Source organism: Emticicia sp. 21SJ11W-3, assembly GCF_024138715.1.
Classification (GTDB): Bacteria; Bacteroidota; Bacteroidia; order Cytophagales; family Spirosomataceae; genus Emticicia; species Emticicia fluvialis.
The window spans coordinates 807401-1730146 of the sequence record NZ_CP092074.1; the positions used below are offsets into that span (position 1 = coordinate 807401).

General features: G+C 41.4%; 794 protein-coding genes, 6 tRNA genes, 2 pseudogenes and 3 riboswitches (2 of these 805 only partly in view). Of the genes and pseudogenes, 374 read left to right on the top strand and 428 right to left on the bottom strand.

What is annotated here, in order from left to right; genetic code table 11:
- Positions 1-105, bottom strand: partial view of a hypothetical protein gene (locus MB380_RS03320; RefSeq protein WP_253533305.1) — the 5' portion only. The gene continues 1206 nt to the left of window position 1, outside the view; only the first 105 of its 1311 coding nucleotides appear in the window; the start codon lies at positions 103-105; its stop codon lies off the left edge, out of view.
- A 140-nt stretch (positions 106-245) separates the two neighbouring features.
- Here MB380_RS03320 and MB380_RS03325 point away from each other — a divergent pair, with 140 nt between their 5' ends.
- Positions 246-773 carry a DUF2911 domain-containing protein gene (locus tag MB380_RS03325; RefSeq protein ID WP_253533307.1) on the top strand — a complete coding sequence of 176 codons (528 nt, stop codon included), beginning with the start codon at positions 246-248 and terminating at the stop codon, positions 771-773.
- An 839-nt stretch (positions 774-1612) separates the two neighbouring features.
- Here the strand turns inward: MB380_RS03325 and mtgA are convergent.
- Together mtgA and MB380_RS03335 are read right to left on the bottom strand one after the other, a co-directional pair.
- Positions 1613-2392: a monofunctional biosynthetic peptidoglycan transglycosylase gene (gene mtgA / locus MB380_RS03330; RefSeq protein ID WP_253533321.1), complete on the bottom strand. Its 780-nt coding sequence runs from the start codon at positions 2390-2392 to the stop codon at positions 1613-1615.
- A 63-nt stretch (positions 2393-2455) separates the two neighbouring features.
- The gene (locus MB380_RS03335; RefSeq protein ID WP_253533323.1) at positions 2456-3340 is read right to left on the bottom strand and encodes a PhzF family phenazine biosynthesis protein; all 885 of its coding nucleotides are present in this window, start codon (positions 3338-3340) and stop codon (positions 2456-2458) included.
- Positions 3341-3640: 300 nt separating this feature from the next.
- On the opposite strand from MB380_RS03335, the gene MB380_RS03340 reads away from it, so the two are divergent.
- Positions 3641-5521: a peptidase M61 gene (locus MB380_RS03340; RefSeq protein ID WP_253533325.1), complete on the top strand. Its 1881-nt coding sequence runs from the start codon at positions 3641-3643 to the stop codon at positions 5519-5521.
- A gap of 84 nt (positions 5522-5605) precedes the next feature.
- On the opposite strand, the gene hisC is transcribed toward MB380_RS03340, so the two are convergent.
- Both hisC and MB380_RS03350 read right to left on the bottom strand, forming a co-directional pair.
- Positions 5606-6652: a histidinol-phosphate transaminase gene (hisC, locus tag MB380_RS03345; protein WP_253533326.1), complete on the bottom strand. Its 1047-nt coding sequence runs from the start codon at positions 6650-6652 to the stop codon at positions 5606-5608.
- 44 nt (positions 6653-6696) lie between these two features.
- Positions 6697-7464 carry a 3-hydroxyacyl-CoA dehydrogenase gene (locus MB380_RS03350; protein ID WP_253533328.1) on the bottom strand — a complete coding sequence of 256 codons (768 nt, stop codon included), beginning with the start codon at positions 7462-7464 and terminating at the stop codon, positions 6697-6699.
- A gap of 78 nt (positions 7465-7542) precedes the next feature.
- On the opposite strand from MB380_RS03350, the gene hemF reads away from it, so the two are divergent.
- Both hemF and MB380_RS03360 read left to right on the top strand, forming a co-directional pair.
- Positions 7543-8439 (top strand): oxygen-dependent coproporphyrinogen oxidase, encoded by an 897-nt coding sequence (gene hemF, locus MB380_RS03355; RefSeq protein WP_253533330.1) that lies wholly within the window; start codon positions 7543-7545, stop codon positions 8437-8439.
- Positions 8440-8501: 62 nt separating this feature from the next.
- Complete coding sequence (locus MB380_RS03360) at positions 8502-9902, top strand: chloride channel protein (RefSeq protein WP_253533332.1); 1401 nt, start codon at positions 8502-8504, stop codon at positions 9900-9902.
- Between the two features lie 7 nt (positions 9903-9909).
- On the opposite strand, the gene MB380_RS03365 is transcribed toward MB380_RS03360, so the two are convergent.
- Positions 9910-11664 (bottom strand): DUF885 family protein, encoded by a 1755-nt coding sequence (locus MB380_RS03365; protein WP_253533334.1) that lies wholly within the window; start codon positions 11662-11664, stop codon positions 9910-9912.
- A gap of 88 nt (positions 11665-11752) precedes the next feature.
- Positions 11753-12592 (bottom strand): AraC family transcriptional regulator, encoded by an 840-nt coding sequence (locus MB380_RS03370; RefSeq protein WP_253533335.1) that lies wholly within the window; start codon positions 12590-12592, stop codon positions 11753-11755.
- Positions 12593-12709: 117 nt separating this feature from the next.
- On the opposite strand from MB380_RS03370, the gene MB380_RS03375 reads away from it, so the two are divergent.
- Positions 12710-13582 carry a DUF1080 domain-containing protein gene (locus MB380_RS03375; RefSeq protein ID WP_253533337.1) on the top strand — a complete coding sequence of 291 codons (873 nt, stop codon included), beginning with the start codon at positions 12710-12712 and terminating at the stop codon, positions 13580-13582.
- A gap of 43 nt (positions 13583-13625) precedes the next feature.
- A complete protein-coding gene (locus tag MB380_RS03380; RefSeq protein ID WP_253533339.1) occupies positions 13626-14039 on the top strand; it encodes a Dabb family protein in 414 nt (137 codons plus the stop codon).
- 76 nt (positions 14040-14115) lie between these two features.
- Here the strand turns inward: MB380_RS03380 and MB380_RS03385 are convergent, their stop codons facing one another.
- Positions 14116-15675: an FMN-binding glutamate synthase family protein gene (locus MB380_RS03385; protein ID WP_253533341.1), complete on the bottom strand. Its 1560-nt coding sequence runs from the start codon at positions 15673-15675 to the stop codon at positions 14116-14118.
- Positions 15676-15871: 196 nt separating this feature from the next.
- Here MB380_RS03385 and MB380_RS03390 point away from each other — a divergent pair, with 196 nt between their 5' ends.
- Together MB380_RS03390 and MB380_RS03395 are read left to right on the top strand one after the other, a co-directional pair.
- Complete coding sequence (locus MB380_RS03390; protein ID WP_253533342.1) at positions 15872-16900, top strand: exo-alpha-sialidase; 1029 nt, start codon at positions 15872-15874, stop codon at positions 16898-16900.
- Between the two features lie 932 nt (positions 16901-17832).
- Positions 17833-18123, top strand: coding sequence for a hypothetical protein (locus MB380_RS03395; protein WP_253533344.1), 291 nt, complete (start codon positions 17833-17835; stop codon positions 18121-18123).
- Between the two features lie 26 nt (positions 18124-18149).
- On the opposite strand, the gene MB380_RS03400 is transcribed toward MB380_RS03395, so the two are convergent.
- Together MB380_RS03400 and coaBC are read right to left on the bottom strand one after the other, a co-directional pair.
- Positions 18150-19055 carry a DUF4835 family protein gene (locus tag MB380_RS03400; RefSeq protein ID WP_253533346.1) on the bottom strand — a complete coding sequence of 302 codons (906 nt, stop codon included), beginning with the start codon at positions 19053-19055 and terminating at the stop codon, positions 18150-18152.
- 15 nt (positions 19056-19070) lie between these two features.
- Positions 19071-20273, bottom strand: a complete 1203-nt coding sequence (coaBC, locus tag MB380_RS03405; protein ID WP_253533348.1) for a bifunctional phosphopantothenoylcysteine decarboxylase/phosphopantothenate--cysteine ligase CoaBC — start codon at positions 20271-20273, stop codon at positions 19071-19073.
- A 136-nt stretch (positions 20274-20409) separates the two neighbouring features.
- On the opposite strand from coaBC, the gene MB380_RS03410 reads away from it, so the two are divergent.
- Both MB380_RS03410 and MB380_RS03415 read left to right on the top strand, forming a co-directional pair.
- The gene (locus MB380_RS03410) at positions 20410-25347 is read left to right on the top strand and encodes a translocation/assembly module TamB domain-containing protein (RefSeq protein ID WP_253533356.1); all 4938 of its coding nucleotides are present in this window, start codon (positions 20410-20412) and stop codon (positions 25345-25347) included.
- Positions 25344-27707, top strand: coding sequence for a BamA/TamA family outer membrane protein (locus tag MB380_RS03415; RefSeq protein ID WP_253533358.1), 2364 nt, complete (start codon positions 25344-25346; stop codon positions 27705-27707). The genes MB380_RS03410 and MB380_RS03415 overlap by 4 nt, the downstream gene beginning before the upstream one ends.
- A 76-nt stretch (positions 27708-27783) precedes the next feature.
- Here the strand turns inward: MB380_RS03415 and MB380_RS03420 are convergent, their stop codons facing one another.
- The 4 genes from MB380_RS03420 to MB380_RS03435 all read right to left on the bottom strand — a co-directional run bounded on the left by MB380_RS03420 (position 27784) and on the right by MB380_RS03435 (position 31071).
- Complete coding sequence (locus MB380_RS03420) at positions 27784-28089, bottom strand: DNA-directed RNA polymerase subunit omega (protein ID WP_253533360.1); 306 nt, start codon at positions 28087-28089, stop codon at positions 27784-27786.
- 86 nt (positions 28090-28175) lie between these two features.
- Positions 28176-29075 (bottom strand): outer membrane protein assembly factor BamD, encoded by a 900-nt coding sequence (locus MB380_RS03425; protein WP_101727351.1) that lies wholly within the window; start codon positions 29073-29075, stop codon positions 28176-28178.
- A 72-nt stretch (positions 29076-29147) separates the two neighbouring features.
- Positions 29148-30440, bottom strand: a complete 1293-nt coding sequence (hemL, locus tag MB380_RS03430) for a glutamate-1-semialdehyde 2,1-aminomutase (protein WP_253533362.1) — start codon at positions 30438-30440, stop codon at positions 29148-29150.
- Positions 30441-30615: 175 nt separating this feature from the next.
- A complete protein-coding gene (locus tag MB380_RS03435) occupies positions 30616-31071 on the bottom strand; it encodes an Lrp/AsnC family transcriptional regulator (RefSeq protein WP_101727349.1) in 456 nt (151 codons plus the stop codon).
- Positions 31072-31363: 292 nt separating this feature from the next.
- Between MB380_RS03435 and ald the strand changes: the two genes are divergently transcribed.
- Both ald and MB380_RS03445 read left to right on the top strand, forming a co-directional pair.
- On the top strand, positions 31364-32476 hold the full coding sequence (gene ald / locus MB380_RS03440; RefSeq protein ID WP_253533364.1) for an alanine dehydrogenase: 1113 nt from the start codon (positions 31364-31366) through the stop codon (positions 32474-32476).
- Positions 32477-32557: 81 nt separating this feature from the next.
- Positions 32558-33187: a viroplasmin family protein gene (locus MB380_RS03445; RefSeq protein WP_253533366.1), complete on the top strand. Its 630-nt coding sequence runs from the start codon at positions 32558-32560 to the stop codon at positions 33185-33187.
- Between the two features lie 70 nt (positions 33188-33257).
- Here MB380_RS03445 and MB380_RS03450 read toward each other — a convergent pair whose 3' ends face one another.
- On the bottom strand, positions 33258-34175 hold the full coding sequence (locus tag MB380_RS03450) for a PfkB family carbohydrate kinase (protein ID WP_101727346.1): 918 nt from the start codon (positions 34173-34175) through the stop codon (positions 33258-33260).
- A 134-nt stretch (positions 34176-34309) separates the two neighbouring features.
- The gene (locus MB380_RS03455; protein WP_253533368.1) at positions 34310-35494 is read right to left on the bottom strand and encodes a hypothetical protein; all 1185 of its coding nucleotides are present in this window, start codon (positions 35492-35494) and stop codon (positions 34310-34312) included.
- A 220-nt stretch (positions 35495-35714) separates the two neighbouring features.
- Here MB380_RS03455 and MB380_RS03460 point away from each other — a divergent pair, with 220 nt between their 5' ends.
- Both MB380_RS03460 and MB380_RS03465 read left to right on the top strand, forming a co-directional pair.
- On the top strand, positions 35715-36305 hold the full coding sequence (locus tag MB380_RS03460) for a hypothetical protein (protein ID WP_101727344.1): 591 nt from the start codon (positions 35715-35717) through the stop codon (positions 36303-36305).
- A 133-nt stretch (positions 36306-36438) separates the two neighbouring features.
- Positions 36439-37185, top strand: coding sequence for an NIPSNAP family protein (locus tag MB380_RS03465; RefSeq protein ID WP_253533370.1), 747 nt, complete (start codon positions 36439-36441; stop codon positions 37183-37185).
- 56 nt (positions 37186-37241) lie between these two features.
- Here MB380_RS03465 and MB380_RS03470 read toward each other — a convergent pair whose 3' ends face one another.
- Positions 37242-38864 (bottom strand): amidohydrolase, encoded by a 1623-nt coding sequence (locus MB380_RS03470; protein ID WP_253533372.1) that lies wholly within the window; start codon positions 38862-38864, stop codon positions 37242-37244.
- Positions 38865-38882: 18 nt separating this feature from the next.
- Positions 38883-40025 carry an amidohydrolase family protein gene (locus MB380_RS03475; RefSeq protein ID WP_253533374.1) on the bottom strand — a complete coding sequence of 381 codons (1143 nt, stop codon included), beginning with the start codon at positions 40023-40025 and terminating at the stop codon, positions 38883-38885.
- 200 nt (positions 40026-40225) lie between these two features.
- On the opposite strand from MB380_RS03475, the gene MB380_RS03480 reads away from it, so the two are divergent.
- Positions 40226-40864, top strand: coding sequence for a vancomycin high temperature exclusion protein (locus MB380_RS03480; protein WP_253533376.1), 639 nt, complete (start codon positions 40226-40228; stop codon positions 40862-40864).
- A gap of 94 nt (positions 40865-40958) precedes the next feature.
- On the opposite strand, the gene ispF is transcribed toward MB380_RS03480, so the two are convergent.
- The 3 genes from ispF to MB380_RS03495 form a co-directional block, all read right to left on the bottom strand.
- On the bottom strand, positions 40959-41441 hold the full coding sequence (ispF, locus tag MB380_RS03485; RefSeq protein ID WP_253533378.1) for a 2-C-methyl-D-erythritol 2,4-cyclodiphosphate synthase: 483 nt from the start codon (positions 41439-41441) through the stop codon (positions 40959-40961).
- Between the two features lie 185 nt (positions 41442-41626).
- On the bottom strand, positions 41627-42247 hold the full coding sequence (locus MB380_RS03490; protein WP_253533380.1) for a hypothetical protein: 621 nt from the start codon (positions 42245-42247) through the stop codon (positions 41627-41629).
- A gap of 24 nt (positions 42248-42271) precedes the next feature.
- On the bottom strand, positions 42272-42877 hold the full coding sequence (locus tag MB380_RS03495) for an RNA polymerase sigma factor (RefSeq protein ID WP_253533382.1): 606 nt from the start codon (positions 42875-42877) through the stop codon (positions 42272-42274).
- A 600-nt stretch (positions 42878-43477) separates the two neighbouring features.
- Between MB380_RS03495 and MB380_RS03500 the strand changes: the two genes are divergently transcribed.
- From MB380_RS03500 to MB380_RS03510, 3 genes are all read left to right on the top strand, one after another.
- Positions 43478-44617 carry a hypothetical protein gene (locus tag MB380_RS03500; RefSeq protein ID WP_253533384.1) on the top strand — a complete coding sequence of 380 codons (1140 nt, stop codon included), beginning with the start codon at positions 43478-43480 and terminating at the stop codon, positions 44615-44617.
- A gap of 41 nt (positions 44618-44658) precedes the next feature.
- Positions 44659-47439 carry a CHAT domain-containing protein gene (locus MB380_RS03505; RefSeq protein WP_253533386.1) on the top strand — a complete coding sequence of 927 codons (2781 nt, stop codon included), beginning with the start codon at positions 44659-44661 and terminating at the stop codon, positions 47437-47439.
- A gap of 100 nt (positions 47440-47539) precedes the next feature.
- Positions 47540-48775 (top strand): pitrilysin family protein, encoded by a 1236-nt coding sequence (locus tag MB380_RS03510; protein WP_253533388.1) that lies wholly within the window; start codon positions 47540-47542, stop codon positions 48773-48775.
- Positions 48776-48856: 81 nt separating this feature from the next.
- Here MB380_RS03510 and MB380_RS03515 read toward each other — a convergent pair whose 3' ends face one another.
- The 8 genes from MB380_RS03515 to tilS form a co-directional block, all read right to left on the bottom strand.
- Entirely contained in the window at positions 48857-49183 is a 327-nt protein-coding gene (locus tag MB380_RS03515) for an iron-sulfur cluster assembly accessory protein (protein WP_253533390.1), read from the bottom strand.
- A 76-nt stretch (positions 49184-49259) separates the two neighbouring features.
- The gene (locus tag MB380_RS03520; protein ID WP_253533392.1) at positions 49260-50795 is read right to left on the bottom strand and encodes a glycosyltransferase family 39 protein; all 1536 of its coding nucleotides are present in this window, start codon (positions 50793-50795) and stop codon (positions 49260-49262) included.
- Between the two features lie 88 nt (positions 50796-50883).
- Positions 50884-51954 carry a M42 family metallopeptidase gene (locus tag MB380_RS03525; protein WP_253533394.1) on the bottom strand — a complete coding sequence of 357 codons (1071 nt, stop codon included), beginning with the start codon at positions 51952-51954 and terminating at the stop codon, positions 50884-50886.
- Positions 51955-52068: 114 nt separating this feature from the next.
- Positions 52069-52929: an alpha/beta hydrolase gene (locus MB380_RS03530; protein ID WP_253533396.1), complete on the bottom strand. Its 861-nt coding sequence runs from the start codon at positions 52927-52929 to the stop codon at positions 52069-52071.
- A 21-nt stretch (positions 52930-52950) separates the two neighbouring features.
- Complete coding sequence (locus MB380_RS03535; protein ID WP_253533398.1) at positions 52951-54096, bottom strand: hypothetical protein; 1146 nt, start codon at positions 54094-54096, stop codon at positions 52951-52953.
- Positions 54097-54125: 29 nt separating this feature from the next.
- Positions 54126-54701 (bottom strand): hypothetical protein, encoded by a 576-nt coding sequence (locus tag MB380_RS03540; protein ID WP_253533400.1) that lies wholly within the window; start codon positions 54699-54701, stop codon positions 54126-54128.
- Positions 54691-55236: an RNA polymerase sigma factor gene (locus MB380_RS03545; RefSeq protein WP_253533402.1), complete on the bottom strand. Its 546-nt coding sequence runs from the start codon at positions 55234-55236 to the stop codon at positions 54691-54693. The genes MB380_RS03540 and MB380_RS03545 overlap by 11 nt, the downstream gene beginning before the upstream one ends.
- Positions 55237-55337: 101 nt before the next feature.
- Positions 55338-56675, bottom strand: coding sequence for a tRNA lysidine(34) synthetase TilS (gene tilS / locus MB380_RS03550; RefSeq protein ID WP_253533404.1), 1338 nt, complete (start codon positions 56673-56675; stop codon positions 55338-55340).
- Between the two features lie 73 nt (positions 56676-56748).
- On the opposite strand from tilS, the gene MB380_RS03555 reads away from it, so the two are divergent.
- From MB380_RS03555 to MB380_RS03565, 3 genes are all read left to right on the top strand, one after another.
- Positions 56749-58380: an OstA-like protein gene (locus MB380_RS03555; RefSeq protein WP_253533406.1), complete on the top strand. Its 1632-nt coding sequence runs from the start codon at positions 56749-56751 to the stop codon at positions 58378-58380.
- 172 nt (positions 58381-58552) lie between these two features.
- On the top strand, positions 58553-59155 hold the full coding sequence (locus MB380_RS03560; protein WP_253533408.1) for a T9SS type A sorting domain-containing protein: 603 nt from the start codon (positions 58553-58555) through the stop codon (positions 59153-59155).
- A 132-nt stretch (positions 59156-59287) separates the two neighbouring features.
- A complete protein-coding gene (locus MB380_RS03565) occupies positions 59288-60262 on the top strand; it encodes a glycosyltransferase family 2 protein (protein ID WP_253533410.1) in 975 nt (324 codons plus the stop codon).
- Here the strand turns inward: MB380_RS03565 and MB380_RS03570 are convergent.
- From MB380_RS03570 to MB380_RS03590, 5 genes are all read right to left on the bottom strand, one after another.
- Positions 60259-61581, bottom strand: coding sequence for an MFS transporter (locus MB380_RS03570; RefSeq protein ID WP_253533412.1), 1323 nt, complete (start codon positions 61579-61581; stop codon positions 60259-60261). The genes MB380_RS03565 and MB380_RS03570 overlap by 4 nt on opposite strands.
- Positions 61582-61809: 228 nt before the next feature.
- Positions 61810-63048, bottom strand: a complete 1239-nt coding sequence (locus MB380_RS03575) for an MFS transporter (RefSeq protein WP_253533414.1) — start codon at positions 63046-63048, stop codon at positions 61810-61812.
- 7 nt (positions 63049-63055) lie between these two features.
- Complete coding sequence (locus tag MB380_RS03580; RefSeq protein WP_101727320.1) at positions 63056-63271, bottom strand: hypothetical protein; 216 nt, start codon at positions 63269-63271, stop codon at positions 63056-63058.
- Positions 63272-63308: 37 nt separating this feature from the next.
- A complete protein-coding gene (locus tag MB380_RS03585) occupies positions 63309-63908 on the bottom strand; it encodes a TetR/AcrR family transcriptional regulator (protein WP_253533415.1) in 600 nt (199 codons plus the stop codon).
- Positions 63909-63956: 48 nt separating this feature from the next.
- Positions 63957-64463: a YdeI/OmpD-associated family protein gene (locus MB380_RS03590; RefSeq protein ID WP_253533417.1), complete on the bottom strand. Its 507-nt coding sequence runs from the start codon at positions 64461-64463 to the stop codon at positions 63957-63959.
- A 66-nt stretch (positions 64464-64529) separates the two neighbouring features.
- Between MB380_RS03590 and MB380_RS03595 the strand changes: the two genes are divergently transcribed.
- Complete coding sequence (locus tag MB380_RS03595) at positions 64530-66290, top strand: ABC transporter ATP-binding protein (protein WP_253533419.1); 1761 nt, start codon at positions 64530-64532, stop codon at positions 66288-66290.
- An 81-nt stretch (positions 66291-66371) separates the two neighbouring features.
- On the opposite strand, the gene MB380_RS03600 is transcribed toward MB380_RS03595, so the two are convergent.
- Positions 66372-66563, bottom strand: a complete 192-nt coding sequence (locus tag MB380_RS03600) for a cold-shock protein (protein WP_101727316.1) — start codon at positions 66561-66563, stop codon at positions 66372-66374.
- 225 nt (positions 66564-66788) lie between these two features.
- On the opposite strand from MB380_RS03600, the gene MB380_RS03605 reads away from it, so the two are divergent.
- Positions 66789-69572: an outer membrane beta-barrel family protein gene (locus MB380_RS03605; protein ID WP_253533421.1), complete on the top strand. Its 2784-nt coding sequence runs from the start codon at positions 66789-66791 to the stop codon at positions 69570-69572.
- A 54-nt stretch (positions 69573-69626) separates the two neighbouring features.
- Here the strand turns inward: MB380_RS03605 and MB380_RS03610 are convergent, their stop codons facing one another.
- The 5 genes from MB380_RS03610 to MB380_RS03630 form a co-directional block, all read right to left on the bottom strand.
- Positions 69627-69854: a VF530 family DNA-binding protein gene (locus MB380_RS03610; RefSeq protein ID WP_253533423.1), complete on the bottom strand. Its 228-nt coding sequence runs from the start codon at positions 69852-69854 to the stop codon at positions 69627-69629.
- Positions 69854-71098 (bottom strand): DEAD/DEAH box helicase, encoded by a 1245-nt coding sequence (locus MB380_RS03615; protein ID WP_253533425.1) that lies wholly within the window; start codon positions 71096-71098, stop codon positions 69854-69856. Before MB380_RS03615 ends, MB380_RS03610 begins: the two co-directional genes overlap by 1 nt.
- Positions 71095-71445: an RNA-binding protein gene (locus tag MB380_RS03620; protein ID WP_101727312.1), complete on the bottom strand. Its 351-nt coding sequence runs from the start codon at positions 71443-71445 to the stop codon at positions 71095-71097. Before MB380_RS03620 ends, MB380_RS03615 begins: the two co-directional genes overlap by 4 nt.
- Before the next feature lie 128 nt (positions 71446-71573).
- A complete protein-coding gene (locus tag MB380_RS03625; protein WP_253533426.1) occupies positions 71574-72953 on the bottom strand; it encodes an HAD-IB family phosphatase in 1380 nt (459 codons plus the stop codon).
- A 349-nt stretch (positions 72954-73302) separates the two neighbouring features.
- Positions 73303-74046 carry a GLPGLI family protein gene (locus tag MB380_RS03630; RefSeq protein ID WP_253533428.1) on the bottom strand — a complete coding sequence of 248 codons (744 nt, stop codon included), beginning with the start codon at positions 74044-74046 and terminating at the stop codon, positions 73303-73305.
- 195 nt (positions 74047-74241) lie between these two features.
- On the opposite strand from MB380_RS03630, the gene MB380_RS03635 reads away from it, so the two are divergent.
- Both MB380_RS03635 and MB380_RS03640 read left to right on the top strand, forming a co-directional pair.
- Positions 74242-75915, top strand: a complete 1674-nt coding sequence (locus MB380_RS03635; protein WP_253533430.1) for a cell wall metabolism sensor histidine kinase WalK — start codon at positions 74242-74244, stop codon at positions 75913-75915.
- 12 nt (positions 75916-75927) lie between these two features.
- Positions 75928-76617: a response regulator transcription factor gene (locus MB380_RS03640; protein ID WP_253533432.1), complete on the top strand. Its 690-nt coding sequence runs from the start codon at positions 75928-75930 to the stop codon at positions 76615-76617.
- On the opposite strand, the gene MB380_RS03645 is transcribed toward MB380_RS03640, so the two are convergent.
- From MB380_RS03645 to MB380_RS03670, 6 genes are all read right to left on the bottom strand, one after another.
- A complete protein-coding gene (locus MB380_RS03645) occupies positions 76614-77309 on the bottom strand; it encodes a response regulator transcription factor (protein ID WP_253533434.1) in 696 nt (231 codons plus the stop codon). The genes MB380_RS03640 and MB380_RS03645 overlap by 4 nt on opposite strands.
- On the bottom strand, positions 77264-78985 hold the full coding sequence (locus MB380_RS03650) for a sodium:solute symporter (protein ID WP_253533435.1): 1722 nt from the start codon (positions 78983-78985) through the stop codon (positions 77264-77266). Before MB380_RS03650 ends, MB380_RS03645 begins: the two co-directional genes overlap by 46 nt.
- Positions 78982-79131 carry a hypothetical protein gene (locus MB380_RS03655; RefSeq protein ID WP_253533445.1) on the bottom strand — a complete coding sequence of 50 codons (150 nt, stop codon included), beginning with the start codon at positions 79129-79131 and terminating at the stop codon, positions 78982-78984. The genes MB380_RS03650 and MB380_RS03655 overlap by 4 nt, the downstream gene beginning before the upstream one ends.
- Positions 79132-79154: 23 nt before the next feature.
- The gene (locus tag MB380_RS03660) at positions 79155-81335 is read right to left on the bottom strand and encodes a tetratricopeptide repeat protein (protein ID WP_253533447.1); all 2181 of its coding nucleotides are present in this window, start codon (positions 81333-81335) and stop codon (positions 79155-79157) included.
- Positions 81336-81436: 101 nt separating this feature from the next.
- Entirely contained in the window at positions 81437-82195 is a 759-nt protein-coding gene (locus MB380_RS03665) for a patatin-like phospholipase family protein (RefSeq protein ID WP_253533449.1), read from the bottom strand.
- Positions 82196-82264: 69 nt separating this feature from the next.
- The gene (locus MB380_RS03670) at positions 82265-83098 is read right to left on the bottom strand and encodes an MBL fold metallo-hydrolase (RefSeq protein ID WP_253533451.1); all 834 of its coding nucleotides are present in this window, start codon (positions 83096-83098) and stop codon (positions 82265-82267) included.
- A gap of 90 nt (positions 83099-83188) precedes the next feature.
- Between MB380_RS03670 and MB380_RS03675 the strand changes: the two genes are divergently transcribed.
- The 3 genes from MB380_RS03675 (at position 83189) to MB380_RS03685 (ending at position 86542) form a co-directional block, all read left to right on the top strand.
- Positions 83189-84565 (top strand): HAMP domain-containing sensor histidine kinase, encoded by a 1377-nt coding sequence (locus MB380_RS03675; RefSeq protein ID WP_253533453.1) that lies wholly within the window; start codon positions 83189-83191, stop codon positions 84563-84565.
- A gap of 169 nt (positions 84566-84734) precedes the next feature.
- The gene (locus MB380_RS03680) at positions 84735-85190 is read left to right on the top strand and encodes a DUF4920 domain-containing protein (protein WP_253533455.1); all 456 of its coding nucleotides are present in this window, start codon (positions 84735-84737) and stop codon (positions 85188-85190) included.
- 71 nt (positions 85191-85261) lie between these two features.
- Positions 85262-86542, top strand: a complete 1281-nt coding sequence (locus MB380_RS03685; protein WP_253533457.1) for an amidohydrolase family protein — start codon at positions 85262-85264, stop codon at positions 86540-86542.
- Between the two features lie 122 nt (positions 86543-86664).
- On the opposite strand, the gene MB380_RS03690 is transcribed toward MB380_RS03685, so the two are convergent.
- From MB380_RS03690 to MB380_RS03715, 6 genes are all read right to left on the bottom strand, one after another.
- On the bottom strand, positions 86665-87390 hold the full coding sequence (locus tag MB380_RS03690) for an SDR family oxidoreductase (protein ID WP_253533459.1): 726 nt from the start codon (positions 87388-87390) through the stop codon (positions 86665-86667).
- Between the two features lie 60 nt (positions 87391-87450).
- A complete protein-coding gene (locus MB380_RS03695) occupies positions 87451-87669 on the bottom strand; it encodes a DUF3820 family protein (protein ID WP_101727298.1) in 219 nt (72 codons plus the stop codon).
- Between the two features lie 154 nt (positions 87670-87823).
- Positions 87824-89197: a Gfo/Idh/MocA family protein gene (locus tag MB380_RS03700; protein WP_253533461.1), complete on the bottom strand. Its 1374-nt coding sequence runs from the start codon at positions 89195-89197 to the stop codon at positions 87824-87826.
- A 139-nt stretch (positions 89198-89336) separates the two neighbouring features.
- Positions 89337-89720, bottom strand: coding sequence for a DUF3037 domain-containing protein (locus MB380_RS03705; RefSeq protein ID WP_253533463.1), 384 nt, complete (start codon positions 89718-89720; stop codon positions 89337-89339).
- Positions 89698-90495 (bottom strand): HipA family kinase, encoded by a 798-nt coding sequence (locus MB380_RS03710; RefSeq protein ID WP_253533465.1) that lies wholly within the window; start codon positions 90493-90495, stop codon positions 89698-89700. Before MB380_RS03710 ends, MB380_RS03705 begins: the two co-directional genes overlap by 23 nt.
- 234 nt (positions 90496-90729) lie before the next feature.
- Positions 90730-91407, bottom strand: coding sequence for a TatD family hydrolase (locus MB380_RS03715; protein WP_253533467.1), 678 nt, complete (start codon positions 91405-91407; stop codon positions 90730-90732).
- A 36-nt stretch (positions 91408-91443) separates the two neighbouring features.
- Between MB380_RS03715 and MB380_RS03720 the strand changes: the two genes are divergently transcribed.
- Positions 91444-91917 (top strand): GNAT family N-acetyltransferase, encoded by a 474-nt coding sequence (locus tag MB380_RS03720; protein WP_253533469.1) that lies wholly within the window; start codon positions 91444-91446, stop codon positions 91915-91917.
- 3 nt (positions 91918-91920) lie between these two features.
- Here the strand turns inward: MB380_RS03720 and MB380_RS03725 are convergent, their stop codons facing one another.
- On the bottom strand, positions 91921-93561 hold the full coding sequence (locus tag MB380_RS03725; protein ID WP_253533471.1) for a CotH kinase family protein: 1641 nt from the start codon (positions 93559-93561) through the stop codon (positions 91921-91923).
- A 28-nt stretch (positions 93562-93589) separates the two neighbouring features.
- The gene (locus MB380_RS03730; protein ID WP_253533473.1) at positions 93590-94498 is read right to left on the bottom strand and encodes a DNA/RNA non-specific endonuclease; all 909 of its coding nucleotides are present in this window, start codon (positions 94496-94498) and stop codon (positions 93590-93592) included.
- 215 nt (positions 94499-94713) lie between these two features.
- Between MB380_RS03730 and MB380_RS03735 the strand changes: the two genes are divergently transcribed.
- Genes MB380_RS03735 through lptC form a run of 4 tightly spaced genes read left to right on the top strand, consistent with a single transcriptional unit; the run spans position 94714 to position 98179 of the window.
- Positions 94714-95511, top strand: a complete 798-nt coding sequence (locus tag MB380_RS03735; protein ID WP_253533475.1) for a ThiF family adenylyltransferase — start codon at positions 94714-94716, stop codon at positions 95509-95511.
- Positions 95508-96293, top strand: coding sequence for a type III pantothenate kinase (locus MB380_RS03740; RefSeq protein WP_253533477.1), 786 nt, complete (start codon positions 95508-95510; stop codon positions 96291-96293). The genes MB380_RS03735 and MB380_RS03740 overlap by 4 nt, the downstream gene beginning before the upstream one ends.
- Positions 96268-97569, top strand: coding sequence for a hypothetical protein (locus tag MB380_RS03745; protein WP_253533478.1), 1302 nt, complete (start codon positions 96268-96270; stop codon positions 97567-97569). The genes MB380_RS03740 and MB380_RS03745 overlap by 26 nt, the downstream gene beginning before the upstream one ends.
- Before the next feature lie 10 nt (positions 97570-97579).
- Complete coding sequence (gene lptC / locus MB380_RS03750) at positions 97580-98179, top strand: LPS export ABC transporter periplasmic protein LptC (RefSeq protein ID WP_253533480.1); 600 nt, start codon at positions 97580-97582, stop codon at positions 98177-98179.
- Here lptC and MB380_RS03755 read toward each other — a convergent pair whose 3' ends face one another.
- From MB380_RS03755 to recN, 4 genes are read right to left on the bottom strand one after another with little or no spacing between them, the layout of a single operon-like run.
- Positions 98180-98596: a cytochrome c gene (locus tag MB380_RS03755; RefSeq protein WP_253533482.1), complete on the bottom strand. Its 417-nt coding sequence runs from the start codon at positions 98594-98596 to the stop codon at positions 98180-98182. It abuts the gene before it with no gap.
- 4 nt (positions 98597-98600) lie between these two features.
- Complete coding sequence (locus MB380_RS03760; RefSeq protein WP_253533484.1) at positions 98601-99206, bottom strand: SCO family protein; 606 nt, start codon at positions 99204-99206, stop codon at positions 98601-98603.
- Positions 99207-99260: 54 nt separating this feature from the next.
- A complete protein-coding gene (locus MB380_RS03765; protein ID WP_253533486.1) occupies positions 99261-99653 on the bottom strand; it encodes a hypothetical protein in 393 nt (130 codons plus the stop codon).
- 26 nt (positions 99654-99679) lie between these two features.
- Entirely contained in the window at positions 99680-101338 is a 1659-nt protein-coding gene (recN, locus tag MB380_RS03770; protein ID WP_253533488.1) for a DNA repair protein RecN, read from the bottom strand.
- A 433-nt stretch (positions 101339-101771) separates the two neighbouring features.
- Here recN and MB380_RS03775 point away from each other — a divergent pair, with 433 nt between their 5' ends.
- From MB380_RS03775 to MB380_RS03805, 7 genes are all read left to right on the top strand, one after another.
- A complete protein-coding gene (locus MB380_RS03775) occupies positions 101772-102326 on the top strand; it encodes a C40 family peptidase (RefSeq protein ID WP_253533490.1) in 555 nt (184 codons plus the stop codon).
- A 71-nt stretch (positions 102327-102397) separates the two neighbouring features.
- Complete coding sequence (locus MB380_RS03780; protein WP_253533492.1) at positions 102398-105523, top strand: tolB protein precursor; 3126 nt, start codon at positions 102398-102400, stop codon at positions 105521-105523.
- A 72-nt stretch (positions 105524-105595) separates the two neighbouring features.
- Positions 105596-105672: transfer RNA gene (locus MB380_RS03785), tRNA-Ala, on the top strand.
- Positions 105673-105813: 141 nt separating this feature from the next.
- Positions 105814-106113, top strand: coding sequence for a hypothetical protein (locus tag MB380_RS03790; RefSeq protein WP_101727390.1), 300 nt, complete (start codon positions 105814-105816; stop codon positions 106111-106113).
- Positions 106114-106659: 546 nt separating this feature from the next.
- The gene (locus tag MB380_RS03795; RefSeq protein WP_253533493.1) at positions 106660-107301 is read left to right on the top strand and encodes a DUF1080 domain-containing protein; all 642 of its coding nucleotides are present in this window, start codon (positions 106660-106662) and stop codon (positions 107299-107301) included.
- Positions 107302-107413: 112 nt separating this feature from the next.
- Positions 107414-110320 (top strand): PVC-type heme-binding CxxCH protein, encoded by a 2907-nt coding sequence (locus MB380_RS03800; RefSeq protein WP_253533495.1) that lies wholly within the window; start codon positions 107414-107416, stop codon positions 110318-110320.
- A 27-nt stretch (positions 110321-110347) separates the two neighbouring features.
- Positions 110348-111532: a VCBS repeat-containing protein gene (locus tag MB380_RS03805; RefSeq protein ID WP_253533497.1), complete on the top strand. Its 1185-nt coding sequence runs from the start codon at positions 110348-110350 to the stop codon at positions 111530-111532.
- A gap of 59 nt (positions 111533-111591) precedes the next feature.
- On the opposite strand, the gene MB380_RS03810 is transcribed toward MB380_RS03805, so the two are convergent.
- From MB380_RS03810 to MB380_RS03825, 4 genes are read right to left on the bottom strand one after another with little or no spacing between them, the layout of a single operon-like run.
- Positions 111592-112023, bottom strand: a complete 432-nt coding sequence (locus MB380_RS03810) for a lasso peptide biosynthesis B2 protein (RefSeq protein WP_253533499.1) — start codon at positions 112021-112023, stop codon at positions 111592-111594.
- The gene (locus tag MB380_RS03815) at positions 112011-112277 is read right to left on the bottom strand and encodes a PqqD family protein (protein ID WP_253533501.1); all 267 of its coding nucleotides are present in this window, start codon (positions 112275-112277) and stop codon (positions 112011-112013) included. Before MB380_RS03815 ends, MB380_RS03810 begins: the two co-directional genes overlap by 13 nt.
- A gap of 19 nt (positions 112278-112296) precedes the next feature.
- Complete coding sequence (locus MB380_RS03820; RefSeq protein ID WP_253533503.1) at positions 112297-113175, bottom strand: sulfotransferase domain-containing protein; 879 nt, start codon at positions 113173-113175, stop codon at positions 112297-112299.
- Complete coding sequence (locus MB380_RS03825) at positions 113175-114119, bottom strand: hypothetical protein (protein WP_253533505.1); 945 nt, start codon at positions 114117-114119, stop codon at positions 113175-113177. The genes MB380_RS03820 and MB380_RS03825 overlap by 1 nt, the downstream gene beginning before the upstream one ends.
- A gap of 128 nt (positions 114120-114247) precedes the next feature.
- On the opposite strand from MB380_RS03825, the gene MB380_RS03830 reads away from it, so the two are divergent.
- Complete coding sequence (locus MB380_RS03830) at positions 114248-116086, top strand: asparagine synthase-related protein (RefSeq protein ID WP_253533507.1); 1839 nt, start codon at positions 114248-114250, stop codon at positions 116084-116086.
- On the opposite strand, the gene MB380_RS03835 is transcribed toward MB380_RS03830, so the two are convergent.
- The 8 genes from MB380_RS03835 to MB380_RS03870 form a co-directional block, all read right to left on the bottom strand.
- Positions 116055-116207, bottom strand: a complete 153-nt coding sequence (locus MB380_RS03835; protein WP_253533508.1) for a hypothetical protein — start codon at positions 116205-116207, stop codon at positions 116055-116057. The genes MB380_RS03830 and MB380_RS03835 overlap by 32 nt on opposite strands.
- Before the next feature lie 32 nt (positions 116208-116239).
- A complete protein-coding gene (locus MB380_RS03840; protein ID WP_253533517.1) occupies positions 116240-116767 on the bottom strand; it encodes a phage tail protein in 528 nt (175 codons plus the stop codon).
- Positions 116768-116949: 182 nt separating this feature from the next.
- Complete coding sequence (locus MB380_RS03845; RefSeq protein ID WP_253533519.1) at positions 116950-117480, bottom strand: phage tail protein; 531 nt, start codon at positions 117478-117480, stop codon at positions 116950-116952.
- A gap of 57 nt (positions 117481-117537) precedes the next feature.
- Positions 117538-118065, bottom strand: a complete 528-nt coding sequence (locus tag MB380_RS03850; RefSeq protein ID WP_253533521.1) for a phage tail protein — start codon at positions 118063-118065, stop codon at positions 117538-117540.
- Between the two features lie 166 nt (positions 118066-118231).
- Positions 118232-118762 carry a phage tail protein gene (locus MB380_RS03855; protein ID WP_253533523.1) on the bottom strand — a complete coding sequence of 177 codons (531 nt, stop codon included), beginning with the start codon at positions 118760-118762 and terminating at the stop codon, positions 118232-118234.
- 187 nt (positions 118763-118949) lie between these two features.
- Complete coding sequence (locus MB380_RS03860; protein ID WP_253533525.1) at positions 118950-119471, bottom strand: phage tail protein; 522 nt, start codon at positions 119469-119471, stop codon at positions 118950-118952.
- A gap of 55 nt (positions 119472-119526) precedes the next feature.
- Entirely contained in the window at positions 119527-120054 is a 528-nt protein-coding gene (locus MB380_RS03865; RefSeq protein WP_253533527.1) for a phage tail protein, read from the bottom strand.
- Positions 120055-120969: 915 nt separating this feature from the next.
- Positions 120970-123528 (bottom strand): TonB-dependent receptor, encoded by a 2559-nt coding sequence (locus MB380_RS03870; protein ID WP_253533529.1) that lies wholly within the window; start codon positions 123526-123528, stop codon positions 120970-120972.
- Positions 123529-123842: 314 nt separating this feature from the next.
- Here MB380_RS03870 and MB380_RS03875 point away from each other — a divergent pair, with 314 nt between their 5' ends.
- Genes MB380_RS03875 through pstB form a run of 4 tightly spaced genes read left to right on the top strand, consistent with a single transcriptional unit; the run spans position 123843 to position 127161 of the window.
- Positions 123843-124682, top strand: coding sequence for a substrate-binding domain-containing protein (locus MB380_RS03875; protein WP_253533530.1), 840 nt, complete (start codon positions 123843-123845; stop codon positions 124680-124682).
- A 5-nt stretch (positions 124683-124687) separates the two neighbouring features.
- Positions 124688-125560 (top strand): phosphate ABC transporter permease subunit PstC, encoded by an 873-nt coding sequence (gene pstC, locus MB380_RS03880; protein WP_253533531.1) that lies wholly within the window; start codon positions 124688-124690, stop codon positions 125558-125560.
- Positions 125557-126402, top strand: coding sequence for a phosphate ABC transporter permease PstA (gene pstA / locus MB380_RS03885; RefSeq protein ID WP_253533532.1), 846 nt, complete (start codon positions 125557-125559; stop codon positions 126400-126402). The genes pstC and pstA overlap by 4 nt, the downstream gene beginning before the upstream one ends.
- 3 nt (positions 126403-126405) lie before the next feature.
- On the top strand, positions 126406-127161 hold the full coding sequence (pstB, locus tag MB380_RS03890) for a phosphate ABC transporter ATP-binding protein PstB (protein ID WP_253533533.1): 756 nt from the start codon (positions 126406-126408) through the stop codon (positions 127159-127161).
- A 10-nt stretch (positions 127162-127171) separates the two neighbouring features.
- On the opposite strand, the gene mnmE is transcribed toward pstB, so the two are convergent.
- Positions 127172-128617 (bottom strand): tRNA uridine-5-carboxymethylaminomethyl(34) synthesis GTPase MnmE, encoded by a 1446-nt coding sequence (mnmE, locus tag MB380_RS03895; protein ID WP_253533534.1) that lies wholly within the window; start codon positions 128615-128617, stop codon positions 127172-127174.
- 173 nt (positions 128618-128790) lie between these two features.
- Between mnmE and MB380_RS03900 the strand changes: the two genes are divergently transcribed.
- The 31 genes from MB380_RS03900 (at position 128791) to MB380_RS04050 (ending at position 150045) form a co-directional block, all read left to right on the top strand.
- Positions 128791-131508 carry a hypothetical protein gene (locus MB380_RS03900; protein ID WP_253533535.1) on the top strand — a complete coding sequence of 906 codons (2718 nt, stop codon included), beginning with the start codon at positions 128791-128793 and terminating at the stop codon, positions 131506-131508.
- 767 nt (positions 131509-132275) lie between these two features.
- On the top strand, positions 132276-132896 hold the full coding sequence (rplC, locus tag MB380_RS03905; protein ID WP_101727411.1) for a 50S ribosomal protein L3: 621 nt from the start codon (positions 132276-132278) through the stop codon (positions 132894-132896).
- A 116-nt stretch (positions 132897-133012) separates the two neighbouring features.
- On the top strand, positions 133013-133639 hold the full coding sequence (gene rplD, locus MB380_RS03910) for a 50S ribosomal protein L4 (RefSeq protein ID WP_101727412.1): 627 nt from the start codon (positions 133013-133015) through the stop codon (positions 133637-133639).
- Positions 133640-133673: 34 nt separating this feature from the next.
- Positions 133674-133961: a 50S ribosomal protein L23 gene (gene rplW / locus MB380_RS03915; protein WP_101727413.1), complete on the top strand. Its 288-nt coding sequence runs from the start codon at positions 133674-133676 to the stop codon at positions 133959-133961.
- A gap of 83 nt (positions 133962-134044) precedes the next feature.
- Complete coding sequence (gene rplB / locus MB380_RS03920; protein ID WP_101727414.1) at positions 134045-134869, top strand: 50S ribosomal protein L2; 825 nt, start codon at positions 134045-134047, stop codon at positions 134867-134869.
- Positions 134870-134897: 28 nt separating this feature from the next.
- Positions 134898-135176 (top strand): 30S ribosomal protein S19, encoded by a 279-nt coding sequence (rpsS, locus tag MB380_RS03925; RefSeq protein ID WP_101727415.1) that lies wholly within the window; start codon positions 134898-134900, stop codon positions 135174-135176.
- A gap of 20 nt (positions 135177-135196) precedes the next feature.
- Entirely contained in the window at positions 135197-135541 is a 345-nt protein-coding gene (rplV, locus tag MB380_RS03930) for a 50S ribosomal protein L22 (RefSeq protein WP_101727416.1), read from the top strand.
- Positions 135542-135622: 81 nt separating this feature from the next.
- Entirely contained in the window at positions 135623-136489 is an 867-nt protein-coding gene (gene rpsC, locus MB380_RS03935) for a 30S ribosomal protein S3 (RefSeq protein WP_101727417.1), read from the top strand.
- Between the two features lie 109 nt (positions 136490-136598).
- Positions 136599-137027 carry a 50S ribosomal protein L16 gene (gene rplP, locus MB380_RS03940; RefSeq protein ID WP_101727418.1) on the top strand — a complete coding sequence of 143 codons (429 nt, stop codon included), beginning with the start codon at positions 136599-136601 and terminating at the stop codon, positions 137025-137027.
- Between the two features lie 67 nt (positions 137028-137094).
- Positions 137095-137277: a 50S ribosomal protein L29 gene (gene rpmC, locus MB380_RS03945; RefSeq protein WP_253533536.1), complete on the top strand. Its 183-nt coding sequence runs from the start codon at positions 137095-137097 to the stop codon at positions 137275-137277.
- 41 nt (positions 137278-137318) lie between these two features.
- On the top strand, positions 137319-137573 hold the full coding sequence (gene rpsQ, locus MB380_RS03950; protein ID WP_101727419.1) for a 30S ribosomal protein S17: 255 nt from the start codon (positions 137319-137321) through the stop codon (positions 137571-137573).
- A 51-nt stretch (positions 137574-137624) separates the two neighbouring features.
- The gene (gene rplN, locus MB380_RS03955) at positions 137625-137993 is read left to right on the top strand and encodes a 50S ribosomal protein L14 (RefSeq protein WP_101727420.1); all 369 of its coding nucleotides are present in this window, start codon (positions 137625-137627) and stop codon (positions 137991-137993) included.
- Between the two features lie 103 nt (positions 137994-138096).
- Positions 138097-138435, top strand: coding sequence for a 50S ribosomal protein L24 (gene rplX, locus MB380_RS03960; RefSeq protein ID WP_253533537.1), 339 nt, complete (start codon positions 138097-138099; stop codon positions 138433-138435).
- Positions 138436-138507: 72 nt separating this feature from the next.
- Complete coding sequence (gene rplE / locus MB380_RS03965; protein ID WP_101727422.1) at positions 138508-139056, top strand: 50S ribosomal protein L5; 549 nt, start codon at positions 138508-138510, stop codon at positions 139054-139056.
- A gap of 50 nt (positions 139057-139106) precedes the next feature.
- Positions 139107-139376, top strand: coding sequence for a 30S ribosomal protein S14 (rpsN, locus tag MB380_RS03970; RefSeq protein WP_101727423.1), 270 nt, complete (start codon positions 139107-139109; stop codon positions 139374-139376).
- 191 nt (positions 139377-139567) lie between these two features.
- Positions 139568-139969, top strand: a complete 402-nt coding sequence (gene rpsH, locus MB380_RS03975) for a 30S ribosomal protein S8 (RefSeq protein WP_173830556.1) — start codon at positions 139568-139570, stop codon at positions 139967-139969.
- 129 nt (positions 139970-140098) lie between these two features.
- On the top strand, positions 140099-140659 hold the full coding sequence (rplF, locus tag MB380_RS03980; RefSeq protein WP_253533538.1) for a 50S ribosomal protein L6: 561 nt from the start codon (positions 140099-140101) through the stop codon (positions 140657-140659).
- A 56-nt stretch (positions 140660-140715) separates the two neighbouring features.
- On the top strand, positions 140716-141063 hold the full coding sequence (gene rplR / locus MB380_RS03985; protein WP_101727425.1) for a 50S ribosomal protein L18: 348 nt from the start codon (positions 140716-140718) through the stop codon (positions 141061-141063).
- 18 nt (positions 141064-141081) lie between these two features.
- Positions 141082-141585, top strand: coding sequence for a 30S ribosomal protein S5 (gene rpsE / locus MB380_RS03990; RefSeq protein WP_101727426.1), 504 nt, complete (start codon positions 141082-141084; stop codon positions 141583-141585).
- Positions 141586-141669: 84 nt separating this feature from the next.
- Complete coding sequence (rpmD, locus tag MB380_RS03995; RefSeq protein WP_101727427.1) at positions 141670-141849, top strand: 50S ribosomal protein L30; 180 nt, start codon at positions 141670-141672, stop codon at positions 141847-141849.
- 93 nt (positions 141850-141942) lie between these two features.
- Positions 141943-142425: a 50S ribosomal protein L15 gene (gene rplO, locus MB380_RS04000; RefSeq protein ID WP_253533539.1), complete on the top strand. Its 483-nt coding sequence runs from the start codon at positions 141943-141945 to the stop codon at positions 142423-142425.
- A gap of 298 nt (positions 142426-142723) precedes the next feature.
- On the top strand, positions 142724-144058 hold the full coding sequence (gene secY, locus MB380_RS04005; RefSeq protein ID WP_253533540.1) for a preprotein translocase subunit SecY: 1335 nt from the start codon (positions 142724-142726) through the stop codon (positions 144056-144058).
- Positions 144059-144073: 15 nt separating this feature from the next.
- Positions 144074-144895, top strand: coding sequence for a type I methionyl aminopeptidase (gene map / locus MB380_RS04010; protein WP_253533541.1), 822 nt, complete (start codon positions 144074-144076; stop codon positions 144893-144895).
- Between the two features lie 47 nt (positions 144896-144942).
- Entirely contained in the window at positions 144943-145161 is a 219-nt protein-coding gene (gene infA / locus MB380_RS04015) for a translation initiation factor IF-1 (protein WP_101727430.1), read from the top strand.
- A 144-nt stretch (positions 145162-145305) separates the two neighbouring features.
- Positions 145306-145422 (top strand): 50S ribosomal protein L36, encoded by a 117-nt coding sequence (rpmJ, locus tag MB380_RS04020; RefSeq protein WP_015027349.1) that lies wholly within the window; start codon positions 145306-145308, stop codon positions 145420-145422.
- 6 nt (positions 145423-145428) lie between these two features.
- Complete coding sequence (rpsM, locus tag MB380_RS04025) at positions 145429-145803, top strand: 30S ribosomal protein S13 (RefSeq protein ID WP_101727431.1); 375 nt, start codon at positions 145429-145431, stop codon at positions 145801-145803.
- A 126-nt stretch (positions 145804-145929) separates the two neighbouring features.
- Positions 145930-146325, top strand: a complete 396-nt coding sequence (gene rpsK, locus MB380_RS04030) for a 30S ribosomal protein S11 (protein ID WP_101727432.1) — start codon at positions 145930-145932, stop codon at positions 146323-146325.
- Positions 146326-146535: 210 nt separating this feature from the next.
- A complete protein-coding gene (rpsD, locus tag MB380_RS04035) occupies positions 146536-147141 on the top strand; it encodes a 30S ribosomal protein S4 (RefSeq protein ID WP_101727433.1) in 606 nt (201 codons plus the stop codon).
- Between the two features lie 119 nt (positions 147142-147260).
- Complete coding sequence (locus tag MB380_RS04040) at positions 147261-148250, top strand: DNA-directed RNA polymerase subunit alpha (RefSeq protein WP_101727434.1); 990 nt, start codon at positions 147261-147263, stop codon at positions 148248-148250.
- A gap of 157 nt (positions 148251-148407) precedes the next feature.
- Positions 148408-148998, top strand: coding sequence for a 50S ribosomal protein L17 (gene rplQ, locus MB380_RS04045; RefSeq protein ID WP_253533542.1), 591 nt, complete (start codon positions 148408-148410; stop codon positions 148996-148998).
- 177 nt (positions 148999-149175) lie between these two features.
- Entirely contained in the window at positions 149176-150045 is an 870-nt protein-coding gene (locus MB380_RS04050) for a glycosyltransferase family 2 protein (RefSeq protein ID WP_253533543.1), read from the top strand.
- Here the strand turns inward: MB380_RS04050 and MB380_RS04055 are convergent.
- The gene (locus MB380_RS04055; RefSeq protein WP_253533544.1) at positions 150042-151283 is read right to left on the bottom strand and encodes a hypothetical protein; all 1242 of its coding nucleotides are present in this window, start codon (positions 151281-151283) and stop codon (positions 150042-150044) included. The two genes, MB380_RS04050 and MB380_RS04055, sit on opposite strands and share 4 nt — an antisense overlap.
- A gap of 266 nt (positions 151284-151549) precedes the next feature.
- Here MB380_RS04055 and MB380_RS04060 point away from each other — a divergent pair, with 266 nt between their 5' ends.
- From MB380_RS04060 to MB380_RS04075, 4 genes are all read left to right on the top strand, one after another.
- Positions 151550-152194, top strand: a complete 645-nt coding sequence (locus MB380_RS04060) for an Ig-like domain-containing protein (protein ID WP_253533545.1) — start codon at positions 151550-151552, stop codon at positions 152192-152194.
- 151 nt (positions 152195-152345) lie between these two features.
- Positions 152346-152894: an RNA polymerase sigma factor gene (locus MB380_RS04065; RefSeq protein ID WP_253533546.1), complete on the top strand. Its 549-nt coding sequence runs from the start codon at positions 152346-152348 to the stop codon at positions 152892-152894.
- 10 nt (positions 152895-152904) lie between these two features.
- Positions 152905-154143, top strand: a complete 1239-nt coding sequence (locus MB380_RS04070) for a hypothetical protein (protein WP_253533547.1) — start codon at positions 152905-152907, stop codon at positions 154141-154143.
- 219 nt (positions 154144-154362) lie between these two features.
- Positions 154363-155307 carry a DUF1080 domain-containing protein gene (locus MB380_RS04075; protein ID WP_253533548.1) on the top strand — a complete coding sequence of 315 codons (945 nt, stop codon included), beginning with the start codon at positions 154363-154365 and terminating at the stop codon, positions 155305-155307.
- 72 nt (positions 155308-155379) lie between these two features.
- Here the strand turns inward: MB380_RS04075 and MB380_RS04080 are convergent, their stop codons facing one another.
- From MB380_RS04080 to MB380_RS04095, 4 genes are all read right to left on the bottom strand, one after another.
- Entirely contained in the window at positions 155380-156420 is a 1041-nt protein-coding gene (locus MB380_RS04080) for a serine hydrolase (protein WP_253533549.1), read from the bottom strand.
- Positions 156421-156616: 196 nt separating this feature from the next.
- The gene (locus MB380_RS04085) at positions 156617-159184 is read right to left on the bottom strand and encodes an outer membrane beta-barrel protein (protein ID WP_253533550.1); all 2568 of its coding nucleotides are present in this window, start codon (positions 159182-159184) and stop codon (positions 156617-156619) included.
- Positions 159185-159609: 425 nt separating this feature from the next.
- Positions 159610-159828 (bottom strand): helix-turn-helix transcriptional regulator, encoded by a 219-nt coding sequence (locus MB380_RS04090; RefSeq protein ID WP_101727445.1) that lies wholly within the window; start codon positions 159826-159828, stop codon positions 159610-159612.
- 28 nt (positions 159829-159856) lie between these two features.
- Positions 159857-160414 (bottom strand): DUF2975 domain-containing protein, encoded by a 558-nt coding sequence (locus MB380_RS04095; protein WP_253533551.1) that lies wholly within the window; start codon positions 160412-160414, stop codon positions 159857-159859.
- A gap of 258 nt (positions 160415-160672) precedes the next feature.
- On the opposite strand from MB380_RS04095, the gene nadE reads away from it, so the two are divergent.
- Together nadE and MB380_RS04105 are read left to right on the top strand one after the other, a co-directional pair.
- Positions 160673-162700 (top strand): NAD(+) synthase, encoded by a 2028-nt coding sequence (gene nadE, locus MB380_RS04100; RefSeq protein WP_253533552.1) that lies wholly within the window; start codon positions 160673-160675, stop codon positions 162698-162700.
- Positions 162701-163173: 473 nt separating this feature from the next.
- Positions 163174-164451, top strand: a complete 1278-nt coding sequence (locus MB380_RS04105) for a citrate synthase (protein WP_253533553.1) — start codon at positions 163174-163176, stop codon at positions 164449-164451.
- 53 nt (positions 164452-164504) lie between these two features.
- Here MB380_RS04105 and MB380_RS04110 read toward each other — a convergent pair whose 3' ends face one another.
- Positions 164505-165134 carry a riboflavin synthase gene (locus MB380_RS04110; RefSeq protein WP_253533554.1) on the bottom strand — a complete coding sequence of 210 codons (630 nt, stop codon included), beginning with the start codon at positions 165132-165134 and terminating at the stop codon, positions 164505-164507.
- Positions 165135-165248: 114 nt separating this feature from the next.
- Here MB380_RS04110 and MB380_RS04115 point away from each other — a divergent pair, with 114 nt between their 5' ends.
- Positions 165249-165839 carry a DUF1684 domain-containing protein gene (locus tag MB380_RS04115; RefSeq protein ID WP_253533555.1) on the top strand — a complete coding sequence of 197 codons (591 nt, stop codon included), beginning with the start codon at positions 165249-165251 and terminating at the stop codon, positions 165837-165839.
- 329 nt (positions 165840-166168) lie between these two features.
- Positions 166169-168643, top strand: coding sequence for a zinc-dependent metalloprotease (locus tag MB380_RS04120; RefSeq protein WP_253533556.1), 2475 nt, complete (start codon positions 166169-166171; stop codon positions 168641-168643).
- Between the two features lie 62 nt (positions 168644-168705).
- On the opposite strand, the gene MB380_RS04125 is transcribed toward MB380_RS04120, so the two are convergent.
- The 9 genes from MB380_RS04125 to MB380_RS04165 all read right to left on the bottom strand — a co-directional run bounded on the left by MB380_RS04125 (position 168706) and on the right by MB380_RS04165 (position 180513).
- On the bottom strand, positions 168706-170031 hold the full coding sequence (locus MB380_RS04125; RefSeq protein ID WP_253533557.1) for an alpha-L-fucosidase: 1326 nt from the start codon (positions 170029-170031) through the stop codon (positions 168706-168708).
- A gap of 108 nt (positions 170032-170139) precedes the next feature.
- Positions 170140-171456 (bottom strand): PAS domain-containing sensor histidine kinase, encoded by a 1317-nt coding sequence (locus MB380_RS04130; RefSeq protein WP_253533558.1) that lies wholly within the window; start codon positions 171454-171456, stop codon positions 170140-170142.
- Positions 171437-172810, bottom strand: a complete 1374-nt coding sequence (locus MB380_RS04135; RefSeq protein ID WP_253533559.1) for a sigma-54 dependent transcriptional regulator — start codon at positions 172808-172810, stop codon at positions 171437-171439. The genes MB380_RS04130 and MB380_RS04135 overlap by 20 nt, the downstream gene beginning before the upstream one ends.
- Positions 172811-173016: 206 nt before the next feature.
- On the bottom strand, positions 173017-174174 hold the full coding sequence (locus MB380_RS04140) for an ABC transporter permease (RefSeq protein ID WP_253533560.1): 1158 nt from the start codon (positions 174172-174174) through the stop codon (positions 173017-173019).
- A 34-nt stretch (positions 174175-174208) separates the two neighbouring features.
- The gene (locus MB380_RS04145) at positions 174209-175462 is read right to left on the bottom strand and encodes an ABC transporter permease (RefSeq protein ID WP_253533561.1); all 1254 of its coding nucleotides are present in this window, start codon (positions 175460-175462) and stop codon (positions 174209-174211) included.
- A 103-nt stretch (positions 175463-175565) separates the two neighbouring features.
- Positions 175566-176231 carry an ABC transporter ATP-binding protein gene (locus MB380_RS04150; protein ID WP_253533562.1) on the bottom strand — a complete coding sequence of 222 codons (666 nt, stop codon included), beginning with the start codon at positions 176229-176231 and terminating at the stop codon, positions 175566-175568.
- 194 nt (positions 176232-176425) lie between these two features.
- Positions 176426-177883, bottom strand: coding sequence for a TolC family protein (locus MB380_RS04155; protein ID WP_253533563.1), 1458 nt, complete (start codon positions 177881-177883; stop codon positions 176426-176428).
- A 28-nt stretch (positions 177884-177911) separates the two neighbouring features.
- Positions 177912-179159, bottom strand: coding sequence for an efflux RND transporter periplasmic adaptor subunit (locus MB380_RS04160; RefSeq protein WP_253533564.1), 1248 nt, complete (start codon positions 179157-179159; stop codon positions 177912-177914).
- A gap of 580 nt (positions 179160-179739) precedes the next feature.
- Entirely contained in the window at positions 179740-180513 is a 774-nt protein-coding gene (locus MB380_RS04165; protein WP_253533565.1) for an AMP nucleosidase, read from the bottom strand.
- Positions 180514-180599: 86 nt separating this feature from the next.
- Here MB380_RS04165 and MB380_RS04170 point away from each other — a divergent pair, with 86 nt between their 5' ends.
- From MB380_RS04170 to rplI, 4 genes are all read left to right on the top strand, one after another.
- A complete protein-coding gene (locus tag MB380_RS04170; protein WP_253533566.1) occupies positions 180600-181049 on the top strand; it encodes a type I restriction enzyme HsdR N-terminal domain-containing protein in 450 nt (149 codons plus the stop codon).
- Positions 181050-181199: 150 nt separating this feature from the next.
- A complete protein-coding gene (rpsF, locus tag MB380_RS04175) occupies positions 181200-181601 on the top strand; it encodes a 30S ribosomal protein S6 (protein WP_101727461.1) in 402 nt (133 codons plus the stop codon).
- 14 nt (positions 181602-181615) lie between these two features.
- On the top strand, positions 181616-181870 hold the full coding sequence (gene rpsR / locus MB380_RS04180) for a 30S ribosomal protein S18 (RefSeq protein ID WP_101727506.1): 255 nt from the start codon (positions 181616-181618) through the stop codon (positions 181868-181870).
- 139 nt (positions 181871-182009) lie between these two features.
- Positions 182010-182453, top strand: coding sequence for a 50S ribosomal protein L9 (gene rplI / locus MB380_RS04185; RefSeq protein WP_101727462.1), 444 nt, complete (start codon positions 182010-182012; stop codon positions 182451-182453).
- Positions 182454-182536: 83 nt separating this feature from the next.
- Here rplI and nspC read toward each other — a convergent pair whose 3' ends face one another.
- The 5 genes from nspC to MB380_RS04210 form a co-directional block, all read right to left on the bottom strand.
- Complete coding sequence (nspC, locus tag MB380_RS04190; protein ID WP_253533567.1) at positions 182537-183673, bottom strand: carboxynorspermidine decarboxylase; 1137 nt, start codon at positions 183671-183673, stop codon at positions 182537-182539.
- A gap of 262 nt (positions 183674-183935) precedes the next feature.
- Positions 183936-184745, bottom strand: a complete 810-nt coding sequence (locus tag MB380_RS04195; protein ID WP_253533568.1) for an energy transducer TonB — start codon at positions 184743-184745, stop codon at positions 183936-183938.
- Positions 184746-184994: 249 nt separating this feature from the next.
- On the bottom strand, positions 184995-185735 hold the full coding sequence (locus MB380_RS04200; RefSeq protein WP_253533569.1) for a hypothetical protein: 741 nt from the start codon (positions 185733-185735) through the stop codon (positions 184995-184997).
- Between the two features lie 90 nt (positions 185736-185825).
- Positions 185826-187037: a saccharopine dehydrogenase family protein gene (locus MB380_RS04205; protein WP_253533570.1), complete on the bottom strand. Its 1212-nt coding sequence runs from the start codon at positions 187035-187037 to the stop codon at positions 185826-185828.
- 409 nt (positions 187038-187446) lie between these two features.
- Complete coding sequence (locus MB380_RS04210) at positions 187447-188637, bottom strand: phosphoglycerate kinase (protein WP_253535521.1); 1191 nt, start codon at positions 188635-188637, stop codon at positions 187447-187449.
- 346 nt (positions 188638-188983) lie between these two features.
- Between MB380_RS04210 and MB380_RS04215 the strand changes: the two genes are divergently transcribed.
- Together MB380_RS04215 and MB380_RS04220 are read left to right on the top strand one after the other, a co-directional pair.
- On the top strand, positions 188984-189832 hold the full coding sequence (locus MB380_RS04215; RefSeq protein ID WP_253533571.1) for a hypothetical protein: 849 nt from the start codon (positions 188984-188986) through the stop codon (positions 189830-189832).
- 71 nt (positions 189833-189903) lie between these two features.
- Positions 189904-191061: a hypothetical protein gene (locus MB380_RS04220; RefSeq protein WP_253533572.1), complete on the top strand. Its 1158-nt coding sequence runs from the start codon at positions 189904-189906 to the stop codon at positions 191059-191061.
- Here MB380_RS04220 and MB380_RS04225 read toward each other — a convergent pair.
- A complete protein-coding gene (locus MB380_RS04225; protein WP_253533573.1) occupies positions 191051-192328 on the bottom strand; it encodes a glycosyltransferase family 4 protein in 1278 nt (425 codons plus the stop codon). The genes MB380_RS04220 and MB380_RS04225 overlap by 11 nt on opposite strands.
- 153 nt (positions 192329-192481) lie before the next feature.
- On the opposite strand from MB380_RS04225, the gene MB380_RS04230 reads away from it, so the two are divergent.
- The 3 genes from MB380_RS04230 to MB380_RS04240 all read left to right on the top strand — a co-directional run bounded on the left by MB380_RS04230 (position 192482) and on the right by MB380_RS04240 (position 194885).
- On the top strand, positions 192482-192967 hold the full coding sequence (locus tag MB380_RS04230) for an RNA polymerase sigma factor (protein WP_253533574.1): 486 nt from the start codon (positions 192482-192484) through the stop codon (positions 192965-192967).
- Positions 192964-193596, top strand: a complete 633-nt coding sequence (locus MB380_RS04235; protein WP_253533575.1) for a hypothetical protein — start codon at positions 192964-192966, stop codon at positions 193594-193596. Before MB380_RS04230 ends, MB380_RS04235 begins: the two co-directional genes overlap by 4 nt.
- Positions 193597-193685: 89 nt before the next feature.
- A complete protein-coding gene (locus tag MB380_RS04240) occupies positions 193686-194885 on the top strand; it encodes a sorbosone dehydrogenase family protein (RefSeq protein ID WP_253533576.1) in 1200 nt (399 codons plus the stop codon).
- Positions 194886-194939: 54 nt separating this feature from the next.
- Here the strand turns inward: MB380_RS04240 and MB380_RS04245 are convergent, their stop codons facing one another.
- Together MB380_RS04245 and MB380_RS04250 are read right to left on the bottom strand one after the other, a co-directional pair.
- Entirely contained in the window at positions 194940-196439 is a 1500-nt protein-coding gene (locus tag MB380_RS04245; RefSeq protein WP_253533577.1) for a lipopolysaccharide biosynthesis protein, read from the bottom strand.
- 6 nt (positions 196440-196445) lie between these two features.
- A complete protein-coding gene (locus MB380_RS04250; RefSeq protein ID WP_253533578.1) occupies positions 196446-197999 on the bottom strand; it encodes a glycoside hydrolase family 10 protein in 1554 nt (517 codons plus the stop codon).
- A gap of 195 nt (positions 198000-198194) precedes the next feature.
- Here MB380_RS04250 and MB380_RS04255 point away from each other — a divergent pair, with 195 nt between their 5' ends.
- The 6 genes from MB380_RS04255 to MB380_RS21895 all read left to right on the top strand — a co-directional run bounded on the left by MB380_RS04255 (position 198195) and on the right by MB380_RS21895 (position 201229).
- On the top strand, positions 198195-198890 hold the full coding sequence (locus MB380_RS04255; RefSeq protein ID WP_101727477.1) for a DUF4290 domain-containing protein: 696 nt from the start codon (positions 198195-198197) through the stop codon (positions 198888-198890).
- 41 nt (positions 198891-198931) lie between these two features.
- Positions 198932-200236, top strand: coding sequence for a UDP-N-acetylglucosamine 1-carboxyvinyltransferase (gene murA, locus MB380_RS04260; RefSeq protein ID WP_253533579.1), 1305 nt, complete (start codon positions 198932-198934; stop codon positions 200234-200236).
- Positions 200237-200477: 241 nt separating this feature from the next.
- Positions 200478-200561 (top strand) — tRNA-Leu (locus MB380_RS04265).
- A 121-nt stretch (positions 200562-200682) separates the two neighbouring features.
- Positions 200683-200901 carry a hypothetical protein gene (locus MB380_RS04270; RefSeq protein ID WP_253533580.1) on the top strand — a complete coding sequence of 73 codons (219 nt, stop codon included), beginning with the start codon at positions 200683-200685 and terminating at the stop codon, positions 200899-200901.
- On the top strand, positions 200891-201064 hold the full coding sequence (locus MB380_RS21890) for a hypothetical protein (RefSeq protein WP_310587366.1): 174 nt from the start codon (positions 200891-200893) through the stop codon (positions 201062-201064). The genes MB380_RS04270 and MB380_RS21890 overlap by 11 nt, the downstream gene beginning before the upstream one ends.
- A gap of 33 nt (positions 201065-201097) precedes the next feature.
- Positions 201098-201229, top strand: a complete 132-nt coding sequence (locus MB380_RS21895; RefSeq protein ID WP_310587367.1) for a hypothetical protein — start codon at positions 201098-201100, stop codon at positions 201227-201229.
- Positions 201230-201301: 72 nt separating this feature from the next.
- Here MB380_RS21895 and MB380_RS04280 read toward each other — a convergent pair whose 3' ends face one another.
- The 17 genes and pseudogenes from MB380_RS04280 to MB380_RS04360 all read right to left on the bottom strand — a co-directional run bounded on the left by MB380_RS04280 (position 201302) and on the right by MB380_RS04360 (position 220153).
- A complete protein-coding gene (locus MB380_RS04280) occupies positions 201302-202873 on the bottom strand; it encodes a recombinase family protein (protein ID WP_253533581.1) in 1572 nt (523 codons plus the stop codon).
- Between the two features lie 123 nt (positions 202874-202996).
- A complete protein-coding gene (locus tag MB380_RS04285) occupies positions 202997-203374 on the bottom strand; it encodes a hypothetical protein (protein ID WP_253533582.1) in 378 nt (125 codons plus the stop codon).
- A gap of 3 nt (positions 203375-203377) precedes the next feature.
- Positions 203378-204415 carry a hypothetical protein gene (locus tag MB380_RS04290; protein ID WP_253533583.1) on the bottom strand — a complete coding sequence of 346 codons (1038 nt, stop codon included), beginning with the start codon at positions 204413-204415 and terminating at the stop codon, positions 203378-203380.
- 32 nt (positions 204416-204447) lie between these two features.
- Positions 204448-205254 (bottom strand): hypothetical protein, encoded by an 807-nt coding sequence (locus tag MB380_RS04295; RefSeq protein WP_253533584.1) that lies wholly within the window; start codon positions 205252-205254, stop codon positions 204448-204450.
- Positions 205255-205285: 31 nt separating this feature from the next.
- Positions 205286-206137: a conjugative transposon protein TraN gene (gene traN, locus MB380_RS04300; RefSeq protein ID WP_253533585.1), complete on the bottom strand. Its 852-nt coding sequence runs from the start codon at positions 206135-206137 to the stop codon at positions 205286-205288.
- Positions 206138-206165: 28 nt separating this feature from the next.
- Complete coding sequence (gene traM, locus MB380_RS04305) at positions 206166-207425, bottom strand: conjugative transposon protein TraM (RefSeq protein WP_253533586.1); 1260 nt, start codon at positions 207423-207425, stop codon at positions 206166-206168.
- Positions 207426-207661: 236 nt separating this feature from the next.
- Entirely contained in the window at positions 207662-207949 is a 288-nt protein-coding gene (locus MB380_RS04310) for a hypothetical protein (RefSeq protein WP_253533587.1), read from the bottom strand.
- Between the two features lie 13 nt (positions 207950-207962).
- Positions 207963-208571, bottom strand: coding sequence for a conjugative transposon protein TraK (traK, locus tag MB380_RS04315; RefSeq protein ID WP_253533588.1), 609 nt, complete (start codon positions 208569-208571; stop codon positions 207963-207965).
- Positions 208572-208605: 34 nt separating this feature from the next.
- Positions 208606-209811 (bottom strand): conjugative transposon protein TraJ, encoded by a 1206-nt coding sequence (gene traJ, locus MB380_RS04320; RefSeq protein ID WP_253533589.1) that lies wholly within the window; start codon positions 209809-209811, stop codon positions 208606-208608.
- A gap of 12 nt (positions 209812-209823) precedes the next feature.
- Complete coding sequence (locus MB380_RS04325) at positions 209824-210465, bottom strand: TerB family tellurite resistance protein (protein ID WP_253533590.1); 642 nt, start codon at positions 210463-210465, stop codon at positions 209824-209826.
- Between the two features lie 5 nt (positions 210466-210470).
- A complete protein-coding gene (locus tag MB380_RS04330; protein ID WP_253533591.1) occupies positions 210471-211118 on the bottom strand; it encodes a TerB family tellurite resistance protein in 648 nt (215 codons plus the stop codon).
- Positions 211119-211153: 35 nt separating this feature from the next.
- The gene (locus MB380_RS04335; protein WP_253533592.1) at positions 211154-211843 is read right to left on the bottom strand and encodes a conjugal transfer protein TraI; all 690 of its coding nucleotides are present in this window, start codon (positions 211841-211843) and stop codon (positions 211154-211156) included.
- 13 nt (positions 211844-211856) lie between these two features.
- Positions 211857-214322, bottom strand: a pseudogene (locus tag MB380_RS04340) (TraG family conjugative transposon ATPase).
- Between the two features lie 41 nt (positions 214323-214363).
- The gene (locus MB380_RS04345; RefSeq protein ID WP_253533593.1) at positions 214364-214687 is read right to left on the bottom strand and encodes a DUF4133 domain-containing protein; all 324 of its coding nucleotides are present in this window, start codon (positions 214685-214687) and stop codon (positions 214364-214366) included.
- 11 nt (positions 214688-214698) lie between these two features.
- Positions 214699-219180 carry a helicase-related protein gene (locus tag MB380_RS04350; RefSeq protein ID WP_253533594.1) on the bottom strand — a complete coding sequence of 1494 codons (4482 nt, stop codon included), beginning with the start codon at positions 219178-219180 and terminating at the stop codon, positions 214699-214701.
- 120 nt (positions 219181-219300) lie between these two features.
- A complete protein-coding gene (locus MB380_RS04355; RefSeq protein WP_253533595.1) occupies positions 219301-219846 on the bottom strand; it encodes a transposase family protein in 546 nt (181 codons plus the stop codon).
- Complete coding sequence (locus tag MB380_RS04360; RefSeq protein WP_253533596.1) at positions 219776-220153, bottom strand: hypothetical protein; 378 nt, start codon at positions 220151-220153, stop codon at positions 219776-219778. The genes MB380_RS04355 and MB380_RS04360 overlap by 71 nt, the downstream gene beginning before the upstream one ends.
- 171 nt (positions 220154-220324) lie before the next feature.
- Between MB380_RS04360 and MB380_RS04365 the strand changes: the two genes are divergently transcribed.
- Together MB380_RS04365 and MB380_RS04370 are read left to right on the top strand one after the other, a co-directional pair.
- A complete protein-coding gene (locus tag MB380_RS04365) occupies positions 220325-221950 on the top strand; it encodes an IS1182 family transposase (RefSeq protein ID WP_409014670.1) in 1626 nt (541 codons plus the stop codon).
- A 757-nt stretch (positions 221951-222707) separates the two neighbouring features.
- On the top strand, positions 222708-224318 hold the full coding sequence (locus tag MB380_RS04370; protein WP_253523758.1) for an IS1634 family transposase: 1611 nt from the start codon (positions 222708-222710) through the stop codon (positions 224316-224318).
- A 440-nt stretch (positions 224319-224758) separates the two neighbouring features.
- Here the strand turns inward: MB380_RS04370 and MB380_RS04375 are convergent, their stop codons facing one another.
- From MB380_RS04375 to MB380_RS04410, 8 genes are all read right to left on the bottom strand, one after another.
- A complete protein-coding gene (locus MB380_RS04375; protein WP_253533597.1) occupies positions 224759-226708 on the bottom strand; it encodes a TonB-dependent receptor in 1950 nt (649 codons plus the stop codon).
- A 195-nt stretch (positions 226709-226903) separates the two neighbouring features.
- The gene (locus MB380_RS04380; protein WP_253533598.1) at positions 226904-228073 is read right to left on the bottom strand and encodes a DJ-1/PfpI family protein; all 1170 of its coding nucleotides are present in this window, start codon (positions 228071-228073) and stop codon (positions 226904-226906) included.
- A 66-nt stretch (positions 228074-228139) separates the two neighbouring features.
- Entirely contained in the window at positions 228140-228427 is a 288-nt protein-coding gene (locus MB380_RS04385) for a hypothetical protein (protein WP_253533599.1), read from the bottom strand.
- 60 nt (positions 228428-228487) lie between these two features.
- On the bottom strand, positions 228488-229204 hold the full coding sequence (locus MB380_RS04390; protein ID WP_253533600.1) for a DJ-1/PfpI family protein: 717 nt from the start codon (positions 229202-229204) through the stop codon (positions 228488-228490).
- Positions 229205-229306: 102 nt separating this feature from the next.
- Entirely contained in the window at positions 229307-231622 is a 2316-nt protein-coding gene (locus tag MB380_RS04395) for a TonB-dependent receptor (protein WP_253533601.1), read from the bottom strand.
- 310 nt (positions 231623-231932) lie between these two features.
- Positions 231933-233177 (bottom strand): PepSY domain-containing protein, encoded by a 1245-nt coding sequence (locus MB380_RS04400; RefSeq protein ID WP_253533602.1) that lies wholly within the window; start codon positions 233175-233177, stop codon positions 231933-231935.
- A 64-nt stretch (positions 233178-233241) separates the two neighbouring features.
- Positions 233242-235599, bottom strand: coding sequence for a TonB-dependent receptor (locus MB380_RS04405; protein ID WP_253533603.1), 2358 nt, complete (start codon positions 235597-235599; stop codon positions 233242-233244).
- A gap of 727 nt (positions 235600-236326) precedes the next feature.
- A complete protein-coding gene (locus MB380_RS04410; RefSeq protein WP_253533604.1) occupies positions 236327-236704 on the bottom strand; it encodes a hypothetical protein in 378 nt (125 codons plus the stop codon).
- Between the two features lie 992 nt (positions 236705-237696).
- Between MB380_RS04410 and MB380_RS04415 the strand changes: the two genes are divergently transcribed.
- The 12 genes from MB380_RS04415 (at position 237697) to MB380_RS04470 (ending at position 260683) form a co-directional block, all read left to right on the top strand.
- Entirely contained in the window at positions 237697-239676 is a 1980-nt protein-coding gene (locus tag MB380_RS04415; protein WP_253533605.1) for a tellurite resistance TerB C-terminal domain-containing protein, read from the top strand.
- Positions 239673-240986, top strand: coding sequence for an ATP-binding protein (locus MB380_RS04420; RefSeq protein WP_253533606.1), 1314 nt, complete (start codon positions 239673-239675; stop codon positions 240984-240986). Before MB380_RS04415 ends, MB380_RS04420 begins: the two co-directional genes overlap by 4 nt.
- Positions 240986-243112, top strand: a complete 2127-nt coding sequence (locus MB380_RS04425) for a DEAD/DEAH box helicase (RefSeq protein ID WP_253533607.1) — start codon at positions 240986-240988, stop codon at positions 243110-243112. Before MB380_RS04420 ends, MB380_RS04425 begins: the two co-directional genes overlap by 1 nt.
- A 508-nt stretch (positions 243113-243620) precedes the next feature.
- A complete protein-coding gene (locus tag MB380_RS04430; RefSeq protein WP_253533608.1) occupies positions 243621-244868 on the top strand; it encodes an exonuclease SbcCD subunit D C-terminal domain-containing protein in 1248 nt (415 codons plus the stop codon).
- A 2-nt stretch (positions 244869-244870) separates the two neighbouring features.
- Positions 244871-248599 (top strand): AAA family ATPase, encoded by a 3729-nt coding sequence (locus tag MB380_RS04435; RefSeq protein ID WP_253533609.1) that lies wholly within the window; start codon positions 244871-244873, stop codon positions 248597-248599.
- Between the two features lie 16 nt (positions 248600-248615).
- The gene (locus MB380_RS04440) at positions 248616-250634 is read left to right on the top strand and encodes an ATP-dependent endonuclease (RefSeq protein WP_253533610.1); all 2019 of its coding nucleotides are present in this window, start codon (positions 248616-248618) and stop codon (positions 250632-250634) included.
- The gene (locus tag MB380_RS04445) at positions 250621-252471 is read left to right on the top strand and encodes a UvrD-helicase domain-containing protein (protein WP_253533611.1); all 1851 of its coding nucleotides are present in this window, start codon (positions 250621-250623) and stop codon (positions 252469-252471) included. The genes MB380_RS04440 and MB380_RS04445 overlap by 14 nt, the downstream gene beginning before the upstream one ends.
- A 390-nt stretch (positions 252472-252861) precedes the next feature.
- Positions 252862-254184 carry a hypothetical protein gene (locus MB380_RS04450; protein WP_253533612.1) on the top strand — a complete coding sequence of 441 codons (1323 nt, stop codon included), beginning with the start codon at positions 252862-252864 and terminating at the stop codon, positions 254182-254184.
- The gene (locus MB380_RS04455) at positions 254154-254834 is read left to right on the top strand and encodes a hypothetical protein (RefSeq protein ID WP_253533613.1); all 681 of its coding nucleotides are present in this window, start codon (positions 254154-254156) and stop codon (positions 254832-254834) included. The genes MB380_RS04450 and MB380_RS04455 overlap by 31 nt, the downstream gene beginning before the upstream one ends.
- The gene (locus MB380_RS04460; protein ID WP_253533614.1) at positions 254824-258111 is read left to right on the top strand and encodes a hypothetical protein; all 3288 of its coding nucleotides are present in this window, start codon (positions 254824-254826) and stop codon (positions 258109-258111) included. Before MB380_RS04455 ends, MB380_RS04460 begins: the two co-directional genes overlap by 11 nt.
- Positions 258104-259048, top strand: a complete 945-nt coding sequence (locus tag MB380_RS04465; protein WP_253533615.1) for a hypothetical protein — start codon at positions 258104-258106, stop codon at positions 259046-259048. Before MB380_RS04460 ends, MB380_RS04465 begins: the two co-directional genes overlap by 8 nt.
- Before the next feature lie 363 nt (positions 259049-259411).
- Positions 259412-260683, top strand: a complete 1272-nt coding sequence (locus MB380_RS04470) for an IS256 family transposase (RefSeq protein ID WP_409014594.1) — start codon at positions 259412-259414, stop codon at positions 260681-260683.
- 23 nt (positions 260684-260706) lie between these two features.
- On the opposite strand, the gene MB380_RS04475 is transcribed toward MB380_RS04470, so the two are convergent.
- The 3 genes from MB380_RS04475 to MB380_RS04485 all read right to left on the bottom strand — a co-directional run bounded on the left by MB380_RS04475 (position 260707) and on the right by MB380_RS04485 (position 263697).
- Complete coding sequence (locus MB380_RS04475) at positions 260707-261255, bottom strand: hypothetical protein (protein ID WP_253533616.1); 549 nt, start codon at positions 261253-261255, stop codon at positions 260707-260709.
- Positions 261256-261427: 172 nt separating this feature from the next.
- Entirely contained in the window at positions 261428-262771 is a 1344-nt protein-coding gene (locus MB380_RS04480; RefSeq protein ID WP_253533617.1) for a neutral/alkaline non-lysosomal ceramidase N-terminal domain-containing protein, read from the bottom strand.
- A gap of 62 nt (positions 262772-262833) precedes the next feature.
- Positions 262834-263697 (bottom strand): hypothetical protein, encoded by an 864-nt coding sequence (locus tag MB380_RS04485; protein ID WP_253533618.1) that lies wholly within the window; start codon positions 263695-263697, stop codon positions 262834-262836.
- A gap of 285 nt (positions 263698-263982) precedes the next feature.
- Between MB380_RS04485 and MB380_RS04490 the strand changes: the two genes are divergently transcribed.
- The gene (locus tag MB380_RS04490) at positions 263983-265995 is read left to right on the top strand and encodes a M13 family metallopeptidase (RefSeq protein WP_253533619.1); all 2013 of its coding nucleotides are present in this window, start codon (positions 263983-263985) and stop codon (positions 265993-265995) included.
- A 93-nt stretch (positions 265996-266088) separates the two neighbouring features.
- Here MB380_RS04490 and MB380_RS04495 read toward each other — a convergent pair whose 3' ends face one another.
- The 4 genes from MB380_RS04495 to MB380_RS04510 all read right to left on the bottom strand — a co-directional run bounded on the left by MB380_RS04495 (position 266089) and on the right by MB380_RS04510 (position 274071).
- The gene (locus MB380_RS04495) at positions 266089-269868 is read right to left on the bottom strand and encodes a leucine-rich repeat domain-containing protein (protein ID WP_253533620.1); all 3780 of its coding nucleotides are present in this window, start codon (positions 269866-269868) and stop codon (positions 266089-266091) included.
- Positions 269869-269982: 114 nt separating this feature from the next.
- On the bottom strand, positions 269983-271986 hold the full coding sequence (locus MB380_RS04500; protein WP_253533621.1) for a M1 family metallopeptidase: 2004 nt from the start codon (positions 271984-271986) through the stop codon (positions 269983-269985).
- A gap of 99 nt (positions 271987-272085) precedes the next feature.
- On the bottom strand, positions 272086-273003 hold the full coding sequence (locus MB380_RS04505) for a carboxypeptidase-like regulatory domain-containing protein (protein WP_253533622.1): 918 nt from the start codon (positions 273001-273003) through the stop codon (positions 272086-272088).
- 54 nt (positions 273004-273057) lie between these two features.
- Complete coding sequence (locus MB380_RS04510) at positions 273058-274071, bottom strand: LacI family DNA-binding transcriptional regulator (protein WP_253533623.1); 1014 nt, start codon at positions 274069-274071, stop codon at positions 273058-273060.
- A gap of 312 nt (positions 274072-274383) precedes the next feature.
- Between MB380_RS04510 and MB380_RS04515 the strand changes: the two genes are divergently transcribed.
- On the top strand, positions 274384-274746 hold the full coding sequence (locus MB380_RS04515) for a DUF4180 domain-containing protein (RefSeq protein WP_253533624.1): 363 nt from the start codon (positions 274384-274386) through the stop codon (positions 274744-274746).
- 52 nt (positions 274747-274798) lie between these two features.
- Here the strand turns inward: MB380_RS04515 and MB380_RS04520 are convergent, their stop codons facing one another.
- From MB380_RS04520 to MB380_RS04535, 4 genes are all read right to left on the bottom strand, one after another.
- Positions 274799-275503 carry a DUF1080 domain-containing protein gene (locus tag MB380_RS04520; RefSeq protein WP_253533625.1) on the bottom strand — a complete coding sequence of 235 codons (705 nt, stop codon included), beginning with the start codon at positions 275501-275503 and terminating at the stop codon, positions 274799-274801.
- 165 nt (positions 275504-275668) lie between these two features.
- Positions 275669-276721 carry a sugar phosphate isomerase/epimerase gene (locus MB380_RS04525; protein WP_253533626.1) on the bottom strand — a complete coding sequence of 351 codons (1053 nt, stop codon included), beginning with the start codon at positions 276719-276721 and terminating at the stop codon, positions 275669-275671.
- A gap of 42 nt (positions 276722-276763) precedes the next feature.
- Entirely contained in the window at positions 276764-277165 is a 402-nt protein-coding gene (locus MB380_RS04530) for a four helix bundle protein (protein ID WP_253533627.1), read from the bottom strand.
- A 44-nt stretch (positions 277166-277209) separates the two neighbouring features.
- On the bottom strand, positions 277210-278358 hold the full coding sequence (locus MB380_RS04535) for a Gfo/Idh/MocA family protein (protein ID WP_253533628.1): 1149 nt from the start codon (positions 278356-278358) through the stop codon (positions 277210-277212).
- A 649-nt stretch (positions 278359-279007) separates the two neighbouring features.
- On the opposite strand from MB380_RS04535, the gene MB380_RS04540 reads away from it, so the two are divergent.
- The 4 genes from MB380_RS04540 (at position 279008) to MB380_RS04555 (ending at position 284483) form a co-directional block, all read left to right on the top strand.
- Complete coding sequence (locus MB380_RS04540) at positions 279008-280363, top strand: sugar MFS transporter (RefSeq protein WP_253535525.1); 1356 nt, start codon at positions 279008-279010, stop codon at positions 280361-280363.
- Positions 280364-280543: 180 nt separating this feature from the next.
- The gene (locus MB380_RS04545) at positions 280544-281617 is read left to right on the top strand and encodes a galactokinase family protein (RefSeq protein ID WP_253533629.1); all 1074 of its coding nucleotides are present in this window, start codon (positions 280544-280546) and stop codon (positions 281615-281617) included.
- Between the two features lie 198 nt (positions 281618-281815).
- Positions 281816-282955, top strand: a complete 1140-nt coding sequence (locus tag MB380_RS04550; RefSeq protein ID WP_253533630.1) for an FIST signal transduction protein — start codon at positions 281816-281818, stop codon at positions 282953-282955.
- A gap of 4 nt (positions 282956-282959) precedes the next feature.
- Positions 282960-284483 carry an ATP-binding protein gene (locus MB380_RS04555; RefSeq protein ID WP_253533631.1) on the top strand — a complete coding sequence of 508 codons (1524 nt, stop codon included), beginning with the start codon at positions 282960-282962 and terminating at the stop codon, positions 284481-284483.
- Positions 284484-284530: 47 nt separating this feature from the next.
- On the opposite strand, the gene MB380_RS04560 is transcribed toward MB380_RS04555, so the two are convergent.
- Positions 284531-285475: an OapA N-terminal domain-containing protein gene (locus tag MB380_RS04560; RefSeq protein ID WP_253533632.1), complete on the bottom strand. Its 945-nt coding sequence runs from the start codon at positions 285473-285475 to the stop codon at positions 284531-284533.
- A gap of 254 nt (positions 285476-285729) precedes the next feature.
- On the opposite strand from MB380_RS04560, the gene MB380_RS04565 reads away from it, so the two are divergent.
- The 5 genes from MB380_RS04565 (at position 285730) to MB380_RS04585 (ending at position 290383) form a co-directional block, all read left to right on the top strand.
- Positions 285730-286995 carry an McrC family protein gene (locus MB380_RS04565; protein WP_253533633.1) on the top strand — a complete coding sequence of 422 codons (1266 nt, stop codon included), beginning with the start codon at positions 285730-285732 and terminating at the stop codon, positions 286993-286995.
- Positions 286996-287071: 76 nt separating this feature from the next.
- Complete coding sequence (locus MB380_RS04570; RefSeq protein WP_101727524.1) at positions 287072-288379, top strand: gluconate:H+ symporter; 1308 nt, start codon at positions 287072-287074, stop codon at positions 288377-288379.
- A 6-nt stretch (positions 288380-288385) separates the two neighbouring features.
- Positions 288386-288856, top strand: a complete 471-nt coding sequence (locus tag MB380_RS04575) for a RidA family protein (protein WP_253533634.1) — start codon at positions 288386-288388, stop codon at positions 288854-288856.
- A 4-nt stretch (positions 288857-288860) separates the two neighbouring features.
- Complete coding sequence (locus MB380_RS04580; RefSeq protein ID WP_253533635.1) at positions 288861-289250, top strand: VOC family protein; 390 nt, start codon at positions 288861-288863, stop codon at positions 289248-289250.
- Positions 289251-289276: 26 nt separating this feature from the next.
- On the top strand, positions 289277-290383 hold the full coding sequence (locus MB380_RS04585) for a D-TA family PLP-dependent enzyme (RefSeq protein ID WP_253533636.1): 1107 nt from the start codon (positions 289277-289279) through the stop codon (positions 290381-290383).
- A 66-nt stretch (positions 290384-290449) separates the two neighbouring features.
- On the opposite strand, the gene metF is transcribed toward MB380_RS04585, so the two are convergent.
- Positions 290450-291409 (bottom strand): methylenetetrahydrofolate reductase [NAD(P)H], encoded by a 960-nt coding sequence (metF, locus tag MB380_RS04590; protein ID WP_253533637.1) that lies wholly within the window; start codon positions 291407-291409, stop codon positions 290450-290452.
- A 255-nt stretch (positions 291410-291664) separates the two neighbouring features.
- Here metF and MB380_RS04595 point away from each other — a divergent pair, with 255 nt between their 5' ends.
- The 6 genes from MB380_RS04595 to MB380_RS04620 all read left to right on the top strand — a co-directional run bounded on the left by MB380_RS04595 (position 291665) and on the right by MB380_RS04620 (position 296191).
- Positions 291665-292024: a hypothetical protein gene (locus MB380_RS04595; protein WP_101727529.1), complete on the top strand. Its 360-nt coding sequence runs from the start codon at positions 291665-291667 to the stop codon at positions 292022-292024.
- A 123-nt stretch (positions 292025-292147) separates the two neighbouring features.
- Positions 292148-293407 carry an ATP-dependent Clp protease ATP-binding subunit ClpX gene (clpX, locus tag MB380_RS04600; RefSeq protein WP_253533638.1) on the top strand — a complete coding sequence of 420 codons (1260 nt, stop codon included), beginning with the start codon at positions 292148-292150 and terminating at the stop codon, positions 293405-293407.
- Between the two features lie 118 nt (positions 293408-293525).
- The gene (locus MB380_RS04605) at positions 293526-294068 is read left to right on the top strand and encodes a hypothetical protein (protein WP_253533639.1); all 543 of its coding nucleotides are present in this window, start codon (positions 293526-293528) and stop codon (positions 294066-294068) included.
- A 27-nt stretch (positions 294069-294095) separates the two neighbouring features.
- The gene (locus MB380_RS04610) at positions 294096-294848 is read left to right on the top strand and encodes an alpha/beta fold hydrolase (protein WP_253533640.1); all 753 of its coding nucleotides are present in this window, start codon (positions 294096-294098) and stop codon (positions 294846-294848) included.
- Between the two features lie 274 nt (positions 294849-295122).
- A complete protein-coding gene (locus MB380_RS04615) occupies positions 295123-295356 on the top strand; it encodes a helix-turn-helix domain-containing protein (protein WP_253533641.1) in 234 nt (77 codons plus the stop codon).
- Positions 295357-295525: 169 nt separating this feature from the next.
- A complete protein-coding gene (locus MB380_RS04620; RefSeq protein ID WP_253533642.1) occupies positions 295526-296191 on the top strand; it encodes an MCP four helix bundle domain-containing protein in 666 nt (221 codons plus the stop codon).
- An 82-nt stretch (positions 296192-296273) separates the two neighbouring features.
- On the opposite strand, the gene glgB is transcribed toward MB380_RS04620, so the two are convergent.
- Positions 296274-298241 (bottom strand): 1,4-alpha-glucan branching protein GlgB, encoded by a 1968-nt coding sequence (gene glgB / locus MB380_RS04625; RefSeq protein ID WP_253533643.1) that lies wholly within the window; start codon positions 298239-298241, stop codon positions 296274-296276.
- 162 nt (positions 298242-298403) lie between these two features.
- Here glgB and MB380_RS04630 point away from each other — a divergent pair, with 162 nt between their 5' ends.
- Entirely contained in the window at positions 298404-299666 is a 1263-nt protein-coding gene (locus MB380_RS04630; RefSeq protein WP_253533644.1) for a replication-associated recombination protein A, read from the top strand.
- Positions 299667-299955: 289 nt separating this feature from the next.
- On the opposite strand, the gene MB380_RS04635 is transcribed toward MB380_RS04630, so the two are convergent.
- From MB380_RS04635 to MB380_RS04645, 3 genes are all read right to left on the bottom strand, one after another.
- Positions 299956-301671 carry a GMC oxidoreductase gene (locus MB380_RS04635; protein ID WP_253533645.1) on the bottom strand — a complete coding sequence of 572 codons (1716 nt, stop codon included), beginning with the start codon at positions 301669-301671 and terminating at the stop codon, positions 299956-299958.
- A 35-nt stretch (positions 301672-301706) separates the two neighbouring features.
- Positions 301707-302228: a gluconate 2-dehydrogenase subunit 3 family protein gene (locus MB380_RS04640; RefSeq protein ID WP_253533646.1), complete on the bottom strand. Its 522-nt coding sequence runs from the start codon at positions 302226-302228 to the stop codon at positions 301707-301709.
- Between the two features lie 146 nt (positions 302229-302374).
- On the bottom strand, positions 302375-305059 hold the full coding sequence (locus MB380_RS04645; RefSeq protein ID WP_253533647.1) for a DUF1553 domain-containing protein: 2685 nt from the start codon (positions 305057-305059) through the stop codon (positions 302375-302377).
- Positions 305060-305524: 465 nt separating this feature from the next.
- Here MB380_RS04645 and MB380_RS04650 point away from each other — a divergent pair, with 465 nt between their 5' ends.
- From MB380_RS04650 to MB380_RS04660, 3 genes are all read left to right on the top strand, one after another.
- Positions 305525-306178 carry a hypothetical protein gene (locus MB380_RS04650; protein ID WP_253533648.1) on the top strand — a complete coding sequence of 218 codons (654 nt, stop codon included), beginning with the start codon at positions 305525-305527 and terminating at the stop codon, positions 306176-306178.
- Positions 306179-306282: 104 nt separating this feature from the next.
- The gene (locus tag MB380_RS04655; RefSeq protein ID WP_253533649.1) at positions 306283-307266 is read left to right on the top strand and encodes a hypothetical protein; all 984 of its coding nucleotides are present in this window, start codon (positions 306283-306285) and stop codon (positions 307264-307266) included.
- A gap of 107 nt (positions 307267-307373) precedes the next feature.
- Positions 307374-308417, top strand: a complete 1044-nt coding sequence (locus MB380_RS04660) for a hypothetical protein (RefSeq protein WP_253533650.1) — start codon at positions 307374-307376, stop codon at positions 308415-308417.
- A 66-nt stretch (positions 308418-308483) separates the two neighbouring features.
- Here the strand turns inward: MB380_RS04660 and MB380_RS04665 are convergent, their stop codons facing one another.
- From MB380_RS04665 to MB380_RS04705, 9 genes are all read right to left on the bottom strand, one after another.
- The gene (locus MB380_RS04665) at positions 308484-309491 is read right to left on the bottom strand and encodes a Gfo/Idh/MocA family oxidoreductase (protein WP_253533651.1); all 1008 of its coding nucleotides are present in this window, start codon (positions 309489-309491) and stop codon (positions 308484-308486) included.
- Between the two features lie 98 nt (positions 309492-309589).
- A complete protein-coding gene (gene thrC / locus MB380_RS04670; RefSeq protein WP_253533652.1) occupies positions 309590-310909 on the bottom strand; it encodes a threonine synthase in 1320 nt (439 codons plus the stop codon).
- A 159-nt stretch (positions 310910-311068) separates the two neighbouring features.
- Complete coding sequence (gene carA, locus MB380_RS04675) at positions 311069-312172, bottom strand: glutamine-hydrolyzing carbamoyl-phosphate synthase small subunit (protein WP_253533653.1); 1104 nt, start codon at positions 312170-312172, stop codon at positions 311069-311071.
- 217 nt (positions 312173-312389) lie between these two features.
- Entirely contained in the window at positions 312390-313106 is a 717-nt protein-coding gene (locus tag MB380_RS04680; protein ID WP_253533654.1) for a carboxypeptidase-like regulatory domain-containing protein, read from the bottom strand.
- Positions 313107-313175: 69 nt separating this feature from the next.
- Positions 313176-314009 carry a phosphatidate cytidylyltransferase gene (locus MB380_RS04685; RefSeq protein ID WP_253533655.1) on the bottom strand — a complete coding sequence of 278 codons (834 nt, stop codon included), beginning with the start codon at positions 314007-314009 and terminating at the stop codon, positions 313176-313178.
- The gene (locus tag MB380_RS04690) at positions 313981-314208 is read right to left on the bottom strand and encodes a putative signal transducing protein (protein WP_253533656.1); all 228 of its coding nucleotides are present in this window, start codon (positions 314206-314208) and stop codon (positions 313981-313983) included. Before MB380_RS04690 ends, MB380_RS04685 begins: the two co-directional genes overlap by 29 nt.
- 119 nt (positions 314209-314327) lie before the next feature.
- Complete coding sequence (locus MB380_RS04695; RefSeq protein WP_253533657.1) at positions 314328-315407, bottom strand: dipeptidase; 1080 nt, start codon at positions 315405-315407, stop codon at positions 314328-314330.
- 30 nt (positions 315408-315437) lie between these two features.
- Positions 315438-315908 carry a GNAT family N-acetyltransferase gene (locus MB380_RS04700; RefSeq protein WP_253533658.1) on the bottom strand — a complete coding sequence of 157 codons (471 nt, stop codon included), beginning with the start codon at positions 315906-315908 and terminating at the stop codon, positions 315438-315440.
- 15 nt (positions 315909-315923) lie between these two features.
- Positions 315924-316841 carry a sugar phosphate nucleotidyltransferase gene (locus MB380_RS04705; RefSeq protein WP_253533659.1) on the bottom strand — a complete coding sequence of 306 codons (918 nt, stop codon included), beginning with the start codon at positions 316839-316841 and terminating at the stop codon, positions 315924-315926.
- A gap of 117 nt (positions 316842-316958) precedes the next feature.
- Between MB380_RS04705 and MB380_RS04710 the strand changes: the two genes are divergently transcribed.
- From MB380_RS04710 to MB380_RS04725, 4 genes are all read left to right on the top strand, one after another.
- A complete protein-coding gene (locus tag MB380_RS04710) occupies positions 316959-318662 on the top strand; it encodes a PA14 domain-containing protein (RefSeq protein ID WP_253533660.1) in 1704 nt (567 codons plus the stop codon).
- 62 nt (positions 318663-318724) lie between these two features.
- On the top strand, positions 318725-320713 hold the full coding sequence (locus MB380_RS04715) for a plastocyanin/azurin family copper-binding protein (RefSeq protein ID WP_253533661.1): 1989 nt from the start codon (positions 318725-318727) through the stop codon (positions 320711-320713).
- Between the two features lie 234 nt (positions 320714-320947).
- Positions 320948-322069: a UDP-galactopyranose mutase gene (gene glf, locus MB380_RS04720; RefSeq protein WP_253533662.1), complete on the top strand. Its 1122-nt coding sequence runs from the start codon at positions 320948-320950 to the stop codon at positions 322067-322069.
- A 141-nt stretch (positions 322070-322210) separates the two neighbouring features.
- Positions 322211-323101, top strand: coding sequence for a beta-1,6-N-acetylglucosaminyltransferase (locus tag MB380_RS04725; RefSeq protein WP_253533663.1), 891 nt, complete (start codon positions 322211-322213; stop codon positions 323099-323101).
- Between the two features lie 14 nt (positions 323102-323115).
- On the opposite strand, the gene MB380_RS04730 is transcribed toward MB380_RS04725, so the two are convergent.
- The 5 genes from MB380_RS04730 to cmk form a co-directional block, all read right to left on the bottom strand.
- On the bottom strand, positions 323116-324171 hold the full coding sequence (locus MB380_RS04730) for a winged helix DNA-binding domain-containing protein (RefSeq protein ID WP_253533664.1): 1056 nt from the start codon (positions 324169-324171) through the stop codon (positions 323116-323118).
- A gap of 169 nt (positions 324172-324340) precedes the next feature.
- Positions 324341-324898 (bottom strand): hypothetical protein, encoded by a 558-nt coding sequence (locus MB380_RS04735; protein WP_253533665.1) that lies wholly within the window; start codon positions 324896-324898, stop codon positions 324341-324343.
- Positions 324899-324989: 91 nt separating this feature from the next.
- Positions 324990-327314, bottom strand: coding sequence for a hypothetical protein (locus MB380_RS04740; protein ID WP_253533666.1), 2325 nt, complete (start codon positions 327312-327314; stop codon positions 324990-324992).
- Between the two features lie 63 nt (positions 327315-327377).
- Positions 327378-328448: an FAD-binding oxidoreductase gene (locus MB380_RS04745; protein WP_253533667.1), complete on the bottom strand. Its 1071-nt coding sequence runs from the start codon at positions 328446-328448 to the stop codon at positions 327378-327380.
- Between the two features lie 4 nt (positions 328449-328452).
- A complete protein-coding gene (cmk, locus tag MB380_RS04750) occupies positions 328453-329154 on the bottom strand; it encodes a (d)CMP kinase (protein WP_101727556.1) in 702 nt (233 codons plus the stop codon).
- Between the two features lie 109 nt (positions 329155-329263).
- On the opposite strand from cmk, the gene MB380_RS04755 reads away from it, so the two are divergent.
- A complete protein-coding gene (locus tag MB380_RS04755; protein WP_310587368.1) occupies positions 329264-329875 on the top strand; it encodes a DJ-1/PfpI family protein in 612 nt (203 codons plus the stop codon).
- 397 nt (positions 329876-330272) lie between these two features.
- Here MB380_RS04755 and miaA read toward each other — a convergent pair whose 3' ends face one another.
- The 7 genes from miaA to MB380_RS04790 all read right to left on the bottom strand — a co-directional run bounded on the left by miaA (position 330273) and on the right by MB380_RS04790 (position 338757).
- Positions 330273-331202, bottom strand: coding sequence for a tRNA (adenosine(37)-N6)-dimethylallyltransferase MiaA (miaA, locus tag MB380_RS04760; protein ID WP_253533668.1), 930 nt, complete (start codon positions 331200-331202; stop codon positions 330273-330275).
- Positions 331203-331278: 76 nt separating this feature from the next.
- Positions 331279-332490, bottom strand: a complete 1212-nt coding sequence (locus MB380_RS04765; protein WP_253533669.1) for an acyl-CoA dehydrogenase family protein — start codon at positions 332488-332490, stop codon at positions 331279-331281.
- 36 nt (positions 332491-332526) lie between these two features.
- Positions 332527-333747 carry a diaminopimelate decarboxylase gene (gene lysA / locus MB380_RS04770; RefSeq protein ID WP_253533670.1) on the bottom strand — a complete coding sequence of 407 codons (1221 nt, stop codon included), beginning with the start codon at positions 333745-333747 and terminating at the stop codon, positions 332527-332529.
- 120 nt (positions 333748-333867) lie between these two features.
- Positions 333868-334245: a DUF3127 domain-containing protein gene (locus tag MB380_RS04775; RefSeq protein ID WP_253533671.1), complete on the bottom strand. Its 378-nt coding sequence runs from the start codon at positions 334243-334245 to the stop codon at positions 333868-333870.
- An 87-nt stretch (positions 334246-334332) separates the two neighbouring features.
- The gene (locus MB380_RS04780; RefSeq protein ID WP_253533672.1) at positions 334333-335331 is read right to left on the bottom strand and encodes a DUF4249 domain-containing protein; all 999 of its coding nucleotides are present in this window, start codon (positions 335329-335331) and stop codon (positions 334333-334335) included.
- Between the two features lie 8 nt (positions 335332-335339).
- Positions 335340-337736, bottom strand: coding sequence for a TonB-dependent receptor (locus MB380_RS04785; RefSeq protein WP_253533673.1), 2397 nt, complete (start codon positions 337734-337736; stop codon positions 335340-335342).
- Between the two features lie 130 nt (positions 337737-337866).
- Complete coding sequence (locus MB380_RS04790; protein ID WP_253533674.1) at positions 337867-338757, bottom strand: diacylglycerol kinase family protein; 891 nt, start codon at positions 338755-338757, stop codon at positions 337867-337869.
- A 79-nt stretch (positions 338758-338836) separates the two neighbouring features.
- On the opposite strand from MB380_RS04790, the gene MB380_RS04795 reads away from it, so the two are divergent.
- Both MB380_RS04795 and MB380_RS04800 read left to right on the top strand, forming a co-directional pair.
- Positions 338837-340156: an alkaline phosphatase gene (locus MB380_RS04795; RefSeq protein ID WP_253533675.1), complete on the top strand. Its 1320-nt coding sequence runs from the start codon at positions 338837-338839 to the stop codon at positions 340154-340156.
- Between the two features lie 160 nt (positions 340157-340316).
- The gene (locus MB380_RS04800; protein WP_253533676.1) at positions 340317-341825 is read left to right on the top strand and encodes an McrB family protein; all 1509 of its coding nucleotides are present in this window, start codon (positions 340317-340319) and stop codon (positions 341823-341825) included.
- Positions 341826-341847: 22 nt separating this feature from the next.
- On the opposite strand, the gene MB380_RS04805 is transcribed toward MB380_RS04800, so the two are convergent.
- The gene (locus MB380_RS04805; RefSeq protein WP_253533677.1) at positions 341848-342936 is read right to left on the bottom strand and encodes an o-succinylbenzoate synthase; all 1089 of its coding nucleotides are present in this window, start codon (positions 342934-342936) and stop codon (positions 341848-341850) included.
- Positions 342937-343057: 121 nt separating this feature from the next.
- Between MB380_RS04805 and lpxK the strand changes: the two genes are divergently transcribed.
- Positions 343058-344107 (top strand): tetraacyldisaccharide 4'-kinase, encoded by a 1050-nt coding sequence (lpxK, locus tag MB380_RS04810; protein ID WP_253533678.1) that lies wholly within the window; start codon positions 343058-343060, stop codon positions 344105-344107.
- On the opposite strand, the gene MB380_RS04815 is transcribed toward lpxK, so the two are convergent.
- Positions 344088-344705, bottom strand: coding sequence for a hypothetical protein (locus MB380_RS04815; protein WP_253533679.1), 618 nt, complete (start codon positions 344703-344705; stop codon positions 344088-344090). The genes lpxK and MB380_RS04815 overlap by 20 nt on opposite strands.
- A gap of 166 nt (positions 344706-344871) precedes the next feature.
- On the opposite strand from MB380_RS04815, the gene queG reads away from it, so the two are divergent.
- Positions 344872-345810: a tRNA epoxyqueuosine(34) reductase QueG gene (queG, locus tag MB380_RS04820; RefSeq protein ID WP_253533680.1), complete on the top strand. Its 939-nt coding sequence runs from the start codon at positions 344872-344874 to the stop codon at positions 345808-345810.
- 7 nt (positions 345811-345817) lie between these two features.
- Here the strand turns inward: queG and MB380_RS04825 are convergent, their stop codons facing one another.
- From MB380_RS04825 to MB380_RS04845, 5 genes are all read right to left on the bottom strand, one after another.
- Entirely contained in the window at positions 345818-346441 is a 624-nt protein-coding gene (locus MB380_RS04825) for an ATP-binding cassette domain-containing protein (protein ID WP_253533681.1), read from the bottom strand.
- On the bottom strand, positions 346431-347231 hold the full coding sequence (lpxA, locus tag MB380_RS04830; RefSeq protein WP_101727571.1) for an acyl-ACP--UDP-N-acetylglucosamine O-acyltransferase: 801 nt from the start codon (positions 347229-347231) through the stop codon (positions 346431-346433). Before lpxA ends, MB380_RS04825 begins: the two co-directional genes overlap by 11 nt.
- A gap of 58 nt (positions 347232-347289) precedes the next feature.
- Positions 347290-348681, bottom strand: a complete 1392-nt coding sequence (locus MB380_RS04835) for a bifunctional UDP-3-O-[3-hydroxymyristoyl] N-acetylglucosamine deacetylase/3-hydroxyacyl-ACP dehydratase (protein ID WP_253533682.1) — start codon at positions 348679-348681, stop codon at positions 347290-347292.
- A 32-nt stretch (positions 348682-348713) separates the two neighbouring features.
- Positions 348714-349772, bottom strand: coding sequence for a UDP-3-O-(3-hydroxymyristoyl)glucosamine N-acyltransferase (gene lpxD, locus MB380_RS04840; RefSeq protein WP_253533683.1), 1059 nt, complete (start codon positions 349770-349772; stop codon positions 348714-348716).
- A 132-nt stretch (positions 349773-349904) separates the two neighbouring features.
- Positions 349905-351143, bottom strand: a complete 1239-nt coding sequence (locus MB380_RS04845) for an HD domain-containing protein (RefSeq protein WP_253535528.1) — start codon at positions 351141-351143, stop codon at positions 349905-349907.
- A gap of 407 nt (positions 351144-351550) precedes the next feature.
- Between MB380_RS04845 and MB380_RS04850 the strand changes: the two genes are divergently transcribed.
- Positions 351551-352909 (top strand): vanadium-dependent haloperoxidase, encoded by a 1359-nt coding sequence (locus tag MB380_RS04850; RefSeq protein ID WP_409014672.1) that lies wholly within the window; start codon positions 351551-351553, stop codon positions 352907-352909.
- A gap of 62 nt (positions 352910-352971) precedes the next feature.
- Here MB380_RS04850 and tsaD read toward each other — a convergent pair whose 3' ends face one another.
- Entirely contained in the window at positions 352972-353970 is a 999-nt protein-coding gene (tsaD, locus tag MB380_RS04855) for a tRNA (adenosine(37)-N6)-threonylcarbamoyltransferase complex transferase subunit TsaD (RefSeq protein WP_253533684.1), read from the bottom strand.
- Positions 353971-354055: 85 nt separating this feature from the next.
- Here tsaD and MB380_RS04860 point away from each other — a divergent pair, with 85 nt between their 5' ends.
- Complete coding sequence (locus MB380_RS04860; RefSeq protein ID WP_253533685.1) at positions 354056-358654, top strand: translocation/assembly module TamB domain-containing protein; 4599 nt, start codon at positions 354056-354058, stop codon at positions 358652-358654.
- Here MB380_RS04860 and MB380_RS04865 read toward each other — a convergent pair.
- The 3 genes from MB380_RS04865 to MB380_RS04875 all read right to left on the bottom strand — a co-directional run bounded on the left by MB380_RS04865 (position 358651) and on the right by MB380_RS04875 (position 364828).
- Positions 358651-359967, bottom strand: coding sequence for a porin (locus MB380_RS04865; RefSeq protein ID WP_253533686.1), 1317 nt, complete (start codon positions 359965-359967; stop codon positions 358651-358653). The genes MB380_RS04860 and MB380_RS04865 overlap by 4 nt on opposite strands.
- Before the next feature lie 131 nt (positions 359968-360098).
- Positions 360099-361514: an inorganic phosphate transporter gene (locus MB380_RS04870; protein ID WP_253533687.1), complete on the bottom strand. Its 1416-nt coding sequence runs from the start codon at positions 361512-361514 to the stop codon at positions 360099-360101.
- Positions 361515-361648: 134 nt separating this feature from the next.
- A complete protein-coding gene (locus MB380_RS04875; protein WP_253533688.1) occupies positions 361649-364828 on the bottom strand; it encodes a PAS domain S-box protein in 3180 nt (1059 codons plus the stop codon).
- Between the two features lie 326 nt (positions 364829-365154).
- Here MB380_RS04875 and MB380_RS04880 point away from each other — a divergent pair, with 326 nt between their 5' ends.
- Both MB380_RS04880 and MB380_RS04885 read left to right on the top strand, forming a co-directional pair.
- Positions 365155-365850 (top strand): gamma-glutamyl-gamma-aminobutyrate hydrolase family protein, encoded by a 696-nt coding sequence (locus tag MB380_RS04880; protein WP_253533689.1) that lies wholly within the window; start codon positions 365155-365157, stop codon positions 365848-365850.
- Between the two features lie 22 nt (positions 365851-365872).
- Positions 365873-367432, top strand: a complete 1560-nt coding sequence (locus MB380_RS04885; protein WP_253533690.1) for an NAD(P)/FAD-dependent oxidoreductase — start codon at positions 365873-365875, stop codon at positions 367430-367432.
- 36 nt (positions 367433-367468) lie between these two features.
- Here MB380_RS04885 and MB380_RS04890 read toward each other — a convergent pair whose 3' ends face one another.
- Entirely contained in the window at positions 367469-369148 is a 1680-nt protein-coding gene (locus MB380_RS04890; RefSeq protein WP_253533691.1) for an amidohydrolase family protein, read from the bottom strand.
- Positions 369149-369257: 109 nt separating this feature from the next.
- On the bottom strand, positions 369258-369758 hold the full coding sequence (locus MB380_RS04895) for a dihydrofolate reductase (protein ID WP_253533692.1): 501 nt from the start codon (positions 369756-369758) through the stop codon (positions 369258-369260).
- 131 nt (positions 369759-369889) lie between these two features.
- Between MB380_RS04895 and MB380_RS04900 the strand changes: the two genes are divergently transcribed.
- The gene (locus MB380_RS04900; RefSeq protein ID WP_253533693.1) at positions 369890-370771 is read left to right on the top strand and encodes an EamA family transporter; all 882 of its coding nucleotides are present in this window, start codon (positions 369890-369892) and stop codon (positions 370769-370771) included.
- Positions 370772-370827: 56 nt separating this feature from the next.
- Here the strand turns inward: MB380_RS04900 and MB380_RS04905 are convergent, their stop codons facing one another.
- From MB380_RS04905 to MB380_RS04935, 7 genes are all read right to left on the bottom strand, one after another.
- Complete coding sequence (locus MB380_RS04905; protein WP_253533694.1) at positions 370828-371577, bottom strand: hypothetical protein; 750 nt, start codon at positions 371575-371577, stop codon at positions 370828-370830.
- Positions 371578-371710: 133 nt separating this feature from the next.
- Entirely contained in the window at positions 371711-372847 is a 1137-nt protein-coding gene (locus tag MB380_RS04910; protein WP_253533695.1) for an iron-containing alcohol dehydrogenase, read from the bottom strand.
- A 110-nt stretch (positions 372848-372957) separates the two neighbouring features.
- The gene (locus MB380_RS04915; RefSeq protein WP_253533696.1) at positions 372958-373656 is read right to left on the bottom strand and encodes a zinc metallopeptidase; all 699 of its coding nucleotides are present in this window, start codon (positions 373654-373656) and stop codon (positions 372958-372960) included.
- A gap of 53 nt (positions 373657-373709) precedes the next feature.
- Positions 373710-374189, bottom strand: a complete 480-nt coding sequence (gene rfaE2 / locus MB380_RS04920; protein ID WP_253533697.1) for a D-glycero-beta-D-manno-heptose 1-phosphate adenylyltransferase — start codon at positions 374187-374189, stop codon at positions 373710-373712.
- 254 nt (positions 374190-374443) lie between these two features.
- Positions 374444-375433 (bottom strand): lysylphosphatidylglycerol synthase transmembrane domain-containing protein, encoded by a 990-nt coding sequence (locus tag MB380_RS04925; RefSeq protein ID WP_253533698.1) that lies wholly within the window; start codon positions 375431-375433, stop codon positions 374444-374446.
- Entirely contained in the window at positions 375430-375780 is a 351-nt protein-coding gene (gene panD, locus MB380_RS04930) for an aspartate 1-decarboxylase (RefSeq protein ID WP_101727585.1), read from the bottom strand. The genes MB380_RS04925 and panD overlap by 4 nt, the downstream gene beginning before the upstream one ends.
- Positions 375781-375947: 167 nt before the next feature.
- On the bottom strand, positions 375948-376850 hold the full coding sequence (locus MB380_RS04935; protein ID WP_253533699.1) for an alpha/beta hydrolase family protein: 903 nt from the start codon (positions 376848-376850) through the stop codon (positions 375948-375950).
- A 351-nt stretch (positions 376851-377201) separates the two neighbouring features.
- On the opposite strand from MB380_RS04935, the gene MB380_RS04940 reads away from it, so the two are divergent.
- The 3 genes from MB380_RS04940 to MB380_RS04950 all read left to right on the top strand — a co-directional run bounded on the left by MB380_RS04940 (position 377202) and on the right by MB380_RS04950 (position 381094).
- Positions 377202-379409, top strand: coding sequence for a carbohydrate binding family 9 domain-containing protein (locus MB380_RS04940; RefSeq protein WP_253533700.1), 2208 nt, complete (start codon positions 377202-377204; stop codon positions 379407-379409).
- 1 nt (position 379410) lies between these two features.
- Positions 379411-380115 carry a hypothetical protein gene (locus MB380_RS04945; RefSeq protein ID WP_253533701.1) on the top strand — a complete coding sequence of 235 codons (705 nt, stop codon included), beginning with the start codon at positions 379411-379413 and terminating at the stop codon, positions 380113-380115.
- 121 nt (positions 380116-380236) lie between these two features.
- Positions 380237-381094, top strand: a complete 858-nt coding sequence (locus MB380_RS04950) for a hypothetical protein (RefSeq protein WP_253533702.1) — start codon at positions 380237-380239, stop codon at positions 381092-381094.
- An 80-nt stretch (positions 381095-381174) separates the two neighbouring features.
- On the opposite strand, the gene MB380_RS04955 is transcribed toward MB380_RS04950, so the two are convergent.
- Positions 381175-382383: a chorismate-binding protein gene (locus MB380_RS04955; protein ID WP_253533703.1), complete on the bottom strand. Its 1209-nt coding sequence runs from the start codon at positions 382381-382383 to the stop codon at positions 381175-381177.
- A 424-nt stretch (positions 382384-382807) separates the two neighbouring features.
- On the opposite strand from MB380_RS04955, the gene MB380_RS04960 reads away from it, so the two are divergent.
- Both MB380_RS04960 and MB380_RS04965 read left to right on the top strand, forming a co-directional pair.
- Positions 382808-385633 carry a c-type cytochrome gene (locus tag MB380_RS04960; RefSeq protein ID WP_253533704.1) on the top strand — a complete coding sequence of 942 codons (2826 nt, stop codon included), beginning with the start codon at positions 382808-382810 and terminating at the stop codon, positions 385631-385633.
- Positions 385634-385674: 41 nt separating this feature from the next.
- Positions 385675-386724 (top strand): sugar phosphate isomerase/epimerase, encoded by a 1050-nt coding sequence (locus MB380_RS04965; protein WP_253533705.1) that lies wholly within the window; start codon positions 385675-385677, stop codon positions 386722-386724.
- Between the two features lie 150 nt (positions 386725-386874).
- Here the strand turns inward: MB380_RS04965 and MB380_RS04970 are convergent, their stop codons facing one another.
- Positions 386875-387177: a PqqD family peptide modification chaperone gene (locus MB380_RS04970; protein WP_253533706.1), complete on the bottom strand. Its 303-nt coding sequence runs from the start codon at positions 387175-387177 to the stop codon at positions 386875-386877.
- Between the two features lie 216 nt (positions 387178-387393).
- On the opposite strand from MB380_RS04970, the gene msrB reads away from it, so the two are divergent.
- From msrB to MB380_RS04985, 3 genes are all read left to right on the top strand, one after another.
- On the top strand, positions 387394-387957 hold the full coding sequence (gene msrB, locus MB380_RS04975; RefSeq protein ID WP_253533707.1) for a peptide-methionine (R)-S-oxide reductase MsrB: 564 nt from the start codon (positions 387394-387396) through the stop codon (positions 387955-387957).
- Between the two features lie 67 nt (positions 387958-388024).
- Positions 388025-388834, top strand: coding sequence for an AraC family transcriptional regulator (locus MB380_RS04980; protein ID WP_253533708.1), 810 nt, complete (start codon positions 388025-388027; stop codon positions 388832-388834).
- Positions 388835-388903: 69 nt separating this feature from the next.
- Positions 388904-390547: a serine hydrolase gene (locus MB380_RS04985; protein WP_253533709.1), complete on the top strand. Its 1644-nt coding sequence runs from the start codon at positions 388904-388906 to the stop codon at positions 390545-390547.
- 67 nt (positions 390548-390614) lie between these two features.
- Here MB380_RS04985 and MB380_RS04990 read toward each other — a convergent pair whose 3' ends face one another.
- From MB380_RS04990 to MB380_RS05000, 3 genes are all read right to left on the bottom strand, one after another.
- Entirely contained in the window at positions 390615-390992 is a 378-nt protein-coding gene (locus tag MB380_RS04990; RefSeq protein WP_253533710.1) for a co-chaperone GroES family protein, read from the bottom strand.
- Positions 390993-391108: 116 nt separating this feature from the next.
- Positions 391109-393217: a ferrous iron transport protein B gene (feoB, locus tag MB380_RS04995; protein WP_253533711.1), complete on the bottom strand. Its 2109-nt coding sequence runs from the start codon at positions 393215-393217 to the stop codon at positions 391109-391111.
- Positions 393218-393254: 37 nt separating this feature from the next.
- Entirely contained in the window at positions 393255-393500 is a 246-nt protein-coding gene (locus MB380_RS05000; protein ID WP_253533712.1) for a FeoA family protein, read from the bottom strand.
- Positions 393501-393748: 248 nt separating this feature from the next.
- Between MB380_RS05000 and MB380_RS05005 the strand changes: the two genes are divergently transcribed.
- Genes MB380_RS05005 through MB380_RS05035 form a run of 7 tightly spaced genes read left to right on the top strand, consistent with a single transcriptional unit; the run spans position 393749 to position 397934 of the window.
- Positions 393749-394411: a heme exporter protein CcmB gene (locus MB380_RS05005; RefSeq protein WP_253533713.1), complete on the top strand. Its 663-nt coding sequence runs from the start codon at positions 393749-393751 to the stop codon at positions 394409-394411.
- 33 nt (positions 394412-394444) lie between these two features.
- Positions 394445-395107: a cytochrome c biogenesis protein CcsA gene (gene ccsA / locus MB380_RS05010; protein WP_253533714.1), complete on the top strand. Its 663-nt coding sequence runs from the start codon at positions 394445-394447 to the stop codon at positions 395105-395107.
- Positions 395108-395121: 14 nt separating this feature from the next.
- On the top strand, positions 395122-396420 hold the full coding sequence (locus tag MB380_RS05015; RefSeq protein WP_253533715.1) for an AAA family ATPase: 1299 nt from the start codon (positions 395122-395124) through the stop codon (positions 396418-396420).
- 3 nt (positions 396421-396423) lie between these two features.
- The gene (locus MB380_RS05020; protein WP_253533716.1) at positions 396424-396888 is read left to right on the top strand and encodes a hypothetical protein; all 465 of its coding nucleotides are present in this window, start codon (positions 396424-396426) and stop codon (positions 396886-396888) included.
- Between the two features lie 4 nt (positions 396889-396892).
- Entirely contained in the window at positions 396893-397099 is a 207-nt protein-coding gene (locus tag MB380_RS05025) for a CcmD family protein (RefSeq protein ID WP_253533717.1), read from the top strand.
- Positions 397096-397548, top strand: a complete 453-nt coding sequence (locus MB380_RS05030) for a cytochrome c maturation protein CcmE (protein WP_253533718.1) — start codon at positions 397096-397098, stop codon at positions 397546-397548. Before MB380_RS05025 ends, MB380_RS05030 begins: the two co-directional genes overlap by 4 nt.
- Complete coding sequence (locus MB380_RS05035; protein ID WP_253533719.1) at positions 397545-397934, top strand: thiol-disulfide oxidoreductase DCC family protein; 390 nt, start codon at positions 397545-397547, stop codon at positions 397932-397934. Before MB380_RS05030 ends, MB380_RS05035 begins: the two co-directional genes overlap by 4 nt.
- Before the next feature lie 62 nt (positions 397935-397996).
- On the opposite strand, the gene MB380_RS05040 is transcribed toward MB380_RS05035, so the two are convergent.
- Positions 397997-400282, bottom strand: coding sequence for an ATP-dependent helicase (locus MB380_RS05040; RefSeq protein ID WP_253533720.1), 2286 nt, complete (start codon positions 400280-400282; stop codon positions 397997-397999).
- A gap of 244 nt (positions 400283-400526) precedes the next feature.
- On the opposite strand from MB380_RS05040, the gene MB380_RS05045 reads away from it, so the two are divergent.
- The gene (locus tag MB380_RS05045; protein WP_253533721.1) at positions 400527-402878 is read left to right on the top strand and encodes a family 20 glycosylhydrolase; all 2352 of its coding nucleotides are present in this window, start codon (positions 400527-400529) and stop codon (positions 402876-402878) included.
- Positions 402879-403059: 181 nt separating this feature from the next.
- A tRNA-Arg gene (locus MB380_RS05050) sits at positions 403060-403131 on the top strand.
- An 83-nt stretch (positions 403132-403214) separates the two neighbouring features.
- Here MB380_RS05050 and MB380_RS05055 read toward each other — a convergent pair.
- Complete coding sequence (locus MB380_RS05055; protein WP_253533722.1) at positions 403215-404084, bottom strand: SDR family oxidoreductase; 870 nt, start codon at positions 404082-404084, stop codon at positions 403215-403217.
- 136 nt (positions 404085-404220) lie between these two features.
- On the opposite strand from MB380_RS05055, the gene MB380_RS05060 reads away from it, so the two are divergent.
- From MB380_RS05060 to MB380_RS05075, 4 genes are all read left to right on the top strand, one after another.
- Positions 404221-404643 carry a helix-turn-helix domain-containing protein gene (locus tag MB380_RS05060; protein WP_253533723.1) on the top strand — a complete coding sequence of 141 codons (423 nt, stop codon included), beginning with the start codon at positions 404221-404223 and terminating at the stop codon, positions 404641-404643.
- Between the two features lie 276 nt (positions 404644-404919).
- Positions 404920-405303 (top strand): VOC family protein, encoded by a 384-nt coding sequence (locus tag MB380_RS05065; protein WP_253533724.1) that lies wholly within the window; start codon positions 404920-404922, stop codon positions 405301-405303.
- Positions 405293-405733, top strand: coding sequence for an EVE domain-containing protein (locus MB380_RS05070; RefSeq protein ID WP_253533725.1), 441 nt, complete (start codon positions 405293-405295; stop codon positions 405731-405733). The genes MB380_RS05065 and MB380_RS05070 overlap by 11 nt, the downstream gene beginning before the upstream one ends.
- The gene (locus MB380_RS05075) at positions 405726-406199 is read left to right on the top strand and encodes a MarR family winged helix-turn-helix transcriptional regulator (RefSeq protein WP_101727610.1); all 474 of its coding nucleotides are present in this window, start codon (positions 405726-405728) and stop codon (positions 406197-406199) included. The genes MB380_RS05070 and MB380_RS05075 overlap by 8 nt, the downstream gene beginning before the upstream one ends.
- Before the next feature lie 87 nt (positions 406200-406286).
- On the opposite strand, the pseudogene cydB reads toward MB380_RS05075, so the two are convergent.
- Both cydB and MB380_RS05085 read right to left on the bottom strand, forming a co-directional pair.
- A pseudogene (gene cydB / locus MB380_RS05080) lies at positions 406287-407321 on the bottom strand (cytochrome d ubiquinol oxidase subunit II).
- Complete coding sequence (locus MB380_RS05085) at positions 407321-408691, bottom strand: cytochrome ubiquinol oxidase subunit I (protein ID WP_253533726.1); 1371 nt, start codon at positions 408689-408691, stop codon at positions 407321-407323. The pseudogene cydB and the gene MB380_RS05085 overlap by 1 nt, the downstream one beginning before the upstream one ends.
- Before the next feature lie 359 nt (positions 408692-409050).
- Here MB380_RS05085 and MB380_RS05090 point away from each other — a divergent pair, with 359 nt between their 5' ends.
- The 3 genes from MB380_RS05090 (at position 409051) to MB380_RS05100 (ending at position 413662) form a co-directional block, all read left to right on the top strand.
- Positions 409051-409800, top strand: a complete 750-nt coding sequence (locus MB380_RS05090; protein ID WP_253533727.1) for a LytTR family DNA-binding domain-containing protein — start codon at positions 409051-409053, stop codon at positions 409798-409800.
- A 29-nt stretch (positions 409801-409829) separates the two neighbouring features.
- On the top strand, positions 409830-412463 hold the full coding sequence (locus MB380_RS05095; RefSeq protein WP_253533728.1) for a TonB-dependent receptor: 2634 nt from the start codon (positions 409830-409832) through the stop codon (positions 412461-412463).
- Positions 412464-412585: 122 nt separating this feature from the next.
- A complete protein-coding gene (locus tag MB380_RS05100) occupies positions 412586-413662 on the top strand; it encodes a hypothetical protein (protein WP_253533729.1) in 1077 nt (358 codons plus the stop codon).
- A gap of 39 nt (positions 413663-413701) precedes the next feature.
- Here the strand turns inward: MB380_RS05100 and MB380_RS05105 are convergent, their stop codons facing one another.
- The 4 genes from MB380_RS05105 to MB380_RS05120 all read right to left on the bottom strand — a co-directional run bounded on the left by MB380_RS05105 (position 413702) and on the right by MB380_RS05120 (position 419408).
- Entirely contained in the window at positions 413702-414235 is a 534-nt protein-coding gene (locus MB380_RS05105) for a nuclear transport factor 2 family protein (RefSeq protein ID WP_253533730.1), read from the bottom strand.
- Positions 414236-414309: 74 nt separating this feature from the next.
- Positions 414310-417669 (bottom strand): PAS domain S-box protein, encoded by a 3360-nt coding sequence (locus tag MB380_RS05110; protein ID WP_253533731.1) that lies wholly within the window; start codon positions 417667-417669, stop codon positions 414310-414312.
- Positions 417670-417760: 91 nt separating this feature from the next.
- Positions 417761-418624: a hypothetical protein gene (locus tag MB380_RS05115; RefSeq protein ID WP_253533732.1), complete on the bottom strand. Its 864-nt coding sequence runs from the start codon at positions 418622-418624 to the stop codon at positions 417761-417763.
- A 109-nt stretch (positions 418625-418733) separates the two neighbouring features.
- Positions 418734-419408, bottom strand: a complete 675-nt coding sequence (locus tag MB380_RS05120; protein WP_253533733.1) for an OmpA family protein — start codon at positions 419406-419408, stop codon at positions 418734-418736.
- 163 nt (positions 419409-419571) lie between these two features.
- Here MB380_RS05120 and rsmA point away from each other — a divergent pair, with 163 nt between their 5' ends.
- The 3 genes from rsmA to dtd are packed head-to-tail and all read left to right on the top strand — an operon-like array spanning position 419572 to position 422176.
- Positions 419572-420351 (top strand): 16S rRNA (adenine(1518)-N(6)/adenine(1519)-N(6))-dimethyltransferase RsmA, encoded by a 780-nt coding sequence (rsmA, locus tag MB380_RS05125; RefSeq protein WP_253533734.1) that lies wholly within the window; start codon positions 419572-419574, stop codon positions 420349-420351.
- A gap of 10 nt (positions 420352-420361) precedes the next feature.
- Positions 420362-421717: a magnesium transporter gene (gene mgtE, locus MB380_RS05130; RefSeq protein ID WP_253533735.1), complete on the top strand. Its 1356-nt coding sequence runs from the start codon at positions 420362-420364 to the stop codon at positions 421715-421717.
- A gap of 6 nt (positions 421718-421723) precedes the next feature.
- Entirely contained in the window at positions 421724-422176 is a 453-nt protein-coding gene (dtd, locus tag MB380_RS05135; protein WP_253533736.1) for a D-aminoacyl-tRNA deacylase, read from the top strand.
- Between the two features lie 50 nt (positions 422177-422226).
- Here the strand turns inward: dtd and MB380_RS05140 are convergent, their stop codons facing one another.
- Together MB380_RS05140 and MB380_RS05145 are read right to left on the bottom strand one after the other, a co-directional pair.
- The gene (locus MB380_RS05140; RefSeq protein WP_253533737.1) at positions 422227-423591 is read right to left on the bottom strand and encodes an aldehyde dehydrogenase family protein; all 1365 of its coding nucleotides are present in this window, start codon (positions 423589-423591) and stop codon (positions 422227-422229) included.
- Between the two features lie 206 nt (positions 423592-423797).
- A complete protein-coding gene (locus MB380_RS05145; RefSeq protein ID WP_253533738.1) occupies positions 423798-424403 on the bottom strand; it encodes an FMN-dependent NADH-azoreductase in 606 nt (201 codons plus the stop codon).
- 120 nt (positions 424404-424523) lie between these two features.
- Here MB380_RS05145 and MB380_RS05150 point away from each other — a divergent pair, with 120 nt between their 5' ends.
- The 3 genes from MB380_RS05150 (at position 424524) to scpA (ending at position 427950) form a co-directional block, all read left to right on the top strand.
- Positions 424524-424895 (top strand): helix-turn-helix domain-containing protein, encoded by a 372-nt coding sequence (locus tag MB380_RS05150; protein WP_253533739.1) that lies wholly within the window; start codon positions 424524-424526, stop codon positions 424893-424895.
- Positions 424896-425198: 303 nt separating this feature from the next.
- Positions 425199-425624: a helix-turn-helix domain-containing protein gene (locus MB380_RS05155; RefSeq protein ID WP_253533740.1), complete on the top strand. Its 426-nt coding sequence runs from the start codon at positions 425199-425201 to the stop codon at positions 425622-425624.
- Between the two features lie 178 nt (positions 425625-425802).
- The gene (scpA, locus tag MB380_RS05160) at positions 425803-427950 is read left to right on the top strand and encodes a methylmalonyl-CoA mutase (protein ID WP_253533741.1); all 2148 of its coding nucleotides are present in this window, start codon (positions 425803-425805) and stop codon (positions 427948-427950) included.
- A 15-nt stretch (positions 427951-427965) separates the two neighbouring features.
- Here scpA and MB380_RS05165 read toward each other — a convergent pair whose 3' ends face one another.
- A complete protein-coding gene (locus MB380_RS05165) occupies positions 427966-429270 on the bottom strand; it encodes a TolC family protein (protein WP_253533742.1) in 1305 nt (434 codons plus the stop codon).
- A gap of 296 nt (positions 429271-429566) precedes the next feature.
- On the opposite strand from MB380_RS05165, the gene MB380_RS05170 reads away from it, so the two are divergent.
- The 3 genes from MB380_RS05170 to MB380_RS05180 all read left to right on the top strand — a co-directional run bounded on the left by MB380_RS05170 (position 429567) and on the right by MB380_RS05180 (position 432060).
- The gene (locus MB380_RS05170) at positions 429567-429971 is read left to right on the top strand and encodes a hypothetical protein (RefSeq protein WP_253533743.1); all 405 of its coding nucleotides are present in this window, start codon (positions 429567-429569) and stop codon (positions 429969-429971) included.
- Positions 429972-430146: 175 nt separating this feature from the next.
- Entirely contained in the window at positions 430147-431022 is an 876-nt protein-coding gene (locus MB380_RS05175) for an aldose 1-epimerase family protein (RefSeq protein WP_253533744.1), read from the top strand.
- A gap of 273 nt (positions 431023-431295) precedes the next feature.
- On the top strand, positions 431296-432060 hold the full coding sequence (locus tag MB380_RS05180; RefSeq protein WP_253533745.1) for an alpha/beta fold hydrolase: 765 nt from the start codon (positions 431296-431298) through the stop codon (positions 432058-432060).
- Here the strand turns inward: MB380_RS05180 and crtD are convergent.
- Positions 432057-433532: a 1-hydroxycarotenoid 3,4-desaturase CrtD gene (crtD, locus tag MB380_RS05185; protein WP_253533746.1), complete on the bottom strand. Its 1476-nt coding sequence runs from the start codon at positions 433530-433532 to the stop codon at positions 432057-432059. The genes MB380_RS05180 and crtD overlap by 4 nt on opposite strands.
- A 213-nt stretch (positions 433533-433745) precedes the next feature.
- Between crtD and MB380_RS05190 the strand changes: the two genes are divergently transcribed.
- Complete coding sequence (locus MB380_RS05190; protein WP_253533747.1) at positions 433746-434909, top strand: sigma-54 dependent transcriptional regulator; 1164 nt, start codon at positions 433746-433748, stop codon at positions 434907-434909.
- A 59-nt stretch (positions 434910-434968) separates the two neighbouring features.
- On the top strand, positions 434969-436369 hold the full coding sequence (gene lpdA / locus MB380_RS05195; RefSeq protein ID WP_253533748.1) for a dihydrolipoyl dehydrogenase: 1401 nt from the start codon (positions 434969-434971) through the stop codon (positions 436367-436369).
- A gap of 103 nt (positions 436370-436472) precedes the next feature.
- On the opposite strand, the gene MB380_RS05200 is transcribed toward lpdA, so the two are convergent.
- Both MB380_RS05200 and MB380_RS05205 read right to left on the bottom strand, forming a co-directional pair.
- Entirely contained in the window at positions 436473-437159 is a 687-nt protein-coding gene (locus tag MB380_RS05200; RefSeq protein WP_253533749.1) for a hypothetical protein, read from the bottom strand.
- Between the two features lie 51 nt (positions 437160-437210).
- Positions 437211-438938: an IlvD/Edd family dehydratase gene (locus tag MB380_RS05205; RefSeq protein ID WP_253533750.1), complete on the bottom strand. Its 1728-nt coding sequence runs from the start codon at positions 438936-438938 to the stop codon at positions 437211-437213.
- A 119-nt stretch (positions 438939-439057) separates the two neighbouring features.
- On the opposite strand from MB380_RS05205, the gene MB380_RS05210 reads away from it, so the two are divergent.
- On the top strand, positions 439058-440329 hold the full coding sequence (locus MB380_RS05210; RefSeq protein ID WP_253533751.1) for a DUF937 domain-containing protein: 1272 nt from the start codon (positions 439058-439060) through the stop codon (positions 440327-440329).
- 78 nt (positions 440330-440407) lie between these two features.
- On the opposite strand, the gene ffh is transcribed toward MB380_RS05210, so the two are convergent.
- Positions 440408-441724: a signal recognition particle protein gene (ffh, locus tag MB380_RS05215; protein WP_101727642.1), complete on the bottom strand. Its 1317-nt coding sequence runs from the start codon at positions 441722-441724 to the stop codon at positions 440408-440410.
- Positions 441725-442089: 365 nt separating this feature from the next.
- On the opposite strand from ffh, the gene estT reads away from it, so the two are divergent.
- Both estT and MB380_RS05225 read left to right on the top strand, forming a co-directional pair.
- Positions 442090-443016, top strand: coding sequence for a macrolide hydrolase EstT (estT, locus tag MB380_RS05220; RefSeq protein ID WP_253533752.1), 927 nt, complete (start codon positions 442090-442092; stop codon positions 443014-443016).
- A gap of 81 nt (positions 443017-443097) precedes the next feature.
- The gene (locus MB380_RS05225) at positions 443098-443649 is read left to right on the top strand and encodes an AAA family ATPase (protein ID WP_253533753.1); all 552 of its coding nucleotides are present in this window, start codon (positions 443098-443100) and stop codon (positions 443647-443649) included.
- On the opposite strand, the gene MB380_RS05230 is transcribed toward MB380_RS05225, so the two are convergent.
- Entirely contained in the window at positions 443639-444007 is a 369-nt protein-coding gene (locus MB380_RS05230) for a helix-turn-helix domain-containing protein (RefSeq protein ID WP_253533754.1), read from the bottom strand. The genes MB380_RS05225 and MB380_RS05230 overlap by 11 nt on opposite strands.
- Positions 444008-444143: 136 nt before the next feature.
- On the opposite strand from MB380_RS05230, the gene MB380_RS05235 reads away from it, so the two are divergent.
- Positions 444144-444494, top strand: a complete 351-nt coding sequence (locus MB380_RS05235) for a DoxX family protein (protein WP_101727644.1) — start codon at positions 444144-444146, stop codon at positions 444492-444494.
- 78 nt (positions 444495-444572) lie between these two features.
- Here MB380_RS05235 and MB380_RS05240 read toward each other — a convergent pair whose 3' ends face one another.
- Together MB380_RS05240 and MB380_RS05245 are read right to left on the bottom strand one after the other, a co-directional pair.
- Positions 444573-446258 carry a RagB/SusD family nutrient uptake outer membrane protein gene (locus MB380_RS05240; protein WP_253533755.1) on the bottom strand — a complete coding sequence of 562 codons (1686 nt, stop codon included), beginning with the start codon at positions 446256-446258 and terminating at the stop codon, positions 444573-444575.
- Positions 446259-446270: 12 nt separating this feature from the next.
- Positions 446271-449321 carry a TonB-dependent receptor gene (locus MB380_RS05245; RefSeq protein ID WP_253533756.1) on the bottom strand — a complete coding sequence of 1017 codons (3051 nt, stop codon included), beginning with the start codon at positions 449319-449321 and terminating at the stop codon, positions 446271-446273.
- 652 nt (positions 449322-449973) lie between these two features.
- On the opposite strand from MB380_RS05245, the gene MB380_RS05250 reads away from it, so the two are divergent.
- Complete coding sequence (locus MB380_RS05250) at positions 449974-450171, top strand: hypothetical protein (protein WP_253533757.1); 198 nt, start codon at positions 449974-449976, stop codon at positions 450169-450171.
- Here the strand turns inward: MB380_RS05250 and MB380_RS05255 are convergent, their stop codons facing one another.
- From MB380_RS05255 to MB380_RS05270, 4 genes are all read right to left on the bottom strand, one after another.
- Complete coding sequence (locus MB380_RS05255) at positions 450172-452493, bottom strand: penicillin-binding protein 1A (RefSeq protein ID WP_253533758.1); 2322 nt, start codon at positions 452491-452493, stop codon at positions 450172-450174.
- 274 nt (positions 452494-452767) lie between these two features.
- Complete coding sequence (locus MB380_RS05260) at positions 452768-454066, bottom strand: M20/M25/M40 family metallo-hydrolase (RefSeq protein ID WP_253533759.1); 1299 nt, start codon at positions 454064-454066, stop codon at positions 452768-452770.
- A 22-nt stretch (positions 454067-454088) separates the two neighbouring features.
- A complete protein-coding gene (locus tag MB380_RS05265) occupies positions 454089-455054 on the bottom strand; it encodes a glycosyltransferase family 2 protein (protein WP_253533760.1) in 966 nt (321 codons plus the stop codon).
- A gap of 13 nt (positions 455055-455067) precedes the next feature.
- Positions 455068-455796 (bottom strand): tRNA1(Val) (adenine(37)-N6)-methyltransferase, encoded by a 729-nt coding sequence (locus MB380_RS05270; protein WP_253533761.1) that lies wholly within the window; start codon positions 455794-455796, stop codon positions 455068-455070.
- Positions 455797-455989: 193 nt separating this feature from the next.
- On the opposite strand from MB380_RS05270, the gene aspS reads away from it, so the two are divergent.
- Positions 455990-457741 carry an aspartate--tRNA ligase gene (aspS, locus tag MB380_RS05275; protein ID WP_253533762.1) on the top strand — a complete coding sequence of 584 codons (1752 nt, stop codon included), beginning with the start codon at positions 455990-455992 and terminating at the stop codon, positions 457739-457741.
- A gap of 78 nt (positions 457742-457819) precedes the next feature.
- Here the strand turns inward: aspS and MB380_RS05280 are convergent, their stop codons facing one another.
- The 3 genes from MB380_RS05280 to MB380_RS05290 form a co-directional block, all read right to left on the bottom strand.
- Positions 457820-458854, bottom strand: coding sequence for an MlaD family protein (locus MB380_RS05280; protein ID WP_253533763.1), 1035 nt, complete (start codon positions 458852-458854; stop codon positions 457820-457822).
- A gap of 3 nt (positions 458855-458857) precedes the next feature.
- Entirely contained in the window at positions 458858-459613 is a 756-nt protein-coding gene (locus tag MB380_RS05285; protein ID WP_253533764.1) for an ABC transporter ATP-binding protein, read from the bottom strand.
- Between the two features lie 111 nt (positions 459614-459724).
- Complete coding sequence (locus MB380_RS05290; RefSeq protein ID WP_101727657.1) at positions 459725-460510, bottom strand: ABC transporter permease; 786 nt, start codon at positions 460508-460510, stop codon at positions 459725-459727.
- Positions 460511-460762: 252 nt separating this feature from the next.
- Here MB380_RS05290 and MB380_RS05295 point away from each other — a divergent pair, with 252 nt between their 5' ends.
- The 4 genes from MB380_RS05295 (at position 460763) to MB380_RS05310 (ending at position 465724) form a co-directional block, all read left to right on the top strand.
- Positions 460763-461224 carry a (2Fe-2S)-binding protein gene (locus MB380_RS05295; RefSeq protein WP_101727658.1) on the top strand — a complete coding sequence of 154 codons (462 nt, stop codon included), beginning with the start codon at positions 460763-460765 and terminating at the stop codon, positions 461222-461224.
- A 13-nt stretch (positions 461225-461237) separates the two neighbouring features.
- Positions 461238-463376 carry a xanthine dehydrogenase family protein molybdopterin-binding subunit gene (locus MB380_RS05300; protein WP_253533765.1) on the top strand — a complete coding sequence of 713 codons (2139 nt, stop codon included), beginning with the start codon at positions 461238-461240 and terminating at the stop codon, positions 463374-463376.
- A 372-nt stretch (positions 463377-463748) separates the two neighbouring features.
- The gene (locus MB380_RS05305) at positions 463749-464813 is read left to right on the top strand and encodes a saccharopine dehydrogenase C-terminal domain-containing protein (protein WP_253533766.1); all 1065 of its coding nucleotides are present in this window, start codon (positions 463749-463751) and stop codon (positions 464811-464813) included.
- On the top strand, positions 464813-465724 hold the full coding sequence (locus MB380_RS05310; protein WP_253533767.1) for a DUF1338 domain-containing protein: 912 nt from the start codon (positions 464813-464815) through the stop codon (positions 465722-465724). The genes MB380_RS05305 and MB380_RS05310 overlap by 1 nt, the downstream gene beginning before the upstream one ends.
- An 84-nt stretch (positions 465725-465808) precedes the next feature.
- Here the strand turns inward: MB380_RS05310 and MB380_RS05315 are convergent, their stop codons facing one another.
- Genes MB380_RS05315 through MB380_RS05335 form a run of 5 tightly spaced genes read right to left on the bottom strand, consistent with a single transcriptional unit; the run spans position 465809 to position 469504 of the window.
- On the bottom strand, positions 465809-466813 hold the full coding sequence (locus MB380_RS05315) for a zinc dependent phospholipase C family protein (protein ID WP_253533768.1): 1005 nt from the start codon (positions 466811-466813) through the stop codon (positions 465809-465811).
- Entirely contained in the window at positions 466813-467697 is an 885-nt protein-coding gene (locus tag MB380_RS05320) for a phosphatase (RefSeq protein WP_253533769.1), read from the bottom strand. Before MB380_RS05320 ends, MB380_RS05315 begins: the two co-directional genes overlap by 1 nt.
- A gap of 48 nt (positions 467698-467745) precedes the next feature.
- The gene (locus MB380_RS05325; RefSeq protein ID WP_310587382.1) at positions 467746-468033 is read right to left on the bottom strand and encodes a LytTR family DNA-binding domain-containing protein; all 288 of its coding nucleotides are present in this window, start codon (positions 468031-468033) and stop codon (positions 467746-467748) included.
- Positions 468034-468060: 27 nt separating this feature from the next.
- Positions 468061-468459: a LytTR family DNA-binding domain-containing protein gene (locus tag MB380_RS05330; protein ID WP_253533770.1), complete on the bottom strand. Its 399-nt coding sequence runs from the start codon at positions 468457-468459 to the stop codon at positions 468061-468063.
- Positions 468446-469504, bottom strand: coding sequence for a sensor histidine kinase (locus MB380_RS05335; RefSeq protein ID WP_253533771.1), 1059 nt, complete (start codon positions 469502-469504; stop codon positions 468446-468448). Before MB380_RS05335 ends, MB380_RS05330 begins: the two co-directional genes overlap by 14 nt.
- A 331-nt stretch (positions 469505-469835) precedes the next feature.
- Between MB380_RS05335 and MB380_RS05340 the strand changes: the two genes are divergently transcribed.
- A complete protein-coding gene (locus MB380_RS05340) occupies positions 469836-470612 on the top strand; it encodes a hypothetical protein (protein WP_253533772.1) in 777 nt (258 codons plus the stop codon).
- A 144-nt stretch (positions 470613-470756) separates the two neighbouring features.
- On the opposite strand, the gene MB380_RS05345 is transcribed toward MB380_RS05340, so the two are convergent.
- Positions 470757-471869: an acyltransferase gene (locus tag MB380_RS05345; protein WP_253533773.1), complete on the bottom strand. Its 1113-nt coding sequence runs from the start codon at positions 471867-471869 to the stop codon at positions 470757-470759.
- Between the two features lie 515 nt (positions 471870-472384).
- Positions 472385-474007, bottom strand: coding sequence for a sodium:solute symporter family transporter (locus MB380_RS05350; protein WP_253533774.1), 1623 nt, complete (start codon positions 474005-474007; stop codon positions 472385-472387).
- Between the two features lie 221 nt (positions 474008-474228).
- Here MB380_RS05350 and MB380_RS05355 point away from each other — a divergent pair, with 221 nt between their 5' ends.
- Positions 474229-475482 (top strand): sensor histidine kinase KdpD, encoded by a 1254-nt coding sequence (locus MB380_RS05355; protein WP_253533775.1) that lies wholly within the window; start codon positions 474229-474231, stop codon positions 475480-475482.
- A 35-nt stretch (positions 475483-475517) separates the two neighbouring features.
- Complete coding sequence (locus tag MB380_RS05360) at positions 475518-476201, top strand: response regulator transcription factor (protein ID WP_253533776.1); 684 nt, start codon at positions 475518-475520, stop codon at positions 476199-476201.
- A 77-nt stretch (positions 476202-476278) separates the two neighbouring features.
- On the opposite strand, the gene MB380_RS05365 is transcribed toward MB380_RS05360, so the two are convergent.
- Positions 476279-477946, bottom strand: coding sequence for a glutamine--tRNA ligase/YqeY domain fusion protein (locus MB380_RS05365; protein ID WP_253533777.1), 1668 nt, complete (start codon positions 477944-477946; stop codon positions 476279-476281).
- Positions 477947-478186: 240 nt separating this feature from the next.
- Here MB380_RS05365 and MB380_RS05370 point away from each other — a divergent pair, with 240 nt between their 5' ends.
- A complete protein-coding gene (locus tag MB380_RS05370; RefSeq protein ID WP_101727671.1) occupies positions 478187-478552 on the top strand; it encodes a VanZ family protein in 366 nt (121 codons plus the stop codon).
- 314 nt (positions 478553-478866) lie between these two features.
- Positions 478867-479325: a PA2169 family four-helix-bundle protein gene (locus MB380_RS05375; RefSeq protein ID WP_253533778.1), complete on the top strand. Its 459-nt coding sequence runs from the start codon at positions 478867-478869 to the stop codon at positions 479323-479325.
- On the opposite strand, the gene MB380_RS05380 is transcribed toward MB380_RS05375, so the two are convergent.
- On the bottom strand, positions 479326-481737 hold the full coding sequence (locus MB380_RS05380) for a penicillin acylase family protein (protein WP_253533779.1): 2412 nt from the start codon (positions 481735-481737) through the stop codon (positions 479326-479328). It lies immediately after the preceding gene.
- 543 nt (positions 481738-482280) lie between these two features.
- Here MB380_RS05380 and MB380_RS05385 point away from each other — a divergent pair.
- Positions 482281-484206, top strand: a complete 1926-nt coding sequence (locus MB380_RS05385) for a histidine kinase (RefSeq protein WP_253533780.1) — start codon at positions 482281-482283, stop codon at positions 484204-484206.
- Positions 484207-484208: 2 nt separating this feature from the next.
- On the opposite strand, the gene MB380_RS05390 is transcribed toward MB380_RS05385, so the two are convergent.
- The 4 genes from MB380_RS05390 to MB380_RS05405 form a co-directional block, all read right to left on the bottom strand.
- Positions 484209-485744 carry a T3SS effector HopA1 family protein gene (locus tag MB380_RS05390; RefSeq protein ID WP_253533781.1) on the bottom strand — a complete coding sequence of 512 codons (1536 nt, stop codon included), beginning with the start codon at positions 485742-485744 and terminating at the stop codon, positions 484209-484211.
- A gap of 84 nt (positions 485745-485828) precedes the next feature.
- The gene (locus tag MB380_RS05395) at positions 485829-486956 is read right to left on the bottom strand and encodes a phosphotransferase family protein (RefSeq protein ID WP_253533782.1); all 1128 of its coding nucleotides are present in this window, start codon (positions 486954-486956) and stop codon (positions 485829-485831) included.
- Between the two features lie 29 nt (positions 486957-486985).
- Positions 486986-487375: a hypothetical protein gene (locus tag MB380_RS05400; protein WP_253533783.1), complete on the bottom strand. Its 390-nt coding sequence runs from the start codon at positions 487373-487375 to the stop codon at positions 486986-486988.
- Between the two features lie 28 nt (positions 487376-487403).
- Positions 487404-488057: a response regulator transcription factor gene (locus tag MB380_RS05405; protein WP_253533784.1), complete on the bottom strand. Its 654-nt coding sequence runs from the start codon at positions 488055-488057 to the stop codon at positions 487404-487406.
- 519 nt (positions 488058-488576) lie between these two features.
- On the opposite strand from MB380_RS05405, the gene MB380_RS05410 reads away from it, so the two are divergent.
- The 4 genes from MB380_RS05410 (at position 488577) to MB380_RS05425 (ending at position 491932) form a co-directional block, all read left to right on the top strand.
- Positions 488577-489368, top strand: a complete 792-nt coding sequence (locus MB380_RS05410) for a hypothetical protein (RefSeq protein ID WP_253533785.1) — start codon at positions 488577-488579, stop codon at positions 489366-489368.
- On the top strand, positions 489365-490009 hold the full coding sequence (locus MB380_RS05415) for a response regulator transcription factor (protein WP_101727682.1): 645 nt from the start codon (positions 489365-489367) through the stop codon (positions 490007-490009). Before MB380_RS05410 ends, MB380_RS05415 begins: the two co-directional genes overlap by 4 nt.
- A 101-nt stretch (positions 490010-490110) precedes the next feature.
- Positions 490111-491073: an alpha-E domain-containing protein gene (locus MB380_RS05420; protein ID WP_253533786.1), complete on the top strand. Its 963-nt coding sequence runs from the start codon at positions 490111-490113 to the stop codon at positions 491071-491073.
- A 124-nt stretch (positions 491074-491197) separates the two neighbouring features.
- Positions 491198-491932 carry a peptidase gene (locus MB380_RS05425; protein ID WP_253533787.1) on the top strand — a complete coding sequence of 245 codons (735 nt, stop codon included), beginning with the start codon at positions 491198-491200 and terminating at the stop codon, positions 491930-491932.
- Positions 491933-492003: 71 nt separating this feature from the next.
- Here MB380_RS05425 and glmM read toward each other — a convergent pair whose 3' ends face one another.
- The 7 genes from glmM to MB380_RS05460 all read right to left on the bottom strand — a co-directional run bounded on the left by glmM (position 492004) and on the right by MB380_RS05460 (position 501586).
- Positions 492004-493410 carry a phosphoglucosamine mutase gene (gene glmM, locus MB380_RS05430; RefSeq protein ID WP_253533788.1) on the bottom strand — a complete coding sequence of 469 codons (1407 nt, stop codon included), beginning with the start codon at positions 493408-493410 and terminating at the stop codon, positions 492004-492006.
- Between the two features lie 157 nt (positions 493411-493567).
- Positions 493568-494407, bottom strand: a complete 840-nt coding sequence (locus MB380_RS05435) for a transglutaminase family protein (RefSeq protein WP_253533789.1) — start codon at positions 494405-494407, stop codon at positions 493568-493570.
- Between the two features lie 44 nt (positions 494408-494451).
- Entirely contained in the window at positions 494452-495636 is a 1185-nt protein-coding gene (locus MB380_RS05440) for an efflux RND transporter periplasmic adaptor subunit (protein WP_253533790.1), read from the bottom strand.
- Between the two features lie 12 nt (positions 495637-495648).
- Positions 495649-496860, bottom strand: a complete 1212-nt coding sequence (locus MB380_RS05445) for a TolC family protein (RefSeq protein WP_253533791.1) — start codon at positions 496858-496860, stop codon at positions 495649-495651.
- The gene (locus MB380_RS05450) at positions 496857-499979 is read right to left on the bottom strand and encodes an efflux RND transporter permease subunit (RefSeq protein WP_253533792.1); all 3123 of its coding nucleotides are present in this window, start codon (positions 499977-499979) and stop codon (positions 496857-496859) included. Before MB380_RS05450 ends, MB380_RS05445 begins: the two co-directional genes overlap by 4 nt.
- 110 nt (positions 499980-500089) lie before the next feature.
- Complete coding sequence (locus tag MB380_RS05455) at positions 500090-500473, bottom strand: hypothetical protein (protein WP_253533793.1); 384 nt, start codon at positions 500471-500473, stop codon at positions 500090-500092.
- A 120-nt stretch (positions 500474-500593) separates the two neighbouring features.
- On the bottom strand, positions 500594-501586 hold the full coding sequence (locus MB380_RS05460) for a glycoside hydrolase family 43 protein (RefSeq protein WP_253533794.1): 993 nt from the start codon (positions 501584-501586) through the stop codon (positions 500594-500596).
- A 310-nt stretch (positions 501587-501896) separates the two neighbouring features.
- Between MB380_RS05460 and MB380_RS05465 the strand changes: the two genes are divergently transcribed.
- Positions 501897-504218, top strand: a complete 2322-nt coding sequence (locus tag MB380_RS05465) for a PQQ-dependent sugar dehydrogenase (RefSeq protein ID WP_253533795.1) — start codon at positions 501897-501899, stop codon at positions 504216-504218.
- A 62-nt stretch (positions 504219-504280) separates the two neighbouring features.
- Here MB380_RS05465 and MB380_RS05470 read toward each other — a convergent pair whose 3' ends face one another.
- The 13 genes from MB380_RS05470 to MB380_RS05530 form a co-directional block, all read right to left on the bottom strand.
- Positions 504281-505312, bottom strand: a complete 1032-nt coding sequence (locus tag MB380_RS05470; protein ID WP_253535537.1) for a Gfo/Idh/MocA family protein — start codon at positions 505310-505312, stop codon at positions 504281-504283.
- A gap of 315 nt (positions 505313-505627) precedes the next feature.
- On the bottom strand, positions 505628-506821 hold the full coding sequence (locus MB380_RS05475) for a M20 family metallopeptidase (RefSeq protein WP_253533796.1): 1194 nt from the start codon (positions 506819-506821) through the stop codon (positions 505628-505630).
- Positions 506822-506984: 163 nt separating this feature from the next.
- The gene (locus MB380_RS05480) at positions 506985-508499 is read right to left on the bottom strand and encodes a flotillin family protein (RefSeq protein WP_253533797.1); all 1515 of its coding nucleotides are present in this window, start codon (positions 508497-508499) and stop codon (positions 506985-506987) included.
- A 23-nt stretch (positions 508500-508522) separates the two neighbouring features.
- Positions 508523-509086, bottom strand: a complete 564-nt coding sequence (locus tag MB380_RS05485) for an NfeD family protein (protein ID WP_253533798.1) — start codon at positions 509084-509086, stop codon at positions 508523-508525.
- 219 nt (positions 509087-509305) lie between these two features.
- Positions 509306-510565: an asparagine synthetase B gene (locus MB380_RS05490; protein WP_253533799.1), complete on the bottom strand. Its 1260-nt coding sequence runs from the start codon at positions 510563-510565 to the stop codon at positions 509306-509308.
- 193 nt (positions 510566-510758) lie between these two features.
- On the bottom strand, positions 510759-511166 hold the full coding sequence (locus tag MB380_RS05495; RefSeq protein ID WP_253533800.1) for a VOC family protein: 408 nt from the start codon (positions 511164-511166) through the stop codon (positions 510759-510761).
- A 25-nt stretch (positions 511167-511191) separates the two neighbouring features.
- Complete coding sequence (locus MB380_RS05500) at positions 511192-512046, bottom strand: ThuA domain-containing protein (RefSeq protein WP_253533801.1); 855 nt, start codon at positions 512044-512046, stop codon at positions 511192-511194.
- A 39-nt stretch (positions 512047-512085) separates the two neighbouring features.
- Complete coding sequence (locus MB380_RS05505) at positions 512086-512310, bottom strand: DUF4287 domain-containing protein (RefSeq protein ID WP_253533802.1); 225 nt, start codon at positions 512308-512310, stop codon at positions 512086-512088.
- 131 nt (positions 512311-512441) lie between these two features.
- Positions 512442-512900, bottom strand: coding sequence for a hypothetical protein (locus MB380_RS05510; RefSeq protein WP_253533803.1), 459 nt, complete (start codon positions 512898-512900; stop codon positions 512442-512444).
- 99 nt (positions 512901-512999) lie between these two features.
- Positions 513000-513401 (bottom strand): DoxX family protein, encoded by a 402-nt coding sequence (locus tag MB380_RS05515; RefSeq protein ID WP_253533804.1) that lies wholly within the window; start codon positions 513399-513401, stop codon positions 513000-513002.
- Positions 513402-513446: 45 nt separating this feature from the next.
- Positions 513447-514388, bottom strand: a complete 942-nt coding sequence (locus MB380_RS05520; protein WP_253533805.1) for an NADP-dependent oxidoreductase — start codon at positions 514386-514388, stop codon at positions 513447-513449.
- 124 nt (positions 514389-514512) lie between these two features.
- Positions 514513-515100: a phosphatase PAP2 family protein gene (locus MB380_RS05525; RefSeq protein WP_253533806.1), complete on the bottom strand. Its 588-nt coding sequence runs from the start codon at positions 515098-515100 to the stop codon at positions 514513-514515.
- Between the two features lie 11 nt (positions 515101-515111).
- On the bottom strand, positions 515112-515669 hold the full coding sequence (locus tag MB380_RS05530; protein ID WP_253533807.1) for an acyl-CoA thioesterase: 558 nt from the start codon (positions 515667-515669) through the stop codon (positions 515112-515114).
- A 341-nt stretch (positions 515670-516010) separates the two neighbouring features.
- On the opposite strand from MB380_RS05530, the gene pfkA reads away from it, so the two are divergent.
- Complete coding sequence (pfkA, locus tag MB380_RS05535; RefSeq protein WP_101727705.1) at positions 516011-516985, top strand: 6-phosphofructokinase; 975 nt, start codon at positions 516011-516013, stop codon at positions 516983-516985.
- A gap of 19 nt (positions 516986-517004) precedes the next feature.
- Complete coding sequence (gene upp / locus MB380_RS05540) at positions 517005-517649, top strand: uracil phosphoribosyltransferase (protein WP_253533808.1); 645 nt, start codon at positions 517005-517007, stop codon at positions 517647-517649.
- A gap of 3 nt (positions 517650-517652) precedes the next feature.
- On the opposite strand, the gene MB380_RS05545 is transcribed toward upp, so the two are convergent.
- From MB380_RS05545 to MB380_RS05555, 3 genes are all read right to left on the bottom strand, one after another.
- Positions 517653-518252: a DUF4230 domain-containing protein gene (locus MB380_RS05545; RefSeq protein WP_253533809.1), complete on the bottom strand. Its 600-nt coding sequence runs from the start codon at positions 518250-518252 to the stop codon at positions 517653-517655.
- Between the two features lie 62 nt (positions 518253-518314).
- Positions 518315-519253: an MlaD family protein gene (locus MB380_RS05550; RefSeq protein WP_253533810.1), complete on the bottom strand. Its 939-nt coding sequence runs from the start codon at positions 519251-519253 to the stop codon at positions 518315-518317.
- A gap of 101 nt (positions 519254-519354) precedes the next feature.
- Positions 519355-520113, bottom strand: coding sequence for an N-acetylmuramoyl-L-alanine amidase (locus tag MB380_RS05555; RefSeq protein WP_101727709.1), 759 nt, complete (start codon positions 520111-520113; stop codon positions 519355-519357).
- A 188-nt stretch (positions 520114-520301) separates the two neighbouring features.
- Here MB380_RS05555 and MB380_RS05560 point away from each other — a divergent pair, with 188 nt between their 5' ends.
- The 5 genes from MB380_RS05560 to MB380_RS05580 all read left to right on the top strand — a co-directional run bounded on the left by MB380_RS05560 (position 520302) and on the right by MB380_RS05580 (position 526448).
- Complete coding sequence (locus tag MB380_RS05560) at positions 520302-523268, top strand: putative LPS assembly protein LptD (RefSeq protein ID WP_253533811.1); 2967 nt, start codon at positions 520302-520304, stop codon at positions 523266-523268.
- An 18-nt stretch (positions 523269-523286) separates the two neighbouring features.
- Positions 523287-524141: an N-acetylglucosamine kinase gene (locus MB380_RS05565; protein WP_253533812.1), complete on the top strand. Its 855-nt coding sequence runs from the start codon at positions 523287-523289 to the stop codon at positions 524139-524141.
- A complete protein-coding gene (locus tag MB380_RS05570) occupies positions 524141-524767 on the top strand; it encodes a carotenoid biosynthesis protein (RefSeq protein ID WP_253533813.1) in 627 nt (208 codons plus the stop codon). Before MB380_RS05565 ends, MB380_RS05570 begins: the two co-directional genes overlap by 1 nt.
- A gap of 11 nt (positions 524768-524778) precedes the next feature.
- A complete protein-coding gene (locus MB380_RS05575; RefSeq protein ID WP_253533814.1) occupies positions 524779-525606 on the top strand; it encodes an amidohydrolase in 828 nt (275 codons plus the stop codon).
- A gap of 95 nt (positions 525607-525701) precedes the next feature.
- Positions 525702-526448 (top strand): glycosyltransferase family 2 protein, encoded by a 747-nt coding sequence (locus MB380_RS05580; protein ID WP_253533815.1) that lies wholly within the window; start codon positions 525702-525704, stop codon positions 526446-526448.
- A gap of 122 nt (positions 526449-526570) precedes the next feature.
- Here MB380_RS05580 and MB380_RS05585 read toward each other — a convergent pair whose 3' ends face one another.
- Positions 526571-527014: a GreA/GreB family elongation factor gene (locus MB380_RS05585; protein ID WP_253533816.1), complete on the bottom strand. Its 444-nt coding sequence runs from the start codon at positions 527012-527014 to the stop codon at positions 526571-526573.
- Positions 527015-527017: 3 nt separating this feature from the next.
- On the bottom strand, positions 527018-528124 hold the full coding sequence (moeB, locus tag MB380_RS05590; RefSeq protein ID WP_253533817.1) for a molybdopterin-synthase adenylyltransferase MoeB: 1107 nt from the start codon (positions 528122-528124) through the stop codon (positions 527018-527020).
- Positions 528125-528255: 131 nt separating this feature from the next.
- Here moeB and MB380_RS05595 point away from each other — a divergent pair, with 131 nt between their 5' ends.
- Entirely contained in the window at positions 528256-529005 is a 750-nt protein-coding gene (locus MB380_RS05595; protein WP_253533818.1) for an FKBP-type peptidyl-prolyl cis-trans isomerase, read from the top strand.
- A 170-nt stretch (positions 529006-529175) separates the two neighbouring features.
- A complete protein-coding gene (locus MB380_RS05600) occupies positions 529176-531242 on the top strand; it encodes a carboxy terminal-processing peptidase (protein ID WP_253533819.1) in 2067 nt (688 codons plus the stop codon).
- A 68-nt stretch (positions 531243-531310) separates the two neighbouring features.
- On the opposite strand, the gene MB380_RS05605 is transcribed toward MB380_RS05600, so the two are convergent.
- The 6 genes from MB380_RS05605 to MB380_RS05630 form a co-directional block, all read right to left on the bottom strand.
- Complete coding sequence (locus MB380_RS05605) at positions 531311-531760, bottom strand: hypothetical protein (RefSeq protein ID WP_253533820.1); 450 nt, start codon at positions 531758-531760, stop codon at positions 531311-531313.
- Positions 531761-531826: 66 nt separating this feature from the next.
- Positions 531827-533305, bottom strand: a complete 1479-nt coding sequence (locus MB380_RS05610; protein WP_253533821.1) for a hypothetical protein — start codon at positions 533303-533305, stop codon at positions 531827-531829.
- A gap of 35 nt (positions 533306-533340) precedes the next feature.
- Complete coding sequence (locus tag MB380_RS05615; protein ID WP_253533822.1) at positions 533341-533880, bottom strand: RNA polymerase sigma factor; 540 nt, start codon at positions 533878-533880, stop codon at positions 533341-533343.
- Between the two features lie 83 nt (positions 533881-533963).
- Entirely contained in the window at positions 533964-535394 is a 1431-nt protein-coding gene (locus MB380_RS05620) for a PepSY-like domain-containing protein (RefSeq protein WP_253533823.1), read from the bottom strand.
- A 79-nt stretch (positions 535395-535473) separates the two neighbouring features.
- Positions 535474-535698, bottom strand: coding sequence for a DUF2905 domain-containing protein (locus MB380_RS05625; protein WP_253533824.1), 225 nt, complete (start codon positions 535696-535698; stop codon positions 535474-535476).
- A 10-nt stretch (positions 535699-535708) separates the two neighbouring features.
- Positions 535709-536164 (bottom strand): hypothetical protein, encoded by a 456-nt coding sequence (locus MB380_RS05630; RefSeq protein WP_253533825.1) that lies wholly within the window; start codon positions 536162-536164, stop codon positions 535709-535711.
- 171 nt (positions 536165-536335) lie between these two features.
- On the opposite strand from MB380_RS05630, the gene MB380_RS05635 reads away from it, so the two are divergent.
- A complete protein-coding gene (locus MB380_RS05635) occupies positions 536336-537013 on the top strand; it encodes an NUDIX hydrolase (protein WP_253533826.1) in 678 nt (225 codons plus the stop codon).
- A 59-nt stretch (positions 537014-537072) separates the two neighbouring features.
- Here MB380_RS05635 and MB380_RS05640 read toward each other — a convergent pair whose 3' ends face one another.
- Entirely contained in the window at positions 537073-538536 is a 1464-nt protein-coding gene (locus tag MB380_RS05640) for a Gfo/Idh/MocA family protein (protein WP_253533827.1), read from the bottom strand.
- 466 nt (positions 538537-539002) lie between these two features.
- Here MB380_RS05640 and hslU point away from each other — a divergent pair, with 466 nt between their 5' ends.
- On the top strand, positions 539003-540397 hold the full coding sequence (gene hslU, locus MB380_RS05645; protein ID WP_253533828.1) for an ATP-dependent protease ATPase subunit HslU: 1395 nt from the start codon (positions 539003-539005) through the stop codon (positions 540395-540397).
- Positions 540398-540464: 67 nt separating this feature from the next.
- Here the strand turns inward: hslU and MB380_RS05650 are convergent, their stop codons facing one another.
- The 3 genes from MB380_RS05650 to dnaG form a co-directional block, all read right to left on the bottom strand.
- Entirely contained in the window at positions 540465-541361 is an 897-nt protein-coding gene (locus MB380_RS05650) for a PE-PGRS family protein (RefSeq protein ID WP_253533829.1), read from the bottom strand.
- 118 nt (positions 541362-541479) lie between these two features.
- Complete coding sequence (gene arfB / locus MB380_RS05655) at positions 541480-541887, bottom strand: alternative ribosome rescue aminoacyl-tRNA hydrolase ArfB (RefSeq protein ID WP_101725474.1); 408 nt, start codon at positions 541885-541887, stop codon at positions 541480-541482.
- Between the two features lie 19 nt (positions 541888-541906).
- The gene (gene dnaG / locus MB380_RS05660; RefSeq protein ID WP_253533830.1) at positions 541907-543880 is read right to left on the bottom strand and encodes a DNA primase; all 1974 of its coding nucleotides are present in this window, start codon (positions 543878-543880) and stop codon (positions 541907-541909) included.
- A gap of 72 nt (positions 543881-543952) precedes the next feature.
- Between dnaG and MB380_RS05665 the strand changes: the two genes are divergently transcribed.
- The 18 genes from MB380_RS05665 to folE all read left to right on the top strand — a co-directional run bounded on the left by MB380_RS05665 (position 543953) and on the right by folE (position 564491).
- Positions 543953-544564 (top strand): trimeric intracellular cation channel family protein, encoded by a 612-nt coding sequence (locus tag MB380_RS05665; RefSeq protein ID WP_253533831.1) that lies wholly within the window; start codon positions 543953-543955, stop codon positions 544562-544564.
- A gap of 128 nt (positions 544565-544692) precedes the next feature.
- Positions 544693-545166, top strand: coding sequence for a hypothetical protein (locus MB380_RS05670; RefSeq protein WP_253533832.1), 474 nt, complete (start codon positions 544693-544695; stop codon positions 545164-545166).
- 255 nt (positions 545167-545421) lie between these two features.
- The gene (locus MB380_RS05675; RefSeq protein WP_253533833.1) at positions 545422-546342 is read left to right on the top strand and encodes a hypothetical protein; all 921 of its coding nucleotides are present in this window, start codon (positions 545422-545424) and stop codon (positions 546340-546342) included.
- 74 nt (positions 546343-546416) lie between these two features.
- Complete coding sequence (locus tag MB380_RS05680; RefSeq protein ID WP_253533834.1) at positions 546417-547955, top strand: phosphatase PAP2 family protein; 1539 nt, start codon at positions 546417-546419, stop codon at positions 547953-547955.
- 49 nt (positions 547956-548004) lie between these two features.
- A complete protein-coding gene (locus tag MB380_RS05685) occupies positions 548005-549075 on the top strand; it encodes a hypothetical protein (protein WP_253533835.1) in 1071 nt (356 codons plus the stop codon).
- Positions 549076-549077: 2 nt separating this feature from the next.
- Complete coding sequence (locus MB380_RS05690) at positions 549078-549620, top strand: carboxymuconolactone decarboxylase family protein (protein ID WP_253533836.1); 543 nt, start codon at positions 549078-549080, stop codon at positions 549618-549620.
- 98 nt (positions 549621-549718) lie between these two features.
- Entirely contained in the window at positions 549719-550279 is a 561-nt protein-coding gene (locus MB380_RS05695; protein ID WP_253533837.1) for a carboxymuconolactone decarboxylase family protein, read from the top strand.
- Between the two features lie 50 nt (positions 550280-550329).
- Positions 550330-553095 (top strand): TonB-dependent receptor, encoded by a 2766-nt coding sequence (locus MB380_RS05700; protein ID WP_253533838.1) that lies wholly within the window; start codon positions 550330-550332, stop codon positions 553093-553095.
- Between the two features lie 70 nt (positions 553096-553165).
- The gene (locus tag MB380_RS05705) at positions 553166-555424 is read left to right on the top strand and encodes a CRTAC1 family protein (protein WP_253533839.1); all 2259 of its coding nucleotides are present in this window, start codon (positions 553166-553168) and stop codon (positions 555422-555424) included.
- A 35-nt stretch (positions 555425-555459) separates the two neighbouring features.
- Complete coding sequence (locus tag MB380_RS05710) at positions 555460-556314, top strand: hypothetical protein (protein WP_253533840.1); 855 nt, start codon at positions 555460-555462, stop codon at positions 556312-556314.
- Positions 556315-556341: 27 nt separating this feature from the next.
- A complete protein-coding gene (locus tag MB380_RS05715; protein WP_253533841.1) occupies positions 556342-557583 on the top strand; it encodes an MFS transporter in 1242 nt (413 codons plus the stop codon).
- An 11-nt stretch (positions 557584-557594) separates the two neighbouring features.
- The gene (locus MB380_RS05720) at positions 557595-558164 is read left to right on the top strand and encodes a carboxymuconolactone decarboxylase family protein (RefSeq protein WP_253533842.1); all 570 of its coding nucleotides are present in this window, start codon (positions 557595-557597) and stop codon (positions 558162-558164) included.
- Positions 558165-558395: 231 nt separating this feature from the next.
- Positions 558396-558929 (top strand): hypothetical protein, encoded by a 534-nt coding sequence (locus MB380_RS05725; RefSeq protein WP_253533843.1) that lies wholly within the window; start codon positions 558396-558398, stop codon positions 558927-558929.
- Between the two features lie 161 nt (positions 558930-559090).
- Complete coding sequence (locus tag MB380_RS05730; RefSeq protein WP_253533844.1) at positions 559091-561259, top strand: TonB-dependent receptor domain-containing protein; 2169 nt, start codon at positions 559091-559093, stop codon at positions 561257-561259.
- Between the two features lie 58 nt (positions 561260-561317).
- Positions 561318-562508 carry a DUF3179 domain-containing (seleno)protein gene (locus MB380_RS05735; protein WP_253533845.1) on the top strand — a complete coding sequence of 397 codons (1191 nt, stop codon included), beginning with the start codon at positions 561318-561320 and terminating at the stop codon, positions 562506-562508.
- A gap of 109 nt (positions 562509-562617) precedes the next feature.
- Entirely contained in the window at positions 562618-563109 is a 492-nt protein-coding gene (locus MB380_RS05740) for a gamma carbonic anhydrase family protein (protein WP_253533846.1), read from the top strand.
- A 301-nt stretch (positions 563110-563410) separates the two neighbouring features.
- A complete protein-coding gene (locus MB380_RS05745; protein ID WP_253533847.1) occupies positions 563411-563830 on the top strand; it encodes a 6-carboxytetrahydropterin synthase in 420 nt (139 codons plus the stop codon).
- Positions 563790-564491 (top strand): GTP cyclohydrolase I FolE, encoded by a 702-nt coding sequence (folE, locus tag MB380_RS05750; protein ID WP_253533848.1) that lies wholly within the window; start codon positions 563790-563792, stop codon positions 564489-564491. The genes MB380_RS05745 and folE overlap by 41 nt, the downstream gene beginning before the upstream one ends.
- A 50-nt stretch (positions 564492-564541) precedes the next feature.
- Here folE and MB380_RS05755 read toward each other — a convergent pair whose 3' ends face one another.
- Entirely contained in the window at positions 564542-566323 is a 1782-nt protein-coding gene (locus MB380_RS05755) for an ABC transporter ATP-binding protein (RefSeq protein ID WP_253533849.1), read from the bottom strand.
- A gap of 259 nt (positions 566324-566582) precedes the next feature.
- On the opposite strand from MB380_RS05755, the gene MB380_RS05760 reads away from it, so the two are divergent.
- Together MB380_RS05760 and MB380_RS05765 are read left to right on the top strand one after the other, a co-directional pair.
- Positions 566583-567869: a Gfo/Idh/MocA family protein gene (locus MB380_RS05760; protein ID WP_253533850.1), complete on the top strand. Its 1287-nt coding sequence runs from the start codon at positions 566583-566585 to the stop codon at positions 567867-567869.
- 192 nt (positions 567870-568061) lie between these two features.
- A complete protein-coding gene (locus tag MB380_RS05765) occupies positions 568062-569285 on the top strand; it encodes an alkaline phosphatase family protein (protein WP_253533851.1) in 1224 nt (407 codons plus the stop codon).
- Between the two features lie 14 nt (positions 569286-569299).
- Here the strand turns inward: MB380_RS05765 and MB380_RS05770 are convergent, their stop codons facing one another.
- From MB380_RS05770 to MB380_RS05785, 4 genes are all read right to left on the bottom strand, one after another.
- Positions 569300-570802, bottom strand: coding sequence for a malate:quinone oxidoreductase (locus MB380_RS05770; RefSeq protein ID WP_253533852.1), 1503 nt, complete (start codon positions 570800-570802; stop codon positions 569300-569302).
- 48 nt (positions 570803-570850) lie between these two features.
- Positions 570851-573352, bottom strand: coding sequence for a DEAD/DEAH box helicase (locus MB380_RS05775; RefSeq protein WP_253533853.1), 2502 nt, complete (start codon positions 573350-573352; stop codon positions 570851-570853).
- Positions 573353-573416: 64 nt separating this feature from the next.
- On the bottom strand, positions 573417-574871 hold the full coding sequence (locus tag MB380_RS05780; RefSeq protein ID WP_253533854.1) for a S41 family peptidase: 1455 nt from the start codon (positions 574869-574871) through the stop codon (positions 573417-573419).
- A gap of 87 nt (positions 574872-574958) precedes the next feature.
- A complete protein-coding gene (locus tag MB380_RS05785; RefSeq protein ID WP_253533855.1) occupies positions 574959-576452 on the bottom strand; it encodes a S41 family peptidase in 1494 nt (497 codons plus the stop codon).
- A gap of 307 nt (positions 576453-576759) precedes the next feature.
- Between MB380_RS05785 and nusB the strand changes: the two genes are divergently transcribed.
- The 12 genes from nusB to recJ all read left to right on the top strand — a co-directional run bounded on the left by nusB (position 576760) and on the right by recJ (position 587140).
- Entirely contained in the window at positions 576760-577896 is a 1137-nt protein-coding gene (gene nusB, locus MB380_RS05790; RefSeq protein WP_253533856.1) for a transcription antitermination factor NusB, read from the top strand.
- 95 nt (positions 577897-577991) lie between these two features.
- The gene (locus MB380_RS05795; RefSeq protein WP_101725448.1) at positions 577992-578312 is read left to right on the top strand and encodes a YtxH domain-containing protein; all 321 of its coding nucleotides are present in this window, start codon (positions 577992-577994) and stop codon (positions 578310-578312) included.
- Between the two features lie 29 nt (positions 578313-578341).
- Complete coding sequence (locus MB380_RS05800) at positions 578342-578794, top strand: DUF1573 domain-containing protein (RefSeq protein WP_253533857.1); 453 nt, start codon at positions 578342-578344, stop codon at positions 578792-578794.
- 41 nt (positions 578795-578835) lie between these two features.
- A complete protein-coding gene (gene yajC / locus MB380_RS05805; protein WP_101725446.1) occupies positions 578836-579114 on the top strand; it encodes a preprotein translocase subunit YajC in 279 nt (92 codons plus the stop codon).
- 77 nt (positions 579115-579191) lie between these two features.
- Positions 579192-579845, top strand: a complete 654-nt coding sequence (locus MB380_RS05810; RefSeq protein ID WP_253533858.1) for a hypothetical protein — start codon at positions 579192-579194, stop codon at positions 579843-579845.
- Positions 579846-579961: 116 nt separating this feature from the next.
- Positions 579962-580267, top strand: coding sequence for a DUF721 domain-containing protein (locus tag MB380_RS05815; protein ID WP_101725444.1), 306 nt, complete (start codon positions 579962-579964; stop codon positions 580265-580267).
- A 77-nt stretch (positions 580268-580344) separates the two neighbouring features.
- Positions 580345-581304 carry an ion channel gene (locus MB380_RS05820; protein WP_253533859.1) on the top strand — a complete coding sequence of 320 codons (960 nt, stop codon included), beginning with the start codon at positions 580345-580347 and terminating at the stop codon, positions 581302-581304.
- 25 nt (positions 581305-581329) lie between these two features.
- Positions 581330-582241 (top strand): LD-carboxypeptidase, encoded by a 912-nt coding sequence (locus MB380_RS05825; protein WP_253533860.1) that lies wholly within the window; start codon positions 581330-581332, stop codon positions 582239-582241.
- Positions 582242-582252: 11 nt separating this feature from the next.
- Positions 582253-582615, top strand: coding sequence for a DUF1304 domain-containing protein (locus MB380_RS05830; protein ID WP_253533861.1), 363 nt, complete (start codon positions 582253-582255; stop codon positions 582613-582615).
- Between the two features lie 149 nt (positions 582616-582764).
- Positions 582765-583253 carry a hypothetical protein gene (locus MB380_RS05835; RefSeq protein ID WP_253533862.1) on the top strand — a complete coding sequence of 163 codons (489 nt, stop codon included), beginning with the start codon at positions 582765-582767 and terminating at the stop codon, positions 583251-583253.
- Positions 583243-585387, top strand: coding sequence for a 3-hydroxyacyl-CoA dehydrogenase NAD-binding domain-containing protein (locus MB380_RS05840; RefSeq protein WP_253533863.1), 2145 nt, complete (start codon positions 583243-583245; stop codon positions 585385-585387). Before MB380_RS05835 ends, MB380_RS05840 begins: the two co-directional genes overlap by 11 nt.
- Before the next feature lie 37 nt (positions 585388-585424).
- The gene (gene recJ / locus MB380_RS05845; RefSeq protein ID WP_253533864.1) at positions 585425-587140 is read left to right on the top strand and encodes a single-stranded-DNA-specific exonuclease RecJ; all 1716 of its coding nucleotides are present in this window, start codon (positions 585425-585427) and stop codon (positions 587138-587140) included.
- Positions 587141-587179: 39 nt separating this feature from the next.
- Here recJ and MB380_RS05850 read toward each other — a convergent pair whose 3' ends face one another.
- Together MB380_RS05850 and MB380_RS05855 are read right to left on the bottom strand one after the other, a co-directional pair.
- A complete protein-coding gene (locus MB380_RS05850; protein WP_253533865.1) occupies positions 587180-587755 on the bottom strand; it encodes a DinB family protein in 576 nt (191 codons plus the stop codon).
- A 72-nt stretch (positions 587756-587827) separates the two neighbouring features.
- The gene (locus MB380_RS05855) at positions 587828-588412 is read right to left on the bottom strand and encodes a Crp/Fnr family transcriptional regulator (protein WP_253533866.1); all 585 of its coding nucleotides are present in this window, start codon (positions 588410-588412) and stop codon (positions 587828-587830) included.
- A gap of 121 nt (positions 588413-588533) precedes the next feature.
- Between MB380_RS05855 and lptB the strand changes: the two genes are divergently transcribed.
- Together lptB and MB380_RS05865 are read left to right on the top strand one after the other, a co-directional pair.
- Entirely contained in the window at positions 588534-589271 is a 738-nt protein-coding gene (gene lptB, locus MB380_RS05860; RefSeq protein ID WP_101725435.1) for an LPS export ABC transporter ATP-binding protein, read from the top strand.
- 143 nt (positions 589272-589414) lie between these two features.
- Positions 589415-590134 (top strand): Bax inhibitor-1/YccA family protein, encoded by a 720-nt coding sequence (locus MB380_RS05865; RefSeq protein ID WP_253533867.1) that lies wholly within the window; start codon positions 589415-589417, stop codon positions 590132-590134.
- A 64-nt stretch (positions 590135-590198) separates the two neighbouring features.
- Here MB380_RS05865 and MB380_RS05870 read toward each other — a convergent pair whose 3' ends face one another.
- The 5 genes from MB380_RS05870 to MB380_RS05890 are packed head-to-tail and all read right to left on the bottom strand — an operon-like array spanning position 590199 to position 593774.
- Entirely contained in the window at positions 590199-591746 is a 1548-nt protein-coding gene (locus MB380_RS05870) for a DUF4153 domain-containing protein (RefSeq protein WP_253533868.1), read from the bottom strand.
- A 52-nt stretch (positions 591747-591798) separates the two neighbouring features.
- Positions 591799-592092, bottom strand: a complete 294-nt coding sequence (locus MB380_RS05875) for a transcriptional regulator (protein WP_253533869.1) — start codon at positions 592090-592092, stop codon at positions 591799-591801.
- A 44-nt stretch (positions 592093-592136) separates the two neighbouring features.
- A complete protein-coding gene (locus MB380_RS05880) occupies positions 592137-592748 on the bottom strand; it encodes a hypothetical protein (protein ID WP_253533870.1) in 612 nt (203 codons plus the stop codon).
- Positions 592745-593104: a diacylglycerol kinase family protein gene (locus MB380_RS05885; protein ID WP_253533871.1), complete on the bottom strand. Its 360-nt coding sequence runs from the start codon at positions 593102-593104 to the stop codon at positions 592745-592747. The genes MB380_RS05880 and MB380_RS05885 overlap by 4 nt, the downstream gene beginning before the upstream one ends.
- Positions 593079-593774, bottom strand: a complete 696-nt coding sequence (locus MB380_RS05890; RefSeq protein ID WP_253533872.1) for a DUF1361 domain-containing protein — start codon at positions 593772-593774, stop codon at positions 593079-593081. The genes MB380_RS05885 and MB380_RS05890 overlap by 26 nt, the downstream gene beginning before the upstream one ends.
- Before the next feature lie 261 nt (positions 593775-594035).
- Between MB380_RS05890 and uvrC the strand changes: the two genes are divergently transcribed.
- Positions 594036-595850: an excinuclease ABC subunit UvrC gene (gene uvrC / locus MB380_RS05895; RefSeq protein ID WP_253533873.1), complete on the top strand. Its 1815-nt coding sequence runs from the start codon at positions 594036-594038 to the stop codon at positions 595848-595850.
- A 2-nt stretch (positions 595851-595852) separates the two neighbouring features.
- On the opposite strand, the gene MB380_RS05900 is transcribed toward uvrC, so the two are convergent.
- Positions 595853-596731, bottom strand: a complete 879-nt coding sequence (locus MB380_RS05900; RefSeq protein ID WP_253533874.1) for a serine hydrolase — start codon at positions 596729-596731, stop codon at positions 595853-595855.
- 186 nt (positions 596732-596917) lie between these two features.
- Between MB380_RS05900 and MB380_RS05905 the strand changes: the two genes are divergently transcribed.
- Positions 596918-597055, top strand: a complete 138-nt coding sequence (locus MB380_RS05905; RefSeq protein ID WP_253533875.1) for a hypothetical protein — start codon at positions 596918-596920, stop codon at positions 597053-597055.
- 60 nt (positions 597056-597115) lie between these two features.
- Here MB380_RS05905 and MB380_RS05910 read toward each other — a convergent pair whose 3' ends face one another.
- Together MB380_RS05910 and MB380_RS05915 are read right to left on the bottom strand one after the other, a co-directional pair.
- Positions 597116-598765, bottom strand: a complete 1650-nt coding sequence (locus MB380_RS05910; protein ID WP_253533876.1) for a lamin tail domain-containing protein — start codon at positions 598763-598765, stop codon at positions 597116-597118.
- A gap of 94 nt (positions 598766-598859) precedes the next feature.
- On the bottom strand, positions 598860-599240 hold the full coding sequence (locus MB380_RS05915) for a hypothetical protein (protein WP_253533877.1): 381 nt from the start codon (positions 599238-599240) through the stop codon (positions 598860-598862).
- Between the two features lie 181 nt (positions 599241-599421).
- Here MB380_RS05915 and MB380_RS05920 point away from each other — a divergent pair, with 181 nt between their 5' ends.
- From MB380_RS05920 to MB380_RS05930, 3 genes are all read left to right on the top strand, one after another.
- Positions 599422-600069: an MgtC/SapB family protein gene (locus MB380_RS05920; RefSeq protein ID WP_253533878.1), complete on the top strand. Its 648-nt coding sequence runs from the start codon at positions 599422-599424 to the stop codon at positions 600067-600069.
- Positions 600070-600119: 50 nt separating this feature from the next.
- On the top strand, positions 600120-600545 hold the full coding sequence (locus MB380_RS05925) for a hypothetical protein (RefSeq protein ID WP_253533879.1): 426 nt from the start codon (positions 600120-600122) through the stop codon (positions 600543-600545).
- Between the two features lie 63 nt (positions 600546-600608).
- A complete protein-coding gene (locus MB380_RS05930) occupies positions 600609-600791 on the top strand; it encodes a hypothetical protein (RefSeq protein WP_101725422.1) in 183 nt (60 codons plus the stop codon).
- A gap of 464 nt (positions 600792-601255) precedes the next feature.
- On the opposite strand, the gene MB380_RS05935 is transcribed toward MB380_RS05930, so the two are convergent.
- A complete protein-coding gene (locus tag MB380_RS05935) occupies positions 601256-605350 on the bottom strand; it encodes a hybrid sensor histidine kinase/response regulator (RefSeq protein WP_253533880.1) in 4095 nt (1364 codons plus the stop codon).
- 322 nt (positions 605351-605672) lie between these two features.
- Between MB380_RS05935 and MB380_RS05940 the strand changes: the two genes are divergently transcribed.
- From MB380_RS05940 to MB380_RS05955, 4 genes are all read left to right on the top strand, one after another.
- Positions 605673-606116 carry a GNAT family N-acetyltransferase gene (locus MB380_RS05940; protein ID WP_253533881.1) on the top strand — a complete coding sequence of 148 codons (444 nt, stop codon included), beginning with the start codon at positions 605673-605675 and terminating at the stop codon, positions 606114-606116.
- A 121-nt stretch (positions 606117-606237) separates the two neighbouring features.
- Positions 606238-606681, top strand: coding sequence for a hypothetical protein (locus MB380_RS05945; RefSeq protein WP_253533882.1), 444 nt, complete (start codon positions 606238-606240; stop codon positions 606679-606681).
- An 11-nt stretch (positions 606682-606692) separates the two neighbouring features.
- The gene (locus MB380_RS05950) at positions 606693-606992 is read left to right on the top strand and encodes a DUF3817 domain-containing protein (protein WP_253533883.1); all 300 of its coding nucleotides are present in this window, start codon (positions 606693-606695) and stop codon (positions 606990-606992) included.
- A gap of 21 nt (positions 606993-607013) precedes the next feature.
- A complete protein-coding gene (locus MB380_RS05955) occupies positions 607014-607943 on the top strand; it encodes an AraC family transcriptional regulator (RefSeq protein WP_253533884.1) in 930 nt (309 codons plus the stop codon).
- 23 nt (positions 607944-607966) lie between these two features.
- Here MB380_RS05955 and MB380_RS05960 read toward each other — a convergent pair whose 3' ends face one another.
- Together MB380_RS05960 and MB380_RS05965 are read right to left on the bottom strand one after the other, a co-directional pair.
- Positions 607967-608176, bottom strand: coding sequence for a hypothetical protein (locus MB380_RS05960; protein WP_101725415.1), 210 nt, complete (start codon positions 608174-608176; stop codon positions 607967-607969).
- 104 nt (positions 608177-608280) lie between these two features.
- The gene (locus MB380_RS05965; protein ID WP_253533885.1) at positions 608281-609102 is read right to left on the bottom strand and encodes a bifunctional 2-polyprenyl-6-hydroxyphenol methylase/3-demethylubiquinol 3-O-methyltransferase UbiG; all 822 of its coding nucleotides are present in this window, start codon (positions 609100-609102) and stop codon (positions 608281-608283) included.
- Between the two features lie 159 nt (positions 609103-609261).
- On the opposite strand from MB380_RS05965, the gene MB380_RS05970 reads away from it, so the two are divergent.
- Positions 609262-610095, top strand: coding sequence for a universal stress protein (locus tag MB380_RS05970; RefSeq protein ID WP_253533886.1), 834 nt, complete (start codon positions 609262-609264; stop codon positions 610093-610095).
- Between the two features lie 56 nt (positions 610096-610151).
- Here the strand turns inward: MB380_RS05970 and MB380_RS05975 are convergent.
- The 3 genes from MB380_RS05975 to MB380_RS05985 form a co-directional block, all read right to left on the bottom strand.
- Positions 610152-610225 (bottom strand) — tRNA-Ile (locus MB380_RS05975).
- 87 nt (positions 610226-610312) lie between these two features.
- A complete protein-coding gene (locus MB380_RS05980; protein ID WP_253533887.1) occupies positions 610313-610534 on the bottom strand; it encodes a hypothetical protein in 222 nt (73 codons plus the stop codon).
- Between the two features lie 5 nt (positions 610535-610539).
- The gene (locus MB380_RS05985) at positions 610540-610980 is read right to left on the bottom strand and encodes an SRPBCC domain-containing protein (RefSeq protein ID WP_253533888.1); all 441 of its coding nucleotides are present in this window, start codon (positions 610978-610980) and stop codon (positions 610540-610542) included.
- A gap of 130 nt (positions 610981-611110) precedes the next feature.
- On the opposite strand from MB380_RS05985, the gene MB380_RS05990 reads away from it, so the two are divergent.
- Positions 611111-612082: a GlxA family transcriptional regulator gene (locus tag MB380_RS05990; RefSeq protein ID WP_253533889.1), complete on the top strand. Its 972-nt coding sequence runs from the start codon at positions 611111-611113 to the stop codon at positions 612080-612082.
- Between the two features lie 17 nt (positions 612083-612099).
- Here MB380_RS05990 and MB380_RS05995 read toward each other — a convergent pair whose 3' ends face one another.
- Positions 612100-612474, bottom strand: coding sequence for a DUF1801 domain-containing protein (locus MB380_RS05995; RefSeq protein WP_158237888.1), 375 nt, complete (start codon positions 612472-612474; stop codon positions 612100-612102).
- A 66-nt stretch (positions 612475-612540) separates the two neighbouring features.
- Positions 612541-612948 (bottom strand): pentapeptide repeat-containing protein, encoded by a 408-nt coding sequence (locus MB380_RS06000; RefSeq protein WP_253533890.1) that lies wholly within the window; start codon positions 612946-612948, stop codon positions 612541-612543.
- 112 nt (positions 612949-613060) lie between these two features.
- On the opposite strand from MB380_RS06000, the gene MB380_RS06005 reads away from it, so the two are divergent.
- Positions 613061-614041 carry a GlxA family transcriptional regulator gene (locus MB380_RS06005; RefSeq protein WP_253533891.1) on the top strand — a complete coding sequence of 327 codons (981 nt, stop codon included), beginning with the start codon at positions 613061-613063 and terminating at the stop codon, positions 614039-614041.
- 4 nt (positions 614042-614045) lie between these two features.
- Here the strand turns inward: MB380_RS06005 and MB380_RS06010 are convergent, their stop codons facing one another.
- From MB380_RS06010 to MB380_RS06040, 7 genes are all read right to left on the bottom strand, one after another.
- The gene (locus tag MB380_RS06010; protein ID WP_253533892.1) at positions 614046-614384 is read right to left on the bottom strand and encodes a DUF6984 family protein; all 339 of its coding nucleotides are present in this window, start codon (positions 614382-614384) and stop codon (positions 614046-614048) included.
- 1 nt (position 614385) lies between these two features.
- Positions 614386-614853: a CYTH domain-containing protein gene (locus tag MB380_RS06015; protein WP_253533893.1), complete on the bottom strand. Its 468-nt coding sequence runs from the start codon at positions 614851-614853 to the stop codon at positions 614386-614388.
- Positions 614854-614874: 21 nt separating this feature from the next.
- Positions 614875-616173, bottom strand: a complete 1299-nt coding sequence (locus MB380_RS06020) for a voltage-gated chloride channel family protein (protein WP_253533894.1) — start codon at positions 616171-616173, stop codon at positions 614875-614877.
- A 27-nt stretch (positions 616174-616200) separates the two neighbouring features.
- Positions 616201-616266, bottom strand: a riboswitch (Fluoride riboswitch).
- Positions 616267-616351: 85 nt separating this feature from the next.
- Positions 616352-616786, bottom strand: a complete 435-nt coding sequence (locus tag MB380_RS06025) for a carboxymuconolactone decarboxylase family protein (RefSeq protein ID WP_253533895.1) — start codon at positions 616784-616786, stop codon at positions 616352-616354.
- A gap of 77 nt (positions 616787-616863) precedes the next feature.
- A complete protein-coding gene (locus MB380_RS06030; RefSeq protein WP_253533896.1) occupies positions 616864-617436 on the bottom strand; it encodes a Crp/Fnr family transcriptional regulator in 573 nt (190 codons plus the stop codon).
- A gap of 49 nt (positions 617437-617485) precedes the next feature.
- Entirely contained in the window at positions 617486-619648 is a 2163-nt protein-coding gene (locus MB380_RS06035; protein WP_253533897.1) for a molybdopterin cofactor-binding domain-containing protein, read from the bottom strand.
- Positions 619649-619672: 24 nt separating this feature from the next.
- The gene (locus MB380_RS06040; protein ID WP_253533898.1) at positions 619673-620164 is read right to left on the bottom strand and encodes a (2Fe-2S)-binding protein; all 492 of its coding nucleotides are present in this window, start codon (positions 620162-620164) and stop codon (positions 619673-619675) included.
- 325 nt (positions 620165-620489) lie between these two features.
- On the opposite strand from MB380_RS06040, the gene MB380_RS06045 reads away from it, so the two are divergent.
- Positions 620490-621515 carry a low specificity L-threonine aldolase gene (locus MB380_RS06045; RefSeq protein WP_253533899.1) on the top strand — a complete coding sequence of 342 codons (1026 nt, stop codon included), beginning with the start codon at positions 620490-620492 and terminating at the stop codon, positions 621513-621515.
- Between the two features lie 33 nt (positions 621516-621548).
- On the opposite strand, the gene MB380_RS06050 is transcribed toward MB380_RS06045, so the two are convergent.
- Positions 621549-622043, bottom strand: coding sequence for a YcxB family protein (locus MB380_RS06050; RefSeq protein WP_101725399.1), 495 nt, complete (start codon positions 622041-622043; stop codon positions 621549-621551).
- Positions 622044-622324: 281 nt separating this feature from the next.
- On the opposite strand from MB380_RS06050, the gene MB380_RS06055 reads away from it, so the two are divergent.
- Positions 622325-622825 carry a phosphoribosyltransferase family protein gene (locus MB380_RS06055; RefSeq protein ID WP_101725398.1) on the top strand — a complete coding sequence of 167 codons (501 nt, stop codon included), beginning with the start codon at positions 622325-622327 and terminating at the stop codon, positions 622823-622825.
- A gap of 12 nt (positions 622826-622837) precedes the next feature.
- On the top strand, positions 622838-623440 hold the full coding sequence (gene gldD, locus MB380_RS06060) for a gliding motility lipoprotein GldD (protein WP_253533900.1): 603 nt from the start codon (positions 622838-622840) through the stop codon (positions 623438-623440).
- A gap of 14 nt (positions 623441-623454) precedes the next feature.
- Here the strand turns inward: gldD and MB380_RS06065 are convergent, their stop codons facing one another.
- From MB380_RS06065 to MB380_RS06085, 5 genes are all read right to left on the bottom strand, one after another.
- Positions 623455-624009: a YceI family protein gene (locus tag MB380_RS06065; RefSeq protein WP_253533901.1), complete on the bottom strand. Its 555-nt coding sequence runs from the start codon at positions 624007-624009 to the stop codon at positions 623455-623457.
- Positions 624010-624037: 28 nt separating this feature from the next.
- Positions 624038-624679, bottom strand: coding sequence for a hypothetical protein (locus MB380_RS06070; RefSeq protein WP_101725396.1), 642 nt, complete (start codon positions 624677-624679; stop codon positions 624038-624040).
- A 127-nt stretch (positions 624680-624806) separates the two neighbouring features.
- A complete protein-coding gene (locus tag MB380_RS06075; protein ID WP_253533902.1) occupies positions 624807-625322 on the bottom strand; it encodes a ubiquinol-cytochrome c reductase iron-sulfur subunit in 516 nt (171 codons plus the stop codon).
- A gap of 301 nt (positions 625323-625623) precedes the next feature.
- Positions 625624-626736, bottom strand: a complete 1113-nt coding sequence (locus MB380_RS06080; RefSeq protein WP_253533903.1) for a M48 family metallopeptidase — start codon at positions 626734-626736, stop codon at positions 625624-625626.
- A 116-nt stretch (positions 626737-626852) separates the two neighbouring features.
- Positions 626853-627467 (bottom strand): hypothetical protein, encoded by a 615-nt coding sequence (locus MB380_RS06085; protein ID WP_253533904.1) that lies wholly within the window; start codon positions 627465-627467, stop codon positions 626853-626855.
- 230 nt (positions 627468-627697) lie between these two features.
- Here MB380_RS06085 and MB380_RS06090 point away from each other — a divergent pair, with 230 nt between their 5' ends.
- From MB380_RS06090 to MB380_RS06100, 3 genes are read left to right on the top strand one after another with little or no spacing between them, the layout of a single operon-like run.
- Positions 627698-628168, top strand: a complete 471-nt coding sequence (locus tag MB380_RS06090) for a nucleoside triphosphate pyrophosphohydrolase family protein (RefSeq protein WP_253533905.1) — start codon at positions 627698-627700, stop codon at positions 628166-628168.
- 44 nt (positions 628169-628212) lie between these two features.
- Positions 628213-629466, top strand: a complete 1254-nt coding sequence (pepT, locus tag MB380_RS06095) for a peptidase T (RefSeq protein ID WP_253533906.1) — start codon at positions 628213-628215, stop codon at positions 629464-629466.
- 3 nt (positions 629467-629469) lie between these two features.
- Positions 629470-630135 carry a YggS family pyridoxal phosphate-dependent enzyme gene (locus MB380_RS06100; protein WP_253533907.1) on the top strand — a complete coding sequence of 222 codons (666 nt, stop codon included), beginning with the start codon at positions 629470-629472 and terminating at the stop codon, positions 630133-630135.
- On the opposite strand, the gene ygiD is transcribed toward MB380_RS06100, so the two are convergent.
- Positions 630123-630947: a 4,5-DOPA dioxygenase extradiol gene (ygiD, locus tag MB380_RS06105; RefSeq protein WP_253533908.1), complete on the bottom strand. Its 825-nt coding sequence runs from the start codon at positions 630945-630947 to the stop codon at positions 630123-630125. The two genes, MB380_RS06100 and ygiD, sit on opposite strands and share 13 nt — an antisense overlap.
- Positions 630948-631123: 176 nt before the next feature.
- Between ygiD and MB380_RS06110 the strand changes: the two genes are divergently transcribed.
- Positions 631124-631495, top strand: a complete 372-nt coding sequence (locus MB380_RS06110) for a DUF423 domain-containing protein (RefSeq protein WP_253533909.1) — start codon at positions 631124-631126, stop codon at positions 631493-631495.
- Positions 631496-631501: 6 nt separating this feature from the next.
- Here the strand turns inward: MB380_RS06110 and MB380_RS06115 are convergent, their stop codons facing one another.
- On the bottom strand, positions 631502-632713 hold the full coding sequence (locus MB380_RS06115) for an MFS transporter (RefSeq protein ID WP_253533910.1): 1212 nt from the start codon (positions 632711-632713) through the stop codon (positions 631502-631504).
- 152 nt (positions 632714-632865) lie between these two features.
- On the opposite strand from MB380_RS06115, the gene MB380_RS06120 reads away from it, so the two are divergent.
- Complete coding sequence (locus tag MB380_RS06120; RefSeq protein WP_253533911.1) at positions 632866-633819, top strand: hypothetical protein; 954 nt, start codon at positions 632866-632868, stop codon at positions 633817-633819.
- A 188-nt stretch (positions 633820-634007) separates the two neighbouring features.
- On the opposite strand, the gene MB380_RS06125 is transcribed toward MB380_RS06120, so the two are convergent.
- The gene (locus MB380_RS06125) at positions 634008-635426 is read right to left on the bottom strand and encodes a S41 family peptidase (protein ID WP_253533912.1); all 1419 of its coding nucleotides are present in this window, start codon (positions 635424-635426) and stop codon (positions 634008-634010) included.
- A gap of 102 nt (positions 635427-635528) precedes the next feature.
- Positions 635529-636395: a bestrophin family protein gene (locus MB380_RS06130; RefSeq protein WP_253533913.1), complete on the bottom strand. Its 867-nt coding sequence runs from the start codon at positions 636393-636395 to the stop codon at positions 635529-635531.
- A gap of 194 nt (positions 636396-636589) precedes the next feature.
- Here MB380_RS06130 and MB380_RS06135 point away from each other — a divergent pair, with 194 nt between their 5' ends.
- The 4 genes from MB380_RS06135 to MB380_RS06150 all read left to right on the top strand — a co-directional run bounded on the left by MB380_RS06135 (position 636590) and on the right by MB380_RS06150 (position 642645).
- On the top strand, positions 636590-637102 hold the full coding sequence (locus tag MB380_RS06135) for a histidine phosphatase family protein (protein ID WP_253533914.1): 513 nt from the start codon (positions 636590-636592) through the stop codon (positions 637100-637102).
- A gap of 510 nt (positions 637103-637612) precedes the next feature.
- Positions 637613-639664, top strand: coding sequence for a prolyl oligopeptidase family protein (locus MB380_RS06140; RefSeq protein WP_253535538.1), 2052 nt, complete (start codon positions 637613-637615; stop codon positions 639662-639664).
- Positions 639665-639725: 61 nt separating this feature from the next.
- A complete protein-coding gene (locus tag MB380_RS06145; RefSeq protein ID WP_253533915.1) occupies positions 639726-641774 on the top strand; it encodes a lipopolysaccharide assembly protein LapB in 2049 nt (682 codons plus the stop codon).
- 4 nt (positions 641775-641778) lie between these two features.
- Positions 641779-642645, top strand: a complete 867-nt coding sequence (locus tag MB380_RS06150) for a class I SAM-dependent methyltransferase (protein WP_253533916.1) — start codon at positions 641779-641781, stop codon at positions 642643-642645.
- A gap of 6 nt (positions 642646-642651) precedes the next feature.
- On the opposite strand, the gene MB380_RS06155 is transcribed toward MB380_RS06150, so the two are convergent.
- From MB380_RS06155 to MB380_RS06165, 3 genes are read right to left on the bottom strand one after another with little or no spacing between them, the layout of a single operon-like run.
- Positions 642652-643353: a glycosyltransferase family 2 protein gene (locus MB380_RS06155; RefSeq protein ID WP_253533917.1), complete on the bottom strand. Its 702-nt coding sequence runs from the start codon at positions 643351-643353 to the stop codon at positions 642652-642654.
- Positions 643354-643390: 37 nt separating this feature from the next.
- The gene (locus MB380_RS06160) at positions 643391-645013 is read right to left on the bottom strand and encodes a glycerol-3-phosphate dehydrogenase/oxidase (protein ID WP_253533918.1); all 1623 of its coding nucleotides are present in this window, start codon (positions 645011-645013) and stop codon (positions 643391-643393) included.
- A 38-nt stretch (positions 645014-645051) separates the two neighbouring features.
- Complete coding sequence (locus MB380_RS06165) at positions 645052-645918, bottom strand: geranylgeranylglycerol-phosphate geranylgeranyltransferase (RefSeq protein WP_253533919.1); 867 nt, start codon at positions 645916-645918, stop codon at positions 645052-645054.
- Positions 645919-646048: 130 nt separating this feature from the next.
- Here MB380_RS06165 and bshA point away from each other — a divergent pair, with 130 nt between their 5' ends.
- The gene (gene bshA, locus MB380_RS06170) at positions 646049-647200 is read left to right on the top strand and encodes an N-acetyl-alpha-D-glucosaminyl L-malate synthase BshA (RefSeq protein WP_253533920.1); all 1152 of its coding nucleotides are present in this window, start codon (positions 646049-646051) and stop codon (positions 647198-647200) included.
- A 68-nt stretch (positions 647201-647268) separates the two neighbouring features.
- Here bshA and htpG read toward each other — a convergent pair whose 3' ends face one another.
- Positions 647269-649077, bottom strand: a complete 1809-nt coding sequence (gene htpG / locus MB380_RS06175) for a molecular chaperone HtpG (RefSeq protein ID WP_253533921.1) — start codon at positions 649075-649077, stop codon at positions 647269-647271.
- A gap of 285 nt (positions 649078-649362) precedes the next feature.
- Between htpG and epsC the strand changes: the two genes are divergently transcribed.
- Together epsC and cysM are read left to right on the top strand one after the other, a co-directional pair.
- Positions 649363-650172: a serine O-acetyltransferase EpsC gene (gene epsC / locus MB380_RS06180; RefSeq protein ID WP_253533922.1), complete on the top strand. Its 810-nt coding sequence runs from the start codon at positions 649363-649365 to the stop codon at positions 650170-650172.
- Between the two features lie 56 nt (positions 650173-650228).
- On the top strand, positions 650229-651101 hold the full coding sequence (gene cysM, locus MB380_RS06185; protein ID WP_253533923.1) for a cysteine synthase CysM: 873 nt from the start codon (positions 650229-650231) through the stop codon (positions 651099-651101).
- A gap of 28 nt (positions 651102-651129) precedes the next feature.
- Here cysM and MB380_RS06190 read toward each other — a convergent pair whose 3' ends face one another.
- Positions 651130-651600 carry a hypothetical protein gene (locus tag MB380_RS06190; protein ID WP_253533924.1) on the bottom strand — a complete coding sequence of 157 codons (471 nt, stop codon included), beginning with the start codon at positions 651598-651600 and terminating at the stop codon, positions 651130-651132.
- A gap of 305 nt (positions 651601-651905) precedes the next feature.
- On the opposite strand from MB380_RS06190, the gene MB380_RS06195 reads away from it, so the two are divergent.
- Positions 651906-653249 carry an FAD-binding protein gene (locus tag MB380_RS06195; protein WP_253533925.1) on the top strand — a complete coding sequence of 448 codons (1344 nt, stop codon included), beginning with the start codon at positions 651906-651908 and terminating at the stop codon, positions 653247-653249.
- Positions 653250-653279: 30 nt separating this feature from the next.
- Here MB380_RS06195 and MB380_RS06200 read toward each other — a convergent pair whose 3' ends face one another.
- The 3 genes from MB380_RS06200 to MB380_RS06210 all read right to left on the bottom strand — a co-directional run bounded on the left by MB380_RS06200 (position 653280) and on the right by MB380_RS06210 (position 658299).
- On the bottom strand, positions 653280-656576 hold the full coding sequence (locus MB380_RS06200; protein WP_253533926.1) for an exodeoxyribonuclease V subunit beta: 3297 nt from the start codon (positions 656574-656576) through the stop codon (positions 653280-653282).
- A 26-nt stretch (positions 656577-656602) separates the two neighbouring features.
- Positions 656603-657382, bottom strand: coding sequence for a transglutaminase family protein (locus MB380_RS06205; RefSeq protein ID WP_253533927.1), 780 nt, complete (start codon positions 657380-657382; stop codon positions 656603-656605).
- Positions 657383-657468: 86 nt separating this feature from the next.
- Positions 657469-658299, bottom strand: coding sequence for an alpha/beta hydrolase (locus tag MB380_RS06210; RefSeq protein ID WP_253533928.1), 831 nt, complete (start codon positions 658297-658299; stop codon positions 657469-657471).
- 176 nt (positions 658300-658475) lie between these two features.
- On the opposite strand from MB380_RS06210, the gene MB380_RS06215 reads away from it, so the two are divergent.
- From MB380_RS06215 to MB380_RS06235, 5 genes are all read left to right on the top strand, one after another.
- Positions 658476-659735, top strand: a complete 1260-nt coding sequence (locus MB380_RS06215) for a serine hydrolase (protein WP_253533929.1) — start codon at positions 658476-658478, stop codon at positions 659733-659735.
- Between the two features lie 331 nt (positions 659736-660066).
- Positions 660067-661806 carry a DEAD/DEAH box helicase gene (locus MB380_RS06220; RefSeq protein WP_253533930.1) on the top strand — a complete coding sequence of 580 codons (1740 nt, stop codon included), beginning with the start codon at positions 660067-660069 and terminating at the stop codon, positions 661804-661806.
- Positions 661807-661935: 129 nt separating this feature from the next.
- On the top strand, positions 661936-662226 hold the full coding sequence (locus MB380_RS06225; protein WP_101725368.1) for a hypothetical protein: 291 nt from the start codon (positions 661936-661938) through the stop codon (positions 662224-662226).
- A gap of 268 nt (positions 662227-662494) precedes the next feature.
- Positions 662495-663199 carry a hypothetical protein gene (locus MB380_RS06230; protein ID WP_253533931.1) on the top strand — a complete coding sequence of 235 codons (705 nt, stop codon included), beginning with the start codon at positions 662495-662497 and terminating at the stop codon, positions 663197-663199.
- Positions 663200-663328: 129 nt separating this feature from the next.
- Positions 663329-664927, top strand: coding sequence for a hypothetical protein (locus MB380_RS06235; RefSeq protein ID WP_253533932.1), 1599 nt, complete (start codon positions 663329-663331; stop codon positions 664925-664927).
- Positions 664928-664953: 26 nt separating this feature from the next.
- Here MB380_RS06235 and MB380_RS06240 read toward each other — a convergent pair whose 3' ends face one another.
- Together MB380_RS06240 and MB380_RS06245 are read right to left on the bottom strand one after the other, a co-directional pair.
- Positions 664954-665817 carry a DMT family transporter gene (locus tag MB380_RS06240; protein ID WP_253533933.1) on the bottom strand — a complete coding sequence of 288 codons (864 nt, stop codon included), beginning with the start codon at positions 665815-665817 and terminating at the stop codon, positions 664954-664956.
- Positions 665814-666611, bottom strand: a complete 798-nt coding sequence (locus MB380_RS06245) for a TatD family hydrolase (RefSeq protein WP_253533934.1) — start codon at positions 666609-666611, stop codon at positions 665814-665816. Before MB380_RS06245 ends, MB380_RS06240 begins: the two co-directional genes overlap by 4 nt.
- Before the next feature lie 76 nt (positions 666612-666687).
- Here MB380_RS06245 and MB380_RS06250 point away from each other — a divergent pair, with 76 nt between their 5' ends.
- Genes MB380_RS06250 through MB380_RS06260 form a run of 3 tightly spaced genes read left to right on the top strand, consistent with a single transcriptional unit; the run spans position 666688 to position 669484 of the window.
- Positions 666688-667449: a glycosyltransferase family 2 protein gene (locus MB380_RS06250; RefSeq protein WP_253533935.1), complete on the top strand. Its 762-nt coding sequence runs from the start codon at positions 666688-666690 to the stop codon at positions 667447-667449.
- A 7-nt stretch (positions 667450-667456) separates the two neighbouring features.
- Positions 667457-667969 carry a metallophosphoesterase gene (locus tag MB380_RS06255; RefSeq protein ID WP_253533936.1) on the top strand — a complete coding sequence of 171 codons (513 nt, stop codon included), beginning with the start codon at positions 667457-667459 and terminating at the stop codon, positions 667967-667969.
- A 15-nt stretch (positions 667970-667984) separates the two neighbouring features.
- Positions 667985-669484 carry a hypothetical protein gene (locus tag MB380_RS06260; RefSeq protein WP_253533937.1) on the top strand — a complete coding sequence of 500 codons (1500 nt, stop codon included), beginning with the start codon at positions 667985-667987 and terminating at the stop codon, positions 669482-669484.
- Between the two features lie 2 nt (positions 669485-669486).
- Here the strand turns inward: MB380_RS06260 and MB380_RS06265 are convergent, their stop codons facing one another.
- Together MB380_RS06265 and MB380_RS06270 are read right to left on the bottom strand one after the other, a co-directional pair.
- Positions 669487-670407 (bottom strand): FAD:protein FMN transferase, encoded by a 921-nt coding sequence (locus MB380_RS06265; RefSeq protein WP_253533938.1) that lies wholly within the window; start codon positions 670405-670407, stop codon positions 669487-669489.
- A 4-nt stretch (positions 670408-670411) separates the two neighbouring features.
- Positions 670412-671110, bottom strand: coding sequence for a hypothetical protein (locus MB380_RS06270; RefSeq protein WP_253533939.1), 699 nt, complete (start codon positions 671108-671110; stop codon positions 670412-670414).
- Between the two features lie 138 nt (positions 671111-671248).
- Here MB380_RS06270 and MB380_RS06275 point away from each other — a divergent pair, with 138 nt between their 5' ends.
- Positions 671249-671593, top strand: a complete 345-nt coding sequence (locus tag MB380_RS06275) for a hypothetical protein (protein ID WP_253533940.1) — start codon at positions 671249-671251, stop codon at positions 671591-671593.
- 31 nt (positions 671594-671624) lie between these two features.
- Here the strand turns inward: MB380_RS06275 and murC are convergent, their stop codons facing one another.
- Complete coding sequence (gene murC, locus MB380_RS06280) at positions 671625-673097, bottom strand: UDP-N-acetylmuramate--L-alanine ligase (RefSeq protein WP_253533941.1); 1473 nt, start codon at positions 673095-673097, stop codon at positions 671625-671627.
- A 234-nt stretch (positions 673098-673331) separates the two neighbouring features.
- Here murC and MB380_RS06285 point away from each other — a divergent pair, with 234 nt between their 5' ends.
- Entirely contained in the window at positions 673332-674816 is a 1485-nt protein-coding gene (locus MB380_RS06285) for an arginine decarboxylase (RefSeq protein WP_253533942.1), read from the top strand.
- A gap of 223 nt (positions 674817-675039) precedes the next feature.
- On the opposite strand, the gene MB380_RS06290 is transcribed toward MB380_RS06285, so the two are convergent.
- Positions 675040-675561 (bottom strand): HAD-IIIA family hydrolase, encoded by a 522-nt coding sequence (locus MB380_RS06290; protein ID WP_101725357.1) that lies wholly within the window; start codon positions 675559-675561, stop codon positions 675040-675042.
- A 155-nt stretch (positions 675562-675716) separates the two neighbouring features.
- Between MB380_RS06290 and MB380_RS06295 the strand changes: the two genes are divergently transcribed.
- Complete coding sequence (locus MB380_RS06295; RefSeq protein WP_253533943.1) at positions 675717-676580, top strand: sterol desaturase family protein; 864 nt, start codon at positions 675717-675719, stop codon at positions 676578-676580.
- 158 nt (positions 676581-676738) lie between these two features.
- Here MB380_RS06295 and MB380_RS06300 read toward each other — a convergent pair whose 3' ends face one another.
- From MB380_RS06300 to MB380_RS06315, 4 genes are all read right to left on the bottom strand, one after another.
- Entirely contained in the window at positions 676739-680047 is a 3309-nt protein-coding gene (locus MB380_RS06300; protein ID WP_253533944.1) for a carboxypeptidase regulatory-like domain-containing protein, read from the bottom strand.
- A gap of 216 nt (positions 680048-680263) precedes the next feature.
- Positions 680264-681478 carry a bifunctional 3,4-dihydroxy-2-butanone-4-phosphate synthase/GTP cyclohydrolase II gene (locus tag MB380_RS06305; RefSeq protein WP_253535539.1) on the bottom strand — a complete coding sequence of 405 codons (1215 nt, stop codon included), beginning with the start codon at positions 681476-681478 and terminating at the stop codon, positions 680264-680266.
- Between the two features lie 207 nt (positions 681479-681685).
- The gene (locus MB380_RS06310) at positions 681686-682666 is read right to left on the bottom strand and encodes a UDP-glucuronic acid decarboxylase family protein (RefSeq protein ID WP_101725355.1); all 981 of its coding nucleotides are present in this window, start codon (positions 682664-682666) and stop codon (positions 681686-681688) included.
- Between the two features lie 91 nt (positions 682667-682757).
- Positions 682758-684071, bottom strand: a complete 1314-nt coding sequence (locus tag MB380_RS06315) for a UDP-glucose/GDP-mannose dehydrogenase family protein (protein ID WP_101725354.1) — start codon at positions 684069-684071, stop codon at positions 682758-682760.
- Between the two features lie 615 nt (positions 684072-684686).
- Between MB380_RS06315 and MB380_RS06320 the strand changes: the two genes are divergently transcribed.
- From MB380_RS06320 to MB380_RS06335, 4 genes are all read left to right on the top strand, one after another.
- The gene (locus tag MB380_RS06320; protein WP_253533945.1) at positions 684687-685352 is read left to right on the top strand and encodes a gluconate 2-dehydrogenase subunit 3 family protein; all 666 of its coding nucleotides are present in this window, start codon (positions 684687-684689) and stop codon (positions 685350-685352) included.
- A 33-nt stretch (positions 685353-685385) separates the two neighbouring features.
- A complete protein-coding gene (locus MB380_RS06325) occupies positions 685386-687104 on the top strand; it encodes a GMC oxidoreductase (RefSeq protein WP_253533946.1) in 1719 nt (572 codons plus the stop codon).
- Between the two features lie 158 nt (positions 687105-687262).
- Positions 687263-688696: an RNA polymerase sigma factor gene (locus MB380_RS06330; protein WP_253533947.1), complete on the top strand. Its 1434-nt coding sequence runs from the start codon at positions 687263-687265 to the stop codon at positions 688694-688696.
- A 167-nt stretch (positions 688697-688863) separates the two neighbouring features.
- Positions 688864-689946 (top strand): serine hydrolase, encoded by a 1083-nt coding sequence (locus tag MB380_RS06335; RefSeq protein WP_253533948.1) that lies wholly within the window; start codon positions 688864-688866, stop codon positions 689944-689946.
- A gap of 26 nt (positions 689947-689972) precedes the next feature.
- Here the strand turns inward: MB380_RS06335 and MB380_RS06340 are convergent, their stop codons facing one another.
- Together MB380_RS06340 and MB380_RS06345 are read right to left on the bottom strand one after the other, a co-directional pair.
- A complete protein-coding gene (locus MB380_RS06340; RefSeq protein WP_253533949.1) occupies positions 689973-691178 on the bottom strand; it encodes an AIR synthase related protein in 1206 nt (401 codons plus the stop codon).
- Between the two features lie 71 nt (positions 691179-691249).
- The gene (locus tag MB380_RS06345) at positions 691250-692035 is read right to left on the bottom strand and encodes a cyanophycinase (RefSeq protein ID WP_253533950.1); all 786 of its coding nucleotides are present in this window, start codon (positions 692033-692035) and stop codon (positions 691250-691252) included.
- A gap of 66 nt (positions 692036-692101) precedes the next feature.
- On the opposite strand from MB380_RS06345, the gene MB380_RS06350 reads away from it, so the two are divergent.
- Positions 692102-693178: a glycoside hydrolase family 130 protein gene (locus tag MB380_RS06350; RefSeq protein ID WP_253533951.1), complete on the top strand. Its 1077-nt coding sequence runs from the start codon at positions 692102-692104 to the stop codon at positions 693176-693178.
- 162 nt (positions 693179-693340) lie between these two features.
- On the opposite strand, the gene argH is transcribed toward MB380_RS06350, so the two are convergent.
- Positions 693341-694693, bottom strand: a complete 1353-nt coding sequence (argH, locus tag MB380_RS06355; RefSeq protein ID WP_253533952.1) for an argininosuccinate lyase — start codon at positions 694691-694693, stop codon at positions 693341-693343.
- 175 nt (positions 694694-694868) lie between these two features.
- On the opposite strand from argH, the gene MB380_RS06360 reads away from it, so the two are divergent.
- Positions 694869-695789, top strand: coding sequence for an RluA family pseudouridine synthase (locus MB380_RS06360; RefSeq protein WP_253533953.1), 921 nt, complete (start codon positions 694869-694871; stop codon positions 695787-695789).
- Here MB380_RS06360 and MB380_RS06365 read toward each other — a convergent pair whose 3' ends face one another.
- Positions 695790-696107 (bottom strand): DUF4286 family protein, encoded by a 318-nt coding sequence (locus MB380_RS06365; protein ID WP_253533954.1) that lies wholly within the window; start codon positions 696105-696107, stop codon positions 695790-695792.
- 92 nt (positions 696108-696199) lie between these two features.
- On the opposite strand from MB380_RS06365, the gene MB380_RS06370 reads away from it, so the two are divergent.
- From MB380_RS06370 to MB380_RS06405, 8 genes are all read left to right on the top strand, one after another.
- Positions 696200-698725, top strand: coding sequence for a YfhO family protein (locus tag MB380_RS06370; RefSeq protein ID WP_253533955.1), 2526 nt, complete (start codon positions 696200-696202; stop codon positions 698723-698725).
- Positions 698726-698767: 42 nt separating this feature from the next.
- On the top strand, positions 698768-699760 hold the full coding sequence (locus tag MB380_RS06375) for a glycosyltransferase (RefSeq protein WP_253533956.1): 993 nt from the start codon (positions 698768-698770) through the stop codon (positions 699758-699760).
- Positions 699761-699779: 19 nt separating this feature from the next.
- A complete protein-coding gene (locus MB380_RS06380) occupies positions 699780-700496 on the top strand; it encodes an FkbM family methyltransferase (RefSeq protein ID WP_253533957.1) in 717 nt (238 codons plus the stop codon).
- A 216-nt stretch (positions 700497-700712) separates the two neighbouring features.
- Positions 700713-701753, top strand: a complete 1041-nt coding sequence (locus tag MB380_RS06385) for an agmatine/peptidylarginine deiminase (protein WP_409014709.1) — start codon at positions 700713-700715, stop codon at positions 701751-701753.
- The gene (locus MB380_RS06390) at positions 701754-702098 is read left to right on the top strand and encodes a n-acetylglutamate synthase (protein WP_253533959.1); all 345 of its coding nucleotides are present in this window, start codon (positions 701754-701756) and stop codon (positions 702096-702098) included.
- A gap of 195 nt (positions 702099-702293) precedes the next feature.
- Positions 702294-704678: a peptidylprolyl isomerase gene (locus tag MB380_RS06395; RefSeq protein WP_253533960.1), complete on the top strand. Its 2385-nt coding sequence runs from the start codon at positions 702294-702296 to the stop codon at positions 704676-704678.
- Positions 704679-704721: 43 nt separating this feature from the next.
- Positions 704722-706059: a peptidylprolyl isomerase gene (locus MB380_RS06400; RefSeq protein WP_253533961.1), complete on the top strand. Its 1338-nt coding sequence runs from the start codon at positions 704722-704724 to the stop codon at positions 706057-706059.
- Between the two features lie 30 nt (positions 706060-706089).
- The gene (locus MB380_RS06405) at positions 706090-707061 is read left to right on the top strand and encodes a MoxR family ATPase (RefSeq protein WP_253533962.1); all 972 of its coding nucleotides are present in this window, start codon (positions 706090-706092) and stop codon (positions 707059-707061) included.
- 55 nt (positions 707062-707116) lie between these two features.
- Here MB380_RS06405 and MB380_RS06410 read toward each other — a convergent pair whose 3' ends face one another.
- The gene (locus tag MB380_RS06410; RefSeq protein ID WP_253533963.1) at positions 707117-707872 is read right to left on the bottom strand and encodes a GLPGLI family protein; all 756 of its coding nucleotides are present in this window, start codon (positions 707870-707872) and stop codon (positions 707117-707119) included.
- 35 nt (positions 707873-707907) lie between these two features.
- Positions 707908-710724 (bottom strand): TonB-dependent receptor, encoded by a 2817-nt coding sequence (locus tag MB380_RS06415; RefSeq protein ID WP_253533964.1) that lies wholly within the window; start codon positions 710722-710724, stop codon positions 707908-707910.
- Positions 710725-711100: 376 nt separating this feature from the next.
- Between MB380_RS06415 and MB380_RS06420 the strand changes: the two genes are divergently transcribed.
- Positions 711101-711553 carry a C40 family peptidase gene (locus tag MB380_RS06420; RefSeq protein ID WP_253533965.1) on the top strand — a complete coding sequence of 151 codons (453 nt, stop codon included), beginning with the start codon at positions 711101-711103 and terminating at the stop codon, positions 711551-711553.
- Positions 711554-711814: 261 nt separating this feature from the next.
- Positions 711815-711930, top strand: a riboswitch (SAM-I-IV-variant riboswitch).
- Between the two features lie 62 nt (positions 711931-711992).
- A complete protein-coding gene (gene metK / locus MB380_RS06425) occupies positions 711993-713285 on the top strand; it encodes a methionine adenosyltransferase (RefSeq protein ID WP_253533968.1) in 1293 nt (430 codons plus the stop codon).
- 268 nt (positions 713286-713553) lie between these two features.
- Here the strand turns inward: metK and MB380_RS06430 are convergent, their stop codons facing one another.
- The 3 genes from MB380_RS06430 to MB380_RS06440 all read right to left on the bottom strand — a co-directional run bounded on the left by MB380_RS06430 (position 713554) and on the right by MB380_RS06440 (position 718956).
- Positions 713554-715230 (bottom strand): hypothetical protein, encoded by a 1677-nt coding sequence (locus MB380_RS06430; RefSeq protein ID WP_253533969.1) that lies wholly within the window; start codon positions 715228-715230, stop codon positions 713554-713556.
- Positions 715231-715303: 73 nt separating this feature from the next.
- Positions 715304-717181 carry a membrane protein insertase YidC gene (gene yidC / locus MB380_RS06435; protein ID WP_253533970.1) on the bottom strand — a complete coding sequence of 626 codons (1878 nt, stop codon included), beginning with the start codon at positions 717179-717181 and terminating at the stop codon, positions 715304-715306.
- A 125-nt stretch (positions 717182-717306) separates the two neighbouring features.
- Positions 717307-718956, bottom strand: a complete 1650-nt coding sequence (locus MB380_RS06440; RefSeq protein ID WP_101725331.1) for a CTP synthase — start codon at positions 718954-718956, stop codon at positions 717307-717309.
- 375 nt (positions 718957-719331) lie between these two features.
- On the opposite strand from MB380_RS06440, the gene MB380_RS06445 reads away from it, so the two are divergent.
- The 5 genes from MB380_RS06445 to porQ all read left to right on the top strand — a co-directional run bounded on the left by MB380_RS06445 (position 719332) and on the right by porQ (position 723927).
- Positions 719332-720864 carry a bifunctional UDP-sugar hydrolase/5'-nucleotidase gene (locus MB380_RS06445; RefSeq protein ID WP_253533971.1) on the top strand — a complete coding sequence of 511 codons (1533 nt, stop codon included), beginning with the start codon at positions 719332-719334 and terminating at the stop codon, positions 720862-720864.
- A gap of 79 nt (positions 720865-720943) precedes the next feature.
- Positions 720944-721465, top strand: a complete 522-nt coding sequence (locus MB380_RS06450) for a hypothetical protein (protein ID WP_253533972.1) — start codon at positions 720944-720946, stop codon at positions 721463-721465.
- A gap of 2 nt (positions 721466-721467) precedes the next feature.
- The gene (locus MB380_RS06455; RefSeq protein WP_253533973.1) at positions 721468-722208 is read left to right on the top strand and encodes an LVIVD repeat-containing protein; all 741 of its coding nucleotides are present in this window, start codon (positions 721468-721470) and stop codon (positions 722206-722208) included.
- On the top strand, positions 722205-722909 hold the full coding sequence (locus tag MB380_RS06460; protein ID WP_253533974.1) for a hypothetical protein: 705 nt from the start codon (positions 722205-722207) through the stop codon (positions 722907-722909). Before MB380_RS06455 ends, MB380_RS06460 begins: the two co-directional genes overlap by 4 nt.
- Entirely contained in the window at positions 722848-723927 is a 1080-nt protein-coding gene (gene porQ, locus MB380_RS06465) for a type IX secretion system protein PorQ (RefSeq protein WP_253533975.1), read from the top strand. Before MB380_RS06460 ends, porQ begins: the two co-directional genes overlap by 62 nt.
- Positions 723928-723934: 7 nt before the next feature.
- Here porQ and MB380_RS06470 read toward each other — a convergent pair whose 3' ends face one another.
- From MB380_RS06470 to MB380_RS06480, 3 genes are read right to left on the bottom strand one after another with little or no spacing between them, the layout of a single operon-like run.
- Positions 723935-725839 (bottom strand): hypothetical protein, encoded by a 1905-nt coding sequence (locus MB380_RS06470; RefSeq protein ID WP_253533976.1) that lies wholly within the window; start codon positions 725837-725839, stop codon positions 723935-723937.
- Positions 725840-725876: 37 nt separating this feature from the next.
- Positions 725877-726779 (bottom strand): DUF58 domain-containing protein, encoded by a 903-nt coding sequence (locus MB380_RS06475; RefSeq protein ID WP_253533977.1) that lies wholly within the window; start codon positions 726777-726779, stop codon positions 725877-725879.
- Positions 726780-726836: 57 nt separating this feature from the next.
- Positions 726837-727400, bottom strand: coding sequence for a septal ring lytic transglycosylase RlpA family protein (locus MB380_RS06480; RefSeq protein ID WP_253533978.1), 564 nt, complete (start codon positions 727398-727400; stop codon positions 726837-726839).
- A 231-nt stretch (positions 727401-727631) separates the two neighbouring features.
- On the opposite strand from MB380_RS06480, the gene MB380_RS06485 reads away from it, so the two are divergent.
- Positions 727632-727982, top strand: coding sequence for a DUF3276 family protein (locus MB380_RS06485; RefSeq protein ID WP_101725322.1), 351 nt, complete (start codon positions 727632-727634; stop codon positions 727980-727982).
- Positions 727983-728248: 266 nt separating this feature from the next.
- On the top strand, positions 728249-729352 hold the full coding sequence (gene ychF, locus MB380_RS06490; protein ID WP_101725321.1) for a redox-regulated ATPase YchF: 1104 nt from the start codon (positions 728249-728251) through the stop codon (positions 729350-729352).
- A 104-nt stretch (positions 729353-729456) separates the two neighbouring features.
- Here the strand turns inward: ychF and mog are convergent, their stop codons facing one another.
- The 4 genes from mog to MB380_RS06510 all read right to left on the bottom strand — a co-directional run bounded on the left by mog (position 729457) and on the right by MB380_RS06510 (position 733997).
- Positions 729457-729981, bottom strand: a complete 525-nt coding sequence (gene mog, locus MB380_RS06495) for a molybdopterin adenylyltransferase (RefSeq protein WP_101725320.1) — start codon at positions 729979-729981, stop codon at positions 729457-729459.
- A gap of 121 nt (positions 729982-730102) precedes the next feature.
- On the bottom strand, positions 730103-731602 hold the full coding sequence (locus MB380_RS06500) for an MFS transporter (protein ID WP_253533980.1): 1500 nt from the start codon (positions 731600-731602) through the stop codon (positions 730103-730105).
- Positions 731603-731627: 25 nt separating this feature from the next.
- Entirely contained in the window at positions 731628-732473 is an 846-nt protein-coding gene (locus tag MB380_RS06505) for an SDR family oxidoreductase (protein ID WP_253533982.1), read from the bottom strand.
- A gap of 45 nt (positions 732474-732518) precedes the next feature.
- Entirely contained in the window at positions 732519-733997 is a 1479-nt protein-coding gene (locus tag MB380_RS06510; RefSeq protein ID WP_253533984.1) for an alpha-amylase, read from the bottom strand.
- 385 nt (positions 733998-734382) lie between these two features.
- Here MB380_RS06510 and MB380_RS06515 point away from each other — a divergent pair, with 385 nt between their 5' ends.
- The 3 genes from MB380_RS06515 (at position 734383) to MB380_RS06525 (ending at position 738703) form a co-directional block, all read left to right on the top strand.
- A complete protein-coding gene (locus tag MB380_RS06515; protein ID WP_253533985.1) occupies positions 734383-735351 on the top strand; it encodes a YihY/virulence factor BrkB family protein in 969 nt (322 codons plus the stop codon).
- 101 nt (positions 735352-735452) lie between these two features.
- On the top strand, positions 735453-737603 hold the full coding sequence (locus MB380_RS06520; RefSeq protein WP_253533986.1) for a catalase: 2151 nt from the start codon (positions 735453-735455) through the stop codon (positions 737601-737603).
- Between the two features lie 248 nt (positions 737604-737851).
- Entirely contained in the window at positions 737852-738703 is an 852-nt protein-coding gene (locus MB380_RS06525; protein ID WP_253533987.1) for an SMP-30/gluconolactonase/LRE family protein, read from the top strand.
- Between the two features lie 75 nt (positions 738704-738778).
- On the opposite strand, the gene MB380_RS06530 is transcribed toward MB380_RS06525, so the two are convergent.
- Together MB380_RS06530 and MB380_RS06535 are read right to left on the bottom strand one after the other, a co-directional pair.
- Entirely contained in the window at positions 738779-740125 is a 1347-nt protein-coding gene (locus tag MB380_RS06530) for a RagB/SusD family nutrient uptake outer membrane protein (protein WP_253533988.1), read from the bottom strand.
- A gap of 71 nt (positions 740126-740196) precedes the next feature.
- Positions 740197-743274, bottom strand: coding sequence for a TonB-dependent receptor (locus tag MB380_RS06535; protein ID WP_253533989.1), 3078 nt, complete (start codon positions 743272-743274; stop codon positions 740197-740199).
- Positions 743275-743977: 703 nt separating this feature from the next.
- On the opposite strand from MB380_RS06535, the gene MB380_RS06540 reads away from it, so the two are divergent.
- Positions 743978-744610, top strand: a complete 633-nt coding sequence (locus tag MB380_RS06540) for a 4'-phosphopantetheinyl transferase superfamily protein (RefSeq protein ID WP_253533991.1) — start codon at positions 743978-743980, stop codon at positions 744608-744610.
- Between the two features lies 1 nt (position 744611).
- Here the strand turns inward: MB380_RS06540 and MB380_RS06545 are convergent, their stop codons facing one another.
- Entirely contained in the window at positions 744612-745448 is an 837-nt protein-coding gene (locus MB380_RS06545; protein ID WP_253533993.1) for a transglutaminase-like domain-containing protein, read from the bottom strand.
- 182 nt (positions 745449-745630) lie between these two features.
- Here MB380_RS06545 and galE point away from each other — a divergent pair, with 182 nt between their 5' ends.
- Positions 745631-746647: a UDP-glucose 4-epimerase GalE gene (gene galE / locus MB380_RS06550; RefSeq protein ID WP_253533994.1), complete on the top strand. Its 1017-nt coding sequence runs from the start codon at positions 745631-745633 to the stop codon at positions 746645-746647.
- 71 nt (positions 746648-746718) lie between these two features.
- Entirely contained in the window at positions 746719-747783 is a 1065-nt protein-coding gene (rfbB, locus tag MB380_RS06555; RefSeq protein WP_253533996.1) for a dTDP-glucose 4,6-dehydratase, read from the top strand.
- A 72-nt stretch (positions 747784-747855) separates the two neighbouring features.
- Here the strand turns inward: rfbB and MB380_RS06560 are convergent, their stop codons facing one another.
- The 3 genes from MB380_RS06560 to rpsU all read right to left on the bottom strand — a co-directional run bounded on the left by MB380_RS06560 (position 747856) and on the right by rpsU (position 750013).
- Complete coding sequence (locus MB380_RS06560) at positions 747856-748776, bottom strand: bile acid:sodium symporter family protein (RefSeq protein ID WP_253533997.1); 921 nt, start codon at positions 748774-748776, stop codon at positions 747856-747858.
- Positions 748777-748822: 46 nt separating this feature from the next.
- The gene (locus MB380_RS06565; protein ID WP_253533999.1) at positions 748823-749707 is read right to left on the bottom strand and encodes a tyrosine-type recombinase/integrase; all 885 of its coding nucleotides are present in this window, start codon (positions 749705-749707) and stop codon (positions 748823-748825) included.
- Between the two features lie 111 nt (positions 749708-749818).
- Positions 749819-750013, bottom strand: a complete 195-nt coding sequence (rpsU, locus tag MB380_RS06570; protein ID WP_101725305.1) for a 30S ribosomal protein S21 — start codon at positions 750011-750013, stop codon at positions 749819-749821.
- 159 nt (positions 750014-750172) lie between these two features.
- Between rpsU and MB380_RS06575 the strand changes: the two genes are divergently transcribed.
- Positions 750173-751096: a phosphatase gene (locus MB380_RS06575; RefSeq protein ID WP_253534000.1), complete on the top strand. Its 924-nt coding sequence runs from the start codon at positions 750173-750175 to the stop codon at positions 751094-751096.
- Positions 751097-751154: 58 nt separating this feature from the next.
- On the opposite strand, the gene MB380_RS06580 is transcribed toward MB380_RS06575, so the two are convergent.
- From MB380_RS06580 to rplU, 3 genes are all read right to left on the bottom strand, one after another.
- Entirely contained in the window at positions 751155-751751 is a 597-nt protein-coding gene (locus MB380_RS06580; RefSeq protein ID WP_101725303.1) for a NifU family protein, read from the bottom strand.
- A 127-nt stretch (positions 751752-751878) separates the two neighbouring features.
- Positions 751879-752136 (bottom strand): 50S ribosomal protein L27, encoded by a 258-nt coding sequence (rpmA, locus tag MB380_RS06585; RefSeq protein ID WP_101725302.1) that lies wholly within the window; start codon positions 752134-752136, stop codon positions 751879-751881.
- A 74-nt stretch (positions 752137-752210) separates the two neighbouring features.
- Positions 752211-752522 (bottom strand): 50S ribosomal protein L21, encoded by a 312-nt coding sequence (gene rplU, locus MB380_RS06590; RefSeq protein WP_101725301.1) that lies wholly within the window; start codon positions 752520-752522, stop codon positions 752211-752213.
- Between the two features lie 181 nt (positions 752523-752703).
- On the opposite strand from rplU, the gene MB380_RS06595 reads away from it, so the two are divergent.
- Complete coding sequence (locus tag MB380_RS06595) at positions 752704-753141, top strand: CBS domain-containing protein (protein WP_253534002.1); 438 nt, start codon at positions 752704-752706, stop codon at positions 753139-753141.
- Positions 753142-753198: 57 nt separating this feature from the next.
- Complete coding sequence (locus MB380_RS06600) at positions 753199-753651, top strand: DUF2721 domain-containing protein (protein ID WP_253534004.1); 453 nt, start codon at positions 753199-753201, stop codon at positions 753649-753651.
- Here the strand turns inward: MB380_RS06600 and MB380_RS06605 are convergent.
- Genes MB380_RS06605 through MB380_RS06620 form a run of 4 tightly spaced genes read right to left on the bottom strand, consistent with a single transcriptional unit; the run spans position 753635 to position 756923 of the window.
- Positions 753635-754282 (bottom strand): lysoplasmalogenase, encoded by a 648-nt coding sequence (locus MB380_RS06605; RefSeq protein WP_253534005.1) that lies wholly within the window; start codon positions 754280-754282, stop codon positions 753635-753637. The genes MB380_RS06600 and MB380_RS06605 overlap by 17 nt on opposite strands.
- A gap of 10 nt (positions 754283-754292) precedes the next feature.
- On the bottom strand, positions 754293-755438 hold the full coding sequence (locus tag MB380_RS06610; protein WP_253534006.1) for a M28 family metallopeptidase: 1146 nt from the start codon (positions 755436-755438) through the stop codon (positions 754293-754295).
- Positions 755439-755480: 42 nt separating this feature from the next.
- Positions 755481-756356 carry a hypothetical protein gene (locus MB380_RS06615; protein WP_253534007.1) on the bottom strand — a complete coding sequence of 292 codons (876 nt, stop codon included), beginning with the start codon at positions 756354-756356 and terminating at the stop codon, positions 755481-755483.
- A 27-nt stretch (positions 756357-756383) separates the two neighbouring features.
- Positions 756384-756923: a 5' nucleotidase, NT5C type gene (locus MB380_RS06620; protein ID WP_253534008.1), complete on the bottom strand. Its 540-nt coding sequence runs from the start codon at positions 756921-756923 to the stop codon at positions 756384-756386.
- 144 nt (positions 756924-757067) lie between these two features.
- Positions 757068-757266: riboswitch (cobalamin riboswitch) on the top strand.
- A gap of 63 nt (positions 757267-757329) precedes the next feature.
- On the opposite strand from MB380_RS06620, the gene MB380_RS06625 reads away from it, so the two are divergent.
- The 3 genes from MB380_RS06625 (at position 757330) to MB380_RS06635 (ending at position 761728) form a co-directional block, all read left to right on the top strand.
- Positions 757330-759252: a TonB-dependent siderophore receptor gene (locus MB380_RS06625; RefSeq protein WP_253534010.1), complete on the top strand. Its 1923-nt coding sequence runs from the start codon at positions 757330-757332 to the stop codon at positions 759250-759252.
- A gap of 5 nt (positions 759253-759257) precedes the next feature.
- The gene (locus MB380_RS06630; protein WP_253534011.1) at positions 759258-760319 is read left to right on the top strand and encodes a DUF5074 domain-containing protein; all 1062 of its coding nucleotides are present in this window, start codon (positions 759258-759260) and stop codon (positions 760317-760319) included.
- 161 nt (positions 760320-760480) lie between these two features.
- Positions 760481-761728, top strand: a complete 1248-nt coding sequence (locus MB380_RS06635; RefSeq protein WP_309600838.1) for a DEAD/DEAH box helicase — start codon at positions 760481-760483, stop codon at positions 761726-761728.
- An 82-nt stretch (positions 761729-761810) separates the two neighbouring features.
- Here MB380_RS06635 and MB380_RS06640 read toward each other — a convergent pair whose 3' ends face one another.
- Positions 761811-762284: a DUF3299 domain-containing protein gene (locus MB380_RS06640; protein ID WP_253534013.1), complete on the bottom strand. Its 474-nt coding sequence runs from the start codon at positions 762282-762284 to the stop codon at positions 761811-761813.
- Between the two features lie 137 nt (positions 762285-762421).
- On the opposite strand from MB380_RS06640, the gene MB380_RS06645 reads away from it, so the two are divergent.
- The gene (locus MB380_RS06645; protein ID WP_253534015.1) at positions 762422-762772 is read left to right on the top strand and encodes a hypothetical protein; all 351 of its coding nucleotides are present in this window, start codon (positions 762422-762424) and stop codon (positions 762770-762772) included.
- A gap of 4 nt (positions 762773-762776) precedes the next feature.
- Positions 762777-763220 carry a hypothetical protein gene (locus MB380_RS06650; RefSeq protein WP_253534016.1) on the top strand — a complete coding sequence of 148 codons (444 nt, stop codon included), beginning with the start codon at positions 762777-762779 and terminating at the stop codon, positions 763218-763220.
- 19 nt (positions 763221-763239) lie between these two features.
- Here MB380_RS06650 and MB380_RS06655 read toward each other — a convergent pair whose 3' ends face one another.
- The 11 genes from MB380_RS06655 to MB380_RS06705 form a co-directional block, all read right to left on the bottom strand.
- A complete protein-coding gene (locus MB380_RS06655; protein WP_253534018.1) occupies positions 763240-764913 on the bottom strand; it encodes a hypothetical protein in 1674 nt (557 codons plus the stop codon).
- Between the two features lie 27 nt (positions 764914-764940).
- A complete protein-coding gene (locus tag MB380_RS06660; RefSeq protein ID WP_253534019.1) occupies positions 764941-767175 on the bottom strand; it encodes a hypothetical protein in 2235 nt (744 codons plus the stop codon).
- A complete protein-coding gene (locus MB380_RS06665) occupies positions 767172-768395 on the bottom strand; it encodes a BatA domain-containing protein (protein WP_253534020.1) in 1224 nt (407 codons plus the stop codon). The genes MB380_RS06660 and MB380_RS06665 overlap by 4 nt, the downstream gene beginning before the upstream one ends.
- A 2-nt stretch (positions 768396-768397) precedes the next feature.
- Positions 768398-769258: a DUF58 domain-containing protein gene (locus MB380_RS06670; protein WP_253534022.1), complete on the bottom strand. Its 861-nt coding sequence runs from the start codon at positions 769256-769258 to the stop codon at positions 768398-768400.
- Between the two features lie 13 nt (positions 769259-769271).
- Positions 769272-769733, bottom strand: coding sequence for an IS200/IS605 family transposase (gene tnpA / locus MB380_RS06675; RefSeq protein ID WP_253534024.1), 462 nt, complete (start codon positions 769731-769733; stop codon positions 769272-769274).
- Between the two features lie 1046 nt (positions 769734-770779).
- Positions 770780-771760, bottom strand: coding sequence for a MoxR family ATPase (locus MB380_RS06680; RefSeq protein WP_253534026.1), 981 nt, complete (start codon positions 771758-771760; stop codon positions 770780-770782).
- Between the two features lie 3 nt (positions 771761-771763).
- A complete protein-coding gene (locus MB380_RS06685; RefSeq protein ID WP_253534027.1) occupies positions 771764-772378 on the bottom strand; it encodes a DUF4159 domain-containing protein in 615 nt (204 codons plus the stop codon).
- A 141-nt stretch (positions 772379-772519) separates the two neighbouring features.
- Positions 772520-773857: a TldD/PmbA family protein gene (locus MB380_RS06690; RefSeq protein WP_101725283.1), complete on the bottom strand. Its 1338-nt coding sequence runs from the start codon at positions 773855-773857 to the stop codon at positions 772520-772522.
- 127 nt (positions 773858-773984) lie between these two features.
- On the bottom strand, positions 773985-775625 hold the full coding sequence (locus MB380_RS06695) for a TldD/PmbA family protein (RefSeq protein ID WP_253534028.1): 1641 nt from the start codon (positions 775623-775625) through the stop codon (positions 773985-773987).
- A gap of 269 nt (positions 775626-775894) precedes the next feature.
- Positions 775895-777211 carry a TldD/PmbA family protein gene (locus MB380_RS06700; protein ID WP_253534029.1) on the bottom strand — a complete coding sequence of 439 codons (1317 nt, stop codon included), beginning with the start codon at positions 777209-777211 and terminating at the stop codon, positions 775895-775897.
- A gap of 23 nt (positions 777212-777234) precedes the next feature.
- Positions 777235-778881, bottom strand: coding sequence for a TldD/PmbA family protein (locus tag MB380_RS06705; protein WP_253534031.1), 1647 nt, complete (start codon positions 778879-778881; stop codon positions 777235-777237).
- A 620-nt stretch (positions 778882-779501) separates the two neighbouring features.
- On the opposite strand from MB380_RS06705, the gene MB380_RS06710 reads away from it, so the two are divergent.
- The 4 genes from MB380_RS06710 (at position 779502) to MB380_RS06725 (ending at position 785590) form a co-directional block, all read left to right on the top strand.
- Positions 779502-779819 (top strand): low molecular weight protein tyrosine phosphatase family protein, encoded by a 318-nt coding sequence (locus MB380_RS06710; protein WP_253534032.1) that lies wholly within the window; start codon positions 779502-779504, stop codon positions 779817-779819.
- Positions 779820-779922: 103 nt separating this feature from the next.
- A complete protein-coding gene (locus MB380_RS06715) occupies positions 779923-780828 on the top strand; it encodes a sugar phosphate isomerase/epimerase (protein WP_253534034.1) in 906 nt (301 codons plus the stop codon).
- A gap of 540 nt (positions 780829-781368) precedes the next feature.
- A complete protein-coding gene (gcvP, locus tag MB380_RS06720) occupies positions 781369-784242 on the top strand; it encodes an aminomethyl-transferring glycine dehydrogenase (RefSeq protein WP_253534036.1) in 2874 nt (957 codons plus the stop codon).
- A gap of 184 nt (positions 784243-784426) precedes the next feature.
- Positions 784427-785590, top strand: coding sequence for an NRAMP family divalent metal transporter (locus MB380_RS06725; RefSeq protein WP_253534038.1), 1164 nt, complete (start codon positions 784427-784429; stop codon positions 785588-785590).
- 317 nt (positions 785591-785907) lie between these two features.
- Here MB380_RS06725 and MB380_RS06730 read toward each other — a convergent pair whose 3' ends face one another.
- From MB380_RS06730 to MB380_RS06755, 6 genes are all read right to left on the bottom strand, one after another.
- Positions 785908-786192, bottom strand: a complete 285-nt coding sequence (locus tag MB380_RS06730; protein ID WP_253534040.1) for a rhodanese-like domain-containing protein — start codon at positions 786190-786192, stop codon at positions 785908-785910.
- Positions 786193-786276: 84 nt separating this feature from the next.
- Positions 786277-787896: an ABC-F family ATP-binding cassette domain-containing protein gene (locus MB380_RS06735; protein WP_101725276.1), complete on the bottom strand. Its 1620-nt coding sequence runs from the start codon at positions 787894-787896 to the stop codon at positions 786277-786279.
- 64 nt (positions 787897-787960) lie between these two features.
- Complete coding sequence (gene radC / locus MB380_RS06740) at positions 787961-788641, bottom strand: RadC family protein (protein ID WP_253534041.1); 681 nt, start codon at positions 788639-788641, stop codon at positions 787961-787963.
- 92 nt (positions 788642-788733) lie between these two features.
- The gene (rpsT, locus tag MB380_RS06745) at positions 788734-788988 is read right to left on the bottom strand and encodes a 30S ribosomal protein S20 (protein ID WP_101725274.1); all 255 of its coding nucleotides are present in this window, start codon (positions 788986-788988) and stop codon (positions 788734-788736) included.
- A gap of 213 nt (positions 788989-789201) precedes the next feature.
- Entirely contained in the window at positions 789202-789672 is a 471-nt protein-coding gene (locus MB380_RS06750) for a Dabb family protein (RefSeq protein ID WP_253534043.1), read from the bottom strand.
- Between the two features lie 288 nt (positions 789673-789960).
- Positions 789961-790947: an alpha/beta hydrolase gene (locus tag MB380_RS06755; RefSeq protein ID WP_253534045.1), complete on the bottom strand. Its 987-nt coding sequence runs from the start codon at positions 790945-790947 to the stop codon at positions 789961-789963.
- Positions 790948-790994: 47 nt separating this feature from the next.
- Between MB380_RS06755 and MB380_RS06760 the strand changes: the two genes are divergently transcribed.
- The gene (locus MB380_RS06760; protein ID WP_253534047.1) at positions 790995-792059 is read left to right on the top strand and encodes a zinc dependent phospholipase C family protein; all 1065 of its coding nucleotides are present in this window, start codon (positions 790995-790997) and stop codon (positions 792057-792059) included.
- 155 nt (positions 792060-792214) lie between these two features.
- On the opposite strand, the gene MB380_RS06765 is transcribed toward MB380_RS06760, so the two are convergent.
- The 4 genes from MB380_RS06765 to MB380_RS06780 form a co-directional block, all read right to left on the bottom strand.
- Positions 792215-793399, bottom strand: a complete 1185-nt coding sequence (locus MB380_RS06765; RefSeq protein WP_253534049.1) for an acyltransferase family protein — start codon at positions 793397-793399, stop codon at positions 792215-792217.
- Between the two features lie 73 nt (positions 793400-793472).
- A complete protein-coding gene (locus MB380_RS06770) occupies positions 793473-794243 on the bottom strand; it encodes a TIGR02757 family protein (RefSeq protein WP_253534051.1) in 771 nt (256 codons plus the stop codon).
- 22 nt (positions 794244-794265) lie between these two features.
- Positions 794266-794463, bottom strand: coding sequence for a hypothetical protein (locus tag MB380_RS06775; protein WP_101725270.1), 198 nt, complete (start codon positions 794461-794463; stop codon positions 794266-794268).
- Between the two features lie 26 nt (positions 794464-794489).
- The gene (locus MB380_RS06780) at positions 794490-795551 is read right to left on the bottom strand and encodes a LysM peptidoglycan-binding domain-containing protein (RefSeq protein ID WP_253534053.1); all 1062 of its coding nucleotides are present in this window, start codon (positions 795549-795551) and stop codon (positions 794490-794492) included.
- A gap of 107 nt (positions 795552-795658) precedes the next feature.
- Here MB380_RS06780 and kdsB point away from each other — a divergent pair, with 107 nt between their 5' ends.
- Positions 795659-796393 carry a 3-deoxy-manno-octulosonate cytidylyltransferase gene (gene kdsB, locus MB380_RS06785; RefSeq protein WP_253534055.1) on the top strand — a complete coding sequence of 245 codons (735 nt, stop codon included), beginning with the start codon at positions 795659-795661 and terminating at the stop codon, positions 796391-796393.
- Positions 796394-796444: 51 nt separating this feature from the next.
- On the opposite strand, the gene MB380_RS06790 is transcribed toward kdsB, so the two are convergent.
- The gene (locus tag MB380_RS06790) at positions 796445-796795 is read right to left on the bottom strand and encodes a transmembrane 220 family protein (protein WP_253534056.1); all 351 of its coding nucleotides are present in this window, start codon (positions 796793-796795) and stop codon (positions 796445-796447) included.
- Between the two features lie 184 nt (positions 796796-796979).
- A complete protein-coding gene (locus MB380_RS06795; RefSeq protein WP_253534057.1) occupies positions 796980-797168 on the bottom strand; it encodes a hypothetical protein in 189 nt (62 codons plus the stop codon).
- Positions 797169-797293: 125 nt separating this feature from the next.
- Here MB380_RS06795 and fsa point away from each other — a divergent pair, with 125 nt between their 5' ends.
- Both fsa and MB380_RS06805 read left to right on the top strand, forming a co-directional pair.
- Entirely contained in the window at positions 797294-797953 is a 660-nt protein-coding gene (fsa, locus tag MB380_RS06800; protein WP_101725265.1) for a fructose-6-phosphate aldolase, read from the top strand.
- A gap of 84 nt (positions 797954-798037) precedes the next feature.
- Positions 798038-798718 carry a cell division ATP-binding protein FtsE gene (locus MB380_RS06805; protein ID WP_253534058.1) on the top strand — a complete coding sequence of 227 codons (681 nt, stop codon included), beginning with the start codon at positions 798038-798040 and terminating at the stop codon, positions 798716-798718.
- Here the strand turns inward: MB380_RS06805 and MB380_RS06810 are convergent.
- Positions 798715-799419, bottom strand: a complete 705-nt coding sequence (locus MB380_RS06810) for a hypothetical protein (RefSeq protein ID WP_253534059.1) — start codon at positions 799417-799419, stop codon at positions 798715-798717. The genes MB380_RS06805 and MB380_RS06810 overlap by 4 nt on opposite strands.
- Positions 799420-799427: 8 nt before the next feature.
- Entirely contained in the window at positions 799428-800990 is a 1563-nt protein-coding gene (locus MB380_RS06815) for a bifunctional response regulator/alkaline phosphatase family protein (RefSeq protein WP_253534060.1), read from the bottom strand.
- A 171-nt stretch (positions 800991-801161) separates the two neighbouring features.
- Here MB380_RS06815 and MB380_RS06820 point away from each other — a divergent pair, with 171 nt between their 5' ends.
- On the top strand, positions 801162-802079 hold the full coding sequence (locus tag MB380_RS06820) for a YihY/virulence factor BrkB family protein (protein ID WP_253534061.1): 918 nt from the start codon (positions 801162-801164) through the stop codon (positions 802077-802079).
- A 13-nt stretch (positions 802080-802092) separates the two neighbouring features.
- Here the strand turns inward: MB380_RS06820 and dapA are convergent, their stop codons facing one another.
- From dapA to MB380_RS06890, 14 genes are all read right to left on the bottom strand, one after another.
- Positions 802093-802977: a 4-hydroxy-tetrahydrodipicolinate synthase gene (gene dapA / locus MB380_RS06825; protein ID WP_253534062.1), complete on the bottom strand. Its 885-nt coding sequence runs from the start codon at positions 802975-802977 to the stop codon at positions 802093-802095.
- Between the two features lie 105 nt (positions 802978-803082).
- Entirely contained in the window at positions 803083-804357 is a 1275-nt protein-coding gene (locus tag MB380_RS06830) for a serine hydrolase (protein WP_253534063.1), read from the bottom strand.
- A gap of 98 nt (positions 804358-804455) precedes the next feature.
- Positions 804456-804896, bottom strand: a complete 441-nt coding sequence (locus tag MB380_RS06835; RefSeq protein WP_253534064.1) for a nuclear transport factor 2 family protein — start codon at positions 804894-804896, stop codon at positions 804456-804458.
- A gap of 25 nt (positions 804897-804921) precedes the next feature.
- On the bottom strand, positions 804922-806217 hold the full coding sequence (locus tag MB380_RS06840) for an MFS transporter (protein ID WP_253534065.1): 1296 nt from the start codon (positions 806215-806217) through the stop codon (positions 804922-804924).
- Positions 806218-806276: 59 nt separating this feature from the next.
- On the bottom strand, positions 806277-808808 hold the full coding sequence (locus MB380_RS06845) for a glycosyl hydrolase (protein WP_253534067.1): 2532 nt from the start codon (positions 808806-808808) through the stop codon (positions 806277-806279).
- A gap of 11 nt (positions 808809-808819) precedes the next feature.
- A complete protein-coding gene (gene uxaC / locus MB380_RS06850; protein ID WP_253534069.1) occupies positions 808820-810220 on the bottom strand; it encodes a glucuronate isomerase in 1401 nt (466 codons plus the stop codon).
- A 287-nt stretch (positions 810221-810507) separates the two neighbouring features.
- Positions 810508-812424: a glycoside hydrolase family 88 protein gene (locus tag MB380_RS06855; RefSeq protein ID WP_253534071.1), complete on the bottom strand. Its 1917-nt coding sequence runs from the start codon at positions 812422-812424 to the stop codon at positions 810508-810510.
- 26 nt (positions 812425-812450) lie between these two features.
- A complete protein-coding gene (locus tag MB380_RS06860; RefSeq protein ID WP_253534073.1) occupies positions 812451-814841 on the bottom strand; it encodes a glycosyl hydrolase family 95 catalytic domain-containing protein in 2391 nt (796 codons plus the stop codon).
- Positions 814842-814859: 18 nt separating this feature from the next.
- The gene (locus tag MB380_RS06865; protein ID WP_253534075.1) at positions 814860-816065 is read right to left on the bottom strand and encodes a DUF6786 family protein; all 1206 of its coding nucleotides are present in this window, start codon (positions 816063-816065) and stop codon (positions 814860-814862) included.
- A 5-nt stretch (positions 816066-816070) separates the two neighbouring features.
- Positions 816071-817231, bottom strand: coding sequence for an alpha/beta hydrolase (locus MB380_RS06870; RefSeq protein ID WP_253534076.1), 1161 nt, complete (start codon positions 817229-817231; stop codon positions 816071-816073).
- Positions 817232-817241: 10 nt separating this feature from the next.
- Positions 817242-817601, bottom strand: a complete 360-nt coding sequence (locus MB380_RS06875) for a cupin domain-containing protein (RefSeq protein ID WP_253534078.1) — start codon at positions 817599-817601, stop codon at positions 817242-817244.
- A 281-nt stretch (positions 817602-817882) separates the two neighbouring features.
- On the bottom strand, positions 817883-818359 hold the full coding sequence (locus MB380_RS06880; RefSeq protein WP_253534079.1) for a hypothetical protein: 477 nt from the start codon (positions 818357-818359) through the stop codon (positions 817883-817885).
- Positions 818360-818387: 28 nt separating this feature from the next.
- Positions 818388-819776, bottom strand: a complete 1389-nt coding sequence (locus MB380_RS06885) for a SusD/RagB family nutrient-binding outer membrane lipoprotein (protein WP_253534081.1) — start codon at positions 819774-819776, stop codon at positions 818388-818390.
- A gap of 84 nt (positions 819777-819860) precedes the next feature.
- Positions 819861-822965: a SusC/RagA family TonB-linked outer membrane protein gene (locus MB380_RS06890; RefSeq protein ID WP_253534083.1), complete on the bottom strand. Its 3105-nt coding sequence runs from the start codon at positions 822963-822965 to the stop codon at positions 819861-819863.
- Positions 822966-823571: 606 nt separating this feature from the next.
- Here MB380_RS06890 and MB380_RS06895 point away from each other — a divergent pair.
- The 11 genes from MB380_RS06895 to MB380_RS06945 all read left to right on the top strand — a co-directional run bounded on the left by MB380_RS06895 (position 823572) and on the right by MB380_RS06945 (position 838693).
- Positions 823572-826412, top strand: a complete 2841-nt coding sequence (locus MB380_RS06895; protein ID WP_253534084.1) for a PAS domain S-box protein — start codon at positions 823572-823574, stop codon at positions 826410-826412.
- A complete protein-coding gene (locus MB380_RS06900; protein ID WP_101725250.1) occupies positions 826409-827098 on the top strand; it encodes a LytTR family DNA-binding domain-containing protein in 690 nt (229 codons plus the stop codon). Before MB380_RS06895 ends, MB380_RS06900 begins: the two co-directional genes overlap by 4 nt.
- Positions 827099-827208: 110 nt before the next feature.
- On the top strand, positions 827209-827577 hold the full coding sequence (locus MB380_RS06905) for an Hpt domain-containing protein (protein WP_253534085.1): 369 nt from the start codon (positions 827209-827211) through the stop codon (positions 827575-827577).
- Positions 827578-827674: 97 nt separating this feature from the next.
- Positions 827675-828883 carry a glycosyltransferase family 2 protein gene (locus MB380_RS06910; RefSeq protein WP_253534086.1) on the top strand — a complete coding sequence of 403 codons (1209 nt, stop codon included), beginning with the start codon at positions 827675-827677 and terminating at the stop codon, positions 828881-828883.
- Between the two features lie 170 nt (positions 828884-829053).
- A complete protein-coding gene (locus MB380_RS06915) occupies positions 829054-829818 on the top strand; it encodes a TolC family protein (RefSeq protein WP_253534087.1) in 765 nt (254 codons plus the stop codon).
- Positions 829815-831989, top strand: coding sequence for a hypothetical protein (locus tag MB380_RS06920; RefSeq protein ID WP_253534088.1), 2175 nt, complete (start codon positions 829815-829817; stop codon positions 831987-831989). Before MB380_RS06915 ends, MB380_RS06920 begins: the two co-directional genes overlap by 4 nt.
- 56 nt (positions 831990-832045) lie before the next feature.
- Positions 832046-833494: an O-antigen ligase gene (locus tag MB380_RS06925; protein WP_253534089.1), complete on the top strand. Its 1449-nt coding sequence runs from the start codon at positions 832046-832048 to the stop codon at positions 833492-833494.
- A 23-nt stretch (positions 833495-833517) separates the two neighbouring features.
- Positions 833518-834690: a glycosyltransferase family 2 protein gene (locus tag MB380_RS06930; protein ID WP_253534090.1), complete on the top strand. Its 1173-nt coding sequence runs from the start codon at positions 833518-833520 to the stop codon at positions 834688-834690.
- A gap of 89 nt (positions 834691-834779) precedes the next feature.
- Positions 834780-835988 carry a glycosyltransferase gene (locus tag MB380_RS06935; protein ID WP_253534091.1) on the top strand — a complete coding sequence of 403 codons (1209 nt, stop codon included), beginning with the start codon at positions 834780-834782 and terminating at the stop codon, positions 835986-835988.
- A gap of 44 nt (positions 835989-836032) precedes the next feature.
- On the top strand, positions 836033-837400 hold the full coding sequence (locus MB380_RS06940; protein ID WP_253534092.1) for an oligosaccharide flippase family protein: 1368 nt from the start codon (positions 836033-836035) through the stop codon (positions 837398-837400).
- Between the two features lie 213 nt (positions 837401-837613).
- A complete protein-coding gene (locus tag MB380_RS06945) occupies positions 837614-838693 on the top strand; it encodes an acyltransferase (RefSeq protein ID WP_253534093.1) in 1080 nt (359 codons plus the stop codon).
- Between the two features lie 212 nt (positions 838694-838905).
- On the opposite strand, the gene MB380_RS06950 is transcribed toward MB380_RS06945, so the two are convergent.
- The 9 genes from MB380_RS06950 to MB380_RS06990 form a co-directional block, all read right to left on the bottom strand.
- Positions 838906-840036, bottom strand: a complete 1131-nt coding sequence (locus MB380_RS06950) for a glycosyltransferase family 1 protein (protein ID WP_253534094.1) — start codon at positions 840034-840036, stop codon at positions 838906-838908.
- Between the two features lie 31 nt (positions 840037-840067).
- Positions 840068-840976, bottom strand: a complete 909-nt coding sequence (locus MB380_RS06955; RefSeq protein ID WP_253534095.1) for a glycosyltransferase family 2 protein — start codon at positions 840974-840976, stop codon at positions 840068-840070.
- Between the two features lie 25 nt (positions 840977-841001).
- Positions 841002-841646 carry a DapH/DapD/GlmU-related protein gene (locus MB380_RS06960; protein ID WP_253534096.1) on the bottom strand — a complete coding sequence of 215 codons (645 nt, stop codon included), beginning with the start codon at positions 841644-841646 and terminating at the stop codon, positions 841002-841004.
- Positions 841647-841656: 10 nt separating this feature from the next.
- The gene (locus MB380_RS06965) at positions 841657-842517 is read right to left on the bottom strand and encodes a glycosyltransferase family 2 protein (RefSeq protein WP_253534097.1); all 861 of its coding nucleotides are present in this window, start codon (positions 842515-842517) and stop codon (positions 841657-841659) included.
- A 93-nt stretch (positions 842518-842610) separates the two neighbouring features.
- Positions 842611-843807, bottom strand: a complete 1197-nt coding sequence (locus tag MB380_RS06970; protein WP_253534098.1) for a sugar transferase — start codon at positions 843805-843807, stop codon at positions 842611-842613.
- Between the two features lie 18 nt (positions 843808-843825).
- On the bottom strand, positions 843826-844227 hold the full coding sequence (locus MB380_RS06975) for a response regulator transcription factor (protein WP_101725236.1): 402 nt from the start codon (positions 844225-844227) through the stop codon (positions 843826-843828).
- 746 nt (positions 844228-844973) lie between these two features.
- Complete coding sequence (locus MB380_RS06980) at positions 844974-846146, bottom strand: glycoside hydrolase family 88 protein (RefSeq protein WP_253534099.1); 1173 nt, start codon at positions 846144-846146, stop codon at positions 844974-844976.
- 52 nt (positions 846147-846198) lie between these two features.
- On the bottom strand, positions 846199-847029 hold the full coding sequence (kduI, locus tag MB380_RS06985) for a 5-dehydro-4-deoxy-D-glucuronate isomerase (RefSeq protein WP_253534101.1): 831 nt from the start codon (positions 847027-847029) through the stop codon (positions 846199-846201).
- A 46-nt stretch (positions 847030-847075) separates the two neighbouring features.
- Positions 847076-847831 (bottom strand): SDR family oxidoreductase, encoded by a 756-nt coding sequence (locus MB380_RS06990; protein ID WP_253534103.1) that lies wholly within the window; start codon positions 847829-847831, stop codon positions 847076-847078.
- A gap of 268 nt (positions 847832-848099) precedes the next feature.
- On the opposite strand from MB380_RS06990, the gene MB380_RS06995 reads away from it, so the two are divergent.
- Complete coding sequence (locus MB380_RS06995) at positions 848100-849107, top strand: LacI family DNA-binding transcriptional regulator (protein ID WP_253534104.1); 1008 nt, start codon at positions 848100-848102, stop codon at positions 849105-849107.
- A 74-nt stretch (positions 849108-849181) separates the two neighbouring features.
- On the opposite strand, the gene MB380_RS07000 is transcribed toward MB380_RS06995, so the two are convergent.
- The 3 genes from MB380_RS07000 to MB380_RS07010 form a co-directional block, all read right to left on the bottom strand.
- Positions 849182-849742 carry a hypothetical protein gene (locus MB380_RS07000; protein ID WP_253534106.1) on the bottom strand — a complete coding sequence of 187 codons (561 nt, stop codon included), beginning with the start codon at positions 849740-849742 and terminating at the stop codon, positions 849182-849184.
- Between the two features lie 101 nt (positions 849743-849843).
- Entirely contained in the window at positions 849844-852240 is a 2397-nt protein-coding gene (locus MB380_RS07005) for a TonB-dependent receptor (RefSeq protein ID WP_253534107.1), read from the bottom strand.
- Between the two features lie 109 nt (positions 852241-852349).
- Positions 852350-854056, bottom strand: a complete 1707-nt coding sequence (locus MB380_RS07010; RefSeq protein WP_253534108.1) for a capsule assembly Wzi family protein — start codon at positions 854054-854056, stop codon at positions 852350-852352.
- Positions 854057-854235: 179 nt separating this feature from the next.
- Here MB380_RS07010 and MB380_RS07015 point away from each other — a divergent pair, with 179 nt between their 5' ends.
- A complete protein-coding gene (locus tag MB380_RS07015) occupies positions 854236-855462 on the top strand; it encodes a 4-hydroxy-3-methylbut-2-enyl diphosphate reductase (protein ID WP_253534109.1) in 1227 nt (408 codons plus the stop codon).
- 375 nt (positions 855463-855837) lie between these two features.
- Here MB380_RS07015 and MB380_RS07025 read toward each other — a convergent pair whose 3' ends face one another.
- Positions 855838-856611, bottom strand: a complete 774-nt coding sequence (locus MB380_RS07025; RefSeq protein WP_253534110.1) for an RDD family protein — start codon at positions 856609-856611, stop codon at positions 855838-855840.
- Positions 856612-856705: 94 nt separating this feature from the next.
- Here MB380_RS07025 and MB380_RS07030 point away from each other — a divergent pair, with 94 nt between their 5' ends.
- From MB380_RS07030 to MB380_RS07055, 6 genes are read left to right on the top strand one after another with little or no spacing between them, the layout of a single operon-like run.
- Positions 856706-857707, top strand: a complete 1002-nt coding sequence (locus tag MB380_RS07030) for a stage II sporulation protein M (protein WP_253534111.1) — start codon at positions 856706-856708, stop codon at positions 857705-857707.
- Positions 857673-858416 (top strand): hypothetical protein, encoded by a 744-nt coding sequence (locus MB380_RS07035; RefSeq protein WP_253534112.1) that lies wholly within the window; start codon positions 857673-857675, stop codon positions 858414-858416. Before MB380_RS07030 ends, MB380_RS07035 begins: the two co-directional genes overlap by 35 nt.
- A complete protein-coding gene (locus MB380_RS07040) occupies positions 858413-859654 on the top strand; it encodes a DUF4350 domain-containing protein (RefSeq protein WP_253534113.1) in 1242 nt (413 codons plus the stop codon). Before MB380_RS07035 ends, MB380_RS07040 begins: the two co-directional genes overlap by 4 nt.
- 10 nt (positions 859655-859664) lie before the next feature.
- Entirely contained in the window at positions 859665-860648 is a 984-nt protein-coding gene (locus MB380_RS07045) for a MoxR family ATPase (RefSeq protein WP_253534114.1), read from the top strand.
- A complete protein-coding gene (locus tag MB380_RS07050; protein WP_253534115.1) occupies positions 860648-861982 on the top strand; it encodes a DUF58 domain-containing protein in 1335 nt (444 codons plus the stop codon). The genes MB380_RS07045 and MB380_RS07050 overlap by 1 nt, the downstream gene beginning before the upstream one ends.
- A gap of 34 nt (positions 861983-862016) precedes the next feature.
- Positions 862017-862397 (top strand): DUF805 domain-containing protein, encoded by a 381-nt coding sequence (locus MB380_RS07055; RefSeq protein WP_253534116.1) that lies wholly within the window; start codon positions 862017-862019, stop codon positions 862395-862397.
- A 58-nt stretch (positions 862398-862455) separates the two neighbouring features.
- On the opposite strand, the gene MB380_RS07060 is transcribed toward MB380_RS07055, so the two are convergent.
- A complete protein-coding gene (locus tag MB380_RS07060; RefSeq protein WP_253534117.1) occupies positions 862456-863370 on the bottom strand; it encodes an ROK family protein in 915 nt (304 codons plus the stop codon).
- 147 nt (positions 863371-863517) lie between these two features.
- Between MB380_RS07060 and MB380_RS07065 the strand changes: the two genes are divergently transcribed.
- The 4 genes from MB380_RS07065 (at position 863518) to MB380_RS07080 (ending at position 870071) form a co-directional block, all read left to right on the top strand.
- Positions 863518-864237, top strand: coding sequence for a head GIN domain-containing protein (locus MB380_RS07065; RefSeq protein WP_101725218.1), 720 nt, complete (start codon positions 863518-863520; stop codon positions 864235-864237).
- Positions 864238-864451: 214 nt separating this feature from the next.
- A complete protein-coding gene (locus MB380_RS07070) occupies positions 864452-867082 on the top strand; it encodes a valine--tRNA ligase (protein ID WP_253534118.1) in 2631 nt (876 codons plus the stop codon).
- A 265-nt stretch (positions 867083-867347) separates the two neighbouring features.
- The gene (locus MB380_RS07075; protein WP_253534119.1) at positions 867348-868460 is read left to right on the top strand and encodes an AAA family ATPase; all 1113 of its coding nucleotides are present in this window, start codon (positions 867348-867350) and stop codon (positions 868458-868460) included.
- A gap of 684 nt (positions 868461-869144) precedes the next feature.
- Positions 869145-870071, top strand: a complete 927-nt coding sequence (locus MB380_RS07080) for a DUF6371 domain-containing protein (protein WP_253534120.1) — start codon at positions 869145-869147, stop codon at positions 870069-870071.
- 51 nt (positions 870072-870122) lie between these two features.
- Here MB380_RS07080 and MB380_RS07085 read toward each other — a convergent pair whose 3' ends face one another.
- The 4 genes from MB380_RS07085 to nagA form a co-directional block, all read right to left on the bottom strand.
- Positions 870123-871685, bottom strand: coding sequence for a magnesium chelatase (locus tag MB380_RS07085; protein WP_409014682.1), 1563 nt, complete (start codon positions 871683-871685; stop codon positions 870123-870125).
- 706 nt (positions 871686-872391) lie between these two features.
- Positions 872392-873426 (bottom strand): Ldh family oxidoreductase, encoded by a 1035-nt coding sequence (locus MB380_RS07090; RefSeq protein ID WP_253534121.1) that lies wholly within the window; start codon positions 873424-873426, stop codon positions 872392-872394.
- A gap of 3 nt (positions 873427-873429) precedes the next feature.
- Complete coding sequence (locus MB380_RS07095; RefSeq protein WP_101725488.1) at positions 873430-874374, bottom strand: sugar phosphate isomerase/epimerase; 945 nt, start codon at positions 874372-874374, stop codon at positions 873430-873432.
- A gap of 191 nt (positions 874375-874565) precedes the next feature.
- A complete protein-coding gene (nagA, locus tag MB380_RS07100) occupies positions 874566-875696 on the bottom strand; it encodes an N-acetylglucosamine-6-phosphate deacetylase (RefSeq protein WP_253534122.1) in 1131 nt (376 codons plus the stop codon).
- Between the two features lie 150 nt (positions 875697-875846).
- On the opposite strand from nagA, the gene MB380_RS07105 reads away from it, so the two are divergent.
- Entirely contained in the window at positions 875847-876410 is a 564-nt protein-coding gene (locus MB380_RS07105; protein WP_101725211.1) for a nucleotide exchange factor GrpE, read from the top strand.
- Positions 876411-876498: 88 nt separating this feature from the next.
- Positions 876499-877650 (top strand): molecular chaperone DnaJ, encoded by a 1152-nt coding sequence (gene dnaJ / locus MB380_RS07110; RefSeq protein ID WP_253534123.1) that lies wholly within the window; start codon positions 876499-876501, stop codon positions 877648-877650.
- Positions 877651-877685: 35 nt separating this feature from the next.
- On the opposite strand, the gene MB380_RS07115 is transcribed toward dnaJ, so the two are convergent.
- Positions 877686-879677, bottom strand: a complete 1992-nt coding sequence (locus tag MB380_RS07115; RefSeq protein WP_253534124.1) for a tetratricopeptide repeat protein — start codon at positions 879675-879677, stop codon at positions 877686-877688.
- The gene (locus MB380_RS07120; RefSeq protein ID WP_253534125.1) at positions 879678-881012 is read right to left on the bottom strand and encodes a hypothetical protein; all 1335 of its coding nucleotides are present in this window, start codon (positions 881010-881012) and stop codon (positions 879678-879680) included. It abuts the gene before it with no gap.
- 314 nt (positions 881013-881326) lie between these two features.
- On the opposite strand from MB380_RS07120, the gene MB380_RS07125 reads away from it, so the two are divergent.
- Complete coding sequence (locus MB380_RS07125) at positions 881327-884311, top strand: DUF2723 domain-containing protein (protein ID WP_253534126.1); 2985 nt, start codon at positions 881327-881329, stop codon at positions 884309-884311.
- Between the two features lie 56 nt (positions 884312-884367).
- Here the strand turns inward: MB380_RS07125 and MB380_RS07130 are convergent, their stop codons facing one another.
- The gene (locus MB380_RS07130) at positions 884368-885135 is read right to left on the bottom strand and encodes a YdcF family protein (protein ID WP_253534127.1); all 768 of its coding nucleotides are present in this window, start codon (positions 885133-885135) and stop codon (positions 884368-884370) included.
- Positions 885136-885250: 115 nt separating this feature from the next.
- Here MB380_RS07130 and MB380_RS07135 point away from each other — a divergent pair, with 115 nt between their 5' ends.
- Both MB380_RS07135 and MB380_RS07140 read left to right on the top strand, forming a co-directional pair.
- Positions 885251-886687, top strand: a complete 1437-nt coding sequence (locus tag MB380_RS07135) for a TlpA family protein disulfide reductase (protein ID WP_253534128.1) — start codon at positions 885251-885253, stop codon at positions 886685-886687.
- Between the two features lie 192 nt (positions 886688-886879).
- On the top strand, positions 886880-887272 hold the full coding sequence (locus MB380_RS07140; RefSeq protein WP_101725205.1) for a RidA family protein: 393 nt from the start codon (positions 886880-886882) through the stop codon (positions 887270-887272).
- On the opposite strand, the gene MB380_RS07145 is transcribed toward MB380_RS07140, so the two are convergent.
- The 5 genes from MB380_RS07145 to MB380_RS07165 all read right to left on the bottom strand — a co-directional run bounded on the left by MB380_RS07145 (position 887273) and on the right by MB380_RS07165 (position 890310).
- Complete coding sequence (locus MB380_RS07145) at positions 887273-887923, bottom strand: response regulator transcription factor (protein ID WP_101725204.1); 651 nt, start codon at positions 887921-887923, stop codon at positions 887273-887275.
- A gap of 9 nt (positions 887924-887932) precedes the next feature.
- A complete protein-coding gene (locus MB380_RS07150; RefSeq protein ID WP_253534129.1) occupies positions 887933-888724 on the bottom strand; it encodes a sensor histidine kinase in 792 nt (263 codons plus the stop codon).
- A complete protein-coding gene (locus MB380_RS07155; protein WP_253534130.1) occupies positions 888717-889400 on the bottom strand; it encodes a hypothetical protein in 684 nt (227 codons plus the stop codon). The genes MB380_RS07150 and MB380_RS07155 overlap by 8 nt, the downstream gene beginning before the upstream one ends.
- 24 nt (positions 889401-889424) lie before the next feature.
- Positions 889425-889898, bottom strand: a complete 474-nt coding sequence (locus MB380_RS07160; RefSeq protein WP_253534131.1) for a hypothetical protein — start codon at positions 889896-889898, stop codon at positions 889425-889427.
- A gap of 217 nt (positions 889899-890115) precedes the next feature.
- Positions 890116-890310 (bottom strand): cold-shock protein, encoded by a 195-nt coding sequence (locus MB380_RS07165; protein WP_101725200.1) that lies wholly within the window; start codon positions 890308-890310, stop codon positions 890116-890118.
- Positions 890311-890513: 203 nt separating this feature from the next.
- Between MB380_RS07165 and MB380_RS07170 the strand changes: the two genes are divergently transcribed.
- Entirely contained in the window at positions 890514-890735 is a 222-nt protein-coding gene (locus MB380_RS07170) for a PspC domain-containing protein (RefSeq protein ID WP_101725199.1), read from the top strand.
- Positions 890736-890939: 204 nt separating this feature from the next.
- Complete coding sequence (locus tag MB380_RS07175) at positions 890940-892283, top strand: M20/M25/M40 family metallo-hydrolase (RefSeq protein WP_253534132.1); 1344 nt, start codon at positions 890940-890942, stop codon at positions 892281-892283.
- A gap of 45 nt (positions 892284-892328) precedes the next feature.
- Here the strand turns inward: MB380_RS07175 and MB380_RS07180 are convergent, their stop codons facing one another.
- The gene (locus MB380_RS07180) at positions 892329-893318 is read right to left on the bottom strand and encodes a YhdH/YhfP family quinone oxidoreductase (protein WP_253534133.1); all 990 of its coding nucleotides are present in this window, start codon (positions 893316-893318) and stop codon (positions 892329-892331) included.
- A gap of 136 nt (positions 893319-893454) precedes the next feature.
- On the opposite strand from MB380_RS07180, the gene MB380_RS07185 reads away from it, so the two are divergent.
- On the top strand, positions 893455-894447 hold the full coding sequence (locus MB380_RS07185) for an MBL fold metallo-hydrolase (RefSeq protein ID WP_253534134.1): 993 nt from the start codon (positions 893455-893457) through the stop codon (positions 894445-894447).
- A gap of 84 nt (positions 894448-894531) precedes the next feature.
- On the opposite strand, the gene groL is transcribed toward MB380_RS07185, so the two are convergent.
- From groL to MB380_RS07220, 7 genes are all read right to left on the bottom strand, one after another.
- Complete coding sequence (gene groL, locus MB380_RS07190) at positions 894532-896163, bottom strand: chaperonin GroEL (protein ID WP_253534135.1); 1632 nt, start codon at positions 896161-896163, stop codon at positions 894532-894534.
- A gap of 112 nt (positions 896164-896275) precedes the next feature.
- Positions 896276-896551: a co-chaperone GroES gene (gene groES, locus MB380_RS07195; RefSeq protein ID WP_101725194.1), complete on the bottom strand. Its 276-nt coding sequence runs from the start codon at positions 896549-896551 to the stop codon at positions 896276-896278.
- A gap of 211 nt (positions 896552-896762) precedes the next feature.
- The gene (locus MB380_RS07200) at positions 896763-897305 is read right to left on the bottom strand and encodes a hypothetical protein (protein ID WP_253534136.1); all 543 of its coding nucleotides are present in this window, start codon (positions 897303-897305) and stop codon (positions 896763-896765) included.
- A gap of 59 nt (positions 897306-897364) precedes the next feature.
- Positions 897365-898645, bottom strand: coding sequence for an adenylosuccinate synthase (locus MB380_RS07205; RefSeq protein ID WP_253534137.1), 1281 nt, complete (start codon positions 898643-898645; stop codon positions 897365-897367).
- A gap of 41 nt (positions 898646-898686) precedes the next feature.
- Positions 898687-899148 (bottom strand): Fur family transcriptional regulator, encoded by a 462-nt coding sequence (locus MB380_RS07210; protein ID WP_101725191.1) that lies wholly within the window; start codon positions 899146-899148, stop codon positions 898687-898689.
- Positions 899149-899442: 294 nt separating this feature from the next.
- Positions 899443-899961: a hypothetical protein gene (locus MB380_RS07215; protein ID WP_253534138.1), complete on the bottom strand. Its 519-nt coding sequence runs from the start codon at positions 899959-899961 to the stop codon at positions 899443-899445.
- A 46-nt stretch (positions 899962-900007) separates the two neighbouring features.
- On the bottom strand, positions 900008-902278 hold the full coding sequence (locus MB380_RS07220; protein WP_253534139.1) for a bifunctional (p)ppGpp synthetase/guanosine-3',5'-bis(diphosphate) 3'-pyrophosphohydrolase: 2271 nt from the start codon (positions 902276-902278) through the stop codon (positions 900008-900010).
- Positions 902279-902492: 214 nt separating this feature from the next.
- On the opposite strand from MB380_RS07220, the gene MB380_RS07225 reads away from it, so the two are divergent.
- A tRNA-Leu gene (locus MB380_RS07225) sits at positions 902493-902574 on the top strand.
- A gap of 134 nt (positions 902575-902708) precedes the next feature.
- Positions 902709-904052, top strand: a complete 1344-nt coding sequence (locus MB380_RS07230; RefSeq protein ID WP_253534140.1) for a trigger factor — start codon at positions 902709-902711, stop codon at positions 904050-904052.
- Between the two features lie 77 nt (positions 904053-904129).
- Here MB380_RS07230 and gpmI read toward each other — a convergent pair whose 3' ends face one another.
- The 5 genes from gpmI to MB380_RS07255 form a co-directional block, all read right to left on the bottom strand.
- Entirely contained in the window at positions 904130-905668 is a 1539-nt protein-coding gene (gene gpmI, locus MB380_RS07235) for a 2,3-bisphosphoglycerate-independent phosphoglycerate mutase (RefSeq protein WP_253534141.1), read from the bottom strand.
- A gap of 120 nt (positions 905669-905788) precedes the next feature.
- A complete protein-coding gene (locus MB380_RS07240) occupies positions 905789-906313 on the bottom strand; it encodes a hypothetical protein (RefSeq protein WP_253534142.1) in 525 nt (174 codons plus the stop codon).
- A 14-nt stretch (positions 906314-906327) separates the two neighbouring features.
- Positions 906328-906837, bottom strand: coding sequence for a low molecular weight protein-tyrosine-phosphatase (locus MB380_RS07245; protein WP_253534143.1), 510 nt, complete (start codon positions 906835-906837; stop codon positions 906328-906330).
- A gap of 78 nt (positions 906838-906915) precedes the next feature.
- Complete coding sequence (locus tag MB380_RS07250) at positions 906916-908565, bottom strand: amidohydrolase (protein ID WP_409014683.1); 1650 nt, start codon at positions 908563-908565, stop codon at positions 906916-906918.
- Positions 908566-908620: 55 nt separating this feature from the next.
- On the bottom strand, positions 908621-910042 hold the full coding sequence (locus MB380_RS07255) for a M61 family metallopeptidase (protein ID WP_253534144.1): 1422 nt from the start codon (positions 910040-910042) through the stop codon (positions 908621-908623).
- Positions 910043-910155: 113 nt separating this feature from the next.
- Between MB380_RS07255 and rpmH the strand changes: the two genes are divergently transcribed.
- Together rpmH and rnpA are read left to right on the top strand one after the other, a co-directional pair.
- Positions 910156-910311 (top strand): 50S ribosomal protein L34, encoded by a 156-nt coding sequence (rpmH, locus tag MB380_RS07260; protein WP_101725182.1) that lies wholly within the window; start codon positions 910156-910158, stop codon positions 910309-910311.
- 118 nt (positions 910312-910429) lie between these two features.
- On the top strand, positions 910430-910780 hold the full coding sequence (rnpA, locus tag MB380_RS07265) for a ribonuclease P protein component (RefSeq protein WP_253534145.1): 351 nt from the start codon (positions 910430-910432) through the stop codon (positions 910778-910780).
- Between the two features lie 20 nt (positions 910781-910800).
- On the opposite strand, the gene MB380_RS07270 is transcribed toward rnpA, so the two are convergent.
- From MB380_RS07270 to MB380_RS07290, 5 genes are all read right to left on the bottom strand, one after another.
- A complete protein-coding gene (locus MB380_RS07270; RefSeq protein ID WP_253534146.1) occupies positions 910801-911490 on the bottom strand; it encodes a LytTR family DNA-binding domain-containing protein in 690 nt (229 codons plus the stop codon).
- A 26-nt stretch (positions 911491-911516) separates the two neighbouring features.
- Positions 911517-912104, bottom strand: coding sequence for a hypothetical protein (locus MB380_RS07275; RefSeq protein WP_253534147.1), 588 nt, complete (start codon positions 912102-912104; stop codon positions 911517-911519).
- Positions 912105-912313: 209 nt separating this feature from the next.
- Complete coding sequence (locus tag MB380_RS07280) at positions 912314-912487, bottom strand: hypothetical protein (protein ID WP_253534148.1); 174 nt, start codon at positions 912485-912487, stop codon at positions 912314-912316.
- Between the two features lie 188 nt (positions 912488-912675).
- Positions 912676-914274 carry a sensor histidine kinase gene (locus tag MB380_RS07285; protein ID WP_253534150.1) on the bottom strand — a complete coding sequence of 533 codons (1599 nt, stop codon included), beginning with the start codon at positions 914272-914274 and terminating at the stop codon, positions 912676-912678.
- A 91-nt stretch (positions 914275-914365) separates the two neighbouring features.
- Positions 914366-914749: a helix-turn-helix domain-containing protein gene (locus MB380_RS07290; RefSeq protein ID WP_253534152.1), complete on the bottom strand. Its 384-nt coding sequence runs from the start codon at positions 914747-914749 to the stop codon at positions 914366-914368.
- 323 nt (positions 914750-915072) lie between these two features.
- On the opposite strand from MB380_RS07290, the gene MB380_RS07295 reads away from it, so the two are divergent.
- From MB380_RS07295 to MB380_RS07310, 4 genes are all read left to right on the top strand, one after another.
- On the top strand, positions 915073-915747 hold the full coding sequence (locus MB380_RS07295) for an ATP-dependent Clp protease proteolytic subunit (RefSeq protein ID WP_253534154.1): 675 nt from the start codon (positions 915073-915075) through the stop codon (positions 915745-915747).
- 864 nt (positions 915748-916611) lie between these two features.
- Positions 916612-916682 (top strand) — tRNA-Ala (locus tag MB380_RS07300).
- Between the two features lie 520 nt (positions 916683-917202).
- Positions 917203-918297: a slipin family protein gene (locus tag MB380_RS07305; RefSeq protein WP_253534156.1), complete on the top strand. Its 1095-nt coding sequence runs from the start codon at positions 917203-917205 to the stop codon at positions 918295-918297.
- Between the two features lie 47 nt (positions 918298-918344).
- The gene (locus tag MB380_RS07310; protein WP_253534158.1) at positions 918345-919877 is read left to right on the top strand and encodes an RtcB family protein; all 1533 of its coding nucleotides are present in this window, start codon (positions 918345-918347) and stop codon (positions 919875-919877) included.
- Between the two features lie 14 nt (positions 919878-919891).
- Here the strand turns inward: MB380_RS07310 and MB380_RS07315 are convergent, their stop codons facing one another.
- A complete protein-coding gene (locus tag MB380_RS07315; RefSeq protein ID WP_101725173.1) occupies positions 919892-920524 on the bottom strand; it encodes a CoA pyrophosphatase in 633 nt (210 codons plus the stop codon).
- Positions 920525-920592: 68 nt separating this feature from the next.
- Complete coding sequence (locus MB380_RS07320; RefSeq protein WP_253534159.1) at positions 920593-922221, bottom strand: NAD(P)/FAD-dependent oxidoreductase; 1629 nt, start codon at positions 922219-922221, stop codon at positions 920593-920595.
- 127 nt (positions 922222-922348) lie between these two features.
- Between MB380_RS07320 and MB380_RS07325 the strand changes: the two genes are divergently transcribed.
- Positions 922349-922746 carry the 5' portion of a 4Fe-4S dicluster domain-containing protein gene (locus MB380_RS07325; RefSeq protein WP_253534161.1) on the top strand. Its footprint extends 1972 nt past the window's final position, so only the first 398 of its 2370 coding nucleotides appear in the window; its start codon is at positions 922349-922351; its stop codon lies off the right edge, out of view.

Sequence of the window (922746 nt, forward strand, 5' to 3'; positions counted from 1 at the left end):
TTCAAAATCGCGGTTGCTCCATTGGGTGCTGTTTCCCCAGCCCAGTTTCTCTTCAATCAGGGTTTTGCATCGGGTTAGCAGTATGTCATCTGTATCGGTTTTCAAGCGTTTATGGGCTGTGGGGTGGTTTGAATAATCTTGAACAGACTTGAAAAGGCTATGAATAGAACCGTTGGCAGAGGCTTCATAAATTGTCAGGTCGATTCGGTGAATCAGTAATTAAATTCTAAAACACTAACAAAGCTATGCAAAAGAACACAAAAACAGGGGTGCTGGCAGCAGTTTTTTTCGCCTTCTTATTTCTTTCATTTGCTGCCTCTGCGCAGGACGACAAAGCCAAACGTCCGTCGCCGCCGGTTACGGCATCAGGCATTATCAATGGTAAAAGTGTAACTATTAACTATGGCCAGCCCTCAGTAAAAGGCCGCGAGATTTGGGGTAACCTGGTGCCTTATGGTGAAGTATGGCGTGCAGGTGCCAATGAGGCCACAACCATTGCGTTTGCTAAAGATGTAACCATTGAGGGCAAGACGCTTCCGGCTGGCAAATATGGTTTCTTTACCATACCCGGTGCCAACGAATGGACCATCATATTTAATAAAGTGCCTAACCAATGGGGAGCCTTTAAGTATGATGCCGCACAGGATGCCCTGCGTGTAACCGTAAAGCCTAAGCAAGCAAAGGCATTCAGCGAAAAGCTGTGGTATGCAGTGAACAAGCACTCAGTAACCCTGGCATGGGCAAACACCGAGGTAGCATTTGGGGTGAAGTAGGGTTGAGCCACTAAAGCGATCGAAACCAGTATTAGCCACCAGCGTAATTTACTTAGACCTGTACTTTCCGCACTTTATGTACTAAAGTGCGGAAAGTGCGGATTCGCACACCTCGCACAAGAGTGCGAATAGTGCGAGTTAGTACGACCCTTATTTCTTCATCAAATAGATTGATATTTTTATAATTAATTGATAATCAATACATTAAATGTTATATTTATGATATTATTGAAGATAGATTCTGTTTTGGAAGCCAATAACCGTACCAACCGCACACCTCGCACACCTCGCACAAGAGTACGAATAGTACGAGGCACTACATCATCAATTAATATGGATGTTTATAATTAATTGATAATCAATATATTAATTAATTTATCTATAATATTATAGAAGATAGATTCTGTTTTGGAAGATGATAACCGTACCAACCGTACTCTGGTACGGAAAGTACGGTTGGTACGGATTCGCACTAATCGCACCAATCGCACCAGAGTGCGATTCGTACGATTGGTACGATTATAATTTCTTAATTAGATAAATGAAATGAATTAAACTGAATTGGGTACTTTTTTTGTAACTATTTGATTATCAATAATTAATAATCAAAATAAATAATATAATTATTAAAGATAAGAGTGAGTAGCCTTTGTTCAGAAAACCATTAACCACACTTTCCGCACTTTCTGTACTCTGGTGCGGAAAGTGCGGAAAGTGCGATTAGTGCGATTAGTGCGGAATCGCACACCTCGTACACCTCGCACTATTCGCACACCTCGCACACCTCGCACAAGCGTGCGACTAGTGCGAGCTGCTTTGGCCGCTGATGCTGACTTATATCAAAACTGGCGTAGGTCTTTCAGATAAGATGGCCCACCCAAAGCCCGCATTTGCCGGGCAATTTGACTGGTTCGGCGAGCTACATAAGGCCCCGGATTCTGGATTGACCATTTCCTGGGGCTGGGCAATACGGCTGCTATCCGTGCGGCCTGTTCGCGGCTGATATTTTTGGCAGATTTATTAAAATACCGGTTAGAGGCCGCTTCAACGCCAAATGTCCTGTCGCCCATTTCTGCTACATTCAGATACACCTCCAGAATACGTTGTTTGCCCCAGATAAGCTCTATCAGTACTGTAAAATATACCTCAATGGCTTTACGGATGTAGCTGCGGGTTTGCCATAGAAAAACGTTTTTGGCCACCTGTTGCGAAATCGTGCTGGCACCTCGTATCTTCCGGCCTTTCAGGTTACGGTTAAAGGCGGTTTTCATTGACCCGAAATCAAACCCGTAATGGTCAGGGAAAAGCTGGTCTTCGGCAGCCACCACCGCTAAGGGCATTTCTTTTGATATTTTGTCATACGAAACCCACTGGTAATGTATCTCGCTGTCTTTTCCTTCGGCAATGGCTTCTATTTTTCTTGTCAGCATGGTAGCCGTAAAAGGCACAGGTACAAACTTGAAAAGCACTACGGCACTGATGCTTGAAACAAAGAAAAAGATAACAAACCTGACCAGCGTACGTTTCAGCCTTACCCATACGGAGGCGAGCCTGGGCCTGGCCGCAGCTTTTGATTTTTTAGGGGCCGGAGTTTTACTTCTGAATGTATTCTTAGCCATGTGTCAGGTTAAGTTTTGTAAGGGTATTGCACTTTTTTATGCAAAAATCGTAAAATTATGCGGTTACACAAACCATTTGCCCTGTGCAACCAGCTGCGCTTTGCCCCCTACCTGCAATTTATACTTTTCGTTGTCGGTTCGCTCGCCTTTAATACTGATTAACGACGGGCGGTTTATCTCGTACCCCTGTTCTACCAGTTTATGAATAACAGGCAGCTCATGCTTAAGCAAATAGGCCAGCAGGCAACTATTGGCGCTGCCGGTGGCGGCATCTTCTACTATTTTCTGGTTTTCGAGGCAGAGCATCCGGGCATGCACATGATTTACCTCTGCGTGTGTTTCTGGCGAGAACACAAAGAAAGCAGTGGTAAGGCCATCGGCCGAATTACTTTTATGCAGCTGGTTGTCAATAAGCCATTGGGTAATGGCGGCGGCCTCTGGTTTTACCTGCTGCACGGCTTTCAGGGTTTTTAGCGGAACAATCAGATAAGGCAAACCGGTTGACACCAGCTGAACAGGCAGGGTATCGTCAACATCGGTGGGTTCAATGCCCAGCAGAGGCGGCAGGTCGGTGTAGAGGGTTTCACCAAAAACAGGGTTGTTCAATTCAAGCCAGAGTATTCCATCGGCTGGTTTTACAGGCACTTTACCTATTTTCAGGTTTAAGGTTATTTCAGACCCGGTATCGCCCATCAACACAAATGCCGTACCCAGCGTAGGGTGGCCTGCAAAGGGTACTTCGTATTCGGGCGTAAAAATCCGAACGTTATAGCCACCGTCTGAGGGTTCATCAGAAAGAATAAAGGTGGTTTCCTGAAAATTGATTTCCCTGGCAATTTTCAGCATTTGCTCGTCTGTCAGTTCTCCGGCATTGCGGAATACAGCCAACTGATTACCCTGATATTTTTGCTCGGCAAAAACATCAACAATTGAAAAGTCTAGTTCCATCTTTTTCCAGTTTAAGATTTAGAATTGATACCCTTTCATGGCCCGGTATGGCAAATCCTGAAATCATGTTCCAACGTTTTGCTAAAAAACGAAATATCCCCCATAATGGGTGATGATGCACTCGTTTTTTTTTACTTATTTGCCGTGCATCATTGGTTTGCAGCACAGGTATGGTGTCTGACACCACGAGATACAGGTGGTAAATTGCTGTTCGGTATGTTTTTTGGTGTCATACGAATTAATAACTTTGTGCGTTTACAATCCATCTGAGTTTATTAGACAAATTATAATCAATTATTTATGAAAAGAATTGCATGTATGCTTCTGACAATGGCCGTTATGGCCGCCTGTACCAGAAGCGCCACGGTGAGCACCTCATCAACACAAAAAAATAACCTGTATCAGTTTTCGGTTGATTTAACCAAAGTGCAGAACGATAAACTGGAGGTTTCGCTGGTGGCACCTAAAATCAATGTCGACCAGATTACCTATTTTCTGCCTAAAATTGTGCCGGGTACTTATGCCAATTATGATTTTGGCCGTTATGTGTCTGGCTTTAAGGCTTATAATGCCAAGGGTGATACGCTGCCGGTTACTAAGGCAGATGTAAACAGCTGGACCATCAAAAATGCCAAAGACCTGCATAGAATCAGCTATAAAATTGATGATACCTGGGATTCGCCCGAAATTAAAGGTGAAAAAATATTTGAGCCTGCCGGTAGCGATATTGATGCCAACAAAAAATTTGCCATTAATACTTTCTGCTTTTTTGGTTATTTTAATGGTTTAACAAAAGTGCCTTACCGGGTGTCATTCACCAAGCCTGATGGCTTTTATGGCGCTACTTCTATGAATTTTGTTTCAACCACAGCCAACCGTGATGTGTTTGAGGCCGATAACTACATGGATTTGTCTGATGCCCCGATACTGTACACCCGCCCGGACACCACCGTGCTGAAAGTAGGTGGTGCTGATATTCTGGTGTCGGTTTTTTCGCCCAATAAAAAAGCTAACTCAAAGGAAATTGCAGCCAATATCAACTCGTTGCTGAATGCCCAGAAAGATTACCTGGGTGGCAAATTGCCGATTCAGAAATATGCCTTCCTGATTGTGCTGTCAGATAACCCGAACCTGATGAGCTACGGTGCCTTAGAACACTCGTATTCGTCTTTCTATTATCTGCCCGAAGGTACTTCGAAGGAGCTTTCGCAGACAGTAAAAGACGTGGCTTCGCATGAGTTTTTTCATATCATTACGCCTTTGAGCATCCATTCAGAAGAAATCGGCGATTTTGATTTTAACCAGCCCAAGATGAGTAAACACCTTTGGATGTATGAAGGAGCTACCGAATATGCCGCCGGACACATGCAGATGAAGTATGGATTGATTGAAATGCCGCAGTATCTGGATATGCTGCAGGATAAAATCAATTTCATGAAGCGTGTGAACGACAAACTGCCGTTTACTGAAATGAGCAAGCAGGTGCTGGATAAATACAAAAACCAGTATCAGAACGTATATAATAAAGGCGCCTTGATTGCACTGTGTCTGGATATCAGACTCCGTCAGTTATCAGACGGCAAGTATGGTACACAAAACCTGATGCGTGACCTGGCCAAAACCTACGGTAAAACCAAGTCGTTTAAAGATGATGAGTTGTTTGATAAAATAACGGCATTGACTTATCCTGAAATCCGCGAGTTTTTTACCAAATACGTTGAAGGCCCCGAGCCACTGCCATTGGTTGATGTTTTCAAGAGCGTAGGTATTGATTATTTGCCAGAGGCAACCGTGAAGAAAATCAGCCTTGGTGGCATTAACCTGGGCTATAGTGCGGCAACCAAGCGCATAAAAATAGCCAATGCCAGCAACATGAACGATTTTGGCAAGAAAATGGGGTATCAGCAGAATGATGAGATTATCTCGCTGAACGGCCAGCCATTTGAGTTAACCAAAGTGCAGCACCTGTTGGATGATTACAGCAACAACACCAAAGAAGGAGACCCGGTAGTGATGGAAGTAGCCCGTAAAAACAGCGAAGGTAAAGAAGAAATAGTGAAGCTGTCGGCACCGGCCATGCTGGTAGAGGTAGTAGAAAAGAATGTGTTGAAACCAGCCGACAACCCAACGCCTGCCCAGTTGAAGCTGAGAAAAGACTGGCTAAGCCCGGATAAAAACTGATTTTACCGCTTGAACATTCAGCTTGAAAAAAAAAGAAGCGCGGCCTTTGTAAACTAACAGGGCCGCGCTTGCTGTTTATAATTTTCAGTAGGCTTTCAGGGCTTCTACCAAAGCGGCGTTCTCGGCATCGGTGCCTATCGATATACGGATACAACCTTCGCAAAGCTGTACATTAGAGCGGTCGCGGGTGATAATCTTCCGGTCAATCAGGTATCTGAAAACCGCTTTGGCATCTGCAAACTTAACCAGCAACTGGTTGGAGTCTGAAGGGTAAATGTGTTTTACAATTGCCAGCGTGCCCAGCATATCTGCCAGTGTCTGGCGTGCTTTCAGGATATCCTGTACGTAAGCGTTCTTTTTATCTTCGTTGTTCAGGGCATCCAGTATCAGCAATTGCGTTACGGCATTGAGGTTATACGGATACTTGATTTTGTTCAGAATCTTAATCAGGTCTTCTGATGCAAAGGCCATCCCGAAGCGTAAGGCGGCCAATCCCCATGCTTTAGAGAATGTCTGCAATACTACCAGGTTCGGGTAGCTGTCTAACAATTTCGTGAAAGAATCAGCCTCTGCAAAATCAATATAAGCTTCATCCACTATTACCAGCCCGGTTGTAAATTTTTCAAGAATCTCCAAAACTGCCTCTCTGCTCACCAGATTCCCCGATGGGTTATTAGGCGAGCAAATCCATATCAGTTTGATATGGGGTGTAACCGCCGCCAGTACGGCTTCGGTATTTATCTCGAAGTCTGTGGTTAATGGCACCTGTATTACCGGGGTATTCTGTACATCGGCACATACCTTATACATACCGTAGGTTGGGGGCATTATCAGAATATTATCTTCCTTTGGCTCGCAGGTAGCACGAATCAGCAAATCAATGGCTTCGTCAGAGCCGTTGCCCAGAAAAATCTGCCCCGGTCGCACGCCTTTAATTACAGCCAGCTTGTCTTTTATGTCTGTCTGGTGAGGGTCCGGGTAGCGGTTATAATTTCCGTCTATTACCGAGCCGAAAGGGTTTTCGTTGGCATCAAGAAAGATACCTTCTTTGCCGGTGTATTCATCACGAGCCGACGAATAGGGGGCAAGTGTAAGAATATGCTGGCGTATTATATTGTTCAGAGAAAACATAAGGGCGTATCTGATTTATTTTTAATGGTGGTTGGTTGTACTAATTATTTGGGAGCCATTCTGATGGCGCCATCCAGGCGAATCACTTCTCCGTTCAGCATGGTGTTTTCTACAATATGCTGGGCAAGCTGCGCGTATTCATCCGGCTGGCCCAAACGAGACGGGAACGGAACCTGCTGGCCTAATGAAAGCTGCGCTTCTTCGGGCAATGAGGCCATCAGCGGGGTTTTAAAAATACCCGGGGCAATGGTCATTACCCTGATACCGTTTCTGGATAAGTCTCGGGCAATGGGTAAGGTCATAGACACGATGCCACCCTTTGAGGCCGCATAGGCTGCCTGCCCGATTTGCCCGTCATAAGCAGCTACCGAAGCCGTATTAATAATTACACCTCGTTCGCCTCCGTCATTGGCTTCATTTTGGGTCATTTCAAAAGCAGCCAGACGTATCATATTGAATGAACCTATCAGATTAATATTGATGATTTTCTGGAAATGCGCCAGCGAATGAGGCCCTTCTTTACCAACTGTGCGTGCAGGCGGAGCAATACCCGCGCAATTTACCAGAATATGGATGGCTTTGAAACGGGCTATGGCCTGGGCCATCACTTTTTGTGCATCTTTCTCTGACGAAACATCACATTTTACAAACTTTGCCTTGCGGCCCAGGTCGGCTGCCAGCGCTTTGCCTTTCTCTTCGTTCAGGTCTGCTATTACGGCATTAGCGCCTGCTTTTACGAACCGCCTGACAACGGCTTCGCCTAAACCCGATGCTCCGCCGGTTACTATGGCTGTGAGTCCTTTTAGCTGCATAAATTGATAAAAAAGAAAAATTATTATGGATACCTCTACCGGTGTCGCTAAATTGCCACAAAATTTGAAAAGAATCTTATGTTATCCAAAGAAAATATTGCCGAATACTTCAGAACCCTGCAAGACCAGATATGTACTGCCATAGAAAATACCGATGGCAAAGGCAGATTTCATGAAGACCAATGGCAACACCACAGTGGCGGCGGCGGGCGCACAAGGGTAATAACCGACGGCCATATCATTGCCAAAGGGGGGGTGAACTTCTCGGCCGTATCCGGTGAAGTATCTGATGCACTACAGAAGCAATTGAAGTTATCGGAGAAGTCAGACTATTTTGCCACAGGGGTATCAATAGTGCAGCATCCGGTTAGCCCTATGGTGCCTATTATACACATGAACGTGCGGTATTTTGAACTGGGCAACGGTACGTGCTGGTTTGGTGGTGGTATTGACCTGACACCCCATTATGTGGTTGAGGATGATGCACGTTGGTTTCATGCCCAAATGAAAGCCGCCTGCGATAAACATGACCCGGCGTATTACCCAAAGTATAAAGAATGGGCAGATAACTACTTTTATTTGCCTCACAGAAACGAAACCCGCGGTGTAGGTGGGATATTCTTTGACTACCTGAAGCCAGCCGATGAACCTGCCAAAGCAGATTTGTTTGCCTTTGTGCAGTCGGTAGGCGAGAGCTTTGCACCTGTTTATACGCACCTGATGGCAAAAAACCATCTGCTGCCGTATGGCGAACGTGAAACCAACTGGCAGATGCTACGCCGGGGGCGATATGTTGAGTTTAATCTGGTTTGGGACAGAGGTACGAAATTCGGGCTGGAAACCAACGGACGTACGGAGTCTATCTTAATGAGCCTTCCGCCTGTAGCTAATTGGGTGTATGATTACCAGCCTGAGCCGGGTAGCGCAGAAGCGCAAACGCTTGGCCTGCTAAAGAAAGACATTAATTGGGTGTAAGGCCGCACAATGCACCAGCCTGCGGCTTTTAGAATTGCCAAATTACAACAGTCTTTGATGTTATGAAATATACATTTGTCAGGAAACATCTGAGTACTATCAGAAGGATAAAGAAAGCCAAAGATGCAATAAAGGCCCTGTTAAAGGCAAGGGTAGATGCTATTGCCAATAAAAAGTTAAAGCAGAGCCTGCTCAATGCCATACCTTTCTGGGTAGGGGCTTTTATTACGGGTGTGGTTGCCGTTATCTATGCCAAACTTTTTATGATAGCCGAGCGTGGCACTATCTATCTTTTTCACCTCAATAAATGGGTGTTTATGGGTATTACGCCGCTGTGCTTTATAGTGTCGTGGTGGCTGGTTCAGAAATATGCCCCTTTTGCCCGTGGCAGTGGTATTCCGCAGGTGAGTGCGGCCATTGAACTGGCAAACCCTAAAAAATACGGGCTGGTAAATAATTTATTGAGTATCAGGGTACTGCTGATAAAAATAGTATCAAGCCTTATTATGGTGTTTGGCGGAGGTGCTGTCGGTCGGGAAGGCCCTACTATTCAGATAGCCGGTTCTATATTTAAGAAAATCAATGACTGGCTTCCGGAGTGGTACCCCAAGGTTTCTAAAAAAAACATGCTCATTACCGGAGCTGCCTCTGGCCTGGCTGCTGCTTTTAATACGCCGCTTGGTGGCATTGTATTTGCCATAGAAGAGCTTACCAAAACACATTTCAGTTATTTCAAGTCGGCTTTGCTTACAGGTGTAATTATTGCCGGGCTAACCGCCCTGAATATACTGGGGCCGTATTTGTATCTGGGGTATCCAAAGGTAAATAATCTGGCATGGTGGGTTATCTTCCCGGTTATTGTTACAGCGGTGCTTTCGGGGTACCTTGGCTGCACCATGACCCGCATTATTTTGTATATATTAAAGAAGAAAAAGGCCTTGAAGACCAACCGGGCAAAATTGCTATATTGCATTGTTGCAGGTCTGGTAATAGCATCGGCGGGTATTTTTATTAGTTTTGAAACCTTCGGCACAGGCAAAGAACTGATGCAAACCCTGTTGCTGACCAACAACAAGTATCTTGAGTGGTACGTGCCTTTATTGAGGTTCTTCGGCCCGGTGGTTTCATTTACCAACGGCGGTGCAGGTGGTGTATTTGCCCCGTCGCTGAGCGCAGGCGCCAGTGTGGGTTCATGGGTGGCAGAATGGTTTCATCTGGTTAGTTCTAATGCCAATCTTATAGTGCTGTGTGGTATGGTCAGTTTTCTTACAGGCGTTACACGCAGCCCGTTTACATCTTCCATACTGGTACTGGAAATGACAACCGCCGAGAGTATCATATTTTATCTCATGATAGCCGGCCTGGCTGCCAATCTGGTATCATCATTCGTTAGCAAGCATTCGTTCTATGACCAGATGAAAGAACAGTATCTGGCTGAAATTGACACCGAAGAAAAGAACTGACCCGTCTTTACTTTGAGCCGTTCGGCCGGGCTAACTCTTCGGCAATGTATTTATCAACCATTTTTTCAAGTATGGCCATGGTTACAGTTCCCTGCGATAGTATGAGGTCATGAAACACCCGAACATCAAATTTATCTTTCAGAGCCTCTTCTGCTTTTTTACGCTGATTCTTAATGGTTATTTCTCCGATTTTATAAGCCAGAGCCTGCCCAGGCCAGGAGATATACCGGTTGATTTCGGTATTGACTTCATGTAAAGAAAGCGCGGTGTTTTCAGCCAGAAAACTAACCGCCTGTTCACGCGTCCAGTCTTTGTCATGGATACCCACATCAATTACCAGGCGGCAGGCACGCCACATTTCGTAAGTCAATCGGCCAAACCTGCTGTACGGGTCTTTGTAAAGGCCCAGTTCATAGCCCAGGTATTCGCTGTACAAGCCCCATCCTTCGCCATACGCATTCACATACAGGTTTCGTCTGAAATCAGGCAGGTAGTCCAGCTCCTGTGTCAACGCTATCTGCAAATGATGCCCCGGTACGGCCTCATGCAGTGTCAGGGCCTCAAGGGTATATAAAGTACGGCTGGGCAGGTTGTAGGTATTTACCCAATAATTGCCTGCCTGTTTTGATTGGATAGAGGCACCACTATACCGCCCGGCTGTGTAGGTAGGTGCCAGGTAGTCTGGCACGGGTACTACTCCATAGGGCTGGCGTGGCAGCTTACCAAAAAGCAATGGTAGTTTTCCGTCTATCTTTTTAGCAATAAAAGAGGCTTCTTTAAGCAGTTGCTCACCCGTAGTAGGGTAAAACCTGGGTTCGGTGCGCAGGTAATCAATAAATGATTTAATTGAGCCTTTGAAGTTTACCTCGTCCAATACCAACTGCATTTCTTTCCTGATGCGTTCTACTTCCTGCATGCCAATGGCATAAATCTCATCAGGCGTTTTATTGGTGGTGGTATAGTGTTTTACTTTTTCGGCATAGAATTTCCGGCCGTTCGGGAAATGCGAAGCACCAAGCGTGGTTCTGGTTTTAGGATGGTACTCTTTCTCAAAGAATGTCCTGATTTTTATGTAAGACGGTATCACGCTTTGTTCTATCTGTTTTCTGCCCTCAGCTTGTAGTAATAACCAGTCGGCCTCAGAGATAGACTGCGGTTTTTTTATAAACGGTTTCCAGAAAACAGATTGTTCGTAGCTGTCAACAATATGGGCATTGTAGGTGGCTTCGTAGCCCTTTAGCGCAATGCTGGGTTGAGATATACCCGATGTAAGCCCTTTTCTTATTAAAGCCAGGTTGTCATCCACAAAACCCGGTATCCCTTTCAGTTTGGTCAGATAATGTTCAACCTGTTTTTTGGTTGAAAAGGCCGCAGGCGCAATTCTTGCTATGCCGGTATGAAAGCCCTCGTCAGCCAGTATGGGGTTCAGGTATTCTTTGTATTCATAAGAAATCAGCTCGTCATTCAGCTGATATTTCAGCAGCACTATATTTATCTGGTCGTCAAAAGTAAGTGTTTGTTCATTTACGGCATTCAGCTTGTCAGCTTCCTTTTTAAAAAACTGATAACGGCGAAGGAAGTCTTCTTCGCGGTTTCTGCCAAAGGGAAAAGGTGAATTGACCGAGTCTGAGGCCGATTCAAGTCTATGAAATGCTTTTATTTCTTCTAATACATCAGTAATAACGGCATTTGGTTGGGGTTTTTGTGAAAAAGCAAAAGAACTATGCAGGCATATCAATAGCAGTAAAAAGTATTTTCTCATAGAAGAACGAGTGCGTTACGGTTACGGAATAAGAATCCGAAGATAAGGAAAATTCAGAAACGTGCAGCAGTTTTTAGATACTTTGGCTTTAATCACGCTTCCTGAAAGCCGTTGGCGTGCTGCCGGTAAACTTTTTAAACTGTTTGCAGAAGTGGCTTTCGTCGGTATAGCCAAACTCATCAGCAATTTCAGAGATGGTCAGCCGGCTGAATAGCAACCGGGTTTCAATCAGTTTCATTTTGTATTTGGTAATGTATTGTTTCAACGATTCTCCTGTGTGTTTTTTAAAAAATATACTGATGTAATCAGGGGCATAATTAAAAACATCTGCCAGATGCTCAATGGTTAGTTCTGCCGGCTGATGGATATGTTTTTTTATATAGGTAAGAATTGCCTCTACAGAGTCTTTCAGCACAGGGCTGGCGGAAGCCTGACCAAACAGATTACGGGCAAGGATAATCATCATACTGCGCATAATGTTGTTTCTGATTAACTCAAAGTACTGCGATTGCTCATGCTCGTTTTCTTCTTCGAGCAGTTTAAGCAAGCTATGCAGTTTCTCTCTTTCGTGTTTGTCGTGCACAATGGTACCCCGGCTTTGCGACGAGGTATAAAGCAGCGTTTTCAGTATCTGCTGCCAGGTGCTGTCTTTATCTTCGGTATGTGGTGTATTGTAGATTGACTCATTGAAACGGATAAAACAAAACTCGGTTATTTCATTGATTTCAAAATGATGATAATCTTCCGGCCCGAGAAGAAACACATCTCCGGCCAGGTACCTGAACTCATTGCCGTTGATATTATGGATGCCATTACCTTTCAGAATAAATATTATCTCAAAATAGGTATGCTTATGCACCGAGTGCACCCAGGTGGCCGCTTCAAAATGATAGATGCTGAAGGGTGTATGCAGTACGTATCTTTTCATAAAGCAAAAGTAGTAAAGAAAGCACTAATATATGTTGGATTTTTACAATACATAAGCCTGCGTCATGGTGTAGCTTTGTAACTGCATACATCATTCTATCTTTACATTTATACGGCTATGAAACACCTTTATCTGCTAATATCTTTATTTTTGCTTGTTTTGGGCTTGTCTTCATTACAGAAAGCGGATGAATGGACTATTCTTCTCGACAAGGATTTAAGCCGGTGGGAAAACTACCTGAGTTATAGGCATACTAATAATTATAATGGAAAAATACCGAAGGATTCTCTTGGAACGGATATAAAGCCTATTGGCTATAATAATGATAAGTATGGGGTTTTTACGGTTCTGAATGAACCCGGTGGCCCGGTGCTTAAAGTAAGCGGAGAAATATATGGATGCTTGTTTACACGTCAGGAGTATGAAAACTATCATCTGAAACTACAGGTGAAATGGGGCAAACGCAAATATGTACCCAGGCTTGAAAAACTGAAAGATTCTGGCATTCTCTATCATTCAACTGGTGAGGCAGGGGCAGAATATTTTCGTTCATGGATGCTCTCTCAGGAGTTTCAGATTATGGAAGGCCACATGGGCGACTTCTGGTGTCAGGCAAATTCTGCCATTGATATCCGTGCCTGGCAATCTGAAGGAATAATGAATTGCGTGGCTGATGCCAGAAGGCCGTTCAGAACTTTTAAAAGCCAGGGCGATTATTATTGTATGCGGTCGGCCGACTATGAGAGTCCGGCTGGTGAATGGACAACGCTGGAGCTTATCTGTTTTGAAGGCAAAAGTCTGCACATTGTAAACGGACACGTGGTAATGGTATTACAAAACAGCCGCTACATACAGCCAGACGGTAAGGAGGTGCCTATGACCAAAGGAAAATTACAATTGCAAAGCGAAGCAGCAGAGGTATTTTACCGAGACATACGCATTAAGCCCATTGCTGCAATGCCTGAGCTTTATAAGAAACTGTTTTTATAAGCCACATAAAGATTGAAATTATTAAAGATTAAACAGCATAAGAATGAACACCACAACACGCAGGAAATTCCTGAAAAACACGGCTTTGGCATCGGTTGCTACCTCATCTGCTTTTGCAGGCACTGAAACAAAAGCGGCCAAAGAGCTATTTGTGCATCATGTGTACTTCTGGTTGAAAAACCCGGGCAATGAGGCCGACAAAGCCAAACTGATAGAGGGTCTTGAAGGACTAACCAAAATAAAGGAAATCAAAATGGTGCATATTGGTGTGCCGGCCAGTACCAACAGAAGTGTAATAGAGCGCGGCTACGCGGTATCATGGCTATTGTTTTTTGATAGCCTGGAAGAAGAAGAAATCTACCAGAAACACCCGGTTCATCTGAAATTTGTTGAGAACTACGCTCATCTATGGGAGAAAGTAATCGTGTATGATTCAATAGGAGCCAAAAGGTCTTGAGTTGTGTTGGCAGATTTGCTGGCAATATGCGTGGTAATCCCTCCGGTTTTGCAGCCAGAGGGATTTACTATGCCTGTCAATGAGCGTTTTTTCCGCCCAGATACGGGCTGTCAAGCAGTTTCTGGAAACCTTCAAACTTTACAGGTGTTTTCTGATACTGGTAAGTGCTACGCAACGATTGCGTTTTGTTGGTATCTCCCATGGCCACATCTACGTCGTCCATCATAAACTGGCAGGGGTGTTCATAACCACAGGCGTGGCTTAGTTCCAGTATTTCCTTCGTCATGGTTTTCATGTAATTATAGAGGCGTTCGCTTTTCAGCGTAGGGTCAATGCCAGACTGCAGCCATTTGTTTTGTGTGGCCACACCAGTAGGGCAGGTATTATTGTGGCAAACCTGCGCCTGTATGCAGCCAATAGACATCATGGCTTCTCGTGCTACGTTAATCACATCAACACCCATCGCAAATGCCATAACGGCTTTGTCTGGCAACCCCAGTTTACCGGCTCCGATAAACGTGATTTTATCGTTCAGGTCTCTTTTCTGAAATATTTTATAAACCGACGAGAAGCCATAAACAAAAGGTAACGAGACGTGGTCGGCAAAGCTGGGTGGTGCAGCACCTGTGCCGCCTTCGCCACCGTCAATATTAATAAAATCAGGGCCTTTACCTGTTTTCTTCATCAGGTCGGCCAGTTCTTCCCACATTTCAAGCTTGCCAACTGCCGATTTTATACCAACTGGTAAACCTGTGGCTTCGGCCATTTTTTCAATGAAATCAACCATTTCCGGTATGTTAGAAAAAGCGCTGTGGCTGGCAGGAGAAATGACATCTTTGCCTAAAGGCACATGTCTTATTTCGGCTAATTCCTGAGTCAGCTTGGTAGCTGGCAGTACGCCTCCTTTACCGGGTTTGGCTCCCTGCGATAGCTTCAGCTCAATCATTTTTATACAAGGGTTGTTCTGGCAAAGTTTAATCAGTTTTTCCATTACAAAGTTGCCGTTGTCATCGCGCACACCAAAATAGGCGGTACCTATATTTACCACCACATCGGCACCTTTTTTGTGGTAGGCAGATACCCCGCCCTCACCTGTATTATGATAACACCCGAATTTATCGGCGCCTATGTTGAGTGATTCAATGGCTGGTGCAGACAACGAGCCGAAGCTCATACCCGAAATGTTGATAATTGATTTGGGCAGATATGGCTGCCGGCGATTGTGATATTCGCCTATTACTTTGGCCGACGGGCAAATATAAGGATTAGCGATATTCGGATGCCCAGATGGCAGCTTGTAGGGCAATAAGGCAGGTTTGATAAACGTGTAACCAGAGCTGTAAATATCCTGGTCGGTGCCAAAACCCTGAAAATTATTCTCTTTTTTTGAAGAAGCGTAAATCCAGGAACGTTGCCTGCGATTAAACGGTAGTTCTTCTCGGTTGTTGGCTACAATGTACTGGCGGAGCTCAGGCCCGATGCTCTCAATAAAATAGCGGAGATGCCCCAATACCGGAAAATTATGCTGGATTGTATGCTTTTTTTGTGAAATATCTCTGATGGCAAGTAATGCTAAAAAAACCAAAGGATAAGCCCACCAGGGAATGCTGCTCAGAAACTGACCTATAACTGCCATAAGCTGAAATTTGATGTATAAATAGATAGTAATGCTGGTTAATAAACAACCGGATATAAGTTTTCTTTTGATGAATAGTATTTAATAGTAGTAATTTCGTATTTATCTATGATATTTAACCAGCATTTTCGTTTATGCTGCCTATGTCATTAATCTGAACAAATAAAAAAAAGTACATTCAAAACTATTGCATCCTATGAAACTTCAACACCTGTTTATTCTTATTTGTTTATTAACGTTTAAAAATAGTTTTTCGCAAAGCCCTATCTTAAAAAAAGAGAATATTTTTGAGAATCCACCCTTTGCCGAATGCCATGCGTCAAGCATAGTTGAGCTATCAAAGGGCCAGATGATGGCCACCTGGTTTGGCGGTACGAGGGAGTCGAATCCTGATGTATGTATATGGATAGCCAGGTATGACGGCAGCAAATGGTCTAAGCCTGAAAAAGTTGCCGACGGCGTAATTAATGATAAACTGAGATACCCAACCTGGAACCCCGTATTGTTTAAAACCAAAGAAGGAAAACTTTTTCTGTTCTATAAAGTAGGCAAGAACCCGAGAGAGTGGTGGGGCGAAATGAAAACATCAGCTGATAATGGTGCAACGTGGTCTGCAGCAGAAAAACTACCGGAAGGAATGCTGGGGCCAATAAAAAACAAACCGGTTCAACTGGCTAACGGCGATATACTGTATCCTACCAGTACTGAAAGCGTAAAGGGCAATAAATGGCATATCCACCTTGAAAAATCTGATAAAAATGGCAGAAACTGGCAGAAAATAGAAATCGAGAACGATACCTTCGGCGTAATTCAGCCAAGTATTCTGCAGTATGCCGATGGACGAATGCAATTGCTTTGCCGCAGTAAGCAGAATTATGTGGTAGAGACGTGGTCAACCGATAACGGTAAAACCTGGGGGCCATTGAAGGTAACAAGCCTGCCAAACCCGAACTCGGGTACCGATGCAGTAACGCTGAAAAACGGATTGCAACTAATTGTTTATAATCCTTTGAAAAAGGGCAGAGAGTGGTCGAACGGGCGTCAGAAACTAAGTGTTGCTGCTTCAAGAGACGGAGTTAACTGGAAAGATATTTGTGTGTTAGAAGACGAACCTAAAGGCGAGTTCAGCTATCCGGCCATCATACAGTCGAGCGATGGTCTGGTTCATATTACTTACACCAACGACCGTAAAAACGTAAGATACGTAGTGCTTGACGTTAAATAGTTTCTTTTAAACCTGGTATAAAAAAGCAGATAAGGCGCGCCTTATCTGCTTTTTTGTTTGTATAAATGATTGATTTACAAGTCTGTGAGTGTATAGCCTGGCTGCTTTGGGGCTTATGTAAGAGCCGCGAACCATGAATACCGCCAAAAAAACTTCATTTTATGCATTTCATCGAAAAGGCGGGTCAATTATTAATCTAAATCCTGACATTTGATTCAACAAAACGCAGCAGATAAAGCGTTGGGTTAAAGAAAATGAAAAGTTGATAGTACAATTGCTATTGAATTAATTGCTCGGCGTTAAACTGCTGCTTTTGCGTAATCTCAAAAAGTAAAAAATACCTTTAGCTAACCGATAGTTAGGGGTATCTGTAAAAAAAGAAAAGTGGAGCTAAAGTTTGCTCCACGTTTACTGACAATTGCTATTGAGTGAATATTTTTATTACGTTGATTTTATTAAGTCATCATGTAATTTCTTCCAGATAAAAAGGCTTTCTATAGTCATTTTCGGATACTTTGCTCGATTGGCAAAACAACTATAAAGAGTAACATCGAAGCCCAAAAAGTATTTAATCACATCCAACTCCTCCCATTATTGAGCATCTTTCATAATTAGGTAATCTATTAGAGATGCTCATTCAGGGGAGGGTTGGAGTGACCATTACGATGTCCCTTCATCTTAATAGAAATAATCATACCAAAAATGATTACGATTGGATTTGAGTTTTTTTGCTGCGTATGGTCATTAGGTTAATTTTCAAACTTAAGGTTAAATATTTGCTTCATATTTAAGCCGTTCGATAATAATATTTTTTATTTGATACCCCTTGATAATTTTTTGGATAGGATAGCAGTACGAAAATCCTGCTGAAAGTGGCTGTTTGTTTAAATTGAAAAATTATTTAACGGATACAAAATAATAACAATAAAAAAATGGCATGGATTTTGTTGGCAAGGCCGCTTTGCCGCAAGATTTTGAAAATATCCATGCTTAATTCTTCTGACATGAAAAATCATTCGAAATCTACACTAAATACTATTGAAGAGGTACTGGCAGAATTAAACGAGTTGCTGGCGCAAAAAGAAAAGGAAGATTACGCACGAATATTTATTAAGCGCCATAATATATCAACTACTTATCAGTCAGGCGACTATCTGACAATTATGGATATACGTTCAACGTCTTGCGGACAGAAAAACTGGGTGGCTCGTTTTACTTTATAACCTTGCAGGCGGCCTGAAGTGCCGCATTATTTAGTAAGTCTGCGGTATTGCTCAGTTTTTGATGGGTCTATTGATGATAACACCTGAAAAGCCTTTTGTTTTTCTTCTTTTGTTGCTTCAGAAAACACATTTACCATTTCTTCACTTTTGGCGTCCAGAAAGCTATTCATAAGCACCGAGTTAGTTCTTGATTGCTGAAGGCTTTTAATAGTGCTTATAAAATCTAATATCAGTCGTCGGCTTCCTGCGGGGTCAGTGGTCAGGTTGTCAAGTGCCAATCTGTGATAATTGTACACGCCTTCTCTGAAAGGCAGCAATTGCTGATTCTGCAGATTCTCAACCAGCCAGTACCTGTTTCTTACATCACCGGTTTGCTCCCAGCCGGCTTGCCCTGCACTGGCAGCCAGATTAGCCACGTTATATGCACGCGTAAGAAAGCGGTCTCCGCCGTTTTTTGAAAAACTGTCGTAATCAAGTGTCAGGGCTATTAATGAATAAAACCCCAGAATAGAGGTCAGGTTATTAGAGAAATTCTGTTCATTAAAAATCATCTGGCGGTCTTCCGGCGAGAATGATATATTAAAGTTACGGTCTACGTATGTCAGCAGCAGGGTTTCGTAAGTGGTATTAAATACCGGCCTGATAACCTGAAACTGGGCATTGCCCTGAAACACATTCTGTTGCGGTGACTTCGTAAAGGTTATAATGAGATTGCACTTGATACGTTCGTTCTGAGCAAATAGGTCATTGGTCCAGCGTTTATTGTTCATAAACTCGCTGATGGCCAGTTTCATGTCTGTAAATACCTGTTTTTCAGAGGCCTGCTGCGCGTTAATCTGGTCTGATACAATGGTTACATTACAGTTTATTTCCTGGGCGTAGCTGCTTAAAAAAGCGCAGGCCAGCAGGCATGTCATTGCTATTTTTTTCATAGTTGTACCGTTATCTTATCCGGTAAATTTGTTCAGAACAATTTTCAGTATATCCACTGCTACTTCCTGTTTCGGTTTCAGATCAAAATCATACAGATTCCCCTCTTTGTCAAGAATTTTAATCTTGTTGGTATCATAACGAAAACCAGCGCCTTTATCTTGTAAGGAGTTCAACACAATGAGGTCGAAGTTCTTTTTTTCCAGCTTGCCTTTGGCGTTTTCCAGTTCGTTATCTGTTTCTAACGCAAAGCCAATCAGCAGTTGCCCGTTTTTTTTCCTTGCACCCAATGTGGCCGCAATATCTATGGTTCTGGTTAGCTCAATATTAAAAACATCCTCTTTCTTTTTTATTTTTTTGTCGGCCACATGCACGGGGGTATAGTCTGCCACGGCCGCTGCCAGAATCACAATATCGTTGTCTAAGAAATGTTTTTCAACGGTTTCATACATTTGCCGCGCAGAAAACACCTGCTCTGTTTTTACACCGGCAGGTGCAGGTACAGAAACCGGGCCACTTACTAACGTAACGTTTGCCCCGGCCATGCAAAAGGCCTCGGCAATGGCATAGCCCATTTTCCCTGACGAGTGATTGCTGATGAAACGTACCGGGTCTATGGGTTCCTGGGTTGGTCCGGCGGTAATCAGTACTTTTTTACCAGCAAGGGTGTGGTTCTTCAAAAAATGGCTGCTTAGTGCATGCACAATATTTTCAGGCTCTGCAAGGCGGCCTTCACCTGTCAGGCCGCTGGCGAGTTCGCCATGTTCGGCATTGATAATATAGTTCCCGTATGCCTTTAGTTTTTCCAGATTACCAAGGGTGCCTGGGTGCCGGTACATGTCCAGATCCATGGCAGGCGCAAAGAAAACCGGGCATCTGGCCGATAAATAAGTAGCCACAAGCAGGTTGTCGGCCATTGCATTGGCGCATTTGGCCAGTGTATTGGCCGTGGCGGGCGCAATAATAAAGGCATCGGCCCACAAACCCAGTTCAACATGGTTGTTCCATTCGCCGGTTTCATTTTTTACAAAAGAAGACACAACCGGGTTTTTAGACAACGTGGCTAAAGTAAGCGGCGTAATAAAGGTTTTTGCGGCGTCGGTCATAATTACTCTTACCTCAGCTTCGGCTTTTACAAGCAGCCGTATAAGCAATGCCGATTTATAGGCAGCTATACTGCCGCTTACCCCGAGTAGTATTTTTTTATCTTTTAAAATCAATGTCTTTGGTGCTTTGGTACACTTTTTTATATTGTATATGTATAACGCAACAAAAATAGAAAACATCAGATTAACTCATTGATAATTTCTTCAAAAGTGTATACATTTAAAAATTAAGTAGCCTGAATAGAATTTAATGAAAAAACTCTCACGCATTTTTATCTGGTTGATAGTTGGAGTCTTCGTTTTGTTGGGATTAGTCTTTCTGTTTGTTCAGTCGCCTACCGGGCAGGATTACATCACCATACAGGCAGCTTCGTTTCTTCGTAAAAAGCTGGGCACACCTGTTACCATTCAAAAGGTCAGATTCCGTATTCCTGACTGGGTATTGCTAGAGGGAGTGTACGTGCCAGACCTGAAAAAAGATACACTTTTGGCCGGTAAAAGGTTGTATATCGACATAGATATGCTTGGCTTGCTGTCGAACGATGTAAAGCTGAATCAGATTGAACTTGAAAACGTAAGGGTAAAAGTAAACCGTACTTTGCCTGATACCACCTTCAATTTTAATTATATTCTGAATGCATTTATGTCGAAAGAGCCTGATACCACCTCTTCCAACAATCCTTTCGATATAAGCCTGAAACGTGTAAAGCTCAATAATGTTAAAATTACCTACAAAGATGCCGTAATAGGTACCGATGCCGATGTAGATATAAAAGATTTATCGACCCAGTTTGGTGAGTTTAACATCGCCAAGTCTCAATACCACGTCGACCAGCTGAAAGGAGACGGCGGAAGCGCCAGCTTAAGGCTCTATAAACCATTGAAAACCAGTACTTCAGCTCCGGAAACGGCGGCTAAAGTCAACGCTGCCGATACACTTGATATAAATGTAGGTAATGTAGACCTGGCTAATTTTAAATGGTTGCTTGACAGCCAGGAAGATGGCCTTAAAAATGGTGTTAATCTGGGGCATTTGCAGCTGCAGGGCGATAAAATCTATCTGAACAGCCAAAAGGTGGTGTTCAGGAAAATAGCCCTGGCCAATACTACAGCGTTTGTAGAAATGGCCAAAATACCCAAGCAGGCACCCAAAGCTAAGGAAGCAGATAACGCATCAGGAGGCACGCCCGGCTGGGAGGCCATTATTGGTGATATTCAGCTAAGTAAAGTGGGCCTTCGGTATGACGACAATAATTCTACTCGCCTGACAAGGGGGCTGGATTATGCCCACCTTGATGTAAAAGACCTGGGTTTGCTGCTGAAAAACTTTATTTACAGCTCCGACAAAATTGCAGGCCAGCTTTCAAAAGGAACATTTGCCGAACGAAGCGGGCTGGTGTTGCAAAATCTTACCACAAATTTTAATTACACAAACCAAGAGATTGGGCTGAGGAATTTTTTCCTCAAAACTCCCCAAACTGTCATTCGTGATGAGATGGTAATGCGATATGATGACATTGCCGATCTTTCAAAAAATTTAGGTAGTGTGCGTGTGAAGGCCAGCATTAAAAAAAGCCAGCTTGCCATGCGCGACTTGCTGATACTTATGCCTGAGCTGGCAAAAAATGCTACCTTTAAGAATAACCAGAACGATATAATTAAAGCCGACGGACAAATTACAGGCAGGGTAAATAACCTGGCCATATCAAAGTTAGACATCAGTGGCTTTGGCGCTACCAAGGTAAAAGCTAGAGGCAGCATTACGGGGCTTCCTGATGTAAACAGACTGGGTTTCAATCTGGATATCAATGAGGTAAGCACAACTAAAAAGGATATTATAAAACTGGCTGGCCCCGGCACGCTGCCAGAATCGATTGAAATACCGGAGAAACTGACCCTGAGAGGTAAACTGAAAGGGAAAGCAGACGACCTACAGGTTGATGCCACCCTTAATTCAGACTTTGGAGTTGCCATTGTTACAGGCAAACTGCAGAATTTTGTAAAAGGCCGTAATCAGGCCTATGATGCCCGGCTTACTTTGCAGGATTTTGACGCCGGCAAACTGATTAAACAGCCTCAGAATGTAGGCAAACTAACGCTGGAAGTAAACGCCAGGGGCACAGGTATTGACCCCAAAACCATGAACGCCAGCATTTCAGGTGCGGCCAGAAGTGCGGTTCTGAATGGTTATGAGTATAATGACATTGTTCTGAAAGGCGATATTCACAATCAGATTGCTAACATTCAGACCTCATTAGATGACCCCAATGCTGATTTCAAACTCATTTCAACCATCGATTTGTCAAAGCCTTATCCGGCAGTAAAAGGGGAAGTTGACATCAGGAATATTGATTTGAAAAAGTTAAACCTGTATGCTGAAAACCTGAAATTAAAAGGGGATATAAGAGTAGACATGGCCTCCACCGATCCTAAGAATCCGGTTGGGAGTATCTGGATCAACGAAACCGTTGTAGAAGCAGGCGGGAAGGTGATTCCGCTTGATACCACCAGCCTTGTTATAAAGGATTTGCCGGATGGCCATGATATTGCCGTTAAGTCGCCGATTCTGAATGCCCATGTAAGCGGTGAGTTTGATTATATTCGTCTGTTGGATATCCTCCTTACCGAAATAAGCAAGTATTTTGTTATACCTAATCTGGCCTATACACCTGTTACAGAGCCTTATAACCTGAAGATTGATGCTAAGTTTAATCAGCATCCGCTTGTGCAGAGTTTCGTTCCTGCATTAACCAAAATGGATACCATGCGGCTTTCGGCCACGCTCGACAGCCGGAAAGATACAACCATGCAGGTATCGTTGTCAGTGCCTCTGGTTGAGTACGATTCGTCAGTTGTACGTAACGCTGGCCTGAAACTATTTGCCGTGGGCGATAAAGCTACCTACAGCGGGGGCGTAGGGCTTATCAATGTTTCAGACATGATTATCAGACGCACCAGTCTTGGAGGAGAAATAGCCGATAATGCGCTTACAGCCAAGGTTGTTCTGAAAGACTCATTAAATAAAGACAGATTTGTTATACCTGCCCGCTTGCAGTCTGTTGAAAACCAGTATCGACTAAATTTAAGTAACTCAGGTACACTGATAGATTATAAAGAGTGGCGGTCTGATTCGCTGGGTTATGTGCAATACGGAGCCGGGGGCTTAACGGTAAAGAAGTTTTTGCTTGAGCAAAACGGCCAGCGGCTGCTGGTAAACAGCACTACCGATGAGCCTAATGCCCCCATTGAAGTAAATATAGACAGCCTTCATATCAAACCTTTTGTTACCCTTGTAACGCAAGACTCTACCACCGCCGGAGGTACCATGAATGGCGATTTTAGAATTGCCGATTACATGACCGGAACGCCTGCTTTTTCGGGCGATTTAATTATCAGAAATTTTACTTTCTCGCAAAATCCGATAGGTAACCTGACACTCAATGCTAGAAATGAATCTGCTGACGTGATTTCTGCCAGGGCTTCGGTTATCAGCAATACGAATGACATTCAGCTCAGTGGTAATTACCTGTTGAATGAAAAGAATTCGCTTGATTTCAATATTGATATCAATAAATTAAGTGCGCAAACGGTTCAGGCATTCAGTTTTGGTCAGCTAAAAAACTCCAGTGGTAACCTGAGTGGTAAACTGAGCGTGAAAGGAGAGCCAGTTAAGCCGTCAATATCAGGTAATCTTAAATTTGATAATGTGGGTCTGGCATTAACCCAACTGGGTTCTAAGTATCTGCTCAATAACCAGACAATTGTGTTCGATAACAGTAACATTAAGTTCAATAATCTGGTAATAGCCGATACCCTGGGGCAAAAACTACAGGTAAATGGAAATGTAAACATTCAGAACATCCCTGATTTTGCCTATAATCTGGATGTGAAAGCCAAAAATTTTATGGTATTGAATGGCAGCCGTAAAGATAACGACTTCTTCTATGGCAAAGGATTTGTTGATGCAGACCTGAATGTGCGCGGAGTAGGAGCCAAGCCCTCTATTGAAGGCGGGGTAAAACTGAAAGAAGGAAGCGACATAACCGTTATTCTGCCTGATGACTCAATTGGTGAAACCGAAACTGATGGTGTGATTGAGTTTGTGAATATGAAAAATCCGGTTACTGAACTTCCGGCAGATACGTCAAAGGCTGCATCCAACTACGATTTTGCATCTGAAATGGCGCTGAATATTGAGGTAGACGACAAGTCACAGCTTAATATCATCATAGATGAGGTTAACGGCGATAATCTGAAAATTAAAGGAAATGCCCAGCTAAATACGGGTATAACCCCCGGTGGCGAATTTTATATATTTGGTTTGTACGAACTTTCGTCGGGGCAGTATGACCTTACGTTTCAGGTGTTGAAAAGACAATTTACCATAGAAAAAGGTAGTACTCTTTTGTGGACCGGCGACCCGATGAAAGCGCAGATTGATATAACAGCTGCTTACCCGATTGACGTGGAGCTTACCTCATTGAGCGACGAGGCCAAAAACTATGGTAAGGTTCCGGTTAAGGTGTTATTGAAAATGCAGGGTAGTTTGTCGAGCCCGAATATCAGCTTTGATATTGTACTTGATGACAGGAGAGCAACCGGCGACATGAAGAATTTTGTTGAAAACAATGCCGTCTTTTCAGCTTTCAGAGATGACCCGGTGGCCATGAACAAGCAGGTTTTCTCGCTGCTGATTCTCAATCGTTTTTCAGGCGAACAATCTTCTGATTTCTTTTCTGGAATCAATGCTGAGGCAATGGCTCGCCAGAGTGTAAGTAAAATCCTGACAGACCAGCTGAATGTACTGGCCGGAGACCTCATTAAAGGCGTAAAACTTGATTTCAACCTTAACTCCGATATCCTCACGGGGCAAACCGGTTCGGTGGTGGGTAACAGAACAGACCTGAACGTTGGCCTGAGCAAAGCCTTCCTTAACGACAGGCTGACGGTATCTGTCGGCAGAAATTTCCAGCTTGAGAACACCACAGGTATTCAGAAAAGCTCAACTGAAATTTTCGATAACATTGCCTTAAACTATGCGCTTACTAAAGACGGGCAGTATATGTTCAGGGCGTTTCGTAAAAATGAATTTTTTATTCTGGACGGATACGTTCAGGAAACCGGGGTAAGCTTTCTGATAACCTTAAGTTATGATCAATTAAAAGAATTATTGGGTAAAAAGAAATGAAAAGAACAGCAATATATATACTAATTATAGTGGCAATTAGCTTATCTGGCTGTTCGGTTACCAAGCATATACCGCCAGGCGAAAGCCTTTACACCGGAGCCGAAATTAAAATTCAGGCCGATAGCCTGGTAAGCAGGTCTCAGATTAAGGAGGTGCGCAATCAGACTTCTGAGCTGATACGGCCCAAGCCCAATAGTACACTCTTCGGGTTTCCTTACAAAGTTTGGTTTTATTATTTATTCGGCGAACCTAAAAAACAAAAGGGATTCAAGAATTTTATAAGAAAAAGATTCGGAGAAGCCCCGGTGCTGGCCAACAAAAGGTCGGTTACCACCAGTGCGGCTATTATTACCAGTATGGCAAACAATGAAGGGTACTTCAGGTCGTCTACAAATGGCGAGCTGGTGGTAAAAGGAAAAAAAGCCAAAGGGGTGTACACGGTATTTCTTAAACCCCGATACTTTATTAACGAAACCCGCTTTCTTATAAAAGACAGTAGCATTTTTCAGAAAAACTTCAAGTTGGCCGCGACGCGTACCCTCCTGAGAAAAGGAGACCCCTACCGTTTTGAAGTAGTAAAGATGGAACGCGAACGGGTTGACCAACTACTGAAACGCCGTGGTTTTTATTTTTTCAGACCAGACCACCTCATCATAAAAGTTGATACCAACCAGAGTAACCATCTGGTGAACCTGTATGTTGATTTGAAACCCACGGTTAACCAAACGTCAATCAAACAGTATCGTATCGGCAACATTTACGTCAATACAGACGCCACTGATTCACTGAGTGCAGATTTTGAACAAAAAGGAGGAATTAAAATATCTGACGTACGCAGAACTTATAAACCCAGGGTTTTTAACGATGCCATCGGTTTTCGCTCCGGAATGATATACAGTAGCATTGTACACGATGCCTCTTTGTCAAGACTGATTAACCTCCGTAACTTTAAATTTGTAAAGAACCGTTTTGAGTTGGTGCCCAGGTCTGACTCCGCGCTGATTGACGTGCATTATGAAATGACACCGATGCGAAAAAAGGCTTTGCGGTCTGAAGTAACCGGTTCATCAAAATCTAATGGTCTGGTTGGGTTTCAGTTTGGTTTGAACTGGTCTAACAAAAATATGTTCAGAGGCGCTGAGCTGCTTAACATTGGCGTAAATGCCGGTACAGATATTCAGATAAGTGGCCGTAAAAATGATAATATCAATAGCTATAATAAATATAATGTAACACTCGATTTATCATTCCCCAGGTTTGTTCTCCCTTTTTACAGGGTTAACCCAACAAGGAATCAGTCATTGCCAAAAACCAATCTTAATCTGGCGTATAACTGGCTGCAGCAAAGAGGATTGGCACTGAATGACGACAGCACGACTTTTCCTTATACCCAATATGTGCTTACGTCGGCCACCGCATCATGGGGTTATGAATGGAGGCCAAACCCGAGAGTGATACATACCTTAACGCCGTTTTCGGTCAATTTTCTTAAGCCACGTAACATCAGCCAGCTATTTGTTGAGAAAATCTTTGAAAGTAACAACCCGGCAGATTTACTTAGGTACGTAAGGGTGCTTGATACCCGCCTCATTCTTGGTGGCCAGTATACCGTTTCTTATACACCCCAGAGGCGAAACAGCAGGCATTATCTGAACTTATCGGGCGGTATTGATATTGCAGGTAATATCGGGAGTCTGTTTGCAAAAAAAGGAGCAGACGCTACCTCACCTGCCTTATTGTTTGGTGTAGCTTACGAACAGTATACACGCTTTGATGGAGAAGTAAGGTATTATTATGATATTTCGCCTAGCCTGCGTCTTGCCAACAGAATTGTGCTGGGTTATGGTATTCCTTACGGAAACTCAAAACAACTGCCACAGATTAAGCAATATTTTGTGGGGGGTAGCAATAGTATGAGGGCATTCAGGGCACGTTCGATTGGCCCGGGTCTTTATCGTGCCGACTCAGTTACGGTTTCTATTTTTGGTTATTCGTCTTATGGAGATATAAAAATGGAAGGCAACACAGAGTTACGTTACAAGGCTACCAATTATATTAATCTGGCTGCTTTTTTAGATGTCGGCAACGTGTGGATGAAGAAGGTTGACCCAATGGTTTCGGAATATGATGTTTCTTCTGAGTTTTCAAAGGATTTTTATAAACAACTGGCCGTAGGAGGGGGGATAGGCCTTCGGCTGGATTTCAGCTACATAAAACTGCGGTTTGACCTGGCTACTCCGTTCAGAAAACCCTGGCTGCCTGACGGCGAGCGATGGGTATTAAAAGAAATTGATTTTTCAAGGAAAGCCTGGCGACAGGAGAACCTTATTCTGAATATCGCTGTCGACTACCCCTTCTGACAGAACAGAAACGAACGCATAAAAGGGTGTACCTCAAAAAGAAGTACACCCTTTTTATTTCTGAAATACAAAGTTATTATTCTTCGTCTTTTACACGAAACTCTACTCTGTCTTCAGCAAATTCGTCAAGCGCTATTGAAGTTGGCTTTGGCTGACGCTCATAGAATCTTGAGATTTCTATTTGCTCACGGTTTTCGAAAATTTCTTCAAGGTTATCGATATTCGAAGCAAACTCCGCCAGTTTCTGTGTCAATTCTTCTTTGGTCTTTACAGCCACCTGTTTCGCACGTTGCGAAACAATGAATACAGACTCATAAACATTGCCTGTTTTTGCAGCAAGTTTATCTACGTCTCTGGTTACTATTGAAGGATTTACTGCCATAATATAAAAACCCCTGCCTCTGAGGGGTGCTTGATTTTGTGTAATGATATAAGATAAGAATGCCTTTTGAGGCCCCGGGCAATGCCTTATCCTTTTTTTGCAGTTTCTGCCTTCTGGGCTTCAGCTGCCTGTTTAGCTTTCAGTTCTTTTATTTCCTGCTCAATTTTAGCAATGCGCTCCAGTTCTTTATTAGCTCCGTCATACGCTTTTTGCGCCTGCTTCATATACTTGCTTTTAGGATACGCATCTATAAATTCTTCATAGAATTTAAGTACATCCAGAAAACGTTCTTTTTGTTTGTTTTCAAAACTTACCACAGCCAATTCATATTGAGACTGCACTTTCAGAAAGGCCAGTTCTTCGTTATACTCAGAGTCAGGGAAATCTCTCTGAAAATTATCAATAGCTACAACCGCCGCTTTAAAATTGGCAATTGTTACACCACTGGTTTTATAATAGAGTTTTGCCTTCTCATAGGCTTTTTCTTCCAGCCTGTGTCTGAGGTCAATCAGGTTCTGATTGGCGCTTTCGGCATATTTACTGCCCGGAAAACTATTGATAAACGTTTGAAGGGCATCAATAGCCGTAAGCGTGTTGGTCTGGTCAAGGTTGAAGTTCGGCGAATCTTTGTACATCGAAAAGGCGTACATATAAAAAGCTTCTTCTGCAAGCGGGCTATTGGCATAAGTTGAGTAAAAACTCTTGAACAAATAAGAGCTCATACTATACTGCTTCTGCTGATACTGCGAATAAGCATTAAAAAACTGCGCCTGTTCCGCCAGTGAATCTCCCTTCAACAACGGTATTATCTCTTCAAAAAGTAAACCGGCTTTATAATAGTCTCCCTTTTTGTAGTATTGGTTAGCCGCTTTGTATTTTTCTTCGGTTGTACCTTTTTTCTGTAACCGGGCAAACTTGGCCGAGCACGCTGAAGATAATACAATTACGACAAATAAAAGGGCGGTATATGGTCTTTTCAAAAACATGGGTGCAAAGATAATAAAAATTGTATGCTTTCAGAACGAAAAATCAAGCATAATTATTTTTATCACAGCCAATTAAGCCATAACTTCTTTCAGGCTGGCTTCGTTGGCCTCAAGAATAGCGCTCACATGGGCGTCAGTCAGGGCTGTTGATAAGAAAAGTGCTTCATACTGAGACGGCGCCAGATAAATGCCTCTGTTAAGCATGGCATGAAAATACCTGCCGAAGCGAGGGATATCTGAGGTTTTAGCCGACTCAAAATCAACCACAGGCTGGTCGGTAAAAAACAGGCTGTACATAGAGCCAATGTGGTTAATCTGGTAGTTTAAGCCAAGCTTTTTAAGTATTTCTTTAATACCCCCAACAATTTTACTACCGGTGTTTTCCAGTTGTGTGTAAACTTCAGGGTGTTCGTTCAGGTAAGTAAGCATGGTGTAACCAGCAGCCATGGCTATGGGGTTGCCCGACAAAGTGCCTGCCTGATACACAGGGCCTTGCGGAGATACACAGTCCATGATTTCCTTGCGGCCACCGTAAGCCCCTACCGGCATACCCCCGCCAATTATTTTGCCCAGGGTAGTCAGGTCTGGTTTGATATTGAAACGCTCTTGCGCACCTCCTTTGGCTAAACGGAAGCCTGTCATTACCTCATCAAAAATCAATACAATGCCTTCTTTGGTACACAGGTCTCTCAAGCCCTGCAAAAAGCCCTCTTTAGGTAACACACAACCCATGTTTCCTACAACCGGTTCCAGTATCAGCGCTGCCACCTGATTCTTATTAGCATCTACCAATTGCTGCACGGCTTCCAGATTATTAAATGGAGCCGTAAGGGTATCATTAGCCACACCTTTGGTTACACCCGGGCTGTCTGGTACACCCATGGTTACAGCACCGCTGCCTGCGGCAATCAGAAAAGAGTCGCCGTGTCCATGATAACAACCTTCAAATTTGATGATTTTATCTCTACCTGTAAAGCCTCTTGCCACCCGGATAGCCGCCATAGTAGCTTCAGTACCCGAGTTAACCATGCGTACTTTTTCAATAGAAGGCACCATATCAATAATCAGTTCGGCCATTTCTACCTCGCGGCGGGTGGGTGCGCCAAACGAAAATGAGTTTTTGATGGCTTCGCGCACGGCTTCTTCTACCGGCTCATAGGCATGGCCGAGAATCATAGGCCCCCATGAGTTGATTAATTCTATATATTGATTGTCGTCTTCGTCATAGATGTAGGCACCTTTGGCTTTTTTTATAAAAATAGGATTACCACCTACCGATTTAAAGGCTCTTACAGGAGAGTTAACTCCACCGGGAATAAAATTTTTAGCTCTGGCAAAAAGTGCCTCGCTTGTATGGGTTATCATTAGCCGATTTATTTTAATTCAAGTTGGGTACAAAGGTCGTTAAGAAATGGATATGAAGAAAGTTTTTTGCAATTTTAGGTAATCTTAACTGCTACGTCTTGGGCTGACCAGGGTTTACTTCATTGCAAATATGCATGCTTTCTTTTATCAGTACTCTGCATTTTTTTTATAACAATTATATCGGCAGCACCGTAGTACTCTTCACCTCCGACATTACAAAAAAACTATGGATGAGCGATACACTGGGTAGCACTGATAACTTCTGCTGGTGAAACTGGTGATAGCTTTCCATGTCTGGCACTACAATTTTCAGCAGGTAATCGAAACTGCCGGAAACGAAATCACAACTGGTTACTTCGGGCAGGTCAAGTATTGACTGATTGAAATCTTCAGAGGTATCATGCGTTTGTTTGATGAGCGTTACCTGGCAATAGACGGTCAGGTGCTTGCCCAGTTTCTTTTTATTAAGTATTGATACGTATTTTTCAATGATGCCTTCCTGTTCCATTCGCTTAATGCGGTCATGCACGGGCGTAAGCGATAGGTTTATCTGGCGGGCTATCTCTTTAAAAGTAAGGTGGGCGTTCCCCTGCAATAGCCTCAATATCTTTCTGTCGGTTTCGTCTATCATGGTGTTTATATTGCGTTTGTTTCAATTTCTTTTTTCCGGTTTAAAAACAAGTTGCCGAAAATTTTTCTTTCAGCTTATGAAATTCCTTATCGGTAAAAGAAGAAATTTATGTAAATATAGTCAATGAAAGAATTAATTTCTTATTTTTTGTTAATTAGAAAAAATATTTTCTTCGTTTGCTAACTTTGTTGTGCAATTACACTTCATCAAGAAAGAAAAAACAACCAATAACGCTACAGGTACTTACCTTGTAACTTTATTGAACACTTCATCAACAAACTTTTCATAGAGAATGATAATCGGGGTACCAAAGGAAATTAAAAACAACGAGAACAGAGTTGCACTTACACCAGCAGGCGTAGCAGAATTTAAAAAACACGGGCACTCAGTATATGTGCAGTCAACGGCAGGCGAAGGCAGCGGTTTTTCTGACGAAGAATACACCAAAGCCGGTGCCACATTGCTTCCAACTATTGAAGAGGTGTATGGCATTGCCGAAATGATTGTGAAGGTGAAAGAACCTATTGCTTCAGAGTATAACCTTATCAAAAAAGATCAGCTGCTATTTACTTATTTCCATTTTGCGTCTTCAGAAGAACTGACTCATGCCATGATTAAACAACAGGCGGTGTGTCTGGCTTATGAAACGGTAGAAAAAGCAGACAGAAGCCTGCCTTTGCTGGTGCCGATGTCTGAAGTTGCGGGCCGTATGGCTATTCAGGAAGGAGCCAAATATCTGGAGAAACCATTAAAAGGTAAAGGAATATTGTTAGGGGGTGTACCGGGTGTTCCACCGGCCAAAGTATTGGTTTTAGGTGGTGGTATAGTTGGTACACAGGCAGCCAAAATGGCCGCAGGCCTTGGCGCAAGAGTAGTGATAATGGATGTGAGCCTGCCGCGTTTAAGATATCTGTCAGACATAATGCCGCAGAACGTGGTAACGATTATGTCTAACGAATACAATATCCGTGAGGCTATCCGCGAAGCAGATTTAATAGTTGGAGCAGTTTTGATACCAGGTGCTAAAGCGCCTCATCTCATTACCAGAGATATGCTTAAAACCATGCGTGCAGGTACTGTTGTGGTTGACGTAGCCGTTGACCAGGGCGGTTGTATAGAAACCTGTACACCTACCACGCATGAGAACCCGACGTTCATTATTGATGATGTTGTACATTACTGTGTGGCCAACATGCCGGGTGCGGTGCCATATACATCAACTTTGGCTTTAACAAACGCAACCTTACCATACGCCATTCAGCTGGCTAATAAGGGCTGGAAAAAAGCATGTACCGAAAATGATGAATTAAAGAAAGGACTTAACGTTGTAAACGGAAAAGTGGTTTACAAGGGTGTTGCCGATGCGTGGGGACTGGAATTTGAAGAGGTTGCAACAGTTTTGTAAGATAACGATTGTTTTGTGCCATAAAGCCTCTTCCCTTTAGGAAGAGGTTTTTTTTATGTCTAAAAAAATGCAATTTGCAGCATGGAAAAGAAACAGAAATACTATACCGTTTGGGAGGGCCGGAAGAGTGGCGTTTATGCATCATGGGATGAATGCAAAAAACAGGTAGAGGGGTTTCAGGGAGCCAAGTATAAATCTTTCGACAGCCGTGCAGAGGCCGAAAAGGCTTTGAAAGAAAACTATTGGAAACATACCCAGAGTGGTGGCCAGAAGCAGACCAAGATACCAGCATCGGCTTTTCCTCCGCCTATTCTTGAGTCTATCGTTGTTGATGCGGCGTGGAATTCGGTAAAAAAAGACATGGAGTATCAGGGGTTTTATCTGAAAACAAAAGAAAGAATTTTTCATAAAGGCCCGTTTCCGAAGGCAACCAATAATATTGGCGAATTTCTGGCGATTGTGCATGCGCTGGCATACCTGAAAAAAATGAATTCGCCATTACCCGTTTACTCTGATTCGCGAACGGCCATCAGTTGGGTGCGCAATAAAAAAGCCAATACTAAACTGGAAGAAGCCGGCGGCAATGAAGAAGTTTTTGACCTGCTTGACCGGGCCGAGAAATGGCTGCAAAGTAATACCTACCCCAATAAAGTTCTGAAATGGGAAACGGATTACTGGGGTGAGAATCCGGCAGATTTTGGTAGAAAATAAAGGAATAAAAAACAGGCTGCCCGATACCGAACAGCCTGCCAGAAAACATGTATAGTGGTTAGATTAAAGCTTAATTCAGATTAAAGCTTGCCAGCTTTTTAAATTCTCCGAGACGCGCGTTAATTTCTTCCTGCGTAAGATTCTGGATTCTTTCAGAGCCAAACTGTTCAACACAGAAAGAAGCCATAGCCGACCCATAGATTATGGCACGTTTCATGTTTTCAAAACTCAGGTCATCGGTTTGTGCCAGATACGAAATAAAACCTCCTGCAAAAGTATCACCTGCACCGGTTGGGTCAAACACCTCTTCTAATGGCAGGGCAGGGCAGAAGAAAATGTTATCGTCCTGAAACAACAAAGCGCCATGCTCTCCTTTTTTTATGATAAGCGTTTTAGGCCCCATAGCCATAATGGTTTTGGCTGCTCTGCGAAGCGAGTAATCGCCAGACAACATTCTTGCTTCTTCGTCATTTATGGTTAAACAATCAACGTGTTTCAACAAAGCCTTTAAATCAACATTGGCAATTTCAATCCAGAGGTTCATGGTATCAACCATAACAAATTTAGGCCGGTTATGCAGGCGGGTCAGCACACGCATCTGAATTTCAGGCGAGGTATTACCCAGCATCAGGTATTTACAATCCTGGTAGGCTTCCGGAATTTTAGGGTCAAAATCACCCATTACATTTAGTTGAGTTTCCAGGCTGTCGCGAGAATTCATGTCGTTGTGATAACGGCCATGCCAGAAAAACGTTTTTCCGCCTTCTACAATTTCAAGTCCGCGGGTATCTACTCCGTGCGTTTCCAGCACGTTTATCATGCTTTGAGGGAAATCTTCGCCTACAACGGCAACCAGGTTGTTCTCTTTTACAAAATAAGAGGCAGTAAGCGTAATAAAAGTAGCAGCACCGCCAATGATTTTATCTGTTTTTCCGAACGGTGTTTCGAGTTTATCGAATGCCACCGAGCCAACTGTAAGTAAAGACATATATTGATGTGTCCCTTTAGATATTGGGTAAACGTTTATTTAGTGAAAAATAGAATATTAAATGTGTGTTTTGAAGCAAAAAACGCCACAAAATTAGTAAAAAACCTGATACTTTTTGTATTAATGGTCTACGATTAAATAACCGGATGCCTTTTGAAGGCACGGGTGTGGTCGAACAGGTAACGATAGGTGATATAAGTTTTAAATTTTCTGGCGCCCAGCAGTTGGGTTACTTTCAGCATTTTAGGGTTAAAGTCGGCTATCCAGTTTAGCTCCAGCGTGGTATACTGGTAGCCGGGTTTCCAGCAGGCCCGCGAGAAAGCCAGCGCAATGGCGGATTCAATGCCTCTGCCCTGGTATTCGGGTATAACGCCAAATATAACCCCACGTGCTTTATGATTGGTTTTCATCAGCCGGTGATAAACCCATTTCAGTTTCCCGATTATATCAAGCTTGCCATTCAGGTGCTTGATAATCTGATTCAGTTCAGGAATCATGATAAAAAAGGCTATGGGCTTGTTGTTGTGGTATCCAAACCACATCAGTTCTTCAACCAGAATTGGCTTCATCTGGTGCATAATAGCTTCGGCACGCTCGGCGGTCATTTCACCGGCGGCCATATTTTTCGACCACGCCAGATTATAGATGGTCCGGAAATCCTGGGCAAATATTGAAAGCTCTTTTTTGTTTATGTGCCTGAAATCATATCCGGGCGAGTTATAAACTCTGTTGGCAATTTCAAACAGTGCCGGGCGTAGCACTTTTCTGGCTTCTTTTTCTTCAAGGGGCAAAAGGAAAGTATATTGCCGGAAATAATCCTGAAAACCATATTCCTCAAAAAATGTACGGTAATATTCATGATGATAAAACATAGACCAGGTCGGTTCGGCATCATAAGGGTCTACCAGCAGCCCCCACCAGTTGTCTCTTTCACCAAAGTTAACAGGCCCATCCATTGCCTCCATGCCTCTGGCTTTCAGCCACGCCTTACAAGTATCAAATAAAGCAAATGCTACGTGTTTATCATTAATGCATTCAAAGAAACCTATTCCGCCTGTTGGCTGGTCGTTGCTGTAAACCACAGTGTTTGGGTTAACAAACGCTGCCACACGGGCTATGGTATCTCCGTTTTCATTCAGGGCCAGCCACCGTATGCAATTATTGTTTTCATGAAGCGGGTTTTTTGTGGGGTCAAAGATGCGTTCAATATCATTATCAAGCGGTCTTATCCAATAAGGGTTGCCGTTATACAGCCGTACCGGAAACTCAAGAAACTCTTTTCTGAAATGCTTATTGTTACCAACTTCTACTATTTTCATACTAGTTTTTTCATTTTGCCTTACAAATGTAAAGCAAGAAACAGGTTTGCCCAAGTACGCAATACCTATATTCAGAATTGGATTGAAATGGGAAGTTGTAGAAGAAACAAAGGTATTCGTCGTGTATTATGCGTGTTTGAGAGTGGTTTATATTTTTAATTGTTAAATTCGCACTACCCAATAACCATAATTATTCTAAAAAGTAAATCCGGTAATTGAAATGAAAAAGTTAATTCACATTGCTTTAGTTTTATCTTTTTGTTTGCTGCTTATAAATGTGGCAGTTGCGCAGCGCATAACACTTGAAAACGTACTTGATGAAACAGTAAAACTTTTGGATAGCGGTAAAACAGCCGAATTGGCAGAGTCTTTAAAAACCAGCAGTATTGCTGTGCAAAGCGAAGCCAATACACGCGGTAATGAAATGAAGGAAAAACTGCTGGAGCAATCAAAGACACTTAAAAGTTATATTCCGATGGCCACCAGCGGAACCCTGAAAAAAGATGTGGTTGAACACACCATTGCTACCATAAGACTCACAGTGGCGGCCAATAATATTAATAACCTGTTGAGCGAAGGGAAAGAAGGGCTACTGGGCAATGCCAAAATACTTACCAGAAGTCTGGGAATGTTGAAGGCAGGTATGTATACACTTGATACCAAACAGCAAAGTAAATTAAACAACCTGATTAGCTCGGCAGCTGAAAATGTAACCAGGCTGGACGAAAAAAATGGGGTAGCACAGAATGCGGCATCGTCGGCCAAAAAGACCCTGAGTAAAATTGTAGACCTGGTAAAAGAAGCTATTTAAGTGTATTGTTAAAGGCATCATTCAAAACTGCCTCAGTAATTAAAGATAGTTTTGCGGCAGCAAAAAATATAATTCACTTGGGCGGGTTTGTTCATGCATTAAAATAACTTTGTAGTCTAATCAATCTCAATCTATGAAATCAATACTTTACCTGCTTATTATTACATTTTTTTCAATGGCCGCCTATGCCAGAAAACAAGATACGCGTTACTATGAAATGCGGATATATTATTGCGAACCAGGCAAACTGCCCGATTTGCTGAACCGGTTCCGGAATCATACCACCAAGCTTTTTGAAAAACATGGAATGACCAACGTTGGCTATTGGGTGCCTATAACAAATGAAAAAAATGCACTTTATTATGTGCTGTCGTATCCTGATAAAGAAGCCAGAGATGCATCATGGAAAGCTTTTGGGGCAGACCCCGAATGGAAAAAAGTAAGAGAGGAGTCGGAAAAGAATGGTAAAATTGTAGCTAAAGTTGAATCAATTTTCATGAACACAACAGATTTTTCGCCTGCGGTGAAAACCCGGAAGAAAAACCCTGAGCGAGTTTTTGAACTAAGAATTTATACGGCTGATAACGGTAAACTGGACGACCTGCTGGCGCGTTTCAGAAATCATACCTTAAAGCTGTTTAAAAAACATGGAATGGAAAATGTGGTGTATTGGAAAAGTATTGAAAAAGAAGGTACGCAACCAAGACTTGTTTATTTGTTAGCACATAAGAGCGAGGCAGCCGGAAAGGCGTCATTTGATGCGTTCAGAAATGACCCTAAATGGGTTAAAGCCCGCGATGAGTCGGAGAAAAACGGGAAACTGGCTATCAAGGTAGAATCGATTTATATGACACCCACAGATTTTTCTGAAATCAGATAAATCCGGGTTAATCTATAAAAAATGAGCTGAGGGCAAACTCAGCTCATTTTTTTGTGTTACTTTTTCTCTTTATCTTCTCTCACCGTCGGATACTTGATGCCCAGTTGCTCCAGATACGTTTTGTATTTGGTGGGGTCATAATAATATTTACTTAGTTCCGGACGATACTTCTCCATAATCTCTTGGTTCAGGTGTATGGCTGGTTTATCGTCTTTTGATATCAGCGGAGTATATTTTATTTCCTTTGTTTGTTCTTTGTTATAATAGTCCCACGCTTTCCGGATAATTTCGGGCTTAAAAAGCATATCTAATACCGTTAATGCCTCAACTTTGGCGCCGGCGGTGCAGCCCTTATGCGCAATAGGTGTAGCCATAGTAATGGCATTGGCCCAATGGTGCCCAGGCATACCTGGCATATTAGAAGGGTAACGAAGCACAACGGTTGGCAAAGACCACGCAATGTCGGCAATGTCGTCAGACCCTCCCTGGCGTATAATATTCGGGGTGTACACCGGCTCGGCAACGGTATCCAGTTTTACTGCTAATCCATCTGTTTTGGGCGACTTCAACTCTTTTTGTGCCGCTTTGGCCAGTAGCTGGTCTTCTTCCGACCATTGTGGCAAACCAACACGCCTGATATTATGATACATCGTTTCGGCAATGGGTTTATTAAAATGACCCGGCCAGGCGCTACCCAGAATCTCATAAGTAAACCTGGTATCAGTCATAATGGCCGCTCCCTGTGCCATTTTAAGGCCGTTATCAAACAGATTCTTGATCCGGGGGTAAGTACGCTCCCTGAAATAGTACCACACTGTTGCTTTTGAGGGTACAACGTTTGGCTGGTCTCCGCCGTCAGATATCACATAATGCGAACGCTGGGTTGTTTCCAGGTGTTCACGTTTATAGTTCCACGCAATGTTCATCAATTCTACGGCATCAAGGGCACTTCTGCCTCTCCAGGGGGCGCCCGCCGCATGAGCTGCTTCTCCTTCAAAATGAAATTTAACCGAAACCAACCCTACATTGCCTACGTCTCCCCATGCTACAGACAGGTTGTCGCCCACATGAGTAAATATACAGGCATCTACATCTTTAAAATATCCCTCTCTTACATACACAGCTTTGGCGCCTACCTGTTCTTCGGCTATACCCGGCCATAGCATTAATGTTCCCGGAATCTTCTCGCGTTCCATTATCTCTTTCAGTGCCAGCACAGCCGTTATATTCAGTGCTTGTCCTGAATTGTGGCCTTCGCCATGCCCCGGCGCACCCTCAACAATAGGGTCTTTATAAGCCACACCGGGTTTTTGTGAGGCTTTCGGGATACAGTCAACGTCAGAGCCTATGGCGATAACAGGCTTGCCTGAACCCCACCTGGCTATCCAGGCGGTTGGCATGCCGGCTACACCTCTTTCAACAGTAAAACCATTTTTCTCTAATAGGCTTGTAAGGTATTTAGAGGTCTCAAACTCCTGAAAGCCTAGTTCTGCAAAGCTGAAAATCTGGTCGTTTACCTCTTGCGTAAATTTCTGGCGTTCATCAATTTTTTTAATAACCTCCTGTTTCAGTAATTCAAGTTTGTCAGGAGCCGGCGTAACTGCTTTTTTCTTTTTCTGAGCGTACGCCAAGCCGCTGCTCAGCAACAATGCCAGCGCAAGCATGAAGTGTTTTTTCATAAACAAAGTAGTTAGGGTTTATTTAGGAAACTGGCTTTTGTCAAGACCAGGTACAATTTTAAGGGCATTTTTATAATATACTTTCTTTAACACCTCGTCTGGCAGGCCTAATCCGTACATTTTCCAGTAAGCGTGGTATTTTTTATGGTACGGGAAATACTCATCTTCAGACTCCAGCACACGGAAATACGTCTGGTACTCGTCTGGTACCCAGGAGTCTTTTCCAAACAAAATTCTGTCTTGTCGTTTAATGAAGAATTTCTGCGCATTGCGTGGCTGGCGGCCTAATTCTGCTATAACCGCGCCAATTTCCACATACATATTCGGAAACGCATCCATTAGGCTATCCAGCTTGGCCAGGTTGTTCGGAAACCAGCCCATGTGCGCATTTATAAAAATGGTCTTCGGGTTTTTTCTGAATACATTATGTTGCTGTTCAATGAGCTGCTCCCAGGTAAAGTCTTTACCGCCTGAGGCGTCACGCTTACGGCCAGGGTGGGTTTTCAGTTCAAGCCAGCGTTCATTTTGGGCATTGACAGGGTCCCAGAAAGACGAAGGGTCTGCTGTATGAATCAGTACCGGAATCCCCAATTCTCCGGCTTTTTTCCAGATTGGGTCAATGCGGGGGTCATCAACAGCCACTACTTTTCCGTTATCGGTAACATTAAAGCCCAGGCTTTTATAAATTTTTAAACCCTTGGCACCACGCAGTTTTACGTCGTCTTCAAGTGTTTTTACCGCATTGGTTGTCCAGCCGGGCTCACTGATTTTCGAAAAATCAATATTGGTAAAAACTGCAAAACGGGTAGGGTAATTAGTTTTTACGGCGTCAATCTGTTTTACCAGTCCTGCGGTACTTTTAGCTTCATCCTGATTAAACCCACGCCCACTCAGATTAACCATTATACCCATATTCATTTTGTCCATTTCAGTAATGAGCTTCCGGAGGTCTTCTTTACTGCCCATATCCCATTGGTGATTATGGATATCAATAAAAGGGAATTTGGCGCGCGTAATAACCTTGCCGGGAACAACCAGTGTAGATTTGGGCTCGTATTCCTCAAAGGTTACGGCACCTGCGTTATCTCCGATTTTTATCTGCTGTGCAAACAGGGGGCTGGTGGCCAGTAGTGTGGTAACGGCCAGTGCAAATTTTTTCATTAATTCTTACAGGAGGTTAATGTTTTTATATTGCAATATAATGAAAAAGATAAAATTATGGCAGAAGAATATACCATTGAGGGTAATATTACATAATTTAGTAATAAAGTTGTTATTCCATCAGTTGGTTGTATAGCCGGTGGTTAACGGTGCCGGGTTTGCTTTAACGATATTATATTTCAATTCTTGGTTAAGCTATTATGAAAAAGAAAAAGCTGATTAGTCTGTTTTTGCTGGCAGTTATTACCCTGGCAATTATATCTATATACGTATGTGATTCAGTAATCAAAACCCAGGCAAAAGGAAGGCTCTTTTCAAAAGTAGATGAGGTTCCGTATAACAGAGTAGGTCTGCTTTTAGGAACCGGCAAGTTTATCAAAAGAGAAGGGTGGCTTAACCCGTATTACACAAAAAGAATTGCGGCTGCTGCCAGTTTGTTAAAGGCTGGTAAAGTGAGGTATCTGATTATTAGTGGCGATAATAGTAGAAAGGATTATAACGAACCAGAAATGATGCGTGAAGATTTGGTAAAGGCCGGTGTTGATTCTACCCGCATATATCTTGATTATGCCGGATTCAGAACCTTTGATTCTATGGTAAGGCTTAAAAAAATATTCGGACAGGATTCTGTAACGGTTATTTCACAATTATTTCATAACGAAAGAGCCATTTACATTGCGTCAAAAGAGGGTATTGTAGCTTATGGTTTTAATGCAAAGGATGTAATAGCAGAGGGAGTAATGGCCAGAGAAAAACTGGCCAGAGTAAAAGTATTTGTAGACTACCTGATGGCCAAGGAGCCAAAGTTTTTGGGTGAAAAAGTAAATTTGCCGGATTAAGGCATCAAATGCAGTTGTTTTGTTGGTTAAAAAAAGAACTCAGTACTAAGCGGAACTATTCCTGAGTTCTTTTGAAGAGGGTCTACATTAAATGTTAAGCATTTTTATAGATTAGGGCAATTGCGTGGGCTTCCAGCCCTTCTTTTCTGCCTACAAAGCCCATTTCTTCAGTAGTTGTAGCTTTTATTGATATGCGGTCTTCTGATAGTCTGGTAACATCAGCAATGGCCTTTACCATTTCTGGAATATACTTCCCGATTTTGGGTTCCTGCAGGCAAACTGTTGAATCAATGTTGCCAATCAGATAACCCTCTTTGTTGAGCATTTCTGTTACAATTTTAAGTAAAATCTTGCTGTCTATTCCTTTCCAGCGGGGGTCGGTGTTTTTAAAGTGTTTGCCAATGTCGCCCATAGCTGCGGCGCCTAAAAGTGCATCACAGATGGCATGCAAAAGCACATCAGCATCTGAATGCCCAACCGAACCTACACTATGTGGTATTTTAACTCCTCCGAGCCATAAATCGTAGCCTTCACCCAGCTGATGCACGTCATAACCTTGCCCTACTCTTATATTCATATTCAATGTTTTAAATAATGCGGTCTTATAAATTGCCGTAAAACTACTAATTTATCTATTAACCGGCTAATCTGAATCAAATTTGGCTTCTTTCAGTCAGCAACCGGCAAGCGGGTATAAAAAAAACATATCAGGCAACTGACTTAGCGTTGCCTGATATGTTTTGTATGTCTTAACTACGATTGTCAGATAATCTTACCCCAGAATATTTGCCAGTGAATTTTGGTTATTTCCCAGGTAGAGAATGGTCTTCCGGTGTCTTCCCACTTAACCTCGTCAAATATCTTCTCGGCTTTTTCTGCCTCACCTGTTTGTAGATAGGCCACCACAAGCATCCATTTAGATTCGTTCTGGAAGTTTTTGCTAACGTTTTCATCAACCCTCAGGTGTTCAAGAATCTTGATTGCTTCAGAAAGGTTCTTACCATTTTCTACCATTGCCGATGCTCTTTCATAGTCATTGGCTCTGGTCTGGGTTTCAACATTTACGATTTCTTCGTCACCGCGATAATCGAATTTTTTTGAAGAAAAAGTAACAGAAGTAGAAAGCAAAAAGAAAAGAATAGCCGCAGCCGCACTGAAAGAGCCAAAAACATAGGCCAAACCTTTTTTAGGTTTGTGTACATCTTGACGAACCTGGCTTACTGTGGCCCTTACACTAGCTCTTAAAAGGCTTTCTTTCACACGTTTCAGTTCCTGAACCTGTTCGTAAAGGGCTTGATTAATCTTCAGCTGGTTTTCAAATGCCTGTTTTTCTTTCTCCGCCATCGTGCCCGTCACATAATCTTCAATCTGATTTTGCAGCATACCATCCATAGTTTTTAAAGAAATTTATTGATGATTAGAGGATATCATTTCCATAATTTTTTTCAGACACTTACTTTTTGCGTTGCGTACTGTCTGGTCATTTTCAAAAGTACCATTTTCTATTAGTTTTTTTGATACTTCCTGCATTGACAAGCCGTCTACTAAACGCATTTCAAGAATCTGACGACAATTTTTGCCGAGCTTATTAACAAGGCTTATATAGTATTCCCAATTTTCTTTTTCAATCAACATATCGTTTACGTCATCTTCCAGCTTGTCCCATTCAGCCATATAACGGTTATGACGTTCTTCTCTGGAGGTTTCCTGCGATACGTATCTGAACCATAAATTTTTACAAATACTTTTAAGATAAGTCTCTAAAGTAGCATCTTTTAGAGTAAATGACCCTTTTTTTACGTTCACAACAAAAGCTTCAATTGCTTCCCAAATTATGTCTTCCGGTTGTTTAGCATAATCCCTTCCAGTGCTTCGGTGGACAATAAACCTTTCCAGCGAAACATGAAATTTCTTATATAGTGCTATTAACGCCTCATGTTCTTTGCGTCCACCTGCCAGAATCCCCTCAACTATCGATTCATCTGACGGGTGTTTAGGTAAACCAAGAATCATATTTCAGTTATTAATATCAATCCCCCCCCTTAATGTAACCATAGCCGAGAGTTTTTTTAAAGGCTTGTGTTTAAGTAAAGCGATCACTCAATGATATTGTTTACTTTGATAGCTTCTGACAAATTGATTTCGACCTAAATTTAAGGCTAAAATTATATAAAACAATTCACTATCTATCAAAGAAATAAAAAAATAAAAAATAAAGTTACAAAATCCCGGTCTGCTTATATTAAAGACCAAAGTTTATGAAGTACTAAATCTACACATAGTACTTTACCAGTTTTGCATAATGGCTAAAAAATTGAAAAAAAATAAAATCTATGGTTACAAATCCACCCACTGCTGATATTAAAACATACAAATACTCTATAGCCATTAAAACCATCCCCTCACCCAAAATTTTACTAGGGTTAGGGTTAATTAGTTCAAGAATCCCCCTTATTTCGTCTCGAAATGGGGGGACATTGACTTTGTTCAAAGTTATATGTAAAAAAAGTGGCAACAAAGTTTTCCTTCCAACAAAAATTGAAGATATTTGTTTCAATACCTGTATAATTGCCAAATCCTTAACTTTGTAAACATTTTAATTAATAAGATGTAATGAAAAATACTATACCTTTTTTGTTTTTGCTGCTTGCTATTCACTTTAATAGTTTTTCTCAAGCTACCGTTATTACTGCTGGCCCGATGGCTAACGTACAGCTGCCCGTGTTGAAAAACAGCGACATCATGGTGATGGAGTCTCCACGGTCGGGCATGATGGTTTTTGATGTTACTTATGGCGTTGTGAGAGTATTTGACGGAACAACCTGGCGGTGTGTGGGTTGCGGAGACGAAGGATACACAAGTGCGCAGCTAGCTACTGTGGAATCTTTTACTTTGGGAGCCTCTAAATCTGTTTCAGGTACTTTGTTTTCGGCGATGAGCCCCGGAACTTTCAAACCGGCTGATAACGGAATCGGAACTATCAAGATCGGGGGTAAGCAACCCAACGGATTTATACTGGATAATCAGGATGTGGTAGTTTTTGATTCTCCGCTGCCCTTAAAACTTCAGTTGCTTCCTCAGAACGAGCTTTTGAACCTTATTAACCGTTGCCAATGGGAAAAACCAACAACGTACACCCAGCCGGTTGATATCATAACAGAGTCTAACGACACTGACCTGACTTATAACGTAAGAGAAGCCGGTGATTTTGAGCGCAAGGAAGGAACTATCCTGGGCATGAAGGCCTATAAGTTCCAGAACAAGGTTTTTATTGAAAAATATAATGGCTTTGCCAATTTTCTTGACGACCTCGTTACGCCAAAATCGTCTGTTAACCTATATACGGCTATGAACCTGAACCCTAAGTTGTATACTGTGGTTAGTTCGTCTCCTTGGTTTGCTGTTAACGATGGCATATTGACATTCCCTTCAGGGAAAAGACCAGAAAGTAATTACGGGATCATTTATTTTATTGCCAAGTCTAAAGACCTTCCTAATTACCGCATCAGAATTTTTACGCATCGCCCAAGCAAGGCCAATGTAAAGAAATATTACGATGCTAATGGTAAAGTGCGCAACCGCAATTCTTACCTGAGCGAATATTACATGAAAGCCTTGAATGCCAATATTCCTTCAACCTTAGATTTCTCGGCTACATCAGCTGCTACTTCCAAGTTAAGGGCATCTGACCCGCCTCCAAAAGTACCGCCTCCAACAGCAGGTACAGAAGACGGTTTTGATACTACTAATTGATGTGTATTATAGTTGGAAATTTGGAAATAATTTAGTTTAATATGAGAAAGTATATTCTTATATCAGTATTTGCTGTATCTATACTGACCGCCTTGGCGCAGCCTCAAGGGAACGCAGGGCAGATTCAGAAGCTAAGATATGAGGTGTCTTCTAAGCTGAATAACCAACAAATTACCCCGGCTAAAGCCAGACAAGTGTACAAAAACCTTCAGAAAAAATTATTTACTGATAAAGACTTTAAGAATTACATAGACCTTTACTTGTTCACTGCTGTAGACATCTACGTAATTAACGATGATTACGAAGAAGCTGCAAAGGTAATTCTTGAAGGTTTAGATGATCTGAAATATATTAATGGACAGAAGCGGAACGTACTCTTTTTTGAGTTAAATGCCGAGTTGTCGGAGTATTACCGCCGAATACCTACCAAACTTGGTCTGGCCGAAAAGCATTTCAAAAAAGGGTACGATTTTTTTTTACAGCACAAAAATCTTCAGAAAGAAATACCTGCATTTATTATTACCTTTCTCAGTAACTATGGCCGTTTAATTGATGACTTGGGCGATACCGAACAAAGCTTCTACTATTTTCAGCAGGCAAGGCAAATTGCTCTTCAGGAGAAAATTACACTTAACCAATATGCCGTGCTTAGCAATATGGCTAAGTATTACAGAGAAAAAAAGCAATACGAAAATGCACTGAGCCTGTTAAAAGAGGCGCTTCCGTTAGCTGAAAGTAATGACCGGACCTCTATTGTTTACGTGTCTATCGGCCGTTGTTACAACCAGATGGATAAACCAGCCGAGGCCCTTCAGGCTTTTGCCGATGCCGAAAAATTCTACAGAAATTCTACTGAAAAGCAACCCCGGCTTTGGGTAAATATCCAGATTAACCGTGCCGAGTCTTACTTTAAATTGAATGAACTTGACAAAACAGAAAGAACCTACAAAAGTGCACTGAGAGATTTTGAGCGCATTTTTCATCATAAACAAGGCATGCAGGTTGCCCGCATTGAGAATGGCTTAAGCGAGGTATATCAAAAAAAAGGAAATGTAGAGCTTGCGCTTTACCATACCTCTAATGCCCTGCTAGCAGCCGATACTTCTTATGCGCAGCCAAATAAAAAAAGGTATACCGAGTTTGATGCCGTCAATGCCCCACAAGAGTTTTTTATAGCGCTTGACCAACGTGCTGACCTGCTGGCCGCGTCGAAACCAGCGTTATCGGCCGACACTTATCTGGAGGCCATTAAGTTTGCGGCACATCTCAGAAAAACCTTCGACATGCCGGAGTCAAAGTTGTTTTATACCGAAAAGGTGTATCCTATCTATGAAAAAGCACTGGCTAAAATTTATGAGCAATGGCGTTTGTCGAGGTCAGATGAGTGGGCCGAGAAATTCTTTTTTGCTATGGAAGCCAGTAAATCTGCAGCTTTATGGGATGCCCTGAAAAGCCAGAAAATACGGCCCAAAGAAATTGATGAAGATTTGTTGAACCAGGAAGCCACCTTAAGGCAGAAAATTGTAAAGTTGCAAATCAGACTTTTGGAGTCAGGCAATGAAAAAACATTGTCTGATTTGTCAGATACAAAAATTCAACTGAATCACCTGACCAAGAAAATTGAGCAGACATCAAAGAATTACTATAAGCTCAAGTATGACGACTACCTGATTTCGCTCAAAGAAACCCAACAGAAAATAGATAACAGCACAGCTTTTATTAGTTATTTTCTTGGCGAAAACGCTCTTTATTATCTGGTAGCAGACAGAAATTCATACGCTATCATTAAAAACAACAATTCCTTCAAAATTAGCAATGATGTACTTGACCTGTACAAAAAAGTAAATACCCCACCTAATATTGATGCCTATAAGGGCCATGCACTTGCCAGACAGGTTTATAATGACCTGCTTGCACCTGTAGAAGTAATGCTCAGAAAATCGAAGAAACTCATTGTAGCAAGGCATGATATTCTGGGTTTTTTGCCATTTGAGATTCTTGAGAAAAAGGGGAAAGGAGATTACCTGTTGTTTGACTATACCATATCTTATGCTAACTCTGCCTCGCTTCAGTTTGATGGCACCATCAGAAAATCAAAAGCTGATATTATTGCCTATGCCCCTTTTAGCGATGGAGGGCAGGCCGGTGACTACCGTGACAAAGGATTCAAGACTTTGTCGGCCTCTGCCGATGAAATAGGTGGCATTAGCGGCCAGATATACCGCGATAACAAAGCAACCAAGCTTAATTTTGAAGAAACTTACAGAAATAAGGGCATCATCCACTTTGCAACCCATGCGCAGGTTGACGACGCCGAACCCCTGAAATCGTTTATCGCCTTGTATCCTGAGGGAAAAGATTTCAAGCTTTATACACCAGAGCTGTATAACCTTTCGCTTGACAATACCCAACTTGTGGTGTTAAGCGCCTGCGAAACCGGCAAAGGAAAAATAAGAAAAGGAGAGGGTATAATCAGTCTGGCAAGGGCTTTTCAGTTTGCGGGGTGCCCATCTGTAATAACTACCTTGTGGAATGCCCATGATGAGAGCATTGCCCAATTGTCTAAAAGATTTTATTATTATCTGAAACAGGGGTATCCTACTGATGAGGCTGTCAGATTATCAAAAATAGATTTGATAAAAACCGAATCAGACCATCCTTTTTACTGGTCTAATTTTATATTGATTGGTAAATCTTCAGTTATTCATATCTCATCAGACTACGTCTTTTACCTATGGCTGGGTTCATTTGGTGTTATTATGATAGCCATGTATTGGCTAAGACGCCCGATAGCGGCCTTTTTCTCAAATCTATCCAGATAAATAGTCATTCTGCATTTTGAACCTGCATCAGAAACCTTACATTTGTGATTGATGTTATATACCATATCGTGATTGATATGTTCAAATAAAACGCAACCGAATGATAAGCTACGAGCATTTTACCCTGAAGAACGGTCTGGAAGTATACGTGCATGAAGATCACACCACCCCAATGGCGGCTGTGAATATTCTTTACAATGTAGGGTCGAGGGATGAAGATGAAAATAAAACCGGCTTTGCTCATCTTTTTGAGCATCTGATGTTTGGTGGGTCAAAGAATATTCCGGCCTATGACGAGCCACTTCAAAAAGTAGGCGGAGAAAACAACGCTTTTACGTCGCCAGATATAACCAATTATTACATCACATTGCCTGCCAAGAATATCGAGACGGCCTTCTGGCTGGAGTCGGACCGTATGATGAGTCTCTCTTTCGATGAAAAAGTGCTTGAGGTGCAACGTAAAGTGGTTATTGAAGAGTTTAAACAGAGATACCTTAATCAGCCTTACGGAGACGTTTGGTTGAAATTGCGCCCACTGGTTTACGAAAAGCATCCCTACAGATGGGCAACCATCGGAAAAGAGATTAGCCATATTGAAGAAGCCACCATGGAAGATGTAAAGGCTTTCTTTTTTAAATATTACCTGCCTAACAACGCCATATTGGTAGTAGCAGGCGATATAACAGTGGCACAAGTGAAGTATTTATGCGAAAAGTGGTTTGAGCCGATACCGGCAGGAGAGAAGTATAATAGAAATTTACCACAGGAGACTTTACAGACCCGGCATAAGTTTGTTGAAACTTCGGCCAAGGTACCTTTAGATGCTATTTACAAGGCTTATCACATGCCGGGGCGTTTTGACCCTGACTTTTATAATGCCGACTTGCTGAGCGATATATTGGGCAGAGGCAAGTCTTCAAGGCTTTATACAACACTTGTAAAGGAAAAACAGTTGTTTAATAATGTTTCTGCATACATAACAGCGTCGCTTGACCCTGGTTTGCTGATTATTCAGGGGAATCTGAATGAAGGAGTAGCTATGGAAGCAGCAGATGCTGCCATTGAAGAAATACTTGGTGAGCTGATAGATAATAAGGTTGATGCGGGTGAGTTGCAGAAAGTAAAGAACCAGAGCGAGTCAACATTGGCTTTTGCAGAGGTAGAATTACTTAACAGAGCTATGAACCTGGCTTTTGCAGCCAACGCAGGCAATGCCGATTGGTGTAATCAGGATGCAGATAAAATTGCAGCCGTAACGCCTGAGTCGCTGCAAACCATGGCAAAGCACATACTTAGAAAAGAAAACTGCTCTACCATGTATTACAGAGCCAATTGATATACTAAATAAAACAATTGCGCCATGCTATACCCAAAGGTAAAAAGCATGGCGCAATTTTATTTATCGTTCAGTAGCCTGTCAGACAGCGAAACTTTCGCCACAGCCACAGGTGCGTGAGGCATTAGGGTTTTTAAACTGAAACCCTTTACCATTAAGGCCATCAGAATAATCCAGTTCGGTACCTACCAGATACAAAAGGCTTTTTTTATCTACAAATACTTTAATACCGTTGTTTTCAAAAATATGGTCGTTAGGGCGGATTTCAAAATCAAATTTCAGGTCATACATTAAACCTGAGCAGCCGCCACCTTCTACTGCCACTCTCACACCATGGTTATCATTTAAGCCATCTTTTTGTCTTAGCTCAATAATCTTGTTTTTTGCTATTTCTGTTACAGTTACCATACCTTTTCAAAGGTTAATTGTTTTAATGCTGTCTTAAAAACGACACCGGGCATCGAAAAGTTTCGTAAATATACAATTAATGGAACGGACTTTCTATTTCTTTTACACGCTTGTTCCAGAATTGGCTGAAGCTGGTGCGTGGGTTTCGGCATAAATATACCTGTGTGCCGTATTCGCGCGCCAGCGGGTTGCTTATTTTACCAACCAGTTGTATATCAGTAAAAAGTTGCCCGATATCCTCTCCCGGTTCGTCATTTATATAAATAAAAGTATCTGTTGTGGCAGGTATGTTTCTTGGAGCCCAGAAATAATAATTATCAGAAAAACTTACAGGTTCCGGTAATCCGTATTTTTTGCCTAAAATGTTAACAGCTGAAGCCTGCCCGTAGTTTTCGCAATAAATAAGTATACGGCTTTTGTCATTAATCCGGGCATACCCATCGGCAGTAATCTTTGTCAATTCCTCCCAGCCCAGCATATCTGAGTAGTCCTGAGGTAATGCATGAATTTTACCGTCTTCATGCCTCAGTAGGCCTTCCATACCATATTTGCTGGTAAAATTTTTAAAGTACACGGCCAGATTCTCAGGCGTATCAGTGGGTATTCCCATAGGTATCAGAAAAACACTGAGGCCTGCAAGTACAGTGGTAAATGCTGCTCTTAAATACCATTGTTTAAGGTGGTTTTCCCACCAAACGGCTCCGGCGGCCAGGCATAGCGGGAAAACGCCCGCGGTATAATAACCTTTGCCTTTGGCTAGCAGCAAAACAATAATTACCACCAATATGGCAACAGCCAACAGGCGATATTTTTTTAGTTGTTTATAGAAAAGCAAGGCTCCAAAGCCTGCACAGGTAATCAGAAAAAAGATACCCGGCATGAGTAGCTGCTCTTTTAAGAAGTTGGCGCGGTCTACGTACACCAACTGGTGTTTGTTAAGTGCACTCAGGTGCTTTATGCCTGAAAGCCCGTTACTTAATTGCCAGACAATATTGGGCGAGGCAATGGCGATACATAAGAGCATGGCAAACAGGAATGTCTTTTTGCTTAAAAGCTTTCTTTCATTGCTTACTAAAAAGGCAATTATCAGGCTGATAAGCAAAAGCACAATGAGGTGTTTATTCAGAATACCCAGGCCGGCAGTTATTCCAATCAGAATCAGAAATTTATCCTGTTTTGACTTCAGGTAAAGAATGGTAAAATAAAACAGGAGTGTCCAGAAAAAAATATCAAAACAAACCGGTTGATAGAGGTAAAAAGGGCGTACAAAGACCGGCGCAAGAAAAATACCCAATACTGTTAACAACTGCGCAAAAGTTTTGCCGCCCAGCTCTTTACAGATTCTGGCACTCAGCCAAAGTATGGCCCCACCTAATATAGCCGGTATAATTTTAATAGCCAGTGCAGAGAAACCAATGGTTTTCATGAGTAAAAATGCAAGCAGGCCAACCAAGGGTGGCACAGATGCATAACCTGCCGCAGGATGCGTACCTAAAGAGAAATACAGGAGTTCGTCCCGGTGAGGTTCAAGGCTATCATAAAACCATAAGTGAAAACATATTTTAAGCAGGGCAAGGGCTGGTATCAGCCAGTTCATGTATCTGGGTTGCATAAGTATAGCTTTTTCAGTAGCAAGTTAAAAAAATTACATAAAAAAAGCCACCCTTTTATGAAGAGCGGCTTTCTTGCGGTATCAGCAGTTATTTGATATAGCTGAAATCCTGTCCTGCTTCCAGTTTCAGCAGAATCTCATAATACAAATCAATACAAGCCTGAATGTCATCTTTATGGCACATTTCTACCGTTGTGTGCATATACTTTTGCGGCAGAGAAATAAGCGCCGAAGCTACCCCTTCAGACGAATACGCGAAAGCATCGGTATCAGTGCCGGTAGAGCGGCTTGCCGCAGCTCTCTGGAAAGAGATAGACTTTTCTGTGGCTACGTCAATCATGAAGTTCAGCAGATTGTTCTGTACTGCCGGGCCATAGGTTAAAACGGGGCCACGGCCGCAGGCAATGTCACCATCCATTTTTTTGTTATACATCGGCGACTGCGTATCATGCGTTACATCGCAACAAATAGCTACATCGGGTTTCAGTCTGCGCGAAATCATTTCAGCGCCCCGAAGGCCGATTTCTTCCTGCACCGAGTTAACAATATATAGTGTGTAAGGTAACTGAATGTTATTTTCTTTCAGCCTGCGTGCTACCTCTGCTATGATATAACCACCCATGCGGTTGTCTAAGGCACGGCCTACATAAAACTTATTATTCAGTTCCATCAGGGTGTCTTCAAAAGTAATTACACAACCTACATGGATGCCCATTTCTTCTACTTCTGCTTTTTTGGCTGCACCTACATCAATAAAGATGTTTTTCAGCGATGGTCTTTCCTCTGTAGCTGAGTCACGCACATGAATAGCCGGCCAGCCGAAAATACCCTTTACAATACCCTTGCGTGTATGAATGTTTACTCTTTTAGATGGCGCAATCTGGTGGTCGGACCCACCGTTACGGCGCACATAAATGTAACCGTCTTCTGTTATGAAATTCACAAACCACGATATCTCGTCTGAATGCCCCTCTATAACCACCTTGTATGGTTGGCCGGGGTTAATAACGCCCACTGCCGTTCCGTAAACATCAATTAGTTGCGTATCAATGTAAGGCTTTACGTAGTCAAGCCAGATTTGTTGTCCTGATGCTTCAAAACCGGTAGGTGAAGCATTGTTTAAATATTTGTAAAGAAATTCAATATTTGGTTCTGCCATAATTTTTAACCCTTTGGTGTAAAATTTTCACAAAGGTATAGAATATTGTGAATTTACCTCAGGACAAAATGCATTTTGGAACGCCAAATTACTGGTTGCTCCACTCATTATAGATTAACTGCCAGGTTGTTTATAAAAGCTTTGCAGTGCTTTTATATAGGTAATGAGGGCTGTATCCATGTGGTCAAGGTCATTATAAATGCTGTATTGCAGATTGACATTGGTTAGTTTGGATTCAGCGATATTCTGCGACAGTTTTTTCACGGGTTCGATGTTCCATTGCCGGTCTTCTTTGCCACCTGCCGATATAAATATACTCAATTGATTTTTAGTTTTTCTGTCTTTGAGGGCATCAGTAAGTTGATTAAGGTAGTAGTTATTATACCATAAACTTGGGCTTGCTGATGCAATGTTATCAAAAGCAGTGGTATTGGCGCTCAATTGATTCAACAGTGCATATAATGTAAAATACCCTCCGAACGAATGCCCCAATAATGCCCGGTGCTTCGTTTGGGTTCGGAAACGGGTATCAATGTGAGGTATCAACTGTTTTGTGATGAAAGTGTTGAAATTTTTGCCGCCACCCGGACTCTTCATTTCGTCGGATGGTATAGCTGCCGGATATAAGTAATCTCTTTCCCGCAGAGAATCCATAGCTGCAAAAGATTTGTATCCAATGCCCACCAGTATCATGGGTGGTAACAAACCGGCGGTTTCATATTGTTTTACTACTTCTGCCAGCATCGGGAAATAGAAGTTGGCATCCAGCACATAAACTGTAGGATACTTTTCATCCGGCTTTTTATAGTATTTTTCCGGTAACTGAATTGATATATTGAAGGTGTCTTTTACGGCTTCGGCATATACGCGGTGTTCGTGTTTAAGCGGTTTAGGATTGTTGTTATCAGCCTTGTCTGTAACTGAACAGGCATGTAAAGTGATTGTGACTACTAAAACTAAAGGGAAGAGTTTCATGAGTTTTTAAGTTTATTTACATTAAAATCCTACAGCCACACGCAGCCCCACGGGTGATTGATTACTAAAAAGATTGATTTCAGGCTGTAGTTTAAGATATGAATTGACCTGATACCAGGCGAATAGCTTAAGCGATTTTTCGGCATAGCCGGCAAATATTCCGGCTTTCAGGTCTAAATCATTCTTTTTACCCTTGTTCGTAAAAAACGTCATACCCACAAAAGGCATATATCTGGTGCTGAACTGATAGGTATTGTCTGCTTTGCGCTCATGAGGAAAGTAGGCCTGAGCGCCAAGAACAAACCCTTTTTTAAGGTACCTGCTTGACACCAGGCTTATACCCAAAGTGGCTGAAGGAACAATTTTATCCTGATAGGTGCCTACGCCTATGTCTCCATGAAATTCCAGAAAATCTAATAGTGCAGCCCCCACTACGTCTGACTTGATTTTCTGATTCACCACATCGTTTTCTACTTTTACTGTTTTCCACGGGTAAGCATCTTTTCTTTCATTTTGCGCTCTTTCAACGGCTTCTATTATGGCCTGATTGAGATTAATCTCCAGGATGTCCCCTATATCATCCAGGCTGTTCAGAACAAAAACAAATTGCTGATGAGGATATGTTTTAAAAACCCTGTTATGAGACTTTACCAGTTCAGATGCCGCCTTGTTGAGATAATTGACCAGCACCAGCGTATCCTGCAACAACTGCACCTGATGCACTTCTTTGTCTGGCGCTATTTGCAGCACCTCTTTTTGCGTATAGTAAAGCACATCAATTAGCGGCCGACCACTTACAAACTGATTCTGTCCGTAATAAGTAATTTTCTTAACGGCGTCTTTCCTGAAACTGCCTTTTACCAATTGGTAGTCTGCCCAGAAATTCCTTAAAAGTGAATCGGCATTCAGCTTTAAGTCAAATTCTTTTCCTTGAAAATCAATCAGCAACCTGTTTTTATGGCCAAAATGAATGGTTACTTTATTGTTATTTTTAATCACATCCTGCTGCTGAAATACATCTGAACGTTTACCGAAGTCTTGCAGCAGAACAGGAGGGCGGATGCCTTCCAGCACTGTCATTGTATCATATCGGGCTTTTGTCTGGCAAATGCCTCCGGCAGCAATGCCCGTGAGAAGCATTGAGAGAATAATGAGTGTTCGAAACATGATGGTTTGTTTTTAAATATATGAATTAATCAGGGCAGGTTTCTGGCTGCGAATCTTACTTTGAATTTAGGTTGCGGAATAGCTTCGTTTTCGGTATTGGATATTTCGTTGACATGAACCGTCTTGAATTTAGGCTTGGTGCCGGCCATAACAGGTAGCTGAAAATGAATAGAATCTTGCCTGTTAGCATGAGTAGCCATAACAGGCTCCGGCATCCTGACTGTCATCACTTCGATTTCAGGCTTTATCTCTTTTACAGGTGCTGTAATTGATTTCTTAGTCAGATTTTGTTGAAGCGTTTTTGGTTTGGGGGCAATAGTCTTTGCAATTGTTTGCGGCTGCACAATTGATTTTGGTGGTTTTATTGCAGCATTGTATTCAATAGGTTGAACAACAGGTTTTTTAAAGATTAAAGCCCAAACAACCAAACCTGCCATACAGGCAGCTATGGCAACCCATTTTAACCAGCCAAAGGGTTGGGGTTTGTGCATGTTTTTTTGTAATTCTCCCCAGAACAGACCCTCGTCGAAACCTGAGTCTTTGGGGAGATTGTCTTCCGTATCTGCTATTTTCTTACGGAAGAACTCATCTAGTTTATGTTCCATAATGATAGCCTAATTTTGAGAGTCCGTCCTGTAAAATTCCACGGGCTTTATGTAATTGCGTTTTAGATGTGTTCTCGCTGATGTTCAGTTTCTCAGCTATTTCTTTATGGCTGAAACCCTCAATGGCATAGAGGTTGAAAACCGTACGGTAGCCGTCTGGCAACTTTAGCACCAACTGATAAATCTCTTCTTCGGCAAAACTTTCAAATGCAGAAAAATCGGTGTGCGGTTCTTCATCGTTTATTTCTTCCATTGCTACCCAGTTCATTTTTCTTTGTCTGATAAACATGAGGCACTCATTTATCATCAGTTTTTTAAGGTAGGGTTCCAACGTGTTTTCGCCGCGGTACTCAATTCTACCCACAGCATTAAAAAATTTCAGAAAGCCGTTCATCAGTAATTCCTGTGCATCTGCCTCTACTTGCACGTACCTTACACACAACCGGAACATCCGCTTCACGAAACGGTCATACACACGTTTTTGTACAAACGGGTTATGTTTTTTCAGTTCCTGTATTATTATGGTTTCCTGCATCAGGTAGTATTAAGTAATGCTTTCAATAGTATATATGCAGTTATAGATGCAGAAGTTGCCCGGTGTAGAATTTTTTTGAAAACAATGTATAATACCGGTGTTTACTGACCGATTTCGATTTTCAAAAATGATTGTGTGGCAGGGGTAATTTTAAATCGGTCGTCGGGTCTGTGGCCCACCAGCCAGACGATAAGGCTTCCGGAAGTCAGCACAAGGGTAGTTTTCTTCTGAGGCAGGGGTACTTTTTTGTCTACCAAGAAATCGCTCACTTTCTTTTGGCCTTTCATGCCCAATGGAATAAACCGGTCGCCATCCTGCCAGCGGCGGATACTCAGCGGGAATGCCAGTTTGTCGGCATCCAGCCATAATACATCAGGGCTTTTTTCAGAAACCAGATAAGCCCGCCATTCTTCAGCAGTTACTTTGCTAATTCTAAATTGCCAACCATGGTATTCAATAACAGAAGCATCTTTTTGAATCTGAACTTCTTCAAAATCGGTAGTTATGTTTGCCGTAATAATAAGATGCACACGGTCTTTTACCAGTGTGTGGGTGTCTGAATAAAAGATTTTGCCTGAAGGTTTATCTAAAGCCTGATATATTTCTTTTGATTGGAAATAATTAAAGCCAAACTCTTTGAGTAGTTCTTCCAGCAAATAGGCGGCTGATTGTTGCGTTTGAATTGCACTGATGTTTAAAAGAATAGAATCGCCCTGGGTACTTAAAACGGCTTTTCTGAAGGCATCAAGGCTACCAAGAAAAATACCTTCAAGCGCTTGCAGGCGTTCAATATTACGGGCAAAGGTTTGCTCCAGATTGGGGTTGATTTGCTTTAGAAGCGGTACCACCTCATTGCGCAACAGATTACGTTGGTAATCGTTTGAGCCATTGCTGCTGTCTTCTCGCCATTTTAAATCCTTGCCAGATATATACTGTTCAATATCTGCCCGCGAAGCAAAAAGCAAAGGTCTGATGAGGTATTGCTTTTTTGCCTGTATACCTCTTAAACCAGCTATGCCTGTACCTTTGGTAAGATTGAGCAGAATGGTTTCAATGCTGTCATTTAAATGATGTGCCGTGGCAATATATTGGCTTCCGGTTTGTAGTCTTATCTGTTCAAACCATTCATAGCGCATTTGTCGCGCCGCCATTTCAATAGATAATTTATTTGCTTTGGCAAAAGCCCGGGTATCAAATGCAACAGTATAGAATGGCACGCTTTTTTGCTCACATAATTGCTGCACAAATAAGGCGTCTTTGTCTGAGTCTTCGCCACGCAACCTGAAATTGCAATGGGCAACGGCAAAATTAAACTTTGCTTCAAGAAACAAATCAAATAGCAGCACAGAGTCTTTGCCGCCGCTTACAGCCAGCAGCACTTTATCGGTGGGTTCGAAAAGACTTTGTGAGTTAATATATGTTAAGAAAGCATGAAGCATAAACCTATTTAAGTACTTTTGCAGACAAAATTAGAATATTGCATACAAGATGTTGAATATTGGTCGGAAAAATATGAGATTAATTAAGTTGAACAAATCGGGCAGTGTATTACTGTTAACGTTTTTCTGTTTGTTCGGCGCCATTGTATCTTATGCCCAGAAGCCACTCAACCCGCCAGCGCCTACTGCCCCGAAAGCGCGTATTACATTACAACATGCCGACTCCGTGATGCTTTCTAAACAGGAGCCCTCAGATACCCGCCAGTTTATGGGGCATGTGGCGTTTCAGCACAAAGGCTCTGTTTTGTATTGCGACCTGGCCACTCAATATGAAGCTACCAACACAATTGAGGCTTTTGGCAACGTGAAAATAGTGCAGGGAGACACCCTGACCATAACAGGCGATTCGCTTTTTTATGATGGCAACACACGTTTTGCCAGAGTTACAGGTAGAAAAGTAGTGCTTACAGACTCTAAAGTTTCACTCACTACCCGAATTATGGAGTACGAAATGGCACGGAACAGGGCGTATTATCCGGTTTGGGGGGTAATCGTGCAGGATTCCAGTACGCTTACCAGTCAAAAGGGCTTTTATAATACCCGTTCTAAAATTTTTAATTATAAAGACAACGTAAGGATAGACAACCCCAAATATACCATTACTACCGACAGCCTGCAGTATAACGCCAGAACAAAAATGGCGCTTTTTAAAGCCCCCACACTCATAAAGAGTAAAGATGGTGATATTATGGCCAACAGCGGCAGTACTTACAATACCCAAACGCAGAAGTCGAACCTGAAGGGGAGGTCTAAGGTGGTAAATGAAAATTATACATTGGTAGGCGATACACTGATGTTTGACCAGAAGACGGAGTCTGGCGTGGCCAGAGGCAATGTAGAGTTGGTGTCAAAAAAAGACAAAGTGGTTTTAACAGGCAATAAAGCAGATAGAAACGGGCAAACCGGTTTTACCAAAATAACCGGCAATGCTATTATGCGCAACGGCTCTGAGAAAGACACACTTTACCTGAGAGCAGATACTTTGTATGCTTATGAAGCGGTAGACCAAAAGGCTAAAATCAGAAAAGATACTGCCCGCCGCGAGAAAAAGATGGAAAAGCTGATTGCCAGCGGTAATGTGCAGGTTTACAGAACGGATATTCAGAGCAAGAGCGATTCTTTGTTATATGACCTTAAAGATTCGGTAATTCATTTCTTTACCAAACCGATATTATGGAGCCCGCAGAATCAGTCGGAAGCAGATACCATTCACGTGCACATGAAGAACGGAAAAGTAAGCAAGATGTTTATGGTTAACCAGGGATTTGTGATTGCCAAAGATACGTCTCAGAATTTTAATCAGGTAAAGGGTAGAAAAATTACAGCCTTGTTTAATAACGAAACCCGCATTGAGCAGGTAATTGTAGAGGGCAACGGACAAAGTATTTATTATGCATTAGACGACAAGAATAAACTAATTGGTGTCAATCATGTCGAATGTAGTAAAATGAATATCAGGTTTAGAGAGAATCAGGTAAAACGAATCACCTTTGTAGGTAAACCCGATGCAAAACTGGTGCCGCCCAAAGAACTGACCAACAGCGCCAACCGGCTGGACGGGTTCAATTGGAGAGAGAGTGAAAAGCCTACCAAGGCGGCTGTTTTATGCGAAATACCCAAGGCAAAACAGGTACCGAATCCTTAAAAAATGTTAAAATAAGTGTTAAACGTTAAAGTTTAAAACTTATTGCAACCATTTGATCATAAAAATCGTCCTTATATCAAAAATCTGTTGGTTTTTTTTACGGCCTTGTTTACATTTGTATAATACCACTCCGTCACATAACTAATTTTGTAATAGGTTTCTAATTTTAAGTATGGTAAAAGTTTTACGGAAATATATATTTGTGTTGATTGGTTTAGCCCTGCTATCAAACGACGCCCTTGCTCAGGTTGAGAAAGGGAAGTCTCGTTTGGATATCGGTAAAAAACCAGCCGCCAAAGTGAATGCCCAGAAACTGAGCTTTGTGGCTAAACCCATGCCAAAAGAAGTTAGACTGGACAAACCTGCTGCGGTTAATCAATACTTCAGGAATGCACTTTTGAACGGCTCGTCGAAGCCGGGGGCTAAAGCAGCCACAATAGAAGCCGTTACCTTTAATACTGATAAAACCCTTGCCAATGGTACCGAGCATAGTGATAAATTGTTTGCCAACGAAAAAATTTCGGTTTCAAATATTTATCCTAATCCGGCTAATGATTTTGCCGTTTTTGATTACTCAATAACCGGCAACCTTAATAATGCCAGCATGGCTTTTTATAACTTGTTAGGTAACGAAATAGCCAGTTTTGAATTAGATAAAAGCGACCGCAAATTGAAAGTTAACACTACCAATTGGGACTCGGGCGTTTACCTTTATCAGCTGGTGGTAGATAATAAAAAAGTGGTTACCAAAAAACTACTGGTAAGACACAATTAAGCATTATTGAAAGATATATTGATAGGGAAGCGTTTGCCGCTTCCCTATTTTTTTGGAAAAGCAAACAGAATGTAGCTTTTTTGCAGAAATATTATCGGCAACAGTTACTTCATAAATTTCTAATACCCCTGCATGTTAAGATATTCCGTTATTACGCCTGTTTATAACCGCCCTGATGAGGTAAAAGAATTGCTGGAAAGCCTTACCCGGCAGACCTACAAAAACTTTGAGGTAATAATAATTGAAGACGGCTCGACATTAAAATGCGATGAGGTATGCAGGAGTTTTGAAAACAGACTGGATATCCAATACTTTTTTAAGCCCAATTCAGGGCAGGGATTCTCTCGTAATTATGGGTTTGAAAGGGCCTCCGGCGATTACTTTGTGCAGCTAGATTCTGATGCCATTATACCTGACCGTTATTTTGAAGTGGTAGATACTACCCTGCAAAGCCAGTGGCTGGATGCCTATGGTGGGCCTGATGCAGCACATGAAAGCTTTACTGATATACAAAAGGCAATAAATTATGCCATGACCTCGGTATTTACAACAGGAGGCATACGAGGTAAAAAAAATAATGCCGGTGGGCAGTTTCACCCGCGCAGCTTCAATTTCGGTATCTCTCGTAAAGTATGGGAGGCTACCGGTGGATACACCATGACCCGCATGGCTGAAGACATTGAGTTCAGTATCAGAATCATCGAAAATGGCTTTAAAGTAGGGCTGATAGAAGAAGCATTCATTTACCATAAAAGACGCACCGACTTCGGGCAGTTTTATAAGCAACTGCACTTCTTCGGCCGTGGGCGTATCAATCTGGCGCGTATGTTTCCGTCAGAATTAAAGGCGGTTCATTTCTTCCCGGCAGTATTTACACTGGGTTGCCTTTCAATACCGTTGCAACTGGCTCTTAGCTTTATAATTCCTTTTTTTTGTTATACCTTTTGGCTTTCAGCGGGGGTACTGCTGCTTTACTTCTTACTCATATTTATTGATTCAACCCTGAAAAACAAAAGCCTGAAGGTTGGCCTGCTGAGTATTATTGCCTGTTTTATACAATTGTTTGCCTATGGTATAGGTTTTATGCAGGAGAAACGGAACAGCTAAGCATCGGCCAGATGCTTTTTCAGGTAACTCGTGCTTTTTGCAAAAGGACTAAGGCCGATATACAACAAAAGCGACGAAATAATGCAACCGCCAAACTGTGCAATAAAGATAGAATAATTGATTTTCTGAGGGTCGGCAAAAACCGTATCGTTGAAAAATCCTACCGATAAAGGCCCCAGACCCAGGCCAATCAGATTAACCACAAATAAGAAAAAGGCCGAAAAGATGGCTCTCATGTTATTGGGTACAATCTCTTGTATGGCCGCAGTAGCCGAGCCGTACGAAAAGGATGATGCAAAACAGAAAAGCGCAATAAATACCAGGGTTATATCAGGGTTGGCAAATAGTAAGCCGGCTGTTGAAATCACGGCCACCGACATACCCATAAAACTGGTTCTCATGCGTGCGGTAGCAATGCCCTTTTTAAGCAGGTGGTCGGCGTACCTTCCGCCCAGCACCACACCCAATGTAGAGAAAACACTTACCAGCACCCCAAAAGTTACCCCGGCCTTGGTGTCTGTCCAGCCATGTACCCGGTTCAGGAAAGTCGGAATCCAGTAGGTACCGGCAAAAGAAGCAAATGACATAAAGGCCATTCCGAAGTTCAGTGATAGAAAAGTAGATTTATTGGCTTTAAAATAGGCAATAATTTCACTAAAACTGGCCTTATTAGCAGACTCCTTACCGCTATCCAGTTCTTTGCGTTTCGGTTCTTTAATGGTTTGCAATAATAATACTATCAGAAAGCCCGGCAGGCCTATGTAAAAGAAAACCACCTGCCATGAGAAAATCTCGCCCACAAAAGGTAAGTGAATGTTCTCTTGCCCGACCATTGAGCGGATGGCCGCGCCTATCAGAATTGATAGCCCCGACCCCAGAAAAACACCCATGTTGTAAATGCCCAACGCAGTGCCCAGTTTTTTCTTGGGAAAATAGTCTGATATCATTGAGTATGCAGCCGGAGACAAGGCTGCTTCGCCAATACCCACGCCTACACGAGCCAGAAACAGCATGGAGAAACTACCTGCCACACCACATAAGGCTGTCATCAGGCTCCAGATGGCAATACCCCAGCCAATTATTTTCTTGCGGCTCATTCTATCGGCCATTACTCCGATAGGGATACCCAATACCGTGTAAAATAAGGCAAAGCTAAGCCCCATAAGCAGCCCCATCTGGGTATCAGAAATACCAAAAGATGCTTTTATGGGTTTTACCAGCAGCGCCAGAATCTGGCGGTCAATGAACGATGAAATATACGCAAGCAAAAGAATGCCCAATACATACCAGGCATAGCGGAGTGAAGGTTGCTCTTTCATAGATTGGCTATTGAAAAGAGAAAGGGTTAAGGTGATAGAATGGGAGGTAAGTTAAGTATAATTTGGTAAAATTGGTATTATTCTAATAAGTAATTTTACTTTTTATGGGTGGGTTGATATTGGTGGTTGAGAAGAAAGCTGAACGGATGACATAAAAGTATAAAAATAGTAAAGCCTGATGCGGAACAAATCAGCATCAGGCTTTAATGTATGGGTTATTTTTTAAGTTTATATAGTTTTATTTTTAGGGTCTATTTTGTGTTTCACTATTAGGTTTACTCTATAAACCAGCCAAATACATAAAAGAATTATAACGGCTGATATATAGCCTAGCACCGGGTAGTTTTCTAACGGACTGTATTTGTCTTTTTGCACAATAATGTAACCTGCAAATACAGAGGCAATGCCTCCGGCTATTTGCTGTAGCGAAGAGGTAATGCTCATAAACGCGCCTCTGTCCTGCATTTGTGGTATGGCTGTCATCAATGATGTTGATGGAATCATTCTTGACATAATGCCCGCAAACAGCAAAATATTGAGTATCAGTACCACCCAAAGCGGAACGGGTGTCAGATTCGTATAAATGATTATCATAACCATTGCCCATAATGAACCGATGGTAAATACCTTGAATTTATCAAACCTGTCGCTCAATCGCCCAACAATGGGCATTATGAATAATGAAGATATACCGGTTACCATAAACAGGATGGGCAGCTGGTCTTGCGAAAAATGAAGATTATTAATGGCAAAAGCACTGCCAAAAGGCATCATTAAAAACCCGCCTACCGAAAGCAGCGCCGTGCCCAGAAAAGCTACCTGATAGTTACTGGTAGCCAGCACATGGCGGAAGTGCTCATATACATTACGGTCGGTTTTTAATGCCAGGTGTTTGGTCAGTGGCTTAAGGCCTTTCAGTATGGCCAGGGCTATAATAACACTCAATAATACTATCATCAGAAAAGGCGCATGCCAGCCCCATATATTGGCAAAATACAGACCAATTGGAATACCCAGAACCTGACTGGCCGCAAAGCCCATCTGAACGGTGCCCATTACGCGGCCCCTTTGCTCAATCGTAAAAATGTCTGTTATAATTGCCAGACCAATAGAGCCTATTACCCCTCCAAACAGCCCTGTTATGATACGGGCTGCCACCAACAGATGGTAATTAGGCGCCAGACCACAAAACAACGTGCCGATAATGAAACCTGCATAAAAGAAGAGAAGCAGTTTTTTGCGGTCATATTTGTCGGCAAAACCAGCAGCCAGTAAGCCTGAAGCCCCTGCACTGAATGCATAGCTGGACACAGCAATGCCAAATTGACTTGGGGAAATATCTAATGACTTCATCAGAACGTCGCCCAGCGGAGACATGACCATGAAATCAAGTATAACCGTAAATTGTGTAATGGCAATAAGAGCGATGACTAGCTTCTGATACCCTGTGAATGTTGTTTTTTCCATTATTGGTTTAATTGTTTAACTCTTCACATTGGTACCCTAGTTGCCTGATTACCCCTATGAGCTCTTCCTGGCATAAGCCTGCTACTGATGCACGCAGCACACCGTCACAATCCTGATAATCAATAGACCATTTTTTAATTTCCGGAATTCCGTCAAGGGCAGGAGTAATAGCCTCTTTCATTTCAAGGCTCAATACATTTGTTTTTAGAATGAATATTTCCATTAAAATAGCTTTTTCTTTCTTATTTGCGTGTTGGGCTTCAGGTTTTATTTTGTTTCAGGGCTTTCATAACTACATCAAATGTCTGCCACATGAGTGCCTCAGAGAACTGAAAAGGTTTACCTGCCAGACTGATTCCTTCTGTATGGAACCGAATCAGGTTATAAAGTGGCGCATAAGCAATTGACCAGAACACTTCATTTTCCATAGGGCATAACTCCTGCCGGTCATTGGCATTCTGTAAGAAATTGCTCATGGCTTCAACAAAATCGGTACTTACGGCATTATAAACTTTGTCGCGGTAATGCGAGTGCCTGATTTGCTCCAGAAAAGTAGCCTTCAAAGGGTTACTTAACCAATATTCAGCTCTGTTGCGCCATTGTATTCTCATGCCGGCTTCAAAGTGCATATCAGAACTGAAATCTTTCAGCAACATGGTAGTTAACCGTTGGGTTTCTTCTGCGCCTAGCTGTACGAGCAAATCTTCTTTGTCTTTATAATAGATGTAAAGTGTGGCCGGAGAAACCCCGGCTAACTTGGCCAGTTTTTGCATACTAAAGCCGTCGAAGCCAAGTTTAACAATCATCTCTATGGCCTTTTCTTTAACTAGTTGCTCTTTATGTTCGTTGCGAGTTCTCATTTCAATACAAATGTAAGTGAATGTTCGTTCACTTATAGAGCAAAAAAATTATTTTTTATTTTTAAAATGCCTGATCATGCCGCCGTAGTCTAATTGCATGGCTAGTCCGGCCACAGCCTGCGTTATGCGTTTGGTCCTGGTTTCTACTGTTTTGGCTTCTTCAATCCATTTTGAGTAGTATTTCTGATGGCTGGGGGGTAGAGCATTAAATTTTTCCAATGCTTTCGGTTCGTCTTCCAGGCAGTCCATCAGGTCTGGCGATAAAACAAACTCACTTTCGTCCAGTTCAATGTCTACGTCAATCATGGCGCCTTCTCCTTTTCTGATACCTTTTCTGATACCCGCATTTATAGGAATAATAAAATCGCCTTCACCCATAGGCAGTAATGCCACTTGTTTTATCAGGTGCTGGTCTAGTTTGCCTTTTACCCTGAACGACGTACGCGTATCTGGTTTAATCTCATGGGCTATATGGGCAGGTATTAATATATACGTCCATCCGGTTTTCTCTCCCTGCTTATCAAATTTATGTATGGTTGTTTTAAAAGTAGGCATTGGTTTCTGAACGATTATGTATTTTTATGAGTTTAAATTTAAGAAACTGTTTGAAAATATATTTTAATGAGCGAACAAAATCCTTCAGGTGAAATTTTTGATTGGGCAGTTCTGAAAAGATTGTTTCAGTTTATTCGTCCTTATCAGTTTCGTTTTTTTACGCTTGTATTTGTCATTCTGGCAGGAGCCGCCCTGGCTCCGGCTATTCCGCTGTTAATCAGGCATACCATTGACGGCCCGGTTTCGGCAGGCAATTATACAGGTCTTGCAAAAATGATGCTGATTATGATTGCCGTATTGGTGGTGCAGTCGCTTATACAGTTTGTCAATACTTATCTGGCTGGGTGGCTTGGTCAGAATATCATCCGCGACATCCGGATACAGCTCTATCAGAAAATCATTCATTTGCGCCTTAAATTCTTTGATGATACGCCAATTGGCCGTCTGGTTACCCGTACAATTTCTGATATTGAAACCCTGGCTGATGTTTTCAGCGAAGGTATAGCGGCTATAGCCGGCGACATTCTGCAACTGGTGCTTATTATAACGGTAATGTTTTATACCGACTGGAAACTGTCGTTAATAAGCCTCAGTACTATTCCGCTCATGTTAATCAGTACTTATATTTTTAAGGAAAAAGTAAAAAAATCGTTTAATGTAGTGCGTAATGCAGTGGCCAGCCTCAATGCTTTCGTACAGGAGCATATAACAGGCATGAGCATTGTTCAGATTTTTAACTCAGAAAAAATAGAGTACAAAAAGTTTGTAGATATTAATAAAGAACACCGCGACGCCAATATAAAATCTATTATGTACTACTCGGTTTACTACCCGGTTGCTGAGGTTATTGCGGCATTGGGAACAGGCCTGGTTGTGTGGTTTGGCGCCAAACAGATGCTCAGCAGTGAGGTCAGCTATGGTACGGTAACGGCGTTCATTATGTTTATCAATATTTTTTTCAGGCCTATCAGGATGCTTGCCGACAGAATGAATACCCTGCAGATGGGTATTGTCAGCACCGACCGCATCATTAAACTACTTGATAGTGATGAATATACGTCAAATGAAGGTACATATACTACACATCTGAAAGGTGATGTGCAGTTCAAAGATGTGTGGTTTGCCTATAATCAGGAAAACTACGTGCTGAAAAACATATCGTTTCAGGTTAATCCCGGCGAAACTGTAGCTTTTGTGGGGGCAACCGGTGCAGGCAAATCATCTGTCATTAATTTGTTGTCGAGATTTTATGAAATTAATAAAGGAGAGATTCTGATTGATGGCGTTGATATTAAGGAATTTGAGTTGAAGCGCCTGCGCGAACAGATAGGTGTGGTTTTGCAGGATGTTTTCTTGTTTTCTGATACCATTGAGAAAAATATTACGCTGGGCGATACCAGTATTTCCAGAGAGAACATCATGGAGGCGGCCAGGCTGGTAGGGGTGCATGATTTTATTATGCAATTACCTGATAACTACGATTACAACGTACAGGAGCGCGGCGCTACGTTATCGGTAGGGCAGCGGCAGTTGATTTCATTCGTGAGGGCTATGGTGCAGAATCCGAAGATTATTGTTTTAGATGAGGCTACGTCGTCAGTAGACACTGAAACCGAAGAGCTGATACAGAACGCCATAGGGCAGTTAATGAAAGGCCGTACAGCCATTGTTATTGCCCACCGGTTAAGTACCATTCAGAAGGCTGATAAAATTATAGTTTTAGATAAGGGCCGTATAATGGAAGAAGGAAACCACGAAGAATTGCTTGAAAAAGACGGTTTTTATGCTAACCTGTATCGTATGCAATACAAAGAAATGCTTGTGTAACCGCATTGAGGTTAAGCTATAAAAGGAAAAAGCTCCCAATGCAATTGAGAGCTTTTTTGATAATTATATAGTTTGATATAATTATGCCAATTTCACGTTCACGGCGTTTAAACCTCTTTTACCTTCTTGGATTTCGAAAGTTACTTCGTCATCCTGGCGGATTTGGTCTTTTAATTCAGACACATGAACAAAAACCTCTTGATTGGTTCCATCTACTTTAATAAAACCATAACCTTTGGTTTCATTGAAAAACTTAACTGTTCCGTTAGACATTTTAAAAATTTGTATTTTGTACTTAAAGTACAAAGGTTATATTAATTATTGACAATAACAAGCAATGACCATTATTGTTACTGAATGGTTATAAACAAGGCTAATAGTTGGTACAAATTGTAACAAAAACACCCATTAACTTTAATTAACATTATTTCAATCTCCATTAACCTATGTTGAGCAGTGTGGTTTCTACTTTTGTTTCTGTAAAAATAAAAACCATTTATGAAAAAGCTCTTCATTTTTCTTCTTTTAGCAACACCAACGCTGGCGCAAAAAATTACCTTAAAGGGTCTGGTTACCGACTCAGCCTCGGCGCCTTTGCAGTTTGCCACGGTATTATTGCTAAGCCCTAAAGACTCATCGCTTATTAATTTTGCAAGAACCAACGATAAGGGACTTTTTGAACTTAAAAATCTGAAATCGGCCAATTACCTTTTTAAAATTACTTATGTAGGGCATAAGACCTTTTATAAACCTGTTGTACCCGGCGAGGCAACCGCCATAGATATGGGAACCATTAAACTGGAACCCATAAGCCGTGAGCTGGCCGAAATAACCATTAAAGGCGAAAAAGCGCCGGTGAGTATAAAAGGAGATACTGTTGAATTTAATGCCGACTCGTTTAAGGTTAAGCCCAACTCGGTTGTGGAAGACCTGCTGAAGAAATTACCAGGTGTTGAAGTGGAAAAAGACGGCACCGTGAAAGCCCAGGGTGAAACCGTAAGGCGTATAACCGTAGACGGAAAAGAATTTTTTGGACGCGACCCTAAAATGGCCACCAAAAACCTGCCTGCCGATGCCATAGATAAGGTGCAACTGTATGACAAACGCTCGGACCAGTCTGATTTTACAGGTATAGACGATGGACAACGTGAAAAGAACATTAATCTGAAACTGAAAGAAGACCGCAAAAAAGGCGCTTTTGGTAGTATTACTGCTGGCGGTGGGCTCGACGAGCGCTACACAGGCCGCCTGAGTATTAACCGGTTCAATAAAGATAAACAGTTGTCTGTACTGGCAATGGGCAATAATGTAAATCAGCAGGGTTTTTCTATCAATGATTATATGAATTTCTCGGGCGATTTGATGCGAATGATGGGCGGAAGAGCAGGAGGCGGGCAGCTTCGTCTGGATTTAAGCAGCGGCCAGGATGGCGGGCTACCGCTTAATTTTGGTAACAGGCAGAATGGTTTTGTAAGAAACTGGGCCGGAGGTCTGAATTTTAATAATCCACTAAACAAGAAAACAGAAGTAAACGGCAGCTATATGTTCAATAACATTAATCAGTTAATTGACAGGAATATAAGCCGCCGAAACTTTTTGCCAAACGGCGACAATTACCTGTCGTTGCAGAACAGTACCCAGAATACGTTGAACGATAACCACCGTCTGAACTTTACTCTCGACCAGAAGCTGGATTCTATGAACTCGCTGAAGTGGTCTTCTTATATTAATTATAACCGCACAAATGCCAGTAATTACAGTATAAGCCAGTCGCTTAACAGTAGCAATGTGCCAGAGAACGAAGGTGCACGAAATAACAGCGGAAGTAACGAAGGGCTAAGTGTAAACACTAATTTGCTGATGCGCCATAAGTTTAATAAAAAAGGACGGACATTATCAGGCAATCTTAATTTTCAGGTTAATAACTCTGATGGTGACGGTGAGTTAGATGCCCGGAACAAATATTATTCTGATGGCAATCTTACCCGAACCGAGAACATCAGGCAAAACAGTGTACGCAAGGCAGACCGGACTAATTACGGGCTAACTGCCGCTTATACCGAACCATTGGGCAGGAAGAAATACCTGGAAATAAACTACGCATTCCAGAAAAATGATTACTTATCTGATGCCCTTGTGAACGATATTAAAGATGGTATACCGGTTTACAACAAACAGTTGAGTAACAAATTTGAAAGTAATTTTATCTATAACCGGGTAGGAACCAATTTCAGATTTGTTGAGAAAAAATATAATTTCTCAACAGGGCTGAGTTTTCAACACGCCAATTTGCGGGGTAAAATGCTGTTGCTTGATGATGATATTTCAAGAAATTTCAGGAATGTGCTACCCAATTTGCACTTCAGCTATGATTTTCAACAAAGCCAGCGCCTGCGATTTGACTACGAAACCAACCTGCAGGAGCCTGGTATAGCACAATTGGCACCGATTACTGATAACCGGGACCCCCTGAATATTTATGTGGGTAATCCGAATCTGAAACCAGAGTACTCGCATAGATTGGGCCTCAATTATATGTCGTTCAATCAATTGAGCTTTACCAATTTCTTTGTGGCCGCCAACCTGATTTATACTACCAATAAAATAAATAATGCGCAGGAAATCAGCACATCGTTTGTGCAGACCTCTCGCCCGGTTAATGTGGATGATGACTACCTGTTAACAGGAAACATTAATTACGGTTTCCGTATCAGACCCGTTAAACTTAGAGTTGATTTAAATGAAAGGGTAATGATGAACAGAGGTATTAACTACATTAACCAGCAGGAGAACCGCACGAAAGGTTTGCAGCTGAACACCAGCGTAAGATTGAGTTATCAACAAGATAAATTTGATATGTCGGCTGAAGCGCGGGTAGGGTATAATCAGACTCATTATTCAGTAAATAACCAGATGAATCAGGATTATTTCAATAATGTTTTCTCAACCGACATGAACTGGACCATCACCAAAAACCTGATATTCAGTACAGATTTCGACTATAATACTTATAAAGGACTTGCAGGTGGGTTTAATCAGAATATCCCGCTGTGGGGCATGTCTGTTTCTACCTACTTTCTAAAAAACAGACGCGGAGAATTAAAGTTATCAGTTAACGACTTGCTGAATCGTAACACGGGCATCAGCCGGACGGCCCAGTTGAACTTTGTGCAGGACGAGCGCATCACTACTCTCGGCCGTTACTTCTTGCTAAGTTTTACTTACACTTTAAAAGGATTAAACCCTGCACAAAGCGGGGGGGTGAGAATAATCTCAAGATAATATAGTTTGATTTTTTTTAGTTTGTTAGCAATAGGCAGCCCTGCTTTGGGTTGCCTATCTTTTTTGGTCGTCAAGCATTCTGATATACAGGTCTTCTACTTTTTTTCTGGCCCAGGGCGTTTTTCGGAGAAACGTAAGGCTTGATTTAATGCTTGGGTTGTTTATAAAACAGTTGACACGTACATGATAGGCCATCTGGTCCCAGCCATGATAATCAACCAGTTCGTTCAGAATCCTCTCAAGGGTTTTGCCATGTAGCGGATTATTGGGCTGTTCAAGCATCACTTTTTACCTTTACTTTTTTTACGTTTCATTTCTTCAAACTGCTCAGCTTCTTTCAGTAAGGCCTTTAAATCAGCGGCAGTTACATCTTTCGAGAAATCTTTGGTAGCTGCATATTCCAATTTATCTAATTCCATTACCTGCACAGGTTTGTTTAAGAAGGCTTCAATTTCGGCCAGAATGGGTTTTTCTTCTGCACTGCAAAAAGAAAGCGCATTGCCTTTTTGTGTACCTCGGCCTGTGCGCCCAACCCTGTGTACGTAGTTTTCGGGTACGTCGGGCAGGTCATAGTTTATTACATAATCAACATTGGGTATATCAATGCCTCTGGCGCTTACATCTGTGGCTATCAGTAGTTTGGTTTCTCCGGTTCTGAAATTCCCCAGCACTTTCAGCCGGTCTTGTTGTTCTTTATCGCCATGCAGGGTTTCGGCTTTTATGCCAACCCGCTCCATAGCAGCAAGTACACGCTCTGCTCTTACTTTGGTACGTACAAATACCAGAATTTTGCTTTCCGGATGCTCATTCACCATGCGTTCAAGAAAGAAACGTTTGTCGTCCATTTCTACAAAAATCACGGCATGCTGAATGTTCTTGGCCACTTTATCGTTGGGCGATATTTGAATACGGATGGCATTATGCACCAGCGAATAAGCCAGCTTTTTAATGGTTTCGTTAATAGTGGCCGAGAAGAAGAGTGTCTGCCGCTTGCGTGGAAGAAAGCGGATTACATCCTGAATGTCTTTAATGAAGCCCAGGTCAAGCATGTGGTCGGCTTCGTCAAGTATCAGAATCTCCACATGGTTCAGTTTCAGATGCCCCTGGCTTACCAGGTCAAACATACGGCCGGGTGTGGCTACCAGAATATCAATGCCTTTTTCGAGTTTTAAAATCTGAGGGTCTTGTTCAACACCACCAAAAAGAGAGAATGTTTTTACTTTTGTTCCCTGGCCAATTTTTTGAAAGACCTCGGTTATTTGTATAGCCAGCTCACGGGTGGGTACCATCACCAGACAGCGGATGGCGTCAGCCCTTGCGCTTTTCTTGGTGTCGTTTACAAGGTGTAATACCGGAATAGCAAAAGCTGCGGTTTTGCCCGTGCCCGTTTGTGCAATGGCAAGCACATCTTCTCCGCGTAAAATGGGCGTTATAGATTTATACTGGATATCCGTAGGCTTTTTAAAGCCCAGTTTTTCCAGATTCTGCTTTATTTCCGGAGCTATTCGGTATTCTTCAAATTTCATTTTTTGTTTCGTTTATCATACCCTTTGCCAATACCTCTGAACGACCGCTCGGTGGTTGCCTTGCCCAAATGGTTTATCTTGAAGTTTTTAACCGGCTTTGGTACCTCTTTCTTTGCCGACAGGCCCACTTCTATTACCCGGCCCATCAGTTCGGTGCCATTCAGTTCATGAATAGCGTTTCTCACGGCATCCTCGTCAGGCATATCCACAAAACCAAAGCCTTTATTTTGCCTGGTAGCTTTATCTTTAACTATTTTTACTGAGGTTACTTCTCCATATTTCTCAAATAAGGCTCTCAGTTCTTTCTCTTTCAGTTTGAAAGGAATACTCCCCACAAAAATATCCATTGTCAGGTAATTATGATTGAGGTGTAAAATTACGAATTTAAAACTGAAAAGCAGAAACAGGACGGAAAAGGAGTGAAGAATACTTAAAAGAGCCGAAAAAAAGCGGGAAGAATTCTCCCCGCCGGCATTTAAAGGGCTACTTCAAGTAGTTTGTTGAATGATGGCTCAGATATAATAATATCGGCATGATGGTTTACGAGGTCATCTTTAGAGCAAAAGGCAATGCCCAACCCGGCTTCTTTTATCATCCACAAATCGTTCATGCTGTCGCCTATGGCAATGCAGTTTTGCATTTGTATGTGGTGTTTCTCCAGTATGGTTATTAGTGCATTGGTTTTGCAGATGGTCAGGCGATTTACACTCTTTGCATTATTGAACAGGTAAGAAGGTATTTTTACTTCGCCGGTAGCAATGCCCTTAGAAAACTCCAGTTCATTGCCAATTGAGAAGTCCATGCCCAGTTTGTTTTTTATATGGTTGGTTACAAAATCATAGCTGTCAGAAATGATTCCTATAAAGTACCCCCTTTCTTTCAGCGCTTCAATTACTTCTTTTGTGCCTGGTACAATGGGTATTTCATCTAATACCTGTATCAGTTCACCATAATTACGCCCTTTTAAAAGCATGGCCACTCTTTTGGTAATAATTACAGGGTCTGTTTCTGAAGACCTTATTTGCATCAGCTCATCTTTAAAACGGAATTTGTCTGCACATGAATCAATAAAACGCCCCAGCAACAATGTGTTGTCCATATCAAAAACAACCATTTTCTTTAGTTTTCTGAACTGGCTTTCCAACGAAACTTCCATCTGCGAGCGGATTTCTGTAATTGTGCCCAACTCTTCAAAATTAAAGTTTGAGTTATTGCTTGATGCCGCTTTTGAGATAATGGTCTGTGCTACCTCCTTACTCATTTTGCCCAATGCCTGCCAGGGCTTGCTTTTGTTCTCTATGTAACCAATCTGCACTTCTTTCATGCGGGCATTCATCAGGTGCATGTCTATCAGTATGCCAATATCAACACCGTAATCGTCTCTGAAATCAATTTGCTGCAAAAGACTTTTGCGGCTGGCAATCATTCCGCTAAGGGGTTGGCTGAAACGGAGCAGGTCCGGAAAAAATATGCTAAGCAAAGGTTTAGCTACCAGCTCGGTTACTCTGCCTGCATTGCGGTTAAATGACGACTTGGCAAAGTCTACTTCTCCTTGCAGGATAGGTTCTGTTAAAAGCCGGATGGTATGATGCGGGTAAGGATTAATATCGCCGTCCAAAAAAACAAGGATGTCATTTTGTGCAAACAGGGCGCCTTCTCTCATTGATGCCCCTTTGCCTAATTTTGTGCTTGTAAGTACTTTGGCGCCATGCTTCTGGGCTATGGGTACGGTTTTATCCAGCGACTTGTCGTCAATCACCAGCACTTCACTTACATGAGGCTGGCTTGCAGCAAAATCAACAACGCTTCCAATTGTTTCTTCTTCATTCAACGTGGGTATAATAACTGAAATCATAATCTTTGAAGGTTTTTGATTGAACAATTCTATACTGCCTATTAAAAAGTAACCCCCAAAAGGCCGCTCTTGTTACCTTTCAGTGTGTTTCTTGCTTTGAATGAAGAAAATCAGAATAATAAAAAACTAATGCTAAATAAGAAAGGGGGTTGGCTTAATAGGTTGGTTGTGAGGTTTTTATGAAGTATTTGGGCTGCCGGAGTTAACATGACAGGCAGCCCGATTAATTTTTCCTTAAGAATGACCACGCACCCAGATATACAAGTATGGCTGTTGCAGCTTTTTTAGAGCAACAAGGTAAAATCGTCTTTAAAGCACAAAAGAGACAAGTGCCTCCTTTGTGTAATTATTAGTTGTTTCTGATAATAAACCTGGCACCATTAGCGCCGGGTTGCATGCCCATTTCTTTCATGTAATCGTCGCGAATTTTCTTAAACTCCCTGGCAGTAACTTTTTTGCCTCCTGATGGTGTTTTTATTTCATTGGTAAGTTTTTTCAACTCTACTTTTTTGGCTGTTATAATGGTGCTGCCTTCGTTCAGGTTCACTTCAAGAATGGTACCGGGCAGGCCGTAGAAATTCTGTGGGCCTGCAGGGCTTATCAGGCTTTCGGTATACCAGGCTACTACATCCTGCCTTGCCTCTTCATTATAAAAAGATGCTTTTTTGCAGGTGTAATCCAGTATTTTTTTGGTTTCGTCATGAAACCTCCACGGATTGGTCTTCAGAGAGTCTTCTATTCTGAATTTCTTTCCTGCAAAATCGGTAACAGTAATGAACTGCGACACCTCAAAGTCGCGGTACAAGTCTAATTGCGGACGCGTAAAGCGCATTGTCACATTGCTGCCACCTACCGAACTGTTAACCTCGTCAGTGTCTTCGTCAATATTGGTATAGAACGATTTTACAGGTGTAAAGTACAACCGGTTTTTACTGGTTCTGAACTCGGGTATCATGCTTTTTATAGACTCCTGGTCTTTACCTATGCTTTTGTGCATATTTACCTTGAATTCGTAGTCTATGATACCTTCCTGTAATTGTGCCATAGTTAAATGGCTGATAATCAGTGTAATAAATAAGAATAACTTTTTCATCTGATTGATTTTGAAATGGTTTCAGCAAAAGTAGATTGTATGCACCTGACCAGAGGTTAATCATTATTGAAATAATGTTAATTAAGGTTAAAAAATAGACAGGAAACCAAAATTGTGGATTAATTTTGATTTTATAAACACAGCAAATCACTACACAAAAAGATTAAAGTACGCATTAACTAACCATTACAGACTTTGGGCACCGGAATAAAAAGCAGAACACAATTTGTATTGATATGCGTAAGCTTATTGGTGCTCACGCTGTTTAATGTTTTCTGGCTAAAACAGAACTACAACGAGCAGAAACGAAATCTGCAGAAAGATATCACCAATAATTTTGAGAAAACTGTCTCTGCCATGCAGGATTCTCTGATTAAGAGACAGGTTGACTCTTCATTGAAATTGAATGTTAATAAAAAATTATTGCCGGATAAAAGAAAAACTAAATATAAAAGGCCTATGAAAAAGGCCTCTGATTCGGTCTTTGATGAAATAAAAAGTATTTATCTGAGTGGCAGGCAAAACCCTTCAGGGTTAATACCCGGCGAGGCAAGAAGACCAAACACAATGAGCATCTATACCAGGGAAATGAATGCATTTGACTCTGTTGGCCGGGATATGCTGATAAAGATGATACACTCAATAAAACTGGATTCAAGCCGCAGGAACATCAGAATACAGTTTAAGTCAGACTCTACCATGACAATGAATCTGCCGAGTAATGCGTTTAACGCGCAACCAAAACGAGTGATGTTTGTTTCGGGTGTGAAGTATGATTCAGTTATTACAAAAGAAAAAGTGAATTTGAGCCGCATCTATATAAAACCCAACACCCCCCGGAAAAAGAAAGCCAGCCAGCCACCCAATGTAATAATCAATCTGCTGACTGATACACTTAAAACTAAGGAGATAACCGCCAGATACAAAACGAGATTATTAAAGCAGCAAATTACGCTGCCTTTTAAAGTGGAAGTGGCTCAGAGGTCAAAGGCTGACACGACGGCTGAAATCAGAGCTGGCGTTCCTTTTGGCAGCCTGCTATATCAGGCTAACTTTGCCGATGCCCATTGGTACCTGACTCAACAGATTTTTCCTCAGATACTTTTCTCTTTGTTTCTGATAACTATTACCGGTCTCTCATTCTGGCTTATTTACAGAAATCTTCAAAAGCAAAACCGCCTGACAGCCCTGAAAAACGATTTTGTAAGCAACATAACCCATGAACTGAAAACCCCTATTGCCACCGTAAGCGTAGCCATTGAGGCCCTGAGTAACTTTAATGTGTTGCAGAACCCGACCCAGACGAAGGAATACCTCGAAATCTCAAAAAATGAGTTGAACCGGCTATCAATATTAGTTGACAAGGTTTTGAAAATGAGTGTTTTTGAGCAGAAAGAACTGGTGCTAAATACTGATACCGTTAATTTCAGAAGTCTGGTTGAAAGTGTATTGTCTACCATGAAACTACAATTTGAAAAATGCCGGGCGCATGTGAATTTTGATTTACTTGGGGAACAATTTGAAATAACGGGCGATTCAATTCACCTTACCAACGTGGTTTATAACCTGCTTGAGAACGCCCTTAAGTATAGCGCTGACCCCCAGATAAATGTACTGTTGCAGGCCAGTGACCAGCAACTGCAACTAAGTATAAAAGACAACGGCATTGGTATTTCAGAGGAGTTTCTGCCTAAGATTTTCGACAAGTTTTTCAGAGTACCCACCGGTAATGTGCATAATATTAAAGGCTATGGCCTTGGGCTTAGTTATGTAAAAAATGTAGTAGAGCGCCACAATGGCACCATTAAAGTAAACAGCAAAAAAGATGAGGGCAGTACTTTTATACTGGCACTACCACTAAAGGTTTAATCGGATTCAGCTATGGCAACCAAAATATTATATGTAGAAGACGAACCCTTTCTGGGTAAGATAGTGAAGGAAAGCCTTGAAAGCCGAGACTTTGAGGTAAAAATGGTAACAGACGGTAGTCTGGTATTAAAGGCATTTGACCACTTTAAACCGGATATTTGTGTACTTGATGTAATGCTGCCCAATAAAGACGGGTACACGCTGGGCGCAGAAATAAGGGCTATAAAACCTACCATACCTATTATATTTCTGACTGCCAAGACACAGACAGATGATGTGCTAAAGGGTTTCCAGTCAGGCGGTAATGACTACATCCGTAAGCCATTCAGTATGGAAGAGCTGATTGTGAGAATCAATAATCTGCTTGCCTTGTCTCTTTCTAAAGCTGTTACACCACAGGGAAGCATCCATCTGGGCAAGTTTGAGTTTTTCCCTCATAAGTATGAATTAAGAACTCATGATAATTGCCGGAAGCTCTCTTACCGGGAAACAGAATTGCTGAAGATTTTCTCTGAAAACAGAAATTTTACGGTGAGCAGAAAAGAAATACTTTTAAAGATCTGGGGAGATGATTCGTTCTTTAATTCTCGCAACCTTGATGTGTATATCACCAAACTACGCGACTACCTGAAAGAAGACGAAACCATTGAACTAATGACAATAAAAGGTGTAGGGTACCATTTTACTACACCTGTGGCTTAGTCTTCTTTCAGCACATAGCCCATGCCTGTTTTGGTATGTATCAGCTTGGGCTCAAAGTCTTTGTCTATTTTTTTACGCAGAAAATTAATGTACACCTCAATTACGTTCAGGCTGTTTTCGGCATTGTTGCCATCCCAAATTTTCTCGGCAATTTCAGCTTTTGAAACCACCTTGCCCTTGTTTCGTATCAGGTATTCCAACAAAGAAAACTCTTTGGGTGTCAGTTCAATTTTCGTATTCTGTCTTGAAGCCGTCTTGCTTTCCAGATTAATCTCCAGGTCGGCAATTTTCAGCATATTAGAGGCATTGGCTTCACTTTCAGCATGGGCTCTTTTCAGAAACACATTTACACGAGCCAGCAATTCACGGTATTCAAAGGGTTTTACGATGTAATCATCTGCGCCCTTTTCAAAGCCCAGTATCTTGTCGTCAGTTTCGCCAAGGGCAGTCAGCATAATAATTGGTATCTGGCTGTCTTTTTCGCGTATTCTGGCACAAACCTCATAGCCATTCATTACAGGTAAATTGACATCCAGAATAATGAGGTCATATTTACCGCTTGACGCCAGCCGAAGGCCTATCTGTCCATCAAAGGCTACAGAGGTGTCAAAATCTTTCTCTGCCAGCCCCTTGCTTATATTTTCAGCTAGGCGTTGGTCGTCTTCGACAATGAGTATTCGCTTTTTTTCCATAAGTTTTGAATCATCCACGCTATACCAATGACCAGAAAACAGCCAATGGGATTAAACCAAAGGTAGGCAATCCATTCTTTTTTCAATATTACCTGCGGAATACCGATTCCGAGAATAATTGCCTGGCTGATTACTGCCCCCCAGAAGGTAGCAGTGCCACCAATGTTTTTGAAATAGAATGCTACCAGAAAAACACCAAGTATAATACCATAGAACAATGAGCCTAATACGTTAACAACCTCAATCATATTGCCCAGTTCGCTGGCATACTGTGCAACAAATATACAAAAAATACCCCATAATACTGTTGAAACCTTTGATGCCCTCAATTCTGCTTTCTCGGTGGGGGGTGTTTTGGCGTATTTCCGGTATACGTCTACTACCGTGGTAGCTGCCATTGAGTTATAAGCCGATGCAATAGAACCCATAGATGCCGCAAAAATAACGGCAATAAGCAGGCCGATAAGGCCATGCGGCAGGTAATCCAGAACAAAGCGCAGAAAAACAAAGTCGCGGTCGTTGGTAATACCGTTTGGATTGTTTTTCTTTATTAAACCCACCACCTTCGATTTTATGTCTTTACTAAGCGAGTCTGATTCTTTCAGGGAGGCCTTGTAAACTAATAGCTGCTGGTCGTTGGCGTCGCCCATTCTGGCCAGTAATTGCTGTTTTTTTTCAGAAATAACGGCATGTTCTTTTTCCAATGCCTGCAACTGCGGGGCGTATTGGCTGGCACGGAGTTTATCAACCTCTACCTTGTTAAAAAAAACCGGAGACGTATTAAATTGGTAAAACACAAAAACCAGAACCCCAACCAGCAAAATGAAAAACTGCATGGGTACTTTCAACAGGCCGTTCATTACTAAACCCAGGCGGCTCTGGGTGATAGACTCTCCGGTTAAATATCTGCCTACCTGCGACTGGTCGGTGCCGAAGTAAGAAAGCTGCAGAAAAAATCCACCGATTAAACCTGACCATAAATTGTATCGGTCTTTCGGGTTAAACTCAAAAGAAACCATGTTCATGTGGCCGGATTTACCCGCAATTTTAAGCGCTTTTACCAGGCCTATGTTTTCAGGCAGCATCTGCAAAACAATGACTCCAGCCAGAAACATGGCTACAGTAATTACAAGCATTTGCTGCACATGGGTATATGAAATAGCCTTGGTGCCACCAATTACGGAATACGTTAGTACCAGCCCACCCATAATGATGTTGGTCCAGACAATATCCCATCTGAAAATGGTTGATAAAATAATTGCCGGAGCATAAATGGATATACCGGTTGAAAGGCTACGCTGTATCAGAAACAAAAAGGCCGTAAAAATGCGAACCTTTCCATCAAAGCGGTGTTCAAGATACTCATAAGCTGTGTAGACTTTCAGCCGATGAAAAATTGGTATAAACGTTATACAAAGCACAATCATTGCCAATGGCAATCCGAAGTAAAACTGCACAAACCGCATGCCGTCGTCAAAGCCCTGCCCAGTGGTAGAAAGAAACGTAATGGCACTGGCCTGCGTAGCCATAACCGAGAGACCAACATGATACCAGGGTAACGACTGGTTGCCCAGCAGGTATCCTTCAATATCTTTATCGCGGTGGCTTTTATAGACACCATATACTATAATAAAAAGAAGCGTTACGGTTAAAAAAATCCAGTCCAGGTTAGTCATGCAAAATAGGTAGTAAAAAAGTAGAAAAGGATAATAGTCATAAAAAGCATACCAGCTACCACAATATAAACATTTCGCCAGGTACCAAGAATGGGCGAATGCATATCATCCTCTCCGATAGGCATGTCAGGTTCTTGTTTCATCATTTTATTTATAGGTTATAGATGTTTTACTTTTTGCTCAGCACCGCCATCAGTTCTTTGGCTTTGGGCATCAGGTTGCTTGACGGGTAGCCCTGAATAAATTCATTCAATGCCTGTTGGTAAAGTTCTTTCTGCTCGGTTTTGGCCAGCAGCAAAATTCTTAACATGGCAAATTTATCTTCTATACTGGTGCCTGTATAGGTAATTAGCCCGTCTTCGGCCATTTTAAGGGCAGATAAATAGCTTTCGTTGCTATACAGATTAAATGCCTGCGAGTAAACCAGGTTAGCTTTTGATTCGGTGTCTTCTGTAATATTTACATTACCTCTTATCAGTTGCCGGGCATAAGTAGAGGCAGGGTATTTGATTAATAAAGCAGAGCGGTATGGGTTGTTTTCCTGATTATCGGCACTCAGGCTAAGCAGGTATAATACTTCTGCTTCATGCACAGTAGCCGGAAACTTTTCAAGCAGTGTCTTGAAGGTAGTAATGGCGTTATCAGGTTCATTAAACTGAAACTTGTATATTTTGCCCAACTGATAATAGGCTTCTTCCTGTTTCAGTTTTGATGCAGCCAGTTTTTCCGGCGTATTAGGTAAACCTGCGTATAGCTCCTGTTTTTTGGCCGCCAATGCTTTACCGGCTATGTCTGCCGTCTGTTGTTGCAAAACCTTACTGGCACCTGTAGCAGAACTACCGGTGGGTTGATTACCAACCGTACCACGCTCAATACCAAAGCTGATAGCTCCGGCTTCTTTGTCGCGTCTTCGCCAGTTATCTTCCAAAACCCTCGGGCCCCATAGCTGCTGAAAGTCAGACTTGTTCCGGTTAATGGCAATAGGGTCATAGAGCATCCATCGCTTAAAGGTTTGGTCTCTGTCAGACAGCCTGTCTACTGCCGCATTGGCATTTTTTAGCGCTTGCTGGTCGGCCAGTTCTTTGGCTTTTCTGGCTTCTTCTTCCTTCTGCGCTATTGACCTTTCTAAGGCCTTGTCCAGATCGGCAGCGCTCATAGCGGCCAGTCGTTGCAGACTGTCTTCAAGAGCTACCACTTTCTGATAAGTTACAAAACTGGTCAAAGATGATGCCCGCCTGGTAATACGTTCATAATCAGGAGTATTTTTAGGCAAAAGCGTCAGAGTGCTGTCATAATACAAACTGGCTAATTCATATTTTAGTAGCTGGTTGTAGTGGAGCTCGGCCAGTTCCAGATAAGTGTAGGCATTTTGTGCGCTGTTGCCTTTAGAATTTTTAATAGAAGCGTTGTAATACTCAATGGCTTTGGGGTAATTCATTTTCTGTACTTCCAGATTACCCATCGTAAAATAAATTTTATCTTTCAGGTCTGCATTTTTTCTGTCAACCAGCATTTTTTTAAAATTCTCCTGCACGCCCGCTGTTGTGCCTCTGCGTGCCACGGCTTCATCAAGCAGGGCATTCATGCCAGCATAAAACTCCATATCATAATTGGGGCGGTTTTTTGCCACGGCCGCGTAATGGGGCAGTGCTTTAGCTTTTTGGCCAATCAAATCATACATTTGCCCCACGGCATAATGTACTCTTGCCGTTTGTTCGTTTTTGGTCATCAGCTTTAGTGCTTCTTCTGCAATGGCGGCAGCTGTGGCCAGTTCTCCGGTATATTGGTGCAAATATGCTTTGGTCAGGTAGTAATCACGGGTGTTAGCTTTGGTTAAATCAAGATTACGTACAACCTCTGATACTTTCAGGGCAGTTACAAAATCGCGCTGCTCAATGTAAGCACGCATCAACCAGATTAGTGCAGACTGGCGGCCTGTTTCATCTTTGGTAGTGGAGTTAACATACTTGAAAACCTCTATGGCATTAACGAAATCGCCTTTCATTAATCGGGCTCTGCCCAGTAAAACGTAGGCCTCAGCCAGATACTTTGAGTTAGAGTGCCTTTCGGCAATCATAGAGGTTTTTTCTATTACTTCTTTCAGATTTGTTGCCACTGCCTGGCTCTTGACAGAGTCAATAGGCAACAGAATGGGTATGAGGGCGCTATAGTTTTCTTCCCGGGTTGTAAACAAGGCCTTTTCGGCTTCTTTCATGTTTTCGCGGGCAATAATCAAAGAGTTAAAACGTGCATTCAGGTTATGCCATGCCTTGCTGGTAGGCGACTGACTAAACTGCGAACACCCGATTGTAATAGCTAATAAGAGTATAAAAATAGAAAGTTTTTGCACTTTATGAGTTAATTTAAAGGCAGATAGTCTGATTACTGATGCAATAATACCCTTTTTTTAACGATTTGCTGACGAAAAAATTATCCAACGCAATACATAAATCAGAGTACCTGCGAAAGTTTACCTTCCAGCTCGCGGAGTGCGCATTCATAACCTAAAGTGTACATTTCTTTGGCCTTAGACATATTCATGCCGTCGTACCTGTAAATTTCAGCCGGTTCAATGGCTATATCGCAGCGTTTCAGTTGCTCGCCAGAATTGTTTCTGATAGCCAGAAAAATACTTTTCATCAGTATATCTTTCACCGAATTTATAGGCATACTGCTGCTCACAGGCATTACATTCACACCAATTACAAAGTCGCAGGCGTCTTTCAGCGGCCCAACAGGCAGGTTATCGGTAATGCCGCCATCAATCAGCAGGCGGCCCTGAAACTTCATCGGCTCAAAAATGCCCGGCAGGCAGCATGAAGCCAGAATTGGCTTAATGAGCTCTCCCTCACTGTAATAAACCGGCTCGCCGTTTTCTATATCTGTTGCGCATACAATGAGTGGAATCTTGAGGCTTTCAAAAGAATTATCGGGCAGAAACCTTAAAAAAAGATTTTCGGCTTTTTCTAATTTAAACAAGCCAAAACGGTTAAAAGCAAACTTTAAATGGCTGAAAATGCCTATAGAGGTAACGGTGTCAAAAATGTAATCGGGTGTGTGCCCTGCGGCAATAAGTGCACCTACAATTGAGCCGGCGCTTGTTCCGGTAATCATTGATGGTTTCAGGCCCATTTCGTCTAATGCCTTAATAACTCCTAAATGCGCAAATCCTCTGCTGCCACCGCCTGATAATGCTAATCCTATTTTCATAATCTGTGTGAAATTTTTAACCGGAATATCCCCTGCTACTGTTTCTTCCGGCTTCTCTACCAAAAATAACTATAAATTAAATAATTCGGCAACCCTGTATCCTTTCTCTGTTAACTGAATATACGCAGCATCATGCACAGGGTCGTGGTCAAATATTACCGTCCAGTTATTGTCAACCACCTGCTTTAATAACCGTTCTTTTTCGCTCATGGTTTCCAATGGGCGAATATCATACCCCATTACATACGGCACATGCACATGTGCGTGAGACGGAATAGTGTCTGCAATAAATAAATACGTATTACTGCCCTGTTTTATTTTAGGCATTATCATCTTTTCGGTATGGCCATTGGCATACAGCAGTTCTATTGATTGCCCAAAAGCATTTTCAACTTTATCTGTAAAACACAAAGCGCCGGTTTGCTGCATGGGTATTATATTTTCTGTTAAGAAGGTGGCCTTTTCTCGTGGGTTGGGGTTAATGGCCCAATCCCAGTGAGCAGAGTGTGTCCAATATCGTGCGTTCGGAAACGTCAGTTCCAGCCTGTCTTTGCTGCTGTTCCATTTCACAGCACCACCACAATGGTCAAAATGCAAATGCGTGCACAGCACGTCGGTCACTTCTGTAGGCGAGTACCCTGCTTTTTTAATTGATTGTATCAAATCGCCATCGCCATGCCTATAATAGTACGACTGCCATTTGGCATCCTGTTTATCACCCATACCACTATCAATCAATATCAATTGTGTACCTGTGTTTACCAACAGGCAACGCATCATCCAGCTGCACAAATTATGTTCATCAGCCGGTATCTGTCTGCTCCATAAGGTTTTGGGTACAACACCAAACATTGCGCCACCATCTAATTTGAAATGTCCGGCATCAATTACATGAATTTGCATATTCTTTAGTAAATTTCGGTTCAGTTTTGTTCAGAAACTTCGTTTGTAGCTGGTCAGGCTCTGCACCATGACCCAAACTAAAGACCAAATATGCAAATACGTACCAAGATAGCAATACAATTTACCATAATAATCGCTTGTATTCTTATTATATTTTCATTGGCAGTGTACTATACCTCTGAGAATTTCCGTAAGCAAGAGTTCTATAACCGCTTGCACGACAGAGGGATATTAACGGCTCAATTATTGAAAGAGCTGAAAATTACCGAAAAAGATAAAAGGAAACTACGAGACGCCAATAAAACCATTTTAGGTAAACTGAATGTAGAAAAAGTTTTGATGTTTAATGATAAAGACGAACTTGTATATGCCAGCTACGAGGCCGATTCTATCTTATATAGCCCGGCGTTTCTGAAACAGGTAAGACAAAAAAAGTACATTGAAAAAAACGACTGGGATAATCAGTTAACCGGCTCATTGTATACAGATGAAAACAACAAGTCGTACGTTGTAATAGCTAAGGCCAATGATATTTATGGTAAAGAAAAACTGCAGAATGTCCGCGATACATTAATTATCAGTTTTATAATAGGCATTACGCTTACCATTATACTGGGTATTATTTTTGCCGGCGAGTCGCTGAAGCCCATTGCTGAAATCAATCAGGAGATTTCAAACATCACGGCTTACAACCTGAAAAGAAAACTGAATACCGGTAATAACAAGGATGAAATTGCTCAGCTTTCCAACAACTTTAACCAGATGCTTGAGCGCCTTGAAACTTCGTTCCAATTGCAGAAAAGTTTTGTGTCTAATGCGTCGCATGAACTCCGCACACCATTAGCGGCACTGAAGTCGGAAATTCAGATAGCGCTGGAGAACGACCGCACTACTGATGAGTACAAGAGTATTCTGAGGTCGTTGCTCACCGATACCCAGAGGCTGATACAGCTAACCAACGGTTTGCTTCAACTGGCCAAGTCTGAAAACCGGGAAGACAATATGGCACTGAGGCCCACGCGTATTGATGAAATTTTGTTTAAGGCGCAGGAGGAGGTGCTGGGGCTGAACACCAATTTTAAAATTGTAGTTGATTTTGATGAAATACCGGATGACGACAAATGGGTAACCGTGAATGCTAACGAAACACTTTTGCTGACGGTGTTTACCAATTTGCTCGACAATGCCTGTAAGTACTCTTCCGACAACCAGGCTGAGGTAAAAATAAAGTTTAATCAGAAGCTATGTATAGTAGATGTAAAAGACAACGGAATAGGAATACCTGAAAGCGAGCTGAGCAAAATATTTGAGCCTTTTTACCGAACACAAAATGCGGCGGTGTATCGTGGGCATGGCATCGGGTTGTCGGTGTGTCGCAGAATCATTGATATTCATCAGGGTAAAATTGAAGTAAAGAGCGTGGTTGGTAAAGGCAGCATATTTGTAGTAACCCTGCCACATTTATAAGCCATAATAAGGTTAGTGAAATAGTACCGGATTGTAATAAAAAATAATAACTTTGTAATATTGAAAATTTAAACTTGCTGAGCAGTATTTGGTTCAGCAGTTAAACAGACAGTTATTTAGAAAGTTGAAAACAATTTCTAAATTTTAAGAGCAAATAAAACTTCAGACAATGAAAAAACTAATTTCAATTTTAGCAATTTTGCTGGCCGTTAATGTGTCTTTTGGTCAGAAATATGAGAGTTTTGGTGAGAAAATCAATCCTGATGGCGCTATTGCAACCTCAGACCTTGAGAAAAAAGCTAAAGTAACCCCGGCATTTGAAGGCAAGGTTACAGGCGTGGTAGAGTCGGTATGCCAGGTTAAAGGCTGCTGGATGAAAGTGAAAATGGACGACGGCCAGACCATGCGTGTTACTTTTAAAGACTACGGTTTTTTTGTGCCTAAAGACATAGCAGGTAAAACAGTAGTATTTGAGGGCAATGCCAAAACTAAAACTACATCGGTTGATGAGCTTCGTCACTATGCCGAAGACGCCGGTAAAAGTAAAGAAGAAGTAGCTAAGATTACTGAGCCTAAAACAGAACTGACATTTGTAGCCAATGGCGTGTTGGTTCCGAAAAACTGATATGCGCAAAGCCTCTCTGCATTAAAGGAGAGGCTTTTTTGATTCTATTGACCTGAACAAACGAAACATCTATGAAAAAAAATTACCTGTTGGCGCTGGTGCTTGGTATTTCGTCGCCGGTGCTGGCACAACGCACACTGATTCACTGCGGTACCCTTATTGATGGTATCGGAAATACGCCAAGGTCGCAGATAACAATTGTGGTAGAGAAAAACCGTATTACTGATATCCAGAGTGGTTACGCCACTGCTCAGGCTGCCGATAAGGTGGTTAACATGAAAAACCGTACGGTAATGCCGGGTTGGATAGACATGCACGTTCACATAGAGAGCGAAACCAGTAAAGACCAGTACCTGAAACGCATGAGCCAGAATATGGCTGATATTGCCTATGAAGCGCAGAAGCACGCCAATACAACCCTGATGGCTGGTTTTACTACGGTAAGAGATTTAGGCGGAAGCGGAGTGAATATTTCTATCCGTAATGCTATTAATAAAGGATTGGTAGTTGGCCCCAGAATTTTTACATCTGGCAGAACCATTGCAACAACCGGTGGGCATGGAGACCCTACGAATGGTATCAGCAATACTTATTCGGTACCAGATTATGTAACCAACGGAGTAGTAGACAGCCCGGAAGAAGGGCGGCAGGCAGTGCGCCAGCGATATAAAGACGGTGCCGATGCCATTAAGATAACGGCCACCGGCGGTGTTTTAAGTATTGCAAAAAATGGCAAAGGCCCACAGTTTACAGAAGATGAGATTTCGGCCATTGTATCAACGGCTAAAGACTATGGGTTTCATGTGGCGGCGCATGCGCACGGAGCAGAAGGCATGAAGCGTGCCATAAAAGCAGGTGTTACAACCATAGAACACGCTACTTTTATGGACGATGAGGCCATTGAACTATTTAAAAAACATGGAGCTTATTATGTGCCAACCATCATTGCTGGCAAAACTGTCGGCGATTCGGCAAAAGTACCGGGATACTATCACCCCTTAGTGGTTCCTAAAGCCATTGAAACATCAAAGCAGATTGCTGAAACCTTTGCACGTGCTTATAAGGCAGGGGTAAAAGTGGCGTTCGGAACTGATGCAGGGGTGTTTTTGCACGGCTATAACGCTAAGGAGTTTCAGTACATGGTAGAAGGTGGCATGCCAATGATGGAAGCCATCAAAGCCGCTACAATTGTAAATGCAGAGATACTGGGCATGAAATCAGAACTGGGCTCAATAGAAAAAGGGAAACTGGCTGACATAGTTGCCGTTGAAGGCGACCCATTGAAAGATGCCAGAGTAATGATGAATGTTGCCCTTGTAATGAAAGAGGGTAAGATTTACAAAGAAAAATAAACTGGCAAAAACAAACGCAAACTATAACTTACCATTGGTCTGGTGCATTTGTGCCAGACCTTTTTTTGTTTTGCCATCATCATAAAAAAAGGCAGAGACGCGCCCTGCCTTTCTGAAACCGGTTATTTGGTTGGCGGCATTGAAGGTCTTACCTCTATTTTGCTTGGCAAGGTGCGCGCAGGCATTTTTATTAAATCAGAAACAATCTGCCCTATGTCTTCAGGCTGAATCTTCCAGGCATCTTTTTCACTCGGGGTGTGGTTGTTAAAATGCGTAGCTACCGAGCCGGGCATAATGGTAGAAACCTTGATGCCTTCCTGGCGGAGGTCAAGCATAAGCGCCTGAGTAAAACCTACCAGCCCGAATTTGCTGGCGTTGTAGGCTGTTCCTTTATCGAAGAAATTGGCTCCGGCCAGGCTGGCAATGGTAATAAAGTATCCTTTAGAAGATTTAAGCGCTTCAAGGGTTGCCTTTGCTGTAAAAAATACGCCCGTCAGGTTTATGTCTATGGTTTCTTGCCATTGTTCAGTACTTAACTTTTCAAAAGGTACCAGATGCCCTACACCTGCATTGGCAATAACGTAATCTAACCTTCCCCAGGTTTGTAAAACAGTATTTACTGCATTTTGCTGTGATGCAAAACTGCGTACATCAGATTCGAGCGGAAGTGCGTATCCGGCTTTAATTTTGTTTAATTCTGCCGCCGCAGCTTCTGCCGCTTCTTTGCTTCTGCTGGTAATAGCTACCCTGATTCCTTCTTTAATAAGTACTTCTGCTACACCATAGCCAATGCCTTTCGAACCGCCCGTAACTAAAGCAGTGCGAATAATTGTTGTGTTATCTGACATAAAAAAATGAGATGAGTTTTATTAGGCTATAACAGCCGGGGCAGGCCAATAGTTTTGGATTCAGATTTTTCTTTCCTTCAGCGGTTTCAGCAGATACTCCAGTCCGTTAAGTTTTATTTCATACATGGTAGCCAGCAGGGTGCCCAGTTTACCAGGCGGAAAACCTTCTCTCTGAAACCACAGCAGATAATGTTCGGGCAGGTCACAGATAAGCCGGTCTTTATATTTGCCAAATGGCATTTTGAAAGTAACCAGTTCTTTTATGATAGCGGGGTTCATAGGTGGATTTAGATTTTCATTGATTTTAAGGGAGGTGGTTGTAAACGCCTTTTTAAAGCTTAACAACCACCACCCTGTCTATTTACTGACAACGTCAGAAAACAGACACCCCTCCTTGAACAAGGAGCGGCCGTCGCACGGGAGAAACTTTAACTTATTTCTTCTTCAATTTCATCGTTACAGGGTCCCAGTAAACGATTCTGTTATCAAAATAGCTAAGGTTACAAGCCAGTGCCGGAGCCGCAGCACGGAAACCGAAAATCGGGTCTTCTATGGTTTTCTGACTGTTGGCGCGCATGTTATCAAAGAAATTCTTGAAGTGTTTGGCATGAGCATCATCACCGGCAGGCGTATCAAATTTTATTTCTTTTACCGGTTCAGTTACTCTGTCGGCTTCAGAATATTTAGCATTGTATTCTTTCAGAAACTCTTTTTGTGTAGCCTCTGCAAAGGTCGGGAAACTTTCGCCGTTTCCATAGCCCGGTGCTTTGGGTAATTTTCTTTTAGTAAGCGTTAATCCGCTGGCGCTCCACTGAATCTCGCCTTCGGTACCTACCACACGGGTTACATTTTTAATAGCGCCTGCATTGGCAAAGTTTACACGAAGTACTGCCTGGAATTTCTTATGCTTCTCAGTTTCCGGGTAGTCCAGCACAGTTACCATAACGTCCGGCACATCGCGGCCGTCTTTCCAGTAGCTTAATTCGCCAGACGAGAATATTCTGTGTGGCCCGATGGCTCCGGTTGCGTAGTGCATACCGGTAATCAGGTGCACAAACAAGTCGCCTGCTACACCAGTGCCATAGTCACGGTAGTTTCTCCAACGGAAAAAGCGCGTAGCATCAAATGGTCTGCGTGGGGCATCTCCCAGAAATCTGTCCCAGTCAATGGTTTGCGCCGAAGCATCAGGCGGAATAGAATAGGTCCAGGCTCCTAAAGCGCTGAAACGGTCATAGGTGGCTTCAATGAAGTTCAGTTCGCCAATTTCACCAGCCTGCAACAGCCTTTGTGCTTCTGCATAGGCTGCACCACTGATAGGCTGGCTGCCTACCTGCATAGTTTTGCCTGTCTTCTGCCACGTTTCTATTACGGCACGGCCTTCGTCAATGTGCTGTACCATTGGTTTTTCGCAGTATACAGCTTTGCCAGCTTTCAGGGCATCAATCGAAATCCGGTCATGCCAGTGGTCAGGGGTGGCAATAATAACGGCGTCAATATCTTTACGGGCTAAAATTTCTCTGTAATCGCGCGTAGTAAAAAGGTCTTTATTGTAAACTTCTTTGCCTCTTACCAAACGGCCATCGTACAAATCTGCGGCGGCTACCAGTTCTGCCTCCGGGTTTCTTAATGCTGCTTTGGTATCAGAATGCCCCTGAATACCCAAACCGATAGTTGCAATGCGGATTTTGTCGTTCGGACTTATTTTTAAACTCTTGATGATATTAAACGGCTTGGCGATTGATTCGGTGGCCATCAGTACCGAAGCCGCACCAATACCCTTAATGAACTTTCTGCGAGAAGGTGTCATAGTAGATAATTCTTGGGGTTAAATACGTGAAGGTATAAATTTAGTGTTAACTAAGATTCAATACAAGAAAACAAGGCACTTATACTACTGCAACATGATTTTTTGTCGATAATCGCAAAAATATGCCTGATTATGGCTCTTACAGCACCAGTTGGTTATACAATTTTAGTAGGGTTTCCTGAGGGTCTGTACAGAAGCCGGGGTGTATTCTGGATGTCTGAATAACCGTGCTGCGGGTGGCGGTTAGCCATCTGAAACGAGACGCAACAGGCAAGGCGCCGATGGGGCCGCTGTTTTTGCCTCCTTTACAGATACGTTCCAGGGTTTGCAGGTATTCAAGTAGTTCTGCTGCTTCGGGTTTGCATGAAAAGGCCTTTAGACGTGCTTCGTCAAGTGTGTACAAGGCCTGTAGAAAGCCTTTTGACGGGCAGTACAGAATGACTCCCACGTTGAGGAATTCTTCTCTTTCTACCCGTGGCACAACCCGGATTACGGCATATTCATATAATTGATTTTCTTGCATTCTGGGCTTCTTTTACAAAGTTTTGAGAGTAATTAACCCTCGATTTTAAAAACTGGGCATAAACAGTGCGTCGTTCATCCGGCGATTCCGTCAATGAAGGGTCCTGTAACCAATCGTCTGGTACCAGCGCTACAATGGCTCTGATGCGTTGAGGGGTCAGTATTTGTCTGAATTTTTCATCAGTAGTTTCCAGTTCAGAGGCAAAGGGTAGCAGCACGTGATCTTTTACCTGAACAAAAGGGCGTTCTGATTGCTCTTTCCAGTTATCCCACGAATGATGAAAATACAAAGAAGCTCCGTGGTCAATCAGCCAAAGGTCTTTGTGCCACATCAGCATATTGGTATTACGTGCCGTGCGGTCTACATTGGTCAGCAGGCAGTCAAGCCATACAATTTCTGATGCCAATTCAGGGTTTATGACATTCAGAACGGGGTCAAATGTAATAGCGCCTGATAAATAGTGTACACCTAAGTTAAGGCCAACACTGGCTTGCAGCAGGTCTTGGATTTCCTCGTCGGGTTCGGTTCTGCCAAAGGCAGCGTCCAGATTGGCAAACACCATTTCGGGCATTCGTAAACCTAATGCACGGGCTATTTCTCCACCTATCAGTTCGGCAATGAGGGCTTTTACACCCTGCCCTGCACCCCTGAACTTCAGCACATACAGAAAATCGTCGTCTGCTTCTACAATGGCAGGCAACGAACCGCCCTCACGCAATGGTGTAACATATCGGGTTATGTTGACGGTCCTTAATGAGGTTTGCGCGTTGTTCATTATGTTTTTATTGTTCTTAATCTAATGCTTTTTTTAAGTGGCAAAAGTAATGAAAATTATAATTGAATACGGCCATGAACGTTTTGGCTGATAAAACTTTAAACCTTTTACCCATTACTTTGAACCCATACACCGGTTACTTAAACAATGGTTTTGTTATTTTTATACAGACCGTAAGGACGATTACAATGGCTATTTTTAAGACAAAAAACGTTTGAATGTTTAGCCACCGAACTACTGAAGTGAAGTAATAGTGAGATAATTATCAAATATTATTTTCTCCAATTCTTCTACAGAAACATCTTTCACTTCAGATACTTTCTGATAGATATCTGAAATCTGGATTTCCTTATCATCAGTCTCCAGAAAAAGGTTTTCTAATGGCATTTCTTGCAAAGTTTTTACGGCATTAGATTCCTCAGACAACACAGCGCCGCCCAATGACAAGTAAAATCCTTTTTCTATCAGTTGCCGGGCTATTTCAATATTATTATTAAAACCGTGCACTATCATGGGGACACGCGGCCGCACAATTTTTCTGATAGAAATAAGTTCATTAAAGCACCTTACACAATGAATAATTAATGCTTTGCGGTGTTCTTCGGCTATTCTGATTTGTTTGATGAATACCTCTTCCTGCAGTGGCAGAGGCGCGCCCTTAAGTCTGTCAAGTCCGCATTCACCTATCATTTTTACTGCCGGATCTGCCGCTAAATAAGCCAGTTTTTTTAGTTGCTGTGCATATAATTTTTCATTTATATACCAGGGGTGTATACCTGCCGACAGCCAGTTGGGGGTATCAGGTAAGGCGAAGTTAGCCAGATCCTCTTCCGAATCCGGGATAATCTGGTTTAAAATTATCTCTTCTCCGGCTTGTTTATTCAGAAGATGTGTATGTAAATTGAGCAGCATTTTTACTGTTTTTTCTATACCCAAGCGCAAATATATATGCCCGGTTTATCAATTACTATCAAATGTATACCTTTCTATGAGTTGACCCTTGACGAGCTCTATACCATACTGGCATTGAGGCAGGAAGTATTTATAGTAGAACAGAACTGCCCTTTTTTAGATGCCGATGGTAAAGACCAGTTGGCCTTGCATCTGATGATAACCGATGAGGCCGGCAGTCTGCTGGCTTACACGCGGCTTTTTGAAAAGAGTGTTTATTATGATGGTTATACTTCTATTGGCAGGGTTGTTACTTCTCCTAAAGCCAGGGGTACCGGGGTAGGTAGATTGCTGATGGAGAAATCAATTGCCAAAGTGCTTGGTAGTTTTGAAATAGCCCCAATTAAAATCGGTGCGCAGAAATACCTTGAGGAGTTTTATCAATCTCTGGGTTTCAGGCTAACCGGCAATGACTATGTGGAGGACGGAATCCCTCATACCTACATGATTTTCGACAAACATCTGAGTTAACAACTACTCGCGGGCTATTTTCTTCACAATTTTGCTTCCATTTATTTCCAGTTGCAATAATCCACTATGGCTGAGGTACAGGTTTTGTGGTATCTGAATAGTAATCCGGTTTTCGCCGGGTTGTAGTGCTTCTTCTGTTTTAAGAAGTGTTTTCCCCTGCATATCAATCAGCGACAGACGCGCTTTTTCAGCCCTGAGCGCCTGCACATGAATGTATATTTTATCAAGAAAAGGATTAGGATATACCCGCATGGATACACTGCTTGTTATAGATGGCTCGTTAGCTGTAATTGTGAGGCTGCCGGGCTGTTTCATGTTGGTATCAAGCCATTGAAGCCTGTTGATAATGAATGACTTTAGTTCTTCTATCTCACCACTCCAACTGTTTGATATCGGATTGGGTTGTGGCCAAACATATACCCCCAATATGGGCCACTTCTGAAAATTCCGCCTGGCAGGCTGCTGCAAAACAACTGTCAGGCTATCAATGAACTGGAAAATCTTGTCTTGCTGTAAAGCGCCATGTTGCCGCTGGAAATTATACTCTTCGCCCAGTTCGCGTACAAAGGCAGAGTCTTCCATCATACGTTCCCACCAGAAAGGCACTTGCAATCCGTCGTTCGGGCATACATTATTAAACTGATAAGAAAATCCCTGGTAGCTGTCTCCCCCGCAATAATTACCGTTGCCATAGGCAATATCATAGTCCCAGGGCGGGCCTGCCTTTATTTTACCGCCTTTGCTGTCTTTATCTTTATAAAAAAAAGTACTGATGCGGTAGCCATCCACGTTCTTTGAAATCTCGTTTGCCAGAAACAATCTGATAAAAGAGGGGGTATCAAAATATTTCCGGTAGCCATTGGTTTTATCTCTGAAATTGTCTGCCTTCAGTGAGGCTTCGGCGGTATTTACATATTCGCTCAGATAAGCCTTTTGCTCAGTTGTTATAGATTTGGGCGCTTCATACTGGTAATACGTACGGGTATTAACCGGAGGGTTATTTACGTATCTCGAAGTCCAGCCTCCAAGGCTGGTACCGGTTGTTTTATCTACCTTAAAAATGTAGCCACCCGTAATATCGTCACCTTTCAGGTCGGTTTCTTTCAATTTAGCTATATCTACTCTGCCCGCCGCACGTTTAATTTTCTCCATAAATACGTAAACGCCCATGTAGGTATCGTTTAAAAAAACTTCTACATATTGGGTTCTGCTGGCATAAATACCCATTTGCCTTGCCAGATGCATGGTCAGTACATTGTGCATCAGGCTTTTTTCGTTGTAAGAGGCAAACAGAATCCAGTCTGACTCCTCCGGCATTCCAAACAGGCTGGCATCTTTTGATTTCCCTTTGTCGTCCCATAACTCAATACCCAGGCTTTTTTTAGGAAACATCTGCGAAGAAGACCCCCGGTATTCAACGCCAATAAAGCCATTGTAATGATTAGGCGCATCTTTTAAACTATTGGTTTTACCCGGTCCGTTATAAATAATTTTCATTTCGGCCTTTACCTTGGGGTCGTCCAGAATGGGGGTGCCCATGGTATTGATAAAAATAATAGGTAGGTTAGATGACTCAAAAGTTTGCCCCAAGGCAATTGCCGGATACAAAAAAGACAGTAAAAGGTTAAAGTATATTTTTTTCATGAGTCAGGTTTTTGGGTTGAATACTGGCTTATTGTTTCATAACCGACACTTTTTCCGTGGGGCCTGTATCGGCGTCAGCTTCTATCACGGCCTGAATTCTGGCAGGAACGTTCGATAAGAAATCATAACCTGTAATTTTCTCCAGGTCATCTACGCTTAGGCGGTATTCTCCCCATTTGGTGTCTAATACTGTTTGTCGGTTCGGAATATACACAGCAATGATGCGGGTTTGTTCATTAATACGGCTTAAATCGTTTTGCCCGTCAGGCAGCATTACAATTACCTTCCAGAAATTCTGAGGTACTGCCATTTTCCCGTTATCAAGCGTAAAACTCTTGCCTCCGGCTGTTCCTATTCCTGCAGTACCGTGTACACCTGCAATGATGTACAATTCGTTGCCTTCGGCCGTTGTTTTTCGGCAGTAGGTTTCAAGGTCAGCCCACAAGCCCCGGTTAAGTTTAGGAGCCTGCGGAACAATATTGGTCATCAGAAAAGTGGCGTCATTATCTGCTACTGTTGCGGTTCTGTCACCCGATGGGCACAGGTGGCCCCTGTCAAAACCAGAATTGAGGTAGTCAGCGCTCTGCACCCTGTACCAGTCTTTAGGTAGTGTTTCGTCTGCCCTGAAATGATCTGTTCTTTCGGCATTGCCAAGCCATGCACTGCTCAGATGCCAGCTTACCCAATTGGCCGAACTCCGTTCTCTGCTGTACGATAATACATATTGTGGTTTTATGATAAGGTAATTGTTGTCATTACTCGTACTGGCATTGCCTGGGTTTCCCATTGCAAGGTTATTATCTCTGGTAGCGTTTGTTGAATTACCCGCATCACCAGGCTTTTTATTCGTAGTTGTGGCAATTTTACCGGGCGTGCACGCAATGATAATCACAGAAAAGAAGGAAGCAAGCCAGGCGTTTCTTGTAAAACTGGACATAAGAAATGTGATATTTTTTTCAAAAATAGTAAAAAATAAGCAGAGATAACTGCTAAGCCGAGAAGATGTATGGTGTTTTATTGGAGGCCCTTCTGTATAAAATAATTGTTGCAAACCGCAGAAACAGCGGCCTTAAAACAAGAAATATAGCATGAGAAGCATATTGTGTGTACCTTTGAGGTTTATTAAACCTAAAATTACTACTCTTTAAGAAAATGCCTGCCTGGTTGTCTCGTTCCGAACTGTTGGTCGGAAAAGAAGGAATCGAAAAATTACAAAGTGCCCACGTGCTGGTTGTTGGTTTAGGTGGTGTAGGCTCATTTGCAGCCGAGTTTATTTGCCGCGCCGGGGTAGGGGAAATGACCATTGTTGATGGTGACGTGGTAGACCCCAGCAACCGGAATCGCCAATTGCCGGCTTTGTCTACCAATCATGGGGTATCAAAAGCTGATATTATGGCAGAACGCCTGCTTGCCATTAATCCGGAACTTAAGTTGAATGTGGTGAGAGAGTTTCTGTCACCAGCCAAATGCCGCGAGATACTGGAAGTAAAGTATGATTACGTAATGGACTGCATTGACAGCATTACACCTAAACTCACGTTGCTTTCTACGGCTTATGCACAAAAGCAAAAGATTGTGAGCTCAATGGGAGCTGGCGGAAAGGTAGACCCTACCAAACTTTTTGTTGCCGACTTATATGATACCTACGAGTGCCTGTTTGCGCAGTATGTGCGAAAACGTATTAAAAAATTAGGAGTTTACTCGGGTATAAAAGCTGTTTTTTCTGTTGAAACAGTAAAACGCGACTCGCTGATATTAACCGACGGCAGTAATTTTAAAAGGTCTGCCTATGGCACTATATCTTACCTTCCGGCTGCTTTTGGGGGTGTTTGTGCATCAGTAGTAATCAGAGAATTACTGGGGTATGAAGTGGAATTAGTTAAAAGACCGAAGGCGATAAGAAAGAAATCAAAGAAGATAACAGCGGCGAAACCGGAAGACAAGATATGATCGGAGCAGTAGACATAGGAAATACCTTTGCCAAAGTGGGCCTTTTTGAAGGGGACGAACTGCTTGAGGTAGTTTCAGGGCTTGAATTGGAGACCCTGAAGGATTTTCTTACGTTAAAAAAAGTTAAAAGCATTATCATTTCTTCGGTTACCCGTAATCAACAGGAATTAGATGCTATCTTTGAACACGCACCATTTGATAAACTGATACTGACACCCCATACAAAGGTGCCTGTCGAGAAAGATTATGATACCCCGGAAACACTCGGAGCCGATAGACTGGCTGCAGCGGTGGGAGCCAATTTTCTTTACCCGGCCAGCCATTGTCTGATAATTGATATGGGAACAGCCATAAAGTATGATTATGTTTCAGCAGATGCCGGCAAAGGAACATTCAGAGGCGGGATAATTTCTCCGGGTATGAGAATACGATTTGAGTCGCTTCATACGTTTACAAAAAGATTACCCCTTGTGCGTGCAGACGAGATTCCGGCGCTGATAGGCAAAAGTACGATAACGAGTATTCAGAGTGGAGTAGTGAACGGAATCATTGCTGAAGTAAACGGGATGATTGAAAATTACACTAAACTGGGCGATTGTAACGTAATCTTATGTGGTGGTGATGCCTCTTTCTTTGAAAGTCAAATAAAAAAGCCGAACTTTGCGGGCTCGACAGATGAAAAGCTGATTGAAAATACAAAAATTGAATTGATACCAAATTTAGTCCTGATTGGGCTAAACCGAATTTTACGATACAATGTTGAAAAACCTCCTACTCATTAATTGTTTTTTCGTTTGCACACTGGTAATTACTGATACATTTGCTCAAAGAAAAGAAGCAAGACTAACCGGTAACTCTCCTTACTCTGCCTTAGGAATCGGTGACATTGCTCCAAGCGGCTCTATTGCCAGTGATGCCATGGGTGGAACAGGCTTAACATTTGGTAATGGTATCTATCTGAATACTGCTAACCCTGCCATGTTAGCAAAAAACCGCTTTGTAACCTTCAGCACCGGTATGCGTGGTCAGTACCGCACACTCTCTGACGGAACAAATTCACAGTCTGACTTCGGTGTAAACCTAAGCCACGTAATGATGGCGTTTCCTTTAAAACCAAAATGGAGTATGTCTTTGGGGCTAAGACCACATTCAAGTGTTGAGTATGAAGCAAGATACGTTAAGCCTGTAACAGGTACAACCAATAATGTGCAGTATATTTACAAAGGTCGTGGAGGGTTTTCTAAAGCAACGCTGGGTACTGGTCATTTAATTGGCAAGTCATTATACATTGGTGTTGAGGGCGCTTATTATTTCGGTAATATCAGCCGTGATACCACCTCAAGATTGCTCTTGAATGATGGCGAAGATTATTATCTTCGTTACACAGACCGGGTTAATGCCAAAGGTGTTGGCCTTAAAGGTGGCTTTGCATGGCAGCAAAAGCTGGCCGAAAAATGGTATTTAAATGTAGGCGGTACTTATGAGGTTCAAAGTAAATTGAAAGCCAACCAGCTAAGAAGTTTAACTACGCTGATAGAAGGCCAGAATGGACCGCAGATTCTTAAAAAACCGGATACTCTAGGTATTGCCAACGGAAATATGATTTTGCCCTCGCAATATAGTTTAGGTATCAGCCTTGAAAGCCCTTTGAAATGGATTTTTGCACTGGAATATAGTAAACAAGACTGGAAACAGTACCGGAATTTTCAGGGTGTTGCAGAACCCAGCCTTACAGCCAGCGAAAGATTTGCCGCCGGTATTGAGTTTCTGCCAAAGGTTACTTCAACAGCCTATTTCGACCAGGTGTTTTACCGCGTTGGTTTCCAGCAGGTTAAGACTCCTTATCTTATCAATAATACACAGGTTATTGACAGAAGCATCTCTTTTGGCCTTTCTACACCACTTGGTTTCAGAAACTTAAGCTATATAGATTTCGGCGTAGCCTTAGGAAACCGGGGTGTGGCCGGCAATGGATTAGTTAAAGAAAACTACGTGAAACTATCATTAGGGTTTTCGTTGATTGATACCCGGTGGTTCCTAAAATCGAAAATAGATTAATGTTCAGGCTATGAAAAATATGCCTATCTCTGGTTTCAGATGCCTCTTGCCGATAATTTTTGTAGTGGTGGGTTTGATTCTTTTTTCATGTGAAGACAAGAAAAAAAACGGCCCTGTGCAGGTTTACAATGGGCCTCTGATGGTAACTGATAACCTGGCTATTATGATGAGCGATTCTGGCAAAACTACGGTTAAAGTTACAACAGCCAGACAGATTAAGTTACAGACCGAAGATGAGGTTTACCCTAAAGCTGTATATGTAACCTTTTATGACAAAAACGGAGTGGAGTATTCTTCGCTGAGAGGAGATTCGGGACGATATTTTAAAAGTGAAGGATTGTACAGGGTAATGGGAAACGTTTTTTTCTTCAACCGTCTTCAACAGCAAAGCCTTTCAACCGATTTGCTCAACTGGTCCACAACCAAGCGAAAAATATTTACAGACCATCCGTTTATCATCAAAACCCGCTTTGATGAAATACATGGAATAGGTATGGAAGGTGACCAGGATTTTACTCATTTTACCATGAGACGAGCTACTGGGGTATTAGCCATTGATTCGGTTGCAGCAGGTGGTGCAGAGGCCGAACAGGATACCACCAGTAATTAATCAGGGTTGTTTCAAGGCTTTTTCTACTTCTTCTACGGTGGTTATTTCTTTTTCACCGGCCCATTCGTTATAAATGTAAGTAACTACCTCTGCAATATCCAGATTCTGGAGTTGGCTATTAGCGGGCATTGGCTGGTTATAAATTTTTCCGTTAACATTAATTGCGCCTGTAAGGCCGTTTTTGATAACTCTGATAACCTGTGCTTTGTTTTGCAGGTAATCGCTACCGGCAAGGGGTGGATACAGGTTTTGCAATCCTTTTCCGTCTTTCTGGTGGCAATTGGCACAATTCTGTTCATAAATCACTTTGCCACCTATGTAGTACTGTTCCAGCTTTATCTGCTCAGCCGATTGGCAGCTATTGAGCAAAAATAAAGCAGATAAAACCAAAACCGGCACTTTAAGATATTTATTCATAATCTTACTCTTCTTTCAATAGTGTACCCATATCTTTTATCAATCTGCTCACATCTTTTTCTTTAGTGCCATCGTACATGCCTCTTACCCTGCGGTTTTTGTCGACCAGTATAAAGGCGCCACTATGTATAATGCCACCGGCGGCAGTAGAGTCTTCACCGGCTGTTACGTAATATTCTTTTTGCCCCATTTCATAAATTTTGTCTCGCTCGCCTGTTACAAAATGCCAGAATTTGCCATCAACACCCAAACGTTTGGCATAAGCCTTTAAAACGGCTACAGAGTCATGTCTTGGGTCTATGGTATGCGATAGAATACCTACTTCCGGATTATCCTTGAATTTCTCGTAAACCCTGAGCAACTGCGTTTTCATAATTGGGCAGATAGTAGGGCAGGTAGTAAAAAAGAAATCAGCCACATAAATTTTATTCTTGTAGGTCTGATTAGTTACCTCGGTGCTATCCTGGTCAATAAACTTAAAATCGGGGATAGTATGATAAACCGAGTCGCCATTAATAAATTGGCGTTCGCCCAGAATAGGGAGTTTTTTGGGTTGGCAGGCTCCGAGTACACAGCTAAGCGCTACCATGAGTAAAATCAGGTGCTTCATAAAATAGAAGGCCCCACCGGTTGAGGCAGGGGCCGGATTTAAAATTTTGAATTCTTATTTCAGAAAATCTTCTGCTTTTTTTCTGGCGTCAATTGTTTTTTGCTTTAGTTTGTCGCCTTCTGTTTTTAACTCTGTAAGCGCAGTCACTTTTTCCTGGCCGTCTTTCATATCAGCTGCGTCGCCCAGCTTAGGCATCCAGGCTTCCATGTCTGTATAAGCCTGGTCAAGCTGTTTAGAAATTTCAAGCGCCTGTTTTTTTGCAGTAGAATCCATCGTCTCTGCTTTTTTCATTACCTTATTACGATAGGTCTCCAGCTCCATGCTTACAGGCATTATCTCATCGTGTAATTTAAAGGTTTCGGTTTTCAGCTTTGCTGCTTCTTCGGCATATTTATTGGCACAAGAGAACGTAACCACAGCAAGTAATATATAAAGTAGTGCTTTCATTGAAAAAAATTTATGTTTACAAAAATTTATACACTTATACCTAGTATTTCAATTGCGCTATGGATGGCGCTCTCTGATGGGTTTTCGCCACCAATCATTTTAGCTATTTCAATAATCCGTTCGTCGGTGTTCAACTGTCGTATACGGCTCATGGTTTTTGATGAGCTGTTGTCTTTATACACATAGAAATGACTGGTACCTCGGCCTGCTATCTGGTGCAGGTGGGTAATAGCAATAACCTGTAGGCTTTGCGCCATTTCAAGCATCATTTTACCTACTTTAATGGCTACCTCGCCAGATATCCCGGTGTCAATTTCATCAAAGATGATAGTCGGTAAAGAACGTTTATCGCCCAGTACATATTTGATAGCCAGCATCAGACGAGAAAACTCACCACCAGAAGCAACATCTTTTAACTGACGCGGAGTGATACCCTTGTTAGCGCTGAACAGGAAGTGTATCTGGTCAATGCCGTCGGTGGTCAGTTTGCCTGTCTGGTGTTGTATTTTCAGGGTTGAGTTAGGCATGCCCAATTCCATCAGTAAGCCCACCACGCGTTTTTCAATTTCAGGCAAAATTTTCTGACGCGCTGCCGACAGCCCCTCAGCCATGTTGAGTGCAGTTTCATAAGCCTTGTCTACCCGTTCTTTGGCTGCTGCCAGATTCTCGCTCAGGTTTAGTACTTTGCTTACCTTTTCTTCTAAAACAGCCTGAATCTCAAGCAATTCAGCATTTGATTTTACCCCATGCTTTTGTTGCAGCTTAAACAACAGGTCAAGACGGCTCTGGGTAGTTTCTATTTGCTCGCTGTCTAGTTCTATGCCTTCTTCTTCTGTTTCTATATCACGCGCCACGTCTTTCAGTTCAACCAGACAGGATTGAATGCGGTCTTTAAACTGCTGGTACTCTGGCGAAAAACCGGCAATAGAATTAAGATTGCCCACCACACTTTGCAATGCTGAGAGCACGGCGTTATCGGTATCGGTCAGAAAAGCATGAGCCGTTCTTAGTTTCAGTTTTACTTCTTCGGCATGTTCCAGAATGTTCAGTTCCTGCTCCAGTTGCTCCTGCTCACTTGCTTCCAGCTTCGCTTTCACGAGTTCGTCTAACTGGAAACTGTTGAACTCAAATTCTTTTTTATTCTGGTCGGCATCTGTTTGCAATTGCTCGTAGGCATCCTGCAACTTGCGGTAGGTGCGGTACTTTTCCTGATACTCAACCAGCCTGTCGTGGCATTGAGCATAGGTATCAACAATGGTTAACTGATATTCGTTAGACCCCAGCTGAATGGTATCGTGCTGGGAGTGGATATCCATCAGTTGCGAGGTTATTTTCCTGAGTGTTTCAAGTGTTACGGGCGTATCATTAATAAAAGCCCTTGACTTTCCACTCGGGGCTATTTCGCGGCGGATAATGCAGGGATTCTCGAAATCTAGTTCTTCTTCGTCAAAAATATTTTTTATATAAAAACCATCCATCGAAAAAGTGCCTTCAATTACGCACTTTTCGGTTTCGTTATAGAGGGTTTTTACATCAGCGCGGTTACCGAGCAGCAAACCTATGGCACCCAGCATGATAGATTTTCCTGCACCTGTTTCACCAGTAACAATATTAAGATGAGCATCCGGAGAAATTTCAAGTTGCTCTATCAATGCATAATTCTTAATCAGAAGGTTTGAAAGCATGTATTAAAGCTTTATTTGAGTAATTAAGCTATATAGAACCTTATCAAAATGCATCTGGCGGGCAAATCAAAATTGTTTTATTTGCACTAGGTATGCTAAGTTATATAAAAAAACATATACAACGCCTTAAATATTTCAACCACAATTCTTTGCAAAAAATTCGATTGATTTAAAAGACAAATTTAGAGTTAAAAAAAAGAAGGCATCAATGTTTTGATTATTTTTTTTGTCTGGCAGCCGTATTCTGTTTTTTAAATAACTACAAACCAAAATGGCTTGTTTACAAAACAGTTCAGAAGGCTTTGATATGGTAGCTATGGGTAGAATTATTGGTAATGTGGTAGATTAAATTTAAAAAATCATCAATAAAAAGTTTTTAGATTTTATAATTTGACCTAATTTTCTCGTTAGAATTATAAAATGCTTTCCTGACGTGCTTAAATTTAAAAAAAATCTGAAATTACTTTGTTTGTTGTTTCTGGTGTTGGGCTTATCTTCCTGCCATGTTTTTAGAACCAAAAGCAACACCAAAACGGTGCCTTCCAGGGTGCCTTATGAGCAGCCGGTAGTAAAAACAAAAGCTGAAACTTCAACGCTGATGTCTACAGCGAATCTCATAAAAGTAGCCCGTTCATATACCGGTGTGCCTTATAGAAGTGGTGGAAACGACCAGCGCGGCATTGATTGTTCAGGCCTTATTTGCAACAGTTTTAAAGAGTTTGGTATGAAATTGCCCCGGGTATCGCGCCAGCAATCAGAGTTTTTTCCGGCTATTGATATACCGAATATTCAGAAGGGTGATCTGGTGTTTTTTGCCACCACCAGCAATGAAATAAATCATTCGGGCATTGTAACCGAGGTTAGAAGTGAAGATGAAATAATATTTATTCACGCGTCATCAAGCAAGGGAGTACGTGAAGACAACATGATGAACAGCTACTGGAAGGCCAGATTTGCACGTGCCTGCCGCCCGCAGTTTGTTAAATAATTTTAGATGCAGTTTTAAGCTATTTTCTTTTTATTTACGTTATAATGAGAAAATAACACTACAAAGAAGGTATGAAAAACGTTTATTTGGTAGCCATTGGATTGATAATCAGCAATATAGCCTTTTCGCAATCACAATACTTCGGCCAAAATAAACCTCGCTACAAATCCTTTGGTTTTAAAGTTTTACAAAGCCCTCATTTCGAACTCTACCACTATTTTAAAGATAATACGGTACCCAACGAACTGATGATAAACAGTGAGCATTGGTACAAAATTCATCAGGAAGTTTTCAAACTTGCGTTTATTAAACCTAATCCTTTAATTATTTATCAGAATCACCCTGATTTTCAGGAGACAACGGCTATAAGCGGACAAATTGGAGAAGGTACAGGCGGTGTAACTGAGGGGCTGCGCAACAGGGTAGTTATGCCCATGATGTATTCTAAACGGCAAACCGACCACGTATTAGGGCATGAGTTAGTGCACGCGTTTCAGTATCAGTTGATGACATCGGGCGACTCTACCACCCTGGCTAATTTTCAGAACTTACCCCTGTTTATGGTTGAAGGATTGGCAGAGTATATGTCGCTGGGAAGGGTTGATGCCCATACAGCCATGTGGATGCGCGATGCCGTAATGAATGACGACATACCTACTATTAAGGATCTGGTTACCAAAGAATATAAGTATTTTCCTTACAGATGGGGGCAGGCCTTCTGGGCTTACGTGGCCGCTACCTATGGCGACGACATGATTCGCCCATTGTTTAAAGAAACCGCCCGCTATGGCATTGAGGCGGCTTTCAGACGAAATCTGAAAGTGGATATTGACCGGTTTTCTGCCCGCTGGAAAAAAGTAATGACAGATACTTATGCACCTTTGCGGGTAGGCACTACTGCTACACCCACCGGCAGAGAAATTGCCTCAGTTAAAAATGCAGGAGAAATGAATCTGTCACCCACCATTAGCCCTGATGGTAATTTTGTGGCTTATATCTCTTCAAAAAATGTTATTTCTTTAGATATTTTTATTGCCGAAGCCCATACCGGTAAGGTGGTGCGTAAAATAGAAAGTACTTCGTTTGGCTCACACGTAGACTCTTACAGTTTTCTTGAAACTGCCGGGGCGTGGTCGCCGGATAGTAGAAATCTGGCATTGGTTATTCAGAGCAAGGGGCGTAATAAGCTGTCGATAGTAGATGTGGCCAACGGGAACAAGCGCACTTTTGAACTGAAAGGGGTAGATTCTTTTTCAAATCCTGCGTGGTCGCCAGATGGAAGCACCATTGTAGTATCCGGGCTGATGAACGGCGTCAGCGATTTGTATGCCTTCAATATCAAAGAAGCGTCGGTACAAAACCTGACGAACGACGAGTATTCTGATATTCAGCCCACCTGGTCGCCCGATGGCCGTTCGGTTTACTTCGTGTCTGACAGGGCCAGCAATGCCACCCGTTTAGAAAAAGCCAGTTACGGAATATCAAAACTGGATATAAACACGCTAAAAATTGAAAATTTCTCTTTTTTGCAGGGTGCTGATAATCTTAATCCGCTGATTGACCCCAATGGAAACTTTTTATATTTTTTATCAGATGCAGATGGATTCAGGAATCTTTACCGGTATTCTTTAGTAAATGGGGGAATTGAAAAACTGAGTAATTATTTTACGGGTATCAGCGGCATTACCATGTATTCGCCTGCGGTGAGCATTGCTGCTAAAACCGGTGCTTTGGTGTATTCGTATTTTCAGGCAGGTAAGTACAATTTGTATGTGGCCCGGCCGGAGGAGTTTACCGCCAAACCCGCTGAAAATATTATTGATAAAAAGGCAGCCACCCTTGCCCCCTATGAGTGGAAGGAAGGTAGAAATATTGTAGAAACTAACCTGAATAAACAAAGACTGTCAGGCAGGGTACAAGAGAAAGGACTGAAAACATTAAAATATACCCCCAGATTTAAACTGGATTACCTGGGGAGCTCGGGTGTAGGAGTATCTACCAGCCGTTGGGGTACAGGGCTTGGCGGAGGTGTGGTTGGCCTTGCCAGCGACATGCTGAACAATAATCAGGTATCGGGCGTATTGGCGCTCAATGGCGAAATACAGGATTTCGGTGGGCAGATTGCCTATCTGAATCAGAAAAACCCGTTGCAATGGGGTGCCAGTTTTTCTCGTATACCTTATCGTTTTTCTGATTATCAGCAGACTAATAAATACATTACAGACCCTGCCATTAAAGCAAGCCTGGGTATTCCGGCAGGCGATTCCCTCATTCAGTCGAGCTATAATCTGTATCGTTTGTTTATCAATGAAATAGGCCTGTTCGCTTTTTATCCGCTTAGCACCTCAAAAAGAATTGAAGTGGGCGGCAGCGCCAACTGGTATAGCTACAGTGGCAGAGTTTACAGCGATTATTATGGCGTAAGTTCTTCGGCAGGCAGTTATTATCGTGGTAGTTTAACACCTCAACGTATATCACAGGCCGAGCTTGAAGGCAAAGGGTTTTCTCCGTTTAGCCTGCAAAAACTATACGTAGCCTATGTTGGAGACAACAGTACCTTTGGTACCACTGCACCGTTGAATGGTTATCGTTACCGTTTTGAGTTTTCAAGATATTTTGGTGACATAGCGCATAACGCTATTACGGCCGATTACAGAAAATATAAGTACCTGAAGCCCATTACTCTTGCCGCCAGACTATATTATTATGGCCGACTGGGAACCAAAAACATAGAAGACTATAATAGATTATACCCGATGTTTCTCGGATACCCCTGGTATATGCATGGTTTCTGGGGCAAGGCATTGGGCAACCAGACCTCAACCCTGGCTTTGAGTGAAGAGCAATTGAAGGGGTCTCAGATGGGTTTAACCAATTTTGAAATCCGTATGCCTTTTACAGGGCCGAAAAAACTGGCTCTGATTGATTTTATGTATGTGCCAACTGACCTGAACTTCTTTTTTGATATGGGAATGGTTTGGGACGACGCACGTTCGCCCGGTAAGAAGTACGAATATGTTTTCAGCGATGGTGAGAAACAAAATCTTAAATTAAAACCTATCATGAGCACAGGTGTAAGTTTGCGTATTAATGCACTCGGATACCTCATTCTGGAGCCCTATCTGGCGTTTCCTATTTATAACGGGAAAATTCAAAGTGGAGTAACCGGAATTAATTTTATGATTCCCGGCTGGTAATGTTTGAATTTTTAGAAAAATTTCGCATTTTTGTGCACTCAAAAAATAACAGAGTATTTTTTTGAAAAATAAGGGGATGTAGCTCAGTTGGCTAGAGCGTTTGACTGGCAGTCAAAAGGTCGTGGGTTCGAGTCCCATCTTCTCCACCAGATTTATCTTCTGCTTGCATTTGTTTGGCAGAAACTCCCATCCAAAACTTCTTGCGCTGTAGTTTATTTCACTGTACTACATTATGTGTTGTTAATCAAAAAAACGGACAATTTTTATTTGTCAAGAACTTTTTTATTATCATGACCCCAGAAGAAAAGGCCAAGAAAAGTCGCGAGTATCAAAGAGAATACCACAAAAAGTATCGCGAGAAACATCGTGAATTGCTTAATCAAAGATCAAGGGAATATGCAATTGAGCATCGCGAAGAATTAAGAGAAAAATCCAAAGAGTATCGCCAATTAAATAAAGAAAAACTGGCTGCTTATGAAGCTGCCCGTTGGCCAAAAAGAAAAGAACAGCGCAGATTGAAAAGAGAAATGCTGAAACAGCAAAAAGCAGAAGCAGCAACTCAACAAGCGGGTGGTGAATCAACTAACTAGACCGGAATCCAGCCTTTGAATGTGATAACCGTATCTTACAGCTTATACTCTTAAAGTATAAGGGTGGCAGGTCTATGGATATTCCCTGTCACCCTTTTTTCTTGCCTATTTCCATTACTTCTTTTTTCTGCTTTTGCATCTGTTGTCTCTTACCTGTGTAAACCGGAACCAATAAATGGCCGGCCATCTTTATTTTACTTACCCGTTTAGCTTCTTTATTTCCAGCAATATTCCTTAGAGCATCATCACTGTTGAGGCAGCAAACCGGGATTAAACCCATGCAGTGGCCGGGCCTGGTTTCCAATTATTGAGCTTGTGCAAACGCTGGTTCAATTACTGGTTTCATAACATGCTGATAGCGAACATTTAAGGCAAGTGATGAGATAAATTCTGTTATTCTGAAAAAATAAAAATTTTGCGCTGAAAATTAATTCCAGAATCATAACTTTGAGAAACGGAGTATCTTAAAAAATTTCAAAGCGTATTTATTCTGCACAAAGCTGCCAAATTTTAGGCATTGCTCCGCCATCTTAACCAGACCTTTAAATGAAATCCTTTCTTGTTTTTCTGGCACTCGTCGGCTTTTGTCTGATGGGCTTCATACCTCAATCTACAAAAAAACCTGTCAGGCTTTTTGATGGCAAAACCTTTAGAGGTTGGGAGGGCGACACAATTTATACCTGGCGCATTGAAAACGGGATGCTGATTGGAGGCGCTACAGATAAAGAAGTGCCGCATAACAACTTCCTCTGTACTACTCGCCCTTATAGGAATTTTATCATGAAACTGAAGGTAAAACTAACCGGCAGTAAAGGTTTTATCAATTCGGGCATACAGTTCAGAAGCAAACGCCTCGTGAACCCACCCTACGAAATGGAAGGCTATCAGGCTGATTGGGGAGAAGGATTCTGGGGCGGTTTGTATGATGAATCAAGAAGGAATAAAACGTTGATAAGACCCGATTCTATACAGGTGCTGAAATGGATAAAGAAAAACGATTGGAATGATTATGAAATAAGAGCCGAAAAACGCCACATAAGATTATATGTCAATGGCAAGCAGACAGTAGATTATTATGAGCCTGATCCCGGTATTCCGCAGTCAGGTCTTATAGGTTTTCAGATTCATGGTGGTGGTGCCGCACAGGTGGCTTTTAAAGATGTAATACTTGAAGAACTACCAGACTAATTGAGAATTAGCGAATGCTGAATTAATGAATGTATTTTTTTAACCTACCCAATAACGATTCAACATAAAAAACTCAACCTAATTTTAATAACTATATTCAACCTTGTTAACTATGAAAAAATCCCATCTGCTCTTTTTACCCTTGCTGGTATTTATGCTGAGAGGACCCGGCGCTAATGCCCGAGAATTGCCCACAAAAGCCAGAATTGTTCAGGACACCGTAAAAGTCGATTTTGATTATACCCTTGAAGCCAGTATGCTGGGCTATTTTGCCAAAAACGGCACCAGAAATCCGACATTGAAAGCCACTAAAGGTAAAACTGTACGCATTACTATAGTGAATACCGAGCTGATGACCCATGACATAGCACTTGAAAAAGCTGGCGTGAAGAGTAAAACTGTATCTGAAAAAGGTATGAAAGCCAGCATCATTTTTAAGGCTGAAAAAAGCGACACCTATTATTGCACAGTACCAGGGCACCGTGCAGCAGGTATGGTGGGCAAATTGGAAGTGGTAGATGGACCCATTACTGAAGCTGTTGCCGTAGGTAAGTTGCCTATGAAAGACGGCCAACCGCTGAACCTGGATTTTGAGACAGGCACATTAAAAGACTGGACAGCCACCGGAAATGCATTTGCCAATGCAGTTTTTAGTCAGGAGCCATCGCCGGTGCATGAAAAAGACATGGTGATTGGCTTTGAAGGCAAACACTTTTTAAGCAGTGGCGGAACCAGAAATTATCAGTTGACCGGAACACTTACTTCGGTACCTTTTAAAGTTACGCAGCCTTATGCAGCTTTCAGAGTATCTGGAGGGGCCTTGCAGGATACACGTGTAGAAATTGTATTGGCCGACACTAAAAAAGTGATTTTTCATTCAACAGGGCAGGGCAGAGCGACGCTGCAACCGGTTGTTGTTGATTTAAGACCGTATCTGAACAAAAACATTTTCATCAGAATTGTTGACAATGAAACCGGCATATCGCAGATACCCTACATCTCTAACGATATCTGGGCGCACATAAATTTCGATAATTTTTTGTTTTATCCCAGCCGCCCCACTTTCGCTAATGAGCTGAAACAGAAAGATATTATTATCCTGCCTCCACTAGACCCCGTTCTTAACGCCGGTCTTTCAGGAACCGAAGCTGCCAAAGCAATGACAGCCCCCAAAGGGTTTAAGGTAACCCTTGCAGCAGCCGAGCCAGACATTATACGTCCGATTTGTTTTACAATAGACTGGAAAGGCAGGCTTTGGGTAGTAGAGGGTCATACTTATCCGGTTCCGGCTCCGGAAGGGCAGGGTAGAGATCGTATCCTGATTTTTGAAGATACCAATGGCGACGGCACGCTAGACAAAAGAAAGATATTTATGGAGGGCCTTAACCTGGTAAGTGGTATTGAACTGGGCATGGGAGGGGTCTGGTTAGGTGCTGCTCCTTATCTGTTGTATGTGCCTTTAGATGCTGAAAACGATAAGCCCGCAGGCCCGCCACAAATATTATTGGATGGCTGGGGAACACAAGACACACATGAAGTACTGAATAGTTTCAGATGGGGGCCGGACGGCTGGCTATATGGCACGCATGGAGTATTTACTCACTCAAAAGTTGGAAAGCCTGGTACGCCTGACGACCAGAGGGTGAAACTCAATGCAGGTGTTTGGCGGTTTCATCCCACAACGCAGAAATTCGAAGTATTTGCCGAGGGCTCAAGCAACCCTTGGGGGCTTGACTTCAACGACTACGGGCATCCATTTATAACAGCCTGTGTTATTCCGCACATGTATCATATCATTCAGGGGGCAAGGTACTTCCGCCAGGCGGGTAAGCATTTTAACCCTTATATTTATGATGACATCACAACCATTGCTGACCATCGCCACTGGCTGGGCGACAGGGGGCCGCATGCAGGTAATTTCAGGTCTGCTGCTGCAGGTGGGGGCCATGCACATGCTGGTGCCATGTTGTATCTGGGTAACAGCTGGCCAGCCGAATACAGAAACAAGATATTTATGAATAATATCAACGGAGCCAGGCTGAATGTTGACCAGCTAACCCGCTCCGGTTCGGGATATGTGGCGTCACACAACAAGGACTTCCTGGTTATGAACGATAGTTGGTCGCAGTGGCTTAATTTTAAGTATGATGCAAGCGGGTCTGTTTTTGCTATTGACTGGTATGATAAAAACCAGTGTCATAGTTCAAATCCTGATGTGCACGATAAAACAATGGGCCGGATTTTTAAGATTACCCATGAAAACGACAAATGGGTACAGGTAGATTTATCTAAGGCAACAGATTTGGAGCTGGTGAGCTATCAGTTGAACCCGAATGAGTGGTATGTAAGGCAAGCCAGAGCTATTTTGCAGCAGCGCGGGCCAAATCCTAAGGTTCATGAGGCATTGAAGGAAATTCTGGTCAGAAATCCTGATGTAACCCGTAAACTAAGAGCGCTTTGGGCATTACATGTAACCAAAGGCCTTTCAGAAAAAGATTTAGTTGCTTTATTGTCAAACCCGAATGAATATATCAGGAGCTGGGCAATTCAGTTACTGGCTGAAGACAACCATATTTCGCCGGAAACCCTGAAGCAATTGGTGCAAATGGCAAAAACCGATAACTCTGCTTTGGTAAGGTTGTATCTGGCCTCTGCCATGCAGAGAATTGAACCAGCCCAAAGATGGGAAGTGGTAGACGCACTGGCTCAAAAAGTTGTCGATAAAGCAGACCATAATCTGCCGTTGATGGTTTGGTACGCAGCCGAGCCATTAGCGGCAGTTGATGCCAGAAGATTTATTCAGATGGCAGAAAGAAGCAGATTGCCCAGGTTTCTGAACTATGCCATTCAACGCACTGGTGCCTTGAATACCGCCGAATCAAAAGCACTTCTGAAAGAACTGGATAGTAAACTGGCCAGAGTACAAACAAAAGCCAATCAGGAAAACCATCAGTTAATCAATAAAGTGCTAAACCCGGCACAGGCGCATCAGCATGAAAATGAAGAGGTGTCTCATTAATTTTACCAATTATAAAACAGTAAGAATATGCAAATAAAACAAAATATAAAGCATTGGGTATATTGGCTGGCAGGTGTGGTTTTTATAGGAAATGCCTCAGCTCAAAGCTTTACCTCAACTGATTTCAAGAAAACCAAAATCACGGCAGACTTCATTTCAGAGGGTGTGGCAGTAGCCGATTTAAATAAAGACGGCAAACTGGATATTGTAGCCGGATATTACTGGTTTGAAGCGCCAGACTGGAAACGCCATGAAATGGCTCCATCTCGTGCTTTTGACCCTCGAAAAGAATATAGTGAATCTTTTCTTAATCTGGGTATGGATGTAAATCTGGATGGCTGGGATGATGTAGTGATTATTGATTTTCCGGGGAAAGCCGGTTTTTGGTTCGAAAACCCCAAAAACAGACCTGGCCAATGGGAAAAGCATATCATTGCCGACTCTATGGGTATTGCAAACGAATCGCCCGGATTTATTGATATTGATAACGACGGCAGACTGGATATTCTTTGCGGAGACAAAACCAAAAAACAGATTGTATGGTTACAAGCCCCAACCAGAAAAGGTGAAACCGCCTGGAAGCGCCACGCCATCAGTAAAGAAAATGTTCCGGGTACTGAAATATTCTCGCATGGTATTGGTTTTGGCGATATCAATAATGACGGTCTCAAAGATGTGGTAATACGTGAAGGCTGGTTTGAAGGAACAAAAGACAACAAGGCTGGTAACTGGAAGTTTCATCCGGCTAATCTGGGCGAACCTTGCTCGCACATGCAGGTATTAGATGTAAACGGCGATGGCCGGAACGATGTAGTGAGCGCCTCTGCCCATGCACTGGGTATATGGTTTCATGAGCAGGTAGAAAAAGACGGCAGGATTGATTTTGTTACACACCTTATGAGTACCACAACTGCGCAAACGCATTCATCAATTATGGCTGACTTGAATGGTGATGGTAAGAATGATTACATTACAGGCAAGAGATTTCTGGCGCACCACGGCCGTGACCCCGGCGATGCCGACGCTCCGTTTTTGCTCTGGTTTGAGTTTACCCCCGGTAAATCGCCATACTGGAAAGAACATGTAATTGATAATGATTCTGGTGCAGGGCTGAATATAGTAGCCCGCGACATGAACAATGATAAGAAGATTGACCTGGTGGTTGCAAATAAAAACGGAGTATTTTTGTTCGAAAACAAAATGAAGAAGTAAGATAGTCAAGCGAGAAGGGTCTTATACCTTTCTCGCTTTTCTTATGAAGGCAGTTTAAATCAGGCAAATGTGCTATGTACTACATAATCTTCAACTACACAAAAGCCGGTTACAAATTGGCCGTTTACCGTTGTCCAGGCATGGCCTTCTATGGTGCCTGCTTCATTCTTCTTAAAACCCACATAAATTTTATAGGGTATGCTATATAGCCGGCAAAGTACTTTTGCCTGATAAGCCTGATGCCTGCAGACGTTGTTCCAGAAGCTATATTTGGCTACAACTTTAATAACTATGCTGATGTCTCTCACCAGTTGCATATCAACGTTATTGTCTACATCAACAGGCTTGTTTCTTTCTCCGAATCTGGCGTTTGAATGAAAAAAACGGAATAGAAAAAAGCTGTATAGAGCCAGAGGAACAGTAAATGCCAACAGCAGTTTACGCCTCAGGCTCCAACGGAAAAACGCTCTTATTTTTTTTAGGAAACGCATTTAACAATATAAGTTTTTTCTTCCAGTTCTGTCAGAGCAAGATTAACATCAGCAGCACACTCCGCTTCAGAAATATTGTATTCGGTATGTAAATCCTGCACAATAGTTTCAACGTTGTTTCCCTGTTCAATACCTTGAAGTATTTTGTAAAGCGTTTCGTTCAGAGATACATATTCATTCGTTTGCATATCAAATAATATGCCTTCATCACCTAGTTCGGTCAGTAAAATTCTGTTAGTGTTTATAGTGTACATAGTTGTAGTGTCAAAGATTCTACCAATACCCAAAGTGTTGCATCATAGGTTGGTTTACCTCTTTTATTTTTTTGATTTGTTTTTCGGTTAATTCTGATTTCCACCGGCCAGCCACTCCTTTAAAAAAGAAACTATTGGCAGAGACCATTTTTTCACTGAAACCTCTTTTTTGTTCCTGTTCTTTTAGTTTTTCAAACCGGGTTAATTCTATCGCCTGATTTATCTGTGTATCAGATACTTCCAAACCAATGGCATTTAAGGCGCCTTTAAATGTTTCAAAGGGCATGGCTTTTAGATCTTCATATCTGATAAAGTGAACAGGGAATGTTGGGTATTTAAGCCAGCTTTCTACGTGGTCTGACCAGGTCCCTAACATTTGAAAAAACTGTTGAGAACTGTTATTAGTCTTTTTACCAAATGTACTTGTTGGGTTTATTAGAAAATTGTCAATGGCGTTATCTACTGTAATGTCCTGATGATTAGCTAATGAAAGGGCTATGTCAAGCGGATTCCGAACCAGGTAAATTGCCATTTTTGTAGGTTCAGTAGGAACCAACGGCAGTGAGTCAAATTCAGAAAATGTGTAAGCGTCATGTATTTTAATGTACATCAGTTTTCTGCTTATTTCAGAAAGATACCTGAATGAAAATCTTCTTAAGGTTTCCGCTTCTTGTGGCCCGATATAGTCGGCATCAATATCTAGTGCGTCCTCAAAAACTAATTTGCCAGAAAATATACCGTTAGTTTGCAGGTTATTTATATCCAGGTCTTTGTTACTGATAAGCACAGACAGAAAAGACCTGAACCACGTATTACCAGACTTTGGGTAAGAGGCCAGCCAAACAATTTTCGGATTCGAATCCGATTCATGAAAAGAGCGTAATCCGGTTAATTCCATCACTTCAAAATTAGAGCTTTTTGCTTTAAGGGTTCCAGAATCTCAGCTTCTAATGTGTCTGCAAACGCAGTGAACGTGGATTTGTTTTTAGGCCTGTTGGCCTGCCAACAAGGGAAAGTTTTTACAATGCCGGTTAAATGCCTGAACTTGACCAATTCTTTTTGCATGCCATTAACCCAGTTTTTTCTGTATACATTTCCAGACAGGGCCTCAATTGCCTCTACAGAATTCAGTTTTTTTACCTTAATGTTTTCGCCTTCGGCATTCATATTTACAATACCGGCAACCTCAACTTTTTCGGTAACAAACCGGTCATGAAACGAAAACGCAAACTTATTGATGCTAACCTCGCTTCTTATCAATTGCTTGTCTGATTCATCCAGGATTGTCTGGTTTTTAAGCGTGCTATCCCATAAGCGCATTACCGGATATGAAGCATAGGCATAACATTTGCCGTTTTCTACATTTAATATGGCTGTGTCGTCAGTAAAAGGAGCATATCCTTTTTGCTGAAGCATCAATGAGGTGGTAGATTTACCCACGCGCGACGGAGCGGCGAACAGCACAATTCTTGAGTCATCAATAAACACACCAGACACATGAAAAGGAACAAGGTTGCGTTGGTACAAGGCTGCAGCCATACAATTAGAGTAAAAATAAAGCAGGATGTCCTGTTGTTTTTCGCTGTTGGGTTCTATAATTATTTCTTCTCCATCATGTACGTAATAACGGGCCAGGTCTGGCATTGTGAAAAGATATTCCGTTTCGTTGAAGGTAGAAAAAGGCTTTTTAGCTGTTGGCTCATTTTTCAGTTTAAGAGGTACTTTGCCAATTTTAACAAATAATGGTTTGTGCGGGTTGCTTGTATCAGTAAGCGGTATAAACCCTGGTAAATCAATTTCAGAAACAATGGGTAGTCCGTAAGCTATATAATTAATAGTCATTGAGCGTGGTTGCGTTTTATTTACAAATTACGTAATTTTAGATTAAAATAAGAATTCTTTCTATAAACTTATTGCTGCGACTAACCGATATGTCACAATTTTTTGGCTGTTTAAGTCTCAATGAAACAATGAATGTTTCTGAGATTGGTTTGAATATGTATCAAGCCATGAATTTTTTCAGAGGTGACGCCGAGGGTGTTTACCAGTCTGATGAAATTTATATATGTAACAAGTTTCTTTTCAATACTCCCGAATCTTTTAACGCATCAGCCATAGTTCAGAACGACCGCTATGTATTGGCCGCCAGTTGCAGAATTGATAACCGGGAAAAACTGGCTTCTGAATTAAAAATTAAGGACCCCCTAAAGGCTTCTGACCACGAATTTATACTGGCCGCTTACACCTTCTACCAGAATGATTGTGTAAAGCACCTTATTGGCGATTTTGCTTTTGTGGTTTGGGATAAACAACAAAAAGCGCTTTTTATGGCCAGAGACCACCTGGGTGTGAAACCCTTGTTTTATACCTGCCAGCAGAATCTAATTCTTTTTTCGAGTGATCTGAACGCTTTTCTTCACCTGCCATTTATTGATTTAAGCTATAAGAAATCTTACGTGGCCGGGTTGCTTCATGGGTCATATATCCTTAAATATTTAAATGTAAAGCACACGTGCTATCATGATATTTACCGCTTAGAACCAAGCCATTATCTGTTTTATTTTAATGAGAGAGTTCAGATTACAAAGTACTGGGAGCTAAAGCCGTGTTTCCCTGAAAAACCGGTAGATGCAGCACTAGTTTACCGCGAATTTTATCAATTGTTTTTTGAGGCTGTCAGATGCCGGTTACGTGGGATAGAATCTTTTGGCGTAGGGCTGGAGTTAAGCGGAGGGCTTGACTCTTCAACAATTGCCTGTATGGCCAATGAGGTACTTTCTGCTAAAAAAACTCTTTTTGAAAACCTTTATTCGTTCTCTCTGGTACAATCAGATGAGGGGCGTGTCCTTGCTGAGAAAGAGATAGTGGAGGAAGAACACATTCAGAATCAACTTTTAGATTCATTCGGGTTCAATAAAAAGAATATTTTTAAGTTAAACCGGCATCCGTTTACTAATTATCAGGATGAATTACAGGAGACCATTCGCGTACACGGGGGGCTGAACAAGCAAAACACTACCTGGCAGAATGCTATTTATGAAGCGATGCAAAGCGCCGGTTGCCGGGTAAAACTTAGTGGTTTTTCGGGAGATGAATTAGTAACCGATTATGGAACCCGATGGATGTATGATATCTGGTATAGTTGCAGGCCTGGCAGAGTGATGAAAGAACTTCTGAAATTTGATATAGCTGTTTACAAATCGTTGTTCAGGTATTTACAGGGTAGATTGTTTGGTTTTAAGATGAATAAAGCGTCTATAGCCAAAGAAATTGATTCTGATTTTCTCAAGGCTGAGCGCCTGAAAGACCTACCTGCCAAAGAATATGGCATTGATGTAAAGTCATATAAACACTTCATGATTTCAAGAATCATGAGGCCGTTTACTTCATTGAGGTTTGAGTCTGAGAATCTGCATGCTTTGAGAGCTAATAGCGAGTGCCGTTACCCGATGGCCGATATCAGGTTACTGGAGTATATGATACAATTGCCTGCTGAAATGTTCAGACCCGGAGATGTAAAACGCAATTTCATCAGGAAATCTTTACAAAGTATTCTGCCAGCGTACGTAATCTGTAGAGACGACAAAACCGCTGCTGTTATTCCTTACAGAAAGTTAAAAAACAAGGTTTTTATTAGTCAACTTCTGAAAGATGGCCTGCCTGCAGACATGGAAAGCAATATGGTGGATACAAAGAAAATACTAGAAAGACTTAAGACACCGGAAAACCTAAAAAGGGAGACTGATGTGATCTCCCTTTTAACTGCTGCTTACCTGGTTAAGACGGAACACCAGTACCACCTTCGCTAGTACCTGTGCCAGAAGCGTTTATGGCCGTATTGAGGGCTCTCATGGCAGGCTTTACCCAGGTTTTTTTTGCCTGCACTTCTTTTTCCGGTTTTTCCGTTTGGATTTCCAATTGATTTTCCATGGTTTTCTGTATTTATAGATTTATTTTGATTTTCAGTCTGGTCTATCAGGATAAATCCCATCCCAGCAAATACCGTAAGTTATACATAAGAAAGGAGCCATATTATTATGCGGTTGGTAGCCACCCGGCGCTGCCCCAATCATTCTATCGTTCATTTTTATCAGGTAATCACCCGCGTTTTTTTTGGCGTAGAAGTTGCCTCCCGCGGTGCCAATGTAGTTGTTAGTAGGGTCTTTACTTTCTCTTGGGCCGGTTAGTGCATTATAAGGGTGATTGTGTGGCGGTAATTCATTCTGAGTCAGCGTCACCTGTTCTGCTCCACCAGTTTGCCCGGGTATTTTTATTGTTTTATCTAATTTTCCTACACCAATTATTGAGCGGCTCATTAAATTAGGCAGATTAAAGTAAGTCTTTCCATCTCCGCCATAAGTTGTACCGATTAAGGTGTAAAGGGGCATATTTTGGGAGTTTATTGCAAGTTTTCTACCGTCGCATTCCAGATAACCTTCTGGTACGTAGCGACCTGGAAATGCTTTAATCATTCCTATGTATTCATCCATTTTTTCAAATAGTTTAAAGTGATTCCGTAATTATTACTTATATGAACCCTGTTTTATGTTAAGTAGCCAGGTAATTATCTGTTAGAAAAACCATTAAGCCGTTCTTAATCATATTTTGTTGAGAGCCTTCCAGAAAGTTGATAATTTCCGGATGATTTGATAATGGTTTTAAAAAATAATGGTTATGGCATTGGAGGATATAATCCAGCAGTGCAAATAATGTAGTTAAGGGCTATAAAGGGTGGCATATTCTCGTGAGCTTGCCCACCAATAGGGCTTATTGCTCCTGCTGCCATAGCTACTAAATTATCAGCTGGCTTTGCCTCTACATAAAAATTACTGGCGGTATTACCCAGGTAATTATTTTGAGGGTCAGTAGATTCACGGCTGCCTGATAGCGCGCTATATGTATGCGTATGAGGTGGAATGTGACTAAGGGTAAGCGTTACCTTTTCTTCACCTCCTTTTTGTCCACGTTCTCTTAACGTAAGGTAACTACTACCATTATTTCCTCGTCCCGAATCAATGATTAGTCGGCCTCTCAGGTCGGGCAGCATAAATGTATTTCTGCCATCACCACCGTACGTTGTTCCTAATAGGGCATAAAGAGCCTGATATTTCGCTATAGGCAGCGTTTGGCCTTCGCATTTTAAATAATATTGGGGGGTAAAGTCGCCTGCGAAGATTTTTATTGTTCCTATGTATTCATCCATTTTATTTCAAGTGTTAAAGGTATTTAATAACAAAGTTGAAAGATGTTGTTCAATGGGCTATTCACGGAAAGGAAATACACCATTGACACAGATGAGGTAATTAATTGCCATGTAGGGAGGCATATTTTCATGAGGAAGGTTCCCTCCAAAGGCGGTTGAAATGATATCACTTCCCATTTTTACTTCCGTATCGGAACCTTGTTTAATGCAATATCTGTCATTGGGGGTCTTGGTTAAAAAACGATCAGAAGGGTTACTGGAATCAGCATCAACAGTAAGTGCATAAGAAATATGCGTATGCTGCGGATATGTGTTTTGAGTTATTGTTACATTTTCAACGCCTCCTGTCTGACCAAGAGTCCTGTTTGTTAGATCCGGACCTTGTCCGGTGCCTATAACAACCCGACATTGTAAGTTAGGCAAGGCAAAATTATACCTGCCATCGCCACCATATCTAGTGCCAATAATTGCGTACAGCGCTTGATTGTCAGAAATTTGCAACAGTCTTCCGTCGCAAGGTAGCCAGCCCCTTGGTGCATAAGTGACACCTGCAAAAGGTTTAATAACACCTATATATTCGTCCATATATTAAGTATCTAAGATGGTTGTTTATTTGTATTTTGCTTAAATGCAATTGCTTTAGTGAAAGGCATTCAGTAGTCCATTAATAGGCTGTTGGTAAATGAGCGCTTATAAATCGCATACAATCTCTGTTTTTACGAGTTTCCGATTGAACAGACTTTAACTATTATCAATCTGGTCTTGGAGGATATTCCCCGTAAGCACAAATGCCATAAGTTATACCTAAGAAAGGAGCCATATTATTATGCGGTTGGCTGCCACCCGGTGCTGCTTCAAGCATTAGATCGTTCATTTTTATCAGGGTGTCAGCAGGGTCTTTTTTGGCATAGAAGTTTCCGCCCGCGGTGCCAATGTAGTTGTTTTTGGGGTCTTTACTTTCTTTAGGGCCAGTTAGCGCATTATACGGGTGATTATGCGGGGGTAATTGCATCTGAGTAAGCGTTACCATTTCTGCTCCACCATTTTGCCCGGGTCTATGTGAAGTTAAACCTGCCGCGCTCCCGGCACCAATAATAGAGCGCCCCCTTAAATCAGGGACATTAAAAATTTGTTTACTAACATCGCCTCCATAAGTAGTGCCAATTAAAGAATAGAGTGCTAGAAACTGTGATATGGGAAGTGACTGCCCGTTACATTCAATAAAACCTTCTGGTACGAAGCGGCCAGGAAAAGCTACAATCATTCCTATGTATTCATCCATGTTTTTAAATAGTTTAAAGTGATTCCGTAATTATTACTAACATGCACCCTGTTTTATGTTAAGTAGCCAGGTATTTTTCTGTTAGAAATATCATCAAGCCGTTCTTAATCAAATGATATTCAGAGCCTTGCAGAAAGTTGATAATTTCCGAACGATTTAATAATGGTTTAAAACAGTAATGGTTACGTTATGGTCTTGGAGGGTACAATCCAAAGGTGCATATAATATAATTAAGTACTATGAAGGGTGGCATATTCTCGTGTGGTTGCCCTCCAATGGTGCCTACTGCCCCTGGTGCCATAGCTACTAATTTATCATCTGGGCCTTTTTGTGCATAAAAAGTACTGGCAGTATTACCCAGGTAATTATTTTGAGGGTTAGGAGATTCGCGATTGCCTGATAGCGCGCTGTACGTATGCGTATGTGGTGGGATGTTACTAAGGGTAAGGGTTACCTTTTCCTCACCTCCTTTTTCACCAAGTCGTCTGTAATTAGGGCTACCGGGCATTTGTCCCGTTTGAACGATTAGGCGGCCTCTCAGGTCAGGCAGCATAAATGTATTTCTGCCATCGCCGCCATAGGTAGTTCCTAATAAAGCAAAAAGAGCCTGATATGTCATTATCGGCAGGGTCTGTCCTTCGCATTTCAAATAGTTCCTGGGCGCATAGTCGCCTGCAAAAATTTTTATAGTTCCAACGTACTCATCCATTTTATTTAATTTGTTAAGGGTGCTTAATTATTTATTGATTCTGCTGTACAATTAGTTACGGACGCTCAGGATAGATACCCTGCACGCAAATGATATAATTGATAGCCATGAATGGAGGCATATTGTTATGAGGAAGGTTCCCACCAGGAGCTGTAGAAATGATATCATTTCCCATTTTTACTTCCATATCGCTGCCTTCTTGGATGCAATATCTGTCAACGAGGGTTTTGGTTAAAAAAAGATCGGAAGGGTTACTGGAATCAGCATCAACATTAAGTGCAAAAGAAGTATGTGTATGCGCTGGGAATGTACTTTCAGTGATTGCCACATTTTCAGCGCCTCCTATCTGTCCAAGAGTTCTGTTTGTTAGCCCTTGTCCTTGTCCGGGTCCTACAACAGCTCTGCCTTGTAAGTTAGGCAAAGCAAATTTGGTCTTGCCATCGCCACCGTATGTATAGCCAATAATTGCAAATAGTGCTTCATTGCCAGAAATGGGCAACTGTGTTCCGTCGCAAAGATGCCAGCCAACAGGTACAAAAGTGACACCTGCAAAAGGTTTGATAACACCTAAGTATTCATCCATATTTCAACAAAAGTTTAAAGATTAAAAAAGTAAAAACACCAATATTTAGAAATATCCATATCCACTATTGAAAAGACCCGGCGATAAATTCTTCGAAAAAGCATCCACCATTGGCCTTCAGCATTTAAAAAATACTTATTCTTCCAAAAAGAAATATGCACTTGGTGGATATGAGCCAGTAAATTTTTTTTATTAATCCTATGTATTCCTCCATTTTTCTACTCAGGTTAACTTACAAAAGAGTTAATTATCGGTATTTATTGAAATTGGTGGAGTTTTCAGTAGTAAAACTAATCCTCGGTAAGTCTTCCAGATACTTGCGGAAAATCATTCGGTGATTGCTTATAGAAATTTCGATACCAAAAAGTCTATAGCTACGCGTTTAATCAGTTCAAATGAAAATTGCGTGTTCTGGTTGATTCCGGGTGCGCACATTCAATCACAGTTTCATGGAAACGAGTGCATAGATGAAGGCGTAATGGGAAGAACCAAATATGATTGAGAAATTATAATTAGTTCAACAAAAGTTTATAGGTTAAAATAAAAACAGTAATACTATTGTAAATCAAATTTTATCCCGGTTCTAAATAATAATTAGCCTCGGGTTTTAAGTTTTTAATTTGTAAGAGTAAAAGAAAAGATAACTCTGAAGATATTATCAATTATAGTCTCTCAGCTAAGTGTACTTCAAAGGAAATAAAATGTGATTATTTTGCAAAATATTTGAACTTTATTTTGCGGTTTTTTTATTTAACGGCACCAAATTTAAATAAATGCGCTTTTAAATGGTTGATTTACAGGTAATTCAAAGGCTAGTGGGGCCATCGCTAAACTGTAAAATAGCAGAAGGGGATACGGTTTTGCCGCATCCCCTTCTGTGCCAGAATACTGGCATCAATTATTTAAATTTTTATATCAATAAGTGTATCGTAGTGTAACTCCATAGGTTCGTTGATCGCCCACAATACCGGCGTAATTGCCCGCACTGCCCGGAGCCGCCAGCAGTTGCTCGTAGTAGTCAACATTAAACAGGTTTCTGCCCCATACAAAGAATGTGATTCCATTAGATGCTCTGAAACCCACCCGACCATTGGTAAGCGTGTATCCTTCAATATTCAGGTATTGTGATGGAGACGGGCTAGATGAGAATTTTGAACGGTAGTAGGCATCAAGCCCTAAAAAATAATTGCCTTTTAAGCCTAGTAATCTACCTTTTGTTGTAGCCTCGCCACCTAATGAACCTGCCCATTTAGAGATACCCGGCAGCTGGCCTCCGGAAACATCTTTAAATGCCTGCGGGCCACCAACCTCTTCTAAAGGCACAGGAGCATTTTTGAAAGAGATGTATTTGCCATCGGTATAGGCAAAGGCGCCATTAATTGTGAAATGATTACTAAGTCTGATGTTTCCATCTACCTCAACACCAATAACTCTTACTTTTTCGGCATTTGCCAGATACCCTCTGTTTACGCCGGGCTCTGGTGTCTGTACCTGTGTCTGATAGTCTTTAATGTCGGTATCATGAAATACGAGGTTCAAAATTGAATTGGCTGTTGGTTTGGTTTTGATACCTATCTCTTTGTGTGAAACAAATTCTGGCTTTACCTTGGCCAGGTCTATCAGCACCTGCCCGCTTGCAGTTGGCAAACCTCCGATGTTTACACCAACCGGTTTGTAACTGACAGAGTAAGTAGCAAACGCATTGAGTTTTTCGCTGGCTCTGTATTGCAGGGTTAGCTGGCCAGAAAAGTTATCTTCGTTTACTGTTGTATTAAATGCCTGATTGGTATAAACACCATTTTTTAGGGCAACCAAGGCAGGGTCTGTTGTTTGTAAACCACCGTAGGTTTCACGTTTGTAGTCTGCTATTTTTTTATCGTAGTTCCATCTTACGCCGGGCAATACATGGATTTTGCTGGTAATGGCCCAGTCAACCTGGCTAAAAATAGCCAGACTGGTGCTTTGAATACGATTGGTTGTTCTGATTCCGAAATTATCAAACAATCCCGGTGTTTTCCATAAGTTACTGGTAGAGTTTTGGGCAAAACGCCATTGAGCCGAACCAGCTTCTTCGGTTTGTACAGGGTCAGACTTCAGGTCCTGCCAAAGTCCGAATGCACCGATTACTCCACTTAATTTTGAAGAGATTTGTCCGGAGTATCTGATTTCCTGCGACCACTGTTTGTGTACCGAGTTGCCAGAAGAAATAGTAAAGATAGGCAGACCTGTATAGTCGCGGTCGTTCAAAGGCACCCACTTCCAGTAGCGGTATGCTGTGGTTGAGGTAAGCGTTCCTTTCCCGATTTTGATGTCTGCATTGGCAGAGACGCCGTCAAATTTATTATCAGCCTTCGATTGCGTATCCAGGTCAACTTTTCTTTCAAAAGCGCTTGAGTAAGGCAGCTTGTAATTTAAATCGGCTATGATGGCATTAAACTGGCGGTATGCCGGTCTTTTGGTAGTAACAACACCTGCCACAGCCCAGCCATAGCCATTGGGTTTTTGTTCGGTCAGGTCTCCGATAAAGGTTATTTTTACATTATCGCTGGGCGCGTAAAGCAACTGAGCCCGCAGCCCGATGTTATTGATATCGTTTATATATTGTTGCTTGCTTACATTAAAAAGCAACCCGTCGCGCTGGGTACCGGTAAATGATACTCTGGCTGCCAGTTTCTTGCTTAACGGCCCTGTTATTGAGCCTTTTGCCTGAATATAGCCAAAGTTACCATAGCTTAACTCAAAGCTGGCGCCGGGTGTAAAACTTGCCTGGCGTGTAGTAATGTTAAAAGCGCCTGCGGTAGTGTTTTTACCAAAGAGCGTACCCTGTGGGCCTCTGAGTACTTCCACCTGCTCTATGTCAATGAAATCGAGGGCAGTAGCGGCCGGCCGTGCGTAATAGACACCATCTACGTAGAAGCCGACGCCGGGGTCTATACCATCGTTAGTCAAACCAAAGGTTGAGCCTAAACCACGGATGTTTAAAGTAGTGTTACGGGCGTTAGAAGCATATAGCTGAACCGTCGGTACTAATTCTTTCAGGCGGTTTACATTAAATGCACCTGCGTCTTCAACGGTTACACCTCTTACAATAGATATAGGTATGGGTACTGACTGCGCTGACTCCTGACGACGGCGAGAGGTAATTACCACATCTGATAGTTGATTTGCCGCAGCATCGAGTCTGATTTCAACCGTAGGCTCGGTAATTACCACTTCTTTTTTCTGATAGCCGATATAGCTCACAACCAGTGTAAAAGGTAGCTTTTGCCCGGTTATTAATTTAAACTCTCCGTTGGCATCTGTCTGTGCGCCGTTGGTTGTGCCTTTGATAGACACCGTGGCGCCAATGAGCGGGTCGTTAGTAACGGCATCTATCACCTTACCAGTTACATTGGCATTAATGGTTGGGTTATCTTGTGCAATTGTTTGCACTGAAAAGATAACTCCAAAAACTAGTAATAGAATTTTCTGCATAGTAGAATTGTTTTGTGTTTGCATAAAATGCTTTTAAGAATAAGGATTGGCAAATATATACTAGTTCTATTTAATCTACCAAATTAGTAGATTAATAATCTAAAATATTGTTGCTTTAGTGCAATTGATTATTTAAAAAGGTATATTTTTAAATATTGGGGGTGATGCTTGATGAAGAAAAACTGATGGTATGTGCCACAAAACCAAACCAATTAACACTTATACAGATTCGGGTAGTTTTGTTTTACGCAAAATATAACAAACAGTTAATCCGGAAGAATTGTCAATAGTAGATAATTAATTCAACTTTGTAGATGCGCAAGTTGATTTTTCTCGTCATACTGATCATTTCCGGCTGTGCAGAGCATGATAATACAATTAAAGTGAAAGGCTCTGATACAGAAGTAAATCTTGCCGTTGTGCTGGCTGAAAACTTCCACTACGGGCATCCGGATTTGCTGGTCTCCATATCCGGAGGAGGGTCTGGGCTGGGAATAGCATCGTTGCTCAACGGAACTGCTGATATTGCGAATTCTTCAAGAGATATTAATGATAAAGAGCTGGCGCATTTCAAGGCAAAAAACCTGGAAATATCATCATTTATTTTTGCCCAGGACGCCATCGCTTTTGTTGTATCTGACCAATTATCTATTGACTCAATCAGTACACAAGCCCTGGCCAGAATACTTAGTGGTGAATGGAATAACTGGAACAGGCTGACTTCTTCCGATATTCCGATTAACATATACGGGCGCCAAAGTAATTCGGGAACTCATGAATATATACAGAAGTCGCTAAAAATACGGTTTTCTCCGTTTGCCAAACAGATGAATGGCAATGCCCAAATTCTTGAGGGCATTAAAGTAGACCCCTCAGGTATAGGTTATGTAGGCGCAGGGTATATGATGCAAAAGAGTGGGTCAGGCTTAAAAGTGTTAAAAATCTATACTTCTGATGGCGGTGAAGCTGTTTCACCGTTGGATGCAAAGAAAATTATCTCAGGAAAGTACTTTTTTCAGCGACCTTTATATCAGTTCTTCAAAAAAAAGGACTATCAGAAAGTGAAGCCTTTTCTTGATTATGAAAAGACAAAAGAGGGCCTTGCTATCATTCTGAAGTCGGGCTATTATCCTGCAAAACTTATCAACGATTGAAAAACATGAACCGAAGAGAACGCATCGACTGGTGTTTCAGGCAGCTTTTTAAAGCAACCGGTCTCATTACAATTATGTTGTTGGCAAGTATATTTTTTATGCTTTTAATTAATAGCATTTCCTTTTTTCTGAACATCAGTCCGGTAGATTTTTTCACAGGCTCACAATGGGACCCCGACAATCAGTATAGTATTTTCCCGCTCATCATCAGTACCATTTTTGTAGCCTTAGGGTCAATGATTATTGCCGTTCCGTTAGGAATTTTTACAGCTGCTTTTTTATCAGAGTTTGCTCCAAAAAAACTTCAGTTGATTTTAAAGCCTGTTGTTGAGCTATTGGCAGCCATTCCGTCGGTGGCCATAGGCTTTCTAGGAATAGTATTGGTAGGGCCAAATATCTCAAAGATTTTTGCAATTCAGAATGGCCTGAATGCCCTGAATGGGTCTATTCTGCTGGCTTTTATGGCACTACCCACTATTATAACTATTAGTGAAGATGCAATTAATGCGGTTCCTCAAGGTCACAGAGAAGCTTCAATCTCTTTAGGAGCAAACAAATGGCAAACCCTTTTCAGAGTAACCATACCTGCTGCAACCCCGGGGCTGATTGCTGCCGTAATGCTCGGGTTGGGTCGGGCTTTGGGTGAGACTATGACTGTGCTGATGGCTACGGGCAATGTTTCGGTAGCGCCTAAAAGCTTTCTGGATTCTGTTCGAACCATTACTGCTACCATTGCTATTGAAATGGGGGAGGTTCCATACCAAACAACCCATTACTTTGCATTGTTTGCAATAGCTATGGTGCTTTTTATGATGACACTCAGCATTAACCTGATGGGCGAATACCTGGCCAATCGATTAAGAAAATTTCAGGGATGAATAACAAGATTGTCAATTTTATTAACTGGTTGTTTCTTTTAGGCAGTACCTTTCTGGTTTGTATGTTTCTGGGAATAATTCTTTGGGATATATTCAGTAAAGGTTTACCTGCTGTTTCCTGGGGTTTTATATCAGAATATCCAACCAACGGGATGACACAGGGCGGTGTTTTTCCTGCAATCGCCGGCACTGTTTTGCTTACCTTTATTACCACGTTATTTGCAGTACCCTTTGGTGTCGCCTGCGCCGTTTACTTAAATGAATATGCCAGGTCAAATCTGATGACCAATATTATCCGTGCCTCAATCAGGAATCTGGCCGGTATACCCTCTATCATTTACGGACTGTTCGGGTTGGCTTTGTTTGTGCAGGCAATGCAGCTGGGTACATCTGTATTGTCGGCAGGGTTAACACTCGGCCTGCTTTCTTTACCATATATTATCACAACCGCCGAAGAGTCGCTCAAGACTGTACCCAATACTATGCGCGAAGCCACCTTGGCCTTAGGCGCCACACAGTTTGAGACCATCAGAGATGTGGTAATACCCAAGGCGCTCTCAGGCATTATTACAGGGATTATTCTTACTTTGTCGCGGGCCGCAGGTGAAACCGCCCCTATTTTATTTACAGGGGTTGCTTTTTATATCAATGGTGTTTCTACCAGTTTAAATCAGGAATTTATGGCTTTGCCCTACCATTTGTATATGCTCTCTACCCAGCATAATGCCATTGAGCAGGTAAGACCATTGGCTTATGCCACCTCAGTTGTATTGATTTTACTAATTTTTGCAATGAATATACTTGCATTTATCATCCGATTCAGAAACAGAACCAAAGACTAAGCTATGAATAATGCTAAATTGTCAAGTCAGCATTTGAACTTGCACTTCGGTTCAAAACATGTACTCAAAGATATAGGTATTGCGTTTCCTGAAAATCAGGTTACTTCTTTAATAGGACCGTCGGGGTGTGGTAAATCTACGCTATTACGGGCATTTAATCGGATGCACGATTTATCGCCTGATGCAAAGATTGAAGGCGATTTATATCTGGATGATTTGAATTTGTATAAATCAAAGGTATCGGTTACTGAAATCAGGAAGAGGATTGGTATGGTTTTCCAGAAACCTAATCCATTGCCCAAGAGCATTTATGATAACCTGGCTTATGCACTTCATCTTCATAAATTTCCTAAGCAGCAGATTCCTCAACTGATTGAAAATGCCTTGAAAGAGAGTTATCTGTGGGATGCCGTAAAAGATGAACTGAAAAAACCTGCCGTAAAACTATCAGGCGGAGAGCAACAAAGATTATGTATAGCCCGCGCTGTTGTGCTTCGGCCGGAAGTTATTCTGATGGATGAACCTTGCTCTGCTTTAGACCCAATCAGCACCGGTAAGATTGAGGAATTAATTCTGAAGCTAAGAGAAAGCTATACAATAATAATTGTAACACACAATATGCAGCAAGCGCAAAGGATTTCAGACAAAGTGGCCTTTATGTATCTGGGTGAAGTGATTGAATATGACACCTGCGATATGATCTTTAATCAACCAAAACAAGAGCTTACAAAAAATTATATCAGAGGAAGCTTTGGTTGACAGCTTGGTTTTACTTTCCGATACAAAATTTACTGAAAATATTGGCCAGTAAATCGTCGGTGGTAATCTGGCCTGTTATTTCTCCTAAATGATAGAGTGACAGCCGGATGTCCTGAGCCAGAAAGTCTCCTGTTATTCCAAGCCTTAATCCCTTCAATACTTCATCTAATGCTTCATGTGCTTTGGCCAAGTGTTCATAATGGCGCAGATTTGTTAACATGGTATCGGCCTGTTTTTTTAGTTTAGTTTGGTCTGCCAGCGTATTTTTCAGGGCGTCGATGCCTGTATTGTTTTTGGCGGAAATGTTGATGTATACTTGAGAGCCTGTCAGCTCGCCCAACCCTTTCTTTATTGGAGAGGCATTTTCTTCACTCTCCCCCCCTTCATGGAGAGGGGTAGAGGCTGCTACCATAGCGGAGGATTCATCATTCACCAGATCAATTTTATTCCTTACCCAAATGGTGGCTTTGCCGGTGAGCATATCCGCAAATGTGTCAGCTAGAAACTGTCTGTCCGGCTCATTTTCAAAAAGCATGATTGCTATTTCTGCCTTTTCCAATGCTTGTTTAGACCTTTCAATGCCTATGCTTTCTACCACGTCTTTTGTTTCGCGTATGCCGGCGGTATCAATGATACGAAACTTGGTGCCACCTATAAAAAGGATGTCTTCAATTACATCGCGGGTGGTGCCGGCTATGTCGGTTACAATGGCTTTTTCTTCATTCAGCAGGGCGTTCAACAGGGTAGACTTACCTGCATTGGGTGGGCCAATGATAGCTACAGGTATACCTTCTTTGATTACATTGCCGGAGTCGAATGAGTTAATTAGTTTTTTCAGAAAATTCTGAATTTTCAATATTAATTGCCTTAAATCATCTCTTCCGGCAAATTCCACATCTTCTTCTCCAAAATCCAGTTCAAGCTCTACCAGCGAGGCAAAATGTACCAGTTCCTCACGAAGCGCTTTTAACTGGGTAGAAAAACCTCCGCGCATCTGATTGAGGGCCGTTTTATGTGCTGCTTCCGAGTCAGCCGCTATCAGGTCAGCCACTGCTTCGGCCTGCACTAAATCAAACTGCCCGTTCAAAAAAGCCCTCTGCGTAAATTCACCGGGTTTGGCCATCCGGCAACCGTTTTGTATCAGCAGTTTTAGTATATATTTTATAATGTAGTCGCTTCCGTGGCACGATATCTCAATTACATCTTCTTTGGTAAAGCTTCGGGGGTTTTTAAAGACCGATACCAATACTTCATCAATTATCTTACCTTCCGGCGCATCGGTATAATCTCTGATGGTACCAAAATGAATGGTATGTGACTCTACCTTCATGAGGTCTTTTCCTTTGAAAACCTTATTGACAATTTCAAATGTCCGCTCGCCGGAAACTCTGATAACCCCGATGGCGCCAATACCCTGAGGCGTGGCTAATGCACATATTGTGTCTGACTGAACCATGTCTTGTGTTGAAGTTTGACCATTTAATCGTTTTTGCCTCTCAAAAATGGGGTTCGCTCCAAAAAAATTGAATTAAATTTATTTACTTTTGCAAATCTACCTGGAAACTTCTGTAATTGGAAGTTGCACAGCAAGATAACCCGGCTGATAATTGAATTTACGTAGCTTTCAATATGATAAAACCTAAATACCTGTGGTATATCAATGCCTTTTTGGGTTTAGTTGCCTTGTTTCTGGTTTACCGTATCTGGCTTGCCCCCAAAAGCGATGCCTGGAATTATATTCCGGATAACGCCTTTTTGATAGTTGAAAGTTCGCAGATTCACCACTCGCTGTTCAGCAGAGATGGTATCGATTCAACGCAATTGGCCGACATCCCGTTTTTCTACGACGCCCTGCAACCGCTGAAACTAATAGGAGAAAATGTAGATACAAACACCACAGCGCAGAAATTCCTTAATAAAAAGCTGATTACTTACTCGTTGCACCGCGAAACCAAAAAGAATCTGGAATACATAGTTTATATACCGGCCGGAGCTTTTGGTGATGCGGAATTTCTTAATCAGCTATTAAAACCAGACCTCACTAAAAGAAAAGTATACGGAAGAACCTACAAGGGTATCAGAATTGAAGAACTGTATAACGTAAACAACCGGCTTCTTTTTAATTTTTTAATTCATGACGATTATCTCATTTGTAGCGGTTCTAAAATTTTGCTTGAAGAAGTGGTAAACAGAATCAGGTCTGGCGGGGCGCTTGAGAACTCACCATTTAAAGAAACCCGGCGGGGCATTGCGCATATTTATTACAAAAGTAAAAACCTTCGCGATGTTGCCGATATTCTACCGTCGCAACTTTCGCCGAATCTGATAGAGTTCTTCAGCAACATTACGCCGCGCAATCCGGATGTGGTATTTGAAAAACCGGTAAGCCCTAATACGGTATCGGCTTATATATATTCAAAAGGAACCAACACCATTCCGTTCTTAGGTATTTTCGGCCAGCAGATGCCCCAACCACTTACCTGTACTGATTTAATACCGGTTAATACGTCAATTACTTTTCGTCTGAGTTTTCATAACCCCGCAAAGCTGGAGAAAGACCTAAGCAACTATTTCCGTGCCAATGAGCAGGAGCTTCTGGCTGAAAAAGATAGCCTTAACCGCCTGCTGAATGTGAACCTGGGCGGTTTGTATCAAGTACTAAAGAATGAACTGGTACTTTGTGAGATGGAAACCTCTACAGACGAAGCATCAAGAAAAATACTTCTGATAAAAACAAAAGACCAGGCAGAAGCCATGAATATGTTTGATGACCTGGCCGCAAATGCAGAAAAGCTCTCTTCTTACTTTAAACCCAAACCTTTTAGTTACCTGAATAACTATGTACGTAAAATTCAGATAAGTCAGCTTCCTGCTTTGCTCTTTGGCTCACTCTTCCGGGGTTTTCCGGATTGCTATTATACCCAGATAGGAGACTACATAGTGCTGGCCAGCGATGACGAAGCCATGCGGGAGTATCTGAACAATCTGAACACGGGACAAACCTGGGCGAGGTCTGGCGTGTATACAGACTTTGTAAAGAAACTCCGCCCTCAGGCACAGGTAACAGCTATCATCAGTCCGCAGAGAATCTGGAACAACTTTTATTTTTCTCTGCCCCAAAAATGGAGAAACTCGGTTGTGAAACATGAGCAACGTGCCAAGTCTTTAAGGTTTATTGCCTTTGAAAACTTTGTTATCAATAATACTTTCGGCACAAAGGTGCTGATTGAGAAAATCCCACAGACGCAGAAAGAGGTTTTGGTTAACCGGTTTTTTATGCAGGATAGCCTGAACATGAGCGCCAGATTTAAGGGCAAACCGTTTGTTATAAACAACGCCGCCAGTGCTTCAGAAGAGATAATGCTGCAGCAGGAGGATAACCAGGTTGTGCTGGTGAGCAGTTCAGCCACAGAAGTTAATAAAGTGCCTCTTGGGCAGGCAATTACCAGCCCTTATTTATTGCCTACTGACTATTTCCAGAACGGTACATTGCATTACCTGGCTACTACGCCGGGGCAACTGGTATTTTTTAGCCGCGAAAACCAGAAAGGGCTTGTTGCCAATTATGCCGACATTCAATTTAAGGGAGAAATTAAGGCGGTAACATCTAGTGAAACTAAAATTTATGTAGCTGATGAGGGAGGCAATATTTATATAATAAATGAAGAAACCCAGCGCATAAGCCGTTTGAATACCCTGGCGAATTTGTACGATATTGTGCAGATACAGGCTGTTAAATATAAAAATAATACGTATCTGGCAGTGTTGCAGAAAGATGGTACACTCACTGTGTTTTATGAGCAGGGGCCAATTCTGAGCGGTTTCCCGAAAGTGCCAATGTCAAGCAGGCCACTAGAAATGATAGTAGAGGAGGGGCCGAGCAGACAATCTTTAATAACGCTGGTTTCTGTAACGGGAGAAATAATAAAAGTAGATATGACGGGCAACTCACTGAGTGGGTCGGGCATTCAATTGGAGAGACCAAATAAAGCAACCGTTTTTGAAGTCATTTTCGACCAGAATCATAAAGACTGGTTGATAGCGCGAAGAACGCCTACCTCTTTAATGATTAGCAATAAGCAAGGGAACCCCGTGCTGGAGATAGGCAGTACCAACTTCATGCAATCACAGTTACGTTATTTCGATTTAGGTAATGATTTACGATTTATTGCCATATTCGACGGAAAGAACAACACCCTCTTCAACCTGAAAGGCCAAATGCTGGGCGATAAACCGTTGCCTGGCAGTGCCCTGCCGGCGCTGTCATATTCTGAAGCCTACAATAAATTATTTATCTACAATACCAACAAAACAAGGTTTGAGGTTTGGACGGTGAAGTTGAAGTAGAAATATTAGGGCAGTGGGATTCTTTCTGCCCTTATATTCTCTGTCTTTTTAATGCCTCATTTATATTCCAATCTGTAATCTCAAGTTTTTTTAAGAGACCCAGTCTTTAGTTTTTCGATATATAAAACAATTATTTTTATGCTGCTTTTTAGCATTGAACTTTAAACTGTGGGCTCAATAAACATTACGTATGCACTACTTTGGATAGTAGAAATCACTGGTCAGTATTGAGCCTCTTTAACAGCAGTATTGTGGTTAGGTTGGCAAAAAGGCTTTTTATACCCTAAATACCTGATAACAAGAAAAATAATTGAAAAACTTTTAGGATATATTTTGCAGGCTAAAAAAAATCAGTACCTTTGCACCTCAATAAAAACGGAGTACTTCTCATTTGGTTAAACGAAGTCTCGAATCATTCGGGAAACCAGTTTAACTTTGACTGTAAGAATAACCGAACTCGTTTCGTAAATATTAATTCAGAACAGTCTCCGAAAGCTATGAATTTTACAGGAATCGCTGCAAGGTAACAAGGAATCGTCCTGCACCTTAAGTTTTTAGGCCTTACCGGAACGGATTCGTCCAACGGTTTGCAGTGTAATGAACAAGTTGGCTTGGCCAACCTCTGGAAAAGTAAATAATTTATTGGCCGATGTTTGGTTTAGTGCACTTTTTTTAGGAATTTTGCACCCCCGTTTGGACGCCGGATTTCGATTTGGCTGAAGAAAAATCAAAATAGGTTATAATAGCAAAATAAAGCGTAAAATACCATGTCTGGAATTATCGGAAAGAAAGTTGGCATGACCACTATCTTCAACGCAGATGGCCAAGCAGTACCTTGTACTTTGATTGAGGCAGGTCCTTGTGTTGTAACTCAGGTTCGTACCGAAGAAAAAGATGGCTACAAAGCTATCCAATTAGGTTACGGCGAAAAGAAAGAAAAAAACACAAGCCGTCCGTTGGTAGGTCATTTCAAAAAAGCAGGCACAACGCCTAAGCGTAAATTAGTTGAGTTTAAAGAGTTCGAAAAAGAATATAGCCTTGGCGACACTATTCGTATAGAAGATGTTTTTGCAGAAGGCGATTTCTTGGATGCAACCGGTAACTCAAAAGGTCGTGGTTTCCAGGGTGTTGTAAAACGTCACGGATTCGGCGGTGTGGGTGGTCAAACGCACGGTCAGCACAACCGTGGTCGTCACCCCGGTTCAATCGGAGCCTGCTCGTTCCCATCACGCGTTTTCAAAGGTCTTCGTATGGCCGGCCGTATGGGTAACACACGTACAACTGTACAAAACCTTAAAGTATTGAAAGTTTTATCAGACCAGAATCTGATCGTTATCAGCGGTTCAATTCCGGGTGCTAAAAACGGTTTCATTACTTTGCACAAATAAAATAACCCCCAGCCCCTAAAGGGGAGTTATTGGTTGATTTTTAATAAGCTGTCTTTAGGGCGGGCAGCAAATATTCAGGTCGACACCGAACGACATCGAAAAAAACGGTAGTAACAATGGAATTATCAGTATTAAGCAAAGACGGAAAAGATTTGGGTCGTAAGGCAGTTTTGTCTGACGATGTTTTCGGAATCGAGCCAAATACACATGTGGTTTACCTGGATGTAAAACACTATTTGGCAAATCAACGCCAAGGCACGCATAAAGCCAAGCAAAGAGCTGAGATAGCACGTTCAACCAAGAAAATTGTTCGTCAAAAAGGTTCTGGCGGTGCTCGTCATGGTTCTACCAAAGCTCCAACCTTCGTAGGTGGTGGTCGTGTATTCGGACCTGTTCCTCGTGATTACGACTTCAAATTGAATAAGAAAGTAAAAGTTCTGGCTCGTAAATCAGTTCTTTCAGCAAGAGCCAAAGAAAATAACATCTCGGTTATTGAAGATTTTACTTTTGAGTCTCCAAAAACAAAATCATACTTAGCATTTCTTAGTGCATTGTCATTGACAGGCAGCAAGACTCTTTTCATTTTGCCTGATTATGATAGCAATGTGTATTTATCAGCTCGTAACATTCCAAAAACAAGAGTTTTGAGTGCAGACGAAGTAAGTACTTATGACTTAATCAATGCTGATAAGTTAATCATTAGCGAAGGTGCTTTGTCGAAAATAGAATCAATATTGAACTAAAAGCTGCGAACAGCTTTGCTAATAAATTAAGAACATGAGTGTACTTAAAAGACCAATCATCACTGAAAAAACGCAAAAGAGCACTGCAAAAGGCAAGTTTGTGTTTGAAGTGGCTATGGATGCGAACAAAATACAAATCGCAAAAGCCGTAGAGAAGATGTATGGCGTTTCAGTTACTGACGTAAACACCATTCGTCAAATCGGTAAAAAGAAATCAAGAATGACTCGTAGCAGAGCATCTTCAGGTGTTACATCAACTTTTAAAAAGGCGATTGTAACCTTGAAAGAAGGCGAAATGATTGATTTCTACGAAAATTTATAAGAAAGGTTAAGCGGGTATCCGCCCAATCGTTCCATCATTAAATTTCAGGTATAGCCTTACAGGCTGCAAAAGATTAAGTAAAAATGGGTATCAAGAAATTAAAACCAATCACCCCGGGGCAACGTCATCGTGTAGCGCCTGATTTCTCAGAGATTACCGCAAGCAAACCTGAGAAAAGCCTTACAACCACGATCAAAAGAACCGGTGGTCGTAATAATGAAGGACACCGTACCGCACGTTACATCGGTGGTGGCCACAAACGCAAATATCGTATCATAGATTTCAAAAGAAGCAAAGTAGATGTTTCTGCTGAAGTAAAAACTATTGAGTACGATCCAAACCGTTCTGCACGTATTGCGCTTGTAGAATATACAGACGGTGAAAAGGCTTACATCATTGCCCCACAAGGCTTGAAAGTTGGCCAGGTAATTATTGCCGGCAAAACAGTTGCTCCTGAAATCGGTAATGCTCTTCCACTAGGAAGCATGCCGCTTGGTACAATTGTTCACAACATTGAGTTGCATCCTGGAAAAGGTGCCCAGATGGCACGTAGCGCAGGTACTTATGCACAGGTGTTGGCAAAAGACGGCAAATATGTAACATTAAAGATGCCTTCAGGTGAAATGAGAATGGTACTTGCTACTTGTATTGCTACGGTAGGTACAGTTTCGAATGCCGACCACATGAACGTTACTTACGGTAAAGCCGGTCGTAAACGTTGGTTGGGTGTTCGTCCACGTGTAAGAGGTGTAGCTATGAACCCGGTTGATCACCCGATGGGTGGTGGTGAAGGCCGTGCGTCAGGAGGTCATCCTCGTTCGCGTAATGGCTTATTGGCTAAAGGTAAGAAGACTCGTGATAAAACTAAGCCTTCAAGTAAGCTAATCATTTCAAGAAGAAGTAAATAATCAAAATAAAGAATCTAGATAAGTATTTATGGCACGCTCACTAAAAAAAGGACCATATATTGATTACCGCCTTGAGAAAAAAGTTGTTGATATGAACAACTCAGGTAAAAAGTCAGTCATCAAAACATGGTCGCGTCGCTCAATGATTTCTCCTGATTTCATTGGACATACTTTCGCAGTACATAACGGCAATAAATTTATTCCGGTATATGTAACTGATAACATGGTAGGGCACAAATTGGGAGAGTTCTCTCCAACGCGTAACTTCCGTGGTCACATAGCAAAGAAAGATAAAGGAAAAAGATAATAATTGTACATTTGTAAAAAATGGAAGCAGTAGCAAAATTAAGTGATTATCCTACCTCGCCACGTAAGGCAAGACTGGTTGCAGACCTGATCAGAGGTAAAAAGGTGAGCCAAGCGCTGGGTATATTGAGCTTTCAGCCTCAACATGCCTCACCTGTTATCAAGAAGGTCTTGTTATCAGCGGTAGCTAACTGGCAACAAAAGAACGAAGACCAGAAAATTGAAGATGCAGAACTTGTTGTTAAGTCAATCTTCATTGATGGTGGACGTATGATTAAACGTTTAAGACCGGCACCTCAAGGGCGTGCATACAGAGTTCGTAAACGTTCTCATCACCTTACTATTGTAGTTGATAGTGCAGTTTAATTATTAATAAGCGAACGATATACTACTCGTATCGCACCAAAATGAATATGGCTTAATGCCATAATAAGCAAATAATAACTAATGGGACAAAAAGTTAATCCTGTCGGTCTAAGACTTGGCTACATCAGAGGTTGGGAATCTAACTGGTATGGTGGCAAAACATTCGCTGAGAAGCTTGTCGAAGACCAAGAAATCCGTAAATACGTGGCAGCGCGTATTCCGAAAGGAGCGATCTCGAAAGTAGTTATCGAGCGTACCTTGAAACGCATCACTCTTACTATCCATACGGCCCGTCCGGGTGTTGTAATCGGAAAAGGTGGTAACGAAGTTGATAAGATTAAAGAAGAGTTGAAAAAACTGACCGGCAAAGACGTTCAGATCAACATCTACGAAATCAAACGCCCTGAGTTGGATGCCAAATTGATTGGCGAATCTATCGCTCAACAATTAGAGGCTCGTATTTCTTACCGTCGTGCCATGAAACAAGCCATTCAGGCCGCTGTTCGTGTAGGTGCGCAAGGTATTAAAGTAAAATTAGGTGGTCGTTTGGCAGGTGCTGAAATGGCCCGTAATGAGATGTATAAAGAAGGACGTATCCCGCTTCATACACTTCGTGCTGATATTGATTATGCAGTATCAGAAGCCCTTACGGTATATGGTAAAATCGGTATCAAAGTTTGGGTATTTAAAGGCGAAGTATTTGGTAAGCGTGATTTAACTCCGGCAGGAGGTGCAGCATCATCAGCTAACGAAAGAGGTGGCGAAGGTGCATCAGCCGGTGGACGTGGCGGACGCGACGACCGTAGAGGTGGCGGACGTGATGACAGAAGAGGTGGCGGACGTGACGATAACAGAGGAGGTGGAGACAGAGACCGCAACCGTAACAACAATCGTGGTGGCGGAAACCGCAACAATAACAATAACAGAGGTAATAACAACAGAAGATAAATAGTTTTGAGTTTCAGGTTTTAGGTTTCTTTACTGAAATATGATTCTTGAAACTTAAAATATTTGAAACTTGAAACTAAGCACATAGTGCTGATAACATAATAGCGTCATGTTACAACCAAGAAGAACCAAATTCCGTAAGCAGCAGAAAGGCAGAATCAAGGGTCTCGCAACACGCGGACACGAGATTGCATTCGGAACATTCGCTATCAAATCTCTAGAGCCGGGTCGAATCACCTCGCGTCAGATTGAGGCAGCTCGTATCGGGGTTACCCGTGCAATGAAACGTGAAGGTCAGGTATGGATTCGTATTTTCCCTGATAAACCTATCACCAAGAAACCTCTTGAGGTACGTATGGGTAAAGGTAAGGGTGCTCCTGAGTATTGGGTAGCCAGTGTAAAACCAGGTACCATTCTTTTCGAAGCAACCGGTGTGCCTTTGGCAGTAGCCAATGAAGCTCTTCGTCTGGCAGCTCAGAAATTGCCTGTACAAACCAAGTTTGTAGTACGTAGAGATTATCAGGAAGATGCAGAATAATTCGCAGTGAGTTAATACTGTGATGATAACCTGAATGAGACAACTCATTCATTCATTCAATAATCAAATGAAAAAGTCAGAAATCCAAGCATTGTCAGTTGAGCAATTGCAGCAAAACATATCAGTTGAGAAAGACAGAATCAACAAATTGAAGTTTGCTCATGCTATCACGCCTATCGAAAATCCGATGCGTATTCGTCAATCTCGCAGATTGATTGCTCAAATGTTGACAGAATTGAATGCCCGTTAATAATCAAATACCCTGTATTGCAGGAATTAAGTATAAGAACAATGGAAAGAAATCTTAGAAAAGAGCGTATCGGAACGGTAGTTAGCAACAAGATGGATAAATCTGGCGTTGTAGCTGTAGTTCGTAAATTGAAACATCCGAAATACGGAAAGTTCATGCTCAAAACCAAGAAGTTCATGTTCCATGACGAGAAAAATGAAGCTGGTATCGGTGATACCGTGAAGATTCAGGAGACTCGCCCATTGAGCAAGAACAAGAATTGGAGATTAGTAGAAATCGTAGAAAAAGCGAAGTAATTTAAAGCTAATAGCTATTGGCTTATACGCCTGTAGCCAAAAATTAAGACAATGTTACAGCAAGAATCAAGAGCAGGTGTTGCCGATAATAGTGGAGCAAAAGAAGTGCTTGTGATCCGTGTATTGGGCGGAACAGGTAAGCGTTATGCTTCAATTGGTGACAAAGTTGTCGTGTCCGTAAAATCGGCCTTATCTTCTTCAAGCATGAAGAAAGGAACAGTATCAAAAGCTGTCGTAGTTAGAACCACCAAAGAGGTTCGTCGCAAAGATGGTTCGTACATACGTTTTGAAGACAACGCAGTAGTATTATTAAACAACCAAGACGAGCCACGCGGTACTCGTATTTTCGGACCTGTTGCACGTGAATTACGTGAGAAACAATTCATGAAAATCGTTTCTTTGGCTCCTGAAGTTCTTTAATTTGAAAGCGGTTTACTAAGCTGAAACTTAGCCCGCCATTGTGACAGAGAGCCACAGTTCTTTGGCCAATGCTTAACTATTCAAATTTTCAAATTTAAAAGTAATGGAAAGAAAATTCAATAAGCAACAGAAACTTCATGTACGCTCTGGCGACACAGTTGAGGTGATTGCAGGTAATTCGAAAGGAAAACGCGGTAAAATTACTGACATCAACACCGAGAAACAACGTGTGGTTGTAGAAGGTGTAAATATTCAGAAAAGACACGTGAAACCTTCGGCACAAAATCCTCAGGGTGAAATCCGTGAGTTTGCAGGTTCTATTCATATCAGCAATGTAGCAGTGGTTGACCCTGCAACAGGAGAAACTACCCGCATAGGTCGTAAAGAGAATGAGAATGGCAAACTTCAACGCTTCTCTAAAAAGACCGGTAAGTTTATTTAATAACTCAGAGTCGGCTGTTAAGCCGGCGCTAATGAAGAGGGTCGGAAATCCTCCCAAAAGCAAATCACAAAAATGGCACGCTTAAGAGAAAAATATTCAAAAGAAGTAGTACCAGCTTTGAAAACAAAGTTTGGTTACAAATCTATCATGCAGGTTCCAACCTTGCAGAAAATCGTTATTAACCGTGGTGTGGGTGCTGCAACCGGCGACAAGAAATTGATCGACAGCAGCTTGGAAGAGATATCAAACATCACAGGTCAGAAAGCCGTAGCAACTTTATCTAAGAAAGCGGTTTCGAACTTCAAACTTCGTGAAAACATGCCGATTGGTGTGAAAGTAACACTTCGCGGAGAGAAAATGTACGAATTCCTTGACCGTCTTTGTGCTATTGCGCTTCCACGTGTGAGAGACTTCAAAGGTATCAGTGATAAAGGTTTTGATGGTCGTGGAAATTATACCTTTGGTATTAAGGAGCAAATTATTTTCCCTGAGATATCGATTGATAAAATTTCGAAAATCCAGGGTATGGATATAACTTTCGTTACTTCGGCGCCAACCGATACTGAAGCTTACGAATTATTAAAAGAAATGGGTCTTCCATTTGCAAGCAGCAAAAAATAATCTTAACAGAGATTTAAGTCTTTGAAATCAGCTTAATCAAAAGTCTTACAATGGCAAAAGAATCAATTAAAGCAAGAGATAGAAAAAAAGAGGCTACAGTAGCAAGATATGCCGCCAAACGTGCCGCTTTAAAAGAAGCTAATGACTATGCCGCTTTGGACAAATTACCTCGTAATGCTTCACCGGTTAGATTACATAACCGTTGTAAGTTAACTGGGCGTCCAAGAGGTTATATGCGCAAATTCGGTATTAACCGTGTTACCTTCCGCGAGATGGCATCAAAAGGTTTAATTCCGGGTGTTACAAAAGCATCTTGGTAAGAAATACAGTTGTTTGGTAGAATTTCCTGAATAAATACTAATTATTCAGGAATATTAATTTTGCCAGATAATATTTTCTTGCATACATATTATTATATAAAAAATATTTTCTAATTTTGCAGCCCAATTGAGAAAGTCGCGCTCGCGATACTGCTCAATGTTGGCTTAGGTATCCAAAATTAAACAGCAAAATGATTACAACGGATCCAATAGCAGACTTCCTTACCAGAATCAGAAATGCCATCAAGGCGCGTCATAGAGTGGTAGAAATTCCTGCTTCGAACATCAAAAAAGCGATTACACAAGTACTGTACGATAAAGGTTTTATTCAAAGCTATAAATTTGAAGAAACAGGCCCGCAGGGTGTTATCAAAATTGCGTTGAAGTATAACCCGGTAACGAAACAATCAGCAATTGTTGAGCTGAAACGTGTTTCTAAACCAGGTTTGCGTAAATACGCCGGTACAACTGATATTCCACGCGTTCTTAACGGATTAGGCGTTGCTATCCTTTCAACTTCGAAAGGTGTAATGACCGACAAAGAAGCCCGTTCATTGAAAGTAGGTGGTGAAGTGTTGTGCTACGTATATTAATAAGTACCAGTACTTGTTATTGTACCCAATCTATTTGCAGTTTTCTGCAAGCTAATTAAATTAATTGTTGACCGCTCTTGATAACTCGCTTCTCAGCGAAAGTGTCATGAAGCCTTAAACTTAAAAAAAATGTCAAGAATTGGTAAAAAACCAGTTGCTATTCCAAGCGGTGTAAGCATCACGGTAGACGACTCTAACGTGGTAACAGTAAAAGGACCGAAAGGAACTCTCACTCAAAAAGTTGACCCCGATATTACAGTAGGGGTTGAAGACAACGAACTGAAAGTTGAAAGACCAACCGAACAGAAACGTCATAAAGCCCTGCATGGTTTGTATCGTTCATTGATTAACAACATGGTAATTGGTGTAAGCACAGGATACAAAACTTCAATGGAGATTGTCGGTGTAGGTTATAAGGCTGCTAACAACGGAAACGTACTAGACCTTAGTTTAGGATTCTCACACAATGTTTATTTTGTGGTTCCTGAAGAGTTGAAAGTAACAACCGCTATGGAGAAAGGTAAAAACCCGCTTGTTACACTGGAAGGTACTGACAAGCAGTTGATTGGTCTGGTTGCTTCAAAAATCAGATCTCTGCGTAAAGTTGAGCCTTACAAAGGAAAAGGTATACGTTTTGTTGGTGAAGTGGTTCGTCGCAAAGCTGGTAAAACCTCTGGTAAGAAGAAATAATCATTAGACATCTCAGACGGCGAAATGCGTTTCAAGGTCTCAAAATATTTATAACAATGTCAAGTGTTAAAACTGATAGAAGACAAAAAATTAAGTGGAGCATCCGCAGTAAAGTTTCAGGTACACCTGAAAGACCGCGTTTGTCGGTGTTCCGCTCAAATACAGCCATATACGCTCAGTTGATTGACGATACTAAAGGTGTAACTTTAGCTTCTGCATCTACTTCGGGTTTAGGATTGAAGGGTGTGAAAGTTGATAACTCTAAAGAAGTAGGTAAAAAACTAGCTGAAATCGCTACTGAAAAAGGTATCGAAGCCTGTGTGTTTGACCGTAATGGTTATTTGTATCATGGTAACATTAAAGCCTTGGCAGAAGGTGCCAGAGAAGGCGGTTTGAAATTCTAATCTTGCAATTCTGAATCAATGAATAAAGCAAAAGTAAACGAGGCAGAACTCAAAGAAAGAGTAGTAGCCATCAACCGTGTAGCCAAGGTGGTGAAAGGGGGTCGTCGTTTTAGTTTCTCGGCAATCGTTGTGTTAGGCGACGGTAAAGGTGTTGTAGGACAAGGCCTTGGTAAAGCAAATGAAGTAACAGATGCGATTGCCAAAGCTATTGAAGACGCCAAGAAAAATCTGGTATCTGTGCCTGTAATCAATGACACCGTTCCACACGAAATTCACGGTAAATTCTCAGGTGGTTTTGTGTTTGTTAAACCTGCAGCGCCTGGTACCGGTATTATTGCCGGTGGTGCGATGCGTGCCGTATTAGAGGCAGCCGGTATACATAACGTATTGGCAAAATCTAAAGGTTCATCAAACCCTCACAACGTGGTTAAGGCAACTATTGATGCTTTAAGCCAGATGCGTGCACCTCATGCCGTGGCGTTCCAGCGTAGTGTTAAAATGACAAAAGTATTTAACGGATAATAGCGCCCAGCTTATAGTGGTAGGTAAAAGTATGTGTACTTATACTTACTGCTTCAAGTGAAAAGCTTATAGCTCATAACAAAAATGGCAAAGGTAAAAATTACTCAGGTAAGAAGTACTATTGGCAGACCAGAAGTACAAAAGCGTACTATCGCAGCTTTAGGTCTTGGCAAACTTAATCGTACTGTAGAAAAAGAATTAAACCCTGCTATGCAAGGCATGATTAACAAGGTTCAACACTTGTTAGTGATAGAAGAAGCATAATTAATTCTCCCTTTATGGGTTTTGGGTAGGCGTAGCCGAGTGATTCCGAAAGTCGGAATTGCGTATTTTTAACCGATTAATAGTCGAATTACAATGAAATTAAGTTCATTACAACCTGCAAAAGGTTCAGTTAAAGCAAACGACAGAGTAGGTCGCGGACATGGATCAGGCGGTGGCGGTACTGCTAAACGTGGTCATAAAGGTGCAAAATCTCGTTCAGGTTACAGCCAGAAACGTGGTTTTGAGGGTGGTCAGATGCCATTACAACGCCGTGTTCCTAAGTTTGGCTTTAAAAATATAAACAGAGTAGAATACAAAGCTATCAACCTTGATACCATTCAGGCTTTGGTTGAAAAAACCGGTGCAACTAAAATTGATTTAGGTTTCTTATACAATAATGGTTTGACTTCAAAGTCTGACCTTGTTAAAATCCTGGGTCGTGGTGAGTTGACGGCAAAGGTTGATTTGAAGGCTAACGCGTTTTCGGCAACTGCTATTGCAGCTATCGAGAAAGCAGGTGGTTCGGCAACTGTAGATGCTACATTTAACGCTGCAGGCTCTGAAGTGGCTGCCTAAGGTGTGCCTTAAATTATGCTGCTCAGGTGTCTAAGCAATTGAAGGAAACTATTAATTAGTAATCTGGGTTTAAGAAACTTAAAATGCTGATTTGCTTTATAACAATAGAATCGTTAGCTTTGCAGATTTAGCAGCGATTCTATTTAAGTTAAATACCCTAATTGGTTGATTTTCAGTTAGTTGTCATTTAAGCCAGATACAACTGGCAGTAATTAGTTTGATTAAACGTAGCTGAAGTACTCATATACCCTGAAGGAACTAAGCAATTTCAACCTTAAGCCTTGTTTTTCCTAACAAAATGAACAAATTTTTAACAACACTCAAGAACATTTGGTCAATAGAAGAATTGAGGAAGCGTATTCTTCAGACTCTCTTGATAATAGTTATTTTCCGTGTCGGTTCCCACGTAGTTTTACCGGGTGTTGATGTAGCGAAGTTAAAAGATTTAACAGCAAATAATGGTTTGTTAGGTCTTTTAAATACATTGGTTGGTGGTGCATTCAAAAATGCTTCAATTATGGCACTAGGTATTATGCCATATATTTCAGCTTCTATTGCTATTCAGTTATTAACATTAGCACTTCCTTATTTCAGCAAATTGCAGAAAGAGGGAGAGTCTGGTAGAAGAAAATTAAACCAGATAACACGCTGGTTAACTATAGCGGTAGCAGCGGCACAGGGCTTTACTTATGTTCAGACTACTATACCGACAGATGCAATATTAGTTGGCCAGGGTCTTTTCTATATTAGTTCTGTCTTGTTGATTGTAGCTGGTACTGTTATGTGTATGTGGCTCGGCGAGCGTATGACTGAAAAAGGTATTGGGAATGGTATATCAATGATGATTATGATTGGTATCGTTTCAAGACTTCCCGGTGCAATTTTTGGCGAAGCCAGTTCAAGAGCCGGAAGCGGCCAGGTTCTGTTCTTTGTTATTGAGATTGTAGCGTTGTTTATGGTTGTTTTGTTTGCAGTGGCTATCACGCAGGCAACTCGTCGTATTCCGGTACAATATGCCAAGCAAATAGTAGGTAACAAAGTAGTTACGGGTCAGCGACAATATTTACCATTAAAATTAAATATTGCCGGTGTAATGCCAATCATCTTTGGTCAGGCTTTGATGTTTATCCCGGGGCTAATACTTAATTATCTTGCGGAAAGCACTAAGAATGATACATTCCAAGACTGGGCTATCATTATGAACAGCCCTACTTCATGGCAGTATTGTTTAATTTATGCAGTACTTATCATTGGTTTTACATTCTTTTATACTGCCATTTCGATTAATCCTAATCAGATTGCAGATGATATGAGACGTGGTGGTGGGTTTATTCCGGGGGTTAAACCTGGTCAGCCTACATCTGATTTTATTGCCAATGTTCTTGATCGAATCACATTGCCTGGTGGTGTTCTTTTAGCAGTAATTGCCATCTTGCCTGCACTTGCCGGATTGTTAGGAATGACACAGAATTTTGCTTCATTCTTTGGTGGTACATCACTTCTGATCCTGGTTGGTGTTGTACTTGATACACTGCAGCAAATTGAAAGTTATCTGTTAATGAAACGATATGAAGGTCTGATGCAATCAGGACGTATTCAGGGTCGTCAGGCTGTTTCAACTGTATCTATCTGATAGGAGATTTAAGCCATGAGCAAAAGGGATAGAATTATATATATTAAATCGGACGAAGAGTTAGAAATTATCCGTAATAACGGCCAGATTTTAGGCAAGGCTCAGGCAGAAGTAGCAAAGTTAATTTCACCTGGTGTAACAACTAAGGAACTTGACAAAGTGGCTTACGATTATATTAAAGACCATAAGGCTCACCCTTCTTTTTTAGGTTATGATGTAGGAGGTCTTAAGTTTCCTTCTTCGCTCTGTATTTCTGTAAATGATGTTGTTGTACATGGCATACCGAGCAACAGAGCATTAAAAGAAGGTGACATTGTTTCGGTGGATTGTGGCGTTTATAAAGATGGATATCATGCAGACAGCGCCTATACTTATGCTGTTGGTAATATAGCTAAAGAAGTTGCTGACCTATTGAAACATACTTGCGAATCGCTTTATAAAGGTATAGAACAAGCTAAAACGGGTAACAGAGTAGGGGATATTAGTTTTGCAGTACAAGATTATAGCGAAAGACTTGGTTATGGTGTTGTACGCGAATTAGTGGGGCATGGTGTTGGAAAGTTTTTGCACGAGGCTCCGGAAGTACCAAACTTTGGCAAACGTGGCAATGGCCCGAAATTGCTGGAAGGAATGGTACTGGCAATAGAACCAATGATTACCCTGGGGCGCAGGTCGGTTGTTCAGGAGAACGATGGCTGGACCATCAGAACCGAAGACCGTAAGCAGGCAGCTCACTTTGAACATACTATTGTAGTCAGAAAGGGAGCGGGTGAAATCCTTACCACCTTTGAATACATAGAAGAAGTATTAGCCAAGAAAAAATTACAAGTGGCATAAGGTACCAGCGTTCATAACAATAAAGTTTTTGACGCAATTGAAAGCATATGGCAAAACAAGCAAATATTGAAGTAGACGGCATCATCACAGAAGCTCTTTCTAACGCCATGTTCCGTGTGCGTTTGGAGAACAAGCACGAACTGGTTGCCCATATCTCAGGAAAGATGAGAATGAATTACATTCGGATTCTTCCAGGCGATAAGGTAAGGTTAGAGATGTCGCCTTATGATTTGACTAAAGCACGAATTACTTATCGTTATAAGTAGCACCGGGCCTAAAAGGGGTTAAGGAACTAAAGACGATAATTTTATAGTTTTATAATGAAAGTTTCATGTATTGTAAATAACCCCAAAGCATGAAAACTTCTAACAAAGTTCCCCTTATGGGGTAGGGGTGGTTTTAAATTCATTATGAAAGTTAAAGCATCAGTAAAGAAGCGCAGTGCTGAATGTAAAGTTATCCGTCGTAAGGGTAAAATTTACGTTATTAACAAAAAAAATCCGAAGTTTAAACAAAGACAAGGTTAATTATCTATGAGGATTGCAGGTGTTGACATCCCAGACAAGAAAAGAGGCGAGATCGCCCTTACGTACATCTACGGTATTGGTCGTAGTTCATCACAGAAAATTTTAGAAAAAGCTAATGTTAGCTTTGATAAAAAAGCCGGTGAGTGGAACGACGCAGAAGCAAATGCCATTCGTGGTATTATCAGTGAGGAACTAACTGTTGAAGGACAGTTGCGTTCTGAGGTACAGCTTGCCATTAAACGTTTGATGGACATTGGTTGCTACCGTGGCGTTCGTCACCGTAAAGGACTTCCATTACGCGGACAACGTACCAAGAACAACTCACGTACCCGTAAAGGTAAACGTAAGACTGTAGCAAACAAGAAGAAAGCTACGAAGTAATCCCTCTTAGGGTATTCCCCGGGTATCCTGAACAGATACGAATCCGGATTTTACGAGTAACGGGGGTAAAATCGAACAGAATACAGGTATTTCTGTATTGCCTATCATTTAACACTGTTTGTCACAATGGCACAAGCTAAAAGAAAAGATAAAGCAAAAAAAAGAGTAGTGATTGTGGAGCCTGTTGGTCAGGTTCACGTTAGGGCTTCTTTCAATAATATTATTATCTCTATTACCAATAGCCAGGGTCAGGTAATTTCCTGGGCTTCTGCTGGTAAGATGGGTTTTAAGGGTTCTAAGAAAAATACACCTTACGCGGCGCAGATGGCAGCACAAAACTGTGCTCAGGTAGCTTATGATGCCGGTATGCGTAAGGCTGAAGTATTCGTAAAAGGCCCTGGCGCTGGTCGTGAGTCAGCTATTCGTACGGTACAGAGTTCAGGTATTGAGGTTACTTCAATAACTGACGTAACTCCACTACCGCACAACGGCTGTCGTCCTCCAAAACGCAGAAGAGTTTAGTACTTGGCAGAAGAGTGGAAATTTTTAAGATTATCTGAATTTTTCAGTAGTAATTTAAAATTTTCATTCTTCTGTTTATTAATTTTTATATTTAACAATTGGCCTGCATCACAGGCATCCGAAGTAAGAAAATAGTCGTGAAATACTATACCGATTGATAGTTTGGACATTGGGGCTAATCAATCTTTACTTCGCTTAAATCAATCACAAATGGCAAGATACACAGGTCCGAAAGTTAGAATTTCAAGAAAGTTTGGTGAACCGGTAATGGGCGCCAGCAAAGCATTAAGCAAAAAGAATTACGCTCCTGGCCAACATGGTAAAGGACGTAAAGGTAAAAAATCAGAGTACGGCCAACAGCTAATAGAAAAACAAAAAGTTAAGTATACTTATGGTATCTTAGAGCGTCAGTTTGCTCGTTTCTTCCATTTAGCATCAGTAAAACAAGGGCGTACAGGTGAAAACCTTCTTAAATTGTGCGAAGCACGTCTTGACAACACCGTATATCGTTTAGGTATAGCTCCTACACGTCGTGCTGCCCGTCAGTTGGTTACTCACCGTCATATTATTGTAGATGGTGAAGTTCTTAATATCCCGTCGCTAATATTGAAACCGGGTCAATTGGTAGGTGTGCGTGAAAAATCAAAAGCTCTTGAAGCAATCTCTGAAAGTTTGAAAGCTCGTAATGCCAAACGTTATAACTGGTTGGAGTGGGATAGCGCTGAAATGGTTGGTAAATTTATCAACTTCCCTGAGCGTGATCAGATTCCTGAAAACTTCAACGAACAGGCCATCGTCGAGTTGTATAACAAATAATATTTGTATAATAGTTGTGCCATTGCCGACAAAATCGGTGGTGGCACAGCTACGTTTTTTTATTGGTGGGTATAGCTAACCACCCTTTTCGTTAACGAAAACAAACACACTGCATACGTATGTCAATATTAGCATTTCAAATGCCTGACAAGGTAGTCATGGAAAAAGCAGACGACTTCCATGGCTTTTTCGAGTTTAAGCCACTTGAAAGAGGGTATGGTGTGACCATCGGGAACGCCCTACGTCGTATTTTGTTATCCTCTCTTGAAGGTTACGCAATCACGGCTGTAAGATTTCCCGGGGTATTACACGAATTTTCGAGCATTGAAGGGGTTGTAGATGATGTGACGGAAATCATCTTAAACCTTAAAATGGTTCGTTTCAAGAAAGTCTCAGATTATGTAGATAATAAGTTCACCGTCAGAGTAAAAAATCAAAGTATACTAACTGCTGGCGACCTGGGCAAATTTACACAAAGTTTTCAGATTCTGAATCCTGATTTGGTTATTGCCCGTTTGGACGATCAAAGAGAAATAGAAGTTGAAATTATAGTAGATAAAGGACGTGGTTATGTTTCTGCTGAAGAGCACAAACAAACTGATTTACCAATTGGTTTTATATCGGTTGACTCAATCTATACCCCCATTAAAAATGTGAAGTATAGCATTGAAAATACCCGTGTTGAACAACGTACTGACTACGAAAAACTATTGCTTGAAATCAAAACTGATGGTTCTATCCACCCGGAAAGAGCTTTGCAGGAAGCTGCACATATTCTGATTCAGCACTTCTTGAAGTTCACTGACGAGAATATGGTATTTGATACCAAGAAAGATGATGAAGACAATATTGTTGATGAAGAATTCTTGCACATGCGCAAGCTGTTGAAGACTTCTCTACAGGATTTGGATTTGTCGGTTCGTGCATACAACTGTTTGAAATCTGCGGATATCCGTACATTAGGCGACCTTGCAAGACTGGAAGTAGCCGACATGATGAAGTTCCGCAATTTCGGTAAGAAGTCGTTGACTGAGTTAGAGCAACTGGTTGCCGACAAAGGTCTTCACTTTGGTATGGATGTAACGAAATACAAATTAGACGAAGATTGATTCTGATTTTTCCCCTTCTGATGTTTATTCATCCTAAGGGGAATTTTTGTATATCCTCGAAACCGCAGTATTCGAATTTAAAATTTATCAATCGTAATAGGTGGAGTAACCAAGACTGCGTAGGTTATTTTGACCGTTACTTACGAAATATATTACAATGAGACACGGTAACAAAACCAATCATTTAGGCAGAACTCATTCGCACAGAGATGCGTTGTTAAAAAACCTTGCCATTTCTTTAATTCAGCACAAACGTATTGAAACAACTTTAGCTAAAGCCAAAGAATTGCGTAAATATGTAGAGCCTATTATTACAAAGGCAAAAAATGATACAACTCACTCACGTCGTATGGTATTCTCTTATTTGCAAGATAAAGAGTCTATCAAAACTCTTTTTGGTGAGATTGCAGAAAAAGTAGCTAACCGTAACGGTGGTTATACTCGTATCATTAAATTAGGAACTCGTTTTGGTGACAACGCCGAAGTGGCTCTGATTGAGTTGGTTGATTACAACGAAGCTCTATTAACAGCCGTTGAGGAAAAATCTGCTAAAACACGTCGTAGCCGTCGTGGTGGTAAAAAATCTACCGACACAGCTGAAGTAGCTCCAGTAGCAACAGTAGATGAGTCATCGGCTGAAGTAGTTGAAGAAACTCCTGCAGTAGTAGCTGAAGCTGAACCAACAGCAGAAGCAGCGCCTGCGCAAGAGGAAACTCCGGCTGCTGGCGAAGAGAATAAAGAAGCTTAAGATGCTCAATCTTATAAAGAAGGCCTCCGGAAATTCCGGGGGCTTTTTTATTGCCTATACAGTATGCGGCTTTAAGGTGGTTCTGCCACTGGCTTAATATTGTTTGGTTTTGCAGTATGATATTTGCTAATTTTACCGCTTGGTTTTACAATCATTTGTTTCTTGTATTCTTTAACTATGAGCGATATTTCATTTATTATTCTCACCTACAACGAGTCAGTTCATTTAAGAAGGTTGTTATCAAAAATCGTTGGTATCAATGCGCCCGTTTTTGTGATAGACTCTGGCAGTACTGATGATACGGTGGCAATAGCAGAAGAATTCGGTGCAGTGGTGAAAGTAAATACATTTGAGAACCATCCGAAACAATGGGACTTTGCGTTAAAAAATTGTCTCATTTCAACTCCCTGGATTATCGGCCTTGATGCTGACCAGTATCCCTCAGAAGAATTGCTTCATAAGCTAAAAACTTTTTCTGATATTGAAGTACCTGCTGACGTAAATGGTATCTATTTTAACCGGCATAATTATTTTCAGGGAGAAAGGCTGAAGTACGGAGGTTACAGAAATTTTTATATGTTGAAGATGTTCAGAAACGGGAAGGGATGGTCTGACTTAAACGAGAATATGGATCACCGATTTATTGTTGAGGGTAAATCAATTATCTGGAAGAACGAGGTGCTGATTGAAGACAACCTGAAAGAACATGATATTGATTTCTGGCTTACCAAACAAATACGCTATAGTAATCTGACAGCCCAGGAGGAGTTTCAACGCAAGAAAGGGCTGCGCGGACAAACTTTGACACCAAATCTGCTGGGTAACCCTGACGAACGCACTGCGTTTCTGAAAAAAATCTGGTGGAATCTGCCATTGTTTATACGCCCAATGATTTATTTCTTTTACCGTTTCGTAATCAGACTTGGATTCCTTGAAACCACATCTGGTCGCCTTTTCCACTTCCTGCAAGGCTTTTGGTTCAGGTTTCTGGTAGATGCCAAGATAAAAGAGTTAGAGAAGCAGGAGAAGCTGCAAGCAAAGGCTTAGTCTTGCGGTAGCAAGGCTTTTACCTCACCGCCTGAAATACGGCTGATGAAGTAAGCAAAATAGATACAAACACCCAGATAGACTATCTGCAGGCAATATTCTACCCAATTCATTAAAGAAAGACTACCAAATGAGTCGTAGTAAGCGCCTCCCAGACAATACCAGAACGAGGGCTGAACGGCTCCTGTAATATTCAGTAATATCATTAAGGCCCATTGTCTGGGCTTGAATGTCTCACCAAAAAAGTATATAACCGGTAACAAGAAAGTGTAAAGATAATTAGGCAGCGAATTCTTATGCACAATAATGGTTATCATATTGGTAAGGATGAACGCAAATATCAACAGTTTAGACTCGCTATAAGGTTTCAGATTACGCAGGCAATAGGCTGCCACAGCAATGATAATAACCAGCCCTCCCCAGTTTAGCAATGTGTTATCGGGCTTAAAACCACCAATAAAAGGGCTTAGGATGCTCATCAGGTTGGGTGCAAATGGTAGGTCGCCGAGCTGTAATGGAGCCAGGATTTTATCGCCTGCCAGATAAAACATGATGGCAACAGCTGGAATGCCAATAATTAGTAAACCTGAGAGTAGTTTTAAACGTGCCTTTGAAAATATAAGTAAAAGAATTACAGGTATAATGAGCAGAATTTTGGTACATGCAATACCGACGCCCAGCACAATGCCGGCATACAGGGCATTGTTGTATTTTTTATAACACCATAGCGCTAATGCGATAAATAGCCACAGAAAGATGTCTTCCTGCCCACCAAAGATAAGGAAAATGAGTGGTGCGGGAAGAGAAAAATACAAGATAATGTAAAAGGCCGAATAGGGATAGTTAACCAAAGGCCTGGTGACATAAACAGCCAGTAATTCGTATATCATCATTAAAAAAATGATAGACTCCGGGGCGTCAATTATGGCCAGTGCCAAGGCATTAAAATAAGGGAACAACGGCGAGTAAGGCTGCCAGAAGTCGCGGTATACAATGAGGCCATCTAAAGCCTGCTTGGCCGTATTATAAAAGAAAACAACATCAGATTTAACTGTGTACCCTAAAACCCCGTAAACCAAAGCAAACGGAAGCAGGCGAAGAAGTACCCAACTACCCAAAATGGCAAATTGGCTGTTATTGGCAATAAAATCATTTAGTTTCTCTTTCCAGAAAAGCAATGCGGTTGTTATTAAACTCAGCAATAGTGATATGGCTAATTTACCCAAAACAACAGTCATCAATATCAGCGGTTTTTTACATTAATTAGTTTTCATTAAAAGGCTCAGGTAGCCAAACTGCGCTGAAACCATAAAGTGAAGCTCAGCTGTGCAAAGGCACAAAGTTACAATTGAATTATTAAATTTACCACACAAAACACCACTCAGGACCTGAAAATCTTGAATCCATACCTGGTTGAAAGCCTTATATAAAAACATTTAAAATTTGGTTACGCTTTACAACCATTTTACTTGCTTAACAGTCAGTACAATACTTAACCAGAACAATGCTTCGAAAATTATACATATTGGTTTTATCAGTAGCAATGCTGGCTTGTGATCTGGCCAAAGAAGATATGCTGGCGCCAGGGGCACCGGTAGAGAATCCAGATAATGCTTTCTTTGCCTTGCAGGGAGAAACCTGTACCATAAACCCCGCGGCTTTTGACAGGCTCAGAGGGGTTACTTCTATTATTATCAGTAAAACACCACAATATGGCGAGGCAAAATTTATAGAAAACGGGTTTATTTTTTACAAACCGGCAGATAACCTCATAACTTCTGATTATTTCAGTATTGAAGGCCAAAGCCAGGCAGGAACTAAAATAACACAGGAAATACGGATAACCTTTGTGCCGGATGCCTCAGGTTTGCCTTGCTTTGCCGGAGCCGTGAGCGATAAGGCAGAAACTACAATAGATAAACCCGTAGAGATTGATGTTTTGGCTAATGATAAGGCCTGTACTACAATTGATCGTAATTCAATCAGCATTGAGTTGCCGCCCAGAAACGGAAGGGCAGAGGTTGTGAACCAGAAGGTTTTATACACACCCGATAAAAATTATGTGGGAGACGACATTTTCTTTTATCGTGTAAATGTCAATAACAGGAGGAATCCGGTGGCGGCGGTTGAGGTAAAAACAAACAGGTAAGGCAACTTGAATTGGAGAAACACTCAATAAAAAAGTTTCTCAATACGCATAATTGGCTATTTTAATAAAAGCAGGAGGTCTGTTTTTGAATATTTAGAATAATAGTAACTGAAAATTAGTATTCAATATAGACTCGATTTTTACCAAATCTGTGCTGTTTAAAACTGATTCTGAATTATTAGACGGATGCCTCAGAAGAGATTCTAAGGCTCAGGCGGCTCTTTACCAAAAGTATAAGGGACGCTTTTTTGGCATTTGCCGACGATATACCCCTAATAAAGAAGAAGCAGAAGATATTTTTCACGATGCCTTTGTGAAGGTATTCCTGAATCTGAAAGAACTCAGAAGTGCAGACCAGCTAAGCGCCTGGATTAGGCGAGTGGTAGTAAATGTATGTATTGATTATTACCACAAGCGTATCAATTTTGTAGACATAACCGAGGTGCCGGAGGTGGCTCCGGCCGACTGGCAAAATGAGTCAATCATTTCAGCAATGAACAATCAGGAGCTTCTGAGCCTGGTAAATGAGTTGCCGGATGGCGCCCGTATGGTATTCAACCTGTTTGTAATTGATGGATACAGCCACCAGGAAATAGCACAAATGCTGGGTATATCGGAAGGTACTTCTAAATCGCAGCTCTTCTTCGCCAAGAAACTGCTTAAAAAAAAATTACTGACAACAGGAATAACCATTGATTAGCCGATAAAAGATGGAAAATTTTGATGATAACATAGAGAACGAATACCGGAGCCGCTTTGAAGATTTTGAAGAGATGCCCGATGATTTGCTATGGAACAAAATTCAGTCGAGAATTGCACCTGAAAAAGAGCGTCCTTTTATTATATGGTTGCGTACACCGGTGCGCACTATAGGTTTAGCGGCTTCTTTATTGATTGCCCTCGGAATTGGGACCTATTTTATGTTTAAAACAGATACCCAAATACAGGGAAGCCGTTTGAATGAGAAGCAGGTTAACCACAACCAGGGAAGTGTTACAAAAACTAAAAATGCCGAAGAAAGCAAGCAGGACGTGACTGGCCAGACTCTGAAACAGCAAAACCCAGTGGCTGGGGTGCTTAAAGAAATGAGTAACAAGGGAACTGATATGGCAAAACACACATCAGGCCTGATGGCCAGAAAGCGCAATAGGAAGGATTCAGCTTTACAGCAGATAAATAAAGAATTACCTGTTACCCTTGTTTCAGAAGAAACAAGAACACTTGTTTTAAAAGATGTATATGCCCTTACAGGAAAAGGAGCGAACATTTTTTGGGTTAATAAGCACTTAAATGCGCCCGATTTATATACCGAAGCAATTGCCATAGAAGTAGAAGAAAAGCACGCACGGTTTTTTTTGCCGCCCAGTGAAATGTTCATTAATGTAAACCCTACTTTGAGTTATTATATGTTTTCGCCGAACAAGGGCGACAACGTTCTGGTGAGTGATTTCAGTAATAGTTCTCAGCGTCTTGGTTTTGGTGCGCAAATCGGATTCGTGTATCCGCTTGCCAGGAAATTTGACTTAAGAACGGGCGTGAGCTATTTTACAAGGAAGTCGAGCATCAGCTATGATATAACCGACGAATCGAAGAAGAATGTAGTAGTGGTAGACAACAACTCCATTCAGATTAATCCAGGTAGTTCGGCCATGAATGAAACCCGAAACTGGCACTATCTTGAGCTGCAAAGTGATGTGTTGTATGCCATTAAGGCAATGCAGGCGGTATCAGTAGGGTTTAAAGTTGGTATGCAGACGTCGTCGATGAATGCACCTTTAGTACAGGGGCGGCTTGGTTACCGAATTTCCAGACCAGTTAATAACCGCTGGGCTTTGTGGCTTGAGCCAGCCGTATCAGTTTCATTGTCTTCTCAGAATTCGGCACAAAACCTTTTTATGTACCGAACTACTGGTTTTGGTTTGAATCTGGGGGTGAGTCTATTAAAATAATGTGCGATTGAGTGAATTTGTGAATTATGAAAAAGGCGCTTTAGAGATAACCTCTGAAGCGTTTTTTATTGGATATGCTCTGATAAGCCGCACTATGAATTTATTTAATGCACCTGATTGATCCCATTTCTGAATTTATTGCTATTTTGCCGTTAAAAACCACTTGCTGCAACAGAAAATACATTAACATAAATTTTATTCAACCAAAAAACACCTGAAATGATAACTACATTAAAAAAATGTATCAGCGTTTTTAGCCTTATTGTTCTTTTAGGCACCACAGTATTTGCTCAACTGGCACCCATCAAAAGTATAGAAGGGCGATGGGACCTCACCATTAATCACGGAAACAGAACTGCGCCGTCATGGTTAGAAGTAAACCACTCGGGTACCAAATTCCTGAACGGTTCTTTTGTAGGTGAGGGTGGAAGCGCCAGACCTATATCGCGCATTAGTTTTGCAGATGGTAAAGTTTCGTTTTCGGTTCCCCCGCAATGGGACGCCCTCGACAAAGATTATGTGGTGGAAGGCGTTTTAAAGGATGATAAACTGAGCGGAACTATTACTAACCCTAAAGGTGAGGTTCTGAATTGGGTGGGTGTAAGAGCTCCCAAATTAAACAGCACCAGAACACCCGTTTGGGGTACGCCAATTAAACTTTTTAACGGCAAAAATCTGGACGGCTGGGAAGCCACAGGCACCAATAATCAATGGGTTGTAGAAAATGGTGTTTTAAAAAGCCCTAAATCAGGCTCTAACCTGCGTAGTGTTCGTACTTTCAACGACTTTAAACTGCATGTTGAGTTCAGATACCCTAAAGAAAGTAACAGCGGTGTGTATCTGAGAGGCAGATATGAAGTGCAGGTAACCGACAGCGAGGGTAGAGAGCCTTCTAAAGACCAACTGGGAGCCATTTATGGTTTCATTACACCACTTGAACTACCGTTGAAGTCGGCAGGTGAGTGGCAAAGTTTTGACATTACCTTAGTAGGAAGAGTAGTTACCGTTGCCCTTAACGGCAAGACCATTATCTACAAAAACGAGATTCCGGGTATAACAGGTGGTGCCTTAGATAGCAATGAAGGTGAGCCTGGTCCGATTTTCTTTCAGGGAGACCACGGCCCCATTGAGTATAGAAATATCGTGATTACGCCTGCGAAGTAAGTTATACTTCTAGTCCAGAAACAGGTTCACACAAACCTGTTTCTGGACTAAATCTCCTTCTTACCTGCCATTCTATTTTTTAATTGCAGGAATAATGTATTTCAGAAGCATTTCGAAAGGCAGCTTGCCACGCCAGTTGCCGTAGTTGCTACCCGTAAAAACGGCTGTTAACTTATATTCCGGAATATACATCAGGTATTGCCCGCCATTGCCGGATGCAAACAGCACTTCTGTGTTAATGTCTTTATATTTCAGGTTTTCGCGGTACCAGAAGAATCCATAACGGGAGCTCTCGTATCTGGCATTGGGGATTCTGGAGAATCTGACAAATGAAAAATCGGTAACAATGTGGCAATCGGTAGATTTTTTTATCCAGTCTTTGCTCACAATTTGCTTGCCCTTCCAGGTGCCTTCATTTTTTACCATATCAATAATCTTGAGCATATCTGCGGGTAGCATGTAAAATGAACCGGCTGTCATACCCTGGCCTTTCGGTGAGACAGTCCATTTATAATCGGTGATTCCCAGCGGCAGAAAAAGGTTTTGTTTGGCAAATTCCATCACACTCATGCCGCTTGCCCTTGCTATAATTTCTCCCATAATCATGGGCTCGTTGGAATTATAAGACCAGTTGAGTCCCGGTTCCCGGATTAAATCAACTCCCAGACAAAAAGCAACCCAGTCGTCTGTTTTAACCATTTCTACTTCGCATTCGGGGCCTATATCATAATACTCTTCACAGTTTAATCCCGACCGCATTTCCAGTAAATTACGGACAGTGATTTTACGTTTGCCTTCATGTTTCAATTCCGGAAAAAAGCGACCCAGGTTATCATCTAATGACATCAGTTTTTTGTCGATAGCAATTCCTGCCAGCAGGCTGGTGATAGATTTAAAAGACGAGCGAGTGTCATGCTTCGTATCTTTGGTGAAGCCATTAAAATATTCTTCTACAATAATCTTATCACCCTGCTCAACTAAAATCGCATCAATTTTAGGATAAGTTTTATCAGCGACTTTGTCTTTTAGTTCTTTAACAAGCGGGCTGCCCTGCTGCTGTGCCTGGCAGTTTGTTAACAATAATATAGATAGGGTGAAAAGTAGGTTTTTCATGAATTGTTGGTAGAGGGGAGTATAGGGTTATTTTATAAACGTATATATGTCATAAAGATATGTAAGTTCTTTTTTATTTTTTGGTTTACCCTGAAGTACTTTAGCATAACCTATTTTAGCTTGAGACTAAACCGAATATAAAAACGCCCCAAAGCATTAGCTCTGAGGCGTTTCTGTATTTATAGACTATCTAATCTTAATTGCCACCGGCGCGTTTTTGTTCGGCTTCGGTAGCTGTGCTGCGGTTACGGGCAGTTTTTACGTTTTGGTTACCGAATTTGTAAGAGAACGAGAAACGAACGGTTCTGCTGTCCCAACGGTTGTTCAAGAGCATGTTTACACCTGCAAAGTTGGTTTTGCCCGACCAGAAACTGGTTAAGAAAATATCGTTGATGTTCAGTCTCAAAGTAGCTTTTTTGTTCAAGATGCTTTTTTGCAAACCTGCGTTTACTGCATATTGAGATTTACCCTGCATGATACCGTACACATTAGGTGAGTTGTACCACATGGATACCTCCGCCGATAGGTTCTTAGGTAGTTTAATGCTATGGCTGGTGTAGAAGTTATACGCCCATTGGCCTACGTTCAGGTTCTGGTCAGATACCTCTCCTTTAAATTTGTTATAGTAAACCGATACGTTGTTCTGTGCATTCCACCATTTGGTAATCGGAATCGGCACGCTAAAGTTAACATTGATATTTTCAAATCTGGCAATGTTTTCCTGCGTTGCAAACGTGATTTTCTCAGTGTCAATGCCTTGTATGTTATTGTATTTTTTCAGTTTCTCCAAAACCGCCGGTACGCTTACAGCATTTTTAATCACCTCAGCCATGTAATCGTTGGTAACACTGTAACCTACGCTTGTTACAAATGCTTGTTTAAAGCTGTGTGTTAATTCAAACGAGTTGGTGTATTGCGGCATCAGGTATTCGTTTCCAAGTTGATAAGTGTATGGGTCAAGGAAATAAATGAACGGATTCAGCGAATTATAATCCGGGCGGTCTATGCGTCGGCTGTATGAATACGTCAGTTGATTGTCCTTATTAATAGTCTGTGTTAAAAACAAACTCGGGAACAGTTTTACATAATTACGTTCACGAGATTCGTTCAGGGTTACTGATTTACCTTCTGAGTGTGTATGCTCCATACGCAAGCCAGCCTGTAAATTGAATTTCTTGCTCAGTTCTTTGTTAAAGTTGGCATAAGCCGCGTTGATGTTCTCGGTATAGATAAAGTAGTTGGTACGTCCTTTGTCTACTGTACCATTCTGATAGAATCTGATGTCGTTATCCGACTTCACCCAGCTACTTTTCACACCAAACTCCAGTTTGCCTTTAATTTTGGGCAGCGGATTTACATAATCAGCCTTTACAGCAAAGATGTTGTATTTGTTTGGCGCATTGCTGGTAATGTTTAGCGGTGTGCTGTATTCGGTTTCTACTTTATCAATATACTTATAGAATCTCGAAACCATGCCTCTTTCCATTCCCTGGTTATTATAAACCGAATAATCTACGTCGGCAGTTAATTCTTTACCGGTCGAATCGAAAGTATGTTTAAAGTTGGCGTTGAAAGTGGTGTTTGTCCAGGTTCTCAGATTACTCGAGGTTGTTACCAGACTTGAATCGGGCGTAACCGAGCCAATCTTTTTCATATATGTTATGTTACGGTTTGGGTTAGAACTCTCCCACGAACCCACGTTACCAGTTATCAGCACACCTAGTGTGGTTTTTTTAGTTGCGTAATAATCTGTACCTAGTTTATAGCTGAAATTCTGGTTTAACTGATAACGATACGCATATTGCTCAAACGTCTGGCCGCCAATTTCTCTTGAAAACGCATTGTTATTGAAACGCTGGTTGTCAGAAAACGTAAGATTCGTAAACGTATTGAATTTGCCCTGACGGTTGTTTAGATTGAGGCTGGTATTGTATTTTGGCATCAGACCGGGCTTCATTTGCTCTACAGCGGTAAGATCTTTGTTTAGCCCGGTTTTTAGAAAAGGGGGCAAGCTGATAGCCATACCTACCGACACGCTTCCGTTGGTGCCATAGTTTTTATTTTTCTTGGTAACGATATTGATAACCGCTTTACCGGCCGCATCGTAGCGCGATGATGGGTTTGAGATAATTTCTATTTTTTCAATCTGGTCGCTATTCATGTTTTTTAGCTGATTAGCCAGATCACTCTGCGACATATAGGTAGGTTTACCGTCCATCAGAATCAAAACGCCTTGTTTACCTTTCACGCTGATGTTATCGTTGTTGTCAACGGTAACGCCCGGCGACTTCTGCAAAACCTCTAAGGCTGTGTTACCATTGGCAACAATACTACCTTCCACATTTACAACCAGCTTGTCGGCTTGTTGTTCTACAAAAGGTTTTTTGGCTGATACCGTTACTTCTTTCAGGCTTTGAGTATCCTGTTCAAGATGAATATTCGATAATTTTACATCAGGGTTTTCAGCGCTCAGAACAATTTTCGGAGAATAGTATTTCTTGTACCCAACCATTGAAACCGACACGATGAACTGGTTCTGTACACCTGAAGTTAAAAACTGTTCCAGTTCAAATTTACCTTCTGCGTCGCTTACACCACCTTTTACAAGTGTAGAGTCCTGGGCACGTAGTAGTAGCACATTGGCAAACGGTAGTGCCTGTTTTTTTTCATCAAAGAGGCTTCCTGATATCTTTCCTTTGTTAGTTTGGGCAAAAGAAATTAAACCCGCTCCTGCAAGCAGGAGTGTAAGTAATAGCTTTTTCATTGCTTTTTAATTGTAATTAGTAATAGCTTTGTGTTGAGTGAGTATCTTTAAATCAGCTTTTAAGTTCAGGTAAAGTCTGTTTTAAAGATGCGGTTCTGCTACCAATGCTGGTGTTTATTAACTGTTTTATTAAATGCTTTTCATAATTTTCTAAATTCACTCTTTCAATGCTATGTTAGATGCGAAAGAATGTTCCAGGTTACATCTTGCCTTCTAAAAAACTGCCCCTAAAGCCTGAGACAGTTTTACTCATTAATTAACCTAGTCAAATTTAATGCTGTTAGCTCTTTCATAATTTTCTTGCACAAACTTATAGTACTTTGTAATGCAAGGTAACTTATATTACATAAGTGGCTTTAAATTTTGATGAGTGGCAAAACCCTGCATTTGCCTGGTAGATGCAGCTTTTTGGCGTTAGGTTGCACTTAAATTTTGTTTTTTTCAGGCAAATATTCCAGAATATCGCCCGGCTGGCACGCAAGTGCCTCACAGATAGCCTCTAAGGTTGAAAACCTTACCGCCTTGGCTTTGCCTGTTTTTAGTATAGAAAGGTTAGGCAGGGTTATGTCTACTTTCTCGGCCAGTTCAGAAAGCGGCATCTTTCTTCGGGCCAGCATTACATCAAGATTTACAATGATAGGCATGGTTTTTATAAGTTTAAGTGGATTGGTACTAAACAGTTAATTCGTTCTCTTCCTGCAGCTCAACGCCCCGTTTAAAGATTTGCGCCATTACGTAAACTACACCTGCCGAAAACAGGTATTGAAAGTTTGAGTTGAACATGCCTCCGTCTATTCCGGTTATGTGTTTGGCCAAATGATGCGCATAGCTATCTGCTGCAAAGTACACGATACCTAAACCAAGAATGGTATAGCTCATGTTTTCAATCAATGCCGCCACTTTCTTTGAGAACGGAGAATGCAGGTTTATTTCCTGCAAAATAGTTCTCAGTTTTTCCCAAACCTGTATTTTCAGAACAGCAATGGCTATAACTAAAGACATAAGCGCCAGATACGGAAATATATCATGATTGTTTTTCAGGTGGTCAAGACCTGTTCCGGTATTAAATGTGAAGGTAACGTTTACGTTACTGAATCTTCTCAGTAAGTCGGCAACATGGATTCCGATAAACGGAATGATAACTCTCGCTGCACTAATAATGGCTCCTATGTAGCCTATCAGGGCAACGATTTTAATGATGCTTAGGATACTTTGTGTTCTTGTTTTCATAATAATGTTTGTTATTTGATTGGTTTGATGGTGTAAATATATTAGATGGTTTATCGATAAACAATAAATATATATTAATAAAAGGAAAAATATTTATGAATAACGGGTTTTTAAGGATGAGTGGATGAGTGGCCGTGTGCTGCACACCTTTAAGCACGTAACGTGCGCTTAAAGGGTTGGGGTTGGCAGATTTTCTTATATTTGTAATTAGAAATCATTTGGTTCGGTTGAACAGACGCGAGTTAATAAATAATAACAATGAAATTAGTTAAAGTTGCAGCAGGCACGCTTAACCAGACGCCGTTAGACTGGGAGCAGAACCGGAAAAACATTATAGATTGTATAAGAGAGGCAGACAAGCAGAACGTAAGCCTGCTTTGCCTGCCAGAACTTTGCATAACAGGCTATGGCTGCGACGATGCTTTTTATTCGACAGACCTAATTGAGCAGGCCAAAGAGAGTTTGAACGAAATAGTGTTGCATACATCTGGCATCATTGTGTCGGTGGGGTTGCCGGTTCGTTTCAATAACAAGATATATAATACGTCATGCCTGATAGCCAACAAGCGGATACTCGGTTTTGTTTGCAAGCAGCACTTGCCAAATTATGGGGTGTTTTATGAAGACCGCTGGTTTCATCGCTGGCCTGCCGGTGTACGCGATGAAATTGAAATTGATGAATTTAAGTACCCCATAGGAGACCTGGTTTTTGATTTGAGCGGCGTGCGTATTGGTTTTGAAATATGTGAAGATGCCTGGGTGGCAAACAGACCCGGCAGAACGCTATTTGACAGGGGCGTAGATGTTATACTTAATCCAAGCGCCAGCCCGTTCTCGTTTGCTAAATTTATAACCCGTGAGCGGTTTGTTATTGACGGTAGCCGTTCTTTTGCCTGTAGTTATATTTATACCAACTTGCTTGGGAATGAGTCTGGCCGATTGATTTTTGACGGCGATGCTATGATTGCTTCAGATGGCAACCTGCTGGTGTCGTCGCCACGATTTGGTTATGGCGATTTTTATGTAACCAGTGCAGTTATTGATATAGAAGGCCCAAGGGTGAATCATTCTCAGATTAAATCATCTTTAGCTACCGGTAACTGGAAAGTAGCTGCCCTTTTTGATTTTCCGGATATAAGGCCTGTGGCGAATCAGCATGCCGAATTAGAGAGATTTGAAAGAGGCGGATACCTGAAAGAAGAAGAATTTGCCCGTGCGGTATCGCTGGCCTTGTTCGATTATCTGCGCAAGTCACATTCTCAGGGTTTTACTGTTTCACTTTCAGGTGGAGCCGATTCTTGCGCCTGCGTGGCATTGTGTGGCTTAATGATTCGCCTGGCCGACGAAAGCATCGGTCTGGATGCCTTCAAAAAGAAACTTTCGTATATTAAAAAGATACAGTCTTGCACAACCGTAGAAGAGGTAACCAAAGAGCTGATTCACAGTATTTATCAGGGTACCGAAAACAGTTCAACAGATACTTTTACGTCGGCCGAGAGTCTGGCCAATTCAATTGGCGCTACTTTTTATAATGTCAATATCAATGGCTTGGTTGACGCTTATACGGGCATGATTGAGGAGCAGATCGGCAGGAATCTTTCATGGGAAACGGATGATCTGGCCTTACAGAATATTCAGGCCCGGGTTAGGGCTCCGGGTGTGTGGTTGCTGGCTAATTTAAATAATCATTTATTACTGGCTACGTCTAATCGTTCAGAGGTAGCGGTCGGCTATTGTACGATGGATGGCGACACTGCCGGAAGTATCAACCCTATATCAGGCATTGAAAAATTCTGGTTAAGAGGCTGGCTGGTATGGCTGGAAACCGTAGGATGTGACGTAAAAGGCAGGCACATCAGAATTGAGGGCCTTAATAAAGTAAATAACCTGCAGCCTACAGCTGAACTTCGCCCACTTGATAAAAAGCAGACTGATGAAAAAGACCTGATGCCTTATGAGGTGCTGAATGAAATAGAGAAGGTGGCCATCAGAGATAAAAAGCCTCCTTTGGAGTGCCTTTTGTTTATGGAAGCACAATTTGCTGACCGGTTCGACAGGGATACACTTGCCGGATGGGTAGAGCGGTTTTTCAGGCTCTGGAGCCGGAACCAATGGAAGCGCGAACGCTATGCGCCGGGTTTTCATCTGGATACCCACAACCTTGACCCCCGTAGCTGGTGCCGGTTTCCGATTTTAAGTGGCGGCTTTGAAAAAGAACTGGCCGATATGCAGGAGTATCTGGCCAAGGGAGACCGCAAAAAAATAAAAGGAAGGATTGGATTCTGACAGACGAAGGCCCGGCGAAACCCGGGCCTTCGTCGTTTGCTGGTTTAAAGGGTAGCATTTCAATTGTAAAAATGAGTAGGTAATTACAGCATTAATTTGCTGATTATTGTTGTTTCAGAAGCATACAGAAAAATTTAATCGTTTTTTATAGAATAATGCTTTTTACGTGGGGTTTCAGCATTATCTTTGTGCTTTCGCGCACTATAATAACTGCTTATTAAGTATTAAATTTCCTTTAAGTTTTTGCATGTTTTTATGCTGTTACAAACTTTTTTGGTTACAGAGGGGTTATAAAGTTAAAGAATTATAAGTTTCGCTACCCTGTTTTTACGGGTCAAATTAAATTTTAGTTGCTTTAACAAATATTTATCTGTATATGGTTATTTTTACGCTTTTTTTGTTATTATTGCAACTGAATTTGCGAAATAATTCATCAATAAAATTGATAACCACAAAATAATCTAAATGTTTTTATGGCTGGTACAGCAGAATTAATACTTGACGGTAAGTCATACCAATACCCTACCATAGAAGGTTCGGAAGGAGAGAAAGCAATTGATATTGCCAAGCTCCGTGATGAAACAGGTTACATAACAATCGATAGCGGCTATAAAAATACTGGGGCTACTAAAAGTGCCATTACTTTCTTAGATGGCGAAGAAGGAATACTGCGCTACCGTGGCTATGCCATAGAAGACCTGGCTGAGAAAGCCAATTTCTTAAGTGTAGCTTATTTGCTTATCTACGGTGAATTACCAACCAAAGAGCAATACAACAAGTTTGATAACGATATCCGCAGACACACACTGGTTAACGAAGATATGCGTCGCATTTTTGACGGATTTCCGGTGAATGCGCATCCAATGGGTGTGATGTCATCTTTGATAAGTGCCATGAGCGGATTCTACCCTGATTCGTATGATGACAAATCGCCGGATCATACCGATACCCACATCATTCGTTTATTGGCTAAGTTCCCCACGCTGGCTACCTGGTGCTACAAGAAATCAAACGGCCACCCAATTAATTATCCAAAAAACTCATTAGATTATTGTTCTAATTTTCTACACATGATGTTTTCACTGCCGGTTGAAGAATATTCGGTTGACCCTGTGGTTTCGGCAGCATTAAATAAATTATTGATTCTTCATGCAGACCACGAGCAAAACTGCTCAACATCAACGGTTCGCCTGGTAGGTTCTTCAAAAGCCAATATTTATTCTTCTATCTCTGCCGGTATATCAGCTCTTTGGGGGCCACTTCATGGTGGTGCAAACCAGGAAGTAATTGAGATGTTGGAAGATATCAAGGCTGATGGCGGAGATGTAAATAAATTTGTAAATAAAGCCAAAGATAAAAACTCTGGTTTCCGTCTGATGGGCTTTGGCCACAGAGTTTACAAAAACTTTGACCCTCGTGCCAAAATCATTAAAAAAGCGGCTGATGATATTTTAAGTAAATTGGGTGTGAATGACCCTGTACTTGAAATTGCCAAAGGTCTTGAGGAAGCAGCTCTGCATGACGATTACTTCATTGCAAGAAAACTGTATCCGAACGTTGACTTCTATTCGGGTATTATTTACCGTGCCTTGGGTATTCCTACCAATATGTTTACTGTCATGTTTGCATTAGGACGCCTACCCGGCTGGATTGCCCAATGGAAAGAAATGAGAGCGAATAAAGAGCCTATTGGCCGTCCGCGTCAGATTTACACAGGCTCAACACTTCGCCCGTTCCAATCGTTCGAATAAAAAATTAAGCCTTACAGCTATATTAAAAGCCTTAGCAGTTTCCTGCTAGGGCTTTATCTTTTTTGAAGAATGCGTTGCATGTATTTGCCAAGTATATCAAATTCTAGGTTCACCACCTTACCAACGGTCAATTGATGGAAATTGGTGTGCTCCCAGGTATATGGAATAATAGCAACACTAAATCCATTATCTTTTGAATTAACCACTGTCAGACTTACGCCATTTACACAAATAGAGCCCTTTTCAACGGTTATATTATTAGTTGAAGCATCATATTCAAATGATATAAGCCAGCTTCCGTTCTGGTCTTCCAGAGCTGTGCAGACGCCTGTCTGGTCTACATGCCCTTGCACTATATGGCCATCAAAACGGCCATTGGCTGGCATGCAACGTTCAAGGTTTACTTTGTCGCCTATCCCTAAATTGCCTAGATTAGTTTTTTTCAACGTTTCATCAATGGCAGTTACTTTATACCTTACCGCTGTATGAGTTTGATTATTGTCTTTAGCATCCGTTATATCGGTAAGTACCTCTACCACCGTAAGGCAAACGCCGTTATGCGATAAGCTCTGGTCTATTTTTAGCTCCTGTGCTATGTCAGATTCAAATGTAAAGGTTAAATTTGTGCCATCTGGCTCAATGGCAACAAGGCGCCCCATTGACTCTACGATTCCAGTAAACATGTAACAATAATTAAGGTTTTCGTCTGCGAATTACGATATTTCAACTAAGAATAGCGAATAAAAGTTCTTATTTAAGTATATTAGCCGACGTTTATCCACAATCATAATCAGACTATGCTTAAAAACAAAGTAGTACTTTTAATTATCGTGCTTGCAGTGATTGGCATCCTGTTTTATTCTTTGAGTAGCTCAGAAGATTATGCCGGGCGCATCAACGAAAAAAGAGAAGCCTATCAAAAAGATGTCTTTAAAGAAAAGAATTCTCCGGTGGCTAATCTTACCAACTTTACCGGATTCAAATACTTCGAGCCTGATGCGAAATATAAATTCGAGGCTGATTTTAAAGCAACCAATGATAACGGAGAGCGGATGATTTTGATGACCGACAGCACACAAAGCGAAATAAAAAAAGCCGGAGAAGCTACCTTTGAAATTGAGGGTACTACCTATACCCTAAGTGTTTTTGATGAGGAAACTACATTTATGCTGCCCTTTAGGGACAAAACCAATGGTAAAGAAACTTATGGTGGCGGCCGGTATATCAATATCCCGAAAGATGCACTGGTGGGCAGCAAAATTGAAATAGATTTTAATAATGCCCATAATTTTTACTGTGCCTACAACGAAAGCTTTATTTGCCCCATACCGCCTAAAGAAAACAAAATTAATGCAGAAGTGAGGGCGGGGGAGAAGACCTATAAATGAATGAATCGACTTTAGCGGCCGCCGCGCGGTCGATTTAAAAAATATAAATATTCCTTTGTTTTGATAGCCAGCGACCGGGGTGGCGACCCACTTCATTGGCTGTTATCGCGAGAAAAGGAAATTTACACACCCAATGAATTGGGCGACTATCAAAACAAAGGTTATGATATATAAATGTTCCTTTGTTTGCTTAGTCGGTGAATTCATTCACCGTGCTCTGAAATCAAAACAAAGGTTACAATTTTATTCATACCGACCGAAGTAGGTATTATATCAATAAATATCCAAAAACCTCTATAACCATAACTAAAAACAATAATCACCTTTCCATGAAAAAACGCTTCTTCCAAACACTGGTTTTTCTGATTTGTAGTGCATACGTAATGGCTCAGGATGTGAAATCAATCGAGAGTTTCACAACAGGCATGGATAAAAAAGAGGGCTTCCTTAATTATTACTGGAATGCCAAAGACGGCAGAGTATATCTTGAAATAGCGCATTTCAATTCAGAGCTGCTCTATTATCCTTCATTGGCTCAGGGGATAGGGTCTAACGATATTGGCTTAGACCGCGGACGACTCGGAGAAGAACACGTCATAAAGTTTCAGAGAGCCGGTAATAAAGTGCTGATGGTTGAACCCAACTACGCCTACAGAGCTATATCAGAAGACCCACTGGAGAAGCAGGCAGTAGAACAATCATTTGCTAAATCAATACACTTCGGGTTTGAGATTAGAGCAGAAAGCAATGGCAGAGTACTGGTTGATTTAACACCGTTCCTGATTCAGGATGCGGTAGGTGCCATACGCGATATTTCAAACACCAAACAGGGTACTTTCCGCCTTGATGCTACCCGTAGCGCTATTTATTTACCTAATACAAGAAACTTTCCGCTCAATTCAGAGTTTGAGGTTATCATAACTTTAACCGGCGACAACGCAGGCCCTTATCTGCGAGAGGTTGTGCCTACCCCTACTATTGTAACCATGAATCAGCACCACTCTTTTGTGGCGCTGCCTGATTTGGAAGCAGATAAAAAAAGCAGAGCTTTTACACCAAGAGAATTTGACCCACGGATTGGATATGGGGGGATTCAGTTCTTTGATTACGCCACACCTATCAGTGAACCCATTGTTAAAAAATACATTTCACGCCACCGTTTGCAGAAAAAAGACCCTACCTCAATGGTAAGCGAGCCTGTAAAACCTATTGTGTATTACATGGACCCTGGCGCTCCGGAGCCTATCCGTTCTGCCCTCATGGAAGGAACCGCATGGTGGAACATGGCATTTGAAGCCGCAGGATACAAGAATGCTTTTCAGGTAAAATTGCTTCCTGCCGATGCCGACCCTATGGATATCCGATACAACATTATTCAATGGGTGCATCGCAGCACCAGGGGCTGGTCTTATGGCGCCAGCGTAATAGACCCCCGCACTGGCGAGATTCTGAAAGGTAAAGTAACTTTAGGTTCACTGCGTGTTCGTCAGGATTTTCTGATTGCACAGGGTTTTCTGGGCAACTATGAAACAGACACAACGAAAGTAAAGGAAATCACCCAGATGTCAATCGACAGACTGAAGCAATTGGCGGCGCATGAAGTAGGCCATACTTTAGGGCTACCACATAATTATATTTCAAGCATTAACGGGCGTGCCTCTGTAATGGATTATCCACACCCGCTGGTCAGTTACTCTAACGGAAAATTCGATCTCTCACGTGCGTATGCAATGGGAATTGGTGAGTACGACAAAGCCTCTATTATCTGGGGATACCAGGATTTTCCGGATAATGCAGATGAGAAGGCGGAATTAGAAAAAATTGTTCAGAATACACTAAGAAAAGGCCTGAGATTCTTGACCGACCAGGACGCCCGCCCGGAAGGCTCGGTAAGCCCTTATGCACATTTATGGGATAACGGCGGAGATGCCGTAACTGAATTGAAGCGTGTGATGGACTTACGCAGAATTGCTTTAAGGGAATTTACCGATAAAAAAATCAGAGTAAATACCCCAATGGCTAACATTGAAGAGGTTTTGGTACCAATGTATATGTTTCATCGTTATCAGACAGAGGCTGCAGCCAAAGTACTGGGCGGTGCCGACTATAATTTTGCATTGCGCGGAGACGGGCAGGTTATTTATGAGCCGGTGCCTGCAACCAAACAACGTGAAGCATTTAATACTTTAATGCTAACACTTACGCCTGAGTTTCTGGCTGTGCCTGATCATATACTGAAAATGATTCCTCCAAGAGCATTCAGATATAACGCCAACCCGAGAGAAACTTTTAAACGCCATACCGGTTTAGGTTTTGACCCCCTTGCCCCGGCAGAAGCATCAGCTGGAATGACCCTGAGGCTGATACTGAATCCAGAGCGTAGCGCAAGGCTGGTTAGCCAGAAAATAATGAAAGGTGATTTACCTACCCTGGCTGAGGTTTCGTCTATTATGGTTCAGAAACTTTGGAAAAAGCCTGAGATGTTTAGAAACAACAGTTATTATGCCCAAATAGACCGCATGGTTGCCATGTTGTTTTTAGATCAACTGATGATGCTGGCGAATAACAAAAATGCAGCTATGGAAGCACGAGCCAATGCTTACGGAGCTATAGATGATATACAAAGCTGGTTAAAAAGCAATAATGTTGATGGGGCCGGTTTTGCCAGATTAACCTTACTGAAAATTAAACAGTTTGAAGATAACCCGGAAGCAGCAGTAGCAACGAGCGCATTAACACCACCTGAAGGTGCGCCAATTGAACCCGGCTATGAGTGGTTAGATGAAGATTGTGAATGGAAATGAAATGATACAAAAAAATCCCTTCTGGCATAAGGAAGGGATTTTTTTTGCAGCTAAATATCACCTTAATTGGCAGGTGTATTATATAGCTCAATATTTGATATCATGGGCTTGGCTAACGTGCCTGAAACAGTAACGCGAACATCTTTAGCATTTACTTGCGGAAAATACACAATGCGCTTGCGCCCGACGGTTGTGGCCTTTGCTACTGTTTTCCATTCGGTATTTTCTTTTATCTGTACCTCAAACTCACTGATGTGTTGTCCGAAACGAATGTCTTCCTGCACAACCAGACAGTTAAAAGTTTGTGCCTTGTTCAATGAAATATCATAACTGGCAGCACCCGTTTTTTTTGTAAAAGTACCTTTCGTTAACAGATTTTTACTGAAATACTCATCGCGTAATTTCTTGAATTCCAGCAACGCTTTTGCATCATTTTCATGAATCACCCCCCGGTTATCTACCGGAATGTTCAGCAGTAAGTTGGCGCCTCTGCCTACAGATTTATTCCAGATATCCATCAATGCCTGAGGAGTCTTTACTTTATCGTCTTCGTTTTTATGATAGAACCAACCCGGGCGTATAGATACATCGCATTCAGCCGGTATCCAGTGCGTGCCGTTGGCATCGCCCACGTTCAGGTGTTTGGGTTTGTCGTAGGCAGGAAACAACGCTGCGCCATTGATGGTACTCCAGCAGGTTTCGCCGGCAAAGCCGTTTTCATTGCCCACCCAGCGGATATCCGGGCCGGCATCGCTGAAAATTAGTGCATGTGGCTGATAGGTTTTCACGGTTTTGTTGAACAACGGGAAATCATACACCTGTTTTTTGCCATTAGGGCCTTCGCCATTCGCGCCATCAAACCATACTTCAAACAAGTCGCCATATTGCGTGGTAATTTCTTTCAGCATATTTACATATACCTGGTTGTATTCAGGGGTGCCGTAGGTAGGGTGGTTTCTGTCCCAGGGAGAAATGTAAATTCCCATTTTCAATCCATATTCTTTACAGGCGGCCGATAGTTCTTTCAGAACGTCTCCTTTACCGTTTTTCCACGGAGACTCTCTTACCGTATGCGTTGAATATCTGCTGGGGTACAACGCAAAGCCATCATGGTGTTTAGCTGTAATAATAATGCCTTTCATACCTGCGGCTTTGCAGATTCTGGCCCATTGGCGGCAATCAAGCTGGGTAGGGTTAAAAACGTCTTCTTTCTCTTTGCCATCTCCCCATTCTTTGTCGGTAAAAGAGTTGGGTCCAAAATGTACAAAGGCATAATATTCTAAATTGTGCCATTTAAGTTGGTCGGCCGTTGGGGTAGCGCCAAAAGGCTTGGGGGTTTGTGCCATTGCCATGCCTGCAAGCAGGCACAGAATAATGATTTTTCTCATGTGCGTTAGTTTTAGGTAAAACCTGTCAATAGACCCGGTCATCTACTGTTTGTAAAGTGGGCCAAAAATAGCAAATTTATATAATTGACAAGGATTAATTTTACGGCTTCAAAAGCCAATCCTGAAAACTGTCAGTCTGTCTGGATTGGTTTTGAGCGAATACTGAAACCCATGATTAACCAGTATTTCACGGATCAGCGTAAGGCCTATTCCCTGTCCGTTTTCTTTGGTGGTGAAAAATGGAGAGAAAATCTGTTGCTCGGCGTCTGTAGAAATACCTGCGCCGTTGTCTTCAATTAATAATTGTTTAGGGCGGAATGTATTACTAATAACAATCTGGCCTTTTTCCTGCCAATCGGGGTTCTTCTTTTTGCGAAGCTCTATTGACTCAATGGCATTTTTTATAATATTGATAATTACCTGCTCTAGCTGATGCACATCAGCCATAATTAAAAAAGGCATTTCGGTAAGATGTGCTTCAATCTGAATGTCCAATTGTGAGGCTTTATATTCCATAAGTCTGCTTGAGTTTCGCAGCAGTTCATTCAAATCTGACTTAACAGGCCGGGGTTCTGGCAGACGAACCATATCTGCAAAATTCCGCATAAAATGGTTCAGGTGGTTATTCCGTTGGATAGCAATTTCCAGTGCATATTTTAGCTCAGAATCATGTTCCTGCATCTGCACGGTGGTATCAAGAATTGAATTGACAGAACCAATTGAGTTGTTTACCTCATGTGCCATCATCCGTATTACCTTTCCGTATGCTTTCTTTTCGGCATTCAGAATCTCAACCGTCAGCTCTTCAATCATGATAAAATAACGCGGAAAGCCCCGGTCAATAAAATGCGATTTCTGACATTTATAAGTTTGTATACCATTCAATGCTATCGTGCGCGACTCTCCGGTTTTAAGGGTGCTGATAGCCTGCAAAAGTGGGTGGTCGAAGTAAAAAACAGATTTACCCAGCAGCTGGTGCGCATTCATATTTAAAATTTCACCAACCTTGGGGTTTATGTTGGCAATATTATCGTCAAAGTCCAGAATCAAAATACCCGTTGGTGATGTTTGTACCAGTTTCTCAAGAAAATAATGTTGCTGTTCCTGCCGGGTGCGTTCTTGTCTGAGTTGGTCTACCATGCCGTTATAAACATCAATCAGCTCGTCCATTTCCAGCTTACCTACTTTTAAGAATTTTACATTAAAATCTTTATCGCGCATGGCATTTACACCTGTCATAAGCAGACGGATGGGGGCAATTAGGTCACGATACAATTGCCAGGAAATATAGATTGAAACCAGAATAAAAATCTCTGAGAAAATAAACAGCAGTTTATTGCTTTTGAATATGAAAAAAGAGAGGCCAATCACAATAATATGAATGACCACCATAAAAAGTATAAACTTAGTCCGTATCTTCATCATGCGGGATATTATATTTCTCCAATCTACGATATAAAGCACTTCGGGTCAAGCCTAATGCCTTGGCAACAGTCATCACCTTGCCTTTATGAAATTCGATGGCTTTCTTTATCATTTGCACTTCCATTTCTTCAAGTGTCATACTACCTACCTCGGGTAACGCATTTGAACCCGCTTTTTTTACAGATGGCTGCCATTGCGCCTGAAAATCGGCGGCGTCGAGTGTATCATGATGGCTTACAAGAATAGTACGCTCTACCAGGTTTTTCAACTGGCGGATATTGCCGGGCAATGGCAATTGTTTCAGCCACTTCATTGCCTCTAGTGTTACTTTCAGTTGAGGTCGGTTGTAAATTTCCCGCAGATTCTGAACAAAGAAGTTAACCAGCAGCGGAATATCGCCGGGTCTTTTACGTAAAGGTGGCAAATTAATGGTAATGAGGTTGATGCGGTAAAGTAAATCTTCTCTGAATCCGCCTGATTGTACATTTTCTTCCAGATTTTTATTGGTAGCACAAACCACCCGTACGTCTAATGTTTTGGTGCGGCTGTTGCCCAGTACTTCATAAGTACGGTCTTGTAGCACACGAAGCAATTTTACCTGGCTGCTCATGTCCAGGTCACCAATTTCATCTAAAAAAATGGTTCCTTTGTTGGCCATTTCAAAACGGCCGGCGCGGTCAAAGCGGGCATCGGTAAAAGCGCCACGCACATGCCCGAACATTTCAGACTCAAACAAACTGGTAGAAATGCCACCCAGATTGACTTTCACAAAGGGCTTTCTGTTTCTTTGGCTGTTCTGGTGAATAGCCTCGGCAATCAGTTCTTTCCCGGTACCGCTTTCGCCCATAATCAGCACCGATGCATCAGTTGACGCAACTCTTCCGATTGTTTCAAGTATTTTCAGAAATTCGGCATCCTCGCCAATCAACTGGCTGAAATTATACTGGGCATCCAGTTTTTTGCGGGTAAGTGTAAGCGTTTTTTTCTCCGATAAATCCAGAATGGTTCTGATGGATTGCATCAGATGCGCGTTTTGCCAGGGTTTATTAATGAAGTCGCTTGCACCGAGTTTCATGCCGCTTACTGCCAAATCAATAGTTGCCCAACCCGTAATTAGTATAACCGGAATAGTACTGTTTATTTTCTTGATTTTCGTTAACAGGCTCAATCCGTCAATCCCTGAAGTATCGTTAGAAAAATTCATATCCAGTATTATAAGATCTGGTACGTCTAATTCCAGAAACGCCAGCGCTTCCTGCTGTGAACCCACAGCCACAACATCAAAGCCCTCTTTTTTCATCAAAAGAGAAAGAGAGGTACGAACAGCTATGTCATCGTCAATGATTAAGAGCATTTTTCAATGTTTTCGTAGAGACGTATTGCGATACGTCTCTGGAGGCCTATCCATTCAATTAGATTCAATTTTATAGTATTTTGAAAAAATAGATGGATTTGTGTATTTCAGTCCTCTGAAGACGTAATGCATTACGTCTCTACAAAAATGGTTTTAGAATTTTAATTACAAATATAGCCAATAATCGCATGCCCTCTGCAAATCAATCAGTCCTCCCGCAATGCAACGGCCGGATAAATCTCGGAGGCCTGCTTGCTAGGGAACAACGCACATACAATAACTAAAATGTATATAGATAAAACCGCCAGCACAATGCCAGTAACGTATACCAGGGCTTCGACGTCAAATACATTCATGATCGGAAACTGAACGGCAAAAAATAAGCCTAGTATTACACCAAAAGTGGTAATAACGGTGGTTTCTCCTACAAAATGCCAAAGGATGTTACTCTGTGTGGCACCAATGGCGCGGCGTACGCCGATTTCCTGTTTGCGTCGGCTGATTGTCTGAAACAATACGCCAAAAAGGCCAAGTGTAACATTGAAAATCAGAAAGCCACATACTATCAGTAGTATCAGAATAGGTATCCAGATAATACGGTTTTTGTTGGCTTTCATGTTTTCCAGGTGCTGAATTTCAACAGACCAGTCTTTGCCCAGTTGCACCAGTTCTTTAGAAAGTTTGGCCTCAGTTTCAACAGAAGTGCCCGGTTTTACTCTTATCAGCATTTCAGAATTCCATGCTTCAAGTGGCTGTATGAGGCAGGCAGATTCAGGCTGAAAATCATTTTCGAATTTAAAATGGCCAATCACACCTACCACCTGACGCCGGCCGTCATCTTTCCCTATAATTTTACCGAGGGCATTTTCATTGCCAAACAATTTTTCTTTCAGATACTGCGTAATAATTACCGGCCTTATTTTATTTACTTTATCGGCCTCGGTAAACCAACGGCCCTCAGACAATGGCATTTTCAGCACGTCAGGATAAGTTGGGTCAACATTCATCATCTCGGTAAGTGTGCTGTTGTTCTTGTAATTAATTACATTATTTGAAGAACTGAAACTATATGGAAGGTTACTGGATGAGAATGAGAACGCCTCTATTTCAGGAAATGTTTTAATTTTTTGCTTTACCAGATCTCTGTAAATAGTTTTCAGGCTATCGCTCTCAGTATTAAAGTCAATAAAAGCTGCCCATACGTTCTCGTGGTCAATGCCAGATGGTTTTGAGTAATTACGATAGTTGTAAAAACTAAGGCTCCAGACCGCAAACAATATCAGGAAGGAAATGAAAATTTCGAGCATCATCAGGAAGTTGCTCTTTTTTTTCTTCCATATTAATTTAAAAAGGTGCTTAAACATAGTTATAAAAATATTAATGTTTTTAAAATGGGTATCATTCTCCGCCCCGTAAGGCTGTTACTACCTGTAGCCTTGACATACGCCAGGCTGGATAAACACCAGATAACAAACCAAACGCCAGGCTTACCAGAATGGCTACCAGAAATACTTTCCAGTTAATGGTCAGGTCGGCGTAGTTAATCATGCCACTGGTATTAATAAAATAAATAACACCAACTGAAAGAATAAGCGCTATTAACCCACCAATTAAGGTTAGTATGAGGTTTTCTATAATAAACTGGTAGGTAAGTACTTTTGATGATGCGCCAAACGCCTTGCGTATGCCGATTTCAGACGCCCGCTCCAGAATGCGGCTGATATTAACATTAATCAGGTTAATTGCCGGTAAAGACATAAACAACAAGGCAAACCCCATAAGCGCTATATAAAAATACTGGATGCTTTTGCTCTCGTCTGCATGTAAAAACTGAGCTAAAAATGAACCCACATAGGTGTCGGCAGTTGACGAGGCTTTGTTAGGTTTAAACCATTTATCTGTACTTATAAGCGGCACTTTCTTCATGATTGACTGATACTCTGCCTTTATTTTAGGAAAATCTTCTTTGCTTTTGGCCAGCAAAAACACCAGATAACTACCGTTAAGGCTTTGCTTGGTCTGATCTACTTTTTTAGTATTATAAGGCATGTAAATGTCTGAAGCCACATAGATACGCGTAACAGGCGTGCCACGCACCACGCCAATAATGCGGTAGTTGACGTTATCTACTTCCATCGTTTTCCCGACAACCGATACCCCCTTGCCAAAGTATTTGTCGCGCGTGTCATCATTAATTACAATCACGTAATCATTATTATCTATGTTCTGCTGGGTGTAGGGTTTACCTTCCAGGAAATCAAAATCAGTCACATTCCAGAAATTGGCATCGGTATGCTTATACATCAGTTTTATTTTATTCTGCCTTGCATAAGCATTAATGGTATTCGGGAAACTCCCGAAGGCTACCATTTCAGGGGTTGTCATCTTCCTTACATAATTGTTTATAAAGTAGAGGCTCACCGGCGAACTCTGCATGCCTTGTTGGGTGGTGTCCTGCTGTACCATTCTTGAGATATACAGTGTACGGTCTCTTTTTGATTCAGGGTAGCCCGCAGAAATCAGGTGGTCTATAAAGGCCGTAATGACTACCAGTATCAGTAAGGTGAAACTGATACCGAACAGGCTGATAAAGGTGAAGAATTTCCGGCGTTTCAGTACCGCAAATGTTATTTTTAAATAATTCTTTAACATATTTGTTAATATTAATTTAGTGATTGAGTGAATGAGTGGTTACGAATTAGCGATTTTGAAATAGTGATTAATTTCATGGCATAATTGAAAACCCACTCAATTTTTACATTACCTGAGTGCCATCAAACAGGCGAACCAGCCGATTGGTCTTTTTTGCCATGTTTTCATCGTGCGTTACCATCACAATAGTAGTGCCTTCGTTTTTATTCAGGTTGATGAGTATATCCATGATTTCGTTACCCATGGCACTATCCAGGTTCCCGGTAGGTTCATCGGCCAGAATAATTTCAGGACGCCCCACAATGGCACGGGCAATGGCAACGCGCTGTTTTTGTCCGCCGGAAAGCTGTGAGGGGTAATGTTTCATGCGGTTGCTCAAACCTACTTTTTGTAATGCTTCGGTGGCTAATCTGGTGCGCTCGCTGGCTGATGATGCGCGATACAGCAATGGCAATTCTACGTTGTCAATTACAGGCAGGTCATTAATGAGGTGGTAACTCTGAAAAATAAAACCCAGCTTTTGATTGCGGAAGTGCGCCAGTTTTTTGTCAGAAAAATTATTGATAACTTCATTGCCTACGGTGATTTCTCCTTTCGAAGGTTCATCAAGCAGGCCCATAATATTGAGCAGGGTACTTTTACCGCAGCCAGATGGACCCATAATTGAAAGAAATTCTCCTTTGGCCACCTCAAGATTAATTTCATTGAGCGCCAGGGTTTCAATGGCACTAGTGCGATAAACTTTTTCGATGTTTTTTAACTTAATCATAATTTATTGAGAGTTTAACTTTTTAATTGCGAATTATTGAATGCTGAGTTAGCAAATATTTTAATTATTAATTGCCGAGGATGAATTGGTGAATATCAATAAACGACTGTTGCGGTAACGATTTTTGCCACTATGTACGCATGGTAAACTATGTTTCACAATCATTAGCTAATTCGTCATTCACGCATTCACTATTACTCCGGCTGTATTTTTCTTTGTTTTTCAAAATCATAAAGTGTCAGGTAGCGCAGTTCGTAATGCGTTTTCCAGTAGTCTTGCAGGGCGTTAATGTAGTCACGCTTGGCCTGGTCTTTTTCCTGAAAAGCAATACTCAGGTCTGTTATGCTCAGGTTGCCCAAAACATATCTGTCCTGCGCTATCTGGTATTTTTCTGATGCAATGCTATCTGCCTGTGCTGTAAGTGTCAGCTGGTTTTTCAGCATCTCAAAAAGTGTTACCTGCGTGTAAATCTCCTGTCTGAAAGTCTGCTTGGCCTGTTCCACAGTATATTCTGTCAGCTTTTTTTGTGCTTCTGCTGTTTTGGTTCTCGATTTCGACCGCCCCCAATCAAGAATCGGAATATCAAGTTGCAATTGTATTGATTCCTGACTCTGGGGTTTGTTGTATAAATCAGGGATTGTCAACCCTCGGTTCGAAAAACCCAGGCTGGCCGTTAAGGTCATATTCAAACCATTATCACCTATGGCTTTGGCTACTGCCCGGTCAGCCTCCAGAATTAAACGGCGGAACGAAATGGCATCCGAACGGTTTTCGAAGGCTTGTTCCAATGCCAGCTGATTCGGAATTGAAATGTTTGAGATAGTGGCTGGTACTATCAGTTCCAACTTACTGTCTGTTTGCATGCCTATGTAGGCTTTCAGATTTAAAGTAGCAATTTCCAGGTCTCTTTTGGCAGTTGCTATGGCTTTTTGAGCTTTGAGCGACTCTAGTTGTAATTGAAGAATCTCGTTTCGGGTGGTTTTACCGATTTCGTACTTCTCTTTCGCTATTTTTAAAATGGTTTGTGTGTTGCTCTGGTTGGTTTCGGCTATCTGCAGGTTTACCTGAGCTAGTAGCAGATTGAAGAAATACTCAGTGGATTTAAGGGCTATCTTCTCCAGCGATTCAGTATATACCCGGCGGCTCTCATCGTATTTCAGCGGCTCAATCTTTTTGTCCCATTTGAATGGATTAAATCTAAGAATGGGCTGCTCATACCCAACAGCAAAGGGCGTACTATTGTATAAGGTATTTTTGCGGGCAAAATCATCAAAACGTTGTAATTGCGTGGCCGCATAGATTTGTCCGCCTGTTTGCATTACCGATTGGCTCAAAGACAAATTCAATGATGAATTATTGTAACGCACCGGTTGAAACTGTATGGTTCCGTCAGGCTGGATAACCTCTGTAAATGAGCGGGTAAAGGCCGGTAATTTACCGTTCAGCACCAGTTGTGGTTTGTAGTTAGACTGAAAAGTGCGCCACTCCCAAAACTTGGTTTCTTTGGTTGTTGAGGCCTGTCTTGCTGCTATTGACTGGCTTTTGGCCATTTCTACCACCTCTTCAAGAGTTAGTTTTGTAACCCCCTGTGCCGTGGAAGGGTAGGTGACAACAAGCAAATATAGGCTTAATATGTAAATAAGGTATTTCATAAACTGGGTTGGTTAAGCAAAGCTCCTGTTATTTTATTTCCAGCTCTTTGGTGTTTTTGTATTCGCTCAGGTCTGAGATAATCACGGTTTCGCCCGGTTTTATTCCTTCTTTTATTTCTACGTAATCAAAATTGCTAAGGCCGATTTTAACGGTTCTTCTTTCGGCTTTGCCGTCTTTTCTGAGTACGAAAACATCCTGCACTGTTGCGCCTTTAAAAGCAGGGCCATTGGTTATACGAACCACATTTTGCTGAGCTTCTGTAACCAGATAGGCTTCAACTTTCAGCTTAGGCCGCAGCATATCGGTGCTTTTGCTGTCCAGGGCCACATCAAAACTCAGGATATTATTTTGCACTGAGGGCTGAATGTTAGTAAGACTGCCTTTCAATAATGTGTTGTTGATGCGGATTATCACAGGCATACCAATCTTTACCTGATCGGCATAGTTGTCTGAAATGGCACCGATGATTTTGAAGCTGCCCAAGTCGGCCAGACGAGCCAGAATTTCACCTTCCGATACCTTTGAACCCAGATTCTTGTTCACGTAAGTAAGCACCCCCGGGCGTGTAGCTATGATATTGGCCTTTTGCAGTTTACTTTGGTATTCCATCAGTTGTTTTTCCTGAATCTGCGCCGACAGCTCCGATTCCTTCAAATCAGCGCGCATGGTTTGCTGCTTAATTTTGATGTCGTTTTCCAGTTGTTTTTTTTCCAGTTCGGCAATTCTGAGGTTCATTTGTGCCGTTTCTATGGCTTCACGGGTGCCACCACCGGCTTTTTGCAAACGTTTGGCGTTTTCAACGTCGGCTTTCAGACTGGTAATTTTCATGGCCTTGATAGAATCTGAGATTTTCAGATCATAGAAACTTTTGTCGAGGTCGAGGCGCAGTTTTACGATGTTGTTACGCTTTAAGTCCAGTTGGTCTTTCTCTTTGTCGAAATTCAGTTGCGTGGCTTCCTTATCTAATTCCAGAATTTTCTCTCCGGCTTTTACATTACTTCCGGCATCAAGCAATACCTGCTGAATAACAGCCGTGATAGGGCTGGTAATTACCTGCTCAAATTCGGGCTGTACCTCACCCGAGGCCGTGAGGGTGTTTTCAACCGCACCCATTTCGGCAACGGCAGTTCTGATTTCTGATTTACTGACTGATGACGAAAGCGAGTTTTTGACCCACCAGACAATTAATGCAACGGCTGCCAGTGCCACTATACCAATCAGCCAGTTTTTACTTTTCTGTTTCCGGACCTCATTTGCTGAGAGTTCTTTGTCCATAGCTTTTTATAATTTTGTATGAGTGTTGAGGTATTATGTATTGTTCATTTTTGAAACAAATACATTATTATTCATTCAATCAGCGTGCCAATTGATAAAAAATTGATAGTGAGGAGATTGTGTATTTTTGAAGAATGGAAAAGTGTCCGATAATGGGACGATTGTTCGGAAGTGGGATAGAAATTAAGTCAACTTATTTTAGGACTAGACATAATTCTTTGGTCATTATAATTAGGCTGTTTATTTAACAATTTATTTATCTAATAATCTATAGGGCCGTTCTTCTGAGCAATAAGCTTCAAAAGCCTTATGGTATAAATCTGATTGTTAAACATTTCTGTAGAACTGGATGCGTATCGAATTTTTGATTACAATATAATCATCCAGATTATAATTGCAACAATTGAAAAATCAGCGGCCCTTCAAAAGTATTTCGGTAGTCTAATTGTTCCACAAGTAAGAGTGTTTAGTTTTATTTTGCATCAGCAATAAATAGGCAACCCTAAAAATTAAAAAACGCCGAATAATAACAGAATTTATTATCCGGCGCCTAAACAATTTTGTATTTTTAAAATTTCTCCTACTCAAACCTCAAATGCTTCACTGATTCTCCTGAGTTGGCTAGTTCTTCCAATGAATCAATGCCAATCTGCAGGTGCTTTTGCACAAAGTTTCCGGTTACTTTTTTATCACTTTCTTCCGTCTTTACACCATCAGGGGTCATGGGGTTGTCTGATACAAGCAGCAAAGCGCCATGCGGAATAGAATTAACAAAACCCACTATAAAAATGGTGGCGGTTTCCATGTCAATGGCCATAGCGCGTATTTCGCGCAGGTACTCCTTAAATACGGTGTCATGTTCCCACACACGTCGGTTAGTTGTGTAAACCGTACCTGTCATGTAATCCAGTTCATGTTTTTTTATCATAGAACTCACCGCCCTTTGTAAGCGGAACGACGGCAGCGCCGGAATCTCAGGGCGTGCATAATCATTACTGGTACCTTCTCCACGTATGGCGGCAATCGGCAGAATCAAATCACCCAGTTGAGTTGATTTTTTTAAACCGCCACATTTGCCCAGAAACAGCACCGCTTTAGGCTGAATGGCCGAAAGGAGGTCCATCACTGTAGCGGCCATAGCGCTACCCATACCAAAATTAATGATGGTAATATGGCCGGATGATGCAGTTTGCATCGGTTTGTCTTTCCCTTTTACTTCCACACCGAACATCTCGGCAAACATATCAACGTAGGTATGAAAATTAGTCAGCAAAATATAGGGTTTAAACTCAGATAGGGCAGTGCCGGTGTATCGGGGGAGCCAGTTGGCTACTATCTCTTCTTTTTTTTCCATATTAAATGTAGTTTTGCTTTAAAGTTATAGTAATTATTAAAAACCGAAGTGCGGCTTTAATAATTTAACGGTTAGTTAATTTAAAGATGATACAGCTTAACCTGCCACCTTTCGAACACAAAATTAAGGAAATTGAGGGAAAAATCTGCATTTTTGATGTTATACGTCGAAAATACCTCGTTCTGACACCCGAAGAGTGGGTTAGGCAGCACTTTGTTCATTTGTTGCTGAATCAGTACCAATACTCTAAAAACCTGATTCGGCTGGAAGGCGGCCTGAAATATAACCAGCTACAGAAGCGTTCGGATATCGTAATTTTTGATGAAACCGGCCAGCCTTCTTTGCTCATTGAATGCAAAGCGCCGGAGGTATCTATCAATCAGGCAGTTATTGAGCAGGCATCACGTTATAACCACACACTCAGATGCCGGTTTATTGCTATTACCAATGGTCTGAAAACATTTTGTTTCGAAATTGACTTCCATACAGGTAGTTTCAGGCAACTGCAGGATTTACCCCGGCGGGTAATTGCTTAATTTTTAAGGCATAAACCTGCTATCTACTTAGTATTTAGGCTTTTATTTTAAAAATATTCTTCTGAGGCTTTTCATTATCTATAAATATTATTACCTTTGCACCCTCATTTTTGAGGATTAAACTAATAATTATTTAAACACTGTTTTAGTATGTTTCAAAATCAGTATGAGACAGTTTTCATCTTAACTCCCGTTTTATCTGAAGCCCAGGTAAAGGAAGCTGTCGAAAAATTCAAAAAAACATTGACTGATAACGGTGCTGAGTTAGTTCATGAAGAGCATTGGGGTCTTCGTAAACTGGCCTATACCATTCAGCACAAAAACACGGGCTTTTATCAGCTAGTTCAATTTAAAGCTACTGCAAAAATTGTAGCAACTCTGGAAACCGAATACAAACGTGACGAGCGTGTGATGCGTTATTTGACTACGAAATTAGACAAATATGCAGTTGACTACAGCGAACGCCGTAGCAAAGGCCTAATTGGAAAGAAAAATGTAGAATCTGCTCCTGCTAAAGAAGAAAATGCAGAAGCAACAACCGCAGCAGAATAATGAAAAATAACACCATGTCACTTGTAAACGATCCTGTAGACAGAAAAGATACGGCTCGTAAAAAATATTGCCGCTTCAAAAAAGCCGGTATTAAATATGTAGATTATAAAGACCCGAATTTCTTGTTGAAATTTGTGAATGAGCAAGGTAAAATCCTTCCTCGCCGTCTGACGGGCAACAGCCTTAAATTCCAACGCAAAGTTTCGGTAGCTATTAAACGTGCCAGACACCTGGCCCTATTACCATTCGTAGCAGACGGATTGAAGTAATTAGTGATTAGTGATTTAGAGAATTAGTGATTATATTTTTTGAGTATCAGTTAGTTAATAAACTTTTAAACTACTCAATCACTCAATCACTCAATCGTAATATCACTCAATTAAAAAACCTCATTCACAATTTAGAAAGATGGAAATAATATTAAAAACAGATATAGTAGGGCTTGGTTACAAAAACGACGTGGTTGTTGTAAAACCAGGTTATGCACGTAACTATCTTATTCCGCAGGGTTTTGCCCAATTGGCTACTGCGTCGAATCGCAAGGTTTTAGCCGAAAATCTAAAACAAGTTGCTCATAAAGCTGAGAAAATTAAAACTGAAGCTTTAGGTATTGCTGAGGCTATCGGTGATATGGTAATTACCATCCCGATGAAAGTTGGTGAAAGTGGCCGTATCTTTGGCCGTGTTACTAACACGCAGGTAGCAGATGCATTGAAAGAAAAAGGTTTTGATATCGACCGTAAGAAAATTTCTTTGGAAGACATCAAAAACGTTGGTGACTACACCGCCCTGGTTGACCTTCATAAAGAAGTGAAACACAAAGTGGCTGTTCAGGTAGTTGCTGAAGCATAAGACAGTTTCTATGCCACAGATAAAATCTGTGGATAACATAAATAGTATTCAAGAGGCTCTCTGAAAAGGGAGCCTCTTACTTTTTATATCCTATCCTTATAAGTCCTGAAGCCGAATTTCTTTAATAACTGAAACTCATCGTTTTCTTTCCAGATACCTATTGAGGGTAGACCAACACCATTGAAGGTAGTGGTTTTTACCATGGTGTAATGTATCATATCATCAAACACTACCCGGTCACCTATTTTCAGCGGTTCGTCAAAAGAATAATCTCCCATAAAGTCACCGGCTAGGCAAGTCATGCCACCCATGCGGTAAGTGGGCTTGCCTGCTACAGCATCTGTTGCACCCCAAATACGTGGTTTATAAGGCATCTCCAATGTATCGGGCATGTGGGCAGCAAAAGATACATCCAATATGGCCACATCAATGCCCTGGGCATCTACGATATCCAGCACAGTTGATACCAGATAACCTGTCTGCCAGCCGATAGCCGAGCCCGGCTCCAGGATTACTTCAATATTATAGGTTTCTCTCAGGCGTTTAATTTGCTTAATCAGGTGGGCATGGTCATAGCCCTCACGTGTCATCAGGTGGCCGCCGCCTAAGTTTAACCATTTAATCTGGTGCAACAAATCACCAAACTTCTCTTCTATATGTACCAGCGTGCGCTCAAGGGTATAAGAATCGTTTTCACAGAGCGTGTGCGAGTGCAGACCTTCTATGCCGTCGGGCAATTTTTCTCCTAATTGTTCTCTCGTGATACCCAACCGCGAACCGGGTATGCACGGGTTATACATTTCTGTCGATACTTCGGCATACTGAGGGTTGATTCTCAGGCCACATGATATTTTTCTGCGTGATTGCTGAATCTGTGGTTTAAATTGCTGCCACTGGTTCAGTGAGTTGAAAGTGATATGGCTGCTGTAACGCATCATTTCTGCAAACTCGTCTGGCTTATAGGCCGGGGCATAGGTATGCGACAGGCAACCCATTTCTTCAACTATCAGGCGAGCCTCGTTCAGTGAGCTGGCCGTGGCACCTGAAAGGTATTGAGCTACCATCGGAAACGTAGCATACATTGAGAAGCCCTTCAGTGCCAGTATTATCTGTGCGCCAGATTCTGTTTGTACTTTATTTAACAATTCAAGGTTTCGTCGTAATAGTTTTTCTTCTAAAACATAACTCGGCGACGGAATTTTAGCGATATCTATAGCCATTTTTTATTTTTCTGTTGGGGATGTTATCAACGCTTACTGATAACAAACGGATATGCAAAATTACTTATTTTCTTACAGAAATACCCTATCTATTCAGCCACTTACCTTCAGTATTGACAGAAAATTAACAGCTTTGAAAAAAAGCAGTCCGGATGAAAATCACCCGGACTGGCCTGTATTACCTCAAATAGTTTTTTTTTGACAAAATCGGAATGAACCCATTCAGGGTGGGCTGCGAGATTTTTGTTTTTCTTTCATTGTATTATTCAAGTTTAAATATAACAGGTATGGTATAGTTCACTCGCACGGTTCTGCCATTTTGTTTTCCCGGAATCCACTTCGGCATCAGCTTTACTGCTCTTATTGCTTCTTCATCACAGCCAAAACCTACGCTTTTGGCTACTTTTACATCTGTAATGCTTCCATCACGCTCTACAATAAAACTCAGAAAAACCTTACCTTCTACGCCTGAACGCTGCGCGGCAGAAGGATACTTCAGGGTTTTACCTAAAAATTTATACATTTCGCCACTGCCGCCCACAAATGAGGGCTGTACCTCAACATGCAGAAAAGGGGTGTTATCTTCTACAATTTCAGCAATTTTTGTTTCAGCCGGCGGAGCCACTGCCGGTGGAGTTTCTGCAATGTTTTCAGTTTCTTCGCCAGGGGTAGTTACATTACTGATTACTGCTTTTTCCATCTCATCCTGCGTAGGAGGCGCCTCTTCTACAACGGGGTTTTCTACCACTTCCGGCACCAGATACTTGATTGTCTGCACCTGTTCAATGGGTTTCGGAGGTTCAGGCTCAGGTATCTGTTCAACCGGCGGTTGTTCCTGCTCTTTTAAATCCTGAAGGTTAATTATTACTTCTTTCTGGTCTTTTACTTTGTCTTTTTGTCGTGCAAAGATGTAAGAAGTAACAAATAGGCCGCTGAAAAGCGTGATGCCAATCCACATGGCACGGTTTACAGTTAAAGTGTAGGTTTTGCGCAGCTCGTATGCGCCGTAATCTTTGTTGCGATGCTCAAACACAATCTCGTCGAGCGTCGCAGGGCTTGCAAGTGTTACCATTTTTGTAAAGTTTAAGTTGAACATTTTGCAGTCGATAAAACTGCAATGCAACATTAAAAAACAAAATAGTTTCTTGCAAGTAAAAACGAATAAATATTTAGATAATTATCTAAATATTTATTTTAAAAAGTTTTCTACTGCCGAAAGGAAGTAATCAATAAGGAGCGATGCTTTAGCAAAAAACAAAAAATCCTTTTCCCGGCTGAGTCAGATACGGGAAAAGGATATATCAAATAGGGGTTTCCGGTGTTACAGACTGTTGTAATAATCAACAATTCTTACCAATTCGTATTCAGATTTCAGTGCCAGCTCTTCCTTTTTTATAAATGCCTCAATGGCATCTTTTTTATCTTCAAGTGCATTAAGAACCGAGTTTTTCTTAAGTTTAACGCGGTTAAGGCTGCCATCTGGTTTTTTCAGATAATATTCAGAGTTATCCAGATATGAATCATAACGCCTGTCTACACTATAGGCTCCCTGATAATTGGCTTTCTGCATCATTTTGCTTACGTGCTTCAATAACGACGTTTTGCTTTTATATAAAACCAGCAGGTAGGTTACTGGTACAACACCGCCTTCGGTTCTCAGGCCATCAACTTTTATAAACGGGTAGCTGATACTGTTTTTTGTGTCATTAATTACAAAACCAGTAATCTGGTCAGGATTAACCACTATAGAATCGCCTACGGTGCGCTTAAACAATAGTTCCTTCCTATGGGTGTCATATTTTAGGGGTACCATTTTGGGCGCCTTCGTATTCTCTTTTACAAAAACCAGCTGTCCGTTGAGCCATTCTTCCAGAAAATACCTCGACCCTTTAACGCCTTCATACCTTAAATCATAAGTACCCATGGCTATTCTGTTTTTACCAGGGGTGCCATCAACACCGGGCAATGCGTTATAGACCATAGCCTCTTGAACATTAGCCTCCTGAGCAGAAGCCAATGTAATGCTGAAAAAAAAGACCAATACAAAAGCAGCAAATTTCATGTTAGCGGGGTTTGTTTAATGCAATTTACTATTAAAACGAAAAAAATCCGCTAACTGCTTAGCGGATTTTAATATTATTTGCCCGTTTTATTAATATTCATGTGGCAATTCAATGTTGATTCTTTCGTGCCAGGGTAAGCCCTGGGTATTAAGCAGATCCATGAAAGGGTCCGGATTCAATTCTTCACAGTTCCAAACACCTGGTTTTTGCCATTCAGGGTTGGTTAGCATTAACATGGCGCCTATCATAGCAGGCACACCTGTTGTGTACGAAACCGCCTGTGCTTTCACTTCTTTGTAGCATTCGGCGTGGTCGCAGTTATTCCAAACGTAGTAGGTTTTGTCTTCGCCGTCTTTTATACCTTTAATCTGGCAACCGATTGAGGTTTGTCCGGTATAATTTTCTCCTAAAGTATCAGGCGCTGGTAATACGGCTTTCAGAAACTCTAGCGGAACAATATCAATACCATTAAACTTCACGGGGTCAATACGGGTCATACCTACGTTTTGCAGCACTTCAAGGTGGGTAAGGTAGGCTTGTCCGAAGGTCATCCAGAATCTGGCGCGCTTCAATGTCGGGAAATTCTTAACCAACGATTCAAGCTCTTCATGATACAAAACATAAGATTCTTTCGGCCCTATTTCAGGATAGTCAATAGGTTTATGGATTGACATGGGCGGAATTTCCACCCATTCGCCATTCTCCCAGTAACGTCCGTTCTGCGTAATTTCGCGAATGTTGATTTCAGGGTTAAAATTGGTGGCAAAGGCTTTACCGTGGTTGCCGGCATTACAATCAATGATGTCGAGGTAATGCATTTCATCAAAATGGTGCTTGTTGGCATAGGCAGTATAGACCTGCGTTACGCCAGGGTCAAAGCCACAACCCAATAAAGCCATGAGGCCGGCTTCTTTGAAGCGGTCCTGGTATGCCCATTGCCAGCTGTATTCAAACTTCGCAACGTCTTTGGGTTCGTAGTTGGCGGTATCAAGGTAATGAACGCCAGTTTCAAGGCAGGCATCCATAATGGTAAGGTCCTGATACGGCAGCGCCACGTTGATAACCATTTTGGGCTCAAAACTCTTAATTAACGCTACCAGTTCTGGTACGTTGTCTGCATCTACCTGAGCGGTTTGTATTTTTACGCCGTGCATTTTTTCAATATCGGCAGCTATTTTATCACATTTTGATTTGGTTCTGCTTGCCAATAGAATTTCCGTAAAAACGTGGGAGTTCATTGCACATTTGTGCGCAACTACACTGCCGACTCCACCGGCACCAATAATAATTACTTTTGACATCTTTGTGAATGAAGGATGAGTGAACTGTTACATTAACATAGCATTGGCTTATGCTAATGTTTAAACAAGCCGCAAAGATAATGCTTTAAGAAAAAAGAATAATTAAGAATGTGTTGTTTTTGAAAAAAACTCAACCGTTGGATAAAAAAAGTATATAGTTGTATTTTTTTGCTAATTAAATTGCGTTATATTAGTATTAATAAATCCCGGAAACTCCAGAGTGTCATGCAAAAGACTACAAAAACTGAATCTTCTGTGAAATACGCCGAGGTATTTCTCGCTGTTATTCTCACGCTAATTGTTGCCGCCGGTATCTATTTTACAAATATTAAACTTTGGTAAAATAGGGTTATTCAGAAAAGAATGCTAAAAATAAGCCCCTGACCATCCGGCAGGGGCTTTGTATTATTTATTGTTCAAGTGCCGCAACACCCGGAAGCGTCTTGCCTTCCATGTATTCAAGTAGTGCGCCACCCCCTGTAGATACGTAAGATACGCGGTCTCCGTAACCGGCGTTGTTTACGGCCGATGCCGAATCTCCACCACCTATTAATGAGAAAGCTCCGTTTTCTTCAGTAGCTTTAACTACGGCCTCAGCAATAGAATTAGTACCTTTGGCAAAGTTAGGGAACTCAAAAACTCCCATCGGGCCGTTCCAAAGAATGGTTTTCGATTTCTCAAGTATACTGCAAAACAAATCTATGGTTTCAGGGCCTATATCCAGACCCTGCCAGTCAGCAGGAATCGCACCCGTTTTTACTACTTGTTTGTTGGCATCGTTCGAGAAACCATCTGCACAGAGGTTGTCTAAAGGCAAAATCAGTTTTACACCTTTGGCTTTGGCTTTTTCAATCAGTTCAAGCGCCAGCGGTTGTTTGTCTGCTTCCAGCAACGATTTCCCGATTTCGCCCCCCTGAGCTTTAGTAAATGTATAGGTCATACCTCCACCAATAATCAGGTTATCTACTTTATCAAGCAGGCGCTCAATAATCAGAATTTTGTCAGAGATTTTGGCACCTCCCATAATGGCAGTAAAGGGGCGTTCGGCGTGTTCCAGTATTTTCTGAGCATTGTCAATTTCGGCCTGCATCACATAACCGCATACACGGTCAGCAAAGAACTGCCCAATAACTGCCGTAGAAGCATGTGCACGGTGAGCAGTACCGAAGGCGTCATTCACCCATACATTGCCCAATTTTGAAAGTTTTTCTGCAAAAGCTAAATCACCTTTTTCTTCTTCTTTATAGAAGCGCAGGTTTTCAAGCAATAGTACTTCTCCCGGTTGCAGACTGGCGGCCAGCTCAACCGCCGATTCTCCGATACAGTCGTCGGCAAATTTTACCTGCTGACCCAGAATCAGCGAAAGCGGATTCACCAGGTGCTTTAATGAATACTTTTCAGTTGGGCCGTCTTTCGGGCGACCCAGGTGAGACATCAGAATACATGAACCGCCATCTTTCAGAATCTTCTTGATAGTGGGTATGGTTGCAGTAATGCGGGTGTCGTCTGTGATTTCATATTTTTCGTTCAGAGGAACATTGAAGTCAACTCTAATGAGGGCTTTTTTGCCCGAGAAGTCATAAGTATCTAATGTTTTCATCATTGATATTAGTGAATGAGAATTAAGCCTGCCAAATGAGTAAAATTACTCATTATTTTTTCGCTTGGAGAATTTTGTGGTCAGACGAGTTTATTAAGACAAATATAGATTTTCTTTTCGCTAACATCATGCGGTTTTGTCACGATTCTTTTGCTGAATACTAAAGTTTCTTGAAATAACTATACTTTTTCTTCGGTTATGAAAAATATTATTTGGCCTAACAACTAATTGGCAGCTTTTCGCGTCTTTGAGTTCGGAAACCCGAAACTTCATTAATATGATTTGCCTGAAAATAGGATTTTGAAACCTTAGTTTTTTTGTAAATTTGAACTCATTCCCACTCATTATGAAATCAGTTATACTTGTATTCATTTGCCTGATTGTTACGTTTCCGGCGTTTTGCCAGGAAGAAGATGGTTATTACAGGGCACCTAGCCAGCGACAAGACATAAAAAACAATGTGTACCCTAACCTTGAAAGAAAATCAGTCAATTTGTATTTGGGTGTTGAAGGCGGGCTGGAACTCAATCGGTCGACCCTAAGTAATAACATGGATGGCCTGATAGGGAAAGAAAAGGGAAATGATTTGTATTGGGGTGTTGTATTGGGTTATAACATGAACCACGTCTGGTCTATTGAAACCGGTTATTACAAAAACCCTACTCATCTGATTCAATCTGTAAGGTCAGGGCGCTCCATTCCTTATATTTATAAAATGGGTTCAGGTTTAAATACGATTCCCATACGATTTAAAAGAAGGGTTTTTACAATTGATCCTATTACCAAAAATGCAACTATTCATGTAGGCGCAGGCGTTTTGCTTTCGCCCGATGCACAAAATAAGCCGATAGATAACCGGGGCTTTGCGGGCCTTTCTAATAATGCCCCAGGTCAGAAACCAGATACACTCAGGCTTAAGAGCGATGCCTTCTTAAGTAAAAAAGCCGTTGCACAAGCAGAGCTTCTTCTTGAATTACATGGCAGAGTTTCAGAGACTTTATCTATTGTTGTTTTTGCCAGGGGCAATATAGGCGCCAAGGGCATGGTTCGTTCTGAGATTAACTACTCTATAAACAAACAAACCATTGATACAGCTCAACAACTCACCAATGGCATCAGTTTTAATTTTGGCTTAGTGCTGCGTTACAACATTCTGCGAGGCTACAAGTACATTGATAAGAATGATGACGAGTAGCGGCTGTAAATGTTTCTTTTTTTGGTTTATTGGCCTACCTTTGCAGGCGTTTAAGCTACTGCCTTTCAGCAATGCCAGATATCGAATCTCCTGTTATTACCATCATCAATCGTCATTATCCGCCTAATCCCGGCATAACCGGTGAGTCTGCCTGGGATATGGCCAAATATCTGATTGAAAAGTATGAGGCCGAAATACACATAGTGTATATTGACCGCACCTACGATGGTGGCGGACAGGTTCGCCAGCCGATAGGCATACTGCATCCGGTTAAAACAATCTATGAAGGTAAAAATGGTTTACTGAAACTGATTTCAGGTACATTGGATGGCCTTTTTCTGGTACTGAAAGCCCGTAAAATGAAACGAGGCCGCATTGTTGTTATGACCAGCCCGCCCTTATTGCCTTTCTGGGCCTCGTTGTTTTTGAAAAACTGGGTTTTATGGTCGATGGATTTGTTCCCTGAAGGTTTTGCCGCAGCGGGTACGGTCAGCCCTTCTAATTTTTTATATCGCTTTATTCTCAAAAAAACATATCAAGTCGCTCCGCAGCATTTGATTGCGCTTGGGCCTAACCAAGCCGCTTTTGTAAGAGACAGCTACAAGCAGGCTATTCCTACCACTATTCTGCCTTGTGGTGTTCTGGTTCATCAGCAAAATGACCCCGCCATACCAGATTGGAAAAAGGATGACAGCAAGATATATTTCGGTTATTGTGGAAACCTGGGGCAAGCGCATTCGGACGAGTTTTTATTGAAATTTATCGACAATCTTGATAGCCAAAAGCACCAGCTGATACTGGCAGTTTATGGCGAGAAAGCAGATAAGGTATTGACCTATGCCCAAGGCAGAGCGGGCATCACCATCCTGAAAAGTGTGCCGCGTAGTCAGTTACATTTTATAGATGTGCATCTGGTTAGTTTATTACCGCAATGGACACATATTGCCGTTCCGTCAAAAGCGGTTAGTTCTATCTGCGCCGGGGCTGGTATGTTGTTTTGTGGTAGTAAAGATGCCGATACCTGGGCACTATTAAACAATGCAAGCTGGCTGATTGAAGAAAATAATGAGATAAATGCACAGATAAAAAGTTTCCTAGCTTTATTAACCATAGATGAAGTGCAACTGAAAAGAAACAACGCACAAGCTTTATTCAGCAAACTACAAACAATGGTAGTTGATGCTTATGATGAAGTGAAGCGTCTGGGTTGTGTTTCTGCTATTGATTAACAAGACTTTTATAAACCTTTAGGTATTGCTCCTTTACTACCTCCTGAGAGTAATTTGCCAGTACTTTTTCTCTTGCGTTAGTGGCAAGGGTTTGCGTATCGGCTTCAAATAACACCCAGTTAATGCCCTCTGCCAGGCTCTCTGCCGATTTATATGTAGCCAGAAACCCCGTCTGTTTATGTTCTATCATTTCAGGTATGCCTCCCACCTCAAAGCCAACCGCAGGCGTGCCACAGGCCAATGATTCCATAATGGTATTGGGCAGGTTCTCTTGTATTGAAGGAATACTGAAAACATCAGCAGCAGAGTAAACCAAGGCTATTTTCTGAGCGTCGGTTATTCTGCCCAGTGCATGTGTTTTAAAAGGCAGGCTTTTGTTTAATTCCTCATCACTCTCGCCCAGAATCACTAACTCAATTGCTTCTGGCTGGCTAACCGATTCTTTTAACAATGCCAGTGCTGCCTGAAAATAACTGAAGCCTTTCCAGATGACAGTAACTTTTGCCGCTGCAAACAGAATCAGTTTTTTATCAATGGGTAATCCCAGCTTATGTCGTGCTTCTGCTTTATTGATTGGATAAAAAACTGCCGTATCTAAAGGATTGGGAATAGAGGTAACAGGGAGCTTTTTAAACAAACTGCTTTTACGTGCCCTGGCGGCCAGCCATTGGCTACATGCTACAATCTGAACCGACGGTAATATAGTGTCTATAAAAATTCGACGTTTATTTTCCCAAACCCTGGCAGATAAATCGTCATCGGCTGGATTCTTCAAATAAGGCAGGCAATTGCCACAGTGCTGCTGAAAGTTCTCACAATTGCCGCTATGGTGGCAGCCTCCTGTAAAAGCCCACATATCGTGGAGTGTCCAGACAATGGGCTTGCCAAGTGCAAAGAGTTTTTGAAGCGATTGTGTAGACAGAAATCCGAAATTAATCCAGTGTAGGTGTATGATGTCTGCCTCTTGCACCAGCGGGTGTTGTGAGATGTCAATTCCTGCATTGGCAGGCGAGAAGGCAAAGCGTACTTCTTTGTTTTTTTCGAGTAGTCTGAAGTAAAGCCGCTCCACCGCAAAACGGGCAAACGCCATTTTGTGCGCAAGCCAGGTATTTACAACAGCAGTTACGTCTTCTCTTTTGCCTTTTTTTTGCTGCACCAGCAGGTCGGCTTTTATATCTTTTTCTTCTTTCAGAAGGCTGAGTAAGCGCAGGCAGGCTATGGCGGCACCGCCCATGCTGTCGTCGGTATTTATTAAAAGAATTTTCAAGTATTATTCGGGCAAATGTGTCATTAACAGATGCGAATTACGCGATTTTTTGCCATATCTTTAACAAAAGAACCTTTGTGTAGAAAAAATATCGGCTTTAATGTAAGTTTTTTACCCGCCCCGCGACTAATTGTTTAAACAATGTAACTGACAATGGAAAAAGAATTTATCGGCTTGATTAATACAAACAGAGGCCTCATATACAAAGTATGTAATTTGTATTGCCATGACGATGACGACAAAAAAGACCTTTTTCAGGAAATTGTTTTGCAGTTATGGACATCTTACCCCGGTTTCAGAAATGAATCGAGACACACTACCTGGCTGTACAGAGTGGCGCTGAATACGGCTATTTCAAACTTCAGAAAAGAAACCAGAAAGCCTGAGCGCAAGGCGCTGTCAGACAAAGAATTTCAGATACCCGACATGGCAATTGAAGATTATGATAACGCCGGGGTATTGAGGCAGGCCATTGAGCACTTGTCTGAAATCGAAAAGGCGTTGATTATGTTATATCTGGATGATAAAAGCTACGATGAAATTGCCGAAATTATTGGTATAACGAACTCAAACGTAGGGGTAAGGCTGAACCGTATTAAAGTTAAATTAGAAAAAATCATTCAAACGAAAAGAACATGAATCTGGAAGAATTAAAATCGGCCTGGCAGGCGTATGACCTTAAATTACAAACCTCTCAGTTACTTACCGAAAAACTGGTGGTAGGTATAATTCGTGAGCGGTCCAGGTCAAGAGTAGCACAAATAAGAAGAGAAAACAGGTTTTTCTTTGTTCTGCTGGTATTTGAACTTGTGATACTCGGCGCTGTTTTTACAGGCAACCCCTTCGATTTCACTTATACAATGCAGTTTGCTCCGTTCGCTTTTCTGGCAATTGGCATTCTGATGGCATTGTGGACTGTCTTCAAGAGCCAGATGATTCTGGAAACAGACATGAACAGCACCACCCTGGGCGCTTTTCTGAAAAAAGTCATCAGGGAATATGAAAAGAACAAAAAGTTTGAAAGCTGGTTTGGTATAATCATGTTGGTTTCCGGTTGTTTTACAGTGCTGTCGTTCCTGCCTAAAAAACTAGAGAAAATGAGTTTACAGGCTGCACTGATAGATACGGCCATCCCGATAGGTATCTGCTTGCTGATTTATTTTTTGGCTTTTAAACTGGGGGCATTCAAGAATCCTAAAAGTGCTGGTTTTAAAGAAGATTTGCAAGAATTGGAGGCCCTTTCTGCCGAGCTTGAGCAATTAAATTGATAGCTGGTTCCATTTTTTTAGTGGTTTCTGCAAATTTTTAAATCATTTCGGGCGGCTGATGCGTTTATTCATAAAAATCCAGAACTTATATGAAAAAAATAAGCACGTTCATCTTCTATACGGCCATAATCGCCTTTTGGGGTTTTAGTTGTGAGTCAGCCTCTGATTCAATTAATAAACCCGATGATTCTGCTCCCAACCCCACAGCCGGAGAATACCAGGCTGTGGTTGCATTCCCGAATTTGACTTTCGACGACCCTGTTGAGCTTACCCACGCCTCAGACGGTACCAGTAAATTGTATGTAGCAGAGCAACGGGGAGTTATAAGGGTATTTGATAATGCCACATCAACCGCACAGGCTAGTGTATTTTTGGATATTGATAGTAAGGTAGATGCAGGAGGAGAAATGGGCTTACTTGGCCTGGCTTTCCATCCTGATTTTAAGAATAATGGCTATTTTTATGTCAATTATACGCGTAATACCCCCACTCGGCAAACGGTTATTGCCCGCTTTAAGGTTAATTCGGGTGCTCAGACGGCAGATGCCGGAAGTGAGAAAATATTACTTACTTTCGACCAACCCTATACCAACCATAACGGAGGCAAGCTGGCCTTTGGCGCTGATGGTTATTTGTATATAGCCACGGGCGATGGCGGTAGTGGAGGAGACCCGCAAAACAACGCACAAAACCGCAAGAATCTGCTAGGTAAAATTCTGCGTATTAATGTAATTGCCTCCGAAAGCGGAACGTATACAATTCCGGCGGATAATCCTTATGCAGGTAATAGTGAAGGTTTCAGAGAAGAGATTTATGCTTATGGCTTGCGGAATCCTTGGCGCTTTAGTTTTGACTATACCAATAATAACCTTTGGGTAGCAGATGTAGGCCAGAATGAGGTAGAAGAAATAGATATTGTAACCAAAGGAGGTAATTATGGCTGGAAAATAAAAGAAGGCAACCGTTGCTTTGATGCCAACGCCAATTGTAATCAGGCTAACCTGATAGCCCCTGTCTGGGCGTATAATCAGGGTACTGACGGCCGGTCGGTAACAGGTGGTGTGGTTTACAGAGGCACCAAACTGCCAGACCTGGCAGGTAAGTATGTATTCGGCGATTATGTGAGCGGTAAAATATGGTCTCTGAAATACGACGGCTCAAAAGCAACCGATAGTGGCGACAAATTCAGTAACGTAAGTAAAGTTTCTGCCTTTGGTGAAGACGCCGCCAAAGAGCTTTATATACTCGATTATAGCGCGGGCAAAATATATACCTTGCAGAAGAAATAGAACAAGTAATAACCTCAATTAGCTCTTTCAATTTTAGAGAGAGCTAGCTGAGGTTTATTTTTTTCCTAATTTCACTATAGCTTTCCACAGATTCGTCATGGCTCCGTTCAATTCTGGTGAAACCTTGCTCCAATAAATAATTACACCATAAAGTAAAGTAACACCTGCCGAACGATACACTATATCTATCACTGTTCTGAATTTATTTCCTCCCAAAGTTGGCAACAGGCTTATAACAAAACCAGCTACAATCATTATAAGCAGAACTTTGGGTATGTCAATCGTGAAAGGCTGCATACCCAGTTTCCACCATACAAATGCATAACGTACAGCGTTATAATAAATAGTAGATAACGCCAGCGCAAAAGCAGCACCGTTAATGCCATACATCGGAATCAGCAACCAGTTCAGAAATACCGTCAGCCCTATCAGGCTAATCATAATGTAGGTGTCATACTTATAGTAAGGCGAAAGCGTCAGTATGGTGCCGTTTAATCCCGTAGCCAGGTCAAATAATTTACCTAAACTCAATATAATTATTACCCACTTTCCTTCTTCATAACCTGCTGGCAAAAACGCAAACAAATTGTCAATATTTAGGTAAATACCCAGAAAAATCCAGCAACCGACAATCAGCGAAGTAGTACAGCTTTTGCGGTAAATGGTGTCAATGTTTTTCAGGTCATTGGCTGCAAAAGAGTCTACAATAATAGGTGCTGAGGCCTTATTGAGCGCCAGTAGAGACATGCCCATTACGCTACCAAAGAAGGCGGCTGTACTGTAAATACCGGTTTCCTCTAAGGTTGAAATCTCTGCCAGCATAATTTTGTCGATGTAAAGGATAATCATCGACGAAAAACCCGTCAGAATTGTAAGTATGCTGTAGGTGGCAAACTGTTTGATAAACTGGGGTGTCAGCAACGAAAAATCCGGTTTTAATGAAAACCCATCCAGTTTTGATGCCTTCCATATCATGGGTATAACATAAAAAGAAAAGGCCAGTACCCATACCCAGATATATTGTGCGAAATCGAGCACATGGAAAACCACCAGAAACGATGAAGCCAGCAGCAGGAAGCGTTGTAAAAACTGCGACAGGAAAGTGCCAGTTACGGTTTCATACAGGTTTTTGGCATAATTATCAAACAAGTTGAATAGCAGCGTGGCAAATGTAATGGGTAACAGAAAATAGAAATTGTCGGCCAAAAGATTGTTTTCACCTTTACGGGCAATCATCCAGTCTTTTAGAAAATATACGCCTATGCTGCAAAAAAGAAAACCTGTAATGCCAACAGCAAGCCCCAGAAACAAAAAACCGTTATGCCCTTTTTTGGCATCTCTGAAACGAACAAAAAACCGGCTCCCCGCGGCATTAAAGCCCAAGGACGAAAGCTGAACCATTACATACATGTAAGAAAGTAATACCTGTAGCAAGCCTATTTCTTCTTTTTTAAAGAAATTAGGAAAAACAAAAAACCAGGAAATAAAGCCAACCAATACCCCTGCATAAGAGAAGATGGTGCTGATAAAGGCCTGTTTTTTTATGACATTCATAAATATTTATTTAACACTTATAACATTACTGATGGCACTCTCATTATTGAGTCTATCAAGTGCAGTAACTACATATACGTATGATTTCCGCGACTCATAATTTTGGTCAATATAGCCCGGTTTGCCTTCGTTTCTTACAATTGCCAGAATTTTCGCCGGGTTATCCAGATTCATTTTTTCATTTTTGTCGAATCTATATACAACAAATGCCTTTATTTCGTCGCCGTCTTTTGCTTTTGCCGAAGGTAATTCCCAGGTTATAGATACGCCAAGGTCGCTGGCTTTCAGGGCTTTCAGTTTTTCAGGGGCGTTGGGTGGTATGTTGTCTTTCCAGGGCATAGCCGGGGGTAGAGCCGGATAAGCATAAAGATTTCTGACTGAATCGGCTACCGATAATTCGTTCTTGCTCAAAGGTTTTGCACTGAAATAAATACTGCCGGAAATCTGCGGTTTTGCCCGGTTATACCTTATTTGCCTTGCAATCTGGTCGGCTTTCTCCCAGCCTGGTTCATTGCTGCCAGCTTTTACACGATAAACCGCATGGCCAATATACAAATGTCTTCCAAACGCATTTTTGGTCCACCAGTCTGTCAGGTTTTGGTAGGGCACCTTACCAAACTCAAAACTAAAATATACCTGTGGGGCTATGTAATCAATCCACCCGTTTTGTATCCACTTTTTAGTATCGGCATACAGATTGTCATAAGAAGACAGCCCTCCGGCAGTTGCAGAACCACTGGCGTCGGCAGATACGTTTCTCCATACTCCAAACGGACTTATACCAAACTTTACTTTGGGCTTAATTGCCCTTATACCTTCACTGATAGACTTAACGGTTAAATCAACGTTGTTGCGTCGCCAGTCTTCAATATTTTTAAAACTCCCCTTGTACTTTTTAAAAGTGGCTTCGTCTTTCAGTTTTTCATTTGCCGCCGGGTACGGATAAAAATAATCATCGAAATGAATACCGTCTACTTCATAATTCCGCAAAATATCCAGCACCACATTTGTAATATAAGCCCTCACTTCGGGTATGCCCAAATTAAATAGTTTCTGCTTGTCATAAGTCAGAAACCACTCCGGCTTTGTAATAGTAATATGGTCTTTAGTTATGCTTTTAGATGCCTTGTGGGTGCCTCTGTTCATATTCAGCCAGGCATGAAACTCCATGTTGCGCTGGTGCGCTTCGTCAATCATAAAGACCATTGGGTCGTAAAACGGAGCCGGAGCTTTACCTTGTGTGCCTGTGAGCCATTCAGACCACGGCTCTTTACTTTGGGCATAGAACGCGTCTGAGGCTGCTCTTACCTGCACCAGCACGGCATTCATTCCGTAGCTTTGCTGTTTATCGAGCATGGTTCTGAACTCCTGTTGCTGTGCATTTGTTGGTAATCCTTTGCGAGAAGGCCAGTCGATGTTATCGATGGTGGCCACCCATACCGCCCGGAATTCGCGCTTAGGCCCCGGAGACCTTGAAATATATTGCTGGGTGATTTTGGTACTGCAACCGCTCAGGAAAGCATAGATAACCAGGAAGCAGGCAATTTTTTTCAGAATCATCAAAAGCGGATATTGAAATTTTATTCAAAAATAGATAAAAATTTAACCCAACGGCTAATTTTTGTTACTTTTGCTATGTTTTGCAATAATGTTAGACTATTAGCATTATTAATGGTAGAAAAGCCTTAATATTATCTGCTTTTTTATGAAATCTCTTTTGCTGGGATTTGTATCACTCAATTTACATTAATTATTGTGAAAGAATACGGAAGTAACATTCAGAAATTAACCGAGTACATTGTCAGTCTGCCAGACAAAGACCAGCGTACTAAATATGCCCATATATTGATAGAATTGATGCGCCAGATTCACCCTAACATGCGTGAAGGCATCGACTATTCTAAAAAACTGTGGGATGACCTCTACGTCATAGCCAATTTTGACCTTGATGTTGACAGTCCGTTTCCACCCCCTCCGAAGGAGATACTAGGTAAAAGGCCCATGACAGTGCCTTACAACCAGCATCCTTTGAAACACCGTTTTTATGGCCGCAACCTGGAGCTACTGGTGCTGAAAGCCATGATAACCGAAGACTTTGAAGACCGCAAGGCCTTTATTTCATACATGGTGCGTCTGATGAAAGGTTTTTACCAGACCTGGAACAAAGACAGCATTGAAGCCGAAGATTGCCTGCAACAGATTCTGGAGTTGTCTGGCTTCAGATTCCAGCGAGAAATTGATGAATTACGGCGTGACGGGCTCATGGAGTCGTCGCCTAAAGATGGTAACGGTAGCCGCCAGCGTATACCACAACCCCAACAGGCCCAGGGGCACTCACGCGATAACCGCGACCGTGGCGACCGCAATAACCGCAACAAGAATTTCAATAATGGCGGAGGCTATAAAAACAATAACAACAACAATAGCAATAACAACAAACGAAGAAGATAGAAGAAGGGGAGACCTTTCGGAACGCAAGATATTTCTACTATATGGCATCTTTCAAGATTACAGGAGGTAAAAAACTACAAGGAGAAATTATACCGCAGGGGGCAAAAAACGAGGCATTGCAGATTGTATGTGCTGTGTTGATGACCAAAGAACCTGTGACCATCCATAATATTCCGGCTATCAGAGATGTAAACAAACTCATGGAGTTACTGGAAGACATGGGCGTGCGCCGCGAAAAAGTAGGCGAGGGCTCGTATCGTTTTCAGGCTGATAACGTGAACTTTGATTATTTCGAGACCCCTGAATATAAGGAGAAGGCCTCTGCCTTGCGTGGGTCTATCATGCTTCTGGGGCCTATGCTGGCTCGTTTTGGCAAAGGAAAGGCACCACGCCCGGGTGGTGATAAAATAGGCCGCCGGCCGCTGGATACCCACTTTACGGGGTTTCAGAAACTGGGCGCCGAGTTTATTTATGACCCGAACGACGCGTTCTATACCGTTGAGGGTGGCAAAATGAAAGGAGCTTATGTGTGGATGGACGAGATTTCGGTAACCGGAACCGCCAATGTGCTGATGGCTGCCGTAATGACCGAAGGCACCACCACCATTTATAACGCCGCATGTGAGCCTTATCTGCAACAGCTAAGCAAAATGCTGAACAGCATGGGCGCCAAAATAAGTGGTGTGGGATCCAACCTGCTTACCATTGAAGGTGTAAAAGAACTGCACGGCTGTGAGCATACCATGCTGCCGGATATGATTGAGATTGGTAGTTTTATTGGCCTGGCAGCCATGACACAATCTGAAATTACGATTAAAAATTGCCGCATACCTGAGCTGGGGATTATCCCGGATGTGTTCAGAAAACTGGGCATACAGATGGAGTTCAGAGGAGATGATATACATATTCCGGCACAGACACATTACGAGATAAGTTCTTTGATTGATGGCTCTATTCTTACCATTTATGATGCGCCATGGCCGGGTTTCACGCCCGACCTGATTTCTATTGTACTGGTAACGGCCATTCAGGCCAAAGGAACGGTGCTGATACACCAGAAGATGTTTGAGAGCCGCCTGTTCTTTGTTGATAAACTGATTGACATGGGCGCACAGATTATCCTTTGTGACCCGCACCGTGCCAACGTAATAGGTCTGAACCGCGAGCATAAACTCAGAGGCATCCGTATGACCTCCCCTGATATACGTGCAGGGGTATCGCTACTGATTGCAGCGATGTCTGCCGAGGGAACGAGCATCATCGATAATATAGAACAGATAGACCGTGGGTATCAGTTCATAGACAAACGCCTGAACGCAATAGGGGCGGAGATAGTGAGGATTTAAGAATTGAGTGAATGAGTGACTTAGTGAATGAGTAATTTAATCGTAAATTGCCAATTAGTGGCCGCCCCTGCGACGAATAATCGTGTTACCTAGCGCATTGGTGTACATTGTGGCTTTAGTAATAAAAATAATCACTAAATCAATCATTCACTCAATCACTAATTTTTTTCTGCTTGGGTTTTGAATTGTAATTGTTAACTCATACCTTTGCAGTCCCAATTCGATTAATACCGTAGTACATGCCCAGATGGCGGAATCGGTAGACGCGTTGGTCTCAAACACCAATGCCTGCAAGGGCATGCCGGTTCGACTCCGGCTCTGGGTACTTTAAAGAGGTTTAGATAATTTTAACGAATTGTTTAGACCTCTTTTTTTTGTTTGGTATTCTTTGTAAATTGTGATATGAGTAACAAGTAGCCATTAAAGATTTACTAAATAATAAACTTATGAGTACTGCAGAGATTTTATATGAACAATACAAAGTTCTGCCCATAAAGGTACAGAAAGAGCTAAAAGCACTTATTATTGCTGATAGTGAAGAAACGGTTTCAGTTGCAATTAAAAGTTTAAAAAAAGGGCTTAAAGAGGTTAAACTGCTGCGAGAAGGGAAAATAAAAGCTCGTCCTATCTCAGAACTTTTTAAAGAACTGGAAAATGGCAATTGAAATTCAAACCCTTGCCAAATTTGATAAAGAGTTTAAAAGACTTGCCAAGAAGTATAAGTCATTGCCCAATGAACTAAGGGCATTATCCAATACTTTAATAGAAAATCCTAAGTTGGGTACTAATTTAGGAGCAGGGCTTTTTAAGATACGGTTAGGTAGTTAGAGCAAAGGTGGTGGCAAAAGTGGAGGATTTCGTGTGATAACCTATTTTATTGAACGCCATCAGGATATGGAGTTTGTTTATTTAGTTACCATTTATGATAAGTCGGAGGAGGAAAATATTACAAAAAATGAACTGCTAAAAGTTATAGAAAGAGGTATTGAGTAAATTGGTAAAAGAAATATTACAGTAGTTTGAATTTTTATGTAATAGAATCGGTAGACGCCTTGGTCTCAAACATCAATGCCTGCAAGGGCAGGCCGGTTCGACTCCGGCTCTGGGTACTAACCGGAACTTAGATGATTTTTCATCAGAAGTTCCGGTTTTTTGTTGAGCTAAAGTGCTGTTAATGTGATAGATAAGTGATGCAACTTCATTGATTTGGGTGGTTCGACAATTATTTTCTGAAAACTCAAGTTTTTGAGGGTAAATCGAACCGATGATTTCCCTCTTACTATTTATGTCGGCTTTTTGATAAATTTCGCCCAAGTTTGAGAGAACTGAAATAACTTTTTCAACCCGGAATTCAAGATTCAGCGTATTCTGATTTTGTTTAGTAGCCTCTATTAGTCTTGCCTCCAGTTTCAGCAGTTGATCTTCGGCCTCACTTCTGATGCTCTTGTAATCTTTAGCATCCAAAATAGAAGACAAAAGTAGTTCCCTAGCTTTTGTTAATCGGTTATTCTGTTTTTGAATTTCGTCCAAAACTCGCTTTTTTTCATTTTGTTGGTTTTTTATCTGACTGGAGAATTCTCCAATAACCAATTCTCTGAAGAGGCAGATAGTGGCTTTTCTGGGTTTGAATTTTTGAAGTTCACGAAGAAAGGCTTCATTCACTAAAGGGGCTGAATAGCGTACTCCACAAGATGCGCGACAGTGATAATAAGAATAGCGTGCATTCCTTCCCTTGGATGCACTTGCTGTTAACATCTTTCCGCATTTGGGACATTTTAAAAATCCCCTCAGCTCAAATGCATCATTGGATAATTCCTTCACATTAGGGCGTTGTCGCTTTCGTCTTCCGTCAATAGCATCCTGGATATCATAGAACAGCTTTTCGGATATCAAGGCTTCATGCTGCTCATCTACTAGCCTGGCTTTTTCATCACGATACGCTTTCAATTCAATTTTTCCAAAATAAACCGGATTTTCAAGAGCTCTCCGAAAAGAGGTTTTTGAACATTTCAAGCCTTTTCGGACTGCTCGCTTACGAACTTCTTCCAGAGCGTAGATTCCCGTAGCAACTTCTTCAAAAGCCTGTTTGAGTAAATCTGCCTGAGGCTGATCGATGGCAATATACTTTCTTCCTGATTCAGAAATTCGGTTGATATATCCTACAGAAGCAACGCCCATGTATCTTCCTTCTTTCTGGGCCCTTCTCATACCATCGATTGTGTTGAGAGCCCTCCGGTCATTCTCGACTTCCGGTGCAGCTAGGTAGAACGCTAGCATCATTTTATTTTCAGGGATAGAAAGGTCAAGGGGTTGTTCAATGGCTTGTGGCTCTACACCTAATTTTCTCAAAATGGCAATCATGTGATAGGCATCGCCAGCATTCCGGCTGAAACGGTCCCATTTGGTAAAGAGTACTAGATTGACCTTTCCTTTTTGTTTTTTGAGGTCGTCAAGAAGACCTTTCCAAGCCGGGCGCTCAAAAGTCTTTGCCGAATAGTCTTCAAAAACAACTTTCCTGATTGAGATCATGTTGATCTCACAGTATTTACGTAGCATCTCCTCCTGTACACGTTGAGAATAACCTTTATCGGCCTGCTCATCGGTGCTGACCCTGATGTATAAATCTGCTATTTTCATGATACTTCCCTGAGGCTAGTCGTTGATTTGGCAGGAATAAGCCCTGTCAAACATTTATTAATTACGATATTAATCAATTTTTGGGAGAATTCCAATATTTTTTCGGCTTGGTGAATTGTAAGCTCAATCCCTTCTTCTTTGAATATCTCCATGACCCGTTGAACCGGGAATGTCTTTTTTCCAACTTCTTCCATACCCCTCATGTTTTTCTAAAAAATAAATTCTGCTACCCTGGTTTTTCTTTAAGGATGGTTCATAATGAATGTATCCGAAGTCACTAAGATCCCTTACACTCTTAAAATAGGTTGCAGGAGATGAAATTTTAGCGATCTGCATAATCTCATGGCTAAACACAATAACCGGATTTATCAAATCCTTTTTTTTCCAATATTGAAGCAATGCAGCATAAATACCAATATGGGTAATACTGATGCGGGGATCCTTTTCAATCGCCGAAAAGAAATCAGATAAGGGTTTCAATATTTCCGTAGCTTCAACCATACTTTAGTGGTATACTTTCATCCCGTTCCGTTTGATCTGCACTTGTTGCTCGTTGACCTTATGGGTAACTTTCAAAGCCTCCATGGTTTTGTTGCCCATAGCCGTAGAAAGCGTTATTTTCCTGGAATGTTCATCATAAATATTCACTGAATTGAATTGAGGATTGGCCTCAATATAATACCGATACTCTCTACCATCACGAAGGAAACTTACTGCCTCCCGAATACCTTGCTTTAACCTATCCAGTAACTGATTGGCTGTATCCTTTTCTTGCAATTCTTTTATGGGCAAATCCAGAAGTACCTTATGGAGGTCATATCCGAAAGAGGAATGAAATACTTTTACCCGGTAATTGCTCTGTGCATCCTTATCATTAAAGTCGAGTTGAATCCAGCGATCCTCTTTTTGAATGGCACGACCTTTCAAGAGTTGGTACGCAAGGTTAACGTCCATGCTTTCCTTTAGCTCAAAGTAGTGTTGCCTCGCTGCACCGGTCTGAGTGTCATCGTACAACTTTGTCTGAAAACCAGTTAACTGATAATTCTCCACCTGATCCCTGGAAAAAGTAAGATGATGTTGCATCCTTTCTTTTTCATTGGCATAATAAGATAAGGGAATAGAAAACTGATCCTGGCCCTGCTTTAGCTGTTCCTCTAACTTAGAAAAAAGGTTAGGAAAACCAGCCTGTTGTAATTGTACCAGTAAAGACCGGCTGTTTTGTTCAATACCCCTTGCCCTTGTATCTTTGAGAATGAAAGACTGTTCCCGTAGAGGAGTTACCAGTAGTCTGCGAAACAGGCGAATAAAGAGGTTAGGGTACAGTTGTTTTTCCATCCTCCTGCTTTCCTGCGATAATATATGTAAGGCGAAGCGCTCGTCCGGGTCATAAGTGCCTTTGTACTTTGCTGCTACACGTTCATAGTAATGCAACTTTTCTCTTAACAAAGTCCCGTTGGTTGAAAGACTAAAGGAGAACAGTTTACTGAAACGTTCTTCCCGGCTTCGCCATTGGTTCAGCTCCATTTCTACCCGGTTTTTCATGCTTGTACTATTTTCAAGGTTTCAGCATTGATTCAGAATGCCTGAGACTGTTTTCTCTTTTTTCGTTTAGAAGCCTGGTGGACTTCCGGGCCATCCTCATCACCGGCTGATTGCTTCTCTTTCTTACTATCCTGATTAGCATACTGTCTTTCTCCTATAGTTTGTTTTTCTATCTTGGCCTGCCGGTTATCCAACCTTTGCATGTTACTATCATAAATGTGAATGGTCTTGAATTGCGGACTGGCCTCGATATAATGTTTCTGGTCCGTTCCTTCCTTCTGAAAGGTTACCGATTGAAGATTACCTTTTTTCAGCGACTCAATCAGATTATTCTTAAATTCTTCATGGGTCAGTTCCTTGATGGGATATTTTGCTAAACTTGCTTCAAGGTCATATCCATAGTTCTGGTGATAGTGCTTCAGCTTGAAGTTGCCATTTTCACTGCTCTGTTTGAAGTCCATCTGTATCCAGGCGTTAAAAACCTGTCCTTCTTTATTAGTCAGATCTTTATTCACAGCCCTGCCACTCATGAGATTGTAGGCCTCTTTGAGCGCAATACTATTACCCTTATTGATATAGAAGTGTTGCTCCATTTTTTCTGAAGCCCCTTCTTTTTGTAAACTGACCTGATAGGAATTAAAAAAATATAGGTCACTTTGTTTAGACTTACTAAAATTTAATTCCGAATTTACCGTATCATTGCCATACTGTGTATAATGGTGGAGCTTAAACTCCTGCGTGCCCTTTTCAATCGCCGTTTTCAGTTTATCTTCCAGGCTTTCTCCGAAACCTGTGAACTTGATCTGGTCCCGCAGGTATTCAAAATTTTTCTGATTCATGACTTCCATCTATTTAGCGTTTAAAAGTGATTTAATCGGATGTGTATAGTCCCTTAACAGGCTTAGCCCGGACAATGGTCTTGTTTTGTACCTTTAAGTCCAGATGTCTGCCTCCATTCTTTTCCATGAGCTGTATCGCCAGGTACTTCTTGTCGGGAATGGTGAATTTAGGGAGTGCAAAAACGACTACCTGCTGAGTCTTCCCTGAAATCCTATCAATATTGCCCTCTACATATACAGGCTTTATCTCTATTTCCTGCGAGGCGGTTCGTTTAGCTTTTTTCTGGTCGCGGATGAAAAAGCGTAACTGGTCAACATCAAAGCCGAGATTTGTGTCATTCTTCAATTTTAGCCGATAATAGATGATATTATCTCTGATAAATAGCCCGTCTAGTAACAGCGTAATTCCAAACTTCCAATCCCTTTTTCTGGTCGTTTTTCTATCAGAATTGGCTATCACACCCACATCTAACCGAACTTCTGCTGCATTGATTATTTCGGAAACAAACTGTATAGTTCCATTTGTCTGGTTCTCCGTCGCTATCGAAAGATTTAATAATGTTGGACTATCGGCATAGTTTACCGTAAAAGAATATAGTCTGCCATCTGCTGTCACAACCGTTAGATTCGTTTCCTCGAAATCTTGTTTTGCGGCTTTTAATTGAAGGATATTCTCTATTCCCCCCGCTTTCTGAACTAATACTTCTTTGCTCCCTCTATCCACACTTTTGATAGCATAGGGAAAAACAATGTTCGTTGTTTTAGCATATGTAATCTGCAATTCCCTGGAAGGAATGCTTTGGTCAGATTGTTGCGCATGTGCATTTATATAAGTGAGAAATACGCCTACATACATAATTCTTGCTACACTAACTGTTCTCATCTTAATGAACTTTTAAGTTTTAAAATAATTAATTCTGTTTCTGTTTTTCGTCATACAAAAGCACCTGGTATCCTGCTTTCACCGTAACCTTGACTAACTTTATTTTTCTGCTTAGTAAGGATTTTGCAGCCTGAACTCCGGCAGTGGCTGCCTGTGCTTCCCACGAAGAATCCAACGAACTCAGACCTATGGTCTGAATCGACCGGTCAGCAGATTCTTTGGCCACATCACGATTGATAGCTCCCGGAATATAAATTCCTGCCAATCCATCCAGATCATAGACAGACAAGTCAACCCGAAAGAGGGATTGATTGTAGCGTAGGCTATTAATCTGTATTTCCAATCTTTCTCCATTCAATTGTGCCGTTCCGAATAGAAAATTATCTTTAGGAATAATCACACCATTGATGACCACATCATTAATCAATCTGAGTTTTACTGTTGAGCCATTGACTAGTGTCTGGTTTTCGTGGATAACGGCTTCAATTGCATTCTGAACATTCTCTCCTGTATAGGTGTCGGTCAGTGAATAGAAACCATTCGCCATCCGATTATTCTCACCATCCGTACTGAGTAGGGAAACAGGGAGTTCCTTCGCAGTAGTTGTGACTGGGTAAACACTTCCTTTTTGTTGTGCAGTATTTTCACTTGACCTTTGCTGAACCCGTTCTGGATGCTGAATGTCCAGAATCGTTTCTAATACACTGTTAATCTGTTTCATTTCCTCATCCTCTTTTCCCGGATCAGTCATCGTCTTCATCATTTGTTCCAGGCGATCAATATCTGCTGAATGCATGCTGTTACCTGAGTTTCCAACAAATGAGGGAGATACATAAGGATTAGGTAAACTAGGACTGGAACTATCGTTTAACTCCCGATCCAACTGTGCAAGCTTCTGGTAGATTTTTTCTTCATTTGCGTCATTGTATCTGGTATGGCTGTTCAGGGAGGTGTTTAGAGCGCCTGCTATTAAAGTATCTTTCTTGCCATTGAGCGCTGATTTCCTGTAATTGGGATCGTTTTTCATGAGCTCTTTGAGTTTTGCCGAATCTGCCTGTGCCTGATTATAAAAATCAAGTTTGGTCAGTGCATGGTCATCTTTCAGCGTTGCATAAGGTAGGTCCAATAGGAGACCGGTTTGCAAGGAACTTTGCGCGCTGCTTTGCTGAACTTTTCCTCCACCAAATGCCCAAAATATCAGTGTGATGAAGGGCAGAATTAATACAGGCAGTACCATAAAGAATTGACGCTGCCTGAGCATTCTCGGTGATTTGACTTGTTTTTTCATAATTAATCTGTTTTTAAAGGTTTGTTTAATGGCTTATCTGCGTTCGGCCGCTTGTAATACTTTTCGATAAACAGTACACTGTCCATTAATCCCGGACGGTACAGAAGGATGCTGTCATGCACTTTCTTTCCGGATGGGCTGGCTGCAAGGCTGTCCATATGCAGCCTGAAATGATGAATACGCTCATATTCCCCAGGAGGCAGTTGAAAAAACGGCTTGGAAGCAGCCTCTCCGGTTTAACTGAAAAACAATAACCTGTGTATCGGATAAATCGAAAAAATAACACGCCCTTTGGAAAAGATGCTATCGATGATGAGGTAACAATTGTAACCGCCTGCGACAAGGATGAACAGTGCCAGTGCAATCAGCCAATGGCGGCGTTTGAAATTTGATGTACGTTTTGACATCCAGTTTGCCCAGTCCTTCTGCAGGGTTCGGGCTGAGTATTTTGCCTTTGAAGAAGCATCATCACTCGCTTGTGAGACTGGAGGCTGCATCCGTTTTCGTTTAAAAGATAATCCCATGATTGTTTTAGTTTTATCGTCTGTTTTCAGTTTTCAAATCGCGGTTTTCAATCGTATTCCACCTTTCAATTAGAAATCCATGTGGATTGTTATCACTTCGGGATACATTCCTTAACGCTCCTTCTGTGGTCAGGCTCCGGGTCGTAATGCTGGTCGGTCGGATAATGCTCTGGGTGCCGTAACACCTGAAATGATAGGGATATTCGCTGATATTCACCGCCACGCTGTCTACCCGGATGGTCTGATTAATGTTACCGGAGATAAGTCCGGAATAAAATCCGTTCTCTTTCAGGTTATCATAGACCCGTTTGGCACTTTCATCGGCCAGATACAAAGCTCTCGTTACATTCGCCTTAATGACTTTATCGTCCGGATCCAGTGTAAAAAAGTACTGATGAAAGGTTTTTACATGGTCTCTGGCTTCAACCGGAATATTGTCTTTCCGCTCCGATGCGTAGGCTTCCAGTGCTTTCCCGTTGGCAAGGATATAAATCCTGGCCTGCATCTGTGAAACCAGACCTAAGCTTTTGTAAACGGTAAATCCGCATACAGATACACATCCAAAAATGACCAGCATGGTAAAGCCACGAACGTAACGGAATGCCGTATCTATATTTTTCATTTTTCGAAACATGGTATGAATATTTAAAATGGTTTTAAGAATTACCCTTAATCCTGTCACCTATATACGTAGAAGATTTGCCTTCTCTGACAGCACTGGAATCCGGTTGACTGCTTCCGGCTATATTTTGGTATAAGTATCCGGCAGTACCGGCCATCGTACTAGCGGCCATGCTTACTCCGGCAGAAGTAGTATTGACAGCACTTCTGGATGAACTGCTGAAAAGACTGGTGACCCGGTGCGAGAAAGCTCCGCCACCACCTGCATGAACGATATAATTGGCCACAGAAGGAACCGTAAAGTAGCCGACAATGCCGATAATCAAAAAGACGATGTAGGCCATATCAGTCCGACTGAAAAAAGTATCCCCGTTCTGATTAATCTGGCTCAAATCCAGTTTGAGCATGCTTTCCTGAATCTTCCCGATAATGCTGCCAAATATATTGGCGACAGGAAGCCATAAAAAGATATTGATATACCGGGCAATCCAGGCAGTCAATGTGTGTTGGAAACCATCAAATACAGCAATCCCGAAAGCCAGGGGGCCAATGATGGCTAGAACCACTAACTGGAAAGTTCTTAATGTATTGATGCACAAAGCTGCTGCCTCAAAGAGGATTCTGAGTATTTCACTCAACCATTCCTTGACTGAATTACGGAAATTGTAAGACGCCTTGGACATCGCAAATTTGATGTCATTCCCTACGCTGTCAAAGATGCCTTCTCCTTCCGGACTAGCGCCATCATGCGTATATTTATACCATCTGTCCCGATCCCCCTGCCCGTTTTCACCCACATACATTTGCCAGGCGCTGGTTTTCTTAATGGCTTCTTCTTTTCTTTTTAAAAGTACTGAAATGGCTTTGTCTGAATCCTTTACCATAGAGGCTGTAGCAGTAACCGTCGGTTTCATCACTCCGTTGATCATCGCCAGAACAGAAGGGAAAATCATGATACAGAAACCGACTACAAACGGTCGGAACAGTGGATAGAAATCAATCGATTCCGCATTCACTATATGCCTCCAGATTCTGGAGGCAATATACCAGGTAGCCGCAAAACCGGCGATAGATTGGCCTACCCTGATGAGCCTGCTGCAAAGCGGCATCATCTCATTATACAGCTGGTCAAGCACAGCATGTAAACCATTCATTTCATTAGCCAGCCCTTGGGCCTGACAAATAAAGGGCAATATCAGCCCTGCTGCTGCCATGCAGACAGCCCTTCTCCACTTTGCCATTCTGTATTTTTTTTAATTGTTTATGCCATAGATGTGCTGAATGGTTTTTACATCATTCTTTTCCTTAGCCCTTTGTACGGCCAGTAAGGTTGTATTACTGTTGAAATCGCGAAGGAACACGAGCTTATCCTGCATGTCCTCAAATATCCGATCAATGGCTTTCAGGCGTTCATCATCACTCATCCGCATCTTGCCCGCCGTAATGACACCAGTCAGTTCGTCCAGATTCCGAAGGCTTTGCTTCAACAGGTTATCATAAATGCCGGTGATATAGGCCAGTTCCTCCTGCGTAAAATGAGTAACCTGCCGGAAGCGACCCAGAGCATCCTTGTATTCTTTAACGAGGATAATCTGGTAATCAATGATGTCTGCCACTCGCTTATACTTCCTTACTGCTGGACTTACTGCCAGCAATCCGTCTAAGAATGCCTTATGAATCTTGAAATTCCCTTGAGCGATGTTAATAACTGTATTATATCCACCAGTGAGTATTTCATAGCCTTGTTTCATTTGCTTGAGAATCGAACGGAATTGCCTGAGCTTTTCCAGGTTCAAAAGTAATTGAGCAATTTCATCGGCCTGAGCAGATGCTTTTTGTACCGGAAGTATGGCAAAAGCAAACAGCAGGCATACCATAACCATCATTCTTTTCATGTTAATCAATCGTTTATGCCGTGGAGGGCACGGCTGGTGTTTAAATCATTTTTCTCCTGGAGACGACCGGCCGCCATTGTTTTTGTTTCACCGGAAAAGCTTTGTGAAAAAGTATATTTATCCTGCATGTCTGAAAACAACTTGTCAATCCTTGCCATACGCTCATCGTCTTTCATCTCCAGTTTCCCGTTGGTCGTGACAGTGATTAGTTCATCCAGCATCAGCCCACAATCATCAAGCAAGCGGCTAAATACTCTTCTGACATAGTCAAGTTCTTCTACCGTAAAAGCATCATTCGCCGTAAGTACCTTCAGCAATTTACTGTACTCCTGTACAATCTTTCTCTGAAGGTCAACCGTTTCTGCGATACGGACATACCTCTTTACTTCAGGGTTTACCGTTTTTAGCGATTGAAAGAAGGCATCATGCAGGTTAAATTCTCCGCGTTTAAAAGAGCTGATTGTATTCAGCCCGTCTCTGGCAATCCGATATCCTTTCTTGACATATTCCAGATAAACCTGATTGGCTGCAATCTGAAGAACCAGGTATTCTACCTGTGTTTTCTTTTGGTTGACCCATTCTTTCATTTTCTGGGCATTGCTCACGGATACCGTAGAAAGCAGTATACACATGAGTATCTTCATTCTTTTCATGGCTATTTCTTAATTTTTGTTTTTTTTCAAATGAATTAAGGCAGTCCGTAGAGTTTTTTGATTGCCTCCACGTCATATTGTGTTTTGGCTCTTTGTAGGCTTAACAGGATATTTTGCCTGTTAAAGATTTTCAGTTCATCGTAATTCTTATCCACTTGGTCGGCTGCCTGATTGATGATTTCCAGGCGCTTGGCATCCGCCATCTGGGTAGTAAATGATTTGACAATCAGAGAGATCAAGTCAATATTTTTAAGGCTTTCTTTCAGAATACCGGTATAGACCTTCGCCATGTATTCAAGTTCATCCGCAGTAAAATTTTTATCCTGCCTGAAAAGCCCCCAAGCCTTGTTATATTCCTGCAACAGCTTCGCCTGCTTCTGCGTAATATCCCTGATGCGTTGGTAATACGCAATGATGGATTTTACTTTCGCCAGCTCTTCATAGTATTTCCGATACTGTTCTTTTTGCTTTTCCGTCCAGTCCGCAATTTCATCCAGCTTCATTTTAGAAAGTATATTTTCCAATTCTTTCTGAGCATTCTGAAGCCAGATGGTTTTATTCTGGAGCCGTTGCAACATGAGGTCAACCGCTTTGATGACTTTCACTACTGCCGCCTTAATTATTTTCGCAATGGAGGCAGGAATAGCAGCCCGGGTCTGTCCAACCGGAGCCAATGTCAGGCCCAGGCAAAGCGAAAGGGTCAGAATTTTCATGTATTTTCTCATCGCTGGTGATTGTTTAACTGTTTCTTAGGTCCTGTGACATCGCTGCAATTCCCTTACGGATATCTCCGCCGAATTTATCGGCATATTCCAACAGTTTTATCTTCTCGGTTTGCTCTGTGGTATAGGCCAGATATTCTTCGAGGCTCACCTCCGTACGGTACACTTTACTCACGAGTCCTCCCAGGCTGATAAAGACTTCTTTATACTTTCTGGTGGGATCATTGGCTTTATTGACCGACAGGACAAGTGCCTTTTCCTTTTCAGTCAGTCCTAAAAGCTCCTGTATCTGGTCAAACTTATTCTGATACTTGCTCTGATCAAGCAAAATCTTGCAATCAGAGTTGTTGATAATCGCCTGCTTGACTACCGGAGAAGAAATGATGTCTTCGACCTCCTGAGTGACTACAATCGCCTCACCAAAGAACTTACGGACCGTCTTAAATAGGTATTTGATATATTCAGCGAAGCCTTCTTTCATGAGTGCTTTCCAAGCCTCTTCAATTAATATCATCTTACGGATTCCCTTCATTTTTCTCATTTTGTTGATGAAGACTTCCATAATAATGATGGTTACTACGGGAAAAAGTATTGGGTGATCCTTGATATTGTCCAGTTCAAAGACGATGAAGCGCTCCTGTAAAAGATTCAGGTTTTCTGCAGCATTTAACAGATAATCAAACTCACCTCCCTCATAATAGGGCCTGAGTACGTAAAGGAAATTATCTACATCAAAGTCCTTTTCCTTCACTTTATCATGAGTCAGTACCGGGACGTACTCATCCCGCAAGAAATCATAGAAGGTATTGAAACAGGGAAAGCACGTATCATATTTTTTCAAATAATCATAATAGCCTGTAATGGCATTAGAGAGGGCCACATATTCCGAACGTTTGAAGACCTCGTCATCCTTTTTCCAAAGGGCAAGTAAAAGGGTTTTGATGCTTTCTTTTTTTTCGGTGTCCAGACTGTCTCCTTCCCCGATAAAGAAAGGATTAAATCGGATGGGATTTTCTTCGCTATAGGTAAAGTAATACCCATTTACCATGTCACACAGACCCTTGTAAGAATGTCCTACATCCACCAGAACAATATGTGTTCCCTGTTAATAATAGCTCCTGACCATATGATTAGTGAAAAAGGATTTCCCACTGCCTGATGGACCTAAGATAAATTTGTTCCGGTTGGTGCAGACACCCATTTTTATTGGCTCATCACTGATGTCTACATGGACCGGCTTTCCTGTCAACCGGTCACCCATGCGGATACCTATAGGACTTACCGATGAACGGTAGCCTGTTTCCAGGTTCAGAAAGCAGGTGGCCTGTTCGGCAAACGTATCAAAGGTGTCGTTGAGTGGGAAATCAGCCGCATTGCCTGGAATACCCGCCCAAAAGATCTGCGGAGCCCCGATGGTTTCCTGCTTGGCAGCCGCATCCATTTGAGCCAGGGCTGAAGAAACCATATTCTTCAGGTTTTTGAGTTCCTCTTTCTCCGGTGTCCAGACCAATACATTGAAGTGTGCCTTTACGGGTAGCCGTTGCTGACTAATGGCTTCATTCAGAAAATCATTGGTAGCATCTCTTGCAATCATGTTCTCCCGACTATATGCGGCCAGAGACTGCAGCCGTAAACGTTTGCTTTCCAGTTTCTGAATAGTCTTCTGGGCATCTTCAATAAAAATATACTGGTTATACAGGTGATTGCAGGGAAGCAATTGTCCAAGGGTAGCAGCGAACCCGACACTAAACTTGGTCCGGTCGGTTGAATAACGGTCATAGTTGATTCGGCTGCCGCAGAGTGCAGGCAGGTCGGCTGCATCACCCAAGGTATATAACTGGCAATGTCTTTCGCCTACCCGCAATCCATCCGCAAAGCTGATATCATTCATGACAAAGCTGTCTTGTTTTTCAGCCAGAAAACAGTACTTTTCAATCAGTCCAAGTTTACGGTGCTGGCTTGTCAGGTCTTTCTCTTTGAGACGTATAAGCTTCACGAAACCACTGTCCTCCAGAATCCGTTTGAACTGTCCGGTACTGTCCAGAAAGTCCTGGAGTAACTGAGGGTTCAGGGTTTCCTCGGGGACAATGGTTTTTTTCAACAGGCTGGAAAAGAGCGAACTGGCCGGTTTCCTGGCCATTGGTTTTTTGGTCAGTAGGATATAGCAGGTATGATCCAGAAAAGGTCGCTCGTTAAAAAAGCGTTCACTGCTACGGGTTAAAAAACTGGTATCTTCTTTGGTAAAATCAGGACTGTGTTTACTTTCCAGGAACCAATCCTGTTTGTGAAAGATAGTAAACATAGGTAGCACCTTCATAGCCTTGATCCAGGTCTGATGAAAGGCCTCATACTCCTGATCCGAGAGCGTAAATATTTCCGGCAGTTCTACCTTAAAAGCTACCGTTATATCCCCCAGTTTGCTTAGGATACAATCATTCTCTACATCCATAATAGGTAAAATATCTTCCAGCACTCTTTCCATCTCACTTATATTTTACGATTACTACTGTTAACTATTATGTATTATTTTTTCAGTTTTTTTAGAAAAACTTTACGACTGTTACACCTGATGGATGCTGGTACCTGTTTACGGGCCAGTGCTTTCATCAATCCGTGTTCGCCATATTTACTGCTCATGCCATAAATCTGAATAATCAAAGCCGCACCTGCGGCTCCGACGATGCCCACACAAAATAGGGAAGGCAGACCGATAAAATATAGGATCGCAAAGATGATCAGTAAGATTACCAGTCCACCGCCCAGATACCAGATATATTGGGCTTTCAGTCCTTTGAATTCAATGCTCTGGTTAATTCCTTTATTGATTTGATAAATGCTGTTAGCCATAGCTTTCAATTTTATAATCTCATTCTACTTTTTATGCGCTGCATTTCCACAGGCTCCTGGAGGATTTCTTTCATTACCGGATGTCCGTTTTTACTTACCGAAGTATTGAATAGCACCATTTCACTGGTATGTCTATGTCTGGTGGTCTCCTTCACATTTTCTGTCTCGTTATTGCCCTCCTGCTGCTTCCTGAGCTGGCTTTCCTGTATCTTGATTATGATTTGTCTTTCCAGACCTGAAAGCTCGTTTTTAATGTCCTGTAGCTCCAGTTCTTTCAGAAAAGGCTTTAAGGTGAGCTGCTGTAGTTTTGGTATTTCATTTTCCATTTCATTGATTGTCCGGGTATACTTTTCTTTTAAACTCTCTACCCGATCTATCGCATTCAGAAAGTGCCGGGCTGCCAGTTTTGGGTTATCCGTATTTGGTATGCCACCGTTATAGGTGTATTTAATGCCGCTTTCCTCACGGGTTGCGTAGAAACTGTTGGAATGACGGAACTCGAACAATCCGTTTTCCTCATAAGCCTCTCTTTGCCAGCGGATATACAAATCAAACCCATACAAGCTACCGATTTTTTGTTCTGGTTCATCTGCATATTTCGGTTTCCAACCTTTGTACAAATCAATAATATATTTACCAATAGCCTCACTATCTGTGCTGTTTAGATCGGTAAGCCGAATAGGATTGGCTTTAGTACCATCTTTATCGAACCTGAGTTGTTCTTTATATAAGTCTTCATCACCCGATAGTTTTTCCAGAGTTTTTGAGGCGTTAGCCTTCTCATTCTGGAGGTTTTCCAATTGATAGCGACTTCTGGTTACTTCCCTGTAATGAGCAACCTTCAGACTTTCCATCACAGCTATTTTCTTTTCCAGCTTGCTTTTTTCAAGCAGTGAGGTGTCGCCGGAAAGTATGGCAATGTATTCAGAGAAGTTCATACCGCTTTTCTCATCTACAGCCCCTTCATCAATAGTTCGCACGTTCAACTCACAGTTTTTCATTTGGGCAATGAAAGTCTGTTTGTTTTTCAACAAGTTGAACTTATAGTTATCCAGCGATTGCTCTACGGCATAAATGAAGTTCCGTACCTGATTATCATAATGCATTTTAGCAATCAGATTACCTTGTCTGGCTCCTCGCCCGTTCCTTTGCTCCAGTTCAGAAGGTTTCCAGGGTATATCCAGGTGATGCATGGCTACAACCCGCTGCTGTACATTCAGTCCGGTTCCTGCCTTTTCCGTGCTGCCGAGCAGGATTCTAATTTCGCCCCGGTTCATCTTTTGGAAAAGTTCCGGTTTTTGCTTATCCGACCAGTCATGGATATAGGTAATATGTGTAGACGGGATTGCAAAATCCCGTACCAGTTTTTCTTTCAGCGCATCGTATATATTGAACTCCCCTGTTTTAGGAGTACCAATATCCGAAAAAACGATTTGTGTGCCTTTGTGTTCTTGTGTTTGCCGGTATATCTCCGCTATTTTCCGGGCGCAGGTATTGACTTTGTTGTCAGGATGGTCAGCATACCTTAAATTATTAATTAACCGCATATCGGCTGCCATTTTCTTGGCATAGTTCGTGGCTATCAGCATCCGACCTTTGTCCTCTTCAGGTGTCAATCTGCCTCGTCCAATCAATTCACCATCACCTGTTTTCGCAAACTGCATGAGGTTTCTGATGAATTCACTTTGTTCAGGAGTAGGCGGAATATTTACAAGTGACTCCTTAAGTTCCGGTTTATCCAGGCTGATATGTTTGGCTGTTTTATAATCAGTGACCTCATTATAGAATAAGGCGAGTTCAGGAACTTTGATAAAGTGTCTGAATCGCTCTTTGGCAATGATCTCATTGGTGACGCTGAATTCGAAGTCAGTAGTCTTCCTGGCAAATACTGCTGCCCAACCATCAAAATTTTCTATTTTTTGACGCGCCATTTCTTTGGGCCTCAGGTATTTAAACAAAAGGTACATTTCAGTAAGGCTGTTGGAAATAGGCGTACCGGAAAGAAAGGTTACACAGAGGTCTGCTTTGAACTTATCCTGAAGTGTCCTGACGGCAAACAGCATATTAAGCGCTTTCTGACTTCCCTCCATATTACCTAGTCCGGCCACTCGGTTATGCCGGGTAGTGAAGGTTAGATTCTTGAATTTATGAGATTCGTCGACAAAAAGATGATCAATGCCCATGTCTTTAAAAGTGATGCCTCGATCTTTTTTCTCTTCTATGTCCTTTAGAAGCCCTTTGAGCTGTCCTTCAAGGTTATTCTGCCGGATTTCCAGCCCTTTAAGCATCTTTTTGGAAATTTCTCCGCCTAAATCATGCAGGGTTTCCAGATCACGCTTGACATGATCCAATTCAGTCTGTAAAATTTCCTTTTGGATGTCAGCAGACTGTGGGATTTTGCCAAACTGATCATGAGTAAGGATAATGCAATCCCAGTTATTATTCTTGATTTCATGGAAAAGCCTTACTCTTTTTTCAGGTGTAAAATCTGGTTCTCCCGGAGCTAATATTCTTGCTTGAGGATAGGCTTTTCTATAAGTTTCAGCAATTTGATTTACGTTGGCCTTTAAGGCCAGAATCATAGGTTTATGCACAATTCCCAATCGCTTCATTTCCTGTGCAGCAGCAATCATAGTCAGCGTTTTTCCCAAGCCTACCTCATGGTCAATCAAAGCTCCCCGATTCTGAATAATCCGCCAGACTGCATTTTTCTGAGAGCTGTATAAATCTTCTATTCCTAAGGCCTTTTTGTCTATCCCTGGGAAACTCAGATGACTACCATCATATTGTCGGAGTACATAACAGTTGAAGATATCATTGTAAAGATTTTCAATCGTTTTTTTATCTGAATCAGGAAGCTCTTTCAGCCAATCAACAAAACCATTTCGCATCTGTTCAATCTTTTGGTGCGCCAGTTGGATGGCTTCATTGTCAGGTACACGGATGGTCTTACCCTCCCCAATGGATACTTCATTCGTAAAAAAGGGAGTGGTATTTTCAAGGGCGTTTTCAAGTAAGGTATAGCCATAAGTTGTCCGGCCATTCTTAGGCGTTACCGCATATTCCCGATCCACTTTCGTATTATGCCCTGTACTTACCTTAAAAGTGTCCAGAGATGGGAAGTAGGTTATTCCTGTAGGTAATTCGAAAAACTGTCTGGCAAAATCTTCATAATACTTCGTAGGGATCCAGCGTTCACCAAGATTAAAATCCAGTAATTCAAAGGGAATCCGTTCTGGCTGCACTTTCCCGATTGCTTCCAGACTCCGCTGGTATTGTGTATTTTCCGGCTGGATTTCAATGGCTTGTTCTGCGTGTTTTAACTTTTCAACCACATTGCCACTTAGATATTGGTCCGCCGTTTCCCAGTCATGAATGGCAGGATTGAGGTAAATATGATTACCCAAGAGATGGATAGTTTCGTTTTCACCTAAACGCATGGCCGCACTGATAAATGCTATATCCACCTTACCGGTATCATTCAGACTGTGGGTCAGCGCTTCAACCGGGTCTTCTGTCGTGAAGCGTTCTTTGTGCTGTACAATAGAACCAGTCAGTATATCCGCCTTGACAAAGTGTTCACCTGACCTGCGTTCCAGAGAAGACAGCAGTGTCATTCCGAAGGCGGTATCTTCTAGTACCCGTCTGCGATTCTCCGGAATGTTCAGAATACCGTTTTGGTTAACAAATCTATCATAAGCCTCATTCAGGCTTGCCCTTTCCGCATCACCGATAATTGTTCCGGAAAGTTCTTTTTCAGACAGATCCAGGTAGCGGTCTCTCAAAGAAATGTATCCTTCATAAAACGCCTTACCTGATTGCAGAGGTAGTTCCTGGAATACGGCTTGCCTAAATTCATTGTCCGGATTTTCAATTCTGCCGATTTTGCCCTGATGTAAAACTAAAGTGCCCTCTCTATAAAAGGGTTTCATGAGCTGATAGAGCTCCTGAGTCGACTCTTGAAAATTGAAATGCCTGTTGAGGGTTTGGTCACCTTCGTGTATGTAATGATGATCGAAGTCTTTAAGTTTTCCAGTTATAGCTGAGAGTTCATGCCCGAGCAGCCGGGCATCCATCCAGTTGGCAGAAAGCGGTTGTATTTCCTTTACATTGGCATAGAGTTTATACAAAAAATAGTTGCTGCTCTGGCGTTTCGCAGTAAGCAACACGACAGCCTCATGGCTGGGATTGTCTGCTGTACGAATGGTACTAATCAACCTGGCCGTATTTTTCTGCACTACCGTTTCATCCATTGAATTAATATAAGCCATTGCCCGATTCAGGTTTTCAAGCGGAGCGGTGTCAAACAGTCCTAATTGCAGCGATACTTTTTCTTCTTTATTTTCCGGCATAGCTAGATAACTCAGCTTCTTGCCGGTATTGGCTTTGATAAATTCTTTTGGCTTAAATGCCTTTTGATACAATGACTTATTAAAGTGTCTTTGCAGACCTTCATTCAGCACTTTACTGAGTTTGCTTCCGATGGCCACCATATCCCCATGCTGCCATACAGTTTCATGGGCTTTTCCGTACTGATTTCTCCCCGGTTTTATTTCATCACCTATGATAATTTCCTTATTTTTTGAGATATAAAGATTTTGAGTAAATAGAATTTATATCGAATAAGGTAAATAGCTTAGCTGCTTTTTTCTTTTTAGTTTGATTTTAAAATTGTGAATTGCACAAGCCAGGTACATGACCAAATCTCTCCAAGCATGGAGGTGGGAACGTATCTTTTCTTTGACAATTCTTAATATTTTTACTCCTCTAATAGCATGTTCTACTGAAACTCGCTGTTGAGATTGCTCTTTGTTGTATTGCTTTTGTTGGATACTCAAATCAAGACTTTTAAGTTTTTTAATAGGCTGATAAATGGTAACATTTTCTGGTTCAAATCCTTGAAAACCTAAATCTTGAATCAATGTAATGGCTTGTTGAAAGTTAAAATCTTCTTCATCTGCCATTTTCTTGTCGTGGATGCTACCTTCATAAGTCGGGCTTAAATATCTAATATAGGTATCTGGCTCACTTATGATGAGGTTCTTGATAGTATGCGGAATGCCGCCCAGAGCTTTTTTTGCCCGAATATTATCGGGCGGCGTACCGCTCTTGCTGGGTCTGATAATCTGTACTACGATAGACTTCTCTTTCTGTGGCATCTATCAGAATTTTATCTAAACCCTCAATACATTTGCTTAGTCGCTCAGATTTACGTTCAGGTAGTACATTACCTTTAGCTAGAGTTTCCAACAAAAAATTACTAGCCAGTTTTAACCACATACTTGATTTAGGTTGTGTTAAACCAAAACTGGTAGCAAAAACTATTTGCAAAGGATTGGTTTTCAGATATATTAAAATGAATAGTAAAAAATCTGACCATTCAACAAATACACTATTTTTACGAGATTTAGATTGACGCTGACGAATTTTACCTTCAATTGTGAAATGCAAAAAATAGCTTTCCACTACTTGAGTAAATTCTTTGGATAATGTCTCAAATTCCAGCTTGTTTAATCCCGTATGGGCTGAGGCTGTCTAAAAAGGTCTAAAAATAGGAATCCCCGGTCAAAAAAGACGCGGGGATTTTTCTTTGTTCCTCTAAAAAGTGTTATCTTAGAGGTGCAACACAAAGAGAAGATGAAGATACATTTTAAATCGTTACCGGCCAATAAATTAAGTCTTTTTCCGGAAGATATATTTTCCAGAATACCACAGAATCACCCGGTTCGCCTAGTGAACGAAGTCGTTGACGGACTGGATATAAGCATGCTTGTTTCCCAATACAAAGGAGGGGGAACCAGCAGCTACCATCCCCGGATGCTACTGAAAGTATTATTCTACAGCTACCTTTCGAATATTTATTCCTGCCGTAAAATAGAGAAAGCCTTACAGGAGAACATTCACTTGATGTGGTTGTCGGGTAACAGCACTCCTGATTACCGAACCATTAACTACTTTCGGGGTAAACGCTTAAAAGGCCATATTCAAAGCCTGTTTGCAGCAGTAGTACGGATGCTTCATGAATTGCAATATGTGAGTTTGGATTTGCAGTATGTGGATGGTACGAAAATAGAATCCGCCTCTGGCCGCTACAGTTTTGTATGGAAAGGGTCAGTAGAGAAGAACAAAGCTAAACTGGAAGGCAAAATCCAGTCTGTCTTATCAGAGATAGAATCACAGATTAAGCAAGATCAGGGCGAGCTAAATAGAATAGAGACCCCCAAACCCATAGACAGCACCGAGCTTAAGAACAAGCTTGCAGAGTTGAATAGTAAACAAAAGGGTAGTACTAAACAGACGCAAAAGCAAATAAAGCAACTGCAGCAGGAGCATCTACCCCGCTTAGAGAAGTATGAACAGCAGTTGGAAACGCTAGGCGAGCGGAATAGTTATAGCAAGACCGATGAAGAGGCCACATTCATGCGACTCAAAGATGACCATATGCAGAATGGTCAACTCAAACCAGCCTATAATAGTCAGATTAGTACCGAGAACCAGTTTATTACCCATTATAGCATCCATCAGACAGCAGGAGATACCACCACACTTACCCACCACCTGGAGGGTTTTCAGGAGCAATATGGCAAGCAAAGTACAGAGGTAGTGGCCGATGCAGGTTATGGTAGTGAACAGAACTATGAGTGGCTTGAAGAGAAAGCAATAACAGCGTATGTGAAGTACAATTACTTTCATAAAGAGCAGAAACGTTCACAGAAGAACAATCCATTTTTGGTTCAGAATCTGTATTACAACAAAGCCTTAGACTTTTATGTATGTCCAATGGGTCAAAGAATGGTATGTGTCGGCCAAGGTAAAAGGACAAGCAGCAATGGCTATGAGTCCGGTGTCAGGTATTATCAGGCCAAGCGATGCGATGGATGCCCCTTAAGAGGGATGTGCCATAAAAGTAAAGTCAACCGAAGAATAGAGGTCAATCCCAGACTTAATGAACTGAAAGCAAAGGCAAGGGCTTGGTTACTCTCAGAAGAAGGGCTTAAACACCGAAGTAAAAGACCCATAGAGGTAGAAGCTGTCTTCGGACAGATGAAAAGTAATAACAAGTTCTCAAGATTTACTTTAAGGGGTCTTCAGAAGGTAGGTATTGAGTTTGGCCTGATGGCTATCGGGCATAATCTGAGAAAGTGGGCAGCAAAACGCCTGTCTGAACAAGAAAATCAACAAAATTCAGTATCTACCGCTCAAAATAGGACTATTTATGTACTTTTTGAATCTTACCAGATAAAATATCGCTACGCCGCTTAGTAAAACCCGAATCCTTTCGATCTAAACCAAAAAAAGAAGCTGCCCCTTTTTGGACAGCCTCCTTTTAAATCTTGATATCTAAGGCGTTTCATAAAGCAAAACTAATACTTATGAAAACCTTTAACATCTTATTCGATATAAATTCTAATATTTAAATAAGAACGTAATACTTTTTTGTATTCCTTTTGGCCTGATTGATATTCTTCCTGTATCAGATTTATTAAGGTGTTCCAACGGAATCTTTGTTCATTGGATAGCCTGATGTATGGTTTGACATTTTGCTTTAAAAAAGAAAACAGGTATAACACATTATTATTATTATACCTCAATGAAAAGAAGTCTTCAGTGAAACAAATTATTTTGCCTTTTGCCTGCCTGTTAATATTAATGCTACTTATGCACCGGGGTTTTATGATAATCACCTTCGGCTCGTCCAGGCGTATTTTATGGTTGTCGATAAACATTTCACCCTCGGCACGCTCCACTGTAACGAGCATATAAAAGTCCTGTTTGTGCGAGAACTCTAAATTTGGAAACTTTTCTAACAAGCCCTTCAAATCATCCATCCAGAATTGTCGTATGTTCTTGCCAAATAAATCCAGTCCGTATATTTTTCTTAAGTTTGACAGTTGTTTTTGGAAAAAGCTCTTGGATGGCTAACTGGGGGCTATTTTGGCTATTTTTCGGAAAAAGTGTAGAGAGCCGATTGTGTTTTTGTCTATTGACATTCAAAGCTATATGGTTGTAATTTTGCATTATGGCATATTTGAAAGTAGAGAGAAAGCAATCAGGCACTTATTTGCGCATTTTGGAGAGTTTCCGAAATGGGTCAGGGAAGCCTAGTTCGAGGGTTTTGTATTCTCTTGGTAAGGTTGAAGATTATAAGCCTGAAGAACTTCGTAACATTGGCATCAGATTTTACGAATTAGGTGGAGGAGAGTTGAAGACTATTTTGGAAGGGGACCTAATCGAATTAGGTCGATACAATTATGGTTATCAAAAAGTATTTGGTTATGCCCTGGAGCAGTATGGGTTAAGGCTTCTTTTGGATCGTCTTCAGCAAAAGAGCAAGCTTCAGTTCAGTCTTTTTGACAGTGTATTTCTGATGCTTTTGGAACGACTGCAAAGCCCTTGCAGCAAACGCAGCAACTTTCAGCATCGTGATGAGTACATAAACCTTCCCGAATTGTCATTACAGCACTTGTATCGGGCTCTGGATAAGTTGGCTCAGTATACTGAGTTAATCCAGCAGCAGATTTTTCAAACGGGTCGGAATCTTTTCAATCAAAGCCTGGATGTGGTATTTTATGATGTAACGACCTTCTACTTTGCCAGCGAAGTTGAGAAAGAAGGACAACTTAGACAAATGGGTTTTGGTAAGGATGGCAAAATAGGTAAAACACAAGTTCTTTTTTGTATGCTCATAGACCACCTGAAAAACCCTATCGGTTATAGGGTTTTCAAAGGCAACACCTATGAAGGGGATACTTTTAGGGAAGCACTGGGCGACCTTAAAAAGCGATACCAGATTGACAAAGTAATTGTAGTAGCCGATAGGGGGATGCTTTCAAAGAAAAACCTGGAAATAACAAATAGCAAAGGCTACGAATTTATCATTGGAGAACGTTTGAAAAGCCTGCCCCAAAAAACGCAGCAAACCCTACTCGACTTAAAGAATTACCATCAGCAGTGGATATACAAAGATGCTACCGGACAAGATGTTTTGATTCGCTACACCACATTAAAACAGGAAGGCAAGACCTTTATTACTACCTACTCGGCAAAAAGAGCGGCCAAAGACAAGCAAGACCGGGAAGATAAACTACAGCACGCACAGCACCTCTTGAAGAACCCTTCGAAAATCAACAATAAAGCCACCAGATTCTTCTTAAAATCAGATGAAAACCAGAAATATAGCCTGAATGAAGAAAAAATAAAGGTCTCCGAAAAGTATGATGGGTTTTTAGCTATAAGCACCAATAATCAAAGCATGCCGGTAGCCGAAGTTCTGGACCAATACAAACAACTATTCAAAATAGAACATAGCTTCAGAACCTTCAAATCCCATCTGGAAACCAGGCCCATGTTTCACTGGACAGACCAGCGAATCGAAGGACATATATGCCTGTGTTACATAGCCTTCGCCATACAAAACTTTGTCTTACAAAAAATTAACCGCGATAAAAATGTAATCACTGAAAAAGGGTTGAGGGATACCCTTGACAAAATGCAAGTAAGCCTGATAGAAAATAACGGAGCCAAATCTTATCTAAGGTCTATGCCAACAGAAAACGAAAAAACTATCCTCCAAAAACTGGGCTTAAAACCAATATTACCCATACAAACGCAAGCAAAGTTTAAAATCTGAACTCGCACTCCAAATAACGGTTTGTAGAGAGCCGATTGGATATTCATGTGCCTTATTATCAGCCACTTATCCCAAAATCGTGTCAAACTCAAGATATAAAAGTCCTGTTTGTGCGAGAACTCTAAATTTGGAAACTTTTCTAACAAGCCCTTCAAATCATCCATCCAGAATTGTCGTATGTTCTTGCCAAATAAATCCAGTCCGTATATTTTTAATTCTTCTGAGTTCTGCATGGTATTATTTTTATAACTGTCTTTGAAGTTATATCTTGAAGAATTACCTTTTTGAACTAACCGTTCGGTTAATAGATAATTCCCTGAATCTTTAAGCCGGTTTATTCCTGAAACTATTATATTATTGAATGGGTGAAGTGGGTTTTTCTCTCATAGCCGTTTAAAACGGCTATGAGAGAAATTCAGTTGATGTGTTTGATAGAAAAATTATTTTAAACCAATTTTAGCAAAACTAGCCGATACACCTATTTGTATCCAGCGCCCGGGCATTACGTATCCGGGGCGGTAAGCATAAGTTGTATTAAATAGATTTTCGATAGCAGTAAATATTTCTCCTTGTTGTCCCAACACGGGTAGTTTATAAGAAATTCGTGTATTTATTACTGTAAATCCACTTACGCGTTCTCCGTTTATATCGCCAGCAGAACGCGTTCTGTTAAGTGCCCAGGTAGCTGACTGGTATTGCCCGTCAAAAACTATTCTCAATCGCTTTACTCTTCCATTAATACCTACCGTAACAGCAGTTTTAGGTGCGTAAGGGAGATTTGAAATAGTAGGATCAAGGAGTGTGATTCCCGCAAATGCTTGCCATTGCTTCGCAAAACCTTGTCGCAAACCTACTTCTAAACCCTGAATCCGATAAGCCTCCAGGTTAATAAACTGAGGGGGTGGAGGTACATTGGGAGGGAAACCGAATACATAGCGATTTTTAACCTTATCCTGGAATAAATCTATATCCACATCGGTATTTGCCGCAGGAGACCATTTTATACCCATTACAAGATGATTAACTTCTTCTGGTTTTAATTGTTGCCAGCTGTCTCCTAAAGGAGCTATTAGAGAGGATAAAAGAGGAGCTTCCAATCCCGGATAATTAATGCCTTTTGATAAATTCCCAAATAAGGTAAATATATCAGATTTGAGGCTTAGGCCTACTTGAGGGGCAAATGAAGATTCGAATTTATTATGGCCGTAATATCTTATGCTGGCCGATGGTCTTAGCTGCCATTTGTCATTGAGTAAAATTGCTTGACTTAAAGCCAGATAGGGAGATGTTATACTAAAATCCGGAGCCTTGTAGGTGGTTTGAGGTGCAGGAGCAATTCTTTCAAAATCAGCGGAACCTTGCCAGTAATCAAAGTCCAGACCAACTATTAAATCAGCCAATTTCCAGGGACGTATGCTTTCATTCCAATGTAAGCCACTGGTTTTGAAGTGAGAAATCGTATTTCCATCCGGTGCGAGTAGGTCTAACCATGAGCCCGTTCCTTTATTAGTATATATCTGTAATTTGCCACTTATTTTTTGATATTGATGAAGTAGCCCAATGGAGAACATACCTGCTTCTGTATTATACTGAGGTGCTATTAAAGGCAATGTTGCCCTGGCATCACCCGGGTCGCTTGCTTTATTGTTGACATATAAAAACTTAATTTCTGTGCGCCACGATGAACTTAACTGAATGCCTACATTTCCCAGAATATTTTTTAGTTCACCGTCTGCATTCGGCCTATGTCCTTTTGAGCGGGCAAATCCCTGAGCTAGGTTGTAATCTACTTTACTATTTTTACCGGCGAGATAAATCTGCTCTACAAAAGTACCAAACGATCCGGCAGAAATTCTACCGTTACCTTCGATTTTAACACTATCAGCAACAGAGCTAACCGTTGTCAGATTTATGGAAGCAAAATTATTTCCGTTAATGTGCGGCTGGGGACTTTTATAAACTGTAATATTCCGCACAGCATTGATTGGCAGGAGATCCAATAATGGATGATTCCAAAGACCCATATAAAAGGGAAGCCCATCTATATAGGTTTTAATTTCGCTGCCAGGACGGCTCACACCCATGCCTCTGATAAAAACAGCACCACCCTGGTCTCCACCGAAAGCACCTACCGGATTATAGCGTGCTATTTGAACCCCAGGCGTGCGACGAAGCGCAGACGCAAGATCAATCGCATTTAAATCACGTATCTGCGCTTTAGAAATAACAGCTGATACAGAGGCAAATGAGTCTACTTTTGCTTCTTCTATCAGAGGTTTCGCCACAACTACAACTTCGGGAAGTGCTGTGATTTTTTGTGCATATAAGTTACCCATGGGTAACATCGATACTAAAAGTAATATTAATATATTTTTTAGTTGTATATTCATTTTTGAATTATGTTAGATAATGATGAGATTTTAGGTTTGAGTGATTGATAGAAAAACTTAAATTGCCATAAGCTTCCTGTTAATTTTTTTCCAAAATCTGAAATTGATAATACCTGAAAAGTCTAAGCTGATTTAAGCCCTATGAGAATGGCAGACAGACGGGAAATAATTTTTTATCTCTCTATAATTCTCACCTTAATGATGACACTTCTCCATTACTTCATGAAAACGGTCATGCAAGTCATAAATGGCTTTTTTTAATTCTTCTTCTGTTTTTTTCTTTTTTACCAGTTTTGCCAGAGCAATTGATTCTTTTTCCAAGATTTCTACGGATTCTTTTACACCCGTTTTTTGATATTTTGCCGGAATTACAGACTTTCTTAACACGGTAGATTTGAGAGCTAACTCAGAAGCATTGGCATACAAAGGTCTTAAATTGCCTTCTTCGGCAGGGTGAAAGGTCTGCGACATCGTTGTGTGATAATCATCTAACTCAGGCCATTTTCCTTCATTTACCTGTTTGTCTCTTAAAGCTGCCTGTCTTTTTTGCTTTTCTTCCTTAAATAAAGATTGCATGCCCATGTCATACATTTCAAGCATCATATCGGCTACAATTTTATCAGTTTTAGCAACTGAACCCGCATTGTAAGGGGGCTTCGGGTCATATTCCAGGTCAAGCATCACTCCTTTGGTATATTTTTCTCCCATCAATTCATTCATCATACCTAAAGCCATGTCAATTCCGGCAGAAACGCCTGCCGAAGTCCAGTATTTGCCATCACGCACATACCGTTCAGGGCGGTAGGTGGCTCCATACATTTTCATGATTTCATCAGCACGATACCAGTTACAGGAAACGGTTTTCCCTTCCAGTAGTCCGGTGGCGCCTAAAATCCACCCACCTGTGCAAACACTTGCGGTATACACAGAGTTTTTATCGATTTTCCTTATCCAGTCTAAGACTTCAGTGTCCTGCGTCTGAAGAAACGTTTCTTTAGCACCGCCCGGAATGACCAGTATATCTAATTGCTGTACTTCAGCAATTGATTTCGTAACGTTTACTTCTAATCCTCGCTGATTTTTGACAAGTCCTTTGTTTTTAGCAACAAAAAATATATCGACTTTCATAAGCTGTGATAATACCTGGTAAGGGCCTACGGCATCTAAAGTATTAAAGCCGTCATATACATATACGCCAATGGTTTTGATGTTCTCCTTAGGCTTGGTCATCAGGATTTTCATCATTTCCATTTTTTGTTTCATTCTGGAAGGTTCTTTTTCGGTATCTGATTGTTCCTGAGCAAATGAGTTGATTGCTGCAATGAAACAAAAAAATAATATTGTTTTTAATCGGTTCTTTATCATAACAGGTTTTGTTTAATGAAAGAAAATAAGTGATTATAGAAAAACCCCGTATAGTCAGTATTCATTTTATTGATGAAGTACATTGAATTTTACTGTAAGGGTATCAGGATCCGTTTGGAGGATATCAAGCGTAGCGACCCAGTTTTTATTCCTATCTTTTTTTGTCCATTTGTTTGCTGTTGAAGACTTTTGCCACCCTGCCGCATTTTCCAGTTGAATCCTGAAAAGATTCTGCAAATCCTCTTTTGGAATAGCAGATTTCACTTTAGCCGAAGCTTGCCATTGATCTTCATTTCCGTTGTAGTTGATAAGTTCATAATCAAAAGGAATCAGAATATTCAAAATGTCCAGCAAATACTTATCAGCTAAATTACCTCTGATAAATTGTTGCTCTTCATTCCAGTTATATTCTAATTAAACTGCGAGTTTTTTTGCCTGTGCTTTCCCTAAATACACAGAGACCAGATGAAATGCTGCATCAATTCCGGATGACAATCCGGCTGCGGTAATTATTTTCCCGTTATCAGCATATCTTACTGAATCGACTACAATTGCTTTAGGCGTGATTTGTTGTAATCTTTCAATGGCAGAATAGAACGTGGTAACTTTAAGATTATCTAAAAGACCAATTTTACCCAGATAGAATGCTCCATTACAAACAGATAGGAGGTGTTCTGACTTTTCATTCATTTTTAGAATCCAGTCAGTTACAGTTTTGTCTGCGGGCCTGACATTTCCACCGGGAATCAAAACTATATCCGGGGCAGGAGCATTTTCAAATGTATAATCGGGTTTTATTTTAAGCCCCATACTTGTTGCCACTGTTGCCTCACTAACCGAGACAGAATAAACCTGCATTCCGGCAGCAGCTAAAACCTCCCAGGGACCTGTGAAGTCAATGATTTCTACGCCGGGGAAAATTAAAACTGCCACCTTTTTGTTGCAATTATCCCCATGAGAACCTTCTTTGTTTTCAAACCCCTGATAGGCCGCAAACAATTTCATTCCACAAGTAGGGCAAGCGCCAGGTTCTGAAAAATGAACCGTATCGCACTCCATATTACAGGGTGGGCATTGAAAATGAATTTTCTTAGTATTGAATTCATGCGTTTGTGCCTGCAAATTTTTCAATTGCAGCAATGGAAGTAAAGCAATGAAATAGAGTGTATACCTGTTCATGACTTCGCTTTGATTAGGGTAGAAGGGTTTTACCCCTTCTGCCCGATTGAAATACTAAAACTTCCCGGTCAATGTAATTCCTGCCATTCGTGGTGTGCCCATCATGTATGAGCCATAGCCATAAGCCATATAACGTACATCGTTCAGGTTACGCACCCAAACGGCAATATCTATACGATTGCTCGTAACACCTGCCCGGGCATTGAACATTCCATAAGCACTCTGTTGAAACGCATTGACAAAATCTAACTGGTATTCTCCAATGTATCGGTATTCGCCTCTGATAAATGCTTTTACGTTCAGAGCAGATTTTGAAAGCGGTATGCCATATTGAACCGCAAACATCGACTGTAGAGCGGGATTGTTAATTGCTTTATTGCCCTTGTAATCTTTTACGGCGTTGGTTGCTGCATCAAATAATTCTAGCCTTTTGTATTCGCTGTGCGAGGTGCTGGCTGTCCAGTCTATTTGCAGGTTTTTGGTTGGAAGGGCCGAGGCCTCCAATTCTAAGCCATAATTATCCATATCGCCCACATTCAGCGAGGCATAGTTTATACCGTCTCTGGAGGTTGATACTTGTTGGTCTTTTTGTTGAAAATAGAAAGCCGTCAGGTTTAATTTCAGACCGTTACTGAATAAACTATTCTTTAGCCCAAGCTCATAATTATCCGATTTTTCGGGGTTGTAAGTTGGGTTTTGAGTATTGCCGAAATTAAACCCGCCTACTCTAAAGCCTTTCGCATAAGAGGCATAAATCATAGCGTTATCGGTCAATTTATAGCTCAGAATAACTTTTGGTGTAAATGCGTTGAAGGTTTTCTTCGCTGTGCTATCAGAAGTTAAGGGTGTGATTATACCACTTTTTTCAAATGCTGAATTTTGCGTTAGCTCACGGTGTTCAATATCATACCTTGCTCCGGCTACTACATCAAATTTTGAAGTAATGGCATACGTAGCTTGCCCATAAAAAGCAACACCATAAGCGTTTCTTCTTCCATTACCAACCGAGCCATAAGGCGCGTTGGGGTCGAATAGTGCATAATCCTGGTCGAAGTAGGTGGTACTACTGTTCTTTGATTTTTCACCAAATAAAAACGAGCCGGCCGTCCATTTAAATTTATTGGCATTGGCAGGAGATGAAAAGCGTAATTCCTGTGTCCACTGTTTTTGTTTTGACCAGGTAGTAAAGCTAATGAGTTGAGCGGGGCCAAAGTCAAAGTCGAATCTTCCCGGAAGCCAGATATGATAATCGACCAATGAAGTGATGGAGGTAAAATTGAAGTTTCTATGGTAATATTTCACCGCCAGCGAAGTATTGAAATTGGTTCTGCGTTCGGTATTATCCCAATTTCCAAAAACCGTAAAAGGGGTAGCCCGGGCGGCGCTGTCTGTACCCGCCCACGGATAAGCCCCCTGGTCTTTATTGTTTTCGTATCTTGTATTCCAGTCGATAGTCAGTTTTTCTGACGCAATGTATTTTAGATTAACATTTCCGTTGTAAGTATTGTGCTTGTCAATATATTTGGTTTCAGGCGTTGGGTTCGAGTAAATTGCCCCACGGTTATTCGACTGCAAACCCGCATTCATAAACAATTTATCTTTGATGAGTGGCGTATTGAAACCCACACTATAACGCTGTTGCCCATAATTCCCCAAATCTACCTCGGCAAATCCACTGGTTTTGTTTGTGGGTCTTTTGGTAATGATATTAAGCACCCCACCAAAGGCATTTCGACCGTAGAGTGTACCTTGTGGGCCACGCAAAATTTCAATTCTTTCGATATTGTTAAAGTTGAGCGGTGCCGAAAAATAATCAAACTGATAAACGCCATCTACGTAGGTTGCCACGGCCTGGTCGTTTGAAAAACCCATTGCACCACGAATATTTAAAAAATTTGACCCCGCACTATTACCGTGTTCAACCGTAAATGTGCTTGGAGCTATGGCTGTGAGGTCAGTAATACTCCAAATGCGGTATTCTTCAATTTTCCTGGCGTTTATAGAAGTAATAGCCAATGGCGTTTTTTGCAGATTAGTTTCGATTTTATCAGCCGTTACCACTACTTCACCCAGTTCCTGCGAACTTTCCTTCAAAGTAATATCAAGAGCAGTAGCTGCATTAACCTCAATTGTCTGAATCCTTGAAGCATATCCGATTGCACTGATAGATAGACTATAAGTGCCTTTAGACAGGCTGATTTCATAAGCTCCGGTTTTATCTGTAATAGAACCCTTTGATGTATTCAATACAGAAATTGTGGCTCCGATAATCCCTTCACCAGCTTGGTTTTTGATTGTTCCTTTGATAGATTGCGCATATAAACTACTCGCTACCAGTATATTAAGTATGAGCGCTATTGTTTTTTTCATTTATTTGTTGTTTTAACAAAACAGCCAGGTCTGATAGACTGAGTGCGTTTTTGTTTATTTGAATTAAAGTGAGTAAATGGTTATTGCAATGATTATAGGCACTAAATAAATCCGTGTAATCTGAATCGTTCGGATTGTATACAATAGAGTGCTTTTCAATTTATTTTAACGTTCGGTTGGCAAATGTTTATAGTGTTTCATAGGAATAGAATTAAAGCGATTTGAAACAATAATTAAAAATTAACCGTTTAAACCAAGCGTACATCTACGGAATTATACCTATGCAAATCAAGATTTTTGTTGCTCTTTTCTAAGCCACACCTTGTTTAGACCTGAATTTATCAATTAAGAATATGATTAATACGCTAAGGCCAAACAAGGGTAATAGTACACCCAAGGCAACAATTGCTATTACTAATGCCATACTTGGGCTTAGGTTTTTTGGAACTTTCGGCACACTTAACGAACCTGTTTTTTTTCTAAAGAAGTAAGTAGCAATTGCTGTAATGCTTAACAGCAAAAGACCTGCGGCAATAAATATCATTAACAACCAGTTCCATAGTCCAAACTCTCCCTGATGAAACGCCATCACCCACTGTCTGCTTTTCATCATTAAACCTATATCTGCCCAGGTATTTTTTTTCAGAACTTCTCCAGAATATTGGTCAAGGTGAATTTTTTCCATGGCACTCAGGTTCTTAGTTTCATTATAGACACTATACACACCAGTAGGACTTTCCGGTAATTCTATAATAGTTGTACCATCTAAATTCATGGCTTTGGCTTTAAGTACTATTTCATCCAAGGCCAAAGGTTGGCCAACAGGAGTAGATTTTATCGCCTTACCATCCCAAGTTTTTGGATAACCACTATTGGTTACTTTTTGAACCCATTGATAACTTTTGCCAAATACATCTGTCCAGGGTAATCCTCCTGCTAAAACAATTAAGAGTAAAAATGAAAACCAAAACCCCAAAAGAGCATGTATATCTCTAAATAATATGCGTTTTGATTGGTTGGTGCGAACGCTAAAAAAACTCTTGATACCACCGCTTCTCGGCCAAAAAAGATAAAGGCCTGTGATGATTAACACCACCATCCAACTGGCCACTAACTCAACTACCTTAGTGCCATAGCTGCCCAGCAAAAGTTCTCCATGAAGTTTCCGGACTTTATACATATCAGTTTCATTGACATTGATGATTCCTTTAACTTTTTGGCCGAAAGGGTCAATATACAAATGAGATTTATGAGAAAATTTACCTGATATAAATTCCGTAGCCGCGTCCGCCGATTGTGGAACAATCATGCCTGAGGGTACCTTTTTCCACTCTTTTTTTGCCAATTGCCATTGTTGCTGAAAACTCATTTTGTTTTCAGTTTTTTGTTCTATATGAGCAAACGCGGCCTTTTGAGGCGCTTCATACTTATCTTTAAATAAATAGATTAAGCCAGTAAGTGCCAGTAAAATAACAATGGGAGCTGAGATTATACCGCCTATGAAATGCCATTTTATAATCCAGGGATAAATGTTTTTATTAATTTTATTTTTCATTTTAATTCTGTTTTCAAGAACACGCCAGACTCTCTTCAAATCTTGCGTGTCCTTGTGGTGACCATTATTTTTTACCTACAAAATTGTATTGAATACCCATTACAAACGTACGTGGAGCCGCAGCCGTGAACGTTGTGCGGTCTGTCGCTGCATTTCCTCTAGTGGAATTGGTAGCATACAGCGCATCTGCCAGGTTCATGATGTTTGTATAAACTTCAATGCCTTTCCACTGATACCCGGCACGGAAGTTTACCAGGTTGTACCCATCATAAGAAATGGTATTAATTTGGTTTTGATACCATTTACTTACGTGCTGCCATTCAACAGATGTACGGAAACCTTTCAGCCAGGTCGGATAATAACTTAATTCAGAGTTCCACAGCCAACGTGGTGCCGAAGGCATATCTTTCCCATTCACATCTTTTAAGGCATCAGAAGCTTTTTGACTTAAAACAAACTCAACAAAGCGATGGATAGAATAGGTACCGCCTGCCCTAAACATTAGTTGTTTGCCTGGTTTGAAAGTTAAGCCTAACTCAATGCCCTTGTGTAGTGTTTTACCAGCAGCCTGGTAATCGGTTGAATTGTCAGGCTGACGAATGTTTAGCAATTCGTTTGTGCCGCTCATTTGATAGAGCGAAGCATCTACATAAATCTTGTTTTTAAGTAATGATGCCCAACCACCGATTTCGGCATTATTGAATGTTGCAGGTACCAGGTTGTAGTAGAATAAATCTCCATTAGCAGCAGGTGTAGGTCTTTTACGGAAGATCGCTGTTAAGCCCGATGGAGCAAAACCTTTAGAGAAATTGGCATATAAACCTTTCCCATTCCCTAAATCGTAGGTCAAACCAAGTTTTGGTGTTGTTTTAGTATAAGTTTTAGACCCTCCAATGGCTTCGCCAGTCGTTTTATTAATGTCAAGATTATTTACGAAGTCGAATGACATATTATCATAGCGGAGCCCTGCCGAAACTCTTAGGTTTTTGATTGGCTCGAAATCATATTGCAGATAAATCGCTGTATTGCGTATATCAGCATTATAATCGGCTATTTTAATATCCGGACGTTCCTTTAGTATAGTATATTTTTCGACTGATTTTTTATCTGCTCTAAGTTGAGCGGCTAAATCAATCTGATATGACGAATAATCATTTGGTGAGAAATCAACGGTTGTACCGATTATTGCTTTAGAATTTAAAAACTTAAAGTTTTGGGTATGTTGTGCAATTACACCCAAACTTTTAAAGTCGTTCGAGTTAATTTCTCCACGAGCAGTTGTTGCTCCCGAAGTCCAGCGAATACCATAGCTTGGGTTTTGCCCGTGCTTGTTATCTCTGGCAAAAACAGTGATAAACGATTGAGAACCATTGCTCCAGTCTTTTTCAAAAGTAAGGCGTGTGCGAAGCGAGTAAGACTTACGGTAAGTAAAATCAGTTGTGCTAATATACTGACGATTATAGAAAGCAACGCTATCTACACTACCGCTCGTTTGAGAGTTATATTTTGCATAAGACAGTGTATAAATAATGCGTGCTTTAGGTGAAATCTGGTATTCTAAGCGTGCGTATTGCGCATTTTTTGTATAATCAGAACGGCTCATCCACGCATCTTTTTGCTCTGCAACCAAACCACCCAAATAAATACCAAATTTACCAACCGTTGCCCCGGCACCATATTGTACTCTGCGATAACCCCATTGGTCAAATTGTACACCTATACGTGCTGTTGGCACTGCCGTTGGGCGTTGCGAAACAAAATTAACTGCACCACCAACTGCCTCTGGCCCGTAGATAGAAGAAACCGGCCCTTTTACCACCTCAATAGAACTTACCGTAAATTGATTCATTTCTAGTAATGAGTTGTGATTGAAAATCCCCATTGGGCGAATCGGTACGCCGTCTTCCAGATACAAATAATAGGCATTGGTTGTCATGGGTTGGCGAATCGACATTGAGTGTTGCTCATTATTGAGGTTTACCATCATTACACCCGGTGTTTTATTGATAAGCTCATAAACAGACGTTGCTTTGGCCTCGTCAATTTGTTTAGGTGTAAGTTTCGAGATAGCAATAGGTGTTTCGGTACGCAAACTTGCTTCACGATTTCCCGTTACAACAACGGTTTGTAAATCTTCTGATGCCGTTTCGAGCGGGATTGAGAGGCTTTTCCCTGCTACTACATCAATAGTTTTGGTTTCATAACCAATATTGGTAATCACTAATTTTGTAACGTTGGCTTTCAATTCAAAAACTCCACTTATATCGGTTATTGCTCCAACTGTGGTATTTTCGGCTTTTACAGTTGCGCCGACAACAGGTTCTTTTGTATTAGCATCGTAGATTTTTCCTTTAATTGACTTTTGAGCAAAACTTAAATGAATAGAGATAATGGATAGTATGATATATAGTATTTTTTTCATTTTTGATTGACTTAGGTAAAACATATAATACGCAGGTATTGTACCCAATTCTTATGAATGGATGAATACGAATGGTAGCAATTTACTTATATGAGATTCCTAAAGCTGAGGAGGCTTCAAAATTGAAGTAGTGGGTGATAAAAAATAATTGTTTAAGTAAGTGTAGTTGAAGATTAAGCCTGAAAAGACTTTAGATGTTTGTGGAATATCACAATTTTGACAATGGTGGTATAACTCAAATAATAGTTTATAGGAGCTAACTTTCGATTGATGATTATCACGCTCTTCGGCGGCTTTTAATTTTTTGGCTAAATAACATTTACCGTCGCAGTGGAGTTGTGGACGGTTTTTATTTATACAATAATTCTTAATGATATATTCTTTATTAAACGCATACTTAAAATAGATAATAGGAGCTATCATGACTCGCATAAACAGCAAGCCACAAACCAGCATAATACCTATTCTCTTAGCTAAACTCAATTGCTTAAAAAAAAATGAATGTAAATACTTATACAAGAATGGCCTATTGACATGATAAGACCCATGACTCAGCTTGGCAAAGTGAATCGGAAAAATATTTTCTCAAAGCCGAGAAAAGCGAAAGTGCCATAAAATAGTTGAGCAAATACCATAGCTGAATACCGATCTTAATGCCCACGATTAGTAAAGGACACAAGCATAGTATTGAGCATATAATTCTCAACAGAGGGATAATCTAAAAGAATTAGACTAAACAAGGAGGATGAAAACAATGAGATAGATACTGTGTAGAATAAGATTCACTATATAAATCTACAGGACTGGGCTGAATTGCGTAGAAGTGCTCAAATGTGAGAGCGAATATTTCTTCACAAATAATTACGGGTAATTCAAATTTTTCAAAAGCCTGATGATGCGCCTGCTTTTCTCTTTCATCAACGGCTTTCAGTCGTTTGGCTAAATAGCATTTACCATTACAATTAAGCTGAGGCTTATTTTTATTTATACAGAGAACCTTGGCAATGTAGTCCTGACGAAGTTTGAAATCAATTAAATAATAAACCTGAGTAAAGGGTCTGACCATTACTGAAAACAGAAGTAATATAGCGATTGCTTTTCTCAAGTGAAGAATATTTGGTGCAAAGATAGGTAAAAGCGGGTAAAATTGTATAGTAAGATACTTATATTTCTATTTACAGACCTGATAATTGATTTTATAAATTGTTGTCCATAGCCCAGAAATTTTATTTATGCGAGTTTCGTATACAGTTTTTTGTTTTGAAGGATAAAAAAAAAATTAAAGAATATACATTTTGATGAATCTATTTCAGGATAGTTACCCCCACTTAATTTAATAGATTCAGTTAATACTAAATCATCTGAGTTAAAATTTGAAAAAAGAAATGAGTATTGAGATAAATGTGGTTTTTAGGAAAATTATTAAAACTTTTGACATTACAAATAATTTGATCTGGATATGAATGCGCCGAATATTTTCCGATACAGTCCAGATAGCCAAGATTCGAATTCTTACTTAAATCTAAAGGATCAATCTCATTCCACCGACAATCCAGGAAGATTTTATTAGTAAAAGCCTTGAATCCTCTTAGAAAATTGATATGCTTATCACTCAAATTTAAAGAGGCTATTTTTTTATATCACTTTTCAATACTTATTTATTTACCTTCCTGTCAGTGTCAATGCCTAACAGGACAAGTTGTGTTTCAAAGGAAACAAAGATATACTGCGGAGAGGGTATTTCTTTTCGACATGAAAAACTAGTCGGCACCCTAAATTAGCTATCTTAAGAAGTTAGTTATTACTTTTAAAAAAGTACCGTTTAATAGATTTTTTTGCTTAAATCTATAAATTGTAATATTTTTCCAAGCACGATATTATTCATTTACAATCTATTATTAGTCGGAATGATTGTAAACTCTAATTATATATCCTAACATTTAATATTTTCCCTTAAAAACATTTCTCTACAAAGAGTTTTAAAAGCTTAAATTATACGAATTCACTGCTCCCAAAAGAAAGTCATAAGGAACTTTAAATTCTATTGATGAAAAAACATTTGACAAAACCTGATATTTTGACACTTCCTATAAACCTATGACTGCAATAATAATAATTGGAATAGTAATATTTGTTATTTACGCTGCATCAAACAATAAAAAGCCAGCCCCTAAAAATACGACTTATAGAAATCCTGATAATAATCTTAAATCTGGAAAGGGGGGCGAAAGTGAATTAAATCAAAATCATAGTAAGAAATTCGATATAAAAGTCTCTACCTCAAGCGCCCCAAGAACTTTTAATGACAATTCAATTATCGACATTTCCAACTTATTATATAAAATCGATTCAGCATATGATTTAAAAACTTACAAAGATAAAGTACCCTATTGGAAGCATCATTATGTATATTCCTATTCAGAAATAAGTAGTGCGACTAGTGAACAAAAAAACTTTTACGAAATTTTTAAAGACCGTTTTTTAAATGGAGAGTATTTAGATTTGGAAGGAAATACCAATTATGCATTTATTTTATTATTTGACTTACTAAACGAATATGATAATCACAAGGATATATCTAAAGTTGAAAAGCAACTCCAAGTTTTAGGGAAATACTATCCCAAAACAAAACCCTACGGTATTACTTTCCTTACAAAAAAAATAGACAAAAAAGGCTATTATGAAAGAAATGCAAGGATTCAAGAAGAAAACGTATATGGTTATCAGAACTATAACACAGATTATGACTATTGGAAGACAGGTAGCAAATATAAAACTAAACTGAACTTAAACGAAGAGGACGTTAAGCTTCTTAACAAACTTTGGTACCCAAATAATAACTTTTGTAGTATTGAATATTGCTATCTTGAGGTGCTTAGGCTTTTTATTTATACTATTTCCGCTTTAAAGAATAAATATACTGAAGAGGGTACGAGTCTTGATGCTCAATTCTTACATGTGGCTGATGTTATTACAAAAAAACAATTCAATTATAGAAGAGGCAGTCAAAATTACAAATACTGTGTTGAAAACTTAACTAATGAATTTTATTCGCACATTTTTAAATACTGCGAAAATGCGGTTCGGGCATGCTATGGACATAAGCGCAAAATAAGCACAGATGCCAATTATTCAATAGCAGAAGCTAAAGCTGAATTTGAAACAAAAATAATCTCAAAAGTAATAGAACTATTGCCTTCTTTAATTAGCAAAATTTCTTTACCTGATGAAGCAACAGATATAGAACTTTACAATCAAAATACAAGTCGTTGGAGAATCAGGTTTGAAGAGTTGACAGAAAAATATCAAGGAAAGCCAAAAGAGTTTTTTGACTCAATTCTTTCTCTCGGAAAGTTGAATAAACATAACCCTTCTATTGAAAGTATATTTTTCGAAGCATCAAAGTTTATAGCAAAACATAACAACGAAATTGCTCTGTCTTTGTATGTTTACTATATATATTACGACTTACAATCCGCTACATTTGATAATAGACAACTTACCAAAACTATTCAGAAAAGCTTATTTAAAACAAATGAGCAATTACATACTTTCGAAAAAATTGTTAGTGAATTAATCAGAGATAAAAATTTAGACAAAGCCCTGAATGATATTTCTAAAATTTATGAAGTTAAAAGAAAGAAAATTCAACTTGATACTACTATAATAAAGGAGGTTCAGCAGCAACATTCTGGTACTGTTGAAATCCTAAATGAATATTTAAACGATGATTTTGAGGATGAGACAACGACTATAAGGGCTCAGGAAATAAATACAGAAGAAATAAAAATTGACATATTTCAAAAAAAATCTGAGTCCTATCATTCAGTTTTTATTGAAGATTTAGGATTGAAACCTATACAAATTCTTACTTTAGAAGTCTTTCAAAAAAATAACCTCTCAGTTGTTCAAACTGAAATTGAAGTGTTTGCTAAATCAAAAGGACTTTTTAAAAATCAACTAATAGATAGTATTAATGATACTTGTTATGAGCTGCTAGATGATGTATTAATTGAAGAAGATGATGATTACTATATAATTAACCCAAATTATTTTCAGAGAATTTCGATAAAATGATTGACAATATTAAACCTAAAGAAGCAACCGCAATAATCAATTCATTAATCAGCGGTGTAGTCCCTAAAATCGGTGTTCAACATATTACTGTTGGCCGTTCTGAAGAAATAAATGCTGTCATTTCTTCATTAGAAGATGTTAAAAATGGTCATAGTTTGGTAAAATTCTGGATTGGAGACTTTGGTTCCGGCAAGTCCTTTATGCTTCACTTACTTAATACAGTAGCACTCAAACAGCGATTTGTGGTAAGTAATGCAGACTTCACTCCTGACAACCGTTTATATTCTAATGATGGGAAAGCCGTGGCCCTTTACTCAGCAATCATAGATAACATAGCTATTCAGACTAAACCTGAAGGAGGAGCATTGCCAACCTTGTTGGAAAAATGGATTGAATTAATCATAACTAAAACAGCGGAAGAAAATACAATTTCATTAGTAGACATCCGAAACGAACAGTATTTAAATCTTATTCAATCTAATATCATGAAAACGATTAATGAGATTACTGAAGTGGGTAGTTTTGATTTTGGAACGGTTGTAATGAGATATTATGAAGGATATATCACAGACAATGAATTTTTAAGAAGGAGTGCCTTAAAATGGCTAAAAGGAGAATATAGAAGTAAGATTGAAGCAAAACAGGACTTAGGGGTTAGAGAAGTCATTAATGATTTGAATTATTATGACATGCTCAAAAACTTTTGCAAGCTATTTGTTAATATGGGGTATAGCGGCTTTATGATCAACCTTGATGAGGCTATCAATCTTTATAAAATCTCAACCTCAGTCATGCGCGAGAAGAATTATGAAAAGATTCTTACTATGTACAATGACTGCTTCCAAGGGAAAGTGGCAAATCTGTTTTTTAACTTTGCAGGAACAAAAGAAGTCTTAGAAAATGAGCGGAGAGGACTTTTTAGCTACAATGCTCTAAAGTCCAGACTCTTAACCAATAAATTTGAGACAGCTGAAATAAGAGATTTTGCCCAACCGGTTATTCGTTTAATGCCACTCAATCACAATGAAATATTTGTACTTCTGAAAAAGCTGAAAGCAATTTTTGATTATCATTATAAAACTGATATTTCTATAAGTGATAGTGAAATTCATCAGTTTATGGAGGAATTATTTAATAAGCCAGGCGCATCAGAATTTTTGACACCCAGAGAGGTAATCAGAGATTTTTTAAATATCCTGAATATCATTCGCCAAAATCCAACAGTAGATAAAGATCAATTATTTGGAGAATTGGAGATTTCAGATGAAAGACCCAATGAAGTTTCATTAGATAGCATTGAAGAATTATAATGTCCTTTGATTTACTTTCTGAGCCTATACGAAAATATATTCGTAATAAGGGTTGGGAGCAATTACGCCCAATTCAAACGGCCGCTATTAATAAAATTATCACATCAGAGGAACACTTAATTTTAGCATCGAGAACGGCATCTGGAAAAACAGAAGCAGCTTTTTTGCCAATACTTTCAAAAGTCAATTTTAATGATTCAGGAGTACAAGTGCTTTACATTTCACCTTTGATAGCCTTAATTAATGACCAGTTTTATCGTATTGAAGAACTTTGTAAAAATCTTGACGTAAGTGTAACCAAATGGCATGGAGAGGCCAATAAAACTGCTAAAGAACGAATAATTAAACAACCTAATGGCATAATTTTAATTACTCCGGAATCATTGGAAGCTATGTTTGTTAATAAACCTCATCAGGTAAAACACTTATTTTCTAATGTAAAGTATATCGTCATTGATGAAATTCACTCATTTATTGGGACAGATAGAGGGATTCAGTTAAAGTCTATTTTAGCAAGGCTGCAAAGGCTTAATGTCAGGTCTTTTAACATTATAGGGCTATCTGCCACCATTGGAGATTATGCGGAAGCAAAGAAGTTCACAGGTGACGAATTAAAAACTAAAGTTCTGCTGGACAGAACAGCCAAAGAAATAAATATCGTATTTCGTTACTTTAAAAACAAATCAGAAGAGCTGCCCTTAGAGCTTATAAAAGATTTATATCTTGAAACAAAAGATAATAAAGTTCTGATTTTCCCTAATAGTAGAGGAAGAGTTGAAGAGATTGCAGTAAAGCTTAGAAAAATATCAGACAGAGTAAAAGGGCATCCTAACTATTTTTCTCATCATTCATCAGTCGATAGGGAAGTAAGAGAATTCGTCGAATATTTTGCTAAGAATAACACCAGACAAAACTTTTGTATTGTCTGCACTTCTACATTAGAGTTAGGAATAGATATTGGAACCGTTGATGAGGTTGTTCAAATTGACGCAACCCATAATATCGCCTCTTTAATCCAAAGAGTTGGAAGAAGTGGAAGAAAAGAAGGAGAAAGCAGTAATTTATATTTATATACCACTAATAAATGGAGTTTACTACAATCTCTTGCTTGTTGGTTATTGTATCAAGAAGGTTTTATTGAACCTCCTCTAAAAAATGAACAACCTTACGATATTTTAGTTCATCAGGCATTATCCCTGACCAAAGGACACTCAGGAATTAGATTGACAGAATTAATTAAGCAACTTCACAAAAATGCAGCATTCAGTCAGATAGAAGTTAGTGAAATAGAAGAAATTATTAATCACTTAATTAAAATTGATTTCTTAGAAAAGCTACAACATGAAGTAATTATTGGTATTGAGGGAGAGAAAATAGTAAATAGCCGTGACTTTTATAGCGTATTTAAAACAGAAGAAAACTATAAGGTTATAAATACAGGGAATAAAATTGGTGAAATACCATTTTCACCACAGATTATTGAAGATGAGAATATATTACTCGCTGCAAGAATCTGGAAAATAAAATTTGTTGACCATAAGACTAAAAAAATAGAAGTTGCTCCTGCTAAAGATGGCAAGAAACCTAAGTTTTTTGGAAATGGCTCAGTTATTCATGAGAAAATAAGAGAGAAGATGTTAGAAATTATATTGACTAACACATGTTATAGTTTTCTGGATCAATCTAGTTCTGATGAAATTGAAGCAATGCGTAAAGATTTCTCTGTTTTTTCAATGCGAAATTCTCAAGGCGAAAGACCTTTATTGATAGGAGAAAGACATTCAACTCTTTTTACTTTTACAGGAACACGAATAAATAGAGCCCTCCAACTACTACTTAATATTGCAGGAATAAAAAATAATCTTGATGATGAGAGTAGTTCATTCGAACTTGAAATTTCAGAACGTGAGATAACTTCCAGATGGCAATCTATATCCCAATCAATTATTAATATAGATTCACATATTTATGACCTTTTACAAACTAATCCTACCATCTTGGATTTTTCTAAATGGGGAGGCTATTTACCAAGTAGTTATCAGATTAAACTAATAAAGGAAAAATATTATGATCTCGAAGGAACGAAAGAATTCTTATCAAGAATATACAGTCTGAGAACAAACTAAATTAACAATATGATAGAATAGCTATAGTGCTATTCTATCACACCTCTAATAATGACATTCAAGGAAAACTTAGAAGCAAGGTTGTATTTAATTACAATATGCCTGAAAAAGCGGTATTTAATAATGAAATTGTTGGTTTTCCTAATGTGTACCTACCTTCTTTTTTGTTAGGTGTATAATCCATTGGAATACTTTGTCTGTTGGTGGAAAAATAGTAATAGTAAAGGGTAATAAATATAATCATTAGAGCTCAAATCAAATAACTTATTGACGAGCTTTAGGGGGGCTTTGATTGGGATATCTTCTCGTCACATTTTAGGAGAGATGTTTATGAAAAAAACGTCAAAAGCATACTCCATCTTGAACGAACATGATTGTCGGAAAGGTGCAATGCATGATGAGAAGTGGTTGGCACAAAGATATGTACAATTTAATGATTATGCTAATACTAGTAAACGTATATTGTTACTAGGGGAGAAATTAATAAAATTGAACTAATGAAGTAAATATGATGAAAATTTTACATACTGGTGATTGGCACATTGGCCAACTTTTTTATGAGTATGACCGTACATACGAGCATCAGCAATTTTTGAATTGGCTGCTTTTTACTCTTACAAAAGAGCATATAGATATTTTGCTGATCAGTGGTGATATATTTGATCTATCTAATCCTTCTGCAGCATCAATTAAAATGTTCTATTCCTTCCTAAACCAGGCTGTAAAGGCAAATGCTGAGTTACAAATAATTATTACAGCGGGCAATCATGATTCGGCAGCTCGATTAGAGTCGCCCAAACCGTTATTGGAATCTTCCAATATTCATATTATAGGTTTAATAGAAAAAAGAGAAGATGGGAAGATTGATTATAGTAAACTTACAATACCGTTAAAGGATAAGGATGGTAACGCAAACGCATGGTGCATTGCTGCCCCCTTTTTAAGATTGGGGGATTATCCCGTAATCGTCGATTGTGACAATCCATATTCAGATGGTGTAGCCGCGTTTTATAAAGAAGCTTTTGAGTATGTAGATTCAAAAAGGCAAGTTGGTCAGGCTATAATCGTAATGGGGCATTTGCATACCCAACAAGCAGCTGTTAGTGATATAGACAAAATGGAGCGATTGATTATGGGTGGTGCAGAGTGCATTTCTGCATCAGCGTTTCACGAAAGCATTTCTTATGTTGCGTTAGGACATATCCATAAAGCACAAAGAATTGGCGGCAAGGAACACATTCGTTATTGCGGAAGCCCATTACCTATGTCTTTCTCAGAAACCAGTTACAAGCATCAGGTGATTGTATTTGATTTAGGAGATGAGAAAATAGAAAACTTTAAAGCAATTGAGATTCCTGTTGCGGTACCCTTAATACAGGTGCCAACGGTTCATAGCTCTCTGGTAGAAGTTCTTGATTCACTACAACAGTTGACACAATGGGAAGGAAACTACAATACAGCCCCTTATCTGGAAGTGCGGGTAACGGCGGATGGTCCTGAACCTGGTATTCGACATAAAGTGGAAACAGCACTTGTCGGTAAAAATATGCGATTGGCGAAAATCGATGTACGCTACAAAAGTGCGTCAATAAATCCGGAAAAAAATACAGCAGTAGTTCAAACGCAGCTCAATGATCTAAAACCACTGGATGTATTTCATAAAGTGTATCAAAATAAATATAACAACTCAATTCCCGAGGATCTGCTAAAACTGTTTCAGCAGGTGGCTCAGGAGGTAAGCGAAATGGAAGCATAACGATGAAAATACTAGCCATTCGAATCAAAAATCTTGCTTCTCTCGAAGGAAATACAGAAATAGATTTCTGTAGCGAACCTCTTTGTTCCGCAGGGATATTTGCCATTACAGGCTCCACTGGTGCAGGGAAGTCTACCATCCTGGATGCTCTTTGCCTGGCTTTATATGGTAAAACACCCAGATACTTGCAGGCTAGAGAGTCCGGAATCGAAATAACCGACGCGCAGGGAGGCGCAATCAGCCAGGGAGATGTGCGTGGTATATTAAGAGATGGCACTGGCGATGGATTCGCTGAGGTAGATTTTGTAGGTGTTGATGGACAACGCTACAGGACTACCTGGCGAGTACGGAGAGCAAGAGATAGGGCTGATGGAAGTCTCCAACAATATTCCATCACTTTAAAAAATATTGACACCAACACAGATACCCCTGGCAAAAAAAATGAAATACTGGAAGAAATAGAACGGCTGGTGGGTTTGAATTTTGAACAATTTACCAGATCCGTATTACTTGCTCAAGGGGATTTTACAGCTTTTCTCAAAGCAGCCAAAGATGAAAAATCAGCCCTTTTGGAAAAGCTTACAGGAACCCGTATTTATTCAGAAATATCCAAGCAGATATTTGTCAATTACAGTAAGGAGAAAAGGGAGTTGGAAGACCTAAACCTGCAACGAGAAGGCATTCCCACGCTGACATCAGAAGAAGTAGAAGATTTAAAGCAGCAAAAAGTAACACTTGAACAAAACATAACAATACAGCAAAAAGAAGAGGAAGCGTTAACCAAAGAAATTGGCTGGCATATCCAACTTGCTGTGTTACAAACCAGCGTCACTGAGGCACATGCAACTCAAGCACAGGCCATCGAAGCAAAACAAAATACAGCAGGCCGTGAACAACAATTAAAGCAGGTGGAACGAGTGCAGCCTACCCGGACATGGGTAGATGGACAACAGACGACTGAAAAGCAACTGGCAGACAAAACAGCATCACTACAAGATTTACAGACAACGCTTAGTATCCTGCAACAGCAACAGGTAGAATTGGATGAACAATTGCAAACCGCAAATGAAACAACGGTAGGCACTATACAGAAACAGGAAGCAGCGGCACCACAACTGGAGGAGGCAAGGGCATTGGATGTACAGATCAAAGAAAAAGCGGAACAGGTAAATCAGGCAGTAACAGAAGTAAAGCCCGTAGAAGTTAATCATCAGCAATTGCAGCAACAACTACAGGCGCAGCAGCAGCAATCTCAACAGTTATTGGATTCTATTTCGCAATTACAGCAATGGAAACAAGACAATAGCTCACGGCAACCCATTGCCGAAAATTACAGCCTAATCAGTGTAAAGCTTGGGGATGCAGAGAAATTGCTGGATGTTGCACAAGCATTATTACCTCAACTGCAACACACACAAACCGCTATAGCCGAAGCGAAACAGGCAAAAACTGAGCTGGAAACAACATTGGCAGCTATTACCCAACAATTACAGGCAGAAAAAGAAAAGCATACCAAAGCTTCGGTGGCTTTAGTGGCTATACCCATTTCATCTTTAGAAAAAGAAAAGGCATCTACCGATTCTTGCATAGAAGATATAATTGTGGCGGAAGCACACTGGAAAATATTATCCCACGGCCAGGCAGACCTGGATACCTTAAAACAAAAACTCCTTGATAATAAAAGCGAATTAAATGATAGATCCCAGTCACTCGCACAGTCAGTAGCACAGTTGGGGATTGCCACCGCTGAGCGAGATTCATCGCTCCGTATGTTGGATAAAGCACGCCTCGCCGCTGCAGAAAATGTGGAATCCCTGCGATTACAATTAATCCCTGAGGAGTCCTGCCCCGTTTGTGGCAGCACAGCGCATCCGTATGTTACCGAACATACTCAACTGAATCATGTGTTAGCGGAACTTGAAGCAACACATCAGCAAAATGATAAAGTTTATTCCGCATGCTTGCAAATAGAAAGCAGTTTGAAAGAAACGGTTAACCGTTTAAAAGAAACAATCGCCTCACAGGAACAGGAAACAGATACTAAAGAAACAGCACTCGCAGTGCATCAAAAAACATGGGAAGGCCTTGCCATATATCCCCTTGCTGCTGAAATACCCAACCAACAAAAAGCAACATGGCTGGAACAGCAATTACAGCATGCACGGGCGCAACAAAAACGTCTGCAACAACAAATACTGTTGTATGCCACAAAAAAGCAGGAGCTAGATGCATTGCAAAACACTATAAACGAGTTGGAACGCCGGCAGAACGAAAACAGCTATGCCGTAAAAGATACCGACCGAAGACTGCAATCATTGCAAGAACAAGAGGCTCAATACCATAAAGAACAGCAAAACAACAACCAGGCTCTTGTCGCTATTGAGAAAAGCTTATCTGCGTACTTTGTCGCAACTGATTGGTTTACGCATTGGCGAAAGGATGCCGCTTTATTCCTGCAACGCATCGGTCAGTTTGCTGAACGATGGAAAACCACTACCCAAAAGCTGGAAGATGACTCCCGGCAGCATAGCATATTGACCGCAGCACTCGAAGCAACAAAAGGACAGCTACACAATGCTTTAGTGGATTTACAAAAAAAGCAAGCCGCACTTCTCGCCTTAATCGAACAACAAGATATCCTTACTCAAAAACGAAAGGCAATCTTTAACGGCGAAGCTGCCGCAGACATAGAGCAAGGTTTAAAGCAGGCTGTAACATCAGCGCAGCAGGCATTGGAAAAAATTAAGACCGAACGGGAACAGTTACAAACAAGTCTTACCCGTATAGGCACACAAAAAGAGCAGACCGAAAAAGATATAGCATCTTTACAGCAACACATTTCAACTTTTGCTCAAAGGATACAGGAATGGGTTACCGAATTCAATATCCGCAATACGCTGACATTGGACAAAGATAGATTATCACAATTGTTGACGTATGATGCAGCATGGATAGAAACAGAACGCACCGCACTGAGAGCGATAGATGATGCTATTACACAAGCACATTCCGTATTAAAGGAACGTAATACACAACTACTGCAGCATGAGCGGCGACGGCTTTCTGAACGAAGTGCGGAAGTTTTATCCGAATTACTAAACACAGTAAGAACAGACCTCCAACAGCAGGGAAAACGAAACAATGAAATAGGTTTCCAACTACAGCAAGATCTTTCCAATAAACAGAGGGTAGGGGACCTCTTGGGCGTCATTGAAACCAAAGGACTCATTACCGAGAACTGGGCTAAACTTAACGATATCATCGGATCTGCAGATGGCAAAAAGTTCCGGCTGATAGCACAGGAATATACTCTGGACGTATTGCTCAGCTATGCCAATGTGCACCTGGGCATGCTAAGCAACAGGTATGTGTTACAGCGCATACCCAATACAATAGGTCTCCAGGTCATAGACCAGGATATGGGTGATGAAGTACGTACAGTCTATTCCCTTTCCGGAGGCGAATCATTCCTGACTTCGTTGGCGCTAGCATTAGGGTTGGCCTCACTATCTAGCAGCCGAATGCAAGTTGAATCCTTGTTTATCGACGAAGGCTTTGGATCGCTTGACCCTGTTACCTTAAATATAGCTATGGATGCACTTGAACGTCTTCACAATCAGGGTCGTAAGGTGGGTGTAATATCTCATGTGCAGGAAATGACTGAACGGATACCTGTACAGATTAAGGTGAGTAAGCAACAGAGTGGGAGAAGTAAGGTGGAGATAATTTAATAAACAAAATTGTATTATGCGGATATCTACATTGAAAATAAAAGGCTATAAATCCTTTGGGCCTGAAGAAGTGACAATACCCTTGCACGATAAACTTGTTGCATTCATTGGACTAAATAGTGTAGGTAAAACAACTGCACTCGAAACGCTTAAAAAACTGTTCGGTTCATCTCTAGCAGAACGAGAAATCTATCGACAGGATTTCCATATTGGGAAAGATGAGAATCCTTATGAGATAACGGACCGTGAACTTTCAATAGAAGCCAGAATTGACTTTTCAGAAGAAGAACAGGAAGCTGTTCCCCATTTCTTCTCTAGTATGGTAGTAGATGATTTGCTGGGTGACCTATACATTCGCATAAGATTAGAGGCAACGTGGATTAAATCTGATTTAATTCCGGAAGGAGAAATTGAAGTCAAAACCTACTTTATTAAAACATCCGAAGATGGGACTGAACAAGAAGATAGTAAGCAACTTTTTCCTAATCATTTCCGATCCCTTATCCAAGTCCTGTATGTTCCAGCCATAAGAAGGCCGGCAGAGCAATTAAAATATGCTTCTGGCAGTATTTTATATCGTGTTCTTAGAAAGATAAAATGGGACGATACCTTTAAAGAAGAGTTCGATAAAAAAATTGATGAAATAAATGGCGAGTTTAAAAAATTGCAAGAGTTTGGCGCTGTCCAAACCTCCATTACCGAATTCTGGCAAAAATTTCATAAAGATGAACGTTACAGGGATACCTTACTTGGATTTGGAGGAAGTAATTTTGATGCTATACTCAAAAAGCTGGAGATATCTTTTAGCCCGACCGGTACGCATAAATCATTTGGTATTGATGAGTTGGGAGAAGGATACCGTTCATTATTTTACCTAACCTTGGTTTGTGCCCTTTTAGACATAGAAGAAAAATTGGCTACTACTGAGGACGAAGAAACTATTGGAATAACCCGACCACTTCTTACAATATTAGCAATCGAAGAACCTGAGAATCATATTGCACCACAATTGTTAGGCAGGGTCATAAAAATTCTCAAAACAATAGCGGAAAAGGAAAATTCCCAGGTATTGCTATCATCGCATACGCCAGCTATAATAAAACGATTGAATCCTGAATGGATTCTTCATTTTAGGATTACTGAAGAATACGAAACAGAAGTTAATCAAATACTTCTTCCAAAAAAGACGGATGAAGCTTACAAGTATGTGAAAGAGGCCGTTCACAACTATCCTGAAATATACTTTGCTCGATTGGTGGTTATTGGCGAAGGCGATAGTGAAGAAGTGATTTTTAATAGATTAATGAGTGTACTGAAGACTGATTTTGATGATAACATCATCACATTTGCCCCATTGGGCCATCGGTTTGTAAATCATATTTGGAAATTGCTTGAAGAATTACACATACCATACATTACCCTGCTTGATCTGGATATAGAAAGAGACGGAGGAGGTTGGGGAAGAGTAAAGTATGTATTACAGCAATTGATTAAAATTGATGTTTGTAAAAAGGAGTTATTAGAAATAGAAGGAGGAAAGTTTTTATCAGATGAAGAACTGGAGAAGATGCACACTTGGAGCCTGACAGCAAAAGATGCAATTACAAATTTGAATAGCTGGGTCAACAGTCTGAAGAAGTATAATATATTTTATTCCAAGACTTTGGATCTTGATTTTTTGATGCTTACCCATTATACTGAATTTTATAAAAAAGCTATACCCAAAGGTGGAGGGCCAAGAATTCCGGATAAAGTAAAAGAAGCGACAGAGTTTGATGAAAAAGTAAAAAGCGCTGTTCAGGCAACTTTAAAATCTGAAAAAGCAACTGGCGAAACTTATACTGACGCAGAAAAGGAACTAATGATTTGGTATAACTACCACTTTTTAGGAAGAGGAAAACCCACAACACATATTGAAGTATTGTCTTCAATGAGTGATAAAGAGATCAAAGACAATCTTCCGCCTGTATTTATAGAGATTTTTAATTCAATTTCTTCAATCTTAAATTCTCAAGTGATAGATGAAGAAAGTTAAACCAGAAATATGGAAGCCAGCCGATGATATGGTTCTTGAGCCGAATGCTCTAAATATTGCTAAACATTCAGAAAATAACTTGGTGGTTGCAGGACCTGGAGCGGGCAAAACGGAGTTATTAGCGCAAAAGGCATCTTATCTTTTGCAAACCAATATTTGTTCTTTTCCTTTTAAGATTTTGGCCATAAGTTTTAAAAGAGATGCTGCATATAATTTAAAAGAGCGGGTGCGCCAACGTTGTGGCGATGAACTGTCTAGAAGATTTGATTCATTAACGTTTGATTCATTTGCCAAACAGTTATTGGATAGGTTTAAGCAAGCCTTACCGAAGGAATACAAAATTAGCAGTGAATACGATGTAGTACTTAGCGATCAGGCTATTTTTGAATATTATAGAACGGAGGATGTAAACTATTTCAATACCACAAATCGGGATGCTTTATTGAGCTTGCACTCGATGCAGTTGGCCCATACCAACACTAATATAGGGGAAAACATCAGAAAAGGAGTATGGACAAAAATGCTAGCCGCCACACCGTCAAAATTATCCTTCAAGATGATCATGCGTCTGGCTGAATATATTATCAATACCAATCCCCGGATCAAACAATATTTACAGCAAACTTATCAATATGTGTTCTTAGACGAATTTCAAGATACTACCGGCATTCAGTATGATTTTTTTAAAAGTTGCTTCTTAGGTAGTAATAGCTTTTATACTGCTGTTGGTGATGATAAACAACGTATCATGTTATGGGCAGGAGCACAGAATACCATATTTGAAGATTTTATTGCTGATACCGGTGCAACCAGAGTTCCACTTACAATGAACTTTCGTTGTGCACCAAGATTAGTTACGCTTTTAAATCACCTTACAGAGCATTTGCTTGGGAAAACCGATTTTGCCACGCCTTCTCCCAAATGGGATCTAGAGCAGGGAGAGTGTGCTGTATGGGTGTTTGAAAATCCCAATGATGAAATGCAACTATTGTTCCAAGAAGTACATAAATGGGTAACTATTGATGGCATAAATCCAAGAGAAATTTGCATACTCGTAAAACAACAATTATCCAGATATGCTGGAAATCTAATAGAATATTTTAATCAAAACGGTATAAAAACCCGAGATGAGAACAAGTTTCAGAGCATACTTACTGAAGAGATTTCTGTTTTCATAATTAATATCTTGTTTGCAATATTTGACAACAAAAATAATATTGCCAAGCAGGGGGTTTTTGATTTTTTGAGCAACTTGCATACGGAGTTAGAAGATCATCAGCTACTGAAACTGGAAAGTGTATTATCAAAATTTATTAAGAAAACCAGATTGGCTTATCCCGCCTCTCTATTAACAGAGGATAATATAAAAGCAATTATTGTTGATATAATTGCCTTAGCAGACAGGAGTCGTATAACGGCTAGTTTCCCTGAGTATAAAAATTCAACAGTCCTGGACGCACATATTAAAGAGGTGCAGGATGAATTAATCAGCAATTATACCTCTTTGAATAATATTGTTGCTGCGCTAGATATGCTAATAGGAAAAGATACCATGCCAGTAATGACCATTCATAAAAGCAAAGGGCTCGAATATCATACGGTAATATTTATCGGTTTAGAAGACGGAGCGTTTTGGACTTTTCAGCGCCAGCCAGATGAAGATAAATGTGCCTTCTTTGTTGCTCTTTCAAGAGCAAAGGAAAGGGTAATCTTTACCTTCAGTAAACAACGAGAAGGAAGGTTTGGCATAGAACGACAGACTATAACAAATATTACAGTGCTTCTTGAAGAACTGCAAAAGTCTGGAATTGTAAGTATGATTGAAAGAAAACTCTAAATAAAAGTATTGTATGTAACATGAAAAATGATGGAACTGAAAATATCATTTCACTGCAAAACTTCTATTTTTTTATTGAGAAGTATGCCCTTTCTCTTGAAAAAGATCACAACTTAGTAGAGACCTTTCTGAAGTATAAAAGCAAAATAAATTCAGATGAAGAAAAATAATTTCTTCAATGGGGAATAGAGGTATTCCTGTTCTCTTTTCGTAGAGGAAGGCTTTTTTCTTTTTCAACCGATAATGGAATGGAAATTGGTGAGGTGGCAGAATAACATGATGAAATTTTCATAATCTTTTAAAGAAAGAAACTCCTTCTTATTTATTAAATCGAAATTTATTGAATTGAAGACATTTGATAATGTAAAAATGAACAATTAAGTTATCTAAATGGAAAGCTTTGACTTATATAGAGAGGCAAAAAGCCAATACGAGAAATTAATCCCAGAGAAGAATGACGGATTGATTCTCCTATCTCTTTATGCCAAGTATAAGGACAAAGACTTTACGGAAGAAAACGTCATTACAGTTATCAATAAAGTATTTAAAGACCAAGGGAATGAAAGTTCGAGAACTGAGTATAATAGAAATAATACAATAATTCTAAGGCTACAGGAATCATTTTTATGGCGTAATGAAACCAAAAGAACCTACCAGTTCAAAAAAAATGGCTTCGAGCTTTGTCAAAATATTGAAAAGCGATTAATTGAAAAATATAATCCTGCCAAGATAAAACGGTTTTTTGATGAATTATATAAAAGTCTGGTCGAAAATATTGAAGGAGAAAAAGATTTTAATGAGTGGATAGAAGATCATTTCAATTTGAGAATGCCCGAGCTTATTTCCCAAATTGAAATACTTGATCAGCAAGTGAATGAATCGGTAAATGATTTCAAAATCAGCATTAAGTCTGAAAATCAGGATATTATTAATGTTTTGAAAGAAATAGAAATCCATTTGGAAGTAATTAAAGAGCAAGCATCCGAGCTAAAAAATGCATTTCAAGTTTCTTATGAAATTGACGAAGCTCTAACCGGGATTCTACAAAAAACAAATAGCTTTAACTATATTGAAAACGTCCAAAAAGTTCAAAAATTCCACGACAATTCCAGAAGTCAGTTAGGACAAGTAAGCAAAAGAATTGAAAAGATAAAGCCACGCATACGAGAGTTTATTTATGATTTCAACAAACAAGATTTTGATCGGAAAACAAATAAATTCATCAATTATTTATTAGAAAATTCCTTTGTAAAAAAAGAAGGAAGTGTAAAAAGAATTCAATTGCCCGATAATCTTTTAGGTCTAAAAGTAAAGTTAACAGAACACCTTCCTATATTCAATATTGTACCGATCAGAGAAATAAGTTATAAGTTGCCTATGGAAGTTTCCAAAAGACAAATTGATTTCTCTAAAAGAAAAAAGTTACTGGACAAAACAAATAAATGGAAGCAGGATAGAGAGAGAATATTGTATTGGACGAATATTGCCTTTAAGGAATTAGACGAAAATGGTACATTGGTTTTTACTCCATTATTCTTTAAAATTATGAATACAGACAAATTATCTATAGCTGTTAAAACCGCACACAATATTTTAAGGAGAAGCACCAAGTTCAAGAAAAAATATAAAATTGATATGAACCGGAATGCTGTTAATTACACAGCAATTAAAAGTATTTCATTATGGCAGATGACTATTCAGAAAATACAGTAAAATATAGTTTTCTATACGAAAGAAAATCAATGAATGTTTTTGCTAAGCTTGACTATACGCTTAGAAGTGGTATTCATATCCAAAGGGAATATCCTGTAGATGTGAATTTATTTCGATTTTTGAATGAAAATGAGAATTTTGAATCCTTAAGAGAATATTATAAAGACTTTTTCAATCTCAACCTTAGAAAAGGAGGAAATGAATTTAATCAATATTACCATCTGGAACTGAATGAAGACGGAAAAAGTAATATATCTTCTAACTATAGAGATTATTTAAAAAGTGAGTTTATAATTATTGGAATGCTCTTTCTAAAAATGTATAAATTGGATGGTAATATTGAACTGGATAGTGTTTCTGACTTTATTAACCTACTTTATGAAGAGTATCAAGAAGAGAAGAACGCTTTGAGAAAGTTAATAAATGACAATTCTTCAGATAAAGGAACCGATTCAACAGATGAAGGATTTAACGACATCGTAAAAAAGTCCTTTGTTAAGTTTGGGGAATTAGGGTGGTTAATGTGGGATGATGAAAGTGAGAAAAATAAATTCAAGATTTTACCATCTTTTGAAAGGCTAAGGGTAGCGTATCAACCACAGATAGAAACAATAGACAATCTGATTAAAGATGTGAAAAATGCAGAATAATTTCCCACGTATATATAGTTTATCTACAATAGGAATTAAACAACACTTTAATGAAGACTATTTATTTCATCCCTACAGAACAGATTTTAGCGGTGAAAGTGGTAGTGGGAAAAGTATGATCGCAGATATGATTCAGTTGATTTTAGTTGGATCGAGCGAATTTCAATCTGCTACAGATGGTAATAAAGATAGAGATGTCAAAGGAATGCTTTTGGGAACCAAAGGTAAAACATCATCCAGAGGTTATATTTTTTTAAACGTCGAAGTAAAGCCGAAACAATATATTGTAATAGGTGCTTACATTGAAAGCACGACCAATATAGCCGAGATGTTTATTGTCCAAAATGGATATGATTGGGAAGTACTAACCCCACTCAATAGTCCTATTTTTACCAAAGATTTAATTATAAATGATAAAGTTGAGCCGTTAAATAGTCTTTGTGAGAAAATTGAGTTTGCAAGAGTGAAGTCATTCAGAAGAAAAAACTATCATCAAATCCTTTATAATAATGAAATACTCTCTTTAGACCTAACTAAAGAAGAAACATTAAAAGCCTATACAAGTATTTTAAGGTCATTCTCAAGGGGAAAAGGCTTTAAAAAGGAATCCGAAAATCTTAAAAAATTTCTCTTTGGAGACGATGATAAAAATATTATTAAAGCAAAATATGATGAAGAGGTAAAAAATATCACGAATGACTTTCACGAACATAAAAGATATTTAGATGAAATCAGACTAATCGACGAGAAACAAACTTTATTAAAAAATGTACTTGAAAAAAGCAAGATTTATAAATCAACTTATTCTGAATATCTGATTAAACAATACAACTACTGGAATACACTGAAGAAAAAATCCCTTGAAGAACAACAAGAGATTATCAATGAAATAGATAAAAAGAGTATCGAACTAAAATTCAGCGAAAATCAAATAATCAGGTTACAAATTAAAGAGTTAAAAGAACTTTTAGGATTAAAAGAAGCAGTGATTAAACTTGAAAGCCAGAAAGAACCTAAAGCGGATATTGAAGACAATTTTTTAAAGATAAGTCGGTCCAAAGCTTCCATAGGAAAGGTTGAAAATTGGTTGAAATTAAATGACAATCAGTTAGAAAAAGGCAAAGACTGGTTTTTCTTTCAAATAAAAGAAAATGATAATAAAATAGCCTTACAAAGTTTCACTAATCATCTTAGAAAAAGTAATTCATTAAGTGATTTTGAGACATCCAATTGGTTAATTGATTTTGAAAAAGAAAAAGCCGAATTTTTCAAAAAAATTGAGAAAGTTGAAAAAGAAATAACGGAACTTCAGTCATTGTCCAAATTTACGGATGTTAATAATCCGGAATCTCTTTTGAATTGGGCTACTGAAAACTTAAAATTCCCAATCTCAGACATTATTGAGAGTACATTAATTTACTTCCAAAAATATGGCAAAGTAAAGCCATCTGAGGAAAATGCAGAAAGATATGTCCCTTTTCCAGAAGACTTATTTAAAAATATAGAGCATAAAGTTAAAGAAGAAACAGTTCGGGGCTTCTGGTTAAATCTTGATGGTGTTTATGAGTATATTGAGCATTCTCCCAATCAAGTTTTAAATGTTAGCGATCCAAAGTTACTCAACGATGCAATTCAAAAATTAAAAGAAGGTGTTGCAAATCGTTTGTCAATTCTTAATGGTAAAAAACAAAAAGAACAAAAATTAAAAGAGATTCTATTTGATTATAGTAACTTAAAAGAACATATTGATTTATACAAACGAAAGGATGAACTTCACAGCTTCAATATTGAAGAAGAATTAATAGAACTTTCGAAAGAAGCTTTTGCCCAAAGTGTTGAGTTGTATAATAATAGAGAAAACATCAATGCAGAATTTTCTTCAATTCAGAAAGAATATCAAGATTTTATAAACCACAAAGGTATAATTGAAGGACATAACAAAAGAATCAAGGAGTTAGAGATTAGATTTTTTAAAGAAGCTTCTGTAATTGATATCAGTCTCGTTGAAAATGAAATTGAGCAATTCGAGAATAGCCTATCTGAATTGAAAAATAGCTTTAATGGTGAAGTAAAAGTGTTACTAGAGGAATATGCAAAAGAAATTACTAATGAGTCAAAATTACTAAACAAAAAATTTGAACTTAAACAAACGATAAATAAACTTCAAATTGATAATAAGGCAAAAGAAGATAACATTATCATAGCAAATCAAAAACTGGATGAAACAGTCAGGTTAAACGAGGATTTATTTAGATCGGAAATTAAGTTTACAGAAGATGTAGAAGAACATCCTAATCTTGAAAGCGTAGGTTTAAACTCCCTGAAATTTAAAGCGGAAAAGTCAAAAACTGCTTATGATGAATATTTAAAAATTGTAACCACAAATACACCTTATAATGAATCAATTTCTGTTGGTAAACTTGCTCATTATTTACTGCCAACAGTTTTTCCTACCTCTACAATAGATGAAGATTTAATTACCAATAATATCGTAGAAAGGCTGAATAAACTCATGCAGGACATTCAGGAAATTGGTTCAAGAAAAGTGGAGATATTAGGTAGTATTTTCAATGAGGTCTATAAAGTTTATAATAATTACCTTACTAAAATTAGTGAAATAGATTCCTATTTCAAAAAGAAAAACAAAGTTATTACTGGAGGTAATCGAGCCTCTTTATTGTCTAAACCGTCAATTCATTTCCCTGCAAGTTGGCTTTTTAATTTTAGAAAACAATTGAATAATCAAATGAATTATGTAGGGTTATTTAGTGATCTTCGAGAAGAAATAGACATTAACGTAATGATGAGAAAAGCTTTTCAACAATTTGGAGGCAGTGCTAAAGTTGAGCCAGAAGATTTAATGAATCCCAAATCTTATTTCGATTTAGAGTTTGATTTAAAACTTGACAACGACGAAAGCAATTCCGGAAGTAATGGTCAAACTTATACCGCTAATGCTTTATTATGTTTAGCAAGATTGTCTTTGATTGAGGAAGAAGGAAAGGATGGTCTAAAAATAATGCCTATAGATGAAGCTGAAGGTTTAGGTAGTAATTATGATATGTTGCACGAATTAGCAAAAACGGAAAAGTATCAAATCATTACAATGGCTATAGAAACAGCAGGAGAAATTACGAATGAGGGACAATATATCTATATTATGCATGAAAATAACTTAGCTGATATGGATACGTATGTTCCGCCATTAGGGATTTTTTCAGATATCATTGTGGAAGATATTGCCGATTATATAAACACAATGTCGCACAATGAATAAAAATATCACTTGGAAAGAATTGAAGGCACTTGATGATTTGTTCCATTTAAAAAAAACAAAAGCAAACATTCAAGAGCATCCTTATATTAAATACTTATTGGAAGATAAGTGTATTCTAGATAGAAAAGTCGGGAATACCAAAGTTGTCATTTCTACAGAGAGCTTTGAAAAATTCTATGAAGAGACGTTTAAAATACCATATAATGAGGCTAAGAACTTTCTAATTGAAAATGGCATTGAACCTAGTGCTAAAATGAGTTTTACACTTGAGGATGTTAAAACCTTAATGCTCATTGCCGAGAATAAAATAGAGCTAAAAAATAATCCATCAAATATTGAAGATTTTTCCAACGAATTCTTTGATACTTCAAAATACTTGAAGAACAAGACAAGTGTGAGAAATGCTGTATTTAAAATTTTAGATATAACAGAATTTCCTTTAGATAAAAAAGAAAATCAATGGAGAATTGTTGTAGACTATCCTAACCCTAAAGCAATTGTATTATGCGAAAACAGATCCTTCTTAAAACAACCTTGGATAGCTAAAAATGCTGAAGTTAAGTTGTGGCACGTTGGAGGGAACAATATCAATATAATTGATGATATAGATGAAATAGAACTTTCAAAGTCAATTTATTATTCCTGCGATTGGGATTTGGCAGGATTACAAATTTATTCAAGAATAAAAGCAAAACTAAAAAACAGAAATAAAGACATTTACCTTCTGTATCCCAATGAACCGCATAAGAAAATAAGTACGTATATAGATTATCATCAAAGTCATTGGAATTCTTCAAAAGCACTATCAGGATTACCAATAGATATTTTTTCAAAGAAAGAACTAATTCTTATCAACGATCTTATCCAAAACGAAATGTGGATCGAAGAAGAGTCATTTAAGTTAACAGAAATGTTAAGATTAGAATTTGTTCAATAAATAACTTTTAAGAAAGTATATCAATCCATTTATTTAAATTTCGCTAAAAGTATTAGAAGCAGATGACTATATTAATTATTAAAATAGATTTACCAACTGTTCCAAATCTTCAAGAAACCGGTTCGACATTAGTTCGGCTCTGGGTACATTAAGAACCGTAATTACTTTTTTAAGTGGTTACGGTTTTTTGTTTTGTGGTGGCGAGTTTGTTAGTGGTGGTGTTAGTAACAGGGATTTGAGGTATAATGAGACAAATATTTTTTACTTAGAATTATCGTTCTTTGTTAAATGAGACTGTAAATTAAACTGTGTCAAGGTAAAATTTAGCTAAAATGTTAATTTTACTTTAAACACAGTTTTTTTATGGAAGAGAAACAAGAATTTGATTTCGAAGAGTTCAAAAAGCAAGCAATTGCTGGAATGTATGCTGGTAAGCCTTTTAGTGGAGAGAAAGGCATTTTTGCGCCATTAATGAAACATTTTTTGGAAGCTGCTTTGTCTGGTGAGTTAGAAAATCATCTGGCAGAATCAAAAGCAAAAGGAGTATCTAATCGTAAAAATGGAAAGACACAAAAGCAGGTAAAGAGCTTATCAGGAGAATTTGAACTGGAGAGTGGCAGAGATCGTTCAGGGACTTTTGAGCCTATGATTTTACCTAAGAGACAGGTAATAATTACAGAAGAACTTGAAACTAAAGTTATAGGTTTATATGGTTTAGGAATGTCTACCAGAGATATATCTTCTCATATCAAGGAGCTATATCAAATGGATATTTCAGCTACGCAGTTATCTACTATTACAGATAAGGTAATCCCTGCCATGCAAGAATGGCGTAGCAGACCCTTGGAGAGCATCTATCCCATTGTTTTTATGGATTGCATACATTATAAAGTCAAAGAGGATGGCAGAGTGGTTTCACGAGCTATTTACAACATCTTAGGAGTAGACTTAGAGGGGAAAAAAGACTTAATAGGTATGTATGTGGCAGAAACAGAGGGTGCTAAATTCTGGCTTTCTGTCTTAACAGATTTAAAAAGAAGAGGTGTAGAGGACATTTTAATTGCCTGTATTGATGGACTGAAAGGTTTTCCTGATGCTATTGCTACCCTATATCCCCAAGCTCAAATACAGCTCTGTATTGTTCATCAAATACGGAATAGCCTGAAATATGTTCCTGAAAAAGACAAAAAGGCTTTTATAGCTGACTTGAAACTTGTTTATACTGCTGTAAACAAAGAAGAAGGTTTTAGGCAATTAGAGTCTTTAGAGGTTAAGTGGGGCAAGAAATACATCATTGCTGTCCAATCCTGGTTTACTAACTGGGAAAACCTATCAAGCTTCTATGAGTATGCAGAAGACATTAGAAGATTGATTTATACCGCAGCGGCGGCCGCAACAAATCCTATAGAGGGGTTTCATCGACAAGTTAGAAAAGTTACCAAGACCAAAGGCTCATTCACTTCTGATACGGCACTCTTAAAACTGATTTATCTGGTCGTACAGAGAATCTCTCAAAAGTGGACTATGCCTGTCCGAAATTGGGGTGTTACACTATCACAGTTGTACATCATTTTTGGCGATAGATTGAATTTTCATAATTTTGAAAAAAACTCACTTGGAGTTAACAACAAGTGAGTTGTAAAAATCCTTGACACAGTTCAGTTTACACTCCCTGTTAAATTTAAATTTTCATAAATGAAAGTATCCCAAATATTGATACACTTTTCAATTAATTCAATCGGCTTATAGATTTTGCCGCCCGCGCAGATAATTATTTCATACGGAGCTACATTCCAAACTTTGTGGTACGGCAAATATTGATGTATAATACCAAAATTTTCATCAACACTTGGATGTGAAATATTATAATGCTTAGTCCCATTGCAAATATCACGACAAATCCCAATTTCTTCATTATTATTAATAAAATTGTTTAAGTCATCGTTAGGTAAATCACTGTTTTTAATTATCCAATCCTTTAGGAAAAACAAATTTTGAAAACAAGCGTACATTGTATCAAAATAAGTATGTGATTTATTAGGAATTTGTATTTCTTGTTGAGATATTGCTCTAAATCGTTCTGCCCATCTTAGCATTCTATCATATTGGCCATGCCAATTATCTTGACGATACGCACTTAAGTCTCGAATTGTTTCCAAACCATGTTTTTCATATGTTTCCTCACCTAGTTTCTTAATTTTTTTCATAATGGCAATTTACTTTATTGGTAAGTAAGAGTTTTCTTAATTTAGTTTACAAATAAGAATCAATTTGTTTTTAAAACTATAATTTTTATGGTCTTTTAAAAGAGACGAGGCTTAGAATCATGTTCTAAGGCTGTTTTGCAATAGATTTGTGTTAACCTATTTCAGGACTTGTCTACCTCCCCACCCCCGTCACCAACCCATCTATCACCTCTCTGAAATACCTGCCATTATACGGCCCGAACCAGTTCATTTCCTGAGTTTCTGCTTTGGGTTGGTTGTAATACTCGTCGGGGGTGATATAGCCTATGTATCCACCGTTAAATGAGGTAATTATCAGGTCTTTGCCTAGTTGTTGTGCCGCCAAGTCTGACCGGCCGTATAGCATCCCTGAGTAATCGCAGGGGGTGCCTATCCAGACCATATCGCCTATTCTTAGTGCATTGATGCCTACTTGCTGTTCGCCCATCAGCCAATTGAATACCCACGGGCGGAGGCGGATATGCTTGCTTAATCGCAGCTGTGGGTCGCGCAAGGCCAGTGGGAAATAAACGCTTCTCAGCAAGGTGCTGGTATCTGTTTTGAAAGTGCTGCCACCGGTTTTGATTAAATGGGCAAGGTTGGCGGCCATCATTTCAGCTTTTTGGTACGATTCCGCACCATTATCTGTCGGGCGCATACTGCCTACGGCTCCTGCAAAAAAAGCAGCAAAATTGCATACACCCGATTGCTCAAGGCTGGTAACCAGCATACCTGGGTAGTCGGCGCTTATCCGGTTATCATCTTTCGGAATATCCGTCGCATGGGCAGCATACGTGAGCACCAAAGCCGATTCTTTATTGGCATTTTCTATTTTCATCACACGCAGCCAGGGGTCTTCGGTGGCCGTCTCTCCGAACAAACGGTTACTTACATAGTCACCGGCGTTGAATTTCTGAAAGCCGATTTTACATACAGAAGCAGTGGCTTCGGCCTTTTTTACACTTCTTATAATGGCATCTGCAATGGTTTTTATCATCTGCTCATTTTTTGGCCCGGCCATTGCCCGGCCTCCGGGGCCGCCTGCCCAGCCGCCTGCACTACTGTGGGTATGTGTAGCCCCAAAATAAATGTTCCCCCTGCCAAAACCAAGTTTACCGAGTGAAGAGATAACCTGCGCTACCACCAACGGAGGCGCAATCAGAAGATCCATGGTAATCATGGCTACCTTTTGCCGGCCGTTGTCTAAAACAATAGACCGCACATAGATGCTGTCATGTACTGCCGATGCCGGACTGTCGCGCAGGCCGTATCCGGCTATATGTATTTCAGTATTTCCGGTGATGCTCTCTTTACTCCATCCGCCTTTCAGGCTTGTGCCATATCCGCCATCAATTTTAAGTGCCTTGAGCTTCTTTTTGGTTACAGCATAATAGTCGGTTTCTTCAAGCGGGCGGTTGTCATTGAAAGTGAACAGGCTTACGGCCAATACAGCCAGCACAACAATAAACCAGGTGAGTATTTTAATGAGTTTTTTCAATAGGGTTTGAGGTTTTGTTAGTTTATCTCTCTTCCTGATATTGGACATTAACGATTGACTAGTTACTTCGCATAGGTTAGTTGTATTACATCCTCTTTATAAACACCATCTCCGTAACTTGGAGAATATATTTGTTGAATGATTTTGACAGGATAAGAATTTTTGTCGTAGGTGTAAATTAATTTCTCGGTAAAATTATTGTTTTGAGTAATGCTTTTCCGCGGATTATTTTTACAAATCGCAAAATCCACTACTGTACCTGAATTCTGACGCTCAATTAACTCTATGATAGTCCAGAGCTTGGCTTTCGCATAAAAGGGATTGGGCTTATCATCATACTCCTCATAAATAACAGGGAAGCTTTCATTCAGATTTTCAGCGTAAATTAAATTGTCATTTTTGTCGTAACGGTAATTAAAAGTGCGTGAGTAACCATTTATTATGGTTGTAATACTTTCTACAAGGCCATTTGCATTAAATTTCAGGCTGGCATTAGTTAACCACTTCGAAGGACCAACGTAAGATTTGGTTCCGATAGTTAGTTCATTAGCATTGATATAATTAATTGTATACTCTACATTGTAACTGCCGTTTTTTGGTTCGAAAATCATCGTTTTAGCTAGATTTTTTTCATAGCTGATTTTTAAAGTAGCTTCATGAGTAGGCAAAAACTCTCTAACAATTGTTGGATTACCTGAAGCATCATAGGTTATTTCCTGAAAGTAATAATTACCCTTCGATACGTAATTAATGTTTTGGCTTATAACTGGCTGAGGATTTTCAACAGGTTTAGTGTCTTCAACAGGTTTTGGATTTTCAATAGGCTTTGTATCTTCAACAGGTTGTGGATCTTTTGTGTTTTTGGGAGTGCAGCTGATTGTGTTTAAGACGATAACTATAGCAGGAATAAAATACTGTAATTTCATACTTGATAATTTGGGTTTACTTTTTTAGTCTATTATAATTAATGCGAAATAAAAGGATTTTTTTGTAATAAAGAACTTCAAAGGAAACAGATTTTACGTGTTCATTATTACTTAAAACCTCTTTTTGAGTTTCCTAAGAATCTCATTTGTGCTCGAACCAAACTTATCCAAATGGACTTAGAAAAACACTATAAACCACACTTTCGCATCTTTGCTTGGCTTGCCAAAACATTTTTCGTACTTTCCCATCATAAAACATCTTTATTCAACATCCTGAAATAAGACATGAAAAAACGCTTCTCTTTATCTTTAGTCCTTGTGGTGGCTTTGGGGTATTTACAGCCCTCGCTGGCACAGAAAGTACATATTACCGACATTGACCCAACCGTAAAACCCGGCGACGATTTCTTTATGTATGTCAACGGCAAATGGTATAACTCCGTTGAGATTCCGTCTACCCAATCGGGGGTGGGGTCTTATTCATTCCTTAATTTTCCGCAGCGCATCCGTATGCAGGGCATTCTCGACAGTGTTTCTGCGGCCAAAAATCCGGCAGGAAGTATTGAACAGAAAGTAGGCGATTTTTATGCCTCGGGTATGGACGTCTCCACTATCAACAAAAGAGGTTATGAGCCTCTGAAGCCTATGCTGAAACGCATTGACGGCATAAAAGATGTGCCTGCACTGATGAAATTTGTAGTTGACCAACAAAAGTTCAATAACTATTCTATTATCGGGTTCCGCGTAGGTCCTGACATTAAAAATAGCGCTATCAACATCGTTAATTTAGCACAAACCGGTATCGGCTTGCCCGAGAGAGATTATTATTTCAGAACCGATTCTTCAACCACTGGCATTCAGAAGGCTTATACGGCCTACCTTACTAAGTTGTTCACGCTATCGGGTACCGAGGCATCGGATGCTGCCAGAATGGCAAGTGCTGTATATGGCATTGAGAAAGAACTGGCGGCATCGCACAAAACCAATATTGAGCGCAGAAACGTGCAGGCCAATTACAACAAACTGGCCGTGGCAGATATCGCCAAAAAACAGCCAAACATTGGCTGGTCGACTTATTTTAGCGGCTTAGGCGTGAAAATAGACTCACTGAATGTGCAGCAACCAGCATACTATGACCGCCTGAATGCATTGTTGACTTCTGTGGCAATAGACGACTGGAAAGCATACCTGAAAGCCAGAACTTTGACGACCTATGCGGATTTTCTGAGTGAGCCTTTCTCAAAGGCATCTTTTGAGTACTCAAAGAAGTTGTCAGGACAGGCTACTCAAAAGCCTCGCGGAGAAGAGATTACAGAGGCTGTTGACCGCTCACTTGGGCATGGGTTGGCGCAATTGTATGTGAAAAAGTATTTCCCTGAAGAAGCCAAAAAACGCATGCGTGTGTTGGTAGATAACCTGAAAACGGCTTTTGAAAACCGCATTACCCAACTGGACTGGATGAGCGATTCAACCAAAGCCAAGGCCAAAGAAAAACTATATGCATTCACCGAGAAAATCGGGTATCCGGATAAATGGAGAGACTACTCTTCTGTAAAAATCAACAGGGCTACTTACTTTGAAAACCGTCTGGCTACCAGTCAGAACGATTTTAATTATTCAATAGCTAAAGTGGGCAAACCCGTTGACCGCACCGAATGGGGCACTACTCCGCCAACCGTAACGGCCTACAACAACCCTCCGCTGAATGAAATTGTGTTTCCGGCGGGTATTCTGCAACCACCTTATTTTGATTTGAATGCCGATGATGCCCTTAATTACGGCGGCATAGGCATGGTGATTGGTCATGAGATTACACACTCGTTCGATGATCAGGGGGCGCAATTTGACAAAGTAGGTAATGTGAAAAACTGGTGGAAGGCAGATGATTTTAAGAAGTTTAAAGCCAGAACCCAACAGGTAATAGACCAGTATAACCAATATACCGTATTAGATTCGGTACATGTAAAGGGCGCCCTGACAGTAGGTGAAAACACGGCAGACATTGCCGGAATAGCCATTGCTTTTGATGCCTTTAAGCTGACCGAGCAATACAAGCGTGGTGAAAAAATAGACGGGTTTACGCCTGATCAGCGATTCTTTATTTCTATTGCCAGAATATGGCGTGTAAAAACCAAAGACGCCTACATGCGCACTTACGTAAACACCAACCCGCACTCACCAGCCAAATGGCGTGTGAACGGCCCATTGATGAATTTTACACCTTTCTATAAAGCATTTAACATACAACCCGGCGACAAAATGTACAAACCCGAAAGCGAACGCATTACTGTTTGGTAGGGGATAGGGAAGAGAATAAAAAGACCGTAACTGCGCTGTGGTTACGGTCTTTTTTGTTTTTAATTGATAACGCTGAATACAAAGAAATTCCTTTTAAAATAGCTTACCTACATCCTTTGGTTTATCAGAATCAACTTTTTTGCCAATTGGTGCTAAGTGAACGGATGCTGTACCATCTAACTTTCTTATTAATCTTTTTACTTCCTCTTCATCCAAGTTTGATAAATCTACTGTATCTCTGCCCATTAAAGCTAAAGGGTAAATTTCATCACTTCTACGATTAAAAGATACTAGTATGTACTTATTAGGATTTTTATTGATGTCTTTAATTAATAATTGATATTCATCTCCAACACCACCTTTAAAACTATTCGCTTTAATAGCGTAGCCTTCTGATAATACTACTATTATATTTTCATTTTTATGCATATTTTCAACCATCATGCGCATAAAATCATTCGCGGTTGATGTATCATTAATAGCCTTATCAAAAGTAGCATCAAAACCATTGTTTCTTAACGAATTAACTAATTGATGCACTTTTGTTTGATGAACTTCATCATTTTTTTCATTTTTATCTGTCCAGCAATAAGTAACAAATACTTTAATAGGGTCTTTCACTTTCATTGTTATTTCAGTTAAAGGTTTTTCTTCCTTAAGTTGATATTTTTCCTTTTCTTCATTTCGAACAAATTCGATTCTTCTATCCTCCTTGTTTTTGATTCTTTCAAAAACCTGTAGTCTTTCTAAAGGATATATTTCATTAATAAAATTAATTATTTCTATATAGTAATTGGTCGTATTTGTCCAGATACGCATTTCCTTTATTTCTTCAAATACCTCAATGTGGCATCTTTCTTTTTGTTTACCTGTAAATGCTAAATAATCTTTAAAAAGTGATTCTTCTTCCTCGTAATGGCAGTAGTTAAGTATTTTTACTTCTAATCTTTGCATAATAGCCGGATACATAAACCTAAATTTTATAACCCAATAACTTTGTTTATCATCCCACTCAAATTTGAGGTGGTCAGGGCAATTTGGAAACAAATTGGGCATTAGATACTGGTAATTTCGTTGTAATGGTTTAGCTCTATTTTTACTTATGGGTTCTGCAAGTAATTCACTCTGAAGCATGTAGTTTTTAAAAACTGATTTTTCTGATTCATTATAATTCTGCCAGATTTTATTAAAATCATCATCATTCAATTTTCCTTTTTTAATCTTCAGTGGATTATTAGTAAGTCTTAATGCTTCATACATAGCATCAAGTACCCATTCGGTTTGCAAAATAATTGTCTCTGAAAATAAATTTTTGAAGTAACTGATAACACCTAATCGATTTAAAAAACTTAATAGTGCATTAGGATTGTATATGTTGTTTTCTTTACAAAGGTTTATGTAATCAGTCATTGGGAGAGTTCTATTTGTTTTTTTAAAATCTTCCAATGTTTCAATTACCGCTAGACGATTAGCGGGGAATTCCTCAATTGGATAACTATCTAAAATATTCTCTATCTCACCTTGTAAAACCCTTTTAAATCTATTTACATCCTTTGTATTTTGTTGACAGTTAATTCTATAATTAGTAGGTATTAGCTCTATTTTTCTTGATTTGAATTCTTTGACTAAATCTTCTAATACTTTATCGTCGGGAAATTGTTGACTGTCAAATTCATCATCTATCGTATTCTCTACTAATAAAACAGTACTTTCTTTTCCATAATCGGCTATAAAATCTAACCAATATTTAAGTGGGTGTTGTTCTTCCTGGCTACATTTTTTATTTGATTGTTTTGTCCAGACCAAAATATAAATGGCTCTTAAACCTAAAAACAGGCGATGCGTACCATGAAAAATTTCTTGGCCTCCAAAATCCCAGACATTAATTTTTAAATCCTTAAATTCTTTATCCCAAGTATCCAAGACTATACCATGAGTCCGTTCTTGGGTATCGATTTGCGGGGGAGGAGACCCTAATTTTAAATGCTTATATAAAGTTGTTTTACCTACACATCCGTCACCTAAAAATAATAATTTAACAAATCTTTTATTCGTTGAACCATTATCTAAATCTCTGAAAAATGATTTTAAATCATTTACGGAATCCAAATCTAACTCTGCAGGCAGATGAATGGGATTATCAGAAAAATAAATTTCAAATAGGTATTGAAGATTTATTATGTATTTAAGTTGACTAATATCCTGAATTTGATTTTGGCGAAGGTCTAAAGATTGTAATTGGGACAGGTTTTGTAAAAAACTAATATCCTGAATTTGATTAGAGCTAAGGTATAAAGATTGTAATTGGGACAGGTTTTGTAAAAAACTAATATCCTGAATTTGATTATAGCGAAGGTCTAAAGATTGTAATTGGGACAGGTTTTGTAAATATCGAATATCCTGAATTTGATTATAGCGAAGGTATAAAGATTGTAATTGGGACAGGTTTTGTAAAAAACTAATATCCTGAATTTGATTAGAGCTAAGGTATAAAGATTGTAATTGGGACAGGTTTTGTAAAAAGCTACTATCCTGAATTTGATTATCGCTAAGGTCTAAAGATTGTAATTGGGACAGGTTTTGTAAATATCGAATATCCTGAATTTGATTAGAGCTAAGGTATAAAGATTGTAATTGGGACAGGTTTTGTAAAAAACTAATATCCTGAATTTGATTAGAGCTAAGGTATAAAGATTGTAATTGGGACAGGTTTTGTAAAAAACTAATATCCTGAATTTGATTCAAGCGAAGGTCTAAAGATTGTAATTGGGACAGGTTTTGTAAAAAACTAATATCCTGAATTTGATTATAGCGAAGGTTTAAAGATTGTAATTGGGACAGGTTTTGTAAATATCGAATATCCTGAATTTGATTATAGCGAAGGTCTAAAGATTGTAATTGGGACAGGTTTTGTAAAAAACTAATATCCTGAATTTGATTATAGCGAAGGTCTAAAGATTGTAATTGGGACAGGTTTTGTAAATATCGAATATCCTGAATTTGATTAGAGCTAAGGTATAAAGATTGTAATTGGGACAGGTTTTGTAAAAAACTAATATCCTGAATTTGATTAGAGCGAAGGTCTAAAGATTGTAATTGGGACAGGTTTTGTAAAAAACTATAATCCTGAATTTGATTAGAGCGAAGGTCTAAAGATTGTAATTGGGACAGGTTTTGTAAAAAACTAATATCCTGAATTTGATTATAGCGAAGGTCTAAAGATTGTAATTGGGACAGGTTTTGTAAAAAACTAATATCCTGAATTTGATTATAGCGAAGGTCTAAAGATTGTAATTGGGACAGGTTTTGTAAAAAACTAATATCCTGAATTTGATTATAGCTAAGGTCTAAAGATTGTAATTGGGACAGGTTTTGTAAAAAACTATAATCCTGAATTTGATTAGAGCTAAGGTCTAAAGATTGTAATTGGGACAGGTTTTGTAAAAAACTAATATCCTGAATTTGATTAGAGCTAAGGTCTAAAGATTGTAATTGGGACAGGTTTTGTAAAAAACTAATATCCTGAATTTGATTAGAGCTAAGGTCTAAAGAATGCAATTGGGACAGGTTTTGTAAAAAACTAATATCCTGAATTTGATTAGAGCTAAGGTCTAAAGAATGTAATTGGGTCAGGTTTTGTAAAATATCAAAATTACGTCCACTAAACTTATTAGTAGCTTTTGGGTTTTTTGATTTAACTGATTGATTTTTTATAAAGTCATAATAATAATCTCCCAAATTTAATCGCTCTAGCCATATACAATCGGATAATTCTTTTGGTAATTCACCTCTTAATCCACAATTTCCCAAATCCAAAAAAGGCTCTTTAGTTCTTTTATTCTCTTCAATCAATTGCAAGGCTAATTCAGACATAGCAAAATGGGATGTTAATGTTTCCCAAAAATAAAACTTTTATTGAGTATTCAAAACAAAAACAGCCCCAAAACAAAAGTCTCAGGGCTGCTTAAAAAAAGAATCAATATCAAACTACTCATTCGGCCAAACGTTGTCTGCTACGTTTGAGTCCGGGAAACGGCCGTGGGGGTCAAAGGTTATTTTTTTGATTTTGCGCTTGCCAAAATTCATAACGGCATTGTATGTTCGGTTGCCGTTAAACCATACCGAGGCAGGCCATGTAACTTCGGCAGTGGTGGCATCTATCATTTTTGCGTTGGGTAGGGCTTTAATAGCCGGGCCTTCGGTTTCAAACTCTACTTTCAGCACCACAGGAGACGGCATCTGCCCTGCCTGATGCACCGTTACGGTTGTTTTGCCATTGTCAGTTTTTACCTCTTGTATCGAGCTTTCAACGGTTTCGGTTGTCCATAGCCAATAGTACCAGAACCAGTTCAAATCCTGCTTCAACTCGTTGTTCATGAAGAAGATATAATCCCACGGAGACGGGTGCTTGTAGCTCCAGGTGGTAGTATATTTTTTCATGGCCTCCATTACGGCGGTGTCTCCCACAATGCCACCCAACATAGATAACATCAAAGGCGTTTTGCCATAAGTCTGGAAGCGGTAGCCACTGCCTGCATCGTTGGCGCTCCACATCAGAGGGGCTTCGCTTTCATCGCCCGTTACTCGGCCGTAGCTTTGGCCGAGTCCGTCCAGTTTATAAGGTCTTCCGGCCATGTCAGAATTAGATAGAATGTTCATATACTGGTTAAAGCCCTCGTCCATCCAGCCGTAGCGGGTTTCATTATTGCCCACTACCATTGGCCACCATTGGTGTCCGGTTTCGTGGTCAGCCGCACCCTGATTAGAATTAATAACCATCGGGTATTCCATACCTGCACTCGGGCCATCCTGCAAGGTCATCTGCGGAAACGGATACGGCGCCCATAGTTTTGAGTAGAACTCCAGCGCATGGCGGGTAATCACACCCGCTTTTTCAAACAATTTAGCTCTTTCAGGCAGATAAACCATGTGAATCGGGATTGGCCCTTTGCCGGGTATGTTGGCGCGGGTGGCTCTCCATACAAAGTTTTCGGCAGTTGCCCAGGCAAAGTCATTCACCTTGTCGGCTGCAAAATGCCAGGTCAGTTTGTCGCCCGCTGCTGTGGCTTTGCCGGGGCCTGTTTCAGTCTCACTCACAATGGTTACTTCATCGTTTGAGTTAAGCACCGTAGCCAGTCTTTGTCTGGCAGTTGGGGTCAGCACCTCGTTCGGGTTTTGTAGTACCCCTGTGCCGCTTACTATCCAGCCGCCGGGTACGGTTATGTACACATCATATTTGCCAAAATTATTATAGAACTCAGCAGGGCCGAGGTAAGGGCTGGTTTCCCATCCGCGCAGGTCATCATATTTTGCCAGACGAGGGAACCACTGCGTAGGTTGAAACAACTTGCTATCAAAACGCTGGGTCATGCGGTGGCCTAATCCTTGCGGCCCACCGGGCAGCTTGGTATGCCAGTCGATATCCAGCACAGCGGTGGCTCCGGCTTTAACCGGACTCGCAAGCGTAATAGTCGCTATGGTCTGCTTAAGCCCATACACCTGCAATTTACCGCTTGACATACTAACGCCACGCCCCAAAGGTGGTGGAGGCGTCAGGTCTACGGTTTGCCCATCCACTTTCAGGCTGGTTACAATCATGCCTTCAGTCGTTTCAGCAGGTACTGATGCGCCCCGCTGAATTTCGGGACGGAAAAGGTTATGGTCAAGGCGAAGCACAATGGTTTTTAAATCATCCTTGCTGTTATTATGCACCGTAATTTTCTCAGAACCTGTAATGGTTTGCGTGGCAGGGTCCAGGCTTGCATGAATGGTAAAGTCGGTCTCCAGTTGCCAGTAATTGGGGCCGGGTTTACCTGAGAAATCACGGGTACCAGCAGCAAATGCCTTCCGGATTGAGTTAGTCATCGGGACACCCAATCTGATTGTCCGCTTAGAGGTTTCAGGGTTTGTGTAGACGGGAGGGGGTGTTTGTTGAGCTGATGCCACGGTTTGGGCTATCAGTAGTGTAATGAGTGTAATTCGGGCAATCATGATTAGAGAGGCTGTTAAGAGTTTGCTAATATAGATTGCTAATTTAGTAATAATTGGTGTAAAGGCAACGGTTTAGGCATTACTCTACACTAAAGCTTTTTACTTCTTCAATCGTTGTTTTTTTAAGCGGTAGTCAAACTCTTTTCCAATGCCAATACTTAATTCTGAGAATGATTTAAGTCGATAGAATTGTATGAACGTACTAAAGCTTTTGAAGTTCTTCATAATTTGTCCCTGTAATTCAGTATTGTTTTTAAAAAGAGCTGCTTTCAATTCAATTGAGGAATAAAAAAATCTTGAGGGAGATATTCGTAGACCTATGACAGGTGCAGTAAAAGACTGATTGTCAGTCACTGAGGCCAGATGCCCAAAACCTACAATCAATCCAGTATTGTCTAAGGGTAGAATTTTTTTTGAGAAGTGAAGTTGGGTTTCAAAAGAGTTGACCTTAGTATGGAAGTTGTTTTGATAGTTGAATGTCCAGTAGTGCCATAGAGCGGTCATGTCGAAATCACATTCTGATATGAAATTCTTGAGCTCTGTCTTTATGTTCAGAAATTTGTTGTGTTGAAAATCAGATTGAAAACTAGCGCTACTGTGTAATGTTGCCAGGTTATAAATTACAGGAAACGATAAATTGAATTGTCCGCCAATCGGGTTATGTAATACCCCACTTTTGGCATAAAAGTCAATCTGCTGGGCATCAAATATGTCTATATGACAGTCATCTTTCATTTTTACCAGAATTTGATTTACTCCTTTCAATCGATATTCCTTTGTAATATATCCTATAGATGAAAACATCAAAGTATCGTTTGTATCAGACACATTCAGAGAAAAAGCACCGTCTTGTCCTGACATGGTAAGATTGCCTGTGCCTTTTTGAACAATAGAAACTCCCGGCAGAGGAGAGTTATCATATTTGGCTACTACTCGCCCGGTAATCATTATCTGACACGCAGCTTCAGAAACGATGAAAAGTAAGAGCAGACTAAAAAAGATGGATTTTATAGCCACAGCTTGAATTTTTATATAATAAAAACAGAAATTAAGGTCTTTATACTACTTAATTTACCTCTTCAACGAAGACTGCCTCACTTTCAATTCTACCGGAAAAACGATGGTCTTTGCCTCTATAGCGGAGTCGGCAGGGGCATTGAGCATTTCCAGCAGGTGATTAATGATAGAAGAAGCAATTTGCTTGACAGGCTGGCTCACGGCTGTTATGGCGGGAGTAAGCACATCATACAGCAGGTGGTCATCAAAACTCACCAGCCCCAGTCGTGCATATTTGCCACCTAATTTATTGATGGCTTTCAGTCCGCCCAACGTAAGGAAATTGGTACTGAAAAATACAGAGTCCAACGCTTCATTGGCCAACAGAAACTGAGATATTTTATTGGTAATTTCTTCGTAATTAAGCTCATACGGCAGTTTGAGTAAATGCGGTTGTAAATCTACCGACTCAATAAATTGCAGGTACCCGTCAATGCGCTCTACCTGGCTGTATAAATCAAGGGTAATAAAACCAATGTTTCTGAAACCGTTTTCATATAAGTGTCTGGTAGCAGTATAAGCTCCGGTTTTATTATCAACTACGATATTAAAAGTGTTAATTTCCGGGAAGTGGCAGTTGTAGATAATCATGGGCTTGCCTTCTTTCTGCAGGTCTTCAATCACACTTTCAATGCCGGCAATGGGGGAGATGATAAAACCATCAACGTTGCGGTCGTGCAGTAGTTTAATAACCGATTTCATCTGGTTCAGTTCGTTATTCGAGCTGGCCACAATGAGAGTATATCCTGCTTTTAGCGCTATTTTTTCTATACCACTGGCTACTTCAGAGAAGAAGGGGTTGTCGATGTCGCCCACTATCATGCCTATGGTACGGCTTTTACCGGTACTCAGGCTCCGGCCTAAATGATTGGGTTGATAGCCAATTTCTTTAATATAGGTCTCGATTTTCTGGATAACCTCTTTGCTGATTCGTTTTTCCTGACCTTTGCCGTTCAGAACAAACGAGAGCGTTGTAACGGAGACCTGTAGCTCTTGTGCTACGTCGTAAATTGACTTTCTTTTTTTCAAGGGAGCAATGGAAATTATTCTCAAAAATAAAATAATTATCGGATATTTTCAGGTTTTTCGCCTTTTACCTGCTGCTTTTGATAAAGCAGGTTTACATAATAGGTTCCGAAAACCGGAGGAGATGAATACACGAATCATTACAAAGTTGAAACCCGATTTTTGATTGCTGAATCACTGTTTAAAGTTTTGAAGTATAATTTGTGGGTTTTAAACGCGCAAAGGAATATTTTTATAGCCGGTTTTTACATTTCGACCCTCTTTTTTACAGCTGAATACCTGTCTTTGAGAAGCAATTTTTTATTAGTTTTTACCATGAATATAGAAATAAACCAGATTAACCACGTATCAGTAGCGGAGTTAAAAGCAGAAGGCGTTGTAATTAATAATGTGCAGGATGCCCTTGATGCATTGGCCAATGCCGGCTATGCAGGAGCCGATAAAATGATTTTACATGCAAAGAACATTACCCCTGATTTTTTTGATTTGAAGACAAAACTTGCAGGCGAAATACTACAGAAGTTTTCAAACTATAATATGCCACTTGCTATAGTAGGCCACTACAGCCAGTACACAAGCAAAAGCCTGACAGATTTTATATATGAAAGTAATAAAGGCGGAAGGGTAAATTTTGTGAGCAGTGTGGAAGAGGCAATAGAGAAACTGGTGAAGAAATAAAAAGCCTGCATCTGTGTAGATACAGGCTTTTAAAAGCTGGCCGGTTAATGGCTTATAGCTCTTTTATTTTAATGTTTTTGTACCACACTTTATCGCCGTGGTCCTGGATGGCAATTTTACCTTTGGCAAATTTACCAAAGCCTTCCCACGATTTAAATTTGCTGTTTGCAACCATGCTATCCCAAGCCGGGCCCGACAAATCAAATTCAACGGTTTGTTTGCCATTCAACCAGAAAGTGCCTTTATTGGCTTTGCGGTCAATTCTCATTTTGGCCACGTTCCATTCGCCAGCAGGTTTTACTGCCTCAAATGTAGACGGAGGTATTAAATCATACAACGAACCAGCCTTGTGATTACCGTTTTTACCGGCTTTGGCATCAGAGTGGCGTTGGTCGTCCAATACCTGCATTTCAGGGCCTGTTACATAAGGGCAGCAGTATTTTTTGTCTTCTACCACACCCCACATTATACCGCTGTTGCCACCTTCGGCTATTTTCCACTCTAATTCCAGCTCAAAGCTTTCATATTCTTTATCAGTTACCAGGTCTCCGCCGCCTTTGGCTGTTAATACCATGGCGCCGTCTTCTATTTTCCATTTGTCTGAAACAGGCTCGGTTTTGTTAAAAGCGTGCCAGCCGGTAAAATCTTTTCCATTAAAAATAGATACCCATTTTCCTTTTTTCTGCGCATAAGAGGTAGTTGCGCAAGCCATCATCAGTGTCATCAGGGCAATGCCACCCAATTTAATTTTTTTCATTTAAATATTCGCTTAAGGTTGATTTTGTTTCAAAAGTACATAATAAAACAGGTGCAAACCAAATGAGATAATAATATTATTCATTAAGCTTTTATTAGCAAAAATACTGTTCTAAAAACAATACCGAGGGCGCAAAGCACCCCCGGTATGAGATTTTAAATGCTATTAAATGCCTAATGCCTTACGGTTTACTTTTTCGTCGGCTCCGGTAGCGGCAAAATCATCAAAGGCGCGTGTAGCTACCTGAATGATATGGCTGGCGATGAAAGGTGCGCCTTCTGCGGCACCCTGCTCTGACGATTTAATGCAGCATTCCCATTCAAGTACTGCCCAGCTGTCGTAATTGTATTGAGACAACTTGCTGAAAATGCTTGAAAAATCTACCTGGCCATCACCCAAAGAGCGGAAACGACCGGCGCGGTCTGCCCATCCGGCATAACCACTATAAACACCCTGGCGACCCGATGGATTGAACTCAGCATCTTTTACATGGAATGCCTTGATGCGGTCGTGATATAAATCAATAAATGCCAGGTAATCCAGTTGTTGTAATACAAAGTGGCTTGGGTCATAATTGATACAAGCGCGTTTATGGCCTTTCAGGTAATCAACAAACATTTCGAAAGTTGAACCATCAAAAAGGTCTTCTCCCGGGTGAAGCTCGTAGCAATAATCCACTCCGTTTTCGTCAAAAGCATTCAGGATTGGTTTCCAACGGCGGGCTAGTTCTTTAAAAGCCGTTTCAATCAGACCCGAAGGGCGTTGCGGCCATGGGTAAAGAAATGGCCATGCCAAAGCACCTGAAAAACCTACGTGCGATGTCAGCCCAAGATTCTGAGAAGCCTTGGCTGCCCAAAGTAATTGTTGTTCTGCCCATTTGCGGCGCGCTTTTTCGTTGCCATGTACAGAGGCAGGGGCAAACGCATCATACATGGCATTATAAGCCGGGTGAGAAGCTATCAGCTGGCCTTGCAAGTGGGTTGATAATTCAGTAATGGCAAGACCTTTATCGGCCAGTTTGCCTTTTAGTTCGTCGGCATACGTTTGTGACTCCGCTGCTTTTTGCAGGTCAATCACGCGGCTATCCCAGGTTGGTAACTGAATACCTTTGTAGCCTAAGCCTGCCATGTAGTCGGCAATGGTATCTAATGAGTTAAAAGGGGCTTCATCGCCCATGAACTGCGCTAAAAATATGGCTGGTCCTTTGATGGTTTTCATATTTTAAATAATGAATTAGCGAATGGCGAATTAATGAATAAATCAGCCATTCGTATAGGTGTTTTTTCTTGATTTCGATAAAATATGTAATAACTCTTTACTGTCTGTAATTAAATTGCTTAGTTTTTCCTGTTTGAAATAATTGAGATCAATCAGCATTTCCAGCCAAAAAACAGACTCATCTATTTCTTCTACTACTATGCTTAATTTAGCGAAGAATTCGTTCTGGCTTCGTGCTCTTCTTACAGCCCTGTAATTTGTTGCTGATGAAGTAGAGGAACGGACTAGTTGCTTTCCGATATGTTGGGCGACGAAATCAGTTAAAGGTAAAGCTCTGTAAACTTCGATACATCTTAGAGTAAATGATTTTAATTTCTTTTCAAGCGTTTCTGCGAATTGAAATCTTTCTTCTTCTGAATATTTGGATGCATATCTTTGTTTCATAAATCATTCGCTAATTTACCATTCACTAATTCGCCATTGGCAAATTATCCCTTAAACTTCACCCACTTAGAGTTGCTTTTGCCTGAGGCGATAACGGTTTCTACGAATTGCATACCCCTGATACCATCTTCGATTGTCGGGAAATCAAGTTCGATTTCGGTTGGCGTTTCTCCGTTCATTCTTTTGCGGACTGTGCGGGCAAAATTGCGGTAGATATTGGCAAAAGCTTCAAGGTATCCTTCCGGATGGCCTGATGGAAGACGAATGTTGGCCTTAGCCTCCGGGCAAAGATTGCCAACCGAAGGACGGTAAATCTTTTGGAACTCCTGAGATTTATGAATCAAGCTATTAGGTTCTTGCTGAAACCAGGTTACACTGCCGAGTTCACCGTAAACTCTGATGTTCAGGTTGTTCTCGTCGCCGTTAGCTATCTGGCTGCAATGTAATAATCCTTTGGCTCCACCCTCAAAGTGTAGCAACACGTTGGCATCGTCATCAAGCAGGCGGCCTTCCACAAATGTGCTTACATCGGCACACATTTCGGTAATTTTCAGGCCTGTAATATACTCTGCAAGATTTTCAGCATGGGTTCCTATATCTCCTACGGCTCCGGCAATACCCGAACGCTTAGGGTCTGTGCGCCATTCAGCTTGTTTGTATCCGCGTTTTTCTTCCAGAAAAGCCAGCCATCCCTGCGGATATTCCACTACTACCTTACGGATTTTACCCAGTGCACCGCTTTGAACCAAATGGCGTGCCTGTTTTACCATGGGGTATCCGGTGTAGTTGTGCGTAAGCGCAAAGGTCAATCCGGTTTTTTCAACAATGTCTTTCAGTTTCTTTGCCTCCGGTAGTGTAAATGTTACAGGTTTGTCGCAAATAACATGAAACCCATTCTCAAGGGCCATTTTTGCAGGCGCAAAGTGCATGTGGTTAGGAGTAACGATAGACACAGCATCCATGCGGTCTTTGCGGCGTTTCTCTTTCTGAATCATTTCTTTGAAATCGCCATAGCATCTTTCAGGTGCCAGCATCAGGTCTTCTCCTGACGCCTTTGATTTCTCTGCTGTAGAGCTGAATGCCCCGCATACTAATTCAATTTCGCCATCAATGGCTGCAGCAGTGCGGTGAACGGCACCAATAAACGCACCACGACCACCACCAACCATTCCCATTCGGATTTTTCGTTGCATATTGTAAACTAGTGGGTTGAAATTTTAAATGAAACCATTATATAAATCATCATTTTTCTGTAAGTTAATCTGGAAAAACGATTTCGGAATTAAAAAATTGATTATTATTGTCTCAAATTGTGACAAAGAGATTTTATTGTATCAGAATTTAATTTTTTTGCTTCAGTTAAATTTGTTTCAGTATTAAAAACGCTTTGCAGCCTCATTAAAGGCCAAAATTTTCTTAAAAATCTGAAATAATTATCATGGTGTAAAATAAAAGCGTTTAATCTGATTTTACAATTAAGATTTCCTTTTATTTCTTTAATTTTCGGCTGTTTTTAAAGAAAATAAGCCTCAATTAGCAGAATAAAATGGTTATTTTTATGAATATTCCATTAATCGTGGGCAGAAATGGTCAGTTCATCGCATAATTACAACATTGTTAATTATCTGGTTTATTAACAGTTTGTCTGAATTTTAGATGTTCTTATTAGCCAGATTATTATTAGATATAAATGCAAATTTCATTTGCTTAGAATTACGTTTCAAATAGCCCTATAATTGTAAAGATTACAATTATTAATATCATTTTCTTTTGAAACAATGCAAAAAAAGCTACTTTTACGCTCATAAAAATTTATTAAACCCTAAAAAACTACAAACTCTTATGGTTAATCAGTCGCGTTTATTTCTAGGGAGCTGTTTCGCCTTGATTACTACAGCTTTTTCATTCAGTATTCGTGCAGGTATTCTTAAACAATTAGGGGCAGAATATGGCTTTTCAAACGAACAGCTAGGTACCATAAATCAGATGTGGTTCTTGGGCTTCCCCATCTCAATGATTGTAGGCGGATTAATTTACCAGGCAATTGGTGGTAAAAAAATTATGCAGTTTGCTTTTCTTTCACACACACTAGGCATTTTGCTTACTATTTATTCTGGAGGCAGCTATGCCGTATTATTGGTTTCAACGCTTTTTATTGGTTTGGGCAATGGCTGTACTGAGGCCGCTTGTAACCCGATGATTGCTGACGCGTATGAAGGTAACAAAATGAGTACCATGCTTAACCGTTTCCACATGTGGTTCCCTGGCGGTATCGTAATAGGTTCTTTGATTTCAAAATTCATGACTGACGCAGCACTACCTTGGCAGTCACAGATTTGGATTATTATGATTCCGACAATAATATATGCCTTTTTGTTTTGGGGCCAGTTATTCCCGCAATCTAAAACCATACAAGGCTCAAATAAATCAGCAAATTATAAAGTAAGTATTCCCTTCTTATCAATTGCCGTTTTGTTTTTCATCCTGTATTCGTTTTCCGATTCATTGGGCATTAGCAATTTGGCCGGTAGTTCAACATCCTTAATTTTATTTTCTGTTGCAATTGTAACTTTGCTAATAGGGGTTTATTCATTATTCGGAGGCCTCTTTTTGTTTATGTTTGTTTGTATGGCACTTACATCAATCTCAGAATTTGGCCCAGGACAATGGATTGATTTGATTTTGGGTAGTAGTGGAGCCAATCCAATGATTTTATTAGCTTTAACTACTGGTACAATGGCCATTGCAAGATTTTTTGCAGGTTCTATCGTTCATAGATTTGACCAGACAGGTGTTTTATTAGGTTCAGCAGTATTGGCAGCTATCGGACTTTACTTGTACAGCTCATTGACTGGAGATATTTTGTATGTAGTAGCTATTGTTTATGCCTGTGGTATTGCATTTTTCTGGCCAAATATGGTTGGCTTTATTGCCGATAAAATTCCGCAGAGTGGCGCTCTGGGTATGTCAGTAATTGGTGGTATTGGTATGTTTTCAAGCTCACTTTTTCAGCCAATTATTGGCCGCTGGATTGACGAGGCACATACACAAAAAGCAGCTGAAGGCTTAACTGGTAATGCACTTGAGCTTGCTGCTGGTCAAGCCACTCTTAGCACCATGGTGTTATTCCCACTTATACTGATTGTTGCATTTATAGGTTTATTTTTCTATATGAAAAACAGAAAAAAGATTGCTTAATTTAAGCATTGATCAACATATTTTCAGGAAAGCCTTGTTAATTCGTTTAACAAGGCTTTTTTGTTATTTTTGCTGCCAATTCAATTTTAACCTGGCTTATAAAGCAACCGGCTTTGAGTTTTCTTGCATATTATGTAACGAAACCATCAAAGGGTTGCCTATGCTTCAATACTATTAACAATGCTAACTATTTCTACCCCGGGCAGGATTTGCCTTTTCGGCGAACATCAGGATTACCTCGGCCTACCCGTTATTGCCGCTGCAATTTCACGCAGAGTACAGATGACAGGTCAACATCGCAGCGATAACAAAATCATAATACATCTGCCGGATATCGGCTCTGAATTGCAGATGGAAGTTTCTGCAACAAGAATGCCGTATCAGGAAAAACGAGATTATTTCAGAAGTGGTTATAACGTTTTGATTGACAAAGGGTTGAAGTTCTCTAAAGGCATTGAGTGTACGGTAAATGGAAATATACCTATCAATTCGGGTACCTCCAGTTCGTCGGCACTTTTGGTAACCTGGATTCATTTCCTGTCTAAGATGGCGGATAATCCAAATCAGTTTACATCGCAGGAACTCGGAGAACTGGCCTACACTGCCGAGATTGTAGAGTTTAACGAACCCGGAGGTATGATGGATCAGCTATCTACTTCAATAGGTAATGCAGTTTACCTTCAGTTTGAACCCAAAGTAGTTGTAAGAGAGTTAAAACCGGATCTGGGTACTTTCGTATTGGCCGATTCGTTAGAGCCGAAAGACACCATTGGTGTTTTAATGAGGGCCAAGTTTGCCAGGTTAGACCTCGTACAGAAAATCAGGCAGACTCTTCCATCATTTTCTTTGCATGATTTCAATACCTCCGGTCAGGAAGACCTCAAAAAGCTGTTAACGAACGATGAGTATGCCTTGCTGGGAGGTACATTGCGTAACAGAGATATTTTAAGAGAAGCGCTGGCATTATTTGAGTCGGGTGCAATGTCCAATGAGAAACTCGGGCAATTACTGACAGAGCATCATGGAATATTAAGAGACTTACTGCAGATTTCAACGCCTAAAATTGAGGCAATGATGGCGGCAGCTTTAGCGGCAGGGGCTTTGGGCGGTAAGATTAATGGCTCAGGCGGTGGCGGATGTATGTTCGTATATGCACCAGATGAACCAGAGAAAGTGGCAGACGCTATTAATGCAGTAGGAGGTAGAAGCTATATAATAAGAATTGACCGCGGAACTACAGCTCATATTTCATGAAATGATAAGAATCATAAAAGCCTATGATTTTTTTCTTCAAAATGTGCTTATTATATCCGTTTAATAATTATTTTTGTTTTCAAATTGTTGCTTTGCCTGGTTTTAAGGTACACCTCATCTGCAGAACTTGCCATTTTAGATTAGAATTATTGAATTTCAATATAGTTTTTCCCTAACTATCCTGGAACATAACAACCAATGAAAATACGTCAGACAAAGTTTGTTGATAATACCTGGAAAGAAATTTTGAAGCATGAAGGTTTTTCAAATCAGAAAGCCGGGCTTGTTCTTGCATTTGGCGAAAGAAAACTGTTAGATAGTTATAATGCTTTCTCTTTTCTTCAACAGGAGTTTCCGGCTGCAGAAATAATAATTAATTCAACTTCAGGTGAAATCTACGAAAACAGTGTTCATGATGATACAATCGTTGTAACTGCTATTGAATTTGAAAAAACCAGGGTAAAAACCGTAAAAATTGATATTGCAGACCATACCGAAAGTTTTAAGGCCGGCGAGACCATTGCACAGAGTCTGAAAGAAGATGACCTGGCCGCTATTATTGTGATTTCGGATGGGGGCAAGGTAAACGGTAGCAAGTTAATCGAAGCCTTGAATCTGGCGGTTGATACGGGCGTATCTATTTCAGGAGGCCTGGCCGGAGACGCAGGCAGGTTTGAAAAAACACTGGTAGGTCTAAACGAAAAACCAACTGAAGGCAGAATTGTAGGTATTGGCCTGTATGGTAAAGACCTGAAAGTTGGGCATGGAACAAAAGGCGGCTGGGATGTATTTGGCCCCGAAAGAGAAGTTACAGAGTCTGAATATAACGTCTTATATAAAATCGGAGAGAGTGCAGCTCTTGACTTGTACAAAGATTACCTGGGCAAGTATGCCAAAGATTTACCAGGTGCAGCACTGCTGTTTCCGTTATCGATTCGGGTAAAACCCGACTCTGAGCCTATTGTAAGAACCATTCTTACTATAGATGAAGAAAAGAAAAGTATGACATTTGCCGGCGAATTACCCAAAGGCGCTATGGTTAGGTTCATGAAGGCCAATTTTGACCATCTGGTTGATGCATCCGCTTCTGCTGCGCAATCGTCAGTTAAAAGCATCGGTAACAAACCTGAATTGGCTCTTTTGATTAGTTGCGTAGGCCGTAAATTGGTATTGGGACAAAGAATTGATGAAGAGGTAGAAGCAGCCAGAGATATTTTTGGCGACACAACCGTTGTCACGGGCTTTTATTCTTACGGAGAAATTTCGCCGTTGACACCCAATGCGCAATGCGAATTGCATAATCAAACCATGACCATTACCACTTTTTCAGAAAATTAATAGAATGGAGTTGGATAATATACATAGACTGCTAGCGAAACAGATAAAAAAACATTTGTCAGACGATTGTCTGAAGAATCCCGCCTTTCAGAATTTCATAAATGCTGTTAATGATTCATATCATGGTTTTGACAGAGATAAAGAACTTTCAGAGCACTCGGCACTGCTCAACGAGAAAGAGTTCTATGAAATTAATCAAAAACTGAAAAATGAGATTCTTCAAAGAAAAGAATCGGTTCAGAAATTGATTGAAGCCATTAATTTGCTTGAAACCCCTGAAAGCGACGCATCAAAGATTGACGACAATAATTTATCGTCGCTGGTTGACCTCCTCCAAAGACAGATTCATATCAGAAAACATATTGAGGCCGAATTAATTAATGCCAAAGAAGTGGCCGAAACCGCCACACAGGCAAAATCGGAGTTTTTGTCGATGATGAGTCATGAAATCAGAACTCCTCTGAACGCCATTATCGGGCTCACCTACCTGATGCAACAGGAAGAGCAGACGCCGTCTGTAATGGAAAACCTGAAAACCTTACAGTTCTCAGCCGAAAATTTACACTTGCTCATTAACGATATTCTCGATTTCAGCAAGATTGAAGCAGGTAAGGTGGATTTAGAAGAAATGCCTTTTGATTTGAAACTGCTGGTATCAAACATCAAAAAAGCCAATCAGGTAAAGGCTGAAGAAAAAGGCAACAAAATAAAACTGATGTTGGATGATGATATACCGGCCACTTTAATCGGCGATTCGTTAAGAATAGGGCAGGTATTGACAAATCTGGTGTCAAATGCCGTAAAGTTTACCTTGAATGGTAGTGTAACCATTGAGGTTTCGGTGGTAAAAAAAGACGAAGAAAAAGCAAGCATCTATTTCTCTGTAACAGATACGGGCATTGGTATTCCGTCAGATAAACAGAAACTGATTTTTGAGCGATTTGCACAGGCCAACTCAGAAACCACCCGCAAATTTGGTGGAACGGGTCTGGGGCTGGTAATTAGTAAAAAGCTGGTGCAGTTGCACAACAGCGACATTAATCTGGAAAGTGAGGTAGGCAAAGGAACCAAATTCTGGTTTACAATTGACTTGCGTATTGGTACTACCCTTAAGCAGCAGATAACATCTGCACTGACAGAAGATGACAACGATGTAAGTCTGGAAGGTGTGAAACTTTTACTGGTTGACGATTACTTTGTGAATATCAGAGTAGCATCTAAATTCCTAGAAAAATGGAAAGTTACTTTCGATACAGCAGATAACGGCCTTGTAGCGCTTGATAAGTTCAGAAACAATGAGTATGACCTCATTCTGATGGATATTCTGATGCCTGAAATGGACGGCTACACTGCCGCAGAGAAAATAAGAGAAACAGGAACCGAGATACCTATTATAGCCCTGACGGCATCTGCCACCATGAATAATCAGGACAGAGCCTTCTCCGTAGGTATGAATGACTACGTAACGAAGCCGTTCAATCCGAAAGAGCTTTATCATAAAATAGCAAAATATAGCGGCAGAATTTAATCTGCCGCTATATTATAATTTCATTGCGCCGTATCTAAAACCTACCTCTACTCAACCCTTTTTTCATAAGTAAATATAGTTGTTATATCATCTTCCTTAGTGTCAAGCTGATTTATAATACTTTTCTTAACAATTTTATATTTTTTGGTGAAGTATATAGTTGAATTATCATCTCCCGACTTTGATTTCCCTTCTATTTTTAAAGGCGCTAAATAAAGTTCTCCGTTTAAATAACCACCATAGCCATAAACCACCATATTTGGGAGCTTTACCACACTCTCTAAAGTTAAATGGTTGGAGTAAAGTGTGCTCCCTTCAGAAGTTTCTGCTTGCCATCTATAGCTGGTACGGTCCAGAAATTTTAAAAGTTCTGTATCGTTATATTTAAAGATGCTATCTATGTCAGTGGGCTTTATGTCCCTGTTGGGTCTTTTCAGATATTTGCTGACATTTTCGCCTATGAGCACTCTTACCATATCTACGTGTGAGGGTAAATATAAGATGTCTACTGTCTGATCTTTATATACATTATTAAAAACATCAGATTTAACAGGTACAACGGCATGATATTTAGTGCCACTTTTAAGTTTATATGATAATTGTAAATCATAATACTTTGGTTTTCTACCACCAGTTATACTCTTACCATCTGTAACTATCGCATCTTTTACGAGAATTCCTGTGTTTCTAAAGGCAGAATCTATCCTGTACCTACACCAGAATGAAAATAGTAAACCTGTGCCAATCACTGAGAGTATAACAATTACAATAAAAAAATCACTTTCGCGTGGCAAAGTCTCTTCTTCATCCTCATTAATAGAGTAAAGCATACGCCTTATACCAGTTGGTATCATATATCCTAAAGTTATCCCGATAGGGATAGAGGTTATATAGGGGTAAAACTCATACAAGTAAATAGGGGGAAATATCAGTATTAAAAGAAGTAAGCTAACAGCGATTATAAGACGCTTGTATTTTTTAGGTAATTGCATAAATTGTTATAGAGTTTAGGGTACCTTTAAAAGAGGATGCGATATCTGTATTAATTGGCAGGATGAGCCATCAGCAAAACTTTCGTCAATATACGAAGTAGGCTTTGTAAAAAAAAGATTACTTATCTATAAACTCTTTTTATAAATCTTCATGTAATATGAGAAGCAAAAAGCGACGAAGTAATTCAGTTTAACTGTAAATTGCCAACTATTTTGTAAATTAGTGGCACAGAGGCCATTTTGAAGGATAAATTGTGACACAAACCATTGTTATTGCAGAGTTTGGGGTAATCAGAAAAGCAAGTGATTTTCACTTGCCGGTTGATTCCTTTTCTGAGGTTTTTGTGTCTGATAAGGTATTTCTCCAGATAAAATCCTTTGTTTTCTCCTACGCCAACGATCTCCTTTTTACTTATGCTGCCCAGCGAGGTAAAGAACAATTGCGGGTGAAAAACTATGTGGGGCTTATTCCCATATCAGAGTCTGTTCAGATAGAAATTCTTCCGAAAACCGCGGCCGGTTCAACCAAAGAATCCCGGCAGATATTGTTAAAAATGCTCCAAAGGATACCGTCTTATCAGGTATTGTCTAAAGCACACGTAGCGGCCAGTCATTTGCCTTTGCTTGAAATCTATGCAGTGGTTTTTCAGGACGAACTGGAGAAACTCTTGCGAACAGGGCTGGGCAGAAAATACGAAAAAACAGAAACCAACGAAGCTTTCATTAAGGGCAAAGTATTGATTGCGAAAAACATGAGGCAAAACCTGATGAAACAGCACACATTCTATGTGTCGTACGATGATTTTGTTGATGATATACCACAGAACAGAATCCTGAAAACCTGCTTGTTCCGCTTGAAGGCTATGGCTTTCAGTAGCCTTACCAGACAAAGAATCTGGCAGAATCTTTCAGTTTTTGAAGGTATCAACTTGTCAGATAACCTGCACCGCGACTTTATTAAAAGCCATGTGCCGAACCCTCATTTTGAGCGGTACCAGCATTTGTTGCAGTGGGCAGGGGTTTTGTTAGCAAGGCAGTCATTTCTGCCTTTTTCAGGCAATTATAACCAGCTATCATTGTTGTTTCCTATGGAAGTGCTGTTTGAGAACTACATCGGTAGCTTATTCTATAAATATATTCCGGATACTTACCGGGTGAAGCTACAAGACAGACGCAAGCATCTGGTAATGAAGCACAAAGAAAATGCGAGGTTCAGGCTGATACCCGACATTGTGATTGAAAACGAAGCAGGCGAAGCCATGATTTTTGATACCAAATGGAAATTGATTGATGCTTCTAAAAACAAACATAACTACGGCATAGAGCAGGCAGATTTATATCAGATGTACGCCTACGGTAAAAAATACAATGCCCGGAAACTCTTTCTTATTTACCCGGCCAACGAAAATTTCAGAGAACCACTGGAGGTATTTGACTACGATGAAGACCTGGTACTGCACGTAATACCTTTCAACTTAATGAATGTTGGAAGCGACGAAGTAAGGAAACTTATGCTATAATAAGTTATTGGTACACAGGTGCTTTTAAACCAGAATTTTAATATCTTGCAATGAAACAATCAACCTAATTTGAACGATGCCTATTTTACTTACCTTGCTGGCTATCATTGCTCTTGTGGTTCTGGTAGCTTTCGTAAAGCTTGACACCTTCATTTCATTTATATTAATAGCTATTTCACTGGGTTTGGCAACAGGCATGAATGTGCCAGCCATTGGTAAAGCAATTCAGACGGGTATTGGCGGTACGCTGGGAGAGCTTATTTTGATTATCGGCTTTGGTGCCATGCTGGGTAAGCTGGTGGCAGAAAGTGGAGCAGCCCAACGCATAACCGATACACTTATTAGCATTTTTGGTAAAAAGTACCTGCAATGGGGTTTGGCACTGGCAGGGTTTATTATCGGTATTCCGTTGTTCTATAATGCAGGTTTTATTATAGTAATACCTCTTATCTTTTCCATAGCGGCTTCAACCAAAATGCCGATTTTGTATGTGGGTATTCCTATGCTTTCGGCTTTGTCAGTAGCACATGGTTATCTACCCCCGCACCCTTCACCGGCGGCTATTGCATCTCAATTGAACGCCAATGTAGGGCAGACCCTTATTTATGGTATTATTGTGGCTATTCCGGCCATTGCTATAGCCGGACCGATTTTCGGACGTACACTAAAAAAGTATAAACCTGAGATTGATACCACTTTATTCAGCCTGAAACCCGTACCTAAAGAAAAACAACCCAGTTTGTTTGAAAGTCTTGTAGTGGCACTGATGCCTGTTTTCTTACTGACCTTAACCTCGTTCATTAAAGGCTTTGCCCCCAACAACCAGATAGTACTCTTAATAGCTGAGCCTTATGTGGGTATGTTACTATCCTTATTATTGGCCATGTATTTGCTGGGTATTAAACAAGGCCATAGTATAAAAGTAGTAAGTAAGCAACTGGAAGAAGCTTTTAAAAGCTGTGCTGGAATATTACTCATCATAGCCGGTGCTGGCGCTTTGAAACAGATACTGAAAGACAGTGGTACCAGCGATTACATTGGCGCACAATTACAAGGTTTTGATATTAACCCTTTGATATTGGGCTGGACAATCGCGGCCGTATTACGCCTTTGTGTGGGTTCTGCTACGGTAGCCGGGTTAACGGCAGTAGGTATATTGGCTCCGCTGATTCAGAACCAGACAGGTGTAAAGCCCGAGCTGATGGTGCTTTCTATTGGTGCGGGAAGTTTGCTGTTTTCGCATCTCAATGATGGGGGCTTCTGGCTTTTTAAAGAATACTTCAATTTATCAATAAAAGATACTATCAAAACCTGGTCGGTTATGGAAACCATCGTGTCGGTAGTAGGCTTACTAGGCGTATTAATTTTAAATCTATTTGTATAAAACAGTATGATGACACCCGAAGAAAATCTGGCAAGACTGAATGTGGAATTACCACCACCACCCGCGCCAAAAGGCGTTTATAAACCTGCTTTAATAGTTGATAATTTTATATATGTGTCTGGGCATGGCCCGGTTCAAACAAGCGGCACACTTATTTTTGGTCGCGTTGGTGAAGATGTAGACATGGAAGGCGGCAAATTGGCGGCACGCCAGGTAGGGCTTACCATTCTGGCTACATTGAAAACTGCTTTAGGCAGCCTTAATAAAATTAAAAGGGTAGTGAAAATATTAGGCATGGTTAATTGTACCAGCGATTTCGGAAGTCACCCGTATGTAATCAATGGTTGCAGCGAATTGTTTGCCGATATTTGGGGTACTGAAAACGGCATAGGTGTACGCTCGGCAGTTGGAATGGGCTCATTGCCTGAAAATATTCCGGTTGAAATTGAAGTCATTTTTGAGTTAAATCAAGATTAATAAAATGCTTACTATCAATAAAGTTCATCACATTGCTATTATCTGTTCTGACTACGAGGTATCGAAGCATTTCTATACCGAAGTTTTAGGCTTGAAAATCGTTCAGGAAATTTATCGGGAAGCCCGGCAGTCATACAAACTTGACCTGGCCATTGGCCATAATTATGTAATTGAATTATTCTCGTTCCCAAGTTCACCGCCCCGGCCGTCTCGTCCTGAGTCTTGCGGTTTAAGACACCTGGCTTTTGAAGTGCCGAGTGTTGAAGAAGCAAAAGCGGCCTTAGAACAAAAAGGTGTTGCGGTTGAACCCATCAGAATTGATGAACACACTGGTAAAAAGTTTGCTTTCTTTGCCGACCCCGATGACTTACCACTTGAGATATACGAGCAATAATACTCATTGCCAATAAAAAATAAACTATGGATTGGTACAAAGTGAACAATGAGGGAGAATTGGATTCTCCCTCATTGTTGATATATAAAGAACGTGTTCAGGAGAACATCCGGAAAATGATAGACATTGCCGGTAATGCCGACCGGCTTTTTACACACGTGAAAACCAACAAAATGCCCGAGATTGTGAAATTGATGATAGCGCAGGGTATCAGTAAGTTTAAATGTGCTACCATTGCCGAAGCAGAAATAACCGCTATGGCAGGTGCCGGAATGGTAGTTATTGCCCACCAGTTGGTTGGCCCTAAAATCGGGCGATTAGTGCAGTTGAGCCGCTTGTATCCTGATGTGGTTTTTGCTTCTTTAATAGATTCGGTAGATGTGGCAAAACAACACAATGAAGTTTTTGGAGAAGCAGGGCTGGTATCAAACGTATTTCTGGATGTGAACAATGGTATGGACAGGTCCGGGCATTTGCTGGATGACAAAATTCTCGACTTGTATACGTATCTGGCTTCGCAACCCAACATAAAACTGCTTGGCTTGCATGTTTATGACGGACACCTTCGGGCAGATGATTTTGAAGAACGCAAGCATGAAATTGATGCAGGTTTTGTAGATGTAAAACACTTTCTGGAGGCCATTGAAGAGAAGGGGTTGCCCCAACCAATGGTAATAGCGGGTGGTACTCCGGCCTTTACTTCTCATGCTTTGCGTGCCGAAACCTTTTGCAGCCCGGGTACTTGTGTCTTGTGGGACTGGGGCTATGGCGATAAATTAACCGAGCAGCCTTTTGAATACGCCGCGCTTGTGCTTACAAGGGTGATTTCTAAACCACAAAAAGGCATTATAACCATAGATATGGGGCATAAAGCGATATCTGCCGAAAACCCTATTGATAAACGTGTCAGATTCCTGAATCTGACAGATTACGAACTTACAGGCCAAAGCGAAGAACACGGCGTTCTGAAAGTAAAAAACTGGGATTCTATAAAAGTAGGTGATGTGCTGTATGGCGTTCCGTATCATGTTTGCCCGACTGTGAACCTGTACGATGAAGCCTATGTGGTGGCAAACCATCAGGTAAATGATGTCTGGCAGGTGCTGGGCAGACGCAGAAAAGTAACTGTTTAAACTCAGCAGCACATAAATAAAGAGTGGGCCGTTTCAATGTTGCCCACTCTTTATTGTTTTGGTATATCAGAAAATCTGCCTTGCCACTGCTAAAGTTGTGTCAGATTTGCTCATGGTATAAAAGTGCAGCGCAGGTACACCGAAATTCATCAACTCACGGCATTGTTGGGTACACCACTCAATCCCTATTTGTTTGGCTTGTTTATCATTCTCGCAGGCTGCTATTTCTGTTCTGAACGCCCCGGGCATATCAAGAAAAAACAACTTCGGCAATACATCTAATTGCTTTTTGGTAGATAATACCTTCAAGCCAGGTATAATAGGTATAGTAATACCTTCTGCACGGCAGCGATTTACAAAGTCAAAATATTTCTGGTTATCAAAAAACATCTGGGTAACCACGTAGTCAGCTCCTGCGGCTATCTTACGCTTCAGATTTTCAATGTCTTGGTCCAGCGTCTCGGCCTCAAAGTGTTTTTCGGGGTAAGCTGCCACACCAATACAGAAACTGCTGGCGCTCAGGTATTCAGACTCGTCATGCAGGTACTTCCCCTGATTCATGTCTTTAATTTGTGTTACCAGTTCATTGGCATACAAGTGGCCATCTTCCTTGGCAATAAATGAGGTATATGGTTTAGCAAAATCACCTCTCAAAGCCAGTACGTTTTCAATGCCCAGGTAATTAAGGTCTATCAGCAGATCTTCGGTTTCATCTTTACTGAACCCCCCACATAATACATGAGGCACGGGGTCAATGTTGAACTTGTGCATAATAGAAGCACAAATACCTACGGTGCCGGGTCTTTTACGCACTTTTATTTCCTTAAGTTGTCCGTCCGGCTGAGGCTTGAAAATATATTCTTCCCTGTGGTAGGTAACGTCAATAAACGGTGGCTTCAGTTCCATCATTGGCTCAATTGACTTCAGCAAATCATCAATATTGCTGCCTTTTACCGGCGGAATGATTTCAATTGAAAAAACGGGTTTGTCCGTTGCGTTGTTTAAATGTTCTATTACCTTAGCCATTGTTCTTGAATTGAGAATATGTCTTTTATTTAAGGCAAAAATAGATATATTATTTATTGAAACAAATTTTTTCAGTTAAATTATCTTTATTGGGTGTGGTTGGTAGTTTTTATATCGTATTTGTATGTTAATTCTCATGGTAAGTGCAATTTTAATTAAAAGCTAAACAGGTTTTGTTTCTGATGTTTAGCAAAATAAGTATCTTGCAATGCTAATTTTATATTTTTTACAATTTTCAAAAACTAATTTTTTAAGATGAAAAGACTATTAACACTACTGATTGTTGGCATTTTTGCCATTTCTTTTGATGTTTCTGCACAAACAACTACAACCGCTGCTGCGCTTGACACCGTGGCTGCCAAAAGTTATGTAGGTAAATATAAAATGAAAGATGCTCCTTTTGAAGAAATAATTGTAACGTTGAAAGACGGTAAGCTCATTGGTGAAGCCGTTGGGCAAGGCGTGGCGGACCTGGCGCCTACCAAAGAACCTGATGTATTTGAAGTAGTTGGCTACGATGGAAAACTGGAGTTTGTTAAAAATGACTCAAAAATAGTTACCAAAATAAAGCTGACTATTCAGGGGTCTACATTGGAGGGAGATAAACAGCCCTGAGTAAAATTTTAATTGCCATACTTACGTTAAAGCCTGAGAGCCATTTCTATGGTCTCAGGCTTTTTAATTACATACTCAAACATTTTTCTTATTTTTGTGGATAAATAAGACAAAGGATACTCAATGGAATATGGACAGCAACCTTATTGCTCTTTCTGCGGTAGAGGAAAAAGCGAAGTTGAACTCTTAATATCTGGCACCGAAGCCAATATCTGCAATTTTTGTGTAGAGCAGGGGCACCAGCTTGTGCAACAGGAATTGCACGGAGTTGTGAAGAAAGAAAAGAAAAAGAAGTCAGCAGACTCGCCTAAATTTGACCTCAAGCCCCCCATAGAACTGAAAAAGCATCTTGACCAGTACGTAATTGGGCAGGATGAAGCCAAAAAGGTTTTAAGCGTAGCGGTTTATAATCATTATAAACGCCTGATGCAAAACAGGCGTGATGATGATGTAATGATTGAGAAGTCGAACATAATTATGGTAGGAGAGACCGGAACCGGCAAGACCTACCTGGCACGTAATATTGCCAAAGTATTACAGGTACCTTTTGCCATTGCTGACGCCACTGTGCTAACAGAGGCAGGTTATGTGGGCGAAGACGTAGAAAGTATTTTGAGCAGACTTTTACAGGCCGCCGATTATAACGTTGAACTGGCCGAAAGAGGAATAGTTTATATTGATGAGATTGATAAAATAGCCCGTAAAAGTGACAACCCGTCTATAACGCGTGATGTAAGCGGTGAAGGTGTGCAACAGGGTTTGCTGAAATTGCTGGAAGGCTCAGTTGTAAGTGTTCCGCCGGAAGGTGGAAGAAAGCACCCGGAGCAAAAGATGGTGCAGATAAACACCGAAAACATATTGTTTATCTGCGGCGGGGCTTTCGATGGTATAGACCGCCACATAGCCAAGCGTATTAATACCCACCCGATTGGGTTCTCTAATGATGCCAAACGCCTGGAATTGCTGGAAAGCACCAGCTTGTTGCGTTTCGTTACGCAACAGGATTTAAAATCTTTTGGTCTTATACCTGAATTGATTGGTCGTTTGCCTTTGTTGACTTATCTGAACCCGCTCGACAAGGACGCCTTGAGCCGTATCCTGATAGAGCCTAAAAATGCACTGACCAAGCAATATAAGAAGCTTTTTGCTATGGAAGATGTAGCCCTTGAGTTTGCACCGGACGCCCTGGATTACATTGTAGGGAAAGCCATGGAATACAAGCTGGGAGCAAGAGGATTACGCTCTATCTGTGAGGCAATCATGACAGACATCATGTTTGAGATTCCGTCAAACAAAGAGGTAAAGAACTTCACAATTACGCTAGAATACGCACAAAATAAATTTGAGCGCTCGGCGTTCTATCAATTGAAACTGGTAGCGTAATTTTTGGGATATTTCATCAAACCCTGTAAAGCCGGTCAATAAGCTTTACAGGGTTTTTTGATGCCCGGTATTTTTGGCTGCCTCTACCCTGATATTTTTCTTAAAAAGCTATTATACTATGTTAAGAACGCTTCCATTTGTACTGGTTTTGCTGCTTGTGTTGGGTTGCAAACGAGAGTACGCCCGTTTTCAGAACTCAATTCCGGATCATTATCTGAAGCCTGAAAAACAAAATGTCGCCTCAGCTTTAAAGGCTGGTACTGTTGCACCGCATGAAATGGAAAAAATGGCTCCGATGCCCGCGCCAGCCATCGAAAATTTAACAGCTAATTATACCCCGCCCTTGCCTACCATAAAAAATGAGGTAAACCATAAAACAGATTGGTTGCCAAAGGGGTTATTGAAGAAGAACAGTAAAATAGATGAGCACCAGAAACCGCGTCTTTTTCAAAAACCCGAGAAAAAAGGCATATTTCAGAAGAAGAAATCAAAGAAGAAAAGGGGAGGGTTAAGCCATAAAGCATTTGTGCGGCTTGAGATTGGGCTGGTGTTACTGGGCTTTGCCGTTATTTTTGCATTGTTGCACATCAATATACTAGCCATAGTTTTCGGCTTGTTGTCGGCATTTATGATCATACGCGCATTGCGGAAACTGTTTTAATTGAGTAAAACTAAAAAACCGGAAAATATGAATGTTATTCTGATTCATGGCTTTGGCGAAGACCACATCATCTGGAACAAGTTTATCAGCCTGCTTCCCCGAACATATACTTATGTAACACCAGATTACAGCAAACTTACCAATTGCACATCTATTGACGATTATGCAGACTGGCTGAAAGATGTGCTGGATGAACGCAAAGAAGAAAAATGCGTGTTGATAGGGCATTCTATGGGTGGGTACATAGCACTGACTTTTGCTGAAAAATACCCGGAGTGGTTACAAGGTCTGGGGCTGTTTCATTCCTCTGCTTACCCGGATGATGAAGAACGAAAAGCAACTAGATTAAAGACCATTGATTTTATTGAAAAACACGGCTCAGCTGAGTTTATCAGAGATTTTTATCCGAAAATGTTTACAGATGATTTCAAGAAAAAAAGTAAAACCCTGATTGATAGTCAGATGGAACGTTACAGTTCAATTCCGGAAAAGGCCATGACAAACGCACAGATGGCCATGCGGAATCGCCGGGATACTACGGCAATTCTGAAAAATGCCGGATACCCAACTATGATTATTGCAGGTGAAGAGGATAAGTTTGTAACGGTTTCGGCAGCTGAGGAGCAAATAAAGCTTTTAAAGATGGGTTACACTGGTATACTCGGTGGAGTAGCTCATGCCGGAATGTTTGAAAGACCCGAAGAATGCGCCAGGATTGTGGCTGAATTTCTAACCGCTTGTGCCGGGGTAGACACACGCTATGGCGGAGGTGGCCAATGATAATCAAATGGTAAATCTTCACCTTACCAGCCTCTTTTCCGCGTTAAAGTTACTTTGTTAGATATTTTATGAGATATAAGGTAGTATTTCTCACGACAAAGTACTTCATTAAGCCGGGCAATCAGTATTTATTGTACTTTTATGGTATCAATTGCATTTGTAATCATTGTTAAACTGATTAGAAAATGAGCTTTGCCAACTACATACCCTGCGACACCCTTAAACCTTTTGTAAGACTACTGGCAATATCAGAATCAATAACCTTGCAAAGCTGTTGTTTACCAGCAAAAGCCCTCTTGAAAAGCGGTTCAGAAAAACAGTAGGCGCGTCTCCTAAAAAATTTGCAGGTATTGTTCGTTTCAATGCCTTGCTCAAAAATCATACTGACCAAAAAACACTAACCGAATTGGGTTTAGAGGCAGGTTATTTTGATCAGGCTCATTTTATTCATGATTTCAAGGCATTTACAGGCGAAACCCCTGAAGCTTATTTTCAGCACAACAAATAATCTTTCGTAATTCATTTCCACTATGCAAATATATCTGAAGGAGCCTCCAAAAGGTTCCTTTTTGTTTAAATGGCCTTTCTACCGGGGTATTGGCAAATTAAAATATGGTTATTTTTACTTATATTTGTATAAAGTCGTTTTATAACTGAACCAGTTAACCGCAAATTATATGAAATGGGCTTACAGTATCGAACAAAAAGTAAAAGCCGCTATGGGGCTGACAGTCATTTTTGTGTTTTTGTTTATCAAAAATGTTTCAGATAAACATCATTTTAACGAATTAGGCGATAGCTTCTCTGCAGTGTATGAAGACCGGCTTATGGCTGAAAGCTATATCTATGAGCTATCTAATCACCTTTCCAGAAAGAAATTACTGGTAGATGACTGTAACACCAAAGAAGAAATAGCCCAGATAAAAGATAAAATAAAACAGCACAACCAGTCTATAAACGCCTTGATAGTGTCTTACGAAAAGACGAAATTAACAGCAACAGAAGAGGTACTTTTTAAGGATTTTAAAAAGAAAATAGCGCATGGACTGTCGCTTGAGCAAAAGCATATTTATCGGGCAGGTGTTTACAATTCAGAAAACGTGAAATACATACTGGATGAAGCGTTTTACGGTGCGCTGAATACGCTCAACCACTTGTCGAACATCCAGATTACAGAAGGGGAGAAGCTGAATAAAACATCGCAGAGAATAGTGTTAGGCTCAGCATCAGATACCCAGTTTGAGCTAACGCTGCTGATTGTTCTGGGTACCATCATTCTTACGCTTATATTTTCATCCAGGTCTACTATGCCTAAAACACCTCAGAATCCATCATTAAACTAAACCAGGCTAAAAGCAAAAGCCCGGTGTTCATGAGAGCGCCGGGCTTTTGCTTTAAAAATTTGGTTCCTCTGTTTGACAGAACTTACGCTTTCAATCTGAACACTACTCCACCCAAAGGCGGCAATGATATTTCAATAGAGTTATCTTTACCATGCAAAGGTATTGCTTCGGTATTAACACTACCGTTTAGTAAACCGGTGCCCCAGTACTTCTGGTTATCGCTATTAAAGACTTCTTCATAAATACCCGTTTCAGGTACGCCAATCCGATATGGAGAACGAGGTACAGGCGTGAAGTTGAGTACTACAATTACAGTGTCTTTTTCATGCAAACCTTTACGGGCATACACAATCACGGCATTTTCGCGGTCGCTTGTATCAAGCCATTCAAAACCATCTGGCGAAAACTGCTTTTCAAACAAGGCTACTTCTCCTCTATACAAACCGTTCAGGTCTTTTACCAGCTCTTTTATCCCTTTATTGGGTTGGTTTTCTAACAGATGCCAATCAAGGCTTTTGGCGTAGTTCCATTCGGCATATTGGGCAAATTCGCCACCCATAAATAGCAATTTTGCTCCTGGGTGTGTAAACATATAAGTAAACAATAAGCGAAGGTTTGCAAATTTTCTCCATTGGTCGCCAGGCATTTTTTCAATCAATGACCCTTTGCCATATACCACCTCATCGTGCGAAAGCGGCAACATAAAGTTTTCAGTAAAAGAATATACAAGGCTGAAAGTTATATCATTCTGATGCCATTTCCTGAACATAGGGTCTTTAGCAAAATAGCGAAGGGTATCGTGCATCCAGCCCATCATCCATTTCATGCCAAAACCCAGCCCGCCGTTATATACCGGTCTTGAAACACCCGGGAAAGCCGTAGACTCTTCAGCCACGGTCTGCACATCAGGGAAACTCCTGTAAATCTCTTCATTTAGCTCTTTCAGTAACGATATCACTTCCAGGTTCTCGCGGCCTCCAAAAATATTAGGTACCCACTCTCCGGCTTTACGTGAGTAGTCACGGTAGAGCATAGATGCCACGGCATCAACCCTCAGGCCATCAATATGAAATCTATCGAGCCAGAATAAAGCATTGCTGATTAAGAATGAGCGTACTTCAAAGCGTCCGTAATTAAAGATGTAACTCTTCCAGTCGGGGTGATAGCCCTGCCGTGGGTCTTCATGCTCATACAGCGAGGTGCCGTCAAAACGATAAATACCATGTGCGTCGCTGGGATAATGAGACGGCACCCAGTCTAGCAGAACCCCGATTCCGTTGATGTGCAGTTGTTCTACCAGATACATAAAGTCTTGCGGTGTACCAAAGCGGCTGCTGGTGGCAAAGTATCCGGTAATCTGATACCCCCACGAAGGCTCATAGGGGTGTTGCATCACAGGCATAAACTCTACGTGCGTAAAGCCCATGTCTTTCATATAAGGCACCAGCGAATTAGCAATTTCTCTGTAACTGAGTCGGCGTTCCGGGTCGCTCGGGTCACGTTGCCATGAGCCCAGATGCAGTTCATAAACCGATATAGGGGCGTTCAGTGCATTGTTACGATGCCGTGTCTGCATCCAGTCTTTGTCCTGCCATTCATACCAGTTATCCCATACTACCGAAGCGGTTTTTGGGGGTATCTCCCAATGCAGGGCGTAAGGGTCTCCTTTTTCAAGGTCTTCACCTGTATTCGACGAAATAAAATATTTGTAAACCTCACCATTGCCAACGTTCGGTATCCAACCTTCCCAGATGCCTGAGCTGTCCCAACGCGATGCCAGCGGGTGTGAGCCACGCTCCCAACCATTAAAGCCACCAATAACCGACACGTACCGGGCATTAGGAGCCCAGACAGCAAAGTATGTGCCCACCACACCCTGGTTTTCAATCACGTGCGACCCCATCTTTTCATACAAACGATAATGTTTGCCTGCCTTGAAAAGATTAATGTCAAAATCTGTAAACAAACTGAATGATTCTACGTTCTTGAAACTGGGGGTTTCCGGGTTAGATTCTTCTGTATTCGGTGTAGAAGTCTTTTTCTTTGCCATAGGTTAAAGCCAATGAGGTTTTGTTTTTTCCAATAGGTAAAAATAGAGCAGTGGTTCTACAATTCCAAGAAGCGAAGTATATTTGTCTTGTAAATCTTATTTAGTGAAAAAAAGGAAGAACGCTGCTAATCCGGATACTTAAATCTCTTAATAATATATTGTATGGCTGCACCATTAGCTGAGCGCCTGCGTCCGAAAAAACTGGAAGATTACCTGGGACAGGAACACATTTTAGGGAAAAACAAACCCCTCCGTAATGCCATTGAGGCCAATCTGGTGCCATCCATGATTCTATGGGGCCCGCCGGGTACAGGCAAAACCACACTGGCTTTGCTGATAGCCGAAACCACCAAAAGGCAGTTTCATCAGTTAAATGCTGTTAGTTCGGGTGTAAAAGAATTGCGCGAGGTAATCGGCCGGGCAACAGGCTTGTTTCCCCCCATTGTGTTTATTGATGAAATTCATAGATATAATAAATCACAGCAGGATTCTCTGTTGCTGGCCGTTGAAAAGGGGCAGATTACCCTGATTGGCGCTACTACCGAAAACCCGTCTTTTGAGCTTAATAGTGCGGTGTTGTCACGTTGCCAGGTTTATATATTAGAGTCTTTCGGGGAAGATGAACTAAAAGCGCTGACCGACAGAGCCATACATGAAGATGTAATTCTGAAAGAAAGAGATATAAAAGTGGAATCGTATGATGCCCTGATGCGCATTTCGGGTGGTGACGGGCGAAAGCTGTTGAACCTGATTGAAATTATCAGCTTTTCGTTTCCTGTAGATACACCCATAGTGATTACTGATGATCTGGTAGAAGAGGTAGCGCAGCGGAACATTGCCCGGTATGATAAGTCAGGTGAGCAGCACTATGATATTATTTCGGCGTTTATTAAGTCAATGAGGGGTTCTGACCCGAATGCAGCCGTTTACTGGATGGCCCGCATGATTGTGGCCGGAGAAGACCCCGAATTTATAGCCCGCCGTATGCTGATTCTGGCGTCGGAGGATATTGGCAATGCCAACCCAACGGCTGTAATTATGGCCAATAACTGTATGCAGGCCGTAAAGACTGTCGGTTACCCTGAGTGCCGTATTATCCTTTCACAAACCGCTATTTATCTGGCTACATCGCCTAAGTCTAATGCTTCTTACATGGCTATTGAAAATGCCATTGCACTGGCCGAGAAAACGTCTCACCTGCCTGTACCTTTAGCGTTGCGCAATGCCCCAACCAAACTGATGAAGCAGATTGGTTATGGCAAAAACTATAAATATGCACACAACTATGAAGGGAATTTTACAAAGCTGAATTTCTTGCCTGATGAACTGAAAGGTACCAAACTTTATGAACCCAGTAACAATGCCAGAGAAAACGAGATTCGTAGGCAATTGCAGGCATGGTGGGCGGAATGGTACGGGTATTGAAATTGCCAACAACAGATAAAAAGCCTTGTCCATTCGCATAGACAAGGCTTTCTTCAAGTCCCTTTAGGGACGATATATCGGTAGAAATCTAAAAGAATACATTTCCAAGTCCTGTAGGGACGTTATATTAATATACTATCCCTACGGGATATTCAATCTCTTTCTACTGGTTTTATCTACAGATATAGCATCCCTAATGGGATATTAAATATCGATTTTATCAATTTTCTCGCCAATGTAACATTATTATGAGGGACTACATATCGTACAAATGTTATCCTAAATACCCTTACAAATTCCCTTTCTTCAACTCTTTCACAGCATAATCAGCTGCTCTTGCTGTCAAGGCCATATAAGTAAGTGATGGGTTTTGGGTTGAGGTTGAGGTCATACAGGCGCCGTCGGTGACGAATACGTTTTTGCACTCATGCAAGGCATTCCATTTATTCAACAATGACGTTTTAGGGTCTTTGCCCATTCTTACACCACCCATTTCGTGGATGTCCAGCCCCGGTGTCCGGTTCGAATCGTTGGTTCGGATATTCTTGAAGCCTGCTTTGGTGTACATTTCTGTTAATTGCTCGAAGAAATCCTTTACCATCTTGCGGTCGTTGTCGTCATAATCTACCGAAATACTTAATTGTGGTATCCCCCAGGGGTCAAGCTTCGATTTATCCAATCTAACATAGTTGCTCTCTTTGGGTATGGTCTCACCCATCATGTGCGAACCTACACTCCATACGTTGTTCAGGTACGGATTCAACAAGCCTTTTTTCAGGTCTTCTCCCATACCGCTTCTGTCGTCACGCATGTATCGACCCGCCTGAAAACCAGAGGCGTAGCCACGCAGAAAGTCTGTCTCCTGCTTGAATACATTACGGAAACGAGGTATATAAGGAGAGTTTGGCCGGCGACCATCGGTGGTAGAGTCCAGAAAACCCTCATAATCGGCATTGATAGTGGCCGTGTAATTATGAAAAGCAATGTATTTGCCCAATAAACCATTGTCATTACCTAATCCATTTGGGAAACGGCCGGATATTGAATTCAACAATATCAGATTTGAGTTCAGGGCCGCAGCATTTACAAAAATGATACGGGCATAGTACTCGGTCATTTGTTTCGTGTTCGAATCAATCACTCTAACACCGGTTGCTTTGCCTTTTGTTTCATCATAAATGATTGAATGTACAACCGAATCGGGGCGTAAAGTCATTTTGCCTGTTTTGGCAGCCCAGGGTAAAGTAGAAGCATTGCTGCTGAAATAACCACCGAACGGACAGCCCCGCTCACAGATGGTACGGTGCTGGCATTTGGCTCTGCCCTGGTCCAGGTGTACCTTTTTAGGTTCGGTAATATGTGCACAACGTCCCATAATAATGTGGCGGTCGTTATAATTTTTGGCAATCTGCTGGCTGAAATACTTCTCTACGCAGTTCATCTCATGCGGTGGCAGAAACTCACCGTCTGGTAAGCTGGCCAAGCCGTCTTTATTGCCCGATATGCCTGCAAACTTCTCTACATAGCTGTACCACGGAGCTATATCTTCATACCCAATAGGCCATTCTACGGCAAAGCCGTCACGGCCGGGGCCTTCAAAATCGTATTTCGACCAGCGTTGTGTCTGGCGCGCCCATAGCAATGACTTACCACCCGTCTGGTATCCGCGAATCCAATCAAAAGGTTTTTCCTGTACATAAGGATGCTCAGCATCTTTTACAAAAAACTGTTCGGTACCTTCATAAAAAGCATAGCATTTGCTTACAATGGGGTTGGCGTCTCTTACCTCTTTTTTCAACTGACCGCGATGCTCAAACTCCCACGGTTGCATCATGGTGGTAGGGTAATCGGTTACGTGTTTTACCTCGCGGCCACGTTCCAGCACCAGGGTTCTCAAACCCTTGCCTGTTAATTCTTTGGCTGCCCATCCGCCGCTGATACCCGAACCGATAACGATGGCATCAAATGTTTGTGCTTTTACTGAATCAATATTAAAATATGACATAATAACAGTGCGTTTCAAATTGAGTTAAAAAAGAATTATGATTTTACCGGCACACAACCATGATAACGCCCCGGAATAAATTCATGCACGCGCAGGTTGGTCATTACATATTCAGAGTTTAGGTAGCCCTGAATAGTCAAATTTTTCACCAGTCTGATAAATCCTTTGTCCGTTTCATTGTCCGATACCGCCATTTTGTTTAGAATTGCCAGCCTTTGTTTGGTGTCGGCCTCAGTAAACGATTTTGAGTACTCGCTCGCTGCCAGGGTATCTACTTTTTGCAGACCCTTGGTAAAGGTATTCTGTGCGTTGGCGTCAAAACAGTCGGCTACCATTAGCGTAACAAATTTGTTTAAATTCAGTTCTTTGGCGCCGGGCGTATCAGTTTTAGGGATGATTGCCTCCACTATTTCGGCCAATAAGGCTTCTTGTGAAGAAGAAAGAATCAGATTTGGCTGATGAAGGGTTTCTTTGCTCCAGGCATTGGCCCATGACGGCAATACAAGGGTGCTTCCTATGCTGAGTGCAAATGTTTTTAGAGCTGCTCTACGTTGCATTATTCAAATAGATAAAATTTTCAAAAATCAAGGCTTTAAAAGTACTCTTAACAGCCAATAAATTAAACCTGATAAAAGCGCTTAAAATTATATGAATGTTAAATAAATGAAGGTTTTTAATGTGTCAATCACCGGTTTTGCTGACCCTATTCTTTTGTTACAATTTCGTCAAGATTCAGCATGGCATTGGCTGTAACAGCGAGTGCTGCCATTTTTGGGGTAACATCAGACTTCCCGAAAAACTTATAGGCCTCAACGGGGTTTCTGGTATATTCCCGCTCGGTTTGCTTGTAAAGCTGGGTAAGCACTTTTAGTTTTTTGTCATCAATATTGCGCATCATAATCAGGTTGAAGCCTGCCTGAATCTGTTGTTCGGGGTTTTTACCTTTTTTCATCATGTTTCTGGCCAGTTGTTGTGCGGCTTCAACATAGGTTGGGTCATTGAGGGTTACCAATGCCTGTAAAGGGGTATTTGTCCTGAGCCGTCTTAGCTGGCAGAATTCCCTGCTTGGGGCATCGAACGACATCATCGACGGATACGGAGCGGTGCGCTTCCAGAATGTATAAATGGCCCTGCGGTATTTATCTTCTCCTTGTGACAGTTTCCATGACTCTCCATTCCAGGGAGATTGCCAAAGGCCGTCAGGTTGATAGGGCATTACGCTTTTGCCATACATTTTTTTCGACAGCAGACCACTTACAAGCAAGGCCTGGTCTCTTACCTGCTCTGCCGTAAGCCTGATTCTTGGCCCACGTGCCAGAAACCGGTTGTAGGGGTCTTTTTCAAGCAGTTCGTTATTTACTTCTGACGATTGACGGTAAGTACCAGAGGTAACAATCATTTTCAGGAGTTTTTTTACGCTCCAGTGCATATCATCCTGGAAAGTAACGGCCAGGTAATCCAGCAATTCAGGATGCGAAGCACTGAAACCCTGCGTGCCGAAGTCTTCTACCGTTTCTACTATGCCCACACCAAATATCTGCTCCCAGAATCGGTTTACGGCAACGCGGGCTGTTAAAGGATTGTGTCCATTAACCAGCCATTTAGCCAGCCCGAGCCTGTTGGCAGGGTAATCTTTTGGCATTTCAGACAGATACTTAGGCACATCGGGCTTTACCTCTTTACCATGTACCAGCCAGTTGCCTCGTTCAAAAATGTGCTGCTTGCGTGCCAGATCGCCTTCGCCATCGCTCATAATCGGGGTAAAATCCGCACTGGCATTCAGAATCTCTTTATATCCGGCTTCAATTTTTTCATATTCTTTGCCTTCGCCAAAAGTACTCTGAAACGACAACCATTTTATCTGTAGCCAGTCTTTGGGCTTTTTAGGATTCGTAAAAGTGAAATAGAGGTCATGCTTGCCTTCTAGTTTCGGAAGCGGGTAAAACATGACGGTATCTCGTGCCGGAGAAATCGGGATAGACAGAATAATGTTTCCATCCGGCTTGCCGTCTCTGATGTGTAGTACACCTTTTTCAGTGCCGGTATTGAAATTCATTACCAGTCTGTTCTTCCCCGTCAGTGTGACCCCTTTCAATCGGCCGTAGCCTGTATGCTGTAAACCAAGATATTTGGCATCTAATAAAGATGACGTGCCTGCCGATAAAGGCTCAACATCATGCGAATTGAATTTGGGCTCCAGTATTTTTACAAACTTTTCAAAGTCTTTCCCATTTCTTCCTTTCGCCAGTATCCAGTTCTTCAATTCTTCTATTTTGGTTGAATCTCCAGGCTTGTAAAATCTCAGATAAGGTGTATCGCTCACTACGTCTTCATCACGGGCATTGTTAAAAAATGCCATCAGCTTGTAGTATTCATCATGTACGAAGGGGTCGTACGGGTGCGTATGGCATTGTACGCAACCCATAGTTGTACCCTGCCAAACATCAAAAGTAGTATTTACTCTATCAATATTAGCCGCCACCCTGAACTCCTCGTCTACGGTTCCTCCTTCATCATTGTTCATGGTGTTTCTGTGGAAACCCGTGGCTATCAATTGTTCGTTGGTGGCATTTGGTAGCAAATCGCCGGCCAGTTGCTCAATCGTAAACTGGTCGAAAGGTTTATCATCATTGAAGGCTTTGATAACGTAATCACGGTATCGCCAGATATTCCTGTATACATCTCTTTCATAACCCTTTGTATCGGCATAGCGGGCCAAATCAAGCCACATGGCTGCCCAGCGCTCTCCGTATGCCGGAGAAGCCAATAACTGGTCTACCACCTTCTCATAGGCATTTTCAGATTTATCGTTCAGAAAAGCCCGTAATTGTTCTTCGGTTGGCGGCAGGCCGGTCAAATCAAGATATACCCGGCGTAATAGTGTGCCTTTATCAGCTTGTTTCGAAAAAGATAGGCCTTCTTCTTTCAGCTTTTCTACTACAAAATTGTCAATTTCATTTTTGGCAAAGCGGGTTTCGTCATCATCTATCAGACCCAGACGGGCAAAAAAGCCACCAACTGACGGCACATCAGGTTTTTCCGGTTTTTGGTACGCCCAATGTTCGCCCCACGGAGCCCCCTCATCAATCCATTTTTTCAGGGTCTCCATTTCTTCTTTGCTGAGCGGGTCTTTGCCTTTGGGCATTCGTTCTTCTTCATCAGAGCTTATCAGGCGTCTGTAAAACTCTGAATGCTCGGCATCACCGGGTATAATACCCACCTTGCCCGACTTCCCTTTGGTATTGATGGCCTCCTGAGAAAACAAAAAACTGATATCTCCTGCCTTTTTTACTCCACCATGACAAGACACGCAATGCTTGTTCAGAATAGGTTTTATTTCAGTATTGAAATCTACCTTGTCTGCAAAAGGATTGAAGCTGAAAGCCATGATGGCGCTTATGGCAATAATGGAACAGGAGAATATAAAAAGCCTTGAGTATTTCATAGATGTCTAGACAACCGTTAGGTATTACAAATTTAACCAGGGTTTGTGTTAAATAGTACAAAGAGAAATGAATTAATTTTCAGACCCAGGCATAAATATAAATTAAGAAACACTGTTGTGGTAAGAGAATTAACCTTGGTACAGCCAAATTAAGGCTGATAAAACCTGTAAAAAATCCGGCTTGTTTTAATACAATCGAATATTTACACAAAATCGGGTAAGTTTAGAAAGTTTTCAAAAATCATCATTAAATTTAACCATTCGACACCGGGTTTCCCTTATGTCATGTGATATTATTTGTACAATTCAGGCAATACCCCAAAATTTGAATCGAATTTAATCAGTAGATTGAAATCAACAGAGATAAATTACTCAGTTTAATCAAAAAATAAAGCATTAGCATCACAAATGAGCGATTTTCTTAAAAAATTAAAGGGTATATTTGTAGTAGAAACTCCGGCAGGAGAAGCCGCCAGCGATACCACTGCCCCGGAAAAACAGGCAGAACCCCCGGCGAATGTCTCTGTGCAGATTCCTCAGGGAAAGGCCTCTGACAAGTTTTATGACATTTTATTGGGCGCCATGGAAGCCAATAACCAGGAGGGTTTTGATTATCTGGAGTTTAAAAAATCTTTAAAGACTTTGGCTCAGATGCCAATGGATGAAAAGACACGTTATCTATCTGCCTTCGCAGCAGCACAGGCAATGGGTATTACGCCTCAGAAATTATCTGAATCAGCCGGTTTTTATCTCAAAGTGCTTCAGACAGAAGATTCAAAATTTCTTGAGTCGGTTAATGCGCAGCGTCAGAAACAGATTGGTAATAAAGAAAAAGCCATTGCTGATATGGACGCAACCATAAAAGCTAAAGGTGAGCAGATTGCCAAACTGACACTGGAGATACAGGAACACCAGGCAGATATGGAAAAAATGAAAGCGGAGATTTCAGACGCGGTGGTTAAAATTGAAACAACATTGAGTGATTTTCATGCCACTTACAGTGAGTTAACGGCACAAATCAGCAAGGATGTTGACAATATGACTAAATATTTGAAACAATAAAACCCCGGCTCAGCAGGAAACAGCCCCTTGCTTTCTGCGGTACTATAAACTATCACTAAAAAAATTGAAAACCTCCGGGAGGCGGAGGATAACCCCAACAGAATATGGAAATGCAAGAAACCAGACCCAAATCGTTTTGGGAACGCCCCGAAGGCAAAACAGGTACTCTTTTCGCTGCAGGTTTATTATTAGGTGGAGGCTATCTGCTCTATAAAGCCCTGCCTTATCTGATTACTCTGGCTTCAAATACGCTTTATCTGGCCGGCCTGCTGATTGTACTGGCGGCACTTATTTATATGATACTTGACCCCAAGATGAGAAATCTGATTTTCTACATCTATAAGAGTATTATGCGCTGGATAACCGGCATGTTTATACAACTGGATCCTATCGGTGTTCTGAAAACTTATATTGACGAATTGCGGAGTAATCTGGGTAAAATGAACCAGCAGATTGCTACCCTGAAAGGCCAGATGTATAACCTGAAGACTATCATTGAAAATAACAGAAAGCAGATTCAGAACGATTTAAATCTGGCAAGCAAGGCCAAAGAAACCGACAAACAGGCCATGATGGTGCTGAAAGCCCGCAAGGCAGGCCGTTTGCAGGAGTCGAACATTAAGCTGGAAGATTTGTACAAGAAAATGGAGATTCTTTACAGAGTTCTTACCAAGATGTACGAAAATTCGGAGATAATGCTTGAAGACATCAAAGATCAGGTGGCTGTAAAAGAACAGGAGCGTAAGGCTATCCGTACCAGTCATTCAGCCATGCGTTCTGCCATGAATATACTGAACGGAAACAAAGACCAGCGCCAGATGTTTGATATGGCCATGGAGTCTATTGCTGACGACGTAAGCCAGAAGGTAGGGGAGATGGAACGCTTTATGGAGATGTCTTCTAACTTTATGGATTCTATTGACCTTCAAAATGGAGTATTTGAAGAAGAAGGTCTGAAAATGCTTGAAAAATGGGAGCAGGAAGGCGTTTCTTTGTTGCTTGGAAGCGACAAAAAGGCCCTGATTGCCGGTAAAGACGTGCCAACAACCAAGCATTCCGGCAACCAGTATGATAAACTCTTTGAATAGAAGCTTTCATAAGGGTATGAGCCACCCAAGGTGGCTCATACTTTCTGAGTCTTAATTTTTACTTTATTCAATTACAAAAAATCCGGTAGATTTTAATTAGCAACAAAATGAAAACAACACTCACACCATTTGCCCGGTTTATGATTACCCTCTTTATTCTTGGAGGTTTGTTTTTTGGAGGCAAATATGTTTTAGATAACACAAGCTGGGGCAAATCTTTGCTTGATAAAAACAATGAAACCCAGGTTGATGAAACCAATACCAAAGCGCCGGAAGAGGGACCGGCTGCAGGTAGCACACCAGGTACTTCAGGTAGTAACACTGAAGCAACAGAAGGTGGCTCTTCTTCGTTCAGTTATGTGGCTCGCGAACCGGTTAACGGTAAACTAAAGGGCGTAGTTGAGCTGGGTGCCAGTGGTTTTAATTCTTTTATTGTAAGAATAGATAAAAGCAAAAACTGGAAACTGGAGAAAGCTGAATTCGGTAACAGTCTGGTAACTGAAAATATGGCCTCAGACGATGACATCAGAGCTGGATTGAAAAAATACATAGGCAGTATGCTCGATTTCGGCGTAAGCGGCCGTGATATTCACTTTGTAGTAAGCTCAGGTGCTGTAAAAGCGGATGTAACGCAGAAAATCATTAAAAACCTGAAAACACTTAATTATTTTGTAAACACGGTAACACCTGAACAGGAAGGCGCTCTTGCTTTGAAATGTGTATTACCTGAAGATTACGAAGAAGAGGCTTTTGTAACCGACATCGGCTCTGGGAATACCAAGATTTCATGGTCTACCAATGGTAGTGTGTCAGCCCTTGAAACCTATGGAGCCAAGTATTTTCAGAATGGTGTTGATGATGGTAAGGTATATGACGAAGTAAAAGTGAAGGCATCGTCGGTGCCCAGCATGAAACGCAAAACCTGTTTCATTATTGGAGGGGTGCCTTTCTCGATGGCAAAAAAAGTAAGAGAAGGCAAAGAACGCTATACCGTGCTGAAAGAACCGGCTTACTATAAAATACTGACTGACGCTAAAGATAAATCTGGGGTGAATATCTACAAAGCTATTAAAGATGCCACCGGCTGCGAGCAATTCGTTTTCGACTGGGATGCAAACTTTACTATTGGCTTTTTGTTAGGGTTGCCTTGATGAATGACGAATAGTGAATGGCGAATTAGCGAATAAATGTTTATTCAATAATTCGCCATTCATAATTCACGATTGCTTAACGGCCTCAATAATCTTTATCTGCTCAAGTATTTGTTCAGGCTTAATGAGTAACTCTTTGCCTTCTGCAATGGCTTCGTAAAGGTTCTGGAATAAAAGCCCCCAGTTACCGGCCTCGGTATCTACCTGTCCTCTGAACGACACCCCGTTTATTTCTGCATTCAGTAAACCGCTATTCTGCTTCGATTCTACACCGAAACCCTCCATGCCCGGTAGTAATCCGGCCTTTAGGTTATCTTCCTGCACGTCAAGACCATATTTTATAAAAGAACCTTTGGTGCCATGCAGCACATATCTCGGGCCTTCTTCCCGCACCAGCAGGCTCGATTTTAAGGTGACTTTCAGCTTGCCGTAGTCTAGCCTTATATCAAATGCGTCATCAATTTCAGAACCTTCTCTTTGCACATAAGTTTCGCCCCAAACACTTTGCGGTTTGCCGAAAAGCGTAATGGTCTGGTCAATAATATGTGCGCCGAGGTCATATAAAATGCCATTGGCTGGGCTTACCACTTCTTTCCATCTTTTGGGGTTCAGCACAGGCTTGTAGCGGTCATAATGTGCTTCATAGCTAATCAATTCTCCTAAAACGCCGCTTTCGACCACCTTTCGCACGGTTCTGAAGTCTCCATCAAAACGGCGGTTCTGAAACACACATACAATTTTGTTTTGTTTTCTGGCCAGTTCAATAATCTCCTCAGCCTCGGCTGTGGTAGAAGTAAAAGGTTTCTCCACCAGAATGTGTTTGTTGGCCTGCAGGCTTTTCATGGCCAGCTCATAATGCGTTGAGCTGGGCGAGCAAATACTAACCAGCTCTATTTCATCATCAGCCAGCACTTCATCAATACTTCCGGCAACCTGTACCAACGGGAAGATGGCCTGTGGATTTTGACTATTGGTAACAACTGTTTTTAGTCTGAAATTCGGGTTCGCTTCAAAGAAAGGGGCTTGCAGGTATCTTCCCGAAAGTCCGAAACCCACCAGTGCAACATTAATCATATTTATTTAATAAGAAAGGGTTTAATTGATGGGCTAAATTATAAAAAATGCCTTGCTTTTGTATTACAGCAAGGCATTTTTACAGATATCTTTTCGGGTCAGCTCAAAGAAAATGCTTCTATCAGCTTTTGTTTAAACGCTTCGTAATCTGTGCTTATTTTGTCTGCCTGTTTCTCTTTACCCAGTAAAGCCGAGAGCCTATCAGGAATTGGCTGAGAACCAATTACCTCTTCAACCACATCCAGAAACTTGGCATAATGCGCTGTAGACAGGAAAATGCCTGAAACTGACTCAGAAAGATGGCTGGTATACGCTTTCAAACCCAAATAAGCTACAGCGGTATGTGGGCATATCACATAATTGTTGCGCTCGTACACCAGGCGCATAGCATCTTTGGTTTCTGTATCTGAGTAGAAATAGCCTGTCAGCATATTTTTCATTTGCTCAAGGTCGTTATTAAACAATGCCAGCATCCTCGGAAAATTACTCGGGTTACCAACGTCCATGGCATTTGAGATAGTAGACAATGACGGGCTTATGGGTTGATAAACACCCGTGTTGAGGTACTGAGGCACTACATTATTTACATTAGTGGCAGCAATAAACTGTTTTACTGGTAAACCCATTCGCCAGGCAATAATACCTGCACTTAAATTACCAAAATTGCCGCTTGGCACTGAAATAACAATTTCTTTGTTTTGGCCTTTCTTTTTTAACTGAGCATAGGCATTAACGTAATAAAACGCCTGCGGTATTAATCTGGCAATGTTTATAGAATTGGCAGATGCCAGAGAAAACCGGGCTGTCAGTTCAGCATCAAGAAATGCCTGTTTTACCAGTTTCTGGCAGTCATCAAAAGTACCGTTCACTTCAAGCGCTTTTACATTTTCACCAAGGGCGGTCAGCTGTTTTTCCTGAATGTCGCTGACTTTGCCACTTGGATATAAAATGGTAACATCAATATTAGGGGTCCGATAAAACCCTTGTGCCACGGCACCGCCGGTGTCGCCTGATGTGGCTACCAGAATATGTATCTGTTTTTCTGATTTCTGTAAGAAATAAGACATCAAAGCAGCCATGAAACGCGCCCCAAAGTCTTTAAAAGCCATAGACGGCCCATGAAACAACTCAAGGCAATAGGTGTTATCTTCCACCTCAACCAATGGTGCCGGAAAATCAATGGCTTTGTTTATTAATTCTTTTAAATCATAAGCAGGCACATCCTCACCGATCAGGGCATGAGCAATAGCAAATGCAATTTCCTGAAGGCTCTTGTTTTCAATGGTGTCCCAGAAAGCCTGAGGAAGTTTAGGGATATCAGTAGGCATATACAAACCATTATCAGGTGGCAGTCCTCTGAAAATGGCTTCTTCCAAGTTTACATCAGGGCTCTCGTTTTTGGTACTGTATAACTGCATAAGAATTTCTAAAAATAAATTTAAACAGGTTTCGGGTAGGCGCAGCGCGTGTGCAATACGCCATTTTGTTGGTTCATAGCTCCCCTTTTACAAATATAGGACGATTTACAAAACCGTCCTATTGAATTAGGGTATCGAAAATTATACTGCCTATGCCAGTTATTTCTGAAGCATTTGCACAAAATTATCGAAAAGATATCTTGAATCATGCGGACCCGGTGAGGCTTCTGGGTGGTATTGTACCGAGAAAGCAGGCTTATCTTTGCGACGGATACCTTCAATGGTCTGGTCGTTCAGGTTCACGTGGGTCAGTTCTATATTTTCGTTATTGGTAACCTGGTCTGGTTTTACCGCAAAACCATGGTTCTGAGACGTAACTTCACAATAGCCTGTTAACAGGTTTTTAACCGGATGGTTCAGGCCGCGATGTCCATTCTTCATCTTGTAAGTTTCAATACCGCTGGCCAAGGCTAATAACTGATGCCCCAGGCAGATACCAAAAACAGGTTTGCCGGTGTCAACTACGTCTTTGATGGTTTCTACTGCATAAGGCATTGCGGCTGGGTCGCCGGGGCCGTTTGAGAGAAAGAAGCCGTCAGGATTAAAGGCCTGAATTTCTTCGAAACTCGATTTAGCGTTGAAAACCTTACAATAGCAGTCTCTTGATGTAAAGTTTTTTAGGATACTCTTCTTTACGCCAAAGTCTAGCACGGCAACTTTATATTTGGCATCTTCTTCGCCCATGGTGTAGGGCTCTGGTGTACTTACAACAGACGAAAGCTCGAGGCCTTCCATTGACGGGCATTTCTTCAACTCAATCATCAGTTCCTGAGGATCAAGAATTTCAGAAGAAATGATACAGTTCATCACACCTGCATTGCGGATGTGCCTAACAATCTGACGGGTGTCAACATCACAAATACCAACAATACCTGCGCGTTCGAAGTATTCCTGTAGCGAAAAATTGGCAGTGGTACGCGAGTAATAGTGGTTTGCGTAGGCATTACACACCATACCACTGATTGTTACACTCTTTGATTCCTCTTCATCGTCAAGCACTACGCCGTAGTTGCCGATATGAGAGGTGGTGTTTACAATGATTTGTCCGAAATACGAAGGGTCTGTATAAATTTCCTGATAGCCGGTCATACCGGTATTAAAACAGATTTCGCCAGCCGAAGTACCAATTTTACCAAGAGCTTTACCTTTGAAAACAGTGCCATCTTCTAGAAGTAGAATGGCGTCAGAAGGTGTATGAGTCATTGAAAGAAGAATGAATGTTTTCCGATTAATTTACAAAAATCTGCTTGAATGGGTGCCATCAGGCATTCGTTTCAAGTTCAGTATCGGAGAACAAAGGTATAAAAAAAACACATACGCAAAGAATAAACCTGTTACAGTAGGTGTCTTTTCTTTCTTAAGTGCAATAATACTTAAGTATAATTATATTAAAAGCGTATTTAAGAAAGATTAAGGTCATTTAATCTTTCTTTTTCAGATTATCTCTGAAATACTGATCGCGGGTTACGTTGTCACGTGGGGCCGCATCTGCTCCTGCTTTCCAGGATTTATCTTTCCAAGCACCGCTTTTGATTGATTTTACGAAATTAGCCCATGAAAATGGGTTCAGAAGAGGATTTGTAGTTACGGACCCCCGGTTTTCTATCTGCCGTAAGAACTGGTTGTTGGCATATTTATAATTGTCGGTGGCTGTCATACCATGTACGGCCGCCATTTTGGCTATATTTTCGGCACTGTAAGTTTCGCGCAGTATTTGTCTTTCGCGCTCATCAGGCAACTTCATATCAACCAGCGCCTGTTTAAATTCTTCTTCAGTGTTGAAAGGATAAACTTTAACTTCTTTTAACAATTTCGAGTCTACCTGCAACTCAACAAATACCGAATAGTCAACGTCTGTCTTGCGTGGAATCACATGGTACTGTTTCTTGAAACCCAGATAACTGAATACCACGGTGTCGCCCGGAAATACCGATAAGGCAAAGTAACCCTTACCATTTGATAGCGTACCTCTGCCAGCCTGTGGGATGGTAATATAAGCGCCTGGCAAAGCTTCTTTTGTTTGCCCGTCTATCACAACCCCTGAAAAAGTAACATATTTTATTTCGCCTTGAGCAAGAGATAAATAGCTGATTGTCAAGCAAATAAATGTAAGTAAATATGTAAGATTTCTTTTCATCGTATATTCCGTAAGGGTATGGTCTTCAAAGGTGCAGTAAATTTTAATAACCGGTGCACTCAGCATTGATTAACCAAAAATCTTTAAAAATGTTAAAATAAAAGGCATTGAAAGCAACAGGCCGTCAAATCTGTCCAGAAATCCCCCATGACCCGGTATCAAACTGCCAGAATCTTTGATAGCAATACTACGTTTAAATAATGATTCTACCAAATCGCCAAGGGTGCCGGTTACTGAAATTATAACAGCTACTGCGTACCATTGCCAGGGAGAAACGCAGTCGAAATACTTTGTTAAAATAAACGCTATCAATAGGGCTAATATTGCGCCTCCGAAGAAGCCCTCCCAGGTCTTTTTAGGAGAGACCCGTTCAAACAATTTACGTTTGCCCAGAAAACGCCCGGCAAAATAAGCGCCGGTGTCGCTTCCCCATAGTATAAACAAGCACCCCAGCAACAGCGTAGGTTCGTATCCGCTGTCGGTAAGAACCATTTCATTTATCAATGCAAACGGAACGGCCACATATAAAATACCAAGAAAAGTGTAGCCAAGGTTGGCAAAAGGTTTTGTATCCTTCTTTTTATAAAGCTTAATAAAAAACGTGACCGTTAATAATGGCACTATCAGATAGTAATACTTGAAAGGGAGAAAATCTTTTTCAATAAGAAATGTTAAAGCGTTTAGTATTACGCCGCAGAAAGTACCGTAAAAAGTAAGCGGCAGGTTAGAGTCAAGCTTTAATAGTTTATAAAACTCAATTTGTGTAAGCACACTGATAACCAGAAACAGAACCCAGAATGTCCATTCATTGTAGAGTACTCCGGTTAAAATAATTGATACCCCGACAACAGCAGCAATGATTCGTTGGTTTAGGTTAGATAGTTGGTTTAGTTTCCTCGTCATTTTGGTTGAATATATCAATAATCTCTTTCGCGGCTTCTTCCTGGTAGTCCTGCACGTGCACTTCGCACCAGCCCAGCAGGTAGCTTCTGTCTTTCTTATTTAAAACTACAGCGGCAATTTCTTTATTCAGCAACTCATTCTTTAGCATTTCGGCTCTGTACACATTCGGAGACTCAAAAACCTTTATCCAATTAGCCATAGTTTCGTTTTAATATTTTACCAAATATAATGGTAATTTCTATAAAACAGTATTTTTAAACAGTTTTCATAGCATTTTAATCTGCATTAGCTATCCAGATTATAACTGAGTTTATCATGTCAGGCCAGCGTTTTACGCATTAATCTCAGCCAGTTTTTATGAAATACATTCTCAATATCACTCTGTTGGTAGCCTCTTTTAGCCAGCAGATGTTTGTAATGTTGCAGGTCGGCAATGGTATCGAGGTCATAAGGCGATTGCTCAGTGCCAAATGTGCCGTCCAAATCGCTGCCAATGGCAATGTGAAGGCTGTTACCGGTTATCTGGCAAATATGGTCGAAGTGGTCAATCAGTACTTCAAGGTTGGCGCCCACTTCACGCGGGTTTATCTGTCTCTGAATCAGGTTCGGTTTCAGCATCCATACGTCCAGGCACCCGCCAATTACAGCATCTCTTTCTACTAGGCGTTTAATCTGCTCATCGTTCAACTGGCGTTGATGTGGCACCAACGTGCGGCAATTATGGTGGCTTGCCCATACCTGCCCCTGAAACAAATCCAGCGCTTCGTCAAAGCCTTCATCCGTCAGGTGGGTGGCATCCAGCACCATACCCAGTTTATCCATTTCTTTTACCAGTTCCCGGCCAGCTTTTGTGAGGCCGCCTGTCATACCTGTGCCTGGCGCATATCTGCCCGGGCCGTAGTGTGCGGGGCCTATGGCTCTAAGGCCATAACTGTAGGCTTTTTCAAGGTAGGATAAATTAACTAAAGAATCGGCACCCTCCAGGCTAAGAATAAACCCGACGGGTTTTGTGAAGTCATCAATGGCAGGGTTTTCCCATAAAGCAATATGATTATCCAATTGTGCGCTTGTCGTAATCTGAACCATTTCTCCGGCTTCAACCATTGCCTGGTACCATGCCAGTTGCGCTTGTGTCATGGCCCATGCCTGATGCGGCGAGTTCCAGCCCGAACCTGGCATACTGCCGTTGTTTTCACTGAATCTGGCCAATTGCGTAGCTACTATAATGGCTATTTTACCCTTACGCAGCTCAGGCAATGAAACCACCCCTTTTCCACGGTCAATCTTGTCGGTCATGGTTTGTTCCATCATCCTGATTTCCCCAACTGTCCGCCGGTAATCACGGTTCCATTCTATGGCGTTCATGGCAATGTCCAGATGCGCATCAATTATTATCATATTCTGTTTAACAGGCGGTAAATTGTTTTATTATTCAAGCCTTAGTTCCATTTCGTCACTAGTTGCCTTGAAACCGTATTTTTCATAAATGGGTCTTCCTTCTTCTGACGCGTGCAATTGAATACGTTTGTAGCCAAGGTTTTTGGCTTCTTCCACAATACGGCTGAAAATCTCTTTGCCTAGTCCTTTTTTTCGCCAGTGGGGCAATGTATAAACATTCAGTATGTAAGCAACTCTGCCATCGGGCAACGAAAAACCCGGAAAGATTCTGAAAAAGCACAGGCCACTGGTACAAACAATTTTCCCATCTGCTTCGGCCAGCCAGACCACAATTTCACCGCTTCCGAGATGTAAATGAAAATAATCTTCAAGCGTCTGCCTTAGCCCTTCCTCATCGGTCTGGTGCGTTTCATTGCTTTGCACTTCTTTCAGAAACTGAACCCTTAACCTTGCCAGCTCTTTTACATCAGCAAGGGTAGCTTTTCGATACGAAATAGTCATCAGATGAGACGTTTATTAATCTACAACAGGATATTTGCCCTGGTCGGCCAGTTTCTGCAATGCTTCGGTAACAGTTGGTTTATCTTCCGGATAAGTAACACCAAACCATTCAGACTCATTAGAGAAAACCTTACATTTCCCCAGCCCGTTCTGAATCAGGTAGGTCATTACGGTTGGTATATAAAACTCTGCTTTGGGCGAGTGTAGGTTTTTTATAGCGTAGTCTTTGAACATTTCGTTGATAACCGAAAAAACACCGGGCATAAAACCCCAGAAGTTCATAGAAACTATGGTGTTATCATCCAGCTTGGTCAGTTCATCTTTTTCTTCAAAAACAATCTGGCCATCTGCCTGACGGTAAATCTTCGTTCGCTCGGTAACAACTTCCAGAAATCCGTCGGCATCCAGTTCACAAACTCCGCGTGACACTGAACCGTTTTCAGACAATGTATTCTTTATCTGGTAACCTACCATAGCGTGGCGGGTTTCTTCTTTATTGGTTGAGAGGAAATCAGCCATGATCTTGAATCCTTCGTATCCGTAAAAATCATCGGCATTGATAACGGCGAAAGGCGTGTTGGTTTGCTCCCAGGCGCATAATACGGCATGGCCAGTACCCCAGGGTTTGGTGCGCTCAACAGTGCCCAGCTCGGCAGGCACATAGCTTTGAACGCTCTGAATGGCAAAATCGTAATCGATTTTTCCTTCCAGCTTCGGGCCGAATATTTCCTCGAAATCTGCTTTAAGTTCTTCTCTGATAATAAACACTATTTTGCCGAACCCGGCTTTGATAGCGTCATATATTGAATAATCTATAATAGTTTCGCCGTTAGGGCCAAACTTATCTAATTGTTTCACACCTCCGTAGCGGCTACCCATACCCGCCGCCAAAATCAGTAAAGTTGGTTTCAACATAAAAAGCTTTGGTTTCATTATTTCTCAACAAAAGTACAAAACTGTTTCATTAGTGCTTAAAAAGTTTTTCCGATTTTAATTGTATAAAATACAATTAATCGGCTAGATTTGTAGAAAACTCTAACAGATTCAACTATGTACCTACGCTTCTTATCCATTTTATGGGCGTCTTTGCTTTGTTTTCAATCCTATGCTCAGGAATTTCCACTGAATCAGTTACCCATTGATAACTGGGAAACCGGTAGCTGGAAAACCGCCGGGAGCGTTGATAATCCGTATAAAAAGAAACCCGGCTTTAAGGCGGGTAACCAGATTTTGTTTTCAACCACGCCGGGCAGAACGACTTCTAAATTAATTACGGCCGATGCCAAAGTTAAATTTGATTTCATGCTGGGCAAAAACAGTGATGGCGTATTTTATATTCAGGGCAAGCACGGTATTATACTCAGTAATTCAGGTACTACCGGCGCTATTATCAGACCAGACGGCACCCTTCAATTAGCTAATCAAAATGCCGGTAAGGCCATTGGCTTATGGCAAACCCTTGAAGTTACTTTTTCTGATGCTCCTTTTGGCGAAGCGCTTATTATTGAAAAAGTAACCTTGAACAACGTAGTGATACATCAGGGCTATGTTATACCTGCCAAAGGTATAAACGAAGGGCCATTGGCATTTGAAAACAAGGCAGGTACAATTGCCATTAAAAATGTGCAGTATCTAAAATATAACAAAGAAAAACCATTAAAGCTGAGCGACTTAAGCTACGAAATGTATGAGACGTTCGACTGGAACCAACAGTTTGCGCCCAAAAGCACTACACCAAACGATAAAGGTACCACCACTGCCCTTACCAAAGATTTTGGGGCTGGTTACAACCGTTTTCTTCTGATATTCAGAGGGAATCTGGATGTGGAAAAAGACGGAAGCTATTCACTGGTGGCTGATTATGCTGGCAAAGCCTCAGTAAAAGTAGATGGTAAAGAAGTAATACCAACCGAAAGCGGAGAAACGTATCGCAGACCCAGAGCAGCTTATCTGGATTTGAAAAAAGGCAAACACCCCATTGAGATACGTTATAACAAAGTATGGTGGAGAGCCGAACTGGGACTTTTTGCTGCCGGACCCGAAGTAAGAGCGTATCCGCTTCATGCCGAAACCTCACTGCCATCGCCACAAGCTGTTGGTGAAATAGAAATAACTCCCAGGAGCGATGTAGAAGTTATCCGCTCGTTTGTTATGTTTAATGGCAAAAAGCGCACACATGCTATTTCGGTTGGTACACCTGCCGGAACCCATTACACTTTCGATTTAGACCAGGGTACTCCGCTTTATGCCTGGAGAGGTGATTTTGCTGATGTAACAGAGATGTTTCATGAACGCGGTGAACCTCAGTTGCTGAAACCAAAGGGTGTAAAAACTACCTTTAGTGGCAAAACGAGTGTTGCCATGCTTGCAAATGCCAATGAGTCTTTTCCGGATACGCTTGATGATTACAAAGACTTTATTTTTAAAGGTTATGCACTGGGTGGAGAAGGCCTGCCTACCTATAAATACCAATACAAGGGCGCTGAAATTACCGAGAAATTTGAACCATCGGCCGATGGAGGAATCACAACCACCATCAGTGCTTTCGGTGGTAACAGCCTTTATGCAAGACTTGGCGAAGCCAAAAGCATAACCCAGCTCGATAAAGGATTTTATATTTTAGAGACAACAAACGGCAATGACAGCTACATCAGGCTCGATGCTAAACTGAAACCGGTCATAAAAAATACACGCGACGGACAAGAGATTATCATTCCGCTGGCTGGTAGTGTTTCGTTTACAACACTTTGGTAAGCCTAAAAAAGAAGACATTTAAGGTTGGTTCACAACCAGAACCCATTCAAATAAATCTGAAAATGAAAAAAATATTCATCTTATTGTTATTCACAATTACGGGGGTTTATGCCCAGAACCGCCCGTTGGTGGAAGAAGACTTTTACCGTATTGTTACTTTGCCGGTTCCGGAAGGTGTAAAGCTGGAAGTTGGCGGTTTGGCTGTTTTACCTGACGGTCGATTGGGTGTTTGTACACGCCGTGGCGAAGTATGGGTTATCTCAAACCCATATATGAAAAACGGAACCACGCCTACCTACAAAAGATTTGCCAGCGGCCTGCACGAGCCACTGGGTCTTAATTACATTAATGGCAACCTGTGGGCAACCCAGAGAGGAGAGGTAACTATTCTGAAAGATAATAATGCGGATGGTGTAGCAGATGATTATACCTCATTTTACAAATTTCCGCTTTCGGGCAATTACCACGAGTATTCTTATGGCCCTGTGCTATTGCCCAATAATGATATGCTGATAACGCTTAATCTGGGTTGGATTGGTCATGGCGCCAGTTTGTCTAAATGGCGAGGCTGGATGTTGCGCCTAACGCCTGATGGAAAAATGACCCCCTGGGCAACAGGTTTGCGTTCTCCGGCTGGGTTTAATGTTTTGAAAAACGGAGATATTTATTATACTGAAAATCAGGGCGATTGGGTTGGGTCAGGAAGAATGACACAATTGGAATCGGGTGATTTTGCAGGAAATCCGGAGGGTCTTGTCTGGACATCAGAGGCTAATTCGCCATTAAAAATCAAGGCATCTGATGTGCCTGATACCGGTGAGCCTATGTATGATGTGGCCAAACGCCTGCCCAGCTTAAAAACTCCGGCTGTGTGGTTTCCGCATACATTAATGGGTATTTCAACGTCTGATATTGCCGAGGATTTATCAGGTGGGAAATTCGGGCCTTTTGCTGGTCAGCTTTTTGTAGGCGACCAGGGGCATAGCAAAATTATGCGCGTGTTTTTAGAAAAAGTAAAGGGTAAAAGTCAGGGAGTGTGTTTCCCTTTCCGCGAAGGCTTCCAGTCGGGCATCCTGCGTATGCAATGGGGGCTTGACCACTCCATGTTTGTGGGTATGACCAGCCGTGGGTGGTCGTCAACCGGGAAAGACGAGTTTGGTTTGCAACGTATGGAATGGACAGGCAGAACACCTTTTGAAATGAAAACGGTGAAATCAATGCCGGATGGGTTTCTTATAGAATTTACTCAGCCGGTTAGTAAAGACCTTGCCAGAGATATTGATTCTTATAAAATTAATAGTTTTACCTATAAGTATCATCATAATTATGGTAGCCCTATTATCAATGCCAAAAAATTAGGCATAAAGGCTATTCAGGTGGCAGAAGATGGCATGAGCGTAAGGCTGGCCATTGATTCGTTGCGTTTGGGTTATATTCATGAGTTACGCCTGGAGGGTATCAGAAGTGCAGAAGACAGACCTTTATTGCATAACGTGGGTTATTACACACTTAACAACATTAATGATGAAGCTCCTAAAATGGATATTGCCAGATATGTTGTAGCCGAGAAAAAAACTGCTGATGAGCACACTGGGCATACCATGAGCAATGCACCTAAAACAGAGCTAAAAGCAAGTGCCAAAAGGCTGACAGAAATACCGGCTGATTGGGGTGGCAAAGTAGACCAGACCATAAACATTGGTACTAAGCCGGGGCTTAAGTTTGATATAGCCCGTGTGCAGGTAAAAGCCGGAGCCAGAATCCGCCTGGTTTTCAATAATAATGATGACATGCTCCATAACCTGGTAATTGTAAAACCTGGTACGGTAGGTAAAGTAGGCGAAGCCGCCTTTAAAATGGGACTGGAAGGCGAAAGCAAGGCCTACGTGCCAGATTTAAGTGAGGTGCTGTTTCATACAGGGCTGATGCAACCGGAAGCACAGGAGACTATCTATTTTACTGCCCCAAGCACACCAGGTGACTACACTTTCGTTTGTACTTATCCGGGGCATTATACTGTTATGCAGGGTACCATAAAGGTTGTGAAGTAATTTAATGAAATATCTGTACAAAAAGGGCGAATATCAACTTACTGATTTTCGCCCTTTTTGTGAATCATAGTGGTTTTAATTCAAGAATCATTTTTTGATAGTTTTTTATAAATAATTCCATTTATTTAATCCAATGCAAATAAATTTATAAATTGCTAGTCTGTGGATTTTCTCCTCAAAGACTACATCACACAAATAACGTGAATCTTTATTAAATCAAAATTACATCAAAAAATGTACGACTATTTAATTGTTGGTTCCGGGCTTTTTGGAGCAACTTTTGCTTATGAAGTTTCGAGAATTCACAAAAAGGTTTTAGTATTAGACAGAAGAAAAAATGTCGGTGGAAACGTTTACTGTGAAGCGGTTGAAGGCATAAATGTTCATAAATTTGGGCCCCATATTTTTCATACTAATAATGAAGATATTTGGAATTTTGTAAATAAGTTTGTTCGCTTTAATAGGTTTACTTATTCACCTCTTGCCAACTACAAAGGCAATCTCTACAATTTGCCTTTTAATATGAATACTTTCTACCAGATGTGGGGAATTAAATCTCCTGAGGAAGTAAAGTCAATCATTCAAAACCAAGTAAATAGCTCCGGAATAATAGTTCCGGATAATCTCGAAGAACAAGCAATATCTTTGGTTGGTAAAGATATTTACGAAATTTTAATAAAAGAATACACGGAAAAGCAGTGGGGTAGGCCAGCAAGAGAACTTCCTGCATTTATAATTAAAAGATTACCAGTAAGATTTACCTTTGATAATAACTATTTTAATGACAAATTTCAAGGTATACCAGAAGGCGGTTATAATTTGCTAGTGGCTTCTCTGCTTAGAGGAATTGAAGTAAGACTCAATGTTAATTTTCTTGATGATAGGGGGTATTGGGAATCCATTGCAAAGAAGATTGTCTTTACCGGGCCTTTAGATGAACTTTTCGGGTATGAAGATGGTGCTCTTGAATATCGGTCATTGCGATTTGAGGAGCAAATACTCTCAACTGAAAATTATCAAGGAGTTGCAGTAATGAATTTTACCGGCAAAGAGGTTCCATATACCAGGATTATAGAGCATAAGCATTTTGAGTTTAATAAAGGGCCTAATACTGTTATAACTAAGGAATTTCCAATGAATTGGTTTAAAGGTTCAGAACCGTACTATCCGATAAATAACAAAGCTAATGAAGCTTTGCATAGAAAATACAAAAGGAAATCAGACAGGCTTAAGAATTATATTTTTGGAGGAAGATTAGCTGATTATCAGTATTATGATATGCATCAAGTAATTGGTTCTGCGCTCTCATTGGCTAAAAAAGAAATTCTTCAATCAGATGATAATAGTTACGATTAATTAAAGAATGGTGATAAATCAACTCAGGTTTTCGTTACTTTATTTTTGAGTTTTTGAGAAATGACTTGTCATAGATTTTCTATTAAGGAAATTGTTAATTTTGTTCCGTTTCAAACGAACTGGTATTATATATTATAAACAATGAATAAACACGCATACTTAATTATTGCACACAATAATCCATGGCAGTTATCTATTTTAATTGAGCTTTTAGATGATGAAAGAAATGATATTTATATTTTGATAGATATCAAATCAAATTTATCGGAAAATCAAATATTGTATAAACCAAAATATGCAAACTTAATCGTTTTGAAAGACCTTAATAGGAAAATTTATTGGGGTGGTATTAGCTTAATAATGGCTGAATTATATTTATTGGAAATTGCGCAACGCCATCATCAATATAGTTATTATCATCTACTCTCTGGTATGGATTTACCATTGAAGACACAAGATTTCCTTCATTCATTTTTCGGGCAAACTTCCAAGGAATTTGTAGGATTTGATGACCATCACCTTAAATCTGCTCAATGGAAAACTGAAAGGTATCATTTTTTTGTTGAAGGGTTTAATTACCGGAAAAAAAAGATTTATAAATACTTACGGAATGGTCTGGTTTTGATTCAGAAAATTCTGTTTATCAAAAGAAAACGTGAATTTGCAAAATACTACCATGGGTCAGCATTCTTTTCTATTTCTCTTGCGTTTGCAAAGCATCTTATTAACAAAAAGTCTATTATTGAGAAGTCATATAAGCATACGATATGTTGTGATGAGGTGTTCATTCAGACAGAATTGATGAATTCTGAATTTGAAAGAAATGTTTCATCTTCTGTTGCTAAAGGTAGAGAAAATATGAGGCTGATCGATTGGTCAAGACGCGAAGGGAATACTCCATATACCTGGAGAATTCAAGATTTTGACGAAATGATAAAGTCTCCATATTTTTTTGCAAGAAAAGTAGATGAGAATGTTGATAAGGAGATAATTCTAAAAATTCGCCAATATTTAATAGGCGAGCATGTGTAACCTTAGCCATTGAATTAACCACCCAAAAAAGCCTTGAAGCGCTCAATGGCATTGGCAATTATTTCATTTTCTTGCGTAGTTAGTGGGTAAACGGGTGCAACTTCGATATGTAATGTTCCGTTTTTTACTATCCTTTGCCATGAACCGACAATTACACCGTTGATAACCACCATACGGTTATAGGCAAAAACGGCTTGTTCTTCATTTGGGGCTTTTGATGGTAATATAGCATTTCTGTTTTTGTAGGCTATACCGTATTCGTCATAATCCGGCATCAGGAAAGAATGGTTCGGATGCTTTAAATCTTTAGTGCCGGCTGGTTTGAAAATGTACTCCTGACCATCAATTTTGGTTTTTGCAAAGTCTGATGGCAGATTATTAACCCCTTTGGTGGCATCTTTTGTAGTCAGGCCAGACCACCACACAAAATCCTGCACGGTTGCCGGGCCACGGCTGGTAAAATATCTTTTCACTAACTCAGTTAATGCTTCTTCCTGCGTAAAAGGCCTTGTTGAGGCAACTCTTTCATCTAGTAAGGCATAAGTAAATTGTTTGCCCTGCCTGGGGCCGCTACAGATAATTCCGTCTAGTTCAGCCTGCATCATCAGGCAGCTTAGACCTACACCATCTGTTGTTATTCCTGCTTCAACAAAGGCTTCATTGAGGGCATTGCGGGTTAGAAATTTACCGCCTTCCAGTTGCTGAATGATAATTGCATTGCATTTACTGAAAACGTTGTTGTCAAGTCCGTTTTTTCTGTACTGATAGGCATTAAAGGCATGCACGCGCGGAGCCGTTAAGGCCAGAAGCCACCGGATATCGGCTGGTGCAACAAAATGCCAGGTTGGCCGCATCAGGTGTGTACGCAGTATTCTGCCTTCATTGAAGGCCTGTTCAATAGCTGATTCATTCAGATTGTTAGCTCTTAATGCAATGGCCCATTTTGCCATCGCATATTCCTGCGACTGCATAGCGCCCATCCATGATACCACCTGTTCGGGTGTAATAAACGCTGGCTCACTCAGTTGCTGATTATAAAGCCGCGAAGTTATGATGTCAATCTTTGTCATTAGTTAAGTACTATCCGTTTGCTTTAAAAAGTACAGTAAATGTTTGAGATTTTTCAGAGAAACAGTACTTGCGAAAGTGTTTCGCTGAGCATGGAATTATCTTATCGGATAAGTCAGTTAATAAAACCTGTTGAGTTTTATTACAAGAAGTACAAACGAGTAATTCAACTTATTGTATGTTGTTTCTACGGAGCATCAGCAGATTAATTCTGATGCGGTTATATTGTTGTAAAAAAATCGGATAGATATTGTAGGCAACATTGGCAAGTGATATAAAAATGCCCCATGCTATCAACCCTTTAATGAACGCATAAATGCCTAAACAAAGAAAAAAGACAAATACAAGGTAGTGGAACTTCTCATTGACAGCAGACTTGGCCAAAACCTTCTTAAAAGATTGTTTGCTTTCAATGTACCTGTACTCAGGGTGACTGTTTTTAACAATGTTATTTACCAGGTCGCCGTCCTGCGTATATTTTTTAATAAATCTTACACCTATTTTTCTGTATAAGTGTTGGCTTTTACTTAGTCTTATACGGGCAAGCCATGAAGTTGGAACAAAAATGACCGGGCAACTGATAAGCAGAAACCAGTAAAGTACGTTGAGCGGCAAATGTTGGATACAGAAATAGATAACCGGAGTAAAAGCCAGTGTAGACCAGAAAAAATTGATTAGCTGGTTATAAATAACAAGTGCTTTAGGGCTTTTATTTTGCCTGTTTTTCATTTGCAAGGCAGATTCCAGTCTGTAAAACAAACTAAAACCCATTTTTGCGAACGGGTTTATATCTCGTCGTAATTCAGTATAATCAAGTAAATTAAAAATCGTAGCCTAGAGATAGGTAAAACTTGGGCTTGCCTACTTCTGCATCTTCAAGCCCCCAGGCGTAATCGGCTTTTACAAAATAACCCAGAATAGTAGTTCTTACTCCTGCGCCGTAGCCAATCAGAAAAGGATTTTTAAAGTTGGTAACCTGGGCACTGAATGGATTTGCTCCACCTCCGATTTGTTCAGTATTCAGGCTATTCTGGCGATTAAAAGGTCCTTTACTACCATACCAGGCAGTGCCAATATCACTAAAGCCCACAAACTGCATATTGCGAAGGAAGCTTGAAGAAAACGAACCTTTAGAAAAATACTGAGCTAACGGAAGCCTGAGCTCAAAATTAGTCAGCAAGTGGCTGGTGCCAAACAATTTGGCAAAATTAAAGCCTCTCAGGTTACCGGCATAGTCGAAGAAAAGAATGTCGCGCAAATCGTTCGGTATACCATCCATTTGTCCGTTAGATGGTTCAATGGTTCGGTTAACAGAATTTTCTACACCACCCAGAAAAGTAACTTTAGGTGAATTGCCCAATGAACGGCTGTAAGATAATCTGGCTGCAAAAATAAAGGTATTCAATAAGCGCTGATAATGCCGCGCATCAACCACCAGCCTGCTGAAATTACCGCTGCCGGAAGCAAGACTATAATTGCGCTCTAAACGCAGTTTGGCTCTTGTACCCAAAAGAACTTTGCTATAAAGCGGTGTGGTGTTGTCAAATACAACTTCTGCTTTATATCCCAGGTAGTTAGTGGTAAGTGTTTTGGTGCTTAGGTCAAGTAAATTAATATCTGTTGTAGTAAGAAAAAACGGAGAAATACCTACCCTAAGTTTATTACTTATAGGATAATTGGCATAAGCCGAAAACTTGTTATAGAATAACCGGCGGTCAATAGACGCGGTGGCAGCAGAAGGAAGATTGATTTTTAAAGGCTTGAACAAATACATACTTCTGCTGTCGAGCTCACCCAGAGACACTGAACGGCGGAAAATGCCCAAGCCCCAGTCAATCTTTTTTGCATTATTATTGTATTCAAGCTGAATATCATGATTACGTATGATTGGCGCAATAAACAACCCGATTTTCAGATTATGGTTTTCAAGTAAATCATTTAGCACCAGTGTATTTTTCATACCAATACGGCGCACCGGATCCATCAGAAATTCAGTTTTTATATCATTGGCAATCATGATATTTTCATACGCGAAAGGCCCTTTTATTTTCAGGGTTTCACGGTAACGACCTGGTTTCGGAGAAGTTTTATCGCCTGCATCAACCTTATTTTTACCAGTTTCATTGGCCAACGACTTCATGACGTTTTCAGCATCAAATTCATAGTTATCGGTATCTACTTCTCCTTTTTGAAGTACCAGTTTTTCTTTGGGCTTGCTTAATTCAATGCGCGGAGAAACCGAAGGCCGGTTTATGGTTGCTTCTTCAATCTTCGGAGTCGCATTGGCATAGGCGCCACTCACATAAAATTCTTTCCATTCTTTTAGAAAGCGGTTATATGAGATACCCAGTGTACTGGTGATGCTCGACTCTTCCGTGCGGATGATTCGGGTCAGGTTCAGGATATTTGAGATATTATCTTTACCGTATCGCAAGGCAATATAGGTCCAGATAGATTGCCCGACAAGCTCTGCATCTTTGCCTTCCAGGTTAGAAATTTTCTTGTCTTTATTTTTCAATACGGCAATCCGCAGGCGGTCCAGGGTTGCAGGGCTTTCGCTGTTTTCTGAAATATAGGCCGCAATTCCAGCCATATACCATTCAGGCACGGTAAGTAGCAGAGAACTCTGCAGTACTTCTTTCAGCGAGCCTCCGTATAGCATATCGTAAACGAACAAGCGCGAAATTTGTCTGATTAACTCCTGCCTGAAGGTTTCTTCTTTGCCTGTGTATGCAATCTGCACGCGCGATTTGGCCAGATTGAGAATACCTCCGTCTAAATCAACAGGTGCCGTAAGGCCTATGTTGCTTTGCGCCAGGTCTTTAGGCGAATTATAAAGAAATATCTTCATGGTTGTAAAAGGCGTGTAGCCTAACAACTCGGTAATACGGTCATATTCTTCTTCAGAAAACTTGGCTGCATTGCGGGCAATTTTATCGCCTCCTCTGTAGTAATTGAATTCAAAATTATTGCTGGTGAGCGTTACCCATTCAAATCTCTTTTCCTGAATACGGTTTTTGCCAAATTCTTCTTGTGTAGAGGCAAAGTAGTTCTGAGCAGAAGCAGATGATACACCAATGCAAATAAGAGCGTTAATGGCAAACAAGCGAGCAATATTTCGTTGAAAAGTAGAGATTTTTTTCATAGCTCTCTGTATATATCCCGCTCCTTGGTTCGGGTTTCAGACTTTGTTTTCTGGTTTAAGGTATTATGCTTTATCCTGTAACGAATATAACGAATAAAATCTTCGAATGTTAGACTCCGCGGGCAAATCTTTCTTGCTTTCTAAAAAATATAACATCTCCTGTGCAAAATAAGGCGCCAGAGAAACCCCCTTGGTGCCTAAACCGTTAAACGAATAGACGTTGCCGTGTGCAGGATGGTTGCCTAGAAATGGGCGGCGGTCTTTAGTTGTAGGTCTGATACCCGCCTGCTGGTCAATAACCTGGTACGGGATTTTGAGAAATTTATCAATTTTACCGGTTATACTTTCCAGGCTCTCTTGTGTCGGTAGCCAGTCTAACTGGTTCCAGCTATACGTTGACCCAAAACGGTATTGCTGATTGCCTAAAGGAATAATCCATGCCCCCTGATTAACAATTTCTTTAATTGAATAGTCAGTCATGGTTGCAATAAGTGTTTCTCCTTTGGCGGGGTTAAATGGCAGCCAGTTAAAATAGGGGTTCTGCATGGCGTAGTACCCATCGCAGAAAATTATTTTTGGGGCGCTGAAAGTTTTGTAGGAAACCTTCTCGTTAGCAAGCACCAAAGCGGGGTAATCAAATTTTTCGGCCTGATATACAGCCTTTTGAACGAAAAGTTTTTTTAATGCACTCAACATGAGAGGTACATCTACCCACCCGGCTAATGTGGTATACAAGCCACCGAGACTGTTTTCAATTGACGGATATTGATTGGGTTTTACCAGTTGAATATATTTGGATAAATCGTATTCATCAGTCAGTTGCAGAAAATGTCTTCGCTGTTGTTCGTTGGCATAGGGTCTGAACAGATTGGTTTCGTAATAAAAGCGGGTGTGCGTTTCTTTTTCGAGTGTAAGATAAAACTCTCTGGAAAAAGGAAAAAGCGTATCTGCCAGCCAGGTTTTGTCCAGGTTTTTACCGGTTACAGGGTTAAAAATGCCACCGGCTACAGCCGATGAGGTTGGTAGCGATTCATCATTCAGAATAACAACGCGCTTATCTGCCTTCACGATCTGATAAGCCAGTACAGAACCCGCAATACCTTGCCCCACTATGATGTAGTCAAACTCCTGCATAGATTTACATTGAACCGTTCTTTAACTTTTTGCTGAGCGCTTCGTCTGCCAGCAGGCATACTACATCCACCTGTTCATCAAGCGTCATGAAAGACGTATCTACTTCTATGGCATCATCTGCTTTTCTTAACGGACTTTCCTTACGGGTGGTATCTATCAGGTCTCTTTTTCTTATGTTTTCAATAATATCTTCCAGGTCAACCAGATCTCCCCTTTCTGATAACTCTATCTGGCGGCGATTAGCCCTTATCAGTGGGTCGGCGGTCATAAATATCTTCAGTTCAGCATCCGGGAAAACCACCGTGCCTATATCACGTCCATCCATTACTACTCCTTTTTTTTTGCCCATGCGGCGTTGTTGGGCTACCATGGCATGCCTTACGGCAGCTACTGCGCTTACTTCACTTACCTGATTGGCAATGTACAGCTTTCTGATTTCATCTTCAACGTTAAGGCCATTCAGATAGGTCTCGTTCCGACCGTCGTTCGCATTCCTCCTGAACTCAATATGAATGTTTTCAAGCGCTTTTTCAACTTCTTTGTCGTTAGTGAGGGTAATCAGGTGTTCATGAAAATAGAGTGTTACCGAACGGTACATGGCACCAGTATCGATATAGGTATAACCCAGTTTTTTTGCCACTCTTTTGGCCGTGGTGCTTTTGCCACAGCTGGAGTACCCATCAACGGCAATAGTAATTTTTTGCATTCAATCAGAAAGTTTTTGCAAAGAAAAATCTATTTTGCGAGAGTAACAATCTGTCTGGACAGGTTTTGTCGAATTTTAAATTATCAATGGGTGTCATTTTAAATGTTTAATGATGAAAACAGTAGCCATTTTTATTTTTGATGAGGTAGAAGTACTCGATTTTACCGGGCCCTTCGAGATTTTTGGTGTTGCCGGAAAACAAGGCGGAGGAGAAGGCTTTTTTGAAGTATTTACAGTTGCTGAAAAACCGCAGATAGCTGCCAGAAATAACCTGCAGGTGGTGCCAACCTATACTTTAGAAAATTGCCCGGTGCCTGATATTCTTTTGATACCGGGTGGGGGAGGTTTTAAACCGGATGGCACACCTTACGGAACCCGCCGCGAAATGAATAATGAAAAGCTACTGGACTGGGTAAAGGCAATGAATGAAAAAGTAGAATTGCTTTTGTCTGTCTGTACGGGTTCGCTTATTCTGGCAAAGGCAAATTTGCTAAATGGGCTGTCGGCCACCACACACTTTAAAGCAGTTGAACAAATGCGGGCTGTGGCACCAGACACTACATTACTACCGGAAGAACGTTGGGTTGATAACGGACGGATTATTCTTTCGGCAGGGGTATCGGCGGGTATTGATATGGCTTTGTATGTAGTTGCCAAACTGCATGGGAAGGAGGTAGCTGATGAAACGGCGAGGTATATTCAGTATGATTATTGGAAGTAGGAAAGTGTATTATATTTTATCACCAAATTCTACGTCGGGTTCCACTATAATTCTTTCTGAGTTTTTATGAAACCGCACCAAAAAAGTTATTCGTATTTTATATTCCCGGGTTGTTACTTTTTGAGCTGCAAAAAGTAACGCAAGACTAGCCGTCCGCAAAGCAGCCCATCATTCCAACTTGCACAATCAAAAATCCGACAATCTCTCTCGCATGGTTATATACATTCCACGATTTTTAATTGTGAACTAGCCGTCCGCCTCAAAAGGAATGACGTAATAAGGTATTCGATTTTAGTTGTTATTTTATTATCAAGGTAGTGTATTATTCCTCCGCCCAACTCTGTGTTAAACTTCGGGATACTCCGTGGATTAAGGTTTATAAAATTAAAGTCAGGTTTTAATTATTAGCTGTCTTTAACTGCTGTTTTATATATCCATAAACCCCATTAAAATCATCCGCATTGAACCATTGGAAATTATCCTGGTTTTTGAACCAGGTTATTTGCCGCTTGGCATATCGTCTTGAATTGCGTTTCAATAACTCTATCATCGTCGGGTAGTCAAAATCTCCATCCAGATACTCAAATACTTCTTTATAGCCTACTGTTTGTAAAGCATTATGATTTCTGAATGCCGTTACACCATTTACTTCGTCTACCAAACCATTCGCCAGCATCATATCCATTCGTCGGTTAATGCGGTCGTAGAGTTCTTCTCTCGGGCGTTCAATACCAATTTTTATGCATTGAAAGCTTCGTTCAACCTTATGGTTCTTATGAAATTCAGAGAAAGGTCTGCCGGCACTTAAGCAAACTTCCAGAGCCCTCACCACACGCTGAGAGTTTTGTAAATCGGCGGTGGTGCAATACTCGGGGTCTAGTTTTTTTAACTCCCCGGCCAGTACCTCAAGACCTTCAGTTTCAAGTCTGTTCATCAGGGTTTCCCGAATTTCTAAAGGTGCTTCGGGCATCTCATCTAATCCGTCGGTAATGGCTTTTACAAAAAGGCCGGAACCGCCAGTCATAATAGCAACATCTTTTCGTTTGAAGATATCTTCTTCCAATAACCTGATGGCATCTCTTTCAAAATCTCCGGCGCTGTAATAGTCAGTTATATGATGAGAATCAATGAAATGATGGATAACACCATCCATTTCTTCTGGGGTTGGTTTGGCAGTGCCAATGCTTAGTTCTTTATAAAATTGCCGTGAATCGGCTGAAATAATTTCAGTTTGAAGCAAATGTGCCAGCCTGATAGACAAGTCTGTTTTGCCTACGGCAGTAGGGCCAACAATAAGAATAAGGTATTTTTGAGAGGTTATTGCCAAGTGAATTTGAAATACTGTCTGGCTGCAAAATTAGATAAAATAATAATTGATGTAGCAAAAATCACTCAATCGCTAATCATTTAAACGCAGCAATACCCGTAATGGCATGGCCCAATATAAGCAGGTGAATGTCATGTGTGCCCTCATAGGTTACAACTGACTCGAGGTTCATCTGGTGGCGCATAATCGAATACTCTCCGGTTATGCCCATGCCTCCATGAATCTGGCGAGCTTCACGGGCTATATCTAGAGCCATGGCTACGTTGTTACGCTTAGCCAACGATATTTGTGCCGTAGTGGCTTTATCTTGATTTTTCAGATTCCCAAGTCGCCAGCAAATCAGTTGGGCTTTGGTAATTTCGGTAAGCATTTCGGCCAGTTTCTTTTGCGTAAGCTGAAAAGAAGCAATGGGCTTGTCGAACTGTATGCGCTCCATGGCATATCTTCTGGCAGCCTCGTAACAGTCCATCGCTGCTCCTAAGGCACCCCATGCTATGCCGTAGCGTGCATTGTCAAGGCAGGCCATCGGGGCTTTCAATCCGTCAGCCTCAGGCAATATGTTTGCTTTGGGTACTCTTACATTATTAAAGACCAGTTCGCCGGTTATACTGGCACGTAACGACCACTTGCCGTGTATTTCTGGTGTGCTGAAGCCTTCCATGCCACGTTCAACAATCAGGCCCTTGATGCGACCCTGCTCATTTTTTGCCCATACAACTGCCACATCTGCCTTGGGGGCATTAGATATCCACATTTTTGCACCGTTCAGAACCACGTGGTCTCCGGCTTCAACAAAGTGGGTCGTCATGCCACCAGGGTTTGAGCCAAAGTCAGGTTCTGTTAACCCAAAACAGCCTAAAAACTCTCCACTACCCAGCCTGGGCAGAAATTTCTGCTTTTGCTCTTCACTGCCGAATTTGTAAATAGGAAACATAACCAGCGAGCCCTGCACTGAAGCCGTTGAACGCATGCCGGAATCGCCGCGTTCAATTTCCTGCATCATCAGGCCATAAGATATATAATCCAGACTCTGCCCTCCGTATTCTAAAGGAATAGTAGGGCCAAAGACCCCCATATCTCCCATACTTTTTACCAGATGCTCAGGGAAAACGCATCTCTGAGCCGCATCTTCAATAATGGGTGATATTTCACGCTTTACAAAACTACGCACCGCCGAGCGAATCATCAGATGTTCTTCGGTCAGTAAATCATCTATGCCATAAAAATCAGGCGATTCAAACTCATCTCTTTTGTTAGAGCGATGGAAGTCTTGTTGAGAAGCAATCATAATTGTAAGTAAGTTGAGGCCTCAAATGTAAGCAAACTAGAGTTCAAGCACAATCTGATTGCGCAGAATATCCTCCATGGTTTCACGCTGACGAATCAATTTCGCCTCTCCATTATAAATCAATATCTCTGCCGGGCGGAAACGGGAATTATAGTTTGACGCCATAGAAAAACCATAAGCGCCTGCATTTTTAATTACCAGAATATCGCCCTCTTTTACTTTCGGAATCGTACGGTCTTTGCCCAGAGTATCGGTTTCGCAGATGTACCCTACAATATCATAAGTCTCTTTTTCTTTACCTTCAGGATCTGACCCATTGATGATATCATGGTAGGCGTCGTACATCATAGGCCGAATGAGGTGATTAAGGCCTGAATCAACACCTACAAAATTACGGCCCGGGTTATGCTTCACCACATTGGCTGTTACCAGTAAATAACCGCACTCGCTTACCAGAAATTTACCGGGCTCAAACCAAAGCTGAACATCCTTACCATACTGCCGGCAAAAATCGTTAAACACTTTTACTACACTTTTACCCAGCTTTTCCATGTCTGTTACGTGGTCGTCTTCTTTGTAGGCCACTTTAAAGCCCGAACCCAGGTCAAGAAATTCCAGATTCGGAAAGTATTTAAAAGCTAATTCAAATAGTTTTTCGGCTGCCTCAATAATCACATTCGCATTTTTGAAATCAGAACCCGTATGCTGATGCAAGCCTGTAACTTTTAAATCATACTTTTGTACAATTTCATAAATTTCAGGTGCCTGCTCAATAGAAATGCCGAACTTGGAGTCTTTATGGCCGGTAGAAATTTTCAGGGTTCCACCCTCCATGATATGCGGGTTAATTCGCAGACAGATAGGTTGAGAATTTCCGTAGGTTTGTCCGAATTTCTCAAGCAAAGGCAACGAGTCAAGATTCATTCTTAAACCCATGGCTACGGCTTCCTGAACTTCAGAAAATGCCACACCACTTGGGGTATATTGTATCTGATGCGGCTCATAACCTGCCAGAATTGCCAGATGTGCTTCCTGTGTTGATACCACGTCTATATCTACGCCGTTCTTTCGCATCAGCTTCATGATGTTGATGTTGGTAAGCGCTTTGCAGGCATATTTCAGTTTTAGGTTACTACCAGCAAAGGCAGTACGCATTTTACTGATTTGCTCTTCAATTTTGTGGCCGTCATAAACATAGAGCGGTGTGCCGAACTGGCTGGCTAGAGACTCAACTGTGAAATTCTGAATTGAAAACATGGTTTTTCTGCTTGAAACAGAGGTTTATGGGTTATAATATGCTTATATGTTAATATAAAGAAACACAGAGGATATAGCCGCTCTGTGTTTCCTGATGTAATCAATATTTTTGTATTTGCTTTAAAACGGCAGGTCGTCCTGTCCTTCTTCGGCAGAAACCAGAAACTCAGGTGCTGCAGGTTTACTGGCAACCGGTGCCGACTGCGCCGGAGCCGCATAATAAGGAGTTTCTGCTGAGGCCTCTTCTACTTTCCAGGCTCTTACGTCGGTATACCAGCGGCCGTTAAACTCGCGGCTTTCAAGGTCAAACGATACAGTTACATCTCTGCCTGCTACCAAAAGGCTTTCACTGATTCTATCTCCCCAAGCCGAAATACATACTCTTTTGGGGTATTGGCCTTCGGTTTCAATTACAAAATCCTGCTTTTTCCAAACGCCATTTTTTCCTTGTCCTGTCTGTAGTGGCAACAACTGTACTATTTTACCTGTAATTTCCATCTCTTTAAAATTTTATTTCTGCTAAAGGCGACAAAGATACGAATCATAGGGCATAAATAAAACCGGCACTGCCAAAATACTAAACACTTAAAAGGCAAAAATAAGAACCGATTTGTTTGATGCAGCAAAGCACCCTAAGCCATTTTTTATATTGGTGGGTATGGGTACCGGCTCTACAAACGGGTTGCCATCCTGCCGGTTGTTAATACGCACAGCCCTGTGATAATTGAAATAGTTCTTGTCGGTGTTTAGAATTTCAAGGCGGATGATGCTCTTTTTGCCTGCATAACGGGTATAATAGCGCTGATTGTTTTCTGCTACTGCCTCGGTACCCGGGGTAATAATACCATTGGGGGTTGAGAGCAACTGCCCATCGCGGCTTGCATCGGTCTGGTATTGCTCCTGCCGGTTTTCTTCATCCCAATAACCGGTATAACTGATTGTTCTGATGAGGGTAGTCTGAGATTTATTGTCAGGAAAAGGAGTTAACACCATGGGCGCTTTTATTTCTGCTTTCATGGTATAGAAGTTTTCCTGCCCCGGTATGTCTTTCCAGTCAAAATTAATCCTGAAAGTAAGACGGGTAGGATTCACACGGAAGTCAGTAAGGGTGTCAATCTTGTATTTTACAATAGATGCGGCATCTTTTGGTACGGTACAGGCTGCCTCAATATTACCCATTGGTGCACTGGCTTTTATGGTGTAAGTTTCACCGGCAAGAATCGGGAACGACTTCGTGCCAAGCAAATAAACCTGCTGGGTTTTACTGTATGGTAATTCAGCCGACTGCCTTTTTGAGTTTGAGATACTTACTTTGGCATTTGCCACTGGCACGTTGGTCTGGTAGATGGTATCCTGGCCGACAACAGTATAGGTGTACCCGCTGTTTGGCTGAATACCCAGTAAAGGGTTTGATAGTGTTATTTTTACCAGAATGAGGGTGTCTTGCGGAGAAATATAAGAATGCAGGACGAGTTTTCCGGCTCCTTGGGGTAGTTTGTCTTCAGGTACGGTAGTAATGAGGCTGTCGCAAGACAGCAATCCTGAACATAAAATGACACCATATAAATAGGAAAGAAACTTCATCAGTGTTGTCAGAATTTAAAATTATAAGAAAACGCCGGCACAATCGGGAACAACGAGTACTTCTTCAATACATTTTTTTCGGCCACGGTATTGTCTGAATAAGTTATGGTTTCGGTACTTATGTTATAAAAAAACGGATTCCTGCGGTTATATACATTGTAGAGGCTAAATTCCCACGTGCGCTCATGGTGTTTAAGCTTTTTATGAAACTGAATACCGAAATCAAGCCTGTGGTATGGTTCTGCACGGTATGAGTTTTTTTCGCCATATTCATTGGCATCCTGGCTGCTCCACTGTATCCGGTTAACAATGGCCGGGGTTCTTCTGGCACTATTGAACCGGTCAATGTAGGCGCTATAAGTGGCAACTGGTAAGGTAAGGGCATTACCTGTGCCATATACCCAGGTGCCTGATATTGTAATGCGTGGAGTGAGTTCATATATTCCTACCAGCGATAGGTCATGTCGGCGGTCATATTTGGGATAAAACTTTTTGCCGGCGTTCAGTTCAGGAAACTGCCAGAGTGTCCATGATAATGTGTAGCCAATCCATCCAGACATACGCCCTGATTTACGTTGCAATAAAAATTCTCCGCCATAAGACCAGCCGTTTCCGGCTGTTACGTTGTTTTCCCAGTTTACTTCCTGCGCGCCAAGGCCGTCAAGGTTTAAGAATGTAGAACCTTCTTTATAGGCCAGTATATTACGCATATATTTATAATACCCCTCTACAGTAAGTGCCAGGTTTTGCTTAGGAAAGTCTTTGGCAATGCCTGCAGCCACCTGCCTTGAGTTTTGCGGCGCTACCTTGCGGGTGGTAGGTACCCATAAATCGGTAGGCAGACCGATACCCGTGTTAGAAAGCAAATGAACAAACTGATTCATTTCTGCATAAGAGGCTTTGGCTGACAGGTTTTCGGCCAGTTTCAAGGCCGCAGAGATGCGGGGTTCGGGCCGCAGGTAACTCTTTTGTTGGGCAATAAAATAGCTGAGCCTTAGCCCTATATTCATTTTTAGCTGGTCGGTGGCTTTCCAGGTATCTTCTCCATAAATGCCAGATTCCATTACATCAATCGGGCTGGCTTCACGCTCCAGGTTGGTCTGGCTGCTTTTGAGCACAATGGCCGACGGAATAAAACGATGACGTGTAACCGCCATGCCAATTCTGGCTGAGTGCTTAGGGTTGGGGAAATAATCAAAGTCACTCTTCAGGCCTATGTCGTTGATACGCGATTGATAATTCAGGGTGTAGTTGTCGCTACTGGTTTGAAAATCCTGATAATAACTGCCAATACCAAATTGATAACTACTAAGAATAAAAGAGGTATTGGCAAACAGTTTTTCATTAAACAGGTGATTCCAGCGGAGCGTGGTAGTAATGTTACCCCAGTTTAGGTCTGAATCATTCTTTTCGGTATCTGTTTTTGACTTGCTGTAAAATTTATCTCTGCCAAAATAGGCGCTGGCATAAACCTTGTCTTTGCGGCCGAAATCGTAGTTCAGTTTGGCATTGAGGTCATAGAAATAATAACCGCCGTCATCCTGAGTTCCGGCATCTGACTGCGCCTTGATAAACGGCCTGGCCACTACATCAAGGTAGGTTCTGCGGCCTGAAATTAAAAACGATGATTTGCCTTTTCTGATGGGCCCTTCAAGAGTCAGCCTTGACGATATCAGACCAATGCCGCCTTCGCCATGCAGTTTCTCCTTATTGCCTTCTTTCATGTTTAAGTCAATCACTGACGATAACCTGCCGCCATATCTGGCGGGGAATCCGCCTTTGGTGAGTTCCACACTTTTCAGCGCATCGCCGTTAAAAGTAGAAAAGAAACCAAAAAGATGATTGGCGTTGTACACAATGGCGTCGTCTAATATAATCAGGTTCTGATCTGCGCCTCCTCCCCGCACATAAATGCCCGACTGGCCTTCGGAGCCTTTCTGTACTCCGGGCATTAGTTGCAGCACCTTTAGTACATCTTTTTCGCCTAAAAAAGCAGGTATTTTTTTGATTTGCTGCACAGGCAGGTCTATACTGCTCATCTGAGGCGTTTCGCTTACTTTATCTTGTTGTCTTCTGGCCGACACCATCACTTCCTGCAACTGATTAGCTGTTTCCATCTCAATGTTCAACTCCAGGTTTTTCAGAAGGCTTAACTGTTTTTCAACTCGTTTGTAACCAACCATCGAGAAAATAAGTGTCAGGCTGTCAGAAGCTGAAATCGTAAGTGAGTAAAATCCATAGGTATTTGAAGCTGTGGCGATTGACGAATTCGGTAAATACACATTTACACCTATCAGTTGTTCCTGGCTTCCTTTTTCGCGGATATACCCGCTCACAGTAAATTTATTCTGAGCAGAAGCAATAGCAGTAACCATCAAGAGCAAAATGGTAAATTTAAAGCTCATGGTTTAGGGTTTGTCTTTGGGGTGTTTATGGTTAATAAACGTAATTCAGAGCAATATATTGACAATATACTCATTTTTGAAGGATATTTTGATGCAGTTATAGAGGAAAAAGAAGCAACTGTTTATTTGCTTACACAACCAGAGGCAATCTGTTTCCTAATGTTTCTACCTGCAAAGGGCTTTGTCCTTTGGTTTCGCCGTCAATTACCAGCATGAATGGGTCGGCATCAATGTTGAATTTTCTGGCCTTCCGGTAAACAACCAAAGAGGAATGAATGTGCCTGCCCGAGAAAATTAAAGGAAACAGCCGCAGCAGATGAAAAAACGAAACATGCTTAATTACCAGTACATCCAGCAGGCCATCATCCAGAACCGCAAGCGGGGCAATTTTCATAGCCTTGCCTGTGTGTTGTGTATTACAGGCCAGCACAAAACTGAAATCTCCGGCAAAGACTTCATCGTCAACCGTTACAGTTGCCTTGAACGAAGGATTCCTGAAAATATGAAAGATGGCTCCCACGCTGTATCTTAAGCCACCCAGCCAGCGTAGTTGCTCTGCTGTTTTATTAATATCTGATACCAGCCCCCAGCCAATAATATTAAAACCGTAGCTCATTTGTTCCGGAGCCGGTGCCGTCGGAAAAGTGGCTTTGAAAATGTCAATGTGCTTAATGTTGTTTTGTCTGAATTTTGCAAGCGAACTATCCCAGTCAAGATTTTTCAGGTCGTGGTTCAATGCTTTGCCACCACCACAGGGAAACAACAGAATAGGGGGTAGAGAAGTTTTTTCGGCCAGGGCATTACATATTTCGTGCATGGTGCCGTCGCCTCCAAAAACAATAATTTTTTCGTAGGGAGTCAGGTCTTCATTATGCAGAAAGTGAATAAAATGCCCTCTGTACTCACTCACAATGGTTGTATAATCGTAATTATCCAGTTGTTTTTTCAGGTACTCGCTGGCGGCCAGGCTTTTACCCGTACCCGAAAAGGGGTTTACAAGCAAAAGGAGTTTTTTGCACATTTTACAGAAGGTTAATATAAGGGTTCTATTGAATAGGTTAAATTTGTATCGATTCTTTCAACAATCAATTATTAATATTATGATAAAAAAATTAAATCTGCTATTATTTGCAGGCCTAATTAGTGTATCTACCCTGATGGCACAGATACAGTCTGGCCCTATGCTTGGGTATTCAGAAATGAGAGAAGTGCTGCTATGGGTACAAACTAAAAAGGAGGCATCTGTGAAATTTGTGTATTGGGACAAAACAAAGCCCGCAATAAAGTATGCAACGGAAGAGTTTAAAACCACTAAATCAGATGCTTTTGTTGCCAGACTAATTGCAGACCAGGTGTTGCCGGGAAAAAAATACGCATACGAGGTATGGATAGATAAAAAGAAAGTGGCGCTCAGTTATCCGCTTGAGTTTCAGACCCAGGCGCTCTGGCAATGGCGTACCGACCCTCCGGCCTTTAAGTTTGCGGTGGGTAGCTGTGCTTATATTAATGAAACAGAATTTGACCGCCCGGGTACGCCTTATGGTTCTGAGTATGAAATTTTTACGAGTATCTATCAATCAAAGCCCGATTTTATGTTGTGGAGCGGCGATAATATTTATCTCCGTGAGCCAGACTGGAACACCAAAACGGGTATCATGAAACGCTATACCCATACGCGCTCATTACCTGAAATGCAGCCCTTGCTAGGTAGTATTCACAACTATGCTATCTGGGACGACCACGATTTTGGCCCTAACGATGCCGACAGAGGTTTTGTAAGTAAAAAACAAACCCTTGATGCCTTTAAGCTTTTCTGGGGTAACCTCAATTATACCTTTAAGGATGAAGGCGTAACGGGGTCTTTTCAATGGGCAGACTGCCAGTTCTTCCTTATGGACGACCGCTGGTGGAGAACGCCTAACGACCGTACTACCGGAGGCAGAGAGTATTTTGGGCAAAAGCAGATTCAATGGCTGGTAGATGCCCTTAAGTTCTCAAATGCACCGTTTAAATTTGTTATAGTTGGCGGGCAGGTAGGTAATCCGGCTAAGATATTCGAGAATTTTGTCAATTATGAAGAAGAACGCAACCAGTTGTTTGAACTCATTACCAAAGAAAAAATACCCGGGGTAATCTTTATCAGTGGTGACCGCCACTGGACAGCCCTGACAAAAGTAGACCGCCCCGGCACTTATCCATTATATGACCTTACTATTTCTGCGCTTACCTCTGGCCCCTCAAAACCAGTAAAGGAAGAAGCTGATAGCCCTTATGTTGAAGGCACCACAGTTACCAAACACAATTACGGGTTGCTTGAAATATCAGGCAAACGCACAGACCGCGTGCTGAAGATTAATGTGCTTGATAAAGACGGTAAAGAACTCTGGACCAGAGAAATAAAAGCCAGTGAATTGAAATAATTTCCAGAATCAGTAATTAGAAAGGCCACATCCAGTTACGTGGCCTTTTTCTTTTCTTAGGTGTTATAACCCGGGCCTGGTTTTTTTCTGAATCTTTATTGTACTATTTTTAGAGCCGTAAAAGTTATCGGGGTATTTAAGTATCAAATCATTTCCAAATATGAGCACAGCTGGGTCTAATAAAGAGCTTCTTGTTGAGAAACTACGTGAAATTGATAATAAAGAGGCGTCTTTATGGTTTTTTGTGCTTTTAAAAGAGCTGATAGAAGTAACCAATGTAGGCATAGACGACCCCAGAATCGTTTTTTCTGTCAGAAAAGACAAAGCAATTTCGGCCAATATCAATAACTATGTGGCTTTGGATTTCAGACGCAAAAAGGGCTTATGGTATGATATTATACTCTGTAAACGCCATGAACAACTATTTGCCAGGTACGAAACCATTGAATTATCGCCCCTTAATAACCCCGATTATCTGTATGCCCATATACCTTTTGAACAAAAGCATATCATTGAAGACATCAAGATAAGAAGTGCCTGGCATGAGTGTCTGGAAGAACTGAAAGCCATGGCCATTTCAAGCGCACGTAAAGAGCGGCACAATCAGTACATCTACCAAATAGCAGAAAATGAAAATTTAAGAAACGAGCTTTTCTGGGAAATTGGCACCTCTGATACCACCTCTGAAATAACTGATAACAACCCGCTGCTGTTGAACGAAACAGAAGTAAATTATGCGCCAAAGCTGAATATACCACCAAATTTGGTTTTTTATGGCCCCCCGGGCACAGGTAAAACATTTGAAGCAAGAAACATTGCGGGCAGCGCCGTTGCTCAGTTCATAGCATTTCATCAGTCGTACAGTTATGAAGAGTTCATAGAAGGTTTAAGACCCATTGCACGGGGCGGGCAGGTATATTATGAGGTAGTAAAGGGCATTTTTTATAAGGCCTGCCTGGAAGCATTAAAAATGGCGGGATATTCCGGCTTTGAGGCCTGTATGAAGGATACCAGAGAAAACCGCGCCGGAAGATTTGAAAAAGCCGGAAGCTATGTGCTGATTATTGATGAATTGAACCGGGCGAATTTATCAAAGGTATTTGGTGAACTGATAACCCTGATAGAACCAGATAAGCGGCTGGGCGCCGAAAATGAACTATCACTGGTGTTGCCTTACTCGCAGGAGATGTTTGGAGTGCCTGGTAATCTGCACATTATAGGCACTATGAATACGGCCGACCGCTCCATTGCATTGCTGGATCTGGCTTTACGTCGCCGGTTTGAGTTTAAGGAATTAATGCCGAAGCCCTTTTTGCTGAAGACCATAGAGGATATTGACTTAAGCAGGTTACTGGAAAAAATTAACCAGAGAATAGCGTTTTTGCTCGACAGAAATCATACCTTAGGCCATGCTTATTTTTTAGGAGTAGATACTGCTGATGAATTAGCAGGTGTGTTTCATAAAAAGGTTATTCCGTTATTACAAGAGTATTTTTATAACGATTGGGAGAAGATACGTCTGATTCTTGGGTCAGGGGTTATTTTAAGAGAGACCATAAAAACCAAAGGTATTTTTGGCACTAATCTAGATAATTTTGACGACGAAACTTACCGATACCTGGTAAATCAGGAGCTGACAGCAGAAAGTCTGAAACAGATATACCAATAATAAATGGCACACTGCCCAAGCTTTATAAGCCAATGGTGCTCAAATCCCAGGCTTTGGTGGTGTCAAACCTTAAGTTTCCGTTTTCAACAATCAATGGGCTGTCAACATTATTATGGTACAATGCGCCTGTTCCCAAACCCTGTGGTAGCGTGTTTTTATACTCGGCCGTAAACTGTGCTATGGCATTCAGGCCGATGTTAGATTCTAATGCAGAGGTTACCCACCAGCCAATTTGTAGTCTGGTGGCAATTTCAATCCATTCGCGGCAGTGTTGCAGGCCTCCCAACAGGGTGGGTTTTAAAATAATATATTGAGGCTTTATTTTTTTTAGCAACTGCATTTTATGTACGTATTCACTTACACCAATCAGTTCTTCATCCAGGGCAACAGGTACCGGGCTTTTTTCAATTAAAGCAGCCATTGCCTCTGGTTGTCCTGCTTTAATGGGTTGTTCTATGCTATGCAGCTGGTAGGTACCTAAACGAGCTAGTTTGAGTGCTGCTTCAGCCACACTAAAAGCTCCGTTGGCATCAACCCGCAGGCTAATTTGCCCGGCCGTAAATTTTTCTCTTATAAAAGCCAGAATACTTAGTTCATCTTCAAAATTAATAGCTCCAATTTTTAACTTTAAAGTATCAAATCCGCCATTTAGTTTTTCTTCAACCTGCTGCAACATAAACGCTTTACTACCCATCCATACAAGACCATTGATAGGTATAGCTCTTTTGCCAGCCGAAAAATCATTTTCAAAAATAATTCTTCGGCCGCCATTCATTAGATCAAGCAGGGCGGTTTCGAATCCGAATTTTACAGATGGATAAGCATCATCAATAAGCTGAGAAAGAATAATATTCAGATTCCAGGGGAAAATCTCCAGGTCTAGGCTGTCAAAAGTAACGCAGGTGTTATGAATCACCTCTTCCAGATTGGGCACATGGTCTATGCTCAGCCCTTGTAGAGGTGCAATTTCACCCACACCGAAAACCCCCGGATTTTCAGTATCTTCGATTTTTAAGTAGTACGTTTCTTTTTCTGTGTAAACACCGCGTGAAGTTCCGGCTTCGAACTTGAATTTCAATAAGTGTTTAGACCATTTAGCTTTCAGCCCCATTGAAAAATGCTTAATTTTGGCAAAAGTACAGAAAGTTTTATTTTTTACTCTACAGATTACCCGTTTTGTGCCTTATTCTTATTAAGCGATATTAAAAGCACAAGCACTATAAGAATTTTACATGCAAACCACCCTTTTACAAATATTGCTTTTTCCGTTCAGTGTCGTAATGGCCTGTATTATTGGTGTTCGCAACTGGCTGTATGATAAACAGATTCTGAAAAGCACCAGGCCGGATGTATTTACCATCAATGTAGGGAATCTGAATCTGGGCGGCACTGGCAAAACCCCCCATGTAGAGTATCTGGTACAACTGCTGGCAGACAAATACAAGCTAAGTATACTTAGCAGAGGGTATAAACGCTCTACCAAAGGCTATGTGATAGCTGATGAAAACGCCACGGCCTCAACGATAGGCGATGAACCGATGCAGTATTACCTGAAATTCAGCCATAAAATCAGAGTAGTGGTTTGTGAAGACCGGGTAACAGGCGTGAATCAGATTCAGTATCAATGGCCTGATAATGAGCTGGTTATTTTAGATGATGCTTTTCAGCACCGCAAAATTGCTCCGCACTTGAATCTGCTTTTATGCGATTATAACCGCCCGTTTTTTAAAGATTTTATGGTGCCAACCGGTTTGCTGCGCGATATACGCCAAAGTGCCCGAAGAGCAGATGCCGTAATTGTAACCAAATGCCCGGATGATATTATACCTAAAACAAAAGAAGATATAATTAATGGCATTGCTAAATATGCAGGTGCCGATAAACCGGTATTTTTTTCAGGTATCCGGTATAAAGCGGTGGCATCTTATGCAGGCAAAAGTGTTTTTAATGCCCAGGTTCCGGTAACACTTGTAACCGCTATTGCCAGGCCTGAAGTACTGGTGAAACATTTAAAACTGCATGGTTTTGTTATTGAACAGACTTTTGAGTACCCGGACCATTTTGCGTTTTCCGGAAAAGAAATTTCTAAAATAATTGATCATAGCCGGCCTAGGCAAATTGTAACCACCGAGAAAGACATGGTAAAAATAAAGCCCTTGCTGAGCGGGCAAGAGCTTGATAGATTTTTTTATGTACCCATTGAGGTGGTTATCTCAGATGCAGAAACATTTAATGAACTAATATTGGCTAAAGCAAAAGGTTTTATCTCAAAAAGTATCTGAAACCTAAGCCTAAACCCGGGCTGCCGTTTGCCCCCATACCCACGTTTACTAATTTGGTTTTTTCAGACCACGTGTAGCCTGCATTAAGGCTAACCAATGAGGTAGAACCTTCAATAGCAAATTTTTCGTTCAGTAGATAAATAATCCCTGGTCCGGCACTAAGGATCAGGTTTATGTTGCTAGGGGTGCCAGAAAGTCCTTCTGAATGAACATGGAACTGATACACCAGACTACCGCCATAATTGACCGAAACTCCAAGTTTTTCTGATAACATTTTGTAATTTGTGAAAGATATTCCGGCAGCAACAGCATGTGAATATAGAGTATGGAACTCACCCGTTGCATATTGTCTGTGTCTGCCAATTCCAATGTTATAGCCTAACGAATAATTAACGGCGAAATTATCTTTAATAAATTTAGTTAAAGACGGTGTTAAACCCAGATTTACAGTGTTACTCTCTACAGTGCCATTATTTTTTAGCTGAGTGAGATTAAAACCAAAATTACCACCAATAAAACGTGTGCCTTTTGGAATTACCTGACCAAAAGCTGTGATTGATAAGAATGAAAACAAAGTAATAATGCAGACCTTTTTCATAGTTAAAATTTTGTTGTTATAAATTGATTAATAAGAAGTAAAAATAGTGTTTATATTCAAAAGTTTTAGAACTCTGGCCAGATTGTTATTTTGCGGTACAGTGTAAAGCGTGCTTTAAAACATGCCTTTTAAAATCTTTCAGCCAGTTTAACTCTATATTTGCGGTATGTTTCAATCGTACGCTGTAAAATATGCCAATCTGATTAAGACCAAAGCCACAGAATTGGGCTTTGATTTTTGTGGCATATCTAAAGCGGAGTTTCTGGAAGAAGAAGCCCCGCGCCTTGAGGCCTGGCTCAATAAGAACTATCACGGTAAAATGGCCTATATGGCCAATCATTTTGATAAACGATTAGACCCCCGTAAGCTGGTTGATGGCGCAAAATCTGTAATTACACTAATTCTGAATTATTATCCGGAGCAAACCCTGCCTGAATCTGCCTCAGACCTTAAATTGTCGAAATACGCTTATGGAACCGATTATCATTTTGTAATGAAAGACAAACTGAAAGATTTAGTAGAGGCAATAGCTGATGAAATAGGGGAAGTAAATGGCAGAGTGTTTGTTGATTCGGCACCGGTGATGGATAAAGTTTGGGCCAAAAAGAGTGGGGTAGGCTGGGTAGGTAAACATACCAACCTTATAAACCGCGAAATCGGTAGTTTTTTCTTTATCGGTGAGATTATCTGTGATTTGGAACTGGAACCAGACGGCCCTATAAAAGATTACTGTGGCACCTGCACACGTTGTATAGACGCCTGCCCAACCGATGCAATTACCGAACCTTACGTGGTTGATGGCAGTAAATGTATCAGCTATTTTACAATAGAGCTGAAAGAAGCTATTCCGGAAGAGATGAAAGGGAAGTTTAATAACTGGATGTTTGGCTGCGACATTTGCCAGGACGTATGCCCCTGGAACTCCTTTGCACGGCCTCACAAAACGGCACAGTTTGAGATGAATCCACAGTTAAAAGAATTTACCAGAAAAGACTGGGAAGAAATTACCGGAGAATTGTTTCAGGAAATCTTCAGGCGGTCAGCCGTCAAACGCACCAAACTGGAAGGGCTCCGAAGAAATATTGCTTTTCTTAAAGAAGACTAAAGATTCTTCATTTTAATTTATAATCTCTTATATCTATTATATTCTTGCAGAATGTGTATTCCTGTGGCTGGTTTGAGCAGATAATCAGCAGGCGGTTTTGGGTATGCTGTTCTACCTGGCTCAAATACCATCCTGAAGCCTGCGCATCCAGATTGGATGTCGGTTCGTCGAGCATTATAACCGGGCAATCAGAATAAAAAGCAAGCCCGAGTTTCAGTCTTTGCTTCATGCCTGACGAGAAATTTTTGATTGATTTATTTTTGTGATGAGCCAGCTGAATCAACTCAAGAAACTGAACAGGAGAAATGTTGTTTTTAAGCGGTTTGAATTTGATATGGAAGTCTACCATTTCAAGCAGGGTAAATTCTTCAATCAATTCAAGGTAAGGAGCGGCAATGGTTATTTTCTTATAAAACTCTTCTATACTTAAAACCTCTCCGTTTTCAATATAGGCGATCTGGCCTTCAGACTGCGGCAGAGAACCTGCAATTACTTGTAAAAGAGTGGATTTTCCGCTTCCATTGGGCCCGACAAACGTATAACTCTCGTTACTCGAGAAGGTCAGGTTAGTGTTACGAAAAATCCATTCGTTTCTGTATTTCTTGCCTATATTAGCCAGCTCAATTTTCACTATCCAAGGCTTTTTTTAACGGGCTTTTGATGATTCCTCTTTCAGAATTAGAAATAAAATTCAATATTTCGTCACGTTCCGGTGTAGCAGGAAACTCAAGCTCAACCTGTGTTACAGCTTCATTATTATTTAAACCTTTCAGATAAATATAACGATAGATGTCCTGTATTTCTGCTATTTTCTCATCTGAATGCCCTCTGCGGCGCAAACCTACCGAGTTGATACCCGCGTAAGAAAGCGGCTCACGGGCTGCCTTGATATAAGGCGGAACATCTTTTCTGATTTGTGAGCAGCCACCAATATAAGTATGCTTGCCTATTTTAACAAATTGTTGCACGGCAGACATCCCACCTATATTGGCATAGTCTCCCACGGTAATATGGCCTGCCAATTGCACACAGTTGGCCAGAATTACATTGTTGCCAACAATACAATCGTGGGCTATATGTGTATAAGCCATTATCAGGCAGTTAGAGCCAATTTCAGTGCGATACTTGTCTACAGTACCCCTGTTTACAGTAACACATTCTCTGATAGTGGTATTGTCGCCTATAATTGTTACGGTTTGTTCTCCTTTAAATTTTAGGTCCTGCGGAACAGCAGAAATAACTGCTCCCGGAAAAATACGGCAATTTTTGCCGATTCGGGCACCCTCCATAATAATGGCGTGCGAGCCTATCCATGTCCCTTCTCCAATCTCAACGTCTTTATTAATTACAGCAAATGGTTCTACAACTACATTATGTGCAATTTTGGCGTCTGGGTGTATGAATGCTAATGGTTGATTCATAATTGTTTGATTATTGCTTTAGAATGTTTTGCTTCATAAGACTGGTATCCATACCTGCTTATTTAGCTTTTTTAACAAGACGGGCCGTCATGTTTACGTCGCAAACAAGAGTTTTGCCTACCCACGCTTCTCCATGCATTTTTGCTACACCCAGTTTCATGGGGTTTATTAGAGAGCATCTGATAATAAGTGTGTCGCCCGGTAACACATTTCTGTAAAAACGGCAGTTATCTATACTTACCAGATACGGCCAGTACGCTTCTGGGTTTCCGGTAGAGGTAAGAACAAGCACACCACCTGTTTGCGCAATGGCTTCAATCTGAAGCACACCGGGCATAACGGGGTTTTCCGGGAAGTGACCCGTAAACTGCGGCTCGTTCATGGTAATATTTTTGATGCCTACTACGGTTTGGCCGTCCAGGTAAACAATTTTGTCAACCAGTGCAAACGGATAACGGTGTGGCAACAGCTTGGCAATATCATTTACATTAAACACCGGAGGAGTATTAGGGTCATACTGTGGGGCACTTTTGGCCGAGTCAAGCATTTGTTTTTTGATTTTCTTTGCTAACTCTACGTTAGGCGTGTGACCCGGGCGGGCGGCCAGAATATGAGCTTTCAACGGGCGACCAACCAATGCCAGGTCTCCCATTACATCTAATAACTTATGTCTTGCAGGTTCATTAGAAAAACGCAGCGGTGTGTCGTTCAGCACGCCGGTTTTGCCTACCTGAATTTTAGGCTTGTTAAGTAGCTTTGATAAATTTTCAACTTCGTCTTCCGACACCTCCTTGTCAACAATCACAACGGCGTTGCCAATATCGCCTCCTTTAATTAAGCCTGCTTTAAAAAGGGCTTCCAACTCATGCAAAAATACAAAAGTACGGCAAGGGGCAATTTCGTTCTTGAAAAGCTCGATATTATGTAACTGCGCATGCTGGCTGTGCAAGATGGCCGAGTTATAATCAACCATTGCCGTCAGGCGGTAGTCATTCAGTGGCAATGCTGCCAGTTCAATACTGCGTTCGTCGTTGCGGTAATGAATAGCCTCGGTAACTTCGTAGTAGTTACGTAAAGAGGGTTGTTCTTCCACACCGGCTTCTTCCAGTAACTCAACAAACTGAATTGCGCTTCCATCAAGAATAGGAATTTCAGGTCCATCAAGCTGAATCAGGACGTTATCAATCTGTAAGCCTACCAGGGCGGCCAGAATATGCTCGGTGGTATGTACGCGTGCACCTTCTTTTTCAAGCACTGTACCTCTTGAGGTGTCTACCACATAATCTACATCGGCTTCAATGATTGGTTTATTGTCTAAGTCGATTCTCTGAAACTTATACCCATGATTAATCGGAGCAGGTTGAATGGTCAGCGTTACTTTTTCGCCTGTATGCAAACCTACGCCCGAAATTGAAACTTTCTTTTTTACGGTTTGTTGTTTTACGTTCATTGGCAATATCATATTTTTCGGTGTCAGCTAATCTATACCTCTGTAAAGGCTCCCTCGCTGGTGAGCTCTTCCAAACGTTTTTCAAGTTCTCGTACCTGTTTTTCCAGAACAGGCAGTTTCCTGAAAATAGCTGTTGACCTCAGATAATCGTTAATCTCAAAGGCAGGTACGCCCGAGACTGAAGTATTTTCTTTCTTAAAAGTTCTGTTAATACCAGACTTGGCTCCAATTTTAGTGCCATTCGGGATACTTATATGCCCCACTATACCAACCTGGCCTGCTATAACACAGTTTTCGCCAATAATTGATGACCCCGCTACGCCTGTCTGTGCTGCAATAACGGTATTTTTGCCAACTTCTACATTATGGGCAATCTGTACCAGGTTGTCAATTTTTACACCCTGCCTTATAATTGTAGACCCCATAGTAGCACAATCAATAGTGGTATTGGCTCCTATACTTACATTATCTTCTAAAATAACGTTCCCCAATTGCGGAATAGCCCTATACGAACCATCAGGTTGTGGTGCAAAACCAAATCCATCGCTGCCAATTACTACACCTGCGTGCAGAACGCAGTTATTTCCGATTACCGTGTTGCTGTACACCTTTGCGCCTGCATAGATAATGGTATTGTTACCCACGGTTACGTTGTCGCCAATATAAACCTGCGGATAAATTTTTACGTTTTTACCTATTTTTGAATTTTTACCTACGTAAGCAAAAGCGGCCAGATAAATTCCTTCTCCGAGTTCGGCTCCTTCGCCTGTATAAGAGGGTTGTTCTATGCCAATCTTAGAAAAATTCAAAAACTTTTGGTATTCCTCAAGTAGCAGGGTAAATGATGTATAGGGGTTTTCTACAACAATAAGCGTGGCAGAAATACTTTTTTTGGGCTCAAATTCACGGCCGACAATTACAGCTGAGGCATTTGTGGTGTAGATAAACTGCTCATACTTTTGATTCGCAAGGAACGAAATATCACCAGCTTTACCTTCTTCTATTTTTGCTAAATTGTTGATTGTCAGGGATTCATCTCCTTTTACTTCTCCATTTAGCAGATGTGCTATTTGCTTTATTGTAAATTGCATATAATACTTCAGCGAGTTTAAACTTTGCATGAGTTGGAAAATATACCACTTTGTTTTATTAAGTGTCGGCAAAATAATTTTTGTCGAAAATATTCTTAGAATAATGCAAAAATACCTTACAACATAGCAAAATCATTGCAAATATACATTTTTGCCCCAACATACATAGTATTTTTTAACGATGTTGCTCAATGCCTTGATGGTCGGTAAATCAGAGGCATCGGCTATATCAACCACGTCTTTATTTTTGGTGCTGATGTAAATGGTCTCGTCTCCATGAACGTACCCTTTGTTACTTACATCGCCTTCAATAATAAAATAATGTAGCTCATTTTCAGGTATGCCGTTGTTAAGCAGCGACTGTTTTAATGAACTAATGAGTGTGTCGTCTATCGGGTTATTCGAAAGTTTGATTTTAAACAGATTTCGGTTCATCAAATCACGGCAGATAGTTGACAGAACTTTGTCAGAATGAAACTGCCACATTTTTATACAAGCCCAGATGTCGTAATCATCTAATTGTGTAAACGATTGCAAATAGGTATCATTGCTTTCAAATTCCTTTAAGGTAACGTTTTCTTTCAGAAAAACCATAAATGCCGGGTTGGCAAACAGTGTTTCTCCGTTACTAATCAGCTCTCTTGCCCTGCTTATAATCTTAATCAGCATGGTTTCGGCGCAGATGGCGGTCTTGTGCAAATACACCTGCCAGTACATTAGCCTGCGGGCATTCAGGAAATTTTCTACGCTCAATACACCTTTTTCTTCTACAACCAGCTTATTGCCTGCCACATTAAGCATTTTTATAATTCTGTCTACACCAATGGTTCCTTCTGCTACGCCTGTAAAAAAACAGTCCCGGTTCAGATAGTCCATTCTGTCCATATCCAGTTGGCTTGAAATCAGCTGGTGGAAAAAATCACGCGCATAGTTGCCTTTAAACATTTGTATAGCCATAGACAAACGTCCGTCAAACTGTTTATTGAGGCGGTCCATCAGCAGGGCAGAGATTTTTTCATGAGATACATCCTGCAGAATGCAACATTCAAGGACATGAGAAAACGGCCCGTGGCCAATGTCGTGCAGCAGAATGGCTATTTGTGCAGATTCAAACTCGGTTTCAGAAATAATATTTCCTTTAGATTGCAAAACCAACAGGGCCTCCTGCATGAGGTGCATGGCACCCATGGCATGGTGGAAACGTGTATGCAGGGCACCGGGGTAAACCAACTCTGCCATACCCAGTTGTTTGATACGGCGTAAGCGTTGAAAATAAGGATGCTCAATCAGGTCATAGATTAAGTCAGAATAAATTGTTACAAATCCATAAACCGGGTCATTGAATATCTTTCTTTTATTGGTCGTCATCAAAGAGTATCTGGTATGGCCGCTTCCGATATCGGCATTGGGCGCAAATGTATGAATGAATTTTGTCAGGTTTTCAGACAATCAACATAAACAAGACGTAATTGGTTGTGAAAAGGCTGAAAATGATAATGAAATTTATTATTTATTTTTCAGATAAGTGAAATTGACACCCAAAACCCACCGATTAATTAGACAGGCTAATGGCCTGCTAAAGATTAGGTTTTTAAAAATTGTGGGTTTTATACGACTGAAAGCCCGAAATATATGATGTAACCGGAATATGGCTCTGAAATTTTTACTGATTAGCATTTATTATTAAAATGATAAAAATCATCAAATTTTAAAAAGTAATTTTTGTAGATTTGCACTTAATAATTGTGTTTTTTTTAGTTTTAGTTTTTACACTACTCATGATTAAAAAATTATCTCTCATTCTGAGTGCTGCTCTGATGGGCTTGCTTTTTAATGCCTGTAAACCAAAAGGCGATGCAAAAGTCTACAACGCTAAAGCTGCTGACCCAGAGCTTTATCACCAGTCAGTAGAATTGCTTACGGATGTTATTATCCATGACATTTTTAAACCGCCTGTGGCCAGCCGCATTTATGCCTACGCCAATCTGGCCGGGTACGAAGCCATGGTGCCGGGTTATCCGGAGTATCAGACCATGGGAGGTAGGCTGAAAGGATACAAAGAAGGCCCGCAGCCGGAAGCAGGTAAAGAATACTGTTTTCCGCTTGCCAGTACCAAAGCCTTTTTGAAAGTGGCCAGAACGCTTACTTTTTCAGGCAATTTCTTTGATGATTACGAAAAAGGTTTCTTTAAAAAATATGAAGATATGGGTATACCCGAAGATGTGATGCAGCGCTCAATGGCCTATGGCGACAGTGTAGCTGCTCATGTAATGCGTTATTCGGGTGGCGACAAATATAAACAGACCCGCGGTATCAGATTTACTGTAACCAACCAGCCGGGTACCTGGGTGCCTACACCACCGGCCTATGCCGATGCCTGCGAACCTGAATGGAACAAAATTCGTGCTTTTGCGCTTGACTCGTCTGGCCAATACCCGCCACCACCACCGCCCATGTATAATAAAGACAGAAAAAGTGCTTTCTGGAAAGAAACCTTTGAGGTTTATGAGCTTGGCAAAAAACTAACCGAAGAGCAAAAACGCATTGCGTGGTTCTGGGATGATAACCCGTTTGTGATGAACGTAATGGGGCACGTGATGTTTGCCAATAAAAAAATGACGCCCGGAGGCCATTGGCTTGCCATTCACACCACCGTTTCGCGCAAAACTAAGGCCTCTTTCCAGAAAAGTGTTGAGGGGTACATGCTTGCATCAGTGGCACTACTTGATGGCTTTATCAGTTGCTGGAGAGAAAAATACCGCAGCGTAAAAGTTCGCCCAGAGACCGTAATCAATCAGGAACTAGACCCCAAATGGCAGCCATTTTTACAAACGCCGCCATTTCCTGAATATACAAGCGGGCATAGCACCATTTCGGCAGCGGCAGCAGAGGTGTTAAGTTTTGTTCATGGAGATAAAGTTGCCTTTACTGATTCTACAGAATATAAGCACGGCCACGGCGTTATGTCGTTCCAGTCGTTCAGAGAAGCCGCACTTATGGCCAGTGTCAGCCGTTTATATGGCGGTATTCACTATTGGTCAGGATGCGACGAAGGCAATAAATGTGGTATAAAAATCGGGCAGCACGTGTTGCAGGTTGCCCAAACCAGAAGAAAAACCAGTGTTGCTGCCAAATAATATAACAAAGACGAGCCTTGTGAAAACGAGGCTCGTCTTTGTTTAAGAGCGCTTATGGTATTTTACCATTCCATACGTGGCAGGGGGCTTACCTCTTGCGACGTAAACTCGCCTTTCTGATACTTAAAATGGGCAGCCATGGCTATCATGCCGGCGTTATCTGTACAGTATTCAAATGCCGGAATATACACCTGCCATTTTTCCTTTTCTCCCATTTCAAGTATCGCTTTTCTAAGTCCTGAATTGGCCGACACCCCACCTGCAATGGCAACTTCTTTAATATTTAGCTCGCGGGCTGCCCTGCGTAGTTTCTGTAAAAGCATTTTTATTAAAGTGTGCTGCACGCTTGCACATATATCAGCTATGTTTTCTTCAATAAAATCTGGTTTCTTAGCCTGATTTGCCTTTAAAAAGTACAAAATAGAAGTTTTTATACCACTGAATGAAAAGTTGTAACCCGGCATTTCAGACAACGGAAACTCAAAAGCATGAGGGTTTCCCTGTTGGGCATATTTGTCAACCAGTGGCCCGCCCGGATACGGCAAACCCAACAATTTGGCGGTTTTGTCAAAGGCTTCTCCAACGGCGTCATCCTGAGTTTCGCCTATTATTTCCATTTGCAGGTAATCTTTCACCAGCACAATCTGGGTGTGGCCACCGCTAACAGTGAGGCACAAAAAAGGAAACGAAGGCGCAGGCTTATCAATAAAATGTGCCAGTACATGCGCCTGAATATGATTAACCTCAATAAGCGGTATAGCAAGCCCTAATGCCATGGCTTTGGCAAACGACGTGCCTACCAGCAGCGAGCCCAGAAGCCCCGGGCCACGCGTAAAAGCTATAGCATTTAGCTGATTTTTTGTTATATTTGCTTTTTTTAAGGCATTTTCTACCACCGGAAGTATATGCTGCTGGTGAGCGCGCGAGGCCAGCTCGGGTACTACACCGCCAAAACGCTCGTGAATTATCTGGCCGGCAACAATGTTGGAGCAGATTTTACCGTTAGAAATAACAGCTGCTGATGTTTCGTCGCAGGACGATTCAATTGCTAGGATATTCAATACTTTAGACAAAATTTTGTGTTTGAAGGTCAAAAAACCTTTTCTGTTACAAAATTACTATAGAGTAATTCACTAATTAATTTATTTGTCAATTATTTTGCGTAAGGCGTTTAAAATACTAGCAAGACTACTACCGAATCTTATTCTCTACTCTTTTCTGGGGATATTGATAATCTTCTACGCCATACAATTACCGGTAGTGCAAACACTTACACTCCAGAGCGCAACTGAGTATCTTTCAAAAAAACTGGGTTCAAAAGTTACTATTGAAAAAGCCAAACTCACCTGGCTTGACGAGATTACCCTTCAGAACATTACTATTTACGACTACAAAAACCGGGAAATGATTTTTGTGAAGGAGCTGTACGTAAATACCAAAACCAACTTTAAATTTGATTGGGATACTTTTCTGGCTTTTGATAATAACCTTGACTACGTGATGGTAATGAGCCCGCGTGTGAAGCTGATTTATGAACAAGACGGCGACCTGAACATTGATAAATGGATTGCCAGAATTGAAGAGCTTACAACACCGCCAAGAGATACCACCAAACCTTATGTAGAACGCAATATCCCGTTTACGATAGACGAGGCTTATATACAGGGGGGAACTTTTACACTTCAGGACCCCGACGAACAGCGGTTTCCTAAAGAAGAGTTTGACTACAACAACTTTACGGTACATGAAGTACAGGGTCTGCTGAAAAACTTTTTTATACAGGGCGATACCATAAAATTCGGCCTTAATGACCTAAAGGGGGTTGACCGGCGCAGTAATCTGGAAATTAAAGACCTGAAGACCCGCTTTTTCTACTCGCGTCAGCACATGAGGTTTGATGACCTCTATGCGCGTATCAATAATTCTGTGCTTCGCAGGTCGGTTCATTTCAAGTACATTACCCCCCGCGACTTTCAGGACTTTAATGAAAAAGTAGAAATGACCGGCGACCTCCATGATTGCGAAATAGATGCCCAGGATTTAGCCAGATTTGCACCCGATATGTACGAGTATCATGAAAATTATCTGCTCAATGGTGATTTTAAAGGCACAGTACATAATTTCAGAGTGAATAATTTTAACCTGAAATTCGGAAAGAACAGTTACCTGAACGGCGATATCGCCTTTAAAAATATGCCCGACCTACGGAAAGCCGTAATGGATTTAAACTGGCGGCCGTCTCAGATAGATGCGCCCGATGCCCGCCAGTATGCCGGAGACTCAGTATATACCAAACATATTTACAAACTGGGGGTAGTTAACTTTTCTGGTACCTTCAAAGGGCCTTATGACGATTTTTCAACTACGGCCTACATTAAAACCCAGATAGGGTCGGTTTCTGGTAAAATTGCCATGAAGATTCCAGATAACAAAGCATTGGCCACATACACGGGTAACCTTAGAGTTGATAATCTGGACCTCGGCAAATTGGTGAATCAGGAAAAGACCCTGCAGAAAATGTCGTTTAACGGTGCAATAAAAGGTAAGGGCCTTACAATTAAAGATGCGCTACTCAATTTTGACGGCAACGTAAAGCATATTGGCTTTAATGGATATGACTTCAAGAATATAGACGTAAACGGCGCCATGAGCCAGTCTTTGTTTGACGGCCGCGTAAGCGTAAAAGACACTAACCTTACCTTTGATGTTACCGGCAGTATTGATTTCAGCAAGGCACTCAACAAGTTCGATATCAACGGTAAGCTTCAGAACGCCAATCTGAAAGCCCTTGGGTATACAGACAACGACGTAAAATTGAAGTCGGAGCTAAATCTTGATTTTCAGGGCAATGAATTAGATAACTGGATAGGCGAGGCGCAGCTTTTGCATACGGTAATGCAATATGATAAGCGATTACTGGGTATCGATTCGGTTTTTGTAACCTCCGCCCTTGAAAACAAGACCAGGCGCATTAGTTTGTTATCAGAGTTTTTTAATATTGATTTATCCGGCAAATTTACTCCGAGCCAGGTTATTAATGATGTGTCGAGGTTTTCTAAAGAGTACATTCAGTACTTTTCCGATACGGAAGCCGGCCGCCTGGCGTATTATTCAAAATTGCCGGGCAAAAACGCCCAACCCAGATACAACCTTTCTTATAAGGTACAATTCAAGCAGTCGCAGCCATTCTTTGCTTATTTTTATCCTGATCTCTACGTGTCGCCTAATACAGATTTAAGCGGAGAAATGAACATCAGAAATACCATTGAGGTGTCTCTTAATGGTAAAATTGATACGCTCAGACACGGAAGTTTTGCCTTGTATAATAACGACCTTGATTTCTTTACATCAAAAGAGATTAATGCTCCGGGCATATTGTCTTCTCTGGTTTTTAATTCACAAAAGCAGAAACTGGGTGGCATGGAGCCAACTGAAAACCTGGAGGTAAATGGCGTTTGGGGGCTTGACAACATCATAAAATTTGATTCTAAAATAAGGCAGCAAAAAAGTACCAACAGGGCACAGGTTTTTGGCGAGCTTAAATTTTTGCCTGAAGGAATTGACCTGGCTTTTGATGCCAGAAATACGCGCCTGGATTTACTTGGTGATGTATGGGAAATAGACAAAAACAATATTATTAAGTTTGGCGGCGGTGATATTGAGTTTCGTGATGTGGTGGTGTCTAACAAAAAGCAAAGTATATCTGTCTACGGCCTTATTTCATCCGATAGCAGAAAAGAAGCCTACGTAGATATACATGACTTTGATTTACAAACCATTAAGCCCTTGTCTAATATTGACCTGAAAGGTATTTTGAATGGCAAACTGGTAATGACCGATGTATTTGAAGATGCGCTGGTTACCAGTAAATTTGATGTAGATGACCTTATCTATAAAACAAGCCTGATAGGAACAATTGCCGGTGAAGCCCTTTGGGACAATCAGGTACAGAAACTGAACATTATTGGTAATATTATCAGGCTTGATAAGGAGATATTCAGAGTTGCAGGTACCTATGACCCTAAAAATGAGTTGAATTCGCTTAACCTGGAGGCCGGGCTAAATAAGGCCGACCTCGAAATTTCTGAATCATTTGTTGATGATATTTTTTCAGATATTCATGGTTATGCTTCTGGTAAACTTTCTGTCAGAGGAACCCCTCGTGACCCCGTTATACGCGGAAGTATTGACATAGATAAAGGCAGCCTTGTAGTGAATGAACTGAAGGCCCAGGTATATTTTGATGACAAGGTTAATTTTAATGAAGAAGGCTTTGTGGTTGAAAAGGGTTTCAAGGTGCGTGATGCCCTCATCAACGGTAATGAAGCAGAACTGGCCGGAGGTATTTTTAATGGTGGTGGCGGCAATTTTATGCTCGGTTTACATGCTTACATGAGGGGTAGAGACGGTTTCAGAATAATGAATACGGGTATTAAAGATAATGAAGATTTTTATGGAGTTGGCTATGCGGCGGGCGATATGCATATAACCGGAAACTTTAAGCACGTAGCTATTACGGGCAACCTGACAAGCAAACCCGGAACCAGAATTACCATACCGCTTGACGGAGCCACCAGCGTTGACACCGAAACGGATGGTATCAGCTTTGTAAGTAAAAATACAAAGTTACCTAAGGATAAAAACGTCAAGAGTGATTCGGTTATAACCAGTGAGGCCGGAAGTTTAAAGATGGCTTTTAACTTTACCTTTACGCCAGATGCAATATGTGAGGTGATATTTGACCGTAGCAACAAAGATATGCTAACAGCCGTAGGAAGCGGACGCCTGAGCATTGAATACGATACGCGTGGTGGTTTTACAATGACAGGCCCCTATACTATCAAAAGCGGAAAGTACGATTTTAGCTTGCAGAATATATCGAGAGTGAGAAAATTCGATATTGCGGAAGGTAGCTGGATCAGGTGGTCTGGCGACCCCTACGATGCCGATGTGAATATCAATGCCATTGTAACTGCTAATGTTTTATTGCCAGATGGTATCGTGTCGGCAACTACAAACAGTGCTGAATTAAAAACGCCGTATCCGGTAAATGCTTATGTAACCCTGACAGACAAGCTGATGAAGCCGTCTATTAAGTACGACATCAAGTTTGATTTACGCCGGATACCTCTCAACCTGCAACCGCAGGTAATTGCATTTGAGCAACGCCTCAGGAATGATGAACAGTTGCTTACAAATAACTTTGTAGGCATTACCGCCCTGAACAGGCTCTTCTCTGACAACAGCTTTAAAGATGCGGTTGATTCTCAGCTATTGCTAGACAATGTAAGTAATTTACTTACCAACCAATTGGGTACTATTGCATCAAAACTTGACCCAAATCTTGAAGTCGGGGTTCAGTTAGGTGTGCTGAGCAACGTGCGTCAAAGCCTGTTTAATAATATGCAACTCAATTTTTCATACCGTTTCAGCAACAATCGTCTGAAACTGAGTGTAAATAATACCATACTGCAAAACCAGGAACAAACAGCCAGCAACTACTTTTATGGTGGCGAAGTAGAATGGATGCTTAACGAAGAGGGTAGCTGGCGTTTAAAGGCCTATAGCCGTAATGTACCCAACTATTTTTATAACTTCAACAATAACGTTACTGTTAATGGTGTAAGTCTGCAGCATACGCGTAATTTCAATACTATCTTCAGACGTCGGCCGGCCAGAGTGGTACCTGTTGGTATTACATCAAAAAAATCCAATCAAGATACCATTACCTTTAAAAGAAATTAGAATCTGTATTGCACGCGGCAGGTAAAATTGTTGTCTTTCAAATCTTCAGTGTAATCTTTCAGATCAGTTTTTTCATTTTTGGGTATTTCATACCAAAGCATCAGTCTGACGTTCTCGTTCAGATAGGTAAGATAACCAAACCCAAAAGTATTGAATCTTATGTCGGCCGCAGAAAAACCAGCGCCTATTTGTGTGTTTTTTACTTTTTTGTTGGGGTCATACCAGTCGTATTTCAGTACAATCTGGTGTTTTTTGCTGCCTAGTTGTTGTAAAAAATAAAAATAGGCACCATCAAAATTACGGATATAAAGCGGTATAGGTTTACCGTTCTCCATTGGTATTACGGCAGGTGTTTCGGTAGTACTTTGCACGGCTGTCTGGGTACCTCTGATATACTCTGCCCTGAACTCCGTTTCACCTCTTCGGTTCGGAATCCTGACTTGTATATCTGCACCATAATAATTTCTTGGGGCAATTTTGCCCAGGTTTGAAGCAGAAGAATCAACTGTAAACTGTTTGGCCGTTCCGTTTATTCTGTAAATTTTGTTAGTAAACTGCTCCATTCCACCAAAAAAACCAGATATACTTCCGCTTACAATCAACTTTGGGGCAAGTTTGTAGTGTTTAAGCGATAACCTGGAAATCAAATCTTTATGATTATCAAAGTCGGCCACGGCAGTTACGCCCTGCCCGTTAAATACGCCTGCATCAAATTTTATATATTTCAGAAAACCGGTTTTGTTTCGGGGTTCAAAGGTTCCCATAAAGCCAAAATCACGTTCAACCCTCATGAGTATCTGAGACATCCTTCCTCTTTCAGGTGATTCCCTGTCTGGCGAGCCGTATCCTACCTCAAAACCGAACGGGCGGGCAAACATACCTGTAGTAAGATAAAAAGAGTTGAATTTATTCTCATAGATACGCCCCCAGAAATCACGGATAAAGATGCCTCTTTCGGTACCATCAAACTGGAAAATAAAATATAGTTTCGGATTATTGAATTTATCATAACGGGCATAGTCGAAGCGGATACGGCCACGGCGCATCATATACCTGTTGCTGGCATTAGGTTGGAAATCGCCACCGTTAAAGTTTCTGGCGCCTTTGGTTTGTATCCATTGAAACTGAGGCTGAATGTAACCCCCAATACCAATGTACTCATATTTACGGAATGTAGAAAGAAGTTTGCGGGCAGTGGTAGTATCAATTTCTGTCAGTGAGCCGTGGTCTTGTGCCAATACGGATGGTACCTGCAAGCCTAAAAACAGGCAGAACAAGCCTGCCTTTAAGAATGGATTCAAATAAAATTTCATATTGGTGTTTGGGCTCAATAATACAATTGAGTACTTAATTAAAATATAAGAATCCGGAGGGAGTACCAACCCCCTCCGGATTCCCGGATTTACCTAAAATCTTTAATTGACTGCAATTACCAGAAAATCTGTTAAAACAACCAGCGGAAAAACAGAAATAATGTTGCAGACAATATAATGGCTACAGGAAGCGTAAGAACCCACGCCAACGCAATGTTTTTGATAGTGCCAGACTGCAGGTTTTTAATACCCTTGCTGGCTACCATTGTACCGGCAATACCAGACGACAACGAATGGGTGGTACTAACAGGTAGTTTAAACCATGAAGCAAGCCCGATAGTGGTAGCTGCAACCAGTTCGGCAGATGCACCCTGTGCATAAGTCAGATGCGATTTGCCGATTTTCTCGCCAACGGTAACAACAATTCTCTTCCAGCCTATCATGGTACCAAGACCTAACGACATCGATATCATCAGAATAACCCACATTGGGGCATGGTCGGTATATTTTCTGATTCCTTTTTCTTCCTGTACAGCGGCCGCTTTTAATTCTGCTTTGTTGGCGTCACTTAAAATTACATCGGGGTCGTCAACCAGTTTTTTAGCATTGCCACTAATAGTTAATAAAGCTTTACGGGCAGCCAAAGCATTAGCTTTACTTACTTTGTTGCTATCAGCCAGCGATTGAAGAAAACTTACGCTGGTTTTAATCTGGGCTATTCTTCCTTTTTCAATTACTGAGGTCTTGGCGGTATCAATCAGCGCCACTTTGGCCGATATAGTGTCAAGGTCAGGCTTAATCTGTTTAAAATCAATCGTATTATTAATGGCAAAGTAAGCCGGTAATATACCTATCAGAATAAGCATTACCAGACCTATACCTTTTTGCCCGTCGTTACGGCCATGAAAAAAGCTAACGAGTGTACAGGTGGTAATAAGTATGGCTCTTACCCAGAACGGAGGTTCTTCGTTTTTCTTGGGTTCATCAAAAATCTGCTTTCTGATATCTTTATTCAAGGCCCGGCGAAGTGTAAACATCAGGATAACAGCTAAACTGAAACCCACCAATGGCGATAGAAAGAGTGCATAGAATATTTCTTTGGCTTTGTCCCAGTTTACGGCGGCCACGCCTGAGGCGTTATCTGGCAGAAGGGCGTAACCCAGACCTACCCCTAATATAGCGCCAATAAGTGTATGAGAACTGGACGCCGGTATACCAAAATACCAGGTGCCGAAGTTCCAGATAATAGCGCTGAACAGCAACGCCAGTACCATTGCAATACTATGATATACGTTCTGGTCAATCAGTAGCTCAACGGGCAATAGATTTACTATGCTCATACCAACACCAACACCACCGGTTACGACACCAATGAAATTGATTAGTCCAGACCAGACAACGGCCTGTGTTGGCTTAAGTGAATTGGTATAAATAACAGTGGCAACAGCGTTGGCAGTATCATGAAAACCGTTAATAAATTCAAAAGCGCAGGCTGCCAGAAGGCAGAATGAGAGTAGTAGGAAAATGTCGGTTTCTAAGCCAAACATGATTTATTGGGTTTAGTTATAACAGTACGATTATATTGGTGTTTTTTATTTGGTCGCAAAAATCCGAAAGTTTCCTCCATACCCGAAAAAAACCATGTTAAGAAATTGTAAAGGTTGTAAGGCTGCCGGCTGTATCAGGCAAATTTCACAACCTTGTCGAATAACTCCCGCTGGTTAAACGGTTTGGTTATGTACTCATTCATGCCAATTTTCAGGCATTTTTCTTTTTCACCTACCAAAGAGTGGGCCGTCATGGCAATAATGGGGGTTTCATCTTTCAATTCTTCACGAATGGCAACAGTAGCCTGGTACCCGTCCATCTCAGGCATCTGGAGGTCCATGAGAATAATATCAAACTTGTGGGTCTTAACCTTTTCTATCGCAATTTTTCCGTTTTGGGCCAGTTCGGCTTCAAAGCCAAACTTTTCAAGTACCCTTAATGCCAGTTTTTGGTTTAAAACATTGTCTTCTACAAGCAATACTTTAATCTCTTTATTGGTTGTCAGTGTGTCGGTGCTATTACCTGGGGCTTGTTCTGGCAAAGCAGCCATTTTTTTGTAAGTAATTAAAAAACCAAAAGTAGAACCCTTGTTCTCTTTACTTTCAACAAAAATATTACCATTCTGAAGTTCTACCAATGATTTTGAGATACTAAGACCAAGGCCGGTTCCTCCAAATTTACGTGTAGTATCTGAATTGGCCTGAGTAAACCGGTCAAATATCATGGATAGCTTATCATGTGGAATACCAATACCGCTATCGGTAATCTTAAATAATATGGTTACTTCTGTTTCTGTACAATCAGCTTGTTGAACTTCAATATTTACCAGGCCTTCAGAAGTAAATTTTACTGCATTATTAGCCAGATTAAGTAATATCTGGTTTAGTCTGGTTGGGTCGCCCAATACATTTTCAGGTATTGTTTCGTCTATAGTGCATGTAAGTTCAAGCCCTTTTTCGTTGGCTCTGCCCTGTAAGATACTTTTTACTGTTTTTACGGTATCTTTAATACTGAATGGTACTTCTTCAATAACAATATGGCCTGATTCTATTTTTGACAGGTCCAGGATATCGTTAATGATACCCAGCAGATTCTGTGTTGCGATGATAATATAAGAGAGGTATTCAGACTGTTCTTCTGTCAGCGGGCTGTCTTTCAATAAATTGGCAAAGCCAACAATGGCATTCATCGGAGTCCTGATTTCATGACTCATATTGGCAAGAAACACATCTTTTGCATAGGCATTTTTTTCAGCCTGTACTTTGGCTTTTATGAGTTGTTGTTCCATATTAATGCGGTCGGTTATGTCAACAGCATTGCCAATAACATACTTTTCGCCTCCCAAAAGTTCAGACAAAATATTGTTATACATCCAGGTTCTCAGGCTGCCGTCTTTATGCTGAACAAGCATTAACCCCTTGAAGTAGCCCTTTTCATGAATATCACGCAGATATGCTGTTACCCTCTCCGTATATTCCGGCGGTACTAAGTCGTAAAGAGTTTTCTGAAGGATTTCCGGCGCTGAATAACCCAGCAGATAAGCGCCTGCGGGGTTTACCGTAAGAAACTTCCCTTTCAGGTCGTGGGTACACATTAGCCCTTGCGAGTGCTCGAAGAACCCTCTATGTCGCTCTTCACTTAGTTGAAGCAGTCGTTCAGAGTGCTTTTTATCGGTTATATCTTTTGCAATGCCAAGAAAACCTGATATTTCATTTTCCGAGTTTTTGAGCGGTGTCAATGATAATTCCACCGTAATTCTGGCACCATCTTTTCTGATATAGGTCCATTCATTAAAATCTGTTTTTCCGAGGCGGGCTTTGGCAATCAGGGCTTCCCCGGCGCTAGTCAGTTGAATACCTAATTCTTCTGAAACCTTTTGGGCATAAGTTTCAACCTCTTGGTGGTCATGAAATACATCGGCACGCTTTGTACCAATCATTTCGTCAGCGGTATAGCCAAGCATTATTTCTGCACCTTTATTAAAAGTCTTGATAATGCCGTCGTTATGAGTGGTAATAATAGCAATGCCGGAATCGGCATCCATAATGGCTTTCAGCTCCGTATATATTTTATTAAACTCAATATTTATGTGCTTTTCTTTATCAATATCCTGAATAGTACCCAAAATGAAACTGGGCTGGCCGTCTTTATATTCAATGCCGCCCATGGCTCTTATCCATTTTGGGGTTCCATTGGCAGTTATAATTTCTAACTCGGTATCAAAAGACTCGCCTGTATGTATCGCATGATCAATGAGCGCCTCAATATTTGACCTCGTTTGTGGGTCTTTTGAGAAAACTATGCTGTCTTCATAAGTGACAGGAATACCAGGGTTGGTTTCAAGTATCTCCCTTGTAATTTCAGAGAATGTTACGGCTTCGGTTTCAAGATCCAGCTTCCAACTCCCGATTCTGCCAACCCGGTTGGCAGCTTCAAGCAAATTTTTGGTTTCTATCAGTTCTGCTTCAACTTTACGCTGATTGGTGATATCTCTTCCGATAGCGAAATTCTCTTTGGAGTTATTATCTCTGTTGACCGACCAGTTAATTAATCGATAGGTTCCGTCTTGTGCAGAGAACCTGTTATCGAACGAGATAGTCTGGCTGTCATCCGTTAAACTGCTTATGTAGTTTTTTGTACCCTCTATATCATCTGGTTTTAAAAATTCAATAGCTGGTTTAGATTTTAATTCTTCTTCTGTCCAGCCCAGTATTTTGCTAAAAGATGGGTTTACTTTCTTAAAATGTTTGTCTTCACCGGTAATACAGATTAAATCGCTCGATAATTTAAATAGTCTTTCATAATTTTCGAGTTCTGCATTTTTCTTTTTTGAAACAATATGGCTAATGACTTCCTGTGCAAGAATTTCAAGCGCCAGTAATTGATTATCATTTAATTTATTCGGTTTCTGGTCTATCACGCATAAAGACCCCAATGTGAATCCGTTCGGGTCAATCAAGGGGTATCCGGCATAAAACCTGATTTGCGGGTATTCAAGTACCAAAGGGTTATTACGGAAACGATTGTCTTGGGTGGCATCTTCAACCTCCATTACGGTATCACCCAGTATAGTGTACTGGCAAAAAGAAATATCTCTTGGTGTCTCGGGGGCATTAAGTCCGATGTTTGATTTAAACCATTGCCTATTCTCATCAAGAAGGGTAATAATTGAAATCGGAACCCCGCAAATGACTGATGCCAGTTTGGTCAGGCGATCAAACTCTTTTTCGGAGGGCGTATCAAGAATACAATAGCTTTTGAGTGCCTCAAGTCTTTCTTTCTCATTTTGGGGTACGGGTATATCTTTATCCATGTCAATTACAATTCTGCAAAATTTGATTAATAGAGCACGTATTCAACCTTGATTTTAAATTGGATATGGTTTTAAATTGATCAAAACAAATTTTTCTGAAGTGTAGATTGTAAACTAATTTAAATAGGATATTAGTCTGTATAACCAAAAAGCCTGATGTGCATCACTTGCTTTTGGCACAATTAATTGCAATTTTTGCGTGTAATGTAACCGTAAAATTAACAAAAATCATACCATTGAATATTTTTTTTTGAATATATAAGCCGTTATGATACTAAACGCTGAATAACTTATTAAGAGGATACATCGTAAAAATAAACTTATAAATGAGCATTATAATTGGCATTACTGACTGCGGCGACAAACACCCTATCTATGAAAAATGGATACTGGGGCAAAATACTGGCATAAAAATAATCAGGCTGGGATACCGGCAGAATAACCTGGATGATATAAAGCTTTGCGATGGTGTGCTACTGACAGGCGGAGAAGATGTGAATCCGCGGCTTTATTTCAAACCCGAGAATCTGCCCTTGTGCAATCCTGAATTTATGGATGAAAAAAGAGACGAATTTGAGTGGAAGGTATGTGAGTACGTTTTCGCAAATAAGGTGCCATTACTGGGCATTTGCAGAGGTTTGCAATTCGTGAATGTGTTTTTAGGGGGTACACTGATAGGTGATATACCGAGTATCGGCAAGAACAATCATTCAAAATATTATGAAGGAAAAGACCGATACCATCAGATTGAAGTATCTCCTGATTCTACGCTGGCGGGCATTGCCGGAGCCACCAGTGGAGAAATTAACTCAGCGCATCATCAGTCGGTTGATATTCCGGCCCAAACCTTGAAAATCAATGCATTGTCTGAAGACGGTATTGTGGAAGGGCTGGAGTGGAAAACTCCGTCAGACCATGCGCTTACGCTGGTGCAGTGGCACCCGGAGCGGATTGAAAATGAGCATAACCCGTTCAATTACCGTATAAGAGAAGTTTTTATCAACGCCGCTTCTGGTAGATGAGCTATTATAATTGCATGTATTTATGATTTACGACTCGGTTATTATTGGTGGTGGGCACAACGGGCTGGTGGCTGCCTGTTATCTGGCTCAAGCAGGCAAGAAGGTGCTGGTGCTTGAAAAAAATGATTACATAGGCGGAGGCACAACTTCGCAAAGAGTATTTCCGGATTATGAGGCCTACCTGTCGCGATATTCTTATCTGGTAAGTTTATTTCCTGAAGAGATATTTCATGAGCTGAATATTCATGTGCAGCTATTACGCAGAGCAGTAGCTTCTTATACGCCGTACGTTCAGGATGGAGTGCACAAGGGCTTACTGATAAGCAATGTAGATGAAGAGGTGTCGAGAAAGTCAGTTTTAGATTTAGGATATGGTGAAGCAGAGTGGGAGGGGTATCAGGCCATACTGCAAAAACAACAAACTTTTGCCGGGTTGATTTGGGATTCTTTTTTGCAGCCTCTGAAAAGTAAAGAAGAATGGAAAGCCTTTTTTGAAAGTCAGGGACATGCAGAATTGTGGAATAGCTTTGTAGAAGAGCCAATCGGGCAATTAATTGAAACCAATGTGCAGTCAGATATACTCCGCGGAGTGCTGATGACTGATGCCAAAATTGGGTCTTACACACATGCGCATGACCATAGTTTGCTACAGAACCGAACGTTTATTTACCATGTTGTTGGCAATAAAACCGGTGAGTGGCGTGTGCCACAGGGCGGCATGGGGAATCTGGTTGCCCAACTGATTAGCAAAGCGCAAGAATTGGGCGTTGAACTAAAAACGGGCGCATCAGTAGAGCGCATAAAAACAGGGGAGGTTGCCGAAATAACATTCAGCCGGCAAACCAGTCAGCAAATGGTAAAGGCAAAAGATGTACTGGTAAACGCCGCACCACGAGTGCTGGAAAAACTGCTTGGCAACAATGCCCAACCTCCTGTAAGTATTGAAGAAGGCACGGCCTTCAAGATAAATCTTCTGTTGAAAAGATTGCCTCAATTAAAAGACAAAAGCATAACCCCAGAACAGGCGTTTGCAGGTACATTTCATATCAATCAGTCTTTTACTCAAATGCAGGAGACATTCAGGCAGGCTGCATCAGGTAAAATCCCGGCTACCATTGCCTGTGAGATTTATTGTCATACACTTACAGATCCATCTATTTTGTCAGATTACCTGCAAGCCCAAGGCTATCATACCATGACCGTATTCGGGCTTGATTTGCCGTATGAGTTGTTTATTAAAGACAATGAAGCAGCAAAAGCCGAAGTAGTAGACAAATTTCTGAAAGGAATTAACGAATATTTAGCCGAGCCTATTGAAGATTGTCTTGCTCAGGATAAAAACGGTAACTGGTGCATTGAAGCCAAAAGCGCTGTGGATATTGAAAAAGAACTGGGCATGCCACGGGGCAATATTTTTCATAACGGGTTGTCGTGGTTTTATGCTGAAAGCGATGATGCCGTTGGAAAATTGGGTGTAGAGACACCCTGCAACCAAATATTACTCTGCGGCTCTGGCGCGGCCAGAGGTGGTGCAGTTAGCGGCATACCCGGCAGAAATGCCGCAAAGCTGTTAATAAATTAATAGAGGCGGCTCTTAAAGCCGCTTCTAAGGCAAATCTTAGGGTTTCCAACCGGGGCCTTTTACAAATCTGCCCGGCTTAGCATCTGTGTGGGTGCCGCTATTTAATACCTGCTGCCCGTTTACAAACACATGCACCATGCCTTCAGACAACTGATGTGGTTTCTCAAAGGTGGCTTTATCCTGCATTCTGGCCAAATCAAACACCAGTACATCGGCATAGTGGCCAACTTTCAGGCGTCCTCTTTTCTTTACTTTCAGGTTGTCGCATGGTAGAGATGTCAACTTCCGGATGGCCTCCTGCAGGCTAATTACTTTTTCGTCTCTTACATATTTGCCAATTAAGCGTGTAAAGTTGCCATAAGCACGTGGGTGTGCGCTAGATTTAATAAAAACCCCTTCAGGGGCCATAGATGAGGCATCAGAGCAAAAACTCATGTATGGCAGCGTTATCTGCTTTTTTACGTTTTCTTCGCTCATAAGAAAATACACTACATCTACCCTCGAATCATCATTGATTACCAGATCCATTGCGGTTTCATACCATGTTTTCTTTTTCATGGCGGCCACTTCGCTCAGGGTTTTGCCCAGGTATTTTTTCAGGGAATCCTGCTTGAAGCCAATCAGTAAGGTTTTGTCAGGCCCGGCAGCCAGGCATAGGTTTTCCCATTCTTTTTGCCTGGCCTGCATTTCTTCACCAACTTTTATTCTGATAGCTTTTTCTTTCAGCCTTCTGCGCCATTGAGGCAGGCCTCCTTCCTGCACCCAAGGGGGCATGGCAGCATCAAGACCAGTGGCTCCGGCCACATAATTGTACATATCTGTAGTAATGGTAATACCAGCCTTACGGGCGCTATCAATCCTGGCAATTACTTTATCCATTTTCTGCCAGTTATCTTTTCCGGCGGCTTTCAGATGGTAAATTTCAGAGTGTATGTTTGCATCTTTTGCAATTTTAATGATTTCATCTACGGCTTCTTCCAGCTTATTGCCCTCGCTTCTGATGTGTGATATATACATACCTCCGTATTCAGAAGCGGCTTTGGCTAATTCGGTTAACTCGTGCGTATTGGCATAGGTGCCGGGCATGTAAATAAGCGATGAGCCTACGCCCATGGCTCCTTCCTGCATGGCTGTTTTAACCTGCTGCTTCATTCTTTCAAGCTCATCAGGTTTTGGCGGTCTGTTGGCATAACCCAGCTCGTTAGCCCTCACGGTGGCTGCCCCTACGAACGACGCCACATTGGTAGAAACGCCTTTTTTTTCAAGGTATTGCAGATACTCACCCAACGTTGTCCATTCAATTTTGTATTTGATATCGCCCTGAAGTTTTTGTTCATAGGCCTTTACCGAATCGCTTAAGGGCCCCATCGAAGTGCCTTCTCCCATTACTTCAAGCGTAACGCCTTGCATGATTTCGCCCATAGAACGGCCGTCCTGAATCAGGCTTTCGGTACTCCAGCTTAGCATATTTACAAAACCAGGTGATACCACCAGGCCTTGCGCATCAATTGTTTGTTTGGAACCTGACTGGCCCGATAAATTACCTATAAAAGCAATGGTATCGGCATTAATGGCGATATCGGTTTTTTGAGGTTCACCGCCGTTACCATCATATATCATTCCGTTTTTAATGATGATATCGTAACTGGCTTTTTGCTGGCAGGAGGTAAGTGTCAGGACAATAAGCAAGCTGGTCAGAAGAGTTAGGTATCGCATGTGGCTAAAGTTTAAGAAGTATAATACAAGTTAACAGGTGGATAGAAACCTTTAAAACATTGAATTGAAAGTTTTGGGAATAGATGCTACAAAACCTTTTTAAATAGGCCTAATCAGGCTTTTTTTCATAAGTCAGTATAGAAATAGCATAAGGTGTGTTTTCACCGGCCTTGAATTCTTTCTGCTCAGTTATCATGAAATCCTTTTCATCAAATAGAGGGAAGAACGCATCACCTTCAAAAATGGCATGAACAATTGTGAGGTATATTTTGTCTGCTACAGGTATAGCCAGCCGGAAGATTTCTTCACCACCCAGTACAAATACTTCTTGCTGGTCATTACATTTTTCAATGGCTTCTTCTAAACTGTTTACCACCTCAAAGCCCGGGTCTACCTCATAATCCAGCTGACGGGTAATAACGTAATTGCCTGCGTCAGACCAGATACGGTGGGGGTTATCGTAGCTTTTACGACCCATAATCATCTTTTTACCCTTTGTTACCTTTTTCAGATTATCCCAATCGGCAGCAATGGGCTCCCAGGGTAAAGCGTTGTAAAGACCAATGGCCCGGTTTTCACTCATGGCAGCAATTAACGAGACAACGGGCATGTGTAAAGAGTAGTTAAGGTAAAACAAAGTTTAAAAATATCCATTTTTTGTGTTTTAACAAGCGGTTGAGTGTCTGATTTTTTTACCTTTGCTGCCATACGCTCTAGAACACCTGTTAACCTTTTACCCTATTGTACAGCAATACGCTCATACTTTTACTGGCTGTTTTGCTAAGAATTGTCGCTAATCCGCTGGCCAATGTTTTTCAAAAGAAACTAACAGTCAGCGGGGTTTCGGCGTTAACGGTCAATTTTTTAACCTACTTCATTTTAGGTGCAGCCTGCCTTATTTTTAGCGTGAGGCTTGACTGGCACACTACTAACGCTGAATACTACGTCTATTCTGTTATTATGGGATTGTTAGGCGCATTGGGTAACCTTTATCTTGTAAAAGCGCTGCAGATGGGCGACCTTTCTGTTTTAGGGCCTATCAATGCATATAAGGCGGTTATCAGCATGTTAATCGGGCTTTTTGTTTTAAATGAAATCCCAAGTGTGTTAGGGCTGGCAGGAGTAGGGCTGATTATTTTCGGGAGTTACTTTGTGCTGAATACTACAGAAGACGGATTCTCGTGGGCCCTGTTTAAGCGCAAAGAAATACAATACAGAATATGGGCCATGATACTGACAGCCACTGAGGCAATTTTTGTAAAAAAGGTAATTCTGGTTTCGTCGGTTACGCAGGCCTTTTTCAGCTGGTGCTGGTTTGGCGCTTTGTTTTCTTTTGTTTTATTGTTATTTAATAAAATACCCTTGAAAGCGGAGATGCAAAAGCTGAACCTCAGGGCAGTAACTTATATTTGGTTGCTGGTGTGCTGCATTGGTATTGCTCAATTCTCTACCGGATTTATATTCGACCGCATGCCCGTTGGCTATGCACTGTCTTTGTTTCAGTTGTCGGTTCTGGTAAATATATTTCTGGGTTACCGTATTTTTAAGGAAGAAGATATTCTAAAGAAGCTGATAGGCGCCATTATAATGATTGCAGGTTCTGTACTGATAATTTTGTTCTGATATAAAAACATCAGGCTTATACGTGCTGAAATAAGCCTGATGAAGAATAAGTAAAATTACAAGGTATCGTAGTATCTGAAAAGCTCAATGAGCCCTGCTTCGGTTTTCAGGTTAAGGTTATTCTGTTTCACAAATTGCTCCAGCACGGGTCTTTGTGTTTTGGGGAAACTCTGTAAGGCTTTTCTGCCAGTAGATACTACCTGTAGCATATCATCCTGGATGGTAAAAAATTTGTGAGATTTTCTAAATTCTCCTTCATAACCAGCATCGCCTCCTGATGGTTCATATCCGGTTTTATCCGTAAAACGTGAACTTAAAACACAATCATAGCCTTTCAGTAAGATGTTCTTTCTCAGGTATAGGGTTTCCAGAAATACATTGTCATATTTGCGGAAAGTATGGCCTTCAATAGTAAATTCATCTGGTCTTATGGCCACGGCATCAGCACCGGCATTTTTTACAATATAAAGCACATTCTGCTCAATGTTATAGGCCATCAGAAAGGTTACATCCTGCCCGCTTTTGGCGCTTAACTTGCCTTTATACCACCCGTTTTTAAAAAAAGGCGTACCCTTAAAAACCTTCGTAAATTCTTGTAAAGAGTTATTAAGCGAATGCTGCAATTTATAATGCGCAACAAGAGTAGTGTCGCCTTTCTCATTCACAACAATTCTTGTGTCGTTGTTGTCTGATGCTTTTGCCTCTCTGATAAAATAATTATAACTTCTGGCAGGATTATATAATTCTTGTGCTGCCATACACAGTGGCGAAACCACCATAACCAACAAAAGTAGAAGTGCTTTCATAGTTTTGAAAAGAATACGAATAAATATCTATAACAAAAATAACAGATAAAAAAGCATTTTTCCTAGAATCTCTTTGAGTATTTCCGGAGGTTGCTGTTGTATTCTTAAATATCTATGCGCAGACTTCGCTCTTTTAGAGGGCTTCCAGATACAAAGCTTTAAAATCAGCCCTGCTTACCGGTTTCGGATTGTTAGGGTGTGCAAAGTCGGCAATGGCCAGGTCGGCTAATGTTTCTATGTGTTCATCCCGTACGCCTATGTCTCTTAAGCGATGCGGGATATTTACACGGCTGTTGAGGTCAAACAGGTAATTAACCACGGCCTCACCTGATTCATCTTTCAAGTCTAGTGTTTGTGCAATTCTACGGAATTTTCCTTCAAAGCCGGCTATATTAAAACGCATGCCATAAGGTATGTTTACAGCATTAGCTAACCCGTGGTGCGTATCAAGCAACGAAGAAAGCGGATGCGCCAGCGAATGTACTACGCCCAGCCCTTTCTGAAATGCAATGGCACCCATCATTGAGCCTAAAAGCATTTTACTGCGGGCCTCAACATCAGGATTCTTCACTGCTTTTTCAAGCGACTGATGAATCAAAGAAATGCCTTCCAAGGCTATGCCATCGCATATTGGATGGTACATTTTAGCCAGAAATGCCTCCATATTATGCGTGAGTGCGTCCATTCCTGTTGCTGCTGTAACAAAAGGAGGGAGGTCCATTGTCAATAATGGGTCGGCAAAAACAATTTTTGCCAGTAATTTAGGCGAAAACAATATTTTTTTCTGGTGGGTCTCGTCGTCGGCAATGATTGCGCTTCTACCTACCTCACTTCCGGTACCCGATGTAGTAGGTATGGTAATAAAGTGCGGCACATCGTTAGTAACGTAGATATCTCCTCCTATTAAATCATCATATTTAAATAAGTCTTCTCTATGGTTAATACGTAGCACAATGGCTCTGGCTACGTCCATAGCTGCACCGCCGCCAATACCAATAATGCTGTCTCTTTCGGTGCTATGAAAAGCTTCGTCTCCTTTGTAAACGTCTGATTTCACAGGGTTTTTATGGATGTCTGAGAAAACCTCTGTACTGATACCTTTGGCATTTAGGGTTTCAACAATTCTTTTCAGGAAGGGCAATTGCGCTACCACGGGGTCTGTTACAATAAGGGGCTTTGAAAGATTATTGTCTTTCAGGTAATCGGCAAGTTCTTCTACTGCACCTGCTCCGAAGCGTATTTTAGTGGGGAAGTTGTAGGTTAAAATCACAATGAGAAAACGATTAGAATGAATAAAAAACAGAAAAACCATCAATCAAACAAAAGTAATTAATATGCTCGTTTGATTGATGGTTTCGCACTATTTTTTTGCTTACAGGCTTAGTCTCGTCTGCCCAGAAACATGCTCAGATAATACAACAGGTTAGCTACTGCACCCGCCGCCGATACCACATACGTAAGGGCAGCCCATTTCAAGGCATCTTTGGCCATGTCGTGTTCACGAGTGTTTACCACACCCCTTGACTCCATCCAGGCCAAAGCCCGGTTACTGGCGTCATATTCTACCGGAAGCGTAATTAAGGCAAACGTAGCAATTATAGCGTTGGCCGCAATTAAACCCAGTAACACCATTTGCGCCATTGGGGTATTTCTTGAGAATATATAAGCCATAAACATGAACCCGAACATATAGAAGAAGTTCATGGCGTTGGTGGCCACATTCACAACAGGTACCAGTGCCGAGCGCATTTTAAGCGGTGCATAGGCCACAGAATGTTGTACGGCATGCCCGCATTCGTGAGCCGCTACGGCAGCAGAAGCTGCACTATTGCCATTGTACACATCATAGCTCAGGTTTACGGTTTTATTGAGCGGGTCGTAGTGGTCGGTAAGCTGGCCTTCTACCTGCGTAATTCGTACATCATATATACCGTTGTCGTTAAGCATTTTGCGTGCAATTTCAGCGCCGGTCATTCCATTAGATAAGCCAATCTGAGAGTATTGGGCAAATTTGCTTTTAAGCCTCGACGAAACCGCCAGACCCAGCAACATGAAAACAATACTTATTACAAAAATCATAATTATAAGTTTTCGTTAATATTTAATTAAACGACTGATTTTGAATCAAGGTATCAGCCTAAATCCTTTATTTTTTTAATAATTGAGGTAGTAGAGTATCCGTCAACCAACGAAATAGTTTTTACCTCTCCTCCTCTGCCTATAACAAAATCTGCTCCAACAATGTTCTCAATGCTGTAATCATTTCCTTTCACCAGAATATCCGGACAAAGTGTCTCAATTAACTCCTGCGGTGTTGGTTCATCGAACAAAATGACAGCATCTACAAATGCAAGGGCCGACATCATGCGTGCTCTGGCGTATTCGTTCACAACAGGGCGGCTCGGCCCTTTTAATCTACTTACCGATTCGTCTGTATTCAACCCAAGCACCAGCTTGTCGCCCAGATTACGCGCCTTTTCCAGATAATCGATATGCCCGAGATGAACAATATCAAAGCATCCGTTTGTAAAAACGATTTTCTGGCCTTCAGATTGCCACTCTTTTATTTGTTCTTGTGCTTCTTCTTTATTTAGTATTTTCGATTCTGTCATGTGATTTATAATTGCTAAATAATGATATCTAAAGGCTTGTACTTATATTTTGTATATTGAATAAAGAGAAAGTATTAATTACAGTAAAAATTTTGAACCACAGATTGGCACGAAGTTGAATGCACTGAGTTCCACGAAGCAACAGTTGCAAGATTTTGAACAGAATTAGCAGTGAAACTCCGTGCTGAACCCGGTGTAACTCAGTGGTAAAATATTGTCAATATATTAGAAAGTTAAAGAAATCTACCCTCAAATCAAACAATTTGCGCCTTTTTCTTGGGCAATATAAACGTCAGTAAAAAGGCTGTAACACCAAAGATAACCACAAAGAACAGTCCTTGCATAGCGTGTAGAAAAGTAGCCAGCGTGATGCCGTCCTGCTCTGAAAGCCCATATAAAACTACAATACTGCCAACCAGAAAATGGTAACTGCCGATGCCTCCCTGCGTGGGTGCTGCCATACCAATAGAGCCCATCACAAAAATGGTCAATGCCGCTAATGGCGACAGGTTAGCGGTTTCAGGTAAAGCAAAACACAATACGTATGTGGTTATATAATATAGCGTCCAGATTAATACAGTATGGAACACAAATGCCCCCGGATTTTTAAGATTGCGCACACTTAAAAAACCACTGGCTAGCCCACCAATAAACCCGCTTATTTTCTGATAAAGCGGCAGTTTCGAAATCCTGTCAATATTACGTTTAAAGGTAAAATAAGCCATAATAACCAGAATTACCAGTGCTGTTCCAATACTTGCCAACAGAACCGGATTCTTGAACTTGTTGCCAAAGAAATTAAAGAAGAATGTGCTTAATCTGTCAAATTCCAGAAACAAGTTGAGCAGGATGAGGACCAGTAAAACCAACACATCGGCAATGCGTTCTGCTACCACAGCTCCGAACGATTTTTCAAACGGTATATCCTCCAGCTTATTAAGGGTACCACAACGGGCAAATTCGCCTGCCCGCGGAAAAACCAGATTGGCCAGGTAGCCCACCAGAACTGCCAGCGTTGTTCTGAAAACCGAAGGCTTGTAGCCCAGGGGTTCAAGCATTAATACCCATCGGTATGCCCTGCTCCAATGAGCAGCCAGAGCAAGTATGGCAGATAAACCCACCCAGCGATAATCAGCCTGTTTGATTTTTTCCCAGAGGGTGTTCAGGTCTATGTCTTTAAAAACAAACCATAATAAACCTGCGGCTACAGCCAGTGAGATAACATATTGCAGTATTTTTTTCATTTTACAAGACGATTATTCTCATCAGGAAAAACAACCAGTGGTTTGTGGGTTTTAGCCTCCTCTGGCGACATCCAAGCATAAGAAATAATAATCACTATGTCTCCCACCTCGGCTTTTCTGGCCGCGGCTCCGTTCAGGCATATAATACCAGAACCCCTCTTGCCTTTAATAGCGTAAGTTTCAAGGCGTTCGCCATTATTGTTGTTCACAATCTGCACCCGTTCGTTCTCCATAATACCCGCGGCATCAAGCAAATCTTCATCAATTGTAACGCTCCCAACATAGTTGAGCTCGGCCTGGGTTACTTTTACTCTATGGATTTTCGACTTAAAAATATTAACAAGCATATTTACCTTCCTTTTTGAATGTGGTGCAAAATTATAAAATTGCTCATTAAACAAACGTTGAGGGATTGAATAAAATTCCTTACGCCTCATTTAGGCCGACTGACCAGCGCGGATACAATAAAAGCTCCCACAGGAGCCTTCATTTTTTTTATAAACATGAATAAAGGTTATTTTGAAGCCACTGTAACACCATTGGTTTTCAGAATCTGGTAAAAGAAATGCACATGGTAAGGCAAAGAGTTTTGCCAGTACGGCCAGGTATGGGCACCGGGTCTTTCTGTGTAATCGTGGGGTACATTGGCATAGAGCAGCCTTCTGTGTAATTCTCGGTTGGTATCAATCAGGAAATCGTCTACACCACAATCTATAATAATAGGCATACCATTTTTCTTGATGGTTTCAACCATATTGATGATCGAGTTTTTAGTGTAAACCTCATCTTCCGGATTATCGGTACCCAATAGTTTGTTAAACCGGTCTTTAATTGACTTGGCGTAATCGGCACTGATTTTAAACTTCGTCCAGTTCATGTCCATCGCACCACTCATGGTTCCTGCGGCACAAAACAAATCAGGGTGCCGCGTTGAAAGATACATAGCGCCATGCCCACCCATTGACAGCCCCGTTATTACACGTCCTTTATTGCTTTTTACAGTACGGTAGGTAGCATCTATTTTCTGAATTACCTCTTTGGTAATATAGGTTTCAAATTTACTGGCGGCATCAAACGGGCTGTCAAGATACCACCCGAATATTTCTCCTTCAGGCATTACTATAATCATATTATATTGGTCGGCCAGGTTTCTTACGGTCATTTTGTCTGGCGTTTGGTTCAGCCAGTCGCTGAAGTGTGCCGAGGCCCCATGGAGTAAATATAAAACAGGATAAGATGCTTTGCTGCCTGCATAAGAAGACGGCAATACCACAGCGGCTTTATAGGCTTTGTTCATAACCTTGCTGGGTACATCGAGGGTATCAACAGTTGAAGCGCTTGCATAGTAGCTTGAAATAAGCAACATCAGCAGAAAACTCCATAGCGTTGGTGTTGAAGTTTGTTTTATTATCGTCATTATCAGGTGATTTTTATTTTCTGTAGGTACTTTGCCCGTTGTAAGGCAAGCAGACTGGTAACACTGGCAAATCTAATGAATTTATATAATTTTTCATTGAAGAAATAAAACATAAAAGTGAATATGCGCCAGTTACAGCTATATTTTTGTCGGTTTTCTGTAAGCGGGTTTATAAGAAATGTACAAATTGTAAAATTATCAAATGGTTGTTTTTACCTACTTTGGGCGGTCTGGTCTGAGGCATGTTTTTATGTAAATAAAAACAAAAGAATATTTTTTTCTTTTGGTAATTAACCTGCTGTTGCTTACCACTTTATTGTTACTTTTGCACCCTTGTAAAGCTACACACGTATGATTAGAAAACTACTTCCTTTTTTGTTTATTATCACACACCTTTCTTTTGCTCAGGACGCATCGGTATTCAAGCCTGATTCAATAAAAAAGACAATTGAAGCCAAAGCTATTACCTCTTCGCTGAAAGTAGACGGCGTGATGAATGATGCCGAATGGAAACTGGCGCGGCCTGTTTCTGATTTCATTCAGATTGAGCCTTTTCAGGGCAAGCAGCCCAGTCATAAAACCGAGGTAAGGGTTTTGTATAATAAACATTACCTGTATTTTGGGATTTTTGCCCGCGATTCGCTGGGGAAAAAGGCAATCAGAGCTACTGATTTTAAAAGAGATTTCAATATCAGACAGCACGACCTGGTGGCTTTATCGTTTGATGGGTTCAATGATAAACGTAATGCCATGGCGCTTGTAACTAACCCCTATGGTGTGCAACGAGACCTGTTGTCTTTTGATGATATTTATTATGACCTCGACTGGGACGGCCTGTGGCGCGTACGCACTACCAGAACCGACTCTGGCTGGGTAGCTGAAATGGCAGTGCCTTGGCAAACGTTACGGTATCCGAAAACCGCTCAACAGGCTCAGGACTGGGGCTTTAATTTCTATAGAATCCGCAGGCTTACTAACGAACATACTGCTTTTTCGCCCTATCCGCGTTCGTTCAGGTATACACGTATGGACTATGCCGGCACGCTAACCAATCTGCAGCCACCGCCACCATCAACCAATATCAGAGTGCAGCCTTATGTGCTGACCTCATTTGACAGATACCGGAATTTCAGCAACAGGCCTGATGATAATAATTTGAAGGTTGGCGGCGAAATAAAATGGGCCATTAACCCCAATGCAATTCTTGACCTGACAGCCAATACAGATTTTGCACAGGCCGATGCCGACAGGCAGGTAAACAACGTAACACGGTTTTCTGTGTTTTTCCCTGAAAGACGGCAGTTTTTTCTTGAAAACGCTTCTTTGTTTGGGGTAGGTATAGGCCCCAGCGATGATTTGGCTGGCGGAACGATGCGGGTTCAGCCATTTTTTAGCCGCAGAATAGGCCTGGATGATAGCGGTAATCCGATTCCGATTGATGTGGGAGGCCGATTCGTGTACCGTTCGCTTAAAAGAAACTATGGTGCCATAGCTATGCGCCAGCGTGAAGTAGGTGATACCCCCGGCACAAACTATTTTGTAGGCAGGTATTCAGAAAACTTTGGAAAGCAAAACCGTCTGGGTGGATTAATGACGGTAAAAAACAGGCCTGATGGTTCTAATATTACGGGTACCATCGACGGGTTCTTCCGGCTAGGAGAGTCTCACTCCTTAAACACAATGGCGGTTTATTCTACTTCTACTAACGGAGGTAAACAGGGTTTTTCAGGTCTGGCGCAATACTATTACACCACCAATCAGCTGAAAGTGTGGTGGACACAGTCTGTGGTAACCAAAGATTTCAATCCTGAACTGGGCTTTGTGTCCAGAAGTAATGTTATAGGTACCACCCCCGGAATATTTTTCTATAACAGGGGTAAGTGGATTCCGTTCAAGAAATTTGTAAGAGCCTTTGAACCCGGCATCATGACAGAGTTTTATCATCAGGCTTCTACCGGTAAACTCATTGAACGCCAGTTGAATCTGAATCCCATCTGGTTTAATTTCCAGCGCGGTGGCTTTTTTGGTTATCTGGTTAATCCCACCTATCAGCGGCTTACAGAGCCATTTCAACCGCTGGGCGTTTATATAGGGTCGGGCGAATACAATTATGTGCGCCACCAGATTTATGCCAGTACAGACCCTTCAAAGGTTATCAGTCTGAATACAGAGTTTAACTGGGGTACTTACTTTGACGGCCGGTTAAACGGGCACGATATACGTATGCAGCTGGCGCCCATACCGCATGTGTCAGTTGTGGCAAGGTATAACCGTAATCATTTCAGAAATGTAGGCGAGCAGAAGACTACCACCAACGTAGACCTTTATAGTATTGAAGGCCGGTTTGCACTTAATCCGCGTGTACAGTTAATCGGATTTTATCAGAAAAATTCAGAGAACCGGTCGCAGAATTATAATATACGTTTGTCTTGGGAATACCAACCCTTATCGTATATTTACATTGTCTTTAATCATAGAGGGTTCGACAACCTCCAACTGAAACAAACGCAGACAGAAGACCATGTAATTGCCAAATTGAGTTATTTAAAACAATTCTGATATGAGACTTTTGCTGCTGTTAACTGTGGCTATCTGCCTGTTTAATGCCTGTTCATCAAAAAATAAGGAACAGAAACCAGATTCGGTTGCTTTGCCAACCAACACCACCGGCACTACGCCTTTGGCCAAAGAAGACTGGGAGTGTATTGCAGGCGAAAAGGCAGGAGTGATAACCGCTATTACCAGCGAACAAGAACTGATTGAAAAACTGGGTAGCGCGAATGTAAGCGCACATGATACCGTTTTTGGGGCTGAAGGCTTTTTCTCTATTGGTACCATTCTTTTTAAAGGTACTCCAAATGAAGCCCAGATAGTATGGAAAGATACCACCCATTTCAGAAACCCCGAATACGTTGAATTAGGCTTTGCCCCAACCGGACAAGAAGGTCAAATCAAGTGGTTTACTAATACCGGAATAAAAGTGGGCACTACCCTGAAAGAACTGGAACAGATAAACGGAGGCCGTTTCAGGTTTTCCGGGTTTGGTTGGGACTACGGCGGAACCGTAGTTGACTGGGCGGGAGGCAAGCTGGCTGACCCTCATTCGCCCGGTTTGCTGTCTGTTATTCTGGCTTATGAGTTTGAGAATCCCGCCGTACAAACCGTGGCTGATAAACTGCTGGGTGATTCTGCCTTTGACTCAACCGACCCTAATGCCCAAAAACTGAATCCGTATGTGGCACATTTTATCATCAGTTTTAGGTAATATTACATTTTTAATAATAAAAAAATGTCTTAATGACTTAAAAATCAATTGTTTATTTTTTATTTGTAGTCTGTTTATTAAGTTCACTATCAAACAATAATAGCTTAAACCCATTTACAACATGGCAACCAAAAAGAAAACCGAAACCGATAAGACAGAAGAATTAGAAACAACGTCTGATGCAGTATCTGATACCAAGGCTGCCATAGAAGAAAAAGTTGGAAAGGGGAAAAAGAAATTGGCGGAAGTGAAAGCTGAAATTTCAGAAAAAGTAGACGAAGCTAAAGCAAAAGTGGAAGAAGTCAAGGAGGAAGTTGTTGAAAAAGCTGAAGAGTTTAAAGCAGAGGCAGAAACCGCCGCCATAGCTTTAGAAGAAAAACTGGCTGAAGTAAAATTAGAAGCAGCAGTTGAGCTGGAAGAAATAAAATCTGATGCAAGTGATGCCATTGCAACAGCAGAGGCCAAAGCGGAAGGCGTAAAAGAACAGCTAAGCGAGAAGGTGGAAGATATAAAAGAAGATGTGGCAACAGCTATTGGAGCCGCCAAAGAAAAAGCTAAGGAAACAGCTGCTGAGGCTGCTGATAAGTTTGAGGATTTAAAGGCAGAGGCCAAAGAAGCAGCAGCATCGGCAACTGCAAAGGCCAAAGAAGTGGCTGCCGAGGTAGCAGAGAAATTTGAAGACTTTAAGGAAGAAGCGAAAGAAACAGCTGCCAAGGCAAAAGCCAAGGTGCAGGAGTTTGCTGCTGAAGCAACCGAACAAATTGAAGAGTTAAAAAATAAGTATGCTTCAGAAGAAAAAATCAATGAGTTAAAGAATCAGGCGGCTGAAAAACTGGAAGATATCAAGGAAGATGCTGCCGATGCCATAGAAACAGCCAAGGTAAAAGCACAGGAACTGGCCAATGAAGCAACTGAAGCGGCAGATAAAGTTACCGAAAAAGCCAGAGGGTTCTGGAGCCGCTTATTTGGCAAAAAGTAATCGGATGCTTTTTTACGTTTAAATACGAGCGTGCAATTGTAACTGATACTATTGCACGCTTTTTTTAAAATCCGGAAATGCTAAGCAAGGTATTTACCGAGGGTCTGCAATTTTAATTCGGTCTCAATCCACTCTTTTTCAGGGTTTGAATCTACGGTAATCCCGCATCCGGCATATAGTGTGGCAATGCCGTTCTGTAATTTCATAGTACGCAGGTTAACAAAGATGTGTGACTCCTGCTGAATGTTAACCGGGCCAAGAAAACCACTGTAAAACTCGCGGTCATACTTTTCGTTATCCAGTATGAATTGTCTGGCAGGCTCTTTGGGCATGCCACAAACGGCTGATGTCGGGTGCAGTAAATCTAGCATAACCGTAGCCAGCTGTGGGAAATTGATATCAACGGTGTCAATTGTAAAGTCCATTCGCAGGTGCATCAGGTTGCCGGCAATTACGGTTTTGGGGCCGTCTTCTTCAAACTCACGCACCCTTATTTTCTTAAGGCAATTGACAATATACCTGCTCACCAGTGCATGCTCTTCTATTTCTTTTTGTCGCCAGAGTGCTTCAGATGTTTTAATAAGGTGGCCGTCTGCATCATAGGCCGACTGAGTACCTGCAAGTGCCATCGTGCGGAACTTGCCTTCTGCGTCCTGGCTCACCAGAGTTTCCGGCGATGCCCCAATCCATATAATACCTGAACTAGGTATCGACACCACAGAGACAAAGGCGGTTGGGTAAGCAGTACAAAGTTTATCAAATAAGGTAACAACCTCAAAATCTGCAGGAATACCCATCTTTTTTGTACGAGACAACACCACCTTCTGAAACCTGCCTTCCTCAATCTGTTTTATGGCCTCATTCACTTCGGCAATAAAATCTTCATGGGTTGTAGATGCTTCCTGTGGTTTATCGGCGTGGGTATGGGCAGGTTTTAACCCTGCTCTCTGGGCATTAATTAATTCAATAAAACCGGGGTCAACTGAAGACGGACTGATAACTTCTTCAAAACTTTCAGGATTTGAATTATCTGCAAAAACGTAATGTAAATCAGCTTTAATAAAATAGGTGTCTTTACCCTCAGGATTGATGAAAGGAGAAAACGCAAAACCCGGCCCGAACTCCTCAAAATCAATCTTTACCTGTTCCGGGCTTTTAAGAAAAGAGGTAAGAAAATGTCTGTCATTTTGTTTAGGCAAACGCCACATCACGGTTGGTAATCCTACTTGTAAGGCTGCATTCCAAAGTGTTTGCCTGAAACTGTTTGTCCTTGAAGTCGCTGTTGTCATATCCTGAAACTATACCTTAAGCAAAAGCTAAGATATGTGGTAATTAATTGTACAATTACAATATACAACAAATATGATTTGAAAACCTCTCAAAAAAAAGCAGAAGTTTTTAAGATATAAGTTTTTTGGTTGTTTTTTGATTAAAATGTACAAAATTCGGCCGGCATTTCTTTAAAACTTCGTTCCTTTTAAGCACATTTTAACTGGCAAACCCTGAATCTGCGGCTTGCAATTATAGGCTTCGGCCGCACCTCCATTTCAAGGCAGTTTACGCCAGATAAGCACCTGAAAGCATGGAGTAAGAGAAGAGTTATTTCTTAAAGTGCTGATTTGCCGTTTTAATTGGGCAATTTGTCGATTTCTTTGGTTAGATGCTCTACAAAGCATTATTTTTATTGAAATATATTATTTTTCAAATAAAAAAATGAAAGTATCTAAGAATGGCCATCGCGGAGTATTGAAAACCTGCCTGCTGATTGCTGCTTGTCTGTATATCATCAGCTCATGCAAAGTAAAACAACCTTTGCATAGCCAGGTATCTTCAACCACCGAAACTCAGCAAGACTTAGTGCAGGGTGTAATTAAATCTTTTTCAGCCGGTCTGCCTAAAAGTACACTGCCAGCAGGAGCAGACCCGGAAGGTGATGATTGGAAAGGAATAGATTTGGAAGAAAAACAGCCTGTTAAGCCGCTTTATGCTTCAGAAGAAGCAAAGCATTTTCTATTGCCTCCCGGTTACAAGATTGAGCCGATTCTAACAGAGCCGGCCATTCAGCAACCCGGAGCCATTGCATTTGACGGCAACGGACGTATGTATGTGTTAGAGTTACGGTCTTACATGCTCAACGCCGATTCTAAAGACGAACTGGAACCCACCAGCCGGATTTCGAGATGGGAAGACAAAGACAACGACGGAGTTTATGAAACAGGTACTACTTTTGTTGATAACCTGATTTTTCCCCGGTTTGTGTTACCTTACGGCAAAGACTGTGTTTTAACGATGGAGTCTGACGCCGACAATGTCTATAAGTATACCGACACTGACGGCGACGGTAAAGCCGATAAAAAAGAGCTTTTTACTAATAAATATGGGCGTTCGGGTAATGTTGAGCATCAGCAGGCTTTTATGTACTGGGGCATGGACAACTGGCTTTACAGCACGGTTAATGCGTTCAGGGTACGTGAAACACCGGGTGGTGTGATTCGTGAAAAAACCGGATTTAACCGTGCTCAATGGGGTATAACCCATGACGACGATGGCAAACTGTGGTTTCAAGGAGGTGCCAGTGGTTTACCTTCTTATTTTCAGTTTCCGATACATTATGGCAATTTTGAAGTGCCGGGCGAATTTGCCAAGGGCTTTGATATACCGTATGGCGCTGCAATTAAAATATCTGATATGCAGGGTGGGATGGACGAAATCCGCCAGCCGGATGGCTCATTGAAGCGGGTAACGGGTTCAGCCGGAAACGACGTGTTTCGTGGTGACCGTCTTCCCGAATCCTTGAAAGGCCAGTATTTTTATGGAGAACCTGTGGCAAGGATTGTCCGCCAGATTAATCCGGTTGTAAAAGACGGTTTAACAACCCTGCATAATGTGTATCAGGACCAGCAATCAGAGTTTTTACGTTCAACTGACCCGCTTTTCAGGCCTGTTGACATGGCAACTGCACCCGATGGCACCATGTATATAGTAGATATGTATCATGGCATTATTCAGGAAGGGCAGTGGACACAAAGAGGAACGTACCTGCGTACAAAAATAGAGCAATACCAGTTAGATAAAGTGGTAGGGTTAGGGCGTATCTGGCGTATTACCTATGAGGGCAAAGAGCGCAACAAAACCAAACCTAAAATGCTGAACGAAAAAACATCAGCATTGGTAAAGCACCTGGAGCACCCCAACGGCTGGTGGCGAGATGCCGCCCAGCAACTGATTGTTTTAAGAAAAGACCCTTCAGTAGCGCCTGCTTTAGAGAAAATGGCTTTGGGTAGCCCTAACGTTCTGGCAAGAATACACGCCATCTGGGCGTTAGAAGGCCTGAACGCACTGAAGAAAGAAACCGTACAGAAATTGTTTAATGACAGTAATCCGCGTATCAGGATACAAGCCATGAGAGCCGGGGAAACACTCTATAAAAACGGTGAAAAAGAACTGGAAGCTAATTTTAAGGCAGCATTGGAAGATGCAAATGCTGAGGTGGCCATTCAGGCCATGCTGAGCGCAAAGTTTCTGAAACTTCCTGAACTGGAAAACAACATTAAAGCCACCGTGGCTAAAAACAAGGCAACCGGAGTAAAACTGGTGGCAGACCAGATTATTGCCCCTGTAAGACCCCGAAGCGGCTTGGGCGTTGCCGAATTAAGCAAAAGCCAGCAGGAATCACTGAGCCGGGGGGCGGTTATCTACAACGAATTGTGTTCGCAGTGCCATGGTAATAATGGCATGGGTACTCCGGCAGGAGACGGCAAATTGCTGGCACCTGCACTGGCGGGTTCCGCAAGAATACAGGCACATCCTGAATATGCGGTAAGAGTAGTGCTACATGGCATGGAAGGCGCCATAGAAGGTAAAACCTATGCCGGCGGAATGATGGCCAGTATGAAAGAGCAGTCTGATGAGTGGGTAGCCGATGTGATTTCTTTCATAAGAAACGGGCTTTCGAACGATGCTTCTTTGATTTCGGCCGATGCGGTAGCTAAAATCAGACAAAAAACAACTGGGCAGGCAGGTATGTACCAATACGCAAGCCTGATACAGTCAGTACCGCGCGAATTACAACAACGTGAGGGATGGAAAGTAACTGCCAGCAATACAGCCTCTACCCGTATAGGCGGTAATGTTTCGCCAACTACTGCATTTACTTATGAGGGTTGGTCAACAGGTGTAAAACAAGAGAAAGGTATGTGGTACCAGATAGAGTTTCCTACTGAAACAGCCGTGAGCGAAATACAGTTTAATTCGGCCGCAATGGTTAAGAAAGGCTGGGTACCCAAACCCAATACATCATTCGGGCAAAGGCCAATGGTGCAAACCCACCCCAGAGTTTACAACGTAGAAACCTCATCAGACGGGGTCAACTGGCAGTCAAATCTGGTAGCAGGTAAAGGGAATGATGGTGATAATATCATTGCTTTGAACCCCAGAAAAGCGAAGTTTATCAGAATAAAACTCGAACAGGGGCTTGAAGGCACCGAAGACGACATACCCTGGACTATGAAACAGCTGAAAATTTTTGAACTCAATTAAGGATTCATTTTTGTAATATATCAAGGAAAAATAATTATTCAATGGAAAAATCAAACAATCCCTCAGTATCTCGCCGACAGTTTCTCGGTACCACCGCTGCCCTGGTGTCGGGTTCAGTATTGGCAAGCAGCCCAATTTTCGGAGCACCTGCATATATCAAAAATCTTTTCGGCCCTAATTCATTAATAAACGGAGTGCAGATTGGTGTTATTACCTACTCTTTCAGAGAAATGCCAGACCAAAGTGCTGAGGCAATTCTGCAATATGTTTTAGAGACCGGTGTAAGTGCCATAGAATTGATGGGCGACCCAGCCGAAATTTATGCAGGAAAACCTAAAAGTAGCCTTGATATGCGTTCACTTTTTCCGTTGATGAGAAAAAGAAACGAGAAGAAGGAACTAACAGAAGAAGAAAAAAAGAAACTGGAAGACGGAGAAGCGCAGATGAAATCTTATAACCAGGAAGTTGCCCAATGGAGACAAAGCGCATCAATGACCAAGTTTGAAGAGCTGGGCAAAATATATAAAAAAGCAGGTGTAAGTATCTACGGCTTCAAACCGAATGCCTTTGGTCGTAATAATACAGATGCCGAAATCGAGTTTGGTATGCGCGCTGCCAAAGCCTTAGGCGCTAATCAGGTAACGCTCGAACATCCATCGAACGACGAGCATACGCTTAAACTGGGTACTATTGCACAAAAAGTTGGTGTAAAAGTGGGGTATCATGGACATGAGCAGCAGACCTATACTTTCTGGGATACCGCTTTGGCGCAATCGCCTGCCAATTCGCTCAACCTCGATTTGGGGCATTTTGTTGCCGCAGGGAATCCGAACCCGCTGGATATCATCAAGCAAAAGCATGACCGCATCGTAAGCATGCATATTAAAGACCGCCAGACACCGGCGCACGGCAAAGGGAATGTAGTATGGGGGCAAGGAGATACGCCTATCAAAGAGGCATTGAATCTGATAAGGGTCAATAAGTACAAATTCCCGGCAACTATTGAGCTTGAATACAAAGTACCTGAAGGTTCAACTCCGGTAGCTGAGGTAAAAAAATGCCTTGAGTTTTGTAAAAATTCATTGAGCTAAACAGTCTGATTTTTAAAATAAAAGGTCTCTTACGTTTCTAAAAAATGTAGGAGACCTTTTATGTATCCGCTTATCTTTTGCCTTAACGTAGCTCCAGACAGAATTATAATGGCAATTTCAGGAGCGTTAGCACATAAGGTATAAATATTATTAGCCCCCTATAATAAGCATATTCTCTTTTTGCATCTCTTGCAGATACGCCAGGGTTTCAGTAGTACACACTTCGGCATCAATATCGTATTTCTCAAGCAGTTGTTCAATCAGATATTCAATAGTTACCTGCTGGGCAGTTAACTCCCATATATCGGCTGCCACAGGGTTAAGGCCAAGGAAATCTCCGGTTGCCAGATTCATCATAACTGCCTCATCTCCCAAACCGGAAACCATAAATGCTTCGTCATTACGGTTAACTTTTGTCTGAAGATTCTCAATTGTAAAGGTTGAAGTTTGCACTGTAAAAATGTATTGTTTTAAGTCTGCAAATATAGCCCTTATATAGTAAAAAACCACATTAAAAGCCGAAAGCTATTTTGTACGTAAAACCCTGAATTGTTGGCTGACACAACCACCGGTGCGCAATTGTAATTTAGTGCATTCAGTTGAACATTTACCTGGCAGATAATGTTTTATTGATAATTATCTGTAAACTTTAGCCCTGCATTAAAAATTATGATTTCACTAGAAAAAAATAAATTATTTGGCTTGCTGATAGTCTTATGTACTATTCCGGCATTGGCCAGTTGTCAGAATAAATCTCAACATAAAAGTATGTCATCGCAAGTAGAACAAGAGAAAAAGGGGAACCCCTATTATTCGCTGACCAGCAAAGAGCCTTTGCAAGTGAGCGATGTTGAATGGAAAAAAGTTTTGCCGCCTGATGTATATGCTATCATGCGTGAGAAAGATACCGAGCGCCCATTTACCGGTAAATTCTGGAACTACACAGGCAAGGGTACTTATCATTGTGCTTCTTGCGGCAATAAGCTGTTTCGTTCTGATGCTAAATTTGCCAGTATGTGTGGCTGGCCCAGCTTTTTTCAGCAGGACGATAAAAAAAGCATAGTATTCAAAGACGATTTTACACATGGTATGCATCGTATCGAAACGCTATGCGGGCGTTGCAACGGCCACTTGGGTCATATTTTTGATGATGGCCCTGAGCCAACCGGTAAACGTTATTGTATGAACTCCATTGCGCTTGATTTCATCCCTGATGATAAATCACAATTGTAAAACAAGATTGTAAGAAATAGATTCAATAAGGGCTTTTCGGTAAGAAGAGCCTTTTATTTATTATAAAATGAGGCACCTGCGCACAGGACAATTTCATGGGCAAACCAACCAGACTGTTAATCTGGGGGGTGTTACGCTTACTGATACCGAATACACAGTGGATAAAGTAGACTGGCATTACCATGAAAACGCCTATTTTACTTTTATTCTGCAAGGCAATGTGATCGAAGGAAACAAGAAGGAAGTGTATAACTGCGAGGCAGGAAGCCTGTTGTTTCATCATTGGCAAGAGCCACACTATAATATTAAACCACCGGGCTTCACCCGGGGCTTTCATGTTGAACTGGCGCATGATTGGTTCAGGCATCTTGATTTCGACATCAATCATCTTACCGGTAGTATTCATGTCTTAAACCCCGATTTGAAAATACTGCTTTATAAGATTTTCAGGGAATCTAAATTGTCTGATATCACTACCGAATTGAGCGTGCAGACTATTCTGCTTGAATTACTGAGCAAAATGCATCAAGACCAACAAACTGCATTGCATGGTAATCCTATTTGGGTAATAAGGCTCAGAGAATTACTGCATGACAACGTCACTGAGAATCTGAGCCTGTCTGAGCTGGCACTTCAACTCGGCATCCACCCTGTTCATCTTTCCAGAGACTTCCCTAAGTACTTTCATTGCCGGCTGGGCGAATACATCAGAAAACTGAAAGTTGAAAAGGCCCTGTCGCTTCTAGCGCAAAAAAACAAATCTCTCACCGATATTACTTATGAATGCGGCTTTGCAGACCAAAGCCATTTTGCCCGTTGTTTCAAAGCTGTAAATGACGTTACCCCTTTGGCTCATCGCCGTGTGCTTTTCGGCTGAGGCATGTTAATTCTGTTCTATTTCAGGGCGCAGGTTTAGTGTATCTTTGTGCTTTTAACAAATTGAACTATGAAAAAGCTAACACTGATTTTATTATTGCCTCTTTTTTATATTACAGCAAACGGGCAAAGCTCAGATTTGGTTAAAACCGATGGTATGGTTAATGCCTTGCATCAGGCCCATGTAGGCCGTATCACTTTTATGAATGGCAACATTCCGCTAGACGTGTATAAGGAAAGTGACTTCCTGACCAGTTTTGAGTTAAAGCCCGTCAGCGATTTAAACATCAGGCCTTTTCTGGCCAATTCTATCACCAATTATCTGCACCACCTGGCACCCGGGCTCAGTGAAGAAGAACTCAATAAAAAGGGAAACTATCAGTTCTCTTTTTATGTGGATGGCAGGCTCATTTATAAAGAAAACCTGCATCATGGTGCGGGTCTACGGAAGAGTACCACTACTACGTTCAGAGTGCCATTAACAACTTCGTCAGGTGAAGACTGGTGGGCGGTGTATATGTTTAACCGGTTTATGATGAATGGCGGCGAAACAGCACTTACTGATGGAGAGCACCAGTTCAGGCTTGAAATGCGCCCGTACCTAAACACAGGCGAAATAAAGGTTGGTGATTTAATAGCTCAGGGCGAGCTGAAACTGATTATAAAAACGCCGGTGTTAACTAAAGAGCAGACTGAGATTCAGCCCATTCAACCTAATTCTGGCTGGCAGATTTCTAACGCCGCTATCGACAAACAAAAGATAGAAGGCCTGAATAAGAATATTCATCTCAATAAATTGAAAGAGATTACCGGAATTGTGGTGATAAAAGAGGGGAAACTTTTATTGGAAGAATATTTCAATAAAGAAGAACGAACCACATTGCACGACCCCCGCTCGGTCGGGAAGTCTTTTGCCTCAACCATGATTGGCATAGCCATTCATGACGGATACATTAAAAATGAATCAGAAACCCTGAAAAGCTTTTATGATTTAAAACAGTTTGCCAATTACAGCCCGGGTAAAGACAGTGTAAAAATTAGTGATTTATTGAGCATGAGTTCTGCGTTTGATGCCTCTGACAACAACAGCGATTCGCCGGGCAATGAAGAAAATATGTATCCTACTGCCAACTGGGTGAAATTTGCGCTTGATTTGCCGATGGATAAAGGCAAAGCCAATGGCAAACAATGGGATTATTTTACGGCCGGGGTAGTTGTGCTGGGGGATATACTGCATCGATCGGTACCGGGGGGCTTACAGAAATATGCCGACACAAAACTTTTTAAACCACTTGGCATTAAAAATTACGAGTGGCAATTTACACCACAGCATGTGGCCAACACGGCAGGTGGTTTGCGTTTGTCGGCATTAGATTTTGCCAGATATGGCGAACTGTACCGGAACAAGGGCGTTTATAACGGGAAACAGATATTACCCGGGGAATGGGTTGCTAAAACTTTTACAAAGTATCTGCCTATTCCGGGTAGAACGAATGAGTACTACGGCTATTTGTTCTGGAATAAAACCTATGTTGTGAATGGCAAAAGTTACGAGGCATTTTATTGTACCGGCAATGGCGGTAACAAGATTTATGTTTTTCAGAACATACCACTCACCATTGTTATTACTGCCAAAGCGTACGGCAGGCCTTATGCACACCCGCAGGTTGATAAAATGATGCAAGAATACATACTCCCGGCTGTGCTGAAATAAAACAACCGGAAACGAAAAAAGTCGGGGAGCACCCGACTTTTTTCGTTATAAACCTGCAAGTGAGCAATCAGCCCAAGTCTTCAAATCTTTCCAGCATTAATATAGAGGCCTGCGGCAGAATTACGTATCTTTCGCCTTCATACATTACCTCAATGGCATGTCTTTGCAGGTAAATGGCTAAATCTCCTTCTTGTGCCTGTAGCGGCATATACTTTACTTTTTCTTCAGTTTCTTTCCAGGGTTCGTCTTCGCTCTGTTGTGGTAAGGGATATCCCGGCCCTACTTTTATAATATAGCCAGACTGCACCTCTTCTTTTTCTGTTACGGTTGGGGGCAGGTATAAACCGGTATTTGTTTTATCAGCCGGATTGTTGGGCTTTACCAATACTTTGTCGCCTACGACAATCAGTCTTTTTAGTTTGTTATCTGCAGTTACGCCAATCATAAGTCGTTTATATATATAGAAGCACAAAATTAGTGGAAAATACCGGAGTGAAGCCTGGCAATTGCCCGGTTTTCATTCCGGTAGTATGTATCAAACGTTTAAGCAGATAAAAAGGTTTACTTCAGAACCTGATACACAAGCAGCGCAGCTACATAAGCCAGCACCGACATGTAACCCAACTGAATAAGCGGCCATTTCCAACCTTTGGTTTCGCGATATACAGTAGCAATGGTACTCATACACATCATGGCAAATACGTAAAATATAAGCAATGAAAAAGAAGTGGCTACTGAAAACGCGGGTTGCCCGGTATTGGTGTTAATTTCATTGCGGAGCCTCTCTTTAATAGTAGATTCATCGTCAGGGTCGGCGCCTATGCTATAAATAGTAGAAACGGTACCTACAAATACCTCGCGCGCGGCAAAAGAAGTAATAAGTGCAATGCCTATTTTCCAATCATAGCCCAACGGGGCAATGGCAGGTTCAATAAACTTACCGAAATGGCCGGCATAAGAGTTCTCAAGGCGTACAGATGCTATTTTTGAGGCCAGGTCTTCTTGCGGAACGGTGGGGTTGTTGGCAATTACCTGTTGTTCAGCCTGAGTCATTTCATCGCCGGGGCCATAAGATGCCAACACCCAAAGCACAATTGAAATGGCAACAATAACTTTTCCGGCTTCAAAAACAAAGGTTTTTACTTTTTCAAGAATCATGAATCCTACCTGTTTCCATCGGGGCATTTTGTAGGTAGGCAGTTCCATAATGAAGTAACTTCTCTCTTTAGATTTCAGAATCAGCTTCATTATCCAACCGGCAATAAGCGCCGAGAAAAAGCCCAGCAGATAAAGGCCCATCAATGCTATACCCTGCAGGTTAAATATGCCCAGCACTTTGGTATCTGGCACAACCAGCGCTATCAGTATAGTATAGATTGGTAGCCTGGCCGAGCAGCTCATTAATGGTGTAACCATAATGGTAATGAGGCGGTCTTTCCAGCTGCCGATGGTTCTGGCCGACATAATTGCCGGAACTGCACAGGCCAAACTGGATATTAATGGCACTACTGATTTGCCACTCATGCCAAAGCGGCGGATGAGCTTATCCATCAGTACTACCACACGTGCCATGTAGCCAGACTCCTCAAGAATTGAAATAAAAGCAAACAGAAAGGCAATTTGCGGAATAAAAATAACCACACCACCTATACCCGCAATCAGGCCATCGGTGAGCAGGCTTACCAGCGTGCTTTGAGGCAGAACAGATTTCAGCCATTCATTAAGGCCGGCTACTCCCTGGTCAATCATGTCCATAGGGTATTCAGCAAACGAAAAAACAGACTGGAATATGAGGAAAAGAATGCTGAGGAAAATGACGTATCCCCAAATTTTATGCAAAAGAATTTTATCAATTTTTTCTGAAACCGTTTCTTTCTGTTCGCCGGTTTCATCTATTACCTGTGAGAGGGTTCCGCTTATATCATGATAGCGATTGATGGTTTCGGCAGATTGAAACTCGTCTGCATTGAAATCATATCTCAAGACCAGATTTTGCAGGTCTTTCTGCTTTTCATCTCCCAGAAACATCATCTTAGGCGATTGCGCCGCGTATTGTAAAGCCAGGTATTTGTTAGATACATTGTACTTTTTGCGCACCTCTGAAGCTATGTTTTCAGACTTTTCATCAAAGACAGGCAAATTAGCATGTATCCGTTTTACTTCCAGCTGGTTTAAGATGGTATATTTCAGCCCTTCAATACCTATACCCTGGCGGGCGTTTAGTTCTACCACCGGTACACCCAGGATTTTAGATAGTTTTCCCGAATTGATTGATATGCCCATTTCATCGGCCACATCCAGCATATTCAGTGCCAGTATGGTTGGTATTCCCAGGTCGCTCACCTGCTCAAAAAGCAGCATATTGCGTTTCAGGTTAGACGCGTCGGCAACCACAACGGCCACATCCGGGTATTCGGGGTGGTCGGGGTTAGCCAGTACTTCTAAAACTACCTGTTCGTCGAGCGAGTTGGGGTAAATGCTGTAAGTACCCGGCAAATCAAGAATTTCAATATCGGTTTTGGAATCTAACCGGCAAAAACCCACTTTTTTATCAACCGTAACACCCGGGAAATTTCCGATTTTCTGGCGAAGTCCGGTCAGCTGATTAAAAAGAGAAGATTTACCCGCGTTAGGATTCCCCAGGAGTGCAACAACTTTTTTATCTTTCACCTTACATCTAGTAATTTAGTACATCAGGCCAGCGTACTTATGCCTGACTGGGTTTTAACACAATGGTTGCCGCTTCTTTTTTACGGAGAGACAGATGGTAACCAGCAACTCTGATGCCAACAGGGCAGCCCAACGGAGCAATAAAATCAAGGGTAACCTCAGTACCGGGCAGACAACCCATCTCCAGTAATTTTAATGACATAGAGGGGTCTCTGAAGCCATTAATGATTCCTTTCTCTCCAATGTTTAGGTCTGCAACGGTTTTTTCTGAAAACTTCACCATTACTTATTTAGAATTATTTTAAATAGAACGCAAGTTTAACAGTTTTTGTTCGCAAAAAAAAATGATTTTTAGCATACTCTGCACAGGGTAAGGCCTAAGCACCCACAGAGCGGTATTAATACTTGCAATTAATACTTTTTTAATTGGCGTATTATTGAAAAAAGTAACAAAAATCATAAAATGCTAAGCGTTTGCATAGTACATTTGCATAACGATAACACCTCATCTGTAATTATTAGTACGGGTACATGCAAGAAATAAAAGCACTGATAGAAAAAGAAATACGTTTAGAATGGCGCCAGAAATATGCCCTTAACGGTATGCTTTTGTATATTATCAGTACAATTTTTGTTTGTTATATGAGCTTTAAGCTAAAAGTAGACGAGATAGAACCCATTACCTGGAACACCCTGTTATGGATAATTCTGCTGTTTTCGGCGGTTAACTCAATCACCAAGAGTTTCACGCAAGAGGGCGCCGGGCGCCAACTCTATTATTATACGTTGGCCAGCCCACAGAGCATCATTCTGTCTAAGATTATTTACAACACCATGTTGATGCTGGTGCTGTCGTTACTGGGTTTTCTGATATACCTTGTTATGATGGGTAATCCGGTTATGAACCTGCCGATGTATCTGGTTTGTCTTGTACTGGGGGCCATCGGTTTTGCTACTACACTTACTATGGTGGCTGGTATTGCCTCAAAGGCCGAGAATACCTCAACGCTGATGGCTATTCTGAGTTTCCCGATTATTTTGCCCATGCTGATGATGGTTATCAAGTTGTCGAAAAGTGCGATGGATGGTCTGGGCTGGGAGACAAGCTATGATGAAATTGCCATCTTACTGGCTATTGATGCCATAGTGTTGAGCATTAGTTACTTGCTTTTTCCGTATTTGTGGAGAAGCTGACAAGTTTGAATTTGATAATGTTTTGATAGATTTATGAGAAAATCGTGGTGGAAAATTTTATGTGTAGTGCTTTTGTTCTACACAGTTATACAGGGGATTGTGGGCAAAATACCACGCCAGCCTATTGTGAACGAGACTTTGAGGAATGTTTATTTTCATGTGCCTCTGTGGTTTGGTATGATGACCCTCATGGCAGCCTCAGTATGGTTTGCTGTTAAATATCTAAGAAACGGAAACGTACAGGATGACGAATATTCGTCTGAGTTTGCCAATACTGCCATATTGTATGGCATTTTGGGCTTTCTGACAGGGGCTTTATGGGGTAACTATACCTGGGGAGACCCGATACCCAAAGACCCGAAAATTATTGCCGTTGAGGTGGGTCTGCTTATTTACTCTGCCTATTTTGTATTAAGAAGCTCTTTTGATGATGACCAAAAAAGAGGCCGGTTGTCGGCAGTTTACAATATATTTGCCTTTGCGGCCTTTATGCCTTTGGTATGGATATTACCGCGAATGACAGACTCATTGCACCCTGGCAACGGGGGGAACCCCGCCTTTGGTAAGTATGACATGGATAACAGCGTGAGAATGGTGTTTTACCCAGCTATTATCGGCTGGACACTCCTGGGCGTATGGATGACAAGCCTGAGAATCAGACTGAGAGTTATTAAGCGGTTGAAGACTGAACAATAGTAGAATAGTTTCTTATGGAAAGGATAATTATCAAAAACTTCGGCCCAATAAAAGACGTTGATTTACAAATCAATGACTTTATGATTTTTATTGGGCCGCAAGCAAGTGGTAAGAGTACTATTGCGAAGTTGATATACTTCTATAAGAATTTACACAATGAAATCAGAAAGTTTTTATTTGAAAGAATTGCTAATCTTGGAATAAGAGAGTTTTCGGAAAAGTATGAGCAAAATTATGCTTTAGGTTGTTTGGAATTTTATTTTTTTGATATTTTCCCAGATACAAAAATTTATAAAGGATCAAATATTTATTTTTACTTTAATGCAAACTTTGCTCTTAAAATAAAAATAGATAATAATGGTGAATTGAATATTTCTTTACCAATAGAATTTGCAAATGATTTTGAGCGTACTCTTTCTGAAGCTAAAGAATTATATGATATAGACAGAGAAGACTTTAATTCCGCTGCAACTAAAGCCCAAGCTAGGATAGATAGCTTTATCATTAAAACCTTAGATAGAACCTTTAGTGATAACCTTTATATTCCGGCGGGGAGGGGATTTATTTCCGTTATTTCAAGCCAAATTTTTAACTTAAAAACAGAGAATTTGGACTATTTTATAAAAGAATTTGCCTATGCAATTAGATTTATAAGAAATGATATTACTCTGAGTGAATCAAATTTAATCAATCAATCAGAAGAACTAAAGGAGAAATATCTTTCAATTTATCGGATTTTAAATAGACTTCAATCGAGGATATTGAAAGGACGTTATTTATATGATAAGATAAATCAGAAAACTGGGATTGAAATTGGAAATAATGATTTTATTCCTTTGGATAAGGTCTCATCAGGTCAGCAAGAAGCAGTTTGGGTCGTTCAATATCTAATTTACAGGATTTACCAAATCTCTTTACGTTCTTCCTTTACTGTTATTGAGGAACCAGAGGCTCACTTATACCCAGAATCTCAAAAAAGTATTACAGAATTAATTGCAGTACTGGTGAATTTGTTAAATAATCAAGCCTTAATAACAACTCATAGCCCCTATATTTTGGCAGCAGTTAATAATTTACTTTATGCGAATAAAATTGGTAAAACTCATGAAAAAGAAGTTTCTGAAATAGTAGATAAAAACTTATGGTTAGATTTCAATCGTGTTGATGCTTATTTTGTAGGAGGAGAAGGGAATGAAGGGAAAATCAAAAGAATTATGGATGATGAACTAGAAATGATAGAGAATCAATATTTAGACAGTGCATCAAGCATAATTAATCAAGAGTTCGATTTAATATATGATTTAGAAGACTAAAAAATGAGTAGAAAAAGTTTTCATCAATTTGATTCTAATTGTGAAAATCATAACAATGATAAAAGAGGAACAATTGTATTAACTGATATAGGTAAATCTCAATATAAAGTTTTTAATCCTAACAAAAAAAGAGTTTCAGAGTTAAAAGTTGATGGTTGCCTTATTAAGATTGGAGAGCGCTGTGATTATCTTTTACTCGTTTCGAATGATTCTCAATTTAAAAATAAGGATGCTTATTTCGTTGAATTAAAAGGTTCTGATTTAATGAAAGCAATAAGCCAAATAGATGCGAGTATTGAAACATTAAAAGGCAAATTAAATGACTTTAAAAGAGTATTTGGGCGAATTGTATTAACAAAAAATAATGTTCCGGATTTAAATAATACTGCCATCATAAAACTTAGAAATAAACTAAAAAAGATGGATGGTAATTTGATATATAGAGTGAAACTTGAAGAACAAATTTAAAAATATGAAAAGAATATTAGCTCTGGTAATGATGACTCTGCTGTTTTCGACCAACCTTTTTGCGCAGCAGGAGGTAGAAATGGCCGATAAAATGCGCGCCGACGGCAAAATTTGGGTGGTTGTTGCTGTAATTGGCTTAGTGCTTGCAGGAATTATTACATATCTGGTTTTGTTAGATAGAAAGATTAGTAAAATAGAAAAAGGTTTATGAAAAAATCACATATTATTGCACTCGGAGTAATTGCGATAGCCGTTGGAATCATTATTTCTACAGTAGGCGACGCCAGTACTTATGTAGGTTTTACTGAAGCCGAATCATTGGCCAAAGAAGGCAACAATAAGTCGATACACGTTGTGGGTACTTTAAAAAAAGACAGCCAGGGTAAAATTGTAGGCATGATATATGACCCGGTAGCTGACCCGAACAGTTTTCAGTTTACGATGATTGATTCGTTGAACCGGGAAGAAAAAGTAATTTATAACCAGCCAAAACCACAAGACCTGGATAAGTCGGAGAAAGTGGTAGTAGTGGGTAGTATGGATTTACAAAACAAGGTATTCCGTGCAGACCAGATATTGCTGAAGTGCCCGTCTAAATACAATAATAACGAGTTGCAGGCAGAAGAAAGTAAGCCTGCGGTTTCTATGACAAAACCATGATTATTCTATTTGATGGTGTATGTAATTTTTGTAATGCCACCATCAATTTTATAATTGATAGAGACGCAAGCGGTGTTTTTAGATTTACCGCATTGCAGTCGGAGATAGGTCAGGGGATTCTGAAACATCATCAGATTGATAGTCAAATTGAACCTAACAGTGTTGTACTGGAAAAAGAAGGGAAAATCTATCAGAAATCTGATGCAGCACTGGAAATAGCCCGGCACATGGACGGGCTCTGGAAGTTGTTCTATGTCTTTAAAATTGTGCCAGGCTTTATAAGAGATGCTATTTATGACCTCGTAGCCAGGAACAGATATAAGCTAATGGGCAGAAGTGATAGTTGTAGGTTACCCACACCTGAATTAAGAGCTAGATTTTTATAAACGAATATGCCCGGCCAAAAGGTCGGGCATATTCGTTACAGTATCATCATAAAAACCAGATATTACAGGATTCTCAACTTGGCGAAACTCAGTAGTAAAGTTTTTTCTCCCTGCCCCTCAAATACAATTGTCGCTTTTCTGTCTGACCCGTTTACATCCATTTTCTTCACTGTTCCAAACCCGAATTTTGGGTGTTCTACTTTATCACCTTCTTTCAGGTTGCTGGTATCACTTGGCGCGAAATCGCCGGACGGTGTATGTTGTGGTGGTGGAACCGCCTTCTGAACAGGTTTCAGATTAGATATAACACTTTCTTTTTTAGCAAACGATAACGTAGAGGTGGGCCTGTCAGCTTTGGCTTGCGTTGACTCATAAGTAACTGTGCGGCTTTTAGACATCTGCAAAAAACGTTTGTCTATTTCTTCCAGAAAACGGCTGGGTTCACAATAATTCAATCGGCCGTAATTATACCGGGTTTCGGCGTAGCTCAGTGTCAGTTTCTTTTCTGCACGGGTAATAGCCACGTAAAACAAGCGGCGTTCTTCCTCCAAATCACTGCGGTTCTGCAGCATCATCTGCGACGGAAAGAGGTTCTCTTCCAAACCCACAATGTAAACATATTTAAACTCCAGACCTTTGGCTCCGTGAATAGTCATTAGGGTTACCCGGTCTGTATCGCCGTCTTCGTCTTCCTGATCTGCCGATGTCATTAACGTAACCGTCTGCAAAAAGGCGCTTAAGGTCTTTTCTTCGTTTTCAGGGTTATCAACAAACTGTTTCACAGAGTTTAATAACTCCTGTACGTTTTCGTAGCGAGATAAGCCCTCTACTGTTTTATCTTCATATAACTCACGCAAAATGCCTGATGCTTTGGCAATATAAGACGCCACCGTGTGGGCATCTTTGCCTTCTTCTATCATAAGCTTGAAACTCTTAATCAGAGTGGCAAAATCGTCAATAGCCTGTGCGGCGCGCCCTGCCACGTATTGATTAATACTGCTTACCACCTCCCAAACCGAGCGGTTATTCTCGGCTGCAGTTACTACTATTTTGGCTACGGTGGTGTCACCAATTCCTCTTTTGGGTAAATTAATGATACGCTTAAAGGCTTCTTCGTCATTCTGATTTATGGTAAATCTTAAATATGACAGTAAATCTTTTATCTCTTTGCGCTGATAAAAAGAAAGCCCACCCACAATGCGGTACTTGATGTTGATTTTCCGCAGTGCCTCTTCAAATGCCCTTGATTGCGCATTGGTACGATACAATATCGAAAACTCGGTATTTTTTAAGCCATCATTATTTTTGGCTTCAAAAATACTGGTGGCAATCAGCCTTGCTTCTTCGTTGTCTGACGCCGCCTTGATTACCTCAATCTTCGGGCCTTCTTCGTTATCTGTAAAGACATTTTTCTCCAGCTGCTCTTTATTACGTGCAATAACCGAATTAGCCGCACTTACAATCGTTTTGGTAGAGCGGTAGTTCTGCTCCAGTTTTACAACGTGCAATTCCGGGTAGTCGGTTTTAAAATTCAGAATATTCTGAATATTGGCTCCACGAAAGGCATAGATACTCTGGGCGTCATCGCCCACTACGCAAATATTCTGATGAACGGCCGAAAGTTTTTTGGTAATCAGGTACTGCGATACGTTGGTATCCTGAAACTCATCAACCAACACATGCTTAAACTTGTGCTGGTATTTGTTCAGAATATCCAGGTGGTCACGGAACAGAACGTTGGTATTAAACAGTAAATCGTCAAAGTCCATGGCATTGGCCTGAAAGCAACGCAGTTGATACGTTTTGTACAAACGGCCAATTTCAGGCATTTTGGCAGCTTTGTCGTCTTCCATGTAAATCGGGTTGGTGGCATAAGCCTCCCATGATACCAGCGCATTTTTAGCGTTAGAAATACGATTCAGTACGTAGTTCGGGCGATACGTTTTATCGTCCAGGCCCATTTCTTTAATAATCGTTCTTATCAGAGATTTAGAATCGTCAGTATCATAAATGGTGAAATCTGAAGTATATCCCAGTCTTTTACCTTCGAAGCGTAGTATTTTTGCAAAAATTGAGTGAAATGTACCCATCCACAGATTTTTAGCATCATTGCCTATAATCTGCTCAATCCGGTGTCGCATTTCACCGGCCGCCTTATTGGTAAACGTTAAAGACAGGATATTGAAAGGGTCAACCCCCTGCTCAATCAACCAGGCAATGCGGTAGGTAAGCACACGTGTTTTACCAGAGCCTGCACCTGCAATAATCATCAGGGGGCCTTCGCGGTAAGTTACGGCTTCTCGTTGGGGTGGGTTAAGTTTGTCTAAATAATTGTTCTGGTTCTGCACGGAATCAAATTCATTAAATTTGGTGCAAATATAGCTATATCGTGGCTATAAATCTGTATCATTTTTTTTCTGTTGTTCGTTGCATGTGGTATGTATCCGTTTCATCAGCAGCAGGTTAATTGCTTTTTGCGATACGTACGCTCAAAACCAAGATTGTCATTCATCTCAAAAAATGCCATTTTAAGGCAGATTTTCATCAATAAGAACTATTTTTGTCCGGAAATAAATAAAACAATCAGTTTGTATGAAAAAAATATCAGGCTACTTATGGCTGCTCATGCTTTCGTTTTCAGCTATTGCGCAAAACAAATATGCCATAATACCAAAGCCTCTGGAATTAACTCCCGTGAACGGAACATTTGTGATTGATGCCCAAACCAAAATCATTATTCCGAAGGGAGGCTCAGAGCAACGCCTTTTGGCAGAAATGCTGGCAGAGCGCTTCACAGAAGCAGGAGGGGTAACTCTGAAAATTGAAGAAGCAGATGTGCCGGATAACCTGATTCCTGCCCATAAGGCGATTGTGTTTGCGCCTTTCAAAGAGCAGATATATAACAAAATGCTGGGCAACGAAGATTATATTCTGAAAACTGATGCCAAAGGAATTATACTGGCGGGGGCATCCAGTCAGGGGGAGTTTTATGCCTTGCAAAGCCTTTTGCAATTGTTGCCCCCTCAAATTTTCAGCAGCACCCTTACTAAAGATGTGAAGTGGACAGTACCAGGCTGCACCGTTTTCGACCGTCCGCGGTATAAACACCGCGGAAGTATGCTGGATGTAAGCCGCCATTTCTTTCCGGCATCTTTTGTGAAGCGTTATATAGATTTACTGGCTTTGCATAAAATGAACCGTTTTCACTGGCATTTAACCGACGACCAGGGCTGGAGAATTGAGATTAAGAAATATCCGAAATTAACCGAAATTGGCTCGAAGCGTAAGGAGAGTATGAAAGGCCACTATACCGACTGGAAGTTTGACGGTACACCTCATGGCGGTTTTTATACCCAGGAAGAGATTAAAGATGTGGTGGCCTATGCAAAAAAGAAATTCATTACCATTATTCCTGAAATTGAAATGCCTGGCCATGCATTGGCAGCATTGGCTTCATATCCTGAACTGGGCTGCACAGCAAAATCATTGAAAGGTACACCTTATGAAGTAACCGGAATATGGGGCGTGCATGATGATGTTTTCTGTCCGAGCGAAAAAACCTTTAGTTTTCTGGAAGATGTTCTGACAGAAGTAATAGCGTTGTTCCCGGGCGAATATGTACATATAGGTGGTGACGAATGCCCGAAAACTGCCTGGAAACAAAGTCAGTTTTGTCAGGACCTGATGAAGAAAGAGGGTCTGAAAGACGAGCATGAATTGCAAAGCTATTTTATTAAGCATTTTGATAAATTCCTGACAGCAAAAGGCAAGAAAATAATAGGTTGGGATGAGATTCTGGAAGGAGGGATATCGCCCAATGCTACCATTATGTCTTGGCGCGGAGTAGAAGGAGGAACGGCTGCTGCCCAGCAAAACCATGACGCCATTATGACGCCTACCGGCTTTTGTTATCTTGATTATTACCAGTCAGACCCTACAACTGAGCCGTTGGCCATTGGCGGATATTTGCCTTTAGACAAGGTTTATTCTTATGAGCCTACACCGAAGTCGCTAACACCAGAACAGGCAAAGCATATTCTGGGTGTGCAGGCTAACGTATGGACAGAATATATGCAAACACCTGAATATGTTGAGTACATGGTTTACCCCAGGGCTTGTGCCATTGCCGAAATAGGGTGGACATCGGCCCGGCAGAAAGATTATGAGGATTTCACGGCCCGTTTGAAAACACATTTTGAGCGATTGAAATACCTTGGTGTTAATTATGCCAGAAGTTATTATGATATTTCGGCCTCATCGGCAATGAATGAAAAAAAACAGGTGGTTGTAAAACTGAAAACGGCCGATAAAGAAGCAATAATCAGATATACTTTAGATAACTCTGAACCTACTGCCCAATCGCCTCAATATCAACCATCCGGAGTGGTGATTACCCAGGATGGCAGCATCAGTGCTGCGGCGTTTTCTCAAAAAGGCGAACGACTCGGCAAGGTGCTTACCAAATATTTTTACATTAATAAAGCTACAGGGCGCAAATATACTTTGGTGAACCAACCTAAAAACTATACAGGTGGTGAAACCTACGGCCTGACAAACGGTGTAAAAGGCGAAGCGGCCAACAGTGCCACCTGGGTAGGTTTTGAAGGAAAAGATCTGGATTTAACCATTGATCTGGGCCAGCCAACAACTCTGAATAAAATTTCATTTGCTTTTCTGAGAGCCAGCGCCTCATGGATTATGCTGCCAAAAGAAGCGGAAGTGTCGGTTTCCAACGACGGTAAAACATTTATCAGCTTACAGAAAATAACTATGGGAAATACTGACGAACAAAGCCGGGCGGTTCAACAAATTGGTGTAGCAGCCAATGGCAAGAAAGCCAGATACGTAAGGGTGTTTGCCAGAAACTATGGAAAACTACCCGAAAATCACCCGGGGCACGGTAATCCGGCATGGTTATTTGTTGATGAAATTGCAATTGAATAGATGTTTTTGAATAATTTTTGTGTTTTGAAACAAAAAAATGCTGAAATTTGTATTCAAGAAAGTACGAAGATGGCTCAATACCGAACCATCTTCGTAAATTATAAGACCACGTAGTTCAACGGATAGAGCGAACGTCGCACCGATAGAAGTTTCCTAAACTTTAGAGCTATAAAAATATAAAGACCACGTAGTTCAACGGATAGAATAGAAGTTTCCTAAACTTTAGATCCGGGTTCGATTCCCGGCGAGGTCACTCTTCAAATCAGTATTGCATTAAAACAAAGTGGCTAGGAGATAAATTCTCAGCCACTTTGTTTGTTTTAGACCTACACAAATCTAAGCTAATGTTGATTCTATGTATTGTCTGAAAGTCTTTGTCTTTCTACCTAATAAGCGTTCTAAATCACCTGATTGATATTCAAATTCGCCTCCTTCAATTGCCTCTACCCAACCCGTTAAAAATTCAGCAACATTACGAGGGACTCCCTTGGAAACAATCGCCTCAATATATTCTTCTACTGTAATGGTGGTGAAAGGAACAGGTTGCGCTTTTATTTCTGCAAGTATTTTGGCAATGTCAGAAAACGAAACAGAATCACTGCCACCTAATGAATAGGTTTTGTTTTCGTGTCCCGGTGCAGACAATATTTCTGCATGCGCCTCTGCCAATTCATCTCTTGTGGCTGGTGCCATTTTCCCATGGTCTGCAGGTACTTGTATTCCATTTTCATAAGCATTGGAACCATAGTAGAACGATAAAAGGTCCAGAAAAGGCGGGTGGTATACAATAGTATAATCAAGCCCTGAAGATTTAAGTAGCTGCTCTGTAAAAAGGTCTGATTCTGTAATTCCCTGCATAACACGTCCTGAACCTTCTTTACGCATGATTGACATATACACTACGTGCTTAACACCAGCCTGGCGGGCAGCAGTAATGGCATTATAATGTTGGGTAGACCGGTCTGTGAAAGCCACCGCACTTGTAAGCATTACTTTATCAACACCTTCAAATGCACGCAGTAACGAATCATAATCAAAATAATCGCCAGAACGAACCTCAATGCCTTCGGCAGCTAAGTCTTCCAGCCCTTCTTTTTTTCGTGAGAGCCCGATAATCTGGCTTGCAGGAACTCCTTTTTTTAGCAGGTGTTCAACCGTACGTTTTCCAATTACTCCTGTTGCCCCTGTTACAAGTATTTTTGCCATAACGTAATATCTTTTTTTTAATTTAAATGATTAAGTTTGCTTTCTATTTGCAAGTGTAAAGCGAAAATATTACTTTTAATTTGCAAGTGCAAAGTTATGTAATTACTTTCAATATGCAAGTGAAAAGATAGAATATATGAAATCAAATGAAAGGCGCTCCGATTGCCCAATCAGTTTATCATTAGATATTTTCGGAGACAGATGGTCGCTCTTAATTGTAAGAGAATTAATGCTTTATGAAACCCGTACTTATGGTGATTTTACAAAGTCTGAAGAAAAAATAGCAACCAATATATTAGCGAATAGATTACAGATATTGGAGGAGAATGGGATAATCGTAAAATTGCCATATCCGGACAATAAGGTAAAAGGCCTTTATAAACTTAGCCCAAAAGGTGTTGATTTGATACCTGCTTTAATTGAAATAGCCCTTTGGGGTGATAAATATTTGTCTAACTCTACTGAATCTTCACCTTTTTTGAAAGAGGTAAAAAAGAACAAACCGAAATTTCTGAAAAATATTATGGAGAAGCTCTGCAAGGACGATAAGGTTAATTAGCTGCGGGCTTGTTTATAAATTGCTTTGTCTATTTTCTTTAAAAGCCAATTTTGGCTCTTTTCTAAGAAAGAATTACCATCTCTGCTGCGAAAACTACAAATCTGGACAATACTGTCAAAAACACGAAAGCCTTCAAAATCTGCGGTTTTGAAGGCTTTCGTGTTTTATTTAGCTGTTGTATTCAGATAATATTTTTCTGTTTGCAGCAGAAAAATAAAAAAAAACAAGCTTATTGTTGTCGCGTATATTATATTTGCGACAACAAAAATAAGCGCAATGAGAAAATTAAATTTTGCATCTCTTCAGGTTAGAGATTTAGAAGCCTCAAAAGTCTTTTACACCGACTATTTAGGGTTTGAGTTATCGGAAATGACTAATCCGGGAGCTTATGTTTTCAGATACAACAAAGGCGATGCAAGTTTTGCGATCAGAAAACCCATTGGAAATTTAGACGGAAAAGAACAGGGCGTTGGTGTGTCTCTTTGGTTTGCTATTGATGAGAAAATCGAAGCATTTCAAAGCCGACTGGCCCATAAAGGAATAGCAATCGTAGACACTATAAATAACACTCCTTTCGGTAAAACTCTAATAGTTACAGACCCGGACGGCTACTTTATTACGTTTTTAGAAGAAACTAAAATTATTAACGATGGCAAATAGAGAGGTAAAATACTGGGTAATTGTGGCATCAAAAGACCACGTAAAACGAGGCATTGCCGATGGAATTGCACAAGCCTGCCACGGAAAGGCTGCACCATTAAAGAGAATGAAGAAAGGAGATTTTGTAATTTATTATTCAGGCAAACAAACTTTTGGAAAACCCGATAAATGCCAGCAGTTTACAGCATTAGGAATTGTAATAGATGATGAAACCTATCAGTTTCAGGTTTCTGAAGACTTTTGTGCTGCCAGACGCAACATTGAGTTTTCTGAGTGCCAAGACACCTCTATTCTTCCTTTAATAAATGATTTAGATTTTATTCAGAACAAAAAAAGCTGGGGGTATCCGTTCAGATTTGGATTCTTTGAAATTAACCAGCATGATTTTAATTTGATTTCATCACAAATGCTTCAACATCATCATGTCTAAAGAAATTGAATTTCACTTTAAAAGTCCCAATGATAGCCCAGGTTATTTGCTAGGCCAGGTAACTATGCTTTGGCAACGGAAGCTAAAAAAGGTATTAGACCCTTTAGACCTGACGCAGACACAATTTGTGTTGTTGGCCACATTAGGGTGGCTTTCAAAAAAAAGTAAGTCGGTAACACAAATAGACATTGCCAACCAAAGTAATGCCGACAGAATGATGGTGTCGAAAGTCCTGCGTACATTAGAAGACAAGCAGTTTATAACACGGCAGGCGCATGAAACCGACACAAGGGCAAAAACAATTCGATTGACATCAGATGGTGAAGTGGTTTTGCAGAAAGCGATTATTGAGATAGAAAATGCTGATTTAGCCTTTTTTGCTCCATTAGGTATTGAACTAGCTTCATTCAATAAAAACATGGTACAACTTATTGAAATGAATAATGAGCAAAATAAAAGCCACTAATAAGGTTTTGACGTTACCGGCGGTATGTACTTACAATGTCAATACTTCGCACCACGCGAAGTATTCAATTTCCGGTAACGTCCCTTATCAATAACTTGTCTCATCCAGCTTCACTTTTCCTCTGAATGTCCAGAATACAAAGCCTGTATATGTGGCTACCAGTGGTACGCCTATCAAGGCAAATAAAAGCATTATTTTCAGAGATTTATCAGTTGAAGAACCATTATGAACCGTGATGCTATAGGCCTCGTTGATACTTGATAAAATGATGTTAGGAAATAAGCCAACCGCTACCAATACCATCAGCATGGCTGTTACAAATGCCGACGACAAAAAGGCGTACATATATTTTCGACGTGAAATCTGTCGTGTAATATTAGCTACGGCTAAAATAGCCAGTATCGGGAACGCAAATATATAGGGTACCTCCTGATAACGATGTGCCATGTGTGGCACATAAAGCAAAGTAACTACTGAAGTAACGGCAAACATCAGCACAAAAAATATTGTCGTGTTTTTTACCAGTATAGTCAGCTTGGCATATAGCCTGTTTTCGGTTTTCATAACCAGATAAATGGCGCCATGCATCATAAACAAAGCAAGGGTTGTAAAAGCAACCAGAATGGAGTAGGGGTTAAAAAAATCACTCAGAGTGCCTTTGTAAACGTAGTTCTGGTCTAGTGGCAGGCCTTGTATAATATTGCCTAATATAAGACCTAAAGAAAGAGCCAGCACAATGCTGGAAACACAATAACTGATGTCTCATAGGTTTCTCCACCACCGCATACTTTCCTTAGACCTGAACTCTATGGATATTGCCCTGAAAATAAGCATTACAAGAAATATCATAAATGGCTCATAAAAAGCAGATAAAATAGTGGCATATACAACAGGGAAGCCCGCAAACAGGGCTCCTCCGCCAATAACCAGCCAGACCTCGTTTCCGTCCCAAACGGGGCCAATGGCATTGAGTGCCTTACGGCGGCTTTCTTCTTTGTTAAAAAACAAGTGCAAGGCTCCGGCGCCTAAATCAAAACCATCCAGAATGGCGTATCCGCTGAAAACCCCACCAACTACTAAAAACCACCATGTGGCCGGATTAAGTCCTAATATCGTTTCCATTACTTTAAAATCGGGTTATCTCGTTTAGAAAATTCAGGCATCAGTTCATCGTTTTCTTCGGGGCCATGCTTTATTTTTTTATTGAGCAGATACAAAAACAAAACAAACAACAGGGCATAAACCAATGTAAATAATATAAGAGAGAACATGACCTGCTCAGCTTTTAACGATTGCGAAAGCGCGTCTGAGGTCCGTAGTAAATTATACACTACCCAGGGTTGCCGGCCTACTTCTGCCGAATACCAGCCCACCTGATTGGCCATTTGCGGTAATAAAACAGACCAGGCAAAAATATGCAATAACCATTTATGCTGAAACAACTTGCCCCGCCACCACAGAAAAGTGGCTAATAGTGTAAGCCCAATGAGTATCATCCCAATGGTTACCATCAGATGGTAGGTCTGAAATACAAAATTAACAGCCGAAGGGCGGTCTTCTTTTTTGTAGGCATTAAGGCCTTTAACCGGTTTGTTGGTATCCTGATGTATCAGATAGCTCAATCCGGCAGGAATGCTGATGCCTGATACCTGCTGCTTTTTGTTATCTACCCACCCCGCCAGATACATGTCGGCCACTGACAGAGAATCATAATGGCCTTCAAAAGCTGCCAGTTTTGCAGGTTGATTTTTGGCCACTCCATTTGCCGAATGATGGCCCGTGAATAATTGCAATAAGGAAGCAACTGTAGCAACCACCAGGGCAATTTTAAAGCCCGGTTTGGCAATCTGCAAATGCCTGCCGCGTAAAATGTAATAAGCGTTAACACTCAACACCAGAAACGAACCAGCCAGAAATGCCCCGATGATTACATGCGAAAGCCTGTCTATGCTTGACGGATTAAAAACCATTTCCCAAAAATCGGTTATTACGGCCCGGGCTTTCATACCTTCGCCTTCTATTCTATAGCCAGCAGGGGTTTGCTGCCATGAGTTGGCCACTACTATCCAGATAGCCGAAAACATGGAGCCTAGCGCCACCATTAAAGTTGCAAAGAAATGGACTCTCGGACTAACCCTGTTCCAGCCAAAGATAAGAATACCCAGAAAGCCAGACTCCAGCGCAAAGGCAAAGATGCCCTCTGCTGCCAGTGCGCTACCAAAAATATCACCCACATAACGCGAATAAACCGCCCAGTTGGTGCCAAACTCAAATTCCATTACTATGCCGGTAGCCACGCCTATACCAAAAATAAGGGCAAATATTTTTATCCAGAACCGGGTCATTTGCTCATAAAATGGCTTGCCGGTTCTTAAATACAGGCCTTCCATAATTACCATTACAACGCCTAAACCAATACTTAAAGGAGGATATATGTAGTGAAATGCTACAGTAAATGCAAACTGTATTCGCGAAAGTAGTTCGGTATTCATAAACGACTTGTTAGATGTGGCTAATTTCAATGCCAGATGAATAGGAACCAAGAAAAAAATACTTTATTTCTGTAAAGCAGGCCGGTAGCCCAAAAACCTCAGAATAACAGAATTTTAATGGCTTTTGATTTGTTTTAGAAGATTGTGGGGTAAGCAATGGTAATATTTAAGCCATTAATTTACCTCGCGCCATATTCTTCTTTTTTTCAATAAACCACTGTTACAGCCTTAAATATTCAGTGAAATGCGGCCATCGGCGTTATTCTAATTTGTTCTCCTTAATTTTGCGACGCAAATTTTTTTTCGCCAATGCCGGGATACACTGCCTGAAAGTGGAAATCCTGACCCCGAAATAGCCGATGACAATTCTTATAGTAGAAAAAACAGAGGATAATTTTAAACTGATAGCAGATACGCTTGCAGAATATTACCCTATGTCTACCCTTGGCCATTGCCGTAGTGTTCAGGAAACACTGGCCTGGCTGGCCGTTAACGATGGTGTGAGTATTGGTTTTTTTGAGGTTGAACTGGCAGACGGACTAAGTTTTGAGGTTTTTCAAGAAATAAACCCGGGCTTCCCGGTTGTGTTTATGTCGGCTTATGACAAGTATTTGTCTCAGGCCATGCCATATCAAGCCATTGATTATCTACGAAAACCCATTGAAAAGGCAGAGTTAGTCAGGATTCTGGATAAATACGAGGCCCTCAGTAAGCATTTTGTAATGCAGGCCAGAAATAATGAAGCTCTAAGTAACAACAACGGTAACCCAGCTAAAGAAAGGCTGATTGTTAAAAAAGGAACAAATTATTATGTAATGCCTGCGATTGATATTGCCTTTATTTATACCGAAGCGCGAGTAGTTTTTTTGATTGATAAAACCGGAGATAGATACATTGTAGAAAAAAACCTGAGCGAACTTGAATTAGAATTATCAGGCAGGCAGTTTTTCAGGGCTAACCGCAAGTTCATTGTCAGCATTGATGCTATAAAGAGCTTCAAGCCCTCATTTAAGGGCAAGATTGCCATAGAATTAATGCACTTGTCAAAAGCTGAGGTGAGTATCAGTCAGGAAAATGCCGCACAATTCAAGCGGTGGATTGAAGGATAAAAAAACAAAACCAAATAAAACCAAAGAACATGAGAAGAAAACTTTACTTACTGGCTTGTCTGGCAACTAACATGGCATGGGGGCAGAATGTGCCGGCCGATAGTGCCCGGGCTTTAAATGAAGTAGTGGTGTCGGCATCCAGAATTGAGGAAAGTATTTTTAAAGCCCCCGTTTCTGTTACCAAAGTTTCGGCTTTGCAACTGCAGCAGTCGCCGGGTATTGAGTTAATTTCGTCTTTGTCAAGATACAAGGGTATTGATGTAAGCCAATCGAGCTGGTTTGTAACAAGTTTAAGTACCCGTGGTTTTAACAGTTCTAAAGCCGAAAGGATTTTACAACTGGCAGATTATGTCGATTTTATGTCGCCTACGTCGTCGCTATATGGTGGAAACTGGATGGGTACGCCAGACCTGGATATTGATAACATTGAAGTAATATACGGTGCCAATTCGGCACTTTATGGTTCAGGTGCATTTAACGGAGTAATACTGATGCACTCAAAAGACCCTTTCAGGCATCAGGGATTGGCTGCATCTATCCGTGGCGGCTCGCGATCCTTAATGGACGGACAACTAAGATATGCACAGGTATTTGCCGGGCGTTTTGCCTTTAAGCTCAACGCCAATTTTACACAAGGGCAAGAGTTTATGGGTAATTCAGACGCTGCCATCAAGGCTACCACAGCCGGTGGGTTGGCCGGGTCTGATGCAGCCAATAATGCCTATGGCTCACCTTTTGGCTGGAACAAGCTCAACTATTTTGGCGATGCAGGGCTAACTGTTACAGACCCCCGGTATACTCAATACAACAATAACCAGCCTTACCGCATTTACATGCCGGGCTTTAAAGAGGCTGATGTTATAGGGGCAAATGACGGGAGCAAATTCCTGAACATGAAAGGCTTTCAGGCCGGGAGCATCCGTCTTAATCCGTCTTTGCATTACAAAATCAATGAAAATACACAGGCGTCTTATGAGTATCGCTGGTCGTTGGGTAATGGGATTTTTCAGAGTACCAGCCGGTTTGCGTGGCGTGAAATGCAATATGATTTACACAAGTTTGAAATAAAAAACAGCAAATGGTTTATACGTGCTTACACTATGTTTGATTATGGCGGTAAAGCCTATGAAGTAGGGGGTGTAGCCAATGCTTTGCAGAACGTAAGACTCACAGACCCTAAAAATGGGGTGTATCCAACCGTGTCAGGTAATTATTTTAATGCCTGGAACCAGATATTTGCTGCTGCACGTGGCAGTGGTTTTGGTGGAGGGAGCCTTTCAGGTGTGTATGCACCCGATATGATAAATGGTGGCGTACCCGGTGCGTTTTCAATACCATCCATACAGGGCGGGCAATCTATTCAGGATGCCGCCAGGCTTGCGTTTAATCTGACCCAATCGCTGCAGTTAGGTGCCGGGTCTCCACTTTTTAATCAGATTACCCAAAAAGTTGCGGACGGCGTTGGCGACCTGACAATCAATGGCTCAACCATTAAAGGTGCTGCCTTCTCTAACACAGCCCGTTATACTGATTTTTCAGCACAGAGAGAATTTAAGCTGGCCACAACCAACATTGTAGTTGGAGGAGCTTACAGAACTTATTTGCTGAAATCAAACGGTACTTTACTATCAGATGGTAATTTCTCGCCTCTTTCAAAAGAAAAACGGAATAGCATTGTCAATTGGGAATCAGGCATATACGGACAGGTACAGCAAAAACTGCTTAATGAAAAACTTACGCTGGCAGCCGCAGGCAGGGTAGACTTCTTTCAGAATTTTGATGCCAGGTTTTCTCCGCGCATCTCGGCTGTTTATTCAGTTGGCAGGCATAATTTCAGAGCTAACTTTGCTACGGCTTACAGAGCCCCCGCACAGCTTGACCAGTATATTTACCTTGATTACGGCAGTATTTTGCTGATTGGTAATGTTGAAAACGGTTTCAAGGGGTTAAACTCAACAGGTACACAGCCTTTTGAAGTAAAGAAGCTGGCGCCTGAAAAAATGAATAGCTGGGAGTTGGGTTATAAAGCCTTACTTACCAAAGACTTACAACTTGACCTGAGTTATTACCGTAGTTTATACAACGGCTTTATAGGTATTGTGCGTTTTCAGGGGCGTGAAGACGGCAAAATGCCAGAGGGCAACTATCAGCAAAAAACCGGCGACTGGGCCAAAACAGCACCAGACCGTACCAGAGGCAGGTTTATTCAGACCTGGGCTAATTTTGATAAACAGGTTACCACACAAGGCGCGTTTATTAGCCTTGATTACCGCGTAAACAACAAACTGAGTGTTTATGGTAATTATACCTGGGCAAAAATATCAGACATCAAAAACCTGATTGCCGGTTTTAATACGCCTGAGCATAAATTTAATATCGGCGCAAATGGCCTTATCACTAAAAACTTTTCATATTCAGTTAATTATCGGCACAGCAGCACTTATATGTACTTTATGCCTTTTGATGAGGGAGAGATTAAAGCCTTTGGAACACTTGATGCGCAGTTAAATTATTTTATAAAAGACCTCAGCAGCACTGTTAAGCTGGGAGGTACAAATCTTACCAATGCCAATGCTATCAGTGTTTATGGCTCGGCACCTATCAGCCGCATTGTTTATCTTGGGATAGTTTGCGACCTGAATTTCAATAAAACCAAAAAGTAATCGTTGGTAGATAGAAATCTGCATAGGGGCTCTGTGCCGCTATGCAGATTTTTTTTTAAAGGCTTTTTAATTATAAATAAACGCTCTAATTTTTGCATATTTGGTAAAATAAGGTGTAACAAATGCGAAGAATCATTGATACATTAATGATATTTTATTGTTGCTGTGTGGCTCAGACTGCAATTGCACAGTATGTGATTACACTGAAAGACACTCAGATTGATGTAAAACCAATAGATTATTACATTGCCGATGTAAAAGACGGCAGGGTGCAAAAAAATGGTTTGGGTACTATTATTACGCCTGCTGACACCAAAGCAGGTATTACCATAGCCGGCGGAGTAAAAAATGGATTGCAAAGATTTATATCCGGAAATTTGCCAAAAAATACCGCAACAACCCCTGTTCTTTATAATCTTACTCAACTGAATGTGCACGAAACCAGAAATGCCCAGGGCGGGATTAATGGAAAAATGACAATGTCGGTTAGTTATGAAAGAATCGGCAGGAATGATACAATAAAGTTGGTTGACTCTCAGGTGTACCTGGACTACAAGCGTTCTGGTGGTGCACCCAACATGAATAACTATGAGTCGGTTTTACGCAGGTTGGTTTTGCAGACATTGCAGTATTTTACCGACTGGCTGAAATTGAATAAGGGCAAGCATGAAGCATTGGCCAGAGGTATTGAGATAAAGCTCATGCCTGATTACAAACTAAATGATAAAGACACCATATATTATGAAACCAAAAAAGTTACCTGGGACGATTTCAGAGGCAGCCCGTCAGGCTTAAATAGATATGGCGCAGCTATTTTCAGCAATTTTGGGTATGTGTCGTCATTTAATGTGTCGGGAGGAATTATACGTGCCAATATTCAGACCAAAACCTATATGGTCAGGGGGATGTCGTGGGTGAATGAAAGTGCCAGGACGGCTTATGCACTGGCGCACGAACAACTGCATTTTGATATTACCAAACTGGTTGTGGAGCGATTCAAGAAAAAAGTAAGTGCCTTGCAGGCAGAAAGCATTGATGACCTGAACAGCATGATACAGTTTGAGTATCTGGAATCTTATAGAGAGATGAACAGCTTGCAACGAGCCTATGACGACGAAACAAGCCACAGCCAGGATACCTTTAAACAAGCGGAATGGGCAGAAAAAATAAAAACATGGCTAAATGAATTGGCCGGATAAAAGCAGAGGCCTCACCGGAACGCGAGGCCTCTGCTTTTATCACCAGCCATCATCAGATGGTTTGGGTTTAGCTGCCGGTTTCTTAACCGGGGCATTGCCTGCTTTCAGATTGCCTGTTGAAGGCGCAGCAGCGCCGGATGATGAGGAGGTCACCGCGATGGTTTTGTCAACCTTAGAGAACACGCGGCTCACAATTTTCCACTCCCCATTTATTTTTAGCAGATTCAGGAAATCAACATATTTAAAATTCTCAAATTCTTCTTCGGTTACAGCGGTTCCGGCGGTTCCGGCAAAGCTATAACTTACCACATTACTCTTCCATTTTGCGCCTCCTGCCGGTACAGACGCAATGAATTTTTTTACCGGAATCTCCGATATACGTCCGTTTGACTGGCTACGTAGATTGGCAGCAGGATGAAACGCGCGATTCAATCTGGCCGAATCGCCGGTGGCTCCACCATCCAGATAATTATAAAGCGTTGCTTTAATCGCTTCGTCGTCGGTCTGGGCACTGGCTTCTGCTGCAAAGCCCATCACCCCTATAAATGCAAGTAATAAAGTATTAAATTTCATGTGTTTAATTGTTTAATCGCCTGTTCAAATTAACGAAAATAATATGGGAGTATTGCAAATTTTTAATTCATTAATCAAGACAAAACCTGCCTGTAAGTTTCCTTAAATCTGGTAAATTCATCTTCTAAAACGGCCATTCTTTCATTGAAACAGGTTAAATCTCCTGTTTTAGACGGCACTTCAATTTCTTTGGTAATTTCATGAATACGCGCCAGCCCGATGGTTCCTGAGTTACCTTTCAAGGTATGCAGTTCGCTTTGAATGGTTTTTACATGGTCAGGGTAGGCTTCTTTGGTATTGCGTATCTGTTCCTGAGCCTCTTGTTCAAAATCCTCAAATACGGTCAGCAGCATTTCTTCTCCTACCATTTCTTTCAGCTGGTTTACTACTTCCATATCAAACATGGGTATACCGGCAGCCACACTGAAATCTGTAGTAGCGGCAGACCCTTTAACATCTATAACAGGCTGGTTGTTTTTTGCAGATGGTGTTCTGGTGATTGGTTCTTTGGCAGCCCCGCTTCTGGCCGTGGCTGCGGTTTCTTCTGTTCTGCCTTCGGTTCTTACCAGTTCGTTTACTTTTTGAACCAGAATAGCGGCTCTGATGGGCTTGGGTACGTAGTCGTCCATCCCTTCGCTCAGGAAACGTTCCCGGTCATGCTGCATGGAGTAGGCGGTCATGGCTACTATTTTGGGTAGTGACGACCCATAGATGTCACGCATGCGGTGGGTGGTTTCTATGCCATCCATTTCCGGCATCTGAATATCCATAAAAATGAGGTCAAAGAACGGATTATCACCAAATATCTCAATGGCTTTGGCGCCGCTTTCGGCAGTTGTTACAGTACAGCCCGACTTATTCAGTATTTCTGAAGCTACCTTGCGGTTTACCTGATTGTCGTCAACCAATAGAATTTTAGGTGAATACTGACTGAAAAAGTTAGTTAGCTGAATCTCCCCTGCATCATTATCAGAAACACTCGGGCTGATGCTGGTAGAACGAACCTCAATCGTGAACCAGAAAGTGCTTCCTTGGCCTTCGCCCGAAACTACCCCCATGTCGCCTTTCATCAGGCGGCATAGCTCACGTGAAATGGCCAGGCCAAGGCCTGTTCCGCCAAATGATTTTTTGGTTGAATTATCCACCTGCTGAAAAGCCCCGAACAGTAGTTTCTGATCCTCTTCTGATATACCAATGCCTGAATCTTTGATTTCGCCTTTCAGAATATGAATTTTCCCGTTAGATGATACCTTAGACAGCGAAACCGTTACACTGCCATTCTCTGTAAACTTCAGTGCATTAGAAGTCAGGTTCGAGAAAATCTGTAACAATCGTGTCTGGTCAGCAATCAGGTAGGCGGGTACGTCTTCGGCTATATGATAGGTAAGGGCATTGTTTTTTTCGATAGCCCGCTGACGGAACAAGCCCACCAGTCGTTCTAATAACTCACGTATATCAAGCGGGGCATTGTGCAAGTCCATTTTGCCGGCCTCAATTTTAGACAGGTCAAGTATGTCATTCAGAATGGTCAGCAGGGTTTCTGACGATTTCTTGATGGTTTGAACATAATCTCTTTGCTCCGGATTCAGCGGCGTTTCGTACATCAGGTCAATCATCCCAATTACACCATTCATTGGTGTACGAATCTCATGGCTCATATTGGCCAGGAAGCGTTCTTTTACTTTAAGCGACCGCTCGGCCTCGTCTTTGGCAACAATTAAGTCTTCGTTGGCGTGTTTCAGCTCTGATATATCACGTGCTACCCCTTCTACCTCAACAGGAATACCCTTGGCATCTTTAATCATTCTGATATTGAGCATAAACTGCCGTAACTCTCCGTCTTTGCGCTTTACTACTACCTCAAAGTTGGTAATACTGCCCGACTTCAACAGCCCTTTGATATTCTTTGAACTGTCAATGGCGTTTTCAAAGAACTTATCCACCTTGTTGCCCATTACCTCTTCAACAGAATACCCTGTGTGGGTAAGTACCGACGGTGATATCATACTAATATTTCCGGCCAGATCAGTTCGGTAATAGATATCGATGAACGACTCAATGGTATCGCGGAATTTCTGTTCACTTTTTTGCAGCCTGATGGTAGAGTTTTTCTTTTCGGTAATGTTTTGGGCAATGCCCGAAATCTCTTCTATTTGCCCGGTTGAAGATGAAAGAATGGGGTTCAGGTAAAACTCATACCAATCGTCGCCACCATCTATGTGTCCCCAGTGCATTTCAAAATTCTGAGGTTTGCCTTTAAAGGCTTCATTGTATCTTTCGCGAAGCACCGGGCGGTCTTCAGGGGCAATCAGGCGCCAGCCGATTTTCTCGGTACTTGAGTTGATTTCAGGCGGATACCCGAGGTTTTTTCTGATTAATTCTTCATAATTTTTATTGAAAGAGCTTAGCTGGCGTTTCAGGTTCACTGTCCAGATTACGTGCGAACTGCTGTCAAACACAGCATTGAGGCGAGATGTTTGCCTTAGTAAATCTTCTTCTTTCTGTTTTCTTACCAGCGCCACAGCTACCTGGCCCGAAACGAATTCAAGCAATTCAAGGTCGCGGATGGTAAATTTATTACGGTCACTGTAAGACTGCACGCCAATTACCCCGGTAGTTTTGGTATCTACTTTTAAGGGTACACAAAGCATTACTTCAGGTTTGGAAGAACCGTATAAGGTTAACCTTTCGGTTTCTGAAAGACGTTCAATGTCTTCTTTATAAAGAAAAAGAGGCTTGTTTTGCACCATTGAATATTCAATAATGCCGTTCCCCAGTTTTCGGCGCAGGAAATTCTCGCTCGTGTCTGAATACTCATCTACAACATAAGGGTAATAGATGGTACCGTCTTCAGGTTCAAAGAGCGCTACAAAGAAATTATTGGCCTGAATCTGTTTCTGTAGCTCTACATGTACCTGTGTTAAAAAATCTTTCAGGTTCAGGGTATTCAGATTCAGCTGGGCAATGGTGTAATATAGTTGCTGGGCTCGTTCGGCGCGTCGGCGCAGGGTAATATCACGAAACAGGCAGCGGAAAGCCGTAGGTACTCCGTTTTCAAACCTACAGCTGATGTCGCCAAGCAGATACACACGTTTACCCTCTTTATTACGCATAACAGTCTGGTAATCTACCACCTGTCTTTCGGTTTTTATCTGCTGCAATGTAACCAGCATATCTTCGGCAAACTGCGGGTGAAGAATATCCTGAAGTGTCAGTCTTGAAAGCTCATCGTTGGTATAGCCTAAAACTTCTCTTGAGGCCTTGTTGACAAAAAGGAACCGCCCGTCCAGCGAAAGTAGCATGATAATCTCAGACGTATTATCAACTAAATCCTGTAGCTGGTCAATGGCATCACTGTGTTCAGCTTCTTCAAGTTTGCGTTTGAGCTTTTCAATCTCATACAACAAGTCGTCATTCGATTTTTCGGCCGTCATCTTTCTCTTAATAGGTATATTTTAAGAGGTAAATCTACAAATAAAGATGAAGATTTTAAACCCTAATTTATGGCCCTGTTTTTGAAGCTCATTATTCGCTAATTACCACCGCCAGTTTTGTATTGGCTTTGTTTACTGCCATGCGTGTAATTTTGCCAGACCCGGGCAGGTGAGCAGTATTTATTTCCTGCCACACCGAACCCGACCCGGGCTTGAAGGCAAAGAGTTTTTCGCCATCACTGGTAAGTATGTAGCCATTGGGTGTCCAGGTAATGTCTTCAGACTTGCCCATTGTAGCAACAATAGGTGTTACTTCTCCGGTTGCAGGGTTAAACTCCTTAATCAGCCATGTTTCTGCTGTTTTATCGATAAAGCTAAATGTATTGCCTCCCGGAATTTTGTGCAGCGAACGGCCAGGCTTTGAACCAAGAATTACGCTTTTTTTAGTATCAAGGTCATAGTAATGCAAATGGTTGGTGGTATCTGCCAGAACAAATAAAAGCAGATGCGTAGGGTCTGTCCAGGTATGATACCCGACTTTCAGATGATTGATTAGAGTTACAGACTGCCCGCCATTTACCGGATACTTACCCAAATCCTGATTCCCGTTGTCTCTCTGAATAATATATGAAATGAATCGCCCATCAGGCGTGATGGTAGGAGAGTATTCGTGTTCTGTTGTGGTGGTTATCTGCCTGCTGATGCCCTTTTTGTAATTGTAAGATTTAATATCGGTGCGGCCGCTATCTTTGGCAGATGCATAATAAACCAGCGGAAGGGTCGGGTGAAAAGACGGCTGGTTATCATACCCTTTGTGTAAGGTAATGTTAGCAGGGTTAGATAAGCTAAAGCTATTATTTTTGTATTGGAGGTCAAACAGGTAAATTTCTGTTCCCGTCTGTGCCTGCAATGAAAAGTGAATCGAAAAGAGCAGAAGCGAAAAAAAGTGTTTCATGAGTTTTGGTTTATTTGCCCAATATAGCCAAAAACCTGATTCGTATAACATAAAAAAACCGGAGTAACGATGAGCTACTCCGGTCGGATGTTTAAAGGAAGTAATTAATTTATCTTCCGCCTGTATTATTAACTACACTTTCACGTATAGAATTGTCAGCCACAATTAAGAAATCAACTCTGCGGTTTTTGTTTCTACCCGCCAGATATTTGTTTGAGCGAACCGGTACCTTTTCGCCAAAGCCATCAACCAGTAATCTGTTTTCTTCTACCCCTGCCGAACGCAGATAGTTAGCAACCTGAACCGCTCTTTTTCTTGAAAGTTTTTCGTTGTATGCGTTTTTACCTGTGGCATCGGCATGGCCACCTACCAAAACAAATGTATTTGGTATTTGTTTTAATGAATAGGCAATTCTGAGAAGGTCTTGTTTGGCGTTCTCGTTTATCATATAAGAGTCAACTTTAAAGATGTTTCCTTTAGTCATGGTAACCAGCAGACCTTCATCGTATGCTTCAACCGAGGCTATGCCCATCAGGTTTTCGTTCATGGCCGGCACATAGTCTGCCATAATTCTTTTGAGTTCATCGCCATTGGCGCCACCCATCGAAACCGTAGTGATGGTGGCTTTCTCGGCATTGGCAGGTGGCATATTAGCTACCTTATTGTTGTCTTTTGAATTTGATTTTGTAACTGAGTTGCTTGATTTACAACTCATATTAGTATAGCCTACAAGCATCAGAGCAGAAGCTAAAACTATTGATTTTGAAATAAGATTGCGTTTCATGAGTTTTGGTATTTTTTGGTATAATACAATAAAAAACTGTACCCGAGTAGCCAGAATAGCTTAATTGGGGTTTATGGAGTAAATCTTTATACAAAATGTGGAAGATGCGCAACAAAATCAGAACCTTTGAGTACTTTCTGAGTAGAAAGAACTAATTTTGAGCATGCAAAAAGTTAAGCCTAAAAAACATCTCGGACAGCACTTTCTGAAAGACCTGAATGCCGCCGAAAGAATAGTAAATTTGTTAGCGCTCCATAAAGGATATACGAAGGTGCTTGAAATTGGCCCGGGTATGGGCGTGCTAACCCAGTTTTTGCTGAAGAAGACAGAATACCAGACATCGGTAGTTGAAATTGATAGAGAGTCGGTTGAATACCTGAAAACGAACTATCCGGAACTGAGTGACAGGATTTTCTCTGAAGATTTTCTAAGAATGAACCTGTCTGAATTAAAAGGGTTTGAGGGTTCTGAAACTTTTGGTATCATCGGCAATTTCCCCTACAATATTTCTTCGCAGATTTTCTTCAAGGTTCTTGAACATACAGATACTGTGGCAGAGGTTGTTTGTATGCTGCAAAAAGAGGTAGCTAAAAGGATTGCCTCACCACCGGGCAATAAAGATTATGGTATTCTTAGCGTGCTTTTGCAGGCTTATTATGATATTAAGTATGAATTTACTGTTTTGCCCGGGGCCTTTAACCCGCCGCCTAAAGTAGATTCGGGTGTGATAAGTCTGAAAAGAAATGCAGTTGGTAAACTGGATTGCGACGAGCGAAAGTTTTTTCAGGTGGTAAAAGCCGGATTTAACCAGAGAAGAAAAACGCTTCGTAATGCTTTAAAGCCTATTGGCCTGAATTTTGAACATGAGCTGTTAAATAAACGCGCCGAACAATTGGGCGTTGCCGAATTTATACTGTTGACAAAGGCCTTTACTGAAAACTAACTGAGTAGATATGAGTACTTTTGAGCTAACCAGAGAGTACATTGAAAAGCTGGAGACGGCCATTGAGCAGAAAGATCATGAACTGCTGAAAGCCGAAATGGAAGAGCTGTATCCGGCGGATATAGCCGGTATTTTGCTTGAACTGGACGGCGAACAGGGCCATTATCTGCTTACATTGGTTGATATTGAAACAGGTGCCGAAATACTGGCGCACATTGAGCCGGATACGCGCAAGAGCTTTATAAAAGAGCGGTTTACGGTAGAAGAAATTGCCAAGTATGTAGATTTGCTGGATTCGGATGATGCTGCTGATTTGCTGAACGAGCAGTCAATAGAGGTAAGGGAGAAGGTAATTGCGATGCTTGATGACCGCGAGCAGGCCAGGTTCATTATTGACCTGATGTATTACCCCAAAGATATTGCCGGAGGCTTGATGCAGAAAGAGTTGGTAAAGGTTAATTCGAGCTGGACAGTGAGCGAGTGCGTGGAGGAAATCAGGAGACAGGCGGAGGATGTTGAGAAAGTATTTGCCATTTATGTAGTTGATGATGAGCAGAAATTGCAAGGAATTGTTTCTCTGAAACAAATTGTGCTGGCCCGTAAAAACACCAGAATAGAGAATATTCTGGATGATGACATTGTCTTTGTTGAAACTACAGCCAAAGCCGAAGAAGTAGCCGACCTGATGCAGAAATATGACCTGGAGGCTATTCCGGTAGTGAACACCCTGGGGAGATTGCTGGGGAGAATCACCATCGATGACGTAGTTGACTTTATTACCGATAAAGCCGAAGAAGATATTCAGGTAATGGCGGGTATTACTGGCGAAGCAGAGGAGGACGACAGCGTATGGCAACTGGCCAAGGCGCGTTTACCCTGGTTGGTAGTAGGAGTAGCGGGTAGCTTACTGGCTGCCACAGTTATTAAAGGCTTTGAGGCTGAGTTTCAGAAAGTAGCCGCTCTGGCTGCGTTCATACCCATTATGGGGTCAACGGGGGGCAATGTAGGTATACAGACATCGTCTCTTATTGTGCAGAGTCTGGCAGAAAAAACGGGTATTGTTACAAGTTTATGGCAGCGGCTTTTCAAGATTATTCTGGTAGCTTTGGTGAACGGGCTGATTATCGGGGCATTGGCAGGTACCTATATTTATGTTATTGGTGAGGCAGAGCTTTTTCTGGTAGTTTGTTTTTCTTTGCTGGCAGTGGTTGTGCTGGCGTCGTTTATGGGTACGGTAACCCCCCTCTTATTGAACAGGCTCGGCATAAACCCCGCAATAGCCTCCGGACCATTTATTACAACCGCCAACGACATCATCGGTATAGGTACTTATCTATTAATTGCGCATTTATTGCTCCGAATTTAACAAATCATGATTGCTGTTATTCAAAGGGTAACTCAGGCTTCTGTATCCATTGACCATGCCGTAAAAGGGCAAATCGGTTTAGGTTTTTTGGTTCTGCTTGGTATTACACATACCGATACAGAGGAGGATATTGATTGGCTTTCAAAAAAAATTACAGGCTTACGGGTGTTTGGCGACGAAGAAGGAAAGATGAATCTGGATATAACCGCCGTTAATGGAGATATACTGTTAATCAGCCAGTTTACTTTACATGCCAGTACTAAGAAGGGTAACAGACCCTCGTTCATTGAAGCCGCTCGGCCAGAGGTAGCCATACCGCTTTATGAAAAAATGATTGCCCGGTTGACTACTGATTTAGGTAAGCCCATAGAAACCGGACAGTTTGGAGCAGATATGAAAGTGTCTCTACTGAACGATGGCCCCGTAACCATAATAATTGATTCGAAGAATAAGATTTAGCAGAAGAGAGCAACTGGTTTTTCAGGCGCTCTCTTCTGTTAAAAAAGGCATTAACCTCTCAAATGCCATGCCTTGGGTTTTACAAATGCCCTGATACCCGGATGCGAAAGCGTAGCGCCAAAACCAGAGTTTTTTCGTCCGCTCCACGGAAGAGGCGCCGAGACACGGTCGCAGCAATTCCAGTAGCTGGTTCCTGCATTAATTTGTTGCAATATTTTCTCAGCACGTTTTTTGTCTGCAGTATAAACCGCAGCAGTTAAACCATATTCAGTGTCCTGCATCAGTTTAGTGGCTTCTGCATCGTCTTTCACTTTCATTATACCAATAATTGGCCCGAACGACTCATCCTTCATCACAGCCATTTGGTGTGTAACGCCGGTTAAAACAGTTGGCTCAAAGAAATACCCCTTACCTGTTACGCTTTTACCACCAGTTAGCAGATTGGCGCCTTTTTCGGTGGCATCCTTCACCTGATTCGCCAGAAATCCTAGCTGAGACTGGCGGCTTAACGCGCCAATATATACGCCTTCTTCATCAGGCTGCCCAATTTTGTAAGACTGCACTTCTTTTACAAAGGCATCAACGTACTGGTCGTATACTTTTTCGTGCACGTAAATTCGCTCTACTGCACAACAACTCTGGCCGTTGTTATAAAAAGCGCCATCAGCAGTACCTGCCGCTACCGATGCAATGTCTGCCACATCTTCGGCCACATAAAGGGGGTCTTTACCGCCCAATTCCAGCTGGCACGGCACCATTTTGTTGGCCACTTTTTCGTAAATATATAGGCCGGTTTTGTAAGAGCCTGTAAAGAAATAACCGTCCAGAGGCATATCAAGTAATTGTTCACCTACTTCTCTGGCACCAATAGCCACCTGAAACACATCATCGGGTACACCTGCTTTTTTCAGGTACTTCTCAATGTTTAGTCCCGTCAATGTCGAAAACTCAGATGGTTTATAGAAAACGGCATTGCCCCCGATAAGCGCCGGAATAAACACATTTACCCCAACCAGAAAAGGGTAGTTCCAGGCAGATATATTACAAATAACCCCCAGTGGTTCATAAGAAATCTTTTCTGTTAACCCTTCCTGACGTGTAACCGTTTCGTCTTTCAGATACTTCTGCGAGTTATCTACAAAGTATTTAATTCTGGCTCTGGCTCCGTTTACTTCGTTGCGCGCCTGCTGCAGAGGTTTGCCCATTTCAGCCGTTAAGGTAGCGGCAAGCGCTTCAATGTTTTCTGCCAGTAAATCCGAAAACCTGGCGATTATTCCGATACGCTTTTTTAGTGAAACTTTTGCCCAGGATTTTTGTCCTTTTTGAAGCGTTTTTAATTTACTTTGAAGACTCTCGGGGGAGTCTTCCACAAGGGTTGTAATAATTTCTTCGGTGGCCGGATTGACAATCTGCATGAGTATATAACGAATAAAAAAACCTTTTTCTGTAATAATTATTTGCTGAAGCAAAACTACAAAATTATACAGAAAAAGATAGTATTCGGGCTATTAACAGCAAAGCGTAAATAAATGTTATTGACAACATTATTTACGCTTTTAGTCAATAACTTGGCTGACATCAAACTTTCAGGTAACCAACAATAATAAATGCTTTACAAAAATCAGTCAATTGCAATGCTTTCTACTCCTTTTTCAAAAGCTGTTTCTTTTATACCATCAAATCTCAGGCCTTCAACTCTTACAAAGGTAACATCTGTAATCCCCAGAAGGCCCAATAAGAATTTCAGATACGGACTCACATAATCAAACGATTTAAATTCACCTTCAGAATAAACACCGCTTGAAGAAATGGCAATATAGGCCTTTTTGTTCTTCAAAAAGCCTTCCGGTCTGCCTTCTTCGTTATATCTGAAAGTAATTCCGGGTCTTACGATGTGGTCTAAATAAGCCTTCAACGTAGAAGGAATGGCAAAGTTATAGAAAGGGGCACCAATGACGTAAATATCGGCTTCCTGCATTTCAGCAATGGCTTCGTTAGATATTTTAATAGCATTTGCCTGGTCAGCAGAATGGTTTTCGGCAGGGGTAAACCATGCACCGATTTGTAGCTGATCAAGATGTGGAAATGCCTTGGTTGTCAGGTTTCTTTCCTTTACACTAATGTTAGTATACTTGTCTTTAATCTTGTCAATAATAGCGTTGCTGAGTTTTTTACTAATCGATTCTTCGCCTTGCGGGCTTGATATAATGTGAAGTACTTTTTTCATGATTTTCTTTTTGATGTTTAAGATTTTTTTTGATGTCGCAAACTTATGTATATTTGCTAATAAAAAGTTAGTAGTAAACAAAAGGTTAGTACTAACCTTTTGTTTACTACGTCAAGCAAAATGGGGGAATCATCAGACAGAAGACCGGTTTTTACCGAAGTACAATGCAACAAGCATTTGTCGGCAACAGAAGATGCTTTGTATGTAATTGGCGGTAAATGGACCTTACGCGTAATGATTGCTATACTAAGCGGACAAACGCGTTTCAATGAATTGCAACGCACCTTAAATGGTATATCAGCAAGGGTGCTTTCAGGCGAGCTGAAAGATTTGGAAATAAACGGCTTAGTTAAAAGAGTAGTTCATGCTGGCCAAAAACCCGTGGTGGTAGAGTATGTGTCTACAGAGTATAGCGCAACACTAAAAGGCATTATTGCCTGTTTGGCAGATTGGGGTACACAACACAAAAAGAAGATTACTTCTGAAAAGTAATGTTTTATAGCAGCAAATCGGTACCAATGGGTTTGGATACCGATTTATGAGTGGAGTTTCTCTTCTTTATTCGCTCTTCAATACATTAACAGGGTTACTCTGTGCGGCTTTCATGGTTTGCGAGCCTATCATCATTATCGCAATAAGCAATACAGCCAGCAAACCAATAAACAATTCAGTAAATTCATTTTATCTGGCGTTTATATTTTTTTGTTAATGTTTATAGCACAACCGGATTGCCTGAACAGGTAGTTTAAGCGCTTCAAAATAATTTTCATAATTTCCACAGCGTTATTAAATCTTTTGTCGTCTTCCATTTTAGAGACACTCTACACCCAGGCATTGGTTAAATTGAGTTATTTGCCTGCCAAGAATGAAGGTCAGATATCGAAAAAGCTATTCATTATTAATTTAAACGTTTTGCTTATGAGGTATGTAAGGAAAATAACTCCTGAACAGGTTAAGCATCTGCGCGAAGTTTCAAGGCATAGTAGAAACTACCGTGAGCGCGAACGAGCCAAAGCAATACTTTTAAGTTTTAAAGGATACAATGTTACTACCTTGTCTGACATCTTTGAGGTAAGCAGGGCAACGATAACCAATTGGTTAGATGCCTGGGAAGAACGAGGTATTCAAGCACTGAAAGACTTGCCAAAACAATCACATAATGTTCCTTTGGTTGAAGTAAACAATAGTGGGCTGGGAGCCAAGGAGCTTGTTTATCAATAACGAAAACTTTTTGAAACAAATCTACTTCTATTTTTATGAAAGTTTGTCTCTTCTGGGGGCAAACTTTTTTTGTTTCCGGCCAGAGTAAAATTGAGAAATTGGATTGGTTTGTGTATAAAAAAAGAAGATATTTACCTGTGAATTGTATCACGATTTTGTAAATCGTTAGAGATAAACTATGAAGCCGGATTTTTCGAACATAAAGCTTTTTGAAAAAAAAGAAGAAGTAAAGGATGCTAAAACCGATGAGGCGGCGCCTGTTTTCAAAACAGCAGAAGGGATTCCCGTAAAGCCTCTTATTACGGCTAAAGATATTGCTCAGGCAGAACACCTGCGTTTTTCTGCAGGTTTACCCCCTTATTTAAGAGGGCCTTATAGCACTATGTATGTTATGCAACCCTGGACAATCCGTCAGTATGCCGGTTTTTCAACGGCTGAAGAATCGAACGCGTTTTATTGCAGAAATCTGGCCGCCGGGCAAAAAGGGCTCTCGGTTGCATTTGACCTGGCAACCCATCGCGGTTACGATTCTGACCACCCCCGCGTGGTAGGAGACGTAGGCAAAGCCGGTGTAGCCATAGACTCTGTTGAAGATATGAAGATTCTCTTCGATCAGATTCCGCTTAACGAAATGTCAGTATCTATGACCATGAACGGCGCAGTGCTGCCAATTATGGCCTTTTATATTGTAGCAGCTGAAGAACAAGGCGTAGCACCTGCACAACTTTCAGGAACCATCCAGAACGACATTCTGAAAGAATTCATGGTGCGTAATACCTACATATATCCACCAGAATTTTCAATGCGCATAGTAGGAGATATTTTCTCTTACACCTCCCGGCTTATGCCCAGGTTTAATTCAATCTCTATATCGGGCTATCATATTCATGAGGCGGGGGCTCCGGCGCATCTGGAGCTGGCCTATACCCTGGCTGATGGGCTGGAGTATATCAGAACCGGAATAGCAGCCGGTATGGATATTGATGATTTTGCCCCCAGGCTTTCGTTCTTCTGGGGTATAGGCATGAACCATTTTATGGAAATTGCCAAAATGAGAGCAGGACGATTGCTGTGGGCTAAAATTGTGAAACAGTTTAATCCTAAAAATGCTAAATCGCTGGCTTTAAGAACGCATTGCCAGACCTCGGGCTGGTCGCTTACCGAACAAGATCCATACAATAATGTAGCCCGCACCACTATTGAGGCAATGGCTGCTGCTTTAGGGCACACGCAATCATTACATACCAATTCGCTGGATGAGGCCATTGCCTTGCCTACCGATTTTTCGGCACGCATTGCCCGGAATACGCAATTGTTTATTCAGCATGAAACCGAGATTTGCCGCGTGGTTGACCCCTGGGGCGGCTCCTATTATGTAGAGTATCTAACCAAAGAACTGGTAGAAAAAGCCTGGGCTTTAATAGAAGAAGTTGAACAGCTGGGTGGCATGACCAAAGCCATTGAAACGGGCTTGCCTAAAATGCGTATTGAAGAAGCTGCCGCACGTAAACAGGCGCGAATTGACTCAGCGAAAGATATAATAGTTGGGGTGAATAAGTATAAGACTACCACCGAAACAAAAATTGAGCTGCTTGAGGTTGATAATCAGGATGTACGCAGAAAGCAGATTGAAAGGCTTGAAAAAATTAAAGCCGAGCGAAACAATGAAGAAGTTGAGCGAATTTTAAACAAAATAACTGAGGTAACAGCGCATGCCAGCGGCTCATTTGATGATAATCTGCTGGCAATTGCCGTTGAAGCTGCGCGTAGGCGGGCTACCCTTGGAGAGATATCTTATGCTATGGAAAAGATTGCAGGGCGCCACAAGGCAACTATCCGCTCTATTTCAGGTGTGTATCAGTCTGAGGTTTCAGACGATGAAAACTTCAGGATTGCTAAAGAAATGGCAGATAAATTTGCTGAATTAGAAGGCAGAAGGCCACGAATTATGGTTGCCAAAATGGGTCAGGATGGCCACGACCGCGGCGCCAAAGTAATTGCCACCAGTTTTGCTGATTTAGGTTTTGATGTAGACATCGGGCCGCTTTTTCAGACCCCCGAAGAAACGGCCAGGCAGGCAGTTGAAAATGATGTACACATTGTAGGTGCATCAAGCCTGGCAGCAGGTCATAAAACCCTGGTGCCACAGTTAATTGAAGAGCTGAAAAAGCTGGGCCGTGGAGACATCATGGTTATTGCAGGTGGAGTGATTCCGCCGCAGGACTACCAGTTTCTGTACGATGCCGGTGTAAAAGGTGTATTTGGCCCGGGTACGGTAATTTCAATTGCCGCACAAAAGATATTGAAAGAGTTGATGGGGGAGTAGGAATTGCTCATTTTTCTACAAATTCCCACTAGCCTTCTTATATCTTACACTAGCTATCAGAAAGTTATAAATGCTCGAGAGATACTGGGTTTCGGCGTTTTGAAGCGCGTATTCAGTATTTTTAAGGTCTGAAAGCAATATAACGCCTTTTTCGAAACGAAACTTATCAGTTTCCAGAATCCTGTGTGCCAGGTCAATATTTTTACGGGCTTCTTCCAGATTCAATTTCGATTGCTGCAAGGTATTCCAGGTGCTTTTTGATTCATAACTGAAATCGTTTCTCAGCCGCTCGGCATTCAAAACATTTATTTGCTGCCTTACCCTGAAGTCGTTAGCGGTTAATCTCGCCTGCCGACCGTCAAAAATAGGCACATTGGCTCTGATACCGATATAATTGGCCGGGAACCAGGTGTTTTTTTCAAACGGATTAAGGGTTTCAGATAATTGGAAATACGAGTAATTGCCATAAACCGAAACCATCGGCCTGTTACGGGCCAGTTGCTTTTGTGCATTCAGTTCATTCAAATGCCTGCTCAATTGTTCTGCCTTTATTTCAGCCCGGTTTTCTATGTTCAATTGCCCCTGCACAACTTGCGAATAGCCAAATATGGCTTGCAGGTCTTCACCAGGCTCTACCGTTTCAGAAGTATTCAGCTGGTATTGCAATGCTATCAGGCTAAGGTCATAGTCTTGCTGATTCTTGGTTTGTGCCAATTGGGCGTTGCTGGCATCCAGTTCAAGTTTGTCCAGGTCATTTTTCAGAATAGCTCCCTGATCAAAACGCGCTTTGCCTACTTCCAGATAACTTTTAGCTCTCTCTAAAGCCAAAACCGACAGATTTAGCCGCTCTTTTGCAAATACACAATTATAATAAGCTTCAGTAATAGCCTGTTTCAGATTCACCCTTAATTGCTCCAGATTATTCTTCTGTGCATCCAGTTGTGTATTATTCAGTTGAAGGTCAATTTTTCTGTTGGCATCATATACCTTCTGTTCTGCCTGCACCAGAAACGAATTATTAAAGGGTCGGCCAAGTCTTACCTCTGTCTGGGTTTCTGCAGAACCGGGCAGGGCAAAGGGTAAAATAGTAGTTTGTAACTGGGTATTCCAACGGATATCCGCATTACCGCTTATCTGTGGCAGCCATCTGGCTTTTATCTTTTCATTTTCAGTGCCGGCTACCTGAATATTCAGATTCTGAGCCTTTAGTTCCAGGCGGTTCGCTAACCCTTTCTGTACGGCTTCATTCAGGCTAATCTTTTGGGCAAGGGCGTTTCCTGTGGCAAAGCAGAATATAAAAGCGTAAATAGTCGGTTTCATAGATCAATTTTTTTTCAAAAGTAAATACATATAAAAAAGCTGGCGTATTTATTTTGATAAGACGGAAAAAAAGTGGCATTAAACTTATGTATGACAATATAATCAAAATAAACATAAAGGTTGCTGTTATTGATTTGTGTTGTTGTAAAATGTTCATTGATAGGTTCTTATCTCTCTTAACGAATCATTAACAAATGGCTGATAAACTTTGAGCCTGTAATTCTCATCTAAGAATCAAATAACAAAAACAAAGATTCAATCATAAAACAAGAAGAATTAATAACCCGATTTTTACTATGAGAAAGTTAATGTTTGTAGCAATGTTGGTGGCTGGAGCCATCTCTGCTAATGCGCAAAGAGGATATGACAGACCCGGCCGTTTTGATAATGGTTATGACAGAATAGACAGCTACCAGCGTGAGGCCCGCCGCCAGATTGCTTTTGGTATTGAAGGCGGCAGAATTACCTCTAATGAAGCCAAACGTTTGCTGAGAGAGGCAGAAAGAATTGAAATGAAAGAGAACAGATTTAAACGTGATGGAAGACTGGATGGCTTTGAACGCCGCGAATTAGCGCAGGACCTGGCCATGCTGAACAACTGGATAGCTCGCGAAAAAAGAGACAGAGATCGTATAACCTATGATGAATATAGCCGTGGCTATGCAGGAGGCAGATACCACGACCGCTATGGAAGATATTAGTAAATGAGTTTTATTAATAATGCTTTTTCGTAATAACAGGGTGAGGCCTTTGGCCTTGCCCTTTGTTTTTTTGGTTTTTGCCCGTTGATAAATTTATAGAAATAGTGCTCTTTTTTTTGTCAGACAATTGCCAGAGATATGTAACTTGCGAACCGATATTTTAAGTACAAATTGTATGATAACCATTCAGAACGAAATCTTAAGTGCCACCATCAATCCTAAAGGAGCTGAGTTGGTAAGTTTAATAGATAAACCTACAAATACCGAGTATATGTGGTCTGCCGACCCTAAATACTGGGGTAAGTCGTCTCCGGTATTGTTTCCTGTTATCGGGTCATTAAAAGGCAATTCTTTTATTTATGATAATAAGGAATATGCTCTGCCAAGGCATGGCTTTGCGCGCGACAGGGTATTTGAAATCGAAAAACTATCAGAAAGCAGTGTGGTGTTTCTGTTGACTGATGATGATTCTTCTTTACAGGTTTTTCCATTCACTTTTGAGCTGCGTTTGCATTATTCAGCAGAAGCCAATCAGTTAAAACTGAAGTATGAAGTAAAAAATACTGGCAATAGTGCTATGTTTTTTTCTATTGGAGGTCATCCGGCTTTTAAGGTCCCTTTTGCAGAAGGTACAACCTATAATGATTATTTCTTAGAATTTAACAAGGTTGAAGATTTGAAAAAATGGCCTTTGGATAAAGATGGGTTGATAGAATCAGAGCCGGAAACAATTGCGGGCGATTCAGGTATCCTGCCATTAACTAAAGAATTATTTTATCAGGATGCTCTGGTATTTAAACATTTACAGTCTGACTCCGTTACACTTAAATCAGCCAAAACTGATAACCAGCTTAAATTCCATTTTGAAGGATTCCCTTTTCTGGGTATCTGGGCAGCTAAAGATGCCGATTTCGTTTGTATTGAGCCCTGGTGTGGCATTGCAGACAGCGTTGCTCATAATCGGAATCTGGAAGAAAAAGAAGGAATTAACGCACTGGCGCCAACAGAAACCTTTGAAAGAACCTGGAAGGTTGAGATTGGGAATGAGTGATTGAGTGATTGAGTGAATGAGTGAATGAGTGAATGAGTTAATTAGTGATTTAGTGAGTTAGTGAATGAATTATTGCTCTTACAATTAGAAATTAGAATAATTGAGTATCTGAGTTGCGCCTCTTATTCACTAACCAGCTCTTAGACCCAAAATATAACAACCACTCAATCACTAATTCACTCAATCACTAACTCACTCAATTGCTCATTCACTAAATCCGTATACAATAAAATCCTATCTTTGCCGCCGGATAGATTAAATGATTACCATCAGATGAAACTTTTCTTTAGAAAAACAGGCGAAGGACAGCCTGTCTTGATACTACATGGCGTTTTTGGTTCGTCAGATAATTGGTTTACCATCAGTAAAATGATAGCCGATAAAGGCTTTGCTGTGTATGCCCTCGATGCCCGCAATCATGGTCAGTCGCCACGAAGTGAAGATTTTAGTTATGAACTGATGGCCCAGGACTTGAATGAGTTCATTGACGACCACCAACTGGATAAACCAATTATTATAGGTCATTCAATGGGTGGCAAAACCGTGATGCATTTTGCCATGCAGCATGAGGGGAAATTCAGTAAATTAATCGTTGTTGACATTGCCCCCAAGTTCTATCCGTCGCATCATGGCCACATCATTCAGGGGTTAAATTCTATTGATTTAGACAAACTCACTAACAGAAAAGAAGCAGAGTTACAGTTAGACAGATACGTTACCAGCGTTGGTGAACGTCAGTTTCTTTTGAAGAACCTTTACCGGAATGAAATGGGCAAGTTCGACTGGCGCATTAATCTGCCGGTGTTAAGTAAAGAGATATACCAGATAGGCGGAGATTTTACCGATACTCACGAAATCTCAGAACCCGTACTATTTATGCGGGGTAGTGAGTCTGGCTATATCTACGATGAAGATATACCTGCCATTAAGAAGATTTTTCCGAATGCCGTGGTAGAGACCATCGAAGGAGCCAGCCACTGGATTCAAGCTGATAAACCTAATGAGTTTGTAGAGGCCGTGGTTCAATTTATTGGCTAAACCTTCTTTATCATCTCACCAACAATTTTAGCCGAGGAAAGCGCCAGTGGAATGCCTCCGCCCGGATGCACGCTACCACCTACAAAATATAGATTATTGATTTGCGATGAGAAGTTGGCATGGCGCAAAAACGCTGCAAATTTATTGTTTGAACTATTGCCATACAATGCCCCCTGTACTGATGATGTTCTGAGTTCAATTGTCCGAGGGTCAAGCACCGATTCTGATTCAATCAGGGGTTCAATATCGGTTTTCAGGTTTCTGCTCAGCTTTTCTATCACGTTACGCCGGGCTTCTTCAATAATTTTATCCCAATCCTGCCCATCATTGGCAGGTGCATTCAGCAAAATAAACCAGTTTTCGCATCCGGCGGGGGCATCATCTTTCTTGTATTTGGAGGTGATGTTCAGGTAGATAGTGGGGTCTCTGTAAATGATTTTTTTCTGAAACTGGTGCTCAAATTCAGTTTGGTAATCATCAGAAAAGAAAATGTTATGCAATCCTAGCTCATTAAATTCTTTTCTGATGCCCCAGTAAAAAATGAGACCCGAACCACTTTTGGGCTGGCTAAGCAGTTTCTCCGGGTGTTTAGCATTGGGTAGTAGTTTTCTGTAAGTCGGGGTAACGTCCATATTGCTCACGAGCACATCAAACATACGCAACTCTTCAGTATTATCTGTCTTTAACTTTAGTCCCATAGCCTTTTTATCTTTTACAAGAATTTCTTCTACTCGGCAGTTAAAATGAAACTGCACGCCCAGGTCTTTCGCCAAAGCTACCAGGCTTTCTGTTATGCCATACATACCATTTTTTGGGAAAAAAGCCCCGATGTTATACTCCAGATGCGGAATGATATTCATCGTTGCCGGTGTCTGGTATGGGTCAGACCCATTGTAGGTAGCGTAACGATTAAATAACTGAACGGCCTTGGATGTTGAAAAAAACTGCACGTTGGCATCGTTCATGGTATTAAAAATGCCCATTTTGGGCAGATTCAGATAGCCTCTTAAAGCCTTTGCGGAGGTCCAGGTTGATAACTTATGGAGCGAGTCTTCAAGAAAAAGGCCGCTTAGCACTTCATACTTAAAGGCACTGTCTTTCAATGCCTTTGTTATTTTTGCTGCCGGTTCGCCCAATTGTTTTTCGGCCTCCCTGGCAAATGCAGAAGTGTCGGCAGGTACATTAAGTCTGGTGCCGTCTTCCCAGAAATACCGGCATACTTCCGGAAGGCGGATATACTCAAAATAATCGCCTGCCAATTTACCAGACAATTCAAATAACTCATCTACCAATTGAGGCATTGTAAATAAAGATGGCCCTGCATCAAACCTGTATGGGCCTTGCTCAAAGCTGCTTAGCTTACCACCGGGGTAGTCATTGGCCTCAAAAACTTCTACATCATAACCTTTGTTTTTCAGCCTGATAGCCGTGGCTATACCCCCGATACCGGCCCCAATAATACCTGCTTTCATTGATAGAATCTGTCTTTTTAGGATAGTAAAAAAATAACAAATGTGCCGCCGGATTGTTTGAAAATGTAAGCTGATGGCAGGGTACGACACCAACTATTAATCCAACTTTACCATAATTTCATAAGGGCTTTTGCTATTTTTTCACTATTTTGCGGCGTAAAATTAAACAATTCGGATAGACTAAGTTATATTGGTTACCCTAATAAATCTGTAATGGCAAAATTGTTAATTGTTGATGATGAAAAGAGTATTCGTGATGCCCTGAGAGACATTCTTGAATATGAGCAATACGAGGTAGACGAGGCCAAAGATGGAGAAGAAGGGTTGGCGATGGTGTTAAAAACACATTATGATGTAGCCCTATGCGATATAAAGATGCCCAAGCTCAATGGCCTTGATATGCTGCTGAAAGCCAAAGAAGAAGGCGTAATAACACAGTTTGTTATGATTTCGGCATTTGGTAATGTTGAAAACGCCGTTGAGGCCACCAAACGCGGAGCTTATGATTTTATAACCAAACCACCTGATTTAAACCGGTTGCTGATTACGGTTAGGAACGCCATAGAAAAGAGCAAAGACGTAGAGGTGATAAAAACGCTGAAAAGACGAATTTATAAAATAAATGAGATAGTTGGGGAGTCTGACCTGATTAAACGTGTAAAAGATACCATAGACCGCGTAGCCCCTACCGAAGCCCGTGTGTTAATTACCGGGCCCAACGGCTCTGGTAAAGAGATGGTTGCCAAACAGATTCACGAGAAGAGTAATCGCCGGAATCAGTCTTTGGTAGAGGTAAACTGTGCGGCTATTCCATCTGAGCTGATTGAGAGCGAACTCTTCGGGCATGAAAAAGGCGCTTTTACATCGGCCATCAAACAAAGAATAGGCAAGTTTGAACAGGCAGATAACGGTACGCTTTTTCTGGACGAGATTGGAGACATGAGTCTTTCTGCACAAGCTAAAGTACTTAGGGCTTTACAGGAAAATAAGATTACCCGTGTTGGCGGAGAAAAGGAAATAAAGGTGAATGTAAGGGTAATAGCAGCTACCAATAAAGATTTAAAAAAGGAAATTGCTGAAGGGAATTTCAGGGAAGATTTATATCATCGGCTAAACGTGATTCCGATATACGTGCCTTCACTGGCTAACCGAAAAGAGGATATACCTTTACTGGCTGAGAAATTTTTACAGGATATTGCTGATGAGTACGGAGACTCAGTAAAGGGATTTGAGCCTGACGCAATGGAATATATGAAAAATCTGCCGTGGACAGGTAACGTGCGAGAGCTTAGAAACGTAATTGAACGGCTGGTGATTATGTGCGAAGCATCCATTACGCTCGATGATGTGAAATTATATGCCGGAATGGGTTATTGACCCGATGGCGAACGAAATGAGTCTGAAAAAATAAAAAAAAGTATAAAATTTATAATCACATGCAATACGATGTAACGGTAATCGGTTCGGGTCCCGGTGGATATGTAGCGGCTATCAGAGCGGCACAGTTAGGAATGAAAACCGCAATCATAGAAAAATATAGTGTTTTAGGTGGCACATGCCTTAATGTAGGTTGTATTCCATCAAAGGCATTGCTAGACTCGTCGGAGCATTTTTACAATGCCACGCATCATTTTGCCGAGCATGGAATACAAATACAGGCTCCGGTAGTTAACCTTGAACAAATGATGGCCCGTAAAAAAGGCGTTGTTGAGAAAATGAACGGCGGCATCAATTTTCTGATGAAGAAAAACAAAATTATGGTTTATAATGGTTTTGGCTCTTTTGTTGATAAAAATACCATCAATATAAAAAAAGCAGACGGAACTGATGAAAAAATTACTTCGGGAAAGGTGATAATAGCTACGGGTTCTAAGCCTACTATTCTGCCTTTTATGAATTACGATAAAAAAAGAATTATTACCAGCACCGAGGCTTTGAACCTGACAGAAATACCTAAACACCTGATTGTGATTGGCGCGGGTGTAATTGGGGCAGAGTTAGGGTCTGTTTATGCACGTCTTGGAGCCAAAGTAACCTTTGTAGAGTTTGCGGATTCGATGATTCCTACCATGGATAAAACAATGGGTAAAGAATTGCAGAAGTCTGTAAAAAAACTCGGTGCAGATTTTTATTTCAATACCAAGGTTACAAAAATTGAAAATCTGGGTGAAGAAGTTGCTGTAACTGCCGATGGAGCTGACGGAAAACCAGTTGAGATAAAAGGTGATTACTGTTTGGTTTGTATTGGCAGAAGAGCCTATATAGACGGATTGAATCTGGAGGCAGCCGGTGTTATTACCGACCGCGGCAAAGTTGTAGTTGATGAACACACACTTGAAACAAACGTGAAAGGCATTTATGCCATCGGAGACGTAATAAGAGGGGCCATGCTGGCTCATAAAGCCGAAGAGGAAGGTGTTTTGGTGGCCGAAACCATTAATGGCCAAAAACCACATATTAACTATAACCTGATACCGGGTGTGGTTTATACCTGGCCTGAGGTTGCCTCGGTAGGTCAGACAGAGGAAGAACTCAAATCTAAAGGGGTTAGCTACAAGGTTGGCCAGTTTCCTTTCAAGGCTTTGGGCCGCGCTACTGCCAGTGGTGATACCGACGGGCTGGTTAAAATTCTGGCTAACAAAGAAACAGACGAAGTATTAGGCGTACATATTATAGGTGCAAGAGCCGCAGATATGATTGCGGAAGCAGTAACGGCTATGGAGTTCAGAGCCAGTGCCGAAGACATTGCCCGTATATCTCATGCACACCCTACTTACATGGAAGCCGTTAAAGAAGCAGCTCTGGCCGCTACTGAAAACAGAGCTATTCACGTTTAACAAAAGCCATTTATCAGCAAAAGGCCCTTTGTAAGTATTTACTTAGGGCTTTTTTTCATTTTAACCTGGCAAGTATCCTGAACACTACCAAGCCTTAATGTACCTACTCTTTGGTTTTGAAGTATTCAACCATTCCAAAAATAAGAATACACCTTGATAGCATCACAATGGCTCTCGGAATAAAACTTAGCCAGGGCAGGGGCTCCACATACGTATTATAAAACACCAGTATATTGGCAAAAGCCATTAAAACAACACACCAGCTTATCCAGAACTTATTTGTTCCGCCTATGGGTAGAAATGATGCCAACGTGGCCGTGTAAGCATATATGGCCGTATAAATTAAAAGCAGAATTTCTTCAAAAAAGGGTAGGGATGGATGCAATGAAATGATATAAAATAAAATGGGTACCAGGGCATAAACCGGTATAACCCTCAACAACTTATAAGATTCGTCCTTTGTCTTGATTTCTGCGCCCATATTTTTAAAAATCTGTGTCCAGAGTATCAGTATACCCGCATGTATTACAAGGTTGAAAATTCTTAACCCATCAGGATAAATGATTACACATAGAGAAATAAAAACCGGAAGAATAAGCGTAGCAATGAATTGCCTGTCTATCGTTGTCGGAAGCGGCCTTCTCAAATTATAGTACCAGGCAACCAATACAATGGCTGCAATCAAGCGGAGGGTAGCAGTCCAAAAAACTTCCTCATCTGCCGGAAGCTTATTGAAAAATAATTCAGATATCAGTAAAAGGAATGTAGCAGTCAGGTATCGGATGTTCATAGATGTTAAAGTAAGAGCCCATACCTGAATATGGGCTCCGGATGCGACAGACTAATGCGATTCTCTTTTTACTTCATGACCTGAAAAGCCGGTCAGGAAGTTTAAATCGGCACCTTTGTCAGCTTGTGTTACTGTGTTAACGTAAAGTTGCACATAGCCGCGGTCATAGCCCAGGTCAATTGGTTTCCAGTTCCTGCGTCTTTCTGCCAGCTCTTCGTCTGGCACATGAAGCCAGATTTTGCGCGCCTCTACATCAATTTCAATTAAATCGCCGTTTTGCACCAGCCCTAAAGTGCCACCAACGGCAGATTCTGGCGAAGCATGAAGAAATACTGTTCCATAGGCTGTTCCGCTCATACGTGCATCTGAAATACGCACCATGTCGGTAATGCCTTTTTCGAGCAGTTTCCTGGGTAATTGCATATTGCCCACCTCTGGCATGCCTGGGTAGCCCTTTGGGCCAACGTTTTTAAGAACCATTACACTGGTTTCATCTATCTCCAGATCCGGGTCGTCTATGCGTGCATGATAATCTTCTATGGTTTCAAAAACAACGGCTTTGCCAGTATGTTTCATCAGGTGTGGCGATGCAGCAGACGGTTTAATAACCGCCCCGTTTTCGCACAGGTTACCTTTTACAACAGCAATGCCGCCCTCTCGTAAGATGGGTTTATCGGCCGTTGCTATTACGTCCTCATTCCATATTTTGGCACCTTTTGAGTTTTCAACCAGGCTTTTACCATTTACTGTAATGGCATTTTTATGCAAAAAGCCCGACATCTCCTTAATAACTGCCGGTAGCCCGCCTGCATAATAGAAATCTTCCATCAGATACTTGCCTGATGGCATCAGATTTAACAGAAACGGCATTTTACTTCCTATGCTGTCAAAATCATCAAGCGTAATATCTACGTTAGTTCTGCCGGCAATGGCCAGTAAGTGTAGCACCAGGTTAGTTGAGCCCCCCACTGCTGCATTCATCATAATAGCATTTTCGAAGGCTTCGCGGGTAAGCACTGAAGAAATCGCCATGTTTTCGCGTACCATCTCAACAATTCTCATGCCCGACATGTGTGCCAGCACTTTTTTGCGGGAATCGGCCGCAGGGATAGCCGATGCGCCCGGAAGTGTAAGACCCAGGGACTCAACCATAACGGCCATTGTAGAGGCTGTACCCATCGTAGAACAGTGTCCTATGCTTCGGCTCATGCAGGCTTCTGCTTCTTCAAATTCTTCGGGTGTCATTTTGCCCGTTTTAACATCATCCGCAAATCGCCATACATCAGTGCCTGAGCCTATGGCTTTACCTTGAAAACGGCCACTTAGCATGGGGCCTCCCGGCACCACAATAGTGGGCAGGTCAACACTGGCGGCGCCCATCACCAGCGAAGGTGTGGTTTTGTCGCAGCCGGTTAATAACACCACCGCATCAAACGGATTCGCTCTAATGCTCTCCTCTACAGTCATGGCAGCAAGATTACGGTATAGCATGGCGGTGGGGCGGATGATAGTTTCGCCCAGCGACATCACCGGAAATTCGAGCGGAAACCCACCGGCTTCGTAAATGCCGTTTTTTACAGATTGCGCAATATCACGTAAATGGCCGTTGCATGGTGTTACTTCAGACCATGTGTTGCAGATTCCGATAACAGGTTTTCCTTTGAACTGATGCGCCGGATAGCCCTGGTTTTTAATCCAACTACGATAGATAAATCCATCTTTCCCATCTTTGCCGAACCAATCCTGGCTGCGTAGTTTTGTCGTATTTTCAGTGGTCATAATTTATGTTAGAGAAAAAGGCAAAAAATTTATCAATAATCTTTATTTTTGCGTTGTTTTGCAACCAATTTTAAGAAATTTGTTGGAATTAATTGTGATAGACTCAAAATTTATAAAATATGAACCTATTTGATACATTGAGCGAGGCATTGACAGATGATGTGGTATCAAAACTTGCCAAGTTAACAGATGAAGACCCGGCCAAAACCAAAAAAGCAATTGATGGTATTCTTTGTACGCTTATTGCCGGGCTTGTAAGAAGAACAGGAAGTACCATGAGCGTGAATATGCTCTATAATCAGATTCAGAAAGGGAACCAGGGCGGAAGACTGATTGGTGATGTTTTGTCTTATCTTAATAAAAAAGAAGACCTTGATGCCATATTGAAAATCGGCGACAGCCAGGTGAGTCAGATTTTCCCGGCCTATAAAAGTCCGCTGGTTAGTTTGATTGGTATCTATGCAGGCATTAAGAAAAACTCATCAAGCACCTACGCCAGTCTTATTACGCCAATGCTGATTGACGCCGTAAGCGTTGAAATAGCCAATAATAAAATGGATGTGGATGCCTTAACGGCTTATCTGGCAGAACACCACGAACCACTATTCAAAAAGGCTCCTGAAGAACTCATGGAGAAGATGATTCCGCAGCTGGGTTTACAAGAGCTGCTTTCTCCTAAATTCCCGCTTCCAAAGCGTGTAGTAACAGCTAAGCCTACGCCTCAGAAATCAAAAACCGGGGCGCCTGCTACGCCGCAGCCGGTTGAGCCAGTTGAAGAAGAAATAAGTAGTAGTTCGTCGTTTCCTATTAAAGGACTCCTTATTTTTCTTGTACTTGTAGCGGCAGCAGCCGGCGGATACTACTGGTATGAAAATTACTACAAACCATCTCAGGCCAGTGCCGTTCAGGAAGAAACCACCGTGGTGGATGATTCTCTGAGCACCGGCATTGATACCACGCGTGCGGCTTTAGTAGATTCTGTAGCAACCAAAGATACTACTGCCACCCAGGTAGCACCTGCTGAAACAAATGCCGGTGGCAGCCTTACCAAAGAAATTGATCCTTACCTGGCCGATGCCACCAAACCAACCGGGCAGGTGTTTACGCTTAAAGACATCACTTTTGTAAAAGGCTCTTATGCATTAGATGATAAATCTGAGGCCTCAATTAAAGAGCTGATTGCCTTGTTCAATAAATACCCTAAACTTCAGATAAGACTGCAAGGCCACGCAACCGACGCCGTTGGGGTAGATAACAAAACAATGGCCGTTAAGAGAGCCTATGCAATAAAACGTAAATTGTTGTCTGCAGGGGTTAACGATACCCGCATTGATGCCATTGGTATAACAGGCCAGGGAGACCTGGCAGAAGTGAAAATTGTATCTAAATAAGAAGAAATACACATTGCATATCAACAAAAAAAGCACCTGTTCGACGGGTGCTTTTTTTGTTATCTTGCTTAATAGGGTTTATTTAAGTGCCTTTAGTTTGCCTCCTGTCTGCATCTGATTCACTTTCTTCATCATGGTGCGCATCTGGTCAAACTGTTTCAGCAGATTATTTACCTGTATAATTTGCGTACCACTACCGGTAGCAATTCTTTTCTTACGGCTGCCGTCAATAATATCAGGTTTTTCACGCTCTTTTGGTGTCATTGAGCGGATAATAGCCTCTATTGGTTTAAACGAGTCATTGCTGATGTCAAGGTCTTTTATCTGTGAGCCCACCCCCGGAATCATGCCCATTAAGTCTTTAATGTTACCCATTTTCTTGATTTGCTCCAGCTGCGTCAGAAAGTCGTTCAGGTCAAACTTATTCTCACGCATTTTTTTGTTGAGGCGCTTGGCTTCGTCTTCGTCAAATGCCTGCTGTGCTTTTTCTACCAACGATATCACGTCGCCCATGCCTAAAATACGGCTGGCCATACGTTCGGGGTAGAAAATGTCTAACGCCTCCATTTTTTCACCCGTCGAAATAAACTTGATAGGTTTATTAACGACGGTTTTAATTGACAAGGCCGCACCACCACGGGCATCACCATCTAATTTGGTAAGTACCACACCATCAAAATCAAGGCGGTCGTTAAAGGTTTTGGCCGTATTAACGGCATCCTGCCCGGTCATTGAGTCAACCACAAAGAGAATTTCACTTGGGTTTATGGCCTTTTTAATGTTTTCTACTTCCTGCATCATCGCCTCATCAACTGCCAAACGACCGGCGGTATCGACAATGACTATATTTTTGCCGTTGCTTTTGGCGTAGGCTAAAGCATTTTTAGCAATTTCAACTGCATTTTTGCTTTCTGGCTCGGCATAAACATCAACTCCTATCTGTTCGCCTAATACCTGAAGCTGTTTAATAGCCGCAGGACGGTAGATGTCGCAGGCTACCAATAATATCTGGCGTCCTTGTTTCTTTAAGTAATTGGCAAACTTGCCTGAAAAAGTAGTTTTACCAGACCCCTGTAAACCGGCAATTAATATTACAGCCGGAGACCCCTTCAGGTTCACGCTCTGTGCCTGGCCACCCATCAGGTCGGTTAATTCTTCCTGTATAATTTTTACAAATAACTGACCCGGCTCAACGGCTATCATTACTTTCCGGTCAATTGCTTTTTCACGAACGCGGTCGGTTACGTCTTTTGCTACTTTATAGTTTACGTCGGCATCCATTAGTGCACGGCGTACTTCTTTTATAGTGGCTGCAATGTTTATATCAGAAATCCTACCTTGCCCTTTCAGGGTTTTGACAGCCTTATTTAGTTTATCACTTAAATTTTCAAACATTTTCCAGAGCGTTAATGATTATTCCTTTGCGCATAGCTCATACCAAAGGGACATAGTTTGTAATAATTTGCAAAGTTAAGATTTTAGCAATCAACTTGTCTATAATTAAATAAAGAAATAAACCCCGGAAAGTGATTTTTTAAGCGATGTAAATTGAGAAGCCTGCCAACGGGTATAATTATTTAGCCGTTTAATAACAATTGTTGTAAGTTTTAATTGTCGAAATCGTTATTTATTTGTGCTTCGTGTAGGGTATATGGTTTAATGCCATACGGCTGGCACAAGTTTTTAACATTGTATACAGGGCCCGGGCCTTGCGTATTAATATTACCTCAGTGCATAGTAAGAATAATAAATTATTTGTCATGAAAATCTTAAGCTTTTTATTTTGCTTAACAGCCATTGCTTTGATGAATGGCTTCAGGGGTTCTCAGCACAATGTAATCATAAAACGAGACCAGGTGTCTCTATATACCGAACATTTCGGAGAAAAGGAGAATCCGGCAGTTTTATTATTAGCCGGGGCCACAGCTTCTATGTTATATTGGGATGAAGAGTTTTGTCAGAAACTGGCCGACAAGGGTTTTTATGTTATCAGATATGATAACCGGGACGTAGGGAAATCTACCTACTATAAACCCGGAAAGGCTTTATATACTATTGTAGATTTTGCTGATGATGCCATTAGTATTTTAAATAAGTACGGTATTAAAAAGGCACATCTGGTTGGTATGTCTTTAGGTGGCTCAGTTTCGCAGATAGCTGCATTAAAATATCCTGAGCGTGTGGCCTCACTTACGCTCATGTCAACCGGTCCCTGGGGTGATTCTGACCCGGCGGTGCCAGAAATGGACAAAAAACTACACGATTTTGAAGCTAAAGCCGTATCTGTAAACTGGTCTGACGAAAATTCAGTAACTGCGTATATGTTAGAGGCAGCTGCCTTAATGAGCGGTAGAAAATCTTTAGATAAAGACCGGATAGAACAAAGAATAAGAGCTGAACACAAACGTGCTAATTTTTATGTAAGTATGTTTAATCATGCAAGCATAGGTGGAGGAGAAGAGTTTTATAACAGACTGGGCGAGATACACGTGCCAACTTTGTTGATTCATGGAACAGATGACCGTATATGGCATTTTGGTCATACCAAAGTAATGCTTGAAAAAATTAAAGGTTCTAAACTGATAAAACTTCAAGGAACTGGCCATGAACTGCATTATGATGATTGGGACACCATCATCAACGGTATTGAGCAGCACGCTTCAAGTAAAGCCGCAAAACTGATGTAACACAATTGTGGTTTCAAGGGCAGTATTCATACGTTTTAGCTTGCTTTATGATTATATTTGCGGCTCAAAAAATTTGATGCTATGAAACTTCATTTAATGGGGGCTTCGGGCAGTGGTGTAACCACTCTTGGCAAAGCGCTGGCTGAAACCCTTGATATACCCTATTTCGACAGTGACGAATACTTCTGGGAAAAAACAACACCTCCTTTTATTTCAAAGCGACAACCCGATGTGCGGAATGCAATGATTCTTTCGGATGTTAACAACCATAAAAGTTGGGTACTCGGAGGGTCATTACTAAAATGGAATATTGAAGTCGATTTTGATTTAATAGTTTTTTTATACATTCCGAACGAAATCAGAATGGCTCGTCTGAAAAAGCGGGAATACGCACGTTATGGAGATGTTATTTCTGCCGATGAAGACCGTAAGAGGCAATACCTTGAATTTATGGCCTGGGCAGCCGGCTACGACGATAACAGCACGCAAGGCCGAAATCTGGCATCGCACGAAAGTTGGTTGAAAACGCAAACTTGCCCGGTATTTGAGTTAAGAGGAGACCTGACAGTTAGCGAAAGGCTCAATGCTGTAATCAATAAAATAGCAGAGCTGAATCTAAAGCTTATTTGTTAAAAATACGCTTGCGGTGTTCTGCCCCCCAATAGGCTATCGCGCCTATTACTTCCTGCAGTGTGGCACCGTAATCAGTTAGTTCATATTCAACGGTTACTGGTTTGGTATCATGTACTGCTCTTTTCACCAGATCGTTCTCTTCAAGATCTTTTAGCTCTTTCGAAAGCATTTTTGCACCTATTCCGTTTACGTCACGCAGCAGTTCCATAAAGCGTTTTTTGCCGAAACTCAGAGAGCCAATAATCAAAATTTTCCATTTCCCACTCAATATATCCATTGCATCCTGCACGGCCATCATGTGGCTGCTGCATTGGGCATGGTCTTTCTCTGCAGGCATTTTAAAGGTTTTATTGTTCATATTTTTTATTCAATCAAGATAGTTTCCTAAAGGAAACTACTTCCAAAAGGAAATTTACTGTTTAACGTAAACTAATTTGTTTAGGTTCTTGTATTACTCTAAATACTAATTTAATCACTCATAAACTAATACTTAAATGTCGAACAAAACAAAGAAAATTCTGTCTATTATTTTTCTTGCTATTCCGTCTTTATTGCTTCTAATGAGCGGCGTTATGAAAATATCCGGTGCTGAGCAAGTTGTCACTGGCTTAACCAAAGGGGGCTTTGGTCCCTATATTACGGCATTTGGCGTGGCCGAAATCATCTTTGTAATTTTGCTATGGATACCTAAGACCTACAAAGTTGGCTTTTATTTTATTCTTTCGTATCTGGGTGGAGCCGCTGCAGTTGAGCTGGCAGGGGGCCAAAACCCAATAGCATTTGGGCTTATTGCTCTTGCCTGGATAGGATTCTATTTTAAAAGCGAAGAAAATTTTATTGTCTAGCCTGCTTTGCTGATCATTAAAAAAGCCATGTTTCCGCAACGGAAACATGGCCCAGAAATAAAAATAGGTAAGTAAGTATCAATAACTTGGGTTTTGTTTCAGGTAACCTGGTATATTAGAGGCACCGTCAATAGCAGTTTGCGGAATCGGGAAGATTCTTTTCTGCACGTTATTGTTGGTTTTTTCTGTCCAGGTTCCTTCATACTTTCCAAAACGAATCATATCTGAGCGTCTCAGCATTTCCCAATAGAACTCAAAGCCGCGCTCACGGTACAACAAGTCTAACGACATAGAAGTTAAAGCCGGAGGAGGAGTAGACGCAGTTCTTGAAGCTCTTACGGTGTTTACATCTGCCAATGCGCTGGCGGCGTCTCCGCTTTTGCGAAGTTTGGCTTCTGCACGCATCAGATATACATCTGCCAGACGAAGAATCACAAGGTCGGCATCACCAAAGTTTCTACCACTGGTTGATTTCTTGCTGAACTCATATTTTTCAACTCTATAACCTGTGTTGTAGTTGCTGCCTTCTACAGTAAAGTCAATTTTCTCTGTAAATTCAACCGGTTGGGTTGGTCTGTTACGGGTATCATAGAACAACTTGCCAACTTTATAGTTTCCGTTAGAACATCTTACAAATACACCGTTCTTTCTGATTAACCCATACTGCTGTCCGCGCAAAATACCACGGTCTATATTAAAGCTCTCAGCTGTTACGCAAGAGTCAGCCGGATTTGTATAAATAGAGATATTTTGTTTGTAGAAACGTGGGTCAACCTTAGGGTCTTGCGGAGCATAGGCATTTACCCATGTACGGTAGTAGTCTGAGGTAATACCAGGGCCGTCAGTACCATTAGCTGCCGGATAAGCCGGAAGCGGGAACTGGTCGCCTGACAACGAGAAATACGCCATACGGTTATGTCCGTTCAATTCAGCCCTCTGGTCAACCGCAAAAATCAATTCTTTGTTATCGTGGTTGTTCGAATTGAAAAGCGAGAAGTAATCGTTTGATAGCTGGTATTGGCCAGAAGAGATAATTTTATCACAATACTCAATTACTTTGTCCATGTCTTCAGACTTGAAAGTAAAGTTAGTAGAGTAGATGTCTCTGTAAACGGCTGAGTTAAGATACAAGCGAGCCAATAAGCCCCAAACGGCACCTTTGGTTAAACGGCCTGGGCCTACGGTTGTTTCAAGGTTTGGTTCAACTGCCAATAGTTCGCTTTTGATGTATTCTACAGCCTCGTTACCTCTGATAATTTTAGAAGTTTCTCCGATATCGTCTTTTACAAATACCAGACCAAACAAATCTAGGGTAAGCATTGAGTAATAGGCTCTCATACCTCTGGCCTCAGCCAAAAATGTTTTGGTTGAAGCGTCTTTCAGCGTTGGCAATGTGTTAATAGCCGTAATGGCTCTCGACATACCCTGTACAATAATGTTCCAGGTATTTCTGATGTTCGGGTCGGTGCTTACATAGTTATGCGCGTGCATGTTCAGATAGATACCGTTGTCGCCCCAGTCGGTGCCACCACGATAAGGCAAGATAGCCTCGTCAGTCGAAATCTCCTGTAATGTAAAGTAGTTGGTATGTAAGAAAAGGTCCGGAAGGCGTGCATATACCGGGGCAATAATACCCTCTGCGGCAGCTTTGTCTGAAAGGTTTGAACTCAGTGTTTCATCTAAAACAATTTCTTTCAGGTCTGTACAACTGTTCAATACCAACAAACCGGCCAGTGCCAATGTTGAATATATTTTCTTTTTCATGAGTTTTAAATTTTAAAATGAAACATTCAGACCAAATACTACAGATCTGGCTTTAGGATAACTTAAGTAATCGATACCGTAAGAAGAAATACCGGCAATGGTTCTGTCTGTATTTACTTCGGGGTCATAACCGTTATATTTGGTTATCACAAAAAGATTCTGGCCGGTTACTGACAATCTCAAACCAGATACCCACTTGCCAAGGCCAATGGTTTTGGTATTGACATTATAGCCTAACGACAAGTTGTTCAATCTGAAGAATGCGCCGTCTTTCAGGAATCTTGTTGACACCGAAGCCGCATTATTAATTGATTCATTGGCATCTTTCGTTGCATCTGGTGTTGTGTTTAAGCTCTTAGATAATCTTAACTTATAGAAGTTAGCATTAGCAGTATTATCATAAATTTTGTTACCAGACACACCGTTAAAGTTAGCAACCAGATCAAAACCTTTGTAAGCTACACTTGCATTGAAGTTAAACTGTTTGGTTGGCAGGGCACTACCCGCTGTAATACGGTCTTTATCGGTAATAATACCGTCTCCGTTTACGTCTCTGTATTTACTGATACCTTTTTCGTCAAAACCTATGAAATCTAGCATATAGAATGCACCGATAGGCTGGCCGCTTACATAACCATTGATAGTTGCCGAAGTAAGACCAGAACCAGATGCTGAACCCGATTGGATAACCGAATACGGTGAGTTTTTAACTTTGTTATCAATGAAGGTGATGTTGCCACCTACATCTACTTTCAGGCCACTTGGTGCGGTGTAACGGTAGTTCAGGTCAATTTCAAGACCTTTGTTCGTGATGGTCATGTCTTGCACGTTGGTCCAGAATGTACCCGCCGGCTGTACAGGGTCAGAAGGGATAACCTCTAACAGAATATTGTTGGATATTTTGTTGAAGTAGTCAACAGAACCCGTCAAAGCGCCATTGAAGAAACCGAAATCAAGACCTAAGTCAGTTTGGGTTGAAACCTCCCACTGAATGTTCGGGTTAGCCAGGCGGGTATATGAAGTACCGGCCGGATAAACGGTTGTGCCGTATAACGGATAACTGGTTGATGCAGAAATCTGCGAAGTAAACAAAGCCTGGGTAATTTTTGAAGGTATCTCCTGATTACCTGTCTGGCCCCAACCTGCTCTCAATTTCAATTCACCGATATTAGCTTCTTTCATGAAATCTTCTTCAGAAAGTCTCCAACCTAGTGAGAAAGACGGGAACACCCCGTATTTATTATTTGAACCGAATTTAGAAGAACCATCCACACGCACAGTTGCAGTAGCCAGATATTTATCTTTGTACTGGTAGTTAACACGCGAGAAGAAAGACTGCAACTCATTAACCAGCGCATAGCCAGTTGGCTTGTTGTTAGCTAGTGTCAGCTCTTGGCCTAAACCAGGATTGTAAATAGGCTCAATATCAGTAATCGGGAATTTGTTGATACTGCTTGTGCGGCCTTGTACGAATATCTTCTGATATGAATGACCAGCCAGAGCCGTCAGATTATGTGCATTTTTATTAAGCGTATAGGTAATGTAGTTTTCTATCAGTTTGTTACGGTTATAAGTGTAGATAGTTTCCAATCTTCCGTCTCTTTGTGGTTCTGCGTTAGGCAATGATTGCAAATCACGAACAGAGTTAGAGTTATCGATACCGAAGTTCAGCTTATAAACCAGGTCTTTTGTGATTTTGAAAGATGGAGAGATGTTACCAATTACACGGTTAATGGTAGTTACGTCTTTATCCAGTTTCAACGTAATAAGCGGGTTGGTTACGTTAGGATAATTTCTTGGCTGACCATTATCGTTATACGCCGGGTAAGTAGGGTTCATTGAAATAGCTCCACCAATCAAACCGTCAATTGGCGGTCTGGTATTAGCTGTATAGGTGGCGTTCATGTTTACATCAATTGTCAGGCGGTCGTCCAGAAACTTCTGTGTTACATTCATACGGCCGGTATAGCGGTTCAAAGAGTTGTTTTTCAGGATACCTTCCTGATTCTGAATACCAAACGAACCGTAATAAGTCAATTTATCGGCACCACCACCTATTGATATATTGTGGTTTTGCGTAATGGCAGTTCTGGTAACTTCTTTTTGCCAGTCTGTATTGCCACCCAGGTCTTCAAGCTGGCCGCCAATGGCTGTTACCTGCTTTTTAAACTCATCTGCTGAATACACAGGCAAGGCTCTGGCAATTTTTGAAACACCAAGACTTGCCGAGTAATTGAAGGTAGAGAAACCAGCTTTACCTTTTTTGGTTGTAATTAACACAACCCCATTGGCACCACGAGAACCGTAGATAGCCGTGGCAGAGGCATCTTTTAATACGTCAATTGACTCAATATCCTGCGGATTCAGGAAGTTCAAAGGGTTGGTTGCACCACCGGTGCTTGAGTTGTCAAGCGCCATACCGTCAAGGATAAATAGTGGCGTACTACCGGTACGAACCCCTCCGGGACCACGAATGGTGATTCCCTGAATTCCACCCGGCTCACCGCTGGCAGAAGTAACGTTTACACCCGCAACTTTACCTTGCAATAATTGTTCAGGCGAGTTAATGATACCTTTGTTGAACTCGGCGCTTTTGATAGATTTTACCGAACCGGTCATATCTTTTTTGGTTGAGCTACCATAACCGATAACCACTACCTGTGCCAGGTCGGCGGCCTCTGACTTCATCTGCACATCAATGGTAGTTCTGTTGCCAACTGTTATTTCCTGTTTGGTGTAACCAATAAAACCAATTACCAGTACCGACTTTTCGTCTGCAACGGTTATTGAGTAATTACCTTCAATATCGGTGCTTACACCTTTTTGGGTGCCTTTCAGAGTAACACTGGCGCCAACCAGCGGTTCGCCCGTTGTGGCATCAGTCACACGGCCTTTTACAGTAATCTGTACAATTTTTCCATCAATCGGGCTGGTTCCATGTGCATTTTTTGCACTGGCAAATAATGGTGTTTGTCCGTAAACGCTGGGCAAACACGCAGTAGCAAACAAAAATACTCCCAGCATCAGTTTTAACAGCGGGGGAGAGGCAGAAAGGTGTTTCATAATCGGATGTTTAATTAAACAATTTGATGTTTTACAATTTACTTACAAATGGTGAGGTGTTCCATAAACAATAATGCATAGTGTAAGCGCCGACAGGTAAGTAAGAACTTCTGGTGCAATCTGCCTGCAGAAAATACTTTACAACATAGGGTTATGAATCTTCAGGTCAATGGTGTTAATTAGAATTTTCTTCAAATTTGTTGCATTATAACAATAAAAAATATTGCTTTTTTTGAATGTCCTAATGCAAACGTTTTAAATCGTTCTGCAAACGTTTTAAATCTTTTGAGCGATTGACCCGAATTTTTGAAACAGTTTAAGGTCGGAGGTGATGCATGATCAGTTGATGAAATCTCCTGCACGTTAGTTTGTAAGAATTTAGTTTTATTAATTTTCAAGGCGCAAAAGTAGGGCTTTATTATTCCCGAAGTATTATCGGCATGTTAAGCTATTGTTAAGTAGTAGTAATTTCGGGCTTGCCGGGCGTAATACAATATTGCCTCCGATTTCAGCAGTGGCAGTTTATACTACTTAAAATGCAAAGCCGGGACATGAGTATTTTTTTCCTCATGTCCCGGCTTTATAATTATCAGTTCTTGTATGGCATGGATTTTTAGCTGGATAGGTATATCCATGAAACTAAAAAATTAATATGTCACACATCTTCATTTTGTTGATTCAGATTCCTTATGTGATTCTGGCTATATTCTGTGGTATAAGTGTCGTTACTTCTAACTGGAACGAGTACTTTGCTGCCAGGAACAAAACTACCAAAACCGTGTTTATGGTATTTGAAAACGTTGAAACAGAGGCAGAACAGAGCACCGAATTGGTTCGTGTAGCTGCCTGATTACAACTGGTCATCGTCGGCTGGTTTGGCCGTCGGAGGAGTGTATTTCTGAGTTGAATCTATGTGATACCCTTCTCCGGCGGTGTAAACACAATCGCCTGAAACAGAGACTGTTGATGGTTTTACAAAAGACCCTCTTTTATACTCCAGCGATTTGTCGGCATATACCTTCTGAAAGAACATCCCCCATGTAGGCAATGAAACCCTCGACCCCTGTCCCAATGCAATAGACCGGAAGTGAATAGAGGGTTCGTCTCCGCCCGTCCATCCACCGGCTACCAGCGTAGGTGTTATACCCATAAACCAGCCGTCAGAGTAATTAGAGGTAGTACCTGTTTTAGCCGCTACTTCATTGCCATCCAGTAGCCCATATCTTGAAAGCCCGCCATAAGCTGTACCGCCCGGCTGAGTAGCCCCACGCATAAGATGAATCATCTTGTAGGCTGTTTCCTGGCTGATAACCTCCTTGCTGTCTGAATAATACTCTTTTATTACTTCACCGTTTTTGTCTTCAATACGCGTTACAAATATGGGCTCGGTATATTTACCTCCGTTTGCAAAGACACTGTAGCCGGCCATCATTTCGTATAAAGACACACTACTGATACCCAGGCATAGCGCAGGCACTTCATCAAGCTTACTTTTTATGCCCAGCTTGTGCGCATACTTTATTACATTAGCGGGTTTGAACTGGTTAATGAGGTAAGCACTTACCGAGTTGACCGACTGCCCCAATGCCTCTCTTAACGTGAGCGATTGGTAACTGTATTTGCCATCTGAGTTTTTGGGTGTCCAGCTGCCTCCGGGCACTGGTATAGTAACTGGTTGGTCAATTACACGTTCGCAGGTAGAAAAGCCGTTGTCAATGGCCGTTACATATACAAATGGCTTGAAGGTAGACCCCGGCTGGCGTTTGCCCTGAAACACGTGGTCATACTTAAAGTATTTGTAGTTAATACCGCCTACCCAGGCTTTAATATGGCCATTTCGGGGGTCCATGGCCAGAAAACTTGAATGCAGTAAAAATTTGTAGTATCTGATAGAGTCCATTGATGACATCACGGTATCTCTTTCTCCGCTCCACGAAAACACACGCATTTTGGTAGGGCGGTTCATTTCTTTCCAGACCTTATCCATGTCGTCGCTATATTGCTCTTTCAGTTCTCTGAAACGCGGTGTGGTTTTAGCAACATTCTGAACAAAGTTTGGTATTTCTTTATAATTACCTTCTGGCCCCATTACCCAGGGGTTGCGGCCTTTCCAGTGCTCATAGAATTTCTTCTGCTGCTCTTTCATGTTCTCTTTCAGGGCTTCCTCAGCATAAAACTGCATTCTTGAGTCAATGGTCGTATAAATCTTGAAACCCTTGGTTTCAATGTCTTCCATATCATAGCCTTCGTTGCCCAGCTCAACTTTCAGCCAGTCTTTCAAAAACTTTCTGAAATAAGGCGCAGGGCCTGTATTGTGGCTTTCTGGCTGATAATTAAGTGTAATAGGGGTTTGTTTTAATGTTTCGGCCGTGGCTGGCGATAGCTTGTCATACTTCACCATCTGGTCGAAAACAATATTCCGGCGGTTTTTTGAAGCCAGTGGGTGGAATTTCGGGTTAAATCGGGAAGGATTCTGAATCATGCCAACCAATACGGCGGCTTCTTCCAAATTCAACTCGCTTGGTTCTTTCTTGAAATAGGTTTTTGAGGCAGACTTAATACCGAATGCACCACTACTAAACTCAATGGTGTTCAGGTATTTTTCCATTATTTCCTGCTTGGTATAACGACGTTCAAGTTTAATGGCGGTTATCCATTCTTTGGTTTTAATAATAAGCTGTTTAAAACCGGGTATGCTGTACAAAGGGCCTTTGTAGTAATCAATCTCACGCAGTTTAAAAAGGTTTTTAGCCAATTGTTGCGATATAGTACTACCACCGCCTTTTTGCTGGCCTGTAAATAAACCCGTTACCACGCGCAAAGTACTGCGGGCATCAATACCCGAATGCACTGTAAAACGGGCATCTTCGGTAGCTACTAGTGCATTAATAATATTAGGAGATAACTCGCTGAACTCTATGGGGCTTCGGTTTTCGTGAAAGAATTTGCCAATCACTTTACCGTCAGAAGATATAATTTCTGAGGCTACTTCACTTTTAGGATTGTCGATTTCTTCAAGGCTGGGCATTTTGCCAAACAGCCAGAATAAATTGAAGCTGACGGCTATCAGATAAATAATAAAAGCAACACCAGCCAATCCGGTGAATTTCCAGATGTTAGCAATAATTTTTTTATATCTGCCTTTTTCTAATTCCGGTAATGTGAACTTCATTTTGGTGTGTTATATGAAAGCAAACGTAAACAATTTTATGAACTGATGCAAAAGGTTAAAGCCTTAAAATATAGGTAAGGGGCTAATATTTCTAAGCATTTACGTGCCTATTATACGAAGGAAAGCCTTCAATTATTGTGTAAAGAACCAACAGTGGATTATTAAAGTCGGGAGGGTACATCTGTTGTTTTCTTTGGTCGGATTCAGTTGATTTATTTAACCTGCCCGCCATTTTTTGTAATTGAAACGGCGGGCCGGTTAAGTTTTTGCACGATTATTTAACTGTGCTTTTATCAATTCTGGTCGGGGTATCGGTGCCTGCAATTATACTTTGCGAACTTAAAGCAATGGCTCTGATAGTTGCCAATATGTTTTGTATATCAAGCGATTCTACTTCATCATTAACCGAATGGTAAAGTTTGTCTGAGTCAATCTGGTCGGTTGAAATAGTATGCGCCGGTACGCCCAGACGAGCCAGTGTGGCATTATCTGAACGATAGAAAAGATTTTGCTGTGGATACGGGTCCGGGTTGAATGTAAAGGCAGTGCCTTTCAGGTTTTTTTGCAGAATAGCACCAAAGTCTGAGCGTTCAAAACCTGTAATAAAGGCAGAGTTAATACCCCATTTAGAGGCTTTACCAATCATTTCAATATTAAACATAGCCACTACTTTGTCGGGATTCAGTTGCTCCGAGAAGTATTTTGAGCCAAAACCACCAATTTCTTCAGCAGTAAAAGCTGCAAAAACAATGGTACGCTCATTGTTTTTCAATTTCTTAAAGTAATTGGCCAAGGCAATAACTGCTGTTGTACCCGAGGCATCATCGTCTGCGCCATTAGCAATAGAGTCTCCTTCAACAGATTTTATAATACCCAGGTGGTCATAATGGCCAGAGAAAACAACCATTTCATCAGGTTTGCTTTTGCCTGGTATTAATCCTACCACGTTAGCCATTTTAATGGCTTCTTTGCGTTGCTTTATTTTTACCGAGTAGCTGTCTGCCGAACTGAAGCCAACCACAAACAGGATATTCCCTGCAATTTTCGGATAAGGTTTAGCCAGCAAACGTGTACGGCCAAAGAAACGCTTCAAGCCTGCCAGTTTGCCTTCATGCACTGCATCAACCAATACTATTTTACTGGTTGAATCATTCATAAACTGGTTGGGTGTAAAAGTATCTTCTTTCCCTACAATTACCACAGGTATGTTAGAGGTCCAGTTTACTTCTTCTTTATCTGACATAAAGATATATTTATCTTTCGTTAGCACCTGCCCGTTAATAATTACCTCTGCTTTCTCAAAGCCATCTATTTTTGTAATCGGAAACTCCTGCCTGTAGCCTGATAGCCCGTTTAATGGTTTCAAACCTGCTTTTTTAAATTCTTCAGCAATAAATGCAGTGGCTTTTTCAATTTGCTGTGGGTGAAGCGAGCTTCTACCCATCATATCATCTGCCGCCAGCGTGCTGATAATCCTCTTTACTTCAGTTTCTTTAATGAGTTTGTTTACTTTCTGTGCCATAGCAGCATGGCCAAAAGCAAAAAGCAGTAGGGTTAGTCTGATAAACTTCATATAGTTTGTTGGTTTTAAGAGTTTATTCTCCGGTTATTTCTTCTATCAGGTATTCGTCTTTTTTGAAGGTCTGTTTTACAAATAATTCGCCAAGAAAACCAGCCAGAAACAATTGAGAACCTATAATAATAGCCACCAATGCCAGAAAAAACATGGGGTTATCTGTTACGTTACGGTAGCGCAGCCCCTGGCTGATGTTATACAGTTTTTCGGCAATGAGGTACATTGCCATAAGCGAGCCGACAATGAACGACAACACACCCATAGTACCAAAAAAGTGCATGGGCCTGCGACCGAATTTATTAACGAAAGCAACGGTCAGAAGGTCGAGAAAGCCGAAAATGAAGCGCTCGAGACCAAATTTGGTGCTGCCGTATTTACGGGCCTGATGCTGCACTACCTTTTCACCTATTTTTCTGAAACCGTTCCATTTAGCTATAATAGGTATGTTGCGGTGCATTTCGCCGTAGATGGTAATGTTTTTTACCACTCTTGCCTGATACGCCTTTAGGCCGCAATTGAAGTCATGCAAATGAACACCAGATACCCAGCGCGACACCGCATTGAAAAGCTTGGTGGGCAATGTTTTAGTTAGTGGGTCGAAGCGTTTTTTCTTCCAGCCCGATACCAGATCATAGCCTTCTTCGGTTATCATTCTGTATAATTCCGGAATTTCGTCAGGGCTGTCTTGCAGGTCGGCATCCATGGTTATTACAACATTACCACGCGACTGCACAAAAGCAGTTTGAAGCGCAGCAGTTTTGCCATAGTTTCTTACAAATCTGAATCCTCTTACAAAAGGGTTCCTGGCTGCAAGGCGCTTGATTACCGTCCATGACCCGTCGTTACTGCCATCATCAACAAAAAGAATTTCGTAGCTATAGTTGTTATCCTGCATTACCCGCACTATCCAGTCGTGTAGCTCCGGAAGCGATTCTGCTTCATTGTATAATGGAATAACTAATGATATTTGAATTTTCGGGTTCATTAAGGGCAAAGTTCTAAAAAATAGTGTAATAATCGCTCAACAGGTTACGGAATTTCTCCGAGTAAGCACCTGTTTCTTTTTCATGAATCACCAGGGTTTCTTCTGCATAAGCGGCTTCGGGTGTTTTGCCGAACGTCATGATATGCCTGAAAACCTGCTTTTGAGGATTATGTTGAATCAATAATCTTTTTGACAAATATAAGGCTTTTTTCTGAGCAACTTCTGCTAGTTGCCGGGCTTCAAAAGGAGGTAGCAGCACTATAAACCGGCCATCGGGTTTTAATAATTGTATAACTGCGTCAGTTAACTCTTCCAATGTAAGCGTGGTTGCATGCAACGCTTTGCTGGTTGGCTCGTCCGGCGATTGTAGGGAATTCTGATAAAAAGGTGGGTTGGAAATGATTAAATCGTACCTCGCGCGTTCAGAATCCTGATTTTGTTTGCTGAAATTCTGAATAGATTGATGTTGAAGCCAGACTTTATGCGCAAATTTGCTTTCAGTAATATTTCTGTTTGCCTGTTTGTAGGCGGCTTCATCTATTTCAACGGCATCAATTTTCGCCTCGGTTCTTTGGGCAAGCATTAATGATAATAGACCTGTTCCTGCACCTATATCCAGAATCCTTTGTGCATTTTCTTTTTCAGCATAGGCACCCAGTATGCAGGCATCGGTGCATACTTTCATGGCGCACTGATCCTGATGAATGATGAATTGCTTGAACTGAAAATAAGACTTTGGCACCCTATACTGGTTTAAAGGGTGCGAAGATAATGTTTTTTGCGTAATTAAGGCCATCAAAATCAAGAATCAATTGTACTGCATGGCTAACAAATGTACTAAATATGAAATTTGGTATTTTTAACAAAGCCTTCATGGCTTTTCTTTAAAATTCGTACTTTTGCAAAAAAATTGCTAAACATAAACGTTAGACCTAATGTTAAGAACGCATACCTGCGGAGAACTAAGAATCTCAGATGTTAATCAGACAGTAACCTTATGCGGCTGGGTACAAGTTGTTCGTGATAAAGGAGGCATTATTTATATTGACCTTCGCGACCGTTACGGCATCACACAATTGATTCTGAACGAAAATAGCAGCGATGCAAACGTAATTGCCCTGGCTCGTACATTAAGCCGTGAATTTGTGATTCAGGCAACGGGCGAGGTAATTGAACGTGTATCTAAAAATGATAAAATAGCAACTGGCGATGTTGAAATAAAAGTTGAAACACTAGAGATACTTAATCCTGCCAAGTTGCCTCCTTTTATGATTCAGGACGAAACAGATGGGGGGGACGACATCCGTATGAAATACCGGTATCTGGACTTACGCCGGAATGTGGTTCGCCAGAATTTGCAGTTACGTCATAAAATGGCACAGCAAACCCGTAATTACCTGGACGGACAGGAATTTATTGAGGTTGAAACCCCTGTATTGATTAAATCTACACCTGAAGGCGCCCGAGACTTTGTGGTGCCTAGCCGGATGAATCCGGGTGAGTTTTATGCCCTTCCGCAATCGCCGCAAACATTCAAGCAATTATTGATGGTTTCTGGTTTTGACCGCTACTACCAGATTGTCAAATGTTTCCGCGACGAAGACCTGCGTGCCGACCGCCAGCCAGAGTTTACACAGATTGACTGCGAAATGTCTTTTGTGAAGCAGGAAGATATTCTGCAGATGTTTGAAGGGCTGATTCGTCACCTTTTCAAAACGGTGAAAAATATTGATATGCCTGAGGTGCCTCGTATGACGTATGCCGATGCCATGCGTTTGTATGGCTCTGACAAACCCGATACGCGTTTCGGAATGCAGTTTGTAGAGCTGAATGATGTAGCCAAAGGAAAAGACTTTGTAGTTTTTGATTCGGCAGAACTGGTGGTTGGTATCAATGCTTCAGGTTGTGCAGAATACACCCGTAAGCAATTGGATGAAATTACTGAATGGGTAAAACGTCCGCAGGTAGGTGCGAAAGGATTGGCGTATTTCAGATACAATGCTGACGGTACCCTGAAATCATCGTTTGATAAATTCTTTGATGAGGCCGCTTTAAAGCAGATTGTTGAGAAGTTTGATGCCAAGCCTGGAGACCTGATTCTGATTCTTGCCGGTGATGCAGCTAAAACCCGCAAGCAATTAAACGAACTGCGACTTGAAATGGGTAGCCGTTTAGGTTTGCGCAAACCTGACGAGTTTAAAGCGTTATGGGTGCTTGACTTCCCATTGTTGGAATACGGAGAAGAAGAAGAACGCTGGTTTGCCATGCACCATCCGTTTACAAGCCCTAAACCTGAAGACATACCATTGTTAGATACTAACGACCTGGGCAATGTAAGAGCCAACGCTTACGACATGGTAATTAATGGTACAGAAGTAGGAGGCGGCTCGGTACGTATCTTCCAGAGACCATTGCAACAGAAAATGTTTGGTATACTGGGCTTTAGTGAAGAAGAGGCCAAGAAACAATTTGGCTTCCTGATGGATGCCTTTGAATACGGTGCACCTCCGCATGCTGGTATTGCCTTTGGGTTTGACCGCCTGTGTTCTATCTTTGGTGGTGCCGATTCCATCCGAGATTTCATAGCCTTCCCTAAAAACAATTCAGGCCGCGATATGATGATTGATTCACCATCAACTATCGACCAGAAACAAATGGATGAGTTGAAGATTAAGACAGTTTTGTAATTGAAACTGATTGATATACAAAGAGAAAGCCTCGTTCAGAACGAGGCTTTCTTGGTTTTATGACTTACTTATCATTAATCATTTCTTCGCATTAGCAGTACTATCCGCTTTTCTTTTGGCTTCTTCTTTGGCCTGGTTTCTGAAATATCTTCTGAACAGGAAGTTATGCTTCAATGCTTCCAGATTCTGGTCTAACTTGGCACTGCTGCTTTCCAGATTACTGATGGTTTCTCTGATATTATTAGCAGCTTTTTCGTCGTGCAACAATACACCAACCGGGCTTTTAGGATTATTAAGCAGTGTATTGCTGGTTTGTTCAAGATTATTCACCAATTGCTTGGCAGATACCGTAGTTTCCTTCAAGGTTTGTGAGGTGCTTTCAAGAGAGGCTACAGTTTTCTTGATGTTGGGATACATTTCTTTGTCTGTAGCAATAGAGTTAATAAAATTGCCATCAGCATTTAATTTGTCGGTTAGCTTGGCTAAACCGTTAGCACCTCTTTTCAGGTCTCGGGTGGCAGATTCAACAGTGGCCACGCTTTTGTTAAGGTTGGCATATAAAGCCTCATCTTTCATTAGCTTACCTATTGAACCCTGCCCGGCACGTATATCTGCAATAATGCTTTTCAGGTCATCAGTAATTGACAGAATATTTTTGTTGTTTGCCTGCAAAGTAGTGAGCATTTCCTGTTGAGTAACGTCTGGCTCTACTTTAAATTTGAAGCCGTCTTCTATCATTTTGGCTTGTGGAGACCCACCCGAAATCAGAATAATCGGGTTGCCTATCAGCCCGTCTGAACTAACTCTGACGGTTGCATCCTGTTTTATAAAGGGCTGTGAAGTATCTTCTATACTAAACAATACCTTTACTTTAGAGTCAGGCGTGAAAAGTATCTCTCTTACGGTTCCTACTTTTACACCTGCAAACCATACATTATTACCTTTTGTAAGACCATTAACACTCTCAAAAGTGGCCTCGGCATCAATTCGGGTAATAAAAGATTTTCTCATGGTGCCAAGTGTAAGAATACCTGCAGCCAGAATAATAATTCCTATTAAAATAAATAAACCAACTTTGGCAGCTATTTTTTGTGACGATTGCGGGTTTGCCATACACTATCTCTTTTTATTTTCTATAAAATTATAATCGTGAAAATTCTTAATCCGGGGGTCCGGATGTTTAAAAACTTCATCGAATGTCCCCTGGAACTTAAAGTTACCATCAAATAAAACGGCCAGTCTGTCGCCTGTGTCTTTGGCACAGGTAAGGTCGTGGGTAATGATGATAGAACTGGTATTATAACTCTCTTTTACTTCATTAATTAACTGATTGATTTCAATACAGGTAATAGGGTCTAAACCGGCTGTGGGCTCATCGTACAGCATAATTTTTGGATTCATGATAAGCGTACGGGCAATACCTATGCGCTTTTTTTGTCCGCCAGATAACTCAGAAGGCATCTGATGAATAGCTTGCAGCAGACCAACCGAATCTAGAACCTTATGAACGGCCTTGTCAATTTCGGCCCGCGTCATATTTCTGACGTTTCTTACCAGCGGAAACTCCAGGTTCTCTTGTACCGTCATACTATCGTACAAGGCGCTGTTCTGAAACGAAAAACCTATTTTGAGGCGTAACTCATTCAATTCTTTTTTTGTCAGGTGGGTTACCTCCCTGCCAAGTACTTTAACACTTCCTTTGTCAGCAGTTAAAAGCCCGGCAATGATTTTTATCAGTACCGATTTTCCACTGCCCGACTTGCCCAGCACCACCATGTTTTCGCCCTCATACACATCAAGGCTGGCGTCTTCCAGCACCTCCCTGTCGCCAAATGCCTTATATAAATGTGCTATTTCAATTACTTTGTTCATATATCACTTATGGAGTGAATGGGTGAATGAGTGATTCTCAATTGTGCAAATAATTGACATCAGCTATTGAAACCGGGGTTTAATGGCTAATTCGCTCAATCACAAAATAAATTACCTAAACCAGTTAGTTACCTGTACAATAAATACTTCTTCAATAAATATCAGGAACATAGACGTAACAACCGAAGCATTGGCTGCTTTGCCTACGCCCAGTGTACCATTACTGGCGTTGTAGCCTTTATAACACCCCACTATGCCTATTGTAAACCCGTAGGATACTGCTTTAATAATGGCTGTCCATAAATCAAGGAAAATAATGCTGTTAAATGCTTGTTCAAAAAACGCGGGAAGACTGGTTTCTTCGTTGGTAGCTACATTCAAAAATACGCCTGTCATAGCCATTATGGCACAATAGAATGATAAAATCGGAATCGTAACAGTGGTGGCCAGTACCCGGGTAACCACAAGGAATTTAATAGGATTAACCGCTGAAACCTCCATGGCATCTACCTGCTCGGTTACTTTCATAGAACCCAATTCGGCACCTATACTAGAGCCCACCTTACCTGCACAAATAAGCGATGTTACCAATGGTGCAAGCGCTCTTATGATGGCGATAGTTACCAGCGATGGCAGCCACGATGTAGCCCCGAAACTTTCAAGAGACGGCCTTGATTGTTTGGTAAATACAAAGCCTGTTACAAAGCCTGTAAGCGAGATCAGTAAAAGTGAACTATTACCGATACGATAGCATTGATTGATGAATTCTTTGAACTCGAAATTTCCACTTAGCGCTTCTTTAAAGAACAGAATTATAAAATCGGCTCCATCTTTAAATCCAATAAGCCAATTATCAATTTTTTCGGAGATTAAGTTTTGTCTAGATCGTAAACCCATATTTTATTGCGTTTGCGGAAATTTTGGCGCCTCAAAGTTATTAAAGTATATTGTTAAATTAATAAACCAATCCAGTTTTTACGGAATTTATATACGTATGTGGAAAAAAATGCTCATTTTGAGTAATATAGTAATTCAAATCTATAGATTTAATAGGTAAAATTTTAAGCATTTGCGTAAAATTTCTTTAAGTTCTGCAAGTATTTTTATTATTTTTGATTAAAATATTGACTATCAATTAAATAAACTACGATGGCAAATTACAACCTTAACATTAACGGGCGACAGTTTAATTTAGACGTTGCCCCCGACACTCCTTTGCTATGGGTTCTGCGAGACCACCTGGGTTTGCTCGGTACAAAGTATGGCTGCGGAATGGCTATGTGTGGCGCTTGCACTGTTCACATAAACGGAGAGGCAACCCGTGCCTGTATTTTGCCGGTTTCGTCTGTGAGCGCTTCAAAAATCACTACCATTGAAGGCTTATCAGAAAAGGGCGACCACCCCGTGCAAGCGGCCTGGAATGAAATAGACGTACCCCAATGTGGCTACTGCCAGGCCGGGCAGATGATGACCGCCGCTGCATTTTTGAAAAGCAATCCTAAACCTACTTTAGAAGAGATTGAAACTGCTATGTCAAACAATATATGCCGTTGTGGTACTTACCACCGTATCAGAGAAGCTGTTCAACTTGCCTCAACCAAAATGAAATAACATGGATAACACAATGAATAATAGTCGTAGAGATTTCCTGAAATCAGCTGCTATGGCCGGTGGTGGTTTCATGTTAAGTTTCAGTTGGTTTGGTAAGGAGGTTTTTGCCTCTGAAACCGCAACAACCGCTGTTGCTGCCGATTTTGCCCCTAATGCTTTTCTTTCTATACACCCTGACGGAATCGTAACCATCATGTCTCCCAACCCTGAAATAGGGCAGGGCATAAAAACGGCATTCCCAATTATTGTAGCAGAAGAATTAGATGTTGACTGGGCCAAAGTAAAGGTTTTACAAGCGCCGCTGGACACCAAAAAATTTGAGCGCCAGGTAGCAGGTGGCAGTGGGTCTATTCCACATTCATGGCAGAGACTCCGGAAAGCCGGAGCAACCGCCCGCCAGATGCTGGTTGAAGCAGGAGCCAAACGCTGGAACGTACCAGCCGCTGAGTGCAAAACCGAAAAAGGTTATGTAATACATACGTCTTCAAATAAAAGATTAAGCTATGGCGAACTGGCCACCGAGGCAGCACAGATTACACCACCAGCTGATGTAAAACTGAAAGACATTAAAGATTTTAGCCTGATAGGCTCAACTATAAAAGGTGTTGATAATCAGGATATTTTAACAGGAAAGCCACTTTTTGGTATTGATTTTTACCGCGAAGGCATGCTGTTTTCAATGATTCAGCGGCCACCAGCTTTTGGTTTGAAGTTAAAATCTTTTGATGCCTCTGCCGCCAAAGCCATGCCCGGCATTGTAGATGTGGTTTCTTTCAAAAATAAGGTTGCAGTTGTAGGTAAGTCTACCTGGGAAGTAAAAAAAGCCAGAGAAGCCCTGAAAATAGAATGGGAGAAAGAGGGCAACCTTGAAAGCACCGAAGACCATAACCGAATTTTCAAGGAACTTCTTGATTCGCCTAAGGCAGATGTAAGACGTAAAGAAGGGAATGTAGAAGAGGCTTTTAAAAATGCCGCTAAAATTGTGGAGTCTGAGTACCAATGTCCATTTCTGCCGCATAATCCGATGGAGCCTATGAACTTCTTTGCGCATGTAAAACCGGATGGTGTAGAGTTAGTAGGCCCTACGCAAACGCCGCAGGCAGCTCAGACACAAACTGCCAAATTATTGAATATCGCCCCTGAAAAGGTAACAGTAGAGCTTACCCGAATGGGAGGAGGCTTTGGCCGCCGTTTGGGTACCGACTACGTGCTGGAAGCCGTTGAGGTGTCTAATCTGGTAAAAGCTCCGGTAAAGGTAATCTGGACGCGCGAAGACGACATGACAGGCGGAAGCTATCGCCCTGCTGTTCGTTACCGTTTCCGTGCCGCGCTCGATAAACAAGGTAATATGATAGCTTATTCGCTTCGTGGCGTAGGTATCAATGCAGGTAACAGCACCCGTGAAAACAACTTTCCGTCGGGCGCTGTGCCGAATCTGTTGATAGATTCAGTAGACCACAAATCGCCGATTACAACCGGCCCCTGGAGAGCGCCAATTACTAACTTTCTGGCGTTTGCCGAGCAGTCATTTATAGATGAAGTAGCCATTGCTGCAGGCAAAGATGCAGTGCAGTTCAGACTAGACCTCCTTGAAAAAGCCAGAAATTCGCCAACCGGGCCTGTTCGTTATGATATTGACCGTATGAAGACCGTTATAGAAATGGCAGCAGAAAAATCAGGCTGGTTTAAAAAACGGAAGGGAATCAGCCTGGGCTTTAGTGTTTACTTCTCTCATGCGTCTTATGTAGCACAGGTAGCAGAAGTAGTGGTAAAGAAAGGCAAACCGGTTTTACAAAAAATTTATGCAGTGGTTGACTGCGGCATTGTTGTAAATCAAAGCGGTGCCAGAAACCAGGTAATAGGGGGCATTGTAGACGGTATGGGTCATGCCATGTATGGTAACCTTACTTTTAAAGAGGGTACACCTGCGCAAAGCAACTTCAATACTTTCCGCCTGATAAAAATGAACGAGATACCTGCGGTTGAGGTGCATTTTGTTAATAACGGTATAGACCCGACCGGGTTGGGTGAACCTGCATTACCGCCGACAGGTGGCTCAATTGCCAACGCAATTTATAAAGCCACAGGCAAACGCCTGAAAAGCCAGCCGTTTTTAGAGCAGGAAGAAAGCCTACTGGGAAATATTTCTTAATAAGCTATCTGATAATTGTCTGCTGAGCCATTCCGGGAGGGGTGGCTCATTTTATTTTCACCTTATTTCTTGAATTTTCTGTTCTATTATTTACATTTGCTCAAAAAAAACTTCTCACTTGTTTAAAGACCTGAAATACCACCTGGCACGGCTCGCTTATCTTAGAAGCGCCTGCTCATTTGTTCCTGACACGAGCAAGGGTCTTTATTTATTGTCTCTCTGAACATCAGTTTCTAATCATTGTTTCCATGTTGGTTTAAATACCCATGTCCTTACCATGCGTGGTGTGGCCTGATTATTTATACGTACATGAAAATGAATGCATAGTTGTTTCATTAATAAATTTCATCATCACTTTATTTAGCACCTGTCATGAAAAATGTTCTTGTAATAGGTATGGGAAAGGTGGGGTCTTTAGTAGGAGTGTTACTCGCTAAACGCTTTACCGTAATGGGTATGGATAAACGATACCCCGATTTTGAGTTACCCTTTGAAGTTATTCTTGGTGACGTAACCGACGTTAATTTTTTAGAAAAAACAATTCCGAGTTTTGAGGCAGTAGTCTCTGCCATGCCTTATAACCTAAATTTGCCTATAGCCGAAACCGCACATAAGTATGGGGTGCATTATTTTGATTTAACTGAAGATGTACCCACCACGGCAGCTATCAGAGAAATGGCTAAGACCGCCAAAGCTGTAATGGCTCCGCAATGTGGTCTGGCGCCAGGTTTAATTGGTATTATAGGTGCAGATTTAGCCAGCAGGTTTACCAGATTACGTGATATTGAACTGCGTGTGGGCGCATTACCGCGCTATCCTAATGGCTTGTTGGGTTACTCGTTTACGTGGTCGCCAGCCGGTGTAATAAATGAGTATATTAATGATGCAGAGGTTATACATAACGGCACACGCAAAATGGTGCCATCGTTGGATGGTGTAGAACATATTCAGATTGAAGGCCAGGAGTTTGAGGCCTTCAGCACATCTGGCGGTTTAGGTACCATGTGCGAAACCTACGCAGGAATGGTAGATACCCTCAACTACAAAACTATCAGGTATCCGGGCCATGCGCGTCTCATGAAGTTTCTATTGTATGAACTCATTCTGAAAGATAAACGTGCATTGGTAGAGCAGATTCTGACAGAAGCTAAACCTGCCGTGCAGGAAGACGTAGTGTATGTTTATGCCGTGGTAGAAGGCTGGAAGGGAGAAGAACTGGCCCGGGAAGAGTTTTATGAGGCGTATCTGCCGATTGAGATTGACGGAAAGCATTGGAGGGCAATATCCTGGACAACGGCCGCATCAGTAGCGGCAGTGGTGGAGATGGTTGCCGATGGCAAGTTGCCTCAGGAGGGCTTTATTAAACAGGAAGATATCCGATTGGGTGAGTATCTGACAACCACTAACGGTCAATTTTTTAAAAAGGAGAATAACTAATGGAAAATAGAACAGCAACTTTAACGTATGTGTTGGAAGGCCTGATGCGACGTTATCGCGAACGTGTACCTGATGTAGAGAAGGTAACCAATGGTATGAATGCCGCGGGCATAATTGCCGATGCCAATGAAATAGAAAACGACCATATTGCTTTCAGAACTATGGGAGTGCCACAATTGGGGATAAAATCTTTTGAGAAAATATTTATTCATTTGGGCTACCAGAAACGCGATTATTTCTATTTCGAAGGTAAAAAGCTGGATGCCTACTGGTTTTCTCCGCCAAGGCCGGAGTATCCCAGAATATTTGTAAGTGAGCTAAGAGTAAATGATTTACCTGAAAATATTCAGGATATTATCAGAAGCTATACTGATGAGGTGAAAGCAGACCCGGTTGATAGCCTGAACCTGAACGACGGCGCGGCCATAGATGCTTTTTTGCACCAGCCTTTATGGCGCATACCAACCTGGCAAGATTATTCAACACTGCTGAAAGCCAGTGAATATGCGGCATGGGTAATCTATAATCGTTATTACCTGAATCACTACACCATTAGTGTACATAACCTGAAAGCAGGCTACAACACTATTCAGGAGTTTAATGCTTTTCTAGAAAAAACCGGCGTGAAGCTGAATGATGCGGGCGGTAAAATAAAAATCAGTCCGGATGGAGGTTTATTGCAAAGCTCAACCGTAGCCGAAATCATTGATGCTACTTTTGAGGGCGGTGAGGTGCATCCTATTTCTGGCAGTTATGTAGAGTTTGCCGAGCGTAAAGTATTGCCGGAGTATCAGCATTTAGAACCCGCATCTATTACGCGTGAACACAGAAGAGAAGGTTTTGAAACCGGTAATGCCGATAAAATTTTTGAAAGTACTTTTACCAGCCAGACTGTGAAACGAAATAGCTAAGCCGGAATGCCGAATGAGTGAAGCGCTTGACCCTTTACCTCCCTCCCTACAATGGGGTAACCCGCGTAGGGAGGGCTGGGGTTTTTAATATTCAGGCTCTGTTTTCAGTAAGGTCAACTTTCCTTTCTGCCAGGCTTTCAGGTCTTTTTTAAGATAAGGTCTGTTTCTTTTGGTAAGCCCCTCATCATCTAGTGCTTTTAAATCAGGTTTTCCGGCATTTACCCAGGCAGTAAACCAGAAATTGGCTGTGGCCGCAATAGCCTCTTTCATCTGGTTTTCTATCATACCTCCCAATGCCTGGTGGTATAGCTCAGCATACTCTTTGCTATAAACTGCCTGATTGAATTTGTTTCTTACTATTTTTCCGTTTTCATCTTTCTTAAAGATTTTATCAGCCGGAAAAGTCTTTCTTAATTCTCTGTCTTTTGCTAACAAAGTATCGGCCAGTTCATGCGAATGTTGGATGATACGCCAGGTTTCTTTGGTTATATCGTCAATGTATTTTGCCTGACCGATATTAAAACCATAGCCGGGGCCATAAGTCTCGGGTAGTTGCGCTTCCCAGAAAGAGTGGATACCCGTCTGATTGGTTAACTGCCCATTGTGGTTGCTTGATGTATGCAAAGGCATGTGGGCATCTGCCAGATAATGACCCAGGTCGGCGGCAAGAAAAAGAACCTCGGTTTTTCTTTTGCCTTGCATTGATTTAGTAAGTTTATCGGTTACTTCCTGAATGTACCAGGGCAATATGCCACTTGACTGAAGCATTTTGCTATCGTATCTGGCATAAGCCTCTTTGCTGGTTCTTGCAATGTCATCAATTGGCGTCTTGAAGTCTTCAATATCAATATAATGGCGCGGATTCTCAGTTTTATCATTCAGGGTATATTTTCTTAAATCAGGTATGTTAGATTCCTCCGTAATAAAATCAAGGTGGTTGTAAAAGAAAACGCGGAGTTCATCAGGCAAAGCAAAAACCGCCGATTTATTAATATGCTGATGCCCCCAGATTCCCCACGAAGATAATAACAATACCAGACCTAAACCTGCAGTAATGAGTGCTGTGCAGACAATGTTTCTCTTTTTCATTAGTTTTCTTCGTTCAATAATGTTTCATACACTAGTAACAGGATACCGTCTTTCAGGCCAAGGTCAGGAACAATGATTTCATCCGCTTCTGCCCATTTCATAACCGAAATATAGATGTCAGATGCTGGTACAATTACATCGGCACGGTCGGCATTGAGTTGTAACAGATTAATTCGTTCTTCAAGTGTAAACTGGTCAATATAATTACGTTTTCTTTCCAGTTCTTCCAGCGATGCCATGCCGTTAGGTTTGCTTTCAATCATGTTAAAAAGCTTGGAGATATTACCCCCGGTACCTACAGCTATTACCTTTTCATGCACGGGTATGGTTTCATTAACCCATGCTTTCATTTTTCGCCATACATCGGGGGCTTCCTTATGTTCGAGCAACCTAACCGAACCTATTTTGAAAGATTTTGCTGCTATTTTTGTTCTCCCTTTGTAGATATTCAGTTCGGTGCTTCCTCCCCCCACATCAATATGCAGGTAAGTTTTGTCGTTTTCAAGAACTGCAATAATCACATTGTTGATTAGCTCGGCCTCTTTTTCACCGTCAATGAGGTGAATCTCCATCCCCAGTTCATTTTTTATTCGCTCCACAATATTACTGCCATTCTCTGCTTCTCTCATGGCAGATGTGGCGCATATCATGTAAGCGTCTACCTCGTGTAGTTCCATCAATAACCGGTAGGCCATCAATAGTTTTTTTATTCTGGCTTCACTTTCGTACGATATTTTGCCTGTATTAAAAACATCCATACCCAGGCGCAGGGCAAATCGCACGTATTCTACTTTTTTGAAGCTTATTTTCTTTTTGTCATGCAGCACCGACGAAATTTGCATCCGGGCTGCGTTTGAACCAATATCAATAGCGGCAATTTTCATTAAATCTTATTCAGTATTTAGAAGGATTTGCAAAAATACCTCTTTTTATTAAAACTGCCCGTTTTTATTACCCAAAACCAACCAGACCTCCTCTTTATACCCGCGTCCGATAGGAATCTGCCTGCCTTTAATCTCTACATCAGTGGCTGTAAAGGCCTCAATTTTATTCATAGCCACCAGAAAAGACCTATGCACCCGCAGAAAATTTGCCTTTGGTAACTCTTCTTCAATTTCACTTAAAGCAAGTTTGGTTATAATCTCATGAGAAGCAGTTGTGATTCTAATGTATTCGCGCTGGCTTTCAATATAAAGAATCTCATCATAGTAAATCTTAATGTTTTTCTTGTTTACATTAAAATAGCGTTATTTCTTTTCTTCCTGATGGACTGAAACCGGCGGTAATAAGCCATTTGGGCTCATTTTATTTACTGCCTTCAGAAAACGGCTCAATTCAATGGGTTTTAGCAGGTAATCAAGTACATTATGTTCATAACCTTCAAGCGCGTATTCATGGTAGGCGGTTGTCAGAATAACTTTTGGCGGGCTATGCAAAGTTTTGATGAAGTCGATGCCCTTTAACCTCGGAAGGTTGATATCAAGGAAAATTAAATCTATTTTGTGCTTGCGCAGTATATCTGTGGCCAATATGGCATTGGGGCAAACGGCTATTAATTGCAAAAAGGGTACCTCGCTGATGTAGTCCTGCAGAATTTCGGCAGCCAGAGGCTCATCTTCTACTATAAGGCAGTTAAATTGTTGCATGACTGTTCAGATTTATTTCCAACACTATTTTAAAACTAGAACGTAACCTGCTTATTGTAAGCCGGTGTTCAGGGTATAACAACTCCAGTTGTCTGCTTACATTAATCAGGCCTATTTTTTCATTATTTTCAACACTCACATCTTCCGATTTGGAGTTTTCAACCTCATAAAAAAAATATCCATTTTTTAACTTTATATCAATATTAATAAATGAATCATGGATACTCTCGCCAACACCGTGCTTAAAGGCATTTTCTATAAAAGGTAATAAAATCAATGGGGCAATAGGTATGCTCAGGTTGTCTAGTGTTTTGCTGAAACCAATTTTCAACCTTTGGTTATACCGTATTTTTTCCAGTTCAAGGTAATCTTCTATTATCTTCAGTTCTACCTCAACAGGCAAAAATGGTTTATTGGTTTCATATAGCATAAACCGTAATAATTTCGATAATCGCAGTACAACTTCCGCCGTATCATCAGATTTTTTTCTGGCAAGGCCATAAATATTATTGAGTGTATTGAACAAAAAGTGAGGGTTTGTTTGTGCTTTCAGAAATCTGAGTTCGGTGGCCAGCCTTTCTTTGGCCAATTCCTGTGCCAGTTCTCGTGTTTTAATGTTCTGTCTTATTAGTTTAAATACAAGGGCAATGCCACAGGTAAAGCCCAGAAGAAAAAAAGCGTAAAAAAAACTGGCTGCCGATAAATAGCTTTCATTCTCCATTGAGTGGTGCAAAATATATTTCTGTACCCAATAGGTAAGTAACAGAAAACCAGGAATGGCAACCATAAAAGCAATTGCAGTAAGGCTTACGGTTTTTATTATTCCCCATCTTTTGCTAAGGAATTGCCCCGTAAAATACAGAATGCTATATACCAGTGGTATTTTGACTATGAGGTATATTGACTGGATGCCCAAGGCCAGAAAAAAAAGTCGGTAATAACTTTCTTTGGGTTGATTGTAAGCCAGAGTCTCAAAATTGAGATAGGTCTTGAACAATAAATAACCAAGCCAGAAAGCAAAATGATATAAAACGCGGCTTTGCATGAACCAGACTGGTAAGAGATAAAACAAAACCTAAATTTATAATAAAATATCGGATGCTGATGCTTTCGTCTGCCAACAACCATTTCAGACCCACAAGCGGCTGAAATCATTGTATCTGCGTTGCAAATGGCTTTGCATCAATACATGGCTGTTGTCTGTAAGTTGTAGCATACCCTGCATTACAAATTCAGATACATTTATGGCGGCAAACGAAAAGCCAATAAAAAATGCCTTTCAAAGCGGTTTATGCAGGAGTCTTACCAAGTACAGGCTTACTGTAGTTCGAGACAAATTTTAAGAGTAATCAACAATATATTAATCAAATTAGATAATGAAACATCAAATACCAATTGTGCTGATTTTTGCATTAGCATTTAATTTTTCATCAATAGCGCAAGACACCGTTTGGGTAGACGCAAGCAAAGTAAAAACAAGTTATTTAAAAGAAGGCGCTCACCGCTATCTGGTTTATTTCAAAATGGGGAAGGATGCGGCACGGTCAAGGCCCCAGTTCTGGACAAGAAGTATTACTTTCGGAAATTTTAAAGGCAATAATGCCATTATTGTAAAGCAAATCTGGGAAGACCGCGACAGCGTAGTACACACTGTTACTTCTGTATGCGATAAGAAAACCTTTGCGCCACTTTATCATCAAAGCTGGTGGAAGCAAAGAGGTAGCAGCGAGTTTGATTTTATGGCAAAAACGGCCAGCATTAATAATGTGCCACTAACTGATGCAGACACAACGGCTAACCGAAAACTGCCCTGGATGGCTTTTCAGACAGCAATTAATCAATATTCATTAAACTGGCATCTTGATCTGGAGGTATTCCCTTTGCTTGTCTATAAGTTAAAAACCACTTACATGATTCCGTTTTATGAACCCGGTTATCTCGCACCTAAGTTTGAGGCTTACACAATTACTGGTACTGCACAGCTTAACGGATATGATAACACAAAAGTAGATTGCTGGTTGCTAACGCATGAAGCGAAAGGTTATAAAGAGGTTTTCTGGATAAGTAAAAAAACGCATGAAGTACTTAAACTTGAAAACGAGATTGGAAAAGACCGCTGGCGATACAAAATAAAACTGGGGTTCAGTGTTTAAATGATGAGTCGGAATTAAAAAAATGCGGGTGCCTATTATTAATTCGGGCACCCGTATTTGGCATATTTATTATATCTATAAAAAACTGAATGTCAGGGTTATAGTAATGTAAATTTTATTTGATCTTTGTAGTAAAGCCTACTCTCATTTGGGGTTTCCGTATTTTTTCCAGAGTCTTTTTCCTAATTCAACAGAAGGTAATTCAACAAACTGATAGAGTCCGTAAGCAAGAATGGTAAAAATAAACAGCGCGGCCAACGGGCTGGCTACCAGATGAACCATAACAAATTTAAAATGCCCAAGGTGTTTTAGTAAATCGAACAAATAAGGCTGGTGTATGAGGTATAAACTGTAGCTGCAAATACCAATACCTGCCAAAACACGAAACAACGGTTTTAGAAAAAATGGATCTTCCTGTTTTTTATACAAAAACCACTCTAACAATGCCAGCCAGGCACATACCGACACCGCTATTGTAAAATAATGAGCAACCATAAAGTATTTGCAAACAGGAAGCAGCGCAAGAAAAACCAAAAGGTATAGAAGAGGCTGTTTCTTGAAAATCTTTTTGTTTTCCCAGTATAACTCAGCCGCCAGGGCGCCGGCACCCCATGTAAACCAAAGAACAGGCATAGAAAGTGCCATTGACAGCGGTATGCTGTCTTTCATGAACGTTTCTAGTATAAACGTGCAGGCAAAATGAAGAAGCGTTAAACCAGCTACTGTGTTTCGGATACCAATTTTTTTTCTGAAGTACAAAAACAAAGGATAAGCCAGGTAAAGTTGAACTTCTAGGGCCAGAGTCCAAAAAGACGGATTAATTGAGAAAAACGATGTGTCTGAGAGATTGTGAATCAACAATACATGTAAAAGTATGTCTTTAGGGGAGAAAGACATATTCCTGAAAACAATAAAGAATAGCAGCACTAACAGGTACGGAGGATATATGCGGAAAAACCGTCGTACATAAAATTGCTTTACATTAAACCGGCCCTGACTGTTTAAAAAGCCTAAGTGAATGACAAATCCACTGATAACCAGAAATAACTCAACGCCTAGTTCTCCAAATGTAAAAGGCAAAAAGTTGAAAATTATATCTTTTGTTGACCGTAAATCAAGTATGCCACTATCTGTATAGTTTCTTATTTCGTATGGAGGAAAAATACTTAGTTGCGTGTGGTAAAAAAATACCATCAATATGGCAATTCCGCGTATTACATCTAATTCAGGTATATAACGGTAGTTGTTTTTATTCATCGGGTAAGTTATAAGGCATGCAGCTTTGAGCTTCTGCAAAAGTTATTTACTTGCTTAGGATATATTTCTGGAATGAGTATGTATAAATACAACCAGATAAATAGGGTAAAAGGGTTTTAAAAAAAGTCATCAGGTCTAACTACAACCTATATATGTTTGCTTACGGCCAGTTGTTAACAAGCATGTATTAACGAACAAACATTTAGAATTAGCAAAAATAATCCGGTTTTTTCTTAAAAGTCACCACATGTATATTTAAGAGCAAGAACAATTGTAATATACAAGTAGAATGCGCCCGGGGTTTGAAGTTAGCAGCATCAAAATGATGTTTGGGCCGCTAATTAATTGTACAGGTAAAGTTTATCTTATAAGATGTAATTACTAAAGCACGTTTTTAAATTATTAATTGGGTTTATAGTGGGGTACTTTTTTTTAGCCACCGTCTTTATTTAAGCTGCATTTAATGCAAATTAAAACTGACGGTGGCTTTTAATATACTAAGATTCAAAAAAATATTACCAGAAATACCAATACAAGCCAATCAGGATAACGATTACGGCTACGGCGCCAAAAGCAAAAATCCCTTGTACTTTAAACATGCTGGCGTCAATTTCAAGTCCTTTACCTTCGTCTGGCAAGATAAAGCCCAGAATAAACATAACAGCCACGCAAATCAGGAACACAATACCCATGCGGTCAAGGAACGGAACGGTGGTCCAGTCAGCAAACGGCATCCAGTTGTTATGCAAAGACAGTGCAATTAAGAAACCACCTACAATGGCAAACAAAGCACCTGCTGAATTGGTACGTTTCCAGAAGAAACCCATCACAAATGAGGCGAAAATACCCGGCGATAACAGACCGGTCATTTCCTGAATAAACTGGAAACCACCTTTTTTGTCGATACCCATATAAGGCGACACTACAATGGCCAATATCATAGACACTACAATAGTTACGCGGCCAATCCATACCAGGTGTTTCTCAGATGCATTTTTACCGATATAATTTTTGAAAATATCAAGCGTAAAAATGGTAGAAATACTATTGGCTTTACCTGCTAAAGATGCTACAATGGCCGCTGTTAGCGCCGCAAATGAAAGACCTTTCAAGCCCATAGGCAGCAGGTTCAATAACACCGGATAGGCGTTGTCCTGATTGAGTGTGCCATCTGCACCCAGCATTTCCTTCTGAAACAAACCTTTCTGATATAACGTATATGCCGCAATACCCGGTAAAGTTACAATGATGGGCATTAAAAGTTTCAGAAACGCTGCAAATAAAATACCTTCACGAGCGGTTTTCAAATCGGCTCCCAAAGCACGTTGCGTAATGTACTGGTTACATCCCCAGTAGTTCAGATTCACAATCCACATACCACCTATTAAAACTGTTAAGCCCGGTAGTGCCATATAATGCGGGTCTCCTTTATGGAAAATCATGTGGAAGTGGTCTTCCGATTTCTCTGTCATTAGTTTTAATCCATTAGTAAGGCTTTCTAACCCGCCATATTCTGTAGAAACCAGCGTAACAGCCAGATATGTTGTAGCTAAACCACCAATAATCAGGAAGAATACCTGAATTACATCTGTAAAGCCGATTACTTTCATACCTCCGATAGTAATTACAATAGCAAAAATGGCCAGGCCAATCATACAAACCGTAAAATCAAGACCTGAAATACCCGATACAGCTAAAGCACCCAGATACAAAATAGAGGTAAGGTTTACAAGGATATACAAAGCCAGCCAGAATACGGCCATAATCAGACTCACCGTTGAGTTGTAACGCTGATTAAGAAACTGCGGCATGGTAAATATCTTGTTTTTCAGATAAATAGGCATAAAAACCACACCAACCACAATCAGCGTGGCAGCGGCCATCCATTCATAAGTTGAAATAGCCAGACCCATCGAAAAACCATTGCCCGACATACCAATCATTTGTTCAGCAGAAATGTTAGAGGCAATCAGTGAGGCACCGATAGCCCACCAGGTAAGAGACCCTTCAGCAAGGAAAAAATCTTTTGTTGAGGCTTCTTTAGATTTTTTTCGCTGATAAATCCAATAGCCATAGCCCGATACCAGGATAAAGTAAAAGAGAAATACGACGTAATCGAGGGTTTGTAATTTTTGCATAGCGCTTTAGAAAAAAAGAGAATAGAATTTTTTAGATTTAGATAAGTTTCATGTACGGAGCAAATTAAGGTAGAAAATTTTCCTTTTCAAAGGGTAGCGTTTGTTTTTAAAAGATTTTTTAGATTTTACATAATTTTTTCTATGAATGCCCAATTGCCCTCCAATTATTATTTTGTCAATACCTTGTCTTTTACGTAATTTTACAAAAAAACTCTTCGGTTTTGAGCAGAAATACAATCAGGCTATTGATTATTCTTGGCACACTTTCTATTACTGGAATTATTGCAGTGCAGGCGTATTGGGTAAAGAAGGCATTTGATTTGAAGGAACAGCAGTTCAGGCAAACTGTTATGATTTCTTTGCGGAATGTAACCAATAAAATATCGTCACTTTATAAGCTATCTGTTATTGAAAACCCCGTTACCCAGCTTTCGTCTGATTATTATGTTGCCAATTTAAGGGCGCCGCTTAATGCAGATGTGCTGGAGCATTACCTGAAAGATGAGTTTAAGAAGCAAAATCTGTTAACAGATTTTGAGTATGGTATTTATAATTGCGATACCGACAATATAGTTTATGGTGCTTATATCAACTCAGATTTTGAAGAGAGTGCCCATGCTCAAAAGAATCTTCCGAAGACAGACAAATACCTCAATTATTTTGGGGTTAGATTCCCCGGTAAAACCAGTTACCTGGCCAGCAGGCTTGATATCTGGCTCATTTCGTCACTTATTACGCTTATTGTTACCTTGTTTTTCGGGTATGCCATGTTTATCATCCTAAAGCAAAAACGGCTGAGTGAGGTACAGCGTGATTTTATTAATAATATGACGCACGAGTTTCAGACGCCCATCTCTACCATCAGGGTAGCTACAGATGTTTTAAGCCAGCCGAAAATATTAGACCAGCCCGAGCGTTTAAGAAAATATGTAAGTATAATCAGGCAAGAAAACAACAGGCTTAAAAATCAGGTTGAATCTGTACTGAATACTGCCAGAATGGATAAAGGAAGGCTGCAACTGGATATTCAGCTACAGGAATTGCACAGCCTCATTGATGATGTAACAGAAGGTGTGAAAGCAGAACTGGAAGATTCACTGAAACTGGAGCTGCATGCAACCAGAACCAGTATTTATGCAGATAGGGTGCAGCTGATAAGTCTGATCAGGAACCTACTTGAAAACGCTATTAAGTATTCAGATAAAGTACCGGATATTACAGTAAGAACCGAAAATACTGACGAAGGTCTGGTTCTTTCCATAATTGATAAGGGCATAGGCATAAGCAGCGAAAATATCAATAAAATTTTTAATAAGTTTTACCGGGTTCCTACCGGTAACACACACAATGTAAAAGGCTTTGGGTTGGGGCTTAGCTATGTAAGACAAATTGTAAGAGCGCACAAATGGGAGATTAAAGTTGAAAGCAAGCTTGGCGAGGGAAGTACATTTACAGTTATAATGAACCAGGAATAAAAACCGTTTACCCAAAAGACTTATAAAGCCAGATTATGCCCAAAATATTATATGTGGAAGATGACCCCAACCTGGGGTATGTTACAAAAGACAGCCTGGAAATGGAGGGATATGAAGTAAGCCATTTTCAGGATGGTAAGGAGGCCTGGAAAAGTTTTACCAAAGAGAGATATGACCTTTGCCTGCTTGATGTAATGCTACCCGAACTGGACGGTTTTAGTCTGGCCGAGAAAATCAGAAAGCAGAACCTGCAGATTCCGGTAATTTTTCTGACGGCCAAAGGTATGCAGGAAGACCGCATTGCAGGCCTTAAAGTAGGTGGTGACGATTACATAACCAAGCCTTTCAGCATAGAGGAGCTTAGTTTACGGATTAAGGTTTTTCTGAAGCGGAAAGATATTTCGAAGGTAGATTTTGAAGGCCAGGGCGTCTGGAAACTGGGTAATTATGATTTCAATTATCAGCAACTTTCTCTTAAATCAGAACAAAAGACTGAGCAACTGACTAACCGTGAAGCAGAGGTGCTGAGGTATTTATGTGAAAGAAAAAATCAGGTTATTAAACGTGAAGATATTCTGACGGCCATTTGGGGTCGAGACGATTATTTTTTAGGCCGAAGTCTGGATGTTTTCATAACCAGGCTCAGAAAAATGCTGATAGATGAGCCTGCCGTAAAAATAGAAAATGTACATGGCATAGGGTTTAAATTTACCTGCTAAAATAAAGCCTCCGGTAAGTTTTTATACTTTTTCCGGAGGCCTGATTAATATGTAAACAAAAACACTATTGTTGGTTTTTATTTGCCGCTTTCTTTAGCCCAGGTGTCTTTCAGGCTAACGGTGCGGTTAAAAATGAGTTTGTTTTCTGTTGCGTCTTTATCAAGACAAAAATACCCTTTTCTGAGAAACTGATAATTTTTGCCCGTTACAGCCTCTTTAAGCGACGGTTCAAGGTATGCATTTATTACTTCAAGAGAATCGGTATTGATATACTCTTTAAAATCGCCTTCTTCACTGCCGGGGTCTTCAACTTTAAACAGTCGGTCATAAAGCCTTACTTCTGCCTTGGTTGCATCAGCTGCAGAAACCCAATGGATGGTTCCTTTTACCGAAATGCCGGAGGTATCCTGGCCGCTCCTGGAGTTCTCTATATATGCGCATCTCAGTTCAGTAATCTCACCGTTTTCGTCTTTTAGCACTTCATCGCAGCGGATAATATAGGCGCTTTTCAGACGTACCATCTGGCCAGGTGCCAAACGGAAATATTTTTTCGGCGGATTCTCCATGAAATCGTCTTTTTCAATAAGAATCTCCCTGCTGAACGGCATAGTACGTGTGCCACCTTCAGGGTCTTCGGGGTTATTTTCAGTGGTCAGTATTTCAGTCTTTCCTTCAGGGTAATTAGTAATTACCACTTTCACAGGGTCAAGCACTGCCATTACACGGGTAGCCGATTTGTTGAGTTGTTCTCTGATACAAAATTCAAGCAGCCCTACACTTATCAGGTTATCTCTTTTGGCTACGCCTATTCTGTCGCAAAAATCACGGATGGCCTCAGGTGTATAACCTCTCCTGCGCAAACCTGAAATAGTAGGCATACGGGGGTCGTCCCATCCGGTTACGTGGCCTTCATTTACCAATTGCAACAATTTCCGCTTACTCATTACTGTGTAGGTAAGGTTCAAACGTGCAAATTCATATTGTCTGGAAGGGAAAATCTCCAGGTTTTCAATGCACCAGTCGTAAAGCTCACGGTGAGGTACAAACTCAAGCGTACAAATAGAATGCGTAATACCTTCAATTGAGTCAGACTGCCCATGTGCAAAGTCGTACATAGGGTAAATACACCATTTATCGCCGGTACGATGGTGTTTTGCAAATTTTATACGGTAAATAATGGGGTCACGCATGAGCATATTCGGAGCCGCCATATCAATTTTAGCTCTCAGCACACGTGTACCTTCTGCAAATGCTCCGTTTTTCATTTGCTCAAACAAGGTCATGTTTTCTTCAATGCTGCGGTTTCTGAAGGGGCTGTTAATGCCCGGTTCAACAGGCGTGCCTTTCATGGCTGCCATTTCTTCAGAGGTGCTGTCATCTACATAGGCAAGACCCTTATTGATCAATTTTTTGGCAAACTCATAGAGCTGCTCAAAGTAGTCTGACGCATAGAACTCGTTGGCCCAGTTGAAACCCAGCCACTGCACATCATTTTTTATAGACTCTACATATTCTGTATCTTCGGTAACCGGGTTGGTGTCGTCAAAACGCAGGTTGGTTTGCCCGCCATATTTAAGGGCTACGCCAAAATTCAGACAAATAGATTTTGCATGGCCAATGTGCAGGTAGCCATTTGGTTCAGGAGGAAAACGGGTCAGAACTCTTCCATTATATTTACCTGTTTCGAGGTCATTTTCAATAATTTGCTCGATAAAATTTAAAGATTTCTCAGTCGCGTCTGCCATAAATTAACGGTGGTGTTGTTGCTATGCTTGCGAATTTAGCATTTTTTTACGGTAATGAATTTGAGTTGCGCATCTTATTAATTAATTTATTTATTTTATTTTAGAAAAAATTAGAATACTCATATTTTATTAGTATCAATTTATCTTACTGTTTTTTAAGGATAATTTTTACGTTAATTACGTTACTTAAATTCTGCAGGTGAGGGTATATTTAGCACCGCAATTACAAATTTTAATTTTATGAGTTTCAAAAAAGCAATTAACAATTTTCTTAGTAGTAAATACCTGGCTTTTGCTGTAACCCTTCTGATATTGGTTTTGTGTTCTTTGCCCAGTAAAAATATTGAGATGCCCGGCAATATGAGCGACAAAACAGCGCATTTTCTTGCATTTGGCGCCTGGGCATTTTGTTGGCAGGCCGCCTTTGGAAAATATGGGCAGACCCTGCTCTATGGAGTGCTTCTGGGTGTGCTTATTGAGTTTTGGCAGGCCTCATTGCCTGAATCTTTTCATAGAAGTTGTGATTTTAAAGATGGTCTTGCCGACAGCATTGGTGTGGTGATAGGTCTTGCACTCTGGAAGTTAAAAACACTTCTGAAGCTATAAAGTAAAACAATACTATAAAACAACAAATGTGTGGCTATAATTGCCCAATTTTTACTGTAAAAAGAGGTTTTTGCCCTTTTGGAATATTTTTTTGCCTGTTTTTGAGATTGAACCCTTAACTCTTAAGCAGTACAATAATAATTGGAATAAGCGTGCTGGTATATATATTTCAGCCTTGGATACACCCAATGTTGTAAATGAAATAACCCGGCAACTTGTGCAGATGCTTGAGAGTCTGGTGCCTGAAAATATCCAAAATATCCAATGACAAAAGAGAGGCAGCCGGAAGTAACTCATCCAAACAATTGTTTTTTATGGAAACAGAAAAAATTGCCAGAGAATTGAATTATCTGATTATTCATAACCTTGATGCGCAGGAGGCTTACATAGAAGCAGCGGGCAGTGCAGCATCAAAAGACCTGCGCGATGCCATGCTCAGTGAAGCTGAAAAAAGAGGCAGCTTTGCCAGAGAATTACAGCGGGAAGTAAAAGCCTTAGGAGAAGAAGTTGCCGAAGATGTAAGCCTGGCAGCCATGTGGAAAAATGTAATGCAGGGAATAAGGGGGTGGTTCAGAAAACCCACCGACGTTAAGTTGGTTGAGGAATGCCGACAAGGTGACGATGAAACAATTATTGCATACGATACCGTGCTTCAGTTGGGCGAAAAATTCATGCCTTCTTCCATTTATAACATTATAATAAAGCAGAGAAAAGAAATAGGCCTGACATACCAGGCCTTAATAAAATATCACGAGCAGCAATTGGCCCATTAATCAGGGTTTAAAAAGTATTTTTCCTGTTTGTACTTTCTCAATGGCAGTTCTATTCATTAGCTCGGGGCGGGCTTCTCCGTTTACGTACATTTTTGCCTGGTCGCTGTAATGTTTGCTCATTATATTGCCAGACTGGCCGGTGGGCAATATGCTGGTGCCTTTATCAGGATACCCAAAATCAATAATACGGCGCAGTGCAGGGCCATAGCTAATGTCATATACACCGGTAGAATCCATCTGAAAATCAAGATTATTGATGGTTTCGCGGCCTCCGGGTGCCGGAAACGGCCCTACATTAAAGAATTTTCCTACAACCGGTAAAATACCCAGCGGATGCTTGTGCGTAAGGGTATGCACTTTTTCCCATTGCCATTTTTCTATATCTCCACCCAATTGTTTTTCCAGACTGGCTGCCGCATCATTGATAGATTTGGTAAGTATCTGTCTACGGGTTTCACGTTCAGGAGTATTTACGTTGTCCCACCACGGAGAATCTTCTTTTTTTATCATGGCAATCATGTTTCTTTTGAAATTGACATTGTGTTCAAAAGAAGCAAACACTTCCTGGCCTAGTTCATCCTTTACTGTATTTACCAGCATGTAATAAATGAATCGGTAGAAGATGGTCGGTTCAACGTTATTCAATTGATGAGCGCCATCCCACGGAATCAGTTTCTCAATTGACTTTTTTGCTAAAGGAGATAAATTTTCGGCAAATATGATAGGTATAATGTCTTTCAGTAAGCTTTTATAACTGGTTGATGTTACATCATTAATTACTTTTCTTACCTCTTCGGGTGTCCAGTCTTTTTTGTCTGTAAACAACAATTGCTCAATGCGTTTTGCGCGGTTTCCCGGCACATAATAACCGGGTACTGGCCCCGTACCCATATCTGCAGGTTGGTTATTGGCTGTGTATAAAACCCCACGTGCTGGATTCAGAATCTGTGGATTCTGCGAAAAATCAAGCCAGCCCAATGGGTCATCCTTACCTGTAGTACCGTCCAGAATAAGCATCGGGTTAACGTGTGCAGGTCTTCTGGGTAGTTTCCCTGCGGCCCACCATGCAATATTACCGGCGGTATCTGCCCACATAAAATTTAATCCCGGTGCAGCCAGAGTACTTACCGCTTTAGATGCTTCGCCCGCATTCCGGGCATGAGCCAGGTCGTAGAAATTCTGCAATAAATGGCTTGGAAACTGGTTAAACACCCACCATAGAGCAATCGGGTCTTTTTCTTTTGCCATTTTATCAAAACTATCATTCATCAGCGTTCCGTGGCGCGAACGCTTAATGGTAATCTTTATGTCTTGTACCCCTTTTACTTTAATGCTTTCCTGATAAGTATTCAGGTTTTCCCAATGGTCTTTGTACCAAACCTGATTCGGGTTTTGAGGGTTAAGCCTTTCTCTGAAAAAATCTACATCATCGTTTTCAAACATGGTAAGGCCCCAGCCGCCGTTTTGGTTATGCCCTAAAGCTGCAAATGGTGTACCAGCCAGAAAATTACCATAGAAATGAAAGCCGGGGCATTCGAGGTGTGCTTCGTACCACACCGATGGCTGCGCAAAGGCTATGTGTGTATCGTTTGATAAAATGGGTTTCCCCGATTTTGTCTTTGAACCGCTTATGACCCAGCCATTGGAACCATGATAAGGCGGAAAAGGGGCAGTTGTTTCAATTGTAGCCAGTTGGTTGGCTATGCTGGCCAGGGTTTGAGCTACTTTAGCGGCAGAGTCTTTTTGCTGAACAGGTATTACAGGTTCTCCTTTTGGCCATTGCGACCAAACATCGTTCAGGTATGTGTCACCAAATTTATTGTGAATATACGTAGCAATTGCCTCTGCCCTGAATGCCTCAGCAAACGTAAAACCCATATAGCCTGAAATAATGTAGCAGTCTTCTAACGTAAAAGGCGTATTAGAGATGCCTGCCAAAGTAAATTCAAGAGGCGCTTTACCTTGAGCCATATACTGGTTAATGCCTTTAACGTAGGCCTCGGCAGCTTTTACAAATGGGGCATCGGGGTTTTTTCTTACCAGCGAGTCTATTGTCCATTGGGCATGCTTCCGCAAGCCAAGTGTACGGAAGAACTTATCTGATGCCACGGCTTTCTCGCCGAACAATTCAGCCAGCCGGCCATCAGCCAGCCTCCTGATGAGTTCCATCTGAAACAGCCTGTCTTGTGCATGAACGTAGCCAAAAGCATAAAACAGGTCTTCTTCGTTTTGTGCATAAATGTGCGGCACACCGTAATTATCATAAATTACCTCAACTTTGTCTTTGAGGCCTTTTAATTGTAGTTCGGTATTCAGATTAGGTTTAAAAGTTGATAACCATATATAAATGCCTACACCTGCTACTACAATAATAATTAGCAGGGCAACGAGTATTTTCTTGAGTACTTTCATGTTTTTTAGGTTGACGACTGACCGGATGGTGTGTTAACAGAAACAAAAATATAGGAAGCAATTTAGAAAAAAACTTTTACATCTTTATTGACACCGGGTTCTGAATAAAAATAAGGCAGGCATTTAATAGGTAATTGAAGTAATAAAGAAAAAACAATACTTGTATTTAAACTGTTTTTGGGTAGATGAGAATGAAAAAAAACTGAATTTTATGGCAAAGTTCCGAACAATTAGATACATTTGGCTTGAAACCTAAATTGCAGATGAAGACTGATTCCCTGTTTGGCTGCACAACAAAAAGCCATTCGGCAATATTGATAGAATGGCTTCAAGTGTGTTTCAAATAATAGAACCTTAAATTTTTTAGTCAAAGCAAGGTAATTTTGGACCTTTGGGGATGATGCAAAGTTCAGATAAATACATCGAATAGGAAATACTGTCCAGACAGTATATTGAGTACTCTGAATGCTGTATATCTGTGTTAAATAATAATAAGTTAAGTGATTTGCTGTATCCGCTAAAGAGTGTATTGCGTTTAGACAGATGAAGAAACTCCTCATATTAACCTTCTTGTGCCTTTTTTTGGGTTTTGCTGCTCAATCTAAAAGCAGAACCGACAGCTTGCGTGCGGTATTAGCTGGGTTATCGGTACAAAAAAAGAGTTTTAAGCTCGATACCTCCCTTATTAACCTTTATTGTCAGTTAGGTAAAGAATTTACCAAGGTAAAAGATGATTCGGCCCTTTTTTATCTCAATAAAGCGCTTGCCATAGCCCAGAGAATTGGTGATAAAGAACTTTTATTGAAAACCTACATTCAAACGGCAACCCATTATGGTATCCAGTTCGGGCACATAAAGGCGCTGGAGTACTGGTATAAGGCGCTGGCTTTGGCAGAAGAGTTAAAAGATACCAAGAGAAGCATTTTTATACTGGGAAGAATTGCGGTGAGTTTTTCGAGCATGCACGATTATAAAACTTCAATAGAATACTACAAAAAAAAAGCAGAATTAAGCAAAGCAGTAAATGACCAGCAAGAGTATGTGATGAGCCTGATGAATATCGGCAATATCAACTTTGATATGGCTGATTACAAAACAGCATTGAAATATTACCAGTTATGCGAGCAGTTAAATAAAAGTATAAAAAGTAAGAAAATTGAGTCGTCAGTCATTATAAATATTGCAATGACACGCGTGAAATTCAAACAATACCAAGAGGCTCTGGCCGGATTTAAAGCCAGCCTGGAAGTAGACGAAGGCTATGATGATAAAGTTGCCTTTGTTAACAACGAAATAGCTAAGGTGTATCTCTTGCTAAACAGACCCAAAGAGTCCCTGAAATACGCAACAATTGCACAAAATAATGTTAAGCATGTTTATGCAAAAATGAATATGGATGTTTCCAGAACGCTCTCTGAAATCTACGAGAAAATAGGGAACGACGTGCTTGCCTACAAGTATTATAAAGATTACGTTAATGTAAGATTGAGCGAAGATTCAACTAAAAATTCGCAGCTAATGCGTCTTGTTCAATTAGATTATGAAACCGAAAAGAACAACCAGAAGTTGGCTCAATTGAATTTAAGGATGCAGGAAAGAGAGAACCGGACCAGGCTTATGAGTATTGGTTTAGGCGCCTTATTGGTTTTGATTCTTGTTGGGTTGGGTTACTCGCGCTCTTTGGCTCAAAAAAATAAACTGATTGAGGCTCAAAAGGCCGCAATTCAGAAATTGAATGAATCGCTGGAAGTGAAAGTTGAAGAACGCACCAGAGAATTGACAGTAGCCAATGAAGGGCTTAAACAAAAGAACAAAGAAATAAGAGAGGCCCTTTTAAAAGGCCAGACAATGGAGCGGGAAAGGGTGGCTTCTGAGCTACATGATAACATAGGAGGCACCTTAACCGCACTTAAATGGCGTTTTGAGGCCTTGGATAAAGATAATCTTTCTGAAAAAGAACAGGTAATTTATGATGGCATACTAAAAAACATGCACCGGGCTTATGGCGAGGTCCGGCTCATTTCTCATAATATGCTACCCGCCGAGTTTGAAGAAAAAGGCCTTGTAGGGGCACTTGAAAAATTTATTGCAGACTTAAATACTGGGGCTGCCAAAACAAATTTCAGGCTTAATGTATCTCAATTACAAAAGCCTATCAGGCAGGAAGTAGCCCTTGAAATTTACATTTGTTGCTTTGAGATTATCAATAATGTGATTAAGCATGCCAATGCAACAGAGGTAGAACTTGAAATAGCTGAGAAACAAAATGGTAATCTGGAGGTAATGATACTAGACAACGGTAAAGGATTTGACCCTGCCTTAATTGGTAACGGCAAAGGTCTGAAAAATATCATGAACCGGGCAGAAAAAGTAAACGGTAGTCTGATAATAGATAGTAAACTAAATGTTGGTTCACAGTTCTGTATCAGTATACCTGAGTTGTTCTGGGAAGAAATACTGGCTGTCTGATACTAGAATTTAACCTGATTGATTATTTTCAGCAAAGTATCTTTTGCATAGAAACCTTCAAGTTTAATCAGGTCGGTCAGGTTGCCTTCGGCTATAGCCAGCAAAATAAGCCCGATAGCTGAGTACCCCTTGTTTATTACCGGCTGCGGCCCGTCATTATCGATTTTTGTATAGCTGTCTGTCTCATTAAGGGTATTTACAATTTCGTTAACCAGTAAATGGTTATGTATTTGTTTCTTTTTTAATCGCTTAGGTAATTTAAAATCCAGGCACTTGTTGATTTCTTCAATAAATTGGTAATTATCTGAAACCCCCGGCATAGTGGCTGAAATATCTTTCAGCACTGTTTTACAAAGAAACCTGAACAAGTATTCATTCGGGAAATAAGAATATAACTTAGCCAGAAAATAGATGATACCTAACCTGCCTTCATTAAAACTATCATCAGTCAGCCTGTATTCAAAACTGCTTGTTTCGTCTTCAATCAGGCTTAACCAATAACAATGGGTTTTACCTTTCTGGTTTATTACCAGTGCCTGCCTGCATATCAGCCTTCCTATATGAAGTGCCCAGTTAAGGTAATTGTTTTCTGATAGCGGGTTATACCTTTTGCTTCCATTGAAAGCCTTACTTAAAATGGAGAAATCGTACGGATACTTGCTCTGCGGATTCCTGAAAAAGTCGTCTAAATTAAAGCCCATCTCAAGTAATCTCTTTTTTACAAAACCAGAAAGTCTTTGCTTGCTTATGTTTGCCGTTCTGGTCTGGTAATATTCAATGTAAATTTCAGCCAGAATATCGGCTCTATACTTACCGAAACTGCTATTTTTTATAGGCGGTTCTTCTCCGAAAGTTATACCTCGCAACACTGTTTTCTTTGTAAAAGGCAGTGTTGCTGAGCCAAACAAATCGGCATATTGTGGTGCGGTTGCTATTTTCTTTACAATATAAAAAACTATCAAATAATGTTCGCGGGCTGTGTAAAGAACGGCGTTGTCTAAACGAGAGTTTTTTCTGATAGCAAATTTGTATTCAAAGGGTATCAGCCAATTGTTTAGCTCGTCATGCAGGTCTTTTGAGAATCTGGCAATGGTCTCAAAATCATAGTTGAAGTGAAAATAAATACGTGTTATAAATGAGCTGCCCAGGTATTTAATACCTCTGAAATAAAACCAGGCATTGTCCAGAATCTCAAGGCGTTTAATCCTTAAATCTACAATTTTATCCTGGTTAGGGAAGGGGGATGAAGAAACGAAGTCACCGGCAGAAACCAATTTGTACTGTTCTCCTTTGCATAAATAAAATTTGCCATGCCGCTTTGCATGACGTACAGACTGTTCGTCCAGTGTCCAGTTTTTATCCCAGGTGTTCAGTTGCTCATCAGATTGATAAAATTGTTTTGCCAGCCAATTAAAAGCTTCTTTGTTATCCTCATTCAGTTTCTCTTGTTCTGTAACATTAGCATACAGGCAATATATCTGGTCGCTGATGGCATATTTTTTTCCAATTAGTTCCTCTTCTTTTCTGGCGAGCAGCATTTGGGGTTGAAAGGCGGAATCGACATTAACTAATATGGAGTCTATCTGTTTTCGGGTAGTAAGCGTCATAGCAAGTTAGATAAATTAGAATTCAAAAATTTCAAATCTGCATTCGCCTGAATCATATATCGCATCAATGTACTTTTCTGTATCAATCATCAGCCTTTTTACTACTTCCAGACTAACCAGAAAATAATTGAAGTTGCCATCATAGTTTCGTAGCCTTTCAAGTTTTCTTAATGCCCAGAATTTCAGTACTCTTGAGGTAAATTGATAATGTGCTGTTTCATTGAAACTGAATTTCTGGCAATAGGCGTTTAAATACTCAGCAAAAAAGAAGTAACGTTTCATCAGCGAAGCGCTTAATTCGTTGGTTGATGCCCCTCTTCTGAATGCCGGCTGATATAGAACTGACTCAAGAAAACAGGCGAAATCCCAGGCATGGTCTCCTTCAGACACGTTTTCAAAATCTATAAATTTAGGCATACCGGTAGCGCCATCCTGCAAAAGATTTTCAACTTTCAGGTCGCCATGTATTAGGTATTCTTCCACTATTTGTTCTGAAAACTCCTCGAGTGCATCTGCAAAAGTTGCCTTGTTTAAAAAACTATGAAGAATGGCTCTGCTGGGTGAAATGAAGGCAAATGATGGAAAAACAACTTCATCTAAAAACTGAGCACGCGTAGCGCCAAGTTGCAGCAGGTTTATAAAACTCCGGTAATAAGATAACCTGTTAAAGCAGTGGTTTTGCAGGAAAACCTTGGCCGGTGGATTCCCATTCAGACGCAAAGATTGATGCAATGCTGCCAGTGCGTCGGCGGTCTGGCGGGCATATTCCTGCAATTGGCATGAACTATTCAGTACCTGATGGGGTTCAGGTAAATTTTGCAGATAGGGTAATAGCAGTATGTTGTATTGCGAATCGAATGAAAAATCCTTCAACTTAACCTGAAGCCCACCGAACGAGCTGTAAAAATGGTATTCGTTCAGAATAGGTAAGGTGCCGCTGTTGGTCAGAAACTTAGGTTGCTTAAAAACAAACGACTGCTTATTGACGGTGCATTTGAGCAGGGTGTTACGAGGATTCCTGGCATCTATGTTTTCAATTAAGAGCAAGTCTCGCTCGCTAAAAATGTTACTCAATGCACTGAACCCACTATGGGTATTTTGTTGCAACAAATAGCCGGTAAGATTATAGGCAGTGAGTAACATTTTTTAGTCATTCAAAAGTTTGTTAAAAATTAATAAGTGTGCTCATGGCTGAAGGTAGACAAGTACTCGCGAAACTCTTTTGCTTCTTTAATTGGCATTGTATGAAATTCATTATGCCTTTTTTTGATAGAGCAGGTTGCTTCTTCAAATACTTCAACGTAAAGTGCCGGAAATTTGCCAGTGGCATCTGCCTGCGGCTTTGTAAAATTTACCAGCGCATGGCTTTCCATAAAATACGTTTTTGCATTACCTGCCGAGTCGTTGATTTCAACAAGAGCCAGAGGGTTTTCCATACCCAGCGACTTTTTAAGGTTGTTGTTAGTAATAGGCCTTAATTGACCAAACAAAGTAGTAACTCTGTTTTTGTCGACGCCTGCGGTTTGAAAAAAATGCGGGCCGGGGTTAATTGTTTTTGTCATACCAGTAAATGATAGGATGGTGAAAGGTTTATTTAACTAAACCATGCTTCATGGCATACTTCATTAAAGCCAGTGCAGAGCTTACGCCTAATTTTTTCATCAGGTTTCTCCGGTGTGTCTCAACCGTTGTCGGGCTGATAAAGATTTTTTCGGCAATTTCTGCATTGGTAAACTCTTGTATAATCAATTGCATGATTTCAATCTCCCGTGCTGTTAGCGGCACATGCTCACCTATTTCGTCTTTCCCGCTGGCAGTAGCCTGGTTAGGTATCTCTGCCAGACGCATCACAACCGCATCACTGAAATACTTTTGCCCGTTTATTACTCTTTTCAAAGCGGCTTCAAGCTCTTTTTTTTCAATGCTTTTTACTATGTAGCCATCAATACCTGCAACAAGCGCTTCTTTAATAACGGTGGCATCTTCAGACATCGTAAGCAATATGGTTTTTACATGCGGGTATTCTTTCCGTATCCGGATAGTCGTTTCTATACCCCCCATAACAGGCATTTGCAAGTCGCTCAGTACCATGTCTATTTCATGCGTACCCATATAAGCTAATGCTTCCTGTCCGTTTTTTACGGTTGCTACTACTTCAAAGTCTGGCATTCTGTTAATGAGCATACCCAGGCTTTCTGCTACAATAGTGTGGTCGTCAGCAATTAAGATTTTGATTTTCTGCATTTTGGATCTGTGTGATAAGTAGTTCGTTTTTTGTAAAGCCTCCTTTTATATTCCGGATTCTTGTTACAAACTGCTAAATGTCTTAAAACTTATCATTTTTACCAAACCAATCATGTGCTAATCTTTAGCTGACGCTTTTATATGCCTGTTTTTGTTATGCTCATGGTGCAAATTTATATAACAGATGCTATGCAGGCCTACGGGATAAATACGGTTTTATTACCGTATTTTTCTCGACTTAAAAAAGGTATTTCCACTATATGCTGGCATATACCTTTACTATAACTTGCATGCAATTAATGAGCGGACGGTAGTGTTTATGGAAATTACTGAAATCTTTACACACTGAACGTAAATCCTATATTGTAGCCGGAAGAAGGCTATTACAGGCCATTCATGGTATCCTTCAATTGCATTTCAATTCTGCTGATTCAATTATAAATTCTTGGAAACTTCTCTATTCAGAGTCGCGGCGGGTGTCAAAGTGCCACCAGGCAGTATTTTAACCTTTTATTTGGTATGGTTCATCAAACTTTGTGTGTTGTCTGGCTTTTTATTGGGTATATGGTTTTTCATAACATTCTTATAGTCAGTCTTTTGGTGTCGCAGAACAAGGCTGCATTCCGGATATCTGAGCAGGAATATTTTAAAACAATGCTCAGCAATGAAATCCAGGGGGCTCAACTTGCGCTTCAGAAGACCAAATTTATTCGGATCGGATTTCAACTGGTCGATAACCTTGGCCAGTTATTGACGGTAGTAAAAATTAACCTGGCAGTAATGGAAGAGAGTTTTATGTACCGCAATCAAATCGAATTCGCCGAAAACATGTCTCAGGCCAATGAATTGGTAAATACTATGCTAAGTGAGATAAGAACATTGAACAGCGATATTGAAGAACACCTGATAAAGAAATTTGATTTTATTGCCAACTTATCAGAAGCATTAAGAACCAGACATACTGAAAGCGAAACAACCGCCGAACTAATTATTGAAGGCAAATGCTATTGCTTAGGGTATAACCGGGAAATTATCCTTTTCAGCATTATTCAGGATATATTTCTGACGGCTCGTCAATGTAGCGAAACAAAAAAAGTTGAGGTTAAACTAAGTTATTTTTTTGATAACTTTACTTTGTGTCTAACGTTTGATGCTGCCAATGATTACGCAACTGCAGATACCGGTATTTATGCCCTGCGAGCAACCTTGATTAATTTTGAATTTGGCGTAAAAACCGATAGTGAATATAGAACCCAATATTGTTTTAGAACCACAATTGTTAATGATAGTATTAATACTACTGATTTATGATAAAAGTTGCCATTGCTGATGACCACCAGCTTGTGGCCAAGGCTATTTCGGGGCTTATACAGAAGATTGACCCTTATGATGTGATTTTTGAAGTTGAAAACGGTAAAGAGCTTGTGCGGTACTTTAATCTGGGTATGGTGCCAGACATTGTGCTGCTTGATATCAATATGCCTGAAATGGACGGTTATGAAACGGCTTTATGGTTGAAAACCAATTATCCTGATGTTAAAGTGCTGGCGCTTTCTATGTATGACAAAGAAGAGTCAATCGTTACGATGCTTCGTAATGGCGCCAAAGGATATTTGTTGAAGGGATGCAGACCTTCTGAGCTAAAAGATGCGCTTGATGCAATTATGACCAAGGGGTTTTATTATACCGAGTACTTGACAGACAGGCTGGTTAAAAGCCTGAATTCTGAAAAAAGTAAAAACCCGGCTGAACAACTGGGGCTTAATAGCCGAGAACTACAATTTATTGAATATGCCTGCAGTGAACTTACATATAATGAAATTGCCGACCTGATGTGCGTAAGCCCTAGAACGGTGGATGGTTATCGCGAGCAGGTGTTTATGAAATTGGGTGTAAAAAGCAGGGTAGGGGTAGTGCTGGAAGCAATAAAATCGGGTATTATTAAAATTTGAGGGGTTTTGTTAAGTGTGCCTTAATCTTCAAAATTATTTCGTTTGTATTTCAAGGTTCATTTGCTATCTTTGGTTGTCATCAAAAAAAACCAAAGATTATTATGCTGAGCCGAGTTGCCAATTCTATTTATTGGATTAATCGCTATATAGAACGAGCAGAGAATTACTCTCGTTTTGTGAGTGTAAACCTGAACCTAGCGCTGGATGCCCCCGGGATTTTGACCGAACAATGGGAACCCCTTTTAATTGCTACTGCTGATAATGACAATTTTTTTGAGTTCTACAGCAGGGCGAACAGGAATAATGTGATTGATTTCATGACATTCGACAAACGCAACCCGAACTCCGTTTATAGTTGTTTGGCTGCCGCCAGAGAAAATGCCCGTACTATAAGAGAGAGTATAACCAAGGAAATGTGGGAGCATATTAACATTTTCTATCTCAAAATTAAAGAAACGCAATCGGCCAAGAACTGGGATGTTGAACAACTTCAACAGTTTTTTACTGAGATAAAAGATGGCTGCCAGCTTTTCTGGGGCATTGTAGACTCAACCGTTACCAGAAATGAAGCCTATCATTTTGGCCGCATGGGGCGTTTTCTTGAACGTGCCGATAAAACCTCAAGGTTTCTGGATGTGAGGTACTTTACTTTACTACCGGATGATGAGGCCTTCGGTTCACCGCAGGAATTGCTTATATGGACATCCGTGCTGAAATCTGTAGGGGCATTTAATATGTACCGGCAGGAACACCGCGTCATTAATCCGTCTCATATTGTCGGGTTTCTGATTCTCGATAAAAATTTCCCCCGGTCAATGTTCTATTGTATCAGGCAGGCGGAATTGTCTTTATATGAAATTTCAGGGCATAAAATTACTGAAGGGTACTCTAACCCGGCAGAAAAACAATTAAGCAAGCTACGCCACGAAATTGAGTTTACAGAGGTAGAAGATATTTTTAACAAGGCCTTACACCCTTATTTAGACGAGTTTCAAATCAGAAACAATAATGTGGCCCAGGCTATTTTTGATACTTATTTTGGTTTAAAACCAGTTGAACAGTAAAATTAATTAAGTAAGATAGCCATTGGTATGGCAGCATTTTTTACATTTGCAGTTGTTTATTAATAAGTTTTGAATGCTGCTTTCATTGTTTTAACCGCGGCGGCGACCCGCCTAATGTATCGATATGACTTTTTGTCTGGGAGTAAAAGTGGCCAAGGGGCTTGTTGCAATAGCTGATACGCGCATCACATCAGGTAGCGAGGTGTCAACGAATAAAAAAGTGTTTATCCATCAGTCTAAAAACCATTCTATGTTTATTATGACTGCCGGATTGCGTTCGGTGCGAGACAAGGCCATTACTTATTTTAAAGAAGTGCTTGAGCATCAAGACCACCGGTTCGATAAAATGTATAAGGCTGTTAATGCTTTCGGAGAACAGGTAAAAAGGGTAGCCAGCGAAGATAAATCTTCATTAAAAGAGGCGGGTCTTGCATTTAATCTGTCAGCCCTGATTGGCGGGCAGCTTGAAAATGATGATGAACACAAGTTATACATGCTTTACCCTGAAGGCAACTGGGTTGAGGTAACCGAGGGTTCTCCGTTTATTATAATCGGGCAGTCTAATTATGGTAAGCCCATTCTGTATCGGAACCTGAAATATACCACCTCATTGCAAGAAGTTTTAAAGCTTGGGTTTCTTGCTTTTGACTCCACGCGCGTTAGCGCCAATGATGTGGATTTTCCGATTGATGTAATCCTATGCGAAAAAAACAGCTTTAATATAGTAGAGCAAAGATACGAGAAACAAGACCTGGAGCAGATATCGTATCAGTGGAATGCTCTGCTGAATGCCTCGGTTCAGAAACTCTCAACCGATTGGATGGAACCTATCTTTAGCAAGTCGCTGGAAGAAATTTAATATTTGCCAAAGCCATAAAACAAAAAGCGATTAAAGTGGAAACCTTAATCGCTTTTTGTTTTATGGCTGCTTTATTTTTCTGCAATAAGTTCTTTTATATCTCTGATAATCTTATCTGCCAGATTCGAGGCTGTAGTTTCAAATTCAGACTCAGCATAAATGCGGATAATGGGTTCAGTATTTGATTTACGCAGGTGTACCCATTCTTTTTCGAAGTTTATTTTTACGCCGTCTTCGGTATTAATAGGATATTTTTCATAACGGGATTTGATGTTTTCAAGCACTTCGTCCACATTTATGTCCTGAGTAAGTTCAATTTTCTTTTTGGCTATATGGTAATTAGAGTATGTTTTTCTTAAAAAACCAATGGGCTTACCAAATTTGGCCAGATGGCTTAAAAACAAAGCGATTCCTACCAGGGCATCTCTGCCATAGTGTAACTCAGGGAAAATAATCCCGCCATTGCCTTCGCCACCTATTATTGCGCCTGTTTCTTTCATTTTGGCAACCACGTTTACTTCTCCCACTGCGGCAGAGGCATAAGCACCGCCTGCTTTAAGGGTTACATCTTTTAATGCAAGTGAAGACGACAGGTTTGAAACAGTATTTAAGCTATTACTGGCTTTGTTGGCAGCCAGAACGTAGTCTGCTACTGCCACCAGTGTGTATTCTTCTCCAAAGGGCTCGCCATCTTCACAAATAAAGGCCAGGCGGTCAACATCGGGGTCTACAACAATGCCTAAATCATAGTTGCCTTTTCTGGTTTCAGCAGAGATTTCTCTCAGGTTTTCAGGTAGAGGCTCAGGGTTGTGTGCAAACAAACCCGTTGGCTCACAATTGATTAACTTTATTTTTGTTACACCCAGCGCTTCAAGCAGTTGGGGTACAACAGTGCCCCCGGTTGAGTTAACCGCATCTACAGTGATACTGAAATCGGCGTTTGCTATGGCTTCTTTGTCAACCAGTGGCAGGGCCAGAATCAACTCAATATGCTTTTTTACGTAAGAATCATCAAAGGTTATTTTACCCAGGTGTTTTACATCTGCAAATTCAAAATCCTCGGCATCTACAATGGCAAGCAGTTCGGCGCCGTCGCCGGCCGAAATAAATTCTCCTTTTTCATTGAGTAGTTTAAGTGCATTCCACTGAATCGGGTTATGGCTGGCAGTAAGTATAATACCTCCCAGGGCCTGCTCAATAGAAACCGCAATTTCAACAGTAGGTGTAGTTGAAAGGCCCAAATCAACCACATGAAAACCCATGCCAACCAATGTTGAGCTGACCAGATCTGAAACCATTTTACCTGACAGTCGGGCGTCGCGGCCTAAAACAACTTTAGGTTCAGCACCCGGATTCTTCTTTTTAAGCCAGGTACCGTATGCGGCAGCAAACTTTACAATGTCAAGGGGGGTTAAGGCATCACCACTTTTACCGCCGATAGTTCCACGGATGCCGGAAATAGATTTAATGAGCGTCACTTTAATTGAGATTTGGGATTTTTCTTAATTAGGTATAAACACAAAAGATAAAACAAAAAACAATCCATAGTTGTCTTAATATCGGCAAAGATATAAAAAAACTAATGCTTTTGTATCTGGTTTTGCTTGCAAGAGATAAAATAATCAATCGGTGGCTTTAAATACGCCTGATATTTACGTTTGCATCCAGGTGTGATTTGGCGTTTCCTCTAAAACCGCCGGTAATTGGATTTATGAGTTCAGGCTGGGCAGATGAGGCCAGAGTAATGTAATGGTCGTCTATTATTTTTCCTTCGGTGGGGTCAAAACCTCTCCAGCCTGCACCCGGAAGATACACCTCTACCCACGCATGCAGTTCATGTTGCTGTAGTTGGCTGCCATAGCAATATCCACTGGCAAAGCGGGCAGCAATACCTAAAGATTTGCAGCAGGCTATCATCAGTACGGCGTAGTCACGGCAGGTGCCTTTTCGGTTAAGCAGGGTTTTTTCGGCAGGGTTTGCCGGTCCTTGAATGCGTTTCTCGTATACAAAACTGGTTTTTATGTACTTTGAAATTCTCGTCAGAAAGTCAGTGGTTTTCCAGTTGGCTTCTGCTGCAATTTGCCTCGAAAACTGATGTATAAGCGTTGTAACGCCACTCATGTTCAGGTAAGGGTGTAACAGAGACGCTTCTTTTTCGGGATAATGAAAGGGGAGTTTTTCTGCACTGAAAGGAAAATAAAGAAAATGAAAAGGGTTAGTTGGCGCAGAATCAATTTCAAATGATGCCTTAAAGGTGAGTTCTTCACAAGAAGAATTGATGTAGGCAATGTATTGCGCATTGCCTTCCACATCAATATTCTTATATAAGATATTTGCTACGGGATTAATTATAAGTTCAAAACTGCTTACCTCCTGATGAGGAGACGTCTTTGGCGACAAATAAATATAATGGGGCGTCAGAAAAACAGGTTGCGAATATTTATAATGTAAGGTATGTTCAACGCTTAAAATCATAAATTGTTTGTTAAGTACATGTACCTATTGGTCTGAACAATTATTTATTCTTCATCAGTTCCGCTCATTCCTGATAAAAAATGTCCGTTGCTGATTACGACCTGATGAGAAAAATCAAGGTTTCCAACCGGCAAAATTTCTATGTTGCCTTCTTGTAAACCTCCTAATTTAACAGGTATTTTTCTGAAAACTGCCTCTTTGTCGTTTTGTTTTTCGAGAATCATAATAAAATTACCATCGGGCTCTCTTAACACGGCACTTTCGGGTAATGTTCTGGCATTTCTGGTGCCGGTTAATACCCTGGCGTTAATAAACATGCCCGGTATAAGCCTTTGCTCCTGTTGTTCATTGTTCAGGTGCACATGCACATTTATTGCTTTTGAGTCTGTTTCAAAGGTCTGGCCTACCAAAAAAACGGTTCCTTCAACTTTATCGCCCAGTCGCGTGTCATCAATCAATACTTTTTGCCCTTTCTGTATCTTAAAAGCATCTTTTTCAAGAATTTTCAGCTCAACGTGTAAATGCTCTTTGCTGATAATCTCAAACAGTACATCATTCGGGGCTACAGATTTGCCGGTATTGATATTTGTGGCTTTAATGTATCCGCTAATAGGGGCAATAACATTTAATGTTGCAGATATATCGCCTTTTTTAAGTGCAGCAATATTAGTGCCTAATACCCGAAGCTTGGCCTCAAGCGATTTCACAAGCGCCTGGTTACCTTTAAAGTCTGACTCTGCCTGCTGCAATTTCTTTTTTACGCCAATGTCTTCAGCATTCAGGCTTTGCTGGCGCTCCAGTTCTTTTTCAAGAAAACCGGTATGAGCTGCTGCCTGAAAGTAATCCTGCTGCATCTGAATAAATTCAATAGATTCAATTGTAGCCAGTACAGTACCCTTGGTAACAAATCTGCCTGGAAGCGCATTATTAGAAGAGATATTTTTTACAAATCCATTAATGGGCAGGCTGATAGAGGCCATGTTTTCTGGTGGCACATCGGCCACCCCATTGGCTTTAATTTCTTCATTCAGAGGCATCTCTTTAAAGTTCCCCATGCCCAAATGCAGGTTTTTGAATTGTTCAGCCGATACCCTTATAAGCCCGGTGGGGGCATTGGTTTGTGCCGAATCGGCAGTAGAGGTATTTGCCTTTTTATTTGCATCAGTGTTCTTTGTGCAGGCCTGTAGGCATGCAAGGCCTATCAGTGACAGAAAAAAATATGTTTTCATTGTATGTGCCGTTTAGTCTATACCCAGTAGTGTTTCTATCTGAATGATAGTGTGATTAAAATTTAGAACTGTTAGAAGGTAGTCGTCTTTAATTTGCCATGCCTGCTGATTGTTTTGCACCAGCTCAACATAATCAATTTCTCCGCTCTGATAGCTTCTCATGGCATTTTTCATGAGCACGTTGGCCTGTGGTAAAGCGTATTTTTCATAATAGGCAAGCGAACTGCGGTGTTTCTCATAATTGAGCCTTAAAACATGAAGCTGGCCTGTTATCTGGTTTTCGGCCTGCCGCAGATGCGATTCCGCTATTTTTTCGTTCACCTGTGCCGCTTCTATTCTTGCTTTCTGCGCTTTGGTGAAAATCGGTATGCCTATACCGCCGGACACCACCATCTGGTTAAGCTGATGCTCAATACTCTGATTGATGATTCCCAAACGAAAGTCAGGTTTTAATCGCTGTTTTTCAAGGTTAGTCTGCATTTTGCTTACCTCGGTTTGTTGTTCCACAACTGCCAATAGAGGGTTACTCAAGCTGTTGAAAGACCGGCTGATTACGGTGGTATCTCTCTTCAGAGGCAAAGAAAAATCAAGCGAAAAATCATCCTTGCTGTTCAATACTATTTTAAAAGCCTGATAAGCAGCCGATTCGTCTTTGTCCAGTATCCTTAGCCGGTTATTGATGTCCTGTAGCCTTACCTCTGCGCTTATTTTTTCAAGGGCATTGCTTTCGCCGGCTTTATACCGGGCCTGGGCCATTTGCATGGCGCTACGGTATACGCTATCCTGCTGGGTAAGCGCCTGTCTTAATTGCTGATAATAATACAACTGATAGTATAGCTGTTTCAGAGAACCTACAATTTCAGATTTGCGCAGAATCTGGTTTTTCTGGCTGGCAACTACATGGCTTTGCTGCAAATCTGCCTGTGCCTGATACAATTTCGGATGTGCAAATTGTTGCACCAGGCCCAAGGTGTAGTCGTTGGTATAAGGTGTTTGTGTTCTACCCAGCTGCACATCTATATTGGTTTTAGGTAGTTCTCTGGCTGTTTTAACCAGCAATTGTTGGCCTTCGGTTTCAAGACTGCTTATTTTAAGCAGGTAATTGTTTTTGGCGGCTATATCAATACTTTGTTGCAATGATAGCGTTTGCCCTCTGGCGGCTTGTAAAAAAGCCAGCACCACACAAAGTATAAGGCCTGAATGTTTCAGTGTTTGCGTTTTCATTGAACTTTCTTTTTTGAAAATAAGGTATAAATAACGGGTAGTACCACAAGTGTAAGAAGGGTTGCCGAAATAAGGCCACCTATAACCACTGTAGCCAGGGGTTTTTGAACCTCTGCTCCGGCCGAATGCGAAATGGCCATTGGTAAAAAGCCCAGCGATGCAACAGAGGCTGTCATGATTACCGGACGGAACCTGTCTCTGACACCCTGAAAAGTTCTCTGATAGATGTCATCTATTCCTTCACTTTCCAGATGATTCAGGTGGCTCAGCAATACAATGCCGTTAAGAACAGCCACCCCAAACAGTGCAATAAAACCAACCCCTGCCGATATACTGAAGGGCATATCGCGCACCCATAATGCTACTATGCCTCCAATGGCAGAAAGCGGAATAGCGGTGAAAATCATCGAGGCTTCTCTGAAAGATCTGAAAGTAAAATATAGCAGCATGAATATCAGCAACAAGGCTACAGGTACAGCTATACTCAGGCGGTCTTTTGCTTTTTGGAGGTTTTCAAAAGCACCACCATAAACGTAGTAATAACCAGCCGGTAGCTTCACCTGTGCATCAAGTTTCTGGCGGATTTCGTTAACCAGGCTTTCTACATCCCGGTTTTGCGGGCTTATACCAATGGTTATGCGGCGTCTGGTGTTTTCATGTGATATTTGCGCCGGAGCCGAAATATACGAGATGTCGGCCACCTCTTCAAAGTTAACGTAAGAGCCATTGGACAGTTTTACATACAATGCTTTTACGCCGTCAATATCATTTCTGTAGGTAGAGTCAAGCCTCAGAACCATATCAAACCTTTTTTCATCTTCAAACACCGTTCCGGCTTTTTCTCCGGCAAAAGCAGTTTTAAGAACCAGGTTCAGGTCTTCAATATTCAATCCGTATTGAGCCAGTTTTTCTCTTTTATATACTACTGATATCTGTGGTAAACCCACCAGACGTTCAATTTTTATGCTTGCCACGCCGTCAATTTTTTCAATTACTGCGGCACAGGCACTAGCACGCTCAGCCAGTTTTTCAAGGTCGTTTCCGAATATCTTTACCACTATTTCAGAACGTGAGCCGGCAATCATTTCGTTAAAGCGCATCTGAATAGGCTGGGTAAACTCCAGGCTCATGCCCGGTACCTCGCGGGTAATTACATCGGCCATTTTTTCAAATATTTCTTCTTTGGTTTTGGCTGATACCCATTCTGATTTGTCTTTCATCGATATCATCAGGTCTGACATCTCAACTGGCATTGGGTCTGTTGGTACTTCTGATGCACCTATACGGCCAACAATTTGCTGTATTTCCGGGAAATGCTTCTTCAATGCTTTTTGAGCCCTGGTGGTGGCGTCTACAGTTGCAGAAAGTGATGTGCCGGGCGGAGTCTGAAAATCAATAGCTATATCTCCTTCTTCAAGTGTGGGTATAAATTCTCCCCCGAGTGTTGAGAAAATCCAGATACTAAAGCCAAATAGCCCGAATGCAATGCCTATTACCAGTTTTTTTCTCTGTAAAGCCCATTTGAACAAGGGCTGGTAAGCATTGAAAACTGAATTAACGATGGTGTCTGAAATTTTGAAGTGTTTGTTGCCTTCATTTTTAAGAAGCAATGCCGAAACTGCCGGTACGTAGGTAAGTGAAAGCACCAGTGCCGACACAATGGCAAGGCTCACTGTAATAGCCATTGGTTTAAACATTTTGCCTTCAACACCAGACAAGGTAAGCAGCGGCAGGTAAACAGTGAGGATGATGATAACTCCGAAGATGGCCGAATTAAGGATTTTTGAAGTTGCCTTAAATACCAGATTATCCATTTCCGGCTGATTCAGTTTTGTTTTCTGAGGTACCATACTCCGGTCTTGCAGGTAATGCAGTATGCCTTCCACCACAATTATTGACCCGTCAATTATCAGCCCGAAGTCAATAGCACCCAGGCTCATCAGATTGGCAGAAATGCCGAAGGTGTTCATCAGGCTCAGCGTTACAAGCATTGATAGCGGTATAACAGAGGCCACCAGCAAGCCTGCTCTGATACTACCCATAAGCAGCACCAGCACAAATACCACAATAAGCCCCCCTTCAATAAGATTGGTTTCTACTGTATGTATGGCCTTGTCAATCAGTTTGGTACGGTCTATAAATGCATTAATCACCAGGCCTTCGGGCAAAGTTTTCTGAATACGGGCTATCCGCTCTTTTACACCCTTAATGGTTTTTTCAGAGTCGGCACCTTTCAGCATCAGCACTACTGCACCAACTGTTTCTCCTTTTCCGTTCTGGGTCATGGCGCCAAAGCGGTTGGCATGGCCAAATTGTACGGTGGCTACCTCCTTTACCAGCAACGGCACATTGCCTGCTGTTTTTATCACAATGTTTTCTATATCGCTCAGGGTTTTGGTGGTTCCTTCACCTCTGATAAAATACGCCTGGTTGTTTTTTTCTATATAGCTGCCGCCAGTGTTGGCATTGTTCCTGCTCAGGGCGTCAAACAATTCAGAAAGGCTGGTGTTATTGGCACGGAGGCGCTCTGGGTTTGCGCTTATTTCATATTGTTTGACGTATCCGCCAAAACTGCTGATTTCTATAACTCCTTTTACACCTGCTAACTGCCGTTTTACTATCCAGTCCTGAATAGTCCGTAAGTCTGTCAGTGAATAGCGCTCTTCGTATCCTTTACGGGGTACAATGGTGTACTGGTAAATTTCGCCAAGGCCTGTGGTTATCGGAGCAAGCTCGGGCTTGCCAAATTGCGTTGGTATTTTGTCTTCAGTGGCTTTTAGCTGCTCGGCAACCAGTTGCCTGGCTTGCAGCATTTGTATTGATTCGTCGAACACGATGGTAATAACCGAAAGCCCAAGGCGCGAGGTAGACCGAATTTCTTCTACTCCCTGCAGGTTGGCCATTTGTTGCTCAATTGGTGAAGTAATGTATTGCTCCACTTCCTGTGCTGCCAGGGTAGGTGTTTGAGATAAAATTACCACCTGATTATTGGTAACATCAGGTATGGCATCTATGGGCAATTGGGTGAGGGAGTATCCGCCCCAGCCAATCAGACCCAATACCATCATACCGATGATAATTTTATTTTTGATACTAAATTTTATGATGGCATCAAACATGATGTTAATGAGAAAATGTGAGGTAGAATATTTAATATTGATATAACAGAATAAGCCTAGCGGAATCAGTGCATCACTGACCCGGATAGCCGTTTAAATGAGAGAGAAGATTAGGCCCTGGGAGGGTTGAGTAAGTTTAACTCGACAGAAAAGAAGTAATGATTAAGCCAGTTGAAATGGTCTTCTTTACTGATAAATGAGAGTACTGCCGTACCGCTAAAGGATAATAGCGACGGTAAAAGATACATATAGCTTACACCGTTAATATCAAAAGAGGGTAAGCTCGGATGTTTTGTTTTGGCGTGTTCTGAGTTGGCTGAGTAATGCATAACAAGAAAAACCCAGAGATTAAAGTCTTTGGGTGCATCTCTTTTATGCTGGTAGTAGTGTGTTACAAGTTCTGAAAGCTTAATTGACTGGCTCCAGTTTACTTTCGGAACAAGGCTACCTAATGAGATGGTAATAAACAGTATGACAGCAATGAAACGCCGCAAATATTTATAGATGTTTTGTACAAATATAATAGTATATCTATACAATTGGTTCATTAAAATAGACAAATGCGGCGTTTTGGCAGAATTTTTCAGTAATTCATAATCATTATAAATAATTATTTATTTCAGGGTCTGTTTTTCTACACCTTCGTTGGTTATTACAATCGGTTTTATAAGGCCTTTTTTATCAAAAAACATTTGGTCAATGCAGGTTACCCTTGAATTACCATCGGTTTCAGTTAATGGCCTGCGGTGGTAAACTATGTACCAGTCTTTGCTGCCTTCAGCATGGATGACCGAATGATGACCCGCACCTGTGGCTATGGCAGGGTTTTGTTGTAGTATTTTACCTATGCGCTTAAATGGCCCGAAGGGGGTATCGGCAATGGCATAGGCAACACTGTAGTTGGGGCCAGTCCAGCCGCCTTCCGACCACATAAAGTAATATTTGCCATCTTTTTTAAACATAAATGGTCCTTCAACATAGTTTTCCGGGGTAATCTCTTTAAATATACTTCCGTCTTCATAAGGTATAAAACCCGTAAAATCTTTTTTCAGATGAGCAATGTTGCAGTGTCTCCAGCCGCCATAAATAAGGTAGTATTCGTCATTGTCTTTAAATACAAACTGGTCGATAGGTTGGGCTCCATTATGAAATTTGTCTATCAGTGGTTTGCCCAGGTAATCTCTGAATGGCCCTTCAGGTTTATTGGCAACAGCTATGCCTATGCCACCCAATTCTTTGTCGCTCTGAATATCATTGGCACCAAAGAAGAGATAATACTTTTTATCTTTTTCAATAATAGATGGCGCCCACATGGCACGTTTTGCCCATTTTATAGATGCGGTGTCTAATATGCGTTCATGTTTGGTCCAGGTTACGAGATCCGGAGAAGAAAAGGCATCAAAAAATACCTGTTTGCCATAAGGAGCCGAGTAGGTGGGGTATATCCAATACTTTTTGCCGAAAATGGTACCTTCGGGGTCGGCGTACCATCCTTGAAAAACGGGGTTTCCGGCTGTTTTTTTGTTTTGAGCAAAGATACAACTAACAGCCAAGGCTATTAGCAGTGTGGTTAACAGAAAACGAACCGGGCTTTTTAGCTTTAACATAGGTTTTGATAGAAAATAAGGTTGAAATTTTTTGAGTTGTAAATATAAGCCACAAATGTTTATTTTCTGAAGGAACAACCAATTAAGCCAGGTAGTCGTCATGGCTTTTAAACGATGTAACATCGGTATTTAAGGTAATGAAGTTAAATATGGCAGCAGAACCAGGTTTTAATTGAAGCCTTGTTTTAAAAAAATGCATTCGTTAAAGGCAATGCCCTTCAATAAAAGTTGATATATTTGTATAAGATTATCTTCAATTACCCCGTTGTTACTAAAATCCAGAAGCATTCTGTCTATTTAAATCAGCATCATGACAAGAAAAATTCCATATCTGTTTTTTGCTTTCTTCTTATGTATCAGCTCTCTATGTTTTGCTCAGCCTCCCGGATTTATCGATGAAAAAATCTCTGATAACTGGACAATACCCGTTGGGCTGACTTTCGATAAATTGGGTAGAATGTATGTTTGGGAAAAAGCAGGGAAAATATATATGGTCGAAAAGGGAGTAAAGAATCCGGTTCCTGTTTTAGATATCAGTGAAGAAGTACTTAATTTCAATGATCATGGGCTCAATGGAGTTGTTCTGGACCCTGATTTCCTTAACAACGGCCATATTTATCTGCTTTATACTGCCAGAAGGCATCATGTTTTATACTATGGCACGCCCGAGTATAATCCTGGCATTGAAGAAAATTTTAAAACATCTATCGGCAGGGTTACCAGATATACGCTCAAAAAAGATGATGACTTTAAAAGTACTGATTACAATAGCCGGAAAGTACTGATTGGAGAGAGTATATCAACAGGTATTCCTATTCTGACAGATAATCATGGTGTTGGTTCTTTGGTTTTCGGGAAAGATGGTACCTTGCTTGTGTCGGTGGGCGATGCATCTATTACCAGCGAGCCACCATCTGATGACAGTAAAAGTCCATGGTTTCTTGAAGCTATTGAAGTAGGCATTATTACTCCTGAGCTAAACGTAAATGCTTTTAAAAGCCAGATTATTAATTGCTTTAACGGTAAATTGCTTAGAATTGACCCAGTAACCGGCGATGGACTGGCCTCTAACCCTTTCTATGAGGCAGCAAACCCCAGAGCGGCGAAATCTAGAGTCTGGGCTTATGGTTTGCGTAATCCGTTCCGGTTTGTGGTGCAACCAAATACTGGTAGCACGAATCCGGCAGATGGTAATCCGGGTACTTTATTTGTAGGTGATGTAGGCTGGGACCACCGGGAAGAAATTAATATAGTAACTAAAGGTGGGCAGAATTTTGGCTGGCCCATGTATGAAGGTATTAGCTATGTAAATCAGTCATATTCAGACTCGGCTTACAGGCCTGTGAATCCGGTAATGCCGATTGTTGAGTGGCGAGGGCCTTTGGCGCAAAGTACAGTTAATGGCGAAACTTATGGCGTTGGGTCTCTTCAGTTTAAAGGGAATCCTTTTACGGGGATTGCTTCAATAGGTGGTATTTTTGATACATCAGATGCTTTTCCGGAAAATTACAGGAATCTGTATTTTCAGGGTGACTACCAAGGCTGGGTAAAAGCATTCAGGCTTAACGGTAACAACAATGCAGTTGAGGTAATTGATATCACAGACGGTGTTTTTCCGACTTGCTTTGCCCAGAACCCACTTGATGGCAGTATTTATTATGTCAGCTATGATTATCCGGATAAAAATGAGGTTAGAAGAATTTACTTTGACCCTCAGGCAAACCTGAGACCAATTGTAGTTGCTGAGATGTCGACCAATTACGGTAAAACACCCCTATTTGTTAAGTTTAAAGCCAGCGATTCAAAAGACCCTGAGGGTGGACCCTTAAAATTTCATTGGGATTTTGGAGACGGGATTACTTCTGATGAGCCTGACCCATACAATGTGTATATTCATACGGACGACCAAATTAAAGAAGCAACCGTAACACTTACTGTTACAGATAACGTGGGTAAGTCAGACACCAAAACGTTTGTGGTCTATCTGAATAATACCCCACCGAAAATATTAAAAACAAGCATTGATTCGCTCGATAGTTTTTCAAATGTAGCAGACTACAAAGTAAAACTTTCGGCATCTGTTGTTGATGATGAACATACTGATTTATCGTATCAATGGATAGTTGTGTTGCACCATGACCAGCACACCCATTTTGTAACCAGTTTTAAAAAACCGGAGGGAGAGGTTGTTTTGGGTCGCGTGCCATGCGATAACCAGGAGTATTACTACAGAATAAGTCTTGTGGTAACTGACCCAACAGGTTTAAGTGGTACTTTCAACAAAGGCGTAATTCCGATTTGTCCAAAAGACCCTGACCCGGATCCTGACCCCGACCCTAATCCGGATCCCGACCCAGATCCTGACCCTGACCCGGAAGAAATTATCCTGGGGGTTTATCCAAATCCTACCCCAAACACGATTTCTTTGCTGGCCAATAAAGATTTTGAAAATCAATTTGTAAAAATAAACCTGGTTGATAGCAGAGGCCAGTCAATAAGCAAAAAAGAGGGCTATTGGGTAAACTTGAAAGAAGACGTGAATAAGGCTTTGTCGAGCCAGAGTATAGGAATCTATTTTCTTACTATAAATTACGGCGACAAAACCAGGGTTTTCAGAATTTATAAAGAATAGCCACAAAAAAGCCGGATGATTATAGATTCATCCGGCTTTTGAATATAAAAAGAAAGCCAATTTTAAAGATAAACTACCTGCCCCGTTTTTACAGATTCATCGCAGGCAAAAGCAATTTTCAAGCTATTTACGGCATCCTGAATGTGGTCTGTCAGGTCTAGATCATCCTGTATAGCTTTCAGAAAATATCTTTGTTCTCTGTTGCAAAGTTCCTGATGGTCAGGCTCGTCAGTCAGGTTTATCCATTCATCATCTTGTAAAAACTGATTTTTTACGTCAATGTCGGCATGATGAAAACGTAACGACTCCGTTTTGGTGTGAGAATCGACATTGTCTGACTTGCCGGTGCCGCCTGCTTCTTTCGCTACAATTGAAACACAGCCTTTAGGGCCTATAACGTCTTTAACAAAAAATGCGGTTTCGCTCATCATGGGTCCCCAGCCTGCTTCATACCAGCCTACTGAGCCATCTTCAAATCTGATTTGCAACTGGCCGTAGTTATAATTATCCTGCGGAATATCATCTGTCAATCTGGCGCCAATTGCTGTTACCTGTAAGGGTTTAGAGCGGGTCATCTGGCACATTACGTCTATATAATGCACGCCGCAATCTACAATAGGGCTAAGGCTTTTCATCAGGTTGCGGTGCACATCCCACATATTGCCGTGGCTCTGCTGGTTAAGATTCATCCGCATTACCAGAGGCTTACCAAGCTGATGCGACAACTCTACGAATTTTTCCCATGACGGGTGATGACGCAAAATATAACCTACAACCAATTTTTTGCCATACTTATTGGCTGCGGCAGCCACTCTTTCTGCACCTTCTACGGTGTCGGCCACCGGCTTTTCTATAAATACATGGGCACCACTTTCAAAGGCTTTGATGGCAAACGCCTCGTGGGTGTCGGGGTAAGTAGAAATACAAACGGCATCAGGCTTGGTTTTGGCCAATGCTTCGTCGTAATCTGAGAACAAAGGATAACCACCCCCAAGGCGCTCATTTAATACTTCTTTACTTTTACCGGTTGAAACAATACCGCAAATTTCAAATCCGCCAATGGTTTTGTAGGCAATAGCATGCGATGCCCCCATATTACCACAGCCAACTACTAATACTCTGATCTGGCTCATAAGTTTTGTTTTACTAAATTAGGGTTGCTCAATTAACAACGGAAAAACTATATTTTTTACCTTGATAAATTACAAATTTATAATCTTAAACGTTCCCAAGCCGGCTGTGGAGCTCCATAATGCAGTGAAGAGAATGATGTTATGTTTTCAACATATCTTGAAAATACAATATATATTATTTTTACAATTTAGGTGATACATTTAAAATAAATTCTATTTATCGAAATATTTGTATTTTCTTGAAACTGTGAAAGTTTCTGACTGTATAGCTACTGACTAACGGGTACTTAATTCATCAAGAGCCAGCCATGCCATTAAACCCGGGCCAATCTCAAGGGCTGTTTCATCAATATCAAAAGTAGGGGTATGCACACCAGAAATTATGCCTTTGGCCTCATTTCTGGTTCCCAGTCGGTAAAAGCATGAGTCAACCACCTGAGAGTAAAACGCAAAGTCTTCACCCGCCATCCATAAATCAAGGTCAATTACGTTTTCTTTGCCCATGTAAGCAGTAGCAGCTGTTTTCATGCGGCGGGTCAATTCAGGATGGTTTTTCAGAAAAGGGTAACCTCTTACAATTTCAAAATCACAGATACCGCCCATGGCTTCTGTAATGCCCTCTGCCATTTTTTTCATGCGTCGCAGCCCGTCTTCTCTCCATTCTTCATCCATACATCTGAAAGTCCCCTGAATGGTAACCTCATTAGGAATCACATTAGTAACGCCATCGGCAATGAATCTCCCAAAAGAAAGTACCGAAGGGTTGGCCGGTTTTTTATTGCGGGAAATTATCTGTTGAAGTGAAACAATTACATGCGAGGCAATCAGTACGGGGTCAATTAATTGGTCGGGCATGGCGCCGTGTCCGCCTTTGCCTTTAATGGTCAGGTAGAGTTCATCGGTACTGGCCATGTACATCCCTTCCCGGAATCCGATTTTACCAACAGGCACATTAGGCGCCACATGTTGCCCCAGCATACTGGCAGGAGCCGGATTTTCAAGTACGCCTTCTTTTATCATAATGGATGCCCCACCAGGGGCTTTTTCTTCCGCCGGCTGAAAAACCAGCTTGATGGTTCCTTCAAATTCATCTTTCAGTTGGCTCAGAATACGTGCTGTGCCTAACAAAGAAGACGTATGTACATCATGCCCGCAAGCGTGCATAACGCCCTCATTAACCGATTTATAGGGCACATCGTTTTTCTCAAAAATGGGTAAGGCATCCATATCGGCTCTCAGACCCACCACTTTGCTTTCAGGATTGCGCCCTTCAATAAGCGCTACTACACCTGTATCAGCAATGCCTTCCTGTGGAGACAGGCCAAGGTCTTTCAGCTTTTGTGCAACAAATCTGGCTGTATTGTATTCCTGAAACGAAAGCTCGGGATTAGTATGCAGATAACGGCGATTGGCAATAGTTTCAGCGGCATATTCTTTGGCCAGCTGTTTTATTTTTGAGTCGAGAGACATAGGCGTAACAGTAGTTAACAAACAAAGCAGTATTTATCTGCCTGTAATTCAAACTTATATTCAGGCCGCTAAGATACGCATGTATCGTGGCTTTATTGAGTAATTAAACAAAAAATAGTGCTACCCGGTAGCTGGCACTATAAATTAAACCGGGTAGCTTTTTTTATTTTTCGGTTTTAGGTTCTTCTGTTTTTTCTGCGGGCAAATCTTCCCCTTTCAGGTAATTGGGCAGATTCAGCCCGGCCATATTGAAAAGGTCGTTTAGCGGGGGTACTGTTTTCATCATGCCAGATACAAAATTAGCAGTAGATGAGTTGCCGTTTTCAGAGGTACCATTGCCAGAGTCCCACACTGTAATTTTATCAATTTTAATGTTTTTGACAGCCTCTACCTGTGTTTTAACTAATTCAGGTAGTTTTTCAATCAGCAATAGCTGGAACGCCTTGGTTGGGTCGCCGCCGGCAGCAGCTACTACCTCTTTATAACCTTCGGCCTGCTTGGTTAGTATTTCATATAAACCTTTTGCTTCGGCTTCCATTTTGGCATAAATGGCATCAGCCTCACCTTTGGCATTTTCTCTGATGCGTTCTGCTTCGGCCTGGGCTTCTATAATGGCTCTCTGCTTGGCAATTTCAGCAGGCACCACAATATTGGCAATTTGGGTAGAGCGTTCTCTTTCCGAGCGAGCCAACTCTGCTTTTTGCTCGGCTACATAGGCTTCTTCCAATGCTTTGGCCTGTTGCACTTTTTCGGCCGAAATGGCCAGACGAAGCGCTTCTGCCTCTTTTTCTCTTCTTTGTGCCTCAGAATTGGCAATTGAAATGCGGGCTTCGTTTTCGCCCTGCACGGCAACGGCATTGGCCTCTGCCGTTTTTACACGGGTGTCGCGGCTGGCTTCAGCCTTACCAATGGCTTCATCTTTACCTGCCGATGCGATGCTGATTTCTCTGTCTTTCTGGGTTATTGCAATTTTAACGTCTCGGTCGCGGTGAGTTTCGGCAATCTGTGTATCTCTTTCACGGTCGGCCATGGCTTTACCGGTTTCCCCGATTTTCTCTTGTTCAGCCACACTTATCTTTGCTTCATTAATGGCCTTTGCTGCTGCCTCTTTACCCAATGCTTCAATATAGCCAGACTCATCTTTAATGTCTGTTACGTTAACGTTTATTAGCTTCAAACCGATTTTTTTCAGTTCTGTATCAACGTTTTTCGATATGTTATCCAGAAACTTGTCACGGTCTGAATTGATTTCCTCAATGGTCATTGTGGCAATTACCAAACGCAACTGACCAAACAGGATGTCTTTAGACAGCTCCTGAATCTGGTCGGCGCTCAGGCCTAATAGTCTTTCAGCGGCGTTATTCATACTATCGGCCTCGGTTGAAATAGCAATAGTAAACCGGCAGGGTACATCTACCCTGATATTCTGGCGGCTCAGCGCATTGGTCAGGTTGGCCTCAATTGAGATGGGTTTCAAATCAAGAAAGGCAAAGTCCTGAAACACCGGCCAGATAAATTCGCCCCCTCCGTGAATACATTTAGCCGAGCTGCCGCCTGTTCTACCATAAATCACCAGAATTTTATCAGAGGGGCATCTTTTGTATCTTGAAATAAGAGCCGTGATTGTTACAAATAGCACAAACACCGCCACAACAATAATTAAAAGTGGAGAAGTCATTTTTAAAAGAAGTGTTTAAATGATTAAATTTTTTCTACAATTAAGGTGTTGTTTTCAACGCCGATGATTCTGACAGACTCGCCGGTTTTGATTCTTTCTTGAGTAGTTATGGCGTCCAGTTCAAAAAAAGCGCCTTTTACGCTTATCTGTACTTTGCCTTTACCATTCTTTTGACCAGGGATGCTCAAATAAACCGAGCCGACCTGATTGATAGTGCTTGCAATACGGAAGGTATTGTTTTGAGATAGTTTTCTTATCTGCAAAATGATAAAGAAAAAAAGGGCAACAAAACCGGCCCCAACTAAAATGGCAAGGGCAATTAGCAAAAGAGGGTTGGCTATCAGTTGGTAAAATGAAATGCCTGTCCAACTGAATCCTAAAAGAAAATTGATAAGGTTCCGGAACGAAAAAAGCTGGAAGGGTTCATCGGTACCACTCATGTCTCCATCAAAATCAGCATCAAGGCCGTCGGCCGCATCAACTCCTGCAAACGTCAGGATGGTCTGAATCAGAAAGATAACACTAGTCGGCACAGCCACATACCAGAAGGAACGGAGCAGAGGCTCTAAGTTGTTTAAAAAATCCATAGGGTTTAATGAAGTTTATGTCAAAAGCCAAAAGTTTAATACCCCAAAATAATGAAATTATCGGGTAAACGTGCCAGGTGATTTTGACAAGAGGGCGAAATGAATTAGAAACCGGTTTGAAAATGGTGTGTTTTACTATTTTACCAGCAGCATTGTGGAGTAAAAGCAGGCAAATGTGATGGTTTTTATGATGTTTAATTTTTTATTAAAAATGTATCATCAGGTTTTTCGTTTCTTCTTTTTGGCCGAAGGAAACAATACGTTGTTGAGAATAAGTCTGTAGCCGGGTGAATGCGGAAAAAGATTCAGGTCGGTAGGAATGCGGTGAAAACCCCGCCGACCCTCGGGGTCATGGCCACCGTAGAAAACCCATTGGCCAAGACCGAGTTCACCATAAATATAGCGGTCAGACTCCCTTCCTTCGCCCATCACCAGTACATTGGGTTTAACAGTCTTTTTATTAAACGAAGAAGTTTGTCCCATAAACTCCCTGATCAGATGCTCATGGTTCTGGCAAAGCATGGCCGGGATGACATCCCACTTGGCTGAGAATTCGAACAAATTGAAATAAGAAGTTATTTCGTCGTCAAAGCGGCCAGACCATACGTTGATGTCTGAAAAAGACATAGAACCATAATAGCCCTCGTTATCGTTAAGCGACAGGTTGAAGTTATGAAAGGCCAGTGTTTTGTCGAAATCCAGTTTCGACTGCGCTTGGGCGTCTATGTCGTCGCCATCAAACCGGCTACTTACGATATCGGTATTTTCGGCAGATAGCGCAATGTCAAGCGTTTCAGCCCCCGAACACATAGCAAACAGGTATCCTCCGCCCATACAAAACATCTTTATCATTTTGGCGACATCCAGTTTCAGGCTCGAAATCTTTCTGTAATTAAGCCTGCGGGCAATGTCTTCCTGTGCTTTCATATCGGCAGGCGACATCCGACGCATGTTTTTGCCGAACTGGCCTGTAAAATCTTCATGATGCAAATGCAGCCAGTCATACTTGGCTAAATCTCCTCTGATAATCTCTTCATCATAAATAACCTCAAACGGAATCTCGGCATATTTTAATGCCAGTAAAACGGCGTCGGTATCTTCAAAATTTGAAAGGCTTATTTTAACGGGCGAGTAAACAGCAATTTTGGCGGCTTTATATAGTCGCACCATTTCCATGTTTACGTCGGGGTCTGAAATTTCTCTTTTGATGGTTTGTACCCTGGCAGACGATAGCACCTCAAAAGCTACCCCTCTGACCAGGCATTCTTTCTGCAGCGTAGGCGTGTAATCGAACAAAAAGCTACCACCTCTGTAATTTATAAGCCAGTCCAGTTCAAGGTTGGCTTGTAAATGCTGGTAGGCAATACCATAGGCTTTCAGATGGTTCGATTGACTGTCGTCCATCGGTATCAGTATTGAGTTGGCAAAAGATTGCCAGGCGTTCAATAATAAGCATAGAACCAGTAATTTCTTTGCCATTGCCCAGGTAAGTTTTTAATCAAATATACTAAGCAATTTTAAAGATTCAGTATTTTTTGTCTTTTTATTTGCTGATAACCAATGCTTTAGTGCAAGTGTTAAAGGTTGGTGGATTTTACCAGAGAAAAAGAATATTACCTGATAGTTTGTAGCGATTGGTTATGCGGGTAATAAAATTAACAACAATCGTGCATTAAGAAGTAAAGTTTTGATTGGGTTCTATGAGGTCCCATAAATTACCGTATAAATCCTCAAATACAGCTACTGTTCCGTACTCTTCTACTGACGGTTCTCTTATAAAACTGATTTGTTGGGCTGTCATATTTTCATAATCCCGCCAGAAGTTTTCTGTAAAAAGAAATAAAAAAACACGCCCGCCTGTCTGATTCCCGATTCTTGTTTCCTGCTCTTCTGATGATGCCTTAGCCAGCAATAAACTGCAACCCGAAGTGTTTCCGGGAGGGCTAACGATTACCCAGCGTTTGTTGTCGTTTAAGGGAGTGTCCTGAAGGAGCTTGAAATTCAATTTTTTTGTGTAAAATTCTATGGCTTCATCATAATCCTTTACAATTAAGGATATCCGGGCAATTTGCTGTTTCATGGCTTTGGTGATTAATGTCAATTCTTTATTGTTTTTTAGCCCGTTTCACTTTTTTGCCATCACCCAGCCAAAGCAGGGCGTTCAGCAGAAGCTGGTTTTGAGTAGCGTTGTTGAAGGTAAAAGATAATTCTTTGTTGGTTTTGCCTTCGTAGTCAATGTCGTTATGCCCCATATTGGCATAAATCATTTTATAATTTTTGTTGGTCCAGACCACCGGATAATAGCCACTATGCCAAATCTCATGCTGTTTGGGGCCTGTGCCTAGCGGGAAACTGCCGGGGTCAATAGATAAGAGTATTTCAATATCAGGGTTCGCTTTTAAATCATTGCTCCAGCGATACCATTCATTGGGCGATGATTTGAAGGTTTCGGGCAGGTTTTTTGTAGCAGGATGGTCTTTTGTTTCAATTCTTAAAACCGCCGGGGTAGGTCGCCATGTATTACTCTTATATTCGCCGGAACCCAGAAACTGGTTATGGTACCAATCCCAGTCCTGATTAAAAGCTGAATTATTGAGCGCAAATGCTGAAAAGTGAAAACCCATCCAGGCACCACCGTTTTCCATATATTGTCTGAATGCCTCTCTTTGTGTGGGGTCTTCCGGGCGTGTATCCAGAAATATAACAACCTGATACTTTTTTAAGAATCCGGTATTCAGATTGTTCCAGTCTTTGGTTGAATCATAAACAAAGTTATTTTCTTCTGCCATTTTCGGAAACCATCTGTTGGCTTCGCCAACAAAGCTAATATGAGCTTTATCGTTTTTGGCCGTGTAAAAAGCAATTACTTTAAATTGGGGTTTACGTTTTTGCGCATGGCCAACTAAGCAGACCAACAACACAAGTAGTGTAACTAAGCAGACACGCGCGGTAGAAATCATTCTATTTTATGGTTGAATTGTAAAATCTGGTTTTTGGCTCTATTTCTTGTCTTTTAGTTTATCGGCATGCTTTGGGTTCAGGGTGGCATAAATAGCCATGGCGTGCCCATGCCCCAGGTCAAAATCCGCTTTCAGCCATGCCACAATTTCACCGGCTTTAACATCAGGCCTTAATAAGCCTTTGGCTTCGGCCAGTTTTTTAAAATCTTCAGGGGTTTTTCCTGTTTTCTTTTGAATGTTATCAATATAAGCCTGAAACGACATGGCAGTAAAGATTTAATTCTGAAAAGAGTTTTTTCTCAATACTATAATTTATTAAGGTAAAATGCAAGAGGTGCGTTCTGGTAATGCTTCTGGAAAAATGATGCAAGATATTTAAGCAAGCGTGAAACAAACTAATATTTAAAGTCTGACACAGGATTCACCAGCAATTTGCTGAGTTGTTCATGGTGGATTTTACTGTGGTCAATACAAATTTGTATAAGATTGAATCTGGGTATATAAAAATCTAAAACACCCGGTATGTAAACATGAACCATTTCATTCATACGGGATTCATTGAGCGACCAAACGTATGCCGAAAATTGATTGGATAATTGTGCCCAGCTGTTTAATATTTCTTCAGATAAAAACTGACTATCATGCCGGTAGGGGTGAGGTACGCACCGGATACAGGCAAACCAGGCAGATTCTACCTGCCATATCTGACAGAGTTTATCCTTCAATGCAGGATTGATAGACTTAGGTTTTAGGTTTTGGATTATTTTTCTGCTGCATTGAACATGGTAATGCACGCTTTCTTGCAGATACTGATACTTATTAGCACGAATGTTGGTGTTGGTTTCCGGAAGCATAAGTCAATTGGTTTATGCTTCAAAACAAATCAGCTGCACTGACAACCGTATGTCAGTGCAGCTGAAGATTTTTTAAACTTTTACATAAGGCCTAAAAATTTATTGTTTTTTTGAGGCGCTGTCAACCGCGTAACTGTTATGGTTGAGATAAGAAAGCAATAGGGCAAAAAAGAAAGTATGTATCATTTGAGACGGGATACCGCCCCAATCTTCTATCATGCAGGAACCAAAAATAAGTATTACCATCGTGATACCCCCAACCAGTAAAGCCTGTCTGGTAAACAGACCAATAATGATTAATACGCCTATAACGAGTTCAATTATGGGCAGCGCATAGCTGAACGGCTTAACCAGTGCGGCTGGCAGCAAGGAGTTTTCATATTTCCCAAGCATCCATTCGCTGAATTTGGCCAGTTTAAAAACCCGCACAAAACCGTGGCCAAACATGCTCATGCCTACCGCCAGGCGAAGAAGCAAAAATGTTGAAGAATTGTTAATCATGGTTGTTAATAGATTATTGATTTATTGCTGATACAATCAGAATTGTCAGGGTATTATAACAATTTTTCCCTTGGTTGAGCCAGTCTCTATCTGCTGATGGGCTTTGCCTATTTGGCCAAAGGTATAAACACCCGACACGTGGGCTTTTAATGTTCCGCTTTCAAGAAGAGAGGCTATTTGTTGCATATCTTCTCCGTTCGACTGCACCAGGAAGAAGAAACCGTTAATGCCTTTCTCTTTTGCTTTTTCAACTATGCCTTCTGAGGTGTTTGAGGGTAATGTAATCACTGTTCCGCCTTTTTTTACTACTTCAAATGAGCGTTCAATATTATTACCACCAACGGTATCCAGCACAATATCAAAATCATTTATTACTTCTTCAAATGGTTGGGCTTTGTAATCGAAGTATTCATCAGCACCCAGACTTAACACAAATTCTTTATTGACCGCTGAAGCAGTGCCTATTACGTAAGCGCCCAAGTGCTTTGCTAGTTGAACCGCAAAATGCCCGACACCACCTGCAGCGGCATGTATCAACACACGGTCATTAGGTTTTATTTTACTGTGCGTATGTAGTGCCTGCCAGGCTGTCAATGCTGCCAGAGTAGCAGCTGCCGCTTCTTCATGGGTAATATTGCCTGGTTTCAGTGCCAGATGTGCTGCAGGAGCGGCCACGTACTCGGCATAAGCCTTACCATGCCCGGGGAAATTGACCATGCCAAAAACTTCATCGCCCACTTTAAAGGTTGTTACTTCTGAGCCCGTCCGGGTTACCACACCGGAGATATCCCAACCCAATATAACCGGACTCTCAGTTTTCAGCCTGCCGGCCATGGCTTTGCCTGAGCGTGTCTTTGCATCTACCGGATTAATACTAACGGCTTGTACTTCTACCAATACTTCCTGCTCGTTAATAGTCGGCAGGGGCATGTCTTCTATCGAAAAGTTTTCAACGCCGCCAAATTCTTTTAATACTATTGCTTTCATTTATAGGTAATGGTTTACTTTAAGAAACAGAAATTGAGAAGGATGAATTTATCTGGTAAAGATTTTAGGCCTTCGTCAGAATAGCGAACGCTATTTATTTCGTTTGGGTTTTATACTGCCGCAATTATCTTTTCTTTTTCAGCCAGCGATTAATGCGATGGGTTGCCCAGGCCGAACCAGCTCCGATAACTGCCCCGACTAATACATCGGTAGGGTAATGCACTCCCAGATGCAAGCGCGAATAAGCAACAGTACCAGCCCATGCATACGCCGGCACTATTACATACCACTTAGGTACGGCAAGGCTTAAAGAGGTAGCTGCCGAAAACGCAGCGGTAGTATGGCCCGATGGGAAAGACGGGTCAGTTTCTAAAACGTAGGGGTTAATAAAAGGATATTTCTCGTAAGGGCGCGGTCGGTCAATTACTTTCTTCAAAATAAAGGTTGTTCCTAAAGATACCGCCAGTGCTGCACCAGAGGCCAACCCCTCTCTTTGCAGACTTTTATCCTTAGTGATTAGCCCTACACCGAGCAAACCAATCGGAACGGCCGCACTGACAGGGTAGGTAGATTTGCTGAAATTTTCAAAGGCAGCATCTAGCCTGTGATTTCTGTTCGATTGAATGTTTTTTAGAACGTTGATGTCAAAATTCTGCGCCGAAACATCAAAATGCAAGAGTAAGACCATCAAAAGGCAGGCAGGTAGCTTCATACAACGTTTAATTATAAGCTTAAAATGGCTCTTTCGTTTTCTAATAAATGCATATTTTCATCCAGATGTTGCGCTGATATCCGGTTATCAAACTCGTCTTTATACCTTTCTTTCAGTTGTTTGCGTTTAATGGCCTCCAGGCATCGGCGCAGGTCTTCTCTGGTTTCAATTATAAGCTCCGGAACAAGCGTTGGTTTCCCTTCATCATCTTTTGCCACCATAGTAAAATAAGACGTATTGGTATGTTTTTGCTCTCCTGTTTTTACATTTTCACTAACTACCCTTATGCCAATCAGCAATGAGCTTTTGCCTACATAATTAACCGAAGCATGTAAAGATAGAAGCTCGCCAACCTCTATGGGCTGCAGGAAAGTAACACCATCAACAGACACCGTAACCACATAGGCGCCTGCATGCTTAGAGGCACAGGCATAAGCTACTTTATCCATTAATGACAATAGAATACCACCGTGAATCTTCCCTCCGAAATTGGCATAAGACGGAATCATAAGCTCAGTAATGGTAGTGCGTGAATAAGAAACGGGTTTTGGTTTTAACTCTGAATTCATAAGTATCGGGTATGCAGTTGTAAATATATAGAAATTAACGTATCAAGGTATTAATCTTTGTATTGTAGCAAAGATTAGACCTTGCTAATATTTTAAAAATTGTTTTAACTTTAAGCCATATTGTGCTTTTGAAGCTGATATAGTTCAAATATTTCTAAAAATAATTACAAGTTAGAATAATGTTTTGATTAAATTGCTTTTAACAGAATAATCATTAAATACTAATAACAATTAAAATTTGGGAGAAATAAATAAAACTGATTACTTTTGCGCTGAAACAATACAACCCTATTGAACTATTAATATTTTAATTCTAAGCTAAAATAAAGTACCTATTTAAGATGAAACGAATTGCAGTTTTTACTTCTGGTGGAGATGCTCCGGGCATGAATGCTTGTATTAGAGCGGTGGTACGTGGAGCAATCTATCATGGACTGGAGGTATTTGGTATCAGAAGAGGATATAGCGGAATGATTGCGGGAGACGTTTTTCCGATGACCTCGCAATCGGTAAGTAATATTGTTCAAAGAGGCGGAACCATTCTTAAATCTGCACGCAGTAAGGCATTTATGACACCCGAAGGTAGAAAAAAAGCCTACGAGAATCTGATGAATGCCGGTATAGAAGGGCTTGTAGCGATTGGTGGAAACGGAACATTTACAGGAGCTGAAGTTTTTTATAACGAATACGAAATACCAACCGTAGGTTGCCCGGGTACTATTGATAATGACCTGTATGGCACCGACTACACAATCGGGTTTGATACTGCCGTAAATACTGCCCTTGAGGCCATAGATAAAATACGTGATACGGCTGACTCGCACGACCGCGTGTTCTTTATTGAAGTTATGGGGCGCGACTCTGGCTATATTGCCATTCAGTCGGGTATTGGTGGAGGAGCCGAAATTGTAATGGTACCAGAAACCCATACGCCGCTTAAAAAAGTATTAAGCACTTTGAAAGACGGATGGACACGCTCTAAGTCTTCTTCAATAGTTGTAGTTGCTGAGGGTGACGAAGAAGGGCACGCCACAGAAATTGCTGAAAAGATTAAGTCGCAGGTGGCTGATAAATTAGACATCAGAGTTACCACCCTGGGGCATATTCAGCGCGGTGGAACCCCAACTGCCTACGATCGTATTCTGGCCAGCCGCCTGGGTGTGGGTGCAGTAGAAGGTCTAATAAAAGGTAACAAAAACGTAATGGCAGGTATAGTGAACAACGAACTGGTTTATACACCGTTTATTGACACTATCAAAAAACCAAAGCCTATCCATGATGATTTACTTAGAATGGTTCATATTTTAAGTATTTAATCATCTCAACTTAATCATTATGTTTGTTCTGACCGAAAACTACTCTGTTGCAAACCATTTCCTGGCAGAACTCCGTGACCAGCAGATTCAGAAAGATGCCCTGAGGTTCCGTAAAAATATGGAGCGGCTGGGTGAAATCTTTGCCTATGAAATCTCTAAGACACTGAGTTACCAGAATAAGGATGTAACTACTCCTCTGGGCGCAAAAATTACGCAGCAGATGTCGCAGCAGATAGTGCTGGTTACTATTCTCAGAGCAGGTTTGCCGCTTCATCAGGGCTTGCTTAATTTCTTTGATAAGGCCGAAAACGCATTTATAGGCGCATATCGTGGCAAGCATGATGAGAAGGAGTCGTTTGAAATAGAGATGGACTACATTACAAGCCCTGATATACAAGACAAAATACTGATTATCAGCGACCCTATGCTTGCAACCGGTAAGTCAATCGAGAAGGCCTACCATGCCATGCTAAGATACGGTATACCAGCCAAAACGCATATTGTATCTGCTATAGCCAGCAGAAGAGGTGTCCGTTTCATTAATGCCCGCCTGCCACAATGCCGTTTATGGATTGGTGATGTTGATGAGGAAATGAACAATAAATCTTATATTGTTCCTGGCTTGGGTGATGCCGGAGACCTGGCCTATGGCGGTAAAGTCTGATGCTTATTTTGGGGCGCTTAATGTTGCCGAAAGCCTGAATTGCAGCACAACCTTTTTGCCCGATATGTTTTCAAGAATCGGTCTTAAAACTAAATCGGCATTTTTTCTGGTTTGTTCAAGAATACCCATTTCCAGTGCCGATTGCTGAATTTTGCTTTCTGCACTTTTATAGGCTTCATTTAGTAGTTGTTGCTCGTTCATAAACGCATACTGCGTATCATAAATCTTCGAATTTTTGTGGTCTATGCTATAATGGCACAGCTCGGGGTCTGGCAAATGCACAATAAGCGTATCGTTTTTTGTAGCTACGTCTTCTGCCTTTACTTTGGTTAAATCAATACACCCTATTGCATTGCCCTGTACAATCAGAATTGCCTTCGGGTTTGGCAAATAGCTTCGTTTTATTTCCTGCTCAACCACATCACGAAAAGTAAAATTAGCCAGTTCTATCTTGCCCAGCGTTGTCATTTCTTTCAAAACAATATTGTGAGTGGTGCTTGCCTCTTCTGTGCCAAACGGGTTAAAGGTCTTCAGTTTTTCCCACAGAAAAATGGCTACAAAAGCAACAATCAGAATAATTAGTAGGTTTATGGGCCGTCGCATAGGTTATGGCTTAAATCTGGCAATGCTTTCAAAAAGGCGGAAACCCCGCAAGGTAAGGTAACTTACTTTTTGGGTTCTTTGTCTTTTTTGCCAAACAATGAAAAATGAACATAACGTTTCGGATTGGCCTTCAGGTCTGCTAAAAGAACAGCCAGGTTGGCAGCAGTACGGTCAAGATTCACATAAAGCGAGTCGTTTGTAGCCAGTTTGCCTATGGTGCCTTTTCCATGGTTGATTTCGTTCAGTATCTGGTGCATACTGGCAACAGAGCGGTTAAGTTGTGCCAGTGTTTCTCCCATCCTTATGGCATTTAATGAATCTGCAAAAGTGTTTGTCTTTTTCAGAATGGGTTTAATCTGGGTGTCCAGGCTTGTCGTAAGCGTATTCAGATTGGCCGTAAGCAAAGCAGCATTGGCTGTTACAGCAGATAGGTTCTGGGCGTTAGCAGCAACTACTGAATTTACACCCGTAGTGGTGGCATCAGCATTGCTGATAAGCGCTTTCAGAGCCACGCCCGTCTGATCAAATTGTTTAACAACCGTTGTGAGCGAAATAAGCAGCGAATCGGCATTTTTTAAGATTGGAGAGGCTTTTTCGCTCAGGCCACTCATCAAACCACCCTCAATTTCACTTTTCAGAACGCCCTCATCTTTGATTGGATTTCCTGCCTGAATCAGCATTTTTATCATTTTACCTCCCAACAGCCCGTTATCAGCCAGAATGGCCACCGAGTTGTCGTTAAGCATTATATCTCTCTTAATGGCAAGTAAAACTTTTACTCTGTTGCGGTCCTGCTCCGGTATTACTTCTACTACTCGCCCTATGGTAACACCATTATACATTACAGGGTTTGAGGTCTGCAGGCCTTCAACATTAGAGTAATAAGCATAGTACTCGTTTTCAGTGCTGAAAACGTCCAGGCCTTTCAAGAAATTAAAGCCCAGATAAAAAATAGCAAATGTTATAATACCCAGCAGTCCTACTTTTACTTCCTTTTTCATAATAATACGTATATGGTGAATTTAATTATAAGCACAGACGCTGTCATTTTGTTTAAACCTTAATGCCCGTACTTATGGTTCTATCGGTTAGTAATTTAAACTTATTTTTCCACTTCTTCTTTATATGCTTTTATGGCTTTAACTATGGCACTGGCAATTTTGTTGTGTCCTTCCTCACTTTCCAGAATCTTTCTGTCAGTTGTATTCGTCAGATACCCGGTTTCAATATAAATTCCGGGCATGGTTGTTTCCCATAGCACCTGAAAACCCGCCTGTTTTACCCCTCTGCTTTTACGCCCGTTTTTTTGAAATTGTTTTTCAACCTTCGACGCCAGATTTAAGCTTTGTTTCATAAAGGCATTCTGGTAATTTGCCATTTTTATGTGTGCAAGTGGTGAATTCGGGTTGAAATCGTAGTTTTTCTCGTAATTATCTTCTAACAATATTACGCCGTTTTCACGTTTGGCCAGTTCAAGATTTTCTTCTGTTTTATGAAGCCCCATTGTATAGGTTTCAGACCCATAAACAGCAGATGAATAGGGGTTGGCATTTACATGAATGCAAATAAATAAATCGGCTTTGCTGCGGTTGGCAATGGCGCCTCTTTCATGTAGTGGAATAAAAACGTCTTTTTTACGGGTATATACCACCTTTATGCCCAGTTCTTCCTCAATTAGCCGGCCTGTTTTAAGCGTAATGCTTAGCGCAATATCTTTTTCTCTTAGTTTTCCGTGGCTGGTGCCGGGGTCTTTTCCGCCATGACCTGCATCAATTACGATAGTTCTTATTTTTCCCGTTTGCGCACCTGCCGAAACAGTTGCAACAATGGCAATAAACAAAGCTTTAAGAATTTTTAACATGATTTTCCGGGCAAACGTTCTGTCTAATGTTTTAATAAGCTAATTTTGTGCCACGTTACACCGTTATTCCAGTGATAGAACGTAATTTGATTACAAAAATACTATTTTTGAGGCGACAATAAATACAATCTTGTCTGAAAACATAAGAAAAACGCCCGGCGGTTAACAGTTTTTCGGTATAATTTTAAATGAAATATAATCTCTTGAAGTTTCCACTTATACTCTGTTGCTTTTTGTTCAGTGTATCTGTCTTTGCGCAGTTTCCGACAATTGACCCGCTCAGGCGCGCCGGTACCGGAAATAGTGGCTTTGGACAGCCACTTCCGGAGACTCCCAGAAAAGCCCGTGCAGCAGGTAATAAGTTGTTTGCCGAAAAACAGGATACCGTAAAAGTAATTATTCCTGACTCACTGAAGAGTAAAGATAACAGCCTTCAGTCAATCGTAAAATATACTGCCCAGGATTCAACAGTAATGGAGGTAGACGGCCGTACGGTGCATCTCTACGGCCAGGCCAAGGTTACCTATGGCGATATTGCTTTGGAGGCCGACTACATCAGGCTTGACTGGGGAAAGAACGAGATTTTTGCACACGGCTCGCCGGATACCACCAAAAAGGGAGAGAAAGTAAAAGGAAAGCCTGTTTTTACGCAGGCCGGGGACACCTATAATACAGATACCATCAGGTATAACTTTAAGTCAAGGAAGGCCATTATCAAGAATATTGTTACCAGGCAGGGTGAAGGTTTTGTGCAGGGAGAGCGGGTAAAGAAAGACCCCGAAGATAACCTGTACCTGGTACACGCCAAGTACACTACCTGTAACCTGAAAGAACCGCATTTTCATATTGCAGCCAGAAAAATCAAGCTTGTCAATAAAAAACAGATAATATCGGGGCCATTTAATTTTGTTTTAAGTGGTGTACCGCTGCCACTGGGCCTGCCCTTTGGGTTTTTTCCTGTTCCCAAAAAGAAAGAAATAGGTACTTCTGGCATTATTATGGGGTCTTACGGAGAAGAACCCCGTAACCGTGGTTTTTATTTCCGCGACTTCGGTTATTATTTCGCCATCAGCGAGAACATCGGCGCTAAAGTACTCGCTCAGATATACTCCAAAGGCAGCTTTGGGGTAGGGGTTCAGTCTAGCTACTCCAAACGTTATAAATACTCCGGCAATTTAAGTTTTCAGTACAATTACAACAAACCCGTTGCTGAGGTAATAGATCCTAAAACTACGCAGTCAAGCGCCAAAGACTTTAGTCTTAACTGGTCGCATTCACCCGCCAACAAAAGGCCAGACAGGAGTTTCTCGTCATCGGTAAACCTGCGTAGCAATGGTTTTAACCGAAACAATGTTAATACAGCCGATGTAAGCAATTATCTGAGCAGCACCTCCAATTCATCGGTTCAGTATAACCGTACCTTTGCTCAAAAGTTTGTAACCAGTACCGGGCTTAATATTTCTCAGAACTTTACAACAGGGCAGGTAGATGCCAATCTGAATTACAGTTTGGGTTTAAATCAGTTTAACCCATTCATACCCGAAAAGAAAATGGTTGGCCGCTGGTTTGAGTCTTTCAGGGTAGGTTTTAATGTCAATGGTGGGTATCAGGCCACCAACACTAAAGTAAATAGCATTACCAGTTATTCAGAATACAAAATTGTTCGTCAGTTGCCAGATGGTTCTTATGAATCAATAGAAGCGAAGCCGCTTACAAACGAAGAAATTCGGTTGAGAGATGCCAATCCGCTGACGCTGACTCCGGCGGAAAGAGAAAAACAAAAGGCTATTCAGGAAAGGCTGAATAATGTAAGGAAGATAAACAGCCTGAATGCGTTTCAGGACATCCTTTCAGACGGGCAGTTTCGTACCACCTATTCTATTCCTATTGTATTGCCTAACTTCAAAATTGCGCGATACATCAACTTTACCCCCAGTGTGTCATTAAGGGGCGATATTTTCACTCAATCGCTCCGCTATCAGTATATCGAAAGTCAGAATGCCGTTAAAATAGATACCATTAAGGGCTTTTTTCCAACCTATCAGACCTCTGTATCGGGTAGCATAAATACCCGTGTTTATGGTACTTATCAGTTCAGGGGAAAAGGGCGCCTGCAGGCTATCAGACATACCCTGGCACCGTCAATCAGCGTAAATTATGCCCCTGATTTCACCAAGAATCTGTTTGATTACATGGTTGTGCGCATCGATCAGGACACCGTCAATGGTGTTATAAACCGCACCCGCCTCAATAAACTTTTACCAAGATACCCTACACTTGGGGCATCAGCGGGGGCATCAGGTAGTATTGGTTTTTCTCTTACTAACCAGCTGGAAGCCAAAGTGAGGTCCAGGTCAGATACTGCTGCTAAAGCATTTGAAAAAATTTCATTGCTTGATAACCTCGGTATCAGCGGAAGTTACAACCTCCTGGCCATTGGCGACTCCATGAATCTTTCTAATATCAATATTTCAGCCAATACCAATTTACTTAAGAACCTGATAAATATTAATGTATCTGGCAGCCTTGACCCGTACTATTACAGGCAGGAGGCTACCAGCGCTTTGCAGCTTCAGAACCCCGCCGGGCGTATTACAAGGTTTTATAAGATTTCGCAGGCTGATAAGTTCAGTCTGAGCAATCTGGCTACCTTGCGCAATGCCAACGTGGCCATTGCCACAAGATTATCGCCGGCAACTTTTGATAAATCAAAAGAGAAACCCAAAGAAATGAGGTCAACAGACCCGGCCATGGAGGCAATGAAGAAATTTGTGGCAACCAATCCTGAACTTTATGTTGACTTCTCTATACCCTGGACCCTCAGTGTCAGTTATAACCTGAACTACATAAAACAGGGGCTGGCGAATCCGCAAATTACCCAGGCTGTAACAGTGCAGGGTGATTTAAGTCTTACGCCCAAATGGAAAATTGGTTTCAACACCGGATGGGATTTTCAGTTCAAAGCCGCTACATTAACCAACATCAGCCTGCATCGTGAACTGCACTGCTGGGACATGAGTTTTAACTGGACACCCATAGCTGGTAATAATATCCGTTCAAGTAACTATTCTTTTGACCTGCGCGTGCGAAGCACGCTGCTGCAGGAATTGAAACTTAGCCGCCGCCGCCAGACTTACGGATTAGGAGGATTTTAACCTTTCAAAAGATAATAAATGATACTCATTGCAGACAGTGGCTCAACCAAGACAGACTGGCGTATCTTAGATAAAGGCCAAGTAGTAGGGCAGGTGCGAACAGTTGGGTTTAATCCGTATTATCAAGACACCGCCACCATTGCTGCAGAGCTGAAAAGCGTCGTTTTACCACAAGTTTCAGGCAATATAACAGATATATACTATTACGGCACCGGAATAGCTAACGACGAAAAAGCCACCGTTGTGCGTTCGGCATTACAAGCGGTATTTACGACAGCCGGCCTTATTGAAGTTAATAGTGATGTGCTGGGTGCTGCCAGAGCCGCCTGCGGACACAGCCCCGGTATAGCCTGTATTCTGGGGACGGGTTCAAATTCCTGCTATTTTGACGGAGAGAAAATAGATTTTCAGGTACCGCCGCTGGGTTTCTGGCTGGGCGATGAAGGCAGTGGAGGCCACCTGGGTAAGTTATTGATGCTAGCGTATCTGCACAAAGAAATGCCGGCAGATATCAGACAATTGTTTGAGGCGCAATATGGCGTAACAGACCGGCTTCAGGTGTTAGAGAATGCCTATCATCAACCTTTTCCTAACCGTTATTTTGCGGCTTTTGGTAAATTTCTGCATGATAACATCCGCCATCAGTTTTGTGATAATCTTGTAAGGGTGTCTTTTAGTGCTTTTTTTGAAAAGTACATATTAAAATACCCGATGTGCCATGAGGCAGAACTCAATTTTGTAGGCTCGGTGGCCTTTTATTATGAGCAGCTATTACGTAAAGAAGCCCTGAAACTGAAATTACAGATAGGAAAAATACTGATGGCCCCAATAGACGGATTGGTGACGTTTCATACTACTAAACTTTTAAGCTGATGAGGAATCCGAGGCCATACCTGCTTTTGCTTGCCTCTATGTATCTGGCAGGCCTAATTGGGTTAAATATCCCACAGACAACCGAGCTTTTTCAGGCGCTTACACCATTTAATCTGGTGGTGTCGTTGGTTATACTTCTGGGTTTTAACCAGCAATTCAATCGCCCGTTTTATATTTTTGCAGTAATTACTTTTCTTACCGGCTATTTTATTGAGGTAGCAGGTGTGCATACAGGCATCATTTTCGGTCATTACCAATATGAAACCACACTCGGCTTCAAGATTATTGATGTTCCGCCATTGATAGGCGCCAACTGGCTGCTTTTAATTTATTGTATAGGTAGCTCAATTAGTCGTTTATCTGTGCCTTTTATTGTAAAGGTTAGTTTAGGGGCATTGTCAATGACGCTACTTGATGTACTGATAGAGCCAGTAGCAATCCGTTTAAATATGTGGTCATGGGACTCTCTTCAGCCGCCTTTACAGAATTACATAGCGTGGTTTATTGTTTCTGCTTTTTTATTCGCTTTGTTTTTCAGCCTTAAATTCAGAAAAGATAATCCGATAGCCCTCTGGCTGCTCATTTTTCAGATATGTTTTTTCGGCATTCAAAATATAATTAGCTAACTCCCTTACTTATGACTATCGACGCGCATCAACATTTCTGGCATTACAATGCAAAATACTATGCCTGGATTGACGAATCTATGAAAGCTATTCAGCGTGATTTCCTGCCTGCTGATTTAGAACCCCTGCTAAACAAAAATGGAATAGATGGCTGCGTACTGGTGCAGGTGAATCAGTCTGAACAGGAGAATATTGATTTTTTGAAATTTGCTGATTTATACTCTTTTATTAAAGGCGTGGTAGGTTGGATTGACTTACGGGCTGATAATCTGGCAGAAAGGCTGAAGTATTTCAGCCAGTTTCAGAAATTGAAAGGTTTCAGGCATATTGTGCAGGGAGAACCCGTCGGATTCATGCAGCAGGAATCGTTTATTGATGGTGTGAAAAAGTTAGTTCCTTTTGGCTATACTTACGACATTCTCATTTATCCGAAACAACTGAAAGATGCGTTGCATATTGTAAGAGAATGCCCCGACAATAAATTTGTAATTGACCACATTGCCAAGCCCGACATTAAGAACAAGGAAGTATCGCGGTGGTCAAACTACATGAAAGAGATAGCCCGGCATGAGCAGGTTTACTGTAAAGTATCTGGTATGGTAACTGAGGCCGACTGGTATAACTGGAAGAAAGAAGACTTCTATATTTATCTGGATACGGTACTCGATTGCTTTGGTACAAATCGCCTCATGTATGGGTCAGACTGGCCGGTTTGTCTGGTTGCAGGTGCGTATGAAGACCAGCTTTCTATTGTGCAGTCATATTTTGAAAAACTAACCCAGACAGAAAAGGATAAAATTTTTGGTGAAAACGCAGTTCGTTTTTATGGTCTTCAATAAAAAATGCTCGGTGTCCCGGTCGCCTGCCAAAAGACTTTTGTAGTTTTGGCTTTACCAAAAGAATTGCTTTTTTAACGGCAAATGAATATACCCCGATGAAGATTTCAATAGTAACTGCGGCATTTAACTCTGCTGCAACCATTAAAGATACCATAGATAGTGTGCTGGCGCAGGATTACCCTGATATTGAGCATTTGATAGTTGATGGGGCATCGAGCGATGGTACTGTTGATATTTTAAAGTCGTATGGAGATAAAATCAGATGGGTTTCTGAGAAAGACAAAGGCATTTATGATGCCATGAACAAAGGCGTAAAGATGGCCACCGGTGAAGCCATCGGAATTGTTGGTTCTGATGATTTTTATCCTGACAGCCACGTGATATCAAAGGTAGCAAAGGCGTTTCAGGAATCTAAGGCAGATGCAGTTTATGGAGACCTTCACTACGTAAACAACAAAGATGTAACGAAAATTGAGAGAAACTGGGTCTCTGGCGAGTATAACAAAATCAGATTTCTCAATGGCTGGATGCCGCCGCATACTGCATTTTTTCTCAAGAAAAAGATTTATGATGCGTATGGCCTGTATAATCTGGATTTGCAGAGTGCCGCCGACTACGAGTTGATGTTGAGGATGTTATACAAGTATAATGTATCGGCCTGTTACATTCCAGAGGTTTTAATGAAAATGCGTATTGGTGGCAACAGCAACAGCTCTTTCAGAAAACGCCTTGCCGCCAACCGGGAAGACCGTTTGGCATGGACCATAAACGGCCTTGAGCCGCGCTGGTATACCCTATATGCCAAGCCTTTATCTAAGCTATTACAATGGGTGGTAAAGTAACAGTATTCTCTATCGAACCAATATCTGTTCTGTAAACTGATTCAGCCCGAGAATCTTAGTACCCTTGCTGAATCAGTTTTTCAAAACATCAGGTATCAATGTTATAATGTTAGGCTGCCGGCTTATTCAATACTGATAATCTGCTCGGTTTTGCCTCTGAACGTAAACGTTTCTCCAATTTGTTTTCTCATAATTGCCTGCCCTATAGGCGATTGCGGAGAAATAACCATTATGCTTTTGCCATTTACATTTATAGCGCCCGTGCCGATAGCCACATAAAAGGTACCCATTGAAGTTTCTGTGAGAGCTCCGGAATTGACAGCAGTGTGTGTAACATCCGGGTTGATTTTATCCAGCAACTGTCTTTCCTGACGGGCCTGCTCAAACATGCGTCCATTCATTTCACGGTCCAGCTGGCCCATGGCTCGAGCTGTTTCGTATTTATCACCTGCCGAGCTTTTACTTTCTTCGTTTGCCGAATTTTTGGCCGCCTCCATGGCTTCCCAGGAGGTATTCATTCTTTTTTCAACCAGTTCTTTTACCTTTTCTAAAATTGCTTCTTTCATTCTTTAGCTGCCGGGCGCTACAATGGCATTGATGCCTCCGGATAGGTTTATTAAATTGTTAAATCCGTATTTTTCTTTTAGTAAACTGATGGCTTTTCTGCTTCTGATACCACTCTGGCAGTGTATAACCACCGTTTGGTCTAGTCTTATTTTGTCCAGGTGCTTTTCCAGCTCCGATAAAGGCATTAGTTCGCCGTTGATATTAAACCTGTCATACTCATGTTTTTCACGTACATCTATCAACTGAAACAGGGGCTCATCAGCACAGGATTCAGTCAACCGCATATATGCTTCATAACTTATCTCATCCAAAGGTTCTGATGTATCAGCTGGTACACCACAAAATGCTTCATAATCTATCAGTTTGTTTATTGCGGGTGTGCCGGGTATTTTCGGAATCCTCACCATCCTGCTTTGCATACTCAGGGTATCCATTATCAGTAATTTACCTGCCAGTGGCTCGCCGATACCTGTAATGGCCTTTATAGCTTCAAGCGCTTGTATAGACCCAATAATACCCGGTAATACGCCTAAAACACCAGCTTCGGCGCAGTTAGGAGCCTGTTCAGGTGGGGGAGGAGACGGGAACAGGTCTCTGTAAGTAGCCGATTCATTATAATTAAACAGTGCTACGTGCCCTTCAAAGCGATTGATGGCACCGTAAACATAAGGTTTATTAAGCATTACACAGGCATCATTGACCAGGTATCTTGTCTGAAAATTATCAGTACCATCTACCACAATATCATAATTGCTTATTATTTCAAGTGCATTTTCGGCCATAAGGCGGGTATGGTAGCCGATGAAATTAACAAGAGGATTAAGCATCTTTAACCTTTTAGTTGCCTCCTGCAGTTTGGGTTCCCCCACGGTGTCTGTAGTATACATAATCTGCCTTTGAAGGTTGCTAAGTGCTACGGTGTCGTCTTCAACTATACCAATGGTGCCTGTACCGGCGGCTGCCAGATACAAAAGTACCGGGCAGCCTAAGCCGCCGCATCCTACTACAAGCACACGGGCTTCTTTCAGTTTTTGCTGGCCGCTCAGGCCTAGTTCCGGCAAAATAATCTGCCTGTCGTATCGCCTTATTTCTTCAGAGGTTAGAGCCATGTTAAAAAATCTTAAAAAAAACTGAAAACTTATATTTTGCAGAGTTTTTTTTTTCGAAATCTAATTTTTAAAGTAAAAGTACGTTTATTTGTTGTTCCTTAACAAATATTTCAAAAACAGTGTTTTTTAAAATGAAGAAAATCATAGTTGCTCTCTCAGTTAGTATTTTTGCCACACAATTGTCTTTTGCGCAAACCCCTAAAACCCCAGCTAAAAAACCGGCCACACCTACAGCCAGACCCGCCGCGGCACCTCCGGCAAAACCTGTGCAGGCCGAAGCAACAGTTATGCGCAATACCATTGATTCGCTAAGCTATGCAATCGGAATGAACATTGCCGCCAATCTTAAGCAACAAAATATTAAAGCCAATACAGCCATGCTTGCGCAAGCCATAGAAGATGTGCTCAACGGCACACCTACGGCCATTAACCCTAATGATGCCAACGCTTATATTCAGTCTTATTTTCAGAATCAGGCAATGAAAGAGGCAAGTGCCAATCTGAAAGCAGGAGAGGCATTTCTGGCCGCCAATAAAACAAGACCCGGTGTTGTAGAGTTACCTAGTGGTTTGCAGTATCAGATTGTGAAGGAAGGAACAGGCGCCAAACCAACAGCCAACGATAAAGTAAAAGTACACTATAAAGGTATGCTGATTGATGGAACAACTTTTGATAGCTCTATAGACAGAGGCCAGCCTGCCGAGTTTGGTGTCGGGCAGGTAATTCCGGGCTGGGTAGAGGCTATTCAACTTATGTCGGTGGGTTCTAAATGGAAATTGTTTATACCAGCCGAGCTGGCTTATGGTCAGCAGGGCCCTCCGAGTATCGGCCCGAATCAGGTTTTGGTGTTTGAGGTTGAGCTGCTTGATATCGTAAAATAAAGTGGTAGCAATTGTTCTGATTCAGAACGAATTTGCAACCTAATCTGGCAGATAGATGTTTTTCAGTTAAGCCGGCCTTTAGCGGTAGGCTTTTTGTTTGGTATGATGTTAATTGGTAAATTGTTTAATTAAACTCTCCGTTTGGGGGTTGCTTTGTTATGTTAGAAATTATGAAAAAAATTCTGGTACTCTTTACCCTGACAGGGCTTTTCGGATGCTTCGAGAACAAGGCTCAGAACAAAGTATCTACTGCCCCTACTTACGGATACAATGAGTTGGTGCCAACCCGCACGCAAGAGCAGGTAGAGCAATTTGCCACGCAGTTTCTTAGTTATCATCATTACCAGAAATTTAAACTGGACGACAACTTCTCGTCTAAAGTCTGGGATAATTTTCTGAAAGATGTAGACGGCAGCCATGCCTATTTTACACAGGCTGATATTGCGTCATTTGAAAAATACAGATATGGTGTAGATGAAGATTTGCTGGAAGGAGACCTTACCCCGGCTTTTGAAGTATTTAATCTGTTTAGAGCTAAATACAAAAAACGCCATGAAAAAATTATAACCCTGCTTGACAAACCTTTTGATTTTACAACTGATGAAGCTTTTGATGCCGACAGAGAGAAAGCAAGCTGGGCGAAATCGGAAGAAGAGCTTGATGAAGTATGGCGTAAGATTGTAAAAAGTCAGGTGCTTGACCTGAAACTGAGTGGCAGTAAAGACAGCGCGATAGTGGCTACCTTGAAAGATCGCTATAATCGCTGGGAGTCTAGAATTGCCAAGTGGCGGTCTGAAGACGTGTTTCAAACTTTCATGAACGCCTTCTCTGAGACCATAGACCCCCACACCAATTATATGATACCCAGCACGGCGGCTCAGTTTAATATTGAAATGAGCCAGTCGGTAGAAGGCATAGGTGCGTCTCTGAAAAATGAAGGCGACTACGTAACCATTGCCGAGGTAATACCGGGCGGGCCACTTTTTAAAGATGGCAGGGCATTGAAAAACGACCGGATACTGGCTGTTGCACAAGGCGAAAATGGCCCTTGGCAGGATATTGTGGGCTGGCTGACTGATGATGCCGTAAAACTGATAAGAGGTACAAAAGGTACTGTAGTGCGCATTCGGCTGCTACCGGGCGATGCCCCCGCCGGGTCTGCCACAAAAGAGCTTAGACTGGTACGTGCAAAGGTAAAACTGGAAGAAGCCGTAGCCAAAGGAACGGTTGTGCCTTTCAAACAAAACGGCAAGGATTACAAACTGGGGGTAATTGAGATTCCGATGTTTTACCGCGACTTTGAGGATGCCCGCAAAGGCGGCGATTTTCAGAGTACAACCAAAGATGTGAAGCGTTTTCTGAATGAATTCAAGGCCAAAGGAGTAGAAGGGGTAGTAATTGATTTACGGAACAATGGAGGTGGCGCGCTAACGGAAGCCATTAACCTTACCGGACTATTTATTACCAAAGGTCCTGTGGTACAACGGCGCGACAATAATGGTGCTATTGATGTTGAAAGCGACACAGACCCTGAACTGGTTTACAACGGCCCGCTGGTAATTTTGCAGAATCGTTTCAGTGCTTCGGCTTCTGAAATATTTGCAGGCGCTATTCAGGACTACAAAAGGGGGCTGGTTGTAGGCGAAAAATCTTTCGGAAAAGGCACCGTTCAACAATTGGTTGACCTTGACCAGTTTCTGCTGTCGCCGCGTACAGCCTCAAATGATAAAAAGGCCTCTTCTAATGTTGGTTTCGACCAGAAGGAAAAATATGGTCAGCTGAAGTTAACTACTGAGAAGTTCTACCGTATTACGGGTAACAGCACCCAAAGAAAGGGTGTGTCGGCTGATATTAATCTGCCTTCACCTTTTGACCCTGACGAAATGGGAGAAAGTTCTCAGCCGGCCGCGCTGCCGTTTGACCAGATTAGTACCTCTGCTTATGAAAAAACCAATATAATTACGGATAAGGTTCTTGGCAAAATTCTGGAAAAATATGAACAAAGGCTGAGCTCAGACCCTGCCATGAAACAATTGGTTGAAGACCTTACTGAGTATCGCAAGACAAAAGATGTAACGGTTGTGTCTTTAAATGAAGCGAAACGTAAAGCAGAAAGAGATGAAAGCGAAAAACACAGAAGCGCAGTAAACAAGCTGAGCGCAGGTGAAAAGGATAGCAAAGATTTGATATTGACAGAATCTGAAAGAATATTATGTGATTTGATTTCTCTGAAATAAAACAAGAATAATATCAAAAAAGCCGGTAGATTTTGTCTTCCGGCTTTTTTGATTACAAGTCATTTCTATTACAAAAGATTATCTGACTTGGCTGAATCAGCAGGTGCGCTTTCTTGCTGCGGATGCGGAAAAGGCTCTTTCGTAGGTACCTCCTGGTTGTTCAGAAATTCAACATCAACAACAAAGTACTTGGTATCTCCATTCCATGGAAACTGAAAAAACTTTTCCTGATACTTTAAAGTAACACGTTCTCCGGTTTTTAAGGCCTTTTCTAACTTGGTTGTTACTGAATCCAGCTTGCAGGAGAAGTCCCAGTAGCGAGGGGTAAGCGTGCCAGTTTCGCCAGAGTATCCTCCTTCATTCAGCACACCCTCAAACGTTTTAAAAATATAGCCTCTTTCACTGATTTTTGAGATGGTTCCGGCTCTATCGCCTTTTGAATAATGCCCCACAGTGAGGTAATAGGCAAAGCCAATAACCAATAGCGCAAGTATAATAAGGGAAATTCTGAGTTTCATTGTGTTATCGTTTGGATTATGTTTGCAAATGAAATGAATTTTGACAGAATTGCAAAAAATCCTTTATTAAATGAAATTAACACGCAGATTAAGCCCGATATTGTATGGGCGTATCTTCAGATAATTGTTGGCGTCAGCCGATTGTGAGAGACTGTAACGAAATGTGGGTTCTATCCATAAGGATTTGCCTCCTTTAATAGGATATGAAACACCCACCGAAGCATTGATGTAATATCCAAAATCTTTATTGGTAAGTACATGTACCGCTTCTGCACCTGCAATGGCGTAAACGGCGTTTTTCTTACGGCTTACCAGATACGCGTTGTCAACCTTTAAGCCTACCGTTTGCATAAATTGCTTTTGAGATACCTGTTCACCAATACCTACAAGTGTGTAGGTACCGTTATTACTGGTTTGTACTTCATATTCGCCGTTGTTCAATTCATAGTTTGCCCATTGTTGCAAACCAGTGTAAGTGGCAGAAAGCCCGACAGCATATCTGTTCGACAACGGTTTCATAGCCCCTGCCCGCAACTGTATCCCCAGCCTTTGGTTATCTATGGCATCCAAACGCCCAACCTGCTGTATATAAGTATTGGTTTGGGGCATTACAGTAAATGCCTGATAGGTTTGAAGCGGCATCAGGCTTGCATTAAAGACAATGTCGCGGTGCACTCTCTGCGCTTTTTCCTGGTACGGTTTTTCTGTGTTATAAGCAATGGCATTAAACGGCTTACGAACCGACTTCTGGCGATAACCTTTTGCCTGCAAAAGTTCTGCTTTAAACTCTGCCTGCGCTGATGTTTGCGCATTGGCCAGGGTTGCCTGCGGTTGCTTTGTATCGATTAATGCTGGGGCAGGTAAGGTTTTGCTGGTGTTGGTTTTGTTTCCGGCAATCATTGCTTTATTATTAAGCATTGTCTTGTTCTTACCTGTTCGACCACCCTGGGCAGGCTCTTTGCTAACGGCTAAAGGCATTTTTGAAGCATTGACCGTTAGATGTTTGCCAGGGTGTTTTTCTGCCTTATTTTCAGGTCTTGCAGAAACGGCAGCTGCATCAAAAACAGACTTCTTAACCGAAGAATTGTTTGCAACAGCAGCAGGGGTGTCATTACGGTTAAGCAACCACCATAAACTACCCAGCATGAGTACAACTCCTGCTGCCAGCCCTATCCTGAAGAAAAGCGGAATAATGCCTCTGCGGCGTTTTTGTGGTTGAATGGCCTCCTGAATTTTTAACCAGCTGATGGCTTGGGGTTCAGGTTCATAGTTTTTGAACTTTTCAGCCAGCTCTACACCTGCACGTATTTTCTCCCATGATTCCTCTTGTGGCTCAGCTTCAAATTCATTCATTCTCCGTTGCAGGTCAATACCTGCTCGTATTTTCTCCCACGATTCGTCCTGAGGTTCAGCTTCGTAGTCCTGAAACATCCGGTTCAGATTAATACGCGCACGAATCTTCTCCCATGATTCTTCCTGGGGTTCTGATTCAAAACTGCCGAATTTCTCTGTCAGCTTTCTTCTTATTTCGTCTTCTGAGAGCATATTTTATCCCCTTTAGGGATGTATTGAAAATTTTCTTAAATAGTAACACCCAACTCAATGAGCTTCTTCCTTAAATGCACTTTAGCCCTTGATAACTGCGACTTTGATGTGCCTTCTGAAATGCCAAGAATTTTGGCTATTTCGTTATGTTCATAACCATCTATCAGATAAAGGTTTACCACCATTCTGTATCCGTCTGACAACTCGTTAATTACCGAAACTATCTCTTCGTGGCTCAATTGCGATATCGCACTTATATCGGCATTTCCGGTATCTTCAAGCACATGATAATCTACAAACTGCCTTTCATTGCTATTTTGCCTGTAATGGTCAATGGCTGTTCTGATAACCAGCGACTTCACCCAATATTCAACCGATTCAGGTTTTTGCAAGTCATGAATTTTATTGAAAACTTTAATAAAGGCTTCCTGAAATATATCTTCAGCTTCCATAACTGTGCGTGCATAACGACGACAAATACCCAGCAACCGACCTTTATATAAATTATAAAAGGCGGCTTGTGCTCTGGGATCGTTCCGTTGGCATCCAAGTACTAAATCAATTTCACCGGGCATTCTGAAAGGGATTGCAGTGTTCTTAGTAATTACGTTTTAAATAGGCTAGCATTATCTGCACCGATAATAACCGCAAAAGGTGGTCAGCCTTTTCTGGCAGCTACAAAATTGCTGTTGGCATCAAAACTCAGAATATAAATGTCGATCCCGGTTTTAATAACCACTATATATGAAAACAATTGATTGTCTACAAAATTTATCATGCCTGTCTGGAAACTCCAGCCGGGATAATAAGAATTAATATAGGTTTTTATTTTTTCGGTAATGTTGTCTTCCTGCATCAGACGGGCAATACCTTTGCCGATGTTCACTTTCAGTATGGTTTCAACAATGCTTATTATTTTACCTTTGTCGTCAAATGCATAATTCAGTACCTGGTCATCTCTGATAATGGCCACCCAGTATATTTTCTTATCCTTATCGGTAATGAGCGAGGTTTGTATATAACTGAAATCCTGATGCCGGCTAATCAGAAAACTACTGATGGCTTCTGGCAGGTCTTTTGGCTGAATGGTTTTAATTTCATATTTACCGCTCGATGCCCCCAACGGCCCGCATACCTGCCCACCTCGCATGAAATCACCTTTATCATTAAACTGCAACGAAAATTGTTTTTTGTCGGCCGTAACCAGAATAAAATACCCCTGCAATTGCCCGCTTTGCGAAAACTTTATTCCGTTTTCATAGGTCCAGCTCGTAAAGTTTTTGTTGAGGCCATCTTTAATTGTCTGAGGCAGTTCACTAAGCGACACCAGCTTGTACTCCAGCTTGTTAAAAGGTACGCCAATGCCCAGGTTGCCCGCCCTCAAAACATTGCCTTTTTCATCAAACAGATATTCAAAGCTGGTCATATCTTTAGAAACCACCACCGAATACAATTTGCCATTAGGCATGAGCGAAACCGCTGCTTTTACAAACGTATAGCCTTCATGTTTGCTGCCCAGATAGGTTCTGATAATTGTAGGCAGGTCGGTTTCCTCAATAAAATATATTTTAGGGCCACCCTGGCCGTTTCCTTGCTGGGGTGGCCCTGGCCTGTCGTTAGCAGCCACCAAAACCAAAGTGCCGGTACTGTCAAAAACGATTGCAATTTCTTTACCGTCCGTAAGTTTTACAATTACTTTATAACCAATAACTGAACCATTAGCCGGCGCCATTTGCTGGCAAATGTACTTGATTTCGGCACCCGGATAGTTGTTATTTATGTAGGTTCTGGCGTTTTCAGGTAATTGTACTGAATTGGTGATTTTGTAGGCTTCAGAGATTTTGCCTGAATTATTGACAACGGCCGACATCCGGTCTACTTTGAATTGAAAGCTGGACTCCCACAGCTTGCCTTTTTCAAGTGTAGAGAATTTTATCTGTGTTGCTTCCGGAAACTCCTGCTTAATGGCATTGACCGCTACCTGCGGCACAGCCTCATTGGCATTCAACGCCGGCTGAAGGTCCTTCACGCTGTCGCAGGCTGAGAAAACCCAGCTGGTCAGAAACAGATATATGTAAAGTTTTTTCATTAGATGCGTTGATAACCTATTACTTTTGGCCACTACCTTTAAAGACGCAAACGGGCTGATTTCGGTTGCATGAATAATGTCAGAAGAACTTCTTTATGAGATAGATGATGAAATTCAGTATCAAACTGAGCAGAATCATAGTTACAACGGGGAAATACACCCGGGTATTGCCATTCTCATACCTGATGTCGCCCGGCAATCGCCCCAACCAATGCAGCTTATCGGCAAAGAAATAGACGATAATGCCGATGAGAATTAGGGTACCACCGATGATGATTATGTATTTGCCTGTGGTTTGGTTCATGGAAGGGAATTTATTTACAATATTGAGAATATAAGTCGCTCAGCCTACGTTTTTCATTGCTAGATAAACTACTGAATATTTTGCAAAAATACTTTGTATGTTTCCCAATAAGAAAATCTAGCCTATCAAAATAACCTTCTGCATATTCTCCATCAACAAAGTTTGTTAATCCAACATATGCCCTGAAAGCTTTCTGGCTAACACTTGCTCTTTTTCCTATATATATCTCAATATTGCTGAAAATTACGTTCCATTTTTTTTCCTTATTGGGGGAAGTCAATGAATAGTATACGCTAAACTCATTTTCGGTTTTAGGAATCAATCTGACTAATTCTTCATCTGTTAATTTCTTTTGACTGTTGAATTTTTCTAACAAAGCATATAGCTCTGTTTTGTAGTCAATGTTAGCATGCAATTGAGGTGCAATTGCAAAATATACTAGCAAAAGTGTCAGGTATTTAATCATTTTCTTTCTTATAAGATAAGTTATATCAATATTGATTTATAATTATTCCAATACGATTCCGGAAACTTAAGTGAATTTATTTTTACAATTAGAATGTTATTAAGTTACCAAACTTTCCTGTGTTTTACCGCTTATCCTCCCTATTTTTGCAAAAAATAAAATTACCCAAAAATGACAAACGAAAAACTCGAAGATGCACACAAATTTAAGATTTGGAAGAATAATCTGATAGAAAACGGATTGAAAATCAACGGGATAGACCAACACTACACCAGATACCGTTACAACGGCGAAATTCTCTTTTCTCTGCTGATGCTAGACGCCGAGACCCCCGAGGGTGATAAAATGCCACCCATCTGTTTTCTGAAAGGGGAAGTAGTTTGCATTCTGGTTTGTCTGATAGATAAAGACACCAAAGAAAAATATCTGCTGCTGGTAAAGCAACGTCGCATTGCCGAGGGAGGTTTCACTTATGAACACCCGGCTGGTATGGTTGATGGCAGCAAAACCCCTCTGGAAATTTCAGTGCAGGAGGTAAAAGAAGAAACAGGACTGGATGTAACGGCAGACCAGTTGATTAACGTAACACCTCAAAAGCGGGTTTTCCCGAGCACAGGTACCAGCGATGAAGCCATGTACCTGTATTATTGCGAACTGGAAATGTCGGCCGATGAAATAGCTGACCTGAACGAAAAAGAAATGGGTACTGATTACGAGTTTGAGCGTATCACCACCCATATCTTGCCGTTTATAGAGGGGCATAGGCTGATAAACAATAGCAATGGCTTGTTGCTTAATTATCTGTATCTTTCAAAAGTGAAAGATTTTGAGTTAATGGCTCAATTGTAATAAACAGAAAAACCTGCCTTTTGGGCAGGTTTTTCTTCTATAAAAAGGAAACGCAAATCTTAAACTAATTTCCAGCCTTCGCGGTATTGGCGTTGTACAAACTGGTTGGCCTCATCGAAGTTGGTAATCTTCATATTAGTGCCATCCCACAACAGTTTTTTACGACCATCGTAGTTGAAACCATTTTTGCCGTTAGATTTACGCAGGTTATAGCTGCGGATAGCCAGGTTACCCATCAATACTGTTTCAGTTAATGGGCCTGAGTAATCAAACGACGAAGAAAGACCTTTATGCTCTTTGCTGTTAAAGCCGGCTTTGCAAGCCTCAGCCCATGATGCCTGGTGGCCATGTTCAGGAAGCGGTTTAACGCTAGGGTCTTCTTTAGGAGTAATATCTATTTTCTCACCGGTTTTCAGATAAATCTTCGGTGTGTTTCCGTAGGTTCCGCAGGTCATAACACCTTTGGTACCAATCATTAATACACCGTTGCTGCTGTCGGCTTCTGCCAATGGTTCGTTGGCAGGAATCCACTCTGGGTGGAACGGACGGATACCACCGTCTGTCCAGTACATAGTAACAGGCGAGTTATTGCGCTTGGTAGCAGGGAATTTAATCTGAACACTTGATGACGGAGGGCAGCCTTCAGGGTTATATTCAGGGCTCCAGTCTTTCAGAAACACCTGTCCTACGCTACATTCTACTTCAGTTGGGTAGCCCAAACCTAAAACTCTGAACGCAGGGTCAATCAGGTGGCATCCCATATCGCCCAATGCACCGGTTCCAAAATTCCACCATCCGCGCCATTTGAATGGGTGATAAAGCGGGTGATAGTCAACCCATGAAGCAGTACCAACCCACAAATCCCAATCCTGCGGAGTCATTGAATCAATCAGAGCAGGTTTATCTGTTGGCACGGGGTTACCTTGTGGCCATACGGGGCGGTTTGTCCAGATGTGTACATCTTTCACCACTCCAATTGTGCCTTTATCAAGCCATTGCATCATGGCTTTTTGAGTAGGGTTAGAGGCACCTTGGTTACCCATTTGCGTAACCACTTTGTATTTTCTTGCGGCCTCGGTCAACTTACGGGCTTCATAAATATCGTGTGTCAAAGGCTTTTGCACGTATACGTGCTTGCCCATAGACATGGCAGCCATAGCTGCTACGGCATGCTGGTGGTCTGGAGTAGAGATAGTAACTGCATCAATGTCTCCTTTCATTTGTTCCAGCATTACTCTGAAATCCTTGTAACGTTTAGCATTCGGAAACTTATCAAGGCTGCCTTTACAACGAGCCATGTCTACATCACAAATAGCCACTACATTGTTCACACCGTTGTTGTAGGCATTAGCAATGTCTGAGCCACCTTTTCCGCCTGCACCAATGGCAGCAATATTTAGCTTATCGCTGGGTGCAATAAAACCTTTACCTAATACATGACGTGGCACAATAAAGAATCCACTGGCGGCAATAGCACCGCTTTTAATAAAATCCCTTCTGTTCGTTGTCTTTTTGTTTTGCATTATTGAAGAGTTGAATAGTGAAAATTAGATTTAAACCGGCACAAAATCATACTTAAATTCTGTAACCCACAAATTTTGTATAATACGCTTGATTGGTACTTCAAACTTACAAAAAAATCTTTTTTCCTGGCAAATTTTGTAAGATTTACATAAAAAATATTGATTAATTTCTTTTTGAACCCTTTCAGGTTTTAAGAAACGTTTTATTCCTAATATATTACTTAACACCGTCTTGAAAATACTATTGCGGAACGTAAGAAATTTAATCTTTAATTACCTGTGTACGCTAGTGCGTTAAATAAACCGATACAGCATTTAAAAAAAGCGCCGATAAGGTTGGTAATACACACCGACCGCTGGTCATAAAATTTATAACGTGGTTTGTTTTAGTCTGAATGAAAACTAAATTTGCAGCTATGCCGTTAAGTATAACAGCAAACATATTAAATAAAAAGCTTTTTAATAAATGGCGAAAGTAATAGGTAACCTGACACCACAACAAATAGTAGAGGAGCTAGATAAATACATTATTGGCCAGAAAGACGCAAAGCGTAATGTGGCCATTGCTTTAAGAAACCGCTGGCGCCGCATGAATGCCAGTCAGGAAATGCAGGCCGAGATAATTCCGAATAATATTCTGATGATAGGCAGCACCGGGGTAGGTAAAACCGAAATAGCCCGCCGCTTAGCTAAAATTGCGGAGGCTCCGTTTACTAAAGTGGAGGCGTCAAAGTTTACAGAGGTGGGGTATGTCGGGCGTGACTGCGAAAGCATGGTAAGAGACCTGGTAGAGCAATCGGTAAATATGGTACGGGCTGCAAAAAAAGAAGAAGTAAAAACGAAGGCATTGGATACTGTTGAAGACACCTTGCTGGATATTCTGATACCGCCTGTAAAGGATAAAAAAGACGTTGGGTTTTCGATGGAAACAAAAAAGCAGGAGGTTGAGGATAACTCAGAAAATCTGCTGAATGAGAAAACACGTGAGGCGTTCAGAGAAAAATTAAGAAACGGAGACCTGGACCACCGCAAAATAGAAATTGATGTGCAAACCAACGGAATGCCCAATATTGGCGTGATGGGAGGGCCTATCGATGATGTGTCGATGATGAATCTGCAGGATATGATAGGCGGTATGATGCCCAAAAAAGGTAAAAAACGCAAAGTAACCATTGCAGAAGCCAGAAAAATATTATTGGACGAAGAGGCTGCCAAACTGATAGATATGGATGAGGTAAAAGACGAAGCCATCTGGAAAGCTGAAAACCTGGGAATAATTTTTATAGATGAAATTGATAAAATTGCTTCATCGAGCGGTAAGTCGGGCGGGCCGGATGTAAGCCGTGAAGGTGTACAGCGAGACCTGCTGCCGATAGTGGAAGGAAGCACCGTGAACACCAAACATGGCTCTGTTAAGACAGATCATATATTGTTTATAGCCGCGGGGGCTTTTCATGTGGCAAAGCCTTCAGATTTGATTCCGGAATTACAGGGGCGTTTCCCGATCAGAGTTGAGCTGGAAAGCCTGACAGAAGAAAACTTTTTTCAGATTTTGCAAACACCTAAAAATGCTTTGACGCGCCAGTATGAAGCCATGCTGGAAGCCGAGGACGTTAGCCTGAGTTTTGATACCGAGGCACTGCGAGAAATTGCCCGTATTGCCTTTTATGCCAATAGTGAGGTTGAAAACATTGGCGCCAGAAGGCTACAAACCGTAATGAGCCATTTGCTGAATGAGATTATGTTTGATGTACCCGATAAAATTGGCGCTAATGCCCGGATTGTTATCACTAAAGATATGGTGAACGACAGGCTGGCAGGTCTGGTTAAAAACAAAGATTTAAGCCAGTTTATATTGTAAAACTTTGGAATATAAATCAAAAAGCCACTGTCTGAAGAAAGATAGTGGCTTTTTGATTTATAAATGGTTATTTTTTCTTTGGGTAATAATACAAATAAGAGATGGCGTTCTGGCCGTCTGGCCTTTCGCTGTTGGTAAAATAGCCTTTCCCGTTTTTATCAAAGCAGAAACCTTCTCCCTGCGGCTCCTGCACGTAAGGCAGTAATTTGTCGCGAGTTCTGGCAAGCGCCTGAGGTATGGTTTCTCCATCTTTACGGTACCAGTAAAAAAGTGTAAAGTAGTTTCTGATAACAATTTCTTTACCGTCTGATGATATCCCGCCGCTGGTAACATAGGTAATGGGTAAAGTCTGTAAAAACTCTGCCGTTTGATTTTCTGTAACAGACTGAGGATATTTAAGCCTGTACAGCCGTACATTAAACTCTCTTTTCGAAACTATATAAATGTCTTTGGTCTGAGGGTCTATCAGCATACATTCGGCGTCACGGCTACCGTCAGGATATTGAAAGGCTATGCGGTCAAAACTGGTAACGGGTTGTAATGATTGCGGCTCAACGAACCGATAAATGTAATACTGGTTATTATAAACCGCATCATTGTCTCCAATTTCGGCCAGGTATAGGTAGGTTTTGCCAGCCTCAGGGCCGGGGCCAATAGATATGTCTTCCCAGTCGCGGTTAGGGAAAGGCATTTTTACCGACCCTTTGTATTGCCCCTCATGTGCAAACAAATAAATATTATTGGGGTTATCGCCATCTTCCTGCACCCAGACGTTCCCCGGCATACTGCGGCTGTCGCATACACCAGAAGCTTCATTGGCTATATCTTCCGGCAATCTGGCCATTACCGGCACCGTTTCATATTCAGGAATTACCTCTGTTACGGGGGTTGGGTCTGGTTTTTTAAACCAGTCGCAAGAACTTATAAATAACGAAACTAATACGTAAATCAGTGTTTTTCTCATTCGGTTACCGGCAACATTCAATGCAAAGAAAACGATTATGCCACTAAGTTATCAGGTTTAATAAATATTTAATGGCTTAGCCACGCCACCGGTGCACAAATTATTATTCTACGGACAATTAAAAATCAATTTTCTGGTTTCTGGCTGCTTTTTTGTCTGAATCAATTTTTTTTGTCTTCAACCTTTTTTCTACTGCAGCCAGCGAGGGTTTTGTGGCTCGTCTTTTCTTGGCTTCATGCAGAGATTTTTCAAGTAATTTGTAAAACTTCTGCACCACCAGTTCTTTGTTTTGCAACTGGCTTCTTTTTTCCTGCGAGCTAATCAACAAAACGGTTTCTTGTACCAGTTGGCTTTGAAGCTTTTCATATAGCCTTTGTTTTTGGGTATCTGTCAGTAGGGCAGAGGTAGCAATGTTGAATCTAAGCTCTACTTTTGTTTCCACCTTATTTACATTCTGTCCGCCCGGGCCGCCACTTCTGGCAGTAGCGAACTCAAATTCAGGCGAAAAATCTATATCTTTTATCATGGTTTTATATTCTGTATAATTAGCCCTGCACCACCGTGCCCAAAAGTGCAGCCAATTTTTTAATGATTCCTTTCAGTTCCATCATTTTTACCAGTATTTGCTCTTGCGTTTCAAAAGATTCCGTTTCAATGAGTTCCTTACTTAGTTTTTCCATCTCTATTTCAAAGCGGCTTTTTTTTAACCTCAGCACGTTGGTGTAAACCATTTCGTCTAGTTTATCACTTTCTAATGGAACGTATATTTCAAATTTCTCCCAGTTTTCGCTCAGCTGATGTGGAGACGAAAGCCAGTTAATGCTTAAGGTCTGAATTTCAATATCCTGATGGCTGGTAAAGTAAGAAGTGTCCGGAATTTCGCCTCTTTGATGAAACTCCCGGCATATATCCAGTATTTTCTGGTAAGATGCCGTTTCAAAAGTTATATCCTGAATTTCATTAAAAATATAGTCGGTAAGAGTAAAGTCTATGTTTTCTGCAACGTTTTTCTCCAAAACATGGGTGCCGTAACATACCAGCAGCCTTACACATTCTTCTTCATGATAAGACAAGGCACTCCGTTTCACGGTTCTGGCTGTCTCTTCCATACCCGGCACAAAGGTATCAGGCTCGGGCGCTACAAATGCGTTGATATCACCCAGTGGATTGGTCCTCTGCTGCCTTTGTCTGTCGCGGTCGGTATCCTGCCTCTTTTTCTGAAATATTTTATTGCCTTCAGTAATCAGGATGTGCTCATCAATACTAAGCAAAGAGGCCACCTCTTTATAAAATACCGAACGTTTGATGGAGTCCGGAATCTTAGAGATGGTTTCTACCAGGTCTTTTATCAGTTCAGCACGCTTAAGGGCGTCTGTGCCCAAGTCTTTCAATGAAATCTCGGTCTTGAACCTGATAAAATCCTTCTGGGTATGCTTTACGTATTCTTTAAAAGCCTGGCTGCCAACTTTCTGAACAAAACTGTCGGGGTCGTCTCCATCCGGAAACACCACTGCCTTCACATTCAGGCCTTCTTCCAGAATAATGTCTATTCCTCTTAATGATGCTTTAATACCGGCGGCGTCGCCGTCATACAAAACGGTTATGTTTTCGGTAAATCTTCTGATTAGCTGAATCTGCTCTTTGGTAAGCGAAGTGCCGGACGAAGCCACTACGTTTTCTATACCTGCCTGATTTAACGAAACAACGTCGGTATAACCTTCTACCAGATAACAGTTTTCTTCCTGCCTGATAGGATTCTTGGCCTGCGCTATACCATATACTATATTACTTTTATGATATACAGCCGTTTCGGGCGAATTAAGATACTTGGGGGCGTTGGGGTCTTTTTTCAGAATCCTGGCACCAAATGCAATAGGTTTGCCTGCTACATTATGAATCGGGAAAATTACCCGTCCTCTGAAACGGTCTATCGGTTCGCGCCCTTCTTTCAGTATAGTCAGGCCGGCTTTTTCAAGTATATCCAGTGTGAAACCGTTCTTAAGCGCATGTTTGGTAAAAACATCCCGTCCGTCAGAACTATAGCCCAGGTCAAATTTCCTGATGGTCTGGTGGTTAAACCCCCGTTCTTTAAAATAGCTCAGCCCGATGCTCTCGCCCTCAGGGGTTTGCCAAAGTTGGTCCTGATAAAATTTATTGGCAAAATCCAGGGCTATAAAAAGGCTTTCCTTTTCGTTCTGAACCTGCTGTTCTTCGCTGGTATATTCCTGCTCGGCTACTTCTATACCATATTTTTTAGCCAGGTGTCTCAGTGCCTCGGGGTATCCTATACCTTCAATGTCCATCACAAACCTTACAGAATCACCGGCCTTGCCACAACCAAAGCATTTATAAATGCCTTTTGATGGCGACACCGAGAATGATGGCGTTTTTTCATTATGAAAAGGGCAGCAGGCTATCATGTTTGCTCCCCGCTTTTTGAGAGAAACATAATCGCCCACAACCTCAACTATATCGGCGGCCTGAATAATCTGCTGTACGGTATCCTGATCTATTCGCATGTACCAAATTTACTGTAAAAACATAAAAATGACGTTTTTACTACTATTTTTGTTGCAAAACTACTAAAACTAATGGAATTTTTTACATTTATAAATATTGGTGGCACCATTGCTTTTGCGGCTTCAGGCACTATGGCGGCTATGCGCAAAGACCTAGACATCTTCGGCCTGGTTGTTATCGCCTTTGTTACTTCTGTTGGCGGTGGTACCATACGTGATATGCTCATTGGGCATCTGCCTGTGCGCTGGATTCTGGATTCTACAATAATAATACTGATTGTGATGGTAGCAATGGTTACGGTTATTTTCAGACACAGGATTGTGCATCTTGATAAAACCCTTACCTTGTTCGATTCCCTCGGGCTTGGTTTTTTTGCGCTCAGGGGCATCCAGGAAGGTATATCCGCAGGGCTTAATGTCCCTTCCTGTATTATTCTGGGTACCATAACTGCCTGTTTTGGTGGTGTAATAAGAGATATTTTCCTTAATGAAATACCTGCGCTTTTCAGAACAGGCCAGTTGTATGCTACCGTTTGTATCATAGGAGGCAGTTTCTACTTTGCCCTTCGCAAGTTAAACCTGTCTGTTGAAGTAATAGATATCATAACCGTTTTATGTATTTTTGGAATTCGTACACTGGCTATCAGCAAAAATATATCGTTGCCAAAAATCAATAAAATGTAAAAAGTTGTTGGAAAATTTCAATTTAATTGATTTATTTGTTGCATGAACCAAAATTACTACTGAAAAAAGTCGCTTCCATATCGCTTCTTGCATTGCTGGTGTGTAATATGCTGGGCTCTACGTTTGTCATGCTTTTAGACAAATGGCAGGAGGAACGCGTAGTACACGCAAATGTGACTTTTCAGGAAAAAGGAGAGTTTCTGGTTATGAAAGTGCCAATGGCCATTCCGTATATGGCCAGTTGGAGCGAGTCTGAAGAGACAGACGGTCTCATTATCTTCAAAGGCGATTTTTTCCGTACTTATCAGCGCAAATTTGAAAGTGATACCCTTTACACTTATTGCAAGAAAGAAAATGCAAGCCGCGAGAACGTTTTCAGTTTGCTGCAACAGGTAAAAAAACAGGTAAACGATGAGCCCACCGGCTCTGGTAAAAAGGCGCTCAATTTTTTTAAGAATCTCACTAAAGATTATACTCAGTTCGGTAGTAGCACAATTGCCTACTTCTGGGTTGAAGACCTCCCGTTAAAAATCTACACTTATCAGGAGTTTATTCCTGCTTCAACGTTATTTGTTAATTCTCCACCTCCCGATTTAGCTTAATACAGTCTTTTCTACAAATTTTATGCCTTGCCGCCTTGGTTTATGCCCAAAGCGCAATGTATGAATGCATCCGCTCAAATCTATACTTCTTATGTGGTAAGTTGTGCCAATGCCCGGCACTAAACATAGACCTTTGTTCATGAACGCCCTCTTTGGCCGTTCTTAATAATCTGTCTGTGCGTTTAGGTTGGGGTACGGTATTGACTTGCACATGGGTTACATGACTGTTTTTAACTAAAAACTTACTATTCTAAAATGAAATTATTTTACAAGTTTTTACTTGTGCTGGTAGGTGGTGCGGTTTTCAATGCGCAAGCCCAAATGCCTCATGACGCCATTTATATGAACAAAAAATCTATTTGTATAGCTACAACCTATTCAAATAGCCAGTGGAGCGAATATTGGGAGAATAAATTAAAACGCGAAAATTTCAATATAGGTACGCACACTACACAAAGTGTTATGCCTATGATAGCCTACGGTATTACCAAAAAACTGAATGTTCTTGCCGGCTTACCTTATGTGTGGACAAAAACCAGCGCAGGTAATCTGATGGGGCAGCAGGGTTTTCAGGATGTATCGGTATGGTTAAAATACAATATGGTGCAATCGGCAAACGGCCTTTCCTTGCATGGAGTATTGGGCGGCTCGTTACCGGTAAGCAACTATGTACCAGATTTTCTCCCGATGTCAATTGGCCTTAAATCCAAAACAGCTACTGCACGTTTAATTGCTCACTACAAGCATACTTCTGGTTTTTATATTACCGCACACGGAAGCTACGTTTTCCGCAGTAATATAAAGGTAGACAGAGATGCCTATTACGCTTACGACAAAGTTTATAACACCAATGAAATAAGCATGCCTAACGCTACTGATGTAGCCGCCCGGATGGGTTACTACAAAAAAGGGATTCAGGCCGAATTATTCATTGACAAAAACACTTGCGTAGGCGGAGATTACATCCGTAGAAACGATATGCCTTTTCCGACGAATAACATGAAATCATCGGGCGTAGGTTTCTATGGTAAGTTTCAGCCAAAAAATGTAGGGTTCAATGTAATGATCAGAAGAGTAATAGATGGCGAAAACATGGGCCAGGCTACTACAATATCAGCCGGTTTCCTGTATCAGATAAATTTCAAGAGTAAGTCTGAACAGGTAACAAAAAAATAAAATTTGCAGAAAAGATTTCTAACAGAAAATTTGCTTCCCCGGGCAGTTCGCTCAATTGAATACGGGGCCGTAATATGAAAAAAATACATGTACCATTTTTAGTAATAGTAATATTGAGTCTGGTTGTTTCGTCTTGCAATAAAGATTTGGAAGAATCATTGAAAGAGGCCTATATCCCGGCAAAATTAGATGAAAAAGGAGGAACCTGGAAAACTTATGTACTCGCCAGCGCTGATGAATTTCCGGTGGCAGAGCCAAAAGCGGCAGGTTCGGCAGAGTACCAGGCAGAAATAGCAAAACTGAAAACCACGGTTTCGACCATTACCCCGGAAAACAAAAAAGCAGTAGCTTACTGGGGTGCAGGTGCCGTGTATCGCTGGAACGAAATAGCTCGTGAGCTGGCAGCCAGATATAACCTTCCGCCTGCTTCAAATGCAGAGGGCAAGTATCCGGTTCCTGATGCTGCCAACCCATTGGCAGACCCTAAGTTTCCGTTTGCCAATCCGCCATATACAGCCCGTGCACTAGCTTATTTAAGTGTAGCGCAGTATGACGCACTGGTGGCCGCGTGGAACTACAAGTTTAAGTATAACCGCAAGGCTCCTTCAAAAACAGATGCTACTGTTTCTGCTTTGTTGCCGGTTTCTGATTTACCGTCTTACCCGTCTGAAGATGCAGTTGTGGCTGCGGCCTCATATACCATATTGGTGGCGATGTTCCCCGGCGAGGTGCCTTTGTTGGATGCCAAGCTAGCCGAAGCCAAAAATGCCCGTATCTGGGGTGGTATGAACGTTGATTCTGATATTTCGGCAGGCGATGCCCTGGGCAAAGCCGTAGCTGCCAAAGTAATGGGTCGCGCAAAAACAGACGGCATGGGTGCCGCCAATAATCAGACAGTCAATGCTGCTGCAATTGCCAATGCCAAAGCACAAGGCTTGAAGTCGGAGTGGTTAAGCCAGGAGATTCCTGCCCGCCCGCCAATGTTGCCTAACTATGGTACCGTACAGACCTGGAATTTTGATAAAACAGCTATGCTGGCCATGCGCCCAAGCCCTCCGCCAGCATTAGATAGTGACGAGTTTAAAAAAGACCTTGACGAGCTTAAGGCCATTGATAAAAATCAGACGCGTGAGCAGGCCCGTATTGCCAATTACTGGTCAGACGGTGCCGGCAGCTACACGCCTCCTGGTCACTGGCATCGTGCCGCTGCTAATCTCTGTTTCCAGAATAAGTTCAGTGAGTTGGCAACAGCCCGCACGCTGGCATTGCTGGGTACTGCCGAGATGGATGCAGGTATTGCTTGCTGGGACGCCAAGAACTATTATTATTATCCGCGCCCTCAGCAATTCGGTATCAAAACCTCTGTTGGTTTGCCCAATTTTCAGTCTTATACCTCGGGACACTCTACTTTTTCAGGTGCCGCCGCCACAGTATTGGGCTCTATCTTCCCGACGGAGGCTGAAAAGTTGAATGCGATGGCTCAGGAAGCATCCAATTCAAGGGTTTATGGACTGATTCATTATCGTTTCGACTGTGTTAAAGGTCTTGAACACGGTAAAAAAATTGGTCAGTATGCCATTGCCCGTGGAAAGGCCGATGGTTCTGGTTTATAAAAACTAATGGTTTAATCAGCTTGCTTAAATTTATTCAAACGTATTTTCAATGAAAAAAATATATTATTTTTTCTCACTAGCCATGCTTTTGGGATCAATCAAGGGGTTCTCGCAAGGTTGTATTGCCGTACGCCACATGGCATCGGCAACGGGTAACCCCAACAGCCCGGCCTCAATGATGAAAGGCGGCCAGTTTCAGTTTACGGCTTCATACAGATATTTGCATTCTTTCCGCCATTTTGTTGGTACCCAAGAGCAAAAAGAACGTATAGAAAACGGTACTCAGGTTATTAACACTTCTCATGCTTTTGATTTTGGCCTGAGTTACGCTGTTAATCCGCGTCTGAGCTTTTCATTGAATTTGCCTTATCTTGACAACGACCGTTCTTCTCTTTATGAACACTACGGCAACTCAATTGAAGCTAACCCGGAGCAGAAACGTTTTCATACGTATTCTAAAGGGGTGGGCGATATGCGTGTATCTGCTACCTACTGGTTGTTCAATCCGCTTACCCATCTGAAAGGTAATCTGGCTATAGGGGTGGGAGTCAAAGCTCCAACCGGTGATGCCAACGTTCAGGGAGACTTCCATAAACTGGATAAAAACAAAAAAGAATACATACAGCGCAAAGCCCTTGACCAATCAATGCAATTGGGCGATAGCGGCTGGGGATACAGCATTGAAATGCAGGGTTATCAGTCGGTATTCAAAAATGCCTCTGTTTACTACAATGGTTTTTATATGTTCAGCCCTAAAACCGTTAATGCGGCTACCGGCTTTTCTGTACCTGACCAGTTTGCAGGTCGTGCGGGTTTAAGCTATTCGGTTGCACCTAAAAAGGGTATTTCATTAGCGTTGGGTGGCAGGGTAGAAGGCTTGCCTGCTATAGACCGCATTGGCAATAGTGAAGGCAGCCGCAGACCCGGATACATTATCTCTGTTGAGCCAAGTGTCATTATTAATACGCATCACCATTCGTTTATTTTCGGTGTTCCTTATGCGGTTGTTCGTAACAGAATAAAATCATGGAGCGACATGCAAGACCCAACCGGTAAAAAGCACGGCGATGCAGCATTTGCAGACTACCTGATTACGGCAACTTACGCTTACAGGTTCTGATTATGGCACACATCAAATTGTTGAATGAGGAGCTTCCGGGTATTTCCGGGCTTCTCAATCATAATCCGCGTACGGCCATACCCTTGTTAAACCTGGCTGAAACCCTTTTGAGGGGGCCGTCAACCTTAACAAGAGGCGAACGCGAATTGATTGCTTCTTATGTTTCGCACCTGAACAATTGCCATTTTTGCCATACTTCGCACGGAGCAGCGGCGGCAGCTCATTTAGGTTGTGATTTGAATATAATAGATGATATCAAACAAAATTTTGCCGAAACTGCTATTTCTCCAAAGCTGAGAGACTTGCTTAACATTGCTGCACAAGTGCAAAAAGGCGGCAGGCATGTAACAGAAAAGGAGATTGAAGTAGCCAGAAATGAAGGAGCAACCGACGAAGAGATTCATGATTCGGTACTGATTGCGGCAGCATTTTGTATGTTTAATCGCTATGTAGATGGCTTAGGCACGTGGGCGCCGAAAGAAAACGAAGCCTACCGTGAAATGGGACAGAGAATGGCCTTTGCCGGTTATAATCGTCCTCGCTAAGAAAACAGGTTTAACCTGTCTGTTTTTCCCTGATTATTTATTGTACCACATCTGGCATCGGCTGCAAACAGCCGGTAAGCCTTGTTATTGCCTAAATTATGCCTCATATATCACTTCCTGACCATCTGCCCGGTATTACAGGGCTTTTAGAGTATAGCCAGGATACCGCAGCGCCTATTCGTGAACTGACACAAATTTTGTTAAGAGGAGACAGTTCGCTGACCCAGGGCGAAAGAGAGTTAATAGCCACCATAGTATCGCACAATAATGAATGCCGGTTTTGTACGGCTGCTCATACTGCCGCTGCCGATTTGCTATTGGGTGAAACCGAAACCTGCGAATTGGTAAAACATGATTTAGAGAATGCTCCGGTGAGCGATAAAATGAAGGCCTTACTAACCATTGCCAGAATGGTGCAGAAAAGCGGGAAGAGCGTCACCCCTGAAGCTATAGCCAATGCTAAAGCAAAAGGCGCAACCGACATGGAAATACATGATACTGTGCTTATAGCTGCACTTTTTTGTTTGTATAACCGCTATGTTGACGGCCTGGCCAGTATAACGCCAGGCGACCCCTCATTTTATCAGTACTTAGGTGAAAGAATAGTGAACCACGGCTACACGCGTTTGCCGCAGGGCTATGACCACCTGAAGAAATAAGAATGATGAGGATTAATTAATCTAATCCTATATTTTAACCGAGCTTTAGAATGAAAAATATTTTTACCTGTATAATCTCCTTATTGTTGTTTTCAGCAGGAGCTTTCGCCCAGAAAAGTGTCATCAAGGGCAAAGTGACTGATGCTGAAAATCAAAAACCTCTGATAGGTGTTTCGGTTTTTCTGAAAGGAAAAGTTTCAGGAACCATCACTAATGCCGAAGGAAATTTTGAACTGAATGCCTCTCTTCCGGCCACATTGGTAATTTCAATGGTGGGCTATGAGCGCCAGGAAATTGCGGTGGCCAGCGAAACCACATTGAGTATCTCATTGAAAACCGCGTCTGAAGACCTGAATCAGGTGGTTGTTTCTGCTTCCAGAATTGAAGAAAGCATTTTGAAGTCGCCGGTGAGTATTGAAAAGATGGACTCAAGAGGTATCCAACAATCTCCGGCAGCCAACTTCTACGATGCTTTGCTCAACATGAAATCGTTAGATATTGTTACCAGTGGCCTTACCTACAAGCAAATCAACACCAGAGGGTTTAATACCACGGGTAACAGCCGCTTTTTGCAATTGGTAGACGGCGTTGATAACCAGTCAGCTGGGTTGGGTTTTGCCATGGGTAATCTGCATGGCCCCAACGATATTGATATAGAAAGCGTTGAGCTGATTCCGGGAGCTGCCTCAGCTTTGTATGGCCCGATTGCATTCAACGGAATGTTGCAGATGCGCACAAAAAATCCATTTGATTATCAGGGGCTAAGCGCGCAAACCAAAGTAGGCGTAAACCATTTGAATGACGGCACAGGCCTGGGGGCAAAACCATATTATGACCTGGCCGTGCGATATGCCAAAGCATTTAAAAACAAATTTGCTTTCAAGGCAAATGTCGCTTACCTCAGAGGCACCGACTGGTATGCGAATGATTATACAGATATAGACCCCAACACGCCTTTAGCTAACCGTGGGCCGAATAACCCGGGCAAAAATGCCTTGAATATTTACGGCGACGAGGTTGCACAGACAATTGATAAAATAGGGCGGGTGTCAAGAACGGGTTATGAAGAAAAAGACCTGGCCCAGTATGGTGTATATAGCCTGAAGTTAAACGGAGCATTGCATTACCGTATTACAGATAATCTGGAAGCCATCTATCAGGCAAATTTTAGTCAGGGTATTGCACAGTACACCGGTAGCAGCCGTTTTGTAATTAATAATTTTTATCTGATGCAGCATCGCCTTGAATTGAAAGGCAGCAATTTTTATGTGAGAGCTTATTCAAATCAGGAAGATTCGCAGGATTCTTACAACAGCCGTTCTTTAGGGCAGCTCATTAACCGTATGTGGGTAAAAGACCTGAATGGTAACACGGTTGCTCCGGCTCAGGCTGATGCCACCTGGTTTCAGCGTTATTCGGCGGCTTATAACGGAAACGTCAATGGAGTTTCTGCGCAAAACCATTCTGCCGCCCGGGCATTTGCCGACCAGGGAAGGCTACTACCCGGAACTGCCGCATTTGATGCTGCCAGAGACCAGCTGATTCATACCCAGGGCTTAAGCGGAGCAGGTATTTTCAGCCGTTGTGGTTTAAAACACATGGAAGGCATGTACGATTTCAGTGAATTACTGAAAGTAGTAAGCATTCAGGTAGGTGCCAACTACAGAAGATATTATCTGGATACTCAGGGAACCTTATTTGATGACAAAGGCAAGAACCTCACAAACGACGAGTTTGGTGCGTTTATTCAGGCTTCAAAGTTATTGGTAAATAATAAACTGAAAATTACACTGTCAGGTCGTTACGACAAAAACGAGAACTTTGATGGCCGTATAACACCAAGGGCTTCGGCAGTATTTTCACCAAACGACAACAATCATTTCAGAGCTTCCTATCAGACAGGTTTCCGCAACCCGGTTATCGGCGACCAGTATATTAAGCTGAACGTCGGGCCAATCATTATTCTGGGCGGTGCACCAGTTAATTCTGTTGGCATGAACGCCTATGAAAACTCTTTCACGGCGGCATCAGTAGGGGCTTTTGCCAGCGCGGCGGGTGCTCAGCTTGGGCAGGGTGTTCCATTCCCGACCGCTATTGCCAACAACAAAGACAAACTGGTGAAATCGAACGTGCCATACATCCAGCCAGAGAAAGTTCAGAGCTTTGAGGTGGGTTATAAAGGAGTTTTCAGTCAGAAAATACTGTTTGATATCAATTATTACTACAGTCAATACAAAGACTTCATCATTAATACGGTGGTTATCCGCCCTGATAATAATGTGCTGTTACCAGACGGCTCTATTAACCCTGCTGCAGCAGGTGATATTCTGGGAGGCAAAACACAGGCGTTTCAACTTTATACCAATGCCGCCGATAAGGTGTCTATTCAAGGTGTAAGTGCAGGTTTGTCTTATTTGTTTCCTAAAAACTACCGCCTGAATACGAACGTAACCTGGATTGACTTCAACCTGATGGATGCTAACCCGAGTAATATTCCTGCCTTTAATACACCAACCTGGAAAACCAACGTGGTGTTCGGTAATCCAAAACTGACAGACAAATTCGGCTTTAACGTGGCATGGCACTGGCAAAGTGCTTTTGACTGGTACGGTACCTTTACGACGATGTGTCCGGGCAAAATCAATGCTTATAGCTTGCTCGATGCGCAGGTGAGCTACAAACTGCCTGCCATCAAATCGGTTATCAAGCTGGGTGCTTCAAATCTTACTAACCAATACATTGTGCAGGCTTATGGCTCTCCGGCCGTTGGCGGGTTGTATTATGTTAGTCTGAATTTTGATGAATTAATGCGATAAAATTGATAAAAGGGGTAAAAACAACTTTTGCTTAATTACCTCTTTATAGCAATACTTAAATTTTACCAACATGAAACTTTTTGAATTAGTATCAGGAAGAGCTAAATATTGGATTTTGCTGGTATCGGGCTTGATGGTTTTTGCCTGCAGTAGTGATAAGAGTGAAGAAATGGTTAAAATACTGGCGAAGATTCATCAGGAAAGTTTTAAAAGAACGAATCCTTTTTCGCCAAAGGCAGAAATTGCCTTTTATGATTCGATGAGTACACTGGCTCAGGGGAATCCATACAAAAGCTTTATTACAGATTTTTATAAGGCAAATGCCTATCTGAAAAACGGTGAAGAAACAAAAGCGGTAACCTTATTGGAAACCATATTGCCTATGGCTTTAACAAAGTTTCAGGGTAATGCCGAAAGAACCCTGACCAGCCTGGGAATTGCCAGTTTGCGACTGGCCGAACGCCAGAATTGTGTGAATAATCATACGGCAGAATCGTGCGTGATACCCATAATTAATACAGGTATCCATAAAATAAAAGGCGGGTCTCGCAGAGCCATAGAGGTTTATGAGACAATTCTTTCAAGAAACCCTTCTGATTATGAAGCACAGTGGCTACTAAACATAGCCTACATGACCATAGGTGAATATCCGGCTAAAGTACCGGCTCAATATCTGATTCCTGATTTAGATAAAGACAAGTCAGGCTATGATTTGAATCCTTTTACTGATGTAGCTCCGGGCCTCAACCTGAATTTAAAAAACAAAGCAGGTGGAACTATCCTGGAGGATTTCGATAATGACGGATATCTGGATATAGTAATTTCAGACCTGGGGCTTGATGGTTCAATGCATTATTTTAAAAACAATGCAAACAACACTTTTAGCGATGTGTCGGAGAAGTCGGGCCTGTCGAGATTTAAAGGTGGGCTGAACATTATGCAAACCGATTATAACAATGATGGATTCATCGACATTTTTGTTTTAAGAGGGGCCTGGATGCCCGACCCGTTTGGTAAACAGCCTAATTCGTTATTAAAGAATAATGGAAATGGAACTTTTACTGATGTGACGATTGACAGCGGCTTGTATTCGTTGCACCCAACACAGGCCGGGGTATGGAGAGATTTTAATAATGATGGCTGGCTGGATTTATTCATTGGCAACGAAACCGCCAATATGGGCGAAATGCACGGTTGCGAGCTGTATATAAATAATAAAAACGGCACTTTTACCGATATAACCATTGACGCCGGCTGCGACCTGAATCTGTTTATTAAAGGCGTAACCGCAGGCGACTACGACAATGATGGCTGGCAGGACATATTTATTTCAACCCATCAGGAAACCAAAGTGCTTTTAAAGAATAAAGGAGTGCAAAAGAATGGAAAACTAAAATTTGAAGATGTTACGCAGGCTTCCGGTTTGAGTGAGCTAAGAAATTTTACGTTCCCGACCTGGTTCTGGGATTACGATAACGACGGCTGGCTTGATATATTCGTTTGCGGATACCAGGCCGACCACTCAATGGCTTATTCAGTAGCTACTGATGCGTTGGGCATACCTAACCGCGGAAGTAAAATGTATCTTTTCAAAAACAACCATGATGGCACTTTCAGGGATGTATCGGTTGAAGCGGGCATCAGCCATAGCATATTTGCGATGGGGTCTAATTTCGGAGATATAGATAATGACGGATACCCGGATATGTATCTCGGTACCGGAAATCCTGATTACCAGTCGTTAGTTCCTAATAAGCTTTTCAGAAACATCGGAGGTAAAAAATTTGCTGATGCCACCATTTCAGCGCGTGTGGGTAATCTGCAAAAAGGGCACGGTGTGGGTATCTCTGATTTAGATAATGACGGCGACCAGGACATTTTTATTGAAGTGGGTGGGGCTTATCCCGGTGACTCCTACAATAATTCATTGTATCTGAACCCCGGTCAGAATAATAACCGCTGGATTAAACTCATACTGGAAGGCAAAAGAAGTAACCGTTTAGGAATCGGTGCCAGAATAAAAGTTACGTTCAAAGAAAATGGAATAAGCAGGTCTGTTTATCAGGACCTGAGCTCAGGGGGAAGTTTTGGTTCATCATCTCTCAGAAGAGAGATAGGCATCGGAGAGGCCAACATAATTGATGAAATTTCGATCATCTGGCCGGGTTCTGGCACAAAGCAGGTTTTCAGAAATATAAAGCCAAATCAACTGCTTAAAATTACCGAGGGAAACAATAAACCCAAAGAAATTAACATTAAAACCCTTAATTTTGGAGGAGATAATAAAAATATTCCCATTTGTATTACACCTGCCGTTAAAGCCATTTAGCGCCTTAATGGCAGGATTCAAAGATTTAAAGACTGATGAGTACTAAAAGTTTAATTCTGATTAATCCATTTTCGGGGCGGTATTCTTATGAAGAAAAACTTTTCTTCTGGTTGCGCTTTGGCGTTTTAGGCTGCTTTGTGGGGCATGGCTTCTGGGGGCTTGTATTAAAGAAAGGCTGGGTGCCATTTTTTAAGGTTTTCTTTATTGATGAACCCATAGCTTACAATTTTATGCCTGTCATTGGTACTATGGATATTCTGATTGGCTTGGTTGTGTTTTTTTATCCCAACAGAGCTTTGCTGTTATGGGCGTCTTTCTGGACATTATTTACGGCCATGCTGCGCCCTTCGGCCAGTATGGGTATGTCTGAGTTTTTTGAAAGAGCTGGTAATTATGGTATACCAATTTTGTTTTTGCTGTTGCATGGCTTGCCTGCTACTGCTAAACAATGGTTTGAGAAACTGAAGCCACTGGGCTCGGTATCCTATATGCAGGCAAGTGTAATTGAGTGGGTATCAAGGCTGAGTCTGTTTAGCTTATTGGCCGGGCATGGCGGGTTGGCGGTATTCATGAACCACCCTACACTAATTAAGAACATGACAGGGGTAGGGTTGCCGATGACCGGAGTAAACCTGCATATTTTTGGTCTGGTAGAGATAGCGCTGGCGTTTCTGGTTTTGCTCAAGCCTCGCATACCTGGTCTGTTAATCTTTATTTGCTTATATAAATTGGGCTATGAGTTGCTTTTCCCGATTGTGGGTAACCCGATAGACATTTTTGAAACCATTGAACGAATGGGTGATTACGTTTTGCCCATTATACTTTTTGAGTATTATCGATCAAAATATTTTAACCAGAGCCGGCAACATACAATGGTGCCGAAAGCCTGATTACTAACCCTAAAAACCTGAAAGAAATTGGAAACTAACCCGGCACAGACAATTTTGTCTCCTAAAATAAGAGCAATGGCATTTATTCTTTGCGTAATCAGCTATGCTTTCGGAGGTACGGTTTCAACGCTGATGTCGGTGTATTTACCGGTTGCGGTACCACAATTGCTTAACGGCACAATAACTGAGGCCCGGCTTGGTGAAGTTGGTGCCTACATTAGTGCAGTATCGTTATATGGCTGGATGATAGGCGGAATACTTTTTGGAATCATAAGCGATAAAATCGGTCGTAAAAAAGTTCTGGTTTTTGTTACAGCTCTTTATGGCGCCGCAACCCTTCTTACAGTTTTTGTGCCTAACTGGTATATGCTGCTGGTTTATCGTTTTCTTTCCGGCATGGGTGTGGGTGGGGTGTTATTGGTAACTACTATTTATATTTCAGAAATTTGGATTGAGAAAACGCGTCCGATTATGGTAGGTGTGCTGGCAGTTGCTTTTCCGTTGGGCATTGTGGCATCAGGAGGTTTAAACGTACTTTTTTCAGAGTGGCGTCAGGCTTTCTGGCTTGGGCTTATTCCTTTAATTACAGTAGTGCTGATAGGATTATTGCTGCCTGAATCTCCCAAGTGGAAAAACATCCAGAATGGGCCCGCTACTTCAATTAATGATTTGTTTAATGAAGCTTATCGCCCGAATCTGGTTACTGGTTCAGTTATTTTCGGGGCAGTGTTGATAGGCCTGTGGGGCATTTTCTCGTGGTTGCCTACCTGGGTGCAATCTTTGTTACCTGCCGGGCAAGACGGCCAGAAAGAAAGAGGAATAACCATGATGCTGCTGGGTATGGGAGGTATTGTCGGTGGGGTGATGTCTGGCTTTCTGATACGCGCTTTTGGAAGCCGAAAAACGCTGATGCTTACCTTTGTGGGTTGTGTAGGGGCCTGTTGCCTGCTTTTTATAACCAATAAGGTATTCAGTACGATTGTTTATGCCGAAGCCGGTTTGCTTGCTCTATGTTTTGGTATCAGTCAGGGTGCATTATCAAGTTATATTCCTGAGTTATTTCCTACCAGCATAAGGGCAACGGCAACAGGTTTTTGTTTCAATGTGGGTCGTTTCTTTACTGCCACTGCTGTGTTTTTTGTAGGTAGTCTGGTTACCCTATTTGGTGGATTTGGAAACGCGCTGCTTGCCTTTTCAGTAACATTTGTAGTGGCCCTGCTGGCCGCATACCTAACCCGGGATAAGAAGTCGAACCTGATTAACTCATAATATTTGTAGCAATGGCACATATAAAATTACCTGAAGAAGATTTACTGCCCGGTATACGCGGGTTAATGGCTTTCAGGCCAGATACAGCCAAACCACTTAATGCTTTGGCTGAGGTGTTGCTAAGAGATGAAAACAATGGTTTGTCAAGGGGAGAACGCGAGGCCATTGCCACGTACGTATCTTACCTGAACGACTGCCTCTTTTGCCAGCATGTGCATGGCGCTGCCGCGCAATGTTATCTGGAAGACGACGGCACGCTGATTGGCCAGATAAAGAGAAATTTCAATGAGGCACCCATTTCAGACAAACTGAAAGCGTTGCTGGCCATTGCAGGCAGCGTGCAGAAAGGAGGAAAAAACGTGACTACTGAACAGGTTGAAGCAGCCAGAGCCACAGGCGCAAGCGATAAAGAGATTCATGACGCCGTTTTAATAGCCGCCTCATTCTGTATGTTTAATCGTTACGTTGACGGTCTGGGAACATGGGCACCCACCGACCCACAGGTATATATACCCAGAGGTATGCGCATAGCGGCTGAAGGTTATGCCAGCTTTGATGCCATGAAAAGCATAGGAAAATAGAAGATCGGTACTTTGTGGTTTTGTTTTTACATACGTAGTTTTCATACACTGTGCATTATTTTGGTGCACAGTGTTTAGCTTTAAACATTGGGTTTATACCCAGAACAACCATTGCCTGACAAAGAAATTAGTGTTTTGTTTTTAGTTAAATAATTTCAACTCTGCACTTCTTTTAGAGGTGCAGAGTATCTTACAAACTTTTAAAATACCTCTTTAGCTCAGATTCATATATTGAAAAGAATAGCATCCATAGGCCTCTTAATGCTTTTGCTCAATCATTTGTTCGGGCTTACAATTGCCATGCTGTTTTTTGAAGATAATTATCAGACACATTCAAATACAATTATAGAAGACAAGTGGAAGGTAATAAAATTGCCGGCTTCAAACAAAACCATAAGTATTGACAATACCATAAAAGAAGGTTTAATAAGAAGTGGCAATGAGTTTTATAACGTAATGCACGAATATCAGGAAAACGATACTTTGTATGTAATACTGAAGTCGAACCAGAATGCACAGGAACGATTTGATGAACTGACTTCGCTGGTTCAGGGAATGTTTGACGCTGACACGCCACAAAGCCCATTGAGTAAAGCCATGAAGTTATATGGTGGTTTGCTTAAGGTGTATCTGTCAAACGACACAGACCTTCAACTTATTAAACCATGTTTGGTTTCTAATCCTTCACAACCATTTAAAGAGCCGGAAAAACGGTATGCCAGCGTTATCAATCTGTTGCATACACCCCCTCCTGAGTTAACCTGATTTTATATACAAGTACAAAGGTATAATGGTCCGGCTTCGGAGTGTTATACCTCTTTTCTGTTTAATAAAATCAGTATTAATTTAAAGGAACAGAACAAAAGAGCGTTACAGGTGGTAACTTGTATGGCTTTTTTGTTCCGGTAAAACACGTTATGAAATCAATGCAAATACTAGGCATACTGCTGGTATGTCTCAACCAACTATATGCCCAGAAGACAGATACCGTCAAAGTAAGAGAATTAGAGCAGGTAAACATAATAGACCAAAGCTACCGCAACAATGTAGAAAGGCTGCCGCTTACCCAAGGTACGTATCTTTTAGGAGGTAAGAAAAACGAAGTAATTAATGTGCTGGGTCTGGATGCCAACATTGCAGAAAAGACACCGCGCCAGATATTTGCCAAAGTGCCGGGCGTATTTGTTTATGACATGGATGGCACCGGCAACCAGACCAATATTTCAACCCGTGGTTTAGACCCGCACCGTGGTTGGGAATTCAATATCCGGGCTGATGGTGTCATTACCAATTCTGATATGTATGCTTATCCGGCCAGCCATTTCAGCTTACCGATGGAGGCTATCCAGACTATACAGTTGGTACGAGGCACGGGCTCGTTACAATACGGAGCCCAGTTTGGCGGTATGCTCAACTATATATCTAAACAACCGGATACCACCAGAGCCTTCAGTTTTGAAACCATTAGCTCTATTGGCTCTTTTGGTCTGCTGAGCAGCTACAGCGGTGTAAGCGGTAAAATAGATAAATTACAGTATTATGGGTATTTTTCGAAGAGACATTCAGATGGTTACAGAGATAACTCTCAGAGCGATTATAATGGCGAAGCCATCGGGTTAATTTATGAGGTCTCTAAAAATGTAATATTAAAAGCCGATTTTAAACATTCAAAATATCTATACCATGTGCCCGGGCCTTTAAGTGATAGTATGTTTTATGCAAATCCGCGTCAGTCAAGTCGGTCGCGTAACTATTTTAACCCATCAATTTACATTCCGTCTGTATCTGCCGATTTTCGGTTGGGTTCGCGCACGCGGGCTTCAGTGGTAGCATCGGCAGTTTTGGGTGCAAGAAACAGCGTATTGTTTGATAAGACCGTAAACATAGCCGATGCCATTGACCCAACTACTTTGCAGTATGCCAACCGGCAGGTTGATATTGATAAATTTAACAGTTACACGCTTGAAGCACGATTATTACATCATTATAATTTAGGCGGTGTGTCGTCGGTGCTGGTAACTGGTGTGCAGTTAATGAGCAATGACCTGAATCGCCAGCAATTGGGTAAAGGCACAACAGGAACCGACTTTGATTTATCAAAAACCGGAGATTGGGTGAGAGATATGCACCTTAAAACAAAAAATGTAGCTTTTTTTGCCGAGAGTAGGTTTGCCATTACATCAAGGTTGTCAATAACGCCGGGCCTGAGGATAGAAACGGGAGCCTCCAGGCTAAACGGCAGAATAGCCTATTATGATGCTAATCAATTGCCTACCACTATTTCGCATCATTTCCCTTTGTTTGGTTTGAACACCACTTATGAGTTAAATAAAGACCAAAGCATTTATGCGGGTTTTGCTCAGGCTTATCGTCCGGTGGTTTTCAAGGATATTATCCCGTCGGTAACTTATGAGAAGATAGATAAAAACCTGAAAGATGCCTCAGGATACAATGCTGAAATAGGCTACCGAGGCCATACCGAACAATGGAAGTGGGATATCAGCGCTTTTCAGATTCAATATAATAACCGCATGGGTATGACCTACGGAACCGAGGCCAATGGTAACTTTTATTATTTGCGTACCAATATTGGCGATTCGAGAACGAATGGTATTGAAACTTTTATTGAGTTTGATACCCGTTTTTCGTCTAAATCGTCAATGTCAGTTTTTACTTCCACTTCTTATATGGATGCCCGTTATCAGGATGCTGCTATACGTGTCGGCGACAAAAATGTGAGTGTAAAGACCAACAAAGTAGAAAGTACCCCGGAGTGGATAAGCCGCAACGGAATAACATTCCGTTATACGAAACTCAGCGTAACTGCTTTGCATAGCTATACAGCAAAAAGTTATGCCGATGCCCTGAATACCGTAAAGCCGTCTGCCAATGGTGCGGTAGGTCTGGTACCTTCTTATGCCCTGCTTGACATAAACGCCAGCTACCGTTTAACAAAAAACCTGATGGTGAAGCTGAATATCAATAACCTGACCAACAATCAATACTTTACCAAACGCCCGGGTTTTTATCCGGGTCCGGGAGTATGGTCATCAGACGGTCGTAGTATAAACCTCACCGTAGGATTGAAATTATAAACGAATTATCTTTTGTGGCCCAATCCGGGCCACAAAATTTCAATTTAACCACAAAGCAATGAACCTTACACTCAAAAACCGTTTGTTCTGGATAGGCGCAGTTGTGTTTATCTTACCTGCACTGGTTCAGGCGTATTTATTAATGCCTTTTCCCGGAAGCCAGGATTTAGAGGCAATTAAAATAACCTATTTTCTTGAGAAAATTATTCTGCCGTCAAGAATTATAGGTTTGTTGTTACTTATTGTTCCGGTTTGGTCTTTTCTAACAAACGGCACAATAAAGCAGAAGGTCTGGCTGGGAGTCGTTGCGCTCATAAGCATAGGTTTATTTTATTTTACGGATGTGGCGTATCGCGCTCAGGAAATGTTCAAAGAACCTGTAAAAATACAATTTGCCGGTAAAAAGGATAATCAGGTACCTGACAGCCTGCTGGTAATGACAGTAGTTAATGGTAGTGTGGCAAAGGCATATCCGATTCAATATGTTGGGTACCACCACAAAATACAAGACAATGTAGCTGGTAAGCCCGTGTTAGTTACCTATTGTACCATGTGCCGCACTGGTTTGGTTTTCAGCCCGGTTGTTGATGGAAAACTGCAGACTTTTCGTTTGGTTGGTGCCAGACATTATAATGCTGTGATAGAGGATTCAGACACCAGATCGTGGTGGTATCAGGCAACCGGAGAAGCCGTGGCGGGTAAGCAAACAGGGAAACATCTGGATATCATTCCGTCAGAACAGATAACCCTGAAAGCATTCTTTGAGCGGTATCCGGAGGGATTGGTTTTTCAACCAGACAATACTTTCAAAGAAGGATATGAAGTTTTAAAAACGTATGACCGCCGAGAGAAAAAAGATGAAGACTCTCTTACCAACCCCGGTAAAGTATGGGATAAAAGCTGGGTTGTGGGTATTAGTGCAGATGGAAAAAACAAGGCTTACATCTGGAAGAATCTGGTAAATGTAACAACATTGAATGATAAAGTGGGCAATACCCCATTGGTTATAGCCATAGAGGCCGATAACTATTCGTTTCATGTTTTTACCAGAACCGTTGAAGGTAAAATTCTGAATTTTGTGCCTGACGCGGCCGGTATAAGAGACAAAGAAACCCATAGCCTCTGGAACTGGCAGGGCGAATGTACCGAAGGGGAATGGAAAGGTAAAAAACTAACAAAAATATACGCTAGGCAAGAATACCTGAGAGCCTGGAAACAGTTTCATCAGCCTACAGAAATCTGGCCCTGATACCCGGCTCTAGATGGTATCAATTTTAAATGCGATGAATTTTTGCGAATTTGATTAGTGAAAATTCATCGCATTTGTGTTTCTTCGTAAAAGATTAAACAAATATGATATGGCAAATTTTATAGCGCCCGGTGCCAGTGTGATGGGCGATGTGTCGCTGGGAGACGATGTTTCTGTCTGGTATTCGGCTGTAATAAGAGCAGATGTAGAAAAAATTGTGGTGGGCAATAGAAGTAATATTCAGGATGGGGCCATTCTGCATGCTGATTTTGGCGAGCCTACCATAATTGGCGAAAGCGTAACTGTAGGGCACGGCGCCATTGTACATGGGGCCAGTGTGGGCGATTTCTCGCTGATTGGCATGAGAGCCACTATTTTGAATAGAGCCAGAATTGGCAAATACTGTATTATAGGTGCCAATGCACTGGTAACTGAGGGAACCGAGATTCCGGACTATTCAATGGCCGTGGGTACCCCTGCCAGGGTAATTAAAACTTTGCCTCCTGAAATAGCCGAAAAACTTGCCATGAGCGCCGACCACTACGTTGAAGTGGCTCTGGCACATAAAAAAGGTACTTACCCATTAATGAAACCTGAGTAAATTTGTGCATTGAGTAAAACAAAAAACGAATCCTTTATAGTCTGTGTTTTTTAGTAAATGGTTTATAGTAAGTTGATTAGTGTATATTTGTTAAATTTCTGTAACTTTTTTTGTTTTATTTTGTTATAGAAATATTAAACAGAATATAATTCATTAAAGACTTAGATATCCGCAGGTTTAGTTTAAAAGTGTTGCTGACAACCTTTCAGACGACTTTTAAACTTTGAGACTAAATCTATGGCATCTCACCGAAATGACATTAAGAATAAGTGCTCAAAGTTATTAAATCAGAAAAAAAATAATGAGTTCTAAAAGAGTTGCGGTGTTCAGGAAAGAACATTTCAATGCCGCTCATCGTCTGAATAATCCTAACTGGTCAGACGAAAAAAACGAACGCGTGTATGGAAAATGTAATAATTACAATTTCCATGGCCATAACTATGACCTGATTGTGCAGGTAACCGGCGACGTTGACCCGGAGTCAGGATATGTTATGGATATGAAGCTGCTCAGCGATTTAATAAAGATGGAAATACTGGATAAGTTTGATCATAAAAACCTGAACCTGGATACAGACGAATTCAAAGATTTAAATCCGTCGGCTGAGAACATAGCCATTGTAATTTACGAAAAGTTGCGGGTAAAACTGCCTGAACATTTAGACCTTAGAATCAGATTATATGAAACCGAACGAAACTTTGTTGAATACCCTGCTATTTGAACAAGATACCAATACTACACTTATGGAAGACGAATTAGGCGATGACCACAGAGGAACAGCCGAGGATACTCCCTTGCGTGCCGATGCTTTTGACCTAAGCGATGAAGAAAAAATTGCCCGCATTGAGTTCTATTTCCGCCAGATAATGGATACCCTTGGCCTTGACCTGACTGACGATTCGCTCAATGGCACACCCAAAAGAGTAGCCAAAATGTATGTTAAAGAGTTGTTTCAGGGTCTTAACCCGGAAAATAAGCCATCTGTAACCCTTTTTGACAACAAGTATCAATATAACGAAATGCTTGTAGAGAAAGATATTTCGTTTTATTCTAATTGCGAGCACCACTTTGTGCCTATTTTCGGTAAAGCTCACGTAGCGTATATCGCTAACGGTAAGGTAATAGGCTTATCGAAGCTTAACCGAATTGTGCAGTATTTTTCTAAAAGACCACAAGTGCAGGAGAGACTTACCGTTCAGATTGCTAAAGAATTGCAGCGTATACTGAACACAGAAGATGTAGCAGTGGTGATGGACGCCAAGCATTTGTGCGTAGCCTCACGCGGAGTTCAGGACGATACCTCATCAACCATTACGAGTTTTTATGGGGGTAAATTTCAGCAGGAAGCAACTAAGGCTGAGTTTCTGAAGTATATCGGATAATTTTGTTCAATTCATCAAATGTCCTTTGCCGATAGGGTAAAGGACATTTTTTATACCTCTTCACCCTGCAATTGCTTTTCGTAAAGTTCTTTGTAGACGCCTGCTTTTTTCAATAATTCTTCATGTGTGCCTTGTTCAACAACTACTCCCTCATCTAGCATCAGAATTTTATTGGCAAGCTTGGCCGACGAAACCCTATGTGAAATAATAATAGAAGTGCGGTTTTTCATTATTCTTTCCAGGTTATTCAGAATAATGTTTTCAGTGTTGGTGTCAACTGCCGACAGACAGTCGTCCAGTACCAGTATTCTGGGTTCGCGGGCTATGGCACGTGCAATAGAAAGGCGTTGTTTTTGTCCACCAGATAATGTAATTCCCCTTTCACCCAGTTTGGTTTCAAACTTGTCCGGAAAATCCATAATGTTTTTATACAAATCGGCATCTTTTACTGCCTGCACTACTTGTGCATCAGTAATGTCAGGCGAACCGAATTTGGCATTATTCAGAATGGTGTCTGAAAACAGGAATACTTCCTGTGGCACGTATCCCATCTGGCTGCGCACATGTTGAATGTTATAATCTTTAATAGAAGTACCATCAATCAGAATATCGCCCGATGTAGGGTCATACATTCTGCCAATCAGGTTGGCAATGGTACTTTTGCCTGAGCCCGTTGTGCCGAGAATAGCTACTGACTCCCCGGCTTTAATATCCAGATTAAATCCTTTCAAAGCCTGAATACCTGAGTCCGGATAAATGAAGTCTACGTTTCTGAATGTTATATCGCCTTCAATTTCTTTGGTCAGGTTCTTTTCAGAAATAATGTCGGTTTTTATCTGCAGAAATTCATTGATGCGTTGTTGTGATGCCGCTGCTCTTTGTATCTGGCTTGAGGTCCATCCCAGTGCCGTCAGTGGCCATGTAAGCATAAAAACATACATAATAAACTCTGTGATATTGCCCGGGGTAAGCCTGCCGGCTATAATCTCCTGCCCGCCAATATAAACACAAAGTACTGTACTTAAGCCAATCAGCAAGGCAATGGTAGGCGAGAACAGCGCATCAAAGCGGGTAAGCGACAACGATTTTGATTTATACACATTGCTTTCTTTTCTGAATCGTTCAACCGAGTCATCCTCACGGGCAAATGCTTTTAGCACTCTGATGCCCGAAAACGCTTCCTGAACAAATGTTGACAATTGGGAAAGGCTTCGCTGAATTTCTTCTGAACGCTTATTAACAGATGTACTTACAAAAAATATACTGGCCGATAGCAAAGGCATAGGTAGTAAAACCCACCAGGTGAGCCTTTCATTTACAGAAAACATATAACTGATAACCAGTACAACCAGCACCACCATGTTCATGAGATACATAATAGATGGCCCGATATAAACCCGCACCTTGCTTACATCTTCCGAAATACGTGCCATTAAGTCGCCGGTGTTATTTTTCCTGTAGAAACTCAGGGGTAGTGATTGATAATGCGCGTAAATCTCGTTTTTCATGTCATACTCAATATGGCGCGACATCACAATCAGTGTTTGCCTAACAGCAAACAGAAAAATGCCTTTCAGAATGGCCATTACTAAAATCAGTAATCCATAAACCCCTATGCTTGTGCTGAAAACATCATACATATCGTTCTGTACCCTGGTGTTGTCAAACAGCAGGTAAACATCATACGTTTCTTTTACAAGGTCCAGGGCATGGCGTACAACCTGTGCAGGTATGATACCAAAAAGATTCGATATGATTGTAAAAATTGTACCCAGTATGAGGTACCATTTATATTTAAGCAGAAACTTGTTGAGGTAGGCTAAATGCTTCACAAAAAATACAGGTTTTTATTTCGGCAGGCATACTTTACCCGAAGAAACTATATATAGCTAACAGCAATTTTTTGAAATTTGTTGCATCTTCGGTGAAAGCCCATAAAAATTATTCTGAGGCAATTCTTTCGCCTTCTAATCTGAAATAGCCTTGTGCCGGTGGTAAGCCGGCCACTTCTAAATTAAATTGTTTGTTGCAAAGTATTTTTTTAACTTGTATGCTTCAATTATTCACCCCTCTACTATAATAATCTTAACAATGAAAAACCTTATCAATCGTCGTGATTTTATCCGGCAAGGTGGTGCAGCAGCATTAGGAATGGCACTATTACCCGGCATGGTGCGCAAAGTAGCTCCCAGCGACCGTCTGCGAGTAGCCCATATCGGCCTTGGCGGAATGGGCAACAGCCACATGAACTGGTTTGCCGCATTGCCTGAGGTAGAGGTAGTGGCATTGTGTGATGTTGATTCTGAACACCTGAACGCCAGTCTCAAAAGCCTGCAAACCAAGCAACCCAATACCAAAGCACAAGGCTATTCCGATTTCAGGCATATTCTTGACCGTAAAGACATTGACGCCGTAACCTGCGCCACCCCCGACCACTGGCACGCTCAGGTAGCTATTATGGCTTTTCAGGCTGGAAAAGATGTTTATGGCGAAAAGCCGCTATCGTATAACGTAAGAGAAGGCCAGCAGATGCTGAAAGCCATGAAGAAGCATGACCGTATTTTTCAGCTGGGCACCCAGATACACGCCGGCGATAACTACCACAGGGTTGTGGAGCTGATTAAAGCAGGTGCCATTGGTAAAGTACATACTGTAAGATTATGGAAAAGCGGCTTTCCTCCGGTTTTAGGGCCTGCCAATTACCAGACGCCACCTGCAAACCTTAACTGGGACATGTGGCTAGGGCCTGCGCCTTATTCACAGTACACGCCTGAGCGCTGCCATTTTACCTACCGTTATTTTCTTGATTATTCAGGCGGGGTGTTTCAGGATTTCTGGTGCCACATTGCTGACGTAGTCTGGTGGGCTATTGAACCTAAAGGTCTAACAACTATAAAAGCCAAAGGAGAAGCGCCAGAAGGCATTGGCGATGCACCCAAATGGATTGATATTGATTACCAGTTTGATGGCCTGAAATTGCACTGGACTTCTCAGCCACCGGCCAATGTAGCAGGTGCCGAAAAAATGGGAATTGGGGCGTACTTTGAAGGTGAAAAAGGAACCCTGCTTTGTGATTATGGTTCTCGCACTATCACCATCAATGGCGTTGCCATGAAAGATATACCAGAGATACCGGTTACAATTGTCCGTTCTCCGGGGCATCAGCAAAACTTTGTTACGGCTGTAAAGAACCGCTCTTTACCGGAGTCTCACCTGGAATACGCCCGGCAGATGACCATGCCCATGCACCTGGGGCTGATTTCGTACAGATTGGGCCGTGAGCTACACTGGAATGCCAGAAAAGAAAGATTCAGACACGATTCTGAAGCCAATGCAATGCTTTCGAGAGAGTATCGCAAAGGTTGGGACTTCATATAATTATTCTTACTGTTTTTAGCTGAGCAAAGGGGCTGTCTTGTTGCAAGGCAGCTTCTTTCTTAACAATTTTATATCAATAAGTTTGACAGAATTTTTACTGATTTATACTACATTGCCGGCATTTGGTACTTCTTATAATTTTTATTTGCCAACACCCTTATGTTACGCTTCTCAAAAAATTTATTTTTTCTGATGGCAGTGATTTTTGCCGGTGGTTCTGTATCAGTTTTTAGCCAGAACGCAAAAAAGCCTTATGTAGTTATGGTTTCGTTTGATGGTTTCAGACATGATTATGTAGAGAAATACGAGCCAGAAAATATCAGGAAATTTATAAAAAAAGGAGCCGCTGCCACCAGAATGCTGCCTTCGTATCCCAGCAAAACATTCCCCAATCATTACACGCTGGTAACAGGATTGTATCCTGAGCATCATGGGCTGGTAGACAATAGTTTTTATGATGCAGGCAGAGACGCCTACTATACCATCAGGCAGAGAGACAAAGTGGAGGACCCATATTATTACGGCGGCCTGCCCCTCTGGCAATTGGTACAGCAAAACGGCATGAAGGCGGCTTCATTTTTCTGGGTGGGTTCAGAGGCGCCGGTAGGAGGCCAGTATCCATCCTATTTTCATAAATATGATGGCGCTGTGCCGTATAAAAACCGTATTCAGGCGGTTTTTGACTGGTTGAATCTGCCGGAGGCACAAAGACCACATCTGATAACTGTTTACTTTGACATGGTAGATACCAAAGGGCATGAGTATGGCCCCAATGCGCCTGAAACCAAAGCCGCAGTAATGCAGGCAGATAGTCTTGTTGGGTTGCTTATGAACGGTTTAAAGAAGATAAAATTACCTGTGGATGTAATACTGACAGCAGACCATGGAATGTATGAAATGAAAAACCAGCCCGAAACATTTATTTATACCGAAGACCTGCTGGAGGGATTTGATAAAAACGACTTTGTGTTTGTGAATAGTGGTACGCACGCCGGTATTTTTCTGAAAAATAAAGGTATTGAAGATGCTATTATCCGGTCTATCGGTGCAAGGCAGAATCATTTTAAAGTGTACAAAAGAGCAGATATGCCACCGCATCTGCATTTCAATAATCACCCCCGAATCGGCGATATAATGCTACTGGCTGAACCCGGCTACGGGTTTTATTCAAAAGAAAGCCTTACCAAAAGACCCGAGGTCAGAAAGGTTTGGGGGGTACATGGGTACGACCCCCAGGCTGTACCCGAAATGGGAACCATTTTTTATGCGCAGGGGCCACATATTAAAAAAGGAATCAATATTCCTGAGTTTAAGAATATCCATGTCTATCCATTCATAGTAACCTTATTGGGGATACCCATGCCTGCCGATATTGATGGCGATGCCACAGTATTACAAGCAATTATTAAGAAATAATACCCAATGGTTTTTCAGGAGAAAGTTTTCTCTTTCAGGCGTAGAGCTTCTGTTGTGCGCGCTCTTACAGCTAATGCGAGTTCAGCATCGGTTTCAAGCGATTGCCCGTAAGACGGAATAAGCTTTTGCAATTTGCTTTGCCATTTTTGAGAGGCTTCTAATGCCGGAAAGCACTTTTTTATTAAATCGAGCATAATAGAAACAGCAGTAGAAGCACCAGGAGAAGCACCCAGTAAAGTAGCCAGTGAGCCGTCTTTGGCATTGACTACTTCAGTGCCGAATTCAAGTACGCCACCTTCTTTTTCGTCTTTTTTAATTACTTGTACGCGTTGCCCTGCTGTCATCAACTCCCAGTCTTCCAGTCTGGCAGTGGGCATATAATCCAGCAATGCTTCCAGGCGGTCTTGTGGCGACTGCGTTACTTGTTCTATCAGATATTTGGTAAGGGGTATATTATGAGCGCCCGCCGAAATAAGTGGCCAGATATTATTCCATTTAACAGAGTGCGGTAAGTCCATATAAGAACCATGTTTCAGAAACCTGGTGGAAAAACCTGCAAATGGCCCGAAAAGCAGCGCTTTCTTACCATCTATTATTCGGGTGTCCAGATGTGGAACAGACATAGGCGGAGAACCCACACTTGCTTTACCATATACTTTAGCGCAGTGTTTTTCTATTAAATCTGGTTTGTTGCAAACCAGCCATTTACCGCTTATCGGGAAACCCCCATACCCGCGGCCTTCCGGAATATCAGATTTTTCAAGCAGGGGTAAAGACCCCCCGCCAGCGCCAATAAAAACAAACCGTGCCTTATGATTTTGCTCTTTGCCCGTATTCAGATTCTTTACCTCTATTTCCCATTCGCCGTTGTTTAGTCTTCTGATGTCTTCTACCTCATGGTGGAGATTCAATTCAACACCATCAGATTTTTCAAGATAATCAAACAAAAAACGTGACACAGCCCCGAAGTTTACGTCAGTGCCTATCTCCATGCAAGTGGCTGCCACTTGCTGTGTTTTGTCTCGCCCTTCCATAATCAGGGGCGTCCAATTTTTTATTTCATCATAATTGTCCGAAAACTCCATGTCTTTAAACAAATGATGTTGACGCAGCGCCTGATATCGTTTTTTCAGATATACAGTGTTTTCGTTACCCCATACAAAACTCATGTGGGGTATGCGCCGTATCATCTGGCCCGGGTCATTGATGATGCCTTCCTGTACCAAAGTAGACCAGAACTCTTTGGAGGTTTCAAACGAGGCAGCAATTTTAACGGCTTTATCTATATTGATACTGCCGTCAGGTTTTTCAGGCGTATAGTTGAGTTCGCAGAAAGCAGAATGGCCTGTGCCTGCGTTATTCCAAGCTTCCGACGACTCCGCCGTTACTCTGTCCATTCGCTCAAAGATTTTTATTTTCCATTCAGGTTCCAGTTTTTTTAATAAGGTACCCAGCGTGGCGCTCATGATACCGGCGCCAATCAGAATAACATCACTTACGCTATCATTACTTGTCATATTTTTAATCGGTTTTTAAGAACCTTAAATGGGTATCAGAGACCTTCATTACTGTTTCATAAATACACCAAATAAAGAGCCTAATGCCTGCACGGCATCATTGATTACTTCCTCGTTTTCTACTTCTATTTTCAAAAACACCCGGCCAGTCTCATCTTTTTGCGTAATACTGTCTATCATGTCTCTGGTTGCCTGTGGGTCTTTCAGGGTTTTACCTAACTGTGCTAAAAAATGAATGCCAGTCTGAATTAGCTCATGCGTTGGCTTGCTGCTATTAGTATTAATGGCGGGCTCTGTCTCTGGTTGATTTACATCATCATCACCCGGAAAAGCCGCCGACTCATGGGGTGTGCTTGCGGTAGTTTCATCGGCAATTTCATATATAATATTTTCTTCAGCATTTTCAGCAACTTCTTCGGGTTCTGTCATCTGGTTATCTTCAGGCACGAGGGTCTCCACCGAGTCCATAAATTGCCTGAATTCATCTTCACCTACAAAGATGGTGTCTTCTCCGCCGTCAAGTACGCCCTTTGCTATCGCGCCTTTAAATTGCAGTACATCCAGCATACGTTGTTCTATAGTACCTGCGGAAATGAGATTGATAATGGAAACGTTGTTTTCTTGTCCGAGCCTGTAAATACGGCCAATTCTCTGTTCAAGCACCGCCGGGTTCCAGGGGATATCCAGATTAATCAGTAAAGAGGCATTTTGCAGATTCAGGCCCACGCCTCCGGCATCTGTTGATAAAAATACACGGCTGGCAGGGTTGTTCTGAAAGTTCTCCAGTAATTCTTTTCGTTTTAGGCTTTCAATCCCTCCATGCAGGTGCTCAAACAGTACATGCCGTTTTTCGAGTTCTTCGGCTACCAATCGGGTCATCCGTTCCCACTGGCTGAAAACCACCACTTTTTCGTCTGAATGCTGCAATACTTCATCCAGAATATTCATTACCTCATCTACCTTGGTATCATGTCTTGTTTTCTGGTCAAGTATAAAGGTGCTGTCACAAATCATCCGCATCTGGTTGAGTGTCAATATCAGGCGTTTGCGGTCTGTTTCGTTCAGGAATCCTGCCTTTCGCCACCTTGTTACCAATTTGGCTACATTGTCGCCCATATCGTTATGGATTTTTGTCTGCTGGGGTGTCATTGGCACCAGCAGGTTTTTATCCATCCGTATGGGTAATTCAGAAAGTACCTCCTTTTTTGTCCGTCTTATTAAAACATCGCTCAGGTCTGATGCGATTTTGTTCAGATTCTTATAGCCAATAATTTGCCCCGACTCATCAGTTATCTGATGCTCGTTCAGAAAATGATGCATTGGGCCTAACCGGTACACATCTATAAACTGCATAATTGAATACAGTTCTTCCAGCTTGTTTTCAATGGGGGTGCCGGTCAAAACTATGGCGTAGGGTGTAGAAATCTTTTTAATTTGCTGCGAAACCTTCGTTTTCCAGTTCTTGATACGCTGGGCTTCATCCAGAATAACCAGGTCAGGCTCCATTCTGTTCAGCCAGTCAAGGTCATGTGTCATGGTATGGTAACTTACCACCACATAAAAGGCATCTGTACTGCGCCAGTAACGATCTTTGCGCTTTTGCAGGCTGCTTTCCACTACATAAACACTGCTGTCTGTAAATCTTTCAATTTCGGCCTTCCACTGATATTTTAGCGAAGTAGGACACACTACCAGAACCCGGTTAATACCCAGCTCTTTTTTGTAGAGTTCGGCAGTGGCAATGGCCTGCAGGGTTTTGCCAAGCCCCATTTCGTCGGCTATCAGGCTTTTACCAGCCAGAGCAGCAAAAAAGACACCTTTGCGTTGATAGGGGAAGAGCGATGCCTTTATCAGGTTATTGAAATAACCGTCGTTTTCGCCATCAGGAATAACCCGCCAGAGGTAATCCCGTCGGCGTATCTTATCTCTTTCGGCAATTACAAAATCAAGGGCATCAGGGTAGCACCTGAAAGTATTGCTTAATGCTGCGGCTTTTTCAAGAAACAACTCAAATACGGCAAAAGAAGCAGGCTTTAAGGTTCCGTCAGCATCAAAATAGATTTGTGCCAGCGCTTCAAATTCATCTTTCTTATAAGCACCAATACGGATTCTGATTAGACGGCCATGCCTGTAATCGACATATACAGAGGTATAAGCAGGCTCAAAACCATCTTTCATGGCTTTTTTGAAGCCTTTCAGTTCGCTCAGATGGTGCATTACTGCACTGATATGCTTGCAGACACCGAGGCGGTTAGTTTTGAAATCGAAGCAATCGCAGTAGTTCCGGCTGTCGTCGGCACTTCTGATGGCAACTTTGTATGTATTATTGGTGAGGGTGTTGGTTACCTGGAAATCGGAGAAGAACTCCCGGTTGCCCACATTGATGATTCTGAATTCGTGTTCATTGTCTTTTCCGAATTGCCTGCGTAATGCCACCTGCCATTCTTCGAGGGTCAGATTATCCGGTTTGCGATGATAGGATATTTTCTTAGGTATTTCAACCTTGATTTTCTTCGTATCCTTGCCCGGAGATGTTTTTTTAATTGCCATTTCAAAATTGTAAAAAACAGATGAAAAGTATTCAAATTGCAACTTATGAATTTTATGGCCGAAGTTATCTCTTGCCAGCCTCCTTGCTTTTTCTAATCATATCTACCGTAAAATCAATGACACTTGTGTTATTCTTTATCAGCTCTTCATAATTGCGGTTTACCTCGTAGTCAAGGTCAAGAAAAAATCCTTTATTTACTTTATTTGGTAAGCGATGCACAATTTTGTAAAGCGGAGTATGTACAATAAATCTGGTGTTGGGCAGGCTAAAGTTGTCCCAGGTTCCGGCAAAACTCCCCCATGTGGCTCCACCTACCTGTTGGCCTATCACTTGCCCTATGCCTAAATCATGTGCCACGTTCATGGTAAAAGTGGTGGCCGAGTAGCAGCCGGGGTCGGTCAGAAAATAAGTTTTGCCTTTAAAGCCCAAAACCGGGTCAGGTTTATTTTTTGAGTTTCCTTTGTTTACCCTATACATAAACCCATCTTTCTGTTTTCTGAACGCCAGCCATAAAAAAAGCGGAGGGCTGATATACCAGGGTTTGGCAATAGAAAAGTAAGCCCCTTTTTTAAAGCCCATGGTATCAATAAGCGTAAAGGGCTTTGGCGAAAGGTACTTTAGCAAGCGGGCAATGTTGGGTATATACCCACCGCCATTGGCTCTGAAATCTATAATCAGATGTTCTACTTCTTTTTGCTTTATCTGACTGAATCTATGCCGCAGAACCCGCTTGAATTTCAGGTGGCCTAAATCAAATACATGGCCTCTCATGCTGAACTCTGTGATGTCGAGCATAGCGATGTGATTGACGCTATCAACAATTTTCAGACCCAGATTTGGTCTTTTAAATGCTTTGTAGCGTTTGTCTGAAAACTTATTCATGGCAGGTGTTGGTAAGCAAGCCAGCTTTTTAGTGCGGACACCGGTATTAAATGGCAACCTGTACGTAATGCTTACCGAATCTTTTTCTCCGTATTGCCTTAAATAGTAACCAGGAAAAAAATGAGTAGCGTAATATTCTTTCGCCTCAGGGTTGTTGCGGTCAGCAGAAACCATCATCTTTAACTTGTTGATGAGAAGTCTGATAGGTTCGTTATTTATACTGATAACCTCTGAGCCTCTTATGACAGTTGAGTCTTGCGAACCATTAATGCTTATGTAGTATTTGTCCTGAATTTTGCGCAGATAAAACGGAACATACTTCACTTTTTTGGCATTGAAACGCTTTTTGTCGAACCGTAGGTTGGTGTGCCCGTCTTCTACGGCGGTCACCAGTTGCCCAATAATCTGGTAGGCCTCCAGATAGCTTAAAGGTTTTGAAATGCTGTTATAGAGCGAGTCATATAATTGGTTATAGGCTTCTTTTGATTGATAATAGTACATACCCGGGTGCAGTTTTTCGAATTTGCGTTTCAGGGTAGCCATGTCTTCTCTTACTTCTTCTACCGAAAATACCTGCTTTTGTGCGTGGCAATTCATGCTTAGAATAATAAAAAATACTGTCAGAAGGCGTCTCATTAAATATTTTATAGGGGTTATGGAGCTATAAGCAGGTAAAAGCGGTTTTTGACTCTGAAACTGATTAATGCATATCAGGCCTGCCAATTATCTTACTTTTATTTTATTCTTAATCAGGTCTAATGTAAACTTCAACACCGTATCTTCGTTGTTCAGGAAGTCTTCCAGATTGGCCTTAACTTCAAAGTCGGGATACAGAATAGGTTTATCGTATTTTTTTGAATCTATGTTGTAGAGAATCCTACCCAGCGGAAGAGAGATTTCAAGCGAGGTGTTGGGTAACTGAATAGTAGAAAACTGGGCTGCTGAGCAGCCGTCATACGCTCCGCCGCAACTCATGCCTACGTAGGTGCCTACGCCCATGTTATGTAGTTTAGAAACCAGCAAAGCCGCTGCCGAAAACGTGCCTCCGTTCATTAATACATAAACATTGTTACTGTAACGGAACTCATCATGAGGGCGTTGTTTGCGAGAATATTTACTTTCAAGGAAGCCATCTGAGTCGCGCACGGAAAACTCGGCGCTTAGCCTTGTGGCGGCCTCTCTTGCAAATTTGCCATCATACTTTTTATAGTCTTGTTTCAATCTTTGCAGACTTTCATCTCTGAAACCCAGGCGATAAGCATCAAATGGCTGATTGGTAAAGTAACGTAACAAAAATGTTGAATACTCAAGTAAACCACCCGAATTGCCACGCAAATCAAGAATCAGGTTTTCAATTTTGTTTTCCTGTAGTTTTCTGAAAATCTTCTTCGTTTCTCCTTCAAAATTAGCCCGTTTCATGTTCTGGAAATCATACATAAACGAGCGTACATCAACCAGCGCTACTTTGCGTGTAGAGTCAATAACCTTGTAAGACACCATACCGGTGGTGTCTTCGTCTACATCAGGGTATCTGGTTTCAAGCATCTTTTCCATAAAATAAGAGTCTTTTGCCTCTATTTTTATGGTTTTTGGTTTGTCGGTGCCTGGTTTTCTGTAACTGATCGTAAAAAAATCCTGTTCACCTTTCCATAAGTAGTATAATTTTCTGAACTCCCTGATGGTATAATACTTGCGTGCGTTTGGGTTTATGCCATCGCCGCTATAAAAAGAATTTCGTTCCAGATTCTCCAGTATTTTCTTTACCGGCTGGCCGTCAATTTCCACAATTTCAGTGCCGCGGGTAATCTTCTTATCTGCCGAGTAATTTCTTGATACCAGCAACTGGCTATTAATAAGCCGAACGCTGAACGGAAAATATTTGGGTTTTTCTGAGGCTGATGCACTTTTCGTGAGAAGTCGTCTGTCGAGCATCATGTGGGTATGCCCACACCCGATAGACTGAACCAGGGGCAAGAAGGCAAAATAAGCTTCACGCAAGGTCAGCCTGCCTTTTATGGTTGCCGCAATAGAGTCATAAAGGTGTTTATATTGGTCTTTCGATATGTATTTAAAAGGCGCCGGGTGGTATTTTTCAATATCGTTTTTCAGTACAGCCAGGTCTTCTTTGATTTGCTCACCAGAATAAGATTGGGCGCTGGTAATTGCATAGCAGCAAAGCAGTAAACACGTAAAAATATAACCGGATATCTTTTTCATTGGCGGCCTGTTTTCTTTTTCAAAACTAATTCAAAAAGTTGATTTTTCAAGCATTTGCAGCCATTGGCCTTTTATAGAATTGTGCAGCTTCAGGCAATAATATAATGAAATTGGCAGCCGTTTATTTTAAATGGCACGTGATATTTATTGCCCGGGAAATGCAGATTAAGAGAGGTAAAAGTCAGGGTTTCTGAACAATTTTAACCGGTGCCTGTATGAGAAAAATATAATTTCAAACGTTACGGCTTAGACCGTATGTGTTTTTTTATTAATTTTGTGGCTCATAAAACTCGTTCTTTGAACACCTATGCTTAACAGACGCCTCATACGGATTCGTGCGATGCAAGCCTTATATGCTTATAAACAAGCAGAAGGTGCGAATTTCCAATTATCTTTAGACCTTATTGCAGACGATTTTGCTCCTGATTTGAACTCAATGGAGTTTCAGGACCGGGAAAAATTAGAAGGTTACAAAAAACTAGGTCAGCAACTACTTCAGGAAGAATTTTCACGCCAGAAAGAAGAAGATTTCACAGCCCCACGAGAGGTGGTGATGTCGGTTGAAAAAGCAAAAGATTTTTTTCTGTTAAAAAATAAAAAAGATGTAGAACACTATGCCGGCCGGATGATTATGGAAGCCGAGAAAGTGTACGACTTATATCTGCTTCTTTTATTGTTTTTTATTGAACTGGCCAATCGTGCAGAGGCAGACGAAAGAGAAGTTACCCCATCTAAATTGTCTGACAACCAGATTATTAAAAAACTCCGTCAGGAAAAATTACTTGAAACACAGGCAATCAGACGCAATGTAAGCTGGGGTAGCGAACAGGTGCTTCCTGCCAAGTTGTATCGCGAGGTTCTTCGCAAAAATGCTCACTATATTGAATATTGTTCAAAGAGAAATCATACGCTTGAAGAAGATTTCTCGTTTCTGAAATACATGCTCAAAAATGTAATTCTGAAAAATGAACTTACCTGGGAGTATTTTGAAAAACAGGATTTATACTGGATTGATGACGTTGAAACCCTTAGAGCCGCGGTAACGCATACTTTCCAGTCTTTTGTAGAAGACGGCCGGCTTAAAATTGTAGTTTTAGACCAGGAATGGGAAGAAAGAAAAGATTTTTTACAAACTTTGTACCGCAAGAGCATTCTGGAAGCCAAAGCTCTGGAAGATGTTCTGATTCCGAAACTTAAAAACTGGGAAATTGAGCGAATTTCGGAAACCGACCAGATTTTATTGAAAATGGCGCTTGTTGAAATGCTTAATTACCCGAGCATTCCAATTAAAGTTACCATAAACGAAATCATTGAAATTGCCAAAGATTACAGTACTCCAAAGAGCGGCCAGTTTGTAAACGGTATTTTAGACGGCCTTTCAAAAGAACTGAAAGAAGACGGCAGAATACGGAAGAGCGGAAGAGGTATGTTAGACAATAAATAAGTTGAATAATCCGCTACGAAAAGATTACCTTTGGGGCGGAAAACTAAATCAAATTATTATCCATCATTAAATAAACCCTCAGGGAAAAGGATATTATGAGCAATTCATCAAGAACTTTTATCTCATTTTTAGTTGGTGTAGCAACCGGAGCTGCTTTAGGTATTTTATATGCGCCAGACAAAGGAGAAATAACCCGCGATAAACTGGCGTATCGATTGTCGAAATACCGTGAGCAATTACAGAAATTTATCAATGATTTGATTGAAAGAGGGGATGAAGTAGCCATGGAAGTTGTAGGTGGCGACAGCACCGCCAAGGCTGAAGGGCAAAAAGTAGTTAGTGAGGCACGCCAGAAAGCAGAGAAACTATTGGAAGACGTTGAATCTTTGATGAACCAGATAAAGGCAAAGAATTAATTGATTCGAAAATCTTAAAATTTCAGAAAATGAAGCAAATATTTGTATCAGTTTGCGCGGTAGTCATTCTGGCAGGTCTTAATTTTTCATGCAATCTGGTTGGCTCCAAAGAGTCAGCAGGCTCTGCTGCGGCTGATACCGCTGCTGCCTTGGCTAACGCGCCAAAAATTGCATTTGAAGAAGAGAATTTTGATTTCGGCAAATTAAAAGAAGGCGATATAGTAGAGCATAAATTTGTATTTACCAACGTTGGTAAAAGCCCTTTGCAGATTTTCAATGTGGGTGTGCAATGTGGTTGTACTGTGGCAAAAAAACCAGAAACTGCCATAGGTGTGGGCCAGAAAGATACCATCGTTGTAAGTTTTAACAGTACCGGTAAAGTGGGTGTAAATAAAAAGTTTGTTACGGTTTACTCTAACGCTAATCCGTCTCAATCAACTATTTCATTTACAGCAGAGGTGCTGGCGAAAGAGGCTAAATAATTTAAATTTTATTCAACAGAAAATATAATAAATAATATAAAATGGTACTCTTACAAGCACAAGGCGGAAACGGAATGTTTTCTATAATAATGATGGTTGGTATGGTTGCGGTATTTTATTTTTTCATGATACGCCCGCAACAGAAAAAAGCCAGCGACCAGAAAAAAATGGTTGAAGAATTGAAAGAAGGAGATGAAATTGTAACTTTTGGTGGTTTGCACGGCAAAATTGTTGCCAAAGATGAAACAACCGTTACTATTGCAGCCGGTGGTGGCGCCAGACTTACTTTTGAGAAATCGTCAGTTGCAAGAAAAAAATAAGAAAGGTTATATAACCCCAAACCGGAATGCCGTTCCGGTTTGGGGTTAAAAACTACTTAGCCGGAATCTTAAATTATATGAATTTTAAGACACTAGTCTTGTGTTTTATTGCTGCCTCTGTATATTGGCTGCTTAATGCCCTCAACAAGTCGGGTTATACAACCAGAATTAACTACCCAATCGATATCAGGTATAACGATTCGCTCTATATTCCTGTAAGCCCATTGCCCAAAACCATTAAAGTGAGTGTGTCAAGTACCGGATGGAACCTGCTGAAAGACAATTTCTTTTTTAATGTATCTCCGTTAGAATATGAAATCTTAAACCCCGAGCTTCAAAACCATTTAGACACGGCAGTGCTTACAGAAAAACTTACCCAAAAACTCCGCAATACCAAGGTAAATTTTGTTAATACAGATACGCTGGTTTTTAATTTCGAAAAGAAAATAAGAAAAACCATAGTATTGAAAGTAGACAGTATTGCCGTTGACCTGGAGAAGAATTTCGTAATAGCAAGTCTGATAAATGTAACACCAGCCGAGATTGTTATTGAAGGCCCGGCTTCGGCTGTTAATGATTTAAAAGACACTTTTTATCTGAAAGTGCCTGCCAGAAATCTGGCCATTAATTATGATGATAAAATCAGAGTTCCTCTTCCCCGGAATCCGATGCTAAAAGCCAGTGCTGAAAAAGCTGCCGTCAGTTTTGAAGTGGCCGAGTTGCTAAAATAGTTATGCTGTCTCACTTGTAAAATCCGTTATTTTTTTTCAACTTACTAAGCAGATGTTTGTAGTTTTTACGAGCATCCGGTAAATTATTCGTTTTGAGTCTTAAAATTCATTGAAAAATGCCATCAGAAACCGCTCGACGCTCGCAATCTACGCCTCTGAAAGATGCCATCGAAGGGTTTCTTAAAACCTTCAATCTGAAATCAAAATTCAATGAAACTTATCTGGTGGCTTTCTGGGAACGCATGATGGGTAAAATTATAGCTTCCAGAACCAAAGAAATATACGTTAAAAACAGAGTGCTGTATCTTCGCCTTGAATCTTCCCCCCTCCGGCAAGAACTTTTTATGGCAAAAACCAAGCTCATAGACCTCATTAATAAAGATGTGGGTGAGTCGGTTATTGATGACGTTATATTTTTATAGGATACCTTAAACTTTTTTTTAGTTGGCTAATGTTATGATGCAAACATTACTACTCTAAAACACGCTGCAGGCAGGCTATGAGCAAAAAGAATATACTTGTCGAAAATGAGCGCAACCGCCAGGACCTTGGCTTTGGTACCAAATTTACTGACCGCCGCAAAAGGCTTCTAAAGGGTGATGGCCAATTTAACGTGAAGCGAAAAGGACAGTCTTTTGAAGCCTGGCTCAATATCTACAATCGTTTCATTACAATGCAATGGAAAACCTTTTTCCTCATTGTGTTTCTGGTATATATCTTACTTAATTTTTTATTTGCGGTAGCGTATTATTTAATAGGGGTAGAACACCTTATTGGTGTTAACATGACCAGCACGCACTCGCAGTTCTGGGATGCATTCTTTTTTAGCGCTCAGTCATTAACTACTGTAGGTTATGGTCGCATTTCGCCCGATGGATTCATTGCCAGCTGGGTGGCAAGCATAGAGTCTATGATGGGGCTTATGCTTTTTGCAATTGTAACGGGTCTGTTGTACGGGCGGTTTTCAAAACCTAATCCGCGGATATTGTTCAGTAAAAACCTGCTTGTTTCTCCGTACCTGAATACCAACGCAATGATGTTCAGAATTGTAAATGAAAGAAGCAACCAGTTAATTAATATGGAAATAAGCGTGGTGTTTTCAAAAATTGAGCAAAAAGAAGGTAGGGCGAACCGGAAGTATTCTGGTTTAACGCTTGAAAGATCAAAAGTAAACTTTTTCCCGACTAACTGGACGATTGTCCACCCGCTTACTGAAGACAGCCCGCTGTATAATGAAACACCTGAATCTTTATTGGCAGGTGATGCCGAATTTATGATAGCAATTCAGGGTATTGATGATACCTTTGCAGACCCGATTTACTACAGACATTCATACACGGCTAATGAAATGGTGTGGGGTGCCAGGTTTGCATCGATGATTGAATCAGTTGAAGAAGATGCCTATATACTGGATCTTAAGAAAATCGGTGATTATGAGCCGGCCGAACTGAATTATTAGCATATCTTAAAATTGACATTCATATTTGAAATCTTTAATTGCTCCCCCGGTTTTAGGTAAAGGTGATAAAGTGGCCATAGTGGCTCTGGCTAGTAAGATTGACCCGGCGGATATCCAACAGGCCATTGAATTTATGAGTGAAAACTGGCAAGTGGATATTGTAACCGGTGATTCGGTAGGAGCGGCATATTTTGATTTTGCCGGCAATGACAATATCCGTGCAGCAGATTTTCAGCAGGCGCTTAACGATTCATCAATCAAGGCCATTTTCTCGGCACGAGGAGGCTACGGCAGTTCCAGAATTATTGATAAGATAGATTTCAGTCTTTTCAAACAGAATCCAAAATGGATTGTCGGTTTTTCTGACATTACTGCGGTTCATAGCCATATTCAATCACTTGGGTTTCAGAGTTTGCATGGGCCCATGCCTAAAACTTTCATGAAAGACAACGCCTCTCTTAGGTCTATAGAGCCATTTCTTTTTGGTAAAGAGATCATGTATGAAGTAGCGGCGCATCAGATGAACAGAGCAGGAGAGGCAGAAGGGCTTGTAACAGGAGGGAATCTGTGTCTGCTGGCGCATTTGATAGGGTCTGCGTCTGACATCAACTATGACAATAAAATACTTTTTATTGAAGACGTTGGTGAATACCTCTATAACATAGACCGCATGATGGTGCAACTGAAAAGAGCCGGAAAACTGAAGAGGCTGGCAGGCCTGATTGTGGGGTCTTTTAATGATTTAAAAGAAAACGATGTACCTTTTGGTAAGCATGCCTATGAGATTATTGCTGAACACGTGGCCGAATATAATTATCCTGTTTGTTATGGTTTCCCCGTCGGGCATGACACTGCAAACCGGGCTCTGGCATGTGGAAGAGCTGCACGGCTGGAAGTGAACGAAATTGGAGTAAGGCTTGAATTTTTAAACCCTTAATAAACAAAACCATGGAAATACTCTCTAAAATTCTGATTGTTGCGGTTGCTTTAGAGCACGTTTATATATTGTATCTTGAAATGTTTGCCTGGACAACCAAAGGGCCTAAGGTTTTTGGCTCGTTACCTAAAGATTTATTTCCTAAAACTGTAACGTTAGCTGCCAATCAGGGCTTATATAATGGCTTTCTTTCGGCTGGCCTTGTCTGGTCGTTGTTTATTACCGATGCAGTATGGAGTAAAAATGTGGCTTTTTTCTTTCTTGGCTGTGTAATTGTGGCGGGTGTTTACGGAGCCGTTTCGGCCAGCAAACGTATATTTTTTGTACAGGCACTTCCCGCAATTCTGGCATTTATTATCACATGGCTTGCCTGATTACACGGTAATAAATCAGTATTTTTCTTTCTTTCTTGGTCTTATTTTAAAGGCGGCTGGCCTGTTTATAAAATTTTATCGATAGGCTTCTTAGCTACGCTATTATTTCTATATTTGCATAACAGTATGCTTGCATACTTTATTTGACAATGACTCCATTCAATAAAATACTGGAATCTATTGAGTATCTGGCTGATGATTTGTCTGCATTGCAAGACCCCGTTTACATCATCGGCAGTTCGGCTCTTGTACTGGCTGGGGTACCTTTAGAGGTAACAGAAGACCTTGATTTACTGACATCCGCAAGAGATGCCGACTTTCTGAAGAATCGTTGGCAAGCCAGTAAAATAGAAGATTATGCGCCTAAAGACTCAGACAAATTTCGTTCTCGTTTCGCGAGGTATCAGTTAGGCGGCGTTTGGGTAGAGGTAATGGGCGATTTGGAAATTTGTAATAATAACCAATGGCAAAAGTTGCGGGTAAATCAATATTCTGAGCTAAGCATAGGCCAATTAAAAGTTAGAATACCAACGCTTCAGGAGCAGGAAAGGGTTTTCCGGCTGTTTGGGCGTTCAAAAGATATAGTAAAAGCAGATTTAATTTTAAAGCACATAATTCAACCTGACAATGGAAATTAATTATAGAATTGAAAACAATGTGGCGATTCTCAGCTGGAACATGACCACGTCGCCCATGAATGTACTGAATGATGTTTCTATTCCTGAATTTGAATCACATCTTAAAAACGCTTACGCCGACTCCGAGGTAAAGGGTATAATTATTACCTCAGAAAAAAATGAATTTATAGCAGGCGCAGATGTGAAAATGCTTTTAAAAAATAACGATAAAGACCCTTCAGAAACCTATAAATTTTCGCTCGACTTTAATAAGATTTTCAGAACACTTGAAACCTGCGGCAAGCCGGTTGTTGCGGCCATTAACGGCACAGCGCTGGGCGGAGGCTTCGAGGTGTGTCTGTCTTGTCATTACAGAATAGCTTTAGACAACCCCAAAGCACAGATTGGCTTGCCGGAAGTGCAGCTGGGTTTATTGCCCGGCGGTGGCGGAACACAACGTTTACCACGCCTGATTGGCATGGAACCCGCCTTGCTGTTGATGGTTGAAGGCAAGCGCATAAGCCCCAAAGAAGCCTTTGGCTATGGTATGGTAAATGATTTGGCCGCCACCAGAGAAGAGCTTATGGAAAAAGCCATGAAGTGGATATTAGCGAACCCGAAAGCCATACAACCCTGGGACGAATTTGATAAAAAGACGGGTGCTATTAAAGCGCGCGAAAACTATAAAGTACCGGGTGGTAATGTGCAGTCGCCAACGGGAATGCGTACCTTTGCCGGTGGCACAGCCATGATTATGGATAAAACCAAAGGGAATTATCCGGCACCGATTGAGATACTTTCTTGTGTTTATGAAGGCCTGCAGGTAAATATTGACAGAGCCATTGCCATAGAAGTACGGCATTTCGTAAAAGTTGCCACCTCAAGAGAAGCAAAAAACCTGATTGGCGTAATGTTTCTGGGCAAAAACGAAGCCGATAAAGGCGCAAGCCGCCCGAAGGATGTTCCTAAAACTGAGGTAAAGAAACTTGGTATATTAGGAGCCGGCTTTATGGGTTCGGGCATAGCTTATGTATCGGCAATGGCCGGTATTGAGGTAGTTTTAAAAGATGTAAGTATAGAAGGTGCCGAAAAAGGAAAGGATTATTCACGGTCTTTAGTACAAAAAGGGATAGAAAAAGGTAAAACCACTAAAGAAAAAGGAGACCTGTTATTAAGCCTGATTCAGCCAACCGACAAAGCAGCAGATTTAAAAGGCTGCGATTTGATAATTGAGGCTGTTTTTGAGAACCGCGAGTTGAAAGCCACCGTAACACAAGAAGCAGAACCCATGCTGGCAGAAGGTGGCGTGTTTGGCTCTAACACCTCAACTATACCTATCTCAGGCTTAGCAAAGGCATCTGCCAAACCGGAAAACTTCATTGGTATACACTTTTTTTCTCCGGTTGATAAAATGATGCTTGTAGAGTTGATTCGTGGTAAGCAAACCTCAGATTATGCAGTGGCATTAGCCGTCGACTACGTAAAGAAAATCAGAAAGACACCTATCGTGGTAAATGATTCAAGAGGATTTTACACCTCTCGTTGTTTCAGTACCTATACCAGCGAGGGTATTTATCTGCTAAAAGATGGTGTAGACCCGGTTCTGATTGAAAACGCAGGCAAATATGCCGGAATGCCGGTAGGGGCTTTGGCTGTATCTGATGAAGTAGCCCTTGATCTGGCTCTTAAAATTACCAGGCAAAGTATTGCGGATGGCGCTTTAACTGAAAGCGATGACACGTATCAGGCTATCAGATTGATGGTGGAAGATTTGGGCCGGTTGGGCAAAAAGAATAAAAAAGGATTTTATGAGTATCCCGCCGATGGTAAAAAATATCTTTGGGATGGTTTGGCTGAATATTTCCCTGTATCAGATTCGCAGCCTGAAATGGATGAAGTGAAAAAGCGCTTGCTTTACCGTCAGGTGGTAGAGTCAATCCGTTGTTTTGATGAAGGCGTGCTGACAACAAAACTGGATGGCAATATTGGTTCTATTCTGGCCTGGGGATTCCCGCCTTACGCAGGTGGAACGCTCAATTTTCCTGAATTTGTAGGCAAAGAGACTTTTTTAAACGAATGTAACCGGTTAGCCAACACTTACGGAGAGCGATTCAGGCTTACACAAAAACAAGAAGAATTAGTTAGGAACTTATAATTACGGCGTTGTAATCAGCTGAATAAAAGAACGATAAATGTACGAAAAGAGGTGGGCATATAAATCTGTCCCTGATCAACAGGTGGTTAAAACGTTAGCCGGGCAATTGAATATTGATAATACCCTGGCTAATATGATGGTGCAGAGAGGTATCAGTAATTTTGAACAGGCAAAAGATTTTTTCCGTCCGCAACTGTCGCATCTGCATGACCCATTCCTGATGGCTGATATGGACAAGGCAGTTGCACGGCTGGAAGCAGCCATTAATACGAAAGAGAAGATACTCGTTTACGGTGATTATGATGTGGATGGCACCACGGCCGTTGCGCTGGTTTATGGTTTTTTAAGTACTTTTTACCTAAACATTGAATACTATAACCCCGACCGTTATCTGGAAGGATACGGGGTTTCATTGCAGGGTATTGAGTTTGCCGCACAACAGGGCGCTTCTTTAATTATTTGCCTCGACTGCGGCATAAAAGCGCAAGACAAAGTAAAAATTGCTAAGGAACAGTATAAAATAGATTTTATTGTATGCGACCACCACGAGCCGGATGAAAACCTGCCTGATGCAGTGGCTGTGCTTGACCCCAAACGCAAAGATTGCGCGTATCCTTACAAAGAATTAACCGGCAATGGAGTGGGCTTTAAGCTTTTGCAGGCTTATTGTGTCCGAAACAATATTCCATTAACCAAACTGTATCAATATATTGATTTATGCGTAGTTAGTATAGCGTCTGATATAGTACCAATTACCGGCGAAAACAGGGTTCTTGCCTATTATGGTTTAAAGAAACTGAACGAAAATCCGCAAATTGGACTAAAAGCGTTGAAGAGTGTGGCAGGTTTCAATAGTAACATGAGCATTGAAAATGTTGTGTTTGTATTGGGGCCCCGCATAAATGCAGCAGGCAGAATAAAGCATGCCCGTGATGCCGTAAGACTGTTGTTGTCTGATAATTTTGATGAAGCGCTTGCTTTTGCCGAAGAAATACAAAAATATAATACCGAACGCCGGGGCCATGATACCCGCATGACCGAAGAAGCGCTGGCTATGATTGAGCAGGATGCCTGGCTGAGTAGTATTGCCAAGAGTACGGTTCTGTACAGAGAAGACTGGCACAAAGGCGTAATTGGAATTGTTGCCAGCCGCTGTATTGAAAAGTACTACCGGCCAACCATTATTTTTACTAAAACCAAAGAGGCAATGGCTGCCGGTTCGGCACGTTCGGTTGCCGGATTCGATCTGTATTCAGCTTTAGAAGAGTGTTCGCATCTGTTAGAGCAATTCGGTGGGCATAAGCACGCTGCGGGTATGACCCTGAGCATCCAAAATATTCAGCCGTTTCAACAGGAGTTTGACAAAGTAGTAAACAGGTATATAACAGAAGAGCAGCAAACCCCGGTAATAAATGTAGATTTAAAAATCCGGCTGGCAGACATCACCTCTAAGTTTCATCGGATAATAAACCAGATGGCGCCTTTCGGGCCGGAAAACATGCAGCCTGTTTTTGTTACAGAAAACCTTACGCTGAAGTACACGCCCCGTATCATGAAAGAAAAGCACCTGAAACTGGAGCTTCTGGAAGAAGATACCGGTGCTGTCTTTACGGCTGTTGGTTTTGGTATGGTAGAAGAACACTTCAGGAGGCTGACACAACAGAAGTATTTCAGAATTGCCTACCAGATTGAAGAGAACACTTTCAATAATAAAACTACTTTGCAGTTAATGCTGAAAGACATTAAGTATTAGAAAATCATAAGAGGGACAGGCCTGTGCCGTCCCCTTTTACTATGCTATCTTCTCATAACTCTTTAGTGTATCTAATACTCTGCCTGCCTGTTGAATATGGCGTTCATTGTGTGCAATGATAAACTGAAACACATCGCCCAGTTTTAATTTTATAAATTTACCAATTGAAATAGGTATTCGAATCGCATTCAAATCTACCTTTCCGGCTTCTTTCAAATACCGGAGCAATGTTTCCTGTTGATTAATGAACTCGGCCATTACTTCGTGCGCATTCAGGTCAGGAGCGGGTATATGCCCTTTAAATGCTTTGTATTTTTTGGTGTTTGATGGTAACATCATCCGGGTAAAGTAGCGGCCCAGCCAACTGCTCTTAAAAGTATCATTGAACGGTTTTTCCTGATTTTCTCTAATGCCTTTTTCAATTTGTGGCAGGTAGTATAAGCCGTAGCTGTTCAGGTGTTCAAAACATTGGGCAATGCTCCACCCAGAATTATAAGGCGGCTTCAATAAGATATCTTCATTCAGGTTCTGAAAAGTGCTGATGGCTGCATGCAAGTGGTTTTCTACCTCGTTCTCCAATTTTTCCAGCAATTGTATTTTATCAACTTTCTCCATGTAAGCTATTTTGTTTTCTACTGCAAAATTCAGCAGGCCAGACTTCTTAATTCTTGGTATTTACCAATATTTCTAAATTTTTATCCGGTTAATAAACTTGCTGAAGTTGGTGGCATCCATACCCAGATAATTGGCCAGATACTTATGTGGCACCAGTTGCAGAATATGCGGGCTGCGTTTCAGCAACTCCATAAAGCGTTCTTCGGCTGAATAACATTGCAATTCAACCAGTCTGGTCAGTAAACCAGACAACGCGTGTGTAGTTCCCTGTCTGATAAGTGTTTCAATGGCGGGTCGGCTTTGCATCAGTATCTTTAGCTCGCTTACGGGGGCCCGAAGAAAAACTGAGGGTGTCAGGGTTTCATAAAAATATTTTGAGGGCGTTTGCAATAGCAATGAATCAAGCACACCACCAAACGACGGACTATAAGTGAAAACCAGTGTTGCTTCCCTGTTTTGCTCGTCAAAATAATACACTCTCTGCACGCCATCTATAACAAAGTACAGATGCCTTTCTTTTTCGCCCATAGCAGTTAACAGCTCTTTTCTTTTAGCTGCGAAGGGCTTCCAGTGTGTCGAAAACTCCTTCCAGTCAGCATCAGATAAAGGATGGATGCCTGATACCAATTGCTTCAGTTGAAGTAAAGCTGTTTGCATGAAAAAAAGGGGTTTGGATGTTACGCCAAATATAAGGCCCTGACAATGATTTAATAAATATTAACAAGATTTATGAAGAAAAGACGTTAGTTTTGCAAAAGAAACGGCTGAATAGCAAGAGATGATTCTACGTACTGAAAACCTTATTAAAAAATACGGGCAACGCTTAGTTAACAATAACGTAAGTTATCAGGTAGCACAAGGTGAAATTGTGGGGCTGCTTGGTCCTAACGGTGCCGGAAAAACCACGTCGTTTTATATGGCCACTGGTCTGGTAAAACCCAATAGTGGTAAGGTTTGGCTTGATGACCTCGATATTACTGCCCTGCCTATGTACAAGCGTGCCAAACTGGGTGTAGGGTATCTGGCACAAGAACCCTCGGTGTTCAGGCAATTAACGGTTGAAGAGAATATCCTGGGGGTGCTGGAACTGGCAAAACCCGGCATGACAAAAGCAGAGCGAAAAGAGAAAACCGAAACCTTGCTGGAGGAGTTCAGCCTTACGCATGTCAGAAAAAATAAAGGAATTGTTTGTTCGGGCGGCGAACGCCGACGTACAGAAATTGCCCGCGCATTAGCTGTTGACCCCAAGTTTATATTGTTAGACGAACCCTTTGCAGGTGTAGACCCCATTGCCGTAGAAGAGATTCAGGGTATTGTTGCCAAGCTCAAACACCGTAATATCGGCATTCTGATAACCGACCATAACGTAAACGAAACCCTTTCAATTACCGACAGAGCCTATCTGTTGTTTGAAGGTAAAATTCTACGGCAGGGTACAGCCGAAGAACTGGCAGGTGATGAACTGGTACGAAAGGTATATCTGGGCCAGCACTTCGAGCTGAAACGCAAAATTTAAACGGTTTTCTGAGAAGATATTCTTTTTTCAGGCATTGAATACCTAATATTTTATTTAAAATAAATTCATTTACCGGTACTTGTATAGGAACCGGAAATTTGCTAATTTGTATCTTCATACAATCACTTAAACAATTTTTAACTATGGCTAATCCGGTATTTTCGGAAAAAACATTTACAAAGATTGACCTTACTTATAACAGCGGCGAGGTCATGACAGTACAAAGTACACTCACCAAGGTAGGTATTTTGTTATTTATTCTTTTGGCTTCTTCGGCCGTTTCCTGGGTGGGTTTACTAGAAGGTTGGAGCATTGCCCCGATGTTGATACCCGCCGGATGCATAGGCGGCCTTCTGTGTGCCGTTGTGCTGGCATTTAAAAAAGAATGGGCGCCGCAGCTGGCACCTACTTATGCTTTGTTAGAAGGTTTAGCTATCGGTGCAATTTCTGCCATTTTTCATCAATTTGCTTTTATTGCGGCAGGTCTTACTTTCGGAGTTGTATTTGTTATGTGGGTATTATATAAAACCGGTATCATTAAAGCTACCAGAGGTTTTATGGTTGGCGTTGCCGCGGCTACCGGCGCTGTTTTTCTGTTGTATATGCTTACCTGGATTTTAGGTATGTTCAGCATCAGTATTCCTTATATTCATCAAGGCGGTACCATCGGTATCATCTTCTCAGGCGTGGTTGTAACCATTGCTGCCATGAATCTGATTATCGATTTCCACCTGATTGAAGAAGGAGCACGTATGCAATTGCCAAAATATATGGAGTGGTATTCAGCCTTCGGACTGATGGTAACAATAATATGGCTTTATTTAGAGATTCTGAAATTATTAGCCAAGTTGGCGCGTAGATAATATCCATTAATCAATATTTTATGAAAGCCTGCCTTAACCGCAGGCTTTCATTTTTTGTGCCGTTTTAATAAGCACTTTCAGGGGTATTAGACCCAGGTTGTTTATTAGGTATTTCAATTTTTTTGTCTTTAAAATAGTTAACCGCTTTGCTGTTTGATAAATCCCAGGATACCCAGTTGTATCCCTTTTGTTTTTTGAGATAATAACTGATTCGTATATTAAGCCTGTCGGTATCATATAGCTTATTAAAATGATTATGTATCCTGCTGCTTTCTTCTATCTTCGATCTGTTTTCATACAACAAAGGAAGTGTTCGGTCTGAGAGCGTATTCAAATAATAGTAATCAATGTCTGCTGCTTTTTGGGTAGATAGATTATACTGCACAATCATGCTGTCCCAATCAAAAAGTGTAAAACTTACCAGTGATAAATGTAAACCCCAACACGCCTGTTTGAAAGAATGCAGGATTGTGAATTTATGCTTGATTTTGAGCCAAAGTAAAATTAAACCTATAGTAGTAATTAGCAGTAAGAAAATTACGACTATGCGACCGTGAGCGAGCCCATAATTGGTAATATACTCATAATTGCGTAGTAAAACCGAGATAATCAGGAAACCGTTCTGAATAATCCATACGTAGGCAGCCACAACAAGCCACCGGTTGCCGGGCAGGAAATTGAGCTCATTACGGAAGTAATAGATTAGAATAAATATTGAAAGTACAATGCTTAGAATAAGCAGGTAGGTTCCCTCATGTACGAGTTTAGACAACTCATGCGCTGATTTTAAGTCTGCTCCCAGATTAAACCACAAGAATTTTATGTCAATAATGTTAATGATAAGCAGTAAAATATTAACCGATACAATTAGTAATAGTGCAGTGCTGTATTCATTAATTGCCGACTTTTCATTGGGTTTTTCCGGGGTAGGAATTGTTCCAGGTCTTTGTTTGATTGGGTATAAATTCTTTACCCGTCCCCAGTTAAACAATACACTGAAAATAAAGCCGGCACCGAATAGCAGAAAGACGAAATGACCTATCGAAAAATCAGTAAAAAACCTTTCCATGGCCTCAAAAAGCCAGGCAAAGGGCGTTGTAACTATGTCACTGAAAATTGGATTGGCTGATTTAAAAATAAGCAAGAAAACCGCAAAAGCAATAATTGGAATCAGCAACAATTGTGCAATGTTGACCGATTTGCCCAGAAGCTGATTTTTATTGTTTAGCTTGTTTTTGGTTTCTGCAAGCAGGAGCAGGGGTTCAAAGGTAGTCATAATCAGGTTTAGTCCATACTGCCATAAGGCGCCACCAACACTTGTAAGTTCACGCCGGTGTATAAAACCTGTCAGAACCAAGAAACATAACAAATGCGCCAATATACTGAGAACTGAATTATAAACAATTACCATAGCACCTGTCAGCAATACCGTACCCAAAGCAACACGCAAGGGTATGGTGTCAAATTTTATTTTGTTATACAGGGCCAGCAAGGCAATGAGTGAGGTATTGAAAAGCAAGAGATTGATGCCGAATTTCTCAAGCCAGAAAAAATAATTAAAAACGATGGTAAGTATTACTACTGATAGTAAACGAAAACTTAGCTGATTCATAAATATATAGTTAAAAAGTTCTTTGTTTTGCAAAGTAAAATGGCAAAAAAAATCATGTTCCTTTAATAAATTTCTCCAACTCGTTCAGGTGTTCGTTAAAAGCCTTTTTGCCTGGCTCAGTTGCCGAATAAACCGTATTGGGTTTGCGGCCTACAAATTCTTTTCTGAACGAAATGTAATTAGCTTCTTCCAGTGCGCGTAGGTGTGTGGCAAGGTTACCGTCAGTCAAAGACAATATCTCTTTCATGGCATTAAAAGAGACGTCGTCATTCACCATCAGCACCGACATGATGCCCAGCCTGGCCTTGCTTTCAAATGCTTTATTAAAATTCTGAAGTAAATTCATATTATTCACCAGCGTCAGGCGCTTTTAGCTACCTGGCGCCAAAACTATTTTCTATCATATCTGAAATACACCACTAATCCATAAATAATGTGCAACCCACCAAACCCAATTGCCCAGAAGAGCAAATTCCATTTTGCTAAAAACAAAGCCACAATACCCAGCACAATCTCACTTATGCCCAGATAAAAAGTATCATGAACGGTGTATTTACTGGCATTTACCAGAGCAATGCCATAAAAAACAAGTGTAGTTGGAAAACAAAGCCAGAAAAATCCGTGATACAGCAACCCCAAGCCGAAGATACCTCCGGCAAATAACGGAATAAGCATGCTTGTCAGCAAGCGTTTAGAGGTAGATGTCCAGACATCCAACCCTTTTTTACGGGCTTTTCTTACAGTAAAAAACACTCCTGTTACCAGTGCAGACACCAACACAAGGGCTGCGTCAAGCAGCAGTGCCGGAACAATCTCATGCCTGACGGCCGGGTCAAACAACTGATACAAACCATCAACATGAATTTTCTGGTGTGCATACCAGGCACCTATTAAAGCACAGATACCGGCTGAAATACCGGAAAACCCGCTTAAGGAAAGAAACTTGGACGAACGTTCCATCAGAGAGCGTATTTCCTTCAGTTGTTCTAGGTGCTCGTTCATAGATTAGCTAAAATTTTAGGCAAAAATATAATAATTCCGATAATTGCAGCGCAAACTGAAATGATTAAAACTGCGGCTGCCGATAAATCCTTTATTTTACCGATTAAAGGATGGTAACCTTCCGAAACAAAATCGCATAGTTTTTCTAACGCGGTATTAAAGGCTTCGGCCATCCATACCAATCCGATTGCTATAATGGTAGCTGACCATTCGGCAAAACTAAGTTTTAAGAGTATGCCACCTAAAACAACCGCAACCGTTGCCAGCAGATGAAACCGGGCGTTGTTTTCCTGAAGCAGCACTTTTACACCCTTAAAAGCATATTTAAAGCTATGCAACATTTTTGGAACGTTCATAAGAGGCAGGCATCAACAGATTTAATGAAACATATAGCACCATAACCACCAGCGAGAAAACCATTGTGGTTTGTATAGCCAGCGGATTTTGAAGCTCATGGATTGATTTTCTGAACAAAAATGCAGGGTTGGTGAACAAATCCCAGCTATTGAAACGGATATACCGGCCTAGGTATAAGCCAAAACCAGACAGCACCACACTCGAGAAAACTATCGCCCAGGCCCATATTCTGCCTGTTAGCTTTTCAATAATTTCGTGCGCCACCAGCAGAGAGTAAAGTCCGGTTGCTAAACCTGCCAGCGCAACAATGAAAAAACTAACGGAATCAAACCACAAAAGGTGCAGCTGCGACTCTGTCAGGTGAATCAGATCCGTAATTATATAAGGCGAATTTGGAAAAAACAACAGCCAGAAACCCAGGCAGCTGTAAACTATAGTCTGGCTGAAACGAAATGAGGCATGTGGCAAAGACTGATACCTGCGGGCAACCAGAATAAATAATAATGGAACCCAGGCTAAAAACAGATTCCAGAGTAAGTAGATGCCCCTCAGATGATGCGTCTTTATTACACCAGCCAGTAATAATACAGAACTGAGCAATGTCAGTAGTATCAGGCTTAAAGTCGGTCGACTGATATTAAACGCTATTGTAATTTTTTTAGATGTCATAAGGATAAAAAAGAACTTTGTATTGCAAAGTAAATTTGAAATATGATTGTTTCCAAATTATGTGGCAATTTTTTTGTTTCAATTTAAAAAATTGATTCAGGCGGGGCCTTAAATGCACAAAAGCCGGGGTTCTGCTCAGTATGCTGTCTTAATCCGGAATAAATGTTATAAATTAGAAACTTTTATAAAGCCTGATTGGGTAAGTGTTGAACAGATTAAGATTGGGTAGTGTTATTGGTTATCAGAGAGAACAATTTTTTTATGTCGGAGATTAGTTTTGATTATAAATCAGAGTTGGTTAAGGTACCCGAAGAACCGGGGGTGTATCGTTATTTTAACGACAACGGCGAGGTTATTTACGTAGGTAAGGCCAAAAATCTTAAAAACAGAGTAACCAGTTATTTTGCAAATTTTAACAGGCACGACCGCAAAACCCGCAGATTGGTAGTAAGCATAAGAAAGCTGGAATTTACTATTGTGCCTACAGAGTTTGACGCACTCCTGCTTGAAAATACACTCATAAAGCAATATCAGCCGAGATACAATATTTTGTTGAGAGACGACAAGATGTATCCTTACGTTTGTGTTACCAATGAGCGCTTCCCAAGGGTAATTACGACACGTCGCATGGAAGACAGGTCGCGCGGGAAACTCTATGGCCCGTTTGTGAACTCAAAAGCGATGCACGCCCTGCTTGAGATGTTCAGCCAGCTATATACCATCAGAACCTGTAACCTTAACCTTTCGCAAGACAACATAGATGCCAAAAAGTTTAAAGTGTGCCTTGAGTATCATATTGGTAATTGTAAAGGCCCTTGTGAAAACCTGCAAACCGAGGCTGACTACCTGAAAGAGATTGAACAGGTGCATCATATATTGAAGGGGAATCTGGCGCCTGCCAGGCAGTACTTTGAACAGCGCATGCAGGAGGCCGCGCGTAAGCTGGCATTTGAAGAAGCGCACCAGCTAAAACTGAAACTCGATTTTCTTCAGAGTTACCAAAGCAAGGCAACCGTTGTTAATCCGTCTATTAAAGACGTAGATGTGTTCAGTATTACGTCTGACGAAACCACTGCCTACATTAATTATCTGAAAGTGGTAAATGGTACCATTATTCTTACCCAGACACTTGATGTAAAGAAAAAACTGGAAGAGACTGATGAAGAAATACTGGTTATGTTTATTGTTGAGCTGCGCCAGCAATATGAAAGCACCACAAAAGAGATTATTACCAACATACCGGTAAGTATTGATATGAAGGCAGATATTGCGGTACCTCAGATTGGTGATAAACGCAAGCTGCTGGATATGTCGTTAAAAAACGTGGTGTATTTCAGAAAAGAGAAAGCTGAAAGAGACGCCATTGCAGCCAGTGGCGCTACCAATAAGCGAGACCGAGTGCTGGTAAAACTGAAACAGGATTTACAGTTAAAGAACCTGCCGCGCCATATAGAGTGTTTCGACAACTCAAATATACAGGGTACCAATCCGGTTTCGGCAATGGTTTGTTTTATAAACGGACAACCCGCCCCCAAAGAATACAGGCATTATATACCCAAAACAGTAGAAGGCCCGAATGACTTTGCCACTATGAAAGAGGTGGTAACACGGCGGTATACAAGGTTATTGGAAGAAAAAACGGATTTGCCTGATTTGATTATTATTGACGGAGGAAAAGGACAATTGTCTGCTGCCTGCGAAGCCCTGAAAGAATTGAGCCTGTATGGCGAGATTCCGATTATCGGGATTGCCAAGCGACTGGAAGAAATTTATTTTCCGGAAGATACGCTTCCGCTTTATATTGACAAGAAGTCTGAGTCGCTGAAACTCATTCAGCGCTGTCGTGACGAAGCTCACCGTTTTGGTATTACCCATCACCGCGACCGACGTAGTCAGAGCTTCCTGATTAGTAGTTTAGAAAGTGCTCCGGGTATTGGTAAACTTACGGCCACCAAGGTGCTGAAACAGTTCAAGACCATATCAAACATCAAGAGCGCCCCAGACGAAGAGCTGATAAAACTGATTGGCAAAGACAAAACCCACCGCATCAGGGAGTTTCTGGCTAAAGAAAGCTGAATCTAGTGTTGAAGACTGTCATATATCATTCCAGATACATCGGCCAGCGCTTCAACACCTTTTTTAGCATCCGTTAGTTTTCTTGATAGTATAACCAGTACGTATTTACGTCCGTCTGGCAAATATATAATTCCGGAGTCATTTTGTACCCCTGTAATAGAACCAGTTTTGTGGGCTACTTTTACAGTGGCGGGTAATCTGGCAGGTATAATCTCGTTGAATTTCTGGTCGAGTAGTATTTTTATCATGGCCTCAGAGTCTTTCCTGCTTACTACCTCTCCCTGTGCCAGTTTCTCAAAAATAAGCATCAGGTCATAAGCAGTTACGGTATTGTTCATTCCTGATTGAAAGGCTTTGCTGTCTTCTACCCCGCGTAGCACCTGTATATCATTAGCCCCAAGCGTACGCATGGTCGCATTGGCATTTTTAGCCCCCACCAAATCAATGAGAATATTGGTAGCCAGGTTACTGCTTACAATAATCATCTGGTAGGTGAGGTCGTAGATAGTCATTTGCTGCCCTGTTTTCTTGTACATTTCATCGGCGCTGTCGTCACTTAAATCCAGTTTAAACGGGCTGCCATCTACAATACTGTTAAATTCATTTTTAACCAGAATAGAGTCTGTCAACTTAAATTTTCCGGCTTTGGCCTGCTTAAATACTTCAATCATAACCGGGGTTTTCATGGTACTTGCTGCATGAAAACTCTCTTTCTCGTTTATGAACACTGTTTGCCCGGTTTGCAGGTCTTTAAATGCCAAAGCAAATTCTCCCTCAACCGGGTTTAGTCTTGCCAGAATAGCGTTTTTCAATTGCTCAGATTGTGCAGCAGACTGCATAGCAAAAGCAAGGAATAGCGTAACGAAACAGAAGTTTTTCATAAAGGGTAAATCAAATTGTCAACAGATAAGGCCATACCTGCAATTTAAGAGAAAAATGCTGAATTGATAAAGACTCAGATGTGGAATGGTGTGTTTTTTGTAGAATACACTCCACAAAACTGCTTTAAATCTGTTAAAACCCGCTTTGGCAAATGTTTTTATTTTAATACATAAACATTTAAAGCCATGATAGTTGTATTATTTATAGTTACACAATTTATAGCCATGGGGTGTGTGTCTGCCTATGGATTGCATCTGGAAAGAGAAGAGCAGAAACTTTACCGAGAGAATAAGATGTCTAACAGAAAGCAAAAAAAACCGTGACAGTTTTATCAGACTCCCACAGCATAAACTAAGAATGGTGGTATTATTGCACTCGCCAACTCAATATTTGGCTCCCAATACCACTTTTGCTTTAAATTCCAGTTTATCGCCATTCGTGTTAAAAAGTTCGGCCAGAATAATATAATATCCTACGGGGGCAATCTCATTATTGTAACTTTTTCCGTCCCAGACAATCTGGTCATTTACCCCCAGAATCTGGTTTTGTGCCAGTTGTTTCAGCATTCGTCCGTTTGCATCAAATACATATAAGTTGGCTACAAACCCGGTTTGAGTAAGCTGAAATTTTAACTGAGCCACATCATCAGAGCCGTCTCCGTCAGGGGTGAAAATCTCAGGTTCAATCATAAATGTATTGCTTTCAGCAGCGCTTTTATATTGAGAATTGGCATAACCGGGCGTGGCGTAGCCATCAGAGGCCGCTGCCGAATGCCAGTTAGATGGCAACGAGGACGGTAGGTTATAATCTGACTTCTCTAGCGATACGCCCGCTTTATTGTCGATCAGCCCATGATGCATTGTTTCTGAGTAATCGAACCGGTCGAGTAATTTTCTGAATTGATTCAGCAAAATAACCGTGCCTTTTTCATTAGCAAATGCGGGCAGGCTTTCCATCTCCAGTATATGGCTTGCTACTGTTTTGTAATATTGGCTACTAATTACACTTGCATTGCGGGTTAAAACCAAAAACTGACCCGGCATCAAAACATAATTAGTTAAAGTGATAGGTTTTATATTGGCCACCGTGCCTGTAGCGTCTGCATTGGCCAAAGCCCAGTCTTTCAGACTAATAAATTTGTTGCTCCTGTTATAGATTTCAACAAAGTCTTCGCCTCCACTACCGGGGTTAAACAGTATTTCATTCACCACCACATCGCCAGAGTCAGCCTCACTTACAATGCCTACCTGCAAAGATGCCTGTTTCAGTACATTACCAGAACAGTCTGCAATATTTCTGGCAGTAAGCGTATAACTTGTTTTAGTTTGCAAAGCAGACTGAAAAGTTAGTGTTACTGAAGTATTTGCCGGGCTTTCAGTGGCAATACTTTTTATTTGAACAGATTTATCTACCGTGTAGGCTAACTGACTAACCGCAGAAAGGCTATCCAGTTTTTCATTGAAAACGAGCTTTATCTGCTGGTTGTTGAGATATTCATAGCGCTGCAAAACAGGGGGCGTTAAATCGGGGCGGGAAGTTTTAACTGAATTTTCTTTGCCCGGTGTTCCTTGCAAAACGGCTTCGCTTGAAACCCAGTTTCCTGTTTCTACGCAGGCAAATTCTGTATCAATCATCTCTAGTGAGAATCCTTGTGTTTTACCTGTAGAATACCATTTGCTGGTATAAGTAACAGAAAAAACTGTTGTGTTACTGTTGGTTTTTAGTGTTAAGGTGGTACCTGTATTCAGTAATGAAAAGCTACTCAGGCCTACGGTTCTTCCGATAGCCTGAAATTCCGAGACATTGTTTCGGTGCGTAACAATTACATATTCTTTGGGTTGGATGATAAAATCAGGGAAACTGACTGTGCCGTTGTTATAGCCTAATACAAACTGGTTGAGGTTAAGCGCTTTGCCTGTGCGGTTATAAAGTTCAAGATACTCTTTTTCAGGCAGACCCTTAGCAGGGGTAGGGTCTGCCATTATTTCACTAATAATCAATTCATTGGTCTGCTGAGCCAATGTGGTGTTCATGAAAAGTAAAAGAAAGCAAAAGGTGCAAATCAGTATAGATCTGCACCCGGGCTTGGCGCATGTCATGTCACAGCGTAAATAATCTATATTTAAATTATTTAGATTCTTCTTTAGGTTTAGCAGGAGCTACGGCTTTTGGTTTGGCTGCTGCTGCTTCGGGCACGGCTACTTTCGGAACAACCGGAGCCGGCGCAACTGAGGCTTTAGGGGCATTCGCTTTTGCGGTTGCAGCTACTGGCTTTTTGTCTTTTTTCTTCTCTTTTTTTACTTTTACCACGGCATTTTTAGCAGCCTTTTTCTCTTCTTTCTTTTTCTCTTTTTCTGCCTCTTTATTTACTTTAGCAATTTTTTTCGCTAGTTTTTTTGCAGTCTTATCAATGGCTTTTTTGATTTTTTTGCTGGCAGAATCTCCGCTGATAATATTGGCAAGCGCAGTTGAGATTTCAGAAACCTTCTGTTTAAGATCAGTTTTCATAATAATTTTATGAGATTGTTTAATTAATTTACAAATACAACCAAAGCAATCAAAAAAAACAAAAAAAATGTGTTAAGTTTTGCGGCAAACACTAAAATATTACTTTTGAGCCTGTATTTGTTGAAGTTTTATGTGTTAATTATGATTGTGATTTGTTTTTTGAAAAACTACTCTTGTTTTTATGGATTTAGAATTTGTAACCGAAGATATCCTTAAACTTTTGATTTCGGCAGGTACGGGCGCGATTATTGGTTTTGAAAGAGAATATCATAGTAAATCGGCCGGGTTAAGAACCATGATTCTTATTTGCGTTGGCTCTACACTTTTTACCCTGGTGTCTATCAAATTGGGTTCAGACCCATCCCGCATTGCTGCCAATATTGTAACCGGAATTGGGTTTGTAGGTGGCGGAATTATATTCAGAGATAACTCAAGCGGGCGCATTACGGGCATTACTACTGCTGCTACGGCCTGGGTTACGGCAGCATTGGGCCTGTGCGTAGGCGTAGGCAAAGACCTGTACGAAACAGGCTTTTTTGCCATGTTGCTTGTTATTTTTACTTTATATGTATTGGTGCCTTTACAGGTGAGAATTAAACGAAGGAACCTGATACGTACGTACAGAATTGTTTGCAAGTACACCAACGGAACGCTCAGGCATTACGAACATTTATTTGAAAGGTTTAATCTGGAGGCAGAAAGAAACATGCAGACCAAAACTAATGACCGTATCAGCGGTACCTGGACGGTCAGGGGGTCAGAGAAAAACCATGAGCAGATAATTAAAAGCTTATTGAATGACCCCGATATTATGGAATTTGATTTTTAGATTCCAACCTTTTTTAGTTAAAGGGTATCGAAACGAAAAACTGTATAACTATGAAAACCTTGTTAATACACATTCTCAGCATTTTGTTTGTCACATCATGCGAGACTACCATACCTGACCCACAACTGAATGAAATAGACGGTAGATGGAAACTGGTAAAGATTGGAGTAGGTTTTCCGGCGCCGGGCAGCCCATCTGAAAAAGTGCCGGAATATGAAGAAGTTCTTGAATTTAACGCATCAAAACAGTTTTTTACCCGTACTAAAGATGGCAAAGTGGTAGAGAGGTCAACCGTGAGTATGCGTGTTGACGAAAACGCAAGTATCAAACGCGATATGATAGTTTTTGAAAACACTAAAACGTATTCTTACCTGTGGTTTACCGAAACACCCAGATACCTGGTTTTGTACCAGAGCGCTCCGGTAGGAGCCAGGCTGGCCGACGGCAATCTGTTTTTTTATGAGAAAATAAAGTAATATTTTCAATTATGATTCTTATGTCATAAATTGCAGCCGGAAATTAACGTATCAAGATAAATTATGGCAAAATCATCTGCTCCTCAACCGCTTCCAAGCTGGTTTATGTTAGTGCTTTTTATACTAATTATGACTATTCTTTGGGTTTTTGGCGATTTGTTTGTCTTTATACTTGGGCTGTTGGTTGTGGGCATTACGTTTGCTAATGGTTATAACCGCTCTCATGCCGACGAAGGACATCACTGATACAAGGGCGGTTCATCCGCCTTTTTTTATGTCTTTTAGTTAATACGTTCTCAATCAGATTGGGCGAATGCGTAAATACATTATTTTGTTTGAAGCGCTATTTTAGAATACCAATCTGCATCTTCATTCATTCATTTATATAAGACCTCACAGGTACTTATCAAATAACGCTTCAGCTTGTTTATCTGTACGGGCAAAAAAACTGAAGTTGCTTATATGTACGGATAAAAAGAAGGCAAATAGCCCAAGTTGATGTATCATGGAATATCAGAATATAACCAAGGAGGGCATTAATACTTGTTCAACAGGTATGCAGATGTTTACTTTTAAATCAGCGGGCACTCAAATGCTTTGAATCCCCGACTCTTCACGACTGAGGCTTCCTAGAATAATCACCATTACGATAACTGGTACGTCAAAAGCAAATCGCAGTAGGATGTTCAAGCTTATCAGAGTTATTCATGTTACTGTTTAGTTAAAATCAGTTTCCCCCACTTTTCAAGCACCGATACCAAAAATTCAAGATTAATAGGTTTACTTATGTAGTCGTCCATGCCGGCTTTGATGCATTCATCGCGGCTTTCCTGAAGGGCGTTGGCTGTCATGGCAATTATAACGGGTTGATGAACGGATTGCTCTCTTATGCGTCTGGTGGCGGTTAATCCATCCATACCCGGCATTTGGACATCCATCAGAATAAGGTCAAAGTGTTTGTTGGCTATGGCTTCGAGCGCTTCAATGCCATTTTCTGCAAGGTCAGCTTCATAGCCCAGTTTACTCAGAATTTTTAAGGCAAGTTTCTGGTTCATGATGTAGTCTTCAGTCACCAGAATATTCATCGGATATTTTGTGGCAAAATCTGCCGACAACTTTTGTGAAGGTGCACCCTGTGTTTTTTCATTGCCGGCAGGAAAATCCTTAGACAAAATCTGATTATATATATTCCGGCAAAGCACATGAATTTTGGCGGGTTTTATCATAACCGAGCAAAATAAATCAGGATACTCTTTATAGAATGTGTCTGAAATAGAGCTCAGTAGCATGATTGGTATTTTGGGCGCTTTCTGTTTTATCTGAAGGGCAAGCTGTATGCCATCTGTATCTGGCATTTGCATATCAGTAATAACAATATCGAAATTATCATGGCCATTTATCAGGCTTAAGGCTTCATGGGCAGAAGACGCAAGCGTAGGAAGCATGTGCCAATACTCAAGCTGCGCCTTTAAAATGTTTAGGTTGGTCTGGTTATCGTCTACAATTAAAATCCTTTTACCTTTCAGTATATCCAGGTTAAGGGGCAAGGTTGATATCTTCACTGTGCTTATTTCGGCTTTAATAGTAAAGGTAAATTGGGTGCCTTTGTCTATTTCGCTTTGCACTTGAATGGTGCCACCCATCAGGTTTATCAGTTTTTCGCTAATGGCCAGGCCAAGGCCGGTACCGCCATATTTTCTGGTAGTTGATGAGTCAACCTGCGAAAAGGCCTTAAATAGTCGGTCAACTTTGTCGGCAGGAATACCAATGCCGGTGTCTTTGATCTGAAAGCCTAGTTCAACCTGATTGTTCTGTTTATGAATCAGATACACTCGTAAAAATATTTCTCCCTGATGCGTAAACTTAATGGCGTTGCCAATAATATTAAGCAGTATCTGCCTTAGCCTCAGATTGTCACCAATTAATTGTGTGGGCACATCCAGGTCAATCTGGTACAGTAAATCAACATTAGATTTGGCAACCCGCTCGGCAAATATGTCAAGCACTTCTTCAATGCTGTGCCTTAAATCAAAGTCTTTGCATTCAAGCTCCATATTGCCGGACTCAATCTTCGAGAAATCAAGGATGTCATTTATAACCGTTAACAGGCCATCGCCACAAATCTGAATTGTATCGGTATAGTTTCTTTGTTCTTCGTTCAGCTCTGTTTCATCCAGCAAAGATGCCATGCCAATAATGCCATTGAGAGGGGTTCTTATTTCATGGCTCATAGTGGCCAGAAAAGTACTTTTAGCAAGGTTAGCTTTTTCAGCTTCCTGTCTGGCTTTCAGTTCTTTTTCTGTTAATTTTTTCAGTTCGGCAGTTCTCATTTCCACCTGTTCTTCCAGAAAGGCATTCTGTTTCTGAATGTGGTTAACCCTGTATTTATAACTTATGTATGCCACACCCGCAATAATCAGGGCAAGTAATCCCCTGAACCACCAGGTTTCCCAGAAGGGGGGGAGGACCCTGATAATGATAGAAGTGCCTTCTTCATTCCAGATGCCGTCGTTATTAGAGGCTTTTACTCTGAAAGTATAAGTGCCGGCGTCAAGATTGGTATAAGTGGCCAGTCGTCTGTTTCCGATGTAATTCCAGTTATTGTCGAATCCCTCCAGTTTATAAGCATACTGGTTTTGCTCAGGTAAGATATAGTTTAAGGCAGAGAACTCAAAAGTAATTACCGATTGCTCATAGCTAAGTACAATTTTTTTGGCTTCGCTAATGGATTGTTTCAAAGGAGAACCGCTTTCCTTGCTTATGGGTACCGATTTGTTGAAAATCAGGAAATTGGTTATATGAACAGGCGGAATAAATGGGTTGTCTTTCAGGCTATCCGGGTAAAAAGTGTTAAGCCCGTCGGGGCCGCCAAAGAACATTTCGCCGTCGGCAGTCTGATAGGCCGAGCGCAGCTTAAACTCGTTGCCCTGCAGGCCATCTGATATTCCATAATGCCTGCGGTTTTTTGTGGCAGGATTAAACTTGGTGATTCCTCGGTTGGTACTAATCCATAAAACGCCATTTTTTTCTTTTAAGATGGCATTGACTGAGCCATTAGACAGCCCGTCTTTTTCTCGGTATGTTTTAAATCTGCCTGTTTTTTTATCAAATAGGCTAAGTCCGTCTACGGTCCCAATCCAGATATGGTCTTTATCGGCCTCAACTATTGTATTTATATTGTTATTAGCTACGGTGGTTGTATCGGTGTTTTTGTGGGTATAATGCGTAAATGTTTTTGTTTTTAAATTAAATGCATCAAGCCCGTTTTCAGTACCCACCCATAATGTACCCGTGTTGTCTTCATACAATGCTTTTACGTACTCGCTGGCAACGGTATTCCGGTTTTTGGGGTCATGCTTATAATTGGTGAAAGTGTCTTTTTTGGGGTCATAGTAACTAAACCCCCCGGCAAGTGTACCAAGCCAGATACCTCCGTCCTTGGCTTTAATCATGCTGAAGACGCTTTCTGACGACAGGCTACCAGGGTTTTTAGGGTCTGGCATGTGGTGTTTAAATTTACCGGTTTTTTTATCCAGAATATCCAGGCCGCCCACGTACAAGCCAATGGCAAGCTGATTCTGATTTAATTCTAAAACAGATACAACGTGGTCGGAGTTAATACTGGCGGGGTTGCCGGACTGTTTTCTGTAAGTAGTAAATGTTTCATTTTCTTTGTTAAAATAACTTAGTCCGCCACCGTCGGTTCCCAGCCAAACATTACCCTTATTGTCGCCGGTAATGGCAAGCACACTATTTTGTTGTAGCCCTTTTTTGGCCGTACCTTGTCGGTAAAGCTTAAATTTTCTGTCAAATTTTGGAGAAAAATTAACTCCCCCTGAAAAAGTCCCTACCCAGATGTTCCCCTGGTCGTCGGTGTACATACAGTAAACCGAGTTATTACTAATGGTTTTAGGGTCATCGGGCTGGTAGGTAAAGGTTTCAAATTCTTTTGTACGAATATCCCAGATACTTATTCCCCGGTTTTCAGTACCAATCCAGATATTCCCTTTTTCGTCTTCCATAAAAGACATGATGTCGTTATGGGCAATGCCTTTCGGGTTTTTGGCATTATATTTAAAGTGTTCAAACGTTCGATATGTCAGGTTATACCGGGTAACACCATTCCCCAGTGTACCTATCCATAAGTTGTTTTTTGAGTCTTTAAAAATAGTTCTGACATGGTTGCCCGCAATGCTGTTAATATGCTTGGGGTCGTTAAAGAAATGCTCAAATCTGTGGGTTTCAGGGTTAAACCTGTCCAGTCCGTTACGAGTTGCCAGCCATAGCCAGCCATCCTTGTCTTCTTCGATTTTGTATATCAGGTCATCTGTCAGGCTGTTTTTATTGGCGGGGTCATGTTTAAATTGTTTGTAGGTGCCGTCTGTAGCATTAATAAGAAATAGCCCGTCAGCGGTGCCGAGCCAGATTCTTTTTTTGCTGTCCTGAAAAATATCTTTTGAATTTACTCGTGTATTCTGATTGAAGAAATGTGAAAAATTCTCTTTTTTGCGGTTGAATCTATCAAGACCTGCCGAGGTGGCCACCCAGATTGTTCCTTGGTGGTCTTCCAGGAGGTCAAAGAGATAATTATCATTGAGGCTGAGGCTGTCTTCAGACGAATGCTTGTAAACGATGAAGCGGTAGCCGTCATATTTGTTCAGACCTTCGTCTGTGGCAAACCACATGAAACCCTTTTTATCTTTTAGTATTGCGCTGATATGGCCCTGCGACAGGCCCTCATCAGTAGATATATGCTTAAATGATGGTTTACGAATTTGCCCGGTACCAGTTAAAGATTTTATCACAAGGAAGCAGCAAAACCACAAGAAATTACATTTCATAAATTATTAATTAGAACTTAATCTGTTGCTTCTAGGGTACAGCAAAGTCGGGAGATATATCAGGGAAACAAAACAAGGTAGAAAATTAAGAAATAAAAAAATATATTGTATTTTTTATAGAATAAAATAAACGAAATAATGCGATTTGAAGTAAGCGGCTACGTTTTGCCAAATTTTTGATTGCATAACCCATTGGCAGATTATTAAAATTTGTGAGGAGTTATAGCATTCAGAAAATTAAATAGTTTGCCTGTTATACCAATAAAAAATAAACCCGGATATTGTTATGGAATTGGTGCCTATAAGAGAGTACATGTATGAAAATGAAGAATTTAAAATAGATGACGAATGCACAGAAATTGTTGAAATGAGCGTTGAGTTTTATGAGAAAGTTGGGTACCACCCACCCTGGATATGCTATTTTGTTATGGAAGACGGAAATATAATAGGGAGCGCCGCCATTAAAGGCAAGCCAATTAATGGCACAATTGAAATTGCTTATGGTACCATGGATGGGTACCGGAACAGGGGGGTAGGAACCGAAATTTGCAGATTACTGGTTGAGTTGTCAACAAGAACAGATGCATCTGTGAAAATTACAGCCAGAACTTTACCTGAAAATAAATTCTCCTGCCGGGTACTTGAACGCAATAACTTTTTGTGTATTGATGTAGCGAATGACCCTGAAGACGGAGATGTGCTTGAATGGATGCACCGCGACTCACTATAAATGGCATACGCGCTCATATTTAGAGTTGTTAAAATGATTGAAAAATCCTTTTTTTAGTGTGGGTTATCCTAACAGAGCAGGATGAGGCATGGCTAATTTTGTGCTTCATTAAAATCTTTTTATGTATACCTACACTGTATTTTTTCATTCTTTTTTCCGCTGGTTGGTTTTAATCAGTCTTCTAATGGCTATTGGCAGTAGTATTCATGGGCTTATAACGGCACGCAGCTATAGTAAAACAGATAAGTTTTTACGCATTGCGGTTAATACTATTTGCCATACACAGTTAATAATCGGATTAGTGCTTTACTTTGCGCTTAGCCCAATAACTGGTTTTTTTATAAAAAATGGTGCTGGCGGCAATGGCGAAATCCGTTTCTTTGGTATGTATCATCTGGCAATGATGCTTAGCTCAATAGTAGTAGCAACTATAGGCAGTGCGTTGTCAAAGAGAGCGGTTTCAGACAGCCAGAAGTTTAAAACCATTGCCATTTGGTTTTCATTTGCCTTGATTCTTATTCTGTCGGCTATTCCGTGGTTCAGGCCACTGTTCAGAAACCTTTAAATTGATTACTAATGTTTAAATTTTTTAAAACATCTTTGGGCAGGTTAAGAGTACTGGCATTTATTGAAGGGGTGTCTTTTCTAGTGATATTGTTTATCACCATGCCTTTGAAATACCTATTACAAAATCCTGAACCCAACCGGGTCTTTGGCATGGCGCATGGCGTTTTGTTTATACTATATGTACTTGCGGTTGTTCAGATAAAAATAGAACAAAACTGGAGCCTCAGTAAAATGGGGCTTGCTTTGCTGGCTTCGGTTATCCCATTTGGTACTTTCTGGGCCGATAAAAAACTATTTCAGAATAATTAAAAACAATTAAACCATAGCAAATTGGCCTTAAACCGTCAGATAAAGTCTTTCAGCGCCGAGCTTTACAATAGAAACTTCATGATGAATAATGAGCAACTGGGGTCAATGCTAATGGCAGGCTCTGAGAAGTTCTTTATTGTGCGTGTGGAAGAACTTATAAGGCTAATGAGGCTTCCGGTTCCTCCCGGCAGGGTGGAGAACCACACCTTCATATATCTGACGGAAGGGGAGGCAGTTATGCGTATTGGAAGCGAGACTTATAAAATTGTAAAAGACCAGTGCCTGATAGTAGCCGCAGGACAGGTTTTTTCATTTGATAAAATAGATATTAACCAGGGGTATCTGGTTAATTTTAATCAAGACATCTTTGCAGGCAGTGTCTATAAAAGTGCGTCGCTCCGTGAATTTGAGTTTCTTACGGTATGGAGCAATCCGAAAATAAGCCTGAATGCTGAAACTTCCGTTTTTGTAAACAATTTACTGGGCAGGCTTCTTAAGGGGTACCAGAAAGACGGGCTACAGAACAGAAGCATCATTCAGGCATACCTGCTTGCTTTATTGCAAGAGTTAAAAACCGAATATGGCATTAATAATCAGGAGCCACAAACAAAAGCCCGGCTAATAGCCAACCAATTCAGAGAATTGCTTTTTACACACCTGAAAAACAAGCATCTGGTAAGCGAGTATGCTGAGTTATTAAACATAACGGCCAATCACCTCAATAAATCAGTAAAAATGGCAACAGGTAAAACTCCTACCCGATGGATAGATGAGGCCATTGTACTGGAAGCAAAAGTGCTTTTATACCAGAGTAGTCTTTCAATCAGTGAGATTGCCGCCGAGGTCGGGTTGCTTGATCAGTCTTATTTCAGCAGGGTTTTTAAGAAATATGAAGGTATAACGCCTCTTCAGTTCAGAAAAACAATAGAGCGCCCGGATAGAAGTAGTTAGTGAGACAAAATTATTATTAATAATTAATATTCTGCATTATCGTCATAACCGATTGACGCGAAGAATTCAATTACTTTATCAGTATGTTCGCCCAGGTCTTTTCTGCCTTTTACAAAGTGTTGTAGCAATAAGTCGGGCAATTCAAGTTTTTCTTCTATTCCGCTCAATGAGAAGGTAGGCTCGTCTTTTTGTTGTTTAGTTAAGAAAGCTCTGAAATTATTAATGTTGGGCATTTTTGTCTATAACTTTTAATATGATGCTCCCAAATATAAGACAATCAATTGAACAAAATTAAAAATGCTTTATTTATTAATTTTTCTTTAAATAGGTGCAGTTGTCAGGGTTTCCGGGCTGTCAGCATCATGTGCGGGCTCAATGCCAACAATGAGCGGTCATTTTCTGTTATTTTCAACAATTCCATCAATGCATTTTTTTTTGCCGGGTCAGCTCTGTTTTCAAAGTATTTTTTATCAAGCCAGACAATGCCTTCCACTGCGTGTATGTCAATCATTTCAAGGCCGGAGTCTCTAAATTCCTGCATCAGTTGGTCCGGGCGATGATAGAATGCCTCCGCTAAAGAACCAGGCATGCTTTCAGGTGGGGTGTGTATCCCTGACAGTAATTCCTGCCTGCACATATCCATAAATCCGGGTTCGTGCATAAAACCATTCAATAGGCCTGCAATGGTAGATGCCGCATAATTAATGGCAAAGCCCAGTATTATACCGTTTTTTTTCAAAACCCTTCCGGCTTCCACAATAGCAGCTATCCGGTCTTCTCGTTTCTGTAAATGATACAACGGTCCGTGTAGAATAACCACATCGGCAAACTCATTGGCAAATGGCAATTTTCTTGCTTCGCCCAGATACGCTTTAAAAGGCTTTTTGAGGCTGGCTGCCTTTTTATTTGCCTGCTTGATGTGCTTCGGCACCGGGTCTATCAGATGCACCTGGTAGCCAAGACCTGCGAGCCATTCAGAGTAGGCCCCCGGCCCTCCGCCTACATCAACTATGGTGCCTGCATTCGGTATATAACGTTTTAGCAGTTCTTTGTTGCGTTCAAACTCCAGAGGCCCCAGACCTAATTGAAGGCGGGCTTCTTCTGATGTTTGGGTATAGAAATGCTCAATTTCAGAGCTGATTAATCTGTCGGTACTCATCGCCAGTACTACTATTACTTCTTTAAGGAATGTTTTTTTAGTTTGGGCGCAAAAATATGAAATATCAGCAAGAAATTTTATTGATAGTTAATATTGCGTATACGGGTGGTATGTTATTTTTTACTACTTTTATAAAAAGTAAATAAACGAATAATCGTCATGAAAAAAATAGTAGTAGCAACAGATTTTCAGAGCAGCTCAGAAGATGCCTTTGCCTATGCAACTTATCTGGCAGAGCAGTTTGAAGCTGAATTGGCTCTGGTGCACGTGTATTTTCCTATCGTGTCTACCGACCCAAACATGCCTTATGATAGCATAGCTCCGGTATCGTTGCAGGAGGAAATGATGCAAATCTATGAAACCCGATTGGCTGAAACGCTGGCCTCAATACCGAACAAAACCTTAAAAACTTCAAGTAAGTTGATAATTGGTAGTGTTTCTTCAGGTGTTTCCGGTTATGCTGATGAAGTAGGGGCCGACCTTATTGTGGTTGGCAGAAATCATGAAAGTTCTTTCTTTGAAAGAATCATCGGAAGCAGTGCCTCAGACATAGTAAAAAATACGAGTATCCCGGTTTTGATTGTTCCGGCAGCCAGCCATAAGCCTTCCGTTAAAAGCATTATTTACGGAACCGAGCTTGAGAGTGATGAAAAAGAAGTGCTGGCTAAGGTTTTTGCTTTTGCTAACCAACTAAAAGCGAAAGTAACGCTCACTAAAATCAATGTTGCTTTTGAGCCTGATATTCAGGATGATAAACAAATGCTGGCTGATATTAAGGAGAGTTTTGCTGATCAGCATTTCTCGTACGAAATCGTAGATGCTTCTTTAGTAAGCGAAGGCCTTCTGCACGCGGCACATAAAACCGATGCTGATTTGCTGGTTATAGCAAGGCACCATCATAACTTTTTATCTCAGTTAGTGAATCCGAGTAAATCAAAAGTAATTATCGGTAAAACAGACATACCATTGCTGGTATATGACCTGGAAGCATAAGCAAATATATTACAGCAAAAAAGCTACACTTACGGTGTAGCTTTTTTGCTGTTGTGTGGGCCCACCTGGGATCGAACCAGGCACCTACTGATTATGAGTCAGTTGCTCTAACCGAATGAGCTATAGGCCCTAAAACCGTTGTGGTTTTGTGGTGCAAAAGTAAGCATTAAGAAACAAACTTCAAAAAAAAATCTGTAAAGTTCATAAATGCTTTCTCTCATTCAAGTATCTGACAGTAATATCCATTAGTTGTAATAAGGCTGATAATCCGCTCGTTAGAAATCCCTTCTCCTTCAATTCTCAGTATTTTGTCGCAGTCTTCCAAATCAAAATTAATTTTAAAATACGGAAAATGTTTCGACAAAATCTCGAAAATCGCCCTTGCCTGTGTTTTTTCCTTAATATTTGTTTTAAAAACCTCAACCATTGCTTTTGCCATTACGTTTATGCGCTTGTTGCCAATTCTTCAATTTTTAGCAGGGCTTTATCCCAATGTTCTGCCATCATATCATAGTAGTCATCAATCATATCAGACTCAATTTCCAGCAAAGTTATGGTTTCCTTTTCAGTGAGTCTGTATGTTTCGTGGGTACCTATCCAGGGTTTTGCTTCTTCGCTGGTGGTATCTTCCAGGTTGTTTTTCAAAAGCCCGTCATATTCCACAGAAATGATTTTATATGGTTCTTTAATAATAATCCGGCCAAAAATACCTCCGCCAGAACCATCAGTAAATATTACTTTACCGCCCAACTCCCAGTCGGTAAGTGCATGAGACCCCGGGCTGAATATATCCATCCAGATTCTGCCATATTTATCCTGCAGCAGCACATCCCAGATTCTCTCTTTTGGTGCAGCTATTTCAATAGATTTGCTTATTACTTTCATAGTCGGGTTTTATTGTATTAAAAAATTACACAACAAAGCTAAGGAACATTTATTGATTCCCGGGGTGCTAAAAAAGTCATTTGTGGGGGGTGTTTGAGACATTTTTTTCTTATTTTTACAAAAAAAGACTATGATACGCATAGGTATATTAATACCCAACGATTACCGGCTACTGAGTGTTGCGGCTATATTAGACGTTTTTGAAGCTGCTAATAAGGTCTATGAGGTGGCTCAGAAACCCCTGCCATTTGAATTAAACCTGTTTCAGGTAGCCGATGCACACCAGCCTGTTCTAGAGTTGTTTCATGGGTATGCTGTCAGCAAAGCAGACGACAGTAGCTTTATTGACTTAATTCTTGTGCCTGCGTTCAGTACTGACAATATGCAGTTTACCATAGGAAAAAACAGGGCGTATTTGCCCTGGTTAAATGTGCAGTTTCAAAAAGGTGCCAGGATTGCCACTTTTTGTACGGGTGTATTTCTGCTGGCAGCCAGTGGTTTGCTTAACGGAAAGGTGGCTACCACACACGTTGATGCCTGCCCTGCGTTTTCTGCGGCGTTTCCGGAGGTTATACTTCGGGGAGACAAAACCGTAACACAAGATGGCCGCTTGTATACCAGTGGTGGGTCTACCTCTACTTTTCATCTGTTGCTTTATCTGGTTCAACAATACTGTAACAGAGATGTGGCCGTTAAAATTGCCAAGATTTTTGCTATTGATATGGACAGGCAACGGCAATCTTATTTCAGTACTTTTCAGCCTTTGCGCAACCATAACGATACCCTGGTGGCAATGGTACAGCAAAAAATTGAGTCAAATTACCAGGAAGCTGATACCATTGAAGAACTGATAAAAGATATACCCTCAAGCAGAAGAAACGTTTTGAGGCGTTTTAAACAAATAACAGGCATACCGCCTATTGAATACCTGCAGCAAATACGAATTGAAGCGGCCAAAAAACTACTTGAACAGACTAATCAACACATGGGAGAGGTGATTTTTAGCTCGGGTTATAATGACCCGAAGGCCTTCAGAAGGATATTCAGAAAGATAGTGGGTATGACACCAACGGCTTACCGTGAGAAATTCCAGGCCAACTAAACAAAAATAAAACAATCTTATTCTTCTTCAAGATAGGCAATTAGTTGTTTCATTATTCTTTCAATTTCTGTCTTTTGGGCCATTATTTCATCCATATTGCGCAGGTAAGTCATACGGCGAGACACAAAGTTGCCTTCCAGTATCGGCGAATTGATTTTTTCTATATTTGGATGATGGAAAATAAGATGTACGCAATCCTGAGCACGATGGTTGAAAGTTACCAGGTCTTCTTTGTAATAGTAGCTGGGTGCTGCCCACTTTATGCGTTCTGATATTCTGGTGTCAGTGTTTTTAATAATATCTCTGACTGCCTCTATTTCTTTTTTCAGCGGATGCCTGAGTTGAGTCATAAACTCAATTACTTTTTCAGGGTCAGATTGCTTCTTTGCCATCTTGTAAAAGGTGCTTAAATGTCGGTTAAGGTCATTGAATAAAATCAATTTAAAGATACTGCTTTATTAATGGTCTTTTTTGGAAGAATTTAATAAAGATTCAACGGCAATGCCGTTAATGGTCATACCTTTCAAATCACAATCCTTAATTACAACATTTGTGAGGTTACAATTGGTAAGTGTGCTTCCACCAAGATAGCAATCTTCAAAAGTAATTGGCCGCTGAGTGGCCCCCTGTGTAAAGTCTGGGTGGTCTTCGGGTGGTAAGCCAATGCCGTGTATGTAAGCGCCGCCTAATTGTGCATCTTTAATTTCAATGTCGCTCATGTTGGCATTGGCAATTTTAATGCCCGTAAGGTTTACATCAATAAAAGTAACATTCGCCAGGCTCACACATTCAAACGTTGAATCGTCAATACAGGCATCTTTTACCTTAATCAGGCTTTTGGTGTTGGAAACTTCAATTGGGTTCATTGTATAAAATATTGCGTTGATGCTTACAAAATTAGGAGTATTTATTATTTTTGATGTGGGTTGAAAACGACAAAAACAGGGTTAAACCCGCCATTCTTTCTACTTTAATTCTATGAAAAAAATCAGTATTCTGGTTCCTGAAAGTGCCGTTTTGGCAAGTGTAAACGACCCACGCCTTGTTTTTACTACGGCCAATCAGTTTCTTCAGGCAGAAGGTAAACCTCCGGCTTTTCAGGTTCAGCTTGTTGGCCTTACCAGAGAGGTGAAACTGCATGACCACGTTTTTACAGTACATATTGATGCTACCATAGAGGAGGTGGAGCATACAGATGTAGTATTTGTGCCCGCACTGGCCGGAGATATGATGCAGGCGCTGAATGAAAACCAGGGATTACTGCCCTGGATTGTAAAACAGTATGATAGCGGTGCCGAGGTTATCAGTCTTTGTGTAGGTGCATTTTTGCTGGCATCAACCGGTTTACTGAATGGCAGAAGATGCTCTACTCATTGGGTAGCTGCCAATGATTTCAGAAATATGTTTCCGGATGTAGAATTGGTTGACGATAAAATAATAACTGAAGACCAGGGCTTGTATTCGAGCGGTGGCGCTACCTCATATTGGAATCTGCTTCTGCACTTGCTTGAAAAGTTTACAGATCGCCACATGGCGATAAAAATATCTAAGTATTTTGCCATAGATATTGACAGAGACAGCCAGGCTTCTTTTATGATTTTTAACGGGCAGAAAGATCATGAAGACGCTGCTGTAAAAAAGGCACAGGAGTTTATCGAGAAGAACTTTGAAGAAAAAATTACGCTTGATTTACTGGCTGATATGTTTGCTATTGGCCGCCGCAGTCTGGAGCGCCGTTTTAAGAAAGCTACCAACAATACAGTAATGGAGTATATTCAAAGGGTGAAAATGGAAGCTGCCAAAAAGCGTTTTGAAACCAGCAGAAAGAACATCAGCGAGGTGATGTATGATGTGGGCTATACTGACAATAAGGCGTTCAGAAGTACATTTAAGAAAGTAACGGGGTTATCGCCCATTGCCTACAAAAACAAATATAACCGTAGCGCAGTTTTTCCTTAAACACTTACTCAGCAGTTCTGACAGTTACTTTATCAGGCGTGGGGTATTCTATCAGTTTAGAGAAATCAACTTTCCAGAAGTCCAGATCTAACAACCTGTGCTGATGGTCGCGGGTAAGTGTTATTACAACCGGTGTGCCGTCGGCGTCGGTATATTCAACCTGAATCAGGTCGCCGGCATAGCCATTTACATCACCACCCAGGCTAATGCTGCCCATTATACCTCCTTCATAATCATCTACGTACTCATCATAAGGGTAGTCTGCAGGGTTTAGATTCAATTGCAATAACAAAAAATGAATCAGTTCTTTTTCTTCTTCACGGATAAGTCTTTTTTCGCTCATATTACCATTTTTTATAGGGCCATTCTGAGAGCCTTGAATTATAGTATTTTTCAATTCCGGTTACCTCGGCGCCAATCCACTCGGGTATCTCAAAACTTTCATCTTCACTGTTAAGTTCAATTTCAGCCACAATCAGGCCTTCATTTTCGCCTAAAAACACGTCTACTTCCCATGTTTTACCAGCGTGTATCACTTCGTGTCTAATTTTAGAAAGTTCGGTTTCGGCAAAATTGTCGAGCAAGTCAGTGGCATCATCTGTCGGAATTTCATATTCAAACTCTGTGCGGGTCATGCCGGTAGTTGCTCCTTTAATGGTCATATACGCAGTTTGTTCTGTTAACCTTACCCGAATGGTTTTTTCAGGCGTTTTTGAGATATACCCCTGCCTGAAGAGTTGTCCGGCGTTTTTCTCAAGACTATACCATTTATCAGTGTGAACCAGATACTTTCTTTCTATTTCTAAAGCCATGTTTTTTTACTAATAATGCGCTTATAATTCACTAATGCGTTTACCTTTATAATTTGCAAATTTACTATGTTTTGGTTCGCCAATCATTTGTTTCCGGTAAATTGTGGTATTTCCTGAAAACAAATAAGCCACAACGCAGGCAATAGCCACATAAATGCCGCATTCTGCGCCAAATAGTTCTATGCCCATCAGCATACACGCCAGCGGAGTATTGGTTGCCCCTGCAAAAACAGCCACAAAGCCCATGCCTGCCAGCAAACCCATTGGCAGCGGAATAAAGTATGATAACGCATTGCCAAGTGTTGCGCCAATAAAGAATAAAGGAGTTACCTCACCGCCTTTAAACCCTGCTGCCAGGGTTACAATGGTAAATATCATTTTCAGTGCAAAATCGTAGGGCGGTAGTTGTGCATGGAAAGCCTCGGCAATGATGGGTATACCTAAACCAATGTATTTGGTTGTGCCCATTAGCCAAATGGCTAGTGCAACTATGGCACCGCCAGCCAAAGGCCTTAAAGGTGCATAACTAATGAATGTTTTAAAGATGTTGTTTACAAAATGAATCGTTCGGCTGAATGTGGCGGCGCACAAACCTGCAGCAACCCCTGCTGCAATGGCGTAAATAACAGGCATTGCTGCTATAACAGGTACCTGCCCAATGGCGTAAACCGTATGATGCGCACCACAAAGACGCGTTACGAGGTCAGCAATGATAGCCGACAGAAAAGCAGGCAGCAGGGCGTCATATCTTATTTTGCCTATCCGGAAAAACTCCAGACCAAATACCGCACCTGCCAGTGGCGTACCAAAAACAGAACCGAATCCGGCGGCTATGGCCGAAATAATCAGGATACGCCTTTCGCTTTCTTTGAGCCTGAATGGCTTGCTGAACTGGTCAGCAATAGCACCGGCCATTTGCAGCGCTGTGCCTTCCCGGCCGGCAGAGCCTCCGAGGAGATGGGTAACCATTGTACCCAGATAAATAAACGGAGCCATCCTCAACGGAATGATTCCCTGCGGCTGGTGGATGGTGTCTATCAATAGGTTATTGCCTGCTTCTATATTTTTACCATAGTGCATGTATAGCCAGCCTATACCAAACCCACCAACGGGCAACAGGGCAATGAGCCATAGATGCGTTTCTCTGAAATGGGTAACCCAATCGAGCGAGAGCAGGAATACAGCAGAGGCAATACCAATACATGTACCTGTTACCAAGCTTATGAACAGCCATTTAATTAAGTAAGGCGTGGCCGGAAATTGTCTGAAAAACAGACGTATGCGGAGCGAAATTCGTAGTGATTGATTTTTATTAGACATACCTGTCCTGATTAAATGGTAAAACATTTATAATCAGGCGCCATCAGCTTTTTAGGGCGGTTCAGTTAGGAAGACACCATTTCCTTTTTGTTTCAGCAAAAGTAATAAATGTTGAAAAGCAAAAAAAGAAAAGTCGCGAGATTGATGAGTCCTTACGACTTTTCGTTGGGCTGCCTTATTAGTCTAAGGGCAATTCGGTAGTAATAGCTATGCGGTTCCAGGCGTTGATGGTTACAATAACCATGATTATCTGCGCCAGCAGGGTTGGTCCGAACAGTCGTTCTGCTTTCAGGTAGGTTTCGTTTGAAGCCTGGTTCTGAATCATTGTTACTTCTTCTGTAAGTGCCAGTGCTGTTCTTTCTTCTTCCGTATAAAGCGTGGTTTCCCGCCAGGCGCTCAATAAATAAATGCGTTGCTCGGTTTCGCCGTCTTTGCGTGCTTCTCTGGTATGCATATTTACGCAGTAGGCACAGCCGTTTATTATAGAAGCTTTAATTTTAATCAGGTGCTTAAGGCTTTTGCTTACCTGAGTACTCTGCAGATAAGCTTCAAGGCCCATCATGGCTTTGTAGGCGGTTGGTTCAATCTGAAGGATATTGATTCTGTTGCTCATTTTGTTTGTGTTTTAATGTACACAAAGGTCATAAGCAGGCGCCGGAAAAAACTTAAACAGGTTTAAGAAATGTAACGCTATATCTTTTTTTTGCGTATTTCGCTGAGGTATTCAGGGGTAAAACCCAGAAAAGAGGCCAGCATATATTGTGGAATGCGATTAACGAAGTGCGGGTAATTTTTCAGAAAATGCCTATACATTTCTTCTCTTGAGAAACTATACAAATATTTAATACGCTGCTGAGATGCTCCGTAGGCTTTTTGCATAAGTATACGGAAGTATCGCTCAATTTGCGGAATATCTTGCGCAAGCGATTCCAGATGGACGTAAGGAAAGACAGCTATATCGGTTGTTTCAACTGCCTGAATATAGAATGAGGACGGAGCCTGGCTGAGCAAACTGGCGTAGTCGCTTATCCACCAGTTTTCAATAGCAAAATAGGTGGTCTGTTCCTCTCCTTTTTCACCAATAAAGAATATTCTTAAACAGCCCTTTTCTACAAAATAATTGGCCTTGCAAACCTGCCCTTCTTTCAGTAGATATTCTTTCTTTTTTAGAGATTGCTTTTGTATACCGGCAAGTAGTTTTTGTTCTTGATACTCATCTAAATCGATGAATCTTTTGATATGGTTAATGAGTGGTGTTGACATGCAGCATATTAAAAAAGGAGCAGAATTTTACTTCTGCTCCTGATATAAACTAGGCAATGTTGGTAATATCAAATGGTAGTTTGCGTACACGCTTGCCCGTTGCTGCAAAGATAGCATTGCCTAGGGCCGGAGCAATAGGAGGTAAGCCTGGTTCGCCAACACCGCCCGGATTAGCTCCGCTGTCAATGATATGGATTTCCATTTTAGGGGTCTCGTTCATTCGTATAATATTGTACTGGTGGTAATTAGTCTGGTCACATACACCATTCGTGAACGTAATGCCATCTTTAATAGCCGCTGTCAGCCCCATTACAATATTACCTTCAGTTTGTGCCTTCACATTGTCGGGGTTTACATAATGGCCGCAGTCAATGACCGACACCACTTTTTCTATTTTTATGCCATTGCCTTGCTTGCTTACAGTAATACAAGCAGCAGATATGCTATCAAATGAGCGGAAAACTGCCATGCCTTTGGCTTGCCCTTCGGGTAATTTTTCTTTCCAACCGGCTTTGTCTGCAAGGGTTTCAAGCACTTTTCTGAAACGCTCGTCGTTCAGGATTTCCATTCGCGCCTCCAGCGGGTCTTTACCTGCCAGATGCGCCAGTTCATCAATAAAGCACTCCTGGCCCCAACCAAAGTTAGAAGCATAAACAGAGCGCCACCATACAACAGGTATTTCGGTTTTTACGTTTGTCCAGCTTACTTTAGAGGCTGTTTCAAAATTGTATTTGCTGTTTTCAGTGCTTATTTCGCCACTTAACCAGGGGTCGGCTTCATCTTCTTTCAGGCCTTTAAATACCTGGCCTACAATAGATTCTCCAATGGCATGATGATGAAAACCGGTAATTTTTCCATTTTCTACAAAGCCCTGCATGTGGCTAAGCATACCCGGGCGATATGGCCCCTGTGTAATATCATCTTCACGCGTCCAGATAACTTTTACCGGTTTTTTTAATTCTTTCGAAAGGTGGCAGGCCTCCAGAAGGAAATCATGATAGGCTTTTCTGCCAAAAGCCCCACCCAGCAAAGTAACGTTAATTTTTACCTGCTCCGGCTTTACTTTCATATAACCGCAAACATCACGCAGCGCCCAGTCGGGCCCTTGCACCGGAGCCCAAATTTCAATTGAGCCATCATCTTTTACATGGACTATGGCGTTTTCGGGCTCAATTGGGGCATGTGCCAGAAAAGGCGTTTCATAATTGGCCTCCAGTTTTTGTTTAGCTGATGCATACTTGGCTGCAAAATCTCCTTTCTCTTCGTAATTGATACCCTCTTTTTTAGCTGCTGCGTAGGTATCTTCAAAATATTTCTGGGTACTCAGGGTTTTGTCGTAGTTACCGTTCTCCCATTGCACATTCAACGCCTTTTTGCCTTTCAGCGCAGCCCACCAGTTGGTAGCTATAACTGCCACCGCCTCTGATTTGCGGTGAGGCATGGGGCGTTCGGTTTTTACTACCTGCAAAACTCCGGGTATCTTTTTTGTATCGGCGTCATTTACCGAGACAATTTTACCATGAAGCATCGGCGAATGCACTATAGCGGCATATACCATGCCGGGTATGTCAACATCTAATCCATAAACAGCCTTGCCGGTAACGCGTTCAGGCACATCCAGGCGTTTATTATATTTGCCAATTATCTTAAAGTCATTTGCCTCTTTCAGTTTTGGGTCTTTCGGTATCTCCAGCTTCGAAGCATCATCGGCCAGCTCACCATAGGTAAAGCTTTTATCGCTGCCTTTTAGTAATATTCTGCCGTCTTTTGCGTAGCATTCGGTAGTAGAAACATTCCAGCGTCTGGCCGCAGTCTGTGTCAGCATTTCGCGAGCCGCTGCCCCTGCTTTACGAAGGGGTTGCCACAAAGCTCTTACCGAACTGCTTCCGCCTGATGTCTGGTCGCCATACTTGCCTTTACCATCGCTCTGTACAATTTTGACTTTATCGAGGCTAACTTCCAGTTCTTCGGCCAAAAGAGACGGCACCGCCTGTGTTGAACCCTGACCCATATCAGGGCGCGGATTAACCAAAGTAATATTGCCGGCGGTATCTATAATTATGAATGGGTTAATTTCCAGGCTTAAAACTGCCGGCGTTATTTTCTTTACCACTGCGTCTTTGGCAAACGCAGAAACGCCCAATGCCAGCCCAAAAGTGGTTAAACCCGTGGCTTTTATAAAGTCACGTCGGGTAGTTGAAGTATTTTTCATAGTTATCTGTCGTAATTGTTCCGGTTATTTTCCTCCGCCAACGCTTGCTCCGCTATTAATGCTGTCTGAAGCCTTATGAATGGCCTTACGGATACGGTCATACGTACCACAACGGCACAAATTACCACTCATGGCCATATCAATCTCTTCGTCGGTTGGTTTAGGCGTTGTTTTTAGCAGCGCCACAGCCGACATAATCTGACCAGACTGGCAATAACCGCATTGAGGTACCTGTTCTTCAATCCAGGCTTGCTGTATGGCATGAAGTTGTACTTCGCCAACACCTTCAATGGTTGTTATTTTAGCATTTTTAGTTACACTGGAGATGGGTGTCTGGCATGAACGAATCGGCTGTCCATTGAGATGAACGGTGCAGGCACCACACATGGCCATACCACAGCCAAATTTGGTTCCTTTTAATCCAACAAAGTCACGGATTACCCAAAGCAAGGGCATGTCTGGCTCGACATCCACTTTAACTTTTTTGTTGTTAACTGTTAAGTTGTAAACTGCCATAGTAAGAGGTATAGTTTTTTCTAAGCTAACGTAAAATTTCTTAAAAAATGAGACTTTTACAAAGAAAACATGTATTCTTTTCGGGTATTGGGTGCACAAAGCAAATGTAATACAGAAGCAAAAAGCTATTTGAACCTGTAAATTAGTAATCCAGGGCGATTTTAATGAATCTTGCCATCGATGAAAGCGGTTCGATACACCAAAAAATACTACCTTGCGTTGCCATTTAAAACATAGTATTCAGCTATTGTGTGGTTTAGCAAAAAACAGATTACCAATCTGTTCTACGCACTATTAACAAATAAAAAAACGGTTTATATTAATTATGTTTATTGATTTAAGAAGCGACACCGTTACGAAGCCCACTCAGGGTATGAAAGAAGCCATGTTTATGGCAGAAGTAGGAGACGATGTTTTTGGTGATGACCCAACCGTAACAGCATTGGAGCAGAAAGCCGCCTCCATGTTCGGTATGGAAGCTGCCTTGTTTTGTGCTTCAGGTACCATGACCAACCAGTTGGCTATAAAGGTGCATACACAACCCGGCAGCGAGGTAATCTGCGACAAAATGTCTCATATCTATTTATATGAGGGTGGGGGGGTAGCGCTTAATTCTTTCTCATCTGTAAAACTGCTGGAAGGCAACAAAGGACGCATCAATGCCCAACAGGTACTTGACGCCATTAATAATCCTGAAGATATTCATCAACCGGTAACCCGCCTGGTTTCTTTAGAAAACACCATGAATAAGGGTGGGGGTTGTTATTATCAATTGTCTGACATTGAGGCAATCAGAGAAGTATGTAATACAAATCAATTGCCCCTGCATCTGGATGGAGCCAGACTTTTCAACGCATTGGTTGAAACCTCTGAGCCAACCCTTACCTACGGGCAGCTGTTTGATTCTATCAGTATTTGCCTGTCGAAAGGTTTGGGGTGCCCTGTGGGGTCTTTATTAGTAGGCAAAAAAGAGTTTATAAAAAAAGCGCGTCGGTTTCGTAAAGTGTTAGGTGGCGGCTGGCGACAGGCTGGTTTTCTGGCAGCCGCAGGGATTTATGCGCTCGATAACCATGTGAACCGTCTGAAAGATGACCATGCCCGGGCCAGAAAGATTGGCGATATTCTGAAAGGGTTACCTTATGTAGAAGAAATCTATCCTATTGATACGAATATTGTGATTTTCAGATTACCAGAATCTGTTCTTGCAACAGCGTTTGTTAGTAAAGCTAAAGAGAAAAATCTGGGTTGTGTTACCTTCGGGAAACACCTGGTGCGGTTTGTAACTCACCTTGATTTTACTGATGAACACCTGGCAGAATTTGAAAAGGTAATCAGACAGATACAGTTATAATGAAAAACCCTCGCAAGCGCGAGGGTTTCTTGTTTATGCCGGAAGTAAATCTTTTCTTTTCAGAATAGACTCAAACAATTTAAGGTCATGCTCACTGTTGAAAACATTGAATGGGAAACGTAGAAACTGCCCTTTACCAATAATGAGCAGAAACGAGTCTTCAGTTTTTTCAGCAGACTGGATACTTTCCCACTTCATAATGCCGCCTTCTTTTTGGTTGAGCTTTACCAGAATCTGGCGACTGTCTATTTCATACATAAATTTATCAAACATCTGTTTGTTTTGCTCCATCTGTGAGGCCGCATAAAACTGTGCATACCAGAACAAAACATATAAGCCTCCACCAACAACCGCCACAACCGGTATCCACCAGTTTTTATAAGAGCCTGTGAAGTGCAAAACTAATCCTAAAATTACTACTGCCGCAGGAATCAACAGCCATTTCCAACCCTGACGCATATGACGCTTAAAAGCAATACTTACGTAATCTTTTTTATCTAATGCAAATTTCTTTGTCTTAACTATCATTGTTTTTTATTGAAACTTATAAATGAAGTGCAAAAATAGAAAAAGGCATGGATAATAGCAGAACCTTTGCCATTATTTTATCATTTCATATTAATTGCAGCAATACAGCAGCAACAGACAGACACAATAACTGGAATGCCGCATTTGCTGCGTTTGTATTGCCAGCACCAAAAGTTATTTTTTTGCAAGTTTTAAGTATCTTTGTAACAGGTTTGTTTTGCATAAAACTACCCGGCAAACCAGAAAATGAAGCGCCCCAGGGTTTTTAATAGAAGCTAATTATGTCAAGTCAATTATTGAATAGTACTGAAACCCATCAGAAAATCCGTCGTATTGCTTATCAGATTTATGAACAAAATTTTGATGAGTCGGAAGTAATCATTGCCGGTATTGATGGCGAAGGTTTTCATTTTGCGCAATTGCTGGTATCTGAACTAAAACAGATTTCTTCTCTGAAGGTAGATATTGCCAAAGTAAGTGTAGATAAGGAGGCTGTTTCGCAGCCGGATATCAAGATAGAAAGTGATGTAGATACTTTCAGGAATAAAAATGTCGTTCTATGTGATGATGTGTTAAATACAGGCCGGACACTCGCCTACAGCCTTCGTCCGTTTCTGAGTATTCCGCTGAAAAAAATTCAGGTAGCTGTTGTGGTAGACCGGAATCATCCGCGTTATCCAATTGCTGCCGATTACGTGGGGTATTCGCTTTCAACTACACTAAATGAGCATATTCAGGTAGTGCTGAGCGATAACACAAAAACCGGCGTATATTTATATTAATCATTGCAAAGAATGACATTGAGATCAACCCTTCTAAGGTTTACCGTGCTTTTTTTTCTGGCAGGTGTAATTGTGGCCTGCCAGAAAAAAAAGTCTGATTTTCTGCCCAAACCTACGGGTTTCAACCGCCTGGACCTGCCTCCGCATCAGTATCAAACCCTTACAGAAGACCATCCTTATACTTTTGAGTACTCAAAAGCGGCTATTGTGCAGAAGGATACCCACAGCCGTGCCGAGCCTCACTGGATAATTCTGTATTACCCTAAGCTGGATACCCGCATACAGTTTACCTACAAGCCTGTAAAAAACGACCCCCGGCGTTTGCAGAATATGATGGCAGATGCTGCCCGGCTGGCGTTTCATCATGATAAAAAAGCCTATTCAATTGCCGACAAAGTAATGACCACCAAGGCCGGTAAAAAGGTTATTATATTTGAACTGGAGGGTGAAGTGCCCAGCCATTATCAGTTTTTTGTTACTGATACTACCAACCATTATCTGAGAGGTGTGGTGTACCTCAAGACGGCCACCAGAAATGATTCATTACGTCCTGTAATTGATTACATGAAGGCAGATTGCAATCATTTGCTTGAAACCCTGAAGTGGAAAAAGTAATTGATTGTTCTTCTTCAAAGTGGAAAAACAACTTTAAAGCTTAGTTTTACCTCATCTTTGGTTTTGATACCAAACAATGAAGGCCTATCAATGTTGAAATCACTTAAAAGGATATCAAATTTTCCGTTTAGCTCCAGGCGGCTGTCGCTTTCGGTTCGTATTACGGTAACAGTTACAGGCTTGGTAACCCCATGAAATGAAAGATTCCCTTCTGCCGTAATTGTGTTATTACTGGCTCTGATTTTGTTGCTGCTAAACGTTACTCTTGGGAACTTAAGCCCTTCAAGCACCTCAATGGCATGAGAATCGCGGTTAGCATTGCCGCTGTCAAAAGAATCAACTTTCAGTGAAACAGCTACCTGGTTTATGCTTTTGGTGGCATCGTCATACACAATTACAGCGTTTACATCTTTGCTGGTTCCTTCCCAGTCATGAGCAGGGTGGCTCATGGCATAGGTAACTGTTGATGCTTTTTTATCTGCCATTAATTTTCTGTTATCTGCTTTGGGCAAAAATGCCGAATTAACTATTAACAAAAGGCAGAGTATGAGATTAGTTTTGGTTTTCATTTCTATAAAAATGTAAAAGTAATGGATTTCAGAATTCAAATTTCAGCACTGCCATTGCAGCAAAATATGCGCCGAAAGTAGTATAAGCCGCCGCACGATGATAAGGCTTCAGTTTGTAATTGTCGCCAATTTTATCGGCCAGTATATTGGTGGTTATCATTCCGGTAAGGTGTATGTATGACAGGTATCGGTGTACTTTCATGTTACTGATTCCTTTACGGTTAAGCATACCGGGTGGTGCCGTAAAGGCCATGAGCGCAGTAGTGCCATAAGCTATGTTTATACCGGTGGCCATGGCTTCATGCGCACTTTTAATTCTGGTATAATTATCGCCGGTTGCGTTATAAAGCCTCGCGCCCAGAATACCCTGTGCCAGCATGCCTGCGGCCGTTATTATACCCATTGCCTGATGTAATTTTAGCATTGTTCTTCTCACTTTTAATTCTTTTGCCCGGTTTTCGGGTGTCAATGCGGGGGCAATGTGCGCTTTTCTGAGCAGTCCATTCTGACCCCAGAAAATTCGCTGAGAAAGTATCATTTTCTCTGGTAACAATTGGTTTTGTTCAGCTTTTGTGTCCAGTCCGGCAAGCAGGCTGTCAGCATCTGTTACTTGTGCTGTTACTTCTGATAACCCAAAAGCTAAAAACAAAGCGAGGAAGAATCTTTTCATATCTTTTTAAAATTGAGTGAAATGTAAAGAGTAGAGGGCGATGAGGCCCTCCTTTTAACGTAACTCTTTCTCTATTCGAAACACATAAATCGTCATTTATAAGAAACACATATAGCGCAAATGTAGATTAAGCCGATACCCTAAGTGTATTGCCGCCGTTTTGCAATTCGGTTTTAAATACCTGTAATGATTGTGTTGCCGGAGATAGTTTAACTGTGCCATCCTGATTAAATTCAGAACCATGAGTTGGGCATCTAAAGTCTTTAGAGTCGTTTCTGTAAGATATTGTAGAACCCTGATGCGTACATAATTTAGATAATGCCACATAACCAGAGCCGGTATTGGCAATGATTATATTGGCCACGTAGCCAAATTCACCTGATGTTTTTAACTTGCTGTAATCTGCATTAGTTAAATCAATCGTAAAATCGATACCTGCACCTGAGGTTGTACCCTTAACAGCACCACTGTTAGTACCAGAGCCGGTGCCGGGGGTATTGGTGCCACCGGGTTTTGGGTCATCTCCGCCCGAGCTTGAGCAGGAAGTAAGACCTGTGCCCATGCAATAAAAAGCCATTAGTGCGCCACTGCTCATGCCGAGCTTTTGTAAAAACTGTCCTCTTGTTAATTGCGTTTGTTCCATAGCAAGCATAATTTTTTTTAGTTTGAAATACGCGGTTACTATAGCCTTTACGGACAATCAGAAAATTGGGTTGCGTTGTTTTTTAAAATTTAATGTGGCCACCAACGGTTTCATTTACAACAAAGCATAACTAGTGCTGTTTACTTTTTAAGAGTTACAGCAATATTTATTGTGCAGAAAAATAAGTGATTGTCAGTCGGTTAAGTTTTTGTAAAGTTTAATTGCCAGATGCATCAGGCAATTATTTTTGAATGAAATCTGAAGATTAAAAGGATGTAAAAAATTAAAAGAATCCGGAAAATTATCTCTCCAAATTCTTCTTTGCCTCGGTAACTACGCCTCTGTTTTCGGCATATTCCAGCGCCTTTTTATACATTTCGTCGGCTCTTTTTTTATTGCCTGCTCTGTCGGCAATTCTGCCAATACCAAGATAAGCCATTGCGTAATAATCCTTGGTGTAGCGTTCGTCAGGTTCATACCTAAGTACCTGATTATATAAATCCAGTGCCAGCTTATCATTCCTTTTTGATTTTTCTGCAATAGTGGCCTCAAAAAGATGGGCGGCAAGCTGGTAAACCGGGCCGTTAATTTTATGTAGCACACCGATTTTAGGAGTAGCCTCATCAAATTTACCAGTCATTATTAGCGCTTCGGTGTAGCGCATAAGGTAAACCGGGTTTTCAGGGTATTTGTCGTGTAGCCAGTCGGCATAAGCCAGCCCTTTGTTGTAATTGAGCTCATATTTAAGGCACACGTGCATATAATAATAGGCGGCCTCTATTCTTGAAAAAACAGATTTTTGAATAGCCTGTTCCAGTTGATTCAGACCAGTGCGCTTATTGCCGTTTTCAAAGAAAATAACCAGCGGTTTTACCATAGGGTGTGTATCGGGGTACTGAATCCTGTAATAATTATACAGGCCTGTAGTAAAATAAAACTCAGGATTATGCTCTGTGAGTTTAAAGCCGTCTTTCATATAGCCATAGGCTTTACGGGCTTCATTAGCAGCTTTTATTGGTTCTTTTCTGTAAGTATAGGCCAAAGCTGTATATCCATGTGCTGCCAGCAGAAAAAACGTGGCTTCGGCCTTTTTATTGGCATCTCCCAGCATGGGTTCTGCGGCTTTCTGGCATTTTTCAAGCAAAGACATGTAAGTGCCTACTGCTTTCGGATTTTTTTCAAGGGGCAGATTCTGCCACTGCACCTGAATGGCGCTCAAAAGCGGAGCTACAGGGTGATTTGGATATTTTGATTTTACCTTCTGAAAATAAGCATCAGCCTCCTTGAAATTATAATTGTAGAGCTTGTCAAGCCCTTTTGTAATCAATTGTTTGGCGTCTGCATCATTAAGTAATTGTGCATAAGCTGAAAAGCTCAGTAGTTGAATAGTAATAAATGCGAATAGTTTTAACATAATTTTATGCGGATACTCGTACATAACAAAAACAAAACAAAAAAGCCTCCCATACGGAGGCTTTTTTGTTAATCTGTCAGGCTGGCAATAAAATTGCTGCCGGAAACAAGATTAAATCAATGGCTTTGGATGTAGCTATTTACGGCATCAAAACTGTTTAAATCAACGCCTGATTGTTTCATTGACGCCAACAAAGTTTTCTCTATAATAACATAAGAGAATTTAATATCTTGTAGTGGGCTATAGCTTACTGCACCAGATGGAGAAGTCGCATAAAAATAAACATTAAGTTTACCGGTTTCATAGCTGAAATTGTATTGTTCAGTTGCACCATCAGACGATCTGGTCAAAACTCTTGGTAAGGCATAGTTTATATTACCAACACTGGCATAAACGACAACAAATGAATTAGCTGAGATTCTGGTGTCTGAAATTTGGTAAGCGCCAACTGTGCCAAGACCATCTTTTCCAAGGCCAGGTACTTCAATTGTTCTCCAACTAGCGGCAATTGCGTTAAAATCACCTCCTTTCACGTTTGAGTTACCAGTCGCACCAGTTGCACCAGTAGGACCGGTAGGGCCTGTTGGACCAGTAGGACCTGTAGCCCCGGTAGCGCCTGTCGGACCTTGCGGGCCAGCCGGACCTTGTGGACCTTGATCTCCTTTACATGACCATAAAGCAACAGATAAAGCCAGTGTTACGACAGAAAGAAGTCTATAAAATTTGTTCATGATTTAAGTGGGTTTTGATAATTTGACTTCAGATACGTAGCAATATTATTGAAATTTGCTCAACTTTGCAAATCCGTATTTCGTATTATTTATTTTACGGCTGGAAAAATTCCAACATTAAATAAAACGAGAATCTATATTGCTTTTCTTCGAATAGATATGCAAAGCTAATAAACCTTCAGATTAAAAAAATTATTATACACGAAAAAAATAAATTTCAACCTACTTTTATGCAAGCAATTGATTGTCTTAATCAGGTAGCCGATTTCCACCGTACATTTCAGCACCCTATTCTTGAAACTCCTCAGATACCCTCTAAACAACGCTGCGATTTACGGGTTTCATTAATTGCCGAAGAACTGAAAGAACTGGAAGAAGCCATTGAGGAAAAGGATATTGTGGCAGTTGCAGACGCTTTGGCCGATATTCAATACGTTTTAGCAGGGGCTATTCTGGAGTTTGGATTAGGCGATAAATTCCGTGCTTTGTTTGATGAGGTACAACGTTCAAACATGAGCAAAGCCTGCACCACAATTGAAGAGGCAGAGGCAACTATGAAGTTTTATGCTGAAGAAAAAGGTGTGGAATCTTACTACAAAGAAAAGGAGGGTAAGTATCTGGTTTACCGGAAAGGAGATGATAAAACATTGAAGAATATTAACTATTCTCCTGCCGATTTACAGACAATACTAAACAGCTAATAAGGCTGAAATTTAACTATTTCTTAACGGCAATAACAATTTTTATGACGGCAAATATTGGCAATTCCTTTCATGTTAAAGACAGATTTTTGAGGTATGTGCAGATTGACACGCAGTCAGACCCTAACTCAGAAACCAATCCATCTACGGCAAAGCAGAAAGACTTAAGCCGCCTGCTGGTTGAAGAGCTGAAGGCGATGGGTATTGCAGATGCACATCTGGATGAATGGGGATATGTGTATGCAACTATTCCTGCCAATTCAGCTAAACAAGTACCGGTTATCTGTTTTTGTTCTCATGTAGATACATCGCCTGATTGCAGCGGGTTTGGGGTAAAACCTCTGGTGCATGAAAAGTGGGACGGGCGCGATATTGTGCTTCCTGATGACCCTTCTCAGGTTATCCGGGTATCAGAGCATCCGGATCTTCAACAGCAGATAGGTAATGATATCATCACTGCCAGTGGCACTACGCTGTTGGGGGCTGATAATAAAGCCGGGGTTGCCGAAATTATGGCTGCTGCCGAATACCTGGTGCAGCATCCTGAAATAAAACACGGTGCCATAAAGATTTTGTTTACCCCCGACGAGGAAGTGGGCAGAGGCACTGAAAAAGTTGATTTGCAGAAGTTGGGTGCTGATTTTGCCTATACCATAGACGGAGAAACGCTGGGAACCCTGGAGGATGAAACGTTTTCTGCAGATGCCGTGAGTATCACCATCAATGGGGTTAGTACTCACCCGGGCTTTGCCAAAGGCAAGTTGGAAAATGCCTTAAAAATTGCAGCCGATATTCTGGCTGCTTTACCAAAAGATTCCTTATCGCCTGAAACCACCGATGGCTACCAAGGGTTTATTCACCCAACGCAGGTATCGGGTATTCAGGAGGAGGTAAAACTTGATTTTATCATCAGAGATTTTAAGGTTGAGGGGCTACACGAAAAAGAGGCATATTTAAAGGATATAGTTAATGAGGTATTAAAGAGTTATCCAAACTCAAGTGTTGAGTTCAGGGTAATTGAACAATACCGAAATATGAAAGAGGTGCTGGTGAATTATCCCACAGTGGTTGGGTATGCACTTGAGGCCATCAGCCGGGCAGGTATAAAACCCGAACTTAGAAGCATAAGAGGTGGTACAGACGGCTCAAGGTTATCTTTTATGGGTTTGCCTTGCCCGAATATTTTTGCCGGTGAACACGCTTTTCATTCAAAACTGGAGTGGGTGTCGGTTCAGGATATGGAAAAGGCGGCAGAAGTAATTATTAATCTGGTTAAAATCTGGGAACAGAATTCTTAAGGTATGTCGGTTGCTGAGAACATAAAGTTAATAGAAAATGAGATAACAGGCAAAGGAGTTACGCTCGTGGCTGTATCAAAAACAAAGCCTGTTGATGCGTTAATGCAGGCTTACAATGCCGGATTTAAGCGTTTCGGCGAAAACTACGTGCAGGAACTTGCAGATAAATACGAGCAAATGCCCAAAGACATTGAATGGCATTTTATAGGGCACCTGCAATCAAACAAAGTAAAATATATAGCGCCTTTTGTAAGCCTGATTCACTCTGTAGATAGTTTCAAACTATTGCAGGAAATAAACAAGCAGGCAGCTAAGTATAACAGGGTAATTAACTGCCTGCTCCAGATTTACATTGCAGAAGAAGATACAAAAAGTGGTATGACAGAAGCGGAGTGCAGTGAAATACTGGATTCTGAAGCTCTGAAAACTCTTCTGAACGTAAACATAACAGGCCTGATGGGCATGAGTACCTTTACCGATGATGAGCAGCAGGTGCGAAAAGAATTCAGGAAACTGAAATCTTTTCAGGCTTCCCTGCTTTCAGCGCATCCGTACCTTCAAACCATTTCAATGGGAATGAGCGGCGACTACCCAATTGCAATTGAAGAGGGTAGCACAATGATTCGTGTAGGCAGCAGGATTTTCGGCAACCGTATTTACCCAGCCTGAAAACACCTCATACTGATACTGCCCATATCAAAGCCTTCATACAGGTATTTTATCGGCTCATCTGTATTAATCAGTCCTGCTGTATAAAGTACCGGCAGGTAGTGGTCATAGCTTGGATGCGCTATTTGCCCTAAAGCGCCAAAAGACTTGAAATCGGCCAGTTCTGCTAATTGGCGGTTATCGAGCTTATTTTTCACCATGGTGTCAAACTCCAATGCCCAGTCGTATGGTTTGGCGGTGTCGCCACCCCAGTTAATCTGGCGCAGGTTGTGTACAATATTGCCACTGGCAAGAATCAGCACGCCCCGGTTTCTCAAATTCTGTAATTCTCTGGCAAGTTCAAAATGAAATTGGGTTGGTTTAGAGAAATCGATACTCATCTGGAAAGTTGGAATATCGGCATCCGGGTAAATATGTCGCAGAACAGTCCATGCCCCGTGGTCAAGACCCATCTTATGTTCTTCCAGTATACCTATAGACTTCACCTCACTCATTACTTCTCGGGCTACCTCAGGCGCTCCTTTGGGCTCATATTTAACATTGTATAATTGCTGAGGAAACCCGCCGAAATCATATATGGTATGCGGTGCCGGGTTAACAGATACATAGGTGCGGTTCATGGTAAGCCAATGGGCAGATACAACCAGAATTGCCCTTGGGCGCTCTATGTTTTTGCCAAGTGTATGCAGGCTATCAGTAAAACTGTTGTCAGCCAGTGCGTTCATCGGATTTCCGTGACCAATAAAAATGGCAGGCATTTTTTCTGTCAGCTCAAAGCCCGCTGATATGTTTTTTAATTCCTGTAAATTCATTTTTGCAGTAGCTAATTACTTGTAATGTTGTATATACAAATACATTATATGTATATACAACTAATTATTGGTATATAAAATTCATTTCTGCAAAAGAAGTTTGGCTTTGTGCATTTTTATAGATAATGCCATGCTATTTTTGCAGAATTATACCAAACAAGAAAACAAATAACATTATGAATAAATTCTTTTTACAGGCAGGAGCCTTGCTGGGAGCAGTGGGTGTGGCCCTGGGCGCTTTTGGCGCGCATGCTTTAAAAGACAAATTAACTGCAAGCGGCAGGCTGGATACTTTTGAAACAGCGGTTAAATATCAGTTTTATCATGCACTTGCATTGGTTTTGGTGGGTTTTCTGGCAAAAGAAATTGCCTCTAAAAATCTGGCTTACAGTGGCTATTGTTTTTTAGGGGGTTCGCTTGTTTTCAGTGGCTCACTTTACCTGATATGCTTTACCGGAATAAAGACTTTTGGCGCCATTGCACCTATCGGTGGTACGCTTATGATTGCCGGCTGGCTATTATTATTCTGGGCGGTATTAAAAAGCTGATAATTGTTATTCAACAAAGTCAAGGTCTTTGGCAAAGGTTTCTTTCAGGGTGGCATTGGCTATAAATGCTGCTCCGAAGCAAACAATACCAATAATGGTGGCACTGGTTATGAGGTCGCCATCCAAGGCTTCAGTCAGATACTGATGGCAGATTGAGATGGGTACCGCACCGCCACGGGCAAAATTAGGTATTGTGGTTGCTACTGTAGCTCTCAGATTAGTGCCAAATTGCTCAGCTGCCATAGTTATAAGTACAATCCAATAGCCGGAAGCTGTGCCCATGAGTACGCACATTACAAAAATTGCGGTATTACTGGCACCCCATAGGTTGAGATAAATGAGGCACATACACAGGCATACCGCCTGAAAAATAAAGATGGTTTTTCTTCTGTTGCGTAGCAACTGGCTTACATACCCGCTGATGAGGTCTCCGCAAGTTAGCCCTATATACACGTACATAACGGCTTGGCCTGCGGTAACTTTGCCCTCGATACCCAATGCCTTGGCTACTTCAGGTGCCAGCTGCATCAGAATGCTCACAATAAAGAAAATCGGAAAGCCAATAAACATACAGGCTATATAGCGTCTGAAACGGTCTTTTTTTGTAAACAGGCTCAGGAAATCTCCTCTTGACACGTTCAACGTCTCAGCATGTTTAAACATTTTTGATTCAAAGGTGCCAATTCTCAATAGCAGCAAAAGCAGACCCATTCCTCCTCCAATAAAGTAGGCGGTGCGCCAGTAGAAGGCATCGCCTACCAGAGCCGCCACAACGGCGCCAAAGGCTCCTACAGATGCCATAATCATGGTTCCATATCCTCGTTTTTCTTTAGGCATGGTTTCCGCCACAATGGTAATACCTGCGCCTAATTCGCCCGCAAGACCAATACCTGCCAAAAATCTTAATGCGCCATACGTATAAATGTCGGTTACAAATCCGTTAATTATGGTAGCCACCGAATACAGAACAATGGAACCAAAGAGAACAGAGAGACGGCCTTTTTTATCGCCCAGAACGCCAAAAAAGATGCCGCCCAACAATAAGCCAATCATCTGAACGTTAAAAAGCCATAAACCTATACTCGTATTATTATTTCCTGCTACACCTAATTCGGATAGACTGCTATGACGTAGTACAACAAACAGGATCAAGTCATAAGCATCTACGAAATAACCTAACGCTGCCACCAATACTAATAGAAAAGTAGATTTTTTCATGTATTATCAAAGTTTCACGAAAATAGAAATTCGGATAGAATTTCGCGAAAAAAATAACGGCATTTTCGATAATTTTCTGAAATCAATTCAATAAAAGGCTAACTTTGTCGTTAGTAAGCCTAAACTGTTAAATACTAAATATTCAGATTTCTATGGAACAAAATCAAGAAAGAAGAAGTAACACGGCCTTGACTGCCGGACTTGTTTTAGCCTGTGCATTAGCGGCACTTTTTGGCTTCCTGTATTTCAATGCACGTCAGGACATTGACTCAAAAACTGTGAATATATCGCAGAAAACCAAAGAACTCCTCCTTACCAACTCTAAACTTGATTCAATTGCCGTACAGTTAGATGCAAAAATTGCTGAAGTGCAGTCTTTGGGTGGTCAGGTAGAGGATTTACAAGCCTTGAAAGTTCAGTTAGAGCAAGACAAGAAAAATTTAATAAACTCAAAAAACGTAAGTATTAAACAATACGAATCTAAAATTAAAGACTATGAGGCTGCTCTTACCGAAAAAGATGCCGAAATAGCCAAACTGAGGGAAGAGAACTCAGTGCTAACAACGCAAAACCAGACATTAGGCTCTGAAAACACCACACTGAAATCAGAAAACAGTAGCCTTAGAACAGATAAACAGGCATTGTCTGACTCGGTTTACAGCACAACTGTTAAAAACAGAGAATTAACAGAAAAGGTAACACTGGCAGCAGCCTTGAAGGCTATGAATGTAAGTGTAAACGCCATCAACTCAAGAGGAAGAGAACGTGACGGTGGCGCTTACAAAGCCAAAAGAGTAGACAAAGTAAGAATTTCGTTTAAATTGGCCGAAAACCCACTAACCAAGAAAGAAGATAAGGTAATATACCTGAGATTGCTTGACCCTAAAGGCAACGTTATATCTGACATGGCCACTGGCTCGGGCACGTTTACATTTGGTGGCAATGAGACCGTTTATACTTCTAAACAAACGGTTATGTATGATAACACAGGGCAGAATGTAGACTTCGTTTATTCTCGCGGTAGCGCTTACGAAAAAGGCAAATATACTGTAGAATTATACTCAGAAGGATTCAGCATTGGGCGTGGTACTTTTGATGTAAGATAAACAGTGAAGATATAAACAATTAACAATGAGTGCCTCTGGTAATAACCAGGGGCATTTTTTTGTGTGGTTTTTCACTGTCCTGAGGGTACAGCAGCGGTTAAATTGGCCTGAACAAAATCAACTTGGCCTATAAAAAAACAGGCGGTAGGAGAGAACCCACCGCCTGTTTCAAAAACAATACCTGAGGTTTATTTAGGCATTGTAATAAACATATCTTTTATGTTCTGGTATGGGTTTTCTGAAACGTTTACCTTCAAAGGTTCACCCATGTCGAGGATTGATTTTCTGGCATTAGGCGATGCATCAGTTTTGGCAACCTGACCCGTAATTAACTCAATGGCTTTGCTAAGCAAAGGGTCAGACTCATCGCCCCAAACCTTAAACGGCGACAGGTCTTTTACTGAGTAGTCTGGTGTAAAACCATTTTTTGTGCCATAATTAGATTCGCCTTTTGAGTTAAAGGTTTTCAAAACTATGGGTTGCATGCCCCATTTCCAGCGTTTGGGGTTTCTGTCATCCTGCAGGGTTACAGAACCTACGTTTTTGCCATAGGTATGGTCTCCTATCAATACCACATCCATGTAAGGCCTCAGACCGTTGATTACCAGTTCGCTGGCAGATGCAGTGCCGGTTGAGGTAAGCACAAACAGGCGGTTCAGTGTACCTAAATTGTTGGGTTCGTTTCTGAATTTTGAAGGCGTTGAATACGAAGGATACTTAGCGGTGACATTGGCATTCCACTGGTCATAATGAATTACGTTATCTGTGTTTAGGTTCTTCACAATCAGCGAAGACAACACATCGGCCGATGAAATGTAACCGCCTCCGTTTACCCTTAAATCAAGCACCAACTCATTTACGCCTTTGCTTTTAAACTCAGAAAATACCTGTCTCAGGTTAGCATCAAAAGAGCTGATAAACTGACGGTAAACCAGATAACCGATTTTTTTATTTCCTTTTTCAATTACTTTCCAGTAATGAACAGGGTTGTCTTGTATTTCAACTTTAGTTATCTGGGTGGTAGTAACACCGTTAGAAACAACTGCGCCATTGCTTATTGTTCCCAGTCCGAAAGAGGCCGTTTCAAGGTTTCTTAGCGCATCGTAATTGTTTTTATCCAGCTGGGTTCCGTTTACACTTAAAATAATATCTCCTCTTTTCAGTCCTGCTTTTTCTGCTGGGCTGCCTTTCACCACATAATTGATAAAGAAACCTACGGTTGTCTGGGTATTATCAAGATAGTAAATGTAGTAACTCATACCAAAAACCTTGTTGATACCATTCAATGACGCTGTAAGTGCGTCTACGTCTTCCTGAATCCACGAAAACCTGTCAGTATTCGGGTAGTCGTTCAAAATAGTTTCAAAATACTTATCTGGTGTAAGCGTAAGGTTGGTAGCAGTTTTGGCTGGCATTTGGTCTGTCCACAGATAATAATATTTCATACTATCATAGATCCATTCATTAACTGTGTTATTGGTTTGGTCTGTTGAATTACCGTTGCTGCCCGTTGTAGAAGGCGTAGGGTTGTTTTCTACTTTACACGACCATACGCTTGCCGTAAGAAACAGACCCAGAATGAAAAATTTGGCAGGAGAAAACTTCATATAAATTATTATTTAGCGTTCTGTTGATATTGACGTATTTTACTAACGAATCGTTGCGGTTTTTGTTTTGAGCATAAAATTTTAATCTGCAAATGTGTAAGATTACAAAATCTCAGCCAGGTTGCCCTTGATATTTTTCACGATGGAATCAAGCCCCAGGTCGTTGGCGTCTGTACCAAATGGCTCTTCAATTTCTTCTGCCATAATTTCTATGCCGGCAAATGCATAAAACACCAGGGTAACAATAGGTATTGACCAGAACTTGAACTCAAGCACTGCCGTAAATGGCATAGTGAAAACGTAAATAAAGATAATTTTCTTGATAAAAATATTATAAGAAACCGGAATAGGCGTATTTTTAATTCGCTCGCAAGCTCCAAGGTTATCCGTAAAGGACGATAACTCATTGTTCAATGATAGTAATAGTTCGGCATTAAACACACCTTCGCTATGCAACTGGTAAATTTCTGTATAAATGGCCCGGGCTATACGGTTGGGTATGTGTTTAAAGTCTTTATAGTATTCTCTGTTGTATTTTTCTGTAAATTCCAGATGTTCAAGGTTTACCCGGCCCCTCAGGTGGTCTTTCACGGTATGTACATAGTTACCAATTAAAATTCTGAATGTTTCTCTCGATGGATGTTTTTCCGGCAATAAGGTTGCCAGTTTTAGGGCAAAGTTTCTCGAGTTATTGGTAAACGATCCCCATATTTTTCTCCCTTCCCACCAGCGGTCATAGGCAGTATTGGTTCTGAAAACCAGTAATAACGATAGCACGAAACCAACCAGAGAATGAATAGTAAGCGGATTTTTGATTGGCGTATAATGCAGAATGTTGTTTTCCAGATACGCAAAAGCCGCTGTGTAGGCTGCCAGCCCCATCATTGCAGGCAGGAGTTTCCTGAAGGTATCGGCCTTATGGAAGTAAAAAATAAACTTCCACCAGTTGCGGGGGTTGTAATCTATCATAATAATGCCTGTAACGTTTTATTTATATAAGGTACAAATATAATTTTTTGTGAATACTGTAAGTGCCTGCAAATAATGATTTTTATTATTTAATATCGCGACAAATGCGCCACATTATTTTTTATGAATTATTCAGAAAAAATTGATTTTTTTTCTGATAATGCTTGTATATTCGTGCCAAAACCACGGAAAATATGAAGAAACTGCTTTATTTGGTTCGACACGCCACTGCTGAAGAAGGAGGTAATACCCCGATGTTCCGGGATTTTGACCGTATCCTTACTTCACATGGTATTATCGAAGCCGCCCGTATGGGTAAGCATCTGGCAGAAAATAACATAAAAATTGAACTTCTGATAAGCAGTGAAGCTGACCGTTGTAAGTCTACAGCCAAGATTTTTGCCGAGCAACTACATGTAGATGCTGATGAAATTAAGCTGGATGAGGCCATTTACGGCGGAGGCGCAAGGGCTTATCTGGCTGCTGTCAATAATTTAGACGAGAAAGTTAAATCGGTGGCTATTTTCGGACATAATCCGGATATTACATTTTTTGCAGAATACCTTACCCGTGCCGATATTGGTGGGTCTATGGAAAAGGCCGGCGTAGTAGCCATTGAATTTGAAGACGTAAATTGGAATGAGATTTCGAACAAAAGCGGCAGATTTTTGTTTTATTGGTCGCCGGGCACTATAGCCAAAGCTTAGTTTGATTTTTTAATGAATGAAATGAAAAATAACACTTCGGGTAATCGTAATCGCCTTATCTTCAGAATAATATTTCTAGTATTTCTGGCTGTTGTTTTATGGTTTTTATATGACCTCTCGCGCCAGACAACTGCTCCCTGGAATAAGAAAAAACAAATTGAACGGGCTTTTTGATACCGGTTCATTATTGTTTATAGGGTGATTCTATCTTAATTTGAATGTAAACCTGGTCATTCTCCAACTCTTTCTTACCAATGACCGGGCTCATTTTTATGCCCTCTGCCCAGCAATTTTTAAAAAAGATTGTGAGCCCATTGCAACGCAATCATAAAATTTCAGGTCTTGCCAGAAAATGGCTGGCTTTTAAGGCTTTTTGTGTGTCCTGAATATGGCCTGAAGAATGGTAATTGGCAGAACATTCTTTACTTTGTAGTATAAAAATCATCTCTTACTATGAATAGACCAAACCAGATACTAACCGCTATTTTTTTCATTTTTCCTTGTTTTGTAATGGCACAATTAAACTACCCGTTAACTCATACAGTTGACCAAAAAGATAATTATCACGGCACAATTGTAGAAGACCCTTACCGATGGCTGGAAGACGACCGGTCTGCTGAAACTGCTGAATGGGTAAAACAACAAAATCAATTAGCGTTCTCGTACCTTGAAAAGATACCCTATCGGGAGGGAATCAAGAAGAGATTAGAGAAAATCTATAATTATGCCAAGTATTCGGCACCCAGCCGCAAGGGCGAATGGTACTACTTTTATAAGAACGACGGGCTGCAGAATCAATCGGTTTTATACCGGCAAAAAGGATTAAACGGTGTGCCGGAAGTAGTGCTTGACCCCAACAGTTTATCAAAAGACGGCACAACCCGGCTGGCACAATTTACACTTTCTAAAGACGGCAGGTATGCAGCTTATGCTTTGTCTAAGGGTGGGTCAGACTGGCAGGATATCTTCATCATGGATGTTAACAGCAAACAGAATCTTGCCGATAAAGTAGAATGGGTAAAGGTATCTGGCATTGCCTGGCAGGGTAATGGTTTTTACTACAGCAGGTACCCGAAACCGGATGGCAGCGCACTGGCTGCTAAAAATGAGAACCATCAGGTGTTTTATCATAAAATTGGCACAACCCAGGATGCCGATGAACTGGTATTTGAAGACAAGGCCAATCCACAGCGTTTTCATACCGTAAGTACTACCGAAGATGAATTGTATGTAGTATTGTATGTAAGCGACAGAGGCAAAGGAAAAGACGGCAATGCGTTGTTTTATAAAGAATCCGGCTCAAAGTCGTTCAAACCGGTGGTGGCAGAGGTAACCGATTTCTCATATAGCGTAATTGAAAACGTGGGTAAAACTTTGCTGATACAAACGAATAAAGACGCCAAAAACGAAAAAATAGAGAGTTTTGATACCGCTAATGGCATCTGGAAACCGGTAGTGGCAGAAAAAGCAGAACCGCTGCAGTCGGCAAGTGTTGCAGGTGGAAAGCTGTTTCTTACCTACATGAAAGACGTAACCACCCGCGCTTATGTATGTGATGTAAAAGGTAAACTTGAAAACGAAATTAAATTGCCAGGGCTTGGAACTGCCTCCGGCTTTGGTGGCAATGCTGACGACAAAGAAGTGTTTTATACTTTTACTTCTTTCAATTATCCCTCAACTATTTTCAGCTATAACCTGGCCACCAGGCAAAGCAAGGTATTCCGTGCGCCTGAAGTTGATTTTAAAGCCACTGATTTTGAAACCAAACAGGTATTTTATACCAGTAAAGATGGTACCCAGGTGCCAATGTTTATTGTTTATAAGAAGGGAATTAAGCTGAACGGCCAAAACCCTACGTTGCTGTATGGATACGGAGGCTTTAACATTAGTCTGAACCCCGCTTTTAGTCCGTTGCTTATTCCGTTTCTGGAACAGGGAGGCGTATATGCACAGGCTAACTTACGCGGCGGCAGTGAATATGGCGAAAAATGGCATGAACAGGGCATGAAACTGAAAAAACAAAATGTATTTGATGATTTTATAGCCGCCGGTGAATACCTGATAGCACAGAAATATTGCGATAATGCCCACCTGGCTTTAAGGGGTGGCTCAAACGGCGGGCTTCTGGTAGGGGCGGTAATTAACCAGAGACCCGAATTGGCCAAAGTTGCTATTCCGCAGGTAGGGGTGATGGACATGCTTCGTTTTCAGAAATTTACCATCGGCTGGAACTGGATTGCCGATTATGGTTCGTCTGACAACGCTGATGAGTTCAAGGTCTTATACGCTTACTCACCATTGCATAATATCAAGTCGGGTGTAAACTATCCGGCTACGCTCATTACCACTGCCGACCATGACGACCGCGTAGTACCTGCACACTCTTTTAAATATGCAGCCATGTTACAGGCAAAAGCCGGCAAAAGCACCACTAACCCGTTGTTAATCAGAATTGATACCAACTCGGGTCATGGGGCAAGCAATACAGCCAAAAATATTGAGCAAATGGCAGATATTTATGCTTTTATCTGGTGGAACATGCAGTCAGTCATTAAACTGTAAATCCATTGCAGCGGGGTGTTCAATCTTCCCGCTGCATACCATACCTATTAAATTGTCTTAAATGAAAAGGTACTTTAACTTACCCTGGCATTATTTCGCTTTAGTTGTTTTGGTTACCTGTATTGTTTACAGCAATCATTTTTATAATGCATTTCATTTTGATGACTCCCACACGGTTGTTAATAACCTGTACATCAGAAGCCTCAAAAATATTCCGCTTTTTTTTAAAGATGCCACTACTTTCAGTACACTCCCGGCTAATCAGGCCTATCGTCCTGTTGTTACCACGTCTCTTGCCATAGATTACTGGCTGGGCAACGGCTATAATCTTTTCTATTTTCATTTGCTTACGTTTATTATATTTCTGGTTCAGGGCTGGCTGATGCTCCTGCTGTTTAAGAAGGTATTCGATGTTTCATTTCAAAGCGGTTATAATTATTTCATTGCTCTTGCTGCCGTAGCCTGGTATTTGCTGCACCCTGCTATGGCCGAGACGGTCAACTATGTGATAGCCCGCTCAGATACCCTGTCAACATTTTTTGTGGTGTTGGCTTTTGTGATGTATGCGCGTTCGGGGTTTTGCCGTAGAACTTTCCTGTATCTTATACCTGTTGCAATAGGTGCTTTAGCCAAACCTACGGCTGTTATGTTTGCGCCTATTTTGTTTTTTTATGTCATTTTGTTCGAAAAGAATCTTGGCCTGACCGATTTTTTCAGAGTAAAGCATTTCAGACAAATACTGAATGCCGTTGCCAGAACCTTACCTGCCTTTGTTGTTTGTGCTTTGCTATATGGTTGGATAGACAGATTGACACCTAAAACCTGGGAGGCCGGAGGCACCTCTGCATGGCATTACCTAATTACGCAGCCTTTTGTAATTGCTTATTATTTTAGTTCATTGTTTCTGCCTGTTCACCTGAATGCCGATACCGACTGGAAAGTATTAACCAGTATCTGGAATATCCGTTTTTTTGCAGGGATAGTATTTTTAGCTGTTATGCTGGTGCTGGCAATATGGTGTTCAAAAAATGCCAGAACAAGGCCAATCAGCTTTGGTATTATATGGTTTTTTCTGGCGCTGGTGCCATCTTCGAGTGTAATTCCGCTGGGTGAAGTAATGAACGACCACCGGATGTTTTTTCCTTTTGTGGGTTTGGTTATGAGCGTGGTTTGGGCAATGGCTTTATTTCTTATGCCTTATAAAAACTTTTTTAAAAAGCATGCCGGTGCTACAGTTGCAATTTTTGCAGTGGTGCTGCTATGCTATGGCGCTGGCACTTACCAGAGAAATAAAGTGTGGCATACTGAAGAAAGCCTGTGGTATGATGTGACCATTAAAAGCCCTGAAAATGCGCGTGGGCTGATGAACTACGGTATTTCTAAAATGGGCAAAAATGATTTTGAAACAGCTGAAAAATATTTCAACAAAGCCCTGATTCTAACACCTGGTTATTATACCCTGCATATAAATATGGGGGTGCTAAAAGAAGCGCAGGGTGATAGCGCCATAGCTGAATCTTACTTTAAAAATGCCTTGCTTTTTAATAACAAAAATGCTGATTCATGGTATTATTATGCCAGGTTCCTGTTTAATCAGGGCCGATACCCGGAGGCCATTCAGGCTTTATTAAACACCAGCAAAATTGCTCCCGGGTATATTCCTGCTTCTGAGTTACTTATGCGTATATATGACCGCCAGCAGCACTATGAAAAACTGCATGAACTTGCTTACGAAACTTTAAAGCGCGTGCCAGGTAATACGGAGGCATTGGTTTTTAAAGCCTCATCAGCCAGACGCCAAAGCAGGCTTAGCTATGAAATGGAGCGCATCAGGTTAGACCCAAGCCCCGAAAAATACCTGAGTTTAAGCTTTAATTATTATTTGGCCGGAGAATTACGGCAGAGTATAAAAATAGCAACAGAGGCTATAAAACTGAGGCCCGATTACCCCGAGGCTTATAATAATATAGGTTCGGCCTATAATGTATTGAAAGAATATGAAAAGGCCATCCCTTATTTGCAAAAGGCAGTTGATTTAAGTCCCAATTTTGAACTGGCAAAAAATAACCTGAAAATGGCCGAAATTAAAAAGAATGAAATAAACCGGTAAATAGATGAACCAAGCTACATGCATTGTGTGTGGAAATAAGCAGGATTTAAAATTTGAATTGAGACATAACGTATACCATTGCAGTGTATGTGATTTGTATTCGTCTGATGCCGATTTTGATTTATCGTTCAGGTCTAGTCTTGAAGAGGATAACCGTGAGATAGGCTTGAAGCAACTACGATTACATAACTTTCAACTGATTATAAAAGAGCTGAAAGATAATTACTTTAAAAACGAGGCAGCTATTAGCGGACTTGAAATTGGCAGCGGCAATGGCTGGTGGCTGGAAGTTTGCAAAGCCAATGGCATTGATTGTATGGGCATTGAACCGGAAACCACGTTTACAGCCTACTACCAGCAAAACAAACTGAAAGTTGTGCATGGTTTTTATCCTGATGTAGCTAAAGATTCATCGGCAGGCTATGATTTTATCATATTTAACGACGTTTTTGAGCATATTACTGATTTAGAAAGCCTGTTGCTGAGCATTAAGAAAGACCTGAAAAAAGACGGAGTTCTGATTGTCAATATCCCAATGAGTAACGGGTTCTTTTATCGGGTTGCCAAAGCGCTTTATTATCTGAAAGTAGAATCATACCTGGAGCGCCTGTGGCAGTTTAGTTTTCATAGCCCGCATATCAATTATTTTAACCCCGTAAATCTGACCGCTTATTTCGACAAATATGGCTTCAGGCTGCTTAAGGATTTCAGACTGGAAACTTTAGATTTTTCGAGCATTAAAGAACGCATTTTGGCAGATAATCAGATAAGCAAGGCGAAAGCATTTGCAATCAGTAATGCGCTTATGTTATTGAAACCTGTTATTAAAAATACTGAAGCTGATATCAGGGTTTTCTTTTTTCGCCAGTAGTAATGGCTATTTTCTTATATAAGCAAAAAACATAGCCAGCGTAACTTTAATCATGTAGTAAATACTTGAAAGTGACCGAATAGAAGATTGTCCACCTTGTCTGTTTTTCATTACCACTGGTATTTCTTCAATATGTAGCCCGGCTTTGGCAAACATAACCAATGATTCTGGCTCTGGGTATTCGTCAGGATAATTCCCGGCGGCAAATGCGATGGCTTGTTTATCGAATAACCGGAAACCGGAGGTAATATCTACAATGCGCTTACCAGTAAGCAATAGGTTGAGCCTGTAAAAATAGGTGATTCCACTCCTTCTTAGTGCAGACGACTGAAAGCCCTGTTTTAATAAGAATCTGGAGCCTATTACAATATTTGCCCGGGTTTGTTCCTGATGTTTAAGCAGTTTAGGTAACTCTGCTGCGGGGTGCTGCCCATCGCCGTCCATCTGCACTGCCAGTTCGTAGCCATTTCTATTGGCATACTTATAACCCGTTTGTACCGCACCGCCAATGCCCAGATTAACAGGCAGATTTAAAATTTTAACATCAAATTGCCTGGCAACGCTCAGTGTGTTATCTGTTGAGCAGTCATTTACCACAGCTATATTAATTTCATAAGGCAATTGTAAATGTGTCAGCTCTGTTAGCAGTTGCGCAATTGAGGCCTCCTCATTATAGCAGGGAATGATTACTAACAGCTTTTTTTTCATTGAGTGGCTAAAACTTGGTTTGCAATGAGGTTTGCTATCAGGTAGTGATGCCGGCATGCTGCATAAAACTGCTTAATAACTGGCGATAATTATTTACCTCGGCCTGCTTTTGAAGCTCCGTCCATCCCATTGGTTCTGCCATCAGGTCGGCAACAACAGGGGTTAGGTAATAGGTGGTTTTCCAGTCGAGCAGTTCCAGCCTTGTTCTTCTCGCAAAGAAATCGCGCAGGGTGCAAGCCATTTCTACCTGCACGGCATACAATACCTCTGCCTTAATAAACGGATAATCGGGGTGGATTCTTTCTTTGGGTGCATATTTTAAAACTTCTGCAGCCAGTGTACCGTATTTTTTAACCAGATGCTGGCAGATGTCTTCGGCAAGGCCATGTACCTTCTGTATGCTTTGCCAGTACTCAAATTCATATTTCTCTCCACCCACCAGATAGTGCTGGTCGGTAGAACATGGTATGTCGGTTTCCAGAAGCTGGCAGGCATCATCTATGGTATCCTTGGCCATTAGTCGGTAGGTTGTCCATTTACCACCAAGCAGGCTCAGCAGGTTAGACGTTGCATCGTGTTCTACTTCGTGGTCACGCACAAGTTTTTTTGTGGCTTTAGAGCCTGATGAAGCTATCAGCGGGCGTAATCCGCCAAAACCTGATTTAATGGCTGAACGATCGGGCACTTTAGCCAGATATGGCTCCAGGGTTTCAAGCAGAAAATCAACCTCACGGCTTATCAGAATGGGTTCGTTATCAATTTCACGGTATTCATCATCGGTTGTTCCTACCATTACATCGCCTTCAAACGGAATCACAAACACCACACGGCCATCTTTGGTTTTGGGTATCAGCATGGCATCTTTGCTTTTCAGCACATCAGCCGGCAGCATTATGTGTACTCCTTTGCTTGGGCGCAGTCGTTTTTCAACGGCAGGGTTCGCCAAAAGCCTGATACTGTCTGCAAACGGGCCTGTGCAGTTAATAAACAGCTTCGATTGAATACTGAATGTTGTTTCAGTCAATGTGTCCTTAACAAATGCCGACCTTAATTTACCAGTGGCGTCCTTTCCGAAGCTAATTACCTCGGCGTGGTTCACAATGGCAGCACCCTGTAAGTCGGCGCTGTGAGCCAATGCCAGGCAATATCTGGCGTCATCCAGTTGTCCGTCATAATACATAACAGAACTATGCAGCCGTGGGGTAAGGGTGGGCATTCGCTCGAACGTTTCTTTTTTGCTTAGCCATTTGGCTTTAGGAAGCGTATCATTCTTGGCAAAAAAACCGTATAGGGTTAAACCAATAGTAAAATACATACCTTCCAGCCAGCTGAAAACGGGGGTAATCAAAGCCAGCGGATGAGCCAGATGCGGTGCATTTTTTATAACTATATGGCGCTCTTCCAATCCGTGGCGCACCTGCCTTAACTGTCCGAAATCCAGATTCTTAAAAGCCTGCTCTAAATACCTTACGCCGCCGTGTATCAGTTTGGTAGATTTGGAAGAGGTCTCAGCGGCAAAATCGTTCTTTTCTATCAATGCTACTTTAAAGCCCCTCAGAGCCGCATCGAGGGCACAACCGGCGCCACTGGCACCACCGCCAATAATACAGATGTCAAACTCTTCGTTTTTAATGCGTTCAATATTTTTTTTTCTGTCCATAAGTGTTCTGTTGTATCAAGTCTGGGCTGCTTCTGTTGTCAGACAAATATCATACTGGCTATGCCGCCCATCATAATAATTTTGCAAATTCTGCTTAGCAGTGTAAAATCTTTCTTGCGGTCGGCCCAGTAGAGTTTATTTATCAACCAGGTGAAAACAATGATTGACCCGCTGAAAATCATAATCAGGTATTGATTATGAAGGCTATATGCCATAAAAAACAGAATAGACACAAAGCCTACAATAAATATATAAAGCAGTATTTTGGTGCGTCTGATACCCCATATAATAGGCAGGGTACGGCATCCGTAGCGGGCGTCTCCCCTGATGTCTTCCATGTCTTTGATTATTTCACGAATTAAAGAAATAGAAAAAGCAAACAGTGCGTAGATGTTAACCAGCATTTCGTTTTGCTTATAATAGACCGCCAGTACTATGAGCGAGAAAGCAGTAAGAAATGCCACCAGAAAATTGCCGATAAAAGCCTGCCGTTTGAATCTCTCTGAATAAAACCAGAGTGCCGAAACCGCAAAAACGTTAATCAGGAAAACTTTTAAGCCTAAAAAAAGACCGATGGCTATGCCTATGAAATTAAGTATCTGATGGCTGAGAATAGCCCGGCGACGTCTAATGATTTTACCGATTATTACCTCACGTGGTTTGTTTACCAGGTCTATTTTAATATCAAAATAATCGTTAATAATGTATCCGGCTGCTGCAATGCAAACAGTAGCAAAAACCAGTAGAAAGTGCTTCAATTCAAAAATGTAGCTCTGCCAGTCTGCTTTTGGCCCAACTAAAAAAATTCTGGCCATATATTGTGTAAGCACAATAATAAGCAGGTTGTTTAAACGAACCAGTCGGAAAAAAGCGGCTATAGTTTTCAGAAGCTCAGATTTGTTCATTTTCTCAAAAATACTAAAATAGTTTGAAAGAACTTCTATACTTTCGAAAATCACAAATACTTAATGCGCGTATTTGGGATTTTTTTTGAAAAAAATTGTTGTACTAAAAAAACGGATTTAAACCGCATCTATGAAAATCGGAATTGTTTGTTATCCTACCTTTGGGGGCAGTGGTGTTGTTGCCACAGAACTAGGCAAAGCGCTTGCAAAAAATGGTCATCAGGTACACTTTATTACTTATACGCAGCCAGCCAGACTGGATTTCTTCAATGAGAATATTTTTTACCACGAAGTAAACATTGCCAGTTACCCGCTCTTCCAGTATCCGCCTTATGAGTCGGCCCTGGCCGGAAAAATGGTTGACGTTGTGAAATACGAAAAACTGGATATTCTGCATGTGCATTATGCAATTCCGCATGCTACCTCGGCTTTTCTGGCCAAGCAGATTTTAAAATGCCAGGGTATAAATGTGCCGGTTATTACCACCCTGCATGGTACTGATATTACCATTGTAGGTAAAGACGCCACACTGGCGCCGGTGGTTACTTTCAGCATTAATGAGTCGGACGGTGTTACGACGGTTTCAGCCGACCTGCAAAAGGAGACATACAGCACTTTCCGTGTCAGAAAAGAAATTGAGGTGATTCCGAATTTTGTAGATTTGGAGCGATTCAAGAAACAGAAAAAAGAGCATTTTAAACGCATTATTTGCCCGAACGACGAAAAACTGTTGGTCCATACCTCTAATTTCAGAAGAGTAAAGCGGATTGACGATATAATAAAAGTTTTTGCCAGGCTAAAAGTGCTTACCCCATGCAAGCTGGTGCTGGTGGGTGATGGCCCCGAACGTGCTGCTATGGAACAATTGAGCCGCGATCTGGGGCTGGGTGAAGACGTTCGTTTTGTGGGTAAGCTTGATGCCATTGAAGAGGTGCTGTCTGTAGCTGATTTATTTCTGATGCCCTCTGAAAAAGAGAGCTTTGGCTTAGCGGCCTTAGAAGCAATGGCTTGCGAAGTGCCTGTTATATCTACCAACACTGGTGGTTTGCCTGAGCTGAATGTGCATGGTGTAACCGGGTTTTTGAGCAATGTAGGTGATATTGAAGACATGGTGCGCAATGCTTTGTTTATTCTGCAAGACGAAAACCTGCCTCGTTTCAAGGCCAATGCACTGGCACATGCGCAGGAATTTGACATCTCGAACATTGTACCCAAGTATGAAAATTACTACCATAAAATATTAAAGGAAACAAAAGAACAGGAAACAAAGGAACTTGTATAATAGATAGCGAAATAAAAAATGCCTCACAGGAAGTTTCCCATGAGGCATTTTTTATATACAAAGTAATTTTAAAGCGCTGAAACAGTTCTTTCAACAAATCTGGTTAAATCACTGCCAGACAACATACCTTGTGCCAGTAGCGCCAGGTCATACAATTGTTTAGCCAATTGTTTTTTGCCTTCTTCATCTTGTGTTTTCAGCAATTTATCGATCAGGTTATGGTTGGTATTTACAACCACATTTACACCCATAGGCATCATGCCAAACATATCGTTCTGGCCGCTCACGCGTGACATATCTTTCCAGCGACGCATAAACTCAGGTTGAATAATAGTTACTGGCATTTCGTCGGTTGGAAGAGACTCTAACTGAACCGTATTAGTGCCAACTAAACCTTTAAACAATTCTTCTACCTGTTTTTTCTCGTCTTCATTTAATACGCTTTCTACGTTAAGGCCTTTATCTATCAGTTTTTCAATGCTGTCAGAGTCTACACGTTTAAAAGTTACTTTTTCAAGTTTCGATTCCAGCGTATTGATAAAGTGTGCGTCAAGCGGTGAGTCTAGTATTAAAACATCATACTCACGTTTTTTGGCCGAGGCAATAAACGCATCCTGCTGGTTGGCATCGCTTGCATATAAAAATACTGCTTTGCCATCTTTATCGCTTTGGTTAGCCTGTACTTTTTCGCGGTATTCATCTAAAGTAAAATACTGGTTGTCGGCATTTTTCAGAAGTGTAAACTCTTTGGCTCTGTCATAGAATTTATCGTCTGAAATGATACCGTATTTAACAAATATACCCACGCTTTCCCATTTCTCTTCAAAGCCCTGGCGGTCATTACGGAACAGCTCCTGCAGTTTATCGGCTACTTTTTTGGTAATGTGCGAGTTGATTTTCTTTACATTGCCATCGGCCTGTAAATAGCTGCGCGAGACGTTCAGCGGGATGTCCGGCGAGTCAATAACGCCATGAAGCATTTGCAGGAATTCAGGCACTACGTCTTTTACATCATCAGTAATAAATACCTGGCGGCTGTATAACTGTACTTTCTCACGGTTCAACTGAAAGTCTTTCTTGATTTTTGGGAAGTATAACACCCCTGTCAGGTTGAACGGATAGTCTACATTTAAGTGAATCCAGAAAAGAGGGTCTTCACTGAAAGGATACAGCTCTTTGTAGAAGTTTTTATAGTCTTCTTCAGTTAATTCAGAAGGTGATTTTGTCCAGATCGGATTCGGGTTATTTACAACCTTACCGTCAAACTCAATTTCAACTGGCAGGAACTTGGCATATTTTTCAAGAATCTGGCTGATTCTGTGATTCTCAAGAAACTCTTCCGAATCTTGCGCCACGTGTAAAATAATGTCAGTACCACGCTCGGCTTTATCGGCTTCGGTAATTTCAAATTCGGTGCTGCCGTCGCAAATCCAACGGGCTGCAGGCTCATCTCTGAAAGACCTGGTGATAATCTCTACGTTTTGAGCCACCATGAACGCCGAGTAAAAACCTAAACCAAACTGACCGATAATCTGGTTGGTATCCTGAGTATCTTTGTATTTTTCTAAAAACTCCTTAGCGCCTGAGAACGCAATCTGGTTAATGTATTTCTTGATTTCCTCAGCGCTCATTCCAATACCCTTGTCGGAGATTGTAATGGTTTTGGCTTCTTTGTCTATTGATACCGTTACTTTCAATTCGCCTAATTCACCGTCGAACTCACCCATTGAGGCTAGTTTTTTCAGCTTTTGTGTAGCGTCAACAGCATTAGAAACCAACTCACGCAAGAAAATCTCGTGGTCGGAGTAAAGAAACTTTTTGATGATGGGAAAAATGTTTTCGGTGTTAATCGAAATCGTACCTTTTTCAGCTACCATAATTATCTATAATTTTTAGTTGTTTTTAAACCAATGTTGTGTCAATAACAATTAGTATTCCAACCGTCAATAAACGTGGCGTAGTCTGCCATATTGGCAGAAAACTGCCTTTTATGTGCAGGCTACCGTAGTCAGAAAGTTATATTTCATCGTATTATCAAAAAAAAACCTATTTTTACTTTCAAGCTTTTTTTGCCAATTTCGTTAGTATCAGGAACAGCAGCCATAATTTGGGTGTTATGCAGATACTCATAAATCTATCAATCAGGTTTTTAACCCTTGTATATGAACAAGTTTTTCCTTCAACATATATTTGACAAGCACCGCAATACTGAACCGGTAGCGCCAACCAAAGATATTGCCGCCTGGGCCTTACGGATAATCCGGCTGCTTTTTCCTGAGCAAACCAAAGAGTATTTCAGGTCGGAAGAAGAAATTGAAATACAATTTAAAAATCTTGAACTAGAACTACGGAACATTCTGCTGTCAACGTATCAATGCAAAGATTGCAACCCTGAATGGAGGGCTCAGCAGTTTTTTGAGAGTATTCCGCAGATATATGAAACCCTCAAAACCGATATTCAGGCTATTCTGGAAGGAGACCCGGCTGCTAAAAGCGAGTTTGAAGTAGTGCGTGCCTATCCGGGCTTTTATGCTATTTCTTTTTACAGGCTGGCGCATCAGTTGTATTTATTGGACATACCACTGTTGCCGCGAATACTGACAGAATATGCGCACTCGAAGACCGGGATTGATATTCACCCGGGTGCCCGGATTGATGCGCATTTCTTTATAGACCACGGTACTGGTGTGGTTATAGGCGAAACAAGTATTATTGGCAAGCATGTAAAGTTGTATCAGGGTGTTACTTTGGGCGCATTGAGTGTCGATAAATCAATGATTAACACCAAGCGGCACCCTACCGTTGAAGACCACGTGGTTATTTACTCAGGGGCCACTATCCTGGGCGGAAGCACCGTTATAGGCAAACATTCAATTATAGGCGGTAACGTATGGCTTACCAAAACTGTGCCTGCTTACTCAACCGTATATCATAAACCTGAAATAAGGGTAGTAGAACGCGAAACAGTTTAAGTATAGCTACATTAAAATCAATAAGTACAACATACCTGCACACTAAAGTTTTTGAAATGGCAAGCATTATAGATCTGGTAGGGAATACCCCATTAGTAGAATTAAAAAAACTGAACCCTAACCCAAATGTAAAGATTTACGGCAAGCTTGAGGGTAACAACCCGGCAGGTAGCGTAAAAGACAGGCCTGCTTTAAACATGATTAGAAGTGCAGTAGAAAGAGGCGATATTAAACCGGGTATGAAACTTATTGAGGCTACCAGTGGTAATACCGGAATTGCGCTGGCCATGATAGCCCGGTTGTATGACCTGGAGATTGAACTGGTGATGCCGTCTAATTCTACCCGTGAGCGAACCTTGACCATGGAGGCCTTTGGCGCCAAAGTAATTTTGCTTGAAAACATAGAAAAATGCCGCGACTACGCCGAGAGCCAGGCTGCTACGGGGCAGTATCTGATGCTGAATCAGTTTGCAAACCCAGACAATTATCTGGCGCATTACAAAACCACAGGGCCGGAGATATGGCGCGACACTGAGCAGACAATCACCCATTTTGTGAGTTCTATGGGTACTACGGGTACTATAATGGGTACTTCAATGTTCTTGAAAGAAGTAAACCCCGATATTCAGATTGTGGGCTGCCAGCCTACAGAAAACTCTTCGATACCGGGTATCAGAAGATGGCCGGAGGCGTATCTGCCCAAGATATTTGACCCTAAACGTGTTGACAGAGTCATGGATATATCAGAAGCCGAAGCAACTGATATGGCCCGAAAACTAGCCAAAACCGAAGGGATTTTTGCAGGCATGAGTAGTGGCGGCGCAGCCTCAGCGGCCATAAAGCTGGCTAATGAACTGGATAACGGCACGATTGTATTTATTTGTTGCGACAGAGGCGACCGCTACCTAAGCAGTGATTTGTTTGGATGATATTTACAGGGGTTTAACAACCCCTTTTTTATTGACAGGCTTTTTTAGTAAGCGTTTGGCCAATTCTGGCTTTGGTTGGGTCTTTCATTACCAGTTTGCCATTTTTCTCCTTCAGTTCTCCGCTTTTTATCAGTAGTTTGTCGCCATCAATAACAAAAATTTTCTCTTCCAACTGGTTTGCGCCTTCAATCATGTAGTCGTAGTCAGCAATTATTTCGTTGCCATTTTTCTGGCCTTTCAGGGTGCCTCTGGCTCGGTCTTTTTCCCAGGGTAGCCATTCCATGTTTCCGTTTACGCTATTGCCATCAATAATCAACCTCACGGTTGTTACGTCTTTTCCAACTAATTCTTCAAAGCATAAGGTATCTGCCATAGGTCTGGCAATAGTTACGCTATCAGGGTAAGCAATAGAACTATCGGCCAATTGATTGTCTGAGTTTTCTGACCGGCAACCAAACATGGATATGATAACACTGCAGTAGACGATGGACTTTCTCATAAAACGAGTAATTGTAAGTGAGGACTAAACAAATGTACTGATTATTTGATATTTACATAGAAATATACAAGGTTCTTTACTGAAATTTAATAAAAAGAATGCCTGCCGTTTATAGTTGTGAGTTGCGGTGTCCATGAACTGGTGGTCTGGCTTATTGGCGGGTATAGAAATTGATACTTATAATCATTATGGCAGGGGGCTTACTATATTAATTATCAGCGGTTTTTGTTTGTATTTGCCCAGCAATTAGGTAACTTTCACCTAAAGACGGTAAAGCTTATTCAGCCGGTACAATACCCTTTTTTATGAACAAAAGAACCTTTCTGAAAACCTCTTCGGCTCTGGTAGCAGGTAGTGTTATTACACAATTAAGTGCCTGCCGGGACGCCGACGCCAGAACTAACTGGGCAGGTAATTTAACTTACAGCACCGATAACCTGCACAACCCCGCTACTATAAAAGAAGTGCAGAAAGTTGTAAATACCCAACAGTACCTGAGAGTTTTGGGGTCGAGGCATTCTTTTAATGCGATTGCTGATAGTGACGAAAATCAGGTGTCTTCAGCAGGGCTGAACAAAATACTGGCTTTAGATAAGGCAGATGCAACCGTAACCGTTGAGGGCGGAATAAAATACGGCGACTTGTGTAAATACCTTGATGACAACGGATTTGCTTTATTTAATCTGGCCTCGTTGCCACATATTTCAGTAGCAGGTGCCTGTGCAACGGCAACACATGGATCTGGTTTGAATAACGGTAACCTGGCTACGTCTGTTACAGGCATAGAATTTATTGACGGACGTGGAAATGTAGTTAATCTTTCAAAAGAAACAGATGAGGCTTTTAACGGCGCCATTGTAAATTTAGGGGCATTGGGGGTAGTAACCAAACTTACATTGCAATTGCAGCCTTCTTTCAGCATGAAACAATTGGTTTACAAAAACCTGCCTATGGCCGTGCTGGGAAAGGATTTTGAGACCATTATGGCGAGCGGATACAGCGTTAGCCTGTTTACCGACTGGCGCAACAAAAACATTAATCAGGTTTGGATTAAAAGCCGCTGCGAAGCACATGAGGATGTAAAAATTGAACCCGAATTTTATGGTGCCAGGGCATCTGTAAAAAATATACACCCTCTGGAAGACCTTTCTGCTGAAAATTGTACTGAACAAATGGGGGTAAAGGGCCCCTGGTATGAGCGCATGCCTCATTTCAGAATGGGTTTTACACCCAGCAGCGGAAAAGAACTGCAGGCCGAATACTTTGTACCTCTACAGTATGGTTATGAGGCCATGATGGCGATTGAAAAACTGCATGAGCAATTAACCCCGCACTTGTTTATTTCTGAGATTCGTACCATGGCTGCTGACAATTTGTGGCTAAGCCCGGGTTATAACCAGGCTTGTGCTATTTTCCATTTTACCTGGAAACAGGAAATAGAGGCCGTTATGGGTCTTTTACCCTTAATAGAGCAACAACTGGCACCTTTTAACGCAAGGCCGCACTGGGGCAAATTGTTTACTTTATCTCCTGAAGTCTTACAATCGCGCATTGCCAGGCTGGCAGACTTTAAAAAACTGATGGCACATTATGACCCGGATGAGAAATTCAGAAATGAGTTTATAAACCAGAACCTGTTTGGGGCCTGATTTACCCAATTTGCCGGCAGGTATCTGCCATTACAATGGTACAGGTAATACCTCTGCCGACTCGAGATATACTAACAGCAGGCTTGGGTTAAGATAACCCATTTGCTGATATAACCTGCCCAGATAGCTGATATCTTTGCTGTCTTTCTCTATTCTGGCGGGCTCATGGCTGCCGTAGGTTTTATAGCTGATAACAAATACTTTAGTATCAATAAAAACCACACGGTCGGCGCGTTTAATATCACCATTGGGTAATAAAATTTCTCTTTCGTTTTCAACTGTTAATCCCTCTTCAAAAAGAGGCGCCAACAGCGGTAAATTCATTATTTTATGAAGTGAACTCTCAATCGAATTGTATTCATTCAGGCTGATAACCCCTTCAAACCCTAACTCTCTTAGCGCATTGGGTATATCATTTTTGCTTTTTACTTTGGCAAGTGCAGACCGCACCTTATTGTGTCTGTCTTTGGTTTTGTCAAGTGTTTCGGTATCAAAAATCTTTTCTGATAACCGTCTTAACCGGAGCCGGTCGCTACGGTCTTCGCTGATTATTTTTTTCAGTACTAATGTGTTATTGTCGGCAGGCTTTTTATCATGCTTTTTTATAAAAGTACCTTTGTTGATTTCATAGAAGTTCAAATCGGCATCAAATACACCTTTTACCTGCAAAAAATCTTTTACGAGTTCTCCGACACCCTGTATTTTTCCCTGAAAGTTTTTCTGAGAGATAACGTATAACTGATGTGCCGCTCGGGTAAAAGCTACATACAGCATATTCAGGTTTTCAAGAAAAGTGGCCTGCATCTCCTGATTATATTGTTCTGTCAGTTCAGTCATTTTCAGTTTTTCGCTGAATTTAACAGGTGCCGACATCAGTTTTACGTTTTGCGTCTCTGATTTATGCCATAGTTCTTCGTATTCAAGGGTTTCTAAGTCGGCCCATATCTCTGCCTGGTTTTGCGGGCGCATGGACCATTGCGCATAGGGGATAATTACAACCGGGTATTCCAGCCCTTTGGAACGGTGAATGGTTGTGATGGTAATGGCATTTTCTTCGGCCGGTGATTTAACAGAGAGCGCCGAACTATCTTTTTTGTCCTGCCAGTAAACCAGAAAATCCTGCAAGTGATTGCTTTCTTTCAGGCTGTAGTTTAGTACCACATCTAAAAACCTGAACAGGTAGTTTTTCTGATGCGAACGGTTGAATAAATCAAAAGCATCAATAATCTTTTCAGTAAGCTCATAGATTCCGGCTTTTATCATATTAGCAGGGTCGAGCTTATAACCGTAACGGCTGAAGATTTCATAAAAGGCCGTAGAGTCGCTGGTTTCAGCCAGGTTCTTTATTTCAGAAGTGGCTTCGCTGTCCGGCATCTGGTTCAGAATAGTCTGGTAAAACAAATACGCCGCTTCAGATTTTGCCAATCGATTATTGGGCTGATTGATTACCCTCATAAAAGCAATCAGTAAACGCACATAGGGTGAATTTTTAAGCAGAAGCGAGTCACGCGAGATAATCGGGTACCCGGCTTGTGTCAGAAAGTCAGCCACAGCAGATGACTCACGGTTACGGCGGCATAAAATGGCTATATCACCCGCGCGATACCCTTGCTGTTGTACCTGCTCAACCAGCCCAAGCACCCGGTTAAGCATAACTGCTCCTTCTTTGTCGTAATCAAGAAATTCAATTTGTATATGCCCGCCATTTGGCGAGCTTGTGGGTTTCTCTTGTCTGAAATCTTCATACACACTGGGCAAAAACTGAAACTCGGCTGAGTATCTTTCAAGCGAGGCTTCAAAAAACCGGTTATTGAAATCAATTACTTCCTGTGCGCTTCTGAAATTGGTATTAAGCGCCTTAGGCGTAAGGAAATTACCAATAGACATAAATTGTTCAGCCTGATGTTTCTGTATCAGCGAATTCTGCACCAATGCATTTATATTGCCTTTAAACAAATGCACAATCAGTTCCATCTTACCACCGCGCCAGCGATAAATAGCCTGCTTGGCATCGCCCACCACCAGATTAAAATGATTACCTGCCAATGAGTTTTCAATAAGTGGCAGCAGGTTATAGAATTGCATATCTGAGGTATCCTGAAACTCATCAATCAGCAGGTGCAGGTATTTTTCACCAATGCGCTCATAAATAAAAGGAACAGGCTCTGACAGAATGATGCTAAGAATCTTCCGGTTAAACTCGGCTATAAAAACCTGATTTTTCTCAGTTAAAACCTCGTCAAACTCATCTTTCATTTTTTTCAGAAGCGACAGCTTTCTGAGATTGGGGCGAAGCACGCTGTAAAGCGTGTATTTTTTCAGATGATTATCTTTGAAATCCTGCATTTCGAAGAAGATGCTTCTTAAATCTTCTTTGATGCCGTCAATAGCCGCCTGCGTGGGTTTGGGGGTGCCTTTGGCGCTATACCATTTGTCGTCTCTTACAGCTGCCCAATGATAACTATTGGGTGACCCTTCTTTTTTGGTATAATATTCATTGGCAAAGTCGTCGCGCATATTATAAAAATATCCGCCTATCCCTTTACCTTTCTGTGTAAAATCGTCAACAGAAAGTCCCTGTGCTTCTATCAGTTGGATAGCCTTGATTGCCAATTCTCTGATGGTGTCCTCAAACCATTTCAGATAATTATGAATATTAGTTGAAATTTCGTTGAAATCGGCGCTTTCAAGTCCGTCCAGTTTTACCAGTAAAGGGTAATACTGGTCATTAATGAGGTGATTGCCGAATTTGGCCAGCTCGTCTGTTACAAAGTTCCAGCTTTGCCCGTCACCAACTTTATCTTTTATGAAGTTTTCCAGAATCGCACTAATCTCCCTGTGTTCTTCATTTCCTGCTTTTTCAATCAGGCGTTCAGCTGCTTCGGTCATTACCCGGTCGGTATCCAGTACAATTTCGTAGTTGTAGGGCAGGCCTAATTCTTCTGTAAAGGCATTTACCAGTTGGTTGACGAAACTATCGATGGTTTTGACAGCAAAATCAGAATATTCCTGAATAATATTCCTGAAAACAGTATTGGCTCTTTTTTGTATTACGTCTTCAGGCAAGCCGGTCTCTTCTACAATCATTCTGAACATCGGCCAGTATCTGGCACCCTCAGCCAATCGTTCTTCATTGCCTATTTCTTTCAGTGCATCCAGAATACGGTCTTTCATTTCTGTTGCAGCATCGTTCGTAAAAGTAATGGCTAATATCTGCTTAAAATAGAAAGGGCGTTCGGTGCCCAGCACCAGTTTAAGATATTCTTTGGTGAGCGTAAAGGTTTTTCCGGAACCTGCCGATGAACTGTAAATATTAAATTGAGACATTTAATGGGTGTTTAAAAATCAAATTCTCAGGCAGGCTCAACCGATACCTGCATCTGGGTTAGTTCCATGCTGCCAAACTGTGTGGCCATGGCCACGTCGGCGGCATCACGGCCATAGGCTAACACCACTCTTTTGCCTCTTGGTTGGGTTTGTGTGGCATCAAATGTGTACCACCTGCCCCCCAGGTAGGCCTCAAACCAGGCATGCAGATCCATAGGTTTAAGCTCGTACAAATAGCCTACCACCAGGCGTGCCGGGATATTCAGGCTGCGGCAAAGCGCAATGCCCAGATGAGAGAAGTCTCTGCAAACCCCTATGCGGGTTTCGGCAGTATTTTGGGCTGAGGTAGAGGCATTGCTATGGCCATATTCATACCTGATGTTTTCGTTTATCCATTGTCTGATAGCCTCTGCCTGCTGGTATCCGGTTACCTGATTTTGCACAATTGATGCGGCCATTTGCCCCATTTTGTCTGACTCGCAATAGCGGCTTGGTAAAAGGTAAATCAGTGTTTCATCCGGCAATAACTGCACCGGAACATAATTAGCATTAAAATCTACGTCAATAAAATCGGCTACTTCTACAATGGCCGACGTGCGAATGGTAAAATTAGAATCTGGTGTAAATATTCTCTGGCAAAGGTTGCCATAAAGGTCTGTATATTCAATTACAGGTACAGAGGGCTGCAACAGATATTCTTCCTTGATTATCCATTGACCTGAGCCACTGCGTGGCCTAAGCATCAGAATAAGCGGGGTGTTCTGCTCTGTTTCATAATCAAGCTGGCAACTAATAGAAAGTTTCATTTATTGAATAAATAGATTAACCTGTTTTGTTTGATATACGTTTAATTGTTGAAAAATTATGCCAACTATTAATAGGGTATATTGACTTATGAACGCGCTTTTATCCAGTTGAAGAGGTCGTTCAGTATGTCATATTTTTCAAATTCATTATGCAGTTCATGGTACAGTTTATCATAGCTTTTAAAGGTAACATCGCCCGAGAGTTTCGATGCCAGTTCTTTGGTTGCGCTGTAGCTGGTCAGCCTGTCTTCAGTGCCATGTATCAACAGCAGGGGGGCAGGGGTAGCTCTGGCGTTGCCCAACAGCCATTCGCCCCATTCTATTAATCCAAGACCTACCACACCCGAAACCTGATTATGCACCAGTGGGTCGGCTTTATACGCTGCCATAACACCGGGGTCATGCGATAGGTAGTTTAAATCAAGTGAATTGGATTGAGTGAATGAAGGTGCTACCATGCGGGCCAAACGCCCGATTGCCAGCAGGAGTTTGGGCGGAGCAAAACCCGGCCTAACCGCAGGCGAAGTAGCAATAACACCCGCAATAGATGGATGATATCTGAACAGATAGTTGAGCACGAGGGTTCCGCCCATACTATGGCCATAAAGAAATACAGGTCTTTGAGGTACTGTTTGTGTGGCCAGCGTCAGTAAACGCTCAATTTGCTGCATGTATGCTTCCATTGATTCTGCATGGCCTCTTTTGCCGGTGGTTTGGCCGTGCCCGTATGTATCAACGGCTATTACACCGTAATTATGCGCCGTAAAGAATTCAGCCACGTGTTCGTAACGGCCGCTGTGTTCTCCCAAACCATGTACAAGAGCTATTATGCCGTCGGCCTGCTGCTCGGGTAACCACTGCTGAAAGAAAACTTTGCGCCGTTTTGGGTCGGTTTCAAAAAAAGACTTGTGAATCATATCGGTTTACATATATAACTCAAATGTAAGGCAATTTCGCTGAATAATTTCAGGCCTGCTGTAATATAATGCCTGTGTAAAATGAACCTTACCCATGCACAATAATCAGCAGGAAATTTTATATTTGTTTTTCTAAGCGTATGAACAAACATTATCTATTTAAACCCTCTATCAACATGAAATATTTCTGCTCTTTAGCATTGCTGGCGCTGTTTAATCAATTGGTTTTTTCGCAGACATTAACCCCGGGCATACCAGAAAGCCAGGGCATGAGTACTGTCAGATTACAGCGTATGGACAAAGTGATTAACGAGTATGTAGATAAGTCTTATATGGCCGGTGTTGTGGTACTGGTTGCGCGTAACGGTAAAACCGTTTATCATAAAGCGTACGGATATGACGACATCAGCACCAAAAAAGCAATGGACAAAAATGCAATTTTCCGTATTGCCTCTCAAACCAAGGCAATTACCAGCGTAGCGGTAATGATGTTGTTTGAAGAAGGTAAGTTCTTGCTCGATGACCCCATCTCTAAATATATACCGTCGTTCAAAAATCCGGTTGTACTTGATAAGTTCAATGAAAAAGACAGTAGCTATACCACAACACCTGCCAGGAGAGAAATTACTATACGTGATTTATTGACACATACCTCCGGCATCGGGTATCCGATGATAGGCTCAAAAGAAGCTGTGGCAATTTATGCCAAAAATAATATCCCAAGCGGTGTTGATACCCCGTTTAATACCCTGAAAGACGCTATCAACAGGTTGGCAAAGCTTCCTTTGGCACATAACCCGGGCGAAAAATTTACGTACGGCCTTAATACAGATGTGCTGGGGTATCTGGTAGAAGTGGTTTCTGGGGTAAGTTTTGATGAGTTTCTGCGTATGCGGATATTCAAACCGCTGGGCATGAACGACACCTATTTTTATTTGCCTGAGTCAAAATTTAACAGGCTTGCCACATTAAATACCGAAAACAAAGAGAAAAAAGTAATAAAAGCGCCTGCCAATGTAGGCGAGTATTCAAAAGCTAAGGGTACATATCATTCCGGAGGCGGTGGGCTGGTATCTACCGTTACTGACTTCGCAGTTTTTCTGCAGATGGTACTTAATGGGGGTAAGTATAACGGCGTACAGCTATTGAGCCCGGTTACTATCAGAATGATGACCCAGAACCAGATAGGTGATATTAATCTGGGTTACAAAAAGTTTGGTCTGGGCTTTGCCATAACTACCGAAAAAGAGGCTGCCAGGGTTCCACCATCGGTGGGTACTTATGATTGGGGCGGGTATTATGGCACTACTTATTGGGTAGACCCCAAAGAAGGGGTTATCGGGTTAATCATGACACAGAAGGTACCCAACAGCTATGCCGATTTAGGAGATAAATTCAAAGTGCTGGTTTATCAGGCCATAACAAAACTCAATTAATTAGATTAATAATATTAGATATTGGAATAGTGATTTTCAGGCGGAGTGAAAGTCACTATTCTAGAAAAAATACAATTATTTTGGCTCAATGCTTGCAAAATAGGATGGTTAGTATTAGTTTTGCAAAAGTTTTATAAAAGGCACATCCGATTGGGCCTCTGCGTAAATATAATTTCGACACAAAGAGTTTCTCTTTCTTTCAAATTCCTTTCAGAGCAGGCAACGGATGGTTCTCATCGTTCGCTTTATTATTTTTCGGCATTCGGGGCAATTCACGGTTTTGCGTGAGAACGGCAGTGTAGGTTCCGACTAAAAAAACATTTTATCCTTAATGGAATCAGTAAAATTTTCCGAGCTTCCGCTTTCGGAGTATGTTCTTCGTGCGATTGAAGAATTAGGTTTTGAGTACGCTACCCCTATCCAGTCAGCAGCTATTCCGGTTGTAATGCGTGGTGGCGACGTAATTGGCCAGGCGCAAACAGGTACAGGTAAAACTGCAGCCTTTGGTATACCGGCCATAGAAGCAGTTGACGAAACAGACAGAAGCACACAGGTTTTAATTATGTGCCCTACGCGTGAGTTGGCACTGCAGGTAAAAGAGCAGATTCAAAAACTGGCCAAGTACAAAAAAGGCTTGAACGTAGCTGCGATTTATGGTGGTGAGTCATACGAGCGCCAATTCCTTGCCTTGAAAAAAGGTTCTCAGATTGTGGTAGGTACGCCCGGCCGTATTATGGACCACATTGAACGCAAAACACTTGTGTTGAGCGATATTAAGCTGGCTATTCTTGATGAAGCCGATGAAATGCTTAATATGGGTTTCCGTGAAGATATTGAAAAAATCTTGTCTTTTTCTCCGACTGAAAGACAAACCCTGTTGTTTTCGGCTACTATGTCGCCCGAAATCCTTTCAATAACCAAGCGTTTTCAGAAAGATCCTGAAATTATTAAAACATTGAAGAAAGAGGTTTCAAACGCCAACATTGAGCAGTTTTTCTTTGCTGTACGTAAAGAAGCTAAAATGGAGGTAATGACCCGCCTGATAGATGTGCATGATTTGAAACTGATGCTTGTGTTTGCCAACACGAAATCTAAAGTTGATGAAATCGTGAGCGATTTGCAGGTACGTGGCTACGCCGCTGAGGGTTTGCATGGAGACATGCGCCAGCAGGTGCGTTCTCAGGTTATGAGCAAATTCCGCGCGGGTGTAACAACGATACTGGTAGCTACTGACGTAGCTGCTCGTGGTATTGACGTTTCTGGTGTAGATGCAGTCTTTAACTTTGATGTACCCCAAGACCTTGAGTATTACGTGCACCGCATTGGCCGTACTGGTCGTGCCGGTAAAACCGGAAAAGCATTTATGCTTATTTCAGGCCGTGATAAATACCGTCTGCGTGACATCGAAAACTATACTAAAGTAAAAATTGAACAAGGAAAAATACCGACATTCAATGAATTGGTAAAGACGCGTCATCGTAAGTTCATTGAGCAGGTAAGAGAAACGCTTCTTGCCGGAGTAGACAATTTCTATGAAGATATAGTAGGCGAATTGAGCGAAGAAGGCTATTCTGATGCACAAATTATGGCCGCTTTGATTAACATGCAGGTTGGAGCCGTAAAAAGCGAATTCTCTGATGCACAACTTTCTGACAGCTACCGTGAACCAAGGACTCAGGACGCGAGATTTGAAAGAAAAGACGCAAGAGGCAGCTTTGGCAGCAGAGATGCCGGACGCCGCGAATTTGGCGGAAGAGACCAGCAACGTGGAACCGAACGCCGTTTTGAACCCCGTGACAGACGTCAGGACCCGGGTAGCCGTGGTTCAGGCAGAACAGACATGGTTCGCTTGTTTATCAGCGTAGGCCGTAAAGATAACGTAGCCCCTAACCATATTGTAGGTGCCATTACGTCAGAAGCCCGCATTGCAGGCCGTGCCATTGGTCAAATTGATATTTATGACAAATTCAGTTTTGTTGAGGTTCCTCAGCAAGACGTAAAAAAAGTATTAGACGGTATGCAAGGCAAAACCATCAATGCCCGCGAGGTAAGTATGGAAATTGCGAAGTAATAATTCGTCAGTAATACAATATAAAGCACAAAATCATCGGTTTTGTGCTTTTTTTTATTAATAAGCTCGCATTTGTACAAAAAGTATTTTATATTTGGTTAGTCTCTTACCCTTTAAATACTAACCCGTATGAAAACTTGCAGTTTAATTGCCAACATTTGTATGCTGGTGATTCTCATTCCTGCAGCATTTGGCGCCATCATGTCGCCCTATGTATTCAATGCAGGAACAAGCCAATCGGCATGGTTGATTTTCGGAACGCTCGTTGCTTTACCCATTTTAATTGTTTCCACACAGGTGGTTTCCTGGATAGCATTTGTTAAAAGAAACTACGACTTTGCTTTTAAAGTAAGCCTGGTGCCAATGGTGGATATTCTGATTATGGTTTTTTTGTTTACGGTTAGTTATGAATTGAAGTAGAATTGTAAAAAAATTGAAAGCCCGGAAAATGTTTCGTTTCCGGGCTTTTTTTGTTGCATTAGAAATATTTTGCCTTGTCTTTTGCCCCATAAAAGCCAGGAAACAATTTTTTAATATTAAATCATATAAACTAAACAGGTACTTCTTGCATTTTTCTGATTTATGGGTTCAATGAAAAAACAGACTGTTTTTCGCTTGTAGTTTTTAAGTATATTTATACTGATTGGCTTACAGAGATTTAATTGCATTGAACTATAAGTGAGTAATCATGAAGACTTTTCTTCTAAATACCTTCCTGTTTTTTTGTGGCTTGCTTCCTTGTTGTTGTCAGGGAGCACAAAAAGATACTTCAATTGTTCAGACTTTCAGGCAAGCGGTTGTAGGTTTAAATGTATCAACCCTTGGCGCAGGTACGAACCTATCAGTAATGATTCCCTCAAAAGTTGTTTTACTGGCCGAGCTCGGATTCAGTTATTTCAGGTTTACAAGAGAGCTGGATCTGAAATTGCCGGAAGGGTCTTCAGTATTTTTTCAGCCGGATATACATCGAAACGTTTTAACCGGTATGCTTAGCTGGTACCCGTTTAAGAAAGAAAAATTCTTTTTTAGAGCAGGCCTGGGCTATTGTGTAAGGCAAAAGTATTTTGTCAGGGTTACTTCGCCAACCGGGCTTCTTTTGGGTGGTGTCGAAATCGCCTCAGAAGATTTCGGGCAGGTAGATTTAGATATTAAATGGAGTAATTTAATGCCTTATGCAGGTATTGGTTTTGGCAAACCAGTACCAAAGAAGAAACTAGGCGTAAATTTTAATATAGGTTGTTTTTATATGGGCAGCCCTAAAATAAAAGCCGGGTTTCAGGGTTTTCTTGAGTCTACCACCCTGGATAGCCAGATTGCCCTTATCGAGAAAAATGTTAGAAATTATAGTTATTTTCCGATGCTTTCAGTTAGTCTCCGATACAGACTTAACTGATTCAATGCGTATGAAGGCATTCTCAATAGCAAATAATGGATAATAGGCCCTCATGCTTAGTGATTAAAAGTTCTACCAAAGTAAAAAATCATTTATAGCCGTTTTATGGAGCTTAAAATGTCATATAGATTGCTGATTGCAATATTTCTTGAATGTTTTGTTCTGGGTGCCTGCGACAATCCGCTTGATGGCTTTCAGTTGCTATTCAAAGAGCCGATTGAGAAGTCTAAACTTGAAATAAGGTTTTCAAGCGCTACCGGAAAACTCCCTGAAGACATCAGGCTTACAATAGCCGGTAAAGATGCCGACAAGATAGTTACCAACCTGAATACAAAAAACTTCAGAATAAATAAGGAAGGCCTTATTTTTCTGGCCGTCAGTCCTGATGTTACTCCGTCAGCGCAATCGCCGGTTTCATTTACTGTGGTAGCTGAGGCAGAGGGCTATACAAAAATCATTAAAGAGTTTACTTTTACTGATGCCGGTAATCAGTTCTTTAACCCTCGTTTTTTTAGTATGGTAAGTCCGCCTGCCGGGGTATCTGCTAATCAGTTTAAGTTAGTGGCCGGTAAAAACGGAGCAACCACCCAATTGGCAATATTAAAGTCTGAGAACGTAACTAAACAGGAAAATGTAGTTGTAACCGTAAAAGAGGGTACAGCTTTTCTGAACAAGCAGAAGCAAGCCGTAGCCGGAGATATCGATTTGGTGGTTTATCATTTTGATAACCGTTCCGGTTCTTCCTATCTGCCAGAAGATGGTCTGGCCCGAAACCCGGTAGACAAAAACAATACTAGCTTAACAGATGCTTTCAGCTTTTCTACAATGGCAGGTTTTGCGGTTATAGAGGCAAGTTCAGGCACACAAGAAGTAGCCAGCTCGTTTTCAAAACCCATTGCCGTTACATTTGAACTGAACCCGGCTACCATAAATCCTGACACAAAAGCCGCAATAAAAGCAGGAGATATTATACCATTAATAAGCTATAACCCTGACACAGGTGTCTGGAAAGTAGAGGGAAGTTCAGTAATTAACAGGAATACAGGCACGGGTAAGTTAGAATGTACTGCAGAAATAGGTTATGCTGCCTATTGGATAAACGGTTGGCCGCGCTGGCTTTGTAAACAGGGGCCTACGGTTACCATCAAAAGTAATTTTAAAGACGTAGACCTGTATTATTACTGCGAGTTGGTAAATGCCAAAACAGGTATTGCCTTTGCAGGATATTATATCAGCTTAAACAATACTGCCGCGTTTCAATTCAATTATTTGCCAAAAGAAACCGAAGAAGCCAGGCTTAGATTATTTAATCACAATCATATTTACGGAGGAGACGTCAAGAAACCAATTGCCGAATCGGGCAGTTTAAATATTTGCGAAAACAAAAGCTTTGTTCTGGATGTGAGTTCTTTACCCGTTCCGCAGGCTATAGAGCTTGTGTTTGACATCACCTGCCCAAAGGGCATGAAACTCGATGAAAACGCTATTCCGTCTCAAATGAAAACCCAGTTTAGCGAACCGGGCAAAAATCAATGGGTTAATATGCCCACGATTACAAAAGATGTAAGAGTTGCCAAAACTTATATGCTGAGAATTGGCCAGCGTTATGATTTGCGTGCCAGTACCGATGGCGGTGTAAACTGGCCATACAAACAGAATAATTACCTTATTGACAAAAGAAGGTGGTCATTTGAGATATTAGGCGAGGAATTAGGCTATTGTAAATAGCACAAGTTTAGGGCATTTCAATAACCTTATTTAGTTTTTTCTCTCTGCCCAATGTATAAACCGGCTATTACAAGGGCTGTACCCAAAAAGGTATGATAGGTGATGGGCTCGTTCAGAAGAAAGTAAGAATAAATAAAGCCGAAAATAGGGCAGAGAAACAAAAACATAGATGCTTTTACGGCGTCTGCTTTAAGTAGATAAAGCCATAGTTGCACTGCCAATACAGAAACCGGCAAGGTGAGCCAAAGAACCGACAAAGTAAAGTTGAGGTCGAAATGGTTTGGCTCTTTATGCATTAAAAAAGTAAGTGGCAGCATGACAATACCCCCTATAAATACCTGCCAGCCATTAATGGCCGTCCGAGAAAGTTTCCAGTCTATGTTTGAATAATAAATAGTGCCAACAGAGTAAGAGAGCATACTCAGAAACAGATAAAACAAGCCTAGAGGAGAAGCGTAGCTTTTCTGAAACAGGGGATAAGCAGCCACAGCAACACCTGCCAGCCCCATAAGTACGGCCGTCCATTCAGCCCATTTTACCTGCCGGCCAATCCAGAACGCAGAAAGAATACTGATAAACAACGGATTGGTTGCCGTGGACAAACTGCCCAAACCCGCAGCTACTTCTTTAATGCCTAGCACAAAAAAACTCAGATAAAGTGTTACATTCAGCAAGCCGAAAATGGTTAACTCACGCCATTCTTTACCCTTGGGTAGCCTGTCTTTTTGCACCACAAAAGAGTAAGCCAGCATTAAAATGCCGGCGGCAAGAAACCGAACCTGAAAAAGCACCAGTGGCTCAGCCGAACGGAGACCAAGCTTGGCAGCGGCAGAGGCAGAAGCCCACAAAGCGGCAAAAAGTAATCCTGTAAAAACAAGTTTCAGGTTCAAGGCTCTGGTTTAATTCTTTCTATTAAATTCATTGCATTGGCAGTAGTCTGATGAACCACTTCGTTATACGATAATTGCTTCAGTTCGGCAATCCGTTGGGCCACCAACGCCAGGTAGGCCACTTCGTTTCTTTTGCCTCTGTGCGGCACAGGGGCCAGATAGGGCGAGTCTGTTTCCAGTACCAGATGCTCCAGTCCTATGTGTGGCAACACTTTGTCTATCCCCCCGTTTTTAAAGGTGGCAACGCCGCCTATGCCTAACAAAAAGTTTAGGCTAACTACTCTGCGGGCTTCTTCCAGATTCCCAGAGAAACAATGAAAAATTCCTCTCAAATCGCTCCACCCAAATTGCTCAATCAGTTCAATGCAACGCACAATGGCGTTCAGATCTCCGTTTTTCGAATTACGCGAATGGATACAAATAGGTAAACTATATTTCTGAGCCAGGCGCAGCTGGGCAATAAATGCTTCTTCTTGTTGGGGTACAAACGACAAGTCCCAGTAGAAATCAATGCCTATTTCGCCTATCATGGCAAACTTTCTTCTGGCCAGCCATTGTTCGGTAATGTTCAGTTCTTGCTCGTAGTCTTCTTTTATATAGCAGGGGTGAACGCCCATCATGGGTACACATAACCCGGGATACTGTTGCTCCAAGGCCAGCATGCCGTCTATTGTCTCATGGTTGCAGTTAGGCATCCAGATTTGTTTAATGCCTGTTGCCAGGGCTCTTTCAAGCATTTGGGTACGATCTGGCTCAAACTGCTCATCGTAAATATGTGCGTGGGTTTCAATCATCAATCCTAAATTTTTTGCAAAATTACAATGTTAAAACTGCAAACAATATTACTTTTGAAATTAAAAGCTTATCCGCATGAATCTTTCGGTAGTTATACTTACCTACAATAGTACCCGCACAATCAGAAAGGTTCTGGAGGCCGTAGCCGGATGGGCAAACGAAATAGTAATTGTAGACAGCGGCAGTACAGACGGAACGCTTGAAATTGCAAAAGAATTTGGATGTAACGTTTTTTACAAAGCATTTAACGGTTTTGGTAATCAGAAACGCTTTGCTGTTGAGCAGGCCATTAATGACTGGGTATTTGTGGTAGATTCGGATGAAGTGGTGACGCAGGAACTAAAAAACGAGATTGACGCCAGCCTTGAATCCAATAACGGGTATCAGGGTTTTAAGGTGCCTCGCATACTTATCTTCCTGGGCAAGGAATTAAAATATGGCCGCGAGTCTAAATTACCTACCCTCCGGATATTTAATAAGCGCTACGGGAATTATAATACAAATGATGTGCATGAAGATGTGGTGCTGGATGGCAAAACATTAACATTGAAAAACAGTATGTTACACTACAGTTTCTCTGATGTAGCCGAGTTTTTTCAGAAAATGAACGACTATTCGTCCAGAAGTGCTTTTGAACTCTACAAAAAAGGTAAGCGGGCCTCAACATTAAAAGTAGTTACAAAATTTCCGGTAAGTTTTTTTGTTGAGTATTTTATCAGACTTAATTTCCTTAATGGTTATGCAGGGTTGGTTTGGTCACTTACACAGGCTGTTTATGCAAGTCTGAAATACATTAAGCTGAAAGAACTGCAAAGCCGGCCCTCATTTTCAAATTAACGTTTCCATGACTACTGTCGGACTTATTTCGGATACCCACGGGTATCTGGACAACCGGGTTTTTGAGCATTTCAAAAACTGTGACGAAATATGGCATGCCGGCGATGTGGGTTCTGTAACAATTATTGAACAATTGCAGTCGTTTAAACCAACCCGCTTTGTATTTGGCAATATTGACTCAAAAGAGATACAATGGCAATTGCCCGAACACCAGTTTTTTGAGTTAGAGGGTTACCGTATCTGGATGACCCACATAGGCGGAGCACCACCTAATTATAACCCGGCCATTAAGAAAAAACTGAAAGAGCAGATACCCGATATTTTTGTTTGTGGGCACTCGCATATACTCAGGGTTTTACGTGACGAAAAAAAGAACAACATGCTGTATATGAATCCGGGAGCAGCCGGAAATGAGGGCTTTCATAAAGTAAAAACTTTATTGAAATTTTCTCTCGATAACAGAAAAATGTCTAACTTAGAGGTTGTAGAATTGGGCAGACGAGGGCTGGTAATCCGTTGACTTTTAAGATGCTTTATGAAAAACACTGATAGACTTTACCTGTTGGCTCTATTATTTTTATGGCTGTTTTCAATAGATGCAAGCGCTCAGCTGATGCAGGGAAAAAGAATTGAGCTGGACCTGGCCAGTAGCACTGAAGAAGAACACCAGTTGTATTCGTTAGGCGAACAGGGCGTTTTGCTGTTTCATTCAAAAGAAGATTTATACAAGCGCAAAAAGACCATCGATTTTGTGAGATTTGACAGTAGCCTGGTTGAATTATGGAAAACTCCGTTTGCTGTTGAAGATGAATTTAACTTAATAAGAACTTTTCAGAACGAGCGTTTTTTGTTTAGTCTCTTTAAAAAACATGAAAAGACGGATATAGGTGTTTTAAGGCTTGACCTTGAAACCGGCGACAAAACCTATATTGAGGGCAACCTGCTTACTAATATGGATATAGACCATTTTGTGGTATTGCAGAGTAAAGGATTTATAGGTGGCAAATTTAACGACCGCCCGGTGGTGGTAATGTTTAATTTCTTCGATAAAACCTCAAAAGTTTTACCAGAAATCCACGCCAATCATTTGTCAATCAGCGAGATGGACGTGAATTATGAGGATGGCTTGCTACTGGTGATGCTGAAAAACGATAGAAATTGCCAGTACATTGTAAAAACTTACTCTTATGAGGGTAAACATTTACGGACTTTAAATCTGGGCGACAAACAGAAAACGCCCATTTCTGGCAAGATTCTGACCATGGCCAACGGCTCCCCTATACTTTTGGGTAATTACGCCGAGGGATGTTCTCCGCTTTCAATTGGGTTTTATCTGCAGAGGCTCGATCATGACTCTAAAATTCAATACATAGATTTTTCTGACCTGGATAATTTTTTCAGCTTTTTGAAACCAAGAAAAGAAGAAAAGATAAAAGCAAAAATAAGACAAAAAAAGCAGCAGGGTAAAGAAGTGAAGCTCCGCAACCGTTTACTTTTGCACAACATAATACCCACACCCGACGGATGGTTAATGGTAGCCGAAGTATTCTATCCTGAATATAAGTCACCATCTAATGGCAGTATAAGTACATGGCGTAATTATAGGATTGGGGGCGAGGTGTACAATAATTTCAGATATACGCACGCCATTATTTGCGGGTTTGACCACCACGGCAAATTAGTCTGGGATAACAGCGTTTCGCTGAAAGAAGTGCAATCGGGTGAGCTGAACCCTATGGTACAGATAACCCATCAGAACGATTTTTTTATACTGGCATATCCTGAAGAAGACCAGATAAAGACCGTGATAGTACGTAAAAATGAAAAAGTAAAAGACCTTGACAGCTTTGATTTAAAAGCAGGCACTGAAACAGAAAAAATTACAGATACTGACCGGACCAGCCTGGTAGCGTGGTATGGACACAGTTTTCTGGTTTATGGATACCAGACCGTCAGAAAAGATAACAGCCTGATTAACCGGGAGGTATTTACTATAAATAAACTTACTTATTCATTGAAAGACCGTAAGCAGTAATATTAGAAAACCCTTGCCTTTAATTTTCTGGCCAGTTTTTGTCCTTGTTCATTATTCATCAGATATATTCCTTTCGAAAGCCACTCAGAGCTGGTGCCGTCTTTGGTAATAACCGTAATCTGTTTAGGTTCTGTTGTGCCTATTCCGGTTTTGGGGTCTAGTATGTGCGAATATTTCCTGCCATCAATTTCAACAAACTGGTATTTGTCTCCTGAAGTTGAAATCCCGCAGTTTTTCAGGTAGTAATCCTCATTGTTGATGGTAACTTTCCAGCCTTTTTCTTTTGGCGGAGCAGCAGAGACCACAATGTTGCCTCCTGCTTCAATCATGGCAGAGCGGATACCCTCTGTTTTAAGCGTCTGCATCATTTCATCTTCTGCATAGCCTTTACCAATGCCTCCAAAATCAATCCTCATGCCTTTTTTCTTTAACATAACAGTCTTTTCCTGTTTATGAAGTACTATGTTTTCAATGCCAACTTTTGCACGGGCTTCTTCAATCAGCTTATCGGTCGGCAATTGTTGCTGGCGTTTCATACGGCGCCACAGTTGTGTCATAGGCCCAATGGTTATATCAAAATAGCCATCGGTAAGGCGGGCTGCCTTTATTGACGCTTGTGTGATGCGCCATAAATCGTTGCTGACTTTTACAAAAGCGCCAGAGCCGGATGTGCGGCAAAGGGTATTTATTTCGCTGTCTTCGCGGTAGTCGCTCAATATAATATTAAGGGTATCTAACCGGATAAACGCCTTTTGAGATGCCCTGAGTGCCTGAGTAGAATCGGCGGCATACAGCACAATTCTGAACATGGTACCCATTTGCGGATGTGTAAATTCATAGCGGTTTTGCGCTTGGGCATAACTGCAAAAAAAGAGGAATAAGCCCAGCAGGCTATTCCTCTTTTTATAAAATATTTCAGGCATTGTTTTACTTAATTTCAAACAGGCTGTCTGCCAGGTTAGTATTTACAGTAATTTTATCAACTTTCAGTTCCAACTGAGCCATTCCTAAATCCTGATTCAGTTTATATGGCATTTTTACACCGCTTACGTCTTTGTAGTCGCTGAAATCAGTAATAATGGTTTGAGAACCCATCGGAGTTTCGGCAGTAAGTGATTGACGCACCTTCAGGCCGGTAGTAGCATCATAATATTCGGTCATTTTAACTGCTCCTATTGTAACCTCAATTTTGTGGGCATCTGCATTGTTGATTTTTTCTTTACCAACATAGTTCAGTTTGGCTCCAAGGCTGGTATATTCTGCCTCAGGCGCTATATATGCCTGCATGGCTACCGCTTTTACTTTTTCAGGGTCAGTAATATCTTCTGAGCCTTGCATACCAGAGGCACGCACTTTGGTGCCATCATACACCTGTTTCTGAACTTCTCCCATACCCACTACGCTGATGGCTTGCAGAAATTTACCGGGTGATTTTTTTTGCACCACTACTTCAAGGCTTGCACCTTGTACTTCACCGGTCAGGTTCATGGTTATATCTTTCAGTTTTGATATAGCTTCTTTGCCACCGATAGCCTTTACATAGTTATTAATAATGTCTTCGGCTGTTTGGGCAAAAGATAAGGTGCTAATCAGAAATGCCGATACGAAAAAGCTTACTTTTTTCATTGATTGGTTTAGTTAATGGGTTTAAATGTTGCCGTAAAGGTGTGAAAGGATTGGATAGTTTCCTAATTATTTTGTGATAATCGGCTTTAAATGCTCGAAAATTAACATAAATGGCTGATGAAAAATAGAATGTTTCTAATGAACAAAATACTTCTTATTTTTGACCCGATGATTATTATTAAAGGAATACCATTCAGTAGAATAAACGGAATTACGCTTTTTCCGTTTATAATTGTCAGACCCCGGAACCCGGATAAGGTCCTGATTAATCATGAGTGGATACATATACGCCAGCAACTGGAATTGTTAGTGATACCGTTTTATATCTGGTATGTTGCCGAGTGGGTGTATCATTATTTACGATGTGGCGAATGGTGGACAGCCTACAGAAGAATCGGTTTTGAGAAAGAGGCCTACGCCAACCAGGAAGACTTAAATTACCTGAAGACCAGAAAAGCCTGGGCGTTTTTGAAATACAGGTAGAGGCAACCAGGAGTGCCTCTACCTGCAGGTATTATTCTGAATCAAATACTTTTTTGAATTGCGAAAGCAGACCTGACCACGAATTAGATTCTTTACTCTGCGATATTACCTTTACCTTCGGAAACTCTTCTTTTACCTCTTTTTCAAGAATCCTCTTGGTGAGTTCCGGCAAAACCAGTCCGCCAAATGTGCCAGACGACATCATTAACAGGTTAGTCTGAAACCAGTTTTGCTCAAGCAGGTAATCAACTATCTGCTCTCGCTCTGTAAATACCAGCAGGTTTTCGTCGCCAAAGGCCTTCTTTATTTCATCTGCTGAAATTGCCGGTAGACGCTTCATTTCTAAAGTATGAGGCGAGTAGAAAACCACAGCCACATCGGCATCGTTCATTGTGCCTTCATACTGTGGTAGAAAATCTTTGTTCAGGCTGCTAAATGTATGTAGTTCATAGCAGGCTATAAGCCGGCGATTATTGTACAGCATTTTGGTGGCATTGGTAGTAGCCTTCAGTTTAGACGGCGCATGCGCAAAGTCTCTGAATACAAGCGTATTGGCATTTTCGCCGAGTTTTTCTAAACGTTTAGATGCTCCCTTAAAATGCTGAATAGCCTCATAAAACTGTTCGTCTGAAATCCCCAGGCGGTCTAGTATGAGTCTGGCGCCATTGAGATTTTTCATGTTGTGTTCGCCAAAAATCTCAAGAGGCACTTCTGTTTTTCCTACCAATAGCACGCATTTACCGTTCTCAACCTTATAAGGGTGTGCTTTGTACGGCAGTTTAGCTACATCGGCACGGTCTTTTTCACCAATTACTTTGGCTATATCGTCGGTTTCATCATACACAATAGCTCCGGCTTTGGGCAGGCCGTCTGCCAGTTCTTCAAAAGTGCTTACATAACTATCAAAAGTTTTGAAAACATTGAAGTGGTCCCAGGCAATACCGCTGATAAGCGCCACGTGCGGATGATAGAATAAGAATTTAGATTTGAGATGTATTTTTGACTCCGGATACTCGTCACCTTCAATAATAATAACCGGCGAGTCGTCGTTCAGGTCTACCATAATGTCAAAACCTTCAATCTGAGCTCCTACCAGATAGTCAAACTTTCTATTATGGTATTTTAAAACGTGTAAAATAATACTGGTAATGCTTGTTTTGCCATGACTACCCGCAATTACAACCCTTAGTTTATTTAGGCTTTGTTCATAAATATATTCCGGGAACGAATACACCTTCAGGCCGAGTTCCTGGGCTTTTGCCAACTCGGGGTTATCTGCAAAAGCATGCATTCCTAATATGACAGCGTCTAGATCTTTCGTTATTTTTTCAGGAAACCACCCTAATTCAGCTGGTAAGATACCGGCAGCAGCCAGGCGGCTTTTTGAAGGGTCGTTTATTTCATCGTCTGAACCGGTTACGATATATCCTTTTTTTTGTAGCGCAAGGGCCAGGTTGTGCATCACAGCGCCACCTATAGCGATAAAGTGAATTTTTTGGCTCATTTATAATTAGTATTTCACAAACCCAGACGTTTTCAAGAACCTGTCTTCGGGGGTTTCAGGTGATAATTGCAAAAAATAAAAGTAATAAAAAAATATGAACCACAGGTATTAAAACTGTGTTACAAATATCAGTTGCAAAGTTGTTAAATTTATATCACATTTGCACACTATTTTAGTCAGAGATAGGCTTTATCATTACAAAACCTTTAAAAATTTTATGCATTTTACTTAGAGATGAAACGTTACATAGACCTAATAGAACAAACTTTTGAATTTCCGACGCGGGAATTCGGTGTTGATGAAGAACATACACTGATGTTTAATAACGTACCACTGATGGATATTATTAAGCAGTATGGCACTCCTCTCAAAATCAGTTATTTACCCAAAATTTCAGAGCATGTAGAAAACGCAAAGCTGCTTTTCAGAAATGCCATGAAAAAATATAATTACAAAGGAAGCTATACCTATTGTTACTGTACGAAATCATCGCATTTCAAGTTTGTTATAGAAACGGCTCTTAAAAGTAACGTTCACCTTGAAACCTCTTCTGCATTTGACATTGACATCATCAGGTCGTTGTATGAAGAAGAGAAAATCAATGAAAATACCTATATAATATGCAATGGTTATAAAAGACCAAAGTATTTGGACGGTATATCGGCGCTGCATAACGACGGCTTTGTAAATTGTATTCCGATTCTGGACAACCTGAAAGAGATTGACTATTATCTTCAGAACTCTAAGGCAGAAACAGTAAATCTGGGTATAAGAATTGCTACAGATGAAGAACCCAACTTTGCTTTTTATACATCAAGGCTGGGGGTTAGGTATAGCGACATCAATGATTTGTATAAGGATAAAATAAAGCCCAATCCTAATTTCAAGTTAAAAATGCTGCATTTCTTTATCAATGCAGGTATAAAAGATAACGCCTACTATTGGTCTGAGCTGACACGCTTTATGTTTAAATACTGCGAAATGAAGAAGATGTGCCCCGACCTTGATTCGATAGACATTGGAGGGGGGCTGCCAATTCAGACCTCGCTGGTGTTTAATTATGATTATCAGGCAATGATTGACGAAATTATTGAAAATATTCAGTGGATTTGTAATAAAAATAATGTTCCTGTACCCCATATTTTTACGGAGTTCGGGAGTTATACAGTAGGCGAAAGCGGCGCAGTTATTTACAAGGTAATTGATAAAAAACAACAGAATGACCGTGAGTTGTGGTACATGATTGACGGCTCATTTATTACTCAGCTGCCTGACTCTTGGGGTATTGGCCAGAAGTACATCATGATGCCTGTTAACAACTGGGACAGCCCCTATGAAAAGGTAAATCTGGGCGGGTTAACCTGCGACTCCCAGGATTTTTATAATACAGAAGCACACTCAGAAGATTTGTATCTGCCCATTTTTGATATTGAGAACGAAGACCAGTATATAGGGTTTTTCCATACAGGCGCCTATCAGGAATCGCTGGGTGGTTATGGGGGTATTCAGCACTGCCTGATTCCGGCTCCACAGCACGTGCTGGTGAATCTGGATGCTGAGGGAAATATTACTACCGAACTCTTTGCAGATGAACAGGAAAGCAACTCAATGATGGAAATACTGGGGTATAAGTCTCGCAAAAAGAAAGAGACCCACACCATACCGGGTAACGGAGCTGCAAAAAAGAATAAGAAAACAGCAGAAGATGCGCTTGTATAAAATAAACTGAGGATTTAAGCGTTTTGTTTAGAACTGATATGTAATACAAAATGAAGGCTAAAGTACTCATTCTTTTTCTTTTAGCAGGTGCATTGATGGCCTCGTGCCGCCGTCAGCAATGCCCGGCATACGGTAAAACTACCCCAAAGAGTGTAGCTGAGAAAAGCCATTGTTAATAGCAGAGGTGGTTTATGGTTAAGGTCATAAACCACCTCAAATATTATCAGGCCGGGTTTTCGGTTATAAATTTTGATGCCTCAAGAAGATTACTGAAACTGTAATCGGCCAGTTGGGTATTTTCCTTACCTGTGGCAATATGTATAGTTTTTACTCCTGCTTTTATTCCTGCCTTTACATCTCTTTCGGCATCGCCGATCATGTAAGAGTGCGCTGCATCAATATTATATTTTGCCATGGCTTTTTCAAGCATAAGAGAATCTGGTTTGCGAAGTAACGACTCAGAAGTATATTGTGGATGATGCGCACAGAAGTAAATATCGTCAATAACACCGCCACATTGGCTTTGTAAAAAATCATAGCAATTCATTACGTCTTCACGGCTATAAAGTCCTTTGGCAATACCTGCCTGATTAGTTATTACAATAAGCAGGTACCCGGCGTTTTTCAACAGATTTAATCCGTCTACAACGCCTTCAGGTATAATATAATCTTCTAGTTTATAAACATAATCTACCTTGTCTTCATTGAGTACTCCGTCTCTGTCAAGGAAAATGCACTTTTGCATACAGGCTAATTAGGTTAGTAATGTGTGAATAGTTAATATTACAAATTAAAGAAAAAATATAATAAATTGTAGCCAATATTTTGTAAAAATTTTATTTCTGGCTAAATTTCTTCGGCTTTAGATTTTAACTCTACCTACTTATCAATTGTTGATTTATGGAAAACATAATTGAGTATTTCAGAACAATTCCTTCGTCGCATCGCAGTGCCATACTCGTAGGAGGGATTGCCTTCTTCTGGCTGATTGAAAGTGCTGTGCCGCTTTTCAGCTTTAAATATAACAAAATTAAGCATGCCGGTATTAATATATTCTTTACGCTTACTACGGTTGTTATTAATTTTGTTCTTGCGTTTATACTCCTCAAATCTTCAGACTGGGCCGTTGCCAATCATTTCGGAGTTTTACAATGGTTACCTGAAATGCCGTTATGGTTGTACACTGTGCTTGGACTAATGCTTCTCGACCTGATTAGTGCATGGTTTGTGCATTGGGCAGAGCATAAGGTAAAATGGATGTGGCGGTTTCATCTGGTTCATCATACAGATACTCATGTAGACACCACCTCGGCTAACAGGCATCATCCCGGCGAAAGTGTCTTCAGGTTCATATTTACTACAGTGGGGGTTGTGCTTGCCGGAGCGCCCATGTGGATGGTCTTCATGTATCAGTCTATATCAGTACTATTATCACAGTTTAACCATGCCAATATCGTGATACCCAAATGGCTCGATAACGCCATGAGCTGGGTGCTGGTGTCGCCGGATATGCATAAAGTACATCATCATTATGTTCAGCCTTATACAGATTCTAATTACGGAAATATATTTTCGATTTGGGACAGGCTCTTAGGTACTTTCAAGACGCTCGACCGCACCAAACTGGTGTATGGTATAGATACGCACATGAAACCTGAAGAGAACGACCGCCTGGGCAGTTTACTGAAAATTCCTTTCCAGGCCTACCGACCACCGGTTGGGGCAAAATTCAGTGACGATGAGGTTTCAGAAATATCAGGTTAATGACGCTTTACAATGCACACCGTTATCCTGCCGGCCGGGGCAGGATTTTTTTTGCTCATGTAAGTGTATTACAATGGATGTAATGGAGTCTTCTTAAAAGGAAAAATCCTGCTTCTTTCGAGGCAGGATTTTCCTTTATTTCTGGTATTCGTTTAATCTTAGTTAAAGATGTAACGAAGGGTTAACTGTGCATTCCAAACATCAGTTGCTGAGCTTCTTGATTGGAAAGTATCTTTCAATAACTCAGTTTTGGTAGTAATCGTTTTACCATCTGTGGTTCTTGATGTTTGCGTGTTTAATCTGTATTGAGGTGTACCGTCTGTTGTAACACTAGCAAAAGCAAGAGGCGATGCGTTGCTTACAAATTTACCAATACCCCAATTTCCGTTAAGCAGGTTACCAAAGTTCTGGATATCAGCTCTGATCTGGAAAGTGTTACGTTTACCTTTAACGTTCACGAAGAACTCCTGAATGTACGACAAGTCGAACTGATGTAACCAAGGTAGGATAGCACCGTTACGCTCAACATATTTGCCACGCATTTTGCTCAGGTAAGGATCCTGGTCAATAAATTTATCGAAAGCCGCTGCTTGCTGCTCGGCAGTATAGGTAGTACCGCTTACAGTAGTGTTAACGAATCTTAAATCGGAGGCTTTAAGAGGTACAAACAGGAGATCATTACCTGCAATACCATCGCCGTTCATATCACCTGCAATTGTGTAAGAGTAACGGCCTGTACCGGTGCCACCAACATAACCTAATGAAACCTGGCTTGCACCACCAAACTTACCACCGTACTCAATTCTGTAGCTGGCAGTACCTACTAATCTGTGAGGTATGTCGTTGTCGCTGTATGATAAACCAAGTTTGTTGTTACCATTTATACTTCTGGCACCTGTAAACGAACCAGAGGCAATTGAACCGGCACTCATCAGGTCACGGGTTTTTGCATAAGTATAGGCAAACATGGCGTAGAAGCCTTTTGTCCATGGTCTTTCAAGTTTGAAAGTCAACATTACGTTTTCACCTGCATTTTTGCTTGTAAGAATCGCTGCACGAGATACGTTATCGTTAATACGGATAGCATTATTAAGATTTGAACCGGTTAAGCCAGAACCCGGGAAACGGTCACGGGTATCAGGGCCGTTGAATTTACCAGTGGCTGTTTCAAGGTTAGCATCAAAATACAATACCGAGTTAAGGAATTTATTGTAGATGAAATCTACCGACCCAACTAAACCAAATGGAAGTTTCTGGTCAACAGCAAGGTTTGTTTTCCAAACCTGCGGGAATTTGTAATTGGCGTCTGTAGCGGCAATATCAAACGTAGAAGGCAACGTTGGCGTTGGAGGTGTATAAACGCTTGCATCTTTAACAAACGGGAATGCAGAGGTATTACGTTGGTCTATAAAACCTGTCAGGATACCATTGTTACCAATCTGGTTAGATACGAATACATACGGTGGGCGGCCTGTGAAAATACCTGTACCACCACGTACCTGCGTACTGCGGTTGCCGGTAACATCCCAGTTAAAGCCTACGCGTGGTTCCCAAAGAATTTTGGCATCTGGTAAAGTACCTGTGTTAACCTTGTAAGAAGCGCCATCCATATTTTTGTATGTCTGGGCAGATATAACAGAATTTTCAAGAGCTGTATTTCCAAAAGCAATAACGCTGGCTCTAACACCATAAGTTAGCTTGAAAGTACGCGACACCTGGTATTCATCCTGAGCGTATAAGTCAAACTTATTAACTTTCAATACCTGCAATGGATCAGCGCCACCAGGTAAAGCTGAGTAACGATACTGGAACATATTAGCTACAACGCTGTTGTCGCCGTTCATGGCTTTTCTGAAATCGTCTAAAGAGTTGTAAACCCACACCCCGTTAGAAGCCGGGAAGAACAAGTTATTTGATTTGTAGTTCTCGTAGTTGGTACCAAAAGTAAGCGTGTGCTTGTTTTTGAAAAGCGTAAAGTTATCAGTGATATGGAATGTACCATAGTTTAGCTTATTACTAGGCGTAAACGGGTCGAAACCAACTGAAATATAAGTGGCATTGTTATTCAGGATGTCAATGGTAGGGAACATAGACCCGGCGTAAGCGCGGTCTTCATTCTGGTGGTCATAGCCAATAATGAAGTTATTTGCAGCTTTACCGCCAAAAGTTGAGTTCAACTCACCAACAATAGAGCGGGTGTTATCCTGAATAAAATAACCAGAGTTTTTGAACGACAATGAGTTGGCTGTTATACGGTTACCAAAACCAGCAGATGAACTATTGCTGATAGTTACGTAGTCTTGTGAGTTATGGAAAGTATAACGTACAGTAGCTTTGTGTTTATCGTTTATGTTGTAGTCTAAACGGGCAAGAAACTTATCTGAAGATGTTTCGTCATCATAGTTTTCGTATGGGCCTGTTTCATAACCGAATTTCTGTTTAACCAATGCGCTAACTTCTTCAATATCGGCTTTTTCAACACGTGTAGGGTTACCGGCGTTAGACCCTTTGGCTACAAATGCTGAGGCAGGTACAGTTCTTCTCTGGAACTCGCCATTCACGAAAATAAACAATTTGTTTTTGATGATAGGAGCACCTACACGGAAACCTAAAACTTTCTCGTCGAAAGTACCTGAAGTTACCGGGAAGCCTTCCGCTTTTGTACCAACAAAAGTTTTGCTGTTGTTACGGAAACTGTGATAAACCGATCCTGTTACTTCGTTTGTACCTGAGCGTGTTACGGCGTTCAGACCAGCACCTACGAAACCAGACTGGCGAACATCAAACGGAGCAACGTTGATTTGTACCTCTTCAATGGCATCAAGAGAGATGGCGGTAGAGTTGGTACGGCCACCGGCTTGCGCTTCAGAGCCAAGACCAAAACCATTGTTGAAAACCGAACCGTCAACAGTAAAGTTATTCAAACGGCTGTCCTGACCACCAAAAGAACGCCCGTTACCTTGCGGGTTGTATTTGGTGAAGTCGTTTATTGAGCGGCTACCGATGGTTGGTAATGATTGTAGAGCTTGTTTACTGATGGTAGTAGAGGCACCGGTTCTGTCAGAGCTGAAAATGTCACTCCGGCTTGAAGTAATTTTAATTTCGTCAAGAATCGTTCCTTCGTCGCTTAACGATGCGTCTACGTTGGCAGCTGAACCCAGACTGGCAATAATGCCTTCTTTTACTAGGTCTTTAAAGCCAACAAAAGTAAAAGTTACTTTATAAGGTCCACCGATACGTACGGCTGGAATAGTGTAACGGCCGGTTGCGTTAGTTACGGTTCCGTATTTTGTACCTGAGGGTACGTGCACTGCAACTACAGTTGCACCGGGTAGGCCATCGCCCTTGGTGTCAGTAACCAAACCTGTAATAGATGAGGTTGTAACCTGAGCAAAGCCTTGAAACGCAAATAGAATTCCAACAAGGAGACTAAACGCTCCTCGCAAAAAAGTAGATTTTTGCATCATGTTTTTTTTGGAGTTAGAAATGTTCGAAGTAAAATTCATCAAGCAGATTATATTGCCTTGACAAAGGTCTTAAAAATTTTCCCTAAAAAAAACAAGCACCCATGTGTTTTCTTTACATAAGTGCTTGATATTAAATATTTTGTAAAATATTTAATGAAAATTATTGATTAAGTACTATTTTTCAGTATTAAGAAATTGTTATGCACGCCTAATATTTTAAGCGCCCATAATCTTATGCCCCATTTTATCGCGTTTGGTTTGCAGGTATTTTTCGTTGTAGGGGTTAGAAGAAATCTCTATGGCTATGTTCTCAACAATTTCGAGCCCGTATCCTATTAAACCTGCTCTTTTTTTCGGATTATTAGATATAAGTTTGATTTTTTTAACGCCTAAGTCCCGTAGAATCTGGGCTCCTACACCGTAGTCCCGTTCATCCATTTTAAAGCCAAGCTCAAGATTTGCTTCTACGGTGTCTCTTCCCATTTCCTGCAATTTATACGATTTCAGTTTGTTCAGCAGCCCTATGCCACGGCCTTCCTGATTCATATACAATACAATGCCTTTGCCGTTTTTCTGAACCATATCCATAGCGGCATGTAACTGAGGCCCGCAGTCGCAGCGGCAAGAACCGAAAATGTCTCCGGTAACGCATGACGAGTGAACCCGCACCATAACTGGTTCGTCCGGCTCCCAGGTGCCTTTAATTAAGGCCAGATGCAACTGCTCATTATCAAGCTGGCGATAGGCAATCATATCAAAGTAACCGTGCTCGGTAGGCATTTGAACACCAATTTCTCTTTTAATGAGTGATTCTTTCTGAAGGCGATACTCAATTAAATCTTTGATGCTTATCAGTTTTAGCTGAAATTTATCTGCAATTTCACGTAGTTCGGGTAGTCTGGCCATTGTGCCATCTTCATTCAAAATCTCTATTAAAACACCAACGGGGCTGAGTCCTGCCAGTGTAGCCAGGTCAATGGCAGCCTCAGTATGGCCAGATCTTCTGATAACCCCGCCGTCTACCCCTTTCAACGGGAAAATATGCCCCGGTCGCCCGAAATCCTCAGGCTTAGTTGCCGGGTCTACCAGCGCCTGAATGGTTTTGGCGCGGTCGCTGGCTGATATGCCTGTGGTACAACCGTTGCCCAGTAAATCAATTGAGACGGTAAACGCTGTTTCGTGTTGTGCTGTGTTTTTACCGACCATCATGCTTAGCTGAAGTTCATCGCAGCGTTTGGCTGTTATGGGTGTGCACATCAGCCCGCGGCCTTCTTTTATCATGAAATTTACCATTTCGGGGGTAATCTTCTCGGCAGCACAAATAAAGTCTCCTTCGTTTTCGCGGTCTTCGTCGTCTACTACTATAATTATCTTTCCATTGCGTATATCCTCAATGGCATCTTCTATTCGGTCTAACTTCATTCTATTAATAATATTACTGTTTTTGATTCTAAAACAGTTTGTATGTTGAAAACGTTTGTAAATGTACGAGTTTTCAATAAAATGTCGATACGTCATCTTTACGGGCTGTCAGGTATGCCTACCTTTTGGCGGCAAATACTGCGCTTGGGGCATAAAAACTTTCATAAAAAGTTTCTAAAATAAAAACCGGAGACTGAGCGCCTCCGGTTTTGTTATTTATTTCTTTTCAAAATCACGATGAATGGCTTCTTCGTAGAGCCTTTCTTTCGGCAGGCTTTTGAAATAGTTGTATGTAATGGCTAAACCTTCTGCACGGCTTACTTTGGGCTCCCATCCTAATATTTCCCTTGCTTTGGTAATATCGGGCTGGCGTTGCTTTGGGTCATCTTTTGGCAGCGGCTTATGAACAATCTTCTGGTCAGTACCGGTTAATTTAATGATTTCTTCGGCAAACTGCTTAATGGTTATTTCAGCCGGGTTACCGACATTAACCGGATACGCATAGTCTGACAGCAACAAACGATAGATGCCCTCAACGAGGTCGTCAACGTAGCAGAACGAGCGCGTCTGCGAGCCATCGCCAAAAATCGTTAAATCTTCACCACGCAAAGCCTGGCCAATAAATGCAGGCAATACGCGGCCGTCGTTCAGGCGCATACGCGGTCCATAGGTATTAAATATACGTACAATTCTTGTTTCAAGACCATGATAGGTATGGTAGGCCATAGTCATGGCTTCCTGAAAGCGTTTGGCTTCGTCATAAACACCTCTTGGGCCAACCGGGTTTACATGCCCCCAGTATTCTTCATTTTGAGGATGCACGAGCGGGTCTCCATAAACTTCAGAAGTAGAGGCAATAAGAACTCTGGCTTTTTTTACGCGTGCAAGGCCAAGGCAATTATGTATACCCAAAGACCCAACCTTAAGTGTCTGAATCGGAATCTTCAGGTAGTCAATCGGGCTGGCCGGCGATGCAAAATGCAGGATATAGTCAATACTACCCGGCACATGGATAAACTTACTGACGTCGTGATGATAAAATTCAAAATTAGGATGCTTGAACAAATGCTCAATATTACGCAAATCGCCGGTAATGAGGTTGTCCATGGCAATTACGTAATGGCCTTCTTTGATAAATCTATCGCATAGGTGAGAGCCTAAAAATCCGGCGCCCCCTGTAATGAGTACTCTTTTCATAAAATGATATTGAATTTCCCCTGATTACTTTGTTTTAATCAGAAAACTAAGCAGGATAGGGGATCTAAGCCTGATAGTTTTCTGATTTAACTTATGCCTCTACGGTATCTCTACCAATACTGTAATAAGTATAGCCCAAATCTTTCATGTCTTTTAGTTCATAAAGGTTACGGCCATCAAAAATTACCTTATTTTTTAGTTTGCCATCCATTTTTTCAAAGTCAGGCGTGCGGAACTCAGGCCACTCTGTCATTATCATTAATGCATCAGCATCCTGAATTGCTTCGTATGGGTTTTTAGCATATTTTACTTTTTTGCCTACTACGCCACGCACGTTCTCCATTGCTTCAGGGTCATATACAACCACTTTAGCACCTGCTTTTCTTAGCTCTTTTATGTTATACAATGCCGGTGCCTCACGGATATCGTCAGTGTGCGGTTTAAAAGCAAGCCCCCACATGGCAATGGTTTTTCCTTTCAGGTCTCCGTTGAAGTACTTCTTCAATGGGGCTACCAGCTTGGTTTTTTGTTTTTCGTTTACTTTCATTACCGATTTCAGGATTCTGAAATCGTAATCAAAATCGTTAGCCGTTTTTTCAAGTGCCTGTACATCTTTCGGGAAACAACTACCACCGTAGCCTATACCTGCAAACAAAAATCGCTTACCGATACGGCTGTCGGTACCGATACCTCTTCTGATGTCATCTACATTGGCATTGGCTTTTTCACAAAGATTGGCTATCTCGTTCATGAACGTGATTTTCATGGCAAGGAATGCATTGGCAGCATATTTGGTCATCTCTGCAGAGCGTTCGTCCATGAAAATAATTGGGTTACCCTGACGAACCAACGGAGCATATAGTTTCTCCATTACTTTTTTCGCCTTATCTGACTTTGTGCCAATTACTACGCGGTCAGGCTTCATAAAGTCTTCTACTGCTACCCCTTCTCTTAAGAACTCAGGGTTAGAAACCACGTCAAATTCAACTTTGGCGTTGGCCGCAATGCGGTCATGCACTTTTTCTGCTGTTCCTACAGGTACAGTACTTTTATCTATAATTACGGTATAGTTTTCTAACAAAGGGCCCAGGTCGTTGGCTACCCCAAGAATATACTTTAGGTCGGCTGAGCCGTCTTCACCCGGAGGGGTTGGCAAGGCTAGAAAAATAACTTGTGCGTCTTTAATGCCCTCAGCAAGGTTGGTTGTAAAAGTCAAACGCCCCTCTTTGGTGTTGCGCTCAAATATTACATCAAGGCCTGGTTCATAAATGGTTAATTTGCCTTTGTTAAGTTTTTCAACTTTACGGCTGTCAATATCTATACATGTAACCTGATTCCCTGTTTCAGCAAAACAGGTGCCGGTAACCAGACCAACATATCCCGTTCCAACGACTGCAATTTTCATGTGAGTTTTTGTTCAGATTTTTGAAAAAATACGCTTTATTATTGTAATAAATTTAAGCATGTCGTAAAGTTATATTTTTTTTGATAGCTAAGTGTAAAAATTAAAAATTTTTTTTCAAAATACCCCACTTAATGGGCATAAGGGTTCATTAAGTGTGTTTTTTACAAGTCTAATTGTTGATTTTTTGAGTCCTGTTTTTACCACACCGTTATTTAATTATTATATTAAACAGACCAATTGAATAGACTATTGAGCGCCTCTTACAATTGAGTTCGTTCAGACGCCGCACAGCAAAATCGCAGTTATTAAAATGAGTATGAAGGTGACCCTGATATTGAACCAAATCTGTTTTATTTTTGTGTTTAGCTCTTTTCAGAATCTTACTAAGGCGTTATAATTGATACTTGATTTTATAGTTAAGGAAGCCGGACGAATTGTTTATTCAATCTTGAATTAAAAACCGGCATTTCAACAGACATTAACCTTTACACAATTATTTTCATGTTTTTATAGTTTTTAATCCAATTTTCATGAAACCAAATTTGATGAAACAATTTTTTCTTCCGTAATTTCAGGGTCTAAATAATCGACAAACCTTTAAATATCACTACGACATTGAATAGAAGAGATGCCATGCAAAGAGTGGCCTTCCTGATGGGAGGTGCTTTGTCTGCCCCTACAATGATTGCTATGCTGGAAGGTTGTAAGTCTAATACAGCAACCGAAGCAGCTACCTCAGGTTTTTCTTTTTCCACCGATTACAAAAATCTTGTATCTGAAATTGCGGAAATAATAATTCCGAAAACTTCTACCCCTGGTGCCAAAGATGCTGGCGTGGGGCCATTTATTGAATTGATGCTTAAAGATTGCTATACTCCGGCACAGCAGGCGCATTTTACCAAAGGGCTGGACGACCTGGAAGCGGCCTCGGTAAAAGACAACGGAAAGAAATTTCTTGAGAGTACTCCTGAACAACAAACGGTGCTTTTGAAGAAGTTTGAGCAAATGGCCAATGATGAGCTGAAACAACAGGAACAATCAAAGAAAATAGTAGATAATGAAACTGGTTTGGTAAAAGACCCTAAAGACCCAAAGACGAACGATAAATCGAAGAAGGAGACACCTCCGGTGCCGTTCTTTAAACTAATGAAAGAATTGACACTTCTGGGTTATTTTACTTCTGAAGCAGGGGCAAAAAATGCCCTGGCTTATGTAGAAGTACCGGGCAGGTATGATGGTTGTGTGAAGATGACGCCGGGTCAGAAAGTATGGGCTTTATAATTTAAAACTGAAAAGATTTCAACCGTAACGAAAATGAATATTCAAGGAAAATCAAAAGAACAAATGACCTACGACGCCATAGTTGTGGGTTCGGGTATATCTGGTGGTTGGGCAGCCAAAGAATTGTGCGAGAAAGGGCTGAAAGTATTGATGCTGGAGCGCGGAAGAGATATTAAACACGTTACTGGTTATGTAACAGCTACTAAAAACCCATGGGATTTCCCACATAGAGGTAAAGTTGACAACATGGCTCGTGAAGAATACTGGGCTAGTGTGCGTACCGGTTATACGGCCAATGAAGAACACCGCCATCATTTTGAAAACGATAAGCAAAATCCGTATCTGGAAAAACGTGGCTTTGATTGGATTCGCGGCTACCATGTTGGTGGACGCTCATTGATGTGGGGTCGGCAGAGTTACCGTTGGAACGAAAGAGACTTTACCGCTAACCTGGAAGACGGACACGGGGTAGACTGGCCGATCAGATATAAAGACCTGGCGCCATGGTATAGCTACGTTGAGTCGTTTATTGGTGTGAGTGGTTACAAAGAAGGGCTTGATGTGTTACCGGATGGGAATTTCCAGCCGGGCATGGAAATGAACTGCGTAGAAAAAGAAGTCAGAGGTACCATTCAGAAGAAATTTAATGGCCGCCACGTAACCATTGGCCGCACGGCTCACTTAACTGCGCCAACACAGATTCAGACCGAATTAGGGCGGGCTTCTTGTCAATACCGCAATGCCTGTATGCGTGGCTGCCCGTATGGTGCTTATTTCAGTACGCAATCTTCTACTTTGCCTGCTGCAAACAAAACGGGTAACCTTACGTTGATGGCTGATAAAATTGTGTATCAGGTAATTTTTGATGATGAGAAAGGTAAAGCAGTAGGTGTTAAAACCATTGACCAGAATACGAATGAGCAGATGGATTTCTTCTCTAAAATCATATTCCTTAATGCTTCTGCTATTAACTCGGCCTGGATATTGATGCAGTCGAAATCTAAAACACATCCTAACGGATTAGGTAATGAGTCTGACCAGTTGGGCAGAAACATCATGGACCACCACCTGAGTGTAGGGGCCTCGGGTACATTTGAGGGTATGGAAGATATGTATTATTATGGAAGAAGAGCCAATGGTGTGTATATTCCGCGTTTTGTTAACTGGGGTAGCGACAAGAAAAGAGACTATGTACGTGGTTTTGGTTATCAGGGCGGAGCCAGCCGCGAAGGCTGGGGAAGAGGTAATTATAAAGATGGCTTTGGCGCAGAATTTAAAGAGTCTTTAACGACTCCAGGAGCATGGACTTTCGGCATCGGGGGCTTTGGTGAAACCCTGCCTGATGAAAGCAACCGTTTTACCCTTTCTGACAAAAAAGACAAATGGGGCTTGCCAATTGTTGAGTTTGACGCCGCATGGGGAGAAAACGCCTTGAAAATGCGTATCGATATGATGAACGAAGCCGCAGAAATGTTGGAGGCAGCAGGTTTGAAAAACATCAATGCTTATAATAACCTGACGCCGAACCCGGGTATCGGTATCCACGAAATGGGAACTGCCCGTATGGGAAGAGACAAGAAAACATCTGTTTTGAACGCTCACAACCAGGTTTGGGGTGCTCCCAATGTTTTTGTAACTGATGGTGCTGCCATGGTTTCGGCCTCTTGTGTTAACCCATCACTCACATACATGGCATTAACGGCAAGAGCAGCAGACTTTGCTGTAAATGAGCTAAAGAAAATGAATCTCTAACCACTAAGAGATGTCAAAAAACAAACGGCTAAGGAGACAATCTTCTTAGCCGTTTTTGTATGGGGCTGTTTAGAATATTTCTGGTAAGACTGATTATTCAGTTCTAGCCGTAAAAAAAATATACTATCAAACTGCCACCTTTTAAGCTTTGTGCATCATTGCAAAAAGAAACTCATGACATGACCAAATTGATGCAGAATTTCTGGGAAACGGCTTATAAACAAAACATCGGCAAAATGTTGGGTATTTGCTATAGGTATGTGCGAGACAAACAGGTGGCAGAAGACCTTGCGCATGATGCCTTTCTGAATGCCATTGACAAAGTTTCGGGTTTTGAGGGCAGAGGACATTTTGATGCCTGGCTCAGAAAGATAGTAGTCAATGAGGCTTTGAAATATCTGAGAGACCAGAAGCAAAAGGAAGCACATAGTGAGTGGCTGCAATATGAAAGTGAAATGCTGGCTACAGAAGAAGAAACATTGGCCGCAGATTTTACGCACGAAGAACTAATGGCAGCCATTAGCCAATTGCCTGAATACCACAAATTGGTATTTAATCTTTACGTGATTGATAAATTCAGTCATGCCGAAATAGCGCAGGAGTTAGGTATAAGCGAAGGCACATCTAAATCTCACCTTGCCAGAGCAAGAAAGAAAATCAGAGCTTTATTACTGGAGAAAGAGAACAAGAAACGGGCTGTTCTTCCTTTATTCATACCTCTTTTACTATGGAATATTGACGGTATTTACCGAAAGGCATTCCGCAATTTTGAGATAAAGCCTGATAGGTTATTAAAAATTGATGCGGATTATTTATCAATACCTACGTTTAACCCTTCTTCTGTTGTTTCAAGCAGTTTCATCAGTTCCGGAGCCGTTATCGGTGGTGTGGCGGTTAGTCTGACATTAATCGTAGTTTTCTCAAGGCAAGAGCCTGATTTGGAGATTCAGAAAGAAATAAGCTCGAACACCATACCTGTTAAGTTGACGCAATACGTAGTAACCCAACCTGACAATTATGAACCTATTACTATTGACGACCAGAATATAAGTAATACTAAAAATTCTGACACTACAAGTGCAACCATTTCTGATAATGCCATCATAACTGATGAAAACAATATAAACAATACAGAAATGAAAAGACTAAGCACAGTAGGAGCCTTGCTGATGGCAGGTGCCAGTATGGGATTCGATTCTTCAAAGAATCTGACGGCTAATTTAAGTTCACGTTTCAAATTACCCGACGTTCAGTTTCAGGCAAAAAAAGATGGGTTTGTATTAAATAGAAAAGAAGGAGAGGGGACTTTCAATGCATCAAAGATAGTCTGGTCGTCAAAGAACCATTATGTTTACATGAAGGGGATTAATATGAGAGCAAAGTTTGAAAAAGACAACTTTAATGCAACCGGTACGGTGTCTTTTTTAGGAGAAGTATACTATTTACTGATTGATGGGCAGGAAGCCCAATTGGATAAAGATATAATGCTCTCAGATAACCAATATTCTGTAAAATCATTAAGCATTAAAGAGTCCATACAGAAATACGGCGACAAGGGGAAAAACGGTGCTGTTGAAATAGTTAAACTTTAATAATGACTCAATTCAGCTAGTTTTTTTTAATCTAAATATTCAATATGAATCTCCGACTTTCTTCCTTTACAATACACTGCATAAGGCTGTGCGTAATCATATGTTTTTTGGGTCAATCGAATGGCTTCTCTCAAGGAAGCCATTTAGATAGCTCAATCCGTAATTTTATGGCTGCAAAACAAATTCCCGGTTTTGCAGCCTGCAAGGTGCAAAACGATAGGATTGTCTGGACAAAGGCTTTCGGACTAGCCTCTATTGAGAAGAAAATCCCGATAAGTATAGATGGAATAATGAACATAGGTTCCATTTCAAAAACCTTTACTGCCACGGCAATTATGCAACTGTGGGAAAAAGGCAAAATAGACCTGTACGCAGATGTAAATGATTACTTAGATTTTGCTATCAGAAATCCCGCATTCCCTGATAAACCCATAACTGTTTTTCAGTTATTAACGCACACCTCATCTATAATTGATGGAGAAGCATATCATCATAGTTATGCCTGCGGAGACCCAACCGTTACACTTTATGATTGGATATTTGACAACCTCAATAAAAGCGGTAAATATTTTGGTAATGGAAGTAATTTTCATGCTTTCGCTCCTGGAGAGAAAGAAAGATATTCGAATGTAGGTTTTGGGCTTTTAGGCCTTATTGTAGAAAAGGTTTCCAAGCAACCCTTTAATATCTATTGCAGAAATTTCATTTTTAAACCATTAGGAATGAACAAAACCGGATGGTTTTTAAGTGAAGTAAATACGGATAAGCATATCACTCCTTATGCTTTTGTAACCAAAGAGAATAGAAATGACCTGCTGAAGGATAAAAAATTGTTTGCACCCCAATCTACATTTGAAATAAATAGTTTTGCTGCGCATTGCCTGTATAGCTTCCCTAATTATCCGGACGGACTTGTCAGAACCAGTGTAAGAGAATTGTCTTATTTTCTAAGAGCTATGATAAATGGTGGGACACTCAATGGTGTGAAAATTCTAAACGAGGCCACCGTGACCAAAATGCTTACCTTACAAATTGAAGGAAATAATCATAGAGGCTTATGCTGGGAGAAGTCTGAGTTTAAAACGGCTGAAAAGACTATATCATTATGGGGGCACACAGGGGGTGACCCAGGTATTACTACCTATCTTTTATTTGACCCAATCGAAAAAATAGGTATAATAACATTTCAGAATAATGCCACCGATGGCACAAGCGACATTGCCAGAAAAATATATATTGAAGCAAAGTAAAAACTAAACCACGACTATTTCTCTTCTCAATAAACAAACTCCCCATACTCACTCTTGATTGTTACCCGTTTGGTATCAAAAGCTTCTACCCGGCCAATTATCTGTGCATCAATATTGAATGATTGGGCAATTTCTATAATTCGTTGTGCATATTGTTCAGGCAGGTATACTTCCAGACGATGCCCCATGTTAAAGACTTTGTACATTTCCTGCCAGCTGGTGCCACTTTGCTCGTGTATCAGTTTAAATAAAGGAGGAATAGGGAAGAGATTATCTTTAATTACATGTAACTGGTCAATAAAATGAAGTACTTTGGTTTGCGCGCCACCGCTGCAATGCACCATGCCGTGTATGTAAGGACGAAGCTCATCCAGAAAAACTTTAGCAACCGGCGCATAGGTACGGGTAGGAGATAGAATCAGCTTGCCTACATCAGGCAGCGCGTCTAATGTTTCTTTATCCTGAGTTGAATTAAATGATTCTGTGGCAGTAGCATCAGTAAGCGATTTTTCGCCACTGTAAACCAGCGAGAAATCAATATCTCCATCAAAACTTTCAGGATATTTCTCGGCATATATTTTACTCAGCACATCATGTCTGGCAGAGGTAAGCCCGTTACTACCCATGCCACCGTTATATTGTTTCTCATAAGTGGCCTGTCCGAAAGACGCTAAACCAACTATTACATCGCCGGCTGCAATTCTATCGTTCGATATCACGTCTTCGCGTTTCATGCGGGCTATCAGCGTACTGTTAACGGCAATGGTTCTTACCAGGTCTCCTACGTCGGCAGTTTCACCACCTGTGCTGTAAATTTCAATACCGTGGCTGCGGAGCATTTCCAGGCATTCTTCGGTTCCGTTTATTATTTCAGCAATTACTTCACCCGGAATTTTATTTTTATTTCTATCAATGCTCGATGAAATTAACATTGGCCCTACAGACCCTACACAAAGCAGGTCGTCGGTGTTCATAACAATAGAGTCTTGCGCAATACCTCTCCATACCGATAAGTCGCCTGTTTCTTTCCAGTATAAATAAGCAAGAGAGGTTTTGGTACCTGCGCCGTCGGCATGCATAATGTTACAATAGGCGGGGTCTGCTCCCAGCGTATCCGGAGAAATTTTACAGAATGCCTTTGGGAATAAACCCTTGTCAAGCTTTTCAATAGCCTTATGAACATCTTCTTTAGCGGCAGAAACACCGCGCTGCATATAACGGTCGGTACTCATTAGATAATTGATTTTTGCTGCAAAGGTAAGAAAAATGTGTTTTGTGCGGTGAAATAAATCAGCCCATCAACCTACTTTATACGTTTTCTTTTTTGTAGGTCATATTTTTCTCCTTTTTCCAGTATCAAGAATTTCATCTCGTTCCGTTTTTTCAAGGCTTCAAAAATCATAACCTGGCTTTCGCCCAATACTTCGGCCGTGCTATTGTTTTCAATATACAAGGCTGTGTTTTCATCAATACCTACGCCTAGTTGTTCGGGGTTTTTAAAAATCAGACCTATGAGGCGGTTTTGTCTCTGGCGTTTTATAAAATGTTGGTCTACAATTACGTCAGGCAGCAAACCTAAACCTTTTTTTACTTCAACTTTTGTGCCGTCAATTACCTTAAAGTCGCCCTCGCCTGTAATCATAATTGGGGTCATAATGGCTGTTCCGGCACTGGTTCCACCAAAAATTACCCCCTTTTTATAATAGGCGTGCATGGCATTAAAAAGTTCTTCGTCTTGCAGAACATCCATGATTCTGTTCTGGTCGCCGCCTGTAAAAAATATACCCTTTGCCGATTTCAACTGACCCAGTAAGATGGCTTTACTTCCGGCAGTAAGCGGAGCAAAAGGCGCTTTCTCTACTTTTATTTTCGACAAACCCTCCACATCTTTTGCAAAAGCCTTGTAGCTTTCTTCGGGTTCACCACCAGCCCAGGTTATTACCAGAATTTCTCCGGTTTCGCCACCGCTGCGGTCAATAAATTTAGCCATAACATCGGTGGTGCGTTTACCGCCGCCAACTATCAGTAGTTTTTCCTGAGCCAATGCAGGCACACTGCCCAATATAAAAAGAAAGAGTAAACGTATCATTTTGTTTTAGATAGAATGTATATATTTGAAATGAAACCTAATGTAAAAAACTGAAAATGCAAATCTATGAAAAAATATCTCCTTATTCTGGCCCTGTTTGCAGTAGCCTGCAAAAACAAAACTGAGCAAGACTGGCAATTAACACCATTTGTAAAGCAGGATGCCGAAAACCCGGTTTTATTACCCAACGATACAACTACTTTTGATGACCCCATTCTGAAAAGGAACATTAACTGGGAAGCCAAAGATGTCTATAATCCATCGGCCGTGGTTCGAGACGGCAAGGTGTATTTGTTGTACAGGGCAGAAGACACCCTGAAAGTTGTTGACGGCACCTCCCGGCTCGGTCTGGCCATCAGTGACGATGGTATTCATTTTAAGCGCCAACCCAAGCCTGTGTTTTATCCGGCAGAAGACTTTATGAAAAAATATGAGTATCCGGGAGGGTGCGAAGACCCAAGGCTGGTAGAAACTGAAGACGGGAAGTACATTCTTACTTATACTGCCTACGATGGAAAAACAGCCAGGCTTTGTGTGGCGTCATCGCCAGACTTACAAAACTGGAAAAAAGAAGGGCTGGCTTTTAAAGATGCCAGGTATGAAAACCTGTGGTCGAAATCTGGTGCCATCATTACAGAAAAAGTGAAAGACAAATTTGTGGCAAAAAAAATAAACGGTAAATACTGGATGTATTTTGGCGATACCAATTTGTTTTTGGCCTCTTCTGATAACCTGACCGACTGGAAGATACTGGAAGATGAAACCGGAAAACCTAAGCCAATTGTAAAACCGCGCGACGATAACTTTGATAGCTGGCTGGTTGAGTCGGGGCCTCCGGCTTTTATAACAGATAAAGGCATATTGCTGATTTATAACAGCGCTAACAAGGGGTTTCAGAATAAGGCAACCAATACCAAAAATGCGTATAGAGCAGGGCAAGTGTTATTGGATAAAAACGACCCGACCAAGATTATCGACCGCTCAGAAAAGTTTTTCTTTGAGCCTGATAAACCTTATGAGCTAACAGGGCAGGTAAATAATGTGGTTTTTGTAGAAGGGCTTGTTAATTTTAAAGACAGGTGGTTTCTGTACTACGGCACGGCAGATTCTAAAATTGCAGTAGCGGTTTGCGATAAAAAGTAAACCAGCTGAAAAACCAGGAGGAGTAATTCCGGTTCCGGATTACTCCTCCTTGGTTTATGATATCAGTACTTTGGTTAATCTACTGTTTGTAAGCAAATAAATACACGGGTTGATTGAACGAAGTTATATTTATGTCTGGCAGGCGCCTCTGATAAGCGTTTATCAGACTTTCCAATTTAATAATTTATCAAGTGCTGTGTCAATTTTCTCGAACTCAAAGCTTTTAATAACTTCATCCATCATTCTCACAATATCTTCATTGCAAAGGTTGCCAATGCTGCCCTCCAATGTATGGTTCAGCTCGCGGGCAGCTTCATAAGTACCACCAAATACTTCATCTTTAACCTTAAGATAAGCATCTCTGAACGGCAGACCTTGCATAACCAGCTCATTCACTCTTTCAACCGAGAAAATCGGGTCATATTTTTTATCGGCCAGTAAATCAGGCTTTACCTCAATATTTGTCAGCATCATGGCTGCAATATCCAGGCATTCGGTAACCTGGTCAAAAGCCGGCATCAAAATCTCTTTAAGAATCTGCATGTCGCGATGATACCCACTAGGCAGGTTGCTGGTAACAAACGCCAGTTCGGTAGGTAAGCCTTTCAGGCGGTTAGTTTTGGCTCTTAGCAGTTCTGCTACATCGGGGTTCTTTTTATGGGGCATAATGCTGCTGCCGGTTGTAAATGCATCAGGCAGGGTTACAAATCCGAAGTTCTGCGAGTTATACAAACAAACATCCATAGCCATTCTTGAAAGCGTAGTGGCAAGCGATGTTAGTGCCGACAGCGTAACATATTCTGTTTTACCGCGGGTCATCTGTGCATAAACTACATTATAATTGAGGTCGCTAAAACCCAGCAGCTGAGTAGTAAGAGTACGGTCTAGCGGAAAAGAACTTCCATAGCCAGCCCCTGAACCCAACGGGTTTTTATTAATTACCTTATAGGCACCCTGAAGCACCTGAACGTCATCTACCAGACTTTCGGCATAGGCGCCAAACCATAGCCCGAAAGACGAAGGCATAGCAATTTGCAAATGCGTGTAGCCGGGCAGTAAGTGGTGTTTGTTTAATTCGCTTTGCTCAATCAGTTTCTGAAACACTACCTCTATTTTCTGAACCACCGTACGTACCTGATGGCGCATATACAATTTCAGGTCTACCAATACCTGGTCGTTTCTTGAGCGGCCACTATGAATCTTTTTGCCGATATCGCCCAAAGCCTGTGTCAAAAGCCATTCAACCTGAGAATGCACATCCTCAATGCTATCTTCTATCTGAAACTGATGCTCTTCAATTTTTTTGTAGATTTTACGGCACTCGTCCAGCAAATTAGCCAGCTCTTCGGTGTTCAGCAAACCAATGGTTTCCAGCATAATGCCATGAGCCATAGACCCAAGTACATCAAAACCGGCCAGATACAAGTCCATTTCGCGGTCGTTGCCTACTGTAAAATTTTCAATTACTTTATTATCAGAACTATTGCTGCTGCTTTCTTTCTGCCAGAGTTTCACTATTTCGGAGGTTTGATTACTGCACAAATATAAAATGAAAAAATTGCTTGCTGATGGTTTGTTAAGTTTTTAGGAACAGATAATTGTTAATAACCCAATAATTTGTGGGGTCTGTCGGCAAACCGTTGAATAATATCTACCTTTGCCTTACTGAATGTTTGAATAAGTAATGATTATGCGAGGTAATTTCAAGAAAGGAAACGGACAACAAAAACGGACTGACAATCTCTCAGATACCAGATTTACAGTAAATGAAGATACTGAACTTTTGGTTTTTTTGCTCAGAAGCATCAATAAAAGCCGGAATGATGTAAAGGTATTGCTGAGAGACAAACATATATATGTTGAGGGCAAAGCCATAACTCAGTTTAACCATCCATTAAAGGCTGGGCAGATAGTGGAGGTAAAGTGGAAAAAGCCGCCGGAAGAACAACGGCTGAAAGGCTTAACCATAGTTTTTGAAGACCAGTATCTCATAGTGATAGCCAAGCAGGAGGGCGTGCTATCTATTGCCACAGAAAAACAAAAAGACAACACCGCTTACAGCACCCTGAGCGCCTACGTAAAAAAGCAGAATACGGCTAACAGAATATTTGTTGTGCACAGGCTAGACCGCGAGACATCTGGGCTGATGATATTTGCCAAAAGCGAAAAAGTGCAGAAACTTTTACAGGAAGACTGGAACAATAATATTGAAGAGCGTACTTATCTGGCTGTAGCCGAAGGAGCAATTGAGAAAGACGCCGGCACCATTGAATCTTATCTGGTTGAAAGCAAAGCGCTGATAGTCTATTCAACCAACAACCCTGCGGCAGGGCAAAAGGCCGTTACACATTACGAAGTGCTGCAACGAAACAGCAGGTATTCTTTAGTAAAGTTTAATCTGGAAACAGGGCGCAAGAACCAGATTCGTGTGCACGCCCAGGATATGAAACACCCCATAGTGGGCGATGCCAAATATGGCGCCACCACTAACCCCATTAACAGGCTGGGGCTGCACGCCTGGGTACTGGCTTTTAAGCACCCCGTAACAAAAGAAAACCTGCGGTTCGAGACCGAAGTGCCGGGTAAATTCTCAAGGCTTTTCGGGCAATAATCAGGGTGTAACTGTTTCAATTTCTTCAAGCAAAGTGCTGAATTGAACGGTTTTACCCCTGAAAAAAATATTATGGCGTTCAAGAAGCAACTCTTTGTGGTTCAGGTCAAAATTCAGGAAGTCTTCCATCGTATTAAAATGAAACTGAAAAGAAAAGGTGCTGCCACCATTATCAATTTCTGTAAGCAGTTTCAGGATGGTCAGGTGGGTTGGTAAATTGGTTTGCATTACGGCCGGAGCGAAATGGGTTTTCATCCATTTCAGCCACTGCTGATGAATGCCGGATTCAACATTAAATGTGATATTAAACAGAAACATTTTGTCTTAATTTTAATCAAAGTATTTGCAAATTTCGGAAAGAAATTTGGTGTTATTCTTACCTAGTTTGATTTTTCTTTGCGTTCTTTGCAATGAAAACCACCATTGAAGATTTAATTTTCATCATATTCCAATACAAGATGTTTAAAAAATTCATCCCTACTATTCTTGCAATTGTTGGCTTTGTTGTGATAAGTTTTTTGTATGCTTCTCCGCTTTTGCAAGGAAAAAGACTTGGCCTGCACGATATCCAGATGGCCTCAGCTGCTGCAAAAGAACTAAACGATTTTCATAAACAAACAGGTGACTGGGGCTGGTGGACCAACTCTATGTTTGGTGGTATGCCCAGCTATATGATAGTAGGGGGGTATCCGAACAGCTGGTCGAGTTGGATAGGCGCCACTTTGCTGGATGTTTTTCCGGTTCCGGCCAATATTTTCATTGCCTTAATGATAGGCTTTTATGTTTTAATGCGTGTACTGAACGTAAACCGATGGCTTAGCTTTTTTGGCGCGGTGGCCTATGCGTTTGGTTCTTATAATATGCTTTTTCTGGAGGCAGGTCATATCTCAAAAAATATAGCTGTTGCATTTGCACCCGGGGTTCTGGCCGGGTTTATTGCGGTTTTCAGAGGCAGGTATTGGCTGGGGGTAGCTATTACCACATTATTTATGGGCTTAGAGATTTATGCCAACCATCCGCAAATAACCTATTACCTGTTTTTCTTACTTGGCTTTTATACTATTTTTGAAACCTTCCTTCATGTTAAAAAAGGCAATTTTTCTGGTTTATTAAAAGCCTACGGTATCATATTAATTGCCCTTACCATTGGTGTTGGCACCAGAGGTATGTATATCTGGAATACCCTGGTTTATTCAAAAGAAACCACACGTGGCAGGTCAGAGCTCACATTAGGAAATGTAAACGGGTCTTCAGACGGGCTCGACAGAGACTACGCCTTTGGCACCAACTATGCTTTCAGCAAAACCGAAACCCTTACTTTACTGGCGCCTAACTTTGTTGGGGGTTCATCTAACGGTAACCTTGGCACCAGCTCTGAAACTTACAAAATGATGGTAGGTAAAGGCGTTGACCCTGCAACTGCGCAAAACTTTAGTTCAAGCCTTCCGTTGTATTTTGGGCCGCAAGGTTACACTTCAGGGGCAAACTATTCGGGCATTATTGTTTTGTTTTTCTTTATTCTGGCTATGTTTATAGTTAAAGACGGTCTAAAGTATGTGCTGCTAGGCACCTCTGTTATTTATTTGTTTATTGCCTGGGGAGCATATTTTACCGGTTTTAACTTCTTTATGTTTGAGTACTTTCCGTATTTCAACAAGTTCAGAGACAGCAAGATGATTCTTACCTTGCTGCACCTGTGTCTGGTGGCTGGTTCAATGTTAGGTATCAAGCAAATTGTTGATAACAACCTTTCATTTAAAGATATCAAAAAGCCATTAATTTATTCGTTGGGTAGTATAGCGGTATTTATAATTATTGGTTATTCGCTTATTGATTTCCATTCGCCGACTGATGACGGAATGGTGAAGAGCATGGCGCAGGCTAACGGTCAGGACTTTGCCAATTCTTATCTTTCAGCAATCATTGCCGACCGTCAATCGGTAGTTTTAAGTGATATTTTCCGCTCATTGTTTTTATTGGCCGCCGCAGCCGGATTAATCTGGGCGTTTACCACGCAAAAAATAAAAGCCAATGTTTTTGTTATTGTAATAGGCGTGCTGGGTGCTCTTGATTTGATACTGGTAGATAAACGATATGTTAACAACGAAGATTTCAAACCGAAATCGGCAATCATAACACAATCTTACACCCCTTCGCCTGCCGACGAACAGATTTTGCAGGATAAAGACCCTGATTTCAGAGTACTTGACCTGCACACCGACCAGGGCTTCTGGTCTGATGCCCAGATTTCATATTTCCACAAGTCGGTAGGTGGGTATCACGGCGCTAAACTGAAAAGAATGCAGGAACTATACGAAAATGCCATGATAAAAGATGGCAGACTCAACCTGCCTGTATTTAATATGCTGAATACGAAGTATTTTATAACTTCAGGCCAGAACGGTGAGCCAGTAGCACAGAGGAATCCGGATGCACTGGGCAACGCATGGTTTGTGAACGAAATAAAGGTTGTGAAAAATGCTGACGAAGAATTGAAATCGGTGGCTAATTTTAATCCTAAAACTGTAGCTTTTGTAGATCAGCGATACAATAGCTACCTGAATGGCCAATCACTAAAACAAGATACAACGGCAACTATAAGGTTAACAGACTATAAGCCAAATGCACTAAGCTATGAGTCAAACTCACCAAGTAATCAGGTGGCGGTTTTCTCTGAGGTTTATTACAGAGGTAACGAAGACTGGAAATCTTATGTTGACGGAGTGGAGACGCCTCATTTCAGAGCTAACTATGTTTTGCGTGCAATGGTTGTACCAGCCGGAAAACATAAAATTGAGTTTAAATTCCAGCCGAAATCAGTGGTTATAGGTACAAAAATAGATTTATTTTCATCAATAATATTCGTACTGTTGGTTGTTGGTGGTCTGGTAATGGAGTTCAGAACAAATGTTTCACCAGACAAATCAAAAAAATAACTGATTGCAGACTTATTGAATAGTAAACAAAAAACCACAGCTATGGCGGTTGTTTCGGTGTTAATGCCTGTTTTTAATGCAGAAAAGTATGTAAAAGAAGCCATTAACAGTATTTTAAATCAAACGCTGAAAGACTTTGAACTGATTATATTGAACGATTCGTCTACTGATAACAGTAAAGATGTTGTTCTTTCAATACAAGATAACCGTATCAGGTACATTGAGAACGAATCTAATCAGGGACTGGCGTTTTCCAGGAATCGCCTGCTCAGTGAAGCCAAAAGCAAGTATATTGCCTGGCTGGATGCCGATGACATTGCTTATCCTACAAGGTTACAGGATGAAGTTGATTTCTTAGAGGCAAATCCAGGCCATGCGATGGTTTCAGGTTGGGCAAGGCTGATTGATTCAGATGGACATGCCACTGGTGATTTCATTAAATCGTACATTCCGGACAAGCACCTGGGCACCTTACTTTTGTTTGTAAACTATTTCGTTCAATCTGGCATGATGTTGAGAAGAGAATATCTGCCAGAGGTACATTACAGACCTGAGTATCCGCCGGCAGAAGATTACGAGCTCTGGGTTCGTATAGCCGCAAGCCATGCTGTTGCTATTCTGCCCAAAATACTGGTAGACTACCGAATTCATGCTACTAATACAAGTTCTACGCAGCAGGAACGGTCTGAGAAAGGTATAAAAATGAATCATCGCCATCAGCTAAGCGAATTGGGAATTAATGCCACGCAGGAAGAAATAGATTTGCACTATTCTATTGCATTTAAAAAAGCCGAAAGCATTGAATACCTCCGGAAAGCATCGGTGTGGCTTCAAGGCATTAAGGCACAAAATAAAATATCCGGTAGGTTTGATGCGACTTCCTTAGCATATATTTTATCTCACAGATGGATAAAAGTATGTACAAGCAACAAAGCATTGGGTATGCAGGCATTAAAGATTTACTTCAAAAGCCCATTGGTACAATTAAGTTTAAGGAATATTTTTTTGATATTACAATATTGTATAAAAAATTAAGAACATACACCGAAGCCAAATGTATAGCGCTATCTTTAAATTATTGCCACTTTTTGATGCTATTAGGCTGAGTATATTGTTTTTTGTAAGAAGATACATTTTCAAATTCGGTAAAGTGATTTTCTCGCAAACAGGTGAAGAAATCCTGATTCAATGGATATTAAAAGACGTAAAGAATGGCTTTTATTTAGATGTGGGTTGTCATCATCCATATAAGATTTCTAATACTTTTCAGCTATATCTAAAAGGCTGGCATGGCATAGCTATTGATGCAAACCCTGCCCTAATTGCCAAGTGGAAAAGAAAGCGTAAAAATGATATTCCGATTATGGCTGCGGTATCGGACCAGGAAAAGGAAGTAACATTCTATGAATTTAAAGAGAGTGAAGTCAATACAATGGATGAGGGGATGATGAGAGAATGGAAGCAAAAGTTTAATTACAGGAGCGAGAGAAAACTGACAACTCAAACCCTGACATCGGTTTTAGATGCGCACTTACCCAAAGGGCAGAAAATTGATTTGATGACCGTCGATGTAGAGGGTAACGATTTCAATGTGATTAAATCAATTGATTTGGCTGTTTATCGCCCTAAGCTAATAGTGGTTGAGATTCATAATACTGATTTATCTGATATTCATGAGAACGAAATTTACAAATACCTTTCAGGTAAGAATTATAAGCTGGTAAGTTTTGCAACTATGAATGGCTATTTCCTCGATGCCACGCAGGCTTGATTAGAAAAGCCTTTTGATTCAGAATTCTAATATGTATCAGAATCTTAATTGTATAAATGATTAACTTCTTCTAATAGGCAAATTACCTGAATTAATAACCCAAACACCTAACAACACTGGTGTTTGGGTTCTTTTTTATAAATAATAGCCTTAACTTTGCGCTCATTTAAAATTTTCTGTTTCTAATCATCAATTAAAACTGAGAAAATAGTGCTTATTACTCCTAAACAAAAAGGTTTTTTCTTTCCAGCTGAATGGCATCCGCATCGCGCAACATGGTTGAGTTTCCCGCAGAGTTCTGATTCCTGGGATTACGGCGAGCGTTTGGAAAGAATTTATCCCTCATACATGGCTTTCATTAAAGCAATTGCTGAAAGTGAGAAAGTATGCATCAATGCCACTAATGAAGAGCAAAAATCACTAATAACGAAATTACTTGAGCAATACGAGATAGACCCCTTGCAGGTTGAGATTCCTGTGCATCCATCAAACGATTCCTGGTGCCGGGATCACGGCCCGGCTTTCCTGATCAACCCCAACACAAAAGAGCGGATGATAGTAGAATGGGGCTATAATGCCTGGGGCGGAAAGTATCCACCCTATGACGATGACGACCGCATACCGGTTAGAATCGCTGAGTATCTGCGTTTGCCTTATGTAGAGCCGGGTATTATTATGGAAGGTGGGTCTGTTGAATTTAATGGCAAAGGAACCGTTCTTACCAGTAAATCCTGTTTATTGAATCCCAATCGGAATCCCCATCTGAATCAACAACAGATTGAACAATATCTGCAGGATTACTACGGAGTTGAACAGATTTTATGGGTAACTGATGGAATAGTAGGAGATGATACAGACGGACACATTGATGACACCACACGCTTTTATAATGAAGACTCGGTGCTGACGGTAGTAGAACATGATAAAACAGATGATAATTACCATCCGTTAAAGCAGAATCTGGAAGACCTCGGCAAAATGACATTGCTGAACGGAAAGTCTTTAAATATTAAAGAGTTACCAATGCCAAATGCTGTATATGACAGCGGCATACGTTTACCGGCTTCTTATGCTAATTTCCTGATTACAAACGGTTCTGTTATTGTGCCAACTTACAGATGCAATAAAGACGATGTAGCACTGGATATTATACAATCCTGCTTCCCGGACAGAAAGATAACAGGCATAGATGCCACAGAGATTATCTGGGGGTTGGGTAGTTTTCATTGTTTATCTCAACAAGAGCCTATCGTTTAAATGTTAAATCTTCATAAAAAAACTTTCCGTGCTGTGCGCAATGCTGCCAATGGCGATGTTGGCGATGAAACCCTTTTCCACTATAGTCAGGAAGCAGATGTGGTATGGGCTGAGTATGCGGGTGGCGCAGTTGTAAAAGGATTTATTATTGCTAAGATGCTGCAAAACAGTGTTTTAGACATGAGGTACGAGCATTTGAATACAGCAGGCGAGCTAATGACCGGCAAATGCATATCTACACCAGAATTACTGCCCGACGGGCGTATCAGGCTACATGAAAAATGGCAGTGGACAAGCGGGGATTTATCGTCTGGAGAGTCTGTTGTGGAAGAAATAATCGGTTAAACTTCGTAAAAAGCAGATTTTTCCGTTATTTTTGATTTCTTTAAGTTATATAGTTTTATGCGACTTTTTTAAGAGGTGGCAAACCTAAACAAAGTTAGTATTCATCACAATAATTTTTAAACGCTCAGAGTTTAGTTATTGTAAAGCAGTAGCATGTATTTTTCGTGTTGCTTTGATGATTGACAAGTGCAATTTATGAAGCCATTTTATAGGATACTTACATATACATTATTGATATCTTCCCAGTTTTCGTGCCAGATTCTGAAAAAGGCACCAACTGATACAGATAAGACATCAAACAGCAAGTCGGTTACCAAAAGCCAGTCGGTGCCGGAGCAGGGGGTTCCTGTAGTTCAGGTTAACTCAGAACCAGTGGGGCTAACGGTTGGTAATCAGGAAGTTCGTGTTTCTGAAGTAAAAAGGGAAGTTGAAAAACTGGTAGTTTCAGACTCGGTTACTGTTGAAAAGGCATTAGAACAGGTTATTCAGGACCAGCGTATAATGTTAGAGGCGCAGAGAAGAGGCTACGACAAGTCTAAAGAGTTTAATGAAGAGTTGCAGACCTACCACAATATTCTGGCAGATGCTTACCTGACAGATAGCGTAACAATTAAGGCTTTATTGAAAGAAACCTATGACTGGCTGCTACAGGAAGTGAGAGGGGGGCATATAATGTTACAACTTCCGGAGTTTGCAAGCCCGGCTGATACTGCTGCGGTATATAGCCGTTTGGTTGATATACGCCGTAGAGCCGTGGAAGGAGAAAGTTTTGAGGTATTGGCCAACCAGTTTTCTGACGATAAAAAGACAAGTATCAAAGGAGGCGACCTGGGCTGGTTTACTGCATTGCAACTTGTGTATCCGCTTGAAAAAGCCGCCTTTACTATACCGGTAGGCCAAATATCAATGCCGGTAAGAACCAAAGCCGGGTATCATCTGGTAAAAGTACGCGAGCGCAGACCAAACAGCGGAAAAGTTCTGGTACAGCATATTTTAAAAGTAGTGCCACCCAACGCAGCAGACTCAGTAGCTTTGAGAGCCAAAACAGAGATAGACTCATTGTATGCGGCTTTAAAGCAGGGAACTGTTTTTGAGGCGCTTTGCGAAAAACATTCTGACGATTACCGGACCAGAAATAATGGTGGTTTACTGCCGGTTTTTGGTGTTGGTACCAGAGAAGAAACGGCGTTTGAAGAAGCCGCTTTTGCACTAAAAGAAGGTGAGATTTCAAAGCCTGTACGAACTTCAGCAGGCTGGCATATTATCAGGCTGGCAAGAAAATTACCGCTAGAGTCTTACGAAGAATTACTGCCTAAATTGAAAGAAAAGGTCGTTACAGATTCAAGAGGAGATCTGGTAAGAGATAATGCACTGAGCAGATTGAAACGAGATATGCACTTTGCTGAAAATGATGAAACCGTTAAAGGTGCCATTGCCACAGCAGATACCAACCTCTTTAAGCGCCGTTGGGGGTACTCGTTGAGCAGCCCGCTTACGGCAAGTACCATTTTTACTATTAATAATAACGAAATAAAAGCCAAAGCATTTTTTGATTATGTAATGGAGAGGCAATTGGTTGAAAGAGTGCCATCTGGCTATACTCCCGAAATCTGGATGCGAAGCTTTTATAAAAAGTTTGTTGATAAAAATGTAAAAGAGTATGCACAATTGCATCTGGAAGAGGTTAATCCTGATTTCAAATCGATGATGCAGGAATACAGCGCGGGTTTCTTGAAGGTGCAGTTGTTGAATGACCTTGTTTTTGAAAAATCTGTTGCCGATACGCTGGGTCAACGTGCGTTTTATGAGAAGAACAAAGAAAAATACAGAATGCCAGAGCGTATTCAGGGTAGTCTGGTTGTAGCCAAAGACGCCAGAACGCTTGAGCAGGTAAAGGAAATTTTTGCTAAGGGTGTTCCGTATCCGCTTAACAGCACCATGAGAACCCCACTTTATTACGATAAGTATGCCAGTGAGCTAACCGCCGAACATAAAAAAATACTGGCCAGCCTTCTGGAAATAATGCGAGCCAACAAAGGGTATATAGTTGAAATAGGCGGTTACGCAGATCATAACGAAAACAATAGCAACTCGGCAGAAAGAATTGAGAAGGTAAAGAGCTTTCTCATAGCAAACGGTTTGCCAATAGAAAGAATAATTGAAAACGACTATGTAAAAACAAAACCTGCCGACCGTTTTGACTGGACAAAAAACCAGCGCGTAACCTTTATTTTCTTTAGCAACTCTAAAAAAGATGTAGAAAAAAGATTCAATAGAAAAGATAACGAGGCTGTTTCAATTGAAGAAGGGTATTTTAAAAAGGGTGACAATATTTTTGTTGATGGATTTAAATGGGAGCCGGGAAGCCGTTCAATGACTAAAAATGGTAGTTTTGTAGAACTGAATATAGAAAGGATTGAACCGGCAAGGTATAAAACATTGCGTGAGGCCCGTGGACAGGTCTTGGCTGATTATCAGAAACAACTGGAGGTCCAGCTAAACAAGGAGCTGGAGCTGCGATATCCGGTTAAGATAAATAAAGAAGAATTAGAAAAGGTAATTGATAACCGAAAACAATAAGTTATAGTACTGCAACGATAGAAAATAACAGACTCCCAATTTTATGCTTAAGAAATTAGTTTTATTCATTTGCCTTCCCTTTATGGCCCTTGCACAGGAAAGCAAGCCTATTAATATTGACCGTATAATTGCCAAAGTAGATAACTATATTGTACTTCGTTCTGAGGTAGAACAACTCTACCTCCGCTCAACGCAGCAACAACAGCCTATTACCAAATGCCAGGCGCTTGAAAGCCTGGTTGTAAACAAATTGTTGGTTGCCAAAGCCGAGATTGACTCAGTTGTGGTTGATGATAAAATGGTTGATGACCAGCTTACTGCCCGTATGCAACAAATGATTCAGCTTTATGGTAACGAAAAAAATATTGTTGACCAGTTTGGTAAATCACTTGAAACATTAAAAAACGAGGTACGGTCGCAGGTAAGAGAGCAGCTTACGGCGCAGAAAATGCAGGGCGAAATAACCAAGAATCTGAAAGTTACCCCGAATGAGGTAAAAAAATTCTTTAATCAGATTCCGAAAGACAGTATTCCGGAGGTGCCGACTGAGGTGCAGATTGGGCACATTGTGCGACTGGCCAAGGTAACTAAAGCTCAGAAAGGAGAGCTGTCTGAACGCCTGCTTGATTATAAACGAAGGATATTGGCAGGTGAAAAATTTGAAGACCTTGCCAAAGAATATTCAGAAGACCCCGGTTCTCGCCAGTATGGTGGTGACTTGGGATGGTCAAAAAGAGGGCAGATGGTGCCGCAGTTTGAGGCAGTTGCCATGAAGCTGAAGCCCAACGAAATGTCTGATGTGGTTGAATCTGACTTTGGCCTTCACCTGATTCAGACACTTGAAATCCGCGGTCAGGAGTTCCATGCACGTCATATTTTATTACGCCCTGATTACAACCGTCTGGACTTGTCGGAGCCAACCAGATTTCTGGATAGCCTGAGAAGAGAAATTGTTCGCGACAGTATTACATTCGAGAAGGCCGCCAAAGAGTTTTCAGAAGACAAGCAAACGCAAGATGCCGGTGGCATGATTTCTGACCCGCAAACAGGTGCATCAAAACTGGCATTAGACCAATCAATGGACCCAACATTGTATTTTACCATCGACAGCATGAAGGTAGGCTCTATTACACCTCCTATGCCGTATAGAAGTGAAGATGGCAAAACCGGTTCAAGAATTATATATTATAAGGCCAAGTATGCTCCGCACATAGCCAGTTTAAAGGATGATTTTGAAAAAATAAAAGATTTTGCCCTGATGGATAAGCGAAGCAAAGAAATAGATGTTTGGTTTAAAAAGGCAATCGCTGATGTGTACATAAAAATCGACCCGGAATTTGAATCCTGTAATATATTCGGGCAGGCCAAAGTCGGAAACTAGAAAAGATTTTCTTATCCATACCTTATATTAATGAGCAAAGTTCAATTTAATTCAGATGTTGAAGCAGCCGATGCCCTGAAAGCTTCTTTTAATGATTTAAGAAGCGAAATCGGACAAATAATTGTAGGTCAGGATGACACAGTAAGATTATTGTTAACTGCTATTTTTTGCCAGGGGCATTGCCTGCTGGTGGGGGTGCCGGGTCTGGCAAAAACATTGTTGATTCAGACAATTGCTTCTGCACTTGACTTAGACTTTAACAGGATTCAGTTTACGCCAGACCTTATGCCTTCTGACATTGTAGGTTCAGAAACACTGGACAACGAACGCAATTTCAGATTTATTAAAGGGCCGGTATTTGCCAATATTATTCTGGCAGATGAAATAAACCGTACGCCTCCAAAAACGCAGTCTGCACTATTAGAGGCCATGCAGGAATACGCCGTTACAGTTGCCGGACATAAACACAGCATCGGCCGACCGTTTTTTGTATTGGCCACCCAAAACCCAATTGAACAAGAAGGGACATACCCGCTTCCTGAAGCTCAGCTGGACCGCTTCATGTTTATGGTGTATTTAGACTACCCATCTTATAAACAAGAGCTAGACATTGTAAAGAGTACTACTTCTGATACAAAAAAGACAGTTAAGAAGATATTAACCGGGGAACAGATACTTTATTTCCAGCATTTGGTTCGCAGGGTTCCAGTGGCTGACAACGTGGTTGAATACGCTGTTGGCCTTGTACATAAAACACGCCCCAATTCTGAACTGGCCATTGCCGATACCAATAAATATCTCGAGTGGGGCGCTGGCCCGCGTGCATCTCAGAACCTGATACTGGCTGCCAAATGCAATGCGCTGATTAATGGCAAGTATTCGCCTGATATTGAAGATGTAAAAGCAGTGGCGATTCCGGTTTTAAGGCATCGGGTAGTAAGAAACTTCAAGGCTGAGGCAGAAGGGGTTTCGGTGCAAGATATAATCAAGCGGATGTTGTAATATTCAGGCATAAAAAAAGAGAGAAGCGGCCGCTTCTCTCTTTTTTTATGCTTTGTCAGTACTTTATTGCCCAGTACGGATTCCTGTATGATTTTATACTATCTTTAATATGATTGGCTATAAGGCGGTCATAATCAACATCTTTAATCTTTTTACCTTTCAGCTTCGGTAATTTCAGTTCGTCGGTAAGTTTCTTAAACTGAACAGAGCTGGCAGTAATTATTACGTCACCATCGTTTATTTCCAGTTCCATAATCAAGCCGGGCAGGCCATAATATCTTTCAGGGCCAGCCGAAATCGGGATATCTCCCGTAAACCACGCAGTTATTTTCTGGTGTTTAACGGTGTCTTCGGTAACGGCTTTCATACAGATATAACCTGCTACATCCTTTATCTGGTTTAGTACTTTCCAGTTAGGTGCCTTTAAAGAATCTTCAACAACATAAGTTTTACCCATCATTTCTATCAACTCAATTTTCTTTTCTTTCTCAAAATTGCGATAAATGTAGTAATCCTCTGTTCTGGAAGACCACCCATATTCGCTGGCTTCCTCCACATTGGTTAACAGACTTTCATTGGCATTAAAGGCAAGTTTGGTTTTTGATTTCCAGCCATCATCGTTCTTACCCCAGGTTTGTTTCACGCGGTCTTTTTCTTCATTTGAAAGATACGTGAGCTGTCCGATAATTTTCGACCAGAATTCCTGGCGTTCATATATAACTACACCCTCAGTTTTTTGAGAAAAGCCAAGTAACGGACTTAACAGCGCAAAAAACACTAAGCTGAACCGGAATTTTAAAATAGCTTTCATAAGTATATTTTTTAATAGTAATTAACTAGTTTAAATTAGAACCAACCCTGGCGGCGCATCTTTGCGCTTACACCTCTCATATTATAAGTAAAGCTTAGCATAAAGTACCTCGACAACGTCTGGGTTTGTTCCTGAGAAACGAAGTTCTGAGAAGCATATTGGTTAATACCTATGTTTTTCTTTAGCAGGTCATAGCCAGATACGCGTATTTCAGCCTTTTTAGCCTTACCAACAATTTTATAAAACGAGGCATACAGAATCGGGATATGCTGGTTGAAGCCAAAACGGTCGTTTTTATAAATGCGATAGTTAAGGTTTGAACTGAAATAAACACCAGCAGGCAAAGCAATATTCATTTCTCCACCCAGCGTATGGTTAAAAATCTTCTGGTTCTGGGTATCATTAATTGAATACTTGGTATTGGTAATACCAAAATTACCGTTTGCATATAAGGTGAATTTATCACTTGGTGTCAGGTCAAGTCTGAAACCTATGTTATAGTTGTTATTGGTGGTAGTATTAAGCACATTGTTAATGTAAACAAGGTTTTTAGAGATGTTGGTACCACCGCTTAAATTAAGGTTACTTTTGGTCTTTTTAATTGGGAATCCAAAGCCCAGATAAGAACCAATATTTTGCCCGCCCGAAATATTGGTTGGCTTGGCAGTTGTTACCAATGTTACAGGGTCTACTGTCTGGTTATATATTACCTGGTTTATGCGGTAACTATAGTTAACATTAATAAACATATTGGTAAAGCTGGCAGGGTTAAACATGTTATAACCAATATAACCCTGATGTGAACTCATCGGTAATAAATCGGGGTTACCAACGCGCAGGTAAAGAGTATTACTGTTGTCAACAATTGGTTGCAGGTCTGTTATAGATGGTTCAGAAACCTCTTTGCCGTAGTCTGCCCATATATATCGGTTGTTTTTAAGGTCAATGCTAATAGTTGAGGCCGGTATCCAGGCAAAAACATCACGGTTGATTTTCTGGAAATTGTTCGCATTTTTGCTGCGGGCAAAATTTCCTGTAAAATGGAACTGTTGCGCAGCCACACCAAATGAAATGTTTACTCCTTTATGATTATACCTTAAGCTTGTTCCGAGCCTGTTATACACAAAATCGTTGTTGTAATAATTGCTCAGCGAGTCAATTCTTATGCCGTCTGTGGTTTGTACATTTCTGTCAACGGCATCACGGCGCAGGCTGAAGTTATAGAAGGTCTCAGAGAAGAATTTTTTCGATAATGGCTCAACATAAAGCAAACTCGCCTTTACTAAATTACGAGGACTATTGGTGGTATTAAGCTGGTTGATATTTCCCGGTATCAGGCCTTCTGGTGCTCCAAATAATTCGTTGACCGAGCTCTGGCGAGCCTCGCCATCTGATATGTTATAATTGTAGGTAAGGCTGGCCGCAAAGTTCTTGCCCTTTTTCTTGAACTTATGACGATAAATACCAATCAACGAAATTGCTGTTGAATTGAAATCGTTGAAATTGTTGATATTGGTTTCATTTGATTTCGTTGTGCCATTTCTGAAAAACTCTTGTTTACTGTTAAATTTGGTTGTTCCGTCTCCAATACGGCCATTGCCTATCAGAATTAAAGTATTCAGTGAGTCAATATTCTGCTCATATCTCATGCTAACCCTGTGGTTTCTGCTGATACGGTTCTGATAGCTGTTTTCCTGGCTTTTGAAAGAAACATTATTTTGCAGGAAGTTCTCTCTTTGAGATTTCTTAGATACCAGTTGCTGCGTTTGGCTATAGTAATAATTTGAGCTGAATTTGGTTTTCTTGGTGTCAAAGTTATAGTTGGCACCACCGGCATAATTTTCTGAAAAGCCCTGGAAATTACGACCACCAACAGGTATGCTGATACTTTCTTCGGCGTCGTTGTCATAGAAGTAATACACACCACTATTGAAACCGAAGTCGGCGGCGTCTCCCCAGTTATTGGCCTGGCTTCCTCTGAAATCCTGAAAGTCATCTCTTGATATACCCGTCTGGTTAACGTTGTTTCCAAGCCCCAGTACCGAAAACTGTTGTTTGGTATCAAATCGGTTGTAATTACCTCTCAGCTCGGCACGTTCATTGGTACCTGCACCGGCAATTATTTTACCAAACCCACCTTTCTTGAAGTCTTCTTTCAGTTCCAGATTTACAGTCTTTTCTTTTTTTCCATCATCTACGCCTGTTGCTTTGGCCTGCTCAGATTTATCATTAAAAATCTGAACTTTTGTTATTGCATCTGCCGGAAGGTTTTTGGTGGCAGCTTTGGGGTCATTACCAAAAAAGTTTTTGCCATCAACAGTTACTTTTTTAACATCCTGCCCCTGGGCTTTGATGTTGCCGTCCTGGTCAATCTGTACTCCGGGTAGTTTCCTTAACAGATCCTCAACGGATGACCCCGGCGGCACCTTAAATGAGGCCGCATTGTACTCAATGGTGTCACCTTTAATATTCAGGGGTGCCCGGGCTGTTCTTACAACCACCTCCATCAGTTCTTTGGCAATGGGTTTAAGTTTCAGGTTACCCAGGTCATTAACGGCGCCTTCTACGGGCTTTACATCAATCTGAAAGGGGATATATCCCACAAAAGAGATTTTCAAAACATAATTGGCCTTTTTTACGTTTTTAAATTCAAATGCACCGTTTTCATCGGTTCGTCCGAAATTGACAAGCGTAGAATCTTTGGGCTGCAAGAGCATAACAGTGGCAAAAGGCATTGCTGCATTTCCTGAGTCAATCGCTACGCCTTTGATAGTGAATTTTGCCGGATTTTGGGCAAATAAGAGGTTACAAACCAGCAGGAGAGCTGCCAGCAGAGGTAATTGCTTTTTCATAAATTGTTTAGTAAAGGATAGTTCCCGTTTTAAATAACTAATTGCTTAGTTCATAATGGTGCGAAGATATACATAATTTTAAAGCTAATAAAGATTTTAACTTTTTTTAATGTATAATTTTCCACAAACGTTTTTTTTAAGTGGCAGGCGTTCTATATTTGGCTTTACGTTTATCTGGCACCATTAAATAAATGCTGGTTTAAAGCCGCCGAGTTATTTGCAAAGCATATTACTGCTATTGGCATTCTTAATAGCAGACTTCTATAATGCCTGGTGATTATTGTTGAACCCAATCAATATTATGCTGAAAAAAATCATATTGAGTTTGTCTTTTTTTGTTGCGGTATGTACTTGTAATGCACAAGAGGCCCCTTTAATGGCTGAAGCACATCAGCCTGAATCTACAGATTCTGAATGCCTTAGTTTAACTGATGAGATTCAGGTATTTGCCAGGCAACTATTAGGAACCCGATACAGATATGGCGGCAAAGCTACTCATGGATTTGATTGCTCAGGACTTGTTAATTATGTTTTTGGTTATTTTGGCATTCAGGTTGCCCATGCAAGCCGCGATTTATACAGGCTGGGCAATAAAATGAGCATTGAAGAGGCGAAGCCTGGCGATTTGATTTTTTTTCGGACCAGTTCCAGACGGAAGGGGGTGTCTCATGTAGGCATTGTGCTTGAACCTGACGAACATGGCCTGAGATTCATTCATTCAGCTACCAGTAAGGGCGTTATTATAAGTTATTTGAAAGAAAAATATTATAATCTGAGGTTTGTTGGCATACGCAGGGTTATAGATAATGGCAAAGTGGGTAATTCATGATTTTTGCCAAATAATTGTTTAAGAAATTATTAAATTTCAAAATAAAGAGATGCTTTTTACTAAAAGTATCTCTTTGCTTTTTATAGGCTGCGGTTATCGGTAAATTATAAGTAAAGGTAAAATATCGGCAATTGGGCGGTATTAATAGATAATTTGTCCAACCAAAAAAGTATTTAAAGATAATTTCGATAAACAAACTAAGTATTATAGATATATTTGCAGATTAATTTTTGCATTTGTTTCACTAATTAGCTTATTTTGCGTAAGTATCAAGAAATTCCCTTATGCGGAAACCCAACCGAGTAGAAACACTACGGTGGTAAAAAGATGCGGGCAGTAGAACTTTCGTTTTCTATTTGTCAAAAACAGTTTCTTTTTCTTTCTGCACAGAGTTTTTGCATACTCTTTTTGAAAAATCATTTAACAAATAACAAGATTTATGGCGTACCTATTTACTTCCGAGTCTGTTTCGGAAGGACACCCCGACAAAGTTGCTGACCAAATTTCTGATGCCCTTATTGATAATTTCCTGGCGTTTGACCCTTCTTCTAAAGTAGCGTGTGAAACGCTGGTTACCACCGGCCAGGTAGTTTTGGCGGGGGAGGTAAAAACCAAAACCTATCTTGACGTGCAAACCATTGCGCGCAATGTGATTGCAAAAATTGGTTATACCAAGTCTGAGTATATGTTTGAGGCTAACTCTTGCGGTATCCTGTCGGCTATTCATGACCAGTCTGACGATATAAACCGTGGGGTTGACCGCTCGGCGGATGAAAGAAATTTTGAAGAAAAAGCCGATGCTCAAGGTGCCGGAGACCAGGGTATGATGTTTGGCTATGCCACCCGCGAAACCGACAATTATATGCCGCTGGCATTAGACCTGGCACACAAAATTTTGCAGGAGCTGTCGGAGATTCGCCGCGAAAACAAGCGCATCAAGTATCTGCGCCCTGATGCGAAGTCGCAGGTTACGATTGAATATGCCGATAACAATAAGCCTATCAGAATAGACACTATCGTTGTGTCAACACAACATGACGATTTTGCCGCTGACGAAGCGATGCTGGCCACAATAAGGAAAGATATTATCAGTTACGTAATACCACGCGTAAAGGCAAAATTGAAGCCTTCTTTACGTAAATTATTTAACGACCAGATTACCTACCATATTAACCCGACGGGTAAGTTTGTAATCGGCGGGCCGCATGGCGACACCGGTCTGACAGGCCGTAAGATTATTGTAGATACCTATGGCGGCAAAGGTGCACATGGTGGTGGGGCATTCTCAGGCAAAGACCCGTCTAAAGTTGACCGATCGGCTGCTTATGCAACGCGCCATATTGCCAAAAACCTGGTGGCAGCCGGCGTTTGTGACGAAGTGCTGGTGCAGGTATCTTATGCCATTGGGGTTGCTAAGCCTTGTGGTGTTTATGTAGATACCTACGGCACAGCTAAAGTTAAAGGCGCCAACGGTAAAAAGTTATCAGATGGTGAAATAGCCAGAATAGTTGAGAAAGTATTTGATATGCGCCCTTTTGCCATTGAGCAACGTCTGAAATTACGAAACCCAATATACTCTGAAACCGCTGCTTATGGCCACATGGGTCGCGAGTCTAAGTGGGTAACAAAAGTTTTTAAAGGACCAGAAGGCGAAAAACAAGTTGAGGTTGAGTTATTTACCTGGGAAAAACTTGATTATATAGATAAAGTAAAAGAAGCATTCGGTATCTGATAATGATTGAATATACAGTGGTAAGGAGAAAGCAGTACTTTCTCCTTATTTTTTTTGAATAAGCTATCTGTACTGAAATTACTATTTATATAGAATATATTAACAAAAATGTTTAAATGAAATAAATAAAATATATGATATAATTAGTTTGTATTGAAATTTCAATAATAATTGAATATTTAATTTAAAAAGTTAAAAACTAAAAAGCCAATAGCTGCTTTTGTATAAAGCAATGCTATTGGCTTTTTAATAAATATGATAGGTGTAATCAGCGTGCTACTTCTACAAACTTGCCGTCTTCATATTTAACGATGGGAACAATCTTGTTTTCATGAGAGCGATTGGTGTAATCAAAACCATCGAGCGTGTAGCCTTGGGTATAATCTATGGCGTCCAGATTAGCTCTGAAACGGCTTTTACCCATTCTTAGCATTCTACCATAAAACAGCACCATATCGTAACCCCAATAAGCGTAGTATGAAGGTGAAATATTCTGTGCATTAATAAACGCACTTCTGAAATTTTTGACTTCCTCTTTGTCGCGGTTTATATAATCTAACTGAATAAGAAATAACTCGCGGTTGAAAATACTTAGAGAAGATGATTCAAAATCAAATGCAGAAGATGCCGCTACTACCGGCGCCGAAACTTTCTTTTTATCTAATGCACTGATTATTTTCGGGCCTAAAGTAGGGTCACTGCATGACACAAAGATGTGATCAGCCTTTCTTTTGGTATCAATGTCGTCAATAGTGTTGAATCTCCTGATTGTAACAACGCTTAAACCTTTGGCAACGGCTTTGTCGCGGTATATATAAGCAAATGTAGAGTCTTTGCGGGTGTTACCATAATAGATGCTGACAGAGCGCGCTGATTTCTCATTTACAACGTATTCAAGCGCTTTCTGCGACTGGGTTTCATAAGACGGAGACGCCAGAAATGCAGACTTATCATCGCTGACCAGCTGTAGATTATTTGAAAGTGGATGCACCTGAACTGCATCATTCGACTTCGCAAACGTGTTTACTATTTTGTTTACTTCCGGATATAGCGGCCCTATAATAACATCAACCTTGCCAAAACCTCTGTTTGCTACCAACTGATTCATTTGCTTGGCATCTTTCTCAATGTCAAAAGCAAATAAGTTCAGGTTGATTTGTTCAGAGGCTAGTTTTTCCTGAGCCAGTTTCATACCTGCATACAAATCATACACATACTGATTTGCCCTTGTTGCTTTGCTGGCATCAAATTCAAACAACCGGAAGGGCAGCATTACGGCTACGTTAATGGCATCAGAATCATCATTCTGCCTGGTTTTTTTCGGCGAATTACTCCCAGCGTTTCTCTGGCTAAACTGATTGGTAAGCCTGTCTGACAGTTCCAGGTCATCGCGGGTTGCATTTTTACTTCTCTGTATCGCATCAATAATCAGTTGTGCCAGCACCGGGTTATCCGGCGACTTTTGATACAACTGCTTTAACTGGCTTAAATCTTTTATCTTGCTCAGATACGCATACTCCATGTTCTCGATAGAGGTTCTCCAAGACTTTGATGTAACCCGGCTTAAAGCCTGCAGGGCTTCGTCGGGTTTATTTTCGGCAAAAGCAACATTGCCATAAAGATAGTAGGCGTCGTCTATTTCGCTCCAGCCCGGAAAACGCTCCAGAAGCTGTCTCAACATAATACGTGCATCATAGTACTTGTTCAGCTTATAAGAAGAAGAAGCAAAATAATAATGTGCGTAGGGCGAAACCGCGTTATTGTATTTTTTATTGGTCAGAGGGGCAAGTAAATCTCTTGCTTCGTTAAATTTCTGGTCGGCATATAGTTGCACAGCTTTTTTATATCTCAACAAATAATCTTTCTCATTCAGATTGGCCTGTTGTTGAGCTATGGCAGAATATGATAGGAATAAAAAAATGAAGAAATTTTTTGTCCTTCTCATAGGCATTGTAATGGAGTTTATATGAAAGCGAGCGCAAAACCCTGTAAAGATGTTTTGCGCCCAGCTTTAATTTTTATTTTTTACCCTGTTGTTTCTTTTTCAGCTCTTCCTGCTGTTTACGGGTTTCTTCGGCCATTTTTACCTGTTTTTCCATAAACTGGGCAAACTTGCCTTTCTTGGCACCTTGTGGGTTGGTCTGATACTTTATTTTATTATTCATCAGTATCTCCCGTATTTTATCTTCATCAACGAATCTGCGCACAATTTGTTGCTGCGCAATGGTAATAACGTTTGAAACAAGATAATAAAAACTTAGCGCTGCCGGAAAACTGTTCAGTACAAAGAAGAAAACAATCGGAAAAACATAGCTTAACTTCTTCATGTCAATTGGGCCAGGCTGGTCTGGGGTTATCTGGTTGTTGTAGTAAGTAAAAGCCAGACTGGAAACCGTCATTAGCACTACAAACAAACTGATGTGATTACCAACAACAGGCAGGTTAGTTGCCCAGCTAATCGGGTAGTCGTAAGTTGAAAGGTCAGATGCCCAAAGGAAATTTTTCTGACGGAACATAATCATATTCGGGAACAGGAAAAACACCGACATCAGAATAGGCATCTGCAAAAGCATAGGCACACAACCACTCAGCGGATTAACACCAACCTGCTGGTATAGCTTCATTTGCTCTTGTTGCATTTTTACCTGGTCGTCACCTACTTTGGCGCGAATTTCGTTCAGTTCAGGTGCAAGAATTCTCATTTTTGCCGAACTCACATAAGAACGATAAATAAGAGGGGTTAATACCAGCTTAATGGTTAATACAACCACAATGATTAGCAAACCATAGTTGCTTATCAGACTTTCTGCCAGATTAAACAGCGGAACAAAAATGTAACGGTTAATGGGCTTCACAAAGTCGTATCCCAGATAAACGTTTCTATGAAAACCAGTGGCTACTGTTTTTACCAGATTATAATCGTTCGGGCCGAAATAGAAACGGTAATTACCTTTGCCGGTCTTTAAATCTGACATTGGTATGTTAGCCTCAACTTCGGCTGTTTTTACAATATCAAGACTGGTTTCTGGTGTGGTTAATTTGAATTTCGGTGTTGCCAGCGGCTGATTCTTAGCTACAAAACCTGTAATAAAGTATTTTTGTTTGAACGAAAACCACTGTATAGGGTCTACAATATTTAGTTCGTCGCTTTCAACTTTGTTTGAACCCAGGTCGTCAAAATCATCAGCTTTGGCATCCCAGTAGTTAATCTGGGCTGCTTTACGGTTTTCTGTGATGTCATGCTCAAGCACTTTCAGGTTGTCCTGCCAGTAAAAACGAACCGGCTGATTTTGAACAACGGCGTCAAGGCCTGTCAGATTAACGTCGTAGTCAACCGTATAGCCTGTACCTTTAATGGTATAAACCTGCTCAATAAATTGGTTTTCGGCCAATGCCAGTTTGAAAACTACTTTAGTTGAGTCTCCTGATTTAATAACTGCCGATTGATTATCTGAAGCATAGTAAAGCTTTTTTAAATCAATTTTACCTTTATTGGTTTGTACTTCCATGCTCATAGTTGAGCTTTTGGAGTCAATCAGGGTTAAAGGCTTTTTATTGCCACTTTTAAAGTCGTCATAAGCCGAATACTTTTTAAGAACTACTTCTTTTACATTACCACCCAGGGTGCTGAATGTAAACCGGGCATCTTCGTTTTCAACAACTATGTCGCGGCTGGTTCCGGTGGCGGCAGAAGCAAAGTCTCCGAAAGCGGCCTTCAATGCAGTTGTATCGGTGGTTTGCTGAGTATTCTTGGGTACAACCTTTGTAGCTTCTGCCGGAACCGCAGGTTTAGGTTCCTGCGGTGGTGGAGAAGGCATAAAATACGTATAGCCTGCCCACATGGCCAGCAACAACACAATACCAATTATCTGGTTTTTGTCTATTAATTTTTCCATTAAAAATTTAAAATTCGTAAAAAATGCAATCGCAACTTTCAGATTGACGCACAAAAGTCGCAAAGAATCGTAATAAATCCTAATGATTAGGCACTCACTAAGGCGCTGGCGTTCAAAGAATTAATTTAGTTGAGCACCTGTTTTTTCTTCAAAGAATAATCAATTGCCGCTTTTACAAAATTAACAAAAAGCGGGTGCGGATTCATAACCGTACTTTTCAGCTCCGGGTGAAATTGCACACCAATAAAGTAAGGGTGGTTTGGCAATTCTACTATTTCAACCAGGCCGCTGTCCGGGTTAATGCCCGATATCACCATGCCTGCTGCTTCATAGTCTTTCTGGTATTTGCTGTTAAACTCCCAGCGATGGCGATGACGCTCGCTGATATTCGCCTTGCCATAAATTTTTCGTGCCAGTGTTTTTTCTTTCAATTTACAGGCATAAGCCCCCAAACGCATGGTACCACCTTTGTCGGTTACGTTTTTTTGTGCCTCCATCAGGTCAATCACAGGGAACAGGGTTTCAGGTGCCATTTCGGTTGAATGCGCCTCTTTCATGCCTATTACGTTTCTGGCAAATTCAATACAGGCCATTTGCATACCCAGGCAGATTCCGAAGAATGGTATGTTGTTTTCTCTTACATATCTTACGGCCTCAATTTTACCTTCAATACCACGTTCGCCAAAGCCCGGGGCAACCAACACGCCATCAAGCCCGGCAAATTTCTGAGCAATGTTGTCTGTTGTCAGGCTTTCAGAGTGTATCCATTCTACCACTACCTTGCATTCATTGGCTGCGCCAGCATGTATAAACGACTCCGCTATTGACTTGTAAGCATCCTTTAATTCAACATATTTACCAATCAGGCCAATGGTTACCTGCTCAATCGGATTCTTGAAACGGCTCAGGAATTTCTTCCACGCATCCATATCGGCATCCTGATCGTTATAGATGTCGAGCATATACAATACGCGCTGGTCAAGTTTTTCTTTCTGCATCAACAAGGGCACATCATAAATCGTTTCAGCATCCATTGCCTCAATAACAGAATTCTGCTCAACGTTACAGAAAAGCGCAATTTTTCTTCTGATATCCTGCGGTAGCGGGTGTTCGGTTCTGCACACAATAATATCAGGCTGCACGCCAGACTCCTGCAGTTGTTTAACCGAGTGCTGGGTTGGTTTGGTTTTAAGCTCACCAGCCGACTGCAGATAGGGTACCAGTGTAAGATGAATTACAAGCAGGTTGTCTTCTCCTAAATCCCATTTCAACTGGCGAACAGCCTCTACATAGGGTAAAGATTCGATATCACCCACACAGCCGCCCAGCTCGGTAATAATAATGTCAAAATTGCCGGTTTCGCCTAGTTGCAGAATGTTTCTTTTGATTTCGTCTGTAATGTGTGGAATCACCTGTACGGTTTTACCCAGATAATTACCTTTCCGCTCTTTCATAATTACATTATAATAGATGCGGCCGGTAGTTACGTTGTTAGCCTGAGAAGTAGGCACATTCAGGTAACGCTCATAGTGGCCCAGGTCAAGGTCTGTTTCGGCGCCATCGTCTGTAACATAGCATTCGCCATGCTCATACGGATTCAGCGTGCCGGGGTCGACATTGATATACGGATCAAATTTCTGGATGGTTACTGATAAGCCTCTGGCTTGTAGTAGTTTGGCTAAGGAAGAGGCAATAATGCCTTTACCGAGTGATGAAGTTACACCGCCAGTAACGAAAATATACTTCGGATTTCGGGGTTGCCCGTTCATTGACATGTGGTCTAAATATCTTTGATTACGGGATACAAAGGTACGCTTTTTTGCTGAACTCTTTTGGTTAAAATTTGATAAGTTTTAGTTTTTTATTTTATCTGTTTGATTGTCAGTAGCTTAGAAGGATCCCCGATTGCCAATGTGTTTTTAGACAAATGATTTGTTTTGCTGCTTCATACAATTTTTTTTGGTTATTTAACAGGCTCTGCTTAAACTTTTCTGATGGATTTAAACCGGTTGGTATTTATAAAACGGAATCTGGAATAAGTTGTGCTTTTTATATACATTTGCTAAGCTGATTTGATACACTTTCATGTATGGAATGGCATTTAAAACAATTGTCTGAACCTTTTTGATTGACTGACTAAAACTACTACCATGAAAAGAATTATCCTTTTTCTGAGCATAGCGCTCATTATGTTTTCATGCCATACATCGCGTTTAACTGGTTCCAGACAGGGCGAAGTGGCTGTTACATTTCTGCATCTGAACGATGTATATGAGATTTCGCCGCTTGACAATGGCAGAATAGGCGGCTTAGCCCGTGTAGCTACTGTACGGCAGGAACTGCTAAAAGAGAACCCGAATACGATTACTGTTCTTTCCGGCGATTTCCTGAGCCCTTCTGTTACTGGTACGCTCAGATACGAAGGTAAAGGTATTAAAGGCAGACAAATGGTAGATGTTATGAATGCCGTTGGGTTTGACTGGGTATGCTTTGGTAACCATGAGTTTGACCTGGACCAGAAAGATTTACAGGAACGCATTAATGAGTCTGGGTTTGAGTGGCTCAATACCAATGCCCTGGAGCAAATTAATGGCAAACTTGAGCCTTTTGGTAAAGTAGTAAAAGGGGTAAAGGTGCCTTTTGCCAAAACCAGAATTTTTAGTTTTAAAAATGCAAAAGGTGATGAGGTAAAAATGGGGATGTTTGGTATTGTGTTGCCCTCAAACCCGAAAGAGTATGTTTATTACGATGATTTCTTCGAGGCGGCAAAGAAAGCGTATGAGGAGCTGAAGCCCCAATGCGATTTTGTGGTTGGCCTTACGCACATTAATAAAGTAGATGATATCAGGCTGGCTGGTATGTTGCCCGATGTAAAACTGATTATGGGTGGCCATGACCATGACAACATGATTGAAAAAATAGGAAACGTGATTATGGCTAAGGCCGATGCTAACGCCAAGACCGCATACATACACCGGATTGTCTTTAATAAAGCCACAGGAAAAGCCTCAGTTAAATCTGAATTAAGAAAAATTGATAATCAGATTCCTGATGAACCCACCACAGCTGCAGTTGTGAAAAAATGGGAAGACATTGCCGATGCCAGCTTTAAAGCCATTGGAATTAATAAAAATGAAGTAATTGCTGATTTGAAAGAGCCGCTTGATGGTCATGAGTCTACTGTCCGTAATCAACAGGCGCCTATGGGCAATATGATAGCCAGAGCCATGACAGCCGCCACACCTGGAACAACCGATTGTGCGTTTTTTAATGGTGGGTCTATCAGAATAGACGATGTGGTGTCTGGCAGAATAACCCAGCTGGATGTACTCAGAATTTTGCCTTTTGGGGGTAAAGTGATAGAAATAAAGATGAGAGGGCGTTTGCTGGAACAGATTTTAGAAACGGGTCTGAAAAACAAAGGCAGTGGCGGGTATCTGCAATGGGACAGAATTAACTACGATGCCTCTAAAAACGATTGGCGCATCAACGGGAAACCCCTGGATGTGAATCAGGAATACACAGTGGTAACAAACGATTTCCTGCTTACGGGCAAAGAGAGAAACCTTGATTTTTTTGTGAGAACCAACCCCGATATTATTTCAGTGAATGATACATTTCCTGAAAACGATGTTCGAAATGATATCAGAAAAGCAGTAATTGCTTATCTGAAAAAAAACTGAATAACTTTTACAACCTTTCCTAAGCTGTGGCTGTCATGGCCTTAAAGGCTCATGAAACCATCCTGAAAACCAGATTTTTATGAAAAAACTATACCTGCTGTTTGTCATGGCTCTGGCAAGCGGCTGTGTTCCACACCTGGATGATGAAAACACAAATAAAAAAGTAATGGGTTATAAACCTGTTTACATTGATAATGCATCAGCCAGAAAAATTGAAGTCCAAAAGGCCAGAAGTTTGTCTCATCCAGGCAAAATTTACATAAAAGGTAATTATCTGTACGTGGGCGAAGCCGGTGAGGGTATCCATATCTTTGACAACACAGACAAGGCCAGTCCAAAACCTGTGGCGTTTATTTCTATACCTGTCAATAAAGATATTTCTATTAAGGGCAATATACTTTATGCAGATAATGCAGACGATTTGGTAACCATAGATATTTCAGATTTGCAGAAAATTAAAGTTCTGAAACGCATTGAAAAAGCTTTTCCTTTTCCTTCTTTTCCGAACGAAACAGGTTGGTTTGAGTGTGTGAATCCTAATAAAGGCTATGTAAAAGGCTGGGAATACGTAGAATTATCGAACCCTAAATGCCGACGGTAACCATGAATAAAATTATTTACCTTTTTATGCTTACGGCATTTATGTATGCCTGTAAGGGTGATTCAATGTCAACAGGCCCCGAAACAGTTGGCAAAGGCGGGTCAACAGCCCGTTTTACCATTGCAAAAGACTATTTATATACGGTTGATAATCAATCTCTAAGGGTATTTGGTCTCACAAACCCTGCCGACCCTGTTTTTATCCGGAAAATCAACCTTTATACAGTGGTAGAAACCATTTTTCCGCTGGGCGAGTACCTGTTTATAGGTACCCAGACAGGTATGGTTATTTTCAGCATTCAGGACCCGCAAAACCCTTTGAAGGTCTCTGTTTATGCGCATATTGCGGCCTGTGACCCTGTTGTAGTGGAAGGCGATTATGCTTTTGTAACGCTGCGTAGCGGAACCAACTGCAACCGTGGGGTAAATATGCTTGATGTGATAGACATAAAAAAAATGAACAGCCCCCAACTGATTAGCAGTTATCCGATGCAAAGCCCGCATGGCCTTGGTGTAGACGGCAACCTTCTTTTTGTAACCGAAGGCGAAAACGGACTTAAAGTATTTGATAAGTCAAACCCCAAAGAATTGAAGTTAATTAAGCATTTCCAGGAGTTTTCAGCGTATGACGTAATACCCGATAACAACGTGCTTATAGTAACCGGAAGACAGGGGATTTATCAATATAGCTATACCGACCAGCAAGAACTGAAACTGCTAAGTGTAATCAGAACAGAATCATGAAACAATTTATACTCATTTTGCTCGCGAATATGTTTTTTCTGAATCTGTCTTTGGCACAGGATTCACTTCAAAAGAAACATTTAATTGTAAAGTTTGCTCCACTGGCTATGTTTGATGTCGACAACACGTTTCAGATGGCCGCCGAACATAATTTGAGTGGCAAACACTGGACACTTTCTGAAGAATTTGGTTATGGCACAGGTAAAGCTAATTTATGGGGCAACAGCTTTAATAGCTCTAAAAGCGATTTTCGCGAGAATTTCAGAGCCAAAATTGAAGCAAGAAAATATAAAGAGGCATTTACCGGAAGGTACGCCGCCTACGAACTTTTTTATAAGCAGATAAATGACCGTTACAGTAAAAACGTTGCAAGAGAATGCGAAAACGGCGCTTGTAATTATTACGAAACCGTCAGTTATCCGGTTAATAAGTTTGTGGTGGGTTTAACGGCCAAAATAGGTTATCAGTTAAGAATACGTGATGAATTCAAAAAAAACACCAAATTTGTATTTGATTTTTATGTGGGCGCCGGAATAAGAAGAATCATCATCAATCATCATGACAATAGTGGGCCGGGTGAAGACTACTGGAATTATGGAAGAACAAGCTTGTTTGATAACTCAGGGCTTGGCTACAAAGATGCACGGTTCAATATCCCGCATCTGGCGCTGGGTTTCAAGCTGGGGTATATTATTTTCTAACCCGTTTGTTATTATTTTGTTTTTATGTGCAAGCTGTTTTTGTGCTGAATTAAACGCACAAAACAGCTTTTCTTTTTTAACCCTGCCCAATAACGCACGTCTAAATGCCATGGGTGGCGTAAATGTATCGCTTTCAGATAAAGACCTGAATCTGCATGTGGCCAACCCGGCCTTGCTGGATACGGCGCAGGGTGGGCAAATTGGGTTTAATTATTCTCCGTATCTGGCGCAGAGTAATTTTTTCAGCTTAAATTATGCCCCCCGCTCTAAGAATAACCTCAAAAACAGCCAGTGGGGTATAAGCCTGCAAAATCTGAATTATGGTTCATTTCAGGGAATGGATGCCATTGGTAATCTGACTGATGTGTTTTCAGCCAATGATTTTTCTTTAGGCGTAACTCATGCCCGGCGTATTAGCCATATTTCTTTTGGGGTATCGGCAAAGCTGGTCGGGTCGGTGCTTGAATCTTATAATTCAATGGCTGTACTGACCGACTGGGGTGGTACCTTTAAACACCCTGAATATGACCTGAATATCGGAATTGTTGCCAAAAATGTTGGGTTTGTTGTGAAGAGCTATGGAAATGTCCGTCCCGATATACCTTTCGATTTACAGTTGGGTGCCTCTTTTAAACCAGCGCACATGCCCGTCAGGTTTTCGTTAACTGCCCATCATTTATATGTTTTTGACATTGCCTATAACGACCACTCATTCAATTATACTTATGATAACCAGGGTAATAAAGTTTCAGAAAAAATATCGGTGGCCGATCAAATGCTAAGGCACCTGGTTGTAGGTACTGAATTTCTTGTTCACAAAAACTTCAGGCTAATGGCAGGTTACAATCATCTGCTTCATAAAGAACTGGCGGTAAACAACCTTGGTAGTGCCGGAGGGCTTTCTTTTGGGGGAAACATCCGCCTCAATCAATTTGGCTTTTCATTTTCGCGCGCTGTGCTTACCAACGGCAAAGGATACTTTACGTTTAGTTTAATTTATGACTCGCCCGCTAAATAAATTCCTGTTATAGGGTTTCTCCGCGTCCGTTTACTCTTTGTAGTTTTCCTTTTATTGGGTTTGTGTATTCAAGGTAAATATCCTGGGCATTATACTTACCTGCGGGTAAAACCACCACCTCATTTAATACCGCTTTTGAAGCGATAGTTTTGGTAATTGACGTACTATTTTTAGTGTTTTTAATGGTTATTTTAAAACTTTCGCCAATTTCCAGCTTAGATTCAACCGCTGTCAGTTTCAGTATGTTTCCCTGCAGGCGACCCACAGCCGGAAACTGCCCTGTAATAATCTGTTCAGGGTGGGCAAATGCCAGTACTTTGTCGGTTTTTTGCCAAAGGCCATAAACACGGTTTTCGGCTTGCATCTGGTACATTTTAGCAGCCCATTGCCGGTAATTTCCCAAATGCCCCTCTTTTTTTGGTTGTCCGGCACCGTCTCCAAAGTATTCCTGTGCAAAAGGTTTGCCCTCTGGTGCAGAAACGTGCAGGCCGGGTATAAAACTGCCGTTAATCCAGGCTCCTTTTTGGGTAAGACCAATGTTTCCACCTGTTACGTTCGACCATATTAATAGGTTATTAAGCAGTGTATATACTAATGCCGCATGCCATTCTGAAGTAATGCGGTCAATGGGACGGTAGATATTCGTAAACGGATTTGACTCCAGGTCATGTCTCAGAATACCGATGGTTTGGAATGGGTTATTAATGGCATGGATATTCTGAAAATCATCGCCCAGGCCGCAGTCTTTGGCAAGCATTTGAAGCCGGAAGAAAATTTCTGAATAATAGCCCCCAAACTGATTAACTGCATGGTAAAGCTCCGGCTTAAGCCTGTATTCGCCAAATTTGTGCCCTTCATCAATAGAAATTTCATTCCTGCTGCCCGCAGCCGAAAACCGGATAATTTCCCCGCGTTGCGATTCTTCAAAAAAATCGTTCCTTAGAACTCTGTCACCATTAGAATCAACAATAAACCGGCCCTGGGCATCTTTCTGATACATAGGAGTGGTAATGGGCAGGTTCACTTTCGGATAACTGACCATAATGTTATACATCAGGTCTTTACCGCGGAAATAGTTATTGATAATGCCATTGCCTGCCTTGGCCTTAGTTTCATTGTAGCTGTGCTTGGAGTAAGGGAAAAATTTCTTGTCTTGCGGCACTTGGTCTCCATCATAATAATAGCCGCTCTGCCAGTAGGTAAAGCCCTTGTTGGGTGCAAAACTATACAAAATAACCACGTGTTTGGGGTTATCTGCTTTGGCGGCATTGTAATAGCCTTTCAGAAAAGAACTGATTTTCGAGAAGTCGGTTACACCGGCTTCAATATCAAGCATGGTGTATGAAAACGGAACCATTCTGCCTTCAGAGTCAATAGATTGATGTTTAATGGCATTATAGTTTTCAGCACCCAGTTTCTCCAACTCTGTGTGGTTATTCTGCCAGAACAGAAAATCATTGAATAATGCCCATTTATAGCGGTGTTCAGCCGGAACCCCCTTCGATGTATTCAGAAAGCAGTTGTCGAATCCGGTTGCCAGGCCTTTTTGAAGAGCTATAGGCGGCGTATTGCCACTATGATTCAGAAATTCAACACCGTTGCCCCAGAGAAACCGGCAGTTAAATTGAGGTGTCGGCTGGCCGTTGGTATCCGGAAAAACCTCAAAATCTAGTCGATTTTTACCCGCTATGTCATTTGTGCCGCTTATAAGCGAAGGTAGCGAGCGGGTTTCAAATAGAGTAAAGGTGCCGTCAGGAACAATTTCTTCCGGCATAGGAGGCACCGAAACGTCAGCCAGTTCGGTTTTGCTTAATGTAGATTGAACGGGGTCTCCACCGAAAACCTTTCTGTAAATTAAATACGCTGCACCTAACACAGAAGTACCTACAAAGAAACGCCGGCCCGTATTCATGATATTTAAAAGTTAATGGATAGAATCAATGAAAGAATTACTTCATTTTGCCTCTTTTAACCAGAAAAGCAGAAAGAATCTGGTCGAAGCCCTGCGCGATATCAGCCTCAATAAAATCTATTTTATATTGGCCGCATTTCAGGCGCAGGTCGTGGTAAAATTCTTTAATGGCAGCCTGATACTGTATTTTAACCTGCGACGGCTGTACTTTTACCTTCTCACCCGTTTCAAGATCTATAAACTCGTAAGGTCTTTCTTCAAAATTGAAGTCTTCTTCAGTATTCTTGTCGGTTACATGAAACAGCAGCACCTCGTGCAGATTGTGGCGTAAATGCTGCATGGCCGAGAATAGGCGCTCGGTATTGGCAATGTCGTCAAACATATCACTGAAAATAACTACCAGCGAGCGCTTATGGATTTTTTCTGCAATTTCGTGCAGTGTATCAACTACCGATGTCTTTTTGTTCGGTTTGGGTTTCAGGAGAAGCGAGTCAAGGTCAAGAAATAGCTTGTGTATGTGCGAGGCCGTTGATTTTATGGGTGTCTGCAACTCGATTTCGTCAGAGAAGGTAGTTAAACTTACCGCATCACGTTGTTTCTGAAGCATATAAGCAATAGCGCCGGCTGCCATAATACTGAAATTGATTTTACCATTGGTTTTTTCAGGATAATACATCGATGACGACGTATCAATCAGCAGGTGGCACCTCAGGTTGGTTTCTTCTTCATAACGTTTTACATACAGGCGGTCGGTTTTGCCAAATACTTTCCAGTCAATATACCGGGTGCTTTCGCCAGTATTATAAAGGCGGTGTTCCGCAAACTCTACCGAAAACCCATGAAACGGAGATTTATGCAAACCCGTAATGAATCCTTCAACCAGCTGCTTGGCCAGAAACTCAATGCTACCGTATTCGCGTATCTTTACTAAGTCAATCATAATTTCATCCTCATTCAATCAATTATTTTGTAAATTTTCTCTGCGGGCAATTACCGTCTATTTGTGGCCAGTTTTGCTTCTTCTCATGGCTCTTTTCTTATTGGCTGCTCTTGAAGGCTTGCTTAATATAGTTTTGTGCCTGGGTTTCATGGGTACTTTTACTTTGCCATCATGCGGCTCATTGACCATCAAGTCGGCAGAGCTTTTAATCATTGAGCCTGCGCTGGCGATGTACACTTTGTTGTTTTGGCCTACTATGGTTATTTTAACATTAACTACTCCGTGGTGCAACATGTTTAGCCTTCTGGCTGCGGCATGTGTCAGGTCCAGTACTCTTTTTTTTATAAATGGCCCTCTGTCATTAACCCTTACAATACACGAATTATTGTTTGTGAGGTTGGTTACTTCAAGCATAGTACCAAACGGAAGTGTCTGATGTGCACAGGTAAGCATATTTTTTTTAAGAATTTCGCCGTTTGCAGTTTTTTTGCCGTAAAACACATTTTCATAGAAAGATGCTTTACCGAACATTTCGGTACCCAGATAAGACGCCTGGCCTTGTAACAATGTAGAATTAAGCAGAACGAGTAAACACAGAAAGGTTACTGTTTTATGGGTCATTCAGGGTTGAAATTTGATTTTGTACTGCATATATACAAAAATTTCGGCAAGGCTGAAAACAATCAAAAATTTTGTAATGAAATCATAATTAAAATATTTATGTTGAGAATTGCTGATTTGAATTAAAATTAACATTATTTTTGTTTGAAAATCCTAATAAAATATTTTGCATAAAATAATAAAAACCTATATTTGAAAATCATTCTAAACCTCTAAAACTTAACAAGGATTGTGGAAAGAGAAGACAGAGACAAAATTTACTCCAAACGTGTAAGAGCGGGTAAGCGTACTTATTTTTTTGATGTAAGAAGTACCCGTTCAAGTGACTATTACCTGACTATTACCGAGAGTCGTCGTTTTCAGAAAGATGGCGGTTTTGTATTTGAAAAGAGCAAGATGTTTGTTTACAAAGAAGATTTTAACAAATTCCTTGAAGCTTTGCAAGATACGATTGACCACATTAAAACTGAACTGATGCCTGATTTTGACTTCGATCAGTACAAAAACGAGCAGGTTACTGCAGCCGGCGAAGAGACAGACGACTATGCTGCGGGTGGTGGCTCTGACTTGAAATGGGAGTAGTTCCTGACAAATTATCAATTATCAATTTTTGCTGCTGATTCGGTTTTATTTCACTAAACCGGAATCTGTAATTCTCTCTTTTTTTTTGATAATTGCTTTTTGAGTATGGGAGTTAAAGACATTCAGCCTTTGGGAGTCTCTCAAAGGCTTTGCTATTATAGGCCTGTGTCAAATTGTCCTTCCCTTTTGCATTTACTTTTGCCATTTTGATGCTTTTAAAGTAGTTTTGCGCAAAATTTATTCAGACAAAAGTTTAACAAAATTATATGCCTTTACAAGCCGGAATTGTGGGTCTGCCCAATGTTGGGAAATCAACACTTTTTAATGCCGTTTCTAATAGTGCCAAAGCACAGGCAAGCAATTATCGTTTCTGTACCATAGACCCTAACGTGGGTTTGGTTGATGTACCAGACAGCCGTTTAAACAAACTGGCCGAACTCGTAAAACCTAACCGGATAGTGCCTACCCAGATTGAAATTGTAGACATTGCCGGGCTTGTTAAAGGTGCTAGCCGTGGTGAAGGCCTTGGTAACAAGTTTTTGGGAAACATCAGAGAGGTTGATGCCATTATACATGTAATCAGATGTTTTGAAGATGATAACATTCTTCGTGATGAGGGAGACATAAACCCCATAGGCGACAAGGAAATTATAGATACCGAGCTTCAACTGAAAGACCTTGATAGTATTGAGAAGAAAATACAGAAGATTGAAAAGCAGGCCAGAGTAGGTGGAGACGCCAAAGCAAAAGCCGAGTTTGATGTATTAAAGCGGTGCCAGGAATGGCTTTTGCAAGGTAAGAATGTACGCGGACTAGGCCTTGCCAAAGAAGATTTACCAGCTATTGCCGATTTGTTTTTGCTTACCATTAAGCCTGTTTTGTATGTGGCCAATGTTGACGAAGCATCTATGCACACCGGCAATAAGTTTTCTGAGATACTTCAGAAGGTAGCAGATGCCGAAAACGCCCAGATGATTGTGCTGAACAACTCTATTGAAGCGCAGATTACAGAAATGGAAGATCCTGACGATAAAGCCATGTTTCTGGACGAATATGGTCTGAAAGAACCCGGTTTGAACAGGCTTATAAGGTCTGCTTACAAATTACTTACTTTGCGTACTTATTTTACTGCAGGTGTACAGGAGGTAAGAGCCTGGACGATTCAGGAAGGCTGGAAAGCCCCGCAGGCGGCTAGTGTAATACATACCGACTTTGAGAAAGGGTTTATTAAAGCGGAGGTAATTGCTTATGATGATTATGTAAAATACGGCTCTGAGGCTGCCTGCCGTGAGGCCGGGCGCCTACGTATAGAGGGCAAAGAATATGTTGTAGCCGACGGCGACATTATGCATTTCAGGTTTAATGTATAGTCGATTCTTAAGCAGGTTCCGGAACGCCGGAACCTGCTTTGGTTATATCCCATTATCATATAATTACCCTGCTTTTCTTCCTAATTATTACGCCGTTGACTGGTTTAACCCTTCGGACGGAATTCCTTCATTACATCCTGATTACAAACCAGAAAAGGGCCTTCTATCAGGTCTATGCAGTAGGGCACAGCCGGAAAAACAGCGTCGAGACATTGACGAATGGCTCTTGGCTTTCCGGGCAGGTTAATAATCAGGCTTTTGTTGCGTATGCCGGCGGTTTGTCTTGATAATATTGCCGTAGGTACGTATTTCAGGCTTTCCATGCGCATCAGCTCTCCAAAACCCGGCATCATTTTTTGGCATACAGCTTCGGTGGCTTCAGGTGTTACGTCGCGCCTGGCGGGGCCGGTTCCTCCGGTGGTTACTATCAGGCAGCATTCATGCACATCTGCCATTTCAATCAGAGTTTCTGAAATCAGGGCTTGTTCGTCTGGTATTACCTTATAAACCGTTTCAAATTCAGACACCAGATATTCTTTTAGCGTTTCAACTACCGCTTTACCCGGAATATCCTCATAAATACCTGCACTGGCTCTATCAGAAACATTAATCACTCCTATTTTTATCATACCGTTCAGCTAAGTTTTTAATGGCCTAAATTAATATATAAACTAACATATCTAGAAAGATAAGGCAAAATTAAGCCAAATGAATTTGCTTTGCCTGTTATTCAGTCTTCAAAACTTAAGGCTATGTTGGCTTGGATGCTCCGTCTTGTATTGGTTCGGTTTTTTTCTTTCTTATAACAGCCATCAGGTGGTTATGCCAGTTAAGCATATTGCCTACCACAAAATAATCTTTCAGGTTGTTTCTGATGCTGCTTCTCATAATTTTAACTACCAGGTTTTTTTCTACTTCGCCAACTTCTTTTACTCTTACAAGAAACTCTAAGGATAGCAATGCCAGCACAGCACCAATGATAAAAAGGAAGTTCCATTGGTGAAGCGACAAAATTCTGAAAACTTTGTCGAGGCTGGGGCTTGTCCATTCTATTCTGATATTCAAGTGTCGGTTAGCAAAGTAGTCGGCCAGAAAACCACCTATAAGCGGGCCCATAAAAGAAAAAACAGCGGTAACCGAATTTTTAACCGATAGATAGGCAATGGCTTCTTTGCGCGGTGCCAGCTTAAGCCCAATGTTGGTTAGCGAAAGGTTAATGCCCGCCGTTGCAGCGCCCATAAAGGCGTAAATACCCACCAGCAAAGCAAAGTTTGAGGCAAATTCGGTATAAATGCCAACAAAAGACCATGCACCAATGCATATAATGTAAATTGGTGCGCAAATAGATAAAATGGTTTTATTACTGTATCGGTCGGCAAACACACCCCAGCTTCGTATGGTGGCAATGCTGCAAAGCTGGCTTATAATGGTAAGTGTAATAATATATGAAATGCTGTATTTCATGTGGTTCATCAGAAATACAGTAAAAAAGGGTGTGGCAATACTAAGCGAAAATACCCAGAACGAATTAAAAATGAGCAGCCTCAGGAAGTTATTGTCTTTAAGCGGCAGAATAAAAAGCCTGAATACGTTTTCATTACCAAGAAAAGACTTAGGTTCAGGAATGCGCGATAACATTAAAACCCCTGCCAGGCCAATAATACCACCTGCAACAAACATAATACCGTAGGCGTCTAATTCAAATGCCGGGAAGTTATCTTTTACATAATCAATTGCCAGTGCCGTAATCAGGCTCAGGCATACATTCAGCGTTTGCAGATATCCGCTTCGCCTTGAAAAATACGTACCCATTACTTTCTCCGGTATCAGGTCTTTCATCCAGGCATTCCAAGTCAGTCCGGCCATAGATGCAAAAAAGAAATTAAAGAAAAGAAAGAGTATAATAAACTCAATAGAGATGTCGTGCGGAAAAAACAAGGCTATTATACCAATCACCAATATCGGAATACGCCCCATAACAGAAAACAAAACGCTGATGCCACGCCTGTTATTAAAGCGTTTTACGAGCCAGATGGTAATTAACTGCGATATATTAGAGAATGCAGGCAATGCAGCAATGAACCCTATCTGAAGGTTGGTAGCACCCAGAAGCAGGCTCAGGGCGGTAAGAAAGGCGCCACTGGTAAGCACTGTCATGGTTTCAGTGGCCAGCCCTTCTCTGATACTCAGTTTCATGCCGCATTCTATTTCTTTTTCTGTAAGTGTATCTTGTGGTTGTAAATTGAACATGATAATCCGCTTGTGTCATTAAAATTTAGCCATTAACAATTTCTCCGCCATTTACATGAATAACCTGGCCGGTAATGTAGCTGGCATCTTCTGAAGCAAGAAAAACGTAAGCAGGAGCTACTTCAGCAGGCTGGCCTGCTCTTTGCATGGGAGTGTCTTTACCGAATGTCTCTAATGATTCGTCCGGAAAAGTAGAAGTGATAAGTGGTGTCCAGATTGGGCCGGGTGCAACGGCATTCACTCTGATTTTTCTGGAGTTCAGAATACCCGAGAGAGAGCGCGTAAACGAAACTATGGCTCCCTTGGTGGCCGAATAGTCAAGCAGGAATGGGTTGCCTTTATAAGCAGTTACCGACGTAGTATTAATTATTGAGCTTCCTTCTTTCAGATGGGGCAGAGCGGCCTGAACCAGAAATAACTGCGAGAAAATATTGGTGCGGAAAGTCTGAACCAATTGTGGCTCTTTGATATTCTCTATTTCTGTCTGGGGATACTGAACAGCCGCATTATTGACCAGGATGTCTACGGTACCCCAGGTTTTAATTACTTTGTCTATGATTTTTCTGCAGTTTTTCTCAATACTGATATCAGCACTTACAATAATGGCTTCACTTCCTTTTTCTTTTACCAGCTTGCGTGTTTCTTTAGCGTCTTCGATGTCTTTTCGGTAAACGATGGCAACTTTTGCTCCTTCGCGGGCAAAAGCCACACAAATGGCTCGACCAATGCCGCTGTCTCCACCTGTTACAATGGCAACTTTACCTGCCAGTTTCTGAGGTTGTCTGTCATATTCTCTTTCAAAAACAGGCTTGTGTTTCATTTCTGCCTCGCCTGAGGCATTTGAGTCGATTTTTTTCTTTGAAGATTTCATAGTAAATGTGTGAATTTTAATTGTTTTAATTATTCCTCAGCAAACTTATTCGTTGGCAATCCAGACAGCTGCGCTTTCGGCACCAACGCCAAACTCCCCGTTTCCTGCTTCATCAATATAAACCGCCTGCGCATCGTCTCTCAGCAAATCAATAAATCTTTTGCCTGCATACTGCATACCCACATGCATAGTTTTTACGGCCTCTCCGGCGTTTGACAATAAAACCACGCAACCACTTTGGCCATTAGCCCCTTCTCTTGTCCAACCCACGCAATGGGCGTCGTCAAAATAATCATGTTGTGGTCCGTAAGCATATTTTTGTCTTGCATATAATAATTTTTCCAAGGCTGTAATTTTGGGCATTACTGCCTGTTTTTCTTCGCCTTCATGGTTTACATGGGTATAGCAGGTGCCATACAGATCGCAGTAAAAAACACAGGGATGCCCTTCCTGTCTTAGCAATATCAAGCTGTAGGCTAATGGTTTAAACCATGCATCAACCGGAGACTCAAGACTTTGAAATGGCTGAGTATCATGGTTTTCAACAAAGGTTATTGCCAGGTCTGGTTGCCTGCTAACCAGAGAATTGCCAAATATATGGCGCATATCATAGTTACTGCCTTCTATTGAGGCGGTATGAAAATTATAATGCAGCGGAGCATCAAATAACTGAATAGCCGCACCGGTTGCCTCAATGTATTTCTCTAGTACATCAACCGTACCCGACGTCCAGAATTCACCTATCACAATTAAATCCGGCTTTACTTGGGTTTTCATGTAGCTGAGCCATTCATTATAAAAATGGGGGCTTATGTGTTTCAGGGCGTCAAGCCTTACTCCGTCAAACCTTACCGTTTCAAAATACCATTTACCCCAGCGTTTCAATTCATCCAGTACAGCCGGGTTTCTCGATTCAATATCAGAGAACATCAGGTAATCAAAATTTCCTTTTTCTTCGCCCACCACTTCTTCCCAGGTATCGCCATACTCATTTATTATTTTGTAAATGCCTCTTTCACCACTTTCTGTATCATGGTCAATGCCAGTAAAGCAGTGGTAGTCCCACACGAAGTCGGAGTATTTTTTGTTTCTGCCCGGAAATAAAAACTTAGTATCTGCTTCAATTTCTACAGGCTCTTCAATAAAAACATTCCTGTTTTCAGGGTCTACCTTTCTGGCCATAATTTTTTCTTTTTCATCTCCGCCTCCCATATGATTAAGCACAACATCAACCAAAACCCTTATTTTGTGCTTTTGTAGGTTTTCAATTGCGGCAATATATTCTTCTCTGGTGCCGTATTTGGTGCGTATGGTTCCCTTTTGGTCAAACTCTCCCAAATCGTAGATATCATAAACGTCGTAGCCTTCGGAAGAAGACCCACTTACGCCCTTAAAGGCAGGGGGGAGCCAAATAGTATCAATACCTAATTCTTTAAATGTTTCTACCTCAGTACCAACTTTGTTCCACAGCGAACCATCATTCGGGTAATACCATTCAAAAAACTGCATCATTACCTGATTCATAAGTACATTTCTTTTTTGATTTTGATGTTGTTATGCAATGGCATTTGAGCGGCCAGCCATGCGCTAAGCCAGATATTAACCTACCTGCATGCCACCAATACAGGTTTAAAAATCTATGCAAGGCTAAATACCTGTTGTGGGCATTAGGGTATTTTATCTGCCAATGGTCTGGTTTTTCTTCTACAAGGTAATTTTACTTCATTTTTTTAGCTCCAACACATCTTTTGGTTTTCAGGATATGTAGATGTTTTTACGTTTGGGTATGAAGAGAGTCAGGAAGGTGCGCAAGTAATTCCACAAAACAGGTTTGGTGTGAAATTTTTGTGTTTGACTACATTAAACGTCAATACTCTGAGTAAGGGTATTGGTATGCCAAAAATTTAATATGAGTAATACTAAAGCAAGTCCAAAAAATTTGTGGCTCATTACCAGAAAATCGTTTGAAGCCTGGAACGCCGCCGACCCATTCAGGCAGAGTGCCATTATTGCTTATTATGCTATTTTTTCCATACCCTCATTGCTGGTAATAGTTGTGGCGGTGGCAGGGCTTGTATTTGGGAAAGAGGCTGTACAGGGCGAAATCTCAAACCAGGTAAGTGCAGCAATGGGCGCCGACACAGCCCGCCAGCTGGAAGACATCATTGCAAAAGCCGGAGAAAGAAAAAGCTCCATAGTGGCTACTATTATTGGAGTTATTTCGCTGATACTTGGCGCGCTGGGAGTATTTCTTCAATTGCAGACATCGCTGAACCAGATATGGGAAGTTAAAATAAAGCCGCAGTTAAAGGGGAAAGAAAAATGGCTGAAACTGGCCAAAGACAGACTTTTTTCATTTGGTCTCATCATTTCAATTGGTTTTTTGCTTCTGGTGTCTCTGGTGCTTACTACGGCACTTGCCGCTTTCAGCACCTGGATAAAGTCTCATCTGCCAGATTTTACTTTGTTTCTGTTACAATTCATCAATTTTTTTATATCGTTTGCTATCATCACCGTGCTTTTTGCACTTATGTTTAAAATTCTGCCAGATGCCCGGATTAAATGGAAAGATGTCTGGATTGGCGCCATGGTTACTGCTTTGCTTTTTTCATTGGGTAAGTTAGGTCTTGGGTTTTATTTCGGTAAGGCAGAGCCGGGCTCAACCTACGGTGCGGCTGGCTCTATCATTCTGGTTATGTTGTGGGTTTCTTATTCATGCATGATTGTGTTTTTTGGTGCAGAATTTACCAAGCAATATGCCACGCATTTCGGCAGGGGAATTGAACCGAATAAAGACGCCATATTAATTGAATTAACGGAAGAAGAGGAATTGCTGATTGAGAAAAGTATAAAAACCCAGAGAATAAACGGGAAATAAAACTGTGTACTGAACCTATAAGAAGAATAGGTAACAGGAGTAAAAAGAATGATTTTGAGTTCGGAATTATAACCATTTTAACAATTTAAAAAACAATAGCCATGAAAGATTCTGACCAGCCCGTTGATAATAAAAAAACCGAGCAATTACGCATTCATAGCGCCGATGCTACCAACCAGACCATGACAACCAATCATGGCTTGCCTGTTAATGACGACCAGAACTCGCTGAAAACAGGCGATAGAGGTGCTACCTTGCTGGAGGATTTTATTCTGCGTGAAAAAATTACCCATTTTGACCACGAGCGTATCCCTGAACGTGTAGTACATGCCCGGGGTGCGGCGGCGCATGGGTATTTTCAGGTCTATGAGTCAATGGCTGAATACACCAAAGCTCATTTCTTGCTGGACCCTGGCTTAAAGACCCCTGTATTTGTAAGGTTTTCAACGGTGGCGGGGTCGAGGGGCTCATCAGATATGGCCAGAGACGCAAGAGGGTTTGCCGTGAAATTTTATACCGAGCAGGGTGTATATGACCTGGTTGGTAACAATATACCGGTGTTCTTTATTCAGGACGCCATGAAATTTCCGGATCTTGTTCATGCGGTTAAACCAGAGCCGCATAACGAAATTCCGCAGGCTGCGTCGGCTCATGATACATTCTGGGATTTTATCTCTCTGATGCCCGAAAGTATGCACATGATAATGTGGGTAATGAGCGATAGGGCGATTCCGAGAAGTTATCGCATGATGGAGGGTTTTGGGGTACACACTTTTAGATTCGTAAATGCAGAAGGTAAGGCGCATTTTGTGAAGTTTCATTGGAAACCACTTTTAGGCGTACATTCTGTATGCTGGGATGAAGCCCAGAAAATCTCTGGTAAAGACCCTGATTTTCATCGCAGGGATTTATGGGAAGCAATTGAGAACGGCGCTTTTCCGGAGTGGGAGCTGGGTGTGCAGATAATACCAGACGAGGATGAGTTTAAATTTGAAATTGACCTGCTTGACCCCACCAAAATAATACCTGAAGAATTAGTGCCTGTTAAGAGAATTGGGAAAATGGTATTGAACAGGAATCCCGATAATTTCTTTGCAGAAACAGAACAGGTGGCTTTTCACCCGGGTAATGTTGTTTCCGGAATTGATTTCACGAACGACCCTCTGCTGCAAGGCCGTTTGTTTTCATACACCGATACGCAACTCATCAGGCTAGGCGGCCCCAATTTTCATGAGATACCAATTAACAGGTCTGTGGTACCGGTTCATAATAATCAGCGTGATGGTTTTATGAAACAAACCATCAATAAAGGCAGGGTGAGTTATAATCCTAATTCTTTGGCTGGTGGTTGTCCGTTTCAGGCAAAAGCGGCAGAGGGCGGTTTTCAAAGTTTTACGGAAAGAATTGACAGTAAAAAGATAAGAAGCAGAAGCAAAAGCTTTTTAGACCATTTTAGCCAGGCAACTTTATTTTATGAAAGCCAGTCTGAGCCTGAAAAACAACACATTGCCAATGCACTGAAATTTGAACTGGGCAAGGTTGAGACAATTGAAATACGGCAAAGAATGCTTGGTTTGTTATCTAAGGTCAATAAAAAACTGGCCAAAACAGTGGCAGACGGGCTGGGCCTTCCGGTACCTGAAATACTGGAAGAACCTATGAATCATAGTATACCTGCTGACGCAGACCCACAAGACTATCAGCCCATTTTTACTAACTCGCCAATCAGCAAATCTGCTGCGTTGAGCATGAGCAATACCATTAAAGATACTATAAAGACCAGACAAATTGCGCTTTTGGCTGCTGATGGATTTGATGCAAAATCATTAACTGATATTAAGAAAACCCTGGAAAAAGAAGGCGCGAAAGCATCAATAGTTGCGCCAAAACTCGGCATTATCAAAAGCAATGAGGGTAAAGAACTGAAGGTAGACCAAAGCCTGCTGACAGCAGCTTCTGTACTGTTTGATGCAGTTTACATAGCAGACGGCACAAAATGTGTGGAAGCCTTATTGGAAGAACCAGAAGCTATTGAATTTATAGAAGAAGCCTACAAGCACTGCAAGCCCATAGCCACCAAAGGCAAAGGGGTGGAACTGCTACGAGCAACCAGAATAATAATGAAAGAACTGGCAAAGGAGATTAATCCGCTATCCGGCTTGTTAATTAACCAGTCTGATGAAGAATTAGTAAACGCTATTGCACAGCACAGGTTTTGGGAAAGAGAAAAGAAAGACAAACACCTTAACTGATTTTAAAGCGAAAGTTTAATTTATTGGCACAGGCAATGCAGTTGCGTTCTGTTTTTAATGCGTATGGTTTGTCGTTAACGGCAGGCCATGCGCTTTTATATTTAATTAAAATTATTAGTGTGGCAGGGTTGTCTGAAGTTTATTCATATTTTTACAAAAGCATCTATTCAAATTTTTAGTCGTAAAAAATGAAAAACAAATCACAAAGAAGCCTAGCTGTAATAATGTGCCTAACAACATCTATAGCTATGGAAACATTCAGCCAGCAATCTGGTATAATTGCCGACGGGGCAAAACCACAATTGGTTTCTAATCAGTTTTCGTTTACAGAAGGGCCTGCGTCAGACAAAAAAGGCAATGTGTTTTTTACCGACCAGCCCAACAACAAAATCTGGAAGTATGATACAGACGGTAAGCTATCAGTTTTTTTAGATAATGCCGGCCGCTCTAACGGCACCTACTTTGATAAGAAAGGTAACCTTATTACCTGTGCCGATGAACATAATGAAATATGGTCGATAAGCCCGGATAAAAAAGTAACGGTCTTACTGAAAGGTTATCAGGGGCATGTGTTTAACGGGCCAAATGATTTATGGATTGATAAAAAAGGCGGTATGTATTTTACTGACCCGTATTATCAGCGTAATTACTGGGAAAGAAAAAGCCCTGATGCCGGTATAAACGGAGAGAAGCTCTACTATTTACCCAAAGGAAAGAAAGAGGCTATTCTGGTTGACCCCGAAATAAAGAAACCTAATGGATTGATAGGTACACCAGATAATAAATACCTGTATGTATCTGATATGGGTAACCGCGCTATTGTTAGATATAATATAAATGCGGATGGCACATTGACTAACAAGACAGAGTTTGCCAAAGATTTGTCAGATGGAATGACAATAGATAATCAGGGTAATGTGTATCTGGCGGGCAGGGGAGTTAGTGTTTATAACCCGGAAGGAAAGAAAATTGAGCAGATTGACATATCTGCCAAATGGACAGCCAATGTTTGTTTTGGTGGTAAAAACAAAGATATTCTTTTTATTACTGCCTCTGAGTCAGTATTTGTATTACCCATGAAAGTGAAAGGGGTGAATTGAAAATTCGGTAAAAGCCAGTATTTATAAAAATAGCGGACGCTTGCGCCCGCTATTTTTATAAATTGATATTTGAGATTAATAACCCGGATTCTGAACCAATGATTTATTGGTATCTATTTCGCGTTGCGGAATAGGAATAACCAGTTTGTTATCACTGTAAGTAAGGCCGGCAACGCCACCTTTGGTGCGTTTTACGTCATGTATCTGTTCTCCTTCAAAAGCCAGCTCCAGTTTACGTTCTTTCAAAACATCTGTTACCGAAACTGTTGTAAGTGGCGTTGCGCCTGCTCTGCTTCTGATGAGGTTAACATCACTTAGTGGTGTTGCCCCAACTGTGGTTCCTAAACGAAGGTTAGCCTCAGCACGAATCAGATATACTTCAGCCAGACGTATTACAGATACATCGCCATACTGGTCAAGGTGTTTTCCTGTATAAGTATTATTTGAAGCTCTCACAAAATAAGTACCTCTTGTATCACCGGCGCCATAAAGGTTAAGGAAAGGGCTCAGTACACGAATATCACCACGACCCTGATAAGAAGCTGGTGCATAGTACGTATTCAGGCTGTTGGTACCGTCCTGGTCTGTAACTATGATTCTGAAAATAACTTCACTATCATTAGTTGCATCCCTGAACGCTTCTTGAAAAGTAGGGGTTAATGAAAACTGGCCACCGCTTATTACTTTGTTTGCCGCATCACGAGCTTCAGCATATTTACCTTGTTGCAAATAAACTCTTGCTAATATAGCCTGAGCCGCACTTTTTGAAGCAAAACCTGTGTTTTGGGGATTACCAAGCAAGCTTTCTGCTTTTGTAAGGTCTTCAATTACCTGAGCATAGATAGCAGCAACAGTAGCTCTTGGGCGGTAATCTATTTCAGTAATACCACGGGTTGGGGTGGTAACTAACGGAACACCCAGGTTAGTAGCAGGGTCGCCGTCTGCCCAGGCTTTTGCCCAAAGTCTTACCAGGTCAAAATAAACCAGACCACGTATAAATCGTGCTTCACCCTCAACCGAAGCCTTTTTAGATGTCTCTACTTTATCTAATGCCGATAAAACGTTATTGGTAATATTAATTGCGTTATAACTCTGTAACCAGGTAGCCTGCGTTTGAGAGTTGGTCGTGGTAAAAGTTTTGCGCCACAATTCGTCTAAGGTAACAAATGTTCCGGCAAAACGCATTTCTGTAGGTTCAGCGCCCAGCAAATCACCTGAGTACTGCATTGCACCACCATAAACGTTGCTGCTGCTAATGGCATCATAAGCACCAGTAAGCGTAACTTCAACAGCCTGCGAGTTTGCCAGCGCCTCCGTTTCTTCAATGGTGGCAGTAGGCAATACGTCCAGCTTTTTGTCACAGCTTGCCAGAAAAGCTACTGTGGCAAAGGTAAAAACCCAATTTTTTATATTTTTATTCATTTTATTTTCTGATTGCTTTATTTAATAAATTAAATTACTGCATTCTGTTTCGTTAAATGCTGAAAAAGAAATTAGAAATTGATTGTTAAACCACCCGTAATAGTTTTTGCCTGAGGAGTGGTGTAAAAATCATAACCCAAAGCAATGTTAGACACAACGTCATCGGCATTTACTTCAGGGTCCCAACCAGAATATTTGGTGAATGTCAACAAGTTCTGGCCGGTCACATATAACCTTACATTGCTTAGTTTTACTTTATTAATTAAAGATTTTGGCAGGTTGTAAGCCAGCGTTACGTTACGAAGGCGTATAAATGAACCATCTTCAATAAAGCGACTTGATGCCTGCGCACCGTTGTTAAAGAACAAACGTGCCTGAGGCACTTTTGTATCACGGTTTTCAGGTGTCCATGCTGCCAGCTGGTTAACAGTCTGGTTATCTTCATAACGGCCATTAGCAGAAGAGAAACGACCTACTCCGTAGAAATTTAGTTTATTACCAAAAACACCATTAAAGAATACGCTCAACTCAATGCCTTTATAGCTGAAAGTATTGGTAATACCACCTATCCATTTAGGTAGTGGGCTGCCAACTACAACGCGTTGAGCCTGTGAGTAAACATTAGTAGTTGATCTGTCTAATGTTCCGTCTGCATTTTTAGTGTTTTTGTAGAAGAGTGCATCTCCGTTGGCAGGGTCAACACCTGCATACTCTACAGTATAGAATACACCCAGCGGCTGGCCTTCTACAGCGCGGCTCATATTGCTCAAACCGCCCTCAATTACCTGTCCTTGCAAGCTGGTAATTTCGTTTTTATTGGTAGAGGCATTGATGCTCGTTTTCCATTTAAATTGCCCTACAAAGTTTTCGGTATTCAACACAAATTCAAAACCTTTGTTGGTTAAAGAGCCTACGTTTTTACGTTGTACCGCAAAACCTGACGTACCAGGTACGTTTACGTTCAGTAACAAACCGGTAGTCTTTTTCTCGTAATAATCAATTTCTCCATTGATTCTGTTTTTAAACAAACCAAAGTCTAAACCAATATCAACCTGTTGGGTTTCCTCCCAGCGTAGGTTAGGGTTTGCTAATTGTAATGGACGCTGGCCTGGTAAGGTGCCATAACCTGCATCGCCGGTAAATAAGCCCAAATGATCAAAATTGCCAATTTCAGCATTACCAGTTAAGCCCCAGCTACCGCGGATTTTCAGGAAGCTAAGCGCATCGCTGTTTTTAAGGAAGCCTTCTTCTGAAAGAATCCAGCCTGCTGATACCGCAGGGAAGAAACCATAGCGGTTATCTTTACCAAAGCGAGAAGAAGCATCAGTACGTGCGCTCAGACCCAACAAATATTTTTCGTTGAATTTGTAATTGATACGTGCAAAATATGACAAGAAGTTATAAGCTGCCTCAGAAGAGCTGGCGTCTGTTTTTCTGGCAGCACTGGCAATCATGCGGTAGGCGTCAGATGGAAAATCTTTTCCTTCTGCTGCAACCGTTTTTCTGAGCGAACTCTGGAACGACATACCAGCAGTGGCATCTATTGAATGAACGCCAATTGTTTTGTCAAACACAAAGTAATTGTTGGTGTTGTAGTTTTCAACTCTTACAAACCTATTATAACCATAGCCAAGCGGAGCGCTAAAGTTACGTTGGGTTTTGCTGTTATAGTATTGTTCTTCCTGTTGGTTCAATAAATCTACTGCCAATTCAGAACGGAATCTCAGTCCATCAAAGAATTTATACTCACCAAATACATTACCAATATTACGATGCACCGTAGTGTTATAATAGGCATTGCCAATATTGATAAGGGCATTGTAATAAACCGGAATATTGATGTCTCCGGGAGGCATACCTACCGGTAAACCTGTATCAGGGTCAGTAGCAGGAGTCATCGGAGGAAGCGCCACCAACTGTTGAGGGTTGTCAAACTGGCGGTCGCCTGATACACGCTCGTTAAGTGTGCGGGTCATGCTCATGTTCATTCCCACCGATAATTTGTCAGTTACCTTATGAGATAGATTCATACGACCCGACATCCGTCCGAATGCGTTTCCGGCAAGAATACCTTTCTGGTCAAACAACTGACCAGAGATAAAGATGGTAGTTTTCTCAGAACCTCCGGTAATGCTCAGGTCATACTGTTGCATCGGAGCATCCTGATATGCCAGGTCGGCCCATTTCGTATCAGCTTGTTTGGCAGTTCCTAAGGTACCCAGGCTTTGGGTAACAAAGAAGCTTTCCATATAAGAAGTATAAGAATCAGGGTCGCTTGCTTCATATCCGTCAATGGCGTCTGAGTTGGCAGCTGCCATGCGGTAAAAATCCATATATTGCTTGGTGTTCAGGAACTGCAACACATTGGTTGGTTTGCTTTTTCCATATAGCATACCAAACGAAACGCTGGTTTTTCCGGCCTTACCTTTTTTAGTTGTAATAAGTACCACACCATTGGCAGCACGCGCACCATAAATAGCACCTGCAGAAGCATCTTTAAGGATTTCGATAGACTCAATGTCTTGTGGGTTGATGTCTACCAAAGGGTTAGTTGTACTGGTTGAGATGGCTTGGCTTTCTTGCGTAAGCGGGATACCATCCAATACATAAAGTGGCTGATTAGATGCACCAACCGACGACTGACCGCGAACCCGAACCTGAATACCCTGGCCCAATTTACCGGTACCCTGGTTTATCTGTACACCGGCGGCCTTACCCTGGATACTTTGCTCAAACGTTGTAGCAGGTACATCAGCAATTTCAGCAGCTTTTATTTTGGCAATATTACCTGTCAAATCACGCTTGATTTGTGAACCATAACCGGTTACAACCACTTCGTTCAAATCTTTAGTAGTTGGTACAAGATTAAAATCAACAATTCTGCGATTATTAATCGGTTGTTCAAGCGAGGCAAAGCCAATAAAGCTGGCCTGTAGTGTACCATTAGCCGGAACTGAAATTTTGTAGGTTCCGTCTATGTTGGTTGTTGTACCCCTTGTTGTACCTTTAACTGTAATCGAAACACCTGGTAGCGGACTACCGTCTTCGGTAGACGTAACTTTTCCCGTTACATCTACATCTTGCGCATTTCCCCAAAATGAAATAAAGAGGAACAGGCAGCCTAATGAAACCCGTAAAAGTTTGTTCATTCGTATTTAGTTTGTTATAGATTAATTAAAGTGATTAAAAATAAATTAAAATTGCATATATACCTCAAAACATGAGTCAAAATAGCTAATAAATGATGATAAATCATTTATTGTACAAGACAAACTTTATAAAGTACAAAAATAAGGCGTGATAAAAAATGAATTAACTACAGATATAAGTAGCGGTACCGAAGCTTAGATGAAACTGGTGATTTTTAATTTTCATAGGTCAGATAATTTATAGTATTAGTTTAGTTTTAAAAAATTACCGCAAACTTTACAAAACATTTATTTGCTAAAACAAGACTTAAAGAAAATCATTGCTTAGTCAAAAGACGAAAGTTTAAAAGATTATGCTGTATTTCAGACATACAATTTTAGAAAATTTTGTGAATTCACAAAAAACTTCTTATAATCTGACAACGAATTCTTTATTTGCTGCAATATTTCGGCCTTTTATTGTTTAAAATAAACCACGGGGTTTAAAGTCTGGCCCGGGTGGTTTTACCACATTAAAGGTGAGTAAGTTTATTAATTGCCTGTTAATATCTGCTTTTTTTTCAATTCTGAAGGGGATGTTTTTTTTATCAGCCAGAAATTAGATGCCTGTAAGCAAATGTAAAAAAATATTTCAAATCAAACTCTGGTTTTCAGTTTATTCATTTATTTGCGGCTTTTTCGCCAAAACCACTCATTTTTATATATGGCCATTGTTAAGGAAAAGCAATACAGCAATGAATCATTTCTGGCTGTCTGGAAGATAGAAGAGTCGCATGATGAGCTGCAAGCTTTGTTACCCTCTGAAATATTGACCGATGCCGAATTGGCAGGCATTAGCCATGCCCAAAAGCAAATTGAGTTTTTTTGCAGCCGGTTAACTATTAAGTATCTGACAGACAAACTGGGAATTGAGTATCTGGGTATTAAAAAGGATCAATATGGTAAGCCTTTTCTGGTTGGAGCTGATTGGCAGTTTTCATTAACGCATACTGCTGAATACGTGGCTGTGGTAATGCATAAATACCTGCCATTGGGCATTGATATGGAACACCCAAGCGAAAAATTGCTGAAAATTGCCCACAAGTTTCTGTCAGATGCCGAAAGGGCCGATGCTGCTGGTAATCTGGATAAACTTTGTATTTACTGGTCGGCAAAGGAGGCGCTTTATAAATTGTATGGTAAGCGCAAGGTAATTTTTAACGATAACCTGCTGATAGCACCTTTCAGTATCAATCAGCAGGTTATTAATGGCAGGCTCAAGATTAATGAAATAGACCAGACATACCAGATATTTGTAGAGAAAATAGACAAATACTATCTGGTAGCTGTGTGTTAATTTATTCGGTCAGGAGCTTTAGTACATTTTCTATTTCCTGCGCTCGTTCTACATCCGATACTTTCTCAAACGACACAATCAGGTTTCTCAATACTCTGCACACAATATCAAGGTTAGTGCAGGGCTGATAAAAGCTATCTTGTGGCAGCAAGTGCATTTGTTTAATGTAGTTGCTGATATCAATCTTAGAAAATATTAACCCCCTGTTAAATACATTTATATAAAACTGTATCTGTGGGTTTTTATAGGTCAGTACAAACAAACTGGGTAAATTTACACCGCTTACCGGCATGCCCAGCCGCTTGGCCAGTAACATATAGATGATACAAAGCGAAATCGGGTTGCCTTTGCGTTGTTCAAAAACCTGATTCAACATAGAGTTGGCCGGAGAATGAAAGTTCTTCGTATTGGCCTGAAACTTATACTTATCAAAAAACACCTGATTCAATATCCTTACCTGATCGTGCGGGTGCAAATCGTCCCTGAATTCCAGCCAGGTATCAAAATAAATATCGTTCAGGCTCTGGCGCAATTTTTCAAGACTGATATCAGGATACTGATACGTTGCCACAATCCACATACCTTCCAGCAAATCCTGGTGCCCGTTATTTTTCCAATCTACTAATCTGGTAACTAATAAGTTGTATTGCAAGTCATGAATAAGGTCTTCAATTTTCTTTTGCAACACCGGATTCAACCCGTTTTCCTGCCAATGGTCTTCCAGCAAAGGAATCACCGCGCCACCAATCGTTCTCAATTGTTTTTCTACATGCTGTACTACTTCCATATCCTCATCGTCGAGAAGTGTTACCAGCGCCTTTATTTCTGATTCTTTCATACCTGCTCCGTTACGGCTTTAAATAGCTGACAGTCAGTGTGCTAACTGCTATGCTACGGCCATGTTAAAACTTCAAACCTCAAAATTTTCTAATTCCACCTCTAAATTCATACTTTTGCCAAAAAAACAAATAGTTTTGCTAAAAAACTTTTTCAAAAACTTTAACAGGATAATTTAAGCTTATGAAAATCTTAGTTACCGGCGGTGCCGGATTTATTGGCTCCCACACAGTAGTTGAACTGGTGAACGCCGGTTATGACCCTGTTATTATTGATAATTTCAGCAATTCTGAAAAAACCATGCTGCAAGGCCTGGAAAAAATACTGGATAAGTCTGTAAAGTATTATGAAAACGACTGTAACGATATAGCATCTCTTGAAAAGATTTGTGCAGAAGAAAATATTGAAGGAATCATCCATTTTGCTGCCTATAAAGCCGTAGGTGAGTCGGTGCAGCAACCGCTTAAATATTATGAAAACAACATAGGCTCAACCCTTAATGTACTGGAGGTGATGCTGAAACTGAATATCAAGAACCTTGTGTTTTCATCGTCATGTACGGTATATGGCCAGCCAGATTCAATACCTGTAACAGAAGATACGCCGCGTAAGCCAGCGGCATCGCCTTATGGCAACACTAAAACTATCTGTGAAGACATACTTCGGGATACGATAGCAGCAGGTAATGCTTTAAAAATTATATCATTACGTTATTTTAACCCTATTGGTGCGCACCCTTCTGCTCATATCGGCGAGCTGCCAAGAGGCGTACCTGGCAACCTTGTTCCGTTTATTACACAAACAGCTATAGGCAAAAGAGAGAAACTGACTGTTTTCGGGAACGACTACGATACCCCCGATGGTACCAACGTAAGAGACTTTATACATGTGGTTGATTTAGCAAAGGCGCACGTTTCGGCATTAAAATTGCTTTCAGAGAAACAAGATAATTTTTATGAGGTATTTAATGTAGGTACAGGCCGTGGAAATACTGTATTAGAGGTTATAAAAGCCTTTGAAAAAGTGAATAATGTAAAACTGAATTATGAGATAGGGCCGCGCAGGGCCGGAGACGTAGAGAAAATATACGGAAGTGTTGAGAAAGCTGAAAAACTAATGGGCTGGAAAACCGAGAAGTCGTTGGAAGAAAGCGTGGAAGATGCCTGGCGTTGGGAAAAGAAAATAGCTGAAAACAAATAATGCCATGTACTACAACGCCGGTAGTTAACCTATTTGCCGGCCATTTGTAATACCTAAACTGAAATAGAAAGATGCAATCAAAACACATTTTAATAACCGGCGGAGCAGGCTTTATTGGTTCTCATGTAGTTCGCCTATTCGTTACCAAGTATCCCGATTATCAGATTGTTAATCTGGATAAACTAACCTACGCCGGTAATCTTGAAAACCTGAAAGATATTGAGCACCTGCCTAACTATACATTTGAGAAAGGAGATATAGTAGATGCTGATTTTCTGAAAGGCCTGTTTCAGAAGTATAATTTTGATGGCGTTATTCATCTGGCAGCTGAGTCGCATGTAGACAGGTCAATAACAGACCCGATGGCATTTGTGATGACCAACGTTATAGGCACCGTCAACTTGCTTAATGCGGCCCGCGAGGTATGGAAAGAAAGTAATTATGAAGGTAAGCGATTCTACCATGTATCGACTGATGAGGTGTATGGTGAACTGCATGACCCGAAGGAGTTCTTCCTTGAAACCACCAGCTATGATCCGCGTTCTCCGTATTCTGCCTCAAAGGCTTCATCTGACCACTTTGTAAGGGCTTATCATAATACCTACAAGCTACCGGTGGTGGTTTCTAACTGCTCTAATAATTACGGGCCGAATCACTTTCCTGAAAAACTGATTCCGCTAATGATTAACAACATCATGCATCATTTGCCTTTGCCGGTATATGGAAAAGGCGAAAACGTGCGCGACTGGCTTTATGTAAAAGACCATGCACGTGCCATTGATGTTATTTACCACAATGGCGGTAATGGCGAGACCTACAACATTGGCGGCTTTAATGAATGGAAGAATATTGACCTGGTACATTTGCTTTGCAAAATAATGGATGAAAAACTCGGCCGCCCTGAGGGTACCTCTGCCGGATTAATCACTTATGTGCAAGACCGTGCCGGGCATGATTTAAGATATGCCATAGATGCCACCAAACTTATGAACGAACTGGGTTGGCAGCCGTCTCTTCAATTTGAAGAGGGCCTTACAAACACAGTAGAGTGGTACCTTGAAAACACCACCTGGTTAAAAAACGTAACCAGTGGCGATTACATGAAATACTACGAAAGCATGTACACCGGAAGGTAAGATTCCGGAAGTTTATAAAAGAGAAAAGCACGGGCAGCCGTGCTTTTTTGGTATCGCATGATACCGTGAAGACTAATCTACCGGCCTTTTACTCCAGAAGCTGGCAAGCAGCGAGCCGTTTATGTTCATGATTGGCCCGAATAACGCAGGGGCTATGCCCACTGTAGCCAGTTTACCCATGGCCTTTGCTAAGCCAGAGGCCAGCCCGGCATTTTGCAGCCCAACCTCTATGGCTACGGTACGGCAATCTTGCTCGGGCAGCTTAAATAATCTGGCGCCCCAGTAGCCCAAAATAAAACCACCAACATTATGAATAACAGTAGCAAAAACCAAAGCTAAACCTACGGCTTGAATTGATTTTTGCCCGGCAGCTGTAATTACCACAAGTATTATTGTTATACCCCCCATTGATATAAGCGGAAGTATTTTCTGTAACAGCGCATTATGATTTTTTAGTAATTTGTTAACCAGAAAGCCAATGCCGATGGGAACAATTATCATTTTAACGATATCTGACATCATAGACCAGAAATTGATTTCAATAAATTGCCCACCAAGCATTTTCATCAGAAAAGGTGTAAGAAAAGGTGCCAGAATGGTTGCAAGTGAGGTGATAGTAATTGATAAGGCAACATTGGCTTTTGAAATATAAGATATAACGTTTGACGCCAGCCCGCTGGGCGAGCAGCCTACAAGAATAACACCCGCAGCAATTTCAGGAGGGAAATTGAAGGTACTGGCAATGGCAAAGCCTAAAAATGGCATAATAGTAAACTGGCATACCAGCCCGATAATAACCGCCTTTGGCATTTTTATTACTCCCAGAAAATCGTCGTAGGTCATGGTTGTACCCATACCGAACATAATTATCTGCAAAAGAGGGATAATCAGCTCTTTTAACTGAAAACCATTGACTTCAATAAAATATTGCGGATAAAAATAGGCAAGGCTAACTGCCGCTATCAGGCAGAGGGTGTAGAGGTAGTTTTTCATCAAGAGTCATAGTTATAGGTTGAATGTTGCGGTTGGCAGGCACCAATCAGGCCTTTGGATGTGCCTGTTGATATACTTTCTTTAGTTTTTCAATGGTATTGTGCGTGTAAACCTGTGTTGCGGCCAGGCTGGTGTGGCCCAGCAAATCTTTAATAGCGTTCAGGTCGGCACCCCGGTTAAGCAGATGCGTGGCAAATGTGTGCCTTATTACGTGGGGGCTTTTTTGTTCAAGAGAGGTAACGGGCGTTAAGTGTTTTTTTACCAGCCGCTGTATAAACATCGGATACGCCTGCACTCCGCTGTCAGTTAAAATCAGGTAAGGGGTATCTTCGTAATTGCTCAGAAACTCTTTTCTGTAAATCAGATAAACGGCAATGGCATCTGCCAGGCCTTTATTGACAGGAATAACCCTTTGCTTGTTTCTTTTGCCCAGCACGGTAAGTGTCTGGTTAAATAGATTTACATCAGCCGTTTTTAGGCCTATTAACTCAGCCAGCCGCATACCTGTACCGTAGAGTAGTTCCAGAACCAGTTTATCCCGGTGTCCGGCAAAATCGGCTTCAAAACCGGTTTCGTCCAGCATCGTTTTCATGGGTTTTTCCTCAACAAATTTCGGCAGGGGTTTGTCGGTTTTCAATGCCCTTACTTTAAGCATCGGGTCGGCATTGATGGCTTTGCGACGAAGCAGATAATCATAAAAACTGCGGAGAGTGGCTATTTTCCGGTTGATGCTCCGGTTATCCATTTTTTCTTCAGCCATGCCGGCTATCCAAGACCTTATCATCTGTGAATCGGCCTTTTCAGGCTCTTTCAGTTCGTATTGAAATAGGAGATAAGACGAAAACTGCTTCATGTCGTTTTCATAAGCGGTAAGTGTATGCCGACTAAGCCGTTTTTCGAATTGGATATACTGTAAAAAATAAGAAACCATACTAGCAGTAAACAATTTGCTTTAGGCAATTGAAGCTGCTAATATGGTTTAAAATATATCTATTTACAATTAACCACCGAAATTTAGTTTCGGTTAGGCTGTCAATTGATTTTAGATTTCTTCGTTGCTTCTTAGTTTTGTTACATAACGGGCATGGATAACCTCGTTACGACGAGCTACAGAAGGTTTCTCAAAAGCCTGACGTTTACGCAACTGACGCAACACACCAGTTTTTTCAAATTTCTTTTTAAAACGTTTCAACGCTTTATCAATAGACTCGTTTTCTTTTACATTTACTACTAACATATAGATACACCTCCTTTTGTTTGGGCTGCAAATGTAGAAATAATTAATTATTTTTTCAAGTATCCGTCAGGTTTTTATGAAATTTAATCGGGGCAGGTCTGCAAGTCTTTTTTTAAAAGGTGTAGTTTTGCACCGGAAACATCACCAGAATACCGCTTCATGAAAATCGCCGTCATTGATTTAGGAACCAATACTTTTCATTTATTGATTGTTGAGAACAAGCAGACTCTCTACCGCGAGTCTATCCCGGCTAAAATAGGGCAGGGGGGCATTAGCAAAGGCATTATTTCTGAAGAGGGTATCCAGAGAGCCTTAGGGGTTCTGAGGCATTTCAAGGGCATTATTGATAGCCATGAGATAGAAACTAAACAGGTATTTGCCATTGGTACCAGCGCTATCAGAAATGCGGCCAATAAAGATGAATTTGTTAATCGTGTAGCAGAAGAAACCGGTATCATGATTCAGGTTATTTCAGGCGATAAGGAGGCAGAGCTGATATATTATGGCGTAAAAGAAGCCGTGCCAATTAAAGAAACATCAATGGTGATGGATATTGGCGGTGGCAGTGTAGAATTTATTATTGGTAACGAAGACCGGATTTTATGGAAACAGAGTTTTGAAATAGGCGGGCAACGCCTGATGGACAGATTTATGAAGACTGATCCTGTTTCTATGCGCTCGGTGCAGCAAATGGATGATTACTTCCGCGAGCAGTTATTGCCGCTTGCCAATGCCTGCCATCAGTATGACCCTAAAATTTTAATTGGCTCGTCAGGTTCTTTTGATACCTTGATTGATATGCAATACATGCGGGAAAAAGGAGTATTACCTGCAGAAGAACAAGTTGGATTTGAATATTCAATTCAGGAATTTTACAGGGCTTATGACGAACTGCTTTTTAAGAACCACGCAGAAAGAATGGCGATTGCCGGAATGATTGAATTAAGGGCTGATATGATAGTAGTAGCGGTTTGCCTAATTAAATATGTGATACAGGCTTTTGGAATCAATCAGGTGTTGGTTTCAAGCTATTCGCTCAAAGAGGGCATTTTGTCAAGGATTATGGCAAATCATGCGCTTTAGTATTACGAAAAAAGAGCCAAGGCATTGCCCTGGCTCAACAAAATTTTCTTTCTTGTCATTACACGCCTTCTGCCACTACTTCTTTTACCTCTGGCACCATTGTGGTCAATAATCGCTGTATACCGTCGCGCAGCGTAACTGTTGATGAAGGGCAACCGCTGCAAGAGCCTTGAAGGTAAACCTTTACCTGGCCTGTTATTTCATCAAAAGAGGCAAAGTTGATAGCGCCGCCGTCAGACTCAACTGCCGGCCGAACGTACTGGTCAAGCGTTGATTTGATTTTGGCTACTACTGCCGAATCATTGGCGTCAATGATCAATGTATTTTTATCAATGGTTTTTTGTGTAAAAACCGGGTGGTTCTGCTCAAAATATATTTTCAGAAACTTTTTAACATCATAAACTACATCTTCCCACTCGGTATCATCATCTTTTGTTATGGTAATAAAATTGGCTGCAATAAAAATTCTTCTTACAAAAGGGAATTGGAAGAGGTCTGCCGCCAAAGGCGATGCCTTACCTTCTTCTGCAGTAGAAACAATGGTGGGGTAGTCGAAAGACAATCCGTCCGGAGCCAGCTCAAAATTCAATACGAATTTCATTGAATTCGGATTCGGGCTCAGCTCGGTATATATCATTGTTTGGCGTTGAAGCATGACAATTGTTGGTATTTTAAATGAATTAGTGTCTTGTTAAGAACATAAAAGACCAGAAATAAGTTTAATAAGGCACAAAAAAACCTGCCCGTAAAGGCAGGTCTCAAAGTCGTTTGCAGCGTGCTGATTAAGCTTCTGCTACTACGTTAACGAATGATTTTCCGTCACGTCCTTTTTTAAATTCTACGATACCGTCGGTTAATGCGAAAAGTGTATGGTCTCTGCCCACACCTACGTTTACACCCGGATTATGTTTGGTACCACGTTGACGAACAATGATGTTACCAGCGATAGCCGTTTGGCCACCAAACAATTTAACGCCTAAGCGCTTGCTTTCTGATTCGCGGCCGTTTTTTGACGAACCGACACCTTTTTTGTGTGCCATGACCTTATTCTCTTTTAATTAGTGAATTGCAATGAATAAATGTTTTTGTTGCTGAGCATTTCACTCAACCTGTTTTACGCTCCGATTTCGTCAATTTGAATTTTGGTCAAATACTGACGGTGACCGTTCTTTTTAACGTAGCCCTTACGACGTTTTTTCTTGAAAACAATTACTTTCTCGCCTTTAAGGTGTTCAAGGATGGTTGCTTTTACAGAAGCACCAGCTACGGTTGGAGTACCTACAGAAATGGTTCCACCGTTGTCAACAAGGAGTACCTTGTCGAATACAAGTTCAGCGTTCGTTTCGCCCTCTAATCTGTTTGTGTAGAGCGTACGACCCTTTTCAACTTTAAATTGCTGACCTGCGATTTCTACGATTGCGTACATTTTTTGAATGATAGATTTACAATGAATACTGTTTTATTCTGAATAAGCGCTGATTAATGTCTGAAACGCATTATTTAGGGGTGCAAAGTTAAGAATATATTTTTGTTTTTCAAACTATTGCTTTCTATGATTTTTTTTATAAAATTGTAGGAAGTTTCAATCAACCATAACGTACACACCTATGAAAATTCGTCAGATATTGCAGAAAAAGAAAATCAATGCCCTGTTCTCGGTTTCGTCTGATACAACTGTATACAATGCACTTGTAGAAATGGCAGATAAAAACATAGGGGCGGTTTTAGTAATTGACAACGGAGCCCTTTCCGGAATTTTCTCTGAGCGCGACTACGCCCGCAAGATTGTCTTGAAAGGCCTGCACTCAGATGAAACAAAGGTAAAAGATGTAATGACCGCTAAAGTTATTACCATAGATGTGGAAGATAAACTGGAAAATGCCATGCAGATAATGTCTGACAGGCACATCAGGCACTTGCCAGTAATGGACGGCAGCACGCTGGTAGGCATTATTTCTATCAATGACCTGGTTTCAACGTTAATCAATGAACAGAAGTCTCAGATAGCTTCATTGGAAAGTTATATATCGGGCAGCTACGCTTAAATTCTTTACAAACTCTTTGGCTCATGCGAATCGATTGATTTCGCTTAATACTATCTGATGGAATTGACAATTGGTACTCCGGCACTTCTTTTTTCTACGGTTTCATTACTGATGATTGCTTTTACTAACCGGTTTCTGGCGCTGGCTAGTCTGATCAGAGATTTGCATTTAAAATACAAAACTGAAGAAGAGAAAGAGAACATAGTTGCACAGATTATCGGTTTACAGCGGCGCATCAGAATTGTAAGGAATATTCAGATAATAGCCATTTCGAGCCTGCTTTTAAGTGCGGTTTGTATGTTGTTGATTTTTGTTGGCCGCGAACTGGCAGCCAAATGGATGTTTGGCGGTGCATTGATGCTACAGATAGCAGCACTCACTCTGTCGGTACGTGAAATAACATTATCGATGAATGCCCTGAAACTGGAGCTGAGCGATATGGCCGAATTGATTGCTCCGGAACCGTCTTATCGCAGACGCAAAAAACATGAAACTAAGAGCGACGACTGATGAGCAAACCGTGGATAATCAGATATTGCGCTACCACATAAGTACTCATTATCAGAAAACCAGCCATCGGCACTGATACTACAAATTTGTTAAGGGCTATAAGCGAATCAGAGGCAATAAATAATACCGCCCCAATGAGTACAACTTCATAACTTTTGTCTTTTACCTGCCGCTCGCTGGCACGAATACCCATTAAGGTTATTACTATGGCATACAAAGTTACCGGAATCCTGAAGTCGGTCGGAATTCTGTGCAATAGAAAAAACAGTAGCAAACAAGCATAAGAAATAAAAGGTAGCCAGCGGAAATGGCGTGATTTACCCTCTTGCCGGAACAATAAAATATAGCAGACATGCCCAAGCAGAAATGCACCCAGGCCCATCAGAAAGTAATTGGGGTTTAATTGCTGAAACATCAGGAAGGTGTCTCCCAGGCAAGAGAAAAATAAAGCAATTAACACAAGCCGGTCTCTTTTACTAAATGTGGCACGGGTGTGCAGGTAATAAAACAAACCCAGGGTAATCATCAGCAGCGGTTTAGTAATATAGCCAAGCCATTCGGTTTCCAGCAAGCCTGAGGCAATGTTTATCGCAGACAGGCCAAAGAAGATAAAAGTCTGGTTACGATTCATAGTAAGGTGTTTAAGTAATATTGAGTTGTTCTCCGATTTTCTCTGCTAATATAACAGCCTTTTCCATAGGTAAAAAATCTACGTTTGCCAGCACATCTGTTGGTCGGTGGATGTTAGGCATTCGGCCGTGTGCATCAAGTGCTGCCAGCGTTACAGCCGGAATGCCCGCCCGCTGAAACCAGACTGAATCAAAGTCAGCCGTATGCCAGGCTCCTGTGGTTACATTTTTAAGAGCCGGAAGCTGTGCAACGGTTTGTTTGGCTATTTGTATCAACTGGTTGTCATACACAATGTTAGACCAACTGCCGGTTTGGGTTATGATTTTCAGATTACCGCTGCCCAATGTATCAAAATTAATCAGATAGGTTTCCTTGTTAAATTCGGTATAATGTTTTTTCATGTAGGCTCTGGCGCCTATCATGCCTACTTCTTCGGCACCTGTCAGAACCAGTTCCACATCCAGATTGTCTAAATTTTTAGCCCACAACTTCTCGGCGGTGGCAACAGCGGCGGCTACTCCGGTAGCATTGTCAGAAGCGCCGTTTGAATAGCCTAGGCGGAAATAGTCTACCGTACCCACTACCCCCTGCAACAGAAAGTAAAAAGCTAATACGTTGCCTATCATCATAATGAAATTGTTTGGCGCCAGAAACTGAGAAATGGCTATAAATTGCGCCACAATCATCAAAAACAGGCTCATTTTTAAAGACTTCCGGAAGTTGCCAACCATCTCGGGGCGATAAAGAACCGAAATAGGGGCGGTGTCCCAATGCGCCATCAGGATGAGTTTCTTAGGTTTGCTGGTTGCTTTACTTTTAGGCTTAACTACGAGGTTATACGAAGTAACCAGTGGAGGAAAACCCGTAACCGGCGATGCGTACCAGTTGAAATACAGCATTGCCAGTGTTACAAATATCAGTGTGATAAAAAGCCCGGCAATTGGAGAGAAATTAAGAGTTAATAAACCGGCAAACAAACCACCGATGAGCCACCAGACAATAGAAATGTAAGTTTTTGGCGTTTTGAACGACTCCCTTGATACTTCCTGTTCCGGAAACAAACTGCTGAGATAATCAAGCACAGGTATTTCATTAGCGGTGGCTACACCCCTGTTAGGAAAAGCTGCCAGTTTTTCTACAATTTGTTTTGCGGTCATATTGGGTTTTAGTTAGGGTGTCATTAAGTGATTCAAAGCAGTTTAGTCAAGTATTTCATAATCTATAATATCGAGCTTCGCCGTAGAAGATATTTGTATTTTTTTAATCAGTTTATTTTTTATTCGCCAGTCGTAATCACTTTTTGAAACAGTAAGCTTTATGGTTTTGTCTTGATGTACATATTTCGGGTTACCGTAATTATAATTATAAGTTTTGAAAACATTTTTATCACTGGTAATAAACCTTATTGTGGGATAGCCGTAAAGTTCTAATTCAACATCGTGCTTGGCAAATGTAATCTTGCTTATTTGGCTAGTAAAATATAATTTTTCTTCTGATTCTACTTTTGTTCTAACAATTAACCAAAACACAAATGGTATAAGTATAAACAATGAGATAATTAATGAAATCAGTCTTTTTTCAGATGAAGTTATTATTTCTTCTTGTTCTTTTGTACCTGTTGATTTTAGGTTTTTGTCAATTGGTAAATTTAACCTATTTAAATAATCAATAAACTCTGAATAATTTTTGTAATCATTTTTATCTATAATTAATAATCTGGTTTCAGTACAAATAATTAAACTAGTATCAATACCATCTTTTCCTCTGTCATTAATTTCTTCGTTCCAGGCTGCTATATCGTTTACATCTATTTCATCCAGATATTCATTTTTATGTGTTTCAATAACTATTTTGTCTTCATAAAAATGATATATTCTTTTGTGAAAGAAAAGTAATCTAATAACACCAGAAAAGAGAAAAAATAGTGAAATAAGCAAGCCCCACCATGAAGCATTAATAATAGATTGTTGAAATACTAAAGCGTAAATTCCTAACCAAAATATCGATTCTATTATTCTTAGTAGGTAATGATTATTTGGTTTTGAGATGATGGGGTTTTCTTCACTTATTTTCATAAATACAAGGTCATTTTTGAATGGACTTTAACTTTCATTCTCAAAAAAAGCCTCAATTTCTTTCCATGATTTGAATCTTTGATAACCGGTTACCTTCTGATTATGAATGGCGCTGAACATCAGCGGTTTACCTTTAAAGGTTTTCAGGTTTTTCTCGTGGTCGTCAATCATATAATCGGCGGCTACAATGCTTTTATCTCCGCAAAGCACAATGTTTCGCCATGATATAAACGGAAAATGCTCTTCCAGCCAGTCCATTTTGTCTTTCAATGAATTAGGAAACTCAGTAGCTGCCGATACAATAAATACTTCATATTGCTCATGCAGTTTTTTTATTACCTCTACGGCATCTGCCATTACCTCTACATCTCTGAAAAAGCCCGGTTTAAATATTTCAACCCGAATTTTATGATAGTTTTTTTCTTCAAAAATTTCAAAGTAAGCTTTGTTTTCAAAATGTTGCTCGGTGAAAGCCGTACCGATAATGTGGTTATAAGTTTTAAGGATTTTCTTTCCTGTGGCCGCCATTACGTCATCCATATCAATGGCAATTCTCTTTTTGGTCATTCTTGATTAAGGTTTTGTTTGTGCGAATATAAACATAAGATTTTACAACCCTTCATTTGTGTTTATAAGTGTTTCAGATTTTCATAAAGGCACTGCCCAATACTATTTTTTGTGCCTGTTGCTGTTATTTTTAAAAATCATTTTACCTTTGCAACAGTTTTAGGTGCCTTATACAGCTTCCGATAGTTGTTTCAAGGCTTAAAAGGGAATCCCGTGTAAACCGGGAGCTGTCCCCGCAACTGTAAGTTTCTTGAGTGCATTTCAACTGCATGGCCACTGTTATACGGGAAGGCCGGAGATGCTGAAACGAGTCAGGAGACCTGCCCAAAGCTATCCTTATTTGCGCTTTACGGAGGATGAAGCCAACTGAGCGACAGACTATCATTCATTTTACATGTTTAATTAATTGAGCATTTTTATCAGATGCTTTTGCCTGAGGGTTTTACCCTTTGCCTTTGCGTGGCTTCTGCTGTCGCAGGAAATGGTATTGGGCCAGACTGACTCAACCAGAATGCTGGACGAAGTGTTGGTGAAAACCTTCGCTCCAACCCGGTTTATGGCAGGGCTAAAGATTCAGCGTATTGATTCAGCCACAATTGAGCAGGCAAAGTTTCAGACCCTGGCCGAATTTCTAAACTTTCTGGCACCGGTTAATTTCCGGCCCTATGGAAACGGGCAACTGACAAGTATAGGATTACGAGGTACTTCAAGCAATCATACGGCTGTAGTCTGGAATGGCATCAATATCAACTCACCAAGTACAGGGCAGAGCGATTTCTCCACTTTGCCTGCTGCAGGTTTCGACCTCCTGGCTATTCAATACGGGTCATCGTCATGTGTGGTAGGATCAGATGCAGTTGGAGGCAGTATACTGCTCGACTCAAGGCCTGTCTGGGAAAATAAAATGCAGTTGAGTTTCGGGCAGCGGATGGCCAGTTTTAATAACCGCCAAACACAGTTAAGCGCCCGGGTTTCAGGCAACAGGGTTTCGTCAAAGACGGTGTTTTATAGTGGCGTTTTGAATAACAATTACCCTTATACAGAGCGGAACTATTATCCGGTTGAGCGTTCAACCACTTCTTCAAGAGGCTTTATTCAGGATTTGTTTTATCTCACCAAAAAACAAAACCAGCTTTCGCTGAACGTCTGGGTTTCTGATAATAATGTCGAAATATCGCCGCAGTCAATCCATACAAGAGAGGTTTTGCAAACGCAGGCTGTCAGGATTCTGAATACCTATCAATTTAAAAAACTGACTGTCAGAGGAGGTTATGTGCAGGATATCACCAATTATGGTAAGGGTAATTTTGTTAAACCCAGCCGGACAGCCATTGACCGGTTCTTGATTCGTGCCGAACATGCATGGAAGATTTCAAAACTTACTGCCCATATTGGCACTGAGGCAGCGCATGTAATAGCACATGTTGACGAATATGAAAAGAACACCATTGCAGAGAACAGATTAGACATTTTTGCCTGGCTGAGGTACCAGGTTTCAAAAAGATTACTTGCCTCTCTTAATGTGCGTCAGGCCTTTGTAAAAGGCTTTGAGCCACCCTTAGCCCCTGCTTTGGGGTTTGAATATCAACTTACTGAATCCACCAAATTAACGGGCAATGTTTCACGCAGCTACCGGGTGCCTACCATGAACGAACGCTATTGGTCTGAATTAGGCAACCCGGAGCTGAAGCCCGAAGACGGATTTAATAAAGAGATGGGTATTAGCTGGAATAAGCAGCACCATACTTTCAGTTTTAGCTCGTCGATGAATCTGTATCATAATCTGATTGACAACTGGGCCTACTGGAATCCGGATTTGAATTACAAGGTACAGAATCTGCAACAGGTATTGGCCAAAGGTCTGGAGCTTACACACAAAACGCAATATCAGCGCGAGCAACTAGCGGTTGGGTTTCATGCCCAATATGCTTACACGCATTCTTCGCAGCAGAAAGCTTATAATGTTTTCTCTGCCGATGTAATAGGTAAGCAGCTGATTTACATACCGAAGCACAATTTTACCGCCAATTTATATTACCAGACAAACGGGAAAACCGGGTGGCTGAAAAAACACGGAACGCCGTTCCGTGCAACGCTTCAATGGCAAGCCAATAGCCGCCGGTATTACACGTTCGACAATTCTAAATGGCTCGATGGCCAGCATTTGGCAAACCTGATACTTGAAAGTGGCCTGAAATGGAAGCATGCCGATGGTCGCTTGTTTTTTCAGATAAACAACCTGTTTGACGAGCTCTACCTAAACTCAAAACGCAATGCCATGCCCGGCAGAAATTATGCAATCAACTTTGTTTTTAACATAAATAAGTAATCCAGATGAACTACAAAAAATTATTGTTACTTGGTTTTGTTTCTATTGCTTTATTCTCTTGCGAAACCAAGGATGCAGAACCCGCACAACCATACGACACAGGTGTGATAGTGATTAACGCCGGCAACTTTTTTGATAACAACGGCACACTATCTTTTCTGAAACGAGATTCTACAAAAGCTACCCTTGATGTTTTTCAAAAAGAAAATAAACGCTCAATTGTAGGGGGTATTACAGAATACGCAGAAATAGACGGTAAAGGAATTATATTAGTAGATAACTCTACTGACGGCCAAGACGCCATAGAAATTGTAAATGCCCGTTCCTTTAAGTCGGTGGCGTCAATAAAAGAAGTTGAAAACCCACGCAACGCTATCAAAGTTGCTTCTAATAAAGCTTATGTAGTTTGTTGGGACGTGCTGAATGCCGATTATTCATACAAGCCAGGGTATGTTCTGGTAATTGATTTGAACACTAATAAAGTAACTAAAAAAATTGCTGTGCAAAATGGCGCCGAAGGAATTGTGGTTGTAGGTAATGAAGCCTTTATTGGTAATGACCCGTACTCAGGCAAGAGCGAGATTACCGTAATTGATATTGCCAAAGATGAGGTGTCTGGTAAAATTTCGATGAAAGGCGGTACCACCAATCTTGTAGTTGATGCCAACAACAAGATTTGGTGTTCGGTTGGTAAAGAAGTTTTCCGTATTAATCCATCTACCAAATCAATCGAAGCTACTTTAAGTACCGAAAAAACAACAGGTAAAGTACCCGGAGAATTGGTTTTAAGTGCCGACAAAAGAACTATCTATTTTGATTATTCGAATTGGAGTGAAGGCGGAGAAGTATATAGCTTTAATATAAGTGATGCGGCAATATCAAACGCCAAGCCCTTAATCAAGCGTACATTGTCTGGCCTGGGATTTGATACAAACGCAAATATTATCTATGCTGGTGTTACGCCGTCTTACAAGCAGGCAGGTTATGTTTTCAGGTATAAAGTAACCGGAGAACTGATTGATTCTGTAAAAGTAGAAATTGCACCCAGTAAGTTTTTCTTCAAATAAGATGTTGGCTTGTTGCGCAATTCCGTAAACCGGGCAAGGCGAAAGCAACCATAAACCTATAAAAAAATGCACAGAATTGCCGATGTTTTGGCCTTTCTGTGCATTCTTCGTTTCTAAATGCTATCTTTACATTTTTACCAATCAAAATTATTAATTAAAACTTGCAATTTAGCGAATTTAACCTACATGAAGACCTGTTGTCTGGCGTAAACGCCATGAATTTCGTACAGGCTTCTCCTATTCAGGAGCAAACCATTCCTATTATTCTTTCAGGAAAAGACCTTCTTGCTTCTGCGCAAACCGGCACTGGCAAAACCGCTGCCTTTCTTATTCCTTTGCTAGACCACGTTGTGCGAAACCAAAGTAACCAGACCTCGGTGCTGGTGCTTGTGCCTACGCGTGAGCTGGCTAAACAAATAGATGAACAAATAGAAGGATTCAGTTATTTTATTAATGCCACCAGCATTGCCATTTATGGCGGCGGAGTAGGGGAAGAGTGGAATCAGCAGCGAAAAGCCCTTGTACATGGTGCCGATATTATTATTGCAACACCCGGGCGTTTGATGGCGCACATGAAAGCAACCGACCTGAAGTTTGACCACATTAAATGTCTGGTACTTGATGAGGCCGATAAGATGCTTGATATGGGTTTTTCAGACGACATTATGTATATCCTGAAGCACCTGCCGGTGCAACGGCAGAACTTGATGTTTTCGGCAACTATGCCTAAAAAAATAAGAGATTTTGCCAACAGAATACTGAAAGACCCCGCAGAAGTGCGGCTGGCCACATCAAAGCCAGCGGTAGGTATAGACCAGCAGTTTTATATGGCCACCGATACCCAGAAAATACCTTTGCTGGCACATTTGCTCAAAAATGACAATGTACAGTCGGTGATTGTGTTTTCGTCGCAGAAAATGATGATTGAAAAAATCATCAGGGCTTTAACAAAACTAAACCTGGATGCCCGGGGGATATCATCCGATAATTCGCAGCAGGAACGCGAAAACGTATTGCGCGACTTCAAAAATAAGCAATTTAAGATTCTGGTAGCTACCGATGTGCTTTCAAGAGGTATAGACATCAATAATCTGAGCCATGTAGTAAATTTTGATGTGCCGCGCGATGCCGAAGACTATATCCATCGTATCGGGCGCACAGCCAGAGCAGAAACCACCGGTACGGCTATTACATTTATTAATGAAAGAGACCAATACCGTATTGTAAATATTGAAAAGCTATTGGAGCGCGAAGTTGAAAAGCAAAGCGTTACCGAAAGCCTGGGCCTGGGTGCTGCTCCTGAGTATAAAGGGCAGAACAGAAATGCAAGGACCCCAAAGCCTGACGGCCAGACAGGTAAACCGAAAAAGAAATTTTTTCGTCGTAATAACAAGCCGGCAGGTAACTGAAGCATCATAAATAGCCATGTAGACCCACTATGTGGCTATGTATGCTGTGGTTAAATTTACAGCGTAAAAGAAGTCTGATACCTCAATTAAACTTCTTTATGGGTTCTGTATTTTGTAAAACGTAGTTCAGCTCTTCTACGTTGTCTATGTTTAGTTTTAATATGCCTTTTACGGTCCATATCTCGTCAGTAGCAAAGCGGCGGGGTTGTTTCAGTTTCAGTTGTATGATTGATTCAGGCCCCGAGCCTCCGCAGAAAAAACAGGCAGCCATAGGATTGGCCGAAAGCACAAATACGTTTTCAGCCGGGTCAACCGGAATCATATATCCTCTTATTTGTATCACTTTTCCTTCCAGTGCTTTCACACGCTCGCCAAATTCAGGGTAAAGAAAAAACATATTCTCCTGTTTGTTAAATTTCTTCTTAAAGCGTACATCCTGCAGGTCTTTCCATGTAATGTGCTGGGTTTCGGCCTGCACTTTAAAGCCGGTATTAATGATGCCTGCCACTACAATGAGTATTAGCCCTACCGAAAAATATGAACTGAATTTTTTCATAGTAAAATTGTTTATGCAATAATGTTGCAAATATAGTCAGAGAGATTTATTTTTGCATCATTGTTGCAAGTATTTCATCTATTAAAGTTCAGGTATTTCTACATATACTTATCTGCCTGTCATTAAATTATAGTATTATGACAAAAGTATTGTTAGGATTCCAACTGGTTACCGCTTCTTTCGTTCACCTGATTTGCTGTGGTTTACCATTGCTGCTGAGTATCAGCGGTGGTTTAAGCATTTTTATAGCCTTGCAGGCGTATGCGCCTCTTTTACTGTGTTGCCAGTTAATTATTTTCGGGGTTACTTTTTATCAGGTGTACAAACCTGCCGGCAAGGCCTCAAAAGTGCAGCGCACCGGATTCTGGTTTATTTCTCTGGTTTCAATTGTTTTCTATTTTTATCCGCCGGTTCATTGGTTTAAGTCAGAAGAAACCCGGTTAAAAGAGGCACAGATACAACGTTTTTTCAAGCATAAAACACAATAATGAAATGAATAAAATTCTTTTGTTTTTCGCAGCAATTGCAGTAATGGGGTGCTCGTCAAAAAATCCGAAAGACAACCCCGTATTGGTAGAGGCCAATGAGGTACACATGCAGGCAGAGGCTATTCAGGAGCAAGTTGAGCCTGAAATAGATAAGCTCGACAGCCTTAGTAACCTTTTACTTGCAAAAAAAACTTTAAAAGCTGATTCGTTAGCCAGGGAATTGACAACCTTGAAGGCTGACTTTAATACTTGGGAGAAGAACTTCTTTGCGGTGCCGGGGTTTGAACATACCCATGAAAGTGGCCATGAGCATGAACACCATCACCACAATTCGGTGCCTGATTTACCTGCCGAAAAAATGCTGGAGGTGCAAAAAGAAATTAAACAAAATATTGAGCAGATTAAAACACGCCTGGAAAGTATTTCTGTAGCGGTTAAGCAACTCTAAGATAACGAAGCATTACTTTTCAATTCAGTTTGGGTTCTACCCAGAGCGCTACTAAACCCACCAATATAATCAAATACCACGCCCAGTCTGGCAAAGTGGTGGTAAGTGACTGTAAAGATGCTTTACCACCACTAAAAGTACTTATGCGCTGATGCGCCTGTAAGGCTTCTTGTATTTGTGTGGCTTGCTTAAGCCCTCTTGTGTTTTCTTCCACATAAAGCGATAACGAATCCTGAAATGATTGCCAGCCCGGTTTTCTGAAAACATAGCTTCCTGAATAGGTAAGTGGATTGACTGGCGATTGAGATAAAATACTCGTATCTGTATCTATCCTGATTTTTGAAGAAACCACAGTAGGATTATTAATAACAATAGATGTTTGCGTATCGGTAAAAACAGGAGCATCAATCAGAATATTGTCGGTAACAGAAGGAGCCAGTTGTTGAAATACCGACGACCAGATACGGGCATAGCCGAGGCTATCGCCACTTAGTTTCAACGGGAAAGTCTCATTCAGAAAACTCAAACCAATTGACCCGGCTTTCTTCTGAATAGCTATGGGGTATTTACCAATTAATTTCTGGTTAACGGCCGGTTCAGGCACATAAGGCAGTGCTGTAAGATTATCAGCAACGATTATTGTTTGGTCGTTTGATGTTTTTTTTATGCGCCAGTTAGTGCCCAAAGCCAGATTCAGCGTTTTAGCGTCTTCTTCGGGTTTAGTGCAGTTAATAAACAAGACACTTTTGCCTTCGGCAGCTGCTTTTTTTACCAGTGTATGCGTTGCATTGGCAGGGTCGGTTATTAAAATATCAGCGTCGAAAGATTTAGTATCGCCGGGCTTATTGATAGTAACCTTGCTTTGGGCATCTTTTGCAATGGTAGTAATAATCTCAACCTGATAATTGTTTCTGCCCAGCCACTCTGATAGATTTTTGCTTTCAAAATCAGGATTGCCTAATACGAAAAGTACTTTACGTGGCTGTGGAGCATGTGCAAAAAAATGAATGCGCTCAAGCGGCGCCTCATCCAGTGTTAATACTGCCTCGGTACGACCAATGGTAAAAACCGGAAAACTGAAATGAAAAGTATTATGGCCTTTTTGCAGTACGAGGCTATCTAACGTTTGATGACCATATTTAATGGCGAGTGTCTGAGGTTTATTAACGGTTAATTTACCGCTCAGCTCTTGTATGTCTCCCTTTTTTACAATGCTTTTATATCGTAAATTCTGTAGTTGTCCTTCGTCAAAATAGGGTATCCAGTTCAGGTTCCTGTTACTCAACCAGCTGAGGGTTTTAGGGCTGAAATTCTGCCCTAAGAGATAAACATTGCCGGGGCTGTCAGCAAATTGCGGATTATTACTGATTAAGCGGTTAAAGTCCTGCTCATTGAAAGAATCTGCAATTTGAAGGCTGTCTTTTATTTTCTGAACATAAGCCTTGGGTATTTTGGCGGCAGCCAATAAAAATTTGTTGCCATTGGTAGTATGCTTAATACCCGGCTGAAAAACAAAAAGAAAAACTGCCAGCCAAACGAATAGATTCAGCCCCAGGCGTATCAGTAAGCGTTTTTTAGGCAGAGATTTGGACCGCCACAACAACCATAATTGGATAATCAATAGAAACACCAGGCCTATATAAAGTATCCACTTTGACTGGAAGACTGATAATATGAGTAAGTTAAATGCCATGTATTAGTATTGGTCTGACAGGTAGCATTACCTGATATTTTTCCAGAATGCCTTCTCTAGTTTTTTTTCTGCCGAATAAGATTTGTTCAATATGCCTTTTGGCTGGGTAATACCGGTTAGCTGGTATAATTTGGTCTTTAGCTCCGCTTTTTCGTCAGTCGATAAATCCTTATCGTTGATTAAATTCTGAAGCTGGCTTAAAACAGACCAGTTGCTCAACTTGCTATTCATTATCTTGCCACTCAGGTAAGTACCTAAAAGCAATAAGCTTTGTTTTTGATACCCGTTTAGTTTCTGGCCTTCTTTTTGGGTATCTATAATACCCAGCACCTGAGCTACCAGGAGTTCTAACTTTTGTTGAGAAAAATTCTTTTCATAGCTGAAGGCCTCGTTGAACTTCGTCAACTCGCCTGTCATGCGCTTTTCCTTTTCTTTGATGGGCGGTGGGTCAAAGCTGGTTTTCTTTACAAATGTACGCGCCTTTTGCTGTGCCGATTTTAGAAATTCGAGAGCCTTTTTTTCAAATGGTAAGGCTTTTTCAGGCTCGTAAAGACGCAGGTGCAATTCTGACTGCCACATTTGTTCGAGCGACATTTTTAACAAACTTCGGGTAGATTGTTCGTAGAAAGTATTGGCTTCGCCATCATCATGCGAGTGCACGTAGTCTTTCAGAATAGCTGCCAATGGGTCTTCGTTGTCCTGATTACCTTTAGTTTCTGCGACGTGGTCATGGCTATGTCCATTGGCCTGGTGCTTTTCACCATCTTCATGGTCGTGCTCTCCTTCGTCATGTGCATGAGTAAAGCCTTTCAGCAGGTCGCCACCCATAGCCGAGCCGCTGATAGCGTCTGACGGAATAGGGTCTCCGCCACCAATAGAGTTTTCAAACTCTTCACCCAGATACTGTCCGTAACGGAGGCGTAACGCTTTCTGGTCAAAACCTATTTCATTAGATGTACTCTTAAAATCTTTCAGGCTGATTTTATTTCTTTTGGCGATGAGTTTTTCAGTATCAATAATAATCTGGCGCTGGCTTCTGAAATACTCAGGAAGAATATTCATGGCCATGGTAGCCATCTCGGCTTCCTCTGTTTTTGAGGTATCTTTATAAACAATAAAGTAGGTGTCAGACTTGGTATAGTTGGGTTCCGGCTTTTTATTGTCAATGGCGGCCCAGTAATAATAAAGCTCATCGCCGGGGGCAAAGTTTAGCGCCTTTAAATCAATGGTTTTGTTGATGAAAGCCTCCTTGAAATGAGCCTGATATATAGGTAATTTAATTTCTCTGAATTTTACGTTCTCTCCTGACCCCCTGGCTACCGTAGCAATGATGAATGCTTGTGTTACCTGAAAATCATCTGATATTTTTGCTGAAATCTGAACGGTTTTCGGGTCTTTCAGGAAATGGAATTTATACAGTTCTTTAGATGCCGGGTCAATTCTGGGTGCCAAGTCTGGTATGGCTTCCAACCGGTAATAGTCTGACTGAAATATGAGGGAGTCTTTCCAATAGGCTTTTATGGCATATAAACCAGAGCCTTGCAGCATGTCGGTGTATTCAAAAACTTCTCCTGTTTTCCTGAAAGCGAGTTCTTCGCCTCTGTTATTGCTCAGTTTCACAGCCAGATTATTGGTATGATTAAACGCTACAAGCCATTTAAGCATAGAACCGCTGATGGCAGAGGCATTTAAATCGTCATTTGTTTTGGTTGGTAATTGGGTATAGGCAGGTGGTGTAATGGTTAATTGTGCTGAACTGAACACAGGTGGTTTAACCATTTCCTGCGGCGATGCTTTGGTGTGGGCCTCAGTGCTTAAGGTTTCTTTGCTTTGATGCTGTTTTATAAGCGGGTACCCTAAATAGATAAGCATAGAAACGATTGCTATGGCAATCGGAACCCATATTTTTGAATTGATTGCCGTCGGTGTTCTGTGTCCTTCCAATTTTGAGGCTAATCTTTCCAATTGCAATTGCTCAGCTATGTTGGGTTGCGACAAGTTGAGTAACTGAAGGCTGTACTCGGTATCTCCGACTGTTTTATGGATTAACCTTACCGCTTCATTTTGTTTATCTTTAAACAATTGTGTCTGGTAGGCGCTTAAACCAAAGGCAAGCAGGCTGCTTATTAGCGATACCGACAAAGAATCGCTAAAAACCGATACCAATAAAAAGGCGGAAACTGCCACCAGCAGACATGTAAAGAATGCCACCGCATATAACTGGAAGCGCACGCCCGATATAATATGTTTGACCTGATTCATGCGTTTTTAGTGATGGCTATATAACGTTCAATGCCCAGAATAATGATGAAAGCAAAAAGTAAGATTCTTGCAAGTTCATTTTCCTGATTTGCATTAACAGCGCCGGATTTAGTAAATATACTTTGCAATTGCTGATTACTCAAAACCGTAGGTATAGGGTTTAAATCATAATGTTTTATCAGCGTCTCTGCCAGCCATTCAGGAAACTCACCATTAAAAATGGCCGCAGATGTTTGTGGATTGAGAATGTACGGAATCTGAATAGTATTCTTCTGGTATCTTAATTGGTTTGCCGGAATATTGTCTGTGTTAGAAATGATGTTCAAAGTTGATTCAGAATCATATTCTGATTTTGAGATTAAAGGTTTATCGCTGAATACCCAGTTGTATTTTTTGTGCTTGTTAACCTCCGTATCTGCTGTCAGTGTAATTTTATACACTTCTTCCAAAGCTTTTAATGAAGCTAAAATGGTTTGTTTTTCTGCTTTATTCTGATTGAGAATCAAAACCTCGATTGGTGCATTATTGGCGGGGCTGCCGGTATAAGTATTGTTGTTGTCTGATTCTGCTTGCAGCGCCAATTGATTGGCAGCGTTTACAAATAGTTTTTTGTTATCAAAAGCTAAATAGGGCTTCAGGTTGTTTTTGGATGAATCAACTATGGTATGCAGATTGAAAGCAGATGGTACAAAAATTTTAGGTACTTGTGCCAGGTTCTGACTATTAATCAAATAAAGCGCTATATCTTCTTTTTTGATGGTTTGCGCTAATTTATTAAGGCATGATTGCAAAAGTAGCGGATTAAAGTTATCGGTTTGGGGTACATTGCCCAGGTCATTCGCTAAGGTTAAAGCGGGTTGAATCCAATAGATTTTTTCACCTTTTTTAAGCGCATCCTGCAATTCAAACTTAAAGTTATCAATTATCAGTTTGTTTGGTTGAACCAGATGTATTTTCTGAGACGAAGATGACGCATCAGACCAGTCGAAAACAGGCTTGCTTAATAAAAAGCAAAGCAGCAATAGAAGCAGGCACCTAAGCAGTAGCAATAGAATATTATCCAGCCGGATGCCTCTCGACTGCTGAAGGTTTTTTTCCAGAAGCCACTGAGTGGCAGCCCATGCTAAAACTTTACCTTTTTTCTGATGCCAGAAATGGATAATAATGGGTATGGCAATGGCCAAACCACCCCAAAGCATCAGAGGATTTAACAATTCCATACTTATAATTTTCTTTTCTTTAATGACTCGGCAATGACTCTTGCGATGGCTTCATTAAGTGTAACTCTGATTAAACTAACGTTTGGAATCTGTAATACAGTTTCCAGATTTTCCAGATAAGCCATCATACCGGCTTTAAATTCGGCCTTTACTGCTTCTGCCTGTAATTCTATTTCCTTTTGCGTTTCTAAATCTTTGAATCGGTAAAATCCATTCAGGTTGAAGTTGATTTCGTCTTCTCCCAAAACCTGAAATATTACAATATCGCGTCTGGGGTTGGCAATATTCCTGATTAGCTGTATCCATTCGTTATCTGCCTGCAGAAAATCAGAAGCCATTACAATCAGCTCTTTTTGCTTCTGTTGAAATTCAGCAAATTTCGGGTCGTTATTTTGCCAGGGCCCTTCTGCTTCTGCCTTTTCAAGGGTATATAAAATTCGGTGAAAAGATTGCTTGCCAGACGGCACCAATGTTTGCAGATTGCCATTTTTAAGTGAATAAAGACTCATCTGATCGCTTTGCCGATACCCGAGATAAGCCATTGAAGCCAACAGGATTTTGCAATATTGCAGCCGGCTTACAGATTTTTCCTGGTAGTTCATTGAACCAGATAAATCAAGCACAAACCGGATATGCAGGTTACTTTCCGTGGCCGATTCTCTCACCAGGTGTTTTTGAGTACGGGCAAATAGTTTCCAGTCTATTCTTTTAGGGTCGTCGCCCGGTTCGTAGTGTCTGTATTGTTCAAACTCTGTACCGATACCTGAACGTTTACTGCCATGGATACCCAGCATCACTTCTTCACTAACCAAGCGGCCAGCCAGTTGCAGATTATTTAATTTAATGAGTTCGGTAGTGAGCATTAATTGTATTAATTCAAATCAATTCTTTAAAAATGTATTTTTCATTATATTCTACTTCGAACTTTTTAAGAAAGTTTAAGTATTCTTCTCTAAATGGTTTAATTCGGTGGTGTTCTTCCTGATTTTCAATGTATTTGATTACATCTTTTACTTGAGATTTACTATAAGAAAAAGCGCCATAACCTTCTTGCCATTCAAATTTTCCTAGAACTAGTTTTCTTTTGTTAATCCAGGTTGAAGAATTCCCTTTAATATCCTGAACCAATTCAGAAATTGATTGGGTTGGATGCATTCCAATCAAAATATGTAAATGGTCGGGCATTCCATTGATAATGATTAATTTATGTTTTTGCTCCTGAATTACTCCTGTTATGTATTTGTAAAGTTCATTTTTCCAAGATGCTTGAATAACTCCTTCTCTATATTTTACAGCAAATATTATATGCAAATAAATTTGAGTATAAGTATTAGCCATAGTTTTTAAAGCAGTTCTAGTCCCATAGGGACGATATATCAGTAGAAAAGAGTATTAAAATTATGTTTTGTGTATCCCGTAGGGATAATATATTATTTATTCGTTGCTTTTAATATACCGTCCCTACGGGACTTTGATATCTGGGCTTACCTTTTATCTACTGATTATGTTATCCCTAACGGGATATTTTCTAAACTAACAATTATTATTTTCAATTACTTAGTCCCATAGGGACGATATATCAGTAGAAAAGTGCATTAAAATTATGTTTTGTGTATCCCGTAGGGATAATATATTATTTATTCGTTGCTTTTAATATACCGTCCCTACGGGACTTTGATATCTGGGCTTACCTTTTATCTACTGATATGTTATCCCTAACGGGATATTTTCTACACTAACAATCATTGTTTTCAATTAGTTAGTCCCATAGGGACGATATATCAGTAGAAAAGTGCATTAAAATTATGTTTTGTGTATCCCGTAGGGATAATATATTATTTATTCGTCGCTATTAACATACCTTCCCTAGGGGACTTTGAATATTTGGGCTTACTTTTTTTTCTACTGATATGTTATCTCTAACGGGATATTTTCTACACTAACAATTATTGTTTTCAATTACTTAGTCCCATAGGGACGATATATCAGTAGAAAAGTGCATTAAAATTATATTTGTGTATCCCGTAGGGGTAATATATTATTTATTCGTTGCTTTTAATATACCGTCCCTACGGGACTTTGATATCTGGGCTTACCTTTTATCTACTGATATGTTATCCCTAACGGGATATTTTCTACACTAACAATCATTGTTTTCAATTAGTTAGTCCCATAGGGACGATATATCAGTAGAAAAGTGCATTAAAATTATATTTTGTGTATCCCGTAGGGGTAATATATTATTTATTCGTTGCTATTAATATACCGTCCCTACGGGACTTTGATATCTGGGCTTACCTTTTTTTCTACTGATATATTATCCCCAGGGGGATATTTTAACTCCAAAACAGATTTCTTTTAAGAAATTCAATATAATCGGATTCTTATTTGCTCTTCAACAACTCCCCAATTACGTTGTCAGTAGTTATATTTTCAGCTTCGGCACGGAAATTCAATGCAATTCTATGACGAAGCACCGGATACGCCAGTGTCTCAATGTCTTCCGGAACGACCGAGAAGCGTTCGTTTAATACCGCTCTTGCTTTTGAGCATAAAATGAGCGCCTGACCTGCGCGGGGGCCTGCGCCCCAGTCGCACCATTGTTTTACAAATTGAGAAGAACTATTGGCCGGGCGGGTATTTCTTACCAATTGGTTTACTTTCACAATCAATTCATCACTGATATGTACCTGTCTGGTTAGTTTTTGTAAATCTATTATCTCGTTATCTGTCAGCACGGTCTGCAAAGTTTGTTTGCTGCTGCCTGTTGTACTTTTCAGTACGTTGAGTTCTTCCTGTTCAGACGGGTATCCCAGTTTAATATAAAGCAGGAAACGGTCAAGCTGAGCTTCTGGCAGGGGATAAGTACCAGCCTGTTCAATAGGGTTCTGCGTAGCAATAATCAGAAAGGGCAGGGGCAGGTCATAATTGGTGCCGGCGTATGTAACTTTATATTCCTGCATGGCTTCCAGCAAAGCTGCCTGAGTTTTGGGTGGTGTACGGTTAATCTCGTCTGCTAAAACAATATTGGCAAAGATGGGCCCGCGGTTAAATTTGAAAAACTTCTTACCTGTTTCGTGGTCTTCTTCCAATATCTCGGTACCAATAATATCGCCCGGCATTAGATCCGGGGTAAATTGTACTCTTTTGAATTTCATGTCAAGCGCTTCTGACATGGTTTTTACCATCAGTGTTTTGGCCAGCCCGGGCACACCTTCCAGCAAACAATGGCCACCCGCCAGTAAACTAATCAATATTTCATTGATGGCTTCTTCCTGGCCGACAATAACTTTACCAATCTCTTTTTTTAAGTGTGGTAGTTTAGATACCAGCGTTTTATAGTGATTCAGATTCTGTGTTTCCAATGTTTAAACTGTTAATGCGTAATTGATGATATTTACCCCAAACTTGGTGTTGTCTTCTGCCAGCCAGCGTTTATTTCTGAAGTCGTAGTCCCATTCGCAACCATAATCTTTATTGCTGTAAAGAAGGCCGATTTTTCCGTTAATTTGTATGGCTTTCAGGTAGTCGTGTACCAGGTCATCGCCCCAGCCGTTCAGCTCGAAACTGGTTGTAGGTGGGCCATCAAAATGAAAAAATGAATGGTAAATGGGATGAGTGTTGGGTATTTTCTGAAGTGCTTTGGCTCCAAAAGTGCGAGTCATTTCCTGCTCAAATGATTTGGCAAACAATCCGTCGATATCATGGTTACAGTCGTCGACAAAGACAAAGCCACCGTTTTCGACATATTTTCTGAAGTGCTCTCTCTCCTGACTTGAAAACTCTACCAGCTTATGGCCACTTAAATAACAGAAGGGGCTTCTGAATATTTCGTTACCGCTCAATAACACTACTTTCTCTTTTTCATCAACGGGTATGGTAGTGTATTCTACCAGCGAATTAAGGATATTGGAAGGCATGCGCTGATCTGTATCCCAATCCCCCGAAGTGTATTGAATCCGAGTGAAAACGAAAGGTTTCAAATGTTGTGAAGTGTTAATTTTCAGTAATAATTCCTGGTAATTTGGCTTGAGATAATAGAGAAAGTGACTTCTCTATTATCTCGGTTTTTTCCATAACCGCGGACTATCAGTCCGTGGTACTTTCAACGGACTACCAGTCCGTTATACGGCATCAGAAAGTGAAGAGAACGTAAATTCTCTGATTTTCATGGGTGGTACAATGTAATTCTGGTTCGATTCGGTACTCACAACGCGCTCTGGCTTGCCCAGCGTTTCAAGGTTGTTAAGCATGATAATCGGGCTCTCATTAAAACGGAAGTTTTTAATCGGATGTTTAATTTTGCCATCTTCAATGTAGAAAGTTCCGTCGCGGGTAAGACCCGTTTGTAACAAAGTCTGAGGGTCTACCGAGCGGATATACCATAACTTAGTAACCAATATACCTCTTTTGGTGCTTTTTATCATTTCATCAAGGGTTGCTGTGCCACCTTCCATAATCATGTTGTTTGGATAAGGCACCGGCTGTACGCCCTTTTGTTTGGCCCAGAATCTTGAATAGGCCAGATTTTTTACAACCCCTTTCTGAACCCAGAACAATTTCTTCTGCGGCTGCCCATCGCCCGACCAGGCTGCTGCCGGTAATTCAGGGTTTTGTGGGTCTGAATAAAAAGTAACGCGTTCATCTACAATTTTTTCGCCGAGTTTGGTTTTGCCACCCGGTTTGCTCATGGAAGACCGCCCTTCGTCGGCACTACGGGCGTCCATATCAAAAAAGAGGTTTTCTAAAAGCACAACAGCGGCAGTAGGCTCTAAAATAACAGTATATTTGCCCGGCTCCAGCGCTTTGGCGCCAACAGAGCCTACCGATTTCTGAATGGCAATTTTAGTAGCTGCGGCTGTATCCAGTTTATTAATATCGTTATAGCCTCTGGCTACGTAGCCAGAACCGGTCCCATCCTGCGTGCGGACGGTTAACGAAAAGTTAACGTTTGAGTCCAGATAATAAGCAAACAACCCTTTTGAGTTCATCATGGCATTGTAACCGTGGCGGTCTTCAAGGAAACCGGCCGCCACCAGATTTTGCGCTCTTGATAATTGAAGGCTCTTATCTACGGCCTCTGCACGTGTGGCAGGAGTAATTTTTGCGGTAGAGTCGTAATGTCCGCTTGATTTAAGATATTGCTGGGGCTCTAAAATGCCTACGTATTCCGGGTTTTCGGGGGCTAATCTGGCTAATTCTTCAGAGCGACGAACCACTTTTTCAATAGAGGCGTCATCCAGCTCATCAATGGTGGCGACACCAACTTTTTTGCCAAAAGCAGATTGCACCTGCAGGTTTTTATTAATTAAAGAGCCACTGGTAGATACCTCGTTACGGGCATAGCGGATATTTCCACGTATCTCGCCAAGCAGATTTACTTCACATTCATCTGCTTTTGAATAACTCAAAACCTTTTTCAGCAAGGCTTTAGCTTCTTCTTCGGTTAATATAACAGACATTTGATTTCAGATTTTAAATGGTTTGATTTTAGGGATTGGACGAGGAACATGGTTAAGAACAAGGAATCTGAAAAAGTATTTTTTTCAACCCTTTCTCCATTTTTCATTCTCCACTCTCTGGTGTAAATTAGATTTTACGTGCTGTATTAATGACGTTAACCCCATTAAAACGAGCGGTTGAACTACCATGAGATACCGCGCTTGACTGCGAAGGTTGCCCTTTGCCGTCGAAGAACGAACCACCCAAACGATAATCTTTTTCGTCGCAAATCTTCACACATGAGTTCCAGAACTCCTGTGTGTTTGATTGATAGGCTACGTCTTTCAACATACCTTCAATCTTTCCATCTTTAATTTCATAAAACAATTGTCCGCCGAACTGAAAGTTGTAGCGTTGCTGGTCTATTGAGAAAGACCCGTCACCAATAATATATATACCTTTCTTCACGTCTTTTATCATTTCTTCAACTGATAGCGGAGCCTTACCCGGAGCCAAAGATACATTGGCCATGCGTTGGAACTGCACCGAAGACCAGCTGTCTGCATAGCAACAACCGTGCGATTCTTTTTCGCCAATAATATGTGCCTGGTCTCTGATAGCCTGATAATTTACCAGAATACCGTCTTTCACTAAATCCCAGCGTTTGGTTTGTACGCCTTCGTCGTCCCAACCGACTGCACCTAATGACCCTACCTGCGTTTTATCTGCAAAAAGATTCACTTCTTTGCTACCGTAGTTGAAATTTTTGCTTTGCCATTTATCCAGCGTGGCAAATGAGGTTCCGGCAAAGTTGGCTTCATAACCCAACACGCGGTCAAGCTCTAAAGGGTGGCCTACTGACTCGTGAATAGTTAGCCACAGGTGAGAAGGGTCAAGAACCAGGTCATACTTGCCTGCCTCAACCGATTTCGCGGTTAGTTTTTCTTTGGCTTGTCTGGCAGCGGCGGTTACGTCTTCCAGCATATCATAGCCTTTATTATAGCGGGTGGTTACACCTACTACTTTATCTGACGGATTAGCCTGTAAATATTCATAACCCATACCCATTGGGGCGCTTAATGCCTGGCGGGTTTCAAACTTGCCCGTTTTGGGGTCAATGGCTGTAACCGCAGCAATGGGCCATATACGGTGGATGTCCTGGTCTATATATGAGCCATCAGATGAAGCAAAGTATTTTTGCTCATTAACCATAAATAGCACTGAGTTAACGTAATTGGCGCCGTTTTTAAGGGCTGCATCGTTTACACTCAGCAATAAATCTACTTTTTCTTTAATAGGTACTTCAAACGAATTCTTTTTGATGGGTGCTTTCCAGCTAACCTCGCCATAGCCTTTTTGAGGTGCCAGCTGTACCGGCTCTTTCATTAGCCGGGCATTGGCTTTGGCAATGGCCACCGCTTCTTCTGCGGCTCTGGCTGTATCTGCTTCGCTTTTAGCATCTACAACAGCGGCGAATCCCCAGCAACCATCGGCAATTACTCGCACACCAACCCCATAAGACTCGGTGTTGACAATGTTCTGCACTTTGTCTTCGCGCGTGACAACAAACTGATTAAGGTACCGGCCAATGCGGATGTCGGTGTAGGTAGCACCTTTTGCCTTGGCGGCGTTAAGGGCGGCATCAGCTAAACGTTTTTTTACGGCTACATCAATTCCGCCGTCCAGCAGGGCTTCTTGCGAAACAGCATTGCCCACAAGCGGAATATTGGGCAGCATCATAGCTCCGAAGCCCATTCCGGATAATTGGATAAAGTCTCTTCTTTTCAAAGCTTTTTCAGTTTTTAATTTGTGAGTGATAGAATAATTGTTCAGGACTATAAAAGTAAGAATTAAAATGATTTCATGGATATCCCATCCGTGGGGATTTTGATAAACGGGCTAATAAATGGCTTAGCGGATAGTTAAAAAATGTTAATTGTAGCATTAAACCGTGCATTAAGCTACCCAGGCAGGTAGCTTAACGCACGGTAAATCCTGCGCATAGATAAACCAGAGCCCCTCCCCGAAAACGAAGAGGGGCATGGCAGGGTAAAATTTTATACCGCGTCTGAAAGAGACGAAAAGGTAAAGTCACGGATTTTTAATGGAGGAATCAGGTTTCCGCTTATTCGTACCGGCGCACCCATGGCTTCAAGGTTGTTTAGCATGATTACCGGGCTTTCATTGAAACGGAAGTTTTTTACAGGGAATTTGATTTTCCCATTCTCGATATAGAAAGTTCCGTCACGGGTAAGCCCTGTATATAATAAGGTTTGAGGGTCAACGGCGCGTATATACCACAAACGCGTTACCAGAATCCCTTTTTCAGTACCTTTAATTAAATCGGCTAAAGACTGTGTTCCGCCGGCCATAATAAATCCTGATGGTGGGGGTACGGCTTTAACGCCTTTTTTATCAGCCCAGAATCTTGAATAGGTCAGGTTTTTCACCACTCCGTTATCAATCCAGGTTACTTTTTCCTGAGCCCGGCCGTCTCCGGTAAAACCAGACGTAGGTGCATCCGGATTCGTCGGGTCAGAATATATAGTTACTCTTTCGTCAAAAAGTTTTTCGCCCAATCGCACCCCACCACCTTTTTTACTCAGAAAGCTTCTGCCTTCATCGGCACTGCGGGCATCAAAGCTGCGCATCATGTTTTGCAGTAAGTCTACTGCGGCAGCGGGCTCAAGAATAACCGTGTATTTACCCGGCTCTAATGCCTGTGCCGAAACAGAGGCAATAGCCTTTTGCATGGCTACTTCAGTAGCAGCTTTGGTATTCAGTTTCGATACGTCGTTATAATCTTTAATAGCATAGCCTGAGCCAAGGCCATCGGCCGTACGTACTGTAATTGAGAAGTCTACCGAGGTTGATTTGTTATAAGCAAACAAACCCTTGCTGTTGCCTGTTGCAAAAAAGCCGGTGGTGTCTTCCAGATACCCGGCTGCTACCAGATTTTTCCTGGTGCAGGGGTCAATGCTGTCGAAAGCCGCTTTCGCTCTGAACGCAGGGTCAATATTGGCTGTGCTTTGCACAAAAGTATTTGACTCCAGAAATTGCTGCGGCCCTAGCATAGGCATATATTCAGGGTTTTCAGGTGCCAGTTTGGCTATCTCTTCTGCCCTGCGAACCGTTTTTTCTAACGATTTATCGTCAAACTCATTGATAGTTGATGTTCCGCTACGTTTGCCATAAACTGCCGTAACAGCCAGCGATAGGTCGGTTGACTCGCCACTTGTAGAAACTGTATTGCGTGCGTAACGAATATTGCCCGTGCGACGCCCGGTAAGGGCCACACTCATTTCGTCAGCTTTTGAGAAGGCCAATACCTTGTCAATTATTTTCTTAGCTTCTTCTTTTGTTAATATAGCCATTGTTGATGTTCTTTTGTGTTTGGTTAACCAATTTTTCTGCCGGTGTTAATCACATTTACACCATTGAAACGGGTAGTAGAACTACCATGCGACACAGCGCTTACCTGCGATGGCTGCCCTTTGCCGTCAAAGAAAGACCCGAAAGTGCGGTAATCGTCCTTATCACATATCTGTGCGCATGAGTTCCAGAATTCCTGTGTATTTGACTGGTAGGCTACGTCGTCAATCATTCCGGTTATTTCACCATTTTTGATTTCGTAGAAAAGTTGTCCGCCAAACTGGAAGTTGTAACGTTGCTGGTCAATAGAGTAAGAGCCACGGCCAATGATGTAAATACCTTTCTCAACGCCCTTAATCATGTCCATTACGTTCAGTTTGCTTGTGCCCGGGCGAAGGGATACGTTTGGCATACGCTGAAACTGAACCGAATTCCAGTTGTCGGCATAACAACAGCCATGCGATTCTTTTTCGCCGAGTATATTCACCTGGTCTCTTATGGCCTGGTAATTTACCAGAATACCGTCTTTAATCAGATCCCACTCCTTGCAAGGTACGCCTTCGTCGTCATATCCTACGTTTCCCAGTGTATAGGGTTGGGTTTTGTCAGCCACTATATTTACCAGTTTACTGCCGTAGTTAAAGTTTTTCGATTTCCATTTGTCCAGCGTCGCAAAGCTGGTGCCGGCATAGTTGGCTTCATAACCTAATACACGGTCTAGCTCTGTCGGGTGGCCTACCGACTCATGGATGGTCAGGCCCAGGTGGTTAGGGTCAAGTACCAAATCATATTTACCCGGTTGCACCGACCGCGCCGTCATTTTTTCTTTGGCCTGTTTGGCTGCATTGATGGCGTCTTCTACCATATCATAAGAGTTACGGTAGCCCACCAAACCATTTGGCCCGGGAATTTTCTCACTGGCCAAACCGTCCAGGTATTCATAGCCCATACCCATCGGCGAGCTGATGGCATCGCGGGTTTTAAATTTACCGGCTTGTCTGTCTACGGCAGTTACGGTAAAAGTAGGCCAGATGCGGTGCACATCCTGGTCAATATAAGAGCCGTCAGAAGAAGCAAAATATTTTTGCTCGTTCACAAAAAACAGGTTAGAAGTTACAAAACCTGCTCCGTTTTTCATGGCTTCGCTGTTAACTTTCATTAACAGGTCTATTTTTTCCTGAACCGGAATCTCAAAAGCGTTTTTCTTGATAGGGGTTTTCCAGGTTACCTCGCCCACACCTTTTTGTGGTGCCAGTATTACCGGCTCAGTTTGTATTTTGGCATTGGCTTTGGCAATGGCAACGGCGGTTTCGGCACATTTGGCAATGCCTGCGCTGCTTACGTCGCTGGTGGCGGCAAAACCCCAGGTACCATTGGCTATTACCCTGATGCCCACACCGTACGATTCGGCATTGACAATGTTCTGAACTTTATTTTCACGTGTAAAGAGGTACTGTTGCAGATACCGGCCTATACGCACATCGGTATAGGTGGCTCCTTTGGCTTTGGCGGCATTAAGTGCCACATCGGCCATTTTCTTTTTTGCGGCGGCGTCAGCCTTGGGCTCTAGTAATTGTTCAACAGGAACGATATTACCTAAAACAGGTATGGTTGAACCCACCATAGCCCCCAGACCCATACCCGACAATTGGATAAAATCCCGTCTTTTCATAATTGGGTGAGCGATTGAAGTTTGAAAGATGAAATACTGTAATGTAAAAATGAAAAAAAACTGCACACTAACCAATTTATCTCCTGAATTTTGCCCGTTATGGGTTAAATCCAGAGCCATTTGCATGGGCAGATTAAAATTTTCTTTGGATAAATGATTTTTAAAAATAGATAAAAATACGCATAGTTTGGCTTATGCTCGACAAAAGATTGTTTTTTAGCGACTAACCGAAACGTATAATTACTATTTGGGAGGGTTTATGCTATAAAATTATTTTTGCAACAATGTTGCAAAAATAAAAATTAACACCTACTTTTGTATTGTAAAACCAACAGGTAGGTTTTTATCAGTAGAGATACTGTTTATAGATGTTTTTATTGTGAAATCCGGAGGTTGCTGACCTCCGGATTTTTATTTTCGGTTAAATTAGCTGGCTTTAATCGCAATTTGCTTCTTCACTAAACCCTGGCCCGACAAATCTTGTTCAGAATGGTTCAATTAAATACCAGCCTATTTCTTTCTTGTTTGGTACCGCCGGGCAGGCCGCATACATAATCATGCCCGGAAATGATTAAAATTTAATATTTTTTGGTTTACTTGCCATTAATATTTATGGTTTTATGAATCTCCTTTTTGTATGTAGCCGAAACCAATGGCGAAGCCCCACGGCAGAGGCCATCTTTAAAAATTATGCCGGGCATCAGGCAAAATCCGCCGGTACTGAGCCATCTGCGCGTATTAAAATCAACGAAAAGCTTATTTTGTGGGCAGATATAATTTTTGTGATGGAGAAAAAACACCGCATCAGGATTCAGGAAAAGTTTCCGTACATAGCTAATGGAAAACCTATGATAGTGCTTGATATACCCGATGAGTATCAGTTTATGGACGAAGATCTGGTGCTGTCGCTGAAAACAGCAGTTTTGCCTTATTTGTGAAAATTTTAATATTTTATATTACATATCTACCATCATTGTATTAAATTTAAAAATTCAACCAGACGGAAACTTCCGGCATCTATTTAAAACCTATAAGTAAACTATGAAACGAAGAGACTTCCTGCAAAAAGGGGCTATGGCATTTGCCGCTTCCACGGCCTTATCTCATGAATTATTTGCCGGCAAAAAGAAAAATGAAATTGTTGGGGTGCAGTTGTATTCAGTGCGCACTGATATGCAGAAAGACCCACTGGGTACTTTAAAAAAAGTGGCCGAAATGGGCTACAAGAATGTAGAACACGCCAATTATGTTAACCGTAAGTTTTATGGTTTCTCTGCCACTGAGTTTAAAAAAGTTTTAGACGACCTGGGCCTTAAAATGCCTAGCGGGCATACTGTAATGGGCAAACAACATTGGGATGAAGCCAAAGGTGAATTTACTGATTTGTGGAAACAGACAGTTGAAGATGCTGCCATCTGTGGACAGAAATATGTAATAAGCCCCTGGCTGGATGTGAGCCTGCGCAAAGACCTGGACAGCCTGAAACGCTTCATGGATGTGTTTAATAAATCTGGTGAACTGTGCCAGAAGTCGGGTATGAAATTTGGGTATCATAACCATGATTTTGAGTTCAGCCTGAAACTGAGCAGCGTGAAAGTGTATGATATTATACTCCAGAATACTGACCCTAAACTGGTGGTACAACAGCTGGATATAGGCAATATGTATGGCGGTGGCGGAAGAGCCGTTGAACTGCTGAAACAATACCCGGGTCGTTTCGAATCGATGCACGTAAAAGATGAAATTGCCGTTTCAGGTGCCAACGAAAAATATGAAAGTACGATTCTGGGTACCGGAATTATCGGCGTTAAAGAAGTGCTTGACCTGGGTAGAAAAATCGGAGGCACCACTCACTTTATTGTTGAGCAGGAGTCATATCAGGGCAAAGCGCCGATTGACACCATTAAAGAAGATATTCAGATATTGAATAAATGGGGGTATAAGTAAGAAATTTATTTTGAACAATAATTTAACAGATTAGCCTGATTTGATGACTTAGTTATTGGTATTTGAATTAAAATAACATGATTTAAACATAGTGGATTGAATTCAGCGAAATCGATAGAACAGGTTAATCAAAGTCTGAAATATAAATTGAATAGAGGAGGCCGCAATGCTTCCTCTATTTGTTTTTAATAATCCGACACATATTAGGTCAACTGATATCTTTCAGTCAATAATCAATTGATGCACCTTGGGTGGTCTAAAAAAAATAATAAATTTAAAAACGGCACGTCAACTGTTAATTTATCTATACTCTACTTAACTGGTAGATATTTTATCTATTAAACAAAAGGCTGTCAGGCAAAACAGAAGCCAAACTAATGTATTATTCAAAAAATTATCTGCTATTGTAATAATTTGTTTCAACAACTATTTTTTAAATTTATTATATTTGCAGAACAATCAGGAATGAACCTGTTGTTTTATCAGCAATGGTTCATTTACCGCAACAGCGGGGCGTTCTTAAACACATCAAAAATCCCGATGAAAATAAATCTCAATTCGCAAGAGTCCTTTGAGAGCCGTCACCATGGCAAAAGCGAGGCCGATTTGCAGGCAATGCTGAAAACTATCGGCGTCGATTCACTGGACACACTCATCAACCAGACTGTACCGCAGCAGATTCGTCTGCAATCACCACTAAATCTGCCAAAAGCTAAATCTGAAGCTGAGTTTCTGGCCGATTTTAAAGCGTTGGCTCAAAAGAACAAAATCTTTAAATCTTATATCGGAACAGGCTACTACGACACCGTAGTACCCAACGTGATTCTGAGAAATATACTGGAGAATCCGGCTTGGTATACGGCATATACACCGTATCAGGCTGAGATAGCGCAGGGGCGTCTGGAAATGCTATTGAACTTCCAGACCATGGTAATTGACCTTACAGGCATGGAAATCGCCAATGCATCATTATTAGATGAGGGTACTGCCGCTGCCGAAGCCATGGCTATGCTGCACAACGTGCGCCCTGCTGCCAAGAAAAACGCCAATACTTTCTTTGTGTCAGAGCTTTGCCATCCGCAAACCATTGATGTGGTTTTAGGCCGGGCCAAACCTATGGGTATTACTGTGGTAGTAGGTAACCATGAAACCTTCGACCTTACGCAGGAAGACATTTACGGTGTTTTGTTGCAATACCCTGCCACCAACGGCGAGGTATATGACTATACAGACCTCATTACCGCAGCCCATGAACTGAATATCTCTGTGGCTGTTGCTGCCGATTTACTGGCATTGACGCTTTTGACACCTCCGGGCGAAATGGGCGCTGATGTAGTGGTGGGTTCAGCACAAAGGCTGGGCGTACCTATGGGTTATGGTGGGCCGCATGCCGCTTTTTTTGCCACCAAAGAATCTTTCAAACGCCAGATTCCGGGTCGTATTATCGGGGTATCTGTTGATGCACAGGGCAATCGTGCCTTGCGTATGGCATTGCAGACCCGTGAGCAGCACATTCGCCGCGAAAAAGCCACTTCTAATATATGTACAGCACAGGTTTTATTATCCGTTATGGCTGCTGCTTATGGTATTTATCATGGCCCGCAAGGCCTTAAGAACATAGCCGGTAAAGTACATGGTCTGGCAAAATTATTTGCCGAATCAATAGAAGGCCTCGACTATCAGTTATTGACCCGTAACTTTTTTGATACAGTTACTATTCATACAGAAGACAGCACCGCTCTACGCGCCATTGCGGAAAGAGAAGGGGTGAATTTCCGATATTTAGAACAGGGTAATGTGAGCATCTCTTTTGATGAGAACAAAACACTGGCCGATGTAGCACAATTGCTGAATATTTTTGCAGAGGCCAATGGTAAAGAAACCATCATTAATCTGAAGTCTGAAATAGATGTGGCTTTTGTACCAAGCCTGAACCGCACTTCGGCGTTTATGACCCATCCGGTATTCAGTAGTTACCATACCGAACACGAGATGCTGCGTTATCTGAAGTCATTAGAAAACAAAGATTTGTCTTTGGTGCATTCAATGATTTCACTCGGTAGTTGTACCATGAAATTGAATGCCACTGCCGAAATGATTCCGGTTACCTGGCCGGAGTTCGGGCAACTGCACCCATTTGCACCGCAAGAACAGGTATTGGGGTATCAGCAATTGTTTGAAGAACTGAACGACTGGCTTTGTGCCATTACAGGCTTTGCAAAAATGTCGTTGCAGCCCAATTCTGGTGCGCAGGGAGAATACGCCGGTCTGATGGTTATCAGAGCCTATCATGAAAGCAGAGAAGAAGTACACCGCAATATAGCTTTGATTCCGTCTTCGGCACATGGTACCAACCCGGCGTCAGCTGTTATGGCTGGTATGACGGTGGTGGTTACCAAATGTGATGAAAGAGGTAATATAGATGTGGCAGACCTGAGAGCCAAAGCAGAGCAATATGCCGACAACCTGGCTTGTCTGATGGTTACTTACCCGTCAACGCACGGCGTGTTTGAAGAGTCTATTAAAGAAATATGTGAAATTGTACATGCCAATGGCGGACAGGTTTACATGGATGGTGCCAATATGAATGCACAGGTGGGGCTTACTTCTCCGGCATCTATTGGGGCAGACGTTTGTCACCTCAACCTACATAAAACATTCTGTATTCCGCATGGTGGCGGTGGCCCTGGTATGGGGCCAATTGGTGTGGCACAGCACCTGGTGCCATTCCTGCCTAATCATAAAGTAGTGCCGGTATCTGGCTATGAGGGTGTTCATGCTATTTCGGCAGGGCCTTATGGCAGTGCCAGCATCCTTACTATCTCTTATGCCTATATTGCCATGATGGGTGCAGAAGGGCTAACCAATGCCACCAAAAACGCCATTCTGAACGCCAATTATATTAAAGCACGCCTGGCTGAAAAATACCCGATTCTTTACACTGGCAGTAATGGCCGTTGTGCCCATGAAATGATTGTAGACTTACGTCCGTTCAAATCATCGGCAGGAGTAGAGGCAGAAGACGTTGCTAAACGTCTGATGGACTATAATTTCCATGCGCCAACGCTATCGTTCCCGGTTGCTGGTACTTTAATGATTGAGCCGACTGAATCTGAATCTAAAGCCGAGCTGGATCGTTTCTGTAATGCCTTGCTGACTATCAGAGAAGAAATAGGTGAAATTGAAGCAGGCAATGCCGATAAAGCCAATAACGTATTGAAAAATGCACCGCATACGGCATCGGTTGTTTTAGCTGAAACCTGGGATAAACAATACAGCAGAGAGAAAGCGGCCTTCCCGTTACCTTATGTAAAAGCTGATAAATTCTGGCCAAGTGTAAGCCGTGTTGATTCTGCTTATGGTGATAGAAATCTGATTTGTGCCTGCCCTCCGGTTGAGGAGTATGAGGGATAAAATTCTCATTCAACATCAATCATTCAGGGTTCATACTAATAACAAGAGCGTATTACATAATTGATGTGATACGCTCTTTTGTTTAATTGTTTGATTAGATTTGAAGAGGCTATAATTATGATTATTTTGGATCATTGAAACCTACGCTGATTATAGGTAAAAACCGAATCTTAATACCCCAAACATGACCAGACAAAACAAAGGTGCCATCACAGGTGCAGCTTTCCTGATGGCTACTTCTGCCATTGGCCCGGGCTTTCTGACGCAGACAACCGTTTTTACCGGGCAGTTGCTGGCAAGCTTTGGCTTTGTTATTTTGTTATCAATTCTGTTGGATGTGGCGGCTCAGCTGAACATCTGGCGGGTGGTGGCAGTGAGTAACAAAAGAGCCCAGGATTTAGCCAATGATTTGTTACCGGGGCTGGGCTATTTGCTGGCGGTTTTAATTGTGATAGGTGGCCTTGCTTTTAATATTGGTAACGTAGCCGGGGCAGGCTTGGGCTTTGAGGTACTTTTGGGTATTGATGTAAGGATAGGGGCTGTTATCAGCGCGGCTTTGGCTATTGGCATATTTTTGTCGAAAGAGGCAGGCAAAGTGATGGACAACTTTGCCCGGGTTCTGGGCCTGGTTATGATAATACTTATTTTATATGTAGTATTTGTTGCTCAGCCTCCATTACTTGAAGCGGTTCATAGAACCCTTATCCCTCAGAAATTTGATGCGTTGGCGACTATTACACTGGTAGGAGGGACAGTAGGCGGATACATTACTTTTGCGGGGGTACACCGACTAATAGATGCCGGAGTAAGCGGCGAAGAGAGCCTGCCACAGATAAACAAAAGCGCTACAACGGGTATTCTGGTTACGGCTGTTGTTCGGTATCTGCTGTTTCTGGCTTCTTTGGGTATTGTATCGGCAGGTTTCAGTCTTAATGCAGATAATCCGGCTGCGTCGGTGTTTCAAAGTGCTGCGGGCAATCTGGGCTATAAGTTTTTTGGGGTGGTTATCTGGAGCGCCGCTATAACTTCAGTTGTGGGGGCAGCATATACTTCGGTTTCGTTCTTACGCACTTTTCATCCTTTTTTTGAAAAATATAACCGGCAGATTATCATTGGCTTTATTGTATTTTCTACCATGGTTTTTGTAGGCGTGGGCAAACCCGTAAGCATTCTGGTTTGGGTAGGCACTATCAATGGTTTTATTCTGCCGGTTGGGTTGGCCATTATTCTTGTGGCAAGTCGTAAAACCAGGCTGATGGGTACATACAGGCACTCAGTTTTTTTGCAGATAATTGGCTGGGTGGTGGTGGCTGCCATGCTGGGTATGGCTATTAAGGCTGTTATTTAAAAAAAGAGATTAACTTAGTATTAACAGGTATAAAGCGCAGGGCGTAAAAAAATGAATATATTTTTTTTGATTTTTTTATAGAACACAGCCTGCATTTATGGGTTTTTGTTGTATTTTTGTGGGGTAGAAACTTAAAATAAAAACGAATATGTTCGGTTATCAATATCCAACCTGGGTTGCTATTCTTTTTTTCGTAGTATTAATGGTTCTTGCGTATGCAGTTGGGAAGTGGCTTGTAAAGAAGGACAGAAATTATTAATGATTGTGAATTAATGTATAAGTATCAATAAGTAATAACCTTGCTTATTGATACTTTTTTAATAGATGCCTTCTTCCAGGTGCAATATTTCTTTTGCGGGTAATTTTTTAGCTAAAAGACGAGCCACAATACTACTTCGGGTGCCATTAGAGCAGGCCACAATGATTGTCTCATAGTTGCTCAGTTCGTCCAGCTTCTCTGTTATTTCATGTGGGGGTATATTCAGGCCTCCGATGTTAAAATCAGCAAATTCCCATACCTCCCTTACATCCAGAAACAATGTTGCCGGCCGGTTTCTTAAGGCCTCCAGGTCTTTTTGTGATATTTCGGTAAAATCAGCCATTTTGTGTTTAATTTATAGAAATACCCATGCCTTTCAAATACTTTCTCAGGGCATGGGTATAATTTATTTTTCGCTTAAAATAAATTAAGCATATAGCGCATCACGTTGTGCTTTTACTTTCTCGTTCGTAAGGTAATCATCAAAATCCATCAGTTTATCCAGGCAACCCTTAGGCGTCAGCTCAATGATTCTGGTTGCTACGGTTTGAGTTAACTGATGGTCATGGCAGGCAAAAAGAATATTGCTCGCGAAATCCTCCATACCTTTGTTAAGCGCCTGTATCGACTCCAGGTCCAAGTGGTTGGTTGGTTCATCAAAAAGTAGTACGTTGGCGCCCGAAAGCATCATTCTCGAGAACATACAACGCTGCTTTTCACCTCCCGACAGTACCGTACATTTTTTCAGAGCCTCCTCGCCAGAGAACAACATTCTGCCCAGAAATCCACGGATAAAAGTTTCGTCTTTTTCGGTAGAATACTGGCGCAGCCAATCTACCAGGTCAAGGTCATTATTGGCAAAATACTTGGCGTTATCGTTCGGCAAATAGCTGTTAGTAATGGTTATACCCCATTTGAAAGTGCCACCTGAAGGTTTACGTTCACCCATCAGTATATCAAAAAGAGCTGATACCGCCAAGCCGTCTTTGCTCAGGAACGCTATTTTTTCGTTACGGGCTACCTGAAAACTCAGATTTTTGAAAAGATAAGTGCCGTCTTCCAGCTGATAACTCAGGTTATCAACCAATAGTATCTGGTCGCCCACTTCACGCTCCGGTTTGAACCCAATATAAGGATAACGGCGCGACGAAGGCTGAATTTCTTCAATATTCAGTTTTTCTATCATTTTCTGACGGGCAGTAGCCTGTTTAGACTTAGCCACGTTAGCAGAGAAACGACGGATAAACTCTTCCAGTTCTTTCTTTTTCTCTTCTGCTTTCTTGTTCTGGTCGGCCTTCTGGCGTGCTGCTAACTGGCTTGATTCATACCAGAACGAATAGTTACCACCATATAGCGTAATCTTTTTGAAGTCAAGGTCGGCAATGTAGGTACACACGTTGTCGAGGAAGTGACGGTCGTGAGATACCACAATAACAGTATTCTTGAAATTCATCAGGAAGTTTTCCAGCCATAAGATAGAGTCAATGTCAAGGTTGTTGGTAGGCTCGTCAAGTAGCAGTATATCCGGGTTACCAAATAATGCCTGAGCTAATAATACCTTCACTTTGTCTGACGGGTTCATGTCAGCCATTGTATAGTAATGCAGCTCTTCTTTAATACCCAGGCCTGATAGCAAAGAGGCGGCATCTGATTCTGCCTCCCAGCCATTCATTTCAGCAAATTCAGCCTCAAGCTCAGCCGCCCGGTTACCGTCTTCTTCAGTGAAGTCAGCTTTGGCATAAATGGCGTCTTTTTCCAGAATAATTTCAGAAAGACGTTCGTTACCTCTGATAACCGTGTTCAATACGGTTTCATCGTCAAAGGCATTCTGGTTTTGTTTCAGAACCGACATCCGTTCACCCGGGTCCATGCTCACATTGCCGGTAGTGGGTTCAATTTCACCAGAAAGTATTTTTACAAAGGTAGATTTTCCTGCTCCGTTGGCACCAATAAGGCCATACACGTTGCCGGGTGTGAATTTTAAATTTACTTCTTCAAAAAGCGTACGTTTTCCGAAGCGAAGCGAAATATTTGAAACAGTAAGCATTTATTTCTAATAAAATTTATAATGTCAGATTCAATCAATGGATGTGAAATCAGTTTTACCGCATTTAAAATATACCCTCATCTGCAAAGCTGAAATACCCGTTATCTCCAAAAATGAGGTGGTCAAGTACAGGTACGTCCAGCAGCCGGCCAGCCTCTTTTACCCTTCGTGTCAGGTCTTTGTCTGCCTGGCTGGGTGTCAGATTCCCTGATGGATGATTATGGACAAGAATAATGGCTGAGGCCAGGTATTCAATGGCACATTTGAAAATTATTTTGGGGTCGGCTACTGTGCCTGCCACACCTCCTACGCTTACCTGCACAGGCCTGATGATTTCATTGGCCCGATTAAGGAGCAAAACCCAGAACTGTTCATGCGATAAATCCAGCAGATACGGGCGTACAGCCTGGTAAGCATCATAAGAAGATGTTACTTTGGCTTTTTTCTGTACCTCACTTTCCTTGCGGCGTCTGCCTAATTCAAGCGCTGCTGCAATAGATATGGCTTTGGCATCACCAATACCTTTAAACTTCATGAGATCGTTGATACTGAGTTTAGCCAACTCGTTCAGGTTATTTCCTACGCTGTTGAGAATAACCTTTGACAAATCAACGGCTGAAAGCTCTCTGGTGCCGGAGCCAATCAGAATGGCAATCAATTCTGCATCTGATAACGCGGCTCTGCCTTTCAGCATCAGTTTTTCTCTTGGTCGGTCTTCTTCAGCCCAGGAAAGTATGTTGTTCATCACAGCAGTGTATCGTTTAAAAAATTTAACAATACTAAACAAAAAATGCCCACGGAGTTGTTTCCATGAGCAAAATATTGTTTCTCAATCAATTACGCTAACGAATTGATGTGTTTCGCTAAACCAGATTTTAAGTTTGCTGCTTTATTTTTGTGGATAACGTTCTTACGAGCCAGTTTATCCAACATAGAAGCCGCTGATTTGAACAACTCTAATGCTGCTACTTTATCTGAAAGACCACGTAGTTTTCTTACGATCGTACGGGTTGTTTTGTGTTGGTAACGATTTCTCAAGCGTTTTGCCTCATTTGCTCTGATACGCTTTAATGCCGACTTATGATTTGCCATTTTATTGTAATAATTTGTCTGTTCTTATTTGGTAGAAATCCAATTGAGGGTGCAAAAATAGAAATTTTATTAATAATAACAAAACAGAACTATAAAAATATGCCTAGTACTACTGTATTTATTGCATTCGTTTATTTGCAAGCCTCTCATAAATAAAAAAAGTACACCTCGTGGCGTACTTTTTCTGTTATCTCTTTGATACCAGAGCTAAAATTATTTTATCTCTGAGTTAATAACCAAAACTTTTTCCCAGTTAGCTTCATTTGATTTCTCAAAAGCTTTGTATTGGGCACTTTCACGAAACTTCTCCATTTCACCATCAGTTCTGAAAGTCAGATAGTGTAAAACATCATAATCTGCATTTTCACCTTTTTCAGAAAGGGTGTTTCCTGCAGAGTAACTAACTATTTCAGGTAGATCGCGTTTCAATTCCTGAAACTGTTGCATGTGTTGTTTGATAGCCTCCTGAGAGGTACCTTGTTTGAATTTGAAACATACAATGCGTTGCTTTTGGGCTTTTGGCGGCGTGTATGCCGAGCCATAAGCTACCATTAAAAATGCAAATACGCCCAAGGCAATTGCAGGCATCAAATATCTTAAAAGCGATTTTTTCTGTATAGAACTCATATGTCTTTTCCGAATAATATTTTGTAATACTTTGCAAATATAACGGAAATTATACAAAATAGTTGCACTTTTTTTAGAAAATATTTTATTGATTTTATATTTTTATATTATTGCCAAATAATATTTTGTTTTATGTGGTTTTAGTGAAATGCGTTAAATCTGAATAAAATATAGAATCCGGCATAATGTGTTTTGATTTTTGTTGTTTTTTTCTTAAAAATTAAAAATCTCAAACTGGCAGGTTGCAAATTTGAGATTCTTTAAAGGAAAAATATATTTTCGGCCTTTTTTGAGTGAAAAGTCTCTTTTCAGGTATTTTTCAATTAATTTAAAATAATATTTGGGTTAATTTAAAAACGCTTTCAGGGCATTTTTGAGCTTTTCACCTTCACATCCGGTTGCTATATGCCCGCAGTCTCCGGTTAATTCCAAATATTCAGTATTCAGGGCTTTAGCAAACTCTATGGCAGCAGCCGGGTTTACCATTTCGTCTCTGGTGGCCACTACTACCAAAACTCTGGCCTTTACATAATTGCGCATTTCAGACAGCGGTATCCCTGAGGTGCGATAAATATCCTGCGATAACATCGCCTTTATCTGGCAAATCCAGTTTTCAGGGTTATTGTTTTTTATGTAATCGTCTCCCATTTTCTGTATTTTCTGATCTGCGTTTTCTGCTTTTTCAGTGCGCACGTAGTAGTCTGGGGTGGCCAGGTTCAGATTATGCACTGCCGCCACCAGGCGCATAGAATTTTTTCTGTCCTCGGGTTTCTTACCCGCCTGTTCAATAATGTTCCATTCGGTTTTCCAGAGCAACAGGTCATAATAAGATTGTCTGGGGGTACCCACAATGGGTATCACTTTATCCATAAAGTCCGGGTACGCCGTTAGCCATTCAAAAGCCTGCATACCACCCATCGATATACCCATAACAGCCGTTAAATGATTAATTCCCAGTTTTTGCGTTACCAGTGCATGCTGTGAGTTAACCATATCGCGGATTGTAATATCAGGAAAGTCTGCCGTGTTTGACGGCGAACTGGAAACACCGTTCCCTAACGCATCTACCAGAATCAGATAGAAACGGGTGGTATCAATGGTAGTGCCTGCATGGTTTATCAGATTCTGGCTTTTTCCGCCAAACCAGGTTGGCCACAATATTGCATTACTTTTGCTTGTATTCAGGCGTCCAAAAGTACGGTAAGCCAACTTGCAGTTGGCTATGGTTTTACCTGTCTGCGTTTTAAATGCAGGTATTGTATAAACCTTCAGTGGGTCTTGTGCGCTGGCAGATACGGCAATGAAGTAAAAGAAAATCAGAAACCTTTTCATTTTAATGAAATACGTATAATATTAGGGCAATAATTAAACTGTTGCTAATGAAGCAAATAAAACAAGCTTTTGCAAGACTAAATAGTTATTTAAAACAAGGCCTGGCGGTAGCCGGGCTGGTATTTGTTTTTCACGCCGGTCTGGCGTGTTCTGTGGTTATCGTTCCTGAATTACCGAAAGATGGCCTTTCCGGCCAATCCATCCTTTGGGGCTTTTTTGCGCATCAGCGCATTAACCGGCTGGCGGTGTTTATGCTGCCGCCTGAAATGTTCGGCTTTTACAAACTCAATATTGATTTTTTAGCCGCAAATGCTGTCAATGCCGACCGCAGACGTTATGCTGTGCCCCGTGAGGCCCCCCGCCATTTTATAGATTTAGACAATTATGCCGATTCTGTAAGAAATCGACTGCCAGCGTATTCATGGAAAGAAGCTGTTGAAAGGGTGGGAGAAGATACACTTTATCTTCATGGCATTGTTCCCTGGCACATTAATGCCATAAAGTACCAACTGACAGAGGCTTTCAGAAAAAAAGATGTTAAACGTATTTTAAGCCTTTCGGCAGATTTAGGGCATTATATTGCAGATGCGCACGTGCCTTTGCATACCACCCGTAATTACAATGGCCAACTGACTAATCAGGTTGGAATACACGGCCTTTGGGAGAGCCGATTGCCCGTATTATTTGCCGAAAACTATGATTTGATGATGGGGCAGGCAACTTATGAAGAACACCCCGACAAAAGAGCCTGGCAGGCAATAATAACGGCGCACACAGCCCTGGACTCAGTGCTGATTTTAGAGAAAGGGTTGAGCAATGAGTTCTCTGAAGACAAAAAATATAGTTTTGAAGAGGTAAACAATGTTACTACCCGCGTTTACTCCAGAGCTTTTTCGGCCAGATATCACACAATGCTGAAAAATCAGGTAGAAAGGCAAATGCGTGCTTCTATAAAAATGATTGGTGATTTCTGGTTTACCTGCTGGGTTGATGCTGGCCAGCCCGATTTGGGTGCATTTAAAAAATATGAACCGAACCCAAAGGAAGAGGAAGAAGAAAAAACACTATGGCTTAAGCGATTATTTGAAGCCAGAAAGGAAAGCGATAATTAACGTAATAAATATGTTTTGAAACTTTCCGAACTTAATGCAACCTCGAAACCCACCCCCGCCCGTAAGTGGGGCGGCTACCCCAACATAAAGAAGCAGGTTATATGTTCCCTCCCCATGGTCGGGGAGGGTCAAGAAGGGTTCTTTTTTGACTTTCATTAAATCCTTATAAACAGCTTTCTGTTATACATCCATCTCAAAATCAGCCAATCAATCAGCAATATCAGAAAGCCGTGCACCAGTGTCTGGTAAGGTTCGCCAAATATGGCAGCGTAGTTTTGCCCCAGATGAATTTTCAACGATGAAGAGACATAAGAGTTAAAGCCATCAGCTATCACATAGGCAGCAATCGAGTTCATACCTATAACAGTAAGTATAAAAAACCAGTTACGTTTTTGGAGAATGTCTACTGTCCAATAAAAAAAAGATAGTAACAAAAAGCACCAGCCCCCACTGAAAAGAACCCAGGTGGGTGTCCAGATTCTTTTTACATTCGGGCAAATACCCGACCAATTCAGAAACAACCCCAGCACAAGACCCGAAACACCAAGAATGATGAAAATCTTTAATTTATCCTGCTGTTTTTTGTTAGATTTCAACAGATTTCCGGCAACTAAACCCAAAAGCATAGTACCTAAAGTGGGTATGAAACTGAGCGTTGCATAGCCACCCCGGTTATGCAGGAACGGCTCTGCTCTCGGAAAAAGATTCAGAAACCAGCGGTCAAATGCCCAGGCAAGATTGGTGTTTTTGTTCCAGTGCGCAGCAAAACCGGTCAGATTATGTTCCCAGTCTTTTAAGGCTCCGGCGTTCGCATAATCAAAATTGGCATCAGGCAACGGGTAAATTGCAAAAGCAGCCCAGTAGCCAACCAGTATAACAACTAATGCACCAATTTGCACACGTTTAGAAGCAAAGCCGAGCAGAAACAAAAAAGGATACCCCAAGCCTATTTGTGTAAGCGTATCTTCAAAGGTAAAGTTAGTCTGCTCTGCCCATTGAGAACGCAGAAATATGCCCAGTAAAATCAGAATCAATGAGCGCCATAATGCCCGGCCGAATAGTTTTACGAAACTACTCTCCTGGCTCATTCTGCTGGCTACCGAATAAGGAAGCACAACCCCAACCAGAAACGAAAACGAAGGCTGTATGAGGTCATGCAGTGAGCACCCCACCCAACTGACGTGGTCTTGCTGGCTGGCAACAAAACCCCAGAAAGAGCTGTTGGGCAAAGCCTCTGAAACTTTATGAAAACGAAGTACTTCGGCCATCATGAGCAGCATAACAAAGCCGCGGTAAACATCAGCCGACGCCAGGCGAGGCGGAGTAGTAGTGGTGGTCATAGAAAAGGGTTTGAATAGGAAGGTAAAAATATAAATTTCCGGAATAACTCAGCCTTTAATACTGATATTATTATCACATGTACCCCTCAACTCCTAAACCAAATAATGCAAAGTCATATTTTACCGGGTCGTTTGGGTCAATCAGCTTTAGATTACCGGTTAATTCTATGGCGGTTTGCCAGTCTGCTTTGGGGCGGCTTATTAATCCCAGCTTACGGGCAACGCGCTCTACGTGCACATCGCAGGGGCAAACCAGTTGTGCCGGCGAGATTTTGTTCCAAATGCCAAAATCAACACCTTTATTGTCTTTTCTTACCATCCAGCGCAAAAACATATTGATTCTTTTGCATGAAGAGTTTTTGGCTGGTGTGGCAATGTGTTTTCTGGTTCGGGCAGGGTAATCTTCCAGACTGAAGAATAACTTCCGGAAGTTTTCAAGCGCGGCTTTTGTATCAACAGATAAGGGTGTAATGCCACCTGTAAAGGCATCTTCTAATGATGTATGCTTTTTGTAGAAATCTTTGAAGAATTCAATAAAATACAGGGTGTCTGTGGTATTGAAAGTACGGTGTTTAAAAGAAAGAAATCGTTTCAGGTCTGTGTCCTGATGATTACGGATAAAATCATAAGGGGCGCCATCCATCAAATCTATCAACTCGTTGCATTTGTTGATAATGGTTATGCGTTGCCCCCAGGCAAGTGTGGCGGCCAGAAAACCCATGATTTCAATATCCTGCTTAACAGTAAATCTATGTGGAATGCTTATGGGGTCGTTCGGAATAAATCCGGGAGCATTAAATTGTTCGTACTTTTCGTTCAGCAAATCTATGATGTATCCGGTCATACTACTGCATTAAGTTATGCGCCTACTTTCTGATAAGGCGCAGAAGAAACACCAGAACCCGCGAAATAGCCGAAAAAACAGCTACAATGCCTGTAAACAAAAGACCGAACAAGGTAATAACAGGATACATAATTGCAAAGAAGAACGTCCAGACTTTGTCTTTAGACGAAGCCTCTGCTGGCGATGAGGTATTATTTTCTGGCGGTTCGTGATGCTGCATGAAATAACAATAAATTGGTGTACTCCTTATAAAGCATAACTTAAAGAAGCACGGATTCGTTTGTCTCTGGGTTGTAATTTTTGAAATGCCATTGGCGAAATCTTCACGATTGCATCTCCGGGGCCGGTTAATTTACCAATAACTTTTACCCAAACGCTTTGCCCGTTGGCATCGTTTTCTATTTTAATAAGGGTACCCACCGGAGCCGTTCTATGCAAAGCCAGATACTTATTGGTGTGCGTACCTGCTTCTATCATCTCTGCTATGCCCTGCTCTGAATATTTTTTGCCCGTTGGTGCATTGGGTATTGCACCTGGTGTTACGCCGGCCAAAGGTTTGGTTACTACCTGCTGGTTGTTTCTCTCTTCATCTGCAGCGGGAGCAACAACAGTTTTGGGTTTTTCGGCCAATGCCGTGGGTGCATTAGTAGTAGTTTTTGGTTGTATAGGTTCTTTTTTCTCTTCTCTGGCCGCAGGCGTAATTTTCCCTACAATTAACACCTGGTCAAGCATTAGCCCGTCAGATGTCAGGTTATTCCATTCTTTTATCTGGGCTACTTTCACATTATATTTTTTGGCAATGCCATACAGACCCTCGCCAGCCATTACTTTGTGTGTTTTTGCGTTGGGGTCAATAGGCCTGGGGGCTAGTTCCGGTTTGGTTATTGCAACAGTAGTTTCTGTGTCTTTGGGCGTTGCCTCTGGCACATCTACAATTTCAATGCCGTTTTCATCTATTCTGCTTTTGGGTCTGGCAGTGTCAGATGTGGTCTCTTGAATCTCAATTACTCTTGAATGGGTAGTAGCCGGTTTATTCCTGCTCTGTACCGGAATAGAAATTATCTGTAATGCATTTACCTGGGCATTTTTTTTAAGTTCGGGGTTGGCTTCAAAAAAATCTTTTTCAGTAGACCCGTATCTGCGAAGCAACGAATAAAGCGTTTCGCCTTGTTCAACTCTATGCAGTACAAAAGTTTTTCCGTTCTTTTTCTCAATACCAAGAGAATCAACAGGGGATAGTCGTGAATTACCAAAAGTATCAGTAAGATAAAGCACTAGGAAAGCAATAGTAAAAAAATATCTTAACATGGTAGTCAAGCGGATTGAATTTTATGCAAATTTAATGATTCTGCGAGAGATTAACGCATATAATTTTTTTTTCGTGTAAATTCGCCCCGAATAAAATATTGAGACCTATGAAAATTCTTGGGATAATACCGGCACGATATGCTTCCAGCCGCTTTCCGGGTAAACCACTCGTTGAAATAAACGGTAAAAGCATGATTCAAAGGGTGTATGAGCAGGCCTTAAAAGCTAAGAGTTTACAAAGAGTGGTGGTAGCAACTGATGATTCAAGAATACTGAATCATGTTCTGGAGTTTGGTGGAGACGCGATAATGACATCAAGTGACCACCCTACAGGAACCGACAGATGCTTTGAGGCACTGGAAAAAGCCGGAGGTGTTACCAAGTACGACTACGCCATTAATATCCAGGGCGATGAGCCTTTTATTGACCCTGAAACCATTGACCAGCTTTCAGGTCTGCTGGATTTTAAAACTGAAATTGCCACGGCCGTTAAGAAGATAAAAGACTATGAAACACTTCGAGACCCCAATGTGGTAAAAGCTGTGCTTACTATCAGAAAACAGTGCCTGTATTTCAGCCGCCAGGTTGTGCCTTATGTAAGAGGCTTTGAGCCGGATGAGTGGCTTGACCACGCCGATTTTTATAAGCACATTGGCATATATGCTTACCGAAGCGATGTGTTAGAGCAGATTTCGCACATTCCGCTTTCGCCGCTTGAAAACACCGAGAAACTAGAGCAGCTCAGGTGGTTGGGCTTTGGCTATAAAATATATGCCATTGTAACAAATTATGAAAGTATAGGAATTGATACCATTGAAGACCTGGAACGAATAAAGCAATAAAAAAAATCGAATGCGGCAATTAGTAATGCCGCATTCATTTTTTAGTAAGGATTACATCTGCGCTTCAGGTTTCAACAAAGCACAAACCCACATGGCCAAAGTACATATACCCAGGCCTAGCGACTCCCTCGCCAATTCAATATTAATTGTCTTCATACCCATCTCATTAAGCACCACACCTTCCCATGCTGGTGGAAACTGGTTAATTGCCCACATCAGATATAACAAGCCTATGGTAAAAAACATAATAGGTTCGCCTTTGCCTTTCATTTTATGGTAACATAAAAATACCGGAATCAGGTAGGTGGGTACCCATACATACGGGTCTGGGTCGTTATATTGTACAATGGCCGCATAAATAAACATAGCCATGAAAATCCAGAGGAGTATTTTTTTTGCCATCGTTAGCATCAGTTTTTGGTTAGGAATGGTATGTCAAAACAACCTAAAAAAATACATTTTGTCAAGTTAAAAGCTAATTATGTACTTTCTGCTGAAAAAAAACCTATAAATTTTACAAGATTTAAATAACATTAAAATTGGCCTGGTTACATTTTTTTAATGCTTCATTATCAGTAGTTTTAGTTTATATTTGTTTGTTGTTAATGGCTGTGCAAAAGATAATGCAACCTGCCTGAAAACCGCTTTTTTTGAAAACCACTTGTAGCAACATAAAAAGTTTCATACCTTTGCAGCGGCAAATTACCAGCTCCTGCTGAATCCCCCAGGTCTTGACCGAAGCAAGGGTATTGTGGTTGAGCGGTGAATTTGCCATTTTTTGTTTCTGGCTTATACAAATTGTTCAATAAAATATCTATTACTTTCATGTAACTAACTCCCCTAAGGCATGAGAGTTCCTAACAAATAATCCGTTATCCGGATATGGGGTTATGATGAATTATGAAATTTTTTATTGATACCGCATCTCTTAAAGAAATACAGGAAGCACAGGATCTAGGTGTGCTTGATGGTGTAACCACTAACCCCTCGTTAATGGCCAAAGAAGGCATTGCAGGGAAAGACAACGTAATGCGCCATTACAAGGCCATTTGCGACATTGTTGATGGCGACGTAAGCGCTGAAGTGATTTCGACCAGATATGAAGAAATGATTGTTGAGGGTGAAGAACTGGCCGAAATTGATGAGCAGATAGTAGTAAAAATACCGATGATAAAAGACGGCATCAAGGCCATTAAATACTTCTCTGAAAGAGGTATTAAAACCAATTGTACGCTTGTTTTCTCGCCGGGACAGGCCTTGTTGGCTGCAAAGGCCGGAGCCACTTACGTTTCGCCATTTGTTGGGCGTCTGGACGACATCTCAACCGATGGTATGAATCTGATTGAAGATATCCGTCTGATATATGATAACTACGGATACGAAACCCAGATACTGGCGGCTTCAGTACGCCACCCAATGCACATTATTCAATGCGCAAAAATAGGTGCCGATGTAATGACAGGCCCGCTTTCTGCCATTCTTGCATTGCTGAATCATCCGCTTACTGATAGTGGCCTTGCCAAGTTTCTTGCCGACCACGCCAAAGTAAATCAGAAATAAGATTTCTTATACGCTGCCAGACAGTTTTTGCGTTTATTGCTTAAAACTGCCTGGCAGTTGCCTTTTAATTCTTACCTCACAAATATGGAACCCGTTATTTCTCTGCGGAACGCCTATATCTATCAGCGCGAGCAACTGGTTTTGTCATCAGTTAACTTTACTATCCATCAGGGCGAATTTGTTTTTCTCATTGGCCGTACAGGGAGCGGAAAATCTTCAGTTTTAAAAACACTCTATGCCGATTTATGGCTTGAAAAAGGAACAGGTATTGTGGCCGGTTATGACCTGCATACTATTAAAAGAGCGCAGGTTCCGTATTTAAGAAGAAATATCGGTATTGTTTTTCAGGATTTTCAGTTATTGAGCGATAGAAACATTGAAAAAAACCTGGTTTTTTATCTGAGAGCAATGGGGTGGGAAGATAAAAATGAAATGAGAAACAGAATTGATGAGGCCTTAAAACTTGTGAACCTACAGAATATACTTACCAAAATGCCTCACCAGTTATCTGGCGGTGAGCAGCAGAGGGTAGGTATAGCCAGAGCATTGCTGAATCACCCACAGATATTACTGGCTGATGAACCTACGGGTAACCTTGACCCGGAGATGTCGGTTGAGATTCTGAAATTATTCAAGGATATCAACGAGAAATCCAAAACAGCCGTGTTAATGGCTACGCATAACTTTGAACTGATAGAGCGGTTCCCGAGCCGTACACTTTATTGCGATAAAGGACTTATAACCGACCTTTCAGACGGCCTTTAGTTAAAACCGGTAATGCCTATTTTAATCAATAACTGATTGGTGGTAGTTAAAATCTGTTTGCTTTTATACTCAAAGTTATTGTCAATCTCTACCGTATTAGGCTTTACAATTTTGGTGGCATCTGCCTGCTGATAATAAATACCAATATCAAGATAACTGTTTTTCATGGCGCCGAACAGCTTGATACCTACACCCACACCAATACCGTAATTAGGCGTTACTTTGGTCCATCTTTTCAGCGTTTCCGATTCATCTTCATTCAACAGTTCAACCAGACCCGTCTGAATCAGTTTTGCACCCGCAAATGCATCGGCATAGGGGTTAAATTTAGAACTCCACAAAACCGGTCTGTAGCGGGCTATTCCGTTAAGAAAAAAAGAAGTATTGGTAACTCTGAAGTCGCCGTTATAGCTTGTTATAGGATATTCTTTACCGTCTGCCTGTATGCCACCCTCAAGGCCATAAAAAACAGGCGAGGCTTTTTTTCTGCCGTATGGGTTAAGCAGAATGCCGGCAGAAACACCGAATTTGCCGCCTGATTTATTTCCTTCCTTCAGAACTGTTCTGTAATCGCCCAGCGCATTACCCAGTGTAAGGTTAAAGAAGTAAGAGTACTTATCTTCAATGTATTTAGGCTGTTGCGTTTGCGCAACAGCCTTTGTAACTATCAGGCAGAGTATAAAACCTAGTAAAATTCTCATGAAACTCACTATTTGGCTGTCAGATATGCAAACGGAACTATCATTTCTTCTATCGAGACACCCCCATGCTGGAAAGTATCCTTATAATGGCTTACGTAGTGGTTATAATTGTTAGGATACGCAAAGAAATAGTCTTCCATTGTAAAGAAATAGGCTGTTGATACATTGGGCTTAGGCAACATAAACAGCTCGGGCTTTCTAACAACCAGCACATGGTCGCTTTTATCGTCCAGGTTCAGATTTTTTCCTTGTTTGTATCGCAGGTTTGTATTCACGTTTCTGTCGCCCACAATTCTTTTCGGATGCCGTACACGTATCATGCCGTGGTCGGTAGTAATAACCAGCCTGCCTTTTTTCTCTGCAATTTTTTTCAGCAAGTCAAGCAGCGGCGAGTGTTCAATCCATGACCGCGTGATAGAACGGTAAGCCGATTCGTCAGGGGCCAGTTCTTTTATCATGCCCATTTCGGTGCGGGCATGCGATAACATATCTACAAAATTATAAACAATGGCAATCAACTGGTTTTTTAGTAAATTATTGAAATTATCTACAAGGCTTTTGCCCTGATTGATGTTCAGAATCTTATGGTAAGAAAAGCTGATATTGAGCCTGCTTTTGTCAATCTGGCGTTTCAAAAACTCGGCCTCGTTGTTGTTAAGCGCATCTTCGTTCTCGCCTTCATCGTTCACCCATAAGTCAGGGTGCTGGCGTGCCATGTCTGAAGGCATAAGACCCGAAAAAATAGCATTACGGGCATAAGAAGTAGCCGTTGGCAGAATAGCGTAATAATCGCTTTCTTCTTCTACATTAAAGTAATCGCTTATAACTTCTTCAAGTACTTTCCACTGGTCGTATCTCAGATTATCAATCAGCAGAAAAAACAATGGAGAATTGGTTTGCACCAGAGGGAATACTTTTTTCTTCATCAGCTGGTGCGAAAGCAGCGGTTTTTCAACTTTGGGGTCGTTCAGCCAGTCTTCATAGTTTTCTTCAATAAATTTACAGAAGTTTGAGTTGGCCTCAGATTTTTGCATTTCAAAAACTTCTTCCATGCTTTTATCTTCCGACTTATCCAATTGTAATTCCCAATATATCAGTTTTTTATAGATTTCTGCCCATTCCTGATGCCCGATGCGGTCGTTATACTGCATAGCCAGATTTCTGAAATCTTGCTGATACCCCAGATTGGTTTTTTCTGATATCAGCCTTTTGTTATCAAGTATCTTTTTTACAGAAAGAAGAATCTGGTTGGGGTTCAGTGGTTTAATCAGGTAATCGGCAATGTTTGAGCCGATGGCATCTTCCATTATCCGCTCTTCTTCAGACTTGGTAATCATCACCACCGGTAAGTTAGGTTTAATTACCTTTATCTGCGCCAGCGTTTCAAGGCCTGTCATACCAGGCATCATTTCGTCCAGAAAAACAATGTCAAAACGCTCGGTTTCCACTTTGTCAATGGCATCGGCCCCACTTGGTACCGGGGTTACGTCGTAGCCTTTTCCCTGTAAAAATATAATATATGGTTTTAATAAATCAATTTCATCGTCGGCCCACAATATGTTGTATCGCATATAATTATCTGTTGTTTAAAAAATTGTGTATTGTTAAAATGGCAAAACCCTGCTTTTATTGCTTATACGTAAATTTAAATTTTCTTAATTAGCTCTGGTGCAATATCGGTAAAATTCATGAAAACCAAGTTAATTTGTATTTTTGCAAACAAAGTCTAATGAATTTTTAATTTGAAACGAATCCGGCAATTTCTTGAGAGTATCTATCTATGGAACACAACCGTTTCATTGTATCATTTGTTGGTAATTCTCTGGAAAAAAATTATAACCTTTGATATCGACCAACGGGCAGCGTCAGTATCATACAGTTTTTTGCTGGCGGTTTTTCCGGGCATAATCTTCCTTTTTACGCTTATTCCTTATATTCCGATTAACCACCTCGACCGTTTGATTATGGATTTTCTGAGAGACGTAATGCCTCAGGGAATTTATGAAAGCACGTCTTACACTATTCTTGAAATTGTAAGCCGAAAACGGAGTGATATCCTGTCATTCGGGTTTTTCTTTACGGTTTTTGCTGCCACCAATGGTATGATGGCCCTGATGCGGGCATTTAACATGGCGCTGCATGTGAAAGAAAAACGCAGCTACCTTAAAGCAAGGCTGATAGCGCTTTTTCTTACTATGCTACTTTTTATAGTGCTGGTTTGTGCTATTGTTGTGCTGATTGTAGGCAGGATTATTCTGGACTTTTTATTTGAAAAAGCGCTCCTGAACGAAAACTTTACTTTTTATCTGTTGCAGATTGTCAGGTACGGCGGAATCTTCCTGATTTTTTACCTGGGTATATGCGTTATTTATTATTTTGCCCCGGCTGTGCATAAACGCTTGAAATTCTTTAACATTGGGGCATTTATTGCCTCGGTTCTGGGTATTCTGGCCACTAATCTTTTTTCTTATTATCTGGCCAACTTCAACTCTTATAATAAATTGTATGGGTCTATCGGTACTTTTATTGCGCTTATGGTTTGGCTATATCTTATTTCTCTTATTCTGGTACTTGGGTTTGAAATAAACTTATCCATGCGCGATGCCCTGTATTTTTCGAGAAAAGAAAAAGGTGGGGAAACCCCACCTGCAGAAGAATAACAAATGAAATAGCTTATTGCCAGAAGCCCTCGTTAATCATGGCTTTTTCAAGTTTGGCGCCTAACTCTGCCGAAGCTTTTACCAATGGCAGGCGTACCTCTGAGCTGCAAACTCCTTTAATCTCCAGGCATTTTTTAATACCCACCGGGTTCGACTCCACGTAAAGCAGGGTGTCGAAATCTAAAAAGCGTCTTTGCAAATCGGCGGCTTTTTTAAAGTCTCCATTTAAAGCAGCCCATGTCATTTCTCCAAACTCTTTCGGGAATGCATTGGCAATAACCGAGATTACACCTTTGAAACCAATGCTGATTGAGGATGTCACGAGATTGTCGTCACCTGACAATAATAAGAAATCCTCAGGACAACGCGTGGCTAGTTCAAGGGCGTTTTCAATAGTGCTGGCATCTTTTATACCTATGATGTTCGGGTGTTTAGCCAGTTCAACAACCGTTGGTATCTGCAAATGAATAACCGTGCGGCCCGGAACATTGTAAAGCAACACCGGAACCGGCGATGCATCTGCAATGGCAGTAAAATGGGCAATGAGCCCAGCCTGCGAAGGTTTATTATAATAGGGGCATACCGATAAAATGGCCGAAACACCACTTAAATCAGTTGTTTTGATAGTTTCTAAAACGGTTCTTGTATTATTACCCCCCAAACCATACACAATGGGCAGGTTTCTTGGGTTGTTTTCCTTGGCAAGCTTTAATAACTGAGCTTTTTCTTCAGCAGTTGTGGTAGAGGTCTCGCCGGTTGTGCCTTGCACAACAAAATAATCTACCGCGCCTGCACTTGTAAATTCGAGCAACCTTACGTAAGCATCATAATCAACTTCGTGGTGCCTGTCAAATGGTGTTATTAAAGCTACACCTACTCCTTCTAACGGATGTGCCATTTTTTGTTGTAAAAATAATATTGTCTTGTCGGGCAAAGTTCGTCAGAAAATCGGACTTTGAAAAACGATTTGCAAAATCGTTTCTCAGTACTTTGCCCGGTAAAATTATAAAAGTGCCTGATAAACCAGAATTCTGAAATTACGTACAAACGCTGAATAATGCGCGTAGGGATGAACGTTAGTAAATACCAGTAGAATCAGATCTTCTTTTGGGTCAATCGTATATTCTGAACAGTACATACCTCCCCAGGTAAGTGCGCCGGGTGTTGCGTTATCGCCGTAATGAGACTCCGGCGTGATAATCTGTAATCCTAAACCGAATTTGTCCTGCCTGTCCCACACAAAGCTTTCACCTATCTGGTTCCTGCCCATTAGTTCAACTGTGCTTCTGCTGAGCAGCCTTTTACCGTTAAACTCACCTTTGTTAAGAATAAACTGGCAAATCTTTGCGTAGTCCTGGATTGTACTTACCAAACCTGCGCCGCCTGAAAAGTATGTTCTTTGGCCACTCACGGCAAAATTTCTGTAGGTTTCGTTCGTATGCAAACTAAGTTTTGCTTCAGTGTCTGGCTTAGAGTAAAGCTCAACTAATCGGCTGGCTTTTTCTTCAGGCAGATAAAAGTAAGTATCCATCATGCCTAAGGGGCCTAGTACTTTTTTATGCAGGTATTGGTCAAATGGCATACCTGATAGCACCTCTATTAACCTGCCGACAACATCGGTGTTCAGCCCGTAGGTAAATTGAGTGCCCGGGTCTGAAAGCAAAGGACGCGCCGCTATTCTGTCAACTACATCTTTCAGTACATCTTTGTCTACTGAGCAAAAAAAAGGAACCTTGAATTCGGGTAACTCCTGCAATGGATGCTCATAGGGGATTCCTGCCGAATGGCTCAGCAAATGCCTGATAGTAATAGCTGATTTGGCCGGGCGGGTAATGTACTTGCTACGGTCTTTTTCGTCATAACTTACAAGAACACTCGCATTCTTAAACGAGGGTATGTATTTTGAGACGGGTTCATCCAGAAAGAATCTGCCTTCTTCAAACAACATCATCAGCCCGATGGTAGTGATCAGTTTTGATTGCGAGGCAATTCTGAAAATATCGTCTTTCTTAAGTGGCGTCTTCGTTTCCAGGTTGCTAAAGCCAAAAGCTTTCTCATGCACTATTTTGCCTTTTCTGGCAACCAGCATAACTGCATTTGGTGTGATGCCCTTATCGACAAGTTCCTGAAAATGGGTATCAAGTTTTTTTAGTTTTTCGGTTGAGAAACCAACTTCTTCAGGTGTTTTGGCTGGTGTAAGTGTCTGTGGTTGCTGCGCATGGATAGCCGTCAGTACAGTTAGCAAAAAGTATCCCGACAGTAGCAGTCTTTTTTTCATTGGGTAGAGCTTACAAATGGACTAAACAGAGAAGAATGGTTCAGCCATTGTGTATGGCACAACGGTTAAACCATTCTTTCAGAATATGATATAAAAAATCAGTTAGGTCGTTTCAAAGACTGCCATGAGTTTAACTGCCAGCCGTTTTTCTTGTCTTTTACATATACAACAAGGTATTGCAGCGGCAGCAGGGTAGGTTTGCCATCAACAGGTGGCTGGGTAACCAGTATTTTGCCATTGACCACGGCTGTCTGATTATTGTTATATACTCTGATAGAGATGTTCTCAATATCTATTTTAGAGTAAACGCTACCACCATTAAGAACCGAGGCAATATAGGCTTCTTTGTTATCCATCTTGCCGTTCGAATGCACGTAGATCAAATCATCGGCAAAAACTTTGTTGAGAAAACCTGCATCTTTTGAAACCTGTGCGGCAAAGCGCTTTTTCTCAAGGTCTTCGATAATTGATTTAACGTCTTGCCCGATAGATAAATGGCTGATAATCAGAAAAATGCTAAATGCAATTAATTTTTTCATGGTAAAGTGTATATCGGTTGAATGTTTATAGTTCTACCTTTTTCATTTTGGGTACCAGTACATGCATAATTAACCACGCCAACAGATAGGCTGCGCCGCAAATACAAAACATTATAAAATATCCGGTTTGTATCTGTCCTATTTTAGTGTAGTACACAAACATGTTTTTCTGTACCAACCATGTAAGTAATATACCTCCCAAGCCACCAAACATACCGCCAATGCCGGTAACCGAGCCGGTAGCTTTTTTAGGGAACATATCTGAAACGGTTGTAAAGATATTGGCGCTCCAGGCCTGGTGTGCAGATGCCGCAATACCAATGACCAATACCGCCAGCCACATATTAATGGCACCTAAATACTGGGCAAATAGCACTGGCAATACTGCAAAGGCATATATTAACATACTGGTTTTACGTGCCTTAAAGGCAGGCCAGTTTCTGTTTATAAGGTTCATAGGTAACCAACCGCCAAAGATACTGCCAATACTGCCAATGACATAAACCAATGCTGACGGCCAGACGATTTCAGTTGATGTAAGGTTATATTGTTTCATCAGGAAATCAGGTAGCCAGAAAAGATAAAACCACCACACGGGGTCAGTGAGAAACTTGCCAATGGCAAAAGCCCAGGTTTGTGGAAATTTTAGCAGAGTAGACCAGGGTACTCGTTCTTCAGACACAGGTTCTGATTTATCTGAATTGATATATTCAAATTCCGCTGCTGATAAACGCTTCTGTCTTTGGGGTACCTCGTAGTAGATAAACCATAAAATAAGCCAGATGAAGCCTATAAGGCCCGTAAGAATAAACGCCCATTGCCAGCCCCAGTTTTGGGCAATTAAAGGTACCGAAAGCGGCACAATAATAGCCCCGATGTTAGTGCCTGAGTTAAAAAAACCTGTGGCCAAAGCTCTTTCTTTTTGAGGAAACCACTCAGCAACCGATTTAATAGCAGCCGGGAAGTTGCCAGCCTCTGTAACGCCAAGAAAAACACGGGCGATAATAAAGCCCATTGTGCCGGTACAAAAAGCATGCGCTACCGCTGCCACGCTCCATAAACCTGTGGCAATGGCATAGCCGATTTTTGTGCCGAATTTATCAATGAAGCCTCCGGCAAAGAACATCCCGAAAGCATAGGCTAATTTGAAAGCGATTTCAATATTAGAATAGTCAATTACTTCTTGTTCGGGCGTCCAGTTAAAAGCATCTGCCAGATAGGGCTTCAGGTAGCTGATAACGTTCCGGTCGAGATAATTAATTGTCGTGGCAAGAAAAAGAAGACTACAGATAGTCCAACGATACTTTCCGATTTTTTCCATAGATAAAGGGTTGAATTTTTTTAGGTTAACGAAAGAGGTACTCTCTTTCTGTGATGGATTTATTGTTCAGAAATAAGCCTTATGGGGCCAAGTAATCCTGAGGCAACAGGCTTCCATTCGGCAGCGTTAAAGGGTTGATATTTAATGTCTACCATATTGGTATCATAAAATTTCTTCCAATTTACTCCTGTTTTATCTAAATACCTAATCCGGTTGGCTGATAAATTGGTAACTTCTATTTCCAGTTTATTGGTTGTACTCAGATTATCGGCCGCAACCGGAATCCTGAATGGTAATGACCAGTATTTGCCCAGGTCTTTACCATTGAGTTTTACGGAGGCCATTTCGCGTACGTCGCCTAAATCGAGCCAGCTGTTTTTAATTTCTGATTTGTCGAGGCTGAAAGTTAACTGGTAACGTGCGGTTCCGCTGAAGTACTGAGCGGTTGAGTCGCTCAGATTTACCCACGACTGCAAAGTGTCTGTCTGAAATGAATTAGGAATAAACGGCTGCCCTTTTATAAAATCTACTTTCCACCTGCCTTTTAAGAGTATCGTTTTTCCTGGCTTTTTCATCTCAAAGGCTTTTTCATTGGCAGGTTTGTGGTTCAATACCTCAATGAATATACTTTGGCCGCCATAAAGCGTAATTGGTATTTCTAAAAGATCAGAAGCAATTCTTTTAAAACTAACCAGCCCGCTTTTCTGATGTAGCGCATCGTAGATTCTTACAGCCCTGCCGGAAGCGGCTAACTGAATCATTCCTTGCCTGAATTGATTGCCCAGATTACTTACAAAGTACAAGGTTCCGTAGGCGTTTTTCTTGCGGATAAATGATAGCCCTGCTTCTGAAAGATTTTCTTTTCTGATTTTAGCCGTTTGCAGGCTTGAAACAATATCTAAACTAACTGAATGGCTGAATGAAGGTAACAGTTGCTCAAATAGCTTCTGGTGCTTATCCCAATTTTTAAAACCTGTAGCCGTGGTTGGCAAATGGTCAATGAAAAACACTGGTATGCCCGCCTTTTTGCATTTTTCAAGATAGGCCAGCGTTGCCACAGGTATATACTGCACCGGTGGCACAACAATAGCTTTATAAGCGTGCTTGCCTTGCGTAACTAATTGCTTGTTGTTTATCTGAGAGCTTTTCAGTTGTAAATCAGAGATGAAATCAAAGCTGTAACCATTAGCCATAAGTGTTTTGCAGGCATCGCCAAAAGCAGATTTAAGCATACCGTCTTTCATAATGGCGTGTACATCAATGGCATGGGTTTTGGCTTTGTTACCTACCGACTGCCACAGGTCATAAATCGGAAAGTACATCAGAATATCATTGTCGGGCTTGCTGTTTTGCAATTTTTCCTGGCAGCGGGCAATGTAATTATTCAACTCGGGGAGGTAATCCCAGAAATGACTTTGCTGATTGAAATTGGTAGAAGCATAAAATAACCAGCCCGGGAAGGGCGCGTTGGGTGGTGAGTAAGGTACACCATGATAAAATATGTGATTAACCCCACCAATGAACGACTCATCTATGATGGGTTTTACTTGCGATAAAGATACCTTGAAATGGTTACCCAGCCATGTTGCGGTCTCTGAACTCACCAGTTTTTTGCCCGTTACATGCGCCACAGAAGATGCCAGTTTCAGCACCAGTGCATCTGGTACACCAAAACGTTTTTCTTCGTAGTCGGGGTCTATTCTTGAAAGTGGAATATCATAAGGTTTACTGCCGAAGAATTCTGATTCAGGAATATCAGCAAGGGCATAGAGGTCAAGAATATTGGCGGGCGAGCCATGGGCTTCATTACGGGTTAGTTTCCCTTGTTTTTTCGACCAGCTTGTCCAGGTTTTGGTGAAATCGTCACGCAGAATATCCGAAAGGGTTTCGTTGTAGTCGCCCCATATCAGTTTTTCGCGTGGGCTCTCTGCTTTTTCTTTAGCCAATACGTCCAGGTGTTGTTGCAAATCATAGCCTCTCAACTCCTTGAATCGCTGAAAGAAATTGGCAGTCCAGTTAGCGCCGTAAACCTCGTAAGAATCGTTATAAAACGCACGGACAGGATACTTCTTTTGTCTGAAAGCATCCTGAAATGTTTGCAGATAACGCTCTAAGGCTGCTTTATTGAATGGGTCAAGTACCAGCCCTTCTCCACCCGGGGCAGCTCGCTTTACTTTCTGATTAGTAGGAGCAAAGGTAAGCATATATTGGCCGTTGTGCTCTGTTACCCTGAACGCCTGAGCGGCATCTGCCGTAGAAACGCTTTTGCCACCAAACGGCCAGCCTGTACCAAGTGTAAGGTCAATACCCAGATTATTTTTTTTAGCTTCCTTTAGCGTGAAATCAAGCATTTCCAGCCATTCTTCTGATAAAAACGGCAGAAATTTGTTTTCTTCGCCCTTTACGCCATAAATGGGTATGATGTGCATACCGCCGAAACCCGCCCGGGCATATTCTTTCAGATTCTGACTGATGCCGTCTTTGGTAACGGCGCTGCCCATCCACCACCAGTAAGCCCAGGGCTTGGTGGTAGATACCTGCGCCGATACCTGAGAGATTATCAGTAGTAAAAGAATAACAAAGCGTTTCATGCGGGCTCTTTTTACCAGCCAAAATAGTTTTTGGCGTTATTGTAGCAAATGTTTTGCACAGTTTCACCAACCCAGGCTATGTCGTTTGGTAATTCGCCGTTTTCGATATCATTGCCATAAATATTGCATAGAATACGACGGAAATACTCATGGCGGGGGAATGAAAGGAAACTGCGTGAGTCTGTCAGCATACCTACAAAGCGGCTCAATAAGCCCATATTCGACAGTGCATTGATTTGTTTTTCCATGCCGTCTTTCTGGTCTAGAAACCACCAGCCTGAACCAAACTGCACTTTACCTGCCATTGAGCCATCATTAAAATTGCCCACCATTGTGGCTATCAGTTCATTATCAGCAGGGTTGAGGTTATAGATTATGGTTTTGGCCAGTTGATCGTATTCATCCAGCTTGCCCAAAAACTTAGACAAAGCTGCCGCCTGCGACCAGTCTCCGATAGAATCCCAACCAGTATCTGGGCCCAGTACACGCATAGCACGTTTGTTGTTGTTACGCAAAGCGCCCAGGTGGAACTGCTGTGTCCAGCCCAATTCGGCATACATTTTACCTAATTCGTGCAGAATAGCCGATTTGAATACAACTGCTTCGGTTTCTGAAAGTGTTTTGCCTGCTATGGCATTTTTAAAGGCGCTGTCTGCGGTTTCAGGGGTGAAGTCGGCGGCATAAATTTGTTCCAGGCCGTGGTCTGAAATTTGCCCGCCCTGCAACGCAAAGAAATCGGCACGCTGGCGAAGCGCCTTTAGTAAATCTTCAAATGACAGTATGTCAAAATTGACAATAGCACCCAGTTTCTGAATATAGGTCGCGAAATTCGGGTTATCAATCAAAATAAATTTATCCGGTCTGAAGGCCGGAAGCATTTTAACTTCAAAATCACCGGCATCTCTTAATTGCTTATGGTATTCTAATGTATCAAGTGGGTCGTCGGTTGTACAAACCACTTTTACATTCATTTTACGTAGCAGATTTCTCACCGAAAACTCTGGCGAACTGATTTTCTCAGAAGCAATATCATAAATCTTCTTTGCTGTCTGAGGATTTAATACATCCTGAATACCAAAGTACCGCTGAAGCTCAAGGTGTGTCCAGTGATACAGCGGATTACGCATGGTATAAGGCACGGTTTCTGCCCATTTTTCAAACTTTTCGTAGTCAGACGCATCCCCGGTACAATATTTTTCATTAATACCATTGGTGCGCATGGCGCGCCACTTATAGTGGTCGCCATAAAGCCATATTTCGGTTATGTTGTTAAACACTTTATCGGCCACAATCTGGTCTGGTGGTAAGTGATTGTGGTAATCAATGATGGGCATATTTTTCGCAAACTCGTGGTAAAGCGTGCGGGCGGTTTTGGTTTGCAACAAAAAATCTTCGTCTAAAAACGGTTTCATGCTTCTCAAAGTCTTAAGATTTAGAAATTGACACAAGGATACTCAGCCTGGAGGTTGTGTCGCTATAAGTTTTTCAATTATGATGCAGCAAAACTATTTAGTTTTAACTAATTTATTCTGCCCTAATTTTTCTTTTTTTAATACTATTTTGACAAGTGACTAATGCCCGTGTGTCAATATTGTTCGATATTAGTTAACTTACCAACTAAAGTAGGCCTCTATTCAAACATCGGTCTGAATTAGTTTTATATACCCGATAGGGGGGGTGTAATAGAATATACGAATCATTATTGCTTTTTTATTGTTTGCTGCAACAACCATATGGCTAAATCTTTGGCAGCGTTAAAATTCTGATAAACAAGCGGTATCCGGCGGCCATCAGTGTATTCGTTGTACAGCCAGGGGTCGCCCACTGCAAAAACGGTTCCTTTACCTACTTTGGCTGTTGCAATGATTACTTCACCTTTATCTGTCAGTACAGATCTGGCAGGGGTACTCAAAGCCAATGGCGATAATTCTTTAATATAAACCGCCTGAGTGCTTTTAAAAACCGGATTCCCCGCTGGTATGTCTAAACGGCCTTGTTCCCATTGCGTCCCTTGCACCATGTTGATGTTTTTGGTTAAAAACTGAATGCCAAATTCTTTGGCCAGGAGGTTGAAGTTTTTATGCTCGCAATTAGATGTATCATTAGCCATCATTACCAAAACACCGCCATTTTTAACCCAGTTACTTATCTGTTTAATATCATCTGCCTGAATAAAAGCAGGCTTTGCTGTTTCCTTTTTTGTGTCTGGGTCAACTATAATGTAAACACTTACGTCTTTCAGGTTTGCAGCCGTAGGCGCTTGTTTAATTGTGGTTGTTCTGGCTCCTAATTCGTTAAAGATATTACCCCAGAGCCAGAAGCCAGAGTGCATGCGGTCGTCCCAGGTGTAATGAAAATTCTCCTGATTACCATTCAGGTCTTTTCTGAATTCATTATTGAAATGCCCGTCTACAGCCACTACTTTGCCTTTGCCCAAAGTGTTTTCGTTGGCAATTTCCATTTCAACGCTGGCAAAGATAAACGGGCCGACGCCTTTCAAATCGTTCTTGCGGATAGGTTCGCTCAGATAGTATTCGTACGAACCATCACGATACGGGTTGCCACCCAGGCCACCTACACTTACGGTTTTGTTCAGACTGATTGTCCCGTCTTTTTCTTTCTCAACAAATTCTTTCAGTATACCGGCGTAGCCTTTTCTGGCGGCTGACAGATACCGGGCATCCAGATACCCCTGACGAACCCCTTTTGCCAAAGCATACACAAACATACAAGATGCAGATGCTTCAAAGTAATTACCTTTACGATTGCCCTGAGTGGTCATCTGATACCAGACACCGGACTGAGCATTTTGATATTTTACCAGGGCAGGCGCCAGGCGTTGCAGGTATTTGATAAGATTCGCTTTTTCAGGGTGATTTTCCGGGAAGTAATCCAGAACATCAACCAATGCCATTGCATACCAGCCAATGGCACGGCTCCAGAAATGCGGCGAAAGCCCTGTTTTTTTATCTGCCCATTTCTGCTCACGGCTTTCGTCGTAGCCATGATACACCAGGCCGGTCTGTTCATCTACTGCATATTTTTCAATCAGGGCAAACTGTCTGGCAATGTCATCAAAATGCTCAGGCTTGTTGAATAGCCTGCTGTATTCGGCCGCAAAAGGCTCGCACATAAAAAGGCCGTCAAGCCACATCTGGTAGGGGTACCTTTGCTTGTGCCAGTAGCCACCCTCTTTGGTTTTGGGCTGGTTCTCTATCTGCATCCAAAGTAAATGGGCGGCTTTGATGTATTTCTCTTTATCAGGCTGTGTTTGTTGCGCCAGCATCAACAGCGCTCTTCCGGTAGGAATATTGTCCAGATTAAAATCATTATAAGCGTAAGTTCTGATGCTGCCGTCTTTCTGCACGTAGCGGTCAATATCTTTTCTGATGTACTCAAAATATTTTCCGTCTCCTGTTCTGTACCAGACCTTTTCCAATGCCTTTAGTACAAGTCCCTGCTCGTAATCCCATGCGGCCGGTTTATTAGGTTTTACGGTAATTGAGTCTTTGTGCCAGGTCATGAACGACTCAGCCATTTGAACCGAATAGGGTTTTTGTGCGAAACTGCCAATGCAGCCGAACAGAAAAATAACAATCAGTTTTTTAGCAATCATAATGAAATATTTAATAAGGATAAATATTACAACACCACATTCAGTTTTTGTCCTGCTTTCAGGTTGATTTTTTTAGATTTGCTACCACTTACCAGAGTGGTTTGCCCGCCTTTTTTAGAATAAACCGTGATAGACTTTACGGTTTTATTTGCCCAGGTCATGGTTATTTCAAAACCGCCTCTGGCGCATAAACCCTTAACAGAACCATTGCTCCAATCGTCTGGCAGGGCAGGTAGCAAGCGAATCAGGTTTTCATCAGACTGCACCAGCATTTCTGCAACGGCCGCTGCCCCGCCAAAGTTGCCATCAATCTGGAATGGCGGGTGGGCGTCAAACAGGTTAGGGTAAGTACCGCCACCACGTGCATATTTGGTCTTTACACCGTCGGGTTCCACATAATGCAATAACTCACGATACATTTTGTAGGCGTGGTTTCCGTCCCATAGCCTTGCCCAAAGGTTTATTCTCCAGCCTTTTGACCAACCCGTTGTTTCATCGCCTTTTATTTCCAGCGTTTTACGACAGGCTTCAGCCAGAGAAGGTGTTTTTTCAGGTGTGATATGATTACCCGGGAACAAGCCAAAAAGATGCGATTGATGGCGGTGTTTAGGGTCTTCGTCTTCCCAGTCATAATACCACTCCTGCAAATTACCTTTTTTGCCTATCTGATACGGGTATAGTTTGGCCAGTGCCTGTTCCAGCCTGGTTCTGAACTCAACATCGGTGTTCAATATTTTTGATGCCTTGATGGTTTGCTCAAAGCACTCGCGAATCATGGCCAGGTCGGCTGTGGCGCCATAAAGGGTAGCGCCATGATAACCAGTTGATGTAATATATTTGTTTTCGGGCGATGTAGACGGTGAGGTAACCAGATTCCCGTTTTTATCCGGCACCAGCCATTCCTGACAAAACTGCGCTGCGCCACGCATAATGCCGTAGGCCTCGTTTTTCAGGAAACTGATGTCTTTCGTAAAAATGTAGTGTTCCCAAAGGTGGGTACTCAGCCAGGTACCACCCATGGTCCAGTTAGCCCATACGGGGTCGCCATTACCAAAATCACCTACGGGGTTACTCATAGCCCAGATATCGGAGTTGTGGGCTACTGTCCAGCCATTCACGCCATAAAAAGTTCTGGCCGTAATTTTTCCGGTTTCTGAGGCGTTTCTGATAAACCCGAGTAAGGGCTTGTGCATTTCTGAAAGGTTGGTGTTTTCTGCCAGCCAGTAGTTTTCTTCGGCATTGATATTGGTCGTATAGTTACTGCTCCAGGGTGGTCTCATATAGGGGTTCCAGATACCTTGCAGGTTGGCAGGAACACCATTGGTACGCGAGCTGCTGATAAGCAGGTATCGGCCATATTGAAAATACAGTACTTCCAGCACTTTATCTTCTTTACCTTCGGCGTAACGTCTGAGCCTTTCGTCAGTTGGTAAAACCGGAGCCTGACTAGCGCCGATGTTCAGGCTTACTCTATTAAAAAATGTTTGGTAATCTTTAATATGCGCCTGCTTTAGCTGTAAAAAGGGTTTGGCAAATGCTTTGTTCAGATTAGCTGCCGCAATGGCTTTGTTATCAAGACCCTCGGTTGCAGGGTTTTTGTCGAACCCATTAAAACTGGTGGCTATTGATACAAATATCAAGGCCTCTGTTCCATTCTTAATGCCGATAGTGCTGTCGGTGGCCAATACACTGCCACCTGTATTTTTGATTTTAGCAAGGGTTGTAAATCTGGTGCCTTTTGATTCATCAAATACAACTGCATTCGGCGAATTGACATAGTTAGGCAAGGCCTTTACCGGGGCGTAGCCATTAACTGATAACAGATTACCATTGGCCGTAACTTTGTTTTTAAGCAGGCTGTTAAACTTTACATCAAAACTCAATGCCCCTGCCTTGCTGCTGGTCAGCTTAATAATCATAATCTGGTCGGGGTGCGACACAAAGTATTCACGGGTGTATTTGACCCCATCAATTTCGTAAGTAGTTTTTGAAACCGCCTCGCCTATATTCAGTTCGCGATAGTAGTTCTGCGCTTTATCTTCATTGGCAAAGTTGATATACAGCGTGCCCAGCGGCGCAAATGACTCGGAGTATTTTCCCTGAATTTTGCGATACAACTGGTCGGCTAGTTTATAGTCTTCTTTTTGGAGAGCCTCTCTTATAGCCGGAATATGCTTGTAAGCCTCCGGATTCATGTTAGGATTTACAGGCTCACCAGACCACAATGTGGCATCGTTCAGATAGATTTTGTCTGATTGAACGCCACCGAAAACAGTAGCGCCTAATTTGCCATTACCCAGTACCAGGCTTTCTTCAAAGTATTGCGCCGGCTTTTTATACCAGAGCGTTTTATCTGGTTGTGCGTAACCGGCAAGCGAGATAGTAAAAAGCAGAAGTAATAATTTGGTTTTTTTCATGAGTGGATAATTATAGATTCAAAGTTTTGGTACTTCAGATAAATGTATGCCTAACAGCTTCTTGCTGATAGCATCCAGGGCGTTCTCGGCCCCTTCAAAATGAAAAGTACGCTGTACATGGGTTAATGTTTCATTGCGTTTAAGCGCAATGGCAGGCGACGAGGTCTCTAATTCATAAAATTGCCCCATCTGACTACCCGTATCATTTTTACCGTCATTATAAGCGTTAATGGCATCGCCGTTGTATGGGTTTTTCTGAATCTCCCACATCGAGTTCACGTAGTCGGTTTCGCCTTTGTAATCAAACTGCACAATGGTCAGTATTTTGTTTTCGGCATCGTAGCTTCCGGCAACCGGTTTTAATGCCTGCGGAGGTATACCTATTTTACCACGGGCCTGCGCGTCAGCCTTGAAGAACAGAATGTCTTCTTTTTTTACCAGTCTTCCGGCAGGAATTTTACCAAAGTAGCTATCGTTAATCAATTCTGCTTTGCCTGATTGGTAAGGGATAATGATGGTGTTTTGTGGTGAGGCTTTCATCATACCCAGAAGCCAGATAGAAAGTACCCCTTTCGATTTATCCCAGTCTTCAGCTCCGGTATTGGTCAGGGCATTGGTGGTTTGATACCCCACCCAGGCAATGTCTTTAAGCGCAAAACCTAATAATTTCCCGGCATCAGATTGGTTCAGTAAACTGATTTCACGATTCAGCTTTACCCTGAATTGCGTACCTGAGTAGTTTTCTAACGTCATATCCTTTGTGAAAACTGCTCTGTTGGCTTGTTTCTCAACCAAATCATAAGAAACCGTGTCTATTTCTGCCGGGGTTTGCCAATTTTCAAAGTCAAATGTGCTGCCTTTCTTAAAGAAAACGGAATACTGCCCGCCTTCAGGGCCAAACCAGAAGCGTTCTTCTCCGCCAAAGGCATTCATGTGCGGTGTGTATTTGCCCGACGCAATGGCTTCGTGGTTGATCCAACCATAGCTGAAACCACCGTTTCCTTGGGCAGTGCTGGTCATTACTCTTGCCTGATAATCGCCTACAATGGCAACTTTCATGCTGTCTTGCTCCAGTAATACTACTTCTTTGTGTTTCTTTAAAAATTCGTAGTCGAATCCAAATGTGTCTTCCTGTTTCATAGTGGTTTGTGTATGGTTTCCCTCATGTGCCGTGTTACAAGCCATACAGTAAAAAGCCAGCGTAGAAATAATGGCCTTTTTCATAGGGTTTAGTTTAATAGTTTAATTACGGCTTCGTCTCCTTTCAGCGCATCAGCAGGTAGTGGATGGCTGGCATCAAACACCTGCAATTGGGCTGGTGAAAGCACAGCATTGATGCTTTCATCTATTTTTCCGTTAACTTTTACCTTGTTGATATCCAGTTTCAGATGTCTGGCCAGAAATTCATAAGCGGCCAATCTTTTAGAAATGCCGTAATCATGCTTTTCATCGGGCAGATGTACGTTCTCCAGTTTGTCTTCAGCCCCATAAAAAGAATAAATGCGCTTAATGTAGGGGTATTCTAAATTTGGGGTGTTTTTGGTCCAGTCGCCACCGTCTGATACCAACAGCATAGGTCTTGGCGCAGCCAGTGCAGCTATTTCAACATTGGTTGTTTCATGCGTGGGGCGTTTGTGAATGGGCATGCCGCTTTCGCAGATACAGCCACCAAAAAAATACGCAGATACCATCACTACCGGAACAGATACCTTAATGCGTTTATCAATGGCTGCCAGTAAAAAAGTCTGGGTGCCACCGCCAGACTCACCCGTCATACCTATGCGTTCTTTATCAATGTTTGGCTGGCTCAATAAAAAATTGAGGGCGGCGGTGCTGTTTGCCAATTGCAGTTTTACGGCCTTTGGTATTTTATGGTCGCACTGTTTCATATCGCCCATGCCTATCATGTCATAAGCAAAAACCACTGCCCCCATACGCGCCAATGTGGCGCAACGCTGCTGGGTATATTCTTTCAGGCGTGGGTCTTGCCCATGGCCATGCGGACAAAGGACGCCTGCCATTTTTTTGCCTGTCTGCATTGGCCGGTACAGGTTGCCGGTAACATAGATACCGTTAAGGCTCTGGAAAGATACGTTTTCTACACTGTAGCCGTTAAACTCTTTTTTGCTGTGTATAGTAATATTAGATGCTTTGGGAACCTTGAGCAGATTGAACTCTGAACCCTCAAGAATGCCTTGCCTGATAAGCGCAGCGCGTTTTTCCCAGCTTTTTTTGTCGCTGTAGTTTTGGGCAAGGTCTTGGTGTACTTTTGCTGCCTGTTCTTCAGTATAAAAACGGCCTTGCCTGAGGTCGGGCTTTTCGGGGTTGTACTGGGCTAAAGCCACATTACCTGCCAGAATAAAACTTAAAACAAGAAATGACGATTTCATGATTTAGCGATTAAGTATGAATAAAATCTTCACGCATTGGGTTAAATACATCAACCAGTATACCGTCTTCCAGACAAATGGCGCCATGCAAAACCTCTGATGGAACGAAGTAGACATCGCCTTCTTTTAGGATTTTACTTTCGCCATTAATGGTTATTTCAAAAACACCACCGGCAATGTAGCTCATTTGCAGGTGTGGGTGCTTGTGCGTTGCGCCAACGCCTCCTTTTTCAAAAGCTACCTTTACGAGCATAAGGTCTTTTGAATAAGACATGATTTTGCGTCTGATTTTGGCATCAACAATTTCCCAGGGTAGGTCGTTGTCTTCTACCAGCGTTTTTTCAAAGGCTGCATTCACGAGAGAGGTCACGGTTTGAGTTTAACAGATAAACGTAAATATATCATACTTTTATGCGAAGGTAAAAGTACCTATTATTTTTAAAGAAAATATTTCCAGTCAGGCGATATTTTTATGCAAACGTTATCGGGAACGTTGCCAAAATTGTACTTAGGTGTTAGTGGAATTGTAAATATCTAAGATTTGTCGTCGAAATCAGCACATGGGTAAGGTTATCTTGATTAAACGAAAATCCCACTGGTTTTTAAGCCAATGGGATTTTATCGCTAGTATGATTTACAATCAACTGTGGTTTAATTGGTTGTCAGAGTAGCCGATTTCTGTGCAGAAAGCAGACCGTTATCGGTTACTATTTCGGCAAAGAAAACCCTTGACGTTTTTGCAGTAGTCTGCGCCGTAATAGGTACAGCCAGCACATAGCTGCGAAGTGTGGCGTCATACTTTTGCGAACCGGCAGGAATAGTAGTAAGCAAAGTTTGTGTACCTGTTGCTGTAGCAGCCCAATATACCCTGAACTCCTTAACCGGAACCTGCGTGGTGTACTCAATATTGAAATTTGTATTGGCACCCGGTGTAGTTGTCTGGTTGGCAACTACCGACGTATTGGCAGTTGTTGTGCGGGTAGTACCCAGCCACACAACAGAAATCTGCGCTACTTTACCCTTGCTGGTGGTTATGTCACCTATTAAGTCTGGCTCTTCATAACAACCGGTCATAAAAACTGCCGTGGCTGCCAGCATCGTGAAAACTAATACTTTTATGTTTTTCATATCTCTTTCAATTTTAAATTTAGATACCTTACTTGTTGAATAACCACATTTTTACACCCGGTTGTTTCAGATTAGCCTCTGCGTTTTTCGCATTTCTTGTCAGCTCTGATGAAGGGTACTTCATGCGTTGAATGCGTTGTCCGTTCAAATCCGGATTAAGGTTAAGTGGCATCGGGAAATCAAGATAATTGTATTTTCTTACGTCTGTCCAGATATCACCAATCAAAAACATCGCCTTGTATTTCTCACGTATAATGTGTGTTAAAGTCAGGTTGGCAGCGCCTACATTTACCACAGGGGCACTCAGGTAAGTATCTATATTGGCGCTGCTTACGCCCAGTTTCTGCATATTGGCGCGGGCAATGGCCAGGTAAGCATTATAGGCGTCGGTGGTTGTGCCGGTTGAGCTAATGCTGCCGCCATTGGCCAAAAACCTTGCTTCGGCCTCAATGGCTTTTACTTCGGCGTAAGTCATCATTACAATTGGCGAATTGATGTTAGAGTGCCAGGCAGTAATGTTAAAGTCAACGGTTGAGCCGGCACCTGAACCCGGCACAACGCCAGAATAAGCGGTTTGTCCGTTTTTGCGGGTAACAACTATTGGCAGGCGGGGGTCAACAATACCCTGTACAGCGCCGTTCATGAGGTTAACAAAAGTGCTGCCGTAAGTAACAGATAAGTTACCGGTGCTGTTGGCCAAAGCCACACGGCTATACCAGGGGCTTAGGTTTTTAGAGTTGTATTGCAACTGAAAATCATCGGCATTGCTGGTCATGGCGTTCTGCAAGGCAGCCAAAGCGGTCTGTGAGGCAGTTTGCGGATTAATAGCCGACTGATGCATGGCATAGCGGGCTTTTAATGAATAAGCCAGGCGGCTCCATTTTCCCATGTCTCCTTTATAAATCATGTCATCACTGCCTGGTTTGGTGCCCGCATCTTTAACCAGCTCTGCAATGGCTTCATCAAGTAATTTTTGAATAGTGGCATATAAACTCTGCTGGGTATCGTAGGCCGGGCTGAAATTTTTCTGGTCTGCCTGTGTGTATGGTATGTTTTCCCAGTTGCTGGTAGCTAAACCCAGATTATAGGCTAACATAGTTTTAGCTATACCCACATAGGCAGGGCTGTTTTGCTCCTGACCTTTTTTGATTATCAGATTCAGTTGAGGTATAACATACAAATAAAGGTTTGACCACCCTGAGGCATTTTCTGCCTCGTAGTAGGCATCGGTACCATTAGTACCCAGGTTGCTGCCCAGTTGTTGTGCATATTGCGCGGCCACGTAAGCCTGTTGGTAACTGGCCTCGCTGGTGTATAATTGTGCGGTAGACAGGAGCTCCTGTACGGTTGCATCTGATTTCAGGGTTGGGTCGACATTCACATCGAGGAAGCTCTGACAACCCGAGAGGATAGTCATAAACCCAGCCGCTAAAAGGGAATATATATAATGTGCTTTTTTCATTGCAATAATGGTAATAATGTTTTTCAAATCTGTACAATGTTAGAAATTAGCCGACACACCAAACATAAAGCTTTTGGTTGCCGGGTTGTTTCGACCCACAAAGCCAATAATATTGGTACCCGAACCAAAAGAAAGCGCTTCCGGGTCATATCCGCGGAAAGGCGTGTTCAGGAACAGGTTGGTACCTGTAAAGCTGAATCTGACACCGTTTTTAAATACGGTTTTGCCAATCAGGCTTTGCGGCAGTGCGTAGTTTAGGCTAACTGTACGAAGGCGAATCCACGACGCATCCTGAATATTCAGTTTCGACCAGGCATTAAATCGCGTAGAAGTTGATGGATTGTACAGTAAGTCATCTAAATATACCTCTTTTGTGTTAGGGGTGTAGGTAGATTTACCATCAGAACCTTTTTGCTCAACCACACCGTTGAAAACCACTTTTTCGTAGCGTCTTTCGGTAAGTTTGATTGACCCACTGCGAAGGGCGTTTCTTTCGCCCAGATCTATGGCATCGCCACCGTGGCGCCATTCCAATAATGCAGACAGACTTAAACCTTTATAATTAAAGGTATTGGTCAAACCACCAATCCAGTCGGGCAATGCATTTCCATATTGGGTCAGGGTGGTGCTTGTTACCGGAAAACCCGTAGATGCATTTATCAGCAACTGGCCGTCTGGCGCTCTCTGATAATCGTACCCCCACAAATCGCCAATTTTACTGCCTTCTCTTATTCTTAAACTTCCAACTACGTTGTCATAATAAGCTATTTCTTTTAATTCAGCTGGCATTTCAATTACTTTACCCGACATCTTCGACCAGTTCAGTGAGGCATCCCATGAAAAATCCTTGCTCTGGATAATTTTTGCAGTAGCCAGCAACTCTACACCTTTGTTGCGTATCAGACCAATGTTGGTATAATAGAATGAATAACCCGACACGTTAGACACAGGGGCGCGCACTATCTGGTCGCGGCTATCCATAGTAAAGTAGGTGGCGTCGAGCATGAACCGGTTTTTGAAGAAGCGTAGTTCGGTACCAACTTCTATTGAGGTGGTACGCTCCGGTTTCAGGTTAGGGTCGGCAGTAGTAGTTCTTCTGAAGTAACCCGGCACGGTGTTACCAAACGGAAAATTATCGGTTATTTCATAATAACTGCCAGATACGTAAGGGTCGGTACCTTTACCTACCTGTGCCCACGAGGCACGTAACTTACCATAAGACAAAACATTATTGGCCGGCAGATGCTCGGTAAATATATACCCAAGGTTAAACGACGGATAGAAGAAAGAGTTATTGGCCTGAGGCAGCGTTGAAACAATGTCGTTTCTGCCTGTAATATTCAAATATAAAAGGTCCTTATAACTCAGTTTGGCATCGCCAAAGAAACTGGCTATTCTGTAATGCGCAGGCGAGTAAAACCGTGTTTGCTGGTTACGGTAGCTGCTCATATGGTTAGTAAATGGCGTCTTCCATCCTTCACCGCGAATGTAGTAGCTGTCCGGGCGTTCGCTGTTTACTAAAGAGTTGCCAAGCATCAATGAACCGCTCCAGTTATTTCCGAAATCTTTTTTAGCTGTTACGTAAAAGTTTGAGTTGAGCTCGCGGTAGTTCAGAAACTCGTTCACAAGAAAACCTTTTACCTGGATACCGACGTCAAAAGTACTATCAACCTGGCGGCTGCGGGTTTCGTGGTAGGTATCGTAGGTTAGCTGATATTTTGCAGACAACCAATCGGTAATGTTGTAGTTTAAGGTTACGTCAGCAATGTAGCGGTTCACCTTATCTACACGCGGGCTTCTTTCAACCAGGTATCGAGGGTTGTCGGTAAAGCCCGGCAGAATATTTTTTTGCGTTCCGTCTGTATTCAGGTAATCGTTTACATCATAAGTGTTAGGCCAGTAAGCCAAAGCACTAAAGATTGATTTATCGCCGGCAGGTGGGCGTTTACCACCAGAATTAATATAATTGAAAGAGGCCGAAACAGAAAAATCTTTGGTGATATTATATAAACCGGCCACTTTAGCAGAAGTACGGCCGAAATCAGTATTCGGTACTATACCAGACTGGTAACTACGGCCCAGCGATACATAAACATTGCCTTTCTCTCCACCTTTGGTAAGGGTAATATTATTATTGTTGGTCATACCCGTTCTGTAAAAACCGCGGAAGTTGTCGTAAATCCTGTCGGTAGTGTTTTGAGGGTCAAAAACAGGCCCGAACGACTGGTATGGGGTTCTACCTGTAGTAGTAAGCGGAATAAACTCGCCTAAACGACCTTGCAAGAACGAAGTTTGAATAGAGGGTGATTTGCCCAGCACATCGGCACTTACAGAAGACGAAACCGAGATGTTCAGCTTACCGGATTTGCCTCTTTTGGTTGTAATAATGATAGCCCCGTTTGAAGCCCGCAAACCATAAAGCGCCGTAGCTGCAGGGCCTTTTAGTACAGATATACTTTCAACGTCGTCAGGGTTAATGTCGGCAGCCCGGTTAGTGTTGGCAAATTGTTCGCCTGCACCCGGTGAGTTACTACCTGCACTGGGTAATGGGTTACCTGTGCTGGTTGAGTTAGAGATAATGATACCATCAACAACAAAGAGTGGCTGGTTGTCGGCATTTCCACTCAGGGATGTAACACCTCTGAGAATAATATTGATACCCGCACCTGGCGCGCCTCCTGAACCGGTTATAACGGCTCCGGCAATTTTACCCTGTAATGCACCCACAAGGTTCTGATTCCCTGAGTTCTTTATTTCTTCAGCTTTAAGCGATTGTATTGAATAACCAATGGCGCGTTTCTCTTGTGTTTGCCCCAGAGCAGTTACTACCACTTCGCCAAGTGTAGAACTACCGGCACTTAAAACCACATTAATAGTAGATTGGTTAATGACCAGTACGGTCTGGGTTTCCATACCCACAAAGCTGAAAACCAGTTCGGTGCCGCTTCTGGCAGCAATAGAATACATACCGTTTCCATCGGTGGTAGTACCAATACTGGTTCCTTTTACAGTTACGTTTACACCCGGAATCGGGGCTCCGTCATCGGCAGAAGTTACTTTCCCTTTTATGGTATTCTGTGCAGATACTTTTAAAGAAAGCAAAAGGCAGAGTAAAAAACTCCAAGCAAGTAGCTTTTTTTTCATGATAATATAAATATATTTGGTTTTTGTATTGTAAATGTATGAAATAACTACAGAATATTGAAGTTATAAAAGTAGGTGTCTGATGGATATTTAGGTCATATTTGGTTTGTAACTGGTTATTTATAAGTAGGTTTCGAAAAATATTTTTACAAAAAAGGTGCTTTTAAACTTTTTGAGAAAGGTCAGAAGTTTTTTAAAAGCTGTGTATTTAAACATTAAAATTAGCGTCTGTTGTGGTTCCTGATTGGAAAGTTAAAAGATTTTTAATTTTTTTTTGATGCCATAAAGACAAATATTTTTTTTAATTTACAAATGGGCATGTTTATTGTGGTTTTCAAGCCAAATTACAAGCCTGTGTCGTTCCTGAAACAATGAAATGTAGTTGATGGGATGTTGTATCTGAGTGTTGCTATTGAAAATGAATTGAAATGCTTTTGAGTAAGTTGAACAAAATTCAAACTGATGTTTTCTGTATTGCTCTAGATATTATTTCCAGAAACTGCTATCCATTAAAATATTTAGCCTAGGCTATTGTATTGTATGCCCTGAATGGCTTACAATGCGTATTTATTATTACAGTTTATCAGATTATATCAGGCAGCAATTATGGAGGAATTAGAACTTCTCAAACAACAGCTTGAGCAGGAGAGAAAAGCCAGGTTAGAAACCGAAGCTTTGCTACAGGAAAAAAAACAGCAACTAGTTGAGCTGAATGAAAAGCTTTACAGTTTTAATGCTGATTTTGAAAGACAAAGGCTTGAAGGCAATGAAGCAGTTCAGAAAATTGAGAACAGGTATCAGATACTCATTGAGTCGTTAAAAGATATTGTTTATAAAATTACACCCGAAGGCTTTTTTACGTTTGTAAACCCGGTAGTTAGAGAGGCATTGGGTTATGAACCCGAAGAGATAATAGGAAAACACTTTACTGAGCTGGTAATACCCGAATACAGAGAGCAACTGGTAGGTTTTTACCTGAACATGATGAAAGAAAAGAAGGAAAGCACCTATGTGGAGTTTCCTGCTTTTACCAAAGATAACCAGGTGGTGTGGATAGGCCAGAGTGTTCATTTACTTAAAGAAAATAACCGGATTGTTGAGTTATCGGCGGTGGCCAGGAATATTACTGAAAGAAAAAACAGCAGTGATGAACTCCGGACTACCCAACGACGCCTGACTGCCCTGATTGCTAATCTTCAGAAAGGCGTTCTGGTAGAAGACGAAAACAGAAAAGTAATATTGGTGAATCAGCAATTTTGTGATTTTTTTAAAATCTCTGATGCCCCGGAGCAGCTGATTGGTGCCAATTATCTGGATTTGCTTGAACACGTTAAATTGTGTTTTGATGAAACCGACCTGTTTCTTTCAAACATGGCCTGCCTGCTTGGCAAAAAAGAAACGGTGGTTGAAGAAAAACTCACAACCGCCGACGGAAGAATACTGGAACGTGATTACATACCTATTTTTCTAGACGGCGCGTATCGCGGCAGTCTTTGGGAATATGCCGATATTACTCAGAGATTCCTGACAGCCGAAAACATCAGAAAAAGCGAGGAGAAGTACAGGAAAATAATGGATAACATGACTTTGGGCCTGTTGGAAGTTGATAATGACCAAAGGATTATCCGTGCCTATGGCAGTTTCTGTAAAATGGTGGGCTATACCGAAGAAGAACTGGTAGGAAAAATAGCTGCCGATTTACTGATAGGTAAAGGCTATGAAGACGTGCTTATCCATGAACAGGCTAAGAGGAAACACGGAATAGGCAGCTCTTATGAAATGAAAATGTTAAAAAAAGATGGGAGCGACCTTTGGGCCATTATCAGTGGCTCGCCTGTTATGGATGAAAACGGTAATCTGGTGGGTTCAATAGGTGTGCATTATGATATTACCAGTCGGAAATTGCTTGAACAGGAGCTCGCCAAGGCAAAACAGGTAGCCGAAGAAGCAAGGCAGGCAGAAAAGCAGTTTCTGGCAAATATGAGCCACGAGATAAGAACACCGCTGAACGCCATTATTGGCATGACACACCTTTTGTTTGACACCCGGCCGAGCCAGCAGCAGAAGGAGTTTCTGGAAGCGCTGAAAACCACGGCAGACTTTTTATACGGTTTGATTTCGAACCTGCTGGATATGGCAAAAATTGAAGACGGCAAAATTGAGGTCAAGAAAAAACCGTTTGATCTTGTAGGTCTGCTGCGTGCCACCCAGCAGGTGTTTAAAATAAAACTGGGTAACCGGCCCATCAATCTTGATTTAATGATTGATGCCCGCATAACCGGAAATTACATAGGAGACGACCTGCTCCTTAACCAGATATTACTTAACCTGATTGGTAATGCAGAGAAGTTTACACTTGAGGGTTCAATAGATGTTTCGGTAAAGGTAAAAAAAGAAGATGGAGAAAGGGTATGGCTTGAATTTAAGGTTTCTGACACCGGCATTGGTATTCCGGAAGAAAAGCTAGACCTTGTTTTTCAGAAATTTGAGCAGATTACACTGCACGGAAACAAGCATAAAGGCACTGGTCTTGGGCTTACCATTACCAAGCAATTGGTAGAGTTGCAGGGGGGTAATATATCAGTTAAAAGTCAGGAAGGTGCCGGGTCTGTGTTTACATTTGTCCTGCCTTACCGGAAAGTTGCCGAGGTAAGCGTTGCCAAAAGAACCCCATTGCCTACTGCATTAAAGGCCGGAAAAGTACTGATTGCTGAAGATAATGCCATGAATCAGAAGTATATCAGTAACCTGCTCGATAAATGGAGTATATCGTATATTATTGCCGCAGACGGCAAAAAAGCTGTTGAGCTGGCAAGCCAGGAGAAGTTTGATATCATCTTAATGGATATTCAGATGCCGAATATGGATGGCTATGAGGCCGCCATAAATATCAGAAATACCACTAATTTAAACAGAAAAACCCCTATATTGGCCCTCACTGCCTCAGCAATGATTGACCAGAAGAACAGAGCTCTGGCAGTTGGTATGAATGGTTTTATATCTAAACCTTTTACGCCCAACCATTTGCTGGGTACTATACAGGAGTATCTCAATGGCCATGAAGATGAAAGCACTGGCCAGCAGAATGCCACCGATGGCATAGAGCTGAACCGGGCCTGTTTAAATGAGCTATACGGAGACGATAAAGATTATGCCGCTGATATGTTCCGCACTTTTCTGAGCGAAGTAGTGCCAGACTTTAATTCTCTAGCCGGGTTAATTCAAACCAACGAGAGAGAAAGCCTGGCCAAAGTAGTGCATAAACTAAAACCAACTTTAGGTATGGTTGGCCTTACAGAACTGGAAAAAAGAATGTTTGATTTTGAAGACAGAATAAGGCAACCATCTGAAACGCAGGAACTGCTGGAAACATGGAAAAATATATTTGAAGATATTAATCAAAGCCTTCCTATTATAAGGAATGAACTAGCCAAATTACAAGCATGAAATTGAAATGTATCATCGTTGAAGATGAAGTAATGGCGCGTAAATCATTGCAGCGGCTTTGTGAGCAACATGAGTCGCTTGAACTGGCTGCAGTTTTTGAAAATGCCGAAGATGCCCTGGTTTACCTCTCATCTGAAAAGACGGATCTTATTTGGCTTGATGTAGAGATGCCGGGTCTTTCTGGGTTCGATTTATTGGAGAACCTCACATCAATACCTCAGATAATCATGACAACCACCAAAACTGAATATGCTTTTGATGCCTATCAGTATCAGGTAACCGATTATCTTAAGAAACCAATTATGCTGCCGCGCTTCAGAATGGCGGTAGATAAGGCACTGGAACTACATTCTAAAAAAACAACGGTTTCGCCCCAAAGACAGGAAATTTACGTAAAAACAGATGGAAGATACGTAAGGCTTCCGTATGCGGATATATTGTATATCGAAAATATTGGCGATTACGTGAAGATTTTCACGCAGGATAATTCCTACATTATCCATACCACCATGAAGTATCTGGAAGAAAAGCTGGGAGAGCAGTTTTTACGCGTTCATCGCTCTTATATAGTTCACCTCGATAAAATCGTAGACATTGAAGAAAACAACCTGGTAATAGCCAAAAAGGTTATTCCTATCAGCCGGGCCAACAAGCCTGAGCTCATGAACAGGTTAAATATGCTCTAGAAAATTTATCTGTATGGTTTTTGATTGACTTTTGTTGCTAAAAAAGAAATATAAAAAAGATTAACTATGGTATTAATTTTACTTTCATAACGTATTAAAACCGTTTTATTATGTTTGAGTTTAATGCGCATCTTGATGCCGATTATATAAACGAGATTTACGGTGGAGACCTCTCTATCGTGCAAATAATGTTTAATTCTTTTCTGGAAGAAAGTATCCCTGTCTGGAACGAAATACAGGAACAAATCAACCAGAAAAACTTTAATGAAGTTGGCCGCCTGGCTCATCAGATAAAACCATCTTTTTCAATGGTGGGGCTTACTTTTCTACACCCTAAAATGCAGGCATTTGAATCCTACGCAAAGGCAAATCCGGAAGCAGGCGAACTCAATAATCTATACCAGCAAATTGCGGTTGACGTAAACCACGCCAAACTTGTTATAGAAGAAGACCTTAAACGGATGGAAGACTACCTGTGAGTCTCCGGTTTTCAAACTGCATTACCTGTCAGCCTTTCCCTGATTAAACCTTTGTAACTACCTTACTTAAAACGCAAACACGTTATTGCCCCCACAGATGAAAACTATTTTAGAAGTTCTTTTTTGGGTTTGTACCGGCCTGGTTTTTTACACGTACTTAGGCTACGGATTGTTAGCATGGTTGCTTGTTAAAATCAGAAAAATGATGGGTATTTCATTTAAAACCTTTAATAACCCGTCATTCCAACCAGAAATCACTTTGGTGGTTCCGGCCTATAACGAGATGACCTGCATTGCTGACAAGGTTAAAAATTCGTTCGGTCTTGAGTATCCGGCAGATAAGCTCGAAGTTCTTTTTGTAACCGAAGGCTCAAACGATGGTACCACTGAGTACCTTGAGGGGCTAAAACCACTCTACCCCAGGCTGCGCATTATAGGTGGCAAAGAACGAAAGGGAAAAATTGAGGCCATGAATATGGCGATTAAAACCATAACCACCCCGATTGTTATTTTTACCGACGCCAATACAACCCTGAACAACGATGTACTTAAAAACATTGTGAGACATTTTGAGGACGAAAACGTTGGCGCAGTAGCAGGTGAGAAGCGGATTCAGACCGATAACAGTGAGGCCGCCGCAGGGGCAGGCGAGGGCTTATACTGGAAGTATGAATCTTTTCTGAAGAAACTGGATACCCGGCTCTACTCAGTTGTAGGAGCAGCCGGAGAACTTTTTGCCGTAAGAACGCACCTTTACGGAAACGTTGAAAAAGATACGCTGCTTGATGACTTCATGGTTTCGCTGCGGGTAGCCGCTGCCGGATACAGAGTAATTTATGAACCTGATGCCTACGCCATAGAACGCCCCTCATTTTCAATCGATGACGAAATGAAACGGAAAGTACGAATTGCAACAGGTGGGTTTCAGTCAATAGAACGACTTGCATTTTTATGGAACGTTTTCAGATACGGATGGCTTTCGTTTCAGTATGTTTCTCACAGGGCAATGCGGTGGGCAGTGGCCCCGTTTTGTCTGCCACTTATTTTTTTGTGTAACCTGCTAATAGTACTGCTGGAAGACCCGGATAATCTCTTTAGTTTTTACAAAATAATAATGGCCGCGCAGGTTTTATTTTATTTATTAGCTATATTAGGGTATTGGTTCGAAAACCGGAAGATGAGAATCAAACTTTTGTTCGTTCCGTTCTATTTTTCATTTATGAACTACTGCGCTATATTGGGCTTTAACCGTTATAGAAAGGGGGTAAGTTCAGGAATATGGGAAAAAGCCAGGCGCGCAACGTAAATGTTCCGATATTTTTGTGTTATTTTTACAACGTGTTACGGTACACGTCTATTTTTTGATTGTTTTTATTAAAAAGGCACAGTTTTTGACATACTGACTGATAATGGGTTTTGTAAGCCGGTGTAGCTCAGTTTATGTGTATTTATCATAACAATAACCAGTCTTTTTAAATGGCATTGCGTAAAAATTCTCTAGTTGTATTCATCTTTTTAGTTTCCTACTTTTTTACCATTTCTGAGACAAGAGCTCAGGTAACTGCCGCAGATGATGCCCTGACAAGAGCATTGGCTACCGACGCCCTTTTGCCCCTTTTGATTGATGCAGCACTAAAAAACTCGCCGCAGATAAAAAAACTGAATAGTAACCTTAAGGCGGCTGAATCAACGCTGAAATATAATAAAAACCTCATTTACAGCGGAATTACTGTAGGGGGGAATTACCATTATGGAACCAATTATTCAGCCGTTACCGACCAGACCTCGTACGAAAACGTGCTTAACAGGCTCACAATGGTTCAGTCGGGGTTTTATAGTGTAGGTGGTGGTATTAGTTTCCCGCTTTCAGGATTACTTAACAGAAAACACCTAATAAATTCCGGAAAGGCTCAGATAGAATCAATCGAGAACGATAAAGACGTTTCAGCATTGTCAATCAGACAAGATGTAATAGCCCTGTATCAGGAATTAAAACTTTCTCATAAACTGCTGGCTATCAGCAGTAGTAACAAACAGGCTTTTCAGGTTAATTACAATCTGGCAGAGAAAGAGTTTTTGCAGGGTCAGCTTAGTGTATCTGAAGTATCCCGAATGCTTGATTACATCAACAAGGCAAAAATGGAATACGAAACTACTTTAAATAAATTTCAGACCAATCTTTTTCAGTTAGAATCATTTACGGGTGTTAGTCTGTCCTCATTATTACAACAAGTGAAATGACACTTCTTCATTTTTTAAATATCATTTATAAAAACCTGAAGGCACTCATTTTAGTGCCTCTGGTTCTGGCCGCAACCATTTTTTATTTTACCAGAAACGAGAAAAAAGTTTATACCTCCGAAACGACCATTTATACAGGTATTGCATCCGGGTATAGTCTGATTGGCAGTATAAAAGCCGACTTTTTTACTGCCAATAATGCATTTGATAACCTGCTTTCTCTTATTCAGGCCAGAGAAACCAAAGAAGATGTGGCAGTAAGTTTGCTGGCCGAACACTTATTTATGAAAAACCATGACCCCTCAAAAATGACCTGGGGGTCTTATACCGAGTTGAAGAAACTCGTGCCGCAGTCGACCATTGATAGTGTCGTAAAATCTACGCTGCCTGAAACCCGCGCCGCAATTGCGAGCTACATGAAAAAGAATGACACCAATGTTATTTACCGGCTCATTAACTCAAAAGTGCCTAATTACTCAATTGATGCACTAAATAATATAAAATCGAACCGTGTTAGCAGCAGCGACTTCATCAAGATTTCTTATGAAGCCAATGACCCTTTTATTTGTAAACACACACTTGAGCTGTTGGAAGACATCTTCATGGATAAGTATCGTTTACTGAAAGGCGGGCAAACCGTTTCGGTTGTAGGCTATTTTGAAGAGCAAAGCAAAAAGTCTTTTGCCCGGCTCGATTCTGTTGAGCAGGTTTTTCTTGAGTTTAACAAGAAAAACGATATTATTAACTATTATGAGCAAAGTAAGGCAGTTGCTAATGAAAAAGAAGATTTGTATGCCCTGAACCATAATCTGGAAATGGACGAGCAGGCCTCAATCAGGTCTTTAGATAAAGTAAATGAAAATATCAAGAACAGAGTTTACCAGTCGCTCTACGGTAGTGAGATCATTAACGAGCGTGAAAAACTCTCGGATGTCTATAATAAAATTGCCTTTAGTGAGGCAATTAATAGGGGCAAAGGAAACAAGAGAGAACTAGACAGCCTTAAATCTTATGCTAACGTTATTGAAAATAACCTGAGGGTATCATTAGATAAGCTGAATGCCAACACAAATACGCCAGAGGGAATACCCACTAAAAATGTGCTTGACGAATGGTTTAAAAATACCATTGCAGTAGAACAGGGTAAAGCCAAACTGGCAGTGATGGATAAACGCAAAAGAGAATTTACTGAAGAATACCGGAAATTTGCTCCGCTGGGCGCTTTCCTTAAAAAGATTGAAAGGCAGATATCTGTTTATGAGCAAGAGTATTTGCAGATGCTTCATGACCTTAACCTTGCTAAACTTTCGCAACAGAACTCTGAAATCACCTCAAAACTAAACGTGGTTGACCCGCCTTATCTGCCCCTTAAACCCAATGCTTCTAAAAGGATTATTCTGGTGGTTGTGGGTTTTCTGGGTGGTTTTATAATGGTGCTGTCAGTAGTTTTAGGCAATGCCTTTATTAATAAAACCATTCTTGAGCCTAGCAGAGCTAAAAAAATGATAGGTAAGCCATTTATGGGCTTATACCCGCTGTTGACCGAGAATCCCAAATTTCTTGAGTTGGCCAATGTTCGTTTGATGCAGCAAGTGCTATCAAGGGTTGACCCCCTCGACAAGCCGGTCTATATTGGTTTTGTGAGTGTGCAGAAAGGAGAGGGCAAAAGCACCATTATTGATATGCTGGAGCAGGAACTGACAAACCTGAGTTTCAGCGTTGAAAAACAATTGCTGCTGCCTACTATTGAATATAAACAACTTGGTATTTCTATGCCTATGAGCCTGGAAGCCCACCAATGGGATACCGAAGAAAACATGATTGCCAACTGGGAAGCTAAAAATAACCTGATTGTAAAGAAAGACGTAGATTTTGTGCTTATTGAGTTTCCACCGCTTGAAAAAATGATAATCAAGCCTGGGTTGTTCCCTCATTTACATCAGACAATTCTGCTTTGCAGGGCTAATCGTATCTGGGATCAGCGAGACGACGAAATCCTTGACTTGTTTGCAAAAACAACTGGTACAACCCCTATGGTTTTGCTGAATGGTGTAGAGACAGATTTTGCCGAAGAGACATTGGGCGAAGTACCCAAGAAAAGAAACGCGTTGCGCTCTTTTATAAAAAGCCTGGTTAAACTTGAATTTGGAAATAAATCGAGGATTCGTTAACCTGATTCCTTGAAAACCCTTCCGGTTCTGATTGATTTAATTGCTTCTGCTACTGCATGGAAAATGATGTTTTATATACATCTAACAGAAATAAACTTAAGAGTATATGGCTAATACCATTTACTCTTATTGCTGTTATTTTAGGATGGGCCATTGCTAATATAGGAATAACCATCGGAATGATGGTTATTGTTTTGCCGTTTGTAATTGCCTTCGTAATTGTTCTTTTCTACAAGCCCCGGTTTGGCATCTATTTCTTTTTAGTCTATTGCTTTTTAATGCCTACATTGGGCAAACACATAGTCGGTATTCAGTTTGGTTTGGGAATGGATGCCATTCTTGTGCTGATTGTCTTAAGCCTTTTATTTAATACCACAAACAGATATAGAATCAGGCATCTCAATAACGATTTGTTTTGGATTGCTTTTGTTTGGTTTGTAATTACGGTTCTGCAAATCGGAAACCCTGAAAGACCCAGCTTTGAAGGATGGTTTTATGAAATGAGGTCAACCACCTTATATTGGATACTGACAGTATCAACTGGCTATTTATTGCTCAATAAAAAGAAAGATGTAAATATCTTTCTCAATATCATCATTATTTTGTCGCTGCTAGGTGCACTTTATGGGGTAAAGCAAAATATACTCGGGCCCGATGCTGCAGAAATGAGATGGCTGGAGGCAGGAGCAAAAGTTACACACATTTTGTTTGGCAAGCTACGGATATTCTCTTACTATCCGGAGGCTGCCCAGTTTGGGGCATCGCAGGCGCAGTTATCTATTATGTGTTTTATACTGGCCGTTGGGCCATATAGTAAGGCAAAGAAACTCGGGTATTTGATAGCCGCCGTTATTATTTTTTATGGAATGCTGCTTTCTGGAACGCGCGGAGCCATGGCAGCACTGGTTGGTGGCGGTTTTACTTTTCTGGTTTTAAGCAAGCAGATAAAGATGCTGATTTTAGGGTCAGTAATTGGTCTTGGTTTTCTAGGCATGTTGAAGTACACCACCATTGGCAACGGCAATGCCCAGATTGTTAGATTCAGAACATCACTTGACCCTGAAGACCCATCATTGCAGGCAAGGTTACGGAATCAGAAAAAACTAAGTGAATTTATAAAAAACAAGCCTTTTGGTGCCGGTGTGGGTACAATGGGTAACTGGGGTACTAAATACAACGCAGATAAGTTTATTTCAACCATACCGCCAGACAGCATGTATGTAAAAATATGGGGCATGTACGGCATAGTCGGGTTTATTATCTGGTTTGGAAGCATGATGTACATAACCGGTAAATGCTCTGGCATAATCTGGAAAACCCGTGACCCTGTTCTCAAAAATCAGCTTACATCTATATGTGCCGGGGCAACGGGTATTCTGCTGTGTAGTTATGGAAACGAAGTAATGAATGCCATGCCGTCGTCGGCAGTTATCTATTTCAGTTGGGTTATAATATGGCTAAGCCCAAGATGGGACACACCATTGCCTGTCGGTAACAGTAAATAAAAAACAACCTAAAACTATTTGCGATGCACTACGTGGGTCTTATTCTGCAATATGCTATTCTGATTTACCTTACCATACAGGTGGTGTATCTGCTGTTTTTTTCGGTTGCGGGTAAAGTGGGTAAAAAAACAGCCTTTGCCAAAGCTGCAAAAAACAGAAAGATACGCATTTTTATACCGGGGTATAAAGAAGACTCGGTTATTATTGCTACCGCAAAAGACGCCATCAGGCAGGATTACCCCGCTGAATTGTTTGAAGTAGTTATTATTGCTGATTCTTTCACCGAAAAAACGCTTATTGCTCTAAGGACTCTTCCAATTAAAATAGTTGAAGTGAGCTTCGAGAAAAGCACTAAGGGTAAAGCGCTGCAAAAAGCCATTGATGCCACCATTACTGACCCAGTTGATATAGTGGTTATTCTTGATGCCGACAACCACATGGCCCCCGGTTTTTTGAATGCCGTAAACAACGCTTTTGAGGCTGGCTATGAGGCCGTGCAAGGCCATCGCACAGCCAAGAATTTTCAGACCCCCTTTGCATTGCTGGACGCCTGCACAGAAGAAATTAATAACCATATTTTCAGAAGAGGCCATGTAGCAGTTGGTTTGCCCTCAGCTCTGATAGGCAGCGGTATGGCATTTAACTGGTCATTATTTGTAAACCTGCTGGCTGATATCGGCGATACCTCAGGTGAAGACAAAGAACTGGAGTTCAGGTTGATGAAGCTGCGCAAGAAAATTGCTTTTCTGGACGGCCATTATGTGTATGACGAAAAAGTGGCAAAAACGGAGGTGTTCAGCAAACAGAGAAGCCGCTGGCTGGCCATGCAAATAGAATTTCTTGAAAAGTATTTTGTTGAAGGCTGGGTAATGCTGTTTAAAGGCAATGTTTCTTTTTTCAATAAGGTGTTTCAGACCTACCTGCTGCCCAGAGTAATGTTGGTGGCAGTTCTGGTTTTGTGGGTAGCATTTACCTTTTTCCTCGTGCCGTCTTTGTTATATTACAGCCTGGGTTTATTTGTTGCCCTTGCTATTGCCTTGCTGATGGGGATTCCGGCAAAATGGTATAACAGACAACTGTTGGCTGCCTTTTTGCAGATACCGGTTGCTATTTTTTCTATTCTTATAGCAGCTTTAAATATAGGTAAAGCACGCAAAAAGTTTATACACACACCACACGGAGAAACAGAACATTAAAAAGATGCCTTGGGAAATTATTGCCATACCCGCTATTGTATGTTTAATCTGGGGTTTTAAACAGGGGCTTAAAGCTAAAGAAAAAAAACATGTTAAAAGAGATTGACGCATACATAGTTATTGCCCAGCAGGAATGGGAGCTGAACCTGGGCAGTAATGCCCGTAACCTGGCTGTTGAATTCAGCAAGAACAAACCGGTTATGTATGTTAATCCTGCTATTGATATAAAATCTGTTTATAAACAGGCCAACACTGAGGCCGGTAAAAAACGTTTGAAACTGTCTTTAGGCTTTGGAGAAAATACCGTTAAAGCAGCAGACAACCTTTGGGTACATACCCCGGCTACTGTATCTTATTCTATAAACTGGCTGCGGAATATTTCATTATACAATTTTCTGAACAGAAGAAACGGAAAAGGCTTTTTTGACAGCCTAAAAAAAGCCATTAAACAATTGGGCTGGAAAGCAGAAAGATGCGTGGTTTTAAACGACAGCCAGATGTTTACAGGCTTGTATACCAAAGCATATCTAAAGCCTTTGCTTAGCTTTTATTATATAAGAGATAATCTGGTGGAGCACCCTTATTTTAAGTTTCATGGAACAAGAATAGAGCCAGATACCATAAAAGTTGCCGATGCTGTTTTTGCAAATTCGGCCTATCTGGCGCAGTACGCACGGCAGTTTCATCAGTTAAGTCTGGATATTGGCCAGGGTTGTGAAACCGATATGTATGACCCCGACCAAAGCTATCAGGAGCCAGCTGACCTGAAAGATATACCAAAGCCCAGAATTGGTTATACCGGGTTTCTTACCGGCAAAAGGCTCGACATAAAGTTATTGGAAGAGCTGGCCACCACAAGAAAAGAATGGCAATTTGTTTTGATTGGGCCGGAAGAAGCCATGTTTCAGGCCAGCCAGTTGCACGGCATGAGCAATGTGCATTTTCTGGGTTCTAAAAAACCAGCTCAATTGCCGGCCTATATCCGGTTTATGGATGTTTGCATGAATCCCCAACTCGTTAATGAACTGACCATAGGTAACTACCCGCGCAAAATTGATGAATATCTGGCTATGGGTAAGCCAACCGTGGCCACCGATACCATTGCCATGCAGATGTTTTTGCCACATGTTGAATTGGCCGTGGGTACACTGGCATACATAAAGGCTATTGAAAAGGCGCTTCAGCTACAAACAGAAGCAGAAAAAAAAGCAGCTATTGCCTGTGGTAAAAGCCATACCTGGGAGGCCTGCGTTGAGAAAATATTTGAGGTTCAGAATCAATTACTGGCTGGCAAATAGTACCTACCCTCTTAAAAAACATTTTACCAAGCACTAATTAACCTATGATTCATACCCTTAAAAAAGGAATAGCTAAACTGCAAAACAGACATTTCTTATCCTTGTTTGCCAACGGGAGCATGGCTGTTTTATCAATGGTTACTATCGGTATTCTGTTTCGATACTTACCTGCTACCGAAATCGGTTACTGGTTTTTCTTTCAGACTGTTTTTGTTTTGCTCGATACTTTCAGAACCGGTTTTCTTCAGGTGGGCTTAATCAAGTTTTTTTCAGGTACAGAAAAAGAACGGGGTGATGCCGTTCTGGGCTCGGTATGGTTTTTGGGTCTGGCAATTACAGCCATTATGATTGTGGCCAACATACTGTTTTATGTTGGTGCGCATTTGTTAAACTTTACCGGCAATGAGGGTATCATGAATACCATCCGCTGGTTCGGAATCACCTTTTTATGCACGCTTCCTTCTGCCATCTCGTCGTGGATACTGCAAGCCAGCCAAAGATTTGACAAGCTACTGATACTACGTATACTCAATCAGGGCTTTTTTATTGTGATGATTCTGCTCACTATCATCTTTGGTAAACTGCACAGTGATTTACTGTTTATGATAAACGCCGGAAGCGCCTTTGTGGTAAGCAGCTATTGTATTATTAAAGGCTGGACACACATACGGACGTTCCCGAACCGAACCAGGGAAATCATACTTGATTTGTTCAATTTCGGTAAATATAGCGTTGGTACATCCATCAGTACCAACTTGCTGCGTAGTTCGGATACGTTCATCATTATGTTTCTGTTGGGTACGGCGGGGCCTGCTGCCATTGCCATGTATGCTATTCCGATGCGCCTGATGGAAATCATTGAAATTCCGCTGCGTAGTTTTCTGGCTACCGGTATGCCATCTATGTCGGCTGCTTTTAACAGAGGCAATAAAAAAGAAGTAACCGAAATTATGCAGAAGTATGCGGGCACCATCTCAATCGGTTTAATACCGGTATCTATTCTGATAATTTTATTGGCAGATTTTGCAGTTGAGTTGTTAGGCGGTAGTAAGTATGTGGGCACAGATGCAACTTCGGCCTATCGGATTCTGATGAGTTTTGCCATGGTGCTACCCATTGACCGATTCCTAGGTATCACGCTAGACATCATACATAAACCTAAAATAAATTTTTATAAAGTACTTATCATGCTTGCTACCAATGTGGTGTTCGATTTTATCGCGCTTACGGTTTTTAAAACCATCAATGGTGTGGCATTAGCTACTTTCTTCACGCTTATATCCGGTACATTCTTTGGTTATTATTGGTTAAGAAAATACCTCGACTTTACCTTGCTGAGTTTCTATACGGTAGGGTTTTCGCAGATAAGCGCTTTCGCCAAACAGTATTTTAGCAAGCATAAAAAGGTCTGAAGGACGTTTTGTACTTTTCTGAAAATACACTTTAGTTGCATTGTTAATTAGCAGGGGCTATTGGTTCTTTGTAAAAGCAGTAGATGGTTATATACCTCATAACTGCCTGTGGATTATTTTGATTACTTGCGTTTTTTATCGGAGGCAAAGTAAATTGTCTCAATAATTATTCTTTACGTATCTGGTATTGTTTACGCTTACTATTTAAAAAAGATGAATCGAATTAAGTTTCTGGATGGTTTCAGGGGGCTGGCAATCCTGATGGTTATACTGTATCATGCCTACACAAGATGGCCCGCCATGGTGCCTTATGGCAGCCAGTATGCTGACTTCCCGCTTTTTGAAAAAGGCTGGTTAGGGGTACAGCTGTTTTTCCTGATTTCAGGCTTTGTAATTTTAATGACGCTCGAAAAATGCTATTCATTTAAAGAATTTATTATTAAAAGATGGCTAAGGTTATTTCCGGCAATGCTTATAGCCACTGTGTTAATTTATGCCACAGCCAGATTTTTACCTGAAAGACCCGGCGGCATACCACCATTGAAAGATGTGATACCGGGTTTGCTTTTTATGGAACCAGCCTGGATTAACAAAATATTCCACAATAATCAGGGGTATCTGGAGGGCGTATTCTGGTCGTTGTATGTTGAAGTTAAATATTACTTTATATTTGGCCTGCTTTATTTTTTCTGGGGTAGAATAAAAGCAATTGTTTCTATTTTCTTGATTTTTATAGGTGGAATGATTATCAAAATTCTGGTTGAAGAAATGGGATTCAAAGCACTGGTACCGGTTAATGTTTTAACACACCAGATTAGTTTTATTTATTTTGGCTGGTTTGCCTGCGGTTCTCTTATGTATATTTATTATAAAGAGCATCAAAAGTCATTTTTAGGCTACGCTTTGGCAACTGGAGTTATTTCATCGGTATCGTCGCTCTTTCTTACTTTTGGAAGAACCCCTGCCGTATTTCTATGGGCAATAATGATTCTGGCTATTTTTATGGCCACCATTTACTCAGATAAATTGAAGGCCTTATTTGATAACAAGGTGTTGGTTTATATGGGTTTTGTTAGTTATCCTCTCTACCTGATTCACGAAAGCGCTATGATAGCGATGATAATAAAACTGAATAGGTACTTTCCGTCTATTCCGGGTTTATTGCTACCTGTACTACCCATTGCATTTCTCATTGGTGTTTCGCATCTGATAGCCAAATATGGCGAACCGCCGATTCATAATTTTTTGAAGAAAGTAGTTAAACTGCCCGCTCATAAACCTGCTGCCAACTGAGCAGCACAAAAAAATCTCTGCCTAAAAAGACTCCTTCAATAGGCATAGTATTTTGTATTTGAAGTGAAAACGGTTCAGAATGTTTAAGGATACGTATATGGTTGAAAAATCCGGTTCGCGAAGGACCGGATTTTTCATTATCGGGGTGACAGGATTTTTATACAGACATGTGCCAGAGGCTTGCATATACTAAAGAAAGCCAAAGCTATTGACTAAGCCAGCACTTCATTATAGATGTTCACTACTTCCTGAGCAGTTTTTTGCCACGAAAACATGGCAGCTCTTTTAATTCCGTAGTCAATTGATGTCTTACGTATCTCGTTATCAGTAAGAACTTTTATTATTTTTTCTGCAATCTGCTCCGGTTGTGTCGGATCTATTAATAGGGCTCCGTTTCCGGCCACCTCCGGCATGGCAGAGGTGTTGCTGGTAATAACCGGCGTACCGCAACTCATAGCTTCCAGAATAGGAATACCGAAACTCTCACGCAGGGAAGGGTACAAAAACAATTGCGCCAGCCGGTATAGATTCGGCAACTCCTTGTTTGGGATATAACCGGTAAGCATAATATGGTTCAGTAGGTATTCGCTGTTCTGCGATTTCAGCAAGGCGTGCAAATGCTCTTTACCGAAATCAGGCATAACCATCTTGAAATCAAGCTGGCCTCTTTGATGAAGTATATCCAGGGCCTTCATAACATTGGGCAGATTCTTCTTTGGGTCGGTGTTACCCAAAAAAAGAATAAATTTATCAGGCAAGCCCATTTTCTTTTGAAAAGCTAGTAATTCGGCCTCATTTCGCTCTGGTGTAAAATGCTTGCCGCAGGCATTGTAAACCGTTCTTACTTTATCAGGCGAAATGTTAAGACCTTCAATAATGCGTTCACGTTCGTAATCGCTTACGGTTATGATTATTTCTGCTTTTGAGGCTATTCTGGGCACGTTCCAGCGCCGGTACAGATTACCAAAACGCTGGTAATAGGTGCCTTCTCGAATCATCCATTTTTCAAGATAAATAATATCATGAATTGTAACCACTAATGGAACAGAAGAGCCGATAGGAGCGGTGTTACTGGTACAATGCAGTAAATCTATGTTATCCTGCCTGCCGGCTTTAGGTAGAAGGCTTTGTTCCCAAACAGGATACAAGGCAGGTTTGGTTATATGCAGATGCGTATTGGCGCTGTTTGAAAGCGCTTGCATGTCTTCGTCGGGCTGGGCATAGACAAAATACTCATGAGGAGTATTTAATTGCTGCAACTCACGGAGTACCTCCAGGATAACAATATCCATTCCGTGTTTCTTTTTTCTGAAAATCCGTTGAGCTTCTATACCTATACGCATTGCGAAGTTTGTTTATATGCTGCTGTACTGATTATTTTTTATCGTGAATATCGGCTGAACCATTGCTGAAGTTCCAGGCTAAACCCTGCCAGAAGGCCTTTAGATGTGCGGTGTCTCCTTTTATCAGGTACCCGAGTAAATTTTTTGGTATGGCAATGATGAAATAATAGAGATACATTAAAACCCGCTGGAACCCGAAGGTATTACGGCGTAAATACAATAAACGATTCCGGCCGTAATAATAAGTTTTAAGCGTAGAGCCTTTTCCGGTACTGATAGATTCTTTATGCCATATTTTGCTTTTGGGTTCATACCAGATGGTGTATCCCGCCCGTTTGAAACGTTCGCAATAATCCATTTCTTCATAGTATAGAAAGAAAAGTTCGGCCATTAGGCCTACTTTTTCCATGGCAGTTCTGGAAAACATCATGGCTGCTCCATGTGCCCTCGAGGTTGGTCTGGCTTCATTATACTGGCCTTTGTCTTTTTCAAGATAGCCAATTGAAAACCCTCTGCCGGTGATAGGATTTATGGGCAGAAAACCCGCAAACTGAATGGTATCCGGCTCATCAAAGTAGAGGATTTTCGGGCATACTACCCCAATGGTTGTATCGCTTTGCATACGTGCCACCAATGGTTCAAGAAAATCCGGCGCTACTTCGGTGTCATTATTCAGTAAAAAGATGTAATCGCCGGTGGCTAGTTCTATTCCCTGATTGTTACCACCTGCAAAACCCCTGTTTTCTCCTGTTTCCAGATATTTAATCCACGGAAATCTGATGGGTAATTCATGCCCGGGCGTTTTTGTGCTGTTATCTACCACAACCACTTCAACATTAGGGTAAGTGATTTTTTCGAGCGATTGCAATAGCTCGGCCGTAACAGCTGTGCCGTTAAAATTAATGGTGATAATTGAAACCTTGGGGAAATCGGCGGGCATAGGTAAATGGGGCTTAAGAAAACAATTATCCGTTAGCCGGAGATGATTCTTTTTTAATGGTGCTTTCCCACCTTTGCGAGGCAGGATTGTACTGTTTAATAACTCTGGCTGGATTGCCGACTGCCACACTAAACGGCGGGATGCTTTTGGTAACTACGGCTCCGGCAGCTACCACGCTATGTTTACCAATGGTAACACCTGCAGTTAGCACGGCATTGGCTCCTACCCAGCAATCATCTTCAATAACAATAGGAGAGGTCGTAACCGGTTGCAGCGAAATGGGCGTTTCAACATCAGTGTAAGTATGGTTTAGCCCGCTCATTACAATATTTTGTGCCAGTATTACATTATTACCAATGCTTACCGGGCCTATTACCACATTGCCAATACCTATTCTTGAATTATTGCCAATACTTACCGGGCCAACACCGTTATTGACGGTAGCAAAGTCTTCAATAGTGCTGTAATTGCCAATACTGAAAGGTTGAAACGGCAGAACGTCCATCCGGGTTCTGTGGCAAATAGTTACTCCTTTGCCTTTTTTATGAAAAAACGGATTAACAAACCACGCAACCCATAGCCGGGGTCTTGCCTGATGTTTAGGTATTAAACACCAGTGCACAAATTGCTTCAGGCTCTGGTTGGTTTTAATTATTTGTATAATTGACATGGCCGTGTATTTACTTTTTGAAAAGATGTTTCTGCACACGGAACACCAGCGCTTTCCAGATACCACCGTCAATCTGGATACGTCTGTCGTTTGTCCAGACTTTGGCGTCATAATCAGAAACCACCGCAATTTTACCTCCGGCTTCCATCAGCCTGTAACCCATCATGCCATCTACTGCGGCATAGCCGCCTTTATTACGCGCAATGCCTCTGAAGGTACGTTGCACAGGTATATCATAGCCGTTTACTTCAATACCTTTTTGGGTTATAAATGCACTGTTGTAACCCAAAACGTTCAGATATGGCGTGTTTTTCTCGTTTTTACGAATCACAAAGCCACTCAGAAACTCGTAAATTCCATATTGCCAGCGAGGGGTTTTATCGCTCGGTAAAAAGGCATAGGTTCCATGCACGCAATACACATTGTCTTTTTCACCTTGTTTCAAAGCATTTATCATTGCATTAATCCAACCGGGCGGATACAAGGTGTCACTGTCGGCAGACAGCAGATATTTTCCTTTGGCCTTATTCAAGCCCTGTATGCGGGCATGCCCAACGCCTTGTTTTTCTTCAAAAAGTACATTTATACCCAGTCTTTTCAGCAAGGCATTGGTGCCATCGGTAGAGTTATTATCAACTATAATAAGTTCTGTCGGGTATTCAGTATTGGTGTTGGCGAGAGAAATTAAAGTATGCAGAATACCTTCTTCTTCGTTCCAGGCCGGTATTAAAATACTGGCAACCGGATTTTCAACATTGAATCTGGCTAATTTATTCTTTAGCTCGTCAATTTCGCTTTCAGTATATTGATTAATCAGTAAAGGCTTGCTAAGAATCTGCTTTACCCAACCAGGTAAGGAAATTGCATCCATTTCTATAAAGTTTGATGTTAAAAACCAGACAGCTAACCGGTTGGCTGCTGCAATATGTGTTTTAATATAAATAGGTTCGGTTCAAAGAGATTCTTATACGTTTTCTGACTGCAAAAGTGCAGGGAAGGTCATAAAGAATATCTTCATGTCATACTTGAAAGAGAAATTCCGGGCATATTCAATATCCAGCTGAATACGCTCTTCTTCTGTCATTTCTTTTTTGCCTTTACCACGTTTGGTAACCTGCCAAAGCCCGGTAAGGCCGCCGGGGCCGGCAAAGCGTTCTATGTATTCGTCGGTAGTTAGTTTTTCGGCTTCATAAAGCGGCAAAGGCCTGTTACCTACAAGCGACATATCGCCGAGGAATATATTAAATAACTGTGGGAGCTCATCAATACTGGTGTTGCGTAGAAAACGACCCAGTTTGGTAATGCGCGGGTCATTCTGAAACTTCATAAAGGCTGCTTTCTCTTTTTTCTCAGACAGATACATTTTCTCACAAATCATTTCTCCGTCCATATATAATTGCTGCTGGCATGAGCCAATGGCCTGGCAGGTATCGCATAACCCGGCAATCTGTTTTTGTTCGGTTTGCTTGGTGTACATATTCAGCGACCCCATGTTTTTTATCAGCTGGTCGGCATCTGTACGCATGGTTCTGAATTTGTAAATACTGAATATCTTGTAACCGGCCCCTACACGCTTTGAAAGATATATGACAGGCCCTTTGGAGTCAAGCTTTATCAGAATAGCAACAATTATTAACAACGGCGAGAGTAGTAATAACGCAAGGCCTGTGGTGGTAACATCGATGAATCTTTTCCAGAAAGGTATTTTTACATCAAGTATACTGGCTTTGGTTTGCTGCATGGCCTTGTAATGCCGACGCTTGATAAAGTATTCAAGGCGGACTATTAAATCGCCTGAACTAAAATCGATAGGATATATATCATCACCGCCTTTTTCCTGTACTTCTTTAATTAATCCTGCTGTAATATTTTCGCTGGTAACTATCACCGGTAGAGAGCGAGTCCATGCTTGTCCGCGAATCGTTTCAAGGAATTTAAGACCGTCGTTACCTTTATTGATAACAATGGCATCTGGAGGGTAGGTGTTTTTAAGATAATTAAGACAATCTTCCGGAGTACCCATAATTTTAATATGGATTTTTTTTCCGAACTTCTTTAGGAAATCAACCACTACTTTGTCGTCTCTTTCAATAAAAATAATCTTAATCGGGAGCTTTTCCTCCTCCGGTACAATAGCAGTATTAGGTAAAGGATTATTCATATTATACAGATGAGTTTTCTACGAATCAATGATGGATTTTGGCTTAACCCTGCGCAAAATAGCTTTAATTTTGGCATGTACCTCCATAGGGTTAAAAGGCTTGAGCATAAAGTCGTCGGCACCCAGATTCAGGCATTCTATTCGTTCTTTGCTTTCGTCGGTTCCTGAAAGTATAATAATTGGCAGGTCTGAATACAAATTGCTTGACCTGATTACTTTGGTAAACTCTTTTCCGTTTAGATTCGGCATATTCAAATCAGCAATTATGAAGTCGGTATCATTACCTGCTTCCAGCCAGTTCATGCCTTCCATGCCATCATTTTTTACAGTAACTTCAAATTCTTTGTTAAGGAAATGCTCTAAAACCTTTCTGATACTAGCCTCATCATCAATTATCAGAAGTTTTAACTTTTTGCTCATGGTTTTTTAATTTATTGAGAAATAGTAGAAACATCGCTTTTCCTGCTAATAAGCCTGCAAGTCCTGAAACCTTGAAGCAATTATTTTGCCAAAGTATTCATTATCTGATTATTAGTATTCACGTGTGATTCCTGTGCTGCTACTGCTGTTGAAAAATACTAAAATAGGCAGGGTACAAAATTCAAGCGATTTAAGCCCGTAATTATAAACATGACGCGAAAAATGAACTATTTCGAGCCTTTTTACTGGCTTTAAGGTCACTTTTAATAGCTGACCACTGATTTTTTGAAAATTAGTAAAAAATCTTATTGGTTGGTAAAAAAAAATAGAATTTGATTGTTAATAATATTCTTTCAGCGGTGTATGTTTGATTGAAAGTGTTGTTAATTAGTTCATTATTAGTTGTTTAAGGGTTTATTTTCGTGCTTGCTTTACCTGTTTTTTTTTCAGCTTGCCCACAATTGCTTTGTTAAATGGCTTAATGACTGGTCTTTGTTTAATGATTCTAATGTTATGACGAGTAAATGTTAAACGTTTTTCCGGGGTTTATTCTATAAGTTAATGTAGAAATTGGTCACTTTTTGTGGTATTGAAGTATTAATATCAAACATGAAAATCATAGGCTGGGCAAATAGCTCATCTGTACGAATAAATGTTTTAGTTAGAAGTAAAATAAATTGTAATTAAAGCAAAAAGCCCCTTGTTTTAGGGGCTTCTTTGTTGGCGATAACAGAGGCGCACAGCCATTACTTTTTCAACTTTTTATATCTTAACAATCCTTCTAAGAAATAGTAGTCAGCATACACTAGTGGTACATCAATTTCTGATTTCAGAGGCTTGGCGCCTACTGAGTGCTTTAAAATGAAATGGTTGTTTTCGCCTAAGTTCGCTTTATAAGCAGGGCTTGACAGGCTGGCCAGCATGGTTTCGGCTGAGTTGAAGTACACCTTACTTTTGGCTTTGCTTACATAAGTGCTTAGCTCTAACAAAGCAGATGCCGTAATGGCGCCAGCCGATGCATCCCGTTCCTCGTTCGGGATATTGGGTGCATTAAAATCCCAATAAGGAATTTTATCTGCCGGAAGGTTCGGGTGATTCAGATAGTAATCGGCAATCTTCTCTGCCTGGGCCAGATACTTTTTGTCTTTGGTTTCGCGGTACATATCTGTGTACCCATATAAAGCCCAGGCTTGTCCACGTGCCCAAGCCGACTCATCAGCATAACCCTGGTGGGTGCCTTTTTTCAGCACTTCGCCGTTTTCGCCATAAGCTATTACATGGTAGCTGCTTCCATCAGGTCTGAAATGGTTTTTAAGCGTGTTATCGGCATGGGTAACACTCAGATTATAAAAATCCTTGTTGCCCGATTCTCTTGCTGCCCAGAACAAAAACTCCAGGTTCATCATGTTATCTACAATTACCGGATACTTATAACCTTTCCAGTTATTCCACGATTTGATAACGCCAACTTTCGGGTCGAAGCGGGTAGCTAAAGACTTGGCGCCGGTTAGCATGATTTCTTTGTACTGCTCATTTCCGGTTAGTCTGTATCCGTTTCCGAACGGGCAATACAACATAAAGCCCAGGTCATGTGTGCCGGTATTGAATTTCTCTTTTTCTACGGCCATTGTCCATTTGTGGGCTGCATCTTTCCATTTAGGGTCTTGTGTCTGCTCAAAAATATACCAGAGTGAACCTCCGAAAAAGCCGCTGCACCACCAGCTGGTAGGCATATCTCTGGCCGAACCGTCAGGGTTGGTTGATTGCGGCGTTTTGGTAATATCAGGGTGGCTTTTCAGCATGCCTTCATATTGCTGTGCGGCAAAGGCAAATTCTTTGGCCACATCTATCTTCTTTTGTCCGAAAACAAATGTCGATAAGCCAAATAATATCGCCGTAAGTTTTGTGGTGAGTTTCATAGTTTATATCAGGTTGAATTTAATAATTAATGTATGCGTAAACCGGGTAAGATTACCGTAACTCAGGAATAGTGATAAAGTCCATATCTGTAAAAGATTGGTTTTCTCCGGCCATTCCCCAGATGAACGAGTAGTTTGAAGTACCACAACCTGAATGAACCGACCACGGCGGTGAGATAATGGCCTGGTGGTTGCCTACCCATAAATGACGGGTTTGCTGAGGCTGACCCATCAGATGCAACACTGCGTGGCTTTGAGGTACATCAAAATAGCAGTACACTTCCATCCGGCGGTCATGAGTGTGCGATGGCATGGTGTTCCATGCACTGCCCGTTTGCAAAACCGTAAGACCCATCACCAACTGGCAACTTCTGATTCCATCGAGATGAATATACTTATAAATAATACGTTGATTGGCTGTTTCAACAGAACCCATACTTGCCGGTGATGCCTCTTCTTTGGTCATCAGGCGGGTAGGGTAGGCCGAATGTGCAGGTGCCGAAAGAACGAAGTACTTGGCAGGATTTGCAAGATCTATACTTTCAAAAATTACATCTTGTGAGCCTTTGCCTATATAAAGGCAGTCCAGTTTATCGATAAGGAAACTTTCACCATTTACGGTTATTTTACCGTTGCCCGCTACATTGATAATCCCTATCTCTCTTCTTTCAAGAAAATATTCAGCCTTCAGGTCTTCATAATTACCAAGAGACACCGGTTCTCCTACGGGCATTACGCCACCAAGTATCATGCGGTCGTAATGAGAATAAACCAGATGTATCTGATTGGGTGTAAACAGGGTTTCTACCAGAAAATTGTCTCTTAACTGGCTGGTATTCATTCCTGCTGTTTCGGCAGGGCTACTTTCATATCTTGATTGCATGTTGCTATTGTTATAGTTTAATAATTATCTGATTTATGAATGCGTCTCATCTGCCCATCCATCCTCCATCAACTGTTAGTATGGTGCCGTGTACATAATCTGAGGCCTTAGAAGCCAGAAATACAGCCGGGCCTTTAAAGTCTTGTGTTTCGCCCCATCTGCCAGCCGGAATACGTGCCAGAATAGACGTGCTTCTCTCAGGGTCGTTTCTGAGTGCCTCTGTGTTATCTGTGGCAATATAGCCCGGGGCTATGGCATTTACGTTTACACCTTTGCTGGCCCATTCGTTTGCCAGCGCTTTTACAAGGCTGCCAATAGCACCTTTGCTGGCAGCATAACCGGGTACATTAATACCGCCCTGAAACGTAAGCAATGAGGCAGTAAAAATAATCTTACCCGATTGTTGTGCAACCATACGTGCGCCAATCTCACGTGCCAAAATGAATTGGGAGTCCAGATTGATGGTCATCACTGTGTCCCAGTATTCGTCCGGGTGTTCGGCGGCTGGTTTACGAAGTATCGTGCCTGCGTTATTTACGAGAATATCAATTATCGGAAAATCGGCCTTTACCTGTTCAATAAACCGATACAGGCTGTCACGGTTACTGAAATCGGCCTGATAGGCTTTAAAGTTTTTGCCTAATGCCTTAACGGCCACTTCAACTTCGCTGCCTTGTAAGGCTATACTGGTTGATACGCCAATGATATCTGCCCCGGCTTCTGCCAGGCCAATGGCAATGGCTTTACCTATACCTTTGTTGCAACCTGTAACAAGTGCAACTTTGCCTGAAATATTAAACATTTGGATGTCGATTGAATTTTTCAAAGATAATACTACTTATGCAAGCTGTTGTGCCGAACCAAATTATATGCTAAGATGCAAACGGAATACAGGCCGATACAAATATGTTTATGACTTTATTTATGCAAACGTTGTCGGGAACGTTACCAAAAAGGCATTTGCCGCGCTAGGTTTTGATAATTTTAATATCTTTGATTGTCGATTCCCGCCCCTTTATCGGCGGGTGAGAAGTGTTGTACTTTAATAATTTGTATTTTTTCGTTATCCATTGGAAGCCATCACCATTAAAGATATTGCCAGGGCACTTAATTTGTCTACTTCTACGGTGTCAAGAGCGCTAAGGGGAAGCTATGAAATTAACCCTGATACCAAAAAGCTGGTATTAGAGTATGCCGAAAAGGTGAATTATCACCCCAACCCGATTGCCCTTAGTTTAAAAGAAAACAAGAGCCGGGCAATAGGGGTAATAGTGCCTGAAATAGCCAACCACTTCTTTTCTCAGGCAATCAATGGGATAGAGGCAGAGGCCTATGAGCGGGGCTACCATGTGGTGATATTTCAAAGCCATGAGTCGTATGAGCGAGAGTGTAGCAATATTCAGCATCTGGTTGGGCGAAAGGTAGACGGTGTGCTGATATCGCTGTCCGGGCAAACCACCAATACCGGTCATTTGCTTGAAATACAAAAGAGGGGCGTACCTCTGGTGGTTTTTGACCGCATTACCAACGACATTGAAACCAACAAAGTAATAGCAGATAATTTTCAGGGGGCCTTTCAGGCTACCGAACATCTGATTCTGAACGGCCGTAAACGCATTGCCCATATTACCAGCCCGTCATTGTTATATACAACCCATGAGCGGCTGGAAGGCTACAAAGCTGCGCTGGCAAAATACGGTATTGCCTTTGATGAGAACCTGGTAAGGTATTGCGGATTTGCACCCGAAGAAGCCCGGCAGGTGATTTTTGAACTGCTGGACACCCAAAAACCTGATGCCATTTTTACCGCCAGCGACCGCCTGGCGCTGGATAGCTTTGCTGCTGTAAAAGCCAAAGGCATACAGATACCAGACGAGGTAGCCTTTATCGGCTTTACTAATCTGGGAGTAGCCCACCTGCTTGACCCGCCTCTAAGTACTGTTGTGCAACCTGCCTTTGCCATTGGTAAAACCGCGGCTGAAATCTTACTGAATACGATTGAGAAAAAGCAAAACGCCTGTGAAATAAGAACCATCAGGATTGCCACCGAACTTAATCTCCGGCAATCATCCAAATAAAAATCCGCAGGTCAGAAACATGCGGATTTAGAGCCTAAACTATTTATAAACTAAATGATGAGTGTAAGTCAGAATTATTGAATGGCAATGTTAAAATCAAGGTTTACGTCGTCACTACCAGGGGTAATGGTGCCATCTTTTACATCTTTTCCGTTTACTGGTGGTTGATGTCTCAATTGTACTTTTAGTTTACCTGTACCGGCTGAACCAGTTTTTACAGTGCCTGTCAGGCCAATCGGGAAATTACGCACGTCTTTATCTCCATAAGTATAAGTTAATAAACCTGACGGCGAAGGCGTAAACACAAAAAGGTGTTCCTGACTTTCTTTCTGTACTTCATCTGTAATATTATCAGCAGGATTCTTCGATTCGTCCATCAACTCTACTGTTAACGTATACGTAGTATTGGCTGCAAGAGCAATATTGTCAAATTTTAAGGGGGCATTTCCTCCATCACCGTCCGGGTCATTAAAAACAAAAGTTTTAGTAGTACCACCCGACGTGAAATTCAATTTAACAGTTGTGATAATTTCATTCTCATCTTCTACATCTACCGATTCTTTTTTACAGGCTGCCACCGAAAGCAAGGCAGCTAACGCCATACTTTTGAAGAGAATTACGCGACTTCTTTGCATGATATTGAGATTTAGTGTTTTATGTACAAATGCAACAATGGTGCAAATATAATTTTGAGAAACTTATAATGCAACAATATTGCAAAAATTAATGTCTCGCTTTAGAATGTGTATTTAGCCCTAAGGGTTACGTTTCTGCCAATTTCATCAGCAAAATATCTGAAACGGTTCAGGTAGTCACGGTATTGGGTGTTGAACAGGTTGCTAACGCTGGCCGATACCCCTAAATTATTATTGCGCCCCAAATTGATTTGCTGACTGACAGTAGCTGACCAGAGCAAGTAAGCCGGGGGAGGAGGCGCAAAGTCGCCACCGTATTGGTTAAACACAATTTCGTCTGACGGGATATCGCTGAAAATAACTTTGGTAGGTACCCGCGTTTGTTTAGCCACATAAAGATTAGTGAGCGACAAGCCGGTTTTCTTCCAGTCATAATGCAGGGTGTTTTCCCACCTGTTGGGTGGAATCATAATCAACGGCTGGTTGTGGCTGATATCCTGTGCCTGCAGGTAAGACAGCTTTGAATTAAGTGAAACACCCTTATACAATAAGAAATTGCCGCTCAGGTCGAAGCCCCTGAAACGGGCGTCTGTCTGGGCATATCTGAACTCCGGAAAGGCGCCCCTGATGGTTAAGGTTGGCCTGCCGGTTGGCGATAAAAAAATAAAGTCTCTTATATAGTTATTGTACAGGTGTAGTTCCAGCTGTACAAGTTTGGTAATGTAATTGGTTGTAAACGACAGATTGGTGGCTATTTCGGGCTGTAGGGTTTCATCACCTTTTTCATAGCTGGCAGCGCCGTGGTGTACACCGTCGCTGTAAAGTTCATTAACCGTTGGCGCTCGCCAGGCAGACGTCAGGTTCAGTATCAGATTCCACTGAGCGTCCGGTCTGTAGTTTACCCCAAAAGTGCCGGTAAAATTCTGGTTCTGCTGGTTATTATTAACCACAGCCTGCTGGCCTCTGGGTATTCTGTAAACATCCAGATTCCTGAAATCATACCGCATTCCGCCTTCCATTTCCCAACGGTTGCGCACCAGGCGTTCTATCAGAAATATGCCACCTGTATAATTCTGAAAATTGGGTATCAACACCGTCGATGAGCTGGGTTTCTGAAGCGTGCCACTGGTAATATTCTGCTGAAAATTACCATTCAGGCCCACAGAGCCGGTAAACAAACGGGCAATGGGCTTATGCTCAAAAAGCAATTCGCCTGTATAACTGGTTAGCTGAAACAGCTGCACAAGGTTTTTGTCGCCTCTTAATACGTCAACCTCTTTGCGGTAATTGAACTGTCGGCCCAGTGTTAATGAAATTTTTCCACCTCTGGTTTGTGCAACGGTTTTTAATTTAAGCAGGTTATGCTGCACATCCTGATACGGCCTGCCAATGGCATAAGTAAAGGTTTCGGGGGTATAAATACTTAATGGTCTGCCTCGTTCTATGGCCTGCACCAGGTCTGTTACATTACCGATATGCGAACCGGCAAACACACCTATTTTGGTGTTAAACTGGCTAAAGAAAACCTCAGACACCGAGTTTCTTCGTCTGTAATTGGCATTAACTGAAAAGTTTACTTCAGATACCCCCGTGTTGGCCAGCCGGTAATCGGGTGTTGAAATGTCGCCCCCTCTTTTATATGTTCCCTGAACTCTTACGCCGATTGATTGTGGTACATCTGCTTTTTTGGGGCGCAATCCTCCTTCCAGAATACCTGACGTTACCACCTGATGCCCGTTTGTAAAATAGACGGTGTTTACTTCACCACCTATCTTCGTAGAATCAGGAAGTGCGTCAGGTTCTACCAAAATTACACCAGCAATGGCATCAGAGCCGTATCTTACGCCTGCAGCGCCTTTCAGCACCGTTATTTTTTTAGCCACAAAAGGATCAATTTCAGGGGCGTGTTCGCTGCCCCATTGCTGGCCTTCCTGTCTTACGCCGTTGTTCATTATCAGCACCCGGTTAGAGTGCATGCCATGTATAACAGGCTTGGCAATTGAGCTACCTGTTTGCAGGGTAGTTACGCCCGTTATCTGTTTCAGGGCTTCACCCAGCGACTGCCCCCGGGTCTGGTCCAGGGCTTCGTTATCCAGCACATTTCTGGTTTGTGTCAGATTATCAATTTTTTCGGCTTTAATATCTACATTGGCCAGGTGAAGTTCGTCTTCCGAAAGCTTTATTTCCTGTTCGGCTCCGTGTTCAAGTTTAATGGTGTAGGTTTTTTCCTGATACCCCACAATACGCCCTACTACCTTATAAGTGCCCTGGCATAAGTTGGTAATGCGGTAGCGGCCGTCTATATCTGTTGTCGTTCCTTTGTTGAGTTCTTTTATAAGTACCACTGCACCCACAATGGGTTGTTTAGTGGCATTGTCGCGCACTACGCCCTGTATAAAGCAATCGCAATGGGCGTTGGCTGCAGGGGTTTCTTCTTTTGTTTGTGAAAACGAAAAATGAGATATGAGGCAGAAAAGAATGAGTGCGACTTTCTTCATAGAATAGTGTACGGGTCTGAAACCGTACTTTAACAAATGCAATTATGTTGCAAAATTATAAAGAAAGATTGAAACTCTTAAAAAAGAGCATTAAAAGTAGATGAAAACTCTAAAATAATAGCTGTCTTTTGCCGATGTTCCACCTGATACCAGTTGAGAAAATATTGCTTTTGAGGTTTTCTGGCGTTTTGGAGTAGCTAACCTGCCTGTGCTGGAAACCCGCATCTATAAAGAAATTATGAAATAGCATATACGATACGCTAATGTCTGTAAACCTTATTTTTGCCTTGTTTCCCTGGCCTATATAATTATTATACTCACCCGGCCTCAGCAGGTTGTAATTCCGCAGTATGTCGCCTCCGTAATTAATATTGTTTATGTCTTCACCGTGCCCGGCTCGCATCAGGTTATAAGTAAAAGTAAGCCTTGGTGCAGGCTGGTAACGAATGTTAATTAAAAATTCTCTGAAATTGGCGCCTAAGGGGTGAGCCATAGGCATATTATAATGTACAAAATTGCTGTAGCTTGAGTTATGGCTGTATGTATACGGCCTTGCCACATTGTATTCAAGTTGCAGGTCAAGATTTTTTATATTGAGCGCGTCTATATAACGCATACCCAGCTGGGTAGCATATTTGGTGGCCCACCAGCCTTTTTTCTTAAAATGTTTGAAATTAAACTCATCAAGCACCAACTGGCCATAAAATGAAAACCTGCGCGCCAGGTTAAGTTTAAAGTCGGCACCCACAATAGAGTTATCAACGCTGCCCAGGTGGCCTTCCACAAATCGGTAAAAAATAATGGGGTTAATGTAGTTTACATCAAAACCAACTTTTCTTTGCCCGTATGAGATGGTTTCAAAAATGCCGAAATTCAGGTTTTTAGTTACGTTTAGGCTTAAATGATGAAACGTAAAAAATTTGGGTGGCCTCCGTTCGGTGCCATCTGCGGCTATGGCGGTCTGCTTATTAACGGTTTGTGCAAAAATAGTTACATACTGAAACCGGCCTACCTGTGTGGTGGTTTTAAGATGCAGGTAAGGCGCCGAGAAGTCTGAAAGAATCAGCGAGCGTATGCCAGAGCCGATAAAGTTTTTATCGTGCCCAAACTGCATAGTAATGTTCTTCAGTATTTTAAAGGTAATATAACCACGGGCTGAAAAGAAATCTGTAACGAAACGGGTGGAGTCGTCATCTATAATTTTGGTGAAACCTTCATAAGGGAAACCATCGTAGCGTTTGGCGTAATCTTTCACATATTGCGGGTAAACTATCTGATTTTCTGTCAGCATTGTATAGAAACCCAGCCTTTTGCTGAAATTGCCACGTATCTCAATGCCACGCGTATTGGTGTAAAGAGAGTTGACAGAACGGTTATCGGAACCGACAGAAAAGTTGACGATAGGGTTGAGGTGTATGTCAAAATCATCGTTATTGAACTGATAAAAGTCTGATTTTTTGACAAATAACTGCTTAAAAACAGGTTTTCTGCTGTTAATCTGTTCAAGTTTTGCTGCCGGTATAGAGTCGGGGTAGCTATCTGCCAGCCATTCCCAGCTGTCGTTTTGAAGATAAGCAAGATTAAACAGGTCTGTTTTAGATAACCCGGCCAGTGAGTCTTTTTCAAGCCCGGTAGTTAATTGAACCAGGTCTTTACGAAACCCCGGTTTAATATTGCTGAAGAGTTTATTGGATAATCGGTTGCCTTTTATTTCGTAGCGTTCCAGAAGATGCTGATAATCGTTGTTCAATGGTACATAGGTACTTTGAGCCAAAGAAGTGCAACACATTACTGCCAGAAAAAAAAATAAACTCAAACGCATTAAGATATGTTTTTGCAATCGTTAGGGCTTTTAGATGCGAAAATACAGATAATTCCTTATTTTGCACTATAGAAATCTTAATTTTGTAGTATTAACAAATAAAAATTAAGATTGTTCTGAACAATTGTTTGTCGATTTTGATTATATAGTCGGGTTTTATTATTCATCACACCATGAAGTCGTTCGTTATACCGGAAATTTATAAAAGTAATGTTATAGGAAGAATAAAAGAGATTCGGCGGTTAAAAGACAGGCTGAAGAAAGATTTTTCTCCTACCGAACTCGACTTTGGCGCTGTCAGGTTTCTGATTGCAAGGCACTTCGGCTTTTGCTATGGTGTTGAAAACGCAGTAGAAATTGCCTATAAGACGATTAACGAAAATCCGGATAAACGCATTTTTTTGTTAAGTGAAATGATTCATAATCCTGACGTAAACGCCGACCTGCTGTCGCAGGGTGTGCGTTTTCTGATGGATACCAAAGGTAACCAGTTGATTGACTGGAGCGACCTGCAGCCCGATGATGCCGTTATTGTACCGGCTTTTGGCACCACGCTTGAGATTCAGCAGCAGCTGGAACAATTGCAGATTGACCCTTACAGGTACGATACCACCTGCCCTTTTGTAGAAAAAGTCTGGAATCGCGCGCAGCAGATAGGCGAAAGAGGCTACTCTATTGTGGTGCATGGCAAACCCGGGCATGAAGAAACCCGTGCTACGTTTTCGCATAGTAAAGAAAACGCCCCAACTGTGGTTGTAAACAACATGGCCGAGGCCTGCCAACTGGCTTTATACATTACTGGCGCTTTACCTAAAGACCAGTTTTATGTTGATTTCGCCGGGCAATACTCGCAAGGGTTTGACCCCGACAAAGACCTGGCGCGTATAGGGGTGGTAAACCAGACTACCATGCTGGCGTCTGACACCCAGGCCATTGCCGATTATCTGAAACAGGTGATGATAACCCATTACCAGTTGCAGGGCCCTGAAATTGAAAAGCATTTTGCCAATACCCGAGACACCCTCTGCTATGCTACCAACGATAACCAGGAGGCTACCTACGCTTTATTGCAGCATGAAGCCGACTTTGCCGTAGTGGTTGGGGGCTATAACAGTTCTAATACCTCGCATCTGGTTGAGCTTTGTGAGGAGAAACTCCCTACGTTTTTTATTCAGTCGCAGGATAAAATTCTGGATAAAAACCTTATCCGTCATTATAACCTTCATACCAGAACGGAGGTAACAAGCCCGTTTATTGAGGAGAAGGAAAAGACCACCATCATGCTTACCTGCGGAGCTTCGTGTCCTGATGCCGTAATGGAATCGGTGATGCTTAAAATTTTATCTTTTTTTAATATTTCAAAAGAAATAACACAAGCGGTTGAGGCGTTAAATCAGTAGACGTGTAAATGGATACACATTAATTTTGTGATATTTTTTTAATGAAAAATTAAACTTTTTTGTTTCTGGTATTGAAGAATTATTTAGTAAATTTACACCTACTAGTCGCTAATAACCATTCTAATCAACTGATGACTTATGAAAATGTTAGACTATGTAAAAGTGATCCTGGAGAAAGTGAGTTTTGAAAGTAGTTTGTTTGAAAAAGAATTAAAGAAATCCCTTAAATTATTGTCATTCCGAGAGATACGTGAGCTAAGAAAGTGGTGTTATCTGAAATTCGGAAATATATACCGGGGAATTCTGAACAAAACTTTCCGTCGGTCACAGTTAAGTGTTTAGATGAACAGCCTCTCAGCCTGCTGAGAGGCTGTTTTATTTTTCATCGTTAATGGCATAATAATTATAATCGTTCAATAGCTGTTTCAGAAACTCAAAATTGTCTTCATTGCTCTCAATTTTAAGCAGATTTTTAATGTGCTGTGCCAGCTTGGCTGCAATTGCCGGGTTCATCAATCTGTCTCCTTTCTCCATAAGCAGCTTTATGCTGTTAATGTCTTTGTCTGACAAACGCATAATTTCCGGATACTTCGGCTTATAGCCGCTGGCCTTGGTTGCGTAGGCATAAATGGTGTCTTCTATGAAAATAATCTTTTCTTTGGTTTTTACCACCACCGTGTTGGCTGCCATATCGCCCAGGCGTTGTTGCTTGTCTGACAGCAAAATGAGTAGTCCGCCAACCAGCGGGCTGAATATCGCCAAAGCCGAAAAAGCCTGATGAATAGCCATAAACAAAGAAAATATCCAGGTATCGGCCCCTAGAAACAACCAACGCGTAGCGCATTGGTAAACCGACGGATAATTGCCTTCAACACCTACCACCCTGATTTTCAAAAGATATTTACCCGGCGACTGGCCTTTATTAAGCCACTCGAACAAGAATGAGTAAAATATAAATGGCGTGTAGATAATAAATGAAAGCACTAAATTATTGATAGACAGGGTATCAATGCTAATAAACGACACCGCAATTATGTATACCCATTTAATTGCCCAGTCTATCAGGTAAGCGCCAAAACGTGCGCCGGCACTGGCCAGCTCAAATCTTAAATCGATATTCAGATAGGTGGGAATAGATAGAAATTTCATTTTTCAGAATCTTTGCTTCAGTATTTTATTAATATCAGAATGTAAATTTCAAATATAATCTAAAATTTGCTATCTTGGGATTTTAAACCAAAATATGAGGGAAAGTACTTTTATTGACAGAAACTTTAAGCGGTGGGAAGAAATTGAAAATGACTTAAAAACAGATCCTGATGAAATATCTTCTGATTTCATCGACTTAATGAACGATTTGTCTTATGCTCAGACGCATTATCCACACAGTAAAATAAGCCAATACGTAAACTCGCTTTCTTCAAGGGTTTACAAAAAAATATTTCTGCATCAGAAACAAAACAAAAATCCTTTTTACCATTTCTGGGTAAAAGATTTTCCGGCAATACTGGGGCATCATTCACGCATACTCTGGTTATCTGCTGCCATTTTTTTTACCTTTTGTTTGCTGGGCTATGTATGCTCTTTTATTGACACCGGTTTTATTGAAGGTATTCTAGGTTCAGATTACGTCAGGATGACAGAAGCCAACATCAAAAAAGGCGAGCCCTTCGGTGTGTACAATTCTGCACAGCCCTTGAATATGTTCATGAGCATTTTTGCCAATAATCTGAGGGTAGGGCTGATGGTTTTTATTACCGGTATTTTATTAGGAACAGGAAGTTTTTATCTCACTTTTACCAATGGCATAATGATAGGCGCATTTTTCTCGCTCTTCATTCAGAATAATCTCGGAACAGATGCTATATTTGTGATTATGCTGCACGGCACTTTTGAACTCATGGGCCTGGTGCTGGAGTGTATGGCAGGCCTTATTCTTGGTTTAAGTTTTCTGTTTCCGGGCACACTTACCAGAAAACAGGCGTTCAGAAAGGGGCTGTCGGAAAGCGTAAAAATATATATCGGAACCATACCTTTTACTACCATTGCTGCGCTGATTGAGAGCTACGTTACCTATCTGGGTAAGCAGGGTTTTGAGACCACCAATATATTTGTTTTGCTGTTTTTATCTCTTGTCTTTATAGGTAGTTGGCTTTTTGTTATCTGGTACTTTTTTATTTATTCTAAAAAGCTGACTGAAAAATATCCGTATGAACAATACCTTGAAGCTATTATTCATAAATAAGCTCTTTATACCAGTATTGATTCTCTTTTTTGCAGCAACACCATCTTTTGCGCAGGACGACAAGCCCCTGGCAAAAGCACATGTGGATTCGCTGAAAAAAAGTGAAGAAAAACTATGGTATGTTGATAATTTTAAAGGAGAACAAAAACAAAAAGCCCGTACACCCAAGGCTCTTAAAAAGAGCAATACCGATAACCGGGCGCTGGCATACCTGCTGGCCACAATTGGTGCCATATTTAAAGTATTGGTGTGGGTGGTTATTGCCCTGGCGCTGGCTGGTGCCGGTTATTTGATTATTAAAAACCTGAAAGATTTTGAATTCAGAAATAATCCGGCAGTACCTGTAGATACCTCGGTATTAGAAACCGGAAATCTGGACCTGAAAGTGGTGAACACCCTTGACCTGAACGCCCAGATTGAAAAATGTATACAGGATAAAAATTACCGGCTCGCTGTGCGGTATTACTACCTGTGGGTAATGAAAATGCTGAACGAAGCACAGCTGATAGAATTTAATATTGATAAAACCAATCAGGATTATACCCGTGAACTAAGCCGTAAAACTGCTTTTTCAAAAGAAAGGCTCGGGCTGTTTATGCAGTGTACCCATTATTACGAATACCTGTGGTTTGGCAATTTTACCGTCTCTGATGCCGCCTTCCTGAACATTGAAAAAACTTTTAAGGGTTTCCTTAACCATAAGGCATGACTAAAAAACTATTCATTACAGGTGCAATTCTGATTGTAGGGGCCATCTTGATTATTTTCGGCATTAGCAGGTTATCTGCCCGTAGTAAAAAGTTTGATAAGTTTTTTACCGTAAGCCCGCATTCTTACAGGCCTTATGATTGTAAATTTTTTTATGATGAACTGGTGCGTAACTCCGGTGGCCGGTTCACTGAAAATGACCTGAGCTTTGAGAACAGCAACTACGGCATATTAGGCACTGCCAGAAATAGTTATGTGGTGGTTTCGCCATATTTTTATCCGTCCGGAAAAGACATCCACCAGCTTAAAAACTTTGCCGGTAGAGGGAATACGGTTTTTATAGCGGCATATAGCCTGTCAACCGAGCTTATCGATTCACTGTATTATTCGCCCCACAGCGATATGGTGGGTTTGCTTTTTCCGCCTGCGCTAAAAGAGAGCCGCTGGTATATAAACTGGCACGAACAGAACAATACCACCACGCCTTACTATTTATGGGGGCATAAGCCAGCCACGGCTGTGCTAGACTCTGTATTTCTGCTCGGTGAAAACAGCGTTACTGCTATTGATACCCTGATAACCGACGAAACCGGCCAGATACAAATGCTCGAGCTGACCTGTGGCGAAGGCCGCATTTTTCTGAGCAGCAACCCTATTCTTTTAAGCAACTATTTTTTGCTTTATAAAAATAACTATACGCTTTTCAATAAAATAGCAGAAAAGATAAATCTGAAAGAAAACAACATCATCTGGGACAATTATTACAACAGCAAGCCCGATGAAAAACTAAATATAGGTAAAAGTAAAGTGTTGGAGGTAATCTTTAAAAATACGCCGTTGGTGTGGGCGTTTTATACCTTTCTGGCAGCTATTTTATTGTTTATACTTATTTATTATCGTCGCATACAAAAACCGGTTCCGGTATATGTAATGCCCCGCAATACCAGCGAAACCTACATACAAACGGTAAGTGGTTTATACTGGCAGCAGCAAAATCATAAATCAATTGCCGATAAGGTTATTGCGCAGTTCTTCGAATACCTGCTGCAAAATTACCAGTTGCATCAGAAAGATTTTCAGGAAGCAACATTAGAGAAAATAAGCCGTAAAACCGGCCGTAGCCAGCAGGTAATCAACGAAGTTTACGAGGCAGTCGGTTCGGTCAGGTCTCAGGATGTAATCAGCAAAGAAAGCCTGATTAACCTTTACCAGAAAATTAACTCATTTTACCAGCAATAAAGCATTAGTAATGGAAAACGAAGAAGAAATCTTTAAAAATAGAATTGACCTGGCTGCGGTTACCAAAGCCGTTGACGACATCAAGCAAACGCTTAATCAGATTGTTTTCGGGCAGGAAGAAGTAATAGACCTGGTACTGATTGGCATGCTGAGCGATGGCCACCTGCTGATAGAAGGGGTGCCGGGTGTAGCCAAAACCATGATGAGCAAGCTGCTGGGTAAAGTGCTGGATGTGTCGTTCAAGCGGATTCAGTTTACGCCAGACCTGATGCCGTCTGATGTGCTGGGAACCTCCGTTTTTAATCCTAAAACTCTCGATTTTGAATACAGACCAGGGCCGGTATTTGGTAATATCGTGCTGATTGATGAAATAAACCGGGCTCCGGCCAAAACGCAGGCAGCCCTGTTTGAACTGATGGAAGAACGCCAGATAACCATTGACGGCCATACGTACCTGATGGACTCGCCGTTTGTGGTACTGGCAACCCAGAACCCGATAGAGCAGGAGGGAACCTACCGCCTGCCTGAGGCACAGCTTGACCGTTTCCTGTTTAAAATCAATATCGGGTACCCATCGCCTGAGCATGAAGTGCAAATGCTGAAACGCTTCAATTATAACACCTATCATGACCTGCTCAATGGCCTTCAACCGGTTTTAAATAAAGCGGTATTAACCGAATTGCGTCAGCTGGTAAGGCAGGTAATAATTGAAGACAACCTTCTGAAATACATAACGTTGCTTATTCAGGCAACCAGAAACAATAAATTGCTTGAGCTGGGCGCTTCTCCTCGTGCTTCTGTGGCCTTAATGCTGGCCTCAAAAGCCAGGGCGGCCTTGTCTGGCAGAGATTTTGTAATACCCGAAGACGTAAAAAGCATGGCAAAACCTACGCTGCGCCACCGGGTTATACTAACACCCGATGCCGAAATGGAGGGTGTTAATGAAGATGAAGTATTAGACAACCTGTTCTCTAAAGTTGAGATTCCGCGCTGATGAACTTCTTTCAATCGTTTTATCTTACGTCACGAACATTCATGGTTCTGGGTATCTGCATCGCTCTTTTTTCAGTAGGGCTGGTGTTTACGCCTGCCTTTGTGCTGGGGCAGCTACTGTTGTGGCTGCTCATGATAGCAGTGCTGGCCGAAACCATCATGCTTTACAGTAAGCAGCAGTTAATTACCAGCACCAGAATTTTACCAAACAGATTGAGCAACGGCGACGAGAACCAGATTGAGCTTCAGTTAAAAAACTATGTCAATTCGCCTTTAAACCTGACCATCTACGAAGATTTACCAGACCTGCTGCAACTAAGAACCTGGAATCTGAAGCTGTCTTTAAATAAACTGGCACAGCACAAAGCTATTTATAAAGTAAGACCCACACAAAGGGGCATTTACACCTGGGAACACACCCATGTTTTGTGTAGCGTATCTTTTCTGGCTTTTACTGCCCGCAAAATGAAGTTCGAGGGGCTGTCGTCTGTCAGCTGTTATCCGTCTTTTGAGCAGTTCAAGAAATTGCCTATTCATGCGCTTACCAGCAGCTACGCTGAAACCAATACCACCCATATTCGTAAAATAGGGCAGAGCCTTGAGTTTGAGCAGATAAAAGACTATATAAGCGGCGACAACTACCGGCACATTAACTGGAAAGCCAGCGCCAAGCAGGGGCGGCTGATGCTGAACCAGTATCAGGCAGAACGCAGCCAGGATATTTATATAGTAATAGACATGGGCCGCAGCATGAAAATGCCATTTAAACAGCAAACCCTGCTCGACTACGCCATTAACGGCACCATTGCCCTTACGAAGTCAATATTAGATGTAAAAGATAAGGCAGGGCTGATAACTTTCTCGTCAAAGAACTGTTCATACCTGCCTGCCAGAAGCGAGTACAAGCAGTTTGGGATAGTTAATGACCAACTGTATAATCTGACGACGGATTTCCTGGAGTCAGACTTTGAGCGGCTTTATAAATTCGTTCGGGTAAAGGTAAGGCAAAGGAGCCTGCTGATAATTTTCACCAACTTTGACTCCATCAATAGTCTGAAGCGAAACCTCCAGTACCTGAAAGCCATTGCCAAGTACCACCTGGTGCTGGTGGTGTTTTTTGAAAATACCGAGATTGTAGAACTGGTAAGCGAACCAGCCGGTAACCTACGCGATATTTATACCAAAACCATTGGCAAGCATTTCCTGAGCCAGAACCACCTGATTTTAAAAGAACTGGTAAAAGCCGGTATTCAGGGTTTAATTACCCAGCCGCATTTGTTGAGCATTTCAGCCATCAACAAGTATATCCAGATTAAAAAGAAACAAATGATTTAATAACCGATTTAATAACCCTAAATTCTATTTCAAAATGTTTAAAGCCCCTTTTTCGTTTGAAGGCCGCATCCGTAGAACAGAGTACGGTCTAAGTATTATTATCTCTACTTTTGCTCTTATGATTGTTGGTACCATCGCTTCAATGCTGCTTACAGCCATACCTGCCATGGGCTTTTTAATGTGGATTCTGGCATTGATACCTCTTACATGGTTTGGCTGGGCTCAGAACGCCAAGCGTTGCCACGACCTGGGTAATAGCGGCTGGTTTCAGTTGATTCCGTTGTATGGGTTATGGTTGTTATTTCAGGATAGCGATTACGGCGTAAACCAGTATGGCTTAAACCCGAAAGGGCTTGGCAATGACGAGGGCTATGACGAGCAGATTAATGAAATAGGCAAATCGTTAGAGCAATAGAATAAAAATGGAGCTACCGCAATGGTGGCTCCATTTTTTCTGGCAGTTCATCTAAATCTCAATACCCTCTCACCAACTCAGCTGCGCCAAATACCCCTGCGCTGTCGCCCAGTTTGGGTTTCAGGAAAGGTGTTTCAACTACCCGGCTGTTGAAAATCCAGTTTTTCAGTTCTTCGGGGCCTTCGGTATAAATCTCGTCAATGTTACCTACACCGCCACCAATTACAATGGCATCGGGGTCAATTACATTGATAATATAAGAAATGGCTTTCCCGAACGATTTCACCAGATACTGCAAAGTTTGCGTAGCATGTGGGTCTGTACCGGCCAGATGCAACTGGTAAATCTCTTTCATGGTTAGTGTTTTGCCACTTATTTTGGTATAATACCGCTGCAACGACGGCCCGCTGAAAACGGTTTCATTACAACCCTTTTTGCCACAGTAGCAATCGTAGCCGTCTTCTTCCAACACATTATGGCCCCATTCGCCGCCAATGCCGTGTCTGCCGTTCAGCACCTGGCCGTTTATTACTACTCCACCGCCTACACCTGTACCCATAATAATACCAAACACCACTTTGGCATCTGGCACTACGTCTTTCACAATACCCATAGTGGCTTCGGCCAGTGCAAAGCAGTTGGCATCGTTGGCAATTTCAATAGGTACACCAATGGCTTTTTCTATGTCTTTCTTCATAAATTGCCCGTTCATGCAGGTGGTGTTGCAGTTTTTCATGGTTTGTGTACTCGGGTCTAAAGCCCCCGGAGTACTGAAACCCACCGCTACCGGTGCCAGGCCTGTTTCTTCCTTCAGTAAATTAATCAGCCGGGCAATCTGGCTGATGATATGCGCATAGCCCTCATGCGCCTCTGTCGGAATCCTCTTTCTTAATAAAACTTCGTTGGTATCGGCGTTCATTACTACGCCTTCAATTTTGGTACCGCCCAGGTCTACGCCCCAAAGTGTTTTCATTTTTTTTGCTTCTGTTATAAGGGAAAAACGCCATTCAAATGTCATTAACATGTTATTAACATATTAGCAGACAACTATACGCAAACATATAGCATCTAAGAGTTAAAGACAAAAAAAACATAGAAAAAGCTAAAAATCGTATTACGTATGAAACGCACCCTGATGTTTATCGGCATAATCCTTTTGGGAGTAACAGGATTATCTTCTTGCAATATTTATTATGACGACCCCGGCACCGGAATCATCGCAACCGAGTTCCGTCGGGCCGGATACTTCAACCGCATTGAACTCAATGTAGCCGCTGAGGTAATTCTGACCCAGGGCCCTGCCCGTGACATAAAAATTGAAGCAGAAAACAACATTATCCCCCGTATTGTTACCCGTATCAGCGGTAATACCCTTATTATAGACAGCAACGGGGGCTGGTATAGCAACAATAAGGTAAAAATCTGGATTCAGACACCCGACGTGTACGGCATCTATGTGTCAAGCAGTGGCCGGGTGGTGAGCGACAACAAGATTTTCGGCAAAAACATTGAGCTGCTGCTGTCGGGCAGCGGGCTGATTGACGTAGCCACCGACATGACCGGCGACGTAGATGCCGAAATTGGCGGCTCGGGGCTGATATATCTGGAAGGTGATACCCGCAACGCCATTTATACCCTGACAGGCAGCGGAAAAATAGAAGCCTTTGGCCTGCGTGCCGACAACACCGATGTGCAGATTAATGGCTCGGGCCGTTGCGAAACCACCGCTTACAATTACCTGGATGTGTACATTGCAGGCAGCGGAATTGTGTGGTTCAGGGGTGCGCCCAGAATCAGCCACCGCATCAGCGGTTCGGGTAAAATAATAGATGCCAACTAATTACCCTTTTGCCCTGTAACCTATCCTGAACAGCCTGCATTTCCCGAAAGAGAGTGCAGGTTTTTTTATAGCCCGCCCAGGTGCAGATTCAGCAAAAAATCAGTAATTTTGCATTCTTTTTTATAATTGGAGAGATTACACGAAAGATTGCCGGATAACCGATTGGAACCACCGGAGAAACATAAAAGATGTATTGACAGACCACCAGATAAGTATGATAAGCAAAACCTACAATCCGACAGAAATAGAAGACAAGTGGTATCAGTACTGGACTGAGAACAAATTCTTTAGTTCAAAACCAAACCCCGACAAAGAGCCTTACTGTATCGTTATTCCTCCGCCAAACGTTACGGGCGTGTTGCACATGGGCCACATGCTCAACAATACCATACAGGATGTGCTCACACGTAAGGCCAGAATGGAAGGCAAAGAAGCCTGCTGGGTGCCGGGTACCGACCACGCCTCTATTGCCACCGAAGCCAAGGTTGTAGCCATGCTGAAAGAAAAAGGCATCAACAAAAGTGATTTGTCTCGTGAAGAATTTCTGAAATACTGCTGGGAATGGACAGAGAAATACGGCGGAATCATCTTGCAGCAATTACGTAAACTGGGGGCATCTTGCGACTGGGACCGTACCCGTTTTACCATGGAACCCAGCCTGTATGATGCCGTAATTGAGGTTTTTGTTGACCTGTATAACAAAGGTGAGATTTACCGCGGATACAGAATGGTAAACTGGGACCCACAGGCCAAAACTACGGTGTCGGACGAAGAGGTTATCATGAAGGATATTCAGCAAAAGCTGGTGTATATCCGCTATGATGGCGATGCCGGAAGCATTACCATTGCCACCGTTCGCCCTGAAACCATCATGGCCGATGCCGCCATTTGTGTGAACCCCGAAGATGAGCGTTACCAACACCTCATAGGCACGAAAGTGAGAATACCGCTCATAAACCGCGAAATCAGCATTATTGCTGATGAATACGTAACCGTTGACTTCGGTACAGGAGCCTTGAAGGTAACCCCTGCACACGACCAGAACGACTACGCCCTTGGCCAGAAACATAATCTGGAAGTGATTGATATACTAACCGATGACGGTAAACTGAACGAACGGGCGAAGATTCTGGTAGGTGAAGACCGCTTTGTGGCGCGTAAGAAGATCATCAAATTGCTGGAAGAATCGGGCAATCTGGAGAAAGTGGAAGACTATAAATCAACCGTTGGTACTTCAGAACGCACCGGAGCCGTAATAGAGCCGAAGGTTTCGTTACAGTGGTTCCTGAAAATGAAAGATTTGTCGGAGCCTGCGCTGAAAAACGTAATGGACGATACGATTCAGTTTATACCTCCCAAATTCAAGAATACCTACAAGTATTGGATGGAGAACGTGCGCGACTGGTGTATCAGCCGTCAGCTTTGGTGGGGGCATCGGATTCCCGCCTATTATATGCCCGACGGCACCTGTATAGTGGCCGCCAGCAAGCAGGAAGCCCTGAAAATAGCCCGCAACAAATACCAGTTGTTTGCCCTGAGCGAGCAGGATTTAACCCAGGACGAAGACGTGCTGGATACCTGGTTCAGCTCGTGGTTATGGCCGATGTCGGTTTTTGATGCCTTCAAAAATCCTGATAATGAAGATATTAAATACTATTACCCAACCAACGACCTGGTAACTGCCCCCGAGATTCTGTTCTTCTGGGTAGCGCGTATGATAATTGCCGGGTATGAGTACCGCGGTATCTATCCGTTTAAGAATGTGTACCTGACGGGTATCGTGCGCGATAATCAGGGGCGCAAGATGTCGAAATCATTAGGTAACTCGCCCGACCCACTCGATTTGATTGAAAAATACGGAGCCGACGGCGTTCGTACGGGTATGCTGTTCAGTTCACCGGCCGGTAATGACCTGCTGTATGATGAAAAACTGATTCAGCAGGGCCGTAATTTCAACAACAAGATATGGAATGCGTTCAGGCTGATAGAAGGCTGGGAGGTAGCCGAAACCGCCGACCAGAACCCTGCTTCGGCCAAAGCTGTTGAATGGTTTAACTCGAGGCTGAATAAGGTAGTGGCCGAGGCGCTTGACCATTACAGCAAGTTCAGGATGTCTGATGCCCTGATGAGTACCTATAACGTTATCTGGGACGATTTCTGCGGGCAGTATCTGGAAATGATTAAGCCGGCCTACGTAGATGGCAAGAGCTTACCGATTGACCGCCAAACCTACAACGCCACGCTTGAGATATTTGATGCCCTGATGCGCCTGGCGCATCCGTGGATGCCGTTTATTACCGAAGAAATCTGGCAGAACATTAAACCCAGAGCTGATAAAGACTCTATCTGTATCGCACCGTTCCCAACTGCCGGAGCAGTAGATGAAGAGATTCTGGCCGATTTTGATATCCTGACGGAAATCATCACCACAGTCCGTAACACCCGTAATGCCAAGCAGATATCGCCTAAAGAGGCATTGCCATTGGCTGTTAAAACGGGTAATCAGGCACGTTATGAAGCATTGGCAGGCTTGATACAAAAGCTGGGCAATATTTCAGAAATCCGTTATGTGAGCGATAAAACAGATGGTATCAGCTTTGTAATTAAAGGCGACGAATTTACGATTGACCTGGGCTCAAACATGGATGTAGAGGCCGAAAAAGCCAACCTGCAAAAAGAGCTGGAGTACACCCGGGGCTTTAAGAAATCAACCGAAGCCAAGTTGGCCAACGAGCGTTTCGTACAAAATGCCAAGCCTGAAATTATAGAAAAAGAACGCCAGAAACTAGCCGATGCCGACGCCAAAATCAAGGCTTTGGAAGAGGCTTTGGTGAAGTTGGGGTAGATAAATTACAGCATAAAAAAGAGGTTTAGCAAGCGGTCGGGATTGATATTCCGGCCGCTTTTTTTATCAGTTTATCCACAAAAAATCTTTTGTGTTTTGCAAAAATAAATCAGCAAAAAAGCATAAATTTATAGACAGCAACAAGTGCCAGATAATGGCTTTGTAGATGCTTTATTGGCTAGATAATAATCACTTACTGCTCATTCTGACCCTAAAATGATACGACGGTGAGTTTATTTTTTGTTTTACTATATTTTTTTGTTTGATGACTAAGAATTTAAAAAATCCACACAAAAGTGATGCTTTACAAGAACACACGCCAACGAATGCTTTAACAGACCCTGATGCCACCCTGCAAAACATCAGGGCGCATTTTGATGAACTGCTGCAAGCGCCTGCATTTGAGGAACAGGAAGACGAAAACACAGGGCTGTTGATTGTGAAATCGGCCAATAGCTGGCTTGAACTGGCTGCCAGCCAGCCAAAACCCGAAATGCTTTTTGATGAGTTCTGGTTTGAAGGCGAATTGTGCATTCTGTTTGCCGATACCAACCTCGGTAAATCTATTCTGGCCGTGCAGATTGGTAACAGCATCAGTAAAGGAGAGGCCGTGCGGGGGTTCAGGCTTGATGCCCAAAAACAAATGGTGTTGTATTTTGATTTTGAGCTGTCGGCCAAGCAGTTTCAGAACCGGTACTCGGTTGATTTTCAGAACCCTTATCGTTTCGATGAGAATTTTAAAAGAGTAGAGCTGAACCCCGATGCGGTGATACCCGACAAGCAGACTTTTGAGGAGTTTCTGAGTAACGCCCTTGAAAAAAGCCTGATTGAAACCGGAGCAAAGGTGCTGATTATTGACAACCTCACGTACCTGAAAACCGAGACCGAGAAAGCCGTAAATGCCATGCCGGTGATGAAGCACCTGAAAGCCCTAAAAAGTAAATTTAGCCTTTCGTTGCTGGCATTGGCACATACCCCCAAACGCGATTTAAGCAAGCCCATCAGCCAGAACGATTTGCAGGGCAGCAAGGCCTTGATGAGCTTTACCGATTCGTCTTTTGCCATTGGTGAAAGCCAGCGCGACAAGGGCATCCGCTACCTGAAACAGATAAAAGTACGCCAAAGCGAATTTATGTATGACACCGACAACGTAGCCGTATGCCAGATAGCCAAAGCAGATAATTTTCTGCAATTTGAATTAACCGGCTTCGGCTACGAAAAAGAGCATCTGCGCGAGGTTTCTGTTAAGGAAAAGGATGAGCGGACGAGTGAGATTATATTGTTGAGGAAGCAGGGGTTTACTAACCTACAGATAGCCATTAAATATGGTCTTTCTGAAAGCGGTGTAAGGAGAATAATTAAAAAGCAAGGGGATTAGAATCGCACTCAATCGCACAAATCGCACTTTTCGTACTACTGTGCGATTAGTGCGAAAAGTGCGATTGGTACCAATAATTTATTAATCATTTGTCAGATAATTAATTAATAGGTATAGTTATTAATACTTATTAATAATTAATTATTATTATTTCTTCATTCTTCTTTTAAAACATCTTTTCTGACCTCTGCTTTAACCAAACCGCACTAATCGCACTAATCGCACTTTTCGTACTGCTGTGCGATTAGTGCGATTAGTGCGATTGAGTGCGATTGAGTACGAGCTAAATAATTATTCTACTATGATTGGTAATCCCTTTAGGGATGTTATATCAATAGAAAATAAAAATGCAAAATGGGCAAAGTCCCGTAGGGACGGTATATTAAAAGCGAGGATTGAATATATCATCCCTACGGGATATGGACACATCAATCTTGCTATTAACTACTGATATACCATCCCTGACGGGATCTTGACATGTCAATCTTACTATTAATTACGGATAAACCTTCCCTGACGGGATTAACTTATGGAAGAAGAATATCCCGTTAGGGATAACATATCAGTAGAAAGAAGTAAGTCGAGATATTCAAAGTCCCGTATGGACGGTATATTAATAGTGCATAGTACACCCCATTTCATATTCACCAAAAATTGTTGTATATTAGTAGCAGAGGATTAGAAATGGAGAATTATCAATTTTTGCTGGAGCCTTATAAGGGCATGAAAACCCGGTACACCTGCCCCAATTGTGGCGAGAAACACGCTTTTACCAGATACATCAATGCTGAAACCGGCGAGCATCTGGCCGACGACGTTGGCCGTTGCAACCGCGAGATAAAATGTGGGTATCATTATACACCCAGGCAGTATTTTCAGGATAACCCTACTGATACCGTTAAGGTAAGGCCCTATAAACCATTGCCCGAAAAGCTGGTGTCGTATATAGAAAACGAAATTTTTCTGGCCAGCCTCAAACCCAATCAGCCCAATAATCTGCTGGCTTTTTTGAGGCATACTTTCGGCGAGGTGAGAACCAATCTGCTTATTAAACGCTATTTTATTGGTACGTCAAAGCATTGGGCCGGGGCTACGGTTTTCTGGCAGATAGATACGCGGCGGAGAATCCGTTCGGGTAAAATCATGTTGTACAATACGGCCACAGGCAAAAGAATCAAAGAGCCTGTCAGCCTTATCAGCTGGGTGCATAGCGTACTCAATCTACCCGATTTCAACCTGAAACAGTGCTTTTTTGGTGAGCATCTGCTCATCAACAACACCAAGCCCGTAGCCATTGTTGAAAGCGAAAAAACCGCCCTGATAGCAAGCCTGTACGAGCCTCGGTTTACATGGCTGGCTGCAGGTAGCCTTAACAGCCTGTCGGCAGATAAGTGTAAAGTGTTAGAGGGCAGAAAGGTTTTTCTTTTTCCGGATGTGAACGCCTTTGAAAAATGGCAGGCCAAAGTGCAGGAGTTTCGGTGGGGAAGCCAATGGGTGGTGTCTGATGTGCTTGAAAAAATAGCTACCGACCAAGACCGCCAGCAGGGCCTTGACCTGGCCGATTACCTGCTCAGGTCTGGCAACGAGAAGCCGAGGCTATACAGGCAGTAAAAGAAAAAGCACACCTGAGTGCAGATGTGCTTTTATATAAGTTTCTATCTATCAATACCGCTTAAAATCGTCATTATCTTCATCCTCATCATCAAACTTCATTTTGTTGGGGTCAAACATGCTGTCGAGCAGGTCTTTGAATTGCAGACCCGTATCAAGCGCCTGTTTGCTGATTAACGAATATTCGGCCAGGCCGTGCAGGGCAAATTCCATCATAAACAGCTTGTCGTTCTCGTTAAGGCGCGGGTGGAAATTCTCCACCAGTTCATCCAGCCCGTCAATGGTTTTTAGTCTGGCTTTGTATTCACGGTCGGTCAAATCGTTCAGAAAATCAATCACATTGCCTTCGCCAAACCAGGTTGATACCTGCTGAAAAGGATTCTTACCTGCTTTCTTTTTCTTCAATGCTTCGGGGTTCGGGAAGTACTTCAGAAACTCCGTCCGCATGGCTTTGCCAATCAGGCTTTGTGCCACATAAACAGGGCCTTCAACCTCGCCTTCATACACCAGCTCAATTTTACCGTTAATGGCCGATATAGCTCCGTAAATGTCAGACACCCGGGCATGTACGTTTTTCTCACCGTTGATGAGTGAACGTCTTTCGGCAGAACTCAACAGGTTTTCGTAGGCCGAGATAGTCATCCGGGCAGAAACCCCGCTTTTCGCATCTACATACTCACTGCTGCGGGCTTCAACGGCTATTTGTTCAATCAGGTCTTTCAGTATATCGTTTACCTCAATTTTCTTCTGTTCGGCTTTAATAATGGCTTCCTGCTGGGTGATTTTACGCCCAATCTCAATCGATTTCGGATAGTGGGTTACTATCTGGCTATCGATACGGTCTTTCAGAGGCGTTACAATACTACCACGGTTGGTGTAGTCTTCCGGGTTAGCCGTAAACACAAACTGGATATCCAGCGGGATTCTCAGTTTGAATCCGCGAATCTGAATATCGCCTTCCTGCAGAATATTGAACAAAGAAACCTGAATACGGGCTTGTAAATCGGGCAACTCGTTGATAACAAAAATACAACGGTGCGAACGCGGAATCATGCCGAAGTGAATGACACGTTCATCAGAATACGGCAGTTTCAAAGTGGCAGCCTTGATAGGGTCAACGTCACCAATTAAATCGGCAATAGAAACATCCGGCGTAGCCAGTTTTTCATTATAGCGTTCGGCACGAGACAACCAGCTTACAGGCGTGGCATCACCTTTTTCGGCAATCAGGTCTTTGGCATAGCGTGAGAGCGGTTCAAGCGGGTCGTCGTTCAGTTCAGAGCCTTCCACTACGGCCACGTATTCATCAAGCAGATTTACCATCAGGCGGGCAATACGGGTTTTGGCTTGTCCGCGCAAACCCAGTAAGTTAATATGGTGCATGGAAAGAATGGCTTTCTCTACATCAGGTATAACGGTTTCTTCATAACCCCATATACCCGGAAAAACCGTTTCTTTATTCTTTAGTTTTTCAATCAGATTGTCTCTTAATTCTTGTTTAATAGATTTTAGGCGATAATTACTGGCTTTCAGTTCACCCAGTGTTTTAATTTTCAATAAGTTTTTGTCGAATGCCATAATGCGAATGCTGCTGATTTTGCGTGTTATAAGCATAACGGATTTAACGCCCAAATGGTTTGTGTGCCGATTTTATTTGCAGAAAATAATGATTTTTTAATGAGGATATAAGAAAGGGCCATTTCTATGGCAGATTGCAAAGAAATGACCCTTATGGAATGGCATTAATGCTTAGCTGCATTGACCCAGAATATACCACAAAATAACAAATACGATAATGGTGCCAAAGCAACCACCACCTAATTTCTTTGCGCCATAACCGGCAAGCAGACCTCGTAGTAAATTATTCATGCGTGTTTCTGAATTTTATAGAGTTTTAAAATTTAACTGTACGATGAAAAAAAACTACGCCTGCGCCATATTACGTATAGTTGTGGTAATCGCTCCACAAATCATATTCAAGCGGCTATTTTCAGAATCCACACTTATTAATTGGGGAAAATGTTCTACTAAGCTAAGTTATAGTAGATTTCTATAAACAATGTTTAAATCCCGTAGGGATGATATATCATTAGAAAATAATGCTACAAATAGAGCTAAGTCCCGTAGGGACGGTATATTAAGGACTCGATTACTAATATATTATCCCTCCGGGATACAAAAACGCTAATCAAATCAATTACTACAGATATAGCATCCCTGACGGGATATAATTGCACACTTTGTAGTATAACGTTGAAGAAAAATTTTACTGAAAATCTAATAAGGTGGTATAATTAAGCAATACCTCTGTTTAAATGGTTCAATCTAAACCAACACCATATTTACTACCCAATTCATTCAAAGCCTTTTCAGTTTCAGGCAACAGATTCACGCCGTTGGCCAGTTGCTGTTTTTTCAGCGTTAATCCTCTGGCACCGGGCATTCTTACGGGTTGGTCGGGGTTAGCAGGTTCTGATGCCAGGCATTGGTTTTTCAGATATTCAGCCTCACGCTTAAAAGCAGATTCCCCTGCAAAGCCTTTCGGGCTTATTATTTGTAGATAAACAGATGCACCCCAAAGGGTAGGTTCATCGGCACGGCCATGGCCAGCTAAGGCACTGGTGAGGGCTTCTACCATCAGGCCTAGCCCGAAACCTTTATCACCGCTGTCCAGCCCACCCAATGGCAGAATTGAACCGGGCGGATTGGCAAAGAATGTGGCAGGGTCGTTCGTAGCATTGCCTTGGGCATCCAGCAGCCAGTGATGAGGCAGCATCTCCTGATTCCGATGCGCACGTGCTACCAGACCGTTAGAAGTGGCAGACATACTTACGTCTATCATAATCGGGTCAGATTCGGTCGGATACCCCACCGCCAGCGGGTCAGGGCTGTATACCGGGGTAAGTCCGCCATACGGAGCCACGGTTTTGTTACGGGGGTCTGAACAGGCCAGCAGAATCATCAAACCTTGACGGGCTACTTTTTCAAGATAAGCAGCCAGACAACCAATATGATGCGATTGCCGAATGGTGATGATAGACGTGCCAAAGGCTTCGGCTCGTTTGGTAGCTTCTTCAATGGCTTTCACTACCAGCCAGGGGCCGGGTAAATAGTTACCATCTAAGGCCAGCACTGCACCAAAATCATTAATGACTTTGGCTTGGCCTTGTTTGGTCATACCGTCTTTTTCTAACTCGCCAACGTAGGCAGGCAGCAACTGCAAGCCATGTGTGCGGTGGCCTAATAGCTCACCTTCCAAAAGAATATCAGCCGTATGGAATGCCTTTTCTGCATCCAGCCCGGCTTGTTGCAATAGATGCTGGCTGAACTGTAACAGTGCCGCTGAGTTTCTCATAAATCAGGCAGTGGCTTTGGCAACAGCGGCTTTCATTTTAGACAGACCCAAAGTGGCAGCTACCAGCGCATCCATTTTCCAGTATTCTTTGTTGAACAGCTCTAAAGATAACACAATGGGCGTATTTTTGCTGTTCAGGTCGCGCAGTATCTGGGTCATAGGAGCAATGCCATCGCCGGGTAAAATACGATCGCCGTCGTTGATGCTTTCTCTGGGTGGCTGGCCGGGGTAATCGTTCATGTGGAACATCTGAACCGAAGAACCATTTATGGTTTTCAGGCTGTTAAAGCTGGAACCTCCTTTATGCAGGTGGTACACGTCTGTCAATACACAAGCCTTGGGGTGGCCACTTTCAGAAGCCACAAACAGTACCTCACCAACCAGATGAAGATTGGTTGAGAAGCCCCACATTTCCAGTTGAGGTATCACGCCGTAGTTATCGCTTACCTCCAGCAATTTGCCATATCTTTCTGCTACGGCCTGTAAGTTAAGTACCTGGCCGGTAGTGGCACCAAACGGAGGGGCTGCAATGCGCTTACAGCCGATTTCGGCCAGCATGGCCATTTCTCTTTTGTTCTGCTCTAAAGCCTTTTCACGTTCGGCGGCATCATCCACTATCCATTTCGAGAAGCCGATGGCATCTTCAATGGTGATACCCAAATCGGCAGCACGTTTCTTAATATCTTTCAGGCTGCCACCTTGTGCCTTATATTTTTCAACGGTGTTTACCCATATTTCAATGGCATCATAGCCTGCTTTGGCAGCTGTTTCTATTTCACCAACCAGCCCGAGGTTCTGCTCGCGGATGGTACTGGTATTTAAACAGAATTTAAAATTGTGTTTGGCTTTGGTGTGGGTTTCGGCCATTGCATCCGGCAAACCCAGACCAAGGCCTGCACCTACTGCTAATGTGTTTTTAAGTAAGTTTCGGCGAGAGATAGCGCTCATTTGCTGTAAAATTTAATAAGTTTCAGATTGAATGTTTCATAATAGTATTGAAAAGTAAATATAGGTTTATATGAGCGGGTTTTCAAGGAAATCGCAAGTTTAGTGCCATAGGGGATGGGGAGATGACAGCCTTTTAAAATACCATTCTATTCCACCGCCATCATTCAGTAAAATGAGTTTTTGCTGCTCACCTACCTGATTACCAGCGGCTCAAAATCCGTGAGGGCTTCGTCAAATACCACAAACCTGGCCGGATACCCCGCTGCAATTTGCCCAACCGATTGCTCCATGTTTACTGCCCTGGCAGCCCGTATGGTAGCCATTTTGATGGCTTCTTCCAGGCTGATACCTACTTGCTGCACGGCATTGCGCACAGCGTCAGCCATGGATATAGCCGCACCTGCCAGATTCCCCTCTGTGTTACGGTATTGTCCGTCTTTCAGGTAGGCATCAAATGCTTCCCATTGAAAATGCGTTACCTTACCACCCACAAAAAGCGCATCAGAAATCAGAAACAGCTTATCTTTTTTGATTTTATAGGCTATTCTTGCCGCAGCGTAGTCGCAATGGTAACCATCCAGAATTATAGGGGCGTACACATCAGGGTTATCAAACGTAGCGCCAACAACCCCCGGTTCGCGGTGGCCCATCTGGGTCATGGCATTGTACAGGTGCGTGCAAAGGCTGATGCCCTTCCGGTAGGCATATTGCGCCTGTTTATAAGTAGCGTTAGAATGGCCTAATGATAACCTGATGCCGCTATCGAGCAGCATTTCCAATTGCTCGTCGGTAAAGTTCTCGGCAGCAATGGTCATTATTTTTATTACATCTTTGCCGTATCTGATAATCTCTTCCAGCTCGTTGTTGGTGGGTTTTCTTACATAAGCTGCCAGATGCGCCCCACGTTTAGCCATATTCAGAAACGGCCCTTCCAGGTGCATACCTAATACGCCCGCATCAGGGTTTTTCTGCATAAAGTTTCTGGTGGCTTCTATGCCTTTCAGAATATTTTCTGTCGGTGAGGTTATCAGGCAGGGCAGCACGTGGGTGGTACCCAGTGCCAGGCTGGCCTCATAAATATCCTGTATGGTTGCTTCGGTTGGGTATTGGGTAAAGTAGTGCTTTTCGCCACCGTTAATGTGCGTATCAATAAAACCGGGGGCAATATGCCTGCCTGCCAGGTCTATGGTGCGTGCCTTTTCATGCCCGAAACTATCAACAGGCTGAATGGCCTGCACAACGCCGTTTTCTATGATAAGGGTATGGTTTTGAAGTACTTGTGTGCCGGTATGAATAGTGGCATGGGCTAAGACGGTCTGCATAACAGGAATAGTGCTGAATTTTGCGGTAAGTTAAGTAAAATACCGGTTTAGAGGCGAACGATATGGTATTTAAAATTCTGCCATCTTGTCAGTAAATTATGTATTGGCAAAATAATTGACGATTTTTGCAAAAACAAAATTGTTGGAAAAATGGCAGAGAATAAAGAAGGACAAGAAATAACTGACGACCAAGTACAAGAAAACAGTGAAAATCTGGCAGAAGAAACTGCAGCAGAAACCCCGGCTACTGAAAGCACAGAAACAGAAGATAAACAGGCATTGCTGGAAAACCAGCTGGCCGAGGCTAAAGATAAATACCTGCGCTTGTATGCTGAGTTTGAGAACTTCCGCCGCCGCACAGCTAAAGAAAAAATTGAGACCATCCAGAATGCCTCTGAGGGCTTGATTAAAGAGTTGATTCCTGTAATTGATGATTTTGAAAGAGCCAACAAATCTTTTGAAACCGTAACAGAAATTGAACCTCTGAAAGAGGGGATATCGTTGATATTTAATAAGTTGCAAAAAACGCTGGCAGCCAAAGGCTTAAAGCCGATGGAGGCAAAAGACCAGGTTTTTGATGCCGAACTACACGAGTGCATTACCCAGTTTGCAGCCGGCGACGACAAAAAAGGATTGGTGATTGATGAGGTTGAGAAGGGGTACTTCCTGAACGATAAGGTGATTCGCTACGCCAAGGTGGTAGTGGGTAGCTAAGCAGACAATATTTTTTGAGCGCAATAGTATTGGGTAAACGGCAGGCATGGCCGGGTTCTGTTTACGCAATGCAGTATATACAATCATTATGGCACAAAAGAAAGATTATTACGAAGTATTAGGAGTAGGTAAAAACGCTACTGAAGATGAGCTGAAAAAGGCTTACCGGAAGCTGGCTATACAGTATCACCCGGATAAAAACCCGGGCGACAAGGCCGCCGAGGAGAAGTTTAAAGAAATAGCTGAAGCCTACGGGGTGTTGTCTGATGCCGAGAAACGTCAGCGGTACGATCAGTTCGGGCATCAGGGTGTAGGTGGTGCCGCTGGTGGCTATGGTGGCGCAGGTGTCAATATGGAGGATATCTTCAGCAGTGTCTTTGGTGACGACAGTCCGTTCGGTAGCTTTTTTGGCGGTGGTGGCAGACGCGGAGGTGGTGGCCAGCCGGTAAGAAAAGGCTCTGACTTGCGTATCAAGCTGAAACTGGACCTGGAAGAAATTGCCAACGGTGTTGAGAAAAAAATAAAAGTAAAACGCTATGTGGCCTGTAATACGTGTAGCGGTAATGGGTCGAAGAACGGTAACTCGCTCAAGACCTGCCAGACCTGTAACGGCTCGGGGCAGATACGCAAGGTGGTAAGCACCATGCTGGGCCAGATGGTATCTACCAGTACCTGCCATACCTGTAATGGCGAAGGCAAGGTAATTGTAGACCGTTGCGAAGTGTGTTTTGGCGAAGGCCGTGTACTGAACGAAGACCTGATTTCTATTAAAATACCTGCCGGGGTAGGCGAGGGCATGCAATTGTCTATGACAGGCAAGGGTAACGTACCCACCCGAGGTGGTGTGGCCGGAGACCTGCTGATAGTAATAGAAGAAGAAGAACACCCCGAACTGAAACGCGACGGCAGCAATATTATTTTTGATTTGAAACTGAACTTTGCCGATGCCGTATTGGGCAAAGATGCCGAAATACCCACCATTGGCGGCAAGGTGAAAATCAATATCAAGCCGGGAACCCAACCCGGAGAAGTGCTGCGCCTGAAAGGCAAAGGCCTGAAAGAAATAAACAGCTACAGCATTGGCGACCAGTTGGTGCATATTAATATTTATACCCCAACCAGCGTAAGCCCCGACGAAAAGGCCATACTGGAAAAACTAAGGGAAGCCCCGAATTTCCAGCCCAGAGCTACCAAAAACGACAAAAGTTTCTTTGACAGAATGAAAGATTTCTTTCATTAAGATGATGAAGCCCTCTGCACTGAGGGCTTTGTTGTTTATGGGGTATTTAGATTGTTTAAGGCATTTTGTGCCCAATTAAGATTATTCTGATATTCTTTAGCTTGGGGGACTGCTTCTACCAATTCAGACCAGAGTTTCTCCGCTTTTTTATAATAATTGAATGCTTCTTTTGAATTTGTACTTTTATAGAAAGTGCCGAGTTTGGAATAAGAAATGGCCAAACCGTTTTTGAAAGAAACCTGATTGGGATAGTCTCTGTAAAGTTCGTGAAAAAGGTTGGTTTCTTTCTGAAAGAAATCTAAAGCGTTTGTCAGGTTACCCATTGTCTGGTTGAGTTCCCCTAATTTTTCATAAGAAATGGCCAGATTGTTTTTGAAATCAACCTGATTGGGAAAGTCTTTGTAGAGTTCTTCACAGAGTTGATTATACTTCTGAAAGAACTCTAAAGCGTTTGTTAGGTTACCCATTGCCTGGTTGAGGTCGCCTAATCTTTCATAAGAAATGGCCAGACCGTTTTTGAAAGAGACCTGGTTGGGATGGTCTTTGTAGAGTTCTTCACAGAGTTGATTATACTTCTGAAAGAACTCTAAAGCGTTTGTCAGGTTACCCATTGCCTGGTTGAGGTTGCCTAATCTGGAATAAGAAATGGCCAGACCTCTTTTAAAATCAACCTGATTGGGATAATCTTTGTGGAGTTCTTCACAGAGCTGATTATATTTCTGAAAGTACTCTAAAGCGTTTGTCAGGTTACCCATTGCCTGGTTGAGGTCGCCTAATCTGGAATAAGAAATGGCCAGATTCTTTTTGAAATCAACCTGATTGGGAAAGTCTTTGTAGAGTTCTTCACCTAGCTTATTTCTTTTCTGAAAGAACGCTAAAGCGTTTGTTAGGTTACCCATTGCCTGGTTGAGGTCACCTAATTTTTCATAAGAAATGGCCAAACCGTTTTTGAAATCAACCTGATTGGGATAATCTTTGTGGAGTTCTTCACAGAGCTGATTATACTTCTGAAAGAACTCTAAAGCGTTTGGCAGGTTACCCATTGCCTGGTTGAGGCCGCCTAGTTTTGAATATGAAATGGCTAAATCATTTTTAAAAGAAACCTGATTGGGAAATTCTTTGTAGAGTTCTTCAAGTATTTTTACTGCTTTTTCAAAAGCCTCTAGGGCAAGATTAATTTTACCTTCGTTTGAGTAGATAGCACCGAGCCTTTCATAGCATATAGCTTCCAAATGTTTAGATTTTGCAAAATGCAAAGCTCGTTGGTAATGAGTAATTGCATCCTCATAAGAATAAGTTAACCTATATATTTCAGCAATATCAAAGATTATGCTATCATTCAAAAGATTCAAATGATTGTAATACAATTGAAGAATATTAAGCGCTTCTTCAGTTTGACCATTCTCAGCATATTTTTTTGCTAAAGGAAGCCCAATTGTTTGTGCAATTTGTTCTTTCGAGCCTGAACTATCACTTAACTGTTTTTCTAAAATCCTGATACTACTTTCATTTAATTTTATATTTGAATCAAATTCGACGCTATCATCCAAATTGTTTAAAGCGGATAAATCTTTAATAGAAGGTTCGGATAGCTGTTGTTCAAAACGGATATTCGTAAATAACCGCTGACTATACAGGTCGTGGGCTTGGTTACTAATTTTAACTAGGGCATTATCTGTTACCCAAAAAACAATGGGTTTATTTAACTCAATCAGACTTTCACGGGTATAATTAAAAGTATTAACAAAAGATGTTCTTTTTTTGATTAACTCTGATAAGTTCATTATCAAAACCCCGGAATGGTTCTCTAGTGCATCTTCTATCTGTTGAATAAATGGTGTGTCAGAATCTGCAAGAAATAAAATACTAACAGAAGGTATTTCTACTTTTAGCCTATTACTTACTATCGGAATCAAACGTTGATCTACAGCTGTGGCAAAGCAATAGCCAGTCTCTTTGGGTTGAGATAAAAAGCGTTTTAAACGATTATATTTCTTTTCAGAATCATCAGAAAGTAATATGTCCATTTATAAAAGTCCTTTTCTTTCTAAAATTTTTCTTACCACAGGATGCACTGCTCCCCAGAATTCACCGTTATAACCTAAGACACAAAGAGTTTGTCGTAACTTAAGCATTAGAAGCGTGTTTTCAAATTGGCCGGTTTCTACCAATTTTAATAACTCATCATAAATTTTTTCAACCGGAAAATACTGACCCTCAATTTTTTCATCCGTTAAGTTGTTTTGATAATCTTGAATCAGGTTTTGTAATGATTTTTGGTAATCGCCTTCTCTTATTTTTTCTCTTTCTTCATCTATCGCAAAATTGGCAGCTTCACGAATCAATAAAAACAAATCTCTAAGGCAACCCCCACTCATCAGAATCATGTCCTTCAAAATACTCTGATTTTCAAAAATATTTAAGTCCATGCGTTTTTCTACAATGCTAATTAAAGTAGTTATTCCATTTGCTGACTCTTCTCCAGTCTTTTCTTTTACCTTTATCATAGGTAACTCATATCGCTCTGCAAAAAATGGCTTTATATGGTTAAAATAGCTGCTATAATACAGTGCTATCGGAAAAGTAAAAATTATATTTACTTCTAGCTGAGTAATTTGCCCAGCGTGGTTCACAAATAAGTCTTTTGAAGATTCTAAAGAGACTTTGTCTAAATCTTCAACAATTATCAGCAAGTTATCTTTATTAATTTTGTGTAATTGTAGTCTTATTTCATTAATTAAAAGGTTACAGTTTTCAATTAAATCAGCTAATCTTGGCTCAATTTCATTTTTAAGTACTTCTTTGAATGATCTACTCGCCTTAGCAGTGGCTTTTAATTTTGCAAAGAATTTTTGTATATAAGGGATACCAAATGAGGAATCTGCACCTGCTTCAAACTCAGCACCAAAATATTTATCTTTTACCCGTGTGATTTCCGTACTTGTTTCCCAAAGTCGTATTCTTTCAAGATAGTCCTCATTAAGTTCAAGGCCATTTTCTACTACTACATCAAATAGCTTTTCCATTGTCACAATAAAAAGCTCAATATAATTGATGTTTTCGGGGTCAAGTTCTTTAAAAACTGAATAATGTAATACTAAATATTTATCTCCTTTATCAATAATGTCCTGCTTTAACTTATTTAGTTCGGTACTTTTACCACAACCTTTATATCCTACAAATAGTACATGGCACGGCAAGTCATTTATGCTTTCCAGCTGTCGGTAAATTCGCTTGCGAAAGGGTGTGCCACCTCTGGCATTATCTGTTTCTAAATACAAATCCAAATCCTCCACACTTAATGGCGTACCTAAAAATGCTCTTGCTACATTATCAATAGAAGCTGCTTTAACTATTTTCATATTTGCTGTTATATATCTACAAAAGTAGTTTTTGTTCTGGAGAATAAAAACATTTAAAAATAAAGAGTTTCTGGCAAAATACTTATCCTATTGCAGAGTTATTGTAAACTAATAACTTCATTAAAAACGTCATTAAAAGCTGAGAGGTTCCCATTTCTTTTATAATGCAACCTCTTCCCGCTTCCCCCTTTTAACATAATTTAAGTTCGTTTTTAAGGATACTCTGACCTAAATTCTCTATTTTTGAGCCTCATTGTGATTTGGGAACCGAAACTATCCTGAACTAAAGCATTTAAACATTTATTTACTATCAAATGAACAATTTTAAAAGGCTTAATAATATTGTAGGCTGGGCTATATTTGCCATTTCATTGATTTCTTACACTTTAACGGTTGAACCCACAGCCAGTTTCTGGGACTGCGGCGAGTTTATTGCCTGCGCCTACAAACTACAGGTGCCTCACCCTGCCGGTGCTCCGTTGTTTCTGTTAATTGGCCGCATGGCCTCTTTGCTGGCAGGTAGCGACGTAACCAAAGTGGCGCTGATGATAAACATGGTGTCGGTTATAGCCAGTGCATTTACAATCTTATTTATGTTCTGGACCATCTCTTTGCTGGCGCGTAAGGTGTTCGGCAAAAAAGGTGAAGAACTCAACTCATCAGAGATTATTCTGGTTTTAGGTGCCAGTGCTGTTGGTTCTCTGGTATACGCTTTCTCTGATTCATTCTGGTTTTCAGCAGTTGAAGCCGAGGTTTATGGTATGTCATCTTTCTTTACGGCCATTGTGGTTTGGGCGGCTTTCAGATGGGAGTTGATAGAAGACGAGTCAGACGCTAACCGCTGGTTGGTTTTTATTGCCTATCTGGTAGGGTTGTCAATCGGTGTGCACTTACTGAATCTGGTAACTATTCCGGCGCTGGCCTTAATCTATTATTATAAAAAGACCAAAAAAGTAACATGGAAAGGTGGCATTATTGCCTTTCTGATAGGTATGGTGGTGTTGGGCATTGTTAATGTTGGCGTTATTACGGGTATACCGTCGCTGGCGTTCACTTTCGAGAAATTGTTTGTCAATGTGTTTGGTATGCCTTTCAGTTCAGGTAGTTTGTTCTTTGTTGTGTTTTTGATAGGCTCTTTAGCTTATGCTATTTTCTATACCAATAAAAAAGGAATGGTCGTTGCCAATACGGCATTGGTTTCGTTTGCTTTTATATTGATAGGCTATTCAAGCTACACCATTGCTTTGATACGCTCAAATTACAATCCGCCTATCAACGAAAACAACCCGAGCAACGTATTAACCTACGTATCGTACCTGAAACGTGAGCAATATGGCAGCCGCCCGCTGTTATACGGCCCTGTATTTACAGGCAAGCTGGAGTCTATCGAAAACGGTGACCCTATCTACAAAATAGGTAAAGATAAATATGAGGTTTACGACCACAAGCCAAATTATATATGGGGGCCAAACAGCGAAAGCCTTTTGCCGCGTATGTGGAGCACAGATGCTAACCACCAGGCGGTGTACCGTCAGGAAATGGGCTTGTCGCCTGAGCAAAAACCTACGCTTATAACCAATGTCATGTATATGTTCAAACGTCAGATGGGTTACATGTACTGGCGTTACTTTACCTGGAATTTCTGGGGGCGGTCAAGCGACATTGAAGGGGCCGGGCCGACTAATATTTTTGAGTCGAAGAGTGCATTGCCTCCGGCAGTAAAAGAAAACCGTGCCAGAACCAACTTCTTTGGTTTGCCTGTTATTTTGGGTATTCTTGGTTTATTATACCATTATTTCCGTCGCGAGCGAGATGCCCTCGTGTTATTCCTGTTATTTCTGTTTACAGGTCTGGCACTGGTGGTATTCCTGAATGCACCACCGATTGAGCCACGCGAGCGTGATTATATCTACGTGGGTTCGTTCTATATCTGGGCAATCTGGATTGGCTTGGGTGTAATGGGCTTGTTCGACTACGTGTTCAAGTTTATAAAAAATGTGCAGTCAAGAGCCATTGCCTCAACGGCTGTTGGTTTGGTAGTGCCTTTAATTATGTTGCCACAGGCATGGAGAGGCCATGACCGTTCGAACCGTTATCACCAGATAGATTTTGCTAAAAACCTGCTTAACTCTTGTGACAAAGATGCCATATTGTTTACAGGTGGCGATAACGACACTTTCCCGCTATGGTATGTGCAGGAGGTAGAAGGTTTCAGAACAGACGTGCGCGTTTGTAACCTGAGCCTTTTAGGAACCGACTGGTACTGCGAGCAGATGAAACGTAAAACCTATGAGTCAGACCCACTGCCGATTACGTTCTCAACCGACCAGCTACTAAGTGGTGTAAATGACCAGATTCCGTTTGTAGAGCGTTTGCAGGCACCCATTAACCTGAAAGAGTTTCTGGAACTGGTAAAGAAAAATGACCCTGCTATACAGATACCACTGACAACCGGTGAGAGTATTAACTCTTTGCCGTCAGACAGCCTCTTCCTGACCTACAATGTTGAGGATGTGAAAAAACTGGGCTTTGTAGCCAAACAGTATGAGCCGTATCTGAACGGACAAATGGTGTGGAACATAGGCAAACGTGATTTGTTGAAAAATGATTTGATGCAACTGGAAATGATTGCACAGAACAACTGGAAAAGACCTATCTATTTTGCAGGTACACTGGCCAGCGACAATTACCTGAACCTGCGTGAATACATGCAGCTGGAAGGCTACGCTTACCGCCTGATGCCATTTAAAGTAGCGGATGGTGAAGACGGCTTTGTAAATACAGACGTAATGTATGAGAAGATGCTAAAGAAAATGGCATGGAGAGAGATGAATAATCCGAAAGTATATTACGATTCTGAAACGTATCTGAAGGTTCCTATTATCACGGCTCGTCTGGCATTTCTGAGACTGACCGACCAATTGATTAGAGAAGGTAAAAAAGACAAAGCCAAAGAAGTATTAGATTATGCCAACAGGGTTCTGCCGGATGCGGCTATTCCTTACGACCAGCTTTGTACCAATTACGTAATGTATTACTTTGAAGTGGGCGACCCTAAAAAAGCAATGGAAATTGCCGAAGTAATAACCAAACGTGCCGACGAGAACCTGGCTTATTTTACCGAAAAAGCTACCCGAACAAGTGCCGAATGGATGCCGGATAACGTACAGCAGTTTATTGAAATTAGCCTGAGAAACCTGCAGATTATTTCAAATGTATGCAATCGTAACGGTCAGGAAGCTGCCGCCAAAAAGTATGAGGCAATTTACAACAAACACTATTCAAGATTAAGCAGATAACCTGCCCAGAGCAATAAACACCGGAGGGGCTTCTGAAAGGAGGCCCCTCCGGTGTTTTATAGCCAGCCAGCCAGTTTGTAGCTTACATAACCAATCATTTCTCTGATAATTAAATGGGCAGTACGCATGGGCGATGTATCGGGTACGAACTGAACAAGGGCCCATGTTCTGTTGCCGGAAATGTAATTAGAGCCATAAGGTGTAACCTTTACTCCGGCTTTGATGAAACAGCCCGTGGCTCTTTTCTGATGAAATGCCGAGGTAATCAGCAGGCAGGTTTCGCCTGCAAAGTGCTTCCGCAACAGGGCGGCTGTGTTTACGGCATTTTCTCTGGTGTTGGTTGATTGGTCTTCCTTAAAAATGTCTTTCGTCGGCACGCCAGAAACAACCAGGTATCTGGCTATCTGGTCAATTTCTCTGGTGGGCCTTTCGCCAAGTATTGGTATCTCGCCGCCACTGATAATGATTTTTTTTATTTTACCAGCTTTATACAATTGAATGGCCTGAGCCGCTCTGTCGGCTGAGCCCCCCAGAAATATATTTTCTTCAGGTGTTTTGGCGGTGTTAATTATCCCGCCCGTAAGAAGAATGCCGACATCATGAGGCGGCACAGCCGCAATAGATGTTGGTGGTATTTCCCAAAGCCGGGCTATTTCATCAACAAAGAAAGGAGTAGAAATAAAGTAAAAAAACAGAAGGGCCGCAAGCAGCAGTTTCCTCGATTGGTTTCTGTTTTTTGTAATAAAAGCCAGCACAAGCAGAATAAGTATAATGCCTGCCGGCATAAGCACAAAAGCAAAAATCTTTGAAACAATATGAAACATGCCCTGGCGTTAAATTTGATGACAATATTTGAGAGTTTAACAAGCAATTAACTCGAACTCATAAATTAAGCACTTATATTTGCTATTTAACATATTAAGACTAAAAAATAAGAATATGCTCTCTGTAAAACACCGGACACACCTGTTTCTTATCGCATTTTTGTTTTCAATTGTCAGCTTATTTGCCCAGCAGCCGGGGCATTCTATTAAAGTAAGGCTCAAAGGTATGCCCGAAGGCCGAACCTGCCATCTGGCGCATTTTTTCGGGTATAATCAATACATAAAGGTTGACTCGGCCAGGGTAGAAAACGGTATGCTTGATTTTAAAGGCAAAGACCCTCTGAAAGGTGGTATCTATCTGATTGTTTTATCGCCCACCAAATATTACGATTTTGCAGTTGATGGCAAAGAGCAGTTTATGGAAATAGAGAGCGATACCACCGACTTTGTGGGCAAAGTAAAATTTAAAGGTTCAAAAGAAAACGATTTACTTTTTACCTACCGCAAGTTTCTGCAAGATAAAAATAAAGAAGCAGAGGCTGTGAATAATGCTGCCAGAGGAAAAAATGACCCGGCCACCCAGGATAACGTAAGAAAACAAATGGCGCAGATTCAGGCTGATGTTGAGGCATACATGAAAGCCTTTACCAAAAACAATGCCGGCACATTTGTAGCAAAGGTTGTAAAAAGCAATGTTGAACCCGAGCTGCCCACAGTTTTACCTAAAAAGGCAAATGGCAGGCCAGATTCTACCTATTTGTTTAATTATTATAAAGCCCACTTTTTTGATCATATAGATTTTGCCGATGAGCGCCTGTTGCGCTCGCCTTTTCTGCATTCAAGGCTCGAACGTTACTTTAAAGACCTGGTGTATCAGGTAACTGACTCTATCAATAGAGATGCCGACAGGGTTTTGAAGCTGGCTAAGGGAAATACAGAAGTTTACAGATTTGTGCTGTGGCAGATAACCAACAAATATGAAAACTCTGAAATAGTGGGGCTTGATGGTGTATTTGTGCATCTGGCTGAAAATTATTATCTGAAAAACGCACCCTGGCTGGATTCAACCCAGAGAGCTAAATTCAAAGAGAGAGTAGATATAATGAAACCGCTACAAACCGGGCTGGTGTTTCCGCAGTTGATTGTTACTGACTCAACAGGTAGAGAACACACACCCATGCAAAGCAAAACCAAATATACCGTTGTTTATTTTTATGATCCAGACTGCGGCCATTGCCGCGACTCAGCCCCGAAGCTGGTAAATTTTTACAACGCTAACAAAGGAAAGGTTACCGTTTACAACATAAGTATCATAAACGACAGGAAGAAAATCAGCAGCTTTATAAACACCTACAAAACCAATGAGCTGATAAACGTATGGGACACCAGAAACAGATATGTTTATGCAAAAGACTTTGATGTTTACTCAACGCCAACCAATTACATACTTGATAAAAACAAAAGAATAATAGCGAGGAGGATTCCGGTAGAAAAAATTGAAGATTTTCTGAATTTCTATGACCGCCAGCAGTCGCAAAAAGTAGCTAATTAACCAAATTTGCCTGGTCAAAAGCAACAGCCACTCATGAGAACGGTTGTTGCTTTTTTTATTATCCGTACACTTTTTTGGTAAGAAAAATTAAGCTCAATATTACGGCAGTGTTATCAGATTGATAAAAATGATGCAGAATTTGTAAAAGGCTTTTTTTCTTCTAACTTTGCCCGCCAAATCTTAATAAAATTTATGAGTCGAATCAATATATCTACAGGTGCAAAGTGGGAAGACATTGTCGGGTATTCCAGAGCAGTAAAAATTGGTAATGTTATTGAAGTAACCGGTACCGTTGCTACCGATAACAGTGGGGAGCTTGTGGGTAAAAACGATGTATATATTCAAACCAAGTTTATTATTCTAAAGGCAGAGAAGGTGCTTGAACAACTGGGAGCCAGCCTGAAAGACGTTATACGCACGCGTATATTTACTACTGATATTTCAAAATGGGAAGCCATAGGCAAAGCGCATGGCGAGTTTTTTGGTGTTATAAAACCATGTACAACAATGGTAGAAGTTAAAGCCCTGATTGGCGAAGATTATCTGGTTGAGATTGAATTCTCTGCCGTGCTGGAAAACAAGTAATCAGACCAGGTGGTTTTTAATAGCAAAAGCCACCAGCCCTGCTGTATTTTTTACGCCCAGTTTTTCTATCATCCGTAGCCGGTGCCCTTCTACAGTTCTGGGGCTGAGAGACATCTTGTCGCCGATTTCTACGGTTGAAAGGCCGTCGCAGATGTGCTTCAGAACCTCTTCTTCACGTTCAGACAGGTCTGTTTTATAGTTGAATATTTTCTTTTCCTGTTGGTTCTTTCTGGTCATTTTGCGCAGCATTACCTTGCTTGCAAAATCGCTGAAATAAGTACCCGTTTCCACTACTTTTTTAATGGCTTTTTCTACCTCTTCGGGGTCGCTGTCTTTCAGCAGGTAACCGCTTGCGCCTGTCTCCATCATGTGCATCACATATTTGTCTTCATCATGCATAGAGAGTATCAGCACCTTTGTTTTCGGAAATTTCTCCTTAACAATCTCGGTAGCTTTCGTGCCATCTAACTGTGGCATCTGAATATCCATCAGAATAACGTCAACTGTTGTATGTTGCAGCTTATGAAGCAGCTCAAGGCCATTGGTAGCTTCCATTACCACTTCAAAACCGGAAACCTGTTCCAGAATCGAAATCATGCCTTTTCTGAAAAGGCTATGATCATCTACTACTGCAATTCTGATATTTGACATAACAAATAACTAAGATAATAACGGAATCTCTATGGTTGAACTCGTTCCTTTGTCCAGAATCGACTGAATAGCAAATGTGCCATTCACTACGCTCAGACGGCTTTCTATGTTTCGCAGACCCAAACCAGACTTTACGTCTTTTTTTACCGCTTCCAGGTTAAATCCTTTACCGTTATCAGTGAATACAAAGCTAAGTTTTTTGTTCAGAAGCGACAGCTTGAGGGTTATCTCTTGTGCTTCGGCGTGTTTCAGGGCGTTGTTAACCAGCTCCTGGGCTATCCGGTACACAGTCAGTTCAATTTTATTATCAAACCTTTGGGTGTCGTCTATGCCTTCATGGTTAAAAATAAACAGTACTCCGGTGGCTATGTGTATTTTCTGAATAAACTCGTCAATGGCTATAATTAATCCAAAATCTTCAAGCGTGCTGGGTACAAGTTCGCGCGATATTCTTCGCACCTGGCTGATTGATTCTTCCAGAAACTCCTTGGTTTGCTGGCCCTGCTCTATCACTTCGCCTGAGGTATCTATTTTTTTTAGTAACTGATTAAAGCTCATCTTGGTTACCGAAAGCATGGCGCCTACCTCATCATGCAGGTCTTTGGCTATACGGCGTCTTTCAACTTCCTGAACCTCCAGCGACGACTCAAGCAAGCGTTTATGCATCTCGGCCTTAAGCTCCTGAATATTCATCTTTTGCTCTGCTTGTTTTTTCTTATAATACACCACAAACAAAATGCAAAAGATAATTAGTACCAGAAGCCCCGCGGAACCCAGAAATATAAGCTGCAGGTCACTCATCTTTATGACTGTTGTACAAAAAGTTACTGTAATAAAATGCCAGCGAGACCGTAAAATGGAATACAAAACTAAGGGCTGAGTTTATTCCCCAGGTAATTTGCGTGGTGGATATGGCCGCCTTTACCAGAAACAAATTTACAAAGAGGCTTCCACCAAAATAGAATAACAGCCCAACACTTACCCAAAAGTAGGAAAATTTTGTGATATTTTCGACTTTTAAATCCTGTAGCAGCTCATAGAAATAAGCCAGCACAATTACGAGTATAATCAGACTTGATGCTGTGTAGGTATATTGATTAAAAGAGCCGGTATTCAATTTGGTAAGCGAGCCAGAGGGGATTTCAAGAATGGCACAGATAGTGAAAATGAAAGAGGCTGAAATAATAAATAAACGCCAATATTTATAGTGCAGTAGCCTGTAGTAAAACCATACAATAAGGTAAAAACCCAGTACAGACTGCCAGTTGTAAAAAAATAAAGTGTTAAAGTTTTTAAGTCCTGAGTAATAGAGTAAATCTGAGGTTACTCCGAAAGTGTTTCTGATGAGTGTAAGAATAACATACACAGCAAGTATTCTTAGTTCAGCGCTAAGATATTTTCTTTTAAATAGTATGATTAACGCCGGAATAAGAATACTTACTTCTGAAACCGTTGAAAAGAGCATTAGTCCGTTCATTCGATTAGTTTCGTCCTTTTAAATTTAATTTTGGCCGTACGGTGGTTGAGGAGAACCGCCTCCCAGTCCATTGCCATTCGGGTCGTCGCCGTTTCCGCCAAGGCCAATCATAATGTCATTGCCTTTTTCATCTACCGCAACAAGAAATAATCTTGGCCTCATTTCAGGGTCTCCACCTTCAATTGGCTCTGTAGAAATCTGGGTTAATCCGGTTTCGGGGTTAATTTTTTCATAGGCAAGTCCGTAATAAACTCTGATACCAACCACTGTGGCTTGTTTTTGGGCAATTGCAATTAAATTTTCAATGCTTTTGATACCAAAAAACTCTGCATCTCTTATGGTGTTATCAATTATAAATCTCGAATCATAAGAATTTTGTCTGCTAGGTGCAGCCACATCTTTTTTGAATTGGTTCGAGTAATCCTTTGTAGAAGAAACCGAACATATAGTTCCTATGTTTTCAGCTTCTTTTAGGGAGTAAGGCCAATTTTCTGTCATGATAGTGAGTTGTTTTAATGGTTAAATAAAAGGATAATTGTTTTGTAGTGTTTTAGAAAACTCACCGAAATATATGAGTTAGTTTTAAAAGAATTGTTAAAATACGTAAAAACCCCTGATGAATTAAGTGTTTTTACGCGAAAGCAAAAAATAAAACCTCACTATTGTTCACAATAGTGAGGTTTCTGAAATGAGCTCAATCGTACTTAGAAAAAAATTATATTTTTTTCACGTTGACTGCATTCAAACCTTTACGGCCTTCGACAACTTCGTATTCAACTGTATCGTTTTCACGAATTTTTCTGCCGCCTAGTCCAGTCACATGAACGAAGATCTCTTGCCCTGAAGCGTCATCAACGATAAATCCAAAGCCTTTGGTCTCGTTGAAGAATTTTACTACACCTGTTTGCATTGAAATTGAAAATTAAAAGAAAATGAAAAATTGAATCGCAATGTACATATTTTTAATGATAGTGCAAGTTTTTTGATAAATTTATTAGGACAAAACTCATATTTATTTGCACAAAAATGTATCGGGCTATATTAAAAAATTGTAGTTTTATTGTTTATAAGGATATTATTAGTAGATTCGTAATAACTTTGTGAAAAAAAGAAATGATACGCCTAAGATACCTAGTAGAAAACCAGCTTTTCGGGGTTTGTTCCCGTCTGGGAGAGAAGCTTAACTTCTCAGCAAGTAGCGTGAGGTTGTATTTTATCTACGCTTCTTTTTTTACCTTCGGTTCGCCGATTATCATCTACCTTGTTCTGGCGTTCTGGATGGAAGCCAGAAAGCATCTGCGTCGTCATAAAAACCCCACCGTCTGGGAGTTTTAGTGCCGTAAGTATCTTCGTTAAGTATATTGTATTTAAGGGCAGTACTTCGTATTTGCCTATAATGTTGTTTTTCAGAAATTCGCGTTTTCTTCGTTGCATATAAAGGCAAGTTGATTGGTAATCTTGCCTAAAAAATGTATTTTTGAAAAAACGAAATCTATAAACACTTCCTGACAGACACGTATGAAGAAAATCTTCTTTCCAATGCTTTTTTTAGCGCACATTGGCTTTGCGCAGCAAAATCCGGACAGCCTGCAAATCAGAAAAATCTATGATGAGATTCTGACAAAAGGCGAATGTTACAATGTATTGACTTACCTGTGTAAGAATATCGGGCCGCGCCTAAGCGGGTCTGCCGGGGCAGCAAAGGCTGTGCAATACACCAAAAAAGTAATGGAAGATTACCGTTTTCCAAAAGTGTTTTTACAAGATGTAATGGTGCCGCACTGGGTGCGCGGTGCTAAGGAAGATGCCTACATTGAAACCGGTAAGGCCAAAATGAAGGTGCCGATTGTAGCCCTGGGTGGCTCAGTTGCTACTCCGCCCACCGGAATTAAGGCAGAGGTAATTGAGGTGAAAAGCTTTGAAGAACTGAAAGCTTTGGGAGAAGCAAAAGTTAAGGGCAAAATAGTGTTGTTTAACCGCCCGATGGACCCTACCAAAATTAATACCTTTGAGGCTTACGCCGGGGCTGTGCAGCAACGTGGTAATGGCGCTTCTGAAGCCGCCAGATACGGTGCAGTAGGTGCTATTATACGCTCAATGACTACCCTGCAAGACGATAACCCCCATACCGGAGGTATGAGATATGCACCGGGCATACCAATGATACCTACGGCGGCCATCAGCACTAACGGAGCTGATAAGCTGAGTAAGCTATTAAAGGAGAACCCGAAATTGAAATTCTATTTCAAACAGAGTTGCGAAACACTGCCCGATGCGCCATCGCACAATGTAATTGGTGAAATTAAAGGCACCGAAAAGCCGGATGAGATTATTGTAGTTGGCGGGCATTTAGACTCTTGGGACCTTGCAGAGGGCGCCCAGGATGACGGAGCAGGGTGCGTACAGGCAATTGAAGTATTGCGCACACTGAATGCACTGGGAATAAAACCGAAGCGTACCATACGAGTAGTGATGTACATGAACGAAGAGAACGGTTTGAGAGGTGGAACCAAATATGCCGACCTGGCCAAACAAAACAACGAAAAACACATTGCAGCCATTGAGTCAGACAACGGTGGTTTTGCACCCCGTGGCTTTGGCATGGTAGGTACCAACGAGCAGATAGCTAAAGTAGAAGTGTATAAAAAGCTATTGGCACCTTATGGGCTGGCAGAAATTGGCCGTGGTAGCGGTGGGGCAGATATTGGCCCTTTGGGTAATCAGGGTACATTATTGATTGGTTTCAAACCAGATTCGCAACGGTATTTTGATTTTCATCATGCGCAAACTGATAACCTGGATGCCGTTAATGAAAGAGAACTGAAACTGGGTGCCGCCTCAATGGCAGCACTGGTTTACCTGATTGATAAATATGGTCTTTAATGGTATAGCAACTGAGCCCCGTCGGTCAAAGGGGCTCAGTTACTTTTATAACCTTACTATTACTCTTCCCATTTGCCCGCCTTTCAGAATCTTCTTTATTTCTTTGCTTAGGCCTTTTAGTGTTACGGTTCTGGCAATCTGCTCAATTCCAGTTGGCTTCCATTTGCCGGCCAGGTTCTTCCACATCTTTTTTCGCCATTCAATATCACATTCTGACGAGTCAATACCAAACATAGAAATACCCCGCAGAATAAATGGATAAACCGTTGTGGGTAGCTCAGCCGATTGTACCAGCCCGCAAATACTAACAACACCGTTATATTGCATGGTTTTCAGGATAGTGGCCAGAATTGCCCCACCTACCGTATCTACACAGCCGGCATAGAGGCCTTTCAACAGTGGCCTGCCCGAATGGTCGTTTACCGCATCCCGATTTAGTACCTCTGTTGCTCCAAGATTTTTCAGGTAAGCAGCGCCTTCTGGTTTACCTGTAACAGCTACGGTTTCAAAGCCCAACCTGGCCAGTATCATTACGGCAAAAGTGCCTACACCTCCGGTTGCGCCGGTAACAATTACTTTGCCTTTATCTGGCGTAAGGCCGTTTTGTAATAATTTATCTATGCACAATGCGGCAGTCAGGCCCGCTGTGCCAAAAATCATGCTTTCTTTCAGGCGCAGTCCACGTGGCAGCTTTACTACCCATCTGGCTGGTATCCGAATATATTGGCCGAAACCTCCTGCGGTATTCATTCCTAAATCAAAGCCGGTTACCAAAACTTTTTCGCCCTTGCTGAACTGGTCAGTGGCCGACTCCTCCACTATGCCTGCTGCGTCAATACCGGGTGTATGCGGATAATTGCGCGTAACACCTTTATTACCTGATGCCGACAACGCATCTTTATAGTTAAGTGATGAATACTTAACGCGTATTAATACTTCGCCTGGCGGCAGGTCATTAGTAGAACGCTCAATAATCTGATTAGAATAGCTTTTGTCGGCGTTTTCGCTGACATAAAATGCTTTAAATGTAGGCATACCAGGCTTGGTTGTTTAAGCAAATATCAGTAAAAGTTTCAATACACCCGCAAAATTTTTGCTTCAAATTACAGGCCTTAGGCAATGGAACTTTTATAAGGCACTTTGGTTTCTATGTAAAAACCTTGCAATTAAAATGCCTTATACTTCTAATCCTGATTTAGTAAATCTGACACTACCGTTTGCGTGGAGTGGTACGCCTGTTGACAGCAAAGGGAGATTCATTAACCATGAGTTTCCGTTTGTTGATTCATTCAAAGACCTGATAAAATGGCAAACCACGGTTAATCCGCAAAAGCAGGAAAAGAAAAATGATACCTGGCGTGCAGAGGTTATGTTTAACCAGGGGTTTATGATGTCAAAGGATGATTGCATCGTGTGGCTGGGGCATGCCTCATATTTTATACGGCTGGCAGGTTTTACCTTTTTGATTGACCCCGTGTTATTTAATGTTTCTCTGTTAAAGCGTCAATCAGCCTTACCCATAGAGGCTGGCGATTTAAGGGGTATTGATTACATTCTGATTTCGCACGACCACCGCGACCATTGTGATGAGAACAGCCTGAAACTACTTGCAGCCAATAACCCCGATGCCATGTATCTGACAGGCTTGCAGCTGGATGCATTGTTACCGGTTTTTACAAAAAGTAACCAGGTACAGGCAGCAGGTTGGTATCAACAATACAAGACAGATCCGGCCGTTAAGGTTTCTTATGTGCCATCAAGGCACTGGGGCAGGCGATTCCTGACAGATACAAACAAACGCTTGTGGGGTGGTTTTGTTATGGAGGGAGCCGGTAAAACCATTTATTTTGGCGGTGACTCCGGATACGGTGGCCATTTTAAAGACATCGGCGGGGTATTTCCGGATATTGATTATTGTATGTTAGGTATTGGAGCCTATAAACCTGAATTTTTTATGGCGCAAAGCCATACATCACCCGCTGATGCAGTAAGAGCTTTTCATGATACCAGGGCAAAGGTAATGATACCCATGCATTATGGCACTTTTGATTTGGCCGACGAACCACTGGGAGACCCACTGAGGGTCTTAAAAAGACTGGAGTATGATGGTGAAATTAATGGACAACTGGAGGCCTTAAAAGTAGGAGAGGTGCTGAAAATTTAGTTTGAAAACGGTATAACCGGCTACAAAAGCAAAGCCCCCGGATTGCTCCGAGGGCTTTTGAATATATTGTCAGGAGACAGATGATTACATCATGCCACCCATACCACCGCCATGAGCATGGCCCATGTCAGGAGCTTTTTCTTCTGCAATATCAGAAACTACAGCTTCAGTAGTTAACAACAGACCTGCAATAGAAGCGGCGTTTTCAAGTGCCAGACGGGTCACTTTAGTTGGGTCAATAATACCTGCTGCCAACATATCTTCATATTTGTCTTCGCGGGCATTGTAACCGAACGAACCTTCACCGGCTTTTACAGCTTGTACAATTACTGAACCTTCGCCACCTGCGTTGGCAACGATAGTACGTAATGGTGATTCGATAGCTGATCTGATGATGGCAATACCGGTGGTTTCGTCACCGTTAAGGCCTTCAAGACCTGCAAGAGCTGATTGCGCACGGATTAACGCCACACCACCACCTGCTACGATACCTTCTTCAACCGCAGCGCGTGTGGCATGAAGGGCGTCATCAACACGGTCTTTTTTCTCTTTCATTTCTACCTCTGTAGCAGCGCCGATGTAAATGATAGCTACACCACCTGACAATTTAGCCAGACGTTCCTGTAGTTTCTCACGGTCGTAATCAGAAGTAGTTGATTCGATTTGTGCTTTGATCTGGTTGATACGGCCTGCAATTTGCTCTTGGTCGCCAGAACCATTTACGATAGTTGTATTATCTTTATCAACGATGATTTTATCGCAATGTCCTAAATAAGACAAGTCAGCATTTTCAAGTTTGAATCCGCGCTCTTCAGCAATTACAGTACCACCTGTAAGGATTGCGATGTCTTCCAACATAGCTTTACGACGGTCGCCGAAACCAGGGGCTTTTACTGCACATATTTTCAATGCACCACGGATTTTGTTAACTACAAGTGTAGCAAGGGCTTCGCCATCTACATCTTCAGCAATAATTAACAACGGACGACCAGTTTGTGCAACGCCTTCCAACACAGGAAGTAACTCTTTCATTGAAGAGATTTTTTTCTCAGAGATTAGGATGAACGGTTTCTCCAGTTCAACTTCCATTTTCTCAGCGTTGGTTACAAAGTAAGCCGAAAGGTAACCGCGGTCAAACTGCATACCTTCTACAGTTTTTACTTCGGTTTCAGTACCACGTGCTTCTTCAACAGTGATAACACCTTCTTTACCAACTTTATCCATTGCATGAGCAATCATCTGACCGATTTCGTGGTCGTTATTGGCAGAGATAGTTGCTACCTGCTCAATTTCTTTTGAAGTTGAGATGGCTTTTGACTGGCCTTTCAATGCCTCAACTACTGCAGTAACGGCTTTGTCGATACCGCGTTTCAAATCCATTGGGTTTGCACCGGCAGCTACGTTTTTAGCACCGATGGTGTAGATTGATTGCGCCAAAACTGTAGCAGTTGTAGTACCGTCACCAGCCTGGTCAGCAGTTTTAGAAGCCACTTCTTTTACCAGTTGTGCTCCCATGTTTTCAATCGAATCTTTCAATTCGATTTCTTTTGCTACAGTTACACCGTCTTTAGTGATTGCAGGTGAACCGAATTTTTTATCAATAATAACGTTACGGCCTTTTGGTCCAAGCGTTACTTTTACAGCGTTTGCAAGTGTGTCAACACCACGCTTCAATTTTTCTCTTGCTTCTGTATCAAAAATGATTTGCTTTGCCATGTTGTTTTTACTAATTATTAATTAGTGAATGAAAATGATTGAATAGGAATGGTTTTTATGGCAGAAGGGATAAACCCGCACTACCTATAATGGCGAACCCGGGGTCCGGTTTTTAAACAATTGCGTAGATGTCTGATTCACGCATGATAAGGTATTCTTTGCCTTCAACGGTAATTTCAGTTCCGGCATATTTTCCGTATAGAACGCTGTCGCCAACTTTTACTAGAAGAGGCTCATCTTTTTTGCCAGGACCTACTGCTACTACAATACCTTTTTGTGGTTTTTCTTTAGCAGTGTCGGGAATGATAATACCGAATGCCGTTTTTTCCTCCGCCGGAGCAGCTTCAATTAATACTCTGTCTGCTAATGGCTTTACGTTTACTGACATAGTTATTTTTGATTTTTATGGTTTTAATAATTGTACTTGTGAAAACCAGACAGTAATGTCTGATATTGAGACTGTTCTGTTATGAACAAGATTTTTGCCAAGGAGCCGCAAAGGTAAGGTTTTCTGACAAATTTTCAGTATTACCTGACAAAATTGTTAAAAGTATGACAGAAGCCGGAGTAAAGCAGGTAAAAGAAATCTGGAAGCTGATTTATTTATTGAACATAACCTGTAAGGCAGCCCACAGGTTTTTCTTGTGTGTGGTATCAGTTGAAATGGTTTGCAGGTTGTTGGCAAGCAAAAAGGAAATACCCGACAGGCTTTTTAGCTGATAAGGCGTCAGTACCACATCCCAGTTCAGCCTGCTAAGCCCTACGCCGAAGCTTATTAATTTACTGGTTGTTTTCTGAGCCAGAAAAGAGGGGTAATCAATAGTGGGCATTACCTGAACATCAATCAGGTCAACCTGTGCCAGAGATAAACCTACTGCCGAAAGGATTTTACCAAGAAACGCTTTTTCATCTTCCGAAATCCGTTCGGCTAATATCAGCACCTCTTGTGTCAGATGCAAAGCAGCAGGTTTTGAAACCATCGTTTGCGGATTCTCTTTCACTGCCAGTGCGCGGGCATCAGCAATGGCTTTAGTACTTTCTTTGGTCATTACGGTTTCTATCGATACAGGAGCTTCCTGAACCGATGGATTTTTGTAAATGATTTCTTTGTTGAAAAGATACTGTGCCAGAATGCTGTTCATTGATAAAAAAATGAAGTCTCACAGTTTTGAAGGCCGTGAGACTTATGAACTATGTTTGATTAAGATGCAATGGCTTCTCTCAGGATAATGGCCTCACGGTCCGGGCCTGTTGAGATGAAGCTGATTGGAATCTCTAATTCTGCTTCTAAGTAATTAATGTATGCCGATAACTCAGCCGGAAGCTCATCATAAGTATGGTAGTCGGCCAATGAGCATTTCCATCCTTTAAATGATTTATAAACCGGCTCAACTGCAATATCAGTTAAGTCAAAAGGCATTTGCTCTGTTAAAGTGCCATCTGGCAGGCGGTAATGCGTGCATACCTGAATTTCGTCAAGGAAATTCAGTACGTCTACCTTCATCATAATTAACTGGGTAACGCCATTCAACATGATGCTATATTTAAGCGCTGGTAAATCTAACCAACCAGTACGGCGTGGACGCCCCGTTGTAGCGCCAAATTCTCTGCCTTCCTGGCGTATGGCTTCGCCCAGGTCATCGTGCAATTCAGTAGGGAACGGCCCGCTGCCTACTCTGGTGCAATAGGCTTTAAAAATACCGTACACTTCTCCAATCTGCCTTGGTGCAACACCCAGGCCAGAGCAAACACCTGCTGCTGTGGTATTAGAGCTGGTTACAAACGGATAAGAACCGAAATCAATATCAAGTAAAGAACCCTGTGCACCCTCTGCCAGAATTTTCTGTCCTTTTTTCAGAGAATCGTTTACTATATATTCAGTATCAAGAATGTTAAATCCTTTCAGGAATTCTATAGATGCAAAAAATTCTTTCTCAGACTCTGAAAGGTCATAAGCAAATTCATGGAAGTCTAATACCTGTTTGTGTTTATCAACCAATGATTGGTATTTCTCTTCAAAATTCGGCGACAGGATGTCTCCCAGTCTAAGCCCCTGACGTGATACCTTGTCTGAATACGCCGGGCCGATACCGCGTAAAGTAGAGCCGATTTTTGAATCACCTTTTGATTTTTCAAGAGCGGCATCCAGCAAGCGGTGCGATGGAATAATAATGGCAGTCTTTTTTGAAATAATCAGGTTTTTTTTCAGCTCAAGGTTGTATTTGGCCAAGCCTTCTATTTCTCTACGGAAAACGATAGGGTCAAGCACCACACCATTGCCAATGATATTGAGGCAGTCGCTACGGAAAACACCCGAGGGAATCTGGTGAAGAACGTGTTTAATACCGTCGAATTCAAGTGTATGGCCGGCATTAGGGCCACCCTGAAAACGTGCAACAACCTGATATTCAGGGGCAAGTACGTCAACAATCTTTCCTTTGCCTTCATCGCCCCATTGTAAACCTAAAAGTATGTCAATCATTATTTGTAAAAAGAATATGTCTTGTATTGTAACTGATAAAATTAATTTCTGTTTTCGCAATTTTCACGCTGGCAGTTGCCATAAAATATAAGCGAATGGTGCATTACTCTGAACTGCAGCATTTCGCCAACCATGCTCTGGATGTTCTGCACCCGGGGGTCGCAAAACTCCATAACCTTATGGCAGTCAACACAAATCAGGTGGTCGTGTTGGCGGTAACCGTAGGCTTTTTCGTATTGAGCCATGTTTTTACCAAACTGATGCTTGGTTACCAGGTCACACTCAACCAGTAAATCAAGGGTATTGTAAACGGTTGCCCTGCTTACCTGATATTTTTTGTTTTTCATTGAAATATACAAATCTTCCACCTCAAAGTGGTCGTCACGAGAGTATATTTCTTCCAGTATAGCATACCTTTCCGGCGTTTTTCTAAGTTGTTTAGATTCCAGATAGGCGGTAAATATGCGCTTGGCTGAGTCAAAATTTGATGGATTAGGAACCATAATATCCGCTGTGTTTGACTATTGTTTAGCAATCAAGTTACAAAGAAAATAGATAAAACCCGAAAATGAACACATCATTGATTAATTTTCTAAAATTGGGATTGTAAAACAACCCAGGCCCCGGCATCAGGCCTTCGGTGTTGCAGGTAGTAAAACTGATTATTAAGCATTTTCAGAAGCCGGAAATGATAATGGCAATGGGCGCAGGTATTGAAATCTTAAGAGATACACAACAACCAGAATACATAGCTTGCATTAAACAGCAGGTTTGGCCAGGTAAGCAGGTGTTTTACCCTAAAACCTCATGCTTAACCCCAGGCCATTACTATCTGTAAAACCCAGATTTATTTTTTGTATAACCGAGGTTCTGGCTCGGAGGTTGTTCTGGCGCGCATTGTATATATTTACTGAGCTTTGTACCCACTCATTAGAGGCTTCAATCAGGCAGACACCTACCGTCACAATTCCGATACCCATCAATACTTTCGGCAGGCTCCGCACTGTATAATTTACATCCCGGCCTTCGGCAAAAGTAGTAGCAGGGGTGCCTTTCAGGGCAATCACTGTCAGGCCTAATCCGGCGGCGGTTATGGCAGTACCAACCGGAGCCACCAAGGTGCCCCAGTTATACTTTACCCTGGGTTGCCAGGTATCTTTAAATAAACTTTTTACTCTTTTATGGGGTAGTTTAAAGCCGTTTCGGTAAATAACAGTAGTAACAAATACTCTTTTGGTAACAAGGGTATCGGTTGTCTGTGCAAAGCAATGAAAACCTGTAAAAAATAAGATTATTATAACAGCAATGGGTTTCATTAAGTTTTAGGTTTGATAGGGTGATACTTTTGGGTAATTTCAGATTTTATTCAACATCCACACGGGTAACCTGATGAACGCCCTCTATTTCGCCCAATTGTTTCATGAGGGTTTCAAGGTGTCTGGTATCCTGAACGTACAGTTTGATAACGCCCGTAAAGATACCATCATTTGTATCAACTGCCAAAGAGCGCATATTAATATGGAGTTCGCTTGAAATAACCTTAGAAATATCCTGTATCATACCCATGCGGTCAATGCCATCCAGATGAATGGTAGCAACAAATGCCTTAGCTACCTGTGACGACCACCTGGCTTTAATAACCCGGTTGCCGTATTGAGACAACAACTGTTGTGCATTAGGGCAGGAGTTCCGGTGTATTTTTATGCCCTCATTAACGGTCAGGAAACCAAAAACGTCGTCGCCCGGTATAGGGTTGCAACATCTGGCCAGTGTGAAATCAATTTCCTGCAGGTCGTCTCCAATAAAGAGGGTATCATCACCTTTAACTTTTTTAAATTCTTTCTCAAAGCTTTTGGCATCAATAAAAGCCTTGTTGTCAATCTCAATTTTTGCTGTTTTATTAAGCCTTACGTCTCTTTCATGCTTAAACTTCTTAATCTCATCGGGCATTATATATGCCTTTCCAAAAGCGTAGTAGAGGTCGTTATAATCTTTTTTGTTGAAATAAGCCCTCAGCTGGTTCAGGGTTTCCAGGTTGTTATCAAGCCCCAGGGTTTTCAGCTTTTTAGTTATAATTTCTTTGCCGTCGCTGTAATAAACTCTGTTTTCTTCCTTGAGCAGGTCTTTAATACGTGCTTTGGCTTTGGTTGTGGTTACAAACCTGAGCCAGTCTTCTGACGGCTTCTGGCTCTTGGTGGTAAGAATTTCAAGCTGGTCCCCGTTCTGAAGTACATAACTGATGGGTACCAGCTGGTTATTTACCTTACCGGCTGTGCATTTTCTGCCAATTTCGGTATGTATTTCAAAAGCAAAATCAAGCACAGTGGCGCCTTTTCTGAGCACCTTGAGGTCGCCTTTGGGGGTAAAAACAAAAACTTCTTCGTTATAGAAATTGCCTCTGAAGTCTTCAAGAAATTCAATTGCCGATTTATCGCCTGAGGTAAGCGTTTCACGCACCTGGTTAATCCAGCGGTCGAGCGGGGCATTCATAGACGTATCGTTGCCTTTGTATTTAAAGTGCGCCGCATAACCTCTTTCTGAGATTTCGTCCATGCGTTCGGTACGAATCTGCACCTCCACCCATTGCCCCGTATGGCTCATAACAGTAGTATGTAAAGATTCATACCCATTGGCCTTTGGAATAGATATCCAGTCTTTGAGCCTGTCCGGATTAGGCTTGTACTGGTCTGTAACAATAGAATAAACCTGCCAGCAGGCCGACTTCTCCTTTTCGGTAGGTACGTGCGTCAGAATAATTCTGATGGCAAAGAGGTCATAAATTTCTTCAAACGGCGTATTCTGTTTTTTTATCTTGTTCCAGATTGAATAAATATGTTTCGGCCGGCCTTTAATAACAAACTCAAGACCTGCCTCCAGCAGTTTTCTCTTAAGGGGTTTAATAAAATTATCAATGAACCGGTCGCGGGTAGATTTCGTACTTTTAAGTTTCTGCGCTATCTCTTTAAACATCTCCGGTTCGGTGTATTTCAGATATAAATCTTCCAGTTCAGATTTTATCTTGTATAAACCAAGGCGGTGTGCCAGAGGTGCATATATAAAAATAGTTTCATGCGCAATTTTAAGCTGAGAGTTACGCGCCATGCTGCCCAGTGTGCGCATGTTATGCAGCCTGTCGGCAAGTTTGATCAGAATCACCCTTACATCTTCTGAAAGCGTTATCAGCATTTTTCTGAAATTCTCTGCCTGGGCAGAGGTACCCTGTTCAAAATTGCCTGATATTTTGGTAAGGCCGTCAATAATGCGTGCTACTTTGTTACCAAACTCTTTTTCAATTTCTTTCAGCGTCATATCGGTGTCTTCAACCACGTCGTGCAGCAAAGCGCAGATAATAGAAGTAGCCCCCAGGCCAATTTCTTCCACGCATATTTGAGCCACTTCAAGCGGATGATAGATGTAGGGTTCTCCGGATTTCCGCCGCATATCTTTATGGGCTTCCATCGAAATAGTAAACGCCTTTTTTATTTGCTTTGCATCGTCGCCTTTCAGAGTAGGTTTGGCAGCCCTGAGTAATCTGCGATACTTGGTTAATATCTCGGCTCTTTCTTTTTCAAGGTCTATCATTGGTTCAGACTGACTTCTGGTTTCCGGTTTTTCTGCAACGTCTGCTGTCATTCTTATGGTTTATTGTATTCCTAAAGACTAATATAATTAATTGCCGACTGACCAGCAAATTATTTTTAAGGCGGGGCGTAAATTTCTGTTTTTTTAGAGCCAGAAAAAAAAGTTTTAAAAATTTTAATTTTTTTTGAGAAAACTCTTGACAAGAGTTAAAATCGTTACTACCTTTGCAGCCCGTTCAATGATAAACGGACGTAAAAATTGAGATGCGGGCGTGGCGAAATTGGTAGACGTGCCAGACTTAGGATCTGGTGTCGCAAGGCATGGGGGTTCGAGTCCCTCCGCCCGTACAGACAACCCTCTGAACCTCACCCGGTCAGGGGGTTTTTTAATAATAGCAGTTTTCAGACTTTATTTCTTCGCTTCATTCCGGCTTTGCCCTGAATGCGGCGATTTTAATTCTTAAACCTCATATTCCGACATAATGGAAACAATATTTGAAAAAACTTCTGCAACCACCGGCAGACTTACAGTTAATGTTACAGAAGCAGACTACAAGCCGGAAGTTGATAAAAAAATCAAGCAATACACAAAAACAGCTCAGGTGAAAGGTTTCCGCCCGGGTATGGTTCCTAAAGAATATATTCAGAAATTATACGGTAAAAGTATTCTGGTTGACGAGGTAATCAATCTGGTTTCAAAATCAACTAACGATTACATTACTGACAATAATTTGCGCGTAGTAGGCGACCCTAAGCCTGATAACGAGCTCTCTTCTAAAGTAGACTGGGATAACAGCAAAGAGTTTACTTTTGCGTATGACCTGGGTCTTGCATCTGATTTTACAGTTGATTTGAGCGCGATTCCGGCTGTTACCAATTATGACATTGAGCCAACTGAAGATAAAGTAAACGAAGCCATTGAAGACATCCGTCGTCGTTTCGGAAAAGATGAAGAAGCTGAAGAAGTAGAAAAAGAAGACCTTGTTTTTGGTACTTTGAAGCAAGAGGCTTCTGAAATTGAAATCAAGGATGCTACCATTTCTACCGGCCGTGTAAACGAAGATGCATTCCATATTTTTAAAGGACTTGAAAAAGGCAGCAGTGTGAAATTTGATATTCAGTCAATTTTTGCCAATGTAAAAGACCTTGGTTATGCTACCGGTAAAAGTGAGGAAGAAGCAGCTGCTATGGCTGGTGAGTTTGAATTTACTGTTGAGAAAATAACCAGAGTAGCTGCCGCTGATATTGACCAGGAGTTTTTTGATAAAGCGCTGGGCGAAGGTAAAGTGTCTAACGAAGAAGAGTTCAGAGCTGAAATCAGGAATATAGTGAAAGAAAACTATGACCGTGAAAGTAGTTATCTGCTTGATTTTGAAGTGGAGAAAACGCTTCTGAACAATATTCATATCGAATTACCTGATGCATTCCTGAAAGACTGGTTGTTGATTATCAACGAAGGTAAATTTACTGCAGAAGATATTGATAAAGATTATGATGCGTTTGCTCGTGGTTTACGTATGGATTTAATCCGTAACGAGGTGGCTGCTAACAATGAAATCAAACTGGAGTACAACGATATAGTGGATGAAGTAAAAGCAGAAATGCGTAATTATTTCGGAGCTTATTCGTACGAAGGCCTGGAAGATATCATTGACAACATGGCTCGTAAAACCCTTAAGGAGAACAAAGACAACGCTGTTCGTAAATATACCGACCGTGCCTTTGGTAAAAAAGTTCGCGAGTTCCTGAAAGCAAATCTGACAGTTGAAAAGAAAACCGTACAGGTTGACGAATTTAACAAAATTGCAGAAGAGGTTTATGCCTAAGCTTTTGCAAAAAGTACATAAAAAGAATCCCCGTGGTATTGCACTACGGGGATTCTTGCTTTTATACGGGGTGTTGATTATGAAATCAACACGTTTCCGGTCATTTCTTGGGGTATTTCTACACCCAACAAAGTAAGTATGGTTGGCGCAATATCACCCAGCTTGCCGTCTTTCACCTCATAGCGGTCTGTTTTATCAACAACTATACATGGCACCAGATTCAGCGAGTGTTGTGTATTAGGCGATTGGTCGTCGTTAATCATGTAATCGGCATTTCCGTGGTCGGCAATCACAATTGAAGTATAGCCGTTTTCAAGGGCGGTATCAACTACTTGTTCAAGGCATTTATCTACGGCCTCTACTGCTTTTATTACGGCTTCAAACACACCCGTGTGGCCTACCATGTCGGGGTTTGCAAAGTTGAGACAAACAAAGTCAACTTCCTGTTTTTTCAATTCCGGCAGAATGGTGTTGTCTATGTCAAACGCTGCCATTTGCGGTTTAAGGTCATAGGTAGGCACGTCTTTTGGAGAGGAGCACAACAAGCGGCTTTCGCCTGCAAACGGTTCTTCACGGCCACCAGAGAAGAAGAAAGTAACGTGCGGGTATTTTTCTGTCTCGGCAATGCGAATCTGTTTTTTACCTGCTCTTTCAAGCACTTCGCCTAAGGTATTGGTCAGATTATCTTTGTCATAAATTACGTGTACGTTCTTGTACGAATCATCGTAATTTGTCATGGTAAGATAATACAGTTTCAAAGCTTTCATTTCATACTGAGGAAAATCATGCTGTGTCAATACCTCAGTTATTTCACGACCACGGTCAGTACGGAAGTTGAAACACATTACTACATCATCTTCTTCAATTTTTGCAACCGGTACACCGTTTTCAGTAATTACAATCGGTTTCAGAAACTCGTCGGTAACGTTTTGCTCATAAGAAATCTGAATGGCATCCTGCAACTGCTCAATGGTAAGGGTGGCTTCACCAAGACCCTTCACCATGGCATCATAAGCCAGTTTTACACGCTCCCAGCGTTTGTCTCGGTCCATTGCATAATAACGGCCTATCACACTGGCAATTTTACCGGTTGATTTGCTCAGATGCGCCTGCAAGTCGGCCAGGAAGCCCTTGCCACTTTTTGGGTCGCAGTCACGGCCGTCGGTAAACGCATGCACAAACACATCTTTTAAGCCGAAGCCGGCAGCGGCGGTGCACAAGCCTTTGAGGTGGTCTATATGCGAATGAACGCCACCGTCTGATGCAAGACCAATAAAATGTACTTTTTTATTATTGTTTTTGGCGTATTCAAAAGCCTTAACCAAAGCGGGTTCTTTAGCTAAATACCCTTCTTCTACTGCTATATTGATTTTTTCTAATTCCTGATAAACCACGCGCCCTGCGCCCAGGTTCATGTGTCCTACTTCTGAGTTACCCATTTGTCCGTTAGGTAATCCTACGGCGCGTCCGCAGGCTTCTAAGGTGCTGTGCGGATACTCTTTTATTAATTTTCTGAAATAGGGTACGTTGGCTGCATCAATGGCCGAGCGCCATTCTTCACCCGGTTTAGGAATCCCCCAACCATCAAGGATTATCAAAATTACTTTTTTGTTCATAATGTTTTACCCCGTCACCTGTATAAGTAGGTTTGTATTAGAAACTTTTCATGTTTGGGGTAGGGTTAATGGCATGAAAGTTTCATGAATTTCTTAGCTATGTTTGCAAGGCAAATTTACTCATTTTTTCTTCAACTCTGCTAAAATCTTCTTTCCTCTGCTTTTAATTGCCGGCGAGCCATCCTGGTTTTTCAGCAACAGGTCTTCAAGGGTTAATCGTAGCTCAGGTTTTAGTTCAGGCAGTTTACGGGCTATATTATAGCAAACGGTAACAGAAAAGGCTCTTATCGCTATGGCTTCATTACTATTCAGGTAGCCGAAGCAGATGTCATACACTTCACCTGTATATTCTTCCGGTATATCTGTATACTGCCAAACCCGTATAACGTTTCTTTTAACGGCGTCAGAAGCATCGGCCTCATGAAGTTTATCAATAAACTTTCTGAAATAAGGAATAATGAGAAAAGGATGTCTGACGGCACATTCGCTGAGTACCCAGGCAGCTTTTTGTGTAAGCACGTAGGTGCCCTGAAGAAAGATGCGCATTAATACGGCAAATCTTTCTTCATCGGCACCAATTATATCGGCAATATGCTTAACCCTGGCTTTTGAAAACTGAAGGGTCAACTCTTTTTCGATATTCATTGTATCAGCAAATCTTACAGTTCCTTTTCTTTTACAAGCTTATATTTTTCAATCAGATGCCCGAGCAATTCTTTACCGCTTCTTTCTACAATCTGAAAAACCTCTTCAAAGTCTTTTTCAGAACCATAGTAGGGGTCTGGTACCTCAAAAACACCCTTTACGTTTGGGTCGTAGTCGCGCATTAAAAAGAGTTTTTCAGCAGGGGGTGGTGTTTGCTTTACCTTGTAGTAGAGGGCGTGCACGTCTTTAAAGTTTTTTTCATCCATTACTACAATGTGGTCGAAATCATCCAGATCGGCAGTTGTAATCTCTCGGCCTTTGTGGATAAGCGCAATGCCGTGGTTGAGCGCACTTTTAATAGCCCGGTGGTCAGGCGCCTGGCCTGCATGCCAGCCCATAGTTCCGGCCGAATCGCAGTCTATTTTATCTTCCAACCCGTGTTTTTGTATTAAGTCTTTAAATACACCTTCTGCCATGGGTGAACGGCAGATATTTCCCAAACAAACGAACAATACTTTTACCATAGTTTTAAATGAATTTGTAAAGTTATTAAGCGTTTAAAATTGAAGAATGTTTCTTAGCAAGGCCTTTTTAATCAATATTTAATAGACTTTTTGGCCGCCTATAAAGGTATTAATAACTTTAATACTACGAAGTTTTTCTTTGGGCGCTTTCATAATATCTGCTTCAAGAATCACAAAGTCAGCCATTTTGCCGGATTCAATACTGCCCCGTTCTTTCTCTTCAAAATTGGCAAAGGCGCTCCAGATGGTCATGGCTTTCAGTGCTTGTTCGCGGGTTAAGGCATTTTCCATCTGAAAGCCACCGTTGGGGTAGTTTTTATCGTCCTGGCGGGCAACGGCTGAATGAAACCCAAACAAGGGGTTGACGTATTCTACCGGGAAATCGCTACCATTGGCAATAAGACTGTTTTGTTTCAACAGGTCCTGAAAAGCGTAGGCGGTCTTTGCCCGCTCTTTGCCTAATCGGTCACCTGCCCAGTACATATCTGAAGTTGCGTGAGTAGCCTGAATTGACGGTATGACCGAATATCGCCCAAATTTGGGTACATCTTCAGTTGAAACCACCTGTGCGTGTTCTATACGCCAGCGGCGGTCGTTTTTGCCTTTCAGTAACTTGCCATAAATATTCAGAATCAGTCTGTTGGCCGAGTCGCCGATGCAGTGTGTATTGGCCTGGTAGCCTGAATTATAAATGGCTGTAAGGCTGCGTTCCAGTTCGGCAGGGCTAAGTAGTAAAAATCCGGTTTTTGAGGGCTCGTCGCTATAAGGTTTCAGCAGGCAGGCGCCTCTTGAACCCAATGCTCCATCAGCATACAATTTAAACGAGCGCACATTCAGGCGGTCGGTTTTGTAAATCCCTTTTTTGATGAAGTATTCCAGATTGCGGATACCCAATGAAACCATTACATAGTTACGTATTTGCAAAGATCCCTGTCTCTGCATTTTATCAATCAGTTCAATATCATCCTGATTCAACCCTGCATCCGAAACCGTGGTAAGCCCATATTTTACACATTCTTTTTGTGCAGCCAGTAGCATGGTTTGCTTTTCTTTTTCGGTGGCTGACGGAATCACCCTTCTGGCTAATCCCATGGCGTTGTCTACCAGTATACCTGTCAGTTGGCCATCCATTACTTCTACATCACCACCACTTACTTTACTGGCGGGCGAAATTTTTGCCAGTTGAATGGCTTTAGAATTAATAAGCGCTGCATGCCCGTCAATGCGCGTAAGCAGAACGGGCTTGTCCGGAAATGCCTTATCGAGCAAATCTTTAGTCGGGAAAACCTTTACATCCCAGTCGTTCTGGTCCCAGCCCCGGCCAATAATCCATTGGTTTTCGGGATGCTCGGCGGCAAACTTTTTCAGTCGCTCAATTATTTCTTCGTAAGACGTGGTCTCTACCAGGTCACATTGTCCCAGCATCTGCCCCAAACCCAGGAAATGACTGTGGGGGTCATAAAAACCCGGGTAAACCGGCTTCTTGCCGGCATCAACGGTTTGTCTGGCTGTGTATCCCGCCAGTATGTCTTTAGAGCTGCCAATACCAACAAACTTGCCGTTTTTGACGGCAAAGGCTTCAGCCACAACAAACTGGCTATTAACCGTGTACACAATTGCGTTATGCACTATGAGGTCTGCCTCTTTTTTTTGTGCCAGCGAGCCGCTATACACAAAAGCCATACAGATAAATGCCACGCGTGCAAGAGTAGATTGATAGAGTTTCATAGATGTTTATTTTTTGCAATATACTTAAAGCCTTGCCTTATTTTACACAAATGCCTTAGGTTGTTGTTTTAATTAGGCAAAGCATACCTTCTTCGTTTCTGACCATCTCCAGATTTATTAATTGCAGGTACCGGTTCAGTAAGTCAGATAATGACTCTTTGCCGTTGATACAGACATCAAAATACCAGTCTAGTTTTTCATTGGCTACTTCTTCGCAAATGGCTTGATAATCCTGATACGAATAGCCTTTGAAGGGTTTGCCGAATTGCTCCCACATTCGTTTCATCACATCGTCGAGCGAGCGGGTGTGGCTTGAAACTTTTCTGATGTGCAGGTCTAGTATCTGGGCAGCAATGGCTCCTTTATGATAGACGGATACCTTACGGCCGGGGATGCTTGGTGTGTAGCCGTCCAGCCACAGGTCCCACGATGATTCAACCAGAGATTGTGCTGCATTATCGGCGTTGTCGAAATGTCTTTTAAAGCAAACTTCCAGTTCTTTCAGGTATTGCGCTTCATTAAAAACTCCTGCGCGGCTTAGTATCAAATCTCCATAATAGGTGGTAACGCCCTCGGCCACAAAGCAAGTCGGGAAATAGTTTTCCTGGGTGTAATCATAAGGCAGAAGCTCAACCGGTCGAATCCGGCAGATATTCCAGGTATGAAACAATTCATGCGAGGCCAGCCCCAGTAAATCAATATACAGTTCTTCAAAGTTCTGATTATCAGGCCCAAGCACCTGCATGGTTGAACTCCGGTGTTCAACCCCGTGATAATAAGGTACCGGCAAAACCCAGGTCAGAAAATGATATTCAGGCTGAGGAAACTCTCCAAAAATAGCTATTTGTGCCTGTGTAAATTTGCTGAAATCGGTTTTGATACGTTCAAAATCCGGGTTGATGTTGCCTTCAAACCATAGATTGAATTTCACACCGTTAATCTCGTAGAAATCATGTTTAAGGCTTGCGCTTACAATAAAAGGACTATCGGCCAGGTGATAAAAATCGTCAAAATGTAAGAGGTGTACTGATGAACCCGGGTGATGGGTAATCGTATTGATGCCGGCAATTTTCTGGCTTTCGCCTAGTTCCAGCTCAATGGTGCAGGGGTTATTTATTCTACCCTCCGCATACAGGCATAAATTTACCGGATTCACATACAATATGTGTTCGTCTACGTAGCTGCTACCCGCATTAATAATATGCGCAAAATAGTTATAGCGCACAATAACGCTGCTGATGCCCTCTGTTTCTACCAGCCAGCGGTCTTTGGTTATTTTTTTGCAGGCAAGTGTTTCACCTTTTGTGTCGGTAACCTCAAATTGCTGAATATTTTTAGCAAAATTCTGTAGTTCGTATCGGCCCGGGCGCCATGCAGGCAACTGTAGCTCAAGTGTATCGGCCTGAATATCAGTGATAAAGCATTCTATATCAATAAAATGTGAGTGGCGGTTTTTAGAATAAATTTTGTAATGCATGAAACAATTTTTTGTTGTGCTGTTGGCTTTATTAAAATTATTGCGTACTTTTGCAGTCCCTTATGAAAGGTGCGGGTTATTGCGAATTAAAAGAACAAAAATAAATAAATATAATGAAACGTACATTCCAACCATCAAACAGAAAGCGTCGTAACAAACACGGATTCCGTGAGCGTATGGAATCTGCAAATGGCAGACGCGTATTGGCTGCACGTCGTGCACGTGGCAGATGGAAATTGACTGTTTCTGACGAGAAAAAACACAAATAATCTCGTTTGCAGCAGTTTGATAGTTCGATTTTACAATTTGTAAACCCGACGTAATCAAGATATTTAGCCACCTCTGGGTGGCTTTTTTATTAGCTTTACGGGTAATTATTTTTACTGAATGGTAAAGAAAACTTTCAGAAAGAACGAAAGACTATGCAGCACCAAGGTAATTGGCGGCCTTTTTGACAGAAAAGATTCTGCCAACGATGGTGTTTTTGCGTATCCGGTAAGGGCTGTTTTTCGGCATTCGGAAGAAGAAACTACTCAGGTGCTTTTCTCGGTACCCAAGAGACAATTTAAGCATGCGGTTGACAGAAATCTGATTCGCCGACGCATGAAAGAAGCCTACCGGCTTCATAAAGTACAGCTGCCCGGGCAATATTACATTGCATTTATTTATGTAGGCAAGAAACTTGAAGAGTACGCCACTATTGAAAAAGGCATGAAGAATTGCCTTAAAAAGTTGTAAATGGCTGCAAACCCATTGTTCTATTTTTTAAACTTCTCTCTTATTTCTGGTAAACGGTCTTCATAAGACGCCCCAATGAAAATCTCTCTGTCGGCAATCCAGACCGACTGCCTTGTAAGTTTCTGTATTTTATTGATGTTAACGATATAAGAGCGGTGGATTCTGATAAATTGCCCGGCTGGTAAAAGCTGGAGCGCTTCGCTGATGTTCTGTCGGCTCAGCAACTTTTTACTTTTAAGCACATAGGCCATATAATTGCCCTCGGCCTCTATGTAAAGCAGGTCATCAAAAAAGACTTTTTCTTCTTCATAGCCTGTTTTTAAAAATATAAAATCTATGGTGGTTTCGCGGGTTGGCTGGCTAATCTCCAATGCCTTATTGCAGGCTTTGGTGAATCTCGCCAGCGAGAAGGGCTTCAGCAGGTAATCTATGGCATCTAATTCAAAGCCCTTTACGGCGTATTCAGAATAAGCCGTTGTAAACACCACCATTGGCGCTTTTTGCAGTATATTGATAAACTCAATGCCCGAAATGTCGGGCATTTTTATATCAAGAAATAATAAGTCTATTTTGTTTTGCTGCAAGTAAGGTATTGCCTCAAATGCATCTGTAAAAGTGGCTTTCAGTTCCAGAAAGGGTACTTTAGCTGCGTGCATCTGCACTACTTCCAGGGCATGGGGTTCATCATCTATGGCTATGGCGGTAAGCATGTAGGTTTGTTAAAATACTGCTGAAATTAAATCATTTTCTTCTGTCTTGTCAATAACAAACTGTCTAATTGCTGATACAATTGAGGCAGATTACTAGGGCGAATGGCATGCCTGTTAATGATTTTACCGTTTTCATCAACAATAAACTGCCAGGGATAATAAGGCATTTCGTTCTTACTCACTGTCTGGTCGAAAAGCTTCATGCTGAATTCATTATTGACCAGATAATGATGCCCTTTCGCTTTAGCAGCAGCTAACTTCCGGCGCCATAGCACACTGTTGCTCACTGTTTTTAACGGATAGTTGCTTTCAGAACAGATATAGACAAACGTAATAGGTTTGTTTTTGTAACGTGCTTGCAGTTGAGGAACATAATTTTTCAATTCAACAAAACAGGCTCCACAGTTAACCGACGAATGGTCGACATAAAGTAATGAGCCTTTGTGTTTGTCGAGTATCTGCTTTAACTCAGTTACATCTTTGGCCTCTTCTATGTTTATTTCAGGTTCAAGGCGAGACTCATAATACTTATTGGCTGAAAAAGCTCCAATAACCATAACAACAAAAATAACTGAAAGTATAATAGAAAGTGTTTTAAATTGCTTTTTCATCATTTTATTTTTTATTGACTAAAATTTGTTGCAACATTTCTTTGCCCCCCTCGTTTTTCTGATTCATGGCAATCGATTTCTGATACATCGTAATAGCCTCTTCACGTTTGCCATTAGCATTGAGCGCTTCGGCATAGCTGTCATTTACATTGAAGCTTTTTGGAAAAAGAAATGTGTTAATTTTAAAAGTTTCTAGCGCCTATTGTTGTTGTTTAGCTGTATGAAGCAGGTCGTAACCCAGCCAGTTCATAATTAAGCATTTCTGCAGAGGTGCTTATTATTTTATTGTCGCCGTAGGTGCCGCCGCAATTGTAAGTACAATAGTGTTTACTACCGGTTTTTATAGAATCTACATTTTTAAACCGGTTATCAAACCAGGTTGCCATTCTGTGGCTGAGTACTTTTTTTTTGGGCAATATCTGGTTTATCCATTTTCAAGTAGGTATTAGGCATATTGGCTACCTCAAAAATGTTCTTTTCTGGTGGTTATGATGTTCTGCGCCTGTGCACACGCCAGGGTAAAACAAATAACAGTTGTTAATGTTAGCTTTTTCATAATTGTTGTAAGGTTAAATCACCAATAGGTAATAGTAAGAGACACAAAGAAATCTTGTTCGCTTTGCTGAATGTCGAGTGTATGGCGGTTTTTGTAAATCAGTTCCAGGCGTTTCTTGACGTTTTCAAGACCTATGCCGTTGTTATTCTTTTCAGGGTCTGCCTCTGACCTGGCGTGAAGCGAGTTATGAACCTTGAAATATAACCGGGTGTCGTCATAAGTGAGCGTAATATAAATCCATGAAGGATTCCGGAAACTGATGCCGTGTTTAAAGGCATTTTCAATGAATGGATTCAGCAGCATTGGGGCTACAAATATTTCACGGTCTGTGGGCTGAATATTCACTTTTATCTCAATATTGTCTGACTCCGCAATGCGCATCTGTTGTATCTCTATATAGTTTTGCAGATACTCTATCTCTTTATAGAGCGGAATCCGGTCCTGGTTGTTTTCATTCAGCATAAAGCGCATCATATCGCCCAGTTTTTGTATGCCGTCAGCGGTTTTTTCTGCATTTTCTTTCAGCGAAACCGAGTAAAGTGTATTTAAGGCATTGAACAGAAAATGTGGATTAATCTGTGACCTGAGTGAAGAAAGCTCAGCTGTTTTACGGGTAAAAAGTTCGGTTAATTTTAACTTCTCCTTAAAAAATATACTTCTGAGAAATGCGCCAATGGACGAAATGAAAACGATTAAAAAAAACGGCACCAGAAAATCGCGAGTGTTGAGGTAAAATCCCTGATGGCCGTTTGATACCCAGAAAATCTGATTGACAACCAGAAGCGCCAATGTGCCTAAGATACATACAATAACGAAGAGTATAATACCGGCTGAAAACCCTTTAGAGCCTAAATTGGAAATATTGGGTATAATTCTTTCAATAAATACATTCTGGGCTATGTAAACAGTTGCCAGAAAAAGTGGTATAAAAACACCTTCTCTCAAATCGCTCTTCCAGAAACTAACCGGCAGTTGCCCCCAAAATGCAAAGCCCGTAATGGCTAGTACAGCGAAAGCTACCAGCAGGAAATCTAAATACTGAAAGTTCTTCTCAGGCTCTTCGTTTAGTTTGTTTTTAAGAAAGTAATAAAACTGTGAAGCCGCTTCGTAAATGCCAATCATGGTTAACAAGGCAATGGTATTGCTTACCAAATTTACCTTGCGGAAAAGCGAATAAACTTTGAAACCGATAATTTGTTCGTAGTCGTCCATTCTGAAACGCCAGTAAAGTTTAAAATAATCATAGAAAAAAACACTGGCGGCACTAAATAGAACCGTAAGAAACAAATAGGCAATTATTTCATCTTGTTTGCGCTCTTTTGACTTTAATCGTGGGTAGGCCAGGTAATGAAAACACGCCCAGGCTGCAAAAGACAGCACACCGCCGGCTATGGTAGGGAAAATAGTATTAATTTCATGGTTATACCCGGCAAGGTCATTCCAGATGTTATGCGTATAATTGGAAAATACCGTAGCGCCAAATGTTGAAGATTCGGCGAGTTCGATATCTCTATCGAACTCACCGGCCATTTCAAATAGTCTACGGGTAATGTAAATGGTAAATGCCAGAAGGATAAACCAAAACTCGTATTGTCTGAACTTTCGAAATGATTGCATAGCTTTTTCATAAATTTTCAACAAAACTATGGCTCAATCATTCGCTGAAAATAATAATGTTACGAAACTACCCGAAAATGTGATGAATTTTTCAGAAGCCAATCTTTTGCCGTTCTTCCTGTGGTTGTTGCGTGCCAATGCGCAGTAAATCGCCCAGCAAACGTTGCTGTTCAAATTTTTCACGCCAGTAGTGGGCGGCCAGTTGCCATTTTTCTACTTCCGATTTCAGCTTTTCATTTTCCATTTGTAGTTTCTCCATACTGAAATCTACAGGCTGCAGGTCTATGCCCATCAGCTCTATAATATTTACCTGCAACAGTCCAGCTATTTCAGTTGCCCTGGCAATGGTCAGTTCAGTTTTGTTGCGTTCAATATCGCCATAGGCTGTGGTAGAAATCCCCAGCATATCGGCCATGTTTTCTTGCGAAAAACCTTTTTTTTGGCGTGCCTGACGAATTTTTTCTCCGATATTCATAGTTATAAATTGCAAACAAAACGTAAAGTGATAATAGTGCGGTAAAACGGTCTTTTACAGATAAACGTTTTTTGTATTGAAATGTGTTCAAAACAGCTCCGATGCCATATTGCTTAGGGTTGCCATGGCAGTTTTAAAACCCGGGCAGCCGTAAAATCGGAATTTCTGATAAAATATCTGTATTTCTGACAACAATTTACTGAAAGAAATTACATCTTTGTATCGAACAAAACGAAAATATAGAAAGTTCTTAAAACCGAACTTCGTGCTATGGTTTCGTGTTGAAGAATTATATAATCAGAAATTTAATAGAATATTGTACTATGCATTTTGGAGAAGAATTTCGTAAGTATGCTGTTAACCACATGGGTATGAGTGGTCTGGCGCTTGATGACTACATGAAACATAACGTTACCAACATGACGCCTAACATCATTGAAGAGCGCCCGATGCGTTTTGCAGCCATTGATGTGTTTTCGCGTCTGATTATGGACAGAATCATTTTCTTAGGTACTGCTGTAGATGACTACGTTGCAAACGTAGTAGTAGCTCAGTTGTTGTTTCTGGAGTCTGTTGATGCCAAAAAAGATGTTTTAATGTATATTAACAGCCCTGGTGGCTCTGTATATGCCGGCTTGGGTATGTATGACACCATGCAGTATGTACGCCCTGATGTGGCAACTATCTGTACATCATTGGCGGCCTCTATGGGTGCCGTATTGCTGGCAGGCGGTGCAGCAGGTAAGCGTTCTGCTTTGCCTCATGCCCGTGTGATGATTCACCAACCAAGTGGTGGCGCCCAGGGGCAGTCGCGCGACATGGAAATTACGGTGAAAGAAATCATTAAACTTCGCAGAGAATTGTATGAGATTCTGGCTAACCACGCCGGTAAAACAATAGAGCAAATTGAGTTGGATTCAGACCGTGACTACTGGATGAAAGCCGAGGAGGCCAAAGAATACGGCTTGATTGACGAAGTGCTGTATCGTGAGAAATAATTAAGTAATTGCCATCAATCGTGGGGCTTTCTGTTGCTGTAAAAGGCACTAGAAAGCCCCATTTTTTATGCCTGATTCAGGTCTTTTCTTAGGTGCAATATATAGGAAAAGTACAATTTTTGACGAGCTTATATACTTATAGTTTGATTTTTAATTTTTCAAAATTGCCATGCAAAAACTAATAAGACTGGCTTTGCAGCAGAAACGGAAGTAAAAATTATTTACTTCTGAAACACGCACCAAAAACAATTAGTTGCTTAACGGTATAAATTCCATTTTAAGGTTTTTTTAAGAATTGTAAATTTTAAAATGCTGTATATTAGTGTTTTATGATTTACTTTAAAAAAAACTGAAAAAATATTTGGATAATAGAAAATAAAATCCGCTATCTTTGCAGTGCAAAAAAACAAAAACGCATGTATCAAGTAAATCAAAATATCGCAAAGGGTAGTAGCAGAAGAGTGCTTCCGTTTGATATGGATACATGCAGGGTAATTAGTAAATTGAGGTAGAGTTCATACACCGAAATATACAAAGCCCGGCATTCTTGGAAAGTCGGGCTTTTTTAATGTAAAATAACCAATAAAGAAATTTTATTATGGCAATCAGAAATTCATATCAGAAGCATATCAATCCGGTGAATCCGAAACGATTCGATAAGGATTTACTATGTCTGAATGAAAATGCAGGTACTGGTTTTTTTGATAAGCGTGATAGAAGTTTTGATACAGCAAAAAAACTGAGGTTTAAGTGTTTATGCACATAGATTTGTTCTGAACTGAACAACAGCATAAGCCCGGCCTCTGTTACTAACGAGGCCGGGCTTATTGTTTTTTAGCCCTCTTCAAATTAGCTGTGATTGGTGGAACATTGGTGAAATGGTTATCACGTTACCCTGGCAGGGTAATTTATGGGTTCGAGTCCCGTATGTTTCGCGATAGAAATGCAATTGAACCTGATGAGGGTTTCTGTATAGCCCCATAGTATTGGTTTGCAATACCAATATGCTGTCAGTTAAGTTTCTATTGTACGATTCTGTGTGTTGAAGGTTCGAATCCTTCTTCCTCGCAAGGAATAGCTCAATGGCAGAGCAACAGAACCAAATGCAGGTTCGAATCCTGCCTGGCTCGTGAGGGTCTGTGGCGAAATGGTAACGCAATGGATAATTTATCCTACTAACAAAACCATCAGTCTGAAATTATTCTGGCGTTTTCTCTGGAAAACGCAGTTCAGAAAAGCCAGAAAAGAGGAGGATACCGATACACAGAAGTAATTGCTTTGTTGTCTGAAGGCCATCATACGCCAGCCGGATTGATGCACCGGTTGAAAGGAACAACCGCCTGTTCAGGGTCCAAGGTCAACAAACCAGTTATTAAAGTTTATCTTAATCTGATTTCCGTTTCAAAGAATGGAATAACGTAAGACTGATTTTTAACCATGTAATTATTTAAAAAAATGAAAAGGATAAGAGTAAATGCCAATCAATTCGGGTTGGTTTTGAAAGACGAGGCTTTTATGCAATTGCTTGAAAAAGGTGTATACACCTTCTGGGGAAGAGAAGAAGTCTATCTTTACAATAAAGGAACAGCTTTTAATGCCCCAATAGAATTGAACGCATTATTGCAACACGCCGAAGTAGCCGATGCTTTAGAGGTAATTGAAGTAAAAGATAACGAGTTGGCCGTTCAGTTTGAAGACAATCGTTTCTTAACTGTGCTCGGAGCGGGTAAATATGCGTTCTGGAAAGGTATTAAAAACTATACCTACATCATGGCAGACATCAGCAAGATTGAGATTACTGAGCCGCTCAGCATTCAGTTAATCAGTTCTAAATTATTGCCTTATGTGAGAGTTCATGTAGTTGAGACTTACGAAAAAGGTGTTTTGATTGTGGGTGGAAAATTTGCCGGTATTCTTAACGGAGGTACTTATTACTGGTGGAAAAACAGCATCAGTATTCAGGTTGCCAAAGCTGATATGCGGAATTTACAATTAGAGGTTTCCGGACAGGAAATTCTTACTAAAGACAAAGCCAACATCCGGTTAAATGGGGTTGTTCAATACCGTATCACTGATATTGTAAAGGCTTTGTATGAAAACAAGGACTGCGACAGGCAAGTTTATATTTTACTCCAATTAGCCTTGAGGGAGTATATCGGAGGATTAACCCTCGATGAGTTGTTGGATAAAAAAGATAGCATCGGTGAGTTTATCATGAAAAGTGCTTCGACAAAAGTAGCTGATTTAGGTATTGAAATCAGGAGCTTTGGTATCCGTGACATTATCCTACCAGGAGACATGAAAGACATCATGAACCAGGTATTGATGGCTGAGAAAAAAGCGCAGGCGAACATTATTATGCGGAGGGAAGAAACCGCTTCGATGCGTAGCTTGTTGAACACTGCCAAATTGATGGAAGAAAACGAAACCTTGTGGAAATTGAAAGAGATGGAGTATGTGGAGAAAATTGCAGACAAAATCAATAACATTTCGGTTTCTGGTAACGGTCAAATCTTGGATCAATTGAAGCAGATTTTTGTGAAAAATTGAAAACAACACAGGGGCATAAATGATGCCCCTTAATAAAAAGTATTAAAATGGAAACAACTATTTCATTAGAAGAAATATTAGTATTGGGAAACATCCCTGAAAACCTGCATGGAGTTTTCATGAGAATCGCCAATGGGCTCATTCAAAAAGCGGAATACCCCAAAGAAAAAGTGTTAAGACTTTTTGCAGAGATGCTGGCAAATCCGAAGAAATTTGCCAATTCAAAAAACAAAGTTACTAATCTGGCAAAAGAGCTTTATCTGTTGCAAAAACAAGGCAATAAAGTGGAACTTTCAGAAGAAGGAAAAACGTACATGCCTGAAGAGATTCCACATTTTGCAATAGATAAAAAGGAGAAACAAAAAGAAGGCATGTTTCAATTAGCGACTGCCTCAATACCTTATAAAATATATGGTGCAGAACATATAGAAGAGGGAGCCATAGCACAAATGGAAACAGCCATGAGCCTGCCTGTGGCAGTAGCAGGCGCATTAATGCCCGATGCGCATCAGGGTTACGGCTTACCTATCGGGGGCGTACTTGCTACTACTGCCAATACGGTTATACCTTATGCAGTAGGTGTAGATATTGCCTGCCGCATGTGCCTTTCAGTATTTGATTTACCCGGTGATTTTTTTAAACGCCAACCCGGCTTGCTAAAAAAAGCATTGGTTGAAAACACAAAATTCGGTATGGGTGGAGAAACTGCTCATAAATTTGATGAAACCATAATGGACAAAGCCGAATGGCAAGCCACAAAAATAATCAGAGACCTGAAAGATAAAGCCTACCGACAATTGGGTACATCTGGCACGGGTAATCACTTTGTGGAGTGGGGAATTGTTGAGGTATTTGCCGAAGATGATTTGCTGGGAATACTCAAAGGTGAATATCTGGCTTTGTTGTCTCATTCAGGCTCTAGAGGTTTTGGTGGAGCAGTTGCTAACTATTACTCACAAATTGCCAGACAAAAAACCAAATTGCCAAAAGAAGCGGCCCATCTGGCCTGGCTGGACATGAATACTGAAGAGGGGCAGGAATACTGGATAGCCATGAATCTGGCAGGTGATTACGCTTCGGCTAACCATCATGAAATACATAAGAAGATAGCAAAGATGATAGGTGAGAAGCCTATAAAAATGGTTGAGAACCACCATAACTTTGCATGGAAAGAGGTATTGGCCGATGGTACTGAAGTGATAGTCCACCGAAAAGGGGCTACTCCGGCAGGGCGCAACGATTTGGGGATTATCCCCGGCTCTATGACAGACCCCGGCTTTGTAGTAAGAGGAAAAGGTGAGGCAGAGGCTCTCAATTCGGCTTCGCACGGGGCAGGGCGATTGATGTCGAGAAAAAAAGCTTTGAGCTCTGTTACCAACAGCGCCTTAAAGAAAGTGCTGGCCGAAAAAAATGTGTACCTGATTGGCGGAGATTTAGATGAAGCGCCTATGGTTTACAAAAATATTGAAGCCGTGATTGCCTCGCAAACTGAATTAGTTGACGTATTGGCTAAGTTTACCCCAAAAATTGTAAGAATGGCTGATGCCCAAACCACCAGAAAAGAAGGACGGGAGGATTAACGCCTCTCGTTTTTTTATGACTCCAGAAGATTAATAATTTCTACCAATTCGGCTATCATCATGGCAGTGGCACCCCATACAATTTGGTCATCTACCACAAAACCCGGCGTTTCAAATTTGTAGCCTCTGGTTTCTACCTGTCGCGTCTGCACGGTTTCAGGATTGATAAACACAGAAAGTGGTATTTCAAGTATGTCGGCTACTTCGCGGGCATCCGGATAAAAATCGGGCTTATAATTAATGTATCCAAGTACAGGCTGGCATAGCAGATTTGAAGGTACTATATATAGTTCTGTCAGATTACCCAGAACTTTTACATCAGATGCCTTGATGCCAATTTCTTCCTGCGCTTCTCTTAACGCCGTATGCTGAATATTTTTGTCTTTCAGTTCGGCACGTCCACCCGGAAACGCCATTTGTCCACCATGCACACCGTCATATTGCGGGCGCAAAATAAGCGGAACCAGTATGTCTTCTCCTTTGGGGTAAAACAATATTAAAACGCCGCTTCGCCGGGTGCTATCATTAGGTTCTCCTTTCAAACGCATACGGTTGGGCGACATCTTTCTTACGATTTCATCATGACCCGGCAAGGGTTGATTGTTTAATCTGTCGGAGAGTTTACTAATGAATTCAGCGAAGGTCACGGGGGTAAATAGACTTTAGGTTAATATTTAGTTTCTGCAATATAAGCAAAAATCTCTATCATTTAACCTTAATTACCATAAAGTCGGGCCAATTGTTCGGCACATCTTTCACCGTCCATTGCAGCAGACACAATGCCTCCTGCAAAACCTGCCCCTTCACCACAAGGGAAAAGTCCTTTAATTTGCAGATGTTCCAGTGACTCTTTATCTCGCGGAATCCGCACCGGCGACGAAGTCCTGCTCTCAATGCCAATCAGTTGCGCCTCGTTGGTAACGTAACCTTTTATCATCTTTCCGAATTGCCTGAATCCATCCTGTAACGGCCGGGCAATGAAATCGGGCAGTACTTCAACCATATCTAAAGAAGTTAAACCGGGTTGATACGACGTAGCATTCAGAGAAGCTGAAATCTTGCCATTCAGAAAATCAGAAAGCCGCTGGGCAGGTGCTAACTGGCAATGGCGATTTTCGGTGTCAGACTTGTTTTCTTCATTCATTAAAGCAAATGATTTGCTTTTGAGCGCAAAATCAAAAGCCCGTTGTTCTACTTCTTTTTGCAGTTCAAGTCCGGCCAAAGGCCCCAGGTTTTTATTTTTCTGCCAATCGGCTTCATTGATGGCTACAACAATGCCTGAATTAGCATATTTTGAATCCCGGCGGTTGGGCGACATCCCGTTAACCACAAGCTCGCCCTCGTCTGTTGCCGACGGCACAATAAAACCACCGGGACACATACAAAAACTAAAAACCCCCCTCTGTACATTATTATAATAGGTTTGCGCTACCAGACTATAAGCGGCAGCCGGTAGTATTCCCCGTTCGGGGCGGTGATACTGGTGCTGGTCTATCAATGACTGCGGGTGTTCAATGCGCACCCCCATAGCATAGGGCTTGGCCTCTATCAGAATGTTTTTACGGTACAGCAGCTCAAAAATATCTCTTGCCGAGTGGCCGGTTGCCAATATCACGGCAATACCCTGATACTCCCTGCCATCGGCTACACTTACACCTTTTATCTGGTCGTTAACAATCTTTAAATCAGTTACTTTGGTGTTGAAATGAATCTCGCCACCTGCAGCCAGAATACTGTTGCGTAAATCGGCTACTACATTGGGTAGCTTATTGGTACCAATGTGCGGGTGTGTATCTACCAGAATCTGCGGGGTAGACCCATGCGCAACCAGTATTTCAAGTATACGCCTCACATCTCCACGCTTTTTAGAGCGGGTGTATAGCTTTCCGTCAGAATAAGTACCAGCGCCACCTTCTCCAAAACAGTAATTAGAATCCGGATTAACTATGTGTTCCTTATTAATGGCCGACAGGTCTCTTCTGCGTGCCTGTACGTCTTTGCCTCTTTCCAGCACAATTGGTTTAATACCCAGTTCTATCAGTCGCAAGGCAGCAAATAAACCTGCGGGCCCGGCGCCTATCACAATAGCCTGCCTGTGGTTGCTCACATCTGCATAATTCTTCTGAAACTCCATTACCGGAGCAGGTTTTTCTCCTATATATAATTCCAGATCCAGGTTAACTTTTACCTGGCGGTTGCGGGCATCAATAGACTGGCGGAGTTTCTGAATGTGTACGTCTTCGGTAGTTGCAGGTAAAGAAGCCTGTTGAAGAACAAAATGCCGTAGGGCGGTATCATCAAGAGCCACCTCCGGCTCAAGTGTGAGTGTAAATAATTTGCGCATGATTGAAAGGTGTTTATCCTTTAAATGTCAAAAAAATAAGGTCTTCTGCTGGCAGTAAACCCTTATGTGTAAATCTTTTTGTCAAAATTAGGGTTTTAAAGATTAAATGGCAAATTTGAGTTTATATTTGCGTAAGGATTTAGCCGATAGGAAGGATATAGAAATGGGATATTTTAAAGATATAAAATTAGGAATACAGACCACCGTGAAAGGCATGAGCCTGACGCTGCGTCACTTCTTGAATGCACGCCAGAGCAGAAAACCTATATCTGTACAGGACCCTGATTATTTTAAGCAGGATGTGGGCATTGCAACGCTTCAGTTTCCGCACGAAACAATTGCAGTACCTGATAACGGCAGATACCAGTTGGATTGTGAGATAGATGATTGCATTGTGTGCGATAAGTGTGCCAAGGTTTGCCCAATTGATTGTATTGATATTGAACCCATAAAATCAGCCGGCATTATTGACTATGCCTCTGACGGTTCGCCGATACGCTTATATGCCGGAAGATTTGATATCGA

Coding starts and splice junctions, on each gene's coding strand:
- MB380_RS04650 (WP_253533648.1), top strand. CDS start 305,525: ATGAGCGATTTTCTTAAAAAATTAAAGGGTATATTTGTAGTAGAAACT.
- nadE (WP_253533552.1), top strand. CDS start 160,673: ATGAAATTAGTTAAAGTTGCAGCAGGCACGCTTAACCAGACGCCGTTA.
- MB380_RS06005 (WP_253533891.1), top strand. CDS start 613,061: ATGAAAAAAATCAGTATTCTGGTTCCTGAAAGTGCCGTTTTGGCAAGT.
- MB380_RS06215 (WP_253533929.1), top strand. CDS start 658,476: ATGAAATATTTCTGCTCTTTAGCATTGCTGGCGCTGTTTAATCAATTG.
- MB380_RS05680 (WP_253533834.1), top strand. CDS start 546,417: ATGAAAAAAATACATGTACCATTTTTAGTAATAGTAATATTGAGTCTG.
- MB380_RS03380 (WP_253533339.1), top strand. CDS start 13,626: ATGAACACCACAACACGCAGGAAATTCCTGAAAAACACGGCTTTGGCA.
- MB380_RS05635 (WP_253533826.1), top strand. CDS start 536,336: ATGACAAACGAAAAACTCGAAGATGCACACAAATTTAAGATTTGGAAG.
- MB380_RS04595 (WP_101727529.1), top strand. CDS start 291,665: ATGAAAAGACTATTAACACTACTGATTGTTGGCATTTTTGCCATTTCT.
- MB380_RS06710 (WP_253534032.1), top strand. CDS start 779,502: ATGAATCTCCTTTTTGTATGTAGCCGAAACCAATGGCGAAGCCCCACG.
- MB380_RS04375 (WP_253533597.1), bottom strand. CDS start 226,708: ATGAATATACAACTAAAAAATATATTAATATTACTTTTAGTATCGATG.
- MB380_RS03520 (WP_253533392.1), bottom strand. CDS start 50,795: ATGCAACCCAGATACATGAACTGGCTGATACCAGCCCTTGCCCTGCTT.
- MB380_RS06295 (WP_253533943.1), top strand. CDS start 675,717: ATGGAAAACATAATTGAGTATTTCAGAACAATTCCTTCGTCGCATCGC.
- MB380_RS07230 (WP_253534140.1), top strand. CDS start 902,709: ATGGAAACAATATTTGAAAAAACTTCTGCAACCACCGGCAGACTTACA.
- MB380_RS06380 (WP_253533957.1), top strand. CDS start 699,780: ATGTATAGCGCTATCTTTAAATTATTGCCACTTTTTGATGCTATTAGG.
- MB380_RS06310 (WP_101725355.1), bottom strand. CDS start 682,666: ATGAAAAGAGTACTCATTACAGGGGGCGCCGGATTTTTAGGCTCTCAC.
- MB380_RS05470 (WP_253535537.1), bottom strand. CDS start 505,312: ATGGGGGCATCGCATGCTATTGCCTACAAAACCATTGGCGGATTTGAA.
- MB380_RS06630 (WP_253534011.1), top strand. CDS start 759,258: ATGAACTACAAAAAATTATTGTTACTTGGTTTTGTTTCTATTGCTTTA.
- MB380_RS03830 (WP_253533507.1), top strand. CDS start 114,248: ATGAATGTTTCTGAGATTGGTTTGAATATGTATCAAGCCATGAATTTT.
- MB380_RS04680 (WP_253533654.1), bottom strand. CDS start 313,106: ATGAAAAGAAATCTTACATATTTACTTACATTTATTTGCTTGACAATC.
- rplB (WP_101727414.1), top strand. CDS start 134,045: ATGGGTATCAAGAAATTAAAACCAATCACCCCGGGGCAACGTCATCGT.
- MB380_RS03610 (WP_253533423.1), bottom strand. CDS start 69,854: ATGCTTGAACAGCCCAATAATCCGCTACATGGCAAAACCCTTGAGAGG.
- MB380_RS06035 (WP_253533897.1), bottom strand. CDS start 619,648: ATGAAAAATACTTCAACTACCCGACGTGACTTTATAAAAGCCACGGGT.
- MB380_RS06535 (WP_253533989.1), bottom strand. CDS start 743,274: ATGAACAAACTTTTACGGGTTTCATTAGGCTGCCTGTTCCTCTTTATT.
- MB380_RS05640 (WP_253533827.1), bottom strand. CDS start 538,536: ATGCAAAACAAAAAGACAACGAACAGAAGGGATTTTATTAAAAGCGGT.
- murC (WP_253533941.1), bottom strand. CDS start 673,097: ATGAGCCAAAAAATTCACTTTATCGCTATAGGTGGCGCTGTGATGCAC.
- MB380_RS06065 (WP_253533901.1), bottom strand. CDS start 624,009: ATGAAAACCAAAACTAATCTCATACTCTGCCTTTTGTTAATAGTTAAT.
- MB380_RS04790 (WP_253533674.1), bottom strand. CDS start 338,757: ATGTGCAAAAAACTCCTTTTGCTTGTAAACCCCTTTTCGGGTACGGGT.
- MB380_RS04530 (WP_253533627.1), bottom strand. CDS start 277,165: ATGAAACAAAGATATGCATCCAAATATTCAGAAGAAGAAAGATTTCAA.
- MB380_RS03510 (WP_253533388.1), top strand. CDS start 47,540: ATGATAAGCTACGAGCATTTTACCCTGAAGAACGGTCTGGAAGTATAC.
- MB380_RS07175 (WP_253534132.1), top strand. CDS start 890,940: ATGCTTTTTTTAGCGCACATTGGCTTTGCGCAGCAAAATCCGGACAGC.
- MB380_RS04160 (WP_253533564.1), bottom strand. CDS start 179,159: ATGGACAAAGAACTCTCAGCAAATGAGGTCCGGAAACAGAAAAGTAAA.
- MB380_RS04745 (WP_253533667.1), bottom strand. CDS start 328,448: ATGCAGGAGTTTGACTACATCATAGTGGGGCAAGGTATTGCGGGTTCT.
- MB380_RS06045 (WP_253533899.1), top strand. CDS start 620,490: ATGTTTATTGATTTAAGAAGCGACACCGTTACGAAGCCCACTCAGGGT.
- MB380_RS06920 (WP_253534088.1), top strand. CDS start 829,815: ATGACACTTCTTCATTTTTTAAATATCATTTATAAAAACCTGAAGGCA.
- MB380_RS06860 (WP_253534073.1), bottom strand. CDS start 814,841: ATGAAAAAAACCAAATTATTACTTCTGCTTTTTACTATCTCGCTTGCC.
- MB380_RS04400 (WP_253533602.1), bottom strand. CDS start 233,177: ATGAAAAATAAAATTAATAAAAACATTTATCCCTGGATTATAAAATGG.
- MB380_RS03435 (WP_101727349.1), bottom strand. CDS start 31,071: ATGATAGACGAAACCGACAGAAAGATATTGAGGCTATTGCAGGGGAAC.
- MB380_RS06760 (WP_253534047.1), top strand. CDS start 790,995: ATGAAGCAAATAAAACAAGCTTTTGCAAGACTAAATAGTTATTTAAAA.
- MB380_RS05985 (WP_253533888.1), bottom strand. CDS start 610,980: ATGAAAGTAATAAGCAAATCTATTGAAATAGCTGCACCAAAAGAGAGA.
- MB380_RS06415 (WP_253533964.1), bottom strand. CDS start 710,724: ATGAAAAAGCAATTACCTCTGCTGGCAGCTCTCCTGCTGGTTTGTAAC.
- MB380_RS06020 (WP_253533894.1), bottom strand. CDS start 616,173: ATGTCTAATAAAAATCAATCACTACGAATTTCGCTCCGCATACGTCTG.
- MB380_RS03800 (WP_253533495.1), top strand. CDS start 107,414: ATGAAAAAATCCCATCTGCTCTTTTTACCCTTGCTGGTATTTATGCTG.
- MB380_RS04240 (WP_253533576.1), top strand. CDS start 193,686: ATGAAAAAAATAAGCACGTTCATCTTCTATACGGCCATAATCGCCTTT.
- MB380_RS07215 (WP_253534138.1), bottom strand. CDS start 899,961: ATGAAACCCATTGCTGTTATAATAATCTTATTTTTTACAGGTTTTCAT.
- MB380_RS06055 (WP_101725398.1), top strand. CDS start 622,325: ATGTCAAGTCAATTATTGAATAGTACTGAAACCCATCAGAAAATCCGT.
- MB380_RS03670 (WP_253533451.1), bottom strand. CDS start 83,098: ATGCAAATTCATGTAATTGATGCCGGACATTTCAAATTAGATGGTGGC.
- uxaC (WP_253534069.1), bottom strand. CDS start 810,220: ATGAAACCGTTTTTAGACGAAGATTTTTTGTTGCAAACCAAAACCGCC.
- MB380_RS04475 (WP_253533616.1), bottom strand. CDS start 261,255: ATGAAAAAAATTAAGAAACTAGGTGAGGAAACATATGAAAAACATGGT.
- MB380_RS05045 (WP_253533721.1), top strand. CDS start 400,527: ATGAAAAAAATATCAGGCTACTTATGGCTGCTCATGCTTTCGTTTTCA.
- MB380_RS03630 (WP_253533428.1), bottom strand. CDS start 74,046: ATGAAAAAGTTATTCTTATTTATTACACTGATTATCAGCCATTTAACT.
- MB380_RS04245 (WP_253533577.1), bottom strand. CDS start 196,439: ATGAATGTCATAAAAAAACAGGCCTTTATCAGCACCATCTTCTCTTAT.
- MB380_RS04660 (WP_253533650.1), top strand. CDS start 307,374: ATGAAAACAACACTCACACCATTTGCCCGGTTTATGATTACCCTCTTT.
- glf (WP_253533662.1), top strand. CDS start 320,948: ATGTACGACTATTTAATTGTTGGTTCCGGGCTTTTTGGAGCAACTTTT.
- MB380_RS05575 (WP_253533814.1), top strand. CDS start 524,779: ATGACTATCGACGCGCATCAACATTTCTGGCATTACAATGCAAAATAC.
- MB380_RS04965 (WP_253533705.1), top strand. CDS start 385,675: ATGGAAAAATCAAACAATCCCTCAGTATCTCGCCGACAGTTTCTCGGT.
- lpxD (WP_253533683.1), bottom strand. CDS start 349,772: ATGCAATTTACAATAAAGCAAATAGCACATCTGCTAAATGGAGAAGTA.
- MB380_RS06945 (WP_253534093.1), top strand. CDS start 837,614: ATGAATCGAATTAAGTTTCTGGATGGTTTCAGGGGGCTGGCAATCCTG.
- hslU (WP_253533828.1), top strand. CDS start 539,003: ATGGCGAAAGTAATAGGTAACCTGACACCACAACAAATAGTAGAGGAG.
- MB380_RS05175 (WP_253533744.1), top strand. CDS start 430,147: ATGATAACCATTCAGAACGAAATCTTAAGTGCCACCATCAATCCTAAA.
- MB380_RS06400 (WP_253533961.1), top strand. CDS start 704,722: ATGCTTAAGAAATTAGTTTTATTCATTTGCCTTCCCTTTATGGCCCTT.
- MB380_RS04230 (WP_253533574.1), top strand. CDS start 192,482: ATGGAAAAAGAATTTATCGGCTTGATTAATACAAACAGAGGCCTCATA.
- MB380_RS06905 (WP_253534085.1), top strand. CDS start 827,209: ATGTTTGAGTTTAATGCGCATCTTGATGCCGATTATATAAACGAGATT.
- MB380_RS03570 (WP_253533412.1), bottom strand. CDS start 61,581: ATGAAAGAGCAACCTTCACTCCGCTATGCCTGGTATGTATTGGGCATT.
- MB380_RS07025 (WP_253534110.1), bottom strand. CDS start 856,611: ATGAAATTTCTATCTATTCCCACCTATCTGAATATCGATTTAAGATTT.
- MB380_RS04285 (WP_253533582.1), bottom strand. CDS start 203,374: ATGGTTGAAGCTACGGAAATATTGAAACCCTTATCTGATTTCTTTTCG.
- MB380_RS06510 (WP_253533984.1), bottom strand. CDS start 733,997: ATGAATCAGGTAATGATGCAGTTTTTTGAATGGTATTACCCGAATGAT.
- MB380_RS04700 (WP_253533658.1), bottom strand. CDS start 315,908: ATGACTATTTCGTATCGAAAAGCTACCCTTGCTGATGTAAAAGAGCTG.
- MB380_RS07000 (WP_253534106.1), bottom strand. CDS start 849,742: ATGCAAAGAAGTCGCGTAATTCTCTTCAAAAGTATGGCGTTAGCTGCC.
- rplV (WP_101727416.1), top strand. CDS start 135,197: ATGGAAGCAGTAGCAAAATTAAGTGATTATCCTACCTCGCCACGTAAG.
- MB380_RS05780 (WP_253533854.1), bottom strand. CDS start 574,871: ATGAGACGCCTTCTGACAGTATTTTTTATTATTCTAAGCATGAATTGC.
- MB380_RS06120 (WP_253533911.1), top strand. CDS start 632,866: ATGGAACAAAATCAAGAAAGAAGAAGTAACACGGCCTTGACTGCCGGA.
- MB380_RS06770 (WP_253534051.1), bottom strand. CDS start 794,243: ATGACCGGATACATCATAGATTTGCTGAACGAAAAGTACGAACAATTT.
- MB380_RS06605 (WP_253534005.1), bottom strand. CDS start 754,282: ATGAATCGTAACCAGACTTTTATCTTCTTTGGCCTGTCTGCGATAAAC.
- gldD (WP_253533900.1), top strand. CDS start 622,838: ATGACATTGAGATCAACCCTTCTAAGGTTTACCGTGCTTTTTTTTCTG.
- MB380_RS06375 (WP_253533956.1), top strand. CDS start 698,768: ATGGCGGTTGTTTCGGTGTTAATGCCTGTTTTTAATGCAGAAAAGTAT.
- rpmA (WP_101725302.1), bottom strand. CDS start 752,136: ATGGCACACAAAAAAGGTGTCGGTTCGTCAAAAAACGGCCGCGAATCA.
- MB380_RS03600 (WP_101727316.1), bottom strand. CDS start 66,563: ATGTCTAACGGAACAGTTAAGTTTTTCAATGAAACCAAAGGTTATGGT.
- MB380_RS06845 (WP_253534067.1), bottom strand. CDS start 808,808: ATGAAACGCTTTGTTATTCTTTTACTACTGATAATCTCTCAGGTATCG.
- rplW (WP_101727413.1), top strand. CDS start 133,674: ATGAGTGTACTTAAAAGACCAATCATCACTGAAAAAACGCAAAAGAGC.
- MB380_RS06530 (WP_253533988.1), bottom strand. CDS start 740,125: ATGAATAAAAATATAAAAAATTGGGTTTTTACCTTTGCCACAGTAGCT.
- MB380_RS06165 (WP_253533919.1), bottom strand. CDS start 645,918: ATGAACAAATCTGAGCTTCTGAAAACTATAGCCGCTTTTTTCCGACTG.
- MB380_RS05330 (WP_253533770.1), bottom strand. CDS start 468,459: ATGCAACAATTTAACTGCCTTATAGTAGAAGATGAGCCTCTGGCTGCC.
- MB380_RS06525 (WP_253533987.1), top strand. CDS start 737,852: ATGGAAACATTCAGCCAGCAATCTGGTATAATTGCCGACGGGGCAAAA.
- MB380_RS04110 (WP_253533554.1), bottom strand. CDS start 165,134: ATGTTTACTGGAATCGTAGAGTCAATGGGGCGCCTTGTTGCCATTGAG.
- MB380_RS03420 (WP_253533360.1), bottom strand. CDS start 28,089: ATGGCAGTAAATCCTTCAATAGTAACCAGAGACGTAGATAAACTTGCT.
- MB380_RS05405 (WP_253533784.1), bottom strand. CDS start 488,057: ATGCAGAAAATCAAAATCTTAATTGCTGACGACCACACTATTGTAGCA.
- MB380_RS05990 (WP_253533889.1), top strand. CDS start 611,111: ATGATACGCATAGGTATATTAATACCCAACGATTACCGGCTACTGAGT.
- pstC (WP_253533531.1), top strand. CDS start 124,688: ATGAACCGAAGAGAACGCATCGACTGGTGTTTCAGGCAGCTTTTTAAA.
- MB380_RS03365 (WP_253533334.1), bottom strand. CDS start 11,664: ATGAGAAAATACTTTTTACTGCTATTGATATGCCTGCATAGTTCTTTT.
- MB380_RS05555 (WP_101727709.1), bottom strand. CDS start 520,113: ATGTTAAAAATTCTTAAAGCTTTGTTTATTGCCATTGTTGCAACTGTT.
- MB380_RS04095 (WP_253533551.1), bottom strand. CDS start 160,414: ATGAAAACAAGAACACAAAGTATCCTAAGCATCATTAAAATCGTTGCC.
- MB380_RS07130 (WP_253534127.1), bottom strand. CDS start 885,135: ATGTTTCATATTGTTTCAAAGATTTTTGCTTTTGTGCTTATGCCGGCA.
- MB380_RS05055 (WP_253533722.1), bottom strand. CDS start 404,084: ATGGCAAAAATACTTGTAACAGGGGCAACAGGAGTAATTGGAAAACGT.
- MB380_RS06010 (WP_253533892.1), bottom strand. CDS start 614,384: ATGAGCGAAAAAAGACTTATCCGTGAAGAAGAAAAAGAACTGATTCAT.
- MB380_RS04580 (WP_253533635.1), top strand. CDS start 288,861: ATGCTTACTATCAATAAAGTTCATCACATTGCTATTATCTGTTCTGAC.
- MB380_RS03700 (WP_253533461.1), bottom strand. CDS start 89,197: ATGACACCTTCTCGCAGAAAGTTCATTAAGGGTATTGGTGCGGCTTCG.
- MB380_RS03525 (WP_253533394.1), bottom strand. CDS start 51,954: ATGGCAGAACCAAATATTGAATTTCTTTACAAATATTTAAACAATGCT.
- ygiD (WP_253533908.1), bottom strand. CDS start 630,947: ATGAATTTACAGGAATTAAAAAACATATCAGCGGGCTTTGAGCTGACA.
- MB380_RS04205 (WP_253533570.1), bottom strand. CDS start 187,037: ATGTCAAAAGTAATTATTATTGGTGCCGGTGGAGTCGGCAGTGTAGTT.
- MB380_RS04990 (WP_253533710.1), bottom strand. CDS start 390,992: ATGATTGGCGTAACTGCAGATAACAAACTAAAAAGACTGATTGTCGTA.
- MB380_RS03840 (WP_253533517.1), bottom strand. CDS start 116,767: ATGGATGAATACATAGGAATGATTAAAGCATTTCCAGGTCGCTACGTA.
- MB380_RS04450 (WP_253533612.1), top strand. CDS start 252,862: ATGGAAAGCTTTGACTTATATAGAGAGGCAAAAAGCCAATACGAGAAA.
- MB380_RS04945 (WP_253533701.1), top strand. CDS start 379,411: ATGAGACTTTTGCTGCTGTTAACTGTGGCTATCTGCCTGTTTAATGCC.
- MB380_RS05720 (WP_253533842.1), top strand. CDS start 557,595: ATGGCACATATAAAATTACCTGAAGAAGATTTACTGCCCGGTATACGC.
- MB380_RS05415 (WP_101727682.1), top strand. CDS start 489,365: ATGATAAAAGTTGCCATTGCTGATGACCACCAGCTTGTGGCCAAGGCT.
- MB380_RS04350 (WP_253533594.1), bottom strand. CDS start 219,180: ATGGTGGCCATCGGAAGCAAACTCAGTAAAGTGCTGAATGAAGGTCTG.
- MB380_RS05180 (WP_253533745.1), top strand. CDS start 431,296: ATGAAACTTTTCTTTAGAAAAACAGGCGAAGGACAGCCTGTCTTGATA.
- MB380_RS03605 (WP_253533421.1), top strand. CDS start 66,789: ATGAAAAAGCTCTTCATTTTTCTTCTTTTAGCAACACCAACGCTGGCG.
- MB380_RS03585 (WP_253533415.1), bottom strand. CDS start 63,908: ATGAGAACTCGCAACGAACATAAAGAGCAACTAGTTAAAGAAAAGGCC.
- MB380_RS04880 (WP_253533689.1), top strand. CDS start 365,155: ATGAGCATTATAATTGGCATTACTGACTGCGGCGACAAACACCCTATC.
- MB380_RS06520 (WP_253533986.1), top strand. CDS start 735,453: ATGAAAGATTCTGACCAGCCCGTTGATAATAAAAAAACCGAGCAATTA.
- MB380_RS03495 (WP_253533382.1), bottom strand. CDS start 42,877: ATGATTCTTGGTTTACCTAAACACCCGTCAGATGAATCGATAGTTGAG.
- epsC (WP_253533922.1), top strand. CDS start 649,363: ATGAACAAGTTTTTCCTTCAACATATATTTGACAAGCACCGCAATACT.
- MB380_RS05600 (WP_253533819.1), top strand. CDS start 529,176: ATGAAAAAAATTCTGGTACTCTTTACCCTGACAGGGCTTTTCGGATGC.
- MB380_RS06365 (WP_253533954.1), bottom strand. CDS start 696,107: ATGTTTCTGTTTAATATCACATTTAATGTTGAATCCGGCATTCATCAG.
- MB380_RS05485 (WP_253533798.1), bottom strand. CDS start 509,086: ATGGATTTTTTAAACAACTTAGAGCCTCTGCTCCGTTCCTTCTGGTAT.
- MB380_RS07065 (WP_101725218.1), top strand. CDS start 863,518: ATGAAACGCACCCTGATGTTTATCGGCATAATCCTTTTGGGAGTAACA.
- MB380_RS05360 (WP_253533776.1), top strand. CDS start 475,518: ATGCCCAAAATATTATATGTGGAAGATGACCCCAACCTGGGGTATGTT.
- MB380_RS06715 (WP_253534034.1), top strand. CDS start 779,923: ATGAAACGAAGAGACTTCCTGCAAAAAGGGGCTATGGCATTTGCCGCT.
- MB380_RS06350 (WP_253533951.1), top strand. CDS start 692,102: ATGAAAAAATATCTCCTTATTCTGGCCCTGTTTGCAGTAGCCTGCAAA.
- MB380_RS06670 (WP_253534022.1), bottom strand. CDS start 769,258: ATGCTCACTACCGAACTCATTAAATTAAATAATCTGCAACTGGCTGGC.
- MB380_RS04070 (WP_253533547.1), top strand. CDS start 152,905: ATGGAAAATTTTGATGATAACATAGAGAACGAATACCGGAGCCGCTTT.
- traK (WP_253533588.1), bottom strand. CDS start 208,571: ATGAAAAATATAGATACGGCATTCCGTTACGTTCGTGGCTTTACCATG.
- MB380_RS06815 (WP_253534060.1), bottom strand. CDS start 800,990: ATGCGATACAACATATTGTGGGCCGACGATGAAATTGATTTATTAAAA.
- MB380_RS06130 (WP_253533913.1), bottom strand. CDS start 636,395: ATGATAGATTACAACCCCCGCAACTGGTGGAAGTTTATTTTTTACTTC.
- MB380_RS05765 (WP_253533851.1), top strand. CDS start 568,062: ATGGCAGTGATTTTTGCCGGTGGTTCTGTATCAGTTTTTAGCCAGAAC.
- MB380_RS05245 (WP_253533756.1), bottom strand. CDS start 449,321: ATGAAACACCTTTCTGCCTCTCCCCCGCTGTTAAAACTGATGCTGGGA.
- MB380_RS03515 (WP_253533390.1), bottom strand. CDS start 49,183: ATGGTAACTGTAACAGAAATAGCAAAAAACAAGATTATTGAGCTAAGA.
- MB380_RS06110 (WP_253533909.1), top strand. CDS start 631,124: ATGAATAAATTCTTTTTACAGGCAGGAGCCTTGCTGGGAGCAGTGGGT.
- MB380_RS03595 (WP_253533419.1), top strand. CDS start 64,530: ATGAGCGAACAAAATCCTTCAGGTGAAATTTTTGATTGGGCAGTTCTG.
- MB380_RS06270 (WP_253533939.1), bottom strand. CDS start 671,110: ATGAAAAAAGTAAGCTTTTTCGTATCGGCATTTCTGATTAGCACCTTA.
- MB380_RS03460 (WP_101727344.1), top strand. CDS start 35,715: ATGAAAAAGTTAATTCACATTGCTTTAGTTTTATCTTTTTGTTTGCTG.
- MB380_RS04940 (WP_253533700.1), top strand. CDS start 377,202: ATGATTAGAAAACTACTTCCTTTTTTGTTTATTATCACACACCTTTCT.
- cysM (WP_253533923.1), top strand. CDS start 650,229: ATGGCAAGCATTATAGATCTGGTAGGGAATACCCCATTAGTAGAATTA.
- MB380_RS04395 (WP_253533601.1), bottom strand. CDS start 231,622: ATGAAAAAAACAATAGCGCTCATACTTAATATACTGGTAGCGAGTAGT.
- MB380_RS07285 (WP_253534150.1), bottom strand. CDS start 914,274: ATGCAATCATTTCGAAAGTTCAGACAATACGAGTTTTGGTTTATCCTT.
- MB380_RS07240 (WP_253534142.1), bottom strand. CDS start 906,313: ATGAATATCGAAAAAGAGTTGACCCTTCAGTTTTCAAAAGCCAGGGTT.
- MB380_RS03650 (WP_253533435.1), bottom strand. CDS start 78,985: ATGACTAACCTGGACTGGATTTTTTTAACCGTAACGCTTCTTTTTATT.
- MB380_RS03735 (WP_253533475.1), top strand. CDS start 94,714: ATGCCTGCCTGGTTGTCTCGTTCCGAACTGTTGGTCGGAAAAGAAGGA.
- MB380_RS05550 (WP_253533810.1), bottom strand. CDS start 519,253: ATGAAAAAGGAAGTAAAAGTAGGACTGCTGGGTATTATAACATTTGCT.
- MB380_RS06050 (WP_101725399.1), bottom strand. CDS start 622,043: ATGATAGTTAAGACAAAGAAATTTGCATTAGATAAAAAAGATTACGTA.
- mnmE (WP_253533534.1), bottom strand. CDS start 128,617: ATGGTTCAGTCAGACACAATATGTGCATTAGCCACGCCTCAGGGTATT.
- MB380_RS05200 (WP_253533749.1), bottom strand. CDS start 437,159: ATGAACATCCGATACCTGACTGCTACATTCCTTTTACTGATATCTGAA.
- MB380_RS04545 (WP_253533629.1), top strand. CDS start 280,544: ATGCTAACTATTTCTACCCCGGGCAGGATTTGCCTTTTCGGCGAACAT.
- MB380_RS05910 (WP_253533876.1), bottom strand. CDS start 598,765: ATGAACACCACATTGGCTCAGCAGACCAATGAATTGATTATTAGTGAA.
- MB380_RS03400 (WP_253533346.1), bottom strand. CDS start 19,055: ATGAAAAAAATAGCAATGACATGCCTGCTGGCCTGCGCTTTTTTAAGC.
- MB380_RS05875 (WP_253533869.1), bottom strand. CDS start 592,092: ATGAATTTACTTCAGAATTTTAATAAAGCATTTGAAAGCAAGGCCAGG.
- MB380_RS03835 (WP_253533508.1), bottom strand. CDS start 116,207: ATGGAAAATCAATTGGAAATCCAAACGGAAAAACCGGAAAAAGAAGTG.
- MB380_RS06780 (WP_253534053.1), bottom strand. CDS start 795,551: ATGTTAAGATATTTTTTTACTATTGCTTTCCTAGTGCTTTATCTTACT.
- MB380_RS05140 (WP_253533737.1), bottom strand. CDS start 423,591: ATGCAGATTGTCAATCCGGCCACCGAAGAAATTATTACAACCCTTGTG.
- MB380_RS06230 (WP_253533931.1), top strand. CDS start 662,495: ATGAAGACTTTTCTTCTAAATACCTTCCTGTTTTTTTGTGGCTTGCTT.
- MB380_RS04960 (WP_253533704.1), top strand. CDS start 382,808: ATGAAAGTATCTAAGAATGGCCATCGCGGAGTATTGAAAACCTGCCTG.
- MB380_RS03900 (WP_253533535.1), top strand. CDS start 128,791: ATGATAAAACCTAAATACCTGTGGTATATCAATGCCTTTTTGGGTTTA.
- MB380_RS06440 (WP_101725331.1), bottom strand. CDS start 718,956: ATGTCAATGAACGGGCAACCCCGAAATCCGAAGTATATTTTCGTTACT.
- MB380_RS04755 (WP_310587368.1), top strand. CDS start 329,264: ATGATGAAAACAGTAGCCATTTTTATTTTTGATGAGGTAGAAGTACTC.
- MB380_RS06620 (WP_253534008.1), bottom strand. CDS start 756,923: ATGACCAAAAAGAGAATTGCCATTGATATGGATGACGTAATGGCGGCC.
- estT (WP_253533752.1), top strand. CDS start 442,090: ATGAAAATCTTAAGCTTTTTATTTTGCTTAACAGCCATTGCTTTGATG.
- MB380_RS06275 (WP_253533940.1), top strand. CDS start 671,249: ATGAACAAAATACTTCTTATTTTTGACCCGATGATTATTATTAAAGGA.
- MB380_RS07045 (WP_253534114.1), top strand. CDS start 859,665: ATGGAAAACGAAGAAGAAATCTTTAAAAATAGAATTGACCTGGCTGCG.
- MB380_RS05205 (WP_253533750.1), bottom strand. CDS start 438,938: ATGACCACTGAAAATACGACAAAACTACGCAGCCAGGATTGGTTCGGC.
- MB380_RS06610 (WP_253534006.1), bottom strand. CDS start 755,438: ATGACCGCAAAACAAATTGTAGAAAAACTGGCAGCTTTTCCTAACAGG.
- rpsN (WP_101727423.1), top strand. CDS start 139,107: ATGGCAAAAGAATCAATTAAAGCAAGAGATAGAAAAAAAGAGGCTACA.
- MB380_RS04500 (WP_253533621.1), bottom strand. CDS start 271,986: ATGATTGCCCGAATTACACTCATTACACTACTGATAGCCCAAACCGTG.
- MB380_RS04085 (WP_253533550.1), bottom strand. CDS start 159,184: ATGAAAAAGCTATTACTTACACTCCTGCTTGCAGGAGCGGGTTTAATT.
- MB380_RS04295 (WP_253533584.1), bottom strand. CDS start 205,254: ATGAATCAGAAAAATTTTGAATACCTGCGGGACCAGATCAAGTTCACA.
- MB380_RS04105 (WP_253533553.1), top strand. CDS start 163,174: ATGGCTGGTACAGCAGAATTAATACTTGACGGTAAGTCATACCAATAC.
- MB380_RS05445 (WP_253533791.1), bottom strand. CDS start 496,860: ATGAAAACGCAAACACTGAAACATTCAGGCCTTATACTTTGTGTGGTG.
- dnaG (WP_253533830.1), bottom strand. CDS start 543,880: ATGCGAATAGATCAGGATACCGTACAGCAGATTATTCAGGCCGCCGAT.
- MB380_RS04895 (WP_253533692.1), bottom strand. CDS start 369,758: ATGCCCGTTGTCTCGTTAATTGCTGCCATGAGTGAAAACCGGGCCATT.
- rpsM (WP_101727431.1), top strand. CDS start 145,429: ATGAGGATTGCAGGTGTTGACATCCCAGACAAGAAAAGAGGCGAGATC.
- MB380_RS04040 (WP_101727434.1), top strand. CDS start 147,261: ATGTCAATATTAGCATTTCAAATGCCTGACAAGGTAGTCATGGAAAAA.
- MB380_RS03535 (WP_253533398.1), bottom strand. CDS start 54,096: ATGTTTCGAACACTCATTATTCTCTCAATGCTTCTCACGGGCATTGCT.
- MB380_RS04415 (WP_253533605.1), top strand. CDS start 237,697: ATGACTGCAATAATAATAATTGGAATAGTAATATTTGTTATTTACGCT.
- MB380_RS06155 (WP_253533917.1), bottom strand. CDS start 643,353: ATGAAAAAAAAGCTGTTAGTAATCATTCCCTGCTATAATGAGGAGGCC.
- MB380_RS07095 (WP_101725488.1), bottom strand. CDS start 874,374: ATGAGCGCTATCTCTCGCCGAAACTTACTTAAAAACACATTAGCAGTA.
- MB380_RS06955 (WP_253534095.1), bottom strand. CDS start 840,976: ATGCCCGCCGATTTCCCCAAGGTTTCAATTATCACCATTAATTTTAAC.
- MB380_RS04705 (WP_253533659.1), bottom strand. CDS start 316,841: ATGAAACCAAAGCTTTTTATGTTGAAACCAACTTTACTGATTTTGGCG.
- carA (WP_253533653.1), bottom strand. CDS start 312,172: ATGACTCATACACCTTCTGACGCCATTCTACTTCTAGAAGATGGCACT.
- MB380_RS04250 (WP_253533578.1), bottom strand. CDS start 197,999: ATGATTCTGAAAAAAATTGCCTGCTTCCTGGTTATCTATGCTTTCCTG.
- MB380_RS06870 (WP_253534076.1), bottom strand. CDS start 817,231: ATGAAATCGTCATTTCTTGTTTTAAGTTTTATTCTGGCAGGTAATGTG.
- MB380_RS04490 (WP_253533619.1), top strand. CDS start 263,983: ATGAAAAAACGCTTCTCTTTATCTTTAGTCCTTGTGGTGGCTTTGGGG.
- MB380_RS07160 (WP_253534131.1), bottom strand. CDS start 889,898: ATGACAGAAAATTGGCCTTACTCCCTAAAAGAAGCTGAAAACATAGGA.
- MB380_RS03665 (WP_253533449.1), bottom strand. CDS start 82,195: ATGAAAATAGGATTAGCATTATCAGGCGGTGGCAGCAGAGGATTTGCG.
- MB380_RS04905 (WP_253533694.1), bottom strand. CDS start 371,577: ATGAAAGCACTTCTACTTTTGTTGGTTATGGTGGTTTCGCCACTGTGT.
- MB380_RS05480 (WP_253533797.1), bottom strand. CDS start 508,499: ATGACTTCTCCACTTTTAATTATTGTTGTGGCGGTGTTTGTGCTATTT.
- MB380_RS06410 (WP_253533963.1), bottom strand. CDS start 707,872: ATGAAAGCTATTTTAAAATTCCGGTTCAGCTTAGTGTTTTTTGCGCTG.
- MB380_RS05335 (WP_253533771.1), bottom strand. CDS start 469,504: ATGCAAAGCCGCGTTTTATATCATTTTGCTTTCTGGCTTGGTTATTTA.
- radC (WP_253534041.1), bottom strand. CDS start 788,641: ATGAACAACATACTTTCCTGGGCTGAAGAAGACCGACCAAGAGAAAAA.
- MB380_RS04870 (WP_253533687.1), bottom strand. CDS start 361,514: ATGTTTGGCTTAGAAACCGACATTTTCCTACTACTCTCATTCTGCCTT.
- MB380_RS05225 (WP_253533753.1), top strand. CDS start 443,098: ATGAAACTTCATTTAATGGGGGCTTCGGGCAGTGGTGTAACCACTCTT.
- MB380_RS03645 (WP_253533434.1), bottom strand. CDS start 77,309: ATGGAAAAAAAGCGAATACTCATTGTCGAAGACGACCAACGCCTAGCT.
- MB380_RS03810 (WP_253533499.1), bottom strand. CDS start 112,023: ATGCGTTTCCTAAAAAAAATAAGAGCGTTTTTCCGTTGGAGCCTGAGG.
- MB380_RS05380 (WP_253533779.1), bottom strand. CDS start 481,737: ATGAAAGTACTCAAGAAAATACTCGTTGCCCTGCTAATTATTATTGTA.
- rplX (WP_253533537.1), top strand. CDS start 138,097: ATGGAAAGAAAATTCAATAAGCAACAGAAACTTCATGTACGCTCTGGC.
- MB380_RS06700 (WP_253534029.1), bottom strand. CDS start 777,211: ATGGCTATATTAACAAAAGAAGAAGCTAAGAAAATAATTGACAAGGTA.
- MB380_RS05740 (WP_253533846.1), top strand. CDS start 562,618: ATGGCAAATTTTATAGCGCCCGGTGCCAGTGTGATGGGCGATGTGTCG.
- MB380_RS06725 (WP_253534038.1), top strand. CDS start 784,427: ATGACCAGACAAAACAAAGGTGCCATCACAGGTGCAGCTTTCCTGATG.
- MB380_RS04135 (WP_253533559.1), bottom strand. CDS start 172,810: ATGCTCTTAATCATTGACGATGACATAGCTGTTCGTACCTCTCTTTCT.
- rpmJ (WP_015027349.1), top strand. CDS start 145,306: ATGAAAGTTAAAGCATCAGTAAAGAAGCGCAGTGCTGAATGTAAAGTT.
- MB380_RS07170 (WP_101725199.1), top strand. CDS start 890,514: ATGATACGCCTAAGATACCTAGTAGAAAACCAGCTTTTCGGGGTTTGT.
- MB380_RS05420 (WP_253533786.1), top strand. CDS start 490,111: ATGCTGAGCCGAGTTGCCAATTCTATTTATTGGATTAATCGCTATATA.
- MB380_RS05855 (WP_253533866.1), bottom strand. CDS start 588,412: ATGCAAACAGCTTTACTTCAACTGAAGCAATTGGTATCAGGCATCCAT.
- MB380_RS03780 (WP_253533492.1), top strand. CDS start 102,398: ATGAAAAACGTTTATTTGGTAGCCATTGGATTGATAATCAGCAATATA.
- MB380_RS21890 (WP_310587366.1), top strand. CDS start 200,891: ATGGCAATTGAAATTCAAACCCTTGCCAAATTTGATAAAGAGTTTAAA.
- MB380_RS06135 (WP_253533914.1), top strand. CDS start 636,590: ATGAAGAAACTGCTTTATTTGGTTCGACACGCCACTGCTGAAGAAGGA.
- MB380_RS05870 (WP_253533868.1), bottom strand. CDS start 591,746: ATGAATCAGCTAAGTTTTCGTTTACTATCAGTAGTAATACTTACCATC.
- MB380_RS06645 (WP_253534015.1), top strand. CDS start 762,422: ATGACAAAAGTATTGTTAGGATTCCAACTGGTTACCGCTTCTTTCGTT.
- MB380_RS03390 (WP_253533342.1), top strand. CDS start 15,872: ATGAAACTTCAACACCTGTTTATTCTTATTTGTTTATTAACGTTTAAA.
- MB380_RS05885 (WP_253533871.1), bottom strand. CDS start 593,104: ATGAACGTTCCAAAAATGTTGCATAGCTTTAAATATGCTTTTAAGGGT.
- bshA (WP_253533920.1), top strand. CDS start 646,049: ATGAAAATCGGAATTGTTTGTTATCCTACCTTTGGGGGCAGTGGTGTT.
- rpsU (WP_101725305.1), bottom strand. CDS start 750,013: ATGTTAGTAGTAAATGTAAAAGAAAACGAGTCTATTGATAAAGCGTTG.
- MB380_RS05700 (WP_253533838.1), top strand. CDS start 550,330: ATGAAAAATATTTTTACCTGTATAATCTCCTTATTGTTGTTTTCAGCA.
- MB380_RS04470 (WP_409014594.1), top strand. CDS start 259,412: ATGGAAGAGAAACAAGAATTTGATTTCGAAGAGTTCAAAAAGCAAGCA.
- MB380_RS04685 (WP_253533655.1), bottom strand. CDS start 314,009: ATGACGAGGAAACTAAACCAACTATCTAACCTAAACCAACGAATCATT.
- MB380_RS05410 (WP_253533785.1), top strand. CDS start 488,577: ATGGTTCATCAAACTTTGTGTGTTGTCTGGCTTTTTATTGGGTATATG.
- MB380_RS03475 (WP_253533374.1), bottom strand. CDS start 40,025: ATGAAAAAATTTGCACTGGCCGTTACCACACTACTGGCCACCAGCCCC.
- MB380_RS03580 (WP_101727320.1), bottom strand. CDS start 63,271: ATGGAAATATTCATTCTAAAAACAAATGTATTGAGCCTTGAAATGAAA.
- MB380_RS04710 (WP_253533660.1), top strand. CDS start 316,959: ATGTACCTACGCTTCTTATCCATTTTATGGGCGTCTTTGCTTTGTTTT.
- MB380_RS07135 (WP_253534128.1), top strand. CDS start 885,251: ATGCTCTCTGTAAAACACCGGACACACCTGTTTCTTATCGCATTTTTG.
- MB380_RS04435 (WP_253533609.1), top strand. CDS start 244,871: ATGAAAATACTAGCCATTCGAATCAAAAATCTTGCTTCTCTCGAAGGA.
- MB380_RS06595 (WP_253534002.1), top strand. CDS start 752,704: ATGAAAATTCGTCAGATATTGCAGAAAAAGAAAATCAATGCCCTGTTC.
- MB380_RS04355 (WP_253533595.1), bottom strand. CDS start 219,846: ATGCCACAGAAAGAGAAGTCTATCGTAGTACAGATTATCAGACCCAGC.
- rsmA (WP_253533734.1), top strand. CDS start 419,572: ATGCAAAAAGTTAAGCCTAAAAAACATCTCGGACAGCACTTTCTGAAA.
- MB380_RS03795 (WP_253533493.1), top strand. CDS start 106,660: ATGAAATCCTTTCTTGTTTTTCTGGCACTCGTCGGCTTTTGTCTGATG.
- clpX (WP_253533638.1), top strand. CDS start 292,148: ATGGAATATGGACAGCAACCTTATTGCTCTTTCTGCGGTAGAGGAAAA.
- MB380_RS06600 (WP_253534004.1), top strand. CDS start 753,199: ATGGAATTGACAATTGGTACTCCGGCACTTCTTTTTTCTACGGTTTCA.
- MB380_RS04645 (WP_253533647.1), bottom strand. CDS start 305,059: ATGGCTTTCAGCTTCAATCCTTTTGCAGACAAGGTAGATTTCAATACT.
- MB380_RS06100 (WP_253533907.1), top strand. CDS start 629,470: ATGTCGGTTGCTGAGAACATAAAGTTAATAGAAAATGAGATAACAGGC.
- MB380_RS05070 (WP_253533725.1), top strand. CDS start 405,293: ATGGCAAATAGAGAGGTAAAATACTGGGTAATTGTGGCATCAAAAGAC.
- MB380_RS04465 (WP_253533615.1), top strand. CDS start 258,104: ATGAATAAAAATATCACTTGGAAAGAATTGAAGGCACTTGATGATTTG.
- hisC (WP_253533326.1), bottom strand. CDS start 6,652: ATGTTTTCTCTGAACAATATAATACGCCAGCATATTCTTACACTTGCC.
- MB380_RS03325 (WP_253533307.1), top strand. CDS start 246: ATGCAAAAGAACACAAAAACAGGGGTGCTGGCAGCAGTTTTTTTCGCC.
- kduI (WP_253534101.1), bottom strand. CDS start 847,029: ATGCAATCAAGATATGAAAGTAGCCCTGCCGAAACAGCAGGAATGAAT.
- MB380_RS05345 (WP_253533773.1), bottom strand. CDS start 471,869: ATGAATAAAAACAACTACCGTTATATACCTGAATTAGATGTAATACGC.
- MB380_RS04380 (WP_253533598.1), bottom strand. CDS start 228,073: ATGATAAAGAACCGATTAAAAACAATATTATTTTTTTGTTTCATTGCA.
- MB380_RS04570 (WP_101727524.1), top strand. CDS start 287,072: ATGCCTATTTTACTTACCTTGCTGGCTATCATTGCTCTTGTGGTTCTG.
- MB380_RS07220 (WP_253534139.1), bottom strand. CDS start 902,278: ATGACAGCAGACGTTGCAGAAAAACCGGAAACCAGAAGTCAGTCTGAA.
- MB380_RS05880 (WP_253533870.1), bottom strand. CDS start 592,748: ATGAACGAGCACCTAGAACAACTGAAGGAAATACGCTCTCTGATGGAA.
- MB380_RS04335 (WP_253533592.1), bottom strand. CDS start 211,843: ATGAGAAAATACATGAAAATTCTGACCCTTTCGCTTTGCCTGGGCCTG.
- MB380_RS06640 (WP_253534013.1), bottom strand. CDS start 762,284: ATGAAAAAATTCAGTTCATATTTTTCGGTAGGGCTAATACTCATTGTA.
- MB380_RS04735 (WP_253533665.1), bottom strand. CDS start 324,898: ATGAAAAACAGGCAAAATAAAAGCCCTAAAGCACTTGTTATTTATAAC.
- MB380_RS03820 (WP_253533503.1), bottom strand. CDS start 113,175: ATGGAATTAACCGGATTACGCTCTTTTCATGAATCGGATTCGAATCCG.
- MB380_RS04125 (WP_253533557.1), bottom strand. CDS start 170,031: ATGAGAAAAATCATTATTCTGTGCCTGCTTGCAGGCATGGCAATGGCA.
- MB380_RS03755 (WP_253533482.1), bottom strand. CDS start 98,596: ATGAATAAATATCTTAAAGTGCCGGTTTTGGTTTTATCTGCTTTATTT.
- MB380_RS04495 (WP_253533620.1), bottom strand. CDS start 269,868: ATGTCTGAATTAGCCTTGCAATTGATTGAAGAGAATAAAAGAACTAAA.
- MB380_RS06445 (WP_253533971.1), top strand. CDS start 719,332: ATGAAAAGAATTATCCTTTTTCTGAGCATAGCGCTCATTATGTTTTCA.
- MB380_RS03730 (WP_253533473.1), bottom strand. CDS start 94,498: ATGTCCAGTTTTACAAGAAACGCCTGGCTTGCTTCCTTCTTTTCTGTG.
- rpsH (WP_173830556.1), top strand. CDS start 139,568: ATGATTACAACGGATCCAATAGCAGACTTCCTTACCAGAATCAGAAAT.
- traJ (WP_253533589.1), bottom strand. CDS start 209,811: ATGGCAAAGTGGAGAAGGGCTGTCTGCATGGCAGCAGCAGGGCTGATA.
- MB380_RS05560 (WP_253533811.1), top strand. CDS start 520,302: ATGAAATATAATCTCTTGAAGTTTCCACTTATACTCTGTTGCTTTTTG.
- MB380_RS03720 (WP_253533469.1), top strand. CDS start 91,444: ATGCCCGGTTTATCAATTACTATCAAATGTATACCTTTCTATGAGTTG.
- MB380_RS05820 (WP_253533859.1), top strand. CDS start 580,345: ATGAGCAAAAAGAATATACTTGTCGAAAATGAGCGCAACCGCCAGGAC.
- MB380_RS05980 (WP_253533887.1), bottom strand. CDS start 610,534: ATGGCAAAAGCAATGGTTGAGGTTTTTAAAACAAATATTAAGGAAAAA.
- MB380_RS04405 (WP_253533603.1), bottom strand. CDS start 235,599: ATGAAAAAAATACTATATATCATACTATCCATTATCTCTATTCATTTA.
- MB380_RS06950 (WP_253534094.1), bottom strand. CDS start 840,036: ATGCGTATAGGTATAGAAGCTCAACGGATTTTCAGAAAAAAGAAACAC.
- MB380_RS06840 (WP_253534065.1), bottom strand. CDS start 806,217: ATGGAAAAAATCGGAAAGTATCGTTGGACTATCTGTAGTCTTCTTTTT.
- MB380_RS05085 (WP_253533726.1), bottom strand. CDS start 408,691: ATGAATACCGAACTACTTTCGCGAATACAGTTTGCATTTACTGTAGCA.
- MB380_RS03685 (WP_253533457.1), top strand. CDS start 85,262: ATGAAAAAAAATTACCTGTTGGCGCTGGTGCTTGGTATTTCGTCGCCG.
- MB380_RS04890 (WP_253533691.1), bottom strand. CDS start 369,148: ATGCGATACCTAACTCTTCTGACCAGCTTGCTTATTGTCCTGACACTT.
- MB380_RS07055 (WP_253534116.1), top strand. CDS start 862,017: ATGTTTAAAGCCCCTTTTTCGTTTGAAGGCCGCATCCGTAGAACAGAG.
- MB380_RS04915 (WP_253533696.1), bottom strand. CDS start 373,656: ATGATTTTTGTAATAAGTATTGTTTTCATGTTGCTGGGTCTGGCGGTT.
- rplQ (WP_253533542.1), top strand. CDS start 148,408: ATGAGACACGGTAACAAAACCAATCATTTAGGCAGAACTCATTCGCAC.
- MB380_RS05465 (WP_253533795.1), top strand. CDS start 501,897: ATGACAAGAAAAATTCCATATCTGTTTTTTGCTTTCTTCTTATGTATC.
- moeB (WP_253533817.1), bottom strand. CDS start 528,124: ATGGCTCTAACCTCTGAAGAAATAAGGCGATACGACAGGCAGATTATT.
- MB380_RS03825 (WP_253533505.1), bottom strand. CDS start 114,119: ATGACTATTAATTATATAGCTTACGGACTACCCATTGTTTCTGAAATT.
- MB380_RS04715 (WP_253533661.1), top strand. CDS start 318,725: ATGAAAAAAATATTCATCTTATTGTTATTCACAATTACGGGGGTTTAT.
- MB380_RS05690 (WP_253533836.1), top strand. CDS start 549,078: ATGGCACACATCAAATTGTTGAATGAGGAGCTTCCGGGTATTTCCGGG.
- MB380_RS05545 (WP_253533809.1), bottom strand. CDS start 518,252: ATGCGACGGCCCATAAACCTACTAATTATTCTGATTGTTGCTTTTGTA.
- MB380_RS03500 (WP_253533384.1), top strand. CDS start 43,478: ATGAAAAATACTATACCTTTTTTGTTTTTGCTGCTTGCTATTCACTTT.
- MB380_RS06460 (WP_253533974.1), top strand. CDS start 722,205: ATGAAACAATTTATACTCATTTTGCTCGCGAATATGTTTTTTCTGAAT.
- MB380_RS03760 (WP_253533484.1), bottom strand. CDS start 99,206: ATGAAGCACCTGATTTTACTCATGGTAGCGCTTAGCTGTGTACTCGGA.
- MB380_RS04620 (WP_253533642.1), top strand. CDS start 295,526: ATGAAATGGGCTTACAGTATCGAACAAAAAGTAAAAGCCGCTATGGGG.
- rpsC (WP_101727417.1), top strand. CDS start 135,623: ATGGGACAAAAAGTTAATCCTGTCGGTCTAAGACTTGGCTACATCAGA.
- MB380_RS04665 (WP_253533651.1), bottom strand. CDS start 309,491: ATGATTAATGTTGCACTGGTGGGTTTCGGACTTTCGGGAAGATACCTG.
- MB380_RS05075 (WP_101727610.1), top strand. CDS start 405,726: ATGTCTAAAGAAATTGAATTTCACTTTAAAAGTCCCAATGATAGCCCA.
- MB380_RS05830 (WP_253533861.1), top strand. CDS start 582,253: ATGGAAATACTCTCTAAAATTCTGATTGTTGCGGTTGCTTTAGAGCAC.
- MB380_RS06910 (WP_253534086.1), top strand. CDS start 827,675: ATGAAAACTATTTTAGAAGTTCTTTTTTGGGTTTGTACCGGCCTGGTT.
- MB380_RS07270 (WP_253534146.1), bottom strand. CDS start 911,490: ATGCTTACCGCCATAGCCATAGATGATGAACCCCATGCCCTGGAAGTA.
- MB380_RS03805 (WP_253533497.1), top strand. CDS start 110,348: ATGCAAATAAAACAAAATATAAAGCATTGGGTATATTGGCTGGCAGGT.
- MB380_RS06810 (WP_253534059.1), bottom strand. CDS start 799,419: ATGAGAATTTTACTAGGTTTTATACTCTGCCTGATAGTTACAAAGGCT.
- MB380_RS06340 (WP_253533949.1), bottom strand. CDS start 691,178: ATGAGTACCGACCGTTATATGCAGCGCGGTGTTTCTGCCGCTAAAGAA.
- MB380_RS06255 (WP_253533936.1), top strand. CDS start 667,457: ATGACTACTGTCGGACTTATTTCGGATACCCACGGGTATCTGGACAAC.
- MB380_RS04075 (WP_253533548.1), top strand. CDS start 154,363: ATGATAACTACATTAAAAAAATGTATCAGCGTTTTTAGCCTTATTGTT.
- MB380_RS06450 (WP_253533972.1), top strand. CDS start 720,944: ATGAAAAAACTATACCTGCTGTTTGTCATGGCTCTGGCAAGCGGCTGT.
- MB380_RS03465 (WP_253533370.1), top strand. CDS start 36,439: ATGAAATCAATACTTTACCTGCTTATTATTACATTTTTTTCAATGGCC.
- MB380_RS05815 (WP_101725444.1), top strand. CDS start 579,962: ATGCCATCAGAAACCGCTCGACGCTCGCAATCTACGCCTCTGAAAGAT.
- MB380_RS03640 (WP_253533432.1), top strand. CDS start 75,928: ATGGCAACCAAAATATTATATGTAGAAGACGAACCCTTTCTGGGTAAG.
- MB380_RS07140 (WP_101725205.1), top strand. CDS start 886,880: ATGAGTCGAATCAATATATCTACAGGTGCAAAGTGGGAAGACATTGTC.
- MB380_RS03490 (WP_253533380.1), bottom strand. CDS start 42,247: ATGCTGCAAAATCAGATTGAAGATTATGTGACGGGCACGATGGCGGAG.
- rpsE (WP_101727426.1), top strand. CDS start 141,082: ATGAATAAAGCAAAAGTAAACGAGGCAGAACTCAAAGAAAGAGTAGTA.
- MB380_RS04140 (WP_253533560.1), bottom strand. CDS start 174,174: ATGTTTAAGCACCTTTTTAAATTAATATGGAAGAAAAAAAAGAGCAAC.
- rplP (WP_101727418.1), top strand. CDS start 136,599: ATGTTACAACCAAGAAGAACCAAATTCCGTAAGCAGCAGAAAGGCAGA.
- MB380_RS06865 (WP_253534075.1), bottom strand. CDS start 816,065: ATGAAAAAGGCCATTATTTCTACGCTGGCTTTTTACTGTATGGCTTGT.
- crtD (WP_253533746.1), bottom strand. CDS start 433,532: ATGAAAGCAGGTATTATTGGGGCCGGTATCGGGGGTATAGCCACGGCT.
- rplU (WP_101725301.1), bottom strand. CDS start 752,522: ATGTACGCAATCGTAGAAATCGCAGGTCAGCAATTTAAAGTTGAAAAG.
- MB380_RS06890 (WP_253534083.1), bottom strand. CDS start 822,965: ATGAAAAAAAAGCTACTTGCTTGGAGTTTTTTACTCTGCCTTTTGCTT.
- MB380_RS04460 (WP_253533614.1), top strand. CDS start 254,824: ATGCAGAATAATTTCCCACGTATATATAGTTTATCTACAATAGGAATT.
- MB380_RS04145 (WP_253533561.1), bottom strand. CDS start 175,462: ATGTTAAAGAATTATTTAAAAATAACATTTGCGGTACTGAAACGCCGG.
- MB380_RS05945 (WP_253533882.1), top strand. CDS start 606,238: ATGTATACCTACACTGTATTTTTTCATTCTTTTTTCCGCTGGTTGGTT.
- MB380_RS05435 (WP_253533789.1), bottom strand. CDS start 494,407: ATGATTTTAAGCGTTGAACATACCTTACATTATAAATATTCGCAACCT.
- secY (WP_253533540.1), top strand. CDS start 142,724: ATGAACAAATTTTTAACAACACTCAAGAACATTTGGTCAATAGAAGAA.
- MB380_RS04130 (WP_253533558.1), bottom strand. CDS start 171,456: ATGATGAAGATACGGACTAAGTTTATACTTTTTATGGTGGTCATTCAT.
- MB380_RS06765 (WP_253534049.1), bottom strand. CDS start 793,399: ATGACCACCACTACTACTCCGCCTCGCCTGGCGTCGGCTGATGTTTAC.
- rplO (WP_253533539.1), top strand. CDS start 141,943: ATGAAATTAAGTTCATTACAACCTGCAAAAGGTTCAGTTAAAGCAAAC.
- MB380_RS04780 (WP_253533672.1), bottom strand. CDS start 335,331: ATGAAGTTTCTTTCCTATTTATATGGTGTCATTTTATGTTCAGGATTG.
- MB380_RS03690 (WP_253533459.1), bottom strand. CDS start 87,390: ATGTCAGATAACACAACAATTATTCGCACTGCTTTAGTTACGGGCGGT.
- MB380_RS04730 (WP_253533664.1), bottom strand. CDS start 324,171: ATGACAAAGATTGACATCATAACTTCGCGGCTTTATAATCAGCAACTG.
- MB380_RS06430 (WP_253533969.1), bottom strand. CDS start 715,230: ATGAGAAGGACAAAAAATTTCTTCATTTTTTTATTCCTATCATATTCT.
- infA (WP_101727430.1), top strand. CDS start 144,943: ATGGCAAAACAAGCAAATATTGAAGTAGACGGCATCATCACAGAAGCT.
- MB380_RS03455 (WP_253533368.1), bottom strand. CDS start 35,494: ATGAAAATAGTAGAAGTTGGTAACAATAAGCATTTCAGAAAAGAGTTT.
- rpsD (WP_101727433.1), top strand. CDS start 146,536: ATGGCAAGATACACAGGTCCGAAAGTTAGAATTTCAAGAAAGTTTGGT.
- MB380_RS05585 (WP_253533816.1), bottom strand. CDS start 527,014: ATGAAAGAAGCAATTTTAGAAAAGGTAAAAGAACTGGTTGAAAAAAGA.
- rpsF (WP_101727461.1), top strand. CDS start 181,200: ATGTTTCAAAATCAGTATGAGACAGTTTTCATCTTAACTCCCGTTTTA.
- nagA (WP_253534122.1), bottom strand. CDS start 875,696: ATGCAGACCGTCTTAGCCCATGCCACTATTCATACCGGCACACAAGTA.
- MB380_RS07290 (WP_253534152.1), bottom strand. CDS start 914,749: ATGAATATCGGAGAAAAAATTCGTCAGGCACGCCAAAAAAAAGGTTTT.
- MB380_RS06145 (WP_253533915.1), top strand. CDS start 639,726: ATGAAAAGGTACTTTAACTTACCCTGGCATTATTTCGCTTTAGTTGTT.
- MB380_RS05565 (WP_253533812.1), top strand. CDS start 523,287: ATGATACTCATTGCAGACAGTGGCTCAACCAAGACAGACTGGCGTATC.
- MB380_RS06500 (WP_253533980.1), bottom strand. CDS start 731,602: ATGTTCAATTTACAACCACAAGATACACTTACAGAAAAAGAAATAGAA.
- MB380_RS06015 (WP_253533893.1), bottom strand. CDS start 614,853: ATGGCTTTAGAAATAGAAAGAAAGTATCTGGTTCACACTGATAAATGG.
- MB380_RS05300 (WP_253533765.1), top strand. CDS start 461,238: ATGAATAATAGTCGTAGAGATTTCCTGAAATCAGCTGCTATGGCCGGT.
- MB380_RS04455 (WP_253533613.1), top strand. CDS start 254,154: ATGGCAGATGACTATTCAGAAAATACAGTAAAATATAGTTTTCTATAC.
- MB380_RS06755 (WP_253534045.1), bottom strand. CDS start 790,947: ATGAAAAGGTTTCTGATTTTCTTTTACTTCATTGCCGTATCTGCCAGC.
- MB380_RS05260 (WP_253533759.1), bottom strand. CDS start 454,066: ATGAAGTTTATCAGACTAACCCTACTGCTTTTTGCTTTTGGCCATGCT.
- MB380_RS06030 (WP_253533896.1), bottom strand. CDS start 617,436: ATGTCAACACCACTCATTAACCATATCAAAAGATTCATCGATTTAGAT.
- MB380_RS05810 (WP_253533858.1), top strand. CDS start 579,192: ATGAATTTTAAGACACTAGTCTTGTGTTTTATTGCTGCCTCTGTATAT.
- cmk (WP_101727556.1), bottom strand. CDS start 329,154: ATGCAAAAAATTACTATTGCCGTTGATGGGTACTCCAGCTGTGGCAAA.
- MB380_RS07255 (WP_253534144.1), bottom strand. CDS start 910,042: ATGCATTACAAAATTTATTCTAAAAACCGCCACTCACATTTTATTGAT.
- MB380_RS06025 (WP_253533895.1), bottom strand. CDS start 616,786: ATGAGCAACAGAATCAATATCCTTCAGATTGAACCAACCGCCTACAAA.
- rpsK (WP_101727432.1), top strand. CDS start 145,930: ATGGCACAAGCTAAAAGAAAAGATAAAGCAAAAAAAAGAGTAGTGATT.
- mtgA (WP_253533321.1), bottom strand. CDS start 2,392: ATGGCTAAGAATACATTCAGAAGTAAAACTCCGGCCCCTAAAAAATCA.
- MB380_RS03615 (WP_253533425.1), bottom strand. CDS start 71,098: ATGAAATTTGAAGAATACCGAATAGCTCCGGAAATAAAGCAGAATCTG.
- MB380_RS05235 (WP_101727644.1), top strand. CDS start 444,144: ATGTCGAACAAAACAAAGAAAATTCTGTCTATTATTTTTCTTGCTATT.
- MB380_RS03655 (WP_253533445.1), bottom strand. CDS start 79,131: ATGATGAAACAAGAACCTGACATGCCTATCGGAGAGGATGATATGCAT.
- MB380_RS04955 (WP_253533703.1), bottom strand. CDS start 382,383: ATGACAACAGCGACTTCAAGGACAAACAGTTTCAGGCAAACACTTTGG.
- MB380_RS05605 (WP_253533820.1), bottom strand. CDS start 531,760: ATGAAACTCAGAATTTCCCTTATTATACTTGCGCTATTGGTTATTGGC.
- MB380_RS03470 (WP_253533372.1), bottom strand. CDS start 38,864: ATGAAAAAACACTTCATGCTTGCGCTGGCATTGTTGCTGAGCAGCGGC.
- MB380_RS06925 (WP_253534089.1), top strand. CDS start 832,046: ATGGAAAATGATGTTTTATATACATCTAACAGAAATAAACTTAAGAGT.
- MB380_RS07015 (WP_253534109.1), top strand. CDS start 854,236: ATGAAGTCGTTCGTTATACCGGAAATTTATAAAAGTAATGTTATAGGA.
- MB380_RS05670 (WP_253533832.1), top strand. CDS start 544,693: ATGCTTTTAGACAAATGGCAGGAGGAACGCGTAGTACACGCAAATGTG.
- traN (WP_253533585.1), bottom strand. CDS start 206,137: ATGAGAACAGTTAGTGTAGCAAGAATTATGTATGTAGGCGTATTTCTC.
- MB380_RS04425 (WP_253533607.1), top strand. CDS start 240,986: ATGTCCTTTGATTTACTTTCTGAGCCTATACGAAAATATATTCGTAAT.
- ccsA (WP_253533714.1), top strand. CDS start 394,445: ATGAGAAAATCGTGGTGGAAAATTTTATGTGTAGTGCTTTTGTTCTAC.
- MB380_RS05095 (WP_253533728.1), top strand. CDS start 409,830: ATGAGAAGAAAACTTTACTTACTGGCTTGTCTGGCAACTAACATGGCA.
- MB380_RS06205 (WP_253533927.1), bottom strand. CDS start 657,382: ATGAAACTTTCTATTAGTTGCCAGCTTGATTATGAAACAGAGCAGAAC.
- MB380_RS05290 (WP_101727657.1), bottom strand. CDS start 460,510: ATGGGTTTACGATCTAGACAAAACTTAATCTCCGAAAAAATTGATAAT.
- MB380_RS05530 (WP_253533807.1), bottom strand. CDS start 515,669: ATGAATTCAGAGTTAAAACCAAAACCCGTTTCTTATTCACGCACTACC.
- MB380_RS06880 (WP_253534079.1), bottom strand. CDS start 818,359: ATGAAAAACATAAAAGTATTAGTTTTCACGATGCTGGCAGCCACGGCA.
- MB380_RS06775 (WP_101725270.1), bottom strand. CDS start 794,463: ATGCAGCATCACGAACCGCCAGAAAATAATACCTCATCGCCAGCAGAG.
- MB380_RS06220 (WP_253533930.1), top strand. CDS start 660,067: ATGGAATCAGTAAAATTTTCCGAGCTTCCGCTTTCGGAGTATGTTCTT.
- MB380_RS05375 (WP_253533778.1), top strand. CDS start 478,867: ATGGAAACAGAAAAAATTGCCAGAGAATTGAATTATCTGATTATTCAT.
- MB380_RS06990 (WP_253534103.1), bottom strand. CDS start 847,831: ATGTTTAATATTTCAGGCAAAGTTGCACTTGTTACAGGTTGCAACAAA.
- thrC (WP_253533652.1), bottom strand. CDS start 310,909: ATGCAGTTATACAGTACCAAAAACGAGAGCCCTGATGTAAACTTGGAA.
- MB380_RS06560 (WP_253533997.1), bottom strand. CDS start 748,776: ATGAAAAACTACCTCTACACCCTCTGCCTGATAGCGGCAGTTAGCCTT.
- MB380_RS07280 (WP_253534148.1), bottom strand. CDS start 912,487: ATGGCAACCTGGTTTGATAACCGGTTTAAAAATGTAGATTCTATAAAA.
- MB380_RS05615 (WP_253533822.1), bottom strand. CDS start 533,880: ATGCCCGGTGAAATTGATTTAGTACTTGGATGCCAACGGAACGATCCC.
- MB380_RS05710 (WP_253533840.1), top strand. CDS start 555,460: ATGAGTACTAAAAGTTTAATTCTGATTAATCCATTTTCGGGGCGGTAT.
- MB380_RS04785 (WP_253533673.1), bottom strand. CDS start 337,736: ATGAGCTTTAAATTTACCATTTTGCTCTTGATGGTTACTGCTATTGCT.
- MB380_RS04950 (WP_253533702.1), top strand. CDS start 380,237: ATGGCAACCAAAAAGAAAACCGAAACCGATAAGACAGAAGAATTAGAA.
- MB380_RS06835 (WP_253534064.1), bottom strand. CDS start 804,896: ATGAAAAAATTAATTGCATTTAGCATTTTTCTGATTATCAGCCATTTA.
- MB380_RS06125 (WP_253533912.1), bottom strand. CDS start 635,426: ATGAAGTTTTCTCCTGCCAAATTTTTCATTCTGGGTCTGTTTCTTACG.
- MB380_RS05440 (WP_253533790.1), bottom strand. CDS start 495,636: ATGAAAACATATTTTTTTCTGTCACTGATAGGCCTTGCATGCCTACAG.
- MB380_RS05930 (WP_101725422.1), top strand. CDS start 600,609: ATGGCAAAATCATCTGCTCCTCAACCGCTTCCAAGCTGGTTTATGTTA.
- lpxK (WP_253533678.1), top strand. CDS start 343,058: ATGCAAACCACCCTTTTACAAATATTGCTTTTTCCGTTCAGTGTCGTA.
- MB380_RS06885 (WP_253534081.1), bottom strand. CDS start 819,776: ATGACTATCCTCTCGGGTTGTCAGAGCTTCCTCGATGTGAATGTCGAC.
- MB380_RS03545 (WP_253533402.1), bottom strand. CDS start 55,236: ATGCAGGAAACCATAATAATACAGGAACTGAAAAAACATAACCCGTTT.
- nspC (WP_253533567.1), bottom strand. CDS start 183,673: ATGGCTATAGATATCGCTAAAATTCCGTCGCCGAGTTATGTTTTAGAA.
- MB380_RS03360 (WP_253533332.1), top strand. CDS start 8,502: ATGAAATATACATTTGTCAGGAAACATCTGAGTACTATCAGAAGGATA.
- MB380_RS05795 (WP_101725448.1), top strand. CDS start 577,992: ATGAGCAATTCATCAAGAACTTTTATCTCATTTTTAGTTGGTGTAGCA.
- MB380_RS04610 (WP_253533640.1), top strand. CDS start 294,096: ATGAATGTTATTCTGATTCATGGCTTTGGCGAAGACCACATCATCTGG.
- MB380_RS03560 (WP_253533408.1), top strand. CDS start 58,553: ATGGTAAAAGTTTTACGGAAATATATATTTGTGTTGATTGGTTTAGCC.
- MB380_RS06515 (WP_253533985.1), top strand. CDS start 734,383: ATGAGTAATACTAAAGCAAGTCCAAAAAATTTGTGGCTCATTACCAGA.
- MB380_RS04050 (WP_253533543.1), top strand. CDS start 149,176: ATGAGCGATATTTCATTTATTATTCTCACCTACAACGAGTCAGTTCAT.
- MB380_RS06260 (WP_253533937.1), top strand. CDS start 667,985: ATGAAAAACACTGATAGACTTTACCTGTTGGCTCTATTATTTTTATGG.
- MB380_RS03855 (WP_253533523.1), bottom strand. CDS start 118,762: ATGGATGAATACATAGGAATGATTGTAGCTTTTCCTGGCCGCTTCGTA.
- MB380_RS03815 (WP_253533501.1), bottom strand. CDS start 112,277: ATGTACACTATAAACACTAACAGAATTTTACTGACCGAACTAGGTGAT.
- recN (WP_253533488.1), bottom strand. CDS start 101,338: ATGCTTTCAAACCTTCTGATTAAGAATTATGCATTGATAGAGCAACTT.
- MB380_RS05060 (WP_253533723.1), top strand. CDS start 404,221: ATGAAATCAAATGAAAGGCGCTCCGATTGCCCAATCAGTTTATCATTA.
- MB380_RS05350 (WP_253533774.1), bottom strand. CDS start 474,007: ATGCAAAAATTACAAACCCTCGATTACGTCGTATTTCTCTTTTACTTT.
- MB380_RS04290 (WP_253533583.1), bottom strand. CDS start 204,415: ATGAAAAACCGGGTAGAAATGGAGCTGAACCAATGGCGAAGCCGGGAA.
- MB380_RS05385 (WP_253533780.1), top strand. CDS start 482,281: ATGAAGAAACTCCTCATATTAACCTTCTTGTGCCTTTTTTTGGGTTTT.
- MB380_RS06090 (WP_253533905.1), top strand. CDS start 627,698: ATGCAAGCAATTGATTGTCTTAATCAGGTAGCCGATTTCCACCGTACA.
- MB380_RS04765 (WP_253533669.1), bottom strand. CDS start 332,490: ATGATTGCTTCTCAACAAGACTTCCATCGCTCTAACAAAAGAGATGAG.
- MB380_RS05970 (WP_253533886.1), top strand. CDS start 609,262: ATGAAAAAAATAGTAGTAGCAACAGATTTTCAGAGCAGCTCAGAAGAT.
- MB380_RS06730 (WP_253534040.1), bottom strand. CDS start 786,192: ATGGCTGATTTTACCGAAATATCACAAAAAGACCTGGAGGCCTTAAGA.
- MB380_RS05620 (WP_253533823.1), bottom strand. CDS start 535,394: ATGAAAAAACTTTACATATATCTGTTTCTGACCAGCTGGGTTTTCTCA.
- MB380_RS06300 (WP_253533944.1), bottom strand. CDS start 680,047: ATGATGCAAAAATCTACTTTTTTGCGAGGAGCGTTTAGTCTCCTTGTT.
- MB380_RS06475 (WP_253533977.1), bottom strand. CDS start 726,779: ATGATTGACTTAGTAAAGATACGCGAATACGGTAGCATTGAGTTTCTG.
- MB380_RS06965 (WP_253534097.1), bottom strand. CDS start 842,517: ATGGATGCAATTTCCTTACCTGGTTGGGTAAAGCAGATTCTTAGCAAG.
- MB380_RS04430 (WP_253533608.1), top strand. CDS start 243,621: ATGATGAAAATTTTACATACTGGTGATTGGCACATTGGCCAACTTTTT.
- MB380_RS06290 (WP_101725357.1), bottom strand. CDS start 675,561: ATGCAAAAGTGCATTTTCCTTGACAGAGACGGAGTACTCAATGAAGAC.
- MB380_RS04195 (WP_253533568.1), bottom strand. CDS start 184,745: ATGGTAACACTTGCAAGCCCTGCGACGCTCGACGAGATTGTGTTTGAG.
- MB380_RS05920 (WP_253533878.1), top strand. CDS start 599,422: ATGGATTTAGAATTTGTAACCGAAGATATCCTTAAACTTTTGATTTCG.
- uvrC (WP_253533873.1), top strand. CDS start 594,036: ATGTCGGAGATTAGTTTTGATTATAAATCAGAGTTGGTTAAGGTACCC.
- rpsR (WP_101727506.1), top strand. CDS start 181,616: ATGTCACTTGTAAACGATCCTGTAGACAGAAAAGATACGGCTCGTAAA.
- MB380_RS05850 (WP_253533865.1), bottom strand. CDS start 587,755: ATGGAGAAAGTTGATAAAATACAATTGCTGGAAAAATTGGAGAACGAG.
- MB380_RS06200 (WP_253533926.1), bottom strand. CDS start 656,576: ATGTCTCAATTTAATATTTACAGTTCATCGGCAGGTTCCGGAAAAACC.
- MB380_RS07275 (WP_253534147.1), bottom strand. CDS start 912,104: ATGATGAAAAAGCAATTTAAAACACTTTCTATTATACTTTCAGTTATT.
- dtd (WP_253533736.1), top strand. CDS start 421,724: ATGATTGCTGTTATTCAAAGGGTAACTCAGGCTTCTGTATCCATTGAC.
- hemL (WP_253533362.1), bottom strand. CDS start 30,440: ATGATAACCCATACAAGCGAGGCACTTTTTGCCAGAGCTAAAAATTTT.
- MB380_RS05775 (WP_253533853.1), bottom strand. CDS start 573,352: ATGGCAATTAAAAAAACATCTCCGGGCAAGGATACGAAGAAAATCAAG.
- MB380_RS05965 (WP_253533885.1), bottom strand. CDS start 609,102: ATGAGTACCGACAGATTAATCAGCTCTGAAATTGAGCATTTCTATACC.
- MB380_RS06940 (WP_253534092.1), top strand. CDS start 836,033: ATGATTCATACCCTTAAAAAAGGAATAGCTAAACTGCAAAACAGACAT.
- MB380_RS05255 (WP_253533758.1), bottom strand. CDS start 452,493: ATGAAGTTCACATTACCGGAATTAGAAAAAGGCAGATATAAAAAAATT.
- MB380_RS05030 (WP_253533718.1), top strand. CDS start 397,096: ATGAAAAAATCACATATTATTGCACTCGGAGTAATTGCGATAGCCGTT.
- MB380_RS05625 (WP_253533824.1), bottom strand. CDS start 535,698: ATGAACCAAACCACAGGCAAATACATAATCATCATCGGTGGTACCCTA.
- MB380_RS03745 (WP_253533478.1), top strand. CDS start 96,268: ATGTTGAAAAACCTCCTACTCATTAATTGTTTTTTCGTTTGCACACTG.
- fsa (WP_101725265.1), top strand. CDS start 797,294: ATGAAATTTTTTATTGATACCGCATCTCTTAAAGAAATACAGGAAGCA.
- MB380_RS04550 (WP_253533630.1), top strand. CDS start 281,816: ATGAAAATACGTCAGACAAAGTTTGTTGATAATACCTGGAAAGAAATT.
- lpxA (WP_101727571.1), bottom strand. CDS start 347,231: ATGAATCAACCATTAGCATTCATACACCCAGACGCCAAAATTGCACAT.
- MB380_RS06360 (WP_253533953.1), top strand. CDS start 694,869: ATGCGAGGTAATTTCAAGAAAGGAAACGGACAACAAAAACGGACTGAC.
- MB380_RS07080 (WP_253534120.1), top strand. CDS start 869,145: ATGGAGAATTATCAATTTTTGCTGGAGCCTTATAAGGGCATGAAAACC.
- MB380_RS05090 (WP_253533727.1), top strand. CDS start 409,051: ATGACAATTCTTATAGTAGAAAAAACAGAGGATAATTTTAAACTGATA.
- MB380_RS04925 (WP_253533698.1), bottom strand. CDS start 375,433: ATGAAAAAAATACTGCAATATGTTATCTCACTGGCTGTAGCCGCAGGT.
- MB380_RS04520 (WP_253533625.1), bottom strand. CDS start 275,503: ATGAAAAAAATTAAATTGGGTGGCATTGCCCTGATGACACTGATGATG.
- MB380_RS04235 (WP_253533575.1), top strand. CDS start 192,964: ATGAATCTGGAAGAATTAAAATCGGCCTGGCAGGCGTATGACCTTAAA.
- MB380_RS06895 (WP_253534084.1), top strand. CDS start 823,572: ATGGAGGAATTAGAACTTCTCAAACAACAGCTTGAGCAGGAGAGAAAA.
- lpdA (WP_253533748.1), top strand. CDS start 434,969: ATGCAATACGATGTAACGGTAATCGGTTCGGGTCCCGGTGGATATGTA.
- MB380_RS06370 (WP_253533955.1), top strand. CDS start 696,200: ATGAAAACCACCATTGAAGATTTAATTTTCATCATATTCCAATACAAG.
- MB380_RS06565 (WP_253533999.1), bottom strand. CDS start 749,707: ATGGTTTCTTATTTTTTACAGTATATCCAATTCGAAAAACGGCTTAGT.
- MB380_RS05240 (WP_253533755.1), bottom strand. CDS start 446,258: ATGAAAAAGAAAATATATTCAACATTGGCACTGGCCGGTTTGTTGGTA.
- MB380_RS07295 (WP_253534154.1), top strand. CDS start 915,073: ATGCATTTTGGAGAAGAATTTCGTAAGTATGCTGTTAACCACATGGGT.
- mgtE (WP_253533735.1), top strand. CDS start 420,362: ATGAGTACTTTTGAGCTAACCAGAGAGTACATTGAAAAGCTGGAGACG.
- MB380_RS07030 (WP_253534111.1), top strand. CDS start 856,706: ATGAGGGAAAGTACTTTTATTGACAGAAACTTTAAGCGGTGGGAAGAA.
- MB380_RS06325 (WP_253533946.1), top strand. CDS start 685,386: ATGAATATTCAAGGAAAATCAAAAGAACAAATGACCTACGACGCCATA.
- MB380_RS07070 (WP_253534118.1), top strand. CDS start 864,452: ATGATAAGCAAAACCTACAATCCGACAGAAATAGAAGACAAGTGGTAT.
- MB380_RS04655 (WP_253533649.1), top strand. CDS start 306,283: ATGGAAATGCAAGAAACCAGACCCAAATCGTTTTGGGAACGCCCCGAA.
- MB380_RS06075 (WP_253533902.1), bottom strand. CDS start 625,322: ATGGAACAAACGCAATTAACAAGAGGACAGTTTTTACAAAAGCTCGGC.
- MB380_RS03705 (WP_253533463.1), bottom strand. CDS start 89,720: ATGCAAGAAAATCAATTATATGAATATGCCGTAATCCGGGTTGTGCCA.
- MB380_RS05475 (WP_253533796.1), bottom strand. CDS start 506,821: ATGTCTCTCGACTCAAAAATAAAACAGCTGGCCAAAGAATATGCCGCT.
- MB380_RS06660 (WP_253534019.1), bottom strand. CDS start 767,175: ATGAATCAGGTCAAACATATTATATCGGGCGTGCGCTTCCAGTTATAT.
- MB380_RS07180 (WP_253534133.1), bottom strand. CDS start 893,318: ATGCCTACATTTAAAGCATTTTATGTCAGCGAAAACGCCGACAAAAGC.
- MB380_RS05015 (WP_253533715.1), top strand. CDS start 395,122: ATGGAAAGGATAATTATCAAAAACTTCGGCCCAATAAAAGACGTTGAT.
- MB380_RS03625 (WP_253533426.1), bottom strand. CDS start 72,953: ATGATTTCAGTTATTATACCCACGTTGAATGAAGAAGAAACAATTGGA.
- lptB (WP_101725435.1), top strand. CDS start 588,534: ATGATTCTACGTACTGAAAACCTTATTAAAAAATACGGGCAACGCTTA.
- rpsT (WP_101725274.1), bottom strand. CDS start 788,988: ATGGCAAATCATAAGTCGGCATTAAAGCGTATCAGAGCAAATGAGGCA.
- pfkA (WP_101727705.1), top strand. CDS start 516,011: ATGAAACGAATTGCAGTTTTTACTTCTGGTGGAGATGCTCCGGGCATG.
- MB380_RS06805 (WP_253534058.1), top strand. CDS start 798,038: ATGGAACCCGTTATTTCTCTGCGGAACGCCTATATCTATCAGCGCGAG.
- MB380_RS04485 (WP_253533618.1), bottom strand. CDS start 263,697: ATGAAATTACAGTATTTTATTCCTGCTATAGTTATCGTCTTAAACACA.
- MB380_RS06210 (WP_253533928.1), bottom strand. CDS start 658,299: ATGATTCACAAGTCTTTTTTTGAAACCGACCCAAAACGGCGCAAAGTT.
- MB380_RS06420 (WP_253533965.1), top strand. CDS start 711,101: ATGGCTGAAGCACATCAGCCTGAATCTACAGATTCTGAATGCCTTAGT.
- MB380_RS05120 (WP_253533733.1), bottom strand. CDS start 419,408: ATGAAACGCAATCTTATTTCAAAATCAATAGTTTTAGCTTCTGCTCTG.
- MB380_RS06405 (WP_253533962.1), top strand. CDS start 706,090: ATGAGCAAAGTTCAATTTAATTCAGATGTTGAAGCAGCCGATGCCCTG.
- MB380_RS06855 (WP_253534071.1), bottom strand. CDS start 812,424: ATGATTGCTAAAAAACTGATTGTTATTTTTCTGTTCGGCTGCATTGGC.
- MB380_RS06505 (WP_253533982.1), bottom strand. CDS start 732,473: ATGAAATCTTCAAAGAAAAAAATCGACTCAAATGCCTCAGGCGAGGCA.
- MB380_RS04080 (WP_253533549.1), bottom strand. CDS start 156,420: ATGAAAAACCTACTTTTCACCCTATCTATATTATTGTTAACAAACTGC.
- MB380_RS07105 (WP_101725211.1), top strand. CDS start 875,847: ATGGCAGAGAATAAAGAAGGACAAGAAATAACTGACGACCAAGTACAA.
- MB380_RS05515 (WP_253533804.1), bottom strand. CDS start 513,401: ATGATTAACAATTCTTCAACATTTTTGCTTCTTCGCCTGGCGGTAGGC.
- MB380_RS03590 (WP_253533417.1), bottom strand. CDS start 64,463: ATGCCTACTTTTAAAACAACCATACATAAATTTGATAAGCAGGGAGAG.
- MB380_RS04150 (WP_253533562.1), bottom strand. CDS start 176,231: ATGATTAAGTTAAAAAACATCGAAAAAGTTTATCGCACTAGTGCCATT.
- MB380_RS06540 (WP_253533991.1), top strand. CDS start 743,978: ATGGCCATTGTTAAGGAAAAGCAATACAGCAATGAATCATTTCTGGCT.
- MB380_RS07210 (WP_101725191.1), bottom strand. CDS start 899,148: ATGGTTCCTAATCCATCAAATTTTGACTCAGCCAAGCGCATATTTACC.
- MB380_RS04270 (WP_253533580.1), top strand. CDS start 200,683: ATGAGTACTGCAGAGATTTTATATGAACAATACAAAGTTCTGCCCATA.
- MB380_RS03350 (WP_253533328.1), bottom strand. CDS start 7,464: ATGCAGCTAAAAGGACTCACAGCCATAGTAACCGGCGGAGCATCGGGT.
- rpsQ (WP_101727419.1), top strand. CDS start 137,319: ATGGAAAGAAATCTTAGAAAAGAGCGTATCGGAACGGTAGTTAGCAAC.
- MB380_RS05905 (WP_253533875.1), top strand. CDS start 596,918: ATGATAGTTGTATTATTTATAGTTACACAATTTATAGCCATGGGGTGT.
- MB380_RS05745 (WP_253533847.1), top strand. CDS start 563,411: ATGAGTTCTAAAAGAGTTGCGGTGTTCAGGAAAGAACATTTCAATGCC.
- MB380_RS04885 (WP_253533690.1), top strand. CDS start 365,873: ATGATTTACGACTCGGTTATTATTGGTGGTGGGCACAACGGGCTGGTG.
- MB380_RS06975 (WP_101725236.1), bottom strand. CDS start 844,227: ATGAGCAAAAAGTTAAAACTTCTGATAATTGATGATGAGGCTAGTATC.
- MB380_RS05580 (WP_253533815.1), top strand. CDS start 525,702: ATGAAGATTTCAATAGTAACTGCGGCATTTAACTCTGCTGCAACCATT.
- MB380_RS07060 (WP_253534117.1), bottom strand. CDS start 863,370: ATGAAAACACTTTGGGGCGTAGACCTGGGCGGTACCAAAATTGAAGGC.
- MB380_RS05395 (WP_253533782.1), bottom strand. CDS start 486,956: ATGTTACTCACTGCCTATAATCTTACCGGCTATTTGTTGCAACAAAAT.
- MB380_RS05425 (WP_253533787.1), top strand. CDS start 491,198: ATGACTTTTTGTCTGGGAGTAAAAGTGGCCAAGGGGCTTGTTGCAATA.
- MB380_RS03740 (WP_253533477.1), top strand. CDS start 95,508: ATGATCGGAGCAGTAGACATAGGAAATACCTTTGCCAAAGTGGGCCTT.
- MB380_RS05760 (WP_253533850.1), top strand. CDS start 566,583: ATGAAAAACCTTATCAATCGTCGTGATTTTATCCGGCAAGGTGGTGCA.
- MB380_RS04210 (WP_253535521.1), bottom strand. CDS start 188,637: ATGAAAACATTAGATACTTATGACTTCTCGGGCAAAAAAGCCCTCATT.
- MB380_RS07320 (WP_253534159.1), bottom strand. CDS start 922,221: ATGCGCAAATTATTTACACTCACACTTGAGCCGGAGGTGGCTCTTGAT.
- MB380_RS07120 (WP_253534125.1), bottom strand. CDS start 881,012: ATGAAAATAGTTAAAGCAGCTTCTATTGATAATGTAGCAAGAGCATTT.
- MB380_RS07305 (WP_253534156.1), top strand. CDS start 917,203: ATGAAAAGGATAAGAGTAAATGCCAATCAATTCGGGTTGGTTTTGAAA.
- MB380_RS04345 (WP_253533593.1), bottom strand. CDS start 214,687: ATGGCTAACAGCATTTATCAAATCAATAAAGGAATTAACCAGAGCATT.
- MB380_RS06480 (WP_253533978.1), bottom strand. CDS start 727,400: ATGACCCATAAAACAGTAACCTTTCTGTGTTTACTCGTTCTGCTTAAT.
- MB380_RS03565 (WP_253533410.1), top strand. CDS start 59,288: ATGTTAAGATATTCCGTTATTACGCCTGTTTATAACCGCCCTGATGAG.
- MB380_RS06250 (WP_253533935.1), top strand. CDS start 666,688: ATGAATCTTTCGGTAGTTATACTTACCTACAATAGTACCCGCACAATC.
- MB380_RS05610 (WP_253533821.1), bottom strand. CDS start 533,305: ATGCTCTCAGAAGACGAAATAAGAAGAAAGCTGACAGAGAAATTCGGC.
- MB380_RS05150 (WP_253533739.1), top strand. CDS start 424,524: ATGGGGGAATCATCAGACAGAAGACCGGTTTTTACCGAAGTACAATGC.
- MB380_RS05500 (WP_253533801.1), bottom strand. CDS start 512,046: ATGATTTCTACCGCGCGTGTCTGCTTAGTTACACTACTTGTGTTGTTG.
- MB380_RS05390 (WP_253533781.1), bottom strand. CDS start 485,744: ATGCTGCTCGCCAGAAAAGAAGAGGAACTAATTGGAAAAAAATATGCC.
- upp (WP_253533808.1), top strand. CDS start 517,005: ATGTTTGTTCTGACCGAAAACTACTCTGTTGCAAACCATTTCCTGGCA.
- MB380_RS07145 (WP_101725204.1), bottom strand. CDS start 887,923: ATGTCAAATATCAGAATTGCAGTAGTAGATGATCATAGCCTTTTCAGA.
- pstB (WP_253533533.1), top strand. CDS start 126,406: ATGAATAATGCTAAATTGTCAAGTCAGCATTTGAACTTGCACTTCGGT.
- MB380_RS04695 (WP_253533657.1), bottom strand. CDS start 315,407: ATGATAATAATTGATGCGCATCTGGACATTGCCATGAACGCCATAGAA.
- arfB (WP_101725474.1), bottom strand. CDS start 541,887: ATGATAAAAGATATAGATTTTTCGCCTGAATTTGAGTTCGCTACTGCC.
- MB380_RS06705 (WP_253534031.1), bottom strand. CDS start 778,881: ATGAAAAGACGGGATTTTATCCAATTGTCGGGTATGGGTCTGGGGGCT.
- MB380_RS04850 (WP_409014672.1), top strand. CDS start 351,551: ATGATTAAAAAATTATCTCTCATTCTGAGTGCTGCTCTGATGGGCTTG.
- hemF (WP_253533330.1), top strand. CDS start 7,543: ATGTTATCCAAAGAAAATATTGCCGAATACTTCAGAACCCTGCAAGAC.
- rnpA (WP_253534145.1), top strand. CDS start 910,430: ATGGTAAAGAAAACTTTCAGAAAGAACGAAAGACTATGCAGCACCAAG.
- MB380_RS05915 (WP_253533877.1), bottom strand. CDS start 599,240: ATGAAAACTGATCTTAAACAGAAGGTTTCTGAAATCTCAACTGCGCTT.
- MB380_RS04865 (WP_253533686.1), bottom strand. CDS start 359,967: ATGAAATTTTATTTGAATCCATTCTTAAAGGCAGGCTTGTTCTGCCTG.
- MB380_RS07310 (WP_253534158.1), top strand. CDS start 918,345: ATGGAAACAACTATTTCATTAGAAGAAATATTAGTATTGGGAAACATC.
- MB380_RS06935 (WP_253534091.1), top strand. CDS start 834,780: ATGTTAAAAGAGATTGACGCATACATAGTTATTGCCCAGCAGGAATGG.
- rpsS (WP_101727415.1), top strand. CDS start 134,898: ATGGCACGCTCACTAAAAAAAGGACCATATATTGATTACCGCCTTGAG.
- MB380_RS05210 (WP_253533751.1), top strand. CDS start 439,058: ATGAACCTATTTGATACATTGAGCGAGGCATTGACAGATGATGTGGTA.
- MB380_RS05190 (WP_253533747.1), top strand. CDS start 433,746: ATGGCAAAATTGTTAATTGTTGATGATGAAAAGAGTATTCGTGATGCC.
- groL (WP_253534135.1), bottom strand. CDS start 896,163: ATGGCAAAGCAAATCATTTTTGATACAGAAGCAAGAGAAAAATTGAAG.
- MB380_RS07115 (WP_253534124.1), bottom strand. CDS start 879,677: ATGGACATATTACTTTCTGATGATTCTGAAAAGAAATATAATCGTTTA.
- MB380_RS03725 (WP_253533471.1), bottom strand. CDS start 93,561: ATGAAAAAAATATACTTTAACCTTTTACTGTCTTTTTTGTATCCGGCA.
- MB380_RS05450 (WP_253533792.1), bottom strand. CDS start 499,979: ATGTTTGATGCCATCATAAAATTTAGTATCAAAAATAAAATTATCATC.
- pstA (WP_253533532.1), top strand. CDS start 125,557: ATGAATAACAAGATTGTCAATTTTATTAACTGGTTGTTTCTTTTAGGC.
- MB380_RS05650 (WP_253533829.1), bottom strand. CDS start 541,361: ATGAGAAAAACACTGATTTACGTATTAGTTTCGTTATTTATAAGTTCT.
- MB380_RS05100 (WP_253533729.1), top strand. CDS start 412,586: ATGCGAAGAATCATTGATACATTAATGATATTTTATTGTTGCTGTGTG.
- MB380_RS05115 (WP_253533732.1), bottom strand. CDS start 418,624: ATGAAACACTTTTTTTCGCTTCTGCTCTTTTCGATTCACTTTTCATTG.
- MB380_RS04630 (WP_253533644.1), top strand. CDS start 298,404: ATGGCTGCACCATTAGCTGAGCGCCTGCGTCCGAAAAAACTGGAAGAT.
- ychF (WP_101725321.1), top strand. CDS start 728,249: ATGCCTTTACAAGCCGGAATTGTGGGTCTGCCCAATGTTGGGAAATCA.
- MB380_RS06655 (WP_253534018.1), bottom strand. CDS start 764,913: ATGGCATTTAACTTACTCATATTATCAGTCTTCCAGTCAAAGTGGATA.
- MB380_RS06085 (WP_253533904.1), bottom strand. CDS start 627,467: ATGAACAAATTTTATAGACTTCTTTCTGTCGTAACACTGGCTTTATCT.
- MB380_RS05685 (WP_253533835.1), top strand. CDS start 548,005: ATGAAAAAAATATATTATTTTTTCTCACTAGCCATGCTTTTGGGATCA.
- MB380_RS04090 (WP_101727445.1), bottom strand. CDS start 159,828: ATGCCTATCATTGTAAATCTTGATGTAATGCTGGCCCGAAGAAAGATG.
- MB380_RS06650 (WP_253534016.1), top strand. CDS start 762,777: ATGAATAAAATTCTTTTGTTTTTCGCAGCAATTGCAGTAATGGGGTGC.
- scpA (WP_253533741.1), top strand. CDS start 425,803: ATGAAGCCGGATTTTTCGAACATAAAGCTTTTTGAAAAAAAAGAAGAA.
- MB380_RS03710 (WP_253533465.1), bottom strand. CDS start 90,495: ATGAACAACGCGCAAACCTCATTAAGGACCGTCAACATAACCCGATAT.
- MB380_RS05170 (WP_253533743.1), top strand. CDS start 429,567: ATGAGAAAGTTAATGTTTGTAGCAATGTTGGTGGCTGGAGCCATCTCT.
- MB380_RS05310 (WP_253533767.1), top strand. CDS start 464,813: ATGGAAAATAGAACAGCAACTTTAACGTATGTGTTGGAAGGCCTGATG.
- MB380_RS06665 (WP_253534020.1), bottom strand. CDS start 768,395: ATGGAATTGTTAAATCCTCTGATGCTTTGGGGTGGTTTGGCCATTGCC.
- MB380_RS03695 (WP_101727298.1), bottom strand. CDS start 87,669: ATGAACCCCGCTATCATAAAAGAACTGGTTACTTTCAAAATGCCATTT.
- nusB (WP_253533856.1), top strand. CDS start 576,760: ATGCTTAACAGACGCCTCATACGGATTCGTGCGATGCAAGCCTTATAT.
- MB380_RS05400 (WP_253533783.1), bottom strand. CDS start 487,375: ATGACAAAAACAATTAACCCCGGCCCGCATTTTTTTCAAACCGCAGGC.
- MB380_RS06795 (WP_253534057.1), bottom strand. CDS start 797,168: ATGGCAAATTCACCGCTCAACCACAATACCCTTGCTTCGGTCAAGACC.
- MB380_RS04535 (WP_253533628.1), bottom strand. CDS start 278,358: ATGCAACGAAAAATCCGAATGGGAATGGTTGGTGGTGGTCGTGGTGCG.
- MB380_RS03370 (WP_253533335.1), bottom strand. CDS start 12,592: ATGAAAAGATACGTACTGCATACACCCTTCAGCATCTATCATTTTGAA.
- MB380_RS04585 (WP_253533636.1), top strand. CDS start 289,277: ATGGATTGGTACAAAGTGAACAATGAGGGAGAATTGGATTCTCCCTCA.
- MB380_RS04775 (WP_253533671.1), bottom strand. CDS start 334,245: ATGGAAATTACAGGTAAAATAGTACAGTTGTTGCCACTACAGACAGGA.
- queG (WP_253533680.1), top strand. CDS start 344,872: ATGTTTCAATCGTACGCTGTAAAATATGCCAATCTGATTAAGACCAAA.
- ffh (WP_101727642.1), bottom strand. CDS start 441,724: ATGTTTGAAAATTTAAGTGATAAACTAAATAAGGCTGTCAAAACCCTG.
- MB380_RS05900 (WP_253533874.1), bottom strand. CDS start 596,731: ATGAAAAACTTCTGTTTCGTTACGCTATTCCTTGCTTTTGCTATGCAG.
- MB380_RS05525 (WP_253533806.1), bottom strand. CDS start 515,100: ATGAAGCTACCTGCCTGCCTTTTGATGGTCTTACTCTTGCATTTTGAT.
- MB380_RS06040 (WP_253533898.1), bottom strand. CDS start 620,164: ATGGCAGTTTACAACTTAACAGTTAACAACAAAAAAGTTAAAGTGGAT.
- MB380_RS05785 (WP_253533855.1), bottom strand. CDS start 576,452: ATGAAAAAGATATCCGGTTATATTTTTACGTGTTTACTGCTTTGCTGC.
- MB380_RS05800 (WP_253533857.1), top strand. CDS start 578,342: ATGAAGCAAATATTTGTATCAGTTTGCGCGGTAGTCATTCTGGCAGGT.
- MB380_RS07035 (WP_253534112.1), top strand. CDS start 857,673: ATGAACAATACCTTGAAGCTATTATTCATAAATAAGCTCTTTATACCA.
- rplF (WP_253533538.1), top strand. CDS start 140,099: ATGTCAAGAATTGGTAAAAAACCAGTTGCTATTCCAAGCGGTGTAAGC.
- MB380_RS07155 (WP_253534130.1), bottom strand. CDS start 889,400: ATGAACGGACTAATGCTCTTTTCAACGGTTTCAGAAGTAAGTATTCTT.
- MB380_RS05840 (WP_253533863.1), top strand. CDS start 583,243: ATGGAAATTAATTATAGAATTGAAAACAATGTGGCGATTCTCAGCTGG.
- MB380_RS04640 (WP_253533646.1), bottom strand. CDS start 302,228: ATGCAACGTAGAGCAGCTCTAAAAACATTTGCACTCAGCATAGGAAGC.
- MB380_RS07185 (WP_253534134.1), top strand. CDS start 893,455: ATGCCTTATACTTCTAATCCTGATTTAGTAAATCTGACACTACCGTTT.
- folE (WP_253533848.1), top strand. CDS start 563,790: ATGAAACCGAACGAAACTTTGTTGAATACCCTGCTATTTGAACAAGAT.
- MB380_RS06140 (WP_253535538.1), top strand. CDS start 637,613: ATGGCACAATTAAACTACCCGTTAACTCATACAGTTGACCAAAAAGAT.
- MB380_RS05675 (WP_253533833.1), top strand. CDS start 545,422: ATGAAATTATTTTACAAGTTTTTACTTGTGCTGGTAGGTGGTGCGGTT.
- MB380_RS05770 (WP_253533852.1), bottom strand. CDS start 570,802: ATGACAAGTAATGATAGCGTAAGTGATGTTATTCTGATTGGCGCCGGT.
- MB380_RS03715 (WP_253533467.1), bottom strand. CDS start 91,407: ATGCTGCTCAATTTACATACACATCTTCTGAATAAACAAGCCGGAGAA.
- htpG (WP_253533921.1), bottom strand. CDS start 649,077: ATGGTAGCTGAAAAAGGTACGATTTCGATTAACACCGAAAACATTTTT.
- rplC (WP_101727411.1), top strand. CDS start 132,276: ATGTCTGGAATTATCGGAAAGAAAGTTGGCATGACCACTATCTTCAAC.
- kdsB (WP_253534055.1), top strand. CDS start 795,659: ATGAAAATTCTTGGGATAATACCGGCACGATATGCTTCCAGCCGCTTT.
- MB380_RS06915 (WP_253534087.1), top strand. CDS start 829,054: ATGGCATTGCGTAAAAATTCTCTAGTTGTATTCATCTTTTTAGTTTCC.
- MB380_RS04575 (WP_253533634.1), top strand. CDS start 288,386: ATGATGACACCCGAAGAAAATCTGGCAAGACTGAATGTGGAATTACCA.
- MB380_RS05595 (WP_253533818.1), top strand. CDS start 528,256: ATGAAGAAAATCATAGTTGCTCTCTCAGTTAGTATTTTTGCCACACAA.
- MB380_RS07250 (WP_409014683.1), bottom strand. CDS start 908,565: ATGAAACTCTATCAATCTACTCTTGCACGCGTGGCATTTATCTGTATG.
- tilS (WP_253533404.1), bottom strand. CDS start 56,675: ATGCTTCATGCTTTCTTAACATATATTAACTCACAAAGTCTTTTCGAA.
- MB380_RS05570 (WP_253533813.1), top strand. CDS start 524,141: ATGAGGAATCCGAGGCCATACCTGCTTTTGCTTGCCTCTATGTATCTG.
- MB380_RS06285 (WP_253533942.1), top strand. CDS start 673,332: ATGAAACGTTACATAGACCTAATAGAACAAACTTTTGAATTTCCGACG.
- rpmH (WP_101725182.1), top strand. CDS start 910,156: ATGAAACGTACATTCCAACCATCAAACAGAAAGCGTCGTAACAAACAC.
- MB380_RS05165 (WP_253533742.1), bottom strand. CDS start 429,270: ATGAAACCGACTATTTACGCTTTTATATTCTGCTTTGCCACAGGAAAC.
- MB380_RS06970 (WP_253534098.1), bottom strand. CDS start 843,807: ATGAATAATCCTTTACCTAATACTGCTATTGTACCGGAGGAGGAAAAG.
- MB380_RS05730 (WP_253533844.1), top strand. CDS start 559,091: ATGCAAATACTAGGCATACTGCTGGTATGTCTCAACCAACTATATGCC.
- MB380_RS04310 (WP_253533587.1), bottom strand. CDS start 207,949: ATGGGATTATCTTTTAAACGAAAACGGATGCAGCCTCCAGTCTCACAA.
- MB380_RS04525 (WP_253533626.1), bottom strand. CDS start 276,721: ATGAAAACCATCAAAGGACCAGCCATATTTTTAGCGCAGTTCATGGGC.
- traM (WP_253533586.1), bottom strand. CDS start 207,425: ATGAAAAAACAAGTCAAATCACCGAGAATGCTCAGGCAGCGTCAATTC.
- MB380_RS05145 (WP_253533738.1), bottom strand. CDS start 424,403: ATGAAAAAAGTACTTCACATTATATCAAGCCCGCAAGGCGAAGAATCG.
- lysA (WP_253533670.1), bottom strand. CDS start 333,747: ATGTTTTCAATTCAGAATTTCACAGTTGAGTCTCTAGCCAGCCAGTTC.
- recJ (WP_253533864.1), top strand. CDS start 585,425: ATGTACGAAAAGAGGTGGGCATATAAATCTGTCCCTGATCAACAGGTG.
- MB380_RS07205 (WP_253534137.1), bottom strand. CDS start 898,645: ATGATTGACATACTTTTAGGTTTACAATGGGGCGATGAAGGCAAAGGA.
- MB380_RS05940 (WP_253533881.1), top strand. CDS start 605,673: ATGGAATTGGTGCCTATAAGAGAGTACATGTATGAAAATGAAGAATTT.
- metK (WP_253533968.1), top strand. CDS start 711,993: ATGGCGTACCTATTTACTTCCGAGTCTGTTTCGGAAGGACACCCCGAC.
- MB380_RS06735 (WP_101725276.1), bottom strand. CDS start 787,896: ATGCTTACTGTTTCAAATATTTCGCTTCGCTTCGGAAAACGTACGCTT.
- MB380_RS03790 (WP_101727390.1), top strand. CDS start 105,814: ATGACCCCAGAAGAAAAGGCCAAGAAAAGTCGCGAGTATCAAAGAGAA.
- MB380_RS03680 (WP_253533455.1), top strand. CDS start 84,735: ATGAAAAAACTAATTTCAATTTTAGCAATTTTGCTGGCCGTTAATGTG.
- MB380_RS06690 (WP_101725283.1), bottom strand. CDS start 773,857: ATGTCTGTTATATTAACCGAAGAAGAAGCTAAAGCCTTGCTGAAAAAG.
- dapA (WP_253534062.1), bottom strand. CDS start 802,977: ATGGCACATCCGTTAGAAGGAGTAGGTGTAGCTTTAATAACACCATTT.
- MB380_RS05460 (WP_253533794.1), bottom strand. CDS start 501,586: ATGTTAAAGCTAAAAAGCCCGGTTCGTTTTCTGTTAACCACACTGCTA.
- mog (WP_101725320.1), bottom strand. CDS start 729,981: ATGATAAAAATAGGAGTGATTAATGTTTCTGATAGAGCCAGTGCAGGT.
- MB380_RS06960 (WP_253534096.1), bottom strand. CDS start 841,646: ATGTCAATTATACAAATAATTAAAACCAACCAGAGCCTGAAGCAATTT.
- MB380_RS03860 (WP_253533525.1), bottom strand. CDS start 119,471: ATGGATGAGTACGTTGGAACTATAAAAATTTTTGCAGGCGACTATGCG.
- MB380_RS06930 (WP_253534090.1), top strand. CDS start 833,518: ATGCACTACGTGGGTCTTATTCTGCAATATGCTATTCTGATTTACCTT.
- MB380_RS04605 (WP_253533639.1), top strand. CDS start 293,526: ATGTTAAGAACGCTTCCATTTGTACTGGTTTTGCTGCTTGTGTTGGGT.
- MB380_RS04560 (WP_253533632.1), bottom strand. CDS start 285,475: ATGCAATTACCTAAAAAATACAAGCGTCTTATAATCGCTGTTAGCTTA.
- MB380_RS05265 (WP_253533760.1), bottom strand. CDS start 455,054: ATGAACCCGAAAATTCAAATATCATTAGTTATTCCATTATACAATGAA.
- MB380_RS04165 (WP_253533565.1), bottom strand. CDS start 180,513: ATGGAAAAAAAAGAAGAGATAGTAGCCAACTGGCTCCCCCGATACACC.
- porQ (WP_253533975.1), top strand. CDS start 722,848: ATGCACGGTTCAATATCCCGCATCTGGCGCTGGGTTTCAAGCTGGGGT.
- msrB (WP_253533707.1), top strand. CDS start 387,394: ATGATTTCACTAGAAAAAAATAAATTATTTGGCTTGCTGATAGTCTTA.
- MB380_RS05365 (WP_253533777.1), bottom strand. CDS start 477,946: ATGGCAGACGCGACTGAGAAATCTTTAAATTTTATCGAGCAAATTATT.
- MB380_RS06980 (WP_253534099.1), bottom strand. CDS start 846,146: ATGAAACTCACCACAAAACTTACGGCGATATTATTTGGCTTATCGACA.
- MB380_RS05630 (WP_253533825.1), bottom strand. CDS start 536,164: ATGATTAAATACCTGACACTTTTGCTAGTATATTTTGCAATTGCACCT.
- MB380_RS05000 (WP_253533712.1), bottom strand. CDS start 393,500: ATGGTGAAGTTTTCAGAAAAAACCGTTGCAGACCTAAACATTGGAGAG.
- dnaJ (WP_253534123.1), top strand. CDS start 876,499: ATGGCACAAAAGAAAGATTATTACGAAGTATTAGGAGTAGGTAAAAAC.
- MB380_RS05925 (WP_253533879.1), top strand. CDS start 600,120: ATGAAAACCTTGTTAATACACATTCTCAGCATTTTGTTTGTCACATCA.
- MB380_RS06115 (WP_253533910.1), bottom strand. CDS start 632,713: ATGAAAAAATCTACTTTTCTATTAGTATTGGTGGCAGCGTTAGGTTAT.
- panD (WP_101727585.1), bottom strand. CDS start 375,780: ATGCTTGTTAATATTTTTAAGTCGAAAATCCATAGAGTAAAAGTAACC.
- tnpA (WP_253534024.1), bottom strand. CDS start 769,733: ATGGCTAATACTTATACTCAAATTTATTTGCATATAATATTTGCTGTA.
- yidC (WP_253533970.1), bottom strand. CDS start 717,181: ATGGAAAAATTAATAGACAAAAACCAGATAATTGGTATTGTGTTGTTG.
- MB380_RS04330 (WP_253533591.1), bottom strand. CDS start 211,118: ATGAAAAGAATGAAGATACTCATGTGTATACTGCTTTCTACGGTATCC.
- MB380_RS07090 (WP_253534121.1), bottom strand. CDS start 873,426: ATGAGAAACTCAGCGGCACTGTTACAGTTCAGCCAGCATCTATTGCAA.
- MB380_RS06315 (WP_101725354.1), bottom strand. CDS start 684,071: ATGAAAATTGCAGTCGTTGGAACGGGATATGTTGGTCTGGTTACCGGC.
- gcvP (WP_253534036.1), top strand. CDS start 781,369: ATGAAAATAAATCTCAATTCGCAAGAGTCCTTTGAGAGCCGTCACCAT.
- MB380_RS07075 (WP_253534119.1), top strand. CDS start 867,348: ATGACTAAGAATTTAAAAAATCCACACAAAAGTGATGCTTTACAAGAA.
- MB380_RS05705 (WP_253533839.1), top strand. CDS start 553,166: ATGAAACTTTTTGAATTAGTATCAGGAAGAGCTAAATATTGGATTTTG.
- MB380_RS04440 (WP_253533610.1), top strand. CDS start 248,616: ATGCGGATATCTACATTGAAAATAAAAGGCTATAAATCCTTTGGGCCT.
- MB380_RS07085 (WP_409014682.1), bottom strand. CDS start 871,685: ATGCTTATAACACGCAAAATCAGCAGCATTCGCATTATGGCATTCGAC.
- MB380_RS06395 (WP_253533960.1), top strand. CDS start 702,294: ATGAAGCCATTTTATAGGATACTTACATATACATTATTGATATCTTCC.
- aspS (WP_253533762.1), top strand. CDS start 455,990: ATGTTAAGAACGCATACCTGCGGAGAACTAAGAATCTCAGATGTTAAT.
- MB380_RS03340 (WP_253533325.1), top strand. CDS start 3,641: ATGAAAAGAATTGCATGTATGCTTCTGACAATGGCCGTTATGGCCGCC.
- MB380_RS07050 (WP_253534115.1), top strand. CDS start 860,648: ATGAACTTCTTTCAATCGTTTTATCTTACGTCACGAACATTCATGGTT.
- MB380_RS07200 (WP_253534136.1), bottom strand. CDS start 897,305: ATGAACAGCATTCTGGCACAGTATCTTTTCAACAAAGAAATCATTTAC.
- MB380_RS05340 (WP_253533772.1), top strand. CDS start 469,836: ATGAAACATCAAATACCAATTGTGCTGATTTTTGCATTAGCATTTAAT.
- MB380_RS06150 (WP_253533916.1), top strand. CDS start 641,779: ATGAACCAAGCTACATGCATTGTGTGTGGAAATAAGCAGGATTTAAAA.
- MB380_RS04795 (WP_253533675.1), top strand. CDS start 338,837: ATGATAAAAAAATTAAATCTGCTATTATTTGCAGGCCTAATTAGTGTA.
- MB380_RS06390 (WP_253533959.1), top strand. CDS start 701,754: ATGTTAAATCTTCATAAAAAAACTTTCCGTGCTGTGCGCAATGCTGCC.
- MB380_RS05285 (WP_253533764.1), bottom strand. CDS start 459,613: ATGAACAAAGTAATTGAAATAGCACATTTATATAAGGCATTTGGCGAC.
- MB380_RS05035 (WP_253533719.1), top strand. CDS start 397,545: ATGATTATTCTATTTGATGGTGTATGTAATTTTTGTAATGCCACCATC.
- MB380_RS06345 (WP_253533950.1), bottom strand. CDS start 692,035: ATGATACGTTTACTCTTTCTTTTTATATTGGGCAGTGTGCCTGCATTG.
- MB380_RS04515 (WP_253533624.1), top strand. CDS start 274,384: ATGAATATAGAAATAAACCAGATTAACCACGTATCAGTAGCGGAGTTA.
- MB380_RS05520 (WP_253533805.1), bottom strand. CDS start 514,388: ATGAAAGCAATAGTATTAAAAGAATTTGGCGGCGTTGAAAACTTTTCG.
- MB380_RS06225 (WP_101725368.1), top strand. CDS start 661,936: ATGAAAACTTGCAGTTTAATTGCCAACATTTGTATGCTGGTGATTCTC.
- MB380_RS04060 (WP_253533545.1), top strand. CDS start 151,550: ATGCTTCGAAAATTATACATATTGGTTTTATCAGTAGCAATGCTGGCT.
- MB380_RS06575 (WP_253534000.1), top strand. CDS start 750,173: ATGAAAATCGCCGTCATTGATTTAGGAACCAATACTTTTCATTTATTG.
- MB380_RS03505 (WP_253533386.1), top strand. CDS start 44,659: ATGAGAAAGTATATTCTTATATCAGTATTTGCTGTATCTATACTGACC.
- MB380_RS03555 (WP_253533406.1), top strand. CDS start 56,749: ATGAGATTAATTAAGTTGAACAAATCGGGCAGTGTATTACTGTTAACG.
- MB380_RS05995 (WP_158237888.1), bottom strand. CDS start 612,474: ATGGCAAAGAAGCAATCTGACCCTGAAAAAGTAATTGAGTTTATGACT.
- galE (WP_253533994.1), top strand. CDS start 745,631: ATGAAAATCTTAGTTACCGGCGGTGCCGGATTTATTGGCTCCCACACA.
- rpmC (WP_253533536.1), top strand. CDS start 137,095: ATGAAAAAGTCAGAAATCCAAGCATTGTCAGTTGAGCAATTGCAGCAA.
- MB380_RS05320 (WP_253533769.1), bottom strand. CDS start 467,697: ATGAAAATTGCCGCTATTGATATTGGTTCAAACGCAGCCCGGATGCAA.
- MB380_RS03375 (WP_253533337.1), top strand. CDS start 12,710: ATGAAACACCTTTATCTGCTAATATCTTTATTTTTGCTTGTTTTGGGC.
- metF (WP_253533637.1), bottom strand. CDS start 291,409: ATGGCTAAGGTAATAGAACATTTAAACAACGCAACGGACAAACCCGTT.
- MB380_RS05280 (WP_253533763.1), bottom strand. CDS start 458,854: ATGGCAAACCCGCAATCGTCACAAAAAATAGCTGCCAAAGTTGGTTTA.
- MB380_RS04055 (WP_253533544.1), bottom strand. CDS start 151,283: ATGACTGTTGTTTTGGGTAAATTAGCCATATCACTATTGCTGAGTTTA.
- lptC (WP_253533480.1), top strand. CDS start 97,580: ATGAAAAATATGCCTATCTCTGGTTTCAGATGCCTCTTGCCGATAATT.
- MB380_RS03620 (WP_101727312.1), bottom strand. CDS start 71,445: ATGGATATTTTTGTGGGGAGTATTCCTTTCAAACTGAAAGAGAAAGAA.
- MB380_RS03870 (WP_253533529.1), bottom strand. CDS start 123,528: ATGCAGAAAATTCTATTACTAGTTTTTGGAGTTATCTTTTCAGTGCAA.
- MB380_RS03480 (WP_253533376.1), top strand. CDS start 40,226: ATGAAAAAGAAAAAGCTGATTAGTCTGTTTTTGCTGGCAGTTATTACC.
- yajC (WP_101725446.1), top strand. CDS start 578,836: ATGGTACTCTTACAAGCACAAGGCGGAAACGGAATGTTTTCTATAATA.
- rpmD (WP_101727427.1), top strand. CDS start 141,670: ATGGCAAAGGTAAAAATTACTCAGGTAAGAAGTACTATTGGCAGACCA.
- MB380_RS03845 (WP_253533519.1), bottom strand. CDS start 117,480: ATGGATGAATACATAGGAACAATAAAAATCTTCGCAGGCGACTTTACC.
- MB380_RS06195 (WP_253533925.1), top strand. CDS start 651,906: ATGAACAAAAGAACCTTTCTGAAAACCTCTTCGGCTCTGGTAGCAGGT.
- rplN (WP_101727420.1), top strand. CDS start 137,625: ATGTTACAGCAAGAATCAAGAGCAGGTGTTGCCGATAATAGTGGAGCA.
- MB380_RS06470 (WP_253533976.1), bottom strand. CDS start 725,839: ATGAATACGGGCCGGCGTTTCTTTGTAGGTACTTCTGTGTTAGGTGCA.
- MB380_RS06790 (WP_253534056.1), bottom strand. CDS start 796,795: ATGGCAAAAAAAATACTCCTCTGGATTTTCATGGCTATGTTTATTTAT.
- MB380_RS03395 (WP_253533344.1), top strand. CDS start 17,833: ATGGCATGGATTTTGTTGGCAAGGCCGCTTTGCCGCAAGATTTTGAAA.
- MB380_RS04200 (WP_253533569.1), bottom strand. CDS start 185,735: ATGAAATTTGCTGCTTTTGTATTGGTCTTTTTTTTCAGCATTACATTG.
- MB380_RS04420 (WP_253533606.1), top strand. CDS start 239,673: ATGATTGACAATATTAAACCTAAAGAAGCAACCGCAATAATCAATTCA.
- MB380_RS04835 (WP_253533682.1), bottom strand. CDS start 348,681: ATGAACGTAAAACAACAAACCGTAAAAAAGAAAGTTTCAATTTCGGGC.
- ispF (WP_253533378.1), bottom strand. CDS start 41,441: ATGAATATAAGAGTAGGGCAAGGTTATGACGTGCATCAGCTGGGTGAA.
- MB380_RS06830 (WP_253534063.1), bottom strand. CDS start 804,357: ATGAAAAAAAGACTGCTACTGTCGGGATACTTTTTGCTAACTGTACTG.
- MB380_RS05865 (WP_253533867.1), top strand. CDS start 589,415: ATGGCTAATCCGGTATTTTCGGAAAAAACATTTACAAAGATTGACCTT.
- pepT (WP_253533906.1), top strand. CDS start 628,213: ATGACGGCAAATATTGGCAATTCCTTTCATGTTAAAGACAGATTTTTG.
- MB380_RS05005 (WP_253533713.1), top strand. CDS start 393,749: ATGCAAGAAATAAAAGCACTGATAGAAAAAGAAATACGTTTAGAATGG.
- MB380_RS03410 (WP_253533356.1), top strand. CDS start 20,410: ATGAAAAAACTCTCACGCATTTTTATCTGGTTGATAGTTGGAGTCTTC.
- MB380_RS03865 (WP_253533527.1), bottom strand. CDS start 120,054: ATGGATGAATACTTAGGTGTTATCAAACCTTTTGCAGGTGTCACTTTT.
- MB380_RS04445 (WP_253533611.1), top strand. CDS start 250,621: ATGAAGAAAGTTAAACCAGAAATATGGAAGCCAGCCGATGATATGGTT.
- glgB (WP_253533643.1), bottom strand. CDS start 298,241: ATGGCAAAGAAAAAGACTTCTACACCGAATACAGAAGAATCTAACCCG.
- MB380_RS05665 (WP_253533831.1), top strand. CDS start 543,953: ATGGAATTTTTTACATTTATAAATATTGGTGGCACCATTGCTTTTGCG.
- MB380_RS06070 (WP_101725396.1), bottom strand. CDS start 624,679: ATGAAAAGATTCTTCCTCGCTTTGTTTTTAGCTTTTGGGTTATCAGAA.
- MB380_RS03575 (WP_253533414.1), bottom strand. CDS start 63,048: ATGGAAAAAACAACATTCACAGGGTATCAGAAGCTAGTCATCGCTCTT.
- MB380_RS07125 (WP_253534126.1), top strand. CDS start 881,327: ATGAACAATTTTAAAAGGCTTAATAATATTGTAGGCTGGGCTATATTT.
- rplR (WP_101727425.1), top strand. CDS start 140,716: ATGTCAAGTGTTAAAACTGATAGAAGACAAAAAATTAAGTGGAGCATC.
- MB380_RS05495 (WP_253533800.1), bottom strand. CDS start 511,166: ATGAAACAGCAAATTGCCCGGATATCCTTAATTGTAAAGGATTATGAT.
- groES (WP_101725194.1), bottom strand. CDS start 896,551: ATGTCAGTAAACGTAAAGCCATTAGCAGACAGAGTATTAATTGAAGCT.
- MB380_RS04540 (WP_253535525.1), top strand. CDS start 279,008: ATGGTTAATCAGTCGCGTTTATTTCTAGGGAGCTGTTTCGCCTTGATT.
- murA (WP_253533579.1), top strand. CDS start 198,932: ATGGCATCTTTCAAGATTACAGGAGGTAAAAAACTACAAGGAGAAATT.
- MB380_RS05960 (WP_101725415.1), bottom strand. CDS start 608,176: ATGCCCAACATTAATAATTTCAGAGCTTTCTTAACTAAACAACAAAAA.
- MB380_RS03765 (WP_253533486.1), bottom strand. CDS start 99,653: ATGAAAGCACTACTTTATATATTACTTGCTGTGGTTACGTTCTCTTGT.
- MB380_RS03385 (WP_253533341.1), bottom strand. CDS start 15,675: ATGGCAGTTATAGGTCAGTTTCTGAGCAGCATTCCCTGGTGGGCTTAT.
- MB380_RS04220 (WP_253533572.1), top strand. CDS start 189,904: ATGCCAGATATCGAATCTCCTGTTATTACCATCATCAATCGTCATTAT.
- MB380_RS06000 (WP_253533890.1), bottom strand. CDS start 612,948: ATGAACCCAATTGAAGTTTCCAACACCAAAAGCCTGATTAAGGTAAAA.
- MB380_RS06080 (WP_253533903.1), bottom strand. CDS start 626,736: ATGTTAAAACTATTCGCATTTATTACTATTCAACTACTGAGCTTTTCA.
- MB380_RS05305 (WP_253533766.1), top strand. CDS start 463,749: ATGAAAAATGTTCTTGTAATAGGTATGGGAAAGGTGGGGTCTTTAGTA.
- MB380_RS05510 (WP_253533803.1), bottom strand. CDS start 512,900: ATGCTTCCGGAAACCAACACCAACATTCGTGCTAATAAGTATCAGTAT.
- MB380_RS06265 (WP_253533938.1), bottom strand. CDS start 670,407: ATGCCTGAAATATTTTATAAAAAGAGGAATAGCCTGCTGGGCTTATTC.
- MB380_RS04800 (WP_253533676.1), top strand. CDS start 340,317: ATGAGCACAGCTGGGTCTAATAAAGAGCTTCTTGTTGAGAAACTACGT.
- ald (WP_253533364.1), top strand. CDS start 31,364: ATGATAATCGGGGTACCAAAGGAAATTAAAAACAACGAGAACAGAGTT.
- MB380_RS05250 (WP_253533757.1), top strand. CDS start 449,974: ATGTCACACATCTTCATTTTGTTGATTCAGATTCCTTATGTGATTCTG.
- MB380_RS04280 (WP_253533581.1), bottom strand. CDS start 202,873: ATGAAAATAGCAGATTTATACATCAGGGTCAGCACCGATGAGCAGGCC.
- MB380_RS05835 (WP_253533862.1), top strand. CDS start 582,765: ATGACTCCATTCAATAAAATACTGGAATCTATTGAGTATCTGGCTGAT.
- MB380_RS03450 (WP_101727346.1), bottom strand. CDS start 34,175: ATGTCTTTACTTACAGTTGGCTCGGTGGCATTCGATAAACTCGAAACA.
- MB380_RS03875 (WP_253533530.1), top strand. CDS start 123,843: ATGCGCAAGTTGATTTTTCTCGTCATACTGATCATTTCCGGCTGTGCA.
- MB380_RS04690 (WP_253533656.1), bottom strand. CDS start 314,208: ATGGCTAATTGGATAAAGGTTTTTGAGTCTCCGAATGTGTACAGAGCC.
- MB380_RS03415 (WP_253533358.1), top strand. CDS start 25,344: ATGAAAAGAACAGCAATATATATACTAATTATAGTGGCAATTAGCTTA.
- rplE (WP_101727422.1), top strand. CDS start 138,508: ATGGCACGCTTAAGAGAAAAATATTCAAAAGAAGTAGTACCAGCTTTG.
- rplD (WP_101727412.1), top strand. CDS start 133,013: ATGGAATTATCAGTATTAAGCAAAGACGGAAAAGATTTGGGTCGTAAG.
- MB380_RS03445 (WP_253533366.1), top strand. CDS start 32,558: ATGGAAAAGAAACAGAAATACTATACCGTTTGGGAGGGCCGGAAGAGT.
- MB380_RS05490 (WP_253533799.1), bottom strand. CDS start 510,565: ATGGCAAAGAAATTACTGGTTCTATGCTTATTATTGAACGCCTGGCAA.
- MB380_RS05065 (WP_253533724.1), top strand. CDS start 404,920: ATGAGAAAATTAAATTTTGCATCTCTTCAGGTTAGAGATTTAGAAGCC.
- MB380_RS04215 (WP_253533571.1), top strand. CDS start 188,984: ATGAAATCAGTTATACTTGTATTCATTTGCCTGATTGTTACGTTTCCG.
- MB380_RS03850 (WP_253533521.1), bottom strand. CDS start 118,065: ATGGACGAATATATAGGTGTTATTAAACCTTTTGCAGGTGTCACTTAT.
- MB380_RS04815 (WP_253533679.1), bottom strand. CDS start 344,705: ATGAAAAAGGTCTGCATTATTACTTTGTTTTCATTCTTATCAATCACA.
- MB380_RS05230 (WP_253533754.1), bottom strand. CDS start 444,007: ATGAACAATAAAACCTTTAAAATGCCTGCAGAGAAAGACCATGCCCAA.
- MB380_RS06455 (WP_253533973.1), top strand. CDS start 721,468: ATGAATAAAATTATTTACCTTTTTATGCTTACGGCATTTATGTATGCC.
- rfbB (WP_253533996.1), top strand. CDS start 746,719: ATGCAATCAAAACACATTTTAATAACCGGCGGAGCAGGCTTTATTGGT.
- MB380_RS04155 (WP_253533563.1), bottom strand. CDS start 177,883: ATGAAATACCTTATTTACATATTAAGCCTATATTTGCTTGTTGTCACC.
- MB380_RS03540 (WP_253533400.1), bottom strand. CDS start 54,701: ATGGAACATAAACTAGATGAGTTCTTCCGTAAGAAAATAGCAGATACG.
- MB380_RS04875 (WP_253533688.1), bottom strand. CDS start 364,828: ATGGATAAAGATATACCCGTACCCCAAAATGAGAAAGAAAGACTTGAG.
- gpmI (WP_253534141.1), bottom strand. CDS start 905,668: ATGAACAAAAAAGTAATTTTGATAATCCTTGATGGTTGGGGGATTCCT.
- MB380_RS04980 (WP_253533708.1), top strand. CDS start 388,025: ATGAGGCACCTGCGCACAGGACAATTTCATGGGCAAACCAACCAGACT.
- MB380_RS04635 (WP_253533645.1), bottom strand. CDS start 301,671: ATGTCATATTTTAATATTGATTCAGTAAAAGCACAAACATTTGATGCC.
- MB380_RS04115 (WP_253533555.1), top strand. CDS start 165,249: ATGCTTAAAAACAAAGTAGTACTTTTAATTATCGTGCTTGCAGTGATT.
- MB380_RS05735 (WP_253533845.1), top strand. CDS start 561,318: ATGAACCTTACACTCAAAAACCGTTTGTTCTGGATAGGCGCAGTTGTG.
- MB380_RS04985 (WP_253533709.1), top strand. CDS start 388,904: ATGAAAAAGCTAACACTGATTTTATTATTGCCTCTTTTTTATATTACA.
- MB380_RS07040 (WP_253534113.1), top strand. CDS start 858,413: ATGACTAAAAAACTATTCATTACAGGTGCAATTCTGATTGTAGGGGCC.
- MB380_RS04120 (WP_253533556.1), top strand. CDS start 166,169: ATGAAAAAACGCTTCTTCCAAACACTGGTTTTTCTGATTTGTAGTGCA.
- map (WP_253533541.1), top strand. CDS start 144,074: ATGAGCAAAAGGGATAGAATTATATATATTAAATCGGACGAAGAGTTA.
- MB380_RS05110 (WP_253533731.1), bottom strand. CDS start 417,669: ATGACGGCCGAAAAATCGAATGACGACTTGTTGTATGAGATTGAAAAG.
- MB380_RS05295 (WP_101727658.1), top strand. CDS start 460,763: ATGGCAAATTACAACCTTAACATTAACGGGCGACAGTTTAATTTAGAC.
- MB380_RS03335 (WP_253533323.1), bottom strand. CDS start 3,340: ATGGAACTAGACTTTTCAATTGTTGATGTTTTTGCCGAGCAAAAATAT.
- MB380_RS05890 (WP_253533872.1), bottom strand. CDS start 593,774: ATGACATCTAAAAAAATTACAATAGCGTTTAATATCAGTCGACCGACT.
- MB380_RS06580 (WP_101725303.1), bottom strand. CDS start 751,751: ATGCTTCAACGCCAAACAATGATATATACCGAGCTGAGCCCGAATCCG.
- MB380_RS07150 (WP_253534129.1), bottom strand. CDS start 888,724: ATGAGTGACCTGCAGCTTATATTTCTGGGTTCCGCGGGGCTTCTGGTA.
- MB380_RS03530 (WP_253533396.1), bottom strand. CDS start 52,929: ATGAAACTCTTCCCTTTAGTTTTAGTAGTCACAATCACTTTACATGCC.
- MB380_RS04170 (WP_253533566.1), top strand. CDS start 180,600: ATGATACAGCTTAACCTGCCACCTTTCGAACACAAAATTAAGGAAATT.
- MB380_RS03425 (WP_101727351.1), bottom strand. CDS start 29,075: ATGTTTTTGAAAAGACCATATACCGCCCTTTTATTTGTCGTAATTGTA.
- MB380_RS05105 (WP_253533730.1), bottom strand. CDS start 414,235: ATGAAATTTAATACTTTATTACTTGCATTTATAGGGGTGATGGGCTTT.
- MB380_RS06190 (WP_253533924.1), bottom strand. CDS start 651,600: ATGAGAAAGTCCATCGTCTACTGCAGTGTTATCATATCCATGTTTGGT.
- MB380_RS05315 (WP_253533768.1), bottom strand. CDS start 466,813: ATGAAAAAGAGAAACATTGTCTGCACAGCACTCATTACTGCAGGTTTA.
- MB380_RS04555 (WP_253533631.1), top strand. CDS start 282,960: ATGGAGTTGGATAATATACATAGACTGCTAGCGAAACAGATAAAAAAA.
- MB380_RS07165 (WP_101725200.1), bottom strand. CDS start 890,310: ATGCAAACAGGTGTAGTAAAATTCTTCAACGAGACCAAAGGCTTTGGA.
- MB380_RS07245 (WP_253534143.1), bottom strand. CDS start 906,837: ATGGTAAAAGTATTGTTCGTTTGTTTGGGAAATATCTGCCGTTCACCC.
- MB380_RS06545 (WP_253533993.1), bottom strand. CDS start 745,448: ATGAAAGAATCAGAAATAAAGGCGCTGGTAACACTTCTCGACGATGAG.
- MB380_RS04370 (WP_253523758.1), top strand. CDS start 222,708: ATGGCATATTTGAAAGTAGAGAGAAAGCAATCAGGCACTTATTTGCGC.
- MB380_RS04740 (WP_253533666.1), bottom strand. CDS start 327,314: ATGAAAAAAATCTCTACTTTTCAACGAAATATTGCTCGCTTGTTTGCC.
- MB380_RS05020 (WP_253533716.1), top strand. CDS start 396,424: ATGAGTAGAAAAAGTTTTCATCAATTTGATTCTAATTGTGAAAATCAT.
- MB380_RS05505 (WP_253533802.1), bottom strand. CDS start 512,310: ATGTCGTTTCAGGCTTATATTGATAACATTCAAAAGAAAACAGGAAAA.
- MB380_RS06160 (WP_253533918.1), bottom strand. CDS start 645,013: ATGGACAGAAAAAAAAATATTGAACGCATTAAAAACGAAGAGTTTGAC.
- MB380_RS04935 (WP_253533699.1), bottom strand. CDS start 376,850: ATGACGATAATAAAACAAACTTCAACACCAACGCTATGGAGTTTTCTG.
- MB380_RS04325 (WP_253533590.1), bottom strand. CDS start 210,465: ATGAAAAGAATGATGGTTATGGTATGCCTGCTGTTTGCTTTTGCCATA.
- MB380_RS06615 (WP_253534007.1), bottom strand. CDS start 756,356: ATGAAAATAAGTGAAGAAAACCCCATCATCTCAAAACCAAATAATCAT.
- MB380_RS06900 (WP_101725250.1), top strand. CDS start 826,409: ATGAAATTGAAATGTATCATCGTTGAAGATGAAGTAATGGCGCGTAAA.
- MB380_RS07005 (WP_253534107.1), bottom strand. CDS start 852,240: ATGAAGAAAGTCGCACTCATTCTTTTCTGCCTCATATCTCATTTTTCG.
- MB380_RS03675 (WP_253533453.1), top strand. CDS start 83,189: ATGCAAATACGTACCAAGATAGCAATACAATTTACCATAATAATCGCT.
- rfaE2 (WP_253533697.1), bottom strand. CDS start 374,189: ATGACAGAATCGAAAATACTAAATAAAGAAGAAGCACAAGAACAAATA.
- rplI (WP_101727462.1), top strand. CDS start 182,010: ATGGAAATAATATTAAAAACAGATATAGTAGGGCTTGGTTACAAAAAC.
- MB380_RS05370 (WP_101727671.1), top strand. CDS start 478,187: ATGAGTTTCAAAAAAGCAATTAACAATTTTCTTAGTAGTAAATACCTG.
- MB380_RS04805 (WP_253533677.1), bottom strand. CDS start 342,936: ATGGGGCTGAAAGCTAAATGGTCTAAACACTTATTGAAATTCAAGTTC.
- MB380_RS05695 (WP_253533837.1), top strand. CDS start 549,719: ATGCCTCATATATCACTTCCTGACCATCTGCCCGGTATTACAGGGCTT.
- MB380_RS06245 (WP_253533934.1), bottom strand. CDS start 666,611: ATGATTGAAACCCACGCACATATTTACGATGAGCAGTTTGAGCCAGAT.
- MB380_RS06335 (WP_253533948.1), top strand. CDS start 688,864: ATGGCTGCAAAACAAATTCCCGGTTTTGCAGCCTGCAAGGTGCAAAAC.
- MB380_RS05025 (WP_253533717.1), top strand. CDS start 396,893: ATGAAAAGAATATTAGCTCTGGTAATGATGACTCTGCTGTTTTCGACC.
- MB380_RS04365 (WP_409014670.1), top strand. CDS start 220,325: ATGAAGATACATTTTAAATCGTTACCGGCCAATAAATTAAGTCTTTTT.
- MB380_RS04725 (WP_253533663.1), top strand. CDS start 322,211: ATGAATAAACACGCATACTTAATTATTGCACACAATAATCCATGGCAG.
- MB380_RS05950 (WP_253533883.1), top strand. CDS start 606,693: ATGTTTAAATTTTTTAAAACATCTTTGGGCAGGTTAAGAGTACTGGCA.